The organism is Hymenobacter aquaticus (assembly GCF_004765605.1).
GTDB classification, from domain to species: Bacteria; Bacteroidota; Bacteroidia; order Cytophagales; family Hymenobacteraceae; genus Hymenobacter; species Hymenobacter aquaticus.
Map to the genome: position 1 here is coordinate 684,234 of NZ_SRLC01000002.1, position 922,746 is coordinate 1,606,979.

General features: G+C 61.3%; 763 protein-coding genes, 9 tRNA genes and 3 riboswitches (1 of these 775 cut by a window edge). Of the genes, 391 read left to right on the forward strand and 381 right to left on the reverse strand.

What is annotated here, in order from left to right:
* Together E5K00_RS15620 and E5K00_RS15625 are read left to right on the forward strand one after the other, a co-directional pair.
* On the forward strand, positions 1 to 287 hold the 3' end of the coding sequence (locus E5K00_RS15620) for a TolB-like translocation protein (RefSeq protein ID WP_135464247.1). 2,596 nt of this gene lie to the left of the window's left edge; 287 of the gene's 2,883 nt are visible here — the last part of the coding sequence; its start codon lies beyond the left edge, outside the window; the stop codon is at positions 285 to 287.
* 167 nt (positions 288 to 454) lie between these two features.
* Positions 455 to 1,033, forward strand: a complete 579-nt coding sequence (locus E5K00_RS15625) for a fasciclin domain-containing protein (protein WP_135464248.1) — start codon at positions 455 to 457, stop codon at positions 1,031 to 1,033.
* 84 nt (positions 1,034 to 1,117) lie between these two features.
* Here E5K00_RS15625 and E5K00_RS15630 read toward each other — a convergent pair whose 3' ends face one another.
* The 4 genes from E5K00_RS15630 to E5K00_RS15645 all read right to left on the reverse strand — a co-directional run bounded on the left by E5K00_RS15630 (position 1,118) and on the right by E5K00_RS15645 (position 4,640).
* Positions 1,118 to 2,164, reverse strand: coding sequence for a ferredoxin--NADP reductase (locus E5K00_RS15630; RefSeq protein WP_135464249.1), 1,047 nt, complete (start codon positions 2,162 to 2,164; stop codon positions 1,118 to 1,120).
* A gap of 82 nt (positions 2,165 to 2,246) precedes the next feature.
* Positions 2,247 to 3,251: an aldo/keto reductase gene (locus E5K00_RS15635; protein WP_135464250.1), complete on the reverse strand. Its 1,005-nt coding sequence runs from the start codon at positions 3,249 to 3,251 to the stop codon at positions 2,247 to 2,249.
* A gap of 125 nt (positions 3,252 to 3,376) precedes the next feature.
* Positions 3,377 to 4,069 carry a hypothetical protein gene (locus E5K00_RS15640; RefSeq protein WP_135464251.1) on the reverse strand — a complete coding sequence of 231 codons (693 nt, stop codon included), beginning with the start codon at positions 4,067 to 4,069 and terminating at the stop codon, positions 3,377 to 3,379.
* A gap of 67 nt (positions 4,070 to 4,136) precedes the next feature.
* The gene (locus E5K00_RS15645; RefSeq protein WP_135464252.1) at positions 4,137 to 4,640 is read right to left on the reverse strand and encodes a YdeI/OmpD-associated family protein; all 504 of its coding nucleotides are present in this window, start codon (positions 4,638 to 4,640) and stop codon (positions 4,137 to 4,139) included.
* A gap of 163 nt (positions 4,641 to 4,803) precedes the next feature.
* Here E5K00_RS15645 and E5K00_RS15650 point away from each other — a divergent pair, with 163 nt between their 5' ends.
* On the forward strand, positions 4,804 to 5,499 hold the full coding sequence (locus tag E5K00_RS15650; protein WP_135464253.1) for a DsbA family oxidoreductase: 696 nt from the start codon (positions 4,804 to 4,806) through the stop codon (positions 5,497 to 5,499).
* Between the two features lie 323 nt (positions 5,500 to 5,822).
* Here the strand turns inward: E5K00_RS15650 and E5K00_RS15655 are convergent, their stop codons facing one another.
* On the reverse strand, positions 5,823 to 6,461 hold the full coding sequence (locus tag E5K00_RS15655) for an HAD family hydrolase (RefSeq protein ID WP_135464254.1): 639 nt from the start codon (positions 6,459 to 6,461) through the stop codon (positions 5,823 to 5,825).
* A 122-nt stretch (positions 6,462 to 6,583) separates the two neighbouring features.
* On the opposite strand from E5K00_RS15655, the gene E5K00_RS15660 reads away from it, so the two are divergent.
* Positions 6,584 to 7,348 carry an energy transducer TonB gene (locus tag E5K00_RS15660; protein WP_135464255.1) on the forward strand — a complete coding sequence of 255 codons (765 nt, stop codon included), beginning with the start codon at positions 6,584 to 6,586 and terminating at the stop codon, positions 7,346 to 7,348.
* A 56-nt stretch (positions 7,349 to 7,404) separates the two neighbouring features.
* Positions 7,405 to 8,193, forward strand: a complete 789-nt coding sequence (locus E5K00_RS15665) for an energy transducer TonB (RefSeq protein ID WP_167856922.1) — start codon at positions 7,405 to 7,407, stop codon at positions 8,191 to 8,193.
* 79 nt (positions 8,194 to 8,272) lie between these two features.
* Here E5K00_RS15665 and E5K00_RS15670 read toward each other — a convergent pair whose 3' ends face one another.
* The 3 genes from E5K00_RS15670 to E5K00_RS15680 form a co-directional block, all read right to left on the reverse strand.
* Positions 8,273 to 9,532, reverse strand: coding sequence for a dipeptidase (locus E5K00_RS15670; RefSeq protein WP_135464257.1), 1,260 nt, complete (start codon positions 9,530 to 9,532; stop codon positions 8,273 to 8,275).
* Between the two features lie 323 nt (positions 9,533 to 9,855).
* Entirely contained in the window at positions 9,856 to 10,383 is a 528-nt protein-coding gene (locus tag E5K00_RS15675) for a hypothetical protein (protein ID WP_210114329.1), read from the reverse strand.
* A gap of 421 nt (positions 10,384 to 10,804) precedes the next feature.
* Positions 10,805 to 11,230: a VOC family protein gene (locus E5K00_RS15680; RefSeq protein WP_135464258.1), complete on the reverse strand. Its 426-nt coding sequence runs from the start codon at positions 11,228 to 11,230 to the stop codon at positions 10,805 to 10,807.
* A gap of 193 nt (positions 11,231 to 11,423) precedes the next feature.
* Here E5K00_RS15680 and E5K00_RS15685 point away from each other — a divergent pair, with 193 nt between their 5' ends.
* The 3 genes from E5K00_RS15685 (at position 11,424) to E5K00_RS15695 (ending at position 15,216) form a co-directional block, all read left to right on the forward strand.
* Positions 11,424 to 12,404, forward strand: coding sequence for a GlxA family transcriptional regulator (locus E5K00_RS15685; RefSeq protein WP_135464259.1), 981 nt, complete (start codon positions 11,424 to 11,426; stop codon positions 12,402 to 12,404).
* A gap of 61 nt (positions 12,405 to 12,465) precedes the next feature.
* Positions 12,466 to 13,449: an ABC transporter ATP-binding protein gene (locus tag E5K00_RS15690; RefSeq protein WP_135464260.1), complete on the forward strand. Its 984-nt coding sequence runs from the start codon at positions 12,466 to 12,468 to the stop codon at positions 13,447 to 13,449.
* 135 nt (positions 13,450 to 13,584) lie between these two features.
* Positions 13,585 to 15,216: an amidohydrolase gene (locus E5K00_RS15695; protein ID WP_135464261.1), complete on the forward strand. Its 1,632-nt coding sequence runs from the start codon at positions 13,585 to 13,587 to the stop codon at positions 15,214 to 15,216.
* A gap of 29 nt (positions 15,217 to 15,245) precedes the next feature.
* On the opposite strand, the gene E5K00_RS15700 is transcribed toward E5K00_RS15695, so the two are convergent.
* From E5K00_RS15700 to E5K00_RS15730, 7 genes are all read right to left on the reverse strand, one after another.
* Positions 15,246 to 15,683 (reverse strand): hypothetical protein, encoded by a 438-nt coding sequence (locus E5K00_RS15700; protein WP_135464262.1) that lies wholly within the window; start codon positions 15,681 to 15,683, stop codon positions 15,246 to 15,248.
* A gap of 305 nt (positions 15,684 to 15,988) precedes the next feature.
* Positions 15,989 to 17,098 carry a pectate lyase family protein gene (locus E5K00_RS15705; protein WP_135464263.1) on the reverse strand — a complete coding sequence of 370 codons (1,110 nt, stop codon included), beginning with the start codon at positions 17,096 to 17,098 and terminating at the stop codon, positions 15,989 to 15,991.
* 507 nt (positions 17,099 to 17,605) lie between these two features.
* Positions 17,606 to 19,123 carry a tail fiber domain-containing protein gene (locus tag E5K00_RS15710; protein ID WP_135464264.1) on the reverse strand — a complete coding sequence of 506 codons (1,518 nt, stop codon included), beginning with the start codon at positions 19,121 to 19,123 and terminating at the stop codon, positions 17,606 to 17,608.
* 233 nt (positions 19,124 to 19,356) lie between these two features.
* On the reverse strand, positions 19,357 to 20,637 hold the full coding sequence (locus E5K00_RS15715; protein ID WP_135464265.1) for a tail fiber domain-containing protein: 1,281 nt from the start codon (positions 20,635 to 20,637) through the stop codon (positions 19,357 to 19,359).
* Positions 20,638 to 20,935: 298 nt separating this feature from the next.
* Positions 20,936 to 21,517, reverse strand: a complete 582-nt coding sequence (locus E5K00_RS15720) for a cupin domain-containing protein (RefSeq protein WP_135464266.1) — start codon at positions 21,515 to 21,517, stop codon at positions 20,936 to 20,938.
* A gap of 27 nt (positions 21,518 to 21,544) precedes the next feature.
* Positions 21,545 to 22,114, reverse strand: a complete 570-nt coding sequence (locus E5K00_RS15725) for a DUF1772 domain-containing protein (RefSeq protein WP_135464267.1) — start codon at positions 22,112 to 22,114, stop codon at positions 21,545 to 21,547.
* Between the two features lie 426 nt (positions 22,115 to 22,540).
* Positions 22,541 to 23,350, reverse strand: coding sequence for a helix-turn-helix transcriptional regulator (locus E5K00_RS15730; RefSeq protein WP_135464268.1), 810 nt, complete (start codon positions 23,348 to 23,350; stop codon positions 22,541 to 22,543).
* A 350-nt stretch (positions 23,351 to 23,700) separates the two neighbouring features.
* Between E5K00_RS15730 and E5K00_RS15735 the strand changes: the two genes are divergently transcribed.
* The 8 genes from E5K00_RS15735 (at position 23,701) to E5K00_RS15770 (ending at position 31,560) form a co-directional block, all read left to right on the forward strand.
* Positions 23,701 to 24,294 carry a hypothetical protein gene (locus E5K00_RS15735; protein WP_135464269.1) on the forward strand — a complete coding sequence of 198 codons (594 nt, stop codon included), beginning with the start codon at positions 23,701 to 23,703 and terminating at the stop codon, positions 24,292 to 24,294.
* A 117-nt stretch (positions 24,295 to 24,411) separates the two neighbouring features.
* Positions 24,412 to 24,834, forward strand: a complete 423-nt coding sequence (locus tag E5K00_RS15740; RefSeq protein WP_135464270.1) for a hypothetical protein — start codon at positions 24,412 to 24,414, stop codon at positions 24,832 to 24,834.
* Positions 24,835 to 25,077: 243 nt separating this feature from the next.
* Positions 25,078 to 26,376 (forward strand): hypothetical protein, encoded by a 1,299-nt coding sequence (locus tag E5K00_RS15745; protein WP_135464271.1) that lies wholly within the window; start codon positions 25,078 to 25,080, stop codon positions 26,374 to 26,376.
* 11 nt (positions 26,377 to 26,387) lie between these two features.
* The gene (locus tag E5K00_RS15750) at positions 26,388 to 27,530 is read left to right on the forward strand and encodes a DUF262 domain-containing protein (protein ID WP_135464272.1); all 1,143 of its coding nucleotides are present in this window, start codon (positions 26,388 to 26,390) and stop codon (positions 27,528 to 27,530) included.
* Positions 27,527 to 28,219, forward strand: a complete 693-nt coding sequence (locus E5K00_RS15755) for an MAE_28990/MAE_18760 family HEPN-like nuclease (RefSeq protein ID WP_135464273.1) — start codon at positions 27,527 to 27,529, stop codon at positions 28,217 to 28,219. Before E5K00_RS15750 ends, E5K00_RS15755 begins: the two co-directional genes overlap by 4 nt.
* A gap of 316 nt (positions 28,220 to 28,535) precedes the next feature.
* On the forward strand, positions 28,536 to 29,792 hold the full coding sequence (locus tag E5K00_RS15760) for an AAA family ATPase (RefSeq protein WP_135464274.1): 1,257 nt from the start codon (positions 28,536 to 28,538) through the stop codon (positions 29,790 to 29,792).
* Between the two features lies 1 nt (position 29,793).
* A complete protein-coding gene (locus E5K00_RS15765) occupies positions 29,794 to 30,396 on the forward strand; it encodes a DUF4276 family protein (RefSeq protein WP_135464275.1) in 603 nt (200 codons plus the stop codon).
* Between the two features lie 450 nt (positions 30,397 to 30,846).
* Entirely contained in the window at positions 30,847 to 31,560 is a 714-nt protein-coding gene (locus E5K00_RS15770; RefSeq protein ID WP_167856923.1) for an energy transducer TonB, read from the forward strand.
* Between the two features lie 157 nt (positions 31,561 to 31,717).
* On the opposite strand, the gene E5K00_RS15775 is transcribed toward E5K00_RS15770, so the two are convergent.
* On the reverse strand, positions 31,718 to 32,899 hold the full coding sequence (locus E5K00_RS15775) for a M50 family metallopeptidase (protein ID WP_135464277.1): 1,182 nt from the start codon (positions 32,897 to 32,899) through the stop codon (positions 31,718 to 31,720).
* 142 nt (positions 32,900 to 33,041) lie between these two features.
* Positions 33,042 to 36,572: a transcription-repair coupling factor gene (gene mfd, locus E5K00_RS15780; RefSeq protein ID WP_135464278.1), complete on the reverse strand. Its 3,531-nt coding sequence runs from the start codon at positions 36,570 to 36,572 to the stop codon at positions 33,042 to 33,044.
* 228 nt (positions 36,573 to 36,800) lie between these two features.
* Here mfd and E5K00_RS15785 point away from each other — a divergent pair, with 228 nt between their 5' ends.
* The 3 genes from E5K00_RS15785 to E5K00_RS15795 all read left to right on the forward strand — a co-directional run bounded on the left by E5K00_RS15785 (position 36,801) and on the right by E5K00_RS15795 (position 39,569).
* Complete coding sequence (locus E5K00_RS15785) at positions 36,801 to 36,992, forward strand: hypothetical protein (protein ID WP_135464279.1); 192 nt, start codon at positions 36,801 to 36,803, stop codon at positions 36,990 to 36,992.
* A 102-nt stretch (positions 36,993 to 37,094) separates the two neighbouring features.
* A complete protein-coding gene (locus tag E5K00_RS15790) occupies positions 37,095 to 37,838 on the forward strand; it encodes a metal-dependent hydrolase (protein WP_135464280.1) in 744 nt (247 codons plus the stop codon).
* 735 nt (positions 37,839 to 38,573) lie between these two features.
* The gene (locus tag E5K00_RS15795) at positions 38,574 to 39,569 is read left to right on the forward strand and encodes an NYN domain-containing protein (protein ID WP_135464281.1); all 996 of its coding nucleotides are present in this window, start codon (positions 38,574 to 38,576) and stop codon (positions 39,567 to 39,569) included.
* A gap of 89 nt (positions 39,570 to 39,658) precedes the next feature.
* Here the strand turns inward: E5K00_RS15795 and E5K00_RS15800 are convergent, their stop codons facing one another.
* Entirely contained in the window at positions 39,659 to 40,144 is a 486-nt protein-coding gene (locus E5K00_RS15800; protein ID WP_135464282.1) for a PaaI family thioesterase, read from the reverse strand.
* A 78-nt stretch (positions 40,145 to 40,222) separates the two neighbouring features.
* Between E5K00_RS15800 and E5K00_RS15805 the strand changes: the two genes are divergently transcribed.
* Positions 40,223 to 40,528, forward strand: coding sequence for a DUF962 domain-containing protein (locus E5K00_RS15805; protein WP_135464283.1), 306 nt, complete (start codon positions 40,223 to 40,225; stop codon positions 40,526 to 40,528).
* Between the two features lie 41 nt (positions 40,529 to 40,569).
* On the opposite strand, the gene E5K00_RS15810 is transcribed toward E5K00_RS15805, so the two are convergent.
* Entirely contained in the window at positions 40,570 to 41,007 is a 438-nt protein-coding gene (locus E5K00_RS15810) for a GNAT family N-acetyltransferase (RefSeq protein ID WP_135464284.1), read from the reverse strand.
* Between the two features lie 153 nt (positions 41,008 to 41,160).
* Here E5K00_RS15810 and E5K00_RS15815 point away from each other — a divergent pair, with 153 nt between their 5' ends.
* Both E5K00_RS15815 and E5K00_RS15820 read left to right on the forward strand, forming a co-directional pair.
* Positions 41,161 to 41,655, forward strand: a complete 495-nt coding sequence (locus E5K00_RS15815) for a YajQ family cyclic di-GMP-binding protein (protein ID WP_135464285.1) — start codon at positions 41,161 to 41,163, stop codon at positions 41,653 to 41,655.
* A 130-nt stretch (positions 41,656 to 41,785) separates the two neighbouring features.
* Positions 41,786 to 42,553 (forward strand): TerC family protein, encoded by a 768-nt coding sequence (locus E5K00_RS15820; protein WP_262710094.1) that lies wholly within the window; start codon positions 41,786 to 41,788, stop codon positions 42,551 to 42,553.
* Positions 42,554 to 42,627: 74 nt separating this feature from the next.
* On the opposite strand, the gene E5K00_RS15825 is transcribed toward E5K00_RS15820, so the two are convergent.
* The 4 genes from E5K00_RS15825 to E5K00_RS15840 form a co-directional block, all read right to left on the reverse strand.
* Positions 42,628 to 43,413 carry a J domain-containing protein gene (locus E5K00_RS15825; protein ID WP_135464287.1) on the reverse strand — a complete coding sequence of 262 codons (786 nt, stop codon included), beginning with the start codon at positions 43,411 to 43,413 and terminating at the stop codon, positions 42,628 to 42,630.
* 3 nt (positions 43,414 to 43,416) lie between these two features.
* The gene (locus E5K00_RS15830; RefSeq protein ID WP_135464288.1) at positions 43,417 to 43,848 is read right to left on the reverse strand and encodes a hypothetical protein; all 432 of its coding nucleotides are present in this window, start codon (positions 43,846 to 43,848) and stop codon (positions 43,417 to 43,419) included.
* Positions 43,849 to 43,942: 94 nt separating this feature from the next.
* Positions 43,943 to 46,600, reverse strand: coding sequence for a T9SS-dependent M36 family metallopeptidase (locus tag E5K00_RS15835; RefSeq protein ID WP_135464289.1), 2,658 nt, complete (start codon positions 46,598 to 46,600; stop codon positions 43,943 to 43,945).
* 187 nt (positions 46,601 to 46,787) lie between these two features.
* Positions 46,788 to 47,327, reverse strand: a complete 540-nt coding sequence (locus E5K00_RS15840) for an RNA methyltransferase (RefSeq protein ID WP_135464290.1) — start codon at positions 47,325 to 47,327, stop codon at positions 46,788 to 46,790.
* Positions 47,328 to 47,512: 185 nt separating this feature from the next.
* Between E5K00_RS15840 and mutS the strand changes: the two genes are divergently transcribed.
* The 6 genes from mutS (at position 47,513) to E5K00_RS15870 (ending at position 54,141) form a co-directional block, all read left to right on the forward strand.
* Positions 47,513 to 50,233: a DNA mismatch repair protein MutS gene (mutS, locus tag E5K00_RS15845; protein WP_135465016.1), complete on the forward strand. Its 2,721-nt coding sequence runs from the start codon at positions 47,513 to 47,515 to the stop codon at positions 50,231 to 50,233.
* Between the two features lie 177 nt (positions 50,234 to 50,410).
* Positions 50,411 to 50,483 (forward strand) — tRNA-Gly (locus E5K00_RS15850).
* Between the two features lie 52 nt (positions 50,484 to 50,535).
* Entirely contained in the window at positions 50,536 to 51,048 is a 513-nt protein-coding gene (locus E5K00_RS15855; protein WP_135464291.1) for an HNH endonuclease signature motif containing protein, read from the forward strand.
* Positions 51,013 to 51,095: transfer RNA gene (locus E5K00_RS15860), tRNA-Leu, on the forward strand. The genes E5K00_RS15855 and E5K00_RS15860 overlap by 36 nt, the downstream gene beginning before the upstream one ends.
* A 182-nt stretch (positions 51,096 to 51,277) precedes the next feature.
* Positions 51,278 to 53,668 (forward strand): hypothetical protein, encoded by a 2,391-nt coding sequence (locus E5K00_RS15865; protein WP_135464292.1) that lies wholly within the window; start codon positions 51,278 to 51,280, stop codon positions 53,666 to 53,668.
* 74 nt (positions 53,669 to 53,742) lie between these two features.
* Positions 53,743 to 54,141 carry a hypothetical protein gene (locus E5K00_RS15870; RefSeq protein ID WP_135464293.1) on the forward strand — a complete coding sequence of 133 codons (399 nt, stop codon included), beginning with the start codon at positions 53,743 to 53,745 and terminating at the stop codon, positions 54,139 to 54,141.
* Positions 54,142 to 54,143: 2 nt separating this feature from the next.
* Here E5K00_RS15870 and E5K00_RS15875 read toward each other — a convergent pair whose 3' ends face one another.
* The gene (locus E5K00_RS15875) at positions 54,144 to 54,662 is read right to left on the reverse strand and encodes an XrtX-associated membrane protein (protein ID WP_135464294.1); all 519 of its coding nucleotides are present in this window, start codon (positions 54,660 to 54,662) and stop codon (positions 54,144 to 54,146) included.
* A 2-nt stretch (positions 54,663 to 54,664) separates the two neighbouring features.
* Positions 54,665 to 55,207: an exosortase X gene (gene xrtX, locus E5K00_RS15880; protein WP_135464295.1), complete on the reverse strand. Its 543-nt coding sequence runs from the start codon at positions 55,205 to 55,207 to the stop codon at positions 54,665 to 54,667.
* 163 nt (positions 55,208 to 55,370) lie between these two features.
* On the opposite strand from xrtX, the gene E5K00_RS15885 reads away from it, so the two are divergent.
* Entirely contained in the window at positions 55,371 to 56,369 is a 999-nt protein-coding gene (locus E5K00_RS15885) for an AAA family ATPase (protein WP_245328312.1), read from the forward strand.
* A 130-nt stretch (positions 56,370 to 56,499) separates the two neighbouring features.
* On the opposite strand, the gene E5K00_RS15890 is transcribed toward E5K00_RS15885, so the two are convergent.
* From E5K00_RS15890 to E5K00_RS15900, 3 genes are all read right to left on the reverse strand, one after another.
* Entirely contained in the window at positions 56,500 to 59,247 is a 2,748-nt protein-coding gene (locus E5K00_RS15890; protein WP_135464296.1) for a DUF7619 domain-containing protein, read from the reverse strand.
* 147 nt (positions 59,248 to 59,394) lie between these two features.
* On the reverse strand, positions 59,395 to 61,047 hold the full coding sequence (locus tag E5K00_RS15895) for a hypothetical protein (protein WP_135464297.1): 1,653 nt from the start codon (positions 61,045 to 61,047) through the stop codon (positions 59,395 to 59,397).
* On the reverse strand, positions 61,044 to 61,598 hold the full coding sequence (locus E5K00_RS15900) for an RNA polymerase sigma factor (protein WP_135464298.1): 555 nt from the start codon (positions 61,596 to 61,598) through the stop codon (positions 61,044 to 61,046). The genes E5K00_RS15895 and E5K00_RS15900 overlap by 4 nt, the downstream gene beginning before the upstream one ends.
* A 181-nt stretch (positions 61,599 to 61,779) precedes the next feature.
* On the opposite strand from E5K00_RS15900, the gene E5K00_RS15905 reads away from it, so the two are divergent.
* Positions 61,780 to 62,610, forward strand: a complete 831-nt coding sequence (locus tag E5K00_RS15905) for a class I SAM-dependent methyltransferase (protein WP_135464299.1) — start codon at positions 61,780 to 61,782, stop codon at positions 62,608 to 62,610.
* 3 nt (positions 62,611 to 62,613) lie between these two features.
* On the opposite strand, the gene E5K00_RS15910 is transcribed toward E5K00_RS15905, so the two are convergent.
* The 4 genes from E5K00_RS15910 to E5K00_RS15925 all read right to left on the reverse strand — a co-directional run bounded on the left by E5K00_RS15910 (position 62,614) and on the right by E5K00_RS15925 (position 69,829).
* Positions 62,614 to 63,876, reverse strand: a complete 1,263-nt coding sequence (locus E5K00_RS15910) for a lipopolysaccharide biosynthesis protein (RefSeq protein ID WP_135464300.1) — start codon at positions 63,874 to 63,876, stop codon at positions 62,614 to 62,616.
* 28 nt (positions 63,877 to 63,904) lie between these two features.
* A complete protein-coding gene (locus tag E5K00_RS15915; RefSeq protein WP_135464301.1) occupies positions 63,905 to 65,119 on the reverse strand; it encodes a glycosyltransferase in 1,215 nt (404 codons plus the stop codon).
* 116 nt (positions 65,120 to 65,235) lie between these two features.
* Positions 65,236 to 66,888 carry a T9SS type A sorting domain-containing protein gene (locus E5K00_RS15920; RefSeq protein WP_135464302.1) on the reverse strand — a complete coding sequence of 551 codons (1,653 nt, stop codon included), beginning with the start codon at positions 66,886 to 66,888 and terminating at the stop codon, positions 65,236 to 65,238.
* Between the two features lie 106 nt (positions 66,889 to 66,994).
* Positions 66,995 to 69,829 (reverse strand): TonB-dependent receptor, encoded by a 2,835-nt coding sequence (locus tag E5K00_RS15925; protein WP_135464303.1) that lies wholly within the window; start codon positions 69,827 to 69,829, stop codon positions 66,995 to 66,997.
* A gap of 160 nt (positions 69,830 to 69,989) precedes the next feature.
* Between E5K00_RS15925 and E5K00_RS15930 the strand changes: the two genes are divergently transcribed.
* Entirely contained in the window at positions 69,990 to 70,883 is an 894-nt protein-coding gene (locus E5K00_RS15930) for a YicC/YloC family endoribonuclease (RefSeq protein ID WP_135464304.1), read from the forward strand.
* Positions 70,884 to 71,214: 331 nt separating this feature from the next.
* Positions 71,215 to 71,757, forward strand: a complete 543-nt coding sequence (locus E5K00_RS15935) for a hypothetical protein (RefSeq protein WP_135464305.1) — start codon at positions 71,215 to 71,217, stop codon at positions 71,755 to 71,757.
* 138 nt (positions 71,758 to 71,895) lie between these two features.
* Here the strand turns inward: E5K00_RS15935 and E5K00_RS15940 are convergent, their stop codons facing one another.
* From E5K00_RS15940 to tatA, 10 genes are all read right to left on the reverse strand, one after another.
* The gene (locus tag E5K00_RS15940; RefSeq protein ID WP_135464306.1) at positions 71,896 to 73,212 is read right to left on the reverse strand and encodes a M28 family metallopeptidase; all 1,317 of its coding nucleotides are present in this window, start codon (positions 73,210 to 73,212) and stop codon (positions 71,896 to 71,898) included.
* A gap of 13 nt (positions 73,213 to 73,225) precedes the next feature.
* Positions 73,226 to 73,633 (reverse strand): VanZ family protein, encoded by a 408-nt coding sequence (locus E5K00_RS15945; protein ID WP_135464307.1) that lies wholly within the window; start codon positions 73,631 to 73,633, stop codon positions 73,226 to 73,228.
* Positions 73,634 to 73,649: 16 nt separating this feature from the next.
* On the reverse strand, positions 73,650 to 74,030 hold the full coding sequence (gene gcvH / locus E5K00_RS15950; protein ID WP_135464308.1) for a glycine cleavage system protein GcvH: 381 nt from the start codon (positions 74,028 to 74,030) through the stop codon (positions 73,650 to 73,652).
* Positions 74,031 to 74,207: 177 nt separating this feature from the next.
* Positions 74,208 to 81,779, reverse strand: a complete 7,572-nt coding sequence (sov, locus tag E5K00_RS15955; protein WP_245328313.1) for a T9SS outer membrane translocon Sov/SprA — start codon at positions 81,777 to 81,779, stop codon at positions 74,208 to 74,210.
* A 24-nt stretch (positions 81,780 to 81,803) separates the two neighbouring features.
* Positions 81,804 to 82,409: a Holliday junction branch migration protein RuvA gene (gene ruvA, locus E5K00_RS15960; RefSeq protein WP_135464309.1), complete on the reverse strand. Its 606-nt coding sequence runs from the start codon at positions 82,407 to 82,409 to the stop codon at positions 81,804 to 81,806.
* A 336-nt stretch (positions 82,410 to 82,745) separates the two neighbouring features.
* Positions 82,746 to 85,016, reverse strand: coding sequence for an NADP-dependent malic enzyme (locus E5K00_RS15965; RefSeq protein ID WP_135464310.1), 2,271 nt, complete (start codon positions 85,014 to 85,016; stop codon positions 82,746 to 82,748).
* Positions 85,017 to 85,189: 173 nt separating this feature from the next.
* The gene (locus E5K00_RS15970; protein ID WP_135464311.1) at positions 85,190 to 87,166 is read right to left on the reverse strand and encodes a LysM peptidoglycan-binding domain-containing protein; all 1,977 of its coding nucleotides are present in this window, start codon (positions 87,164 to 87,166) and stop codon (positions 85,190 to 85,192) included.
* Entirely contained in the window at positions 87,166 to 88,605 is a 1,440-nt protein-coding gene (gatA, locus tag E5K00_RS15975; RefSeq protein ID WP_135464312.1) for an Asp-tRNA(Asn)/Glu-tRNA(Gln) amidotransferase subunit GatA, read from the reverse strand. The genes E5K00_RS15970 and gatA overlap by 1 nt, the downstream gene beginning before the upstream one ends.
* Before the next feature lie 10 nt (positions 88,606 to 88,615).
* Positions 88,616 to 89,035, reverse strand: a complete 420-nt coding sequence (locus E5K00_RS23275; protein WP_135464313.1) for a Sec-independent protein translocase subunit TatA/TatB — start codon at positions 89,033 to 89,035, stop codon at positions 88,616 to 88,618.
* A 13-nt stretch (positions 89,036 to 89,048) separates the two neighbouring features.
* Complete coding sequence (tatA, locus tag E5K00_RS15985; RefSeq protein ID WP_135464314.1) at positions 89,049 to 89,270, reverse strand: twin-arginine translocase TatA/TatE family subunit; 222 nt, start codon at positions 89,268 to 89,270, stop codon at positions 89,049 to 89,051.
* 373 nt (positions 89,271 to 89,643) lie between these two features.
* Here tatA and E5K00_RS15990 point away from each other — a divergent pair, with 373 nt between their 5' ends.
* Positions 89,644 to 90,564 carry a GAF domain-containing DNA-binding protein gene (locus E5K00_RS15990; RefSeq protein ID WP_135464315.1) on the forward strand — a complete coding sequence of 307 codons (921 nt, stop codon included), beginning with the start codon at positions 89,644 to 89,646 and terminating at the stop codon, positions 90,562 to 90,564.
* 230 nt (positions 90,565 to 90,794) lie between these two features.
* Here the strand turns inward: E5K00_RS15990 and E5K00_RS15995 are convergent, their stop codons facing one another.
* The 7 genes from E5K00_RS15995 to E5K00_RS16025 all read right to left on the reverse strand — a co-directional run bounded on the left by E5K00_RS15995 (position 90,795) and on the right by E5K00_RS16025 (position 98,893).
* A complete protein-coding gene (locus E5K00_RS15995; protein WP_135464316.1) occupies positions 90,795 to 92,189 on the reverse strand; it encodes a murein hydrolase activator EnvC family protein in 1,395 nt (464 codons plus the stop codon).
* Positions 92,173 to 92,943 carry a DUF4292 domain-containing protein gene (locus E5K00_RS16000; RefSeq protein ID WP_135464317.1) on the reverse strand — a complete coding sequence of 257 codons (771 nt, stop codon included), beginning with the start codon at positions 92,941 to 92,943 and terminating at the stop codon, positions 92,173 to 92,175. Before E5K00_RS16000 ends, E5K00_RS15995 begins: the two co-directional genes overlap by 17 nt.
* A complete protein-coding gene (locus E5K00_RS16005) occupies positions 92,936 to 94,747 on the reverse strand; it encodes a tetratricopeptide repeat protein (protein WP_135464318.1) in 1,812 nt (603 codons plus the stop codon). Before E5K00_RS16005 ends, E5K00_RS16000 begins: the two co-directional genes overlap by 8 nt.
* A gap of 111 nt (positions 94,748 to 94,858) precedes the next feature.
* Entirely contained in the window at positions 94,859 to 95,869 is a 1,011-nt protein-coding gene (locus tag E5K00_RS16010; RefSeq protein ID WP_135464319.1) for a sugar nucleotidyltransferase, read from the reverse strand.
* A 74-nt stretch (positions 95,870 to 95,943) separates the two neighbouring features.
* Positions 95,944 to 96,378 carry a dUTP diphosphatase gene (gene dut / locus E5K00_RS16015; RefSeq protein WP_135464320.1) on the reverse strand — a complete coding sequence of 145 codons (435 nt, stop codon included), beginning with the start codon at positions 96,376 to 96,378 and terminating at the stop codon, positions 95,944 to 95,946.
* Positions 96,379 to 96,511: 133 nt separating this feature from the next.
* Positions 96,512 to 98,017, reverse strand: a complete 1,506-nt coding sequence (locus E5K00_RS16020; protein ID WP_135464321.1) for an oligosaccharide flippase family protein — start codon at positions 98,015 to 98,017, stop codon at positions 96,512 to 96,514.
* Positions 98,018 to 98,104: 87 nt separating this feature from the next.
* Complete coding sequence (locus E5K00_RS16025) at positions 98,105 to 98,893, reverse strand: enoyl-CoA hydratase/isomerase family protein (protein WP_135464322.1); 789 nt, start codon at positions 98,891 to 98,893, stop codon at positions 98,105 to 98,107.
* A 245-nt stretch (positions 98,894 to 99,138) separates the two neighbouring features.
* Between E5K00_RS16025 and mscL the strand changes: the two genes are divergently transcribed.
* The 4 genes from mscL (at position 99,139) to E5K00_RS16045 (ending at position 102,322) form a co-directional block, all read left to right on the forward strand.
* On the forward strand, positions 99,139 to 99,561 hold the full coding sequence (gene mscL / locus E5K00_RS16030; RefSeq protein WP_135464323.1) for a large conductance mechanosensitive channel protein MscL: 423 nt from the start codon (positions 99,139 to 99,141) through the stop codon (positions 99,559 to 99,561).
* 53 nt (positions 99,562 to 99,614) lie between these two features.
* Positions 99,615 to 100,598 carry a DUF3078 domain-containing protein gene (locus E5K00_RS16035; protein ID WP_245328314.1) on the forward strand — a complete coding sequence of 328 codons (984 nt, stop codon included), beginning with the start codon at positions 99,615 to 99,617 and terminating at the stop codon, positions 100,596 to 100,598.
* Positions 100,599 to 100,706: 108 nt separating this feature from the next.
* Positions 100,707 to 101,132: a hypothetical protein gene (locus E5K00_RS16040; RefSeq protein ID WP_135464324.1), complete on the forward strand. Its 426-nt coding sequence runs from the start codon at positions 100,707 to 100,709 to the stop codon at positions 101,130 to 101,132.
* A gap of 344 nt (positions 101,133 to 101,476) precedes the next feature.
* The gene (locus tag E5K00_RS16045) at positions 101,477 to 102,322 is read left to right on the forward strand and encodes a heme-binding protein (protein WP_245328315.1); all 846 of its coding nucleotides are present in this window, start codon (positions 101,477 to 101,479) and stop codon (positions 102,320 to 102,322) included.
* Between the two features lie 72 nt (positions 102,323 to 102,394).
* Here E5K00_RS16045 and E5K00_RS16050 read toward each other — a convergent pair whose 3' ends face one another.
* From E5K00_RS16050 to E5K00_RS16075, 6 genes are all read right to left on the reverse strand, one after another.
* Positions 102,395 to 103,201 (reverse strand): hypothetical protein, encoded by an 807-nt coding sequence (locus E5K00_RS16050; protein WP_135464325.1) that lies wholly within the window; start codon positions 103,199 to 103,201, stop codon positions 102,395 to 102,397.
* Between the two features lie 282 nt (positions 103,202 to 103,483).
* Positions 103,484 to 106,570: a translation initiation factor IF-2 gene (gene infB, locus E5K00_RS16055; protein WP_135464326.1), complete on the reverse strand. Its 3,087-nt coding sequence runs from the start codon at positions 106,568 to 106,570 to the stop codon at positions 103,484 to 103,486.
* 122 nt (positions 106,571 to 106,692) lie between these two features.
* A complete protein-coding gene (nusA, locus tag E5K00_RS16060; protein WP_135464327.1) occupies positions 106,693 to 107,976 on the reverse strand; it encodes a transcription termination factor NusA in 1,284 nt (427 codons plus the stop codon).
* A gap of 126 nt (positions 107,977 to 108,102) precedes the next feature.
* Entirely contained in the window at positions 108,103 to 108,573 is a 471-nt protein-coding gene (locus E5K00_RS16065; protein WP_245328316.1) for a ribosome maturation factor RimP, read from the reverse strand.
* Positions 108,574 to 108,705: 132 nt separating this feature from the next.
* A complete protein-coding gene (locus E5K00_RS16070) occupies positions 108,706 to 112,626 on the reverse strand; it encodes a DUF7948 domain-containing protein (RefSeq protein ID WP_135464328.1) in 3,921 nt (1,306 codons plus the stop codon).
* Positions 112,627 to 112,687: 61 nt separating this feature from the next.
* Positions 112,688 to 116,167 (reverse strand): DUF7948 domain-containing protein, encoded by a 3,480-nt coding sequence (locus E5K00_RS16075; protein ID WP_135464329.1) that lies wholly within the window; start codon positions 116,165 to 116,167, stop codon positions 112,688 to 112,690.
* A 109-nt stretch (positions 116,168 to 116,276) separates the two neighbouring features.
* On the opposite strand from E5K00_RS16075, the gene E5K00_RS16080 reads away from it, so the two are divergent.
* From E5K00_RS16080 to E5K00_RS16090, 3 genes are all read left to right on the forward strand, one after another.
* Entirely contained in the window at positions 116,277 to 117,419 is a 1,143-nt protein-coding gene (locus E5K00_RS16080; RefSeq protein ID WP_135464330.1) for an endonuclease/exonuclease/phosphatase family protein, read from the forward strand.
* Between the two features lie 235 nt (positions 117,420 to 117,654).
* A complete protein-coding gene (gene cysS / locus E5K00_RS16085; protein ID WP_135464331.1) occupies positions 117,655 to 119,157 on the forward strand; it encodes a cysteine--tRNA ligase in 1,503 nt (500 codons plus the stop codon).
* Positions 119,147 to 120,172 (forward strand): M28 family peptidase, encoded by a 1,026-nt coding sequence (locus tag E5K00_RS16090; RefSeq protein WP_135464332.1) that lies wholly within the window; start codon positions 119,147 to 119,149, stop codon positions 120,170 to 120,172. The genes cysS and E5K00_RS16090 overlap by 11 nt, the downstream gene beginning before the upstream one ends.
* Positions 120,173 to 120,392: 220 nt before the next feature.
* On the opposite strand, the gene E5K00_RS16095 is transcribed toward E5K00_RS16090, so the two are convergent.
* From E5K00_RS16095 to E5K00_RS16115, 5 genes are all read right to left on the reverse strand, one after another.
* The gene (locus tag E5K00_RS16095; protein ID WP_135464333.1) at positions 120,393 to 122,411 is read right to left on the reverse strand and encodes a galactose oxidase early set domain-containing protein; all 2,019 of its coding nucleotides are present in this window, start codon (positions 122,409 to 122,411) and stop codon (positions 120,393 to 120,395) included.
* Between the two features lie 32 nt (positions 122,412 to 122,443).
* Positions 122,444 to 124,222, reverse strand: a complete 1,779-nt coding sequence (locus E5K00_RS16100; RefSeq protein ID WP_135464334.1) for a T9SS type A sorting domain-containing protein — start codon at positions 124,220 to 124,222, stop codon at positions 122,444 to 122,446.
* 10 nt (positions 124,223 to 124,232) lie between these two features.
* Complete coding sequence (locus tag E5K00_RS16105) at positions 124,233 to 124,859, reverse strand: hypothetical protein (protein ID WP_167856924.1); 627 nt, start codon at positions 124,857 to 124,859, stop codon at positions 124,233 to 124,235.
* A 555-nt stretch (positions 124,860 to 125,414) separates the two neighbouring features.
* Entirely contained in the window at positions 125,415 to 125,939 is a 525-nt protein-coding gene (locus E5K00_RS16110; RefSeq protein ID WP_135464336.1) for a GNAT family N-acetyltransferase, read from the reverse strand.
* Positions 125,940 to 125,953: 14 nt separating this feature from the next.
* Positions 125,954 to 126,856: a S66 peptidase family protein gene (locus E5K00_RS16115; protein ID WP_135464337.1), complete on the reverse strand. Its 903-nt coding sequence runs from the start codon at positions 126,854 to 126,856 to the stop codon at positions 125,954 to 125,956.
* A gap of 170 nt (positions 126,857 to 127,026) precedes the next feature.
* On the opposite strand from E5K00_RS16115, the gene E5K00_RS16120 reads away from it, so the two are divergent.
* Positions 127,027 to 128,253: an alpha/beta hydrolase fold domain-containing protein gene (locus E5K00_RS16120; protein WP_135464338.1), complete on the forward strand. Its 1,227-nt coding sequence runs from the start codon at positions 127,027 to 127,029 to the stop codon at positions 128,251 to 128,253.
* A gap of 307 nt (positions 128,254 to 128,560) precedes the next feature.
* On the opposite strand, the gene E5K00_RS16125 is transcribed toward E5K00_RS16120, so the two are convergent.
* The 4 genes from E5K00_RS16125 to E5K00_RS16140 all read right to left on the reverse strand — a co-directional run bounded on the left by E5K00_RS16125 (position 128,561) and on the right by E5K00_RS16140 (position 133,475).
* Positions 128,561 to 129,841 carry a homoserine dehydrogenase gene (locus E5K00_RS16125; RefSeq protein ID WP_135464339.1) on the reverse strand — a complete coding sequence of 427 codons (1,281 nt, stop codon included), beginning with the start codon at positions 129,839 to 129,841 and terminating at the stop codon, positions 128,561 to 128,563.
* Positions 129,819 to 130,850 (reverse strand): homoserine O-acetyltransferase family protein, encoded by a 1,032-nt coding sequence (locus E5K00_RS16130; protein WP_135464340.1) that lies wholly within the window; start codon positions 130,848 to 130,850, stop codon positions 129,819 to 129,821. Before E5K00_RS16130 ends, E5K00_RS16125 begins: the two co-directional genes overlap by 23 nt.
* Positions 130,851 to 131,113: 263 nt before the next feature.
* Positions 131,114 to 132,499, reverse strand: a complete 1,386-nt coding sequence (locus E5K00_RS16135) for an O-acetylhomoserine aminocarboxypropyltransferase/cysteine synthase family protein (RefSeq protein ID WP_135464341.1) — start codon at positions 132,497 to 132,499, stop codon at positions 131,114 to 131,116.
* A gap of 379 nt (positions 132,500 to 132,878) precedes the next feature.
* Positions 132,879 to 132,991: riboswitch (SAM riboswitch) on the reverse strand.
* Positions 132,992 to 133,169: 178 nt separating this feature from the next.
* Positions 133,170 to 133,475: a LysM peptidoglycan-binding domain-containing protein gene (locus E5K00_RS16140; RefSeq protein WP_135464342.1), complete on the reverse strand. Its 306-nt coding sequence runs from the start codon at positions 133,473 to 133,475 to the stop codon at positions 133,170 to 133,172.
* 222 nt (positions 133,476 to 133,697) lie between these two features.
* On the opposite strand from E5K00_RS16140, the gene E5K00_RS16145 reads away from it, so the two are divergent.
* Positions 133,698 to 134,114, forward strand: coding sequence for a hypothetical protein (locus E5K00_RS16145; RefSeq protein ID WP_135464343.1), 417 nt, complete (start codon positions 133,698 to 133,700; stop codon positions 134,112 to 134,114).
* A gap of 79 nt (positions 134,115 to 134,193) precedes the next feature.
* On the opposite strand, the gene E5K00_RS16150 is transcribed toward E5K00_RS16145, so the two are convergent.
* The gene (locus E5K00_RS16150) at positions 134,194 to 135,261 is read right to left on the reverse strand and encodes a lysylphosphatidylglycerol synthase transmembrane domain-containing protein (protein WP_135464344.1); all 1,068 of its coding nucleotides are present in this window, start codon (positions 135,259 to 135,261) and stop codon (positions 134,194 to 134,196) included.
* Between the two features lie 334 nt (positions 135,262 to 135,595).
* On the opposite strand from E5K00_RS16150, the gene dxs reads away from it, so the two are divergent.
* Positions 135,596 to 137,536 carry a 1-deoxy-D-xylulose-5-phosphate synthase gene (gene dxs / locus E5K00_RS16155; protein ID WP_135464345.1) on the forward strand — a complete coding sequence of 647 codons (1,941 nt, stop codon included), beginning with the start codon at positions 135,596 to 135,598 and terminating at the stop codon, positions 137,534 to 137,536.
* 56 nt (positions 137,537 to 137,592) lie between these two features.
* On the opposite strand, the gene E5K00_RS16160 is transcribed toward dxs, so the two are convergent.
* The 3 genes from E5K00_RS16160 to E5K00_RS16170 form a co-directional block, all read right to left on the reverse strand.
* The gene (locus tag E5K00_RS16160) at positions 137,593 to 137,892 is read right to left on the reverse strand and encodes a hypothetical protein (protein ID WP_135464346.1); all 300 of its coding nucleotides are present in this window, start codon (positions 137,890 to 137,892) and stop codon (positions 137,593 to 137,595) included.
* 236 nt (positions 137,893 to 138,128) lie between these two features.
* Positions 138,129 to 139,370 (reverse strand): AAA family ATPase, encoded by a 1,242-nt coding sequence (locus E5K00_RS16165; protein WP_135464347.1) that lies wholly within the window; start codon positions 139,368 to 139,370, stop codon positions 138,129 to 138,131.
* Between the two features lie 98 nt (positions 139,371 to 139,468).
* Complete coding sequence (locus E5K00_RS16170) at positions 139,469 to 140,155, reverse strand: hypothetical protein (RefSeq protein WP_135464348.1); 687 nt, start codon at positions 140,153 to 140,155, stop codon at positions 139,469 to 139,471.
* Positions 140,156 to 140,736: 581 nt separating this feature from the next.
* Here E5K00_RS16170 and E5K00_RS16175 point away from each other — a divergent pair.
* Both E5K00_RS16175 and E5K00_RS16180 read left to right on the forward strand, forming a co-directional pair.
* The gene (locus tag E5K00_RS16175; protein ID WP_135464349.1) at positions 140,737 to 141,276 is read left to right on the forward strand and encodes a YceI family protein; all 540 of its coding nucleotides are present in this window, start codon (positions 140,737 to 140,739) and stop codon (positions 141,274 to 141,276) included.
* Positions 141,277 to 141,503: 227 nt separating this feature from the next.
* Positions 141,504 to 142,262: an alpha/beta fold hydrolase gene (locus E5K00_RS16180; protein WP_135464350.1), complete on the forward strand. Its 759-nt coding sequence runs from the start codon at positions 141,504 to 141,506 to the stop codon at positions 142,260 to 142,262.
* Positions 142,263 to 142,330: 68 nt separating this feature from the next.
* Here the strand turns inward: E5K00_RS16180 and E5K00_RS16185 are convergent, their stop codons facing one another.
* Both E5K00_RS16185 and E5K00_RS16190 read right to left on the reverse strand, forming a co-directional pair.
* A complete protein-coding gene (locus tag E5K00_RS16185) occupies positions 142,331 to 142,843 on the reverse strand; it encodes a peptidase associated/transthyretin-like domain-containing protein (RefSeq protein ID WP_135464351.1) in 513 nt (170 codons plus the stop codon).
* Between the two features lie 128 nt (positions 142,844 to 142,971).
* On the reverse strand, positions 142,972 to 143,970 hold the full coding sequence (locus E5K00_RS16190; protein WP_135464352.1) for an aspartate-semialdehyde dehydrogenase: 999 nt from the start codon (positions 143,968 to 143,970) through the stop codon (positions 142,972 to 142,974).
* A gap of 129 nt (positions 143,971 to 144,099) precedes the next feature.
* On the opposite strand from E5K00_RS16190, the gene E5K00_RS16195 reads away from it, so the two are divergent.
* The 3 genes from E5K00_RS16195 (at position 144,100) to E5K00_RS16205 (ending at position 150,620) form a co-directional block, all read left to right on the forward strand.
* Complete coding sequence (locus tag E5K00_RS16195; protein ID WP_135464353.1) at positions 144,100 to 147,567, forward strand: lamin tail domain-containing protein; 3,468 nt, start codon at positions 144,100 to 144,102, stop codon at positions 147,565 to 147,567.
* A gap of 175 nt (positions 147,568 to 147,742) precedes the next feature.
* Positions 147,743 to 149,200 carry a DUF1800 domain-containing protein gene (locus E5K00_RS16200; protein WP_135464354.1) on the forward strand — a complete coding sequence of 486 codons (1,458 nt, stop codon included), beginning with the start codon at positions 147,743 to 147,745 and terminating at the stop codon, positions 149,198 to 149,200.
* 208 nt (positions 149,201 to 149,408) lie between these two features.
* Positions 149,409 to 150,620: a DUF1501 domain-containing protein gene (locus tag E5K00_RS16205; RefSeq protein ID WP_135464355.1), complete on the forward strand. Its 1,212-nt coding sequence runs from the start codon at positions 149,409 to 149,411 to the stop codon at positions 150,618 to 150,620.
* Between the two features lie 82 nt (positions 150,621 to 150,702).
* On the opposite strand, the gene E5K00_RS16210 is transcribed toward E5K00_RS16205, so the two are convergent.
* The 3 genes from E5K00_RS16210 to E5K00_RS16220 all read right to left on the reverse strand — a co-directional run bounded on the left by E5K00_RS16210 (position 150,703) and on the right by E5K00_RS16220 (position 155,381).
* Positions 150,703 to 151,548 (reverse strand): transporter, encoded by an 846-nt coding sequence (locus E5K00_RS16210; RefSeq protein ID WP_135464356.1) that lies wholly within the window; start codon positions 151,546 to 151,548, stop codon positions 150,703 to 150,705.
* 100 nt (positions 151,549 to 151,648) lie between these two features.
* A complete protein-coding gene (locus tag E5K00_RS16215; RefSeq protein WP_135464357.1) occupies positions 151,649 to 153,910 on the reverse strand; it encodes a TonB-dependent receptor in 2,262 nt (753 codons plus the stop codon).
* Positions 153,911 to 154,013: 103 nt separating this feature from the next.
* Complete coding sequence (locus E5K00_RS16220; RefSeq protein WP_135464358.1) at positions 154,014 to 155,381, reverse strand: Nramp family divalent metal transporter; 1,368 nt, start codon at positions 155,379 to 155,381, stop codon at positions 154,014 to 154,016.
* 169 nt (positions 155,382 to 155,550) lie between these two features.
* On the opposite strand from E5K00_RS16220, the gene E5K00_RS16225 reads away from it, so the two are divergent.
* On the forward strand, positions 155,551 to 156,537 hold the full coding sequence (locus E5K00_RS16225; RefSeq protein ID WP_135464359.1) for a cation diffusion facilitator family transporter: 987 nt from the start codon (positions 155,551 to 155,553) through the stop codon (positions 156,535 to 156,537).
* 84 nt (positions 156,538 to 156,621) lie between these two features.
* On the opposite strand, the gene E5K00_RS16230 is transcribed toward E5K00_RS16225, so the two are convergent.
* Positions 156,622 to 158,829: a gliding motility-associated C-terminal domain-containing protein gene (locus E5K00_RS16230; RefSeq protein ID WP_135464360.1), complete on the reverse strand. Its 2,208-nt coding sequence runs from the start codon at positions 158,827 to 158,829 to the stop codon at positions 156,622 to 156,624.
* Between the two features lie 574 nt (positions 158,830 to 159,403).
* Between E5K00_RS16230 and E5K00_RS16235 the strand changes: the two genes are divergently transcribed.
* Positions 159,404 to 164,422, forward strand: coding sequence for a fibronectin type III domain-containing protein (locus E5K00_RS16235; protein ID WP_167856925.1), 5,019 nt, complete (start codon positions 159,404 to 159,406; stop codon positions 164,420 to 164,422).
* Between the two features lie 75 nt (positions 164,423 to 164,497).
* Here the strand turns inward: E5K00_RS16235 and E5K00_RS16240 are convergent, their stop codons facing one another.
* Positions 164,498 to 165,904 carry a PQQ-dependent sugar dehydrogenase gene (locus E5K00_RS16240; protein ID WP_135464362.1) on the reverse strand — a complete coding sequence of 469 codons (1,407 nt, stop codon included), beginning with the start codon at positions 165,902 to 165,904 and terminating at the stop codon, positions 164,498 to 164,500.
* 160 nt (positions 165,905 to 166,064) lie between these two features.
* Between E5K00_RS16240 and E5K00_RS16245 the strand changes: the two genes are divergently transcribed.
* The 4 genes from E5K00_RS16245 to E5K00_RS16260 all read left to right on the forward strand — a co-directional run bounded on the left by E5K00_RS16245 (position 166,065) and on the right by E5K00_RS16260 (position 171,059).
* Positions 166,065 to 166,532, forward strand: a complete 468-nt coding sequence (locus E5K00_RS16245) for a GNAT family N-acetyltransferase (RefSeq protein WP_135464363.1) — start codon at positions 166,065 to 166,067, stop codon at positions 166,530 to 166,532.
* Between the two features lie 177 nt (positions 166,533 to 166,709).
* Positions 166,710 to 167,360, forward strand: a complete 651-nt coding sequence (locus tag E5K00_RS16250; protein WP_135464364.1) for an HD domain-containing protein — start codon at positions 166,710 to 166,712, stop codon at positions 167,358 to 167,360.
* A 101-nt stretch (positions 167,361 to 167,461) separates the two neighbouring features.
* The gene (locus E5K00_RS16255; protein WP_135464365.1) at positions 167,462 to 169,924 is read left to right on the forward strand and encodes a prolyl oligopeptidase family serine peptidase; all 2,463 of its coding nucleotides are present in this window, start codon (positions 167,462 to 167,464) and stop codon (positions 169,922 to 169,924) included.
* A gap of 229 nt (positions 169,925 to 170,153) precedes the next feature.
* A complete protein-coding gene (locus E5K00_RS16260) occupies positions 170,154 to 171,059 on the forward strand; it encodes a hypothetical protein (RefSeq protein WP_135464366.1) in 906 nt (301 codons plus the stop codon).
* A 74-nt stretch (positions 171,060 to 171,133) separates the two neighbouring features.
* Here E5K00_RS16260 and E5K00_RS16265 read toward each other — a convergent pair whose 3' ends face one another.
* Entirely contained in the window at positions 171,134 to 171,370 is a 237-nt protein-coding gene (locus E5K00_RS16265; RefSeq protein WP_135464367.1) for a helix-turn-helix domain-containing protein, read from the reverse strand.
* A gap of 1 nt (position 171,371) precedes the next feature.
* Positions 171,372 to 172,067: a DUF2975 domain-containing protein gene (locus tag E5K00_RS16270; protein ID WP_135464368.1), complete on the reverse strand. Its 696-nt coding sequence runs from the start codon at positions 172,065 to 172,067 to the stop codon at positions 171,372 to 171,374.
* 271 nt (positions 172,068 to 172,338) lie between these two features.
* Here E5K00_RS16270 and E5K00_RS16275 point away from each other — a divergent pair, with 271 nt between their 5' ends.
* Both E5K00_RS16275 and metK read left to right on the forward strand, forming a co-directional pair.
* Positions 172,339 to 173,544, forward strand: coding sequence for a family 1 glycosylhydrolase (locus E5K00_RS16275; RefSeq protein ID WP_135464369.1), 1,206 nt, complete (start codon positions 172,339 to 172,341; stop codon positions 173,542 to 173,544).
* A gap of 215 nt (positions 173,545 to 173,759) precedes the next feature.
* Positions 173,760 to 175,022, forward strand: coding sequence for a methionine adenosyltransferase (gene metK, locus E5K00_RS16280; RefSeq protein WP_135464370.1), 1,263 nt, complete (start codon positions 173,760 to 173,762; stop codon positions 175,020 to 175,022).
* Positions 175,023 to 175,122: 100 nt separating this feature from the next.
* On the opposite strand, the gene hpf is transcribed toward metK, so the two are convergent.
* From hpf to E5K00_RS16300, 4 genes are all read right to left on the reverse strand, one after another.
* A complete protein-coding gene (gene hpf / locus E5K00_RS16285; protein ID WP_135464371.1) occupies positions 175,123 to 175,422 on the reverse strand; it encodes a ribosome hibernation-promoting factor, HPF/YfiA family in 300 nt (99 codons plus the stop codon).
* 38 nt (positions 175,423 to 175,460) lie between these two features.
* The gene (locus tag E5K00_RS16290; protein ID WP_135464372.1) at positions 175,461 to 176,348 is read right to left on the reverse strand and encodes a tyrosine-type recombinase/integrase; all 888 of its coding nucleotides are present in this window, start codon (positions 176,346 to 176,348) and stop codon (positions 175,461 to 175,463) included.
* A gap of 136 nt (positions 176,349 to 176,484) precedes the next feature.
* Positions 176,485 to 176,679, reverse strand: coding sequence for a 30S ribosomal protein S21 (rpsU, locus tag E5K00_RS16295; RefSeq protein WP_100337199.1), 195 nt, complete (start codon positions 176,677 to 176,679; stop codon positions 176,485 to 176,487).
* Between the two features lie 91 nt (positions 176,680 to 176,770).
* On the reverse strand, positions 176,771 to 177,910 hold the full coding sequence (locus E5K00_RS16300; protein WP_135464373.1) for an acyl-CoA dehydrogenase family protein: 1,140 nt from the start codon (positions 177,908 to 177,910) through the stop codon (positions 176,771 to 176,773).
* 233 nt (positions 177,911 to 178,143) lie between these two features.
* Between E5K00_RS16300 and E5K00_RS16305 the strand changes: the two genes are divergently transcribed.
* The 9 genes from E5K00_RS16305 to E5K00_RS16345 all read left to right on the forward strand — a co-directional run bounded on the left by E5K00_RS16305 (position 178,144) and on the right by E5K00_RS16345 (position 189,239).
* Positions 178,144 to 179,106 carry a polysaccharide biosynthesis/export family protein gene (locus E5K00_RS16305; protein ID WP_135464374.1) on the forward strand — a complete coding sequence of 321 codons (963 nt, stop codon included), beginning with the start codon at positions 178,144 to 178,146 and terminating at the stop codon, positions 179,104 to 179,106.
* 61 nt (positions 179,107 to 179,167) lie between these two features.
* The gene (locus E5K00_RS16310) at positions 179,168 to 181,630 is read left to right on the forward strand and encodes a polysaccharide biosynthesis tyrosine autokinase (RefSeq protein WP_135464375.1); all 2,463 of its coding nucleotides are present in this window, start codon (positions 179,168 to 179,170) and stop codon (positions 181,628 to 181,630) included.
* A gap of 22 nt (positions 181,631 to 181,652) precedes the next feature.
* A complete protein-coding gene (locus tag E5K00_RS16315) occupies positions 181,653 to 182,420 on the forward strand; it encodes a tyrosine-protein phosphatase (RefSeq protein WP_135464376.1) in 768 nt (255 codons plus the stop codon).
* 53 nt (positions 182,421 to 182,473) lie between these two features.
* Positions 182,474 to 183,493 (forward strand): NAD-dependent epimerase/dehydratase family protein, encoded by a 1,020-nt coding sequence (locus E5K00_RS16320; protein WP_135464377.1) that lies wholly within the window; start codon positions 182,474 to 182,476, stop codon positions 183,491 to 183,493.
* A gap of 90 nt (positions 183,494 to 183,583) precedes the next feature.
* The gene (locus E5K00_RS16325) at positions 183,584 to 184,981 is read left to right on the forward strand and encodes a tetratricopeptide repeat protein (protein ID WP_135464378.1); all 1,398 of its coding nucleotides are present in this window, start codon (positions 183,584 to 183,586) and stop codon (positions 184,979 to 184,981) included.
* A gap of 167 nt (positions 184,982 to 185,148) precedes the next feature.
* Positions 185,149 to 185,979 carry a phosphosulfolactate synthase gene (locus E5K00_RS16330; protein WP_135464379.1) on the forward strand — a complete coding sequence of 277 codons (831 nt, stop codon included), beginning with the start codon at positions 185,149 to 185,151 and terminating at the stop codon, positions 185,977 to 185,979.
* Positions 185,980 to 186,244: 265 nt separating this feature from the next.
* A complete protein-coding gene (locus tag E5K00_RS16335; protein ID WP_135464380.1) occupies positions 186,245 to 187,597 on the forward strand; it encodes a PQQ-dependent sugar dehydrogenase in 1,353 nt (450 codons plus the stop codon).
* 125 nt (positions 187,598 to 187,722) lie between these two features.
* Positions 187,723 to 188,397: a DedA family protein gene (locus E5K00_RS16340; RefSeq protein WP_135464381.1), complete on the forward strand. Its 675-nt coding sequence runs from the start codon at positions 187,723 to 187,725 to the stop codon at positions 188,395 to 188,397.
* Positions 188,398 to 188,495: 98 nt separating this feature from the next.
* Positions 188,496 to 189,239: a shikimate dehydrogenase family protein gene (locus E5K00_RS16345; RefSeq protein WP_135464382.1), complete on the forward strand. Its 744-nt coding sequence runs from the start codon at positions 188,496 to 188,498 to the stop codon at positions 189,237 to 189,239.
* A gap of 306 nt (positions 189,240 to 189,545) precedes the next feature.
* Here the strand turns inward: E5K00_RS16345 and E5K00_RS16350 are convergent, their stop codons facing one another.
* Positions 189,546 to 192,071 carry an outer membrane beta-barrel family protein gene (locus E5K00_RS16350; protein ID WP_135464383.1) on the reverse strand — a complete coding sequence of 842 codons (2,526 nt, stop codon included), beginning with the start codon at positions 192,069 to 192,071 and terminating at the stop codon, positions 189,546 to 189,548.
* 397 nt (positions 192,072 to 192,468) lie between these two features.
* Positions 192,469 to 193,080 (reverse strand): NAD(P)H:quinone oxidoreductase, encoded by a 612-nt coding sequence (gene wrbA / locus E5K00_RS16355; protein WP_135464384.1) that lies wholly within the window; start codon positions 193,078 to 193,080, stop codon positions 192,469 to 192,471.
* A 444-nt stretch (positions 193,081 to 193,524) separates the two neighbouring features.
* Here wrbA and E5K00_RS16360 point away from each other — a divergent pair, with 444 nt between their 5' ends.
* The 4 genes from E5K00_RS16360 (at position 193,525) to uvrB (ending at position 198,355) form a co-directional block, all read left to right on the forward strand.
* Positions 193,525 to 194,109 carry an RNA polymerase sigma factor gene (locus E5K00_RS16360; protein ID WP_245328317.1) on the forward strand — a complete coding sequence of 195 codons (585 nt, stop codon included), beginning with the start codon at positions 193,525 to 193,527 and terminating at the stop codon, positions 194,107 to 194,109.
* Positions 194,090 to 195,739, forward strand: coding sequence for an outer membrane beta-barrel protein (locus E5K00_RS16365; RefSeq protein ID WP_135464386.1), 1,650 nt, complete (start codon positions 194,090 to 194,092; stop codon positions 195,737 to 195,739). Before E5K00_RS16360 ends, E5K00_RS16365 begins: the two co-directional genes overlap by 20 nt.
* Positions 195,740 to 195,787: 48 nt before the next feature.
* On the forward strand, positions 195,788 to 196,195 hold the full coding sequence (locus E5K00_RS16370) for a DUF6970 domain-containing protein (protein ID WP_135464387.1): 408 nt from the start codon (positions 195,788 to 195,790) through the stop codon (positions 196,193 to 196,195).
* Between the two features lie 126 nt (positions 196,196 to 196,321).
* Positions 196,322 to 198,355 carry an excinuclease ABC subunit UvrB gene (gene uvrB / locus E5K00_RS16375; RefSeq protein WP_135464388.1) on the forward strand — a complete coding sequence of 678 codons (2,034 nt, stop codon included), beginning with the start codon at positions 196,322 to 196,324 and terminating at the stop codon, positions 198,353 to 198,355.
* 51 nt (positions 198,356 to 198,406) lie between these two features.
* On the opposite strand, the gene E5K00_RS16380 is transcribed toward uvrB, so the two are convergent.
* Positions 198,407 to 198,961, reverse strand: a complete 555-nt coding sequence (locus E5K00_RS16380) for a DUF421 domain-containing protein (RefSeq protein ID WP_135464389.1) — start codon at positions 198,959 to 198,961, stop codon at positions 198,407 to 198,409.
* A 168-nt stretch (positions 198,962 to 199,129) separates the two neighbouring features.
* On the opposite strand from E5K00_RS16380, the gene E5K00_RS16385 reads away from it, so the two are divergent.
* On the forward strand, positions 199,130 to 199,528 hold the full coding sequence (locus E5K00_RS16385) for a hypothetical protein (protein WP_135464390.1): 399 nt from the start codon (positions 199,130 to 199,132) through the stop codon (positions 199,526 to 199,528).
* 81 nt (positions 199,529 to 199,609) lie between these two features.
* Here E5K00_RS16385 and E5K00_RS16390 read toward each other — a convergent pair whose 3' ends face one another.
* The 3 genes from E5K00_RS16390 to E5K00_RS16400 form a co-directional block, all read right to left on the reverse strand.
* Entirely contained in the window at positions 199,610 to 201,067 is a 1,458-nt protein-coding gene (locus E5K00_RS16390; RefSeq protein WP_135464391.1) for a phytoene desaturase family protein, read from the reverse strand.
* Positions 201,068 to 201,132: 65 nt separating this feature from the next.
* A complete protein-coding gene (gene arsM / locus E5K00_RS16395) occupies positions 201,133 to 202,101 on the reverse strand; it encodes an arsenosugar biosynthesis arsenite methyltransferase ArsM (RefSeq protein WP_135464392.1) in 969 nt (322 codons plus the stop codon).
* 43 nt (positions 202,102 to 202,144) lie between these two features.
* A complete protein-coding gene (locus tag E5K00_RS16400; RefSeq protein ID WP_135464393.1) occupies positions 202,145 to 202,390 on the reverse strand; it encodes a hypothetical protein in 246 nt (81 codons plus the stop codon).
* Positions 202,391 to 202,619: 229 nt separating this feature from the next.
* Here E5K00_RS16400 and E5K00_RS16405 point away from each other — a divergent pair, with 229 nt between their 5' ends.
* From E5K00_RS16405 to E5K00_RS16440, 8 genes are all read left to right on the forward strand, one after another.
* Entirely contained in the window at positions 202,620 to 203,288 is a 669-nt protein-coding gene (locus E5K00_RS16405) for an MIP/aquaporin family protein (RefSeq protein ID WP_135464394.1), read from the forward strand.
* Between the two features lie 224 nt (positions 203,289 to 203,512).
* The gene (locus E5K00_RS16410) at positions 203,513 to 204,922 is read left to right on the forward strand and encodes a site-specific integrase (RefSeq protein WP_245328318.1); all 1,410 of its coding nucleotides are present in this window, start codon (positions 203,513 to 203,515) and stop codon (positions 204,920 to 204,922) included.
* 53 nt (positions 204,923 to 204,975) lie between these two features.
* Positions 204,976 to 206,736 (forward strand): hypothetical protein, encoded by a 1,761-nt coding sequence (locus E5K00_RS16415; RefSeq protein WP_135464395.1) that lies wholly within the window; start codon positions 204,976 to 204,978, stop codon positions 206,734 to 206,736.
* A 74-nt stretch (positions 206,737 to 206,810) separates the two neighbouring features.
* Positions 206,811 to 207,095: a helix-turn-helix domain-containing protein gene (locus E5K00_RS16420; protein ID WP_135464396.1), complete on the forward strand. Its 285-nt coding sequence runs from the start codon at positions 206,811 to 206,813 to the stop codon at positions 207,093 to 207,095.
* Between the two features lie 458 nt (positions 207,096 to 207,553).
* Positions 207,554 to 208,264 (forward strand): BT4734/BF3469 family protein, encoded by a 711-nt coding sequence (locus E5K00_RS16425; RefSeq protein WP_167856926.1) that lies wholly within the window; start codon positions 207,554 to 207,556, stop codon positions 208,262 to 208,264.
* Between the two features lie 2 nt (positions 208,265 to 208,266).
* Positions 208,267 to 209,964: a DUF3987 domain-containing protein gene (locus E5K00_RS16430; RefSeq protein ID WP_135464398.1), complete on the forward strand. Its 1,698-nt coding sequence runs from the start codon at positions 208,267 to 208,269 to the stop codon at positions 209,962 to 209,964.
* The gene (locus E5K00_RS16435) at positions 209,965 to 210,795 is read left to right on the forward strand and encodes a recombinase family protein (protein WP_245328319.1); all 831 of its coding nucleotides are present in this window, start codon (positions 209,965 to 209,967) and stop codon (positions 210,793 to 210,795) included.
* 11 nt (positions 210,796 to 210,806) lie between these two features.
* Positions 210,807 to 211,496, forward strand: a complete 690-nt coding sequence (locus tag E5K00_RS16440; RefSeq protein WP_135464399.1) for a hypothetical protein — start codon at positions 210,807 to 210,809, stop codon at positions 211,494 to 211,496.
* A 180-nt stretch (positions 211,497 to 211,676) separates the two neighbouring features.
* On the opposite strand, the gene E5K00_RS16445 is transcribed toward E5K00_RS16440, so the two are convergent.
* From E5K00_RS16445 to E5K00_RS23355, 6 genes are all read right to left on the reverse strand, one after another.
* On the reverse strand, positions 211,677 to 212,447 hold the full coding sequence (locus tag E5K00_RS16445) for a GIY-YIG nuclease family protein (RefSeq protein ID WP_135464400.1): 771 nt from the start codon (positions 212,445 to 212,447) through the stop codon (positions 211,677 to 211,679).
* Between the two features lie 705 nt (positions 212,448 to 213,152).
* Positions 213,153 to 215,762, reverse strand: a complete 2,610-nt coding sequence (locus E5K00_RS23215) for a VWA domain-containing protein (protein WP_135464401.1) — start codon at positions 215,760 to 215,762, stop codon at positions 213,153 to 213,155.
* Between the two features lie 836 nt (positions 215,763 to 216,598).
* Positions 216,599 to 217,027: a hypothetical protein gene (locus E5K00_RS16455; protein ID WP_135464402.1), complete on the reverse strand. Its 429-nt coding sequence runs from the start codon at positions 217,025 to 217,027 to the stop codon at positions 216,599 to 216,601.
* Positions 217,028 to 217,051: 24 nt separating this feature from the next.
* Positions 217,052 to 217,369: a hypothetical protein gene (locus E5K00_RS16460; protein ID WP_135464403.1), complete on the reverse strand. Its 318-nt coding sequence runs from the start codon at positions 217,367 to 217,369 to the stop codon at positions 217,052 to 217,054.
* The gene (locus tag E5K00_RS22865; RefSeq protein ID WP_167856868.1) at positions 217,327 to 217,518 is read right to left on the reverse strand and encodes a hypothetical protein; all 192 of its coding nucleotides are present in this window, start codon (positions 217,516 to 217,518) and stop codon (positions 217,327 to 217,329) included. The genes E5K00_RS16460 and E5K00_RS22865 overlap by 43 nt, the downstream gene beginning before the upstream one ends.
* On the reverse strand, positions 217,475 to 217,582 hold the full coding sequence (locus E5K00_RS23355; RefSeq protein WP_135464404.1) for a type IV toxin-antitoxin system AbiEi family antitoxin: 108 nt from the start codon (positions 217,580 to 217,582) through the stop codon (positions 217,475 to 217,477). The genes E5K00_RS22865 and E5K00_RS23355 overlap by 44 nt, the downstream gene beginning before the upstream one ends.
* A 263-nt stretch (positions 217,583 to 217,845) precedes the next feature.
* On the opposite strand from E5K00_RS23355, the gene E5K00_RS16470 reads away from it, so the two are divergent.
* From E5K00_RS16470 to E5K00_RS16485, 4 genes are all read left to right on the forward strand, one after another.
* Positions 217,846 to 220,932 (forward strand): anti-phage-associated DUF499 domain-containing protein, encoded by a 3,087-nt coding sequence (locus E5K00_RS16470; protein ID WP_135464405.1) that lies wholly within the window; start codon positions 217,846 to 217,848, stop codon positions 220,930 to 220,932.
* The gene (locus tag E5K00_RS16475; protein WP_135464406.1) at positions 220,932 to 221,507 is read left to right on the forward strand and encodes an anti-phage-associated DUF3780 domain-containing protein; all 576 of its coding nucleotides are present in this window, start codon (positions 220,932 to 220,934) and stop codon (positions 221,505 to 221,507) included. Before E5K00_RS16470 ends, E5K00_RS16475 begins: the two co-directional genes overlap by 1 nt.
* Positions 221,508 to 221,579: 72 nt before the next feature.
* Positions 221,580 to 224,636 carry an anti-phage-associated DUF1156 domain-containing protein gene (locus tag E5K00_RS16480; RefSeq protein WP_135464407.1) on the forward strand — a complete coding sequence of 1,019 codons (3,057 nt, stop codon included), beginning with the start codon at positions 221,580 to 221,582 and terminating at the stop codon, positions 224,634 to 224,636.
* A gap of 57 nt (positions 224,637 to 224,693) precedes the next feature.
* The gene (locus tag E5K00_RS16485; RefSeq protein WP_135464408.1) at positions 224,694 to 227,399 is read left to right on the forward strand and encodes a phospholipase D-like domain-containing anti-phage protein; all 2,706 of its coding nucleotides are present in this window, start codon (positions 224,694 to 224,696) and stop codon (positions 227,397 to 227,399) included.
* Positions 227,400 to 227,630: 231 nt separating this feature from the next.
* On the opposite strand, the gene E5K00_RS16490 is transcribed toward E5K00_RS16485, so the two are convergent.
* Positions 227,631 to 227,703 (reverse strand) — tRNA-Gly (locus E5K00_RS16490).
* A gap of 216 nt (positions 227,704 to 227,919) precedes the next feature.
* Here E5K00_RS16490 and E5K00_RS16495 point away from each other — a divergent pair.
* From E5K00_RS16495 to E5K00_RS16510, 4 genes are read left to right on the forward strand one after another with little or no spacing between them, the layout of a single operon-like run.
* Complete coding sequence (locus tag E5K00_RS16495; RefSeq protein ID WP_135464409.1) at positions 227,920 to 228,552, forward strand: NAD(P)-dependent oxidoreductase; 633 nt, start codon at positions 227,920 to 227,922, stop codon at positions 228,550 to 228,552.
* A 25-nt stretch (positions 228,553 to 228,577) separates the two neighbouring features.
* Positions 228,578 to 228,817, forward strand: coding sequence for a hypothetical protein (locus tag E5K00_RS16500; RefSeq protein WP_135464410.1), 240 nt, complete (start codon positions 228,578 to 228,580; stop codon positions 228,815 to 228,817).
* A 29-nt stretch (positions 228,818 to 228,846) separates the two neighbouring features.
* Positions 228,847 to 229,383 carry a GNAT family N-acetyltransferase gene (locus tag E5K00_RS16505; protein ID WP_135464411.1) on the forward strand — a complete coding sequence of 179 codons (537 nt, stop codon included), beginning with the start codon at positions 228,847 to 228,849 and terminating at the stop codon, positions 229,381 to 229,383.
* A 57-nt stretch (positions 229,384 to 229,440) separates the two neighbouring features.
* Positions 229,441 to 230,550 carry a dienelactone hydrolase family protein gene (locus E5K00_RS16510; protein WP_135464412.1) on the forward strand — a complete coding sequence of 370 codons (1,110 nt, stop codon included), beginning with the start codon at positions 229,441 to 229,443 and terminating at the stop codon, positions 230,548 to 230,550.
* Positions 230,551 to 230,829: 279 nt separating this feature from the next.
* On the opposite strand, the gene E5K00_RS16515 is transcribed toward E5K00_RS16510, so the two are convergent.
* Positions 230,830 to 233,031, reverse strand: coding sequence for a B12-binding domain-containing radical SAM protein (locus tag E5K00_RS16515; RefSeq protein ID WP_167856927.1), 2,202 nt, complete (start codon positions 233,029 to 233,031; stop codon positions 230,830 to 230,832).
* A gap of 93 nt (positions 233,032 to 233,124) precedes the next feature.
* Here E5K00_RS16515 and E5K00_RS16520 point away from each other — a divergent pair, with 93 nt between their 5' ends.
* A complete protein-coding gene (locus tag E5K00_RS16520) occupies positions 233,125 to 233,664 on the forward strand; it encodes a hypothetical protein (protein WP_135464413.1) in 540 nt (179 codons plus the stop codon).
* 199 nt (positions 233,665 to 233,863) lie between these two features.
* Here the strand turns inward: E5K00_RS16520 and E5K00_RS16525 are convergent, their stop codons facing one another.
* Positions 233,864 to 234,436 (reverse strand): helix-turn-helix domain-containing protein, encoded by a 573-nt coding sequence (locus E5K00_RS16525; RefSeq protein ID WP_135464414.1) that lies wholly within the window; start codon positions 234,434 to 234,436, stop codon positions 233,864 to 233,866.
* A complete protein-coding gene (locus E5K00_RS16530) occupies positions 234,433 to 234,792 on the reverse strand; it encodes a hypothetical protein (RefSeq protein ID WP_135464415.1) in 360 nt (119 codons plus the stop codon). Before E5K00_RS16530 ends, E5K00_RS16525 begins: the two co-directional genes overlap by 4 nt.
* Before the next feature lie 222 nt (positions 234,793 to 235,014).
* Here E5K00_RS16530 and E5K00_RS16535 point away from each other — a divergent pair, with 222 nt between their 5' ends.
* Entirely contained in the window at positions 235,015 to 235,278 is a 264-nt protein-coding gene (locus E5K00_RS16535) for a hypothetical protein (protein WP_135464416.1), read from the forward strand.
* Positions 235,279 to 235,360: 82 nt separating this feature from the next.
* On the opposite strand, the gene E5K00_RS16540 is transcribed toward E5K00_RS16535, so the two are convergent.
* Both E5K00_RS16540 and E5K00_RS16545 read right to left on the reverse strand, forming a co-directional pair.
* On the reverse strand, positions 235,361 to 236,461 hold the full coding sequence (locus E5K00_RS16540) for a YncE family protein (protein WP_135464417.1): 1,101 nt from the start codon (positions 236,459 to 236,461) through the stop codon (positions 235,361 to 235,363).
* A gap of 40 nt (positions 236,462 to 236,501) precedes the next feature.
* Positions 236,502 to 238,457 carry a TonB-dependent receptor plug domain-containing protein gene (locus tag E5K00_RS16545; protein ID WP_135464418.1) on the reverse strand — a complete coding sequence of 652 codons (1,956 nt, stop codon included), beginning with the start codon at positions 238,455 to 238,457 and terminating at the stop codon, positions 236,502 to 236,504.
* Between the two features lie 161 nt (positions 238,458 to 238,618).
* Positions 238,619 to 238,846: riboswitch (cobalamin riboswitch) on the reverse strand.
* Between the two features lie 104 nt (positions 238,847 to 238,950).
* Here E5K00_RS16545 and E5K00_RS16550 point away from each other — a divergent pair.
* Positions 238,951 to 239,553, forward strand: coding sequence for a DNA-3-methyladenine glycosylase (locus E5K00_RS16550; RefSeq protein WP_135464419.1), 603 nt, complete (start codon positions 238,951 to 238,953; stop codon positions 239,551 to 239,553).
* 306 nt (positions 239,554 to 239,859) lie between these two features.
* Here E5K00_RS16550 and E5K00_RS16555 read toward each other — a convergent pair whose 3' ends face one another.
* A complete protein-coding gene (locus tag E5K00_RS16555; RefSeq protein ID WP_135464420.1) occupies positions 239,860 to 241,053 on the reverse strand; it encodes a class I SAM-dependent methyltransferase in 1,194 nt (397 codons plus the stop codon).
* A gap of 33 nt (positions 241,054 to 241,086) precedes the next feature.
* Entirely contained in the window at positions 241,087 to 241,692 is a 606-nt protein-coding gene (locus E5K00_RS16560; RefSeq protein ID WP_135464421.1) for a hypothetical protein, read from the reverse strand.
* A 185-nt stretch (positions 241,693 to 241,877) separates the two neighbouring features.
* On the opposite strand from E5K00_RS16560, the gene E5K00_RS16565 reads away from it, so the two are divergent.
* Positions 241,878 to 242,645 carry a DUF4397 domain-containing protein gene (locus tag E5K00_RS16565; RefSeq protein ID WP_135464422.1) on the forward strand — a complete coding sequence of 256 codons (768 nt, stop codon included), beginning with the start codon at positions 241,878 to 241,880 and terminating at the stop codon, positions 242,643 to 242,645.
* Between the two features lie 129 nt (positions 242,646 to 242,774).
* Entirely contained in the window at positions 242,775 to 244,094 is a 1,320-nt protein-coding gene (ahcY, locus tag E5K00_RS16570) for an adenosylhomocysteinase (RefSeq protein ID WP_135464423.1), read from the forward strand.
* A 3-nt stretch (positions 244,095 to 244,097) separates the two neighbouring features.
* On the opposite strand, the gene E5K00_RS16575 is transcribed toward ahcY, so the two are convergent.
* Positions 244,098 to 244,901 (reverse strand): tetratricopeptide repeat protein, encoded by an 804-nt coding sequence (locus E5K00_RS16575; protein ID WP_135464424.1) that lies wholly within the window; start codon positions 244,899 to 244,901, stop codon positions 244,098 to 244,100.
* 94 nt (positions 244,902 to 244,995) lie between these two features.
* Between E5K00_RS16575 and E5K00_RS16580 the strand changes: the two genes are divergently transcribed.
* From E5K00_RS16580 to nadD, 7 genes are all read left to right on the forward strand, one after another.
* Positions 244,996 to 245,778, forward strand: coding sequence for a glycosyltransferase family 2 protein (locus tag E5K00_RS16580; RefSeq protein WP_135464425.1), 783 nt, complete (start codon positions 244,996 to 244,998; stop codon positions 245,776 to 245,778).
* Positions 245,775 to 246,815: a glycosyltransferase family 9 protein gene (locus E5K00_RS16585; RefSeq protein ID WP_135464426.1), complete on the forward strand. Its 1,041-nt coding sequence runs from the start codon at positions 245,775 to 245,777 to the stop codon at positions 246,813 to 246,815. Before E5K00_RS16580 ends, E5K00_RS16585 begins: the two co-directional genes overlap by 4 nt.
* 26 nt (positions 246,816 to 246,841) lie before the next feature.
* Positions 246,842 to 248,128, forward strand: a complete 1,287-nt coding sequence (locus E5K00_RS16590; protein ID WP_135464427.1) for an O-antigen ligase family protein — start codon at positions 246,842 to 246,844, stop codon at positions 248,126 to 248,128.
* Positions 248,129 to 248,205: 77 nt separating this feature from the next.
* Positions 248,206 to 248,844: a sigma-70 family RNA polymerase sigma factor gene (locus E5K00_RS16595; RefSeq protein ID WP_135464428.1), complete on the forward strand. Its 639-nt coding sequence runs from the start codon at positions 248,206 to 248,208 to the stop codon at positions 248,842 to 248,844.
* Between the two features lie 21 nt (positions 248,845 to 248,865).
* On the forward strand, positions 248,866 to 249,156 hold the full coding sequence (locus tag E5K00_RS16600; RefSeq protein WP_135464429.1) for a hypothetical protein: 291 nt from the start codon (positions 248,866 to 248,868) through the stop codon (positions 249,154 to 249,156).
* Between the two features lie 9 nt (positions 249,157 to 249,165).
* On the forward strand, positions 249,166 to 249,750 hold the full coding sequence (gmk, locus tag E5K00_RS16605) for a guanylate kinase (RefSeq protein ID WP_135464430.1): 585 nt from the start codon (positions 249,166 to 249,168) through the stop codon (positions 249,748 to 249,750).
* Entirely contained in the window at positions 249,747 to 250,331 is a 585-nt protein-coding gene (gene nadD / locus E5K00_RS16610; RefSeq protein ID WP_135464431.1) for a nicotinate (nicotinamide) nucleotide adenylyltransferase, read from the forward strand. The genes gmk and nadD overlap by 4 nt, the downstream gene beginning before the upstream one ends.
* Positions 250,332 to 250,401: 70 nt before the next feature.
* Here nadD and frr read toward each other — a convergent pair whose 3' ends face one another.
* From frr to E5K00_RS16625, 3 genes are all read right to left on the reverse strand, one after another.
* Positions 250,402 to 250,965 carry a ribosome recycling factor gene (gene frr, locus E5K00_RS16615; RefSeq protein WP_135464432.1) on the reverse strand — a complete coding sequence of 188 codons (564 nt, stop codon included), beginning with the start codon at positions 250,963 to 250,965 and terminating at the stop codon, positions 250,402 to 250,404.
* A gap of 45 nt (positions 250,966 to 251,010) precedes the next feature.
* Positions 251,011 to 251,796, reverse strand: a complete 786-nt coding sequence (pyrH, locus tag E5K00_RS16620; protein WP_245328320.1) for a UMP kinase — start codon at positions 251,794 to 251,796, stop codon at positions 251,011 to 251,013.
* A gap of 98 nt (positions 251,797 to 251,894) precedes the next feature.
* Positions 251,895 to 252,398, reverse strand: coding sequence for a biotin/lipoyl-containing protein (locus E5K00_RS16625; protein WP_135464433.1), 504 nt, complete (start codon positions 252,396 to 252,398; stop codon positions 251,895 to 251,897).
* Between the two features lie 297 nt (positions 252,399 to 252,695).
* Between E5K00_RS16625 and E5K00_RS16630 the strand changes: the two genes are divergently transcribed.
* The 52 genes from E5K00_RS16630 (at position 252,696) to E5K00_RS16885 (ending at position 292,959) form a co-directional block, all read left to right on the forward strand.
* Entirely contained in the window at positions 252,696 to 255,089 is a 2,394-nt protein-coding gene (locus E5K00_RS16630; protein ID WP_245328321.1) for a M1 family aminopeptidase, read from the forward strand.
* Between the two features lie 249 nt (positions 255,090 to 255,338).
* A tRNA-Tyr gene (locus tag E5K00_RS16635) sits at positions 255,339 to 255,418 on the forward strand.
* 71 nt (positions 255,419 to 255,489) lie between these two features.
* Positions 255,490 to 255,562, forward strand: a tRNA-Gly gene (locus E5K00_RS16640).
* Positions 255,563 to 255,592: 30 nt separating this feature from the next.
* A tRNA-Thr gene (locus tag E5K00_RS16645) sits at positions 255,593 to 255,664 on the forward strand.
* Between the two features lie 169 nt (positions 255,665 to 255,833).
* Positions 255,834 to 257,021 (forward strand): elongation factor Tu, encoded by a 1,188-nt coding sequence (gene tuf / locus E5K00_RS16650; protein WP_135464435.1) that lies wholly within the window; start codon positions 255,834 to 255,836, stop codon positions 257,019 to 257,021.
* Between the two features lie 127 nt (positions 257,022 to 257,148).
* Positions 257,149 to 257,219: transfer RNA gene (locus tag E5K00_RS16655), tRNA-Trp, on the forward strand.
* A gap of 52 nt (positions 257,220 to 257,271) precedes the next feature.
* The gene (gene secE, locus E5K00_RS16660) at positions 257,272 to 257,466 is read left to right on the forward strand and encodes a preprotein translocase subunit SecE (protein ID WP_135464436.1); all 195 of its coding nucleotides are present in this window, start codon (positions 257,272 to 257,274) and stop codon (positions 257,464 to 257,466) included.
* A gap of 15 nt (positions 257,467 to 257,481) precedes the next feature.
* Positions 257,482 to 258,042 (forward strand): transcription termination/antitermination protein NusG, encoded by a 561-nt coding sequence (gene nusG / locus E5K00_RS16665; protein ID WP_100337267.1) that lies wholly within the window; start codon positions 257,482 to 257,484, stop codon positions 258,040 to 258,042.
* Between the two features lie 188 nt (positions 258,043 to 258,230).
* Positions 258,231 to 258,674: a 50S ribosomal protein L11 gene (rplK, locus tag E5K00_RS16670; protein ID WP_100337268.1), complete on the forward strand. Its 444-nt coding sequence runs from the start codon at positions 258,231 to 258,233 to the stop codon at positions 258,672 to 258,674.
* Between the two features lie 21 nt (positions 258,675 to 258,695).
* On the forward strand, positions 258,696 to 259,391 hold the full coding sequence (gene rplA / locus E5K00_RS16675) for a 50S ribosomal protein L1 (RefSeq protein ID WP_135464437.1): 696 nt from the start codon (positions 258,696 to 258,698) through the stop codon (positions 259,389 to 259,391).
* A 17-nt stretch (positions 259,392 to 259,408) separates the two neighbouring features.
* Positions 259,409 to 259,963, forward strand: coding sequence for a 50S ribosomal protein L10 (gene rplJ / locus E5K00_RS16680; RefSeq protein WP_100337270.1), 555 nt, complete (start codon positions 259,409 to 259,411; stop codon positions 259,961 to 259,963).
* A 68-nt stretch (positions 259,964 to 260,031) separates the two neighbouring features.
* Positions 260,032 to 260,412, forward strand: coding sequence for a 50S ribosomal protein L7/L12 (gene rplL / locus E5K00_RS16685; protein WP_135464438.1), 381 nt, complete (start codon positions 260,032 to 260,034; stop codon positions 260,410 to 260,412).
* Between the two features lie 204 nt (positions 260,413 to 260,616).
* Positions 260,617 to 264,507 (forward strand): DNA-directed RNA polymerase subunit beta, encoded by a 3,891-nt coding sequence (gene rpoB / locus E5K00_RS16690; protein ID WP_394346327.1) that lies wholly within the window; start codon positions 260,617 to 260,619, stop codon positions 264,505 to 264,507.
* Positions 264,508 to 264,862: 355 nt separating this feature from the next.
* On the forward strand, positions 264,863 to 269,209 hold the full coding sequence (rpoC, locus tag E5K00_RS16695) for a DNA-directed RNA polymerase subunit beta' (protein ID WP_135464439.1): 4,347 nt from the start codon (positions 264,863 to 264,865) through the stop codon (positions 269,207 to 269,209).
* A 110-nt stretch (positions 269,210 to 269,319) separates the two neighbouring features.
* Positions 269,320 to 269,652, forward strand: coding sequence for a DUF3467 domain-containing protein (locus E5K00_RS16700; protein ID WP_135464440.1), 333 nt, complete (start codon positions 269,320 to 269,322; stop codon positions 269,650 to 269,652).
* A 290-nt stretch (positions 269,653 to 269,942) separates the two neighbouring features.
* Positions 269,943 to 270,371 (forward strand): 30S ribosomal protein S12, encoded by a 429-nt coding sequence (gene rpsL, locus E5K00_RS16705; protein WP_100337276.1) that lies wholly within the window; start codon positions 269,943 to 269,945, stop codon positions 270,369 to 270,371.
* An 86-nt stretch (positions 270,372 to 270,457) separates the two neighbouring features.
* Positions 270,458 to 270,925: a 30S ribosomal protein S7 gene (gene rpsG, locus E5K00_RS16710; protein WP_100337277.1), complete on the forward strand. Its 468-nt coding sequence runs from the start codon at positions 270,458 to 270,460 to the stop codon at positions 270,923 to 270,925.
* A gap of 97 nt (positions 270,926 to 271,022) precedes the next feature.
* On the forward strand, positions 271,023 to 273,167 hold the full coding sequence (gene fusA / locus E5K00_RS16715) for an elongation factor G (protein WP_135464441.1): 2,145 nt from the start codon (positions 271,023 to 271,025) through the stop codon (positions 273,165 to 273,167).
* Positions 273,168 to 273,187: 20 nt separating this feature from the next.
* Positions 273,188 to 273,493 carry a 30S ribosomal protein S10 gene (rpsJ, locus tag E5K00_RS16720; protein WP_022822123.1) on the forward strand — a complete coding sequence of 102 codons (306 nt, stop codon included), beginning with the start codon at positions 273,188 to 273,190 and terminating at the stop codon, positions 273,491 to 273,493.
* A gap of 187 nt (positions 273,494 to 273,680) precedes the next feature.
* Positions 273,681 to 274,922 carry an O-antigen ligase family protein gene (locus tag E5K00_RS16725; protein ID WP_167856928.1) on the forward strand — a complete coding sequence of 414 codons (1,242 nt, stop codon included), beginning with the start codon at positions 273,681 to 273,683 and terminating at the stop codon, positions 274,920 to 274,922.
* A gap of 285 nt (positions 274,923 to 275,207) precedes the next feature.
* The gene (rplC, locus tag E5K00_RS16730; protein WP_135464443.1) at positions 275,208 to 275,828 is read left to right on the forward strand and encodes a 50S ribosomal protein L3; all 621 of its coding nucleotides are present in this window, start codon (positions 275,208 to 275,210) and stop codon (positions 275,826 to 275,828) included.
* A 6-nt stretch (positions 275,829 to 275,834) separates the two neighbouring features.
* Positions 275,835 to 276,473: a 50S ribosomal protein L4 gene (gene rplD / locus E5K00_RS16735; protein ID WP_100337281.1), complete on the forward strand. Its 639-nt coding sequence runs from the start codon at positions 275,835 to 275,837 to the stop codon at positions 276,471 to 276,473.
* Positions 276,473 to 276,760 (forward strand): 50S ribosomal protein L23, encoded by a 288-nt coding sequence (gene rplW, locus E5K00_RS16740; protein ID WP_100337282.1) that lies wholly within the window; start codon positions 276,473 to 276,475, stop codon positions 276,758 to 276,760. Before rplD ends, rplW begins: the two co-directional genes overlap by 1 nt.
* Before the next feature lie 37 nt (positions 276,761 to 276,797).
* The gene (rplB, locus tag E5K00_RS16745; protein ID WP_135464444.1) at positions 276,798 to 277,625 is read left to right on the forward strand and encodes a 50S ribosomal protein L2; all 828 of its coding nucleotides are present in this window, start codon (positions 276,798 to 276,800) and stop codon (positions 277,623 to 277,625) included.
* Positions 277,626 to 277,628: 3 nt separating this feature from the next.
* Positions 277,629 to 277,907 (forward strand): 30S ribosomal protein S19, encoded by a 279-nt coding sequence (rpsS, locus tag E5K00_RS16750; protein ID WP_044515463.1) that lies wholly within the window; start codon positions 277,629 to 277,631, stop codon positions 277,905 to 277,907.
* A gap of 1 nt (position 277,908) precedes the next feature.
* A complete protein-coding gene (gene rplV, locus E5K00_RS16755; RefSeq protein WP_100337284.1) occupies positions 277,909 to 278,394 on the forward strand; it encodes a 50S ribosomal protein L22 in 486 nt (161 codons plus the stop codon).
* A gap of 5 nt (positions 278,395 to 278,399) precedes the next feature.
* Positions 278,400 to 279,290 carry a 30S ribosomal protein S3 gene (gene rpsC, locus E5K00_RS16760; protein WP_100337285.1) on the forward strand — a complete coding sequence of 297 codons (891 nt, stop codon included), beginning with the start codon at positions 278,400 to 278,402 and terminating at the stop codon, positions 279,288 to 279,290.
* A gap of 37 nt (positions 279,291 to 279,327) precedes the next feature.
* Positions 279,328 to 279,753, forward strand: a complete 426-nt coding sequence (gene rplP, locus E5K00_RS16765; protein WP_135464445.1) for a 50S ribosomal protein L16 — start codon at positions 279,328 to 279,330, stop codon at positions 279,751 to 279,753.
* 1 nt (position 279,754) lies between these two features.
* On the forward strand, positions 279,755 to 279,967 hold the full coding sequence (gene rpmC / locus E5K00_RS16770) for a 50S ribosomal protein L29 (protein WP_135464446.1): 213 nt from the start codon (positions 279,755 to 279,757) through the stop codon (positions 279,965 to 279,967).
* Between the two features lie 2 nt (positions 279,968 to 279,969).
* Positions 279,970 to 280,260, forward strand: coding sequence for a 30S ribosomal protein S17 (gene rpsQ / locus E5K00_RS16775; RefSeq protein WP_100337288.1), 291 nt, complete (start codon positions 279,970 to 279,972; stop codon positions 280,258 to 280,260).
* A 1-nt stretch (position 280,261) separates the two neighbouring features.
* Positions 280,262 to 280,630, forward strand: a complete 369-nt coding sequence (rplN, locus tag E5K00_RS16780; RefSeq protein ID WP_100337289.1) for a 50S ribosomal protein L14 — start codon at positions 280,262 to 280,264, stop codon at positions 280,628 to 280,630.
* 4 nt (positions 280,631 to 280,634) lie between these two features.
* Complete coding sequence (gene rplX, locus E5K00_RS16785; RefSeq protein WP_100337290.1) at positions 280,635 to 280,898, forward strand: 50S ribosomal protein L24; 264 nt, start codon at positions 280,635 to 280,637, stop codon at positions 280,896 to 280,898.
* Between the two features lie 15 nt (positions 280,899 to 280,913).
* Positions 280,914 to 281,474, forward strand: a complete 561-nt coding sequence (gene rplE / locus E5K00_RS16790) for a 50S ribosomal protein L5 (RefSeq protein WP_100337291.1) — start codon at positions 280,914 to 280,916, stop codon at positions 281,472 to 281,474.
* Positions 281,467 to 281,736, forward strand: coding sequence for a 30S ribosomal protein S14 (rpsN, locus tag E5K00_RS16795; protein ID WP_135464447.1), 270 nt, complete (start codon positions 281,467 to 281,469; stop codon positions 281,734 to 281,736). Before rplE ends, rpsN begins: the two co-directional genes overlap by 8 nt.
* A gap of 186 nt (positions 281,737 to 281,922) precedes the next feature.
* A complete protein-coding gene (gene rpsH / locus E5K00_RS16800; protein ID WP_100337293.1) occupies positions 281,923 to 282,321 on the forward strand; it encodes a 30S ribosomal protein S8 in 399 nt (132 codons plus the stop codon).
* An 18-nt stretch (positions 282,322 to 282,339) separates the two neighbouring features.
* Positions 282,340 to 282,894, forward strand: coding sequence for a 50S ribosomal protein L6 (rplF, locus tag E5K00_RS16805; RefSeq protein WP_135464448.1), 555 nt, complete (start codon positions 282,340 to 282,342; stop codon positions 282,892 to 282,894).
* A gap of 9 nt (positions 282,895 to 282,903) precedes the next feature.
* Entirely contained in the window at positions 282,904 to 283,254 is a 351-nt protein-coding gene (gene rplR, locus E5K00_RS16810; RefSeq protein ID WP_100337295.1) for a 50S ribosomal protein L18, read from the forward strand.
* 6 nt (positions 283,255 to 283,260) lie between these two features.
* Positions 283,261 to 283,857: a 30S ribosomal protein S5 gene (rpsE, locus tag E5K00_RS16815; RefSeq protein ID WP_226181890.1), complete on the forward strand. Its 597-nt coding sequence runs from the start codon at positions 283,261 to 283,263 to the stop codon at positions 283,855 to 283,857.
* A 6-nt stretch (positions 283,858 to 283,863) separates the two neighbouring features.
* Positions 283,864 to 284,043, forward strand: coding sequence for a 50S ribosomal protein L30 (gene rpmD, locus E5K00_RS16820; RefSeq protein ID WP_100337296.1), 180 nt, complete (start codon positions 283,864 to 283,866; stop codon positions 284,041 to 284,043).
* 13 nt (positions 284,044 to 284,056) lie between these two features.
* A complete protein-coding gene (rplO, locus tag E5K00_RS16825) occupies positions 284,057 to 284,503 on the forward strand; it encodes a 50S ribosomal protein L15 (RefSeq protein ID WP_135464449.1) in 447 nt (148 codons plus the stop codon).
* 13 nt (positions 284,504 to 284,516) lie between these two features.
* Positions 284,517 to 285,839 (forward strand): preprotein translocase subunit SecY, encoded by a 1,323-nt coding sequence (gene secY / locus E5K00_RS16830; protein ID WP_135464450.1) that lies wholly within the window; start codon positions 284,517 to 284,519, stop codon positions 285,837 to 285,839.
* 7 nt (positions 285,840 to 285,846) lie between these two features.
* Positions 285,847 to 286,617 carry a type I methionyl aminopeptidase gene (gene map / locus E5K00_RS16835; protein WP_135464451.1) on the forward strand — a complete coding sequence of 257 codons (771 nt, stop codon included), beginning with the start codon at positions 285,847 to 285,849 and terminating at the stop codon, positions 286,615 to 286,617.
* 4 nt (positions 286,618 to 286,621) lie between these two features.
* A complete protein-coding gene (gene infA / locus E5K00_RS16840) occupies positions 286,622 to 286,840 on the forward strand; it encodes a translation initiation factor IF-1 (RefSeq protein ID WP_086592757.1) in 219 nt (72 codons plus the stop codon).
* 9 nt (positions 286,841 to 286,849) lie between these two features.
* Positions 286,850 to 286,966 (forward strand): 50S ribosomal protein L36, encoded by a 117-nt coding sequence (gene rpmJ / locus E5K00_RS16845; protein WP_046246595.1) that lies wholly within the window; start codon positions 286,850 to 286,852, stop codon positions 286,964 to 286,966.
* Between the two features lie 26 nt (positions 286,967 to 286,992).
* The gene (gene rpsM, locus E5K00_RS16850; RefSeq protein WP_135464452.1) at positions 286,993 to 287,370 is read left to right on the forward strand and encodes a 30S ribosomal protein S13; all 378 of its coding nucleotides are present in this window, start codon (positions 286,993 to 286,995) and stop codon (positions 287,368 to 287,370) included.
* 76 nt (positions 287,371 to 287,446) lie between these two features.
* On the forward strand, positions 287,447 to 287,839 hold the full coding sequence (gene rpsK, locus E5K00_RS16855) for a 30S ribosomal protein S11 (RefSeq protein WP_100337301.1): 393 nt from the start codon (positions 287,447 to 287,449) through the stop codon (positions 287,837 to 287,839).
* Between the two features lie 130 nt (positions 287,840 to 287,969).
* Positions 287,970 to 288,575, forward strand: coding sequence for a 30S ribosomal protein S4 (rpsD, locus tag E5K00_RS16860; RefSeq protein WP_135464453.1), 606 nt, complete (start codon positions 287,970 to 287,972; stop codon positions 288,573 to 288,575).
* Positions 288,576 to 288,645: 70 nt separating this feature from the next.
* The gene (locus E5K00_RS16865) at positions 288,646 to 289,635 is read left to right on the forward strand and encodes a DNA-directed RNA polymerase subunit alpha (protein ID WP_135464454.1); all 990 of its coding nucleotides are present in this window, start codon (positions 288,646 to 288,648) and stop codon (positions 289,633 to 289,635) included.
* Positions 289,636 to 289,883: 248 nt separating this feature from the next.
* A complete protein-coding gene (rplQ, locus tag E5K00_RS16870; RefSeq protein WP_135464455.1) occupies positions 289,884 to 290,468 on the forward strand; it encodes a 50S ribosomal protein L17 in 585 nt (194 codons plus the stop codon).
* Between the two features lie 219 nt (positions 290,469 to 290,687).
* The gene (gene eno / locus E5K00_RS16875; protein WP_135464456.1) at positions 290,688 to 291,959 is read left to right on the forward strand and encodes a phosphopyruvate hydratase; all 1,272 of its coding nucleotides are present in this window, start codon (positions 290,688 to 290,690) and stop codon (positions 291,957 to 291,959) included.
* Positions 291,960 to 292,043: 84 nt separating this feature from the next.
* Positions 292,044 to 292,358, forward strand: coding sequence for an FtsB family cell division protein (locus E5K00_RS16880; RefSeq protein WP_135464457.1), 315 nt, complete (start codon positions 292,044 to 292,046; stop codon positions 292,356 to 292,358).
* Between the two features lie 151 nt (positions 292,359 to 292,509).
* Positions 292,510 to 292,959: a hypothetical protein gene (locus E5K00_RS16885; protein WP_135464458.1), complete on the forward strand. Its 450-nt coding sequence runs from the start codon at positions 292,510 to 292,512 to the stop codon at positions 292,957 to 292,959.
* 9 nt (positions 292,960 to 292,968) lie between these two features.
* Here the strand turns inward: E5K00_RS16885 and E5K00_RS16890 are convergent, their stop codons facing one another.
* Both E5K00_RS16890 and hscA read right to left on the reverse strand, forming a co-directional pair.
* Positions 292,969 to 294,171: an anhydro-N-acetylmuramic acid kinase gene (locus E5K00_RS16890; protein WP_135464459.1), complete on the reverse strand. Its 1,203-nt coding sequence runs from the start codon at positions 294,169 to 294,171 to the stop codon at positions 292,969 to 292,971.
* Positions 294,172 to 294,330: 159 nt separating this feature from the next.
* Positions 294,331 to 296,193 (reverse strand): Fe-S protein assembly chaperone HscA, encoded by a 1,863-nt coding sequence (hscA, locus tag E5K00_RS16895; protein ID WP_135464460.1) that lies wholly within the window; start codon positions 296,191 to 296,193, stop codon positions 294,331 to 294,333.
* A 411-nt stretch (positions 296,194 to 296,604) separates the two neighbouring features.
* On the opposite strand from hscA, the gene E5K00_RS16900 reads away from it, so the two are divergent.
* The 8 genes from E5K00_RS16900 to E5K00_RS16935 all read left to right on the forward strand — a co-directional run bounded on the left by E5K00_RS16900 (position 296,605) and on the right by E5K00_RS16935 (position 306,053).
* The gene (locus E5K00_RS16900) at positions 296,605 to 298,671 is read left to right on the forward strand and encodes a DUF4331 family protein (protein ID WP_135464461.1); all 2,067 of its coding nucleotides are present in this window, start codon (positions 296,605 to 296,607) and stop codon (positions 298,669 to 298,671) included.
* 165 nt (positions 298,672 to 298,836) lie between these two features.
* Entirely contained in the window at positions 298,837 to 300,162 is a 1,326-nt protein-coding gene (locus E5K00_RS16905) for a tetratricopeptide repeat protein (RefSeq protein WP_135464462.1), read from the forward strand.
* An 18-nt stretch (positions 300,163 to 300,180) separates the two neighbouring features.
* A complete protein-coding gene (locus tag E5K00_RS16910) occupies positions 300,181 to 300,867 on the forward strand; it encodes a HupE/UreJ family protein (RefSeq protein ID WP_245328322.1) in 687 nt (228 codons plus the stop codon).
* 65 nt (positions 300,868 to 300,932) lie between these two features.
* Positions 300,933 to 301,319, forward strand: coding sequence for a hypothetical protein (locus E5K00_RS16915; RefSeq protein WP_135464463.1), 387 nt, complete (start codon positions 300,933 to 300,935; stop codon positions 301,317 to 301,319).
* Between the two features lie 130 nt (positions 301,320 to 301,449).
* Positions 301,450 to 301,677, forward strand: coding sequence for a hypothetical protein (locus E5K00_RS16920; RefSeq protein WP_135464464.1), 228 nt, complete (start codon positions 301,450 to 301,452; stop codon positions 301,675 to 301,677).
* A gap of 3 nt (positions 301,678 to 301,680) precedes the next feature.
* Positions 301,681 to 303,984 carry a TonB-dependent receptor gene (locus E5K00_RS16925; protein WP_135464465.1) on the forward strand — a complete coding sequence of 768 codons (2,304 nt, stop codon included), beginning with the start codon at positions 301,681 to 301,683 and terminating at the stop codon, positions 303,982 to 303,984.
* A 521-nt stretch (positions 303,985 to 304,505) separates the two neighbouring features.
* Positions 304,506 to 305,318, forward strand: coding sequence for a murein L,D-transpeptidase catalytic domain family protein (locus E5K00_RS16930; protein ID WP_167856929.1), 813 nt, complete (start codon positions 304,506 to 304,508; stop codon positions 305,316 to 305,318).
* Positions 305,319 to 305,327: 9 nt separating this feature from the next.
* On the forward strand, positions 305,328 to 306,053 hold the full coding sequence (locus E5K00_RS16935; protein ID WP_135464467.1) for a hypothetical protein: 726 nt from the start codon (positions 305,328 to 305,330) through the stop codon (positions 306,051 to 306,053).
* 62 nt (positions 306,054 to 306,115) lie between these two features.
* Here E5K00_RS16935 and E5K00_RS16940 read toward each other — a convergent pair whose 3' ends face one another.
* Positions 306,116 to 308,497, reverse strand: a complete 2,382-nt coding sequence (locus tag E5K00_RS16940) for an alpha-amylase family glycosyl hydrolase (protein WP_135464468.1) — start codon at positions 308,495 to 308,497, stop codon at positions 306,116 to 306,118.
* Between the two features lie 299 nt (positions 308,498 to 308,796).
* On the opposite strand from E5K00_RS16940, the gene E5K00_RS16945 reads away from it, so the two are divergent.
* A complete protein-coding gene (locus E5K00_RS16945; protein WP_135464469.1) occupies positions 308,797 to 309,615 on the forward strand; it encodes a murein L,D-transpeptidase catalytic domain family protein in 819 nt (272 codons plus the stop codon).
* 77 nt (positions 309,616 to 309,692) lie between these two features.
* Here the strand turns inward: E5K00_RS16945 and E5K00_RS16950 are convergent, their stop codons facing one another.
* The 3 genes from E5K00_RS16950 to E5K00_RS16960 all read right to left on the reverse strand — a co-directional run bounded on the left by E5K00_RS16950 (position 309,693) and on the right by E5K00_RS16960 (position 312,843).
* A complete protein-coding gene (locus tag E5K00_RS16950) occupies positions 309,693 to 310,754 on the reverse strand; it encodes an Ldh family oxidoreductase (RefSeq protein ID WP_135464470.1) in 1,062 nt (353 codons plus the stop codon).
* A 136-nt stretch (positions 310,755 to 310,890) separates the two neighbouring features.
* Positions 310,891 to 311,832, reverse strand: coding sequence for a Ppx/GppA phosphatase family protein (locus E5K00_RS16955; protein WP_135464471.1), 942 nt, complete (start codon positions 311,830 to 311,832; stop codon positions 310,891 to 310,893).
* 129 nt (positions 311,833 to 311,961) lie between these two features.
* Entirely contained in the window at positions 311,962 to 312,843 is an 882-nt protein-coding gene (locus E5K00_RS16960) for a class I SAM-dependent methyltransferase (protein ID WP_135464472.1), read from the reverse strand.
* 134 nt (positions 312,844 to 312,977) lie between these two features.
* Between E5K00_RS16960 and E5K00_RS16965 the strand changes: the two genes are divergently transcribed.
* The 5 genes from E5K00_RS16965 to glf all read left to right on the forward strand — a co-directional run bounded on the left by E5K00_RS16965 (position 312,978) and on the right by glf (position 317,612).
* Positions 312,978 to 313,469 (forward strand): DinB family protein, encoded by a 492-nt coding sequence (locus E5K00_RS16965; RefSeq protein WP_135464473.1) that lies wholly within the window; start codon positions 312,978 to 312,980, stop codon positions 313,467 to 313,469.
* 66 nt (positions 313,470 to 313,535) lie between these two features.
* Entirely contained in the window at positions 313,536 to 314,333 is a 798-nt protein-coding gene (gene dapF / locus E5K00_RS16970; protein WP_135464474.1) for a diaminopimelate epimerase, read from the forward strand.
* A 68-nt stretch (positions 314,334 to 314,401) separates the two neighbouring features.
* A complete protein-coding gene (locus E5K00_RS16975; RefSeq protein ID WP_135464475.1) occupies positions 314,402 to 314,935 on the forward strand; it encodes a GNAT family N-acetyltransferase in 534 nt (177 codons plus the stop codon).
* Between the two features lie 183 nt (positions 314,936 to 315,118).
* A complete protein-coding gene (locus E5K00_RS16980; protein WP_135464476.1) occupies positions 315,119 to 316,348 on the forward strand; it encodes a glycosyltransferase family 1 protein in 1,230 nt (409 codons plus the stop codon).
* A gap of 91 nt (positions 316,349 to 316,439) precedes the next feature.
* Positions 316,440 to 317,612: a UDP-galactopyranose mutase gene (glf, locus tag E5K00_RS16985; protein WP_135464477.1), complete on the forward strand. Its 1,173-nt coding sequence runs from the start codon at positions 316,440 to 316,442 to the stop codon at positions 317,610 to 317,612.
* A 373-nt stretch (positions 317,613 to 317,985) separates the two neighbouring features.
* Here the strand turns inward: glf and E5K00_RS16990 are convergent, their stop codons facing one another.
* Positions 317,986 to 319,380 carry an amidohydrolase family protein gene (locus E5K00_RS16990; protein WP_135464478.1) on the reverse strand — a complete coding sequence of 465 codons (1,395 nt, stop codon included), beginning with the start codon at positions 319,378 to 319,380 and terminating at the stop codon, positions 317,986 to 317,988.
* A gap of 293 nt (positions 319,381 to 319,673) precedes the next feature.
* Here E5K00_RS16990 and E5K00_RS16995 point away from each other — a divergent pair, with 293 nt between their 5' ends.
* The 10 genes from E5K00_RS16995 to E5K00_RS17040 all read left to right on the forward strand — a co-directional run bounded on the left by E5K00_RS16995 (position 319,674) and on the right by E5K00_RS17040 (position 332,582).
* Positions 319,674 to 320,339 carry a hypothetical protein gene (locus tag E5K00_RS16995; protein WP_167856930.1) on the forward strand — a complete coding sequence of 222 codons (666 nt, stop codon included), beginning with the start codon at positions 319,674 to 319,676 and terminating at the stop codon, positions 320,337 to 320,339.
* 240 nt (positions 320,340 to 320,579) lie between these two features.
* Positions 320,580 to 321,116, forward strand: a complete 537-nt coding sequence (locus E5K00_RS17000) for a YceI family protein (RefSeq protein ID WP_135464480.1) — start codon at positions 320,580 to 320,582, stop codon at positions 321,114 to 321,116.
* A 240-nt stretch (positions 321,117 to 321,356) separates the two neighbouring features.
* Complete coding sequence (secA, locus tag E5K00_RS17005) at positions 321,357 to 324,758, forward strand: preprotein translocase subunit SecA (protein WP_135464481.1); 3,402 nt, start codon at positions 321,357 to 321,359, stop codon at positions 324,756 to 324,758.
* Positions 324,759 to 324,880: 122 nt separating this feature from the next.
* Complete coding sequence (locus E5K00_RS17010) at positions 324,881 to 326,599, forward strand: T9SS type A sorting domain-containing protein (protein ID WP_135464482.1); 1,719 nt, start codon at positions 324,881 to 324,883, stop codon at positions 326,597 to 326,599.
* Positions 326,600 to 326,750: 151 nt separating this feature from the next.
* Positions 326,751 to 327,431, forward strand: coding sequence for a deoxyribose-phosphate aldolase (gene deoC, locus E5K00_RS17015; protein WP_135464483.1), 681 nt, complete (start codon positions 326,751 to 326,753; stop codon positions 327,429 to 327,431).
* The gene (locus E5K00_RS17020) at positions 327,412 to 327,963 is read left to right on the forward strand and encodes a sporulation protein (protein WP_135464484.1); all 552 of its coding nucleotides are present in this window, start codon (positions 327,412 to 327,414) and stop codon (positions 327,961 to 327,963) included. The genes deoC and E5K00_RS17020 overlap by 20 nt, the downstream gene beginning before the upstream one ends.
* Positions 327,964 to 328,104: 141 nt before the next feature.
* Positions 328,105 to 329,355, forward strand: coding sequence for a M20 metallopeptidase family protein (locus E5K00_RS17025; protein ID WP_135464485.1), 1,251 nt, complete (start codon positions 328,105 to 328,107; stop codon positions 329,353 to 329,355).
* Positions 329,356 to 329,382: 27 nt separating this feature from the next.
* The gene (locus E5K00_RS17030) at positions 329,383 to 330,207 is read left to right on the forward strand and encodes a hypothetical protein (protein ID WP_135464486.1); all 825 of its coding nucleotides are present in this window, start codon (positions 329,383 to 329,385) and stop codon (positions 330,205 to 330,207) included.
* A 227-nt stretch (positions 330,208 to 330,434) separates the two neighbouring features.
* A complete protein-coding gene (locus E5K00_RS17035; protein WP_135464487.1) occupies positions 330,435 to 330,878 on the forward strand; it encodes an Hsp20/alpha crystallin family protein in 444 nt (147 codons plus the stop codon).
* A gap of 201 nt (positions 330,879 to 331,079) precedes the next feature.
* Positions 331,080 to 332,582 (forward strand): Do family serine endopeptidase, encoded by a 1,503-nt coding sequence (locus tag E5K00_RS17040; protein WP_245328323.1) that lies wholly within the window; start codon positions 331,080 to 331,082, stop codon positions 332,580 to 332,582.
* 65 nt (positions 332,583 to 332,647) lie between these two features.
* Here E5K00_RS17040 and E5K00_RS17045 read toward each other — a convergent pair whose 3' ends face one another.
* Entirely contained in the window at positions 332,648 to 333,088 is a 441-nt protein-coding gene (locus E5K00_RS17045; RefSeq protein ID WP_135464488.1) for a hypothetical protein, read from the reverse strand.
* 205 nt (positions 333,089 to 333,293) lie between these two features.
* Here E5K00_RS17045 and E5K00_RS17050 point away from each other — a divergent pair, with 205 nt between their 5' ends.
* Positions 333,294 to 334,016: a hypothetical protein gene (locus E5K00_RS17050; protein ID WP_135464489.1), complete on the forward strand. Its 723-nt coding sequence runs from the start codon at positions 333,294 to 333,296 to the stop codon at positions 334,014 to 334,016.
* Positions 334,017 to 334,282: 266 nt separating this feature from the next.
* On the opposite strand, the gene E5K00_RS17055 is transcribed toward E5K00_RS17050, so the two are convergent.
* Positions 334,283 to 335,767, reverse strand: coding sequence for an RCC1 domain-containing protein (locus E5K00_RS17055; protein ID WP_135464490.1), 1,485 nt, complete (start codon positions 335,765 to 335,767; stop codon positions 334,283 to 334,285).
* Between the two features lie 196 nt (positions 335,768 to 335,963).
* On the opposite strand from E5K00_RS17055, the gene amaB reads away from it, so the two are divergent.
* Positions 335,964 to 337,559 carry an L-piperidine-6-carboxylate dehydrogenase gene (gene amaB / locus E5K00_RS17060; RefSeq protein ID WP_135464491.1) on the forward strand — a complete coding sequence of 532 codons (1,596 nt, stop codon included), beginning with the start codon at positions 335,964 to 335,966 and terminating at the stop codon, positions 337,557 to 337,559.
* Between the two features lie 70 nt (positions 337,560 to 337,629).
* Here amaB and E5K00_RS17065 read toward each other — a convergent pair whose 3' ends face one another.
* On the reverse strand, positions 337,630 to 338,175 hold the full coding sequence (locus E5K00_RS17065) for a hypothetical protein (protein ID WP_135464492.1): 546 nt from the start codon (positions 338,173 to 338,175) through the stop codon (positions 337,630 to 337,632).
* A gap of 177 nt (positions 338,176 to 338,352) precedes the next feature.
* Between E5K00_RS17065 and E5K00_RS17070 the strand changes: the two genes are divergently transcribed.
* From E5K00_RS17070 to E5K00_RS17105, 8 genes are all read left to right on the forward strand, one after another.
* Positions 338,353 to 338,916 (forward strand): RNA polymerase sigma factor, encoded by a 564-nt coding sequence (locus E5K00_RS17070; protein WP_135464493.1) that lies wholly within the window; start codon positions 338,353 to 338,355, stop codon positions 338,914 to 338,916.
* Positions 338,917 to 339,013: 97 nt separating this feature from the next.
* Positions 339,014 to 339,748: a hypothetical protein gene (locus tag E5K00_RS17075; RefSeq protein WP_135464494.1), complete on the forward strand. Its 735-nt coding sequence runs from the start codon at positions 339,014 to 339,016 to the stop codon at positions 339,746 to 339,748.
* Positions 339,745 to 341,004: a hypothetical protein gene (locus E5K00_RS17080; RefSeq protein WP_135464495.1), complete on the forward strand. Its 1,260-nt coding sequence runs from the start codon at positions 339,745 to 339,747 to the stop codon at positions 341,002 to 341,004. Before E5K00_RS17075 ends, E5K00_RS17080 begins: the two co-directional genes overlap by 4 nt.
* Positions 341,005 to 341,124: 120 nt before the next feature.
* Positions 341,125 to 341,700, forward strand: coding sequence for a PPC domain-containing DNA-binding protein (locus E5K00_RS17085; protein WP_245328324.1), 576 nt, complete (start codon positions 341,125 to 341,127; stop codon positions 341,698 to 341,700).
* A gap of 145 nt (positions 341,701 to 341,845) precedes the next feature.
* Complete coding sequence (locus tag E5K00_RS17090; RefSeq protein ID WP_135464496.1) at positions 341,846 to 345,151, forward strand: tetratricopeptide repeat protein; 3,306 nt, start codon at positions 341,846 to 341,848, stop codon at positions 345,149 to 345,151.
* Positions 345,138 to 347,090 carry a DUF3857 domain-containing protein gene (locus E5K00_RS17095; RefSeq protein WP_135464497.1) on the forward strand — a complete coding sequence of 651 codons (1,953 nt, stop codon included), beginning with the start codon at positions 345,138 to 345,140 and terminating at the stop codon, positions 347,088 to 347,090. Before E5K00_RS17090 ends, E5K00_RS17095 begins: the two co-directional genes overlap by 14 nt.
* Positions 347,091 to 347,180: 90 nt before the next feature.
* A complete protein-coding gene (locus tag E5K00_RS17100) occupies positions 347,181 to 349,172 on the forward strand; it encodes a DUF3857 domain-containing protein (RefSeq protein WP_167856931.1) in 1,992 nt (663 codons plus the stop codon).
* 181 nt (positions 349,173 to 349,353) lie between these two features.
* Entirely contained in the window at positions 349,354 to 349,875 is a 522-nt protein-coding gene (locus E5K00_RS17105) for a DUF4442 domain-containing protein (protein WP_245328325.1), read from the forward strand.
* 306 nt (positions 349,876 to 350,181) lie between these two features.
* On the opposite strand, the gene E5K00_RS17110 is transcribed toward E5K00_RS17105, so the two are convergent.
* Positions 350,182 to 351,738 carry a DNA integrity scanning protein DisA nucleotide-binding domain protein gene (locus E5K00_RS17110; protein WP_135464499.1) on the reverse strand — a complete coding sequence of 519 codons (1,557 nt, stop codon included), beginning with the start codon at positions 351,736 to 351,738 and terminating at the stop codon, positions 350,182 to 350,184.
* Between the two features lie 169 nt (positions 351,739 to 351,907).
* Positions 351,908 to 352,714 carry an energy transducer TonB gene (locus E5K00_RS17115; protein WP_135464500.1) on the reverse strand — a complete coding sequence of 269 codons (807 nt, stop codon included), beginning with the start codon at positions 352,712 to 352,714 and terminating at the stop codon, positions 351,908 to 351,910.
* Between the two features lie 109 nt (positions 352,715 to 352,823).
* Here E5K00_RS17115 and E5K00_RS17120 point away from each other — a divergent pair, with 109 nt between their 5' ends.
* The 6 genes from E5K00_RS17120 to E5K00_RS17145 all read left to right on the forward strand — a co-directional run bounded on the left by E5K00_RS17120 (position 352,824) and on the right by E5K00_RS17145 (position 361,748).
* Positions 352,824 to 353,264: a RidA family protein gene (locus E5K00_RS17120; RefSeq protein WP_135464501.1), complete on the forward strand. Its 441-nt coding sequence runs from the start codon at positions 352,824 to 352,826 to the stop codon at positions 353,262 to 353,264.
* 33 nt (positions 353,265 to 353,297) lie between these two features.
* A complete protein-coding gene (locus E5K00_RS17125) occupies positions 353,298 to 355,505 on the forward strand; it encodes a TonB-dependent receptor (protein ID WP_135464502.1) in 2,208 nt (735 codons plus the stop codon).
* Between the two features lie 68 nt (positions 355,506 to 355,573).
* On the forward strand, positions 355,574 to 357,406 hold the full coding sequence (locus E5K00_RS17130) for a MutS-related protein (protein WP_245328326.1): 1,833 nt from the start codon (positions 355,574 to 355,576) through the stop codon (positions 357,404 to 357,406).
* Between the two features lie 239 nt (positions 357,407 to 357,645).
* On the forward strand, positions 357,646 to 358,557 hold the full coding sequence (locus E5K00_RS17135; protein WP_245328327.1) for a bestrophin family protein: 912 nt from the start codon (positions 357,646 to 357,648) through the stop codon (positions 358,555 to 358,557).
* Positions 358,558 to 358,991: 434 nt separating this feature from the next.
* The gene (locus E5K00_RS17140; protein WP_135464504.1) at positions 358,992 to 359,375 is read left to right on the forward strand and encodes an STAS domain-containing protein; all 384 of its coding nucleotides are present in this window, start codon (positions 358,992 to 358,994) and stop codon (positions 359,373 to 359,375) included.
* Positions 359,376 to 359,609: 234 nt separating this feature from the next.
* Positions 359,610 to 361,748 (forward strand): FUSC family membrane protein, encoded by a 2,139-nt coding sequence (locus E5K00_RS17145; RefSeq protein ID WP_135464505.1) that lies wholly within the window; start codon positions 359,610 to 359,612, stop codon positions 361,746 to 361,748.
* A 17-nt stretch (positions 361,749 to 361,765) separates the two neighbouring features.
* Here the strand turns inward: E5K00_RS17145 and E5K00_RS17150 are convergent, their stop codons facing one another.
* From E5K00_RS17150 to E5K00_RS17170, 5 genes are all read right to left on the reverse strand, one after another.
* Positions 361,766 to 362,215 carry a hypothetical protein gene (locus E5K00_RS17150; RefSeq protein ID WP_135464506.1) on the reverse strand — a complete coding sequence of 150 codons (450 nt, stop codon included), beginning with the start codon at positions 362,213 to 362,215 and terminating at the stop codon, positions 361,766 to 361,768.
* A gap of 28 nt (positions 362,216 to 362,243) precedes the next feature.
* Positions 362,244 to 362,894 (reverse strand): response regulator, encoded by a 651-nt coding sequence (locus tag E5K00_RS17155; protein WP_135464507.1) that lies wholly within the window; start codon positions 362,892 to 362,894, stop codon positions 362,244 to 362,246.
* A gap of 40 nt (positions 362,895 to 362,934) precedes the next feature.
* On the reverse strand, positions 362,935 to 364,869 hold the full coding sequence (locus E5K00_RS17160) for a sensor histidine kinase (RefSeq protein ID WP_135464508.1): 1,935 nt from the start codon (positions 364,867 to 364,869) through the stop codon (positions 362,935 to 362,937).
* A gap of 93 nt (positions 364,870 to 364,962) precedes the next feature.
* On the reverse strand, positions 364,963 to 366,135 hold the full coding sequence (locus E5K00_RS17165; protein ID WP_135464509.1) for a hypothetical protein: 1,173 nt from the start codon (positions 366,133 to 366,135) through the stop codon (positions 364,963 to 364,965).
* Between the two features lie 121 nt (positions 366,136 to 366,256).
* The gene (locus tag E5K00_RS17170; protein WP_135464510.1) at positions 366,257 to 368,311 is read right to left on the reverse strand and encodes a S9 family peptidase; all 2,055 of its coding nucleotides are present in this window, start codon (positions 368,309 to 368,311) and stop codon (positions 366,257 to 366,259) included.
* A 239-nt stretch (positions 368,312 to 368,550) separates the two neighbouring features.
* Between E5K00_RS17170 and E5K00_RS17175 the strand changes: the two genes are divergently transcribed.
* From E5K00_RS17175 to E5K00_RS17205, 6 genes are all read left to right on the forward strand, one after another.
* Positions 368,551 to 369,453: a LysR substrate-binding domain-containing protein gene (locus E5K00_RS17175; protein WP_135464511.1), complete on the forward strand. Its 903-nt coding sequence runs from the start codon at positions 368,551 to 368,553 to the stop codon at positions 369,451 to 369,453.
* 93 nt (positions 369,454 to 369,546) lie between these two features.
* A complete protein-coding gene (locus E5K00_RS17180; protein WP_135464512.1) occupies positions 369,547 to 370,572 on the forward strand; it encodes a YeiH family protein in 1,026 nt (341 codons plus the stop codon).
* A 674-nt stretch (positions 370,573 to 371,246) separates the two neighbouring features.
* Positions 371,247 to 371,495, forward strand: coding sequence for a hypothetical protein (locus E5K00_RS17190; RefSeq protein WP_135464513.1), 249 nt, complete (start codon positions 371,247 to 371,249; stop codon positions 371,493 to 371,495).
* 51 nt (positions 371,496 to 371,546) lie between these two features.
* Positions 371,547 to 372,275: a coiled-coil domain-containing protein gene (locus tag E5K00_RS17195; RefSeq protein ID WP_135464514.1), complete on the forward strand. Its 729-nt coding sequence runs from the start codon at positions 371,547 to 371,549 to the stop codon at positions 372,273 to 372,275.
* A gap of 32 nt (positions 372,276 to 372,307) precedes the next feature.
* On the forward strand, positions 372,308 to 373,471 hold the full coding sequence (locus E5K00_RS17200; RefSeq protein ID WP_135464515.1) for an SHOCT domain-containing protein: 1,164 nt from the start codon (positions 372,308 to 372,310) through the stop codon (positions 373,469 to 373,471).
* A 132-nt stretch (positions 373,472 to 373,603) separates the two neighbouring features.
* A complete protein-coding gene (locus tag E5K00_RS17205) occupies positions 373,604 to 374,668 on the forward strand; it encodes a DUF3089 domain-containing protein (RefSeq protein WP_135464516.1) in 1,065 nt (354 codons plus the stop codon).
* Positions 374,669 to 375,240: 572 nt separating this feature from the next.
* Here the strand turns inward: E5K00_RS17205 and tsf are convergent.
* The 9 genes from tsf to recA all read right to left on the reverse strand — a co-directional run bounded on the left by tsf (position 375,241) and on the right by recA (position 383,225).
* Positions 375,241 to 376,077 (reverse strand): translation elongation factor Ts, encoded by an 837-nt coding sequence (gene tsf, locus E5K00_RS17215; RefSeq protein ID WP_135464518.1) that lies wholly within the window; start codon positions 376,075 to 376,077, stop codon positions 375,241 to 375,243.
* A 159-nt stretch (positions 376,078 to 376,236) separates the two neighbouring features.
* Positions 376,237 to 377,004, reverse strand: coding sequence for a 30S ribosomal protein S2 (rpsB, locus tag E5K00_RS17220; protein ID WP_135464519.1), 768 nt, complete (start codon positions 377,002 to 377,004; stop codon positions 376,237 to 376,239).
* Positions 377,005 to 377,022: 18 nt separating this feature from the next.
* Positions 377,023 to 377,409, reverse strand: coding sequence for a 30S ribosomal protein S9 (gene rpsI, locus E5K00_RS17225; RefSeq protein ID WP_100337369.1), 387 nt, complete (start codon positions 377,407 to 377,409; stop codon positions 377,023 to 377,025).
* A gap of 39 nt (positions 377,410 to 377,448) precedes the next feature.
* Positions 377,449 to 377,901, reverse strand: coding sequence for a 50S ribosomal protein L13 (gene rplM / locus E5K00_RS17230; RefSeq protein WP_135464520.1), 453 nt, complete (start codon positions 377,899 to 377,901; stop codon positions 377,449 to 377,451).
* Between the two features lie 209 nt (positions 377,902 to 378,110).
* A complete protein-coding gene (locus E5K00_RS17235) occupies positions 378,111 to 378,827 on the reverse strand; it encodes an RluA family pseudouridine synthase (protein ID WP_135464521.1) in 717 nt (238 codons plus the stop codon).
* A gap of 36 nt (positions 378,828 to 378,863) precedes the next feature.
* The gene (locus E5K00_RS17240) at positions 378,864 to 379,943 is read right to left on the reverse strand and encodes a sensor histidine kinase (RefSeq protein ID WP_135464522.1); all 1,080 of its coding nucleotides are present in this window, start codon (positions 379,941 to 379,943) and stop codon (positions 378,864 to 378,866) included.
* A gap of 153 nt (positions 379,944 to 380,096) precedes the next feature.
* Positions 380,097 to 380,795, reverse strand: coding sequence for a response regulator transcription factor (locus tag E5K00_RS17245; protein WP_245328328.1), 699 nt, complete (start codon positions 380,793 to 380,795; stop codon positions 380,097 to 380,099).
* Between the two features lie 313 nt (positions 380,796 to 381,108).
* Positions 381,109 to 381,933 (reverse strand): DUF3108 domain-containing protein, encoded by an 825-nt coding sequence (locus E5K00_RS17250; protein WP_135464524.1) that lies wholly within the window; start codon positions 381,931 to 381,933, stop codon positions 381,109 to 381,111.
* A 206-nt stretch (positions 381,934 to 382,139) separates the two neighbouring features.
* Positions 382,140 to 383,225 carry a recombinase RecA gene (gene recA / locus E5K00_RS17255; protein WP_135464525.1) on the reverse strand — a complete coding sequence of 362 codons (1,086 nt, stop codon included), beginning with the start codon at positions 383,223 to 383,225 and terminating at the stop codon, positions 382,140 to 382,142.
* Between the two features lie 243 nt (positions 383,226 to 383,468).
* Between recA and E5K00_RS17260 the strand changes: the two genes are divergently transcribed.
* Positions 383,469 to 384,599, forward strand: coding sequence for a hypothetical protein (locus tag E5K00_RS17260; RefSeq protein WP_135464526.1), 1,131 nt, complete (start codon positions 383,469 to 383,471; stop codon positions 384,597 to 384,599).
* Positions 384,600 to 384,617: 18 nt separating this feature from the next.
* On the opposite strand, the gene E5K00_RS17265 is transcribed toward E5K00_RS17260, so the two are convergent.
* The 11 genes from E5K00_RS17265 to E5K00_RS17315 all read right to left on the reverse strand — a co-directional run bounded on the left by E5K00_RS17265 (position 384,618) and on the right by E5K00_RS17315 (position 399,123).
* On the reverse strand, positions 384,618 to 385,187 hold the full coding sequence (locus E5K00_RS17265) for a GNAT family N-acetyltransferase (protein ID WP_167856932.1): 570 nt from the start codon (positions 385,185 to 385,187) through the stop codon (positions 384,618 to 384,620).
* Positions 385,188 to 385,399: 212 nt separating this feature from the next.
* Positions 385,400 to 385,846 (reverse strand): hypothetical protein, encoded by a 447-nt coding sequence (locus E5K00_RS17270; protein ID WP_135464528.1) that lies wholly within the window; start codon positions 385,844 to 385,846, stop codon positions 385,400 to 385,402.
* Between the two features lie 91 nt (positions 385,847 to 385,937).
* Positions 385,938 to 386,903 carry an AAA family ATPase gene (locus E5K00_RS17275; protein WP_135464529.1) on the reverse strand — a complete coding sequence of 322 codons (966 nt, stop codon included), beginning with the start codon at positions 386,901 to 386,903 and terminating at the stop codon, positions 385,938 to 385,940.
* A gap of 125 nt (positions 386,904 to 387,028) precedes the next feature.
* Positions 387,029 to 388,417: a peptidylprolyl isomerase gene (locus E5K00_RS17280; RefSeq protein ID WP_135464530.1), complete on the reverse strand. Its 1,389-nt coding sequence runs from the start codon at positions 388,415 to 388,417 to the stop codon at positions 387,029 to 387,031.
* Positions 388,418 to 388,684: 267 nt separating this feature from the next.
* Positions 388,685 to 390,985 (reverse strand): peptidylprolyl isomerase, encoded by a 2,301-nt coding sequence (locus E5K00_RS17285; protein WP_135464531.1) that lies wholly within the window; start codon positions 390,983 to 390,985, stop codon positions 388,685 to 388,687.
* 170 nt (positions 390,986 to 391,155) lie between these two features.
* Complete coding sequence (locus tag E5K00_RS17290; RefSeq protein WP_135464532.1) at positions 391,156 to 391,569, reverse strand: ATP-binding protein; 414 nt, start codon at positions 391,567 to 391,569, stop codon at positions 391,156 to 391,158.
* 20 nt (positions 391,570 to 391,589) lie between these two features.
* On the reverse strand, positions 391,590 to 391,919 hold the full coding sequence (locus tag E5K00_RS17295) for an STAS domain-containing protein (RefSeq protein ID WP_135464533.1): 330 nt from the start codon (positions 391,917 to 391,919) through the stop codon (positions 391,590 to 391,592).
* A gap of 14 nt (positions 391,920 to 391,933) precedes the next feature.
* A complete protein-coding gene (locus E5K00_RS17300) occupies positions 391,934 to 394,030 on the reverse strand; it encodes a GAF domain-containing SpoIIE family protein phosphatase (protein WP_135464534.1) in 2,097 nt (698 codons plus the stop codon).
* A 192-nt stretch (positions 394,031 to 394,222) separates the two neighbouring features.
* Positions 394,223 to 395,695: an IMP dehydrogenase gene (gene guaB / locus E5K00_RS17305; protein ID WP_135464535.1), complete on the reverse strand. Its 1,473-nt coding sequence runs from the start codon at positions 395,693 to 395,695 to the stop codon at positions 394,223 to 394,225.
* A gap of 443 nt (positions 395,696 to 396,138) precedes the next feature.
* Positions 396,139 to 398,673 carry an ATP-dependent helicase HrpB gene (gene hrpB / locus E5K00_RS17310; RefSeq protein WP_135464536.1) on the reverse strand — a complete coding sequence of 845 codons (2,535 nt, stop codon included), beginning with the start codon at positions 398,671 to 398,673 and terminating at the stop codon, positions 396,139 to 396,141.
* A 126-nt stretch (positions 398,674 to 398,799) separates the two neighbouring features.
* A complete protein-coding gene (locus tag E5K00_RS17315; RefSeq protein ID WP_135464537.1) occupies positions 398,800 to 399,123 on the reverse strand; it encodes a rhodanese-like domain-containing protein in 324 nt (107 codons plus the stop codon).
* A 123-nt stretch (positions 399,124 to 399,246) separates the two neighbouring features.
* On the opposite strand from E5K00_RS17315, the gene pnuC reads away from it, so the two are divergent.
* From pnuC to E5K00_RS17335, 4 genes are read left to right on the forward strand one after another with little or no spacing between them, the layout of a single operon-like run.
* The gene (gene pnuC, locus E5K00_RS17320; protein WP_135464538.1) at positions 399,247 to 399,873 is read left to right on the forward strand and encodes a nicotinamide riboside transporter PnuC; all 627 of its coding nucleotides are present in this window, start codon (positions 399,247 to 399,249) and stop codon (positions 399,871 to 399,873) included.
* Entirely contained in the window at positions 399,873 to 400,427 is a 555-nt protein-coding gene (locus tag E5K00_RS17325) for an AAA family ATPase (protein ID WP_135464539.1), read from the forward strand. Before pnuC ends, E5K00_RS17325 begins: the two co-directional genes overlap by 1 nt.
* A gap of 35 nt (positions 400,428 to 400,462) precedes the next feature.
* A complete protein-coding gene (locus tag E5K00_RS17330; protein ID WP_135464540.1) occupies positions 400,463 to 401,350 on the forward strand; it encodes an aldose 1-epimerase family protein in 888 nt (295 codons plus the stop codon).
* 2 nt (positions 401,351 to 401,352) lie between these two features.
* Entirely contained in the window at positions 401,353 to 401,784 is a 432-nt protein-coding gene (locus E5K00_RS17335) for a GNAT family N-acetyltransferase (RefSeq protein ID WP_135464541.1), read from the forward strand.
* Positions 401,785 to 401,908: 124 nt separating this feature from the next.
* Here the strand turns inward: E5K00_RS17335 and E5K00_RS17340 are convergent, their stop codons facing one another.
* Positions 401,909 to 402,151, reverse strand: a complete 243-nt coding sequence (locus E5K00_RS17340) for a hypothetical protein (protein WP_135464542.1) — start codon at positions 402,149 to 402,151, stop codon at positions 401,909 to 401,911.
* Between the two features lie 210 nt (positions 402,152 to 402,361).
* A riboswitch (TPP riboswitch) is annotated at positions 402,362 to 402,470 on the forward strand.
* 97 nt (positions 402,471 to 402,567) lie between these two features.
* Between E5K00_RS17340 and E5K00_RS17345 the strand changes: the two genes are divergently transcribed.
* Complete coding sequence (locus tag E5K00_RS17345; protein ID WP_245328329.1) at positions 402,568 to 405,060, forward strand: TonB-dependent receptor; 2,493 nt, start codon at positions 402,568 to 402,570, stop codon at positions 405,058 to 405,060.
* Between the two features lie 359 nt (positions 405,061 to 405,419).
* Here the strand turns inward: E5K00_RS17345 and E5K00_RS17350 are convergent, their stop codons facing one another.
* Positions 405,420 to 407,159, reverse strand: a complete 1,740-nt coding sequence (locus tag E5K00_RS17350; RefSeq protein ID WP_135464544.1) for an APC family permease — start codon at positions 407,157 to 407,159, stop codon at positions 405,420 to 405,422.
* 223 nt (positions 407,160 to 407,382) lie between these two features.
* Between E5K00_RS17350 and E5K00_RS17355 the strand changes: the two genes are divergently transcribed.
* Positions 407,383 to 408,615: an acyl-CoA dehydrogenase family protein gene (locus E5K00_RS17355; RefSeq protein WP_245328330.1), complete on the forward strand. Its 1,233-nt coding sequence runs from the start codon at positions 407,383 to 407,385 to the stop codon at positions 408,613 to 408,615.
* 215 nt (positions 408,616 to 408,830) lie between these two features.
* Positions 408,831 to 409,313 carry a hypothetical protein gene (locus tag E5K00_RS17360; protein ID WP_167856934.1) on the forward strand — a complete coding sequence of 161 codons (483 nt, stop codon included), beginning with the start codon at positions 408,831 to 408,833 and terminating at the stop codon, positions 409,311 to 409,313.
* Between the two features lie 83 nt (positions 409,314 to 409,396).
* On the opposite strand, the gene E5K00_RS17365 is transcribed toward E5K00_RS17360, so the two are convergent.
* The 4 genes from E5K00_RS17365 to E5K00_RS17380 are packed head-to-tail and all read right to left on the reverse strand — an operon-like array spanning position 409,397 to position 411,757.
* A complete protein-coding gene (locus tag E5K00_RS17365) occupies positions 409,397 to 409,756 on the reverse strand; it encodes a hypothetical protein (RefSeq protein WP_135464546.1) in 360 nt (119 codons plus the stop codon).
* A gap of 45 nt (positions 409,757 to 409,801) precedes the next feature.
* Entirely contained in the window at positions 409,802 to 410,842 is a 1,041-nt protein-coding gene (locus tag E5K00_RS17370; protein WP_135464547.1) for a hypothetical protein, read from the reverse strand.
* Positions 410,843 to 410,882: 40 nt separating this feature from the next.
* Positions 410,883 to 411,344 (reverse strand): DUF4268 domain-containing protein, encoded by a 462-nt coding sequence (locus E5K00_RS17375; RefSeq protein WP_135464548.1) that lies wholly within the window; start codon positions 411,342 to 411,344, stop codon positions 410,883 to 410,885.
* Between the two features lie 17 nt (positions 411,345 to 411,361).
* Positions 411,362 to 411,757 carry a hypothetical protein gene (locus E5K00_RS17380; RefSeq protein WP_135464549.1) on the reverse strand — a complete coding sequence of 132 codons (396 nt, stop codon included), beginning with the start codon at positions 411,755 to 411,757 and terminating at the stop codon, positions 411,362 to 411,364.
* A 465-nt stretch (positions 411,758 to 412,222) separates the two neighbouring features.
* Here E5K00_RS17380 and E5K00_RS17385 point away from each other — a divergent pair, with 465 nt between their 5' ends.
* Entirely contained in the window at positions 412,223 to 412,579 is a 357-nt protein-coding gene (locus E5K00_RS17385) for an HIRAN domain-containing protein (protein WP_135464550.1), read from the forward strand.
* A 181-nt stretch (positions 412,580 to 412,760) separates the two neighbouring features.
* On the opposite strand, the gene E5K00_RS17390 is transcribed toward E5K00_RS17385, so the two are convergent.
* Positions 412,761 to 413,756 (reverse strand): hypothetical protein, encoded by a 996-nt coding sequence (locus tag E5K00_RS17390; RefSeq protein WP_135464551.1) that lies wholly within the window; start codon positions 413,754 to 413,756, stop codon positions 412,761 to 412,763.
* A gap of 194 nt (positions 413,757 to 413,950) precedes the next feature.
* On the opposite strand from E5K00_RS17390, the gene ruvB reads away from it, so the two are divergent.
* The 3 genes from ruvB to queG all read left to right on the forward strand — a co-directional run bounded on the left by ruvB (position 413,951) and on the right by queG (position 416,595).
* Entirely contained in the window at positions 413,951 to 415,009 is a 1,059-nt protein-coding gene (ruvB, locus tag E5K00_RS17395; RefSeq protein ID WP_135464552.1) for a Holliday junction branch migration DNA helicase RuvB, read from the forward strand.
* 123 nt (positions 415,010 to 415,132) lie between these two features.
* Positions 415,133 to 415,606, forward strand: coding sequence for a hypothetical protein (locus E5K00_RS17400; protein WP_135464553.1), 474 nt, complete (start codon positions 415,133 to 415,135; stop codon positions 415,604 to 415,606).
* Between the two features lie 29 nt (positions 415,607 to 415,635).
* Complete coding sequence (gene queG, locus E5K00_RS17405; RefSeq protein WP_135464554.1) at positions 415,636 to 416,595, forward strand: tRNA epoxyqueuosine(34) reductase QueG; 960 nt, start codon at positions 415,636 to 415,638, stop codon at positions 416,593 to 416,595.
* Positions 416,596 to 416,602: 7 nt separating this feature from the next.
* Here queG and E5K00_RS17410 read toward each other — a convergent pair whose 3' ends face one another.
* The 5 genes from E5K00_RS17410 to E5K00_RS17430 form a co-directional block, all read right to left on the reverse strand.
* Positions 416,603 to 416,791: a hypothetical protein gene (locus E5K00_RS17410; RefSeq protein WP_135464555.1), complete on the reverse strand. Its 189-nt coding sequence runs from the start codon at positions 416,789 to 416,791 to the stop codon at positions 416,603 to 416,605.
* A 239-nt stretch (positions 416,792 to 417,030) separates the two neighbouring features.
* A complete protein-coding gene (locus tag E5K00_RS17415) occupies positions 417,031 to 417,906 on the reverse strand; it encodes a ferritin-like domain-containing protein (RefSeq protein ID WP_135464556.1) in 876 nt (291 codons plus the stop codon).
* A gap of 29 nt (positions 417,907 to 417,935) precedes the next feature.
* Entirely contained in the window at positions 417,936 to 418,640 is a 705-nt protein-coding gene (locus E5K00_RS17420) for a ferritin-like domain-containing protein (RefSeq protein ID WP_135464557.1), read from the reverse strand.
* A 222-nt stretch (positions 418,641 to 418,862) separates the two neighbouring features.
* Positions 418,863 to 419,675, reverse strand: a complete 813-nt coding sequence (locus tag E5K00_RS17425) for a ferritin-like domain-containing protein (RefSeq protein WP_135464558.1) — start codon at positions 419,673 to 419,675, stop codon at positions 418,863 to 418,865.
* A gap of 28 nt (positions 419,676 to 419,703) precedes the next feature.
* Positions 419,704 to 420,420: a ferritin-like domain-containing protein gene (locus tag E5K00_RS17430; protein ID WP_135464559.1), complete on the reverse strand. Its 717-nt coding sequence runs from the start codon at positions 420,418 to 420,420 to the stop codon at positions 419,704 to 419,706.
* Between the two features lie 291 nt (positions 420,421 to 420,711).
* Here E5K00_RS17430 and E5K00_RS17435 point away from each other — a divergent pair, with 291 nt between their 5' ends.
* The 3 genes from E5K00_RS17435 to E5K00_RS17445 all read left to right on the forward strand — a co-directional run bounded on the left by E5K00_RS17435 (position 420,712) and on the right by E5K00_RS17445 (position 424,221).
* Complete coding sequence (locus E5K00_RS17435; protein ID WP_167856935.1) at positions 420,712 to 422,229, forward strand: BatD family protein; 1,518 nt, start codon at positions 420,712 to 420,714, stop codon at positions 422,227 to 422,229.
* A gap of 92 nt (positions 422,230 to 422,321) precedes the next feature.
* The gene (gene aroC / locus E5K00_RS17440) at positions 422,322 to 423,398 is read left to right on the forward strand and encodes a chorismate synthase (protein WP_135464561.1); all 1,077 of its coding nucleotides are present in this window, start codon (positions 422,322 to 422,324) and stop codon (positions 423,396 to 423,398) included.
* Between the two features lie 196 nt (positions 423,399 to 423,594).
* The gene (locus tag E5K00_RS17445; protein WP_135464562.1) at positions 423,595 to 424,221 is read left to right on the forward strand and encodes a NifU family protein; all 627 of its coding nucleotides are present in this window, start codon (positions 423,595 to 423,597) and stop codon (positions 424,219 to 424,221) included.
* Between the two features lie 118 nt (positions 424,222 to 424,339).
* Here the strand turns inward: E5K00_RS17445 and E5K00_RS17450 are convergent, their stop codons facing one another.
* From E5K00_RS17450 to E5K00_RS17495, 10 genes are all read right to left on the reverse strand, one after another.
* Complete coding sequence (locus tag E5K00_RS17450; RefSeq protein ID WP_210114330.1) at positions 424,340 to 425,233, reverse strand: DUF5777 family beta-barrel protein; 894 nt, start codon at positions 425,231 to 425,233, stop codon at positions 424,340 to 424,342.
* A 2-nt stretch (positions 425,234 to 425,235) separates the two neighbouring features.
* Positions 425,236 to 425,811 (reverse strand): YceI family protein, encoded by a 576-nt coding sequence (locus tag E5K00_RS17455; RefSeq protein WP_135464563.1) that lies wholly within the window; start codon positions 425,809 to 425,811, stop codon positions 425,236 to 425,238.
* 10 nt (positions 425,812 to 425,821) lie between these two features.
* A complete protein-coding gene (locus E5K00_RS17460) occupies positions 425,822 to 426,193 on the reverse strand; it encodes a hypothetical protein (RefSeq protein ID WP_135464564.1) in 372 nt (123 codons plus the stop codon).
* A 40-nt stretch (positions 426,194 to 426,233) separates the two neighbouring features.
* On the reverse strand, positions 426,234 to 427,850 hold the full coding sequence (locus E5K00_RS17465) for a hypothetical protein (protein ID WP_135464565.1): 1,617 nt from the start codon (positions 427,848 to 427,850) through the stop codon (positions 426,234 to 426,236).
* Positions 427,825 to 428,421, reverse strand: coding sequence for an RNA polymerase sigma factor (locus E5K00_RS17470; protein WP_245328331.1), 597 nt, complete (start codon positions 428,419 to 428,421; stop codon positions 427,825 to 427,827). The genes E5K00_RS17465 and E5K00_RS17470 overlap by 26 nt, the downstream gene beginning before the upstream one ends.
* A gap of 190 nt (positions 428,422 to 428,611) precedes the next feature.
* Positions 428,612 to 431,614, reverse strand: coding sequence for a protein translocase subunit SecDF (secDF, locus tag E5K00_RS17475; RefSeq protein ID WP_135464566.1), 3,003 nt, complete (start codon positions 431,612 to 431,614; stop codon positions 428,612 to 428,614).
* Positions 431,615 to 431,745: 131 nt separating this feature from the next.
* The gene (locus E5K00_RS17480; RefSeq protein ID WP_135464567.1) at positions 431,746 to 432,114 is read right to left on the reverse strand and encodes a hypothetical protein; all 369 of its coding nucleotides are present in this window, start codon (positions 432,112 to 432,114) and stop codon (positions 431,746 to 431,748) included.
* Positions 432,115 to 432,340: 226 nt separating this feature from the next.
* A complete protein-coding gene (locus E5K00_RS17485) occupies positions 432,341 to 432,970 on the reverse strand; it encodes a uridine kinase family protein (RefSeq protein ID WP_135464568.1) in 630 nt (209 codons plus the stop codon).
* Between the two features lie 108 nt (positions 432,971 to 433,078).
* Positions 433,079 to 433,669: a non-canonical purine NTP diphosphatase gene (locus E5K00_RS17490; protein WP_135464569.1), complete on the reverse strand. Its 591-nt coding sequence runs from the start codon at positions 433,667 to 433,669 to the stop codon at positions 433,079 to 433,081.
* Between the two features lie 171 nt (positions 433,670 to 433,840).
* Positions 433,841 to 434,248, reverse strand: coding sequence for a hypothetical protein (locus tag E5K00_RS17495; RefSeq protein WP_135464570.1), 408 nt, complete (start codon positions 434,246 to 434,248; stop codon positions 433,841 to 433,843).
* A 197-nt stretch (positions 434,249 to 434,445) separates the two neighbouring features.
* On the opposite strand from E5K00_RS17495, the gene E5K00_RS17500 reads away from it, so the two are divergent.
* From E5K00_RS17500 to hemC, 4 genes are all read left to right on the forward strand, one after another.
* Positions 434,446 to 434,694 carry a type B 50S ribosomal protein L31 gene (locus E5K00_RS17500; protein WP_100337676.1) on the forward strand — a complete coding sequence of 83 codons (249 nt, stop codon included), beginning with the start codon at positions 434,446 to 434,448 and terminating at the stop codon, positions 434,692 to 434,694.
* 225 nt (positions 434,695 to 434,919) lie between these two features.
* Positions 434,920 to 436,155: a GlmU family protein gene (locus E5K00_RS17505; protein WP_135464571.1), complete on the forward strand. Its 1,236-nt coding sequence runs from the start codon at positions 434,920 to 434,922 to the stop codon at positions 436,153 to 436,155.
* A gap of 62 nt (positions 436,156 to 436,217) precedes the next feature.
* A complete protein-coding gene (locus E5K00_RS17510) occupies positions 436,218 to 437,354 on the forward strand; it encodes a DNA polymerase III subunit (protein ID WP_135464572.1) in 1,137 nt (378 codons plus the stop codon).
* Between the two features lie 209 nt (positions 437,355 to 437,563).
* A complete protein-coding gene (gene hemC / locus E5K00_RS17515) occupies positions 437,564 to 438,514 on the forward strand; it encodes a hydroxymethylbilane synthase (protein WP_135464573.1) in 951 nt (316 codons plus the stop codon).
* 60 nt (positions 438,515 to 438,574) lie between these two features.
* Here the strand turns inward: hemC and E5K00_RS17520 are convergent, their stop codons facing one another.
* Entirely contained in the window at positions 438,575 to 439,219 is a 645-nt protein-coding gene (locus E5K00_RS17520; protein WP_135464574.1) for a DUF2238 domain-containing protein, read from the reverse strand.
* Between the two features lie 170 nt (positions 439,220 to 439,389).
* Between E5K00_RS17520 and E5K00_RS17525 the strand changes: the two genes are divergently transcribed.
* Positions 439,390 to 440,034, forward strand: a complete 645-nt coding sequence (locus tag E5K00_RS17525) for a peptidylprolyl isomerase (RefSeq protein ID WP_135464575.1) — start codon at positions 439,390 to 439,392, stop codon at positions 440,032 to 440,034.
* 7 nt (positions 440,035 to 440,041) lie between these two features.
* A complete protein-coding gene (locus E5K00_RS17530) occupies positions 440,042 to 440,953 on the forward strand; it encodes an SDR family oxidoreductase (RefSeq protein WP_135464576.1) in 912 nt (303 codons plus the stop codon).
* A gap of 126 nt (positions 440,954 to 441,079) precedes the next feature.
* On the opposite strand, the gene E5K00_RS17535 is transcribed toward E5K00_RS17530, so the two are convergent.
* The 5 genes from E5K00_RS17535 to E5K00_RS22870 form a co-directional block, all read right to left on the reverse strand.
* Complete coding sequence (locus tag E5K00_RS17535) at positions 441,080 to 441,301, reverse strand: hypothetical protein (protein ID WP_135464577.1); 222 nt, start codon at positions 441,299 to 441,301, stop codon at positions 441,080 to 441,082.
* A gap of 287 nt (positions 441,302 to 441,588) precedes the next feature.
* Positions 441,589 to 442,584 (reverse strand): ABC transporter permease, encoded by a 996-nt coding sequence (locus E5K00_RS17540; protein ID WP_135464578.1) that lies wholly within the window; start codon positions 442,582 to 442,584, stop codon positions 441,589 to 441,591.
* The gene (locus tag E5K00_RS17545; protein WP_135464579.1) at positions 442,581 to 443,645 is read right to left on the reverse strand and encodes an ABC transporter permease; all 1,065 of its coding nucleotides are present in this window, start codon (positions 443,643 to 443,645) and stop codon (positions 442,581 to 442,583) included. Before E5K00_RS17545 ends, E5K00_RS17540 begins: the two co-directional genes overlap by 4 nt.
* A 6-nt stretch (positions 443,646 to 443,651) precedes the next feature.
* On the reverse strand, positions 443,652 to 445,385 hold the full coding sequence (locus E5K00_RS17550; protein ID WP_135464580.1) for an ABC transporter substrate-binding protein: 1,734 nt from the start codon (positions 445,383 to 445,385) through the stop codon (positions 443,652 to 443,654).
* Positions 445,386 to 445,474: 89 nt separating this feature from the next.
* Positions 445,475 to 445,627: a hypothetical protein gene (locus E5K00_RS22870; protein ID WP_167856936.1), complete on the reverse strand. Its 153-nt coding sequence runs from the start codon at positions 445,625 to 445,627 to the stop codon at positions 445,475 to 445,477.
* Positions 445,628 to 446,029: 402 nt separating this feature from the next.
* On the opposite strand from E5K00_RS22870, the gene E5K00_RS17555 reads away from it, so the two are divergent.
* On the forward strand, positions 446,030 to 447,544 hold the full coding sequence (locus E5K00_RS17555) for a hypothetical protein (RefSeq protein WP_135464581.1): 1,515 nt from the start codon (positions 446,030 to 446,032) through the stop codon (positions 447,542 to 447,544).
* On the opposite strand, the gene E5K00_RS17560 is transcribed toward E5K00_RS17555, so the two are convergent.
* The 6 genes from E5K00_RS17560 to E5K00_RS17585 form a co-directional block, all read right to left on the reverse strand.
* Complete coding sequence (locus E5K00_RS17560; RefSeq protein ID WP_135464582.1) at positions 447,541 to 448,056, reverse strand: hypothetical protein; 516 nt, start codon at positions 448,054 to 448,056, stop codon at positions 447,541 to 447,543. The two genes, E5K00_RS17555 and E5K00_RS17560, sit on opposite strands and share 4 nt — an antisense overlap.
* Positions 448,057 to 448,373: 317 nt before the next feature.
* Positions 448,374 to 449,105 (reverse strand): LytR/AlgR family response regulator transcription factor, encoded by a 732-nt coding sequence (locus tag E5K00_RS17565; RefSeq protein ID WP_135464583.1) that lies wholly within the window; start codon positions 449,103 to 449,105, stop codon positions 448,374 to 448,376.
* Between the two features lie 56 nt (positions 449,106 to 449,161).
* Positions 449,162 to 449,965 carry a response regulator gene (locus E5K00_RS17570; protein ID WP_167856937.1) on the reverse strand — a complete coding sequence of 268 codons (804 nt, stop codon included), beginning with the start codon at positions 449,963 to 449,965 and terminating at the stop codon, positions 449,162 to 449,164.
* Positions 449,966 to 450,011: 46 nt separating this feature from the next.
* Entirely contained in the window at positions 450,012 to 452,048 is a 2,037-nt protein-coding gene (locus E5K00_RS17575; RefSeq protein ID WP_135464585.1) for an OmpA family protein, read from the reverse strand.
* Between the two features lie 53 nt (positions 452,049 to 452,101).
* On the reverse strand, positions 452,102 to 453,166 hold the full coding sequence (locus E5K00_RS17580; protein WP_135464586.1) for a tetratricopeptide repeat protein: 1,065 nt from the start codon (positions 453,164 to 453,166) through the stop codon (positions 452,102 to 452,104).
* A gap of 79 nt (positions 453,167 to 453,245) precedes the next feature.
* The gene (locus E5K00_RS17585; protein ID WP_135464587.1) at positions 453,246 to 453,545 is read right to left on the reverse strand and encodes a hypothetical protein; all 300 of its coding nucleotides are present in this window, start codon (positions 453,543 to 453,545) and stop codon (positions 453,246 to 453,248) included.
* A 164-nt stretch (positions 453,546 to 453,709) separates the two neighbouring features.
* Here E5K00_RS17585 and E5K00_RS17590 point away from each other — a divergent pair, with 164 nt between their 5' ends.
* Positions 453,710 to 454,132 carry a BrxA/BrxB family bacilliredoxin gene (locus E5K00_RS17590; protein ID WP_100337443.1) on the forward strand — a complete coding sequence of 141 codons (423 nt, stop codon included), beginning with the start codon at positions 453,710 to 453,712 and terminating at the stop codon, positions 454,130 to 454,132.
* Between the two features lie 144 nt (positions 454,133 to 454,276).
* Here E5K00_RS17590 and E5K00_RS17595 read toward each other — a convergent pair whose 3' ends face one another.
* Together E5K00_RS17595 and recQ are read right to left on the reverse strand one after the other, a co-directional pair.
* Complete coding sequence (locus E5K00_RS17595) at positions 454,277 to 456,364, reverse strand: M3 family metallopeptidase (RefSeq protein WP_135464588.1); 2,088 nt, start codon at positions 456,362 to 456,364, stop codon at positions 454,277 to 454,279.
* Between the two features lie 471 nt (positions 456,365 to 456,835).
* On the reverse strand, positions 456,836 to 459,031 hold the full coding sequence (gene recQ / locus E5K00_RS17600) for a DNA helicase RecQ (protein WP_135464589.1): 2,196 nt from the start codon (positions 459,029 to 459,031) through the stop codon (positions 456,836 to 456,838).
* 82 nt (positions 459,032 to 459,113) lie between these two features.
* Between recQ and E5K00_RS17605 the strand changes: the two genes are divergently transcribed.
* Both E5K00_RS17605 and E5K00_RS17610 read left to right on the forward strand, forming a co-directional pair.
* A complete protein-coding gene (locus E5K00_RS17605) occupies positions 459,114 to 460,094 on the forward strand; it encodes a KpsF/GutQ family sugar-phosphate isomerase (protein WP_135464590.1) in 981 nt (326 codons plus the stop codon).
* A gap of 83 nt (positions 460,095 to 460,177) precedes the next feature.
* The gene (locus E5K00_RS17610) at positions 460,178 to 461,269 is read left to right on the forward strand and encodes a mannose-1-phosphate guanylyltransferase (protein WP_135464591.1); all 1,092 of its coding nucleotides are present in this window, start codon (positions 460,178 to 460,180) and stop codon (positions 461,267 to 461,269) included.
* Between the two features lie 102 nt (positions 461,270 to 461,371).
* Here E5K00_RS17610 and E5K00_RS17615 read toward each other — a convergent pair whose 3' ends face one another.
* From E5K00_RS17615 to E5K00_RS17625, 3 genes are all read right to left on the reverse strand, one after another.
* Positions 461,372 to 461,875 carry a cupin domain-containing protein gene (locus tag E5K00_RS17615; protein WP_135464592.1) on the reverse strand — a complete coding sequence of 168 codons (504 nt, stop codon included), beginning with the start codon at positions 461,873 to 461,875 and terminating at the stop codon, positions 461,372 to 461,374.
* 94 nt (positions 461,876 to 461,969) lie between these two features.
* Positions 461,970 to 463,034 (reverse strand): LacI family DNA-binding transcriptional regulator, encoded by a 1,065-nt coding sequence (locus E5K00_RS17620; protein WP_135464593.1) that lies wholly within the window; start codon positions 463,032 to 463,034, stop codon positions 461,970 to 461,972.
* A gap of 111 nt (positions 463,035 to 463,145) precedes the next feature.
* Positions 463,146 to 464,423 carry a sugar MFS transporter gene (locus E5K00_RS17625; RefSeq protein WP_135464594.1) on the reverse strand — a complete coding sequence of 426 codons (1,278 nt, stop codon included), beginning with the start codon at positions 464,421 to 464,423 and terminating at the stop codon, positions 463,146 to 463,148.
* Positions 464,424 to 464,608: 185 nt separating this feature from the next.
* Between E5K00_RS17625 and E5K00_RS17630 the strand changes: the two genes are divergently transcribed.
* Positions 464,609 to 465,646, forward strand: a complete 1,038-nt coding sequence (locus E5K00_RS17630; RefSeq protein WP_135464595.1) for a LacI family DNA-binding transcriptional regulator — start codon at positions 464,609 to 464,611, stop codon at positions 465,644 to 465,646.
* An 86-nt stretch (positions 465,647 to 465,732) separates the two neighbouring features.
* Here the strand turns inward: E5K00_RS17630 and rlmB are convergent, their stop codons facing one another.
* The 5 genes from rlmB to E5K00_RS17655 all read right to left on the reverse strand — a co-directional run bounded on the left by rlmB (position 465,733) and on the right by E5K00_RS17655 (position 472,522).
* Positions 465,733 to 466,686, reverse strand: coding sequence for a 23S rRNA (guanosine(2251)-2'-O)-methyltransferase RlmB (gene rlmB / locus E5K00_RS17635; protein WP_245328332.1), 954 nt, complete (start codon positions 466,684 to 466,686; stop codon positions 465,733 to 465,735).
* Entirely contained in the window at positions 466,650 to 467,873 is a 1,224-nt protein-coding gene (locus tag E5K00_RS17640; RefSeq protein ID WP_135464596.1) for a GWxTD domain-containing protein, read from the reverse strand. Before E5K00_RS17640 ends, rlmB begins: the two co-directional genes overlap by 37 nt.
* Before the next feature lie 162 nt (positions 467,874 to 468,035).
* Positions 468,036 to 471,020 carry a glycosyltransferase family 117 protein gene (locus E5K00_RS17645; protein ID WP_135464597.1) on the reverse strand — a complete coding sequence of 995 codons (2,985 nt, stop codon included), beginning with the start codon at positions 471,018 to 471,020 and terminating at the stop codon, positions 468,036 to 468,038.
* A gap of 158 nt (positions 471,021 to 471,178) precedes the next feature.
* Entirely contained in the window at positions 471,179 to 471,580 is a 402-nt protein-coding gene (locus E5K00_RS17650) for a T9SS type A sorting domain-containing protein (RefSeq protein ID WP_167856938.1), read from the reverse strand.
* A gap of 174 nt (positions 471,581 to 471,754) precedes the next feature.
* A complete protein-coding gene (locus E5K00_RS17655) occupies positions 471,755 to 472,522 on the reverse strand; it encodes a biotin--[acetyl-CoA-carboxylase] ligase (RefSeq protein WP_135464599.1) in 768 nt (255 codons plus the stop codon).
* A gap of 41 nt (positions 472,523 to 472,563) precedes the next feature.
* Here E5K00_RS17655 and rsfS point away from each other — a divergent pair, with 41 nt between their 5' ends.
* From rsfS to E5K00_RS17685, 6 genes are all read left to right on the forward strand, one after another.
* Complete coding sequence (gene rsfS, locus E5K00_RS17660; protein WP_135464600.1) at positions 472,564 to 472,950, forward strand: ribosome silencing factor; 387 nt, start codon at positions 472,564 to 472,566, stop codon at positions 472,948 to 472,950.
* An 80-nt stretch (positions 472,951 to 473,030) separates the two neighbouring features.
* Positions 473,031 to 475,148 carry an ATP-dependent zinc metalloprotease FtsH gene (gene ftsH, locus E5K00_RS17665; RefSeq protein WP_135464601.1) on the forward strand — a complete coding sequence of 706 codons (2,118 nt, stop codon included), beginning with the start codon at positions 473,031 to 473,033 and terminating at the stop codon, positions 475,146 to 475,148.
* A 131-nt stretch (positions 475,149 to 475,279) separates the two neighbouring features.
* Positions 475,280 to 475,933, forward strand: a complete 654-nt coding sequence (locus tag E5K00_RS17670; protein WP_135464602.1) for a LutC/YkgG family protein — start codon at positions 475,280 to 475,282, stop codon at positions 475,931 to 475,933.
* The gene (locus tag E5K00_RS17675) at positions 475,908 to 476,693 is read left to right on the forward strand and encodes a UDP-2,3-diacylglucosamine diphosphatase (protein ID WP_135464603.1); all 786 of its coding nucleotides are present in this window, start codon (positions 475,908 to 475,910) and stop codon (positions 476,691 to 476,693) included. The genes E5K00_RS17670 and E5K00_RS17675 overlap by 26 nt, the downstream gene beginning before the upstream one ends.
* A 16-nt stretch (positions 476,694 to 476,709) precedes the next feature.
* The gene (locus E5K00_RS17680; protein WP_135464604.1) at positions 476,710 to 477,606 is read left to right on the forward strand and encodes a hypothetical protein; all 897 of its coding nucleotides are present in this window, start codon (positions 476,710 to 476,712) and stop codon (positions 477,604 to 477,606) included.
* A gap of 219 nt (positions 477,607 to 477,825) precedes the next feature.
* Entirely contained in the window at positions 477,826 to 480,480 is a 2,655-nt protein-coding gene (locus E5K00_RS17685; RefSeq protein WP_135464605.1) for a S8 family serine peptidase, read from the forward strand.
* Between the two features lie 318 nt (positions 480,481 to 480,798).
* Here the strand turns inward: E5K00_RS17685 and E5K00_RS17690 are convergent, their stop codons facing one another.
* A complete protein-coding gene (locus E5K00_RS17690; RefSeq protein ID WP_245328333.1) occupies positions 480,799 to 481,485 on the reverse strand; it encodes a M57 family metalloprotease in 687 nt (228 codons plus the stop codon).
* 776 nt (positions 481,486 to 482,261) lie between these two features.
* Here E5K00_RS17690 and E5K00_RS17695 point away from each other — a divergent pair.
* A complete protein-coding gene (locus E5K00_RS17695) occupies positions 482,262 to 483,749 on the forward strand; it encodes a PSP1 domain-containing protein (protein ID WP_245328334.1) in 1,488 nt (495 codons plus the stop codon).
* 4 nt (positions 483,750 to 483,753) lie between these two features.
* Positions 483,754 to 484,233 carry a gliding motility lipoprotein GldH gene (locus E5K00_RS17700; RefSeq protein WP_135464608.1) on the forward strand — a complete coding sequence of 160 codons (480 nt, stop codon included), beginning with the start codon at positions 483,754 to 483,756 and terminating at the stop codon, positions 484,231 to 484,233.
* Between the two features lie 92 nt (positions 484,234 to 484,325).
* Here the strand turns inward: E5K00_RS17700 and E5K00_RS17705 are convergent, their stop codons facing one another.
* The 4 genes from E5K00_RS17705 to E5K00_RS17720 form a co-directional block, all read right to left on the reverse strand.
* Positions 484,326 to 484,520 carry a cold-shock protein gene (locus tag E5K00_RS17705; protein WP_100337462.1) on the reverse strand — a complete coding sequence of 65 codons (195 nt, stop codon included), beginning with the start codon at positions 484,518 to 484,520 and terminating at the stop codon, positions 484,326 to 484,328.
* Positions 484,521 to 484,748: 228 nt separating this feature from the next.
* Entirely contained in the window at positions 484,749 to 484,940 is a 192-nt protein-coding gene (locus tag E5K00_RS17710) for a cold-shock protein (RefSeq protein ID WP_135464609.1), read from the reverse strand.
* Positions 484,941 to 485,310: 370 nt separating this feature from the next.
* Entirely contained in the window at positions 485,311 to 486,189 is an 879-nt protein-coding gene (locus tag E5K00_RS17715) for an SDR family oxidoreductase (RefSeq protein WP_245328335.1), read from the reverse strand.
* Positions 486,190 to 486,241: 52 nt separating this feature from the next.
* The gene (locus tag E5K00_RS17720) at positions 486,242 to 487,108 is read right to left on the reverse strand and encodes a hypothetical protein (RefSeq protein WP_135464610.1); all 867 of its coding nucleotides are present in this window, start codon (positions 487,106 to 487,108) and stop codon (positions 486,242 to 486,244) included.
* Between the two features lie 189 nt (positions 487,109 to 487,297).
* On the opposite strand from E5K00_RS17720, the gene E5K00_RS17725 reads away from it, so the two are divergent.
* The gene (locus E5K00_RS17725) at positions 487,298 to 488,107 is read left to right on the forward strand and encodes a phosphatase PAP2 family protein (protein WP_135464611.1); all 810 of its coding nucleotides are present in this window, start codon (positions 487,298 to 487,300) and stop codon (positions 488,105 to 488,107) included.
* Between the two features lie 15 nt (positions 488,108 to 488,122).
* Here the strand turns inward: E5K00_RS17725 and E5K00_RS17730 are convergent, their stop codons facing one another.
* On the reverse strand, positions 488,123 to 489,118 hold the full coding sequence (locus E5K00_RS17730; protein WP_135464612.1) for a ComEA family DNA-binding protein: 996 nt from the start codon (positions 489,116 to 489,118) through the stop codon (positions 488,123 to 488,125).
* Positions 489,119 to 489,307: 189 nt separating this feature from the next.
* On the opposite strand from E5K00_RS17730, the gene E5K00_RS17735 reads away from it, so the two are divergent.
* Positions 489,308 to 489,886 carry a DinB family protein gene (locus E5K00_RS17735; RefSeq protein WP_135464613.1) on the forward strand — a complete coding sequence of 193 codons (579 nt, stop codon included), beginning with the start codon at positions 489,308 to 489,310 and terminating at the stop codon, positions 489,884 to 489,886.
* Positions 489,887 to 489,964: 78 nt separating this feature from the next.
* On the opposite strand, the gene E5K00_RS17740 is transcribed toward E5K00_RS17735, so the two are convergent.
* Positions 489,965 to 490,663 (reverse strand): porin family protein, encoded by a 699-nt coding sequence (locus E5K00_RS17740; RefSeq protein WP_135464614.1) that lies wholly within the window; start codon positions 490,661 to 490,663, stop codon positions 489,965 to 489,967.
* A 241-nt stretch (positions 490,664 to 490,904) separates the two neighbouring features.
* Between E5K00_RS17740 and E5K00_RS17745 the strand changes: the two genes are divergently transcribed.
* Positions 490,905 to 497,159: an alpha-2-macroglobulin family protein gene (locus E5K00_RS17745; RefSeq protein ID WP_167856939.1), complete on the forward strand. Its 6,255-nt coding sequence runs from the start codon at positions 490,905 to 490,907 to the stop codon at positions 497,157 to 497,159.
* A 141-nt stretch (positions 497,160 to 497,300) separates the two neighbouring features.
* Positions 497,301 to 497,825, forward strand: coding sequence for a hypothetical protein (locus E5K00_RS17750; protein ID WP_135464616.1), 525 nt, complete (start codon positions 497,301 to 497,303; stop codon positions 497,823 to 497,825).
* An 87-nt stretch (positions 497,826 to 497,912) separates the two neighbouring features.
* Here E5K00_RS17750 and E5K00_RS17755 read toward each other — a convergent pair whose 3' ends face one another.
* The 13 genes from E5K00_RS17755 to allB form a co-directional block, all read right to left on the reverse strand.
* On the reverse strand, positions 497,913 to 498,239 hold the full coding sequence (locus E5K00_RS17755) for a 2Fe-2S iron-sulfur cluster-binding protein (protein WP_135394894.1): 327 nt from the start codon (positions 498,237 to 498,239) through the stop codon (positions 497,913 to 497,915).
* Between the two features lie 94 nt (positions 498,240 to 498,333).
* Positions 498,334 to 499,350, reverse strand: coding sequence for an NAD(P)/FAD-dependent oxidoreductase (locus tag E5K00_RS17760; protein ID WP_135464617.1), 1,017 nt, complete (start codon positions 499,348 to 499,350; stop codon positions 498,334 to 498,336).
* Positions 499,351 to 499,549: 199 nt separating this feature from the next.
* Positions 499,550 to 499,963: a hypothetical protein gene (locus E5K00_RS17765; protein WP_135464618.1), complete on the reverse strand. Its 414-nt coding sequence runs from the start codon at positions 499,961 to 499,963 to the stop codon at positions 499,550 to 499,552.
* An 87-nt stretch (positions 499,964 to 500,050) separates the two neighbouring features.
* Positions 500,051 to 501,520, reverse strand: coding sequence for a glutamate synthase subunit beta (locus E5K00_RS17770; RefSeq protein WP_135464619.1), 1,470 nt, complete (start codon positions 501,518 to 501,520; stop codon positions 500,051 to 500,053).
* A 138-nt stretch (positions 501,521 to 501,658) separates the two neighbouring features.
* Complete coding sequence (gene gltB, locus E5K00_RS17775) at positions 501,659 to 506,182, reverse strand: glutamate synthase large subunit (RefSeq protein WP_135464620.1); 4,524 nt, start codon at positions 506,180 to 506,182, stop codon at positions 501,659 to 501,661.
* A gap of 432 nt (positions 506,183 to 506,614) precedes the next feature.
* Positions 506,615 to 507,298 carry a response regulator transcription factor gene (locus tag E5K00_RS17780; protein WP_135464621.1) on the reverse strand — a complete coding sequence of 228 codons (684 nt, stop codon included), beginning with the start codon at positions 507,296 to 507,298 and terminating at the stop codon, positions 506,615 to 506,617.
* A 164-nt stretch (positions 507,299 to 507,462) separates the two neighbouring features.
* The gene (locus E5K00_RS22975) at positions 507,463 to 509,829 is read right to left on the reverse strand and encodes a SulP family inorganic anion transporter (RefSeq protein ID WP_245328336.1); all 2,367 of its coding nucleotides are present in this window, start codon (positions 509,827 to 509,829) and stop codon (positions 507,463 to 507,465) included.
* A gap of 666 nt (positions 509,830 to 510,495) precedes the next feature.
* Positions 510,496 to 511,932: a DUF6986 family protein gene (locus tag E5K00_RS17790; RefSeq protein ID WP_135464623.1), complete on the reverse strand. Its 1,437-nt coding sequence runs from the start codon at positions 511,930 to 511,932 to the stop codon at positions 510,496 to 510,498.
* 205 nt (positions 511,933 to 512,137) lie between these two features.
* Positions 512,138 to 512,479, reverse strand: a complete 342-nt coding sequence (uraH, locus tag E5K00_RS17795) for a hydroxyisourate hydrolase (RefSeq protein WP_135464624.1) — start codon at positions 512,477 to 512,479, stop codon at positions 512,138 to 512,140.
* Positions 512,476 to 512,982, reverse strand: coding sequence for a 2-oxo-4-hydroxy-4-carboxy-5-ureidoimidazoline decarboxylase (gene uraD / locus E5K00_RS17800; protein WP_135464625.1), 507 nt, complete (start codon positions 512,980 to 512,982; stop codon positions 512,476 to 512,478). The genes uraH and uraD overlap by 4 nt, the downstream gene beginning before the upstream one ends.
* A 205-nt stretch (positions 512,983 to 513,187) precedes the next feature.
* Entirely contained in the window at positions 513,188 to 513,934 is a 747-nt protein-coding gene (gene allE / locus E5K00_RS17805) for a (S)-ureidoglycine aminohydrolase (RefSeq protein WP_135464626.1), read from the reverse strand.
* Positions 513,935 to 513,939: 5 nt separating this feature from the next.
* The gene (locus E5K00_RS17810; protein ID WP_135464627.1) at positions 513,940 to 515,202 is read right to left on the reverse strand and encodes an allantoate amidohydrolase; all 1,263 of its coding nucleotides are present in this window, start codon (positions 515,200 to 515,202) and stop codon (positions 513,940 to 513,942) included.
* A gap of 156 nt (positions 515,203 to 515,358) precedes the next feature.
* Positions 515,359 to 516,687, reverse strand: a complete 1,329-nt coding sequence (gene allB / locus E5K00_RS17815; protein WP_135464628.1) for an allantoinase AllB — start codon at positions 516,685 to 516,687, stop codon at positions 515,359 to 515,361.
* Between the two features lie 221 nt (positions 516,688 to 516,908).
* Here allB and E5K00_RS17820 point away from each other — a divergent pair, with 221 nt between their 5' ends.
* Complete coding sequence (locus E5K00_RS17820; RefSeq protein WP_210114331.1) at positions 516,909 to 518,318, forward strand: urate hydroxylase PuuD; 1,410 nt, start codon at positions 516,909 to 516,911, stop codon at positions 518,316 to 518,318.
* 180 nt (positions 518,319 to 518,498) lie between these two features.
* Here the strand turns inward: E5K00_RS17820 and E5K00_RS17825 are convergent, their stop codons facing one another.
* Complete coding sequence (locus E5K00_RS17825) at positions 518,499 to 521,162, reverse strand: right-handed parallel beta-helix repeat-containing protein (RefSeq protein ID WP_135464629.1); 2,664 nt, start codon at positions 521,160 to 521,162, stop codon at positions 518,499 to 518,501.
* Positions 521,163 to 521,679: 517 nt separating this feature from the next.
* Between E5K00_RS17825 and E5K00_RS17830 the strand changes: the two genes are divergently transcribed.
* On the forward strand, positions 521,680 to 522,525 hold the full coding sequence (locus E5K00_RS17830) for an urease accessory protein UreD (protein ID WP_135464630.1): 846 nt from the start codon (positions 521,680 to 521,682) through the stop codon (positions 522,523 to 522,525).
* Between the two features lie 154 nt (positions 522,526 to 522,679).
* Here the strand turns inward: E5K00_RS17830 and ureG are convergent, their stop codons facing one another.
* The 6 genes from ureG to E5K00_RS17860 all read right to left on the reverse strand — a co-directional run bounded on the left by ureG (position 522,680) and on the right by E5K00_RS17860 (position 528,208).
* A complete protein-coding gene (gene ureG / locus E5K00_RS17835) occupies positions 522,680 to 523,432 on the reverse strand; it encodes an urease accessory protein UreG (RefSeq protein WP_135464631.1) in 753 nt (250 codons plus the stop codon).
* 247 nt (positions 523,433 to 523,679) lie between these two features.
* Positions 523,680 to 524,351: an urease accessory protein UreF gene (locus E5K00_RS17840; RefSeq protein ID WP_135464632.1), complete on the reverse strand. Its 672-nt coding sequence runs from the start codon at positions 524,349 to 524,351 to the stop codon at positions 523,680 to 523,682.
* A gap of 141 nt (positions 524,352 to 524,492) precedes the next feature.
* The gene (gene ureC / locus E5K00_RS17845; protein ID WP_135464633.1) at positions 524,493 to 526,208 is read right to left on the reverse strand and encodes an urease subunit alpha; all 1,716 of its coding nucleotides are present in this window, start codon (positions 526,206 to 526,208) and stop codon (positions 524,493 to 524,495) included.
* Between the two features lie 26 nt (positions 526,209 to 526,234).
* Positions 526,235 to 526,666: a hypothetical protein gene (locus tag E5K00_RS17850; protein WP_135464634.1), complete on the reverse strand. Its 432-nt coding sequence runs from the start codon at positions 526,664 to 526,666 to the stop codon at positions 526,235 to 526,237.
* Entirely contained in the window at positions 526,666 to 527,427 is a 762-nt protein-coding gene (locus E5K00_RS17855; RefSeq protein ID WP_135464635.1) for an urease subunit beta, read from the reverse strand. The genes E5K00_RS17850 and E5K00_RS17855 overlap by 1 nt, the downstream gene beginning before the upstream one ends.
* Before the next feature lie 181 nt (positions 527,428 to 527,608).
* Positions 527,609 to 528,208 carry an urease accessory protein gene (locus E5K00_RS17860; RefSeq protein ID WP_135464636.1) on the reverse strand — a complete coding sequence of 200 codons (600 nt, stop codon included), beginning with the start codon at positions 528,206 to 528,208 and terminating at the stop codon, positions 527,609 to 527,611.
* A 289-nt stretch (positions 528,209 to 528,497) separates the two neighbouring features.
* Between E5K00_RS17860 and E5K00_RS17865 the strand changes: the two genes are divergently transcribed.
* Entirely contained in the window at positions 528,498 to 531,569 is a 3,072-nt protein-coding gene (locus E5K00_RS17865; protein WP_135464637.1) for an ATP-binding protein, read from the forward strand.
* Between the two features lie 5 nt (positions 531,570 to 531,574).
* On the opposite strand, the gene E5K00_RS17870 is transcribed toward E5K00_RS17865, so the two are convergent.
* Positions 531,575 to 532,315, reverse strand: a complete 741-nt coding sequence (locus E5K00_RS17870; protein ID WP_135464638.1) for a LytR/AlgR family response regulator transcription factor — start codon at positions 532,313 to 532,315, stop codon at positions 531,575 to 531,577.
* Between the two features lie 583 nt (positions 532,316 to 532,898).
* Between E5K00_RS17870 and E5K00_RS17875 the strand changes: the two genes are divergently transcribed.
* Entirely contained in the window at positions 532,899 to 533,393 is a 495-nt protein-coding gene (locus E5K00_RS17875; RefSeq protein WP_135464639.1) for a hypothetical protein, read from the forward strand.
* Positions 533,394 to 533,454: 61 nt separating this feature from the next.
* Here the strand turns inward: E5K00_RS17875 and E5K00_RS17880 are convergent, their stop codons facing one another.
* On the reverse strand, positions 533,455 to 534,999 hold the full coding sequence (locus E5K00_RS17880) for a hypothetical protein (RefSeq protein ID WP_135464640.1): 1,545 nt from the start codon (positions 534,997 to 534,999) through the stop codon (positions 533,455 to 533,457).
* A 510-nt stretch (positions 535,000 to 535,509) separates the two neighbouring features.
* Here E5K00_RS17880 and E5K00_RS17885 point away from each other — a divergent pair.
* The 11 genes from E5K00_RS17885 to leuB all read left to right on the forward strand — a co-directional run bounded on the left by E5K00_RS17885 (position 535,510) and on the right by leuB (position 548,390).
* Positions 535,510 to 536,412, forward strand: a complete 903-nt coding sequence (locus E5K00_RS17885) for a branched-chain amino acid transaminase (protein ID WP_135464641.1) — start codon at positions 535,510 to 535,512, stop codon at positions 536,410 to 536,412.
* Between the two features lie 88 nt (positions 536,413 to 536,500).
* Complete coding sequence (gene ilvD, locus E5K00_RS17890; protein ID WP_135464642.1) at positions 536,501 to 538,168, forward strand: dihydroxy-acid dehydratase; 1,668 nt, start codon at positions 536,501 to 536,503, stop codon at positions 538,166 to 538,168.
* A gap of 20 nt (positions 538,169 to 538,188) precedes the next feature.
* Positions 538,189 to 539,925, forward strand: a complete 1,737-nt coding sequence (gene ilvB, locus E5K00_RS17895) for a biosynthetic-type acetolactate synthase large subunit (RefSeq protein WP_135464643.1) — start codon at positions 538,189 to 538,191, stop codon at positions 539,923 to 539,925.
* Positions 539,926 to 540,081: 156 nt separating this feature from the next.
* Entirely contained in the window at positions 540,082 to 540,687 is a 606-nt protein-coding gene (gene ilvN / locus E5K00_RS17900; protein WP_135464644.1) for an acetolactate synthase small subunit, read from the forward strand.
* Positions 540,688 to 540,922: 235 nt separating this feature from the next.
* Complete coding sequence (ilvC, locus tag E5K00_RS17905; RefSeq protein ID WP_135464645.1) at positions 540,923 to 541,987, forward strand: ketol-acid reductoisomerase; 1,065 nt, start codon at positions 540,923 to 540,925, stop codon at positions 541,985 to 541,987.
* Positions 541,980 to 543,254, forward strand: a complete 1,275-nt coding sequence (ilvA, locus tag E5K00_RS17910; RefSeq protein WP_135464646.1) for a threonine ammonia-lyase IlvA — start codon at positions 541,980 to 541,982, stop codon at positions 543,252 to 543,254. Before ilvC ends, ilvA begins: the two co-directional genes overlap by 8 nt.
* Positions 543,255 to 543,654: 400 nt before the next feature.
* Positions 543,655 to 544,821: a 2-isopropylmalate synthase gene (locus tag E5K00_RS17915; protein WP_135464647.1), complete on the forward strand. Its 1,167-nt coding sequence runs from the start codon at positions 543,655 to 543,657 to the stop codon at positions 544,819 to 544,821.
* A gap of 14 nt (positions 544,822 to 544,835) precedes the next feature.
* Positions 544,836 to 544,982 carry a hypothetical protein gene (locus tag E5K00_RS22875; protein WP_167856940.1) on the forward strand — a complete coding sequence of 49 codons (147 nt, stop codon included), beginning with the start codon at positions 544,836 to 544,838 and terminating at the stop codon, positions 544,980 to 544,982.
* A gap of 6 nt (positions 544,983 to 544,988) precedes the next feature.
* Entirely contained in the window at positions 544,989 to 546,449 is a 1,461-nt protein-coding gene (leuC, locus tag E5K00_RS17920) for a 3-isopropylmalate dehydratase large subunit (RefSeq protein WP_135464648.1), read from the forward strand.
* A gap of 235 nt (positions 546,450 to 546,684) precedes the next feature.
* Positions 546,685 to 547,281 carry a 3-isopropylmalate dehydratase small subunit gene (leuD, locus tag E5K00_RS17925; protein WP_135464649.1) on the forward strand — a complete coding sequence of 199 codons (597 nt, stop codon included), beginning with the start codon at positions 546,685 to 546,687 and terminating at the stop codon, positions 547,279 to 547,281.
* Positions 547,269 to 548,390 carry a 3-isopropylmalate dehydrogenase gene (gene leuB, locus E5K00_RS17930; protein WP_135464650.1) on the forward strand — a complete coding sequence of 374 codons (1,122 nt, stop codon included), beginning with the start codon at positions 547,269 to 547,271 and terminating at the stop codon, positions 548,388 to 548,390. The genes leuD and leuB overlap by 13 nt, the downstream gene beginning before the upstream one ends.
* 122 nt (positions 548,391 to 548,512) lie before the next feature.
* Here leuB and E5K00_RS17935 read toward each other — a convergent pair whose 3' ends face one another.
* The 3 genes from E5K00_RS17935 to fbaA all read right to left on the reverse strand — a co-directional run bounded on the left by E5K00_RS17935 (position 548,513) and on the right by fbaA (position 552,387).
* Positions 548,513 to 549,955, reverse strand: a complete 1,443-nt coding sequence (locus E5K00_RS17935; protein ID WP_135464651.1) for a carbohydrate-binding protein — start codon at positions 549,953 to 549,955, stop codon at positions 548,513 to 548,515.
* 536 nt (positions 549,956 to 550,491) lie between these two features.
* The gene (locus tag E5K00_RS17940) at positions 550,492 to 551,025 is read right to left on the reverse strand and encodes a TetR/AcrR family transcriptional regulator (RefSeq protein WP_135464652.1); all 534 of its coding nucleotides are present in this window, start codon (positions 551,023 to 551,025) and stop codon (positions 550,492 to 550,494) included.
* 276 nt (positions 551,026 to 551,301) lie between these two features.
* Positions 551,302 to 552,387: a class II fructose-bisphosphate aldolase gene (gene fbaA / locus E5K00_RS17945; protein WP_135464653.1), complete on the reverse strand. Its 1,086-nt coding sequence runs from the start codon at positions 552,385 to 552,387 to the stop codon at positions 551,302 to 551,304.
* 316 nt (positions 552,388 to 552,703) lie between these two features.
* Here fbaA and E5K00_RS17950 point away from each other — a divergent pair, with 316 nt between their 5' ends.
* Complete coding sequence (locus E5K00_RS17950; protein WP_135464654.1) at positions 552,704 to 553,756, forward strand: LacI family DNA-binding transcriptional regulator; 1,053 nt, start codon at positions 552,704 to 552,706, stop codon at positions 553,754 to 553,756.
* Here the strand turns inward: E5K00_RS17950 and E5K00_RS17955 are convergent, their stop codons facing one another.
* The 6 genes from E5K00_RS17955 to E5K00_RS22880 form a co-directional block, all read right to left on the reverse strand.
* Positions 553,757 to 554,026, reverse strand: a complete 270-nt coding sequence (locus E5K00_RS17955; protein WP_135464655.1) for a hypothetical protein — start codon at positions 554,024 to 554,026, stop codon at positions 553,757 to 553,759.
* Positions 554,027 to 554,519: 493 nt separating this feature from the next.
* Positions 554,520 to 554,816 carry an STAS-like domain-containing protein gene (locus E5K00_RS17960; protein ID WP_135464656.1) on the reverse strand — a complete coding sequence of 99 codons (297 nt, stop codon included), beginning with the start codon at positions 554,814 to 554,816 and terminating at the stop codon, positions 554,520 to 554,522.
* Between the two features lie 34 nt (positions 554,817 to 554,850).
* On the reverse strand, positions 554,851 to 555,663 hold the full coding sequence (locus E5K00_RS17965; RefSeq protein WP_135464657.1) for a hypothetical protein: 813 nt from the start codon (positions 555,661 to 555,663) through the stop codon (positions 554,851 to 554,853).
* 206 nt (positions 555,664 to 555,869) lie between these two features.
* Positions 555,870 to 555,943: transfer RNA gene (locus E5K00_RS17970), tRNA-Arg, on the reverse strand.
* A gap of 124 nt (positions 555,944 to 556,067) precedes the next feature.
* Positions 556,068 to 556,778: a TVP38/TMEM64 family protein gene (locus E5K00_RS17975; RefSeq protein ID WP_135464658.1), complete on the reverse strand. Its 711-nt coding sequence runs from the start codon at positions 556,776 to 556,778 to the stop codon at positions 556,068 to 556,070.
* A gap of 75 nt (positions 556,779 to 556,853) precedes the next feature.
* Entirely contained in the window at positions 556,854 to 557,030 is a 177-nt protein-coding gene (locus E5K00_RS22880) for a hypothetical protein (protein WP_167856941.1), read from the reverse strand.
* 198 nt (positions 557,031 to 557,228) lie between these two features.
* Here E5K00_RS22880 and E5K00_RS17980 point away from each other — a divergent pair, with 198 nt between their 5' ends.
* The 4 genes from E5K00_RS17980 (at position 557,229) to E5K00_RS17995 (ending at position 560,693) form a co-directional block, all read left to right on the forward strand.
* On the forward strand, positions 557,229 to 558,368 hold the full coding sequence (locus E5K00_RS17980; protein WP_135464659.1) for a cystathionine gamma-synthase: 1,140 nt from the start codon (positions 557,229 to 557,231) through the stop codon (positions 558,366 to 558,368).
* Positions 558,369 to 558,377: 9 nt separating this feature from the next.
* Positions 558,378 to 558,680 (forward strand): hypothetical protein, encoded by a 303-nt coding sequence (locus E5K00_RS17985; protein WP_135464660.1) that lies wholly within the window; start codon positions 558,378 to 558,380, stop codon positions 558,678 to 558,680.
* A gap of 57 nt (positions 558,681 to 558,737) precedes the next feature.
* The gene (locus tag E5K00_RS17990) at positions 558,738 to 559,616 is read left to right on the forward strand and encodes an SGNH/GDSL hydrolase family protein (protein ID WP_135464661.1); all 879 of its coding nucleotides are present in this window, start codon (positions 558,738 to 558,740) and stop codon (positions 559,614 to 559,616) included.
* Between the two features lie 84 nt (positions 559,617 to 559,700).
* Positions 559,701 to 560,693: an MBL fold metallo-hydrolase gene (locus E5K00_RS17995; RefSeq protein ID WP_135464662.1), complete on the forward strand. Its 993-nt coding sequence runs from the start codon at positions 559,701 to 559,703 to the stop codon at positions 560,691 to 560,693.
* A 57-nt stretch (positions 560,694 to 560,750) separates the two neighbouring features.
* Here the strand turns inward: E5K00_RS17995 and E5K00_RS18000 are convergent, their stop codons facing one another.
* The 4 genes from E5K00_RS18000 to E5K00_RS18015 all read right to left on the reverse strand — a co-directional run bounded on the left by E5K00_RS18000 (position 560,751) and on the right by E5K00_RS18015 (position 567,058).
* Entirely contained in the window at positions 560,751 to 563,303 is a 2,553-nt protein-coding gene (locus tag E5K00_RS18000; protein WP_135464663.1) for a T9SS type A sorting domain-containing protein, read from the reverse strand.
* A gap of 39 nt (positions 563,304 to 563,342) precedes the next feature.
* A complete protein-coding gene (locus E5K00_RS18005; RefSeq protein ID WP_135464664.1) occupies positions 563,343 to 564,077 on the reverse strand; it encodes a hypothetical protein in 735 nt (244 codons plus the stop codon).
* 278 nt (positions 564,078 to 564,355) lie between these two features.
* A complete protein-coding gene (locus E5K00_RS18010; RefSeq protein WP_135464665.1) occupies positions 564,356 to 565,915 on the reverse strand; it encodes a hypothetical protein in 1,560 nt (519 codons plus the stop codon).
* A 126-nt stretch (positions 565,916 to 566,041) separates the two neighbouring features.
* Positions 566,042 to 567,058, reverse strand: a complete 1,017-nt coding sequence (locus E5K00_RS18015; protein ID WP_245328337.1) for an OmpA/MotB family protein — start codon at positions 567,056 to 567,058, stop codon at positions 566,042 to 566,044.
* Positions 567,059 to 567,233: 175 nt separating this feature from the next.
* On the opposite strand from E5K00_RS18015, the gene E5K00_RS18020 reads away from it, so the two are divergent.
* The 5 genes from E5K00_RS18020 (at position 567,234) to E5K00_RS18040 (ending at position 572,369) form a co-directional block, all read left to right on the forward strand.
* Positions 567,234 to 568,283 (forward strand): class I fructose-bisphosphate aldolase, encoded by a 1,050-nt coding sequence (locus E5K00_RS18020; RefSeq protein WP_135464666.1) that lies wholly within the window; start codon positions 567,234 to 567,236, stop codon positions 568,281 to 568,283.
* A 150-nt stretch (positions 568,284 to 568,433) separates the two neighbouring features.
* Complete coding sequence (accD, locus tag E5K00_RS18025; protein WP_135464667.1) at positions 568,434 to 569,318, forward strand: acetyl-CoA carboxylase, carboxyltransferase subunit beta; 885 nt, start codon at positions 568,434 to 568,436, stop codon at positions 569,316 to 569,318.
* Positions 569,319 to 569,539: 221 nt separating this feature from the next.
* The gene (locus tag E5K00_RS18030) at positions 569,540 to 570,280 is read left to right on the forward strand and encodes an OmpA family protein (protein WP_245328338.1); all 741 of its coding nucleotides are present in this window, start codon (positions 569,540 to 569,542) and stop codon (positions 570,278 to 570,280) included.
* A gap of 488 nt (positions 570,281 to 570,768) precedes the next feature.
* A complete protein-coding gene (locus tag E5K00_RS18035) occupies positions 570,769 to 571,476 on the forward strand; it encodes an OmpA family protein (protein ID WP_135464668.1) in 708 nt (235 codons plus the stop codon).
* A 134-nt stretch (positions 571,477 to 571,610) separates the two neighbouring features.
* Positions 571,611 to 572,369, forward strand: a complete 759-nt coding sequence (locus E5K00_RS18040; RefSeq protein ID WP_135464669.1) for an endonuclease III domain-containing protein — start codon at positions 571,611 to 571,613, stop codon at positions 572,367 to 572,369.
* Between the two features lie 3 nt (positions 572,370 to 572,372).
* Here E5K00_RS18040 and E5K00_RS18045 read toward each other — a convergent pair whose 3' ends face one another.
* Positions 572,373 to 572,684, reverse strand: coding sequence for a hypothetical protein (locus E5K00_RS18045; protein ID WP_135464670.1), 312 nt, complete (start codon positions 572,682 to 572,684; stop codon positions 572,373 to 572,375).
* A 311-nt stretch (positions 572,685 to 572,995) separates the two neighbouring features.
* On the opposite strand from E5K00_RS18045, the gene E5K00_RS18050 reads away from it, so the two are divergent.
* Together E5K00_RS18050 and E5K00_RS18055 are read left to right on the forward strand one after the other, a co-directional pair.
* Positions 572,996 to 573,979, forward strand: a complete 984-nt coding sequence (locus E5K00_RS18050; RefSeq protein WP_135464671.1) for a radical SAM protein — start codon at positions 572,996 to 572,998, stop codon at positions 573,977 to 573,979.
* 124 nt (positions 573,980 to 574,103) lie between these two features.
* The gene (locus E5K00_RS18055) at positions 574,104 to 574,622 is read left to right on the forward strand and encodes a gamma carbonic anhydrase family protein (protein WP_135464672.1); all 519 of its coding nucleotides are present in this window, start codon (positions 574,104 to 574,106) and stop codon (positions 574,620 to 574,622) included.
* A gap of 74 nt (positions 574,623 to 574,696) precedes the next feature.
* Here E5K00_RS18055 and E5K00_RS18060 read toward each other — a convergent pair whose 3' ends face one another.
* The gene (locus tag E5K00_RS18060; protein ID WP_135464673.1) at positions 574,697 to 576,025 is read right to left on the reverse strand and encodes a hemolysin family protein; all 1,329 of its coding nucleotides are present in this window, start codon (positions 576,023 to 576,025) and stop codon (positions 574,697 to 574,699) included.
* Positions 576,026 to 576,251: 226 nt separating this feature from the next.
* Here E5K00_RS18060 and E5K00_RS18065 point away from each other — a divergent pair, with 226 nt between their 5' ends.
* The 3 genes from E5K00_RS18065 to E5K00_RS18075 all read left to right on the forward strand — a co-directional run bounded on the left by E5K00_RS18065 (position 576,252) and on the right by E5K00_RS18075 (position 580,801).
* On the forward strand, positions 576,252 to 578,465 hold the full coding sequence (locus E5K00_RS18065; protein ID WP_135464674.1) for a protein-disulfide reductase DsbD family protein: 2,214 nt from the start codon (positions 576,252 to 576,254) through the stop codon (positions 578,463 to 578,465).
* 635 nt (positions 578,466 to 579,100) lie between these two features.
* Positions 579,101 to 579,565, forward strand: a complete 465-nt coding sequence (locus E5K00_RS18070) for an AsnC family transcriptional regulator (RefSeq protein ID WP_135464675.1) — start codon at positions 579,101 to 579,103, stop codon at positions 579,563 to 579,565.
* Between the two features lie 276 nt (positions 579,566 to 579,841).
* Positions 579,842 to 580,801: an energy transducer TonB gene (locus E5K00_RS18075; protein WP_135464676.1), complete on the forward strand. Its 960-nt coding sequence runs from the start codon at positions 579,842 to 579,844 to the stop codon at positions 580,799 to 580,801.
* 87 nt (positions 580,802 to 580,888) lie between these two features.
* Here the strand turns inward: E5K00_RS18075 and trxA are convergent, their stop codons facing one another.
* The 3 genes from trxA to E5K00_RS18090 form a co-directional block, all read right to left on the reverse strand.
* Positions 580,889 to 581,218, reverse strand: coding sequence for a thioredoxin (gene trxA / locus E5K00_RS18080; protein ID WP_135464677.1), 330 nt, complete (start codon positions 581,216 to 581,218; stop codon positions 580,889 to 580,891).
* 202 nt (positions 581,219 to 581,420) lie between these two features.
* Entirely contained in the window at positions 581,421 to 585,137 is a 3,717-nt protein-coding gene (dnaE, locus tag E5K00_RS18085) for a DNA polymerase III subunit alpha (protein ID WP_135464678.1), read from the reverse strand.
* A 171-nt stretch (positions 585,138 to 585,308) separates the two neighbouring features.
* Positions 585,309 to 585,782, reverse strand: coding sequence for a hypothetical protein (locus E5K00_RS18090; RefSeq protein WP_135464679.1), 474 nt, complete (start codon positions 585,780 to 585,782; stop codon positions 585,309 to 585,311).
* Positions 585,783 to 586,253: 471 nt separating this feature from the next.
* Between E5K00_RS18090 and E5K00_RS18095 the strand changes: the two genes are divergently transcribed.
* Positions 586,254 to 587,366, forward strand: coding sequence for a fatty acid desaturase family protein (locus E5K00_RS18095; RefSeq protein ID WP_317128884.1), 1,113 nt, complete (start codon positions 586,254 to 586,256; stop codon positions 587,364 to 587,366).
* A gap of 64 nt (positions 587,367 to 587,430) precedes the next feature.
* Here the strand turns inward: E5K00_RS18095 and E5K00_RS18100 are convergent, their stop codons facing one another.
* The 8 genes from E5K00_RS18100 to E5K00_RS18135 all read right to left on the reverse strand — a co-directional run bounded on the left by E5K00_RS18100 (position 587,431) and on the right by E5K00_RS18135 (position 598,562).
* On the reverse strand, positions 587,431 to 588,237 hold the full coding sequence (locus E5K00_RS18100; RefSeq protein WP_135464680.1) for a LysM peptidoglycan-binding domain-containing protein: 807 nt from the start codon (positions 588,235 to 588,237) through the stop codon (positions 587,431 to 587,433).
* 55 nt (positions 588,238 to 588,292) lie between these two features.
* On the reverse strand, positions 588,293 to 590,440 hold the full coding sequence (locus E5K00_RS18105; RefSeq protein WP_135464681.1) for a LysM peptidoglycan-binding domain-containing protein: 2,148 nt from the start codon (positions 590,438 to 590,440) through the stop codon (positions 588,293 to 588,295).
* Positions 590,441 to 590,696: 256 nt separating this feature from the next.
* Positions 590,697 to 593,654, reverse strand: a complete 2,958-nt coding sequence (locus tag E5K00_RS18110; protein WP_135464682.1) for a TonB-dependent receptor — start codon at positions 593,652 to 593,654, stop codon at positions 590,697 to 590,699.
* A gap of 64 nt (positions 593,655 to 593,718) precedes the next feature.
* A complete protein-coding gene (locus E5K00_RS18115; protein ID WP_135464683.1) occupies positions 593,719 to 594,360 on the reverse strand; it encodes an O-methyltransferase in 642 nt (213 codons plus the stop codon).
* A 29-nt stretch (positions 594,361 to 594,389) separates the two neighbouring features.
* Positions 594,390 to 595,151, reverse strand: coding sequence for a DUF4184 family protein (locus E5K00_RS18120; protein WP_135464684.1), 762 nt, complete (start codon positions 595,149 to 595,151; stop codon positions 594,390 to 594,392).
* 76 nt (positions 595,152 to 595,227) lie between these two features.
* Positions 595,228 to 595,671, reverse strand: coding sequence for a YDG/SRA domain-containing protein (locus tag E5K00_RS18125; protein ID WP_135464685.1), 444 nt, complete (start codon positions 595,669 to 595,671; stop codon positions 595,228 to 595,230).
* A 273-nt stretch (positions 595,672 to 595,944) separates the two neighbouring features.
* On the reverse strand, positions 595,945 to 597,177 hold the full coding sequence (locus tag E5K00_RS18130) for a M16 family metallopeptidase (protein WP_135464686.1): 1,233 nt from the start codon (positions 597,175 to 597,177) through the stop codon (positions 595,945 to 595,947).
* A 353-nt stretch (positions 597,178 to 597,530) separates the two neighbouring features.
* Complete coding sequence (locus E5K00_RS18135) at positions 597,531 to 598,562, reverse strand: glycosyltransferase family 9 protein (protein WP_135464687.1); 1,032 nt, start codon at positions 598,560 to 598,562, stop codon at positions 597,531 to 597,533.
* 176 nt (positions 598,563 to 598,738) lie between these two features.
* Between E5K00_RS18135 and E5K00_RS18140 the strand changes: the two genes are divergently transcribed.
* Complete coding sequence (locus tag E5K00_RS18140) at positions 598,739 to 600,037, forward strand: aminopeptidase P N-terminal domain-containing protein (protein ID WP_135464688.1); 1,299 nt, start codon at positions 598,739 to 598,741, stop codon at positions 600,035 to 600,037.
* Positions 600,038 to 600,335: 298 nt separating this feature from the next.
* Positions 600,336 to 601,790, forward strand: a complete 1,455-nt coding sequence (locus E5K00_RS23280; RefSeq protein WP_135464689.1) for an OmpA family protein — start codon at positions 600,336 to 600,338, stop codon at positions 601,788 to 601,790.
* Positions 601,791 to 602,245: 455 nt separating this feature from the next.
* Here E5K00_RS23280 and E5K00_RS18150 read toward each other — a convergent pair whose 3' ends face one another.
* The 6 genes from E5K00_RS18150 to E5K00_RS18165 all read right to left on the reverse strand — a co-directional run bounded on the left by E5K00_RS18150 (position 602,246) and on the right by E5K00_RS18165 (position 606,038).
* On the reverse strand, positions 602,246 to 602,806 hold the full coding sequence (locus E5K00_RS18150) for a DUF4252 domain-containing protein (RefSeq protein WP_135464690.1): 561 nt from the start codon (positions 602,804 to 602,806) through the stop codon (positions 602,246 to 602,248).
* 67 nt (positions 602,807 to 602,873) lie between these two features.
* Positions 602,874 to 604,409, reverse strand: a complete 1,536-nt coding sequence (locus E5K00_RS18155; RefSeq protein WP_135464691.1) for a hypothetical protein — start codon at positions 604,407 to 604,409, stop codon at positions 602,874 to 602,876.
* 196 nt (positions 604,410 to 604,605) lie between these two features.
* Positions 604,606 to 605,013 (reverse strand): EVE domain-containing protein, encoded by a 408-nt coding sequence (locus E5K00_RS18160; protein ID WP_135464692.1) that lies wholly within the window; start codon positions 605,011 to 605,013, stop codon positions 604,606 to 604,608.
* Positions 605,014 to 605,140: 127 nt separating this feature from the next.
* Entirely contained in the window at positions 605,141 to 605,314 is a 174-nt protein-coding gene (locus E5K00_RS22885) for a hypothetical protein (protein WP_167856942.1), read from the reverse strand.
* Between the two features lie 114 nt (positions 605,315 to 605,428).
* Positions 605,429 to 605,554: a hypothetical protein gene (locus E5K00_RS23220; RefSeq protein ID WP_262710095.1), complete on the reverse strand. Its 126-nt coding sequence runs from the start codon at positions 605,552 to 605,554 to the stop codon at positions 605,429 to 605,431.
* Positions 605,555 to 605,642: 88 nt separating this feature from the next.
* The gene (locus E5K00_RS18165; RefSeq protein ID WP_135464693.1) at positions 605,643 to 606,038 is read right to left on the reverse strand and encodes a hypothetical protein; all 396 of its coding nucleotides are present in this window, start codon (positions 606,036 to 606,038) and stop codon (positions 605,643 to 605,645) included.
* Between the two features lie 188 nt (positions 606,039 to 606,226).
* Here E5K00_RS18165 and E5K00_RS18170 point away from each other — a divergent pair, with 188 nt between their 5' ends.
* From E5K00_RS18170 to E5K00_RS18185, 4 genes are all read left to right on the forward strand, one after another.
* A complete protein-coding gene (locus tag E5K00_RS18170; protein WP_135464694.1) occupies positions 606,227 to 607,972 on the forward strand; it encodes a helix-hairpin-helix domain-containing protein in 1,746 nt (581 codons plus the stop codon).
* Complete coding sequence (locus E5K00_RS18175; RefSeq protein ID WP_135464695.1) at positions 607,972 to 608,970, forward strand: glycosyltransferase family 9 protein; 999 nt, start codon at positions 607,972 to 607,974, stop codon at positions 608,968 to 608,970. Before E5K00_RS18170 ends, E5K00_RS18175 begins: the two co-directional genes overlap by 1 nt.
* A gap of 94 nt (positions 608,971 to 609,064) precedes the next feature.
* Complete coding sequence (locus tag E5K00_RS18180) at positions 609,065 to 609,520, forward strand: OsmC family protein (RefSeq protein WP_135464696.1); 456 nt, start codon at positions 609,065 to 609,067, stop codon at positions 609,518 to 609,520.
* Between the two features lie 9 nt (positions 609,521 to 609,529).
* Positions 609,530 to 609,796 (forward strand): UBP-type zinc finger domain-containing protein, encoded by a 267-nt coding sequence (locus E5K00_RS18185; protein ID WP_135464697.1) that lies wholly within the window; start codon positions 609,530 to 609,532, stop codon positions 609,794 to 609,796.
* A gap of 174 nt (positions 609,797 to 609,970) precedes the next feature.
* Here E5K00_RS18185 and serS read toward each other — a convergent pair whose 3' ends face one another.
* On the reverse strand, positions 609,971 to 611,245 hold the full coding sequence (gene serS, locus E5K00_RS18190) for a serine--tRNA ligase (RefSeq protein ID WP_135464698.1): 1,275 nt from the start codon (positions 611,243 to 611,245) through the stop codon (positions 609,971 to 609,973).
* Between the two features lie 468 nt (positions 611,246 to 611,713).
* On the opposite strand from serS, the gene rho reads away from it, so the two are divergent.
* Positions 611,714 to 613,876, forward strand: coding sequence for a transcription termination factor Rho (rho, locus tag E5K00_RS18195; protein WP_135464699.1), 2,163 nt, complete (start codon positions 611,714 to 611,716; stop codon positions 613,874 to 613,876).
* A gap of 125 nt (positions 613,877 to 614,001) precedes the next feature.
* On the forward strand, positions 614,002 to 614,670 hold the full coding sequence (locus E5K00_RS18200) for a DsbA family protein (RefSeq protein ID WP_135464700.1): 669 nt from the start codon (positions 614,002 to 614,004) through the stop codon (positions 614,668 to 614,670).
* Between the two features lie 10 nt (positions 614,671 to 614,680).
* Here E5K00_RS18200 and E5K00_RS18205 read toward each other — a convergent pair whose 3' ends face one another.
* The 4 genes from E5K00_RS18205 to E5K00_RS18220 all read right to left on the reverse strand — a co-directional run bounded on the left by E5K00_RS18205 (position 614,681) and on the right by E5K00_RS18220 (position 617,625).
* Positions 614,681 to 615,313: a hypothetical protein gene (locus tag E5K00_RS18205; protein WP_135464701.1), complete on the reverse strand. Its 633-nt coding sequence runs from the start codon at positions 615,311 to 615,313 to the stop codon at positions 614,681 to 614,683.
* Between the two features lie 64 nt (positions 615,314 to 615,377).
* Positions 615,378 to 616,256, reverse strand: coding sequence for a UbiA family prenyltransferase (locus tag E5K00_RS18210; RefSeq protein WP_135464702.1), 879 nt, complete (start codon positions 616,254 to 616,256; stop codon positions 615,378 to 615,380).
* 33 nt (positions 616,257 to 616,289) lie between these two features.
* On the reverse strand, positions 616,290 to 617,084 hold the full coding sequence (locus E5K00_RS18215; protein WP_135464703.1) for a class I SAM-dependent methyltransferase: 795 nt from the start codon (positions 617,082 to 617,084) through the stop codon (positions 616,290 to 616,292).
* Complete coding sequence (locus E5K00_RS18220; RefSeq protein ID WP_167856943.1) at positions 617,053 to 617,625, reverse strand: hypothetical protein; 573 nt, start codon at positions 617,623 to 617,625, stop codon at positions 617,053 to 617,055. The genes E5K00_RS18215 and E5K00_RS18220 overlap by 32 nt, the downstream gene beginning before the upstream one ends.
* Positions 617,626 to 617,691: 66 nt before the next feature.
* Here E5K00_RS18220 and E5K00_RS18225 point away from each other — a divergent pair, with 66 nt between their 5' ends.
* From E5K00_RS18225 to E5K00_RS18255, 7 genes are all read left to right on the forward strand, one after another.
* Positions 617,692 to 618,345 carry a hypothetical protein gene (locus tag E5K00_RS18225; RefSeq protein WP_135464705.1) on the forward strand — a complete coding sequence of 218 codons (654 nt, stop codon included), beginning with the start codon at positions 617,692 to 617,694 and terminating at the stop codon, positions 618,343 to 618,345.
* Positions 618,342 to 618,635 carry a winged helix-turn-helix domain-containing protein gene (locus tag E5K00_RS18230; protein WP_135464706.1) on the forward strand — a complete coding sequence of 98 codons (294 nt, stop codon included), beginning with the start codon at positions 618,342 to 618,344 and terminating at the stop codon, positions 618,633 to 618,635. Before E5K00_RS18225 ends, E5K00_RS18230 begins: the two co-directional genes overlap by 4 nt.
* 82 nt (positions 618,636 to 618,717) lie before the next feature.
* The gene (locus tag E5K00_RS18235; protein WP_135464707.1) at positions 618,718 to 620,328 is read left to right on the forward strand and encodes a DUF4153 domain-containing protein; all 1,611 of its coding nucleotides are present in this window, start codon (positions 618,718 to 618,720) and stop codon (positions 620,326 to 620,328) included.
* A gap of 13 nt (positions 620,329 to 620,341) precedes the next feature.
* A complete protein-coding gene (locus E5K00_RS18240; RefSeq protein WP_135464708.1) occupies positions 620,342 to 621,148 on the forward strand; it encodes a ferritin-like domain-containing protein in 807 nt (268 codons plus the stop codon).
* Positions 621,149 to 621,163: 15 nt separating this feature from the next.
* Positions 621,164 to 621,508, forward strand: coding sequence for a hypothetical protein (locus tag E5K00_RS18245; RefSeq protein ID WP_135464709.1), 345 nt, complete (start codon positions 621,164 to 621,166; stop codon positions 621,506 to 621,508).
* A gap of 89 nt (positions 621,509 to 621,597) precedes the next feature.
* Positions 621,598 to 621,984, forward strand: coding sequence for a hypothetical protein (locus E5K00_RS18250; protein ID WP_135464710.1), 387 nt, complete (start codon positions 621,598 to 621,600; stop codon positions 621,982 to 621,984).
* A 109-nt stretch (positions 621,985 to 622,093) separates the two neighbouring features.
* Positions 622,094 to 624,466 carry a transglycosylase domain-containing protein gene (locus E5K00_RS18255; protein ID WP_245328339.1) on the forward strand — a complete coding sequence of 791 codons (2,373 nt, stop codon included), beginning with the start codon at positions 622,094 to 622,096 and terminating at the stop codon, positions 624,464 to 624,466.
* Positions 624,467 to 624,480: 14 nt separating this feature from the next.
* Here the strand turns inward: E5K00_RS18255 and E5K00_RS18260 are convergent, their stop codons facing one another.
* On the reverse strand, positions 624,481 to 624,681 hold the full coding sequence (locus tag E5K00_RS18260) for a hypothetical protein (protein ID WP_135464711.1): 201 nt from the start codon (positions 624,679 to 624,681) through the stop codon (positions 624,481 to 624,483).
* A gap of 143 nt (positions 624,682 to 624,824) precedes the next feature.
* The gene (locus tag E5K00_RS18265; protein WP_135464712.1) at positions 624,825 to 625,739 is read right to left on the reverse strand and encodes a TIGR01777 family oxidoreductase; all 915 of its coding nucleotides are present in this window, start codon (positions 625,737 to 625,739) and stop codon (positions 624,825 to 624,827) included.
* Positions 625,740 to 625,815: 76 nt separating this feature from the next.
* Between E5K00_RS18265 and E5K00_RS18270 the strand changes: the two genes are divergently transcribed.
* Complete coding sequence (locus tag E5K00_RS18270; RefSeq protein ID WP_135464713.1) at positions 625,816 to 626,226, forward strand: hypothetical protein; 411 nt, start codon at positions 625,816 to 625,818, stop codon at positions 626,224 to 626,226.
* Between the two features lie 2 nt (positions 626,227 to 626,228).
* Here E5K00_RS18270 and folE read toward each other — a convergent pair whose 3' ends face one another.
* Both folE and E5K00_RS18280 read right to left on the reverse strand, forming a co-directional pair.
* Positions 626,229 to 626,906 (reverse strand): GTP cyclohydrolase I FolE, encoded by a 678-nt coding sequence (gene folE, locus E5K00_RS18275; RefSeq protein WP_135464714.1) that lies wholly within the window; start codon positions 626,904 to 626,906, stop codon positions 626,229 to 626,231.
* Positions 626,899 to 627,306, reverse strand: coding sequence for a 6-pyruvoyl trahydropterin synthase family protein (locus tag E5K00_RS18280; protein ID WP_135464715.1), 408 nt, complete (start codon positions 627,304 to 627,306; stop codon positions 626,899 to 626,901). The genes folE and E5K00_RS18280 overlap by 8 nt, the downstream gene beginning before the upstream one ends.
* A gap of 319 nt (positions 627,307 to 627,625) precedes the next feature.
* Between E5K00_RS18280 and E5K00_RS18285 the strand changes: the two genes are divergently transcribed.
* Complete coding sequence (locus E5K00_RS18285; RefSeq protein WP_135464716.1) at positions 627,626 to 628,303, forward strand: hypothetical protein; 678 nt, start codon at positions 627,626 to 627,628, stop codon at positions 628,301 to 628,303.
* An 83-nt stretch (positions 628,304 to 628,386) separates the two neighbouring features.
* On the opposite strand, the gene E5K00_RS18290 is transcribed toward E5K00_RS18285, so the two are convergent.
* Together E5K00_RS18290 and E5K00_RS18295 are read right to left on the reverse strand one after the other, a co-directional pair.
* On the reverse strand, positions 628,387 to 628,977 hold the full coding sequence (locus E5K00_RS18290; RefSeq protein ID WP_135464717.1) for an inorganic diphosphatase: 591 nt from the start codon (positions 628,975 to 628,977) through the stop codon (positions 628,387 to 628,389).
* Between the two features lie 11 nt (positions 628,978 to 628,988).
* Positions 628,989 to 631,958, reverse strand: a complete 2,970-nt coding sequence (locus E5K00_RS18295; protein WP_135464718.1) for a M1 family metallopeptidase — start codon at positions 631,956 to 631,958, stop codon at positions 628,989 to 628,991.
* A 143-nt stretch (positions 631,959 to 632,101) separates the two neighbouring features.
* Between E5K00_RS18295 and E5K00_RS18300 the strand changes: the two genes are divergently transcribed.
* Positions 632,102 to 632,506, forward strand: coding sequence for a hypothetical protein (locus E5K00_RS18300; RefSeq protein WP_135464719.1), 405 nt, complete (start codon positions 632,102 to 632,104; stop codon positions 632,504 to 632,506).
* Between the two features lie 85 nt (positions 632,507 to 632,591).
* Here E5K00_RS18300 and rplS read toward each other — a convergent pair whose 3' ends face one another.
* From rplS to E5K00_RS18340, 8 genes are all read right to left on the reverse strand, one after another.
* Positions 632,592 to 632,948: a 50S ribosomal protein L19 gene (gene rplS / locus E5K00_RS18305; RefSeq protein WP_100337626.1), complete on the reverse strand. Its 357-nt coding sequence runs from the start codon at positions 632,946 to 632,948 to the stop codon at positions 632,592 to 632,594.
* Between the two features lie 194 nt (positions 632,949 to 633,142).
* A complete protein-coding gene (gene trmD / locus E5K00_RS18310) occupies positions 633,143 to 633,817 on the reverse strand; it encodes a tRNA (guanosine(37)-N1)-methyltransferase TrmD (protein ID WP_135464720.1) in 675 nt (224 codons plus the stop codon).
* Positions 633,818 to 633,823: 6 nt separating this feature from the next.
* Positions 633,824 to 634,438 carry a ribosome maturation factor RimM gene (rimM, locus tag E5K00_RS18315; RefSeq protein WP_135464721.1) on the reverse strand — a complete coding sequence of 205 codons (615 nt, stop codon included), beginning with the start codon at positions 634,436 to 634,438 and terminating at the stop codon, positions 633,824 to 633,826.
* Positions 634,435 to 635,082 (reverse strand): 30S ribosomal protein S16, encoded by a 648-nt coding sequence (locus tag E5K00_RS18320; protein ID WP_135464722.1) that lies wholly within the window; start codon positions 635,080 to 635,082, stop codon positions 634,435 to 634,437. Before E5K00_RS18320 ends, rimM begins: the two co-directional genes overlap by 4 nt.
* Before the next feature lie 280 nt (positions 635,083 to 635,362).
* Positions 635,363 to 636,121 carry an acyl-CoA desaturase gene (locus E5K00_RS18325; protein WP_135464723.1) on the reverse strand — a complete coding sequence of 253 codons (759 nt, stop codon included), beginning with the start codon at positions 636,119 to 636,121 and terminating at the stop codon, positions 635,363 to 635,365.
* A gap of 220 nt (positions 636,122 to 636,341) precedes the next feature.
* Entirely contained in the window at positions 636,342 to 637,055 is a 714-nt protein-coding gene (locus E5K00_RS18330) for an RluA family pseudouridine synthase (RefSeq protein WP_135464724.1), read from the reverse strand.
* Between the two features lie 116 nt (positions 637,056 to 637,171).
* On the reverse strand, positions 637,172 to 637,987 hold the full coding sequence (panB, locus tag E5K00_RS18335; RefSeq protein WP_135464725.1) for a 3-methyl-2-oxobutanoate hydroxymethyltransferase: 816 nt from the start codon (positions 637,985 to 637,987) through the stop codon (positions 637,172 to 637,174).
* Between the two features lie 218 nt (positions 637,988 to 638,205).
* A complete protein-coding gene (locus E5K00_RS18340; protein ID WP_135464726.1) occupies positions 638,206 to 641,109 on the reverse strand; it encodes a putative LPS assembly protein LptD in 2,904 nt (967 codons plus the stop codon).
* Between the two features lie 69 nt (positions 641,110 to 641,178).
* Between E5K00_RS18340 and E5K00_RS18345 the strand changes: the two genes are divergently transcribed.
* The 10 genes from E5K00_RS18345 (at position 641,179) to E5K00_RS18390 (ending at position 651,604) form a co-directional block, all read left to right on the forward strand.
* Positions 641,179 to 641,985, forward strand: coding sequence for an N-acetylmuramoyl-L-alanine amidase family protein (locus tag E5K00_RS18345; protein ID WP_135464727.1), 807 nt, complete (start codon positions 641,179 to 641,181; stop codon positions 641,983 to 641,985).
* A gap of 75 nt (positions 641,986 to 642,060) precedes the next feature.
* Positions 642,061 to 643,092: an MlaD family protein gene (locus tag E5K00_RS18350; protein WP_135464728.1), complete on the forward strand. Its 1,032-nt coding sequence runs from the start codon at positions 642,061 to 642,063 to the stop codon at positions 643,090 to 643,092.
* 206 nt (positions 643,093 to 643,298) lie between these two features.
* Positions 643,299 to 644,927, forward strand: coding sequence for an acyl-CoA carboxylase subunit beta (locus tag E5K00_RS18355; protein ID WP_135464729.1), 1,629 nt, complete (start codon positions 643,299 to 643,301; stop codon positions 644,925 to 644,927).
* A complete protein-coding gene (locus E5K00_RS18360; protein WP_135464730.1) occupies positions 644,927 to 645,421 on the forward strand; it encodes a hypothetical protein in 495 nt (164 codons plus the stop codon). The genes E5K00_RS18355 and E5K00_RS18360 overlap by 1 nt, the downstream gene beginning before the upstream one ends.
* 568 nt (positions 645,422 to 645,989) lie before the next feature.
* Positions 645,990 to 646,133, forward strand: a complete 144-nt coding sequence (locus E5K00_RS22890) for a hypothetical protein (protein ID WP_167856869.1) — start codon at positions 645,990 to 645,992, stop codon at positions 646,131 to 646,133.
* A 276-nt stretch (positions 646,134 to 646,409) separates the two neighbouring features.
* Positions 646,410 to 646,592: a hypothetical protein gene (locus E5K00_RS18370; protein ID WP_135464732.1), complete on the forward strand. Its 183-nt coding sequence runs from the start codon at positions 646,410 to 646,412 to the stop codon at positions 646,590 to 646,592.
* Between the two features lie 103 nt (positions 646,593 to 646,695).
* Positions 646,696 to 647,307, forward strand: coding sequence for a hypothetical protein (locus E5K00_RS18375; protein ID WP_135464733.1), 612 nt, complete (start codon positions 646,696 to 646,698; stop codon positions 647,305 to 647,307).
* 452 nt (positions 647,308 to 647,759) lie between these two features.
* Entirely contained in the window at positions 647,760 to 648,338 is a 579-nt protein-coding gene (locus E5K00_RS18380) for a DUF1572 family protein (RefSeq protein ID WP_135464734.1), read from the forward strand.
* Positions 648,339 to 648,642: 304 nt separating this feature from the next.
* The gene (gene poxB / locus E5K00_RS18385) at positions 648,643 to 650,370 is read left to right on the forward strand and encodes a ubiquinone-dependent pyruvate dehydrogenase (protein WP_135464735.1); all 1,728 of its coding nucleotides are present in this window, start codon (positions 648,643 to 648,645) and stop codon (positions 650,368 to 650,370) included.
* Positions 650,371 to 650,719: 349 nt separating this feature from the next.
* A complete protein-coding gene (locus E5K00_RS18390) occupies positions 650,720 to 651,604 on the forward strand; it encodes a transglutaminase-like domain-containing protein (RefSeq protein ID WP_135464736.1) in 885 nt (294 codons plus the stop codon).
* Between the two features lie 337 nt (positions 651,605 to 651,941).
* Here the strand turns inward: E5K00_RS18390 and E5K00_RS18395 are convergent, their stop codons facing one another.
* Together E5K00_RS18395 and E5K00_RS18400 are read right to left on the reverse strand one after the other, a co-directional pair.
* Positions 651,942 to 652,553: a redoxin domain-containing protein gene (locus tag E5K00_RS18395; protein WP_135464737.1), complete on the reverse strand. Its 612-nt coding sequence runs from the start codon at positions 652,551 to 652,553 to the stop codon at positions 651,942 to 651,944.
* A 14-nt stretch (positions 652,554 to 652,567) separates the two neighbouring features.
* Complete coding sequence (locus E5K00_RS18400) at positions 652,568 to 653,236, reverse strand: 4'-phosphopantetheinyl transferase superfamily protein (RefSeq protein WP_135464738.1); 669 nt, start codon at positions 653,234 to 653,236, stop codon at positions 652,568 to 652,570.
* A 143-nt stretch (positions 653,237 to 653,379) separates the two neighbouring features.
* On the opposite strand from E5K00_RS18400, the gene E5K00_RS18405 reads away from it, so the two are divergent.
* From E5K00_RS18405 to E5K00_RS18450, 10 genes are all read left to right on the forward strand, one after another.
* Entirely contained in the window at positions 653,380 to 654,324 is a 945-nt protein-coding gene (locus E5K00_RS18405; RefSeq protein WP_135464739.1) for a WD40 repeat domain-containing protein, read from the forward strand.
* Positions 654,321 to 655,340, forward strand: a complete 1,020-nt coding sequence (locus E5K00_RS18410) for a DivIVA domain-containing protein (RefSeq protein ID WP_135464740.1) — start codon at positions 654,321 to 654,323, stop codon at positions 655,338 to 655,340. Before E5K00_RS18405 ends, E5K00_RS18410 begins: the two co-directional genes overlap by 4 nt.
* Positions 655,341 to 655,558: 218 nt before the next feature.
* A complete protein-coding gene (folB, locus tag E5K00_RS18415) occupies positions 655,559 to 655,930 on the forward strand; it encodes a dihydroneopterin aldolase (protein WP_135464741.1) in 372 nt (123 codons plus the stop codon).
* 212 nt (positions 655,931 to 656,142) lie between these two features.
* Positions 656,143 to 658,395, forward strand: a complete 2,253-nt coding sequence (locus tag E5K00_RS18420; protein WP_135464742.1) for a pectate lyase family protein — start codon at positions 656,143 to 656,145, stop codon at positions 658,393 to 658,395.
* A 199-nt stretch (positions 658,396 to 658,594) separates the two neighbouring features.
* The gene (locus E5K00_RS18425) at positions 658,595 to 659,017 is read left to right on the forward strand and encodes a BlaI/MecI/CopY family transcriptional regulator (protein ID WP_135464743.1); all 423 of its coding nucleotides are present in this window, start codon (positions 658,595 to 658,597) and stop codon (positions 659,015 to 659,017) included.
* A 7-nt stretch (positions 659,018 to 659,024) separates the two neighbouring features.
* Positions 659,025 to 661,646, forward strand: coding sequence for a M56 family metallopeptidase (locus E5K00_RS18430; RefSeq protein ID WP_167856944.1), 2,622 nt, complete (start codon positions 659,025 to 659,027; stop codon positions 661,644 to 661,646).
* A gap of 133 nt (positions 661,647 to 661,779) precedes the next feature.
* Positions 661,780 to 664,362 (forward strand): DUF5916 domain-containing protein, encoded by a 2,583-nt coding sequence (locus E5K00_RS18435; protein WP_135464745.1) that lies wholly within the window; start codon positions 661,780 to 661,782, stop codon positions 664,360 to 664,362.
* A 628-nt stretch (positions 664,363 to 664,990) separates the two neighbouring features.
* Complete coding sequence (locus E5K00_RS18440) at positions 664,991 to 668,419, forward strand: Ig-like domain-containing protein (RefSeq protein WP_135464746.1); 3,429 nt, start codon at positions 664,991 to 664,993, stop codon at positions 668,417 to 668,419.
* A 60-nt stretch (positions 668,420 to 668,479) separates the two neighbouring features.
* Complete coding sequence (locus E5K00_RS18445) at positions 668,480 to 668,680, forward strand: PID-CTERM protein-sorting domain-containing protein (protein WP_135464747.1); 201 nt, start codon at positions 668,480 to 668,482, stop codon at positions 668,678 to 668,680.
* A gap of 159 nt (positions 668,681 to 668,839) precedes the next feature.
* Positions 668,840 to 669,229, forward strand: a complete 390-nt coding sequence (locus E5K00_RS18450) for a VOC family protein (RefSeq protein WP_135464748.1) — start codon at positions 668,840 to 668,842, stop codon at positions 669,227 to 669,229.
* 102 nt (positions 669,230 to 669,331) lie between these two features.
* Here the strand turns inward: E5K00_RS18450 and E5K00_RS18455 are convergent, their stop codons facing one another.
* Both E5K00_RS18455 and meaB read right to left on the reverse strand, forming a co-directional pair.
* The gene (locus E5K00_RS18455) at positions 669,332 to 670,342 is read right to left on the reverse strand and encodes a hypothetical protein (protein ID WP_135464749.1); all 1,011 of its coding nucleotides are present in this window, start codon (positions 670,340 to 670,342) and stop codon (positions 669,332 to 669,334) included.
* A 285-nt stretch (positions 670,343 to 670,627) separates the two neighbouring features.
* Positions 670,628 to 671,602 carry a methylmalonyl Co-A mutase-associated GTPase MeaB gene (gene meaB, locus E5K00_RS18460; RefSeq protein WP_135464750.1) on the reverse strand — a complete coding sequence of 325 codons (975 nt, stop codon included), beginning with the start codon at positions 671,600 to 671,602 and terminating at the stop codon, positions 670,628 to 670,630.
* 201 nt (positions 671,603 to 671,803) lie between these two features.
* Between meaB and E5K00_RS18465 the strand changes: the two genes are divergently transcribed.
* A complete protein-coding gene (locus tag E5K00_RS18465; protein WP_135464751.1) occupies positions 671,804 to 673,204 on the forward strand; it encodes a DUF5723 family protein in 1,401 nt (466 codons plus the stop codon).
* Positions 673,205 to 673,464: 260 nt separating this feature from the next.
* On the opposite strand, the gene E5K00_RS18470 is transcribed toward E5K00_RS18465, so the two are convergent.
* On the reverse strand, positions 673,465 to 674,568 hold the full coding sequence (locus E5K00_RS18470; protein ID WP_245328340.1) for a YncE family protein: 1,104 nt from the start codon (positions 674,566 to 674,568) through the stop codon (positions 673,465 to 673,467).
* A 216-nt stretch (positions 674,569 to 674,784) separates the two neighbouring features.
* Here E5K00_RS18470 and E5K00_RS18475 point away from each other — a divergent pair, with 216 nt between their 5' ends.
* A complete protein-coding gene (locus E5K00_RS18475; RefSeq protein ID WP_135464753.1) occupies positions 674,785 to 675,396 on the forward strand; it encodes a hypothetical protein in 612 nt (203 codons plus the stop codon).
* A 125-nt stretch (positions 675,397 to 675,521) separates the two neighbouring features.
* Here the strand turns inward: E5K00_RS18475 and E5K00_RS18480 are convergent, their stop codons facing one another.
* The 5 genes from E5K00_RS18480 to E5K00_RS18500 form a co-directional block, all read right to left on the reverse strand.
* The gene (locus E5K00_RS18480) at positions 675,522 to 676,058 is read right to left on the reverse strand and encodes an NUDIX hydrolase (protein ID WP_135464754.1); all 537 of its coding nucleotides are present in this window, start codon (positions 676,056 to 676,058) and stop codon (positions 675,522 to 675,524) included.
* A 75-nt stretch (positions 676,059 to 676,133) separates the two neighbouring features.
* Positions 676,134 to 679,094 (reverse strand): GEVED domain-containing protein, encoded by a 2,961-nt coding sequence (locus tag E5K00_RS18485; RefSeq protein WP_167856945.1) that lies wholly within the window; start codon positions 679,092 to 679,094, stop codon positions 676,134 to 676,136.
* A gap of 107 nt (positions 679,095 to 679,201) precedes the next feature.
* Positions 679,202 to 679,630, reverse strand: coding sequence for a hypothetical protein (locus E5K00_RS18490; RefSeq protein ID WP_135464756.1), 429 nt, complete (start codon positions 679,628 to 679,630; stop codon positions 679,202 to 679,204).
* A gap of 96 nt (positions 679,631 to 679,726) precedes the next feature.
* The gene (locus tag E5K00_RS18495) at positions 679,727 to 680,152 is read right to left on the reverse strand and encodes a hypothetical protein (protein ID WP_135464757.1); all 426 of its coding nucleotides are present in this window, start codon (positions 680,150 to 680,152) and stop codon (positions 679,727 to 679,729) included.
* Between the two features lie 131 nt (positions 680,153 to 680,283).
* The gene (locus E5K00_RS18500; RefSeq protein ID WP_210114333.1) at positions 680,284 to 681,012 is read right to left on the reverse strand and encodes a L,D-transpeptidase family protein; all 729 of its coding nucleotides are present in this window, start codon (positions 681,010 to 681,012) and stop codon (positions 680,284 to 680,286) included.
* Between the two features lie 204 nt (positions 681,013 to 681,216).
* Between E5K00_RS18500 and E5K00_RS18505 the strand changes: the two genes are divergently transcribed.
* The 4 genes from E5K00_RS18505 (at position 681,217) to E5K00_RS18520 (ending at position 684,418) form a co-directional block, all read left to right on the forward strand.
* Entirely contained in the window at positions 681,217 to 682,182 is a 966-nt protein-coding gene (locus E5K00_RS18505) for an alpha/beta hydrolase (protein WP_135464758.1), read from the forward strand.
* 99 nt (positions 682,183 to 682,281) lie between these two features.
* The gene (locus tag E5K00_RS18510) at positions 682,282 to 683,172 is read left to right on the forward strand and encodes a glycerophosphodiester phosphodiesterase family protein (RefSeq protein ID WP_135464759.1); all 891 of its coding nucleotides are present in this window, start codon (positions 682,282 to 682,284) and stop codon (positions 683,170 to 683,172) included.
* Positions 683,173 to 683,362: 190 nt separating this feature from the next.
* Positions 683,363 to 683,563, forward strand: a complete 201-nt coding sequence (locus E5K00_RS18515; RefSeq protein ID WP_135464760.1) for a hypothetical protein — start codon at positions 683,363 to 683,365, stop codon at positions 683,561 to 683,563.
* Between the two features lie 105 nt (positions 683,564 to 683,668).
* Positions 683,669 to 684,418, forward strand: coding sequence for a J domain-containing protein (locus tag E5K00_RS18520; RefSeq protein ID WP_135464761.1), 750 nt, complete (start codon positions 683,669 to 683,671; stop codon positions 684,416 to 684,418).
* A gap of 93 nt (positions 684,419 to 684,511) precedes the next feature.
* On the opposite strand, the gene E5K00_RS18525 is transcribed toward E5K00_RS18520, so the two are convergent.
* The 4 genes from E5K00_RS18525 to E5K00_RS18540 form a co-directional block, all read right to left on the reverse strand.
* Positions 684,512 to 686,107, reverse strand: coding sequence for a T9SS type A sorting domain-containing protein (locus tag E5K00_RS18525; RefSeq protein ID WP_135464762.1), 1,596 nt, complete (start codon positions 686,105 to 686,107; stop codon positions 684,512 to 684,514).
* Between the two features lie 611 nt (positions 686,108 to 686,718).
* Positions 686,719 to 687,453 carry a metal-dependent hydrolase gene (locus E5K00_RS18530; protein ID WP_135464763.1) on the reverse strand — a complete coding sequence of 245 codons (735 nt, stop codon included), beginning with the start codon at positions 687,451 to 687,453 and terminating at the stop codon, positions 686,719 to 686,721.
* Between the two features lie 54 nt (positions 687,454 to 687,507).
* Positions 687,508 to 687,951: a hypothetical protein gene (locus E5K00_RS18535; protein ID WP_135464764.1), complete on the reverse strand. Its 444-nt coding sequence runs from the start codon at positions 687,949 to 687,951 to the stop codon at positions 687,508 to 687,510.
* Positions 687,952 to 687,987: 36 nt separating this feature from the next.
* A complete protein-coding gene (locus E5K00_RS18540; RefSeq protein ID WP_135464765.1) occupies positions 687,988 to 688,326 on the reverse strand; it encodes a winged helix-turn-helix transcriptional regulator in 339 nt (112 codons plus the stop codon).
* Positions 688,327 to 688,480: 154 nt separating this feature from the next.
* On the opposite strand from E5K00_RS18540, the gene E5K00_RS18545 reads away from it, so the two are divergent.
* The gene (locus tag E5K00_RS18545) at positions 688,481 to 689,242 is read left to right on the forward strand and encodes an MBL fold metallo-hydrolase (RefSeq protein WP_135464766.1); all 762 of its coding nucleotides are present in this window, start codon (positions 688,481 to 688,483) and stop codon (positions 689,240 to 689,242) included.
* A 174-nt stretch (positions 689,243 to 689,416) separates the two neighbouring features.
* Here E5K00_RS18545 and E5K00_RS18550 read toward each other — a convergent pair whose 3' ends face one another.
* The 4 genes from E5K00_RS18550 to scpA form a co-directional block, all read right to left on the reverse strand.
* Positions 689,417 to 690,130, reverse strand: coding sequence for a hypothetical protein (locus E5K00_RS18550; RefSeq protein WP_135464767.1), 714 nt, complete (start codon positions 690,128 to 690,130; stop codon positions 689,417 to 689,419).
* Between the two features lie 378 nt (positions 690,131 to 690,508).
* Positions 690,509 to 690,925 carry a hypothetical protein gene (locus E5K00_RS18555; protein WP_135464768.1) on the reverse strand — a complete coding sequence of 139 codons (417 nt, stop codon included), beginning with the start codon at positions 690,923 to 690,925 and terminating at the stop codon, positions 690,509 to 690,511.
* Positions 690,925 to 692,208, reverse strand: a complete 1,284-nt coding sequence (locus E5K00_RS18560; RefSeq protein WP_135464769.1) for an AAA family ATPase — start codon at positions 692,206 to 692,208, stop codon at positions 690,925 to 690,927. The genes E5K00_RS18555 and E5K00_RS18560 overlap by 1 nt, the downstream gene beginning before the upstream one ends.
* A 10-nt stretch (positions 692,209 to 692,218) precedes the next feature.
* Positions 692,219 to 694,486, reverse strand: coding sequence for a methylmalonyl-CoA mutase (gene scpA, locus E5K00_RS18565; protein ID WP_135464770.1), 2,268 nt, complete (start codon positions 694,484 to 694,486; stop codon positions 692,219 to 692,221).
* Positions 694,487 to 694,637: 151 nt separating this feature from the next.
* On the opposite strand from scpA, the gene E5K00_RS18570 reads away from it, so the two are divergent.
* Together E5K00_RS18570 and E5K00_RS18575 are read left to right on the forward strand one after the other, a co-directional pair.
* Positions 694,638 to 695,897 carry an outer membrane beta-barrel protein gene (locus E5K00_RS18570; RefSeq protein WP_135464771.1) on the forward strand — a complete coding sequence of 420 codons (1,260 nt, stop codon included), beginning with the start codon at positions 694,638 to 694,640 and terminating at the stop codon, positions 695,895 to 695,897.
* A 203-nt stretch (positions 695,898 to 696,100) separates the two neighbouring features.
* Positions 696,101 to 697,372 carry an outer membrane beta-barrel protein gene (locus tag E5K00_RS18575; RefSeq protein WP_135464772.1) on the forward strand — a complete coding sequence of 424 codons (1,272 nt, stop codon included), beginning with the start codon at positions 696,101 to 696,103 and terminating at the stop codon, positions 697,370 to 697,372.
* A 56-nt stretch (positions 697,373 to 697,428) separates the two neighbouring features.
* On the opposite strand, the gene E5K00_RS18580 is transcribed toward E5K00_RS18575, so the two are convergent.
* Complete coding sequence (locus E5K00_RS18580; RefSeq protein WP_167856946.1) at positions 697,429 to 699,204, reverse strand: methylmalonyl-CoA mutase family protein; 1,776 nt, start codon at positions 699,202 to 699,204, stop codon at positions 697,429 to 697,431.
* 181 nt (positions 699,205 to 699,385) lie between these two features.
* Here E5K00_RS18580 and E5K00_RS18585 point away from each other — a divergent pair, with 181 nt between their 5' ends.
* The 5 genes from E5K00_RS18585 (at position 699,386) to dnaA (ending at position 705,444) form a co-directional block, all read left to right on the forward strand.
* The gene (locus E5K00_RS18585; RefSeq protein ID WP_135464774.1) at positions 699,386 to 700,621 is read left to right on the forward strand and encodes an outer membrane beta-barrel protein; all 1,236 of its coding nucleotides are present in this window, start codon (positions 699,386 to 699,388) and stop codon (positions 700,619 to 700,621) included.
* 96 nt (positions 700,622 to 700,717) lie between these two features.
* Positions 700,718 to 701,977: a porin family protein gene (locus E5K00_RS18590; protein WP_135464775.1), complete on the forward strand. Its 1,260-nt coding sequence runs from the start codon at positions 700,718 to 700,720 to the stop codon at positions 701,975 to 701,977.
* Positions 701,978 to 702,021: 44 nt separating this feature from the next.
* Positions 702,022 to 702,777 carry a 5'-nucleotidase C-terminal domain-containing protein gene (locus E5K00_RS18595; protein ID WP_135464776.1) on the forward strand — a complete coding sequence of 252 codons (756 nt, stop codon included), beginning with the start codon at positions 702,022 to 702,024 and terminating at the stop codon, positions 702,775 to 702,777.
* A gap of 100 nt (positions 702,778 to 702,877) precedes the next feature.
* On the forward strand, positions 702,878 to 703,804 hold the full coding sequence (locus E5K00_RS18600; protein WP_135464777.1) for a bifunctional metallophosphatase/5'-nucleotidase: 927 nt from the start codon (positions 702,878 to 702,880) through the stop codon (positions 703,802 to 703,804).
* A gap of 143 nt (positions 703,805 to 703,947) precedes the next feature.
* Positions 703,948 to 705,444, forward strand: coding sequence for a chromosomal replication initiator protein DnaA (gene dnaA, locus E5K00_RS18605; protein ID WP_135464778.1), 1,497 nt, complete (start codon positions 703,948 to 703,950; stop codon positions 705,442 to 705,444).
* 92 nt (positions 705,445 to 705,536) lie between these two features.
* Here the strand turns inward: dnaA and E5K00_RS18610 are convergent, their stop codons facing one another.
* Together E5K00_RS18610 and E5K00_RS18615 are read right to left on the reverse strand one after the other, a co-directional pair.
* Positions 705,537 to 706,037: a hypothetical protein gene (locus E5K00_RS18610; RefSeq protein ID WP_135464779.1), complete on the reverse strand. Its 501-nt coding sequence runs from the start codon at positions 706,035 to 706,037 to the stop codon at positions 705,537 to 705,539.
* 140 nt (positions 706,038 to 706,177) lie between these two features.
* Positions 706,178 to 706,606, reverse strand: coding sequence for an OsmC family peroxiredoxin (locus E5K00_RS18615; RefSeq protein WP_135464780.1), 429 nt, complete (start codon positions 706,604 to 706,606; stop codon positions 706,178 to 706,180).
* A gap of 167 nt (positions 706,607 to 706,773) precedes the next feature.
* Here E5K00_RS18615 and E5K00_RS18620 point away from each other — a divergent pair, with 167 nt between their 5' ends.
* The 8 genes from E5K00_RS18620 to E5K00_RS18660 all read left to right on the forward strand — a co-directional run bounded on the left by E5K00_RS18620 (position 706,774) and on the right by E5K00_RS18660 (position 717,286).
* Positions 706,774 to 708,279: a GH3 family domain-containing protein gene (locus E5K00_RS18620; RefSeq protein ID WP_135464781.1), complete on the forward strand. Its 1,506-nt coding sequence runs from the start codon at positions 706,774 to 706,776 to the stop codon at positions 708,277 to 708,279.
* 403 nt (positions 708,280 to 708,682) lie between these two features.
* Positions 708,683 to 709,147 carry a 3-oxoacyl-ACP synthase gene (locus tag E5K00_RS18630; RefSeq protein ID WP_135464783.1) on the forward strand — a complete coding sequence of 155 codons (465 nt, stop codon included), beginning with the start codon at positions 708,683 to 708,685 and terminating at the stop codon, positions 709,145 to 709,147.
* A 580-nt stretch (positions 709,148 to 709,727) separates the two neighbouring features.
* Complete coding sequence (locus tag E5K00_RS18635; RefSeq protein ID WP_135464784.1) at positions 709,728 to 711,464, forward strand: flavin monoamine oxidase family protein; 1,737 nt, start codon at positions 709,728 to 709,730, stop codon at positions 711,462 to 711,464.
* 171 nt (positions 711,465 to 711,635) lie between these two features.
* The gene (locus tag E5K00_RS18640) at positions 711,636 to 713,360 is read left to right on the forward strand and encodes an alpha-keto acid decarboxylase family protein (RefSeq protein WP_135464785.1); all 1,725 of its coding nucleotides are present in this window, start codon (positions 711,636 to 711,638) and stop codon (positions 713,358 to 713,360) included.
* 58 nt (positions 713,361 to 713,418) lie between these two features.
* On the forward strand, positions 713,419 to 714,807 hold the full coding sequence (locus E5K00_RS18645; RefSeq protein WP_135464786.1) for a ferritin-like domain-containing protein: 1,389 nt from the start codon (positions 713,419 to 713,421) through the stop codon (positions 714,805 to 714,807).
* A 25-nt stretch (positions 714,808 to 714,832) separates the two neighbouring features.
* Positions 714,833 to 715,483, forward strand: coding sequence for a hypothetical protein (locus tag E5K00_RS22980; RefSeq protein ID WP_210114334.1), 651 nt, complete (start codon positions 714,833 to 714,835; stop codon positions 715,481 to 715,483).
* A 2-nt stretch (positions 715,484 to 715,485) separates the two neighbouring features.
* Positions 715,486 to 716,442 (forward strand): MNIO family bufferin maturase, encoded by a 957-nt coding sequence (bufB, locus tag E5K00_RS18655; protein WP_135464787.1) that lies wholly within the window; start codon positions 715,486 to 715,488, stop codon positions 716,440 to 716,442.
* Entirely contained in the window at positions 716,435 to 717,286 is an 852-nt protein-coding gene (locus tag E5K00_RS18660; RefSeq protein ID WP_135464788.1) for an HvfC/BufC family peptide modification chaperone, read from the forward strand. The genes bufB and E5K00_RS18660 overlap by 8 nt, the downstream gene beginning before the upstream one ends.
* Before the next feature lie 14 nt (positions 717,287 to 717,300).
* Here E5K00_RS18660 and E5K00_RS18665 read toward each other — a convergent pair whose 3' ends face one another.
* Positions 717,301 to 717,786 carry a hypothetical protein gene (locus tag E5K00_RS18665; RefSeq protein WP_135464789.1) on the reverse strand — a complete coding sequence of 162 codons (486 nt, stop codon included), beginning with the start codon at positions 717,784 to 717,786 and terminating at the stop codon, positions 717,301 to 717,303.
* Here E5K00_RS18665 and E5K00_RS23360 point away from each other — a divergent pair.
* The 4 genes from E5K00_RS23360 to E5K00_RS18685 all read left to right on the forward strand — a co-directional run bounded on the left by E5K00_RS23360 (position 717,775) and on the right by E5K00_RS18685 (position 721,674).
* A complete protein-coding gene (locus tag E5K00_RS23360) occupies positions 717,775 to 717,963 on the forward strand; it encodes a hypothetical protein (protein ID WP_394346328.1) in 189 nt (62 codons plus the stop codon). The two genes, E5K00_RS18665 and E5K00_RS23360, sit on opposite strands and share 12 nt — an antisense overlap.
* A 453-nt stretch (positions 717,964 to 718,416) precedes the next feature.
* Positions 718,417 to 719,583, forward strand: a complete 1,167-nt coding sequence (locus tag E5K00_RS18675; RefSeq protein ID WP_135464791.1) for a 1-deoxy-D-xylulose-5-phosphate reductoisomerase — start codon at positions 718,417 to 718,419, stop codon at positions 719,581 to 719,583.
* Between the two features lie 183 nt (positions 719,584 to 719,766).
* On the forward strand, positions 719,767 to 721,107 hold the full coding sequence (rseP, locus tag E5K00_RS18680; RefSeq protein ID WP_135464792.1) for an RIP metalloprotease RseP: 1,341 nt from the start codon (positions 719,767 to 719,769) through the stop codon (positions 721,105 to 721,107).
* Positions 721,108 to 721,179: 72 nt separating this feature from the next.
* A complete protein-coding gene (locus E5K00_RS18685; protein WP_135464793.1) occupies positions 721,180 to 721,674 on the forward strand; it encodes a DUF6702 family protein in 495 nt (164 codons plus the stop codon).
* Between the two features lie 269 nt (positions 721,675 to 721,943).
* On the opposite strand, the gene E5K00_RS18690 is transcribed toward E5K00_RS18685, so the two are convergent.
* Complete coding sequence (locus E5K00_RS18690) at positions 721,944 to 723,941, reverse strand: OmpA family protein (RefSeq protein WP_245328341.1); 1,998 nt, start codon at positions 723,939 to 723,941, stop codon at positions 721,944 to 721,946.
* A 370-nt stretch (positions 723,942 to 724,311) separates the two neighbouring features.
* Between E5K00_RS18690 and lon the strand changes: the two genes are divergently transcribed.
* The 4 genes from lon to E5K00_RS18710 all read left to right on the forward strand — a co-directional run bounded on the left by lon (position 724,312) and on the right by E5K00_RS18710 (position 730,575).
* Positions 724,312 to 726,747 carry an endopeptidase La gene (lon, locus tag E5K00_RS18695; RefSeq protein ID WP_394346333.1) on the forward strand — a complete coding sequence of 812 codons (2,436 nt, stop codon included), beginning with the start codon at positions 724,312 to 724,314 and terminating at the stop codon, positions 726,745 to 726,747.
* A gap of 374 nt (positions 726,748 to 727,121) precedes the next feature.
* Complete coding sequence (gene porQ, locus E5K00_RS18700) at positions 727,122 to 728,186, forward strand: type IX secretion system protein PorQ (protein ID WP_135464795.1); 1,065 nt, start codon at positions 727,122 to 727,124, stop codon at positions 728,184 to 728,186.
* Positions 728,187 to 728,303: 117 nt separating this feature from the next.
* On the forward strand, positions 728,304 to 729,719 hold the full coding sequence (gene hslU, locus E5K00_RS18705) for an ATP-dependent protease ATPase subunit HslU (RefSeq protein ID WP_135464796.1): 1,416 nt from the start codon (positions 728,304 to 728,306) through the stop codon (positions 729,717 to 729,719).
* 124 nt (positions 729,720 to 729,843) lie between these two features.
* Positions 729,844 to 730,575: an SDR family NAD(P)-dependent oxidoreductase gene (locus tag E5K00_RS18710; protein WP_135464797.1), complete on the forward strand. Its 732-nt coding sequence runs from the start codon at positions 729,844 to 729,846 to the stop codon at positions 730,573 to 730,575.
* A gap of 67 nt (positions 730,576 to 730,642) precedes the next feature.
* Here the strand turns inward: E5K00_RS18710 and E5K00_RS18715 are convergent, their stop codons facing one another.
* From E5K00_RS18715 to E5K00_RS18790, 16 genes are all read right to left on the reverse strand, one after another.
* Entirely contained in the window at positions 730,643 to 732,301 is a 1,659-nt protein-coding gene (locus tag E5K00_RS18715) for a RagB/SusD family nutrient uptake outer membrane protein (RefSeq protein ID WP_135464798.1), read from the reverse strand.
* A gap of 19 nt (positions 732,302 to 732,320) precedes the next feature.
* Entirely contained in the window at positions 732,321 to 735,488 is a 3,168-nt protein-coding gene (locus E5K00_RS18720; RefSeq protein ID WP_245328343.1) for a SusC/RagA family TonB-linked outer membrane protein, read from the reverse strand.
* 325 nt (positions 735,489 to 735,813) lie between these two features.
* On the reverse strand, positions 735,814 to 736,398 hold the full coding sequence (locus E5K00_RS18725) for a hypothetical protein (protein ID WP_135464799.1): 585 nt from the start codon (positions 736,396 to 736,398) through the stop codon (positions 735,814 to 735,816).
* Between the two features lie 37 nt (positions 736,399 to 736,435).
* Positions 736,436 to 737,872 (reverse strand): SusD/RagB family nutrient-binding outer membrane lipoprotein, encoded by a 1,437-nt coding sequence (locus tag E5K00_RS18730; RefSeq protein WP_167856947.1) that lies wholly within the window; start codon positions 737,870 to 737,872, stop codon positions 736,436 to 736,438.
* A gap of 173 nt (positions 737,873 to 738,045) precedes the next feature.
* Positions 738,046 to 741,285 carry a SusC/RagA family TonB-linked outer membrane protein gene (locus tag E5K00_RS18735; RefSeq protein WP_135464801.1) on the reverse strand — a complete coding sequence of 1,080 codons (3,240 nt, stop codon included), beginning with the start codon at positions 741,283 to 741,285 and terminating at the stop codon, positions 738,046 to 738,048.
* A gap of 188 nt (positions 741,286 to 741,473) precedes the next feature.
* Positions 741,474 to 742,742: a c-type cytochrome gene (locus E5K00_RS18740; protein WP_135464802.1), complete on the reverse strand. Its 1,269-nt coding sequence runs from the start codon at positions 742,740 to 742,742 to the stop codon at positions 741,474 to 741,476.
* A 194-nt stretch (positions 742,743 to 742,936) separates the two neighbouring features.
* The gene (locus tag E5K00_RS18745; RefSeq protein WP_135464803.1) at positions 742,937 to 744,460 is read right to left on the reverse strand and encodes a SusD/RagB family nutrient-binding outer membrane lipoprotein; all 1,524 of its coding nucleotides are present in this window, start codon (positions 744,458 to 744,460) and stop codon (positions 742,937 to 742,939) included.
* A gap of 56 nt (positions 744,461 to 744,516) precedes the next feature.
* Entirely contained in the window at positions 744,517 to 747,702 is a 3,186-nt protein-coding gene (locus E5K00_RS18750; protein WP_135464804.1) for a SusC/RagA family TonB-linked outer membrane protein, read from the reverse strand.
* A 285-nt stretch (positions 747,703 to 747,987) separates the two neighbouring features.
* A protein-coding gene (prfB, locus tag E5K00_RS18755; protein ID WP_210114335.1) for a peptide chain release factor 2 occupies positions 747,988 to 749,065 on the reverse strand; the annotation gives its coding sequence in 2 pieces (ribosomal slippage) (positions 747,988 to 749,013 and positions 749,015 to 749,065; 1,077 coding nt in all).
* 117 nt (positions 749,066 to 749,182) lie between these two features.
* On the reverse strand, positions 749,183 to 750,247 hold the full coding sequence (locus tag E5K00_RS18760; RefSeq protein ID WP_210114336.1) for a branched-chain amino acid aminotransferase: 1,065 nt from the start codon (positions 750,245 to 750,247) through the stop codon (positions 749,183 to 749,185).
* A 65-nt stretch (positions 750,248 to 750,312) separates the two neighbouring features.
* Positions 750,313 to 750,864: a cob(I)yrinic acid a,c-diamide adenosyltransferase gene (locus E5K00_RS18765; RefSeq protein ID WP_135464807.1), complete on the reverse strand. Its 552-nt coding sequence runs from the start codon at positions 750,862 to 750,864 to the stop codon at positions 750,313 to 750,315.
* A gap of 80 nt (positions 750,865 to 750,944) precedes the next feature.
* Complete coding sequence (locus tag E5K00_RS18770; protein ID WP_135464808.1) at positions 750,945 to 751,673, reverse strand: ABC transporter ATP-binding protein; 729 nt, start codon at positions 751,671 to 751,673, stop codon at positions 750,945 to 750,947.
* An 11-nt stretch (positions 751,674 to 751,684) separates the two neighbouring features.
* Positions 751,685 to 754,738 carry a tetratricopeptide repeat protein gene (locus E5K00_RS18775; protein ID WP_135464809.1) on the reverse strand — a complete coding sequence of 1,018 codons (3,054 nt, stop codon included), beginning with the start codon at positions 754,736 to 754,738 and terminating at the stop codon, positions 751,685 to 751,687.
* 9 nt (positions 754,739 to 754,747) lie between these two features.
* Entirely contained in the window at positions 754,748 to 755,035 is a 288-nt protein-coding gene (gene gatC / locus E5K00_RS18780; RefSeq protein ID WP_135464810.1) for an Asp-tRNA(Asn)/Glu-tRNA(Gln) amidotransferase subunit GatC, read from the reverse strand.
* 27 nt (positions 755,036 to 755,062) lie between these two features.
* Positions 755,063 to 755,893 (reverse strand): lysophospholipid acyltransferase family protein, encoded by an 831-nt coding sequence (locus E5K00_RS18785; RefSeq protein ID WP_135464811.1) that lies wholly within the window; start codon positions 755,891 to 755,893, stop codon positions 755,063 to 755,065.
* A 71-nt stretch (positions 755,894 to 755,964) separates the two neighbouring features.
* A complete protein-coding gene (locus E5K00_RS18790) occupies positions 755,965 to 756,546 on the reverse strand; it encodes an NUDIX domain-containing protein (RefSeq protein WP_135464812.1) in 582 nt (193 codons plus the stop codon).
* A 495-nt stretch (positions 756,547 to 757,041) separates the two neighbouring features.
* Between E5K00_RS18790 and E5K00_RS18795 the strand changes: the two genes are divergently transcribed.
* Both E5K00_RS18795 and E5K00_RS18800 read left to right on the forward strand, forming a co-directional pair.
* Positions 757,042 to 757,233 (forward strand): hypothetical protein, encoded by a 192-nt coding sequence (locus E5K00_RS18795; protein WP_135464813.1) that lies wholly within the window; start codon positions 757,042 to 757,044, stop codon positions 757,231 to 757,233.
* Between the two features lie 186 nt (positions 757,234 to 757,419).
* Positions 757,420 to 757,995: a ribonuclease HII gene (locus tag E5K00_RS18800; protein WP_135465045.1), complete on the forward strand. Its 576-nt coding sequence runs from the start codon at positions 757,420 to 757,422 to the stop codon at positions 757,993 to 757,995.
* Between the two features lie 348 nt (positions 757,996 to 758,343).
* On the opposite strand, the gene E5K00_RS18805 is transcribed toward E5K00_RS18800, so the two are convergent.
* Genes E5K00_RS18805 through E5K00_RS22895 form a run of 3 tightly spaced genes read right to left on the reverse strand, consistent with a single transcriptional unit; the run spans position 758,344 to position 760,788 of the window.
* Positions 758,344 to 758,787 (reverse strand): response regulator, encoded by a 444-nt coding sequence (locus E5K00_RS18805; protein ID WP_135464814.1) that lies wholly within the window; start codon positions 758,785 to 758,787, stop codon positions 758,344 to 758,346.
* A 57-nt stretch (positions 758,788 to 758,844) separates the two neighbouring features.
* Positions 758,845 to 760,386 (reverse strand): sensor histidine kinase, encoded by a 1,542-nt coding sequence (locus E5K00_RS18810; protein WP_135464815.1) that lies wholly within the window; start codon positions 760,384 to 760,386, stop codon positions 758,845 to 758,847.
* Between the two features lie 36 nt (positions 760,387 to 760,422).
* The gene (locus tag E5K00_RS22895) at positions 760,423 to 760,788 is read right to left on the reverse strand and encodes a CZB domain-containing protein (protein ID WP_167856948.1); all 366 of its coding nucleotides are present in this window, start codon (positions 760,786 to 760,788) and stop codon (positions 760,423 to 760,425) included.
* A gap of 205 nt (positions 760,789 to 760,993) precedes the next feature.
* On the opposite strand from E5K00_RS22895, the gene gcvT reads away from it, so the two are divergent.
* A complete protein-coding gene (gene gcvT / locus E5K00_RS18820; protein ID WP_135464817.1) occupies positions 760,994 to 762,100 on the forward strand; it encodes a glycine cleavage system aminomethyltransferase GcvT in 1,107 nt (368 codons plus the stop codon).
* 177 nt (positions 762,101 to 762,277) lie between these two features.
* Positions 762,278 to 762,994 carry a 2-phosphosulfolactate phosphatase gene (locus E5K00_RS18825; RefSeq protein WP_135464818.1) on the forward strand — a complete coding sequence of 239 codons (717 nt, stop codon included), beginning with the start codon at positions 762,278 to 762,280 and terminating at the stop codon, positions 762,992 to 762,994.
* Between the two features lie 281 nt (positions 762,995 to 763,275).
* On the opposite strand, the gene E5K00_RS18830 is transcribed toward E5K00_RS18825, so the two are convergent.
* Together E5K00_RS18830 and dtd are read right to left on the reverse strand one after the other, a co-directional pair.
* Positions 763,276 to 763,602 (reverse strand): nucleotide pyrophosphohydrolase, encoded by a 327-nt coding sequence (locus tag E5K00_RS18830; protein WP_135464819.1) that lies wholly within the window; start codon positions 763,600 to 763,602, stop codon positions 763,276 to 763,278.
* Positions 763,603 to 763,973: 371 nt separating this feature from the next.
* The gene (dtd, locus tag E5K00_RS18835) at positions 763,974 to 764,423 is read right to left on the reverse strand and encodes a D-aminoacyl-tRNA deacylase (protein ID WP_135464820.1); all 450 of its coding nucleotides are present in this window, start codon (positions 764,421 to 764,423) and stop codon (positions 763,974 to 763,976) included.
* 98 nt (positions 764,424 to 764,521) lie between these two features.
* Between dtd and E5K00_RS18840 the strand changes: the two genes are divergently transcribed.
* On the forward strand, positions 764,522 to 766,015 hold the full coding sequence (locus E5K00_RS18840; RefSeq protein ID WP_135464821.1) for a hypothetical protein: 1,494 nt from the start codon (positions 764,522 to 764,524) through the stop codon (positions 766,013 to 766,015).
* Positions 766,016 to 766,102: 87 nt separating this feature from the next.
* Here E5K00_RS18840 and mltG read toward each other — a convergent pair whose 3' ends face one another.
* The 3 genes from mltG to E5K00_RS18855 form a co-directional block, all read right to left on the reverse strand.
* Positions 766,103 to 767,173, reverse strand: a complete 1,071-nt coding sequence (gene mltG / locus E5K00_RS18845; protein ID WP_135464822.1) for an endolytic transglycosylase MltG — start codon at positions 767,171 to 767,173, stop codon at positions 766,103 to 766,105.
* Positions 767,174 to 767,194: 21 nt separating this feature from the next.
* Positions 767,195 to 767,968 carry a class I SAM-dependent methyltransferase gene (locus E5K00_RS18850; RefSeq protein ID WP_135464823.1) on the reverse strand — a complete coding sequence of 258 codons (774 nt, stop codon included), beginning with the start codon at positions 767,966 to 767,968 and terminating at the stop codon, positions 767,195 to 767,197.
* A gap of 167 nt (positions 767,969 to 768,135) precedes the next feature.
* The gene (locus E5K00_RS18855) at positions 768,136 to 769,584 is read right to left on the reverse strand and encodes a helix-turn-helix domain-containing protein (RefSeq protein ID WP_167856949.1); all 1,449 of its coding nucleotides are present in this window, start codon (positions 769,582 to 769,584) and stop codon (positions 768,136 to 768,138) included.
* Between the two features lie 241 nt (positions 769,585 to 769,825).
* Here E5K00_RS18855 and aceB point away from each other — a divergent pair, with 241 nt between their 5' ends.
* Positions 769,826 to 771,457, forward strand: coding sequence for a malate synthase A (aceB, locus tag E5K00_RS18860; RefSeq protein WP_135464825.1), 1,632 nt, complete (start codon positions 769,826 to 769,828; stop codon positions 771,455 to 771,457).
* A gap of 336 nt (positions 771,458 to 771,793) precedes the next feature.
* Positions 771,794 to 773,086, forward strand: coding sequence for an isocitrate lyase (aceA, locus tag E5K00_RS18865; protein WP_135464826.1), 1,293 nt, complete (start codon positions 771,794 to 771,796; stop codon positions 773,084 to 773,086).
* A gap of 114 nt (positions 773,087 to 773,200) precedes the next feature.
* Here aceA and E5K00_RS18870 read toward each other — a convergent pair whose 3' ends face one another.
* The 10 genes from E5K00_RS18870 to E5K00_RS18915 form a co-directional block, all read right to left on the reverse strand.
* Positions 773,201 to 774,574, reverse strand: coding sequence for an alkaline phosphatase family protein (locus tag E5K00_RS18870; protein ID WP_135464827.1), 1,374 nt, complete (start codon positions 774,572 to 774,574; stop codon positions 773,201 to 773,203).
* Between the two features lie 68 nt (positions 774,575 to 774,642).
* The gene (eboE, locus tag E5K00_RS18875; RefSeq protein WP_135464828.1) at positions 774,643 to 775,893 is read right to left on the reverse strand and encodes a metabolite traffic protein EboE; all 1,251 of its coding nucleotides are present in this window, start codon (positions 775,891 to 775,893) and stop codon (positions 774,643 to 774,645) included.
* Positions 775,893 to 777,110, reverse strand: a complete 1,218-nt coding sequence (locus E5K00_RS18880; RefSeq protein ID WP_135464829.1) for a 3-dehydroquinate synthase — start codon at positions 777,108 to 777,110, stop codon at positions 775,893 to 775,895. The genes eboE and E5K00_RS18880 overlap by 1 nt, the downstream gene beginning before the upstream one ends.
* A 34-nt stretch (positions 777,111 to 777,144) precedes the next feature.
* Complete coding sequence (gene eboC / locus E5K00_RS18885; protein ID WP_135464830.1) at positions 777,145 to 778,044, reverse strand: UbiA-like protein EboC; 900 nt, start codon at positions 778,042 to 778,044, stop codon at positions 777,145 to 777,147.
* Positions 778,045 to 778,053: 9 nt separating this feature from the next.
* Positions 778,054 to 778,959, reverse strand: a complete 906-nt coding sequence (locus tag E5K00_RS18890) for a TatD family hydrolase (RefSeq protein WP_135464831.1) — start codon at positions 778,957 to 778,959, stop codon at positions 778,054 to 778,056.
* 58 nt (positions 778,960 to 779,017) lie between these two features.
* Entirely contained in the window at positions 779,018 to 779,890 is an 873-nt protein-coding gene (locus E5K00_RS18895; protein ID WP_135464832.1) for an EboA domain-containing protein, read from the reverse strand.
* Between the two features lie 39 nt (positions 779,891 to 779,929).
* Positions 779,930 to 781,003 carry a ferritin-like domain-containing protein gene (locus E5K00_RS18900; RefSeq protein WP_135464833.1) on the reverse strand — a complete coding sequence of 358 codons (1,074 nt, stop codon included), beginning with the start codon at positions 781,001 to 781,003 and terminating at the stop codon, positions 779,930 to 779,932.
* A gap of 41 nt (positions 781,004 to 781,044) precedes the next feature.
* Positions 781,045 to 782,973: a hypothetical protein gene (locus E5K00_RS18905; RefSeq protein ID WP_135464834.1), complete on the reverse strand. Its 1,929-nt coding sequence runs from the start codon at positions 782,971 to 782,973 to the stop codon at positions 781,045 to 781,047.
* Positions 782,974 to 783,520: 547 nt separating this feature from the next.
* Positions 783,521 to 784,708: a ribonuclease D gene (locus E5K00_RS18910; RefSeq protein ID WP_135464835.1), complete on the reverse strand. Its 1,188-nt coding sequence runs from the start codon at positions 784,706 to 784,708 to the stop codon at positions 783,521 to 783,523.
* Between the two features lie 189 nt (positions 784,709 to 784,897).
* The gene (locus E5K00_RS18915) at positions 784,898 to 785,377 is read right to left on the reverse strand and encodes a hypothetical protein (protein WP_135464836.1); all 480 of its coding nucleotides are present in this window, start codon (positions 785,375 to 785,377) and stop codon (positions 784,898 to 784,900) included.
* 223 nt (positions 785,378 to 785,600) lie between these two features.
* Between E5K00_RS18915 and E5K00_RS18920 the strand changes: the two genes are divergently transcribed.
* The gene (locus E5K00_RS18920) at positions 785,601 to 785,849 is read left to right on the forward strand and encodes a hypothetical protein (RefSeq protein WP_135464837.1); all 249 of its coding nucleotides are present in this window, start codon (positions 785,601 to 785,603) and stop codon (positions 785,847 to 785,849) included.
* 233 nt (positions 785,850 to 786,082) lie between these two features.
* Here E5K00_RS18920 and E5K00_RS18925 read toward each other — a convergent pair whose 3' ends face one another.
* On the reverse strand, positions 786,083 to 786,502 hold the full coding sequence (locus E5K00_RS18925; RefSeq protein WP_135464838.1) for a DUF2721 domain-containing protein: 420 nt from the start codon (positions 786,500 to 786,502) through the stop codon (positions 786,083 to 786,085).
* A gap of 147 nt (positions 786,503 to 786,649) precedes the next feature.
* On the opposite strand from E5K00_RS18925, the gene E5K00_RS18930 reads away from it, so the two are divergent.
* The gene (locus E5K00_RS18930; RefSeq protein WP_135464839.1) at positions 786,650 to 789,220 is read left to right on the forward strand and encodes a M14 family metallopeptidase; all 2,571 of its coding nucleotides are present in this window, start codon (positions 786,650 to 786,652) and stop codon (positions 789,218 to 789,220) included.
* 73 nt (positions 789,221 to 789,293) lie between these two features.
* On the opposite strand, the gene E5K00_RS18935 is transcribed toward E5K00_RS18930, so the two are convergent.
* The 3 genes from E5K00_RS18935 to E5K00_RS18945 form a co-directional block, all read right to left on the reverse strand.
* Positions 789,294 to 789,611: a hypothetical protein gene (locus E5K00_RS18935; RefSeq protein ID WP_135464840.1), complete on the reverse strand. Its 318-nt coding sequence runs from the start codon at positions 789,609 to 789,611 to the stop codon at positions 789,294 to 789,296.
* A gap of 114 nt (positions 789,612 to 789,725) precedes the next feature.
* Positions 789,726 to 790,958: an S-adenosylmethionine:tRNA ribosyltransferase-isomerase gene (locus E5K00_RS18940; protein ID WP_135464841.1), complete on the reverse strand. Its 1,233-nt coding sequence runs from the start codon at positions 790,956 to 790,958 to the stop codon at positions 789,726 to 789,728.
* A 78-nt stretch (positions 790,959 to 791,036) separates the two neighbouring features.
* Entirely contained in the window at positions 791,037 to 791,816 is a 780-nt protein-coding gene (locus E5K00_RS18945) for a class I SAM-dependent methyltransferase (RefSeq protein ID WP_135464842.1), read from the reverse strand.
* A 244-nt stretch (positions 791,817 to 792,060) separates the two neighbouring features.
* Between E5K00_RS18945 and E5K00_RS18950 the strand changes: the two genes are divergently transcribed.
* Positions 792,061 to 792,636: a hypothetical protein gene (locus tag E5K00_RS18950; protein WP_135464843.1), complete on the forward strand. Its 576-nt coding sequence runs from the start codon at positions 792,061 to 792,063 to the stop codon at positions 792,634 to 792,636.
* A 92-nt stretch (positions 792,637 to 792,728) separates the two neighbouring features.
* On the opposite strand, the gene priA is transcribed toward E5K00_RS18950, so the two are convergent.
* From priA to rpsF, 5 genes are all read right to left on the reverse strand, one after another.
* Positions 792,729 to 795,266, reverse strand: coding sequence for a replication restart helicase PriA (priA, locus tag E5K00_RS18955; protein ID WP_135464844.1), 2,538 nt, complete (start codon positions 795,264 to 795,266; stop codon positions 792,729 to 792,731).
* A 231-nt stretch (positions 795,267 to 795,497) separates the two neighbouring features.
* Positions 795,498 to 797,627, reverse strand: coding sequence for a GSCFA domain-containing protein (locus tag E5K00_RS23225; protein ID WP_135464845.1), 2,130 nt, complete (start codon positions 797,625 to 797,627; stop codon positions 795,498 to 795,500).
* A 303-nt stretch (positions 797,628 to 797,930) separates the two neighbouring features.
* Positions 797,931 to 798,374, reverse strand: a complete 444-nt coding sequence (gene rplI, locus E5K00_RS18965) for a 50S ribosomal protein L9 (RefSeq protein WP_100338886.1) — start codon at positions 798,372 to 798,374, stop codon at positions 797,931 to 797,933.
* A gap of 21 nt (positions 798,375 to 798,395) precedes the next feature.
* Positions 798,396 to 798,647, reverse strand: coding sequence for a 30S ribosomal protein S18 (gene rpsR, locus E5K00_RS18970; RefSeq protein WP_100338887.1), 252 nt, complete (start codon positions 798,645 to 798,647; stop codon positions 798,396 to 798,398).
* Between the two features lie 4 nt (positions 798,648 to 798,651).
* Positions 798,652 to 799,029: a 30S ribosomal protein S6 gene (rpsF, locus tag E5K00_RS18975; RefSeq protein WP_135464846.1), complete on the reverse strand. Its 378-nt coding sequence runs from the start codon at positions 799,027 to 799,029 to the stop codon at positions 798,652 to 798,654.
* A gap of 446 nt (positions 799,030 to 799,475) precedes the next feature.
* On the opposite strand from rpsF, the gene E5K00_RS18980 reads away from it, so the two are divergent.
* From E5K00_RS18980 to E5K00_RS19070, 19 genes are all read left to right on the forward strand, one after another.
* A complete protein-coding gene (locus E5K00_RS18980) occupies positions 799,476 to 800,762 on the forward strand; it encodes a c-type cytochrome (RefSeq protein WP_245328344.1) in 1,287 nt (428 codons plus the stop codon).
* Between the two features lie 155 nt (positions 800,763 to 800,917).
* Complete coding sequence (locus tag E5K00_RS18985; protein ID WP_135464848.1) at positions 800,918 to 803,944, forward strand: TAT-variant-translocated molybdopterin oxidoreductase; 3,027 nt, start codon at positions 800,918 to 800,920, stop codon at positions 803,942 to 803,944.
* Between the two features lie 111 nt (positions 803,945 to 804,055).
* Positions 804,056 to 805,513 (forward strand): NrfD/PsrC family molybdoenzyme membrane anchor subunit, encoded by a 1,458-nt coding sequence (gene nrfD / locus E5K00_RS18990; RefSeq protein ID WP_245328345.1) that lies wholly within the window; start codon positions 804,056 to 804,058, stop codon positions 805,511 to 805,513.
* The gene (locus E5K00_RS18995; RefSeq protein WP_135464849.1) at positions 805,506 to 806,030 is read left to right on the forward strand and encodes a DUF3341 domain-containing protein; all 525 of its coding nucleotides are present in this window, start codon (positions 805,506 to 805,508) and stop codon (positions 806,028 to 806,030) included. The genes nrfD and E5K00_RS18995 overlap by 8 nt, the downstream gene beginning before the upstream one ends.
* Complete coding sequence (locus E5K00_RS19000; protein WP_135464850.1) at positions 806,030 to 806,752, forward strand: c-type cytochrome; 723 nt, start codon at positions 806,030 to 806,032, stop codon at positions 806,750 to 806,752. Before E5K00_RS18995 ends, E5K00_RS19000 begins: the two co-directional genes overlap by 1 nt.
* 2 nt (positions 806,753 to 806,754) lie before the next feature.
* On the forward strand, positions 806,755 to 808,083 hold the full coding sequence (locus E5K00_RS19005) for a quinol:cytochrome C oxidoreductase (protein WP_135464851.1): 1,329 nt from the start codon (positions 806,755 to 806,757) through the stop codon (positions 808,081 to 808,083).
* 94 nt (positions 808,084 to 808,177) lie between these two features.
* Positions 808,178 to 809,248 (forward strand): cytochrome c oxidase subunit II, encoded by a 1,071-nt coding sequence (locus E5K00_RS19010; protein WP_135464852.1) that lies wholly within the window; start codon positions 808,178 to 808,180, stop codon positions 809,246 to 809,248.
* Between the two features lie 26 nt (positions 809,249 to 809,274).
* Positions 809,275 to 811,137 (forward strand): cytochrome c oxidase subunit I, encoded by a 1,863-nt coding sequence (locus tag E5K00_RS19015; RefSeq protein WP_245328346.1) that lies wholly within the window; start codon positions 809,275 to 809,277, stop codon positions 811,135 to 811,137.
* 172 nt (positions 811,138 to 811,309) lie between these two features.
* Positions 811,310 to 812,389, forward strand: a complete 1,080-nt coding sequence (locus tag E5K00_RS19020) for a COX15/CtaA family protein (RefSeq protein ID WP_135464853.1) — start codon at positions 811,310 to 811,312, stop codon at positions 812,387 to 812,389.
* Between the two features lie 50 nt (positions 812,390 to 812,439).
* Entirely contained in the window at positions 812,440 to 813,291 is an 852-nt protein-coding gene (gene cyoE / locus E5K00_RS19025) for a heme o synthase (protein WP_135464854.1), read from the forward strand.
* 9 nt (positions 813,292 to 813,300) lie between these two features.
* Entirely contained in the window at positions 813,301 to 813,888 is a 588-nt protein-coding gene (locus E5K00_RS19030) for a cytochrome c oxidase subunit 3 (protein ID WP_135464855.1), read from the forward strand.
* 22 nt (positions 813,889 to 813,910) lie between these two features.
* Positions 813,911 to 814,684: a cytochrome c oxidase subunit 3 gene (locus E5K00_RS19035; RefSeq protein ID WP_135464856.1), complete on the forward strand. Its 774-nt coding sequence runs from the start codon at positions 813,911 to 813,913 to the stop codon at positions 814,682 to 814,684.
* A gap of 48 nt (positions 814,685 to 814,732) precedes the next feature.
* Positions 814,733 to 815,074 (forward strand): cytochrome C oxidase subunit IV family protein, encoded by a 342-nt coding sequence (locus tag E5K00_RS19040; RefSeq protein ID WP_100338899.1) that lies wholly within the window; start codon positions 814,733 to 814,735, stop codon positions 815,072 to 815,074.
* A 3-nt stretch (positions 815,075 to 815,077) separates the two neighbouring features.
* Positions 815,078 to 815,752, forward strand: coding sequence for an SCO family protein (locus E5K00_RS19045; RefSeq protein ID WP_135464857.1), 675 nt, complete (start codon positions 815,078 to 815,080; stop codon positions 815,750 to 815,752).
* 34 nt (positions 815,753 to 815,786) lie between these two features.
* Positions 815,787 to 816,284 (forward strand): DUF420 domain-containing protein, encoded by a 498-nt coding sequence (locus E5K00_RS19050; protein WP_245328347.1) that lies wholly within the window; start codon positions 815,787 to 815,789, stop codon positions 816,282 to 816,284.
* Positions 816,285 to 816,325: 41 nt separating this feature from the next.
* Positions 816,326 to 816,568: a hypothetical protein gene (locus E5K00_RS19055; protein ID WP_135464859.1), complete on the forward strand. Its 243-nt coding sequence runs from the start codon at positions 816,326 to 816,328 to the stop codon at positions 816,566 to 816,568.
* A gap of 68 nt (positions 816,569 to 816,636) precedes the next feature.
* Positions 816,637 to 816,948, forward strand: coding sequence for a DUF983 domain-containing protein (locus E5K00_RS19060; RefSeq protein ID WP_245328348.1), 312 nt, complete (start codon positions 816,637 to 816,639; stop codon positions 816,946 to 816,948).
* A 110-nt stretch (positions 816,949 to 817,058) separates the two neighbouring features.
* Positions 817,059 to 820,793: a sensor histidine kinase gene (locus tag E5K00_RS19065; protein WP_135464860.1), complete on the forward strand. Its 3,735-nt coding sequence runs from the start codon at positions 817,059 to 817,061 to the stop codon at positions 820,791 to 820,793.
* Positions 820,794 to 820,950: 157 nt separating this feature from the next.
* Positions 820,951 to 824,475 carry a hypothetical protein gene (locus E5K00_RS19070; protein ID WP_135464861.1) on the forward strand — a complete coding sequence of 1,175 codons (3,525 nt, stop codon included), beginning with the start codon at positions 820,951 to 820,953 and terminating at the stop codon, positions 824,473 to 824,475.
* A gap of 216 nt (positions 824,476 to 824,691) precedes the next feature.
* Here the strand turns inward: E5K00_RS19070 and E5K00_RS19075 are convergent, their stop codons facing one another.
* On the reverse strand, positions 824,692 to 826,782 hold the full coding sequence (locus tag E5K00_RS19075; RefSeq protein ID WP_135464862.1) for a beta-N-acetylhexosaminidase: 2,091 nt from the start codon (positions 826,780 to 826,782) through the stop codon (positions 824,692 to 824,694).
* Between the two features lie 137 nt (positions 826,783 to 826,919).
* On the opposite strand from E5K00_RS19075, the gene E5K00_RS19080 reads away from it, so the two are divergent.
* Complete coding sequence (locus tag E5K00_RS19080; RefSeq protein ID WP_135464863.1) at positions 826,920 to 828,716, forward strand: hypothetical protein; 1,797 nt, start codon at positions 826,920 to 826,922, stop codon at positions 828,714 to 828,716.
* Positions 828,717 to 828,722: 6 nt separating this feature from the next.
* On the opposite strand, the gene E5K00_RS19085 is transcribed toward E5K00_RS19080, so the two are convergent.
* The 6 genes from E5K00_RS19085 to E5K00_RS19110 form a co-directional block, all read right to left on the reverse strand.
* Positions 828,723 to 830,072 (reverse strand): DUF58 domain-containing protein, encoded by a 1,350-nt coding sequence (locus E5K00_RS19085; protein WP_135464864.1) that lies wholly within the window; start codon positions 830,070 to 830,072, stop codon positions 828,723 to 828,725.
* Between the two features lie 59 nt (positions 830,073 to 830,131).
* Entirely contained in the window at positions 830,132 to 831,172 is a 1,041-nt protein-coding gene (locus E5K00_RS19090) for an AAA family ATPase (protein WP_135464865.1), read from the reverse strand.
* Positions 831,173 to 831,337: 165 nt separating this feature from the next.
* A complete protein-coding gene (locus E5K00_RS19095; RefSeq protein WP_135464866.1) occupies positions 831,338 to 832,738 on the reverse strand; it encodes a DUF4350 domain-containing protein in 1,401 nt (466 codons plus the stop codon).
* 10 nt (positions 832,739 to 832,748) lie between these two features.
* The gene (locus E5K00_RS19100; RefSeq protein ID WP_245328349.1) at positions 832,749 to 833,486 is read right to left on the reverse strand and encodes a DUF4129 domain-containing protein; all 738 of its coding nucleotides are present in this window, start codon (positions 833,484 to 833,486) and stop codon (positions 832,749 to 832,751) included.
* An 82-nt stretch (positions 833,487 to 833,568) separates the two neighbouring features.
* Positions 833,569 to 834,600: a hypothetical protein gene (locus E5K00_RS19105; protein ID WP_135464868.1), complete on the reverse strand. Its 1,032-nt coding sequence runs from the start codon at positions 834,598 to 834,600 to the stop codon at positions 833,569 to 833,571.
* A gap of 7 nt (positions 834,601 to 834,607) precedes the next feature.
* Positions 834,608 to 835,570 (reverse strand): stage II sporulation protein M, encoded by a 963-nt coding sequence (locus tag E5K00_RS19110; RefSeq protein WP_135464869.1) that lies wholly within the window; start codon positions 835,568 to 835,570, stop codon positions 834,608 to 834,610.
* 105 nt (positions 835,571 to 835,675) lie between these two features.
* Here E5K00_RS19110 and E5K00_RS19115 point away from each other — a divergent pair, with 105 nt between their 5' ends.
* Positions 835,676 to 836,401 (forward strand): RDD family protein, encoded by a 726-nt coding sequence (locus E5K00_RS19115; RefSeq protein ID WP_135464870.1) that lies wholly within the window; start codon positions 835,676 to 835,678, stop codon positions 836,399 to 836,401.
* A gap of 100 nt (positions 836,402 to 836,501) precedes the next feature.
* Here the strand turns inward: E5K00_RS19115 and E5K00_RS19120 are convergent, their stop codons facing one another.
* The 5 genes from E5K00_RS19120 to E5K00_RS19140 form a co-directional block, all read right to left on the reverse strand.
* Positions 836,502 to 838,535, reverse strand: coding sequence for a DUF4394 domain-containing protein (locus E5K00_RS19120; protein WP_167856950.1), 2,034 nt, complete (start codon positions 838,533 to 838,535; stop codon positions 836,502 to 836,504).
* A gap of 234 nt (positions 838,536 to 838,769) precedes the next feature.
* Positions 838,770 to 839,504 carry an SDR family oxidoreductase gene (locus tag E5K00_RS19125; RefSeq protein WP_135464872.1) on the reverse strand — a complete coding sequence of 245 codons (735 nt, stop codon included), beginning with the start codon at positions 839,502 to 839,504 and terminating at the stop codon, positions 838,770 to 838,772.
* A 193-nt stretch (positions 839,505 to 839,697) separates the two neighbouring features.
* On the reverse strand, positions 839,698 to 841,044 hold the full coding sequence (locus E5K00_RS19130) for a TolC family protein (protein WP_135464873.1): 1,347 nt from the start codon (positions 841,042 to 841,044) through the stop codon (positions 839,698 to 839,700).
* Positions 841,034 to 841,720 carry a DUF4956 domain-containing protein gene (locus E5K00_RS19135; protein WP_135464874.1) on the reverse strand — a complete coding sequence of 229 codons (687 nt, stop codon included), beginning with the start codon at positions 841,718 to 841,720 and terminating at the stop codon, positions 841,034 to 841,036. The genes E5K00_RS19130 and E5K00_RS19135 overlap by 11 nt, the downstream gene beginning before the upstream one ends.
* A 52-nt stretch (positions 841,721 to 841,772) precedes the next feature.
* Positions 841,773 to 842,873 carry an HlyD family secretion protein gene (locus E5K00_RS19140; RefSeq protein WP_135464875.1) on the reverse strand — a complete coding sequence of 367 codons (1,101 nt, stop codon included), beginning with the start codon at positions 842,871 to 842,873 and terminating at the stop codon, positions 841,773 to 841,775.
* Positions 842,874 to 843,362: 489 nt separating this feature from the next.
* Here E5K00_RS19140 and E5K00_RS19145 point away from each other — a divergent pair, with 489 nt between their 5' ends.
* Positions 843,363 to 845,408, forward strand: a complete 2,046-nt coding sequence (locus E5K00_RS19145; RefSeq protein WP_135464876.1) for a HelD family protein — start codon at positions 843,363 to 843,365, stop codon at positions 845,406 to 845,408.
* Positions 845,409 to 845,722: 314 nt separating this feature from the next.
* Here the strand turns inward: E5K00_RS19145 and E5K00_RS19150 are convergent, their stop codons facing one another.
* The 10 genes from E5K00_RS19150 to E5K00_RS19195 all read right to left on the reverse strand — a co-directional run bounded on the left by E5K00_RS19150 (position 845,723) and on the right by E5K00_RS19195 (position 858,878).
* Entirely contained in the window at positions 845,723 to 847,264 is a 1,542-nt protein-coding gene (locus tag E5K00_RS19150; RefSeq protein ID WP_394346334.1) for a carbon-nitrogen hydrolase family protein, read from the reverse strand.
* Positions 847,265 to 847,575: 311 nt separating this feature from the next.
* Positions 847,576 to 848,391 (reverse strand): hypothetical protein, encoded by an 816-nt coding sequence (locus E5K00_RS19155; protein ID WP_135464878.1) that lies wholly within the window; start codon positions 848,389 to 848,391, stop codon positions 847,576 to 847,578.
* Positions 848,392 to 848,483: 92 nt separating this feature from the next.
* On the reverse strand, positions 848,484 to 849,146 hold the full coding sequence (locus tag E5K00_RS19160; protein ID WP_135464879.1) for a CoA transferase subunit B: 663 nt from the start codon (positions 849,144 to 849,146) through the stop codon (positions 848,484 to 848,486).
* Between the two features lie 112 nt (positions 849,147 to 849,258).
* Positions 849,259 to 849,954 carry a CoA transferase subunit A gene (locus tag E5K00_RS19165; protein WP_135464880.1) on the reverse strand — a complete coding sequence of 232 codons (696 nt, stop codon included), beginning with the start codon at positions 849,952 to 849,954 and terminating at the stop codon, positions 849,259 to 849,261.
* Between the two features lie 250 nt (positions 849,955 to 850,204).
* Positions 850,205 to 851,158, reverse strand: a complete 954-nt coding sequence (locus E5K00_RS19170) for a bifunctional riboflavin kinase/FAD synthetase (protein WP_135464881.1) — start codon at positions 851,156 to 851,158, stop codon at positions 850,205 to 850,207.
* Positions 851,159 to 851,212: 54 nt separating this feature from the next.
* On the reverse strand, positions 851,213 to 852,037 hold the full coding sequence (gene truB / locus E5K00_RS19175; protein ID WP_135464882.1) for a tRNA pseudouridine(55) synthase TruB: 825 nt from the start codon (positions 852,035 to 852,037) through the stop codon (positions 851,213 to 851,215).
* Positions 852,034 to 852,822, reverse strand: coding sequence for an undecaprenyl-diphosphate phosphatase (locus tag E5K00_RS19180; protein WP_135464883.1), 789 nt, complete (start codon positions 852,820 to 852,822; stop codon positions 852,034 to 852,036). The genes truB and E5K00_RS19180 overlap by 4 nt, the downstream gene beginning before the upstream one ends.
* A complete protein-coding gene (locus E5K00_RS19185; protein WP_135464884.1) occupies positions 852,823 to 853,140 on the reverse strand; it encodes a DUF3098 domain-containing protein in 318 nt (105 codons plus the stop codon).
* Positions 853,141 to 853,262: 122 nt separating this feature from the next.
* On the reverse strand, positions 853,263 to 854,156 hold the full coding sequence (locus E5K00_RS19190; protein WP_135464885.1) for a cell division protein FtsX: 894 nt from the start codon (positions 854,154 to 854,156) through the stop codon (positions 853,263 to 853,265).
* Between the two features lie 114 nt (positions 854,157 to 854,270).
* Entirely contained in the window at positions 854,271 to 858,878 is a 4,608-nt protein-coding gene (locus tag E5K00_RS19195; protein WP_135464886.1) for a translocation/assembly module TamB domain-containing protein, read from the reverse strand.
* A gap of 239 nt (positions 858,879 to 859,117) precedes the next feature.
* Between E5K00_RS19195 and tsaD the strand changes: the two genes are divergently transcribed.
* From tsaD to E5K00_RS19225, 6 genes are all read left to right on the forward strand, one after another.
* Positions 859,118 to 860,128 carry a tRNA (adenosine(37)-N6)-threonylcarbamoyltransferase complex transferase subunit TsaD gene (gene tsaD, locus E5K00_RS19200; RefSeq protein ID WP_135464887.1) on the forward strand — a complete coding sequence of 337 codons (1,011 nt, stop codon included), beginning with the start codon at positions 859,118 to 859,120 and terminating at the stop codon, positions 860,126 to 860,128.
* Positions 860,129 to 860,305: 177 nt separating this feature from the next.
* On the forward strand, positions 860,306 to 860,779 hold the full coding sequence (smpB, locus tag E5K00_RS19205; protein ID WP_135464888.1) for an SsrA-binding protein SmpB: 474 nt from the start codon (positions 860,306 to 860,308) through the stop codon (positions 860,777 to 860,779).
* 182 nt (positions 860,780 to 860,961) lie between these two features.
* Positions 860,962 to 861,762 (forward strand): C40 family peptidase, encoded by an 801-nt coding sequence (locus tag E5K00_RS19210; protein ID WP_245328350.1) that lies wholly within the window; start codon positions 860,962 to 860,964, stop codon positions 861,760 to 861,762.
* 606 nt (positions 861,763 to 862,368) lie between these two features.
* A complete protein-coding gene (locus E5K00_RS19215) occupies positions 862,369 to 862,866 on the forward strand; it encodes an HNH endonuclease (RefSeq protein WP_135464889.1) in 498 nt (165 codons plus the stop codon).
* A gap of 239 nt (positions 862,867 to 863,105) precedes the next feature.
* Positions 863,106 to 864,173 carry a fatty acid desaturase family protein gene (locus E5K00_RS19220; protein ID WP_135464890.1) on the forward strand — a complete coding sequence of 356 codons (1,068 nt, stop codon included), beginning with the start codon at positions 863,106 to 863,108 and terminating at the stop codon, positions 864,171 to 864,173.
* Positions 864,174 to 864,380: 207 nt separating this feature from the next.
* Positions 864,381 to 865,448, forward strand: a complete 1,068-nt coding sequence (locus tag E5K00_RS19225; RefSeq protein ID WP_135464891.1) for a fatty acid desaturase family protein — start codon at positions 864,381 to 864,383, stop codon at positions 865,446 to 865,448.
* Between the two features lie 84 nt (positions 865,449 to 865,532).
* Here the strand turns inward: E5K00_RS19225 and E5K00_RS19230 are convergent, their stop codons facing one another.
* Positions 865,533 to 866,408, reverse strand: coding sequence for an alpha/beta fold hydrolase (locus E5K00_RS19230; RefSeq protein ID WP_135464892.1), 876 nt, complete (start codon positions 866,406 to 866,408; stop codon positions 865,533 to 865,535).
* Positions 866,409 to 866,619: 211 nt separating this feature from the next.
* The gene (locus tag E5K00_RS19235) at positions 866,620 to 867,219 is read right to left on the reverse strand and encodes a hypothetical protein (protein ID WP_135464893.1); all 600 of its coding nucleotides are present in this window, start codon (positions 867,217 to 867,219) and stop codon (positions 866,620 to 866,622) included.
* 176 nt (positions 867,220 to 867,395) lie between these two features.
* Between E5K00_RS19235 and rpsA the strand changes: the two genes are divergently transcribed.
* The 3 genes from rpsA (at position 867,396) to cphA (ending at position 872,647) form a co-directional block, all read left to right on the forward strand.
* Positions 867,396 to 869,432 carry a 30S ribosomal protein S1 gene (gene rpsA / locus E5K00_RS19240; RefSeq protein WP_167856951.1) on the forward strand — a complete coding sequence of 679 codons (2,037 nt, stop codon included), beginning with the start codon at positions 867,396 to 867,398 and terminating at the stop codon, positions 869,430 to 869,432.
* A gap of 230 nt (positions 869,433 to 869,662) precedes the next feature.
* A tRNA-Cys gene (locus E5K00_RS19245) sits at positions 869,663 to 869,733 on the forward strand.
* Between the two features lie 274 nt (positions 869,734 to 870,007).
* Positions 870,008 to 872,647: a cyanophycin synthetase gene (cphA, locus tag E5K00_RS19250; RefSeq protein WP_135464894.1), complete on the forward strand. Its 2,640-nt coding sequence runs from the start codon at positions 870,008 to 870,010 to the stop codon at positions 872,645 to 872,647.
* Positions 872,648 to 872,766: 119 nt separating this feature from the next.
* Here cphA and E5K00_RS19255 read toward each other — a convergent pair whose 3' ends face one another.
* Positions 872,767 to 873,714, reverse strand: coding sequence for a hypothetical protein (locus E5K00_RS19255; protein ID WP_135464895.1), 948 nt, complete (start codon positions 873,712 to 873,714; stop codon positions 872,767 to 872,769).
* Positions 873,715 to 873,826: 112 nt separating this feature from the next.
* Between E5K00_RS19255 and E5K00_RS19260 the strand changes: the two genes are divergently transcribed.
* Genes E5K00_RS19260 through kdsA form a run of 3 tightly spaced genes read left to right on the forward strand, consistent with a single transcriptional unit; the run spans position 873,827 to position 875,603 of the window.
* Positions 873,827 to 874,432 (forward strand): methyltransferase domain-containing protein, encoded by a 606-nt coding sequence (locus tag E5K00_RS19260; RefSeq protein WP_135464896.1) that lies wholly within the window; start codon positions 873,827 to 873,829, stop codon positions 874,430 to 874,432.
* 4 nt (positions 874,433 to 874,436) lie between these two features.
* Entirely contained in the window at positions 874,437 to 874,739 is a 303-nt protein-coding gene (locus tag E5K00_RS19265) for a hypothetical protein (RefSeq protein WP_135464897.1), read from the forward strand.
* A 39-nt stretch (positions 874,740 to 874,778) separates the two neighbouring features.
* The gene (gene kdsA / locus E5K00_RS19270) at positions 874,779 to 875,603 is read left to right on the forward strand and encodes a 3-deoxy-8-phosphooctulonate synthase (RefSeq protein ID WP_135464898.1); all 825 of its coding nucleotides are present in this window, start codon (positions 874,779 to 874,781) and stop codon (positions 875,601 to 875,603) included.
* A 66-nt stretch (positions 875,604 to 875,669) separates the two neighbouring features.
* Here the strand turns inward: kdsA and E5K00_RS19275 are convergent, their stop codons facing one another.
* Both E5K00_RS19275 and apaG read right to left on the reverse strand, forming a co-directional pair.
* Positions 875,670 to 876,440, reverse strand: a complete 771-nt coding sequence (locus E5K00_RS19275) for an O-methyltransferase (RefSeq protein WP_245328351.1) — start codon at positions 876,438 to 876,440, stop codon at positions 875,670 to 875,672.
* Between the two features lie 154 nt (positions 876,441 to 876,594).
* A complete protein-coding gene (apaG, locus tag E5K00_RS19280) occupies positions 876,595 to 876,981 on the reverse strand; it encodes a Co2+/Mg2+ efflux protein ApaG (protein ID WP_135464900.1) in 387 nt (128 codons plus the stop codon).
* Positions 876,982 to 877,089: 108 nt separating this feature from the next.
* Here apaG and E5K00_RS19285 point away from each other — a divergent pair, with 108 nt between their 5' ends.
* The 3 genes from E5K00_RS19285 to E5K00_RS19295 all read left to right on the forward strand — a co-directional run bounded on the left by E5K00_RS19285 (position 877,090) and on the right by E5K00_RS19295 (position 879,639).
* Entirely contained in the window at positions 877,090 to 877,755 is a 666-nt protein-coding gene (locus E5K00_RS19285; protein ID WP_135464901.1) for a uracil-DNA glycosylase, read from the forward strand.
* Between the two features lie 20 nt (positions 877,756 to 877,775).
* Complete coding sequence (locus E5K00_RS19290; RefSeq protein ID WP_135464902.1) at positions 877,776 to 878,777, forward strand: AraC family transcriptional regulator; 1,002 nt, start codon at positions 877,776 to 877,778, stop codon at positions 878,775 to 878,777.
* A gap of 70 nt (positions 878,778 to 878,847) precedes the next feature.
* On the forward strand, positions 878,848 to 879,639 hold the full coding sequence (locus tag E5K00_RS19295; protein WP_135464903.1) for an SDR family NAD(P)-dependent oxidoreductase: 792 nt from the start codon (positions 878,848 to 878,850) through the stop codon (positions 879,637 to 879,639).
* A gap of 89 nt (positions 879,640 to 879,728) precedes the next feature.
* Here the strand turns inward: E5K00_RS19295 and lepB are convergent, their stop codons facing one another.
* The 9 genes from lepB to E5K00_RS19340 all read right to left on the reverse strand — a co-directional run bounded on the left by lepB (position 879,729) and on the right by E5K00_RS19340 (position 893,138).
* Positions 879,729 to 880,928, reverse strand: coding sequence for a signal peptidase I (gene lepB, locus E5K00_RS19300; protein ID WP_135464904.1), 1,200 nt, complete (start codon positions 880,926 to 880,928; stop codon positions 879,729 to 879,731).
* Positions 880,929 to 881,044: 116 nt separating this feature from the next.
* Positions 881,045 to 881,764: a 4-hydroxy-tetrahydrodipicolinate reductase gene (dapB, locus tag E5K00_RS19305; RefSeq protein WP_135464905.1), complete on the reverse strand. Its 720-nt coding sequence runs from the start codon at positions 881,762 to 881,764 to the stop codon at positions 881,045 to 881,047.
* The gene (locus E5K00_RS19310) at positions 881,761 to 882,411 is read right to left on the reverse strand and encodes a DUF5683 domain-containing protein (protein WP_135464906.1); all 651 of its coding nucleotides are present in this window, start codon (positions 882,409 to 882,411) and stop codon (positions 881,761 to 881,763) included. The genes dapB and E5K00_RS19310 overlap by 4 nt, the downstream gene beginning before the upstream one ends.
* 8 nt (positions 882,412 to 882,419) lie before the next feature.
* A complete protein-coding gene (locus tag E5K00_RS19315) occupies positions 882,420 to 883,385 on the reverse strand; it encodes a ParB/RepB/Spo0J family partition protein (protein WP_135464907.1) in 966 nt (321 codons plus the stop codon).
* A gap of 571 nt (positions 883,386 to 883,956) precedes the next feature.
* Positions 883,957 to 885,594, reverse strand: coding sequence for a family 43 glycosylhydrolase (locus E5K00_RS19320; RefSeq protein ID WP_135464908.1), 1,638 nt, complete (start codon positions 885,592 to 885,594; stop codon positions 883,957 to 883,959).
* A gap of 51 nt (positions 885,595 to 885,645) precedes the next feature.
* On the reverse strand, positions 885,646 to 886,692 hold the full coding sequence (locus E5K00_RS19325; RefSeq protein WP_135464909.1) for a glycoside hydrolase family 43 protein: 1,047 nt from the start codon (positions 886,690 to 886,692) through the stop codon (positions 885,646 to 885,648).
* A 157-nt stretch (positions 886,693 to 886,849) separates the two neighbouring features.
* Complete coding sequence (locus E5K00_RS19330) at positions 886,850 to 888,421, reverse strand: RagB/SusD family nutrient uptake outer membrane protein (protein WP_135464910.1); 1,572 nt, start codon at positions 888,419 to 888,421, stop codon at positions 886,850 to 886,852.
* A gap of 33 nt (positions 888,422 to 888,454) precedes the next feature.
* Positions 888,455 to 891,607: a SusC/RagA family TonB-linked outer membrane protein gene (locus tag E5K00_RS19335; protein ID WP_167856952.1), complete on the reverse strand. Its 3,153-nt coding sequence runs from the start codon at positions 891,605 to 891,607 to the stop codon at positions 888,455 to 888,457.
* 427 nt (positions 891,608 to 892,034) lie between these two features.
* Entirely contained in the window at positions 892,035 to 893,138 is a 1,104-nt protein-coding gene (locus E5K00_RS19340; RefSeq protein WP_135464912.1) for a glycoside hydrolase 5 family protein, read from the reverse strand.
* Between the two features lie 480 nt (positions 893,139 to 893,618).
* Between E5K00_RS19340 and E5K00_RS19345 the strand changes: the two genes are divergently transcribed.
* Together E5K00_RS19345 and E5K00_RS19350 are read left to right on the forward strand one after the other, a co-directional pair.
* Positions 893,619 to 894,686, forward strand: coding sequence for a glycoside hydrolase family 43 protein (locus E5K00_RS19345; protein WP_135464913.1), 1,068 nt, complete (start codon positions 893,619 to 893,621; stop codon positions 894,684 to 894,686).
* Positions 894,687 to 894,834: 148 nt separating this feature from the next.
* Entirely contained in the window at positions 894,835 to 895,878 is a 1,044-nt protein-coding gene (locus E5K00_RS19350) for a LacI family DNA-binding transcriptional regulator (RefSeq protein WP_317128885.1), read from the forward strand.
* A gap of 189 nt (positions 895,879 to 896,067) precedes the next feature.
* Here E5K00_RS19350 and E5K00_RS19355 read toward each other — a convergent pair whose 3' ends face one another.
* The 3 genes from E5K00_RS19355 to E5K00_RS19365 form a co-directional block, all read right to left on the reverse strand.
* Complete coding sequence (locus E5K00_RS19355; RefSeq protein ID WP_135464915.1) at positions 896,068 to 896,448, reverse strand: hypothetical protein; 381 nt, start codon at positions 896,446 to 896,448, stop codon at positions 896,068 to 896,070.
* A gap of 88 nt (positions 896,449 to 896,536) precedes the next feature.
* Positions 896,537 to 897,346: a ParA family protein gene (locus tag E5K00_RS19360; protein WP_100338957.1), complete on the reverse strand. Its 810-nt coding sequence runs from the start codon at positions 897,344 to 897,346 to the stop codon at positions 896,537 to 896,539.
* Positions 897,347 to 897,449: 103 nt separating this feature from the next.
* Positions 897,450 to 898,130, reverse strand: coding sequence for a metal-dependent hydrolase (locus E5K00_RS19365; RefSeq protein WP_135464916.1), 681 nt, complete (start codon positions 898,128 to 898,130; stop codon positions 897,450 to 897,452).
* Positions 898,131 to 898,282: 152 nt separating this feature from the next.
* On the opposite strand from E5K00_RS19365, the gene E5K00_RS19370 reads away from it, so the two are divergent.
* Both E5K00_RS19370 and E5K00_RS19375 read left to right on the forward strand, forming a co-directional pair.
* Complete coding sequence (locus tag E5K00_RS19370) at positions 898,283 to 899,950, forward strand: ABC transporter substrate-binding protein (protein WP_135464917.1); 1,668 nt, start codon at positions 898,283 to 898,285, stop codon at positions 899,948 to 899,950.
* Positions 899,951 to 900,157: 207 nt separating this feature from the next.
* Positions 900,158 to 902,611, forward strand: a complete 2,454-nt coding sequence (locus tag E5K00_RS19375; RefSeq protein ID WP_135464918.1) for a TonB-dependent receptor — start codon at positions 900,158 to 900,160, stop codon at positions 902,609 to 902,611.
* A 285-nt stretch (positions 902,612 to 902,896) separates the two neighbouring features.
* On the opposite strand, the gene E5K00_RS19380 is transcribed toward E5K00_RS19375, so the two are convergent.
* The 3 genes from E5K00_RS19380 to E5K00_RS19390 form a co-directional block, all read right to left on the reverse strand.
* On the reverse strand, positions 902,897 to 903,460 hold the full coding sequence (locus tag E5K00_RS19380; protein WP_135464919.1) for a DUF6438 domain-containing protein: 564 nt from the start codon (positions 903,458 to 903,460) through the stop codon (positions 902,897 to 902,899).
* Between the two features lie 326 nt (positions 903,461 to 903,786).
* A complete protein-coding gene (gene yidC, locus E5K00_RS19385) occupies positions 903,787 to 905,658 on the reverse strand; it encodes a membrane protein insertase YidC (RefSeq protein WP_135464920.1) in 1,872 nt (623 codons plus the stop codon).
* Between the two features lie 449 nt (positions 905,659 to 906,107).
* Positions 906,108 to 907,754: a CTP synthase gene (locus E5K00_RS19390; protein ID WP_135464921.1), complete on the reverse strand. Its 1,647-nt coding sequence runs from the start codon at positions 907,752 to 907,754 to the stop codon at positions 906,108 to 906,110.
* A gap of 143 nt (positions 907,755 to 907,897) precedes the next feature.
* On the opposite strand from E5K00_RS19390, the gene E5K00_RS19395 reads away from it, so the two are divergent.
* Together E5K00_RS19395 and E5K00_RS19400 are read left to right on the forward strand one after the other, a co-directional pair.
* Positions 907,898 to 909,259, forward strand: a complete 1,362-nt coding sequence (locus E5K00_RS19395; protein WP_135464922.1) for a D-alanyl-D-alanine carboxypeptidase/D-alanyl-D-alanine-endopeptidase — start codon at positions 907,898 to 907,900, stop codon at positions 909,257 to 909,259.
* Between the two features lie 530 nt (positions 909,260 to 909,789).
* Positions 909,790 to 911,367: a PA14 domain-containing protein gene (locus tag E5K00_RS19400; protein ID WP_167856953.1), complete on the forward strand. Its 1,578-nt coding sequence runs from the start codon at positions 909,790 to 909,792 to the stop codon at positions 911,365 to 911,367.
* A 58-nt stretch (positions 911,368 to 911,425) separates the two neighbouring features.
* Here the strand turns inward: E5K00_RS19400 and E5K00_RS19405 are convergent, their stop codons facing one another.
* Entirely contained in the window at positions 911,426 to 912,028 is a 603-nt protein-coding gene (locus tag E5K00_RS19405; protein ID WP_135464924.1) for a hypothetical protein, read from the reverse strand.
* Positions 912,029 to 912,036: 8 nt separating this feature from the next.
* The gene (serA, locus tag E5K00_RS19410) at positions 912,037 to 913,938 is read right to left on the reverse strand and encodes a phosphoglycerate dehydrogenase (protein ID WP_135464925.1); all 1,902 of its coding nucleotides are present in this window, start codon (positions 913,936 to 913,938) and stop codon (positions 912,037 to 912,039) included.
* A 133-nt stretch (positions 913,939 to 914,071) separates the two neighbouring features.
* On the opposite strand from serA, the gene E5K00_RS19415 reads away from it, so the two are divergent.
* Both E5K00_RS19415 and E5K00_RS19420 read left to right on the forward strand, forming a co-directional pair.
* Positions 914,072 to 914,818: a hypothetical protein gene (locus tag E5K00_RS19415; protein ID WP_135464926.1), complete on the forward strand. Its 747-nt coding sequence runs from the start codon at positions 914,072 to 914,074 to the stop codon at positions 914,816 to 914,818.
* 82 nt (positions 914,819 to 914,900) lie between these two features.
* Positions 914,901 to 915,608, forward strand: coding sequence for a hypothetical protein (locus tag E5K00_RS19420; RefSeq protein ID WP_135464927.1), 708 nt, complete (start codon positions 914,901 to 914,903; stop codon positions 915,606 to 915,608).
* Positions 915,609 to 915,646: 38 nt separating this feature from the next.
* On the opposite strand, the gene gloA2 is transcribed toward E5K00_RS19420, so the two are convergent.
* The 3 genes from gloA2 to E5K00_RS19435 form a co-directional block, all read right to left on the reverse strand.
* Positions 915,647 to 916,036, reverse strand: coding sequence for an SMU1112c/YaeR family gloxylase I-like metalloprotein (gene gloA2 / locus E5K00_RS19425; RefSeq protein ID WP_135464928.1), 390 nt, complete (start codon positions 916,034 to 916,036; stop codon positions 915,647 to 915,649).
* A 54-nt stretch (positions 916,037 to 916,090) separates the two neighbouring features.
* Positions 916,091 to 916,804, reverse strand: a complete 714-nt coding sequence (locus E5K00_RS19430) for a DUF421 domain-containing protein (protein ID WP_135464929.1) — start codon at positions 916,802 to 916,804, stop codon at positions 916,091 to 916,093.
* Between the two features lie 148 nt (positions 916,805 to 916,952).
* Positions 916,953 to 917,249, reverse strand: a complete 297-nt coding sequence (locus E5K00_RS19435; protein ID WP_135464930.1) for a hypothetical protein — start codon at positions 917,247 to 917,249, stop codon at positions 916,953 to 916,955.
* Positions 917,250 to 917,449: 200 nt separating this feature from the next.
* Between E5K00_RS19435 and E5K00_RS19440 the strand changes: the two genes are divergently transcribed.
* A complete protein-coding gene (locus E5K00_RS19440) occupies positions 917,450 to 918,307 on the forward strand; it encodes a pirin family protein (RefSeq protein ID WP_135464931.1) in 858 nt (285 codons plus the stop codon).
* A gap of 329 nt (positions 918,308 to 918,636) precedes the next feature.
* On the opposite strand, the gene E5K00_RS19445 is transcribed toward E5K00_RS19440, so the two are convergent.
* Both E5K00_RS19445 and E5K00_RS19450 read right to left on the reverse strand, forming a co-directional pair.
* A complete protein-coding gene (locus E5K00_RS19445) occupies positions 918,637 to 920,067 on the reverse strand; it encodes an alpha-amylase family glycosyl hydrolase (protein WP_135464932.1) in 1,431 nt (476 codons plus the stop codon).
* 132 nt (positions 920,068 to 920,199) lie between these two features.
* Positions 920,200 to 921,153 carry an aldo/keto reductase gene (locus E5K00_RS19450; RefSeq protein ID WP_135464933.1) on the reverse strand — a complete coding sequence of 318 codons (954 nt, stop codon included), beginning with the start codon at positions 921,151 to 921,153 and terminating at the stop codon, positions 920,200 to 920,202.
* Between the two features lie 251 nt (positions 921,154 to 921,404).
* On the opposite strand from E5K00_RS19450, the gene E5K00_RS19455 reads away from it, so the two are divergent.
* Together E5K00_RS19455 and E5K00_RS19460 are read left to right on the forward strand one after the other, a co-directional pair.
* Positions 921,405 to 921,809: a YciI family protein gene (locus tag E5K00_RS19455; protein ID WP_135464934.1), complete on the forward strand. Its 405-nt coding sequence runs from the start codon at positions 921,405 to 921,407 to the stop codon at positions 921,807 to 921,809.
* 147 nt (positions 921,810 to 921,956) lie between these two features.
* Complete coding sequence (locus E5K00_RS19460) at positions 921,957 to 922,736, forward strand: class D beta-lactamase (protein WP_167856954.1); 780 nt, start codon at positions 921,957 to 921,959, stop codon at positions 922,734 to 922,736.
* The last annotated feature ends 10 nt before the right edge of the window (positions 922,737 to 922,746 follow it).

The following is a 922,746-nucleotide window of genomic DNA, read 5'->3' on the forward strand; positions in this document are numbered from 1 at the left end:
ACCAGCTGCGCGTGGGCAGCGTGGAATACCGCCTGCCCCTGGCCGACCTGCACCTGGAGCTGGGCCGGCTGCTGTACGTGCAGCGCATCAAGGCCATGGGCTTCTTCGATGCCGCCGTGGGCCGCAACACCATCGACCGGCAGTACCGCACGACCGGCCTCGACGTGTCGTTCGTGTTCAACCCGCTGCGGCTGCGCACCCCGCTCGAAGCTGGGTTCCGGACCATCTACAACGTGCGCACCGGCCAGTGGCAGGTGCAGCCCCTGGTGCTGGATATTGGCTTCTGATTTTTTTGTTGATTGGTATACTATTGATTTAAAGTGCTTTGATGCGCAGGTTAGGGGTTCGAAAACCTAAGCTCAACCAAGAAATATTCGGGTTCTGAAATCCGGTGGGGAAAGGGGCTGCGTAAGTGCCCGCAGTTCCGATCCAACCTTTTTCTGCAAAAAGAACCATGAAAAAAAATCTGTTTTCCCTCGCCCTCGTTGCCCTGCTGGGCGCTGCCAGTGTTCAGTCGGCTTCGGCCCAGGCCAAGATGACGCCCGCCGGTACCGTGATGGTCGGTGGTGAAGCCATGTACGCCAACAAGAACATCGTGGAAAACGCGGTGAACTCGAAGGACCACAAAACCCTGGTGGCCGCCGTGAAAGCCGCCGGCCTCGTGGAAACTCTGCAGGGCAAAGGTCCCTTCACCGTATTCGCCCCCACCGACGCGGCCTTCAACGCCCTGCCCGCCGGCACCGTGGAAACCCTGGTGAAGCCCGAGAACAAGGCTACCCTCACCAAAATCCTGACCTACCACGTGGTAGCCGGCAACATGACGGCCGAGAAGATTATGGCCGCCATTAAAGCCGGCAAAGGCACCGCCACGCTGAAAACCGTTAGCGGCGGCGCCCTCTACGCCACCATGAACGGCCCCAAAAATGTCGTGCTGACCGACGAGAAAGGCAACGTATCCAGCATTTCGACCTACGACGTGATTCAGAGCAACGGCGTGATTCACGTAATCGACAAAGTGTTGATGCCCAAATAAGTAACGTACCCGTCTACTTCATCAGGTAGATTTTCCTCCCGAAAAAGCCCGGCTCCCTGAGCCGGGCTTTTTTTGTGCGGGTTGCTACGTTATTTCCAGCGTCGCGGGGCCGCCCACGGGGTAGCCGGTGCAGGTAAGCACCAGGCCCCGGGTGGTTTCCCGCTCGGTCAGCACTTCGTTGGTGGCCATCCAGATGGTGCCCTGGGTGCAGCGGGCGGCGCAGTTGCCGCACTGCCCGGCCTCGCAGCTGTAGGGTAGCACCAGGCCCTGCCGCCGGGCCGCCTGCAAGATCGTCTGCGGATACTGCACCAGCACCCGGTGCTCCTGGCCCCGCAGCCGGATGGTGACGGGGTGGGCGTCGGTGTCGGGCGGGATGCTGTGGGGCACGGTGGCCGCGCCGGTATTGAACAGCTCGCGCCGGATGTGGCTGAGCGGCAGCCCGGCTTCGTGCAGGCCGTAGGTGCCCATGCGCATGTAGTTCAGCGGCCCGCAGAGGTACGCCAGCGTCTGGGCCGGCGGGGTGGGGGCGTACCGGGCCACCAGGGTTTCGAGCAGCTCCTTGTGCAGGTGGGCCCGGGCCAGGTTGGGGTCATTGCTGTAGAGCAGCTCCAGGTGCAGCTGCGCCGCATACTGCCCGGCCAGCTGCGCCAGTGCGGCCCGGAAAATGGTGGTGGCCGGCGTCCGGTTGCTGTAGACGAGCAGCACCCGCAGGTGCGGGTAGTCGCGCAGCGCGGTTTTGAGCAGGGAAAAAATGGGCGTGATGCCGCTGCCCGCCGCCAGCAGCACCAGCTGCCGGTACCGGCCAATATCCTCGGGCAACGTGAAAAAGCCGGCTGCGCCCAGCGTAAGCAGCGGGTCGCCGACGCGGGCCTGGTCAATCAGGCGGCGGGAAAGCAGGCCGTTGTCCACGCGCTTTACCGTGATGGTCAGCGGCTCGTGCCAGGCCGGGGCCGAGCTGATGGAGTAGGAGCGCCGGATTTCCTGGCCGTGCTGCTGGTGCACCAGCGTGAGGTACTGGCCGCTCTGGTACTGGATTTCCTGGCCGGGCGGGGCCGCCAGCACGAAGCTTTTGGTATCCGGGGCCTCCTCCCGGATTTCCTGGATGGTGAGAGTGGTGTAGGGCGAAGTCATGCGCGGACTGGGCAAAAAATAAGGTCGTGGAAGCAGCTTCCACGACCTTATGCTACGAACTATCGGGCACTAATGGGCCACGTTAGGCTTTGGCGGGCTCCAGCTGGGCCAGCGCCTGGCTGATGAAGTCCAGCTCCTCGCTCGACAGCTTCACGTCGATGGCCTTGGCGTTTTGCACGGCCTGCTCGGCGTTGCGGGCGCCCACCAGGGCCACCGTAATGCCGGGCTGGGCCAGCGTCCAGCGCAGCACCACCTGCGACAGGGTGGCGTTTTTGCTTTCCGCCATCGGCCGGATCTTGTCCAGGAAGCTGTTCACGCGGGTCACGAACTCGGGCTTGAACAGCGGGTGGCTGGCGCGCAGGTCGCTGGCGTCGAAGTGCTGGCCGGGCTTGATTTTGCCGGTCAGCAGCCCCAGCTGCAGCGGGCTGTAGGCCAGAATAGCCTTGTGGTGCTCGATGCAATACGGCACTACCTCCTTTTCAATATCGCGCCGCACCATGCTGTAGGGCACCTGGTTGGAGGCCAGCTGCACGGTTTTCTCGGCTTCGGCCATCTGCTGGGCCGAGTAGTTGCTCACGCCCACGGCCCGCACCTTGCCCTGCTCCACGAGGCGCGCCACGGCTTCCATCGTCGCGTCGATGGGCGTGGTCACGTCGGGCCAGTGAATCTGGTAGAGGTCAATGTAGTCGGTGCCCAGGCGGCGGAGGCTGTCCTCGCACTCCCGGATGATGCTTGCCGGGGCGGCGTACTTGTACACGTCCAGGTCGCGGCCGTCGTTGTCCTTGGTTTTGAAGCCGAAGTCGCCCTTGGGCTCGGCCAAATCCCAGCACATGCCGAACTTGGTCAGGATCTGCACCTTGTCGCGCGGCAGGCCCTTGATGGCTTCACCCACGATCTGCTCGCTGAGGCCCATGCCGTAAATCGGGGCCGTGTCGATGGAGGTCACGCCCAAATCGTAGGCGGCCCGGATGGCGCCCACCGCGTCGTTTTGCTCGGTGCCGCCCCACATCCAGCCGCCGGCGGCCCAGCTGCCAAACGTAATAACCGACGCCTGCACGCCGGAGGTGCCCAACTCTTTGTATTCCATGTTTCCTGGCTTAACGAATCAGATAAAAGCCAGCCCACCGGGCCGGCACGTAGCCTGACTAACTACTTCCCGGGGCCGAAGGTTATGGCTCAGCGGCGCGGAACAGGGTGGAATCAGCCCCCAAATCAGGGCCGGTAGGGGAAGGTGCGGGCCGAATTGCGCACCAGAATGCGGGCCAGCGTGGCGGGGTTGGTGCTCAGGTCGCCCACGAGCTGGTGGTCAAACTTCCAGACCAGGTCGCCGCTGCGGCAGTCGTGAATCGTGACGCTGGTTTGCACCTCGTTCTGCGGAATGCTGCCGTTGGTGAGCACCAGCAGGGCCACGGCCACGCCGTTGGGCATGGGCTGAAACAGCGAGGTTTCGCCCGACAATACCGCGTCGACGCCCAGGGCGGCTTGCAGCTCGGCCATGCTGTGGTCGTTGAGGTTGTCGTAGGTGATGCCGGCCCGCTCCAGGCGGTTGTTGGTTTCCGTCACGTTCTGAAACTGCACCTTGTAGGGGTGCTTGGCCTGGCGGGCTACCAACTGATTCAGCAGCTCCTGCTGCAGCTGGTAGGCCACCTCCCGGCGCTGGCTGATCTGTTTTTCCTCCCAGTTTTTCCGGTGCTGCTCGATGGTCGTCTCCGAAGGCGTACCCGTGCCGGCGTAGGTAATGTCCTGCATCCGGATTCGGTCGAGCCGCACCTCAAACGGCAGAATGGCCACCAGCTTGTGCTGGGTCAGGGCTTCGGGCACCAGCGCCTTGGCCGTGTACACGCGCTGGCTGCACGCCGTCATTGTGAGAGCAAAAACCAGGGCAACACCGAGGGAACGGAGCATAACGGATAGAATAAGATGGGCCGGCGAATATCCGGACTTATCGGCTAAAAAGCCCCACCCGCGGCGGTTAGTCTTTCGGAGCCCGGAACGGGTGGCCGCCCACGGCCAGCTGCCGCAGCACCTGCACGGTGCGGTTCAGGCGGGTTTCGGGGCGCTTGGCCGTGTCGATGTGGTAGGCAATGGCCCGCTTCATGCCGCCGGTAAGCTGCTCGAAGCCGGCGGCGGCTTCGGGCCAGTCGGCCAGGCCCTCGGCCAGCTCGGCGGGCAGGTCTACGGCGTCGGGAGTAGGGTCGGGGGCCAGGGTCACGGTCAGCTGCTGGCCCAGGTGCAGGCCGGCGGCTTTGCAGGTGTCCTTGTTCACCATCAGATACCGTTCGCCGCTGCTCAGGGGCATAAGGCCCAGGCGCACGGCGTAGCCATTCAGGGTGCCCACCACCCGGCGGGTGGCCTTGCCGCCGAGGGCTGCCACCACGTCCAGGGGCACAATTACGACCTGGGTGGGCATAAAGCTCGGGCCGCCCGGTTCGAGCAGGGCCGAGAAGGTAACGGAGGCGGATAACGGGGAAGACATGCGCGAGCCAGCTTTTTTGGCCAAGGTAATGCCGCGCGGGCAACCGGGAAAACCCCGCCGGAACCCGGCGGCCCGGCCCGGGTGTTACAGCCCGTCGGGCCGGCCCAAACCTTTTGGCGGGTTCCGGCTTATTACGCCTTCCCAATCTTACGACAACGACGATATGCAACTAGAAATCTGGTCTGATATCATGTGCCCGTTTTGCTACATCGGCAAGCGGCGCCTCGAAACCGCGCTGGCCCAGTTTCCCCACCGCGACGACCTGACTATCACCTGGCGCAGCTTCGAGCTGGACCCCACCATGCAGACCACGCCCGGCCAAAGCATCCACGAGCTGCTGGCCGAGCGCAAGGGCGTGTCGGTGGAGCAGGGCCGGCAGATGAACGCTCACATGGCCCAGGTTGCCCGCGAAGTCGGCCTCGACTTCGACTTCGATCAGGTGGTGCCGGTCAATACCTTCTTGGCCCACCGCTTCCTGCACCTGGCCGCCCGGCACGGCCGGCAGGACGCGGCCAAGGAGCGGGTGCTGGCCGCCTACTTCACCGAGGGCCGCAACGTGGCCGACCTCGACACCCTGGCCGAGCTGGGCGCGGAGCTGGGCCTCGACCCGGCCGAAATCCGGGAAACCCTCCAAACCGACGCCTACGCCCAGGAAGTGCGCCATGACGAGTACCAGGCCCGGCAGATCGGGGTGCGGGGCGTGCCCTATTTCGTGTTCGACAACAAGTACGCCGTATCCGGGGCCCAGCCCAGTGAGCTGTTCCTGGAAGTGCTGGACAAGGTGTGGGAGGAAAAGCACCCCGCGCCCCAGGTGCTGGCCAGCGGCCCCGCCTGCGGTATTGACGGCACCGACTGCTAAGCCCTTCTTTTGGTACAACAGAAACGGCCACTTCCCTCGCGGGGAGTGGCCGTTGGCGTTGTACTCGAAAAGGCCCCGCTTCTACTCGTGAGGGATTTTCGCAATGCGTAAAGCGCCCCGCGAGTAGAAGCGGGGCGTAAATACACTTATAAAAGTGCCTCGCGAGTAGAAGCGGGGCCCTTCCATAACTCCTGAACTGCCTCGCGAGTAGAAGCGGGGCGCAAATACACGTACAAAAGCGCCTCGCGAGTAGAAGCGGGGCCCTTCTCACATTCTAAAAGGCCCTCGCTTCTACTCGCGAAGCAGTTCAGCAGGGAAAGCCGCTAAACCGATGGCGCCGCCAGTAGGCCCCGCTCCCGCAGCTCCTGCCGCAGCTGCGCGCCCGACTGGAAATGCACCGTCTGCATGCCCGCCGCTCGGGCCGCGTGGATGTTGCGCGCGTTGTCGTCGATAAACAGGGCCTGGCCCGGCTCGATGCCGTAGCGCGTGAAAAGGGTCTGGTAGAAGTCGGGGAAGGGCTTGCGCGACTTCTCCGTGCCCGACACCACGATGCCCTCGAACCAGTGCAGAAACTCGAACTGTGCCAGGGCCACCGGAAACGTCTCGGCCGACCAGTTGGTGAGGGCGTAGAGGCGGTAGCGGCCACTGGCGCGCAGCTCGGTCAGCACCTCCACGGCTTCGGGGATGGGGCCGCCCAGCATCTCGGGCCACCGGCCGTAGAAGTGCTCAATCAGCTCCCGGTGCTCGGGGTGCTGCGCCACCAGCAGGGCCGTGCCCTCGGCCAGGGAGCGGCCCGCGTCCTGCTCCTCGTTCCAGTCCGGGGTAGTGATGGTGCTCAGGAAGTGGTCCAGTGCCGCCGCGTCCGGAATCAGCTTCTGGTAGAGGTAGCGCGGGTTCCAGTCGATCAGCACGCCGCCGAGGTCGAACACGATGGTCGTAACGGGGGAGGAGGTTGAAGTCATCAGCAGAAGGTGAAAAGTCGGGCCCGAAGCGTTGGCCGTCGTTATATTTGAAGACGGGTAAACCCGCCCGGTGGTATTGAGTTCGACAAAAATCAAGATTACTCCTCTTTCTAACGACGTATATGTTCCCCTGTGTATCCCGCCTGGCTGCTACGCCTTTCCTCACCGGTACGCTGCTCGCCCTGCCGCTGCTGGGCTTCGGCCAGGAAACCAAGAAAGTAAAGACGTTTCTTTCGAACCCCCGGCGCACGGAGCTGTATTCGGTGCTCCAGTCCGATAAAACGGTGCGCCACGGCAGCTACCGCCTGCTCAATTTTCAGCACAACCCCATCGTTACGGGCCATTATACCCAGGGCGTGAAAGACAGCACCTGGACGCACTACGGCTGGAACGGCAAAAACCTCTTCACCAAAGGGGCCTACCAGGACGACCGGCGCGTGGGCGAGTGGGAGCTCTACAACGACAAGGGCGAGCTGCTCAGCAAGTACAATTTCACTACCCAGCAACTGACCATTATCAAGCCCGCCACCGCGCCCGAGCCGAAGGCGCCGGTGGTGCGGCTGCTGCACCCCGCCCCCAACGGCCAGACCACCCCGGATGCCAACCCGTTCCTGCTGGCCGGCGACGCACTTGCCTACATGCTCAACATCCGCTACCCCAGTGCGGCCCTCCAGAAGCAGGTGACCGGGGTAGTCAAAATTGCCTTCACCATCGACCAGCACGGTCAGCCCTCCGACTACCACCTCACCCAGGGCATCGGCTCCGGCTGCGACGAAGAGGCCATGCGCGTCGTGAAAAGCTACCCCAACGACTGGCTGCCGGCGTATCTGGCGGGCCAGCCCGTGGCCGTGGAATACGAGGTGCCTGTGACGTTTACTATCCTGTAGCCAGGCGCACCGCGCCAGTGCTGATTACCTTCTTATTTCCTGCTACTATGGCCCCCATGCCATTCCGCTTACCCCACCTGGCAGCTGCTTCGCTGTGGCTTGCTTTGCTGACAACGTCCCGGCCGGGCTTCGGCCAGGAAACCAGGAAAGTCACCAGTTACAGCACCACGCCCATTTCCAACGAGGTGTACTACGTGCTCAAATCCGATAAGGCGGTGAAGCACGGCCCCTACAGCCTGTACCGGGGCCGGCAGCTGGCTTTGGCCACGCAGGGGCACTACACCCAGGGCCGCAAAGACAGCATCTGGACTTCCTACGACTGGAACGGCAGCACCGTGGTGGCCCGGGGGGCCTACCAAAACGACCAGCGGGCGGGCCTCTGGGAGTTTTTTACCAGCAAGGGCGAGCTGGAGCAGAAGTACGACTACGACGCCCGCCAGATGGTGTACCGGCGCCCCGGCAAAAACCGGAGTATGTCCGTCACGCTGCGCGAGCCTACCGCCGCCGGCCAGACCTGGCCCGACGTCGACCCGGTGTACATTGGGGGCTCCTCGGCCGTGCTCAGCCAGCTGCTGCTGCTGCGCTACCCGCCCGAGGCCATGCGCGGCGGCATCAGCGGCACAGTGCAGGTCGCCTTCACCATTGGCAAAGACGGCACCGCCGCCAACTACCGCGTGAGCCAGGGCATTGGCGGCGGCTGCGACGAAGAAGCCCTGCGGGTGGTGCAGAGCATGGCCAACGGCTGGGTGCCGGCCCAGCTGGCGGGGCAGCCCGTGGCCGTCGAGTGCGAGTTTCCGGTGAAGTTTAGCCTGCAAAAGCCCGTGACGACGCCCGCCCGGCCGTAGCGGTGGTCTGCCTAAGAAAACGGAAAGAGCCTGCTCCATTTGGGGCAGGCTCTTTCCGTAAGGGCGCCGTGGGCAGGGCTTATTTCTTCACCGGGGCGGCCGCGCGCAGCTTTTCGGCCGCCTTCAGCACCCGGAAAAAGTTGCCGCTCCAGATCTTGTAGATGTCTTTGTCCGAGTAGCCGCGCTTCACCAGCTCCAGGGTCAGGTTGGGCAGCTCGCCCACGTCGGCCAGGCCCGCCAGGCGGGAGCCGCCGTCGAAGTCGGAGCCAATGCCCACGTGGTCGATGCCGGCAATCTTGACGATGTGGTCAATCTGGTTTACCGCGTCCTGCACCGAGGCCAGCGCCACCGGGAATTTCGCGTTGAGCTGTTCCTCCTCGGCCAGGGCCTGCTGCTGCTCGGCGGCGGGCAAGGCGTACACGTTCAGGAAGTTCTTGATTTTCCACTTCGTGAAAAAAGCCTGCTCGGCGTTCAGGCGCTCAGCCGTTTTGAGCTCGGTTTTCACGTAGGGGCTGTACAGGTTCACCTGCACCACGCCCTGGTTGCGGGCCAGCGCCCGCAGCATGTCGTCGCTCAGGTTGCGGGGCGTTTCGGCCAGGGCCCGGCTGCTGGAGTGGGAGGCAATAACGGGCGCTTTGCTCAGGCGCAGCACGTCGTAGAACGTCGAGTCGGAGGCGTGCGACACGTCGATGAGCATGCCCAGGCGGTTCATTTCCACCACGGCCTGCTTCCCAAAGGCGCTGAGGCCCTGGTGCTCGGGGCCGTTAGGGTCGGTAGCCGAGTCGCAGAGGTCGTTGTTGGAAGAGTGGCACAGGGTCAGGTAGCGCACGCCCAGATCGTAGAACGACTTGAGCAGCCCCAGGTCCTGCCCGATGGGGTAGCCGTTTTCCATGCCGATGAACACGGCCCGCTTGCCCACCCGCCGAATCTGCAGGGCTTGCTCTTCGGTCGTGGCCAGGTCCAGCTGGGCAGAGTGCGTCTGAATGGTAGTGCGGATGGCGTTGAAAATCAGCAGTGCTTCCTGCTTGGCGGCGGCGTTGCCTTCCGGCGTGCGCGGCCCCTGCCCCATATATACCGCCCAGAAGGCCCCATCGAGGCCCCCGCGCTGCATTTTGGGAATATCTACCTGGGCTTCCTGCGCGCTGTGGTCCTTGCTGATGTCGAAGCCCGGCTTCACCAGGTTGATGGGCGTGTCTTCGTGCGAGTCCAGGACAAAGGCCTGGTTATGAATGGCGTTGGCTTTGGCCGTGAGGGCCGCATCGGCTTTCTGGGCCCAGGCGGCCACCGGGGTCAGCAGGGCCAGGGCCAGCGGGAGCGCACGGAAGGAAGAATTTTGCATAAAATCAGGTCGGCGGATAAAGCCGCCCCGCAAAAATACTTAATAGCCGGCAGGTTATAGTCGGCATGCCGAATTTATTGCAACTCTCAATAAATTCAATATTCTGATAAGCAATAGTTTGCGTGATAAAAATAATTCTGCATGCCTACTATATTACAGCCGGCTTCTTGACTGGCTGAGCTGGCGCGGTTGGTATAAAGTTGGGGTCGTTATGACTTTTTAAAGGCCCGCTATGGAAGTCGGCTCCGAGGGCAACGGGAAGCAGGGCAACAAAAAACGCCCGGTACGACCGGGCGTTTTCTTAGTAGTTGCCGACGGCTGACTTAGCGCATGCCACCCGTGGTACGGCCACTGGTCGAGGTGCCGCTGGTGCTGGAGCCGCTGCGGCCCTTGGTACGGGTGCTGCCCGACGTGGTCGAGCTTTTACGGCTGCCCGAGCGCCCGGACGCAGTGGTGCGGCCCGACGTAGTACCCGAGGTGGTCCCACTGGTCATGGTGCCCGAGCCGGCGCCGGAAGTCGTGCCGCTGGTCATGGTACCGGAGCTCGCCGTAGTACCCGACGTCATGGTGCCCGAGGTGGTGCCTGATGTCATGGTGCCGGAAGTCGTGCCGCTGGTCATGGTGCCACTGGTCATCGAGCCGGAAGTCATGGTCCCAGAAGTCATAGTGCCCGAGGTGGTGCCGCTGGTCATAGTGCCGGTGGTGGTGCCGCTCGTCATGGAGCCGGAGGTGGTGCCGCTCGTCATGGAGCCGGAAGTAGAACCGCTGGTGGAAGTGCCGGAAGTGGTCTGGGCTTTGGCGGTAGCCATGCTGGCAGCCACAACGGCTACCATTAACAATACCTTTTTCATAAAACTAACGGGTTGGGTGAAAGAAGTTTAAGGCGTTTAGGGCTTGTGTTTCAGGGTATTACGGGTAGTAATACGATGGTGTTCTAAAATACTTGCCTGGCAACGCCAAACTGGCTCAGCATCAATCCGTTGTTTTTAGCCCGCAGTTGCGCTTGACGGGTAACACGGTTTAGCTTGTTTCGCAACAACCTGAACCGTAAGCTAATTGGTAAGGAAAACGGCCGCCCGGGGCCGGTTCATGCGTTTTTGGCGCGCAGAGCCCGGGCCATGCAGTGCGCGGCAGGAGCGGCGCCGACGGTCGGGCGAAGCGAATATTTGGGCTGAAATGCTTGGCTTTCCGCCCGAATATCTGCTTCGCCACCGCACTCAGCTGCCCGCTACGCTACTGGCGCGCCCAGTTACTGAACCAGTACCGAAGCGCCTATTGTGCCGCACCGGGCTTGTCGTAGTTAAACATCCAGTCGATGCCGAACTGGTCGGTGAGCATCCCGAATTTGGCGCCCCAGAACGTGTCGTCCAGGGCCATGGTCACGTGGCCACCTGCGCCCAGGGCGTTGAACAATCGGGTGATTTCCTCGTCGCTGTGGCAGTTGATGGACAAGGAAACCATCGAGCCTTTGGTCACGGGCTGGGTGCCGGTATCGGAAGCCATCAGCAGCAGGCTACCATTGCTGAGCACGGCGTGCATAACGCCATCCTGGGCTTCGGCGGGCACGTGTTCGGCGGCGGGCGTGCCGGCAAAGGTCTGCACCTGCAAATCGCCGCCCAGGCACTGCTGGTAGAAGGTCATGGCGGCCCGGCAGTTGCCGTTGAAGGTGAGGTAGGGAGTGAGGGGGGAGGTAGACATGGAAAATGAATATGGTGGGTGAAAGATATTTCTGGGGAAAGCGGCCGGTTTTACTGCTAATATTTGTAGTATTGCTGGCCGCTTTCGGAAACCTTGTGCCAGCAAAATTAGTAATAGCCAGGGCCTATATAGGGGTGAATTCCGACGAATAGCGGGTTGATTGCGACACCATGTCCCACTAGCACGAACGATCATGAAAAACATTGCCATCCTGGTTCCCCAAGGGGCCGTTCTGGGCAGCATCGAAGGCCCACGCCTGGTTTTTTCGGAGGTAAATGCCCTGCTGCGGCGCATGGGCAAGTCGCCGCTATTCGCTATTCAGCTGGTGGGCCTCGCGCACGAAACGCCGGTGTGCGGCGGCCTCTACTCGGTGTATACCCCGCTGCTGACTACCGACGTGCCTACTCCCGACCTGGTAATCATCCCGGCGGTGGATGGCGACCCGGCCCAGGCCCTGGAAGCCAACCGCGACTTTCTGCCCTGGATAACGGCCCAGTACCACGCCGGGGCCGAAGTAGCCTCGCTGTGCCTGGGGGCTTTTCTGCTGGCCGCCACCGGCCTGCTCGACGGGCGGCACTGCACCACCCACTGGGCCGCCGCCCACGACTTCCGCCGGATGTTTCCGGCCGTGGAGCTGGTCGAGGATCAGGTGATTACCGATGAGCACGGCATTTACTCCAGCGGCGGCGCTTTTTCCTACCTGAACCTGGTGCTGTACCTGGTGGAAAAGTACGCGGGCCGGGAAATGGCCGTGGTATGCGCCAAGGTCTTCCAGATTGATATTGAGCGGGTTAGTCAGTCGGCCTTTATCATGTTCAACGGGCAGAAGGAGCACGGCGACGAGCCCATCAAACGGGCCCAGAACTACATTGAGGACCACTACCAGGATAAAATAACGGTGGAGCAGCTGGCCGACATGCTGGCCCTGGGCCGCCGCAACCTGGAGCGGCGCTTCAAGAAGGCGACGTCCAACTCGGTGGTCGAATACATTCAGCGGGTGAAGATTGAGGCGGCCAAAAACAGCCTCGAATCGTCGCGGGAAAACGTGAACGAGGTAATGTACCAGGTGGGCTACACCGACCCCAAAGCGTTTCGTAGTACTTTTAAGCGCCTGACGGGCTTGTCGCCGAAGCAGTACCGCACCAAGTACAACCGCGCCCTGGCCGCCGTCTGATTTTTCCGCGCCCTGGCCCCTGAACCGGCCGGCCGATGTACTTCTAACTTTTGCCGCCGGTATGGAGTGGTTACGCGTTTCGGAAATCGGGTTGCAGGAGCGGGGCAACCCGGTGTTGCAGCACATCAGCTTCGGGCAACGGCAGTTTCAGAAGCTGGCCATTGCGGGCGAAACCGGGGCCGGCAAAAGCACCCTGCTCCAGATTATTGCCGGCCTGACCCAGCCCACGGCCGGCACGGTGCACTTCGAAAACCGCCGCGTAAAGGGCCCCACCGAAGTGCTGATTCCGGGTCACCCGGGCATTGCCTACCTCTCGCAGCACTACGAGCTGCCCCATTCCCTGCGCGTCGAGCAGGTGCTGCGCTACGCCGATAAGCTGGCCCCCGGGGCCGCCGAGCAGCTGTACGCCGTCTGCCGCATCGGGCACCTGAGCACGCGCCGCACCGACCAGCTGTCGGGCGGGGAGCGGCAGCGCATTGCCCTAGCCCGTCTGCTGCTGGCCTCGCCCCGCCTGCTGCTGCTCGACGAGCCCTACTCCAACCTGGACCGCGTGCACCGGCAGGTGCTCAAGTCCGTGATTCACGACATCGGCGCGCAGCTGGGCATCACCTGCCTGCTGATTTCGCACGACCCGGCCGATACGCTTTCCTGGGCCGATGAAATCCTGGTGCTGCGGCAGGGGCAGCTGGTGCAGCGCGGCACCCCCACCCAGATTTACCGGCAGCCCGTGGACGAGTACACCGCCGGCCTGTTTGGCGACTACAACCTGCTCACGGGCAAGCTGGCCGCGGCCCTGGTAGCCGCCGCCGGCACGCCCAAGCGGCGACGCCCGTTGCTGGTGCGGCCCGAAAGCTTCCGGCTTTCGGCCGCCACCGGCCATTCCATTGTCGGCGCGGTGCGGGAAGTGCGGTTTTTTGGCAGCTACTCCGAAGTGCAGGTGCATGTGCTGGGCACCGACATCACCGTCCGAACTTCGGAAACCGGGGCGGCACCCGGGCAGGCGGTGGCCGTTGCGGTGGGCCCCGACGACCTGTGGTACCTGTAAATGCCGCCGCCCGTGAGCAGGAGCGGGGGCGGGCCAGCCTTTGGCCGGACTGAAATATCTGTCTAATAAAATATTTATCTTCCTCGTCGGAAGCCGCAACGCCGCAGTTTCCCGGGCCGCCGGAGGGCCCCTCGTATGAAACAGGTAGTGCTGAGCGTGGGAATAGTGCTGGGACTGGGACTCGGGGTAAGCGCCCAAACGGGGCCGCCGCCCGATATGGTGCTGCTCAACGGGCAGGTGTTCACGGCCGATGCGGCCCACCCCACGGCCCAGGCCCTGGCCATTCGGGGGGAGCGGATAGTGGCCGTGGGCACCACGGCCGAAATAACCCGGCTGGCCGGCCCCGGCACGCGGCGTATTGATGTGCGGGGGCGCGTCGTCACGCCCGGCTTCAACGACGCCCACAATCATTTCGGCGCGTGGCCGGCCGGCGTGCAGCTGCAGTTCAAAACAATGGAGCCGACCTGGGCGGAAACCCAGGACGCTATTCGGGAAGCGGTGCGGAAAGCGCCGCCGGGCACCTGGATTTTTGGCAGCGTGGGTGCTACCGTGGTGCTCGATACGCTCGTGAACCGGGCGGCGCTGGATGGGCTGGCCCCCAATCACCCCGTGCTGCTGAGTGCCTACTACGGGCATTTGCGCATCATCAATGGTAAAGCCATGCCCCTGCTGCGCATTGGGGCCGAGCAGCCCGACCCGCTGGGCGGCACGTTTGAGCGGGTGCGGGGCACGCGCCAGATCAACGGCCGGCTGCGGGAGTACGCCGAGTGGGAGTCCGACAAGCTGCTGCTGGCCCAGGTGCCCGACTCGGCCGTTATCCGGGAGCTGCGGCAGCTGGCGGCCCAGGCGGCGGGCTTCGGCATTACCACCGTGCAGTTGTTTACCACCATGCCCATGGCCCGCTTTGCCCGCTTGGCGCAGCAAGCCGATCTGCCGTTGCGGGTGCACGCCCGCCCGTTTGGCACTACCACGGCCCGGGGGCGCGAAACCACCGAGCAGCGCCAACTGAGCAAGCTGCCCAGCTATGGCCCCAAAGTGCGGGTGAGCGGCCTGAAATGGGTGCTGGATGCCACGCCCTACGAGCGGGGCGCGGCCCTGCGCTACGATTACCTCGACCAGCCCGGGTGGCGCGGACAGCTCAACTTCAGTGCGGCCGAAGTAGCCAAGATGGTGCAGGAAGGCCTGAGCTGGCAGCAGCCCCTGCTGTTTCACTGCGCTGGCGACCGGTCGGCGGAGCTGGTGCTGAGCACGCTGGAAAGCTACGGTACCAAGGTGAGCTGGCCGGCCCAGCGCGTGCGCATCGAGCACGGCGACGGAGTAATTGAGGACCTGCTGCCGCGGGCCAAAAAGCTGGGCGTGGTCGTGGTGCAAAACCCCGCGCACTTTACCGAGCCCGCGCTGTTTCACCGGCGCTGGAAAACCACCATGCAGCCGCTCCGCTCCCTGCTGACGGCCGGCGTGCCGCTGGCCCTCGGCTCGGATGGCCCGCTGAACCCGTTTCTGAACATCATGCTGGCCAGCCTCGCACCTTCTAACCCGGCCGAGGCCATTACCCGCCAGCAGGCCGTGCAGGCCTACACCACCGGCTCCGCCTTTGCCGAGTTTGCGGAAAAAGACAAGGGCACTATTGCGGTGGGCAAGCTGGCCGATGTGGCCGTGTTATCACAGGATATTTTCGTCGTGCCGCCGCCCGAGCTGCCCCGCACTACCAGCGTGCTGACCATTCTGGGAGGCAAGGTGGTGCACGATGCCGGGGCGCTGAAGTAGGTTGGGTAGCACTGCGGCACCCTGCGCACTCAGCGCGAATAGGTGCATTTTACCGTGGTGCGGCCACCGTCTCCCAGCGCGTACGAAAGGCGCGTAGTGAGGCGATGAGCCCGCACCTCGAGTAGGGAGTAGAAAGTATCAACCGCCTGAGCTCCTGCGTAGTGGCGCAAAACGATGGTGCTGTCGGTGGGGCGGGTGTAGCTGTAGTGCTCCCGAAAACCAGTGGTATGGGTGAACGTCCAGGTTGTATCGGCTATTTCGAGGTGGTTGTCGGGGCGGGAAAGGACGTCCGTGACTTCCTGCGAAACACCTGCAGCATCGGTTGTCTTCACCGTTTGCTTGTCGAGCTTCCAGACGCCGCGCAACTCGGCCGGCTCAGCATCGGCAGCGTCTTTTGTACAGGCGCTGAGCAGCACCAGAAAACCGAGCGGAACAAGGGCCAGCCGGCGAACGGGAAGGAGGAACATCAGAAAGCAGATAAGGTGGCTATGTTAAGGGGTAAACGCGGCCAGGCCGGGGCAAAGTATGGCCGGGGCCGTCGGGCGGACCAGCGCGGCGCTACCCAATAACCGTCACCAGCTGTGTGTCATAGAGTTGGCACCAGTCGCGGTGTGGAATAGCAGAGCGGTATCCGTTCCCAAACTCGCCGTCATCGTTCCGGCCCGGTTATGCCTGTGGACGCTTGGAGAGAATCGAGACTCGGAAAAGTAAAAAAGCGGGCCTGCTTCCCCTGGGGAAACAGGCCCGCGGCCGGCCAATCAGAACCGGGATTTTAGATGGCGCTGCTGGCGCAGGTGTTGCCCGCAATAGTAGCCCCGGCCCCAGCGGAGGCCGTGACGGCAGCCTTCACGCTGGTAGCACCCAGTGCCGATACCGCGTAGGGTGGCGTGAAGGCGGTTTTGCCGTTGCCCACCTTGGCGCCGGTCACGTTGGTGTAGAGGTTGCCGGTTTCCTGCACGGCCGTGGCGGTTTTGTCCATCAGGTCGATGGGGTTGGCTACGTTCTCAAACACGTTGTTCTGAATCAGCAGGTTGGCCTCGAAGCCGGCCTGCACGCACGACTTGCTGACGGTGCTGTTGAACAGGTTGTTGACCAGGTGCACCTTGCCGAAGCGCACCCGCGGCATGCGGGCCACGCAGCCCTGGGCCCACCAGCAGCGGGCAAAGGTGATGCGCAGCGTGCCCCGGTCGGCGGTGGCCCCGTCCGAGGAGCCGATCAGGTCGGAGAAGCGGTGGTCGTCGGAGCCGCCCGAGCCGCCGGCTTTCGGGGGCTTCAGGTAGGCAAACTTGGTCCAGGAAACGGTGATGTAGTCGGAGGTATTCTTGATGTCGAAGTTGCCGTCGACCCCGTCGCGAAACTCGCAGTGGTCCACCCACACGTTGGTCGAGGCATCCAGGGTGCAGTTGTCCCAGCCGTCGGTGTCGTAGGCGCCGGGGCCCTCAAACACGAGGTTGCGGATAACCACGTTTTTGCAGCGCTTCACGTACAGAATGCCCGAGTTGTCCTTGGTCTGGTCGGCCGAGACGAGCTTGGCGCCGGTGGTGCCGAAGATGGTTTTGCCGGTCTGGTCCTGGAAGGAAATGCGGCCCCCCGAGGGAATCGTAATCGTGCCGCTGACCTGCACCACCTTCACGCTGCTGCTTTGAATGGCGGCCTTGAGCTGGGCGTAGGTGGTCACGATGGTGGGCGTGGCCGTGCCGCCGCCCGTGGTGCCCCCGTTCTGCGAGGCCCAGCCCGGGGCGGTGCAGCTGGCTTCTACGTCGGCCGCTACGGAAGCGGCGTGGGGCGTGGGCGTGGCGGGTGTGGGGCTGCTGGTTTCGCAGCCGGTCAGCAGGCCGGAAAGCGAGGATAGCACGAGGGCTACCAGGGTGTTGGTTTTCATAGAATGGGGGTAGGAGTGAAAGGTGGGTGCCGACGAGGGGGCCGCACCGCGCAAGCCGCTCCCCCGGAACGCTGCAATACTACCTCACCCCACCCCGCGCGGGAAAGGACAACTCCCCCCCGGACGTGACATCGGGCCGGTTTGCCAATGCCATTTATTCTGCGTAGAGCTTCGGGGTGACAAAGTAAATAATTGACTTGTAGTAGTTTAATAGGATGTCTTAGCTGGTCAAAGCTCCCCATTACCTGCCCGCAGTAGGCTGCCCAAGGAGCCGGAAGCCGCTGACTGAACTCTTGCAAACGTTCCCGGCAACGTTTGCATAGATAAATAACGATATAAGTATTGGCGCTCAGGCAGAAAGGATTTGTCTGCCCCAGGCCGGGGCCTTGGTCCGGGCCCGGCCTGGCTGCCTATTCTGCGGCCTTTCGGTTAGGGGCAGCCGGGCTACCAACAGCAACGCCCCAGCCGATGGCTGAGGCGTAGGGAAAACCAGCGTATCCGGCCTGCTTAACGTTGGGCCTGGGCGCCGAGCAACGCTTCGAGGCGGCGCACCCGCTCTTCGAGGGCGGCCGTGGGGGCCGGCGCATTACCCGGCTGGTCGGGGTGCCGGGCCTGCACCTGGCGGCGCAGTTGGGCGTTTTCGGCTTCCAGGGCCAGCACGCGGCGGTAGAGGGCCTGAATGGCAATGAGGTTGACCCCGTCGAAGTCGGCCTGGTTGATGGTCGTGTCGTTGCCGATGGTACCCAGCGCGTCGTGGCCGAAAGCCTGGTAGAAATCCTGGGCCATGGGGCCGTAGTGGCGGAAGGTGCGCGGGTCTTGGCCGCGGTAGTTCCAGGAGCCCAGGCGCAGGCGGTTGATGCGCTCCAGAAACAGGTTGCCGTCGGCCGGGCGCACCAGCTCCTTACGGGTCGAGTCGGAGAGGGTACTCCAGGCCGTCTGGCCGGTTTGCAGCTGGGCCCCGATGGTCATCAGGCTGTTGGTAAAGAGGCGGTAGCCACCGGCGTAGCGGGCCGAAAACTGGTTGTTAGCCGAGGCCCGCAGCGAGTCGTTGACGGAGAAGTCGGCCAGGGTGAAGGTGCCGCTGCGGCCGTTGGCCGAGGCGTAGCGGCCCAGGGCCACGGCGTAGTCGGCGTTGGCGGTGCACCGCTCGCCCAGGGCCACGGCCGCTACTCCCTGGGCCTTGTTGTTGTAGCCCCCGGCAATGCTGTAGTTGTCCTGCACGCGGCAGTCGCGGCCGAAGACGGTGGAGGCCAACGACACCGGCGCGACGAAGTTGCCGCGGCCCAGGGCCGAGCCGTAGGAGCCGCGCACCTCGTTGGCGAAGCCAACGGCAAAGCTATAAACCGAGGCGGCAATGGTGTTGTAGCCCAGGGCGGTGGAGTAGAAGCCCATGTTGGCCGCGTCCCACTGGGTGCCATCGACGCCGCCGGCCCGGAAGGAGCCGTAGTAGCTGGTCCACATCAGCCGGTCGCCCAGGCCGGAGGCGGGCGGGTTATTGTCGCCGTAGCCGATGGCGGTGCGCACCAGCAGGCCCGCGTCGGCATTAAACACGTGCAGGCCGATGCCGTTGGCGTAGGAGCCGGAGGGGCGGATGTAGCCGTTGTTGAGGCGCACCAGGCCGTTGGCGTCAATGGTCAGGCCCACGGTGCCGGGGGCGGCGGCCGTGCCGCCCACCAGGCGCTTGCCGTTCAGCACCAGGTTTTGGGTGGCCACGTGGTTGCCCAGGTTGTCGGCGGCGCGGGCTTTGTCGGGAATGAACAGCCAGGTGCCGTCGGTGGCGTACCAGAAGCCCCGGCGGCCGTCGGTCTGGAACACCATCAGCCCGTCGGGCGGGGTGCTGATGCCCACGCGGGTGACCGAGTCCATGCGCGGGATGAGCAGGCCCTTGCCCTGGGCGTCGAGGTCGAGGATGGCGGCGGCGTGGGGCGAGCCGGCCGTGCCGATGCGCACCCCGCCGGGCGTGGTTTGGGCCCGGGCCGCCGTAGCAAGCAACAGGATGGGTAGCAGCGTGTAAAGTGTTTTCAAAGCGCAGGAGGTAAGTAGGTACAGGCCGGCAAGACTATTTGAACTCGTTGAAACATACCCCCTTGCGCTACAATAAGATCTTGGGGATATACTGCGGGCGGGGCCGAACAGAACAAAAAGCCCTCCGGCCTTCCCCGGGGAAATCCCGACGATTAACCAGGCCAACCGCCGTGCGTCGGCGGGTGTGCTGGCGCACGTTGCTGACGGGGGCCGGCTTGCGGGGCCGCTCGGACTTAGTTGGCCGCTACGTTCTGGGGCACCCCGTTTGGCTTACGACGGGCGGGGCGGGTGGCGGGCTGCTCCAGGGCGGCCAGGCGTTCGTTGAGGGTGCGCAATTGCTGGGCGAGCTGCTCGTCCTTGTGGCGGAGCTGGGCCCGGAGCTGCTCGTTTTCCTGCTGGAGCTGGGCGGTGCGCTTTTCCAGGGCCTGAATGGCGACCATGCTCACGCCGTCGATGTCGACGGTGTTGATGGTGGTGTCGCGGCCGATGCCGTCGAGGCGGAAGGCCTGGTAGAAATCCTGAGCCATGGGGCCGATGTGGCGCTGGGTGGCGGGCTGCGACTTGTAGTTCCACTCGGTGATGGGCAGCGCGGCCACTTTGCGCAGCACCTGCTCGGCGTCGAGGGGGCGGAAGTTTTCCTTGGCGCGCCGGTCGCTCAGCGTCGTCCAGGAGCCGGCGCCGGCGGTCAGCTCCACGCCGGTGATGGGGCCCGTTTCGAAGGTCGTCGGGGAGTTGCCCCGCCGGGAGGTGATGAGCCGGTAGCCGCCGGCAAAGCGCATGGTCATCTGGTTGTTGGTCGTGCTGGTGACGTAGTCGTTGGAAAAGCCGGCGCTGGCGTCGCCCAGGGTCATGGCGCCCTGGTGGGCGACGCGGGCGTTTTTGCCGATAGCGGTGCCAAACTGGCCCGTCACCAGGTTGCTCAGGCCGATAGCCACGGAGTAGCCGACGCTGACCGTTGAGGATCCGATGCAGATGCTGGCAATGCCCTGGGAAACGGCGCTGGGGCCCAGCGCCACGGCTTCGGGGCCGGTAGCCAGGGTGCCGGTGCCCAGGGCAATGGCGCCCTCCGCGGAAGCGTTGCCGTTGAAACCCATACTGCGGAGGCCGCTGGCGGTGCCGTAGCGGCCCAGCGCCACGGCTGCTTCGCCGGAAGCCGTGGTGGCGTTGCCGGCCGCAAAGGAATATTGGCCCGAGGCAAGCGGGTTGTAGCCGGTGGCGAAGGAGTAGAGGCCGATGTTGGCGTCGTCCCAGTAATTGCTGCCGTAGCTGCCCACGTAGCCCACCCGGAAGGCGGCCTTGTCGGCGTACCAGAGCAGGCGCCGGCCTTCGCCGGTGAGGGGCAGGGCGTTGCCGGACACGTCGCCGGCGGTGGAAAACAGTACGCTGCCGCCCGCCACGTGCAGGCGGCTGAGGGGAACGGCGACGCCGATACCGACGCCGGGCGTGGTTTGGGCGTGGGCGGCAGCAGGGGAGAGCAACAGGGCGGCGAGCAGCAGGCGGTAGTGGGTCTTCATAGAGTGGAGCGGTGGAGTAGCTACGGGGCGAAATAAGGCCGCCGCCGGAATAGCCGCGCGCGTTGGTAAGCCGACAACGGCTGGCCGGGGGTGAACAACGCCGTGGGGTGTGCCGGGCGCGGGCCGGGGGCAGGTACCGCCCACGCCCGGCTTCCCTGGCAGCAGGCCGGGCGTTGGCCGGTTACCCTAGACAGGGCGAGGTAGGATGGTGGGGTCAACGCGGCCAGCCGGGCAAAAAAAGCCCGCCCCGACCGGGCGGGTCGGGGCGGGGGTGGGGCAAGGGGAAAAGGGGGGCGGCCTACGCGGCTACCGGGGCGGGGGCCCCCGCGAATTTGCGGTACTTGCCCAGCAGCTTTCCGGCCAGGTAGGTGGTCGGGATGACGACCTGACGGACGAGGCGGGGCAGCTCGGGCAGGTCGTACTCGCGGGCGTAGCGGGTCAGCAGGTAGGCCGCGTCAAAGGCTTCGGGCTGGAGCCGGCCCGACTTGCGCTGCGCCTGGTAGATGGCCGAGAGGAAAAACACGATGGTGTGGGCGGGCTTGATCCAGCCGTGGCAGTGCAGCGGGTCGGGGCCGGCGTTCCAGAAGCGGTGAGGGGTGCCGCGGGCAAACAGGACGGTGTCGCCGGGGCCGGCGTACTGGGTGGGCTGGCCCAGCACCTGGTAGGCCAGCCGGCCCCGCACCACGGTCAGGCTTTCGTCTTGCAGCCAGTGGGTGTGCATCAGGGGGCCCAGGCCGGGCGCCACGGTATTCTCGACCAGCAGCCGGTCGCCGTCGGGCTCGGGCTGCACGCCCAGGAAGGTGAGCTGCTCGCCCAGGCCGTTGTCGATGGTGAGGGGGTAGGTGGGCGAAGCGGGGGAGGGAGGCAGGTTGGTTTTCATAGCGCAGAAAGAGTGGGGGCAGCGGGGTTAGTAGGTCAGGGTGGGGCGCAGCTCGGGCAGGGGCGCGGCGTCGGGGGCGGGCTGGGGCGGGGCGTCGAGCAGGCGGTGGGCCTTCAGGAAGCTGAGCATGACCAGGCCGCTCAGGGCCAGGCGCAGGTAGTTGGCCAGCTGCCACTCCCGGGCGAAGGTGTTGATGGTCACGTCGGGCGTGTCATCGAGGGGGGTGAGAAACAGCACCACGTTGCGGGGCATGAAATAGGCCACGGTGAAAAGCTCGTTGAGCAGGATGCCGGCCAGCAGCAGCAGCCCCCGGCGCAGGGGGCCGGCCTGGGGCCAGAGCAGCGCGGTGGCCGCGCCCAGGCTCAGGAGGGCCAGGGGCATCAGGGTCTGGAAGAAGTAGCCCGCGTGCGACACCCGGAAGAAGTTCTGGTAGGCTATCAGGGCCCGGGGCACGTCGGGGGTGGCCCAGTTGGGAACTTCCGCAATGAGCTGGTAGAGGCTGCCGCCCAGCACGGCGCCGTAGCTGAGCAGGGCCAGGGAAAAGAAGGTGTTGCCCAGGCGGCGGCGCAGGGGCGGAAGAGCGGGGAGTGTGTTCATAGCCTTTGTGAGGGTTGGTACGGCACAAAGGTCGGGGGGAGGGTAGTCGATTACTTGTATGTAACGGACATTGTGGGGGGGCGCTTCTGGCCCCGTTCTAATGTGCGCCTCACCCCCCGCCCCCTCTCCGAAAAAGGAGAGGGGGAGCCGGACGGGTATGGGGCGTTTTGGCGGGGCTCACCCCGGCCGCATCTGCTTTAGGCGCAGAGTCTCCGAAAAAGGAGAGGGGGAGCCTGACGATAGATTTGGGTAGGCGTTTTGGTTGGCTTTCTGGGCGCTGTTGCTGGGAGCTGTTTAAGGCTGGTGCGGTACCGGGCTTTGGGGCGTTGGTAGTACCGGCGGTGGGGTAGGCGAGGAAGGTCCTTCGTTACGCTGCGCTTCACTCAGGATGACAGGCGGGCGGGGTGGGCTGTTGCTGCGCGGGGCTTACTGGGGGGTGGTGAAGAGGTGGCCGGGGAGGTGGCTTTTGTGGCGGCGGTAGTCGCGGGGGCTGAGCTGGGTGAAGGCGCGGAAGGTGCGGCTGAAGTGGGCCTGGTCGACGAACTGGCAGGCGTGGGCTATTTCCGTCAGCGAGAGGGAGGTGGTGTGGATCAGCTCCACGGAGCGGCGGTACTTGTGGTAGAGCAGGGTTTGCTCGGTGTTCATGCCCGTCAGGGTCTGGAGCTTGCGGGTTAGGTGGCGGGGCGAGTAGCACAGCTCGTCGGCCAGGGCCGGCACGCTCAGGGCGGCGGCGGCGGGGGTGTTGAGGTAGTGGTCCAGGAACTGCTCCTGGGGCGTGAGCTGGGGCAGGCGGGGCCGCAGCCACTGCTGCACCCGGGCCACGCGGGCCGGGAAGTCGGGCTGCTCGAGCAGCTGGTGCCACAGCGCCAGCAGCGGGGCGTGGGCCAGGGTCAGATCCAGGCACTGGTTGACGAAGTCGGCGGCTTCGAGGCGGAAGAGGCGGCCCACGGCGGTGGGGTTGAGCACCATGCCGAACAGGGTGTGGCGCCGGGGCAGCCAGGTGTGGAGGGGCACCGAGTGGAAGCCGCTCAGAAAGCAGCGGGGCAGCCGGAAGGTTTCCGTTTCGATGCGGGCCGTGACCGGCCCGGCCTCGTTGAGGTTGAAGATGACTTCGACCAGGCCCTTGGGAATGATGGTTTCGTGGGTGAGGGCCGGGCCCTGGTGGTCCATCTGCCAGCAGTGGCGCAGGGCGGCGCTCAGGGGCGAGTCGGGCGGGATGGGGTAGAACTGCTCCATAGCGTAGCGGCGGGCAGGTGGCAGGATAACTTCCCTAGTAAAATAAGCAAAAATTCGTCTTGGCCCCGGGCCGGGGGGCGCTGGCGCGCGTCTTTGACGCGGGCCTTACGGTTTCGCGTCTCTGACGCGGCTGTTAGCACAACGGGCGTGCACAATTCGCGTCAGAGCCGCGGGGCCAGCAGGGTCTGCGGGATGCTACGAAGTCGGCTCCAATGCTAAGATTTCCCGCCCGCTCCTCCAACGCAACCAGGAATACCGTAAACCGCGTTTTACTGTTGTACCAAAATACCTTGTACCAAAAATAAATTGGTACAAGGTATTTTGGTACAAGCTAATCCCGCTCTCCTTCTATGCGTCATCTCCCCGCTCAGTACAGCACAGCCCGCATCGTGCGCGACTACTTCGGGCTTTCCCAAACCGCCCTGGCTGGCTATCTGGATGTGTCCCGTGAGCTGCTTTCAGCCGCCGAAACCGGGCGGCGTGAGCTGCCCACCGCTAGCCTGCTCCGTTTGGCCGTGCTGGCTCAGGCCGTGGGCACTACCGCCGTGCCCGCCGCCGGAGCGGCTACCCCGCCGGCGGCCCCTGAGCTGTTGCCCGTTACGCTGTTGCCGGGGCTGCGCCCCCTGCTGGCCCGCCACGAAGCCTGCCTGCTCGAAGCCGACCGCCTGCGCCACGCCGCTGCCTTGTTGCTGCGCAAAGCCGAGCAGGCCCGCCGCCTGCACGCCGTGCTCCCGGCTCTGGCAGCGGCCCTGGATCCGCTGCCCGCCGACGAGCGGCCCCGCCGCTGGCTCACCCAGCTCACCGCCGACGTGGCCCACCTGCTGAGTCCCGCCGCCGACGCGCCCCGCGCCCGCCTGGCCGCCCGCGAAGCCGGGCTCCGGGCCGAAGCCGCCTGGATCCGGTCTTATTTTGAGAATATTGCCGCTGATGATGTCTTATTTTGAGAATTTTGCAGAAAATAGCCTCCTATTTTGAGAATGTGTTTTATGGAATATGGTTTTGTGCTAGTATTAGAGCCGTTGGGCAATTCATGTATAGCACTCTCTACTTCCCTTATCTCAATGGCTTACTCCGTTAACAAACTTACTACCCCCGCCCAGTGCGACGCCGTGCTGGCTCTCATCGCCGAAGAGCGCGAAAATCTCGACCTGCAACAGCGCATCCTCGACAAACGCCGTGGCAACCTCAGCGACGACGTCACGGAAGTAGACGCCGAGCTGACGGCCAAGCAAACCGAGCTGGCCTCCCTCACCACCCTCATCAACGGCCTGGCCGACGGCGACACCAAAACCGACTACGAGCGGCGCCGGCGCACCCTAAGCCGCCGCATCACCGAGCTCCAGGACCGGCAGCTCGAATTCAACCCCGTCGCCCTCATCGACCGGGAATTCGACGTGGCCCGCCTCACCAAATCCCTGGCCGAAGCAGACACCCTCGAAGCCGAGGTCAAGGCCCGCAAAGCCGTCCTCGAAGCCGCCCAGTAGCCAAGGTTTCTGCCCAACCCATCCGCTACAAGCCCCAACGCCCCCGGCCAGCAGGTCGGGGGCGTTGTGTGTTTTAGGGGATTATGGTTCAGCGTTGCCCTCGCCGAAGCGGAAGGGGGACGTATACATAACTGGTGTATGACCTACATAAGTTACAAGATTGTACCAAGGAAGGAAAGCGTATAAACTTAGTTTATCTTGTAATAGCGTAGTAGCTTTACGAAAACAGTAAAAAGAGTTTAGATGTCACTTTCATTTGAAAAAGCAAAGGTTTTAAATCCGAAAAGGAGTAGTGATACTACAACTAATCGTGTCAATTGGCATGATTACTATGCTGGTTACTCTTCTGAATTTGCTTATGCTATACTAAGTTCAATTGGGCTAAATAAAGAAAGTTTAGTTATGGATCCTTGGAATGGAGCCGGTACAACTACACTTGCAGCTAGCGCTATTGGTTACAAATCGGTAGGATTCGACCTTAATCCTGTTCCTGTAATAATAGCTAAAGCGTTTAAAATTAGTTACGGTGAGAAGCCTAGTATTGTTCCTTTGCTAAGTAAAATAATTAATAAGTTTAAAGTAATCAATATTAAATATGATTCCAATGATCCATTGAGATTATGGTTTAAGGAAGATTCTTCTTGTTATATTAGGGCTCTTGAGCGTTCAATTCAATATTTTTTGATTCAAGAGCAAAAAGGAAAATATGTGTTTATTAAATCTAATGTTAATTTAGTGTCCGAAATAGCTGCCTTTTTTTACTTGGCTGTTTTTCGAGTTGTACGGTCGTTAATAGGGCAATTTCAATCTTCTAACCCAACTTGGGTGAAACAGCCTAAAGATGAACATAGTAAAGTTTCGATTGATAAGAACTCTATTCGTTTAGCGTTCGTGTCAGAAGTTAATGCTATGTTAGAAAATTTTGATCCGGTTTTTGATAACAGTGCTAATGCTGAGTCTAAGTTATTTATAGGTAACTCACTAAATATACAATGCGAAAAAAATTCTGTTGACTTTGTTTTATCTTCTCCTCCTTATTGTACTAGAATAGATTATGGTGTGTATACTATGCCAGAACTATGCGTTCTTGGTTTATTTAAAAGTGAATTAGATAATTTGCGTAGGAGCCTAATTGGGTCAACTACTGTTCCAAAGAATGCTCCTGCCTCCTCTGTAGAGTGGGGTGAGGTCTGTAATTCGTTTTTGGATGAAGTGAAAAATCATCCATCAATATCTTCTGATACATACTACTTGAAAAATCACTTACAGTATTTTGATCTAATGTTTAGTTCTCTGTTGGAAATAAATAGGGTGTTGAAAAAAGGTGGCGCCTGTACGCTAGTTGTTCAAGACTCTTATTATAAAGATGTTCATAATGATCTTCCTGAAATAATTTCTCAAATGGGGAATAATTTAGGTTGGAGTTTGGCGATTAAGAAAGAATTTCCTTCTTTGTTTAATATGTCAGGTGTCAATCCTGGGGTAAAAAGATACCGTAAGCAAACCGATGCGACGGAGAGTGTTCTGGTTTTTTCAAAATAAAATATTAAACAATGTCAAAAAAGACTAATTCTGTCACCGTTCTAAGTGCAGTAGACGCTAAACTTCAAAAAGTTCATACCCAAAGTTTGGATCTTTCTTTTAATGAACTATTAGATATGTATGTAAGTGGGGAATTAATAATCAATCCTGATTACCAACGTGTATTTAGATGGTCAGAGGGGGCTCAGTCAAGATTTATTGAATCTCTGTTATTGGAAATGCCAGTTCCGCCTATCTACGTGGTAGAAGTAAAGGAAGGTAGGTACATGCTCATAGATGGTTTACAGCGCATTTCAACATACCTGCATCTGCGAGGAGAACTTAAAGCAAGCCATTTGACTCCTCCAATAAATAAAGGGGATGTTTTGAAATTGGTGGATTGTGACATCGTGGAGGAACTTAACGGAATGACTTTTGATACTTTGGGTGTTGCGTTGCAAATTAGACTGAAGAGGGCTTTTGTTAGAGTAGAAGTCGTTAGAAAAGGCAGTGATAAGAAGTTTAAATATCATATGTTTAAGAGATTGAATACTGGTGGAGAATTGCTTACTGGGCAGCAACTTAGAAACTGCACTATACGGCTGTTGGATGATAAGTTTAATGATTTTATTATTAAATTAAGTACTAAAGACGAATTTGTGACTTGTATAGACTCAATAACTTATGAACAGAGGTTGGGGGCCTTTGATCAAGAATTAGTTTTACGATTTTTTGCTCTTAAAAATGACATAACCTCATTCAAGCATGATGTTGCTGATTTCTTAACCGATTATATGGAGAAAGTTGCCGAGTCTAATGATAAGAGTTTTTTTGTGTACAAAGATGAGGAAAAGATTTTTGTGAAAACCTTTTCTATATTTTACAATACTCTAGGAGATTACAGTTTTGGGCAGGTTAATAAAGGTGCAATTACTCGTGGGTTTGGGGTATATCAATTTGAAGCATTGTCTGTAGGTATACAGCCTTATATAGATAAAATAGACCTAAAAAGCAAGAAGCAATTAGAGGATATTTCTCAGAAAATACGTCAAATAAAGCTTGATCCTACATTCGTTTCCTTAACTACAGGTGGTGGTAAAAATTCTCCCGGACTTTTAAGGAAGCGTATTCAATTTGTTGTTGAGGAATTGAAAAGCTTTTTCAGTGCGATATGATAGCTGACGATTTAATAGCCGAGTTGGAGTTTGATATAGAGTGGAGGTTTGACGAAATTAGGTTCTATCATAATATAATAGCTAGGTTAAGTGATAATGGTGAAAAAATGCGGATGCGTAGAGCTGTAATCGTAATGCTATATGCACACTTTGAAGGGTTTGCAAAGTTTGCATTTCAGGTTTATGTGAAGTTTATTAATATATCTAACGTAAAAGGCCGAGATGTCGTGTATCCTGTGCTTGCTGCTAGTATAATGAAAGAAATAAAGGGGTTAAATAATTTGAATCAAAAATCTCCAATATTTAGAAATGAATCTCCAGAGGATACTGATTTGCATCTTCTGGCTAGAAGTATAGAATTCGTTGAAAGGCTTGGTGAATTAAGTGAAAGGTGTATTAATTTGAAAGAAGATGATGTCGTGAATACCGAATCAAATCTTACTCCTGTTGTTATGAGAAAGATATTATTTAGGCTAGGTTTTCCATATAATGATTTATCAAGCGTTGAAAGTAGTATTCAAAAACTACTAGGTTTTCGGAATGCTATTGCTCATGGAAAGATGAGAGAAGGAATAGAAGCTAGTGTGTATGAAAAGATACATCAAGATGTCTTTGCGCTAATTAATGCAGTTAAGAGAAAAGTAAGTGCCGCAATAATGGGTTCAGAATTTCTGAAAACGGCAACGTAAAATATAGTGTTGAAACATGGTCTAGGTAATGACCATGTTTCAATCCTCAAGCACTCTCTCTACACTCCCGCCTTCTCCTCACCGCCCAGCTCACTCAGAATCTGCTTCGCCGCGCCCACGCTTTTCACCTCCTCGATGCTGATGATGAGCTGTTCCTTGCGCTCCTTCATGGAGGCGGAGCGGGGGTGGGTCTGGATGTAGTTGAGGATGTTGCCGAACTGGTCGCCCTAGAAGTAAGCATTTAGCCGGGCTTCGGGCACCATACCCACATTCCGGCCCAACCCGCGTACTTTGTGGCAAATCCTTGCTTTGCCTTATGCCTGACTCTGCCGCGGCCCCTGGTTTTCCTCGCCTCACCTACCTGCGCATCAAGAACTACCGCGCCCTGCGCGACGTGGAGCTGCGCGACCTGACGCCGCTGACGGTGTTTATCGGGCCGAATGGGAGCGGGAAGTCCACGGTGCTGGATGCGCTGGCCTTTCTGGCCGAGGCGGTGAGCGGGAATTTGCAGCAGGCCTGGGAGAAGCGGAACCGGTTTGCCGGCATGCGCACGCGGGGGCAGGAGGGGGCTATTGAGTTTGAGGTAAAAATCTCTCTCGATTCTGGAGAAATATTGACCTATGTATTTCAAGTAGATGAAAGAGACGGTTTAGTGTGGGTTACGGATGAAGTGCTACATGTCGGTTTTCAGGATGAGGGGGTGAAAATATTCTATCTTGATGAGTCAGCCTTTTCGAGAACAACTCTTGGAAGATCAAATATTTATAGAAGCGAAAAACTCACGGATATAGGCATTACAAAAACATCGGCTTTAGAGTCTTTACTACTACTTCGAAGTCGGACAGGAGAATACTACCAGATAGCACATCAACTTGGTTTAGAGCCATCTTTTGAAGTTATATTCTCACAAATCCTCACCTCCTACCGCTACATCCACCTCACCGACGACCACCTGAAGGGCTACTCCGATGCCGGGCCGCGGGAGAAGCTGTCGGCCAACGGGGACAACCTGCCCAACGTGCTGTATTACCTGCACACCCGGCACCCGGCGGCGCTGGCCCGCGTCACGGAGAAGCTGCGGCGCTGGGTGCCGGGGCTGGCCGACGTGGTGCCGGAAATTACCTCGGATGAGCGGCTGCTGCTGCGCTTCCGGGATGCGCCGTTTGAGAAGCCCCTGCCGGCCCAGTATATGTCGGACGGCACGATGCGGCTGGCGGCGCTGCTCACGCTGCTCTACGAGCCGCAGGCTACCGGGCTGCTGGGCATCGAGGAGCCGGAAAACGAGCTGCACCCGCGCCTGCTGGCCCGGCTGGCCGAGGAGCTGGTGGCGGCCACCGCGACGCGGCAGCTGCTGGTGGCTACCCACTCGCCCTTGCTGCTGGATGCCCTGGAGCCCGAGCAGGTCTGGATTCTGCACCGGGGCGCGGATGGCTACACCCGGGCCACGCGCACGGCCGATATTGCGCAGGTGAAGGAGGCGGTGGCGGATGGCTCGCCGCTGGGCTACCTCTGGACCAGCAACTTCTTCCGCCTCGGCGACCCGCTGGCCCCCCTTACCTCAGCCGACCGGTAGGATGCACATCGAGTTTCTGCTGGAAGAAGAATCGGCCAAGGCCGCCCTGGATCTGCTGTTGCCCAGGCTGCTGCCGGCCGGGGTGACGTGGTGGTGCCATTTTCACCGGGGCAAAACCGACCTGCTGCACCGCTTGCCCGGCCGGCTGAAAACCTACGCCCGGCAGTTGGCCGGCCAGCCCGATTTGCGGGTGGTGATTCTGATGGATGCCGATACGGACTGCCGGCGGGCGAAGGCCGAGCTGGAGAAGATGGTAGCCGACGCGGGCCTGCTAACCAAAGCCACGGCGGCCGGGCGGCCTTACCATATTCTTACCCGGCTGGCGGTGCAGGAGCTGGAAGCCTGGTTTCTCGGCGACCGGGACGCTATTCGGGCGGCCTACCCCCGGGTCCGGCCCCAGCACTTCAGCGGCCTGCCCCCCGACCCGGATACCATAGCCGACACCTGGGAAACGCTGTTGCGGGTGTTGCAAAAGGCCGATGCCGGGGCCACGAAAGGAAAAATACGGTGGGCCGAAACCATTGCCCCGCACCTGGAGCCAGCCCGGAATAAGTCGGCCAGCTTTCAGGTTTTCCGGCAGGGGCTGGCGGCGTTATCGGCGTAAGAAAAGCCGCCCGCCCGTCAGCCCGTCATGCTGAGCGCAGCGGAGCGGAATCGAAGCATCTCTACCGCTTCGTCGCAACGGTATAGGATTACTACCGCGGTAGAGATGCTTCGGCTTCGCGGACGCCAGATCAGGCATGACGTTCTGTTCCCAACAACGTCAGCACGCGAGATTCCTCGGACTCTGCTTCATGCGCAGAATGCTCGGAATGACGTTCTGTTTGCCCGGCTGCTGCCCGGCTGCTACAGGCCCACCTCCTCCTCGCTGCCCAGCGCGCTCAGGATTCGCATGGCGGCGCCTGCGCTTTTCACCTCCTCGCTGCTGAGCTGTTTCTTGCGCTCCTTCATACCGACAGAAAGGAACTACAAGTACCTTTGGCTACGGTAGCAGTTAGCTACTGCATACCTATCTGTCATGCGAAAACCATACGCTCTGCCTGTAGCAGCCTTATTGACCCTTCTTCCGCTCGTCAGCTTCGGGCAGGAAACCAAACAGGTAAACGTTAAATCTCAGAATCCCTGGCAGCGGGAGGAGTACTCGGTGCTGAAGTCGGATCCGAAGGTCAAGCACGGGCTATACCGTGGGTATGTAGGAGGCGCGCGGGAGGTGCTGGCAATGGAAGGGTATTACACCAACGGCCAGAAAGACAGTCTGTGGACGCTATACAACCGGTGGTCGAACAAGCCGGAGCTGCAGGCCCGGGGCCGCTACCAGCAAGGCCAGAAAGTGGGCGTGTGGGAATACTACGCGGGCAAGAATGAACTCGAACAGCGCTACGACCATACCCGGGGGCAGCTGCTGCTGCACAAGGCGGACGAGAAGTCTAAGATTACGTTTACCCCGGTGGGTACGTCAGCCGCTCTCGAACGGGAAGCCGTGTATATCGGCGGAATCACGACGGTGATGAACTTTATCGGGACCAACGTGCGGTACCCGGTAGACGCCCTGCGCGCCCAGAAGTCGGGCACGGTGCGCATCGCCTTTACCATTGCCCCGGATGGTTCGGTTTCTAATTATCGGGTGGCTAAGTCGGCTTTTGCTAGTCTGGATGAAGAATCGTTACGGGTCATAAAGCTCGTGCCGGCTACGTGGGTGCCGGCGCAGGCCGCCGGCCAGCCGGTGGCAGTCGAGTGTGAGATACCCGTAGTCTACACCGTGCGATAGGAGCACAAAAAAAGCCTGCCCCATTCCGGGGCAGGCTTTTTTGGGGCTAATTTGGCTGCTACACGCCCACCTTCTCGATGCTGACGCTGAGCTGTTCCTAGTGCTCCTTCTCATGGAGGCGGAGCGGGGGTGGGGGGCAGGAGGTAGTGGAGGGAGGTTAGATGGCGGTAGCCGCCGCGCGAGAGGCCTGCCGAATCTGGGTTTGCAGCTGGTCCATTCGCTCGAAGGCTTGGAGGGTGCTACCGCTGCTGGGTTGCTCCTGAAGCTGCTTCTGGGCGGCTTGCAGCCAGTTGTCGGCTTCGTGCATCCGGCCTTCCACGTAGGCTACGGCCGCTCGGGCAAACAGGGCTTCGTCTTTGCCAAAGGGCTTTGCCTGCTGGGCAAGCTCAAGCCAGTACCGGGCCTGCTGGGCGTCCTGCGAATGCAAAGCGGCGACATACGCGCCTTCCGCAAACAAGTATTGCTGCATGCTCACAGAGGTGGTATGGCGACGGTCGATGGCTTCATTGAGGTGCAGGCGCAGCGCTTCGGCGTCATTGCAGTCGTGGTAGTAGCTGTAGGCGTACAGGTGCGCGTAGCAGTCGAGGGCGGTATTGCTGGGGTGGGCCAGCAGCTGCTCAAGCAGCGCCGGGTCCCAGTCGCGGGGGCGGGTACTGCGGTTGGGCAGGCTGGAAAGGTGGAGAATGGCTAACTGCTGGTGCATGGCCGGGCCGCCTTGGTATAGGTGCTTCAGCTGGGTGCCATCGTTCAAATAGCCGGAAGCCGACTTAACCGGTAAAAGGTTTGTTAGCGCTACCAGCATAGACAGCCAGCCGAACACCAAAAGGAAGTTGGTGAACAGGTAGCCTCCCAGCGTTAGCCAGGCGGCAGCGTCATCCTTCAGTATCCGATGTATTATCAGCGCCGCGGCTCCACTGAGGAGCGTAGCGGCCGGGCCTCCCGCAATGAACAGGAAATAGCGTGAGCGTAGGCGCCGGGTATGCGTCGGTAGCGCCTCGACCAAGCCTCCCACTTTATGTTCCGGTTTCTTGAAGCGGACTTTCCAGGCGGTTGCTTTCCGCTCGATGCGCAGCCAGCTAGCATAGAACTTCTGTATCTGGAATTTCGCCAGGAGTGCTCCCACGGCATGGCCTGCCTCGTGCACCAGCACTATTAGCCGCAAGGCCACCAGCAGGCTACTACCCCAAATGCCTATCAGGACCGGCCCGGACAGTTGCAAAATAGCCGCCTGGGCTTGCAGCTGATTTTTCCAATCCTCCCCCTTTAGTGCCCAGAATAACACGATCCAGAAAGCCAGGAAAGCTCCGATCATCCATCCTTTCTGGCGTTTCTCCTTCACTGGGTCACGCGGAGCATCGGGCTGCGAAAGGTCTATCATAAGTCAGCGAAGGATAAAAAGCGGGTGCTCGTTGTGAGGGCAATAAAAATAGGCGCTATTCCCGGAGAAATAGCGCCTATCAGCGTTTGGGCTAAGGATTAATTCACACCCCCACCTTCTCTTCACTGCCCAGCTCGCTCAGAATCCGCTTGGCTGCGCCCACGCTTTTTACCTCGTCGATGCTGATGATGAGCTGTTCCTTGCGCTCCTTCATGGAGGCGGAGCGGGGGTGGGTCTGGAGGTAGTGGAGGATGTTGCCGAACTGGTCGCCCTGGAAGTAGGCTTCGTTGTTGGTGGCCGGGATGTAGCCTTTGAGCAGGTTTTTCTTGAGGGTGAGCTTTTCGAAGCCCACCTGGCAGGCCTGCCAGCGCAGGCGCACGATGTCGGCCAGCTGCTCGACCTCCTGGGGCAGGGGGCCGAAGCGGTCCACGATGCCGGCCACGAGCTTGCGCAGCTCCTCGGGGCCTTTCACCCGGTCGAGCTTGCTGTAGAGCTGGAGGCGCTCGGAGACGTTGCTCACGTAGTTATCGGGGATGAGGATTTGCAGGTCGGTTTCGATGTTGCACTCCTTGGGACCCTTGGTGGCGGCGGCTTCCTGGAGGCGCTGGGTGGGGTCGCCGAGGAACAGGTCGCGGAACTCGGTTTCCTTGAGCTCCTGCACGGCCTCGTCCAGGATCTGGTGGTAGGTTTCGAAGCCCAGGTCGTTGATAAAGCCTGACTGCTCGCCGCCCAGCAGGTTGCCGGCCCCGCGAATGTCCAGGTCGCGCATGGCTACCTTGAAGCCGTCGCCGAGGTCGGAAAATTCTTCCAGGGTGCTCAGGCGCTTGCGGGCATCACTGGGCAGGCCGGCCACGGGCGGGGTGAGCAGGTAGCAGTAGGCCTTTTTGTTGGAGCGGCCCACGCGGCCCCGCATCTGGTGCAGGTCGGAGAGGCCGTGCATGTGGGCGCGGTTGATGATGATGGTGTTGGCGTTCGGGATGTCGAGGCCCGACTCAATCAGGTTGGTGCTCACCAGCACGTCGTACTCGCCGTCGACGAACTTCATCATGCGCTTTTCGAGCTGGTCGCCTTCCATCTGCCCGTGGATGGTGGTGACGCGGGCGTCGGGCACGAGGCGCAGAATCATGTTGGCCAGCTCGTCGATGTCCTTCACCCGGTTGTGCACGAAGAACACCTGGCCGCCGCGCTTCAATTCGCGGGCCACGGCGTCGCGCACCAGCAGCTCGTCGAAGACGTGCAGCTCGGTCTGAACCGGCTGGCGGTTCGGCGGGGGCGTGGCAATAACCGACAGGTCGCGGGCGCCCATCAGGGAGAAGTGCAGGGTGCGCGGAATGGGCGTGGCCGAGAGGGTTAGCGTGTCCACGTTCACCTTCAGCTCCTTGAGCTTGTCCTTGGTCTTGACCCCGAACTTCTGCTCTTCGTCGATGATGAGCAACCCCAGGTCCTTGAACTTGATGTCCTTGTTGGTGAGGCGGTGGGTGCCGATGAGGATGTCGGTTTTGCCCTCGGCCACCCGGGCCAGCGTCTCCTTGATTTGCTTGGTGGTCTTGAAGCGGTTCACGTACTCCACCGTCACGGGCAGGTTGGCGAGCCGCTCGCGGAAGGTTTTGTAGTGCTGCATGGCCAGGATGGTAGTGGGCACCAGCACGGCCGCCTGCTTGCCATCGGCCACCGACTTGAACGCGGCCCGGATGGCTACCTCGGTTTTGCCGAAGCCCACGTCGCCGCACACGAGGCGGTCCATGGGGTGGGGCTGCTCCATGTCGTGCTTCACGTCCTCGGTGGCCTTGGCCTGGTCGGGCGTGTCCTCATATATAAAGCTGGATTCCAGCTCGGCCTGCATAAAGGAGTCGCGGGCAAAGGCGTGGCCGGGCGCGGTTTTGCGCTTGGCGTAGAGCCGGATCAGCTCGGCGGCAATGTCCTTGACCTTTTTCTTAACCGACTTCTTCTTGTTTTCCCACTCCGGGGAGCCCAGCTTACTCATGGTGGGCGGCGTGCCCTCGGCCCCGGAGTACTTGGCAATCTTGTGCAGGGCGTGGATGCTGACGGTCAGCACGTCGTCGTCGCGGTAGACGAGGCGGATGGCCTCCTGGAGCCGGTCGTTGATTTCGACCTGGGTGAGGCCGGCGAAGCGGGCAATGCCGTAGTCCTGGTGCACCACGTAGTCGCCGGGCACCAGGGTGCGCAGCTCCTTCAGGGTCAGGGCCTTTTTCTTGGAGAACTTCCGGCCTTCCTGAGCCCGGTAGAACCGCTCAAACAGCTGGTGGTCGGTGTAGACCACGAGCTTGAGCACGTCGTCCACGAACCCCTCGCGCAAACCCAGCAGCAGGTGCTGAAACTGCACGTTGTTATCGAGCTCGTCGAAGATGGTGCGCAGCCGGTCGGCCTGCCGGACGGATTCGGCCGCAATGACGTTGGTAAAGCCCTTTTCCTGGTTGTCGTGCAGGTTCTTGACCAGGCGGCTGAAGTCCTTGTTGAAGCTGGGCTGGGGCTTGGCGCTGAACGAAAACTCCTCAGCCCCGGCCTTGAAGTGAAACCGTTTGCCGAACTCCACGATGGGAAACCCGTCGAGCAGCTTCTTGAACGACTTGCCCGACTCGAACAAATCCTCGGGCTTGCTCACGATCTGCACGCCGCCGGCCGCGGCCAGCATTTCCTTGAAGCCCGCCTCGGCCCGGTCGAACGATTCCTCCACAATGTCCAGGGTCTGGCGCACGTCCTTGGCCCAGATGGCGGTGTTGCGGGGGATGAAGTCCAGAAACGCCTCCCGGGTTTCCTGGAGCAGCTTGGTTTGCACGTTCGGGATGATGCTCACCTGCTGGCGCTTCTCCACCGACAATTGGCTTTCGGGGTCGAAGGTGCGGATGGTTTCCACCTCGTCGCCGAACAGCTCGATGCGGTAGGGCAGCTCGTTGGCGTAGCTGAAGATGTCCACGATACCGCCGCGCACGGCAAACTGGCCCGCCTCGTACACAAAGTCGCTCCGCTCGAAGTCGTACTCGGCCAGCATGTCGCTGATAAAGTTGACGTCGAGCTTGTCGCCGACCTTCACAATAAAGGTGTTGGCCACCAGGCTTTTCTTGTTGATAACCTTCTCGAACAGCGCCTCGGGGTAGGTGACGATGAGGGCCCCGGCCGTATCCTTCACGCTGATTTTCTTGCCCTTTTTGCTCTTCTCCGCGCCTTCCGGCAGGGCGTCGTCGGCATCCTCGGAGGCCTTTTCGGCGGCGGTTTTCGGGCCCCGGTGGCTATTGAGCTTGTTGAGCACCTCGGCCCGCATCAGCACGTTGGCGTTTTCCGTCTCGTCGAAGGCGTAGGGGCGCTTGTAGGAGCTGGGGAACAAGAGCGGCTCTTCGTCGGGGGCCAGGTGCTGGAGGTCGGCCAGGAAGTAGGCGGCCTCGTCCCGGTCGTGGAGGATGAAGAGGTGGTGCTGATCCGGGAACTCCTGGTGCAGGGCGGCGGCCAGCACGGCGTCCTGGCTGCCCACCAGGCCGCGCAGGTGCAGGCGCGCGGGTGCGTCGGCCTTGGCGTCGGCGGGGCGCAGGGAGTGGCGGGTGGCCGGGTTCAGGCGGGCTCCCACGGTCAGCACGGTGGGGTCAAGGGAGTAGAGCTGGAGGAAATCGGAAACCTTCAAAACGACGAGCGGCTAGGAGACAGGCAAAAGGGAACAGCCCGGCCGAAGACAAATCCGGTCGGGCAGGGTTCGGGCACGGGTGCTAAGCAATACCGCCGCCAAGGTCCGAAAGTTTCCGCGAAGCCCGAATGAAAAATGGTTACGGTTGAGTTGGCGGAAAAATGATAAATTGGTCTTTGCTTTGCTTCGCCCTGCCGCTCCAATCACCCCCCAATTCCCCTGTTGCGTATGGACCCCACCCGTAACCCCGCCGAGGACCAGGATTTCAATTTCGACGCCTGGGTGCGTTGGCAAACCCTGAAAAATGCCTGGGTCGGCGTGCAGGAAACCCGCCTGCGGGCCGCCCGGCCCCAGCCCGCCCCGGCGCCCGAGCCGCCCTTCGAGCCGGAAATCGTGTACCTGCTGCCCGTGCCCAACTAAGCCCGGCCCGGCTATTCCCGCGTAAGCCGCCGATATTTTTCCGCCCGCCCTGAGTGGCGGGCCCGTACCTTCGTGCTTTAGCAATTCTATTCCGATTCTGAAGTGCGCGGTTCTTCTCATCTGGCCATTGGCCTGATTACTGGCGTGGCCGTGGGCGGCCTGGTGGCGGGCGTGCCGTTTTCCCCCGCCGGCATTGCCCTGGCCGGCTTTTCGGCCCTGGCTCCCGACCTCGACCACCCCAGCTCCCGCCTGAGCAAGCGCCTGAGCTTTTCGCAGAACTACGTGCGCTTTGCCTTCGCGCTCGTGGCCCTGGGCCTGGCCGGCTACACGCACTACATGCTGCCCCTGGGCTCGTCCGACCGGCGTATGGGCTTCACCGCGGCCCTGGCGTTCGGCCTGATCGGGGTGGCCATGCAGGGCGGCTCGGCCCGCAAGCTGGCCCTCATGTTCACCGGCATCTGCACCGGCCTGGCTGGGCTCTACTTCGGGTTTCTGTGGCTGAGTCTGCTGGGGACGTTCGTGGCGCTGGCGCCCTACACCTCCCACCGCACCTGGACGCACACCATCTGGGCCACCGCCCTGTGGACCTACATCGGCTACCTGGCCAACAACACCCTGGGCTGGCACGGCGTGGCCCACTTTGCCGGGGCTGGCTACGCGTCCCACCTCGTGGCCGACTCCCTGACCAAAGCCGGGGTGAAGTGGTTTATGCCCCTGTCCGACTACTCCTTCAAGATTCCGCTGATCCGGACCGGCTCGACGGCCGGCAACCTGCTGGAAGTTGGCATTTGCGTGGGCTACGCGGCCGTCGTGCTGGTGCTCATCGTCGCCGGCCTGCATTTCTAAGGCTCGTTTGAGGCTCGCCGCCCGTCCGGGGCTACCGCCGCGTTGCCGGGTCCGGCGGCGGCGCGCAACGCGGCCGGAAACAAACCCGCAGCGGCCGACAGAAACCGCAAAAAATGGGAATCCTATTGCCCGGATGACGTGTTAGGAGCAAAGAGGAGGAAAGTGAAAAAACGCTTTTTTTGGGCTGAATAGAGTGCCTTTTTTTGCTCAATAATGTATTATTCCGATATTCTATCGGATATATCGAAAGTGGGCCACGGGTGAAGATAGGATGATGGAAAGGACAATTTCAGTGCGCCGTTCAAGCTCATAGCTCTGACGATGCTGGCTAATGGAGATAAAAGTTGCACTGCTATGATTAAGCTGTTAGCTTCGCACCTATCAGGACAACTTTTCTGAAATTGTACTACGTTGGCGGTATGGCAGAATGCATTTTCGCTAATATTGTTTTAACTTACCGTACTTCAGGGAGGGAAGATTGAGTTGGATATAGGACTTTATACATGCCAAATTGTTGGGAGCTGATGTTCGGATAGCCGGATAAAGCATTTTTGTAAACTGAACCGTAGCCTTGTTTGTCACATAATCATGTGATACCCCCAAGTAGGCCGTGGTAAGAGCGCTAACCTACGAACTCAGATCTGTATCTTTGATCATAGCTACCTTAGCACCTTCGAACCGACTCTAACCATTTCTGCCCTGATTGCACACCTCTCGCATTAAAGCTTTTTTTGTATGAACCAGATGAATAGCCCACTGATAAGGATCGGCGTCTTTTACGACGGCAATTATTTCCTGAAAATCAGTGATTACTACTACTTTCAGCACGAGCGCAAAGCTCGGATTAGTTTAGAAGGCCTGCACGAGTACATCCGGCATCAGGTCGCCGAAGAGGAAGACGTTGATGTGCGCCTGAGCCAGATTACGGACGCGCATTTCTTCCGCGGCCGCCTGTCGGCCACCGAGGCCCGCGACAAAGACCGGCTGTTTCACGACCGGCTGCTGGACGACATTCTGATGAACCTGAGCATCGCCACGCACTACATGCCGCTCAAAACCCGCGACGGTCGTCTGCAGGAAAAGGGCATCGACGTGTGGCTGGCCCTGGAAGCCCTCGAACTGGCCCTGCACAAGAGCTTCGACGTAATCGTGCTCATCGCCGGCGACTCGGACTACGTGCCCCTGATCAAGAAGCTCAACACCATCGGCACCCGCGTGATGCTGCTGAACTGGGACTTCAAATACGTGGACTTCAAAGGCGAAAACCGTGTAACCCGCGCCTCGCAGCAGCTGCTGGAGCACGTGACCTACCCCGTGGCCATGCACGACGTCATCGACAGCGGCCTGTCGAGCAGCGACGAGCTGATCGAGAGCCTGTTCGTGAATACGCCCGAGCCCGTGGCTTTCCCCTCGGTGAAGCCGGTGCGCCCCACGGGCCCCACGGCCGCTGGTCCGGTGGGTACGGTGGGCATCAGCACCATCAAGAACCTCAAGAACGGCTTCGGCTTCGTGGTCATGCCGCCCAATAACCTGTTCTTCAGCTACGCCGACATGGCCGAAGGCGACTTCAACGACCTGCGTGAAGGCGACTGGGTGGAGTTTACGGTGGGCCGCAACCACCGCGACGAAGACTGCGCCCGCAACGTGCGCAAGGTGCAGCCCCCGCAGGAAGGTGACGGCGACGAGTACGAAGAGCACGAGCACCAGTCGGCCTCGTCGGATCTGCTCTAAGCCCGCGGTATACCATCCCGGATAATGGAAAAAGCCGGACCCTCCCAACTCTGGGGGCGTCCGGCTTTTCTGTTTTCGGGCGGGGCGGGCTACAGCTCGGCGGGGCCGTTGTCGACGTCGGGGAACAGCAGGCGGTGGAAGTCGCGCTTGTCGGCCGGGTAGCGGTTGAAGGTACCCATACCCCGGGCCACGACCAGCTCGCGGCTGGCGCAGGTTATTTCGGCGCTGCTCACAATCAGGGTTTTGCCCGAGTGGTCGACGCGGGCTCTGGCCACCAGAAAGTCGTGCAGGCGCACGGGGTGCAGGTAGTTGATCTTAAACTCCACGGTCGAGACCAGCTCGCCGCTCTGGAAGGAGAGAGTGAGGGCCGCCGCGCCCAGGGCCGCATCCATCAGGCCGGCAATGACGCCCCCGTGGCAGGTGCCCGGCGACGAGAGGTGGTCGGGGCGCACCGTCATGGTGTACTCTACCTGGCCGGGACTGGTCACCGTGAGCTGCATGCCGTTGGTGCGCCCGTAGTGGTTGATCTGATTATAAATAGCTACCAGCGTAGCGACGTCGAAGGAGGGGTCCATGGTGGGAAAGGAACTGGGCGGAAAAGAACTGGATATTGGCTGAAAAGTTAGGTTTCTTTACCCAATAACCCCACCGCCATGTCTGCTGCGCCCCTTTCCTTCGCCGAGTTTTATCCGCGCTACCTGCGCGAGCACAGCAAGCGCGGCACCCGGGTGCTGCACTTCCTCGGCACCACGCTGTTTCTGACGGCCTTCGTGCTGGCGCTGGTGTGGCAGCGCTTCAACCTGATTCCGCTGGGCATCGTGGCGGCTTACGGCTTTGCCTGGATCGGTCACTTTTTCGTGGAGCGCAACCGGCCGGCTACGTTTCAGCACCCCTGGTATTCGCTGCTCGGCGACTTCCGGCTGTACTTCGACCTGCTGCGCGGCCGGGAGCGTTTCTAAGTCACGGATTCGGGCGGGTTTTTTGGATGTTGGGCCTAAGGCTACAAGTCTTTGCGCATCAGAAAGTGCGGGATGGAGCCAAACAGCGTGTGCGAGGGCGCCACGACCCGGTAGCCCTGCCGCTCATAAAACGGCACGGCTGCCTGGCGGGCGTGCAGCACGCACTCGGTGAGGCCCTGGCGACGGGCGGCATCTTCCAGGTACGCCAGCAGCTGCCCGCCGATGCCCTGCCCCTGATGCGCCGCATCGACGGCCATGTAGCGCACCTGGGCCTGGCCGGGGCCGCTGGGGTGGAGGCGGGCTACGCCGGCTACGTGGCCCTGCGCGTCGGCGTAGAGGGCGTGAATGGTCGTGGGGGCCGCGTCGTCGTCGGCCCGCTCCGAGCCCGGGGGCTGGTGCCAGGGCTGGCGCAGCACCTGGTAACGAAGCTGGTAGTAGGCGGCGAAGTCGGCGGGGGAGTGGGGGGCACGGATGGGCATGGGCGGGCGGCTGAGGGGACGAGTTACGCAAGGACCGCCGAAAATCTGCGTGGGTTGCGGCGGGCATTTGATACTTTTGCCGTTCAACTTCGTACCAACACCTCTGGCCCGGGCCAGAGCTTTTCGGCCACCATTTCACCCAATCGCACGATTATGCCTTCTTTCGACATTGTAAGCAAAGTAGACCCCCAAACGCTGGAAAACGCGGTAAACACGGCTAAGAAGGAGCTGCAAACCCGCTACGACCTGCGCGACACGAAAGGCGGCATCGAGCTGGACAAGAAGGCCAACACGATTCAGCTGAGCTCGGAAAACTCGATGCGGGTAAAAGCATTGGAAGACATTCTGCTGGGCCGCGTGGTGAAGCAGGGCCTGGATGGCACCTGCCTCGACTTTTCGGCCGAGGAGCAGCCTTCCGGCAACCTGGTGAAGAAAACCATCAAGGTGCGCGCCGGCATCGACAAGGAAGCCAGCCGCAAGATCATGAAGCTTATCAAGGACAGCAAAATCAAGGTCGATGCCCAAACCCAGGACGAGCAGATCCGGGTGTCGAGCAAAAAGATTGACGAGCTCCAGCAGGTTATTGCCCTGCTGCGGCAGAAGTCGGCCGAAGTGGGACAGCCGCTGCAATTCGTGAATATGAAATAAAGGTTTCTTTTAATGTGCTAATTACTAATGTGCTGATGTGCTAATGGTTCGTGTAGTCAGGAGCCAGCATAGCAGCCCGTTTTTCCAGATTAGCACATCAGCACATTTTTCCATATTAGCACATTAACGCGTGTTCGACTTTTCTGTTTTTTCCAGCCCTCAGGCGTGGGTTAGCTTGCTTACCCTCACGTTCATGGAAATCGTGCTGGGCATCGACAACATCATCTTCATTTCCATCGTCGTCAACCGGCTGAGTCCGGAACAGCAGAAGCGGGGGCGCACCATCGGTTTGTTGCTGGCCCTGCTCATCCGCATCGGCTTGTTGATGAGTATTTCCTGGATTGTGGGCCTGAAAGCGCCGCTTTTCCACATCGACGTGCCGTGGGCCGACCACGACTTCGGCGTGACCGGGCGCGACATTATCCTGCTCATCGGGGGCTTGTTCCTGATTGGCAAGAGCACCACCGAAATCCACACCAAGCTACAGGGCGAGGAAGAGGAAGCCGGGGCTACGCCCACCTACAGCTCCATGGGCCGCATCATCGTCCAGATCGTACTGATTGACATCGTGTTCAGCTTCGACTCGATTCTGACGGCCGTGGGCCTGGTCGACAACGTGCTGATTATGATTCTGGCCGTGGTGCTGTCGATGGGCGTGATGCTGGTTTTCTCGGGCGTGGTCGGCGAGTTCGTCAACCGCAACCCCACCATCAAGATGCTGGCCCTGTCGTTCCTGATTATGATTGGGGTGATGCTGGTGATGGAAGCCTTCCACAAGGAAATCGAGAAAGGCTACATCTACTTCGCCATGTTCTTCTCCTTGCTGGTGGAGCTGCTCAACATGCGGCTGCGCAAAAAAGCCAAGCCCGTGCAGCTGCGCGAGTCGCAGTACGACTAAGCACCTGCGCAGTCTTCGTACAAAAAAAGCCTCTTCCACGGTTGGAAGAGGCTTTTTTCATTTAGTGCGGCAAGTCATTTCCCGAGCATGAGCAGCACCAGGCTGGCCAGGGCCGTGGCAATGATAACGGCGTTGATCCGGCCGGCGTCGCCGAGCAGGCGGCCCTGGGTGAGGCCGGCCATGAGCAGTAGTAGCCCAGTAAACGTGAACAGTGCCTGGTGGCGGAACAGCACGGGCAACGGCCGCCCCCCCTGCAACAGCCGCGCCTCCCGGATAAAGTGAAACAGCACCGACACCCGTAGCCGCAGCCGGGTATTGGTAGCAAACATGGTTTCCACCGATTCGTCCCGGGTCAGGAAGCGGCCCTTATCCGTCTGAACCACGTACCGGTCGTGGCCCGGGTCGTAGAGGGCCGGGCCGGTGAAAGAGGCCGTAGTGGGGTAGCTCAGGCCAAAATAATCGACGAAAACCAGCAGCGCCAACGCTAGTAGCACCTTGCCCAAGAACCGGCTGCTGGCCTGGTATTTCCGGAAGTCGATGGGCGGGGTGGCCCGGCGCCGGAACGACTGCCGCGGCGGGGCGGCGGCCCGGGGTGGGGGCGTAGCGCGCGGTGGCGGCGCTGCTGGGCTGGCCGGGCGCGGCGGGTTGCGGTAGGCGCTCAGCAGCGCGTCGTAGCCCCGGCGGCGGGCCGGGTTGCTGAGCACGTCGTACGCTTCGTTCACGAGCAGAAACTGCTGGTGGGCGGCCGGGTCGGTGGTCCGGTCGGGGTGGGTGAGTAGCACCAGCCGGCGGTAGGCCCGCCGGATGTCGTCGGTGGTGGCCTGCTCACTCACGCCCAGCGTGTGGTAATGGTTACGCATACCTTAGGCCGGCCCAGTCGTCGCAAGTTCGGCTACGGTGGCCAGCTGGCTTTGCACGCGCTGGGTGGCCAGCTCCAGAATCCGCCGGCTGACCTCCGGCCGGTGCTGGCGGTAGAACCGCCGCTCGGCGCTCGTAAACAGCCCGATAATGCTGCCGATGATGGTGTAGCGCAGCTTCACGTTGCGGGCCAGCAGCTCGGCTACCTGCCGGTGCTGCTCGGCCGGGCTGCGGCCCGCGAATATGACGTGGTGCTCGCGCAGGAAGTCGGCTACCACAGCCAGCAGCAACTCGTTCTGTAGCTTGAGCACGGGCCGCAGGGTGCGGTGCAGAAAGTCGCCGACGGTAGCCTCTGGTTCGGCGGGCGCGGCGGCGGGCAGCACGGGGCGCAACGCCAGCAGCGCGGCATCGGTGGGCGTAGATGTTTCGGGAGCCATAAAACGGTGGGTGAAGCGGGTTTTTAACCGCAAAAAACCCGCCCGGCAGGGTGCCAGACGGGTTTTGCTATACGTAAACGAAATGCCGCAGGACTTAGTGCTGCACCATTACCTTCTTGGTAATCGTGCCTTCCGAGGTCGTCAGGCGCACTACGTACATGCCGTTGGCCAGCTCCGTGGTGTTGAGGCGGGCACCTTCGGCCTGGATGTGCGCGGCCGAAGCCGACGTACCCAGCACCTTGCGGCCCATCATGGTCAGCATCTCGATTTGCACCGGAGCCTTGCTGCTCACCTGGGTCCGCACGATCAGCTGATCAGCGGCGGGGTTCGGATACACTTCCAGCAGCTTCTCGTTGAGAACCTTCTGCGTGCTCAGCACGGTGGGCAGCTCGAAGCCGGCGGTGTTGTCGCCGACGCTGGCTGTGCCCTGTACGGCGTTGGCACCCATGCCCCGACGGGCGAATACCTGCCAGATCAGGGCCGAGTTGGCGTGGCGGTTGTTCAGGCTGTCGGCCTTCAGGATGGCGTCGCGGCCGTCGAGGAAGCCGGGCGTGCACTTCTGCAGCTTGCAGCCGTCGAGTACCAGTTGCAGGCAGATGTTGTTGCCGCCGGTTGCGGCCGTGAGGTCGGCGTTGTAGCCGTATTTGTTGATCAGCGCCCAGTTCAGGTCCCACAGCACCGTGGCCCATACCTCACCCACGTCGTGGGTTTCCGAGTACTGGCCGCTGCCCGTGCCGATGAAGGCGTAGGTGTAGTTGTTCACCGTGAAGTCGGTCGAGTAAGGCTTGCGGCGAATACCGGCGCCGGTGGGCAGCTGGTTTACGGCGTAAGTCCCTACGCCGCGGGCGGTGGTGCCTACGTCGCCGGGCTTGGTGGTCATCCACAGGCCGAAGAAGTCGCTCCAGCCTTCACCCATCGTTTCGTTGGGAACCCCGTTGGTAGAGGTCGGCAAGCAGGCGCCCGTACCGCCGCCGGTGAGGCGGTTGGAGATGCCGTGGCCGTATTCGTGGGCCACGATGCCGTTGTCGAAGTCGCCATCGGGGCCAGCGCCGCCGGTGCCACCCACCATCACGGGGCCGCCTTCCATGGCCTGCTTAAGCCGGGCACCCAGGGCCTGGGTGATGAAGACCGACGGAATCCGGATGCCGACCGTGTCGGGGGAAGCGCCGGTCATGCCGCCCACGGTGGCCGCGCCGGCCGTATCCACTACTACCACCATGCGGGCACCAGCGGCCTGCGCCAGCTGGATTTTCGAGGCAAACGTGCACTTGCCCCGGTCGATTACGGCGATGTTGCCGCTCAGGGCGGCCGGGTTCAGCAGGGGGCCGTTGCAGCCGCGGGAGGGCTTGGCCGAGCCGTCGTTTACCAATACCAGCTTGCCGCGGTAGGTGCTACCCAGCGAGTTGACGGTGCGGCCGAAATCGGCCAGACCGGCGGGGTAGGTGCCGGCTACCGAAGCGGGCGAGGCCACAATCAGGGTGCCGGGGGCGGCGCTCCAGTTGTACATCTGCATTTTGCCGCGCGTGCCATCGGGCGGGGTGCTGAAGTTGGCGTTGTTGGTGCCGCCGCCGTCCTGCGCCTCCGCCTTCACCTGGTCGTTGCCCAGGCCCAGGTTTGTGTAGTTCTTCTGCTGGAAGTTGGCGGCGCCTTCCGTGAAGCCCTTGCGGAACATGATGTCGTGCATCACGTTGTTCCAGTAGAACAGGTTGGTAACGGCTAGCTTCAGGTTGCCGACCTGGCGCAGGTTGGGGTCGTAGGGGAAGTCAAATTCCAGGTTGGGGCCGCCATCGGGGCTCACGCTGGAGTTGGCAATGTAGGCGTTCCGGTTGTTGCGGTCGTCGTAGGCGTGCACGTTGTTGCCGCGCGTGATGGTGTACTCCGGGCCGGCTACGCCGTTGTCGTCGTGCCAGCCGAAGGGCGAGGCCACGGCGTCAGCGGGATTGACGGCAAGCTGACGCGGGCCGTGGATGGGGCTTTCCACGGTAATGGGCCACACGTTGTAGCTGTTGGGCACGTTCACCTTGTTGGCGGTGGCCGGTGCCGTTTCGGGCATCTTCATCACCGACACGGCGCGCTCCGTGAGCTGGGCAAACGACACGGGCTCGTGTACCGTGTAGGAATACTTGCTCACCAGGGCGCCGGTGCGGGCATCCACGCGCACCGACCAGGCGTCGTCGCTGGTAGTGGGCCACAGCAGCACGTCGTACACCAGGCGCAGGTCGCCGCCGGCTACGGGCAGGTACATCAGCTTGGCTTTGATCTTGTCCTGCGAAATGCCGCCGTCGCTGAAGGTCAGGCCTTCGGCCGGAGTGGCGGCCACTTCCGCGTTCAGGCTGCGGGGGGCAGCTACCTGCAGGGCGCGGGCGGCGGCTTCCACGGCCTGGGCCGGCGTCAGGGTAGGCGTGGTGGTGCGGGCCGCGGCGGCTACGTTGGGCAGGAAGGTGCTGTGCAGCGCCGTTACCTTGCCCGTGCTCGTGACGTGGGCATCGGCTACGGCATCCAGAATTTCAATGCCTTCGTGGCGCTGCCGCAGGTACACGTGGGTCACCCCGTTGTGCTTGTCGGTGTACTGGTTGGTAACGGCCGGGTTGGTCAGGTCCGACTCGCTCAGACCGAAACGGCTCCGTTGGGCCGTCAGTTGGCTCAGGGCCCGGTCGAGGGGGGCATTCTGGGCGGAACCCAGCGCCGGCACGGCCAACAGGGCCGCCAGCGCCAGCGCCCGGTACACGGACACAGTAGAAGTTAACTTCATAGGAAGAGGTTAGGAAAGAAATGCAAAAGGGAGGCGAAAAGCCGTTTCCAAATCTACACAAAATCCGCACAGATTTGCTGCCCGCCCGCTAACTTTCCTTGCCTTTTCCGGCTATTCTCTGCCGAAATAATCAGGTAATAGCCCTATTGGTGCTATTTTTCCAACAACCATTCGGCTTGTTCTATATTCAGGAGCCGGCCTGGTTCAGCTTCGCTATAAAGTCCCAGAGCACCACGCCGGCGGCCACCGATACGTTCAACGAATGCTTGGTGCCGAACTGCGGAATTTCCACCGCCGCGTCGCACAGGGCCAGCACCTCGTCGTCTACCCCGAACACCTCGTTGCCCATCACCAGGGCGTAGGGCTGGCCGGACCGGGGCCGGAAGGCGGGCAGCAGCTGGCTGGCGTCGGTTTGCTCCACGGCCACCACCACGTAGCCGGCCGCCTTGAGCTGGGCAATGGCCTCGACGGTGGTAGCGGCGTATTCCCAGGCTACCGACTCGGTGCTGCCCAGGGCCGTCTTGGTGATTTCGCGCTGCGGGGGCCGGCCGGTGATGCCGCAGAGCCAGATTTTCTCGATGGCAAAGGCGTCGGCGGTGCGGAAGGCCGAGCCCACGTTGTGCAGGCTGCGCACGTTGTCGAGCACCAGGGTCAGGGGGAATTTTTGCGTACTTTTGAAGTCTGCCACCGAGAGCCGGTTCAGCTCTTCCATTGTTCTTTTGCGCATTGCCAACGAGGTATTTTGCCCAAAGGTAGGACGGGCCGCCCGATAGGCCGCCGGCCCGGAACTGCGGCCTCGGCCCGCGCTGTTGGCAAGTAGTCCTTTCTTATAGTAACTCCCCGGCGCTTTCGGGCGCCTTATTCTCCTCGATTCCTTTGCGTACTGCCTCCACTCCGAAGAAGCCGGTGCCCATGCACGGCACGCTGGGGCCCGCCCCGGTGATTGATACGCCGCTGATGAAGCAGTATTATCAGCTCAAAGAGCAGCACCCCGGCGCCTTGCTGCTGTTCCGCGTCGGCGACTTCTACGAAACCTTCGGCGAGGATGCCGTAACGGCCTCCCGCATTCTAGACATCACCCTGACCAAGCGCGGGGCCGGTACCTCGTCGGAAACCCCGCTGGCCGGCTTTCCCCACCACGCCCTCGACAACTACCTGCCCAAGCTCGTGCGGGCCGGGCAGCGCGTGGCCATCTGCGACCAGCTCGAAGACCCCAAGCAGGCCAAGGGCCTCGTCAAGCGCGGTATTACCGAGCTGGTCACGCCGGGCGTTTCCTTTAATGACAACGTGCTGGAGCGCCGCTCCAACAACTACCTGGCCGCCGTGCATTTCGGCAAGCAGGAGTGCGGCATTGCCTTCCTCGACATCAGCACCGGCGAATTCCTGGTGGCCCAGGGCGACCATGCCTACCTGGGCAAGCTGCTCCAGAATTTCTCCCCGGCCGAGGTCTTGTTCTGCAAAAAGAGCCGCTCGGAGTTTGAGCAGCACTACGGCCCGGATTATTGCCACTACGCCCTCGATGAATGGGTTTTTGGCGCCGACTACACCTACGAAACCCTCACCCGCCACTTCAACACGGCCTCACTCAAGGGCTTCGGCATCGACGGGCTGCGGGAGGGCATTACGGCCGCCGGCTGCATCATGCACTACCTGGCCGAAACCAAGCACACCGACATCGGCCACATTGCCAGCATCGGGCGCCTGGAGGAAGACAAGTACGTGTGGCTCGACCGGTTCACCGTCCGCAACCTGGAGCTGGTCCACGCCCAGCACCCCGGCGGCGTGCCCCTGATTGACATTCTGGACCAGACCGTGACGCCCATGGGCGCCCGCCTGCTGCGCAAGTGGGTGGTGCTGCCCCTCAAGGAGCCCGCCCAGATTCAGCGCCGCCTCGACACGGTGGAAGGCTTGCTCGACAACCCCGAATTGCTGGGCGAGCTGGTGCAGCACCTCAAGCAGATCAACGACCTGGAGCGCCTGATTTCCAAAGTCGCCGTGCGCCGCATCAACCCCCGGGAGCTGCTCCAGCTCAGCCGCGCGCTGGACGCCGTGGGCCCGATTCGGGTGCTGCTGGCCGGCTCGGGCATGCGGGCCTTGCAGAAATTAGCCGACCAGCTCAACGCCTGCGAGACGCTACGGGAGGAAATCAAGGCCAAAATCCGGCCCGACGCGCCCATTCTCACCAACCAGGGCAATGTGCTCAACGAGGGCATTGATGCGGAGCTGGATGAGCTGCGCAGCATTGCTTTTTCGGGCAAGGACTATCTGTTTCAGCTCCAGCAGCGCGAAATCCAGAACACCGGCATTTCGTCGCTGAAAGTGGCTTACAACAAGGTATTCGGCTACTATCTGGAAGTCACCAACTCGCACAAGGATAAGGTGCCGGCCACCTGGATTCGGAAGCAGACCCTGGTGAATGCCGAGCGGTACATCACCGAGGAGCTGAAAACCTACGAGGAGAAGATTCTGCACGCCGAGGAGCGCCTGTTCGTCATCGAGCAGAACCTTTACAACGAGCTGGTGTTGTCGGCCATGGACTTCGTGCCCCAGATTCAGCAGAACGCCCGGGCCATCGGCATCATCGACTGCTTGGCCTCGTTTGCCGCCACGGCCCGGCAGCAGCGCTACGTGAAGCCCGTGGTCAACGACTCGACGCTGCTCGACATTCGGGCCGGCCGCCACCCGGTTATCGAGCGGCAGCTGCCGCCCGGCGAAGCCTACATTCCCAACGATATCCGCCTCGACCAGGACGAGCAGCAGATTGTGGTCATCACCGGGCCCAACATGGCCGGTAAGTCGGCCTTGCTGCGCCAGACGGCCCTCATCGTGCTCCTGGCCCAGATCGGCTCCTTCGTGCCCGCCGACGCGGCCACCATCGGCGTCATCGACAAGATTTTCACCCGGGTGGGCGCTTCCGATAACCTGAGCAAGGGTGAAAGCACCTTTATGGTGGAGATGACCGAAACGGCCAGCATCCTGAACAACCTCTCGGACCGCAGCCTGGTGCTGATGGACGAAATCGGGCGCGGCACCAGCACCTACGACGGTATCAGCATTGCCTGGGCCATCGTCGAGCATTTGCACAACAACCCCAAGGCCCGGGCCAAGACGCTCTTCGCCACCCACTACCACGAGCTCAACCAGCTGGCCGACGACTGTCCGCGGGTGCGCAATTACAACGTGGCCGTGCGCGAGTCCGACGGCCGCATCCTGTTCATGCGCAAGCTCGTGGAAGGCGGCTCCGAGCACAGCTTCGGCATTCACGTGGCCCGCATGGCCGGCATGCCCACCGCCGTGGTGCTGCGCGCCAACGAAATCATGCACCACCTAGAGCAGGAGCGGGCTTCCACCGGCCTCGAAGAAGGCCCCACCGAGTTCGACGAAGTGCTGGCCGGCCTGGAAACCGCGCCTAAAAACGGCAAGGCCAGTCGGGGCCCGGTGGCCCAGCCGGCCGCCGCCGTCGCCTCGGCCCCGCGGCCGAGCTTGCAGCTCAGCATGTTCGAGCCCGCCGACCCGGTCTTGGAGCGCATCCGCGAGCAGCTCCAGCAGCTCGACGTCAACACGCTCACGCCCATTGACGCCCTGCTAAAGCTGAACGAGCTGAAGCTGGCGTTGGGCGGGAAGGGCAAGTAAATGGGCGGTATGCGTATTCAGGGAGAAAAATTGCTGAAATTTTTCTCCCTGAAAATGAGCTAGAAAGGCCTTTTACAGTGAAATTTTAACGATTATTTTTGGGGTAGTACTTGACTCCAAGCAAAACGGTAGTACCTTTGTCACATCAAAACGCCACTACGGCGCCAAAGATCAAAAGCGAGAGTAGCTCAGTTGGTAGAGCGCGACCTTGCCAAGGTCGAGGTCGCGAGTTCGAACCTCGTCTCCCGCTCAAAAAGGATGTTTCTTCGGAGGCATCCTTTTTTTGTTTATTTTTCTTTGACATGGCTGCTATCCGTAAGTGCTTAAGTACCGACGATGAGTTTCGGCAGGCCGTGGCCGAAAGCTTATCGGTGGCGCGGGTTTTGAACCGCATCGGACTGGTTCCGGCAGGAGGCAACTACAGGACGGTGCATGCCCGCATAGCCCGGCTGGGACTTGATAAAAGCCACTTCACCGGCGCGGCGTGGAATGTGGGAAGCCGCTACCGGAACGTTAACAAGCCGGCTAATCTGGAGGCTTTGTTGGTTGAGGGGTCGAATTATCAGACCTTTAAGCTCAAAGCCCGGCTCATCGCCGAGGGCCGGTTTGTGCGAAGCTGTTCCGCTTGTAAGCTCACTCATTGGCAAGAGCAGCTGATTCCTCTGGAGCTTGACCACGTTAATGGAATCAACAATGATAATAGAATTGAGAATTTGCGCTTACTTTGCCCTAACTGTCACGCCTTAACCGAAACATACCGGGGCAAGAATCAGAAACGCGCCAGAGTGGTGGAACGGTATACACGAAGGTCTTAAACACCTTTGCCTTCAGTGGCTTACGGGTTCGAGTCCCGTCTCTGGTACTAAAAAAAGCCTCTCTGTATGCTGCAGAGAGGCTTTTTTTGTTGTCTGCAAGCTGGGGTTGAAGGCGTTATACACTGCCAGGGCGAGTGTGACAGGTCGTCAATGGATACCAACGCGCCACGGCCAGCGTTTAGGAATTGCCGCGTAGCTGAAATTAGCGCGGTTCCGGCTTACTTTGACTATGTCCTCTTACTCTCTGCTGCGGGTTCTGGTATCGGCTTTTTGCCTGTTGGGCGGCACCATTAGGGCGCACGGTCAGGCAAGCTTGCCGGGGCGGCCTCCGCAGGCCCTGTTACGGGCCAGCCTGCAGCGTGCCATTACGATGACTGGCGTGTGCGGCAATAGCTACGATGAGGACCAGCGGGTCCGGGATATTCAGGACCTCGACTCGATACAGGCCCGGTTTATCGGGCGGGCGACGGGCTGGTGGAACACTACCTACGACACGCGGGAGGACTCCCTGCACTTTGCCCGCACGTACTACAATACCCACCGGATTCAGGCTGCTGATTCGCTGGCAATTGTGCAGGGCGCCGTGTTCGAGTACATCCGCGACCGGGGCGCGACGACCAGCAACGCTGACCGGATCCGGATTCCGGGCTGGGTGCTGCAGGCCTGGGGACAGAAGGCCGATACGGTACGCTACTTCGTGAGTGCTAATATTGCCTACGCCCCCGGCGACACGCTCGACCCCATCGTGCACGACACGGCCCAGCCTTTCGAAGTGCCCGACGTAACCCGGCTCGAAGCCCGTATGTGGCTCTACTACCGGGCCTGTAGCTACCTGGCCGCCGATATTGAGGCGCTGCACATGGGCCAGATGCGGCTGATAGCCAACAAGGACCGCTACAACGACTACGCCGCCACCCGGGAGCTGTTCGACCAGATTCGCCGCTTCGCCCAGTACGGAGCGCCCGGCTTCGTGCAGCCCAATGGCCGGCAGGGAGCCCGGCGGCAGTGGGTGGCGCTCGACTGCCACTCCAAGCGCCTGCTCAAATCCCAGGGCCAGGATCTGTTCGACTTCTACTCGATACCCATCAGAGCAGTGAAGCTGTACACCAATGCCAACACCAAGGGCTTTTACGCCTCCGGGGTGTATGGCACCGAGCTGCTGGTCAATACGTGTCAGGAGGAGAACGGCGGTGTTTTTCAGGCCCACGAAAGCCCCGGCCTGTTTCTGGTGGAGTTTGATAACAGCCGCAGCCTGAGCGTAGCCCCTGATATCGGGACGCAGCACACGATGTGGGGCTGGGACGAAATAAGCTGGTTTGGGCAACAGCCGGCCGCTTACCGGGCCGACTGGCTACGCTACGCCCACAACTGGCTGGCCTGCAACGATACCGATGTGTTTCTGCAGATGCCCGGGCTGCGGGAGCAGTCAATTGTAGACCGTAGCAACCGGGAAGTCAAGACGCTGTACCGGTTCAGCGACACCCGGCTGGAAAAGCGGCGCATTCGCGAAATCTGGGACGGGGTGTACGACAACTGGGTGCCTGCCTATGCCGTGCCCGGTGCGGCCACAGCCGGTAGCGTGGCTATCGAAACCGACGGAGTCATCTATTGGGTCGATTCGACGTCGCACGCTATTGTCGGGGCCCGCTGGGATGCTACGGCCCGGGTGCCGGCCTGGGCGCCCTTTCGCGTGGGCGAAGTGGCCAATGCCGCCGGCGACCTGCGCTTTGAGGTCGCCGGCACCTTGTTTTATCGCACCCTCGACAATCATATCGAATATTATGAGTACGAAGCTGATGCACAGCGTTGGGTGCATTACACCACCAACGGCCCGGCTGATGTCGGCGGGAATCTGACGTTTGCAGGCGCCGGCCCGTTTCTGAACCGCCGCACCTATCCCACCATCTTCTACCGCAGCCTGACGGGCCGCCTGGAATACCTGCAATACGTGGACAGCACCGCCAGCTGGACCCACCAGGCCGTGCGCCGCGTCCGGGTAGATAACACGGCTGGTGCCATCGTGTGCCCTACTCCCGGGCTGGTAGCCTGCATTTCGGGCAGCGACATCAAAGTGTTTCGCCGCAATGGCCCGCGCTGGCAAAACGTGTCGCCGTGGGACGGCAAAAACGACGTGCGCAGCGACCTGAACTGGTCTAATTTCGCGGAAGATACCGAGCCGAACGGCACCATCGGCCGCTTCTACTACTGCTCTTTCACGAACGACATCGGCACGACCCGCTACGACTACGCCTCGGGCAAGTGGGATGATGGCGGCTTCAGCTACGTGGGCGTGCGCAACGCGGCCGGCGACATCACCTTTAAAGACGCTTCGGAGATGCTCTACCGTACCACCGATAAGCGAATCGGCTCTATCCGCTGGGGCTGTCCGCAGGGCCCGGCCGGCCGCCCGGGTTGGATTCAGTCGGAGTACGTGGGCGTGCAGGACTGCTACCGCGGCCTCGTGCGGCAGCGCGACAACAGCCTGTTTTACATCGGAGCCCAAAACACGGTGCGCTACCTGACCTGGGAGGGGCTCAAATGCACTCCGCCCGCCAATGCCCTCGGCCTGCGGCAACTTTCGGGGGATGCTGCGGAGAGCAAGCTGGGTTCGGCGGAATAGCCGGCCGCCCGTATACCGCGCAGAGTATCGGACTGCTACCCAAGCCCGGCGCCACACGTTTCATCACCTTGCCCATGAGCCAGCACCTGCTCTACGAAACCCCGCAGATCCGGATTTGCTACGACGAGCCGGCCGGCTGGCTGCATTCCGAGTGGATCGGCAACCAGGACTACGAGTCGGTGCGCCTGGGGGCAACCCGGATGCTGGAGTGCCTGACGCAGTACCAATGCCGCAAGGTGCTCAACGACAACACGCGCGTGACCAGCATCTGGGCCGACGCGGCGCAGTGGGGCGGCACGGAGTGGTTTCCGGCCATGCGCGCCGCCGGCTGCGAGTATTTTGCCTGGGTGTATTCGCCCAACGTGTACAGCCGCCTCTCCACCGACCTGACGCTGCAGTACACGGCGGCCGGCATCATCATCCTGACCTTCGACGACATCAACACCGCCCAGCTGTGGCTGCAGCAGATGTAGGGCTAGGAGGGGCGCGGTGGCGCCAGCGGCACGTACCAACGCAGCAGCGGAATAAAAATGATAACCGGCAAGGGCGACACGATGAAGTCGATGAGGCGGCGCCCGAGCTGGTAGGCCCAGCTGGCGTCGCCGAGCAGCTTCCCGCCCAGCAGCAGCACGGCGCAGGCCCCAAACACGGCCGCGTAGAGGGCCAGCACCACCCGCATCCGGGCCGCGTCGAACAGCACGGCCGTGAGCAGCACCAGGCAGGCCCCGGTGTAGAGCAGGGCATAAGACGCCACGGCCGGCAGGCTGCGCGTCGTGACCAGGCCGCTGACGCCCTGCTGCAAAGCGGCGGCCCGCTCGGCCAGGCCCAGGGCCAGAAACAGCTTCTGCCAGCCCAGCGTGAGCAGACTGAAAACCGGCTCTGCGTTCAGACCCACCAGAAAGAGCCCGGCTACCAGCAGCGCGGCTACCGTAGCGCGCAGGGCCAGCACCAGCGGGCGGCGCCGGGCGGCGGGCTTCGTGAGAGAAGTCAGCATGGCTAGGCGCGCAGGGCTTCGGCGGCCGGGCCGGCCAGGCGGCGGGCCCACAGCATCCAGAGCAGGAAAATAAACCCGTACACGACGAAGGTAAACGTGTAGTGGTGGTTGAATTCCACGGTATCGGCCGAGTAGAGGTGGTTGAGGGCCAGGGCGGCGATGCGCACGACGTTGATGCCGTAAATCACGACCATGCCCAGGGGAATAAACCACAGCTTGCGCTGCCAGGGCCCCGGAAAAGCCAGCACGAAGCCCGCAAACAGGGCGTAGAGCACCAACCCGTTGCACGGGTGCCCCACGTGCACTACCGGCTGGCTGTTGAGCAGCAGCAGGTAGGGGTCGAGGCCGTGCACGCTGGTATCGAAGCCGGCTACCCGCAGGGCCGCGGCGCTGGCGGCGGTGATGTTGGCCGAGAGAAACTCGTCCAGGCGGCCGTCGGGGGCCAGGCCCCGCTCGTAGCCGAAGAACCACAGCGCGTAGAAGCCCAGGGCCAGCAGCAGAAAGCGCCGCAGCGCCACGGGTAATGAAGAGAAGACAGCAGGCATCAGCGGGCCACGAAAAATAAGATAAACAGCCAACGAATATACCGGATATCCCCTAATGCGGCACTACCGACGCGGCGGCTACCGGGGCGCGGCCGGGCTGCAAGGGGCGAGTTGGTCAGCCGGGTTTTACTACCTTTAACATCAGCTACTTTACCCCCGCCGTATGTCCTTGCCTTCTTCAGATCTTGTGTCGCCCATGCAAGCCGCTGACTATCAGCAGAAAATCAAGCAGGTGTTTGCGGAAGTCGGGAAGGTGGTGGTGGGGCAGCACTACATGGTGGGCCGGCTGCTCATCGGGTTGTGCACCGGCGGCCACATTCTGCTCGAAGGCGTGCCGGGTCTGGCCAAAACTCTGACAATCAGTACTCTGTCGAAGGTCTTGCACCTGCCGTTTCAGCGCGTGCAGTTCACCCCCGACCTGCTGCCTTCCGACCTGGTGGGCACCATGATTTACAACCAGAACCAGTCGGTATTTGAGGTGAAGAAAGGGCCGATTTTCGCCAACCTGGTGCTGGCCGACGAAATCAACCGCTCCCCGGCCAAGGTGCAGAGCGCCCTGCTCGAAGCCATGCAGGAAAAGCAGGTGACCATCGGCGAAACCACCTACCCGCTGGATCTGCCGTTTCTGGTGCTAGCCACCCAGAACCCGGTGGAGCAGGAGGGCACCTACCCGCTGCCCGAAGCCCAGGTCGACCGGTTTATGATGAAGGTCCACGTCGACTACCTCAAGAAGGCCGACGAGCTGGAAGTGATGCGCCGCATGGCCAACATGAGCTACGTGGGCGAGGTAAACGCCGTGCTGACCAAGGAGGACATCTTCGCCATTCGCTCGATGATCAACCAGGTGCAGATTTCTGAAACCCTGGAGAAGTACATCATCGAGCTGGTGTTTGCCACCCGCAAGCCCGCCGACTACGACCTGGCCGAGTTTGCCCAGTACGTGCAGTTTGGCGTGAGCCCCCGGGCCAGCATTGCCCTGCACCGGGCCGCCAAAGCCGTGGCCTTCTTCGACGACCGGGACTACGTGCTGCCCGAAGACATCAAGGACGTGGCCGGCGACGTGCTCAACCACCGCATCCTGCTCAACTACGAAGCCGAGGCCGACGGCGTCCGGACCCAGGACCTCATCGAAGCCATCCTGCGCAAGGTGCCCATCAGCTAAAGCGGCTTGAATCGTAGCGTTGTCAATAATAAGGCCCGCTTACCGAGAGTAAGCGGGCCTTGCTGATAGTACGCCGCTTTGGAAGTAGCGGCGGCGCAGAATGCAGTAAGCTAATGAATCAAGAAGTAAGTTATTGATGGATAATAGCTTGGCTGAGCGGCTGCCCGGTGGCTGGCAGCAGGCGCACAATGTAGAGCCCGGGCGCTACGGCGCGTAAGTCCAGCGTGTGGCGCAGTGGGCCGGCGGCCGTAGTCAGGGCTTGCTCCTGCACCACCCGGCCCATTGGGTCGAGCAGCTGCACCCGGATGGGGCCGGCGCTGGTCAGCTCGGTGGCAATCGTCAGCGCGTCGGTGGCCGGGTTCGGATACAGGCTCCAGGCCGCAGCCGCTTGGGCGCTGCGGGTGGGAGTGAGCACCACTACCAGCGTTCGGGCCACGTTGGTGCGCACCGGGGCTTCGTAATCGAACAGGATGCGGGCCACGTTGGGAATAACGGCGCCGGCGGCCAGCCCCGGCTGCGGCAACACCCGGAACCGGGCAAAGCCCTGGGAGGCAATAACGTTGGTCGAGCGGGGCGGCAGCTTAATGTTGGGGAAGCGTATCGACAGCACGCCTTTGTTGCTGAGGGTCCAGACGCAGTTGTGCGAATGGGCTAGCAGCTGCAAGGAGCCCGGCACCAGGCGGGAAAGCTGCAGGGTATCTTCGAGCACCGCCGTGAAGGCCGTATCCGTGCCCATGTTCTGGAACCGCACCGTGTAGTCCAGGGGCTGGCGGGCGGCTACCTGCTGGGCCGTCAGCTGGCTGAAGTTAACCGTCAGGTCGTTGGGGTCCAGCGGACTGGTTACGGTTTGTTTTTCGGTGGTGGCGTTGTCGGTGGGCGCTACGTCGCCGGCCAGGGGAGCCGCCGCGCTGCTGTTGAGCACGGTACCAGCTGCCGTGTTAACGGGCAAACTGAACTGCACGTCGAAGGTGAGCCGCGCCAGTGGCGGCAGGCTGCCGTACGTCCAGGAAACCGTGCCGCCCGACTGCGTGCCGACCGGGGAACTGGCCACGTAGGTCGCCCGCGCATCGAGTGTGGCCGTGGCCGTGCCGCCGGCAATGGTCGTGGTGCCCACGTTTTCCACCGTGAGGCGGTATTTGGTCAGGAAACCGGCGCGGGCATTGCCGTAGGGCGTCAGGGTCACGCGCACGTCGGGCTGGTTGGGCACGGGGCGCACTCCGAAGTTCAGACCCTCGGTGCTTTGGCCCACGCCGGGAAAAGTTGTCGAGTAAGCTGCCGGGCTCGGCTGGCTGACCACGTAGTGAGGCAAGACGGAAGCTACCGAAAGAGAAGCCGCGCCCGGCTGGCCAAACACGCTGTAGGCCCCGGTAGCTGGGTTGGTGCTGAAACTCAGCTGCTGATTGGCTTCACTGATAACTACGCTCTGCGGAAAAGCTCCTTCGCCCGCGTCCTGCTGGCCGTTGCCGTTGGCATCGAGGTACACGGTGCCGCTTAGCCCGGCCATAGCATCAAAGCGCACCAAGCTGTGGCCGGCCGTCGTCGCCGTTTGCTGGTCGAGCACGGCACCGGCCCGGGCCGTGGCCAGCAGGTAGAGGCTGCCCGCCGCCAGGCGCAGGGGTTGGGTACCCGTGCCGTTGGTGCCGGTCGGCGACAGTGCGTAGCTCCGAACCGAGCGTAGGCTGCCCGCCGCGTCGAAGCTGGCCAAGTACGATGGGCCCGCCAGCTGCACCGGGTTGGCGTTATCGATAGTGAGGCTGCTGGCCGCGCTGCCCCCGCTCAGGAAAGACGTGCCGGCCTGATCTACTACCAGGCCCCACTGGCCGCCCACGCAGCTGGCGGCGGCGCCGCAGCCCCCCAGGCCCCGCACCCACTCGGGCTGGCCGCTGGCCGATATTTTGGCGGCGAATACGTCGGGGGTGCCCGTGGTGCTCCGCGTGCCGAACTTCACCGGCGCGCCGCCGAAGGACTGGCCCATCAGATAAGCGTTGCCGGCCCCGTCCACGGCAATGGCCCGGCCCATGTGCCGACCTTGGGTTGCCCCCGAGGAGCTGGTAACCGCCCACCGCACGACGCCGCTCGGGCTTATCCGAAACGCCAGGGCCACTTCATTGTCGGCGCCGGCCCGCACATCGGTGCCGTTCACCGTGAGCCAGCCCGAGAGGCGGCCGATGCCGTACAGGTCGCCCTGGGGGCCAATGGCCATGTCGTAGAGGGCCATTTGGTTGTCGCCCGCGCGCTTGTGGCCCACGAAGGCAGCCACATTGCGCAGCACCCCGCTGGAGTTCATGGTAACGATGACGGAGTCTTCGGCAAAATAATACTTGTTGCCCTGGGCATCAGCCGTTAGCATGGGCGCCACGTAGTGGTGCAGCGTTATCGGTACCGGCCGCTGGGCCACGGCCAGCACAGTGCCCTTCGGGCTGATTTCAAGCAGGTAGCGGCCAAATCCCGGCAGGGTTTGCCCGCCCAGCGTAATGCCCACGCCGGTAGTGGGTCCTCCCGGGTTACTTTGCTCGATGGTAAGCACGGCGGTCAGGTTGCCGGCCGCGTTTACCGTCAACTCGCCCAGGTGCTCGTTGCCGTTGCCGTTGGCTGTCAGCACCCAGGCCACGTCGCCGTTGGCATTGAAACGGGTGAGCAGGGCGTCGTAGTCGTTGAGGTTGGAGGGGCTGCCGTCGCAGTTGTTGCCCCAGATATGCACCGTGTTGCGGTACATCGAGCTGGTGTACACGTTGCCCGCGGCATCGGCCGCCAAGTACTGGCCGGCATTCACGGCGCTGGGAATCTGCCGGATCCAGGCCGTTTGCTGGGCCTGCACCGCCTGGCCGGTGCCGAGCAGCAAACCGGCCATCCCCACGATATAGCGTAGAAATCTCATGAATAATCGAGAAAAGGAAGTGAGTTGTCCGGGCGTCCTTCGCGCCGGGTACTGCGTGGCACTGCCCCGGCCGGTTAGCAGTGCTGGCGTTTCAAAGGGGTAGACCGGGGCCGGGGGCAAAAGGCTTCCGGCCGGCCGAAAAAATTATCAGAACTGCCACCGCACTCCCAGCTGCAGGCCGGTGGCGGTGCTTTGCTGGCGCAGGCCGGTAGCCGTTTTGTAGACCGACAGCGCCTGCCAGCGCACCGCCGGGGCCACGCTCACGCTGAGGTGCGACGTCAGGGCGTAGTTGAGCGCCAAACTGCCCATCAAGGCCAAGTTCAGGGGCCGGAAGGGCCCTTCGGCCACGCGGACTTTTTCGGTGCGGTAGCGGTGCCCGTCGTCGGTCACGAGCTGGCTGCCACCCAGGAACAGCTGGATCTGGGCACCCACCGTGGCATCGGCCCACCAGCGGCCCCCCGAGGGCGGCGTGAGACGGTAGCGCAGCTGCACGGGCACGGTGAAGAAGTGGTAAATCGGCTTGAGCGTGCGGTAGGTGGTGGTTTCGCGCTTGTCGATGAGGGGCGTAATCGTGCGGCGCGTGTTGCGCACCGTGTCGTTTTGCACAATGACCGTGCGCAGCGTGTCGGGCCGGCTGATGTACACCGTGTCGTAGCGAATAACCTGCCCGCTGGAGTTGAAGACGGGACTGAGCTGGGGAATCTGAATGAGCCGTACCGAATACACCGTGTGGGTGCTGGAAAATACGTCGGTGGTGTGGGAAATCGTCGTGTCGTAGCGCACGGATATGTCGGTGCGCTGGTCGGCTACCCGCAGCTCGGCCCCGGCGCGGGTGTAGCCCAGGCCGGCGCCTACGCTCACGCGCTGGTTGAGGCGGTATTCGCCCATTACGGCCGCGCTCAGGCCTTTGCGGCCTACTTCCTGGTGGCGGCGCAGGGCCTGCATCGTGTCGTTGGGGGAGGTTTGCAGCTGCTGGTAATTCTGCTCGGGCGTTACCGTCGCCAGTAGGCTCCAGCGGCGCACGGGGCGCAGCCGGGTGGTGTCGGCCGGGGCCGGCGGCAGCGGCGTGGCGGCCAGCGCGGGCACGGTCGGCGGGGTGCCCAGGGCCAGCAGCAAACTGTCGTTGCGCCGGCGCAGGCGGCCGAGTTCGGCCTGCTCAGCCCGCAGCGTGGCCACAATTTCGGCCCGGGAAACAAAGCCCAGCGCCCGGCGCACCGTGTCGGGCACCGGCTGAAGCAGGCGGCGCTCCAGCGCCACGAACGAGCGGACCGTAGCGGGCAATGAATCGGCGGAGGCCGTAACAAGCCAGCCAGAGCGGGTATTCAGCTCACTTCGGGTTTGAATAATCTGGCTTGAATCGGGGGAAGCAGCCGCGGGTGAGGCTATTGCCGGGGCCGGCAGCAGCGGCATGTCAGGAGCTGGGCGGTGCAGGGCAGTCCGGGCCAGGTCGGCTGCCGGGCGCAAAGGCCGGCAGGCCGCCGTAAGCTCCCGCGCCGGCCCTTGCGGCCGAAGCCCGGCGGATAACCCGGAAGTGGCGGGCGCAGTGGTGGCGATGCGCTGCGGCTCGGGGCGGACGGGAGCCGCAACCGGCCACAGCCGGCCGCCCACAAAACTCAGCAGGGCCACCAGCGGCAACAGGGCCGGCAGCAACCGGCGGCGCCGCGCCGGGCGGGGAGCCGGCCGGGCTGGCAGCTGCTTGGCAATACCCTGCCACACCTGGTCGGTAGGGGGGAGGTGAAAATCACTGAATAGGTTACGCAGGGACTCATCCAGGCGGTTATCTTCCGAATCTTCCATCATGGCCGAATAAAATTGGTCTGCCGCTGGTGCAGCAGCAGAAGGTGTTTGCGCGCCTTGCTCAGCTGCGCTTTCGACGTACTTTCCTGAATGCCCAGCAGCTCACTGATTTCGGCGTGCGAGTAGCCGTCCACGGCGTAGAGCAAGAGCACCAGCCGGCAGCCGTCCGGGAGCCGGTCAATCAGCGCCAGTACTTCCGTGACGGTCAGGCGGTCCAGCGCATCCGCCTCGGGGGCGCTGGGCTCTTCCACGTCTTCGAGCAGCACTTTCTGGCGTTGCAGCCGCCCGCTCTGCCAATGGTTGATGGCGGTGGTAACCACGATGCGGCGCACCCAGCCCTCGAACGAGCCTTCCCCCCGGAATTCAGCTAGCCGGGTAAAAACCTTCACAAAAGCATCCTGCAGAATATCTTCCGCCTCCGGCACCGACCGGGCGTAGCGCCGCGCCACGCCCAGCATCTTGCTGGCGTAGAGCGTGTACAAGGCTCGTTGGGCCGCTGGCTCGCCGCGGTGGCAGCGAGCCAGCAGAAGAGGAAGGTCGGGCAGAACCGCCATGCAGAAGGGGGTGCCCAACAGGGGCATTCGGGGGCAAGACAGGACCCGGCGCGAAAAGGCTGCCGACGGTCCCGAAATTTTCTAAAAAGTACGCCCCGCCGGAAATTCGGCAAAACCTGCGGCCAGCGGCGGCAGAAAGTAGTGGGGAAGAGTAGCTTTGCAGCTCGTTTTTGCCCGTGCCATGTCTTCTTCCCGCCTGACCAAAACCCTGCGCGGCCTCGCGGCCCTCGTGCGCAACCCCTGGCTGCTCAACCACGTGCTGGCCACCGACGAAGCCGCCTGGCAGCAGCGCGCCCTGGCGCACCGGCAGCGGCAGCTCACGGCCCAGGGCCTGGCCGCCGTGCCCTTGCAGGCGTTTCTTTCACCTCAAGACGACACGGTGCGCCCCTTCGCCTTCCGCGACGGGGGCTCGTTGCCCACCGATTTGCTGCTGCTGCGGGCCCTGGCCCGGCGCGTACCCCAGGCCCGGTACTTTGAAATCGGGACGTGGCGGGGCGAAAGCGCGGCCAACGTGGCCGAAGTGGCCGCCGCGGTGTACACGCTGAACTTGTCGGCCGAGGAAATGGTGCGGCTGGGTTTGCCGGCGCGCTACATCGAGCTGCACGGCTTTTTTTCGCGGCCGTTGCCCAACGTCACCCACCTGCACGGCAACTCCGCCACCTACGATCTGGCCGGCCTGGGCCAGCCGTTCGACGTCATCTTTATCGACGGGGACCACCGCTACGAGGCCGTGCGCACCGATACCCGCCGCGTGTTCGAGCACCTGGTAGGGCCCCAGACGGTAGTGGTGTGGCACGACGCCAGCCGCCAGCCGGGGCAGCCGCGCTGGGAGGTGCTGGCCGGTATTCTGGATGGCCTGCCCGCCACGGCCACCGGCCAGCTGGTACAGGTCGAGAATACGCTCTGCGCCCTGTACTCGCCCGTGCCGCTGCCCACCCACGTCCCCGATCTGCTGGCCGACCCGGCGCACTGGTTTGAAGTGACGCTGCGGCCGGTGGCATCGGGACAGTAAGCGCTACGCGGCTTTTTGCAGCAGGCTGCGGGCATAGCGCACGTCGGCTAGGCGCGGCCAGAAAGCCCCGGTGCCGGCGCCCGTCGCGCGCTGAAACTGCCACACCAGAAAGCCCGTGGAAGCCAGATACGACAGGGTAGTGGCCAGCGCCGCGCCGTTGATGCCCAGGGCTGGAATCAGCAGCCAGCAGGCGGGTAGCGTGACGAGCAGGCCGACGGTGGTCGCCAGGTTATTTACCTTATAGCGCCCCAGGCCGGCAAAATAAGTGCTGCAGATAACGTTCAGGGCCATAGCCGCCACGCCCGGCGCCAGGCGCAGAATAACGGGCCGGGCCGTGCCAAACTCGGGCCCGAACACGCCAGTAAGCACCGCCGGCGGCAGGGCACACAGCACCAGCACGGCCCCGATGGTAGCCAGCAGCGTGAGGCGGGCTACCCGTAGCGTGGGCTCAATCTGGGCGTGCTTATCGGCGGCGTGCACCAGGTCGACGTACTGAATCAGGGCCGTGCTGCGCGGAATCAGCCAGATGGCCTCGGCCAGCGCCACCCCCACCGACAGCACCCCCACGGCCCGGGCATCGGCGTAGTGGGCCACGAAATAGTAGCTGAGCCGGTAGTTGGCAAACGCCAGGATGTTGGACAAGTGCGCCCCCCGGCTGTGGTAAGCCAGCTCCCGGGTAGTAGCCAGCAGGTCGCGGCCCCCGGCCCATTGGTCGGGCAGGCGGCTCAGGGCCCCGAAGCTCAGCAGCAGCGGCAGCCCGTAGGCAGCGTAGGCGGCGTAGTAATATACCGGCACCACGCGCCAGTGCAGGGCCACCAGCAGCAAGGCCAGGCCGCCCGCCAGCAGCCCCACCTGCAGCAGGTTCAGGAAATTGTAGCTGCCTTCCTGCTTGCGGCCCAGCAGCAATGAGGTGTTGATGGAAAGAAACGCCTGGAGCAGCGCCAGCGCCAGCAGGTGGGCCAGGTAGTCGGTGGGCACTTGCCGGGTAAAGCCCACGACGGCCGTACCCGCGCCGCACACCAGCGCGGCCCAGCCGTAGGCCGGCACCAGCAGGTGCCACAGGCTACGCTTGGGGGCCAGGTAAATCAGGGAAGAGCCGCCCAGCAGACCGATAAAGAGCAGCAGGGCGGCACAGTCGGTAATGAACAGGCTGACGGCCCCGCGCCCGGCCGCCCCGAGGTAGCGCGCCGTCAGCCACACGATGCCGAAGCTGAGCAGGGCCGTGCCCAGGCGGGTAGCAAAGTTGTGCAGAATGCGGCGCAGCATACGAAGAGGCAAAAGACTAAACGGGCCGCTAAGATGGGGCCGATTCGCCGGAATAGGTGCCGGCCGGCGTCAGCACCCGCCGGTACAGGTCGGCGAACTGCCGGCCCACCTGGGCGTAGCCGCAGCGGGCCTGGGCGTCGGCGCGCAGCGTGTCCGGCTCGAACCGGGCTTTTCCCGCCAGTATGGCTTCCAGGGCCTGGGCTAACGCCGCTTCGTCGTCGGGCTCCACCAGCAAGCCGAAGGTGCCGGGCGGCCGGAACAGCTCGGGCACCCCGCCCGTGGCCGGCCCCACCACCGCGCAGCCCGTGGCCCGCGCTTCGAGCAAAACGCACCCAAAGGTTTCGGCCCGGCTGAATGAGACGAGGGCGGCGGCGCGCTGCATTTCCCGGGCTACCTCTTCGTGGGCCAGCTTGCCCAGAAACACCACCGTGCCATCGGCCAGCAGCCCCAGCTCCTGCGCCAGCTGCCGCAGGGCGGCTTCATCGGGGCCGTAGCCGGCCACGCGCAGACGCAGCGCCGGCCACGCGGGCTGCAGCCGCGCCACCACCCGCAGCACCCCCGACAGGTTTTTCACCGCGTCGTGAAAGGCCGAGACGTGCAGCAGCTGCCCGGCCACGCGCGGCGCGGCGCCCGGGTGGAACAGGTCGGTATCCACCACGTTGGCAATAACCACGGCCCGCTGGTTCACGAAGCCAAGGCGGCGCATGGCTTCGCGCAGGCCTTCCGAGACGGTGTGCAGCGCCGCCGCCCGCCGCACTACCAGGCGCGTCAGCACCCGCCGCAGCCCGCCGATACCGGCCGCCCGTTCGGGCAGATACAGCGTCCAGTGCTCCGTAATCAGGTAGGGAATGCCCCGCGTGAGGCGCAGCCACCAGGCGGCTAGGCCCGTGCGCAACAGCACGTGCACGTGCACCAGCTGCGGGGGCTGGCCCCAGTGCGCCACCACGCGCCGGTAGCCCCGGGCAAGGCACCAGAAGTAGAGCAGCAGCTTCAGCACCTTATCCAGCGGAGCCAGGCCGGTGGGGCGGGCCCGGTAGTAGTAGCGCAGGGTCGGCACGGCAGCGGCCAGCTCGTCTTCGCACACCATCAGGCTGGGCAGCGGGCCCCGGGCTACGGCAGCAAACACCACGGCTACCCGCGCGTGCGGGGCAATGGCGGCCACGTGCCGGGCTACGAAGTCCCCGTCCTGGTCGTCGTAGCGGTGGGGGTACCACTTGGGCAGCATCAACACGCGGGGCTTCATAGTGGCTGCAAGCTACGCGTTTTGCCGGGCGGGTGCACAAAAAAGCCTGCCCCGGCGAAGGGCAGGCTTTTAGGGTAGAGCAGCTTGTTTTCTGGGCTCAGAAGGCGAAAGGCAGATTACTTGGCTACCACGAAGCGCACCGTCTGGCTGGTTTCGTTGGTGGTCACGGTGGCCAGGTACACGCCGTTCTGCAACGACGCAGGCAGGGCTACTTGCTGCAAGCCGGCTCCCAGGCGGCCCACCTCAATGCGGGCTACTGCGCGGCCCACGGCGTCCGTCACGCGGATAGTAGCCACATCCGCCCGCTTCAACTCAAACGAGAGCAGGGCCTCGCCGGCCGTGGGGTTGGGCGCCACGCTCAGGCTCTGCACCTGGTCGTTGGCGGGTTTGGTAGCCAGGGTCTGGCCCACGATGTTGTAGCAGGTCGTCTGGGGGTTGAAGTTGGTCCAGCCGGCCGTCCAGTTGGAAGTACCGAAGGCACCGCGGAAAGTGGCCGTCTTGTCGAAGAAGGAATCCGCCAGCTTGGCGTCGGTGAAGGCCCCGCCGGTGCGCAGCGGCGAGGCCGCGGGCAGCTCGAAGCTCGGCACGCAGGCGGCGTTGGTGCAAATCCCGGTCGAGTTGAAGTTGTCGGTGTTCAGGCCCAGGTCGGCGGCATTGGTATAGAGCGTGTTGGCGTTGGCCGCCGCGTTCCAGAAACCGGCCACGTCGTAGGTTGCCCCGGCCAACTCGAAATTGGTCGTCATGTTCGCCATGACGTTGTTTTTCAGGACCAGCTTGCCGCTGCCGGCGTTGCCCTGGGCGCCGGTGCCGTCCAGCGTCAGACCCGTCGGCCAGCCCGACAGCACCGTGTTGAAGATGGAAATAGCCGTGTTGCGGCGCAGGTGCATGGCCCGGGTGAAGTTGGCCGACGCCCCGATGGGCGTGCGCAGCAAAGCCGTTACGTTCGAAAATACCGGCGAGGTCTGGGGCGTGTTGGTCGAGCCGCCCGAGTCGTTGTCCGACTCAAACGCCGTCGAGCCCGATACGTCACCCACGGTGGGAGTGCGCACGATCAGGCCGTACTGCACCTTGCCCGAGTAGCCGTTGTCGGTGTCGAAGTCGTCGTCGGTAGTCGATACAGCCACCAGGTGCTTGGCATTCACGGTGCCGCCAAACCACTCGAAGGAGTCGTCGCCGGAGGCGTATACCTGCACGTAGTCGATGGTGGTGCCGGCGCCCACGCCGCCCAGGGTCAGGCCGTTGATTTCGGAGTTGGGCTGGAAGGCAATACCGGGGAACTCGATGCGCACGTAGCGCAGGATGCCCGAGTTGTCGTTGGCATCCGTGCCGCCGTAGGTCGAGCCCACGCCGCCCTCGATGATGGGCGTGCCGCTCAGGTTCACCGGGGCCCGGCCGCAGATAATCAGGCCGCCCCAGTCGCCGCGGGCCCGGCTGCCGGCCGGCTCGTTGGAAGTAAACACGATGGGCCGGGCGGCCGTGCCGTCGGCAATAATCTTGGCGCCCTGCTCGATGATGAGCGCACCTTTGGTCGACTTCTCGCCCTTGATGATGGTGCCGGGCTGAATGGTCAGCGTGGCCCCGGCCTTCACGTACACGAAGCCCGACAGCAGGTAGATGTTCGAGCTGGTCAGGGTGGTGTTCTGGGTGATGTTGCCGCTGATGACCGTGGCCGCCGGCGCGGTGGGGCAGGCCGTTTGGGCCACGGCAGTTGCCGCGGGAGCGGTAGCCAGGGAGCAGGCCAGCAAAACAGGAAGTAACAGCTTTTTCATAGGGTTCAGGAGGAGGGTGAAATGACGTTGCAAAGGTCAGCAAGCAGAACGCCCACCGGGTCAGGGTGGGCGTTATCGTTTCGTTAGCGGCGTGTTACCTTATTGTTTAGAAGTTGTAGGTCAGGCCCAGCGTGGAGTAGCTGCCGCGACGGAATTCGGCAAACGGCCCGCGCTCCGTGCTGCTGATCTTGCCGTCCCGGTCGAAGTCGTAGTACTGCCGCACTTTCTGGTTCAGCAAGTCCTGAATGCCCGCCTTAAGCTGCAGGTGCTGCCCGATGCCCTTGGTCACGGCCAGGTCAATCACGTGGCGGGGCATCTCGATGACCGAGTAGTTGAACTGCCGGTCGCCGGCAAACTGGATGCGCTGCCCGATGACGTTGTACTGGGCCGATACTTGCCAGTGGTTCTCGTCGTCCTGGTAAAACAGGCCCGCATTCACCACGTAGGGCGACTGGCCCTGCAACGCTCGGTCGGAAAGGGCGAAGTTCTGGTTGTTGGCATCTTCCTTCAGCTGCACCCGGCTCTTGATGACCGAGGCATTCAGCACCACCGAGAAGCGCTGCAAGAAGGGGCTCTGGGTCAGCTCCAGGAACGATTTGCGGGCTTCCACTTCCACGCCCACGTCGTAGGCGTTGTCGGCGTTCTGGAAGGTCAGATACATCTGCTCGGTCGAAACCGACTGCGTGGACTGCTCAATAGCGTCGCGGAAGTACTTGTAGAACACACCCACCGACAGCAGCTCCGAGCGCGAGGGGTAGAACTCGTAGCGCAGGTCCGCATTGTAGATCGTGGCCGTCTTCAGGTTGCGGTTGCCGGTGATGATGGCGTTGTTGGAATAGTCGAAGTAAGAGTAGTTGGCTACTTCCCGGAACTCGGGGCGGTTCACGGTCACGCTGCTGGCCAGGCGCAGCAAGGAGCGCTGGTTGAAGTTGTAGGTCGCATTCACCGAGGGCATCGGAATCCAGCGCTTCTCCAGGTACGAGGTGTCGGTGGCGCTGCCGTTGACCAAGGATTTGCGGTTGTATTCCAGGCGCACGCCGCCCGAGAGGTTGAGCTGGTCGGTGAGGGGGGCCACGGCGCTCAGGTAGCCCGCTACCAGGGTGTTTTCGGCCGTGTACCGGTCGCGCGGCACGGTGCCTTCGCTGAGCTTGAAACCCGTCTTGGGGTCTAGGTTTTCGGGGGCAAAAATCCGGTCAATCGGCAGTGAAGTCAGCGCGTTGATCCGCTCAATGTTGTTTTCATCCTCGAAGTATACCGTGCTGCCGGGTACGTAAGAGAAGTAGCGGTTTTCGAACTGCCGCTTTTTCTGCTCGGCGTAGAAGCCGGCCCGCACCTTGTATTGCGACGCCCGGGTGGTGTCGCGGCGGCTCTTGATGCGCCGCTCCCACTGGCCGCTGCCCATGTAGGTGTTCTCGCTCAGGTTGGAGAAAAAGCGGCTGGCATCGTAGGGGTTGCCGCCGTTGGGAATGATTACCAGAAACGGCTTGGGTGCTTCGCCCTCCTGCGGGGTGCGCCGCTGGCTGTTGTAGCGGCTGTAGTCGGGCTCATCCTTATACACGTAGTTGTAGCCGGCGGCCCAGGTCACGTTCGTGTGCTCGTTCGGGCCCAGATCGTGGGAACCTTGCAACTGGCCCGAGTAAATGGTGCGGCTCTGGTAGTGCAGGGCGTGGCCCTGACGGTCGAGGCCCTGGTCCAGAATCTGGCCCGTGCGGTGGGTTACCTCGTCGGTGCCCAGCTGGTTCAGGAAGTTGCGGAACTCCACCCGGTTCCGGTCGTTGAAGCGGGCCTGCCAGTTGTGGATAATGCCGAGGCGGGTACCGGTTACCGCCCGCTGGTCGTTGTACAGATACTGCTGCCGGGGTTGGTTGGTGGCCGGGTCTACCTCGATCTGGTAGCGGCTGCGCGTCACGTTGGTTTGCTCGTGGGTGTTCGAGTACGACAGCGACGTAACGTTGCTCAGGTAGGTGCTGCCTATTTCGTAGTGGCGGCTCAGGCCCAGCGAAATCCGCAGGTCGGGGCGGGCCGTAATGCGGCTGGGTACCCATTCGTTGCGGAATTGCGGCTGCGTGGCGTCCGCCAGCTTTTCGGGGGTGCCGCTGGGCATCTGCCGGGCCCCGTTGTCGAAGCCCAGCCAGTCGGTGTTGCTGCGGCTGCTTACCTGATACCCATCCTTAAACGTGGTGTTGCTGCGGGCCCAACCCGATACGCTCAGGCTGGTGGCATTTTCCAGCACGCTGTTCTTGGTGTACACTTTCACCACGCCGCCGCCCATTTCGCCGGGCAGCTCCGGCGCGCCCGACTTAAAAATCAGCACCCGGTCGATAACCGAGCTGGGCAGGATGTCGAAGGAAAACGAGCGGGTATCCACCTCGGCCGAGGGCGTCAGCGCGTCGTTCAGCAGCACGGTGTTGTAGCGCTCGGCCAGCCCCCGAATCACGATGAAGTTGTTGCTCTGAATCGTCACGCCCGGAATGCGCTTCACGACTTCGGCCGCGTCGCGGTCCAGCGTCTTCACGATCTGGTCGTTGCTCATGCCGCTTACCACCACCTCGCTGCGCTTCAGATCCTGAATCATGGCCACCTCGGTGCCCGTCTGCTTCTGGCCCGTCACGGTGACTTCCTGCAGGTTGGTGGTATTTTCCTCCATCACCCCGTTGAGCGTGGTTTTGGCATTGGCCGTCACTACCACGCCGGCAAACGTTAGCGGCTTGTAGCCGATGTAGGTCATGGTAATGCTATACGTGCCGGGGGCCAGCTTGAGTTCGTATTTGCCCTCCACATCCACCGGAGCCGCCTGCACGGTGCCCGTCACCAGCACGGTGGCGCCAATGACGCCTTCGCCCGTCTTTTTATCAGTTACCTTTCCGCTGATTGCTCCCTGCTGGGCGAAAGCCACGGCGTTGATAATCAGAAAAATAAACAGTAGTCCTAGACGGCGCATACGGCTGTGATTTTTTCGTTTCACAAAGCTACCGCCGCCCTATTATGCCAATATGTCGACAAGATTACCCTTATGTTATTCTCAAAGGGGTATATACATACTCCGTTGAAAACCATTACTTTTGCACCCGCTTTCATTTACCCCTCAGCCCTCCCGCTCCATGCTTTTGTCCATGACCGGCTACGGTATCGCGCATCGCGAAACCGACCGTTACTCGGCCACGGTCGAAATCAAGTCTCTGAACTCCAAGACCCTGGATTTGAGTTTGCGGCTGCCCCGCTTCCTGCAGGATCGAGAGCTGGAGCTTCGAAATATTATAACCAAGGCGCTGGTGCGGGGCAAAGTCAACCTGAGCTTCGACTTCGTGCGGCCCCGCAACGCGGTGCGGCCCAGCGTGGCGCTCAATCAGGAAGCCCTGCTGGCCGCCTACCGGGAGCTCGAAAAAGCCGCCGAGCTGGTAGGGGCTCCCAAAGATCAGCTGTTCGCGCTGGCGCTGAATATGCCCGGCGTGCTGCAGGCCCCCACCGAAGCCGCCGCGGCCGAGGAAGACGAGGAAGTCAGCTGGGACGAGCTGCTGCCCCTGGTCACGGAAGCCCTGGAGCGGGTCAACCAGTTCCGGCACGACGAAGGCCAGTCGCTGACCACGGAGATTATCGGCTACGTGCAGCAGATTCAGCAGCAGCTCAAGGAAGTAGAGCGGCACGACCCGGCCCGCATCGAGCACGTGCGCCAGCGGCTGCAGCAGCACCTGGCCGAGCTGACCAGCCACGAGCAGTTCAATCCGGTGCGCTTCGAACAGGAGGTGCTATACTATATTGAGAAGCTTGACATTGCCGAGGAAAAGGTTCGTTTGACCAGTCATTTGCAGTACTTCATCGAAACCGTAGGCATACCCGAACCCAGCGGAAAGAAATTAGCGTTTATTTCGCAGGAAATTGGCCGCGAAATCAATACAATTGGTTCAAAAGCAAACGATTCAGTGGTTCAGCACCTAGTGGTGGGCATGAAAGAAGAGCTAGAGAAAATCAAGGAACAGATCAACAACATTCTTTGAGTCCAAGGGCCTTCAGCTAACAACCGTCAGTATGTAGAATTGAACTTTTGACATAAATTTTGGTATAGTTGTATCGCTATACCGATTCCGGAAATTTTATGTTAACCCGGAGGACATCCAGAAATAGGTATTTTTCGTAAATGCCCTCAACTAGCTTAAAACCGGGTTTTTCCAACGCGTTGGACCGGCGTAAGCCCAGCAAGCCAATTATTTTCCAAGGAAAATTTGCAGCTTCAGATTTTCTGCCTAAATTGTGTTATCCGAACAGAGTGACTACTCAACGTCCGGACCTTACTTACCCTTGAATTCCACGTTTTTTTCAGCCACTACTATGAAAAAAGCCTTACTAGCTCCCGTACTTCTTCTGACGCTGTTGTTGTCGGCCTTCCGTCCTTTCGCTGAGGTGGAAATGATTAAAAAGCGTGTTCTCAGCGAGCGGGTTGAAATCTTGATTCCCAAGGGGTTCGAGGTGATGAGCGAGCAGCAGATGGACTTCAACTACGCCAAAGCCCAGAGCCGCCCGAGCGTTATCTACACCAACAACAAAGAGGCCAGCATCGCCTTCACCTACACCGACAACACTGCCGATCAGGACATGATTGACATGTATGCCGAGAACTTCTACAAGATGTACTCCAAGCAGTACAAGGAGGCGAAGTGGTTCAACAAGGGGGTGAAGGAAGTAAACGGCCGCAAAATCGGTTTCATGGAACTGATGAAGCCGGAGCTGGGCCACGAAGTATACAACCTGGTTTTCTTCACCGACGTGGAAGGCAAGCTGCTGATGTGCAACTTCACCTGCGCCGACCGTCAGAAGCCCGAGTGGGAAGCGGTTGCCAAGCAGATCATGGCTTCGTTCAAGTCGAACGGCTAAGTCTGCGCCAGAACCGCACTACGGTATAATCTCACAATCCCGAAATTCTTTGACCCAGGTCAGAGGATTTCGGGATTGTTGCTTTTTAGCTAGTTACTGGCCAAAACAGACTGGTTGGAGTAAGAACTTGGTAAGAGGTTATTGCTTACTGCCGCTGATGAGTTGAAAATAGGTTGTAACCAGTTGAAAGACGCCCGAAAAGGCCGTTAGGGGCAGATTCTCCGGCCGGTCATATACATCGTGGTAGGCCTTGCTGCCGCCACGGGTGTAGATAAAGAAGGAGGGTACGCCCTGCTCAGAAAACGGATAATGGTCGGAGTTGGCGGCGCGCCCCCGCGGCACGATGCTGGCCAGCAGATGCCGTTGAGCATTTATTTCCTCCAGCAGCTTAAACGGCTTCTCCAGGGTGCGGCCGTTCACGACGGTTACCCCATCCTGGCCCGTGCCTTCCAGGTCAAGGTTGATCAGGAACCGGATACGAGCCAAGGGAAACAGGGGATGCTGCACGAAGTACGAAGACCCCAGCAGCCCCGCTTCTTCCGCCCCAAAAGCCATAAAGACCACCGAATGAGCCGGTTGGTTTTCGGGCTTGGCGTAGTGAGCCGCCAGCTCCAGCAGCAGGGCCGTGCCGCTGGCATTGTCGTTGGCACCCGGGAAGTACACGCTCTTGCCCATGCGCCCGAGATGGTCGTAGTGGGCAGAGACAACCAGGAACGAATCGGGCTGGATACGGCCGGGCACGTAGCCGATGATGTTGCGGGCTGGGTAGTTGGTGGCCAGCACCGCATCAACCTGCACGGTGGCCTGCTGGCTTTTCGAAGGCCAGCTCCGGGCCAGCACCTGCAGGCGGGGCTGGCGCAGCTGCTGGTCGGTTACGGAAGCAGTAAGCTTGTCGGGCACGAGCGTGAGTACCGCCGCGGCCTGATTGAGGTGCTGGGCAAAGGCATCGGGTAGGGTGCGGATCCGGTCGGCATCCCGTTGGCGTAGCAGTAGCACCTGGTTCTGTAGCGGCCGGACCAGGAAGCGCTGGCCCGCGGCCTCATCCGTGAAAATAAGGGTGTCGAGCACCGTGATGGGGCCGGTGATGCGGCCACCACCCGAAGCGGGCTCCAGAATAAAATCGGCGCCGGGCTCTAGTTGCCGGCCATCGACCAGCAGGGCACAGCGGCCCGGAAACGTATTGACCGTGATGGGAAAGGGCTGGGCGTATCCAGGCGCAAACGACCGGAGCCCCAACTCCTTGAAGCGGCTTTGGATGTAGTCAGCGGCCTTTTTCTCGCCTTTCTTCACGTAGCCACGGCCGTGCATCTTGGGCGCCGCCAGGGTAGTAATGGTCGTGCGGGCCCGGCCCATGTCCTGGCCTAAGGCGCCGGGCGCAACTGCCGCGCCCAACCCGATGCCCATACTCAGGCCCAGCAGACGACGGAAGACGACGGAAGCAGGCAGAGTCAGCATAGGCGAGAGAAGGTTAGGCCCACCAGCGGCGGCAGGCGTGCAGCAGCAGCAGGCCAGCTACCGTGCCAATACCGTCGCTGAGCAGATCGGACCATTCGCCGTGCCGTCCCAGGTCCATGGTAATTTGTAGAAACTCGATGAGGGCACCTAGCAGGATTCCTTCCGCCAGTACCAGGCTAAAGGCATGCCGCCGCCGCCAGGGAAACCAGGGCTGGCGCACGCTGGAAAAATAGCTAAGCACCGCCAGCACGAAGAAGACGAAGGCATGGGCCGCCGTATCGAAGGAAAGCAGCTCCCAAGGTGGGGTGGCCGGCATGTCCTCGGCCGGGGTCAGGGTCAGGACCAAAATAAACGCCGCCCACGCCAGGGGCAGAGCCACGAAGGCCCGGCGACGAGGCGGGGGCGGCGCAACAGGCAGCACGCTGGTCAGGTAGGGGTTAGGCGCCGATCAGCTCACCGTAGCTTTCGGCCGTCAGCAGGGCGTCAATCTCCGCCGGGTTCGACAGGTTCATCTTGATCATCCAGCCGTCGCCGTAGGGGTCGGAATTTACGGTTTCGGGGCTGCCGTCGAGTTTGTCGTTGATTTCGACTACTGTGCCGGAAACGGGGCTGTAGAGGTCAGAAACAGTTTTTACTGCTTCAACGGTACCAAAAATCTCGTTTTGGGCTACTTCCTTATCGAGGGTGTCGATGTCGACATAAACGATGTCGCCGAGCTCTTTCTGGGCGTGGTCGGTGATGCCGATATAAGCAACGTTGCCTTCCACACGAATCCATTCGTGCTCTTTGGTGTACTTCAGATTAGCGGGGAGATTCATGGAGTATTGTTTTGGGAGGGGTGAATATCGGCGCGGGGCGCCCGAGGCCAAAAGTACGTGTTGGGTTGCGAAATGGCTAAAACCAGACCCCGGCAAATTGCGGGAAACGCAAAAAAAACCGCCACCGGCCCTTTCTGCGGACTGGTGGCGGTTTAGACGCTGGTGCGCCGGGCTACGCTATTGCGACAGGCTGTAGCGCAGCTGCAGGCCGCCTTCGGTAGTCGAGTTCTTGAACGAGTTCTGCACCCGCGGCTCGGTAACGGTGCGCGAGAAGAAAATCTGCAGATTCAGGCGCTGGTTCAGCACGTAGTCGATGGTAGGGCGCAGCTGCAGCTGGCGGGTGCCGTTGGTCGTCAGCCCTTTCGAGTAACCCACCCGGCCCTGGGTGTCAAGGCGGAACTGGGTCGGGTCGTTGGGGTCGGCTATTACCGTCGGGTCGGCCGTGTCCTCGATGGTGCGCTGAATGGTCGTGTTGTCGCGAATCGACAGGTCCAGGCGGGCCGTCAGCTCGTTGCGCAGCACGCGCTGCTCGCCACCCAGGCGGAAGGGAATTTTCAGGCGGTTGGTGGCATAGCCAAAGCCGACCACCAGCTCCTGCGAGTGAAGCTCCATCACCTGCGCGTTGGTTATGTTCAGACTGATATTACGCTCGGTGCGCAGCTCCAGGCGGCCCGTTATTTTCTGCAGCGTCTGGAAGTTCACGCCAATCAGCGGCGACAGGCGCTCGGCAATGGTTACCTGCCCGATGATGTAGTAGGGAATAAACTGGTTGTTCTGGCTGGTGAGCGTGGGCAGGAACTCCGGCTGGGAGTTGTACAGCGTGGAGGTGGTGTAGCTGGCCACGTTGTAGGTCGAAGAATACGCGTGATTAAGCGTAATCGAGCGGAAGTAGCGCTTCATGAAGGGCAGCTCCGCCAGGCCGTTGTAGTCGATGCGCCAGTTGGGCACGGGCAGCAGCGCAAACGGATTGAACTTCTTGGCCTTGTAGCCATCCGAAGAGCGGCCCTGGTACGCGTCAATAAAGGCCGGAATCAGCACGTCCTGCGAGTTGTAGCTGTACAGGGCCCGCTTACCGGGGCGGCTGGGGTCGAAAGCGTTGGCATTGGCCGCTTGCAGCCGGTCGCGCACAAAAGCCCGGTTGGCCACGAACTGGTCGAAGGCCTTGGAGATGGTGCCGTTGCTCGACCGGTCGCCGAAGAGCGTGCGGATGGAAATGAACGAGGTGCTGAACGTGCCGGTGCTGTTGGGCAGGCGCGGGGCCAGCTCGCCGGTGTACTGCCCGGTGACGGGGTTGCGGAACGGCTCCTGCGTGGTGGTATCGACGGCCAGGCGGTAGAACGTCTCGTTGTTGCGCACCAGCTGCCGGCGGCCATCCAGCTGAATGTTGAAGTCGCGGAAGGGCTCCAGGGCGGTGCGCAGGGTCAGGTTTTCCGTCATCAGGGAGCTGAACGGCGTGTTCAGCAGGTCGCTGCGGTCGGTGTACCAGCCGTTGGGGCTGATCTGGTCGTAGTACAGCTCATCAAGACCATACTGCCGGCCCAGCACGAACGGGATGCCGGGCGCTAGGTCGCGGTTCAGACCAAACAGGCTGGTGCCGGGCAGGTAGCCGGGGACCAGCGTGCCGCTGCTGCGGGTGTAGGTAAAGTTCAGGGAGCGGGCCGTCATCAAGGAGCGCAGCACGGCTTTGAGGGCGCGCAGCTCGGGACCCTTGGCCGAATCCTGGGCGGCGGCGGCCGTGGGCTGGGCCTTGTCCTGCAGCTTGCTCATCGAAGGCGGCGTAATCAGACCCTTGCGGCCGGCGGCGCGCTCCTTTTGCAGGGGAGCCGGGGCGTTGTTGATGATGTTCAGGAAGCGCACCTTGTTGTAGAGCTTCACCAAATCAATCTTGCCGTTGGCGCTGATTTCGGCGTTGTTCTGCACCGTGTTGCCCAGGTTCAGCGGCCGGGTCAGCTTGAGGCTGTCCAGGTCCAGAGCCCTGGGGAACAGCGGCACTGTCAGGGCTGTAGAGGCGGCCTGCCACGAGTAGTTGGCCGCGTAGCGCGTGTCGGCTGACAGCCAGTCGGTGAGCGGGAACTTGTCGAGGGGCAGTCGGTAGGTGAGGGCAACGGTCTGGTTGAAGTTGGTGGTCCGGCCCCCGCGCTTAAACAGGTTGTCGCGCAGCTCCTGGCGGTTGGCCCGCGCAATGTCGCTGTTGCCCAGGGTCGGGCCCGCACCTTCGTCAATGACGGCCCGGTTATTAGCCGTGTAGTCGAAGATCAGGCTCTTGGTCAGGTCCCACTTCAGGTCGTAAATCCGGTTGAAGAAGAAGCTCTTCTGGTAAATCGGGGCAATACCATCAGTGGTGGGCACCTGGCCGGGCAGCAGGGTGCGCTGCAGCTGCCGCTCGTTGTAGCGCCGGTCCAGGTCGGCCCGGAAGGCAAAGCGGCTGGGCAGGGGCGTAAAGTTCAGATCCTGGAAAATCTTCAGGTAGGGCGAGTCCAGGGCTTTGATGTTGGCCAGCGGCGTGTAGTTCTTGGGCGTCGTCTGGTACACGTAGGCCAGGGCCCCGGTGTAGGTCTTGGTGTAGTCCAGGTCGGTGCGGATGTCGGTGTGCCGCCGCTCGGTCAGGGCGTAGCTGAGCGCGAAGTTCTCCACGTCGTAGGGCCGCACCTTCTTGTCGGGGTTCAGCCGTTCCTTGCGCACGTTGAGCAGACTGATACTGCGACTGGTGGTCTGGTCGATGACTTCCTTCTTGTAGGCCGCCTTGTCGTCTTCCGACTTGAACTTGAGCAAGGACTGCTCTAGGCGGGTGTCGGGGTCGAGGGGGTCGTACTTGGGGCTGCGGCTTTCGTGGCCGGCCTGCACCAGCACCGGAATGCGCAGACCCAGCTTCTCGGGCAGCAGCTTGTCGGCGGCTACGGCGGCGTTCAGGTCGCCGCGCGTCACGTTGTCGAGCGAGCGTTGGGCTACCTTATCCTGCAAGCCCCCGAAACCGACTGAGGTGAAGCTGCCGGTAGCGGTGATGTTGGCCAGGTCGGCCAGCTTGGTGTTGAAGCGCGCCGTGGCGGCCCAGCCGTTTTCCCGCTCGAAGTCGAACACCCGGAACTCATCGGCCCAGAGGCACACCGACTTGCTGGCGTTGTCGTCCTGGGGGTTCAGTACGCCAATCATGACGCCCTGTACCGCGCTGAAGTCGGGGTTGCCCACGATGGTTATGGTGGCCCCGTTGGCCAGCTGCCGCACGAAAGGTACCAGCAGGTCGGGGTTGCTGCTCTGGTTGCGGGCCGCTTTGGCGTCGATAAACTCCTGGAAGGAAATCTGCACCTCGTTTTCCTCGGGCCAGATGTCGCGCACGTTGGTCGAGCCCGGCTTGGTGATGCGCAGGGGCAGGGAGTATTCGTAGTAGTTCTGGGTGTAGTCGGTGCCGATGCGCACGAAGGCGCGCACCTGGCCGGCCGGGCCGGTCACCACCCGCGGGTCTTCGCTTTCGGCGTGCAGGAACAGGCGCAGCTGCTTGTAGCGCAGCATGCTGATGTTGATGTTCTTGTAGGCGGCTTTGCCCACCCCGTCGCGCAGGTCTTCCACGCACAGGCGCAGCGACTGTTCGTTCTGTTCCCGGTTGACGGTGCTGGAGCCGTATTCCTTGTCGCGCTCAATGTTGGGCGGCAGCACGTACGGAATGGCGTCGGTGCCGCTCACGCTGGCCAGGCCGTTTTCCTCGATGCTGACCGTGGAAATGGTGAAGGGCGTCTTGTCGTCGCCGCAGTTGAAGCAGGGCGCGCCGGCCTCGGAAATCGGGCTCAGGAAGCGGCGCCACTGGTTGGCCACAAACTGGGGCTGCACCAGGCGCAACACCACCGGCTGCTGCCAGCCCGTGAGGTACATGCGCACGAAGCGGATGGATTTGTAGCCGAACTCCTTGCCGTCGTTGCCGCGCACGGCCGAGGGCTGCCGGATCGGAATCCGGAACTGGTACCACGACACCTGGTCACCGTTGACGGTGTTCGTGACCTTATCCACGATGTAGTTCTGGCCGACTTCCAGCTGGTTGGGCTTCAGCGACATGCGCCACTCGTAGTAGCGCTCCGTGTCCGAAATAACGTTGTCCCGGTTCAGGTCTTCCTTGTCGGGGAAAGCCGTGGAGCTGAGCTGGCTGTTCTCCTGCGAGTTGCCTTCCATGCCGTTGTAGTTCTTATAACGGCCCAGAATCTGCGTGTTGCTGTTGGTGTAGAAGTCGTCGAGGTGGTGGCGGAAGTTGTCGGCCGAGGGGTCGGCCACCGCACCGTAGGCGGCATTGATAGCCGAGAAGAAGGCTTTTTCCTCGTTGTCATCCAGGCCTTCCAGGCCAATATCCTGGCGGGCCCGGCCCCCGGGAGCGGCGTTGAAGGCATCGGTCAGGAACTGCTGGCGCGTCACGCGGCCCCAGTCGGTCTGGCGGGTATCCTGGGCAATGGTGGAGGCGTCGGTGGGCAGGCCGTTTTCAAACTCGTACTGGTTGCCGTCGCGCAGCACGTCTTCCGACACCGAGCCCAGGTTCAGGTACAATTCGCCCCCGGTGTCGTTGTTTACCGGTTGGTTCTCGGAGTCGTTGATGCGGCCCCGCTCCCCTTTGATGAAGGGGTCCATCATCCAGAACTCCATGTACTCGACGTTGGCGTTGTCGAAGTCGGTGTCGAAGGTGATTTCGCGGCTGATGCCGGCGTAGTGCGAGGTCAGGGGCGAAGTCAGGCGCTTGCCGTTGTCCTTAATCTTGTCGCTGTAGTTGTACTGGCCCCGCTCCTCGGGGAAGTACGCCAGGTCAAACGAGTACTCGAAGCCGTTGCCGGTGGCGCCCACGTCGCGGTTCGGGAAAATCTCGGTGCGCTCAATGCCGCGCACGTAGTGGTTCTTCAGCTCATTGTCGCTGATGTTGCCGGGCTTGCCGGGGCCGCCGGTGTAGTAGGTCTGGTCGATGGTGTACCAGGCCAGCTTGGCGCGGTTGTAGGCATATTCCCGGTTGCTGATGCCCGGGCGCACCAGCGGCAGCGGCGTCGACGACAGGCGCCAGGCCGTAGCGGCACTCACGCCGCCCAGCGAGTAGGGCGTGCGGGCGTTTTCGAAGTCGTCGATGTAAGACACGCCGTCTTCCCCGCGCCCGAGCTTGGACTTGCCCGGCAGCAGCTGGGCAATTTCGCCGCTGAACGCCACCGAGGAAGGCTCCTTGGTCGAAATCAGGGGCAGCATGTCCAGGTACTTGGTCAGGGCCCGCGACTCGCGCCGCATGTTCACGTCGAAGCCGTAGATGGTGTTGTTGCCGGGCTCGTCGCCGATGTTGACGCGGTTGATGCCCGGGGCCTGGTTTTCGAGCAGGTGCAGCACCGTGGCCCCGAAGTTCACGTCCTGGTTCAGGCGGTAGTCGAAGCGGGCCCCGAGCAGCTTGCGGGGCTGCACCTGCACCAGGGCGTTTTTCTCGAAGGAAATCTTCAGCTCGTTGGCCGAGTTCAGGTAGCTCGGGTTCAGAATCTTAACCTTGGCCTGGTCGTAGAAAACCTGGTAGTCGCGGCCTTCTTCCAGCAAGGTGCTGCCCGACGACACCCGCACCGAGCCCTCGGCAATGCCCAGGCCGGGCAGGTTGATTTCGTCGGTGGCCGTAGCCTGAAACCGGCCGCGCAGGAAGAACTTATCCTTTTCCTGGCGCTGCTGGGCGTCGCTCTGGGTTTGGTTGTAGAGCTCCTGGTACACGTATGTGCGGGCAAACTGCCGTTCCCGCTGCGGGTCGCCGCCGGCCCGGCCGGTGGTGTCGAACTGGGCCCGCAGGTAGCCGCCGAAGGGCTCCACCACCGGGAAGATGATTTTGCCCAGCTCCGGGTCAATGGTCGTGCCCTGGAAAAAGTCGAAGTTGCCGTCCGGGTTCTGGTCGTTGTTGGGGTTGACGTTGTCCAGGTTCAGCACCTGAATCAGGGGCTTGTTCACCAGCCGCTGGCCTTCCTTGAGCGAAATCAGGTCGACACCGGTCTGGTCATCCTTGTACACGATCTGCAGCTGGAAATTGTCGCGGTTCAGCTGGCTGGCGTTCAGGGAGTAGACGTTCTTCATCATCAAGTCCCAGGTCGGCAGGTTGCGCGTCAGCAGGTTCTTGTTCTCCGGATTCGCGCTGGGGTCGGCCAGGCCCACGCCGGGGTTGGTGGCCTTCAGCATTTTCAGGTAGAGCACCTGGTCCTGCTGCACGCCGGTGTTGTTGTTGGCAATTTCCCCGACGGTATAGGTGCGGCCGTTGTAGGTGTACTGGTACGATACGGCCAGCACCTGCTCGGGCAGCAGCGGCGTATTCAGCGACAAATAGCCCAATTGGGCGTTGTAGGTGTATTCGCGCGCGTCCAGCAGCCGGGCCCGCACCCGCTCGAAGTCCACGGTTTTGACCAGGTTCTTGCCCGCCAGGTAGTTGTCGACGGTCTGGTTGTCGCGGGCCGTGGTGCCCCCGTTCACTACCACTTCCTGGTACTCCGGGTTGGTTTCGTTGGCGGCCGGCAGCTGGCTGAGGCTGCGCCGGAACTGGGAGCGGTAGACGCGCACGGGCTCGGCCAGGTCCATCAGGGCCACCACGTTGCGCAGGTTGTCGCTCTGCCGGTTGTCGTTCGTCACGTAGACCTCGACGTGGGTAATTTCGATGCCCGACTGAATCGTGGGCAGGTTGCGCAACGTAGCGTCGTACCGGTCGCGGAAAAACTGTGAAAGGAAGAAGTGCCGGTCCCGCTCGTACTGGCTGGCTTTGAGCTCGAAGTTGCGGCTCTGGGCCCCGTTCTGCACGCTGACGGCATCGGCGGTACCGCGCAGGGTGCTGGCCACGGCCGTCACGGCCAGCTTACCGAACTGGAGCTGGGTTTTGACGCCGAACAGGTTCTGCCCGCCCTGAATCAGGGAGTTGTTCAGGGGCAGGCTCACGTTGCCCAGCTCTACTTTGCGGATGATTTCGGTTTCGTAGCCCGTGTAGTCGAGCTTCATGTTGTTCTCGAAGTCGAAGGCCGCCTTGGTGTCGTAGTTGAACGTGAGCCGCAGCTTCTCCCCGATCTGGCCGGTGAGGTTGAGGTTCATGTTCTGCTCGTACTGGAAGTCGCCCACGCGCTGCTGGCGCAGAGTCAGCGTAGGGTTCAGGTTGCGGTTGAAGCGCGCGCCCATGCGCAGCGTCACGGCCCCGTTGGGCCGGATATCGACGTAGCTGCCCCCGAAAAGCCGGTCGGCAATGGGCCCCAGGTAAATCTTGGGAATCAGGCGGCGGTTTTCGGGCGTGTTCTCGTCGCCGGCTACGCCCCCGGCCGACCGGTCGCGGAAGTACTTGCGGATGGCTTCGCGCTGCTGCCACTCCGAGTATTCCTGGAACGACATGCGGCTCGGGTCCCGAAAATCGATGTCAGTCCCAACCTTTTCCCGCACATCGTAGTATTCTAAGCTGTCGTCGGGTGTTACCTGCAGGTTTACGTTCGAGGGCAGGTCCAGAATCAGGGGTGACTGCCGCCGTTGGGGCGCAAACGGCGAGCCGGGCCGATCCTCGGGCGCCACCTTGGGGCGGCGGCTGGGCCGGTAGCGGCTGGTATCGGGCAGCACCACCCGCGGCGTGTCGGGGGCTAGGGCCACACGGGCGCGCCGACCAGGCTTGGGCAACCAGGCCCAGAGCTGACGGATGGCAAACGGACCGGCGCCGAGCGGGGCCGCCTGCGACCACCAGGCCAGCAACGACGCGACAACGACCACCGTAACGGTGAGGGACTTCTTACCGGAGTTCAAGTGTAACAAGCAGACGCGGGGCCAGGTAAAATTCTAATGAGACTTAAGAGCAAATTTAATCAGTTCCTCCACGCTCAACTCACTGCCGTGTTTCTGCTGGATCTGGTCCAGATTCTTCTCGGCAGCCGCGCGGGCAAAGCCCAAAGTCACTAATGCCGCTAACGCTTCCGAGCGGTTGGTATTGTGCGCCCGGGCCAGCGGTACGGTATCCACGCCGGCTTTGCTGAGCAGCTCGTCTTTGCGCAGCTTGTCGCGCAGGTCCAGAATCACGCGCTGGGCCGTCTTGGGGCCTACTCCCTTGATACTCTGAATGGAGCGCACGTCCTCATTGACGATGGCGTGGCGGATTTCGCCCACCGACATCGACGACACCATCATGATGCCCGTGCCCGGCCCGATGCCCGACACCGAAATCAGGTGCATGAACAAGGCCTTCTCGTTGGGGTCCAGGAAGCCGTAGAGCGCCTGGGCATCTTCCTTGATGTGCTGGTAGGTGTATATTTTGGCTTTCTCGCCTTCCACCGGAAGCTTGGAGTAGGTAGCCAGGGAAATCTTAATCTCGTAGCCCACGCCGCTTACGTCCATGATGGCCATGGTGGGGTCTTTGTAGGCTAGTTTTCCGTCGAGGTATGCAATCATGCAGGCAAGCTAAGAATAAGAAACTGAACGCGGGAGCAGGTGTAGTATGGTAGAATACAGATATTGCCATACCGACCAGGTATGAAGGCCGCGTGAAAGCCAACAGCAAAGGCCCGGTTTTCTATCCCAAAACTACAGGCTTTTTCCACTAAAAAACGGGATGTTTCCGCCGGGTAAAAGGCGGAAACATCCCGTTTTCTGAATGTAAATGCTGCAAAAGTCAGGCAGCCGTTCTGGTGGGTCGCCTCACCCCCGGCTCCTCTCCGAAAGCAGAACCGAATCGTCCGGCTCCCCCTCTCCTTTTTCGGAGAGGGGGTGGGGGGTGAGGCGACCGGCCTACAGCGGCTTGCGGTTGGTTTGTGCGTCCACCACGGCAATGGCCGTCATGTTCACGATTTCGCGCACCGAAGCGCCCAGCTGCAGAATGTGCACCGGCTTGCGCATGCCCATCAGCACCGGCCCGATTACCTCCGCGCCCCCGATTTCCTGCAGCACCTTGTAGGCAATGTTACCCGATACCACGTTGGGGAAAATCAGGGTGTTGGCGCCCTGCTCGGCCAGCTCCGAGAAGGGGTACTGCTCGCGCAGCAGCTCGGGGTTCAGGGCCGTGTTGGCCTGCATTTCGCCGTCGAGCAGCAGGTCGGGGTAGCGCTTCTTGGCTAGCTCGGTGGCCAGGCGGGCCTTGTCGGGCAGGGGGCCGGGGTTGGAGCCGAAGTTGGAGTAGCTCAGCACGGCAATGCGCGGCTCGGTGTCGAAGAAGCGCACGGTGCGGGCCGCCAGCCCGATGATGTCCACCATTTCCTCGGCCGTGGGGTCGATGTTCACGGTGGTATCGGCGAAGAAGAACGGGCCTTTCTTGTGCTGGATGATGTACATACCGGCCACGCGCTTCACGCCCTCATCCACCCCAATCACCTGGAGCGACGGCAGAATGCTTTTGCCGTAGTCCTTGCTCAGACCGGTAATAAAGGCGTCGGCCTCCCCGGTTTCCACCATCATTGAGGCGTAGTAGTTCCGCTCGCGCAGCAGGCGGCGGCCTTCGTAGAGCGTGATGCCCCGGCGCTGCCGCTTGCGGAACAGCAGGGCGGCGTACTCGTCGCGCTTGGCGTCTTCCTCCAGGATGTCGATGATCTGGCAGCCGTCCAGGTCGAGGCTGTTGGCGCGGGCAATGGCGTCGATTTTCTTGCGGTTGCCCAGCAGAATCGGCACGGCAATGCCCTCGTCGTACACGATTTGGGCCGCTTTGAGAATCTTGTAGTTGTCGCCCTCGGCAAAGACCACGCGCTTGGGGTTGGCCTTGGCCGCGCTGGTAATGCGGTTCATCAGCTTCTGATTGACGCCCAGGCGGCTGCGCAGCTCATCCTCGTAAGCCATCCAGTCGGTTATTTCGCGGCGGGCTACGCCGCTGGCAATACCAGCCTTGGCTACGGCCACGCTCACGGTCGTAATCAGGCGCGGGTCGAGGGGCTTGGGAATGAGGTAGGTGCGGCCGAAGGTCAGGGTGTTGTCGCCGTAGGCCTTGTTCACCATGTCGGGCACGGGCTCCTTGGCCAGCTCGGCCAGGGCCTGCACGGCGGCCAGCTTCATGGCCTCGTTGATTTCGGTGGCCCGCACGTCCATTGCCCCCCGGAAGATGTAGGGGAAGCCCAGCACGTTATTGACCTGGTTGGGATGGTCGGAGCGGCCGGTGGCCATGATGATGTCGGGCCGGGTAGCCAGGGCCAGCTCGTACACGATTTCCGGGTCGGGGTTGGCCAGGGCAAACACGATGGGGTTGTCGGCCATCTTCAGCAGCAGGTCGGGGGGCAGCACGTTGGCCGCCGAGAGGCCCAGAAACACGTCGGCGCCTTCCATGGCCTCGGCCAGGGTCGTGATGGTGCTGCTAGTGGCAAACTGCATCTGCAGCTCGGCCAGATCGGTGCGGTGCTGGTTGATCACGCCGTCCTTGTCGAACACCGTCACGTTTTGCACGTTCAGGCCCAGCTCCCGGTAGAGGCGCAGGCAGCTGATGGCCGCCGCGCCCGCGCCGCTCACCACCAGCTTGATGTCCCGGATGTCCTTGCCCACCACTTCCAGGGCGTTGAGCAGGGCGGCCGACGAAATAATGGCCGTGCCGTGCTGGTCGTCGTGCATTAGCGGAATGGTCATCTGCTCGCGCAGGGCCTTTTCAATCACGAAGCACTCGGGGGCCTTGATGTCTTCCAGGTTGATGCCGCCGAACGTGGGCTCCAAGGACTTGACGATGCGCACGAACTCCTCGGGGTCAGTGCAGTCAATTTCGATGTCGAAGCAGTCGAGGCCGGCGAATTTCTTGAACAGTACGCCCTTGCCTTCCATCACGGGCTTGCTGGCGTCGGGACCGATGTTGCCCAGGCCCAGCACGGCGGTGCCGTTGCTGATAACGCCCACCAGGTTGCCCTTGGCCGTGTACTTATACACGTCGTCCTTGTTCAGGGCAATGGCTTTGCAGGGCTCGGCCACGCCGGGCGAGTAGGCCAGGGCCAGGTCCAGCTGGGTGCTGACGGGCTTGGTGGGCACTACTTCGATCTTGCCGGCCGGGTTCTGGGAGTGGTAGTCGAGGGCTTCCTGTTTGTTTATTTTGAGCATAGGGGAGCAAAAAGGGCGGTTGGCGCTGGGGTGCGCAAAGAGCAAGTTGGGGCGAAATAGGCCGGAATCAAAGTTTAGTAGGCTTGCCGATTAAAGAGCAGTGCCCCGCGCCAGTCGGGCGTGGGGCACCAGAAACGGGCCAGCCGCAAAGTTACGACAGCCTGGGAGGAGTTTTAGCCCTGCACCAGCAGCTTCTGCCCCGGCTTCACCTCATCCGACTTCAGGTGGTTGAGCTTGCGCAGTTGCTCCACCGTGACGCCCTGGTAGCGGCGCGATATGTTGTAGAGCGTGTCGCCGGGCTGCACCAGGTGCACTTTGGGCGCGGGCAGCACGTCGGTCGGGCGCGCGGCAGTAGCCGCAACGCGGCGGGCAGCTGCTTTGATGGCCGCTGCCGCTTCGGCTTCGGTCGGGGTGTGCAGCAGCAGCTTCTGCCCCGGCACCACGGCTTCCGATTCGAGGCTGTTCCAGGCCATGAGCTGGGCGACGGTTACGCCCCGTTCCCGGGCCAGCCGGGTCAGGTTGTCGCCGCGGCGCACGATGTACTCGGTGGGCAGGCTGTCGTCGTCGGCAGGAGCTGCGCTGTTGGCTTTGGCTTCGGCAGCCACTTCCCGCTCCCGGCTGCGGGCCGGGCGCGCGGGCGCGGCGGCCACCGCTTTCTGCGGTTCGGCGGCGGCTTCGGTTGAGTCTTCGTCGTCAGCCACGGGGGCTGGCTTGGCGGGCCTGGTCGTTGCGGCGGCCACTGCCGGGGATGCGGCTTCCTTGCTGGGCTTATCCGTCGGCAAGGGCAGCCTGGCCGGCACCGGGGCTTTGCGCGCGGCTACTGCCGGGGTTTCTTCTACCGGCACAAACACCACCAGCTGCTGCTTAGGCACCAGGGCTTTGCCCCGGGCCAGCTTGTTCCAGCGGCGCAGCTGCGCCTGACTTACCTCGTAGCGCTCCGCCACGTCGGCAATACTCTCGCCCCGCTTCACTGAGTGCCGGACGCGGCGGTACCTGGGCTGCTCCGCCGCTTTTTCGGCGGCCGCCAAAGCCGCCGCCGAATCGGCAGCGGGCAAAGCGGGCACCAGCGGCGTGATGGGGCGGGGGGGCGGCAGCACCACTTTGCAGAAGTCCAGCACCGTGTTGCGGTCCAGCATAGCCATTTCGGTCCGCACGCAGGCCGGCACCGTCAGCTTGTAGTTCTGGATGGTTTCGGGCAGGTAGGTTTTGCGGATTTCCGGGTTGTACCGACCCAGCGCGGCCGAGTCGAGGCCAAACTGGGCCGAGAGCTTGCGCAGATCCAGGCTACGGCCCGAAATCAGGAGCGTATCGGTTGCCTCCGGGTAGAGGTAACGCAGGGAGTCGTTGTGCAGACCGTGCTCTTTGGCGTGTTGCAGCGTGTACATGGCCGCCGTGAAGGTGGGCACGTAGTTGCGCGTTTCCTTGGGCAGCTGCGGGTACAGGTCCCAGAAGGTCTTTTTACCGGTGCGCTTCATGGCCCGCTGCACGTTGCCGCCGCCCCAGTTGTAGGCCGCCAGCACCAGCTCCCAGTCGCCAAACATGCGGTACAGGTCGCGCAGGTACTTGCAGGCCGCCTCCGTCGACTTCTCCGGGTTCATCCGCTCGTCGATGTACTCGTTTTGCAGCAGCCGCATGTCGCGCCCCGTGGGGCCCATAAACTGCCACAAGCCCACGGCCCCCACCCGGGAGCGGGCCGTGGGCAGCAACGCCGATTCTACCACCGCCAGATACTTCAGATCCTGGGGCAGGTGGTATTTGGCCAGATACTTCTCAAACAGCGGGAAATACAGGTTTTGCCGCTCCAGAATCCGCTGGGTGTAGCCCCGGTTGCGCAGGGTGAAGTAATTCACGAAGCTCATCACCGTACCGTTGAATACGTGCGGCATGTCGGTATCCAGGCAGCCCACCCGGTCGCCGACCAGGTCGCGCAGCTCGGGCGGGGTCTGCAGCCACACCAGGCGGGCCGAGTCGGCCGCCGACGTGGGCTCGGCTACCAGCGAGTCGAGCGGCACGGTCAGCTGCACGCGCGTCGAGTCGTTGGTGCGCGTGCCGTCCGGATTCAGTTCGGGTTGTACCTGCGCCGCACTGGGGCGGGCCGTAAAAGCCAGGAGCAGAAAAGGGGCGGCAACGCGCAGCAACGACTTTTTCATCAGGGAATGGCTGGAGTGAGGGATTCCGTGAGTGAATTGGCAAAGGCCAGCAGATGCTCCTCGCGGAACGCGCCGCTGAGCACCTGCAACCCGATGGGCAGGCCCGCCGCATCGACGCCGGCCGGCACCGAAATAGCCGGTACGCCCGCCAGAGAGGCCTGTACGGTAAAGATATCGGCCAGATACATAGCCAGGGCATCTTTCTGGTTTTCCCCAATCTTAAACGCCGTGGTCGGGGTGGTGGGCAGCACCAGGAAATCGTACTGGCGCAGAAGTTCGTCGGTGGTGTCCTTAATCAACCGACGAACCCGCTGGGCTTTAGTGTAATACGCGTCGTAGTAATCAGCCGACAGCACGAAGGTGCCCAGCAGAATCCGGCGCTGCACCTCGGGACCGAAGCCCTGGGCGCGGGTTTTCTTGTAGAGCGACTCCAAATCCGTGGCGTCGGGGGCGCGGTAGCCGTACTTCACCCCGTCGAAGCGGCTCAGGTTGGAGCTGGCTTCGGCCGTGGTCAGAATGTAGTACGACGGCACGATGTAGTCCAGGTAAGGGAAGTCCACGGCATCAACCACGTGGCCCTGGCCGCGCAGCGTGTCGAGGGCTTCTTCCACCGCCGCCTTGATTTCGGGGTTCAGGCCGGGCCGCTCCATCGTGTCGCGGATGTAGCCGATGCGGTAGTGGGGCGCGGGCGTGAGCAGCTCGCTGTAGGCCGGCACGGGCTGCTGGCTCACGGTCGAGTCGAAGTCGTCGGGGCCGGCCATTACTTCCAGCAGCAATGCCGCGTCTTCCACCGAGCGGGTCAGCGTTCCGATCTGGTCGAACGACGAAGCGTAGGCCACCAAACCGTAGCGCGAGATGCGCGAGTACGTCGGCTTGAAGCCCACGATGCCGCAAAACGCTGCCGGCTGCCGCACCGAGCCGCCCGTATCGGAGCCGATGGAGGCCAGGCACAAATCGGCCTGCACGGCCACGGCCGAGCCGCCCGACGAGCCGCCGGGTACCCGCTCGGGGTCAATCTCATTACGGGCCGGGCCGAAGTAGGACGTCTCGTTGGAAGCGCCCATCGCAAACTCGTCGCAGTTCTGGCGGCCGATGATGATGGCGTCTTCATCGAGCAAACGCTGCACGGCCGTGCCGGTAAACAGCGACTTGAAGCCGTCCAGGATGTGGCTGCTGCTTTGCAGGGCGTGGTCTTTGTAGGCCAGCACGTCCTTCAGACCGATGACCATGCCGGCCAGCTTGCCGGCGGTGCCGGCGGCCAGTTTGGCGTCTACGGCCTCGGCCTGGGCGCGGGCTTCGTCGGGCCACACTTCCAGAAAAGCATTCAGGTGGCTTTTCTTCTGGATGTTATCCAGATAATACTCCACGAGCTGACGGCAGGTCGTGGTGCCTGCCGTCAGCTCGTGGCGAACTTCCGTAAGAGAGGTAAAGCGTCTCAAGTGGTTGCTATCAGTTGGTCGTTTGATCGAGGCGGGGCCGTTCTTCCGGGGTCGGGACCGGGGGCGTAATACCCCCGTCCATCGGCGGAGCTACCGGAGTAGCGGGAGCGGTATAGGTGGTGGCGGCAGCAGCAGCAGCATCGTTATGATGCGCCGGGTGCACCGGCGTGGTCGGCGTGTCAACCGGCGGGGCAGGGTACACGGGCGGTGCCTGGTAGCCGGCGTTGGGGTTGGGGCGAGGTCTATCAGCGTTTTCAAACTCGCTGCGGATTTCCTGCGACGCGTCCTTAAATTCGCGGATACCTTTGCCCAGGCCCCGGGCCAGCTCCGGAATCTTGTTGGCGCCGAAGAAGATCAGGATAACGACCAGGATCAGCATGATTTCGCCGCCGCCAAGGTCGCCTAAGAAGAGAAGGGTGGGAGTCTGCATGGTGCTGCTGAAATTACAGACGGGGTTGGGTCGGGTCGTTGGGGTTGGCGGGCCGGTCGCGGAACTCGGGCTGCTCATCCTTGGAGGCATCCTTAAATTCGCGGATGCCTTTGCCCAAGCCTTTGGCCAACTCCGGGATGCGCTTGGCTCCGAACAACAAGATAATAACAAAAAGAATCAGCAGAATTTCGGTGGTACCGAAGCTGCCGATCAGGAAAAGCGAGGCAAGGGTCATAATCAAAAGGCCAGGGGCCGGTTTGGAGTGGCAAAGCTTATTGTACGCGAATAAGCAACGGTTAGGATTGGTAAAAGTACCCCATAATTTTCAAATGATTTCTACCCGCCTATTTCCGGCGAAATAATTCCGCCGACTGCCCAATCCGGTCTTTCTTGCAGTTACGTATGTATCCGGATCTTTGGCCGCGCCAATGCTGGTTTCGACGGGTGCCAATTGGGATTAGGCCATTTAATTTGGATTAACTTACCAGGGAACTGTACCTTCTATGAAGCAATTCCGCGCACTTACTTGTTATAGTAGCTGACTCATACTTCTCTCATTCGTTTGCCTAATGCCAGCCAAACCAAGCTCTGCCAGTTCGCCTCACGCCATGGATGTTCTGTTTCGGCAGAATACCAGTGAAGCAGAACGCCTGGAAACCCTGCGCAACTATCAGGTTCTGGACACACCGCCCGAAGATGTGTTTGATGACCTAGCGAAGCTGGCCGCCTACATCTGCGGCACGCCTATTTCGCTGGTGTCACTGATTGACGCCGAGCGGCAGTGGTTTAAAGCCAACGTCGGCCTGGACGGCGTGGAAAGCACGCACCGGGAAATATCTTTCTGCCAGCATGCCATGTTTGGCAACGACGTCTACGAAATCGAAAATGCCGTTGAGGACCCGCTGTTTCGGACCAACCCGCTCGTGGTGAACGACCCGGGCATCCGGTTCTACGCCGGCGCGCCCCTGATTACGCCCAGCGGGCAGCCTTTGGGTACCCTGTGCGCAATCGACCGGGTGCCGCGCCGGCTTACCGAGGAGCAGCGCGAAGCCCTGCGTATTCTGGCCCGGGAAGTGGTGTCGCACCTGGAGCTGCGCCGGGCCCGTCTGCAGCTGGAGCAGGAGCAGCGCAAGCTGGACGGCCTGCTGCGCATGGCCAACGACGCGGCCGACTCGCTGTACATGGCTAGCCGCAACGAGTTGTTTATCAAGCAGGACCACAAGCTGGTGCGGGTCAGCGCGGCCGATATTCGCTATGTGGAGGCCCTGGGCGACTACGTGAACATCTATGCCGGGCGCGAGCGGCACACGGTGTACAGCACCATGAAGGAGCTGGAAACCAAGCTGCCGCCCCGTGAGTTTGCCCGCGTGCACCGCAAGTATATCGTGCGCCTCGACCGTATCGTGGCCATTGAGGCCGATGCCGCCATCGTGGACACCGGTCGGGTGGGGGAGCCTACCCACCTGCTGCCCGTGCCCATTGGCAGTTCGTACAAGAGTGCTCTGCTGGGCCGGCTTAACCTGGTTTAGCGGCTTCCTCAGATAAGGAAAACTTTCCTTCAGCGAGGAAAATTACAGCTTCAGCGAAATATACTGGTTTTTGATAGGGGTTCGCCTATCTTTCGTCCTGTTATCAAGGAATGCTCCGTTGCTGGTAGTGGCTGCAAAGCCCGAGCGGCGGCGAAGCGGTTTCTGGTAGCTAAGTTTGTTTTCATAGCTCAGAAAGGCACCGTGCGCTGCACGGTGTTTTTTTATGCCCGCTACTTTCGGCCCAGCCAGTTTTCCGGGTTCAGATTGGAGCTGTTGCGCCACACCTGAAACTGCAGCTCGGAGGTGCCTTCCGCATTGGTATACACCGTCCCGATCTGCTGGCGCATATCCACCTGCTGGCCCTCCGTCACGCTGACGGTGCGCAGCTTGGCATACACGGTAAAGTACTCGCCGTGCTGAATCATGACGATGTTGTTCATGCCGGCAATGCTGGAGACGGTCAGCACCTTGCCCTCGAAAATGGCCCGCACCGGCTCCCCGGCGCTGGTTTGAATATCGACCCCGCGGTTTTCAACGATGACGTTTTTGAGCACTGGGTGCGCGTGCCGGCCAAAGCGCTGCGAGATGAAGCCCTTGGCGACGGGCCACAGCAGCCGGCCGCGGTTTTCGGCAAAAGACGAGGAAATAACCGCCGTTTCGGGCGTCAGAGTCACTTTATCCACGCGCTCCACGGCGGCTTCCTCGGCTGCTTCCGCGGCGGCCGTAGCGGCCCGGCTGGTCGTGCTGGGGCTGCGGGTGGGGGCCGCGCCCGAGCTGGCGTTGGCGCGGGCAGCGGCGGCCCGTGCTTTGGCAGCGGCGGCGCGAGCAGCGGCCCGGGCCGCCCGGGCTATTTCTTCCCGCACCCGCTCGGCAATCAGGTTGTCGAGGCGGCTTACGGCCTGCTGCCGGGCGGCCAGCTCCTGGCGCAGGCCTTCTTCCTGCTGGCTGAGCTTGGTCACGACCTGGTCCTGCTGGGTTTTGAGCGTGACCAAGTTGCGTTTTTCGGACAGCTGATCCGACAGCAGAGAGCTTTTCTCCTGCTTCTTCACTGTGAGGCCCGTGAGCTGCTGACTCAGGCGCTGCTTGGTGCTCGAAATCTGGGCGGCCTGGGCTTTACGCACTTCCGAATATTGGCGGATGTAGCGCAGGCGCAGCATAAACTGGTTGAACGACTCGGCCGCAAACAGGAACATGATGCGGTTGTAGCTGTTCGCCGTTTTCGAGGAGGCGTAAATCATGCGGGCATACTCGGCCCGCAGCTGCTCCAGGCTCTGCTGGGTTTGCTGCACCTGGCTTTCCGTCTGCTTCACATCCGATTCGATGTACTTCAGCTCGGAGGAAATATTCCTGATAACGCCCTGCTGCACGGTCAGCTTTTCCTTCAGGGCATTAAGCTGACCCACGGAAGCCTGCTTCTGCTTCTGGGTCTGCTCCAGGATGCGGCTGGTTTCCTGAATCCGCTTCAGCGTCGCGCGCCGCTCCCGCTCCAGCTGAGCTTTGCTCTTTTTACGGGTCCCGGTGGTCGTGGCGCGGCGGGTTTGCTGCGCCTGCGCCGGGGCCGCCTGCAACACGAGCAGGCCGGCTACCACCAGAAAAAACGCGGTACGCTTACTTTTTGCGAACATAGCCCTTCGGAACCGAGAACGGGAAGGAGAGGCGCTCCTTGTCGACATCCACGTTGCGGTAGTTGATCGAGGCCGTGGCCAGCTTGCCGGAGGCGGGCTGACCCTGCACCAGCACGGCGTAGGCGAAAGGCATGGTGCTGGGGTCTAGCGGGCGGAAGTCGGAGAAGTCGACCGTGAACTTGTTCTGGGTCTGCTGCTCGGCCAGCTTGATTTGCTGCACCCGGTTGCGGGTCAGCTCGATCAGCTGGGTAATCAGTACGTTGCCTTCCTGAAACTCGACCTGCTGCATAGCCCCTTCGCCGCTGATTTTGGGCGCGGTGCTGCCCTGGGCCGGCAGGTAGTCGCCCAGCAGCAGGGCCTGCACCCGGTCGAAGGTGACGGGCACGTTCAGCAGGCGGCTCAGGTAGGCGTAGTCGCCGGCGTAATACTCTTTCTGCAGGTAGTTGATGACCTGCACCGAGTCGCGGGTGATATAGGCCCGCACGCCCTCGATACCCAACGATACCGACAGCCAGATGGCGCTGTCTTTGCGCACGCGCAGGTTCAGGTTGGCCGTTTGCTGCAGCGTGGGCATGTCAATCTTGATTTTCCCTTTGGCCTTCAGGTAGCGGAAATCCAGATTTTTGGCTTTTACCAAGTCAGAGCCTTTGGCTGGCGTGGGGGTCGAGGCCGTTTTGGTGGGGAAAATCTTATGGCTGCAGCCACTCAGCAGCAGACCCACCCACAGCAACACCAGCGGAAAGCACTTATTCATACAGTTTTTTGTCTTTGATCTTGCGGTCAATCAGGGCTGAGGCCCCGCCCGCCTTTTTGGCTTTTTGCCATTCGGCCATGGCCAGTTCTTTTTCCCCGAGCTGAAACAGCACGTCGCCGTAGTGCTCGATGATGGTGGCGTCGGAGCTGGTTTTCAGGGCCTTTTCCAGGTTTTGCCGGGCCCCGGTGTAGTCTTTCAGCTTGTAGAGCACCCAGGCGTAGGTGTCGAGGTAGGTGTCGTTGGTGGGAAACTGCTTGACCAGCTTGCCCGCCATTTCCTTGGCCTTTTCCAGCTTTTCGCCCCGCATTGAGAGGAAGTAGCTGTAGTTGTTCAGGGCCTGGGCGTTGTTGGCGTCGAAGGTCAGGGCGGCCTCGTACGCCGCATCCGACTTGGCGTATTCCTTCAGCTCGTGGTAGGCGTCGCCGAGCTGGGTGTCAATCTGGGCCAGCAGCTCGGGGTTGTCGGTGGAAAGCTTGCGGCCGTATTCCAGGGCCTTCACGCCTTTCACGGGCTGCTTTTTCAGGAGCTGAGCCACGCCGTTGTAGTACCACAGCGGGGCCTGGTTCGGAAACAGCTCCAGGGCCCGGTCGGTGTGGCGCAGCAGGGAGTCAATCTGGTTGAGCTCGGCGTCGATGAGCACCACCTGCTGCCAGATCTGAAACTTAGTGTTGTCGAGCCGGATGGCCTTGAGGTAATTGTCGCGGGCCTGCTCCTTGTGCTCGGTAATGGTCTGAATGTCGCCGGCCACGGAAAACGCCTTGGCCTCTTTGGGGTGGATGCGGGTGGTAATGTCGGCCAGGTCCAGCGCTATTTTCTCCAGCGCGGGGTTGGGTAGCTGCTTGATGTAGTCGACCAGAATCCGCACCTTCTCGTCCACGTCGAGGGCCGGGCTTTCGAAGGCCAGCTTGATTTGCTTGTCCGACTCGGGCTTGTTGTTCTGCTGCCGGTAGATGTCGGCCAAAATCATGCGGGCCTGGGGGTTGTCCGGGTCCTGCTTCAGGGCTTTTTCGGCCACCCGAATAGCATCCGGAAACCGGTTGTTGGTGGCGTACATTTCGGCCTGGGCCAGCACGTAGCGGATTTCGTCGGGGTTGGAGGCAATCAGCGCCTCGCCTTCCTGCAGGGCCTTGTCGAGGTTGTTCTGCTTGAGGTAGATCTGCTGCTTCTTGAACGACACCTCATCCAAGGGGCCAAACTGCTTTTCGGCCTGCTCAAACGTGGTCAGGGCCTCGTTCAGCTTGCCCTGGGCCATGTAGAGGTCGGCCAGGTTGAAGAGGTAATAGCCCGAGTCGGGCACGTCCCGAATCAGGCTGGTGTAGACCTTGGCGGCCTGGTCGTACTGCTTCTGCGAAGAGTAAATCTGGGCCAGCAGCAGGTAGTAGTAGGCGTTTTTGGGGTCCAGCTTCACGGCCACCTGCGCAAAGTTGGTGGCGTCCTTCAGGTTGCCGCTGAGCAGGTTGGTTTCGGCAATCTTGTAGTTGATGGCCGCGTTGGTCGGGTTCAGGGCGTAGGCTTTCAGCAGCCGCTCCAGGCCCTTGTTGTAGTCTTCGAGGAGCACGTATTTCACGCCTTCCACGAAGAATGACTCGCTCATTTCCCGGTCTTTCTCCGACAGCTCGCGCACCTGCTGGCGCGCCGCGTCTACTTCGGCACGGCGCGCCAGCTCTTTGCGCTCCTTGCGGCTGAGCTTCCTGGGCTTGGTATCGGCGGCCGGCGTTTCCTTATCGGCCGGTTGCTGGGCATAGCCCGGACCGGCCAGCAGCAGGCCCAGCAGCAGAAGAGTAGTGGCGGCAAATCGGTTCATGGACGCAGTAGCACGGACGGCTGTTCACCGTTCAACGGAGGAATTATCCCAAATAAACAAATCTGCGGACAGAAGCCCGCGCTACTGCTAACATCCAGGGCAACAAAAAAATCACACGCGCAGCGTGTTGTAATCACCCAGGCTCAGGTCGTTGGGCGTGCCGGTTACGGTGGCGAAGTTACCAATCATCGAGTTGGTCACGTTGCTGTGCAGCACCGAGGCCGACTGCTGCACGATGGAGTTCGATACCACCGAGCTGCGTACGTTGCTATGGTCGCCGAGCGACACGTGCGGGCCCACGACCGAGTCCGTCACCACCACGTTTTCGCCGATGTAGACCGGTGGGATAATGACGGAGTTCACCAGCTTAGCGGATTCCGAAACCAGGTTTTCGCTGCGCTCCTGCAAGTATTCGAGGTAGCGCTGGTTGGTAAACACCGTCGCGTCCTTGTTGCCGCAGTCGAGCCACTCCGTAACGCGGCCGGGCACAAACGTAGTGCCCTTGTTCTTCATATTTTCCAGGGCGTTGGTGAGCTGGTACTCGCCTTTGTCCTTGATGTCGTTGTCGAGCAGGAACTGCAGTTCGTCGCGCAGGTACTCGCCGTCCTGGAAGTAGTAGATGCCGATAATGGCCAGATCGGACACGAACTCCTGGGGTTTTTCCACGAAGTCGGTAATCTGCCCGTTCTCGTCGAGCTTCACCACGCCGAAGGGCTTGGGGTCATCCACGCGCTGCACCCAGATGGTGCCGGCGGCCGAGGTGTCGAGGGTAAAGTCGGCTTTGAACAGGGTGTCGGCAAAAGCCACCACCAGCGGGCCGCTCAGGGATTCTTTGGCGCAGAGAATGGCGTGGGCCGTGCCCAGGGGCTCATCCTGGTACACGATGGTGCCCTTGGCGCCCACCGACTCCGCAATTTTGATCAGGCTTTTCTCTACCGTTTCGCCGAAGCGGCCGATGATGAAGGCGACTTCCTCCACCTGCTCGCCGCAGACTTTGGCAATGTCTTCCACTAGGCGTTGCACGATGGGCTTGCCGGCAATTGGAATCAGGGGCTTGGGAACCGTGAGAGTGTGGGGGCGCATGCGCTTGCCCATGCCGGCCATCGGTACAATGATTTTCATAGCGGAAAAAAGAAAATTAAGTAGAAGACTTAAGGTGTGAAAACGTACGTAAATGCGCGGCGCCGGTGACGGGTTTATTTGGTGCCGGTGCTGCCGTAGCCGCCGGCGCCCCGCTCGGTTTCGGTGAGCTCGGCCACTTCCTGCCACTGGGCGGTTTCGTGGCGGGCCACCACCAGCTGGGCAATCCGCTCCCCGTCTTGCACCACAAACTCCGCGTCGGAGAGGTTGACCAGCAGCACTTTTAGCTCGCCGCGGTAGTCAGCGTCGATGGTGCCGGGGCTGTTCACGATACCGATGCCGTGCTTGTAGGCCAAACCGCTGCGGGGGCGCACCTGCACCTCGTAGCCCACCGGAATTTCCATAAACAGACCCGTCGGAATCAGGGCGCGTTGCAGGGGCTTCAACGTAATGGCGTCCGTGAGGTTGGCCCGCACGTCCATGCCGGCCGCGTGGGCGGTCTGATAAGCGGGCAAGGGGTGGTGGGAACGGTTGATGACGGGAATGTGCATGAAGGGCAAGGCAAAGTAGGTTCCGGCGCAAAGATAGCCCGAACCAGATATGAATAAGTTTAAGGAGATTTAGTGAGACGAAAAGAATGCGGCCCGGAGAATCTTCACCGGCAAGTTCCGCCCGTTTCGGCTGTTACGCCCGAGCCGCCAGCTGCCGGGGCCACTCGATGAGGTACAGCAGCCCCACGAATACCACGCACAAGCCCGCGTGGAAGGCGTGGCGCAGCCAGAAGTCGGCCACGGGCACGTACCAGCTCAGGGCTACCAGGCCGCAGGCCACCGCCAGCCACGTGGCCAGCCGGGCTACGGGGTAGGGCACGGGGAAGTGCTTTTCGCCTAGGCGCCAGCACACCACGGCCATCATGAAGTAGCAGGCCAGCGTGGTCAGGGCGCTGCCCATGTAGCCCAGCAGCGGAATCAGCAGGAAGTTGAGCACGATGGTCAGCACGGCCCCGCCGAAGCCGATGTAGGTGCCGTAGTAGGTTTTGTCGGTGAGCTTAAACCAGACCGACAGGTTCCAGTACACGCCCAGAAACAGGTTGGCCAGCAGCAGCACGGGCACCACGCCCAGGCCTTCCCGGTACTCGGCCCGGTGCAGAAACAGGCGGCCGAAGTCCTCCACGTTCACGCTGACGACCACAAAAATAACGGCGCAGCTCAGGGTAAACCACTTCAACACCAGGGCAAAGGTGCGGGGTGAGTTCTTGTCGGTGCTTTGGGCGAAGAAAAACGGCTCGGCCGCGTAGCGGAACGCCTGGGTAACGAGCTGCATAAAGATGCTCAGCTTGTAGCAGGCCCCGTAAATACCAACGGCGGTGAGGCTGCTCTTGCCCGGGTAAAAGCCTTCGGGCAGCCACAGCGGCAGCAGAATCCGGTCCAACGTTTCGTTTACCATGCCCGCCAGGCCCATGAGCATAATTGGGTAGGCGTACTTGAGCAGGGGCCGCAGCGGCTCCAGATTCAGGCGGAAGCGGAAGCTGGTCAGCTCCCGGCCCAGCAGCAGCAGAGTAAAGGCGCTGGCCGCCAGGTTCGACAGAAACACGTAGCCCACGCCCACGCTGGGGTCGTAGAGGCTGCGCACCAGCGGCTGCAGGCCCGCCAGGTACTTGCCGGCCAGCACATCGGGGCAGAACACGATGAAAAAGATGTTCAGCCCCACGTTGAGCAGAATATTAGCCATGCGCACGGCGGCAAACTTGCGGGCCTTGTTTTCCAGGCGCAGCTTGGCAAACGGAATGGCCGCCACCGCGTCGAGGCCCAGAATCAGGGCAATCCAGACGGCGTAGCGCTCCTGGCCCGGCGGCAGGTCGAGCAGGCTCATCAGGGGGCGGGCCAGCAGGGCCAGCACGGCCGTGAGCACCGCGCTGCTGAGCAGCAGCAGGGTCAGCACCCGGTTGTAGAGCTCCTGCCGGTCGGCCCCAGCGCGGTTGGCAAACCGGAAGAAAGTCGTTTCCATGCCGTAGGTAAACACCACGTTCAGAAACGACACGTAGGCGTAGAGCCCCGTCACGATGCCGTATTCGGCCGCGGCAAACCGGGCGGTGTATATCGGCACCAGCAGGTAGGACAAGACCCGCCCCACGATGCTGCTGATACCATATACGGCCGTCTGGCTGGCCAGCTTTTTTGCTATGCTCATGTACTCAATCAGGAATCAGGCGTGCGGCGGCGGAAGCAAAACCCTGCTCCGCTGCCACACGCCTGACTGTGGGCTTACTATATAATGCTACTTACCGGTGAACACAGCCGGGCGCTTTTCCAGGAACGCCGTGGTGCCTTCGCGGAAGTCGTCGGAGGCGAAGCTGTGACCAAACGAGTTGGCCTCGGTCTGGTAGCCGTTCATTTCCTTGTCGTAGAAGGCATTCACGCAGTCGATAACCAGGCCCACGGCCAGCGGGGCCTTGCTCAGAATCTTGGTCATCAGCTGCTGGCAGAAGGGCAGCAGCTCGGCCTGGGGCACCACGTGGTTTACGAGGCCCAGGCGGTGGGCTTCGTCGGCTTTGATCTGGTCGCCGGTCAGCAGCAACTCCAGGGCCTTGCCTTTGCCGATCAGCTGGGTCAGGCGCTGGGTGCCGCCGTAGCCCGGAATAAGGCCCAGATTCACCTCGGGCTGACCGAAGCGGGCATTGTCGGAGGCTACGCGCATGTGGCAGGCCATGGCCAGCTCGCAGCCCCCGCCCAGGGCAAAGCCGTTGACGGCGGCAATGACGGGCTTGGTGCTTTCTTCCAGCATGCAGAAGGCCTCCTGGCCCCGCTCGGCGGCGCGGCGGCCACTGATGTCGTTCAGGGCGGCCAGCTCCGAAATGTCGGCCCCGGCCACGAAGGCTTTTTCGCCGCTGCCGGTCAAGATGATGCCGCGCACCTGCGGGTCGTCGAGGGCCTGCTGGGTGGCCTCCCGGATTTCTTCGATGGTCGCCGCGTTCAGCGCGTTCAGCTTGGAAGGGCGGTTCAGGGTGATGGTCAGGATGCCGGTGGCCGCATCGAGGGAGTAAAGCAGGTTTTCGAAAGTGGGCATAGCGGGGAAGCGGGGCTTAGGAGAAAGAACAGAAGCACAAAGATAGAGCAAAACCCCAGCCCTGACGGGTCGGCCCGACCCCGGCCGCTGGCGCCGCTCAGGCTACTGGCCCGCCGCCCCGCTACCAGGCCCTGGCCTTGCACTTCGCTAAGAAGTACAAGCGGAGGCAGAATAGTGAAGTATCGTAAAAAATTTATATTTAGCACAACATTCACTTCCTTCTCACCTCAAAACGGCTTACGCGTATGGGCTTTGTATCCGAATTCAAGGAGTTTATTTCCAAAGGAAACGTGCTGGATTTGGCGGTAGGGGTTATCATCGGGGCTTCCTTTGGCAAAATCGTCACCTCGCTCACCGACGACATCATCATGCCAATCATCGGGCTGGCCATCGGGGGCATCGATTTGAAGGAGTGGTACCTGCCGCTGGACGGCAACACCTACGCCAACTTTGAGGCGGCCAAGGCGGCCAAGGCGGCTACCATCAACTACGGCGTGTTTCTCAACGCCATCATCTACTTCCTCATCATTGCCTTCTGCGTATTCCTGATCGTGAAGTTCGCCAACCGCTTCAAGAAGCCGCCGGTAGTAGTGGCCGTTGCCGACCCGGCCCCGACTAAGGACCAGATGCTGCTGATGGAAATCCGGGACGCGTTGCGCACCCGCTAACGCGCCACCTGAGCGGGCCACGACCAGTCGCGGCCCGCTCGTTTCCAACCCGTATGAAGCGTTTGCTACGAGCCGGCCGCCAGCTGCTGCCCCGAATGGTGGGCGGGGTGGTGTGCCTGAGCCTGCTACCCGCCCTGGCCCTGGCCCAGACGTCGGAAAACAGCGCCGCCGCGCCCGACACCGTGCAGGGCTGGCGACGCGGCGGCGTGGGCACGCTCAATTTCAGCCAGGTAAGCCTGAGCAACTGGGCCCCGGGCGGGCAAAGCTCCCTGTCGCTGCTGGGCATCGGCAACGTGTTTCTGCACAACCGCCGCGGCCATAATACCTTCGACACCTCCCTGGATGTCGTGTATGGCAGCCTCAAAGCCGGCAAAGCCCGCATCCGCAAGAGCGACGACCGGCTGGAACTCAACGCCAAGTACGGCCGCCAGTTTACCAAGGTGCTGTACTACGCCGCGCAGGCCAACGTGAAAACGCAGCTGACGCCCACTACGGCCCTGGAAAAGCCGGATTCGCTGTTGTCGCGCTTCTTTGCCCCGGCCTATATCCTGACATCCATCGGCATCGACTACAAGCCCAACGACCAGCTCTCGGTGTTTCTGTCGCCGATTACGGGCAAGTTCACGGTGGTGGCCGATCAGACGCTGGCCGATGCCGGCGCCTTCGGCGTGGAGCCGGCCGAGCGCACTGCCGACGGGCAAGTGGTGCGGGGCACCGGGCAGCGCTTCCGCCAGGAGCTGGGAGCCTACCTGAACGTAAAGTACCGCCGCCCCATCTGGGAAAATGTTACATTTCAAAGTAAGCTGGATCTGTTCAGCAACTACTTGCACTCCCCCGGCAACATCGACGTGAACTGGGAAACTCTGGTCAGCTTCAAGGTCAACCGGTTTATCAGCAGCAGCATTGCCACCACGCTGGTGTACGACGACGATGTTTTAACCCCCGTCGACCGGAACGATGACGGGGTGCCGGACAGCCGCGGCCGCCGGGTTCAGTTCAAGGAAACCCTCGGTATCGGCCTGACTTATAGGTTTTAACCAAATTGAACTATCTTTGCCAGGGGCCGGTTTTCAGGCCGGTATAAATTGGTGCGGAAGTTGCCCGTGGGGGCATTCCCCCACTGTTTCTTCCTTGTTTCTTCCCGCATGAAAAAGCTGATTGCCGCTGTGCTGCTGACGGGCACAAGTTTAGTTGCCTATCAGGCCCAGGCCCAGACCGAGCCCCGGCCCGATACTCCTGCTGCCAGCCGGAAATCTACCCGGAAGGCTTCCGGGGCGGATATTGCCCGCATGCAGCGCCGCATGAGCATGAACCCCGACGAGGCCAAGCGCGACCAGCAGATTGAAATTCTGGAGGCCCGCTCGGGTGGTACCGCCAACACCAGCTTCGGGCGGGCTTCGGGCCCGGCCCGGCAGTACGAGAAAGGCAAGGCCGGCTTCACCGTGCGCAAGTTCAAGGACAAGCGCGGCACCGCCCAGCAGCAGCGCGGCCAGAGCCGCAAGGCCCCCGGCATCGACCCGCCGGGCAAGCCGCTCAAGCACAAGAAAAAGCACCGCTTCCTGTTCTTCTAGCAGGGCGCGACAAGCATAAAAAAAGCCCCGTAGCAGTGCTGCGGGGCTTTTTGCATCTTCAGCGGCTTCAGGGCCACCGTTCGCCCCTGATGCTGCTGAAGAAGTATCTGCCGGGCCCCGGTGGGCAACCGGGGCGCTGGCTAAAGAAAGTTGAGCCCAGCCAGGGAGGCGCTTGTTTTATCCTTGATACGACTTATCTTGGCTGAGGTAACAACTAATTACCTACTACCCGCTCTATCGTACCCCACGCGCGTTTTTTGCTGATTATTTAGCGGAAAAAGCGCCGCAAGCACATCTATTTCAATCCCGGTTTCCCAGTATTCTTAACCCCCTAACCTATTCTCATGGCAAACTCAAGTTTTGCGGGCTCCGAAGGCCTGCACGTGATGCGTCTTGGCGGCACCGCCGAGCAAACCGAAAATATCTTCGGCCCCCTGGCCGGCCTGATCGGCAGCTGGGTCGGCAACAAAGGCTGGAACCTGATTGCGGTGCCCAACCAGAAGGGTGGCTTCGTTTTGCTGACGAGCCCTTACATCGAAACCCTCACGATTAGTCCGCTGGCTACGCCCACGCCTAACCGCGGAGAGCGAATTATCCAGCAGCTGCCCACGCTGCTCTACGAGCTGAAAATCAACAGCCTGATCGACGGAAGCCTGATGCACGCCGAAAATGGCACTTGGCTGCTGCTGCCCGACTGCCCCAGTGGCTTCGGCGTGGCCCGGCAGGCCTCCGTGCCCCACGGCGACTCGCTCCTGGCCCCAGGTACTGTGCAGGTAACCAAAGGCGGCCCCAGCATTCCGGATATTTCGTCGCTGCCCGATATCGGGGGCACCCGGCTGGGCTACCTCGACCCGTATCTGACGCCCATGCAGGGCTTCAACAAAACCAACCCCAACGCCACGCTCCGGCAGGCCAGCTCTCAGCAGACTATCGTTCAAACCACTACTATTTCCGTCAGCACCGACAACCAGGGCGGTATCGTCAACATTCCCTTCATCGTCAAGAATGCCGATGCCAGCAAGTTTGAGGCGACCTTCTGGCTGGAAACCGTGCTCGACAAGCCCACGGGCCGCACGTTTCAGCAGCTGCAGTACTCCCAGGCCACCAGCATCGACTTCCTGCCCCGCCTTGATGGGAAGGGCCTGATCCAGTGGCCCCACATCAACATCAACACGCTGATTAAGCGGTAATCAGAGCCGCCGTATTCTGCTAAACAGCCGGGGCAAACCACACGCGGTTTGCCCCGGTTTGTTTTCGGCGGTTTAGAACCGGGCCGACAAGCCTACTTTCAGGTAGTTCATGTCGTAGCCCAGCTCCGTAAAGGCCCCGATGTTGTCGGTGAAGTAGTAGCGGGCTCCCACAAAGATGCCGGTCGTGAGGTAGGCCATGCTCGTGTTGTAGCCGCGCAGCTCCGGTACGTCATCGTAGTAGCTGTCGGTCCACTTCTGAATCCGGACGCCCAGGCTGATGCCGCCGTAGGTATCCAGCTTGGGGTTCTGCAGCACGTTGTAGTGGTAGGTGCCCCGGGCCGAGACAATAATGTTGGTCCACTTGGACTTGTAGCTCGTGCCCGGATAATCGTAGTGGTAAGCCTTGTAGCCCACCAAGCCGCCGATGCCGATAGTGCCGGGGCCCACGCCCTCCTTGATGCCGTGCTCCACCGACAGGCTCATGGCCGGCGTCGACTTCACCGTGCCGTAATAGCCGTACCCTATGCCCACGCCAATGCCGAGGTTGGCCACGGTGCTGCCTTTCTGGAACAATTCACCTGCCGCTGCCGGAGTAGCCGGGGCCTTTTCCGGAGCTGCGGGCGCCGGGGCCGCCGCAGTAACCGGTGCAGGCGCCGGCGCTGGGGTAGGCTTTGCCGTCGTAGGAGCTTTAGCCACTGGCTTGGCGGCCGGCTTGGCTACCGACTTGGTCGTGGTGGCTGTTTTCGTGGTGGCCGGGCGGGTAGTAGGAGCAGTGCCGGGGCTGGCCGGCTTTACAGCCCGCGCCGGGGCTTTGGTTTGGGCCACAGCTGAAGCGCTAGTCAGGGCTGCGAAGAGGAGAGTGGTAACCAGAGTTTTCATAGTACTAGGAGGTTGGTAATCAGAGTTGATGTTTTTTAAGTGCAATTATTTCCTGAACTGATGCAAAAATAGCGCGTTGCCGGGCGCACATCAATAGCATGATGATGTGAGCTTGCTGTGGGCTCTGGTTTTGCGCCGCAATATTGATAAATATTAGAAAAGACTATTATTTGAAAAGTCGCCATCTAGCGCTAATTCCTACGCGCTAAAAACGCTCTGCTACCAAAGAAAAAGCCCCAACCGTTTCCGGTTGGGGCTTTCTTACTCTATACAGGTTGCGGCTTACAGCGTCCGCTTAACTTCTTTCTCTTCGAAGCCCTCAATGTTGTCACCTTCGCGCAAATCATTAAAGCCTTTGATCGAAATACCGCACTCGTAGCCTTGGCGTACTTCCGACACGTCGTCTTTGTACCGCTTCAGCGCCGAGATTTCGCCCGAATGCACCACGATACCGTCGCGCACCACCCGCACCTTGGTATTGCGGGTGAAGGAGCCCTCCGTTACCATACAGCCTGCAATGCTGCCCACCTTGGTAATGTTGAACACCTGCCGCACCTCGGCGTTGGCTACCACTACTTCCTGCACCGTTGGGGCCAGCATGCCTTCCATGGCATCCTTCACCTCATTGATGGCGTTGTAGATGATAGAGTAGAGGCGAATATCGATCTGCTCGTTGTCGGCCAGCTTGCGGGCACTCTGCGAGGGCCGCACCTGGAAGCCGATGATGATGGCGTCGGAAGCCGAAGCCAGCAGCACGTCCGATTCGGAGATGGCACCCACACCTTTCGACAGGATGTTCACCTTCACTTCCGGCGTCGAGAGCTTGAGCAGCGAGTCGGAGAGAGCTTCTACCGAGCCGTCCACGTCACCTTTCACAATAACGTTGAGCTCTTTGAACGAGCCGATAGCCAGACGGCGACCAATTTCGTCCAGGGTAATGTGCTTCTTGGTCCGCATGCTCTGCTCACGCGAGAGTTGCTGACGCTGAGTGGCCAATTCGCGGGCTTCGCGCTCGGTTTCCATCACCTGAATCTTGTCGCCGGCCTGCGGAGCACCCGTCAGACCAAGCACCTGTACCGGAGTGGCCGGGCCAGCTTGCTTCATCTTCTTGCCGCGGTGGTCGGTCATGGCCTTCACGCGGCCGTAGTGCGGACCCGCCAGTACCACGTCGCCCACCTTCAGCGTCCCGGTTTGCACCAGCACGGTGGTTACGTAGCCGCGGCCTTTGTCCAGCATGGCTTCGATGACGGTACCCACGGCGTTGCGGTCGGGGTTGGCTTTCAGCTCGAGCAGCTCGGCTTCCAGCAACACCTTTTCCAGCAGATCATCGATACCCAGGCCGGTTTTGGCCGATACCTCCTGCGACTGATACTTACCACCCCAGTCTTCGACCAGAATGTTCATCTGCGACAGCTCCTCCCGGATTTTCTCCGAGTTGGCGCCGGGCTTATCAATCTTGTTCATCGCAATAACGATGGGCACGCCCGCCGCTTGCGCGTGGTTGATGGCTTCCCGCGTCTGGGGCATCACCGAGTCGTCGGCTGCTACCACGATGATGGCAATGTCCGTCACCTTGGCACCCCGGGCACGCATAGCGGTAAACGCTTCGTGACCCGGCGTATCGAGGAAGGTAACGCGCTTGCCCGACTTGGTCATTACGTCGTAGGCCCCGATGTGCTGCGTAATACCGCCGGCTTCGCCTTTGGCTACGCTGGCGTTCCGGATGTAGTCAAGCAGCGAGGTCTTGCCGTGGTCGACGTGGCCCATGATGGTCACGATAGGAGCCCGCGGCAGCAGATCCTCGGGGTTGTCCTCAAGGGTCGTGTCGATTTCATCTTCCTCCGCCGACAGGAACTCTACGTCGTAGCCAAACTCGTCGGCCACTACCGTAATAGCTTCCGCATCGAGACGCTGGTTGATGGAAACGAACATGCCCATGTTCAGGCACACCTTGATGACTTCGTTCACCGAAACGTCCATCAGCGAAGCCAGGTCGTTGGCGGAGATGAACTCGGTTACTTTGAGCGTCTTGGCATCCAGCTCGTTTTGGGCGCGCTGGGCTTCCCGATCCTCGGCCCCACCGGCGCGCTTGTCGCGGCGGTACTTGGCGCGGTTATTCTGGTTGCCACCACGGCCGCCGCTGAGCTTAGCCAGCGTCGCCTTGATCTGCTCCTGAATCTGCTTGTCGTTCTGCTCGGGCGTGTTGGCCACCGCCGGACGGGGGGCATTGCCACCCTGGCCGGGGCGCTGACCCGGACCACCGGGCCGCTGACCAGGGCCGCCGGGGCGCTGACCAGGGCCACCACCGGGGCGGTTGCCCTGGTAGCCGCCACCCTGGCCGGTATTCTGACCAGTTTGCCCCGTAGTCGGAGCGCCGGGAGCCGGCATGCGGGCCCGCTTTTTCTTGTTGTCGGTACCGAGTCCGCTCTTGCGAACATCGGATGAGGCCACCGGCCGGGCCCCGCGGCCACCACGCCGGGAAGAATCAAGCGGAAGCTCGATCTTGCCCAGTACGGTAAGGCCTTTCAGCTGATCGGCTTTGGCGACGATAGTGCCACCTTCTTCCGTCGACTGCTCACTGGCAGCAGAATCTGCGGCGGCAGGAGCACTGGCAACCGGGGCCGGCTCGGGAGCCGAGGAGGCTGCTACGGGCGCGGGAGCAACTGCCGGAGTAGCAGCGGGAGCGGGAGCCGGAGTAGGCTCGGGCGCAGGGGCCGCTTCTACTTTGGGCTCGGGCTTGGCTTCCGCAACCGGGGCTGGCGCGGGGGCCGGGGCCGGCTGCGGAGCAGGAGCAACTGGCTTTTGCTCCGCTACGGGTGCCGGGGCGGGCACGGGTGCCGGAGTGGGCTGGGGAGCCGCAGCGGCCGGGCGCGGAGGCACCGGACGGCCTTTCGAGTCCAGCTCAATCTTGCCCAGTACTTTCAGGCCGGGCACTTTGGGTGCTTCGGGTTCGGCGGGAGCAGCAGCTACCGGCGCGGGCGCGGGCGCCACGGGCTTCACCTCAGCTGCCGGGGCAGGCTGGGGGGCCGGCGCGGCCGGCTTGGCTTCTTCCACGGGCTTGGGCGCTGGTGCCGGGGTGGGCACAGCGGGGCTCGACGCTTTCGGCGCAACAGGTTCCGGCCGGGGAGCAGGAGCGGCTTCGGCTTCGGTCTGGCGCTTGGCCTGGCTGAGCTTGGTCGCTTCCATCTTGTCTTGCGCCGAGGACGCAAACTCCTTCTCCAGCAAGCCTACCTGTTCGGCAGTCAGCTTCGTGGTAGGTTTATTTTCTACCTGATGTCCTTTCTTGGCCAAGGTCTCCACGACCGTGCCCATTCCAATATTCAGGTCTTTGGCTGCCTGCTGGAGCCGTTTAGGTGCTGCTTCCGCCATTCTATGCTCGCGAACGATACTCGTATTCAGATGCAAAGGTACTACATTAAATCTTGCCAGCCGACGCCAAATCACGCCGACTAGCGTGATTTAGCGTCCTTGCTGTACCGGCCGCCGCGCATTCATTGCGCGTCGCCGGAATTTGTGGTTTCTTCTTGTTCTTCGTTATCCTCGAATTCATTGCGGATGATGCGGAAAACGTCCTCAACGGTTACGTCTTCCAGCTCGGTGCGCCGCACGATATCTTCTTTGCTCACAGCCAGTACGGCACGGCCCGTGTCGAGGCCGATTTTCTTGAGCTCGTCGAGCACCCAGCCTTCAATTTCATCCTGGAATTCGTCGAGGGCAATATCTTCGTCGTAGTCGCCGGCTTCGCGGAACACGTCGATTTCCATGCCGACCAACCGGCTTGCCAGCTTAATGTTGGCGCCGCCCCGGCCGATGGCCAGGCTAACTTGGTCCGGCTTTAAGAACACCGACACGCGGCCGGTTTGTTCATTAATGCGCATCGAGCCAATCTTGGCCGGCGACAGGGCCCGCTGGATGTAGAGCTCGAGGTTATCGGTGTAATTGATAACGTCGATGTTCTCGTTTTCCAGCTCGCGCACTACGGCGTGAATCCGGGAGCCTTTCATGCCGACGCAGGCGCCGACGGGGTCAATCCGGTCGTCGTAGCTTTCGACGGCTACTTTGGCCCGCTCGCCCGGCTCGCGCACGATGTTCTTGATGGTGATGAGGCCGTCGTAGATTTCGGGTACTTCCAGCTCGAACAAACGCTCCAGGAAAGCCGGCGCGGCGCGCGAGAGGATGATTTTGGGCGTGCCGTTGATGATTTCGACGCGGTGTACCACGGCGCGCACGGTGTCGCCCTTGCGGTAGCGGTCCTTCGGGATCTGCTCACCCTTGGGCAGCACCAGCTCGTTTTCCTCCTTGTCCAGGATCAGGGCCTCGCGGCTCCACACCTGGTACACTTCGCCGGTCACGATTTCGCCCACCTGGTCTTTGTAAGCCTGGTAGAGGTTGTCGCGCTCGAGGTCCTTCACGCGCTGAATCAGCGTCTGGCGGGCCATCAGCACGGCCCGGCGACCGAAGTCTTCGAGCTTCACCTCTTCGGCTACCTGCTCGCCCACTTCGAAGTCGGCTTCGATCTTCTGGGCTTCGGCCAGCGGAATCTTGTCGAAATCCCAGATGTCCTCGGAGTTGTCATCCACGATTTCGCGGTTGCGCCAAATCTCCAGGTCGCCTTTGTCCACGTTGATGATGACGTCGAAGTTCTCATCGGTGGTGTACTTTTTCCGGATCATCGTGCGGAACACGTCCTCCAGGATACTCATCATCGTGGGACGGTCGATGTTCTTGGAGCGGGCGAACTCGGCGAACGATTCTATCAGGACGTTGCTGTTCATGGGGGTTAAGCTATTAACTGTTGGTGGGTGGGTAAGGTTTGAAACCTGTACTCGCTCAACAGTTTACGGGTTAGATGAATTTCAGAACGAGAGCCAAAAAGCGCGCGGGGCTACTGGCAGTCGGCTTTATTTAAAGGAAATGACGACCCGGGCTTCCTTGATGTCCGCGAAGGGAATCAGGACGGCGGGCAGGACTTTCTTTTTGTTTTTCTCCTTAATTTCCTCGGCCAGCTGAATGCCTTCGGCTTCGGTGGCTTCCAGCAGACCGGTTTTCTCGGTGTCGTCCTGCAGCTTCAGGCTCAGCGTGCGGCCCACATGGCGCGTGTACTGGCGCTGGTCGGTGAAGGGCTGGTCGGCACCGGGCGAGGTAACTTCCAGCGTGTAGCTGGCTTCTTCGCCGTAGGCCTCGTCGATGCGGCGGGCCAGCCGGCGGCTAACCTGGGCGCACTCGTCGATACCGAAGCCCTGCTCACTGTCGAGAATGACCGTAATCTTGGGCCGGATGGCATCGGAAACGGTCAGGGCGACGACGAACAGCTCGGGGCCGGGCAGGCTGTCCTGGAGCATTTCGGCAATTTGGTCGCGGTCAAATTTCATCGGGAGGAGTAGGGGACAAAAGAAAGAGGGGACTGTGTGTCCCCTCTTCTCTAGTCAGTTTGCTGGTGCAAAGATAGATGGAAAAAATGCCGAAAGCAAGCCGCCCGCGCGGGCCCGGCGGGAGCCGGCGACCTACCGGCTTATTTCGATCCAGCCCTTGATGATCACGCCATCGACCTGCTGCAAATGGTAGTAGTAGGTGCCGTCGGGTACCTGCCCGCCGTCCCAGTCGTTGCGGTAGCTCACGGATTCGTAGACCTTGTTGCCCCAGCGCGAGAAGACCTGCAAGTGCGCCGGGCAGCCGTTGGTGGCCAGAAACACGTCGTGGACTCCGTCTTTGTTGGGCGTAAAGATGTTGGGAATCTGGAAGCCCGGCGTTACCTCAACCACGGGCAGCTCGAGCTGCACGGTGCACAGGCCGTTGTTGTAGGGGCGGATAATGCGGGGCGTGTAGCGGCCGGGCTGGCTGTACACGTGCTTGGTGGAGTTGCCGGAGCCCTGGGTACCGTCGCCGAAGTCCCAGCGCACGCCGGCGAAGCTGTTGAGAGGGTCGGAAAAGGTCACGGTGAAAGGAGCCTGCCGGGTTTCGGCGCACTGATCGGCCTTCCAGACGGCGGCGTACAGGGGCGGGGTGGCCACCGTGATGCGCCGGGTGCCCGAACTGCTGCACACCCCACTGACCGTGTAGGTGAGCGTAACGGAGCCCGTGAGGCCGGCGGGGGGCGTGAAGATGCCGCTGCTGCTCACGTTGGGCCCCGACCAGGTGCCGCCGGCCGGCAGGGCCCGCAACCGGAACGCCGCCGTCGAGCCGGGACAGATAATGGTGTCGGTGGGCATGGAAATTACGGCGGGCGCCATGACGGTTACGGGCAGCAGCCCATTCGCGTCGCAGGCGCCGTAGCCGCTGCCGGTCTGGTAGCGAAGGGCGAAAGTGCCAACCCCCGCCAGAGAAGGGGTGAAAGTGTAGCCGCCGCTGGTGTAGCGCACGCCGGAGCCGCTCCAGGTGGCCTGGCTCGATAGGGCTACCGGCGTCGAGCTGGTGGAGCAGTAGGTGCCCAGGGCCGGGGGCGTGAAGATGGTGCCCTGCTGCACGGTAGCCGTCAGAGTAGCGGTGCTGGCGCAGCTACCGTTGGCGGCCATTACGCTGTAGGTCAGGACGCGGGAGCCGACCAAAGCGGCGGAGGGGGTGAAGACGAACCCGGCGGCGACGGAGCCGGATACGCCCGGCCCGCTCCAGGTGCCACCCGCCGGCAGGCCGCCCGTCAGGGCCACGGGCAGGGCCGTCGAGCAGGTCGAGAAACTGTTGCCGGCCGTGGTCCGGATTACCTGCATCGTCTGGGTAGCCTGCAGCGTACAGCCCCCCGTCGTTACGTTATAGGTGACGACGTAGCTGCCGGAAGCCAGGGAGTTAGGGTTAAAGGTGTTGCCGCTGACGCCGGGTCCGGAGAAGGTGCCGCCGGCGGGCTGGGCCGACAGCGTCACGGAGGGCATTGGTGTAAAGTTGTTCTGACAGAAGGCGGTTTGGCTAAGCCCGGTGAAGGCTGCCGCAGGAGGCGACGCCACTACCGTGAGCCGCAGCGTCGAAACGCCGCCGCAGGGCCCTACGCCCGTAACGGTGTACGTCAGCGTCTGGACGCCCAGCAGGGCCGCAGAGGGCGTGAAGAAGTAGCCCGCCGCCACCGAGCCCGACACGCCCGGCCCGGTCCAGGTGCCGCCGGCCGGGGAGCCCGTCAGGGGCTGCGGACCAGCGGCTACGCACACCACGCCATCGGTGCCGGCCGTTACGGTCACGGATTCAAAGTTGAACTTCACCGCCGCGTTGTTGCAGCCCGAAGGACTGCCCGAAGTGGGCGAGTAGGAGCCCGCGCCGGGCGGCACCGGGAAGCCGGGGTTGGCAAAACCGGCCTGGCACAGGCAGACGGCCTGGTACACCACGCCGCGCGGGTCGAAGCGCGAGGTGCCACCATCGACATGGTCGCCGAGGCCGCCGTTCTGCCCCATGTAGGTGGCGTAGTCGAGCCGGGTAGCATCGGGGGCCAGCTGCAGCAGGTAGAAGTCGGCCCCGTCGGTGGTGCGCTGCACGGCGTTTGAGGTGACCGGCAGGCCGGCTACGCTGCCGTTGGAATACGGATAGTCGGAGTTGATGCCGCCGCCCCAGCCCGTGGCGTAGATGCGGTTGCACTGGTCGACCAGAAAGGCCGTGGGCGAAATGTCGATGCTGGCCCGGCCGCTGCCGAACACGGTGGAGAAGTCGGTGGCCGACAGTGTGGCGTTGAGCTTGTGGATAAACTGCCGGCTGCCCGCGTTCTGGTAGCGCCCCGCCGTAACCGGGTAGCTGCCCAGCGACTGGCCCAGCACGTACACGGCCCCGCTGCCATCGAGCTGCACGAAATAGCCCTGGTCGTAGCCGGCCGTGCCCAGGTAGGTAGACTGCTGAATCTGGTTGCCGCTGCTGTTGAGGTGCAGCAAAAACCCGTCGGTGCCGCCCCGGGCGGTGGGGTTAAGGCTGCCGGGGGTGGTAGGAAAGTTGGGGCTGGTAGTGCCCCCGGTTACGTAGAGGCCCCCGGCTGCGTCGAACTGCAGGGAATACGCCGCGTCGAGGCCGCTGCCGCCCACGAAGCTGCTCCACAGCAGCGAAGTAGCCGTGGAGTTGAGCTTGCACACGACGCCATCGTAGGTTCCGCCCCGGTAGGCGCCGCCCAGGCCGTTGGTCGTGGGAAAGTCGGTGGAAGCGGTATTCGTGGCCAGGTAGATGTTGTCGTTGGCGTCGAGCAGAATGTCGCCCCGGAAATTGTCGCCCCAGTTCTGGACCAGCGGGCTGAGGTTTTTGTCCATCACCCCGTCGTTGCCGGTGCCACCCAGGAAGGTGGAGGCCACCAGCGTGCTGCCGTTGGCACTCAGGCGGCTGATAACCAGGTCGGAGCCGTTAGACATGCTTACCAGGCCCGGATTGACGAAGGGGCCGCCCCCAAACGTGCGGTCGTAGGCTGCGGCCGATACCGGGTAGTCGCGGGAGCTGGTGGTGCCCATCACGAACAGGTCGCCCTGGCTGCCGACCACCAGGCTGTTGGGATACTCAATGTCGGTGCCGCCCAGGTAGGTGGCCCACACGCGGGAGGCGGGTCCCGTGGTAGCGGTGTTGAATTTGATGATGGCAATATCGGCCGAGCCGGCGAAGGTAGTGCGGTAGGCGCCGGTAGTGACGGGGTAGCCGCTGCTGAAGGCAATGCTGGCCGAGTACAGGTTGCCTTGCTGGTCGTAGGTGGCCGTGAAGCCCAGGTTGTTGGCCATCGACCCCGTGAAGGAGGAAAAGACAACCGTGGGGTCAATTGTCAGGGCATGGCTGGGGTTGTAGGCGCCGAGCTTGAAGCGCACCGTCTGGCCTTCGAGCACGTAGGCGCAGGCCACGGCGCGGCGGTGGCCGGCGGCGTCGGTTTGCCAGGCTGTGGGAGCCAGCTCGCGCAGCACACCTACCGAGGTGCGCACTTCCAGGCTGCCGTCGGACGTCAGCGTCACGGATTCGGCACCTTCGTAGCGCAGCCCGATGGCGGCCGGGTCGGCGCCGGCGGCTACGGCAAAGTCGTATTCCAGCTGTTGCTGCTGGTTTTCATAGAACCGGGCCCCGATGCCCGACCAGATGTCGGAGTACTGCAGCTGCCGGAACCCGCGCACGTTGTGGGCCCACTTGCTGGGGTCGTTGCCGAGCAGGTAGTTGCGGACCTCGGTCGTGGGACTTTCAACCTCCAGGGCCGGCTGCGGGGCCCCACCGACGAAAGCCACGCGCAGCCCGTGGGCCTGGATGTATTTGGGGCTGGCGCCGCGCTTGGGGCTGTGGTCGTGGGGGACGTTGGCCCGCAGGGAGTAGGTCAGGCCGCCGGGCTCCAGAAACAGGCGGCCGTCGGGGAGCTCGGCGCCGTAGCGTACCACGGCCGGCCACTGGCCCCGGTTTTCGACAAATTCCAGCGTGGGGGCTTCCTCCCCGTGGGTTTGCGCTTGGCCAGAGCTAAGGCAACAGGTGCCCAAAAAAGCCAGACACAGTAATTTTCTCCACATACATGGGACGGTTAATGATAAACGGAAAAAGGGAAAGTAAAGGTAAGCAGGCCCCCGGCAGTTAGCGCTTTATTTCTACCCAGCCTTTGGCCGTGCGGCCTTCCTGGTCGCGCAGGAAATAGTAGTACACGCCGTCGGCCAGGTTCTCGCCCCGCCAGTCGTTAAGGTAGCTGGCCGTTTCATAGACCTTGCGGCCCCAGCGGTTGAAAATCTGCAGGGAGGCGGGCTGGCAGCTGAAGCGCGGCACAAACTGCTCGTTCACGTTGAACGGGTCGTTGTTGGGAGTAATGATGTTGGGCACGAAAATGTCGCCCACGTTTACCGGGGCAAACTGCGTGACGACTACGCAGTCGGCGTAGCGGGCCGTGAGCTTGACCTGGTACTGGCCCGCGTGCTCGTAGACGTGCGTGGGGTTGGCCAGCTGCGAAGTGGCCCCGTCGCCGAAGCTCCACTGGTAGGTGCCGCCGGGCAGAATAGGGTCGAATCGGCAGGTAAACGGGGCCAGGCCCGTGTACTGCGGGGCCGCCGCGCAGGCCGGCACGTTCAGAGCCACGTTCTGGGCCGGCGAGGGCGCCAGCGTGATGGTGCGGGTGTCGGCCGAGCTGCAGGTATTGTCGGAGAAGGAGTAAGTAAGCGTCAGGATGGCCCCGCGGTTGTTGGTGTTGGGCGGGGTAAACAGGCCCGCGGCACTCACGCCCGGTCCGCTCCAGGTGCCCCCGGCCGGCGTTGCGCCGGTGAGCTGCACGGCATTCAGCTCGTAGGAGCACAGCGTCAGGTCGGGGCCGGCGTCGGCGGGCCGCACCGGGTCGACGACCACCGTGCGCGTCACGGAGCCGCAGCGCGTGGTATCGGCGAAGGAGTAGGTGAGCGTGTGGGTGCCGGCCTTGGCCAGGGCCGGAATAAACGTGTTGCCGCTCACGCCGGGGCCGCTGAACGTGCCGCCGGGCGGCGAGGCCGCCAGCGCAATCGGGGCCGTGCGCGTCACGCACTGGGTTAGCACCGGCTCAAAAGTGGGGGCCAGCTCGGGCGTCACGGTCATGCGCAGCGCCCGGGTGCTGACGCACACGCCGGTCGAGGCCACCGCGTAAGTCAGGATGCTGGTGCCCAGCAGGGCCGCTGAGGGCGTAAACTGGTAGCCGCCGCCCGGCGTGGCCGACACGCCGGGGCCCGTCCAGATGCCGCCGCCGGGGCTGCCGCCCAACACGATGGGCGCGGCGCTGACGCACACGGAGCGGTTGGGTCCGGCGTCGGCGAGGCGCACGCCAAAGTCAATCTTGAAGGCGGCATTGTTGCAGTTGCGGCTGTTGTTGCGGTCCGAAAACAGGCCGCCGGGCAGGGTCGGGAAGGCCGAGCTGCCGGCGCAGCCCCCGCACACGGCCTGGTAGACGATGCCGCGCTTGTCGAAGCGCGAGGTGCCCCCGTCGACATGCTCACCGCGGCCGCCCTGCTCCCCGAAGAAGGTGGCGTATTCCAGCGCCGTCATGCCGGGCGTAAACTGGGCGATGTAGAAGTCGGAGCCGTCGGTTTCGGGGTCAAGGGCGGTGGGCGTCACGGGCAGGCCGCTGGTGCTGCCGCCGCTAAACCGGTCATTCACGGCCCCACCCCACCCGCAGATGTAGATTCGCTCGCAGTCGTCGACCAGGAAGGCGGTATGGGAGATATCCGGCGTGGAGCGGCCCGTGCCGTACTGGGTCGAATACAGGCTCCGGCTCAGCGTGGGGTCGAGCTTCTGCACGAACTGCTGGCCGTTGGGCTGGTAAAACAGGCCCGGCGTATGGGGATATTCCCCGATGGTTTGCCCGAGCACGTACACGTTGGTGGCCGCATCCAGCTGCACGAAGTACACCTGGTTGTAGCTGGTGGTGCCCACGTAGGTAGCGTGCTCCAGCCTGGTGCCCGCGCTGTTCAGGTGCGCCACGAAGCCGTCCGGGTCGGTATTGGGGTGCTGGGGTTTGTAGCTGCCCGCCGTGACGGGAAAGTTGGTGCTGACGGTGCCACCGGCCACGTACACCTCGCGCTGGGGCGTGAGCTGAATGGAATAGGCCGCCTCCACGTTCGAGCCCCCCAGATAAGTGCTCCAGAGCAGGGTTTTCAGGTCGGGGCTGAGCTTGCAGACCACCGCATCGGTGGCCCCGCCGCCGTAGGCCGGCTGAATGGCCGCGGCCCCGGGCACCGGGAAGTTGCGGCTGCTGGTCACGGACGCCAGGTACACGTTGCTGGCGCCATCGGTGATGACGTCGCCCCGGAACTGGTCGCCGTAGTTGTGGGCCAGCTGGCCGGTAATGCCGTTGTCGAGCACCAGGCCGTCGTTGTCGGAGCCGCCCAGGAAGGTGGAAGCCCGCAGCACCGAGCCATCGGCACTGAGCTTGGTCACGATGATATCCGACCCGCGGCCGTAGGTCAGCCCGTTGACGTTGAGCGTGCGCGGGCCCCCGTTAAAGGAAACGTCGTAGGCCCCGGCCGTCACCGGGTAGTTAGGCGAGCCGGTCGAGCCCATAATCACCAGCTCCCCGGCCGTGTTGACGACCATGCTGTGGGGCGCTTCGGTCGAGTCGCCGCCCAGGTAGGTGGCATAGAGCCGCGAGGCGGTGCCGGTGGCGGCGGTGTTGTACTTGATAATGGCAATGTCGACCTGACCGTTGAAGGACGTGTCGAAGGCCCCGGTGCTGACCGGGTAGCCCAGCCCGAACACGATGCCGCCCGAGTACATGTGGCCCTGCGGGTCGTAGGTGGCCGTGAAGCCCCAGTTGTCGGCCGAGGAGCCGGTGTAGGTAGAAAACAGCACCGTGGGGTCGATAACCAGCGGCAGTTGGTGGTTGTAGCGCCCCAGCCGGAACGACACCACGTTGCCCTTGAGCACGTACTCGCAGCTGACCGGCACGCGCTGGTCGGCTACCTGCTGCCAGGCCCGGGGCGCCAGCTCCGTCACGGCGCCCACCGAGGTTTGAATGCGGAGCTGGCCTTCCTCCAGCCGGAGCTTGTCGGCACCGGTGTAGCGCAGCCGGATGAGCTCGGGCCGGGCTTCGGGCTGCACCATAAAGTCGTATTCGAGGTGGGCGCTCTGGTTTTCGTAGAGCTGCACGCTGATGCCGGGGTACACGCCCGTGTAGCGCACCTGCCGGAAGCCCGCCACGCCGGCGGCCCACTGCCTGGGGTCGTTGCCCAGGAAATAGTTACGGTGCTCGGGCGTGGCTTCGGAGCCCGCCAGGGTGGGCTTGGGGTTGCCGCCCTCGAAGGTGACGGAATAGGCGTGGGCCCGCAGCCGGTCGGTGGTGGCTTCGTGGCCGTGGTGCTTTTCCAGGGCCTGGCCATCGGCAAAGACGTAGGTGAAGCCGCGGTTTTCCAGGAACAGCCGCCCGCCCGGCAGCTCGGCCATGTAGCGGGCCCGGGCGGGCCACTGGCCTTTGTTTTCCACGAATTCCAGGGTCTTTTCCGGGGTGGCGTGCCCCGGCTGCGCCAAGCCCGCGCGGGCCGGTAGCAGCATCAGAACCAACAGAATAGCACGGGTAAGAATAGCGGGAACGGTAGAGGGTAATTGCATAGCGAAAGATACGTGCAAAATGTCGTGCTTTTCACTCCCCGGGCGCACCTATACCCGCGGTGTGGCCGTAACCTATACCTTTGCTTTGCCCGCGTTAGGGTTTTCGATTGTGCGCCGTTCCTTTGCCTTCAAGTCTACCCTGCTCGTTATAGCGTGGCTGCTGCTCGCCATTGCCTGCGTGCAGATTCCGTCCCGGCTGTTCTGGCCGGCTTCTTTCGGAGCCCTCACCCTGCCCCTGGCCCTGGGCCTGAACCTGGCGGCCGTGGGCTACTGGCTGCTGCGCAGCTGGCGCGTGGCCGTGCTGCCGGCCGCCGTGGCGTTTCTGACCTGGCCCCACTTTCAGCGCGGCCTGGCCCTGCACCCGCTCCGCACCGAGCCCGCCGCCCAGACCGACCGGAGCGTGCGGCTGCTCAGTGCCAACGTGCGCATCTTCAACGTGTATGCCCAGCTGCGCGAAAAGGACCCGGAGTCGCCGGGCAAGTTCATTCAGTGGCTGGCCGAAAACCCGGCTGACGTGCTGTGTTTGCAGGAGTTTTACAACGAGCCCGTGGGCAGCCGCACCGGGGAAGGCCGCCTGTTTCGCAGCGCCGACAAGATCGGGCAGCAGGCGGGGCGGCAGGTGTTCGTGTCGAAAACCCTGACCAACGGGGCCGGGGCCGAGTTTGGCATGGCCATCTTCTCGCGCTTTCCCATCGTGGGCCGCGGCACCATCTCCTTCGACCGGCTCACCCAGAACCACGCCATGTACGCCGACCTGCGCCTGCCCACCGGCGACACCATCCGGGTCTACAACTTCCACCTGCAAAGCATGAGCATGGATGAGAAGGACATCGTGGACAGCTACTCCAGCAAGGCGGGCCTCAAGAAAAAGGGCCTGGGACTGATGCGGCGCTTCAAGCGCGGCCTCGTGGCCCGCAGCGTGCAGGTCGATACGCTGGTGCGCCGCTTCGACCGATGTCGGTACCCCATGCTGCTGTGCGCCGACCTGAACGATTTGCCCTACAGCTACACCTACGACCAGCTGGCCGACCGTTTCCAGAACGCCTGGGCCACCGTGGGCAACGGCGTGGGCGCCACCTACAACGGCCGCCTGCCTTTCGTGCGCATCGACAACCAGTTTGCCAGCCCGCAGTGGCAGATCGGCAACTTCGCGGTGCACTACGAAATTCCGTACTCCGACCATTTCCCCACCTCGGCCATCTACACGCTGTCGGAAGCTTCAAGCCAAGTGCCAAAGCAGCCGGCTGACTAGCGGATATACCGGAAATGGAACCCGTTGTACTGGCTAGTGAACTTTTTGTACTGACAAAACGGGTTTATGTACCGTTTTTGTGCTCAGCGCGGGTCAGTTGCCGAGTATTACGGCCCCGGTTATTTCGCGGCGGCGCAAAACAGCGGCCGTATTGTTTGTTTACAGCCGGTAATCCGCCCGATAATCCTGCGTAATTCACCTCGGGCTGACCGCCAAATCTTTCTACTTTTGCCCCATGCAGCACCCGCTCTCCTTATATAATACCCTTACCCGTCGCAAAGACCAGTTCGTGCCCGTCAACGCGCCCTTCGCGGGCGTGTACCTGTGCGGGCCTACCGTGTATAGCGAGGCGCACCTGGGCAATGCCCGCGGCCCGGTGGTGTTCGACGTGCTGACGCGCTACCTGCGCTACCTGGGCTACACCGTGCGCTACGTGCGCAACGTAACCGACGTGGGTCACCTGGAAAGCGACGCCGACGACGGCGAGGACAAGATGGCCAAGGCCGCCCGCGCCCAGCGTCAGGAGCCCATGCAGATTGCCCAGCACTTCGTGAACCTCTACCGCCAGAACATGCTGGCCCTGGGCTGCCTGCCCCCCGATATTGAGCCCCAGGCCAGCGGCCACATCACCGAGCAGATTACGATGGTGGAGGAAATCATCGAGAACGGCTTCGGCTACGAAGTCAACGGCTCGGTGTATTTCGACGTGCCCAAGTACAACGCCGAGCGGGACCGGTACGGCAAGCTTTCCAACCGCAGCATCGAAGACCAGCTGGCCGGCACCCGCGACACGCTGGCGGGCCAGGACGAGAAGCGCAGCCCCCTGGATTTTGCCATCTGGAAAAAGGCCGCGCCCGAGCACATCATGCGCTGGCCCTCGCCCTGGGGCGAGGGGTTCCCCGGCTGGCACCTCGAGTGCTCGGCCATGAGCCGCAAGTACCTGGGCCAGCTTTCCGACATCCACGGCGGCGGCCTCGACCTGATGTTTCCGCACCACGAGTGCGAAATAGCCCAGTGCCAGGGCAGCCACACCCACACCGACGAGTCGCGCTTCTGGGTGCACAACAACATGATAACCGTGGATGGCACCAAGATGAGCAAGAGCCTGGGCAACTTCGTGCTGCTCGGCGACATGTTCAAAGGGCCCACGGCCACGCTCACCCAGGCCTACTCGCCGATGGTGGTGCGCTTCTTCCTGCTCCAGGCCCACTACCGCTCGCCCGTCGACGTGAGCGACGAGGCGTTGCAGGCGGCCCGCAAAGGCTACCGCAAGCTGATGAACGGCCTGCGCCTGCTGGAAAAGCTGCAACTGCCCGACGGTACTGAGCGCGCCGCCGACACCGAGAAGGCCGACGCCGAGCTGCGCAAGCTGGTGGCCGACATCTTCGTGGGCCTGAACGACGACCTGAACACGGCCCGCGCCATTGCCAGCCTGTTTAACCTGGTGCGCAAGTTCAACGGCTTTTTCGCCAACCTCGCTACCCTGGGCACCGTGAGCGAAGCGGCCCTGGAAGAAGCCCTGGAAGCCTACCGCACCGTGGTAACGCAGGTGCTGGGCTTGCAGGACGAGCCCCGGGCCAACGCCGAGCAGCTGCTGGAGCTGACCCTAGGCTTTTACCAGGAAGCCAAAGCCGCCAAAGCCTACGACAAGGTCGACCAGATCAGGGCGGCGCTGAAAGGGCAGGGCATTGTAATCAAAGACTCAAAAACCGGCGTTGACTGGGCATATGAAGAATAACAGAATTGGACTGGCCCTGGCGCTGGCCGCGGGGTTGCTCGTGGCCAGCTGCGGCCCGGATAAAAAGGAAACCGCCGACACCACCTCCACGCCCGAGACGCCGAAAGTAGCCGCGCCCAGCTTCAACGCGGATTCGGCCTACGCGTTTACGGCCCGGCAGGTCGCTTTTGGTCCCCGCGTGCCCAACACCAAGGCCCACGTAGCCACCGGCGACTGGCTGGTGAAGCAATTCAAAAGCTATGGCCTGACGGTGAAAGAGCAGCCCTTCGAGGTTATGGCTTTCGACGGCAAGATGCTCCGCTCGCGCAACATCATTGCCCAGTTTGCCCCCACGGCCGCCCGGCGCATTGCCGTGTTTGCCCACTGGGACACGCGCCCCTTCGCCGATAAGGACAAGGAAAAGAAAAACGCCCCCCTCGACGGCGCCAGCGACGGGGCCAGCGGGGTAGCCATTGTCCTGGAAATGGCCCGGGTGCTCAGCCAGCAGGCCGCCGCCCAGCAGCCCGGCGTCGGCGTCGACTTCATCCTGTTCGACTCCGAAGACTACGGCTACGACTCGTCCACCCAAAGCGACCTGAAGGATCAGCTCAGCGCCCAGGGCAAGGACAGCTGGTGTTTGGGCTCCCAGTACTGGTCGAAAAACCTGGTGCCGGCCGGCTACAAGCCCAGCTACGGCATCTTGCTCGACATGGTGGGGGCCAAGAATGCCAAGTTCAGCCGCGAGGAAACGTCCCGGCAGTATGCCCGCGACGTGGTGGATAAAGTGTGGAATACCGGCGCCCAGCTCGGCTACTCCGACTTTTTCCTGTTCCAGGACAGCCCTGGCATCGACGATGACCACGTGTACACCAACCAGGCCGGCGTGCGCACCATCGACATCATCGACCACCTGCCCGTCGGCGACGACTACTTCCCGGCCTACCACCACACCACCCAGGACAACATGAGCGTCATCGACAAGCGCACCCTGAAAGCCGTGGGCCAGACCGTGCTCCAAACGATTTACAACGAGTAGCCCCGAGCTATTCCGCTGAAAAAAGGCCCGGCAACCTGCATTGCCGGGCCTTTTTGTTTGTATTTTCGTTAGAATTAAGCCGCAGATAGTATTTACGCTCGGGGCAAAAACAACGCTCCCCACCTTGCGGTAAAAGCTGTAGCTTCGCAGAAGACAGCAGCTAAACATCCAACGGGTGGGCACCGGGCTGGCGCTGGCCATACGACAGGAGCCCTGCAGCTTACTTTAAGTCGCACTTGGGAAAATAGTGGGTCACTCGCTGCGTGCTGGTTGCCGCGCTGCCCCCGCAGGATGACGTCACGGCTACAGCCACTGTGGCTGAGGGGGCCTCAGTGCCAAGATATACTTCTATGCTGGTGCGGCCGTCGTATGAGGGCTGGTAGTAACCATCAATAGTCCACCGGTAGTCGGTGCCAAGGTTGGTGCCCGCCGCCGATACCCGCATCATTGCCGCACAGTTGTTACTGTTTCTGGGGGCGGTAGAAAGAGCCACGGCCGCTGCGCAGTTGCTGGGCCCAATCTTGACAATGTTGCCCACTGAGGGTATCCCATTCCCATCGAGGAGAAACAGCAGGTAGTGCCCCGGCGGACAGGCGTTGGCATCGGGTGGGGCGGTTACCGTAAGGCCATTGGTTGTCTGGGTAAAACTTGATTCAGCAAAGCGTTGATTCATGTTGAATGAGTGCGTTACTGACGAGAGCCGTACCCAGGTCACCCGCGTGATACGAGCATAATCAGGGGTTGGGAGAATGAACGATTGCCCGTACCCTACGGCCGGGGGCACACCGCCGACACTAGGCCGTGGGCCATTGAACAGGTAGGGTGGGCTGTAGATTTCCGCGTCGTAATGCGCCGTGAAACCACCTCCTTCGCCGCCGCCGGCCGAGAGCACCCTTCCGTCGGGCAGTAGCACGGCCGTGGAATGATAGAGGCGTGGAACTTTCATAGCCGCCACCGTACGCCACGAGCCGTCGGGAGCCGTGGCAGTGGGCGGCGTCCAGATTTCAGCCGACAGAACGGCATCGGCATCCACGGTAGTAGCCGCTGACACGCCGCCCGTCACCAGCACCGTCCCATCGGGCAGCAGCGTGGCATTAACGTGCTGGCGTCCAAAAGCCATGTTGGGCCCGAAACGGAACTGCGGGCTAGCACTGTTCAGGTCGATAAGCTCCGTGGTGCGCGTAACGCCCCCGAAGCCACCCCCACCCGCAATCAGGATTTTGCCGGGCGCGTACATCACAGCCGTGCCTGCTTCGTGCTCGCCCAGGTCGTATTGGTGCAAGTCCACCGCCTGCGGATGCGCCAGTTGATGTCGGCCCACATCTTGCCAAGCGCCCGCGCCGGTAGTGCTCAGATAACCGGTATTACTGTTGGGCCCGGCATTGAACACGCGCCCGTCCGGGGCCCCAAACATCATCGGGTAGAGCGGCAGCCGCCGCGCAGCCCCGGTAAGCCGTCGCCACCCGCCGCCGGTTTGCCAGACTTCGGGAATGAGATTCTGGGTGGTCGGGTTAGCTTTGGCATTTGGTGCTGGTAAATTACCTCCGTGTATCTGCCCCGCAATAGCGAGAGACTCCCCATTTGCCAGCGAGGTATTCGTAGGGTACCAGCGGCGCTCGGCCATTAGCGGCACAGCGTGCGAGGAAGCAGGCGTTTGCCAGGTGCCCGTGCTGAAGTCGAAGATGTTAGCGTCGGCAATACCAATATAGCCCTCTTGCACTTTAGTAGGAGGCTGTAACGGGTCTGGGGAAGGAAATACAGTGCCGTAAGAATGATGCCCTCCCGCCACCAGCAGCTTGCCATCCGGCATCAGATTATGCCCACTACAGAAGATGTTGCTATCAGAATTTTCAAATGATGTAAAAGTGCCAGTAGATGGATTCCATTGATAGGCAGGCGACATAGTCATCACACTGGTGGCATTATGTCCTTCCCAGGAAAAAACATTCCCGTTGGGCAGCACATGCGTATGAATGCCCACGATTCCGGTGCCGCCCTCCGGCCTTGCATAGGGAGTCCAGCCAAACGGGGCCGACCATTGGCCCACCTCATTAGTTGGGCGGGTAAGCCGGGCTTCCCACCCGGCAGCAGTGGTTTCGAAGCCCGGTAGCAGGTTGATAGCTTGGCGGGCGTAGACCGATGAAGAAGTAGGAGCCGCTCGCATCTCTGTGAGTGATTGGGCGCGGCAAGGGAAGACCATCCTACCCAACAGGAGGCCAAAAAATATAGCGTTGCGCATGGTCAACAGTTTCGGTACAGGAAAGCACGCGCTTATTCTACCAACAGACGCTGGGCTAGGTAGCCGGGGCTGCGCAGCAGGTACACGCCCGCGGGTAGTGCCAGCGGCAGGCGCAGCGGCCCGCTACCGGGCGTGCGGGCCCGCAGCAGCGGGCGGCCCAGCGCGTCGTGTAGCTGCACGGTCTGGCCCGGTGGCAGGCCGCTGAGCCAGACCTCACCCTGGGCCGGGTTGGGCCAGACAGCGAAAGCGGGGCCGCGTTGGGCCGGGTGCGCGGCCAATGGTGCGCTGCTGAGCTTGGCCACGAAGCCCGTGGCGTACTGCCCGGCCACGGGCTGGAGCACGGTGGGACCCAAGGTGGTCGGCGCGTTGTAGAAGCCAGCCAGGTACAGTTCGCCGGCGGCGTTGCTGGCTAAGGTAGCGATGAATGGCCCTTCGCTGGGAGCCGTGCCGCGGGCCCACTGCCAGGTGCCGGTGGTGCCGTCGAGCTGAGCCAGCAACGCGTAGCCCGAAGTAGCGTGAGTGAGCGTGAGCGGGCTGCCGTCGAAGCTGAGTGCGGGGCCCTCGAAGCGCCCAGCTACCACCACGGAGCCCTGCGGACCGGCTACGATACCATATAAGTAGTCATATGTGTCGCTGCCGAGGCGGCGGGCCCAACTCCAAGTGCGGGAAGCTACATCGAGCCGGGCTACGTAGGCCTCGGAAGTATAATAACTAAAGGTGCCATTAGAGGCGACTGGTCCCCGGTTGCTGAGCGCGTGGGCACCGAAGCGGGACGTAGCACTGTTGAAAGAGCCAGCCAAGTACAAGCCGCCCATGCCGTCGAAGGCCAACACTCGACAATCGGAGGTGCCACCTAGCGGGCCAGATTCGGCCCCGCCGTGTGTGGCCCAAGTCCAAGCGCCGGTTTGCGTGTTGAACTCAGCAACGAAAGCTTGATCGGCCACTGCCAGGTTGCCTCTGCCGGTGGGGTTCGCAGGCAGGGCAGTGGCCCCAAACTGTGCTGGTTGGCTGCTGTAGGAGCCGCCGAGCCAGGCGTGGCCCTGTCCGTCGGAGCACAGTTGCCCCACAATCTCCGAGCGGGTGCCACCACCACGCTGGGCCCAGCGCCAGGCGCCACTGGCCCCCTCAAGACGGGCCACAAACACATCGGCATAAACTGACGAACCAGCGTTGGTGAGGGTGGTGGACCCAAAGTCGGCGGCGGCGCTGGTAAAGCCGCCGGCCAAGAGTAGGTCGCCATCGGGTTCCACCACTAAGCTGAGGCCCGATTCGCCGCCGGTGCCCCCAGCGCGGTGGGCCCAGCGCCAGTTGCCTTGCGCGTCGAGGGCGGCTACAAAAGCCTCGCTGCTGGCGCTGCTATTGAACAGGCGCTGGCTGCCGAAGTCCACGCTGTAGCTGGTGAAGCCGCCGGTCACGTAGGCCTGGCCCAAGGCGTCCACGGCCACGGCAGCGGCTCCGTCGTTGCCGGCCCCGCCCACGGCCACGGCCCACAGGTAGCGGCCACTGGCGTCGAGCTTGGCCACGAAGGCGTCGGAGAGCCCGCTGCTGGTCAGCGTGGTCGTGCCCAGCGTGACCGTTTCGGTGAACGAGCCGGCCACGTACACCTGGCCCAGTACGTCCACGGCCATGCTCGTCGGGCCCCGGGCAGAGGTTTGCGAGCTGTTGACGGCGGTATTGAAGCTAGCGCAGGGCGTGGCCCAGGCAAAGGCGGGAGCCTGCGCGCGCAGGCTCGCCGGCCCTAGTGCCATCAGCAACAGGAGGAAGAGCTTCAGGCGGGCCGAGCCGCGTAGCAACGTAGGCAGGAAGAGCATAGTGGCAGCTTTAGCGTTTGCGTTCCAGAGCACCCACGCGGGCTTTCAGAGCATCGTTTTCTTTTTGCAGCGCAATCAGGTAAAGTGTCAGCTCCTCTACTTTGCGCAGCAGTACGGCATCAGTGGCGGCCAGGTCCAGACCTTGCTTTTCTACCTCTGTGGCAGCGGGCACGTCGGGCAAGTGGCGGTTGACCAGAATAAACTGCTCTACATCGGGCAGCGGCCGCAGCCGGTACGCGGGGGCAAACACGTAATCGGGCCAGGCTACGCCGGGAGCCCGCACATATACCGCATGGGCACCAAAGGGGCCTTCGACGGCCAACCGCAGGCTGCCCGCCCCGCCCGGGTTGATGCCCGTTCGGCCAATAGTCACTTTACCGGAAAACACAACGTCGCCGTTGCTCTGGAATCTGGTTTCACTGTTCCAGTTCCAGTTTGGGGCCACATACATGTCGGTGCGGCCGTCGTTCGGAGTTTGGAAAACCCAGTAATTGGAGCCGGTCAGCAACAGCGCCCCGTTCACGCTCACGTCGCCGGTGTTAGGATGCGAGCCGTCGCCCAGCACGTTAAGGTTGCCCAGTACATTCTGATTCTGGGCTTGTGCGGTGCCCGCCACCGTAAGCAAGCAAGCAAGCAAGCAAAGCGCCAATAGGTAACAGCTGTTTCATAGGAAGAATAAAAAAAGTAAAAACGATACAAGTAAACCGGCCTGGTCCACGCAAAAGCGGCAGTAGAATCAATGCCCTATCAGGGTGGGATGCCGGGGAATAGAAGGACCCGGCAGGTGAGCACCGGGTGAGAAGTGGGTAAAGCTAACAGGCAGCGCCGAGCCGGAAAAGACCGGCCGGGGCAGAAAAGTAGCAGATATGCCCGATGAATACGACAGCAAGGTGTACTATATTTTTAGTGCCGCCAAGAACGGATAACAAGCTGAGGTATCGGCAGCGGGTCGGGCAGCGGGCCAGACTGTTTTGGCGCGGGCCCGGGAGCTGCTACATCTCCCTTTGCATGTTGCTGCGGGCAATGTAGCAGACTGGCAGCAGCTCCATTGGCTTCGGCGAGAAGCTGCTACCGGTGCAGCGGAAATGCTTCGGCTAACGTCACAAAACAATGTCCAACCCCGCGCATGCTCGTTTTTTCAACGATCCTGCCAGCGGGCTACACCCGGCAGTATACTTGTTGAGGGTGACTGTTAGCCGAACAGCAGCTTGTAGTAGATGACGGTAGCGTGCAGCTCGCCCGAGGAGCTGCGGGCAAAGTCGGGGATAACGCCGCCCACGGTGTAGCCCGCCTGCTGGTAGAGCTGCTCGGAGGGGTCGTGCTGGCGGGTGTCCAGAATGAGCGTGGTGCGCTGGTGCTGGCGGGCGTGGTCTTCCACGGCCTGCATCAGCTGCCGGCCGATGCCCTGGCGCCGGGCCCGGGAGTGCACCATCACCTTGCAGACCTCGGCCCGGTGCAAGCCGTTATTTTTCGTGGCCAGGTCCAGCTGCGCGGTGCCTATGATCCGGCCGTCTGCTTCGGCCACGAGCAGCACCCGGTTGCCTTCCGTCAGGGCCTGGGCCACCTCGTGCCAGTATTCCTGCAGCTCGCCGGGGGCTACGGGCAGCATAAAGCCCAGCGCCGCCCCCGATTCCAGCGCATCCTGGAACAACTCAGTCAGGGCCGGAACCTGGGCGGTAGCCTCAAGGGCGGTAAGGGCTCGAACGACTATCGACATCAGCAAGCGGAATTTTAGAGGTAAGACAGCTCGGTGCCGGCGGCCGTGACGGTCAGCCGGGCCGGGCGGCCACAAATCAGGGCCATGTTTTGGGGCTCGTGGCCCACCGGGAAGCCGTAGGCCACCGGAAACTGGTACTTGGCCGCGTAGGTGGCAATAATTTCGTCGGGCGTCTGGCCGAAGGGCACGGCGTTGTCCTGCGGGTCGGTGAAGTGGCCCACCACCAGCCCGGCCAGGTTGCGCAGCTTGCCGGTGCGGTCGAGGTGCACCATCATTCGGTCGATACTCAGCAGGTATTCGGCCACGTCTTCCAGAAACAGGATGCGGCCGTCGGTGGGGCAGTCGGAGGCGGTGCCGGTCAGGTTTTGCAGCAGGGTCAGGTTGCCGCCGATCAGCTCGCCGGTGGCCGAGCCGGGGCGGTTGAGCGGGTGGGCCGGCACCGCGTAGCTGATTGGTTCGCCAAACAGCGCCCGGCGCAAACTTTCCAACGACGCCTCGCCGCCCGCCTGGTTGAAAATAAAGGCCATCACCCCGTGGATGCTTTCGTAGCCCAGCTTCAGCAGGTGGCAGTTCAGGGTGGTAATGTCGCTGAAGCCGGCTACCCACTTGGGGTGCTGGGCAAAGCCCGAAAAGTCAAGCTGGTCGATGATGCGGGTGGTGCCGTAGCCGCCCCGGGCGCAGAGAATGGCCCGGATGTCGGGCGCGTCGAGCTGCTGCTGCAAGTCGCGGCGGCGCAGCTCGTCGGAGCCGGCAAACTGGTGGTGCGCGGCCGTAATGGACTCGCCCAGCACGACGCGCAGGCCCCAGCGGGTCAGGATGTCGACCGCCGGCGCCATTTCTTCGGCCGTTACCTTGCGGGCGGTGCCGACCAGGGCGACCTGGTCGCCGGGGCGGAGCGGGGGAGGGGAGATGGGCATGGTGCAGAAGCCAAAAGGAGGCGGTAAACCTACGCAACCCAGCCCACTGACCCAAGCCGCCCGGGCGGTGAATCGGCTGGCTGGCAGAAAACCCTTCAGAAACAGTAGTTTATCAGGTAACCTTGCTTTCCTGGCCTACGTCTTTGTATTTCGCCTCTTCATTCCGAATCATGAAAAAACTTCTCCTCTTCCTGCTGCTGCTCGGGCTGGCCGGGCCCGCCGCCCGCGCCCAGGCCCAGATTGACACCACCCGGGGCCGCTACTACCAGCCCATTTTCCCGAACATCACCACCCGCGCCAACGTCGTGTTTGGCTCGGCCGTAACCTACGCGGGCAGCACCCAGACGCTGACCATGAACATCTACGAGCCCACCGGCGACACCGTGCGCCGCCGGCCCCTGCTGGTGTTTGCCCACGGCGGCGGCTTCGTGTCGGGCTCCAAAACCGACCAGGACGTAACCGAGCTGTGCCAGCGCTACGCCCGCCTGGGCTACGTCACGGCCAGCATTGACTACCGACTTTTGTTCTTTCCCTTCGACACGGTCAACATTGCCAAGGCCTCGGTGCGGGCCACCCAGGACATGCGGGCGGCGGTGCGCTTTTTCCGCCAGGACGCGGCTACCAGCAAAACCTACCGGATTCACCCCGGCTATATTTTCGCGGCCGGCAGCTCGGCCGGGGCGTTTATGGCCCTGCAGTTGGCCTACCTCAACAAAACCACTGAGGTGCCCGAGTACATCGGCATTGGCCAGTTTGGCGGGCTGGAAGGCAACAGCGGCAACCCCGGCTACTCCAGCGTCGTGCGCGGCGTCGTGAACCTGTGCGGCGCCCTGGGCCGCCCCAACTGGATTGAGCCCGGCGACGTGCCCTTCGTGAGCATGCACGGCACCGCCGACGGTACCGTGCCCTACGGCAAGGGCAGCGTGGGCAGCGGCCTGCCGCCCCAGGTGGTGTACGGCAGCGGCGCCCTGAAGCCCCGGGCCGACGCGGTGAACGTACCGAACCCGCTGTATACCTTCAAAAATGCCGGCCACGTGCCCTACAGCGGCACCAGCGCCCGCGCCCTGGCCTACATGGATACCACCTTCCGCTACGTGCGCGACTTTCTGCGGCCGGTGCTGCGCCAGCCCGGCACCGTGACGGGCACGCGCCCTCAGGCCCCGGTGGCCGCCCTGCAACTCTACCCCTTGCCCGCTGCCGAAGCCGTGAAGCTGACGGCCGCCACCGGCACCGTTTTTCAGCCCCACACGCTGGAGCTGCTCGACGCTACGGGCCGCGTAGTACGCCGCTTCCGCTGGGAGCAGCCCGAGCAGCTGCTCCGGCGCGAAGCTCTAAAGCCCGGCATCTACCTGTTGCGGGGCGCGGGTATAGCTACCCAGCGGGTTCTGTTTGAGTAAGTAGATTGACTGAGCTCCTGAGTCAAACGCCTCCTGCTGTATTGGTAGGAGGCGTTTTATGTATAGAAGCTGTTTAGAAAGCAAAAAAGAACGTCATGCAGAGGCGCAGCCGAAGCATCTCGCGTGCAATGGTAATCATATACCATTGCACGCGAGATGCTTCGCTACGCTCTGCATGACGTTCTTTTTTGCTTCAGTAAGCAAGGGGGGCGCAACATATGCTGGCGCAAAAATAATTGCGCCAGCATATGTTGCGCCCCCTGTGGGCCGCTAGCGTTCAGCCATGAAGCGGCAAAGGGCCGTGTCTCTATACCGCGCTGGCAGCTTCCAGCACTTCCGTCGCGTGAGTGGCGGGCCGCACGTTGCCGGTGCGGGCAATGAAGGCCCCGGCCGTGCGCAGCCGGTCCCGGTGCTGAATCAGGGCGTCGAGGGGCACGAAGCCCACGATGTAGCCGTCCTCGTCGGCCTCCTCGGTGATGTCGGTGAAGCCCAGCTGGTCGAGCAGCAACTCGTCGTCGGTGCGCAGGTAGATTTCGATTTCCAGGTCGGTGGTGTAAGTCAGCTCGGGTTGGGCCAGCTTGGCATAGGCGTAGCGCTGGTTGGCCCGCAGCGCGGCCAGGTCGGCCAGCACGGCCGAGCCGGTGGGATGCCCGCCCGCCCCGCGGCCCCGCAGAAACTGCGGGCCGGCAAACTCCGCCTCAATCACCACCCCGTTGAACTCGTCGTCGACGGCATACAGCGGCGAAGTCGGGTCTACGAGTTGGGGCGTCACGAGCACCGTGAGCTGCTGGTCGGGCAGCAGGTAGAGGCCGGCCACCACCTTGATTTTCTGGCCCGCCACGGCCGCGTAGGCAATGTCGGTGGCACTCACGTTTTCGATGCCCAGGTTCAGCACCTGCTCGGGCTGCAACAAGGCGCCGTAGGCGTGGGCGGCCAGAATCACGGCTTTGGAGCGAGGGTCGAAGGCGGCCATGTCCAGCGTGGGGTCGGTTTCGGCAAAGCCTTGCTGCTGGGCTTCCACCAGGGCCACGGCGTACTCCGAGGCGTCCTGGCCCATGCGCGTCAGCACGTAGTTCGACGAGCCGTTGACAATGCCGCTCACGCTGCGCAATGGCTCCTGCCCGAAATAGGCATCCAGCGTCCGGATAACCGGAATGCTGCCGCACACGGCGGCTTCGTAGAGGAGCGTGCCACCAAACTCCCGCTCCAGGGCAATCAGCTCGGGCAGGTGCTGGGCCACCATGGCCTTGTTGGCCGTTACCACGCGCCGACCCTGCCGCAGCGCGGTGCTCACCAGCCGGAAAGCTTCCCGGGCATCATCAATCACCTCGACCAGCACGTCCAGCTCGGGGTCGTGCAGCAGCTCGTCGGCCTGAAAGCTGAAGGCCTCGACCGGCAGGGAGCGGGGCTTGCCGGGGTTCTTGACGGCAATGCGGCGGATTTCGGCCCCAAAGCCGGGCCGCTGCCGCAGAATATCGTAGAGGCCCTGCCCCACGCAGCCGAAGCCGATGAGGCCCACGCGCAGGGGCGCGGCCAACGAAGCCGCCAGGGCCGATACAGCGAGGTTAGTGGACGAGAGTCGGGACATAAAACTGTTCTAAAAGCTGGGTGATTTGGCCGGTTTCAATCAGGAAACCGTCGTGGCCGAACTGCGAATCCATTTCAGCATAAGCCGCGCCCGGAATGTGGCGGGCCAGCAACTGCTGCTCACTGGGCGGAAACAGCACGTCGGAGCTGATGCTGATGACCAGCGTGCGGGCCCGGATCTGGCGTAGCGCGGTGGCTACGTCGCCCCGGCCCCGGCCCACGTGGTGCGTGTCCATCGTGCGCGACAGGGCCACGTAGCTGTAGGCGTTGAAGCGGGCCACAAGCTTGTCGCCCTGGTGCTGCTGGTAGGAGCTGGCCCGAAAGGCGTCGAGGCGCTCCGGGTCGGGCTCGGCCTGGGTGCGGCCGTAGGCCTCGTAGCTGCGGTAGCTGAGCAGGGCCGTGGCCCGGGCCGCCTTCAGGCCCCGCTGCCCGCCGGTGGGCGTGCCTTCGTGGTAGGTAGCATCGGCAAAAACGGCCAGGCGCTGGGCCTCGTTGAAGGCAATGCCCCAGGGCGAGTGTTGGGCGTTGGTCGCCAGCACCACTAGATGCGCAAACACCCCGGGTTGCTGAATGGCCCATTCCAGCGCCTGCTGCCCGCCCAAAGAGCCCCCAATCAGAGTATGAATCCGGGTCAGGCCCAGCTCCTGGCGCAGGGCCTCGTGGGCCGCCACCAGGTCCCGAATCGTGACCAGCGGAAACTGCTGATACAGCGGCTCCGCGGCGTTGCCGGTCGGAGTCAGCGGGCCGGTGCTGCCGTAGCACGAGCCCAGCACGTTGGCGCACACGATAAACCAGTCGGCCGGGTCGAAATAGTCGCCGGCCCCGAACAGGCCGGGCCACCAGCCCAGCACGTCGGCATTAGCCGTGAGGGCGTGGCACACCCACACCACGTTGTCGCGGGCGGCGTTCAGGGTGCCAAACGTCTGGTAGGCAATCTGCACCGGGGCCAGCGTCGCGCCGCTTTCCAGCACGAGTCCCGCCGACAGGTTCAACAGCCGTAAGTCAGTCATTGCAGTAGGTAGTTTGCGGCTGCCAGCCCGGCAAGGGGCGGCAGGCGTTGAGTTCAGTACAATAGCACGCGGGCTGAACCGGTCGGGCCGCTCTCATCAGTCCCACCCAATGAAGAACGTGCGGACCGGGGCCGGCTCAGCCCGGGCTATTGCGGAATGGTCAGGATGATTCCTCTCTCACAACTCCTCATCCTGCCACCCATTGCGCTGCCGTAGCTGGAGTGGGCCGGCACTCTCGCTGCCGGCCCTGTCTCCTCTCTACTTTAGACCTCCAGCGGGGCAGCGTGTTCTACTTCGGGCTGCACCACGGTGTCCTCGTCGTCATCGGAGGTCGTGGGAGCCGCGTTGCGCACGGCGTCGAAGGCCTGGGCCAGATCCGCGCGGATATCGTCGAAATGTTCAATGCCAACCGACAGGCGCAAGGAGGTGGGCGTCACGCCGGCGGCGCGCTGCTCTTCCTCGGAAAGCTGCTGGTGGGTAGTGGCCGAGGGCTGAATAATCAGCGTCTTGGCGTCGCCCACGTTGGCCAAATGGCTTACCAGCTTCAGGTTGTCGATAAACTGGGTGGCCGTTTCCTTGCTGCCCTTGATGCTGAAAGTCAGCACGCCGCCGTAGCCGCGCTTGAGGTATTTCTGGGCCAGGGCGTGGTAGGGGCTGCTCTTCAGGCCCGGATAATTCACACTTTCTACCTGCGGGTGCTGCTCCAGCCAGGTCGCAATGCGCAGGGCGTTTTCCACGGTGCGGTCGACGCGCAAACTCAGGGTTTCGAGGCCGATGAGCAGCTGCCAGGAGTTGAAGGGGCTGATGGCCGGGCCGAAGTCGCGCAGGCCTTCCACCCGGGCCCGAATGATAAAGGCAATGTTGCCAAACGGCCCGTTCTTGCCGAATACGTCGTTGAATACCAGGCCGTGGTAGCCTTCCGAGGGCTCGGTGAACTGCGGAAACTTGCCGTTGCCGAAGTCGTACTTGCCGCCGTCCACAATCACGCCGCCGATGCTGGTGCCGTGCCCGCCAATCCACTTCGTGGCCGACTCCACCACGATGTGGGCGCCGTGCTCCAGGGGCCGGAACAGGTAGCCGCCCGCCCCGAAGGTATTGTCCACAATCAGCGGCAAATCGTGCTTGTCGGCAATGGCGGCAATCCGCTCGAAGTCCGGAATGCTGAAGCTGGGGTTGCCGATGGTTTCGAGGTAGATGGCCTTGGTGTTTTCGTCAATCAGGGCCTCAAAGCTGGCCGGGTTGTCGCCGTCGGCAAAGCGCACCTCGATGCCCAGGCGCTTGAAGGCCACTTTAAACTGGTTGTAAGTGCCCCCGTAGAGGTGGGAGCTGCTCACGAAATTGTCGCCGGCCTGCAGAATGTTGTTCAGAGCAATGAACTGCGCCGCCTGCCCCGAGCCCGTGGCGAGGGCGGCCACGCCGCCTTCCAGGGCCGCCACGCGCTGCTCAAACACGTCGGTGGTGGGGTTCATCAGCCGGGTGTAGATGTTGCCAAATTCCTTCAGGGCAAACAGGTTGGCCCCGTGTTCGGCGTTCTTGAACACGTAGGAAGTGGTCTGGTACAGCGGCACGGCGCGGGCACCGGTAACGGGGTCGGGCTGCTGGCCGGCGTGGAGTTGCAGGGTCTCGAATTGCAGGGCTTGCGTAGACATGATGAGGCTGGTTTAGGAAATTCCGGGGAATTAAGTTTCAGGTAATCAGTAGCTTGGGCGCCAAACGGCGGCTGCCGCAAGTGCTTCCGGGCCCTGACGAGGGCGACGGCGAAGCGTAGGCCAAACCCTGCGACGAGACGCACCACGGGTGGCTTCGAACGGCGGGGAGGCAGGAAAAAAGGAGGGAGGGGGAGAAGCTAGGCGCTCAGCGGCCGGCTAGCAACAGCAACAACACGGGGTGCAACAGCACAGGCGCATTCGGCCGGCCGGCACAGCGGCGACGAAAGCACGAAAACCCATCGGCAGTTCAGCGGGCCCGGGGGCGGCGGAAGCGGATGGGGCAAAAAAGAAGGATGCGGGGGCGTTTTCCATGGTACTCGACTTATAGCTCCCGCCGGCCTTACGCCTTGCGGGCAGGAATTGGCACCTTTCATCAGATGAAGGTTGCCAGCGGGTCAGGGAGCCTGTTCTCTCGCCGCTTCTGTATAAATTCTTTCAAACTGTCCCATCGTTCTGGGAGAGTACCGGGTTGGTGACTGCAAATGTACAGCTGGAATTGAAAAGACCAAATCCCGCAAAAAGTTTTTTTATTCTTGCCAAAAATCAAGACCAGAAAAAACGCCGCCCGAAGCTCGGGCGGCGTTTCCAACCTTTTTCTGCAAAAAAGGACCTAAAGGGTAGGGAGCGTCAGCTGCTGGCCCACTTCGATATGGTCGGGGTTCGCGCCGATAATGGCTTTGTTGGCTTCGTATATCTGGTGCCACTTGGAGGCGTCGCCGTAGTGGTGCTTGGCAATCTTGGAAAGCGAGTCGCCGCTGACAACCGTATAAGAGTCGCCTTTTGCGGCGGCGGGTTGCGTGGTGGCCGCGCCGGGGGCGGCATTGCCGAAGAAGTCCGTGCCGCCGGTTTGGGGCTTGGCAGCGGGTTGAACAGGTTTTTCTTCGCCTTTATTGCTGAGGAAATCAAACAGTCCCATGAGTGTGTGTTGGTTAGAGTGAGGAGGAGATGGTGCCGGATGTGCCTGAAGGCCACGGCATCAGAGCATCTTACGCCCTTGTTTTAAATTGGTTGTACTGGCATCAGGCCCAGCCGTTGGCAGCTTAACCCTTTCGCCTTTGCCGCGTAAGAACCGCAACGCTGGCCGCCGTAGCGCGGCTGGCAACTGGTTTTACTCCTCCTTCCAAACCCCTTCTTTCTCATGAAAAATCTCCCCACTTCCTTCCGCTTGCTCACCGGCCTGCTGACGCTGGTTGTTCTGTTTCTGGCCTCTTGCGGTAGCAAGGAAGGCAAAGTCGAAGGCGTCAACATGCTCTACGGTACCGAGAGCAAAGTCTGGAAAACCGACAAGGAGCTCAGTGTCGGCGGCGACAAAGTGAAGCAAACCGACGCGCAGGAAGACGAGCGAATTACGTTTTTCGCCAACGGCCAGTACAACATGACCTCGCCCGCCGGGGCCGTCAATGGCAAGTACACCTTCGACCAGCCCAACAAGAAAATCATGCTGACCCCCGACGGCGCTACCACCAGCAACAGCTTCGATGTGGTAACGCTGACCGACGACAAGCTCACGCTGAAAAGCCCCGAGGGCGCCGAGCTGCGCCTGGAAAAGGAGTAGCTTAGCCTCCGCACTATACAAAAAAGGCCCTTCCGCACCGCGCGGAAGGGCCTTTTTTGTGTCGGCTGCAAGTGGCTTGCTACGGGTGCTTGTGGCCGGCAAAAACCCGACCCACCCAACGCGGCAGAAACACCGCGCCCAGCACCAGATACAGATAGTACGTGACGATGCGGTAGAGCAGCACCACGAAGTTGGTCATGGTGGGCGTACCGATAAACTTGCCGAAGAAGGTGGGAAAAGCGCCTTCGGCAATGCCGGCCCCGCCGGGCGTAATGGCCAATAGCAGAATGACTTTGTAGGTGAGGTTGCGGCCGAAAATCAGCAGGAACTCGTCCCAGCTCACGTTGACGAAGGCCGCAATGATGCAGCCGATAACCAGGTAGCGGGCCGTCCAGACGAAGAACGTGGAGCCGATGGCCCGCAGCCAGTAGCCGGCTCCGTTGCCGCGCAGCTGGGCCGAGGCCCACACCACCTCGTTGCCGTGCTGATAGGCCTTGGCCCGCCACCGCCGCAGCCCCCGCAGGGAAAACAGCCGCACCATCAGCCGCTTCACCGACTGCGGATTAACGAAAATGGCGTACAGCATCAGCAGCGCGTAGAGCGTCACCAGCACGTAGCTCACCACGAATGCTACTTTGAGCGTAGTCACCAGCCCGCCCTGCAGGGCCTCGTGCGGGTACAGCGCGTTGCCGGCCAGCCACACCACCAAAGGCACCGTCACGACGTAGTAGACGTTGTCGAGCAGGGCCGTGACCATCACGTAGGCCATCGACTTTCCCAGAGAAATACCTTCCTTATTGAGAATAAACGAGGCCACGGCCGTGCCGCCCACGGCCGAGGGCAGCACGCAGGACGCAAATTCCCAGATCATAATCACGTCCAGGCTCTGCCGCCAGCTCAGCACCCGCTCCGAAATGTGCCGAATGCGGTAGACGTAGCCCAGGTCGCGGGCCAGCAGCACGGCCAGCGTGATGAGCAGCCAGTGCACTTTGGCGTCGGCCAGCGGGGCCAGGTCGCCGGGCCGGTAGCTGCGCCAGAACATAAACCCGACCACGCTCAGCCCGATCAGCACCGGCAGCACGATGCGCGACGGTTTGAGCTTGTCGAGAAGCTGCTGCTCCTGATTGTTCTGCTGGGTGAGCGGCATGAGAAAGGAAGAGGGTGGAGAAGGCAAAAATAGACATTAATTAAGCCTCGCCACGTTAAACTCGGATGAAGAGGAGCACGGGGCCGGAAAGTTGCACGTAGCCCGCCCGGCCCCGCCAGCTTTGCCCGAATGAGGCAAGCCGGATACTTTCCGGCACCAATAGCACCCTGCCAAGCTGCGGTATTACCGCTGCCGGACGGCTGGGGCTACAACCGGTACCTGTGAAAAGTCGTACCTTTGCCCGTTACAGGTGGTGAAGTTTCCGAAAGGCTTAACCTTTAGGCTCCTCTGTCTGTTGCCTTGCTGAACCTCTCCTCCTTGCCCTCTTTCGAAGATGATTGTCGAACCCGGTGAATTGCTGGCGGCTATAAACTCGCCCGACGACCTAAAAAAGCTCAGTGAAGACCAACTGGTGCAAGTCAGCCAGGAGCTTCGACAGTTTATTATCGATTCCGTGTCTATCTACGGCGGCCACTTCGGGGCTTCGCTGGGCGTGGTAGAGCTGACGGTAGCCCTGCACTACGTCTTTAACACGCCCTACGACCAGCTGGTGTGGGACGTGGGCCACCAGGCCTACGGCCACAAGATCCTGACCGGGCGGCGCGACCGGTTCCCCACGAACCGACGCTACGGCGGCATGTCGGGCTTCCCCAAGCGCAAGGAGAGTGAGTACGACGCCTTCGGGGTGGGCCACAGCTCCACCAGCATCGGGGCCGCCCTGGGCATGGCCGTAGCCTCCGATTACAAAGGCGAGAAAGACCGGCAGCACATTGCCGTTATCGGCGACGGGGCCATGACGGCCGGTATGGCCTTCGAGGCCCTGAACCACGCCGGCGTGGCCAACTCCAACCTGCTGGTTATCCTCAACGACAACTGCATGAGCATCGACCCCAACGTGGGCGCGCTCAAGGAGTACTTGACCGATATTACCACCTCCCGCACCTACAACAAGGTGCGCGACGAGCTGTGGAACGTGCTGGGCAAGCTCAGCAAGTTCGGCCCCAACCCCCAGCAGATTGCCCGCAAGGTAGAGTCGGCCATGAAGGCCACGCTGCTCAAACAAAGCAACCTGTTCGAGGCCCTGAACTTCCGCTACTTCGGCCCCGTCGATGGGCACGACGTGCAGCACCTGGCTACCATTCTCCAGGATCTGAAAAGCATTCCGGGTCCCAAAATCCTGCACTGCGTGACGGTAAAGGGCAAAGGCTACGCCCTGGCCGAGAAAGACCAGACCCTGTGGCACGCACCCGGCCTGTTCGATAAGATTACCGGCGAGATTCACAAGAAAACCTACGAGAAGCCCCAGCCGCCCAAGTACCAGGACGTATTCGGGCACACGATGGTGGAGCTGGCCGAGCAGAACGCCAAGGTGATGGGCGTGACGCCCGCCATGCCCTCGGGCTGCTCCCTGAACATTATGATGAAGGCCATGCCCGACCGCGCCTTCGACGTGGGCATTGCCGAGCAGCACGCCGTGACCTTCTCGGCTGGCTTGGCTACCCAGGGCCTGGTGCCATTCTGCAACATCTACTCGTCCTTTATGCAGCGCGCCTACGACCAGGTGCTGCACGACGTGGCCCTGCAGGATCTGAACGTGGTGTTCTGCCTCGACCGGGCCGGTTTTGCCGGCGCCGACGGCCCTACCCACCACGGCTGCTACGACATTGCCTACATGCGCTGCATTCCGAACATGGTGGTAGCCGCCCCCATGAACGAGGAGGAGCTGCGCAACCTGATGTATACCGCCCAGCTGCCCGATATGGGGCCGTTCAGCATCCGCTACCCCCGCGGGGAGGGCGTGATGCCCGAGTGGCGCACCCCGTTCAAGAAAATTGCCGTGGGCACCGGCCGCGTGGTGCGCGAAGGGGAGGGCGTCGCCATCCTGACCATCGGCCACATCGGTAACTACGCCGTGAAGGCCACCCAGCAGCTGGCCGCCGAAGGCCTGAGCGTGGGCCACTTCGATATGCGCTTCGCCAAGCCCCTCGACGAGGAAATGCTGGCCGCCGCCCTGAGCCAGTACAAAGCCATTGTGACCGTGGAAGACGGCTGCCTGCAGGGCGGCTTCGGCGCGGCCATCCTGGAGTTCATGGCCGACCACGGCTACTCGGTGCCCGTCAAGCGCCTCGGCATCCCGGACCGCGTAGTGGAGCACGGCACCCAGGATGAGCTCTACAAAGAGTGCGGCTTCGACGCCGACGGTATTGCCGCCGCCGTACGCGAGATGCACGGCAAAGTAGCCGCCAAGGCCGCCGTAGAATCAGTGATTCTGTAAGAAGATTTAACAACAGAAAAGCCCCGCCGGACGAATCCGGCGGGGCTTTTCTGTTGTTAAATAGATCTAGACTTAGTGACTTTGAATCGCACGTTGAGGGTTGGGAAAGCTGTTTTCAAGCGGTCCTTTGCAGCTTGCATAGAAATTGTATTCAGTGGACGCTGCAAATGCCGACTTACAAAGGCTACTGCTTCGATCTTCGTATCGGCAAGAAAAACGCCGTGTCGTTCGAAACGCCGAATAGTGGGAATAAGCTGATCTAATGCTTGGCGCATTCGAGCCGGAACTTTGGTATTACGGCCAACAGGCATACCAAGCTTAAACTCAATAAAGACAATAGTTTCGTTCCAGAACACTGCATAGTCGCAACGTTTAGGAGACTTGGAGGTAGGATATAAACAGCCATCTACACTGATAGTATAGAAGTCTCGTCCTGTTGGGTTGTTGATTTCGAAGTCTAGATTAGGGTCGCGCTTCCCGGTGCGGTAAAGCGCTGTTTTCCTAATTGGACAGTCGAATACCCGCCGAACTGTTCGGGTATGATGGACAATGCATACAGAACTATGCGGGTAAGCTCTTTCTATCCGGCTCTTCATTTCTTTGCCGACTTAGCTTTGGCTAAAGTTTTCTTCTCAGGTACTCGTAGGTCAGTTAGGCGGTCAAAGATGTCAGCGAATTCTCCCGATACTTCGTCTAATTGGCTTTCGCTCAATAACCCGGTTTTATCATCAAAGATGGATTTAACACCCCCGCCAGCAACGTAATAAGCACTGAATTCTCTAGGACTTACCCAGTATTTTTCAGGGATGAGTTTGTTTACTTTCCTCGCTTGATGTGGAAAAAGCTCTTTAATCTTGTGTGCATACAAACAAAGGTTAAGAGCCGCTAATACATATGGGCTATGAGTTGTAATAGTAAGAGCATTGTTACCTTGTGTACACTTTTCAAGTAAAGTGTACACTAAATCCCTTTGAGCAGTGGGATAAAGATTAAGTTCTGGTTCTTCAATAATAAAACTTTGTGTCTGGTCACTGTCTTGTAATAAATGCGTTAACAATACAAGAAGAGGAGTAACAGATTGAATCCCGCTTGCTGTTTCAAAAAGCCTTAAGGGTTCCTCTCTCTCTGGTATTTTTATATAATCCTGCCCATTGATATGTAAGTATTTTACATCGAAAAAATCGATATTTAGTTCTGGTACATACTTGCGTGAAGTGGAGAAGCTGTTAGCAAAGTTAAGTATCTGTTTTGGGAGTCCTATATCATCTCGCATCAAACCAGCCCATGAATACTCAATAGCAGGTACAAAACTTCTCTCTGAAGGAATGTAACTAGGCCTGTAAGGTGCTATTCCTGCTTTGTATATAGGTGCGAAAATATTTTCAGTAATCAATTTATCAAGTTCATTCTTGAGAAAATCTATATCTTCTTTTATCTCCAAATTAATATTTTGCTCTGTGACGATATTTTGAAGCCTATGTACTAGGTTCTTTATTAAGGCGTCATTAGTATCTTCTGTTATAGAATCTATTTTATTCTTTAACGATTCACTAACGCCTATTTTGTCATTCATTATTAATATGCTATCATTGTTATTTTCCCATGTTATGTGTGTATTCGTTTGGAAATAAGTCTTGATGGAGTAGTTTGCAAAGAATTCGAATTCTTTTCCTTCTGATGCGGAATAAAATTCAGGGTCCTTTAATATAGCCGCCAACTTCGCCAGCGTACTCTTCCCTCCACCCGTCGGGCCGATAAACACCGTCACCTTTTTAAAGTCCACGGTGGCATCTTTGATGGGGCCGAAATTCTTGACGATTAGCTGCTCATTCATAACTCAGAAGGAAAAGGGGAATACCCAAAGGTAAACAAACAACAAGGCCGTTGCTCTTCTCTGGGAGCAACGGCCTTTTTTACGCGGAACCCTACCGCTTAGTACGACTTGCGCTGGAAGCCCCAGGCCAGAAGCTGGGCCTTGTACTCCTTCTTGGCGGGGTAGTTGGCGTCGAGGGCTTTGGCCAGGCTGCTCAGCACGGTGGTTACATAGGAGCGCATCGAGTCTTTGGTGGCCACGGCGGTAGCGACGCTACTGTCGGTGAGAGTGAGCTGGTTTACCAGCTCGGCGTAGCGGGTGGCAATGGGTTGCCAGAAGGCGGTGCCGTAGTCGCCGTCGTCAATCTTTTCGGCTTTGAGACCAGCCAACAGCGTTTGCAGTGCCCCGATGCGCCGGGTCCGTTCCCGGTCGAGGATGTAGCTGCCGTGGAACTTGCCGATACCCAGCGCTGGGTAGTGCGCCGGGGCACTTTTCTTGTCGTACTTGTCGATGAGGCGGTTTTTGACGCGGTATAGATTTTCGTCAATCTGCGCGTCGAGGGTCAGCAGGTCGTCGGCCCCGATGGGGCGGGTACTGCCTGCCTGCTGCCGCGACGCCACGGCAGCCTGATAGGCCTGGGCCTGGGTCCGAAACTCGGCCGCCTTCACGAAACGCAGCGTCAGCCAAGATTCATCCAGCCAGTGGTCGGCTGCGAAAACAGCCAGCTCCGCCAACTGCTGGTCACTGTCGGGCAGCAACGGTGTCTTGCGCGGCTTGGCAGAGGCGGTAGGAGTAGGGGTAAGCATAAGAATACAAGTGAAAAGTGAATAATGCGCGGAAGGTAGAAGAAATGTCGAGCTTCTGGATAAGTGCCTGGTAAAAAGATACTAGCCAGCCACGTCCTGGTAATCTACTATGGCATTCCGACGGAAAGAAAGGCCGAGTTCGGGCACGAAGCAAGCCTCCCCGCGTGTGGACAGGCGCTCTTTGTATTCGAAGAAGCGGTTCCGACACGCCGGGGAGGCTTCTTCGTGCTCTGCGAAGCTCTTTCCACTTGCGGGGAGGGCTTCATAGAAGATGCAGCGGCACAATGTTGCCGCTCACAGAATGGTAAAAAGAATAATGCCGAGCGCCGGACCGGTACAGTGGTGGGAAAAGAAAGAATAGGCCTAAGCCCGGCCGGTAGGCAGGGGCGAGGGTAGAGCGGCTATTGAGTACCCCGGCAAAAGAGGAGACGTGAATGAACCAAACAAAAATAAATGATGTAGGTACATTGATGTATGTACACTATTTGTATATTTGCATCAGTACTCCGCCGCCGCCGGCCCCGGCTACCGGCGCGGAACCCGTAGCAACCGACATCAACCACTTCTTATTTCACCGCATCATGGCCACTACCAAATGGGCGCTCGACCCCACCCACTCCGAAGTTCAGTTCAAGGTAAAACACCTCGTTATTTCGACCGTTACGGGCTCGTTTAAGAAGTTCGAGGGCGAAGCCGAAACCGACGGGGACTCGTTCGAAAACGCCCACGTGCGCTTCTCGGCCGACATCAGCAGCATCGACACCAACCAGGAGCAGCGCGACGAGCACCTGAAAAGCGCCGAGTTCTTCGACGCGGCCACCTACCCGCAGCTGACCTTCGTCTCGACCTCGTTTGAGAAGACGGGCGGCTCGGACTACAAGCTGACCGGCGACCTGACGATTCACGGCGTGACCAAGCCCGTGACCTTCGACGTGGAGTACGGCGGCAGCGCCGGCGACTTCTACGGCAACACCAAGGCGGGCTTCGAAGTGACGGGCAAAATCAACCGCAAAGACTTTGGCTTGACCTGGAACGGCGTTACTGAGGCCGGCTCCATTGTGGTCAGCGAAGACGTGAAGCTGATGGCCAGCCTGCAGTTCAGCAAGCCGGCCCAGGCGTAAAAGGAACCCCCGGGCGCCGGGCCCGGCCCGCGGATCTGCCCCGCCGGCGTGGTGCCGCGCCCCTCGTATTGAAGCCGAAGTAGCCTGTGCTGCTTCGGCTTCGCTGCGTTTAGGCTGTAGAGACGCATATTTGCGTCTCAATCGTTGCTGACGTTGCTCACGGCGCGTTTAATCGTTCAACGATTGAGACGCAAGTATGCGTCTCTACACTGTTCTTTGCCCTTGTTATGCCCCACCAACCCACCCTCGTCTTCCTGCACGGCTTCGCCGAAAGCCGCGAAATCTGGACCGACTTCTGCCGCGACCTGCCCGCCGAATACCGCGTTATCAGCCTGAACCTGCTGGGCCACGGCACCAACATCCACGACGTGCGCGACTACTCGATGGAGGCCCAGGCCCGCTACGTAGCCGAGAAGCTGCGGGCCGCCGCGGTGGAAAAAGCCCTGCTCGTGGGCCACAGCATGGGCGGCTACGTGGCCCTGGCCTTCGCCGAGCGGTGGCCCGAGCGGGTGGCTGGCCTGTGTTTGCTCAACTCCTCGGCCTACGCCGACTCGGAGGAGAAAAAGGCCAGCCGCGAAAAGAACGTGGCCTTCGTGGAGCGGCACGGGGTGGAGAAGTTCATGGAATCGTTTATCCGGCCCCTGTTTGCCCCGGTGCACCGCGAGGCCCTGAGTGCGCAGCGGGAGTTTCTGGAGGAAATCGGCAAGGCCACGCCCCCGGAAACCATCGTGGGCGGCATGCGGGCCATGGCCGCCCGCCCCGACCGGACGCCGGTGCTGCGCGGGGCCAAGTTTCCGGTGCAGTTTATCGTGGGCAAGGAGGACGTGGCCGTGCCCCTGGAGCAGTCGGTGGCCCAGGCCCACCTGGCCCCGGTGAGCTACGCGCTGTTTCTGGCCGACGTCGGGCACCTGGCCTACTACGAAAAGCCGCGGGAAGTGCGCCAGGCCGTGCTCGACTTTGCCGGGGCGGTGTTTCAGCCGCAGTAGCCGGAGCCGTTGCAGTACAAAAAAAGCCCCGGCGGTCCGGGGCTTTTTTTTGTGGGAGTCGGGGCTGCTTACTGCTTGGTGGGCAGCGGCTGCATCTTCTCGCGCAGCGGCAGCGGCACGTCCTCAATCGAGACAATCTGGAGGCTGCCGTCCTGGGTCGGCGCCAGGCCCTGCCCGCCGGTTACCAGCGTGCCCTGCACTTCCTTGTCGGTGATGCGATACATAGCGCCGGTCAGCGGGTCGACGATCAGCATGCCGATAACGCCGCCGAAGAGCAGGTTGCCCAGGTACCAGCCGTTGAAATCGGCGGTAATGGTCGTGGTTTTGGGCTCGTAGCCGGCCAGGGAAAACTTAATCGTGTATTCCTGCTTCTGGAAATAGCCGGCGCCCGGTTTCAGCTGCACGGCCGAGGGCGTTACGCCGGTGAATACTTCCTTGCCGTCAATGTCGGTGACGGTAAACGTGGCCCCCGGAGGCTGGCTGGTAATGCTGACCGGGTAGCGGGGCTTGCTGACGATGGTCGCGCAGCTGTTGCTCAGCAGTAGGGTGGTAGCTAACGCAAGGGGTAAAGGTATGCGCATAGAAATAGGAGGGAAAAAGAAGTGAATGACAGCCCTTTGCATTGTTCACACAAAAGCGGCAGCGAAAGATAACTGCTTTCCCTGCCGCTTTCCGCGCGTACTGACAATAAAGTGCTGAATAATCCGGCTTACGCCTTCAGCAAACCCAGCTGAATCATGTGCTCGGCAATCTGGACGGCGTTGGTGGCGGCACCCTTGCGCAGGTTGTCGGCCACCACCCACATGTTCAGGGTGCGGGGCTGGCTTTCGTCGCGGCGCAGGCGGCCCACCAGCACGGCGTCTTTGCCGTGGGCATCCTTGGGCATGGGGTAGCTGTTCCGGGTCACGTCGTCGACGACTTCCACGCCCTCGGTTTCGCGCAGGATGCGGTACACGTCGGCCAGCTCGTATTCCTTTTCAAACTCCACGTTGACGGCTTCCGAGTGGCCGCCCATCACGGGAATGCGCACGGCGGTGGCCGTCACCTGGATGGAGTCGTCGCCGAGGATTTTCTTGGTTTCCTTCACCATCTTCATTTCCTCCTTGGTGTAGCCGTTGTCCTCGAACACGTCGATGTGGGGCAGCACGTTCAGGTCGATGCGGTGGGGGTAGGCGGGGTTGGAAGCCGTTTGGCCGGCGCGCTCTTCCAGCATCTGGTCCACGGCCTTTTTGCCGGTGCCCGTCACGCTCTGGTAGGTGCTCACCACGATGCGCTTGATTTTGTAGGCCTCGTGGAGCTTGTGCAACGACAGCACCATCTGGATGGTGGAGCAGTTGGGGTTGGCAATAATCTTGTCGTCCGCAGTCAGCTCCTTGGCGTTGATTTCGGGCACGACCAGCTTCTTGGTGGGGTCCATGCGCCAGGCCGAGGAGTTGTCGATAACCACGGTGCCGACTTCGGCGAAGCGCGGGGCCTGCTCCTTGGAGGTGCTGCCGCCGGCCGAGAAGATGGCCACGTCGGGGCGGGCCGCAATGGCGTCGTCCATGCTGATGACGTGGTAGGTTTTGCCCTGAAACTCAATGGGCAGGCCCACGGATTTCTCCGAGGCCACCGGCAGCAGCTCCGTGACCGGGAAATTCCGCTCGGCCAGTACTTTCAACATTTCGCCCCCGACCAGACCGGTGGCACCTACTACGGCTACTTTCATGGCAATTAGAGAAAAAAAGCGGCGGCCAGCAGGGCCGCACGCGTGGTAAATGTCGGGAAAAGCAAGTTACTTAGGCAGTTCGTGCGCACCAGGATACGCGGCGCCCTCCGGCTTTTTTACAAACCTACTATGCAGAGAACCTCTACCGCAAAAAGAATATTCCCTTCTCTGCATTTCCACCCCCGGATTCTCCTGCTCTTGGCCGCCGTGCTGGGCTTCGCGCGGCCGGCCCGGGCTCAGCTCACGGAGACGTTTGCCGACGGCGACTTCACCCAAAACCCGGCCTGGAGCGGCGGTACGGCCGATTTTCAGGTCAATGCCGCCCTGCAGCTGCAAAGCAACGGCCCGGCCATTACGCCCAGCAACACCCAGCTCGTAACGGCCAGCCAGGCCGCCACGGGCACCGTCTGGGAATTCTGGGCCAACCTGCGCCTGGCTACCTCGGGCTCCAACTACGCCGACGTGTGGCTAATATCGGACCTGGCCGACCTGCGGGCCCCGGCCAACAAGGGCTACTTCGTGCGCCTGGGCGGCACCGACGACGAGGTGTCGCTGTTCCGCAAAAACGCCAATGCCACGGCCACGGCCATCATCGACGGGCAGAACACCACGCTCAGCTCCACGACCAACAACCTGGTGCGGGTGCGCGTGACGCGCTCCGTGCAGAACGTCTGGACCCTGGAGCGCGACCTGACCGGCGGCACCACTTACGTCGCCGAAGGCACCGTGACGGATGCCACCCACCCGCGCAGCAACTACTTCGGCGTGGGCCTGACGTATTCCTCGACCAACAACCGCAACTTCTACTTCGACGAGTTCCGCATCACCGACGCCACGGCCCCGCTGCTGCAAAGCGCCAGCATCGTCAGTGCCCGGCAGGTAGACGTGCTGTTCAATGAGGTCATGTCGGCCGCCCAGAGCGTGGCCAGCTACCGGCTGGCAGCCACCGGGGCCCCGGCCATTACGGCGGCCCAGCGCGACGCCACCGACCCGGCCCTGGTGCACCTGACCCTGGCCGCCGACCTGCCCGCCGGGGCCAGCACCCTGGAGGTGCGCAACGTGGCCGACCTCTACGGCAACGTGGCCGCCGGTCCGCTCACGGCTCCGCTCAGCTTCACGCCCCCGCCCGCCGCGCCCGGCTACTACCAGCTGCTCATCACCGAAATCTACGCCGACGAGTCGCCGGTGGTGGGGCTGCCGGCCTCCGAGTTCATCGAGATTCACAACCCCTCGGCCACCCAGACGCTGGATCTGGGCGGCATCCGGCTGCTGCGCACCACCAGCACCACGACGCCGGCCGTATTTGCGGCCGGGGCTCAGCTGCTGCCCGGCGAGTATGCCGTGGTATGCGGCAGCACCCGCGTGGCGCAGTTTGCGGCCTACGGCAAAGTGTTTGGCCTGAGCAACTTTCCGTCGTTGACCAACGCCGGTGACGAGCTACTGCTGCGCGGCCGCGACGGGCGCACGATTTTCGAGGTGCGCTACGCCGATACCTGGTACCGCGACCCGGCCAAGAAAGACGGGGGCTGGACCCTGGAAATGATTGACACGGCCAACCCCTGCGGCGGGGCCGCCAACTGGACGGCCAGCAACGACCCCAGCGGCGGCACGCCCGGCCGGGCCAACTCGGTGCGGGCCAGCAACGCCGACCAGACCGCGCCCCTGCTGCGCCGGGCCACGGTGATTAGCCCCACGGTGGTGCGCCTGGAGTTTGACGAAAAGCTCGACAGCGCGCAGGTAGCCAATCCGGCCCTCTACAGCGTAACGCCGGCCCTCACCCTTCAGCGCGTCGCGCCCGTGCCGTTCGACTTCCGGGCCGTGGAGCTGACGCTGGCTACCCCGCTGGTGGCCGCGCAGATTTATACCGCCACCGTGCAGCGCGCCGTCGACTGCGTGGGCAATGCCACCGGCGCGGCCGTTTCCACCACGTTTGGCTTGCCCTCGGTGCCCACGGCGGGGCAGGTTATTATCACCGAAATTCTGGCCGATGAAACCCCGACGGTGGGGCTGCCGGCCTCCGAATACCTGGAAATCCACAACCCCAGCACCCGGATTCTGGACCTGGGCGGCGTGCGGCTGCTGAAGCCCGGCAGCAGCACGGCCGCCGTCTTTCCCGACACCACGCGCCTGCAGCCGGGCCAGTACGCGGTGGTGTGCAGCAGCACGCGCACGGCCCTGTTTGCCCGCTACGGCACGGTGTTCGGCCTGAGCAACTTTCCCAGCCTCTCCAACGAGGGCGACCAACTGCTGCTCAAGGCCCGCGACGGCCGCACGTTGTTTGAACTCGCGTATTCCAGCACCTGGTACAAGGATGGCGCTAAGAAAGATGGGGGCTGGGCCCTGGAAATGGTGGACACCGGCAACCCCTGCGGCGGCATCGAAAACTGGACGGCCAGCACCGACGTGAGCGGGGGCACCCCGGGCCGGGCCAACTCGGTGCGGGCCACCAACCCCGACCGGACCGCGCCGGCCCTGCTGCGGGCCGTGGCCATCAGCCCCACGCTGGTGCGGCTGTTTTTCGGCGAAAAGCTCGACAGCGTGGCTGCCGCCAACCCGGCGCTGTACACCCTCAGCACTGGCCAGCTGGTGAGCAAGGCCGCCCCCGTGTCGCCCGACTTCCGGGCCGTGGACCTGACCCTGAGCTCGGCGCTGGCCGCCACCCAGGCCATAACCGTGAGCGTGCAGCGCGCCACCGACTGCGTGGGCAACGCCACCGGCGCGGCGGCCACGGCCTCGTTTGGCTTGCCCTCTGACCCCGTGGCAAACGACGTGGTTATCAACGAAATCCTGTTTAACCCGCGCACCAACGCCGTGGACTTCGTGGAACTGCTTAACCGCTCGAACAAGTATCTGAACCTGCAGGGCTGGCAGCTGGCCAGCTTGCCCGGTAGTGGCGCGCCCGATAAGGAGCCCATCAGCAGTGGGCCCTACGTGCTGGCTCCCGGGCAGCTGGTGGTGCTGACCACCCGGCCCGACATCGTGCAGAGTCAGTACCCGACCAACGACCCGGCCGCGTTTCTGGCTATGCCCGCGCTGCCTACCTTTCCCGACGATGCCGGTACCGTCGTGGTATACGATTCGCAGAACCGGGTGCTGGACCGCTACGCTTACAGCGAGGCGCAGCACCTGGCCCTGCTCGATACCAAGGATGGCGTGTCGCTGGAGCGGATTCGGACCGATGGGCCGAGCGTGGCCGGCAACTTCCACTCGGCGGCCAGCGCCGTGGGCTATGCCACGCCCGGCCGCCGCAACTCCCAGTATCAGGACGACCCCGGCGGCGACAAACTTTTTGCCCTGGAGCCCGAGGTGTTCACCCCCGACGCCGACGGTCAGCAGGATTTCACCACCCTCAACTACACCCTCGACCGGACCGGCTACGCGGCCAGCATCACGGTGTACGACGCGCAGGGGCGGTTGGCGCGGCGCCTCGTGCGCAACGAAACCATGGCCACGTCCGGCTTTTTCCAGTGGGACGGCCTCAACGACCAGGGCCGCAAGGTGCCCGTCGGCTACTACGTGCTGCACATTGAGCTGCTCCAGCCCGGCGGCGACAAAAAGGAGTACAAGAAGACTGTGGTAGTGGGGGCGCGCTTCTAAACAGGGGCTGCCTCTTGTTCGTCTGTCATCCTGAGCAAAGCGAAGGACCTTATCACGTTGTTACGACTCGTTCTAGCGTGATAAGGTCCTTCGCTTTGCTCAGGATGACAGACGTTATACGCCTGCCCGCAGCCATCCATATTAAACCCTGGTGGTCAGACTGCGTCCAAGCAGTATGACGAACCAACAGCAACTGCAGCATTTGTACTGGCGGGCGGGTTTTGGGCCCCGGCCGCAGGATATTGCCGCCAACCCCAATCCGCGCAAGGCGTTGCGGCAATTGCTGCACGATTCGGCCGCGGTTCAGCCCCTGGCCGGCCCCCGGATTGAGGCCGCCGAAATGCAGGCCATGACCCCGGCCCCCATGCCCGACCTGCGCCAGGACCCCCAGGCCCCGGCCCTGAAGAAAGGCGAGCTGACGCCCGAGCAGCGCAAGGCCCAGAACCGGCAGATCCGGGAGGCTTTTTACACGATGAACACCGGCTGGCTGGAGCGCATGGCCTCCTCGCCGGCCCAGCTGCGCGAGAAGCTCACCTTCTTCTGGCACGGCCACTTCGCCTGCCGGGTGCGCCGCCCCGACGCCGCTTTGCAGCTCAACAACACCATCCGGCGCCTGGCTTTGGGCAAATTCGGCGACCTGCTACTGGCCGTGAGCAAGGAGCCGGCCATGCTGCAATTCCTCAACAACCAGCAAAACCGCAAGCAGCACCCCAACGAAAACTTTGCCCGCGAGGTCATGGAGCTGTTCACCATCGGGCGGGGGCACTACTCCGAGCAGGACGTGAAGGAAGCCGCCCGGGCCTTCACCGGCTGGAGCTACGACGCACAGGGGCAGTTCGTGTTTCGGGAGCGGCAGCACGACGCCGGCTCCAAGACGTTTCTGGGCCGCACCGGCAACTTCGGCGGCGAGGATGTTCTGCGCATCATCCTGGAACAGCCCCAAACCGCCGAGTTCATTGCTACCAAGCTCTACCGGTTTTTCGTCAACGACACGCCCAACCCGGCCCACATTCAGCCTTTGGCCCAAGCGTTTTTCCGGAGCGGCTACGACATCAGTGACCTGGTGGAGCGCCTGTTCACGGCCGACTGGTTTTATGACGCGGCCAACGTGGGCACCCGCATCAAGTCGCCCATCGAGCTGCTGGCCGGCATCAAGCGCACCCTGGGCGTGGAGCTACAGGACCAGAAGCCGCTGATTGTGTTCCAGAAAGCCCTGGGCCAGACCTTGTTTGAGCCGCCAAACGTGGCCGGCTGGGCCGGGGGGCGGAGCTGGATTGACTCTTCCACGCTGCTGTTCCGGCTGCAGCTGCCCGCCGTGTTGCTCAAAAACGCCGAAATCAGCATTGCCCTGAAGGAAGACGAAAATGACCTCGACCCCCAGCAAACCCGCGCCGACCGGACGTTTCGCCAGCAGGTGCAGGCCAAGGCCAAGCTGGCCCCGCTGGGTGTGCTGCTGGCCAAAACGCCCGAAGCTCAGCAACCCACGGTCCTCAGCCAGTTTCTGCTACAGGCACCCATCCGGCCCGAAAACCTGCGGCTCGTGGCGCAAGTGGCCCAGCAAGCCCCCGCCGACGGCCGCCTGCGCACGATGGTGACGAGCCTGCTCAGCCTGCCCGAGTACCAGCTGATGTGAAGAGCGAGGAGCTAGAAAAGCTAGTTCCCCTCCTTTTTTCAAATTCCGCGCATCAAGCGGCGTGGGTTAGGGGTGGTTCAATCGTTGAACAACGAGCTAGCTCTAATTTTCTAGTTCTAGTAAACCACCCCGCCCTTCGGGCACCCCTCCTTGAAAAAAGGAGGGGAACTAGTTATTAGCCTTCTGCAAAAATCTAAAAGACAACGCTATGCCTACTTCCCGCCGCGACTTTCTGAAAACTTCGGTGCTGGCCAGCTCCCTGCTGTTCGTGCCCAAATTCCTGCACGCCCTCGATGCCCAGGGCGTGCAGCAGCTGCGCAATTCCAACGGCAAGCGCCTGGTGGTGGTGCAGCTCGGGGGCGGCAACGACGGCCTGAACATGGTGGTGCCCTTCCGCAACGACCTGTATTATAAAGCCCGCCCGACGCTGGGCCTCAAGGAGCAAAGCGGCCTGCTGACCCTGGATAAAGACCTGGCTTTCAACCCCCACATGACCCAGCTCAAGGGCCTTTACGACCAGGGCTTGGTGGGCGTGCTCAACAGCGTGGGCTACCCCAACCCCGACCGGTCGCACTTCCGCTCGATGGACATCTGGCAGAGCGGCTCGGCGTCGGATCAGTACGTGACGACCGGCTGGCTGGGCCGCTACCTCGACTCGAACTGCCCCGGCTGCCAGATGCCCTACAACGGCCTGGAAGTAGACGACACGCTGAGCCTGGCCATGAAGGGCGAGCTGCGCAAAGGCCTGGCCCTGAAAAACCCGGAGAAGTTTCACCAAGTGACCCAAAACCGGTTTATCAAGCAGGTGAGCGGGGAAAAAGCCGGCGGCAGCGGCTCCGAGCTGGATTATCTGTACAAGACCCTGGCCGAAACGGCCTCCTCGGCCGACTACCTCTACCAGACGTCCAAGGTCTACAAATCGGCCATAACGTACCCGAATACGGACTTTGGCAAGAACCTCAAAACCACCGCCGAGCTGATTAACTCCGGCATCGAGTCCCGGGTGTTTTACGTCTCGCTCACCGGCTTCGACACCCACGTGCGGCAGCAGGAGCAGCAGGGCAAGCTGCTCGGCGACTTATCGGGTGGGCTGGGCGCTTTCGTAGAGGATTTGCAGAAAAGCGGGCAGCTCAACGACACGCTGATTCTGGTCTTTTCCGAGTTTGGCCGCCGCGTGACCCAGAACGCCAGCAACGGCACCGACCACGGTACGGCCAACAACGTGCTGCTACTCGGCGGCGGCCTGCGCCAGAAAGGCATCCTCAACGACGCTCCCGATCTGCTCAACCTCGACCAGGGCGACCTGAAATACCAGCTCGACTTCCGCAGCGTGTACGCCACCGTGCTGCGTGACTGGCTCGGGGCCGACGACCGGGCCATTCTGGGCAGTGAGTTCAGCCGACTGCCAGGTTTGGTGTAGCAGGGCGGCAAGACCCACGCGCTGCCTCGGCAAAAAGGCCCGCCCTGGAACAGGGCGGGCCTTTTTGCCGACGTAGGCCAGCTTAGCGGCGGAAACTCACCCCGAGAAAATATTCGTGGTCGGTGTCCTTGGTCAGTGCCAGGTGGGTGCCAAAGTCCAGAATCAGGTTGTCGCTCAGGTGGAGCTGCGGCCCCACGTTGAACGACGCCTGCCAGTCGGACTGGCGCGTGTTGCACTGGCCCACTACCTCGGCAAAGGCCGAGAGAAACTTCGAAAACTCGTAGTCGATGGCGGTGCTGGGGGCCAGCAGCACGTAGCGCTGCTCGTTGTCCAGGTCGTAGTCGTAGTCGCCGCGCAGCTGGAACTGGACGTTGAACTCCTTGCTGAAATCGTGGCTGTAGGGCACCAGCAGGCCGTATTCCGTCACGCTGCCGCCCACGGCTTTGCCCACGGGCAGCCGCACGAAGCCGATAATGGCCAGCGCGTCGGGTTTGCCGTCTTCCCCAAACAGGGTGTGTTTCAGCCGCAGGGTCACGTCGCCGAAGCCCTGGTGCCGCTCGGGCTCCGGGTTGTCGTCGTCCCACTGCTTTTCGAACGAGTACGTGTCCAGCTCAGCCTGAATGTCGGTGTGGGTGGTCAGGCCCAGTTTCAGCAGGGCGTGGTTGAGGTAGAAATTCCGCTCGTGGTGGGTTTCTTCCTGCTTATTGACGAGGCGCAACAAGTCACTTTCCACTTGAAAATGGCCGGGGTCCACGGTAAACGGGCTTTCGGAAAAGCCGGGCCGGTCGGGCCGCAGCTCCCGCATCAGGTGGCGGGGCGTGGGATGAAACAGGTTGTAGCCGGCCTTGGCCGTGATGGAGTCGGCGTTCTGGGCAACGGCGGCGGAAGAAAGGAACAGTGTGGTCAGGAGTAGAAAGCAGAGCTTCATGGCGCGGGGCGGAAGAAAATTGTACTATTCAGCCCGCATACGCAGAAGCTCGGCGGCCGGTGTACGCTTTAGCGCAATTTCGCAATTTGCCGGATAGTACTTAGAGCGTATAGCGCAAACCCAGGAACGTGCGCCGGCCCTGCACCGGGGCGTAGTTGTACTCAGTGTCAAAGGAATAGCCGTTGGGGTTGTCCTGGGTCACGTACTTATCGAAGGGGTCGAAGGCGCGGATGAGCACGTGGCGGGGCAGAAAGTCGAGCAGGTTTTTCAGGCCGCCGTAGATTTCCAGGTGCTCACCGAGGCGTTTGGTGAGCTGCACGTTCTGCAACGAATACCACGGGGAGCGGGCCGGGCGGTAGTCGTTGGGCTGCACCGGCAGCTGCATCGGCCCGTTCACCTGCCCGGTATAGTCTACCACCACGCCCAGGCGGGCCAGGGTGTAGCTCACGGCGTAGGTGCCCGAAAAAACCGGGGCGTGCAGCTGCTGCACCCGCCGCCGAGCCCCGCCACCCTCGGGCCGCTCCTGCCGGAATACGTCCATCAGCGTGATGCCCGCAATAACTTTCAGGGGCCGGGAAAACGTCAGGTCCGTGTTCAGCGTCAGCCCCCGCGACACGGCGTAGCCGTCGAGGTTGCGGTAAATAATCTGGTTGACGTCGGTGGTGTAGTCGGGGCTTATTTTGTTGGTGAAGTAGGTGTAAAACGCGCTGGCGTCGACGGTCAATTGACCCGCGCCGGTGCTGAAGAAGCGTTGGTAATTGACGTTGGCGTTCCAGCTCCGCTCGGGCTTCAGTGCCTCGGGCACCACCACCTGCCGGGCCCCGGTCAGGGCGGCGTGGTCTTCCGTAAACAGGTTCACGACCCGGTAGCCGTTGCCGACACCCACGCGCACCACCTGGCTGTTGTCGGGCTTGCTCCACTTGTAGTTGAGCCGCGGCGACAAAATGCTGCCGTGCACCGAGTTGTAGTCGTAGCGCAGGCCGGCCAGCAGGGTCGCGTTTTCGGTTACTTTCCACTCATCCTGGACAAAAACGCCGGGCAGGCTGGTCTTGTCGGGTTGGCTCACGGTCTGGTCGCCGGCGAGGCGGGCCGTGGCGGGCGTGTTGTCGTCGTACCAGGTGTAGCGGTAAGTGGCGCCCAGCAGCAGGCCGTGCCGGATGCTCAGGTCGCGGGCCCACGTCAGCTGCCCGAAGCCCACGCGCTGGGTGGCGCGGTAAAGCGTGGTGCCGTAGGCCGAGTTCTGGCGGTGCTGGTTATAAGAGCCGCTGAGCATCAGTTTCTGGCCCGCCACCGGCAGCTGGTACTGGCCCAGCAACTCGTAGCGGCCGGTGTACACACTCTCCCCGTAGATACTGTCGCCGCCCCGAAACTCCGGCTTCCAGCCCAGCTGCCCGCCAAACCGGTCCTCGTAGTAGTAGCGCCCGGCCAGGTTGGCCACCCGCTCCTGGGGCCGCTGCCACGACCATTTGTTGAACACCGAGGCCCGCTTCTGGGTCGGCAGGTCGGTAAAGCCGTCCTCGTTCACGTCGCGGCGCTGGTCGTAACCAAACAGGTTGGCGCTGAGCAGGGTAGTGGCCCGTCCGACTTTGGCGGCCGTGCCCAAATCCAGGTTCATTTCGCCGTGGGAAGTCCCGAAGGCATCGGCCGTAAAGCGAGGCGCTTTTGCCGGGTTCTTGGTAATAACGTTGATTAGTCCGCCCACCGCCTCCGAGCCGTAGAGGGTGGAGGCGGGCCCTTTCACCACCTCAATCCGGTCGACCATGCTGTTGGGAATCCCGCTGAGCCCGTACACCGTGGACAGGGAGCTGACGATGGGCATGCCGTCGATGAGCACCATCGTGTAGGGTCCTTCCAGCCCGTTGATGTGGATGTCGCCGGTGTTGCAGATGTTGCAGTTGAGCTGGGGCCGCACCCCGTTGACCATCGTCAGGTTCTCGAACAGGCAGGCGCTGGGGTTCTTCTGGAAGTAGCGCGGCGTGTAAATCTCCACCGCCACCGGCGACTGGCTTTTCACCACTTCGCTCAGCGTGCCGCTCACCACCACGCTACCCAGCTCGTTGCTGGCCCCGCTCAAGGCAAAGCTCAGCGTCGCCGTTTGCCCGGCTACAACGGTAACGGCCCGCTCGGTCGGCAGAAACCCCACCGCACTGACTACCACCCGCTGCGGCCCCACCGGCACTTTATGCAGCGTGAAAGCACTATTCTCATCGGCCGTGGCGCCCAGCGTAGTTCCCTTCAAACCAATGCTGGCGAAGGGCACCACTTTGCCCTCGGTCCGCACCGTGCCCTTAATGCTGCCGGTTTGGGCCTGGGCTATGATGGCAGTAAGCAGAAGCAGCGTACAGAGCAGAAGTGTTTTCATAGCGGAATAGGCGAAGTTTAGAATGTACTTTGATTTTTATTTAGACGAGTCTAAAAATGGAGTCGTGAAAAAGGCGCAAAGCGGAATGCCCTGCGCCTTTGGGTTACTTGAAGAAAGTAGTGAACAACAGGTACAGGTTGAGCACGATGATGATGCCCGACACCAACCAGGCCACCAGTTGTAGCCCCGGCCGGTTGACGAACACGCCCATTTTGGCCTCGCTGCCCGTGAACAGCACCAGGGGTACTACCGCAAAGCTGAGCTGCAACGACAAAATCACTTGGCTGAGCACGAGCAGGTCGGCGGTGCCTTTTTCGCCGTAGAGAATCGTTACGGCCAGAGCCGGCAGCACCGCAATGCCGCGCGTTATCAGGCGGCGTACCCAGGGCTTAAGTTTCAGATCCAGAAAGCCTTCCATCACAATCTGCCCGGCCAGGGTGCCCGTCAGGGTTGAGTTTTGGCCCGAGGCCAGCAGGGCTACGGCAAACACGGCACTGGCAGCGCCGGCTCCCAGCACGGGCGCCAGCAGCTTGTGGGCATCGGTAATGTCGGCCACGTGAAACAAGCCGTTTTCGTGGAAGGCTGCCGCCGCCGTCACCAGAATGGCGGCATTCACGAAGAAAGCCAGGAATAGGGCCACCGTCGAGTCAATCGTGGCAAACTTGATGGCCATGCGCTTACCGGGCTCGGTCTGCTCGATGGCCCGGGTCTGCACGATGCTGGAGTGCAAATACAGGTTGTGGGGCATCACGGTAGCGCCCAGGATACCGATGGCAATGTAGAGCATACCCGGGTTGGTCACGACCTCCTTCTGGGGCACTAGGCCCTTGGCAATGCCCAGGTAGTCGGGGTGCGACACCAGGATTTCGTAGAGGAAGCAGCCGAAAATGACCACGATAAGCCCGGCCACGATGCTCTCAATCACCCGGAAACCCTTGTTCTGGAAAAACAAGACCACCAGCACGTCCAGAATGGTGAGCACCACGCCCCAGGGCAGGGGCAGGCCAAAGAGCAGGTTCAGGGCAATGGCCGAGCCGATGACCTCGGCCAGGTCGCAGGCGGCAATGGCCACCTCGCAGAACACCCAGAGCACCATGGCCACGGACTTGGAGTAATGGTCGCGGCAGGCCTGGGCCAGGTCGCGCCCCGTCACGATGCCCAGCTTGGCGGCCAGGTGCTGGAGCAGCATGGCAAACAAGTTGGAAATCAGAATGACGGAAAGCAACGTATAGCCGTAGCGCGAGCCGCCGGCAATGTCGGTGGCCCAGTTGCCGGGGTCCATGTAGCCCACGGCCACCATCAGGCCCGGGCCCCAGAACGCCATCAGCTTCCGCCAAAAAGAAGCATTGGCGGCCGGCACCCGGATGCTGGCGTAGACTTCGCTCAAGGAATTATGCTTGCGCTCCTGGCGCCAGCCGGACTTTGGTTCGGCGACGGGCGGCACGGGGGAAGCTTGTAGGAGTGGAGGCATAAAGAATAGAAAATCAGTTAGCTCAACAAAGAAACAAATTTTTAGGGTAGCCTAAACATTTTTTTAAGCCCCTTGAAATACTCGTTTAGCCGAAAAAGGTTGCCAAGCGTAGGTAAGTGGGTTTTTTCCCGGACTTTTGCAGGCCTTATTCGAGCCATTCCTTCTCCTTATGACGTTAACTTCCTCCAAGAACAGCCTTGGTTTACTGTCGCTCGTTGTCAGCGTCGGGCTGGTGGCCACTAAGTTTTACGCGTACTTTCTGACCGGGTCGCAGGCCGTGCTGACGGATGCGCTGGAGTCCATTATCAACGTCGTTACCAGCGCCTTTGCCCTCTACAGCCTCCATCTGTCCGATTTGCCCAAGGATGAAAACCACCCCTACGGCCACGGCAAAATCGAGTACCTGTCGGTTGGCTTTGAGGGCGCGCTGATTCTGTTTGCCGGCATATACATCTTCTACAGTGCCGTAATGGCCATCCTGCACCCCCACACCGTAGCCCGCCCCGACACCGGCATGTTCTTGCTGGCGGCCACGGCCCTGGTCAACCTGGGCGTGGGGTACCTGCTGGTGACGTCGGGCAAGAAGATGAACTCGGTGGCGCTGGTCGGCGACGGGCAGCACCTCTACATCGACGCGCTGAGCACCCTGGTGTCGTGCATTGCCCTAGTGCTGGTCATTTTCACGGGCAATGCCTTGTTCGATGCCGGTGCGGCCCTGCTGCTGGGGGTATTTATCGTGGTCAATGGCTACCGGATGGTGCGCCGCTCGGTGTCGGCTCTGATGGATGAGTCGGATGTGGCCACGGTGGAGCAGGTTATTGCCGAGCTGCAGCGCCACCGCCTGCCCGCCTGGATTGACGTGCACAACCTGCGGGTGCTGCGCTACGGGGCCAACCTGCACATCGACTGCCACATGCAGATGCCCTACTACTTCAGCTTGGAGGAAACCCACAACGAGCTGAACCGCATCGAAAGCCTGATCAAGCAGCGCTTCGACGTGGAGGTGGAGATGTTCGTGCACGCCGACCCCTGCACCTTCGCCGCCTGCTCGCTGTGCCTGATGCCCGAGTGCCCGGTGCGGCAGCACGCCTTTGCCCACGAAGTAACCTGGACGCTGGCCAACGCCGTGAAAAACGAACGGCACCGGCTGGCGTAGCTTAGAGGCTCACTTTACTATATGGACGCAAAAAAGGCGCTGCGGATTACGCAGCGCCTTTTTTATTGGCTGTTTTGCTCTGGGCTAGCGGGCCAGCTCGACCCAGCCTTTGGTGGTTTTGCCCTCTTTGTCGGTGAGCAGATAGTAGTACGTGCCAGCGGGCTGGTCTTTGCCGTCCCATTCGCCCTTGTAGTTGGTGTACTCCTTGATCAGGCGGCCCCAACGGTTGAAGATCTGAATCTTGCTGCCCGTTTCTTCGGCCGTCAGCACGAAGTTGTCGTTGATGTTGTCGCCGTTGGGCGTAAACACGTTCGGAATGTCGCGTACCTCAATCAGCGTCACTTTCTCGCTGGTAACGCACTGGGCACCACCCACAGTGCTGTAGGTGCTCAGCTTGATGGCATACTGGCCACCCTCGCGCAGCAGCAGCTCGGCGGGGTCGTACTTACGCGAGAAAATAACTTCCTTCTCGTTTACCGCGTTGCCTTTGCCATCCTTCACCCGCTGATACGTCCAGCGGGCGCTGTCGGTCCTGACCGAGTTGGTGGTGGTATTCTTGAAGGTGAAGATCCGGGCCGGAATGTTGGTCCGGCCGCTGTTGTCGCCGCGGCTGGTCGTCGTGAAGTTGGCTTTCAGCGCAGGCGTTACGCGTACCAGCACCGAAGCCGTATCGGAGCAGGTGCCTTCGCGGAAATCCTTGCCCAGGATGCGCACCCGGTAGCGGGTCGTCTTGGTGGGTTTCACGGTAATGTTCTGCTTGCCCAGATCGTTAGCATCTAAGCCCTCGGCGGCATCCCACTGGTAGCCGTACTTGGCCGGGTTCAACCCTACGGAGTCGGGGCGGAACGGGGTAGCGGTGAGGGCCACGGAAGCGCCTTCGCAGATGGTGGGCGTGGCGCTGGAGGCCACTACTTTGGCGAAGTTGCCTTTGCCAATCTTCAGCACGATGGTCCGGAACTGCACGCCTTTGAAGGGGCAGCCGTTGTCTTCAATCTTGAGCGGAATCCGGTAGGTTTTGCCTTCGAAAAGAACGTCAGGCTGAATCCGCAGAATACCGGCCGGGGCTTTGGTGCCGTTGCCCAGCAGCTGGAACGTCGCCACGTCGGAGGGCAGGTAGGTGGGCTTGGCCAGGGTTGGCACCGGCGGGTCCAGCTCGGGGTAGGTCACGGTCAGGATGTCGCCGGGGTTCGGGTCGCTGAAGCGGAAACGTACTTCCGTGTAGTTACAGGTGTAAGCCGTAACGAAGGTAGAGTCGCGGGAGTTGACGATGGTAACGCCCGATTTGACAAAGCCGGTGCCGACGGGCGGCGTGGGCTGGTTGTTGTTGTTGCAGTCGATAACGACCAGCATCATGTCGCGCCGAACCTGGCCTACCTTATAGTAGATCTTCTTGCCGTTGGCATCCAGGAAGCGGCGGTATTCCGTCACCTGGCCTACCACGACGTACTTGTTGTCGGCCGAGTTGACGGCCGGGTTGTAGAAGGACGGCGTGAACGTGAAGCTGCCCTGGGCGGCGTTGAAGTTGAAGGCGGGCGTGGCCGTTTTCAGGGGGCAGCTGCCCGTCACGTTAAACGAGGAAATCGGGTAAGTAGCGCTGTAGGTGCCCGAGTTGTTGACGATGTAGGCGCCGCAGGGGGGGCCACTGGGGGGCGTCAGGTCGATGAAGCGGCCCACGGTGGTGTAGGAGCGGTACGTGTTGGGCTCGTTGCAGCCCAGCAGCGGGTTGGCCAGCGCGTAAACCAGCGAGTCGCCATCGGGTTCCGTGGCGGAAAACGTAACGGTGCGTTCCTGCTGGTAGCACACGAAGGGAATCGGAATGTCGAGGGCCTGGTACTGAGCCGACGTATTCTGGATGATCCGGTTGCCGGGCAGCAGGTTGTTGAGGCGGGCCTCATAATACAGGTCACCGTTGCCCAGGTTGATGTTGGCTACGCTGGGGCGGGCGTTCAGAGTCACGCTCAGAATCCATTCGGCAGCTGGGGGCAGCGTCACGGTTACTTCGAAGGTGCCTTTCTGGTAGTTGGTGCGCAGGCCGCTGCCGCACTGGCTGGGGCCGCCGGGCGTGTTGGGGCAGTAGGGGCTGCCCGCTTCGGGGCTGCCCACCAGGACCATATCTACTGAGCTGCCACCGGTGCAGCCGGTCGAGCGGTAGTCAAGCTCCGGCTCAATGCTGCTGAAGGAGGCGCCGCCGCAGTCCCGGAACACCGTGAGCGAAACCTTGTAGCGGTTGTTGCCCAGGGCTTCATAAGTGAGCTGCCCCCCCTGGATGTGGGTAGCATTCGCGCTTGACATGCCAATCAGCGAAATACACCAGGCAACTACAAGAAAATAAGAGGCGTGTAAAAGTTTCTTCATGTACTAAAGAAGAGTTAGAAAGATATGAGAAGAGGGCAGGGGTGGGAAAAACGCTGCCGTAAGATAGAAGGAATTTGTTTTATGCGTATAAAAAAAGTGCTGCAACCCCCGTCTAGGCCAGTAATTGAATTAAAAAAGGATATAATAAATAGAATTAGTCCGGGCTTATTTCACTATTCGAAAACTCTGTCTTAGATTTAGGACACGAGGGAGTAGGTTAAGTTACAATCGCAGCTTCCGCGGAAATACTCTCGCAACCCACCTGTTTACCAGTTTTTTTCTTTTCACCCCATCTTACCAATTGATGATGAAAAAACCTTTACGCCTAAGGGCTAATCGCATAACTGGCTGTGCGCATGCGCATAGTACACGGTGGCGAGTAGCCTTACTTTTCCTGCTCAGCTTCTGGCTGGGCCTAGCCGCTCCGGCCCGCGCGCAGGTCGATACTTACTCGTTTGCCGCCTCGCAGGGCACTTTCACTCCGGTGAGCGGCGGTACGGTAGTAGCCGGCATGGCTGCCGATACATACCTGTCAGGAGCTATTCCATTAGGATTTAGCTTCGTTTTTGACGGAGCTGCCTATACCCAGGTTAAAGCTTCTTCCAATGGCTGGCTGACCTTTAATACCAGCGGTACCAGCAACCCCTCCTCGACGCTGGCGGGCCTGACGGCGGCCACCCGGCCCATGGTGGCCCCGCTGCTCGACGACCTGGACGGCAACCCCGCCGGGGCGACGGGTGTCGGCTCATACATCACGACCGGCACGGCACCCAACCGCGTATTCACCTTTGAATGGCTGAACTGGGAATGGCGCTGGAATGCCAGCGTGCCGGTATTGTCCTTCCAGGTAAAGCTCTACGAAGGCTCCAACCGCGTAGAGTTCATCTACCGTCAGGAGTCGGGGGCTACTAACGCTACTGCTACGTTGGGAGCTTCCATCGGCTTGGCTGGCCAAGGCACGGGCAGCGGCTCGTACCTGGCTTTGAGCGACGCTACGGCTGCTCCCACGGCCAGCTCCACTACCGAAAACACCAACATCAACACCAAGCCCGCTACCGGCCAGGTGTATGCCTTCACGCCGGCTCCCTTGGCCGCCTGCCCGCAGCCGCGTAATCTGGCTGTAACCTCGTTCACTAACACGACGGCCAACGTAACCTGGTCGTCAGTTGGCACGGGTACGTTCACCATCCAGTACGGCTTATCGGGCTTTACGCCCGGCACCAGCGCGGCGACTACCGTTACGTCTTCGACCAACTCGGTAACGCTGTCGGGCCTGACGCCCAGCACTGGCTACGACTTCTACGTAACGCAAAACTGCGGGGCCAATGGCAACAGCGTGATTAGCGCCGTGGGCTCGTTTACGACGCGCGCCGTGGGTCCTCCCAACAACGATGAGTGCGTCAATGCCGTAACGCTGACCCCGGAAGCGCCTGGTACCGCCTGCTCGGCAGCTACCAGCGGCTCGGTAGAGGGTTCTAACGGCACGACTGGTCTGGCTACGCCCGTGGGCACGGCTGACGACGACGTGTGGTACAAGTTCGTGGCCACCAGTGCCGTACACACCGTCACGCTGACCGGCACGGGCGACTACGTGCAGGAACTGCTCTCGGGCAGCTGCGGGGCTTTGACCTCGGTTGCTTTCTCTGACCCCAACGCCAAGACCTACACTGGCCTCACGCCGGGCAGCACCTATTACGTGCGCGTGTACTCCTACGGCTCGGCGCTGCCGACCGCGGCCAATGCCGCCTTCACCATCTGCGTGACCACGACGACGGCTCCCGGCAACGACACCTGCGCCAACGCCGTGACGCTGACCCCGGCCCCGGCCAACACCGCCTGCACGGCTGCCACCAACGGTACCGTGGAAGGTGCCGGCGCTACGACCGGCCTGGCGACTCCCGTCGGCACGGCCGATGACGACGTATGGTACCGCTTCACGGCTACCAGCACCGTACACACCGTAACCCTGACCGGCACGGGCGACTACGTGCAGGAGCTGCTGTCGGGTAGCTGCGCGGCGCTGACCTCGGTCGGTTTCTCCGACCCCAACGTAAGAACCTACGGTGGGCTGACCGTAGGGACAACCTATTACGTGCGCGTGTACTCCTACAGCTCGGTGCTGCCAACCAGCGCCGCCGCCGCTTTCACCATCTGCATTACCACTTCCGCTACGCCCGGCAACGACCTCTGCGCTAATGCCGTGACGCTGACGCCAGGGGCTTTGAACGCGGCTTGCACCGCGGCTACCGATGGTACGGTGGAAGGTGCCGGGGCCACGACCGGCCTGGCTACCCCCATTGGCACCGCCGACGACGACGTCTGGTATAAGTTTGTCGCCACCGGCGCCAGCCACACCATCACGCTGACCGGCACGGGCAACTACGTGCAGGAAATTCTGTCGGGCAACTGCAGCGCCTTGACGTCGGTGGGCTTCTCGGACCCCAACGAGCGGACGTACAACGGTCTGACGGTGGGGGCCACGTATTACGTGCGCGTGTATTCGTTCGGCTCCACGCTGACCGTTGCGCCGGCCGCTAACTTCACGATCTGCGTAACCACGCCGACCGTTATTATCCCGCCGGCCAACGACCTCTGCGCCAATGCCGTGACGCTGACGCCGGACGCTTTGAACGTAGCCTGCACCTCGGCCACCAATGGTACTGTCGAAAATGCGGGTCCCACGGCGGGCCTGGCCACGCCCACCGGCACGGCCGATGATGACGTGTGGTACAAGTTCGTGGCTACCGGCATTACACACACCGTGACCTTGACCGGCACGGGCGACTACGTGCAGGAACTGCTCGGGGGCACCTGCTCGTCTCTGGTTTCGGTCGGCTTCTCCGACCCCAATGCCAAGACCTATACGGGCCTGACGGTGGGCAACACCTACTACGTGCGCGTGTACTCGGCCAGTGCTACGCTGCCGACTGCCGCCGCCGCTGCCTTCACCATCTGCGTAACTACGCCGACGCCCATTCTGCCCCCGGCCAACGACGCCTGCACCAACGCTACTACGCTCACGCCAAGCACTAGCCCCGTTTGCGCCAGCGCCACTGCCGGTACGCTGGAAGGCTCGGGTGCCACGGCGGGCCTGGCGGCGCCCGTGGGCACGGCCGATGACGACGTATGGTACAAGTTCGTGGCTACCGGTACGTCACACGTTGTGACGCTGACCGGCACGGGCGACTACGTGCAGCAACTGCTCTCGGGTAGCTGCGGCGCTTTGACTTCGGTCGATTACTCGGACCCCAATGTAAAGACCTACACCGGTCTGACGGTGGGCGGCACCTACTACGTACGGGTATACTCCTATAGTGCTACCGTGCCAACGGCCGCTAATGCTGCCTTCACCATCTGCGTTACTTCGCTGCCCGCCAACGACGACCCTTGCGGCGCCATCAGCGTGCCGGTAGTAGCGGGTTGCACCTCGCCCACGCAGGGCTCCAACGCCGGCGCGACCACCACGACGCCGAGCGGCTACACCAACCCCGGGTGCGGTATTGCCACCTCGCCCATCGATGTATGGTATAAGTTTACGACTGCCGCTACGGGCGCGGCCAGCACCGCCGTTAGCGTGGTGGTAAATGGCACGCCTGCGGGTCAGGTGCGGGTATTCTCGGCCGCTAGCTGCGCTGGTCCGTTCACTCAGGTTGGCTGTAAGTTCAACGCCAGCACCGGCGGGGCCGGTACGCTGGACCTGACCAATCTGACGGCCAACACCACGTACTACGTATTCGTCTCGGGCTACAGCTCGTCTGACGCCACGGGTCCGTTCACCATTTGCGTAACGCCGCCGGCTACCTGCGCCGCGCCCACGGGCCTGGCGGCCTCTGGCGTAACCCAGAACTCGGCGACGCTGGGCTGGACGGTTTCGGGAGGCACTGGTCCGTTCACCGTTGAGTATGGTGTATTCGGCTTCATTCCCGGCTCGGCTCAGGGTACGGTCGTAACGTCGACCACCACTTCGCTGACCCTGACTTCGCTGAATCCTGGCACGCCTTACCAGTTCTTCGTGACGCAGAACTGCGGGGGCACCGCCGGTAACAGCGTCCGTTCGGGCCCGGCTTCCTTCACGACCCTGTCGCCCCCGCCGGCTAACGACGAGTGTGCCACGGCCACCAGCGTTGCCGTGCAGCTGGGCAGCACCTGCACCAACCGCATTGTTGGTACCAACGCAGGCGCTACCTCCTCGCCGAACATTCCGGCTCCGGGTTGCTCCAGCTACCTCGGCGGCGACGTATGGTACCGCGTAGTAGTGCCCGTTACGGGCAACATCGTGGCCTCTACCGACTCGGTAGCCGGCAGCTCCATCACCGATACGGGGATGGCCATCTACTCCGGCACCTGCGGCGCCCTGACGCTGGTGGAGTGCGACGACGACGACGGCGACGGCAACTTCTCGATGATTGACCTCAGCAACCGCACCCCCGGCGAAGTACTCTACATCCGCATATTTGAGTACGGCAACAACGTATTTGGCCGCTTCAAGCTGTGCGTGCGCTCGAATACGAACTGCCCGGCTCCGGTCGGCCTGAACGCTTCGAACGTGCTGTCGAACAGTGCCCGCCTGAACTGGGCCGTCACCGACCCGATTGCCGGCGCCACGTTCAACGTGGAATACGGTCCGCAGGGCTTCACGCCCGGCTCGGCCGCCGGCACCCGCCTGACGGGTATCACCGGTACGTTCGTGGATGTGACGGGCTTGCAGGGCAACAAGGAGTACTGCTACTACGTGTCGCAGAACTGCGGCAACAGCGGCGCCACGGCCGGCACCAGCGGCCCCGCCGGTCCGGTGTGCTTCACCACGCCAGCGGCCCCGCCGGTCAACAACGACGTGTGCGGTGCTATTACGCTGCCGCTGAACAGCAACAGCTGCACGCCGGTTACGGCCAGCAACCTGGGCGCTACCACCACTACGCCCAGTGGCTACGTAAACCCCGGCTGCACCACGTCGAACGCGCCAAAAGACGTGTGGTTTGTAATGACTACTTCCGCTAACCTGAATACGGCCGCGGGCGTGCAGATTACAACCACGGGTGGCCCGGCCGGTCAGGTCCGGATCTTCACCGCGGCTTCGTGCTCTACGGCTCTGACCCAGGTGGCTTGCCGCGCCAGCGCCGGCAACAACCAGACGGTGGGCTCGTTCACGGCCAACCTGCTGCCCAACACGAGGTACTACCTGATGGTAGCGGGCTGGGGCTCGAACGATGCCACCGGCGACTTTACCATCTGCGCGCAGCAAAGCATCCTGAGCAATGCCAAAGACCTGCCCGGTGGCGAGGTAAGCGTATTCCCGAACCCCAGCAACACGGGCTCCGTGACGCTGCGCATCCGGGGCGCTGAGCAAACCAAGCAGGTGCAGGCTACCTTGCTGAACGCCCTGGGCCAGCAGGTACTGGCGCAGAATCTGGCCGTGCAGGCCGGGGCCGTCGAGGCTCCGCTGTCGGTGCGCGGTCTGGCGACGGGTATCTACACGCTGCGGGTGAAAGTAGGCGACTACACTATCACCCGGCGAGTAGTACTGGAGTAGTACTCCCGTCCTTACCCATAGAAAAGGGGCTGCGGATTCCGCAGCCCCTTTTTTTGTGTCGTGCAAGCAGGCTTTCTACCGAACTACCAACTGCTGAGTGTAGGTGGCCGAGCCGGTTTGGGCCCGCACCGCGTAGAGACCGGGGGCCAGGTCGCGCAGACTAAGCTGCTGCTCTTTCTGCCCCGCTGCCAGCGGCGTGGTTTGCACCACGCGGCCCAGGGCGTCGAGTACCATCGTGTGCCCGGCGGCCGTGGCCGCCACCGGCAGCCGTAGCATCACCGAGCCCTGGGCGGGGTTGGGCCACAGGCTGAGCCGGAGCGTCGGCGAGGCCGAAGCCGTGGCGGCCGGCAGGTAAGCGCGGTTTTCTAGCAGCAGGATCCGGTCGTCGGTAGCGCCGGGGGTGGCCCGCCCGTCGCGGTTGCTGGTGCCGATGTAGATTTTGCCCTGGGGCGACACGCAGATGGAACGCAGCCGCCCGAAGGTGTTGAGGTAGCCGTTGTCGGTGGCAATGGCGTCGCCGGCCGTGTTCAGCGGCATCTGCACCAATTGCGCGGCTTTCAGCGTCACCATCAGCAGGCTGTTGCGCCACTCCGGAATGGCGGGCGAGTCGTAGTAGGCCAGGCCGGCTGTAGCAATGGTCGGCGTCCAGACGCGCAGGGGCTCCCGCACGTTGTTGGCCGCGCAGAACGTTTGTTCGGCCGGCAGGTTGCACAGGCCTTCCACGTTGGGCCAGCCGTAGTTGCGCCCGGCTTCAATCAGGTTAATTTCGTCGTCGTTGTTGGGCCCGTGCTCCGAGCTGTAGACCCGCCCGCTGGTGGCCCGCACCAGGCCCTGCGGGTTGCGGTGACCCAGCGTGTACACCAGGCTGCCGGGCGTCGGATTGTTGGCCGGCACACTGCCATCCAGGTTCAGGCGCAGAACCTTGCCGTTGAGCGAGCCGCGGTTCTGGGCTTCGGATTGCAGCTGCGCGTCGCCGGTGGTCATCAGCAGAGTCCGGTCGGGCAGAATCAGCAGGCGCGAGCCGCTGTGGGTGGTGGCGGCCGTAATGTTGCCCAGCAGCACCAGCGGGGCACTAAGCGAGTTGGTGGCTACGCTGAAGCTGTAGCGCACCAGCTTTTCCTTGAGCACCCCGCCGTCGGTGTAGTTGTACACGATGTAGAGGTAGGGCGTGGCCGGAAAGTCGGGGTGGAGGACCATGCCCAGCAGGCCGCTTTCCCCGGTTTGCGTCACGTCGGGCACCGTCAGCAGGGGCCGTACTTCGCCCGTCGTGGGGTTTACGCGGCTGATGCGCCCGCCCCGCTCCGTCATCCAGATAAAGTTGTCGGGTCCCCAGATCAGCTCCCACGGCACGGCCAGGTTGGTGGTGAGCGGCGTGACGGAAACCGTGGTGGCTCCTACCAGGAAGGTAGTGGTTTGGGCCCGGGCCGGCGCGGCAGCAGCCAGCAGGGCGCCGGCGGCCAGGAGGGTAGCAAAACGTTTCATAAGTAAATAGCTGAGGGTGAAAGAATAAGCGGATAGATAGGCTAACGAGACGAAGCCCGCGAAGGATTAGCTTGCGTGGCAATTCCAGGCCGGTAGCTTTGTGGCCGGCCCCGTTTGCGGGCTATTTCCCTGTTTTTTCGGCTTTTTACCTGTTATCAGGATGGCGTCCTTCGTCGAGCACCAGCACCCGCAGCACTTCCGCATCAGCACCGACCCCGGCCAGCTCGACGTGGCGGCCATTCACCGCTACCTGTCCCAGGACTCGTACTGGGCCCTGAATATTCCGCGCGAAACCGTGGAGCGGGCCCTGGCCCATTCCCTCAACTTCGGCCTCTACGCCCCCGACGGCCGCCTGGCCGGCTTTGCCCGCATCGTGTCGGACTACGCCACTTTCGCCTGGCTCTGCGACGTGTTCGTGCTGCCCGAGTTTCGCGGGCAGGGCTTGTCGAAATGGCTGATGGAGTGCGTATTTGCCCACCCCGACCTGCAGGGGCTGCGCCGCAAGATGCTGGCCACCCTCGACGCGCACGGGCTCTACACGCAGTTCGGCTTCGTGCCCCTGCCCACGCCCGAGCGGTTTCTGGAAGTCCGGCTGCCCAATCCCTACGGGGCCCCGACGGCCAACTGACGGCGCTCCGCCGGGCCCCGCTCAGCCGGGCTGGATATCTGGGTAAGGTGCAATTTCGTTTTAGCCCGCCGCGCCGGCTACTTAAGACCTTCTAGCCATCTCCCCGCCATCTTCTCCGGCGCGCCTGCTCGAAAAGTACAATTCCTTCGCTTCGCAATACGTGTTTTATTTCAGTGTATGATGCCTATCACTTTAGAAGCCCGCTGGGGGCAGCTGGCCGCCCGACTGGGTCTGTCCGCAGCCCTGCGCGAGGCCACCTACCGCCAGCTGGCGGCCGCCTACGAAGCCTCCGGCCGCCACTACCACTCCCTGACCCACATCCGCAAGCTGCTCGAAACCGCCGAACAGCACAAGGAGTTGGTGCTCGATGCGGAAGTAATGCAGCTGGCCATCTGGTTTCACGACGCGGTGTATAACCCCCTGCGCGACGACAACGAGGCCCGCAGCGCCGGGCTGGCCCAGGAGTTCATGGCCCAAACGACGCTGCCGCCGGCCCGCCGCCAGCGGGTAGCCTTCCTCATCGAGCGCACCAAAGACCACACCCAGCCCCAGCCCGCCGCCGATACCGACCTGCACTTCTTCCTCGATGCCGACCTGCAGATTCTGGGGGCGGCCGAAGCCGACTACTGGCAGTACGCCCGCCAAGTGCGGCAGGAATACCGCCTGGTGCCCGACGTGCTGTACCGCCGCGGCCGGCGGCAGGTGCTGGAAAAGCTGCTGAATAGCCCGGTGCTCTACCACACGCCCGCGTTCCGGCAGCGCCTCGACGCCGCCGCGCGCCGCAACCTGCGGGCCGAGCTCAGGCAGTGGGAAAAGGGCGGCCTGTAGCGCCCGCCGGGACGGGCCTGCAACGTGCCCCGGTGGGGGCGTGTCCTTGCCGGAAGCTTGCGTATTTTGCAGCCTACACCCGTATTCCCCGTTCTCGTCTGATGCGCCTTACCTCTACCTTGCCCGCGCTGGCGTGGCTGTTGCCCGTCGCCGCCGCGGTGGCCCAAACCCAGCCCGCTTCGTCGCCCCCGACCCTCACGGTCGAAAAAATCATGCGCGACCCGGCGCAGTGGATCGGCAGCTCGCCCACCAACGTGGGCTGGAGCGAAGACGGCAAGCGCATCTATTTCTACTGGAACCCCGAAAAGGCCCGCCGCGACTCGCTCTACTCGACTACGCCCGCCGGCGGGGCCATCCGCAAGGTGAGCCTGGCCGAGCAGCGCAGCCTGCCCACCACCAACGGCGACTACGACCAGAAATACGCCCGCAAGGTGTACGAAAAGGACGGCGACATTTTCCTGCTCGACCTGAAAACCGGCAAAACCCGCCGCGTGACGCGCACCGCCGAGCGGGAAACCGACCCGGCCTTTGCCCTCCAGGGCAGGCTCATTAGCTACACCCGGGCCAGCAACCTCTACACCTGGGACCCCGCCACCGGCGAAACCGTGCAGCGCACCGACTTCCGCCGGGGCAGCCGGCCCGGCAACGGCGCGGCCACCGACAAGTCGGAGAAGTTTCTGCGGGCCCAGCAGCTGGCCCTGTTCGACGTTATCCGGCAGCGCGACCAGGACCAGAAGGCCCGGCAGCGTCTGCAAAAGGCCGTGGCCCGGCTGGGCCCCAAGGCCATCTGGCTGGGGCAGAGCACGGTGGAAAACCTGCAGCTCAGCCCCGACGGCCGCTTCGTGACGTACCGCCTGGCCCAGGAGCCGGCCAACGAGAAAGTAGCCGTGGTGCCGAGCTTCGTGACGGCCTCGGGCTTCACCGAAGACCTGTCGACGCGCACGAAGGTGGGCGCCCCGCAAACGGCCTACGAGCTGGGCATCTACGACATCGGGCGCGACACCATGTTTGTGCTGGGCTACAAGGAGCTCAAGGGCCTCGACGAGCAGCCCGCCTACCGCAAAGACTACGCCCTGCCCGCCAAAGCCCCCGCTCCGGAAGCCGATAAGAACAACCCCAAAACCAGCAAGCCCGCCACCGAGCTGCGCCGCGTGGAGCCCTACGGCCCCTACTGGTCCGACAACGGGCAGCACGCCTTCCTCGTCATCCGGGCCGCCGACAACAAGGACCGCTGGATTGTGAGCCTGGACCCGGCCACCCAGAAAATCAGCCTGCTCGACCGGCAGCACGACGACGCCTGGATCAACGGACCCGGCATCGGCTACGGGCCCGGCAACGTGGGCTGGCTGCCCGACAACCAGCACATATGGTTTCAGAGCGAGGAAACCGGCTATTCCCACCTCTATACCCTGGACGTGACCAACGGCCAGAAAAAGGCGTTGACCAGCGGCAACTTCGAGGTGCAGAAAGCCCAGCTAAGCCGCGACAAAAAGCTCTGGTACCTGACGGCCAACAAAACCCACCCCGGCGAGCAGCAGTTTTACCGCATGCCCGTGGGCGGCGGCACCCTCACGCAGATTACGACCATGCCCGGGGCCAGTGAAGTGACGTTGTCGCCGGACGAGAAAACCCTGGCCGTGCGCTACAGCTACACCAACAAGCCTTGGGAACTGTACGTGATGGACAACAAGCCCGGCGCTAAGGCCAAGCAGGTTACCAGCTCCCTCACCGACGAGTTTAAGGCCTACCCCTGGCGCGACCCGGAAATCGTGACCATCAAGGCGCGCGACGGGGCCGACGTGTACGCTCGCCTCTACCGCCCGGCCAAAGCCGAAGCCCAGGGCCCGGCCGTTATTTTCGTGCACGGCGCCGGCTACCTCCAGAACGCCCACAAGTGGTGGAGCCAGTACTCGCGCGAGTACATGTTTCACAACCTGCTCGTGGATAAGGGCTACACGGTGCTCGATATTGACTACCGCGGCTCGGCCGGCTACGGGCAGGCCGTGCGTACGGGCATCTACCGCTACATGGGCGGCAAAGACCTCACCGACCAGGTCGACGGGGCCAAGCTACTCACCGAGAAATACGGCGTCAGTGCCCAGCGCATCGGCATCTACGGCGGCTCCTACGGCGGCTTCATCACGCTCATGGCCATGTTTACCCAGCCCGAGGTGTTCAAGGCCGGGGCCGCCCTGCGCTCCGTCACCGACTGGGCCCACTACAACCACGGCTACACCGACAACATCCTCAACGAGCCCTACAACGACAGCATCGCCTACGCCCGCTCGTCGCCCATCTACTACGCCGACGGCCTGAAAGGGGCGCTGCTCATGTGCCACGGCATGGTCGATACCAACGTGCACTTCCAGGACATCGTGCGCCTCACCCAGCGCCTGATTGAGCTGCACAAGGAAAACTGGGAGCTGGCCGTCTACCCCGTCGAAGACCACGGCTTCGTGGAGCCCGCCTCCTGGACCGACGAATACAAGCGCATCCTCAAGCTGTTCGAAACCAACCTGCGGCCCGGGGGCCCGGTATCGGGCGGCAGCAGCGGCGGCAACTAAGCCGGCATTGCTTGGCAGTACCCAAAGCCCGGTTTCCGCACGGAGGCCGGGCTTTTTCGCGCCCGTTGCCAGCATTTCAGCGGCCAGGCGGTGCTCCTGAAAACCGAAGAAGCAAGGAGGGAGGGTGCAGAAGTGGATTCGTATAGCAATATTTGAATACTATCCGTGCTTTGTCCGCACCACTTCCGGTTGTCATTCTTCTTCCATTCTATACTTTCCACCTACTCCAATGAATCAGTATTACCAACCTTCCGGCCGCATAACCCTCGGCGGACTTCTGGGCTTTGTGTTGCTGGGCGCCGTGGCGGCTGTCGGGCTGGCGTTTGCCTACGTGTACGCCACCTGGTATATTCCCTTCATCTACATCAACGTGCTCCTGACGCTGGGTTTCGGCGCGGTGCTGGGCTACGTGCTCAACCGGATGACCACCGTGGGCAAGCTGCGCAACCCGGCCCTGGTGGGCTGGCTGGCGCTGGCCGTGGGCCTGTGGGCGTGGTACGTGCAGTGGGCCGTGTACCTGACGCTGCTCAACGGCGCCGGGGAAACCGAGCACGCTGGCCACCGCTTCTCCATCACCCACACCTCCTTCGAGCCCGATACGTTCCTGGGCCTGCTCACCCGCCCCGACCTCGTGCTGAGCATGCTGCCCCGCATTGCCGAAGAAGGTATCTGGAGCATTTTCACGGTGAAGGTCAGCGGGTTTGTGCTGTACCTGGTCTGGCTGGCCGAGCTGGCCATCTTGCTGGTTTTCCCCTGGATTGTGGCGCACACCGAGGCCGCCGCGCCTTTCTCGGAGCGGGCCGGGCAGTGGGCCGAGAAGCACATCCTCCCGCAGCCCGCCACCGCCTTCCCCGATGCGGAGGCTACCAAAACCGCCCTCGAAGCCGCCCGCTGGGACCATCTGCAGCCCCTGGCGGCGGAGGAAGCCGCTAACCCCTACGGCCGCCTGATTCTGCACACGGCCCCCCACGACGAAGACTGCTGCTTTCTGTCCCTCGAAAACGTGACCATCGAAGTCGACGACAAAGGCAAGTCCAGCGAGAAGACGGCCGATGTGCTGCAATACCTGCAGGTTTCGCCCCAGGTCTGCCGCGACCTGCACGCCCGCTTCGGCACGGCAGCCGTGCCAGCGTAACCTTCCCCGTTTTCTTTCTGCTACAAAAAAAGCCCGCTGTCACCAGCAGGCTTTTTTTATGGCAACTCACTCATTCACTCATTCACCGCCGGCGCAAGATCCGTCGGGTCGGGGCGGTGCTCCAGCAGGTCGCCGGGCTGGCACTCCAGGGCCTGGCAAATGGCGGCCAGCGTGCTGAAGCGGACGGCTTTGGCCTTGCCGCTCTTCAAAATGGAGAGGTTGGCCAGCGTGATGTTGACGGTGCCGGCCAGGGTGCTCAGCGACATTTTGCGCCGGGCCAGCATCACGTCCAGGTTTACGATAATCGGCATATCAAACGGTCAGTTCGGCTTCCTCGGCCATTACCACGCCCCGCTGGTACACGGCCGCAATGACCAGCAAAACTAAGCCGAATTTCCAGGCCCCGGTTTCCGGACCTACGTCCAGCACCATATACTGAGCCGCGGTGCCGCTGTGGCCCGGTACCGGCACGGGCGGCAGCAGCGCCGCCAAAGTTATCCGCGCCAGGTATTGATACAGGTCGACGCCCACCATCAGCAAGGCCAGCCAGCGGATGCGCCGGGCGTTCTTCTCGGTGAAGGGCGACTCAATCTGCATCTCGTTCAGAATCCGGTACAGCAGCATGCCCGTGAGCATGGAGTACACGATTAGCGGCAACGAGGAGCGCCCCCCCGCCGAGTTCAAAACCCCCAGGAGTTCCAGTGCCACCTTCTTGCCCCGGTTCCGCTCCATGTACTTTAACGATACCTGCTCACTGTGGCGTACCAGTCGATACGGATACGGCACCTTGCTGGCCATCAGCGAGTCGTAGCCCGGCGTGCCGATCTGCCCGTGCTGCGGAGCCGGTACTTGCAGCGTCACGGAGGCCATGCTGTAGTCTTGGCGCGGGGGCCAGAAGCTGAAAGCCAGGTAAAAGATAATGGCAATGGCCGACAGTACGTACTGAGCCGCCGCCAGCCACCGTACCAGGCGCAGAAAGGGTGGGAGAGAGGTATAGGTAACAGCCATAGAAGTAGAATTGAGTCCCGGCAAATGAAGGATATGTTTTATTGATAAACAATAAAAATTAATTGCTAAGCAAAAATAAATAGCTGATAAACGTTAAACAGGTGTTGCGCCTTGGTAGGGTTCGTGCTACGCCTCTTCACCCAAACACCATGTTTCCCTTGCACTTTGTCTGCGCACAACCCATACGCCCGCTAGTCGGTACTACTGGTGCGCGCCGGCTGCCTGACTGCCGGGCCGCTTCAGTCCGCATTTAACTACTCCCCGTTTCCTCATGGCCGCCAATAAATTCATGTTCGCCACCGGCATCGAAAACAGCTACCCCACCATTCTGCTGCCCAATGGCCAGGAAAAGCGGGTCGATGAGCTGGAAAAAGCCAAGCACTACGACAACTGGCGGCGCGACTTTGAGCTGGTGAAGGAAATGGGCCTGGAGTTTCTGCGCTACGGCCCGCCCTACTACAAAACCCACCTCGGCCCCGACAAATACGACTGGGAGTTTACCGACCTGACGTTCGGAGCCCTGCGCGAGATGGATATCACGCCCATCGTGGATTTGTGCCACTTCGGGGTGCCCGACTGGATTGGCAACTTCCAGAACCCGGACTTCCCGCGCCTGTTCGCCGACTACTGCCGGGCCTTTGCCACGCGCTTTCCCTACATTCAGTTCTACACGCCCATCAACGAAATCTACATTGCGGCCTTCTTTTCGGCCCAGATGGGCTGGTGGAACGAGCGCAAAGCCTCGGACCGCGACTTTGTCACGACGCTCAAAAACATCTGCAAGGCCAACGTCATGGGCATGCAGGCCATTCTGGAGGTGCAGCCCGAAGCCACGTTTATCCAGAGCGAAAGCGCCGAATATTACCATCCCGAGTGCCCGGATATGTTCGATAAAGCGCAGTTCATGAACGAGAAGCGCTTCCTGTCGCTCGACCTGACCTACGGCTACCCCGTGTCGGTGACGATGTATGAGTATTTGCTCGACAACGGCATGACCCGCGACGAATACCACTGGTTTGGCCAGTCCGACATCAAGGCCCGCTGCATTATGGGCAACGACTACTACGAAACCAACGAGCACCTCGTCAAGCTCGACGGCAGCATTGTGCCCAGCGGCGACGTATTCGGCTATTACGTCGTTACCAAGCAGTATTTCGACCGCTACCACCTGCCCGTGATGCACACCGAAACCAACATTGCCGAGCCCCGGGCCGTGGAGTGGCTCTGGCGGCAGTGGGCCAACGCGCACCGGCTCAAGCAGGACGGCGTGCCCCTGGTGGGCTTCACCTGGTACTCGCTTATCGACCAAGTCGACTGGGATACGGCCCTGCGCGAAGACAACAACCGCATCAACCCCCTGGGCCTCTACGATATGGACCGCAACATCCGCCCCGTGGGCCGGGCCTACAAAAAGCTGGTCACGCAGTGGAAAGACGTCCTGGAGCGGGAGAGCTACGGCATTCACCTGAATTATTAACCTGCTGCTAAACAAGGGTATATGTGTAAACGATAGGCCCTTGGGCGGCAGGAGTTGCGCCTTCGCCGTGCAGCACCTACTTTTCCTTGCCGCGAGCTGTCGTAAGCCGGAGGAAGTTCCTTCGCCTTTTTCAGTTAGCTTTGCGGCCCGCCGCTTGTCCAAAGGCAGGCGCGGGTCCTGTTTTCCCCGACCCTCTGTCGCTAGCTTGAAACCTGATGCCGTATCTATTTACCTCCGAATCCGTTTCGGAAGGCCACCCCGATAAAGTAGCCGACCAAATTTCCGACGCCATCCTCGACGAATACCTGCGGCAGGACCCGGCTTCCAAAGTTGCCTGCGAGACGCTCGTAACCACTGACTTCGCGCTGGTGGCCGGTGAAATCAAATCGAAGGCCCACGTGGAGGCCGAGCCCATCATTCGGGGCGTTATCAGCCGCATCGGCTATAACAAGCCCGAATACCTGTTCAACGCCGACACCTGCGAGGTGATGAACCGCCTGCACGAGCAGTCGCCCGACATCAACCAGGGTGTGGAGCGCGCCAGCGACGAAGAGCAGGGCGCTGGCGACCAGGGCATGATGTTCGGCTACGCCACCAAGGAAACGGCCAACTACATGCCCCTGGCCCTCGACCTGTCGCACCGCCTGCTCGACGAGCTGGCCAAGATCCGCAAGGCCGGCCAGGAAATGACTTACCTGCGTCCCGACGCTAAAAGCCAGGTGACCATTCGCTACGCCGACGACAACACGCCCGAGGCCATCGACACCATCGTGGTCAGCACCCAGCACGACGAGTTCGACGAGTCGGAGGAAGTGATGCTGGCCCGCATCAAGGAGGATATCATCAACATCCTGGTGCCCCGGGTGAAAGCCGGCCTCGATACCGCCACCCAAAGCCTGTTCACCGACCAGATTACCTACCACATCAACCCGACTGGCAAGTTCGTCATCGGTGGCCCCCACGGCGACTCCGGCCTCACCGGCCGTAAGATCATCGTGGATACCTACGGCGGCAAGGGCGCCCACGGCGGTGGTGCCTTCTCCGGCAAGGACTCTTCGAAGGTAGACCGCTCGGCCGCTTACGCCACGCGCCACATTGCCAAAAACCTGGTGGCCTCCGGCGTGGCCGACCAGGCACTGGTGCAGGTCGCCTACGCCATCGGCGTGGCCCAGCCCGTGGGCCTCTACGTGACTACCTACGGCACCACGAAAGCCACAGGCGCCAACGGTGCCCTGCTCACCGACGGCGAAATTGCCGAGAAAGTAGGCAAGCTGTTCGATATGCGCCCCTACGCCATTGTACAGCGCTTCGGTCTGCGCAACCCCATCTTCGCCGAGTCGGCTGCTTATGGCCACATGGGCCGCCCCCCGGGCACCAAGGAAGTGAAGATGACCTCGGGCGAAACCAAGACGTTCGAAACCTTCACCTGGGAAAAGCTCGACTACGTCGACAAGATCAAGGCCGAGTTCGGCCTGTAGCCGCTGATAAGGCCCATCAAAAAGCCCCGCCAGATTCTTCTGGCGGGGCTTTTTGATGCAATGCAGCCAGGGCGCGCATTGCCTGGCAGTGAAAAGCAGCCTAGTGGCTGGTTACTTTTTCTTTGTGTTTGGTAATCTGACGCCGCAGGCTGTCGGTGGCCGCGTCGGCAGCGGCTTCGAAGGACGGAGCGTCTTCCTGGCTGAACAGGGTGGTACCCGGAACTAGCAATTTGATTTCGACAGTCTTGTTGTCAATACCGTCCTTGTTATTGAGCTTCAGAATTACCTCGCCTTCCGTGACCCGGTCATAGAAAGTTTCAAGCTTATCGAGGCGTTTCTGGATGAAATCGAGCAATTTCTGGTCGGCATCGAAGTGTACCGAATGCATCTGTACTTTCATCGGTCGTAGGGGTTTGGGGGTAGAAAAAAGGGAAACAACTAGGCTTTCGGATGAGCCTTTTCAAATACGGACTTAAGCTTGTCGATTGATAAGTGCGTGTACACCTGGGTAGCGGCCAGATTGGCGTGCCCCAGCAGCTCCTTAATGGCGTTCAGGTCGGCGCCTTTGCTGAGCAGGTGCGTGGCAAAGGAGTGCCGGAGCACGTGGGGGTGCTGCTGCGAGGAGGCCGTCGTTATCTGACTTAAATAGTGCTTCACGGTACGATACACAAGCTTTTCGTAAAGGGGCTCTAGCTTCTCCGTAACGAGTAGGGGCCCGCGGGCGTTGTCGGCCGCGCCAAATTCGACCTGCTTCTGCGCTATATAGCGTTCCAGCACTATAAGCAGGCTGGGGTTCAGCGGCACGATGCGCTGCTTGTTGCCTTTGCCCGTTACGCGCACCGTTTTACCGCTCAGGTTGAGGTCTTCGTGCCGGATGCCGATAAGCTCGGAAAGGCGGATACCGGTGCCGTAGAGCAGCTCCAGCACGAGCTGGTCGCGGGAGCCCAGGAAGGTTGGCGGAAACTCGAAGGAGTTGAGCAGGCCGTTGAGCGAGTCCTCGGGCACGAAGTCGGGCAGCTTCTTGGCCACCTTCGGCGACTTAATGCGCAGCATCGGATTTTTGCCGATAACGTTGGTGCGCAGCAGGAACTTGTAGTAGGAGCGCAGGCAGGCAATCTTGCGGTTCACGGTCCGCGGGTCCATCTGCTGCTGCATCAGCGTCACCACCCAGGAGCGAATCAGGGTGTGGTCGGCCTGCTCGGGTTGCTCGAGCTCGTAGGTGGCCTTGAGGTAGGTCGCAAACTGGCGTAGGTCCGTCTGGTACGACAATACCGTGTGGGGACTGTAGCGCCGCTCGAACCGGAGATAATCAAAAAATAATTCCATACGCTGAGTGCCGTACCGCTGGGGCCGGATACCCAATGTATGGAATTATCTTGGAAAGTACGAACGCGAAAAAACCGCCTGATTCGCTACGAAAAGCAACTCAGGCGGTTAATTCCAGTAAGCAGCGGGCTGCTTCCTAGTAGTTGTCGGTGGCGTACATCGTCTGCTTGTACACGGCCTTCTCCTTCTGCTTACGCTTGGTAACGGAAGGCTTCTGGAAGAACGTCCGACGACGCAGCTCCTTCAGAACGCCGGTGCGCTCAAACTTCTTCTTAAAACGCTTCAAGGCACGGTCAACAGACTCGTTATCCTTAATCTGGACGATGATCATATGCTCAGTTGGAATGAAAAACTTCTTCTTTAGGGGTCGCAAAGATAACAGGCTCTTTCTTACTGTGCAAGCCCTAGTTAAGTTGCTTGGTTTACTTTAGCAGCGTGCGGGCAATTACGAGCTTCTGAATCTCGGAAGTTCCTTCGCCAATGGTGCATAGCTTGGAGTCGCGGTAGTACTTCTCGGCGGGGTAGTCTTTGGTATAGCCGTAGCCCCCGAAGATCTGCACGCCCTCGTTGGCGCAGCGCACGCACACTTCCGAGGCGTAGAGCTTGGCCATGGCCGACTCCTGGTTGACGTTCAGGCCGCGGTCCTTCATGTCGGCGGCGCGGTAGGTGAGCAGCGAGGCCGCTTCGATTTCGGTGGCCATGTCGGCCAGCTTAAAAGAAATACCCTGGAAGTTGGAAATCGGCTGGTTGAACTGGTGGCGCTCCTGCGAGTAGCGCAGCGCGGCCTCGAATGCGCCCTGGGCAATACCCAGCGACAGAGCCGCAATGGAAATCCGGCCGCCGTCGAGCACCTTCATCGACTGGATGAAGCCTTCGCCGACTTTGCCCAGGATGTTGGCCTTTGGTACGCGGCAGTCGGTGAAGATCAACTCGGTGGTTTCGGAGGCGCGCATGCCCAGCTTGTCGGCTTTCAGGCCGTGGGTGAAGCCTTCGGTGGGCTTCTCAATCACGAAGGCCGTCATGCCGTGCGAGTCGCCGACTTCGCCCGTGCGGGCAATGACAACGGCAATGTTGCTGCTTTTGCCGTGGGTAATAAAGTTTTTGGCGCCGTTCAATACGTAGTAGTCACCGTCTTCCACGGCCACCGTGCGCATGTTGCCGGCGTCCGAGCCGGTGTTGGGCTCGGTCAGGCCCCAGGCGCCGATCCACTCGGCCGAGGCCAGCTTGGGCAGCCACTTGTGCTTCTGCTCCTCGGAGCCAAACTGCAGAATGTGGCCGGTGCAGAGCGAGTTGTGGGCCGCCATGCTCAAGCCGATGCTGCCGTCAATCTTGGCCAGCTCGGCAATGGCGGTTACGTACTCGACGTAGCCGAAACCGGCGCCGCCGTATTCCTGGGGCACCAAAACGCCCATCAGGCCCAGCTCCCCCAGCTTCTTGAACACGTCGACGGGGAACTCCTGGCTTTCGTCCCACTTCATCATATCGGGTTTGATGTGGGTCGCGCCAAAGTCGCGCACCATCTGGGCAATCATTGTTTGATTTTCGGTGGCTACAAGTTCCATGAAGAAAAGCAGTTGGGTGGGGAAGGTAGGGTATAACCGGGCAGGCCCGGATTTGGGTTTGCGAAAGTACGCTTTTGGCGGCACAGAAGCCAGCCGGAAGCTGCCTCCGGCCCACCCGATTTTGAAAGGGCGCGCCAATTCGGTTACTTTGAAGGTTTTTTAGGGAAAAATAGGCCGGCGTAAACCGGTCTTTCCCATAGCTTTCGAACTAGACTTCGGCTTTATCAGCCTGCATGCAACAAACCGCTCTTCACCGCCTTCTGCGCCTCTGGCTGCTGTGCGTGCCCTTCGCCGTACTATTTTCTTCCTGTACGACCGGCCGTTACTACCGGCAAAACATCATGTTCCGCACGCCGACCGGGGAGGGAGTTGACACCATGAAGCTGCGTACCCTGGTGGGGCGCACGACCCGCAACTACATGATTCAGCCGAACGACTACCTGGACGTGCGGGTGTATACCAACAAAGGGGAGCGGATTCTGGACCCCAACGGCGAATTGCAGTTCGGCTCGCCGGGCGGCACCGGCGTGCAGGGCGGCAGCAGCACCAGCCGCGTCGGGCAGACGATATCGGGAGCCCGGGGCGGCGGCGCCAACCGGGGCGGCAGCCAGGGCGTGGGCCAGGTAGCCGGTACCAGCGAGTTTCTGGTGCAGGCCACGGGCTACGTCAACCTGCCGATGGTGAACATGGTGAAGGTGAGCGGCCTGACGCTGCTCGAAGCCGACAGCCTGCTCAAAACCAAGTACGACGTCTTCTACAAGGATTCCTACGTGGCCACGCGCGTGACCAACAACCGCATCGTGGTGCTGGGCGCGCCCGGCGGGCAGGTAATTCCGATGTTCAACGACAACATGAACCTGCTGGAGGTGCTGGCCTCGGCCGGCGGCCTCGAAGGCGGCGGTATTGGCGGTGGCGGCGGTGGGGGTGGGGGTAGCGGCCGGGGCCGGGCGTATAATATCCGCCTGATTCGCGGCGACCTGCGGAACCCCCAGGTGCAGGTTATCGACCTTTCCACCATCGAGGGCATGCGCCGGGCCAATCTGCAGGTCGAGCCCGGCGACGTGGTGTACATCGAGCCGGTGCGCCGCCCGTTCTTTGAGGCACTTTCTGATGCCGGATCCGTGTTTGGCCTGATTGGAGGCCTGGCCGGTATCCTGACCACTTACATCTTGGTAAAAGATCTTATTAGTAAGTAGTCGGCCCCGTCCGTAGAAGGACCTGGGACCCAAGACTCTGATACTAACTTGTAACGACGGAATGGCAGTAAACGAAAACGCCGAGCTAGAAGAACTTATTCGCAGCGCCGGCGGCGCCGAACCTACGGCGGAAGACGAGGATGGCGGCCTTGATATTGCAACCCTACTACTGGTAGCCCGCCGCAGTCTGCTCTGGATTATTCTGCTTATCGCCCTGGGACTATCGGCCTCCTGGCTGATGCTGCGCTACACCAAGCCGGTGTTCAAGTCGTCGTCGCTGCTCAAGATTGACGAGAAAACCGAGGCCGGCGCGCTGGGCCTCGACGGCCCATTGGCCCAGGCGGTGGGCTCCAGCAGCCTCAACAAGCTCTCGGGCGAAGTAGAGCTCATCAAGTCCAACATCATCTACCAGCGGCTCAAAGACTCGCTGGAGCTCAACGTAAACTACTACGTGGAGGGCACCGTGCTGGAAAACGAGCTGTATGGCGTGTCGCCCTTCAAGGTGGCCTACATCATCAAGGACCCGAACTTCTACAACTCCAAGTTCAACCTCAACTTCACCGGCCCGCAGCAGTTCCGCCTCTCGTACATGTACCAGGGTCAGGAGAAAACCGGCGACTATACCATCGGTCAGCCCGTGGTGGTTCCCGGCCTGGAACTGCGGATTACGACCACCGACCTCATGAACCAGGAGGCCCGGGACAAGAATTACCACTTCGTTATTAACGACGACGGGGCGGTGAATGCTTACCTGAACACCAACCTGAGCGTGGACATCGTCAACCCCGACGCCAACACGATTCAGATTTCCTTCACTGACTTCAACCCGGCCAAAGCCCGCGACATCGTCAACAAGATTGACACGGTGTACTTGCAGGAGAAGCTGGCCAAAAAGCAGGAAGCCACGGCCCAGACGCTGCAGTTTCTGGAGAAAACCCTGGCCGAAAACCAGCAGAAGCTGCAAGGGGCCGAAGCCAACCTGCAGGCCTTCGTGCAGCAGAACAAGACCTACGACGTGAAAGGCGAGGTGTCGGTTATTACCGATAAGCTGGCCAAGCAGGAAGAAGAACGGCTGGAGCTGGAGGAAAAAGCCCGCTTGCTGGGCGAAATCACCAACCTGGTGGAGCAGGGCCGCCTGACCGAGTCGGAAGACGCTACCCTGGAGCAGAGTATTCCCGGCATCAGCGCCATTGAGGACAACCAGCTGACCAGCCAGCTTACCGAGCTCAACAGCCTGCAGTGGAACCTGCGCCGCCTGCTGCGCTCCTACAACGAGACGACCGAGGCTGTGAAGCAGCAGCAAGCCGCGCTGGCCTACGTGAAAAACAACATCCGGCGCCTGCTCCAGCAAAACCGCCGCCTGCTCCAGGCCCAGATCCGGACCATGAACCAGCAGCGCGACCAGCTGAACGCCGAGCTGCAAACCCTGCCCCAGAAGGAAACCGAGCTGGCCCGTCTCAAGCGGCCGTTTGAGCTCTACGAGAAGTCGTACCTGATGCTGATGGACAAGAAAGTCGAGTTCAGCATCGCCAAGGCCGGCACCACGCCCGACTTCCAGATTTTGTCGCCGGCCAGCATGCCGGGCGCGCCCATTTCGCCGGTGCGCATGATGATTTACGCCATTGGTCTGGCGGGCGGTATTGCCCTGGGCCTGGCCCTGGTGGCCGTGCGTTACTTCATGCACAACACCGTGACCAACGTGCGGGAGCTGGAACGCTCGACGTCGGCCTCGGTGCTGGGCGTGATTCCGACCTACGACAAGGAGAAGATGACCGTCTCGAAGCTGGTGGTCGACAAAAACCCCAAATCGGCCATTTCCGAGTCCATCCGCTCGATTCGAACCAACCTGGACTTCATCAGCTCGGCCAAGAAAAAGCGGCTGATTTCGGTGACGTCCACGATTTCCGGCGAGGGCAAAACCTTCGTGACGGTCAACCTGGGCGGCATCATTGCCTTGTCGGAGCAGCGCGTGGTGATTCTGGACCTGGACATGCGCAAGCCCAAGGTGAACCTGGCCTTCGGGGCCGAGAACGTGAAGGGCATCAGCACCATCCTGATTGAGAAGCACACGATTCTGGAGTGCGTGCAGCACACCAATATTCCGACGCTGGACTTCATTTCGGCCGGCCCCACGCCGCCCAACCCCTCGGAGCTGATTCTGAGCTCGAAGTTCGACGAGATGCTGCAGGAGCTCTACCAGCACTACGACGTGATTCTGATTGACACGCCGCCGGTGGGCCTCGTGACGGATGGCATCCTGATCATGCGCAAAGCCGATATTCCGATTTATATCGTGCGAGCCAACTACTCGAAGAAAACCTTCCTGAAGAACATCAACAAGCTGATTCGGGCCAACAACTTCACCCGCCTCTGCGCCATCCTGAACGACTCGACGGCCAGCGGCCTGTACGGCTACGGGTATGGCTATGGCTACGGCTACGGCTATGGCTACGGGCAGGGCTACTACGAAGAAACCCGGCCCGTGACGGGCGTACTAACCCGCCTGCGCAAGCGTTTCCTGTAACGGTTGCTCATTTCCCTGTCGTATGGCGTCTTTCTTCCAGAAGCTTTTTGGCGGCTCGTCGGCTTCGGCTGCCGCGGCCGTGTCCTTGGGTAGCCTGGAGGTGGACATGCACTCCCACCTGCTGCCCGGCCTCGACGACGGCGCCGAAACCGTGGAGCAGTCGGTGGAGTTGCTGCGGGCCATGCGCGAGCTGGGCTACCGCAAGCTCATCATGACGCCCCACATCATGGGCGACTTTTTCAAGAACACGCCCGCCGGTATTCAGGCCGCGCTGCACCGGCTGCGCGAGGCCGCCGCCGCCGCCGGCCTCAACGACGTGGAGCTGGAGTGCGCCGCCGAGTACTACCTAGACGAGTGGTTTCAGCAGAAGCTCGACAGCAAGGAGCCGCTGCTCAGCTTCGGCGGCGACAAAAAGTATCTGCTTTTCGAAACGTCCTACATCAACGAGCCCTTCAACTTCGCCGAAACGGTGTTTAACCTCAAGTCGGCGGGCTACCAGCCGGTGCTGGCCCACCCGGAGCGCTACACCTACTTCTACGGCCGGTTTGCGGAGCTGGAAAAAGTGCGGGAAAACGGCGTACTGCTCCAGGTAAACCTCAACTCGTTGGCCGGCTACTACTCGGCCGGGGCCAAGCGCGTGGCCGAAAAGCTGATTGATGCCGGCCTGGTCGACTTGCTGGGCTCTGATGCCCACAACCTGAAGCACACCGACACGCTCCGCAACAAGGTACTGCCCACGCCCTACCTGAAAAAGGCCCTGGCGCTGCCCCTGCTCAACAGCTCCTTGTAACCGGGACTGAAATTTCGTTGTTTACGACGGTAGTCTAAACGTGCCTTTCGCTTATGATTTTTGTCACTGGTGGCAGCGGCCTGATCGGCAGCTTTCTGATTCCGGCACTGGTGGCGCAAGGCCACGCGGTGCGCGCCCTCTACCGGCGGCAGATTCCGGCCATTGACAGCGCAGCCCGGGTAGAATGGGTGGAAGGCGACGTGCTGGACGGGCTGGCGCTGCGCCAGGCGCTGGAAGGCGTCACGCACGTGTTTCACTGCGCCGGCCTCGTGTCGTACGCGCCCCAGGACGAAGCGGCCCTGCAACAAACCAACGTGGAAGGCACCGCCAACGTGGTCGACGCCTGCCTCGACCGGCCGGGCATCCGGCTGTGCCACGTCTCGTCGGTGGCGGCCCTGGGCAGCCACGCCGCCGCCGCCGACCTGCCGGCGGGTGCCCCGCAACTGGTCACGGAAGACGCCAAGTGGGATTTGGGTGCCGAGCACAACGCCTACGCTACCTCCAAGTACCTGGGCGAGCTGGAAGTGTGGCGCGGGGTGGCCGAAGGGCTGTCCGCCGTGATGGTGAACCCCTCGGTGGTGCTGGGCCCGGCCGACTGGGAGCGGAGCAGCACCCGGCTGTTTCGCTACGCCTACAACGAGCACGCCTTTTATACCCCCGGAAACATTAATTTTGTGGACGTGCGCGACGTCGTCGACGCCATGCTGCACCTCACGCTGCGGACGGCCGTTTCGGGGGAGCGGTTTATTTTGAGCGGGGGCGCGGTGCCCCTGCACGATTTTCTGGCCCAGGCGGCGGCTTGTTTCGGCAAAAAAGCGCCGTCGGTGGCCGTGCCCGACTGGGCCGCCGAGGTGATCTGGCGCGCCGAGCACGTCCGCTCCCTGCTGACCGGGGCCCGGCCGCTGATTACCAAGGATACGGCGCGGGCGGGGCGGAAGTCGGTGGAATATCAGAGCCAAAAGGTGCAGCAGGTCACCGGGCGCGGCTTTCGGCCCCTGGCCGAGACAATAGAGTGGTGCTGCCGGAATGTAAAGCAGAACTCCCTTGGCTCCGGTGCGGTTGTTGTATATTAGGCTACCCGGCCGCCGTAGCCGGGGCCTGTAAAAAACGTCCGCAGCACCTGCCTTTTTGGCATTTTTTGCGTTGCTTGTAGTAGAATGAGAATGAACGAGAATTTTGAGGACCAGGAGCAAGTGCTGGATACCGTGCGCCGGTTTGAGCGGATGGTCGCCAACAACGAGCCCGTGTTTTTTGACCTGGCCGATTTTGAAAGTATTATCGACCACTATACCTCCAACACGCATTACGAAAAGGCTTTGCAGGCGTGCGAAGCAGCCGTTGCCCAGTACCCGTTCTCGACCGAGCTGCTGATTGACCGCGCCCAGGTGCTGGCCATGAAGGGTGAGTACGTGCAGGCTTCCGAGCAGATCGAAGCCGTAGCCCAGCTCGACCCGACCAACCCCGACGTGGCCGTCACGCGCGGCATCATTGCCACCCAGAAAGGCGACTTTGCCCAGGCCGTGGACTTCTTCCGGGCCGCCGCCGAAAGCGCGCCCGACCGGGACGATATTTACTTTAACCTGGGCCTGGCCTACCAGAGCTGGCAGAAATTCAAGAGTGCCGCCAAGTACTACAAGCAGAGCCTGCGCCTGAACCCGGACAACGATATTGCCGTGCAGGAGCTGCTTTACTGCCTGGAAATATCGGAGCGGCTGGAGAAAAACCTGGAGTTTTTCCGCCGCTTCACCGACGACGACCCGTACTCGACTACCGCCTGGTACAACCTGGGGCAGGCGTACTACCGGGCCGGCAACTTCGAGGAAGCCACGGCCGCCTTCGAGTACGCCATCCTGATTGACGCCAAGTTCTACGACGCGCACGGCTTTCTGGCCAGCACGCTCGTCAGCCAGGAGAAGTACCGCGAAGCCATTGCCGAGTTTCAGCTCAGCTACGAGGAAGGCCAGCCCACGCCCGAGGCCCTGTGCAACATCGGGGAGTGCCACGAAAAGCTGGCTGAGTGGGACGAGGCCCGCAAAAACTACCAGCGCGCCATCGACCTGGACCAGACCATGGACGAGGCCTGGTTCGGCATCGGCATCGTGCTCAACGCCCAGGAGCGGTGGTTCGAAGCCATTCACTTCTTCCGCAAGGCCGTGGCCCTCTACGACGAAAGCGTGGAGTACTGGCTGGCCCTGGCCGCCGCCGAGTACCAGGTAGGAGCCGTGGTCAGTGCCCTGGAGTGCTACGACAAAGCCACCCAGGTCGGCCCCGACAACAAGGATGCCTGGCTGAACTGGAGCATTATCCTCTACGAGCAGGGCGACTTCGACGGGGCCATCGACCTGATGCGCAACGCCGTGGAGGTGCAGCCGGGCGAGGCCGAGCTGCACTACCGCCTGTGTGCCTACCTGCTGGCCGCCGGGCGCTACCGCGAAGCCTACGAAAACCTGGAAAACGCCCTGGTGCTCGATTTTGACAAGCACCGGCTGCTGTTCGAATACTTCCCCGAGCTGGAGTCGCAGCGCGCCCTGGCCCGCCTGATTGACCAGTACCGCAAGTAGGCGGCAGCTACCGCAACCGGAAAGTCCGGCTCACTCCGTGGGCCGGACTTTTTGTTGGGTGAAGCCATTACATAATTCGGGCGTACTTTTGGCCCCGGACCGGCTGGCACTGCGCGTCAGCGGGACCGGCCGTGTTTATCAGACCTTAAGATTCCAAGCTCCAACGCATGAATTACAGCCTCAACAACCTCCCCGAACGCACCAGCAAGCCCCGTGAGCAGGGCTACACGATGGTCATGGACAAGGGCCTGAGCATTCGGGAAGTCGAAAACTTCCTGGAAGTAGGCGCCGAGTATACCGATATCGTGAAGCTGGGCTGGGCCACTTCCTACGTGGTGCCCAACCTGCGCAAAAAGCTGGACGCCTACAAGGAAGCCGGTATTCCGGTGTATTTCGGCGGCACCCTGTTTGAGGCCTTCATCATCCGCAACCAGTTCGACGACTACCGCCGCCTGCTGGCCGACTACGGCATGGAGTACGCCGAAGTCTCCGACGGCTCCATCGACCTGCAGCACGACCGGAAGCTGGAGTACATCCGCACCCTGGCCCAGGACGTGAAGGTGCTGAGCGAAGTAGGCTCGAAGGACGCGGAGAAAATCATTCCGCCCTACAAGTGGATTTCGCAGATGAAAACCGAGCTGGAAGCCGGGGCCATCAAGGTAATCGGCGAGGCCCGGGAGGCCGGCAACGTGGGCTTGTTCCGCAGCACCGGCGAAGTTCGCTCGGGTCTGGTCGAAGAGATTCTGACCCAGATTCCGTTCGAGAAAATCCTGTGGGAAGCCCCGCAGAAAGCCCAGCAGGTGTGGTTTATCAAGCTGCTCGGGGCCAACGTGAACCTGGGCAACATCGCGCCCAACGAGGTGGTGAGCCTGGAAACCATCCGCCTGGGCCTGCGCGGCGACACGTTCACCCACTTCCTCGACATGGACGCCGTGGACGAGGCCTTCAAGCCTGAAAAGCCCACCGGCAAGCCCGGCACCTCGATGCCCCGCGGCTAACGAATTCCTCCGTTTAGTACCAAAGAAACCCGACGCTACCCCGCAGCGTCGGGTTTCTTTTTGTGTAGGCACGTTGCTGATTGGTAGTTAGATGTTGCCTGCACCGTCAGAAGAGCGGCTGCGCCCGACTGTGCAGATGCACCGGCACCACGGACCAGGGCAGGGCGCGGATACTAGGAAAAAGGGGGAGGGGCTTTTTGCGGCCAAACGCAACAACCATCCGGCCCGAAGACAGTAAACAGCAGGAGACATTCCTCCTGCTTGTATGAAACAGCTACCCGTTTATGCTTCTCTGCTGACCCTGGTTGCGGCCTCCTGCGCCGGCCCCAGCCAGGAAGAAAAAGCCCGGGCCCAGGCCGATACTCCCGCCGATACCGTTGCCACCGCCACGGCACCCGTCGATTTGCCCGAGCCCTACGCCACCAAATCCAGTACCAAGCGCAGCAAGGTGATAGGCTGGCCCGCCGGCCGCACGCCCACCGTGCCGGCCGGCTTTGCCATCACCGAATACGCCAGCGGCCTGACGAGTCCGCGCTGGATGTACGTGCTGCCCAACGGCGACGTGCTGGTAGCCGAGTCGAACACGGTGCCCACCGACACGAAAAAGAAAGTGGTGGCCGCCCTGGACCTCGACCCGTCCAAGTCGCTGCGCGCTACCAGTGCCAACCGTATTACCCTGCTGCGCGACGCCGATAAGGACGGCAAGCCGGAGGTGCGCGAAACCTTCCTGACGGGCCTCAACCAGCCCCTGGGCATGCTGGTCGTGGGGGACTATTTCTACGTGGCCAACACCAACGGCGTGCTGCGCTACCCCTACAAGGCCGGGCAAACCAAGATTGCGGGAGCGGGGCAGAAAATTCTGGATCTGCCCGCCGGTGGCTACAACAACCACTGGACCCGCAACCTGCTGGCCAACGCCGACGGCTCCAAGATCTACGTGTCGGTGGGCTCGGGCTCCAACGTGGCCGAGCACGGCATGGATAACGAAAAGCGGCGGGCCAACATTCTGGAAATAAACCCCGACGGCTCGGGGGAGCGAATCTACGCCGCCGGCCTGCGCAACCCCGTGGGCATGGACTGGGCCCCCGGCACGGCTACGCTCTGGACGGCCGTGAATGAGCGCGACGAGCTGGGCGACGAGCTGGTGCCCGACTACCTGACCAGCGTGCAGCCCGGCGCGTTCTACGGCTGGCCCTACGCCTATTTCGGCACCCACGAAGACCCGCGCCGCAAGGGCGAGCGGCCCGACCTGGTGCAGAAAACCCTGGTGCCCGACGTAGCGCTGGGGCCGCACACGGCTTCGCTGGGCCTGGCGTTCTACCGGCAGAAAAGCTTTCCGGCCAAGTACCAGAACGGCGCTTTCATCGGCCAGCACGGCTCCTGGAACAAATCCAGCTTTTCGGGCTACAAGGTGGTGTTCGTGCCGTTCCGCAACGGCAAGCCCACCGGCCCGATGGAAGACTTCGTGACGGGCTTCGTGGCCAGTGAAGCCGACAAGGAAGTGTACGGCCGGCCCGTGGGCGTGACGGTGCTGCCCGATGGCTCCCTGCTCGTGGCCGACGACGCGGCCGACCGGGTGTGGCGGGTAAGCGCCGCCGCTCCGACGGGCGGGGCGTAACCAGCCGCGCCGGGAATAAATCAAGGCAAAATATGCTGATAGGCTGCCACTTTCCCGGCAGCCTGTTTTCTTTGTAGGATATTTGCCGGCTACGTCCCGGTTATTCTTTTCACTTACTTGCCGCAATGGAGCTGATCAAGCATTTTCTCGACATCATTCTGCACCTCGACGTGCACCTCAAGTTGCTCGTGGGTGAGTATGGCAGCCTGATCTACCTGATTCTGTTCCTGATTGTGTTCACCGAAACCGGCGTGGTGGTGCTGCCCTTCCTGCCCGGCGACTCGCTCTTGTTCGTGGCCGGTACGCTGGCGGCCCAGCCCGTGGCCGACGGCTCGCCCGAAACCCTGCTGAACATCCTCTACCTGATTCCGCTGCTGATTGCCGCCGCCTTCCTCGGCGACAACCTCAACTACTTCGTGGGCGACTACCTCGGGCCGCGCGTGTTCCGGGAAGATTTCCGGTTTATGAAGCGCAAGTACCTGGAGCAAACCCAGGCGTTTTACGCCAAGCACGGCGGCAAAACCATCATCATGGCCCGCTTCATTCCGATTGTGCGCACGTTTGCCCCGTTTGTGGCCGGCGTGGGCACCATGAAGTACAGCTACTTCATCGGCTACAGCATTGCCGGGGCCGTGCTGTGGGTGGTTTCCCTGTCGTTGGCGGGCTTTTTCCTGGGCAACATTCCTTGGGTGCAGCACAACTTCACCTACGTGATTTACGGCATCATCCTGTTCTCGGTGCTGCCCCCCGCCATCCAGTTCCTGAAGGAAAAACTGAGCGGCAGCTCGGCCGCGGCCTAGGCTAATCAGTTGGATTTATTTTTAAAAAACCACCTCGGGCCGTAGGGTTTGAGGTGGTTTTTTTGGTTTTTTCGGGAAGTTATTCTCTCTACCCCTCTATGCGCCAGTTTGGACTTATCGGCTTAAAGCTCGAGCACTCTTTCTCCCAAACCTATTTCAGCCAGAAGTTTGAGACCCTGGGCCTGCCCGACCACCGCTACGACCTGTTCGAACTGGCCGACATCAAGGAGCTGTCGGGCCTGATGGCCCAGCACCCCGACCTGCGCGGGCTCAACGTCACGATTCCCTACAAGGAGCAGGTGTGGCCCTACCTCGACGAGGTCGGCGCGTCGGCCGCCCGCATCGGGGCCGTCAACGTCATCGAGTTCACCGCCGACGGCCGCCGCGTGGGCCACAACACCGACTATATCGGCTTCCGGGAATCATTGCGGCGGTTTTACCCGTTGCGCGGGGCCGAGGCCGGGGCGCTGGTGCTGGGCACGGGCGGCTCGTCGAAGGCGGTGGAGGCGGCCTTGCGGGAGCTGGGCATCCGCTACTGGCTCGTCTCGCGCAACCCGATGGGCCACGGCCTGACTTACGCGGAGCTCACCCCCGCCGTCATGGCCGGCCACTCCCTGATTATCAATACCACGCCGCTGGGCACGTTTCCCAACATGGACCAGTGCCCCGCCATTCCCTACGAGCACCTCACGCCCCAGCACTACCTCTACGACCTGATTTACAACCCCAGTGAAACCCTGTTCATGGCCAAAGGCGCCGAGCAGGGCGCCCAAACCAAAAACGGCTTCGAAATGCTCTGCCTCCAAGCCGAAGCCGCCTGGGAAATCTGGAACCGGATTTAATGTGCTCAGGTGCTAATGTGGATTAATGTGCTAAATGTGGTGGAATGTGAGAAATGAGGGGGAATGTGACATTGCGAGCAACGCGAGGCAATCCGTCCGCTGAAATGTGCCGAGCCTTCTAAACTGAAAAGCCCTTAATCGTTGTGCTACGATTAAGGGCTTTTTGGTAAAAGGACGTTTGTCGCTAGCAGAGGACGGATGGCTCCGTCATTCTTCCTCGCAATGACACATTTTCCACATTCTGCACATTTCCCACATTAAAAATTAGCACTTCAGCACATTAAAACACATTAGCACATTAGAACCTTACTGCTGGCCTTGCTGCCCGCCTTCGCCTTGCTTGGCGTCGTCGTTCTGGATGCCTTTGCGGCGCTTCGGGGGCTGGGCCGACACTTTGCCGAACCGGTAGCTGAAGGCCAGGCGTACCCCGCGCAGGTAGATGTAGTTGTTGCTTTCCTGGCGGAAGTTCTGGGCGTCGAGCACCGAGTTCAGGTTGCGCGTGGCACTGAGGAAGTTGTCGGCGTTCAGCGTCAGGTCGGCTTTGTCCTTGAGCAGGTTTTTGCGCAGGCCCAGGGAATAAAATGTCCAGGCGGCCTGCTGGCCCTGTAGCTGAATGCGGGGCGAGTTCAGGCCACCGAAAAACTGCAGGCTCAGGCCCTTTTCAAATTTGTAGGCTGAGTTCAGGTTCAGGTTGTACATCACCCCGTCGTTGCTCAACCCCAGGGAAGGGCTTTTCAGCGACACGTAGTACACGTTGATGTTGCCGCTCAGGTCCCACTTGGGCACCGGCTTCACCGAGCCGAACAGGCTAATGCCGTAGGTAGCGTTGCGGCCGATGTTGCGGAAGGTCTGCTTGTTGACCCCGGTGGCGGCATCTACTTCCCGGTAGGTTTCAATGGCGTTGCCGGTGCGGCGCGCGTAGGTCGATAGGTTCAGCACCGAGCCCTTGATGAACGTGGTGTAGTTCACCTCGTAGCTGTCGGTCAGCTCGGGCTCCAGCTCGGGGTTACCGAAGCTGATGTTGCGCGGGTCGGAGGCGTTGACGAACGGGTTCAGGTAGAAAATCTGGGGCCGCTGAATCCGGCGCGAATAGGCCAGGCGCAGGGTTTGGCCGGGCTTTTTCGGGTCGCCGGGCTGGTAGCTCATGCTCAGGTTGGGCAGCAGGTTGGTATAGTTCTGCGACACGCCGGAGTTTTCCGTAATCCGCTGCTGGAAGCTGCCGCTAATGCGGGTATTTTCCACCCGCGCCCCCAGCTTAAAGCTCACCTTCTTGGACGCGGAAAAGCCGTAGGTACCGTAGCCCGACAGCACGTCCTGGCTGTAGTCAAACAGGTTGGAGCGGTTCGGGTCGTAGCGCAGCGGGTTCAGGCCCGAGTAGATGTCGTAGTCGCTGCTCACGCGCCGCAGAATGGCTTTGGCCCCGGTTTCGAGCAGGGCGGTTTCCGAAAAAGGATGCGCGTAGTCGGTTTGGAGCGTGGTTTCGAGGTTTTTCGAGAGGTTGGTGCTTTCCTCGCGGTAATTTTTGTCGGCGGCCGTGGTCGAGCGGCCCGCAAACTGGTCGAGGGTGTATTCCTGCTCGTTACGGTTGCGGGTGTGCTGGGCCAGCACGCTCCACTCGCGGCGCTTCTGCTCGAAGGTGCGGGTGTAGGCCCCGCTCACGTCGTAGCTCTGGGTGTGGAAGCGCCGGTCGGTGTCGCGCGTGAACTGCTCGGGGTCGGGCAGCACAACGTTGTTGAACTGGGTGTAATTGCCCTGGTTGGCAAACAGGTTGCCCTGCACGCTCAGCGTCAGGTTGTGGTACTGAGCCGGGTCGTAGTCGAAGCCCAGGCGCCCGAAGCCGCCGCCGCCCAGCGTGTTGCCGTCCCCGGCTTGTTCCAGGGCTTTGGCTTCGCGGCCGGTAACGGGGTCTTTCTGAAAGCGCGTCAGGTCGTTGCGGTTGGGGCTGTAAAACATGAAGCCGCTCACCGAGCTGGTCAGGCCCACCTTGCCTTTGCGGTAGTTCAGCGAGGCGTTGCCGTTCGAGCTGCGCGTGCCGCCGGCCAGGCCCAGGCTGCCGTTCACGCCCTCCAGGTTGTTCTTCTTGAGAATGATGTTGATAATACCGCCCGTACCTTCCGCGTCATACTTGGCCGAGGGCGTCGTAATTACCTCCACGCTCTTGATCTGGTCGGCCGGAATCTGCTTCATGGCATCGGCCACCGACGAGGCCACAATGCCCGAGGGCTTGTTGTTGATGAGCACCCGCACGTTGCTGGTACCGCGCAGCTCCACGTTGCCGTCGGGGTCCACGTTGACCAGCGGCACCTTGCGCAGCACGTCGGCCGCCGTGCCGCCGGCGTTGGTCAGGTCCCGGTCGGCGTTGTACACAATCCGGTCGGGCTTGGTTTCCACCACGTCCCGCTCCCCGGTTACGGTTACTTCGCCCAGCTTCTGGGCCGCCGACGTCAGCTGCACGGTGCCCAGGTCGGCCGTGCCGTCGGTGATGGTCACGTCCTGGGTGCGCGTCACGTAGCCGATAAAGCTGATCTGGACGCGGTACGCCCCGGCGGCCAGGCTCTTGAGCACAAACCGGCCCCGGTCGTCGCACACGGCCCCGTCGATGGGCGTGTTGCCGGTGGTGGGCAGCAGCGCCACGGTGGCAAACTCCACGGGCTTACTCGTGGTGGCGTCCAGCACCGTGCCGGTCAGGCGGCCCGTGCCTTTGGGGGCGGCCGGCACGGCCAGGGGCTTGGGCGCGGCGCCTGGGTTTGTGGTGGGAGCGGCAGGCGCTTGGGCCCAGCTCGGGGTGGTCAGTAGGCCCCCAGCGACCAGCAAGGGTAGATAATGCTTCATAACAGAGGTAAGAAAAAAAGCCGGCTGAAGAACTCCGCATAGCTTCCCGAGAGGCTTGTTCCAGGGTCACGAATGAAGCCGGGAGGTTGCACAGAGAAGCTTGTCCGGAGACAAATAAGTTGCCCTATATATCGTCGGGGCGGCTTGGTTATTACAAGTGGCAGCGTAAATAGTGAGTCCACAAACCTACCCACGCCCGCCCAGCGAAGCCGCGCTTATTCTACCAATCGGGGTAAATAGCGGACAAAATTCCTGATTCCGCTACCAATTCCTTTTTATCTGGGAGAAATACAGCACTAGGCCGCCCAAAAAAAAGCAGCCACCTCGAAAGAAGTGACTGCCTCAGGTTGCAGGTCGGTGCGTCAGGAAATTATCCGGCTAATATAGCATAGTCTGGCTAACGAGCTAGCTTGCTGGCAATTTCGGACGTGTGCCGGCCCTGGTAGCGGGCTCCTTCCAGCTCGTTGGCGCTGGGCTGCCGCTCGCCCTGGCCGCCGGCCACTGTGCTGGCGCCGTAGGGCGTGCCGCCGCTTACTTCCTCGTGGCCCATCTGGCCCTGCCAGGCGTAGGGCAGCCCCACAATGACAAAGCCGAGGTGCAGCAGCTCGGTATGAAACGAGCGAATGGTAGTTTCCTGGCCGCCGTGCTGGGTGGCCGTACTCACGAACACGGACCCGACCTTGCCCACCAGCGCCCCGCTGGCCCACAGGGCCCCGGTGCCGTCGAGGTAGGCCTGCATCTGCCCGCAGAGGTTGCCGTAGCGGGTGGGCGTCCCGAAGATGATGTTGTCGTACTCGGTCAGCTCGGTGGGCGTGGCCACCGGAATATGCTCGAAGGCCTTCTGGGCCTGGGTGGCGCCAATCTGGTCGAGCAGGGCCGGGGGCAGGGTTTCGGGCACGCGTTTAATCACCACCTCGTTGCCCGCTACTTCGCGCGCTCCTTCCGCTATGGCTTCCGCCATTTTGTAGATATGACCATACGTGGAGTAAAACAGAACGAGGGTTTTCATGGGCGAAGGTTGGGAAGTGAAATACGTGAGCACTGAGCAATAGAACGGCTACGGCCCCGGCCCGGGTTTGTTTCTGCGGCAAGTCATTCCGGAGTACGCTGCGGTCCGGGAGCGTATATTTGGGGCGGGAATAAGCCGCTGACTACCAGTTGGCTATTGACCGGCGCAAGAATTTTACGCAAACAATGCAACTGCTACCCCAGAAGTGGCCTCTTCCTGTTATAACCGCCGTTTACCCGCAGTCATTTTTCGATTTTACGAGCACGCTATGGCACTATTGGTTACTCACGCTTCCCGGCCGCCGCACGCGCAGCAAGGGTTGGCACTTCAAGCGGTCCGGCCGGGCCACCTGCGCTGATGGGGGCCCTGTCGTCCGCATTGGGTACGGTGGGCGGGCTGCGCAGCCTGCTCCCGGATGGGCTCACGGCTGCCAAGCCGGCGCCCGTGCGTCAACTTACTCCTCCCGCTGCCACCATGACCGAGGCCGAGATAATCGATGGCTGTCTGGCGGGCAGCCGGGCCATGCAAAAGCAACTCTACGACCGGTTTGCCGGCAAAATGATGGCCGTGTGCCTGCGCTACGCCCAAACCACGTTTGAGGCCGAAGACGTGCTGCAGGAAGGCTTTATTACGGTGTTCAGCAACCTGCGCAACTTCCGCCGGGAGTGTCCGCTCGAGTTCTGGATTCGCCGCATCATGGTGAATGCCGCCCTGCGCCAGCACCGCCGCAATGCCCCGCTGGTAGCCGTGAGCGAAGGCGAATACCCCGAAGAGCTGGCCGGCGAGGAGTTTACCCTTTCCAACTACGCCTTCGAAGAAATGCTGGCCCTGGTGCAGGAACTGGCGCCCCGCTACCGGATGGTGTTCAACCTGTTTGCCATTGAGGGCTACGGCCACAAGGAAATCGGGGAGCTGATGGGCATCTCCGAGGGTACCAGCAAATCACAGTACGCCCGCGCCCGGGCCATTTTGAAGACCAAACTAGAGCGCCTCGAGGCGCATCGCTCCAATGGTACCTACCGCCAATAACCATACGCCGACGCCGGAGCCTACCGGCGACCTGGAGCAGCTGTTTCGGCAGAAGCTGGGCGACGCTGAGGTAGCTCCCCGCATGCACTTGTGGGACCAGATCGACCACGAGCTGCTGGTGCAGCAGAATGAAACGTACCGCCGGCGCCTGGCGTGGCACCGCTGGGCCGCGGCCGCCTGCATTCTGTTTTTCCTGGCAGCGGGCAGCTGGTTTAGCCTGCGCCGCCCCGGTTCCTCTGATGCCCAGCTGGCAGCGGTAGCCGGCGCTGAAAACGCGGCTAACTCCGCCGGCCGCTCGGCCCACACCACTGCTGGAGTATCAGCTGCCGCCGTTGCTGCCGAAGGCCAGGAAGGTCTGGCTATTTCTTCCGCGCCGGTGCTGGGGGCTGATGCCGGCATCAGCAGCCTGGCCGACGTGGCAGCAGTGTTGCAAGCGGCCATTGCCGGCCCCGCCGCCCACCGCCCTTCGGTGGCCACTGTAGCTGTAGCCCAGCAGGAGCAATACCCGGCTGCGGAAGTCCGCTTTGGCACCAACCGCCCGGCGCCGGCGATGGAAAGCTACAGCCTGCCCGCCAGCTTCGGAACGGTGCTGGAGCTGCCCGCCGGTTCGTTTTTCGACCGGGTGGTGGCCAGCCGGGCCGCTACCTCGGGCACCACGGCTTCGGCCTCCGCGTTGTTTGCGGGCCTGAACAGCTATTCGGCACCGGCCTCGGCGGCAGTAGCTACCATCCTGCGCCTGCCCCAGCCCGATACCTCCAAGCTGGCGTTGCCCTCCGCTCCGGCTTCGGCCGTGGCCCAGCACCAGGCGCGGCCGGAGCAGCAGCAGGAAATGGCCCCGGCCCGCCCCAAGCGCTGGCGGCTGATGGGTGCGTATGCTGCCTCGGCCTATAACCCGAACATGAGCTTTGGCTCGGGCGCGGTGGCCAGCGTGAGTGGAAGCAGTGGCTTTGGCCCCTCGACCTACCGGGCAGCCAATACCTATGAGCAGGCGGCCACTGAGTACCGGCGCAACCTGCGGCCCGGCTTCGCCCAGCGCGTCGCCCTGATTGGCAGCTACGCGGCCACCAAGCACTGGACGCTGAGCGCCGGCGTGGAAGTAGCCGAGCAGCGCGCCACTTCCCAGACTTCCTACAACTTTCTGGATGGGCGCATGCCGGCCGTGGAAGTAGCCTCCGCCAACAAAGACTACGGCAACTCCCTGACGCCCCCACCGGCTCCGCAGCTGCGCACGGCCCAGTACCGCTACCGCACGGGCGGGATTCCGGTGAGCGTGCGGTATGGTTCGGCCCGCAAGGGCGTGTCGCTCTACGCCAAAGTAGGTGCGGCCGTGAACGTGCTGTTCAACAGCCGCTCGGAGTTGCAGGGCGTGCCCGAATCGGTAACTTCCTACTCGCTGACCTCAACCGATTCGCCCTACCGCAAGGTGCAAACCTCGGTGAACGGCGGTGCCGGGGTGCGCTACCAGCCCACGGCCGGCCAGTGGAGTCTGGCGCTGGGTCCCGTGGCCGAAGCCGGCCTCTCGACGCTGAACACCAACGCAACGCAGGCCTCGTACCAGGTGCGGCCCTACGCCATCGGCATGGAAGCCAGCGTGGAATTTGGGGGCAAGCAGGCCGTAGTAGTGCGCTAATTCTGAGAACCAAAGTTTTCGTTTTTTCACCTTACTGTTCTGTATGCCATGAAAACATTACTCGTGTTACTAGGAGCCTGGGGGTGTCTGGGAATGGTGCAGTGCCACAGCGACGCCGTGGCACCGCAGCCTCAAACCGAGCCGGCCGCCCAAGCCAACCCGCAGTCGGCGGCCTGCTCGGATACCCGGGCCCAGCCCTTGATTGATGCGCTGCTGCAAACGCCGAAAGCCAACCCCGCCGGGGAGGTGTGGCGCTACACCTGGGAAGGCCGGCCGGTGTTTCTGGTGAAGTCCTTCCGGCCCGACGACTACCAAAAGGTATACGAAGTGACGAATGCGCAGCTGCAATACGTGGGCGCGCCCAGCGGCGGCATCACGGGCAAGGGCGACGGCAAGTGCCCGACTTTCGCCACGCAGGCCACCAACGGCTGCCTGGTGTGGCGCGACCCGCGCTAGTGTATCCGTTATCAAAGCAGAAAAACCTGTTCGATTTACCCGAACAGGTTTTTTCGTTTCCGAAGAAACCTACCTTGCGGCAATGGAGTTATCCTAGGCTGTCTTAGCTGCCACATTTTCGCCTGAATGGACTATCAACTAACCTCCGAATTTAAACCCACCGGCGACCAGCCCAAAGCCATTGCCCAGCTCGTGTCGGGGGTGGAAAGCGGGGAGCCGGCCCAGGTGCTGCTGGGGGCCACCGGCACCGGCAAAACCTTCACCGTCGCCAACGTGGTGGCCCAGACGGGCAAGCCCACGCTGGTGCTCTGCCACAACAAAACCCTAGCGGCCCAGCTCTACGGCGAGTTCAAGTCGTTTTTCCCCAATAACGCCGTCGAGTACTACATCAGCTACTACGACTACTACCAGCCTGAGGCATACATTGCCAGCACCGACGTCTTCATCGAGAAGGACTTGGCCATCAACGAGGAAATCGAGAAGCTGCGGCTGCACTGCACCTCCACGCTGCTCAGCGGGCGGCGCGACGTGATTGTGGTGGCTTCCGTGTCGTGCATCTACGGCATCGGCAACCCCGAGGAGTTCAGCAAAAACGTCATTTACCTGGCCCCCGGGCTGAAATACTCGCGCAACAACCTGCTCTACCAGTTCGTGCAGATTCTGTACTCGCGCACCGAGGTGGAGTTTACCCGCGGCTCGTTCCGGGTGAAGGGCGACACCGTGGACATCTTCCCGGCCTACGCCGACTTCGCCTACCGCATCTTCTTTTTCGGCGACGAAATCGAGGCCATCCAGAAGATTGACCCCGTGAGCGGCAAGAAGCTCAGCGACGAGGACAGCATGACGCTGTATCCGGCCAACCTGTTCGTGACCGGCAAGGACACGCTGAACCAGGCCATCAAGGAAATCCAGTTCGACATGACCCAGCAGCACGCTTACTTCGAGAAGGAGGGGCGCGACTCGGAAGCCAAGCGCATCATGGAGCGCACCGAGTTCGACCTGGAAATGATTCGGGAGCTGGGCTACTGCTCGGGCATCGAGAACTACTCGCGCTACTTCGACGGCCGCCAGCCCGGCTCCCGGCCCTTCTGCCTGCTCGACTACTTCCCCGACGACTACCTGCTCGTCATCGACGAAAGCCACGCCACCATTCCGCAGGTGCGGGCTATGTGGGGCGGCGACCGGAGCCGCAAAACGGCCCTCGTGGAATACGGCTTCCGCCTGCCCTCGGCTATGGACAACCGCCCGCTGACCTTCAACGAGTTTGAAAGCATGTACCGGCAGGCCATCTACGTGTCGGCCACGCCGTCCGACTACGAGCTGGCCCAGGCCAACGGGGTTATCATCGAGCAGATTATCCGCCCCACCGGCCTGCTCGACCCCGAAATCGACGTGCGGCCCAGCGTCAACCAGATTGACGATCTGCTCGACGAAGTGGACAACCGGGTGAAAATGGGCGACCGGGTGCTGGTAACGACCCTCACCAAGCGCATGGCCGAGGAGCTGCAGAAGTACATGGAGCGCCTCGGCATCAAGTCGCAGTACGTGCACTCCGATGTGAAAAGCCTGGACCGGGTGGAAATCCTGCGGCAGCTGCGCCTGGGCGTGATTGACGTACTCATCGGCGTAAACCTGCTCCGGGAAGGCCTTGACCTGCCCGAAGTGAGCCTGGTGTGTATTCTGGATGCCGACAAAGAAGGCTTCCTGCGCGACCAGCGCAGCCTGATTCAGACCATGGGCCGGGCCGCCCGAAACGACAAGGGCAAGGTCATTATGTACGCCGACCGGATGACGGGCTCCATGCAGCGCGCCATCGACGAGACGAACCGCCGCCGGGCCGTGCAGATGGCCTACAACGAAGAGCACGGCATCACGCCGCGCACGGTGAAAAAGTCGCACGACGAGATTCTGGAGCAAACCTCGCTGTCGGACAAGCGCCGCATCGAGCCGGCGGCTTACGTGGGCCCGGAAACCGATACGATGACGCTGGCCGCCGAGCCCGTCATTGCCCTGATGGCCAAGCCCGACCTGGAAAAGCTCATCAAGCAAACCGAAAAGCAGATGGAGGCCGCCGCCAAAGACCTCGACTTTTTGCAGGCCGCCAAGTTCCGCGACGAGCTGGCTCAGCTGCGCCAGATGCTCAAAACCAAGCGCGACTAAGCACCCGGCCGACGTATAAGTAACAAACCGGCCCCGGTAGTCTGTAACGGACTATCGGGGCCGGTTTTCTATTGACGGCTCCGGACGTTTGGTCGCGGTGGGTTTCGGCTTGCTTTTTATAACGCTGATGTGGCCGTTGCGCTCCAGATACACCCGGTCGATGCCGGCGAGCGAGGCGCTGTGCCCGCTGTGGCGCAGGCCTTCCAGCAGGTCGTTTTCGGTGATGCTGGCGCGGCGCATGTTGTCGTGGCAATACTGCCCATCCTGCACCAGCAGCACGGGCGAGCCTTTTATCAGCCGCCCAATTAGCTCGCTGTGGTAGGCCGCGTAAGCCAGCAGGCGGTGCAGCAGCACCAGCACCGCGCTGGCCAGCAGCGTAGCCCCAAATGGCGAAGCGGCCACAATGGCGCGGCTCAGCACCGCGCCCAGCATAATCTTTAGCACCATGTTGAAGGCGCTGCTGCTACCAAGTGTGCGCTTGCCCGCCAGCCGCAGCAACCCCAGCGACGCCAGGAACACTACCACGGCCCGGGCGCACATCTGCCCGGCCGTGATGGAGTCGGAGGTGGCATCGAGGCCCAGCAAGGTGTTCCAGAAATCGTCCATGCGGTGGGTTGTCGGGGTGCGGAGTTTGGCTTTTGTGAGCGGCGAAAGTCGGGCAGAAAGCTATACTGCCGGCCGCCGGCTGGGTTGCCAGGGCGGAGCTGGCCGGGTGACTGATTTACGCGAAATGCTTATTTTGAGTCATCCATTCCCACTTTTTTCCAACGCCGTATGAAGTCACCCATTACCCGCTTTGCGTTTCTGCTGACCTTGCTGCTGCTGCCGCTGCTGCCCCACCGGGCAGCGGCGCAGGCCGGCAAATACACCTACATGCACATGACCACCATCGAGTCGGTGGTGGCGGGCGGCCTGGGCCGGTCCCGCGTGCTGTTCACCCCCGATTTCAAGGGCCAGAAGGAGGTGGAGCTGGAAAACCTGTTCAGCCTGACCGGTATCAACATGAAAAACGTGCGTTTCAACGAAGAAGCCATCCTGCGTTTTCTGGGCGACCTGAACGCCGAAGGCTGGGAGCTGGTACAGGCCACCCCGCTTACCCAGACGCTGGAAAGCGCCGGCACCACCGGCCAGGGCATCTTCATGACGCGCTATCTGTTCCGCAAAGCCAGGTAAGTACCGCCGCATTACTGTAAAAAAAGCCTCGGCAGGTGCTCTGCGGAGGCTTTTTTATGGCTCGAAGATAAGGGCGCGCCTTCAGTCCGGGCTCTGAAATAGTGGGGGCGGGACCAGGCGAAAAATGTCGCGCAGGGCCCGGCTGGCGGCGTGGTAGCCACACATGCCATGCACGCCGCCGCCGGGCGGGGTCGAGGAGGAGCACAGGTAGAGCCCGGTTTGGGACGTGCGGTAGGGCGAGGCCCGCAGCGCCGGACGGGTAAACAGCTGGCGCACGTCGAGCAGCCCGCCGTTGATGTCGCCGCCCACGTAGTTGGGGTTGTAAGCTTCCAGCTGCGCCGTGTTGAAGGTGTGGCGCCCGATGATTCGCTCCCGGAAGCCGGGGGCAAACCGCTCCACCTGCTGCTCAATGGCCGCCGTCATGTCCCGGGTCGAGCCGTTCGGGACGTGGCAGTAGGCCCAGGCCGTGTGCTTGCCGGCCGGGGCGCGGGTGGGGTCAAACCGGCTTTGCTGGGCCAGCAGCACGAACGGCCGTTCGGGATGCGCCCCGCGGGCGGCGGCTTGTTCTCCGGCCTCAATTTCCTCCAGGGTATTGCCCAGATGCACCGTGCCGGCCCGCGCGCAACCGGCCGCCGTGAAGGGAATGACGTCGTCCAGCGCCCAGTCGACTTTAAACACGCCCATACCGTAGCGGTAGCGCCGCAGTTGCCAGCGGTACACTGTCGAGAGGCTATGGCCGGCAATGCGCAGCAGCTGGGCGGGCGTCACGTCGAACAGCACGGCTTTGGCCGGGGGCAGCTGGCGGAGGGAGGTTACAAACGTGCCGGTTTCGACGTGGCCACCCAGCGCCACGAAGTGCGCCGCCAGGGCATCGGCAATGGCCTGGGAGCCGCCCTGGGGCAGGGGCCACCCCTGGCGGTGGGCCGCAATCAGCAGCACCAGGCCAATGGCGGAAGTGGTCAGGTTGGTCAGGGGCTGAATGGCGTGGGCGGCCATGCCGGCAAACAGCCCGCGCGCTTCCCGGGTCTGGAAACGGCTGGTGAGCCGCGTGGCCGGCAGCAGCGCCGACAGCCCGAAGCGGGCCATATCCAGCGGGTGCCGCGGATAATGCAGCGGGGCCAGCACGTCGTTGGCAATCCGGGGCCAGTCGGCTACCAACGGCGCTAGGAGCCGCTGGTAAGCTTCCGCGTCGGGGCCGAGGGCCTGCGCCGTATCGGTCAACGACTGCACCACCGTGGCAGCCGTGCCGTCGTCGAAGGGATGAGCGGCGGCTACGGGCGGGGTAATGTAGTGCAGGCCATATTGGGCCAGCGGCAGGGTCTGGAAAAACGGCGAGGCCGCCGCCAGCGGGTGAATGGCCGAGCACACGTCGTGGCGGAAGCCGGGCAACGTTAGCTCGGCCGTGCGCAGGCCGCCGCCCAGCTGCTTGTTGCCCTCCAGCAGCAGCACCGACAACCCAGCCTGCCGCAGCACGATGGCCGCCGCCAGGCCGTTGGGGCCGGAGCCCACTACCACGGCATCATAGGCGGCACTGGTCATCAGGGGCGGAAAGGGAGCAGGTTATAATCGAAAAAGACAAGCCCTGGTTTGGGCGGTCGGGTTGGTTAGCAGCACCCGCCCCCGTCGTAATGGTAGGTGGAAGGCGACACGAAAATATCGTCGCGCCCCAGGGCCAGCAGAGCCGCAGCGGTTTTGTCGCACACGGCCAGGGGCTGGTTTTGGAGCAGCACGTGGCCTTTCTGGTCGTCAAACAGCTCGTCGGAGCCGTAGTAAATGGCGGTGCGGCCGGTAAAGATGCAGGGCCCGTCGGCGGGCATCGGGTCCTTGATGGCGCACACCTCCACGCTTTCGATGTAAATCAGCTCGTCGGTGGCGTAGTGCCGGGGCGACAACACGCGGTAGGCCCGGCGGGCCCGCACTTCCACCGTGCCGAAGCCCACGCTGGTAATCAAATCCAGGTACTGCTGTAGCGGCAGCGAGCCGGTCAGGCACAGGGCCCGCAGCCGCTCATCGGCCCGCAGCTCTTCGCTTAGGGGCTGCTCGCAGGTCGGGTCCGACATCACCAGGCGGCCGTGGGGCTTCAGCACGCGGTAGGTTTCCTGCAAGGCCCGCTTCAGGTCGTCGAGCTTGAAGATGTTGAACAGGCAGTTTTGCGCCGCTACGTCCACGCTTGCATCCGGCACGGGCAGGTGCAGGGCGTCGCCGGCCCGCAAATCCACGAAGTCGGGGCTGAACCACTCGTTTTGGGCTTCGGCTTCCAGCATGTTGGCGCGGGAGGCGTCCAGCATTTCCGGCACCACGTCCACGCCGATTACCGCGCCGGGGCGGCGGCTGAAATACGCGAACTGCAGCAGCTCCATGCCGCCGCCCACGCCCACGTAGAGCACCGTCGGGCTGCCCGTCAGGTCGCGCGGGTTCACGGTGCTGCCGCAGCCGTAGTTCATCGAGAGCATGCGCTGCGGAATGCGCAGGCCGGGCAGCTGCCACACGGGGTTGGTGGTGCAGCACAGGCCCACCTGGGGCTCCTGGGCGGCCTGGCGGTATACGTCGGCGGTGGTATCTAAGTAGCTCATGGGCGTGAGGGAGGAAGCATGGGCCGGCGGGGTGCCGGCGCGCTTACTGCTTGTTGAGGTTCCAGTTGTAGTCGGGGTACGTTATCCGGGCGTTGTCGTTCAGACGGGTGGTAAAGTACGTGTTTATCCATTGTACCACCGACTGGCCGTTTTTCCCCCGGTCGGCCTTGTACCAGTCGAAGTGCTTCGACAGCGGCGCCTCGGTTTTGCCAACCTTGTTTTTGCCCGGATTGTTCAGAAAAGCCCGGCCCTGGTCGTCGAGCATCAGGTTCTTCATCAGGGCAGACATACGGTAAATCGGGGGCGCAGCGGTGGTAGCGCCGCCACATTTGGGCCGGGCCGGGTTGTGGGGCCAAATGCCGGTTGCCCACGCCGGGATTTTGCCGGCGGCGGTGCTACTTTTGACGCCCGGCCTCGCGCGCCCGGCCCGCCGTATTCCTGGTTGGGCCTTCTTGGTGAACAGAAGGTGACGACTTCCCGGGCCATTCGTTCCTGCTGCAAACTACTGCTTCCCCCGCATGAAAACTCTGCTCCGTCATTGCCTGCTGGCCGAGGTCCTGGGCACGGCCGTTCTGATGCTGTTCGGTACCGGCGCGGCCGTGGTGGAGGAGCAAACCCACGCGCTGGGTCACGGCGGCGTTGCTGCGGCCTTCGGGCTGGTCGTGCTGGTGCTGATTCAAAGCCTGGGCCACGTGAGCGGGGCCCACGTCAACCCGGCCGTCACGCTGGGCTTCTGGGCGGCCGGGCGGTTTCCGGGGCGGCGCGTGCTGCCGTACGTTGCCGCTCAGCTGGCCGGGGCTTTTGCGGGCAGCGCGCTGGTCAGGCTCATTGCCACGCCCGGCTCGACGCTCGGGGCTACCCTGCCTGCGCACGATGTGGCCCAGGCGTTTGGCATCGAGCTGTTTCTCACGTTCTGGCTGATGCTGGTTATTCTGCGCGTTACGTCGAGCTTTTACGAGCAGGGGCTGCTCGTAGGCCTCACCATCAGCGCCACGGTGTGGCTGGAAGCCTTGGTCGGCGGCCCGCTTAGCGGCGCATCCATGAACCCGGCCCGCTCCCTGGCGCCCGCCTTGCTGAGCGGCCACCTGACTGCCGCCTGGCTGTACGTGGTAGCCCCGGCCGCCGGGGCGCTGCTGGCCGTCGTCACCAACCGGCTGCTGGATCTGCGCCCGTCTCCTGAAGCTTGAGCACGTAGGATTGGGGTAAAACACAACAGCCACCTGGATTTGCATCCGGGTGGCTGTTACTAAATGAGCGAGAAACGAGGTTCGAACTCGCGACCCTCAGCTTGGGAAGATGCACTTTGGGGGTTATCAATAATTGTCAATAGCCCCTAGTAATACAAAAAACGCCTTTTTAAGTGCCCCTAGCCTATCGGGGCTTATTGTCGTTACCCCCCTTTCTATTACATTTGTTTAAACCAGCGTTTAAACCAGAGCTGGCACAAACAGTAATGGCAACGACGGAACACAAGGAAGGCAAGGCTACGGTCAAGGTCGTTTACTACACCTACAAAACGCTAGCCGATGGGACGCACCCGTTTATGGTGCGCATCACCAAAGACCGCAAACTGAAATACATTGCCACTGGCCAAAATCTGCACCCTAAGTATTGGAATCCGCTAAAAAAGGAGGTGCGCAAAAGCTACCCTGAACCGGGCCGCGACCGGCTACTAAAGAAGCTGGCCGAATGGGAAGCCAAGTATAGCGGAGCCGCCGACACGCTGGCTGAGGCCGACGAGCAACATGACGCGCCGGCAGTGGCTGCTAAAGCCATTGAGGGCCGTAAGGCAGCGCGCCGAGTGAAATTACTGGCGTACTGCGATGAACTAAGTAATGGATACCTGAAATCCGGGCAAGCTGGCAATGCCACAGTGTACCGCGACTTACGTAACCAGCTAGCTAAGTTCGTAGCGGCTGAGGCTAACGCACCCGCGCCGCCCGCTGGCCGTGGAAAGACTGACGCTTGGGCCGATTGGCTGAGCCGACATGATGTACCACTTGACCGGGTGACAGTTGCGTTTTGCCACGAATGGGAGCAGACGCTTCGCGCAACTGGCATCAAGGAGATAACCTTATCTCTGCGATTCCGAACGTTGCGAGCCGTGTTGAATCAAGCCATCGCGGCAGGTTTGCTTAAGGCCACAGCTTACCCCTTCGCCCGTACTGTAGCTGAAAAGCACAAACTACAAGTAGGCAAGTTTGACGTGAGCACAGGTAAGCGTGCTATCAGCCGCGACGAGTTGCGCACCTTCGAAGCATTAGAGCCAACAACTCAACGGCAACGATTGGCTAAGGACGTATTCCTGTTCTCATTTTATGGTGGTGGCATCAATTTCGTGGACTTGGCCCAGCTGCGTTGGCGAAACCTGAGTGGGTCCGCGGCAGAAACTGGCAAACCAGACCGCCTGCATTATGTGCGTCAGAAAACGGGTGGCAAATTCTCACTTCGCCTTTTGGCCCCAGCCGCCGAAATCGTGGCTGCTTACCGCGCTTTGACCTATGCTTCTGCCGAGAGCTACGTATTTCCAATACTAGACTTAGCGAAGCATGTGACACCGGCACAGGTAAAAAACCGGCTCCACAAGGTGCTGGGACAAGTGAACGACGACTTGAAAGAGTTAGGTCAACTAGCTGGTATTACAACGCCGCTGACGACTTATGTCGCTCGGCACACATTTGCCACCACCCTCCGCATGAGCGGGGCAGCTACAGCAGTTATATCCCAAGCAATGGGGCATAAGTCAGAGGCCGTTACGGAGGTGTACCTGAATGGCTTTGCTTCGGAAGTCATTGACTCAGCCTTCGATTCGTTGCTGTAGCGACGCACCAACATATATAAGACCCACTCAGAGCTTGATACTATTCCTTACTAATGAAGGCCAACATTTTAAGCAACAAGTTATTCAACAAATTTATTCGGTTGTTACAGGAGGGGTTTGCCGGTGAACTCACTTTTGCTAACAATGAAGAGGCTTCTGCCTTTGCACTGAATGCACACCAAGACTTATTGGAGGAACTGGAAGACAATCTCCTCAACCTACATAGTAAGGAGCAGACCTTATACCTCGAAGGCCAGTTTCTAAAACTCGAACGATTCGGTGAGTTAATACCTCGTGATAATGACGAAATCATCAACTCGTTGACAAAAAATGGTTTGGCGTTTTTAATTGAGGCGCTTGGGGGATATGAGCCGGTTGAGTTGCTAGCGGATAGACTTGAACCTGAGCTCGTCGAGGAACTTAGAGTTTACAGGATAAGAAACAGGTTTCTTCATAGTAACTCTAGCGACGGTTTTGCAGCCCTTACCGGCCCAGACTTGCAGACCTACCAAACAGTTTTTTCTTCACAACTCCTATTGCTGGCGTGGCACACCTTAACCAGTCTATATACACTGAGAGGGGGAATTGAGAGTGCCGTTCCAAGGAAGCGTAAGTGGAAGATTAAGCTAAAGACCAAGATTCTAAACGACCTACGCAGCTACGTGCCGGAGATGCGTGAAATGACTGTGCAATCTCATCCAACCGAAGAACACATTTACACTGAATGGGCCAGGTATTTAACCAGCTTGCGTTGGTGGAACTATCCCCAATCCGACTCTTGGTTGGCCCCTATTGAGTTTGAACAAGCATTTCATGATGCTCCGGACAGGCAGGCATTTCTAGCTGGTTTTCGCCGGCTTCTCGATGCGATTGAGCCCATACTTACTCTTCCAGACGAGGAAAACCCGCTTTTTACCGAAGACAATTATGCCTTGTCGGAAATGAGCAGGATTGAGGCGCGTAAGAAAAGCCTGCATCGGGCTCGGGTGAACGCAAAGCACATAGGCCAATGGTTGCAACTGAGGCAACAGGCCGCCGCAAAACAGCTTATGGAGTCTCTGGAGCGCATTGCACTAGTGCCAGAGTGCAATCAATCAGGTGAGCCAATTAACGTTTTAACAGTAGCTGACTACTATCATGAGGGGGAAGTAACGTTGCGCTTTGAAATGCTTTTGAGTCGCCTTCAAAATGACATGCCAGCGGCCCAACCCGAGCTGAATCTTCTGCATGACCGATTAGTCAGACTTATCAGCTACCGCACTACGGAGACTTCGCAGGTTGATTTTGAGTTCGGGCACGGTTCGCCCAAGCTCGCTGATTTAGTGCTTCTGATCCCTCACTTCACCTTAGTGGATAGAACGCTAGACGTGACCACGCAGAGTATGGCGAAGGTTGCGGACGACTTTTGCGCTAGGCTGTTAGTTACTATCAATCATCGTCTTCCTTGGGCGCAGCGAGCATCTGATTTAGTGAAAGCGGCACTTGGCGCAGTGCAAATGCCCTCCGAACCAAAGCCAGCAGGCAGGTTGAGCCATAGAGCAATTGCCTTGCTTCACGTTTATCGTGACCAAATGATTGAGCACGGAGAGCCCGCTCGACAGATAGCTGCTAGTTACGGTTGGGTAAGTAAGACCAGTGGCACCGCATTGTATGGAATGTTCATTAGCTTATATAACACTTCAGATAGAGTCAATGTAGATGGGAAAACGGGCAAAACAATGATTAAAGCTATGTCCGAAATCATTCCGTTACTGAATCCAAGTCAAAAAAAACAAGTTGAAAGTGAGATAGATACGTTGAAAGCGCGAAAATAGAAACCGGTTTAAACCGGTTAGGGGCTTCGCATATCTATCCCTTTGCTGCTGTCAAACAACAAACGACAGTAGCCATGAACAACCCCTTCGAGTCAATCAATGCCCGACTCAACAACTTAGAGGCATTGTCGCTGGAAACGCTGCAACATCTGCGTAGCGCCTCCAAGCCTGCTGATGAAATTGGCGGTATAGGATTAGCGCAAGAGATTACTCGCCTGAGTAAGGCCAGGATCTATGCCTTGGTTTCGGCCAGGCAAATTCCGAATAGCAAACGAGGCAATAAGCTCTATTTTAATAGGGCTGACCTACTTGCTTGGGTAAGCCAAGGTAAGCGTGGTAGTCATGCAAACCACCAGTAGAATGGGAACAGTCTTCATCCCATGTGGTGCTCCTCTGAAAGGAGAGAAGCACCAGCTCAACGAGAGCACTTACGCCGGTGGTATCATGATTGCTGCGATGCAAGCGCAAATTGCTCAAGACGCCGTAAATACGCTTGCCACTAGTACCAACAAAAGCCCGTTAGTCTTATGAAGACTAACAGGCTCAATGCTTTTGATGTGGTTGGTAGCCGCAGCAAAAGTATGTCGATTTTGGCTTCCGGCCATTTCGAAGCAGTCAATTTCAGCTTGACTGGCGAGGCCATGCACCTAGCTTCGCAGACCAATAACGGCAACGTTTCAGAAACCAGCTCAAAGCCATGATGCTGGTCAATAAATCGTATCCCAACGGGGTGCCGATGCCATTGGGTGGGCCTACATCCCTAGCAGTGCTACTACTCGCGGCTATAGAGCCAGATAAGTTATACCTCCGGTCTCAGGTGCTGCCCCGTCTGCATCGAGCCGGGTGTGCGAACCCAGAAGCTTCGCTGGAAGCGGCCATAGCGGCCGGATGGCTTACGCAGGAGACCTACGGTGAAATCGGTTATGCTTCGCGTAGCTGGCTGTCCGTTCACCTCGTCAAAGGCAAATCAGCGCTCTCCCCCCTCCCCCTGGTTAGTTATTTCAAGCCGCCTATTACCAATGTACTGCCTCATAAAGACGTCACACTTTGGAACATTGCCCAGTTAATTCGAGGGCCTTATCTGGCCGTGCGAACTCAACAGCTACGCGCCCTACCTAGCACCAGCGAGGAGCGGAAACGGCTAAAAACGGGCCTCCCGTCTTTTACACCGGGCGGTACCTTCACCAAACGGGCCAACGACTACCTGATAAAAAGAAGCGGCTTGCTTGGGCTGGATTTCGACCACGTGCCGGACTTGCCAGCGGCGCGCACCCGGCTACTGGAAGATTCCAGCTTGCCAATCGACCTGCTGTTTACCAGTCCGTCGGGCGACGGCCTCAAGGCTATGGTGCGCGTGCCGTTGGGGCACGACCACCAAACCAACTTTCGGGCCTTAAGCGCATACCTGCAGGACCACCATGGTCTTACTCCCGACCCCAGCGGCAAGGACGTCGCCCGCGCCTGCTTTGCTTGCCACGACCCCGAAGCTTGGGTTCACCCGATGTATCACAACACCCTTTCTTTCTAGTAATGGCAACCGCACCGCAAACGTTCGATACGGCTGCCTGGGTACCCAAGTCGCCGGTCTTCGCCAAATCGGCCCTTAGCCTTGCTCTCACCAGCCAACTAACCGAAGATGCTCTTCCGTGGTGCTTAGTACAACACGAAAAACACCACGGCGCCATGCCCGGACCAGGAGGTCGCCATACTTGGTTAGTGGCCTTCTCGTTTTTTTGTAACGAAACTGGAGTGCCAGAGGAAACGCTTACAGCGTACGCAGCACGCTGGCAAGCGGAAGATTTTACCGAAAAAGAAATCAGCCGTACGATACATGACATTTACAAAAAGCGTCGGGACGAGCATGGAAGAGAACCCTTCTCTAGCCACGCCAGCCCTCGGCCATTTAACCTTTCGGTAGCCGGCCAAAGTGAAATTGTCTCCCATGCTCAATCCCTACCGGGTTCTATCGCTAAGGAGGCATATGATTCGCTACCGGTATGGCTTAACAAATGCTGTGCGCAGTTCTCAACCGGTGCCGAACGGGATGTAATGCTGTTGAGCACGCTGGCTGTGTTGTCCGGTTGTTTCCCCAATGTCAAGGGCATCTATGACGGTGCACTGGTATGGCTCAACCTGTTCACCTTCATATTGGCTCCTGCGGCCAGTGGCAAAGGGGCCATGAGTTGGGCCCGAAAGCTGGCGTGGCCATGGCATCAGAGCCTGACGCTGGCCAGTAAGCAAGCCGCCGACGCCCACCAGCTGCAACTGCAGGAATGGAAAACGCGGCGCAAAGGCAAGCAGACTACGGCTGAGATGCCCCCGCCGGCCCCTGCGTTCAAACAACTCTACCTCCCAGGTAACACGTCGGCAGCCGCCCTCATGCGCGCGTTGGCGGATAATGACGGCCGTGGCATCATCTGCGAAACGGAGGCGGATACATTGAGTGGCGCTTTGGGCCAAGATTTTGGCAATTTCTCCGATATGCTACGCAAGGCGTTTCACCACGAGCCAGTGTCGTTGATGCGCAAAACCGACCGTGAGCAAATTGACATCGGGGCACCAGCTATTTCGCTGGCCTTGACCGGCACCCCTGCCCAGTTGAGGCGCCTTATCCCGACGGCCGAAGACGGCTTGTTTAGCCGCATCATGTTTTACACTTTCGAACAGCCAGCCGCCTGGCGGGACGTCAGCCCGGCTGGCGGGCGTGGTAACCTAGGCTCCTTTTTCGAAGAACAATCGGCGGCGGTATCGCGAATGATGCAGGCGGTAGCGGACCAAGAGGCCTACGTTGAACTTACGGGTGAGGGGTGGGCAAGGCTCAACGCAGCGGGATGCGATGGTTTAGCTGAAGCTGTGACAATTGCGGGGGCGGCAGGCGCTAGTACGGCGCTGCGGTTGGGCCTTACAACCTTTCGCCTGGCGGGACTTCTGGCCCTTCTCCGGTGCTTCGAGCACGGGTTGGCTCCCGGAGAGCGTATCGTGGCTGATGTGCAGGATGTGTTTGCGGCAATCTCCATTGTTGAGACCTGCCGCGCCCACGCCTTGTATCTGTTGGGTACGCTTCCCGCTGAACGCGGTAGCGGGAGCAAAACCAGTCGGGTTGTTCAGAAAGCCGAGAACCAGGCTCGTGCTGTGGCCTTGCATCAAGATAACAAGTCCGTGCGGGAGATTGCCGAAGTCCTCGGCATCCCCAAATCAACGGTCGCGGACTGGCTTGCGTCCCCTTAAGTGTCCGGCCTGTCCGGTGTCCGGATTTCCGGACACCGGACAGGCCGGACAGCACTCGCCATCGACGCTTTTGCAAAGAAGTTTTCACTCGTTGCATTTGTCAAACACCCGTTCAACAAATGCAACCCGCCTAAAACCATCTATATGACAACCCCAGTTCTCTACGTTGCCTACTATCGAGTCAGTACTCAGAAGCAAGGGCAGTCGGGCTTAGGCCTCGAAGCTCAACAAGCCGCCGTGCACGCGTTTGTGGGTATCCCCGCTTATTTGGTAGCCGAATTCACCGAAGTGGAAAGCGGACGCAACAACAAGCGTCCCCAACTTCATGCAGCCGTTGAGCTTGCGCGTGAGGAAGGCGCCATTTTATTGGTTGCGAAGTTGGACCGACTGGCACGAAACGTTGCGTTTCTGGCAACCCTAATGGAAAGTCGGGTGCGATTCAAAGCAGTAGACGTTCCACAAGCCGATGAATTCACCATTCACATTCTGGCTGCTGTTGCCCAACGCGAAGCAGAAGCTATTTCGCAACGCACCTGCGCGGCATTAGGGGCCAAAAAAGCCCGCGGCTTCCAATTAGGTACACCTCGCAATCTCACTAGCCAAGCCAGAGCGCGCAGTTTAAAAGTCCGTCAGCACAATGCGTGGGAACAAGTTGGCAACCGCCAAGCCAGACGCTTGTGTCAACTTCTGCGGGCGCAAGGAGCCAGCTTGCAGCAAATCGTGGTGGAGTTAAATGGAAGCGGCTACCGCACAAGAAGAGGCCGGCCTTTTTATAAGACGGCCGTTGCACGCCTGCTTATTCAGGCACCACCGACTGCGCCAAAGACATAGCTTACTCTTGAATGTGGGCATTTGTGCCTTTTGTGGAAAACGGTTTGAAACCGGTTTCTAGGCATAAAAATCAACTTTTGCTGCTTATTCTAAAACGTTTTGACATGAAAAATGAAATCAGGGAATGCCCGCAATGCGGTGAGGTCATAGAAGGCCGCCCTAACAAGAAATTTTGCAGTGACACCTGTAAAGGCCGCCACTTCCGAGAGGGTAATTCACTCCCCTTTCAAATCGATTCACCCACTGACGCGCGTGTCTCTGCAGTCAGTCCGAGTGTTTCTTCTTACCATCCAGATGACACATGGCAGACTCAAGATGATGAGGATGATGAATGGGGAAAAGTGGAAGCCGAAAAAAGGCGTCTTGTTGAGCGTGAGCATACTGCTAAACTGCACGAGCAATTCTGCGGCGTGGTCCGGGACTTCCTAGATGTAGAAGGCAAGGCGTTGCTAGCAAGGCAGGCAAATAGGTTGCTACAAAAGGTCTCCGACCTAACTGCAGCTTATCAGGTTCACCCTCATATGAAACTGCCAGGAAACCAAGTCAACGGTCGGTTAAAAGCGCTGTATGGTATTCAAGATATCCTGCAGGAAGTAATCCAAGAAATCGAAAGCAAGGTGCTGTGGCAAAGCAGGCAGAGTGATTTTGAAGTCACGAAGAAGTGGAGAAAGACTTTGCGTGAACTGCTTATTCCAGATTAATTGATACCACGGTACTGCCAGACCAAATATTTCAGCCGACTAACTCAGAGCCTTTTCCTTCTCACTTGCCTCAAATATTAAACAAACTGCATCACCTGAAGCGCCTGCATTTCCTCCTTCTTACTCGACTCCTGCGGGCATGAGAAGTGGGATTAATTTGTTTGAATGCATTCTTACACTTTATTCGTCCAGGAAGGTCGGGTGGTGTTCAAGCAGCAAGTTGAGGGTTTCACGCCGGATGGTAAAAGAAACGCTTGGGTCGTTCTGCCAGGGCAACGTCATCTTGGCGAAAAGGGAGTGGTTTTGGGAAGGTGTGTACCTGACCAGCCCCTTGTGTATGTTCTTTCGATACTGAAAAAGAAGAAACATGAAGGTTTCCCATAAGTCGGCGTCGATGGTTTCCGCCGTGATACCCAACGCCGGATTCAGGTAAACGGAGAAGTGCGGCGCGAAAACTTCGTCCAGCCCCGACGCCACGGCTTGCCGCGCCACGAGCTTCGCCAAGTACACCGTCACCGGAGACATGTCAAGCAACTCGTCGGTGAAGTTGAAGGCGTAGGGCGGGTAGTAGCCATCGACGGGTATGTATTCGATGAAAGCCGGCAGCACCCGCTTCTTCGGTGCTTGCTTGCGCGTGACCGCCGGCATCAGTTTCGTCGCTGTGCCTTGCACCGTGGGCGTGACGGTACCCGCAAGTAGCTGCTGCGTCTGGACATGACTATCGGCGACGAAGGACTTGATGTCGTCAGTGTACACGAACCACTCGCCTCGGTGCCACGAGGCTTTGAACCGCTGGTGAAGTTCGGCTTCGACGTTGCTGGGGTGGACGCTCAGCAACACCAAGGGTGAGGGGTTTGCACACTGCAAATTCTTCATGCGCCTGCGCACGTCGAACGCTTTGCCAATCTTTACGAAGTCCCTATCCCCGTCCTTGATGATGTATGTAAACATGGCGCTCAGAACGGCGGGGCTTTGTGTTTGTTGAACGTGCTTTTCGGAAACTGATTGAGCATTGGTGTCACTCGTGCCACCTTGCTCTTGTCAGGTTTCGCCTTATCGTCGGGCGTCCATGGGTTTGAAACCCGTTTATGTACCTGAACCATCACAATTATCATAGGTATTCCTTGATAGACCGCGTAGAGGCCCTCCAAATAACGGTCGTTTGTTGGAGGGCTTTAGCAGAGGGCCATAGGGGCTGAAAGCGCTGGTTTTTCACCCGCTTTTTATATAACGTTTATTGGAGAGTAATTTCAAACATGAGAGTAGCTATCTATGCCCAGGTGTCAACCCGTGACAAAGGCCAAGACCTCGAGAACCAAGTGCACCAGCTGTGAGCCTTTGCCGAACAGCACGGCACCCTTTACAAAGTGTTCACCGAGGAGGTATCATGAGGAAAGTTCGCCCACTTTGAATTCAAGTAATTGCTGCTGGAGGCTTACCAGAAAAAATATGACCTAGCTGTGTTTTGGCGTCTGGACCGCTTCAGCCGGGAGGGAGCCCTGCCCACACTTAAGTACCTGAAGGAATTACGCGACCACGAGGTGAACTACAGATCTTCCACCGAGCCCTATCTGGACTCGCTTGGCCCCTTTGACGACTTTATCGTGTACAAAAAGCGGCCTTTCCAATAGTGGAGAGTAGGTTTTTATGTGAGGGCTACTTAGCTGGTATAACCTGCTCAATCCACTTTGGGAATTTCTGCATCAGCCTTTCGAGTAAGGTATCATCAGAAACGGTCTGCACATCATTAAGATTGAAGAAGGCTGCATTAGGGGCCATATTAGCCACTTCTTCCAAGAAGTCAAATTTTGCACCTAAGCCAACGAATTGCCAGAAAATAGGTGTAGCGTGATTCGCAGCAAAATGAGCTTTTATCTTGGTATTATTCGCAGCATCGGTGTTTTCACCGTCAGTTATAAGTATTACAAAAACCCCTGCTTTAGCGCTTGAGCCATTAGCGTATTTCTTGTGAATAGCCTCAATCGGAGCGTAGATGTTCGTGCCATCCATGGTGTGTTTCATAACCACTTCCTGCACAAAGGAGGCATGGTTCTGCTCATTTACTTCAGGCAATTGAATGGCCTTCTGTTCGAACAAGAACATGTCTATTTTTTCAGTGGTAGTTAAGCCCTTCGCGGCACCAAAAATCATGTTTATTACCTGCTGAATCTTGCCGGTAGAATAAAGCTTATAACCTTCATGCCCCTGAACACCACTTTCCATCGAGCGCGAATAGTCGAGTGCGAATACTAAAGGCAGATTTTTATAGAACGCGGTCGTTCGCTGAGTGTCAGGTATTGAAATACTTGTGTTGACGGACTGGCGTGGTGGACTTGATAACGGTACGGCTGGTTTATTTGCCGCAGTTATGACACTTGTTGTGGATAGCGGGCTGGTAACGGGTCGGGCAGGCATGCTAGCAGCAGGTTTGGATGTAGATGTAGGCAGTGACGCACCTACTGTGATAGTTGCCGGAGTAACTAGCGTTGGTTGAGGTGGGGTAGGTTTAGGTGTTGGCGGTTGCTGAATAGGTTTTGATGCAGGCATTAATGCGACGGACGAACTTAGGGGAAGAGTTTCCGCTGGAGTAGAGGTTGGTAGGGTTGGCTTAGATACTGCTGGTTCGGTTGCGGCCAATTGCTCTTGTTGAGGAGTTACCGTCAACTGTTTTCGAACGGCCTGTTGCGTTCGAATTGCGTAACTGTCGATTACTGCAGCTGGCGCAACATCTTTCAGTAGTTGGCGAGCATCTTCGTTGCGGTCATCTATTTCAATGGCTTGATTGAGCATTGCCACCAGCCTTTGTGGATCGGCAGTAGGACGGGTCTTGCGCGTGTGGGTAACACGAGACTCAATATCCTTCGACAAATATTCCCGAAAGTTGATGCGCTCGAAGCGGCCCATTTCTTCAGCGGGAAATGGGGTAATGCTCGTAACCGGACTGCCCAAATGTTGCTTGATACGCTCAAATTCTGCTTTGAACGAGGCCAGTGTTGTGGAGCAATCTTGCACTTGTAACACATTCTCCTCGTTACGCAGGTCGGCGTAGTAGGTCCAGTTGTAAGAACCGTTGAACAATACAGCCTCATCAATGAGGCAGAACTTGTGGTGCATCATGGCAGGGTGCTCGCTAAAGTATAGCTTACCGCCTAGCTCAATGAATTTGGAGAATGGCAGCCCAAATTCCCAATTGTTGATATAATCGTTGTTGATAATCAGTTCAACGCTGATGTTCTGCTGCAGCTTTTCGCACAACACTGTGAATAGCTCATCGTGGGTGAACCATGCTACGGCTATCTGGATAGTGGACTGGGCATCGCTTAAGGAATTGAGAAGCGTGGCCTTGATATTCTGGAAATAGGCCTGCAGGATGGGTACAGATGGAGTTGACACGGGCGAAGTAGTACTTGCCAGCAGGACAGCAGGATTCTGCTGACAACGCCCTAAAATATACGTACGCTGTGCTTCCGAACTGTTGGCAAGTTCGCTCAGCAGAACATCGGTATCACAGTAGGGCACTAAGCCCCGCAGCCAAAACTGGAAACGGTAAGCAGGAGCTGCCAGCAGGTAGAATGAGTTCGTCAGGTCGGTCTTGCTACCCTCCGCTAATTCCGCATTCACCTCAATTAATAACAGAGCCTGCTGGAAAGCATCATCATCAGTGATAGCACGAATACCTTCGACCAACACGGGGAATAAGCGGGCGATATAGGCGGGCGAATTTGAGGTGAACAGGTGACGCAGGAATGAACTGCTTTCAACCAGGGGGGGAGTAGTAATGGTTTGTGGTTGAGGGTTGCGAGAAGCAGCCGGTATTTCAGACCGAGAAGCATCTTTCCGCGAAAGCTCGTCACGGAGGTCTGACAAGCTAGTTTCTGCTTGCGCAGTCAGCGTAGTGGCCAAAAACAATTCCAGCTGCGCAAGCAGAACATTTCTAAAAGCTGAAGTAGAGCGATGGATGAGCTGACGGCGACCTGGGGCATCGAGAGCTAGCAAATACTCCTGGAGCTGGGCCGGCTGCGCCAATGAGCAGTTTATAGCATCGAGGCGTTCGCCTTTATCCAGCATTCTGGATATGCTGCTAAAAAAGACCAGCCGCCCGTCAGCCAACTCTGCGACTTGAGCCTTATCCAGCATTTTATTCTGCTGCAAAAATATTTCGCGCGGCAGTCTTCGCTCGATCCAAGCTGTAATATAGTTGCTGCCGTTTTTGCCTTTATTTTGAATGTTGGTTAGCACGCCCAACTGAGTGGTAGAATCAATCATGCTTTAATAAGGGGTGGAAGCGGAGAAGGTTAGGAAAGGGGCAACATGGCTTCGTAGAGGTGCGGCTGATGAAGGCGGTCGATGCGACAGTACATTGAGGAAGTGACTGGCCGAAGTTCAAGGACCGGCCGCATTTCGAGGTATAGGGAAGAAATGCCAACGAGCGGACAAAATGGGACTCACTTTGGCATTTAGACAAAGTCAGACTGACCAAGCGGGCGCTAAGTGTGCTATTTGTAAAAGTGCTAAGCTACCTATAGTCGTCTTTGTGAGCACGGACAGCGCGAATGAAGTTCTCAATAGTACTAAGCATCCGTTGGTGTTCGGCAGCAGATAGTTTGTCCAGGGTTCGGTCTGAGAATAGAACAGTATGCACTTCTCGTATCCTTGTATACTGCCCTTGCTCTCTTAACAAGCTGTACAGCATGTTATTAGTAGTAAAGTGATTGTGCCTCTTTTGTTGAAAATGCTCTGCTTCGCGTTCAGATACAACGCCATCCAATACTGCTTTAATGGCTGGATGACCTAGCTGAAATGTGAAGCTGTTGCCCAAAGCAGCTATTCTCAGAACTTTATTATCAGACCATTCTACGGAAACTTCGCGGTCAAGACGAAGATTAGCTCCCGCTCAGCTTCGTGAATGATGTATAGTAACTGAGCTGTGACTTTGTGAGGATAAATAATCTTCATGTATAAAACGTGGCGGGCTTTAGAGGGCGAGAAAGGTAGAGAGAAGATTCTTGCAGTCAGTAACCGGCTCCTGTACAATTAGAAAGAACGGAGCTAGTTGGCCGGGCGTGATGTTCGACTAGCTGGCCCCATTGCTGTTTTAAGTTCTAAGTGGTAGGCCGGTCTGGTGGCAGCAGCTCACCGGCTAACCCGGTTGCCAACGCCTGCAGCCATTTCTGGCTTTGGCCAACTTTGGAGCTTATTTTATCAGTGGGGCTGATACGCTGGGACATGGCCAGGGCCAGGCGGCTGGTGGTGGTCAAATGGATTTCTGGAATAAGAATGCTGTATAGGAAGGTTCGGAGCGGGGGTGACACGGCGACGAGGGCTTGCAGCTCCTGACCCAGGACGCGGATGCCGACCATCTGCATTAGCTCTTTCTCCTGTGGGTCTTGGGCAATCAGCAGCTCGTAGTGGCGTTCGATGATGTCGGTTTCGATGAGGGCGTGGTAGTGCTGCAAAATCAGGCGCAGGTCGGTGTCGTCTTTGCCGCGCTGCTCGGGGCGGTCGTCCCAGGCCAGCAGTTTTAGGGCCACTAGGCCTGGCAGGGTGACGGCCTGTCAGGTAATCTGCTCGTTTACTTTGACGGGTGTGGCGACGGTCAAAACTTCGGCCAAGCCGACGACCGAAATGCGGCTCAGGCCTTGGCCGGCGACCTGGACGCGGCCTTCCGTGTCGGCAATGCCACCGAAGGGCATTAGGTCTACCTGAATGCTGGTGGGTTCGTGAATCAAGCAGAAGGCGCTGTTGGTGGGGGCGGTGAACTGCTCGTGGGTGACCAGCCAGGCGCGTAGTCGCTCGTACTCGGCCTCGTGGGCAATGAGCACGGCCAAGTCTACGTCGGTGGTGCGGCGGCGTGGGGCAGCGCGTCCAGCCACAAGTCGCGGGCGACGGCTCCGACCAGAAAGAATTCGAGGCCGAGATGCTTAAGTCCGCGGGTTAGCGTGGGCAGCACCCGATTGAGGCCCGATGGGAAGCGCCGCTCAGGAGAGATGGTGGAAATATCGAGCATAGAGTTTCTGGGCAACTTCACGGTTGCGGGCGTCGCCGCTCAGGAGGAGGTCGGCGTACACCAGCAGGGGGGCACGCACTGGCTGGTGGGGTTGTGAAAATTAAGCCTGCACCACTACAAAAAGCAGGGCTAACTGGTCAGGCATGATGCTCAAATAATTGGCCCCTTAGCTTTTAACGATGGTAGTATCGAGTACATACGACTTAAAAGTGGCCGTTCTAATTTGGTTAGTAGTGTGCTGCTGCTTTTCTAGTAGCTTCGTACTTTGATTTGCTGCCAAGACCTGCTTTTTATCTAAAGAAAGCATTTGACTCAGACACTGATTGAATTATAGAATATACCATGAAAACAGTCCGTGATGCCTGTGAGCTGCAAGAAAATGCAACGGCAATCCGAGTAAGCGACCAGGTTGAGCAACTGGACGAATTGATTCAAAGTGAAGGCGATGGCACAACGTTCTTTGCCAAAACCTTCGTGACCCAAGGCATGCTAGACCTGGTGGTCGGCAGTATGGCTCGATTGGCGGGCGCATCGAATCAAGCTATCTTTCACCTGAAGCAAGCCATGGGTGGGGGTAAGACTCACCTGCTTATTGGGCTAGGGCTACTGGCTAAAAATCTGGATTTGCGCCGGAAGTATAGTGCCGGCATCGCGCATATCGAAGGTTTTGGCAGTGCGCGAGTGGCGGCATTTAATGGTCGTAACACGCCCAACGAGTTTTTCTGGGGTGAACTGGCTGGGCAGCTTGGCAAGGCCGATGAATTTCGTAGCTTCTGGGCTGGGGGGCCGAAAGCCCCGGATGAGCGGGATTGGCTAAAGCTATTCGCTGCCGATGAGCCGACACTGATTTTGTTGGATGAATTGCCGCCTTATTTTCATATACTGGACACGCAGCAGACGGGAAACCAAACTGTAGCGGCAATTGCCACACGGGCATTGGCAAATCTGTTGACAGCAGCCAGTAAAAAGAAAAATGTATGCGTAGTAGTGTCTGACTTAGATGCGGCCTATGATACTGGCTCCAAGCTCATTAACACGGCGCTTAGTGATGCACGGAAAGAAGTGGGCAGGGGGGAGCAGAATATTACCCCGGTAGATTTGGCGACCAATGAGGTGTTTGACATCTTACGCAAGCGGCTTTTCAAAAAGCTGCCAGAGCGAGGCGTAATAGACGACGTGGCCAGCGCGTATGCTCGCAAACTGGAAGAAGCCACAAAATCGAAAACAGCAAGCCGGGGGGCCGAGTCTATCGCCGACGAGATAAGCGCGACATACCCATTTCATCCACGGCTCAAGAACCTCGTAGCACTATTTAAGGACAACGAGGATTTCAAGCAAACGCGCGGGTTGATTGAGTTCATATCCAGGTTGCTAAAGTCGGTGTGGGAGCGCAAGGAAAATGATGTGTACCTGATTGGGGCTCAGCATTTCGACCTGGCTTTGCAAGATGTGCGCGACAAGCTGAGTGAGATATCGGGGATGCGCGACGTGATTGCAAAAGACTTGTGGGACGCGCAGTCGTCTGCGCATGCACAGTTGATTGATGCACATGCGGGCAACGAACGGGCTGAGCAGGTAGGAACTTTGGTTTTCGTGGCCAGTCTTTCGACAGCGCACAATGCTGTAAAGGGGCTGACGCGGGAAGAAATGGTGGAGTGTCTGATTTCGCCTCTATCGGAGCCAGCGCAGTTTCTGGAAGCGTTCGACACGCTGGAACGAAGTGCCTGGTATGTGCATCATTCGCCCGAAGCAGAGCGCTATTATTTCAGTAAGCAGGAAAACCTGACCAAGCTGCTGCAAAAATTGGCTACTACTGCGCCGCAGGTGCAGATTGATGGCCTTATCCGGCACCGGCTTGAAGAGATGTATAAGCCGCACCGCAAGAGTGTATATGAAGAGGTATTAGCACTACCGAAGCTTGAAGAGGTAGCCGACAAGCTGCGCCGGGCCAGGGTACTAGCGATTGTCAGCCCTGACTCCAAGATTCCGCCCGAAGCTGTACAACGCTTCTTTGATGGTCTCACGCAGAAAAATAACCTGTGTGTGTTGACCGGGGACAAGTCCACGATGGGCAGCATTGAGAAAGCTGCCCGCGAGCATTATGCTGCAGGAAAGGCGGCCAGCCTCATTGGCAGTAATCACCAGCAGCGGGAAGAACTAGAACGCAAGCAGCAGGACTACGAGCTTGCGTTCACTACCACCGTTCATGCCCTGTTTGACAAGGTATTGTTTCCACGAGGCGGCCAGACGCCAAAGCTACAGGCGAAGCCACTGGATATGAACCGGGAGCCGGGGCAGCCATTTCGGGGCGAGGACCAAATACAAAAGACGCTGGCTTCGGACCCGCTGAAATATTATTCGGAAGTGGAAGCCAACTTCGATGCCATCCGGGAGAAGGCGGAAACGCTGCTCTGGCCCGCCGGGCAAGATGAGGTGCGGCTGTCGGATATGTCGGACCTGTATGCCGAACAAGCGGCAATGAACTGGCTGCCACCTCGGGGCCTGGATGATTTGCGTCGCTTAGCGTATAACCGAGGGGTCTGGGAGGAAATAGGTAGGGACCATCTAACCAAGAAGCCAAAGAAGAAAAAGACTTCGGTGCAGTTTGTGGTAGAGTCTGGCCCGGATGATACCGGGGAGGTGCGCCTGCGCGTCAATCCGCAAAACGCGGGGCCGCGCCCGATTATCTACTACGCGGAGAACGGGCCGGTGAGCGAAAGCAGCCAGCAGCTGCACGACCAGATATTGCCGACTTCGGCGCTGCGGGTGGCTTTTTTGGTGCATGACCCAACGGGGCAATACGACACGGGCGAGCCGGAAGTATGGAAGAACGAGCTGATTATCCGCAACCGGTTGGATGACAGTGCCACACCGCGTACGTTGGAACTGTTTGTGGCTCCCAAGGGGACCATTCGCTACACGCTGGATGGAAGCGAGCCGCGCCACGGAAAGGTGTACGACGAGCCGCTTGTACTAAGCGATGAGGAAGTGAGTGTGTTGGTATTCGCGGAGGCAGAAGACCTGGAGGCGCGTACCACGTTCACGTTTGCGGCCGTCGACAGCGACGGCGTGCGGATTGACCCGGTGAAGCCAGCCAAGCTGGTGACGCACGGGGGCGGGGGCTACCGCCTCGATTCGCGGCAGAAGGCTTTTCAGGCCCTGAAACTGGCTGGCCAACAGGGGGCGACTTTTGAGATTATCCGGCTGAACATCGGGCAAGGCAACAAGGTGGCCGGCGTCACAGTTGGCGAAATAGCTGTGGAAGCGGCTTTTATAGAAAACCTGCTCACGCAGCTGCTAGACAAATTTGATAAGGATGCTCCCGTTGTGCTTACCTTCAACAAGGCGCATTTTGCGAATGGACATGACCTGGAGCAGTTCTCGGCGGAGTTTGGGCTGCCGCTAAAATCAGAAAATATTGAACAGTAATGAGCAAGGAAGCAACCACATTGGGATTTGGGGCACCGGCAACGCACGGGGCGCACACGTTCCGGGTGGAGGTGCCCGCCAGCCGCGCCGAGCCGGTGGTTATCGTGGAGGATTATGGCTACGCGGGCGGGATGGACGGGCGGCCCTTGGAAGCCAGCCGGGTGCGGGTGCGTCGCCCAATATGGACGATAATTGCAGAGGTGGCGCGACAGCATTTTAACGAACGGTTGAAAGCTAAAGGCCACGCCACCGGCCGCTGGACGGTGGGCACGACGCTGGTAGAACGCCACTTGGGGCGGGAACTGTGCGTGCTGGCTTGGGCAGCGGAAAGCGCCAATGAGGTGCAAGCGCACATCATTGGCAACAACTGGCGGGCCTTTCGGCCCGAAGAGCGGTGGTGGCTGTTTATGGAGACCGTGGGCTACGCGGGTGGCATAGACGATGCGCATCGGGGATGGCGGCGGGCACTGTTTTACGCGCTTTCGGACGGGGAGCGGCCCCCGGCCAAGACCAAGGCGTGGCGGCCCCGCGAATCGGACCAGATTTCGCTACTGCTGGAGCCAGACCCGGAATAGTCTTAGAAGCCGCTGGCGACCTGCAAGCGGCTTCTTTTTTGAGTTTACTTATTGGATTTACGACGCAACTAGATGGAAGTGGCCGCAACTGAAAAATTAGAAGTCCGCGCGACGGCACAGCCCGGGGGTGTGGTGCCGGGGGCGCTGGCAAACACGCCCGCGCTGATTGAGCGCTTGATGCCGGTGCAGAAACTGTCGGCCGAGGCATACAAGGAGCAGATGGCCGTACAGGGCAAGACACTGACGGCGCTTGGCTCGTATTGGAAAGGTCGCAAGCCACTCATCCTGAATCGGGCGTGCTTACTGGGCTGCCTGCTGCCGGCCACCGACCAGCCGGCCCGCGACCTAGCCATACTGGAAATGCTGCTGGGCATGGACGACGAGTCGCTGGCGGGCCGGCAAAAGCGGGCGGTGTCGCCGAAGGAAATACTGACCCTGGTGCCGCTCAACCGATTGGAAGACTACTTTGAGGTGCGGCCGGCTGGGGCTTTGCCTGTGGCGGCCCCGGTGAGCGCGCTGCTGCTGGAATTGAACGGGCTGCGGGTAAACTGGCGGGCCGACGTGACGGCACCGGAGCGCCGTCGCTTGGAGGCGGAAGCCCTGGTGCTGCGGGGGCAGCCCTACCGCGAGCGGGTGTCGGCGGCACTGCGGCCCGAAGAGGTAGCGCCCGAGCTGTTGCAGTTGCACATCTGGAAGGAGGTGAACAGCCACCTAGGCACACAGGCCAGCAGCTTGCCCGAACTGGTGGAGCAGTTGGGCATCATGCGCTTCGGGCACCGGCCGCGGGTAGCAGACACATTTTCAGGGTCGGGTCAGATTCCGTTTGAGGCGGCTCGGCTGGGGTGTGATGTGTATGCGTCGGACCTCAACCCAATTGCCTGTATGCTAACGTGGGGGGCATTCAACATCGTAGGTGGTACAGCGTCACAACGGGAGGCGCTGCGCGAGTCGCAGCAAGCGTTGGTGAAGGGGGTGAAGGCCGAAGTAGACCGGCTGGAAGTGGAATCTGACGGACAGGGTTGGCGTGCCAAAGTGTTTTTGTATTGTCTGGAGGCGCGCTGCCCGCAAAGCGGCTGGTTGGTGCCTCTGCTTCCAAAGCTGATAGTGAGCAAAGGCTTCAAGGTGGTAGCTGAACTGGTGCCCGACCCGGAAAATAAGCGTTACAACATAGAACTGCGGCAGCAAGCTACCGTTGCTATGCTAGCTGCTGCTGACAGGGGCACGGTGCGGACAGATGGTAACAGTCGAGAACCTTACTTGTACCACGTAGTAGATGGTAAGGAGTATCGCACGAAAATATCGACGCTGCGCGGTGACTACCGCCGTCCTGATGGCAGCACCGGAAACCGGCTGCGTCAATGGGAGAAATCGGATTTTCAACCCCGGCCCGACGACCTGTACCAAGAGCGGTTGTACGCTGTGCAGTGGGTGCGGCCACGGCAAGGGGATGAGCCGGAAAGGTCAGAGTTTCGGGCTGTGACAGCGGATGATTTAGCACGGGAGCAGAAAGTGGCTCGGTATGTAGCCGAGCATTTAGCCGACTGGCAGGAAAAAGGCTGGATACCAGATATGCGTATTGAGCCTGGTGATAAAACAATTGAGCCAATACGCACCCGTGGGTGGATGTACTGGCATCAGTTGTTCAACGCCAGACAACTGCTAGTAGCGGGTTTTACTAATAGCATGTCAGATGCATTTGGCAAGTTTGCGCTTACTCGAATGCTTAATAAAAATTCCCGTTTGAGTAGATGGGATATAGGTGTTGGAGGTGGTGGTGCAACGCAAGGTGTTTTTGACACACAAGCGATGAACACGCTTTATAACTATGGTACACGAGGAACAGACGCGCTAAGTGACTCTTTCGAGCCTTCTTTCAAGCAATTTTCTATTCTTTCAGAAACCAAGATTAGCAGCCACGCGGCCAATGAAATCAATACGCCCATTGATATTTTCCTGACCGACCCGCCTTATGGGGACGCGGTGAAGTATGAGGAGATACTGGAGTTCTTCATTGCCTGGCTGCGCAAAAGCCCGCCGCCTGAGTTTGCAGATTGGGTATGGGACAGCCGGCGGGCACTGGCCATAAAGGGCGAAGACGAAGCGTTTCGGCGAAGCATGGTGTCAGCCTACGCCCGCATGGCAACCTGCATGCCGGCCAACGGCTTGCAGGTGGTGATGTTCACGCATCAGTCGAGCACTATTTGGGCCGACATGGCCAACATCGTGTGGGCGGCGGGCCTACAAGCCACGGCCGCTTGGTATGTGGTGACGGAAACCGATAGTGCCCTGCGGGCGGGGTCTTACGTGAAGGGTACGGTGCTACTGGTGCTGCGCAAGCGCGAAGAAAACTTGCGCATCACCCGCGATGACCTAGCGTATGAGATACAAGACGAAGTAGAAGAGCAGGTGCGGCAACTTACAGGCCTCAACCAGCAGGTGATGGGCCGGCAGCGGGCCGAAAACGTGTTTGAGGATGCCGACATCCAGATGGCCGGCTACGCGGCGGCCTTGCGTGTGCTAACGCGCTATTCCGTAATAGACGGGCGGGACATGACCACTGAGGCTGCCCGCCCCCGGGTGCGAAATCAGGAGACTTTTGTCGACAGCCTAATCAAGTTTGCTGTGGATACGGCCAACCAATGCCTAGTGCCGCAAGGAATCAGCGCCGGGCACTGGAAGCAGCTGAACGGAGCCGAACGGTTTTACTTGAAGATGCTGGACCTAGAAGACCGGGACGTGAAGACGCTGGATAACTACCAGAACTTTGCCAAGGCATTTAAGGTAAGGGACTACCAGGTGCTACTAGCCAGCCTGAAAGCCAACGATGCCCGCCTGCGCAGTGCGAGCGAAATGGGCCGGGCCGAGATGAGCGAAGGGGCAGAGCTATATGGCACGGTGCTGCGAGCGGTGCTGTATGCATTGATGCAGCTGGAGCGGGACGAAGACGGAGCTATCGTGCAAGCGCAGCTGACCCACAATATTCCGACCTACTACGCCGACCTGACCCAACGGGAACTGGCTATCGAACTGGCTGGCTACCTAGCCCGGCATCTGGCTCGTCGGCGGCCTGAAGAGGCCAAGGCAGCACGCATCCTGCGGGAGCTGCTTACACACCAGCAACTCGGCTAGTAAATCACAGACTGTATTCTGAATTAACGGGCGAAAGCGGCCCTCTACCTCAACTTTATGCTTCAACGGTTTTCATCGCGGCGCGAGCGGCTTGACCACGCTTTTTTGCGGGAGCGGCTGCGAGGGGCTACTTCGTACAAACGAATTGCGGGGTACTTCCGCTCGTCGATATTTGAACTGGTAGGGGAAGAAATTGCTGATATTGGGCAGGTGCAGATTCTGTGTAACAGCGAGCTGGACGCGGACGACGTGGTGGTGTCGAAGCATGTGCGGGAAACGGCCTTGCAAGCTCGCTGGAACGAAGTGCCGTCAGAAATAGAAGCACTGCTTCACCGTGAGCGTTACCGTCGGCTGTACGAACTGCTGAGCAACGGCAATGTAGAAATCAGGGTGGTACCGCAAGACCAGGTATTCATACATGGAAAAGCAGGTGTAATTACGCGGGCTGATGGCAGCAAAACCAGCTTCATAGGCTCGGCAAATGAAACGCGGCGGGCGTTTGCGCACAACTACGAGTTGCTGTGGGAAGATGAATCGCCGGAAGCCGTGGCATGGGTAGAGGAAGAATTTGAAGCCTTGTGGGCCAATGCATACTCGCTGCCGGATGCCATTATTCAGGAAATAAATCGGGTAGCTAACCGGGTAGAAATTCGTTTTGAACAGGTAAAGGCACGCGACCTCCCTGCGGCGGCGCTGGCCGAAAGTCCAATATACCGGGGCGGCGAGCAATTACAGCCTTGGCAGCGTTCGTTTGTGACGATGTTTCTGGAGCACCGGGAAACCTATGGCAAGGCCCGGCTGCTGCTGGCCGATGAGGTAGGCGTGGGCAAAACGCTGTCGCTGGCAGCCAGCGCCATGCTGGCCGCACTGCTGGACGACGGGCCGGTGCTGATATTATGCCCTTCGACGCTGACGCGGCAATGGCAGGTGGAGCTAACCGACAAGCTGGGCATTCCGAGTGCAGTATGGTCGTCAAGCCGGAAGGCCTGGCTGGACCCGAAGGAGCATGTCATCAAAACCCGTGGGGCAGAAGACGTGGCGAACTGCCCGTTTCGCATTGCAATTGTCTCGACGGGACTGCTGTTTCACCAGTCGGCTGAGTGCGAATATTTGCTGCGCCGCAAGTATGGAACCGTCGTGCTCGATGAGGCCCACCGGGCACGTCGGCGCGGCGGGATGGGGGCAGATGGTAGTCAGGCCAATAATCTGCTCCGGTTTATGCTTCAGATTGGGCCGCGCACCCGGCACTTGCTGCTTGGTACTGCCACGCCGATGCAAACGGAAGTTAGTGAGTTGTGGGACTTGCTCGAAATACTGAATAACGGAGCCGACTTTGTGTTGGGTCGCCCGCCGGTGAGCCGCTGGGGCAACTGGCAGGAGGCGCTGCCCGTGGTGAAAGGAGATGTTAATCCAACAACTGGCCGCGATGCTTGGGAATGGATACGCACCCCTCTGCCACCCGGCCGGGAAAACTCATTGTTTGCCCAACTGCGGTGGGACCTGAATGTGCCTGATAAGGAGTTCTTTTCGGCCACAGGCTACGGTTCTTTGGAGTACATGACACAACAGGCGCTAGGGGATGCGTTGTTACCTGGCTTTCTGCGCGAGCATAATCCGCTGCTGCGCCACATCGTGCTACGCCGCCGTCAAACACTGGAAGAAGCGGGTCTTTTGCAGCGGGTAGGTGTGGTGGTGCATCCCGAACCGAATGCGCCCGTGACGGCCTACCTGGGTGTGAGCTTTGATGGGTTGGGCTTGCTGACCAACCACCCGTTTGATTTGGCCTATCAAGCAGCTGAGGAGTTTACTAAGGAACTGCAAAAGCGAACAAGTGCAGCGGGCTTTCTTAAAAGCCTGCTGCTACAGCGCATCTGCTCCAGCTTCGCGGCTGGCCGGCTGACGGCCGAACGGATGCTACAACGAGAGCAGGTAGGGGAGGAAGACGACCCCGATAGCCCGGCAACCGAAGCCACTCTTGGAACACTTACGCCGGCCGAAGCACAGCATTTACACACGATAGTGAATGAATTGAGCCGGCCCGAAGCCCGTGACCCAAAGCTGAATGCGGTGCGCTATTTCCTGACTTCGCATCGAACAGACGGCAAGACCTGGCTAGAGCACGGTTGCATCGTCTTCAGCCAATACTACGACACTGCCACCTACATCGGCTCGGAACTGGCCAAACTGCTGCCGAATGAGCCGATTGGCGTGTATGCGGGGGCGGGCAAAAGCGGCATTTTCCGCGGCGGCGACTTTGCAGCCGTTGAGCGGGAAGACATAAAGGGCGCAGTAAAGGAGCGTACTATCCGACTGGTGGTAGCTACCGATGCCGCTTGCGAAGGCTTGAACCTGCAAACGCTAGGGACACTTATCAACGTGGACTTGCCTTGGAACCCATCGCGCCTGGAGCAGCGGCTAGGTAGAATCAAGCGCTTTGGGCAAGCTCGTAATACTGTGGACATGCTAAATCTGGTTTACCATGGATCGCAGGATGAACAGGTGTACCGGGTTCTATCGCAGCGAATGCGGAACCGCTACGATATTTTCGGGGGGCTTCCTGACACAATTGAAGACGACTGGATAGAAAACATTGAGAAGTTGGACGAACGCATGAACGAGTACATGCACCTGCGGCAAAGTGCCCGAGACGTGTTTGAGCTACGCTACCAAAGCACCGTAGACCCGGAAGCTGAACGCTGGGAACGGTGCGCCCAAGTGCTAGCTCGGCGCGATGTAGTGGACCGACTGTCAGCGCCGTGGTAGTTGGTCTTAATTTGATAGTTTGTTTCGATGGTTGGGTGATGACTGCACAATTCGTGACCGGTTAGCTTACCAGTTCATAGGAAAAGGATAAAAGACAAGAAGCAGTATCTCGGGCTAGCCCAAAAAAACAATAAATAAAGTGACCACATGCGTTATGCTTGTTTAAACCAACGTTTAAACCAAAAGCAAATCAGCCACCCAGACTTACGTCTAAGTGGCTGATTTACAATGAGCGAGAAACGAGGCTCGAACTCGCGACCCTCAGCTTGGGAAGCTGATGCTCTACCAACTGAGCTACTCTCGCGTGGGGGTTGGTACTGGCAAAAGTAAGCAGCATTCGGCAAACTAGGTATCCACCCGGAATATATTTCTGCTTGAGAAAATTTGGTCCAGGGGCGGTGGGGCCGGGCGGAAGCGGACAACCCACGTGCGGGCACGACTCAATGACAGTCAATCCGTATGAGGGAAGGAATCGGCGGCACCAGGGCCGTGCGGACGTTCCGACTTTATTCTCCCACCCATGAAAATACTCGTTTTTGGTGCTTCCGGCGCTACTGGCCGCCAACTGGTGCAGCAGGCCCTCGACCAGCAGTTCAGCGTCACGGCCTTTGTGCGCGACCCGGCCAAGCTGCCCCTTAAGCATCCCAATCTGCGGGTGGTGCAGGGCGACGTACTCCGGCCCGACACCCTGGAAAAGGCCGTGCCGGGCCACGATGCCGTGCTGCTGGCGCTGGGCGTGAAGAAAAACCAGTCGGGCGACACCACGCTGTCCGACGGCACCCAGAACATCATCGAGAGCATGCAGCGCCACGGGGTGCGGCGGCTGATTTGTGAGTCGTCGTTGGGGGTGGGCAGCAGCAAGAACGAGTCGGGGTTTCTGTTCGGCAAAATCATTGCCCCGCTGTTTCTGAAGCACATTATGGCCGACAAAGAGCGACAGGAAGCCCTGGTGCAGCACAGCGGGCTGGAGTGGACCATCGTGCGGCCCGCCGGCCTGACCAATGGCAAGGCCACGGGCGGCTACAAAATTGCCCTCAGCTTCGCTAATGCCAAGATCAAAGGCCGGGTTGCCCGGGCTGATGTCGCGCAGTTTATGCTCCAGCAGCTCTCGACCGACGCTTTCGTGGGCCGGGCCGTCGGAATTTCGTATTAAGTTTGACCTCCCAACCCGCTTCGTCATGGCATATCCTCCTTCCGGCCGCCACTCTACTACCAGCACCCTCTACATGGTGGCCGGCGTGCTGCTGCTGGTGGCGCTGGCCCTGCGCACCCCCGATTTGTACCGGGCCTGGCAAACCGGCGAGCTGACCACCGCCCGGGCCGGCCTGACGCTGGTGTTTCTGGTCGGGGCGTTGTTTATGCTGCGCATGGGGTGGCGCCTGCGCCGCAACAACCGGCAAAACGACGTTATCGACTAGCCGCGCCGCTTTTCCGCTTCTGCATTTATATGTCTTCTCCGCTTCGCATTTCCGTTGCCAAACGCACGCCGGCCGTTGCTGCCCAACTGGCCGAGCTGGGCCGCCAGACCTTCCACGATACCTTCGCCGCCGACAACAAGCCCGAGGACATGGCCGAGTTTCTGGCCGCCACCTTCGGCCAGGAAAAGCAGCTGGCCGAGCTGAACGACCCGCACACCACGTTTCTGCTGGCTTACATGCAGCAGCAGCCCGTGGGCTACGCCAAGCTGCGCCTGGGCTCGACGCTGGGCCTGGAAGACGGCAAGCCGGCGGACGGGCGGTTGGAAATAGAGCGCCTCTACGTGCAGCAGGACTGGATTGGCACCGGCCTGGGCGCCGCCCTGATGCGCCGCGCCATCGAGGAAGCACGCCAGCACAACTGCCGCACGGTGGTGCTGGGCGTGTGGGAGCGAAATGAGCCTGCCATTGCCTTCTACCGCCGCTTCGGCTTCCGCGAAGTCGGGCAGCATGCGTTCCGGGTGGGGCAGGATGTGCAAACCGACCTTATTTTGCGCAAAGGGCTGTAGGCGTCCCACATTCGCGGCGGGCATTACCTTTGTGGCTCAGCACTTCCTTCGCCTCTCGTGAGAATATCCCCGCTCGTTGCCTTTCGCCTTTTCCCGCGCCACTCCTGGCTGCTCTGCGGGTTGGCGGCAGGTCTGCTGAGCGGCTGCTCTTCCGAAGGCACCCAGACCACGACGCTGCCGCTGCCCGTCGGCCACTACGAGGGGCCCATCAGCTACCAGGGCACCGAGGTGCGGGTGGCGCTGGACCTGCGGGAGGAAGCACCGGGTAAGCTGGCCGCCGACCTCCACTTTCCGGCGCTGGGCGGCCTGAGCTTTGCCGCCGCCAATGTGCGCTACCAGGAGCCCCAGCTGATGCTGGAACAGCCCGGCACGGCCAGCAAGATTGCTGTGCATGCCATCCGGGAGGGCGACTTTCTGCGCGGCGTCTTCACGCTCGATAGTATAAAAGCGGAGTTTGTGTGGGTGCGGCGCGGGCAGGCGGCCCCGCGGGCCTACCAGCAAAAGCCCCTCGCGCTGCAAGCCAACGGCCGAGCCCGGCGCCTGCTGCTGCTGATACCCACTGATACGCTGAGCCGGCATCCGGCGGTAGCCTTGGTGGCCGATGCCGCGTCGGCGGCTACGGCGGCGGCCCGCGCCGATTTGCTGGCCCGCCAGGGCTTTCTGGCCGTGGTGGTGCCCGTCGGTACCGTGCCCGAGGGCGACTCCACCGAGCTGCGCAACGTGGCCGCGACGTTCCAGGCCCTGCGCCGCCACGCCGCCGTCGACTCGGCCCGGGTGGGGCTGTGGCTGCGCGGCCCCAATGCCGTGCGGGTGGTAGAAACCGTGGGACTGATGACGCCCGCTCCCGGCTTTATGGTATTGGAAAACGTGGAGGCTACCGCCGCCGCCGAGGCCCAGCCGTTTCAGCAGCTGAGCAAGCTCCGCATTCCGACCCTGGCCTTGTACGCGGCCAACGACACCAGCCTGAACGCCCGCGACAGTGCCCGGCGGCTGCGCGCGGCCGTGGGCGCGCGCGGCGGCTCGCAGGTGCGCGTCATTCCCCAGGCCACCGCCGACTTCCTCGTACCCGGCCGCCTGAGCCCGGATGGTAAATGGACCTGGCCCCAGCCCGCCCCCGGCTTCGCCGAAACCCTGCTGCCGTGGCTGCGCCAGCGCGCCGCCCGCTAAGCTGATAACCAGCCGCCACCCGGCCCGAAGCTCCAGCTACCCCACCCGAAGCGCCGCGCACAGCGCCCGAAGCCGCAGGCACAGCACCCGAAGCCTCGTACACAGCATCCGAAGAGGTAAGCACAACGCCCGAAGTTCCAGCCATACCGACCGAAGCGCCGACCACAACGACCGAAGAGGCATCCCATAGCTATTTGAAGGCTTAGGGGCTCTTTTCCAGGGTTTTGGTCGGGGAGGGCGCGGCTTCGGGCGGCCCGGTAACTAATTGGAGCGGTGCTCTTAGAGAATCAGCAGGCCCTTCTCGCGCAGCTGCTGCCAGGCCGGCGAGGCCAGGAAGGCTTCGAAGCTTAGGCCGGCCGCGCTGGCCGGGAAGGTGGCGGCGGCTTCTTTCAGCAGCACTTTCGTGTCGTAATCGGTGCTGAGGGTGGTGAGCAACTGGTGCAGCCAGGCCCCGATGGGCGCCTGGGTTTTCACTTCGAAATCTTCGGCCTGCTCGTAGAACGTCAGCACGGCCCGCTGGCCCTTCTTGTGCTCGGTGTAGCCTAGCTCGGGCACGTTGCCCAGCCAGAACAGGCGCTGGTTCTGCTTAACGAAATCCGGCTTGCCAGGGTCCTGCAACGCCTGCTGGATCAGGTGGCGCGGCACTTTTGCATGCGGCGTTTTGAAGTCGAACCAGAAGCTCAGGGGCTCTTCCAGCGCCACGCCGTGCATGTAGTTGTAAAGGGCTTTGGCCAGGCCGGGGCCGAACTTTTCGTGGTTGGTGCCGGTGGGGTCGTCGTGCCACAGGTCGTTCCAGGCGAAGTCGCCGGGCTCGGGGCCGATGGGCACCACCTGGTACTTGGCCGGGTTTTTTCCCACGGGCGAGTGGGCCGTCATGGCGAAGCGGTGCCAGTAGCCGCTCTGCACGATGCCCGCCCCGAAGAGCTGGCGCACCACTTCCAGCGCGTCCACGGTTTCCTGGGTGGTCTGGGTCGGGAAGCCGTACATCAGGTAGGCGTGCACCATGATGCCGGCCTGGGTGAAGCCGTCCGTCACGCGGGCCACCTGGGCAATGGTGACGCCCTTTTCCATCAAAGCCAGCAGCCGGTCGGAAGCTACTTCCAGCCCGCCGCTCACGGCAATGCAGCCCGAGGCGGCCAGCAGCCGGCACAAATCGGGCGAAAAGGTTTTCTCGAAGCGGATGTTGCCCCACCAAGTAATCTTCACCTGCCGCTTGAGCAGCTCCACGGCCAGGTCGCGCAGGGCCAGGGGCGGGGCGGCTTCGTCCACGAAGTGAAAGCCGGTCTGCCCGGTCTGGGCCACAATCTGCTCAATCCGGTCGACGAGCAAGGTGGCCGGGGCCGTTTCGTAGCGCGAAATGTAGTCGAGCGTCACGTCGCAGAACGAGCAGCGCTTCCAGTAGCAGCCGTGGGCAATGGTGAGCTTGTTCCAGCGCCCGTCGCTCCAGAGCCGGTGCATGGGGTTCAGCACCTCAATCACCGACAGGTACTCGCTCAGCGGCAGGTCGCTGTAGTCGGGCGTGCCCACCTCGGTGTGCGGCACGTCGGGGTGCGGATGGTTGATGTATTCGACCACACCGGCCGCGTTGCGCAGGAAGGTGCGCTGCAAATCGGCCGTCGTGAGGGTGCCGCGCAAGTATTCCAGCAGGCGCAGCCAGGGTCCTTCACCGTCGTCGAGGGTCAGGAAGTCGATGTAGTCGAAAAAGCGCGGCTCCCGGATCTGGCGCAACTCGGTGTTGGGGTAGCCGCCGCCCATCAGGGTTTTGGCCTGGGGCCGCAGCTCTTTTACCCGGCCGGCCAGGCGCAGGGCCCCGTAGAGGTTGCCGGGAAAGGGCACCGAGAAGCCCACCACGTCGGGCGCGGTGCGGGCCACCAGCTCGTCGAGCAGCTCCAGCAGCATCTGGTCGAGCAGGTTGGGTGGGGTTTGCAGGGCCTCGTGCATGGCGTCGAACGAGGTGGCCGACATGCCCAGCCGCTCGGCGTAGCGCGAGAAGCCAAACTGCGGCCCCACGGTTTCCTTGATCAGGTCGCCGAGGTCTTCCAGGTAAAGCGTAGCCAGGTGCCGGGCCTGGTCGGTGAGGCCCAGGGTGCCGAAAGCGGCTTCCAGGTCGGCAATGTTGTCGAAGCGGGCCGCCTCGGGCAAAAACCGGCTGTGGCAGATGCGCGGGGCCAGGGTGTTGTCCTTGTTCTGCAAAAACCGGATAACCGGCCCAATGGTGGCCAGGTAGCTGCGCTGCAGCCGCACCATGCGCCGGGCATTGTCGCTCAGCTCGAACCCGCCGGCCTCAATGGCGGCAAATACCCGCCGCAATCCGCTTTGCGAAAACAGCCGCAGCACCAGCTCCAGGCCCAGGTCGGCCTGCGCGACGTGGTAGCCGCGCCCGGTCAGGAACCCCTTGATGTAGGGCGTGGCCGGATACGGCGTATTCAGCTGGGTAAGCGGCGGGGTAATGAGCAGGATGCGGGGAGACGATGTAGGCACGGCAGCAACAACCGCAAACTAGCGGCAATGGTGCCGCAAAGGTACGGCTTGATGGGTTGTAGTATCTTTCCCACCTACTTCCAGCTTGTGCGCATGAGTTCACCCGATATGTTGCCAAAAATTTCCGGCTATGAAGCTCGCGAGCTACTCCGGGTCGGAAAACCGTTGCATGGGTATTATATCGTGGGGCTGCTACTGCTGGAGGAAAACGATACTGGCTATCCGGTTACAATCGACCATTGCTGGATTGATGAGCTGACCGCCATCAGCATAAGCTTCGAATGCCCTGTCAGGTTGCTGAATTCCCACTTTGTGCGCTGCCAGTTCACATTTGTATACTTTTTACAGGGCTTAGTCATTGAAAGCTGCCTGTTCGAGCAATCCTTGGACTTCCAGGCTGGTGGGCACAATAAGCCAGGTTTTCCGGTCCGGCTGCTGGGCAATACTTTTAATGGGTTTGTTAACTTTTTCGACTGCTGGTACGAAGCCGATGTACAAGTAGAGGCCAATACGTTTCAGGCCGGAACCAACCTGCTGGGCGCACCAGCCACTATTCCGGTCACCATCGACGGAATAGTGCTCATTCAACATAACACCGGCGACTTGGCCCGCAATGATGAAGGCAGCGAGTAAGTGTCTATGACTTGTATGGTGTCTGAAACTGACCGTAGAACAGAAAAGCAACGGCAGATGAAAACGTCTGGGCCGTAAACCCTGTAAAAAAGCACTTGGGGTATTGGAAGACCAGTTGCTTCCAATACCCCAAGGAGTAAAGTTCGTTATACGGAATGGGCCGTTGTGCGGGCAAAAACGTGCCCGCGCGCCGCCGAGCTTACGCCAGCTGGTCCAGGGAAAGGCGCTTGGGCATCAGGTCGCGCCGGAACTCACTGACCGAGCGGCCCGTGACCTGGCGGAACTGGTTGCTCAGGTGCTGGCCGCTGCTGTAGCGCATCTGGTCGGCAATTTCGCTCAGCGTCATTTCGCCGTAGCTCAGCATTTCCTTCACCCGCTCAATTTTCAGGCGGATCAGGTATTTCTCAATCGTGAGGTTGGCCGTGCGCGAAAACACCTTGCTCAGGTGCGAGTAGGTGGCCGCAAACCGCTCGGTCAGGAAGGCCGAGGTGGTCAGGGGCATGCGGGCGGTACGCAGGTGTTCCAGGTACTCGCCCAGGGCTCCTTTGATTTGCTCGGTGAGCTGGTCGGCCCGGCCCATGAGCACTTCGAAGCCGGCCTCGTGCAGAAGCGGGGCCAGCACGGCCGGGTCGGCGGGCGTGGTATGGTCGAGCTGCGCCTGGCCCAGCGTGACCTGGGTAGGGCGGTAGCCCGCCTGTTCGAGAAGGTGCCGCACCGCGTCGATGCACCGGGGGCACACCATGTTCTTAATGTGGAGAAGGGTCGTTTTCACGGGTGTTTTGGAGTGTTCTGCCGCGGAACAGGCCGCGTGGGTTTCCGATTATTTGCTGCAACCGTAGCCGAAACGGGACGGGCGCGCCGCACAGGTTCTGCGGGCTCGGCCGACCATTCCTTACCAAACCAACGAGTAGCTGCCCAGTTTACAAACGGCACAATGGCCAGAAACGTAACAGCTAAGAGCCAGAATATTACGAAAAAAGCGCTGAATAATCGACCAAAGAAATGATTGGAGAAACCAAAAACGTAGATGACGAGCAGCAGTGCCAGGAAAAAACTTACGCCGGCCAATACCCCGGCTCGGCGCAGCAGGGCAGGAGTAAACAGCGAGGCGGGAGCGAAACGATTCATAGGTACAACTGAGCAACAAAGATACTGGTTCAGCAGTTTCGGCGCTGCCAGCCCAGAGCGGCTCCCGCCGGCCGGCGCTTTTTGGCGGGCGGCGGGTTTCTTTCAGCTAGCCAGACTTCTATATTAGAGGCCGTAGCGGGCCACCTGCCGGGCATACGTAAGAACCACGGCGGCGGCCAGCCGTAGGAATAGCCTCAGCTCTGTACTTTTCACTTCCAACCCATGAAAACCTTTCTGCTCCGACCCCTGGCCCTGGCTTTGCTGCTGGCTGCGGCATCCCTCACGGCCTGCAATACCGGCACCGACAGCGGCGACACCAACGTCGAGCGGGGTGCCGATAAAACCAAAGACCCCGACCCCGGCCAGATGAGCACCTCCGACACCAACGGCTCGGCCGGCGACACGGCCAAAGTCACGACCGGCAAAGACCTCTACGACCGCGCCGGCGACGCCAAAGACCGCAACAACGACGGCATCGAGGACTAGCCGCCCCAGCTGCTTCAGCAACAAAAAGCCCTTCTGCCGGATACGCAGAAGGGCTTTTTGCTAGCTCAGAAAGACACTCAGGTTAGTAAAAAATAAAGCCGTTGGGGAACATCCCGACCGTAAACGAGTCGATGGCCGCCCCGGTGGACTGGAAGCGGATAAAGCGCCCCGCCGTGGTGTAGGGCGCCACCGAGCCGTACACGGTGTTGTCCTTAGGGTCGATGCCCAGGCCGTAGAAGCTGCGCCGGATCAGGGGCGTGGTGGGCAGGGCCTTGTCGTTGATGCTCATACGGTACACGCCTTTGCTGTAGATGAAATACAGCTGGCTTTTGCTGCCGTCAATCTGCAGGTGGCCGGGAAAGCCGACCGTCGAGGCAAACTCCAGGCGCTGCACCGTGGTGGGCGAGGCGGGCAAGAAGCTGTAGAGCGTGCCTTTGGTAGAAGTAGCCGGGTCGATTTCGTAGTTGGGGGTATAGCCGGCAAAACCGCCGCAGAGCACCCACACCCGGCCGTTCTGGTCGACGGTCAGGCTGTTGGGCGCGTCGCCCACCGTGAGCAGCGTTTCCTCGGTATCGGTGGCGGTGTTAATCACCGAAACGGTGTTGCTGCCGCTGTTGGCCACGAACACCTTGCCGCCGGCTATTACCAGCTGCTCGGGTGCCTCGCCCCGCAGCGCAATGCTCTTGGTAACGGTGTTCGTCGTCAGGTCGATAACCGACAGGCGGCCATTCACGCCGTAATCGACCCACTCCGTCACGTAGGCTTTCTGGTTGGAAAGGGCGGCAAAGTAGCGGGGCTTCTTCAGGCCGCTGATGGTTTTGACGGCCCGCTTCGCGCTTTTCAGCTCCGGCAGGCGCACCACCTCAATCTTGTTGCTCTGCGTCACTACCACGTAGCCCACCGTATCCACTACGGCCATCGACTGCACGTTGTCGCCGAGGGGGCGGGCGTTGGCCGTTTTGAAGGCGTCCACGTCGGTTACCTTTTTCGAGGCCGTGTTGAAGATACTCACCGCACCGTTGGGCGTGTTGAAGTTGCCCTCATTCACGATGAAGACGTTGTTGGTGAGCTGCACGGGCTCGGGCTGGGTTTCCTCAGGGTCGCAGCTCAGCAGGGCCAGGGCCGAAAAGCCCAGCAGGGCCACCCGGATTCCGGCGGCAGGGGAAAGAAATTTGGAGAACATAACGGGGAAAAGGAGTGAATAAATCGGTAGAAAGCCGGTGCTAATGCCAGGCCACGCGCAAGCTTAGCTGAGCCGAGCGGGGCGGCATGGCCCGGTAGGCGTAGTTCTGGTACACGGCGTTGGTGAGGTTGTAGCCCTGGGCCAGCACCGTGAGCTGCCAGGCCGGGCGCACCACCACGGTGCGGGCCAGCGTGGCGTGCAGCAGCAGGTATGAGGGCAGAAAATCGGTGGCCGAGTTGTCGGTAAACCGATAGCCCGTCACGCTGAGCGTCGTGGTCAGCTGCCAGTGGCGCCAGGCTTGGTCGGTAGTCAGCACGCCGGTGTGCAGGGGCACGTAGCGCATCTGCCGGCCGGTGGGGTTCTGGTCGGTGGCGTAGCCCCTGGTTTTTTCTGCCTGTGTGAAGCTGTACGCCAGTCGGCTGCTGAGTCGGTACTGCCCGCGCTGCCACATCAGCCGGGTAGTAGCTTCCAGGCCCCGGGTCAGCACCTGGCGCAGATTCAGCGGGGTGCTGTAGTTGAGCGTGGGGTGCGTCGTCCAGTCGACCCAGTCGTTTACCAGCTGGCGGTAGGCCGTCAGCTCGGTTTGCAGGCTGGTGGCTGCCGTGGGCTGCCAGCGGTGCAGCAGGCCGGCTTCGTAGCCCAGGCTGCTTTCGGGCAGCAGGTCAGGGTTGCCGCCGGGCCGCCAGTACCGCTCGTTCAGGGTCGGGGCGCGGTAGCCGCGGGCGGCACTGGCTTTCAGGGTCAGCAGCTGGGTTGCGGTGCTTACAGCCTGCCACTCGGCGCCCACAGTCGGGGCCAGCGGCGGCCGGCGGCCCGGCACCACGGCCTGCCGCAGGTTGGCGCTCAGGTGCAGCCGGGGCCGCGGGTCGTAGCGCAGCAGGGCAAAGCCGGAAAAGCGGTTTTCGGTAATGGGCTGCCCGTAGCCATCGACTTCGGCCGCGAAATGCTGCGCTTCAGCCCCGGCGCGCAAGCTCAGGTTGGGCCGGAAGTTGGCGGTGTACTCGGCCTGGGCCTGGGTGGTGCGTACCCGCGAATTACTCACCAGGTTGCCGTTGAAATAGTTGAGCACGTCCTCAAACCAGGCCCCGCGCACCGACCACTCGGCGCGGCTGGCCACGTGGCGGTAGCCGGTCAGCAGGCGCCGGCTCTGGTCCCGCTCCCGGGCGTGGTCATTCACCGAGCCAATGGCGGGCTGAATGTGGCGGTTGGCGTCGGTCAGCCACACGGCGGCCATCAACTCGCCCTGCTGGCCCACCCGCAGGGTTGCATCCTGGGTCAGGCTCCACTGCGCAAAGTCGGCGTTGGGCTGCCGCCGTCTAATCGGGCCGTCGGCCGACAGGGAGTCGTAATAGAAGTCGTTGCGGGCTTGGCGGTAGGAAGCGGCGCCGCGCACGGCCACTTTCGCGTTGCTGAAGCTGCCTTCCACGCTGCCCGCCCGTAGCCCGAAGCTGCCCGCGTCGGCCTGCACCGTACCCCGCCCGCCCGCGCCCCACACCACCGGCGACGAGAGCAGCACCGCGCCGCCCACGGCCCCGGTGCCGTAAGCCGCGCCGGCCGGGCCGTACTGCACATCCACGCGGGTCGAGCCGTTGGTGGGGAACAGCGCAAAGTCGGCCTCGCCCAGGGAAGGCAGGTTGATGTTGAAGCCGTTCCAGAGCACGGCCGTGTGCCGGGCCGAGGTGCCCCGAATCGAAATGGAGGAAAGCTGGCCGGGCCCGTAGTTTTTCAGGTACACCGGCGTCTGGGCCAGCAGCACGTCGGCCAAGGTACCGGCCCGGTACTGCCCCAGCACGGCCGAATCCAGGGCCATGACGCGGCTGCCCACGGCAAACCGGCCGGGCCGGCTGCCCTGCACGCGCACGGTGGGCAGCTGCTGTAGCCGGGTTATGGCCCGCGCCGAGTCGGGCTGCTGGGCGGTGGCGGCCGCCGGCCACACCAGCAGGGCCAGCAGCCGGCCGGCGCGCTTCAGAAACTGTACACGGTATCCGTTAATCATCCGAACCAAATTTCCGGTTTAGGAAAATTCGGTTCAAAACCTCACGTACGGCCTTCCCGGCTGGGAAAAACCAACGCGAAGCCGAGCCTGAAAACAGGGAAATAGCCGCCCGTCAGAGCCGCCGCTGTCATCATTCTCCGCCTTTCACCCGAAAGCGCTGAACACTACAAAACGCATAGGCAGGTCTCCTGGCTTGCTTCGGGTAGGCCGCCTTCCCATTTCTCGGGTCATTCCGGCTAAAGAATGACCGTCGGCGAAACAGTGGCAGCAAGTGGGCCTACCAATACTAGAAGCGTACAGTTGCGGGGACAGCTCCGGAATTAAACCGGATTCCCTTTTCAGCCGCGCCCCCCAATCGGGGTCTGGCCACCTATAGCGGGGCAAAGATAGGGCGTTTTTGTAATGCGGAACCTAACCGTGGAGCCGGCCCCGCCGTTTGGGCAGAAACCGGCCCTTCGCGGCCCCGGCTTTTCCTGCTCCTTGCTTCTGCTCTATGCCCAAAATCCCGCTTGATTTCTACCGCGGCCCCGACGTCGTTCAGATTGCCCGCGACCTGCTGGGCAAGTACGTGTTTACCAACATCGACGGGGTGCTGACCGGCGGGCGGATCGTCGAAACCGAGGCCTATGCCCACCTCAACGACCAGGCCTGCCACTCGCACCTGGGCCGCTACACGGCCCGCACCAAAGTGATGTACGAGGCCGGCGGCGTGGCCTACACCTATTTGATCTACGGCCGCTACGTGCTGTTCAACCTCATTACCAACGAAGCCGGCAAGGCCGATGCCGTCCTGATCCGGGGCCTGGAGCCCACCGAGGGAGTCCCGGAAATGCTCTTGCGCCGCGGCCTGACGCAGCCCGCCCGCAACCTTACCGGCGGCCCCGGCCTGCTGACCCAGGCCCTGGGCATCACCACCCAGCACTACGGCACCGATTTGACCGGCAACCTGATCTGGCTCGAAGACCACCATGAGCCAGTGCCCGACGAGCTAATCGTAGCCAGCCCCCGCGTCGGTATCGACTACGCCGGCCCCGATGCCGCCCTGCCCTGGCGCTTCCGCCTGAAAGGCAGCCCCTGGACCAGCCCCGCGAAGTGACGTGGAGTATGTGGGAAATGTGCTAATGTGAAGGAATGTGCTCAGGTGCTAATGTGGGAAATGTGCTGAATGTGAAAAATAAAAAAGGCGTGTCATTGCTTCGCTCGCAATGACACGCCTCCGAAATGTGCTGAACGCCCTTATGTGAAAAGCCCTAACGTCAGAGCAGACGTTAGGGCTTCGTAGTAAAAGAACGGGTCATGCTGCGCAGAGGACGGCTTATTTCGTTCCTCGCAATGACACGCCTTTTTTATTTTTCACATTTCTTCCCATTCAGCACATTTCCCACATTAGCACCTTAGCACATTAAACTGCCAGCTTCTCACACACCAGCACGGCCAGGCGGCCTTGCAGGTCGGTGGTGGCAAACATGTAGAGGTGGCCGCCTTCCCGGATGCCGGTGCGGTGCCGGAACTCGGCTACCGAGTCGGGGAAGTTGCGGGTCGTGACGTGGGCGCGCAGCTCGGGGCCGAGGTGGGCCCGCAGGGCGTCCCGGTCGTAGCGCTCCGTGGCCACGATGCGGAAGATGCGGCCCGGGAAGTCGGCGCGGAGCGTGTCGGAGGTGTAGAGGTGGCTGTGCTGGTGCAGCTTGAGCAGCTCGAAGGCCGTGCCCACGCTTTTGAAGCCCCCGGCCTTGAGCACGGCCACGTTGGGCTCGTACAGGTAGTTCTGGGCTTCGGCGTAGCGGGCAACGGCGCGGGTTTCGCGGGCCTTGTTCAGCCGGAACTCCTGCTGCTGCCCGTTGCGCAGCAAATTCACCGTGTAGCGCTCCGGGTCGACGGCCGGCTCGGGGCCCAGCTCATACAGCACCTCTTTGCACTCGTTGTCCACGGCTACCACCCACAGGCGGCGCACCTGCTTCAGCTCCAGCAAGGCCTGCTCGATGTCCAGCATGGGCGAGGTCTTGAGCAGCACCTGCCGGCCCTTGTGCAGCAGCAAAGGCAGAATGCGCAGAATATCCGGCTCACAGTCCTGCAGCCGGTAGATTTTCTTGTCGGCCGAATTGCGGCGGGCCGGGTCCAGGTAAATCCAGTCGAACGTGTCGGGCGTGCTTTTCAGAAAGCTCAGCGCGTCGTCGGCGTGGCAGCTCACGTTGCTGACGCCGAGCTGGGCCAGGTTGTACTGCACCACGGCTACCAGGGCCGGGTCGCGCTCCACGTAGTGCACCTCCGGAATACGGGCCGCGAAGTGCGAGGCATCTACTCCGAAGCCGCCGGTCAGGTCGACCAGACGCTGGCCCTGCACCAGGCTGGCCTTAAACGCAGCCGAGCGGGCCGAAGAAGCCTGCTCGACGGATAAAGCCGGGGGAAAGATCAAATCGGGATTGTCGGCCCACGCCGGCAGCTTGGTGCGGGCTTTCTGGCGGGCCTGGATTTGCCGTACCAAGTCCGGCACCGGCAAGCCCGGATAGCGCCGGGCCTGCAGGGCCAGTTGGGCGGGGTCGTCATGCAGATGGTCGGCAACGTACTGCCGGGCCGCTGCAGGAAGCGGATAGTTCATGCAAGGTGTTTACGGGAAAACGGCGCGAACGGCTTACCGCACGTTCCAGCGCAAAGCTAGCAGCGGCTGGCCATTCTGCGCGGCGGCCAGCCCGATGGTAGCGGGCGTCAGGCGCTGCAGCATGCTGCTATGAGCCGAGGAAAGCCCGGCGTTGTGAGCCGATACCGCGCGCTGAAAACGCTCGTTGGTATGGCGGGTAATAAAGATGTTGGACAGCAGGCTCAGCGTCGCCACGCCAATGGCGGCTTTCTGGGTATCCTTAAAATACTGCTGCTCTCCGTCGCCCGAGAGTACCTGCTGACTGTAGAACGCCACGGCGCCCACGAAGGTGAGTCGCTCGCCGAGAAACAGCCATTTCTGAGCCCGGTAGGCGTTCAGGTTGGCCAAAGCCTCCGGGTTGTTGGCCAGGTAGGGGCGCAGGCGCTGCCCGAAGAAACCGGCATTCACGTAGTCTTCTTCCCGGGTGCTTTCGCCAGTGGTAAAGAAAAAATTGCGCTGGGCGCCATTCAGGCCCCGGGCCTGATCTTCCGGGCTTAAGCGGATGTAAGGCACCTGCTGGGTGGGCGCCTGTTGGGCAAAAGCGGCGGCCGCCGACAGCGAAAGGCCCAGCGACAAGGCCGAAACACGAAGAAGAGACATAGGATGTTGCGAAGGAAAAATAGGCGCGAATACAAATGTACTACTCTGTGCAATAGCTCCCTAAGACGTTGGTCGAGGAAATAATCCTATTCATCTAGAAAAACTTTGCCCAGCCTATCCAACAAAAGCCGCTGGTCTTACGTTCTGTCGGCAAGTTGAAACTGTACCTACTTTTTCCCTAGCGTATGAAAACCCTCGTAAACACTCTACAGCGCCGTTTTTTGTTGGCCGCAGTTCCTGCTGCCCTGATCTTCGGCGGCTGCAGCAAAGACGACGACCCAGTGGGACCAACGCCTGACCAAGGCCGGGTACTCCTCGTGCACGCCGCGCCATCATCGAGCGCCCAAGTAAAGTTTGTGGCCAATGACAACAAGGAAGTAAGCTCGCTTGCTTACGGTACGCAGAGCCAATACACAAGCGTAGCTGCCGGGTCGCAATCCATCAAAGTAAACGATGCCACAACGGGGCAGACTGCCGTGACGCAGGCCTTGGCCGTAGAAAAGGATAAAAGCTATTCGGTTTTTGCTTACTCTAAAGATCCTACTATCGGCTCTATTGCCAGCTTAGCCGTCACCGACGACTTAACGCCTCCCTCAACTGGCAAAGCTAAAATTCGTCTAGTGCACTTGGGTGTAAGTGTTGCTAACGTGGTTAATTTGTCGGTACCAGCGCCACTTGCCGGCAATACCGATGTTGTTACCGGTGTTGCTTTCGGTACTCCTTCTTCTTTCGTAGAAATCAATCCTGGTCCCTACAATTTGGCTGTTTCCGTTGGGTCTGGTCTGACCGCTACTACGGAAGCCTCTGTGGGCGATGGTAACGGTAACACTGGCGTGACCCGAAACTACGAGGCCGGAAAAATTTATACGGTGGTCCTGCGGGGTATCAAAAATACCACGGGTGCCATTGCTGAGCCCCTGCGCTTGCGCGCCACGCTTATTACCAATAATTAGGACCCTCAGAGCTGTCTGCTAAAGGGTGTTCCTGCCGAAGCCAAGAAGCCTATCCTGCGGGGTAGGCTTCTTGGCTTCGCTAACATTTTGGCTACCTTTATAGTTGAATCGCAAATATCTTACTGCATCATGGTCGAAACCACCACGAAAACGTACGTTCCGTACAAAGTAAAGGACATGTCGCTGGCCGAATGGGGCCGCAAAGAAATCCGGTTGGCTGAGGCCGAAATGCCGGGTCTGATGTCCCTGCGCGAAGAGTTTGGCGCTTCGCAGCCCCTCAAGGGCGCGCGCATCGCGGGCTGCCTGCACATGACCATCCAAACGGCGGTTCTCATTGAAACGCTTATCGCCCTGGGTGCCGACGTAACCTGGTCGTCCTGCAACATCTTCTCGACCCAGGACCACGCCGCCGCGGCTATTGCCGCCGCCGGCATTCCGGTATACGCCTGGAAAGGCATGAACGAAGAGGAGTTCAACTGGTGCATCGAGCAGACGCTGTACTTCGGCGAAGACCACCAGCCCCTGAACATGATTCTGGACGACGGCGGCGACCTGACCAACATGGTTCTGGACCGCTTCCCCGAGCTGGCCGCCGGTATCAAAGGCATTTCCGAGGAAACCACCACGGGCGTACTGCGCCTGCTGGACCGCGTGAAAAACGGCTCGTTGCCGATGCCCGCCTTCAACATCAACGACTCGGTAACCAAGTCGAAGTTCGATAACAAATACGGCTGCAAAGAGTCGGCCGTGGACGCTATCCGCCGGGCTACCGACGTGATGATGGCCGGCAAGATTGCCGTGGTGGCCGGTTACGGCGACGTCGGAAAAGGTACCGCCGCTTCGCTGCGCGGGGCCGGCGCCCGGGTTATCGTCACCGAAATTGACCCCATCTGCGCCCTGCAAGCCGCTATGGACGGCTACGCCGTGAAGCGCATGGAAAATGCCATCAAGGAAGCTGACATCGTGGTAACCGCTACCGGCAACTGCGACATCATCACCGAACAGCACTTCCGCGCCCTGAAAGACAAGGCCATTGTCTGCAACATCGGTCACTTCGACGATGAAATTGACATGGCTTGGCTGAACACCAACTACGGCCACACCAAAGACACGGTGAAGCCCCAGGTGGACCTGTATAACATCGACGGCAAGGAAGTAATCATCCTGGCCGAAGGCCGCCTCGTGAACCTGGGCTGCGCGACGGGTCACCCGTCGTTCGTGATGTCGAACTCGTTCACGAACCAGACGCTGGCGCAACTGGAGCTGTGGCAGAACTCGGCCGCCTACGAAAACAAGGTGTACACCCTGCCCAAGCACCTCGACGAGAAAGTTGCCCGTCTGCACCTGGCCAAAATCGGGGTGGAGCTGGATGAGCTGAAGCCTAAGCAGGCCAGCTACATCGGCGTAGAAGTGCAAGGCCCGTTCAAATCGGACCTGTACCGCTACTAGGCGCTATTTCTTAGCCTGTTTTTTCAGCCCGCCCGAAGCTTTTCGGGCGGGCTTTTTTGTGGCGGTTGGCGCCGGCAGATGCGCCAGGTACGGCTTCACGTAGCTGTTTCGGGGAAACATCTGTAGGGTGAGCTGCCCGTAGTGCCGGCACATGGCCGCGTCGCCGACGTGGTAGAAGCACTCAGTCAGGTAAGCCAGGACTTGCTCGTGCAAGGGTGTGCCGGCGTAAGCTGGCTTTGGCGCGGCCAGCAAAAACTGCGAAATGCTCAGAATAGCCTCGGGCCACTGCTGGTTGTCCATGTAGAGCGTGCCGAGCTTCCAGTAGGCTTCGGCAAACCACACGTCCACGTTCAGGGTAGAGTCGTTCTGCGGTACGGCCCCGTCCAGCTGCGTGATGAGGCGCTGGTAGAGCGTGTAGGCGCGGGGCTTGCTGTCGTCAATCTTGTACAGGGCCCGGGCCAGCTGATAGGTCACAAACGGATTCTGGGGCTCGCGCTGCCCGGCTTCCTCCAGCAGCGCGGCCGCCCGCGCGTACTGTCCCTGCTCATACGCCGCCTCCGAATCGAGGATCTGCAGGCCGTACCGGGCCGAGCGGACCAGCGGCGTCTGGTCGGCCTGCCCAACGGTTTGCCCGGCTTCGACCCGGCTGCCGATCAGGGTCGTGTCAAACTCGACGTGGATAATATTAATCGTATTGATGTGCTTCGGCAATGCTGCCTGCGGGCCGTACAGGCGGTAGTTGGACTGGCCATAGCCCATAATGGGCCATAGCAGGCAGAAAAGTAGGACGTGAGCTAACCGGCGCATCGGGGCAAGTATTCAGGCGAATAAGGCAGAGGCTAAAGCTCGAAAGATAAATCGATAGTGCCAGCCCGGTATTTCGGCCGATATTTGTTTTCCTATGCCCCCCGTTTCTCTCTCCGTCGTGATTATCACCTTCAACGAGGAAGCCAACATCGGCCGCTGCCTGGAGGCGCTGCAGGATGTAGCCGACGACGTGGTGGTGGTCGATTCCTTTTCCACTGACCAAACGGTCGACATCTGCCGCCGGCACGGCGTCCGGGTGGTGCAGCACGCTTTTGCGGGCTACGTCGAGCAGAAAAACTACGCCACTGCCCAGGCCCGCCACGACTACGTATTGCAGCTCGACGCCGACGAAGTGCTGACCGATGCGCTGCGAACTTCCATCCGGGCCACGAAAGCCAACTGGCAGCACGCGGGCTACACCCTGGCCCGCCTCACCAACTACTGCGGCACCTGGGTGCGGCACGGCGGCTGGTACCCCGACCGGAAGCTGCGCCTCTACGACCGGCGGCTGGGCCAGTGGGAAGGGCTGCTGCTGCACGAGCGGTTTGAGGTAGCGCCCGGGCAAACGGTCGGCGCGCTGGCCGGCGACGCGCTGCATTACTCCTACCACTCCGTCGAGCAGCACGTGAGTCAGCTCAACCGCTTCACCAGCATTTCGGCCGCCGAGCTGGCCTTGCGCGGCAAAACCCAGGTCACGCTGTTTCATCTGCTGCTGAAGCCGGTCTGGAAGTTCGTGCACGGCTATTTCTTCCGGCTGGGCTTTCTGGATGGCTTTGCCGGCCTGTGCATCGCCACCATTTCGGCCTGGGGCGTATTCCTGAAATTCGCCAAGCTGCGCACCCAGTCTGCCACTCCCGCTGCTCCGCTGTCCGCATGAGAACTTTCCTCGTTAGTCGAACCGATGCTATTGGCGACGTGGTGCTGACCCTGCCCGTGTGCGGCCTGCTCAAGCAGCAGGTGCCCGGCTGCCGGGTGGTCCTGATCGGGCGCACCTATACCCAGGCCGTCGCCGAAGCCTGCCCGTGGGTGGATGATTTTCTCAACGCCGATGAGCTAAGCAAACTAGGGGAGAAGGAGCAGGTAGCGCAGCTGCGCCAGTACAAGGCCGAAGCCATACTCCACGTTTTCCCCAACAAGCTGCTGGCCCGCACGGCCCAGAAGTCCGGTATTCCCATCCGAATTGGCACGCGCAACCGCTGGATTCACTGGCTGACCTGTAACCGGCTGGTAGCTCTGAGTCGGCGCCATTCTCTGCTGCACGAGGCCCAGCTCAACCTGAAGCTGCTGCGGCCGCTGGGCTTGCCCGCCGAGCTGCCCCTGGCGGCCGTGGCCCCGCTGGTGCAGTTGCGCGCCACGGCTACTCTGCCCGCCGACGTTCGGGAGCTGCTGGCCGCCCGCACGGGCCGTCAGCTCAACGTTGTGCTGCATCCCCGCTCCCGGGGCAGTGCCCGCGAATGGGGCCTCGACCATTTTGGTACCCTGGTTCGGCTGCTGCACCAGGCCGGGCACCGGGTGTTCATTACCGGTACTGCGGCGGAAGGCGAGGAGCTGGCTGCGTGGCTGCACGAGCACGCTACCTTTCTGGCCGGCAATCTGACGGGTCGCCTTTCCCTGGCTGAGCTGCTCAGCTTCATTCAGCAGGCCGATGGGCTGGTGGCCGCCAGCACCGGGCCCCTACACCTGGCCGCGGCGCTGGGGCGGCACGCGCTGGGCCTCTATCCGCCCATGCGGCCCACGCACCCCGGCCGCTGGGCACCCTTGGGCCCCCACGCCGAATACCTGGTTTTCGACCGGCCCGACTGCTCTGACTGTCGCGCTGTGCCGGCCGCCTGCACCTGCATCAAGGCCATAGCCCCCGTCGAAGTAGCCAGTCACATTCTAAGCTGGCAGCCGTTGCCCTCTGCCCAATCCTAGCGTTATTGCAGCTTTGAATGTATGCTATGATGCCGTCCGTAGGGTGGAGTGCGTTCCGTAGGGCCTATCAGGATGGGCGACTGTCGCAGTATTTGCTGGTAATAGCTTGTCTGGCGGGTGTCGTTGGGTTGTTTGCCGCGCGGGCCCTGGTATCCCTGAGTCCGGTGGCCGGCGTGGTAGCCGCCCTGCTCAACCCCGATCTGCGCCGGCAGATACCCCGCTGGCTGCGCAACGGCGCGGCTATCCGGCTGGCGCTGCTCTACGCGCTGCTGTTGCTCAGCGGCCTCTACACCTCGGCCTGGGACGTCTGGCGGCACGAGTTGTTCCGGCAGCTGCCGCTGCTGGGCGTGCCGTTGGCCTTCGCCCTGGCCGTGCCCCTGAGCCGCCAGCAACGGTATGCCGTGGGATGCTTCTTCACCGTGGGCGTCGCCCTGATTGGAGCCTTTACCCTGGGCAAGTATCTGCTAAACCCGGCGCAGGCCAATCTGCTCATCAACCAGGGCCAGAATATTCCATCGGTTACGCGCATTTTCCACATCCACTTCAGCATCATGCTGGTGCTGGCCGTGTATTTCGGCTTTTTGTTGCAGCGTGAGGCCTCGGCCCCGGCCGCCCTGCGCTGGCTCTTGCGCCTGTCGGTGCTGCTGTGCGTCGTGGTGCTGCACGTGCTGGCCTATCGCACGGGACTGCTGGCGCTCTACGCCACGCTGTTGGCCGATGTCGTGCTGACGGTGGTGCTCAACCGCCGGTTTGTGGTAGGTCTGGGCCTGCTGGCTTGCCTGGTCGTTGTGCCGCTGGCGGCTTACTGGAGCTTGCCTTCCATGCAGCGGCGCGTCGGCGGCTCAGTATACGATGTGGAGCAGTTCGCTAACGGCCACGACATCAACAACTCTTCCCTCTCACAGCGCTTGGCTGCTTGGCAGACGGCACAGCGGCTGGCCGGCCGTAACCCCTGGCTCGGCGTGGGGCCCGCCGACACCTACGATGCCATGATGCGCGAGTACGAATGGCACGACTACGGCCTGCGGCCCGAAAACCGGGCCATGATTCATAACCAGTATTTACACTATCTGGTGGCCAGCGGCTTAGTGGGCTTGTTCCTGTGGCTGCTGGTGCTACTTACGCCTTTGTTGCAACCCGCGCTGCGACAGAACCCGTACGTAGTGCATTTCCTGGTGATAATGGCAGTGGCCATGCTGGTCGATTCCCTGCTGGAAGTGCAGATTGGCTTCAACCTTTTCGTTTTTCTCTACGGATTCCTCGTAGTAAGCACGGAAAGGCAGGTTCAAATGGCCCAACAAAACCCTGCTTGAGCGGATTAGTATAATCTGTACATTTGTTTACACGCCTGCCGACTCACACCTGACGCAGCCGCAATTTTTTAGCGCCCATGAGCGATTCTCCCGAACGGGTTCCGAAGTTGAGCAAAGAGGAAAAAGACCGCCGGTTTCAGGCGGAATTGATGCCCGTGCTCGACTCACTCTACAACTTTGCCTTCCGCCTGACCCTCGACGAGGACGACGCCAACGACCTCGTCCAGGAGACCTATTTGAAGGCATATCGCTTCTTCGAGTACTTTGAGCAGGGAACCAACGCCAAAGCCTGGCTGTTTCGCATCCTGAAAAATTCGTTTATCAACGACTTCCGCAAGAAAAGTAAGCAGCCCGCTAAAGTCGACTACAGCGAAATAGAGGGCTACTACAATACGGAAGACGTGGAGAGCGACGGTGACGCGGGTAGCACCTCGTCGGACATGCGGCAGCAAGCCGTGCGCGACCTCATCGGCGACGAAGTGGCCAGCGCCCTGAACTCGCTGCCGGTTGACTTCCGCACCGTCATTATCCTCTGTGACCTGGAAGGGTTTACGTATGAGGAAATGGCGAAAGTTTTGGATATTCCAATTGGAACTGTCCGCTCCCGTCTGCACCGGGCGCGCAATTTCCTGAAGGAGAAACTAGAAAAATACGCAAAATCAATGGGCTACGGTAACGATATCGATGGCTCTGATGTTGGGGACGAAAACGAATAAACATTTACACCGGGCTCGGTTATGGAAAACACTGCTACTACATCAACCAATCAGCAAGCTGCTTCTCAAGTGGAAGGGGCCGATTGTGAACGCGTGAATACAATTCTCGACCAACTCATCGTAGGCCAGGAGCCTAGCATGGAAGACGAAGAGTACTTTGTCAGCCATGCTGAAGATTGCTCACCATGCTTTGACAGCATAGAGAAGCAGCAGGTTTTTATCGACTTCCTAGCCCAGCATGTCGGCCGGAAAGGAGTGCCAACTTCGCTTTCGCAAACAATTTTAGCGCGCGTTCAAGCAGAAATGGCCTAATTTTACCCCATGCAGGGTAAAATCATAGCTTTTTCGGCTCCTTCCGGCGCCGGCAAAACCACTATCGTCCACCGGCTCATGGACCAGATTCCGGAGCTGAGCTTTTCCATTTCGGCCTGTACGCGTGATAAGCGCGGCCGCACCGAAGCCAACGGCAAGGACTATCACTTCATTTCCGTTCAGGAATTCCAGGAGAAAATTCGTCACGACGAGTTTGTCGAATGGGAGGAAGTGTACGAGGGTGCTTTCTATGGCACGCTCAAGTCGGAGATTGAGCGCATCTGGGAAAGCGGCAAACACGCCATTCTGGACGTGGACGTGAAAGGTGGGCTTAGTATCAAGGAGTTTTACAAAGACCGTGCCTTGGCCATTTTTGTGAAGCCCCCGTCGCTGGAAGTGCTGGAAGAGCGGCTGCGCGCCCGCGCCACCGATTCGGCCTCCAGCATCTCGGCCCGGCTGTACAAGGCCAATTTCGAGCTGACTTTTGAGGATCGGTTTGACGTGACGGTCGTGAACGACGATCTGGACCACGCCACAGCCGAAGCCGCGAAGCTGGTCCGCGACTTTATTACCGCCGAGCCCGCCATTTTGTGAAGCCGCACCCCAAAGTAGGGCTGCTTTTTGGCTCGTTCAACCCCATTCATACCGGCCACCTGATCCTGGCCAACTTCATGGCCACGCATACCGATCTGGATGCGGTGTGGCTGGTGGTGTCGCCCCAGAGCCCGTTCAAAGTAGGGCAGGAGATGCTGGGCGAGGAAGAGCGGTTTGAGCTGGTTAGCCTGGCTATTCAGCGTAACGACCGGCTGCGGGCCCTGGACATTGAGTTTGCCATGCCCAAGCCCAGCTATACCATCGACACGCTCGATGAGCTGCGCCAGCAGTATCCCGACCACAGCTTTGTGCTGCTAATGGGCGAAGACAACCTGCCGGGCCTGCCGCGCTGGAAGCAGGCCGACCGGATCCTGGCCGAGCACGCCGTGTACGTGTACCCGCGGCCGGGCGTCGATGCTACCGACGTGAATGCTCACCCGGGCGTGCAGGTAGTAGATGCGCCGCTGCTCGACATTTCCGCCACGTTTATCCGCGACTGTGTCCGGGCGGGCAAGTCTATCCGCTACCTGGTGCCCGAGGCCGTGGAGGCGCGGATTCTGGAAAAGGGATTCTGGCAATAGTTTAAAAGTAGTTTCCAACAAAAAGCCCCGTCAGGTACCTGACGGGGCTTTTTGTTGGTCGTAAGTGAAATCAGATGGTCATGATTTCAGCTTCCTTCTTGCTCAGCAGGTCATCTACCTTGCTGATATAGGAATCGGTAGCCTTCTGCACTTTGGCTTCGGCATCCTTGATGGCGTCTTCGGCGGCGCCATCCTTGAGCAGCTTCCGCAGCGAGTCGTTGACGTCTTTGCGGATGCCGCGGATGCGGACTTTGCCCGATTCCGACTCCGTTTTGGCCTGCTTTACCAAGTCGCGGCGGCGCTCCTCCGTCATGGGTGGAATGTTCAGGCGCACGCCTTCCGCATCCGACTGGGGGTTCAGGCCCAGGTCACTGTTTTTGATAGCCTTGGCTACTTCGGCAATAATGTTCTTCTCCCAGGGCTTGATGAAGATGGTGCGCGCGTCGGGAGTCGTGATGTTGGCAACCTGGCTAACCGGCGTGGGCGTGCCGTAATAATCGACCCGCAGGCCATCCAGCATAGCCGGCGACGCTTTACCAGCCCGAATGCGGCTCATTTCCTGGCTGGTATGTTGCAGCGACTTGGCCATTGACTCTTCGGCTTCGCTGAGGTAGAACTGAATTTCTTCGTCCATAATAAAACGGTGAATGAAAGTAGTGACGGGGAAGGAACCGAGGGCTTACGCCTGCTCGGTGGGGGTGGTAACAGTGGGTTGCAGGGCGCTGTGCTTGGGGTCCAGGTTTTTGCCCACCGAGCCATTCATGGAAACCCGGGTGCCGACGGTTTCGCCCTCAATGAGGCGCTGCAGGTTGCCCGGCTTGTTCATGTCGAAAACGATGATGGGCAGGTTATTTTCCTTGCACAACGTGAAGGCCGTCATGTCCATTACGTTGAGGTTCTTTTCCATCACCTCGTCGAACGTAATTTCCGGGTAGCGCGTGGCCGAAGGGTCTTTCTCCGGGTCGGCGGTGTAGATACCGTCCACGCGGGTACCTTTCAGCACCACGTCAGCTTCAATTTCGATGGCCCGCAGCGAAGCGGCCGAGTCGGTGGTGAAGTAGGGCGAGCCAATGCCGGCCCCGAAGATAACGACGCGGCCTTTTTCCAGGTGGCGCAAGGCCCGGCGCCGGATGTAGGGCTCACACACCCGCTGAATCGTCACGCCCGAGAGCAGGCGGGTGTTTACGTCGAGCTTTTCCAAGGCGCTTTGCAGGGCCATCGAGTTGATAACCGTGGCCAGCATGCCCATGTAGTCGCCCTGCACCCGGTCGAGGCCGAAGGCTTCGGCCTGCACGCCCCGGAAAATGTTGCCCCCGCCAATAACGACGGCCACCTGCGTACCGGTAGCAGCTGCCGTCTTGATTTCCTCGGCATATTGCATCAGGCGGGCCGCATCAATGCCATATTGTTGCTGGCCCATCAAGGCCTCACCGCTCAGTTTCAGCAGAATTCGGTTGTACTTCAAAGGGTGGGGGGTTAATCGTGAAAAGGTTGGTTGCGGGCAGCCACCCAGGCAAACGGGCTTCAGGTGTATACTGCCAAACAACGAACGGGTTAAAAAACTTAGCTGAACTGAATAAGCACCTGGCCTTTGGTCACGTTGTCGCGCAGGCCGACTTTGATGCTGCCCACCATACCATCGCCGGGAGCTTTCAGAATGTTTTCCATCTTCATGGCTTCCAGCACCAGCAGCGGGTCGCCTTTCTGCACCTGCTGGCCGGGCTCCACCCGCACCGCGACGATCAGGCCGGGCATGGGGGCTTTCAGCTCGTTTACCTTGCTGGCTGCGGCATTGCTCATACCCAGCTTGTCGAGCAGTAAGTCGAACCGGTCTTTGGCTTGTAGCTCCAGCAGTTGGCCGTTGAGCTTCCAGAGGAAGGTTTTGGCGGCGTAGTCGGCGCTGACCAGCTCGGCGGAGTAGGAGTGGCCCTCGTAGAGCACGTGGTAGCGGCCGTTGCCCAGGGAAACCAAATCCCATTCGAAGCCTTGGCCATCGAGGAGAACGGAGCCGTTGGGCCGATAGTCAATATCCCAGGTCTGGGTGGAGCTGGTGCGTACCTGTAGCATATAGAGAGGGCAGAGGGGGCGGAAAAGGGCTTAAAGATAGGCCAAATCTGAAATATTTTCGGAACTTTAGCCCACTTACCCCTATTGCCCTTCTGCATGAAATACTCGGTCCTCGGCATTCTTGGCCTGGTCCTTACGTGCCATCTGACAGCTCCGGCGCAGACTGCAAAACCGGCGAAATCCGCTTCGGACAAGCCGGCTGCCCGTAAGAAAGCTACGCCTGCTGCCGAACTGCCCGCCACGGAGTCCACGACCAGTACGATCATCGTACCGTCTTGGCTGCCACCCACTAACCCGGTGCAGCCCGCCGCTACCATCGTTACGGACCTGCTCGATACCAAGCTGGAAGTGCGCTTCGACTGGGCCAAGCAGTGGCTGCTGGGCACGGCCTCCCTGACGCTGCGCCCGCACTTTTACCCGCAAAGCCAGGTGGTGCTCGACGCCAAGGGCTTCGACATAAAAAGCGTGCGGCTGCTGACCGGCGGCAAGGAAAAAAACCTCAACTACAGCTACGACAAGCGCAAGATTACCGTCAACCTCGACCGGCAGTACGCGCGCACCGAGTCTTACCAGATCCGCATCAGCTACACGGCCAAGCCCAACGAGCTGGAGGCCGGCGGCAGCGCCGCCATTACCGGCAACAAGGGCCTGTACTTCATCAACCCGCTCGGCACGGATAAGAATAAGCCCAAGCAGATCTGGACCCAGGGCGAGACGGAAGCCAACTCCTGCTGGTTTCCGACCATCGACAAGCCCAATCAGCGCATGACGCAGGAAATTGCCATGACCGTTGACGCGCAGTACAAGACGCTGTCCAACGGCCTGCTGATTTCCTCCAAGAAAAACGCCGACGGTACCCGCACCGATATCTGGAAGCAGAGCCTGCCCGCCGCGCCCTACCTGACTATGATGGCCGTGGGCGACTTTGCCGTAGTCAACGACTCCTGGCACGGTAAGGCGGTTGACTACTACGTGGAGCCTAAATTTCAGGGCACTGCTAAAACCATTTTCGGGAATACTCCGGCCATGCTCGACTTCTTTTCCAAGAAGCTGGGCGTGGAGTTTCCCTGGGAGAAATACGCCCAGGTTTCCATCCGCGACTTTGTTTCCGGGGCCATGGAAAATACGTCGGCCACCACCATCCGGCAGGAGTGGACCCAGCTGACGCCCCGGGAAATGCTGGATAAAACCTACATCACCGAGGGTACCATTGCCCACGAGCTGTTCCACCAGTGGTTCGGCGACTACGTCACGGCTGAAAGCTGGAGCAACCTGCCGCTCAACGAAGCCTTTGCCGATTACTCCGAGCTGCTCTGGGCCGAGCACAAGTACGGCTCCGACGCGGCCGAGCTGGTGCAGCAGGAAAAAGTGTCCCAGTACCTGGCCGAAGCCGAAAACAAGCGGGAGCCCCTGATTCGCTACCGCTATGCCGAACGGGAAGACATGTTCGACCGGCACTCCTACGACAAGGGCGGGCGGGTGCTGCACATGCTGCGCAAGTACGTCGGCGACGATGCCTTCTTTGCCTCTCTGAACCGCTACCTGACTACCAATAAGTTTTCGGCTTCGGAAATAGCCAAGCTGCGCATTGCCTTCGAGGAAACGACCGGGGAAGACCTGATGTGGTTTTTTGACCAGTGGTTTATGCAGCGCGGCCATCCCGAGCTGCGCGTCACGCACTCCTACACCAATGGGCAGGTAACGATGCGGGTGCAGCAGGTGCAGGATTCCACGTTCACGCCCATTTACCGGCTGCCCGTCACCGTTACTACCTGGGTAAATAAACAGCCGACCGACACGCGCATCGTCGTGACCAAAGCCGACCAGACGTTCCAGTGGGCAGCTCCGCAACGGCCCAACCTGGTAAAGTTCGACTCGGAAGGGCAGTTGCTGGCCAAAATCCAGGAGGAGCGCAACCAGGACGAATTGCTGTTCCAGTATTATAACGCCCGCAGCTACCTGCAGAAGTACGAGGCCATTGATGGTCTGCGCACCAAAGTGGGCGACCTGGCCGTGAGTGGTATGCTACGCAATGCCCTCAATGATAATTTCTGGGCCGTGCGCAACGCGGCTCTCGAAGCCCTGCGCAAATACAAGGGCCCGGAAGGTAATGCCGTGCGCAAGGACATCAAGCGCGTCGCGGCCACCGACATCAAGAGCCAGGTGCGCGCCACTGCGCTGGCTACCTTGTCGGCCTTCCCCAACGAGGATTTCGGCGACGTCTACAGCACCGCCCTCAACGACAGCTCCTACCTGGTCGCCGGCGCCGCCATCGACGCCCTGGCCAAGGCCCCGACTATCAACACCCGGGAGCGAATCAACTCCTTGCAGGAAACCACCAGCACGGCCATTCTGAACTCGTTGGCCAACTACTATTCCCTGAACGGGAACCTCGACCAGTACCCCTGGTTCCTGCGCCGGCTCAACGACGTGCCCGAAGATGACCTCTATAATTACCTGCAGAACTTCGGCAACCTGATGACCCGCATTCCCCCCATTGAGCGGGAAAAGGGTATTCAAAAGCTCGAAGTTCTGGCTCGTACCCATGCTAACTACACGGTAAAGCTCGGCGCCTACCGCGCCCTGAACACGCTGGTGGCAAGCACGCCAAGCCTAAAGCCGATTCTGCAGGACATCAAAGCCAAGGAAAAGGACACGCAGTTGAAGGCCTTCTACAGCCTGCTGCAATAATTTTTGAAAAAAATTAGCCGGCTCTAAGCACCTAATTTCCGCTCGTTACTACGGCGAAATCAGGTGCTTAGCGCCAGCAAAGCAGCAAAGCAGGAGCGGGCGGTAGAAAAATATTGCAGCAAATTTGGGGCATCCGCTTGACTTGCATCAGAAAGCCACTAATTTTGCAACTCCATTAGCAACCAAGGCAGTTCAAGGCCACGGTTTCGAAGGGAAACAATCAGCGCAAATGGTGCTGAAAAACTAACTGGGGGTATCGCATAGCGGCAATTGCGGGTGACTGTAACTCACCTCCTTCGGGTTCATAGGTTCGAGTCCTGTTACCCCCACAGTTAAGAAGGTCAAAATAGTGATTCGGTGCACCCTCGTACACCGAATCACTATTTTGACCTTCGCAAACGCGGGAGTAGCTCAGTTGGTAGAGCGGCAGCCTTCCAAGCTGCAGGTCGCGGGTTCGAACCTCGTCTCCCGCTCACAAGCAAATCCCGAGTACCACAGAATAAGCCGTTTTAGCTCAGTGGTAGAGCACTTCCTTGGTAAGGAAGAGGTCATGGGTTCAAATCCCATAAATGGCTCACATTACATTACAAATACCGACGGAGCAGCGCGACTGCACTGTTTGGATCTGACAAACAGGTAAAGCGACGTGCAGGCCCTAGGTGGAGCTGCGTTTCGCTTTCTTGTAGTATAGCTCAGTCGCGTTTTACTCTCATCCCCACAAAATCTCCTCTTAATCTCTTTACAATGGCCAAAGAAAATTTTGATCGTTCCAAGCCGCACGTGAACATCGGTACGATCGGGCACGTCGACCACGGCAAAACCACCCTGACTGCTGCTATCACCACGGTACTGGCGAACAAAGGTTTGGCTGCTAAGCGTGACTTCTCTTCGATCGACAATGCTCCCGAAGAAAAAGAGCGTGGTATCACCATCAACACCGCTCACGTAGAGTACGCTACCGAGAACCGTCACTACGCTCACGTTGACTGCCCCGGTCACGCTGACTATGTGAAGAACATGGTAACGGGTGCTGCCCAGATGGACGGCGCTATCCTCGTAGTAGCTGCTACCGACGGTCCGATGCCCCAGACCCGTGAGCACATCCTGCTGGCTCGCCAGGTAGGTGTACCTCAGCTGGTAGTGTTCATGAACAAAGTGGACATGGTGGATGACCCCGAGCTGCTCGAGCTGGTGGAAATGGAAATCCGCGAACTGCTCTCGTTCTACGACTTCGACGGTGACAACATCCCCGTTATCCAGGGCTCGGCTCTGGGTGGCCTGAACGGCGACGCTGCTTGGGTTCCAAAAATCGAGGAACTGATGGCTGCCGTTGATAGCTACATTCCAATCCCTGCTCGTCTGACCGACCTGCCCTTCCTGATGCCCGTAGAGGACGTATTCTCTATCACGGGTCGTGGTACGGTAGCTACCGGCCGTATCGAGCGTGGTATCATCAACTCGGGTGAGCAGGTTGACATCCTCGGCATGGGTGCTGAAGGTCTGAAGTCGACCGTAACCGGTGTTGAGATGTTCCGCAAGATCCTCGACCGTGGCGAAGCTGGTGACAACGTAGGTCTGCTGCTCCGTGGTATTGAAAAAGAAGCCATCCGTCGTGGTATGGTTATTTGCAAGCCCGGCTCGGTAACGCCCCACCAGAAGTTCAAAGCTGAGGTGTACGTACTGTCGAAAGAAGAAGGTGGCCGTCACACGCCCTTCTTCAACAACTACCGTCCTCAGTTCTACCTGCGTACCACCGACGTTACCGGCATCATCACCCTCCCAGAAGGTGTTGAAATGGTAATGCCCGGTGACAACATCACCATCCAGGTTGAGCTTCTCAACAAGGTGGCAATGGAGAAAGGTCTGCGTTTCGCTATCCGCGAAGGTGGCCGTACGGTAGGTGCCGGTCAGGTAACTGAAATCCTCGACTAGTTTCCGCTGGAAATCCAGTAAATCAAGACAATCCGCCTCTGATTTTTTCAGAGGCGGATTTGTTTTGTATAAAGAGTTCTGTACATTTGCAGTCCCAATCCGGCTTTAATCGGTTTAGGACGCATCCACGGGCGTAGTTCAAGGGTAGAATAGAGGTCTCCAAAACCTTTGATGGGAGTTCGAATCTCTCCGCCCGTGCAAGATTGGTTACGGAGAAGTAACCGCAGTAGTTAAAGCCAAAATCGGCACCATGAGCAAGCTGACGAAATATTTCCGCGATACCACGGAAGAGATGCGTTACAAAGTAACGTGGTCTTCTTTTGAGGAACTGCAGAAGAGTGCCGGTCTGGTGCTCATCGGTTCGCTCGTGTTTGCTGCCGTCGTGGGCATTATGGACATCGTGTTCAAAACTGGCCTCGAAGCGTTTTACAACTCGTTCCGTTAATCGAATTCAGCAGAGATGGGAGAGTTGAAGTGGTACGTGGTTCGCTCAGTTAGCGGCCAGGAAAAGAAAGCCAAGCAGTACTTGGAAACCGAGATTGGCCGCCACGGCCTTTCTGATTTGGTACCCCAGGTGTTGATTCCGGCCGAGAAGGTGTACGAGATGCGCAACGGCAAGAAGCGCGTCCGGGAGCGGAACTTCTTCCCCGGCTACATCCTGATCCACGCTGATCTGACCCACGGCGAAGTTGACCATATTATCACCAGCACTCCGGGGGTAATTGGTTTCCTGAGCGACAAAGAAGGTAAGAGCACCAACACCAAGCCGATTCCGCTGCGCCTGTCCGAAGTAAACCGGATTCTGGGCATCGTAGATGAAGCCGAGGAAGAAACGGCCAGCCTCGAAACGCCATTTGTAGTAGGCGAGCTGGTAAAAGTAGTCGATGGAGCCTTCAGCGGTTTCTCCGGCAACGTTTCGGAAGTGTTCGAAGAGCGGAAGAAGCTCAACGTAATCGTGAAAATATTCGGCCGTAGCACGCCCATGGAGCTGAGCTACACCCAGGTCGAGAAAGAGTCATAAGTCAGCAAGTACCAGAAGAGAGCGTAGAAGTGGGAGAGTCCTCCCGTTTCTACGCTCTCTGATCTAACTTCTGCAAAGAACGTCGTCGGTTATTCGCTCTGAGCCGGCGGGGCTTCCACTAGAGCACACATAAAATAAAACGGAGGGCTGCTTGTGTTACGACATACAGCCCGAAGCCTTTCAAACCAATGGCCAAAGAAATTAGAGGTTATCTGAAGCTTCAGATAAAGGGAGGCGCTGCGAACCCCTCGCCGCCGGTTGGACCTGCACTTGGTAGCAAAGGCCTTAACATCATGGAATTCTGCAAGCAGTTCAACGCTCGCACCCAGGATAAGGCCGGCCAAGTATGTCCCGTATTGATCACCATGTACACCGACAAGTCGTTTGACTTCGTGGTGAAGACCCCTCCGGCACCAGTAATGCTGCTGGAAGCTGCCAAGCTCCAGGGTGGTTCGAAAGAGCCTAACCGGAACAAGGTAGGTTCGGTTACGTGGGACCAAATCCGCACGATTGCCGAAGTGAAAATGCCCGACTTGAACGCCTTCCAGGTGGAGTCGGCCATGAAGCAGGTGGCAGGTACGGCCCGCAGCATGGGTATTACCATCAAGGGCGATTCTCCCTTTGCTGAATAACTTTAAAGGAGAAGAAAACTGATGGCACAAGTTAGCAAAAAGCGCAAGGAAGCCCTTGCCAAACACGACCTGACGCAGGTACGCAACCTTGTTGAGGCAGCCAAAGTGGTGAAGGATATTACCTACACCAAGTTTGACGCTTCCGTTGACATCGACGTACGTCTGGGCGTTGACCCCCGCAAAGCCGACCAAATGGTTCGTGGCGTCGCCACGCTGCCCCACGGTACCGGCAAAACCGTCCGCGTTCTGGCTCTGGTTACTCCCGACAAGGAGGCCGAAGCTACCGCTGCCGGCGCTGATTTCGTAGGCTTGGACGACTACATCTCGAAAATTGAGAAAGGCTGGACTGACATCGACGTGATTATCACGATGCCGTCGGTAATGGCTAAAGTAGGTCGCCTGGGCCGCGTACTTGGTCCTCGTGGTCTGATGCCAAACCCCAAGTCGGGTACGGTAACGACCGACGTAGCCAAGGCCGTGCAGGAAGTGAAGGCTGGTAAAATCGACTTCAAAGTCGACAAAACCGGTATCATTCACACCAGCGTAGGCAAAGTGTCTTTTGATGACCAGAAGCTGGCTGAAAACGCCATCGAAGTAATTCAGACGCTGATCCGTCTGAAGCCTTCGTCCGCGAAAGGTACCTACATCAAGAGCATCACGCTGAGCAGCACGATGAGCCCGGCCGTTCCGGTTGACACCACGGTTACTTCCGCTTAATTCACAATCAAGACGATATGACCCGGGAAGAAAAACAAGCCCTCGTCGACGAGTTGAGCGAAAAGTTTCAATCGCACAACGCGTTCTACATTACCGATGCGTCGGGAATGTCGGTGGCGAAAATCAACGAATTCCGCCGGTTGTGCTTCAACCGTGGCCTGGAGTTCAAAGTGTACAAAAACACGCTGATCCGCAAGGCGCTCGACACGCTGGACACGGACACGGCTGAGCTGGACGCGGCGCTGAAAAGCCAGTCGGGTGTGCTGTTCTCGAAAGAGGCTGGCAACGCTCCCGGCAAACTGCTGAAGGACTTCTATAAGGCGCAGAACTACGGCAAGAACGCAGTTCCGAAGCCTGCTCTGAAGGGTGCTTACATCGACGCCAGCATCTACCTGGGTGCTGAGCAGCTCGAGACTCTGAGCACGCTGAAAGGCAAAAACGAGCTTATCGGTGAAGTTATCGGTCTGCTCCAGTCGCCCGCCAAGAACGTTATCAGCGCTCTGTCGAGCGGTGGCAACAAGCTGGCTGGCATCCTCAAGACGCTTTCCGAAAAAGAAGAGGCGGCTGCTTAATTGCTCCCCTACCTTTTTCCCCCTCAATCAAATTCAACAACCCCCTCTTTTTTTAACAATCTACAGAAATGGCAGATTTGAAAGCATTCGCTGAGCAGCTCGTTAACCTGACGGTGAAAGAAGTAAACGAACTGGCTACGATCCTGAAGGACGAGTACGGCATTGAGCCCGCTGCTGCTGCTCCCGTAATGATGGCTGGTGGTGGCGCTGGCGCTGCTGCTGAGGCTCCCGAGGAGAAGACGTCGTTCGACGTAATCCTGAAGTCGGCTGGCGCAAGCAAGCTGGCAGTAGTTAAGCTGGTGAAAGACCTGACCGGTCTGGGCCTGAAAGAAGCCAAAGAACTGGTTGACGGTGCTCCCAAGCCCCTGAAAGAAGGTGTTGCTAAAGACGAAGCTGATTCGTTGAAGAAGCAACTGGAAGAAGCCGGCGCTGAAGTAGAAGTTAAGTAAGCTGCCCCGCGCTTTTTCTCTTAGAAACATGGATAGGCCTGGCAACTAAGCCAGGTCTTTTCCTGTTTGTAGGCTACGAGCTTTACCAGATTGCCCCCAGACGCCGCATTGCGGCTTTTTGTGCCTACGGGTAACGGACGAGGGCGCGGCAGGGTTTGCCGATAGTTTAGTACGCTTCAGTGTCCATTTTTAACCTTCAACGCATTGGCTACACCGAAAGCACAGGCTTTGCAGAAAGCCGACGAGCGAATTAACTTCGCCAAGATTAAGAAAGTTATCGAGTATCCGGATTTCCTGGACGTGCAGGTTCGCTCGTTCATGGATTTCTTCCAGTTGGAGACGGCGGCCGAAAGCCGCACCGACGAGGGCCTGTTTAAGGTTTTCGCCGAGAACTTCCCCATCTCGGACTCACGCGAGAACTTCGTACTGACGTTCATGGACTACCACGTCGATCCGCCGAAGTACTCGGTTGACGAGTGCATCGACCGTGGCCTGACGTATTCGGTCCCGCTGAAAGCCAAGTTGCGCCTGGTCTGCAACGACTCGGACAACGAGGATTTCGAAACGATTGAGCAGGAAGTGTTCTTGGGGAACATCCCCTACATGACCGAAAAAGGCTCGTTCGTGATTAACGGGGCAGAGCGCGTTATCGTTTCGCAGCTGCACCGCTCACCGGGTGTGTTCTTTGCCCAGAGCAAGCACACCAACGGCACCAAGCTGTATTCGGCCCGTATCATTCCGTTCAAGGGCTCGTGGATTGAATTTGCCACGGACGTGAACAACGTGATGTACGCCTACATCGACCGGAAAAAGAAATTCCCGGTTACGACGCTGCTGCGCGCCATCGGCTACGGCACCGACAAAGACATTCTGGACCTGTTCGGTTTGTCGGAAGAGGTGAAGGCCGAGAAGAAGGCCTTGAAGAAAGCCGTCGGCCGGAAGCTGGCCGCCCGGGTGCTGCGCACCTGGACGGAAGACTTCGTGGACGAGGATACCGGTGAAGTGGTATCTATCGACCGGAACGAGGTGCTGCTGGAGCGCGACTCGACCATCGAGGAGGACGACATTGACACCATCCTCAATGCTGGGGCCAAGTCGGTGATTTTGCACCGTGAGAACGTAAACATTGCGGACTTCGCAATTATTTACAATACGCTGCAGAAAGACAACTCCAACTCGGAGAAGGAAGCTGTGGAGCAAATCTATCGTCAGCTCCGGAACACGGAGGCTCCCGACGAAGAAACTGCTCGTGACATCATCCAAAAGCTGTTTTTCTCGGATAAGCGCTACGACCTCGGGGACGTAGGCCGCTACCGTATCAATAAGAAGCTGGGCCTCGACAAGAACTGGGAAGCTCGGGTACTGACCAATGAGGACATCGTCCTGATTGTGAAGTACCTGATCGGCCTGATCAACTCGAAAGCCGTAGTCGACGACATTGACCACTTGTCTAACCGTCGGGTACGGACCGTAGGGGAGCAGCTGTACGCCCAGTTCGGCGTCGGCCTGGCCCGGATGGCCCGCACGATTAAGGAGCGCATGAACGTGCGCGACAACGAGGACTTCAAGCCCGTTGACCTGATTAACGCCCGGACGCTGTCGTCGGTGATTAACTCGTTCTTCGGCACCAACCAGTTGTCGCAGTTCATGGACCAGACCAACCCGCTGGCCGAGGTGACGCACAAGCGTCGCGTATCGGCACTGGGGCCGGGAGGTCTGTCGCGCGAACGGGCTGGTTTCGAAGTACGTGACGTTCACTACACGCACTACGGCCGCCTCTGCACCATTGAAACGCCGGAAGGACCAAACATTGGTCTGATTTCGTCGCTGTGCGTGCACGCCCGGGTGAACTCGATGGGCTTCATCGAAACGCCCTACCGCACGGTAGAGAGCGGCAAGGTGGATACCAGTTCGAACGTAAAATACCTCACCGCCGAAGAGGAAGATACCCACCACATTGCTCAGGCCAACGCCCGCATTGATGAGAACGGTAACTTCATCAACGAGCTGGTAAAAGGCCGTTTCGAAGGTGACTTCCCCGTGGTTGGTCCCGACGAGTACAGCTACATGGACGTTGCCCCGAACCAGATTGTATCGGTGGCTGCTTCGCTGATTCCGTTCCTGGAGCACGACGACGCCAACCGGGCCCTGATGGGTTCGAACATGCAACGTCAGGCCGTACCGCTGCTCCGTCCGCAGGCGCCCATCGTGGGCACCGGTCTGGAGGGTCGTACCGCTATTGACTCGCGTGCGCTGGTAGTAGCCGAAGGTGACGGGGTCATCGACTACGTTGACGCCAATAAGATCGTCGTGAAATACGATCTGACCGACGACGATATTCTGGTAAGCTTCGACGCGGAGAAGATTTCCTATGATCTGATCAAATTCCGTCGGACCAACCAGGATACCTGCATCAACCTGACCCCCATCGTGAAGCGCGGTCAGCGCGTGACGAAAGGTCAGCCGCTGTGCGAAGGCTACGGTACCAACAACGGTGAGCTGGCTTTGGGTCGTAACATGCAGGTGGCATTTATGCCCTGGCAGGGTTACAACTTCGAGGATGCCATCGTTATTTCGGAGCGCGTGGTCCGTGACGACATCTTCACCTCGATTCACATTGAGGAGTTCGAACTCGAAGTGCGGGAAACCAAGCGCGGCGAGGAAGAGCTGACATCGGAAATTCCGAACGTGAGCGAAGAAGCCGTGCGTAACCTCGACGACAACGGTATCATCCGTCTGGGTGCTGAGGTGAAGGAAGGCGACATTCTGATTGGTAAAATCACGCCGAAGGGCGAGACGGATCCGACTCCGGAAGAGAAGCTGCTCCGCGCCATCTTCGGTGATAAAGCCGGCGATGTGAAAGATGCCTCGCTGAAGGCGCCGCCATCTTTGAACGGCGTTGTAATCGGCACCAAGCTGTTCTCGCGTCCGAAGAAAGACAAAAACCTGCGGGCCAAGTCGAAGAAGGAAGTAGAAGAGCTGAAGGATTCCTACGCCAAGGAGCTCCGCGGCGTGAAAGCCGTGATGATCGACAAGCTGGTGCAGCTGCTGGAAGGCAAGACGTCGCAGGGCGTGAAGCACAAGTTTGGCGACGAAATCCTGACCAAGGGCGTGAAATTCGGGAAGAAGAACATTGCTGACGCGCTGTTCCCCGAGAAGAACCCCTATAAGGACGAGAGCAACTACGCCGTACCGGAAGAGGTAAACATGTTCAAGGACCTGATCCTGGAGAACTGGACCGCCGACGAGAAAGTGAATGGCATGGTGCTGCAACTGGTGAAAAACTACACCAAGCGCCGTAACACCATCACGGCTCGTTTCAAGCGCGACCGGTTTACCCTGGAAGTAGGGGACGAGCTGCCCGCCGGCATCGTGCAGCTGGCCAAAGTCTACATCGCCAAGAAGCGTAAGCTGAAGGTGGGTGATAAAATGGCCGGTCGTCACGGTAACAAAGGGGTAGTAGCCCGCATCGTGCGCGATGAGGACATGCCTTTCCTGGCCGACGGTACGCCGATGGACATCGTGCTCAACCCGCTGGGTGTACCTAGCCGGATGAACATCGGTCAGATCTACGAAACCGTACTGGGCTGGGCCGGCCTCAAGCTGGGCCGCACCTACGCTACCCCGATTTTCGACGGTGCTACCGAAGAGGAAGTATCGAAAGAGCTGACGGAAGCTGGTCTGCCCACCTTCGGCCGCTCGTACCTGCACGACGGTCTGACTGGTCAGCAGTTCGACCAGCCGGTAACGGTTGGTGTGATTTACATGCTGAAGCTGGGTCACCTTGTCGACGACAAGATGCACGCCCGCTCCATCGGGCCGTACTCCCTCATCACGCAGCAGCCGCTGGGTGGTAAGGCGCAGTTCGGTGGTCAGCGCTTCGGTGAAATGGAAGTGTGGGCCCTGGAAGCCTTCGGCGCGTCGAACGTGCTGCAGGAAATCCTGACCGTGAAGTCGGACGACGTTATCGGTCGGGCTAAGGCCTACGAAGCCATTGTAAAAGGCGACGTTCTGCCCAAGCCGAATATCCCCGAGTCATTCAACGTACTCATCCACGAGTTGCGCGGTCTGGCCCTGGAAATCACGCTGGACTAGTAAGGTCAGTTGAAATTAGGAGTTGTTGGTGCCCCGGTACCGGCAACTCCTATTTCGGGCTTTATACAATAGAGTTTACCGCGGTTCGGGCAACCGAGAATAGCTGCCGTCGGCGTCGTTCCGAGATATGGTCAGAACGGCATTCAGAGCCGATAGTAGCTAGCCGCACCAAGCTTAGGTTTGCCAAAACCTGGGCTCTTACCCATCAGACCTGCCGAAACCTGCTGCCTGGCGTACCTATCCGACCGGCAGAGCACTTTTATCAGAGTCGAACTGTTTTGGTTTTTCGGACTCCTCTTAAGACGAGCCGATCATTCAAGGCAGCCACAAAGCCAACAGCTAACAGCTCTACTACATGGCGTTTGCAAAAAACAAAAAACTGGTACAGGACTTCTCGAAAGTCACCATTTCGCTGGCCTCGCCCGAATCCATCCTGGAGCGGTCGAACGGTGAAGTTGTGAAGCCGGAGACCATTAACTACCGGACGTACAAGCCCGAAATGGGCGGCCTGTTCTGCGAGCGGATTTTCGGTCCCGTGAAGGACTGGGAATGCCACTGCGGCAAGTACAAGCGGATTCGCTACAAAGGCATCATCTGCGACCGTTGCGGCGTGGAGGTGACCGAGAAGAAAGTACGTCGGGAGCGGATGGGCCACATCGAACTGGTGGTGCCCGTAGCGCACATCTGGTACTTCAAGTCCCTGCCAAACAAAATCGGCTACCTGCTGGGCCTGCCCACCAAGAAGCTCGACCAGATTATCTATTACGAGCGGTACGTAGTGGTGCAGCCCGGTGTACTGGCCGAAGAAGGCGTACAGCAGCTGGACTTCCTGACCGAAGACGAATACCTCGACATCATCGACAAGCTCCCCCGGGAGAACCAGATGCTGCCGAATGAAGATCCTAACAAGTTCATTGCCCGGATGGGGGCTGATGCTCTGCAGCTGTTGCTGGAGCGCACCAACCTCGACGAGCTTTCCTATAGCCTCCGCGACTCGGCCGCCCACGAAACGTCGCAGCAGCGTAAGGCTGAGGCGTTGAAGCGTCTGCGCGTGGTAGAAGCATTCCGCGACGCGGCTACCCGCATCGAGAACAAGCCCGAGTGGATGGTCATCCGCATGGTGCCGGTGATTCCGCCGGAACTGCGCCCCCTCGTGCCGCTGGATGGTGGCCGTTTTGCTACTTCCGACCTGAACGACCTGTACCGTCGCGTAATCATCCGCAACAACCGCCTCAAGCGCCTGATCGAAATCAAAGCGCCCGAGGTGATTCTGCGGAACGAGAAACGCATGCTGCAGGAAGCCGTGGATTCGCTCTTCGACAACTCGCGTAAGGTGAATGCCGTGCGCGCCGAAGGCAACCGCGCCCTGAAGTCGCTGTCCGATATGCTGAAAGGCAAGCAGGGCCGCTTCCGTCAGAACCTGCTCGGTAAGCGCGTCGACTACTCCGGTCGTTCGGTAATCGTGGTAGGTCCGGAGCTGAAGCTGCACGAGTGCGGTCTGCCCAAGAACATGGCCGCCGAGCTGTTCAAGCCCTTCATCATCCGCAAGCTCATCGAGCGCGGCATCGTGAAGACGGTAAAATCGGCCAAGAAGATTGTGGACCGCAAGGACGCCGTTGTTTGGGACATCCTGGAAAATGTGCTGAAAGGCCATCCAGTGCTTCTGAACCGGGCTCCTACGCTTCACCGTCTGGGTATCCAGGCGTTCCAGCCGCGCCTCATCGAGGGCAAGGCTATCCAGCTACACCCACTCGTTTGTACGGCCTTCAACGCTGACTTTGACGGTGACCAGATGGCAGTACACGTTCCCCTGGGGCCGGCCGCTATCCTGGAAGCCTCCATGCTCATGCTGGCCTCGCACAACATCCTGAACCCCGCCAACGGCGCGCCCATCGCGGTACCGTCGCAGGACATGGTTCTGGGTCTGTACTACGTGACCAAAGGCAAGCGCAGCACCGACGAGGAGAAGATCCAGGGCGAAGGCCGCATGTTCTACTCGGATGAGGAAGTTGTAATTGCTTTGAACGAAGGTCAGCTGTCGAAGCACGCCTACATTAAGGTGCGCACGCTCGTTCGCGACGAAAACGACGACCTCGTAACGAAGATCATCGAGACCGTAGCCGGCCGCGTGCTGTTCAACCAGCTCGTACCAACGGAAGTAGGTTTTGTAGATGAGCTGCTGACCAAGAAAAAGCTCCAGCAGATCATTTCGATGGTGTTCAAGCGGACCGGTATGGCCCGTACTGCGCAGTTCCTCGACGACATCAAGACGCTGGGCTTCCAGTCGGCTTACAAAGGTGGCCTGTCGATGGGTCTGGGCGACATCCAGATTCCGAAGGAGAAGGATGCCCTGGTGCTGCAAGCGCAGAACGACGTGAAGGCCGTTACTCAGAACTACCAGATGGGTCTGATTACCGACAACGAGCGTTACAACCAGGTTATCGACATCTGGACCCGCATCAACAACCAAATCACTGAAACCCTTATGGGTCGCCTCGAAAAGGAGAACCAGGGCTTCAACTCGATTTACATGATGATGCACTCCGGGGCCCGTGGCTCGCGCGAGCAGATTCGTCAGCTCGGCGGTATGCGGGGTCTGATGGCCAAGCCGCAGAAGTCGCTGCAGGGTTCGGTAGGCGAGATTATCGAAAACCCGATTCTGTCGAACTTCAAAGAAGGCCTGGACGTAATCGAGTACTTCATTTCGACCCACGGTGCTCGGAAGGGTCTGGCCGATACGGCTCTGAAGACGGCTGACGCCGGCTACCTGACCCGTCGTCTGGTAGACGTGTCGCAGGACGTAATCGTGAACGAAACCGACTGCGGTACGTTGCGCGGTATCGAAACCTTCGCCCTGAAGGATAACGAGGATGTCGTAGAGCCCCTGGCTGAGCGTATCCTGGGCCGCGTGGCCGTTCACGACATCGTGGACCCGCTGACTGACGAGGTTATCCTGCCCGCCGGTACCGAAATCACCGAGGAAATCACGCGTCGCATCGACAACACCAGCATCGAATCGGTGGAAATCCGCTCGGTACTGACCTGCGAATCGAAGCGCGGTATCTGCGCCAAGTGCTACGGCCGTAACCTGTCGTCGGGCCGCATGGTCCAGAAAGGGGAAGCTGTTGGTGTTATTGCCGCTCAGTCGATTGGTGAGCCCGGTACCCAGCTGACGCTGCGTACGTTCCACGTAGGTGGTACGGCTTCCAACATTGCCGTGGAAGCCAGCTTGCGCGCCAAGTTCGCCGGTGTGGTTGAGTTCGAAGACATCCGTACCGTTGACTCCGTAAACGCCGAAGGCGAGCCGGTGAAAGTGGTAATGGGTCGTTCGGGCGAAATCCGCATCGTGGAGAAAGGCACCGGTAAGGTCTACATCTCGAACCACGTGCCGTACGGCTCGTTCCTGCTGGTCAACGAAGGCCAGGAGGTCGAGAAAGGCCAGGAGCTCAACAACTGGGACCCCTACAACGCCGTTATTCTGGCCGAGTTTGATGGTACCGTTGTCTACGACGCCATTACGGAAGGTGTCACCTACCGGGAGGAGTCGGATGAGCAGACCGGTCACCGCGAGAAAGTAATCATTGAAAGCCGCGACAAGGCCCAGAACCCCTCCATCATCGTGAAGGCCGGGAAGAAGGATGCCGAGGAAGGGCAGCGTGGCTACAGCATCCCGGTGGGTTCGCACATCAACGTCGACAACGGCGAGAAAATCAAGGCTGGTCACATTCTGGCCAAGATTCCGCGCGCCGTGGGCAAAACCCGCGACATCACCGGTGGTCTGCCCCGCGTTACCGAGCTGTTCGAAGCCCGTAACCCCTCGAACCCGGCCGTCGTGTCGGAAATCGACGGGGTGGTAACCTACGGTACCGTGAAGCGTGGTAACCGCGAAATCTTCGTCGAGTCGAAAGACGGGGTCAAGAAGAAGTACATGGTGCCGCTGTCCAAGCACATTCTGGTGCAGGACAACGACTTCATCCGCGCCGGCATGCCGCTGTCGGATGGGGCCATTACGCCTTCCGACATCCTGAGCATTCAGGGTCCCGGCGCCGTGCAGGAATACCTCGTGAACGAGATTCAGGAAGTATACCGCTTGCAGGGCGTGAAAATCAACGATAAGCACATCGAGGTGGTTGTTCGCCAGATGATGCAGAAAGTTGTGATTCTGGACGCCGGCGACACGACTTTCCTGGAGCACCAGGTTATCGACAAAATCGTCTTCATGGAAGAAAACGATACCATCATCGATATGAAGGTGGTAACGAATGCCGGCGATTCGACCAACCTGAAGCCCGGCCAGATCGTGAGTGCCCGTCGCCTGCGCGACGAGAACTCCTCGCTGCGTCGCCGCGATTTGCAGTTGGTGGAAGTTCGGGAAGCCCAGCCGGCCGTATCGCGGCCCACGCTGCAGGGTATCACCCAGGCTTCGCTCGGTACCCAGTCGTTCATCTCGGCCGCTTCCTTCCAGGAGACGACCAAGGTGCTGTCGGAAGCCGCCATCCGTGGCAAGGCCGACGAACTGCTGGGCCTGAAGGAGAACGTAATTGTCGGTCACCTCATCCCGGCCGGTACCGGCCTGCGCGAGTACACGCGTCAGGTGGTCGGTTCGAAGGATGAGCCCGAGGTTACGGCTCCCGCTAAGTCGGACGCTCCCGAGCCGAAGACCCGCGCCTCGCGTGCCAAGCGTGAAGTGTCGGCTGACTAAGCTGAAGTGAATACTGGAAAAGCCGGCCCGAGAAATCGGGTCGGCTTTTTCTTTTTAGTAGCTTTCCTATCGTAAGTGGGGTAGCCCCTTAATCAGAACCATCCAATTGTATGAACGAACCCCAGGAAATTCCCGGACCTCAGGACCCCAATGCCATCAACATCGAACTCTCCGAAGCCATAGCCGAGGGCGAGTACGCCAACCTGGCCATGATAGCGCACAGCAGCAGCGAGTTTGTCATCGACTTCATCCGCTTGATGCCCGGCGTGCCCAAAGCCAAGGTGAAAGCCCGCATCATCGTCACGCCCGAGCACGCCAAGCGGCTGCTCTCGGCCCTAGCCGATAACGTGGAGCGCTTCGAGCAGACATTTGGGCCCATTAAGATGCAGGCCGACATGCCCAGCTACCCGATGGGCTTCGGTGGTACCATGGGAGAGGCCTAATACCTCGGAATAATACAGTGACTGAAGCGGCTTTTATCGAGAAGATAGAAGCCGCTTCTTCGTTGAATACCAAAAGGCAGGCGAGTACACCCGTAGCATTAAGGTCTTGATAGAAAACTGGCGCGAACAGGGCAAGCGGAACGGTAAAGCAGTAGAAAAGGGCCTCCCTGACCGATACAGGCGACTCTAAAACAAACTATTTCAACCTGTTTGCTATTTCGAAGCAACTTTTATACCTTTGCAAGCCTAATTTTTTGGGAGAGAACCCTCCTTGACAAACCATTCCGTAGATGCCTACCATTAACCAATTAGTACGAAAAGGCCGCGAGAAGCTGACGACGAAGTCGAAGTCGCCGGCTCTTGACTCGTGCCCGCAGCGCCGTGGCGTTTGCACCCGGGTGTACACCACCACGCCGAAGAAGCCGAACTCGGCTATGCGTAAGGTTGCCCGTGTGCGCCTCACCAACGGCAAAGAAGTTAACGCCTACATCCCTGGTGAAGGCCACAACCTGCAGGAGCACAGCATCGTGCTGATCCGTGGTGGCCGGGTGAAAGACCTTCCCGGTGTACGTTACCACATCATCCGTGGCGCCCTTGATACTGCCGGTGTAAACGGCCGTACCCAGCGTCGTTCGAAGTATGGCGCCAAGCGTCCCAAGCCAGGTCAGCCTGCTGCTACGGGCAAAGGCGGCAAACCAGCACCCGGCAAGAAAAAGTAATTGAATAGGAGTGGAGTAGCGCGCTGTGTCGGATAGCACATGGTTCTTATCCCACTTCCCGCTACACCCCGCTCATATCTAAACTCATGAGAAAGTCAAAACCAAAGAAGCGCATCCTGCTTCCCGATCCTAAGTACAAGGAGACCTTGGTAACTCGTTTCGTCAACTACATGATGTATGACGGAAAGAAGAACCTGGCCTACACCATTTTCTACGATGCCTGCGAACTGGTTGAGCAGCGCACCAAGGAAAACGGCCTGGAAATGTGGCGTAAAGCCCTGAACAACGTGATGCCCACCGTTGAAGTAAAGAGCCGCCGCGTAGGGGGTGCTACCTTCCAGGTGCCGATCGAAGTTCGCCCCGACCGTCGTATCTCGGTAGGTGCCAAGTGGATGATTCAGTACGCTCGTCGTCGTGGTGAAAAGACCATGAAGGACAAGCTGGCTGGCGAAATCATTGCTGCTGCTAAAGGGGAAGGTGCTTCCGTGAAAAAGAAGGACGACACCCACCGCATGGCGGAAGCCAACAAGGCCTTCTCGCACTTCCGCTTCTAAGTAAGCGAATGAGCGAATGAGTGAATGAGCGGCTTTTCCCTGGGAACTATCTGCTCACTTCACTCATTCGCTTATTCACTCATCCACAGAAAAGACAATGGCTGTTAATAAAGACCTGCAATATCTCCGGAACATCGGGATTATGGCGCACATCGACGCCGGTAAGACCACGACTTCGGAGCGCATTCTCTACTACACCGGTAAAACCCACAAAATCGGGGAAGTGCACGAAGGTGCCGCCACGATGGACTGGATGGAGCAGGAGCAGGAGCGCGGTATCACCATCACTTCGGCTGCTACCACCACGTTCTGGAACTACCCCACCGATGCGAACGGTGACCCAACCCCCGACACCAAGCAGTACAAGATCAACCTCATCGATACCCCCGGCCACGTTGACTTCACGGTAGAAGTTGAACGCTCGCTGCGCGTACTCGATGGTGCCGTTGCGCTGTTCTGCGCCGTATCGGGCGTGGAGCCCCAGTCGGAAACCGTATGGCGTCAGGCTGACAAGTACAAGGTGCCCCGCATCTGCTTCGTCAACAAGATGGACCGTGCCGGTGCTGACTTCTTCAAGGCGGTTAGCGAAATCAAAGACAAGCTGGGCGCTAACCCCGTGCCGCTGCAAATCCCCATCGGCGCCGAAGACACCTTCAAAGGTGTAGTCGACCTGCTGACGGGTAAGGCAATCGTATGGGACGATGCTACCCAGGGCAAGTCGTACCACGAAATCCCCGTTCCCGAGGATCTGGTGGAGACCGTAGCCGAGTGGCGTCAGAAACTGGTAGAAAGCGTTGCCGAATACGACGACGCCCTGCTGGAGAAATTCTTCGACGATCCGGACAGCATCACCCGCGACGAAATGATGGTTGTTATCCGCAAAGCGGTTATCGACATGAAGTTCTCGCCCGTAATGTGCGGCTCCGCGTTCAAAAACAAAGGTGTTCAGTCGATGCTGGACGGCGTAATGGCTTACCTGCCTTCGCCGCTCGACATGCCGGCCATCGTGGGTACCAACCCCGAAACCGGCGAGGAGATTGAGCGTCACCCCGACAACAGCGAGCCTTTCACCGCTCTGGCCTTCAAGATTGCCACCGACCCCTTCGTAGGTCGCCTGTGCTTCTTCCGCTGCTACAGCGGCGTGCTGGACGCTGGTTCGTACGTGCACAACAACCGCACGAACAAGAAAGAGCGGATCTCGCGTCTGATGCAGATGCACTCCAACAAGCAGAACCCGATTGACAAAATTCAGGCGGGTGACATTGCTGCGGGTGTTGGCTTCAAAGACATCAAAACCGGCGACACGCTGACCGATGAGAAGTCGCGCGTGGTACTGGAGTCGATGTCGTTCCCCGAGCCCGTTATCGGCTACGCCATTGAGCCCAAAACTCAGGCCGACGTGGATAAAATGGGTATGGCTATTGCCAAACTCGTGGAAGAAGACCCCACGCTGGTGGTTCAGACCGACCCCGAAACCGGCCAGACCGTGTTGAAAGGGATGGGTGAGCTTCACCTTGAAATCATCATCGACCGGATGCGTCGGGAGTTCAAGGTTGAAATCAACCAGGGTGCTCCGCAGGTTGCCTACAAAGAGATTCTGACCAAGTCCGTGGAACACCGCGAGACGTACAAGAAGCAGACGGGTGGCCGTGGTAAATTCGGTGATATCGTATTCGAACTCGGTCCGAAACTGACCGATCCGGAGAAACCCGGTCTGGAGTTCGTCAACGACATCACGGGTGGTGTTATCCCTCGCGAATTCATCGCGCCGGTTCAGAAAGGTTTCGAAGAAGCCATGAAGAACGGTCCGCTGGCTGGTTTCCCCATCGAAGGCATGCGCGTGCGTCTGTTCTACGGTTCTTACCACGACGTTGACTCGGACGCGCTGTCGTTCGAACTCGCCGCCCGTGGTGGTTTCCGCGAAGCAGGCCGTCAGGCTGGCCCCAAACTGCTCGAGCCCATCATGGCGGTTGAAGTGGTTTCGCCCGACGAGTACACGGGTTCCGTAACCGGTGACCTGAACCGTCGTCGTGGTATCATGAAAGGCATGGATACCAAAGGTGGCGCCAACGTTATCAAGGCTGACGTTCCGCTGTCGGAGCTGTTCGGCTACGTAACGACGCTGCGTACGATTTCGTCGGGCCGCGCTTCGGCGTCGCTCACGTTCTCGCACTACGACCAGGTTCCCCAGAACCTCGCCGAGGGCATCATCGCCAAGCAAAAGGGTAACGCCATTCGCTAATCCGCTTCCACATTACAGACATGAACCAGAAAATTCGCATTAAACTCAAATCCTACGACCACAACCTGGTGGACAAATCGTCGGAGAAGATTGTGAAGGCGGTGAAGGCTACGGGCGCTATCGTAAGCGGTCCAATTCCATTGCCGACCGACAAGGAAAAATTCACCGTTCTTCGTTCGCCCCACGTGAACAAGAAGTCGCGTGAGCAGTTCCAGCTCTGCACCTACAAGCGCCTCGTAGATATCTACTCGACTTCGTCGAAGACGGTAGATGCCCTGATGAAGCTTGAGCTGCCCAGCGGCGTTGACGTTGAAATCAAAGTCTGAGGACCGGTTTCACTGACTAATTAGGACAAACACCCCATCAGTTTTCGGACTGGTGGGGTGTTTTCTTATATATACTAGCCAACTTGCACCGTCGAGTTGGGCTCTGCTCTTAACCAAAGCCTAACTCTGCCCAACCCACGTCGAACGATTCAGTATGCATGCAATCCTGACAATACCACGCCTGCTTATGGCCGCAACGGTATTCTGCTCTTTTATTATCGTGGGATTGTTTATTGCTGACTTCTTCCGCATTCTGCCCAGCATTGGGATTATCGGCGTTACGCTCACTGCTATTGTCTATGCCCTTCTGCACCGCCCCACCGAAGGCCGCCGGAACGACTGGCGGGTGTATGCCGCTTTGGGGTGTGTCTTCCTGATTCACCTGGCGGCCGGGCTCAACACGTCTTCGGTTAACCTGGGTAAGTATGGCCAGGACGTCGTGCTGCAGTCGCCTTTCCTGTTGCTGCCCTTATCCTTCTGGCTGCTGCCAGGCTTGCCGGCGCATTACCTGAGAAATCTTTGGCAGCTCTTCATTGGCTGCGTGTTGGTGGCTGCTCTGGCCGCAACGGGGAATTACCTGCTGCACCCGGCCGAGATTAACGAAATGTACCTGCACTCGAAGATTATGCCGACCGAGCCCGACCATATCCGGTTTAGCCTGATGGTCACGCTGGCCACGGCCGCTGCCCTAATTCTGCTGATGTTTGATACCCACCTTGGCAAGTACCGCCGCTGGGCACTGGTAGCCGCCGTGGGGTTGCTGGCTCTTTTTCAACATCTGCTGGCGGTGCGTAGCGGGCTTGTCACCTTCTATGCCGTGGGTATCCTCATGCTTGGCTGGCTGGTAATCCGGGCCAGGCAGTATCGGGGGGCAGTGCTTCTGGCTGCCGCCCTGCTAGTGCTGCCAGTGGTGAGCTACGTCAGCTTCCCGACGTTTCGCAACAAGTTCTCCAATACTCAGGAAGACCTGAGTAAGGTGAGCAGTACGGCTGCGGCCAATGATTATTCCCTGGTGGCGCGGGTCTATTCCTATAAAGTGGCGGCCAAGCTGGTAAAAGAGAATCCGTTATTCGGCGTCGGCAAAGCGGATATGGAAGAGGAGCTGGCCCGGCATTACCAGCGCGACTATCCCAGCATCCGGGCCGAGTCCTACATTCAACCGCATAATCAGTTTATCTACCTGGCGGTGGCCTTTGGCCTGATAGGCGTGCTGGTGTTTACCCTTTGCTTCTATTACCCGCTGCTGTGGACCTGGCCCCGGTTTGCGCCATTGGTGGTTATTCAGTACGTCGTCGTTTCCCTCTCCTTTCTGGTCGAGTACACTTTGGAAACCCAGATTGGTCTGACCTATGCGCTCTTCTTCATTCTACTCGGCCTCAATGGCCTGATGCCGGCGCGTACTGCAGACCGAAGCTGGCGGCCCGTTTAAAATAGGGGAGGAGCCGGCTTATTGTACTTTTTAGGCCTTTCTCGTTTCGGAGCTTCGTGCTGTTGGCTGCCAAGGCTTGTCACGAAGGACAGGGAGCATTCCGGCCGCCCGGGCGAAGGCTCTGAGAATGAGAGAATAGGCGGCTGGGAAAGCCAACTGCGTGATTCTGAAAATATTTCGGAACGGGGTTGGATTATGCCCTAACTATTTGCTAGCTTTGCACTCCCATTCCGAAAACGCCATTTGGGCGTTTTCTCATTGCGTCTTTTCATAAAATCTAACAGAATGCCTGGCATCATCGGTAAAAAAATCGGTATGACAAGCCTCTTCACTCCGGACGGGAAAAACATTCCCTGCACGCTCATCGAGGCGGGTCCGTGCGTAGTGACGCAGGTTAAGACAGTCGCTAACGACGGGTACACCGCCGTTCAGATCGGCTACGGCGAGAAAAAAGCGAAGAACACGACCAAAGCTTTGGCTGGTCACTTCGCTAAAGCCGGTACCACCCCCAAGAAAAAGCTGGTTGAATTCCGCCTCGACGCGGAATCGACGTACGCTGCAGGCGCCACCATCGACGCGAGCCTCTTCGAAGAAGGCGAGTTCGTTGACGTAGTTGGCACCTCGAAAGGTAAAGGTTTCCAGGGCGTTGTAAAGCGCTACAACTTTGCCGGTGTAGGCGGGCAGACCCACGGTCAGCACAACCGTCTGCGTCACCCTGGTTCTATCGGTGCTTGCTCCTGGCCTTCGCGCGTATTCAAAGGAATGCGCATGGGTGGCCGCATGGGCAACGACCGGGTGAAAGTGCAGAACCTGAAAGTGATGCGCGTAGTAGCCGACAAGAACCTGATTCTGGTGAGCGGCTCTATTCCCGGTGCCAAGAACTCTTACGTGGTCCTGGAAAAATAACGCAAGATGGAACTGTCAGTATATAACATCAAAGGTGAGGACACCGGCCGCAAGGTTACTCTGTCCGACGCCATCTTCGGCCTCACGCCGAACGAGCACGTGATGTATCTCGACGTGAAGCAGTACTTGGCCAACCAGCGCCAGGGCACGCACAAGTCGAAGCAGCGCAACGAGGTGCACGGCACCACGAAGAAGCTCAAGAAACAAAAAGGTACGGGCGGTGCCCGCGCCGGCAGCATGAAGTCGCCAGTTTTCGTTGGTGGTGGCCGCGTATTCGGTCCCGAGCCCCGCGACTACGGCTTCAAGCTGAACAAAAAGACCAAGCGTCTGGCCCGTCTGTCCGCTCTGTCGGTACTGGCCCAGGATGGCAAGGTTGCTCTGGTGGAGAACATCTCGCTGAGCGCTCCTAAAACGAAAGATTTCCTCTCGATCTTGAACGGTCTGAAGCTCAACAACGGCAAGAAAACCTTGTTCGTTGCCGCTGAAGCCGACAAGAACGTGCTGCTCTCGGCCCGTAACATTCAGCGCGTGAAGGTAGCTACCCCCGTAGCCCTGAACACCCACGACCTGCTGAACACGGACACCCTGCTGCTGTCGGAAGACGGGTTGAAATCCTTGGAACAACTCTATACTACCGCTGAGTAATGAGCACGCTGAAGAAACCTATCGTGACCGAGAAGGCCACGGCCCTGAACGAGAAAGGTCAGTACGCTTTCGAAGTAGAGCGCACCGCCAACAAGGTTCAGATCAAAAAGGAAATCGAGGCTCTGTACGGGGTAACGGTAACGGGCATTAGCACGATCCGCACCAACGGCAAGCTGAAGTCGAAATTCACCAAGGGTGGCTCCGTTTCGGGCCGTCGCCCCCACGGAAAGAAGGCTATTGTAACCGTGAAAGAAGGCGACGTAATCGACTTCTACAACGGTATCTAAGGTCGGGTAACCGACGAAACGCGCATTTTAAGATAAAATGGCACTCAAAAAACTAAGACCAACATCACCGGGTCAGCGCTTCCGCATCGCACCCGCGTTCGACGAGATTACGACGTCGACGCCGGAGAAGTCGCTGTTGGCACCCCTGAAAAAATCCGGTGGCCGGAATGAATCCGGAAAAATGACCAACCGCTACATCGGCGGTGGTCACAAGCAGAAGTATCGGGTAATCGACTTCAAGCGCGACAAGGCTGGTGTTCCGGCTACCGTCAAGACGATTGAATACGATCCGAACCGCACTGCCCGCATCGCTCTGCTGAGCTACGCCGACGGCGAAAAGCGCTACATCATCGCGCCCGCCGGTCTGGCTGTAGGTACGGTAGTTGTGTCGGGCCCCGGTGTAGCTCCTGAAGTTGGCAACGCTCTGTCCCTGCGCGAAATTCCGCTGGGTACGATCGTACACAACATCGAGCTGATGCCCGGTGGCGGTGCTTCTATCGCGCGCTCGGCTGGCACTTACGCCCAGCTGGTTGCTCGCGAAGAGAAATACGCAACCCTGAAATTGCCTTCCGGCGAAATGCGCATGGTCCTGGTTACCTGCATGGCTACGGTTGGTACGGTTTCGAACGGTGACCACATGAACGTACGTCTCGGCAAAGCCGGTCGTAACCGTTGGTTGGGTCGTCGCCCACGTGTTCGTGGTGTTGCCATGAACCCCGTGGATCACCCCATGGGTGGTGGTGAAGGTCGTTCGTCGGGTGGTCACCCACGCAGCCGCAACGGTATCTTCGCTAAGGGTCAGAAGACCCGCAACAAGAACAAGTACTCCGAGCAGCTCATCGTTAACCGTAAAGGCAAGAAGTAACCAATGGCACGTTCGCTAAAAAAAGGGCCGTACATTGACTTCCGGCTCGAGAAGAAAGTCACGGCAATGGAAGATTCCGGCAAAAAGTCGGTGGTGAAGACCTGGTCGCGCCGCTCGATGATTTCGCCTGACTTCGTAGGCCACACCTTCGCCGTGCACAACGGCAATAAGTTCATCCCGGTGTATGTAACGGAGAACATGGTAGGTCACAAACTCGGTGAGTTTGCCCCGACCCGTAACTTCCGTGGCCACATCGCCAAGAAAGATAAAGGCAAGCGCTAATATGGAAGCTACCGCTAAACTCCGTAACGTGCCTACCTCGCCTCGCAAGATGCGCATGGTAGCCAACCTGGTACGTGGTCAGAAAGTGACCCGCGCTCTGGGCTTGCTGAAGTTCGAAGCTAACTCGGGCGCTGAGAAAATCGAGAAACTGCTCCTGTCGGCTTTGGCCAACTGGCAGCAGAAGAACGAGGACGAGCGTATCGAAGATGCCAACCTCTACATCAAAGAGATTTTCGTTGATGAAGGTCGTCAGCTGAAGCGTCTGCGTCCCGCCCCTCAGGGTCGTGGTCACCGCATCCGCAAGCGTAGCAACCACGTGACGCTGACCATCGACACCAAAGTAGAAGCACTTGGAAGCAAGGCTGCCGTAAAGCAGGCTGCTGAAACCAAACCTGCTACTGACGCTGTTGCTGAGGCTCCGAAGAAAACTACTCGTCGTAGCTCGGCTAAGAAATCCAACGAAACCTCGGCTGAAGCCACCGCATAAGCACTATGGGACAGAAAGTAAATCCGGTTGGCTTCCGTCTGGGCGTCATCAAAGGGTGGGACTCGAACTGGTATGGCGGCAAGGACTTTGCCGACAAGCTGGTTGAGGACGAAAAAATCCGCAAATACGTACTCGCTCGTATTCCGAAAGGTGGCATCAGCCGCATCGTAATCGAGCGTACCCTGAAGCGTATCACCATCACCATTAACACGGCTCGTCCGGGTGTGGTAATCGGTAAAGGCGGTCAGGAAGTTGACAAGATCAAGGACGAGCTGAAGCAGATCACCAGCAAGGACGTTCAGATCAATATCTTCGAAATTAAGCGCCCCGAACTCGACGCGAAACTGGTAGGTGAGAGCATTGCTCAGCAGCTGCAGGCTCGTATCTCGTTCCGTCGCGCCATGAAGATGTCTATCCAGGCTGCTATGCGTGTTGGTGCCGAAGGCATCAAGATTCAGTGCGGTGGCCGTTTGGGTGGCGCCGAAATTGCTCGTTCCGAGCAGTACAAAGAAGGCCGTACCCCGCTGCACACCCTGCGCGCCGACATCGATTATGCTTTGTCGGAAGCTCAGACCGTGTATGGCAAGATCGGCATCAAGGTGTGGATCATGCGTGGTGAGGTATTCGGCAAGCCCGACTTGTCGCCGAACCAGCAGCCGGCCAACCAAGGCAACGACACCCGTGGCGGCGGCAACGACCGTGGCCCCCGTGGTGAGCGTGGCGACCGTGGCGGCGACCGTGGCCCGCGTCGGGACCGGAACGACCGTGGCGGTGACAACCGTGGCGGTGGCCAGGGTGGTGATAACCGTGGCGGCCAGGGCGGCGGCCAGCGTCGTGGCGGTGGAGCACCCGGTGGTGCCAACCGTGGCGGCGGTCAGGGCGGCCCACGTCGCTAGTCCTTTTCTCTTTCAAGAATTTCAATTTCGATAACTCATGTTACAACCGAAAAGGACCAAGTATCGCAAGATGCAAAAGGGTCGCGTAACAGGCCTGGCCTACCGCGGCAGCTCCATAGACTTCGGTTCCTTCGCTATCAAGTCGTTGGAAGTGGCTTGGATTACGGCTCGCCAGATTGAGGCTGCTCGTATCGCCATGACCCGCGCCATGAAGCGTGAAGGTCAAGTATGGATCCGTATTTTCCCCGATAAGCCAATTACCAAGAAGCCCGCTGAGGTTCGGATGGGTAAGGGTAAGGGTAGCCCCGAATATTGGGTGGCCTGCGTGAAGCCCGGCACCATCATGTTCGAATCGGACGGCGTGCCGCTGGAAGTGGCTCAGGAATCCCTGCGTTTAGCTGCGCAGAAGCTGCCAGTGAGAACTAAGTTTGTTGTTCGTCGCGACTACGAAGAGAACAAGTAAGATGAAGAACGCAGAAATCCAAGCCCTTTCGCTAGAAGCGCTGAAGGAGCAAATCAAGACTGAACAAGCCAGCGGCCAGGCATTGCGTTTCGCGCACGCCATTTCGCCCCTGGAAAACCCAGTTCGCCTGAAGCACAGCCGCCGTACCGTAGCTCGTCTGAAGACTGAGTTGACCCGTCGCGAAAACGAGCAGGCAAACCAAACTGCTAAATAACGATGGCAAGCAACGAAGAACAGCAGGTAGCAACCGCCGAAGAGCGGAACCTGCGGAAAGAAATCATCGGGCGCGTTTCCTCGACCAAAATGGACAAGTCCATCACGGTTGTGGTAGAAAGCAAAATGAAGCACCCGATCTACGGTAAGTTCGTTACTAAGTCGACCAAGTTCATGGCTCACGACGAGAATAACGAATGCGGCGAAGGGGATACGGTTCGCATCATGTCGACCCGCCCCTTGAGCAAGAACAAGCGCTGGAGATTGGTAGAAATTCTAGAACGCGCCAAGTAAGATGATACAGCAAGAATCCCGTCTGACCGTCGCTGATAACAGCGGCGCCAAAGAAGTTCTCTGCATCCGTGTCCTCGGTGGCACGGGCAAGAAATACGCCAGCGTAGGCGACAAGATCGTCGTTTCGATCAAGTCGGCTCTGCCCTCCGGCAACGCTAAGAAAGGCACTGTGTCGAAAGCAGTAGTTGTTCGCACCAAGAAGGAAGTACGCCGCAAAGACGGTTCGTACATCCGCTTCGACGACAACGCCGCCGTTCTGCTCAACAACAACGACGAGCCCCGCGGTACCCGTATCTTCGGCCCCGTAGCCCGCGAGTTGCGTGAGCGTCAGTTCATGAAAATTGTTTCACTAGCTCCTGAAGTTCTCTAAGCATATGGCAACGAAGACGAAAGCTCAGCCCGTGAAACTGCACGTGAAAACCGGTGATACCGTCTTGGTAATTGCTGGTGATGAGCGTGGCAAGACCGGCGTTATCAAGTCGGTAAACCGTTCGACGCAGCGCGTTATCGTGGAAGGCCTGAACCTGGTGACCAAGCACAACAAACCCAGTGCTAAAAACCCGCAAGGGGGTATCACCAAGATCGAAGCTCCGATCCACGTATCTAACGTGAAGGCAGTTGAATCGAAAAACGCCTAACCCGGTACGACGACAATGGCCCGACTGAAAGATATATATCAAAAAGAAGTAGTACCCGCGCTCCAGGAGAAATTCCAGTTCAAGAGCATCATGCAGGTACCACGCATCACCAAGATCTGCATCAACCGCGGTATTGGTTCGGCAGTAGCCGACAAGAAGCTGGTTGACAATGGTGTAGACGAGCTGACGACCATCACCGGTCAGAAAGCCGTTGCTACCATTGCTAAGCGTTCGGTGTCGAACTTCAAACTCCGTGAAGGCATGCCCATCGGCGCCCGCGTTACCCTGCGCGGCGAGCAGATGTACGAGTTCATGGACCGTTTGCTGACGGTTGCTCTCCCCCGGGTGCGCGACTTCAAAGGCATCAACGACAAAGGCTTTGACGGCCGGGGTAACTATACCCTCGGTATCAAGGAGCAGATCATTTTCCCCGAAATTTCGATCGACAAGATCAAGTCAATCTCGGGTATGGACATTACCTTCGTAACGACCGCCGAGAACGACGAGCAGAGCTATGAGCTCCTCAAAGCTTTCGGAATGCCGTTCGCTAACGCCAAGAAACAGAACAATGGCTAAGGAATCCGTCAAAGCAAGAGAAAGAAAGCGCATCGCTACGGTAGAACGTTACGCTGAGAAGCGTAAGGCTCTGAAAGCCGCCGGCGACTACGAAGGCTTGGACAAGTTGCCCCGCAACGCCTCGCCCGTACGCGTACACAACCGGGATAAAATTAACGGTCGTCCTCGTGGTTACATGCGTAAGTTCGGCATCAGCCGCGTTACGTTCCGCGAAATGGCGCTGGCTGGTAAGATCCCCGGCGTAACGAAGTCGAGCTGGTAACACAGCTTGGGTCTTACTCATCCTAAGACCGTGATATTTGGCAGGTTGCCGAAAGAAACCATTGGCCGAGCCTCAGTAAGTCGAGCCAAGTAGTCTTAACCGAAAATTTCGTCGCCACTTTCAAATGGCGGCGAAATTTTCATATCTTTGCGGCTCCCTAAAAAACGGGCTGCTCTCATCTACACAATGAATACAGATCCAATTGCCGACTTCCTGACCCGGGTGCGCAATGCCATCAAGGCAAACCACCGGGTAGTTGAAATTCCGGCCAGCAACATCAAGAAGGAAATCACGAAAGTGCTTTACCACAAGGGCTACATTCAGAGCTACCGCTTTGATGACTCTTCGGTACAGGGCACCATCAAGATTGCCTTGAAGTACAACCCCACTACGAAGCAGCCTGCTATCACCAAACTGGAGCGCATCAGCACTCCCGGTCTGCGTCAGTACGCTCACGTGGAGAACATGCCGCGCGTACTCAGCGGCTTGGGCATTGCTATCCTGTCGACTTCGAAAGGGGTAATGACGGAGAAAGAGGCGAAAGCCCAGAACGTGGGTGGTGAAGTATTGTGCCACGTTTACTAATCGAGGAGAAACGAGACTATGTCACGCATTGGTAAACTGCCGATCAGCCTGCCTTCGGGCGTTCAGGTTGAAGTAAGCAACGAAAACACCGTTACGGTGAAGGGCCCGAAAGGCACCCTGACGACCCCGGTTGACCGCGACATTACCCTTACCCAAGCCGATGGCCAGCTGGTTGTTGAGCGTCCTACCGAGCAAAAGCGCCACAAGGCCATGCACGGTTTGTACCGCTCGCTGATCAACAACATGGTCAACGGTGTAAGCAACGGTTTTGAGCTGAAGCTGGAGCTGGTAGGTGTAGGTTACAAAGCAGCAATGGCCGGTACTACGCTGGAATTGTCGCTGGGTTACTCGCACAATATCTTCCTGTCCTTGCCCAAAGAAGTTACCGCTACGGCCGTAACCGAAAAAGGCAAGAACCCCATCGTTACGCTGAACAGCATTGACAATCAACTGCTGGGTCAGGTAGCTGCTAAGATTCGCTCGCTGCGCAAAGTTGAGCCTTACAAAGGCAAAGGCGTGCGCTTCGTGGGTGAGCAAATTCGTCGTAAGGCTGGTAAAACGGCTTCGAAATAATTTCGCATCATGGCTTTCGATAAAGCAACTAGAAGAAAACGGATCCAGCGCATCATCCGCACTAAGGTGGCTGGCACGTCCGAGCGTCCACGTTTGTCAGTGTTCCGCAGCAATACGGGCATCTATGCTCAGATTATTGACGACACCACTGGCCGTACGTTGGCGGCTGCTTCCTCGAAGCACGTTTCGGTGGAAGAGGGCAACGGAGTCGCCCTGGCTGCCGCAGTAGGCAAAGAACTTGCCTCCCGTGCTCAGGAAAAAGGAATTTCGAAAGTGGTATTTGACCGTTCGGGTTACCTCTACCACGGCCGCGTAAAATCATTGGCAGAAGGAGCCCGCGAAGGCGGCCTCAATTTCTAAATCATCATGGCAGAATTCAACAACAACCCCCGTGGTGGTGGCAATGACCGTGGCGGTAATGACCGTCGGGGTGGTGGCAATGACCGTGGTGGCAACCGCGACCAGGCGCCCCGCGCCGGCGAATCCGATCTGAAAGAGAAGGTAGTCGCTATCAACCGCGTTGCCAAAGTAGTAAAAGGTGGTCGTCGCTTCAGCTTCTCGGCCATCGTAGTAGTGGGTGACGGCAACGGCACCGTAGGCTACGGCCTCGGCAAAGCCAACGAAGTTACCGACGCTATTGCCAAAGGCATCGACGACGCTAAAAAGAACCTGGTGAAAGTGCCGCTGTATAAGCACACCGTTCCCCACGTGATGGAAGGCAAGTATTCCGGTGGTTTCGTACTGGTGCAGCCCGCCGCGGCTGGTACTGGCGTAATTGCTGGTGGTGCTATGCGTGCCGTGTTCGAAAGCGCCGGCATCAAGGACGTACTGGCTAAGTCGAAAGGTTCTTCGAACCCCCACAACGTAGTTAAGGCAACCTTCGACGCTCTGCTGAAGATGCGCGACCCGATGCAGATTGCTCAACAGCGTGGTATCACTCTGGCCCAAGTTTTTAACGGTTAAGCAGCGATGGCGCAGATCCAAATCAAACTCGTGAAAAGCGTTATTGACCGCCCTGAGCGTCAAAAGCGTACCGTTAAGGCCCTGGGCCTCGGTAAAATTGGTAGCACGAAGGCCGTAGAAAACACGCCCCAGGTTGCCGGTATGGTAGCCGCTGTGCAGCACCTCTTGGAAGTAACTGAACTCTAGGATTCCCCTCGATATGAATCTCAGCAATCTATCACCCGCCGTAGGCTCAACGCGCAACAACAAGCGTCTTGGCCGTGGTACGGGTTCCGGCCGCGGCGGCACGTCGACGCGTGGTCACAAAGGTCAAAAGTCTCGTTCGGGTTACTCCAAGAAGTCTGGCTTCGAAGGTGGCCAGATGCCCCTGCAGCGTCGTGTTCCGAAGTTCGGCTTCAAGAACATCAACCGCGTGGAGTACAAAGGCATCAACCTGGATGCTTTGACCAGCCTCAACGAAAAGAACAGCACTTCCACCATGGACGTTGCTTACTTCGTGTCGGCCGGCCTGGTGTCGAAAAACGCCAAAATCAAAATTCTGGGTCGTGGTGAAGTTACCACTGCTCTGGAAGTACATGCCCACGCATTCTCGAAATCGGCTGTTGAAGCCATCGAGAAGGCTGGTGGTAAAGCTGTGACGCTGTAAAGTCTTATCGGCGATGAAAAAGTTTATCGAAACGATAAAGAACATTTTTGCGATTGAAGATCTGCGTACGCGGATCTTCAATACGCTTTTTTTCATTGCCATCTATCGGCTGGGTTCCTACGTGGTACTCCCCGGCGTCGACCCCGCTCGTTTGAAGCAGGGTGGTGCGGAAGGCCTGTTCGGCATCCTGGATACGCTGCTTGGCGGCGCGTTCAGCCATGCTTCGATCTTTGCCTTGGGTATCATGCCGTACATCTCGGCTTCCATCGTATTGCAGCTGCTGACCATCGCAGTGCCTTACTTCCAGAAGCTGCAGAAGGAAGGTGAATCGGGTCGTAAGAAGATTAACCAGTACACCCGGATTCTGACGATTCCGATTGTAATGGCTCAATCTGTCGGCTTTATCGCAACAATTAATGCCGAGGCCATTATTGCGCCCGGCCCGTTCTTTACTTTCTCCACGATGCTCATCATTACGGCCGGAACGCTGTTCTGCATGTGGCTAGGGGAGAAGATTACTGATAAAGGTATCGGCAACGGTATTTCCATGATCATTATGATCGGGATTGTATCGCGCTTCCCAGGTGCCATTATCGGTGAGGCAGCAGCTAAAGGCATGCGCGGTTCGCTGATCTTCCTGATTGAGCTGGTTGTGTTGTTCTTAGTAGTAATGGCCGTAATCGTGCTGACGCAGGCTGTTCGCCGGATTCCGGTGCAGTACGCTAAGCAGGTAGGTGGCACTACGCAGCTGAATGCCCAGCGTCAGTTTATTCCGCTGAAAGTAAACGCGGCCGGTGTTATGCCCATCATCTTCGCTCAGTCGCTGATGTTTGTGCCTGCCATTGTTGCCTCGGTATGGCAAAACGATAGTGATACCGCCAGCTATATCGGTCAGAAGTTTTCTGACTATACTTCCTGGCAGTACAACCTGGTTTTCGCCACGCTGATTATCGTCTTCACGTACTTCTACACGGCCATCAGCGTCAACCCCAACCAGATTGCGGATGACCTGAAGCGCAGTGGTGGTTTCGTACCCGGCGTAAAACCCGGCCGCGATACCTCGGAGCACATCGATGAGATTCTGACGCACATCACCTTGCCCGGTGCCATTGTTCTGGCTCTGATTGCCATCTTCCCCGCGCTGGCTTTGCTGGCTGGCGTAACGCGTCCGTTTTCGGCTTTCTATGGCGGTACTTCCCTGATCATCATGGTTGGTGTGGTACTGGATACCCTGAATCAAGTGGAAAGCTACCTCCTCATGCGTCATTACGACGGCATGATGAAGACGGGCAAGCTGCGTGGTCGTTCTACCCAGAACGTAGCGCTAGCATCCTAATTTGGTCATGATCATCTACAAGACCGAAGAAGAAATTGAACTCATCCGGGCCAGCGCGAAAGTGCTGGCTCAAGCCCACGGAGAGGTTGCGGGCATGATAAAGGAAGGAGTTACGACGCGTGCCCTCGACCAGCGCGCGGAAGAATTCATCCGGGACCATGGCGGACAGCCCTCCTTCAAAGGGTATAATGGTTTTGAATACAGTCTCTGCATCTCGCCTAACGCAGTCGTGGTGCATGGTTTTCCGAGTGACTATCAGCTCAAGAGCGGAGATGTTGTATCGGTAGACTGCGGAGTCTTGTTGAACGGCTACCACGCCGATAGTGCTTACACCTACCCAGTAGGGGAGGTGGCACCAGAAGTGCTCAAGCTTCTGGAGGAAACCAAAAAGTCGCTGTACCTAGGCATTGACCAGGCAGTGGCGGGTAACCGTATGGGCGACTTGGGTTACGCCATTCAGAACCACGTTGAAAAGCAGGGTTATGGAGTAGTGCGGGAACTTGTTGGCCACGGAATTGGTCAGAAGCTCCACGAGCGGCCAGAAGTACCTAACTACGGTAAGCGTGGGGCGGGACTGAAGCTGCAAGAGGGCTTGGTGCTAGCCATTGAGCCCATGGTGAATCTGGGAACGAAGAGCGTAATTCAGGAGAAGGATGGCTGGACTATCCGAACCAAGGATTTCAAACCTTCGGCGCACTTTGAGCACACGGTCGTCGTACGAAAAGACAAAGCGGAGATTCTCACTTCCTTTGAATACATAGAAAAAGCCTTACAGTAGCCTTATGGCCAAACAATCCTCCATTGAACAGGACGGAGTCATTCTGGAAGCCCTTTCAAACGCCATGTTCCGCGTGGAATTGGAAAACGGTCACCAGCTCGTTGCTCACATTTCGGGCAAAATGCGAATGCACTACATCAAAATCCTGCCGGGCGATAAGGTGAAGCTGGAAATGTCCCCTTACGACTTGTCGAAGGGCCGAATTGTTTACCGTTACAAATAACCCGACGACATGAAAGTCAAAACCTCGGTCAAGAAACGCAGTGTTGACTGTAAGCTGGTTCGCCGCAACGGCAAGCTGTACGTCATCAACAAAAAGAACCCCCGCTTCAAACAGCGTCAGGGTTAGTAGCACCAGACTTTTTAAGAAAGCAAATGGCTCGTATTGCAGGGGTAGACATCCCGGACAACAAGCGCGGTGAAATCGCGCTGACCTACATTTTCGGCATCGGCCGTCCTTCCGCACAGAAAATCTTGAACCAGGCCGGTATCGACCTGAACAAGAAAGTAAAGGATTGGACGGAAGCAGAAGCTGGCGAAATCCGCAGCATCATTGCTGCCGAAATTAAGACTGAAGGTGTTCTGCGCTCGGAAGTGCAGCTGAACATCAAGCGTCTGATGGACATCGGTTGCTACCGGGGTCTGCGTCACCGCAAAGGTCTGCCAGTTCGTGGTCAGCGTACCAAGAACAACTCGCGCACGCGCAAAGGCAAACGGAAGACCGTTGCCAACAAGAAAAAAGCTACTAAATAAATTGTAGCGGGAATCGAAGCCGGTTCAGGACTCTGAACCGGCTTCAACACCTTCCGCAGTTTTTTGCGATAACCAAATGGCACAAAAGAGAAAAGACAAAGCCAAAAAGCGCGTTGTCGTTGTTGAGCAGGTTGGCCAGATTCACATCAAGGCTTCCTTCAACAACATCATCATCTCCATCACCAACAACAATGGCCAGGTAATTTCCTGGGCATCGGCTGGTAAGATGGGTTTCAAAGGTTCTAAGAAGAACACGCCCTACGCTGCCCAGATGGCAGCTACGGATTGCGCCAAAGTGGCCCACGACCTGGGCATGCGCAAAGCCGAAGTATTCGTGAAAGGTCCGGGCGCTGGCCGTGAGTCGGCTATCCGCACCCTCCAGAACGTGGGCATTGAGGTAACCACCATCCGCGACGTGACCCCGCTGCCCCACAACGGCTGCCGTCCTCCTAAGCGTCGTCGCGTCTGATATACTGAACTCGCGAACCATCCGGTTCGCCCCTGTGTCGGGTTTCCGATCCGGCTTGCCCTGCGGGTGAGCCGCATCCGAGGAGCCCGACACGCGTGGTTCAACCCCTGCAAAACTCAAATACCCCGAAATGGCACGTTATACTGGTCCTAAAACCAAGATTGCCCGTCGCTTCGCAGAGCCAATCTTCGGCCCAAGCAAGGCACTCAACAAAAAGAACTACCCTCCTGGCCAGCACGGCCGTGGCCGCCGCAAGAAGCAGTCGGAATACGCGGTGCAGTTGATGGAGAAGCAGAAAGTGAAGTACATGTACGGTGTACTGGAGAAGCAATTCGAAAACCTGTTCCACAAAGCAGCTACGCTGCCCGGCATCACCGGCGACAACCTGCTGGCGCTGCTCGAGTCGCGTCTGGACAACACGGTGTACCGTTTTGGCATTGCTCCGACCCGTCGCGCCGCTCGTCAGCTCGTTCTGCACAAGCACATCACGGTGAACGGTGAAGTAGTAAACATCGCCTCGTACAAGCTCCGCGCTGGTGACGTAGTAGGTGTTCGCGAAAAGTCGAAGTCTCTGGAGGCCATCACTACCAGCCTGAGCGCCCGCAACGCGCGTGCTTTCTCGTGGCTGGAGTGGGACGGCAAGGAATTGGTGGGCAAGTTCCTGAACGCCCCCTCGCGTGACCTGATTCCGGAGAAAATCACGGAGCAGCTCATCGTCGAGCTTTACTCGAAGTAATTTGTGGAACCCGGCTTATGGTCGGGTTCTTACTTCGTTTTTTCCTTGTTGTATTTTTAAAGCCCCACTTATGTCAATCTTAGCTTTTCAAATGCCGGAGAAAGTAGTAATGGAGAAATCCGACGACTTCTACGGAACATTTGAATTTAAACCGCTGGAGAAAGGCTACGGCGTCACGATCGGCAACGCACTGCGCCGCATCCTGCTGTCGTCGCTGGAGGGCTATGCCATCACGTCGGTCCGCACTTCCAGTGTGCTGCACGAGTTCATGACGATTGAAGGCGTGATTGAGGACATGTCCGAAATCATTCTGAACCTGAAGCAGGTTCGCTTCAAGAAAGTGAGCGACGCCATCGAGGACAAAATCACGGTTCGTATTAAGGGCCAAGAGACGTTCACGGCTGGTGACATCAATAAATTCTCGACCGGCTTCGAGGTGCTCAACACAGATATGGTTATCTGCAACGTTGATCCTTCGGTAGAGCTGGAATTCGAGTTTACGATTCAGAAAGGCCGCGGCTACGTGCCCGCCGAAGAGAATCGTCCTGCCGACCAGGTATTCGGGCAAATTGCCATCGACGCCATCTTCACGCCCATCAAGAACGTGAAGTACAGCATCGAGAACACCCGCGTAGAGCAGAAAACCGACTATGAGAAGCTCCTCATCGAGATTCAGACGGACGGTTCGATTCATCCGGAGGATGCACTGAAAGGTGCCGCCAACATTCTGATTCAGCACTTCATGCTGTTCTCGGACAACACCATGACCTTCGAAACGGCCAAGGCCGAGGAAGAAGAAACGGTAGACGAAGAGACGCTGCACATGCGCAAAGTTCTGAAGACGCCCCTGGCGGATATGGACCTGAGCGTGCGTGCGTACAACTGCCTCAAGGCCGCCGACATCAAGACGCTCGGCGAACTGGTGCAGCTGGATATGAGCGACATGATGAAGTTCCGCAACTTCGGTAAGAAGTCGCTGACCGAACTCGAAAATCTCGTGGAGGAAAAAGGTCTGACCTTCGGGATGGACCTGGGCAAGTACCGCCTCGACGAAGACTAGCCTTTTTAATGTGCTAATGTGGAAAATGTGGGTAATGTGCTAATGTGAGTTAGCCGAGCATCCACCGCCACATTAGCACATTTTGCTTGTCTGCTAACTAGCAGAGCCGCACATTTTCACATTAGCACATTTCTTTTTCACTAGTGTGCCCGAGGTAGGATGGTTCTAATGAGGCCGCCTAACTTACTGGCAGCCCGCCGTGGTCATCCTACGCAAGCACACGCATTCCTGCTGAGAAGCACAACACAATGAGACACGGTAAGAAAATCAACCACCTCGGTCGTACCACCTCCCACCGCAATGCGATGCTGTCGAACATGGCTTCGTCGCTGATCATGCACAAGCGCCTGACCACCACGGTGGCCAAAGCCAAAGCCCTGCGCAAGTTCGTAGAGCCCCTGCTGACCAAGTCGAAGAGCGACACCACGCACTCGCGTCGTACCGTATTCGCTACGCTGCAGAACAAGGAGTCGATCAAGGAGCTGTACGACTCGGTAGCCGCTAAAATTGCTACCCGTCCCGGTGGTTACACCCGCATCATCAAGCTGAGCGACAACCGTCTGGGCGACAACGCCGAGGTGTGCATCATCGAGCTGGTGGATTACAACGAAACCCTGCTGGAAGCCAAGAACGCCGGCGAAGCCAAGGCTACTACTCGTCGTTCGCGCGGCAAGAAGAAGTCGGCTGACGCTGCTGCTCCCGCCGCTGAAGCTACTACCGCCGCTCCGGCTGCCGTGGTAAGCGAAGAGGCTGCCGCTGCTACGGACGCTCCCACGGAAACGCTGAAAGAAGGCGAAACCCGCGACGAGAAGACCGAAGAAGCTGCTTCGTAGTTTTCGAGCAACTAGAATAGAGAAAAGGGACGTGCCGCCAGGTACGTCCCTTTTTTTGCCTTCAGGCATTCGTAAAGTCAGCGGCATAGCGCAAGAGGCAGCGCGGATAGATAGGAGGGTACGTAGTGAATTTCTTACCTTTCGGCCCCGCAGCCGGAAGTGGGGCCTGCCAGGTTCGGCGGCTGCGGTACCGATTTCCTCACCACAATCCTTTTCAACATGAGCATTATAGCAGCCATCCACGCCCGGCAGATTTTTGATTCGCGCGGCAATCCAACCGTTGAGGTCGATGTAACCACCGAATCCGGCGTGGTAGGTCGGGCAGCCGTGCCGTCGGGGGCCAGCACGGGCAAGCATGAAGCCGTGGAGCTGCGTGACGACGACAAGAGCAAGTACATGGGCAAGGGCGTGCTCAACGCGGTGGAAAACGTGAACAGCAAGATTGCCGAAGAGCTGATTGGCTTCTCGGTGTTTGAGCAAGGCCTGCTAGACAAGATCATGCTGGAAATCGACGGCACGCCGAACAAGGCTAACCTGGGCGCCAACGCCATTCTGGGCGCTTCGCTGGCCATTGCCCGCGCCGCCGCCCAAGAGGCTGGTATGCCGCTGTACCGCTACGTGGGCGGGGTAGGGGCTACCACGTTGCCCGTACCGATGATGAACATCCTGAACGGCGGCTCGCACGCCGACAACAGCATCGACTTCCAGGAGTTCATGATTATGCCCGTGGGCGCGCCGTCCTTCTCGGAGGCTCTGCGCTGGGGTACAGAGATTTTCCACCACCTCAAGAACGTGCTCAAGAAGCAGGGCTTCAGCACCAACGTGGGCGACGAAGGCGGCTTTGCGCCGAACATCAAGTCGAACGAGGACGCCATTAAGATCGTGCTGCAGGCCATTGAAACGGCCGGCTACAAGCCCGGCGACGACGTGATGATTGCCATGGACGCGGCAGCCTCCGAGTTCTACTCCGATGGCCACTACCACTTCAAGAAGAGCACCGGCGACAAGCTGACTTCGTCGGAGATGGTAAGCTACTGGACCGACTGGACCAAGAAGTACCCCATCATCAGCATTGAGGATGGCATGGACGAGGACGACTGGACCGGCTGGAAAAACCTGACCAACAGCATCGGCGGCACCACCCAGCTGGTGGGCGACGACCTGTTCGTGACCAACGTGAACCGCCTGCAGCGCGGCATCGACGAGCAGATTGCCAACGCCATTCTGATCAAGGTAAACCAGATTGGTACCCTCACCGAAACCATTGATGCCGTAAACCTGGGCCGCCGCAACGGCTACAAGAGCATCATGAGCCACCGCTCGGGCGAGACGGAGGACAACACCATTGCCGACCTGGCCGTGGCCTTGAACACCGGTCAGATCAAGACGGGCTCGGCCTCGCGCTCCGACCGGATGGCCAAGTACAACCAACTGCTGCGCATCGAGGAAGAGCTGGGCGAAATTGCCTACTTCCCCGGCCGCAAGATGTAGCCCCGGGCTGCCACTTTGCTGACGCGTACAATATAAAAGGGCGCGGTCTGGGTACAGACCGCGCCCTTTGCTTTATCTTTGGTTATGCAGTTGCTTCAACTATTTCAGCGGGTGCCGCGCTTTCTGCGCAGCTTCTACTTCCTGACCGGAGCGGGCTTTCTGGTCTGGATGGTCCTATTCGACGCCAACGACCTGCTGAAGCAGTACGATATGTACGCCAAGTGGCGGGAGCTGCAGGCCGAAAAGGAGTATTACCTGAACAACATCGAAATCGTGAAGAAGGACCGCGCCGAGCTGCTCAGCAGCCCGGAGCTGCTGGAAAAATTTGCCCGCGAGAAATACATCATGAAGCGGCCCGGTGAGGACGTGTTTATCCTGGTGCCGCAGCAGGAAGAGTAGCCTCGCAGCAGGTAAGCCTGACAGACCCTGACGCCCAACGGCGGCATTGGCCCGGAAACTTCCGAAGTCGATGCCGCCGTTGCCGTTGTAGGTGCGGGCCATACGTGGCCCCGTATTTGACACGGCGCGGCAAACTGCTCCTTATCTGCTCATGACCAAGTTTCATCTACCCGTTTCGTGGCGCCGCACCGGCTTGCTGCTCGCCGTGCTACTGCTGCTGGCGGTTCCCGGCTCGGCCCGGCCTTCGCAGGTGCAGGTGGCCCGGCAGTTTCTGCTGGCAGTGCTCCGCGGCGACTATACCGCAGCCTACCAGCTGCTGGCGCCCGAGGCCCAGGCTACCCTGAAGGCCGACGGCTTTCGGGCGGCTGCCCGGCCGCTCTACGAGCAAGGGCAGCGCCGCGGCACTCCGTTCGACCTCTACAAATTGGGCTACCGCATTGATGAAGCTAACACGGTGCGCAATTTCTACAGCTTTATGTTCAAGAGCGACACGCTGGCGGCCCGGCCCGTGGTGCAGCTCGACGTGACGTTCCGGGACTCTACGGCCACGCGCATCCTGACCTTCGGCCTGATTCCGGCCCCGCAGACCCCGCGCAAGTAGCCGCTGGTGCTAGCCCGGAAAGGAAATCTTGCCGAGCGAAACGGCGGGCACGGCCTGCGGGCCGTGGCCAATGGGCCGGGCTTCACCCACCAGGGTTTCATTGGCCAGAATGGCGAACAGAACGGCTTCCTTGGCGTCGGGGGCAATGCCCAGCGCGGCGGTGGTAGAGAAGCGGCAGTGGGGCAGCTCACGGCGTAATGCGGCCATCAGCGTAGGATTGTGCATGCCGCCGCCGCTGGCGTAGATGGTAAAGGGCCGCTCGGGGCCGAATGCCTGCCGCACGGCCCGCGCCACGCCGGCCGCGCTGAAAGCGGTGAGGGTCGCCAGTAAATCGGTGGGGGAGAGGCTCTGGGTGCCGCTGGTTCGCTGGGCCGCTTGCACGTAGGCTGGGTTGAACAGCTCCGGCCCCGTCGTTTTGGGAATAGTTGCCGCGAAGAACGGGTGGGCCAGCAACGCCGCCAATAAGGACTGGTTGACCTGGCCCTGGGCCGCCAGAGTGCCGTTTTCGTCGTACTGCGTGCCGGGGTACAGCTCCCGCACGAAGGCATCGAGCAAGGTATTGCCCGGCCCGGTATCGGTGCTGAAAACCTGGGTAGCATCCAGGGTGGCGGCCAGGTAGGTGAAGTTGGCAATGCCGCCTAGGTTGAGCAGGAGCCGGTCTTCGCCGGGCTGGGAGAAAATCAGGTAGTCGCCATACACGGCCAGGGGTGCCCCCTGCCCGCCGGCGGCCACGTGCTTCTGCCGAAAGTCGCTGAGGGTAAGAATGCCGGTGCGCACGGCTAGGTGGTCCCCATCGCCGAGCTGCAGGGTGGCGTTGGGCCAGTCGGGCAGGCCGTGCTGGTGCCGGGGCGCGTGAAACATGGTTTGGCCGTGGCTGGCAATGGCATCGACCTCGGCGGGCTGGATGTGCCACTGCTGCAGGCAGGCCAGCACCATATCGGCGTGCAGGGTGCCCAGCCAGGCGTGGACCAGGGTGAGGTGCTGCAGCTCGACGGTGGGTTGGGCAAACAGGCGCCGGATTTCGCCCCGTACGGCTTCGGAGTAAGGTACCGTGGCAAACTGCTCGACCTGTACCTGCGTGGCGGGCCCGTGGCCGGTAAAGCGGCACAGCGCCACGTCCAGTCCGTCGAGGGAGGTTCCCGACATGAGCCCGATGATGCGCCGCGTCGGTTTCCGGGCTACCGTGAACAGCTGGGTCAGGTTGGTATTCAACGGTGAGATAGTGAATGAGTGACTTGGTGAGTTACTGAAACGTCATGTCGACCGTCGGGAGACATCTGGCGTGCAATAGTATATGATTTACCATTGCACGCGAGATGTCTCCCGGCGGCCGACATGACGTTCTTTTTTTACTGCCTAAAACAGATTCACTTATTCACCGATTTTCTTGCCCGTCATGGCCTGCTTGATGGAAATGTTCATCACCCGCTCGGCAAACGGGCTGGTGAGGCTTTCCAGCTCGTCGACGGCTTTCAGAATCGTGTCCTTGTCGTTGGTTTCCAGCGACTCGCGCAGCACCTGGGTCTGGGCGGCGGTGTGGGTTATTTCTTCTTCGGTCAGATACTGGGAGTTTTTCTCCACGAACCGCTCGACCTGGTAGAGCATCTGCTTGGCGACGGTGCGGGCTTCGATTACCATGCGGGCCGCCACGTCTTCGCGGGCGTGCGTGAGCGAGTCCATCAGCATCTGCTCTACCTGCTCGTCGGTGAGGCCATACTGGGGCTTGATTTCCACGACCTGCCGGGTGTTGGAGCGCAGCTCAATGGCCTCGACCTGCAGAATCCCGTCGGCGTTGAGCAGGAAGTTCACGTCGACCTTGGGCAAGCCGGCGGGCATGGCCGGAATGCCGCGCAGGTCGAACTCGGCCAGCTTACGGTTTTCCTTCACCAAGTCCCGCTCGCCCTGGTACACCGAGATTTTCAGGTTTACCTGCCCATCCACGGAAGTGGTGTACTGGCGGCCGGCCTTGGTCGGAATCTTGGAGTTGCGCGGAATAATCGGGTCCATCAGCCCGCCCAGGGTTTCGATGCCCAGCGTGAGCGGGGTCACGTCGAGCAGGAGCACGTCGCGGCGGTTGCCGGCCAGGATGTCGGCCTGAATGGCGGCGCCCAGGGCTACTACTTCGTCCGGGTTGAGCGAGTTATTGGCCGGCTGCTGGAAAAACTCCGACACCGAGTCGTAAACCAGCGGCACGCGCGTCGAGCCGCCCACGAGCAGCACGGCATTCAGGTCGGCGGGCGTGAGCTGGGCATCGGCCAGGGCCCGGCGGCAGGAGTCGATGGTACGCTCCACGAACGGCCGGATCAGCTCGTTGAATTTCTCCTTGGTCAGCGGCAGGTTGGTTTCGCTGAACTCGGCGGCAAACGCGTCGTTGTCGCTCAGGTGGCGCTTGGCCTGCTCGGCCAGCAGCCGCAATTCCTGCTGGGCCTGCGGATTGTTATACAATACCGCCGCCAGCTGGTACTCACTGGTCCAGTAGTCGGTAATGGCGCGGTCGAGGTCGTCGCCGCCCAGGTAGGTGTCGCCGTTGGTGCTGAGCACTTCGAAAATGCCCTGCTGAATGCGCAGAATACTGATGTCGAAGGTGCCGCCGCCCAGGTCGTACACGGCCACGGTTTTTTCCTCGTCGGGGCTCAGGCCGATGCCGTAGGCCAGGGCCGCCGCGGTGGGCTCGTTCACGATGCGCAGCACTTCCAGGCCGGCCAGGCGGCCCGCGTCGCGCGTGGCCTGGCGCTGGGAGTCGTTGAAGTAGGCCGGCACGGTAATCACGGCGCGGTTGACGGGCGTTTTCAGAGCGTGCTCGGCGCGGGTGCGCAGTTCCTTCAGGATTTCGGCCGACAGCTCGATGGGGGAGTAGAACCGGTCGGCCACCCGGATTTTAACCAGGCCCTCGGAGTTGTCGTCGATGACCTTGTAGCCCAGCTGCGTGGCGTGCTCGCCCAGGTCGCGGTACGACTTGCCCAGCAGGCGCTTCACCGAGTAAATCGTGTTCTGGGGCTCAGTGAGCAGATATTGCTTGGCCTCGGTGCCCACGATGGGGTCGGGCGAGTCGGTGGGGAAGTGCACTACCGAGGGCACGATGGTGCCCCGGCCCTGGTCGTTGATGGCCAGCGGGTGGCGGCTGTCGGGGTGAATGTAGGCCACCAGGCTGTTGGTGGTGCCCAGGTCAATTCCGACAATGATTTCTTCCTGCTGAATGCTCCCCGTAGAGAGGTTGATTGCGACTTTGGCCATGGGGTAAATAAATCGGCGCGCCGGGGCGCGGAATAAGCGAAACGAGAAGGTGAAGTACGGCTACGCTCACCTACGAAGCAGGGGCAAAAGTAGCGAAGAAATGCGGCTGAGGCAGGATAACAAACCGTGGGTAGAATTGGCCTTGGGGCCGGGTCCATTTTTTGTGAAAAAAGTTCCATCAGAATCAATCCAAGCGCGCGGGTAGTTCCGTATGGTGTGATAGTCCCGGCCCTGTTCTGCATTCCTATTGCCGACCACCGCTCATGCCGCTCTGTTCTATCCCGGCCGGGCTACTACTCTTCCTGCGTTAGCGCCCGGTCTGGTGCGCGTTTCTCTCCTGCTTCCTTTCAAAAATGCCTCCCGGTATGCCGGGAGGAGTGTATCCTATTTCTTTCACCCAACCACTTCATCATGAAGAAGACCTTTACCCGTCCGCTATTCCATATGGGACTAGCGGCTACTGCCATTGTAGGCGCCCTGGCCTGGAGCGGGCAAAACACCCGCATTGAAGCATCCAGCCACCGCGAGGCCCCCTTGATTGCCGACGACCCGTTGGCCGACAACACCGACCTGTACGCCTTCCGGGACCCCAACAACCCGGAGCTGATCAACATCATTGCCAACTACATTCCGCTGGAGCTGCCCCAGGGTGGTCCCATCTACAACACGTTTGGGGAAAACATACGCTACGAGATTCACATCAAGAACAAAACGACCTCGACGGGCGACGACCTGACGTATCGTTTCACGTTCACCAAAATTAACGAGGACGCCACCACGTTTTTCCGCACCCGCCTGGGCAAGGAAAACCAGAAAACCACCTACACGGCCGAGCTGAGCGTGAATGGTGGGGCCTTCACGCCCATCGTAACCGGGGGCATCGTGCCGCCGCCCAACATTGGTCCCCGCTCCATTGAAGGTGCCGCCGGCCTGGCCACGCCCTACAATACGCTCATGACCAACGCCATCCGGACGCTGGCCAACGGTACCAAAGTATTCTGCGGCCCAGTGGATGATCCGTTCTTCGTGGACCTGGGCGGTATTTTTGACTTGGGTGGCGTGCGCCAGACCGGGGCCCGCGACGGGGTAGCCCGCAAAAACACGCACACCATTGCCCTGCAAATCCCGATTTCGGTGCTGCAGAAAGACGGCAAGACCGGTGCGCAGGCCGCCAACATCCTGGATTCGGACTACATCATCGGCGTGTGGGCCTCGGCCAGCCGCCAGGCCATCCGGACGCTGAACACGGACGGTACCCAGACGCACTCGGGCAACTACGTGCAGGTGTCGCGCCTGGGCATGCCCCTGACCAACGAAGTTGTGATTCCCATTGGTCAGAAAGACGAGTGGAACGCGGTGAGCCCCTACGGTGCCATTGCCAAGTTCGACGAAAACGCCATGAACCCCGAGCTGGCGCTGTACATGGATGACAGCCGCTTCGGTGGAGCCGTGCCCGGCCTGGGTGCCCTGCGCATTCAGAGCAACTCTCTTCAGGCCTTCGACTTCCGCAACGGGAAGGACGGCCTGGCCAACCTGACGGCCGCCCAGCGTGCCGGTACCGTGTTTGCCGACCCTACGTTTGGTCCTTACCTGCTGCGCGCCGGTAAGCCCCGCTCGGTCGACATTCTGCCCATCTTCCACACCGGGGTGCCCAACCTGCCTCCGTACCAGCTGGCTACCGGCAAACCTGCCCGCAACCCGCTGGCTGCCGGCAAGCCCTTCATCAACAACTTCCTGCCCACGCTGGGCGACATGCTGCGCCTGAACATGGCCGTGCCCGCTACGCCGCGCACCCTGGCCAACGGCCAGCCTAACCCCGACTTCAGCTCGGAAGGCCTGCTGGCCGCCGCCGTGCTGGGTCTGACCGACTCGCGCTTCAATGGCAGCGCCGCGCTGCAGTCTATTCCGAACATGGACGGCTTCCCGAACGGCCGCCGTCTGGAAGACGACGTGACCCGCATCGAGCTGCAAGCCGTGGGTGGCGTGGTACTGGCCGCCATCGGCCTGTTCTACGACGACTACTCGGCTACGGCCACCAGCCCGCTCACCCCGCAGCTGCTGGGCGTAGTAGGGTTCAAAACGGGGGTAGAAGCCAACGATACGACGTTCAAAGCCGCTTTCCCCTACATGCAGACGCCTTGGCGCGGCACCAAAACCCAGCCGACGGTTACGTCGCAACGGGCCGCCGTGGGCATGGGCCTGATGGCCTCGCCGGTGGAAGTAGCCCAGAACTACCCCAACCCCTTCACCGACAAAACCACGATTCACTACGAAGTGGGCGTGAAAGGTCCGCTGACCATTGTGGTGAGCGACATGATGGGCCGCCACGTAACGACGCTGGTCAACAACAAGGAGCACAAGCCCGGTACGTATGAGCTGCCCTGGAAAGTGCAGAACCTGGCCGCCGGTACCTACATTGCCACGGTAAAATCGGGCGAAACGGTGCTGCAATCCATCAAGCTGGTGCATACCAACTAAGGACAACTGCCTACCGTGAAACCCAGGAGCGGGGCCCGCTCTGGTCCTGGGTTTCAAGCGGTAGTCATTCAGGTAGCCGGACCCGGGTGAGTTCGGCTACCTTGCTGGTAATTCAAGAGCCTGGCCCGCGGGCCGGGCTCTTTTCCCACTTTTAGCCCTGCTACTTTGCGTAAATACTTATACCCGATTCTGCTGGTTTGCTTTGGCGCCGCCGTGGCCGCGCTGTTCTTTTTCCGCAAGCCCGAACCCATTCCGACCCTGAAGGAGCGCCACGGCGACCTGGCTTTGGGCGGCGAATGGCTGAATACCAAAAATGCCATTGGCGGGCTGCTGGCCCAGCTGCGGGCCAAGCCCGACGACAACAAAGCCAAGCTGCTGCTGGCCCAGGCCTACATGCAGGAAGCCCGCGTCACCGGCGACCATCCGTACTACGACATGGCCGCCATGCAGCTGCTCGACGGCGTGCTGCGGCAGGAGCCCCAGAACTTCGAGGCCCTGTGCTGCAAGGCTTCGCTGTGTCTGACCCAGCACCACTTTTCCGAAGGGCTGGCCGTGGCCGAGCAGGCCGTGGCCCTGAACCCGCACAACGCCTTCGTGTACGGCTTGCTCTGCGACGCCAACGTGGAGCTGGGCCGCTACCCCGAAGCCGTGAAAATGGCCGACAAAATGAACCAGGTGCGCCCCGACCTCCGCTCGTACTCCCGCGTGTCGTACCTGCGCGAAATCCACGGCGACTACCCCGGAGCCATTGAGGCGATGGATATGGCCGTGAAAGCCGGCTACCCCGGCCTGGAGCAAACCGAATGGTCGCGCATCACGCTGGGCCACCTCTACGAGAATACCGGCAACCTGGCGCAGGCCGAGCAGCAGTACCAGCTGGCCCTGGTGCAGCGCCCCTATTACGCCTACGCGCTGGCCGGCCTGGGCCGGGTGGAAAAAGCCCGCCAGAACTACCCCGCCGCCATCGACTACTTCCGCAAGGCCCGCGCCACGGTGCAGGACTACGCCTTTGCCGACGAGCTGACCGACCTGTACCGCCTCAACCACGAGCCGGCCAAAGCGGCCCAAATGGCGAAGGAAGCCATAACCATGCTGGCCGACGACGCCAAAGAAGCCGACGACAACGAGCAGATGGGCCACTACGCCGACCGGGAGCTGGCCTATGCTTACCTGAAAACCAACGAGGTGGACAAGGCGTTGGCCCACGCCAAAATCGAGTATGAGCGCCGCCCCGACAACATCGACGTGTGCGAAACCCTGGCCTGGGTGCACTACAAGCGCGGCGAGTACAAAGAGGCCCAAAAGCTGATGGACATGGCCCTGCGCACCAACTCGCAAAACCCCACGCTGCTGTGCCGCGCCGGCCTGATTGCCTCCAAAAACGGGCAGGCCGCCAAAGGCCAGGCCCTGATTAGGAAGGCGCTGACGACGAATCCCTACCTGAGCTTCGATCTGGCCGACGAGGGCAAGAAGCTGCTGGCCCTCAACTAGGCCCGCCGGCCGCGAAGAATGAAGGCATTGCGCGAAAACCGCCGAAACCTGGTGCCCGGGGCCCTGTTGCTCCTGGCCGGGCTGCTGCTGCCCCAGCTGGCGGCGGCCCACGTGCTGGATGTGGACGTGAGCAAACTCTCGCGCACCGACATCATCAGCACCTATCTCAAGCTGGGCTACACCCACATTCTGCCCCTCGGCCTCGACCATATCCTGTTCGTGCTGAGTATTTTTTTCCTGGAGCCCCGCCTCAAGCCCGTGCTCTGGCAGGCGACGGCCTTCACCGTGGCGCACTCCATTACGCTGGGCCTGGCCATGTACGGGCTGATTTCGCCGCCCGCTTCCATCGTCGAGCCCATTATTGCCCTGTCGATTCTGTTTGTGGCCATCGAGAATATCCTGGCCGATAAGCTCAACCCCTGGCGGGTGGCCATCGTGTTCGGCTTCGGCCTGATTCACGGTATGGGCTTCGCCAGCGTGCTGACCGGGCTTGGGCTGCCGCGCACCATGTTTGTCGAGTCGCTGATTTCCTTCAACGTGGGCGTGGAGCTGGGGCAGGTGACGGTGATTCTGCTGGCCTGGCTGCTGGTGGGCCGCTGGTTTGCCGATAAGCCCTGGTACAAGCAGCGTGTGGTGGTGCCCGTCTCGGTGCTCATTGGCCTGGTGGCCGCTTACTGGACGGTAGAGCGGGTGTTTTTCGCGTAGATCCGGACCCCTAAGCGTCACACCGGACAATTCTTACTTACTAATTCTCAATTACTCATTCACAAATGCTGCGCTCCTGGCTCGTGCTGCTCTTGCTCGCCAACTACCTGCTGGTAGTGGGAGCCGGCCTCGTGAACCGGCCGCAGCCCCCGCGCTACTCGGCGGCCCACCCCTACGTGCACAGCGCCGACTGCCAGCAGAAGCACTACCTGCTCGTCGACTGCTTCGATAGGTGCAACGGCGACCAGGACGTGGTACAAAAGCGGACCGCAACGGAAAATGCCGCGCACCTGCTCTCCATCATCAAGGGCATCGACGTGCATTGCTTGAGCGAAGCACTCGTCCTTACCCCAATTCATTATGCCGGCCAGGTGGCCGTATCCGTTGCTGAAACGCCGGCCCTGCACGCCGGCTTTCAGGCCGATTTTTACCCTCCTCCCCGTCGGGGATAAGCCGTGAGGCCCTTATCGGGGCCGTTTGCCGCGCGTCGAAGTATTCCGCGCGGCTCTTGTCTTATCCTTTTTAATCTGCCGCCGGCCGGGCTCTGGATGCCCGGTAGGCCGCGCTGCTTTTCCCCGACGCATGTTCGTTACTACTTTCTCGTCCTTGCCGCTGGCTGCTGCCTCCGGCTCCACGCCATTTGTCCGGCTGCCTGCCGTGAGTGCTGCGCTGGCGGCTTCTGCCAGTCAGCCTACGCTGGCCGTGAAGCAAGCCTACAAGTCCCGCGAATTGGCCAGCCAGGCCGCGCACCGCGCTCAGGTGTTGGCCCGCCGCCGCACCAGCATTCCCACTTCCGCTAAGCGCTGGTAGGGTATGAAAAATCGTTACTGCAAACGTGGCGCCCTAGGCAAGGTCCGCTCTTTCCTGCTGTTGCTGCTGCTGAGCAGCGCCGGGGCCTGGGCCCAAAGTCCGGCCAGTATCCGCGGCATCATCACCGACTCCCTGTCCGGGCAGCGCCTGCCCGGCGTGGGTATCCGGCTGGAAGGTCAGCCCGGCGGCACCGCTTCCGACGCGCTGGGGGTGTTTCGCCTCGATAATCTGCCGGCCGGCACCTACGCCGTGCGGGCCTCGGCGCTGGGCTACCGCAGCCCGGCCGTCACGGTCACGCTCACGGCTGGCGCTACCCAAACGGTGAGCCTGCGGCTGGCGGCCGTAGCCCTGAATCTGCGCGAAGTCACCGTGTCGCAGCCCCGCGACCCGAACCAGTCGCTGGCCACCATCACCCAGATCGACCAGGTGCTGCGGCCCCTGAACTCGGCCCAGGACCTGCTGCCGCTGGTGCCCGGCCTGTTCATTGCCCAGCACGCGGGCGGGGGCAAGGCCGAGCAGATTTTCATCCGGGGCTTCGACGTGGACCACGGCACCGATTTCAACGTGAGTGTGGACGGCCTGCCGGTGAACATGGTCAGCCACGCCCACGGCCAGGGCTACGCCGATTTTCACTTCACGATTCCGGAAACGGTGGAAGCCCTGAAGGTGTACAAAGGCCCTTACACGGCCCGGTTCGGGGATTTTGCCACGGCCGGGGCCGGCGAGTTCAGCACCAAAACCAGCCTGCCGCACAGCACGGCCAAACTGGAACTGGGCCAGTTCGACACGCGCCGCGCCCTGCTCATGCTCGACCTATTGCCCCAGGATAAGCACCTGCTGAGCCAGAACACGGAAAGCGCCTACCTGGCTACCGAGTACTTTTTCAGCAACTCGTACTTCGACGCCAAGCAGCACTTCAAGCGCTTCAACGGGATGGCCAAGTACACCGGCCTGCTCTCGGAGCGCACGTCGCTGATGGTGCTGGGCTCCCACTTCGCCTCCACCTGGGATGCTTCCGGGCAGGTGCCCGAGCGGGCCATCCGCGACGGGCAGATTTCGCGCTTCGGCAGCATCGACCCCAGTGAAGGGGGCCGCACCGACCGGACCAACGCCACCGCCGTGCTGACCACCACGCTGCCCCACGACGCGGTGTTGCGCCAGCAGGCCTACTTCGTCAACTACAACTTCAACCTGTATTCCAACTTCACCTTCTTCCTGGAAAACCCGGTGGACGGCGACGAAATCCAACAGAACGAGCACCGCGACATCTACGGCTACACCGGCTCCTACGAGCGGGATACGCGCCTGGGCAGCCGCACGCTGCACTCGGTGCTGGGCGTGGGCACCCGCCTCGACGACCTCGACGTGGCCCTGCGCCACACCGTGAACCGGGCCGTGCGCGACACCATCGTGTCGGGCCACGTGTACGAGCAGAACGTCAATGCCTACCTCGACGAAACCCTGCCCCTGACCGAAAAGCTGACTCTGAACGCCGCTCTGCGCGTCGATTATTTCCGCTTTAGCTTCCGGGAGCAGCGCGACCCGGCGCAGTCGGGGAAGGCGGGCCGGGGGCGGGTGAGTCCCAAGCTGAACCTGTACTACGACCTGACGCCCGGCGTGCAGCTGTTTGCCCGCTCCGGGTTTGGCTTTCACTCCAACGACGCCCGGGCCGTGGTCGTCAGCCCCGAGGCCAACGTGCTGCCCCGCGCCATTGGCTACGAAGTGGGCAGCACCTTCAAGCCCGTGCCGAGCCTGGTGGTGAATACGGCGCTCTGGGCCCTGCATTTGCAGGATGAGCTGGTGTACGTCGGCGACGGGGGCTTCACGGAAAGCGCCGGCCGCACCCGCCGCTACGGGGCCGATTTTTCCCTGCGCTACCAGCTTACCCGCACCCTGTTCCTGGATGCCGACCTGAACTATAACCACGGCCGGCTGGTGGAAGCCCACCCCGATTCCAACCGGATTCCGCTGGCGCCCACCTTCACCAGCATCGGGGGCCTGACGCTCAAGCAGCCCTCGGGCCTGAGCGCCAGCCTGCGCTACCGCCACCTGAACGACCGGCCGGCCAACGAATACAACTCGGTGCGGGCCCGGGGCTACTTTCTGCTCGATGCCGTGGTGAGCTACACCCGCCGCCATTTTCAGGTGGGGGCCAGCGTGGAAAACCTGCTGAACGTGGACTGGAACCAGGCTCAGTTTGACACCCAGAGCCGCCTGCCGGGCGAGGCGGCCGAAGGCGTATCGGAGCTGCACTTCACACCGGGGACGCCGTTTTTCCTGAAGGGCAACGTCAGCGTGTTTTTCTAGCCTGTGCGGCCAGCAAGTTAATAGAACGTCATGCAGAGGCGCAGCCGAAGCATCTCGCGTGCAATGGTAATCAGATTACTCTGGCAACCTTAGCCCGCGAGATGCTTCGGCTGCGCCTCTGTATGACGGCCGGAACAGGAGCAACAAGCCTTGCTGACCACACAGCCTGGCGGAAACGGAGCGACTGTAGAAATATGTCGCGCTCTGTTAGTCGTACCAATTGAAAATAAAAACAGAAGGTACTCCAGGCTTGGAGTACCTTCTGTTTTTATTTTCAATTGGTACGACACAAGTGGAGTACCTTCTCTTTTTATTTTTGATTGGTACTCCACAATCCGGAGCATCTCGCCGGGCACTCACATCACCATAGGTTGTTCAGCCGGCTGCCCAATCGATTTGCGTAGTAAGGGCGGAATGTGGAATTTTGGCAACAGCGGCTTCAAAGCAGACTAGGTAAGCCTGTGCGGCGCAACACTTAAGCAGGCAGGGTGAGGTATACACAAGAAATACGAGCTGTTCTGGTGGCGGCTCTGCTGGCCGGTACAGCGGGTTGCCAGTCGGTAGGGGAGAAGAGCCAGGCCACGGCCGCCGCTGTGCCCGGGCAGCGCCAACCGTTAGCACCCGATACCCTGAGCCCGGCGGCCGCGCTACCCGATTCGCTGCGGCCCACGGTGCTGGCACCCGTGCCGGGCCTGTCCGATTCGCTGCGGCGGGAGGTGGCCGCGCTGCACCAGGCCCTGGGGCCGGCGGCGCAAGCCCTGCGGCCTGCCGTGCTGGAGCGGGCCTGCGTGGGCTACCTCACGTTGCGCCATGCCGGCCGCATCCGCCGCCCCGGCGTGCTGGCCGTAGCCGACATGGACCTGCCCTCCACCGAAAAGCGCCTGTGGGTGCTGAATCTGAAGGATCGGAAGGTGGTGCACCGCAGCTACGTGGCCCACGGCCGCGGGTCGGGGTGGGTGCGGGCCCGGCGCTTCTCCAACCGCATCAAGTCGGCGTGCACGGCCCTGGGCTTCTACCGCACCGCCGATACCTACGCCGGCAAGCACGGCCTCTCGCGCCGCCTGCACGGCCTCGACCGGGGCCAAAACAGCAACGCCCTGGACCGCTACGTGGTGCTGCACGGCGCCGACTACGCCGGGCCGGAGTACCTGCGCCAGCACGGGCAGCTGGGCTACAGCCGCGGCTGCCCCGCCCTGCCGCCCGAGCAGTACCGGGCCATTATCAACGCGGTGGGGGAGGGCGCCTGCCTGCTGCTCAGCGGCCCCGGCCTGGAATCGAAGTGGCTGGATGGGGCCGTGGCCGCCCGGCAGCTGGCCGCCCGCGGCTGGCAGTAAACATGACGTATGACCTCAGCATCTGACTACAAAGCCAGTCTGCCGGCGCTTCGGCAGCGAGTACCCGTTGGCATCAAACAAGCGCTCCAGCTTCTGCAGGAAACCGATGGTGACGTTGAGAAGGCACAGGCACTGTTTGAAGCCCGCTGCGTAGAAATCGTGCAGGCCAAAACCGGGGCTCCGGCTGACCTGTGTGCCCAGTGTCTGGCTGCTGTCGGCTTTGATATTGCCTCGGCTATCGACCAAGTCGAAACCCAGCTTTACAGCCTCACGGAACGGATAGTAAGGAAGTGGCAGAACAAGGAGCAGGCGCTGGACGTGCTGGCTAGCGCCCTGGAAACAGCGCACGGCCTAGAGCAGCAACACTGGTTTACGGAGGAAGAGTTGCGGCCGCTCAATGAGCAGCAATTCTGCTTTATGCTCGTCCGGGAGTGGATTGAATATGAGGAATGGGAGGGTTTTGACTTTGCGCTGGCGTTTCAGGTACCGGCAGTAAGCACCCAGATAGCGCAAAAGCTTCTGCTGCCGGAACTGGCCGAAGTGCTGCTAAAAGCCAGTGAAAGGCAACTGCTCATCTGTAGTGAGACCGTAACTAAAAGCCCGCGCAACCTGAACCGTTTGTTAGCCAAAGATGCGCTTCTGCTGGAATATGAGAAGTACTATAAGCGCCATAAAAGCACGCTGTTCGAGGCCCTGTACGCATATGTCAAGACTCATATAAGCTGTTTCGTATAGGCCGAGCCACAAAAAAAGCCCCGCCGAGTACTGGCGGGGCTTTTTGCGTTTTCTTGCCGGAGCTACTTTATCACCAGCTTCTGGGTGAGGCCAAATTCGGGCACCGATACCTGGTAGATACCGGCGGGAACCGCCTTGGCCACGGCCAGGTGAATCTGGTTGGAGCCGCTATAGATCCGCACGGTTTCCTGGTGCACCAGGCGGCCCGTTATATCGAACAGGCGGATGGTGGCGGGCTGCTCGTGGGCAGTTTGCAGCACCAGTTCGATCCGCTCGGCCGTGGTGGGGTTCGGGAACAGCTGCAGCTCGGCTTTGGCCTCAGCGCGGGGGGCAGCCGTGGCCGTGGAGGTGGCCGCCAGCACCGGCCGGGCCGTCATCGAGCCGGATACAACCGTGGGAGCTGTGTAGGTCGCCTTCACGAAAGCGCGCTGGGCGGGGTTGGTGGCTACGGCGTTCCTGGCTTTGAGCGTAATCCAGCCGTCGGCGGTGGGCGTATAGGTGCCCGTGAGCGTGCCGGTGCCGGTTTGGCTGCTGAGCAGCGTGCCGGCCCCATTGTAGAGGGCTACCGTGAGGCTGCGGGTGGCGTCGGTGGGGAAGAGGGTGTAGGTCACGGTCTTGTTGGCGGCCGAGTAGAGGCGGCCCGCCGTGCGCAGGGCCGTCGAGCTGGCCGGCAGCTGGCCGCCCTGCTGCAACGAGCGGGCGTCGTTGTCGCCCAAATCGTCGGCCAACTCCCACTCCTGGGTGGTGGTCATGGCGGCCCGCACGTAGTTGGTGCCGATATTCACCGGGGCCCACACCGAGTAGCCCCGGCGGCCCCCGGCGGCCGTGCCGTTGCAAGGCGGCGTGTTGATGGCCACCGTCTGGGAGCCGCTCACCGTCACGGTCGCCGTGCCGTTGGCCCCGGAGTAGTCTTTCAGCACGGTACCCGGCGCGAAGTCGCACGAGACGGTGTTGTTCTGCCAGGTGCTGTAGTTGTCGTTGATGCCGATAATGGCCTTGGTGCTGCGCTCAATCACGAGGTGGTCGGCGGCCTGCCAGCGCACCTTGTAGGCCCCGTCCTTGAAGCGCAGGTTCTGGTGGCACCAGATCAGGTTTTCCAGGTCGGAGCGGGTGGGCAGATCCACGCTGCTTTTCGGGCTGTGGGAGTAGCGTTTGCCGGTGTTGCCCACGTTAAACAAATCCTCGAAGAAAATCTGGGGCGAGCCATCCACGGCCATAGCCGCGGCGTAGGCGGCCGACAGGCGCGGGTCGAATGGGTCGATGTGGGGGGCCAGCTCCGAGCCGGTATTCCAGCCGGTGTAGTTACCGGTGCTGCTCACCTGGGGCCGGAAGGTGTCGTGGTTGTTCACGAACGGCACCGTGCGGTGCACGTACTGCCCGTTGATGAGCACCGTGCGGGTGCCCTGCTGGTAGCCCGGCAGGCTGCCCAGGTCAAAGTTGCCCCCGCCGCTGACGATGCTGTAGAGGCCGTTGCGCAGGGAAAAGTCGAAGGTGCCGGAACGGTTTTGCACCGCCGCTACCCAGGAGTCCATCTGCCCGCTGGAGCCCACCCATTCGCCCACGGCGTACATGGTGGCCCCGCCGCTGGCCCAGCCGGCGTTGCTTTGCAGGTTATACAGGAAGTCTTCCATGGCAAAATCGGGGAAGTGCTTCACCGCATCGAGCCGCACCCCGTCGAAGCCCACCTGCTTTTTGTACCACACCAGCCAGCTGCGGGTGTTGGTGCGCATGTAGTCAGCGCTCTGGGCCGGGTTGAAGGTGGCGTTGGAGCTGGTGCCGTACGAGCCGTTGTAGTAGCTCACGTCGGGCCCGAAGTACACGGCGTTCCAGTCGCCGGAGGTGGAGTTGTTGCCGGGGTTGGGGTTGAAGTTCTGCCAGTTTTTGGAGAAGCGTCCGTTGCGGGCCAGGTAGTTGGCGGCCGTTTCGTCGGTGGCAGGCTTGGTGTAGCTCACGTACCGGAAGTTTTTGTAGCGCCCGGTCGTGTAATCGTCCCAGGCGGCGGGGTCTACGCCGCCCTGCCCGCTGGCCGAGCCGGCATTGTCGAGGTGGTTGAGTACAATATCCTGCACTACTTCAATGCCGTTGGCGTGCAGAATGGCCACGCCCCGCAGCAGCTCGTCCTTTGTGCCCAGGCGGGTGGGTAAAAAGCCCTTTTGGTACTTATCCCCGAGGTCGTAGTTGTCGAACGGGGAATAGCCGTTGCCCTGGTTGCCATTCTTGATGGAAGGCGGCAGCCAGACGGCGTCGATGCCTATGGCCTTGAGGCGCGGGGCCAGGTCGGCAATGTAGTTGGCCCAGCCGTTGGGGTAGTTGGTGTTCCAGTAGTCCCACCAGAAGCCTTGCAGTACGACTTTTTGGGCGCGTACCGGGCTGCCGGTCAACAGCAGGAATAGCGAGAGGGCGACCAGCAGCCAGCGGCTGGGTCGGGGAGTAGAATTGGGCATTGGGTTGTGGGAATTGGTTGGAAAAAGCGCGGGCAGAGAATAATTACTTGCGTAATTAATTCTGGTGGTAAGGTACGCGCTTATAGGAATAAACCACTACGGTAGGCAGGCTAAAATATTATGGCCTGGCGTGGGGGAGCCCGACCCGGGCCGCGGAGGGAATTAATTGAATATGGTCATTGTTGTATATGCTGCCCGACGGTATATATACCACCGGGCGAGTTTTAACGTATAGCAGGTTGTGCTGGGCTCGTGCCCGGTACAGGGCTATATTTTGATAACCAAAACGATTCGTCTTCATGGAAAAGCCAAGTGTAACCCAGCGTAAGCGACTAAAAATCCGGGCCCGCCGCCTGACGCGCCGGATTCTGCCGTTTGTGGCTTCGTTGTTTATGGCTACTCCGTTGGCTTCGCCGGTGGCCCGCACTACGGCCGCTGGTATGGAAACCAAGATGCCTTCCCCCAAAGAGTTGCAATCTGCCTTCTTCAACCAGCGTCTGCACGACCTCTACCGCGACCTGCGGGTGGAGGAGCAGGGCCTGCGCTACGCGGTGTTTGAAAAGGCCGTAACCGGCTACTTCAACCTGAAAAACGATGGGAAGCTCAGCGATAAGCAGCTGCTCACCGTCGTCGACTTCGACCTGCCCTCCACCGAAAAGCGCCTCTGGGTGCTCGATCTGGGGACCAAGCAGGTGGTGTTTAACACCCTGGTGGCTCACGGCCACAACTCGGGCGAAAACGTGGCTACTAACTTCTCCAACGAGAACGAGTCGAACATGAGCAGCCTGGGCTTCTACGTCACGCAGGCCGAATACATCGGCAAGCATGGCCGCTCGCTCAAGCTCAATGGCGTGGACGAAGGCTACAACGATAACGCCCTGATGCGCTCCGTGGTCATGCACGGCGCCGATTACGTCAGCGAGGAGTTCATTCGCCAGAACGGCCGTCTAGGTCGCAGCCTGGGGTGCCCGGCCCTGCCCATGGACCAGTACGCCCAGATTATCGACACCGTCGGCAACGGCACCTGCCTGTTTTTGAACGGCAACGACAGCTCCTACTCCTCGAAATACCTGAACCAGGACGTAGCTATGAACACCCTGCTGGCTAACAACAGCTAATTCCGGTTTTACCGCATACTAAAAGGCCACCTGTGCTACACAGGTGGCCTTTTTTGTGTTGTGGCTGACTAGTCAGGCTACAGCTGTACGCCAAACTTTTTGCCGACGCTTTCCAGGTCTTTTATCACCGGGTCGAGCAGGGGAATGCCTTCCAGCAGGCGGTGCTGGGCCATGATGCGCTCCGGGTCGCCGGGAATGATGACCTGCTTGCCTTGCACGGCCTGGGCGTTGCGGAAGGTGCTGATCCAGTTATCCATGTGGGCCTTAAACTCGGCGGCGGGCCGGAAGGCATCCACGCGCATGGCCCCGAAAAAGTGGCCGATGCCCTGGCCCACCGGGTCGGCGGGGGGCTGCAGGAAGGCCACGAACGGCGGCACCCAAGGCCCGTAGTTGGCGCCCGACAGCACGGCCGAGAAAATATCCACGATGCTGCCCAGGCAGTAGCCTTTGTGGGAGCCGGTGTCGCCGCCCAGGGGCAGCAGGGCCCCGCCGTTCTTCACGGCGTTGGCGTCGGTCGAGTTGCTGCCGTCGGCGTTCTGCACCCAGCCCTCGGGCACCGGAAGCTGCTTGCGCTGGGCAATTTCGAGCTTGCCGTTGGCGGCAGTGGTGGTGGCGAAGTCGGCCACGAAATCGGGCTGCTCCCCGGCCGGAATGGCTACGGCAATGGGGTTGGTGCCCAGCAGGCGGTCCAAGGAATAAGTGGGGGCCACCAGGGGGCTGGCGTTAGTCATGGCCATGCCAATCATGTCGTGGGCCAGGGCCTTCATGGCGTGGTAGCCGGCAATGCCGAAGTGGTTCGAGTTCTTCACCGACACCCAGCCCGTGCCGGCCACGCGGGCTTTTTCCAGGGCCACGTTCATGGCCTTGGGCGCCACCACCAACCCGAGGCCCCCGTCGCCGTCGACCACGGCCGTGCTGGGCGTTTCGTACACCACGCCCACCCGGGGCGTGGCGTTGATACGGCCAGCCTCCCACAGCCGCACGTAGCCGATGAGCCGGGCCACGCCGTGCGAGTCGATGCCGCGCAGATCGGCCGACAGGAGCGCTTCCGTGGCCACCGTGGCATCTTCCGGCGGGCAGCCGATGCTGAGGAAAACGGACTCGGTGAAGGTGAAAAGCTGGTTGTAGGAAAAGGTCATTGGGAAAGATGTTGGGCAGAACAAAAGAACGTCATTCCGAGCCCAGCGAGGAATCTCGCGTGTTTGGTTGAGTTAGTAATCAAACATCAGCACGCGAGATGTCTCGCTTTGCTCGACATGACGTTCTAAAAGCACTTTACTGGGTCAGCATTTCCTGTAGCAGGCCTTCCTTCAGGGCGTAGGCCGAGGCGCGGATGTGCAGGAAGTCGTAGGTTTTGAGCACGAAGTCAATCAGCACGCAGGCCACCACAATCATGTCGGCCCGCATGGGCGTCATGCCGGGCATGGCCAGGCGCTGCTCGTGGGTGCTGTGCAGCAGCTGGTGGTAGCTCTGGTAGAAGCTGTCGAGCGAAATCGGGGTTTCCGGGGGCAGGTTGTTGCCGCGCGGCTGCCCGGCGCGGGCGGCCTGCAGGTCGCCGAGCGTGTCGAAGGTGCCCGATGCCCCCACCAGCGCCGCGGGGCGGTAGTGCTGCACGGCAGCGGTGAGGGCGGCCAGCTTGGCGCTCAGGTACTGCTGCAATTCGTGCACGTCGTCGGTCGAAAGCGGGTCGTGGCGGAAAAACCGGTCGAGCAGGCGCTGGGCCCCGATTTCGAAGCTCTGCTTCCAGAAGATGGTGTCCTGGTTGGCGACGATAAACTCCACGCTGCCCCCGCCGATGTCCATAATCAGGTGGGCGTCGGGGCCCAGCGGCACGGCCTGGCGCACGCCCTGACAGATCAGCTCGGCCTCGCGCGCCCCGGGAATAATTTCCACCCGAATGCCGGTTTGCTCGAAGATGTCGTGCACCAGGGCCGGGCCGTTGCTGGCGTTGCGCACGGCGCTGGTGGCCGTGGCCCGCACTTCCGTCACCTGGTGCAGCTCGATTTCCTCCTGGAAGGCGGCCAGCGTGTGCAGGGCCCGGGCGTAGGCTTCCGGCGCAATTTCGCCCTTGCTGATGCCGTCTTCGCCCAGGCGCACGCCCACCTTGGTGCGCAGCAGCACCACCGGCTCGGGGTGGCGGGCCTCGGGCAGTTCCACAATCAGCAGGTGAAACGTGTTGGTGCCCATGTCAATCAGGGCCAGGCGTCGGTGGCGCATAGTAGTTGTTCGTTATTCGTTGTCAGTTGTTAGTTTTTCGTCTCAGTTGGATGCACCTTGGATGGTATCGGTCAATTGCCGGTAACGGCCATTGACTAACAACGAGCAACCAACAACAAACAACTAAACTCAGTTGGCGAAGCGGCAAAACGTGCCCAGCGGCAGCTTGCGCTGGCCGCGGTCGTGGAGGTAGATTTCCCCGATTTCGCGCGTGCCCTGGGCCTTGGGGAATATTTCCGTCACCAGGTTATCCAGAATCAGGGCCGAGAAGCCCAGGGAATACAGGTTAATCAGGAAGAAATGGTCTTCCGGGTCGAGCAGCTGCCGGCAGAGCTTGAGCATCTCGTTGAGCTCATCTTCCAGCTGCCACTTCTCGCCGTTGGGGCCGCGGCCGTAGGCGGGCGGGTCCAGGATCAGGCCCTGGTACTTGTTGCCGCGCTTCACTTCGCGCTGCACGTACTTCATGGCGTCTTCCACCAGCCAGCGCACCCCATCCAGGCCCGAGGCTTCCATGTTGTCGCGGGCCCAGAAGTTGACCTGCTTCACCGAGTCGAGGTGGGTTACGTCGGCCCCGGCGGCGCGGGCAGCCAGCGTGGCCGCGCCGGTGTAAGCAAACAGGTTCAGCACCCGGGGCACGGCGGCACGGCGCTTCTTGGTCTGGGCGTAGATAAACTGCCAGTTGGGGTCCTGCTCGGGAAACAAACCCACGTGCTTAAACGACGACATACCCAGCCGAAACCGCAGCTTGAGTCCTTCCTGGCCGTAGTTGATGATCCACTGCTCGGGCGTGCCGGGCTTTATTTTCCACTGGCCGCGCTCCTGGCTGCCTTTTTCGCGGGTGAAGGTGGCGTTGGCGCGCTGCCACTCGCTGGCGGGCAGGTGCGGGTCCCAGATGGCCTGGGGCTCGGGGCGGGCCAGCACGTGCTGGCCAAATCGCTCAAGCTTTTCGAAGTTGCCCGAGTCGATCAGCTCGTAGTCAGGCCAGTTGCCGGTGGTCAGAAAAGAATACATACGGATGCGCTAAAGTGCCGCGCTGCGGCCCGTCAAAGGTAGGACATCCGGGCTGAACGGTGGTAGTTGCCCGCAAAGGCAGTATCTTCCCCTGCGGCCCCCAAGCGGCCCCGCTACCGCCAACCTGCTGTGCCATGTCCGAAACCAACCGCCTCTGCGACCAGCTGCACCGGGCCTTCGAGGGCGACGCCTGGTCGGGCCCTGCGCTGTGGGCCACGCTGCGTCCCCTCACCGCCAGCCAGGCCGCAGCCCGCCCACTCCCCCAGAGCCACAGTATCTGGGAAATCGTGCTCCACCTCACCACCTGGCTGAACGTAGGGCGGCAGCGGCTGGAAACCCAGCAGGTGCGGCCACTGGCGGATTCGCTCGACTGGCCCGCCCAGCCCACCACGCTCAGTGAAGACCTTTGGGCGCAGGCGCGGCAACACCTGCGGGCCGCCCACCAGCAGCTGCTCGACCACGTGGCCACCCTTCCGGACGACGCCCTGGACCGGGTGATAGAGGCACCGGCCACCGGGGAACCCGGTTCACCCCAGACGGTGTATATCCTGCTGCACGGCCTGGCTCAGCACAACCTCTACCACGCCGGCCAGATTATGCTGCTGCGCAAAGCGTTGGGGCTGTAACGCTCGTGCCGCGCGGCCCTGCTGCCCAACCCGCCGATTCCTGCCATCTTTGCACCTATTATGACCATGACCACGCTACCTTTCCATAAATACCAGGGCACCGGCAACGACTTCGTGATGCTGGACGACCGGGCCCGGCAGTTCGACGAGCACGACCACCACCTCGTGCGCCACCTCTGCGACCGGCGCCTGGGCATCGGGGCCGACGGGCTGGTGCTGCTGCGCAACCACCCCGAGCTTGACTTTGAGATGGTGTATTTCAACGCCGACGGCTACGTGGGCTCGATGTGCGGCAACGGCAGCCGCTGCACCGTGGCGTTTGCCAAATACCTGGGCGTAATTCAGGATCAGACCCGGTTTCAGGCCGCCGATGGCCCCCACGAGGCCCACATCGACGCCGAGGGCATCGTGCACCTGCGCATGCAGGACGTGCTGGGCCAGCAGGAAGTAGAAGGCCACGGCGTGTTTCTCGATACTGGCTCGCCCCACCTGGTGCGTTTTATGCCCAGCAGCTCCCTGGTTGATCTGAACGTGTTTGCCGAGGGCCGCGCCGTCCGCTACAGTGACCTGTTCCGCGAGAAAGGCACCAACGTGAACTTCGTGGAAGCGCCGGTGGCCGAGGAGCAGCCCTGGCAAGTGCGCACCTACGAGCGGGGCGTGGAAGACGAAACCATGTCGTGCGGGACGGGCGTGACGGCGGTGGCCCTGGCGGCCTCGCGGCGCGGGGCCAGCAGCCCGGTGCACCTGCGCACCCGCGGCGGCGACCTGCGCGTGGCCTTCGAGGCCCGGCCCGACGGCTCGTTCACCAACGTCTACCTGATTGGTCCCGCCCAGCGGGTGTACGGCGGCACCATTGAGGTGTAGCCGGTTTGGTACAGGCCCCGCCGGCCGGCTCAGCGTCCGGCCGGCGGGGCATTTTATGAGTAAAACGCATGTTGCAAGGTACGACCGTGACGCTACGGGCCCTGGAAGAATCGGACCTGGACTTCCTCTACGCCCTGGAAAACAACCCCAGCCTCTGGGGCGTGTCCGATACGCTGGCCCCGGTGTCGCGCTTTGCCCTGCGCCAGTACCTGCAGCACGCCACTGCCGACTTCTACGAGGTGCGGCAGTTGCGCCTGGTCATATGCGCCGCGGATGAGCCGGTTGGAGTATTGGATTTGTTCAATTTCGAGCCCCTGCACCAGCGGGCTGGCGTTGGTATTACGGTAATACACTCGGCCCGGCGCAGGGGATACGCCCAGCAGACAATAGAATTATTGCTGGAATATGCCCGGTATACTTTGCGCCTGCACCAGTTGTATTGTACCGTAGCTGCCGACAACGCCGCCAGCCTGCGCCTGTTCCGTCAGGCCGGGTTTCGCCGCGTGGGGGTGCGCAAAGAATGGCTGCGCAAAGATTTTTCCTGGCAGGACGCGGTTGAGCTGCAATACGTGTTGGCGGCAAAGCCTGTTGACAACGAATAAGTTAACGAGCCGTTAGAATAACGATAGAATACTAGTGTTGAGCTTGCACTATTCTGAGATCCGCTGGCCCTAGCGCCGGCTGTATCTTTTTGCCGGCGGCCTTCGTAGAAGGTACCGTCGCGGAAATGGAGACTGTGTTGAACACTTTTCCCGCGGCGAATCTACCTTTCTAGCTTCTTTTCTATGCCGCTCTCTACTCCGGCGGAGGCTCCCTCGCGCGCTTCCTCTGCTGCTACGACCAACCCCGATTCTGCCGCTACGGCTGGCCTGGCCGGCGCCGATTTCCCGTATTCTCTGCCCGATTTTGTGTGCTTCGCCCACCTGCACTGGGACTTCGTGTGGCAGCGGCCCCAGCATTTGTTGTCGCGCTTCGCGCAACAGGGACGCGTATTTTACGTAGAGGAGCCCTTTTTTCACCACGACCAGACGGCGGCTGATTTCGCCCACTTCGAAGTAAAAGAGCGGCAAAACGGCGTCAAGGTGCTGGTCGCCCATTTGCCGGTCGGCCTTTCGGAGGAAGATAATGATCAGCTGCAAGCCCAGTTGCTGACTCAGTACTTTGCCGAGAATGATATAAACCAGTACGTATTTTGGTACTATACCCCGATGGCGCTCAGTAAATCGCGCCATCTGCACCCCGTACTTACCGTGTACGACTGCATGGACGAGCTGGCCGCTTTCAAGTTTGCCCCGCCCAAGCTGCGGGAGCTGGAGCAGGAGCTGTTCAAGAAAGCCGACCTGGTGTATACCGGCGGCCACAGCCTCTACGAAGCCAAGAGCCTGCAGCACGCCGACGCCCACTCTTTCCCGAGCAGCATCGACAAGGACCACTTCGGCCAGGCCCGCACCACGCTGCCCGAGCCCCAGGACCAGGCAGGCATTGCCCACCCGCGCGTTGGGTTCTTCGGCGTGGTCGATGAGCGCCTCGATATTGAATTATTGGGCCAACTGGCCCAAGCTCACCCCGAGTGGCAATTCGTCATTATTGGCCCCGTGGTGAAGATTGACGCCGCCACCCTGCCGCGCTTTGCCAACATTCATTACCTCGGCGGTAAAGAATACAAGGAACTCCCGGCATATTTATGCGGTTGGGATGTAGCCACGCTGCTCTTCGCCGACAACGAAAGCACAAAGTTTATCTCGCCCACCAAGACGCCCGAATATCTCGCGGCCGGTAAACCAGTGGTGAGTACTCCGATTCGTGACGTAGTACGCCCCTACGGCGACCTGAACCTGGTCCAGATTGCCGCCACGGCCGACGAGTTCGGCCAAGCCATTGCCAAGGCCCTGGTGCAAACCCAGGACGCCGACTGGCGCCAGCGCACCGACGACTACTTGGCCACCATTTCCTGGGATTTGACCTGGCAGCGCATGGTGGAGCTTATGCAGGACAAGCTGAACGCCAAACAGTAAGCTCGACCGAACAGAGACAACCCATCCTTCGTATTGCCCTCAGCTATCCTTTTCGTAACCGCACATTTCAGCCACCAAGACACCCAGCCCTATGTTTGACTATCTCATCGTTGGAGCCGGATTTGCCGGCAGCGTGCTAGCCGAGCGGCTGGCCACTCGTTCGAATAAGAAAGTGCTTATCCTGGATAAGCGCAACCATATTGCCGGCAACGCCTACGACCATTACAACGAGGAAGGCATTCTGGTCCACAAATACGGCCCGCACATCTTCCACACCAACTCGAAGGACGTATTCGAATACCTTTCCAATTTCACCGACTGGCGTCCCTACGAGCACCGCGTATTGGCTTCCGTCGACGGGCAGATGGTGCCGATGCCCATCAACCTGGACACCATCAACAAGCTCTACGGCCTCTCGCTGAACAGCTTTGAGGTAGAGCAATTTCTGGAGTCGTTGGCCGAGCAGATTCCCGTTATCAAAACGTCGGAAGACGTGGTGGTGAGCAAGGTAGGCCGGGAGCTGTACGAGAAGTTCTTCAAGAACTACACCCGCAAGCAGTGGGGCATGGACCCCTCGGAGCTGGACAAGTCGGTGACGAGCCGCGTGCCCACCCGCACCAACCGCGACGACCGGTACTTCACCGATACCTACCAGGCCATGCCGCTGCACGGCTACACCCGCATGTTTGAGCGGATGCTGGACCACCCCAACATCAGCATTATGCTGAACACCGACTACCACGACGTCATCGACTTCATTCCCTTCAAGGAAATCATCTTCACCGGCCCGGTGGATGAGTACTTCGACTTCACGTTTGGCAAGCTGCCTTACCGCTCGTTGGAGTTCAAGCACGAGACGCTGAACACGGAGAAGTTCCTGGCTGCGCCGGTGGTGAACTACCCCAACGAGCACCTCTACACCCGCATTACGGAGTTTAAGGCCCTGACCGGCCAGCAGCACCCCAAAACCAGCGTGGTGTACGAATACCCCAAAGCCGAAGGCGACCCGTACTACCCCATTCCGCGCCTCGAAAACGCGGAGCTCTACAATAAGTACAAGAAGCTAGCCGACGAAACCCCGAACGTGCACTTCGTGGGCCGTCTGGCTACCTACAAGTACTATAACATGGACCAGGTGGTAGCCCAAGCCCTGACTTTGTACAAGAAGCTCACCGACAAAGAAAAAGTGGCCGAGAAGCCCACCATCACCGGTTCGGCTTCTATCATGGAAAAACTCGTGCCGCGCGCCCCGGCCAAGGAATAACCCCTAAACACTCCGCCGCAAGTTGGCCGCAGGTACACTGTCATCCTGCGTAGCAAGCAGCTTATTCGTGCGTTCTGACTCGTCTCAGAATCCGAAGTAAGCAGTAAGCTACGCAGGATGACAGTGCTGTTTTTTGCCGGGCTCAACTGAACAATACGGTCGGCTGACCACATCACTACGAATTGGCGGTGTGATGAAGAAAGGAGTCGTATGTGGCGGAATAGAGTGTACCATCCGGCGGGTTGGCAACATCAGCAACCACCTCCTGTGGGTTGCCAGTACGTAGCCATTCACAGGAGACGGTCGTTGAAAAGCCGGTCCAGTAAATGGGAGAAAGTCGCCGACGAACCGGTGCCAGCACAAACCCAGGCCGTTACTGCAGGGTGAGCACCCGGCCGGCCTGTATCACGTAGCGCACCCGGCGCGTGGCCCGGATGTCCTGGGCAGGGTTGCCCGCTACCACCACCACGTCGGCCAGGTTGCCCCGGCGCAGGGTGCCGAGGGTCGGCAACCCGAGCAAGCGGGCGGCAGTGCCCGTGGCCGCCTGAATGGCCGCAACGGGTGGTAGGCCCGCTTCTACCAGTAGGGCCAGTTCGCGGTGCAGGTTGCCCCCGGGCAGGTTGTAGTCACCGGCCGGCACGTCCGTGCCCGCCCCGATCAGTCCACCCAGCTGATGCACCCGTCGCACCAGGGCCTGGGCCAGGCGCAGGTCGGCCGACGCCCGCCCCCGGGAAGCGGGCGTGTGCTGGCGGGCCTGCTGCTCAAACCAGGCCATCATGGGGGCCGGGATGGCCTTGCCCCCGGGCAGGGTGGCCAGATCTTGGCGGGCGGAATCGGGCTGCACGGTGCCGTAGAACACGGACAGCGTGGGCACCAGCGTCGTGCGGCCGCGCACCGTGGCGCGGGCCAGCTGGTCAATCAGCCGGGTGTCCAAAGGAGCCATTGGGTCGCCGCCCAGGCGCTGGTAGGCCAGGGCGTAGCCGCTGGCGTGCTCGATGCTGTGCACCCCCGCTTGCAGGGCCTGCAGCGCATCTACCTGCGCGCCTTTCAGCCCGCGGGTCTGGAGCATGCCCAGGTCCGTCATTACGCGCAGGCCGCGTTTGCGGGCCTGGGCCGCGGCGGCCTGGTAGGCGGCTAGCGGCAGCTGCTCGTAGAGCTTGACAAACGAGGCCCCGTGCGCGGCCAGGCTATCGACCGCCGCCCGGGCCTGGGCCGGGGTTTCCACCTGCTGGGCGATTAGCTCCCCGATGGGCCCGGCCGTAGCCGGCCGCACGTAGCGGGCTACCAGGGAGTCGGGAAAGAACCTCTTCATGATGGTGGTCGGGCCGTCCAGCATGGGGCCCGTGTAGAGCAGGCGGGGCCGGGCAGCGGTATCCTGCTGCAGGGTGCGGAGCGTGGCCAGGGCGTTGTTGGCATCGCGCACGGTAGTTATTCCCGCCGGCAGAAAGGCATCCCAGTAGTGCGGCCGCAGGTGCACGTGCAAATCAATCAACCCGGGCAGGATGGTGCCGTCGCCCACGTCGAGCACCCGCGCCGTGGCCGGGTAGTCGCGGCTGCCCTGCTTGCCGATGTACTGGATTTTACCCGCCGCCAAAATGACCAGTCCCTGCTCCAGCGGCGCGGCGCCGGTCCCGTCAATCACGCGTCCTTTCAGTACCAGCACGTCAGGCTCAGCATCGGGCCCGGAAGGAAGCTGGCTGCTGGCCAGGGCCAGCGAAAAAATGCCTGCCAGGCAGCCCAGATAGCGTTTGCGTACGCTGTTCAGCATAGATTTTCTTTGTTTACACTACTTGTTTGCTTACACTGCTTGCTTCTATTTCTAATCGGGCGGGCAAAATGCAAAACTATTCTTTTGTGGTTCCAGGCGGGACGAAACCGGATGTTTTACCCCGGGTTGCTTAGCCCCACGCAAGGCTACCCGTTAGCTGGGTACTTCGGCACGTGCATTGGCCTGAGCTCAACGGTAAGCAACGCCTGTTATCTCTACCCTGAACCGGATCTGCCGGGGAGCGCACTGCGGGCGCGACGTTAATTCATGTGGGCATGTTACACCAGAACGGCATGAGTACTTTACCCGGTAGCCGGCTACGCAGGGCGTTTCTTCTTTGGCTCGCGCTCAGTGGCGGATGGACGCTGCTCCCTTACGCGTTGCGGGCCCAAAGCTCTGAGCTTCCTCCCCGGCACGCGACGCTGGTTGACCTGACGGGAGCCGTCGGCCCGACCCTCACGTACGCTTCGGCGGCGGCCTGGCGGTTGTGGGGGCTGGACACGGGCGGGCGGTTTCAGGTGGGCGCGGGCCTGCGCGCCTCCCACTTTTTCACTGACAGCTACGACGTGGACCGACAAGCGGGGCCGGGAGCGGCCACGCTGCGCGTGCTGTCCCCGCGCCTGTACGCGCTTAACGCGGCCTTTCACCTGCGGGCGCGGGTGGCGGGGCCGGTGCGCCTGGGCTTCAACCTCGATGCGGCCGGCCTGAGCTTTGGTCCCGAGCGAAGCACGACTGCGTCGGGTGGGCAGGTAGAGCCCACCCGGGGCAACCTGCTGCTGGGCGGCCGCCGCGACCGGGGCTCGCTCAACTCCGAGTTTTACTTGGCCCTGGCCTTGCCGCGGGGGCTGCAGGTGCGGGCGGGCTGGAGCCACATCGTCACGGGCCATCAGCGCGAGGCCACCACCTACCAGCGCTTCCACGATCTGGCTGCCCTGGGCGTGAGCTACTCACTGCCCTGAAGAGGCTGCTGACAGGCCGGTGAAAAACCTGCGGCGGGTGGCGTAGGAAGCCAGGTGAAGGAAAGTAACCCTCATCGGGAGGACAACTGCCCCTCGAAACAGATGAGTAGTGTTCTGGTTGTGCCCGTGTTCATTTGCCAATCAACCGGTTAAGGTACCGTAAGGGTTGCCTGAGCAGTTTCTGGTTTCCCGGCGTCGGCACTTTGGGCGTCATCGTTCTCCTTTCAGCTTTCTCGGCCTATGTTTTTTCTTCGTCCCGTAGCTGCCAAGGCAGCGCTGCTGCTGGCCCCGGTGGCCGGGCTGCTGGCCGGCAGCTGGAACCTCGACCCCGGCTACTCGATTAAGTTTGCGGGCAGCCAGGCCGAAGGCACGTTTACGGGCCTGGCCGGAACGGTCATTTACAACCCGGCCGACCTGGGCAGCGCCTCCATGCGCGTGACGGTGGACGCGGCCACCATCAGGACGGGCAACTCCCTGAAAGACAAGCACGCCCGCGGGGAAAGCTGGTTCGACGTGGCGAAGTATCCGAAAATCTACTTTCAGTCGACGGCCTTTACCCGCGCTGGCAACGGCTACGCCGTGCGCGGCGAACTAACCCTGCACGGCGTAAAAAAGCCGGTGACTATTCCATTTCAGTTCAGCCAGCAGGCCGACAAAGCGGTATTCACGGGCCAGTTCAGGGTAAACCGCAAGGACTTTGGCATCAACGGCAACGCGCTGGGCTTTACCGTAGGTGAGGTATTCGAGGTCACGCTGCGGGTGCCGGTGAGCCGTTAAAGCCGGGCTGCCCTGGAAATAGCCCTGCTTGACAGGTTGGTTAAACGGCGGGCCCATCTTACAAGCTTGATTTCCACTTCCCCGTCCCTGCCAACATTGCGCATTTGTAAACCCCGCACACTCTTTGAGGTAGCGGGGTTTTGTCGTTTAAAGGGTCGGAGCGACGCTATGGCCGGGGAAATCCCAAAAAACGCCGTAAATTTGAGGTACGCCCCGGCGTTTCAGTTAAAAACTAGCAGCATGTTTGATTTTTTAGGGAAGACCGTCGCCAAGATTTTCGGGACTAAATCGGACCGGGACTTGAAGGAGATTATCCCGTACGTGGCACTCGTTAATGCCGAATATGCCAAACTGGCACAACTCTCCGACGACGAGCTCCGCCAGCACACCGACGACGTGCGCAGCCGCATCGATGCCCACCTGAAAGGCATTGACGACCAGATCGGGGCCCTGCACCAGCGCATTGCCGATGATCCGAGCCTGGACATCACGCAGAAAGAGCAGGTGTTTGACCAGATCGACGCCCTGGAAAAGCAGCGCAACAAGGAGCTGGAAGTCGTGCTGTTGCAAGTGCTGCCCAACGCCTTTGCCATCGTGAAGGAAACGGCCCGCCGCTACACCCAAAACGGCCAGCTGGTCGTAACGGCCACGGATTTTGACCGCGAAATTGCCTCGCGCAAGAGCAACGTCACCCTTCAGGGCGACAAGGCCATCTGGGCGAACAAGTGGACGGCCGCCGGCGCCGAAATCACCTGGGACATGGTGCACTACGACGTGCAGCTGATTGGCGGCGTGGCGCTGCACCAGGGCAAGATTTCGGAAATGGCTACCGGGGAAGGAAAAACCCTGGTGTCGACGCTGCCCTCGTTCCTGAATGCCCTGGCCCGCCGCGGCGTGCATGTGGTAACGGTGAACGACTACCTGGCCAAGCGTGACTCCGAGTGGAACGCGCCCTTGTTCGAGTTCCACAAAATCACCGTGGACTGCATCGACAAGCACCAGCCCAACACCGATGCCCGCCGCCAGGCCTACGCCGCCGACATCACCTACGGTACCAACAACGAATTCGGCTTCGACTACCTGCGCGACAACATGGCCCGCGAAACCGGCGAGCTGGTGCAGCGCAAGCACCACTACGCCATGGTCGACGAAGTGGACTCCGTGCTGATTGACGACGCCCGGACCCCGCTCATCATCTCGGGCCCCGTGCCCCGCGGCGACGTGCACGAGTTCTACCAGCTCAAGCCCCGCATTCAGCTGCTAGTCGACGAGCAGCGCAAGCTGGTGCAAAACTACCTGGTGCAGGCCCGCAAGCTCATCAAGGAAGGCAACGACGGCGTGAAGGAAGGGGAGGGCGGCCTGATGCTGTTCCGCGCCTACCGCGGCCTGCCCAAGAGCAAGCCCCTGATTAAGTTCCTCTCGGAAACCGGCGTGCGGGCCGTGCTGCAAAAGGTGGAAAACCACTTCCTGCAGGACAACTCCCGCATGATGCCCGAGGCCGACCTGCCCCTGTTCTTCACCATCGACGAGAAGAACAACCAGATTGAGCTGACCGAAAAAGGCATCGACCTGATTACCGGCCAAGGCGAAGATCCGCACCTGTTCATCATGCCCGACATCGGGATGGAAATTGCGGCCATCGAGAACAACAAAACGCTCGGCACCGAAGACAAGCTGCATCAGAAGGAAAAGCTGATGGCCGACTACAACGAGAAGTCGGAGCGGGTGCACACGGTGAACCAGCTGCTGAAGGCCTACACGCTGTTTGAGAAAGACGACCAGTACATCCTGACCGAGGACGGCAAGGTGAAAATCGTGGATGAGCAGACCGGCCGCGTGATGGAAGGTCGCCGCTACTCCGACGGCTTGCACCAGGCCATTGAGGCCAAGGAAAACGTGCGCGTGGAAGACGCTACGCAAACGTATGCCACCGTCACGCTGCAGAACTACTTCCGCATGTACCACAAGCTCTCGGGCATGACGGGTACGGCCGAAACGGAAGCCGGCGAATTCTGGGAAATCTACAAGCTGGACGTGGTGGTGATTCCCACCAACCGCGGCATTTCCCGCAAGGACGAGCACGACAAGGTCTACAAGACCGTGCGCGAGAAGTACAACGCCGTAGCCGAGGAAATTCAGACGCTGGTGAAAGCCGGCCGCCCGGTGCTGGTGGGTACCACGTCGGTAGAAATTTCGGAGCTGGTGAGCCGCATGCTCAAGCTGCGCAGCATTCCGCACCAGGTCCTGAACGCCAAGCAAAACCAGCGCGAAGCCGAGATTGTAGCCGCCGCCGGTTACCCCGGCACCGTGACCATTGCTACCAACATGGCCGGCCGCGGTACCGACATCAAGCTGCGCGAAACCTCGAAAGAGGCCGGTGGTCTGGCCATCATCGGTACCGAGCGCCACGAAAGCCGCCGCGTGGACCGGCAGCTGCGGGGCCGCGCCGGCCGCCAGGGCGACCCGGGCTCCTCGCAGTTCTTCGTGTCGTTGGAAGACAACCTGATGCGCCTGTTCGGCTCCGACCGGATTGCCAAGCTCATGGACCGCATGGGTCTGGAGGAAGGCGAGGTGATTCAGCACTCCATGATTACCAGCAGCATCGAGCGGGCCCAGAAGAAAGTCGAGGAAAACAACTTCGGCACCCGCAAGCGCCTGCTCGAGTACGACGACGTGATGAACGCCCAGCGCGAGGTGGTGTACAAGCGCCGCCGCAACGCCCTGTTTGGCGAGCGGCTGGAGCTGGACATCTGGAACATGATTTACGACGTCTGCGAAGACATTGCCGTGGGCCACAAGGTGACCGGCGACTTCGAAGACTTCAAGCTGGCCGTCATCCGCGTGTTTGGCTACGATACCTACATCACGCCCCAAACGTTCAGCTCGCTGCAGGCCCCGGCCCTCACCCAGAAGCTCTACGATGAGGCCATGGGCTACTACCACAGCAAGAACGAGCACATTGCCGGCAACACCCTGCCGCTGGTGAACGACCTGCTGGCCAACAACGCGCCCTACGAGAACATTGCCATTCCGTTTACCGACGGCCGCAAGCAGGTAACGGCCGTGGCCAACCTGCGCAAGGCCCAGGCCAACGGCGGCCACGAGGCCATCCGGGGCATGGAGAAAGTCGTGGTGCTGGCCATCATCGACGAGGCCTGGACCAAGCACCTGCGCGCCATGGACGACCTGAAGCAGGTGGTGCAGAACGCCGTGTACGAGCAGAAAGACCCGCTGTTGGTCTACAAGTTCGAGTCGTTCGAGCTCTTCAAGCAGATGATTGGCAAGGTGAACGAGGAAACCGTGTCGTTCCTATTCAAAGCCGACGTGCCCATGAACCAGGAAGCCGGCCACACCGACGAGGTGGAGTACTTCGTGGAAGACGAGCTGCCCGCCCCGGCCCCCGCGCCCAAGCTGAAGGCCCAGAAGGAAACTTCCTCGGTGTCGCTCGGCGCCGGCCCCGAAGACATGGGCCCCGCCGACGTGCCGGTGGCCGAAAAGCAGGTGCCCGTGCGCAGCCAGAAAGTCGCCAACCGCAACGAGAAGGTGAGCGTGCAGTACATGGACGGCCGCATCGTGCGCGACGTGAAGTACAAGAGCGTGGAAGAAGACCTGCTCAACGAGCGCTGCGTGCTGATCGACTAAGTAAGTCGGGTCTTCTTGCCCGCAGGCAAAGGCCGGTGGTTTCTTCGGAAGCCACCGGCCTTTTTTATGTATGTTGCCTACAATTAATTCCCTATAAACTTCAAGTCTTCACCTTCCCCTCTATGCCACACCACTACCGTTTACCAATTGGCCTGACCAGGCTCGTACTCCTGATGCTGTTTGTCGCTAGTGCCGGGCAAGTGCGGGCCCAGGCACCAGCCTGGCAGGTGCCAGCGGCCATCGCTCCGCTGACTAGCGACACGTTCTCCGAAGTAACGGCAACGGCTGCCGATGCCAATGGCAACGTGTATATCGCCGGGCTTTTTTCGGGCACCATCGGCTTGGGTACTACCACCCTGACCAGTGCGCCCGGCTCCACGAATGGTGGAATGTCGGCCAGCACCGACCTGTTTGTGGCCAAGTGGAGCAGCCTGAGCCAGACTTTCGTGTGGGCGCAGCGGGCGGGCAACGCCGGCGGCGAGGAAGCCACTGCGGTGGCAGTGGTAGGCAACAACGTGTATGTAGCGGGCAACTTCTCCAGTTTAACCGTTGGCTTCGGCAGCGCTACACTTACCAACAGCAACCCCTTCAAAGCAAACTGGCCCAACATCTTCGTGGCCAAGCTCACCGATGCCGGCGCCACGGCCAGCTTCACCTGGGCCAGTTCGGCCGATGCAAGAGCCGCCACCGAGATGGTCGTGAATGGCGCCAATATATACGTCGGAGGACCTACCGATCTGCCGGCTACTTTCGGCGGCATCACGCTCCCGAGAACCCAGTTAAACCCGTCTGTGTACCTGGCCAGGCTCACCGATGCCGGCGCCACGGCCAGCTTCACCTGGGCCCTGGAAGCAGCCAGTGCTACCAGCCTGGTCGACCTCACGGCGCTGGCCGTAAGTGGCCCTAATCTGTACTGGGCGGGCCGCTACGTGGGCACCGTGACCGTGGGTAGTACCTCTTTTACCAGTGTAACCTCCAACCATGAAGACGTAGTGGTAGCCAAGGTAACGGATACCGGCACCAGCGGCAGCCCAACGTGGGCGCAAACGGCGGGCGGTAGCCTGAACGAGTTTGTCTATAGCCTAGCCGTGAACGGCCCCGCGGTGTATATGGCGGGCTCCCTGAGTCGGGGAAATGCCCTCTTTGGCAGCCTCGGTCCGGTGACGGGCACCGGGTCTGCCAGCTACGTGGCCAAGCTGACGGATGCCGGCGCGAGCAGCAGCTTTACGTGGGTGCATAGTATGCCTGCTTCAGGTTCTACGAAGGCCACCGCGTTGGCGGTAAACGGCAGCAAAGTATACGTAGCCGGGACCTACGCTGGCAGCGCCACGTTCGACAACACCGTACTAACGTCCGTCGGCTATGATGACCTCTACGTGGCGCAGCTGAACGACGCCGGGGCCACCAGCAGCTTTGCCTGGGTCCAAAGTGCCGGCGGGCCTAGCAACGAACGATGCGACGCGCTGGCTGTGCAGGGCGAGCGGCTGTATCTGGCGGGCGGTGCGGGCCTTCGGGCTCAATTTGGAGCTTACCAGCTATTGGTTTCCCCAACCAGCTACACCGGCTTCGTAGTTCCGCTGGGCGAGGCCGTGCCTACGGCTACCACCGGCCCGGCCGTGGTGCCCGACCTTGGCCTTTATCCCAATCCGGCCCGTACCGCTGTGCAAGTACCCGCAGCCACGGCCGCCACGAGCCTGACCTTGGTCGACAACCTGGGCCGCACGGTGCGCCAGGGCCGGGGCTCTATGCTGTCGGTGCTAGGGGTAACACCGGGTCTGTATGTGCTACAAGCCGCTACGCCCGGCCAGCCCGTGCGCACGGCCCGGCTCGTCGTCGAGTAGCGCGGCATTATCTTTGTGCCGGGCCGGCGGCTCCGCACCGAACCCTGATAACAGCTCTCACCTTCCGGCCAACCGGAAAATGAGTAGTATTAAGTGGCAGGCGGCTTCCTGGTGAGCTGCCTGCCACTCTTCATTTGTAGTCTTCTGCTCTATGAACCAAACCTTTACTGATCTTGCCGCCCGCATCGACCACACGCTGCTGCGGCCCGACGCCACCGAAGCGCAAGTTGCCCAGCTCTGCCAGGAAGCCGCCCGGGCCCGGTTCGCCTCGGTATGCGTGCCGCCCTGCTACGTGCGCTTCGCCGCCGAGCAGCTGAGCGGCTCCGGCGTGCCGGTCTGCACCGTGGTGGGCTTCCCGCTGGGCTACCAGATTACCAAGGTCAAATTCTTCGAAACCCACCAGGCCCTGGCCGACGGCGCCACCGAAATCGACATGGTTATCAACGTGGCGGCCTTTAAGTCGGGGCGGCTGACGGAGGTGCAGGACGAAATCGGGCAGTTGGCCGAGCTCTGCCACGTGAAGAAGGCTATTCTGAAGGTGATTATTGAAACGGCGCTGCTGACCGACGAGGAAATTATTACGGCCTGCAACCTGTGCGAATCGGCCGGGGCTGACTTCGTCAAGACCTCCACCGGCTTTGCCAGCCGGGGCGCTTCGGTCGAGGATATTGCCCTGATGCGCCGCCACTTGCCGGCCCACATGCGCATCAAGGCGGCTGGTGGTATCCGGACGCGCACGGCCGCCCTAGCTTTGGTAATGGCCGGCGCCGACCGGCTGGGTTCTTCAAATAGCCTAGCTTTGCTGGAAGAAAATGATACACTTGGTTCGTAACGTGCTGCTGTTCTCCACCTTTTTGTCGCTGGCGGCCTGTGCCGCGTCGGCCCCGGCCAGCACCGGCACCGTAGCGGCCCCCGACACGGCCCGCAAAACCACCCAGGCGGCCCCGGCCGAAGACCTGAGCCGGTTTCGGCCGGTATTCACGCCGCCCAAAGCCCCAACGACGGCCGCCGCGCCCACGAATCGCGCCCCGGTTACGCCCACGGCCCACGTCAACCCCCAGATTGAGCAGCGCCTGCGCGACCAGGCCTACACCAATCAGAACGTGAAGTACGCCCAGGGCTTCCGGATTCTGGCCTACGTGGGCCTGGAGCGGGAGCAGGCCATGGCCATCCGCCGCAGCATCATCAGCCGCTACCCCGAGGAAACCGACTACCTGACCTTCAAGCAGCCCGTGTTCCGCCTCTGGATCGGCGACTACCTCACCCGCCTCGAAGCCGAGCAAGCCATGCTGCGCATCCGGCCCCTGGCCCCGAAAGCCGAGCTGGAGCCGGCCCAGGTACTGCTGAACAAAACGAGCTACTAGCCCTTGAGGGGGTACTCATTCGGCCCCGCCGGTTCCTTGCTGACAAGGACCGGCGGGGCCGACGCATTTTCGGGTGTACTTTTGCGTACTGCCCGCCGGGTGGTATGTTTGATGCTAGCCTCCTTATAAGCCGCGAACCGTATGTCCTCCGCCGAATCCGTGCTTCAGAAAGTAAAGTCCCTGGCCGCCGCCGCCGCCGCCGATACCGTGGCTCTGCGCGAGCACCTGCACGCCCACCCCGAGCTGTCGTTTGCCGAGCACAACACCGCCGCCTTCGTCACCGAGCAACTGCGCCAAATGGGCCTGGACCCGCAGCTCATGGCTACTACCGGCGTGGTGGCCCTCATCGAAGGCCGCAACCCCGGCATCCGCACCGTGGCCCTGCGCGCCGACATGGACGCGCTGCCGATTCAGGAGCAGAACGAGGTGCCCTACAAGTCGACCAACCCGGGCGTGATGCACGCCTGCGGCCACGACGTGCACACGTCCTCCCTGCTGGGCACGGCCCGTATTCTGAGCCAGCTGCGCGACGAGTTTGAGGGCACCGTGAAGCTGATCTTCCAGCCCGGCGAAGAGCTGCTGCCCGGCGGCGCTTCCCTGATGATTAAGGAAGGCGTACTGGAAAACCCCAAGCCGGCCAGCGTATTGGGTCAGCACGTCTTTCCGATGCTGCCCGCCGGCAAAGTGGGGCTGCGGCCCGGCCGCTACATGGCCAGCACCGACGAGCTGTACCTGACCGTGCGCGGCAAGGGCGGCCACGGGGCCATGCCCGAGCAAAACCTGGACCCCGTGCTGGTAGCGGCCCACGTCATCGTGGCCGCCCAGCAGATCGTGAGCCGCCGGGCCAGCCCCAAGCTGCCCTCGGTGCTTTCCTTCGGGAAGGTTATTGCCAACGGCGCCACCAACGTTATTCCCAACGAAGTGCACATCGAAGGCACGTTCCGGACGCTGAACGAGGAGTGGCGCAAGGAAGCCCACGGCCACCTGCGCCGGCTAGTGGAAGGCCTGGCCGAGTCGATGGGAGCTACGGCCGAGCTGGAAATCCGCCACGGCTACCCCTACCTGGAGAACGAGCCCGAGCTGACGGCCCGCACCCGCGCCGCCGCCGAAGCCTACCTCGGCCCGGAAAACGTCATTGAGCTGGACCAGTGGATGGCCGCCGAGGACTTTGCCTACTACTCGCAGGCCGCCGATGCCTGCTTCTACCGTCTGGGCACCCGCAGCCTCGACGGCCGCAATGCCTCCTCTGTACACACGCCTACGTTCGACGTAGACCCCAAAGCCCTGGAAGTAGGCCCCGGCCTGATGGCCTGGCTGACGCTGCAGGAGCTGGCGGCCGCGCCGGCCCAGCCCGCCCAGCCGGCCGCTGCCGTGGCCGAGTCTCATCTGTAAGTCTGCCCGCGGCCTGTGCTGCCCCGTATGAAGAACCTTTCGTTTGCCGGCGTCATTGCCCTGGCTTTCCTGGCCCTGGCCACCTCTTCCGCCCAGGCCCAGCGCCGCACCGTGGGCCCAACGCTACTGTTGCCTGAGTTGCAGGCCGAGTACGCCCTGCGCCAGGACGATTACCTGCTGCTGAGCGTGCAGGGCCCCACCCGTACCGGCAGCTACGACGGCACCCAGCTCAACCAGCTGGGGCTGCGCCTGGGCTACGAGCGGTTTTGGAGCCCGCAGTGGAGCGGGGGCGGGGCCCTGCGCACGGATGCGTATACGTCCTTCCAGGGAGTGAGCGACGACAAGAACCTGTTCCTTAACATCACGCCCGAGCTGTACCTGCGCCACTGGAACACCTTCGGCGCGGTCAACTTCCGGCAGCGCCTGGGCGTGGAGTATACCGTGCCCGGCGAACCGCTGGTGGATGGCCGCGCCCTGGCCCGCCTGCGCCTCGACGTCGACCGGGTGATGATGGTGGGCAAGCTGGCGTTGCGGCCCCGCGTGGCCTACGAGGCCCTGGCCTACCTGCGCTTCCAGCGGGAGGAAGAACAGGAGAAGGAGCGCGTCATCGACTTCGGCAGCCTGCGCGCCGACCTGGGCATCCGGGTGTCGCCGCACGTCGACGTGACGCCTTGGGTGGCCAGCAACGCCTCCTACCTGTTCGTGCTGGAGCAAACCGACCTGAACGGCAACGTGACCGTGCCCGGCGGCAAGGCCAATACCGTGGTGCCGGTGGTGGGCCTGGACCTGCGCTACACTCTTTTCCGGGGCGGAGCTACGTTCGAGCGGCGGCAGCTCCCAACTCAACACTAGACGATGGTGTCATTGTGTCGTGCGTAGGGAAGCCGTGTTTTATGGCTTTGAAAGTCATAGCGCGATATTTTGCAAGCTTAGTTGGGTATTAGTGAAATGTAATATTGTCTAAATAAGACTTTTTGTCATTGCTGCGCGGTTGAAAGGCCACTGGTACAGAATTTATAGCGTAGGGGTGTACCGAAGCCGGTACAGTCAACCTCTAACCACTCTACTTTCTTTTACTCATGGCCACTATTCTGTATAACAACCAGCCTGCTCTGCGGCCCGCCCGCGCCTTCAATAAAGTTCTCAACGATCTGCTGCGCGACACGCTGCCTACCGCCACCGAGCCCAGCCAGACGTTTGTGCCCCTGGCCGACATCCTGGAGTCGGAGCAGGGCTTTGAACTGCACCTGGCCTTGCCCGGCGTGGCGAAAGACGATGTCAAGATTGACTTTCAGGATGGGAATCTCGTAATTAGCGGGGAGCGTAAAGCCACGGTAGCCGAGGAAAACGGCCCCAAGTTCCGGCGCATGGAAATGGCCTACGGTACCTTCACCCGGTCGTTCCGCCTGCCCGACACGGTCGAGATTACCGCTATTGAGGCCCAGCTCACGGATGGTGTATTGCGCCTGAAGCTGCCGTTTGACAGCAAAAAGGTGACGAAACATCATATCGAGATTCAGTAAGCGCCTGTAGCGTCTGCAAAAAAGACACCCGGCGTGGTGTCTTTTTTGTTGGCGCGGGTGTTGTAGCTACCAGAAGGCCTGATGCAACCCCCGCACTATTCCCCGCATCTTCTGCGTTAGTGGGGCAGGGGTTCACCGGGGCCTCATCTGCTTCCCTTAGATTCACTCGTCTTTCTTCTTACAACCATCTTTCTATTACCCATGCAAGCAAAACAAATGATGCTCGGCCTGCTCGGTTCCGCCATTCTGGGTGGCGGCGTGGCGGTAGGTGGGTATAAGCTGCTGGAGCCTGAGCGTGGCAACGCCAGCCAGGTAGTGGCCGCTGACCCCAATGTGCGCTACACCAGTGAGCTGCGCAGCAGCAACTACGTGGTGCCCGAAGGCCTCAACTTCGTGGCGGCCGCCTCCTCCGTGACGCCCGCCGTGGTGCACGTCATGACGGAGTATGCGCCCAAGATGAGCAGCGGCGGCGGCCAGCGAATGGACCCCTTCCTGCGCCAGTTCTTCGGCGACGACTACGACCAGTACCATTCCCCGCAGCAGGGGCCGCAGCAGGGCTCGGGCTCGGGCGTGATTATCGCTGCCAACGGCTACATCGTCACCAACAACCACGTTATCGACAAGGCCGACAAGATTGAAGTCGTGCTGGACGACAAGCGCAAGTACGCGGCCACGCTGGTGGGCGCCGACCCCAACACCGACCTGGCCTTGCTGAAGGTGGAGGCTACCAGCCTGCCCTTCGTCCGCTACGGCAACTCCGACAACGTGAAAGTCGGGGAGTGGGTATTGGCCGTGGGCAACCCCTTCAACCTGAACTCGACCGTGACGGCCGGCATTATCTCGGCCAAGGGACGCAACATCAACATTCTGCGCCGCGAGGACAACATGGGCATCGAGTCGTTCCTGCAGACCGACGCGGTGGTCAACCCCGGCAACTCGGGCGGGGCCCTGGTGAACCTAAACGGCGACCTGATCGGCATTAACTCGGCCATTGCGTCGCGCTCGGGGGCCTTCGAAGGCTACTCGTTTGCCGTGCCCAGCTCCATTGTGAGCAAGGTGGTCGACGACCTGCTGAAGTACAAGGTGGTGCAGCGCGCCCTGCTCGGGGTCAACATCCGGGAAGTGGACGCGACGCTGGCCTCGGAGAAGAAGCTGGCGACCCTGAACGGCGTGTACGTGATGGGCATGAGCAAGAACAGCGCCGCCGCCGACGCGGGCATCAAGGAAGGCGACATCATCACCGAAATCAACGGGGTGAAGGTCAACACCTCTTCGCAATTGCAGGAGCAGGTGGCCCGGTTCCGCCCCGGCGACAAAATCAAGGTGGCCTTGCTGCGCGGCTCCGACGCCAAGACCGTGACGGCCACCCTGCGCAACTCGACCGGCACCACCGACATCATCCGGGAGGAAGTGGCCAAGTCCATCAAGTATGAGGGCGCCACGCTGGCCCCGGTGAGCAAGCAGGAAATGAGCAAGCTCGGGATTGAGGGCGGCGCCAAAATCAGCGGCATCCGCGGCTCCAACTTCAAGGAAACCGGCATCGACGACGGCTTCATCATCACCCGCATCGACAAGAGCAAGGTGACCAAGCCCCAGGACGTGCAGCAGTACCTCGAGGCCGCCAAGGAAAACCAGGGCGCGCTGGTCGAAGGCGTGTACCCCGACGGCCGCAAGGCGTACTACCCCATCGGGCAGGCCGAATAAGCCGCCGACTGGTTTGTATCGAATACAAAGCCCCGCCAGCTACCTGGCGGGGCTTTTTTATGGGCTTAGCTTTGCTTGGCCTGCAACAGCCACTGGGTGGCCGGACCCTCGTCGAGGAACGTGTGCAGGCGGTAGGGCTGGGAAGCGTCCTGGGCCTTCACCACGACGGTGCGCAGGTCGGAATCCTGGCGGAGCTGCTCGGCCCGGGCCGGGGAAAGCAGGTAGGCCACGTGCAGGGCCGCCGGGGCCAGGCTGGCGGCGGCCTCGGGCAGCAGCTTCTGCGCTACCCACTCCGAGGAAGTGGCATCCAGCTCGGTGCGGCGGCGCGCATCGACCAGCCAATAGGCGGCCCGGCGCTCCTGGGCCACGCTCAGGGCCAGGGTAAAGCCCTGGCGCAGCTCCTCGAACGTGACGGCGCGCAGCCACCGGACGGTCAGAATGCCCAGGTCGGTGCGGTAGGAGAGGTCCAGGAAGTCGAAGGGGGAGAGTGCGAGGCCGGAAATCATGCGGCAAATATACTGACTTGCCCGTGCCAAGCCAGCCAGGCCGAGCGGCGGCACTGTTGCGCTTCTGCCGGCAATTCCGCACCTTACCGGCTGCTATTGCAACGCCTTGTTATCCTGCTCTATCCGTTTGGCCGCCCGCCCGCGCTACACCGCCTTATCCGGGCCGCCGCTGCTCCTTCTTTTATCCTTTTATTTCTTCTTACCCATGTACGCTGAGCGTTACGACAACCATTTTCTGAAGCTCCAGGCCTCCCGCGATGTGCTGGCCGACTTCGCCAAGTTTACCGTGGAGGCCCTCCAGAAGCCCGGCCTCGACAAGCAACTGACCAGCCTCCAGCCCGAGCTGCAAGCGGCCTACACTGCTTATAGCAAGGGCCTGAGCGGGCGCACCAGCAGCGGCGGGCAAAGCCAGACCGGCACCCAAACCGAGGAAAAAGCCGCGGAGGCCTTCATCCAGCACGTGAAAGTCACCGACGTGAAGCTAATCAGGCCGTACCTGGTGGATCATGTGGGCGAGGAAAGCACTTTCTACCCCAATAAGCTCAGTGGCTTGACCCAATCTCCGAAGTCGAAGCGGCTGACGCGCTACGCGGCCTACACCGAAATGCTTACCGATCATGAGCAGGACAGCCTCCGGGCGGCGGGAGCCATTGCCCAGCAGCTACTGAAGGCTTACGTCGATGCTACTACGGCCGGCAATAAGAGCGACAAGACCCTGAAGGATACGATTCTGAATTTGAGTCCCGGCTACCAAGCTGTGGCCGAGGTATTGTGGGACGTGCACTGCGCGGCCCTGTTTGTGCACCGTAAGGCTCCCAAGCTGGCGCGTGCCTATTTCGCTTACGACAAGCTGCGAAGCCGAAACGTTAAAACGAAAAAGGACTCTAAAAAGTCAGGACCGAATCCACTGGATACTTCAGCCGAATAGACCTGATCGAATGGACATCTTCTTAAAAGAAGGGTGCCCCCCAAGGGCTTCGGAGGCATTCTTCTTAAAAGAAGGATGGGCACAAAGGCCTTGGGAGGCACCCTTCTTAAAAGAAGGACGGCCACAAAGTACTTAGGAGACATTCTTCTTTTAAGAAGGACGACTACAAAGGCCTTGGAAGAGACTCTTCTTATAAGAAGGGTGCCTTCCAAGGCCTTTGCATTGCCTCTTCTTAAAAGAAGACAGCTCGCTGAATCCTGAATTAGCTACTCCAGCACCACGCGGGCGGCGCGGGAAGCCTGGCCGGGCTCCTGCACCGTGAGCAGGTAGAGGCCGGGGGAGAGGCCGCGCACGTCTACCTGGCCGGCGGTGGGGCGGGTGTCGCGCACGAGGCGGCCCTGGGTGTCGTGGAGGCGCACGGTGGCGGCGGGGGCCAGGTTGGGCACGCGCAGGTAGTCGTGGGCGGGGTTGGGCCAGGGCTGGGGCGCGGGCAGGGTGCGGGGCGCCGTGGCGGCCAGCACCGGGGCCAGGCTGGGCTTGAAGGTAAGATGGTCGGTAGTAGTGCCGTCGCCGAGCTCCCCGAAAGAATTGGAACCGCTGCCGTACACGCGGCCTTGCTGGTCGATGGCCAGCGTATAGCCAGAGGCTCCGCTCAGGTGGGCCCACTGCGAGTACGTCACTTCCTGGGTGGGCACGATGGCAGAAATGGCGGGGCCTAGTCCGAGCTGGCCAATGCTGCTGGTGCCCCAGCCCCAGAGCGTGCCGTCGGAGCGCAGCGCTGCCGAGAAGCCGTAGCCAGCGCCCAACTCCGTCCATTGCGTACCGGGAGCCACCCCCGAGGGCGTGGGCACCGGCCGCACGAGCCGGGAGGTGGTCGTGCTGGGCGTCGGGCCCCATTCCCAGAGCGTATTATCGGAGCGCAGGGCCACGCTGTGGCTGCTGCCGGCTACCACCCGCACCCACGTGGTGCCGGGGGCGGCCCCGGCGGGGGCAGGTACCTGGGTGGGCGGCACGGGCAGGTCGGTGCCCTGGTTGAGGGGCATGCTCAGCTCGTTGAAACGGTTGGAGCCCCAGCCCCAGAGCGTCCCGTCGGAGCGTAAGGCCAGGGTGTAGCTGGCCCCGCAGCTGAGTTGCGTCCAGGTGGTGCCGGGTGCGGCCGTGGCGGGCGTGGGAATCCGGATGGGGGTGGGGCGTCGGGTGGTGGTGCCGTCGCCCACCTCCCCGCTGCTGTTCAGGCCCCAGGCCCAGAGCGTGCCATCGGAGCGGAGCGCCACGTTGTGGCTATTGCCCACGGCCACCTGCGTCCAGGTGGTGCCCGCGGCGGCGGTAGCGGGCTCGGGTACCCGCACCGGCGCCGGCCCCCCGACAGACGAGGTAGTGCCGGTGCCGTAGTTACCGAAATCCAGGCCCCAGACCCACAGGGAACCATCGGTGCGCAGGGCCAGGGCGTAGTTGGAGCCCACCGCGAAGCTGGCCCACTTCGTACCCGCCGCTGCCGAGGCCGGGGGTGGTACCTGAGCAGGCACGGCGTTGCGTGCGGCGTTGGGCGTGGCGTAACCCAGCTGCCCGTAGCGGTTGTCGCCCCAGCTCCACAACGAGCCGTCGGCCCGCAGGGCCAGGCTGGTAAAGGTGGAATTGGCGCCATCAACGGCTACGTAGGGTGAGGTAGCCGGCGTTTGGGCCTGGGCAGCGGCAAAGCCGGCAAGCAGCAGGCCGGTGAGCAGAGCAGGCAGGGGGTAGCGGAAGGGCATAGAGGCAATACAGGAGTCTGGAAGCACGCCGCGGGGGCGGCAGAAGGTGGCCGACAAGATAGATACCAGCTTGCAGAATAAGTAGCTGATTCCGGCCGGCCCGCTCCGGATGCCGTCCGGCCCGCGCCGATTTACTAGCTTTACGGCCTAGTACTTTTCCACCCAACTAGAACCTCCCATCCAATCTTTCCCTGATATGAAACAGGCCCTCGAAGAAGCCACCGCCACCGGCACCGACGTGCACGAGCACGACCCGCACGGTATCCAGCAAGTACTGCGCGAGCTGGGCGTAGAAGCCGAAAACGCCGCCTACAGCACCGGCCTGCAGTGGGGCGGGGCCGGCCAGAACCTGAAAACCATCACCTCGCCCACCGACGGCCGCACGATTGCCGCCGTGGCTATGGCCACCGAGGCCGACTACGACGCGGTAGTGCGCACGGCCCAGGAGGCGTTTAAGAGCTGGCGCCTGGTGCCGGCCCCCAAGCGGGGCGAGATTGTGCGCCAGATCGGCAACAAGCTGCGCGAGTACAAGGAGCCCCTGGGCAAGCTGGTGAGCTACGAGATGGGCAAGATCCTGCAGGAAGGCCTGGGCGAAGTGCAGGAAATGATTGACATCTGCGACTTTGCCGTGGGCCTCTCGCGCCAGCTCCACGGCCTGACGATGCACTCGGAGCGGCCCGCCCACCGCATGTACGAGCAGTACCACCCGCTGGGCCTCGTCGGCATCATCTCGGCCTTCAACTTCCCAGTGGCCGTGTGGAGCTGGAACGCCATGCTGGCGGCCGTCTGCGGCGACGTGAGCATCTGGAAGCCCTCGGAGAAAACCCCGCTGGTAGCGGTGGCCGTGCAGCACATCATCAAGGACGTGCTGCGCGAGAACGAGCTGCCCGAAGGTATCTTCAACGTCATCATCGGCGGGGCCGAAATCGGGGCCGCTATGGCCGCCGACCCCCGCGTGCCGCTGGTATCGGCTACGGGCAGCACCCGCATGGGCAAGAAGGTCGGCGAAGTAGTGGGCGCCCGCCTGGGCCGCGCCCTGCTCGAGCTGGGCGGCAACAACGCCATTATCCTGACCCAGCACGCCGACCTCGACATGGCCATGCGGGCCGTGGTGTTCGGGGCGGTGGGCACGGCCGGGCAGCGGTGCACGACCACGCGCCGCCTCATCATCCACGACTCGATTTATGAGGACGTGAAGAGCCGCCTGTTGGCTATTTACCCCAAGCTACCCATCGGCAACCCCTTGCAGGACGGCAACCTCGTGGGTCCGCTCATCGACAAGCAGGCCGTGGAAGGATTTACCAAGGCCCTGGCGGCGGTGCAGGCCGAAGGCGGCACCCTGCTGACCGGCGGCGAGGTGCTGCAAGGCGCGGCCTACCCCACGGGCACCTACGTGACGCCGGCTTTGGTCGAGGCCAAAAACGAGTACCACACCGTGCAGGAAGAAACCTTCGCGCCCATTCTCTACCTGATTAAATATGCGGGCGGGGTAGACGAGGCCATTGCGTTGCAGAACGGCGTGAAGCAGGGCCTGTCGTCCAGCATCTTCACCCTGAATATGCGCGAGGCCGAAGCCTTCCTGGCCCAGACGGGCTCCGACTGCGGCATTGCCAACGTGAACATCGGCACCTCGGGCGCCGAAATCGGCGGGGCTTTCGGGGGCGAGAAGGAAACCGGCGGCGGCCGCGAGTCCGGCTCCGACGCCTGGAAGATCTACATGCGCCGCCAGACCAACACCATCAACTACTCCGACCAGCTGCCGCTGGCCCAGGGCATCAAGTTCGACGTGTAGCGGTAGAAGCAACCCCACGAAAAAGGCCCGTCCGGATATCCGGACGGGCCTTTTTGCGTATGTCGAGGGCTTAGAGCGGCTTGTAGATCAGTAGGTCGCCGTGGCCTTTCAGCAGCAGGCTGCCGTCGGTCTTGCTGAGCACGTAGTAGAGGCGGTACTTCTGGTCTTTGGGAAACGTAGCGGCCGGAAAGCTCAGGCGGAACTGGGTTTCACCCTTGGGGAACTGGATGTTCTGGCTGTCCAGCACCTGATAGGTTTTGCTGACCCACACCAGCTTGCCCCTGCCCTCACTGGGCGCGTTGAAGTGGAACGTTCCCTCGCCATCCAGCACGACCGGGTTGGGGAAGATGCTCATGTTGCTGACCCCGCCGGCCTGGGCGGCGTCCAGATTCAGGCTTAGGTCGGAGAAAAGGTCCTTCTCGCGGCTGCGCCAGGTGCCGTCCGAGCCCCAGTCGGTGTTGTCGCCGCCACCCATAGGGCGGTTGTAGGCGTCGCGGTAGGCCACGCCTTCGCCGGGGCCGAAGTCGATGGTGGCTTCCGTGTCGTTGTCTTTCTTGCAGCCAAAGGCCAGGGGCACTGAAAAGGCCAGGAGCAGGAAGGTTTTTCTTATGTACATCGTTTAGAAGAAATAAAGGAACGCAAGGTAAGGCCCCGGCGACTTTAGAAGCTACGTGCAACTTCTTGGCCTTGGGTTTGTCTTTCCTCTGCTTACCCGTCATCACTAGCAGCTTAGCTCGGAAAGGTGGATATTTACACTCCTTCTGATTCTACCCTTCCGCCAACCGAACAGCATATGGAGGCATTTGCGTACACTGACATCAACGCCCCGCTGGTGGAGCGCTGCCGCCTGGGCGACCGGCGGGCCCAGGCCGAAATCTACAAGCGCTACGCCAAGGCGATGTTCAACGCCTCGCTGCGCATCACCGGCGACTACGCCGAGGCCGAGGACGTGCTGCAGGAGTCGTTTCTGAGCGCCTTCCGCGAGCTGCACAGCTACAAGGGCGACTCCTCGTTCGGGTCCTGGCTCAAGCGCATCGTCATCAACAAGAGCATCAACTGCCTGCGCAACCGCCGCCTGCAGCTGGTGCCCCTGGCCGAGCAGCACGACTCCGTCGGAACGGAAACCGACAGCGGCGAGTTTGACGCCGAGGAGCTGGGCTGGCGCGCCGACGTGGTGCGCCGCTGCGTGCAGGAGCTGCCCGACGGCTACCGCGTGGTGCTCTCGCTCTACCTGCTCGAAGGCTACGACCACGCCGAAATTGCCGGCATCCTGAACATCACCGAATCGACGTCGAAATCTCAGTACAGCCGGGCCCGTAAGAAGCTGCTGGAGCTGGCCCGGCAGCACGGTCTTTAACACAACAACGTATCACGAACACGCCGCGGCGGGCCGGCCACCCATTGCCACCGGCCAGCCGCGGACTTAGGGGAGAAACGTGCGAATTACCACCTGTATGAAAGAGAAGAAAACCGGACTTGAGGACTTTGTGGAGCGGCACCGCGCCGACTTCGACGCTTTCGAGCCCCGCCCGGATTTGTGGGATGCCATTGAGCAGGAGCTAAGCGCCACACCCCGCGCGGAAGCCCCTGCCGAGGAGGCTCCTTTGCGCCTTGTGAAGCTGCAGCCCGCGGAAGAACTGCCCGCCCAGCCCCTGACCATCAGCGCCCCGCCGCGCCGCCCCAACTACGGCGTCGCCGCCGCTATTGCCCTGCTGATTCTGGCCGGCATCGGGGCCATTTGGTCGAAGTCGGCCCCGACGATGACCTGGACCCGCCTGACCTCGGCCCCGCTGGCGCTGAGCTCGACGGAAGGGGAGGATGCTACGGAGCCCGCCACTTTCGGCGCGTCTACGGTGGGCATCGAAGCGGCCAGCCCGCAGAAGCGCCTGGCCGTGGCCGTGCAGCGCATGGAAGACTACTACGCCACCCAGATTGGCGAGAAAAAGCAGGAAATCGGGCGGCTGCAGGCCCCGGCCGCCACGCCCGGCGCCGACTGGAGCCAGGAGCTGGCCACCCTCGACTCGACCTACGCCCAATTGAAAGTAGAGCTCTACCGCAACCCCGAGCCCGACGTGGTGCTCGAGGCCATGAACCGCAACATGCAGATCCGGCTGGACATTCTTAACCAGCAGGTACGGTTGCAGGAGCGCATGAAAGAATACGGCACCGCCACTCCGCAAAAGCCATGATCAGCCGCCCTACTCTCCCCCGCAAAGCCGGCCGCCGCCTGCTGGTCGTGGCCGGGCTGCTGCTCAGCTCGGCCGGCAGCTTTGCCCAGCACCGCCTGCTGGCCAGCGCCCAGTACAGCTATCTGGCCAGCCCCGAAACCGAAGCCTTCCTGCACCACGCCGACGACCTGAGCCCCGAGCCCGAGCAGACGGGCCAGAACGGCGCGCAGGGTCCGCAGCAGGGCCCCCAGGACGAAGCCAGCAGCACGGTGCCCGCCGTGGAAAAGAACCGCAAGCTGAGCCGCACCTACGCCGCCGGCCGCCCCTACAACCTGGAAACCCGCTACGGCCGGGTGCAGATCAACACCTGGAGCCGCAACGAGGTCCGCACCGACGTGGATATCATCACGCGGGCCGACAGCGAGGAAAAAGCCCAGCAGCTGCTCGACATGATTCAGGTGCAGATGACGGAGAATGACGCCGCGACGGGCGGTATTTCGTTCCGCTCGAAGTTTGGGGCCATGCCCAAGGAGTGCTGGAGCCGGACCAAGCTCTACGAAGTGAACTACACCGTGTGGCTGCCCAAGAACACCCAGATCCGGGTGCGCAACACCTTCGGCGACATCAGCATTCCGAACGACCTGACCGGCTCGACGGAGCTGGCCGTGGAGTATGGCACCCTGCGCGTAGGCCGCCTGGAAGGGCCCGAAAACCTGCTGCGCGTGGGCAACGGCCAGGGCGCCATCAGCTACGCCCGCAAAGCCAGCATCGACGCCTCCTACTCCAAGCTGCGCCTCGACGCGGGCCTGACCGTGGATTTGCGCAACAACTACTCCGACATCGACGTGGGCACGGTGCAGGATCTGACGGTGCACAGCAAGTACGGCGACGTGGCCCTGGGCACGGTACGCAACCTGCGCGGCACGTCGGGCTACTCCAAGTTCAGCATCGACAAAATCAGTGAGCGGCTCGACATGACGGTGCAGTTCTGCCCCTCGTTTGAGGTGCGCAACACGGGCCGCAATTTCCGCCAGATCAACGTGGACGGGGGCTACAGCACCATCCTGCTCAACTTCCCCGACGGGGCCGGCTTCAACTTCGACGTGAACACCCAGCACGGCAAGCTCCTGCTCGACAAACGCCTAGTGAAAGTGGAGTCGGAGGAAAACAGCCCCTCGTCGAGCGACATGCAGGGCCGCTTTGGCACCATGCCGGCGCGCAACCCCGCCAACGTCAACATCAAGGTGCGCTACAGCGACGTGAGCTTTAACCGCTAGGCCGCCTACGTGCCCTGCTGCGCAAGCAGCCAGAAAGAGCCGGTTCCGCCGGCTCTTTTTTATTGCGTAATCTTGCAGACCTGCCGGCCCCGAGAAGCCGGAGTCCGTTTTTACCCGCCGATGTCGCGCCCTTCTATTTTCCTGACCCTGCTGCTGGGCCTGAGCGTTTCGGCGGCTGTTGCCCAACACGCCATGCCTGCTCCCGCCGCCGTTGCCGCTCCCGTTGCCGTGCCGTCCGTTATGCGCACCTTCGCCCTGCGCCTGCGCCCCGGGCAGGATCTGCGCCAGCAGCTCACGGCCTTCACCCAGCAGCACCAGCTGCGGGCGGCGGCCATCATCACCTGCGTAGGTAGCCTGACCACCACCACGCTGCGCCTGGCCAACCAGAGCGGTCCGAGCGTGTACAAGGGTCACTTCGAAATCGTGTCGCTGGTCGGGACGCTGTCGGTGAACGGCAGCCACCTGCACCTCTCCGTCGCCGATTCTACCGGGCGCACCATCGGCGGCCACCTGCTCGACGGCAACCTCATCTACACCACGGCCGAGCTGGTGGTCGGCGTGCTCGACGAAGTGGATTTTCGCCGGGAGCTGGACCCGGTTTCGACCTACAATGAGCTGGCCGTATATCCGCTGAAACCCGCCGCTACGGCCCCGAAGCCGAAAGCCCGGCGCGGCAAAGCAGCCGGGAAGCAGTAAGGCAGTCGGAGGCAGAAGTATTTTCGGCCCGCCCGTCGGGCAGGGCTTTCAGGGGCGCCGCCGAATCAGTATTATTGTAAGATTATCCTGCCTGTTAATCCGGGTTGCGCGCCCGTATTGCCTTTCTCTGTTATCCTTCTTGTTAATGCGAATTTCTACTTACGGCGCTCTGGTGGCGCTTTGTGCCCTGTCGGGCGTATCGGTGCGGGCGCAGCAACGGCCCACGCTGGCCAACTCCACCCAAATTCTGCGCGAGGCCGTGGCCCTGCACGACCAGGGCAAGTACCCCGAGGCCATCAGCCAGTACCTGACCGTGCCGGCCAGCGACACGGCCTACGTGCGGGTGCAGCACGAGCTGGCGTTGTCGTACCTCTCCAACAAGCAGTACAAGGAAGCCGTTGAGGCCGGCCGGCGGGCCATAGCCCTGCGCGTGCACAATCCGCAGGTGTACAACATCGTGGCGGCGGCCGAAGAAGAGCTGGGCAACGTGCCGGCGGCCCTGAAGCTGTACGCCGAGGGCCTGCGCCAGTTCCCGTACAGCCAGGCGCTGTGGCAAAACCAGGGCATCACCCTCAGCTCGTCGGGCGACGCGAAAGGCGCGCTGGCCAGCTTGCAGCGCAGCGCCGAGCTGATGCCGGTGCGCGCCAACACCCACTTCGCGCTGGGTTACCTGGCGTTGCGGCAGGGCCAGACGGCCCACGCTCTGCTGGGTTTGCTGACGTTTCTGGCCATTCAGCCCGATGGGGCGCGGAGCAACTCGGTGCTGGTGATGGCCGAGCAGCTGGCCTCGAATGCCGTGGAGCTGGACGCCAAGGACCGGCTGCCGTCTACCCAGCCCAACGCCGCTTTTCAGGAGCTGGACGAGCTGCTGAACTCCAAGGTGGCCCTGCGCAAAGACTACGTGAGCAAGGTGAAGTTCGACGCCAACGTGGTCAAGCAGCTCCAGCTGCTGGTCGAGAAATTCCCGGCCGCCGACGCCGACCCGAACGACTTCCTGCTGCGCTTCTACAGCCCCATGATTCGGGCCCTGCGGCAGGAAGACAACCTGACGGCCTTTACCTACCTGGCTTTGTCGTCGGCAAACGACAAGAAGGCCGCCCAGTGGGTGAAAAGCAATAAGGCCCGCGTCACGAAGATGGGGCAGGCCGTAGCCGACGCTCTGAACGAGCTGCGCACCTACCAGGTGGTGCAGCGCGACGGCAAAGCCCAGCGCCTGAAAGGCTGGTACAACGACGATGACCAGCTGGTTGCCATTGGCGACGGCGAGAAAGGCGCCAAGGATTTCTCCATGCGCGGCCCTTGGCTGCTGATTGACGAGGAAGGCAGCGTCACGGAAGAGGGCAGCTTCTCGGCCAGCAGCCTGCGCACGGGCACCTGGCGCGTCTTTTTCCCCGACGGGCAGGTGCAGATGGTGAAAAGCTACGACGACCAGGGCAAGCTACACGGCGCCTACACCGAGTACCACGACAATGGGGCCATATCGGCGGTGGGCACCTACGTGCACGGCGCGCTGGACGGCCCCCTGAAGCTGCACCGCTACTGCGGCTCGGTGAGTGAGGTGCGCCCCTTCAAGCAAGGCGAAATAACCGGCGAGTCGGTGTTTTATTACGCCGATGGCAAAGTGGAAGGCCGCACCAACTACCGCGCCGGTAAAAAGGAAGGGGCCGACATCAACAACTACCCCGACGGCACGCTGGAGGCGGAATACGCCTTCGTGGCCGACCAGCGGCAGGGCCCGTTCGTGGTGAACTACCCCGACAAAACCCTGGAGCGCAAGGGGGCCTACGACAAAAACGAGCTGCACGGCCCCTACACCGGCTACTTCCCCAACGGAAAGGTGTTCCAGACCGGCACTTACGACCACGGCAAAATCGTGGGCCTGTGGAAGGAGTACTACCGCACCGGCAAGCTCAGCTCGGAGGAAACCCACAACGCCGCCGGCGAGCTGCACGGCACCTACCGCGACTACGACGCCGACGGCGTGCTCAGCATGGAGCAGGAGTACGAGCTGGGCCGCATCACGCGCGTCACGTTCTTCGACAAGGCGGGGAAGGTTCTGGCCAAAACCGACGTGAAGAAGGGCAAAACCCCCGTGCAGGGCCTGCGCCCGACCGGCAAGCCGCGCTACACCGGCGCCTACCTGAACGGGCAGCCCGACGGGGAATGGCGCTGGACGTACCGCAACGGCACCACCGAAACGATACGCCACTACAGCGGCGGCAAGCTCAACGGCCTGGTGGAACAATACCACGCCAACGGCAAGCTGAAGTCGCGCCAGAACTACACCGACGGTGAGGCCGACGGCTACTACGAAAGCTTTTACGAGGATGGGCAGCCCCAGCAGACCGGCTTTTACCAGCACGACCAGCGCCAGGGCCTGTGGCGCGACTACTACGTGGACGGCCGCCTGAGCGAGGAATATTACTTCCGTAACGACGCGCAGGAAGGCCCTTCGCGCAGCTTTACGCCCGCCGGCAAGCTGGCCGAGCAACGCCGCTACGAGGCGGGCCGCCTGCTACAGGTAGTGGCCCTCGACTCGACCGGCAAGGAAATCAGCCGCCAGGAAATTACCCCCGAAACCAAGGAGTATGCCCTGCGCTACCCCAGTGGCAACGTCCGCTACCGCATGCCCATGCTGTGCTACGACGAGCAGGGCAGCGGGGCCTGGCTCACACCCGGCGGCGCGCCGGAAGCCACCATCGGCATGCGCCGGGGCCAGCGGGAAGGAGCCTACACGGGCACATGGTACACCGGCAAAACCGTGGCGGAAGGCCAGTTTAAAGGCGGCAGCCGGGAAGGCGAGTGGAAAACCTACTTCCCCTCCGGCGCTTTGTCGACCCGCGGCCCGTACCGCAACGGCAAGCTGGAAGGCGAGTGGACCACCTACTTCGAGAACGGCAAAACCGAGTCGGTGGGCACCTACCGCGACGGGGAGTTGGAAGGCCCGTTCCGCGTTTACAACATGCTGGGCGAGCTGCTGGTGGAAAAGCACTACGAGCAGGGCAACATCATCGGCTACCGCGCCGGTGGGGCCGATGGGCAGCCCAAGGGCGAGGTTACGGCCTTCGAAACCGGCAACGGCCCGCTGAAAACGCAGTTTGCCAACGGCAAGCCCGCCGTGGAGGAAGCCTACAAGGACCTCTACGTGGACGGCACCCGGACTTACTACTACAGCACCGGGCAGGTGTACCGCCGCTCCCACACGCAAAACAGCGTGCTGACGGGCAAGCTGGAAACCTTCTACCCCGATGGCAAGCCGATGGAAGAGGAAAACTACCTCCACGACGAGCTGCACGGCCGCTGCCGCTACTACCGCCCCGACGGCACGCTGGAGCGGGAAGTAACCTACCGCAGCGGCGAACGGTCGGGCCCCACGGTGTATTACGACGCCCAGGGCAAGCCCACCCGCACCGATTACTACTGGAACAACTACGTGTATGGCAGCAAATAAAGTAGTCCGGACCCTGGCCCTGGCCGGCAGCCTGTGCCTGGCCTCGGTAGCCGCCCGGGCCCAGGCCCCTTTGCAGGCGCTGTTGCAGGCCCAGCAGCAGTATCCGGACGAAAAAGCCGTGTACCTGGATTACCGGCAGGACATTGTGGTGGAGCTGAAGGGCGACTCGGTGCAGGTGCTGGCCAAGCACCACTACGACATGCTGCACCTGGCTCCGCAGTCGGCCCTGTATGCCCTGGATAAGGTGTACAGCTCCCATTTCAGCCGCCTGCAGAAGCTGGATGCCCGCACCCTGGTGCCCGCCGGCAACGACTACAAGGCCCTGCGCATCACCGACTTCAAAGACAAGTTTGAGGTGCAGGAAGGCATTTTCTTCGACGACACCCGCTACACCACCTGGTCGTTTCCGGCGGTGGCCCCCGGCGTGCGGACCGTGGCCGACTACACCGTGCGCCACCCCGACGCCCGCTTCCTGACGCCGTTTTACTTCGCCAACCACGTGCCCACGCGCCACGCCGAAGTAACCATCACGGCGCCCAAGTCGGTGAAGATCAACTACAAGCTGTTTCACACCGAAAACACGCCCGTAGCCTTCACCCGCCAGGAAAAAGGCTCGTCGGTGATATACCGCTGGACGGTGGACAACCTGCCCAGTCCCTCCCGCGACGACGACGGACCGGAAGCGGCGTATTACCTGCCCCACCTGGTGTATTTCGTGGAGGAAGTGCCGGCCGCGGGCCAGCCGCGCCGGATGCTGTCGGGCGTGCCCGAGCTGTATTCGCTCTACTCCGGCTTCGTGGCCAACCTCGACCAAAAGGAAAGCCCGGCCCTGAAGCGCGTGGTCGACTCCTTGGCCGTGGGCGCTGGTACGGAGGAAGAGCGGGTGCGCCGCGTGTATTATTGGGTACAGGACCACGTGCGCTACGTGGCCTTCGAAAACGGCCTGCGCGGCTTCGTGCCGGCCGATGCCGCGCAGGTGTACGCCCGCCGCTACGGCGACTGTAAGGACATGGCTAACCTGACCCACGAGATGCTGCGCATGGCCGGGGTCAAAACCTACCTGACCTGGATTGGCACCCGCGCCCTGCCTTACCGCTACTCCGAGCTGGCCACGCCCGGCGTCGACAACCACATGATTGCCACCTGGGAGCCCAAGCCCGGGCAGTACGTGTTCCTGGACGCGACCAGCAAGCACAACCCCTTCAACCTGCCCACGTCCATGATTCAGGGCAAGGAGGCCCTGCTGGCCCTCGACGGCAAAAACTGCAAGGTGGTGAGCGTGCCGGTGATGGAAAAGGAGAAAAGCAACGCCGTCGACGTCTCGACGCTGGCCCTGACCGGCACCACGCTGCGGGGCAAGGGCCGCCTGGCCCTGACCGGCTACCCCAAGATTCAGCAGGCCTACGCCCTGGATGGCATGGACAAAACCGAGGAGTCGAAGTACGTGAAAAACGTGCTGGAGCGCGGCAGCAACAAGTTTTTCGTGGACAGCTACGCCGTCAGGAACGTGGCGGCCCGCGAGCAGCCGCTCACCATCGACTACGAGTACCGCCTGCAGGACTACGTGCAGCAGGTCGACGACGAAATCTACCTAAACCTGAACCTGCAGCAGACCTACGCCAACGACCGGATTGACACCGACAAGCGCCATTTGCCACTCTACAACGAGTACGCCCACACCGACCGGACCCGCACCGAGTTTGAGATTCCCAGCGGCTACGAGGTGGAATATCTGCCCGCCAACGCCGCCACTAAGGAAGACGTGCTGGGCTTCAGCATCCGCTACGAGCGGCAGGGCAACAAAATCGTGCAGGAAAAGGACGTGTACGTGAATTACCTGCTGCTGCAACCCACGCAATTCGCCAAGTGGAACACCGTTGTCGATAAGCTGGGCGCGGCCTACCGCGAAGTAATTATCCTGAAAAAGAAAAAGGCCTAGCGCCCTGGCCGGCCGGTTTCGGGCCGCCGCTTTCCTGCCTGACACCCTACCCAACTGGCCGGCTGATTACCACCGCGCCGCATGCTGCTAATGAAATCTATCCTCCGTTTTCCGTCCCTGCTCGGGCTATTCCTGTTGTGGCTGCTGGTGCTCGATGCCCGCGCCCAGGCTATTCCCGCCGGCCTCACCCACGCCAACTATTCCTGGGATGCCAAGCGCCAGCGCCTGCCCCTGACCGAGGCCGAAGCCCAGCTGCCCGCCCTGCTGCTGCTCGACTTCAGCGCCCAGGAATACTTCTACGACGCCAAAACCGATAAGCTGGGTCTGTACTCGACCAACCACAGCATCGTGCGCGTGAACAGCACCGACGCCATTGAGCGGTTCAACAAGATCTACGTGCCGGTGCAGGATGGGGCCCTGCTCTGGCTGAAGGCCCGCACCATCAGTCCGCGCGGCGAGGTGGTGGAAATCAACCAGAGCAACATCAAGGAGCTCAAAGACCAGGATGGAGCCCGGGGCCTGAAGATTTTCGCCGTGGAAGGCGTGGAGAAGGGCAGCGAAATTGAGTACGTCTACATGCGCCAGCGCAGCGCCAGCTACTTCGGCCGCGAGTACCTGCAGGCCGATCTGCCGGCCCGCACCGTCACGTTCGAGCTGATTTCGCCCGAGCAGCTCACCTTCGACACCCGCGTGTACCACGGCCCCAAAGCCAGCCGCGACACGATTCTGGCCGGCAAGCACGTGGTGCGGCTGGCCCTGAAAGACGTGGCGGCGGTTCGGGAAGAGGGCTTTGCCCACCCGCAGGCCGAGCGCATGCGCATCGAGTACAAGCTGGCCTACAACAGCGGCCGGGGCCGGGAGCGGCTCTTTACCTGGGCCGAGGCCAGTCAGTACATTCACCGCTCGCTCTACACCTACTCCAAAGACGAAACCAAGGCCGTCGACAAGCTCGTGAAGCAGATGAGCGTGCCCGCCGGCAGCGCCCCGGAGCAGATTCAGTTTGTCGAGAATTACATTAAAACCAACTTCAACCCCACCGAGGGCGGGGGCGGCGAGGCCGAGTTGAGCCGCACCATCGCCTCGCGCAACGCTACCGACCTGGGCTTTACCCGCCTGTTCGCGGCCGTGTTCCGCAAGCTTAACATCGAGCACGAGGCCGTGGTAACGTCCGACCGCACGGTGTCGCCCTTCGACGAGTCGTTCGACACCTGGAACTACCTCGACAACTACATTTTCTACTTCCCGGCCACCAAGCAGCTGCTGGCGCCCAGCCGCCCCGACTACCGCTACGGCATGGTGCCCGCCGAGTGGACCGCCAACCCCGGCCTGTTCGTGCGCACCGTGAAGCTGGGCACGACCGAATCGGCGGTGGGCAAGGTGAAGGACATTCCGACCCTCACGGCCGACCAAAGCCCCAACGACCTGGACATCAAGGTGCAGTTTGCGCCCAGTCTGGACAAGTCGCAGGTGAGCATCCGCTACATCATGGGCGGCTACAATGCCCAGGTGATTCAGCCCTTCTACTCCCTGATTCCGGAGGAAAAGCGCACCGAAATAGCCCAGGAGCTGATTAAGAGCTGCGTGCCCGATGCCACGTTCAAAAGCCTGAAGGTGCTCAACGGGGAGCGGGGCCTGAGCCCCTTGACCAAGCCCTTCATCGTGGAGGCCGGCGTAGAGTCGGCGGCGCTGCTGAACCGGGCGGGTCCCAAGTACCTGTTCAAAGTCGGGGAGTTGCTCGGGCCGCAGTCGGAGCTGTACCAGGCCGATGCCCGGCAGTTCGACGTGGAAAACGAGTTCAACCGGCGCTATAACCGCGTGATTACCTTCGAGCTGCCCGCCGGCTACAGTGCCCGCAACCTGAAAGACCTCAACTTCGACGTGAAGGCCGGCCCCGACGCCACCGCGCCGCTGTTCCTGTTTCAGTCGAGCTACGCCGTGCAGGGCCAGACCGTCACGGTTACCATCAAGGAGCACTACCAGCAGATTCACTGGCCCAAAAAGGACTTCGAAGCCTTCCGGGAAGTAGTCAACGCGGCGGCCAACTTCAACAAAGTGGTGCTGGTGCTGGAAAAGAAGGGGTAAGACCTGAGTAGTAGCGCGAACTACAAAGTTCGCGCTACGGATAACGATGCCGCAACGGCCCCGTCTTCCTCAGAAAGCGGGGCCGTTGGCTTGGGCGGCCGGCGCGGAAATGTCGGGCGGAATGCTCGGCATGCCGAATATTTTGCGTTCATTGCAGCCTCCTCACCCCGACCTCGTTGCCATGTCTGAGCTAGCCTCCGCAGTGCCTGCCCCGGCCGATACGCCCCAGGCCGCGGCCTTCCGCCGCACCATTGCCAACCCCCTGAAGCTGCGCCTGTTTATGCTGCGCAGCCTGCCCATGGCCTACCTGGCCGGCCTGCGGGTGCGCGACATCACGCCGGCCCGGGCCACCGTCACGGTGCCGTTCAAGTACCTGACCAAAAATCCGTTTCGCAGCATCTACTTCGCCTGCCTGAGCATGGCCGCCGAAATGGCCAGCGGCGTGCTGTCGATGATGAACACCACCAGCGGCTCGCCCGTGTCGATGCTGGTGGTCGGTATGGAAGCGGAGTTTACCAAGAAAGCCGTGGGCCTGATTGCCTTTACCAGCGAAGACGGGCTGCGCATTGCCCAGGCCATTGCCGAAAGCCGGGCTACCGGCGAAGGCCGCACCGTGGTGTGCACCAGCACCGGCGTCGACCAGGCCGGCGACACGGTAGCCGTCTTCCGCATCACCTGGTCGTTCCGGGCGAAAAAGAAGTAATGTGCTCAAGTGCTAATGTGGGGAATGTGGGCAATGTGCTGATGTGCTAATGTGGTGGAATGTGAGAAATGTGAGGAATGTGTCATGGCGAGGCGCAGCCGAAGCAATCCGCCCGCTGAAACATGCTGAGCCCCCTAATGTGAAAAGCCCTTTCTCGTCGCAACGGGAAAGGGCTTTCTGGTGAAAGGTCATTGGTCACCAGCAGAGGACGGATTGCTTTGTCGTGCCTCCTCGCAATGACACGGGGAATATTAGCACATCAGCACATTCCCCACATTAGCACATTAAAAATTAGCACATTACCCGCTATTCCCGCTCGGCCAGGTTGTCCTTGGTGATGACGTCGACCAGGCCGTCTTCGCTGACCACGATAGCCATGCAGGGGTAGGGGCTGCTTTCCACGTAGCGGATGGCCGAGTTGTAGCGGGCTCCGCGGGTGCTGGTGCCGTGGCCCGAGGCCTTGCCGTCGAGGATGACGCCGATGGAGTAGCAGTACGAATCCGGGTCGACGAGCACGGCCCCGTCGATGGCCGTGACCAGGCGCGTGATGAGCGGGGTGAGCGGCACGGGCTCAATCAGGGTGCATTGCAGCTTGAGGCGGTCGGCTTCGGCCAGGGCTTCCGTCGTGACGACGACCAGGGTGCCGTGCTTCTGGCGGCTGGCTTCCACCACCACGTCCCAGAGGCGCTCCACTTTGATGGGGTCGGTCAGCTCGAAGATGCGGCGCAGGTCTTTGCGGAACTGCAGGCGGTTGAGGCGGGGGCGGGGCAGGCTGGGCTGGCCGTAGTGGCTGCGCATGAGCACCTTGCCGTCGTGCTGAAACTCCCAGGCGTAGTGGGTCACGAAGTTGATCATGAACAGATCTTCGCGGCTGGCGTCGTAGGTGCCCACCAGGCGGCCTAGGGCGTACACGTTTTCGCCGTCGGCCAGCAGGCTAACGTCGGGCGTGGTCATTTCGAGCAGCTTGCGCACGGCCCGGTAGTCGGTGAGCGGGGTGGGGCAGGTTAGGGCAAATACTTCCTCCAGGTTGGGGTGGCGGCGGCGGGCCAGCAGCAGCTTACCGATGCCCTCGGCGCCTTCGTAGCGCAGCGAGGAAATGGTGTTGCAGGTGGCAAACAGCTTGGCCGTGGCCGGACTGATGCCCAGGGCCTGGGCCGGCGTGTCCATCAGCAGCTTGCCGGCGGCCCGCACCAGCTCGTCGGTTTCGCGGGGGCGCACCAGCATGCCCGAGCCGGGTTCGGGTTCGGTCAGAGCCTTCACGCACTCTTCCTGGAAGCGCAGCACGGCGGCCAGCACCAACGACGGCGCCACCGGCTTGCCATCGGTGTAGTAGCGGTCGGGGTGCAGCGACTGATGAATCTTGAGGGCCTTGCGGTTGAGTTGCAGTACGGTTACCACGTAGAAGCGGCCCACCAGAATAGGCCAGCCGGCGAAGTACTGGCTTTTGCCGCCCACCGCGTCGAGGGCCTCCTGGGTGGCCATGCGCAGGCCCACGCCCTGGAAGCGCTTCCGGATGGTTTCCTCGGTGAGCTGCTCCCGGTCAGCCGGGGCCCAGGCGTAGGAATCCTGCATTTCCCGGCCCCGGGCCATGATCTGGCCGAAGTGCTGAAAGTCGAGGCCGCAGTCGGCTGGCTCCAGGCACACCACGTCCTCCTCGCTGCGGCCCTGGGCGGCGGGAATGCCAATGAGAGTCACTTGCGGGGCCAGGTCGTCGTCGAGGGCATTGAAAATACCTTCGGCCATAGCCTGGGCCGCCTGCTGAAACCGGGCCTGGTAGGGCCAGATGGTGAGGGGGCCGGACACCGGCGGCGCGGGGATAGGAGCTACCGGCGGGGCCGACAATACGGGTAACGGGGCAAGCATAAGAATAGAAAGCAGGTGGAAGGAAGGGCAGCAAGAGCCGGCGCGGGCCGCGGGAAAAGTAGCTGGGTGGAAGACCGGCCGGGTAAAGAAGTAGACGAATCAGCGGCGCCGATATTCAACCAAGGCGCTGAAAAAAGCTGGTGAGCAGCAACGGCGGCGCGGAAAGGAATCAGAGCAGCTGAAACAGCACCGGCAGCACCATTTTTTGCTTGACGGGCTTGCCCTGGTACAAAGCCGGCTCCCACTTGGGCGCGGCCTTAATCAGGCGCAGGGCTTCCTCGTCGCAGCCCGCGCCCAGGCGCTTTACCAGCTTGACGTCGGTCAGGGAACCGTCTTTCTGCACCATGAACTCAACCAGTACCTTGCCCTGAATGTTCTTTTTGCGGGCCAGGGCCGGGTAGCGCAGGTTTTTCTGGATCCATTCGAAGAAGGCGTCGGTGCCGCCCACGGGCCGGGCAGGCTGCTCGGCTTTCACTACCGTGGGGCCGTCATTTGCCTCGGGCTTCAGGGTTTCGGGCTCCCCGGTAGTGGCCGGGGCGGGGCCGCCGGCGCCCAGGGGCAGGTGAAACGTGACGGGAATGGTGACGCGCTGCCGCACTTTGGCGCCCTTGTTTTCGGCCGGCACCCACTTGGGGCCGGCTTTAATCAGGCGAATGGCTTCGGCGTCGAGGGCCGGGTCGACGGGCGTTTTGGCCACGACCTCCGACACGCCGCCCGACTTTTCTACCACGAAGGTTACTTCCACGGTGCCGCTGCGCCCGTGTTGCAGGGCGGCGGTGGGGTACTGCTGGTTTTTCTCGAGGTAGTCGGCGTAGCCCTGCAAGCCCACGGTGGGCACGGCGGGCTTGGCCACCGCGTCGTAGACCTGGTCGGCGGGCGTTTTGGGATACTTGAGCTTCTGCTGGGCGTGGGCCACCGACGAAGCGGCGGAGGTCAGGGCGAGCAGCAGGGCCAGGCGGCGGGCAGTAGTGAGCATAGACAAGCAGGAGTTAGAAGGAGCAGCGCAGCCCAAGACAACAACCGCACCAGCTCAGAAACGAACTATTGCAGTACGGATTGCGCCGTAATTCGGTAGTTTTGACGGTATGCAACCTGACGAAACCTCTACCGCGCACAATTCTTCCCGGGCTCCCGAGCCCGTGGGCCTTTATCCGCACGCCCGCCGGGCCGGCAACTTGCTGTTTCTCTCGGGCGTGGGCCCGCGGCAGCGCGGCCAGAAAGCCATTCCCGGCGTGGAGCTGTCGGAAGATAACGAAATCGTGCGCTACGACTTTGAAAGCCAGTGCCACGCCGTGTTTCAGAACGTGCGCTACATTCTGGAGGAAGCCGGCTCCCGCTGGGAAGACCTGGTGGACGTGACGGTGTTTCTGACCAACATGAAGGACGACTTCGCCACCTACAACCGCCTCTACGCCGAGTATTTCCAGAGCAACCAGCCCTGCCGCACCACGGTGGAAATCAACTGCCTGCCCACGCCCATTGCCATTGAGCTTAAGTGCATTGCCGTCATCGGCGAAGGGCGCTAGGGACCTGACGGCAAGCATTTATCCTGAGAGTCGATGAAGAAAACCATACCCTTCGTGGTGGCCAGCTTGTTCGGGTTCGAGGAAGTAGCAGCCCAAAACATCCGCCCCGATACGCTGCGCGTCATTGGTCTGAGCGAGGTGGTCGTGTCGGCCAACCGCGTGCGGGAGCGGCGCGCCGACGTGCCCCAGCAGATTGACGTGCTGCGCGCCGCCCAGATCCGGCTGCAAAACCCGATGACCACGGCCGACGCCCTGCTCAATACCGGCCAGGTATTCGTGCAGAAGTCGCAGTTTGGGGGCGGCAGCCCGGTTATCCGGGGCTTCGAGGCCAACAAGATTCTGCTGGTCGTGGACGGGGTGCGGATGAACAACGCCATTTACCGGGCCGGTCATTTGCAGAACATTCTCTCGACCGACGCCAACGTGCTGGACCGCGTCGAGGTGCTCAGCGGGGCGGGCTCCGTGCTGTACGGCACCGACGCGCTGGGCGGCGTTATCAGCCTGCTGACCAAGAACCCGCTGCTCGCCGACAGTACCACGGGCACCGGGCCGCGGGTGCGCACCAGCAACCTCGTGCGTTACGGCACGGCGGCCCGGGAAAAAACGGCCCACACCGACCTGAGTTTGGGCTGGCAGAAGTTTGGCTCGCTCACCAGCATCACCGCCTCCGACTTCGACGACCTGCGCAAGGGCCGCCGCGACTATAAATCCTTTCCCGGCTTCGGCGAAAACCTGCGCTACGTGGAGCGGCAGGATGGCAAGGACGTGGTGGTGCCCAACGACAACGTAAACATTCAGCGGCAGTCGGGCTACCGGCAGCTGGCGGTGCTGCAGAAGTTTCTGTACCGGCCCAGCGCCCGCCAGCAGCACACCCTGAACGTGCAGTACTCCACCACTTCCGACGTGCCCCGCTACGACCGGCTGCAGGAGTACCGCAACGGCGCGCTGCGCTTCGCCGAATGGAACTACGGCCCGGAGAAGCGGTTTTTCGCCAGCTACCAGTTCCAGTACTCCCGTCCCACGCTGCTGTTCGACATGGTGCGCCTGACGCCCGCCGTGCAGAAGGTGAACGAGAGCCGCCTGTCGCGCCCCTTCGGCCGCGACACCCGGGACGAAAACCTGGAGGAAGTGAAAATCGGGTCGGTAAACCTGGACTTGTTCAAGCAGATCGGGCGGCACGAGCTGCGCTACGGGGCCGAGGCCGCCCACAACAAGGTGGAAAGCATCGGGCGCAACGTGAACATCGTTACGGGCCAGACCAAGGGCATTGCCACGCGCTACCCCAACGGCTCGACCTACGCCACGACCGGCGTGTACGCCTCCCACAACTGGGAAATCACGCCCCAGCTGATTTTGTCGGACGGGTTGCGCTTCAGCACGGTGCGTTTGAAGGCCAATTTCAACCCCGAGTTCTTCAAGTCCAGCCTGCTGAACTCTGACCAGAAATCAGCGTCCCTGAATGGCAACCTGGGGTTGGTCTGGATGCTGCCGGCGGGCTTCCGGGTGAGCGGGTTGCTGTCGACCGGCTTCCGCAACCCCAACCTGGACGACGTCAGCAAAACCTTTGAGCAGAACAACGGCACGCTCATCGTGCCCAACCCCGACCTGAAGCCCGAGCAGATTTTCTACCGCGAGGCCGAAGTGTCGCAGACCATCGAAGGCCGGCTGCACGTAGCCGTCACGGGCTTCTACAGCACCCTGACCGACGCCATTGTGGTGCGGCCCTACACCGCCCCCGACGGCTCGACGACGACCGTGTACAACAACCAGACCTTCGTCACGGTGGCCAATACCAACGCCAGCAAGGCCCGCGTCTACGGCTTCAGCGGCCGGTTAAATGCCGCCTTGCTCGACCATTGGAGCGCCCAGGCCTCGGCCACCTACACCAACGGCCGCGTGCTGACCACCGACGTGCCGCTGGACCACATTCCGCCGGTGTACGGCCGCGGGGCCATTACCTACCAAAGCCGCCGCCTCACGGCCGAAGCCTCCGTGCTGTTCAACGGCCGCAAGGGCGTGGCCGACTACAGCCCCTCGGGCGAAGACAACCTGATTCAGAACACGCCGGTGGGCGCTTTGGGCTGGCAAACGTTTAACCTGCGAACCACTTTCCAGGTCACCCGGGAGTGGAGCGTGCAGTCGGGCCTGGAGAACATTCTGGACCAGAGCTACCGGCCCTTCGCCTCGGGCATCAACGCGGCGGGCCGGAATTTCTACCTGACGGTGCGGTTTGAGCACTAGGCCGCGCCACAACGCAGGACGGGGAGGGTGGGAGTGTTACTTTTGACGCTCTCACCCTTTTTTGCGTCGTGCCCGTATCCTCCGCCTTCCGTCCGCTGGTCCTTGCCCCGGCCGAGCTGTTCACCGAAAACCTGGCCGCCCACACCGTCCAGGAACGCCACTACGCCACCCGGCACCGGGCCGTGGCCTGGGTGCGGGTGGCGGCGTTTGGCGCCAGCATAGCGGCGGTGTGGTGGCTGTTTTCGCGCGGCGAGCTGCCGGCTGTGTTTGCCGTGGCGGCCCTGGCCTACGTGGTGTTTCTGCTGCTGGTGCGCTGGCACTCGGCCGTGGGCTACCAGCGGGAGCATTACCGGCTGCTGGCTCAGCTCAACCAGGATGAGCTGGCCCGGCTGGCGGGTCAGCTCAGCGGCTTCGACGCCGGCACGCGCTACCTCGACCCCACCCACCCCTACACGGCCGACCTTGACGTATTCGGTCCCCACTCGCTCTACCAGCTGCTGAACCGCGCCACCTCCCGCCTGGGCCACGACTGGCTGGCCGGCTGGCTGCTCAGCGGTGCGGCGCCGGCAGTGGTGCGGCAGCGGCAGCAGGCCGTGGCCGAGCTGGCTCCCGACGTGGCCTGGCAGCAGGAATGGCAGGCCCGGGCCAAACATTACCCCAAACAGGATGCCGACCCGCGCCAGTTTACGGAGTGGCTGCGGCAGCCCGATTTCTTCCGGGGCAAAGCCTGGCTGAAAGTGCTGCTCCTGGTTTTGCCGCCCCTGGCCGTGGCCAGCGTGGGGCTATGGCTGGTGGGTTACTCGGCCCGGCCGGTGCTGGTGGCCGTGCTGGTGCTGGGCGGCCTGAACGGCGTGTTCCGGCAGGCTCGGGCCGAATACTACCGCCACAGCAGCTCCATGCGCGACGCGCTACGGGCCTACTGGGCGCAGCTGGCCTGGTTTGAGGCCCGCGCCTGGACCGCTCCCCGGCTGCAAGAGCTGCACGCCACCCTGCACGCCGGCTCCGGGCAGCCCGCTTCCGTGCTCATGGGGCAGCTGACGCGCATCACGGGCCTATTTTCCATCCGGGAAAGCGCCTTGGTAGCCGTGGTGGCCAACAACATCCTGCTCTGGGACCTGGGCTGCATGTGGCTGCTGGAATGCTGGAAAGCCCGCCTCGGCGGCCAGCTCGACGCCATGCTGGAAGTGGGCGCCGAGCTGGAAGCCCTGGTAAGCCTGGCCGGGTTTCAGGCGGCCAACCCCGACTACGCCGTGCCCGCGCTGAGCGACACGCCGCTGGAAGTAACGGCCGAAGCCCTGGGGCACCCACTCATCTTCACCCGGCAGCGCATCCGCAACGACTTCAGCAGCCGGGGCGCGGGCCAGACGGGCATTATCACGGGCTCGAACATGTCGGGCAAAAGCACGTTTCTGCGCACGGTGGGGCTGAACATGGTGCTGGCCCAGGCCGGGGCGGTGGTCTGCGCCCGGGCGTTGCGGCTGGCCCCGGCCCAGGTATACACCGCCATGCGCACCCAGGACAACCTGGCCGAAAGCACCTCTTCGTTCTACGCCGAGCTCAAGCGCCTGCGCCTGCTGCTGGAGCTGACGGCCACCGGCCAGCCCGTGTTTTACCTGCTCGACGAAATCCTGAAGGGTACCAACTCCCGCGACCGGCACCGCGGCGCCCAGGCCCTGATCCGGCAGCTGCACCAGCGCCCGGCCAGCGGCCTGGTCAGCACCCACGACCTGGAGCTGGCCGCTATGGCCCAGGAGCTGCCCGGCGCCGTGACCAACTACAGCTTCAACAGCACCATCGAGGGCGACGAAATCCGCTTCGACTACCGCCTCACGCCCGGCGCCTGCCGCGAGTTCAACGCCAGCAAGCTCATGCAGCTCATGGGCATAGCGGTGAATGAGTGAGGTGGTGAATGAGTGAAGTTGACGCGTTGTCTTCTCTACTCCGCTATTTCTTCCCAACGCTCGGCCGATGCTGCCGTAAGCAACAACCTGCCCCGTAGGGCGCAGTAAGGTGAGCGGCCCAGCCGGCCCAGAACGAAAAACTCACTCATTCACTCATTCACTCATTCACTCATTCACCACTCGTGTACATCCGGGAAAATCTTCGTTGGCGTGTTATCTGGAAGTATGCCTGGCGCAGCGTGCTGCTCTTTACGCTCTATTCCCTGCTGATTTGCGGGCTGTACGCGGGAGCCAAGCTGACTTTTATTGCTATTCCGTGGCAGCCGGTGGCTACCCTGGGCATTGCCGTGTCGTTCTACATCGGCTTCAAGAATAACGGCTCCTACGACCGGTTCTGGGAAGGGCGGCAGCTGTGGGGCGGCATCGTGAATGCCAGCCGCACCTGGGCCATCAAGGCCCTGGAGTTCGTGACGTCGGTGGTGGATGCGCCCAACGTGGAGGCCCCGGCCGCCAGTGCCCACGAGCTGAGCCACCGCCACCGCCAGCTGGTATACCGCCACCTGGCCTGGTGCAACGCCCTGCGCCTGAACCTGCGCCGCCAGCCCGAGCTGTGGGATGAGCAGGTGGCCCCGTTTCTGGATGCCGACGAGTCGGAGGTGATGCGGCGCAAGCAGAACCCGCCGGCCCACCTGCTGCGCAAGCAGGCCGCCGAGCTGCGGATTCTGCGCGAGGAGCGCGGCCTGCTCAACGACTTCCAGCACGTGTCGATGGTCGAAACCCTGGAGCAGCTCTACACCCTGCAGGGCGGCTGTGAGCGAATCAAGAATACCCCGTTTCCGCGCCAGTACGCCTTTTTTAGCTACGTATTCGTGTGGCTGTTTACGGCCCTGCTGCCGCTGGGCCTGCTGGGCGAGTTTTCCAAGCTGGGGCCCACGCACGTGTGGCTCACGGTGCCGTTTTCGGTGCTGGTTTCCTGGGTGTTCAACACCATCGAGGTAGTAGGCCATACCAGCGAAAATCCCTTCGACAACCAGATGAACGACGTGCCCATGACGGCCCTGTGCCGCAGCATCGAAATCGACCTGCGCGAAATGCTGGGCGAAACCACCCTGCCGTCCCGCCTTGAACCCATCGACGACATTCTGTACTAATTCCGGCCTGCTGCTGCTGGCGGAAAAGGGCTGGCAATCGGCCCGCCGCGCTTTCGCCGGAATAATTCATAGCTATTCAAAGATATAGCTGAGCCGCCGCTGCTTCCGCCCGGCCCTCCCCAGGGCTGGGCGGAAGCGTTTTCAGGGCTTTCGGTGGGGGCCGGCCCGGGTAGGCTGAGCCAGCTGGGGGCGGGTAGGGTAATTGTATTTATTTTATTTCGGGTATAAATAAGAAACTATTATATTCAGAATGAGTGTCTTACGGCTGAAAATATTCGGGCCGCTGAGCAGCCCATCCATCCTCTGATACGTATTTATATACCCGTTGCTACCCGTTGGTTGGTGCTGTTTTCTTGCCAAGCGCCGTCTTGCCCGTTTGTTTCCGCCCTGCCCTTCTGCTGCCAAACCCTACTAACCATTTTTGACCAGTACCCATGGAAGTGTATCGTGAGATTTTGCCGGAAAGCTACCTTCTCATTCTGGCCGACGACGTGCTCAGCCCCGACGAACAGGAAGACGATGCCCTGGACCGGGCCCTGAGCCGGGCCGCCCGCAGCGGCAAATCCAGCGTCTGGGTCGACTGCAGCCACCTGCACCACCTGCCCTCGGATGCGGCGGAGCTGCTCAGCTACTACTACCACAAGCTGAGCAAACACGGCATGAGCCTGATTCTGTGCCACCTCAGCGACTTCACCCGGCAAGAGCTGCAAGCCCTGGTGCCCGCCCTGAACGTGCCCATCGTGCCGACTCTGCTCGACGCGGAGAGATACTGCCAGCAGCCCATGAACTTGCACCGCGCCCAGCCCGACGCGGCCTAGCGCCCGCCGGGCCGGCGGCCCGCCCAGGCCCTGCCCCCGCGTGGGGCAGGGCTTTCGTTTTCGTGGGGGAAGGGCAGCGCGCCGGGCCGACCCGGGAAATTCCGCCCGGGTAGAAGGCTGGGTCTCAGGGCGAAAAGGGGAAGTAGCGGCCGAGGCGGTAAGTAAGGCCAACAGCGCTTACCTTGCCCGCCGTATAAGGGGCCATTCCGGTCCCCGACCCGACACCCCGCGGCAATGAACGAGCAAACCCGAAAAATCCATTATTTCTTCTTTGGGCAGGATTTTTCCGACGGGTTGCGCATCACCTTCGCCATTCTGCTGCCGGCCCTGGTCTTCGCCCAGCTGGGGCAGTTCCCGACTGGCCTGACGCTTTCCACCGGGGCCGTATGCATCAGCATCACCGACTTGCCTGGCCCCATCGAGCACAAGCGCAACGGCATGCTCTACGGCTGCGTGTGCGCGTTTCTGGTGGCGGTGCTCACGGGGCTGGTCCAGCACTCCAACTGGCTGCTGGGCCTGGAAGTAGCGGTGCTGAGCTTCGCGTTTACGATGCTGCTGGTGTACGGGGCCCGGGCCGGGGCGCTGGGGTCGGCGGCGCTGCTGGTCATGATTCTGATGATGGATCAGCCCCTGACGCCGGCCCAGATTCTGCCCCACGCCGGCCTGATTCTGGCTGGCGGCGTGTGGTACATGGTGCTCAGCATGCTGCTTCACCAGGTGCGGCCCCACCGGGCGGCCCGGCAGGCCCTGGCCGGCTGCATCCACAGCGTGGCCGAGTTTCTGATGATCAAGGCCGAGTTCTACAGCCTGGAAACCAATCTGGAAGACGACTACCGCCGCCTGGTGGCCCAGCAGGTAGTGGTCAGTGAAAAGCAGGATGCCGTGCGCGAAGTGCTGTTCCGCAGCCGGCAGCTGATCAGCGAATCGACGATGCGGGGGCGGCGGCTGGTCGTCACCTTTATCGACGTGGTGGACTTGTACGAGCATATTACGGCCACTTACTACGACTACGCCGCCCTGCGCGCCCAGTTTGGCCACACCGGCGTGCTGGCCGAAGTAGCCCGCATGATTCGGCACATGGCCGTGGAGCTGGACCACATCGGGGCCGCTATTCAGGCCAACCGGCCCTACACCACCCGGGCCAAGCTCAAGGGGCAGCTCGAAGACCTGAAGGTGCGCATCGACGCCATCGGGGAGGAGGGCAGCGCGGGCAGCAACCTGGTGCTGAAAAAGATTCTGGTGAACCTGCGCACCCTGACCCAGCGCGTCAACGACATTCTGAACTACTTCGACACCACCAAAATCAGCGCCGCCAGCGGGCGGGAGCTGGACGTGTCGCGCTTCGTAACCCGGAACGAGTACGACCTGAAAGTTATCCGCGACAACCTGACGTTCAACTCCTCCGTGTTTCGCCACGCCATCCGGATGACGCTGGCCTGCGCCGTGGGCTTCATTGCCTCCAAGCTGCTGTTTCCCGGCTCCCACAGCTACTGGATTCTGATGACGACCACCTACATGCTCAAGCCCGGCTTCAGCCTGACCAAGGAGCGCAACTACCAGCGCGTGCTGGGCACGCTGGCCGGTGGCGTCATCGGGGTGCTGATCTTGTGGCTGATACCCGACCAGACCGCGCAGTTTGTGCTGATGGTGCTGCTGATGATTGTGTCCTACAGCTTCCAGCGCACCAACTACATCATCACCGTAACCTGCCTGACGCCCTTTATCCTGATTATGTTCAGTTTGCTGGGCGTGGGCTACCTGGGCGTTATCGAGGAGCGCGTGGTGGACACGCTCATTGGCTGCGCCATTGCGTTTTCGGCCGGCTACCTGCTGTTTCCGCGCTGGGAGTCGGAGCAGCTCCAGGATTTCATGCGCAACGTGCTGCGGGCCAACCTTCAGTACCTGCACAAGCTGGCCGAAAGCATTGCGGGCGTCAGCTTCCGCCAAACCGACTACCGGCTGGTGCGCAAGGAAGTCTACGTCAGCTCGGCCAACCTGTCGGCCGCTTTCCAGCGCATGCTGTCGGAGCCTAAAAGCACCCGGCGCAGCAGCAACGAGGTTTATGAGTTCGTAGTGCTGAACCACATTCTGGCTTCCAACATTGCCTCCATCACCTCGGCCGCTCCGGCGGGGCTGGCCCTGAGCCCTACCTTGCGCAAGCCCTTGCGCCTGGCGCTGGCCACGCTCGGCCGCAGCCTGAAAAAGCTCGACGCCACCGCCCCGGAACCCGCCGCCGACTTCCTGACCGTCGAAGCCGACGCCTTTCCTCGGCAGGTGCTCACGCCCGAGGAAAACCTGCTGCGCGAGCAGCTGGAGTTTATCCAGAAAATTAGCAGCGACATCGGTAAGACCACCGACGCCATTCTGGTTTGAACAAGCCCGCTGATAAGCTACCGGGCCGTTGCCGGGCCCGGCTGGCGGGCCGCGGCGGGGCGTACGTACAGGCAATAATACAGCCCACCGTGGACCATGCCCGTAAGGCTGTAGACCAAAAGCAAGGCCAGCGGTTTGGCTTCGGGCTGGCTACTGGCGGCAAGTAGCGCCGCCAGCAGCAGGCCCGGCAGGCTGCCCAGCAGCAGAAAAGGCCACATGCTGCGGGTGTGCGCCAGCAGGGTTTGGGCGCCAAGCAGAAAGCTGAAGCCGAGAAATACGTAGCCGTACCAGTTGTAGCCCAGCTCAAAAAGCGGCATGCCAAGCAGGGCGCCAATCCATTGCGGCAGCGGCAAGTGTAGCAGCTCGGCCCAGCTGCACCACGCCAGGCCCGGAAAGGCCATGCGCAGGTAAGCGCCGGCCAGGACACTGGCCAGCAACAGCAGCAGGTAGCGCAGAAGGTGCTTCATAGGAAGAAAAAGCGCAGCGGAGGACTATTTACAAACCGTGGTCGAAGGCAAACTGGAGCAGGGCCGCCATGTTGGTCAGCTCCAGCTTGTGCATGATGTTGCGCCGGTGCGTGCCCACGGTAAACTCCGACAACGACAGGCGTTCGGCTATTTCCCGGGTAGTCAGCCCCGTCCGGATCAGCCCGACTATCTCCCGCTCGCGGGCAGAAAGGCGGTGCAGGCGCAGCAGGGGCTCGGTGGCGGCACCACTGGCAGCGGCCGCCAGGCGCGGCCGCACCGGAAAAATCCGTTGCCCGGCGTGCACGCCCCGAATGGCGGCCAGCAGCTGCTCGGCATCCGCCGACTTGGCCAGAAAGCCGTGGGCCCCGGCGGCGGCTACCCGCTCAATCAGCTCGGGGGCGGCGGCGGTGCTGAAGACGAGCACCCGCAGCTGGGGCCACCGCTGTTGCAGCAGGGGCAGCACCGTCAGCCCGTCGGGGCCGGGAATGTGCAGATCGAGCAGCAGCACGTCGGCCGGCAGGGGGTGGGAGGCGTGCTCCAACCAGTCGAGCAGGGCGTCGCCCGAGGCCAGCTGCGCTACCACCTGCATATCGGCTTGCCCGGCCAGCAGCAGCGCCAGGCTCTGCGTCAGCATCACATGGTCATCAACGATAAGCAGACGACAGGAGTCGGGCGCCATAGAGCGGAAGAAATTGGGAGAAATTGGAATCGAATGGCAATTAACAAGGAATTTGTACGACAATACTAGTTCCGTGCGAAGAACTGTCGATGTGCACCCGCCCCCGCAGATAATCGGCGCGGGCCTGCACGCCGCGCAGCCCGATTCCGCTGCCGCTGCCGCTCGGGGTCTTGCTGAAGCCTTGGCCGTTGTCTTCCACCAGGATTTCCAGCTCGGCCGGGTGGCGCAGCAGCTGCACCGAAACCTCGGTGGCCCGCGAGTGCCGGATGGCGTTGTTCAGCAGCTCGGCCGCAATGCGGTAAGCCGCCAGTTGCACGGGCTTGGGCAGGTCGTCGAGGGTGGTGTCGCAGTAGGTGCGCACCGCGGGGCGGCCGTAGACGTTGTGCAGCTCGCCCAGCGCCGTTATCGACTCGGCCAGGGTGCCCCGGCCCGGCTCGGTGGGCAGCAGCGCGTGGCTGTAGGTCCGCACTTCGTCGCGCAGGTGGCGTAGCAGCAGCTCGGTGTGGCGGGCCACGGCCGCGGCGGCCGGCGAGCTGGCCAGGGCCTCGCGCATGGCCGGACCCTGCCAGGCCATGTGCAGCGCCGCCAGGTTGGGCCCCAGCGCGTCGTGCAGCTCCCGGGCCAGCTGGGTCCGCTCTTCTTCCTGGGCCGCAATCAGGCGGGCGCCCTGGGCGTTGCGCTGGCGCAGCTGCCGGATGCGCAACTTTTCATTTTGCCGCAGCGTGTGCCGAAACCGGCCCGTGAGCAGGGCGCTCAGCACCAGCAGCTCCAGCACCAGCCCCCAGGCCAGGGCATTGGGCTTCAGTAGGTTGAAGTTGGTAAGGCCCAGGTGGTTGAGCCAGAATAGCAGAAAGCCGACGAAGAAGAAAAAATAGGTGAGGGCGTAGTAGGCCGCCAGCTTGCGCCGCCGCGAGAGCAGCACGGCCAGTAGCGCCACCCAGCCATACACGAAGATGGCCAGCAGCAGCACTTCCCGGATGCCATTGAGCACGGTGGGGTAGAAAGCCCCCGAGCGCACGGCCAACGGGAAAACCAGGGCATAGATTCCGGCGAAGCCGGCGGCAGCCAGGGCCACCGCGTTGCCGGCCCGATAGAGGCGGGGCCAACCCGCCCGCAGCCGCAAAAACGACTGCATGATGCGCACGCCGCAGGCCGCGGCCAGCAGCAGCAGATTGAACTGCCCCACCGACCATACTACCTGGTACAGAAACGTCGGTAGCACCCAGGCATCGAACCCATCTTCCATCAATAGAAAAAGCGTCACGCAGAGCACGTACAGCACGTACCAGATGTGGATCCGGTCGCGCAGGAAGGCAAACAGCACCAGGTTGAACAGGGCGCTGCTGGTGTAAAAGCCCAGCAGCCAGACCCAGTGCCGGTCGAAGGGGGCGTGCACTTCCCAGGCCAGAAACTGCTCGGTGGTTTCGATGTAGGTGGGCAGGTACAGCGCCCCCGCGTAGTGGTCGACGCGCAGGTAGAGCACGGCCCGCTGCCCGGCTTCGAGCACAAACGGAAAGCTGAGCGAGCGGGCCGGGTAGGGCCGGGCGCTGGCCGGCTGCCAGGAGCTGGCCGCCACCTGGCGAAACTGTGGCTGCCCTTGGGCCCGAAAGTAAAGCCGGGCGCTGTCGGTAAAATTGTAGATGCTCCAGAGGTAGCGGGCGCGCTGCGGGGCCGTGTTGGCCACGGCAATGCGCAGCCACACGCGCTGGTGCAGGAAACCCAGGCTCAGGGCCTTGTGCCAGGGCCCCGGCTGGAAGGCCCCGGCCCGCCACATGCTATCGGCCCGCTCGGGGCTGGCCGGCACCGCGAAGGGCTCGGTGTAGTAGCGGTACACTTCCGAGAGGTGACGGTGGTTTTCATCGTTCAGGTACAGCGTGTCGAGTACGACGGGCGTTTCGTCGTCGGCTGGCTGGGCCAGGCTACGCGCCGAAAAGCTGAGCAGGAAGACGCAGAGCGCCAGCAGACGAAGCAGCACGGTGGAAAAGGTTGGATAAGCCGGGAAGTACGGGTGGTGTACTCCCTTACGAGAGAGTGTGTTGCCCGTCACGGCGCCCACTTGGTGCGCCTGCTATTCGTAGTATTCATACTGGTACCGGTAGAAGGCGGGTTTGGCGCTGCGGGCATCGGTGGTTTCGCCTTGCAGCAGCCCGCTAGGCAAATAGGAGAACACCGCGTAGCCGGCCCGGCCCGGAGCCGAGTCGGTGGTAAGGCTGCCTTCCCGGCCGATGAGCTGCCCCAAGGCGTTGTAAGTGTAGTGCACCACGTTGCGCACGAGCTGCTCCCGCGCCCCCGAATGCACGGAGTGGTTGATTTCCTGCCGGATAAGCCGGTGCTGCTGGTCGTAGAAACGGCGGCGCTGGGCGTGCAGCCCCCGGCCCTGGCGCAGGGCCGCCAGCAGGCGGCCCGGGTCGGGGAAGCCGGTGGCGTCGGGCGCGTAGCGCACGGCCTTTGCCCGGCTGGTTTCCGGCAAATTCAGCTTACCGTTTTCCACGAGTAAGCCCTGGCGGTACAGCAGATAATCGGCCTGGAAGCTGGTAATTTCCTGTTTCTCGTTGTAAAAGCAGGTCAGACTCAGCACCGTGTCGGGGTGGGGAGAAAGGCGCAGGCTGCGCTGGTAGTAGGCCGGGTAGAAGTAGTGCTGCACGTTCAGGGCCTGCCCCCTGATTTCGGTCAGCAGGGTGTCGCCGCTGCGGTACAGGCGTTTCTCACTCACGATGTCGTGTTTGCCATCGGGCTGCACCACCTCCTGCTGGCCCCGTCCCAACGAAGGATTGTAAGTAGTTATTACCGTGTAGGGCCGTTTGGGGTGGGCATACTCGACCAGGGCCGTGCAGAGCCCGTCCGCGTTGAAGCTCCACTGCCGGCGCACCCGGCGGGGGGAAATTCCCACCTGCGTCCAGCGGCCCTGGGGGTCGACGCCCTGGTACTCCACCGTGTCCTGCACCTGGCCCTCACTGTTGAGCCGCACCTTCAGCACCGCGCGCACTTTGTGGCGGGCATACAGGTGGCGCGTGGCCGAGTCGGGCTCCACCTTAATCGAGCCATCGGCATCAACGGGAATGATGGGCTGCACCAGAATGCTGGTTTGGGTCGGCGGGGGCGAGGGCTGCGCCTGGTGCGGCAGCCGCCACTGCGTTTGTTCCCACAGCCGGGGCTGGCGCAGCGAAGGGGCCTGGGCGTAGCCGGGCTGCGCGGCCAGGATACTCAGCATGAGTGCGGCGGAGGCGGGAAAGAAGCGCATAGAATAACGAAATAGGGTTAGGTAGAAAGCTATAAGATAAGGCTTTGAACCCAGGAAAGCCAGGCACGAAACAGGCCCCGCCGGGTGGGCGGGGCCTGCAAGGTATCCTAACGGGCGCAGATTATTTCGCGGCCTGTGTTTCGGGCTTCAGCGTGCGGCCCAGCCACTCGAAAAACACCCGCTGCCAGAGCACCGCGTTCTGGGGCTTCTGAATCCAGTGGCCTTCGTTGGGGAAGTACAGAAAGCGGCTCGGAATGCCGCGCAGCTGGGCCGAGCCGAAGGCTTCCATGCCCTGGCCCTCGGGCACCCGGAAGTCTTTGCCGCCGTGAATCACCAGAATCGGGGTGTCCCACTTGCCCACGAACTGCTGGGGGTTAAACTCGGTGTAGCTCTTGTGCAGCGGCATTTCCCAGGGGGCGGCCCCGATGTCGTGCTTGGCAAAGAACATTTCCTCGGTGCTGGGGTACCAGCTGGTCAGGTCGAACAGGCCGGCGTGGGCAATAAAGGTTTTGAAGCGGCCTTCGTGGTGGCCGGCCAGGTAGTACACCGAGAAGCCGCCGTAGGAGGCGCCCACGCAGCCGCGCCGGTCCTTATCCACGAAGGGCTCCTTGCTCACGTCGTCGATGGCCGAGAGGTAGTCGCGGATGGGCTGTCCGCCCCAGTCGCCCGAGATGCTGTTGTTCCACTCGGTGCCGAAGCCGGGCAGGCCGCGCCGGTTGGGCGCCACGATGATGTAGCCGTTGGCGGCCATCAGCTGAAAGTTCCAGCGGTACGAGAAGCTCTGGGTAATGGGGCTCTGGGGGCCGCCCTGGCAGTAGAGCAGGGTCGGGTACTTCTTCGCGGGGTCGAAGTCGGGCGGGTAGATGACGTACACCTGCATCTGCTTGCCGTCGGTGGTCGTCACGCGGCGGTTTTCCACTTTGCCCATCGTCACGCTGGCCAGCTGTTCCTGGTTGAGGCTGGTCAGCGCGGTTTCCTTGCCGGTTTTCAGGTCGAGGCGCACCAGGTCGGCGGGGCTGCTGATGGTGGTTTTGTTGGCCACCGCCTGGTCTTTGCCCACCAGCTCAAACGAATTGTAGTTCTGGGCGCCCTGGGTGAGCTGCTTGATTTTGCCGCCCTTGCTCGGTACCGAAAACAGCTGGTCGGTGCCCTGCACCACGCCCACGAAGTAGATGGTTTTGCCGTCGGCGCTCCAGCGGATGTTGGTGGCCGTCTGCTCCGAGCCCTTGGTAATGTCCGCGCGCTGCTTGGTTTTGAAGTCGTACACCACGATGCCGTTGCGGTCGGCCTCGAAGCCCGGCGTGGCCATGCTCAGCCAGGCCACCTTGCTGCCGTCGGGCGAGAAGATGGGCTCCACGTCGTAGCCTTCCAGGCCCTGGCTCAGGTTCTCGGTTTTGCCGTCCCGGATGCTGTAGAGGTAGATGTCGGAGTTGGTGCTTTCGGCCTCGGCCTTGCCCGTGAGCTTGCGCGAGGTGTAGGCCAGGCTGTAGCCGTCGGGCGCAAAGGCCAGCTGCTCGGAGCCGGCCAGCGGGGGCAGGGGCGCATCAAACTTCTCCCCGGTCATGGCGTCCTTGCCGTAGCCGGTGGGCTTGCCATCGGCCCCAACGGGCTGGAAAAACACGTGCGACACCTTGTAGTCGTCCCACACGTTCCAGTGGCGGTAGTTCAGGTCGTCGATGATGCGCGCGTCGGCCTTGGGCAGGTCCGGAAACCAGTCCTTCACTTCCTTGCCCGTTTTCACGTCCTGGGTGTAGAGGATGAAGTTGCCCTTGGGCGCGTATTTCAGGTTGCTGAGGCCTTCCTCGGGGAACTGGCTGAGCTGCTGCTTGCCCGAGCCGTCGGGGTTGATGACGTAGAGTTGGTCGGTGCCGCCCTCACTGGAAAGAAACGTGAGCTTGCCGTCGGGCCGCCAGTTCAAGGTATTTTCCGAGGTGGGCGTGTTGGTGAGCTGCTTCACCGGGCCGCCGGCCACGGGCACCAGGTAAATATCGGCGCTGCCTTTGTTGTCGCCGAGGCTGTAGCGCGTCACGGTGAAAGCCACGGTTTTCTGGTCTGGCGACACCTGCATTTCACCCAGGCGGCCCAGCTGCCAGAGCTTTTCCGGGGTCAGGACCGAGGATTGGGCCGCCGCGGCCAGGGGCAGGAGGGCCAGCGCGGCAAGGAAAGGTTTTCTCATGGGGAACGGTGGAAAAAGGAATTGGTAGTGCAAGGTAGCTGTCAGTTGTTAGTTGTCCGTTGATGGTTGTCTGTCATCCTGAGCCCAGCGAAGGACCTTCTGGGATAAGAACGACCAGCGTAACAACGACTTGTTCAGGCGTGGTAAGGTCCTTCGCTGGGCTCAGGATGACAGACGGCTAATAACCAACAACTAACAACTAGCAACAATCAACAATCAACTAGGCTTACCTTGCGCCCATGCCCGATTTTCGTCTTCGCGTCTTTCAGTCGGTGGCCCGCCATCTGAGCTTCACCAAAGCCGCCCAGGAGCTGTTCATCACCCAGCCCGCCATTACCAAGCACATCCGGGAGCTGGAGCGCAGCTACGCCCAGCGGCTGTTTGAGCGGCGCGGCAACCGCGTCACGCTCACCGAAGCCGGCCGCCTGCTCCTGACCCACGCCGACGCCGTCGAAAGCCTGCACCAGCAGCTCACCGACCAGCTCCACGGCCTGCACGCCGAAGCCGCCGGCCGCCTGCGCCTGGGGGCCAGCACCACGCTGGCCCAGTACGTGCTGCCGCCCATTCTGCCCGGCTTCCAGGCCCGCTTTCCCCACATCGAGCTGACGCTCTACAACGGCAACTCCGAGCAGATTGCCGAGTCGCTGCTCCACGGCCACATCGACCTGGGTTTCGTGGAAGGACAGGTGAAAAACCGCGACCTGCACTACGAGCCCCTGCTCGACGACGAGCTGGTGGCCGTGCGCCGCGCCACCCCGGCGGGCCCGCCCCCCGCCCCCCTGCCCCTGATTGAGGCCCTGCGCCACCCGCTGGTGCTGCGGGAGCGGGGCTCGGGCACGCTGGAAGTGCTGGAATTTGCCCTGCGCACCCACAAAGTCAAGCTCTCCGACCTGAAGGTGGCCCTGTACCTGGATAATACCGAGGCCATCAAGTCGTATCTGGAAGCGGCGGCCGACTGCCTGGGCTTCGTGTCGAAGCAGGCGCTGAAGAAGGACATTGAGGCCGGCCGGCTCGAAATAGTGCCGGTGCAGAACCTCACGCTGGCCCGGCAGTTTGAGGCCGTATGGTTGCAGGGGCAGCCGCTGGCAGCCCCGGCAAGGCGGTTTTTGCTGTACGCCCAACAGGCCTTCAGTCAGTCGTAGTATAACCTGAGGTAATACTCCATAATCATTTTTGATTATCGAAGCGGGTAGGGGAAGCGTACTTTTGGGGTAGTTATTGCTCCCGCCCCACCCATGAAAGTTTCCCACCACCCCGCCCCGCAACTGTCCTCCCCGGAAGCGGCGCACAGTGCGTTTGCCGCCTTTTTGCGGCATCCGCTGCCGGCTTTTCCGTCTCTCACCCCGCAGCGCCTGCTGTTTGCCCTGGCCCTGCTCGTGTGCGTGTCGCCGCTGGGCTCCCCGCCGCTGGCGCTGCTGCTGGGGCTGCTCGTGGCCCTGGTGATTGGCAACCCGTTTCAGGCCCAGAGCCGGCGTATTACGGGCAAGCTGCTGCAGTGGTCGGTCATTGGGCTGGGCTTTGGCATGAACGCCCACGCGGCGGTGCAGGCCGGGCAGGAGGGCATTCTGTTCACGGTGGCTTCCATTGCCGGCACGCTCACGCTGGGCTACTTCGTGGGCCGCTGGCTGCGTCTCGACCGGAAAACGTCCCACCTGATTGCCAGCGGCACGGCCATTTGCGGGGGCAGCGCCATTGCCGCCGTGGGCCCGGTTATCAAGGCCGACGAGTCGCAGATGTCGGTGGCGCTGGGCGCGGTGTTTATCCTGAACTCGGTGGCGTTGTTCGTCTTTCCGCAGCTGGGCCACGCCCTGCACATGAGCCAGAACCAGTTTGGCCTCTGGTGCGCCATTGCCATTCACGATACCAGCTCGGTGGTGGGCACGGCCAGCCACTACGGCGACCAGGCCCTGCAGATTGCCACCACCGTGAAGCTGGCCCGCGCCCTCTGGATTATCCCGGTGGCCCTGGGCACGGCGTTCCTGTTCAAAACGCCCGGCGCGAAAGTCAAGCTGCCCTACTTCATTCTGGGCTTTATCGGGGCCATGCTGCTCAATACCTACGTGCCGGCGCTGACGCCCCTGGCCCCGGTGGCGGTGAAGCTGGCCAAGGTGGGCCTCACCCTGACGCTGTTCCTGATTGGGGCCGGGCTGTCGGCCCAGGTGCTGCGCTCGGTGGGGATGCGGCCCTTCGTGCAGGCCGTGCTGCTGTGGCTCACTATTTCGGCCGCCTCGCTCTACGCCATTCTGCACACGGTAAGCTAAGCCCCAAAAAATCCGCGCGGCTGTAAGTCGTGACCCTGCGACTCACAGCCGCGCCCTTGCGACTTCCGGTCGCGGTATTGCGACTCACAGTCGCAACCTTGCGACTCCGAGCTGCGCCTCTGCGACTCACAGTCGCGGTATTGCGACTCCTAGTCGCGACACTGCGACTCGAAGACGCGACGTTGCGACTGTGAGTCGCGGCATTGCGGCTTGGAGTCGCAATACCGCGACTCGGAGTCGCGAAGCAATCTGGCGCTGTCGGCTTGGGCCATGAAGCGAAAAGAGGCCGTTCCTTGGTAGGAATGGCCTCTTTTCGGTTTGCTGCCGGATAGCCTACTTGTCGTCGGATTTCTTACGGCCCGAGCCACTTTGCTTGCCGCCGCCGTCGTGCTTGTTGACGGTGGCCCAGGCCCGGCGCTCGGCCTCGTCTTCCGGGAGGCCGCGCTTTTCGTAGCCTTCTTCGATATGTGCCGCCTGCCGCTTTTGCTTGTCGGGGTAGGCCGATTTGTCTGCTCCGGGCAGGCTTGAAAAGTCGTTAGGTGGCAGAAAGAGCGGTCTGGGGGCTCAAAACCCCATACGCGGCCCCCGTGGGGGTGTTATGTCGAGCTTGGCGGCAGGGGAGTTGCGCCGGGCTACCTATCTTCGCCCATCCATTTCCGCCAATTCTTGCCGCCATGCGCCAGCTCGCCGACATTCCGCATCCGGATGCCAAAATCACGCTCTTTTCCTGGAACGGGAAATACCTCATCAAGCTGGAAAAAGGCCCTTTCGAGCAAACCTACAAGGTGAGCGAAATGGACGTGACCAGCGAGGCCGACGTGCGCCTGCTGCTCGACGAGGAGTTCATTGCCGCCGCCGTGCTGCGCTTCACCCAGATGCGCCACGATTTGCAGGCGGCCTTCGAGCGGCACGATATTTATTAACCGCAGCCCACGCTGCTTTTGCCTTCTGACTTATTCCCGATTCTTTCGACCATGAAATTCCTTGTTTCCACCCTGTTGCTGGCGGCCTGTTTCAGCCTCGTGACGCCCAAAGCCAGCGCCCAGCTCTACGAAGCCCGCACCAGCACCGTCAACTTCGAGAAGAAGGAGCGCGACGCGGTGAAGGTGCAGGTGGAAGGCACCGCCGCCTGGACCCGCGACTTCTGGCAGAGCTGGCTGAAAGACACCTACAACATCCGCCTCAAGGGCGACGGGGTGTTTGGAGTGGGCAAAAAAGACGTGCTGGTGGCCAAGCAAACTCCCGCCTCCAGCGTGTCGGGCAAGCTCATCGACTTCTACTCGATGGTTACCTCCCCATCGGACACGACCTCGGAGCTGTCGGTTTTCGCCGCGTTTGGTGCCGATACCTTTCTGAACCCCGATAAAACCCCGACCGAGTTTGCCGCCCTGCGCAGCATGGCCCAGAGCTTCGCCGGCGCGGCCCGCATCAAGGCCTACAAGGAAAAGATTGCCGAGGCCGAAAAGCAGCTCAAGGACGCCGAGAAGGAAAAGGAGCGGCTGCAAAAGGAAATTACTTCGCTCGACGCCAACACGACCAGCAACCTGGCCCGCATCGAGGCCCTGAAGCAAACCAACATCAGCAACACCCTGAAAGCCCGCGAAGACTCGGTGAAGCTCATCACCAACGGCCAGCAAATGGAGCTGCGCAAAGTGCAGCTGCAAAAGCGCCGTGACCGTCTGTCGGCTCTGGACCGTAAATAGGCTGCTTCCACCCCGCTGAACAGCTCCTCCCTATGGAAAAAGACCCGTCGCCCCTCGATACCCTGCGCCAGCTCAAAGAATGGTTGGACGCGGGCACTATTACCCAGGCCGAGTTTGACACGCTGAAGCAAAAGCTGCTGTTCAGCGAGCCGACCCCGCCCGCCGCCGCGCCAGTGCCACCGGGGCCGGTGCCGCCGGTTACGGCCGCGCCGCCCGTAGCTCCCAGCCTGCCCAGCACGCCGCCGCCACCGGTGCTCGTGCCGATTGTGTCGGAGCCGGAGCGGCCGGTTACGCCACCTATTTCGTCGTTGCCGCCCACCTCGCCCACGGCCCCGCCGGTGGTGCCCCTCAACCCGTCCGCCGCGCCCACCCGCCCCGCCGAGCCCATTTACTCTAGCGTACCGCCGCCCCCAACTCCCGCCTTCGAGGCCGCGGAGCTGCCCGACGAGCCCGATGAAGCGGCTTACGTGGCCCCGGCCCGCAGCCCGCTGTCGACCATTCTTATCGTGGGGGGCATCCTGGCCCTGCTCGCGCTGATTGCCTACCTGACGCTGGGCAACCGCGAGTCGGAGCACCTGAGCAGCATCAGCCAGACCGGCCAGGACTCGCTCAGCACCAGCCCTGAGGTTGGGCCCCAGGCCGAGCAGATTGACCTGCCCCCCGCTGCCGCGCCCGAAACCGTGCGCGTGGCCCCGGCCTTGCCACCCGCTACGGCTCCGGCCGTTGATTCGGCGGCGGCCCAGCCCGCCACTGCGCCGGCCCCGGAAGCTACGCCCGCCGCACCCCCCGCCGACGACAGCGCCGTGCGCAGCCGCATCGAAAGCACCCTGTCGGCTTACTACGAGGATATGAAAGCCGCGCCGTTCAGTGCCGCGCAGTATTTCGCGCCCTCCGTCGAGCGGTTCTATACCCTGCAGAATACCACGCCGGCCGCCATCAACGAGGAGCTGACCCGCAGCCACTTCCCCGAGTTTCTGGAAGCCTCCTCCGAAATCGAGCCGGGCAGCCTGCAGATCAGCGACGCGGCCAACGACGGGTCGCGCGTGGTGACCTTCCTGGAGAAAAGCCAGGCCTTCCGCCAGTCGCAGCAGAAGCACCAGCAAACCCGGGCCCAGGTGCGGGTGCGTTTCGATAAGAACTACAAAATCAAGTACCTGCGCCAGGAACGCCTCCTAGAAAACACGTTCACCGATTAGGCTAAGAACGCAGAACGTCATTCCGAGCTTGCCCAGGAATCTCGCGTGCTGACGTTGCAGTGCTTTATAACTAAAAATAGCTCACGCAACCGGGTTGCGTGAGCTATTTTTGTGTTTCAGCTATTCTTACTCATGCGTATTCCCGCTCTATACCGGCCGTTGTATCTAAGTGCGGCGCTGTTGGCCCTCGGCAGCCTGAGTTCCTGCCTGAAGATTATCAAGCCGGGCAAGCAGTTCACCGCCTACCAGCCCGCCACCGCCCCCGACTACGCCCAGCCCGATACCTGGGCCGCCCTGCCCACCCGCCGCGACTCGGCCGACGTGGTGCCCCTGGGCTCGGGCCTGCGCGACCAGCAGCAAACCGCCGTGGCCGACGTGTTCTACGTGCATCCCACGACCTATTACAAGAGCTTTTCCTGGAATGCCGACCTCGCCGATGCGCGCCTGAACCTGTTTACCGACAACAGCACCATTCGTAAGCAGGCCACCGTGTACAACGCCGCGGCCCGCGTCTACGCCCCGCGCTACCGGCAGGCCACGTTGTATTCTTTCTTTGATGAGAAGAGCAGCAACGGCAAAGAAGCCCTGGACCTGGCGTATTCCGACGTGAAAGCCGCGTTTCAGTATTACCTAGCCCACTACAATCAGGGCCGGCCCATCATCATTGCCGGCCACAGCCAGGGCACGTTTCACGCCACGCGCCTGCTCCACGAGTTTTTTGATAACAACCCCAAACTGCGCAAACAGCTGGTGGTGGCCTACCTCATCGGCTTCAAAGTCAAAACCGACGAGTACCAAACGCTGCGCCCCTGCCAGGATTCTACCCAGACCGGCTGCTACGTGGGCTGGAACTCGGTGGAAACCGGCAACGAGTACCCGCCCTTCGCCGGCGGTCTGGCCACCAACCCCCTCACCTGGATCCTCGACACCACGGCGGCCCCGGCCCGCCTGAACAGGGGAGGAGTGCCGCTCAATTTCGCCCGGATTGACACGGCCGTCGTCGGGGCCCAGGTGCACAATGGCCTGCTCTGGATCAACGTGCCCAAGCCCATCGGCTACCCGCGCTTTCTGCTGCCCGGCCAGCCCCAGCTCCGCCACTCCTTCCACATTGCCGACTACGCCCTGTTCTACCTCAACCTGCGCCGCAACGCCGTGACGCGGGTGCAGGCCTACACCGCCCAGCCCCAACGCCCGTAAAGCTCCTGTATGAAGAATATCAATTGGCCCCGCGTCCTGATTGGCCTGCTGGCCCTACTGCTGCTGGCCGCGCTGGCGAAGAATTTAATTGGGGGCGCTAGCCGGCGGAAGTCTGTGACGGAGCAAAGCCACTGATTGATTCTAGGCTTGTGTTATTCTGCCGAGTGTTTGCCTATAAAAGCGGGCTTACGGTTGCTTCCGCAATTTTTCAAGCACACTCTCCGTGAAAGGTGCCCAACGGTTAGCCGGGAATTCCTGCCGAAACTCGGTGTATCCTTGCCAGAACCAATCCTCTCTAAACCCGTCGAAGTCGTCAGCGGAAAGCAAAGCCAAATTGTGTAGCCATTGGGTAATAGCCCATACAAACCCAAGCCTTGTCTTATAACTGCGCCTGTGCCATAAGTTGAAGAGAAAGCTACGGCTGTAACTATGTTGCTTTATATCAACCATTGCCCAATAGAGCAATTCACGGTATAATTTCTTACGCGCTTCGGTCATGCGAATTAGATCTATAAAAAAAGCCCCGCTGGCATAACGCCAGCGGGGCTTTTTAGTGTATCAGCTTCTATAGCTTAGGCACCGATGGCCACGCGCTTGAAGTCGGTTACGGTCATGCCTTTCGACGTTTTGTCGAGCAGCTGAGCGATGGTCAGCGAGTTGTCTTTCACGAACTCCTGGTTCAACAGGGTGTTTTCCTTGTAGAACTTGTTCAGCTTGCCCTGGGCAATTTTCTCCAGCATAGCCTCGGGCTTGCCTTCGGCACGCGCCTGCTCTTTGCCGATTTCGATTTCGCGCTCGGTGATCGAAGCGTCTACGCCGTCTTTGTCAACGGCAACGGGCTTCATGGCTACGATCTGCATGGCTACGTCGCGGCCAACGGCAGCGGTATCAGCGTCGCCTACGTTCTTCAGGCCCACCAGTACGCCTTTCTTGCTGTCCGAGTGGATGTAGGAAGCTACTTTCTCGGCGGTCAGGGTGGCGTAGGTCAGGTTCAGCTTCTCGCCGATTTTGCCCATCAGGTCGGTGATGTGCTCCTGAATGGTCAGGCCATCATCTTCCTTGGTAGCCAGCAGCTCTTCCTGCGAGGTAGCGTTGGTGCGCACGGCAGCATCCAGAATACGCTGTACCAGCTCGCGGAAGTTGGCAACCTTGGCTACCGATTCCGTTTCGCAGGCCAGAGCTACCAGTTTGCCCGAGGTGCCGTCTTCGCTTACGGCTACGGCTACAAAGCCTTCCGACGTTTCGTTGTCAGCACGCTTGTCAGCAATTTTCTGACCCTGCTTGCGCAGAATGTCACGGGCAGCTTCGAAGTCGCCATCGGCTTCGGTCAGCGCTTTTTTGCAATCCATCATGCCTGCACCGGTCATGGTGCGGAGCTTGTTCACGTCTGCGGCGGTAATTGCGGCCATTCTTGTGAGAGTTAAGAGGAGGGGATGTTATGAGAATAGAACCGGCCGGAGTAGGGGCCGGTTCTGAATAGGCAACAGAAGAGGAGGAGTACCTAAAGAAAAAGGGAACACCGGAGCCGAGTGCTTCGCATGTTCCCCTCTTCTCACTAGGTAGCCGGACTATTCGTCAGCAGCCAGCTTTTCTTTGATGCCTTCGTCTTCCGACTGCTTCTTGTCAGCTTCGTCTTTGTCGACTTTGCGCTCCGACAAGCCTTCTTCGATAGCCTTGCTGATGATACCAACGATCAGCGAAATTGACTTCGAGGCGTCGTCGTTAGCCGGAATCGGGAAGTCTACCAGCTCGGGGTTCGAGTTCGTATCGCAGATAGCGAAAACGGGGATACCGAGTTTCTGGGCTTCTTTAACGGCAATGTGCTCACGCTTTACGTCCACAACGAACAGGGCAGCGGGCAGACGGCTCAGGTCGGCAATGCCGCCCAGTACACGCTCCAGCTTCTCCCGCTCGCGCGACAGCATCAGACGCTCACGCTTTGCAAGTGCTGCGTAGGCCGTGTTTTCCTTCACCATCTTGTCGATGGTGCTCATTTTCTTCAGCGACTTGCGAACCGTGGCGAAGTTGGTGAGCATGCCACCCAACCACCGGTCGGTAACGAATGGCATTTTCAGGCGCTTGGCCTCTTCGGTAACGATTTCCTGCGCCTGCTTCTTGGTAGCAACAAACATTACTTTCCGACCGCTCTTGGCGATGTTGCGGATAGCAGTGGCGGCTTGCTCCAGCGAAACCAGGGTTTTGTTCAGGTCAATAATATGGATGCCGTTCTTCTCCATGAAGATGTACGGCGCCATTTTCGGGTCCCACTTGCGCGTAAGGTGACCAAAGTGGGCACCTGCGTCGAGCAGTTCTTTATACGTGGTGGACTGAGCCATGATAAGGTTCCTCTGGGTTTAGCGTTTCGAGAACTGGAACGAACGACGAGCTTTGCGCTTACCGAATTTCTTACGTTCCACCATGCGGGGGTCACGGGTCAGGAAGCCTTCTTTTTTCAGGGCGGGCCGCACTTCGGCGTTGTCACCCACGAGGGCTTTCGAGATGGCCAAACGGATGGCTTCAGCCTGAGCCGAGATGCCACCACCGCGCACGTTCACCTTGATGTCATACTGGTTGAGCTGCTCAACCGTGTTCAAAGGCTGGTTCACGATGTTTTCCAGGAGTTCATTGCCAAAATAGGCTTTCATTTCCCGGCCGTTGATAGTGATATTCCCTTGCCCGGCTTGCATGTAGATGCGAGCCACCGAGGTTTTTCTTCTACCAGAGGTGTTGGAGATTTCCATTAATGAAGAATTAGAGAAAAAAGGGAAAGCGGATGAGGCTTACAGGTTTTTCAGATCAACAGCGGCGGGCTGCTGAGCCTGGTGAGGATGCTCGGCACCTTCGTACACGAACAGGTTGCGGAACTGCTCACGACCCAGACGGTTGTGGGGCAGCATGCCGCGCACAGCGTGCTCGATAACGCGGGTCGATGATTTCTCCATCACCTCACGCATCGATTTGCGCTTCTGGCCACCGGGGTAGCCCGAGTGCGACACGTAAATTTTTTCGGTCATCTTTTTACCCGTCACGCGCAGTTTGTCGGCGTTGATAACGATAACCGAATCGCCGCAATCAGAGTTGGGCGTGAACGAGGGCTTGTGTTTGCCGCGGAGGATATTGGCAACTTGGCTGGACAGACGGCCCAGGGTATTGTCACCAGCATCAATCACGACCCAGCCCTTGTTGGCGTTGGCTTTGTTGACGGACACCGTCTTGAAGCTCAGATGATCCATTGGGGAGTTGAGTAAGCGTTTGAAAATGAGAGAGAACCCAGCAAGGGTTCGGGAAAAACGGACACAAAGTTACCCTTTTTCACTTACGAAGCAAAGGGCTGGGCAGAATTATCCGCTTAAAACCCATTCACTTACCGGCGTTGGCCCTTTTAGCTGCCGGCCCGCAACGCCAAAACCGGCGGCGTTGCGCGCCAACGAAGCATTAACACCTAGCTATACTGCCGCAGCGTATCGACCAGCACCCGAAAATCTTTGGGGTAGGGAGCTTCGATGGTAACTTCCTCACCACCCAGGCGGGCAAAGGTGAGCTTGGCCGCGTGCAGGGCGAAGCGCTTGATAAACGGCTGCTCTTCCTCCCCCTCCTTCATGTTGAACTTCTTCTTCAGCGACGACAGGTAGAAGTCCTCGCCGCCGTACACCACGTCGCCCACGATGGGGGCCTGCAGGTACATCAGGTGCAGCCGGATCTGGTGCATGCGGCCGGTGATGGGCACGCACTGCACCAGGGTGTGGCGGGCAAAGGGCTCGAGGGTGGTGAAGTAGGTTTCGGCGGGCTTGCCCTTGTAAGCCAGGCGCGCCTTGCCCTTGGTGGTGGTTTCGATGCTGCGGTCCACCAGCTTGTTGTCGAACTGGTGCACGCCCCAGGCCACGGCGTGGTAGAGCTTTTTCACTTCGCGGTTCTCAAACTGCATCGAGAGGTGGCGGTAGGCTTCCGGGTTTTTGGCCAGAGCCAGAGCGCCCGAGGTTTCCTTGTCGAGGCGGTGGCAGGCCTGCATGTCGTCGGAGTACTCCCGGGCCATGCGCAGGATATTGGGCGCACCGCCCACCCGCTCGTCGAGCGTGGCCAGGAACGGGGGCTTGTTGATGACCACGAAGTCGTCGTCCTCGAACAGAATCAGGTCCTTAAAATCGATGTTCTTCTTCATAGCGGGCCGCAAAGGTACGCCGAAGTCCTGGGATGCTTAGGCTTCGGGCGCACTTACTTCCGCAACGGCCTTCGGCTGCCGGGGCTTGGGCAGCTTAAACTCCAGCGTCGTGCCCACGCCCACCTCACTGCGCACCCGAATCACGGACTTGTGCGCCTCCACGATGTGCTTGCTGATGGCCAGCCCCAGCCCCGAGCCGCCCGAGTCGCGGGAGCGGCTTTTGTCGATGCGGTAAAACCGCTCGAAAATGCGGTTCTGGTGCTGCTTCGGGATGCCGGCCCCGTCGTCGCGGACGGCCACCCGCACTACTTTGCTGCCTTCCACGAGGCTCACCGTGACGTGGCCCGCTTCCTTGCCGTACTTAATGGCGTTGTCAATCAGGTTGACCAGCACCTGCCGGATGCGGTTACGGTCGGCTATTACCAGTAGCGGCTCAGTCGCCAGGGAAGGCGGAAAAAGCTCCAGCGACACCTGGCGCTGGGCGGCCTTCAGCTCCAACTGCTCGAAGATTTCCCGCACCAGCGCCGCCAGGTCGAAGCTGTGCTTGCGCATGCGCACCACGCCCTTTTCCAGCTGCGAAATCGTGACCAGGTCCTGCACCAGCGTATCGAGCGTGTCGAGGCTGGTGGCGGCTTTGGTCAGGAACTTCTGGCGCAGAAAGTCGTCGTCCATGTCGCCGTCCAGCACGGTGTGCAGAAAGCCCTGAGCAGCAAAAATCGGGGTTTTCAGCTCGTGCGACACGTCGGCCAGAAACTCGCGGCGCAATGCCTGCAGGCGCTTGAGCTCGTCGATTTCCCGCTCCTTGCGCTCGGCCATTTCCAGGATTTCGTCGCGCATCCGCTTCAGCGGCTCGGGGCGGAACAGAAACTTGTTGGACAGCTTGCGGAACTCCTTGCGCTTGATGTTCTCCAGGCCAGCGTAGATGTTGTTGATTTCCCGAAAAATCAGGGCCTCAAACGACAGATACACCAGCAGGAAGCAGGCCGCCACGGTAATGCCGGTAGCCAGCACGGCCTGCCGCATCGGCAGCGTAGGCGCCACCCAGGCAAAGGTGCTGAGTACGCCCGCCACGAGCAGGGCAATCAGCAGGGCAATGGTGCGGGACGAGAGGTTCATGCGAAGCACGCAGGAGTAGGAGGTAAAAACAAATCTGCCATCCTGAGCTTGCAGTGGCCCTCATCCCCGCCGAGCGACAATCGGTAAAACGACTCGTTCACGCGTGATAAGGTCCTGCGCGGGGCTCAGGATGACAGACGAGGGGTCAAAAGTTTAATCGGCGTTGAACTTGTAGCCGACGCCCTTGATGGTCTGAATGTGGTGGTCACCTACTTTTTCGCGCACTTTGCGCACGTGCACGTCCACGGTGCGGGCCAGCACGAAAACGTCGTTGCCCCAGATATTCTGCAGCAGCTCTTCGCGGCCAAACACCTTGTGGGGCGAGGCCGCCAGGAAGGCCAGCAGCTCGAATTCCTTTTTGGGCAACGAAATCTTGCGGCCTTCCTGGAACACGGCGAAGCCCGTCCGGTCGATGGTCAGCCCGTTGATTTCGATGGTATCTGATACGGCCGAGGTGTCATGGTCGCGGCGCACGTAGGCAGCTAGGCGGCTCATCAGGGCCCGGGGCTTGATGGGCTTGGCAATGAAGTCGTCGGCGCCGGCGTCGAAGGCGGCGACTTCCGAAAACTCCTCGGCCCGGGCCGTCAGGAAGATGATGTAGGTTTCCTTGAAGCGGCTCATGGCCCGCAGCTGCCGGCAGGTGTCGATGCCGTCGAGGTGGGGCATCATCACGTCGAGCAGGATGATGTCGGGGCCGAACTGCGGGGCTACTTCCAGCGCCTTGCGGCCGTCGGGGGCGCTGGCCACGAGGTAGCCTTCTTTGCGCAGGTTGTATTCCAGCAGCTCCACGATGTCCGGGTCATCATCAACTACCAGAATCTTGTAGGCGTTGGAGGAAGGAGTAGGGTGCACGGGTCGTGGGGTTTGGGGGTAAAAGAAAATGCGCGAGGTCAAAAATACTTCCTGCCGGATGGTGGCACGTGTTACCTTTTTGTGAACCGGGGCCGCTGGCGCGAGGTCTGGCCGCAGGTTGTGGACCGGCCGCGCCCCGGCCGGCGGACAATGCCGGTTCGGAACCAGGTTCTGCAAAAGCGACTTAGCGCTCTTTCTGGGCAAGGTTTCAGGCGGCAGCACAGCGTGGGGCTTGGTTGGATGCATAAGGGCAGAAACTCGGGCTACGGGCATAAAAAAAGCGACCCGGGCGGGGTCGCTTTTAGAAACGGAATCAATTTTTGGCCACCAGATTCAACCGGTTTCGCAGGCCCTGGTATTTGTACATATCGACTTTCACGGAGCCGACAAACATTTCAGCCTGAAACAGAACCGGGATTTTATTCCGGTCGTCGGAGAGGTACACCGACACGGCGTTTTCCCCTTTAAACAGCTTGTTTTCCGGCATCTTCGGGACCAGCCGGATGGCGCGGATGACGCCGGCCTTGGTTTCCACAGTTTCCTTGCCTTTGTAGGTCACGTCCATGTTGAAGACCTCGTCGTCGAAGAAGCCCTGCACCCGGATAACCTCCCCGATTTTACGGTTGTCGTAGTTCAGGGTCCGCAGGAAGTAGAAGCCGCTGACGATGTCCTGGATGTTGTCGGGCGTTTTGAAGTTGCCTTTCTTGACCGGGTCCTGCTTGCGGTGAGTTTCGACCTGCACCAGGTTTTTGCCGTGGTCGAAATCCATGTATTCCTTTTTGCGGAAGCTGTTTTCCTCAATGTTCTGGAAAAAGCGCTGGGGCAGAATACTCGTCGTGTCGATGTAGGAGCGCCAGGTGTCGCGGATGCGCAGGAAGAAGTCGAAGGAGCCGGTGGTTTTGCCCGTCACGGTGGCCTTGTAGCAGGGCCGGTCGTTTACCTTGTGAATCTCGTCGGAGAGCTCCACCGTGGCCTCGGCGGCGTTGATCAGGCCGTAGTGCACTTTATAGCGCAGCACTTCGCCTTTGGTAAAGCTATTATTGGGAATCGTACGCTCGGTTTTGGTGGTGTCGAACGACCAAAGGGTGGCGCAGAAAGCAAGCAGCAGCGGGGAAAACAGGAGCCAGCGACGGTTCATGGAAAACGGCAAAATGGTTTTGGCCGATGCTTATTCAAACGGGATGCCAGCAAAGATACCAGTAACCGCAGAAACTACATCGTACTCGGGCAAAAGGAACGAAAATCCTCTTTCTGAGTTCCATTCGCTTTTTTGAGCCTAGTAATATACGCACAAAAAAAGCCTCCCCGCTTGCGCAAGGAGGCTTTTTCGATGAAAGGCAAGGATTACTGGTCGTCGTCCTCGTCCGTCGACTCGTCGGTGGGAATGGCGGCCAGCGCCGTGGCGGGCTCCCCTTTCACCATGTCGCGAATCTTCTGTTCGATTTCGTCGGCCAACTCATGGTTGTCGAGCAGGATTTGCTTGACACCCTCGCGGCCCTGGCCGAGGCGGTTGCCGTTGTAGGAGAACCAGGAGCCCGACTTGGCGATGATGCCCATGTCGACGCCCAGGTCCAGAATCTCGCCGACTTTGCTGATGCCTTCGCCGTAGATGATATCGAACTCCACCACTTTGAAGGGCGGCGCTACTTTATTCTTCACCACCTTCACCTTGGTGCGGTTGCCGGTCACGTTGTCCTTGTCTTCCTTGATTTGGCCGATGCGACGAATGTCGAGACGAACCGAAGCGTAGAATTTCAGGGCGTTACCACCGGTCGTGGTTTCGGGGTTGCCGAACATCACACCGATTTTTTCGCGCAGCTGGTTGATAAAGATGCAGCAGCAGCCGGTTTTGTTGATGGTACCGGTCAGCTTGCGCAGGGCCTGGCTCATCAGGCGGGCCTGCAGGCCCATCTTCGAGTCGCCCATGTCGCCTTCCAGTTCGCCCTTGGGCACCAGCGCGGCTACCGAGTCAATGACGATAATGTCGATGGCACCCGAGGAAATCAGGTGGTCGGCTATTTCCAGGGCCTGCTCGCCGTTATCGGGCTGGGCAATCAGCAGGTTGGTGGTGTCGATACCCAGCTTTTCGGCGTAGGTTTTGTCGAAGGCGTGTTCGGCGTCGATGAAGGCGGCAATGCCACCTTTCTTCTGGGCCTCGGCGATGCAGTGCATCGTGAGCGTCGTTTTACCGCTCGATTCCGGACCATAGATTTCAACGACCCGGCCGCGGGGCAGGCCGCCGATGCCGAGCGCAATGTCAAGGCCGAGCGAGCCGGTGCTGATGGCCGGAATATCGACCACACGCTCGTCGCTGAGCTTCATGACGGTGCCTTTGCCGTAAGCTTTGTCAAGCTTATCCATCGTGAGCTGAAGGGCCTTCATCTTCTCGATGTTCGGATTGACAGCTTTATCAGTGGTGGGTGCAGCCATTGGAATGGGGTTGGGAATAAATGCTTAGGTTTGGTGAATGTAGGCGTTTTGAGCCGCTAAAACAATCCGCCCGGGGCCTTTTATGACGTTCGGGGCGGGGTGTTCCTGGTCGGCAATGGGTAACACAACCGGACTATATTTTGTCCCCGCAATGCTAAAAAAATTTGCTGAATTTCGGAGTATAGAGCAATGCTAAAATTTTTGTCAAAGATACTCCCTGATTGCCAGGCAAAACCAGTTTGCTTGGTTTTTTTTACCGCCGTTTTTTTTCTGGCGGCCGCCTCGCCCGGCCGGGCCCAGCTAAACAACCGCGCCTTCTACCGGCCCCTCGACCTGCGGCCGGAAAACGACCAGCAGCTACGGTTGCAGGTTAGCGCCTTGCTCTTTAATAAGGACAACGAGTACTTCAACAAGATTGACGACGGCCGTACGTACTACGGTACCCAGCTGGCCACGCGCCTGGTGTATTTCCCGAGTTCGAAGTTCCGGCTGGAGGCGGGCGTCTTTCTGCAGAAAAACTACGGCACCGAGAAGCTCTGGCTGGTGCGGCCCCTGTTTACGGCTATTTACCAGCACGGCCCGCACCGGCTGCTGCTGGGCAACATTCAGGGCCACGTGCAGCACGGCTACATCGAGCCGTTGTTCGACTTTGAGCGGGTGCTGACCACGCCGCTGGAAGAAGGCACGCAGTACCAGCTCACCACCCGCCGCGTCAAGCTCGATGCCTGGGTCGACTGGCAGCGGCAGCAGTACCGCTACAGCAACTTTCAGGAAGAAGTGGCCGGCGGCCTGGCGGCCGAGGCGACGGTGCTGGAAGATTCGCTGGGCTGGCGCGTGGGCGTGCCGTTTCAGTTTACCGGCTTTCACCGTGGCGGGCAGATTGATACCATTGCCAAGCCCCTGCAAACCTACTTCAACCTGGCCAGCGGGCTGCGGCTGCGCAAAAAGCTGCCTTCGGATTTATTCCGCTCGGTTTCGGTGGAAGGCTACGTGACGCAGTTTATCGACTATTCCTTTACCCGGGAGCTGGCGTTCGACAAAGGCTACGGCCTGTACCTGAATGCCGGGCTGGACACGCGCCTGTCGAACCTGCAGGTGGCGTACTGGCGGGGCAACGGCTTCTTTTCGCCCATCGGCGGCCGGCTGTACCGCTCGATTTCCTCCACCGTCAGTGACCCGAACTACACCGAGCGGTACCGGGAACTGCTGATTCTGCGCGTGCTGAAAGACTACCAGCTGGCCGACAACCTGGTGCTGAGCACGCGCTTTGAGCCGCTGTACGACTTGGGCAATAAGTCCATCGACTTCTCCTTTGCCCTGTACCTAAACTTCAACCAGGAGTTTCTGCTGACCACGCTGCGGCGCGACAAATAGGCCGGGCGGTGGATAGTGTCAGGCCCGGGGCGCTAAGCTGTAGTAGTGAATTTCGGGGGTACGCAAAGGCCACAGGCGCGGGCGGGCGGGCAGCCGCCGGAAGCCGACTTTCTCGGCCACGGCGCAGCTGCGCGGATTGTTGGCGTAGCAGCGAATATCGAGGCGGGTAGCCTGAATGGGGGGCTCAAACCCGAAAGCTACGGCCGCGGCCAAGGCTTCCTGGGCGTAGCCCTGGCCCTCGGCCTGCGCCGACAGGTAATAGCCGATTTCCGCCGTTACGGCCCGGGTCCAGGCCGGCTTCAGGCTGATGTCGCCGAGGTAAGCGCCGGAGGCCGTGTGCCAGATGCCGAACACAAACAGGCGCCGCGTCTGCCAGTCCTGGTGATAAGCCAGGAGCACCTGCCGGGCATCAGCCAGGGTAGTAACGGCGGCTACGCGGGAGGGAAACGCGGCCAGCAGCCGCTCCCGGTTCTGGTCGATGACGGTAAAAAAGGCTTCCGCGTCGGCGGCGGCGTAGGGCCGGAGCGTGAGGCGCGGCGTGAGGCGGGGCGCGCGGACGGGGACTTGGGGCAGCTCAGCAACACTCATACGGGATATGGCCAGAACACCCTGGCTACACGTAGCCGCGGCCGGAAAGTTGGGGCGGAGTGCCCCGAACCGCATTAATCTGGGTGGCAAAGCGTCGGGCTTTTTACGAGGCCCCACGAGCCGCAGGAATAATGGGTGCCGCTGACCAGCCGATAAAAAAAGCCACTCTGGTCGGAGTGGCTTTTTTTATCGGCTTATTAAGAGCCCAGCGGCTACTTTTTCAGCGCTACGCCGGTGCTCAGGTGCGGGTGCTGGTATTGCACCGGGCTACCCAAGGACTGCTGAATGCGCATCACGTTGACGAGGCGGGCCGTTTCGTTGAAGTACTCCAGGCGGCGGATCAGCATTTCCTTGACCAGCACGCGGCCTTCGGGCGTGCGCATGGAGGAGCGTTTGTCGGCCAGAATGCGCTGCATTACGGCTTCGGTTTCGGCTTTGCGCTGGGCATACTGCTCGTCGAACTCGGCCAGGCGGGCCAAGCCCTCGGTGGTCAGGCGGAAGCTGGCGCCGCCTTGGTTGAGCACCTCGCAGAGCACGTACACTTCCAGCGGTAAGGAAACTTCCAGGGGCGTGGTGCGCAGATCCAGGCCGGCTTGCAGCGCGGCAAGGATGATGTCGATGTTGCGCTCAAATTGCTGATAGTAGCCGAGAACTTCCACGATGAAAAGAGTTGAGTTGTTGGTTGATGATTCGGTAGTTGTTAGTTGCTCGTTGTTAGTTGGTTAGTTAACAACCGACAACTAACCTTTCCTACAGTAATTCCCTGACGATCTGGTCGATGCTGATGCCTTCGGCCTCGGCTTTGAAGTTGCGCACCAGGCGGTGGCGCAAGATCGGGAGGGCAATGGCTTTTACGTCCTCAATGTCGGGCGAGTATTTGCCGTTGAGCAAGGCGTTGCACTTAGCGCCCACGATGAGGTGCTGCGAAGCCCGCGGCCCGGCACCCCACTCCAGCAGCTGGTTTACGCGCGAGGCGGCCCGCTCGGTGTTGGGGCGGGTTTTGTGTACCAGGCCCACGGCGTATTCCACCACGTTGTCGGCTACCGGCACGCGGCGCACCAAGTGCTGAAATGCCTGAATATCGTCGGAGTGCAGGATTTTGCTGACGCTGGGCTTGGTATCTGACGTCGTGTTCTTGACAATCTGCAGCTCGGCCTCGTAGCTGGGGTAGCCCAGCTCGATGTTGAACATAAACCGGTCGAGCTGGGCCTCGGGCAGCGGGTAAGTGCCTTCCTGCTCAATCGGGTTCTGGGTGGCCAGCACGAAGAAGGGCCGCTCCAGGGGGTAGCGCTTGCCGGCGACGGTCACGGAATACTCCTGCATGCTTTCGAGCAGGGCCGCCTGGGTTTTGGGCGGCGTCCGGTTGATTTCGTCGGCCAGCACGATGTTGGCAAACACGGGCCCTTTCACAAACTGAAAGTCGCGCTGCTGGTTCATCGTCTCCGAGCCCACGATGTCGGAGGGCATCAGGTCGGGGGTAAACTGAATCCGGTTGAACGACAGGTCGAGCGAGTCGGCAATGGTCTGGATGAGCAGGGTTTTGGCCAGCCCCGGCACGCCCACCAGCAGGCAGTGGCCCTGGGAGAAAACCGCCGTCAGCACCAGCCGGACCACTTCATCCTGCCCAATAATGACCTTGCCGATTTCCTGGCGCAACGTACGGTAGGAGGCAGCCAGGGCGTCGGCGGCTTCTTTATCAGAAGAGAAAGTGCGCATGAAGAGGTGAAATGGTGATTTAGTGACTTAGTGATTTAGCGACTTGGTGAGTTGTTGTTCCGCTGGCGCCGTAATGCGCGGGTTGAACATCAAACTCACTAAGTCGCTAAATCACTAAATCACCGTTAATAAACCGCGTCGAGCAGCTTGCAGTCGGCATACTGCGGGTCTACTTCGAGGTAGACGGAGCCGCGGTTTTTCAGAAACCACTCGTCCAGCGCCTTGTTTTTCTTTTCATTCAGGGCCGCCTGCGAGATTTTCTGGTAGTCGTCCTTCAGGTTGGCCTGGTGAGGCGGGGTGTTCGACTTCAGCCAGATGATGCGCATGGCGTCCTTGCCGTCGTCGGTGCGGTAGGGCAGGGGCGGGGTGATGTGGCCCACTTTCATCGTGTCGATGGTAAAGAAGATGGCCGGGTCGAGCTTGTCGAGGGGCAGGTAGCTGCCGCCGTCCTGGCGGTTGGCCAGCAGGCCGCCGTTGCCGCTGGTCTGCTTGTCATCGGAGTTGTCTTTGGCCGCCTTGGCGAAGGACAGGCTGTCGGCCAGAATGCGGGTGCGCAGCTTGGCCAGCTGGGTGGCCGCCTCGTTCACGTCGCTGCCGCCGGCAGCGGGCTTGAGCAGAATGTGGCGGGTGCTGTAACTGTCGCCTTTGCGCTCAATGAGCTGAATCAGGTGGAAGCCAAACTGCGACTCCACGATGGGCGAGAGTTGGCCGGGCTCCAGCCGCAGGGCCGCGGCTTCGTACTCGGGCACCAGCTCCTTGCGCTTGAAAAAGCCCAGGTAGCCGCCCTGCGCCCCCGAGCCGGGGTCTTCGGAGTACTGCTTGGCTAGCGTCTCGAAGCTTTCCCCGGCCTGAATCCGGGCACGGATGTCGTTGAGCTTGGTAATGGTTTCCTGCTTGGCCTTGGGGTTCACCTGGGCCAGCTTCACAATCTGGCCCACTTCCACTTCGGTCGAGAAGTAGGGCAGGCTGTCTTTGGGAATGCGGTTGAAATACTGGCGCACCTCGCGCGGCGTCACGGAGACTTTGCCGGCAATGGTTTCCTGCATTTTCTGCTGAATCAGCTGCTCCTTCACCTGGGGCCGCAGGTCGTCCTTGAGCTGCTTGATGGGCTTGTTGTAGTACTCCTCCAGCTTTTTCTCCGAGCCAATCTGCTGCACGAAATAGGCCATGCGGCGGTCCAACTCGTTCTTCACCTGGGCATCTTCCACCACCACCGAGTCGGTTTCGGCTTTGGCCAGCATCAGCTTGTTGAGCACGATGCTCTGCAGGATTTTGCAGCGCAGATCCGACGGTACGGGCTTGCCCTGGGCCTGCTGCACCTGCTGGGCGTAGGCCAGCTCCAGGTCGGAGCGCAGCACAATCTGGTTGTCCACCTTCACGATGATGGCGTCGGCCAGCTGCCGGCCGACGGGGCGGCCCACGCCGAGCTGGGCGTAGCTAGTGGTGATAGTGCCAGCCAGCAAACCCATGCCAAGCAGGGCCCCGCGGGCCGATGAACGAACGAATTGAATCATGGAATCGAAAAGAATAATGCCCGGGCGGCAGCAGCCAAAGCACTTGCCCAAGCCAGTCGACTTCTGAAACGCAGAAAGTCGCCCGTAAATTTCAACATAAATCCTTTCTCCGGCAAAAACAACGGCTCGGCGGGGCGGCCCGCGCCGGGAAGTAGCCTAAGGAGTCGGGCGCGGGCCCACACGTTGCATGCGGGCGGCGGGCAAAAAAGAAGCCCCGGTTGTTGGCCGGGGCTTCTGGCTAAGGCAGCGCCGAAAATTGCGGGCTTCTTACTTCGTAACGAGCTTATCGACTTCCGCCTGGTTGACTTTCACCGGGTACTGCTCGCGCAGCTGCGAAATCCACTGCTTTTCCAGGAAGTTCTGGTAGTCGGAAGTGGCTTGGCCACGGGCTTCGGCCAGCGTCTTGGGGCCGGCGGGCAGCACCTTGTCGATGGTCACGGCGTAGTAGCGGCCGTCTTTGCTCACGGTGTAGGTGCCGGGGCCTTTGTCCAGGAGCTCGTCCACTACTTTGTTGTCGCCTTTCTGGAAGCTGCGCTGCTGAATCTGCACGGCCAGCGGGTTCTGCTCGTTCAGGCTTTCTTCCAGGGCGGCGGGGCTGGTGCTCACCATGCTCAGCAGGGTCGTGCCATCGGCCGAGGTAGTTTTGCTGGTCGTGGTCTTGATGTGGCGGGCCGGGGCTCCCTTGGCCGTCAGGTACGACTTCACGCTGTTGGCGCGGGTAGCGGCCAGCGTCGCCGACTCGCCGCGCCGGGTGCGGCCCGTTACGGTCAGGGTCAGGGTCGTGTCGGTCTGCAGGCGGCTGGCCAGGCGGTCGAGGTTGGCCCAGGCATTCTTGATGACGTTGGTTTTGCCCACGAGGAAAGTTACGGTCTGGGGTACCACGCGCTTCACCTCGTAGCGGCCGGCTTTGAGCTGGGTCTGGGCCTGGCTCAGCAGCTGGGGCGTAGCGGCGCTGATAACGGTGCCCTGCACGCGGGGCTCCCACTGGTACTTGCTCTGGTTGTCGGCAAAGAATTTCTGCAGACCCACCGTGTCCTCAATGGCTTTCGACCATACTTTCTCGTCCATCAGCTGGAACAGCAGGATCCCGTCGCGGTACTCTTTCACGAGCATGCGGTAGTCTTCGTACTTAGTTTCCAGGTTGGCTTTCTCGAAGTCCGTCAGCGTCTGGTCCACGTACTGGTCGTAGAGCTGCTGCATGGTGAACTTGGGGTCGGAGCCAGCCTTGGCGCGCTGGTTTTGCTGCACGTAGGCCAGGAAGTCCTTCACCGCGTACGGCTTGCCCTTGATGCTGAACAGCGTCGTGTTGCCGTCCGGCGTCTTGCTGGCCTTCATGGCCGCGGCCGGGGCGGCGTACTTAAAGCGGCCGTTCACCAGCGCCGTATCGGCTTTGGTAAACGCGTAGTCTTTGCCGGCCTGGTTTTCGGTGAACTGGTTTTCGGTGCGGATGCGCTTGAGGAAGGCCGTGCGGTTGAGCTCCGAGCGGGAGTCCTTCGATACTTTGCTTTTCAGCGAGGCTTCCATGTCCTCAAACTTGGGCACGGGCTGCTTTTCAATCAGCTTGATCAGGTGCCAGCCGTAGGGCGTCTGCACCGGGGCCGACAAGTCGCCGGGCTTCTGGAGCCGGAAGGCGGCTTCCTCGAAGGAGGGAATCATGCGGCCGGTGCCGAAGGGCGGCAGCTCGCCACCGTTGGCCGCCGAGCCGGCGTCTTCCGAGAATTGGGCGACCAGCTTGTCCCAGGGCTCGTTGCGCTGGAGGCGGCTGTAGAGCTCGTCAATCTTTTTCTTGGCCGTTACCGAGTCGGCCTTGGGCATGCCGGGCGTGGCCCGAATCATGAGGTGAGCCACCTTGATTTCGCCCTGGGCCGTGCGCACGTCATTCACCTTGATGATGTGGTAGCCGAAGCGGGTGCGCACCGGCTGCGACACCTCGCCCACCTTGGTGCGGTACGCGGCCGACTCGAACGGGTACACCATCTGCATGGCCGTGAAGTAGCCCAGCTTGCCGCCGTTGTCGCGGGCCGAGGGATCTTCGGAGGTTTCGGCGGCTACTTTGTTGAAGTCCTCGCCGCCCGTCACGCGCTGGCGCAGGGCCATGATCTTGTTGTAGGCCGCCAGCGTATCGGCGGGGGAGGCGTCGGGGGCCAGGCGCAGCAGGATGTGGGAGGCACTGACTTCCTTGCTCATCCGGTCGTAGGCTTCCCGCACCAGCTGGTCGGTGACGCTTTTCTCGGTGAGGTAGGGCTGGGCCAGCTGCTGCTTATAGCCTTCCAGCTCGCGCTTAAACGCCTGGGTGGTATCGAGGCCGCGCTGCTCGGCTTCCAGGACTTTGAGCTTGAAGTTGGTGTACAGGTCCAGGTATTCCTGGACGCTGGGCCGGGTGCCGAATTCGGGCGCCGAGCCGTTGTTTTTGCGGTACACGTAGGCAAACTCCCCGACCGGCACCTCGTGGGTGCTCAGCGTCTCAATAACAGGCTGTTTGGCGGCGGTAGTCGATTTGGTAGTCTGGCAGCCAGCGGCCAGCAGTGCAGCGGCCAGCGGGCCGGCGTACAAAATGCGTTTGTGCATACAAAAAATAAGATACTACAAAGCGTACAGTCCTCGCAACCCGACAGGACGGAAGGCTGACTGACGCAATTTTACGCATTTTTTTCGGCCCGCCGCTGCTGGCTGGTTTCGGCGGCGGGCATAAAAAAAGCACTTCGGTTTCGAAGTGCTTTTTTAGCTGGGTTTCAGCGTTACACGATGCGTTTATACAGGCGGCAGACGTTGTGGCTGCCAATGGTGACGAACTCCACGCGGTCCATGATGCGGTTGACCAGGGTCATGCCCACGCCGCCTTTCTTGCCGATGCGGATGTGCTCCTGCAGGTCGGGCTCTTTGTACAGGGATGGTTGGTAGGAGGATTTGCTGTCGTCCTGGATTTCAATCTCGAATACCTGCTGTTCCACGCTCAGCCGCAAATCCAGGAACTGCGACTCGTCTTCGTGGTTGGCGTGGATAATCAGGTTGGCCACCACTTCGTCGACGGCCAGGATAATCTGGTTGAGCTGCAAATCCGACAAGCCGTAAGTCGCCAGGTAGGCGCTTACAAAATCGCGCACCACTTTAAGGTTGTGGCGGCTGCAACTGATGCGGATTGCGTTTTTCATTCCCTCCTGGTACCCCTGGCTTAAAGAGCGGTGGCGTCGGCCTCCGACGGCACGATGGTCATCAGAGCGTCGAGGCCCAGAATCTCGAATACGTTATGCACTTTTTCCTGCATGTTGAAGAATACCAGCTTCACGCCCGCATCCTGAAACCGCTGCAGGTGGGAAATAAAGACGCCCAGGCCCGCGGAAGAAATATAATTAAGGCGCTGGCAGTCAATCAGCACTTTTTTGTAGTCCAATACCTCGGGCTTGGTCAGCTCGCTGTCCAGCAAAACCGACGAGCTGGCGTCCAGTTCGCCGTCCAGGCTGAGGGTAAGGGTATTCTCGGTGGTTTGTTGGTTTATTTTCATGCCTCCTCTGTACGTTAGTTGCCGGCTTCTGGTTGAGCTGCTTTAAACTTGATGACCAGCAGCGTCTGGTCGTCGTGCATGGGCTGGCCCTTGCTGAACTCGTTGAGGTCGTCGAGAATGTGCTGCTTGATTTCGTTGGCGTCCAGATAATACGTGTGCTCGAGCTGCTGCTTGAGGCGCTCCTCGCCGTACTCTTCCTGGCCCGCGCCGCGGGCCTCCACGATGCCGTCGGTGTAAATCACCATCACGTCGCCGGGGTTGTAGTCGTAGAACTGGTTCTTGATGTGCTTCTCGTAGGCGTCGTTGCGGATGATGCCCAGGCCCAGGCCGGCCGTGCGGAAATACGACACTTCCTCCTTGATGGAGTGGTAGTACAGCGTGTGGCAGTGGCCGGCGCGGGCAAAGACGAAGCCCCCGTGCTCGTAGTCGATGATGTAGAGGGCGGCGGTGATAAACGACGACTTTTCCAGGCAGTGAGTCAGGGCCTGGTTGGCCATCGACATGAACTTGCTGGGTACTGGAAACTTCTCCCGGTCGTTTTTAGCCAGCGGATTTTCCTGCATCAGGGCGTGGAAAATGCCCTTCATCTGGGCCATGTGGAAGGCCGCCGTGATGCCCTTGCCCGAGACGTCGCCGATGAGGATGGCCAGGCGCTTGCCGGGCAGGTGCAGAAAGTCGTAGAAGTCGCCGCCGACTTCCTTGGCCGCCAGGGCGTGGGAGCCGATTTCAAACCAGTTGTCGATGGGCAGGTCCTTGGGAATCAGGCTGTCCTGCACCGAGGAGGCAATCTTGAGCTCTTCCTTAACCCGCTCGTTCTGGATGGAAGCGGCCACCAGCTGCAGGTTCTCGATGCTAAGCACCGTCTGGCTGGTGAAGGTTTGCAGGATGCCCAGGTTTTCGCGGTCGAAGCTCTGGCGCTGCTCTTTCAGCATGTAGAGGGCCCCGTACTGGCGCTTGGCCGAGCGCATGGGCATCACAATCAGGGAGCCGTAGGGCAGTTCCAGGGTGCGGAAGCCGTTGCTGTTGGGCAGGTCGTTGTTGAGGTATTCGATCTGGCCCAGGTTGTAGTCGGTGAGCAGGGTGCGGATGGCCTGCACGTGCTCCTCGCTGACGTTGAAGCGCTGGGCCAGGTGCAATTCGCCCTCGGTGTCGATGTCGAGCCAGGCGGCGTCGGCTTCCACGGTCTGAATGGCGGCCTCGAACAGCATCTGGTACACTTCCTCCTCGCTCTGGCCCTTCTGAATCAGCTGGGTGAGGCGCTGCAGGCTGAGGATTTCCTCGCGCTTCTGCTCAAATACGCCGGCCGTGGGCAGGTTGAAGAACGTCACGAGCAAACCCGACAGGGAGTAGAACCCGGCAAAGAAGACCGTGAGCAGCAAAAACGCGTGCTGGGGCTCGGGGGCGACCAGCTTGGGGTCTTTGGCGATGCGCAGGAAGTAGACCGTGAAGATACCCAGGCACAGCAGCAGCGCCAGCTGCAGGAATACTACTTCCCACTTCTGGCGGCGGTTCAGGTAGGCTACCCATTTCTGGTTGCCGCTCATATACACCCCGAAGACGGCCAGGCCGCCCATAATAAAGTAGGCTACCGGCAGCGGCGGCGTCCAGGCAAACAGGCGAAACAGGAGCGTGATGCCCAGCAGCAGCTCAAACCAGAGCCAGTCGCGGCGCAGGCGGGCCGTGGACCGAAACAGCACCAAAGAGCGCCAGGAATAGTTGGTGTACGCCAGGAAAACGACGAACAGCGCCAGGTTCACGGTGTAAATCGTGGCAAACAGCAGCCGGTCGGTGGTGGGGTTCTCGTACTGAATCAGGCGCTCGGCCAGGTGCAGGCCCACGCACACGGTGGCCAGTACGCCGGGCCCCAGCACCAGGCGGCGCAGCAGGCCCACGAAGTCGGTGCCCCGCAACGGGTCGGGGCGGCTGCGCTGGTACACGAACACGCCGGCCACGAAGGCGGCCTGGGCCAGCAGCGTGACCCACTGGGGTGGCAAACCCACGCGGGCGGCGGCGGCCGGACTGGCATGCAACAGGGTACTGATAAGCAGTATCAACCAGCTCAGCACGGTGAAGGGCAATACAATAGCTTTCAGTTTCTGTCGGACGGGCATGAACGGGTATAAAAAACGACCGGGCGCACGGCGGTAGGTGGGGCCCGTAATGTATCCGCAAGATACAGCCGGAATCAGAACTTGGGCTGTCGGCTTTGCCACGGGCGCAACTTCGCCGGCGAAAATGCAAAAAAGGAAGCCAACTGTCGACGCTGACAGTTGGCTTCCTTATACAAGAATTGCCCGGAAAAGTTAGCGGCTGCTGTAGTTGGGGGCTTCCCGGGTAATCTGTACGTCGTGGGGGTGACTCTCGCGCAGGCCGGCCCCGGTGATGCGCACCATCTGGGCCTGCTGCAAGTCTTCGATGCTGGCCGCGCCGCAGTAGCCCATGCCGGCCCGCAGGCCGCCGGCCAGCTGGTAGAGCACCTCACTGGCGGCGCCTTTGAACGGCACGCGGCCCACGATGCCCTCGGGCACGAGCTTCTTCACGTCGTCTTCGGCATCCTGGAAGTACCGGTCCTTGGAGCCGTCCTCCATGGCTTCGACCGAGCCCATGCCGCGGTACGACTTGTACTTGCGGCCCTCGTAGAGCGTCACCTCGCCCGGGGCTTCCTCGGTGCCGGCCAGCAACGAGCCTACCATGATGGAAGACGCGCCGCCGGCCAGGGCCTTCACCGCGTCGCCGCTGAACTTCACGCCGCCGTCGGCAATGAGGGGGACGCCGGTGCCTTCGAGGCCCTTGGCGGCTTCCATCACGGCCGAGAGCTGGGGCACCCCGATACCGGCAATGATGCGGGTGGTGCAGATCGAGCCGGGCCCGACGCCCACCTTCACGGCATCGGCGCCGGCATCGGCCAGGGCGCGGGCCCCGGCGGCGGTGGCGACGTTGCCGGCAATTACTTCCAGCTTAGGAAACCGGGCCTTGATGCTGCGCACCGCGTCGAGCACGCCTTTGCTGTGGCCGTGGGCCGTATCCACGCTGACCACGTCCACGCCGGCCTCGGCCAGGGCGGCCACGCGGTCCAGCAAATCGGGCGTGACGCCCACGGCGGCCCCGACGCGCAGGCGGCCGAACTCATCCTTGCAGGCGTTGGGGCTGCGGCGGCGCTTGCGAATGTCGCGGTAGGTGATGAGGCCCACCAGGCGGCCTTCGGTGTCCACCACGGGCAGCTTCTCCACTTTCGAGTCCTGGAGGATTTCCTCGGCGTGGGCCAGCTCGGTGCCGGCGTTGGCCGTGACGAGCTTATCCTTGGTCATGACCTCGGCCACGGGGCGGTCCATGTCCTTTTCGAAGCGCAGGTCGCGGTTGGTGAGGATGCCCTTGAGGCGGCGCTGGCCGTCGACGATGGGGATACCGCCAATCTTGTTGTCGCGCATCAGGCGCTTGGCGTCGCCGAGGGAGGCGGTTTCCTCCAGGGTAAACGGGTCCAGGATCATCCCGCTCTCCGAGCGTTTCACGCGGCGCACCAACTCGGCCTGGGCCTTGATGCTCATGTTCTTGTGGATGATGCCGATGCCGCCTTCCTGGGCCATGGCAATGGCCATATCGGCTTCCGTGACGGTATCCATGGCGGCCGAGACGAACGGCAGCTTCAGGCGGATGTTGCGGGTAAGCTGGGAGCTGGTGTCCGCGTCGCGGGGCAGTACCTCCGAATAGGCAGGTAGCAGCAGGACGTCGTCGTAGGTAAGCGCCTCGAAGGCAATTTTGGGCAGCGCGTGGGCCATGGCAATAAGATGATTAGGTTCCGCTTATTGCCAGGCAAATCTACGACGAATTTTTGGGTAAGTGGATGTTAAGGTTTGAATAACGGGGTAATTAAGGCTGTAAAGCTACAGCCCGAGTAAGGCTGCTATTGCTGCCTTCAGACCGGATACGGCAGGCAGATGCAAACCGCTATTCATAGTTTTATCCTATAATTCAGCCTTTGTTACGATTTGCCGCGCCGTATAGGATCCGTATAGGCACTGTATAGGCACCCTTTACCCATTATTACGGCAGCAACTGGAAGAAATACCAAAAGCTGTTTTCGGCTAGGTAGGTAAGAAGTTCAGCCGAAACCCATGCCCGCTGTAGAGGCGCAACCTTGCGTTTTGTCGGCCGCGCCGTTCCAAACGACTGTCGTCCAACGCCGAGACGCAAGGTTGCGTCTCTACATCGTTCGGATGACTTACCCCGGGCGTTTCTTGGTGCCGCGGGTGGCGGGGGCTTCCAGCGGGTTGTCGGGCCAATGGTGCTTGGGGTAGCGGCCCCGCAGGTCCTTGCGCACGTCGAAGTAGCCGGTGGTCCAGAAGCTGCGCAGGTCGCGGGTGACCTGCACCGGGCGGCGGGCCGGGGAGAGCAGGTGGAGCGTGAGGGGCACCCGGCCGAGGCCCACGGTGGGCGTATCGAGCAGGCCAAACACCTCCTGGAGGCGCACGGCCAGCACCGGGGCCTCGGGGTTGGAGTAGTCGAGGGTGATGCTGGAGCCGCTGGGCACGGGGCAGTGGGAGGGCGCCAGCCGGTTGAGCTCCTGCTGCTGCACCCAGCCGCCGGGCAGCCAGCTCAGCAGGGCCTCGCCCAGGGGCAGGCGGTTGACTTCGGCCAGGGTGCGCACCCCGTCCAGGTAGGGGCCCAGCCAGTCGGGCAGGGCGGCCAGCAGCGCGTCGTCCGACACGTCGGGCCACGCGTCGGGGGCCAGGTGGTGGGCAAAGGCCAGCCGCTCCCGCACCTGCTGGGCCTCATCGGACCAGGGCAGACGGGCCACGCCGCCCAGGCGCAGGCCCTCGAGCAGCGCCGCGGCCACGGCTTCGGGGCTAGGCTGGGCCAATGGGGTTTCGGAGAGCGTAACGGCCCCGAGGCGGCGGATCCGGCGGGCCACCACGCGGCCGGCGGCGGCATCCCAGCGCACTTCTTCCCGGGCCTCAATCAAGTCGGCGAAATGCTTTTCCAGCTCGTCGCGCTCGACGGGGGCGGCCAGGGCGGCCCGGGGCGCGTGGGGCGGACCATCGAGGTGGGCGACGGCAAAAAAGGTAGTGCCCTGGCTGAAATGCTCGGCCGGCAGGGCGGCCCGCTGCCCCGTGATGAGGCGCACCCGCTCGGGCGTTTCGCGTTGGGCCAGGCGGTCGGGGTAGGCCAGGGCCGCCAGCAGGCCGGCGGCATCGGGCTCCAGGGCCGTGTCGCGCACGTGGGCGCGGTTGCGCAGCACGGCGGCGGCTTCGCGCACCCGGCGCACGGCCCCGGCATCGGGCACCAGGCCCGGCAGCGGGGCCCGGCCGGTGCTGAGGGCTTCCACCCGCAGGCGCAGGTCGGGCGGGGCGGGCGTGCCGTCGGGCAGGCGCAGGATGTCGCGCTCGGTGAGCAGGGCGGCCAGGGCGCAGGCTGTAGCGCCGTGGCCCACTTCCTTGCCCCGGATAACGAGGTGGCCCAGGCGCGGCACCAGGCCCAGGCCGGCCAGGGCGCGGCCGTGGGCGGTGGGCTGGCCTTCCGGGGTCAGCGCGCCCAGGCGCACGAGCAGCTCCCGGGCCTGGGCCAGGGCGGCGGCCGGTGGCGCGTCGAGCCAACGCAGGGAAGCCGGGTCGTGGGTGCCCCAGAGGGCCAGCTCCAGGGCCAGGCCGCTGAGGTCGGCGGTTAGGATTTCGGGCGGCAGGTGGTGGGGGCGCAGGGCGTGCTCGGCCTCGGTCCAGAGGCGGTAGCAGGTGCCGGGGCCCAGGCGGCCGGCCCGGCCCCGGCGCTGGTCGGCGGCGGCCTGGCTGACGGGCACCGTGGCCAGGGTCGTCAGGCCGGTGCGGGGCTCAAACTGCGGGACGCGGGCGTAGCCGCCATCCACCACAATCTGCACGCCCTCGATGGTGAGGCTGGTTTCGGCAATGCTGGTGGCCAGCACGATCTTGCGCCGGCCCCGGGGGGCGGGGCGCAGGGCGGCATCCTGTTGCTCGGCCGGCAATTCGCCGTGCAGCACGTGAATGTCGGTGGCGGCGGAAACGGCTCCGGCCAGCTTTTCGGCCGTGCGGCGCTGATCGGCCAGGCCCGGCAGAAACACCAGTACGTCGCCCTCGGGGTGCTTGCTCAGCGCCTCGCGCACCAGGGCGGGCGTGAGGTCGGCCAGGCGCTCATTGGGCCGGCTACCGGCCGCCGCCACCCGGGCCGGCGACAAGTAGTGCGTCGAAACCGGGTGCATCAGGCCCGCGCTGCGCACCACCGGGGCTTGCAGCCAGGAGCCGAGGCGCTCGGCTTCCAGGGTGGCGCTCATAATGAGCAGGCGCAGATCGGGGCGCAGGACAGCCTGGGCATCCAGCGCCAGGGCCAGGCCCAGATCGGCTTGCAGGCTGCGTTCGTGAAACTCGTCGAAGAGCACGGCCGCCACGCCTTCTAGGGCGGGGTCGTCTTGCAGCATGCGGGTCAGAATGACCTCGGTGGCTACCTCAATGCGGGTCTGGGCCGACACCCGGCTTTCCAGCCGGACTCGGTAGCCGACGGTCTGCCCCACCGGCTCGCCCAGGATGCTGGCCATGCGGGCCGCCGCGGCCCGGGCCGCCAGCCGCCGGGGCTCCAGCACGATAATGCGGCCGGTGGGCGGCATCCAGTCGGCTTCGAGCAGGGCCAGGGGCACGACGGTGGTTTTGCCCGCGCCGGGCGGAGCCTGCAGCACGGCGCAGTTGGTGGCGGCCAGGGTAGCCAGCAGCTCGGGCAGAGCGGCGCAGATGGGAAGGTCGGGCAGGCGCAAGCGGGGAGGTGGTGAGGTGGTGAGTTTATGAAATGGTGAGGTGGTGAGTTTGATGTTCAGCTGGCGCCGCTCTGCGCATATGGCGCAACTGGAACGACAACTCACCATTTCACCACCTCACCGGAATTAATACACCGGCACCTCCGGGTCGACGCGCACCGACCAAGCGTGGATGCCGCCGCGCAGGTTTAGTAGGTTGCTCAGGCCGTAGCGGTGCTGCAAAAAGGCCAGGGCCTGGGCCGAGCGCACGCCGTGGTGGCAGATGAGCACCACGGGCCGGTCGGTGGGTACTTCCTCCCAGCGCCGGGTCAGGTCGCCCAGGGGAATGAGCGCACTGCCCGCAATCTGGCAGTATTCGTATTCCATGGGCTCCCGCACATCGAGCAGGTGCAGGGCCTGGCCTTGCTGCAGGCGGGCGTGCAGGTCTTCGGGGGTGATGTCGGGCAGCATAGGCGGGAGCAGAGCAAAATTGTGATGAGCCCGTAAAATTAGCGGGTGTGTCGTTAGCTTTGGCCGCGCCCCGGTTTGGCCGGGCCGTATTCTTCCCGGTTGTCGTCTTCTTAGCCTTCGTCGTTGCTACATTCCCTGTACGAGTTCTGGACTGCCGCCGCCGGCGGTACCCCATTGGAGTGGATTGCCGTCCTGACCGGGTTTGCCTGCGTGTGGCTGGCCGCCCGCGAGTCGATCTGGAACTTCCCGGTGGCTATGGTCAGCTGCGGCCTCTACGCGGTGGTGTATTACCGCAGCCAGCTCTACTCCGACAGCATGCTGCAGGGCTTTTTCATTTTGATCAGCGTGTATGGCTGGTACGAGTGGCTGTACGGCGGGGCCCGGCACACGGCCCTGCACGTGACGCGCACCCGCCGTTGGGAGTGGGTGGCCGTGGCGGCGGGCGTGGCCCTGTTTACCCTGGGCTTCGGCTACTATCTGCAACACAACACCGACGCCGCCCTGCCGCACTGGGACAGTTTCACGACGGCCGGCAGCATGGGCGCGCAGTACCTGCTCACGCGCAAGCGCCTGGAAAATTGGCTGATCTGGATTCTGGTCGACGCCATCTACGTGCCTATTCTGTGGTATAAGCAGCTTTACCCGACCAGCGGGCTGTATGCCGTGTACCTGGTGCTGGCCGCGTACGGCTACGTGGAGTGGCGCCGGGCCGCCCGCGCCGCGCAACTTTCCGCCCCTACGGCTGCCTGATGCTGCGCATTGCTCTCACCGGACCCGAATCGACGGGCAAGACCACGCTCAGCCGCCAGCTGGCCGCGCACTACCACACCACCTGGGCCCCGGAATACGCCCGCGAGTACCTGGAAACGCACGGTGCCGGCTACACCCTGGCCGACCTGGAACTGATTGCCCGGGGGCAGGTAGCCAACGAGGAGGAAGCCGCCGCCCGCGCTACCCGCGTGGTGTTCTGCGACACCGACCTGCTGGTTATCAAGGTCTGGGCCGAGCATGCCTTCGGTGAGTGCCCCGAGTGGGTGAAGCAGCGCATTGCCCAGCAGCACTACGATTTGGTGCTGCTGCTGGGCGTGGACATTCCCTGGGAGGCCGACCCGCTGCGGGAGCACCCCCACCACCGGCAGTATTTCTACGGCATCTACCACGCCGAGCTGAGCGGGCAGATGTCGCGCTTCGCCGAAATCAGCGGTACGCCCGAGGAGCGCCTGGCCCAGGCCTGCTTTTTCGTGGATGCGCTGCTGGCCGAAAAATATCCCGCCGAACCGCTGCCCCGGCCCATGCGGCCGTAGAACCGGGTTTGCCAACGTTAGCACCGCTTTCCTGTATGACTTATTCGCTCGAAAACGATTATTGCCGTGCCCAGGTGCACGCCCACGGGGCCGAGCTGGGCAGCTTTATCCGCAAAGACCTGCCCGAAGCCCCCGACCTGGAGTACATCTGGCCCGCCGACGCGGCCGTGTGGGGCCGGCACGCGCCGGTGCTGTTCCCGATAGTGGGCCGCCTGCCCCAGGATACGTATTTGCACCAGGGCCAGGAGTACTGCCTGCCCCAGCACGGCTTTGCCCGTGACCGGGAATTTGCGCTGGTGCACCAGACGGCGGAGGAGCTGACCTTCGAGCTGCGGGCCGACGCGGCCAGCCGGGCCGTGTACCCGTTCGAGTTTGTGCTGCGCATCGGCTACCAGCTGCGCGGGGCCACGCTCACGGTGCGCTGGCACGTGCACAACCCCGACCCGGCCGCCGAGCTGCTGTTCAGCATCGGGGCCCACCCGGCCTTCCGCTGCCCGCTGATGCGGGAGGAAAAGTTCGAGGACTATTTCTTCCACTTCGACCACCCCGTGACGCTGGAGCGCCACCTGCTGGATGGGGGCCTGCTCAACGGCCGCACCGCGCCGGTGCTGCACCAGGAAACCGAAATGCCCCTGACTTACGACCTGTTTGCCCAGGACGCGCTAGTGTTTAAGCACTTCGACTTCACCCACCTGACGCTGCGCAGCTTCGCCTCCGACCGCACCGTGCGCCTGCGCTTCGACGGGTTTCCTTACCTGGGCCTCTGGACCAAAGGGCCCGGGGCCGAGTTTGTCTGCATCGAGCCCTGGCAGGGCATTGCGGGCAGCGTGGGCAGCCCCGTCGAGCTGGCGGATAAAGAGGGAATCTTGAGCTTAGCGCCAAACCAGCACTACCGCGCCGAGTACGCCATGACCATCGGGTAGCCATGCCGGCCCGCGTCCCGTCTCAACCCGTCGACATCCGCCCGATTTCGGCCCCGGATACCTACCCGCTACGCCACCAGGTGCTGTGGCCCGCCAAGCCCTACGCCTACGTGCGGGTCGAAAACGACGCGGCGGGGGCGCATTTCGGGGCTTTCGTGCACGGGCAGCTGGTGGCCGTAATTTCGCTGTTCGTGGAAGGAAGTGAAGCCCGGTTCCGCAAGTTTGCCACCTACCCGGCTTACCAGCGCCAGGGCATTGGCTCGGCGCTGCTGGGCCGGGTGCTGGAGGTGGCGCGGCAGCGCGGGGCCCGCCGCCTGGGGTGCGACGCCCGCCAGGAGGCCAGCGGCTTCTACCAGCGCTTCGGGATGGCAGCCGAGGGCCCGGTTTTTTACAAGGGCGACATTCCGTACCAGCGCATGCGGCTGGCGCTGTAAGCTTCATCGGCTCCCGACAACCAAAAGCGGCCTTTTTGCTTTCCCGGCCCCGGTATCAGCCACGATGTACCAGGGGTGGGAAAGCAAAAAGGCCGCGGTGGCGCAGGCTCCGGGCCATAAGTGGTCAGAGCGTAAGCGTTTCCAGGGGGCGGGCCGGCGTGGTGGGGTGGCCGTAGTCGGGCTCCCAGTCGTTGATGGGCCGGGAGATGCCCGGGGGCAGGTCCAGGTCGGGCAGGCCGTCATCGAGCGGTTCGCCGCCGTCATCGTCGCCGTCGGAGTAGGGCGGCTGCTGGTAGCGGTGGCGCGGGGCCACGATGAAGTAGGCCAGGATGGCGAATACCACGAGAGTGTAGACGAGGCTGATCATGGCGGGAGAAAGAAAGCTAGAGGCGACGGGAAAAGCAGAGCAGGGCCGACGGGACGTGAAAAGCTAACGGAGCGTACCGGGTTGTTGTTTTCGGATGCCGTAATTTTTCGCCTACACCCGGCGGCTAGCCTAATATACTTGATTTCCAGGCCAAAGTAAAGTCCGGCCACATCTGATTTGGAACTCCCCGCCGGGCGCTCTAGCTTTGCAGCATAGTTTTAGGGGTGCCCTACCAGCGGCTTGCTGCCGTGGGGCTGAGATCATACCCATTGAACCTGCCCGGGTAATGCCGGCGAAGGGAACAAACGATCCGCGAGCGTGAAAACCCGTTGTGCCGACCCCTGGCGCAGGGCCCGTTCCATTTTTTCTTTTTTTCATCCTTGAAAAATGTATTGGTTTTGGGCAGCGCCGCACTGGTGCTTCCCTTGCTTGCGCCCACCGCGGCGCTGGCTCAAGGCCCCGTGGCCGGCACCGTAACGGACACCCGCTCGGGGGCCGTGCTGCCCGGCGCCACGGTGCTGCTCGATGGCGCCGTGGTAGGCGCTACCGATGCCGCCGGCCGCTTTGCCGTGCCGGCCGTGCCGGCCGGCGCGCACGAGCTGCGCATCACTTTCCTGGGCTACGAGGCCCTCTCGCAGGCCGTGCAGGGCCAAACTGCCGAGCAGCAGCTGGCCCTGGGGCTCCGGCCCGGCGGCGCGGTGCTTACCGGCGAAGCCCTGGTAACGGCCAGCCGCGCCAACGAGCGCACGGCCACGGCCTACACCAACCTGGGCAAGCAGGACCTGGCCAAGCGCAACTTCGGCCAGGACATTCCCTACCTGCTCGACCAGACGCCCTCGGTGGTCGTCACCTCGGATGCCGGGGCGGGCGTGGGCTACACCGACATCCGGGTGCGGGGCACCAGCAACACGGGCATCAACATGACCATCAACGGGGTGCCGCTGAACGACGCCGAGTCGCACGGCTCGTTTCTGGTGAATCTGCCCGACCTGGCTTCGTCGGTGAGCAGCCTGCAGGTGCAGCGCGGGGTGGGCACCAGCCAGAACGGCGGGGCGGCCTTCGGGGCCAGCATCAACATCTCCACCTTCGAGAACCGCACCGAGGCCTACGCCGAAACCCAGAACACCTTCGGCTCCTTCAACACCTGGAAAAACAACGTGTCGTTTGGCACGGGGCTGCTGGGCGGCCACTTTCTGGTCGATGGGCGGTTGTCGCGCATCGTGTCGGAGGGCTACATGAACCGGGCGGCGTCGGATCTGAAGTCGTACTACCTCTCGGCCGGCTACCAGAGCAAAAACACGCTGCTCAAGTTCATCACCTTCTCGGGCCGCGAGAAAACCTACCAGTCGTGGAACGGGGTGCCCGAGCCCATCCTGACCGGCGACCGGAAGCTGCTCCAGCTGTTTGTCGACAACGGCGAGCTGACCGAGGAGGCGGCCGCGCGCGGCTTGCAGGAAGGCCGGCGCTTCAGCTACTACACCTACGACAACCAGACCGACAACTACCAGCAGAACCACTACCAGCTGCACCTTTCGCAGGCCCTGGGCACCGACTGGAGCCTGGGCGCGGCCCTGCACCTGACGCGGGGCTTTGGCTACTACGAAAGCTACCGGGCCGACCGGAAGCTGGACAACTACAGCCTCGACAACGTGGTTATCGGCACGCAAACCATCAAGCGCACCAACCTGATTGACCAGAAGTGGCTGGATAACTACTTCTACGGCGGCACCTTCGCCCTGAACTACCAGCCCCGGGCCAACGACAAGCTGCAAGCCACGCTGGGCGGGGCCTGGAACCAGTTCAAAAACGACCACTACGGCGAGGTTATCTGGGCCCAGTATGCTTCCAACGGCGGCATCCGGCACCGCTACTACTTCAACGACGCCACCAAAACCGACTACAACGCCTACGCCCGCGCCACCTACCAGGTGCTGCCCCAGCTGGGCGTCTACGCCGACGTGCAGGTGCGCCACATCGACTACGCCATTGATGGGGTAGAGTCGAAGCCGGGGGCGGCGGGTGCCGTGCGCGGCAACGTGGACGTGACGACCCGGGCCCGCTACACCTTCTTCAACCCTAAGGCCGGCGCCACCTTTGCCCTGGGCGAAGGCCAGCAGCTCTACGCCAGCTTCGCCGTGGCCCAGCGCGAGCCGGTGCGCTCCGACTTCGTGGACCCCGCCGCCGGCGCCGACCCGGTGAAGGCCGAGCGCCTGCACGATCTGGAGGCCGGCTACCGCATTTCGCGGCCCGAGGCCAGCGTGCTGGGGCCGCACACCGCCCTGCGCTTCGAGGCCAACTATTTCTACATGAACTACCGCAACCAGCTGGTGGCCACCGGCCGGGTAAACGACGTGGGCACGGCCCTGCGCACCAACGTGGCCCGCAGCTACCGCACCGGCATCGAGCTGACGGGCTTTGCCTCGGCCAACGACCTGATCAGCCTGAGCAGCACCCTGACGCTGAGCCGCAACCGGATTTTGAACTTCCGCGAAACGGTGTACGACGCGAACTACGAGCCCGTAACGGCTTCGGAAGGGCGTAACTCCACTATTTCCTACTCGCCCTCGGTGGTTTCGGCCCACACCCTGGAAGGCCAGCCGCTGAAAGGCCTGCGTGTGGCGCTGCTCTACAAAACCGTGGGCCAGCAGTACCTCGACAACACGGCCAGCGCCACCAAGCGCCTGGATGCCTACCAGGTGCTCGATCTGCGCCTGCGCTACACCATCCGGCCCACGTTCGTGAAGGAAATCGAGCTGGGCCTGCTGGTCAACAACGTGCTGAACCGCGAGTACGAAGCCAACGGCTACACCTACGGCTACCCCAACGGCGACGGGCAGCAGCAGACGTTCACCTACTACTTCCCCCAGGCCAAGCGCAATTTCCTGGCCTCGGTGGGCGTGAAGTTTTAAGGTGCTAATACTTAATGTGGGGAATGTGAGGAATGTGGGAAATGTGGGAAATGTGGGAAATGTGGAGAATGTGCGAATGTGTCATTGTGAGGCGCGAAGCACCCGAAGAACAGCGTAGCTAATCTGTCCTCTGCTAGTGACTAATGACCTTTTACCAGAAAGCCCCTTACGCCACGCGGTAGTAAGGGGCTTTTCACATTAGAAGGCTCACCACCTTTCAGGGGACGGATTGACGCCGCTTGAGGCGCGGAATGGATTACGCCTCGCAGTAGACATTACTCACATTTCGCACATTAGCACATTCCCCACATTCCCCACATTAAAAATTAGCACTTCAGCACATTCCCCACATCAGCACATTAAATAATGAGCCGCACGCCGCCCAGCTCGGAAATGTGGTAAGGGAACTGGTTGCCGGGGGAGCCGATAAACATAAAGTTCTTGGGAATATTCCACTTCGCCGACAGCTCCTCAATCAGCTTGGGGCCGAAATGGCCTTCCATCGTCACGAAATCCACCTCAATCTGCTCGTAGGCGCGGTCCAGCACCCGGATGTCGGTCAGCAGCTCCTGCGGAAACTTTTCCCCGGGCTTGAGCAGCGTCACGATTTTGAGGCGGTTGGTAAACTCGTTTTCGACCACGTAGGCCATGACTTTGTTGAGGTTCGAGACGTTGTCGCCCTTGGTGAAAAAGACGAACTCCTGCTTGTGCAGCTCCCGCAGCTGCCGGCGCACGAACAGCCGCCCCAGGCGCGAAAACCGCGGCGAGTGCTCGGCAAACGAGTTGACGGCCGCCAGCCCCAGGTTCAGAATGGCCGTGCGGTTGAGCATGATGTACACCAGGGCCATCGTCGGCAGGAAGTACTGCAGGAACACAATCAGGTAGTCGGGGTGAATCTTGATGTTGCCGTAGAGGGCCAGCAAGATGCCGATGAAAGCCAGCAGCACGGTGAAAATGCCCGCGTAGACCGGCCGGGGCAGCTGGGGCCGCTTGCTCTTGAGCAGGAAGTTGCCCAGGGCGAAAAACGCCATAACCGACAAAAACGAAATGGTGTACACCCCCGACAGCGGCCCGAGCTGCCCGCCCGTAATAAGCAGCACCGACACGCAGAGCAGGAAAAAGGTCAGCAGAATCAGGTAGTTGCTGCCGGCCTTGTTTTCCCGCAGGAAGAACTGGGGCAGAATCCGGTCCAGGGTCATGCGCTTCATCAGCCCGCTCACGCCCACGAACGAGGTTAGCACGGCCCCGCTGAGCACGGCCACGGCATCCACCGAAATCAACATGCCCAGCCACCGGCCGCCGGTGGTGGTGCCCAGGTGGGAAAGCAGGGTTTCGGTATGTTCGCCCACCTGCGTCATGGGCAGCACGGCAATGGCCAGAAAGGCAATGACGGGGTTGAAGAAGCTGACCACCACCCACATGTTGCGCAGGGTTTTGGCAAACACGCCCCGGGCCTGCTCCTCCACGAAGTTGGCCGAGCTTTCGAAGCCCGAAATGCCCAGCATGGCCGCGCTGAAGCCGAAAAACAGGGCCGTAACGATGCTGCCGCCCCGCACCGGCAGCTGAAAGTTGAGGTGCAGGTTGTCGAGCCCGTTGGTGGCCAAATACCAGACGGCACTGCCCACCAGCAGCGTGAGCGAGGCCAGGTGCACCAGAAAAATGGCCACCGCCACCTTCGCCGACTCCGAAATGCCCAGGATGGTAAGCACCAGAAACAAGCCCAGCAGCCCCAGCGTGGCCCCGATAATGGGCAGCCCGTGCCAGAGCGTGTGCAGGTAGTGCATGGCCTCGGAAGCCGAAATAACGGCCGTGGCCATGTACGACAGGATGGTCAGGCAGGCCGCCAGGGCGGCGTTACGCTTACTGGTCGTGTTCAGCAGCACGTTGTAGGCCCCGCCGTTCAGGGGCAGGGCGCCCACTACTTCGCCGTAAATCGAGCGGAACAGGTACAGCACGGCCCCCACGATGAGCAGGGCAATCCAGGCGTACTGCCCGGCGTAGGCAATAGCCAGGGCCGACACGTACAGGCACGAGGAGGAAATGTCGTTGCCGCAGATGGCCGTGGCTTCCAGCTCGTTTAGTTTCTTTTCGTGACTCATATGGCGGAACGGGTGGGAAAGAGCGGCAGGGTGGTGGACCCTCTACGGCAAAATGCGCCTTTTTGAATATAAAAACCGCAAAAACTGTCGGGTGCTCCGGCTGGCTGGGCCGCTGGCCGAAACCGGGCCGCCGCCTCATTCCGGTCGAACCAACCCCGCGAACCGCCTGTTCTGCATTCTGAAACTTCTATCTTTGAGGCTGATTCCCACCCAACCCCCAGCTATGTCATCCCAATCCGACGTCCTCTCGCCCAAGGCTAAAGCCGAGCAGCACCGTGGCTCTTTGAACGCCGCCGGCTTCACCGACTATTACGACATCGACGGCCTGCTGACCGAAGAGCACAAGCTCATCCGCCAGAGCATCCGCGACTTTGTCAAAAAGGAAATCAGCCCCTCTATCGAAAAGTGGGCCCAGGACAATCATTTCCCCTCCGAAATCGTCAAGAAGTTCGGCGACGTGGGCGCGTTTGGTCCGACCATCCCTACCGAGTACGGCGGCGGCGGCCTCGACTACATCAGCTACGGCCTGATTATGCAGGAAATTGAGCGCGGCGACTCCGGCATGCGCTCCACGGCCTCGGTGCAGGGCTCCCTGGTGATGTACCCCATCTACGCCTACGGCTCGGAAGAGCAGCGCAAGAAATACCTGCCCAAGCTCGCCTCGGGCGAGTGGCTCGGCTGCTTCGGCCTCACCGAGCCCGACCACGGCTCGAACCCCGGCGGCATGGTGACCAAGATTGAGGACAAAGGCGACTACTACCTGCTCAACGGCGCCAAGCTCTGGATTTCGAACTCGCCCGAGTGCCAGGTGGCCGTGGTGTGGGCCAAAAACGAGCAGGGTCGCATCAAGGGCCTCATCGTGGAGCGCGGCATGGAAGGCTTCACCACCCCCGAAATTCACAACAAGTGGAGCCTGCGCGCCTCCTGCACCGGCGAGCTGGTGTTCGACAACGTGAAGGTGCCCAAGGAAAACCTGCTGCCCAACGTGGAAGGCCTGCGCGGCCCCCTCGGCTGCCTCGATTCGGCTCGCTACGGCATTGCCTGGGGCGCCATCGGCGTGGCCATCGACTGCTACGAGTCGGCCCTGAAGTACTCGCTGGAGCGGGAGCAGTTCGGCAAGCCGATTGCCGCCTTCCAGCTTCAGCAGAAAAAGCTGGCCGAAATGATTACCGAAATCACCAAGGCCCAGCTGATGGTGTGGCGCCTGGGCATGCTCAAGAATGAGGGCAAAGCCACCAGCGCCCAGATCAGCATGGCCAAGCGCAACTCCGTGGACATGGCCCTGCACGTAGCCCGCGAAGCCCGCCAGATTCACGGCGGCATGGGCATCACCGGCGAGTACCCCATCATGCGCCACATGATGAACCTGGAGTCGGTCATCACCTACGAAGGCACCCACGACATCCACCTGCTCATCACCGGCGCCGACATCACCGGGATTCAGGCGTTTAAGTAAAATGTTCTGACTAGTCTAAAAGGCCGTTTCAGCACCTGAAACGGCCTTTTTTATATGTGTTTCTCCATGTTTGCCTGCTCAATTTCTTTGTCAAGTCTGGTGAAGATTCTTTCTCATTACTATAGTTGTACCCCATGAGCAGATCATGTGAGTTGCGGCCAATTTCGGAAGCAGAGGCTCAAGAGTTCCTACGATGCCCGGAAAAGCTGGTTCAGGTGGAAGAAGACCGATATGAGCAAAGTAGAGTAGCCGATTCGGCATTGGATAGCGCTGATTCGCAAAGCGGCTTTTACGACTGGAGAGTGTTGGTCATACTCGTTTCCTGCAGTCACACCGCATGGCATGTCGTTGTGGAGGAAGGAGAAAAGGTTGGGGAAGATGATTATCTGCTGGGATATCCGGACCGGATACTTAGGGCCCCGCAGGTTAGGAACCTTAGCACCGCGCTAGCCAGCGCGCTGGCAGAAATGCCTGAAAACCCCGCCGCTGCATCCGACGAACTTCTACCTCAAACTCCCGCCGGCTGGGAGTTGCTTGAGGAAGACGATTACCTACCCTTTACCGGGGAAGGAGGATTTAGACGTGCACCCGTAGAAGAAGCATCAACTGACCTGACCGAGCGGAAAATGCAAGAAGAATTGCAGCGCTTTATCCAAAAAGCAGCCGCCGCTAACCAAGCTTTGCTGATTCTAGGTTAACCCCCGGAGTCACGCAAGAGCCCAAAACAAAAAGCCGCCCCGGAACCCCGGAGCGGCTTTTTGTTTTCTGCAAACCCCGCTTCTCAGCGCCGCTCCAGCAGATACGTAGCCGTACTCACCACGTCGGGGCCCAGCAGGGGGTGCTGCAGATCCGGCGTACTGGTTTCGGTTTGCTGCATTTCTACTACCTGCCAGCCTAGGCCGCGCAGCTCGTTGAGCTTCACCAGCAGCTGGGCCTGGTACTTATACTCGCCCTTAGTCTTGGTCAGCAGCTTCTCCTGGGTGACTTCTCCGGTGGGCGAAATCATGACCAGCGTGGGTTTGCCCGCGCTACTGTACAGCGAGAGCTGCATGTATTCGGGAGTGGCGGCAGCTTTGGGATAAAACGCCCACGAGCCTAGGGCGGCCAGCAGCAGCCCTGCCAGGAGCAGAATGTTTTTCATGCGGTAAGACGTAAAGGTGAGGGAGCAAATAGGGGCGAAGCGGAACTACAGTAGCTCAGTGAGGCTCCGAACTTCGGCATCGGCACGGCTAAGGTCAGGATGCTCATTTCCGAAATGGTCCCGCACCCGCTCACAATACGCCTGCAAATCGGCCGGGCCGGTGGTGTTGACCAGATCCAGCTGCTCCTGGTCGTAGGTCGACAGGAAGGGCCGTGGCGGATCGGGTTTCAGAATCCGGGAGGCTACCCAGTCGGCCCAGGTGCCTTCGGGCGTCAGCTCGACGAGCAGGGCCAGCAGCGTAACCTGGGCGGCCTGGTACAGTACCAGGGCTTCCGCTTCGGAAAGATTGAATTCCGTGGCGGGCGGCAGGTCAATCAGGCGCTGAAACAGGGGCAGCCGGATACTGGCCTGCGTAAAGCTCAGCCGGGCGAGGCCGTGAACAAGGGCGTGGTCGGAAATCAGCGGGAGGTGGTCAATCAGGCTGACCGCCAGCAGGAGCAGCTGGGCCAGGTCGGGCGAAACCGACCCGAAGGGCGTCAGCGCGGAGGTATCGGGGGCGTTGTAGGGTCCGATGCCGGCGCGGACGGTAGTGCCAAGGCGGGCAAACAAGCCCTGCAGGGCCAGCTGCTGCAAGTGCAGCTCTTCCCGCAGCGTGTCGTTGTTGGCTGTCACGCGCCGGATTATATGCAGCGCGGCCTCCAGGCACTGGCGGCTATTGCGGTACTTCACCTCCAGGGCCGCCAGCTGCGCCTCGGGGTCGTCATCGGCTTGAAAAGCGGAAGTTATCGTCGCCCAGATGTCCGGGCATTCCAGGGCCAGGCGGGCCACTGCCACGTAGCGGTGCATGGCCGGCAGGTCGGTGCGCAGCTCCTGTAGCAGCTCGGGAATCTGGCGCACGGCCCGGCAGCGGGCCTGCTCTTCCTGGGTAAAGCCAAATTCCGTGGCCAGAACCCGGGGCAGCGGGTCGTGGGCATTCAGCACGAGCAGGGAGGTGGCCACGTGGGCCAGGCTCAGGCCTAGCGGCACTGCCTCCGCCAGAAAAGCAGTGTCCGTGGGGAGTCCGTCGTCGGAAAATATAGCATCCATATCTATCTATAAGGTAAGGAAGCAATATAGGTATCTTAGTTCATCTTAAATCGTCGAAGGCGTATTGGGCCCCGCTCCAGAACTCGTCCAGGGCCATGAGGCGGGGCTTGAAAAAGGAAATCAGCTGGGGCCAGTCGTCCCGGTTGAACATGTTTACCGGCCGCAGCTCCCGGTAGATGCGGCTCACTACCTGCCCGTTCTCGTCCTGGAAGTGCGGCTCCCAGGTCCAGACCTCGCCCAGGCTTTCCTCCAGCATCCGGCGCAGCTCCGCGAACTGCTGGAAAAACAGCTCCCGGATATCCTCGTCGGGGTGGGTGAGGTCGATGCTGATGCTGGCCTGGCGCACGTCGGCCCGCAGGCGGAAGTAGACGTGCTTGAGGCCGGTTTTGTAGTTAATCCAGTTGGTGGGCACGCCCTCGGCCGAGGGCACCGGGGCCATATACTGCCCAAACGTGGTCCAGAAGGCCTGGCGCAGCTGGGCCGCTTCGGTTTTGCTGTACATAGGAGAGAAGAGAACTATCAGCGCAGGGTGGCCAGCACCCAGTCTTCCCCGGTGCGGGTCAGGAAATAATAGTGCCGCCCGCCGCTCCGCTCGCCCGCCACCAGCTGGGTTGCTTCCAACTGGGGCAGGGCCTTGTAGAGCGTCAGGCGGGCCGTGCCGGTGGCGTCGGCCAGCGCCTGCAGGTTCAGGCGCGGGGCGGCCATCAGGGCGTAGCACACCTGGGCAAAGGTGCGGGCCCGGCGCGGGTCGAGGTAGGGGAACAGGGCCGGCAGGTTGGCCGCCAGGCAGGCTTCGATGCCCGCCTGCCCGGGTCCGTAGTCGGGGCGCGGCGGGGGCTGGTCGCGGGTGGCGACGCGGTGGGCGAAGCGCGCCACAACAGCGTCTTCGGGCCCGGGGGTAGGGTTTTCGGGCATACGTCAGTAGGGTATCAGGCTACGCGGGCCCGCCGTCGGCCGGCCCCGGCAGGATGGGGCACGGTCCGCCCGGTAGGGGAGCGGGGCTTCAATGTATCAAAAATTAGCTTCGGTAGATAGAAAGGAGGCTCCGGTGCATAGAATAACTTTCTCCGTGCATATAAAAATGGATTCCGTGCATCGAAACTTGGCTCCGATGAATATAAGTGCTGTTTCGATGCATATAAGTAATGCGCCGATGAATATAAAAATGGCTTAGGTGCATAGAAATATGCTTCCAGTGCATAGAAAACTGACTTCGGTGCATCGGAATGTAGCTTCGATAGATGGAAGTGCCGGTTGCACGTATCGAAACCGGCCGGGCGGGTATCGGAAAGGCGGGCGGGTACCGGCAAAACGGCGGCGGGCCAACCGATTACGGCCGGGCCGCTGAAAACCTTGCGCGACTCTCGTAACTTGGGGCCCATGACGACTGCTCCCGCTTCTTCTCCCCAAGGCCTGATTTTGCTGGAATGCCTGGTGGCCGGCACTACGCACCGCGAAAACCTGAAAAAACACGAGCCCCGGCTTTACGTGGGTCAGGAGCTGCAATTGCAGCGCGAGGCCGACAGCAAGTACGACGACTGGGCCGTGAAAGTGCTGACCACAGTGGCCGACGGCAGCATCTGGCTGGGCTACCTGCCCGAGGTGCGCAACGAAACCGTAGCCCGCCTGCTCGACGCCGGCTACCAGCCCACTGCCCGCCTCGTGCACAAAGCCTGGGAAGAAGACTGGCTCTACCTGGAAATAGAGGTGCTGCTGCCCGCCGGCAGCCTGAAATAACCCCGTCGTGCGCTGTAGAGCCGCCTACTTGCGTCTCGTCGTTGAACGACTCGCGCCAGGACCCGGCCCGGCTATTGTTCAACGAGGAGACGCAAGATGTTGCGTCTCTACAGCGTGGGCACCCACTTGGAAACTGCTCTACTGGTTGTCGTTCAACGACGAGACGCAAGATGTTGCGTCTCTACAGCAGGTCGGTGAGGTCGGCTATTTCCTGGCGGGCGCGCTCTATTTCGGGCTCCTCGGCGAAGTTGGCCTGCACCCATTCCGTGAAGCCGCTCACCATCTCGCCCACGGCCTGCCGGCTGCTCATGGGCGCTTTGGCTTCGGGCGTGGCCGGCTCCTCGGCCGGGCCCGACATGAAGTCTTCCAGCCCCAGGGAGGCCAGCACGTCGGAGACGAACACCAGCCCGCACACCTGCATGGCCTGGTAGATCTGCACCAGCTCGGGCATGCTCAGGGCCAGCTGCTCGCCGGCCTGCAACGCGCCCAACCGCTCCGACAGGGCCTCCAGCTGCAAGGGCTGCAAGGCCGGAATCTGCCGCACGGCCAGCACGAAGGGGATTTCCGTGTCGTCGGGCAGGCTGTGCACCAGCAGCACGGCCAGGCGCACCATCTGTAGCTGCGGGTCGTTGAAGCGCACCGTGGCCACCGGGGGCAGGGGCTCGGGGGCGGCGGCGGTGGCCGTCGCGCTGTGCGCGTAAAAGGCGGCCTCGATTTGCAGGCGGTGCTGGCCCAGGCGGCCGGCCACGGCCCGGTCGGTTTCGGCCAGGTGCTGCTCCACCGACGCCAGGAAGGCCTCGCTCAGCTCGGTGCAGTACACCTTAATGGCTTCAATCTGCTCTTCCGACACGAACATCTGCTGGCGCACAAACCGCAGCACCGGCTCGGCCAGGGACGTGTCGAGGCCCAGGCGACCCAGCAGCAGCAAGTCGTAGACGTGGCCGGGCTGGGTGTGCAGGGCGGCCAGCAGCTGCTCCTGGCTCAGAATGGCGTTCAGCTCGCCGACCGTGGCGGCGTTTATCGGCGTGAGCAGGGCCAGCTGCTGCACCAGCGCCGAATCGGGGCGGCTGAAGAGCTCGGCGCACACCATGCCGTGCAGGGAAAGGCAGTGGGCCAGCTGGTCGTAGAAGTCGGCGGGCAGCTGTGCCAGCCAGGCGTCGGAAAGGGTAAAATTCATCGTCACGGCAAATAAGGCCGCAAAGAAGAGAAGAAAGCCTTGTTTCCAGGCAACTACCGGCTGGAAATACCCTGATTGCTAATGTGGCTAGTAGAAATGGCGGGAGTAATGCTGCTTTTTACTAAAAAGCGGGAGCATTTTCCCCTCCGAAAGCGTTACCTTTATTCAACGTACTACCTGAATATAGCCCCGCTATGCGCGAACCATTCATGACCGGTGGCACTGACCACATGGACTCCGGCGAAAAAGAGATTGACAAGGCCCTGCGCCCGCTCAGCTTCGCCGACTTTACCGGGCAGGCCAAAGTGGTCGACAACCTGCAGATCTTCGTGGGCGCCGCCAAGCAGCGCGGCGAGGCCCTCGACCACGTGCTGCTGCACGGCCCGCCCGGCCTGGGCAAAACCACGTTGTCGCATATCATTGCCAACGAGCTGGGGGCCGGCATCAAGATGACCTCGGGCCCGGTGCTGGATAAGCCCTCGGACCTGGCCGGCCTGCTCACCAACCTGGACCCGCACGACGTGCTGTTCATCGACGAGATTCACCGGCTGAACCCCGTGGTGGAGGAGTACCTGTACTCGGCCATGGAAGACTACCGCATCGACATCCTGCTCGACTCGGGCCCGAATGCCCGCTCGGTGCAGATTTCGCTGAGCCCGTTTACCCTCATCGGGGCCACCACCCGTTCGGGTATGCTGACCTCGCCGCTGCGGGCCCGCTTCGGCATCAGCTCCCGCCTGGAGTACTACGACGCCAAGCTGCTGACCGACATCGTGATGCGCTCGGCCGAAATCCTGGCTACGCCGATTCACGAGGACGCGGCCTTCGAAATTGCCCGCCGCTCGCGCGGTACCCCGCGGATTGCCAACAACCTGCTGCGCCGCACCCGCGACTTCGCCCAGATCAAAGGCACCGGCACCATTACCGTCGACATTGCCCAGTTTGCCCTCAACGCCCTCGACGTGGACGCCCGCGGCCTTGACGACATGGACAAGCGCATCCTGAACACCATTATCGACAAGTTCAAGGGTGGCCCCGTGGGCATCAGCACCATTGCCACGGCCTGCGGCGAAGAAGCCGAAACCATTGAGGAAGTGTACGAGCCCTTCCTGATTCAGGAAGGCTACATCAAGCGCACCTCGCGGGGCCGCGAAGCCACTGAGGCGGCCTACAGGCACCTGGGCAAGCTCATGCCCCAGCACCTGCGCGGCAACTCGCCCGGGGATTTGTTCGGGGCACCGGCGGAGGAGTAGGCGCGGTTTGATTTTGCTAAGCGGCGGGAAGTCTTGTAATGAGAGGCTTTTCGCCGCTTTTGCTATGCTAAAGAGGGGCGTAATATCTTGTGTTCTTTTTCAGAAACTAAAGACTGTGAGACTATGAAAACAGTGCTCTTAGCTATTGTCCTTATCTGTTTTGCTCAACAAGTGGAGGCTTGCAGCTGTGGCCCTGTTTCCAGGATAAAGCAGAAAGACTTAGTTAATGCGGAGCTAATTTTCATTGGTAAGCTGGTCAGAATAGATAGTTTGGACTTATCAGACAGACGATTAGTATTCGAAGTAATAAGTGCTATTAAAACTAATGGTGCCAAGCAATTAAGCGTAGTAACGGGGTATGGGAATGGAGACTGTGGATTGGATGTTGAGCTTGGGCAGGAGTGGTACATTTTTGCTGAACCCCGCGAAGGAAATGCGCGAGCTATGATGTGCGGCCGTAGTTTTTTGATGAGCCAGACTACAGCTTTAGTAGGTAGTTATACTGGGTATGATGACGCAGCAATGGAAGCCTATTCGGCTCAGATTAGAAGAGTTGCGCTAGAAATAAGGTACGCTAAGAAACATCTGCCCAAATAAATCTTACTTAAAATTTGACACTTAATCCAATGCTTCCTACCGCTCAGTACACTGCTTTCATCAAGCGCCGCGCGGCGGAGCTGGGCTTTATGTACTGCGGGATTTCTAGGGCGGAGTTTCTGGAAGAGGAAGCGCCCCGGCTGGAAAACTGGCTCAACCAGCAGATGAACGGCAAGATGGCCTACATGGCCAACCACTTCGACAAGCGCCTCGACCCGCGCCTGCTCGTGGACGGGGCCAAGTCGGTCATTTCCCTGCTGTTGAACTACTACCCCGCCCCCGAAGACCAGCAGCCCGACGACACGCTCAAAATCAGCAAGTACGCCTACGGCCGCGACTACCACTTCGTCATCAAGGACAAGCTCAAGACGCTGCTGGCCGATATGCAGCAGGAAATAGGGGAGGTGGGCGGCCGGGTATTCGTCGATTCGGCCCCGGTGATGGACAAGGTGTGGGCCAAGAAAAGCGGCCTGGGCTGGGTGGGCAAAAACTCCAACCTGATAACGCCCGGCGTGGGTAGCTTCTACTTCATTGCCGAGCTCATCGTGGATCTGGAGCTGGACTACGACGGGCCCATTAAGGACTACTGCGGCACTTGCACCAAGTGCGTGGACGCCTGCCCCACCGACGCCATTACCAACCCCTACGTGGTGGATGGCAGCAAGTGCATCAGCTACTTTACCATCGAGCTCAAGGACCAGATTCCGACGGAAATGGCGGGCAAGTTTGGCAACTGGATGTTCGGCTGCGATATCTGCCAGGACGTGTGCCCCTGGAACCGCTTCGCCAGGCCCCATCAGGAGCCGCAGTTCCGGCCCCACGCCCAGCTGCCCCACCTCAAGGCCAACGACTGGCAGGAAATCACCCACGAGCTGTTCGCGGAGCTGTTCCGGCAGTCGGCGGTGAAGCGCACGGGCTACGAGGGCCTGAAACGAAACATCCGGTTCGTGACAAACGAACCGGATGCTATAGGTAATACGGAAGAATAAAGAGCGGCTAGGCGGCTGAGGCAAAAACGCGGTTCAGGATGCCCCGGTAGATTTTGACGAACTGTTGATAGCACCAGGCTTTCAACTCGGCTAACTCCGTCGGGACGAGCATGCGGAAACCTTTGCGCAGCTCTTTCTCAAAAAGAATTTTGTCGAAGCTGACTTTTAGCAGGATGGTTTTAACGTATTCCAGCATCGGTCAAGGTTGTTTTGGGTAGGTTGGGTGGGTTGGTAGGTCAAAGGGCAGAACTGTATACGAGAGCCGCTGAAAAAGCTGCGGCTGGGAACCTGATCTGGGGCAACTTTATTGAAAGATACAAGAATAAATCTTGATAGTACAAGCTGATCAATGCTTTTTAACCTAGTCTTAATACAAAAAGGGCCGAGCAACTCAAGTTGCTCGGCCCTTTGCACGGGTAAGGCGCAGTTCGCCGCCTAGGCGTAGATAAACAGGTTGGCAATGCTGGTAGCCGTGGCAGCCGTCATCGGCTCGTCGAAGGCTTCCTTGATGCTTTGCACGGCCTTCTCCGGCGTGGTCGTGACGACCGTGGCGCTGGTGGCGGGGAAGTAGGTAATGTCGGTGGTGGTAATGATGGCCTGCTTTTCGGCGTCTTCGCCGGCGTACACGGCGGCCGTGGCCGTCGTCGTAATTACCTCGTCGAGGGGGCTCACCCAGTAGCGCACGTTGGCATTGAGGGCGCGGCGCATGCCCCGGATGTGGGCCGCGTGCCGGGCCTCTACGGCGTGGATGCGCAGGGCGCCTTCCAGCAGCTCGTCGTCGCTCATCAGGTTTTCAACCTGGCCTTTGTAGGCCCGCACGCCGGTGTCTTCCAGGAGTTGGGCTACTTTCAGGAACGTGGGAAAGTCGCTGAAGACGGTCGGGAACAGCGGCGTCTGGGTGCCGTTCTTGCTGCCCGTGAAATCGAACTTCGGCTTGTCGGGCACAGCCACGCCCGACGATTTCAGCGCGTTTTGCAGGTACGTTACGTGGTCCTGCTCGTGCTTGGCAATGGCCTGAATAACGCTTTTGGTCGAGCCCGGAAACACCATTGACGAGGCCAGGGCCCGGGTGTAGAACTCACTTTCCAGGTATTCCAGCGTCAGGGCCAGGGTGAAGGTGTCGAGCACGGTAGACGACCGTTTGGCGTAGGCGTTGGTCAGCACGCCGCCCAGGGCCAGGGGCACGGCCGCCGCTACGGCCTGGCGGCCTTTCTGGCCCAGGCTGGTCAGCACGCCCCGGCGGCCACTGACACGCGCGAAGGAAGCGGGTTCAACGGCGGCCAGATCGGCGAGTAATTTCAGAATATGCATGGCAAGTACGTGTCAGGGAAAAGGCCCGCCTAAGCGGTTGGCAGCGAGGAAACGTCGACGGTGTAGGGCAGGAAGAAGCTGGCGGCCGCCGTTACTACCTGCTTAGGCGTGAGCACCGCGCCCAAGCCAGCCGCCGCGCCGCTGGCTTCTACCACGTCGGCGAAGGGGTCGAGGCCGAGCAGGTCGTGAATCAGGGCCGCGTGCCGGGCTTCTACCGAGGCAATCTTGCCCAATAGGTTCAGCGTGTTTTTGGTGGCAATGAGCTTGCCGGCCCCGTTATAAGCAGCCACGCCTAGGTCTTCGAGCGTGCGAGCCGCGCCCAACACCCCTTCGCGCGTGCTAAACGTCACGGAGCTGAAGTTGAACTCGAAGGCCCCGATGCCGTTGGAGCCCAGCAGCTGCTTAAAGAATTCGCGGTGAATTACTTCGTGGTCCCGCAGGTCGGTGAAGGCGGCCAGCTCGGTGGCGCTCAGAAAGGCCGGCTTGGCATCAACTACTTTCTGGTAGAAGGCGGCCTCCAGCTGCTCGAGCAGGTACACATAGTTGAGCAGGCCGTTCTCCCCGCTGCCAATGCTGATGACGGTGCCCGGGTCGGTCGGCTTTATCTCGGAATCGTCGCCGCAGCCGGCCAGTACCAGGGTGGAAGCCGCTACGGTAGCGCCGGCCACCCGGAAGAAGGAACGGCGCCGCATGGTACGGGCCAGAAAGGAAGAAGAAAAACCAGACTCAGACATTAGCTAAAAATACGCCAGCGGAAAGAATACAGCCACTTCGGCGGAAAGCAGCTGGAACAAAGGTACTCCGATAAACCCGGATGCGCCAAGCAGAGGAGTCGGGGCAGGGTTGAAAAGTTGCGTGGCCCGGGACAGGCAACCCGCAAAAACAAAAAGCGGCTGACTTCGCAGGGAAGTCAGCCGCTTGGCTTGCACAGAAAGTGCGAAGAGGTCGGAAATGGATTAGATTACCAGACCACCGGCGCGGGACGAAGCCAGTACTTCATCCTTGGTCAGAATTTCGTCGAACGCAGCGGCAGCATCCGTGGCGCTGTAGGGCGTGGGCAGCTGCTTGGTCAGGTCGTAGCCGGCCTGCGTAACGTTGCTTTCCGGAATAGCACCGGTGTACACGGGACCCAGGGGCTCTGGCAGGCTCGAGTCGGAAGCGGGAATCCAGGGGCTCTGGCCGCGCATGGTGCGGATGTGGGCCGCGTGACGCGCTTCTACCGAGTGAATCTGGAGCGCAACCTGGAGCAGGCTGGTAGCACCGGCCATCTGGCCCATCAGGGCGCCGGCCTGGCCTTTATAAGCCCGTACGCCGGTGTCTTCCAAGGCCTGAGCTACTACCAGCTGGGTAGTATAGTCGGCGGGGAACTTGGCGGGGTTGAATTTCTTGCCGGTTACGGGCGTGCCTTTCAGCGCGGTAATCGTGTCGCTCAACAGCTTTACGTGGGCCGTTTCGTGCTTTTTGATCAGGGCAATGGCGCCGGCGGGAGCCCCGGCGGGCACCTGGTTGGCGGCAATCATCTTGGCGTAGAAGTCCTCTTCCAGCAGCTCCAGGGTCAGGGCGTAGTTGAGTACGTCAATAACCGAAGTGGAAGTGGTCTGGCCGTAGGCTTTCTGGAACAGCGAAGCTACGAAAACCGGGGCGGCAGCCAGAGCGCCTTTCTTAGCGGTGTCGCCGAGGGTTTTGAAAACGGCGCGGCGAGAGTCGAAGCGGCCCAGCACGTCAGAATCTACCTCCGACAGTTGCTCAATGATGCGAAATATGTTCATGATAAGGAGTCGTTAAACGGAGGAGAAACTATTTGCCCACGCTGGCGGCGTCCAGCTTTTCTTTGATGAAGCCCTGGGCGGCGTTGATAACGTCGACGGGCTCCATGGCTTTGTCCAGGCCCGAGCCGTCCACGATGGAGTCGTCGGCGAAAGAGCCGTTGGAGAGCAGGTCGCGCACGTAAGCAGCGTGACGGGCCTCCACCGATACAATCTGCCCGGCAATAACCAGGTAGGCGGCAGTTTTGAGGTATTTACCGGCGCCGTTGTAAGCGGCTACGCCCAGGTCCTCGAACGTACGGGCCGTTTCGAGCACCGACTGGCGGCTGGTAAAGGTGATTTTCGAGAAGTCGGGCGTCAAGTCCTGCACCGGCGTAGCCTTGGCCACGTTTACAATAGCCGCCTTCAGGAAGTCGCGGTGAATGGCTTCGTGGGCGGCTACTTGCTTGAAGTAATCCAGCTCACCGGTTTTGAAGTCCGTAGCGGGAGTTTTTACTACGGCGGCGTAGAAAGCGGCTTCGAGTTGCTCCAGGGCATAGGCGTAGTTGAGCACGCCCACGTCGCCGGAACCCAGGCTGATGCCGTTGGGCGTTACCGAGTCGTCGTCGTCGCTGCAGCCCGAGAGGAGCAGGGCCGTGGCACCAGCCGTAGCACCGGCGTACATGAAGAAGGAGCGTCGCTTAATCGGCACATAGAGAGGCTGGGCAAAACCGGCCTCATCCCCGCTGGAGTTGATGATCTTGGACATGGGAGGAATAGATAAGGGTGAAAGGGAAAGTAAAGGCAAAGCGCTGCCAGCACGGCTCAAAAGCCGTTTTTTGCCGGGAGCAACCAGAAATACTGTTGGGGTTTGGCGTGATTTACGGCATCGGCCGCAGTATGGATTGCTATTGTCGATTATTTTTATTAATAGAGCAAACGATATATATCCGGGCAGTAGGGGTGCGCAACCCCGCTACCGTGCTGCGGGAGGCGTTTTTCCGTAGCTTTGCTGCCTCACATGCTTCTGCGAATGCCGGTCACATTGCGTTGGTTTTTCTTGCTGTTGCTGCTTCTGCTGGCCGAAGCGGGCGCAGGATTGCAAGCGCAAACCGGTGCTGCCCCCGCCGCACCGCCCGCTGCTCCCGCGCCGGCCGCGGCCAAGTCCGCTGCCCCGGGGCAGGCCGAAGTAGTGCTGGGCCGTACCGCCTTTCCCGTCAACGACTACTTCACCATCAGCTTTCGGCTGCGGGGCGCGGCCCTGGAGCGGTATTCGCCCTTTCCGGACATTGAGGGGTTCAAGAAAAGCAGCAAGTCGAGCACCACGACCACGCGCATCGTGGGCGGCCAAACCTCCACGGAGCTGACCATTACCCAGCGCTACGCCGCCTACGCCGAGGGCGAGTTTGAGCTCAAGCCCTTCACGATGACCGTCAACGGGCTAACGATACGCTCGGCCGGGGGCAAGTTGCAGGTGCTGCCCCAGCAAGCCACGCCTCCGCCCGCGCCCGGTGGCGCCGCCGTGCAGGGCCTGGGGCTGCTCGACAAGCTGTTTGGCAAACCCAAGCCCCAGGAGTTCGTTGAGCCCCAGGACAACGCCTTTCTGGCCCTGGTGCCCGACAAAACCAGCGTCTTCGTGGGGGAAGGCGTGCACGTGGGCCTGTATTTCTACCTGACGCCCGCCGACCAGGGCCTGCTCAGCTTCTACAACTTCGGGGGCCAGCTGCCCGAGATTCTGCAGCTCATGCGGCAACGCACGGCCTGGGAAGAGCCCTTCAACGAGCAGGAAATAGTGCCCGAAACGGTGGTGACGGGCGGCAAAACCTACCTGCGCTACCGCCTCTACGAAGCTGAATACTACCCCCTGAATACCCAGCCGCTCACGTTTCCGGAAATACCGCTCCAGATGGTGAAGTACCGGGTGGCCAAAAAGCCTGAAGCCGGCCTCGACAACCGCATGGAGGGCTTCAAAACCTACCGCACCACCGCCCGCACCATCAGCGTGAAGCCGCTGCCGCCCCACCCGCTGCGCGACCAGGTGCCGGTGGGCGACTACCATCTGCGCGAGGCCATCAACCGCACCAGCTTCCGGACCGGGCAGGCCTTCACCTATTCCTTTATCGTGGAAGGGGAAGGCAACCTGGCGGCCCTGGCCGCGCCGGTGCCCCAGCCCGTGGCGGGCGTCGAAGTGTATGGGCCCGACACCGAAACCGGCATTACCCGGCAGGCGGGGCGAGTGGGGGGCACCAAACGGTTTCAGTACCGCCTCATTGCCCGCCGCCCCGGCGTGCTGGCCCTCGACAGCCTGCTGAGCCTGGTGTTTTTCAACCCCAGCACGGCCCGCTACGATACGCTGCGGCCCGAAGTGCGCCCCGCTGTGAAAGGCCCCGCCAGCACCACGCTGGCCTTCACGGCCCACCCCGACGACCCTTACTACCAGGACATGCTCGAATCGGCGGACAACCGGGTGCAGCGGCGCGACGCCTACGCCGAAGTGCTGCGCTACGCCAACTACATCCTGCTGGCCCTGGGGGCGCTGGCGCTTTTCGGGTGGTGGCGCGGTGGCCGCCGGGCGTAGCCGGCGCTATTTGCGGCCGCCGCCCGAGTCCTGGCGCGTAACTCAAGTTTTAACGGTTCCTTTGCGGCACCAGAACTGATTTTTTGTCTTCTATGAATACGTTTGGCACTTTATTCCGCATTACCACCTTCGGCGAATCGCACGGGCCCGGCATTGGGGTCGTGATTGACGGGTGTCCGGCGGGCATAGCGGTAGACAGCACGACGATACAGGCCGCGCTGGACCGGCGGCGGCCCGGGCAGTCGGAGCTGACCACGCCGCGCCGCGAGGCCGATCAGGTGGAAATCCTGTCGGGCATTTTTGAGGGGCAGACCACCGGCACGCCCATCGGCCTGCTGATCCGCAACCAGGATCAGGCCAGCCACGACTACTCCCACATCGAGCACGCCTACCGCCCCTCGCACGCCGATTATACCTACGACCAGAAGTACGGCCGCCGCGACTACCGCGGCGGGGGGCGCAGCTCGGCCCGCGAAACGGCCGCCCGCGTGGCCGCCGGCGCGGTGGCCTCGCAGTTTCTGGCCCAACAGGGCATTACGGCCCTGAGCTACGTGTCGCAGGTAGGGGCCGTGGCCGTGCCCGTGGGCTACGAGCAGCTCGACCTGGGCCTGATTGACAGCAACATGGTGCGCTGCCCCCACCCCGAAACCGCCGAACAGATGACCGAGCTGATCCGGCAGGTGCGCGACCGGCACGACACGGTGGGCGGGCTGGTGACGGGCGTGGTGCTGGGCGTGCCGGCCGGCCTCGGCGAGCCGGTCTTCGATAAGCTGCACGCCGAGCTGGGCAAGGCTATGCTGAGCATCAACGCCGTGAAGGGCTTCGAATACGGCTCCGGCTTTGCCGGCACGCTGCTGTTCGGCTCCGAGCACAACGACGCCTTCTACACCGACGAGCAGGGCGCGGTGCGCACCCGCACCAACCATTCGGGCGGCATTCAGGGCGGCATCAGCAACGGGCAGGATATTTATTTCCGGGTGGCCTTTAAGCCCGTAGCCACCATTCTGCAGCCCCAGACCACGATTAACGACCAGGGCGAGGAAATTACCCTGGCTGGCAAAGGCCGCCACGACCCCTGCGTGCTGCCCCGGGCCGTGCCCATCGTGGATGCCATGACCAACCTGGTGCTGGCCGACATGGTGCTGCGGGCCCGGGCCAACAAGGTATAAGCCGCTGGCAAGGTGCCAATTCCGGGCCGGTGCGGGCGGCGCTGACCGTAGCGGCCGGTAAGTGAGCGTGGCCGAAACCGCCGTTCCTTGCGTACCTTTGGAACAACTAGCCGGTGGCACGGTTTTACCGCCGCGGTTGTTACCAATAGCAACGCCATTTTCCGCGTCTTCTCTTTCGTCTCCAAGTCTTTCAAACATGGCTGATACCCTCACTTCCCCCGCTGCGCCGGTTTCCATCTACGCCGAAGCCAGCCCCAACCCCGAATCCATGAAGTTCGTGCTCAATACCCAGCTGCTCAGCGACGGGGTGAGCGTGGATTATCCCAACGTGGAGGCCGCCGTTAATTCGCCCCTGGCCCAGGAGCTGTTCAACTTCGACTACGTGGGCCGGGTGTTTATTGCCGCCAACTTCGTGACCATCACCAAGACCTCGGACCTGACCTGGACGCACCTCATTCCCGAGCTGCGCACCTTCCTCAAGTCGTACGTGGAAGCCGGCGGGCCGCTCTTCACCGTCGACCCCGCCGCCGAGCAGAAAGCCGCCCAGCACGCCGCCGCTACCGGCGACGCCTCCGAGCAGGACCAGCAGATCAGCCAGAAGGTTATCGACCTGCTCGAAAACTACGTGCGCCCCGCCGTGGAGCAGGATGGTGGCAATATCACCTTCCGCTCCTACAACAAGGGCGTGGTAACGGTGAACCTGCAAGGCTCGTGCTCGGGCTGCCCCTCGGCCACCGTCACGCTCAAGTCGGGCATCGAAAACCTGCTCAAGCGCATGGTGCCGGAAGTAACTGAAGTGGTAGCCGAAGGCATCACGGTATAAGCATTGCTTCTCAACAGCACAAAAAAAGCCCGGCTAGCAGTAGCCGGGCTTTTTTTGTGGTGGGGTGGCAGCAGGTGTAAAAGAAAAAAAATAAATTCTTTTACACCCCGAGCGGGCCCTACCGCCCTTTCACGGTGAAGGCCCGGCTCACGTTGAAGCCGAAGTAGATGTCGCCGTCGAAGAAGTTGCCGGTGGTGCGGGGCACAAACAGGCTTTCCATCATGCCCTGGGCATTGGTGACGTGCAGCTGAAACACGTGGCCCCCGGTTTCGATGTCGACGCCCGCGCCTAGGGCGTTGCGCATGTCGTCGGCGGTGGCGCCGGGCAGCAGGTAGTAGTAGTCGGCCGTAAGGGCCAGGCGCTTGGTGATTTTCTGGCGGAAGGCCGCGCCCAGGGCGTACACGTCGTTCTGGTCGCGCCGGGTGTCCACGAAGTTGCGGTGCACCAGCGTGGGCATCAGCTGCACGGAAAGGCCGGGGCTGAACTTGCGGGCAATCAGGGCCTGGTAGGTGTAGGCCCAGCGGGTGCGGGCGGGGCGCTCGGGCTCCCGAAACCGCAGGGACGTGAGGGCCGCGCTGCTGAACAAGGTCACGGAAACCGGCATGGCGTGGGCCCCGGTGCTTTGCCGCAGGGCCTTGTATTTGAGGAAGCCGTCGAACGTCTTTTCCTGGGAGCTGCGGCCGATGCCCGCCGTGAGCCGGTCGGTGAGGCCGTACTCGAAGCTTAGGCGCAGCACGGCCTGGTCGAGGCCGAAGAAGTTGTAGGCCCCGCTGTTGAGCGTGCCGAAGCGGTGCTGAATCAGGAACAGCAGCGTGCCCTGGCCCGGCGTTTCCACCGACTGCGAGTTGATGATGTGGGTGCCCTTGAAGGTGGCCTGGGTGAAGTTGGGGGCGGCCTGGGTGCTGTCGGCCTTGGCTTCCAGCTCTTGCAGCAGCTCATCCTGGGCCTGGGCGGCGTGGCCGGCGAGCAGCGCGGCCCCGAGCAGGCCCCCGGACAGAAAACGGCGGAACATATTCATCGGGTGTTGGTGGCTTGCAGCGGAGCAGTGGGCGAGCAGGCAAAGGAGACGGTGACGGCCACGGATTTGGCAATATTCTCCCGGACCAGGGCCGGAATTTCGATGTCGTAGTCGGCCGGGGCCACCGAGAACTTGGCGCTGATCAGCAGGTAGTCGTCCTTCAGCTCCAGGGTGCCGGGCACTTTCACGCGGCGCTTCACCCCGTGGATGGTCAGGTCGCCTTCCACCACCACGCTCTGCGGCCCGCCCTGGTGCAGGCTGCCCGGCTGGAAGTTGAGCACCGTGCCCGCAAACGTGGACCGGGGAAACTTGTCCGACTCCACGTAGTTCTCGTTGAAGTGCTCCTGCATCAGGGTGCGCCTGAATACGAACGACTTCATCGGGACGCTGAACGCCAGCTGGCCCGTGTTCAGATCCAGCACGCCGTTGGCCTGGGTGCTGCGGGCCTCAATGTCTTCGATGGGCGTCGCGGAGAAGAAGCTGATCAGCCCGGCGCGGGTCGAGTATTTGCCCTGGGCCCCGGCGCCGGGCAGCAAAACCAGGCTCAGGAGTACTAGCAGTAGCGTTTTCATAGCGGCGGGGTCAGTTGTTGGGCGCTTTATCCTCAACCCACTTTTTAATGCGGGCAATGTCGCAGTCCGAGAGCTTGGGCAGACCCTGGGGCATGGGGTCGAAGCCGTCGGCGTGGCTCGTGACGCCCACCAGCAGGCCGTTGTCGGCGTAGCGCTTCACCTGGGCGTAGGTTTCCAGCACCACGTTGCCGGTTTGCAGCCGGCTGTTGTGGCAGCTGCGGCAGTTCTGCTCCAGAATGGGCGAAATAGTGGCGCTGTAGGTGGTGGCCGCCACTGCGCAGTCGGGCGGGGGCTGGTTTGCGAACAGCTCTTCGGCGTTGTCGTAGGCGCAACTACTGAGCATAGCCAGTCCGCCAACCAGAAAAAGCACTGGGCGTAGCATATAAAACAGGAAATAGTGGGAAGGCTGAAACGGTGGCCGGTTAGCGCGGGGCCGTGGGCAGTAAGCTGTATTTAAGGTTGAAAAACACGCCCGCGCTGCTGAGCTTCACCTTGCCGAAGCCCACGCCCCCCAGCGGAATCTTCACGAACGGCTCGCCCTGCGCCGACCAGCGGCCCCGCAGGCTGTGCTCGTAGCCCACCGAGAGGTTGACCACGCTCACCCAGTGGTTGGAGCCCTTGGCCAGGCTCCAGTCGCGCACCACGTACTTGCCGTTGTAGTCGTAGCCGTAGCGGTACTGCTCGTTGCGCATCAGCAGGGTGGAAAGGCCCACGGAGGCAAAGGCGGAAGCATTAGCCCGGCGCAGCACGTCGTAGCGCAGGTTGATGGGCAAATCGGTGATGTTGCAGGTGGCGTCTACCTCGTCGATGGTGAAGTAGTTGGTCCAGTAGCCCGCCGGCGGGTGGTAGTCGGAACCCCGGGCGGCGTAGCGTTTCACCGCGCGCAGGGCCGCCACGTTTACGCGGAGCCGGTCGGTGAAGCGGTATTCGAGCTGCACGCCCAGGTTGCTGCCCAGGCCGGCCTTCTGCACCCAGCCCCCGGAACTCAGCTCCGGGGCATACAGCAGCCCGAGGCTGAAGCGGTAAGCCGGCTGCGGCCGGGACGGTTTCTCCGCAGCGGAATCAGCGGGGGCGGCTGGTGGTGGCGTAGTCGGGGGTGCTGTCGGCAAAGCCGCCGCGGCCAGAGCCGGAGTAGCGGCCGAATCCGCGTGGGTGGCTCCTGAAGTGCGGACGGGAAGGGGCTCACTCCCCGGCCGCGTAGCTGCTGCAACAGCTGCTTCAGGAGCTACCGTTTCGGCGGCCGGCCCGGTCGTTGCCGACGACGACGCGGGTGCCGGGACACTAGTGGTAGTGGATACGTTACTTGCCGCCACCGGAGCCGTGGCAGCCGGTTCGGCACTCAGCCCAGATACGCGGCCCGCCGGCCGGTTGGATTCGGTCAGGGCCAGCATGAGGGCCGGGCGGCGGTGGCGTCGCGCCGGATGGTTAGCAACGCTACGCGTCAGGGCCGTTGAAGCCGTCCGGGCCGGTTCCGAGGTCGGTTCGGTGTCGGCTGTCGTCCGGCGGGGCTTGCGCGTGGGCGTCCCGCTGCCGATGGCCAGGAAGACGGGTTTCCGAACCCGGCCGGGGCGAGTATCGGCCGGGCCCGTTGCGGCGGCCGGGGGCGTTTGCGCCGCCGCTTCACGGGTGGCCGGCGGTGCGCTAGCCGCCGCAACGGGCTGGACTAACGAGGTAGCCGGCGGTTCAGGGGGGCTTACGAGGCCGCGAGCCGCCGGCGTAGCGGCCGGACCGGGGCCGACAGTGGGTTGGGTTGATTGGGGAGTAGAAGCCAGCCGTTCGGTTACTCTCCCTGCATCGGTGGCGGGTAGCCAGCCGGGCGAAGACAAACCCAGCCACCCCAGCAGGGCTACCAGCAGCACCACCGCCTCCAGCGCGAAGATGCGCAGCACCCGCCGCTGCACGAGCTGCTCGGCGGCGGCGGCCTCCAGCTTCCGCTCCATTTGCAGCCAGGCGCTGAGGTTATATTCGTCGGGGTATTGCTCGGCGCCCCGCTGAAACAGCGCGTCAAGTTCTTCATCCGACATGTCCGGCGTACGCATGGTGACTAGTTTTTTTAAGAATGTATTTGAGGTGCGCGCGCGCCTTTGACAGGTTTGATTTGGAGGTGCCCACCGAAATGCCCAGCTGGCTGCTCACCTCCTCGTGGGTGTAGCCATCAATGACGTAGAGGTTAAAAACCGTCCGGTAAGCGGGGGAAAGCTGCTGAATCAGGTGAAGCAACTCCTCGTAGGACAAATTGTCCAGGGCCGAGTTGCTGGTATCGGCTTCGGCGTAGGACGCGTCGGTAAGCTCCTGCTGGTGCTGGTGCTTTTCCTGGGCGCGGTAGTGGTCGATGGCCGTGTGAATCATGATGCGCTTGAGCCAGCCCCGAAACGAGCCGCTGACCTCGTGGCGGGCCACGTCGAAGCGGCTCACGTCGCGGAAAACTTTCATGAAGCCGTCGTTTACGGCTTCCATTGCCTCGTCGCGGGTGCGGGTATAGCGCAGGCAGATGCTCATGCCGAAGCTATAGTACAGCCCATACAGTCGCCGCTGCGCGTCGCGCTCCGCCCGCCGGCAGCCAGCCAGCAGGGCAAGAAGCATCTCGGGGTCGTGGTCGGTATGGGGCACGGCGTCGGGGTTTATATCCAGCGACTCGGCGGCGGTGCGGAAATGGTTGCCTCCGGCAATAAAATTTACAAAAAACGGTGGTAGCCAGATCGATATATGCCCAACAAAAAAGCCTGACCGGCGAGGTCAGGCTTTTTTAATCGTTTACAGAATCCGACTCAGCCGAAAAATCCGGCGGAGTCCGTGGTCCTTACTGCACCGTGGTCGACAGCTTGGGCGCGTCGGCGTCGGAAATAACCGTCGAGGTGGTCGTGCCACGCTCCCGGGCCTCCTTGCGACCGTAGGTGTCCAGGATAATCGGGGTAGCAATGAACAGCGACGAGTAGGTGCCGAAGATGATACCCACAATCATGGCGAAGGAGAACGAGCGGAGCGTTTCACCCCCGAAGATGTAAAGCACGATTACCACCAGGAATACCGTGGTAAACGTAATCATCGTGCGGGAGAAGGTGCTGTTCAGGGCGGGGTTCACGACCTGGGCAAACGTCAGGTGCGGGTTCTCGCGCAGGTACTCCCGGATCCGGTCGTAGATAACCACGGTGTCGTTCATCGAGAAGCCGATGATGGTCAGCACGGCGGCCACGAAGATCTGGTCCATTTCGTAGTTCAGGCCGAACAGACGGGCAATGGGGTAGGCGGCAATAACGAGCAGGGCGTCGTGGAACAGCGCAATAACGGCGGCCATCGAGTACTGCCACCGCTCGAAGCGGAACAGTACGTAGACGAAGATGCCCAGCAGGGTCAGGCCCAGGCTCAGCACCGAGGTCTTCTTGATGTCGTCGGCAATGGTGGCGCCCACTTTCGAGGTGCTCTTGATCTGCGGGTTGTCGGCACCGTACTGCTTCAGGCCGGCCAGCAGGGCGTTCTGCACTTTCTCGTCGGCGGCGGTGCTTTCGTCCTCAGCCAGGTAGCCGGTCGTGATGCGCAGGCGGTTCGGGGAACCAAAGGTTTTTACTTCGGTACCAGCACCCTGGAAATCATCAGCCAACGATTCTTTCACGTCGGAAGCCACTTCGGCTTTGTTGAAGTCGACCACGTAGCTGCGGCCGCCGCGGAAGTCAACACCCAGGTTGGGGCCACCCTGCACGTACATCAGCACAAAGCCGATGATGATGAAGACAGTCGATACGACATAGGCAATCTTGCGCTTGCCCACGATGTCGAAGTTCAGCCCTTTGAACAGGTGACGCGAAATGGGGGTGCTGAAGGTGATGCTGGTCGTTTCCTTGCCCTTGGTCAGCCACTCGATGATGAGGCGCGACACGAACACGGCCGACAGGAACGAGGTCAGTACGCCGATACCCAGCGTGATGGCGAAGTTCTGCACCGGACCCGTGCCAAAGAAGCCCAGGATTACGGCAATCAGCATCGTGGTGACGTTCGAGTCGAAGATGGCCGAGAAAGCGCGGGCGTAGCCTTTGTTGATGGCGTCTTTCACCGTCAGGCCGTGGTCCAGCTCTTCCCGGATCCGTTCGAAGATCAGCACGTTGGCATCCACTGCCATACCGAAGGTCAGCACCAGACCGGCAATACCGGGCAGGGTGAGGGCCGTGCCGAACTGGGCCAGCACGCCCAGAATCAGGAAGCCGTTGAACAGCAGCGCGGCATCGGCCACCAGGCCGGCCTTGCCGTAGTACACGGCCATGAAAATCATAATCAGCACCAGGCCGGCCAACGACGAGTACAGACCCTGGTTGATGGCTTCCTGGCCCAGCGACGGACCTACCACGGCTTCTTCCACGATGCGCGTGGGAGCGGGCAGCTTACCGGCTTTCAGGACGTTGCCCAAATCCTGGGCTTCTTCGATGGAGAAGTTGCCCGAAATGCTGGAGTTGCCACCGGCAATTTCAGCCTGCACCACGGGAGCCGAGTACACGTAGTCGTCGAGCACAATGGCTACCTGGCGGCCAATGTTGGCGGCCGTCAGGCGCTGCCACTTCTTGGCCCCCGAAGGGTTCATCTGCATCGACACCTCAGGACGGCCACCCTGGTCGTAGTCCTGGCGGGCATCCGATACGACTTCGCCGCCGAGCGGGGCGGTAGCCTCGCGCGACTTGCGGATGGCGTAGAGCTGCAGGTATTCCTGGCCCTCGATTACGTCGGGCTTCACGCCCCACAGGAAGGTCAGGTTGGAAGGCAATACGGCGCGTACCTCGGGCATTTTCAGCATCGAGTTCACGCGGGCCGTGTCGCGCACGTTCGAGCCCAGGGCGCCGGGCATCGTGAAGAGCTTGGCCAGGGCGCTGCTCTGCTGGGGGTTAGCCGAGTCGGCAGCGGCGGTAGCGGGCTTCTTTTTGGCCAGCTGGCTGGCCAGCGAAGAAGAGTCGCCGGCGGCCGTGGTGGCAGCCGTAGCGGTGGTGTCGGTAGCGGCGGCGGTCGGAGCGGCAGCGGTGCCAGTGAGCTTCTCAGCGGCTTCTTTAGCCGTCAGCACTTCGTTGAGCTGGTTGAAGTAGGGAGCAAACTCGTCGGTGCGCCACACTTCCCAGAACTCCAGCTTGGCCTGGCCCTGGAGCAGCTTCCGCACGCGGTCCGGGTTGTCGACGCCGGGCAGCTCAATTTGGATGCGGCCCGTGCCTTTCACCCGCTGGATGTTGGGCTGGTTGACGCCGAACTTATCCACGCGGGTGCGCAGGATGTTGAACGAGCGGTCAATGGCTTCTTCCTCTTCCTTGTCGATGGCGGCAATTACCTTCTCGTTGGTCGAGTTGATGTCGATGCCCCGGCTCTTGTTGGTCGTGTTAGCGAAGATGCGCGCCAGACGGTCGTTGGGCGCGATGGTGCGGTAAGCCTGAGCAAACAGCGCCGTGAAAGGCGTCGACGGATTCGTCTTCTGCATTTCCTGGGCTTGCGCCAGGGCCTTGTTGAAGTTCACGTCCTTGGAGTTGCCCGACATAGCCCGCACGATTTCCACCGGCGAAACTTCCAGCGTCACGTGCATGCCGCCTTTCAGGTCGAGGCCCAGGCCCAGCTCCGAGGCGCGCACGTCGCGGTAGGTGTAGGGGCCAAACACGGGGGCGCGCCACACCGAGTCGAGGTAGTGCTGGCGCTGGCGCTCGTCGAGCTTACCGCTCTTGGAGGCATAAGCCACGGCATCCTTCTGCACCCCACGGGAAATGTAGGTGAAGAAGAGAAAGTACGCGCACAAGGCCGAAACGACGACCGTAAGCGCGATAATAAGTCCTTTATTACGCATTGAGAGAAAATAAAATGTATTCGGGAAAAAGCAATCCGGATCAGGCCGCGCGGCCTGCTGCACATCGAGTCAACTGCACTTGCAAAAGCACGCGGGCCCCGTAGCGGGAACCGCGCACCGGGCCAGCTCCGCTAGGGAGCCTGCGGCGACAGGGCCGCGAGCAGCAGCCGGGAGCGGAATAAATCGGGGAGGGCACTGGGCCGGGGCGGCAGCACCACCAGGCGCGGCCGGAGCCGGGGCCATACCAGCGCCTCGAAGCCGGGCTGCCAGATATCGGCGGCCGGGGCCAGCCACAACCCCAGCGGGGCGGTGGCTTCCAATAACACTTTCTGCTTTACCAGCGCCGCCTTGGGCCCCGCGCCCACGCGCGTTTCCTTACCCCCCGCCGGAATCCGGTAGGTGGCAACGGCCTGGTGGTTCAGCGACAGCACAAACAGCAGGGTAGCTGTGAGCAGCGTGAAGCGCAGGCGGGGCAAAAAGTGGGCGATAAAGACCGACATTCTCAAAGCAATGGCTACAAATATAGCCAAACCCGGCAGCGCGGGCAAGGCCAACGGGCCAGATTAGCCTGCTTCGGGCCAACAAACGTTGGCTAGATCCGTAGCGGCCGGCCCGTAAAGTCGGAATCAGGGGGAGCAAGGCGGCATCCGGGGGCCACGAGAAAGGCCCCGGCCAACTCCGCAAACGAGCTGGCCGGGGCCTTTTACATAGGGGCTGAGAAAAGGCTTATTGCTTGCCTTCCGCTACTTTATTGCGCAGAAATGACACCAGTACTTCCAGGCCCCGGTCGAAGTGACGGTTGTTGGGAATCACGATGTCGGCATCCTGCTTGAAGGGCTTGATGTACTTCTCGTAGGTGGGCGCCACGTGGTTGGTGTAGCGGTAGAGCACGTCTTCCAGGTCGTAGCCCCGCTCGTCCCGGTCGCGCACGATGCGGCGCTGCAGCTTCACGTGCTCCCGGGCGTCGATGTAGACTTTCAGGTCGAGCAGCTTGGCTACTTCCTCGAAGTAGAAGACGAAGATGCCTTCCACCACCACGATGGGTGCGGGCCGGAACACCAGCTCGGCGGCCTTCACGTTGGGATTGTTAAAGGTGTACTCCTGGCGGCGCACTTCCTTGCCCTGGCTGATCTGCAGCACGTCGGCGGCGTAGGCGGCCGAGTCAATCGAAGAAGGCAGGTCGAAGTTGGTGACGCCGTTCACGTCCGTTGACTGGTTTTCGCGCGGGTGGTAGTAGTTGTCCTGCGAAATCAGGCAGATGTCTTCTTCCGGAAACGAGGCCAGCAGGCGGCGCAGAAAGGTGGTTTTGCCCGAGGCGCTGCCGCCCGTAATACCGACGATGAAAGGGTGTTGCATGGGGGTGGGAAATGGCCCGTACCGGCAGGGCCAACCCTGCAAAAGTAACAAAATGCCGTGGGCCGCGGCGCCTTTCGGCCCGTGACGGGCCGAAAAAATCCGCCTGTCCTACTTTTTAGCGTCCAGATCCTGTAGAAACTCCACCAGCTTGCCCACGGCCCGGGCCCGGTGGCTGAGCGTGTTTTTCTCGGTCAGCGTCATTTCGGCGAAGGTCAGCGCGTGCCCCTCGGGCTGGAATATCGGGTCGTAGCCGAAGCCGTCGGCCCCGCGCACCGAGGTGGTAATCTGCCCCGGCACGGCCCCGTCAAATTCGTGCACCTCCCCGCCGGGCAGCACCAGGGCAATAACCGTCCGGAACTCGGCCTGCCGGTTGGTTTGGTCGCCCAGCTCGCGCAGCAGCTTGGCCACGTTGTCGGCCGCCGAGCGTTGGGGGCCGGCGTAGCGGGCCGAGTACACGCCCGGCTCGCCGTTGAGGGCCGCTACTTCCAGGCCGGTGTCGTCGGCGAAGCAGGACGTCTGGTAGTGCTGCCACACGTGCTCGGCCTTCTGGCGGGCGTTGCCGGCCAGCGTATCCCGGGTTTCGGGCAGCTCCTCGTGGCAGCCAATGTCGTGCAGGCTAACCAGCTCGATGCTGGCCGGCAGCAGGGCCCGGACTTCGGTGAGCTTGTGCTCGTTATTCGTAGCAAAACAGATGCGCATGCGGTGAGGCGGTGAGATGGTGAAATGGGGAGTATGAAGCGGGTTGCCAGAGTGGAAGCCAGAACCGACAGAAGCAGAGCACCACAAGGCCGGGCAAAGATACGCGCACAAAAAAACCGGCAGAAAGCCGGCCCGGTTGATTCACCATCTCACCAATTCACTATTTCACCGCTACCGGAACATCGACTTGATGCTGCCCCAGGAACGCTGCACGGCGCTGGGCGTGGTGCTGAGCACGGTGGAGTAGTTCTGGTCGCCGGCGGTGGTGTGCACCGTCAGGCGGTAGGTGAAGGGGCCGGCCGCGTTGGTGCCCGAAGTACCCCGGAACACGTTGGAATCGAGGTAGAGGTAGCGGCGCTGCCCATTCGGCGACACCGCCGTCATGTGGGTAAACGACGGCTCGTTGTTGGCTTTGCGCCAGATGTCGTAGCCCTGCACGCCGCTTTCGTTGGCGGCTTCCCATTCTACGCGCACGTTGCTGCCGTCGAAGGAGGCCTGAAACAGGGTGATAGTCGCGCCGTAGGCAAAGGTCCCCACCAGCAGACATAAAACAGCGAATAGAGTAGCCGTACGGGTCATAGGCGGGAGGTAGCAGGGGCGGGATAGGCAGTAGCTAGGCGGAAACCAAAAATAAACATTTTCCAGTTCTATCGGCCGGTAGTACCGCGAAAACTAGAAAAGACGGCCGGTATTTTTAAAATCCGGAGCTAACGTGTACTTTTGCAGTCCCTTCCGCAAAATCGGCAGGGCCAGAAGGTTTAAACGGCATCACGACCATGAAAAAAGACATCCACCCCGAGTATCGCGAAGTTGTGTTTCAGGACACGTCCAGCGACTTTAAATTCATCACCCGCTCGACGATGAACTCCAACGAGACCATCACGATGGAGGACGGCAAGACGTACCCCGTCATCAAGGTGGAAGTTAGCAGCGCCTCGCACCCTTTCTACACCGGCAAAAACGTGTTTATCGACACCGCTGGCCGCGTTGAGAAATTCCGCAACCGCTACCAGAAGAAAGCCTAGTTCTGGTCAGGGGCCGCAAGCGGATGCCTGCAGCGTACTAGATTATACAAAACTCCTTTCGGCCTCGCCGGAAGGAGTTTTTTGTTGGTGCCGGCCCGGCTGCCGGGGCCGCGTGCCCGCAAAGTTGCGGCAGCAGCAAGCGGTTCTACGGGCAAGGCGCTAACTTGCCGCTCCGAAATTTTTGCCTCCTGTTTTTCAGCTTACGCTTTCTATTTCCCGCCCCGCATGACTGTTCTGCTCTTCGACGACCCCGCCATTCGCCCCCAGCTGCTGCCCTTTACCTTCACGCGGCCGGTGGCGGCCCTGCGCTGCGGCATCCTGACGGTGGCCGAAAAATGGCAGCACCGCCTCCGGCAGCCGGTGCACTACCTCACCGAGCAATACTTGCAAGCCAAATACCCCGCCGGTCCCGTCGGCGGGCCCGCCCTGGTCATCAACGGGGCCGTGTGCCCCGATGAGCTGCTGACCAAGCAGGTGCAGGCCCTGCAGCCCGGCGAGGCGCTGATGGATGGCGACTTGCTGGTAGCCGCCCACTTGGCGGATGCCGCCCGCATTGCCGAGCTGATTCAGGATGGTTTCACGCATACCAAGGAAGTAGCCGAGCCGGTGCTGGCCCTGCGGGAAGTGTGGCACCTGTTTTTGCACAACGGCGCCGAAATCCGCCGCGACTTTGCCCTGCTCACCGCCGGCCGCACCTCGCAGCCCGTCGGCGACGCCCACACGATTGTTTACGCCCCCGAAAACATCTTCATCGAGGAAGGCGTCAAAATTCGGGCGGCTATTCTGAACGCCGAGGATGGCCCGATTTACCTGGGCAGAAACTCCCAGGTGCATGAAGGGGCTATTATTAAAGGCCCGCTGGCTTTGTGCGAAGGTTCACACATCAATGCCGGGGCCAAGATGCGCGGCGACAACACGGTAGGGCCGTTCAGCAAGGTTGGCGGGGAAGTCGGCAACTCCATCCTGCTGGGCTACGCCAACAAAGGCCACGACGGCTACCTCGGCAACTCCGTGATTGGCGAGTGGTGCAACCTGGGCGCCGATACCAACACCTCGAACCTGAAGAACAACTACGCCCCGGTGAAGATCTGGAGCCACAGCGCCGGCCGCTTCGTGAATACGGGGCAGCAGTTCTGCGGCCTGATGATGGGCGACCATAGCAAGTGCGGCATCAACACGATGTTCAACACCGGCACGGTCGTCGGGGTAGGGGCCAATATTTTCGGGGCCGGCTTTCCGCGCACGTTTATCCCGTCGTTCAGCTGGGGCGGGGCCGCGGGCTTCGAAACCTTTAAGCTGCCCAAAGTGGCCGAAGTAGCGGAGCGCGTCATGGCCCGCCGCCACCTGGCCTACGACGCCACCGAGCAGGCCATCATGCAGCACGTGTTTGAGGCCACGGCCAAAGACCGGATCTGGGAAAAGGCCGTCGGCAAAGACGCCCCAGCCCCGGCTGCCGAGTAAGCACCCGGAGCATGCCCGTGGGCGTGCGGAAAGTAACCTAATGCCGAGTAACCACCTCCCGAATGCGCTTTTCTGAAATTCCCGGCCAGGCCGACGTCAAGCGGGTGCTGGTGCAAACCGTGCACCGGCAGCATGTGGCCCACGCCCAACTGTTTCGCGGGGCCGAAGGCTCGGCGGCCCTGGCCCTGGCGTTGGCCTACGCCACGTTTCTGAACTGTGAGCAGCGCGGCCCCGAGGCCCAGGATTCGTGTGGGCAATGCCCGGCCTGTCAGAAAAACGACAAGCTGATTCACCCCGACCTGAACTTCATCCTGCCCGTCACGACCACCAAGGCCGTGGCCAAGGACGCCGTCAGCAGCAAGTTTGCCGCCGACTGGCGCACGTTCGTGCTCGAAAACCCCTACCAGGGCCTCAACGACTGGATGCAGCACATTGGGGCCGACAACAAGCAGGGCAGCATCTCGAAGGAGGAAAGCGTGCAGCTGCTCAAGCTCGTGTCGCTCAAGGCCTTCGAGGCGCAGTTCAAAATCGTCATCATCTGGCTGCCCGAGCTAATGCACCCGGCCGCCGCCAATGCCGTGCTCAAGCTGCTGGAAGAGCCGCCACCGGCCACCATTTTCCTGCTGGTCAGCTTTTCGCCCGAGCTGCTGCTGCCCACCATCATCAGCCGGGTGCAGCCGGTGGTGGTGCGGCCCTATTCCGAGGCGGAAATCACTGGGTTTCTGCGCGACGAGCACCAGGTGCCCGAAGTAAAGGCCCGGCAGATTGCCCAGCTTGTCGAAGGCAACCTTGGAGCCGCCCTGGCCGCCCGCGAAGCCGCCACCGACAACGACTACTTCACCTTCTTCGTGGAGTGGATGCGTCAGTGCTATGGCTACAAAGTCGACCTGATACTGGCCAAAACGGACGAGTTTCAGAAGATGGGCCGCGAAAATCAGAAGGAGTTTCTGCAATTTGGCCTCGGCATCCTGCGCAAGGTGCTGCTCTTCGGCATCGACGCGCAGTTTGTGCCCCACCTGCCCGCCGCCGAGCAGCAGTTCGTCAACGGTTTCAGCCGCTTCGTGCACCTGGGCAATGCCGACGCGCTGAGCCAGGAATTCAACGACGCGCATTACCACATTGAGCGCAACGCCAACCCCCGCATGGTGTTCGTGGATACCTCCCTGCGCATCGCCGAGCTGCTGAAAATACCCGCCTAGCGGCTGCAAATGCGGAAAATACAGTTTGGTAATTTACTATAGCAGCTGCTAAAGTAGCCATAGCCGGCGCGGGGCTGCTCCGGGTTGTACCTTTGCCGAATCAATAATGCGCCGCCATCCACCGGAATCCACCGGAATCCACAGGAATCCAAAAGTAAGTTTTGTGGCTGGGGTGGCGGCCCTTTCTGCTTGTCGTTTTTCTCTCATTTATGGATTTGCACCGACCTATTCGTATTGGCACCCGCGGCAGCCGGCTGGCTTTGTGGCAGGCCCACCACGTGGCCGCCCGCCTGGAGCTGGCCCAGCTGACTACCGAAATCGTCATTATCACCACCAAAGGCGACATCGTGCTGGACCGCTCCCTGGATAAAATCGGGGCCAAGGGCGTGTTCACCGAAGAGCTGGAGGAAAGTCTGCGCTCCGGGGCCATTGATATTGCCGTGCACAGCGCCAAAGACGTGCAAAGCACCATTCCGGCAGATCTGGAGCTGCTGGCGTTTATGGAGCGGGAAAAAGTCAACGACGTCATCGTCAGCTACGACCCCAACCTGGACCTGAGCCGGCCCGACCTGGTTCTGGGCACCAGCAGCACCCGCCGCAAGGCCCTGCTGCGCCGCCACTACCCGCACGCTACCACGGCCGAGGCCCGCGGCAACCTGCAGACGCGCCTGCGCAAGCTGGAGGAAGGTCAGTACCACGCCCTGGTGCTGGCCTACGCCGGCGTACACCGCATGGAATACGACCAACTGATCCGCCATGTGCTGCCCGAAACGCAGTTTGTGCCGGCCACCGGGCAGGGCAGCGTGGCCGTAGAATGTGCCCGCAGCCTGGAGCCGGCCCTGAAAGCGGAGCTGCAACGCCACCTCGACCATGCGCCCACGCACATCTGCCTGCTGGCCGAGCGCGCCTTTCTGCGCACGATGGAAGGCGGCTGCAGCATTCCTTCCTTTGCCCTAGCTACCTTCACGGCCGAGGGCGCGGTGCAGCTCCACGGCGGCCTGATCAGTCTCGACGGGGAGCAGTACCTTGAAGAAACCCTGACCACCGCTGCCGATGCGCGGGCGGTAGAAGCCATGGGCATCGAGCTGGCCGAGCGGATTCTGGGCCGCGGTGGCCGTGAGATTCTGGACGACATTCGCAGCCAGCGGGCCGTGAGCTAATCTTGCTCCGCGGATCAAGCATAAAAAAGGCCGGAAGTCAATCCCGGCCTTTTTCGTTGGTTACGCAGTCTGAAGCTGGGGGTGAGATGCGGAGGAGCGGCTCCGGAGCCAGTAGAGCAGCAGGGCGAAAACGGCCCCGCTGGTGTCGGCCAGCATATCCTTCTGCGCATCCCAGATGTCGCCCTGGCTGCCCAAAAAGGCGGCGCCGGCGTTGCCACCGGCCGTTTCGGCGTACACCCATTCGATCAGCTCGTAGGTCATGGCCACGGTGCCGATTACGCAGAGCGGAAACAGGTAGGCCACGGCCCTGTTGCGGATAACCTGGTACCGGTCAATCAGCTCCAAAATGGCAAAGGCGTAGAAGCCCACGCTGACGTGCGCCACCCGGTCGTACATGTTGCGCTTGAACCCAAACAGGTCGTTGAACCACCCGAACGGCACCTTCTCGAAGGTGTAGTAGCCGCCGATGGTGTGCATAAACAGCAGCACGCTCATGAGCAGGTACGCCAGGTTGGAAAACCGCACGCCGCGCACGTACAGCACCACCAGCGCGGCGGTAATGGCCACGATAGGCACGTTTTCGGCCACCCAGGTGCCCCGCTCGGCCGGATTAATGGCCAGAACGCTAAATAGGATGAGGTAAGCCAGCAACAGCAGCTTGGGAAACCAATGGGGCGGCGGGGTGGCCGGACGGGGAGCAGACATAGCAAAGGAAAGATAAAGACGAGCTTGGCGCACAATACGGATATTTCGCAGATTCGCCGGGCTGCCGGCCCAAAAAATCGTGGGCCAGAGGGCGTGGCGGGCTACTGGTGTAGCGCCAGCGCCCGAAACCACGTAGTTTTGCCGTTCTACCCTTTCACGTACTCTTTGCTATGAAGTCTCTGTTCCGCGCTACGGCCCTCGGCTGGCTGCTGATCTGTTTGCTGGCTCCGGCCGTGCTGGCTGCCAAAGCGCCCAAAAAAAGCAAGAAAGACCAGGTGGTCACGCTCAGCACCTCGCTGGGTGATATCCGCATCATCCTGTTCGACGCCACGCCCCTGCACAAGGCCAACTTCCTGAAGCTGGCCGAATCCGGCTTTTACAACGGCACTACCTTTCACCGCATCATCCAGAACTTCATGATTCAGGGCGGCGATGGTAACTCCAAGGATTCAAACCCCGCCAACGACGGCCTGGGCCCCGACAACGACAAAACCATTCCGGCCGAAATCCGCCCCGAGTTCACGCACAAGTACGGCGCGATGGCCGCCGCCCGGCAGGGCGACTTCGTGAATCCCACGAAAGCCAGCAGCAGCACCCAGTTCTACATCGTCCAGAACCACGACGGCACGCCCCACCTCAACGGCGGCTACACCGTGTTTGGCCAGGTTATCAGCGGCCTCGACATCGTGGATAAAATTGCCGCTCAGCCCAAAGACATGCGCGACCGGCCCACTACCGACATCAAGATGACGATGAAGGTGGAGAAGCTGAAAAAGAAGAAAATCACGGAGCTCTACGGCTACAAATACGAGTAGCGGGCCCATGACCAACCGTATTTTAGTTACCGGCTCCAACGGGCTGCTGGGCCAGAAGCTGGTAGCGCTGCTGCACGCGCAGCCCCAGACCGAGCTGATTGCCTCCTCGCGCGGCACCAACAAGCTGGCTGCCCTCTACCCGCAGGTGCGCTTCGTGCCCCTCGACGTCACCGACCGCGCCCAGGTGCAGGCCGTGCTGGCCGCCGAGCGTCCCACCCACCTGATTCATACCGCCGCCATGACCAACGTGGATGAGTGTGAGCTGAACCGGGAGGACTGCTGGCACCAGAACGTGACGGCCGTGGAGTATCTGGTGGAAGCCTGCGCGCAGCAGGGCATTCACCTAACCCACGTGAGCACCGACTTTATTTTCAGCGGCGAAGCGGGGCCACTGGCCGAAGATGCCGTGCCGGGGCCAGTCAATTTTTACGGGCAAAGCAAGCTGGCCGCCGAGCAGATCGTGCAGGCCAGCCCGGCGCCCTGGGCCATTGTGCGCACCGTGCTGGTCTACGGCACGGCCCACGACTACGGCCGCACCAACATCGTGCTCTGGGTGCGCGACTCCCTGCGGGCCGGTAAGGCCATAAAGGTCGTCGACGACCAGTTCCGGACGCCCACCCTGGCCGAGGATCTGGCCCAGGGTTGCTGGCTGGTGGCCCGGCAGCACGCCACCGGCATCTACCACATCAGCAGCAGCGAACTGCTGACGCCTTACGAAATGGCGCTACAGGTCGCCGACTACTTTCACCTGGATAAAGCCCTGATCAGCCGCGTCGATGCCAGTTCCTTTTCGCAGCCCGCCCGGCGGCCCTTGCGCACCGGCTTTCTGATTGCCAAGGCCCAGCAGGAGCTTGGCTACCAGCCCCACTCGTTTCAGGAGGGTATTGCCCTGCTCGCCCGGCAAACCGATACTCGGTAACTCTGTTCCTACTCGCTTAAACGCAAAAAAACCGCAGGCAAGGCCAGCGGTTTTTTTACACACCTATTGCAACAACCTTCGGGTTTTCACCGCTGCGAGCAGAGCCGCGGGAGCACCCATTCTCTTTTATCTTACGCCGGATTCCGGCGGAAATATTCCAACTAATACGCCGCCTATCAGCATGGCCGCGCCGTTGCGCAAGGCCGCTTGTCCTGCCGTATAGGATACCAGTTCTCCGTCCGACGTCTGGAAACTGTGTCTGCCATACCGCATGGTTTGGTAGACGGCCATTTCCAGCACTAGGTAGCAAAAAGCACTTTCCTGCCGGCGTTTAATCAAGTAACTCATACTGCTGACTGCTAACAGTCGGTTAAGAAGCAGTGCGCGGGTATTGCTGGCTGTTTCTTATGACAATATTAGGGTAAGAATGAGGCGCTGTAAAGGATGATTTATTCGTAATTGTGACTTAAGTATTGGCCGGCGTAATGGTAGATGATGGAGAGTAAATTGGGCTTAATTTTCTTATTGAAACCCATTTATAGCCTGTTCGCGCTGTTTTATAACTATTTAGGCGGCTATTCATCGAGGCTTAAAACGCAATATTGCTTGCAAATAGAGCTCTATTTGTGACAGATTTATTTGGCGTTTTGTGTTCTGGGCGATGCTACTTGGGTCAGGTATCGTAGAGCCAGCATCGTCCCGAGCAATGCTGCGCCGGGCAGCACAATCAGCCACCAAGCCGTGGGGTCCTGCCGGGCAGTAGCCAGCAGTCGGCCCCAACTGGCGGTTTGTGGGGGCAGGCCCACGCCCAAAAAGGAGAGCGTAGTTTCCAGCCCGATAAGAGTAGCTACGCTGAGCGGAAGCGTAGCGCGCACCGCCACCCAGATAGCGGGCAAAGCGTGATGCACGATAAGCCGCCCATCCGGCAGGCCCAGGGCCCGGCCGGCCTCCATATAGGGCAGCTGCCGGATGCGCTGCATTTCAGCGCGCACCAGCTGTGCTGTGGCGGGCCAGTAAATCAGGGTTAGCGTAGCCACTAGCGTTGGTACAGACGGTGGCAGCAGGGCGGCCAGCGCCAGCACCAGTACCAGGCGTGGAACAGAGGTCAGCAGGGCAATAAGCAGCAGAACCAAAGCGTCGAGCGGGATGGCGCGGGTCGGAGCTAGCTGGTTGGGTACGCGCCGCGCAATGAGCAGCAGCCCCAGAAACGCTACGGCCATGCCGGCATACACCGCTGCGGAAGTACTCGTAAGACACAAATTGAGGAGCACAAACACGGCCGTCAGAACCACGCTCGTCGTGCGTAGGCGCAGGCCCCGGTTGCCCCAGTAACCCGCCATGCTGCCCAGCGTGGTGCCCAGTAAGGCGGCTACTAGTGCGGCTGGCAGGCTCACCAGCAGGGCAGTGCGCGCGCCATAAAGCAGGCCAGCCAGTACGTCCCGGCCCGCAGGATCGGTGCCCAGCCAATGCGGACCCAGACCCGGCGGCTGGGCAGTAGCAGCCAGGTCCGGCGTGTCGGGCGCGGGTAGCCAGGGCAGCACGTCGGCGCTGATGCCCGCCAGCACTACCAGCCCCAGCCAAGCCAGAGCCAGCCACCAGGATAGGGGTCTTGCGCGCGCCTCCCGCTTCACGCTTCCAGCCGAATACGGGGATCAGCCCGGGAATACAGCCAGTCGGCTAGTATCTGAGCCAGCAGCCGGGCCAGCGTTATCAGCAGCACGCCCCCGAGCAGCAGAGGAAAGTCGCGCGAAGCCGCCGCTTCGGCCAGCAGCCGCCCGACGCCCGGCAGCGCGAAAATAAGCTCCACGACTACCGCCCCGGCTACCAGCGCCGGGAGCAGGTCCGTCAGATAGGCAATGGCGGGCAGCAACGCATTACGCAGCGCATGATGACGAATAACCACTGGCTGCGCCAGCCCTTTGGCCCGGGCGGTTACCACATAATTGGCGCTCAGCTCCCGGGCCAGTGCCGCATCAAGCTGCACCACTAAGGAAGGCAGACTGACCAGCACGAGGCTCAGAACCGGGAGTGCCAGATGATACGCGTAGTCGAGTAGCTGCCCACTGGCGGAAGCATCGTCCGCAAACCCGGTAAGACCGTAGGCCGGGAACAGGGTCAGTGCGTCGGGGTTGGCCAGCAGCAATAGCAGCAGCAAAGCAATGGCAAAAAGCGGGAGGGCCTGCAACGCGTGTAAGATTGTCAGAACTGTGGGCCGAAGCCAGGGGTGGTAAGCCAGCAGCAGGGTAAGCCACCGCGCCAGACCAATCGTGACCAGAAAGGCGGTTGCCGTGAGGGGCAAGGTTGCCCGCAGCGCCTGGCCCAGTTGATAAAGCACGGGCTGCCCGCTGCGGAAAGACACCCCCAGATCAGCGTGCAGCAGGCCCCGAAGCCAGATGTGGTACTGGTTATGCGTGCCGTGCCAGCGCCAGCGCCAGGCCACGGCCGCAGTAGTCGGCTTTGGGGCCGGAGTCAGATAGAACAGCGGCAGATCCAGGCCTAGTCGTTGGCGGGTGAGCCGTTCTGTCGCCCGAACCTGCCCGGGCGTAGCCGTTTGGCCTGCTACACCACTTTGCAGCTCTTCCGAAACCACCTGGCTGGTTGCCAAGGACCGGCTAAGCAGAAAGATGATGGAAATAATTCCCCAGGCTGCCGGCACTGTGCGAATCAGGCGCGTCCACAAAAAGCCCGTCATACGCTATTAAGAGGCCGGTTTCGTTTGAATAGCCGTAGCCATATATCCCGGCCGAAGCCCGTTTACCTGCAGATTGGTCAGCTTGCTGGAGGCCGCAACCCGGGAGCGTAAGAAAAACAGTACCGTCAGTGGCTTTTCGGTGTAGAGCACCCGCTGCAAGTGGCGCAACAGCAGCACTTGCTTCTGCTCATCCTGCTCCGTGGCAATGGACTCAATCAGCTGGTCGGTAGCGGGGGTACCAAACCGGGTATGATTGCTTGTGCCAATGCTTTGCGTGTGCAGAATAGGAGCGAAGTTGTACACGAAAGGATTACCGGTAATCGTAAACAAGTACAGGTCGACCGCGCCAGCGCGGAGCCGGTCCCGCAACAGGGACGGCTCCAGAGGCTGAGGCTCGATGGGAATGCCCAGCTGCGCCGCCGCACTGCGTAGTTGCAGGGCAATGGTTTCGAAGGCGGGCTCACCGGTCCGGTAGCTAATCGTGAGGCGAAGGCGCTGCAGGGCGGCTCCCGGCTTCTGGCGCGCCCAGCTGCCATCGGTCTGCAACTGCCAGCCGGCCTGTCGCAGCAGCGCCCGGGCCGCGTCCGGGTCGTACGTCGGCAGGGGCAAACTATCATTGTACCGGCGGCCAGAGCGGGGGCTGATCAAGCTGGCACTCGGGAAAGCCAGCCCTTGCTGGGTTGCTTGGATTAAAGCCGGAACGTTGAATAAATGCGAGAGAGCCTGCCGCGTAAGCTTGTCCTGCAGCAGGGGCTGCTGGGTGTTAAAGCAAGCCGTCATCATCTTGTACGAATCAGCCGTGTAAAATTCCAGCGGCGGCGAATTGCCTTTCGTCTGCCGAAGCCGCTGAAACTCCTTGGCCGGCATCATCGGATAAACGTCGAGCTCACCCCGGCGCAATGCCAGCACGGCCGTAGCCGCGTCAGGCACAATCTGATACGTTAGCTTCGCCGGATGCGCCTGCAGGGGCAGCAACGCCGACTTAAGCTGATCGGCCCACCAGGTGGGCTTCCGTTTGAAGGAAACAAAGCGGTTGGGCTCCCAGGCCTCTAGGGTGTAGGGGCCACAACCTGGCAGGCGCTCCGGGTGATGGTCGAGCTGGGCCTGCTTGTACCGCCGCACGAAAGCGCCAATTGCCGCGTGATGTTGATCAGCGACAGTATCGGCGCGCAGGGCGGCAAGGGAGAAGGGGCGCAGTTGCCCTTGCGGATCCAGCGGATACTCCGGCAGAATAATGTAGTCGCCCGATGACCAGCGATACTCCGGTGAGCGGCCGGCACAGACCAGCGTAAACCGGCGGGAGTCGGTGGAATCGAGGCGGATAGTCCGGATAAAGCCCCACTGCGCCTGATTGCTCTCGGTGGGCAGGCCGGGGCAGTTCATCACTTTCAGCGTGAAAGCCACATCCCGCGCCAGCACGGGTTGGCCGTTGTCCCAGACCGCCTCCGGGCGGATACGATACGTCAGCAACGTCAGCGAGTCCGTCTGCACTACCGTGGGCAGTGCTTCCGCCAGGCAAGGGGTAAACTGCTGCTTGCTGGGGTCAACAAAAAGGAGGCTGGAATACAGAAGGTTGGCCGCCTCCAAGGCATTCTCATTGGGCAAAACCAGCGGGTCCAGGTTTTCAGGATCCCGCTCCCAGCGAATGCGAACGGCCATCTTGGCTGTGTCCTGGCGGGATGAGCAGGCCCAGAACGCGCTGCTCATCCCAATCAGGATTCCAAATAGTAGGTGCTTCATGAAGAGGTTACTGCTCCGGTAGACAGGCCGGGCAAGTTAACTAACATTCTACAGGAAGCCGAACGCCACAAGCGAGAGGTGGCTATAGCTTAGTCGCCGCCCCAGCCGCCGCCGCCTTGCTCATTGCCAGCAGGCGTTACAACGATAGTAGGCTGATCAGAGTTAGTACGCGTGTCGGTCGGCTCGGGCGAGTTGGTGAAGCTGGCGAGCTGCAGCAGAGCAATGGCGATGAGTTCTAACATGGCGCTTTAAGTAAATTGAGTCGTTCGGGAGTTGGAATGACACAAAGTTGCTGTACTTCTGGGCCGGCGTAAAGGAAAGATATTTTATAGATGTGACTTTAATATTATTTATTAAAAATATAATTTTTTCATTAATAGGTTAATATGTACTCAATATCATAAGCTATTAGGATTTATATTAGCTCACTATTCGGTACGAATACTTTCCAATTGTGACTTTTCAGCCTTAAAAAAGCTACACTTACCCAAGTACAAATATGCAGCAGGAAGTACAAAGAAATAAAGGAAATATTTTGTTCGTTTGTGACGAGTTTTATTTTCCTTTTTCCAACTTGCGTTAGCCAATTAAAAGCCCCAAACGCTATTTTAGATATGGAAAAGCTGAGTAATCTAGCCAGAATTGTGACAGATCGTCGGGTGAAAGAGTCACCATTATTCGACTTTTCTGCTAAAAAAGCATTTAACAAAGACCTCAAGCTAATCCGCCTGCTGGAAAGTGAGCCGGACAGCACCCAGCTTCAGCTTACCAAAGCCTTGTATGGCAAGGTTTCGGCTACGAGCAATATTTCCTTCCGCAAGTTGAAGTCGCGGGTACAGCAGAAGCTGCTGAACCATCTCTACTTTCTGGAGCAGTCGGATCCACGGCACCTGGTGTCGAGAAGATACGAATTGCAGTGCATCGGGTTATACCACCAGGTTACGATTCTGTACCGGGAAGGCGAGTACATGCTGGCGGAACAGCTGCTGCGCAAGTGCTTACGGCAGGCACTGGAAGGGGAATTTACGGAATACGCCGTGATGGCGGCCCGGCTGCTGACCAAGCTCTACGTAGACCTGCGTCAGCCAGCCCGTTACCGGGCAGCCAGCAAGCAACTCAAGCAGTTGCAGGAGCTGATGGCCCTAGAAGACGAAGCTGGCCAGATCTATTGGAACAGCAAAATGGCGCAGGCGCATACCGTGCGGGCCCGGCGGGCGCTGCTGAATGAGCTACCGGGCTATCTGGCTCAGTTGCAGCTGCTGCACGAAAAAGCGCAGAGCTATATCACTTTTAACTACCTGTATCTGACCCAGCTTACGCTATTGGAGTTTACGGGCAATTACGAGGAGATCATAAAAGTCACGACCACCACGGAGAAGCTATGGGCGAAAGGAAAAATCAATCGGCGCCGGTTTGACAGCCGGTTTAATAACTATATGACGGCCTACGCCTATCTGCACAGTAAGCAAGCTGCCAAAGGCATGGCCCTGTCGGAAGGCTACCTGAAGGATTTTCATCCCTCGTCCGGCAACTGGTTCTTCTTTATGGAGAACTACGTGCTATTAGCCCTGCACGCCGGGCAGTACAGCCAGGCGCAACTGCTGCTGGAAATGGCCCACAAGAATCCGTATTTCCGGAAACAGCGGGCTGCGGCCCGGCAGCGCTGGGACTTATACAAGGCCTACATTTACTTCCTACAGCCCGAAAATTCGCCCTTGACCCTGCGGCACTTCAATCAGTTTGTGCAAACCGTACCCGACTATAGCCGCGACAAACAGGGCTACAACGTGGCCATTCTGATTCTGCAGTACCTGAACTTTCTGCGGCGCCAGGATGTGGAAAATCTGCTGGCCCGGCTGGAGAGTCTGCGCAAGTATGAACAGCGCCACCTGCGCGAATCGGCGACCCTGCGCAGTCAGCTGTTTTTCCGCCTGCTGGTGCTCACCGTCAAGGAAAATTTCGATCCGGAGGCCTGTAACCGCAAAGGGCAGCCGTTGCTGAACCGGCTGCACGACGCGCCGCAGCCGGGCGAGGCCTATGCCGAAATCGAAATTATTCCCTACGAAGCTCTGTGGGGCATGACGCTGGACATTCTACGGGCAAACGTGGCCGACAACAAAGCGGAGGAGCAGGCACGCCGGGCCCGGATATCGGCCTAAGAACGCTGTGGCACCGAAGCCGTAGCCGCTTTGGGCAGGGCTTTCTTCACGGGAGCACCGGGCATCGTTTTGGCCTTCGGCGTGGCGTCCTTTTTGGCCGGAGCCTTGGGCGTAAGAACAGTAGCGGGGGCGGCTGGTACAACTGCGGCCGTCGCCACAGGAGCAGCGGGCGGGGTAGCGGCAGCGGCGGTAACCGCGACATAGCGCTGATATTGGGCGTCGGTGAGAATTCCTTTCAGCTTTTCAGCATACTCCTTGTCTACCACGGTCATCTTGCTTTGCAGCATAGCCGGGTCGATGCCGTACATCTGCTTCAGCTCATTTTCCTGCACGAGCCGCTCGTAGGTCGCGCGCTTCACCTGGGGAGTGCGGGCGTCGTCTAACCCAATCCGTTGGGCCAGCTGGCGAGTGTTATCCATCGCCTGGTTGCGCAGATCGGGGGCTTGCTGGGCGGCGGCAGACAAAGCGCTACCCAGAGCAGCAGCAAGGAAGAAGAAGGAAAGTTTCTTCATGAGAAAGGGACTCAAAGGAAGTAGGTGTGTAAGAATGCTCACAAAGAAACAAAACAATATTGATATAATGCAGTGAAGCGAAAAAAATGTTGCAGTATGGTAAGAAATAATAGTGTGACTCTGCTTTCGGTAAGGTGTGCCTATTACAGCAGCGCCAATAAAAACAAAGAACGCCACGAATGGCTGATGTATCCGGCATTGACGGATACATCAGCCATTCGTGGCGTTTTAACCTAACCAAGCCCGCTTTTGCCAGCGGGTTTGTTGATCAGCGCTTTGTATATTTTCCTGGTATTGGCACCTAGCCAGGATCTTGTTTAGAACTTATTCAGGCGCTGTAGTACTTCCCGCAGGTACGTCTGACCGATGGGAATTTGCTTGTTCTCGATCGTAATGGTATTATCCTCAATAGCTTGCACTCGTTTCAGATTGACGATAAAGGAGCGGTGGGCCCGCACAAAGGTGGCACCGGGAAACTTCTCCTCCACGGCCTTCATAGTACTATAAACGATGAGCTTGCTGTGAGGCATGACGATGTGCACGTAGTCGCCGAGGGCCTCGACGTAGCATACATCGTTGAAGAGCACCTTCACCAGCTTCGTATCCACTTTCACGAAGGTGAAGTCGGGGTCGACGCTGGTGGCGGCGGGCGTAAGCGGCGCGGGCTCGGCGGCGTCTTCGAATAGTTCCAGGGCTTTCTGGGCGGCTTTCAGGAACCGGGCGTAGCTGACGGGCTTAACCAGGTAATCGACCACGTCGTATTCAAAGGCGGCCACGGCGTATTCCTTGCTGCTGGTGATGAGAATTACCAGGGGCGGGTTTTGCAGGGTGCTCAGCAGGTCGAGGCCCGACATCAGGGGCATTTCGACGTCCAGAAACAGCAGGTCGACGGATTGGGTCCGGAGCAGCTCGGCGGCGGCCAGGGCGTTGTCGTAGGTGCCGACTGCGGTTAGAAAGGGAGTATTGGCAATGCAGTTGGCAACAATCTGCACGGAAAGCGGGTCGTCGTCCACAATCAGGCAACGCAGGGGAGAGGAAGGTACTGGCATAGGGCCAAAGGTTATAAGAAGAGCGGAGAAGTGAAATAGAGCCGGGAGGATATGTATCAGAAGGTGTGCGGATGTAAGCGCGCTTCCAGCTGCGGGTACAAGTCATCCAGCTGCTGCCCCACGGCCTCGACCAAGGGCTGAGCCGCGGCTGGGCTGATGGCAGTAGCGGGCCGTTCGAGCTGTTCGAGCAACTGCTGCAAAGGCTGCACGCCAAAGTACACCACCTGGCCCTTCAACTTGTGGGCTATGCGGGCCCGCGTAGCCGGCTCAGCGTGAGCGGAGGCCTGCACCAGCTCCTGGTAAAGCGGGGGCGTCTGGTGCAGAAAGGTGCCAATAATCTGCGCGATAAATCCTTCGTTACCGGCGGCCAGCTCTTCCAGAATGCTCCAGTCGGGGGCGGCCGGGCTGCCTGCGTGGGCATCTGCGGAAGCGGCAGCGGAATCGGAGGCCGGGGTAGCGCGGCGGGTGTAATGGGCCAGGCTGGCGTGCAGCAGCGTGGGGTCGAAGGGCTTGGCCAGGGTGGCATTCATGCCGGCCGCCAGGGCCTGGGCCTGGTCGGCGGCCGAGGCGGAGGCGGTGAGGCCGATGATGGGCAGCTGGTGCAGCGGCGAGTGGCTGCGCAGCTGCCGGGTAGCCTCGTAGCCATCCATTTCCGGCATCTGCACGTCCATTAGTATCACGTCGAATGCCTGGGACGTAGCCAGCTCCACGGCCTGCCGGCCATTGTCGGCCAGGGCTACTTCCACGTTCCAGTCTTCCAGCGCCCGACACACCACCAGCTGGTTCAGCTCGTTGTCGTCGGCCACCAGCACGCGCAGGGCCGGCTCGAAAGGGGGAAGAAGGGCGTTGGAAAAAGGCATAGCGGAAGAAGCTGGGAGCATGAGGGCTACCCCCTGAAACGGAATATTACTTGCCCAGTACTTTAAATTCGGTGCGGCGGTTGAGCTGGCGGCCGCCTTTCGTGTTGTTGGTCGCCACGGGCTGGGTGTCGCCGTAGCCGGCGAAAGTCAGGCGGCCCTTGTCGATGCCCTTGCTCACGAGGTAATCAACTACGGCTTTAGCGCGGCGCTGGCTCAGATCCTTGTTGTACTCGGCCTTGCCCACGTTGTCGGTGTGGCCCGAAATTTCGAGGCGCAGGGCCGGGGTTTCCACCATCAGCTTCTGCAGCCGCTCCAGCTCGGCGGTACTTTCCTTGCGGAGGCTGGCCTTGTCGAAGTCGAAGAAAATGTTGTTGAGCACCACTTTCACGCCCACGTCCAGCTTCTTGAGGGCAATATCCTTCACCACTTCCGAATAAGCCGCGCCGGCGGGCAGGTCGAAGTTTTCGGAGTGGAACAGGTAGCCTTCCTGCCGGGCCACGATGCCGTAGTTGACGCCCGAGGGCAGCGACACCAGGTAGCGGCCCGACTGCGCGTTGGCCCGGAACGAGGCAATCAGCTCGTTGCGGGAGTTGTCGACCACGTCAATGGTGGCTTCCAGGGGCTGCTTGCTGGCTTCGTCGGTCACCACGCCTTTCAGAATCGTGACCTGGGCCGTGGCAATGGGCACTGGTGGGGCCAGGGAAGCTTCCTTCACCGGCTGGGCGCGGGAGGCCAGCAGCTGGTCTTCCTGCGACAACACCGGCGGCTTTTCGGCGCCCAGAAACGTAATCTGGTAGATGTCTTTGCTGCCCAGGCCATCGTCGCGGAACGAGGAGTAGTAGCCGTGGCGGCCCGAGGCCGAAATCACGAAGAACACGTCGTCGTCGGGGGTGTTGATGGGCCAGCCCAGGTTTTCGGGCTCACTCCACTTGCCGTTCTCGAACACCGACTTGAAGATGTCGTAACCGCCCATCGAGTTGTGGCCTTCCGAGCTGAAGTACATCGTCTTGCCATCGGGGTGCAGAAACACGCCTTCTTCGCCGTAGGGCGTGTTGATGGTCGGGCCCAGGTTGACGGCCGGGCCGCGCCCTTCGATTTCGACTTTATAAATGTCGCGGCTGCCCAGGCCACCCTGTTTGTCGCTGACGAAGTACAGGCTGCGGCCGTCCGGGGTGTAAGCCGCCGACGACTCGTGGTACTTGCTGTTGATGCGCGCACCCATTTTCTCGGGCTTTTTCCAGACCGCGCCGCGCAGCTCGGCTTCCTGCAGGTCGCCGCCGTTGTCTTCCACGTACACCAGCATGCGCTGCCCGTCGGGGGCCAGGCCCACGGTGGCGTCGTGGCCCTCGTTGTTGACGGGCTTGCCCAGGTTGCGGGCCGCCGACCAGCCGCTGGCCGTGCGCGTGCTCTGGTAAATGTCCTCGAAGAAGCCGCCGGTTTCGGGGTCCCGCTCCTTGCCCGTCGAGTTGTCGCGGCGCGAGGTAAAGAGAATCACCGACTCATCGGCCGAAATGACGGCACCGTAGTCGGCGTAGGGCGAGTTGATGGCCGCGCCGATGTTGTCGATAAAAACCCGGGAAGGCTTTTTCTCCAGCTTCAGGCCATTTTCACACTCCTTGATTTTCTTGGTAATGGCGGCCGTGAGCTGGGCCGTGTTCTTGCCGGCGGTGGCGGGCTGGGCCGCTTTGTACTCGGCAATGGCCTCGGTCCACTTGGCGTTCAGGTGCAGGCCCTGGCCCAGCAGGTAGTGAATGCGCGGGTCGATGTCGGCGTTGAGCTGGTAGGCTTTCTGCAGGTAGGGCAGGGCCCGGGGCTTGTAGCCCGAGTGCAGGTAACAGTCGCCGATGCGCAGGTTGAGGCGGGCGTTGCTGGGGTTAAACTTCTGGGCGGCGAGGTAGTGGGGCAGGGCCTGCTCGTAGCGGGGCGGGTCCATGTCGTACCACTCGTCGCCGGTCTTGACCTCCCGCTGGGCCTCCTTCAGCCCGTCTTTGTCGGACCGGAAATTGTCTTTGTCGAACTCCACGTTTTGGGCGGCGGCCACCTGGGCCAGCAGCAGCAGCGCTAACAGCAAAAATCTAGACATGAGGACAGCTTTCTTGCAGAGTATGAAGAGCGTAGGGTGAGGAGCGGGGCATTCTATTCGGCGCCGCAGCCGGAGTTGGCGGCGTAGCTGGTACCGGTTTCCAGGCCCAGCTCGGCGGCTTTGCGCCAGTCCTGGCAGGCCCCGTCGGCGTCGCGCAGCATTTCGCGGGCGTGGCCCCGGTTCATGTAGGCCTCGGCGTACTGCGCGTTCAGGCCAATGGCTTTGGCGGCATCGGCGGCGGCGCTTTTGTAGTCTTCCAGCTTGAGGTAGGCGGCGGCGCGGTTGTTCCAGGCAAAGGCGTAGCCGGGGTCCAGCTCCAGGGCCTTGCTGAAGTCTTCCACCGCGCCTTTGTATTCGCCGGCGTCGTAGCGGGTGCTGCCCCGGTTGGTGAAGGCGGTGGCGTTGTCCTGCTTTTTGCTCAGGTACGTGTTATAATCGGCCAGGGCACCTTTCAGGTCGTTGGCGCGGCGCTTGGCGGCGGCCCGGTTCAGCAGGGCCGGCAGAAAATCGGGCTGCAGGCTCAGGGCCTTGGTGTAGTCCTGGATGGCCGCGTCGAAGTTGCCGAGCTTGCGCTGGGCGCTGGCCCGGTCGTGGTAGGCGTAGGCGTAGCCGGGGTCGACCTTAATGGCCTGGTCGAAGTCGGCCTTGGCGGCTTTGAAGTCGCCTTTCTCGAAGAGCAGCGCGCCGTGGTAGTACCAGGCCGGGGCGTAGTCGGGCTTGATTTCGGCGGCTTTGCCGTAGTCCAGCTCGGCTTCGGCCTTCTGTCCCAGCGCCTCCTGCGCCTGGGCCCGGCCGAAGTAGTTGCTGAAGCCCGTAGCCTCCAGCTTGATGGCCTGGTCGTAGTCCTGCACGGCCTGCTGGTACTCTTTCAGCTCGTAGCGGGTGGTGGCGCGGTTGTAGAAGGCCTTGGCAAAATCGGGGCGCAGCGTCAGGGCCCGGTCGAAGTCCTGAATGGCGGCGCGGTAGTTTTTGCCGTTGTATTTGGCCACCCCGCTGTTGTAGAGCTTTTCGGCCTGCTGGGCCGGGGGCAGGGTGGAGGCGCGCACGGTATCTACCTGGGCCTGGGCTGCCGTGGCCGACAACCCAAGACCGAGGGCAAGGAGTAGGACTTTCTGCATCGGAGAGAAAAAGAGTCAGCTAACTCGTTAAATGTACTTTTAATTTGCCTGAACGGCGCAACCACGGCTTTTCTTTCTTCTACCGGCGGATTTCGGGCTGAGCCCGCACCAGCTGCTCCCATTCGTCGGCCAACGAGCCCGCAAACGCGCTGCGGCCGGCCCGGCGGTACCAGTAGGCGGCGTTGGCCGCGTCGCCTTCCTGGCGGTGCAAATAGGCGTGCAGCCAGTTGTGGCGCTGGTCCCGGTCCGTGACCTGGGCCAGGGTGTGGGCCTGCTCCCACTGCTGGCGGCCGGCGTACCACAGCCCTTGCAGCACCAGCGAAATGCCGGTCGGTGGTTCGGCCGCTCCCAGGCTGGCCACGAAGGTTTCGTACGTCATGGCGCAAATATATTGAACAGGAAATACGGGCGGCGGTGTTAGGAGGCTAACCATTCGCCGCGTCGGCGGTTTAAGCAAGCGTGGCGGCCGGAGTTTGCGTATTTTTGTCTGGCCCTCGGCTCTTACTCATCTGATTTTTCTCACTTCCAGCCCATTTCCCAACAATGGCAACGTATCCTGAATACATGGTAGCTCCCATCCGGCAAGACCTCACGTCGGCCGGCTTCGAGCAGCTGATGACCCCCGAAGAAGTTGATTCGGTTCTGAACACGCAGAGCGGCACGGTGCTGCTGGCCGTCAACTCGGTGTGCGGCTGCGCCGCCGCCAAAGCCCGCCCCGCCCTGAAAATGGCCGTGTCGAGCTCCGAGAAGAAGCCCGCTAAGCTGGTCACGGTATTTGCCGGCATGGAAACCGAGGCCGTAGCCAAGGCCCGGGAGCACATGCTGCCCTACCCGCCCTCCTCGCCCAGCATTGCCCTGTTCAAGGACGGCGAGCTGGTGCACGTCATCGAGCGGCACCACATCGAAGGCAACGACCTGATGCGCATCGTCGACAACCTGCAAGGCGCGTTCGAAGAGTATTGCTAGTTGTTAGTTGTCAGTTGTTAGTTTCGACGGCTCATTGACAACTAACAACCAACAAAAAGGCCCGAAGCATCCGCTTCGGGCCTTTTTTAATGAGTAAGTGCCAGCACAACCTGACAACTAACAACCAACAACCAACAACTAATATCAAAGCCCCAAGGACTTAAAGAAGGCGTCCTGGTTGGGCTCCCGGCCCAGGAACTCCTTCACGAGGTTGTATTCCTCGTCGGTGCCGCCGCGGGCCAGGATCATGTCGCGGTAGCGCAGGCCGGTCTTCTGGTCCATGATGCCGTTCTTCTCGAACACGGAAAACATGTCCTCGGCGTAGACCTTCGACCACATGTAGCCGTAGTAGCCCGCCCCGTAGCCGGTGAGGTGGCCGAAGGCGGCCTGCATGTTGGTGCCGTCGAGGTAGGCGAAGGGCGTAATCTGGTTTTGCAGGCGCTTCACCACGTCGGTGCTGGTTTCGGGGCCGTTGGGGTCAAACTTGTCGTGCAGGGTCATGTCGAGCGTGCCGTACAGGATCTGCTGGGAGGCGGCCAGGCCCGAGCCCACGTTGCGGGCGGCCCACATCTTGTCGTAGAGGGGCTTGGGCAGCACCTCGCCGGTCTGGTAGTGCTTGGCGAAGGTCTTCAGGGCGTCGTAGTTCCAGGCCCAGTTTTCCAGAATCTGGGACGGGGCCTCCACGAAGTCGCGCTTCACGCTGGTGCCCGACTGGCTGCTGAGCTCGGCCGTGGTCAGCAGGTTGTGCATCACGTGGCCAAACTCGTGGAAGAAGGTCACGACCTGGGCGTGGCTCATCAGGGCCGGCTTGCCGGGCGTGGGGGCGTTGAAGTTGCACAGCAGCACGGCCTGGGGCAGCTGGTAGCCCTTGGGGGTGGCCTTGCCGCTGGTCACGCCGAAGCAGGCGGCGTGGGTGTACTTGTTGTCGCGGGGGAACAGGTCGAGGTAGAAGCGGCCGATGAGCTTGCCGTCGCGCTGCACCTCAAACATGCGGGCATCCTTGTGCCACACCGCCGGGTCTTTCACCTCCGTAAACTTCAGGGCAAACAAGCTCTGCGTGGTCTGAAACAGGCCATCCACCACCTTGCTCACCTCGAAGTATTCCTTCACCTTCTCGCCGTCGAGCTGGTACTTGTCCTTCATCAGCAGGTTGTTGTAGAACGAGCTTTCCCAGGGGTTGATGGTTTTGGCGGCGGGGTCTTTGGTGTAGGCGCGCTTCACCACGAGCAGCTCTTCCAGATCCTGCTGGCTTTTCTGCTTGACGCGGTCCACCAGTTTGGTTTCGAAGGCCCACACCGTTTCGGGGGTTTTGGCCATGCGCGAGCTGGTCTGGTAGGCGGCGTAGGTTTTGTAGCCCAGCAGCTGGGCCTTTTTCTGGCGCTCAATGAGCAGCTGCTTGAGCACCTCCAGATTCTTGTCGGCGGCGCGGTTGTTATATAAGGTGTAAAGCTGCTTGCGCAGGGCATCCGACTCGGCGTACTTCATGAAGGTGCCGTAGGCGGGGCCGTCCAGCCCGATGCGGTAGGCGTCGCCGGCCTTGGGGCGGCTCTTCACGTAGTCGTCGGGCAGGCCCTTCATGTCGGCGGCATTCACCAGCAAAAAGCCCTGGTCTTTGGCAATGTTGGCCCCGAAGGCCAAGCTCAAATCCCCGATTTTGTCGTTGATGGCCTGCAATTCCTTGCGCTTCTCGGCCGTGAGGGCAAAGCCGTTGCGCTCGTAGTCCTCCACCGTTTCGGTCAGGTACTTCTTGCGGGCCCCGGTCAGGCTCTGGGCTTCCTTGGTCTTGGAGTAGTCCTTCACGGCCCGGTACAGCTGCTCGTCCAGCTCCAACTCGTTGCCGTACTTGCTGATCTGGGCAATGCTGCGCTGGGCCTGGTTGCGGATGGCCGAGTCGGGGCTGGCGTTGAACAGAATGCTGATGGGACCGTACACGCTGCCGCCCTGGTCGCCCAGGTTATCGAGGGCCAGCATGGTATTGGCGAAGGTGCGCTTGGCGGCCGGCACCTTGTAAATAGCCTGGAGAGAGGCCTTGGTGCCGGCAATAAAATCGTCGGTGGCCCGCTTCACGTCGGCCTTGGTGGCGCGCCGAAAGTCGATGACCTGGTTGAAGCCCGGCGTGAGCGGGTTGGCGGGCGGGGCGGGCTTGTCGGCGGCCGGGCTACTCAGCGCGGCCAGGCTGGCCAGCACCGTGAAGCCCAGCTGCCGGGCACTCAGGGAGGAGAATGTAAGCATCGGAGTGGGGGTTAGGAAGATACGGGGCTGAAGGTAAGCCGGCACCGGAATACTTCAATTACACGATTTTGCCCGCCGGGCTGCATGGCTCTCCTGCCGGCCTCGCCGAAAAGTGCCCGCAGTGCCCGGAAACGCACTTTTCGGCGGCTGGCAAAAAACATCAGGACGTTTGCCCCAAAACATAGTTATGTCTTGCCCCGGACATCACTATGTTTTGCCCGAAACGTCCTGATGTTTTGCCCAAAATCCGCCGGGATTTTGCCCCGCTTCCGCCGGCCCAGGAAGAATCCTATTCTTGGGCAATGAAAAAGCCACCCCGCGAGAGGTGGCTTTGTCGTTTGCGTACCAACCCAGAACGTCATGCAGAGGCGCAGCCGAAGTATCTCGCGTGCAGTGGTATATGCTTAGCATGGCAACCTCAGCACGCGAGATGTCTCGCTTAGGCTCGACATGACGGTCTAGATTCGTAGCCTAGTTGGCGTACTCGCTCAGGAACTTGATGCGCATCAGACGCAGGTCTTCCTCCGTGTACTCGTCGGCGCCGAGCTCCTTGAGGGCCACGGCAATGTTGTCGGTGCTGGCCTGCAGGAAGTAGTCGGTGATTTCGTCCTGCCGGTCGTGGTCCAGCACCCCGTCGATGTAGTAGTCGAGGTTGAGCTTGGTGCCCGAGTAGCAGATGTGCTCGATTTCCTCCATCAGCTCGCGCATGTCGATGCCCTTGGAGGAGGCAATTTCCTCCAGGTCCATCTTCTTGTCGATCTGCTGAATGATGTAGATCTTGATTTTCGACTTGTTGACGGCCGACTTCACCACCACGTCGGCGGCCGTCACGATGTCGTTTTCATCGACGTACTTCTGAATCAGGGTCAGGAAGGGCTGGCCGAACTTCTGCGCCTTGCCCAGCCCGACGCCGCCCACGTGGGCCAGGTCGTCCATCTTGGTGGGGAAGGTGGTGGCCATTTCCTTCAGGCTCGGGTCCTGAAACAGCACGTAGGGGGGCAGGTTTTTCTCCTTGGCTATCTTCTTGCGCAAGGATTTCAGCATCTCAAAAAGCGTGGCATCGTGGCCGGCGGCTTCCTGAACTTCCTCTTTTTCTTGCTCTTCTTTCACCTCTTCCTCGTAGTTGTGGTCCTTGGTGAGTTTGATGGAATGGGGGTTGTCAATGAACTCTAAGCCCTTCGGGCAGATTTTCACCACGCCGAAGTTCTCAATATCCTTTTCCAGGAAGCCGTTGAGCAGGGCCTGCCGCATCAGCGAGTACCAGAAGGCCGCGTCGTGGGCTTTGCCTTTGCCATAAATCGGCAGGGCATTGTGGCCGTAGCTTTCCACGTGGGCGTTGCTCATGCCCATCAGCACCGTGCCGATGTGCTCGATACCGAAGCGCTCCTCGGTCTGCACCACGGCTTTCAGGGCCATCAGCACTTCGTCCTTGGCCTCAAACCGCTCCTTGGGGTGCTTGCAGTTGTCGCAGAAGCCGCAGTCCTTCTCGAAATGCTCGCCGAAGTAGTGCAGCAGCTGCTTGCGGCGGCACACGGCCGAGTCGGCGTAGTTGGCCATTTCCTGGAGCAGCAGCTTGGAGTTGTCGCGCTCGGTCACGGGCTTGTCCTTGTTGAACTTCTCCAGCTTCACGATGTCGTCGTAGCTGTAGAACATCAGGCAGTTGCCCTCCAGGCCGTCGCGGCCGCCGCGGCCGGTTTCCTGGTAGTAGCCCTCGATGCTCTTGGGCGTGTCGTAGTGAATCACGAAGCGCACGTCGGGTTTGTCGATGCCCATGCCGAAGGCAATGGTGGCCACGATGACGTCGGCCTCCTCATTGAGGAAGGCGTCCTGGTTGGCCATACGCACGTGGGGGTCGAGGCCGGCGTGGTAGGGCAGGGCCTTCACGTCATTCACGCGCAGCAGCTCGGCAATTTCCTCCACCTTCTTGCGGCTCAGGCAGTACACGATGCCGGCCTTGCCCTTGTGCTGCTTCACGTACTGAATCAGCTGCTTCTTGGTGTTGTGCTTGGGCCGCACCTCGTAGTAGAGGTTGGTGCGGTTAAACGAGGTCTTGAACACCGAGGCCTCGTCCATCTGCAGGTTTTTCTGGATGTCGAGCTGCACCTTGGGCGTGGCCGTGGCCGTGAGGGCAATGATGGGCACCTGCCCGATGTTGTCGATGATGCCCCGGATGCGGCGGTACTCGGGCCGGAAGTCGTGGCCCCACTCCGAGATGCAGTGGGCCTCGTCAATGGCCACGAAGCTGATGGTGGCCTTCTGCAGGAAGTCGATGGTTTCGTCCTTGGTCAGGCTCTCGGGGGCCACGTAGAGCAGCTTCACCTCCCCGCTGATGACGTCCTTTTTCACCCGGTTCATCTCCGACTTCGACAGGGTCGAGTTCAGGAACTGGGCGTTTACCCCGAAAGCGTTGAGCTGGTCGACCTGATTTTTCATCAGGGCAATCAGGGGGGAAATAACGATGGCCGTGCCGGGCAAAATGAGGGCGGGCAGCTGGTAGCACAGCGACTTACCCGCGCCGGTGGGCATAATCACGAAGGTATTGTTGCCCTCAATGACGTTCTGAATGATGGCTTCCTGAGTACCGCGGAACTGACCGTACCCAAAAACTTCCTTTAACTTGCCTTTCAGATCAGCCTCACGCTTGACTGCTTGTTTTACCGCTGGCATCGACATTTCCACTTGCTCTTTTGGGTTGCAGACTTGAGCACCAACACTTCGGGGTTGGCTACTCAATCTAGACAAATTTAGATTGAAACAGCAGAACGACACCATCACAATTGCAAAAAAAGTGCTTCTCGAAGAAGCTGACGCCGTTCGGGGCGTGGCCGAGGCCATAGCCCAAACGCCGGATTTTGCACAATGCGTAGCCGCCATACTCTCTTTACGGGGTAGGGTCGTGGTTACCGGCATCGGTAAGAGTGCCCACATTGCGGGCAAAATGGTAGCCACCCTGAACTCCACGGGCACGCCCGCGCTGTTTATGCATGCCGCCGACGCCATTCACGGGGACCTGGGCATGATTCAGCCCGAGGATTTTGTCATTGCCATCAGCAAGAGCGGCGACACGCCCGAAATAAAAGTGCTGGTGCCGCTGCTCAAGCGCAAGGGCGTGCCGCTGGCGGCCCTGGTCAGCAATGCCGACTCCTACCTGGGCGTGCAGGCCGACTACGTGCTGCACGCGCCCGTGACGCGCGAGGCCTGCCCCCACAACCTGGCGCCCACCACCAGCACCACCGCCGCCCTGGCCTTGGGCGACGCGCTGGCCGTGTGTCTGCTGGAGTCGCGCGAGTTCACCTCCGCCGACTTTGCCCGCCTGCACCCCGGCGGCACGCTGGGCAAGAAGCTCTACCTGAAGGTGGGCGACCTGAGCCGCCAAAACCAGACGCCCCAGGTGCGGGAAGACGCGCCGCTCAAGGACATCATCCTGGAAATATCGGGTAAGCGCCTGGGCGCGACGGCCGTGCTGGCCCAGGCCGGGCAGCAGCTGCTGGGCATCATCACCGACGGCGACCTGCGGCGCATGCTCACCAACTTCTCCTCCCGGCTGGGAGAAGTCCGGGCCCGCGACATCATGACGCCCCAGCCCATGACCATTGATGTGGACGACTTTGCCGCCGAGGCGTTGGTTCGGATGCAAAATCGTAATATCACTCAACTCATTGTCACTGACGGTGGTCAGTTCAGCGGCTTCATCCACTTGCACGACTTGCTGCGCGAAGGCTTGGTATAGTCAAATAGTTACATTACTTTACGCTTAAATACCATGATTGCGCTTGCTAGTCGTGGTAGCCAACATTTAATCGTCTTCTTCTGATGAATCAGAATACGTTCCTCGTCGTGATGGCCGGTGGTATCGGCAGCCGCTTCTGGCCCTTCAGCCGTACCACGCTGCCCAAGCAGTTTCACGACGTGATGGGCGTGGGCCGCTCGATGCTGCAGCTCACGGTCGATAGGTTCAAGGACATTTGCCCGCCCGAAAACGTCTTCGTGGTAACCAACCGCGACTATACCGACCTGGTGCACCAGCACCTGCCGGAGCTGCCCGTCTCGCAGATTCTCGGGGAGCCGATCGGGCGCAATACCGCGCCCTGCATTGCCTACGCCAGCTACTGCATTGCCAAGCGCAACCCCAAGGGCACCATCATCGTGACGCCCGCCGACCACGCGGTGCTGCACGAGGACGAGTTCCGCCGCATCATCCGGCAGGCCGTGGAAGTGGCCGAGAGCCACGAGGTGCTGCTCACGCTGGGCATTCAGCCCTCCCGCCCCGATACCGGCTACGGCTACATTCAGTACATCGACGAGGACAGCAAGAGCGGCCTGCCCAAGGGCCTGAAGAAGGTGAAAACCTTCACCGAGAAGCCGAATCTGGAGCTAGCCCGCATGTTCGTCGACAGCGGCGACTTCCTCTGGAACTCGGGCCTGTTTGTGTGGCGGGCCGACGCCATCATTCACGCCTTCCACCAGTACCTGAGCGACATTGCCGAGGTGTTCGACGAAGGCATCAGCGAGCTGGGCACCGACAACGAAGCCGAGTTTATCACCCAGGCCTACACCCGCTGCCGCAACATCAGCATCGACTACGGGGTGATGGAAAAGGCCGACAACGTGTACGTGCTGCCCGCCGACTTCGGCTGGAGCGACCTGGGCACCTGGGACTCGCTGCACCGCATGGGCCACCACGACGCCGACAACAACGTGGTAGACGGCGACGCGCTGCTCTACGACACCCGGGAGTGCGTCATCAAAACCCCTTCGGAGCGCCTGGTGGTGGTGCAGGGCCTCGACGGCTACATCATTGCCGAGTACGACAACGTGCTGCTGATCTGCAAGCGCACCGAGGAGCAGCGGGTTAAGGAGTTTGTGGCCGACGTGAAGTCCAAGAAGGGCAACGGCTACAACTAAGCGCGGCCCCTGCGGGCACCAATAAAAAGGCCGGCTACGATTCCTGAGCGGATGGTAGCCGGCCTTTTCGTTGCCGGAAAAGTCGAGTTCAAAGATCCGGGCCTAGCGGCCGAAGTCGTCCTGCACCCGCACGATGTCGTCTTCGTCGGAAGGCTGGGTGGCGTCGGTGTGCTGCCAGATTTCGGCTATCAGGCCCCAGTCGTCGAGGCCTACGAGGCGGTGCCGCTCACCCTGCCGGAGCGTAATGACCTGGCCCGGGGCGTAGGTTTTCAGCTCGCCCTGCTCGTCGGTAGGGCTGGTAACAACGCCCACGGTGCCCCGCACTACCTTCCAGATTTCGGCCCGGCGGTGGTGGTACTGCCAGGAGAGGCGCTGGTGGGGGGCCACGAGCAGCACCTTTGGGCTGAGCTTGCCCGAAATGCGGAGCTGGTCGATGGGCAGCCCGTCGAAGTAGGTGTCGGCAAACTGCTGGGCCTGGTTTTCGTCGAGCACGAAAAAGCCGCCCCAGGGCCGGGTCTGATCCTGCTGGGCAATGCCAAAACCCTGCTCCTGCAGGTGCTGCTGGGTTTGCTGGAATAGCTGCTGCTTAGACATCTCAGAACTCATAATCGGTTAGAGGCAAAAGGTAAAATATTTAATCCGGCATTCAAACGCCCGGTTGCTGGCGGTCCGCAACAGTTGTTGCCCTGGAAGCGCCCGGCTACCGGGCCTCGGTTGGCACCCGCTGCTCCTGCGACTGGTGCAACGACGAGCTGCGGATAATCAGCTCGGGCTTGAGCACCAGGTGCGGCGGCTCATAGGCGGGGCCCCGCTTGAGCAGCTGCAGAAACAGGCGCACGGCCGTTTCGCCCATCTGCTCGGCCCGCTGGTCCACCACCGTCATCTGGGGCTGGGTCATGGTGGTGAAGGGCTCGTTGCTGAAGCAGGCCAGGGCTACTTCCTGGGGCACCCGCACGCCCTTTTCGCGCAGCACTTCCAGCGCCCCCACCGACGGAATGGCGTAGGCGGCGAAGATACCGTCGAGGGGCGGCTCCAGGGCCAGCAGGTGCTGCATACCCAGGCGGCCAGCGTCGTGGGTCAGGGAAGGCAGCGAATATACCCAATCGTCTTCAAAAGGCAACCCGTGGGCCTGCAATGCGGCCTGGTAACCCAGAAACCGGTTGCGGCTGGTGTTCAGGTGCTGGGGCCCGGCCAGGTGCACGATGCGCTTACAGCCCTGAGCAATGAGGTGGGACACGGCCTGGTAAGCGCCCTGAAAGTCATCCAGCACCACGGCCATGCTGCGGGGCAAATCCGGTGCCCGGTCGAAGAACACCAGCGGCGTGCCCTGGCGGCGCACCTGCTCGAAGTGGTCCGTTTCCGAGAACGTGGTAGCCGACACCGACACCAGAATGCCCTCTACCTGGGCTGCCAGCAGGGTTTCGATGTTCTTCTGCTCGCGCCGCAGCTCCTCGTTCGATTGGCAGAGCAGCACGTTGAAGCCCTCCAGCGTGGCTACCCGTTCGATGCCGTTCATCACGGCCGGAAAGAAGTAGCCTTTGATGTGAGGCACAATCACGCCGATGGTTTTGCTGTGGCCCCGGCGCAGGGCGGCGGCCAACTGGTTGGGGCGGTAGTTCAGCTCCTGGGCCATCTGGCGCACCCGGTCCTTGGTAGCTTCACTGATGTCGCGGTGGCCGGCCAGGGCCCGCGAGACGCTGGAGGTCGACAGGTTGAGGGCTTTGGCTAAATCCCGCAGGGAGACTTGCTGCTTTTTGGCGGACATAGGGCAAGGCGTTTACGACCGGAACCGTTGCCAGTCGAGCCCAAGGAACAACACAGACCGCAATTCATCAAGAAAAATTGCACAACAGTTGCGCAGCAGGTGCGGCATGCATTAGCTCAAAACCACCCTACGGCTGCCCCGCAGCCCATACCACAGGATATAACCGTAGCACAACACTGGCAGCAACAGGGCCATGCGCAGCCCGCTGTGGTCGGCAATGGCACCGAACAGCATCGGAATCAGGGCGCCACCCACAATGGCCATGCACAGCAGCCCCGAGGCCTGCTCGGTATGCCGGCCCAGCCTGGCCACGGCCAGGGTGAAGATGGTGGAGAACATCAGGGAGTTCATCAGGCCCACGGCCAGCAGGCTCCACATGGCGGTGGCACCCGTAGTGTTAATCGAAATCAGGACCAAAGCAGCGGCACCCACGGCATTGAAGGCGAGCAGCTTGCCGGGCGCAAACTTTTGGAGCAGATACGCGCCCGAGAACCGGCCAATCATGGCCGCGCCCCAATAAAACAGCACCCGGTCGCCGGCGGCTTTGGGGTCCAGGTGCAGCACGTCGGGCAGGGCCAGGTAGTTCACAATGTGGGAGCCAATGGCCACTTCGGCCCCGACGTAGGCGAAAATGCCCACCACACCCAGCACCAGATGGCGGTAGCTCCAGGCGCTACGGGCCGGGCCGGCCGCTTCGGCAGCGGCTTCCTCGTTGGCGTGCTCCAACTGGGGCAGGTGCACGCGGCCGAGCAGCAGGCTGATGAGCAGCAGCGCCGTGCCAATGACCAGGTAAGGCACCTGCACGGCGCGCACGTCGATGCTGGCGGCGCTGGCCGCCATGTTCAGCGTGGGCAGGTGGCTCAAGATCAGGGCGCTGCCCACGTAGGGCGCCAGAGTGGTGCCGAGCGAGTTGAAGGCCTGCGTGAGCGTGAGGCGGGCCGAAGCCGATTCGGGCGGGCCCAGAATGGCCACGTAGGGGTTGGCGGCCACTTGCAGAATGGTAATTCCGGAGGCCAGCACAAACAAAGCGCCCAGAAACAAGCCGTACACCCGGGCTTCGGCGGCCGGATAAAACAGGTAGGCCCCGACGGCCGCCACGGCAAAGCCAATGAGCATGCCGCGCTTGTAGCCAACCCGCGCCACGAGCAGGCCGGCCGGAATGCTGATAAAGAAATACGCCCCGAAAAAGCACAGGTTAATCAGGTTGGCCTGGGCGAAGGACAGCTGAAAAATGGCTTTCAGGTACGGAATCAGAATGTCGTTGAGGCAGGTGATGAAGCCCCAGAGGAAAAACAGGGTCGTTACGGCGCTCAGAGCCGAGGTGTACCGGGGCGGGGTGGTGCCCGCCGCAACGGGCCGGCTGGGCAGGGTAGGCGAGGGTAGTGCCATACAGGAATAGCGCGGAATCGGAAGGAAAGAAGTAGCCGGAACGTAAAGCCGAACAGGGGTTAGCTGCCCGCCCCGGCCCGTAAAGTAGCCATCTTCCGGACAGGTCGGGCTTTGGGGCTTATGCGGGCACCCCGCTGACCACGATTATCATACCTTTGAAAGATGAGAATCAAGACCATCCTGGTATGAGTACGAAGGTGAAAAAACGGACGCTGATCAACGACATAGCCAGCCACCTGGAAGTGTCCATTGCCACCGTCTCGTTGGTGCTGAACGGCAAAGCCAAGCAAAGCCGCATCAGCGACGCGGTGGCCGAGCGGGTGCTGAAGTACGTCGAGGAAGTCGGCTACAAGCCCAACCACCTGGCCAAAAGCCTGCGCACGGGCAAAACCCACGTTATCGGGCTGGTGGTGGAAGATATTGCCAACCCGTTTTTCGCCACCGTAGCCGCCCTGATCGAGCGGCAGGCCTTCGAGCGGGGCTACCGCATCATTTATTGCAGTACCAACAACGAGCCGGCCCGGGCCCGGGAGCTGATCGGCATGTTTCAGGAACGGCACGTGGACGGCTTTATCATCGTGCCGTCCGAGGGCATTGAAAAGGAAGTGAGCGACATTCTGCGCGAGCAGACGCCCACGGTGCTCTTCGACCGGTACCTGCCTGCTTTGCCCACCAACTACGTGGTGGTGGATGGGGCCCAAGGCACTGCCGATGCCACCCGGCATCTGCTGGCCCAAGGCTACACCAACGTTGCCTTCGTCACCACCGATTCGACCCAAACCCAGATGGAGGCCCGCCTGCAGGGCTACACCCAGGTGCTGGAGGCCCAAGGCCTGCCCCAGCAAGTAAAGCGCGTCACCATTTCCAAGGATACGGAGCCGGTTATTGCCGATATCCAGTTATTTCTGGCCAGCAACCCCGAAATAGAGGCGGTCATCTTCTCCACCAACTACCTGTGCATCTACGGGCTGGAGGCCATTGCGCGGCTGCAGCTGGCTATTCCGGCTAAGCTGGCCGTCGTTTCCTACGACGACCACGACCTGTTCCGGCTCTACACCCCGGCCATTACCGTCATTGCCCAGCCGGTGGAAAGCATTGCCAAAAACGTCATCGACATTCTGCTGCACGAATTGCAGCACCCCACCGACCCAGCCGTAGATTCCACCCAGGGCGTCGTGCTGCCACCGGCCCTGATTATTCGCAAATCGTCGATCAGGCAGTAAGCCTGCGCCGTACAACAAAAGCCCTTTCCTGCTCGGGCGGGAAAGGGCTTTTTGATGGATGCGGAGCCTTGGAAAGGCGCTAAAACTTACTGGCCGCTTTTCAGGCGCTGGCGCAGCACCTCAAACAGCATGATGCCGCTGGCGACCGACACGTTCAGGGAGCCGATCTGGCCGGCCATCGGGATGCGCAGCTTGTGGTCGGCCAGCTTCAGGTACTCGGGCGAGATGCCGTCTTCCTCGCTGCCCATCAGCACCGCCACCGGGCCGGTCATGTCCACCGTTTCGGCCTCCAGGCTGGCATCCGACTTCTCGGTGCAGGCAATAACCGTCACGCCCGACTGCTGCAGGAAGGTAATGGTTTCCTTCAGGTTGGGCTCCCGGCACACCGGAATCAGGTTCAGGGCGCCGGCCGAGGTTTTCAGCGCGTCGCCGTTGATTTGGGCGGCACCGCGGCTGGGCACCACAATGGCGTGCACGCCCATGCACTCGGCGTTGCGGGCAATAGAGCCGAAGTTGCGCACATCCGTAATCCGGTCGAGCAGCAGAAGCAGGGGCGTTTTGCCTTCCTCATACAAGCCGGCCAGAATACTGTCGAGCGGCTGGTAGTCGATGGGCGACACGAAGGCCACGGCGCCCTGGTGGTTTTTGCGGGTTAGGTCGTTGAGCTTCTCAATGGGCACCAGCGACATCGGGATGTTGGCAGCTTTGGCCAGCTCCGTAATTTCCTGGGTCACGCTGTTCTTGGTGCCGCGCAGCAGATAAATCTTCTCCAGGGTGCGGCCCGCGCTCAGCGCCTCCAGAATCGGGCGCAGGCCGAACAGCATCTCAATGCTGCGGTCGGCGGCGGGCTTGTGGGGGTAGCGGGGCTTATAGTCGCCGCCGCCGCCGCGCGAGTCGCGCGCGTCGCGGCCTTCGCCCCGGGGCTCGCGGCGGTCGTCGCCGGTGCCCCGGTCGTCGCGGCTTACCGGGCGGTTTTCGCTGTTATAAAATGTGCGCCGCTCATTCAGCGGCCGCTCCGGGCGGTCAGTCCTTTTCTCCATTGCTCAACGGCGGCATACCAAAGCATTTCGTACTCCGGCCGGCGCACCAATTCATAGTGTTCGGGGGCAAAGGTACTCGGTTTGGGCCGGAACGTATACGTGCCGCTGCTGCCGTTCGGGTCGCGGTACACCCAGCGCTCCTCGGTAGCCGTCCGATACACCACGTCGGGGGCGCCCAGAACCACGTAGAGCAGGCCCCGGTCGGTCATCCAGCCGGCTTTGTGGGTGGTAAATAACTCGTTGGCCGCCGCCACCCGGCCGTAGTAAGTCCGGATCAGCTGCCGGGCTACGGGTTGGTTGCTGCCCGCTACTTTCAGCCAGAACTGGTCGACGGCCCGCTTGGGCTCGGGCGCGTCGGTGAGCTTCTGGCGCTCGGCGGAAGTCGTCAGGTAAATCAGGGGCTGAATCAGCTCGTCGGCCGTATTCAGCGCCGGAAAGTCCTGGTCGACCACGAGCAGGCCGTAGCCCGCCGGGGCCTCCGCGACCCGCAGCATGTAAAGCCCCGCTTGCGAAAGGCGCAGCAGCTGGCCGGCCCGAAAAAAGAGCGAGTCGCGGGCGGGTAGGGTGCGGGCCACCGGCTGGCTGCCGGGCGCCGACATAGGTGGCAGGGCCGCCAGGAAGCTGGCATCGTAGCGCTTAACCGCCAACGGCTTTTCCGGACCGTAGCTGTCTACCTGAAACGGCTCGTGCACCCGCACGTAGCGGCGCAGCAGCGGGTTGCCCACTGAGTCGGTCAGCAGAAAGGTGCGGCCCAGCCGCTCCTTGGTAATAGGCAGCCAGAGCCCTTCCCCGGCATCGTCTTCCTCGTTGGCACCGCAGGCCACGCTCAGCACCTGCCCGGGCAGCAGGGCCGAGGCCGCCACGCTGAACTCCACCCAGGCCGCCGCTTGCTCGGGCCGGGTGCGGCGGGCCAGCTGCCCCACGGTGCGGCGCCAGGTGGGGCGCTTGGCCTCGTAGCTGGCCCAGGCCGCAACGCGCAACGGGTAGCCGCGCTGCAACACGCTGGCGTCGGGGAAGCGCAGGTAAATGTGCAGACTGTCGCCTTCGCGCCGGGTTTCGGCCAGCAGGCGGCGCTGCGGCTGGTACTGGCCCGCGAAGTCGCGCCGCGGGTCGGCGGCGGCGGGCCGGCCCGTCAGGAGCAGCAGAAACACCAGGCCGGGCGCGAAGCAGCGGAGGAAAGTCAGCATCAGGAGCAATGGTTAAGCGAAAAGCGGGTGGGTGGCAGAGTGGCCAACCGAAGCAACGTACAGCCTCAAGGCTATAGTACGAAGGGTGGGCGCGGGCAGATAAACGAAAACAGCCGCCCTGAAAGCAGGACGGCTGTTTTATAACAGGCTAACTACCGCGCATTACTGCCGTGGGTAGTACTGGTTGAGCAAATCCAGAGCTTTCTTGGAGCGGGCCTGGTCGCCGACTTCCTCGGCGGCGCGGTACACGCTCTGCAGAGCCATCAGGTTGGTCTGTACTTCCATGTCGAACAGGGAACTGTTGGTGGTGCTGTAATACGCCAACGACTGCTGGGCCCGGTTGGTCATGGTATCCATGATTTCGTTGGCCCGGGCCTTTTCGCCCACCTGCACCAGCGGCACCACAAACTGCGGCACGTAGTAGTCGTAGCGAATCGACTTGTCGGGCATCACGGCGAAGCACTTGTCCAGCACTTCCTTGGCTCTCACTTTGTCGCCGGCCGCCAGGTAGGCTTCGGCCAGGCGCGCGAATTTTTCGCGGTAGTTGGCCGGGAAGCGCAGGTTGTTTTCGTCGTAGAAGATGTCGGCGCGGTCCAGGTTGCGGAAGGCAAACTTCTTCATCATGTTCTCAAACATGAGGTCCTTCTCCACGTAGCCCTCGTTGCCGCGCGGGTCGTAGTTGGGGTCTTTGGCCGGCAGCACGCGGTAAGCCATGCCTTCGAGCTGGAAATAAGGCTGCAGGTTCATGAAGTCGGCGGAGTTTACCGTGCTGGAGAAGTAGATGGGCCGCTTCCAGTTGTTGGTGGCCAGCATGTCCAGAATCACGAGGTTCTTCTTCTCGATGGCGCCCTTGCCCATGTCCCACTCCATGCGGGAAACCAGCTGCTTGCGGCGCTCCTTCGGGATAATGCCCAAGGCTTCCACGGCGGTGGTATCGACGGGCAGGTAAAACTTGCGCGTCGGGAACGACAGCAGCGGCCGGCCGCTCTGGGTCTGCACTTGCAGCAGCGGGCTGCCCTGATCTACGAGGCCGATGAACTCGCGCAGGTTTACTTCCTGCACCGCCGGGTTTTCCACGTAGGGCAGGTAGTCGTTGGTACCCTGCGCGTAGTTGTCGCTCTTCATCGAGATGGGCAGCGGCTGCGACAAATACGAGCGGCGCTTCATCTGCTCGATGTACCAGTCGGTATTCAGGTAGCTGAGCACGGCCACGCGCACGTCGGTCCGCACGCCTTCCACTTCCTGGGCGTACCAGAGCGGGAAGGTGTCGTTGTCGCCGTTGGTAAACAGAATGGCGTTCGGGGCGCAGCTGTTCAGCAGGTTCTTGGCCGAGTCCACCGAGTTGTAGCGGTCCGACCGGTCGTGGTCGTCCCAGCCCTGGGCCACCATCAGGCCGGGGGCCAGCAGGCCAATCAGCGTGGCGGCCACGGCGCGGGCGCCGTCGGCCTTGAGCACGGCTTTCAGCAAATCCGCCAGGCCCAGCACGCCCAGGCCAATCCAGATGGCAAAGGCGTAGGTGGCACCCGTGAAGGTGTAGTCCCGCTCGCGGGGCTCGATGGGCGGCTGGTTGAGGTAGAACACGATGGCCAGACCCGTAAACACGAACAGCAGGCCGATAACCAGGGCGTTGCGTCCGTCGCGGCGCACGTGGAAGAACAGGCCAATCAGGCCCATGATGAGCGGAATAGCGAAGAAGTTGTTGCGGGCCGGGCTGCTGGCAATCCGCTCGGGCAGGCCGCTGTTGGCACTGGTCGGCCACACCACGCCAGCCTGCTGAATGTCACTGTCGCGGCCCACGTAGTTCCACAGGAAGTAGCGCCAGTACATGTGGCCCATCTGGTAGCGGAACAAAAAGCTCAGGTTCTGGCCCATCGTGGGCTTCACGCCTTCCTGAATGTCGACCCACTTCTTGTAGTTGTAGAGGTGCTCGGGGGCGGGGCTGTAGATGCGCGGAATCAGCATCTTGTCCTCGTCGCGGTAGATGGTTTCGAGGCGGCGCTCGGCTACCACGTACTTATCACCCTTGCGCACGTAGCGGGGCGCGCCTTCCTTCTGGTCGACGGGCTCGGCGTTGAACTGCGGGCCGTAGAGCAAGGGCCGGTCGCCGTACTGCTCGCGCTTGAGGTAGCTCACGAAGGACAGCACGTCCTCGGGGTCGTTTTCGTTGATGGTGGGGTGGTAGCTGGAGCGAATCGGCACAATCAGGTACGACGAGTAGCCGATCAGGATAAACACGAAGCTCAGCATAGCCGTGTTGATCAGGCGGTTGTGCGCCTTGAAGGAATAGCGGAAGCCAAACCAGATCAGGGCCACGAACAGCAGCAGGAAGAACACCAGGCCCGAGTTGAAGGGCAGCCCGATGCTGTTCACGAAGAATACTTCGAAGGCACCGGCCAGCGTGGGCAGGCCGGGAATGATGCCGGCCAGAATCAGGCCCACAATCACGCTGCTGATAACCAGCGTGAAAATGCCGCCCCGCATCGTGGGGTTTGGGTTGCGGCGGTAGTAGTAGATAAATCCCAGGGCCGGAATAGCCAGCAGGTTCAGCAAGTGCACCCCGATGCTCAGGCCAATGACGTAGGCAATCAGGATCAGCCACTTGTCGGAATCAGCCTCGTCGGCACGGTTTTCCCACTTCAGCATAATCCAGACCACGGCCGCCGTGCACAGCGCCGACATGGCGTATACCTCGGCTTCCACGGCGTTAAACCAGAACGAGTCGGAGAAGGCGAAGGCCAAGGCCCCGACGACGCCCGCGCCCAGAATCAGCAGCGTCTGGCCGCCGGTGGGCTCCAGCGTGCGGTCGTCGTGCATGCCGGGGCGGTGCAGCACCAGCTTTTTGGCCAGCATCGTGATGGTCCAGAACAGGAACAGCACGGTAAAGGAGCTGCTCAGCGCCGACAGCGTATTAATCAGCACCGACACCTTGGTTGGGTCGCCGAAAGAAAACAGCGAAAACAGGCGGCCCAGCAGCAGGAAAGTCGGGGCTCCCGGAGGGTGGGGCACCAGCAGCTTGTAGGAGCAGGCAATAAACTCGCCGCAGTCCCAGAAGCTGGCCGTGGGTTCCAGGGTGAGCAGATACGTGAGGGTGGCAATGGCAAAAACGAGCCAGCCAACTAGATTATTCAGGCTTTTGTAACTCCGCATACTGGTTTAATCAGAGAAGGGCCAAAAGTAGGCAATAAATCTGGCCATGCCGCACCCGCCAGTCAGACACCTATTAACGACTATATTCTGGCTTGACCATAAAAAAAGCAGCCAGGAATCCTGGCTGCTTTCCGGCAGGGCCGCACGAGTAATGTTGCTTAGTTTTGCAGCACCAGGCGCTTGGTGCTCACTACTTTGTCGTTGATCAGCAGGCTGTAGAAGTACACCCCGGCCGGCAAATCCGACAGGTTTACCGCCGTGCCTTCCTGGCTGAGTTCGGGCCGCAGCGTGATAATGCGCACCTCGCGGCCGATGATGTTGCTAAAGCGCAGCTTGTAGTTTTCCGCGGGTTTTTGCTCCAGCGTCACCATCACTAGGCCTTTGCTGGGGTTGGGGTACACGCTCAGCTGAGGCGTAACGGACGGTGCGGCGGCCACCCGCGCCGCGGGAGCCTGCACCGGCACCTGGTGCCGCCTCGTCAGGCTCACGGTAGCGGCCAGCGTGGAAAGCTGCGCCAGCACCAGAGCCAGCAGAAGAAACAGACGCGTAGAAGTTTTCATGTTCATTCAATAGAGTCAGAGCAAGCAGGCAACCGGCCTGGGTGATGGGCTGGTAAAGACAAGCACCGTGCCTTTTTTCAAAAGACTGACACGGTTTGCCGGGCAAAGGTTGCCAGCCTGGTATTTAGAACAGCGGCAAACCGGAAGGTTTAACCGGGTAAGTCGCCTAAGAAACTACGTATGGATATATTTAATTTCCTGTAGTGAAAAACTTCTGAGCTCCCGCTCAATTTGTACTACCAGCCGGCCGGTTTCATCCACGCCCACAATCTGGCCCTGCACGGGTTGCCCGTCCACCTCGTAAGCGTGGGTTTCCTGGTAGCGGTACAGCGCCTGCAGATACTCGAAGCGCAGGGCCGCCACCCGGCCCGCGCGCAGCATCAGGTAGCGCCGCTCCAGGCACTCCAGCAGCCGGGCAATCAGGGTTTTCAGCGGGTAGGCGCGGCCCGTGAGCCAGGCCAAAGAGGTGGCAGTAGGCATGCCAAACTCCCGCTGATTGACATTTATCCCGATGCCGACCACACTATATTGAATCTTGGAGCCGCTTATGGTGTTTTCAATCAGGATGCCGCCCAGCTTCTGGGTGCCGTAGTAAATGTCGTTGGGCCACTTCAGGCGCAGGGCGGCATCGGGGCCCAGCAGGCTGCGGGCCCAGTCGAGCACGCCCAGGGCCACGGCCTGACTCAGCTGGAACTGGTCGGTGGGGGCCAGGAAGGTGGGCTGCCAAATGACCGATAATGTCAGGTTTTCGCCGGGACTGGCCTCCCAGCGGTTGCCGCGCTGCCCCCGTCCGGCGGTCTGTTTGTCGGTTATCACCGTACAACCATCGGTGGCGCTGTTTTTGACAATAAGGGCCTGTGCCTCGCTGTTTGTCGAGGCGCATTCGGGCAACCAAACAATTTGTTGGCCCGTGAAGAGGGTTTGGGGGGATAGTGCCTCCACCTGATTTTCTTACTTTGTGCGTTCAAACCTAATAATACCCTATGAAAAGTACCCTGGTTCGGCAGGATTCAGACAGATTGGCAGACGTAGTAGTACGCGGCATGCAGGAGAAAAAGGCGGCCGATATCGTGGTGCTCAATCTGAAGGACCTTAAAAACGCAGTAGCGGATTATTTCATCATCTGCTCTGCTTCCTCCGATACCCAACTGGACGCCATTGCGCGTTCCGTGGAAGAAGAAGTGGAGAAGCTTACCGGCCAGAACCCCTGGCAAACCGAAGGCCGCATGAACCGGGAATGGGTACTGCTCGACTACGTCGACGTGGTAGTCCACATTTTCCTGCGCGACCGTCGGCAGTTCTACGCGCTGGAAGAGCTGTGGGGTGATGCCGAAATAAAATATATTCAGGAAGAAACCGAAGCCGTTTAAAGTAAAACCGGCCCGGATGCGTCTTAACAATTAGCGCGGGCGGCGGTTCCGCCTTTGTTCTTCGTTTAGAATTCCTTTTCATGCCAGATACAACCCCCAAAAAGAAAAAACCAATGATGCCCTCGCCGGCTCCCCGGCCGAGTATGCAGATGTGGGTGCTGGCTGGGTTGGTGGTGTTCATCTTCGGGATGCTCTTCATCAATCGTAGCAGCTCAACCATTGAAATAAACCAGCAGAAGTTTAAGCAGATGCTGCTGGCCGGCGACGTGCGCGACGTGACCCTGGTGAACGACCGGAACGTGGAGGTGACCCTGAAGCCCGAAGCCGCCCGCAACGCCAAGTACAACCAGGAGTTGCGCGGCCGGAGCCCTCTGTCGCAGGACGCGGGTCCGCAGTACAGCTTCCGCGTCGTGGACGGCAAGACCTTCAAGGAAGACCTGGACAAGATGCAGGCCGCCATTCCCGACGCTCAGCAAGTGGGCCTCAACATCGACACCCGCCAGGGCTACGGTGACCTGATTTCGGGTTGGGGGCTGATTATTCTGCTGTTCATCGGCTTCTGGTTCCTGATGCGCCGCATGAGCGGAGCGGGCGGGCCCGGCGGTCAGATCTTCAACATCGGCAAAAGCCGCGCGGCCCTGTTCGAGGGTGGCGACAAGGTGAAGGTGACGTTTAAGGACGTCGCCGGCCTGGAAGAAGCCAAAGAGGAAGTAGAGGAAATCGTGGAGTTCCTCAAAAACCCCTCGAAGTTCACCGTCCTCGGTGGCAAAATCCCCAAAGGTGCGTTGCTGGTTGGTCCTCCCGGCACGGGTAAGACCCTGATGGCGAAAGCCGTGGCCGGTGAAGCCGATGTGCCGTTCTTTTCCTTGTCGGGCTCCGACTTCGTGGAAATGTTCGTGGGCGTAGGCGCGGCCCGGGTGCGCGACTTGTTCAAGCAAGCCAAAGCCAAGGCGCCCTGCATCATCTTCATCGACGAAATCGACGCCATTGGCCGCAGCCGCAGCCGCGGCAACGTGCCCGGCGGCAACGATGAGCGCGAAAACACGCTCAACTCGCTGCTGGTAGAAATGGACGGTTTCGGTACCGACTCTGGGGTTATCATCCTGGCCGCTACCAACCGCCCGGATACCCTCGACTCGGCTCTGCTGCGTCCCGGCCGCTTCGACCGGCAGATCAGCATCGACAAGCCCGACATCAACGGCCGCACCCAGATTTTCGACGTGCACCTGAAGCCGCTGACGCTGGGCCCCGACGTGAATGCCCGTAAGCTGGCCGCTCAGACCCCCGGCTTTGCTGGCGCTGAAATTGCTAACGTCTGCAACGAAGCCGCCCTGATTGCCGCCCGCCGCGACAAAAAGATGGTGACGATGCAGGACTTCACCGATGCCGTAGACCGGGTAATCGGGGGCTTGGAGAAAAAGAACAAAATCATTTCGCCCAACGAAAAGCGGATTGTCGCCTACCACGAAGCGGGCCACGCCATTGCTGGCTGGTTTCTGGAGCACGCCGACCCGTTGGTGAAAGTAAGCATCGTGCCCCGTGGGGTAGCGGCGCTGGGCTACGCGCAGTACTTGCCCCGCGAGCAGTTCCTCTACAACACCGAGCAGTTGACCGACGAGATGTGCATGGCTTTGGGTGGCCGCGCTGCCGAGGAACTGGTATTTGGTAAAATCTCAACCGGTGCCCTCTCGGACCTGGAGCGGATTACGAAGATGGCCTACAGCATCGTAACGATGTACGGCATGAACGCCAAGCTGGGCAACATCTCGTTCTACGACTCGAAAGGCCAGAACGAATACGGTTTCTCGAAGCCCTATTCGGAGGCTACCTCGCAGCTTATTGACGAGGAAGTGCGCACCATCGTGGAGAATGCCTACAACCGTACCAAGGAGCTGCTGACCGAGCGCCGCCACGAGCTGGAGGTAATTGCGAAAGAGCTGCTGGAAAAAGAGGTGCTGTTGCAGGAAGATCTGGAGCGTCTGGTGGGTAAGCGCCCCTACGATAACCAGACTTCTTACCAGGCCCACATGGCTGGTACTGACCGCAGTGAGACGCTGAGCGAGCGGAAGCAGGAGCACCCTGTGCCCCTGAGCAACGACCTGCCGGAAAATGATTTGCCCGGCCTCGACGTGCGGCCGCGCGACACAAATCCGAATAACGATGTACCAACGGGCAGCACTGTCTCGTTTGACGTCTAGAAGTATTTAATGCCCCCTAAAAAGCCAGCCTGCTTCAGGCTGGCTTTTTTTCTGTTACCTGGGTTTCAAGCGGTGCGGCAGGCACCTGTCGGCGCGAGTTTCTATCTTTGGTTGCTTCTTCCCCGATTCCTATGTCCGAAACCTCCCGCGACATCATCCTGCGCCGTATCCGCGAGTCGTTGCAGCAGCCGGCCCCGCAGCCGGCCGCCCCCGATTTCACGCTGCCGTTGCACCTGCCTCCCCACGACGACCTGGCCGTGACCTTCGCCGAAAGCTTCGTGCGGGCCGGGGGCGTGTTCTACTACTGCGTGTCGGAAGAGCACTTTTACGACCAGCTCTTTACCTATAAGAAGGAAAAGGCCCTCGACAACCTCTTTGTGTGGGAGCCCGAGCTGAAAAAGCTGCTGCACGCGGGTGGCATCGGGTTTATCGGCGACGAAACCGACTGGCTGCAGAAGGCCGACGCGGGCCTGACGACCTGCGAAGCCCTGGTGGCCCGCACCGGCAGCGTGCTAGTCAGCGGCGCTTCGGCCAGTGGCCGCCGGCTGAGCATCTACCCGGATCAGCACCTGGTGCTGGCCCGCGCCTCCCAGATTGTGCCCGATATCGGCGACGCGCTGAAGCGGGTGCAGGAGGACTACGACAATAAATTGCCCTCGATGATTTCGCTCACGACGGGCCCTAGCCGTACGGCTGATATTGAAAAAACGCTGGTGCTCGGTGCTCATGGCCCGCGCAGCATCGTGTTGTTTTTACTGGATGACGCGCCCGAAGCAACTACCTGATCTTGCCCTGCCGCCCGGCCGCAACGTATATTTTGCCTCCGACTTTCACCTCGGCGCCCCCGACGCGGCCCGCTCGGCCGAGCGGGAGCGGAAAATCGTGCGCTGGCTCGACCAGATTGCCCCCGATGCGGCGGCTATCTACCTGGTCGGGGATATTTTCGACTTCTGGTTTGAGTACCGGCACGCTATTCCGCGCGGCTTTATCCGGCTGCAAGGCAAGCTGGCCGAGCTGACCGACGCCGGGATTCCCGTTACGTTTTTCACCGGCAACCACGACATGTGGATGTTCGACTACTTCACCAAGGAGCTGAACATTCCCATTATGCGTCATCCCGTGAGCCAGCGCATCGGCAACCAGGAGTTCCACATCGGCCACGGCGACGGGCTCGGGCCCAAAGACTACACCTATAAGGTACTTAAGCGCATCTTCGCCAGCCCGGTGGCGCAGTGGCTGTTCGCGCGCCTGCACCCGAACTTCGGCATTGGCCTAGCCAATAAGTGGAGCCAGCACAGTCGGATTCAGAACGGGGCGGCCGATGAGAAATACTTCGGCGACGATGAGTGGCTGCTGGTGTACTGCCGTGAGCTGGAGCGCCTGCACCACCACGACTACTACGTGTTTGGCCACCGCCACCTGCCGCTCGACGTGCCCGTAACGCCCCAGAGCCGCTACGTGAACCTGGGCGAGTGGGTCAATTATTGCTCCTACGCCGTATATGATGGGCATGAACTGGCCTTGCGGCACTTTGAGCAGAACTAAACCGGTCCGCTGGGCAATGGGCCTAGCTGCCGGTGCGCTCCTTACCCTCGAGGCAGCGGCCCAAACGACCGTGCCCTCGGCGGCTTCGGTGGTTCCGGCCGGCAAGCCCGCCGCCCCGGCGCCGGCCCCGGTCGTCAACGCGGCAGCCCAGCCAAATCCGGTAGATGCCAGCGGCTGGACGCTGGTGCGCACCATTGCCCTGCCCAGGCCGGGCCCGGCTTCGCTCGACCGGCGCGGCAACCTCTACCTGGCCGACGCGCAAAACAACGTGCGCCAGTACGGCCCCGATGGGCAGCCACTAAATACCTATTCGCCCCCGCAGCCGGGCCACACGGCCCAGCTCGAAGCCTGGAATACGGCCAAGGTGCTGGTATTCTACGACGACCGGCAGGAAATTCTGCTGCTCGACCGGTTTATGGCCCCGCTCACCCAGGTGCGCCTGCCCGACCTGCTCGACGGTATGGTGCGCACGGCCACGCTGGCCCCCGACGACCGGCTCTGGCTACTCGACGAAAGCAGCCTGGTGCTGCGCCAATACGACCCCACGGGGCAGCGCATTGCCCTCAACACCCCGCTTGACATCCTGATTGGCCGCTCCAAACCGGATTTTCGGTTTATGCGCCAGTACCAGAACAACCTGTACCTGGTCGACCGTACCAGTGGCATTTTCGTGTTTGATAACCTGGGCAACTACCGCAAAAAGCTGCCTTTCCCGGGGCTGAGCGCCATTGGGTTTCGGGGCGACGAGCTATACTACCTGGCCGGAAACACGGTGCGCCTGTTTCACCTCTACAACCTGACGGAGCGCACGTTGCCGCTGCCGGTTACGACCACCGAAATTCAGCAGGTGCTGTTGGGCGAGCAGTATGCGTATATCCTGACGGCCGCCGGTGTTGGGGTGTACAAACTCTGAAGCAGTCGACGAACCGGTTTACCCGCCGAGAAAGAGTTGCAAACCGGTTGACTTTTACCGCAGAGAGTGGGGGGAGGTTTGCAATATTGATAAAATAATAAGCTGATTGTTAAAAGGAATGCTTCTGCAAGGGGGCTGCTGAGGACGTTTTTTCTATCTTTAACAGGCCCGTCGGCGTAAGCGCGGACAGTTTCGATAGTCACCTTTCAGCTTTTCTTGATGCGCTATTTTGCCAGAGTATTCCACTGCTTACCGGTTTTTCAGGGAATCCTTTGGGCTGGCGCACTGCTGGGAGCTTCTGCCCCAGTAGCCGCCCAGGAGGCCAAACCCGCCGACCGCAAAGTAGCGCCGACGCTGAGCCGGCCGGCGCTTGCCCGCAACGCCCGGCAGACGGTGCGAATCAGCGTATCGCAAAAAGAAGCTTTTCTGACGTGGGCCCGGCAAAACCTGCCCGCCAGCCAGGTAACGGTGCTGCCCGGTGCCAAAGGCCAGCTGCTGCTGCTGGATGGGCTGACGCCCGAGCAGGTCCGGCTGCTGGGTGCTTCGCCTTTGGTCAACTTCGTGGACGTGCCTCACCGCCAGGCCCACGACGAGCGGCAGCTCAACCAGTCCGACTTGGCCGTAAACCGTATTACTACGGCCCACACCCGCTTTCCGCAGCTGGCCGGGCAGGGACTGACGATTTCCATCAAAGAAGACTCCTTCGACCCGGCCGATATTGACTTCAAGGGTCGCATCGTGCCCAGCGACTTGTTTAAAGCTGCTTTCTCGCCCCACGCTACGGCTATTGCCACGTTGGTCGGGGGCGGTGGCAACTCGGCCCCTTCCGGCAAGGGCGTGGCCTGGCAGGCCCGGCTGGCAACCGCCAGCTATAAAAGTCTGCTGCCGGATGAGGCCGCTACGTTGGTGCCGGCCGGCATATCGGTGCAAAACCATTCGTATGGCGTCGCGGCCATCGAGAATTATTACGGCCTCGAATCCCAGGCCTACGACCAGCAGTGCCAGCAATACCCCACGTTGCTGCACGTGTTTTCGTCGGGCAACGTGGGTTCCCAGACTCCCACCGAGGGCCGGTACGCCGGTATTCCCAAGGTGGCGAATCTGACCGGGCAGTTCAAAACTTCCAAGAACACCCTCAGCGTGGGCGCCACCGATGAGCTGGGGCAAGTCGCGCCACTCAGCTCCCGCGGGCCCGCCTACGATGGCCGCCTCAAGCCCGAGCTGGTAGCCTATGGCGCCGGCGGCACCTCCGAGTCGGCGGCCCTGGTTTCGGGCTCCGGCCTGCTGGTGCAGCAAGCTTTCCGCGACCAAAACGCCGGTGCCTTGCCGTCGGCGGCGCTGGTGAAAGCCGTGCTGCTCAACAGCGCCGATGATATGGGCCGCCCCGGCATAGACTTTGAAACCGGCTTTGGGCAGCTGGATGCCGTCGGAGCCATCCGGACGGTGCGCGACCAGCGCTTCTTTCTGGGAACCGCCACCCAGAATACCGTACGCTCTTTCCCCGTTACTGTGCCCGCCGGGCAGCAGCAGCTAAAAGTAACCTTGGCCTGGTCGGACCCGGAAGCCTCGCCCACGGCCGCCCAGGCGCTGGTACATGATCTGGATGTGGAGCTGGTGCACGTTGCTTCCGGCACCACTTGGCTACCGTGGGCGCTGAGCGCCTATCCGCACGCCGACTCGCTGGCAAAACTGCCCCGGCGCCGCGCCGACCACCTCAACAACGTCGAGCAAATCAGCCTGCCGGTGCCAGCTGCCGGCGACTATATCATCCGGGTGCGCGCCACCTCCGTGGCCGCCGCGCAGGCCTTTGCCCTGGCCTATGAGTACAGCGCGGGCTTCGAATGGGTGCGGCCCGGCGATGCTACCAACCTGCGGCCCGCCGTTACGGCGGTGTTGCACTGGCAATGGTCTGGCAACGCCACCACGGGCCGCCTGGAGTACCAGCCGCTGGGCACCCAGAAATGGCGGCTGCTCCAGGCCGATGTGCCCCTGGCGCGTACTACCTTCAGCTGGCCCGTGCCCGATACTACCACCCTTGCCCGGGTGCGGATGCTAATTGGCAGTACCGCGTTTCTCTCCGATACCTTTACCATTGCCCGCCCCCTGACCCCCAGCGTGGGCTACAGCTGCGACGAGGAAGCCCTGATTCAGTGGCGCCGTACGCCCGGGGCGCAGCAGTATCAGGTGTATCAGTTGGTCGGAAACCATCTGACGCCTTACCTGACCACGCCCGACACGGCCTTGCTGCTCGCCAAAGCCCAGCTGCAGATTCGCAACTACGCCGTAGCGCCCATATTCGGGAAGCTGGTGGGGGAGCGGGGCAATACTATTGATTTCACCGAGCAGGGCACCGCCTGCTACGTCCGCAATTTCCTGCCCCGCACGGCTGTCACCGATACGGTTTTGTTCGACGTGGAAGTGGGTACGTTATACCGGCTCAAAGCCGTGTCGTTGGAGCGCCTGACCTCCGGCGGCCCGGTTACGGTGCAGACTGTTGCGCCCGTCACTAGCCTACGCATGACCTTCCGGGACCCGGACCCGCTGCCCGGCCGCAACGATTACCGCCTGCGGCTGGAGCTGACCGACGGACGAATCATCTATAGTCAGACGGAAGCAGTGCAGTATGTGCTGGCCACCGAAGTGCAAGTGTATCCCAACCCGATTGTTGCCGGCGAGCCGCTCCAGCTTCTGGTAGCCGAAAGCGCCGATGTGCGCGTGCAGCTCTACGATATGACCGGTCGGCTGCTGCGCGAATCGGCCGCCACGGGTGCCGTCAAGGAGTTTTCAACGACGGGCTTGGCCAAAGGCATGTATCTAATCCGGGTGAGCACCGAAACCGGCGCCGTACGCACGACCCGGGTGGTGGTGCTGTAGCCTCCACCTGCTGACCGCGCCGGGTTACTCTACGGGCAGTTGCTTGTCGAGTAGCCCGGCGCGGCTTCTCCTTTTGGGGCGGAGGAGCAGAACCGGGCAAGAGCTGGAAGCGGCAGGAGCAGTAGCTGAGCCGTATAAGGGCAGTGCCCATTGACTTAAATTCCCGCTTCACCAGAGCTGCTCGTCACCAGAGTGCCACCCCGTAGATGGGGATGTAATGTTGAGCACTTCGCAGGATCAGCTGCCCGCTGGCAATACCACAAAAAAAGGCCTGACTCCTTGCGGAATCAGGCCTTTTTGAGCTAGTCAGCTACCCGACTAGTACAGGTAGTTCAGAGCCGTTACGTCGTTGGCGTTGAACGGACGGTTCTGGCCCGAGCCGATGCAAGCCAGCATCCACGAGTTCGGATCTGGGCCCGAAGGAGTGCCGGGAATCAGGACGGCGCCTACGGTGCTGGCACCTTCGTTGACGGCCGAGCCACCGCAGCTATACTGACGGCTCATGTAGTCGGTGTGACGGAAGCCGATGCAGTGCCCAATTTCGTGGGCCAGTACGCTGGCGATGGTCGTCGTGGCGTAGCTGGTGCCCAGCGAGGTCGAGTTTACCAGCACTTGGCTGTACGGATTGCCGCCCGAGGGGAAACCAGCCGAAGCCAGGTAGCCGGCGCCCGAGGGAGCCTTGGTCAGGGTGATGTTGGCACCCGAGGTTACGCGGCGCATCGTGATGCGCAGGCCCAGGGCGTTGTAGCGGCGGATAGCCTCGTCGGTAGCCGTTACGTAGGCCGAAGGCAGGGTGCTGGATACGGCGATGTTAATGGTACGGGGCAGGCCGGTCACCAGGTTGTTGGTGCGATACTGCTCCTCTTCACCAACCCGCATCATTTTGTAGTCAGGCTTGCTGTTCAGAGCGTCGTCGGTAAGCATAATGTCGCCTTCCACGAGGTAGCCGCCTTCAACTTTCTGGGCATCCTTAGTGGTGAAGCCCAACTGCTGAATTTTGCTCATGGCATCGGACGAAATTTCGTTTTTAGCAGCTACCTGTTCCGCCTCTTTCGAGCAGGAGGACAGAGCGGCTACCGAGCAAGCGCAAATCGCTACTGCGGAAAGTACTTTGTTAATTTTCATAAGAAAGGTTGGTTTGGTTGGGTTGGTGAAGAATGGATGAATTATATGCTCAAATAAGGTATAATAATTTTCAATGTCAACAGTTTTTCAATGAAACTTTAAAATAATTGCAAAGTATGCGGGTGCGTGGCCGCACGCGTCCTTAGTTTGTAGGGGTGCTTTTATAGCATATAACATATATTAGGCGTTCTGATCAGGCTTTATTCTCCTCCAGTCGGGGCGCGTAGCGGCATTTCTTCCGAAACTCAGCTAAGTTGCCAGAGCAGCGGTGGGTGAATAGCCGAAAAGCCCAGCCGCCTGGCGGGCACCCCTGCATCGGAATATTCCAGTGGCAGACTGATTTTGGGCGTAAATTTCAGACTGCAAGATGGTTACGCTTGAAGTGCGCGGCCGCCAACTTCTCGCGCCTCGTACCGGCCGCCGGCCCGCTGGGGCGGCCTGGGGCCAAACCAAGGCAGAGGGGCCGAAATGCTTATCTTTGTTGAAAACCGATTCCGTGTGAACTTCCCGGTTCACCTCACGATATAACTTCCCAAGCCGTGGCTTGCACTTCATGTTCCTCTGGCGCTGGCGGCTGCTCTACAACTGCATCGGGCTGCGGCTCCAAAGGCAGCTGTAGCTCTGGCGGCTGCACGCGCCTAAACGTATTCGACTGGTTGCAGGACGTAGACCTGCCCGCCGACTTTAAAGAGTTTGATATAGTAGAAATCCGCTTCAAAGGCGGGCGGAAGGAGTTTTTTCGCAACACCAACCGCCTGCCGCTGGTAACCGGCGACGCGGTGGTAATCGAAGCCGCCGGCAACGGCTGGCACCTGGGCCACGTGTCGCTGAAAGGCGAGCTGGTGCGCCTGCAGATGCGCAAAAAGAAAACTCCCCTCGATTCCAAGGAAATTCGGGGCATTCTGCGCGTGGCCACGCCCCAGGACGTGGAGCGCTGGGAAGCCGTGCGCGACTTGGAAACCGGTACCATGTTCCGGGCCCGCTCGGTGGTAGAGGAGCTGCGCCTGAAAATGAAGCTCTCCGATGTGGAGTACCAGGCCGACCGCACCCGCGCGACCTTCTTCTACTCGGCCGACGACCGGGTGGACTTCCGCGACCTGATCAAGCGCCTGGCCGACGAGTTCCGGGTGCGGGTCGAGATGCGCCAGATTTCCTTGCGCCACGAAGCGGGCCGCCTCGGCGGTATCGGTAGCTGCGGCCGGGAGCTGTGCTGCTCTACCTGGCTCACCGATTTTAAGAGCGTCAGCACCACCGCCGCCCGCTACCAGAACCTGAGCCTGAACCCGGCCAAGCTGTCGGGGCAGTGCGGCCGCCTTAAGTGCTGCCTCAACTACGAGCTGGACACCTACCTCGACGCGCTAAAGGACATTCCGCAGGTGTCGCGCCCCCTACAGACCGAAAAGGGCGACGCCTTCCTGCAGAAAACCGACATTTTCAAGCGGCGCATGTGGTTCGCCTTCCGCGGCGACAACAACTGGGTGATGCTCTCCACCGACCGGGTGCGCGAAATCCAGGACCAGAACAAGCGCGGCGAAAAGCCTGAAAATCTGCTGGCGCCCGTGCTGGAAGCCGAGCGTGAGCCCGAAGTTTCGACTCACGTGGAAGGCAACCTCGACCGCCTCGACGACAAGATTAAGGGCAGCAAACGACCCAAGCGCAAGAAAAAGAAGGAGGGAGGTGCCCCGGCCGCTACGGCCGCGCCCGGTACTTCCCGTTCCGGCTCCCGCCCTGAGGCCGCACCCAAAGCCCCGGCTGCCGATGGCGGTGCCGAGGCCGGCGACGAGCCACGCCGCCCACGCGGGGCCGCTGCCCGTCCGCTCAACCGCCGCAACAACCGGAACCGGAGCGACGCCCCCCGTGATGGAGCACCCAAGCCGGAGGGCCGGGAAGGCCGCGAAGGCCGGCGCTCCGATGGTGCCCGCCCGGAAGGCTCCGCTGAGCCACGGCCGCCGCGCGGCGAAGGCCGCCCGCCCCGGGCTACCGGTGCGCCGGCCGCCGAGGGTGGCGCCCCGCGTCCGCCCCGAGATGAAAACGCGGAGCGCGGCAGCCGGGGTGGCCGCTCTTCCCGCCGGGGAGGCCGCTCGTCGCGGTCGGGAGGCGGGGCAGAGGGTGGAAACGCAGGATCAGCCCCAGCCAACTCGTAGCCGTATGCACCAAGCCCTACGATGGATGCTGGGCGGCGCGCTGCTGCTCGCGCTGCCGGCCTGCGACGCCAACCAGGTGTTCGAGAAAAACCAGGAGCTCGATAAAGCCGTCTGGACCGTACAGGAAAAGCCGACGTTCGAGTTCGACATTCAGGACACGACGCAGCGCTACGACGTGTACTTCAACATCCGCAACGAGTCGATGTACGGGTATTACAACCTGTACGTGAAGCACACACTGCTGAACCCCAGCGGGCAGCGGGTGTCGCAGCTGCTGCACCAGATGCTGCTGATGGACCCCCAGACGGGCGAGCCCCGCGGCCAGGGCTCGGGCGACATCTTCGACCACCAGTTTCTGGCCTTGCGCAACCAGCGGTTTTCCGAGCCCGGTGTCTACAAGGTGGTGCTCGAGCAGTACATGCGCCAGGACCAGCTGCCCGGTATTATGGCCGTGGGCGTGCGGGTCGCCAAAGCGGCTCGGTAGCGCCGCCTGACTAAACGAAAAAGACCTCCCTGGCCGCAGCCGGGGAGGTCTTTTTGGTGCAGTAGCCCGGAGGCGGCCTGCGGAAAGCTTACTTAGTCGACCAGACGCACGCTAACGGCGTTCAGGCCTTTTTTGCCTTGCTGAACTTCGAATTCTACGCGGTCTGCATCACGTACGGGCTGCTTCAGACCCGTGGCGTGTACGAAGATGTCCTCACCACCGCCATCCGGCGTGATGAAGCCAAAGCCCTTGGCTTCATTGAAAAATTTGATGATACCGGTACTCATTGCTGGAAATGGTGAGATGAAAGAATGAGGTAAATGTAAGAGGATTTTTTTCGATTCAAATAGCGCTATTCAGCAGTGCCTTGCCTGCAATGGGGCCTGGGGGCCGGGAAAGAGCCGCCGGGCGGTGGTACCAACTTCTACCGGGGCCTAAAAAACAGCACCCTGCGCCGGCAAACAACCGGGCAGGGTGACAGGATTTGACGGCAGGAGCAAACCTGGCGTCTCGCGCTAGATCCGCTCGACTTTAACGGCGTTCAGGCCTTTTTTGCCTTCGATTACATCGAAAGAAACCCGGTCATTCTCGCGGATTTCGTGCACCAGACCGGTCTGGTGGACAAAAATATCCTGGTTGGTGTCATCCTGAACGATGAAGCCAAAGCCTTTGGACTCATTAAAAAATTTCACTTTGCCAGTTTTCATAACTAGGGCCTGGTTGTGTTGGTAAAAGGGTTGGTAAGAAAGAATGCAGTAAAACTAAGGGGAATTTTAATTGTAGCATAGCCCGAATCCAGAATAAACTTGCCGCCAACTGGCCGCACCACGACCCGCAAACCGAGGCCAGCCGCAACAAATGCTGCAACGTATTTTCCACCTCCGGCGGCACTTGGTTGTTGAGAATCAGCTGGCAAGCGGTGCTGCCCAGGCTTCCAGATGAACAGATTTTGGAACCGGAATCCGGGACGTAATCGGTAGGTAGAATCTATTAAAATTGCCGGCCGCAAGGCCCACAAAAAAGCCTCCTGGGGCTACAGGAGGCTTTTTCATATAGACTGCGACTGCTGCTGGGCTATTAGTGAGCTGCCTTGAACCGGTTACAGTTGTCGTGGGCGAACTGCTGGATGGTATGGGGCGCGCAGCCGGTAATAGCCTCCACCGTATTGGTAACGCTCGCCGTGTAGCCGGCCTTCGACAGGCTATAGAGCTCCAGCATGGCGTCGCGCATCCAGGCCGGGGCCTGGGCCATGCTCTGTCGGGCCGCTTCCTCCGGCACGTCGACGTAGGTTACGGGCTGGCCCGTGGCTTGGCCGATGGCGGCGGCTACCTCGTGCAGGCTCAGGGCCTGCGGCCCGGTCAGCTCGTAGGCTTTGCCGTAGTGCTCGGTGCCCGGCGTGCTCAGGATGTGGGCGGCCGTGGCGGCAATGTCGCGGGCGTCGACGTAGCTGACTTTGCCTTCGCCCAGGGGCATGTAGAGCTTGCCTTCGTGGCAGATCGACTCGGCGTTGTAGTTCACGAAGTTCTGCATGAAGCTGCCCGGACGCAGAATGGTGTAGGCAATGCCGCTTTGCTCCAGGTGCTGCTCTACTTCCCGGTGCCAGCGGCCGAGCTGAATGCCGGGCTCGGCATCGGCGCCGGCGGCCGAAAGCCGGACGATGTGCTGCACGCCGGCCTGCTTAGCGGCGTCGATAACGCGCTTCCCGATTTCGACCTGATCTTCGCTGAACGGGGTAATCAGGGCCAGCCGGTCGACGCCGGTGAGGGCTACGTGCAGGGTTTGGGGCTTGCTGTAGTCTAGTTCGACCAGCTGCAGCTCGGGGTGAAGGTTGCGGAGCCGGTCGCCCTTAATCAGGGAATGTACGCCGGCGCGCACGGTCAGGCCCCGGTTGGCCAGCGCCGAAATCAGCTCGGTGCCCACGTTGCCCGTGGCACCAGTAACCAGAATAGTAGGCATGGAAAGGAGGAGTTAGGAAGAACGGAACAGATGCAGCGGAGCGGCCGGCTGCTTACGGCTGGTAGGTGGCGCGAAACAGCTTGCCTTTTTCGTTGCTGAACACAAAATCGTGGTCATTCACGAAAACCAGGGCTTCGGCCTGCCCGCTGGAAGGAATCGGTAGGCAACTCTTGGCCCCGTCGAAAAGTTTGCGGCCCGGCGTCACGGCAATCAGGTAGACGTGGCCGTAGCCGAGCAAAGCCACGGTACGGCCGTCGGGGCTGATGTCGGCCGCCGTTATCCAGGTGTTGATCCGGACGCTGTCGACCAGGCGGGCGGTGTAGTTGCCGGGGCGGGCCGGCAGCACGTACTGCTTGACCCAGTTGCCCTTGCCACGGTTTTTGGTGAACAGGTAGAGGCTGTCCTGCCGGTAGAAAAAGGCTTCGCAGTCGAAATTGCGCCGGGGCTTCTTGGGCGGAAACTGCTGCTGATCGGAATAACGAAAGCGGATGGTGTCAACGTCTTGCAGGGTAGGGCCACTGAGCCGGTAGATAGCCAGGTTCTGGCGCTTGTTCTGGTTGTTGCCGAAGTCGCCGACGTAGAGCCGGTTATCGTCGTCGCGGGCCAGGTCTTCCCAGTCGTTGTTGAGCAGGGGCTCCAGTTGCAGGGTCTGGAGCAGGTCGCCCTGCGGGGTAATCTTGTAGAGCTTGGCCGTGTTGCCGCCGTCGGCGTGGGTCCACAGGTCGCCGGCCGAATTGGCTATTTCCAAGCCGGAGCTTTCGGCCACTTCCTGCTTGTTCAGGCGGCCAATCTGCTGCACTTGGTACGCCTTCGTGACCTTGTCGAAGTTGCCGCGGCCCTCGTCTTGGGCGCAGCCGCAGAGCACAGATTGGAGAAATACCAAAACCGGAAACAACTTGTCGCGCAGGAGAAACAGCATTGGAAACGGTGTTTAACGGAAAAACCGGGCGCCGTACACACGTGCCACAGTCCTGCGTCCATACGCAGCCTGCCACCAAAAAGGCCGGATCGTCGGCGGAAATAGTAGCGGAGTACAACTCAATTGTTTTTTAAGGAACAGATTAGCAGTATATTGCTACGATATCTGCTTCACTCTTCCGCTTACTAGATGGGTTTTCGCTACGTTCTGCTGCTGGTAGGCAGCCTGCTCAGCCTTCGTGCTACCGCTCAACTGCCCACCGCTCCTCTTACTCCCGACTCCACCGTTTCGGCCCCGGCGCCGGTAGTGCGCCCGGCCACGCCGCCGCTGCGCCTGCTCACCCGTCCGGCTACGCTCCGGGTAGCAGTGCCGCTGAGTTTGATTGGCGTGGCCTGGCTGAGCAGTCAGGATAACGTGCTGCGCCGGGCCAAAATAGAACTACAGGAAGAAACCCGGGAAGCTTTTCCCACCTTCGATACCCGCCTCGACGACTACACCCGGCGCGTGCCGGTGGCGGCGGCCTACGCGCTACAGCTGGCCGGCGTGAAGGGGGAGCGGGGCATCGTGCCTTTCACCCTGATTTACCTGCTGGCGCACCAGATGAACATGGGCCTGACCAGCAACCTGAAGAAGATCTGCCGGGAGCAGCGGCCCGATATTCCCACCGACTTCAGCTCGTTTCCTTCCTCCCACACCAGCGAGGCCTTTATGACGGCCACGCTGCTGCACGAGCAGTACGGCAAGGTCAGCCCCTGGATCAGCGTGGGTGGCTACGCCGTGGCCACGGCCACCGGCACGATGCGCGTGCTGCACAACCGCCACTGGGTAACCGACGTGGTAGCCGGCGCCGGCATCGGGTTTTTGTCGGCGGAGGCCGTGTGGCGCGTATATCCGGCCCTCACGCGCCTGCTCCCGACGAAAGTGGCCCAAAAGCTGCTGTTGGTGCCGACCTACGCGCCGGGCGGGGCCATGGGCGTCGCGCTGGCCATTCGCCACTAAGTAGTTTTTGCTTGCCTAGAAGCGGAGGTAAGGCCGCAGCTTCTCCAGCGTTTCGGCGTCCAGAATCCGGATCTGGCGCAGGTCGTCGGCTTGCCTGAAGGGCGGGTGCTGCTGCCGAAACGCCACCACCACCCGCGCCAGGCGCTTGCCCACGTAGGGGTGAGCCTGCAACACTTCGAAAGGCGCGGTATTGATATCCAGCAGGGCGGGGGCAAAGCCCGGCGTCACGAATGTGTATTTGCGTAGGCTATCTACCAGGTCGGGCGCGTCGCGCAGGCTGTAGATTTCCGTTAGCTGCTCTTCGCGCAGAAAGCCCCCGAGTTGGGTGCGGTAGTCGACGACGCGCCGCGACAGGCCCCGCCCGATGCCGCGAATCTGCATCAGCTGGGTGGTGTCGGCAGAGTTCAAATCGAAAGGAGCCAGGTTTTTGGGCTTGCGGGCGTAGGTGCCCGCCGCTCGGGGCGTGAATGCCGTACCGGCGTACTCCCGGGGGGCGCGCTTTTCGCGGGGCGGGAGCTGGTCGGGCAGCTGCATGTAGGGCGCCAGGCGCGCGTACACCGAATCGGGCAGCCCATACGTGCGCTTGATCTGCTCCTTGGCCTTGAAGCCCCCGATGGTTTCGCGGAAATGCACCAGGCGCTGCGCCAGAAAGTGCGCGACGCCCCGGGCCTCCCAGTCGGCCGGGGCCAGGGTATTGGGGTCGAAAGGGGCCAGGGCGACCTGCGGCACCGGCGCGCGGCGCGGGTAGGAGCGCCGTGCGTAGCGGGGCTTGTAGGTGCGCACCTGGCGTTGGGCGGCCAGCTCGGCGGCCAGCCGGTCGAGCTGCTGCTGGTCGGCGGCGGGGTCGTAGCGGGGCAGGGCCGGGCGGAGCAGCCGGGGCAGAAAAGGCAGCAGCAGAAGCAGCAGCGTGAGCACGACGAAGCCGGACGTTTCGCGGCGCGAGAAGCTGAAATAGCGGCGTAGCCGCCGGTACCAGCCCGGCCCGGCAGGAGGGGTAAGGGTATGTTTCACGTAGAATAAGGGAATAATTGCTGCAGTATAAAAAAATAGCCGCAGAGCTTCTAACCGTCGACCTGATTTTTGGGCCTGGGAAGCGGATAGAAATATCTGCAAGGCCCCGGGCTGCGTAATTGCCAATAAACCGGCGTTAGGGCGTAATATTACAGCCTGTTGCCGCTTCCGCATTATATCCTGCCTGCCATGAGCACGTCTGCCCCCCGTACCACCGACTTTCTTGACCAACTTGCTGCCGACCTGCAAGCCGTGCGGGATATTACGGTCCGGCGTTTCCGCCCCCTGTCCGACGACCAGCTCAACCGCCGGCCGGCCACCGACAAGTGGAGCGTCGGCCAGTGCCTGGAGCATCTCAACATCGTGGGCGGGCACTACCTACCCACCATCAACCGCAAGCTCAAGCAGGCCCAGGAGCGGGGCAGCCGCCCGGCCGATACCGTGAAGTCGGGCTTTTTCGGCCGCAAGCTAATAGACGCCATGCGGGTGCCAGCCAGTGAGAAGCCGCTCAAGTCGCCGCAGCAGTATGCGCCCAGCGGCAGCCGCCTGCCCCGCACGGTGGTCGAGGTATTTGGCCGCCAGCTCGACGAGCTGCTCAACATCGTGCAGCAGGCCCGCGGCATCAACGCCAACGCCGTGCGCATTCCCAACCCGATTATTCCGCTGCTCTACCTGCGCCTGACCGACCAGCTGGAGTTCATCGTAACCCACCTGCAGCGCCACGTCGCCCAGGCCGAGCGGGTGCTCGATGGCAGCGAACGGGCCTAACTGCTGGCCCAAGCCGAGCACAAAAAAGCCTCACCCGGCTGGGTGAGGCTTTTTTGTGCTCTATCGGTCGATATACGATTACTCGCCGAAGAAGTAAGACAGGCTCAGGTGAATAACCCGGTTCTTTTCTTTGTCTTCTGGCTCTTTGTCATCCGAGCTATTCGGAATCAGGTTCGACAGGCCCAGGCCGTAGCCCAACTGCGCCTGAATCGGGCCGGCTTTGTAACCTACGCCAGCGTTCAGACCGAAGTCCAGACCGCGCACGTAGACGTTGTTGCCGTTGCCGTTCTTGCTTTCAAACTTGATGTCAACTTCTTCCGAATCAGAGTTCGTACCGTCGCTATACTCCAGCTTAGCCTTGCCACCGATACCGAAGGCGGCGTAGGGGCCAGCGAAGATCTGAAAGCCTTCTGTGCCACCGGTGGTGTACACGAAGTTTACCGGAATCTCCGCGTAGCTCATGCGCTGCGTGTATTTGAAGGTTTCCGTCGTGCCAGCAAACGTCTCAGATTGCTCAGCCTTGTAGCCTTTCTGCGAGAAAAGCACCGAGGGCTGAATAGAGAGGTTGCCAAACTGGGCGTTCAGCGTCAGGCCGACCTGTGGGCCCAAGATAAACTTGGGGTCAACGTCGTCGGCAGAGTTGTCTTTATAATCCAGAGAAACTTTAGATACGTTCAGGCCTACGCGGGGACCGAACGTAACCTGAGCCTGAGCCGAGGTAGCACCAGCTACGACCAGGGCAGCGGCCAGCAGGCCGTGTTGTAAATTCTTTTTCATAATGCTCTAGGGAGAGAGGATGAAGAATAGGTGAAAAACTTGAGTGATTGAGCGGGTCAAAGATAGGACTATGGGAAGTATTTTATTTCAATAACGGAGGAATTGTTGAGCAAGAAATTAAAAAATAATTATAACAATATGGCAAAACGTTAATTTTCAAATACTTAATGGATGAGCCAGCATGCTGTGGAATCTGGCTGGTGGGGGCATCATATCTTGCAAACCACTTCGTTTGCTACCTATGCGCATCCTCCTTCTGTTTCTACTGTTCAGCTTCGCTATGTTCATCGGCTCTTCTGCTCCATTGTCGCCGGCCGCGCCCGACCCGCGTGCCTGGAAGAAGATCGATGCCTTGCTGGCCAAAAACCAAACGGCCTCGGCCGCGCCGCTAATCGAAAAGCTGTACCGCGAAGCCCGGCAGCGCCAGGATACGCCCGAGTATCTGCGGGCCCTGCTCTACCGGCTGCGGCTGCTGGAAGCCAAAGAGGAAGAAGCCAGTGAAAAGGCCATTGCGCTGGTCGAGGCCGACCTGAAAACCGCCCGGTTTCCGGCCCGCCCGATTCTGCACAGCCTGCTCGGACAGCTCTACGCCAACTACTACCAGCAGCACCGCTACCAGCTCTACGACCGGACCCGCACGGCCGCCGCTGGCAGCGCCGCCGATATCCGGACCTGGGACGCCACGCGCCTGGGCAGCGCCATCGTGGGCCACTACCGCGCCTCGGTGGCAGAGGAGCCCCAGCGCCAGCAGCAGCTGGCGCTGGCTGGGCTGGGCTACGCCGTAACGGGCGGCGACGCGGAAGGCCGGGCCCTGCGCCCCACCCTCTACGACCTGCTGGCGCACCGCGCCGCCGACGCGCTGGGCAATGAGGAGTATTCCGTGACGCGCCCCGCCGAGCAGTTTATCTTAAAAACCGCGGCCTTGTTTGCCGGCTCCCCCGAATTTGCCGCCCTCCCGCTCAAAGCCCCGGCCGCCGATTCGCTCAACGGCCGGCTGCACGCCCTACAGGTGCTGCAACAGCTAACGGCCTTCCGGCTGCAGGATGCGCGAAACCAGGCCGCCCTGGCCGACGTGGAGCTGAAGCGCCTGCGGTTCGTGTACGCCCACACCGAGCTGGTCAGCAAAGACTCGCTGTACCAAAAGGCGCTGGCCCACGCCGCCGAAACCTACCGGGCGCTGCCCATCAGCACCGAGTTCCTGGCCGAGCAGGCTGAAAATCTGGAAGAAAGCCAGCCCGCCAAAGCCCGGGAGCTGGCGTTGCAGGCCGAGCAGCGCTTCCCTAAGTCGTGGGGGGCACGGCAGGCGCAGGCGCTACGGCAGCGGATTGAGGCCGTCAACGTGGCCTTCACGACTGAGGAGGTGGTGCTGCCCGGCCAGCCGTGGCTGCTAAAGCTAAACGTGCGCAACGTGCCGCGGCTGTACGCCAAAGCCTACCGGGTGAGCACGGCGCAGGAGCTGCGGCGCATGGCCAGCAACGTTTCCTGGGCCGAATGGTGGCAGAAGTCCCGCCTCAGCCGGAAGCCCGCCGCCGAGTGGACGCTCGAAATTCCCGGGCCGGCCGATTTTCGCGCCCATACCGTGCAGCACGCCGGCCCCGCGCTGCCCGTGGGGCGCTACGTGGTGCTGCTGAGTACCACCGCCGCCGGATTCGAGGCCAAACAAACGGGGGGTGCCACCACGGCCTATGCCAATCTGAGTGTGAGCAGCATCAGCCACGTGCGGCGGGGCGCGCCGCAGCCGGAAAACCGGGAGATACTGCTGCTACACCGCGAGTCGGGGCAGCTGCTGGCGCAGGCGACGGTGCTGCCCTTGTATCAGTATTACGACAACGAGCTGCGCAACTTCCGGCAGCTGCGCGGCCCCGAGCAGCGCACCGGCGCCGAAGGCCTGGCCCAGGTGCCCAACCAAACCGCCGATACCAAGCAAGCCCGCCTGCAGGCTCTGCTGCTCACCCACCAAGCCGATTCCCTGGTGGTGGAAGAAGAATATTACTACGGCGCCCGGCGTACGCGGGAACCCGAGCAGGCCCAGCGCCGCACCTTCCTGTACACCGACCGCGCCATGTACCGCCCCGGCCAGACGCTCTACTTTAAAGGTATCCTGACCGAAACCCGGGCCGGCAAATCGGAGCTGCTGACCCGGCAGGGCGTGGCCGTGCGCCTGGTCGACGTCAACGGCCAGACCGTGCAGACGCTACCGTTTACGACTTCGGAGTTTGGCAGCTTCCACGGCTCCGTGGTGCTGCCTACCAGTCTGCTGAACGGCGAAATGAGCCTGCAGACCGACCAGGGCAGCGTGAGCTTCGCGGTGGAAGACTACAAGCGGCCCACGTTCCAGGTCACGTTTGAGCCGGTGTCGGGCACGCCGGTATTGGGCCAGCGCGTGGTGGTGCGCGGCAAGGCCACGGCCTACGCCGGCCAGCCCGTAGATGGCGGCACGGTGCAGTACCGCGTGGTGCGCCGCACCTTCTGGCCCTTGTTTGGGCGCGGCTTCGGCGGCCGTATCGGCTACCCCGGTGGGGGGCAGCCGGAAGTGGAAATCAGCAACGGCACGGCCCAGACCGATTCGGCGGGCGGCTTCACCGTCACGTTTACGGCTCAGGCCGATGCGCCGCCGCGGGGCCGGCGGGGCGGCTGGCAGCCCGGCTACGTGTTTGAGGTGACGGCCGACGTAACCGACGCGGCCGGCGAAACCCGCACCGGGCAGCAAAGAGTGAGCCTGGGCAACGCGGCCCTCACGCTGCGCCTGGAAGTGCCCGAACTGCTGAACCGGGAGAAGCTGCCGGCGTTGCAGCTGTTCAGCACCAATGCTACCGGCGAAGCGCGGCCCGCCAAAGGCCAGCTGCGCCTGTTCCGCCTCGCGCCCCCGGCCCGCGCCCTGCGCCCCCGCGCCTGGGAGCAGCCCGAGCGCGAAGCCCTGAGCCGGGCCGAGTTCAAGCGCCAATTTCCGCTGGATGCCTACGGCCCGGAAGACAACGACAGCACCTGGGCCCGGACCGAAGTGCTGACTCAGGAATTTGACACCGAAAAAACGCCCCTGCTACCCGCGTTGGCTACGGCCCTGGCTCAGCAGGCGCCCGGCCGCTACCTCTTAGAAGCTACTACCAGTGGTCCGGCCAGTGAAGCGGCCAAGACCGAGCAGCATTTCACGCTCTTCGCCCCCACGGCCAAAGAGCTGCCCGTGCCTACTCCCGATTGGTTTGTGGCCCTGCAAGACAGCGTTGCGCCCGGCCAGGCCGCCCAATTTCTGGTGGGCAGCAGCGAAGCCAACGCCCGGGTGCTGGTGGAAATTGAAGCCAAAGGCGAAACCCTGCGCCGTGAGTGGCTCACGCTGCAAGCCGGCGAGCAGCGCCTGCTCACGGTGCCGGTGCCCGCCAGCCTCGGCCAAACCCAGCTGTATCTGCACGCTACCCAGGTGCGCGACAACCGCCTGTACCTGCACTCAGCCACGGTGCAGGTGGCCACGCCGCCCGCCCCGCTGCGCCTGAGCATTGCCACCTTCCGCGACAAGCTGCAGCCCGGCCAGAAGGAAACCTGGCGCATCACCATTCATAGCGCCGAGGGCAAGCCCGCCCCGGCCGAGCTGCTGGCCACGCTCTACGACCAGTCGCTGGACACGTTCCGGCCGCACTCGTTTATGCCGCTGGAGTTTCCGCAGCCGTATTTTCCCGCCGCGCTGGCCTGGAACGGGCGGTTTGGGACGGAGGATTCGCAGGAGCTGTTTGGCGTAGCGTTGGATGATATTGATTTGGAAATTCTTTATCCTCACCTGAATTGGTGGAGGTATTCTTTGGGCGAAGAGGAAAGCAGAAACGACTATAAGCTCCTACCGAAGAACACCAGAACAAAATTTCTTCCACCGGTGATTAAGCGGGATGAAGAAATGATGGTAGCTAGTGGTAGCACCGCCGCGCCCCAGATGGCCATGCGCATGTCGGCCGACGCTGCTCAACTCAACGAAGTAGTCGTAACCAAAGCGCCCGGCCGGCCCACCGCCGCCGCCCCCGACCTCAGCAACGTGCAGGCGCGCAAGGATTTCCGCGAAACGGCTTTCTGGCTGCCCGCGCTGCGCACCAATGCCCAGGGTGAAACCGTGCTGGAGTTCCAGATGCCCGAAGCCGTGACGCGCTGGCAGCTGCTGGCCCTGGCCCACGACCAGCAGCTGCACAGCGGCCTGCTGCGCCGCGAGCTGGTCACGCAGAAGCAGCTGCAAGTGACCCCCAACGCCCCGCGCTTCTTCCGGGAAGGCGACCAGCTGCGCTTCGCGGCCAAGCTCAGCAACCTCACCGACCAGCCCCTGACCGGCACGGCCCAGCTGTTTTTACTCGACGCCCGCACCCAGCAACCCCTGGAAAGTCGCCTGCTGAAAGGCCCGGCCCAACAGAGCTTCAGCCTGGCCGCCAACCAAAGCAGCGCCCTGGAGTGGGAGCTGACCATTCCGGAAACCGCTGAGGGCCAAGTGCCGCTGGAAGCCATTACCTACCGCGTAGTAGCGCGGGGGCAGTTGTCAGTTGCTGATTCTCAGTTGTCAGGAAAAGAGAAGAAAGAGCAGCGCAAACAGCGCCGCCAGAACAATCCGACAACCAACAACCAACAACTAACAACTGTAGAGGATGGGGAGGAAAACACCCTGCCGGTGCTGCCCAACCGGATTCTCATCACCGAAAGCCTGCCGCTGCCCATCGTGGGGCCGGCTACGCGGGAGTTTGAGCTCAAGAAGCTGACCAGCACTACCTCGGCTACGCGCCGCAACTACTCCCTGACGCTGGAAATGACGGAAAACCCCGCCTGGTATGCCGTGCAGGCGTTGCCTTACCTGATGGAGTACCCCTACGAGTGCTCCGAGCAGGTATTCAGCCGCCTGTATGCCAACCTGCTGGCGGCCCGCATCCTGCAGCAGAACCCCCGGCTGAAACCAGTGCTGGACGAGTGGAAGCGCGCCGCCCAGAGCGGCGACAAGGCGGCCCTGACCAGCAAGCTGGAGCAAAACCAGGAGCTGAAAAACCTGCTGCTCCAGGAAACCCCGTGGGTGCGCGACGCCCAGGGCGAAACCGAGCGGATGCGCCGCCTGGGTGAGCTGTTCGACGAGCCCCGCCTGAAGGCCGAAACCACCCGGGCCCTGGCCAAGCTAGCCCAACTGCAGCAACCCGACGGCGCGTTTCCGTGGTTCGAGAAAATGCCCGCCGACCGCTACATCACCCAGCTCATCGTGGCTGGCTTCGGCAAATTGCAGCGGCTCGGGGCTTTCGATGCCACCCAGGACGAGCAGGCCCGCGCGCTGCTGACCAACGCCCTGCGCTACCTCGACGACCAGCTCCAGCGCGACTACGCCGAGCTGCGCAAGCAGAAAGGCGTGGATCTGCAGAAAAACCACCTCACTGACCTGCAGATTCAGGCCCTGTACGCCCGCAGCTTCTGGCCGAAGCAGCCGGGGCTGAAGGCGGCGCAGCCGGCGCTGGCGTATTACCAGCAGCAGGCTGCCACGTTTTGGAACGCGCAGACGCGCTACTTGCAGGCGCAGCTGGCCCTGGCACTGCACCGCCAAAAAAGCCAGGCCCCGGCCGTGAAGGATATCATGACGGCCTTGCGCGAAAACGCCCTGCATTCCCCCGAGCTGGGCATGTATTGGAAAGAGGTGCGCGGCGGCTACTACTGGCGCGAGGCCCCTACCGAAACCCAGGCCACGCTTATCGAGGCCTTCGACGAAGTGAGCAACGACCAGAAATCGGTGGATGAAATGAAGCTGTGGCTGCTCAAGCAGAAGCAAACCCAGAACTGGGCCAGCACCCGCGCCACCGCCGATGCCTGCTACGCCCTGCTGCTGCGCGGCTCCGACTGGCTCCGGCCGGCCCAGCCCGTGCGGGTGACGCTGGGCGGCGAAGCCGTGAAGCCCACCACCCAACAGGCCGGCACCGGCTACTTCAAAACCACCTTTGCCGCCGCCGACATCAAGCCCGTTCAGGGTACCGTGACGGTGCAGAAAACCGACGCGGGGGTGGCCTGGGGCGCGCTGTACTGGCAGTATTTCGAGCAGATTGATAAGGTGACGCCGGCCGCTGCCGGTCTGCAGCTGGAGCGGCAGCTGTTTCGGGAGCAGCGCACCGCCGCCGGCCCCGTGCTGGAGCCCCTGACTGCCGCCGCGCCGCTACGGGTGGGCGACGTGCTGGTGGTGCGCCTCGTGCTGCGCGCCGACCGTGACCTGGAATACGTGCACCTGAAAGACCAGCGGGCCGCCGGCCTGGAGCTGATCAGTCAGACCAGCGGCTACCGGTACCAGGGCGGGCTGGGCTACTACGAAAGTCCCCGCGACGCGGCCACCAACTTCTTCATGGGCCGCTTCCCGAAAGGCACGCACACGTTCGAATACCGGCTGCGCGCGGCCCAGAGTGGCAATTTCTCGGGCGGCCTCAGCCAGATTCAGTGCCTGTACGCGCCTGAGTTTACCAGCCACTCGGCCGGGGCGCGGGTGCAGGTGGAGGCACTTGGAAAGAGGTAGTAAGAAATTGCATTTTTCAGGATGAAACCTCCGCTGAGTCAGTCAGAAAGGCTTTTAGCTCCGGGTCGTTGGCCGCGTGGTTTGGTAGTAAAAAATGGCAATAGTAATTTTGCCATTTCCTAGTCTTTTGCAACACTGCCTATGCGTCCCTTATATGTTCTGGTTGGCCTGCTGTTCTGCAGCGCGTCGGCTTTCGCTCAAGGAGGAAAGAAAACCGTTCCGACCAACCACAAAGGCCAGGTAGCCCTGCCCGTGACGGCCGCGCTGCCCGGCGAGGAGAAGCTCTCGGCCCAGGAGCGCGCCGAGCGCGACTTCCTGATGCCGGTGCGCCGCAAGCAGGCCGCCGCCCTCAAAGCCGCCGCCCAGGAAGAGGCCGCCAGCCAGCAGGCCGCTGCCACCGCCGAAATGTCGGCCCGCAACTTCATCGGGCCGGAGGAAGCCAAGCCGGAAGAGGCTGCCGCGCCGGCCGCCAAGCCCGCGGCCCGGCCCCACACCACCCACCGGCGGCGCTCCACGCACCACTCGTCCAGCTCGGCGGCCCGGCGGCGCTCATCCTCGAAAAAGAAGAGCAGCGCCAGCCGTAAGAAAAGCAGCTCGAAGAAGACCAGCTCGACCAAGAGAAAGACCTCGACCAAGAAGAAAAGCAGCTCAAGAAAGCGGCGCTAAGCGGATTTCGCCCCAATACCAACAAAAAAGGAGAACCAGACCGGTTCTCCTTTTTTGTTGCCTGGAAATTGGCGGGGCAGTTGCTGCCTAGGTATTCTGGGGCATCAGGCGCACGACCAGGCCGTCGAGGCGGTTGGTGATGCGGATCTGGCAAGACAGGCGGCTGCCCTGGGTCATGATGGGCAGGCTTTCGAGCATGGCCAGCTCGTCGTCGCTGGGCTCGTCGAGGGCGGGGCCGGCCAGCACCTCCACGTGGCAGGTGCCGCACAGGGCCATGCCGCCGCAAGTCGCCTGAATGTCGTAGCCGCTGGCTTTGAGCACCTCCATCAGGCTGAGCGCCATGTCGGTGGGAGCTACTACCTCACGCCGCTGGCTGGGCGCTTCCTCTACATATACGCGTACTTCGTCGGTCATCTTCTTAGTTGTTCGTTGTCAGTTGTTGGTTGTCAGTTGTTAGTATCGGCCGTTAAGAACCAAAACCTAACAACTGACAACTAACAACTAAAAACTACAGAGTTGGTACCCCGTTGACGGTCGTGTACTTGAGCACGTACTTTTTGTCGGGGTTGATGTATTTGAAGGCGCCCTGGGCCATCAGCGCGGCCTCGTGGAAGCCGCACAGAATGAGCTTGAGCTTGCCCGGATACGTGTTGATGTCGCCGATGGCGAAAATGCCGGGTACGGAGGTCGAATAATCCAGGGTGTTGACCTTCACCGCGTCGTCTTCCAGCTCCAGGCCCCAGTCGCCAATCGGGCCGAGCTTGGGCGTGAGGCCGAACAGGGGAATAAACGAGTCGACGGGCAGGGTTTCGGCCGTGCCGTCGTTGGCCGTGATGGTCACGGCTTCCAGCCCGTCCTGGCCGTGCACGTGGGTCACGTTCGAGGAGAGCACCAGCCGGGCCCGGCCGGCTTCGTGCAGATTTTTCACCTTCTCGGCCGAGTCGGCGGCGCCGCGGAAGGTGGTGCCCCGGTGCACCAGGGTTACTTCCTTGGCTACGTCGGCCAGAAACACGGTCCAGTCAAGGGCCGAGTCGCCGCCGCCGGCAATGACGATGCGCTGGTCGCGGAAGGTTTCCGGGTCGCGCACCATGTAGTACACGCCGCGGCCGCCTTCGTAGTTTTCCAGGCTTTCGATGGCGGGCTTGCGGGGCTCAAACGAGCCCAGGCCGCCGGCAATGGCAATAGCTTTGCAGAAAATCTCGGTGCCGTCGGTGGTAAACAGCTGGAACGAGCCGTCCTCGAGCTTGGCCAGGCGCTCAACCCGCTCACCCAGCGTGAAGGTGGGGTGGAAAGGCTCGATCTGGCGCATCAGGTTCTGGACCAGGTCGCCGGCCAGAATGTCGGGGAAGCCGGGAATGTCGTAAATCGGCTTCTTAGGATAAATCTCGGACAGCTGCCCGCCCACCTGGGGCAGGGCATCGACCACGTGGCAGCGCAACTTCAGCAAACCAGCTTCAAACACCGCGAATAAGCCCACTGGGCCAGCTCCGATAATGCAGATATCGGTAGAAATGGAATTGGTCATGAACAAAGCAATAAGATGAGCGGCCCCCGGCCAGAGGCTTAACAGCTAAGCCCCTGGAAACGTTGGCGCAAACGCCCGCTTAGCACCGATAAGGCGCTAAACGCCACTGACCGTGGGGGCTTTGTGCTGCGGGCAAAAGCCTAACGGGCCGCAAAGATACAAACAAGCCGGGCGTTTTCGCAGCCTTCCTTACGCTTGCTTACACCTGGATCAGCCAGGCCACGGCGGCCGGTACTTCGTCGAAAAAGCGAAACTGCAGGGGCACCGCTACCTCGTCGCCCACGGCCCGGGCGGCCAGCCGGCCCAGCGGGGTCTGGTTTTCCACGATGGCGCAGCGGCGGTAGCCGGCCTCGCGCACGGCCTGGGGCACCCACTGCTGCGCTATCCAGTGCTGGGCCGCTATGGGCAGCGGCTGGCGCAGGCGGTGGTCGGTGAGCAGGCAGCCGGTGCGGTGGTGCTGCAGGGCCTTCAGGGTGTGGCCGTAGAGGGCCTGCAACTCTACTTCCGTAGCCGGGGCGTCGGTCCAGCTAAGCTTCACGTAGCCCAGGTCGTGGTAAGAAATGGTGCACAGCGCGTTGTGAAAGTAAATGGAAGTGGGAGCAGACGTAGGCATGGTCGTAAAGAAACGACGCCCGCATGAAGAACCAATAAAGAAACTTCCGCGGGCGTTGCTTTTGCCAACTTAATCGGTCGGTTACCGTCAGGCAAACATGCCCACGGCGTCTTTGCTGGGCAACGCGGTTTTGCCCGTGAGCAGCGCATCGACCCGGCGGGCCACCTCGCGCCCCTCTGAAATGGCCCAGACCACCAACGACTGGCCCCGGCGCATGTCGCCGGCCACGAAGACCTTGGGCACGCTGGTCGAATATTCTCCTTCCCGGGCCCGCACGTTGCCCCGGTCGTCGAGCTCTACCCCGAGCTGCTGGAGCAAGCCCTCGTACTGGGGCGCGGCAAAGCCCAGGGCCAGCAGCACCATCGTGCAGGGAATTTCGCGCTCCGAGCCGTCGATTTCGGTGAAGTGCAGGCGGCGGCCCAGCACGTCGGTTTCCCAGGTAATGTCCGTCACGAGCAGGGCCCGCAGCCGGCCGTGGTCGTCGCTCAGAAAGGCCTTGGTATGAATGCCCCAGTAGCGCTGGCAGCCTTCCTCGTGGGAGGTGCTGCTTCGGAAAATGGCCGGCTCCTGGGGCCAGGGCGTGTGGGCGGGCCGCTCGGCGGAGGGCTGATGCATGAGGGCAAACTGGGTGATGGAGCGGGCCCGCTGCCGGTTGGCCGTGCCCACGCAGTCGGAACCCGTGTCGCCGCTGCCAATAACTACCACGTCGTGCCCTTCGGCCCACAGCGCTTCGCCGCTGACCGGCAGGTTGCTCACCCGGCGGTTGTGCTGGGTGAGGTAGTTCATGGCGAAGTGAATGCCCGGCAGCTCCCGGCCCGGCAGGCTCAGGTCGCGCGGGATGGTGGCCCCGCCGGCCAGCACTACCGCGTCGAAGGTGCGGGTCAGCTCCTCGGCGGGCACATCCTGGCCAATGTTGGTATTGCAGCGAAACACCACGCCGTCGGCTTCCAGCAGCTGAATGCGGCGGTCAATGACCCACTTGTCGAGCTTGAAGTCGGGAATGCCGTAGCGCAGCAGCCCGCCGGGCCGGTCGTCGCGCTCAAACACCGTGACCGAGTGGCCGGCCTTGGTGAGCTGGGCCGCCGCAGCCAGCCCGGCCGGACCCGAGCCCACCACGGCCACCGTTTTGCCCGACTTCAGCACCGGGGCCGTGGGCTGCACGTAGCCTTTGCTGAAGGCAATTTCGATGATGTGCTTCTCGATTTCCTCGATGGCCACCGGGGCCGAGTGGATGCTCAGCACGCAGGCCGACTCGCAGGGCGCGGGGCAGATGCGGCCGGTGAATTCGGGGAAGTTGTTGGTCGACGCCAGAATCTGGTAGGCCGCCAGCCAGTCCTGCTGGTGCACCGCGTCGTTGAACTCGGGAATGATGTTGCCCAGCGGGCAGCCGGCGTGGCAAAACGGAATGCCGCAGTCCATGCACCGCGCGGCCTGCTGCTGGAGCTGGGGCTCAGAATAAGTGCCCACAAACTCGTGGTTGTGCTGCACCCGCTCCTGGGGCGCGGACTTGGCGGGCAGCTCCCGACTGAATTCCTTGAAACCGGTGACGTGTCCCATGTGGTGGTATATCGTGGCGTCATGATGAGCGCAGCGAAGCTTCTTGCCCTCGGCTGTTACAGCAGCCGAACCGGAGTCTCGCCCGCAAGACGCCCCAGCTGCGCCCAACATGACATTTTTGCTATTGTTGATGAGGCCTTACTGAGCCGCCGCGTACTGCGCGGCCTGCAATACTTTCTTGTATTCGGAGGGAAAGACCTTGACGAAGCGCCCGGCCTCCTCGGGCCAGTTGCCCAGCAGGTAGCCCGCCAGCTGGCTGCCGGTCAGCTGCTGGTGCTTGCGCAGCAGGGCCTGAATCTGGGCTTCGTCGTCGGCGTCGAGCGGGTCGAGCTCCACCATTTCCTGGTTGCAGTTGTCGGGAAAAGTGCCATCGGGGTCGTAGACCCAGGCTATGCCCCCGCTCATGCCGGCGGCGAAGTTGCGGCCGGTGCGGCCCAGCACCAGGGCCCGGCCGCCGGTCATGTACTCGCAGCCATGGTCCCCGACGCCCTCCACCACGGCCGTGGCCCCGGAGTTGCGCACCGCAAACCGCTCCCCGGCCTGCCCGCGCACAAACAGCTCCCCGGAAGTCGCGCCGTAGAGGGCCACGTTGCCGATAATGATGTTGTGCTCGGGGACAAACTTGCCGTCGGCGGACGGGAAAATGGCCAGCTGGGCCCCGGAAAGGCCTTTTCCCACGTAGTCGTTGGCTTCGCCTTCGAGGGCAAACGAGAGGCCCTTCACGCTGAAGGCCCCGAAGCTTTGCCCCGCCGAGCCGCGGAAACGGTAGTTGATGGTATTCTCGGGCAGGCCGGCGGCGTGGTAGCGCTTGGCAATTTCGTTGGAGAGCAGCGTGCCAATGGTCCGGTCGGTGTTGCGGACGGCAAACTCGGCAAACACCGGAATCCGCTCATTTAAAGCCTGCTCAGCTTGCGCTAATAGTTGCCAGTCGAGGATGTTGTCCAGGCCGTGGTCCTGGGCCTGGCTGTGGTAGAGCGTGCCGCCCGAGGGGTTAGCGGCCGGGTGGAGCACGCCCGAGAGGTCGAGGTGGCGGGCTTTCCAGTGGGTTATTCCCTCGCGCACTTTCAGAAACTGGGTGCGGCCCACCATGTCGTGTATCGTGCGGAAACCCAGCTCGGCCATGATTTCGCGCAACTCTTCGGCCAGGAAGCGGAACAGGTTGACAATGTGCTCGGGCTGCCCGCTGAAGAGCTTGCGCAGCTCCGGGTCCTGGGTGGCCACGCCCACGGGGCAGGTGTTGAGGTGGCACTTGCGCATCATCACGCAGCCGCCCGCTACCAGGGCCGCCGTAGCCACGCCCCATTCCTCGGCCCCGAGCAGCGCGGCTACAGCCAGGTCGCGGCCGGTTTTGAGCTGCCCGTCGGCCTGCAGCACCACGCGGCTGCGGAGCTGGTTGCGCAGCAGCGTCTGGTGAGCTTCGGCCAAACCCAGTTCCCAGGGCAGGCCGGCGTGCTTGATGGAGCTGATGGGCGAAGCGCCGGTGCCGCCATCATAGCCGGCAATGAGGATGACGTCGGCGTGGGCTTTGGCGACGCCGGCCGCAATGGTGCCCACGCCGGCCTTCGACACCAGCTTGACGTTGATGCGGGCGGCGCGGTTGGCGTTTTTTAAATCGAAAATCAGCTGAGCCAGGTCCTCAATCGAGTAAATGTCGTGGTGGGGTGGGGGCGAAATCAAACCCACGCCGGGCGTAGCGTGCCGCACCTTGGCAATCCAACTGTCCACCTTGTGGCCCGGCAGCTGCCCGCCTTCGCCCGGCTTAGCGCCCTGGGCCATCTTGATCTGCAGCTCGTCGGCATTGGTCAGGTAGTGGGCCGTGACGCCGAAGCGGGCCGAGGCAATCTGCTTGATGGCTGAGCGCATGGAGTCGCCATTCGCCATTTTCTCGTAGCGCATCGGGTCCTCACCGCCTTCCCCGGTGTTGCTTTTGCCGCCGATGCGGTTCATGGCAATGGCCAGGGTGCTGTGGGCCTCGTGCGAAATCGAGCCAAACGACATGGCCCCGGTGGCGAAGCGCTTCATGATATTTTCGGCCGGCTCCACTTCCTCAATGGAAATCGAAGGACGGTGGCGGGCAAAATCCAGCAGGCCGCGCAGGGTAAACATCCGCTCGGGCTGCTCATTGACCAGGCGGGCGTAGCGCCGGTAGGTTTCGTAGTTGCCGGTGCGGGTGGCCAGTTGCAGCAAATGCACGGTTTCGGGATTGAACATGTGGGCCTCGCCCCGGCGCCGCCACTGGTACACGCCGCCGTCGGGCAAGAGCTGCTGCTCCTCGGGCGTGCTGCTCTTGAAGCCCTGAAAGTGCTTGTAGAGTGTTTCGCGGGCAATTTCATCCAGGCCCAGCCCGCCGATGCGGGTTACGGCCCCGGTGAAATAGTGGTCCACCACCTGCTGGTTCAGCCCCAGAATCTCGAACACCTGGGCGCCGTGGTAGCTTTGCAGGGTGCTGATGCCCATCTTGGAGAAAATCTTCAGCAGCCCGTCGCACACGGCCTTCACGTAGTTTTTCACCAGCTGCCCGGCGTCCTGACTGGTGTTGAACCCGCCGCTCTGCTGCATGGTCTGGATGGTCGCCAGGGCCAGATACGGGTTGATGGCCGTGGCCCCGAAGGAGAGCAGGCAGGCAAAGTGGTGCACTTCCCACACGTCGCCGGCCTCTACCACGAGGCCCACCGAGCCCCGGTAGCCCTTGCGGATCAGGTGGTGATGCACGGCCGACACGGCCAGCAAGGACGGAATCGGGGCGTGCTTGGAATCCAGGCCCCGGTCGGAGAGGATCAGCACCTCGAAGCCGTCCTTCACCGCGTCTTCGGCGTAGCGGCACAGGCGGGCCAGGCCGTCCTGCAAGGAGCCGGGCTGGCCGTCGGCCTTGAAGTAAGACAGCAGGGTTTTGGCGTTAAACAGGCCCGTGTCGATGCTGCGCAGCTTTTCCAGCTCGTGGTTGGTCAGGATGGGCTGGCGCAGGGCCACGCAGTGACAGTGCATCTTGTCCTCGTCGAGGATGTTGCCGTTGTTGCCGATAAAGGTAGCCAGGCTCATCACCAGCCGCTCCCGAATCGGGTCAATCGGCGGGTTGGTGACCTGGGCAAAGAATTGTTTGAAGTAGCTGCTCAAATGCTGAGGCTGGTCGGAGAGGATAGCCAGGGGCACGTCCACGCCCATCGAGCCAATGGGTTCCTTGGCTTCCAGGGCCATGGGCGTGATAATCGTGTCGATGTCCTCCCGGGTGTAGCCGAACACCTGGTGGTACTTGAACACCGAGTCGGCGGCCAGGTCGGTAAACACCTGCCGGGGCTCGGGCAGCTCTTCCAGCCGGATCTGGTAGTCGTTGAGCCACTCGCCGTAGGGCTGCTGGGCCGCGGCCCGGGCCTTGATGCCCTGGTCGGTGATAATCTGGCCGGCCACAGTGTCAATCAGTAGCATCTTGCCCGGTTGCAACCGGCCCTTCTGAATAACGGTCGACTCGGGAATGGTCAAAACCCCGGCTTCGGAGGCCACCATCACCCGCCCGTCGTCCGTCACGACGTAGCGCAACGGCCGTAGCCCGTTGCGGTCCAGCATGGCCCCGATCTGCTGGCCGTCGGTGAAAATAAGGGCGGCCGGACCGTCCCAAGGGGCCATAAAGGTGGCATGAAACTCGTAAAACGCCTTTTTCCACGGGTCCATCTGGGTGTTGCCGTCCCAGGCCTCGGGCACCAGCATCATCATCACGTGGGGCAACGAGCGGCCCGAGTGCAGCAGGATTTCCACGATGTTGTCCAGGCAGGCCGAGTCTGACTGCCCTTCATCAATAACGGGCAGCAGCATGTCCATTTCCTCCGGGGAAAAGTAGGGCGACGCGTAGCTGCGCATGCCGGCGTAAAACCAGTTCAGATTGCCCCGCAGCGTGTTGATTTCGCCATTATGCGCCAAGAGCCGAAACGGCTGGGCCAGCTTCCACGACGGAAACGTGTTGGTCGAAAAGCGCGAATGGACCATGCCGAACGCCGAGGTGACCCGCTCGTCGGACAAATCGGGGAAGTAGCCGCGCACCTGGTAGGTGGTGAGCTGGCCCTTGTAGACGATGGTTTTGCACGACAACGAGGCGAAGTAAAAGTCGCCGCCGGCCTTGAGGTTGGCTTCCAGCACCAGCTTGCCGACGTAGCGCCGCAGCACGTAAAGCTTCCGCTCAAAGTCCTCCGGATTCGTCACGCCGGCCGGCCGGCCAATGAAGACCTGCTCCATGTCGGGCTCGGCGGCCAGGGCCGTGGGCCCGATGCCGCTGGGGCGCACGGGCACCGGCCGGAAGCCCAGCACCGGCAGGCCCAGCTTGGTGGCCGCCTCGTGCATGAGCTGGCGGCAGGCGTCCTTGGTCGAGGGCTTTTTGGGCAGAAACACCATGCCCACGCCGTAGCTGCCGGGCTCGGGCAGCCGGATGCTCAGGGCGGTGCATTCTTCCAGGAAAAACCAGTGGGGCAGCTGCAGCAGGATGCCGGCCCCGTCGCCCGAGTCGGAGTCGCAGCCGCAGGCGCCGCGGTGCTCCATATTCTCCAGCATGGTCAGCGCGTCGCTGATAATCTGGTGCGACTTCTGGCCGTTCAGATAGGTAATAAAGCCCGTACCACAGGCGTCGTGCTCAAACTCGGGGCGGTACAGACCCTGGGCTGCTATATCGGGATTCATCGGAAGTACGGTGTCGTGGATAGTGCGCCGACCCGGTGGAATCAGGCCGAAATGGCAAGATATTCCCCTGCCCGAAGTCCACGGCCCCGACTCGGTGCCTCCTACGATTTCCAACCGCGGAATACGGCCGCCTATTTTCCCGCAAAAAGCCCTCCTGCAATTCGTGAGGCAACTTTCCCAGCGGTTGGTTTTTACGACGGCCGACGCGGCGGGCTGGGCGGGTCCGCGGCCGGATTGCGCTTCGAGAATGGTAGCTGCGGGCTACATCTGACGCGGCAAAAAACGAGGCTGCCATTGGGCGCCGACCAGAAAAGCGCAGCCCGTAACCCCGCGTGGCGGCCGGGTTTGCAGCCCCGGCATGCGCCACGACCGGGGTTACGGGCTGGCATCCGCACCACAGGTCACAAACTATAAGTTGGTATAAGGCTAAGGTCAGGCGGCCCGGTCTTCCAGAATGTAGCCGATGCCGTTGAGGGTATGAATCAGCTTGGGCGTGAAGTTCTTGTCCACCTTTTTGCGCAGGTAGTTCACGTACACGTCCACCACGTTGGTGCGGGTGTCGAAGGCCAAATCCCAGACTTTCTGCACGATTTCCTGGCGCGTCACGGCCCGGCCCTGATTGTGCATGAAATACTCCAGCAAGGCCAGCTCCCGGCCCGTGAGGTCGATGCGCTTGTCGCCGCGCTTCACGATTTTGCTGCTGCCAAACAGTTGCAAATCGGCCACCTTCAGCACGGGCTCGGGCGGCTCCACGGCCGGGTAGCGGCGGTGCAGGGCCCGCAGCCGGGCCAGCAGCTCCCCAAACGCAAAGGGCTTAATCAGGTAGTCGTCGGCCCCGGCGTCGAAGCCCCGCAGCTTCTGCTCGGTGCTGGCCTGGGCCGTAAACATGAGCACCGAAAGCTTGGCGAAGTGCTGCCGGACGTAGCCGCACAGCGCAAAGGCGCTGTCGTCGGGCAAGTCGGCCTTGAGCAGCACGGCCGTGTAGGGCGCGCCCGCCAGCATGGGCCGGGCCGAGGCCGTATCCAGGGCCACGGCCACCCGGGCCCCGTGGTGTTCGAGGCTGCGCTTGAGCAGCGCCGCCCCAATCAAATCGTCTTCAATCAGTAAGATGTTCATCCGCGCGTAAGTAGGGGGGAGGCGGGCTTGGCTCCCAGGGTAAAACAGGGCACGTAGGGTGGGATGCAAAAACAAAGCAGCGCGGGTTTCGGCCGGTGCCGCCGGGGTGGGTCGGCGGGTGGGCGCCGCGGCCCGAAGCCCACGCTGCTTACAGGCAGTAGCAGCTACGGCACGCCCAGGGCCGCGTCGGCGTCGAAGGGCGGAATGGCAATGATGGGCCCGCGGCCCGCCCCGGTGCTTACCGAGTAGATGGACGGCGGCTGATGCAGCGTGCCGGCCAGGCGGCGCAACCCCTCGGGGGCTACCTGGTAGCGGAAAATGGTGTCGTACTCGGCAAAGTCGCGGCGCACGTCCACTTCCAGGTCCCGGATAACGCCGCCGTGAATGTCGTAGACCCAGCCGTGCAGGTGCAGCGGGGTTTCGGCCTGCTGCACGGTGGCGGTCTGGTGCAGGTTGTACACCTGCTCGATGACGTTGAGCTCCACCAGGCGGCGGTACCGTTCCTCCTCGGTTTCCAGCGCGCCCAGCTCGTGCTGGTGCTGCTGCATCACCTCGCGCACCGTGCTCAGCCAGCTGCTCACCGCGCCTTCGTCCTCGTTCTGCATGGCCGCTTTCACGCCCCGGCAGCCGTAGTGCCCACACACAATGATGTGCTGAATCTGGAGCTCCTGCACGGCATATTGCAGCACCGAGGCCAGGTTCAGATCGGTGCTGACCACCAGGTTGGCCACGTTGCGGTGCACGAAGACTTCGCCGGGCGCCGTGCCGGTCATCTCACTCACCGACACGTGGTTGTCGGAGCAGCCGATGAACAGGAACTTGGGCGTCTGCTGGGCCGTGGCTTCGAAAAAGCGGGGGTTGCGGCGCAGCTTTTCGGCCACCCAGTTGCGGTTGTTTTCGAACAGCTTGTAGTAGGCCTCGAAGTCGGCTTCCTTGCCGCTCACGTGGGGCTGGCCGGCCAGGTTCTGGGCGTAGTCGTCGCCTTTGCGCAGGAAAATCAGCCGGATGTTGCGCTGCCGGGCCGTTTCGCGGAAGTTCTCAATGGCCCCCAGCACGTCCCGGTCGATAAAGGCCGAGTTGGTCCCGTCGATTTCCACCGTGGTGTTCACCGGAATGTCCTTGAGCACGGTCATGATGCTGGCCTTGTTCAGAAACGAGACATGCTCGCCCAGGCTGATGCGCAGATGCTCCTGGCCTTCTACCGAGTAGCTCTGGAAAAAGTGGGCATTCTTGTAGGTTTCGCGCAGCACGAAGAAGAACCCCACGGCCGCCCCAATGCCGATACCAATCAGCAGATCGGTCAGCAGAATGGCCCCGATGGTGACGATAAAGGGCAGAAACTCGGTGAGGCCGGCCTGGAAATGCTGGCGGAAGATGCTGATGCGGGCCAGCTTGTAGCCCGTCACGAGCAGGATGCCGGCCAGCGCGGCCCACGGAATCAGGTTCAGCAGCCGGGGGAACAGAATCACGCTCAGCAGCAAAAAGCTGCCGTGCATCAGGGCCGCCAGCTTAGTGCGCCCCCCGGCGTTGATGCTCACCGAGCTGCGCACAATCACCGAGGTCAGGGGCAAGCCGCCGAGCAGGCCGCTCACCAGGTTGCCCACGCCCTGGGCCTTCAGCTCGCGGTTGGTGGGCGTTTTGCGCTTCAGCGGGTCCAGCTCGTCGGTGGCTTCCACGGCCAGCAGGGCTTCCAGGCTAGCCACCAGGGCAATGGAAAACGCCGCCGAGTACACCTTCACGTTGGCCAGCTGCGAGAAGTCGGGCAGGGTAAACAGGCCGATAAACTCGTCGGCGCTGGTGGGCACGGGCAGCCGTACCAGGTGGGTGCCGCCCAGCATGTAAGCCGGGCTGAGCAGGCCGGCCAGCGTGTTGATGGTAATGCCCACGATGATAACAATCAGCGCCGCCGGCACCGCCGACAGCACCTTGTTCCGCTTGAAAAACGGCTGCTCCCAGGCAATGAGAATAGCTAGGCTGACCAGGGCAATAACCAAAGCCGTGGCGTTGAACTCGCGCAGGGCGTGCTCCAGCAGGCCTTCCAGGTTGCCGCCGTTCCAGGAAAACAGCGCCAGCGACTCCACCGCGTCGGCGTCGTAGCCCAGCACGTGGGGCAGCTGCTTCAGAATCAGGATGATGCCGATGGCCGCCAGCATGCCTTTAATCACCGACGAGGGAAAGAAGTTGCTGATGATGCCGGCCTTGGCCACGCCCATCACCAGCTGCATGAGGCCCGCCACGCAGATGGCCAGCTGTAGCGTCTTGAACGAACCCAGCGCCTCCAAACTGCTCACCACCACCAGAATCAGGCCCGCTTCCGGCCCCGAGATACTCACGGCCGAGCGGCTCAGCGCCCCCACTACCAGGCCCCCGACGATGCCGGCAATAATGCCCGAAAACAGCGGGGCCCCCGAGGCCAGGGCTATGCCCAGACACAGCGGCACGGCCACCAGAAACGACACGAGTCCGCCCTGGAAGTCACTCTTGAAATAGGAAAAGTCCCAGGTTTTGGAACTGCCGGCTACGGTAGACATAGGCTTCGATACAGACATGAGGATTCCGGCGCGGCCCGAAAGCCGCGAAGCGGAACGAAAAAGCGAAAAGGCAGGAAGCAGAGCCGACGACGTGGCGTCAGGTGCGGACGGCCCGGCGTTAATTAGAGCTTCTAATCTGCGGGGCCGGTAAAAAGAACTTCAAATTCAGAAGGTTGGAATATCTATTACAAAGGTATAGGCTTAATACGAAGCCAGAATTAAAGCAGTATTATAAGGTTATTAGATTCTTATTAAAAAGATATTAGAAACCGATGAAAAAAATTTGTTCGGTTTTATGGAGAATTAACGGTAGATAACAACTTTAATTGGTCTTTAATTTATTTGGTGAACATGTATATATTTAACTGATGGTCAATAAGTTAATGATTTGAAATGGTGCGTATAAGAGTCGGTTTGTAGTGTAAAATTGTTTTTATATTCCTGTATGAAAAGGCTTTAATCTGCCCTTATTCTGCCCTGAATAGTGTATTCAGGCTCTGTTGATGCATGTTATGTCGCCTGTGAGAAAGAACCGTAATTGGCTTTAATAATAATTTAATGTGCGGAGGTCAGCGTAGATTGGCTTGTAGCCAATCGTACATAAAAACGCCCCGCTGGCCATGTGAAAATGACCGGCGGGGCGTGCCTTGTAATCAGGGAAAAAGGCTAGGCCTGCTGCTTGCGGCGGCCTGCCAGGATGCGGAAGAAAGAGCGGGTGTGAATTTCCTCCAGGGTGAGGCCGGTGGCCAGCACTTCCTCCTCGGTGATGGCGCCGCAGTTCATGGCCTTGAGGAAGAAGTTGAGCAAGCCCTGCCCGGTGGCGGCGTCGTCGAAGATGTCGCCGGTGAGGGTGGAAATGGCGGCCCGCTCCACGAAGGTTTTGAGGCGGTTCAGCGCGTCGTCGTAGCTGCTCAGGAAGAAGTTATAGGTGGCCGCGTAGCGCATCGGCAGCTGGGCCGGGTTCAAATCCCAGCCCTGGTAGAGGCCGTTGACGAGCGAGTGGGTGGTGTGGTGGAAACCCTGCCGCCAGGCGTTGTGCACCGAGTCGCGGTTTTCCTTGAGCTGCTCAAACGTGAGGTTGTCACCGCGGTGGGGGCCGATGGGCATGACGTTGGTGGCGCCGTCGGAGAGAAAGATGCCGGTGCCGCCCAGGGCCACCTTGGTCATGTGGTGGGCAAAGTCGCAGACGGGGTGGGCCATGGTCTGGTACTTGGCCGTAATGCCGGCCGAGGCCGTGTAGTCGTAGGTGCCGAAGTGGGCGGCCACGCAGCGGCCCTCACTGGCCCGGATGATGCGCATCAGCGGGTTGCGGCCTTCCTCATCCATGATGATTTGGGTGGCCTCCACCATCGTTTCCATTTTCAGGGTGCCGGGCGCGAGGTTGTTGGCCTTTTCGATGAGCTCAAACAGGCGCACCATCGTGGTCATCTGCTCTGGAATGGTCACCTTGGGCAGCATCACCACGAAGTTGTCGGGCAGCTTACCGCCGGTGGCTTCGAGCAGCGTGGTCAGGAAAATGTCGAGGGTGCGGACGCCCCGGGCCTTCAGATCCTCGGTGAAGGGCTTGATGCGGATGCCGATAAAGGGCGACAAGGTGCCGTTCTGCATGCCCTTGGCTACTTCCTGGGCGGCGCGCACGGCGGTTTCGTCCTCTTCCGCGTCGGGGCGGTTGCCGAAGCCGTCTTCGAAGTCGACCCGGAAGTCTTCCACGGCCTCGCGCTGCAGCTTCTTGATGATCTTGTTATAGACCGAATAGGCCAGCCAGGCGGGCTCCTGCTTGCGCCCGGCCTCGCTCATGGCGTCGAGGCGCTCGGTCAGGGCCTGAATGTCTTTCTCCAGGGTCGGCAGGTGCTCGTGGCCCTTAAGCTGGAGCACGCGGGCCAGCTCGGTGAAGTTGGGCGCGTACATTTTGAGGTTGTTCAGGGCAATGTCGCCCATGCGCACGCAGGTGTCCGACTTAAACAGGTTGGCTCCGCCGTAGACAGTGTGCACCGGCTGGCGGTCGGGCTTGTCGCCGGGGTAGGTTTGCTGGAACTGGCGGTTGGCCACGCCGAGCTGGTCGAGCAGCTGGCTTTTGTCGGTGTCTTGTAGGCTGAGTTTCATACGGTGGGATTTGGGCCTCACCCCGGCCCTCTCCCGAGGAGAGGGGGCCAGACGCAGGGCCAGCGAAATTCTGGCTGCCGCCAAAATTTCTAACATTTAATGGGTCATGACAAAGTACAGTTGACGACCGAGCAAGATCAGCAGCCAGAGCTGCTGGTCTTGCTTCGTCAGGCTCCCTCTCCTCGGGAGAGGGCCGGGGTGAGGCTCAGCTGCCGCGGTACGTCGAATACCCAAACGGATTGAGCAGCAGCGGAATGTGGTAGTGCTCGGCGGCCAGTACGTTGAAGACGATTTCCACGAAAGGGTAGAACCCCGTGTTGCCCTGCTGCTCGAAGTACTCCTGGGTGAAAAACTTCATTTTGTAGGTACCCAGCGGCAGCTGCTGGTCTTTGGCCAGCAAGTCGGGAATACGACCGTCTTGGTTGGTGCGGCCCCGGGCCAGCTCCTGCCAGGTGTCGTCTTCCCGCAAGCTTGATAAGGCAATGGTGACGCCTTGGGCGGGGCGGCCGAGGGTGGTGTCGAGGATGTGGGTGGTAATCTGACTCATGCGGCTAAGAGTTTTTCGAGGCGGAGGCGGGTGATTTTGTCCTGTTCGGCCATGGCAACGTGGATTTCCTCTGCGGGTAAATTCGGCAGGCGGGCTTGGAGCAAGGCCAGCATTTCGTCGGCCGACTTACCCGTGGCGCACACAATGAAGATGTAGCCGAACTTCCGCTCGTAGGAGTCGTTGCCGGCGGCCAGGGCTTCCAGCGTATCCTGGGAAGCCTGCTTCACGGCGCCCTGCTCGCCCTCGGCCCACTGGCTGGTGCTGGCAAACTTCTCCCTGAGCGAATTGACGTCCCCGATTTTGGGGTGGTGGGTAAAGGCCTCGCGCCAGTCGGCTTCCGAGAGGTTGTACCAAATATCTTTGGCCTGCTGAAACAACACGTCGGCCTCGGCCACGGGGAAGGCGGCGTTCAGCTGCTGCACCCAGGCGGTGGCGCCGCAGCACTTGGCCAGGGCTTCGGCCCGGGTGGGGGCGGGGAGGGAATTGAGTTCGGGGAGAGTCATGGGGGAAATAGTTTGCCTCACCCCGGCCCTCTCCCGAGGAGAGGGGGCCAGTCGCTCGGCCTACGGAACTCCGGCTTGCGCCGAAATTCCTACTGCGTAAGTAGATGATTGCCAGTTGCCAGCCCAAAGGCTGGTGACTGGTTTCGTCTGGCCCCCTCTCCTCGGGAGAGGGCCGGGGTGAGGCAACTACGGCCGGGGTGAGGCGCTACAGCACCGTCGGGAAGCGGTTCACGTTCTTGTAGTAGATGTACACCGAGGGCTCCTTGCCCATGGTGGTGGCCCACTGCTGGCAGTAGGGCGCCATCCAGATGGAGTCGCCCTTCTTGACCGGGTACCACTGCTGGTCGAGCACGTAGATGGCCTGGCCTTCCAGGTACATGAGGCCGTGCTCCATGATGTGGGTTTCGACCATGGGCAGGTGGCCGCCCAGGTCGTAGGTGAAGATGTTGACGGCCATGTCAAAGCCCAGCTCGTTGGGCAGCAGCTCCTGGATGCGCAGGGCCTCGTCGTTCATGTAGATAGGGGCCTTGGCAATATCCCGGGCCCCGAACAGCACGCCGGGCGTTTCGTAGCCCGGCAGCGGCTCGTATACCTTGTGGAAAGTCAGCACCTGGGTGCCTTCGGTGGGGCCGTGAAACCGGTAGCTTTTCTCCACCGGCACGTACACGTATTCGCCCTTGGTCAGAGTTTTTTCCTGGCCGTCGATGCTGGCTTGCAGCTGGCCTTCCACCACGTAGAAGAAAATCTGGGCGGCCTGGGTCTGGCCCAGCAGCTCCCCCCCGTCGCGCAGGGTAATCAGCGTCTGGGCCAGGCGGGCGCCCATCTGCTCATTGATGATGACGTTGACCGTGCAGCCCGTCCAGCCGGGCACGTTGCTGTTGATGTAGCCGTCGGGGGCAATAATGGCGTGGTTGTGCTTGACCACGGAGCGGGTCAGGGCGGAAATTTCCATGAGTTCTAGGCGGAAGGGGTGGTTTGGTAATGGGAGAAAAGCAGCTGCAAAAACCGCTCGGATACCCGCACGGCGGCGGCCACGTCGGCCAGCTCCACGTTTTCGAGCGGGTTGTGGCTGATGCCCTTGACGCAGCGGATAAACAGCATCGTGGCCGGGGCCACGGCCGAAATCGGCACCGCGTCGTGCCCGGCCCCGCTCACGAGCCGGACGACTTCGTAGCCGGAGTCGGCAATGGCCTGGCCGAGCAAGGTATTCATTTCCGGGGCGCAGGTCACCGGCGCGGTGTACTGAATCAGGTTCCAGCTGAGCGTCAGGTTGCGTTTTTGGGCAATGGCGCGGGCTTTTTGCTCCAGCTCAGCGTAGGCCGAGGCCAGGCGGACCGCGTCGGCGCTGCGCAAATCCAGGCTGCAGACTACCTCGCCGGGAATGACGTTGCTGGCCGCGTGGCGCACGTCGAGCTTGCCTACGGTGGCTACCAGCTCGGCTTTATTAGCCACGCCAAACTGCTCGGCGGCCAGCACGAATTCGGCGGCTCCGGCCAGGGCGTCCTGGCGCATGTGCATGGGCACGGTGCCGGCGTGCCCGGCCATGCCCTGCCAGGTCAGCTCCACGCGCTGCTGCCCGGCAATGGCCGTCACCAGGGCCACCGGCACCCGGCTTTCCCAGAGCACCGGGCCCTGCTCAATGTGAGTTTCGAAGTAGCCCAGCCACTGGTCACCGGGAATAGCCTCGGCGCCCAAAAGTTGAGTCGTGCCGCCCATGGTTTCAATGGCCTGGGTCAGGGTGATGCCGTGGGCGTCGGTTTTAGTCAGCAAATTCTGGTCGAACGAGCCGGCCACGACTTTGCTGCCCAGATACGTGGTGTGGTAGCGCACCCCTTCCTCGTCGCTGAAGGCAATCAGCTCGACATGAAACGGCAGCTCGGTTTGGCTGAGCACGAGCTGCTCCAGCAAGTCCAGACCCATGAGCACGCCCAGCGGCCCGTCGTACTTGCCGGCGTTGACCACCGTATCGATATGGGAAGCTAGGACGAAGGTTTTGGCCGCCGCGTTCCGGCTCACCAGCCGCCCCCGCACGTTGCCGATGCTGTCGACGCGCGTAGCCAGGCCGGCCGCGTCCATCCAGGACTTGACCAGGGCGCTGCCCTGCAGAAAGGCCGGGGTGCCGAAGGTGCGCGTCACCCCGTCGGTATCTTCGCTGATGGCGGCCAGGGCCTCGATGCGGCGCAGGATTTTCTCGGCCCGGGAAGTGTAGTTGTCGTCCATAGAAGTAGGGGCGCGTTGCACGCGCCCGGTCGTAGCTGACGTTGGGTTGACTTTGTGAGGTAATCGGCTTGTCACAGTTCGGTCGCCGAAAAAACCAGTATTCGGAAATTTTTCAGCACGGCCGCGTCAGTTCCGGCGGGCGCGTGCAACGCGCCCCTACAGCAGCTGGCCCTGGTTCAAAGCCCGGAACTCGGGCCGCTCGTAGACCAGCTGCCCGGCCAGCCAGGTTTGCTCCACCACGCCACGCAGCTGCCGCCCCACGTAGGGCGAGACTTTGTGCCGGTGCTGAATCAGGTCGGCCGTGACGTCGAACGTCTGCTCGGGGTCCAGAATCAGCAGGTCGGCGTCGAAGCCGGGGGCAATCTGGCCTTTGCGGTGGCTCTGCCCGATGAGCTTGGCCGGGTTGGTGCTCAGCCAGCGGGTCAGGTCGTTGAGGGAAGCGCCGCGGGCTTGGGCGGCGGTCCAGAGTACTGGCAGAGCCAATTGCAGGGAGGCAATGCCGCCCCAGGCGGTGGTGAAGTCGCCGGAGTCAATCTGCTTCAGATCGGGCGGGGCGGGGGAGTGGTCGGTGGCCACGAAGTCGATGATGCCCTGCTGCAACGCCTGCCAAAGCTGGTCGTTGTTGGCCTTTTCCCGAATCGGGGGGGCGCACTTAAACTGGGTTTGACCGTCGGCAATGTCCTCGGCGTTGAAAAACAGGTAGTGCTGCCCGGTTTCCACCGTCAGCGGCAGGCCCTGGGCCTTGGCCGCCGCAATGGGGGCAATAGAGTTGGCCGACGACAAGTGCACAATGTGCACGGGGCAGCGAAACTCCGCGCAGAGCCGAATCATCAGTGTCACCGCGTCGTCTTCCCAGTGCTTGGGCCGCGAGGCCAGGTAATTCTGGTAGGAGCGTTTATCGTGCTGCTTCCACGCGGCGTCGTCGGTGGTCAGCTCGCAGTGCACCAGCAGGGGCCGGCCGTGGCGGGCCAGGATGGGCATGATTTGCCGCAAATCCTCTTCCGTAGCGTTGGGGAAATCGTCAATGCCGGAGTGGGTCAGAAAGGCTTTGAAACCCAATACGCCGCGCTTAATTAAGCTTTCTACCTCAGCCGCGTTGCCGGGCACGATGCCGCCCCAGAAGCCCACGTTGGTGTGCAATTGTCCTTGCGTAGCGGCCAGCTTCAGCTCGAAGTTGGCAACCGACGTCGTGACCGGGGCCGAATTCAGGGGCATGTCTACCAGCGTAGTCAGGCCGCCGGCCAGGGCGGCGCGGGTAGCCGTGTTGAAGCCTTCCCACTCGGTGCGGCCCGGCTCGTTGATGTGCACGTGCGGGTCGACGACGCCGGGCAGCACGGCCCGGTGCTGCACGTCGACCACGGGGCAGCTGACGGGGGCGTCAACCGGCAACACGGCGGCAATGCGGCCGTTTTCGATCAGCACCAGGGCGGGCTGCTCGCCCTGGGGCAAGACCACGCGCTGGCTTTTTATGGCTACCTCTGGCATACGAAAGGTACTTTCTCTTTACATTGGAGGCTTTTCCAAGCCAGTTTTCCACGACTTTCCCCTCGCGGCACGGGTGTGCACTCGGTTGCCCGGCGACCAAAAAAACCGCTTAGCAGGCTGCTACCGCGGATTCTTTGCCGGAAAGCGGCGTTCTGGACTGAAAAATCCTATTTCTCCCACCCTTTCCAGGGGCCCCGCGCTGGGGCCCGGTTTTACCCTGCATGACTCAAGTTTTACTTTTTTCCGCCTTCCTGCTCGGCCTCGTGCTGCTGCTGGGAGCAACGTACGCACTGCAACGCTTCGCCAAAGTCGACAAAAGGGGCGGTAAGCTAGGGGAAAATGGCCTGACTATGCAAGGCTTCTCCTATCTTCTTATTCTGCTGACGGTTATTTACGTGCTGGCCGTGTTCTACATTCTCATCAAAGGCACCCCCTGGGAAGGGCATTTGCTGGAATGGATGAACATCGTGGTGCGCCTGATGCACATTACCTTTGGCATTGCCTGGATTGGGGCCTCGTTCTACTTCGTGTTCCTGGAAAACGCCCTGAACCGCACCGATAACGTGCGCGAGGAGCTGGCCGGCAACCTCTGGGCCGTGCACGGCGGGGGCTTTTACTACTTGGAAAAGTATAAGCTGGCTCCCAAGGAAATCCCCCGCGACCTGCACTGGTTTAAGTACGAGGCCTATTTCACCTGGCTTTCGGGCTTCAGCCTGCTGTTCGTGGTGTACTACTTCAACGCCGGCTCCATGCTCATCGACCCCAAGGTGCTCGACATTGCGCCGCTCACGGGCGTGGCCATCGGGGTGGGCTCCTTTATCGTGGCCTGGCTGATGTACGACGTGCTCTGCAAGTCGCCGCTGGTGAAGAACATGACGGCCTTTTCCCTGCTGGGCTTTCTGGTGATTGTGGGCTTTGCCTTCTTCTACTGCCAGGTGTTCAGCGCCCGGGCCGCCTACATTCACTTCGGGGCCATGCTGGGCACGCTCATGGTCGGCAACGTATTCTTCACCATCATTCCGGCCCAGAAAGCCATGGTGAAGGCCGCCACCCTGGGCCAGCCGCTCGACCCCACGCTGGGCAAAAATGCCCTGACCCGCTCCCTGCACAACAACTACTTCACCCTGCCGGTGCTGTTCGTGATGGTCAGCAACCACTTCCCCAGCACCTTCGGCCACTCGCAGCCCTGGCTGATTCTGGCCGCCATTTCCCTGGGCGTGGCGGGCGTGAAGCACTGGCTCAACCTGCGCGAAAAGAAGCAGGCCACCACCTGGATTCTGCCCGCCTCGGTCTTGTTTCTGCTGGCCGTGGCCTTCGTCTCGGCCCCCAAGAGGGAGGAAGCCGGCGGCGCGGCCGCCTGCACGCCCAATGTGAGCATCACCCAGGTCAACGCCATTGTGCAAAACCGCTGCGTGCGGTGCCATTCCTCCAACCCCACCGACGACGTGTTCAAATCGGCGCCGAACGGGGTGAAATACGACTCACCCGAGGACATCATCCGCCTCCAGGACAAGATCATGCAGCGCGTGGTCGTCACCAAAACGATGCCCCAGAACAACAAAACCAACATGACCCAGGAGGAGCGGGATTTGATTCGCTGTTGGATCGAGCAGGGCGCCCAGAACAAGTAAGGAATGTGGTGGAGCACCGTGGAAGTGGCGCGGGTGCCGGATTTAAGCCGGCCTTCGTCTCTTGGCTTGTCAGCACATTTTACATTTGTGCCAAGCTTTTGATAAGAACGATCAGGAAAGTGTGGCACAGAAAAAAGGCTCCTCTATTGTAGAGGAGCCTTTTTGTGCTTGTAAAAGAGCCTAGTTTTTAGCTACGCGGGTCGTAGTGGTCCTTTCCACAGATTGTACCTGAATCAAATATAGCCCGGGCTTCCAGTCGTTACCCAGCTCCACAGAACCTTGCTGAGCCGGTAGTGTCAGCTTCTGCACAGTACGCCCGAATCCATCCAGTACGTTTACCTCTACCGTTTTGCCCGTCGTGGCGGGCCAGCGTAGTATGGTTTGCGTATCGAAGGGCACCGGGTAAACAGTTATTTCTTCGGTGCCTCGCGAATCGGCCGTTGCTGTAGAACCCGTACTGGCCTGCTGACCCGGGCGGGCAGCCGGGCAGGTGGGTGCCGGGCTGTGCGGCGTTATACCGGTATGGCCGCCCGTAATGTGCAGATTGACGCCGCTGAAATTCACGCGGCTATCGGTTAGCAGGTTGGCCCCGGAGGCAATGTTGAACACATGGCCGCAGTACTCCGATGTCCCGTTGGGGTTGAAGGAAGCGGAGAGCTCAGGATAAATACTGCTGGACGCAATAAAGAGATTTGCCCCACTTTGCACATCTATACTGCCGTAAAGATGAATAATGGCTCTGGGGAAAATCTGCAGAGTTCCACCATCCTCTACCGTGATGTTGCCGTAGATTTTGGCGGTAGCATCATCCCAGCCTATTCTCATAACGCCGCCGTGCTTAATGGTGATGTTTCCTCTCAGCTCGCTCAGCGAATGCTGCACCAAGCTGAACACCCCTCCATCTTCCACCACAATGGAGGTTGCCGCCTCGGTCTTTAAATATCCCTGCTGCTGAACCTGCAAGGTGTTTTGGTTTCCGATTACCACTTTAATGGGGTCGGAAGGGGAGTCACCGATTTTCAGGCCGGGGCACTCTACCCCGTAGAAGCTAGGCGCTGCATTAAGATTGACTGTGCCTAGGCTGCTTTCACTGGAAATGCGGTTCCAGAAAAGCCGAAAATTTTGCACGGCGTTGTTGGTGGGGGCAGCCAGATTCGTGAACTGCGTGCTGCCTACAAACGCTGCTCCCGGCGCCCAAGTCAGATAGTTTGCTGCCGTGGTGCTGGCCGCTGAGCCGTATTTGAAATGACACACCTTGAAAATCGCGCACTCATCCAAGGGAGGGGAAACTCTGCAACTATCCTTTATGAGAATATAATCGGGTGTGTTCACGCCAAAATTGAGAATGATTGACTCGTACGCGACAAACTCGCACCGCTCGAAGGTGGCGCGCTTCCACTTGCTGAAGTTCAGATCAAGCAGCTTCCCCTGTACATACCCTGGCTGGAGGCCGTAGGCAGGATACGTATTCCCGGCAATCGGGAGGCCGGCAGCATCCTTGGCGTATTTATCGGAGAAAAGACAGTTCACGTAGTTCGTGCCTTCCGCCCTCGTATCGGCGCGGTAGCCACTGGTAATCGTCCCGTAAAACTGGCAGTTGGTGTACGAAAACCGGGGCTGCTCCACAAAAATTGGGGCACCTGTCGTGCCCAGGAAAGAGCAGAACTCGAAATGAATGTACGAGGCCCGATAGGGCCGCCCTTCACCATCGGAAACCAGGCCGGGGCCCCCATTCTCATGAAACTGGCAGTGGTTAAAAGCGCCCTGTGCTGTGACGCCGGTTTCCGGTTCGATGTCGCAGCCGGCAATGGGCATACTGACCATGTACACGCCCTGGTGATTTTCCAGCTGCGAGGCGTCACCGTTATGATTAAAGGTACAGTTGGTTGCCGTCAAGCCGATGCCGGATACCCAGCTGAGGCCGTTGCGCCCGTTGGTATCAAAGTGGCAATTCTGAAGGGCAATGCTCCGATGGGGTGAAAACAATCCATTGGGCGTTGCATTGTTGATGAGGATGCCATCATGCCCAAAATGGTGGGCTGAGATATTGGTTAGTGTAACAGCATCACTGTCCCAGACCAAGATGCCATCGTGCTCAATCTGCCGGCCGACGTCTCCCCAGGTGCCCCCGGCGTTAAACTGCTTGATATTGCCATTCAACTCGACGTTCCGGAACGTGACTTGCGTGGCGTTTTTGAGTAGCATAAATTTTCCCCCACTAGCTATTGTTCTTATATCAGTAGAATGAGCATCGGGGCCGAACGAACCGTAGTCAAGGCCCCCGGCCCATTGAACGATACTACTGGGTTTGCCCAGCGGATCCACTTCTCCTTCTACCGTTACATCTGCTACCCCAGTCAAATCCAGGATATCTTCCCCGTATTTGTAATAGCCGTGCCTGTTCGGGCTTGTCTGCCGACCAACCGTGTAGCTGCCCGCTGGAATTATAATTTTCCCGTGGCCACCGTTGTTTTTAATTATCGCGGCGGCAGCTTGAAAAGCCTCAGTGTAGTTTACACTGGGGTTGTTGGGAACGGCATTGAGCGCGGGAGCGGAAAACGAAAAGGTAGGAGCTACGTTTCGGTTGTCGATTGGCTGTTGCAGGACACAGCTATTGGTGATATTGACTACCAGATATTCCGTTGCTTTAGCGGGTGGAGTAGTCACGGCACTGTTGCATTGTTGCTGCCCGACTACGGTCGTGGGTAGCCCGCAGATAGCTGCCAGGAGCCCAGCAGTGGGAAACAGAAGGCTTTTGCTCTGGGTGGTTGACAACCAGAGACGAGGTAAAGCGTCTTTAATTCGTTTTCTGACAGGTGGATACAGGCGTACGATGTTTCTCATGTAAAATGATTTGTTTTGAATATAATACTATGATAATCTTCCGCAGCTTCCTACAGCTTTCGAGTTAAGCTTTTCTGTACTCAAATCAGCCCCCGCTTTGCAGGCGCCTTTCCGGATTTGTTGCGCCGGAAAACGTACTAAATGGTAGTTAGTCGCCTGGCCAGCGCCCGACCGGGCAAGGGAAACGGGGGCAGCTGGGTGTGTAGCCGCCCGTTGGCTCCGATGTTACAAGTGCGCGGATAATGCGCTTGCTGGTCGCCCCGCCACGGGCGAGCTTTGCTTATCTACTCTGGCTCTTGCTTTCCACAGTCCTTTCTCCGAAGCTCCGACTACCTGGCCGAAGCTTTGTTGGCTCCGCCCGGCAGTATGCGGTCTGGTTAGTGCCAAAACATGCGGGTGCCACGGCCCCGACATCCGTATTTCGGGGGGGGGCAATGCGGGAGCTTGCGCTAATCAAGTTACTTTGCCGAGCTCAGTTCGCGGTTGACTTGGGCGGGGCGCTGAACAAACTACTCGTATGAACTGGAGTACCGTGGAAGTGGCGCGGGTGCGGGGCCGGAGCCGGCTCATCAGCTGCCACAACCTGCAACCCCTGAAGCTGCTGAATCCCCGCTCGCCCACGCCGGCCTGCCACGTGGTGCTCAGCAGCTACGGCGGCGGCATGGTGGCCGGCGACGCCATCCGCTTGCGCATCGGGGTGGCGGCCGGGGCCCGGCTCGTGGTCAGTACCCAGGCCAATACCAAGATCTTCAAATCGACGGACGGGGCCGTGGCCGAGCAGCACGTGGCCGGCACGGTGGCCGCCGAGGCCCTGGCCGTCGTCTTTCCCGACCCGGTGGTGTTGCAGGCCCAGAGCCGCTACCGGCAGCAGCAACGCTGGCAGCTCCACCCCACGGCCACCCTGCTGCTCGTCGACTGGTTTCACTCGGGCCGCATGGATCAGGGCGAGCAGTTCGCCTTCACCAGCCTCCACTCCGAGCTGCGGGTGAGCCGGGGCGACAAGCTCGTGCTGCTCGACCGGCTCAGCTTCGAGCCCGGGCACCACATTGCCGCCTCGCCCGCCAACTTCGCCGGCTACCAGACCTTTTTCTCGCTCTACCTGGTCGGCGACCCGGAAAGCGGGCTTTTCCAACGCCTGGCCGCCCGGCTGGAAGAGCAGAAGATGCCCGGCAGTACCGGCCCGCACTTCCAGGTGAGCAGCCAAAACTGCCTGGTGGCCGTGTCCCGGGCCAAGCCCGACGTGTACCTGCTGCGCGCCGCCGCCCACAGCCGGGAGGCCCTGCAACCGTTCTGTGACCAGATATTGCAGGAGCTGGCTACCGAGGAGATGCTGGGTTATAACCCGCTGCTGCGCAAGTATTAGGACCGGTTCTACTCCGGGCGTTCGGTTACGTCAACTAAACTTGTTACCGTGCGAGTTGAGTAACACAATCGAAAAAAAAATATTGATTGTGTTACTCAACTCGCATGGCGGCAAAATCACTGCTTTGGGGTTCCAGGGCAGGCACTGAGCACTACTACCGCCGGTCTTCGCGCACCGAGGCCAGGGCCCGGGCCTTGGCTTCCTTGATGTGGTGGATAATGTCGTCGAGGCCGTGGCCGTCGATGGCGCGGGCGAAGAGGAAGGGCCCCTCGCCGCGCATCTTGCGCGAGTCGCGCTCCATCACGCCCAGGTCGGCCCGGATCAGGTCCTTGAGGTCGATTTTGTTGATGATGAGCAAATCGGACTGGGTGATGCCGGGGCCGCCCTTGCGCGGGATTTTGTCGCCGCCCGACACGTCGATGACGTAAATCGAGTAGTCGACCAGCTCGCGGCTGAAGTGGGCGGCCAGGTTGTCGCCCCCGCTTTCCACGAACAGGAAGTCCAGCTTGTTCTCGAAACGCTGCATGAGGCCTTCCAGGGCGTCCATGTTCAGGGAAATATCCTCCCGGATGGCCGCGTGGGGGCAGCCCCCGGTTTCGACGCCCACAATCCGGTCTTCGCTCAGGGCACTGTTCCGAATCAGAAAGTCGGCGTCTTCGCGGGTGAAGATGTCGTTGGTGACCACGCCCAGCTCGTGCTCGTGGCGCATCCGCTCGCACAGGGCCTTGAGCAAAGCGGTTTTGCCCGTGCCCACCGGTCCGCCGATGCCCACGGTAAAGGCCCGCTGGCGGAAGTTGCGGTAGGAGGGCAGGCGGCGGGTTTCGCGCTGCGCAAAGTCGCCCGGCGACTCGTAGGCTTCGTGGGTGTGCCCGTGCAGCAGCAGGGCCAGCTTATCGACAAAGGCCATGAGGTGAAGGAGTGATTTAGTGATTTAGTGAATGAGTGAGTTGTCGTTGTTTACCCTGTCATCCTGAGCTTTTGCGAAGGACCTTCCTCACCTCAGTGACAAGCGTAGTTCAATGTGACCAAGCCTTTTTGACGCGCTTGGCAAAGGGACTTGGCACATTGTCATGAACTGCAGTGGGGTAGGGGAGGAAGGTCCTTCATTCCGCTGCGCTGCATTCAGGATGACAGTCAAAATAGGGCAGGCGAGGCTAATTCTGAAACAGCTTGGAGTAGATGTCGTCGTGCAGGACCTGGGCGGCGTCGAGCACGAAGGCGGAGCGGGTGGCTTGCTGGTAGGTTTTGCCGGCCTGGGTGGCCAATATAGGCTCGAACACGGCGTAGAAATCGTGCTGGAGCTGGTGGCCTTCCAGCGGGCCGAGGAAACCCAGGCGAATGGCGGCGCTGAGCTGGTCGCGCAGCAGCATGTGCAGAAACATCGTCTGGACCTGCTCCAGGGCAAAGCCGACCTGCTGCAAGCCCAGGGCAAAAACCAGGGTGAAGTGCAGCGGAATTTCCTGCTCCGTGAACCACGTTTGGATGGCGGGCAGTGGGGCTTCCGGGTAAAAGGAAACGAGCAGCTTAAGCCAGTTGCGGCCCTGCACCACGCTGGCCTTGTGCAGGGCCGGCACCAGCAGCAGGGCCTCGTATTCCTGGGCCACGGGTTGCAGTTCCGGGCTCAGGCCGAGCGCGAAGCAGCTGTGCATAAAGGGCAGTTCCAGGCTGCCAATCTGCTGCAAATGGGAGTAGAGAAAGTGGCGCAGCTGGCTCGGCGTCTGGATCAGCCCAAACGTAATGCTGCTTTCCAACCCGTAGGAATAGGCAAACGCCCCCGTCGGAATGGACGAGTCGACGAGGTGGAGCAGGCGGGCAAATTGGGACATGAGTTAGCAGAAAGACCAAATTTGAACGTCATTCCGAGCAGAGCGAGGAATCTCGCGTGCTGATGTTGTGGTAGTAATTTGAGTTACCACTGCACGCGAGATGTCTCGCTTTGCTCGACATGATGGGATGGTAGACAACTACTAAAACAAGCTATACAGCTGCGCCAGCGGCAGTTTCCGGGCCGGCTCGCAGGTCAGGTGCACGCCGTCCACGGTCACGCGGTAGGTTTCGGGGTCTACCTCGATGTTGGGCAGGTAGTCGTTCAGGGCCATGTCCTTTTTGCCAATAGTCCGGCAGTTTTTCACCGCCACTACCTGCTTAGTCAGGCCATAATCGGCCCGCACCCGCTCCACCGACGCCTGCGACACGAACACCATCGAGGCCTTGCCGATGGCCGCGCCCAATGCCCCGAACATGGGCCGGGAAAAGGAGGGCTGGGGCGTGGGAATGGAGGCGTTGGCGTCGCCCATCTGGCTTTGCACGATGATGCCGCCCTTGAGGATCATTTCGGCCCGCACCCCGAAAAACGGCGGCTTCCAGAGCACCAAATCGGCCAGCTTGCCTTGCTCGATGGAGCCGATTTCGTGGGCCACGCCGTGGGCCCGGGCCGGGTTGATGGTGTACTTGGCCACGTAGCGCCGGGCCCGGAAGTTGTCGGCCGCGCCGGCCGCGTCTTCGGGCAGCGGGCCGCGCTGCTGCTTCATCTTGTGGGCCGTCTGCCAGGTGCGGGTGATGACCTCGCCGACCCGGCCCATAGCCTGGGAATCGGAGGAAATAATGCTCAGCGCGCCCATGTCGTGCAGGATGTCCTCGGCGGCAATGGTTTCCTGCCGGATGCGGCTTTCGGCAAAGGCCACGTCCTCGGGAATGTTCTTGTCGAGGTGGTGGCAGACCATGAGCATGTCCAGGTGCTCGTCGATGGTGTTGACCGTGAAGGGCCGCGTGGGGTTGGTGCTGGAGGGAATAACGTTGGGCTCCCCGCAGATTTTGATGATGTCGGGGGCGTGGCCCCCGCCGGCACCCTCGGTGTGGTAGCTGTGGATGGTGCGGCCCTTGAAGGCCGCCGTGGAGGTTTCCACGAAGCCGCTTTCGTTGAGCGTATCGGTGTGGATGCAGACCTGCACGTCGTACTCCTCGGCAATGGTCAGGCACTGGTCGATGGCCGCGGGGGTGGTGCCCCAGTCTTCGTGTAGCTTGAAGCCCAGCGCCCCGGCCTCCACCTGCTCGCGCAGGCCCTCGGGCTTGGACGTGTTGCCCTTGCCCAGAAAGCCGAAATTGAGCGGGTAAGCCTCGGTGGCCTTCAGCATCATTTCCAGGTAGAACGCACCGGGCGTGCAGGTCGTGGCCGTGGTGCCGGCCGCCGGGCCGGTGCCGCCGCCAATCATCGTGGTCAGGCCCGAGGCCAGGGCTTCGGGAATCTGCTGGGGGCTGATGAAGTGAATGTGGCAGTCGATGCCGCCGGCGGTGAGAATCTGGCCTTCCCCGGCAATGACTTCGGTGGTCACGCCCACGGTCATACCGGGCGTCACGCCGGGCATAATGTGCGGGTTGCCGGCCTTGCCAATACCGCTGATGCGCCCGTTCTTAATACCGATGTCGGCCTTATAAATGCCAGTGTAGTCGAGCACCAGGGCGTTAGTAATCACCAGATCCAGGGCCTCGTCCTGACCAATACCGGCGGCCTGGCCCATCCCGTCGCGCAGGACCTTGCCGCCCCCAAACTTGCATTCCTCGCCGTACACGGTGTAGTCCTGCTCGACCTGGATTAGCAAGTCAGTATCGCCCAGGCGGACTTTGTCGCCGGTGGTGGGGCCGTACATATCGGCGTAAGCGCGGCGGGAAATGGGGAGGGGCATATGTGTAAGGTTGAAAGGTATAGGAACTACTGCCGGTTGCGAATGACAGAATCTGCTATCCGCTCGTTGGCCTTCAGTTCCGGTCGTTTGTAGTGAAAAACAGTATCCGTATTGTAGCTGACAGCCTCAGCGGCTACAAGCACATCGTTGCGGTATTCTTCGGTGCAGAATGCAAATAAGGTGTATCCTTGCTCGATTTCGTATTGCAGGTTCAGCTCCCGCACATTGTCTGGTAAATAGAAAACGGGTGCTTTGACGTCGGAATGCCAGCCTTGAAAAAAGGCGGAAACAAAGAAGACGCCTGAGAAGATGATTTCCAGTTCGTGGCTGTATGTTAAATCTTTGCCGCCCGCTATTACCAGCTTGGTACCGTCATAAGAGTGGACGTGAAAATCAAGCCACAGCTCTTGGCGGATTCTTTGGTCTATTTCTTTGACTAATTGGGAGGTGGCACTCATCAGTCTCTTGGGTTTAGTGGAAAGTCCACTTTTGCTACCATTGCTACGGCTTCAGCTTTAGAGTCCTCACTCAGCCGCCCATCAATCCACCCGTTGCCCCCATACACGATTCGCTCGCCGCCCAGGGCTACCAGCGTCACGCGCTTCCGCTCGCCGGGCTCGAAGCGCACCGCCGTGCCGGCCGGGATGTTGAGCCGGAAGCCGTAGGCGGCGGCCCGGTCGAATTGCAGGGCCGCGTTGGTTTCGAAGAACGGGTAGTGGGAGCCCACCTGCACCGGTCGGTCGCCCATGTTCACCACGTCGATTTCCACCGTGTCGCGGTTTTCGTTCAGGATCAACTCGCCCTCGGTTAGCTGGTACTCGCCGGGCGCGTCGTTGATCAGGTTGTCGGGCTGGATGGTGGCGGCCGCGCGGGTCAGGCCGGAGCCGTAGAGGGCCAGGGCCGGGTCGCCGGTTTCGCGGCAGATGGGGTGGTGCACCGTCACCAGCTTGGTGCCGTCGGGGAAAGTGCCTTCCACCTGCACCTCCTGAATCAGGTCGGCCACGCCGGGCATCACGTCCTGCAAGCCCAGCAGCAGCTTGCCCTTGTTCATGAGCGTCGTCACGGCCTCCCCGTCGCGGATAAACTCCAGCAGCTGAGTCGCCAGCAGCGCCAGGGCTTCGGGGTAGTTCAGCAGCAGGCCGCGGGCGTAGCGCTTCTGGGCCACGAAGCCGGCTTGGTGCAGCACCAGTTTGTCGAGGTCTTTCGGAGTCAGGTGCATGGCTTGGGGTTGCTGCTGGTTGAGAGTTGATTGTTTGGCTAGGTTCTTTGTTTATCCTGTCATCCTGAGCCTGCGAAGGACCTTGTCACGTCAGAACAAAGCGTTGTTACGGTAATCGTTCTTATCCTATAAGGTCCTTCGCAAGCTCAGGATGACAGGTGGGAAAAAGATTTTCTAAACCCTACACGTTCTGCGCCACCATCCATACGCCATACCCCACGCACAGCCCCGACGAAAGCAGGATGCTGCTGAACTTGAGCCGGCGGCTGATTTTCATGCGCCTGGTAAAAGGGATGCGGCACAGGCCGGCTACCACGAACATACCCAGAATCGAGCCGAGGCCAAACACGAGAATGTACAGAATGCTGGGCAGCGGCCGGCGAATCTCGCTCAGCACCAGCAGCACCAGCGCCCCGCTGCCCGCCAGGCCGTGCAGCAGCCCCACGGTGTAGGCCAGCCGGTGCTGGTAGCGCGCCGGCCGGATGTCCGGCGGCTTGTTCCAGTTCAGCAGCCGACTCACGCCCATGGCCACCAGCACCACGCCCACGGCGGCCTCGAAGTAGCCCGAGGTCAGGAACGTGGCCCGGCTCAGAATCACCACCGAGCCCACCAGCACCAGCATGGTGGTGTGGCCCAGGCCCCAGAAAATTCCGTCGCGCAGGGCCAGCACCGTACTGTCGCGCCGCGACACCATGTTGCCCACGGCCAGCAGATGATCGGGCTCGAAGGCGTGGCCCAGACCGGCTACGGAAGCAAACAGAATAGGGAGGAACGCTTCCATTCGGCAGGGCGCACACGAGAGGCTTGAGGCCTCAATATAGAGGATAGAGCGGCTCGCAACCATTGGGGTGCCTATTTTTCCGCGCGGCCGGGTCCGCCGCCCACGCAGCGTGCCCGGCCTATATAGCGGAACGTCAACGCGCTAGCCGGGCGGTTCGTCCCGGCCCCCGAAGCGTTTAACCAGCCTTGGCCGCCGTTGGCACGGCCGGGGCCCCGATTCAGCCAAAAAACCTATTTGCTGTCGGCAAACTCTATTTCTTGCATAGTTGCCCCATGTCGTAGTGCTTACCATGTCAGAAATTTCGTCTTCCGCCGTTGTTCCTACCCTCGCCGAGTTCACTCAGGCGCAAGAGCGCATCGCGCAGCTGGAGCAGGCGTTGCAGCAGGCCCACGCCGCCCGGCAGGTGGCCGATGAGCGCATGGCGTATTATGCGGATTACCTGACGGAAGGCGTCGTGCTGCTTAGCTCGGAAGGCACCGTGCTGCTGCTCAACGAGCCCTACTGCCGTTTCTTTGGCGTGCCCCTGCCCACCCGCCAGTGGGTGCAGCGCCCCGTGGCCGAGCTCAGCGCCGCCATTACCCTGTGCAGCGACCAGACCCAGCAGCTGGCCCACGAGTTCGACCAGGCCCTGCGCAGCGGCCAACCCTCGCACAGCGTGCAGATCTGCCTGACCAGCGGCCGGGTGCTCGACCGGGACGTGGTGCCGTTGCAGGCCCTGCAGCCCGGCTCGACCAACGTGCTGCTGCGCTACCGCGACGTGACGGCCCAGCACCAGGCTGCCGCCGAGCTGCAATCCATGTCGCGCATTCCGGAGCAAAACCCCAACCCGGTGCTGCGCTTCAACCAGCACGGCGACACGATTTTTGCCAATGCCGTGCTGCGCGGCCTGCGCGACGACCTCGACGCGGCGGAGCGGGCATCGGTGTGGGCCTCCTTGCAGCAGCTGGCCGCCGACGCCCTGGCTCACAACCAGCCCCGGCAGCTGGAGGTGGCCTTCCGGGAGCGGCTGTTTCGGGTGGCGGCGGTGCCGTTCGTGGCCGAAGCCTACACCAACCTGTACCTACAGGAAATAACGGAGCAGCGCCAGATGGAAGGGCAGCTGGCCGAGCAGCGCCAGTTCTACGAAACCATCCTCAACGAGCTGCCCGTGGAGGTTGTCGTGCTTGATGAGGAGCAGCGCTACCTCTACGCCAACCCCAGCGCCGTGCCCGATACCGAGGCCCGCAACTGGCTGATGGGTCATACCATTACCGAATTCTGCCAGCGCTACAACTATCCGCTGACCCTGGCCGAGCAGCGCCACCGCATGTTCGACCGCGCCCGGCAGGAGCAGCACTTGGTGCGCTGGGACGACATTACGCCCTACCCCGACGGCACGCGCTGCCACCAGCGGCACTTCAAGTCCATCGTCGGGCCCGACCAGGGGCTGCGGTTTATGCTGGGCTACGGCCTTGACATTACGGATCGGGTGCAGGCCGAGCAGCGGCTGCTGGATCAGCAGAAATTCACCCAGCAGGTGCTCGACACGGCTCCTAGCCTGATTTACGTGCGCAATAGCCGGGGGCAGCTGGTGTTTACCAACCACGCCATGACGCAGCTGCGCGAGTTTCAGTCGTATCGGCAGCGCGCCAGCCAGGACCCGCACAGCCCCGTGGCCCGCGAAGAGCAGGAATACACCGCCGCCGATGCCCACGTGCTGGCCACGGGCGAAGAAATCAAGAAGGAAGACCCCTACACGCTGCCTTCGGGCGAGGTGCTCTGGTTCCAGACCATCAAGCGCCCCCTGCGCCGCCCCGACGGTGCGGTGGAAGTGTTGGGTGTGAGCACCGACATTACGGACCTGAAGAAAGCTACCGAGGCGGCCCAGGCTGCGGCCACGGCCCGCGAAAACTTCCTGTCCAACATGAGCCACGAGATTCGCACGCCCCTGAACGGCGTGCTGGGCATGGCCGGACAGCTGGCCAAAACCCGCCTCGACGCCCGCCAGCAGGACCTGCTGAACGTGATTCGCTCCTCGGGCCAGCACCTGCTGGGCGTGCTCAACGACGTGCTCGACATGGCCAAAATCACCTCCGGCAAGTTGGAGTTCGAGCAAACTGCCTTCAACCTCTGCGACTCGATGGGCCAGGCCGTGGAGCCCTTGGCGTTGCTGGCCACCGACAAGGGCCTGGAGTTCAAGGGCACGCCGCTGCGCGACAGCTGCCCCAACTCCTGGGTAGTCGGCGACCCGTTCCGTCTCAACCAGATTCTGATTAACCTGGTGTCCAACGCCATTAAGTTCACGGAAAGCGGCACCATCACGGTGGGCGGCTACTTCGTGGCCGAAACCGACACCCATCTGACCACCGAGTTCCGCGTCACGGATACCGGCATCGGCATTGCCCCCGACAAGGTGGCCCGCATTTTCGAGGGCTTCACCCAGGCCTACGCCGACACCACGCGGCGGTTTGGCGGCACCGGCCTGGGGCTGAGCATCAGCCAGGCCCTGGTCGAGAAGCTGGGCGGCACGCTGCGGGTGGAAAGCGAAGTGGGCAAGGGCAGCACCTTTGCCTTCACCCTGACCCTGCCCAAGGCCGAAGCCCCGCGCCTGCGAAAGGAGGAAGTCGTGGATACCGGCTCGTTGGCCGGCCGCCGGGTGCTGCTGGTCGAAGACAACGAAATCAACCGCGAGGTGGCCCGCCTGATGCTGGAGGAGTGGCAGGTGGAAGTCGATGAGGCCCCCGACGGGCTGGTGGCCGTGCAGATGCACGCGGCCAGCAACTACGACGTGGTGCTGATGGATATTCAGATGCCCAACATGAACGGGCTGGAAGCCACGGCCCGCATCCGGCAGCACCCCGAGCGGCAGCGCGCCCAGGTCCCGATTCTGGCCCTCACGGCCAATGCTTTCCGGGCCGACAACGAGCTGTACCTGGCCGCCGGCATGAACGACTGCCTGGCCAAGCCCTTCGAGGAAGATTCGCTCTACCAGAAGCTGGTGAGCCTGATTGCCACCGCGCCGGCCCGCGGCAGCCGGGGCTACGACCTGACCGGCCTGCGCGAGCTGGCCCGGGGCAAGCAGGAGTTCGTGGATAAAATCATCCGCTCCTTCCTGCGCAACATTCCCGACACGGTGCAGCAAATCCGCTTTGCCGCCGCCGACGGCCAGTGGGCTACCGTGGCCGAGCTGGTACACCACATCAAGCCCAACCTGGTGCAACTGGGTGTGGAAGGCGTGGACGAGGCCGTGAAGCAGCTGGAGCAGGCCCGCCAGGGCGTGGGCAGCACCGAAACCCGCACGGCGGCCGTCGGCTACCTCACCACCCGCCTCGACCAGGTAGTGCAAGAGCTGCCCCGGGAGCTGAGCCCCGAGGCGGAGTAAGAAGGCTAGAGGCTACGCAGCTTCTGGAAAAAGCCGTCCTGGTAGGATTTGCCCACCGGAATTTCGTGCTCCCCGAGCAGCAGCTGGTTGTCTTCCACGGCCTCAATCCGCTTGGTGTTGACGATGAAGGAGCGGTGCACGCGCACGAAATGCGCGAATGGCAGCCGTTCTTCCAGGGCCTTGAGCGTGATGTACACGATGTGCTTGTGGCGGGGCGTCACAAACACGGAGTAGGTCGACATGGCCTCGATGTAGAGCACGTCGTTGAAATCAAGCTTGACGAGCTTGTTGTTGACCTTCACGAACAGCTCCGAGCCCTCCAGCTCCGATTCCGGGGCGGCGGGCGGCGTGGGCTCGGGCGCGGCCGCCGCGGTCAGCACCCGCGTGACGGCCTTGCTGAAGCGGGCGTAGTCCACGGGTTTCACCAGGTAGTCGGCCACGGCCAGCTCGAAGGCCGCCACCGCGAAATCGGTGTGCGTGGTAACCAGAATAACCTGGGGCGGCGGTTGGGGCAGGGCGCGCACCAGGTCCAGGCCGCTGAGGCGGGGCATCTCGATGTCGAGAAACAGCAGGTCGATGGCCGTACCGTTCTGCAGCAGGTTCAGGGCCTGCACGGCGTCGGGCAGGGAAGCCACCAGTTCCAGGGCCTCGGTCATTTCGACGAAATGTTCGAGCGTGAGGCGGTTGATTTCGTTGTCGTCGATGATGAGGCAGCGCAGGCGGGCTTGAGCAGAGCGTAAGGGCATGTAGGGAAAGTGAAGGAAAGTCCGCGCGGCGGGCTGAAAAACTAACGGGCCGCGCAACACTAGCACAGCCGCACGAGGCACTGAGAAAAGCAAAAGCACGGTTGGCCCAAAAAGGCAGTTGCCGGGCAGGATACAATCTACGGTTGCCGCGCCGGATTTCACAACTGCTTCTCGTTGACCTTCTTTTCCCGCGCGATGAAAAACGTTGTACACCTGTTAATTGGATTCGCTCTGACCGCAATTACTTCTTTGCCGGCCGTAGCTGCAGCCCCGGCAGCCCGCCCCGCGCCCTGAAGATGGCCTGCTATTACCCTAAGCGCCTGTGCCTGAGTCAGCCCCAGGCCGCAGCCGCGCAGCCCGCCCCTTGACGCGTATGACCGTCACCCATTTGGCGCATCGGTAGCACCGCCCCCGGGGCAAATTCTGCTGCTGGAGAAGCTATGCAAACTGCCCATTTCGGGTGGCCGAGGCAATGCCGTAGCGTTCAGCTTGCGGGCTGAAAGCCAGCTTCTAAGGATAGGGAAACTAGTTTTTATTATTATTTTTCACTAATCTTAAGGGCCGCTTTTATCCTCCCGCGCTCATGAAGTACCTGGCTGTATTCTCGCTTACCCTGGCCCTGGCCAGCCCCGTCGCAGCTCAGAAAGGCCAGGCCGGGCGCGTGCTGGAGCAGCGCCGGGCCGCCCTGGGTACCGATGTGCGCCAGTTTCGGCACCTAGTGCCCGAGCGGGTAGAGGCCAGCACCCAAACGGTGTACTACACCAGCAAGCGCGAAAATCTGCGCGTGGGCTCTTACACCGTCACCGGGATTAGCTACGGTTTCTATAAGGACAAGCTTTGCTCGATTGAGTTGCGTGTGATGGGCGACGTGAACTGCAAAGGCATTCACAACCTACTGCTTTCCGAGTACGGCCCCAGCCAGCGGGTAGCCGCCAAGAGTGAAAACTGGACCGATCCGCAGGTGTCGTTGCGCTACACGGAAGTACCCCAGGGCTTCGCCACCATCGTGTTGGCCAGCAAAACCCTGATGGAGCAGCGCTTGGCCGAAACCAAGCTGCCCGCCTACCACAGCGCCTAAACATTCGTTGATATAAAAAACGTCCTGCCGCGCCCGGCAGGACATTTTTTTATGTGCGTTGCTATTTCAAACGGCGGAATTTGCGCTGCATGATTTCCTGCACGGGCACGTTTTCAATCTTGCTTTCCAGCCACGAAATAATGTCGAGGTAGAGAAACGGGCGCCGCTCAAACGGGTCGGCGGCAATGCTGATGAGCTTTTCCTTGAGCTGCACGAAAGCCTCCTTGAGCTCGGCCGGGGTAATGTCGCCGACGCTGCGCAGAAACTGGAAAATGGCCACCTGCATCTGCTGCTGGTCGTTCATCTTGCCCAAAAAGCGGTACACCGACCGGATCTGGTACTCTAGGGCCTCGTCGCGGCCGGCTTCGTAGTGGGCTATCAGGTTCAGGATGCGGGCAAAGCACTGAATATCCTCGCGCAGGCTCACGTCGCGGAACTGGATGATTTTGGTGAGGTACTCGATGGCCTTATCGTTGTTGCCGCTGCCGAAATACAGGCTGGCAATCTTGTAGTAGAACACCAGGCGGCGGTGCGAGTCGAGCTGCACCTGAAACCGGTCGAGGTTGTCGAGCAGGCCGGGAATGATCTGCAGGCCCTCGGTGAAGCTGCCCCGCAGAAAGTGAGCGTTGATGCGGTTGGTGTAGATGTAGAGAAACAGCAGCATCTCCGTGTTGGGGTTGGTGCGCCGGTCCGGGTCGGCGGCAAAAGCCTCCAGGGTTTCGAGTACCTCCATAAACCTGCTGTAGTACAGTAGGTTGTAGAGGGAAATCAGCAGGTTGTGCAGGCCCTTGATGTAGAGCATGGTTTGCTGCTCCTTCATGGCGGGGCTGTGCTCAAACAAATCGACCCACTTCTGGGCGTAGCGGAAGCAGGCCGGGAAATTCTGGGTGATGGTGTGGTACCAGACGTGGGCCTGGTAGTAGTAGAGCTGCTCGTAGAAGCCCGCCCGGGCCATATCCACCGGCGGCAGGGCCGCGTGGAAATACGCCGTGATGGTGTCGTAGTCTTCCTGGTGGCGCACGTGCCCAATCTTGAGGTAGAGGCCGTACATGCGCAGGGCCACGTTCGACAGCTCGTGCAGCTGGGCCACGTGCCCGGCCGTGTCGGAGGCTTCAGCCGACAGCACCTCGGCCCGGCCCCGCAGGCTGCGCGTGATGTACTGGGCCTCGATCAGCTTCTCAAAATCGAGGGCCAGCAGGGCAATGTGGGGCATTTCGGCTTGCTGGGCCGTTTGTTTCACCTTTTCCAGCATCCGCAGGCTTTGCTGGTAGAGGCCGCGGTTGTACAGCACCCGGGCGTAGTCGAGCTGCTCGTGGAGCTGAATATCGAGGTTCTGGCCCGAGTGGTACATGCGCAGGCTGGAAAGCAGCTGCTTGTAGAGGTTGGCCTTCAGGTTGGCGACTTGCACTTTCTTGATGGCCGGCACCTGGGCCAGCACCCGTTCCTCGTCGTAGCTGGCCTGCCCGTCGAGGGCGTCGAAGAGCTGCAGAAACTTCAACCCCTCGTTGGAGCCCTGGCGGTTGGTAAACAGCCGGAAATGCCGCTTTTCGGAGCGCGTCAGCGACTTAATTAACTGAAAAACAGGGTCAATGCTTTCGTTAGGCATTGTAGCGCGGTGTTTGGTAAGTGGTTGTATTGCAATATGTTGCAGATAAAAACATAATAATTGGAAATAGTGGAGTGCCTGAATATTGTTTTTCGGAGTTCCGGGTGCTACTGCTACTTGCGTGCAGCTTCGGGCCACCAGCCGCCGCTGCCGGGCAAGTTACAACCGCTGCTGACTTTGGCTTCAGGCTGCTGAAAAGGCCGGGAACCGGGGACTGCCCGAACCGGCCGTAGCGGCTGCCCCTGGCCCGGCCAGCGGAATTGCTGACCACCAATGTAACTGAATCGGAGTGGATTGCGGGAACCGGCCTTCACTCCGTCGAAAAACAACCTGTTGTCATGTCCACTGCCTTGCTGGTCGTCCTTCCCATCATTATTCCGCTGCCATCGGGCTGAAGGAACTGCTTCTGTGCGCTATCCACCAGCCTTTCTAAGCCCCGCGCTCAGGAAGGCTTTTTACTGCCTGTCTTTCTTGTCGAGTACCCTATTTCCACTTTCTAACCACCGTTTTATGTATTTCAACAGCAACACCGTCGCCTTTCTGGATGGTGAGTTTGTGCCGGCCAGCGAGGCCACCTGCGGGGCCTACGCCCAATCGTTGCACTACGGCTACGCCGTTTTCGAAGGCATCCGGGCCTACAACACGCCCCGCGGCTGCCAGATTTTCAAGGCCCGGGAGCATTACGAGCGGTTTCACTATTCCTGCCAGACCATCGGGCTGCCGCTGAACTACTCGGTGGAAGAGCTGACCCAGATCAGCTACCAGCTGCTGGAAAAAAACGGGCTGACCGACGCTTACATCCGGCCCCTGGCCTACGCGGCCACGCCCAACATGAGCCTGAAGCACGCCACGACCGGCAACCTGCTGATGGCCGTGTGGGAGTGGGGCAAATACCTCGGCGACCAAAGCCTGCGCCTGACCATCTCGCCCTACGAGCGGCCCAACCCCAAGGCCGTCCCGATTGAGGCCAAAGTAGCGGGGCACTACGTCAACTCCATTATTGCCAGCTCCGAGGCCAAGGGCCGGGGCTACGACGAAGCCCTGCTGCTGGACATGAACGGCTACGTGGCCGAAGGACCGGGGGCCAATTTCTTCTTCGAGAAAAACGGGGCGCTCTACACGGCCCCGGCCGGCAGCATCCTGCGCGGCATCACCCGCAACACCATCATCGACCTGGCCCGCGAAGCCGGCATCACCGTGCACGAGCAGTTCTTCACGCCGGCCGAGTTGCAAGGGGCCGAGGGGGCTTTCATGACGGGCACCGCCGCCGAAGTTATCGGCGTCTCGTCGGTGGATGAGGTGGTGTTCAGCAAGCCTTACGCCGAAACCATCGGGGCCCACCTGGCCAGCCGCTACCAGGCCTTGGTAACCGGGCAGGAAGTAAGAGCTCAGCGCTTAGAACTCAGAGCCTAGCCCGTTCTGGTGGTACTCCCTTATTCCATTTCCTGCTCAGCGCTGAGTTCTAAATTCTAAGTTCTGACCTCTGCGCTCTACGACAACTATGGCCCTGAATACCTACAGCCGCATTTACACCCAGGACGACAGCCTACCGGCTTCCCAGGCCATGCTCATTGGCTCGGGGTTGTCGGAAGCCGATTTGCGCAAGCCCTTCGTGGGAATCTGCTCCACCGGCTTCGATGGTAACACCTGCAACATGCACCTCAACGGCCTGGCCGACCACGTGAAAGAAGGCGTGCAAACGGCGGGGCTGGTGGGGCTGCGGTTTAACACCATCGGGGTGTCGGATGGCATTACCAACGGCACGCCGGGCATGCGCTACTCCCTGGTTTCCCGGGAAATCATTGCCGACTCCATCGAGGCCATGGCCGGGGCCCACAACTACGACGCCCTGGCCTGCGTGGTGGGCTGCGACAAAAACATGCCCGGCTCGTTGATGGCCCTGGCCCGCCTAAACCGGCCCGGCCTGATGGTGTACGGCGGCACGATTAAGGGCGGCTCGTTCAAAGGCCAGCAGCTCAACATCGTGTCGTGCTTCGAGGCCTACGGCAAAAAGCTGCAGAACAGCATTTCCGACGAGGACTACCGCGGCATCATTCAGCATGCCTGCCCGGGGCCGGGGGCCTGCGGGGGCATGTACACGGCCAATACCATGGCGTCGGCGGCCGAGGTGCTGGGCATGTCGGTACCGTTTTCGTCGTCGGCCCCGGCGGTGAGTGAGCAGAAGCGGGAAGAGTGCCTGCGGACCGGCGAGTACCTGCTGCGCCTGCTGGAAAAGGACCTTAAGCCCCGCGACATCATGGTGCGCGAGGCCTTCGAAAACGCCATGGTGCTCATCACCGTGCTGGGCGGCTCCACCAACGCCGTGATTCACCTGCTGGCCATTGCCGACGCGGCCGGGGTCAAGCTCACGCTCCAGGACTTCCAGCAGGTGAGCAACCGGGTGCCCCTGCTGGCCGACCTCAAGCCCAGCGGTAAGTACCTGATGGAGGATTTGTCGGCCCTGGGCGGGGTGCCGGCCGTGATGAAAACCCTGCTCAACGAAGGCCTGCTGACCGGCAACCTGCCCACCGTGACGGGCAAGACCCTGGCCGAAAACCTGGCCGGCATTGCCGCCCTGGGCGAGGAGCAGGACCTGCTGCGGCCGTTTGCCAACCCGATAAAAGCCGACGGCCACATTCAGATTCTCTACGGCAACCTGGCCCCCGAAGGCGCGGTGGCCAAGATTACGGGCAAGGAAGGCACCCGCTTCGAGGGCCCAGCCAGCGTATTCGACTCGGAAGAAGAGCTCAACGAGGGCCTGAGCAGCATACAGCCGGGCCAGGTCGTCATTATCCGCTACGTGGGCCCGAAAGGTGGCCCCGGCATGCCGGAAATGCTCAAGCCGACCTCGGCCATCATCGGGGCTGGGCTCGGCGACAAAGTGGCCCTGGTCACCGACGGGCGCTTTTCGGGTGGTACGCACGGCTTCGTTATCGGCCACGTGAGCCCCGAGGCCTACGACGGCGGGCCCATTGCCCTGGTCCGCAACGGCGACCAGGTGGTGCTCGACGCGGCCAACAACACGATGAGCGTGCTGGTGGACGACGCCGAGCTGGCCGCCCGCCGCGCCCGTTGGGCGCCGCCGGCCGTGAAGGCGCCCCGGGGCGTGCTGCGCAAATACATCCGCACCGTGGGCTCGGCCAGCACCGGGTGCATCACCGATTCTTGAGGTTCGTCAAACGTAAGCCTATGTTAACGCAGGACAAGACAACCCAGCTGGCCCCGGAAACGGCGCGGCAAACTATGTCGGGCGCGGAAATGACCTTGCGGGCCCTGCTGGCCGAAGGGGTCGACACCGTTTTCGGCTACCCCGGCGGCGCCATCATCCCGATTTACGATGCGCTGTACGACTTCGAAAGGCAGCTCAACCACGTGCTGGTGCGCCACGAGCAGGGCGGAATTCACGCCGCCCAGGGTTACGCCCGCGCTTCGGGCAAGGTGGGCGTCGTGTTTGCCACCAGCGGCCCGGGCGCTACCAACCTCGTCACGGGTTTGGCCGACGCGCAGATTGACAGCACGCCGCTGGTCTGCATCACGGGCCAGGTGTTTGCCCACTTGCTCGGCACCGACGCCTTCCAGGAAACCGACATCATCAACATCACCACGCCGGTTACCAAGTGGAATTTTCAGGTCACGGAGGCCAGTCAGCTGCCCGAGGCCCTGGCCAAGGCCTTTTACCTGGCCCGCAGCGGCCGGCCGGGTCCGGTTTTGATTGACATTACCAAGAATGCCCAGCTCCAGCAGTTCGACTTTCCCGAGTACCAGCCCTGTAACCACATCCGCAGCTACCGGCCCGCGCCCATCGTGCGGCCCGAGTACGTGGAAGCCGCCGCTACGCTGATCAACCAGGCCAAGCGTCCCTTCGTGCTCTGGGGGCAGGGCGTGACGCTGGGCCAGGCCGAGGAGGAATTCCGCGCCTTTATCGAGAAAAGCGGCATTCCGGCGGCCTGGACCATTCTGGGAGCTGGCGTTTTGCCCACCAGCCACCCGCTGAACGTGGGCATGCTGGGCATGCACGGCAACTACGGCCCCAACGTGCTGACCAACGAGTGCGACGTGCTCATTGCCATCGGCATGCGCTTCGACGACCGGGTCACCGGCCGCCTCGACAAATATGCCAAGCAGGCCCAGGTCATCCACCTCGACATCGACCCCACCGAAATCGACAAGAACGTGGCAACCACGGTGCCGGTGTGGGGCGACTGCAAGGAAACCTTACCCATGCTCACGGCGCTTATTGAGGCGAAAACGCACCCGGAGTGGCGGCGGCGCTTTGAGCAGTACCGGGCCGAGGAAGTAGCCGCCGTCATCCAGGACGAGCTGTTTCCGACTTCCGACGAGCTGACGATGGGCGAGGTAATTCAGCAGCTCAACGAGTTGACCCGGGGCGAGGCCATCGTGGTAACCGACGTGGGCCAGCACCAGATGGTGGCTTGCCGTTACGCCCGCTTCAACCACGCCCGCAGCAACATCACCAGCGGCGGCCTGGGTACTATGGGCTTTGCCTTGCCGGCCGCCATCGGCGCCAAGTTTGGCCGCCCCGACCGGCCCGTAGTTGCCATTATCGGCGACGGGGGCATTCAGATGACGATTCAGGAGCTGGGCACGATTATGCAAACCGGCGTCGAGGTCAAAATCATCATTCTCAACAACCAGTTTCTGGGGATGGTGCGGCAGTGGCAGGAGCTGTTTCACGAGCGACGCTACTCCTTCGTCAACATCGCCAGCCCCGACTACGTGACGGTGGCCAGCGGCTACAGCATTGCCGGCCGCCGCGTGGCGGAGCGCCACGAGTTGCAAAGCAGCCTGCGGGAAATGCTCCAGCACCCCGGCTCTTTCCTGCTGGAAGTCATGGTGACCCGGGAAAACAACATTTTCCCCATGGTGCCCCAGGGCTGCAGCGTGAGCGAAATCCGGTTGCGCTGAGAGGTGGGGTTAAAATAGAACGTCATTCCGAGCGGAGCAAAGCGCAGCCGAGGAATCTCGCGTGCAGTGGTAATCAAATTAGTATGGCAACGTCAGCACGCGAGATGTCTCGCGGAGGCTCGACATGACGGTCAGGACAAACAACGAACATCAGCCATGAGTGAGCACCCCATTGACCGGCAGGAATACAACATCACGGCCTACACCGAGAATCAGATTGGCCTGCTCAACCGCATTGCCATCATTTTCTCGCGCCGCAAGCTCAATGTGGAGAGCCTGAATACCTCGCCCTCCGAAATCGAGGGAATTCACCGCTTCAACATCGTGATTCACGAGACGGAGGACGTGGTGCGCAAGATTGCCAAGCAGATCGAAAAGCAGGTGGAAGTGCTCAAGGTCTACTACAACACCAACCAGGAAGTCATCTGGCAGGAAATGGCCCTCTACAAGGTGCCCACCGACGTCATTGCCGAAAAAGCCTCCGTGGAGCGCCTCTTGCGGGAGCACGGGGCCCGGGTCGTGGTCATCCGCAAGGACTACACCGTGTTTGAAACCACCGGCCACCGCGAGGAAACCGACATGCTGATCAAGGTTTTGCAGCCCTACGGCCTCATCGAGTTCGTGCGCTCGGCCCGCATTGCCATCATCAAGCACAGCGACGGGTTCAACCGCAAGCTGCGCGAGTTTGAGCGCACCGAGCCCGGCTCGGAAGTCGTGGAAAACGAGTTTCTGAACAACCGCGACGAGGTGTTTTCGATGTAGCCCGCGTCGTCAGACCGTCATTCCGAGCGCAGCCGAGGAATCTCGCGTGCAATGCTAACCACTCGGCACTGCAACGAAGCGGGAGAGATGCTTCGGCTGCGCGGACGACAGATGCAGCATGACTAATTAGTGTGGCAACGTCAGCACGCGAGATTCCTCGGCTCCGCTCGGAATGACGGTCTGCTGGATAAAAATCAACTCAACAATCATCAACCAACCCCCAACAATCACCATCATGGCAACCATCAACTTTGGCGGCGTAGAAGAAACTGTAATTACCCGCGACGAGTATCCGCTGTTCAGGGCCCAGGCCTATCTGAAGGACGAAGTCATTGCCGTGATTGGGTACGGGGTGCAGGGTCCGGGCCAGGCGCTGAATCTGCGCGACAACGGCTTTCACGTCATCATCGGGCAGCGTCAGGACTCACCTTCCTGGGAAAAGGCTCTGCAGGATGGCTGGGTCGAAGGTGAGACGCTGTTTTCCATCGAGGAAGCCGCCGCCCGGGGCACCATCATTGCCAACCTGCTTTCCGACGCCGGCCAGATTGCGCTGTGGCCCACGCTGAAAGCCCACCTCACGCCGGGTAAAACCCTCTATTTCTCCCACGGCTTCGGCATCACCTTCAACGACCAGACCAACATCATCCCGCCCGCCGACGTGGACGTGATTCTGGTGGCGCCCAAGGGCAGCGGCACGAGCTTGCGCCGGCTGTATCTGCAGGGTGGCGGGCTGAACTCGTCGTATGCCGTGTTCCAGGATGCTACCGGCGAGGCCCTGGAAAAAGCCATTGCCCTGGGCATCGGCGTCGGTTCGGGCTACCTGTTCGAAACCGACTTCAAGCGCGAAGTATACTCCGACCTCACCGGGGAGCGGGGCGTGCTGATGGGCGCCTTAGCCGGCATCATCGAGGCCCAGTACCAGGTGCTGCGCCAGCGCGGCCACTCGCCCTCCGAGGCTTTCAACGAAACCGTGGAAGAGCTGACCCAGAGCCTGGTGCCGCTGGTCGGCGAAAACGGCATGGACTGGATGTTCAGCAATTGCTCGGTGACGGCCCAGCGCGGTGCCCTCGACTGGAAGGGCCGTTTCCGCGAAGCTACCCTACCCGTGCTCAATGAGCTCTACGACAGCGTGGCCTCCGGTAAGGAAGCCGAGCGCACCATTCAGCGCGGCTCCACGCCCAACTACCGCAAGGAGCTCGAAGCCGAGTTGCAGGAAGTCCGGGAGTCGGAGCTCTGGCAGACCGGCGCGACGGTGCGCCAGCTCCGCTCCCTGAAGAAAACCGCCGAAGCCGATGCCTAACGACACTATAGCCCCTTCAGCCCCCGCCGTGCTGCTCGCCAACGTGGAGCAGGCCGCCCGCACCTTGCAGGGCGTGATTTACGAAACCCTGCTCCAGCAAAATCTGGGCTTATCGGCTACTTACGGCGCGGCGGTGTACCTGAAGCGGGAAGACTTGCAGGTGGTGCGCTCTTACAAAATCCGGGGTGCCTATAACAAGATTTCCCAGCTGGCCCGGGAGCAACACCGGCCGGAAGTAGTGTGCGCCAGCGCCGGCAACCATGCCCAGGGCGTGGCCTACGCCTGCCAGCTGCTGGGGCTGAAGGGCTACATTTTCATGCCGGCCAACACGCCCGCCCAGAAGGTGAGCAAAGTCCGTTTATTCGGTAAAGAGCAGGTCGAAGTTATCCTGACCGGCGCCACCTTCGACGACACGTTTCAGGCGGCCCGGCAGTTTTGCGACGAGCGGGGTAGCGCCTTTGTCCACCCGTTCGATGACCTGGCCATTGTCGAGGGCCAGGCCACCGTCGGGCTGGAAATCCTGAAGGCCGCGCCCCAGGTCATCGACTACGTGTTCATGCCCATCGGGGGCGGCGGCCTGGCCTCGGGCGTGGGCAGCGTGTTTCGGCAGCTCAGCCCCAACACCAAGCTGATAGGCGTGCAGCCGTTGGGCGCCCCATCCATGCAGCAGGCCATCCGGGCCGGGCGGCGGCAGGCGCTGGCGCACATCGAAAGCTTCGTGGATGGCGCGGCCGTGAAGTGCCCCGGCGCCCTGACCTTCGAGATGTGCCGGGAGCTGCTCGACGACGTGGTGCTGGTGCCCGAAGGCCAGGTTTGCGAAGACCTGCTCCGGATGTACAACGAGGAAGGCATCGTGCTGGAACCGGCCGGCACGCTCAGCATCTCGGCCCTGCGGCAGTTCGCCGCCGAAATCCGGGGCAAAACGGTGGTGTGCGTGCTCAGCGGCTCCAACAACGACATTACCCGCATGGAGGACATCAAGGAGCGGGCCATGCGCCACCAGGGCCTGAAGCACTACTTCATGGTGACCTTCAACCAGCGCCCCGGGGCCCTGCGCCGCTTCGTAAGCCAGGTCTTGCAGCCCGACGACGACATCATCCACTTCCAGTACATCAAGAAAAACAACAAGGAAAAAGGCCCGGTCTTCGTCGGCATCGAAGTCCAGAAGCCCCACGAAATCGAGGTAATCCAGCAACGGATGCAGCAGGAAGGCTTCGCCTACGAGTACCTGAACGGCAAGCAGGATTTTCTGAGTTTGTTGGTGTAAGTGACCCATACAGTAGAACGTCATTCCAAGCGAAGTCGAGGAATCTCGCGTGCTGATGTTATTTATCCTGTCATCCTGAGCTGTGCGAAGGACCTGCCTCACCTATCCCACTGCAGCTTATACCAACGCACAAAAGCCCTTTACCGCGCCGGTAGTAAAGGGCTTTTGTGCGTTAAATAACCTTGGTCAGAACATGGAGGAAGGTCCTCCGCGCTGCTCAGGATGACAGCTGATTTACCGTTAGCCACTGTATTCTATTGATTGTAAAAATGTTAATAATCAGATAGTTGAAATTTAAAAACCAGTTATTGGAAATAGTAGGCGTGCCGAAAATTCGTTTTCCCGGCCGCGCTTTGCCGGTGTACTTGCAAACAGCAATTCGCTATAAGTACTCCGATATATGACTGCCCAGAAAATTCAGATCTTCGATACGACCCTGCGCGACGGGGAACAGGTGCCCGGCTGCAAGCTCAACCAAGACGAAAAACTCGTCATTGCCCGGCAGCTGGAGCTCCTCGGTGTCGACGTGATTGAGGCGGGCTTCCCCGTATCGAGTCCGGGCGACTTTGCCGCCGTGGCGGCCATTGCGGCCCAAACCCGCGAGGCCACGGTCTGCGGCCTGTCCCGGGCCGTGGAAAACGACATTCGGGTGGCGGCCGAATCGTTGCGGCACGCCCGCTACCCGCGGATTCATACCGGCATCGGCACCTCGGAGTCCCACATCAGGTTCAAGCTCAACTCCACGCCCGAGCAAGTCATTGAGCGGGCCGTGGCCGCCGTGAAGCTGGCCAAGTCTTTCGTGGAAGACGTAGAGTTTTACGCCGAAGACGCCGGCCGCACCGACAACGAATACCTGGCCCGCGTGTGCGAAGCCGCCATCCGGGCCGGCGCTACGGTGCTGAATATTCCCGATACCACCGGCTATTGTTTGCCCGAGGAGTACGGCGCCAAAATCAAATATCTGTACGAAAACGTGCGGGGCGTGCACAACGTGACGCTTTCCACGCACTGTCATAACGACTTGGGCTTGGCCACGGCCAATTCCATTGCCGGCGCCCTGAACGGGGCCCGGCAGATTGAATGCACCATCAATGGGGTAGGGGAGCGGGCCGGCAACACGGCGTTAGAGGAGGTTGTGATGATTCTGCGCCAGCACCCTTACCTCCATTTGGATACCAGCATCACCACGCAGCTCCTGGCCGAAACCTCGGCTATGGTGTCGCAGCTGATGTGCATGCCCGTGCAGCCTAACAAGGCTATTGTGGGCGCGAATGCCTTTTCGCATTCGAGTGGGATACACCAGGACGGCGTAATCAAGCACCGCGAGACGTACGAAATCATTGATCCGCGCGAGGTGGGCGTGGCGGATTCGTCGATTGTACTAACCGCTCGCTCGGGGCGCGCCGCCCTGGCGTACCGCCTGCAAAAAATTGGCTACGACTTCGACAAAAACGCCCTCAACAAGGCCTACGCCTCCTTCCTGCAACTGGCCGACCGCCAGAAGGAAGTAGTCGACACGGACCTGCACATGTTGGTGGAACAGGAAAACCTGGTCGCCGCCTCCTAATTCGCTTGCCGCTTATGAACCTGCCCCTGCAACACAGCAACGTCGAGCCGCGCCTGGCCGCCCGCTCCGCCCGCTGCCCCGACTGGATAAGCTACGCCGCCGAACAAGCCCGCCAGAGCAGCCGGCCGGCGGAAAATACCGCTCCCAAGGCTTCAAAATAGCTTCTCATGGCCAAGTCCTTATTCGATAAAATCTGGGATGCCCACGTGGTGAAAACCATTCCCGGCGGGCTGGAGGTGTTCTACATCGACCGGCACCTGATTCACGAAGTCACCAGCCCGCAGGCCTTCGATGAGCTGCAGGAGCGGGGCTTGCCGCTGAGCCGACCGGAGCAAATCCTGGCCACCGCCGACCACAACGTGCCGACCCGCAACCAGCACCTGCCGATTCAGGACCCGCTGAGCCGCTCCCAGGTGGATAAGCTCACCGAAAACTGTGAGAAGTTCGGCGTGGAGCTGTTCGGGCTGGGCCACCCCTACCAGGGCATCGTGCACGTCATCGGGCCGGAGCTGGGCGTCACCCAGCCGGGCATGACCATCGTCTGCGGCGACTCGCACACCTCGACCCACGGCGCGTTCGGGGCCATTGCCTTCGGCATTGGCACCAGCCAGGTCACCCAGGTTATGGCCTCGCAGTGTTTGCTCATCAGCCGCCCCAAGCGCATGCGCATCACCGTGGACGGCGAATTGCGGCCCGGCGTAACGGCCAAGGACGTTATTCTCTACATCATCGCCCAGCTCGGCACGGGCGGGGCCACGGGCTACTTCGTGGAGTACGCCGGTAGCGCCATTCGCGGCCTGAGCATGGAAGGCCGCATGACGGTCTGCAACATGAGTATCGAAATGGGCGCCCGCGGCGGCCTCATTGCCCCCGATGCCACCACGTTCGAGTACCTGCAAGGTCGGCCCTACGCCCCGCAGGGCGAGCGGTGGGCGCAGGCCGTGGCGTATTGGCAAACGCTGTATTCGGAGGAAGGCGCCGCGTTTGAGTCGGAGCTAACGTTCGACGCGGCCGCCATACCCCCGATGATAACCTACGGCACCAACCCCGGCATGGGCATTGCGCTCAGCAGCTTCATCCCGGTGCTCGGCACCGACGGGGAAGCCGCCAGCTTCGACAAGTCGTTGGCCTACATGGGCTTCACGCCCGGTGAATCCTTGCTGGGTAAGGAAATCAACTACGTCTTTATCGGCAGCTGCACCAACTCCCGCATCGAGGACCTGCGGGCCGTGGCGGCCTACGTGAAGGGCAAACACAAGGCCGAGCATGTGGAGGCCATTATCGTGCCCGGCTCCAAGCTGGTGGAAAAGCAGGCCATAGCCGAAGGCCTCGACCAAGTGCTGGCCGAAGCGGGCTTTGAGCTGCGGGAGCCCGGCTGCTCGGCCTGCCTGGCCATGAACGACGACAAGATTCCGGCCGGCGCCTACTGCGTCTCCACTTCCAACCGCAACTTCGAAGGCCGCCAGGGCCCCGGGGCCCGCACCCTGCTGGCCAGCCCGCTGGTGGCCGCCATCACGGCCGTGGAAGGCCGCATTGTCGATATCACCCAGTATTTGGGCGAGGAAACAAAGCAGAACGTCATTCCGAGCGCAGCCGAGGAATCTCGCGTGCTGACGTTGCAAGAGTAATCTGATTACCACAGCACGCGAGATGTCTCGCTAGGGCTCGACATGACGGCCTGATAGAATTAACCAAACCCAACCCAGCCACTTTGCCGCGACCCTCGCGTCGCACGGTACGCAAGCGAGAGGAGGAACCGGCTAGGGAGCCGGCCTCGGGCCCGCCGGACCAGCCAGCTACCGGAAACTGGTTTCTCCTTTCACTTGACGCCGGCTAACCGCTCACTTCCATTTCGTCCCACCCATGGAAAAATTTCAAACGCTAAGCTCGGGCGTCGTCCCGCTGCCCATCGAAAACGTCGATACGGACCAGATTATCCCGGCCCGTTTCCTGAAGGCCACCACCCGGGAGGGGTTTGGCCAGAACCTGTTTGCCGACTGGCGCTACCAGCCCGACGGGCAGCCCAAGGCCGATTTCGTACTCAACAACTCCCGCTACCAGGGCCAGATTCTGCTGGCGGGCAAAAACTTCGGCTGCGGTTCCAGCCGGGAGCACGCTGCCTGGGCCCTGTATGACGCGGGCTTCAAGGTGGTTATTTCGAGCTACTTCGCCGACATTTTCCGCGGCAACGCCCTGAACACGGGCTTGCTGCCGTTGCAGGTGTCGGAGGAAGTGTTGCAGGGCCTGTTTCGGCAAATTGAGCTGGAGCCCGAAACCCAGCTGGTAGTGGATTTGCCCAGCCAGACCTTGTCGATTCCAGTCTGGGAAACCAGCATCGGATTCGAGCTGGACGCTTACAAAAAGGAGTGCCTCATCAACGGCTACGACGACATCGACTATCTGGTGAGCCAACGGGACGCCATCAAAACCTACGAACAGCTGCGCAAATGGGTATTTTAAGCAAACGAATCGTGGTGCTGCCCGGCGACGGTATCGGGCCGGAAGTGTGTCAGGAAGCGGTGCGGGCCCTGAAGGCCGTGGCCGATAAGTTCGGGCACGAGTTCGTCTTCGACTACCAGCTCATGGGCGCCTGCGCCATCGACGCCACCGGCGACCCACTCCCGGCAGCCACGCTCGAGGCCTGCCGCGCCGCCGACGCCGTGCTGCTCGGGGCCATCGGCGACCCGAAATACGACAACAACCCCAGCGCCCAGGTGCGCCCCGAGCAAGGGCTGCTGCGCCTGCGCAAGTCGCTGGGCCTCTACGCCAACATTCGGCCCGTAACGGCCTACGACCGGCTGCTGGAGCACTCCCCGCTGAAAAAGGACCGGATTCAGGGTGCCGACATGCTCATCTTTCGGGAGCTAACCGGCGGCATCTACTTCGGCGAGAAAGGCCGGAATGCTGACGGCTCAGCCTACGACAACTGCACCTACAGCCGCTTCGAAATCGAGCGAATTGCCCACCGCGCCTTCCGGGCCGCCGAAACGCGCCGGGGCAAGCTGACGTTGGTAGACAAGGCCAACGTGCTGGAAACCTCCCGGCTGTGGCGCGAAGTGGTGCAGGATCTGGCGTTGCAGTACCCGAAAGTGCTGGTCGATTACCTGTTCGTCGACAACGCGGCCATGCAGATAATTCTGAACCCCAGGCAGTTCGATGTGATTCTCACCGAGAATATGTTCGGCGACATTATCTCGGACGAAGCCTCCGTCATTGCCGGCTCCTTGGGCCTGTTGCCCTCGGCCTCCGTCGGCGACGAAGTGGCGCTGTTTGAGCCCATTCACGGCTCCTATCCGCAGGCCAAGGGCAAGGGCATTGCCAACCCCATTGCCACGATTCTGTCGGCGGCCATGCTGCTGGAGCACTTCGGGTTGCAGGAAGAAGCCAACTCGGTGAAAAAGGCCGTGGACAACGCCCTGGAGCAAGGTGTGCTGACGCCGGAGCTCAACGCCAAGTCGCCCTACACCACCGAGCAGGTGGGCAGCTTCGTGGCCTACGGCATCCTGGACATTCTGGACTGCCAGCTCCACAAAAACAACATTGCTCTGGGCTTGAGCACGATTATTTAGAATTGGTTTGGTAATGCAAAAAAGTCCGCTCCCAGTCTGGGAACGGACTTTTTGCGTTTTCAAGCACTATTCCAGAACGTCATTCCGCGGCGGTGCTCAACGGGGCGGGCGTAAGCTGGCCACTATTCTGCTCCCTTCACGAAGCGGCGCGTCACGCTGGCCTGGCCGTCCGCGGAAAGGCGCAGCGTGTACACCCCGGCTTGCAGCGCCGAAACGTCTAGGTCGGCAGTGGCGAGCTGGCCGCTGAGCACGGTGCGGCCGGTGACGTCGACCACTTGGTACTGGCTGCCGAGCAGGCTGGCCTCGGCGCGGAAACGCAGGGTGCGGGTAGTCGGGTTGGGGTACAGTTCCAGGTTCTGGTCGAGGCGGGGGCTGGGGGTGGCCAGCGTGGGGCTGGCCGGGCGGGCGGCACTGGCTTTGGTAATCCGGATCCAGTTGAGGTTCCAGCCGCCGGTTTGGGCAAACACGCCGAAGTTGTAGGTCCCCGCATTCACGTTGACCGTTTTCGATACCGTGGTCCAGTTCTGCCAGCCGCCGGTAGCCGGCACGGCCACGTTGCCGAGGGGAATCGAGCCGGCGTTCAGATCCGACGACAAGGTGCCGCCCGCGGGGCTGGCTACGCGGTATTCCAGGGTGTAAGTGCCCGAAGTCGGGAAGTTGATGCCGTTGTAGGCCAGCCAGTCGCCGGCGTCAATCCAGCCCACGTCCTGCCCGCCGCCGGTGTCCGAGCAGCCTTCGAGCTGCACCCCGTTCATGGCGCTATAACTTTCGGCCTGAATGGTCACCGACGAAGTGGGCGGGGGCGTACTGGTTTTCTGGTACACCCGCACGTAGTCCACAAACATGGTGGCGGGCAGCTTGCTTTCGTCCACGGTTTGCCCGGGCCAGTTGCCGGCCACGGCCAGGTTCAGCAGCAGGAAAAAGGGCCGCTGAAACTCCTCGGTGCCGCCCGTACCGCCGCTGATGTTGATTTCGTGGTACTTCACGCCGTCCACAAACCAGCGGATGTAGGTCGGTTCCCATTCCACCGAGTACACGTGGTAGGCGTCGGGCGAGGTAATGATGTTGCCGCCGTATTCGGCGTGGCCGTTGCTGTCCCAGTGCACGGTGCCGTACACCTTGTTTTCGGCGTTGATGTGCTCCATGACGTCAATTTCGCCGCAGGCCGGCCAGCCCACCGAGCCGATATTGGCCCCCAGCATCCAGAAGGCGGGCCACAGGCCCTGGCCCAGGGGCAGCTTCATGCGGGCCTCAATCTTGCCGAAGGTAAACTGCTTCAACCCCTGGGTTTTCATCCGGGCCGAGGTGTAGGGCATGCCGCCCACGTTTTCCCGGCGGGCCGTAATCATCAGATCCGTGCCGTTCACGGTGGCGTTGGCCCGCTGGTAGTACTGCTTTTCGTTGTTGCCCCAGCCGCCGCCACCGGTTTCGAACACCCAGCTGGAGCTGATGCTGCCGTTGAACTCATCGGCCCAGACTTGCTGGTAAGTTTGGGCTTTGGCCGGAACGTGGCACAATGCCAGGAAAGCCGCGGCGCGCCACAGCATGGTAAAGGTCTTTTTCATCGTTGGTGGGGTTGGAAGTGGAAAGAACAGACGTGCGGAAGCTGGCCGAGCGTACGGGCTTAGAAAGTCAGGGCCGGACGGGAAAAGTGAAGGGGAGCTAGGCGACGGCGCGGGCAATAGGCGAAGCTGCGCGGCGAGAGAAAAAGGTCGGTAGCAACAGGAGCAGAGTAGCCAAATATATCCTGCTGGGCGGGCGAAAAGCAAGCTGCAAGCCCGGATGAATAAGCCGGGTGCCCTTGATTCGCGAGTCAGCTACACGCTTACAGCACACCTGTCCCGCCTGGTTTAGCCCGCACAGCTGGCTCGGTTTTTACTTTTACGGCACATCATCCTGCGGTTAAAAAACACGCAAAAAACTTTGTTGAATAGCTTGCTTGGTTGTTATAATTTCAAAATATGAGTTATAATACTATAAATGATCCAATAATCAGCTTCTTTGACCACCGAGTTGCGGCTGCAAAACCGGCCCGGTTTTCGCGCGCAAAAAAGCCGGCCCATTGCTGGTCCGGCCTGGTCGTACTGCTCACCCGCCGCCGCTACGCCTGGTCCTGGTACTTGGATTTGATGAAGTCCAGGGTTTCCTGGATCTGCTCGTCGGTTTTCTGGGCCTGAATCTTCCACAGCGCGTCGATGAGCAGCAGCAGCAGGCTGACTTCCTTGTCCGGCTCGGCGTAGCCCAGCTTCACGAAGGCGCGGTGCAGCAGGGCCGGCACGGGCTGCAAAAACCGCTCGTGCTGCTTCTGCGCCACGTCGTTGTTGGTCAGGCGCGACTGTAGCTTCCAGAAGTGCGGCTCTTCCTTGACCAGCTTGTAGGGCAGCTCAATCACGCTGTGAATCAGGCCCAGCGCGTCGCGCTCCTCCAGCCAGCCCCGGTTGGCCTCGATGATACGCTTGTAGCCGTTCTTGATAATAAACTCCAGGAGCTGTTCTTTGGAGCCGAAGTATTTGAAAATCAGGGCTTCCGAAACACCGGCCTCCTTGGCAATGAGTTGCGTGGGCGTATGCTCGAAGCCTTTCTCGCCGAATAGCTGCAATGCTACCTGGGCAATGTGCTGCTTACGGTTCGTCATGGGTGCGTTCTGTTAGGCGGGGTATTCCCGCGCGTGTTGCTGGCCGGCCAGCAATAAGTGGATTCCGACGGTGAGGGTTGCTACCTGCACCAGCGCGGCGGGTAAGGCTCTACTCACCTAGCAACCCTGCAAATCTATTACTCTATGGCTTCTCATCCATACCTGTATACTGGTAAACTACGATACTTTTCCAAAAACCACCGTCAGCGGGAGGGGGTAAGCGCAAAAAAAGCCCCCGCCAAATCTGACGGGGGCTTTTTTAGAAGGGTGTGCCAACTAGGGGCGGCGGTTGATGGCGTTCAGGTCGTCGAAGGCCTGCTTGAGACGCGTCACGAAGCTTTCTTCGCCCTTGCGCAGCCACACGCGCGGGTCGTAGTACTTCTTGTTGGGCGAGTCGGCGCCGCTGGGGTTGCCGATCTGGCCTTGCAGGAAGCCTTCGTTTTTCACGTAGTAGTCCCGGATACCGTCCCACAGGGCCCACTGCAGGTCGGTGTCGAGGTTCATCTTGATGGCGCCGTAGCTGATGGCCTCGCGGATTTCCTCCTGCGACGAGCCCGAGCCGCCGTGGAAGACGAAGTCGATGGGCAGGGCCTCCTCGATGTTGTGCTTCTGGCGCAGAAACTCCTGGGAGTTGTGCAGAATCTTGGGTTGCAGCTTCACGTTGCCGGGCTTGTACACGCCGTGCACGTTGCCGAAAGCGGCGGCGATGGTGAAGCGGTTGCTCACCTCGCTCAGCTGCTCGTAGGCGTAGGCCACTTCCTCGGGCTGGGTGTAGAGCTTCGAAGAGTCCACGTCGGAGTTGTCCACGCCGTCTTCCTCGCCGCCGGTTACGCCCAGCTCAATTTCCAGCGTCATGCCGATTTTGGCCATGCGCTCCAGGTAGCGCTTGCAGATTTCGATGTTTTCCTCAATCGGCTCTTCCGACAGATCCAGCATGTGGGAGCTGTAGAGGGGCTGGCCGTACTGGGCGAAGTGCTTTTCGCCGGCCGCGAGCAGGCCGTCGATCCAGGGCAGGAGCTTCTTGGCGGCGTGGTCGGTGTGCAGAATCACGGGCACGTCGTAGAGCTCGGCCATCAGGTGCACGTGCTGAGCACCCGAAATGGCGCCGGCAATGCTGGCCTGCTGCTTGTCGTTGGCAATGGATTTGCCGGCGAAAAACTGCGCCCCGCCGTTCGAGAACTGGATAATAACGGGCGAGTTGACCGCCTTGGCCGTTTCCAGCACGGCATTCACCGTGTTGGTGCCCGTCACGTTGACGGCCGGCAAGGCAAAGCCCTGGGCCTTGGCCACCTTGAACAGGGATTGAACTTCGTCGCCGTGGAGCACGCCGGCGCGCAGGCCGGTAAGCGTTGATTCTGCCATTGAGGAAGAGAAATTAGGGTACGAAAGGAGAATAGGAGAGAAAAGTGCGGCTAAAAAGCTGCCACCGCGCCGTGGAATACTCCGGGAAGAAAGCCGGGCCGCCTCCCGCAAGTCCACCGCCGCTATGACCGGCTAGTAATAAGAAAGTCAGGCGGAAAACTGCCGGCCAAACCGGCGGAATCTGCCGTATACTTCGGAAGCGGCTACGCCCCGGAAGTGGGCTAAAGATAAGGCAGATTTCATACACGCGCGGGTTCGACTGTGAAATTGGCTCTATCTTGAGCCCCGGCACACGTCCAATCAATTTTTTCCGCGCATGGCAAATCGTCGGGCCTCCATTACTGACTTAGCAAAAGCCCTCAACCTCTCAGCCTCCACCGTCTCCCGGGCCCTGGCCGACCACAACGATGTGAGCGAAGCCACCAAGGAGCGGGTGCGGGCCCTGGCCAAGGAACTGAACTACCAGCCCAACCAGCTGGCCGCCGCCCTGCGCCGGGGCCGCAGCAAAACCCTGGGCGTACTCGTGCCCCACATCACCGGCAACTTCTTTCCGCACGTGGTGCACGGCATTGCCACCGAAGCCAGCAAATCGGGCTACAACGTGCTGATCTGCCAATCGGACGAGGATGTGCAACAGGAAAAGAAGAACATCGACCTGTTCATGAATGCCCAGGTGGAAGGCATTCTGGTGTCGTTGGCCAACACCACCCAGGACTTCGCCCACTTCGACGCGGTGAAGGACCAGCGCCTGCCGCTCGTGTTCTTCGACCGGATCATTGAGGGGTTTCAGGGCCCCAACGTCAGCGCGGTGGTGCTCAACGACTACCTGGGCGCCTACCAGGCCGTGTCGCACCTGATTGAGCAGGGCTGCACCCGCATTGCCATTTTCAGCGGGCCGCTGCACGTGAACATCAATAAGAACCGCTACCAGGGCTACGTCGATGCCCTCACGGCCCACGGCCTGCCCCTGCGCCCCGAGTACGTGTCGCACCACGCCGACATCAACCTGAAAAGTGGCACCCAGGCCATGCGCAAGCTGCTGCGCATGGCCCAGCGCCCCGACGCCGTGTTTGCCTCCAACGACCTGGCCATCGTCGGGGCCATGCAGGTGGCCAAGGAGCAGGGCCTGCGCGTACCCGACGACATAGCCCTGGTCGGCTTCAGCAACGAGGCCTTCACCGAGCTGACCGAGCCCACGCTGACTTCGGTAGACCAGCGCAGCGAGCAGATGGGCCGCACCGCCGTGCGCCTGCTGCTCAAGCTCCTGAACCGGCCCGCCACGGCTTCGCCCCTCAAGCCCGTGGTGCTGGAGCCCAAGCTCATCGTGCGGGACTCGTCGGTACGGCTGGCGCGCAAGGAGAGGAACTGATTATTGGGTCAGCAGCTTGTTGCGTAGGTATTCGACATCACTTAACAGCTCCTGCGCCAGTTTCTGGTCGGAGGGAGAGGTAGCCAGCTTGCGCAGATCATTGACAATGCCCGTCAGGAAGGCCATGTTGCTGCCCGGGTAGCTGGTCAGGTAATTGCCAACCGGCACCAAGTGGTCGTCTTTGGGCTGGCTCTGCGCCCACGCTAGGCTGGCGCGCAGGCTGTATGCTGCGAGGAGGAACAGGAAACTACCGGCTCGGACACGGAACATTACTGCACTGAGATGGATGGATAAAGTATAGATGCATCGGAAGCTACTACTGCACACGCAGATACAGCAAAATAAAAAAGGCCCTCAGCGTGCTGCTGAGGGGCTTTTCTGTGGTCGCATAAGGATTAAACAGGTACATTTAGTCTCCATTGCTTTCCATCGAATACCACGCTGAGGGCTTCGAAAACGCTATTGTTCTGCATTGAGTGGAAAGCAATGGAAAGCAACAATACGAAAACTGCCACAGAATTATGCCACAGACCGCTGTATGCCGGGCGACCGGCGGGCGTACTCCTGCAGAAGTTTGATTGTGTCAACACTGATGTAGTGTAGTGGCTGAAGCTACTCTCAGTAGTATTGCCGGTCGACTACATCACTAGGTGCGCCTGCCGCTTGATAGAGTTTGAGTGGCCGGTTGCAAGTCGGGTGCCTAGTTCTCTAAAAGAAAGAAGCCCCTTCGTAATCTACGAAGGGGCTTCTTTCTTTTAGAGAACTAGGCGAAATGCCGGGAGAACTTATCAATATAATCTTTGATTGCTAAAGCCTGAGAAGGCTTAAAGTCAACAAGCTTAACAAGTTCACGCACACGATCAACGCCAAAGTTCTCGATGAGTTCACCAAACGATGAGTTTAGGAAAGAAGAAGACATCGGAGTAGCGCCTTTCAACGAAAGACGTACAATCTGTCCTGCACGGAAGTATTTCTCTAACACCGTTTTTAGGCTATAGCCATCGGCGTTGGTGGATGTGCCAGCCACAATGTGAGCCACATACACTACTGCAGGTTCCATATATCGATATATGATTTAGGAGGTGGGAAAACGCTTATAAACTAAAGTCAAACTCTTCTAATTCGACTTCAGCTTCAGGCAGTGCGTCAGTGTCGATGGACACTACTATCAACGTGCCAGGGAAAAAATGGTTCAGGGTGCTTAGCTGTAAGGCCCCTGTTGAAGTCTGTACAAGCATAGCGAAATTTGATAAGATTGTCAAGCTTCCACCTAGACCACGTACAGCTTCTGACAAAGTATTTAAGCCAAAGCCACGGTTTTGTGGGGTAGACTGGGTAGTTACTCGTCTACGCAAAGCAGCACGTAATGCATCTGTGTCAGATAAAGCGCTTTTGCCACGCTTTTGCCAGAGTTTGTTGATGGAGTTTGGGATTCCTACACCAAAGTCACATACGGCTGTTACTATCTTCTTTTTCTTAGGGTAGAACTGAGATACACAATAGCCCCCAGCTGGTGATTTGGCATGGTCATGTACGTTGTTGAATAGCTCAGCTAAGCAGACATACAGGACGTCCAAGCTTCTATTGCCCGGAACTATGCTTTCGTAGAAGACTCGAGCATGATCCGCATATGCATTGATCATGTCCTTATTAATCTGCCACAGACACAAGGTACTGCGCAAATATACTCGATTGTACTGGCTCCTGTCAAAATCAGGCTTCCAATAGTCGTATAGTCGAAGCCCACTTAGGTAATACTGCAGATTATTAGAGCCTCCCTCGAATTGTGGTGACAAGCCATGCCTATGATATTCTTCAATTAAGCATGCTAAAGCTACGATATGGCCTGGTTCTAAAAAGGAGCAATAATTGAAGGTGACTGCAAGGGGTGCGGCATTGCCTAACATATGTAGGCGAGCTTGATTCAGGAATGATGCGAAGTAAGCATACGATCCAGAAGGGACATTGATAAGTGGAATTGAACTAGCAATAGGGAGCTCTAATTTAGGCTTTGTACAGAAGCACTTGTTAGTCGAACCGAAGATAATTTCTGCAAAACTGCCACAGGGAAATAACAAAAAGGCCCTCAGCGTGCTGCTGAGGGCCTTTTCTGTGGTCGCATAAGGAGTCGAACCTTAAACCTTCTGATTCGTAGTCAGATGCTCTATCCAATTGAGCTATGCAACCGTTTACCGTTTTGGTGCTGCAAAGATACGGGCAAAAAATTGGCGCGCGCAAATCCGGGGCAATAATAATTCTGAAAAAAGGCCCTCAGGGCTCGCAAAAGGCTGAAAGTCAGTTTTAATATTTTCTACTCAGCTGTCGTGCTCCGGTTCAGGGCGCGCTTGAGGGCCCGATTGAAGACGTAGTAGAGCCCGAACAGGGAAATAACGACCAGGACCAGCAGCAGCAGCTTGCCCGCCGTGCCGGTGTCGGGGTGATTCACGAGGGCAAACACATCCTGGGCCTTGGTGCCGAGCCAGTAGAAGAACAAGCTGCGCGGCAGCATACCCAGCACGCTGCCCAGCAGAAACCGCCGCCGGTCGATGCGCATTACGGCCAGCACGAAGGTCATCAGGGCGAAGGGCAGCACCGGGGAAATGCGGGTGAGGATGATGAGTTGCAGGCTTTCGTTTTTGAGCTCCCGCATCACGGCGTCGGCCTTGGGGAAGTGGTGCAGAAAGGTTGTCATCTTGCCGTGGTCGAGGCGGGAGGCCACCTCGTAGCCCACCAGGGCCGCCAGCGCGTAGGCCACCACCATGCCCGGCAGCCCGGCCCAGTCGAAGTAAAACCCCGTAACCAGCGCTACAAACGTAGTAGGCGTGAGGGCGAAGGCCATCGTGACGCCGATAAGCAGGAAGTAGAGCAGCACCTGGCCCAGGCTCAGGTGGTGTAGCAGATCCTGGTAGTTGTAGAGCAGAATGGTGAGCGAAGTGCTGCCGACAACGGGCATGGCCACCAGCAGTCCCATCGAGAGCAGGGTAGAGGCGTTTTTTTGGAAAAGCTCTTTAAGAAAAGCCATAGGCAGGGCGCAAAAACAATCGGGCCGGCTAAGAGCAGCCGGCCCGAAGGTAAAACGAAAGAACGGGGCAGAAGGCTACACTTCTTCCTCGGGTTTGCCGGTGGCGTCGGCTTCGAGGGCCAGCTGGGGCTCGGCCGGCCCGTTGGTTTCGCCTGCGTCGTGGGGTTGCGTGATGGTGCCGGTTTGGGGAGGCAGTCTGCCGGGCTGGTGGGGACGGCCTGCGCGGCCAGGAGGGTGCCGGGCAGCACCCACAGGAGTAGAATGGAAGGGGTTTCGAGCCTGCAACAGGAGAGGGCCGAACAGGATCTGGTCATGAAGACACGCCTGAAATACCGGGCTTGGACGCGCAGTCCATGATGGCAGGAAAACTTTTCTGTCGCCGACCTTCTTACCTTTGACGCCCAACGCTGAGCATCGCGTCTTCCTTTTCGATTCCGTAATCCGTTCCCCATGAAATTCGGTACCAAAGCCATCCACGCCGGCGTGCACCCTGACCCCACCACCGGGGCCATCATGACGCCCATTTACCAGACGTCCACCTATGTGCAGCGCTCCCCCGGCGACCACAAAGGCTACGAATACTCGCGCACCCACAACCCCACCCGCACCCAGCTGCAGGATGCCCTGGCCGCCCTCGACAACGGCCAGCACGGCCTGGCCTTCGCCTCGGGCATGGCCGCCACCGACTGCGTAATCAAGCTGTTGCAGCCCGGCGACGAGGTGATTTCGACCAACGACCTGTACGGCGGCTCTTACCGCATCTTCACCAAAGTATACGAGCCGCTGGGCATCAAATTCCACTTCGTGCCCATGCACGACATGGAAGCCGTGCGGGCCAAGGTGAACGAGCGGACCAAGCTGATCTGGGTGGAAACGCCGACCAACCCGCTGCTCAACGTCATCGACATTGCCGCCGCTTCTGCCGTGGCCAAGGAAGCCGGGGCCCTGCTGGTGGTCGATAACACCTTCTCCACGCCCTACCTGCAAACCCCGCTGGCGCTGGGCGCCGACATCGTGGTGTACTCGCTGACCAAGTACATGGCCGGCCACTCCGACACCGTGATGGGCGCCCTGGTGTACAACGACGACCAGCTGCACGAGCGCCTGAGCTTCTACCAGAACGCCTGCGGCGGCACGCCCGGCCCCCAGGACTGCTTCCTGGTGCTGCGCGGCCTCAAAACCCTGCACATCCGGATGCAGCGCCACTGCGAAAACGGCCGTAAGATTGCCGAGTACCTCAAGGCCCACCCCAAGGTGGAGAAAGTGTACTGGCCCGGTTTTCAGGACCACCCCAACCACGCGGTGGCGGCCCGGCAGATGAACGACTTCGGCGGCATGATTTCCTTCGTGCTCGAAGGCGACCGGAAAGAGGACGCCATTGCCGTGCTGGAGAAATTCCAGCTGTTTTCGTTGGCCGAAAGCCTGGGCGGCGTCGAAAGCCTCTCGGGCCACCCCGCCACCATGACGCACGCCAGCATTCCGGCCGAGGCCCGCAAGGCCGCCGGCCTCTCCGACTCCCTGATCCGCCTCAGCGTGGGCATTGAGGACGTGGAAGACCTGATTGAGGATCTGAAGCAGGCCATCGGCTAAGACTGGGTTTTGTCCCTGAACAAAGAGGGGAAGTCGGATGAAATTCATCCGGCTTCCCCTCTTTTTTATCCGACGGCGGGTGATTTTTATCCGGGCTCGGATAAAAATCATGGGAGCGGCCATAAAAATCACGGGGGCTTCCGTGAAATTCATCCGGCCGCCCGTGAAATTCACAGGAGTGCCCGTGAAATTCATCCGAACTCCCGTGAATTTTGCCCGGCTGCCTGTGATTTTTATGGAAGCGCCCGTGAAATTCATCCGAGCTCCCGTGAATTTTATAGGAGCGCCCGTGAATTTCCTCCGGCTGCGTAGCGGGCAATCTGCGGGGCGGGGCGGGCCGTATATGGGGCCGGTTCATTTCTGCTGCCTATGCGCTTTCTGCTGCTTCTGTATCTTTTTCTCGGCTTTGGCTGCACCCAGAATGAGCCCTCGGTACCTCAGCCCGGCGGCGTGGGCGCAACGGATGCACCCGCCTCGGGCAACACCTTTCTGTCGTTGGGCGACTCCTACACCATTGGCGAAGGAGTGCCCAGCGCCGACCGGTGGAGCGTGCAGCTGGCCCGCACGGCCGGCCTGGCCCCGCCCGACATCATTGCCCGCACCGGCTGGACTACCGGCGAGCTGCAGCAAGCCATTCAGGCGGCCAACAATACCCGCACCTACGACCTGGCCCCGCCCGACATCATTGCCCGCACCGGCTGGACTACCGGCGAGCTGCAGCAAGCCATTCAGGCGGCCAACAATACCCGCACCTACGACCTGGCCCCGCCCGACATCATTGCCCGCACCGGCTGGACTACCGGCGAGCTGCAGCAAGCCATTCAGGCGGCCAACAATACCCGCACCTACGACCTGGTGTCGTTGCTTATTGGCGTGAATAACCAGTACCGCCGGCTGCCGCTGGCCTCTTACCGCACCGAGTTTCGGGAGCTGCTGCACACGGCCACCCGGTTTGCCGGCAACCGCCCGGGGCGGGTATTCGTGCTCAGCATTCCGGACTGGGGCCGCTCGCCCTACGGGCAGCACGACGACCCGGCCCGCATTGCCGCGGAAATTGACCAGTTCAACGCCGTGGCCCGCGCCGAGTGCCAGCAGGCCGGCATTGCCTACGTCGACATTACCGACCTGACCCGGGCCGCCGCCGACGACGCCAGCCAGTTTGCCCCCGATGGCCTGCACTATTCGGGCCGGCAGATGCAGCAATGGGCCGCGCGGGCGTTGCCCGCGGTCAAGGGCCTGCTCAGGTAACACGGCCGAAAAAGCCCCGCCGTAAAGTAAAGCCGGGAGCTGCGCGTCTGGTAAGCCAGCCGACCTTACCATTGCGGCTTTGCTATGAAAACACCTTCGCAGTTTGACGGTAAAAAATACCGGAACACAGTGCCCACCGGTATGTCGATGGACTATGGCCGGATGCTGGGCCGCTGGCTGCGGGGCCCCGAGGAGCGGGAGCCCAAAACGCCGCTGGGCCCGTTTCGGGCCGATGCCGCCGCGCTGGCCGAGCCGGTGCCGGCCGCCGCGCTGCGCGTCACGTGGCTGGGCCATTCCTCCACGCTGCTGGAGCTGGACGGCAAACGGTTTCTCACCGACCCGGTGTGGGCCGAGCGCGCTTCGCCTTCGGGCCTGATTGGGCCCAAACGGTTTTTTGCCCCGCCGCTGCCGCTGGCCGAGCTGCCGCCCCTCGACGCGGTGCTGCTCTCGCACGACCATTACGACCACCTCGACCGCGCCGCCATCCGGGTGCTGGCCCGCACCGGAGTGCCGTTTTTCTGCCCGCTGGGCGTGGGAGCCCACCTGCGCCGCTGGGGCGTGCCGGCCGCCAACATCACCGAGCTGGACTGGTGGCAGGAGGTAGCCCTGGGCGATACGCACCGGCTGGCCGCCACGCCGGCCCGGCACTTCTCGGGCCGGGGCCTCACCCGCGACAATACGCTCTGGGCGTCGTGGTGCGTGCTCGGGCCCACGCACCGCGCCTTTTTCGGCGGCGACTCCGGGCCCTACGAAGCCGGGTTCCGGGAAATCGGGGCGGCGTACGGCCCGTTCGACCTGGTGATGCTGGAAATCGGGGCCTACGATGAGCTGTGGGCCGACATTCACATGGGCCCCGACCACGCGCTGGCCGCGCAGCAGGCCCTGGGCGGCGGGGCGCTGCTGCCGCTGCACTGGGCGACGTTCAACCTGGCCTTTCACGGCTGGACCGAGCCGGTGGAACGGCTACTGCGGGCCGCGCCGCCGCGGCAAGTGCCGCTGCTGCTGCCCCGCCCCGGCCAGCGCGTCGACGTGGCCGCCGGGGCCTACAGCGCGGAATGGTGGCGGCCGGCCAACTAAAACGGCCGGCTCCCAGGTGGGAGCCGGCCGTTTAGGTAAGGCAGAAAGTTATTGCACTTATTGCAGCACCACCTTTTTGCTGACGGTTTTCTGACCCATCGTCACTTGCACGATGTAGATGCCGGCGGGCTGCCCTTCCAGGCTCAGGCTGAGCTGCTTCTGGCCGCGGGGTAGCTTGCGCAAGTCTTGCACCAGGCTGCCGTACACGTTGTAGACCCGCACGGTGGTTTCGGTACCGGCCGCGGCGTTCAGCTCCAGCTGCACCTGCCCGTGCGAGGGGTTGGGGTAGAGCGTGAAGTCGTTGAGCGGCACCTCTTTTGTCTGTTCGGCCGCCAGGGCCACCCGGGGGTAAGCATTGCCGTTGTAGGGGCAGGAGCCTACGGGAGAAAATTCTACTGGCAGCGGGCCGCAGGTGAGCTTTTCAATCAGGGTGGGCAGGGCCACGAAATTGGTGCCGACAGTCACGCTGAATCCTTCGCCCAAGGCTACTGTATTGTTGGCCAGGAGCTTGGTGGCAGTGGTAGTGCTAGGGTGGTTGATTGTGATGCTGTTGTCGACGCCGTCGGGAGCCCAGCCATTGTTGGCCGCAGTAACCGAATTGAAGGCTTGGAATACGAACGGGCTGGTGAACTGTGTGGCGTTGCCCGTGTTGTTGCTCAAGTCCTCGTCAATCTTGGTGCCATCGAGCGGGGTCGCCAGGTTTGTAAAGGGCGGCTCATTGCCGGTGCCAAACCGGGGGTTGGTTGCAACGGCATTGCCGGCGTTTACATCCACGGCGTAATCCTGCACATAAAACACAGGCGGCGTGTCATTCGGCCTGTCGGAGCGCTGCAAAATGGCCTTCACCCGCAAGTACACCTGGGAGCCGGGCTTCACGGTAATCGACAGGTTCTTGGCGCAGCTCAAACTCACGAAAGGCGTTTGAAAAGTGTGGACGCTGTCGTTGTTGTCCAACCGAATCAGCTCGATAACGCCCGACTTGAACTGATCCTCCATATAATCCCGGATCTGTCTTGTATCGGTGTTGTTTGTGCCATAGTAGCCCTCCGCATAGTACAACGGGCCGGTGTTTCTGGCCACCAGGGCTACCTCCACCGACGAGAGGTCCAAGCCGGCGGCTTTGTTGTAGCTGGCAATTACGTCGTTAGCAATCTGGTACGATTCGAGCGGATCGTAGGCGGGTTGCGTCACCCAGCCACCCTGGCAGCCAGCGGCCGTCATATCGTAGCACGGGTCGTACACGGTTTGTTCGCCCACCACGCACGTCCAGGCCCGTTTGTTCAGTACCGGCGTATTTTTGAGGCTGAAGATACCCAGCTTGCAGTCGTAGTACGGCTGCGTCGAGCCGTTGGCGTTGTGCTGCGTGCCCGGCAGCTGAATCAGCACGTTGGCTAGCGGGTAGGTAGTGGTGATGGTACCGCTCAGCGAGATAGAGCCGGTCGATACGGTTGGGATAAAGCCGGGCGAGGTGGCTGCTTCGGCATCATCCGAAGGAAAAAGAAAGCCCACTACCGTGCCAATGGCGCCAAAGACGGCGCTGGCAGTGCCAGCCACTTCCAGCACGCTCTTCATGGTTTTCAGCAAACCTCCGCTGTTACTGGTAATGCTGGCGATACCCTCGAATATAGCTTTGCGGCCGGGGTGCTGAGCCTTGGTATTATTGGCGAGCTTGGTGGTTTTGGTGCTGATTTTTTCAAAAAAGCTGACCGCCTGGTCCTTGGTTACGGAACCCAGGATTTTTTTACCATTAGCGAAGAATTTCTTGGTGCCACTGGCTGCGTTAGAAGACGTCGGGGGTGTTTCGTTCTGAATAACCTCGCTGGTTTTGCCAGCAATGGCATAGCCTTCCTGGGCCGTGGTGCTAAAGTTCAGGTCGCCCTTCAGCGCCATTTTAGACTCTTTGATGCCCTGCACTGCAAACTCCAGCGTGTTGCCCACAAACCGACTGTCGCCGGTATTGGGGTCGTAGGCCGTGGAAAATTCGGCCATGATCCAGGTCGCTTGCTGCGAGACGAGCTTGGTAACGTACGCAAATACCTCGTCTTTGAGGTCAGTGCGGGAGGCGTATTTATCGGGGGCCAGCAGCAGGTCGTTGCGCAGGGCCATCACGCCGGTGCTCCGCTGGTTCACGCTGCTGTGGCTCATCGTTACCACGGCCCCGTTGATGTATTCGCCCTGGCTGTTGTCCACGTAGAAAAACGTGCGGATCATGCCTGTGTACTTGTTGTACAGCACAAAATAAGGCGTGCCAATCGGTACCAAGGCACCCAGGTTTTCGCGCAGCAGCACCCAGCCTTTGGCCTTCGTGTAGTCCTTATTAATCAGAATCTGCTGCATAACGCCCGAAGTAGCCGATTCCCAGGGCGCATTGGCCGGGTTGCCTACGCTCTGGTCGCTCTGGCTGGTGCGCCGGATGGCCCAGGTACGGCAGTAGGCCAGGGAGCCGGCGGGGCCAGAGCGGGGCGTTTCCCAGTCCCAGGTCGCAAAGTCGCGGCTGGTCATGTCGTTGGGAGCCACCGTGCCGCAGGGCGAAGGGGGCTGCGCGTGCAGCGTGCCGTTGAGGCCCAGGGTAAGGGGCAGCAACAGTAATAGCGAGTGGAGGCTTTTCATACACCAAGTGCTTGTTTAGAAAAATAAAGAGCCTTGGGGTTACTTGCCGGTGGTCTGTTCGGCTTTGAGTTGCTGTACTTGCTTGTTGAGGTCGATCAGGTGCAGGGTGAGTTCTTCTACTTTCTTGAGCAGCAGTACGTTCATCTCGCCCAGGTTGGCTCCGTTGGCCGTTACGTCGGCCGTGGTCGGAACTTCGGGCAGGTGCTTGTTTTTCTGCACGTAGGCCTCCAGCTCGGGCAGGGAGGTAAGTTTGTACTCTTTCTCAAACACGTAGTCCGCCCAGTTCGAAGGGTTGTCGGCCAGGATGTAGAGCGAGGTGGCCGTAACCTTGCCGTACACCGAGAGCTTGGCATCGAGGTGGGTGCCAGCTGAGCGTTTGTTGCCAATCTGTAGGCGGCCGTCGGGGTGCAGCGTCATGCGTACCAGATTGGGCATGTTCACGTCGGTAATCGTCTGCGCGCCGCCCGAGGCATTAGCCGTGGGCAGCGTCAGGAACATCATCGAGCCGGTAATGCCACCTACCACCGCTGAGCCGCCGTTGTTGCCGCCATCCGAAAAGCTTTTCCAGTCGCTGGTCCAGTAGTTCTGCTTGCTCAGGTTGAAGCCAATGTAGGACGAGCTCCACAGGTTGTAGGAAAAGGCCGAGCCAATGCCCAGGGAGTTCAGCGAGCCATCGGCGTACGTTTTCTGCTCCTGCTGCGCATGGGCGGCAGAAGAAGCGCCCACCAGGGCAGCGGCAACCAGGAAAGAGCGGAGTAGTTGTTTGCGGAGCATACGGGTAGTGAAAATGGGTTAGAGAATAAGGAGAAAAAGTGGGGAAGACGGGGCGAGGCGACGCTGGCGCAGTGTAGTTGGCCAGTGCCTGCGGTAACTGGGAGCATAGGTAGGGCCCAGCACAGCGGCCCGGAATTTTATTACACCAATACCACTATTCCCGGGACAAACCTTGCGGCGCGCTGATCAAACGCCGGGCTGAACGCGCCGGGCAAACGAAAAGCGCCAGACTCGGCTGAGTCTGGCGCTGTGTGGGGCCGCAGAGGTTTCAGGCAGGCTTACGGCTGGTCGGAGCGAAGCAGGCGGGCTACCTGCCGGCCGTCGGCGCTGCGGGCAAAATAGAGGCCGGCTGGCACCTGGGCGTCCGGCTGCCACACCACTAGGCCATCGGGCCGGCTGGTGAGCCGGGCTACCGGGCGGCCCAGCTCATCCGAAACCACCACGGGCCCACTGAAACCGGCGGCCAGCTGAAACTGCACCCGGTCGTGGAAGGGCACGGGGAAGGCCGCCAACACCACGGGCTGCCGCCCCGGGGTGGTACCCAGCACGATGCGGCTTACCCGGAAGATAACGGTCCGGACCTCCGTGCCGTTGAGCGGGCAGCCGTTGTCGGCCAGCGTCACGGTAAACGAATACAGTCCGGAAGGCAGGGAGGTGGGTACGCTCCAGGTCAAGCGGCCCTGGTTCGGGCCCGTCGGCTGGAAAGAAGCGCCGGGTATCACGCTGGCCACGTCGCTGCTCAGGCGCACCGTTTGCCCGGCGTCGGGGTCGGTGGCCGTCAGGTTCAGCGAAATCAGCTCGCCGGTGGCTACGTCGATGGGCAAATCGAGCGGGAAGGGCGCGGGGCTGCTGCCGATGGAGAGACTACTGAGCACGGGGTTACGGTTGCCGCTGCCGTTGAATACCGAGTAGACGACGTCCCGTAGCACGCTGCCGATTTTGGTCCAGCTGCCGTTCAGCTTCCGAAACTCATCGACGCGCACGGCCACCACGAAGGGGCCGGTTTCCTTCAGAATCGGCCGGGCCACCAGTTCGCCCGTGGCGGCGTTCAGCCCAAAGTAAGGCGTGCCCACCCCGCCCCCAACCAGGAACGAGAACAGCGGATTGGCCGCCGAGTAGGTGCGGGCCGGATAGGTAACGGTTTGCCCGCTGGCCGGGTCCTGAAACTGGCCGGCGGAGTAGCTGACGTACGGCAGCGGAATTGGGCACGGGTTGACGTAGGAGGTCCGCCGTTGGGGCGGCACCGATTGGTACACCAGCGAGTCGCCATCGGCTTCGAAGGTGCTGAAGCTGTAGCGGTGCGACTGGTTGCCGCACAGGTACGGCAGCGTGAAGGAAGTAAACTTGGGAGAGTTGTTTCGTAGGCCGCTGGCGTTATTCAGCTGGGCTTCCAGGTGGAAGCCGTACATCCCGGAGTCTACCACATTGCGCGTGCCTCCGGTGCGGTTTTCCTCATTCACGCTCATCGTCCACTGGCCCGGCGGCAGCAGCACGGTGCCTTCAAACACGATATTCTCGTAGCTAAAGTCGCCGACGCAGCCCAACGGCGTGGTCGTGACGGTTGAGACGCGCTGCAGGAGCGCAGTGAAGCTGCCAGTGGTAGCCCCGGGGCAGCCGTTTAGGCCCACCGACAGCGTAATTTCATTGCCAAAGTTGACCGGCGTAAGCGTGTACTCCCGGTACAGTCGGGCCGTCACCTTGTAGGCATTGGGGCTGGTGCTGGTCCCGATGTAGGTATAGGTCAGGTCGCCGCCCAGAATGTGGCTGGCCTGCACCGGTAGGCTGCCTAAGCCAGGCAGGCTGAGCAGCAAGAGGCAGAACAATAATCGGTTGAGCATAGAAAGTCGGTTACAGGTAAAAGGATAAGCTGGGCGACAAAAAACAAGGCAGCCCGCTAGCTGCCTTGTCCTATTTTATGCACTTAAAATACTGCTTTGCTCCGCTAAAACCAACTGACGCTGAGGTTATTTGCCCGAAGTCGAGGTAGTAGAGTTGGAGTCCAGAATCTTGAGCAGCTCGTTGAGCTTGGGCGTCAGGATAATTTCGGTGCGGCGGTTCAGGGCCTTGTTCTGGGGCGAGTCGTTTTGGGCCACCGGAATGTACTGGCTGCGGCCCGAGGCCGTAATCCGCTGGGGCTCGACGCCGCCGGCCGTAATCAGGCGGGCAATTTCGGTGGCCCGCAGCACGCTCAAATCCCAGTTGTCCTGCATGGCGGCCGTGGGGCGGCTGAAGGGCACGTTGTCGGTGTGGCCTTCCACCACCACGTTCACGTCGGGCTGGTTTTTGAGCACGGCGGCCAGCTGCTTCAGCGCCTCCTGGCCTTTGGGGTCCACTTTGGTCGAGCCCGACTTAAACAGCAGTTGCTCCGACAACGACACGTACACCTTGCCGTCCTTCATCTTCACCTGCAAATCGGTGCCCTGGAAGCCGCGTAGGGCGTTGCTCACGCTGGCCCGCAGGTCGTTCACGGCCTTGTCCTTGTCGGCTAGGGCCTGGGTCAGCTCGGCCAGCTTGGCTTCGCGCACTTTCAGGTCGGCATTCAGCTTGTCGATGTCGGCCTTGCTGCGGCGCAGGTTGGTATCCAGCTCGCCCAGCTCGGCTTCGCGGCGCGCCAGGTCCTTGGCCACCTTGTTGTAGTCGGCCGACTTATCAGCCATGGCCCGGTCGCTGTTTTTGAGCAGCTTGTCGTAGCTGTCGGTGAGCTGGGTGTAGAGGGAGCGGGTGCGGCGCAGGGCGTTGCCGGTCTGGGCCGAGTCTTCCGAGAGGCGCTTGTTGGTCAGGCGCATTTCGGTCAGCTCGTCGGTGGTTTTTTTCAGCTCGGCCACGGCCTGGCGCTGCTGGCGCTCAGCTTCGGCTTTGCCTTGTTCGGTAGCCTGCTGGCGGGCCCGCAGGTCGTCGTATTTCTTGGAAGCCACGCAGCCGGGCAGGGTAGACGCCGCCACGATGGCCGCGGCCAGGAGCAGGGAAGAGGATTTTTTCACGCAGGTAGTATCTTAGAGAAGCACTGGCGGGAAGCGGATTTGGAACGGGTCCACTTCCCCGGAGCAAGGTAGCGAGGCCAGCCCGGATCTGCCAGCCGCGGCCCGCCGGGGTTTGATTTTCGGTCTATATTTGTCCACGCTTACCTGCATCCTCCTCCCACCCCAACGTCCACCCATGGCTTCTCTTACCTCCTTGAGTGCCGAAACCGAGGCACTGCTCCAGCACGAATGCAAAACCATCAGCAAAGACCTGCTGCACTCGCCCGGCCCCGACTTTCTGGACCGTTGCTTTGTGCCCAGTAGCCGCCCGCCGCAGGTGCTGCGTAGCCTCGGGCAGCTCTACAACCACGGCCGCCTGGCCGGCACCGGCTACCTGAGCATCCTGCCCGTCGACCAGGGCATCGAGCACACGGCCGGCTCCTCGTTCGGGCCCAACCCGATGTACTTCGACCCCGAAAACATCATCCGGCTGGCCGTGGAAGGCGGCTGCAACGCCGTGGCTACCACTTTCGGCACCTTTGGCACGGTGGCCCGCCGCTACGCCCACAAGATTCCGTTTCTGGTCAAAATCAACCACAACGAGCTGCTGACCTACCCCAACAAGTTCGACCAGATCCTGTTTGGCTCGGTGGAAGAAGCCTGGAACCTGGGCGCGGCGGCCATCGGCGCCACCATCTACTTCGGCTCCGAGGAATCCAACCGCCAGATCATCGAAGTCAGCCAGGCTTTCGAGCGGGCCCACGAGCTGGGCATGGCCACGGTGCTGTGGTGCTACACCCGCAACAACGCCTTCAAAACGGCCGACAAAGACTACCACGTGGCCGCCGACCTCACCGGGCAGGCCAACCACCTGGGCGTGACCATTCAGGCCGACATCATCAAGCAGAAGCTGCCCGAAAACAACGGCGGCTTCGCGGCCCTGAAGTTCGGCAAGACCTTCCCGGCCATGTACGACACGCTTGCCTCCGACAACCCCATCGACCTGACGCGCTACCAGGTGGCCAACTGCTACATGGGCCGCATCGGCCTGATCAACTCGGGCGGGGAAAGCAGGGGTGCCACCGACCAGGCCGAAGCCGTGCGCACGGCCATCATCAACAAGCGCGCCGGGGGCCAGGGCCTGATTTCGGGCCGCAAGGCGTTTCAGCGGCCTTTTGCCGAGGGCGTGGCGCTGCTCAACGCCATTCAGGACGTGTATCTCGACCAATCCATCACGCTTGCGTAAAAGCCCGCTAAGTCGGCTGCCCGGGCGTAGCAATGTATGCGGCGGCTGCCTTACCTTTGCAAACCACACCTGTGCTGAAAGTAGATCCGGATCCGGGTTGCCCGCCTTTCCTCGTTTTACCTTGCAGCTTCTAACTTCTTACTAATAACAATGTCTTGGTTTAAGCGCGTAGAGAAAGGCATCGTCACCCCGACGGAGCAGAAGAAGGAGACGCCCGACGGCCTGTGGTATAAGTGCCCCGAGTGTAAAACGGTGGCCAGCATGGCCGAGCACAAGCGGCTGCTGTACACCTGCGCCAAGTGCAACCACCACGACCGGGTCGACTCGGCCGAGTACTTCGAAATCCTGTTCGACCACAACCAGTTCGTGGAGCTGGACGAGAACCTGACTTCCGGCGACCCGCTGCACTTCGTCGATACCAAAGCGTATCCGCAGCGCCTGGCCGCCACCCAGAAAAGCAGCGGCCTGAAAGACGCCGTGCGCACGGCCCACGGCCAGCTCAACGGCCTGGAGCTGGTGGTAGCCTGCATGGACTTCAAATTTATCGGGGGCTCGATGGGCTCGGTGGTCGGCGAGAAGATTGCCCGCGCCATCGACTACGCCCGCCAGCACCGCATCCCGTTCCTGATGATTTCCAAGTCGGGCGGGGCGCGCATGATGGAAGCCGGCTACTCGCTGATGCAGATGGCCAAGACCTCGGCCAAGCTGGCCCTGCTTTCCGAAGCCGGTATTCCCTACATTTCGATGCTGACCGACCCGACCACGGGCGGCGTAACGGCCTCCTTCGCCATGCTCGGCGACTTCAATATTGCCGAGCCCGGCGCCCTGATCGGCTTTGCCGGTCCCCGGGTTATCAAGGAAACCATCGGCAAGGACCTGCCCAAGGATTTCCAGAGCTCCGAGTTTGTACTGGAGCATGGCTTCCTGGATTTCATCGTGGACCGTAAGCAGCTCAAGCAGCGCCTCACCGATTTGCTCACCATGCTGCGCCCCGCAGAAGTAGCTGTGCCTCAGCCCCAGCCGACGCTGCGCTAAGCCCGGCCAAGTTTTCGGCAAGCTTTTTGGAAAAAGCCCGTTTAGTGCGTGTTCGGCGCACTAAACGGGCTTTTGAATTTCCTGGCATTAAATTTTCACCTGTGGTTGAGCTGGGTATAGCCAGCCGCCTATATTTGGCGAACATTTTGCCAAGAAGTCAAGTAAGCACATCCGGACCGTAAGCAAAACCGCTCTTTTTCTTTTCCACCAATTCTTCTCTGATGAAATCTCCCAAATCCCTTCTGGCGCTTTTCATGGCTCTGACCATGTTCCTGGGCTCTTGCGCCTCGTCGCAGCCCGCCAGCCAGCCCGACCTGTCGACCAATAACGGAACCGGTGCCCGCAAAACCGGCATGAGCAAAACGGCCAAAGGTGGCCTCATTGGCGCTGGTGCCGGCGCTGCGGCTGGTGCCGTCCTGGGCCGCGTAATCGGTGGTAAGTCGGGTACGGCGGCCGGGGCTATCATTGGTGCTGCCGTGGGCGGCACGGGTGGCGCCCTGATTGGCCGTAAAATGGATAAGCAGGCCGAAGAGCTGCAGCGCGACATGAAAAACGCCCGCGTCGAGCGGGTGGGCGAGGGTATCAAAATCACCTTCGACTCGGGCATCCTCTTCGATACCAACAAATCGGACCTGCGCGCTGCTTCCCAGAGCGAAATCCAGAAAATGGCGGAGGTACTGAAAAAGTACCCCGACACCAACGTTATTGTAGAGGGCCACACCGACAACTCCGGTTCGGACGCCATCAACCAGCCTCTGTCGGAGCGCCGGGCCCAGGCCGTGGCCAACTACACCACCGCCCAGGGCGTCGATGCTTCGCGCATCACGACCAAAGGCTATGGCTCGTCGCAGCCCGTGGCCGACAACACCACGGTTGAAGGCAAGCAGGCTAACCGCCGCGTAGAAATTGCCATCTTCGCCAACGAGAAAATGAAGAAGGCTGCTGAAAACGGCACCCTGTAAGCTTCAGGCTCAATAGCTTAAATAGGAAAGGCCGCACATTTTCTGTGCGGCCTTTTTTTATGTTCCGGTGTCTGGTAATAAGCACGTTTAATTAGGAAGCCTGGAGAAGCAAGCTGTTTTTGAATCAGCTGGTTAAACTAAAACGGCAACTCATTTCTCTCCGGCTTGACATGAAAAATAATAGAAAAAGATAAAGCGCAGAAAAGTAAAGCCGTATGATCTGTACGGCAACAAGCAAGGACTATTCAGCGGCAATAAAAGCGGTGGTATAGTCGTTTGCTAGAAAAATAAATGTCTTTAGAAAGGTGATTTTTAGGCCAAAAAGTGGGTTTCGACAGATTTTTTGCCCGTCACCTACAGTTTGGCAAGGTGGTTGCAAATTGCCAGGCAACACCCAGTTAGTCGCACAGTAAATGTGCGGTGCGGCAGCTGAAAATGAAAAACTCTGCATATTTACAGCACAACAAAAACACAAAAACCACAAGACAATGAAAACCCTTCGTTCGTATTTCGCAATGATGCTGGCAGTGCTGCTGCTGGGCACTAATTATGCCCAGGCACAGACGACTACCACGGAAAAGAAGCCTTGGAGCAAAACGGCTAAAGGCGCTATCATCGGTGGTTTGGGTGGCGCGGCCGGTGGTGCCGTATTGGGCCGCGTAATCGGCGGTAAGTCGGGTACGGCCAAAGGCGCCATCATTGGTGCCGCCGTTGGTGGCGGTGCCGGGGCCCTGATTGGCCGTCGGATGGACAAGCAGGCTGCCGAGCTGAAAAAGGAAATGGCCGGTGCTCGTGTAGAGCGGGTAGGTGAAGGCATCAAAATCACCTTCGATTCGGGCCTGTTGTTTGCCAAGAACTCGGCTGCCCTGACCTCGACGGCCCAGGACAACATCATGGAGCTGGCTAAAACCCTCATCAAGTACAACGACACCAACGTCATCGTGGAAGGCCACACCGATACCAGCGGTTCGGACGCCATCAACGACCCTCTGTCGCAGCGCCGGGCCCAGGCCGTGGCCAACTACGCCCAGCAGCAAGGGGTAGACGCTTCGCGCTTCACGGTAACGGGCTACGGCTCGAAGCAGCCGGTAGCCGACAACTCGACCGAAGCTGGCCGGATTGCTAACCGCCGCGTGGAGGTTGCCATCTTCGCCAACGAAAAGCTGAAGAAAGCGGCCGAGAAAGGCCAGATCTAAGCTTCCCGCTTCCTTTCCAAAAAGGCGGTGCCCACGGGTACCGCCTTTTTTTGTGCCTGTTCGGTGAGAGGAATTGAGCGCCGATTAATGGCCGGGCTTGTAACCTGACCCGGTGAGCCCGGGTACAAGCTACCATGACCGACGCCTATTCCCTGGCCCCCGCCGACAAGACCTGGCAGGACCACGTTATCCTGAACGAGTTTTTTGGCCCGCTCGACCCCGCGCCGCGCCGCACGCCGATGCGGGAGCTGATCAGCACGCTGCTTTCGCACCGCACTACGCACCGTGATGAGGAACTGGCCTACGACCGGATGCTGGAGGCCTTCGGCGACTGGGACGGAGTGCTGGCCGCGCCGACCAACGCGCTGGCCCACGCCATCCGGACGACGCGCTGGCCCGACACCCAGGCCCCGCGGATTCAGGAGATTCTGCGCCGCATCAAAGCCGAGCAGGGCGCCTTTACGCTGGATTTTCTGGCGGACTGGCCTTTGGAGAAGGGTTTGGCTTGGCTGACGGACATGCCCGGCATCGGCCTCAAAACGGCTTCTTTGGTGTTGCTGTTCAACTATCAGAAGCCAGTGTTGCCCGTCGATACGCACGTGCACCGCGTGGCCCAGCGCGTGGGCATGATCGGACCCAAGGTGTCGGTGGAAAAGGCGCACCAGGTGCTGCTGAGCCAGCTGCCGCCGGATGCGCTGGTGCTGCTCAACTTTCACAAGCACAACTACTGGCTCGGCCAGCACATTTGCTTTTTCGCCAAGCCCGACTGCCCCAATTGCCCGCTGAAAGGCATCTGCAACTATTACCTGGAACACTACGGGCCAGCTACCGAAGAGGCGCTGGCGGCCACACCCACGCAGTGGAACGTGGCTCGTGGGGAGTTGCAGCACTAGCCACTATTGCAGCTTATCGAGGCGCACTTCCAGCGTATCCACGAAAGCGTGCAGATAAGCGGGCAGGTTGCGCTTTTGGGTGTCGATCAGCCAGAAGCGGCGCTGCCCAGCCTGGGTTACTTCCACGTAATACCCGCCCCAGTCGCCGGCGTCCGGAGAGCCAATGACGGTGCTTTTCTCCCGCAGCAGATCGGCGGGTACTTGTTGAATCAAGTCTTTCACCAGCGTGTAATCGGCCGGGCTGCGGGCGACGAACGTGCCGCTGTAGGGGGCGCTGCTGCTGGGGTAGGTGTCTTGGGTATCTTCCTGCAGCATTTGGGCCTTCGTATCGAGCTTGTAGATTTCAACGCAATTTTCCCCGGCGCACTCACCGTAGAACGAGCCGAAAAGGATAGTGCTTTGGTCAAATTCGCCGCTTTGTTCGACCTTTTCCTTGTTGCAGGCACCAAGGCCAACACTAGTAAGCGCAGCAACAAAACACAGTGTAGATACTTTCATGGGCGGGTGCATAGATATGGAAGGTGTGGAGAGAAGAGCCAGGCTGAACAGAATTGGTTGCATGCGGTTACCAGCCACTGCTTGCCAGGTCGGCACCCAGCCGACTCCTGCGTACCTTTAGCCTCACTATGCGTCTAGTTCGTCATCCGGTCCTGTGCAATTACTACGTTACTTACCGGTGCAACGCGCGCTGCTCGTTCTGCGACATCTGGGAGAAACCTTCGCCCTACATTCAGCTGGCCGACGTGGAGCAGAACCTGCGCGACCTGAAGCGGCTGGGCGTGAGCGTGGTCGATTTCACGGGCGGCGAGCCGCTGCTGCACCGGCAGATTCACGAGTTTGTGGGTCTGGCGCACGATATGGGCTTTATCACGACCCTGACCACGAACTGCCTGCTGTACCCGAAATACGCCGAAAAGCTGCGGGGTAAGGTCGATATGCTGCACTTCTCGCTCGACGCCTCCGAGAAGGAGGTGCACGACAAAGGCCGCGGCGTGGCCTGCTACGACTTCGTGCTGGAAAGCATCCGGGTGGCCAAGGAGCTGGGTGAGCGGCCGGATATTCTTTTCACCGTGTTCCGCGAAAACCTGCCCGATCTGGAGGCCGTGTACCGGGATATTGCCCAGCCCAATGGGCTGATGCTCATCATCAACCCCGCCTTCGAGTACAACAGCGTGGAAACCGGGGAGCAGCTGAGTTCCGCCGAGCTGGACTACCTCTCGGCTTTCGGCAAAAAGCGGGGCGTGTACCTCAACGAGGCCTTTATTCAGCTGCGCAAGGATGGCGGCAACCACGTGGCCGCGCCCGTGTGCCGGGCCGCCAGCACCACACTGGTTATTTCGCCCAGCAACGAGCTGGTGGTGCCCTGTTACCACCTGGGCGAGCAGAAGTTTCCCATTGAGGGCCGGCTGCACGACCTGTACCACTCGCCCGAAGTCGGCCGCATGATTGCCCTGGAAGGCCGCCTGCCGCAGTGCGAGGGCTGCACCATCAACTGCTACATGCAGCCTAGCTTCGCCGTCGAAATCAACAAGTACTTCTGGCAGGCCCTGCCCAGCACCCTAAAGTACAACGTGCAAAAAGGCACCTGGAAACGTATGCTCACCAGGTGAGATGGTGAAGTGGTGAGATGGTGAGTTTTTCGTTCCGGTGGCGCGTGTTGCGCCAATGGCGCAGCTTGAACAACAACTCACCAGTTCACCACCTCACTATTTCACCACTTCACCATCTCACCACATGCCTGCTCTGATTCTGCCCGTTCACGGTATTTTGCCCATGCTGGGCGCCAATTGCTTTGTGGCCGACAATGCCACCATCATCGGCGACGTGGAGCTGGGGGCCGACTGCACCGTGTGGTTTAACGCCGTTATTCGCGGCGACGTCAACCGCATCCGGATTGGCGACAAAACCAACATTCAGGATGGAGCGGTGCTGCACTGCACTTACCAGAAAGCCGCTACCACCGTGGGCTCCCGGGTCAGTATCGGGCACAAAGCCATTGTGCACGGCTGCACCATCCAGGACGACGTGCTCATCGGCATGGGCGCCATCGTGATGGACAACGCGGTGGTGGGGCAGGGTTGCATCGTGGCGGCCGGAGCCGTGGTGCTGGAAAACACGCAGTGTGAGCCCGGCTACCTCTACGCTGGGGTACCGGCCCGCAAAATCAAGCCCGTCACGGAGGAGCAGCGCGCCAACCTGGCCCGCACGGCCGACAACTACGTGCTCTACGCCAGCTGGCTACGGCCGGAATGAAGCCTGCCGGCACGTAATGCAAAAGGCCCGGCTGCTCAGCAGTCGGGCCTTTTGCGTTGGGTAGCTTTGGGCAATTACAGGCTCAGGGCCTCGTCGGTGGTTTCGCGCTCCTCGCGGGTGGTCACGCGCAGCTGCACCAGCTCCACGGCCCGGCGGGAGCGTTTCAGCACCCGAAACTCGTAGTTGTCGAGCACGGCCACGTCGCCGACTTCCGGAATGTTGCCGTAGATGACGTTGAGCAAGCCGCCCACCGTTTCGTAGTCGTCGCCCTCGGGCAGGGGGAAGGGCAGGTACTCGTTGGCGTCGGAAATGGGAGTGGCGGTGTTCACGCGGTAGTCGGTTTCCGAAACCTTCTCCACCACCGGCACCTCGTTGTCGTACTCGTCCTGGATTTCGCCGACCAGCTCCTCCATAATGTCCTCGATGGTAACGATGCCGCTGACGCCGCCAAACTCGTCCGAGACGATGGCCATGTGCGTGTGCTTGCGCTGAAACTGGCGCAGCAGGCGGTTGATTTTCTTGGTTTCGGGCACGAAGTAGGCCGGCCGCATGATCTTCGACAGCACGATGGGCTCGTTGCGCCGGATGATTTGCAGCAGATCCTTCACGTAGAGCACGCCCACGATGTTGTCGATGTTGTCTTCGAACACCGGGATGCGCGAATAGCCCTCATTGTACACGATTTCCAGGATGCTGTCCTGGGGCGTGTCCACGTCGATGGCCGAGAGCTTGGTGCGGGGCACCATAATCTGCTTCACCATCCGGTCGTTGAACTGAAACACGTTCTCGATCAGCTCGTGCTCCGAATCCTGGATTTCCCCGCTCTGCTTGCTTTGGTCCAGCAGCAGGCGCAGCTCGTCGGCCGAGTGGGCCTCGGGGCCGTGCGTTACCTGCCCGCCAAAGAGCCCGGCCACCATGTTCGACAGCGTGTTGAGCAGCACGATGAAGGGGTAGGTAATCTTGGCGAAGGCCCACAGCGGCACGGCAATGGCTATCGTAGTGGTTTCCGGCTTCTGAATGGCCAGCACTTTGGGGGCCTGCTCGCCGAGCACGATGTGCAGAATGGTGATGATGGAAAACGAGGTGACCAGCGAAATCTGGTGCACCACGGTGGGCGTCATCGTAATGCCAAACTGGTCGATAATGGCCATCACGATTTCCGCCACCACGCTTTCCCCGATCCAACCCAGGGCCAGGGAGGCCAGCGTAATGCCGAGCTGGGTGGCCGAGAGGTAGAAGTTCAAATCGTGCAGCATGCTCTGCACGAGCTTGGCCAGCCGGTTGCCGCTCTGCGCTTTTATGTCGATCTGGGAGACTCGAACTTTGACGAAGGCAAACTCTGCTGCCACAAAAAAGCCGTTCAGCAATACCAGCAGAACGGTAAGAAGGATATTTAAGGCCATAGATCCGGGGGTCGGGCTCACGCGGCCCAGCTCCCTTGGTACCACAAAAGTACGAGTTTCTGTCCAAGCGGTTCCGGCTCAGTTTCTATTCGGGCTCCGGGGCGGGCCGTATATGGGTATTCAGACCGGCTTCCGGGCCCGGTAAGCAGCCCTGATAATAAGATTGTGACACTTCCTGCCGTACTTTGTTTATTCTCCAACGTCGTCGTTGCTCTAATTCTGCTTCATGCTTTTTCTTAAAAAACTAGTGCTGCCGCTCTGGCTTTTGCTTCTATTGGTGGGCAATGCCACGGCGCAGGTGCTTACCCCGGCCAAGCTCAGCACTGCCCTCAGTCAGCCCACGGCCAAGGTAGGCGAGGAGCTGGACGTCATCGTCAACGCCCGTATCGAGAATACCTGGCACCTCTACGCCACCGACTTCGACCCCGACCTGGGGCCCACGGTATTCGCCTTCACTTTCGCCAAGAGCCCCGGCTACGCGCTGGTGGGCAAGCCCAAGTCGGTAGGGGCCAAAAAGAAGTTTGACGACGTGTTTAAAGGCGACGTCACCTACTTCGAAAAAACCGGCCAGATCCGGCAGCGCATCCGGGTGTTGCAGCCCGGTCCGCTCACCATCAAGGCCGACGTGGAGTACCAGAGCTGCACCGACGTAGACGGCCGCTGCATTCCCGGCAACGAGACGCTGAGCTTCGGCCCCATTGAAGTAACGGGCCCGGCGGCCGCCCCCGCCGCGGCCAGCCCGGCCACCGGCGCCGTGGTGCCCGCCGCTACTCCCGAGCCCGGCGCTGCCGCCGCTCCAGCCACTGCCGCCTTGCCCGCCGCTGCCACTCCCGATACTGCCGCTCCCGTAGCCGTAGCTTCCGCTGACACCGCCGCCCGCCCGGCCGGCACCACCGCAACCGTAACCGCCGCCACTACCTCGGAAACGGGTGCTACGCTGGCTGCCGGGGCATCCAATCAGCCGGCCGGTACGGGCCTGAGCCTGTGGAAATACCTGCTGCTGGCCTTCGGGGCCGGTTTGGTGGCCGTGCTCATGCCCTGCGTGTACCCGATGCTGCCCATGACGGTATCCTACTTCACCAGCAACAGCCGCAGCCGGGGCGAGGCCATCAGTAAGGCCCTCGTCTACGGCCTGTCCATTATCAGCATCTACACCGGGGTCGGGGTGGTGCTCAGCCTGCTGTTCGGGGCCGATGCGGCCAACGTTATCAGCTCGCACTGGCTACCCAATCTGCTGTCCTTCGTAATTTTTCTGGTGTTCGGCATGTCGTTTCTGGGCATGTTCGAAATCAACGCGCCGAGCAGCCTGGTGAACAAAGTCGACGCGCAGGCTGACAAAGGCGGCTGGTCGGGGCTGTTCTTCATGGCGGCCACGCTGGTGCTGGTGTCGTTTTCGTGCACCGTGCCCATCGTGGGCTCGGTGGCCATTGCGGCGGCCAACGGCGAGCTGCTGCGCCCCACGCTGGGCATGCTGGCCTTCTCCACGGCCTTCGCGCTGCCCTTCGTGCTGTTTGCCCTGTTCCCCACCTGGCTGAAGTCGATGCCGCGCTCCGGCGGCTGGCTCAACACCCTGAAGGTGGTGCTGGGCTTCGTGGAGCTGGGCATGGCCTTCAAGTTCCTGAGCTCCGCCGATTTGTCGTACCATTGGGGCCTGTTGCCCCGGCCGGTGTTCCTGGCCATCTGGATTGTGCTGGCCGGCCTGCTGGGCATGTACCTGCTGGGCAAGATCCGCCTGCCCCACGACAGCGAGACTACCCGCGTAAGCGTACCGCACCTGCTGCTGGCCGCCGTGGCCCTGTCCTTTATGCTGTATATGGTGCCCGGCTTGTTTGGCGCCCCGCTCAACGGGTTATCGGCCCTGGCCCCGCCCGCTACCCGCCAGGATTTTGCCTGGCAAACCAGCGGCTCAACGGCCGGAACTGCGCCCGGCTCGGCCCTGTGCTCTACCCCGCGCTTCGCCGATAAGCTGGAGCTGCCCCACAACCTGGACGGCTATTTCACGCTGCAGGAGGCTCTGGTGTGCGCCCGGCAGCAAAACAAGCCCATCTTCGTCGACTTCACGGGCCACAACTGTGGCAATTGTCGCGTGATGGAAGCCTCGGTGTGGAGCGACCCCCGCGTGCTGAAACACCTGCAGAACGACTTCATCCTCGTGGCTCTCTATGCCGACGATAAAACGGAGCTGCCCGCCAGCCAGTGGTACACTTCCACCCGCGACCAGCGGGTCAAGAAAACGCTGGGGGAACAAAATCTGGACTTTCAGATCAGCCGCTTCAACATGAATGCCCAGCCGTACTACGTGCTGCTCGACCCGGCCAGCACCCTCGAAAAGCCGGTGCTGCTGACTTCGGCCGTGGCCTACGAGTCGGACGTGAACAAGTTTATTCAGTTCCTGGAAACTGGGTTGGCCCGCTACCACCAGCCCGTTGCCAAGCGCTAACTGTGGCGCCAAAACGGCGTCGCGGTGCCTGGGGGGCGTTTCTTGCGCGCGCCAGGTACCGCGCACGGAAAGCTAGCCACGGCCCACCGAAGCTTATTCGTTGGGCCGTGGTGCTTTAAGGATAGGCCCGGCCGGATATTACCTCCCGCAGCGACTGCGCACTGGGGTTTTTATGGCCGGGCTACTACTTTGTAGGGTTTTTTAGTTTTCTTTGCACCCGATTGGAGTACGCAAGCGCCGAACTGAATGCTTCTGTAGCAGCCTGTTAAACACAGAAAAGGCTGCACCCACCCAGATGCAGCCTCTTGAATGAGGACGCACCCACCCAGATACGTCCCGGTTTTTCCCTCCTCACATTATCCAACCAATCAGCTGTAGAAGAAGGGTTCGAACCTCCACGGTGTAGTTAGCCGGCCGCCGGACCAGTTTCTCCCAATTCACCACCCCCGAGAGAGGAGGGCATGTCTGCCAGTTTCATCATCCTACAAGATGCCAACACCGTCTGCGTTGGATTGTAACAAATTTAGTATTTGGATTGAATAAATAAAATAATGACAGGTATATGGCATAATATTTACATACTTTTTATTAATAACCACCAATGTTTGCGAAATAGGCAATCAACCCGCTGAAAAATGGCCCGTAATTACGAACTTGACGACACCGACCGCAAAATATTGTCTCTTCTGATTGAAGACGCCAAAATCCCCTACACCGAAATTGCCCGCAAAGTGCATGTTTCGGGCGGCACTGTGCACGTGCGCATGGCCCGTCTCGAGGAGCTAGGCATCGTGAAGGGTGCTACGCTAAAGATAGATTATCAGAAGCTGGGCTACGGCGTCAGCGCTTTTCTGGGGATTTACCTGCTGAAAAGCTCGGTGTATGCCAGCGTGGTAGAACAGCTGCGCGAGATTCCGGAAGTGGTCAGCATCCATTTTACTACCGGCGCCTACGGCGTGTTTGCCCGCCTGGTGTGCCGCGACACGCAGCACCTGCGCGACGTGCTCCACGACCGGGTGCAGCTCATTGAGGGCATTGAGCGGACCGAAACGCTGATTTCGCTGGAAGAAAACCTGAACCGCGCTATCCAGCTCCAGTAAGGGCCGCCGCGTGCGCCTGACCGAAGGGCAGCCTGCCGGAAAGCTTTCCGGCGGGCTGCCCTTTTGTGCGCATAAGCCCGAACCAGTTACCCGTCACGGGAAAGTGCTTATCGGCGGGTAATTCTGTATTTTTCCTGGAAACCGTGCGCCGCTTTCCGCAGTATAGACAGGAGCCGTGCCGGAGTACAATAGTTGAGAGAATGACTGGTATCCCGGTACTTGGCTATCAGCGAGTAAGTAGGTATCTTTCCTTCACTGATTTTTATCCGGGAGTCTATGAAAGCGCTTCTCTTTGCATTTTTAGCGGCTACGGCCTGCGCTCCTGTCGTCCGGGCCCAAAGCCTGCCCGCCGTCTACCTGAATGCCCGGGACGAAGAAACCGTACCTGATAGCGCCACGCACTACCGCATCGTGGACCGCAAAAAGGGGGAAAGCGGCTACGCCATGCGCGACTACGCCCTGAATGGCACCCTGCTGCTGCGCGGCACCCTCACCGGCTTGGAGCCCTCAGTGCGCCACGGGCTCTTTACCTGGTACCATCCCAATGGCAACAAGGCCGGCCAGGTACACTACCACAACGACGAGGCCAACGGCGTGTACGTGTCGTGGTACGAGGATGGCAAAGTAAGCCAGCGGGGCGAGTACGCCGATGGGCAGCGTGTCGGCAAGTGGATCAGTGTGCACCGCAACGGGCAGAAGCGCTCCGAAGGCACCTACGTGGCCAGCCGCCCCCACGGCGAGTGGCGCTATTACTACGATACGGGCCAGCTCAGCGCCATCGAGAAGCTCGACAACGGGCGCAGTACCAACCTGAAGTTTTTTAACCTCGACGGAGAGCTGTACGCCGGGGCCCCGCGCCGGCGGCAGTCGGCCGAGTTTCCCGGTGGCCAGGCGGCCCTGATGCAGTACCTGGCCCGCAATACCGTGTACTCGAAAGCAGCCCGCCGCAAGAACATTACCGGCAAGGTGTACGTGTCGTACACGGTGGGCGAAGACGGGCGGGTGAGCCAGGTGCGCGTGGTGCGCGGCCTGGCCCCGGAGGTCGACATCGAAGCCCGGCGCGTGGTGGCCGCGCTGCCGGCCTTCCGGCCGGGCCGCGAGTACAACGTGCCCACGGCCATGACCTACACGCTGCCCATTATGTTTGCTCCCAACTTCAAGCTGTTTGGCGGCGTGAAAGCCACCCAGACGCCCCCGACCGAGGCGCGGGCCGGCAACCCCGATGAGAGCTTCTAGCGTTGCCAGCCAGTCTGGCGCGCACGAAAAAGCCCCACTTTCCGAGGAAAGCGGGGCTTTTTCTATGGTAGTGACTGCCGAAACAGTTTAAGCCGTTACCTGGGCATCAAGCTTTTGGGCCAGTACGTGCTTGGGCACGGCACCAACTTGCTTGTCGACGATCTGGCCGTTCTTGAACACGAGCAGCGTCGGGATGCTGCGGATGCCAAACTTAGCCGAGGTCTGGGGGTTAGAATCGACGTCAACTTTGCCAATCACGGCGCGGCCTTCGTATTCACCGGCCAGTTCTTCAACTACCGGACCGACCATGCGGCACGGACCGCACCACTCGGCCCAGAAATCCACGAGCACGGGTTTGTCGGAGTTGATGATCTGGTCGAAGTTAGCATCGGTAATTTCGATGGCTTTATGTCCCATGATAATAGGGGGTTTGTGTGACAGTGAAAATGCTTCTTACGAAACTTGGGGCCGCAAGGTAGCAGATTGCGAGTTCAACAAGACTTGCGCCGGAAAGTTTCATCCGGCCAGCTTGTCATAGTTTCTCGCCGGCAAGCCCGGCGGCCCGCGCAGTTTGCGCCCGTCGGCGTACCTGGCCCGCGCTGGTGGCCCCGCCGGCCGCCTATATCAGCTGGCAGGCCTCGATTTCCATAGCCCGCATCTTGCGGATAAACTCCTTGGGCTCGATGCGGTAGCGCCGCGAATAGGTATCCACGGTGAGGTGCTCGTGGGGCTCGGCAAACTTGATTTCGAGCTTCTTGGAGCCCGCGCAGCCTTCCACGGCTTCCATAAACCGGTCCATGAAGGGCTCGGTGATGGTGCGCAGGTCGAGCTGCACCCGCACGCCGTTGGCCAGCTTCTCGGCCACGTTGAACAGGGGCTCCATGGTCAGGATCTTGAACTCGAACTGGTCGGAGTCGCGGAAGCGCTGGGCGTACTTGCCGCGGATGTACATGGGTGGCACCTGCTCCTTGTCGTAGTTGCGGGGGTTAATCAGGGCCGAAAACCGGGTGTAGTCGTCGCGGAAAAGCGCCAGGTTCAGGCTCGACTCGTAGTCTTCCACGCTGAAGGAAACGAAGGGCTGCCCGGTCTTGGTGGTTTTGAACATGACGTTCGAAATCAGCCCGGCCACCGTGACTTCGCGGTTTTTGTAGCTCTCCACCTTGTCCAGCCCGCAGGTGCAGTACGAGTCAATTTCGAGCTTGAAGTCGTCGAGCGGGTGGCCCGAGAGGTAGAAGCCTACCACTTCCTTTTCGCGGCGCAGCTGCTCCGTAGCGGGCCAGGGCTCCATGTCGGCCACCTTGGGCAGGGGCATAGCCACGGCCCCGAAGGCCCCGCCGCCAAACAGGCTCTGCTGGGCCGAATCCTGGTCGGCCTGGTACTGCTGGCCCATCTTCACGGCCTTATCAATCAGGTTCTGGTCGCCGCCGGGCGCTTCCACGAACTGACGGCGGTGGTAACGCTCAAACGAATCGAAGGCGCCCGACAAAGCCAGGCTTTCGAACGTCTTCTTGTTGACGGCCCGTAGGTTGACGCGCTTGGAGAAGTCGAAAATATCGGTGTACGGGCCCTTTTTGTCGCGCTCCGCCACGATGCTTTCAATGGCGGCCTCGCCCGCGCCCTTCACGGCGGCCATGCCGAAGCGGATCTGGCCCTTTTCGTTGACGTTGAACTTGAGGATGGATTCGTTCACGTCGGGCCCGAGTACGGCCACGCCCTGGCGGCGGGCTTCCTCGATAAAGAAGGTCACCTTCTTGATGTCCGACATGTTGTTGGTCAGCACGGCGGCCATGTACTCGGCCGGGTAGTTGGCCTTCAGGTAACCGGTCTGGTAGGCCACCACCGAGTAGGCGGCGGAGTGGGAGCGGTTGAAGCCGTAGGCCGCAAACTTCTCCATCACGTCGAACACCTCGTTGGCCTTCTTTTCCTTGATGCCGTGCAGCTCGGCCGCGCCCTTGCAGAATTTCTCCCGCTCCTGCGCCATCTTCTTCATGTCCTTTTTCCCCATGGCCCGGCGCAAGAGGTCGGCGCCGCCGAGGGAGTAGCCGGCCAGAATCTGGGCGGCCTGCATGATCTGCTCCTGGTACACCATGATGCCCTGGGAGTAGTTCAGAATGGGCTCCAGCAGCTCGTGCGGGTACTCAACCACCTCGCGCCCGTGCTTGCGGTTGATGAAGTTCGGAATGAACTGCATCGGGCCGGGGCGGTACAAGGCGTTCATGGCAATCAGGTCCTCGATGTTGGTGGGCTTGAGGTCCTTGAGGTACATGCGCATGCCCTCCGACTCGAACTGGAACGTGCCAATCGTGTCGCCGCGCTGGTAGAGCTCGTAGGTTTTGGGGTCGTCGAGCGGGATGTCGTCGATGTTGATGTCGACGCCGTGGTTTTTCTTGATCAACTCCAGGGCATCGACGATGATGGTCAGCGTCTTCAGCCCCAGGAAGTCCATCTTCAGCATCCCGGCACTCTCAATCACCTTGCCGTCGAACTGGGTGATGAGCAGGTCCGAGTCCTTGGAGGTCGAAACCGGGATGTACTTGGTGATGTCGTCGGGGGCGATGATGACGCCGGCCGCGTGGATGCCCGTGTTGCGCACCGAGCCTTCCAGCTTGTGGGCCAGGCGCAGAATGTGGCCCCGCAGGTTGTCGGGGGCCATGTCGCGGACGATATAGTCGAGCTCGGCGTTTTCGGCGAAGGCCCCGGCCAGAGTGGTACCGGGCTTCTCGGGCACCATCTTGGCCAGCTCGTTGGTCTGGGGCAGGGGCAGCTCCATAGCCCGGGCCACGTCCTTGATGCTGGACTTGGCGGCCATCGTACCGAAGGTGATGATCTGGGCCACCTGGGTTTTGCCGTACTTATCCACCACGTAGTCGATGACGCGCTGGCGGTTCACGTCGTCGAAGTCGATGTCGATATCGGGCATCGACACGCGTTCCGGGTTGAGGAAACGCTCGAACAGCAGGCTATACTTAATCGGGTCGATGTTGGTGATACCCACGCAGTAGGCCACCGCCGAGCCGGCCGCCGAGCCCCGGCCCGGCCCCACGGCCACGCCCATTTCGCGGCCCTTGTTGATAAAGTCCTGGGTGATAAGGAAGTAGCCGGCGAAGCCCATCGTCTGGATAATGCGCAGCTCGTAATCCAGGCGCTCCTCGATTTCGGGCGTGCGCTCGGAGTAGCGGGGCGGCTTGGTCATCGTCACGACGCCCTTGCCGGCACTCGGCCCAAAGGCCCCCACGTAGGTCAGCTCGCGCAGAAACTCGTCGGCGTTGGCAAAAACCGGGGGAATGGGGAAGTTGGGCAACAGAATGTCACGCGCCAGCTTGGGCGGCGTGATTTTATCGACGATTTCGTTGGTGTTGTCCACGCTCTCCGGCACGTCGTGGAACAGCTGGTTCATCTGCTCCTGGCTCTTGAAGAAGAACTGGTCGTTGGGAAAGCCGAAGCGGGCCCGGGGCTTGGGCATCTGGGCTTCCTCGTCGATGCGCATGAGCTGGCGCCGCACCTGGTCGTCGGAGGCGGCCAGGGGGCGCAGGTTGTCGAGGTGGTCGTAGAGGACCTTGTTTTCGCCCGACACCAGGCGGAAGTACTTGGTCTGGAAGTCGCCGACCGGGATGCTGTGCTCTTCGCCGGTGTTCACGCACAGCAGCAAATCGTGGGGGGCAAAGTCCTCCTGATTCACGTAGTGCGAGTCGTTGGTGCAAATCACCTTGACGTTGTACTTCTGGGCCCAGCGCAGCAGCACTTGGTTCAAATCTTCCTGGCTTTTGCCGGTGTTGTCGATGTTCTCGATGCCGTGGCGCTGGATTTCGATGTAGTAATCGTCGCCGAACACGTCGAGCCACCACTTGAGCTGCTTCTCGGCTTCCTCCTCGGTTTTCCACAGCAGCGCCTGCGGAATTTCGGCCCCGATGCAGCACGAAGTGGCAATCAGCCCTTCGTGGTACTGGAGCAGCAGCTCCTTGTCGATACGCGGATACTTGGAGTACACGCCCTCGATGAAGCTCATGGAGCAGAGCTTGGCCAGATTCTGGTAGCCGGCCTGGTCCTTGGCCAGCAAGAGCTGGTGGTGGCGCACGTCCCGCTCGCCTTTTTCCCGGCTGAAGCTTTTCTTGTGCCGGTCTTCCACTAAGTAGAACTCGCAGCCCACGATGGGCTTCACGTTGTACTTATTGGCTTCGGCCACGAAGTTGAAGGCCCCGAACATGTTGCCGTGGTCGGTTAGGGCCACGGCGGGCATGCCGTCGGCCTGGGCCTTTTTCATCAGGGCGCTGATGCTGGCCTGGCCGTCGAGCAGGGAATATTGGGTATGGCAGTGTAGGTGCGAGAATACGGGCATGGGCAAGCTGGCCCCGGGCCGTTAGGGTCCGAAGCGGAAAGTAAAGTTACCGCCAAATGCGGGGCCGGGAAAGATTGCGCGGCAAGGGATTTTGTGTACGAACAGGAAAGGGCGGCCTGGGGTGCCGCCCTTCTGGTAAGGGTATTTCTGGCCCGTCAAACAGGTGCTTACTTAGTCGGCGGGCACCAGCGGGGCAGGCAGCACGGCGAGCTGGGCGGCCTCGAAGCGGCGAAAGGCAGCCTCCAGGGCGGAGTTACGCTGGCGTCGCGCCTGCATCTTCGCGGCGGCAGTGCTGGCTTGCAACGCCTGCTGATCCTTGGCCCAGGTCGGGCTCTGCAGGGAAAGTCGGATGGGTTGCTGCTTGTTTACGGGCAGCTTCTTCAGCTCCTCGGCTTCGGCCGCCAAACCTTTCCTGCGCGCGCCAAACTCGGTGATGGCCGTGCTCAGCAGCGCAATAGCGCGCCCGTCGCTGGGGGCAAAGTAGATTTCCCGGTAGCGCTGACTAAGATCGGCAAAGTACTGCGCGGCGTGGGCCTGCAGGCTGGTAACGGCGGCCGGCGGGGCAGGGGTAGTTTTGGTTTGGGCCGGCAGCACGGTGGCGGCGGCCCATGCCAGGTAGCCGGTAAGCAAAAGACGTTGTAGCATGGAGGAAGAAAGGGAATCTTGGCCAAGAAGTTCCGGCCGCAGCGTCGTTGCCACCGGCTACGCCGTAGGTTTTACCTTCGGTGCGCCCGGACGAGCAGACCAGACCCGGCCCGGGAAGCCAGAAAAGCTGCCCTGCCGTCGGCATCCTCCCCGAGGAAGAAAGCGCCGGCTGGGCTCACGAAAAGTAGAAGGGGCCGTTGCCGCCTCTGGCAGGCGGGAAATGGCTGCGCCGGCCCGCCGGCCCGGTTTGCGGAGGTGCATCCGCCGGGCCGGCAGAAATTGCAGAGAAGCTCCGCCGTAAGAATCTGGTTATCTTGCCGCCAATATTGTACTTATTCCTCACGCTTTACGTTAGAAGCTTAATTATCAGTTCAATTCCGGCGTTGGCGGTATTTCATATTCTTTAGGCGTGCTACGCGGCTCTCGGACCCGCAATCTTATAGCCGTATTCTTCGGGTTTCTATTTAGTGGTTGTCGTCATTCCCGGCCGAGCGGTTCGGTCAGTATCTGCGCATGAAGTATTTGGTTTCCCTTACCGACCCGGTCTACGACCCGGCGGCCCCGCTTTCCCGGCTCGACGCCTGGTTTTTGCAATTTATCCAGGACAAGCGCGACCTGCCGTTTGTGTACCTCATTCTGGAAATAACGGCGACGCTGCTGCCCTTGGCGGGTCTGCTGTTCGTGCCCGGCCTTTCCGCGGCTTGGTGGTGGGGCACGTTCGGGCTGTATCTGCTGCTGACCACGTTTTACTTCAAGGGTCCTTTTGGTCTGATGCTGCACTGCACCAGCCACCGGATTCTGTTCAAGAAGAAGTACAGCCGCCTCAACCACTACATTCCCTGGGTTATCGGGCCGCTGTTCGGGCAAACGCCGGAGACGTACTTTACCCACCACCTGGGCATGCACCACCCGGAAAACAACCTGCCCGACGACGAAAGCTCCACCATGTACTACCAGCGCGACTCGGTAGCCAGCTTTGGCCGCTACCTGGCCGATTTTTTCCTGCTGGGCATTCCGAAGCTGGTGCTGTATTTTGGGCGCACCAGCAAGCCCAAGCTGCGGTTTCGGCTGCTGCGCGGTGAGGTAGTCTACCTCGTGGCCTGCCTCGGGCTGGCTTTCGTGAACCTGCCCGCCACGCTGGCCGTGCTGGTGCTGCCCGTCGTCGTGACGCGGGCCGTGATGATGCTCGGCAACTGGAGCCAGCACGCCTTTATCGACTCGGCCGATCCGGGCAACTGCTACACCAACAGCGTAACCTGCATCAACACCAAATACAACCACAAGTGCTGGAACGACGGCTACCACATCAGCCACCACCTCAAGCCGGCCCTGCACTGGACCGAGCACCCGGCTCACTTCCAAACCAACCTGGACCAGTATACCCACCACCAGGCCGTAGTATTCGACGGTATCCACTTCCTGCACATTTTCGCCTTCCTAATGACGCGCCGCTACGATTTGCTGGCCCGGCACTTCGTCAACCTGGGCGAGCAGTACCAGTCCGAGGCCGAAGTGGTGGCTTTCCTCAAGTCGCGCACCCGCCGCATTGCCCGCCTGGCCCCGCCGGTGGCCGTGGCCGCCTGAAACGCACTCTGACCAATAAAAAAGGGCCGCTGTAGTAGCGGCCCTTTTTTGTTGGTCAAACACCTTACTTCCCCGGGTTCAGCACCAGCACTTCCCCGATGCGGACGGCCCCGGTGGGCTTGTTGTTCCACTCCTGGAGCTGGGCCGGCGTAACGCCGTAGTGGCGGGAAATGCTGAACAGCGTCTCGCCTTTCTGCACCGTATGGCGCACCGGCGCAGCCGCCGGGGCACTGGGCGCGGTGGCCGGAGCCGGCGTTTTGGCCGGCGTAGTTGCCAGCGGGGCTACTTTGAAAGGCGTCGCCGCAGTGGTTGCGCCGGGCTTGGTCGTGGCCAGGGAGTTGGCGGCGGCTTTCTTGGCAGGCTTGGCTGGCGGCAGCGAAATGGTACCCATCGGCTCGGGAGCGGGAGTGGCAGCCACCGGCGGCGTGATTTTGGCCGTGCCCACGAAGCCCGAGGCGTGGAGCCGCTCGGCGGCCACTTTCAGGTCGGGGTTTTTGGCGGCGCGGGCATCGAAGCCGCGAAACTGCGGGCTGCGCATCAGCGTCTGCAGCTCAATCTGCCAGGGGTGCTGGCGCAGGCGCTGGGCCAGCTGCTGCTGCTGCTCGCGCGGCAGGCTGGCCGTGTAGTGGCTCAGGCGCTGGTTCAGGGTCGGAATTTCGAGCAGGGCCTTGTCGATCAGCTGCACGGCGCGGGCGTCGCTGGGCTCGAAGTAAATGTCGCGCAGCTGCCGCACGCTGGTTTGCACCAGGCCCGACATCACCCGCACGGAATCTTCGGAAAGGGTAGGGGCCGGGGCCGACTGCTGGGCCCGGCTGGCCAGGGGCGCCGCCAGCAGTCCGGCAAAGAAAAGAACTTGGGAGAAGGTACGCATTCGGAAAGCAGCTAAATAAAAATCGGAAAAAGTGCGTGAAAACGGCCGCTGCTGGCTATTTCGTGGGTTTAATAACCAGGACTTCGCCCAGCTTGACGTTGGAGTCCGCCTTGTTATTCCACTCCATCACCTGCTTGATGCTCACGTTGTACTTGCGGGCAATGCCGTACATCGACTCGCCCGTGGCGACGGTGTGCTTTACCGGCTCGGCCGCCGCCAGTGCCTCCGTCGGTGCCGGCGCTGCCGCTACGGTGGTGCCGTCCGCTGGCGCGGCCACACGCAGCACCTGGCCCAGCCGCAACGACGGGCTGGCGGGTAGATTGTTCCAGGCAATCAGGTCGGCGGGGCGCAGCGCGTACTTGCGGGCCACGGCATACAGCGTTTCGCCTTTCTGCACGGTATGCAGGCCCGAGGCCGGTACCGGCTCCACGCTGGCGGAGGACGTATACAGCGGGGGCTGCGGCTGCGGTGCCGGAGCCGCGGCTGGGGCTGCTGGAGCTGGTGCGGGCGTCGTCTTGGTCGTTGCCGGGCTCGTTCGGACGGGTGCCGAAGCGGCGGCTACCGGCTCCGGGCTGGGCTCATCGGCCACGGGCGCCGTCGTGGGCAGCGGCTTCTTGGGCGTTTGGGCCACGGGTTTATCGGTGGTTGCCGGGATTCGCACGGTGGGTTTAGGTGCGGCCTGGGGCAGCTCGTTCAGATTCTCCATGTGGTCGTCCGTCGCGCTGTCGGTTTGCGTTACCAGGGCGTTGTCGGGGCTCACGGCCACCGTGTCGGCGGCTTCCGTCGCGTCCTCCAGAATGCGGCTGGCGGCGGCCGTCGTGCCGGTGTAGGGCTCGGCCTCGTCTTTCGCCTTCTCCTTTTTCTTGGCGGGCTTGGCCGGAGCCGGAGCCGCCGCTACCGGGGGCGTCGACCGCTCGAAGGCGGCCAGTGCGGCGGCGTTGTCGCTCTTGGCGTACTCAATGGCTACTTCCTTGGGCCGGGTGTGTTGCAGCCACAGAATGCGGCCGGCCCGCAGCTCCTCGTTGCGCGGCATGCGGTTTTTGCTCCAGATCGACTTGGCCCGCACCCCGTATTTCTGCGACACGATGGCCACACTCTCGCCGGGCAGGGCCACGTGGTACTCCACGGCGGCCTTATCCTTCTTTTTCTGCACGAAGTAAGGCTGACCCACCACGATGTTGTCGAAGGCAAACAGGTCGTTGAACTGCATGAACTTGCGCATCTTCAAACCCGCCCGCTGGGCCAGGCTTTCCTTGGTGTCGCCGGGCAGGGCAATGATGGCGCGCAGCCCGTTGACCTGCACGAACTCGGCGTTCTGCGGGTCGGGCTTGGGCTCGTGCAGCAGCTGACCGGCGGCGGCTGTTTTCTGCTGGACCGCCATAGCCGTGAGCTGCAGCGGGTCCGTCACGGGCACCAGAATGGTGTAGGCTTTGTCGGAGGGCACGGGGCCGTCGTTTAGCAGCCAGCGGTTGTGCTTGGCCAGTTCCTCGGGGCTGGTTTGCAGCGAAGCCGCCAGCGCGGAAAGCTGCTGCCCGGTTGCGGCCGGAAATTCGGCCAGCAGCATCGGGGGCTTGGGGTTCTGGCCGCAGGCGGTTTCGAAGGCTACCTTGTGGGCCAGAAAGGTGAGAACGTAGGTGTGCGTCTGCTCGGAAATCTCCATTTCCGTGGCGTTGGCATCGGTGGGCAGCGTGTAGGGCTTGGCCCCGGTCAGGCCCAGGTTGTAGCTGAGCAGCGTGTTGACCCAGTTGTGAAACGTGTTGTTGTTGCGCAGAAAATACCGGGCCGCCGCCCGCGACGAGGCCACGATGTGCTTGCGCTCATCCACCACGTCGTTTACCACCACGCCCAGCTCCGTGGCCGATTCGCGCTTGAACTGCCAGTAGCCCACCGCGTCGTGGATGGACTGCGCCTCGCCCTGCAGGCCGCTTTCCTGCAACACCAGGTAGCGAAATTCCTGGGGCACGCCCTCGGTCTGAAACACCCGGTCGATGATGGGGAAGTAGGCGTCGGCCAGGTTTACGCGGGCCTGAAACGAGGGCTGGTAGCGCCGGATGGCGTCCACTTTCTGCTGAACGGCCGCGCGGCCGCCGTCGGTGAGGCGCAGGTGCAGGCCGGCAAAATACAGGTCGGAAGGAACGGCCACGCTTTGGGCCGCCGCCAGCAGGGGCAGCAGGCAAAGCAGGGTGAGTACAAGTCGTTTCATAGAAAGCAAAGCGGGCTTTCTGGCTTCTATCCTAATGCGTGCCAGATTTCACCTTTACAAAGTAGGCGAAAAAACGGTGGATGAGGCAGCAAAAGCCCCGAAAAGGCACAATTTTCAGGGCTGAGTAACGCCCGGCCGCCGCCGGCTCCCGGCCGCCGGTGCAAAACGAGACCGGTAAAAACCACGCGGGGCCCCTACTTTCAGCAAGCCGGGGCCCCGCGTGGGTACCGTTGTTTTGCGGGCTTTCCGGCCGGAATCAGCCGCCGAATCCGCCGCCGGGCCGGCCCCCGCCGCCCCCGGGCGGACGGCCACCGGGAGGGCCAAACTGCCTGTTTCCGTCGCGCGGGGCGTCGGTGGGCGCCGCGCCGCTGCCGCCGAAGTTGCGCAGGTTGTAGGTAAACATCAGCATGAAGTAGCGCTGCAGAATGTTGGTGCGCACGTCTTCGGTGTACGCTTCCGTGATGTTACGCTGAATGCTGTTGTTTTGGCCCAGCAAGTCGAAGGCAAACAGCTTGAGCTCGGCCTGCTGCTTGGGCAGGAATTTTTTGCCCAGGCTGGCATTCCAGAGCACGAAGTTCTGGTTGTAGCCCGCCGTCAGGCCGCGGTAGGCCACGTGGTTTACATCCGACTGCAGCGTGACGCCCTTCACCAGAATCCAGTTCAGGCGCAGGGTGGTGTTCTGGCGGAAATACTGGCTGTTGCTCTGGCTCTGCACCGTGTTGCGGGCGTAGGTCTGCGACGAGTTGGACGACAGCGTGAAGTCCAGCTCGGGGCTGATGTTGCTGCTCAGCACCGCGCCCAGGCCGAAGTTGGGGGAGCGGTTGTAGTTCAGCCGCGAGTTGACGAAGCCCGGCGTCTGGCTGAAGGTGGCCGAGGCGTTCAGGTTCAGGTTCGACTTGATGAGCTTCAGCGGCAGGGTGTAGTTGGCAAAAGAGCGCAGCGAATACTCGTTGTTCAGGTTGACGGGCCGGATGATGGTACCCCCGGCCGGTACTACCACCGTGGTGCCCTCGATGCGGGTCGGCTCGCGCACCACCAAAGTGCTGTTGGCAATGGAGTTGTCGGTGTAGGAGCCGCCCACCAGAGCGAAAAACGACCGGGAGGTTTCGGGCTGGGTGGCCGAGTAGCGCACGAACAGGTTGTGGGTGTATTCCTGGGCTAGGTTCGGGTTGCCGGTCCGAATCTGGAGCTGGTTGGAGTTGTTCACCACGTCCTGCAGCTGGCTGATGCTCGGGTTTTGGGTGCGGGCCTGGTAGTTGACGCGCAGGTTTTGCTGGCGCGAAAACTTGTACTGCAGCTGCGCGGTGGGCAGCACGCTCCAGAAAGGCCGGTCGGTGGTGACGGAGCGGGGAAACTCCTGCTCGTTGTGCAGCTGGGCGTACTGCAGCGAGCCGCCCACCGACCATTCCAGCTTCTGGAACTGGTAGCGGTAGGTCAGGCCCGCGGAGTTAGTGGTGTAGCGGCTGGTGAAGACGTTGCTGAGCTGCTCGTTCAGGTCGCGGCCGTCGTTGGGCAGCAGCTCGTAGGTTTTTTTGTCCGAGTCGTTGGGGGCGTAATTTATCGTGTAATTCAGTTGGAGCTGGCTTTTCAGACTCAGCGGCTCGGTGTAGCTGGCCGTGCCGTTCCAGGTCCAGCCAATCTGGTCGAGGCGGGAGTATTGGTTGGTAAACGAGGGCGTGGCCGTGGGCCGGGAAGTGAAGTCGAAGTTCTCGGAGTAGAGGAAGTTGTCGGCGTCGCGGTTGTTGTAGGTCGTGTTCAGGCCCAGCGAGAAGGTGCGGCCCCGCTTGGCAAACCGGTGGCGGTAGAGCAGTTGGTTGGTGAGCGTGAGGCCCATCTGGGCCGAGTGGTACTTGCTCAGGTTGGTGCTCTGGCTGCTGTCGGACTGCTCGGAGAAAGCGCCCAGGAAGGTGCGCCCGTCGAGGTTACTGTCGCTCGTGTTGTTCTGCATCGTAACGCGCGGCTGCCAGAGCAGGGAGTTCAGCGAGTCGAACTTGTGCTCCAGGCGCAGGTTGAAGCGGTTGTTGATGTTGCGCGCCGAGCCGGTCGAGGCCTCGTCGTAGCCCAGCGTGCGGCCGCGCGTCTGCACGTTATACAGGCGGTTGGTCGCGCTGTTGGCCACGTTGTCGCTCAGGTTGAAGAAGTAGCTGGCCTGCACGTCGGTTTTTTTGCCCCAGCTGTCGGAGTAGTTCAGGCCCACGGCGTGGGTGGTCGAAATGCCGCTGGCCTGGTTCACCAGGAAGTTACCGGCGTTGCCACCCCCTCCGCCGCCGCCCCGGTTGCCGGCGTTGCCGCCCGCGCCCTGCCGCCCGCCGCCCCGCTGGCCCCCGCCGCCCTGGGCCGAGGTGCCGATGACGCCCAGCAAATCGTCGGTGCCGAAGTTCTGCTCGTTCACGTTGTTGGACTGCGCCACGACGGAAAAGCGGCGCGCCCCCTTAAACGAGTTGATGTTGCCGCTCACCCGGTACTTGTCCCGGCCCGCGTCGGGGCCGTAGCCGGCCACGATGCGCCCGAACTGCCCGTTGCGGAAGGTAGGCTTGGTGACGATGTTGATGGTTTTCTCGGTGTTGCCGTCGTTGAAGCCCGTGAACTGCGACTGGTCGCTGCGGCGGTCATACACCTGAATCTTGTCGATGGCCTCGGCCGGCAGGTTCTTGAGCACGGCGTCCGGGTCGCTGCCGAAAAACTCCTTGCCGTCGACCAGCACGCGCTGCACCTGCTCGCCCTGGGCCTGCACTTTGCCGTCCTGCACGATTACGCCGGGCATCTTGGTAATCAGATCCTGGGCGTTGGCGTCGGGGTTGGTTTTGAAGGCCCGGGAGTCATACTGGGTCGTGTCGCCCTTCTGCACGGCGGCGGCGGCCTGGCCCACTACTTCTACCCCGTTGAGCTTCACCTGGCTGGTGGCCAGCGCCAGCGTACCCAGCACCACGGGCGCCGCGGCGACTTCCACCGGGCGGCGCAGGGTCTGGTAGCCCAGAAACGACACCGTCAGCACGTAGCGGCCGGGGGCGGCCGTCAGCTCAAAGCGGCCGGTGGGGTCTACGGCGGCCCCGGTTTTCACCGAGTCGGGCACGCGCGTGAGCAGCACGTTGGCCCCAATCAGCGGCGATTGGTCGGTGATGTCGACTACGCGCCCGGAGATAGGATAGGTCTGCGCGAATACGGGTAGCGTAGCCAGCAGCAACACCAGCAATAAGGTTACTTTCTTCATCATTCTATTGGGCCTGAAGCCCAATAGACGCGGCGTCAGCTTAAATGTTTAACCACGGCAAGTTACATTATCGTTTGCGTACCATCAAAAGCCCGTCGCGCAGGGGCAGAAACACGTTTTCTACCCGTTCATCCTGCTGCACAAAATCATTGAAGGCCCGCACGGCGTGGGCGTCTTTGTCGGCGGGCTTTAGCGGGTAGGAGGGCAGGGCCTTGCCGCTCCACAAGACGTTGTCAATCAACATAAAGCCGCCGGGGCGTACCTGCGGCAGCACCAGCTCGTAATAGTGAGCATTGTTGATTTTGTCGGCGTCGATGAACACCAAATCCCAGGTTTCAATTAAGGTGCCCAGCACCGCCGTGGCGTCGCCGATATGCAGGTGAATGCGCCCGACCAGGCCCGCTTCCTGCACGTAGCGCCGGATGCGGGCTTCCAGCTCGGGATTTTGCTCCACGGTGTGCAGCTCGCCATCCGCCGTGAGACCCTCGGCCAGGCACAGCGCCGAGTAGCCGGTGAAGGTGCCCAGCTCCAGCACGCGCCGGGGCCGCACCATGTGGCTGAGCATGCTCAGCACGCGCCCTTGCAGGTGGCCCGAGAGCATGCGCGGGGCCAGCACCTGCACGTGGGTTTCCCGGTTGAGGCGGCGCAGCAGGTCGGGCTCGGGAGAAGTATGGTGTTCGGCGTAGGTCTGCAGGTCGTCGGGGTGCACAGCGGGAAAAGGTAAAAAAGGGAAGTGAATCAGGGAAAAACGGCGGGCGGCGGTGCCAGGCGGCGGCGTAGCGTGCCGGCCGCCACCAGCATGCCAACCAGGCCGGCGCTCATGCCGGTTACCAGCACCGAGTTGGCATCAAAGGGCCAGATGTGGGCCGAATACAGCATAAAAGGCCCCCAGAGCAGCACCAGCACCGCCGCCGTGGCCAGCCAGAACGTAAAGCGCGTGCGGGTGGGGGGCGGCGGGGAAGTGGGCCGGGCCGGCAGCCGGAGCACGTACCAGACAATGCTGCCCAGGCCCACGAACGTGCTGCCGTACTGCAAAAACGTGTAGAGCGGCCAGCCCTGCCCGAACCCCGGCAGCGTCTGCTGCAAAAAAGGACAGTTCAGCACCATCAGGCCGTCATCGTGGGTAAACCAGTCCCAGACGATGTGCGACGCGCAGCCCAGCAGCGCCCCGGCCAGCACCGGCCCCGACACCAGGCGGCGCAGGGGCCACGCGGGCCCCACCAGCGGCAGCAGGCGCTTGCGCAGCACGTCGGGCAGGCTCTGGGCCAGCGGCAGCTTTACCAGGCGGTGAAACAGCCAGGCAAAGGCCAGAATCAGGGGCAGATCCAGCCAGAAAACCCCGGCCAGCGTGTGCCCATAGATGCCGTCGGGCCGCAGGCGCAGGAAGTACTCGAAGTCGGGACTCATGGCGCCCAGCACCAGCGCGGTAGCCGAGAGGTGGCGGTGCCAGGGGCGCAGCAGGGGCAAAATAAGGGCGGGATGAGCGGGCGTGAAAGGCATGCCGCAGACGGTTCAGGCAAAAAGAGGAAACGCAGACGAGGGCGCAAATAACGGCAAATCAACCCAGCCAGTATACTTAGCCCAGCACCGGGCGGAGCGTAAACAGCCAAACTTGGTAGCCCGACTGGCCCCGGACGTACTGCGCCGCCCGCACCTGGTACAAGCCTTCGTAGCGGTACGGGGTCAGGCCGTCGTCGGTGGTTACTTTGTGCAGCACCCGCACCGGCCGGCCGGTTTCCAGGCTTTTGTGAAAGGCGACGTTGCGGGGCGTCAGCTGCTGGTCGGCTACTTGCCGGCCCGAGTGTGGGTCCCGCCCGCCGTGCCCGGCGTAGAGAATCTGGTCTTCCCCAAACACGTCGTCCTCGTACTGCCCGGCCAGCACGATGGAGTCGACGCCCTCGGTCGCCGTGCCGCTGACGCCGGCCCGCAGCGGCCGGTGCAGGCCCGCCAGGCTCAGCGCGGCCCGGGAAGCGAATAAGTCGCCGGGCCGGTAGGTGCCCACGTGGCCGAATACGCGCATGCGGTGGAGCGGTGAAATGGTAAGATGGTGAGATGGTGAGTTTTCGTCCTTGAAGAGTGTCATGGCGAGGCGCAGCCGTGGCCATCCGTCCTCCGAAATGGGCTGAGCCTTCTAATGTGAAAAGCCCTTTCCTACCGGCGTGTAAGAAAGGGCTTTCTGATAAAAGGGCGTTTGTCACCAGCAGCGGACGGATTGCTTCGGCCGTTAGCCTCGCAATGACACGACTTCTACATTAGTACATTCCCCACATTAGCACCTGAGCACATTAAAACTCTATTCCGGCAAATATTGCAGCACGCTCAGGTTGTCTTCGCGCAGCACGTCGTTGGCCAGGTCGCGCAGCTCCTCGGCGGTGATTTGGCGGATCTGGGCAAACACCTCGTTAATGGATTCCACCCGGTTCAAATCCAGGGTGCTTTTGCCCAGCAGCTGCATCATCCCGCTGTTGCTTTCCTCCGACATGGCCAGCTGGCCCATCAGCTGCTCTTTCACGACGTGCAGCTGGTTGGTGGTCAGGGTTTTTTCGCGCAGCAGCTTCAGTTCCTTGTTGACTAGCGAAATCGTGCGGGCCACCTGCTTTTTCTCGGTGCCGAAGTAAATGCCGAACAAGCCCGTGTCGGTGTAGGGGCTGTAGGTCGAGTCGATGGTGTAGACCAAACCGTACTTTTCGCGCACGGCCAGGTTCAGGCGGGAGTTCATGCCGGGGCCGCCGAGCAGGTTGTTGAGCATGAAAAACGGAATCCGCCGCTTGTCGCTGATGGCGTAGGCCGGCCCCCCGATGATGCAGTGGGCCTGGTTGATGGGTTTCCGCTCGGTTTGCTCTACCCGCTGGAAGGCCGTGAACGGCGTGCGGGGCCGGACCCCGAGCTGGGCCGGCAGCGGGGCCAGGTACTTATCGGCCAGGCGCTTCACTTCCTTGAAGGGCAGGTTGCTCACCGAGCTGAACGCCAGCCGGTCGGTGCGCACGTTGTCGGCCAGAAACTGGAAGAAGTCCTGCTGCGCGAAGCCCGACACACTCTCGCGGGTGCCCAGAATGTTGTGGCCCAGGGAATGGTTCGGGAAAATCACGCCGTCGAAGTCGTCCACAATGGCGTCTTCGGGGGCATCCTGGTACATGCTCATTTCCTCCAGAATCACGCCGCGCTCCTTCTCGATTTCCTTTTCCGGAAACACCGAGTGAAACGTCAGATCGGTCAGCAGCTCGAAGGCCCGCTCGAAGTGGGTGCTGAGCAGGGAGGCGTAAAAGCAGATTTTCTCCTTGGTTGTATAGGCGTTCAGCTCGCCGCCCACGGTTTCGAGGCGGTTCAGGATATGAAAGCTCTTGCGCTTCTCGGTGCCCTTGAAAGCCATGTGCTCCCAGAAGTGGGCCAGGCCGAGCTGGTGCAGCTTTTCGTCGCGGGAGCCAATGTCCAGCAGAAAGCCGCAGTGCGCAATCTTGGTGTGCAGTACTTGTTTATGCAGAACCCGAATGCCGTTGGGCAACTCGTAGAGGTCGTAATCAGACATTAGTTGGGGTCTTGAGGACAGGAGCCGGCCACCCGAAAAAGAAGCTGGGCCGGAAAAGATACTAACCAGCAAGCCGCGCCGCTGGTTTCATCCCCGCAAAGGAGAGGATAATGTGCGAATGTGAGGAATGTGCTGAGGTGCTAATGTGGTGGAATGTGAGAAATGTGGAAAATGTGCTGATATGGGAAACGTGCCCAGGCTTCTGCTCAGGCGTCGGGGCTTTGTAAGTAAAGGGTAAAGGGACGTTTCGTATTGCGCAAAAGGACGAATGAACACCGCCTGAAGCTCAAAATGCCATTCGTCCTTATTCATTCCCCACATTCAAACCACATTCAAACCACATTCTAACCACATTACCCCGCTTCCGCTTCGGCCAGGGCGCTGAGCAGCTGGCTGGTTTCAATGCCGTAGGCGCAGTGGAAGTGGTTCAGGGGGCACTTACGGTAGCCGTGCAGGCCGCAGGGCTTGCAGGCCAGCTCCTCGCGCAACTCCACCACCCGCGAGAAGGGACTCAGGGGGCCAAACCCGAAAAACGGCACCGTGGAGCAGTAAATGGCGCAGGTAGGCGCCCCCTGGGCCGAGCACAGGTGCATGGGCGCCGAGTCGTTGACGTAGTTCAGCACCGCCCCGCGCATCAGGGCCGCCGAGGCCAGCAACGACAGTTTACCCGCCAGGTTCACCACGCCGGGCCGGCCGCTGGCCGCCAGCAGGACCTCGCACTCGGCCACGTCGGGCGGGCCCCCGATGAGAAACACGGCGTACTTGGCCGGCAGCGCGGCCAGCAGCTTCAGCCACTGCTCCCGGGGAAACTGCTTGGTAAACCACACCGAGGTCGGCGCGATGCAGATATAGGGCCGGCCGCCGGCTTGCTGCGCGGCCTGGGCGGCGGCCGCCTCGTCGGCCGCGCTGGGGTAGAGGCGGGGCATGGTCAGGGGGCCGTCGTAGGCCGGGTCGAGCAGGTGCAGGTTGCGCGACACCTCGTGCACGCCCGACCCAATCACGTGGGGAATGGCCCGGGTGAAGCGGAAGGAAAACGGGTTTTTATCGAAGCCCACCCGCTCGGGAGCCCCCGAAAAAGCCGTCAGGAAGCCCGTGGAGGCAAAGCGCTGCAAGGTCACGACGCGCTGGTAGTCGGCCTGCCGGATGCGTTGCAGCAGCTGCCAGAGCCCGCGGTACTTGTCCTGCTTCTTGTCCCAGATCAGCACCTGCCGCACGTGGGGGTGGTTTTGCACCAGGCCCTCGTTGCCCTTGCGCACCAGAAAGTCGACGGGCGTGTCGGGCTCGGTGTGGTGCAGGTGTTCCAGCAGGGCCGTAGCCAGAATAACGTCGCCGATAAAGGCGGTTTGAATCAGCAGAACGGCGCGGCGGGCAACAGGATCAGGCATAGACGAGTAGCAGTTTGCAAAGATACCGCCTAGCAATTCAGGTTCAAGCAACCCGGCAGATAGAACGTCATTCCGGACAGAGCGAGGAATGACCTTCGCCTGCGTGTGGCCAATCTATTTAACTTGCAGCCGACCCGCCTGCCGCGCGTCTTTCCTCGCCCAACAACTCCTTTCCTATGCGTTACGGTCCCATCGATCCGCAGCTGTTTATTCAGAATCGGCGCAACTTCGTCCAGCAGCTGCCCCCGGCTTCCCTGGCCATCTTCCACTCCAACGACACCATGCCCACCAACGCGGACGGGACCATGGCCTTCCGGCAGAACAACGATTTGTTCTACCTCTCCGGCGTCGACCAGGAGGAAAGCATCCTCGTGATTTTCCCCGATGCCAAGCTGCCCCAGCACCGCGAAATCCTGTTCCTGAAGGAAACCAGTGAGCATATCTTGGTGTGGGAAGGCTACAAGCTGACCAAGGCCGAGGCCCGCGCCCAGTCGGGCGTCGCCACCATCATGTGGGTCGATTCGTTCGAGTCGGTGCTGCCGGCCCTGATGAACGAGGCGGAAAACGTGTACCTCAACTCCAATGAGCACATCCGGGCCGTGGTGGAGGTCGAAACCCGCGACGCCCGCCTGGGCAAACAGCTGCGCGCGGCCTATCCGCTGCACCAGTACCGCCGCGTGGCCCCCATCATGCACTTTCTGCGCGCCATTAAGAGCGAGGAGGAAATCCGGCTGATGCGCGAGGCGGCCAACATCACCGAAAAAGCGTTCCGTCGCCTGCTGGGCTTTATCCGGCCTGGCGTGTGGGAATACGAGATTGAAGCCGAAATCCTGCACGAGTTTGTGCGCAACCGCAGCCGCGGCCCGGCCTACGGCAGCATCATCGCCTCGGGCGCCAATGCCTGCATCCTGCACTACGTGAGCAACGACCGGGAGTGCAAGGACGGCGACGTGCTGCTGATGGACTTCGGGGCCGAATTCGCCAACTACGCCGCCGACCTTTCGCGCTCCATCCCCGTGAACGGCACCTTCACCCCGCGGCAGCGCGCCGTGTACGAGGCCGTGCTGCGCGTGATGAAGCACGCCACCTCCCGCCTGGTAGCCGGCAACAACATCGAGGACTACCACGCCGAAGTGGGCCGCACGATGGAGCAGGAGCTCATCAAGCTCGACCTGCTCAACGAAAACGACGTGAAGAACCAGGACCCGGCCGCGCCGCTCTACAAGAAGTATTTCATGCACGGCACCAGCCACTACCTGGGCCTCGACGTGCACGACGTGGGTGCCAAGTACCGCGTGTTCGAGCCCGGCATGGTGTATACCTGCGAGCCGGGCATCTACATCCGGGAAGAGGGCCTGGGCATCCGCCTCGAAAACGACATTCTCATCACTACCTCCGGCAACGAGGACCTGATGAAGAACATCCCGCTGGAAGTCGCCGACATCGAGCGGCTGATGGCCGCCAACCGGGGGTAATATTCCCCGTCAGTACCCTAAGCGGAAAAGAGCCGCCCGACTTCTCGGGCGGCTCTTTTTGGTAGGCGCCGTTCCCGGTAGAGTGAAATATTCCGGATTTTTTACGGGGAGCTTTTTGGGCACGCGACCCGCTGAAAAGCAGGTAGAAAGCCCAGGTGCCGCTCCTCGTAAAGTAGCGTTCTGACCCGCTGAGGGCAACCTTATGCCTGGTAAAAAGTATAGACGGGTAGCTATGTTTGCGCATGGCTGACTTCGTTATGTCCACAACGAAGCTGATTTTCCATCCAAATTCGTTCCCATGAAACGTTCTCTAACCTCCTATCTGGCCCTGGGACTGACGCTGCTGGCGGCGGCCCCGCGCGGGCACGCCCAGACCGCCGACCGCAAGACGGCCGTGAGCCTCTACGGCAGCATGTACCAGTACAAAGGCAGCCTCGGTTCCGACTTTTTCAAGAGCGGCAACAACCACTTCGGCCCCGGCATTAGCATCAACCGCTACCTCACCCCCGGCCTCGATCTGGGCTTGCAGGGTGCCTATGTAGAGCTGAAAGGCAGCCAAAGCCCCGCCACGTTCTTCAACACCAACGTGGTGAACGTGAACCTGGCCCTGAAGCTGAAGCTCAATAACGGCTGGGCGCTGAAAGAAGACGCCGTGGTGCAGCCATACCTGCTGCTCGCCCCGGGCATTGCCTACACCAGCCGCGAAGGCTCGGTGCGGGGTAAGCGCATTGACGAGGACAAAACTTACTTCGACGCTTTCGGCGCAGCCGGTATTAACTTCCGCATCAGCGACGCGGTGGGCCTGTTCGTGCAAACCGGCCAGCACATTCCGCTCAACGCCAACCTCGACGGCGAGCCAATCCGCGACGACGACAAGATCGACGACCGGTATTTGCAGCACACCGTGGGCTTGACCGTTGCGTTTGGCAAGGCCAAGGACACCGACGGTGACGGCGTGCCGGACCGCAAAGACAAGTGCCCCGATACGCCCACCGGCGTTTCGGTGGATGAGAACGGCTGCCCCCTCGACGGTGACGGCGACGGGGTTCCGGATTACCAGGACAAGTGCCCCACCGAGAAAGGCCTGGCCAACCTCGAAGGCTGCCCCGACCGTGACAACGACGGCGTGCGCGACGGCGACGACCAGTGCCCCGACGTGGCCGGCAAAGCCGAATTGCGCGGCTGCCCCGACGCCGATAACGACGGTGTGCGCGACCAGGACGATAAGTGCCCCAACACCCCCGCCGGCACGCAGGTAGACGCCAACGGCTGCCCCCTGGTGCTCGACCAGGACAACGACGGTATCCTCGACAACGTGGATAAGTGCCCCGACACCCCGGCCCGCACCCGCGTAGATGCCAACGGCTGCCCCCTCGTGGTAGACCCCGCCATCAAGCGTCTGGAAGTGCCCGTGCGCTTCAAAACCAACAGCACCGTGATTGAGCCCAGCTCGTATCCGGCCCTGAACCGCATTGCCAACGCCCTGAAAACCCACCCCGAGTACAGCCTGCGCATCATCGGCCACGCCGATAGCCGCGGCACGGACGAGTACAACCAGGGCCTGTCGGAGCGCCGCGCCGAATCGGTGAAGCGCTACTTCTCGGGCAAGCAGGTCGATGACACCCGCGTCATCACCGAAGGCCGGGGCGAAGGTGAGCCCGCCGCGCCCAACACGTCGGCCGCTGGCATGTCGAAAAACCGCCGCGTCGAGTTCAAGTTTGAGTTCGTCATCACGCCCGCTCCCGCGATGTAAATCGTGGCCTCAGGCAACGCAAAAAGCGCCTTCCCGATGCGGGGAGGCGCTTTTTTTGTGCCCCGCGCTGTCGTCGCCCCCGGGGCTGCGCGGCCGGGTAGCCGCTTCGGGGGCTCCCGCGTGCCAAGTAGACACCCAACTGCTTTCGAAGGTCATTCCGGATTCCGGAATGGCCTTCGAAAGAACTTTTTAGGCATTCCGAATTCCGGAACGGCCTTCGAAAGAACTTTTTGGGCATTCCAAATTCCGGAATGGCCTTCGAAAGAACTTTTTGGCCGTTCCGGATTCCGGAATGACCTTCGAAAACACTTTTCGGGCGTTCCGGAATGCGGGAGGGATGCCAACGGATAGTTGGCCGCTTGCCGGCCGGCGGGGGCAACACCGTACGAAGGAGCCATAAAAAAGCCGCTACGGGGTGCGTAGCGGCTTTTGCCGGAAGGCAATACGTGAGAATGTTACCGGGCCAGCTCCCCGCTGACGCTGGGCAGGAACTTGACCAGCTTCTCGACCTGGCTTTTGGTGAAGTCGCCGGAAATGGCCACCAGCATAAACGATTCGGGGGCACCCTGCACGTTGCCGGTGGCTACCACTTCTTTCACCTTGTCGCCGCTCTGGCGGGCGGAGTAGCGCATAACGGTCGTGCCGGCTTCGGCCGCGACGGGCAGGGGCGTGTACCGCTCGTTGGCCAGCAGGCCGTCGACTTCCTTGGTCAGGCCCTCGGCTACCAGCTCGCGGGCGCCGCTGGTGGTGGGCGAAAAGGTGAGCACCTTCACGCTGCGCACCGAGGATATGGCCTGGGTCAGCTCGTTGTCGCCGCCCAGGTTGCCGAGCTTCAGCAGCAGCAGGCGGGTGGTCAGGCCCGCCGACCAGTCGGTGGCCTTGAAGCCGGAGCGGTTTTCGTATTTGCTGAAGAACTCGGCCACAGTGCGGGCCGGGGTGCCGGGGCCGCTGGTGCGGCAGCCGGTGGCCGCCAGCAGCGCCACCAGGACCCAGAGAGTCAGGATTCGGTTTTTCATAGCGTAAAAAAAGGCAAAAAGATCAGACTGCTCTTTCCATACGCAGGGCCGGGCCCGCCGTTCGGGCTTAGTTGAAATCAACGGTATTGATAAAGAACACGTCGCGCCCGTTCCAGCCGCTGCCCCGCACGTGCTGGTAGCCGAAAGCCAGGAAGCGGCTGCCGTACCAGGCCTGCATATCGGTGTGGGAGGTGCTGGTCGATTTTTCCTTCACCCCGGGCTTCAGCGTCGTCAGCAGCGGCACTTGCAGGTCGTTGGGGGAAGCGGCGGTGCGGTCGATGATTTTGTAGTGGATACGGTGCTCGTCGAGGTAGGTGAGGGCATAGCGGCGGTTGTCGGGCAGGGGCCGCAGGCGCACGGTTTCCTCCAGGCGGTAGCGCTCGGTATTTTTCAGCACGAAAGTGTTGTCCCAGAGCAGCGTGCCGCTGTGGTCGAAGCCGCACACAATGGCGTGGGTAGTGCGGTAGCCGTCGAAGTTGCGCATGCTGCCCATCACCCCGAAGCCGTAGCCGTTGTAGCGGTACTGCGGGTAATACACCTCGGCCACCAGCACGTAGCCCTCGGGGCTGGGTATCAGGTCGTGCATGAGCAGGCGGTAGTGCAGGCGAAACTCGCGGGCGGCGGCCTGCCGCTTGGCGCCGCGCTGCCGCAGCCGGGCCTGCCGGTTGGGGCTCATGAAGTCGAAGAAGTGCTTCAGGTGCAGAAAATCGTAGAAGCGCAGCGGCGGCCGGGCCCCCGTCGGGGTCAGGCCCAGGGTGAGGTTAGTGGCAAACAGGCCCTGGGAGTAGCGGTTGTCGCGCAGGGTGTAGGTGCCCATCATCAGGCGCGACGAGTCGCCGGGGCTGAGCTGGGCCGTGAGCAGGCTGCGGTTGCTTTCGGCCTGCACAAACTCGCTGTGCAACAGCTGGCCCTGGGGCGAAATCTGCTTGACCTGCAAGCGCGACTTGAGCCCGTTGGTCTGGCTGACCACGAATTTCACCTGGTTGGCCAGCGAGTCGGCCAGGAAGGTGAGCTGGCTTTCGGCGGGCTCGTACACGGCCGGCAGAAAGGTGAATTCGCCCGAGCGCAGGTTGAGCAGCAGCACGGTCAGGTGCTGCTCAATCTGGACCGTCACGAACAGGTTGCCTTCCAGGGCCTTCATGCTGATGGCTTCGTGCACCAGCTTGGTGTCGTAGGACGTGGTGCGCACTTCGCCGGTGCGGCTGTTGAGGGCCGCCACCCAGAGCTTGTTGCTGAGAAAATCGTCGTGAAACAGGGCGTAGACCATCGTGCCCTCGTTACAGATCTGGGACAGATAGTACCGGTCGGGCACTTCCAGCGGCTTGGTCCAGCGGGTTTGCAGCTGCTGGTCCAGCTTGTGGAAGGTGAACGTGCTGTTGCCCGCAAACGTGGGCTCCTTTTCAATCAGCAGCACGATGCTGCTGTCTTCGGGAATGGCCAGCACCTGCACCTCGCTCGACGATGACTGCAAATCCAGCTCTACGCGGGCCGTTTGGGCGGGCGCGTCGGGGGGCGGCGCGGGCAAGGCCTGGGCCCAGCCCGCGCCCGGGTGCAGGCCGCTCCAGAGCAGGAGCCAACAGAAGCTGAGTAGGGTTCGGATCATAGAAGTAAAAAGTCAGCTCGGCCGTGACAGCATCATTTTAAGGAAGATACGACGAAGCCAACAGATAGTCGGCGGCCGGTGCTAAACAGATGCAGCGGCCGGCCATTTTCCACACCGCCGCGGCAAAGTAGGCCGCAAGCGGGCACAAAAAAGCCCGACCCTTGCGGGGCCGGGCACCGGGCCGGGGCGGGCGAGCTTAGCTGCCCAGCTCCAGCAGCACGTCAAACTCCTCGGCCCGCAGGGGCATCACGCTCAGGCGCGACTGGCGCAGCAGCCCGATCTGGCTGAGGCGCGCCTCCTGCTTGATGTGGGCCAGCGGCACGGGGCGGGCCAGGGCCTGCTGGGGGCGCAGCAGCACGGCCACCCAGCCGGAGCCGGCTTCGGCCGTAGCGTCGGGGGCCGCGGGAGCCGCTACTTCGGCAATGCCCACCACCGACTTCTCGGTCATGCTGTGGTAGAACAGCACCAAGTCGCCGGGCTGCATCTGCTGCAGGTAGTTGCGGGCCTGGAAGTTGCGCACCCCGGTCCAGTCGGTGTGGCCGTCGCGCGTGAAGTCGTCCCAGGAATAGGCGCTGGGTTCAGATTTTACAAGCCAGTATTGCAAAGGTGAAGTGGTGAGTTAGTGAGTTAGTGAGATGGTGAGTTGTCGTTCTGACGGCGCGAAGTACGCTAATAGCGCGGATTGCACGACAACTCACCATCTCACTAACTCACTAACTCACTAACTCACCTTACTCCACGCGGCGCACTTGCAGCTTGTCGTTTTCCAGGGACAGCAATTGCAGGCCATAGCTGGTGCTCTGCCCGCTGGGCGTAATGCGGAACGTGCGGTTGTCCTGGGTGGTCCACAGGCCGGGGTAAATGGCGATGCCGTCGGTGGGTGAGGGGCCCCGGCCCACGAACACGCCGTTGGGGTCGAAGCGGAACCCGTGGCGGGGCCACGAGGTAGGAAAGGCGTACGTGTCGGGCCGGTAGATGCTTACGTCGCTGCCCGGCTGCGCTTCCTCCCACGATTCCAGCTAGTTGCGGCTTTGCACCTGGGCCTCGAAGGTGGCCGAGGTCAGGAGCGGACTGGCAGAATCCGACTCTTTTTGACAGCCGGCCAGCAGCAGGGTGGCCGAAAACAGGGAGAGAAAAAGGCGCATAGGGCTATAAGAGGGTGGGCAACGGTCAACGGATATATAGTCCGGATAGTATGTCGGCCGGAATGGTTGCACCCGGCCGCGCGTTTTTTTACTCGAGGCGGCGCACTTTCAGCAGTCCGTTTTCCAACGACACGATTTCGAGCTTGTAGTCGGGCTCCTTTTTATCGTCGAGGCTGATGAGCAGGGTGGTGGTGCTTTCGGCTTTCCACTGGCCCTTGCGGCCCTCCAGCCCGTCGGTGGGGGCAATGTCGTACTGAGTAAACAGGCCGTTGTGGTCGAACTGGAAGCCCGTGCGGCCCCGCGACGGGGGAAAGGCGTAGGTGTTGGGCCGGTACACGCGAATGTCGCCCTGGTCTTCCTCGTGGGCGTGTAGCCAGGTGCCTTCCAACTGCTTGAGCTTGGGCGTAGACGCGCGGGAGTCGGAATTGCAGGTACTAGCCAGCAAAAACATACTGAGGGAAGCCAACAAAGCGAGTAAGCGCATACAAACGGGCGAAAAAAGAAATAAAACCTGGACGAAGCCCCGCAGGAGGCCGTAGGAGCGAATGTACGACTTTGGCCCGTACCTTTGGCGGGCCGCTGCCTCAGGGTTTTTGGGTAATGGGTTTTTGTTTTTGGCCTTTGGGCCTAGCATCACCAACCAAAAACCAATAACTACAAACCAGAAACCAAGTGGACAACCGCGCCCTTATCCGTGCTTTCCGCCTCGCCGCGTCGCTCATGGAGTTGCACGACGAAAACCCGTTCAAGATCCGTGCTTACGAAGGCACCGCCGCCACGCTGGAACGCCTGGAGCTGCCCGTGGCCGACATGGACCGCACCGGCCTGCCCGACCGGACCGGGCTGAGCAAGACGGCCGCCGCCAAAGTAGCCGAGCTGCTCGACACCGGCACGTTTGAGGAGCTGCGCAAGCTGCTGGAAATCACCCCGTCCGGGGTGGTGGAGATGCTCAACATCAAAGGCATCGGCCCCAAGAAAATCCGGGCCTTGTGGCGGGAGCTGGGCATCGAAAGCCCCGAGCAGCTGCGCGACGCCGCCGAGCGGGACGAGGTGAGCAAGCTCAAGGGCTTCGGCAAGAAAACCCAGGATGCGCTGCTGGCCGCCCTGGAGTTCAACCAGGAAAGCCAGGGCAAGCTGCTGTACCCGCAGGCCGAAACGCTGGCCGAGGACCTGGCCGCCCGCCTGCGCGAGGCCCTGCGCACCGAATCGGTAGCCGTGGCCGGGGAAGTGCGCCGCCGCCTCGAAATCGTGGAAACCATCGTGCTGGTCGCCGCCACGGCCCAGCCCCGGCAGGCCCACGCGCTGCTCAACGCGCTGGAAGGCCTCACGCCCGACCCCCAACGCTCGGGCCCCTTCGCCTGGCGCGGCACGGCCACGGCGTCGGGCGTGAAGGTAGAGGTGCACTTGGTCAGCAAGGAAAACTTCGTGAACCAGCTGTTTCTGCTTTCGGCCACCGAGGCCCACCTTACCGAAGCGCTGACCCCGGGCGGGCGGGCCGGCTCGTTGCGGCAGCTGGTGAAGCAGGAGAAATTCTACCAGGAAACCGCCATCTACGAAAAGGCCGGCCTGCAGTACGTGGAGCCCGAGCTGCGCGAAGGGCTGGGGGAAATTGCCCTGGCCGAAGCCAAAAAGCTGCCCCAGCTGCTTACCGACGAAGATTTGCGCGGCTCCCTGCACAACCACAGCACCTATTCCGACGGCAGCCACACCCTGCGCCAGATGGCCGAGTTTCTGCGCGACCAGGGCTACGAGTACCTGGGCATCTGCGACCATTCGCAGGCCGCCCACTACGCCAACGGTCTGAGCCCCGAGCGGGTGCGGCAGCAGCAGCGCGAAATCGACCAGCTCAATCAGGAGCTGGCTCCGTTCCGCATCTTCAAGGGCATCGAGAGCGACATTCTCGGCGACGGCTCGCTGGACTACACCAACGCCGTGCTGGAAAGCTTCGACTTTATCGTGGCCTCGGTGCACTCCAACCTGAAAATGGACGAGCGCAAAGCCACCGAGCGGCTGCTGCGGGCCATTGCCAACCCCTACACCACCATGCTGGGCCACCCCACCGGACGGCTCTTGCTGCGGCGTGAAGGCTACCCCATCAACCACAAAGCCATTATCGACGCCTGCGCCCAGCATGGCGTCATCATCGAAATCAACTCCAACCCCTGGCGCCTCGACCTGGACTGGCGCTGGGTGCGCTACGCCCTCGACCAGGGCGTGAAGCTCAGCATCAACCCCGACGCGCACCACACCAACGGCTACGCCGACATGCGCTACGGCGTGATGATGGGGCGCAAGGGCGGCCTGACCAAGGACATGACGTTTAACGCGCTGAGCGCCGACGAAATGGCCGCCTACTTTGCCGCGCGCAAGGCCAACATCAAGCCGCCGCTGGAATACAAGGACTCACTGTTCGGGTAATGAAGATTCTGGTAGTCCGCTTTTCCTCTATCGGCGACATTGTCCTGACCACGCCCGTGGTGCGGGCCCTGAAGCAGCAGCTGCCCGGCGCGCAGGTGCATTACTGTACCAAGCCGGCCTACCGCAGCCTCATCGAGCCCAACCCCTACGTCGATAAGGCCCACTATCTGACCGGCACGCTCACGGAGCTGGTGGCCGAGCTGCGGCAGGAGCAGTTCGACTTCGTCGTGGACTTGCACAACAACCTGCGCACCAGTATTCTGAAGCTGCGCCTGGGGGTGAAGTCGGCCAGCTTCGACAAGCTGAACTGGCAAAAGTGGCTGCTGGTAAATGCCAAAGTAGACATGCTGCCGCGGGTGCACATCGTGGAGCGCTACCTGGCCGCCGCCGCCCCGCTAGGCGTCGTCGACGACCGGCAGGGCCTCGACTACTTCATTCCGCCCGATCAGGAAGTCGACCTGCAGACGCTGCCCGGCGGGTTTCAGCGCGGCTACGTAGCCTTTGCCATCGGGGCCCAGCACGCCACCAAGCGCCTGCCCACCGAGCGGATCATTGAGCTGTGCGCCCAGCTGCGCCGCCCCATCGTGCTGCTCGGCGGCCCCGAGGACGAAAGCACCGGCCACATCGTGGAAGAAGCCCTGCGCAACTCGCCCACTCACGCCTTCGCCCAGGCACCGATTTACAACGCCTGCGGCCATTATTCCCTGAACCAGTCGGCCTCCCTGGTGCGGCAGGCCCAGCTGGTGGTCAGCCACGACACGGGCCTGATGCACATTGCTGCGGCCTTCCACAAGGAGATTTTCAGCGTGTGGGGCAACACCGTGCCCGAGTTTGGCATGTACCCGTACCGCACCGAGTTTCGGGTACTGGAAGTGCGCGACCTGCCGTGCCGGCCGTGTTCCAAAATCGGCTACGCCAAATGCCCCCAGGGGCACTTCCGCTGCATGCGCGACATCCGCTTCGACCTGGGCCTGCCACCCACCCAGGATGGCCGGTAAGCTGGGCGCCGGATTGGGTTGAAGCGGCGGAAATGCCTATCTTTTAGCATTGCTGCCCGCCGGCAGGTGCCGGCCGGGGTTTACTACTTTCGCCATGTTTCCAGATAAACACGTGCTGGTGCGCGTCGGGGCCGCGGCCTTGCAGGCCGACGTGCAGGCTGGCCGCCATACCTACATTATCGATGAGCCCACCGAGGTAGGCGGCCAAGACTTGGGCCCCACGCCCTACGATTTGCTGCTTAGTGCGCTGGGGGCCTGCACTGCCATTACCCTGCGCCTGTATGCCAACCAGAAAAAGTGGCCTCTCGAAGCCATAGAGGTGCGCCTGGCCCACCAGCGCGTGCACGAGCACGACTGTGAACAGTGTGAGCAGCCTGGCCAGATGCTGGAAGAAGTAACCAAGGAGCTGCGCCTGATTGGCCCGCTCACCGACGAGCAGCGGCAGCGCCTGGAAGTCATTTCCCAGAAGTGCCCCGTGCAGAAAACCCTGATGAGCGGCCTGCGCATCACCACGCGGCTGGTGCCCGAAAGCGAATTTCTGCCTTCCTAACGGTTCTGAATGATGGCTCTTTGTCAACACCTGGCGGCCCTGGAAACCCTGATTCCGGCTGCCGCCTACAGCTGCGCCGAGTGCGTAGCCCTGGACGACACCTGGGTGCACCTGCGCGTGTGCCAGAGCTGCGGCCACGTCGGCTGCTGCGACTCCTCCAAAAACAAGCACGCCACTAAGCATTTCCGGGCTACCCAGCACCCGGTCGTCATTTCGGCCGAGCCCGGCGAGCAGTGGGCCTGGTGCTACAAGGACAGCCAAATGGCCGAATACTAATAAGCTGAACCCACCCGGGAGTAAGGGTCCATCCTTTTGGTACTGCCTAGCAGAGCTGGCGCACTGAAGTAGTCCGCCAGTTAAATTCGTCAAAGGAAGTACCGTAACCACCAGCAAAAAGCCCAACAGCCGGAGTCCGGGTGTTGGGCTTTTGCACGAGAAATAGCATTTCGCTTAGCCGATTTTGCTGAAGCCGCAGTAGCTGTGCAGCACTTCCGGCAGCCGGATGCCGTCTTCGGTCTGGTTGTTTTCCAGCAGCGCCGCCACGATGCGGGGCAACGCCAAAGCCGAGCCGTTGAGCGTGTGCAGCAGCTGGGTTTTGTTGTTTTCGCCGCGGTAGCGCAGCTTGAGGCGGTTAGCCTGGTAGGTTTCAAAGTTCGACGCCGAGCTTACTTCCAGCCAGCGGCCCTGCGCGGCGCTCCACACTTCCAGGTCGAAGGTCAGGGCCGAGGTGAAGCCCATGTCGCCGCCGCAGAGGCGCAGGATGCGGTAGGGCAGCTCCAGCTTCTGCAGCAGGCCCTCGATGTGGGCCACCATGCCGTCCAGGGCGGCGTAGCTGTGCTCGGGCTGGGTAATCTGCACGATTTCCACCTTGTCGAATTGGTGCAGGCGGTTGAGGCCGCGCACGTCGGCACCCCACGAGCCGGCCTCGCGGCGGAAGCAGGGAGTGTAGCCCGTGTTGCGAATCGGCAACTGGTCGGTCGCCACGATTTCGTCACGGTACAGGTTGGTAATCGGCACCTCCGAGGTCGGAATCAGGTAAAGGTTATCCTGGGCATCGTGGTACATCTGGCCTTCCTTGTCGGGCAGCTGGCCCGTGCCGTAGCCGCTGGCCTCGTTCACCAGAATCGGGGGCTGCACCTCGTCGTAGCCCGCGTCGCGGGCCTGGTCCAGGAAAAAGTTGATCAGGGCGCGCTGCAGACGGGCTCCCTGACGCTTGTACACCGGAAAGCCCGCGCCCGAAATCTTATTGCCCAGCTCGAAGTCGATGATGTCGTACTTCTTGATCAGGTCCCAGTGGGGGAGGGCGCCGGCGGGCAGCTCGGGTTTCATGCCACCCTCGCGCACCACTTCGTTATCCTGGGCCGAGCGGCCTTCGGGCACGCTGCTGTGGGGCAGGTTCGGGAGCTTATACAGAATTTGTTGCAGGGCTTCTTCTACTTGCACCAGCTCCTCGGAGTGGACTTTGGTTTGCTGCTTGAGCTCGGCGGTGCGGGCTTTCAGGGTTTCGGCGCCGGCTTTGTCGCCGCTTTTCATCAGTCCCCCGATCTGGCGGGCCAGCTCGTTGGCTTCGGCCTGGGCCGAGTCGTGCTCGGTTTGCAGCTGCTTGCGGCGCTGGTCGAGCTGCAGAATGGCGGCCACATCGGCCTCCGCCGTTTTATAGTGTTTTTTGGCTAGCCCGGCCAGGACCAGCTCGGTATTATCTCGCAGAACAGAAACTTGCAGCATAAGGCAGAAAACGCGGTTTTGAACAAGGGCAAAAGTAGGTTTTTTTGCATAGGCTTTCGGATAAAAACACGTTTGTTGTCCCGGTCCGGCTTCGCGCCTACGGCCAGTGGCAGGGGGTTATCGGTTTGCAGTCAGCTGTTTACCTGGTTAGGGAGCTGAACGGCCCGGCGCGCGGAAGCTTTGGGCCGGGGCGTTGCACCATTTGGGTAAAAAAAATGTATCCCATTTGGCGGTTCGGGCGTATTACGCTAACATTGCGTAAGCAAGCCGGCCGCTGATGCCGGGTCCGCAGCCATTTCCATTGCGCACGGCCCGATTTATCCCCAGCGCCTCCCCCTCGTACTTACCCCCCGTTTCATTCCGTACTACTGTGGTTTGCGCCGCCTCGCGGCTGCTTTCATTGCCCGGATTGGCCTGTGTTGCTTTGTGTCGGTTTCGCCCCGCCCGTTTTTCTCCCAGTTTTAGTGTATGTACAATATTGAAGAGTTGAAGGACCGTCTACTTTCCGAACTCAAGGAAATAGCGGAAGAGCTGAATGTCGGTAACTTCAAGAAACTCAGCAAGCAGGATCTGATTTACAAGATTCTGGATCAGCAGGCCATCACGCCAGCCGACAAGCTCCCCAAAAAAATCAAACCAGCCGACGAGCAGCCCGTGGCCGCGCCCTTGGCTTTTTCCGATGTGGCCGTTGCCGCCGCTCCCGCCGAGCTGCCCGCCACCGTGGCGGTAGCCCCGGCTCCGGCCCGAGCCAACTCGCGGGCCCCGCGCACCACGCCCCCCCGCCGTAATACCGCCGCTCCCGTGGCCGCTGCCGCCGTAGCCGCCGTGGCGGAAGCCCCGGTAGCCGTAGCAGAACCCGTAGCCGTGGAAGCAGCGGCAGAGCCGGCCGCTCCCGCGGAAGCCACCAGCCGCCCCATCAAACCATATCAGCGGCCCGAGCGCCGTTCCCGCTCGGAAGCGCGCAACCGCACGGAGGAAGAGCCGGTTGCCGTTGCGGAGACCGAAGCCGAAAGTCAGAATAATCCTACTGCGGAAGTAGAGCCCGCCGCCCCGGCCGAAGCCGTAGCTGCCCCCGAAGCATTGGTGGCCCCGGCCGTAGTGCGCGAGCCTCGCCCCGAGCAGCTGAACGGGCATCCGCGCGAACAGCGGGAGAGCCGCGACGGTGGCCGCGAGCCGCGCGACTTCCGCGAAAACCGGGAGCCCCGCGAAAACCGCGACGGTGGCCGCGAGCCGCGGGAAGCCCGCGAGCAGCGCGCCGACGCCCCCCGCGAATACCGCAACGACGTGCCCCGCGAAGGCCGCGACCAGCGCGACGCCCGCCCCCTGCGCGACACGCCCCGGGAGCAGCGGGAGCCCCGTCCTGAGCGCGAAGGCCGCGAAGGCCGCGAAGGTCGGCGCGAAGACCGGTTTGCCGCCCGCGACCAGCAGCGCCAACTGCGGCAGGGTGGCGAAGGCCGCGCCCAGGGTGAGCCCCGCCAGGGCGAGCAGGCCCAGCAGCGCCCCCGCAACGATTTTGACATCGTTATTCCCAGCGAAGGCACCCTAGAAATGATGCCCGACGGCGGCTACGGCTTCCTCCGGTCGCCGTTCTATAACTACCTCGCCTCGCCCGACGATATTTACGTGGCGCCCCAGCAGGTAAAGCAGTTTGCTCTGAAAGCCGGCGACACGGTAAAGTGCACAATTCGCCCGCCGCGGGAAGGGGAGAAGTACTTCGCCCTGGTGGGCGTGGAAGGCATCAACGGCCGCACGCTGGAGGAAGCCCGGGACCGTATCCCGTTCAGCAACCTCACGCCGCTGTTTGCCGAGGAGCGCCTGAAGCTCTCGACCAAGTCGAGCCAGCTGAGCACCCGCATTCTGGACTTGTTTGCCCCCATCGGCAAAGGCCAGCGCGGTTTGATCGTGGCCCAGCCCAAAACCGGTAAAACGGTGCTGCTGCAGGAAATTGCCAACTCGATTTCCGAAAACCACCCCGAAGTTTACCTCATCATCCTGCTGATTGATGAGCGTCCGGAAGAAGTAACGGACATGGCCCGCTCGGTGAAAGCCGAGGTGCTGAGCTCCACCTTCGACGAAACGGCCGACCGCCACGTGAAAATTGCCAGCATTGCCCTCGAAAAGGCCAAGCGCCTCGTGGAGTGCGGGCACGACGTGGTAATTCTGCTCGACTCGATTACCCGCCTGGCCCGCGCCTATAACACGGTGCAGCCGGCTTCGGGCAAGATCCTGTCGGGTGGTGTGGACGCCAATGCCCTGCACAAGCCCAAGCGCTTCTTCGGCGCGGCCCGCAACGTGGAGAATGGCGGCTCCCTGACCATCATTGCCACGGCCCTGATTGAAACCGGCTCCAAGATGGACGAGGTTATCTTTGAGGAATTCAAAGGCACCGGCAACATGGAGCTGCAGCTGGACCGCAAGCTGGCCAACAAGCGCATCTTCCCGGCCATCGACGTGCCGGCCTCCGGTACGCGCCGCGAAGACCTGCTGATGAGCAAGGACGAGCTGAACCGCATCTGGGTGCTGCGCAAATTCATGGCCGACATGACCGCCTCGGAGGCCATGGAGTTCCTGAAGGACCGCATGAAAGGCACCAAGGACAACGAAGAGTTCCTGCTGTCGATGAACGGCTAAGCTTCGTTGAATTATACCGGAAAGCGCCAGTGGAACCTCGTTTCACTGGCGCTTTCATTTTATGCCGGCCAAACTTTTTCGGTTCTTTGCCGGTCTTACTGCCTTTGCTGCTGATAACTCACCCGATGGAACAAACTCCCGACTTGCCCGAGCTGCTCTACATTTTCGACCCGCTGTGCGGCTGGTGCTACGGCATGAGCCCGGTGGTGGAGCAGGTTCAAAACGAATTTGCCGGCCGAATCACGGTTTCGGTGCTGAGCGGCGGCATGGTGACGGGTCCGAACGTGGGGCCCATCCGCCACGACTGGGAGTACATCAGCGCGGCGCTGGAGCAGGTCGAGAAAGTGGCCGGCGTCACGTTCGGGGAGCCTTTCCGGCAACTCGGCGCCGAGGGCAGCCGCATCCAGGACTCGGAGCCGCCGTGCCGGGCCCTGACCGTATTCCGCCAGCTCGACCCCTACCACCAGACGGCCAGCTTTGCCCACGCCTTGCAGCAGGCCTACTTCCTCCGGGGCCAGGACCTCAACGACCCGGCCACGTACCAGGTACTGGCCGCCGACTTTGGGCTGAACGTGGCCGAGTTTTCGCGCCGGCTGGCGTTGCCCGAAACCGCCCAGGCGACCCGGCACGAGTTTGCCGCCGTGGCCAAAATCGGGGTGCAGGGCTTCCCGACGACCATTCTGCGGGTTGGTAACCAGGGCTACCTGCTGGCTCGTGGCTTCATGCCCTACGACGCGTTTGCCGCCAGCATCGAGCAGGCGCTCCAGCAGGCGGCGGCCGAAGGAAACGGCTAAGCGCGGCCGTTTAGCCGCCGAAGCCCGGCAGGCGCGCCACCTGCTTTTTCAGCGGCGACCAGGCAATGCGGCGCCGGTCTTCCTTACCGACCAGGTAGTGAAAGCTCACCGCGTCGGGGCGCTTGCGCAGGTCGTCCCAGGTGGCGCGGTCCAGGTCGCCGGGGGCGTAGGTTTCCTGCGGACCGAGGGCGGGGCGGTGGAAGTTCTGCTCGGCGAAAAACGTGTCGAGGCGGCGGCGCACGAAGGCTTCCCGCTCGGCCTGGGTGGCGGTGGCCGACTTCATTTCGTACACCATTGAGGCTTCCAGGTCGGCCGGGCTCAGCATCTCGCGGAAGATGGTCTGCCCGGCCGCGTCGGTGATGGTAAACGTCACTTCCCCGTTCAGCACCGATTGGCCCCTGAGCACTACGGTAAACATATCGGGTGTGCCGGGGGCGGAAAACACGTGGCGCTGCCGCACGACTTTCAGCGTGTCGGTCTGGGGTGTAACGGCGCTGGCCCGGGTGGTATCCAGCGGTTCCAGGGGCTTGGTTGCGGCCGAGTCGGCGCTGGTGCCGGCCGCTGCGGTAGTCTGCGACGAATCGGAGGTGGAACAGGCACTGGCCAGGGCCAGCAGGGCGAGGAAAGCAGGTAGACGAGTCATAAAACGGGTAGCTGGTGAGCGTATGGGAAGTACGTAGCGGCCGGCTTTACCGTTAAGCTTGCGCCTACAAGTGCGTCAGAAGCAGCATCAGGGCAAAGGCCATGCTCAAACACAGCGACGATACCTGGTTCATGCGCATGGTGTGCTCGTAGTCGGCGGCGGCGGGGGTGCGCCAGACGGCCCAGACCCAGCGCGCAAACAGAAAGACCACCGGGCCGGTAGCCACCAGGAATATCAGCAGGTTACGCACTTCGCCCCGTAGCCAGTAGGCCACGCCCATCAGCACGGCCCCGGACAGCAACCCCACGGCGGCAAAGACGAACGTGCCCCGCAGGCCCAGCCACAAACTCAGCGTCTGGTCGCCGCGCTGCCGGTCTTCCTGGTGCTGGTACACCTGCGTGAGTGGGTAGGAGCCGCACAGAAACAGCGTGCTGACCAAGGCCAGCAGCAGATTCGTGGGTTCCAGAATCGTACTTGCAGCGGCTCCGACGCCCACCTGCGTCATCAGGAAGGTGAAGGCCCCCTGAAATACCACCACCACGGCCGTGCTCAGAAACGGGTATTTCTTCAGCCGGATTCCCTCGTAGCTGTAGGCCTTGGAAACCAGTAGGTAGACGGCGACCAGCGCGGCAAAAAGCGGGGAAAGCAGGGCCGCCCCGCCCACGGCCAGCACGTCGAACAGCCAGACCAGGTGAATCAGCTCCTCAGATACTTTCGGGGGCCGTTTCAGTCCGCCGATGCTGCCTTCGTCCCGGTCGTAGTAGGAGTTGTAGCCGTTGGATGCCGGGTAGGCCAGCAGGTGCAGCACGACGAACACGCCCACGGCCCGCGCGGCGTCAAGGGGGCCGCGCAGGGCGCTGAGCCCGAACCAGTACACGGGCATCAGGTAGATGGAAAAGGGGATGCGCAGCAGCGGCAGCGCCCGGCGGTAAGCAAGCAGCATAAGGCAAATGTAGAATTTCGGGGCTAAGGCCCGCTACGCCGGGCGGGGCCGGCCAATCAGGTAGGTCACCTCCGGACCCCAGCGGTGCCGCACTTTGCCCGCCTGCCACTCGAAGCGCTGCCCGGGGTCGGCGCGGTGGGCCAGGGCCAGCAGCTGCCCGGGCGGGTACATGCGCAGAATCGACACCGTCCCGTCCCAGATGGTAAACAAGGGAATCAGCGGCACCACGTAAGTGAAAAACAGCCGGCTGAAGCTGAACGGGCGGATAAAGGGCGTAATCAGCAGCTGGGCCACCGGCAGCACCGTCCAGGCCAGCAGGATTTCCAGCCAGTGCTTGCCCGCGCCCTCAAATACGCCGATGCCCGCGTTCTGCCGCACGGCGTCGGCCAGCATGGCCTCGGCGGCGGCGGGCGGAAAGTGGTGAAAGGCCGAAAATATCGTGCGAAAACCCGTTAGCGCGGGTGGCACGGCCAGGGCATTTACCGGGGCGGGCTCGAAGTCGATGGCCGGGGCATTGCGCTGCTGCAACAGCTGCCAGGCGGCCGGCTGCGGATACAAATCGGTGAGCGTGACGCGCAGCTTCCGCAGCTCCGGATACCGGCGCAAAGCCAGCACGACGCCCTCGGTGCCGCCCCCGGCCCCGGCGCCCAGCTCCACTAGCCGCTGCTGCCCGGTGGCGTGCAGCGCCTCCCGCAGCAGCGGCACAATGGGCTGGTAGGTGCGCAGGCTGCTGATCATGAAGCGCAGGTAGTCCATCATGCCCGCCCGAATGACGGCGGGAAACCAGGGCAGGTCTTCAAATTCGAACAGCTGGAGGCGCAGGCGCATGGGGGTGGGCTAAGGTGGGCGGGAGGGAAGAACGCAGGTATTTACGATTCGCCCACGGAATAGCTGCGTAGGCGGCCAGCACCCAGGGCCAGCTTCCGTCGAGCGGCCACAGCAGGCGGAGGGTAGCATTGCCCGGCAAGTCGAAGCCAACGTTGGAAAGGGAGAGCAGCACGCAAGCCGTTATGGCGGCCAGTAGTCCGCTCCAGCGCACGGCAACGGGCAGATACGTCCCTTTTGTCCGCAGGTACCCCAGCACAAGTAATAACAGCAAGAAGGCCGGCACCGAAGAAAACAGCGCCGTGATGGTCAGCAAATACAAGCCTGATAAAATGCCCTTGTCGCGCAGACTGGTGGTAAAAAGCCCGCAATCTATTTCCGGATAAAAGCAGGCAAATAAGCAGCTGCCCAGTATTAATACTGCTAACCATTGGGACAAGGCCACGGCTACGAGGCGGACCAACACGCGCAGCTGCGGTAAAATCGGGGAGGGCGAAGCTGGCATGAGCAGTTGGGTGTAAAAGTTTGAAAGAGTACCAGCCATTCATAACACAACACTTGGTTTGTAACCTGCGTTTACTAGCTTTGCAATACAAAGTGCTCTGAGACTATGAAGCCCGCCACCGATCCACTTGCCCAGCTCACCGAGATTCGCGCCATTATGGAGCGTTCGTCGCGTTTTTTGTCGCTCAGCGGGCTGTCCGGCGTGGGCGCGGGGGTAGTGGCGCTGGTCGGGGCCGGCATCGGGCACTGGTACCTGCGGGAGCGTTACGGCACGGGCGGCTTTCTGCGGCTGGTGGAAAGCTCGGCCCAGGAGCAGCGCGCGACCCTGCCGTTTCTGATGGCGCTGGCCACCGGCATCATCACGGCCGCCCTGATTGTGGCCACCTACTTCACGCTACGGCGGGCCCGCAACCAGGGGCAGGCGCTGTGGAGCGCGCTGGGCCGACGGCTGGCCCTGAGCATGGCTATTCCGCTGGTGGCGGGCGGTTTGTTCTGCCTGGCCCTGTACGTGCGCGGCGGCGCCAGCCTGGTCGTGCCGGCTATGCTGCTGTTCTACGGCTTGGCCCTGCTCAATGCCAGCAAGTACACGCTCGACGAGATTCGCCTGCTGGGCCTCACCGAACTGGGCCTGGGGCTGGTGGCGCTGCTGCTGCCGGGCTACGGACTGCTTTTTTTCGCGCTGGGTTTCGGGCTGGGCCACATTGCGTATGGCCTGCTGATGTATAACCGCTACGAACGCGCCGCGCGGCCCCAACTGTGAAGCACGTTATTCATACTCTCAACAAGGCATTTGACCACCGCGTGCGGCTGGGCGTCATGGCCGTGCTGCTGGCCAACGACTCGGTGAGCTTCACGGAGCTGAAGGAAGCCCTCGACCTGACCGACGGCAACCTGGCCAGCCACGTGGCGGCCCTGGAAAAAGCCGGCTACGTGGAGGTCAGCAAGCAGTTTCTGGGCAAGAAGCCGAATACGACGTACTCGGCCTCGGCCAGTGGCAAACAGGCGTTTCAGGAGCACTTGAATGCCCTGGAAAAATTGCTGCGCGGGTAGCGGCTCTATTTTTTTGCCTACAAACTTTGAAATACAAAGTTCTTTTAAAATAAAGTATTCGTTTCATTAACCGCTGTCAGTCATGCGCTTTCCGCTTACTTCCCTGCAAAAACTCCTGCTGCCCCTGGGCGCGCTGCTCTTCGACTTTCTGTTTTGGCAGGAGCGGGCCGGCCTGAACATGCTGCTCTACACGGTATTCGTGCTGGCGGCCTCGGTGGCTACGCTGCCCCGGCAGGCCGGGGTGCTGCGCTCGGGCTACTTCCGGGCGGCGTTTCTGGGCGCCATTTTTAGCGGTCTGATGGTGGCGGTCTACGGCTCGTTTGCGGCCTATCTGGCCTGCGTGGCCTCACTGGCCCTGGTGCTGGGCTACATCAATCAGCCCCACCTGAAGCTGGTGGGCTACGCCCTGCTCACGGCCCTGGCCAACCAATTGCGGGTGGTGCCGGTGCTGGCCCGGCTGCTGCGGGCCCCGCGGCCGGTAGGAGCCAATGCGCAACGCATCCGGTTCTATGGCCGGCTGCTGGTGGTACCGGTCGTGGCCCTGGGCGTATTTCACGGCCTGTTTGTGTTGGCTAATCCGCGCTATGCGGAATACTCGGGGCGGGCCCTGGAGGTGCTGGGGGAGTGGCTGAGCGCCCTGCTGCCCGAAATATCGGTGCCCCACTTGCTGTTTTTTCTGCTGGGCCTCACGCTCACGGCCGGGGCGCTGCTGGTAGTGCCCGTGCATTTCTTCGCCGATCAGGAGTCACGCTTCGGGGAGTTTGTGCGGCGGCAGCGCGACCGGGTGGCTTCGTTTGCCGTGCGCCGGCCCAACTTTCAGCCCCAGGCGTTCCGGGCCCTCGATTTGCGCAAAGAATACCTGGTGGCCCTGGGCTTGTTTGGGCTGGTAAATGCCCTGCTGCTGGTCGTGAACCTTATCGACATGCAGTGGATCTGGTTTGGCTTTGCGCCCGCGCCCGGCTTCGACCTCACCCAGTTTGTGCACGAAGGCACCTACGTGCTGATTCTGAGCATTCTGGTGGCTATGGGCATCGTGCTCTGGTTTTTCCGCCGCAACCTGAACTTCTACGCCCCCGGCCTGCGGTGGCTGCGCGTCGGGGCCACGGTGTGGGTGGCGCAAAACGCGGTGCTGGCCGTGTCGGTGGCGCTGCGCAACTACTACTACATTCTCTACACGGGCCTGGCTTACAAGCGCATCGGGGTGTACGGCTTCCTGCTGCTGACTTTCTTCGGGCTGGCGACCATTCTGCTCAAAATCTGGCAGCGCCGCTCGGCCTACGCCCTGGTGCGCCTCAATGCCCTGGCCGCCTACGCGGTACTGCTGCTGCTGGCGGCCGGCAACTGGGAAATCTGGATGGTGCGCTACAACCTGCAGCCCCGCTTCCGGCGCGTCGACTACGGCTTTCTGCTGGCGATGCCCGACCGGGTGCTGCCCGAGCTGGCGGCCCACGCCGCCTCCATGCCCGGCCGCCAACTGACCATTGAAGGTGACGGGCGCTGGGTTGCTATTTCCTGGCCCGAGGCCCAGGCTCGGCTCCAGCAGCGCCTGCGAGCTTTCGAAGCCCTGGAGCAGCGCCGCCACTGGCAGAGCTGGACCTACCTCGACCGCCAGGCCTACCACGCTATTACCACCGAATCGACGCAGACGGCCCGGGCAACTTCCGCGGCGGCTTCTGCCATTGCTCACCGCTAACCACTTTCTACCGATGACTTTTCACGACTGGGCCGCGTATTTCCGCCAGAACCAAAGCCACCTCGACCAGCTCAGCTGGGATGACACCTACCGCCTCACCGACCGGGAAAAACGGCAGGTGCGCCACTCGCTCCAGCACTTCCAGAAGGGCGAAAGCTCGGAGGGCAAGCACCTCTACCAGCGCGTGAAGGACTTCGGCGACGCCGACTACACCGCTGCCATCCGCCTGTTCATCAAGGAAGAGCAGGACCACGCCCGCGTGCTGGGCGACTATATGGAAGGCCAGAAAATACCGCGCCTGCGCACCCATTGGCTCGACGAAATCTTCCGGGGGCTGCGCCAGTGGGCCACGCTGGAGCATACCATCCGGGTGCTGCTCACGGCCGAAATCATTGCCGCCGTGTACTACAAGGCCCTGTACCAGGCCACCTTCTCGGGCTTGCTCCAGCAGATCTGTCGCCGCATCATTCAGGATGAGGAGATGCACATCAACTTCCAGTGCTTCACGCTGCGCCACCTTGAGCAAGGCCGCGCCGGGCTTATCAGCTGGCTGATCCGGCTGGCTTACCGGGGGCTGATGATTGGCACCACGCTGGTGGTCTGGCTGACGTACCACCGCACCCTGCGCGCCGGGGGCTTCGGGCTGCTGGCCTTCGCCGATGCGGTGTGGGACGAGTTTGACCGCGCCCAGCGCCTGATGACCGGCGCCGAACCGATTACCATTCGGGGTAAAAAGCCCGAGGCGGCAGTCCGCCCGGCCGCCTCGACGCCGTGCTACGCTACCATTCCCACCTTCCGCGCCCTCTGGACCGGCGAGTAAGCAAAGCCTTTCGTGATGAACCGGTTGCTGTTGTTTGCTGAGCAGGTGCTGCGGCTGACGCCCGCGTGGCTGTGGTGGGCGCTGGCGGGCTTTGGGTTTGGCGGTATCAACCTGGTGTTCTACCAGGAATTTTGGCCCAACTCGCCCGCCGCCGGAAGCTTTTTCAAAGGGCTGGTTCTGGTGAGCCTGATGGCTATTCCGCTAGCCATGATCCAGACGGTCCGTAATTTTGCCCGCACCCTGCAAAGCAGTTTCTGGCGGTTGCTGTGGCAGCTTATTCTTTTTGTGGGCTTTCTGGGAGCTTGCGCTGTGCTGTTGATAATTCTATCGGTTACTGCTTTGCTGTATGTGCTACGATAGGCCCGGCAGTAGTTGCCAACGAAAGGGAGCCTCGGATTTTGAGTAGCTTGCCCGGCCGGCAACATCGCCGGACTGCTCCGCCGCCCCGCATGGCCCGTACTGCTTTACTCATTCTGTTGTTTATGGCCCTGGTTATCGAGCTGGTGCTGACCGTCGGTGGCTTCTTTGCCCCCGAGCTGGTGCTGGCCCAGTTCGGCGTGGGCGTTTCGGCCGACACGCGGTTTATGGCCTACGCCCTGGCCTGGCTGCTGCTGTTCGTGTCGTTGGTCGATGCCGTGGCCCTGTGGCAGGTGTGGCGCCGGGTACCGCACTACGCCACGCTGTGCTACCTGCTGGGCTTTTGGTGGATGGGCATCGGGCTGGGGCTCTACCTGACCTACCACCGCCTCGACAATCTGGCCCTCGATACGGGCAAGGGCCTGCTGATCGTGCTGGCTACCTGGCTCAGCCGGCGCCAGGCCCGGGAAGCAGCGTAACGCAAATACTACCCCAAGGGAGCCCGACGCATAACGGGCCGCTGCTATCTGGTATATTTGCACTTCAGCTGCCGGGGGCATGGGCTCCTGCTGACTCTATTCGTCCCGAATGTCCGCTTCCGAACAACCGAAAACAACCCGCGCTACCCAACCCCCGCGCCGCTGGCCCAATATCGTGTCGCGCGCCGTGTGGGGGCTGTTTGTGGTGGGCGTGGGCATTTTTCTGCTCTACCCGATTCTGGTAAAAAGCAATTTCCTGTTCCTGTTCGGCAAGTCGCCGAGCCTGGAGGAAATGGAAAACCCCAAGGTGGAGCAGGCCTCGGAGCTCTACACCGCCGACGGCGTACTGATCGGCAAATACTTCCGGGAAAACCGCTCCCCGGTGCCGTTCAACCAGATTTCGCCCGTGCTGGTCAAGGCCCTCATTGCCACCGAGGACATCCGCTACTACGAGCACTCGGGCATCGACCTGACGGCCTTGGCCCGGGCCGTAGCCGGCGGGGGCCGCAACGGCGGCGGCTCGACCATTACCCAGCAGCTGGCCAAAAACCTCTACAAAATCCGGCGCGGCGAGCGGGGCCTGCTCGGCCACATTCCCGTGGTCAGCACCCTGATCAGCAAAACCAAGGAGTGGCTCACGGCCGTGGAGCTGGAAAAGCGCTACACCAAGGAGGAAATTCTGCGGATGTACATCAACACCGTCGAATACGGCTCCCAGGCCTTTGGCATCAAGGTAGCCGCCAAAACCTTCTTCAGCACTTCCCCCGACAGCCTCAAGCCCGAAGAGGCGGCCATGCTGGTGGGCATGCTCAACAACCCCACGGCTTTCAACCCCCGCTTTCACCCCGAAGCCGCGCTGCGCCGCCGCAACCTGGTGCTGGAGCGCATGGGCCAGGCGGGCGTGCTGCCGGCTAAAGCCATTGATTCGCTGCAGCAGGAGCCCATTCGGCTGCAATACCGCGTCGAGCGCCACATCGACGGCCCCGACACGTATTTCCGGGGCGCGGTCAGCCAGTTCGTGAACAAGTGGTGCGAGGCCAACGGCTACGACATGTACCGCGACGGGCTGAAAATCTACACCACCATCGACTCGCGCATGCAGCAGCACGCCGAGGATGCCGTGCAGGACCGCATGAAAAAGCTGCAGCAGCAGTTCGACCGGTTCTGGAAAAACCGGGGCGGCAACCCCTGGGTCGATGATACCGGCAAGGAAATTCCGGGCTTCATCGAAACCCAGATGAAGCGCACCGACCAGTACAAAGCCCTGGCCGCGCGCTATCAGGGCCAGCCCGCCCGCCTCGACTCGGCTTTGCACGCCAAGCGGCCCATGAAGGTGTTTACCTGGAAAGGCGACGGCGACACCACCCTGGTGCTTTCCCCCCTCGATTCACTGGCCTACTACAAGCACTTCCTGCACGCGGGCATGATGACGATGGACCCCTTCACGGGCCACGTGAAAGCCTGGGTGGGCGGCATTAACTTCCGCTTCTTCAAGTACGACCACGTGAAGCAGGGCCGCCGCCAGGCCGGCTCCACCTTCAAGCCTTTCGTCTACCTCACCGCCCTCGACAACGGCTACACGCCCTGCGACCGAATCCGGGACCAGCGCGTGACCATCAAGTACGTGGAAAACGGCAAGGACATGGAGTGGCAGCCCGACAACGTAACCCGCGAGTATACCGGCATCAACATGACCCTGCGCCACGCTATGGCCCGCTCGGTGAACTCCGTGACGGCCCAGCTGACCGAGAAAGTGGGCTGGGACAACGTGGCCAAGTACGCCCACAAAGTCGGCATTAAAAGTCCACTGCTTGCGGTGCCCAGCATCGGCCTGGGCTCGGGCGGCGACGTGAGCGTGTACGAAATGGTGGATGCCTACAGCACCTTCGTCAACAGCGGCTTCCAGAGTGAGCCCCAGTTTATTACCCGCATCGAAGACCGCAACGGCAACGTCATCAAGCAGTTCGACCCCAAGCAGCAGCGCGCTATTCCTTCCGAAACGGCCTGGCTGATGCTCTACATGCTGCGCGGCGGCATGGACGAGCCCGGCGGCACCTCCCAGGCCCTGTGGGAGTACGACCTCTGGAAAAAAGACAATCAGATCGGCGGCAAAACCGGCACTACCAGCAACTACTCCGACGGCTGGTACATGGGAGTCACCAAAGACCTGGTAACCGGCGTCTGGGTAGGGGGCGAAGACCGCAGCATCCACTTCTACGGCTCCCAGCAGGGGGAAGGCGGCCGCATGGCCCTGCCCATCTTCGGCACCTACATGGAGAAGCTCTACCAGGACGAGGACCTCGATATTACCATGGGTCCCTTCCCGCGGCCAGCGTCCAAAATCACGAAAAAGTACATCTGCGTGTCGGAATCGGAGCCGCGCCGCCGCCGCGCCGAAGCCGTGGACACCATCGCCACCGACAACCTGCTGGAGCAGCTCAACACCCAAGGCGCGGCCGTGCCCGATAGTTTGAAGCTATAGTGGAAACCCTTGCGCTACATCGAGCCGGTTTCACCGCGGATAAGGTTATTGCCTTGGTCGTAGACCAGCACTTCAATCCAGTCGAGTTGCTGCGCGGTACGGTCAATTGAATCGAGGGTAGCGCTGGAAACCGGGCCCAGGCAGTGTATTTGCAGATAGTCGCCGTAGCAAGGCACTTGGTCCACGCGCATCTGCTGCGCATAGGTTTTGTTCAATGTCTGCACATACTGTCGGCGGGCCCCGGTAAGCTCTCCACAAAACTCGTGGATCAAAGTGTCGCAAGAAATCAGGGTAAAGCTTAGCAGCAGTGCGGCTAGACTGAAACGGGCTTTGTGCTCGTAGGTCCTACGCACTTGACCTACTCCTCCCCGTAAAACGACTGCAGCGCCGGTTTCAGATCCGGATACTCAAAGCGGAAACCGGCATTCAACACTTTCTCGGCGCTTACCCGCTGCGAGGCCAGAATAATTTCGCTCATCTCGCCCAGCACCAGCTTCAGGCCGAAGGCCGGCACCTTAGGCAGCACCAGCGGCCGGTGCATCACCTCGGCCAGGGCTTCGGTAAAAGCCTTGTTCGTAACCGGGTTGGGCGCCACGGCATTGTAGACGCCTTCCCACTGCGGCTCTTCCAGGGCCTGCATAAACAGCCGGCACACGTCGTCGAGGTGAATCCAGGACATGTACTGCTTGCCCGAGCCCAGCGGGGCCCCGGCCATGAGCTTGATGGGGCGCGCCATCGGGGGCAGCGCGCCGCCCTGGGTGCTGAGCACGATGCCGATGCGGATAATCACGGTGCGGATGCCCATGTCGTGCACGGGCTGCACGGCCAGCTCCCACTGGTGGGCTACATCGGCCAGGAAGTCATCGGCCGGGGCCGGGGGCGTTTCTTCGTTCACCACCCGGTCGGCACTGTCGCCGTAGATACCGATGGCCGAGGCCGACAGAAACGTGCGCACGTGGTGCTGGCCTTTCGTCAGCTCGCGCACCAGCAGGCCGGTGCCACCCAGGCGGCTGGTCATAATGTCGCGCTTGCGCTCATCGGTCCACTTGCCCTCCGATACGCTGGAGCCCGCCAGGTTGATGATGTGGTCGGCGTAGGGCACGGCCGCCTCATCGATAGTGCCGTGCTGCGGGTCCCAGCGGAAACTCCGGTAGCGGCTCTGGCTGGGCGTGCGGCTGAGCAGGGCCACTTCGTAGCCCGCATCAATGAGCATCTCGGCCAGGCGGGTTCCAATCAGGCCCGTGCCACCGGTTATGAGAACTTTCTGGGACATAGTGTTGCAAGCCAAAAAGGCGGCTCAAAAGTGGTTTAGGAGCTAATTAACCTACCAATTCTTCGTACACTGAGGCATGGAGCACAGCGAAGAAAAGTGGGCACAAGAGTACGAAAAAACGCTGACTGAACTCTTCGGCCCACCCGAGAAACGTCGGCGGCGGGAGCGGGGCTACTTTGCGAATCTGCGCCGCCGCCACTCCGAGCCGCTTATCCGGAATATTCTGCGGGTTTTAGCTCAGGTCGAGGACTTCGCGCCGGCCCGACGGTTGCGGGAAATGGATATTCGGCATGACCCGCTGCCCGAGCTTATCCGGCCTTACGATTACCCTTGGTTTCGTTTGAGCAACATTCGCTGGGTGGGTGAGCTGCTGGAAGTCAATGCGGTGCACGGTATGGAGAGGGCCGGCGGCGCGCAGATGTTCGTCTTGCGCCACACCGCCGCCGGGCTTCGGCTCCACGCGCTGGGCCTACGAAGCGTTGCCTGACTCTACTTGCCGATCTGGCGCAGAAATTCGGCCCGCAGTGCCTGGTCGTCCTTGAACAGGCCGCCGTATTCAGCCGTGAGCGTGCTGCTGCCCGTGTCGTTTACGCCCCGGCTCATCACGCACAGGTGGTCGGCCTCGATGAGCACGGCCACGTTGTCCGTGCGCAACGACTGTTTCAGCTCTTCGGCAATCTGGCGGGTGAGGCGCTCCTGCACCTGGGGGCGGCGGGCGTAGTACTGCACCACCCGGTTCAGCTTCGAGAGGCCCACTACATGCTCGCCGGGCAGGTAGGCCACGTGCGCTTTGCCCATAATCGGCACGAAGTGGTGCTCACAGCACGAAAACACGGTGATGTCCCGCTCCACGAGCATCTGCTGGTAGCCGTAGCGGTTGTCAAACAGCTTCACGTCGGGCCGGTGCTTGGGGTCGAGGCCCCGGAACCATTCCTGCACGTACATCTTGGCCACCCGGCGCGGCGTGCCCTGCAGGCTGTCGTCGGTCAGGTCGAGGCCCAGCAGCAGCATGATTTCGTGGAAGTGCTCGGCAATGCCGGTAATCTTCTCCTCATCCGACAGCGCGAAGGCATCCGCGCGCAGCGGCGTGCGCAGATCGGGCGAGAGGTGGGAGTCGGCCGGGCCGGCGCTGTGCGCGGCCGAAGCCGCCGACACGGAATTATCCATGGTATTCAACAAAGTTGCGGTCCGTTTCATAGAGTGTGACCGACAAGGCGAGCTGCGGCTCAACGTGAGCACGCAGGCGGTTCCAAATCACGACAGCAATATTTTCGGCCGTAGGGTTAAGGTCGCGAAATTCCTCGGTGTCCAGATTCAGGTTCCGGTGGTCAAAGGTATCCAGAATCTCGCGTTTGATCAGGTCGCTCAGGCGCTTGAGGTCGTACACGTAGCCCGTAGCCGGGTCGATGCTACCCGTCAGGCGCACCGTAAGTACGTAGTTATGACCGTGGTAGTGCGGGTTGTTGCACTTTCCGAACACCTGCGCGTTGCGCTCGTCGCTCCAGGCCGGGTTGTGCAGGCGATGCGCCGCGTTGAAGTGCTCGGTGCGGCAGACAGTTACATTCATAGAGCTTCGGAACCGGTAATAAGACCTTTTGTTTTGATTTCCAAATAGATTACGTGCCTTTTGTGCAAAGTCGCAGTTTTACTAAATCCCGTTTAAAACACATGGGTTTTGAATTATGGTAATATTAGATAGTCACTATCCAATAAAATGAATATTCTACAAAAAAAATCAAGTAAGGGAGTGTCAACATCAAGGGAGTCTGGTTAAATTTGGTGAGTTGGACTTCTATCGCCGGAGCCAACCTCACCTTTTGTAATCTCTTTTTTCCTCACTACCTCATTTCACTATGAAACCAGGCGTACTCCTCTCTCTGCTACTGATGCTTTTGCTATCGGTGACTGGCTACGCGCAGAAATCGCCCGTAGATGAAACAGACATGGCCATCAAGGGCATTCCCCGTAAAGGTCAGCGTGTTACCATCCAGCTGGACAGCAAGCGCGTCGACGATTCGTGGCAGAAAATGCTGAACGAGAAATTCGGTAGCAAGCTCAAATCCGACAAAGGTGTCTACACCATGGACGGTGTTATCATCGAAGACATCTCCAAAACGCCCATCCGCGTGATCAGCAAAGTTGATGCTACGCCCACCGGCACGTCCGTATGGTGGTCGATTGACTTGGGCAACGCTTACCTGAGCAAAGACGCTACTCCCGTACAGTGGAAGTCGTCGGAGAAATACCTGAAGGATTTCGCCCGCATGCTGTATCGTGAAGACTTGGCCGTACAGGTTTCGGAAGCCGAAAAAGCACTGGTTTCTTCGCAGAACAACCACATGGCCGTTATCAACAAAGCAGACGCCATCAAGAAGGACATCGAGAAGAACAAGCTGAAGAAGCAGGAAATTCAGCAGCAGCTGGCCCAAAACGCCGCTGAACTGCTCCAGTACAACAACCTGATTGACTCGAACCTGAAAGAGCAGGAAGCCGCCCGCGCCGACATTGTCAACATGCGCGTCGCGCTGGAAGCCGTGAAGGAGCGCATGAACAAGATTGAGTAGTTGAACTCAACTACCACAAAAAAAGCCTGGCCGATTACTCGGCCAGGCTTTTTTTGTGGGCTTTTATTTAGAGTGCCGCTGCTTTACTTCATGGCCAGATGCACCTGCTTGTCGGCTGCCTGCTCATCTTTCCAGCCTACCAGCCGCACCTCGCCGAGTCGGCCCTGGTGCTGAAACCACTGGCCCACCATGTCTCGGGCGCCGGGGTACTGCTTGGTGAGCGACTTCCAGGACGTTATGCCCGGCAGGATCTGCTGGCTGGGGCGGGCGGGCACGGCTACTACTACCTGTTGCAAGGTGCCGTTGTCGTCGAGGGTGAGCAGGGCGATGGGCAGGATTTCCACCACGGTGCCCTGGGGCTGGGTTTCGGCCAGAATCAGGGCTTGGAGCGGGGCACCGGTAGCTTCCGCGCGGGTACCGGGAATAAAGCCCTGATTGCCGGGACAAGGCAGAAATTCGACGATGTGGTCGAGGCCGGCACGGCGCACCGGCAGAAAGTCTTTCTTGGCAGGGTCGTAGCGCTGGGCGTGGTTGGTACCGGCGGGCACTTCCACTACCGCCTGTAGCAGTTTGCGCTCGGGCGAAAACGTGGGCAGCTCGGTGTAGTCGGGCTGGCAGCTGCCGAGCCCCACACTACACAAGCTCACGAAAAAACTCCCGAACGCAAACCGCATAGGTGAATGAGTTACTGGGCTAACAGTTTATTGAGCTGACGAAACGGGTTGGCCTGCTCCAGGTGCAGCACAAACCGGATCCGGTCGGTGAAGTCTTGGCGGCTGCTGGGTAGCCCGTTTTTGAACTGCGAACCCGCCACCGGCACGTACAGCTGAAATATATCCGGAATGACGGGCACTACCAAGCCCGCGTCGTAGAACAGGCGCTGGCTCTTGGTTTGGCCTGCCAACAGGAACTGCTCGTCGGTAGCACCCAGGTCGGCAAACACGGCCAGGCGCGTCACGGGCAGGTCGGCCTGCAGGTTCAGGGTGCTGAGCCATTTCTGGCTGTACACCGGCAGGAAAGCTTTAAACGCGCCGTCCCGGTCGTCGGTCTGGTGGAGCTGGGCCGTGAAGGTGTGCGAGATTTGCTGCCGGTCGAGGAAAGCCGTCTGGCGGCGGTAGTCGGGGCTGCCGCTCAGGCCCATTACGAAATCGGGGGAGCTATCCAGGAAACGGCCGCCGAACAGGCGCACCGACACCCGTTTTTTCGGCGCGTAGTACCGCTGGTAGGCTGCCGAGGCGCGCAGCAACAGGGCGTTGGTCGAGTTGGTTTCCTGCGAAATGGCCGAGGTAAGCTGGTTGAATTCCACGTGGGCGCTCCACTTCTGCAGGGCGTTGCCGCCTTCCACCAAGTATTCCCCGGTCTGGATGCTCATGGTTTCGTTGCCCTGGTCTTGCAGGCGCACGGCGGTATTGGCCAGGCGGAAGGTGTGCTGGGGGCCGTTATAGGCCGAAAAAGGCAGCTTCAGCGTGATGCTGGGCTCCACCTTGAAGTACCGCTCGAAGCGCTGCAGGGTCAGCTCGGTCACAATCTGGCGCACCGTCGAGTTGGGCAGCACGCTCAGGTTCACGTTGGCAATGCCGTTGATTTCATTGCGGTTGAAGCTGTACATCGGCATCAGCAGGAAGTTCAGGTTCTTGGGCACCAGCGGGTTGTTGTAGACCGCCGCGCCCAGCATGAACTTATCGGACGTGTTGGCGCCTACCACCGGGAACCAGTTGAGCGTCGACCGGTCCCACCGCTCGATGCTGGCCAGGGGCTTAAGGCTGATGGGCTCGAAGCGGCGCAGGGAGCCGGTTACCCGCATCCGGTCGTCGCGGCGGTTGAGCTGGGGCGTGAGGTACTCCGCATCGACTACCACGGCCGCTACGCCTTCCCGGCGGAAATTAAGCTGGGCCTCATCCTGCTCGTCATCGGTGCCAATCAGGCTGGTCCACTGGGTTTCGAGCACCTTGCCCTGGGCATCGACGGTGCTGACGGGCACGGCAAACGGCGCGGGCGAGTCGTTGCGCACCAGCACTTTCACCTGCGTGTCGGTCAGCTGCATATCCGACAGGGCCGCGTCGTAGCGGTAGGTGTTTTGCAGCATGTCCTTGAAAAACCAGTCGAGCTGCTGGCCGGTGGAAGCCTCAAACACGGCCTGCATGTCCTCCGGGTAGGGGTGGCGGAACTGCCACTGGTTGTAGTAGGCGTGCATGGCCTGGTCAAACTTCTCCTGACCCAGGTAGCCGGCCAGGTACTTCAGCACGGCCGCCGTTTTCATGTACACGATGATACCGTAGTTGAGCTTGCCGTACGTATCGGCCCGCAGCCCTTCCACGGGCTGGTCGAGGCCGCGGCTGGCCTGGGCCTGGTAGGGCACCTGGTTCAGGGCCGCCGCTGGCAGGCCTTCCACGCCGAGCTTGGTGGCAATTTTGGGGGATTTGAGCAAGCTGCTGAACTGGCCGGCCTGTGGGTCGTTGCGCTCCGCTATCCGGGCTTCCACGTAGGAGTTTACGCCTTCGTCCAACCAGGCGTGGTCCCGCTCGTTGGAGCCCAGAATGCCGTAAAACCAGTTGTGGCCGACTTCGTGCACAATGGCCGAGGGCATCGTCACCGTCACCATCGGGTATTCCATGCCGGAGCCGGCGCTCAGGGCCCCGTCCACGGCCGTAGCCGCCGAATACGGGTACTCGCCCACCCACTGGGAGTAGTAGGTCAGGGCGTCGTTCAGATCCTGGAGGCCTTTAACCCACTTTTCCGCGTCGGAGTTGGTAAACAGCACCCAGGACGTTACCGGCCGGCCCGAAGGCAGCGTGACGCCGCTCTTGAGCACGTTGAAGCGCTTATCGGCAAACCAGGCGAAGTCGTGCACGCGGTCCTGCACGTAGCGCAGGGTCTTGGTTTCCGACGACGAAGCCGGGAACGTCAGGTCTTTGCCGAAGTCGGCGGCGGTTTTCTTCAGGGCCGTGGCTTCCGCCAGCTTATCCAGGCGCTGCTGCTCGTCGGGGTTCTGCAGCACGCCGGTAGCGCCCACGGTGTAGTTGGCGGGCAGGGTGACGCGCACGTCAAACGACCCAAACTCCGAGTAGAATTCGCCCTGGTCGAGGTAGGGCATCTGGTGCCAGCCTTTGCGGTCGTACACGGCCGGCTTGGGGTACCACTGCGTTATCTGGTACGACTGGCTCACGTGGCCGAAGCGGGAGAAGGAGTCGGGTATCTTGACGTGAAAAGGCGTCGAAATGGTGGCCTTGGCACCGGGCGCCAGAGGCTGGGGCAAAATCAGCTTGGCCATGTCCGGGTTCTGCGGGTCGTAAGCCAGCTGGGCGCTTTGGCCGTTCACCTTGAAGTCGAGCTGGTCGATGTAGCCGCGCTGGGCGGCTTTGGCAAACTCAAACTTGCGGCTGCCATTGCGCAGCTGCTGCTTGGCAAAAGCAGTAGTGTTGTCCTTGTAGGCGTTGGGCCAGAGGTGAAACCAGATGAAGGTCAGCTGCTCGGGCGAGTTATTGGTGTATTGCAGCTCCTCGGTGCCCCGCAGCTCGTGCTGCTTGTCGTCGAGGGTGACGTCGATTGAATAATTGACTTCCTGCTGCCAGTAGCCGGCCGGGGCCGGGCGTTGCTGGGCACAAGCCAGGTAGGGTAGGGCGGCCAGCAACAGGCCGCCGAATACTTTTTTCATGAAGGAGGGAGAGGGTAGAAAGGAATCCGTAGCGAAAGTACGTTTTCGGCCCGGAAAAGCTGCGGTTCGGATAACCCCACCGCCCCCGGCCCGTTTAGACAGGCAGCATACCGCGACAACCTTACCGCCAAAACCCCGAAACCATGGAAAAGAAAGAAGTGCAACATCAGGTTCATTTAGATGCTGCCACGGGCATGCTCACCGGCAACCTGCAGGACATAGCCGCCACCGCCGGCTTCGACAACGTGCTGCAACGCTGGATTCAGGACCTGAAGGATGCCGACAACCCCGAGCTACACCAGCTCATCGTGGATTTGCAGGAGCTCAAAGCCCATTTCGGCTCGGGCACCTACGACAAGAACGTCATCGGCCGCCTGCTGGGCCGCCTGGGCGAGAATACTATCAAGTCAGCCGTGTTTGCCGATGGCAATACCAAGCCCCGCGTCGAACAGCTCGGCGAAGCCCTGCTGCAGGCGGCCAAACAGGTGCAGCACCCGCAGGCTGATGCCGCGCAGGATCTGCCGAACAGCAATCAGCAGAACGGCTAAGCAAGCCTTTGCGGAATTAGCGTAAACGCAAAAAAGCCGGCTCCCGTGAAAGGAGCCGGCTTTTGTACTTCTAAGAAATCGGGGATTAACCGCGACGCTCTTTGATTTTGGCAGCTTTGCCCGACAGGCCACGCAGGTAGAACAGACGAGCGCGACGTACTTTGCCGCGACGCACCAGCTCAATCTTGTCGATGTTGGGCGACAGCAGGGGGAAAATACGCTCGGTACCAATCTGGTTCGAGATTTTGCGCACGGTGAAGGTTTCGCCGTTGGTGCTGGCGTTTTTGCGCTGAATAACAACACCCTGGAACTGCTGAATGCGCTCCTTGTTGCCCTCGCGAATTTTCACGTGGACGTTAACGGTGTCGCCGGCGGCGAAAACAGGGAAGCTGGCGCGGCGCTCCTGGGACTCCTGCTGGATAAAATCGAGTAATACGCTCATGGCTGGAAAAACTTGAAAAAGGACGCCGCCGCCGCCCAAGGGGTTTCGCTTAAAGAGGCGCAAATATAGCGCTCTGTTTTGATGATTACAACTGAGTTGAATGTGGAGGAATGTGGTAATGTGATAAATGTGGCAAATAAGGCGTTTACAGCCATTTATTTTCACATTTTACACATCTTCACATTTCTCACATTCTATTCGAGCAGGTCGGGGCGGCGCTGGCGGGTGCGCTCCACGGCTTGCTCGTGGCGCCAGGTTTCTACCAGCGGCGTGTTGCCGGAGAGCAGAATATCGGGCACTTTTTCGCCCCGCCATTCGGCCGGGCGGGTGTAGACCGGTGGGGCCAGCAGGTTGTCCTGAAACGAGTCGCTCAAGGCCGACTCCTCGTTGCCGAGCACGCCCGGCAGGAGCCGCACTACGGCATCGACCAGAATGGCCGCGCCCAGCTCCCCGCCGCTCAGCACGTAGTCGCCCACGCTGATTTCGTGGGTGATGTAGGCCTTGCGGATTCGCTCGTCGACGCCCTTGTAGTGGCCGCAGAGAATGAGCAGGTTGCTGGCCAGGGAAAGCCGGTTAACCAGGGGCTGGCGTAGCGTCTCGCCGTCGGGCGTCATGTAGATGACGGCGTCGTACGTGCGCTGGGCTAGCAGCTCGTCGAAACAAGCGGCAATGGGCTCCACGCGCAGCACCATACCGGCCCCGCCGCCGAAGACGTAGTCGTCAATCTGCCCGTGCTTGTTGATGGCAAAGCGCCGCAAATCGTGCACGTGAATTTCGGCCAGCCCTTTTTCCTGGGCCCGCTTCACGATGGAAACGGCGAAAGGGCTGGTCAGCAATTCGGGCTGGCAAGTGACGATGTCGAGGCGCATGAGGGGCTACTTCTGGTCTTCAGCTTGCGCGTCGTCGGTGTCGGGCCCGTCGAATTCGTCGGGCTCGTCCCGCTCCCGGGAAGCCGGGCTCAGGTACACGTCGAGCAGACCTTCGGGCAGCGTGACGTAGAGCTTTTTCGCGGCCTGGTCGGCGCGCTCAATCAGCTCGTCCACCACCGGCACCAATACTTCCTTGCCCTTATAGCGCATGCCCATTAGGTCCTGCTGGGGCATCTCGTAGAAGGTTTCTACGGTGCCCAGCTCGCCCAGCACGGCATCAACTACGGTGTAGCCAATCACGTCGTGGAAGTAGAACTGGTCGTCTTCCAGGGCGGGCAGCTCAGCCAGGGGGCGGTAGAGCTTGGCGTTGCGTAGGGGCTCGGCGGCTTCAATCGTGTCGATGCCGGTGAGCTTGAGCAGAGCCTTATCGTCGGCCTGGGGCTGGAGCTTGTCCACACCGTACTCCACGAGCTTCCCGGGCTTGCCGGGCAGCTCCAGGTACACCGTTTTCAGGCCGCGGTACTCGTCCAGGTCCGCCACGTCCATGAAGGCTACCACAAAGCCTTTCAGGCCGTGCGTTTTGCCCAGGGAGCCCAGCAGGTAGCACTCGTCGATAGTCATGCGCAAAAGGGGAGAAGTGGGGTCAAAAAAGTAGGGAGTCTGGAAGCGGCGCCGCCTGGGCACGACACTTCCAAACTCCCTGACTCTGGAACTAACGCTTTGGCGCCGGCTTCCTCGGTGGCTTCGGTCGAAGCAGCAGCTTCGGTCGTTTCACCTTCGGCAGCTTCAGCGGTGGGGGCGGCTACGGGCGTATTCTTGATACGCAGAGCCTCGGCGCGAGCTTCTTTCACTTTGGTCTCAGCAGCCAGGGCAGCCTTGCGGGCTTCATCCTTAGCCGAGCCCAGCGAAGTACGCTTGCCTTCGATTTTAGCGTCTTTCTGCTCTTTCCAGGCAGTGAAACGCTCGTCGGCTACGTCTTGCGAAATGGCACCTTTGATAACACCCAGCTGCAGGTGCTTGCGGTACAGAACACCACGGTAGGAGAGCATAGCCCGAACGGTATCGGTCGGCTGGGCACCCTTCATGATCCAGTCGAAAGCTTTGTCGCCGTCGAAGTTGATGGAAGCAGGGTTGGTGTTGGGGTCGTAGGTACCGATTTTCTCGATGAAACGGCCGTCACGCGGGGCGCGGGCGTCAGCTACTACGATGTCGAATTGAGCGGCCTTCTTACGGCCACGACGGGCGAGGCGGATTTTAACTGCCATAAACCGGGTTGGTTAAGCGACGCAACTCGTGCGTCTGGTTGAAAATGAGGTGCAAAGGTAAGGGAAAATAATGTGCGAAATGTGGGGAAGGTGAATAATGTGCTAATGATTAATGTGCTTAGGTGCTAATGCTCTTCTCTGGTCATTACGAGGAGGCACGACGAAGCAATCCGTCCTCTGAAATGTGCTGGGCCTTTTAATGTGAAAAGCCCTTTACTCCGGTTGGAATAAAGGGCTTTCTGGTAAAAGAGCGTAACTACTTACGCAGACGCGTCATTTCTTACGCGGCGACTTTCATCTTTTGGGCGGTTACTTTCCGCTTGATCTTGATGATGCCGGCTTTGTCCAGGGTCCAGATGACGGAGTACGTGGGGTCGAATTCCCACCACTTCACGCCGAAGTTGACGCGCATGGGCAGCTTGTGGTGGTTGTTCTGGAACAATTCGCCGAAAGCCAAAAAGTCGAGGGCCAGCGTGTTCTTGCTGTGGTCGTGGTTGTCGAAGTTCTGGTAGCCGTACTTGTGGCCGCCCCAGTTGACGATGGCACCGTGAATCGGACCCATCAGGAAGTGGATGGGTAGCAGCAGAAACATCCACCAAGCGGTGGCAAACTGCACGTAGAACAGCACGTAGAGCGTACCCCAAGCCAGGCGCGAGTACCATTTGTCGCCGATGTTCTCGATGAGCGACCATTCGGGGTAGTCGCCCTCAAACCGCTCGGCGGCGGCGTACTTGCGGTTCAGCACGTCGTTGTAGATGTTCTTGGTCTTCCACATCATGCTGAAGGCATTCGACGAAAACAGGGGCGAATGCGGGTCCATTTCCGTGTCGGAGTAGGCGTGGTGCATGCGGTGCAGCAGCGCGTAAGCCCGCGGCGAGAGGAAGGAAGAGCCCTGGCAGATGTAGGTGAACAGAAAGAAGAACCGCTCCCAGAACTTGTTCATCGTGAACATCTTGTGGGCGGCGTAGCGGTGCAGATAGAACGTCTGCGTGAAGAGCGACAGGTAGTAGTGCGCTACAAAGAAAATGAGTATCGGCATGGGCCAGAAATAAGAGGAAACGCTCAGAGGTCGGCAGCAAACTGCCCGCACAAGCCCAACGGCTGGCTATAAGTTCACATTTGCCAACACAAACCTACGGCCACGCTGCGGGGTGGTCAATTAATCAGCCTAAAACGCCAAAATCTTGTTCAGTGGGAGCCAGAGCAAGGCGAGGCAGTTGGAAGCCCGGGCAAACAGGGCCGGGCCGCAACGGCAACTGCTAGAGCGTGTAAAAGGTTTGAGCGGCTTCCCAGTGGGCCATTTCCGGCACCGGGGCCCGGAAGCACATGGCCTCGCGGGTCACGGGGTGCTCAAACTCCAGCTGCCGGGCGTGCAGCGCGATGCTCACGTCGGGCAATGGGTTGAGAAAACCATATTTCACGTCGCCGACAATGGGCGTGCCCAGGCCGGTGGCCAGCTGCACCCGGATCTGGTGGGGGCGGCCCGTAATGGGATTCACCTGGATCAGGAAGCGGTTGCCGGCCTGGCCCAGCACTTGGTAGTCGAGGTCAGCTTTCAGGCCCTGAGGGTGCATTTTGGGGTAGGCCTTGGTCACGTTGCGAATCGGGTCTTTCACCAGCCAGTGCGTCAGGTGGCCGCTGCTGGGCTCGGGGCACTTGCCCACCAAGGCCCAGTAGGTTTTGTGCACCTTGTTGTCGCGGAACATCTCGTTCAGGCGGCTCAGGGCCTTGCTGGTTTTGGCCAACGCTACCACCCCGCTCACGGGCCGGTCGAGACGGTGGGCCACGCCCACGAAGGCCGCGCCCGGCTTCTTGTACTTGAAGCGCAGGTATTCGGCGGCTTTCACCGACAGCGGCTCATCCCCGGTATTGTCGCCCTGCACCAGAACGCCGGCGGGCTTGTTGAGAATGAGCAAGTGGTTGTCTTCGAACAGAATTTCCTTCTGCTCCGACCAAATGTTAGGACGATTCACTGGAGTGCAATTATGAATTATGAATTATTAATTATGAGTTGTGACCATCAACGGCTTTAGCACGAGGTGGCACAACCAGCTAATTCACAATTCAGAACTCATCATTCTTAATTAAATTAATACGCCTCTTCGGCGCTGGGGAAGTCGTGGTCTTTGACGTCTTTTACGTAGCGCGTCACCGCGTCGTGCATCAGGTCGGCTAGCTCGGCGTAGCGGCGCAGGAAGCGGGGCTTGAATTCCTTGGTGATGCCCAGCATGTCGTGCACCACCAGCACCTGCCCGTCCACGTTGGGGCCGGCCCCGATGCCGATTACGGGAATGGACAGCTTTTCGGCCACCTGCTTGGCCAGGGCCGACGGAATTTTTTCCAGCACCAGGGCAAAGCAGCCCAGATCCTGGAGCAGCTGCGCGTCTTCGATCAGCTTCTGAGCTTCGGCTTCTTCCTTGGCCCGCACGGTGTAGGTGCCAAACTTGTAAATGCTCTGGGGAGTGAGGCCCAAATGGCCCATCACCGGAATGCCGGCCGTGAGAATGCGCGTAATCGACTCCTTGATTTCGGCGCCGCCCTCCAGCTTGATGGAGTGGGCCCCGGATTCCTTCATGATGCGGATGGCCGAGCGCAGCGCCTCCGAGGAGTTGCCCTGGTACGAGCCAAACGGCATGTCCACCACCACTAAGGCGCGCTTCACGGCCCGCACCACGCTCTGGGCGTGGTAAATCATCTGGTCGAGGGTGATGGGCAGCGTGGTTTCGTGGCCGGCCATGACGTTGGAAGCCGAGTCGCCGACCAGCAGCACGTCGATGCCCGCCCCGTCGAGGATGGTGGCCATCGAGAAATCGTACGCGGTAAGCATCGAAATCTTTTCGCCGCGCTGTTTCATGGCCAAAAGCTGATGCGTGGTGACGAGCTTAACTTCTTTGTGCTGCGACATGAGAGGAAACGGCTAAACCGGAGTGAAAGAATAATGGCAAAGCTGCGGATTTTTTGCCAGATCCGGCTTACTGGGCCCCGAAAGCCCACTCTGCGGAACAACCCCAAACCGACCCGCGCCGGCCCGTAACCCGCTTGTTGCTAGTTAGATCAAATGAAGCCGCCGCCCGCAGTTCAGGTGAAGCGTGGGCGGCGGAAAAAACCAGGGCTGCGTTTGGGCTACCGATTCATGAAGGAGCGGTTGCGGTTCAGCTTCAGGTCCTGGAGCAACGACGACTTGGCGGCAATGGTCACGAAGTAGCCGCGCGTGAGGCCGAAGGGGCGCCAGTTGCCGGTGATCTGCCAGCAGTGCAGGTCGCGGTAGAAGTCCAGGGACGGAGCCACGATCTGCTTGCTGATGAAGTCGTAGCTGGCGTTGTAGCCGAAGCGGAAGTTGCTGGTCAGCTTTACCGAGCCGCTGGCCGTGATGGAGGCCGAGCTCACGGCCGGGCGGCGCAGCACGGTGCCGCGCGAGGGCAGCGGGCCGGGGTCGTCGTAGCGGGTGGTGAAGCTGGCGGCCAGCTCCCACGGAATCTCGAAGTCCACGTAGTCCTCGTAGGGATTCACGCGGTTGGGCGTGCCCAGCGTGGGGTCGTTGGTGGGAGCCACGGCGCGGGGCACCGTCGACTTCTTCTTGCCCTGGGCCGGGTTGAACTGGTAGCTCAGCGACAAATCGGCGGTGGCCAGGCGGGCCAGGCGGCGGCGCGACTGTTCCAGCAGGTACTTATTGAGCAGGCGGCCGGTGGAGTCGCGCTGGTAGAAGACGAAGTTGGCGTTGACGTTCACGTTGAGCTTGCGCGCAATCTGGGTGCGGAACACGGCCGACAAGGGCTGGAGGCGGAACGAGTCGGCGGCGAAGTTGTAGCCGCTGCTGAAATCCAGGCCGTCAATCAGGCTGACTTTCTCGAACGGGGTGGTGCCGGTGGTGTCCTTGTCGTTGCGTACCTTCATTTCCACCTGGTTCTGCAGGTTGAAGCTGACCTGCCGGACTTCCGTGCCGCTGGGCGTGCCGTAGAGGAAGCCGTTGTAGCGCGAGAAGCTGACCGGGTTCAGGATGCGGCCCGTGGCGGGGTCGAGCTGGTTGTAGCGCTGCCCTTCGCTGTTGGTCAGGTTGCCAAACTGCTGGTTGACGAAGTACAGGCTGCTGCGCTGGGTGTAGTCGGGCGAGTAGCTGAAGTTGGCGCTGGGCGTGAGCTTATGGCGGATAGCCTGAATCTTGTGGGTGCCCTTGCGCACCACCGTGCCGTAGATGTTGGTGCCCACGTTCACGCCCGCCGACCAGTTGTAGACCCGGTTGAAGCCCCGCACCGTGTCGATGCGGACGGCCTGGGCCACGGAGTTGTAGGAGTAGTCGAGGCGCTTGCCGTACCACACCTCCCCGTAGTTGACGGAGGGCGACACGTTGAAATACTTGATGACCGGCAGCGGAATGGTGTAGCTGCCCAGGGCAATCTGAAACTGGTGCTGCACGCCGGTCTGGGCGTTGCGCAGCAGGGGCCGGATGTTGGAAAAGCTGACCGGCAGGATGCTAGCTTCGTTGGTGCCGCCCAGCAGCGGAATGCCGTTGCTGAGGGTGCGGGCGGGCACCGAGTTGCTCAGGCGGTTCTGGCCCGTGAGGGTGTAAGCAATGGAAAACTGCTCGTAGAACCGGCCCCGGGGCGTGATGCCCAGCAGCTCGTAGGGGTACTGGCGCGCCACGCCCACCGTCACGTCGGGCAGGGTAAAGTCCATGGTGCCGGTAGCCGTGTTCTGGCTTTGGCTGAACTGCAGCGCGTAGTTGATGGGCGAGTTGCGGATCTGCTTCTGGTAGCTGACGTTGGAGCTGAAAGCCGGCGTCAGGTAGCGGCGCTGGTCGAAGCTGTTCTGCTGGTTGTAGTCGTTGCTGCCGGCCTGCACGCTGGCCGAAAACCGGCCCCCGCCGGGCCGGGGCACCGGCGAGTGGCTCCAGCTCAGCCAGAACGTGCGCGGCGAGCGGGGCTTGCGGTACTCGTTGTTGGTATTCACCGTGTTGGAGCGCAGAATCAAATCGGCGGGGCGCTGGCTGTAGCTGAAGTTGAGCAGGCCGTTGTAGGCGTAGCGCTTCAGATACTGCATTTCGGCCGTGGTGGCAAAGCCCCCGAAGGCGTCGGCGTTGCCCGAGTAGATGTCGCCGGTGAGGCGCACCCCGATGTTGTCGTTGACCACCCAGTAGTAGCCACCGTTGCGCAGGGCAAAGCCCCGGTCGGATGTCTGGCCGAAGGAGGGGAAGATCAGGCCCGAGGCCCGGCTTTTGCCCGGGGTGGGGAAGTAGCCGAACAAAAAGCCCAGGGGCGTGGGAATGTCGCCGATAACCAGGTTAAACGGCCCGGTCACCACCTTTTCCTTGGGTATCACCTTCATCTTGGTGGCGTTGATGAAGAAGTGCGGGTGCTCCAGGTTGCAAGTGGTGTAGCGCCCGTTGCGGCCGAAGATTTCGTTCAGCTCGTTTTTCTTGATGGTTTCGGCGTGCACGTAGCCTTCGCCCTGCTGCGTGACGGCCTCGGCAATCTTGCCCCGCTTGGTTTTGAAGTTGTAGTTGATGCGCCCGGCGGTGTAGGTGCCGCCGCCGTCGGCAAACACCGGCTTGCCCACCACTTTGCCGGTCGTGTCGGCCGCGCCTTCGGCTGTAAGCAGGTTTTTGCTGTAGTCCACCGTAATCTGGGCGGCCTTCAGGTTCATGTCGCCGTAATCAATCAGGGACTTATTGTAGAGGCGGGCGACTTTATTCTGCACCTCAAACCGAATCGAGTCGGTGGCCGAATATTTAATGGTGGTTTCGATGTCGCCTTTGGGCCTAGCCGACACCCGCAGCGAGTCGCCGGCGCGGCTGCTGTCGGCCCCGGCCAGCAGGCCCGCGCGCCGGGTGGTATCGGGCCGAATATCGGTCAGGCGGCGTCCGTTGGGGTCCAGGCGCGGTACGGCCACGGGCGTGGCCGGGCGCGGCGTACCTTGGCTCCAGGCCATAGTACTACTGCCGAGCCAGAGCAGGGCCACCACCAGCAGGGGGTGCCACCGGCGGGCACGGGAAGGGAAAGTAGGCAGGATAGACAGCGTAGACAGGGCCACGTGGTTTTTATCGTTTATTTTGTGGCTGTTTGCAAAGGTAACGGGTAGCTGCCCCAACTAACGAACTCCGTGCGGAATATTGTCGCTCTTTGCCTGGCGGGCCTGGTTTTTCTTTCGGGCTCGTCGGGAGCCGTAGCCCCGGGCACGCCCGGCCTGCCGCCCCAGAAGTATCATCTGCGCACCGTGGTCCTGGATGCCGGGCACGGCGGGAAAGACCGTGGCTGCACCGGCGTAAAAGCCCGGGAAGCCGACGTGTCGCTGAAAATCATTCTGGAAGTGGGCCGCCTCATCGAGGAAAACATGCCCGACGTGAAGGTCGTCTACACCCGCAAAACCGACGTGTTCGTGGAGCTGGCCGACCGGGCCGGCATTGCCAACAAGCACGGGGCCGACCTGTTCATCTCGGTGCACTGCAACGCCAGCTCGCCCGGGGCCTACGGCACGGAGGTCTGGACGATGGGGCCGCACAAGACCGAAGCTAACCTGTCGGTGGCCAAGCGCGAAAACGCCGTAATTCTGCAGGAAGACAACTACAAGGAGCGCTACAGCGGCTTCGACCCGACGTCGCCCCAGAGCCACATCCTGTTTTCGCTCTACCAAAGCGCCCACATGGTGAACAGCCTGCGCCTGGCCCAGAAGGTCGACCGGCAGTTCCGGACCACCGTGGGGCGGCACTCGCGCGGCGTGAAGCAGGCGGGCTTTCTGGTGCTCTGGAAATCGACCATGCCCTCGGTGCTGATCGAAGCCGGCTTCCTGACCAACCGCTCCGAGGAGCAGTACCTCAACGATAAATCGGGGCAGTCGTATATGGCCTCGGGCATCTACCGGGCTTTCCGGGATTATAAGTCCGAACTCGAAGCCATGAACGCGGAATAAGCCGGCTTCAATCCTACCGCCTTGATGTTAGCGTTTCGTATCTGCCCCTTCTACACTCTCAAGCCCTGACGCAGCGTGTCAAAAGAACTTAAAGTAGCCCTGCTGGGCATCGTGGCCCTGGCCGCCCTATATATCGGGTTCAACTTCCTGAAAGGCAGTAACCTCTTGTCGTCGGACCGCACCTACTACGCCAAGTACGACAACGTGGACGGCCTGACCGTGGGCAACCCCGTGATTCTGAACGGCGTGAAAGTCGGGCAGGTGAAAAACATGGAGCTGCTGCCCGAGGAGCGCAACCGCATCCGCGTGTCGCTGGAGCTGCAGAAGGGCATTACCGTCGGCGACTCCACCGTGGCCAGCCTCTCGGGCTCGTTGCTGGGCAGCAAGACCATTACCCTGTTTCTGGGCAAAAACTCGCAGGTGTTCAGCGGGGGCGAGGAGCTCAAGTCCTACACCGTGGCCAGCATCACCGACGCCTTCCAGGCCAAGGCCCTGCCCGTGCTCGGCACCGTCGACTCCACGCTGATTAAGGTGAACAGCTTCCTGAGCAAGGAGGCCCGCGTGAGCTTGCAGGCCACGCTGCTCAACGCCCAGGGCAGCACCGAGGCGCTGAAAAACCTGCTGATCATGAACCAGCGCAACATCAACCAGATTACCACCAACATGGCCCAGCTCACCTCGGAGCTGAACCGGACCAGCAAGAAGTTCGACCGGATTGCCTCCAACTTCTCCCAGCTCAGCGACTCGCTGAAGGGCGCGCCGGTGGGCCCCGCCATGCGCAAGCTGAATGCCACCATGACCGAGGCCCAGACCGCCATGACCGGCGTCAACAAGGCCCTGACCGACCAGAAAGGCTCCCTGGGCAAGCTCATCAACGACACGCTGCTCTACCGCAACCTGAACGCCACGGCCCAGAGCTCCGATGCCCTGCTCAAAGATCTGAAAGCCAACCCCAAGCGCTACGTGCACTTCTCCGTATTCGGGGGCGGCGGCAAGGACAAGACCAAGAAGGAAACCACCCGGAAGCCCGACGGCGAAATCAAGGTGGAGGAGAAGAAGGTGGAAACCACGCCCAGCATCGGCGCCACCGACTCCACGGTGAAATAACCCGGCTTAGCCGTACTACAGAAACTATTACCTTTGAATCCGCCCCACCAGGGCGGATTTTTTGTGCCCCGTACCCACGGTGAAATAGTGAGGTGGTGAAATGGTGAGTTGTTGTTTCGCTGGCGCGGTTATGCTCCGTCAGAACATAAACTCACCATTTCACCACCTCACCATCTCCCCACTTCCATCTCCCCACCCACTTCCCGATGAACCTCGAATTCAACAAGAACGAAGACAGCAGTAAGCAGCTTAGCTATCAACTCTCCCAGCGCCTGAAAAAGGTGCAGCTCGGCGGCGGCGAGAAGCGCATTGCCGCCCATAAGGCCAAGGGCAAGCTCACGGCCCGGGAGCGGATAGCGTATCTGATTGACAAGGATTCGCAGACGGTGGAAATCGGGGCGTTTGCCGGCGAGGGGATGTACAAGGAAGAAGGCGGCTGCCCTTCCGGCGGCGTGGTCGTCGTCGTGGGCTGGGTGCAGGGCCGGCAGTGCGTCATTGTGGCCAACGACGCCACCGTGAAGGCCGGGGCCTGGTTCCCGATTACGGCCAAGAAGAACCTGCGGGCTCAGGAAATCAGCATCGAAAACAAGCTGCCCATCATCTACCTCGTCGACTCGGCCGGGGTGTATCTGCCGATGCAGGACGAAATCTTCCCCGATAAGGAGCACTTCGGCCGCATCTTCCGCAACAACGCCGTGATGAGCAGCATGGGCATCGTACAGCTGGCCGCCATTATGGGCCCCTGCGTGGCCGGTGGCGCGTATTTGCCCATTATGAGCGACGAGGCCATGATTGTGGACGGCACGGGCTCGGTGTTCCTGGCGGGCTCCTACCTGGTGAAGTCGGCCATCGGCGAAACCATCGACAACGAAACCCTGGGCGGGGCTACCACCCACTCCGAAATTTCGGGCGTGACGGACTACAAGTTTGCCACCGACGAGGAGTGCCTGGAGCACATCCGCAACATCTTCGACAAGCTCGGCGGCCAAGCTACGGCCGGCTTCTCGCGCAAGCCCGCCGTGGCCCCGGCCAAGGACGAGAAGGAAATCCTGGGCCTCTTCCCGTCGGATCGGGTGAAACCCTACGACATGATGGACATCATCGAGCGGCTGGTCGACAACTCGGAGTTTGAGCCCTACAAGGACCTCTACGGCCAAACCCTGATCTGCGGGCTGGCCCGCATCGACGGCTGGGCCGTGGGCATCGTGGCCAACCAGCGCAAAATCGTGAAGACCAAGAAGGGCGCCATGCAGATGGGCGGCGTTATCTACTCCGACTCGGCCGACAAGGCCGCGCGCTTCATCATGAACTGCAACCAGAAGAAGATTCCGCTGGTGTTCCTGCACGACGTGTCGGGCTTCATGGTCGGCTCGCAGTCGGAGCACGGCGGCATCATCAAGGACGGGGCCAAGATGGTGAATGCCATGGCCAACTCGGTCGTGCCCAAGTTCTCGGTGATTATCGGCAACAGCTACGGGGCCGGCAACTACGCCATGTGCGGCAAGGCCTACGACCCGCGCCTCATCGTGGCCTGGCCCACGGCCCAGCTGGCCGTGATGAGCGGAGCCGCCGCCGCCAACACCCTGCTCCAGATTCAGGTGGCTTCGCTCAAAGCCAAAGGCGAGGAAATCACCCCCGAAGCCGAAAAGGAACTGCTGGACCGCATCAAAGCCCGCTACGACGAGCAGCTCTCGCCCTACTACGCGGCAGCCCGCCTCTGGGTCGACGCCATCATCGACCCGCTGGAAACCCGCAAGGTGATTTCGGAAGGTATTTCAATGGCGAATCACGCGCCGATTGAGAAGGCGTATAATGTGGGGGTTATTCAGGTGTGATGACCATTATCCTAGAAGCAGGTTACCAAACCTACTTGAGCGAAGTTCTGCCACCAATTCGGCAGCAAGTAGAAAAGCTGAACTGGTTGGTTACCGGACTGCAATGCTGGGGTGATAATTCGCCACCGATTGAGACTTGGCATTTGGAATCATACGACTCGGCTCCATACTACAACATTGTGCCAGGTCAAACATTATATGAAGCCTTTGCTCACCGGGAGGTACAAGTCGTGTGGGGTGTTTTCTGTGGGGTGCCTGGTGATATTCCTGCCATACCACTTGAGGAAGTGCCCTATGCTGATGGCAACAGACGTATTTGGACCGAGCCAGAAGTATTTCTGTTGGCAGCTTCCGAAATCGAAATAGTAGCCTTTGATAGCAGCTTCACGCTGGTGAAATTTAGGGATGAAAGCCTGGGCCGCCAATTTCTGGAAGCATTTCCTAGCGGCAGAATCGTGCAAAGCCCTGACGATATGTTGAAGTCATATCAGTAGCAACCATGAAAACCCTCTACCTCCTCACTGGCTGCAACGATGCGGGCAAAACCACCGCCGCCCAGCCATACAACGGAGGCGTAATTCAGATATAAAACCAAGGAATGATAGAAAAAACGGTTTTTCACAACGCGGTAGTCTACTGGCTTCTAGTAGTGGGCTTGGCTAGCGGGGTGGTACTATCGGGTTACGCTTTGGTAACCGGCGTTAATCTGTTGGCTGGCTTTCGGCTGGTATGGTTGGCGGCAATACTATTTCTGGTGGTGACGAAGCATAAATATGCTTTGACAAACCTAAAGTGGTGGTTAGGTATTGGGTTTATAGCTGGGCCGGCTTTTAGTCTGGCTGGTCGTCTTCTGCATGAGACGCTGGACGGTTTTTCATCCTTCAGCGTAGAGTTCTACCTGAATAAAGCTCTGTTGCTAGTCGTTGGACTTATCCTGTTTAGTTTCGTTCGTAGCACTGTTACAGTCGAGCGAATAGAGGCGAATTGATCATTTATCTACGCAATGTTCCCGGCCTGCCGCAACGCCCGTTGCGGCGGGCCGCTTTCGTTTCCGGGGCAGTATTGTACCTTTCTGACCTCCTGGCCGGCTGCAACGGAGCGGGCAAAACTACGGCTGCCTACGCCCTGCTGCCCACGCTGCTGGGGTGCCGGGAGTTCGTGAATGCCGATGAAATAGCGCGGGGCCTCTCGCCGTTTCATTGGTAGCCCCCGCGGGGCGGCATATCGGTAGACAAATGCGCATCAAACGTTTCAAAAGCCTCAGCGGGGCGACACAATCCGTAGAACGATAAGTGTCGCCCCGCTGGGGCTTTTACCATCTTATCTACTTCCTCCCTCTACCGATATATCGCCCCGCTGGGGCTTTAGCGTAGATATTCGTCGACAATACGACCACGCCTGGACAACTCGTTGCCGAAGGGGCTGCCGGTGAAACTCTCGTCACAAATGCAGAAATTTGGCAACGGCTAATGGCCACCTACTATGACTAACCAGGAAGAAATCAACCACGTCCGGAAGCAAGTGCGCAAAGGCTTGTTGGTAGCCTCTGACAGCCTGCTGGCATTCAAGCGCTACAAGAAAACGCCAGTAGTTATCGTCCGCGACGGGCAGGTAGCGGAAGTTTCACCCGACGCATTGCCCGCGTCAGCCCAGAAAGCAGCATAAGCCACGTTGCACACTTGCTACCCCCGGCCCGCCTGCGACACCCGTTGCGGCGGGCCGCTTTCGTTTCTGTTTAAGAATTATAAATTCATAACGTAGTCGCTACATGCTACAAATAGACAAGGAGGTCTTTCGAAATAATCTGTTGCTGACGCAGCAATACTGCGAACTTCAGTTGGCTAACGCCGAGAAAAATCATGCTTCCATTTTAAGGAGCATAAATCCTGTTGTCAACGGCAAATCGATTTTTGATTTTTGTTTTATTACCAATTATAACTACGAATCTATCAGAGCTGATATACCCGAAGTGTACATCTTTGACTTCCACTCGAATTGGACGACGGATCCTTTTAATCATGATTCTCTTGACGATTCCCCTATTAACAGTCTTTTTGAAGAGCAACTGAAGCGTAAGGCTGCTCTGGTCTATGAAAGCAGCTTGGAATCGGAAGGCGGGGTTCTGGCCGTTCGGATCTGGGACACGGTTGTGGACGGGGCCGCCCAGGGCGAATCAAGAGGCTTTCTCGACGAATACGATTTTCCTCCCGTTGATACCTGGTTTTACAAAATCGTTGGGGCAGATGAAGCTATTCTATTCGCTTGGGTACCGAAGCAGTTCATGTGGTTAGTTGATCAGGGAATTGCAGTAAATGTGCCCGATATGATGGGGTGGTTTGAAAAAGAATACCCGCAGGATTACACACGGGTTATGAATTAAAGCCCCTATGTAGTATCCGATGCTTATCCGGCCCGCCGCAACGCCCGTTGCGGCGGGCCGCTTTCGTTTCGGCAGGCGTGCTTTCTGGGGAGGTGGCTTTTACAGCACTGCATAAAGGCACAGTCACCGGGATATTGCTTCTCCGCCAATACGCCCGGGCGCCTTCCCGGTGACTATGCATAAAAACAAATGCCCCAGCTCCCCTACCACTTGGTAGGGGAACTGGGGCATTTGTTTTTGCCCACATACCAGGTGGTAAGTGTCTTGGGACAAATGTCCCGCTGCACTTACCACCTGGTATGTGCGTCGGGACGTTTGTTTTTAGGCACAGTCACTGGGAAAGTGCTTTGGGACAATTGTCCCAAGGCACTTTCCTACGGGAAAGAGCAGATGGGCCGTGTTTTGGGAACTCCGCAAAGGCCGTATCTTCCCCTGACCAACCCGTTCCGGCTATGGATACCGACTACCTCAGCAGCGTCCGCAAGCAGTTCGCCTACTACCAGCTGCTCGGCGAGCAGACCTTTGCCCAGGTGCCCGACGCGGCCCTGTTCTGGCAGCCCAACCCGGCCTGCAACAGCATGGCCACCATCGTGAAGCACCTAGCCGGCAACATGCTTTCCCGCTGGACCGACTTCCTAACCACCGACGGAGAAAAGGAGTGGCGGCAACGTGAAGCCGAGTTCGACAACGACCTGACCACCCGCGCCGCCATGCTGGCCCTGTGGGAGCAGGGCTGGCAGTGCCTGTTCGCGGCCCTCGACTCGCTCACGCCCGCCAACTGGGACCAGCTGGTTTACATCCGCAACCAGGGCCACACCATCACCGAGGCCATCAACCGGCAGCTGGCCCACTATCCCTACCACGTGGGCCAAATCGTGCTGCTGGGCAAGCTCGTGCAGCAGGAGCAGTGGCAGTCCCTGTCGATTCCCCGGGGCGGCTCGGCGGCTTTCAACGCCGAGAAGTTTGCCCAAGAGCGCCACCGCGCCCATTTCACCGACGAGTCGTTGGGTGGGAACGGTAAAGTAGAATAGAGCGTCATTCCGAGCAGAGCGAGGAATCTCGCGTGCAGTCGTTGTTTCATCTGTCATCCTGAGCAGCGCGAAGGACCTTCCTCGCCTTTGTGATAAACCTGATGCAATGTGACAAAGCCCTTGGCCATTTAGCGTGGTACTGGGCTTTGTCACATCGGCAAAAACGGTAATGGAGTAGGTGAGGAAGGTCCTTCGCTTTGCGTACACCAGATGAAGGATGACAGAGGGGGAAGTGCGGGCGCTACCCGCTTCCTCCCAATTTCAGCCTGAACCGTATAGCCTTCGGACCTTATTCTGCAGCGCTATGGCGAAGAAAACCGTATCTGAAATTATTGTCGATACCCTGATTGCGGCCGGCGTCACCCGCGTCTACGGCGTGGTCGGCGACTCGCTCAACGGCATCACCGACGTAATCCGGGCCCGGGAGGGTATTGAGTGGGTGCACGTGCGCAACGAGGAAGCCGGGGCGTTTGCCGCCGGGGCCGAGGCCCACGTCACGGGCTCGCTGGCCGTGTGCGCCGGCTCCTGCGGGCCCGGTAATACCCATTTGCTCAACGGCCTCTACGACTGCCACCGCAGCCGGGTGCCCGTGCTGGCTTTGGCCGCCCAGATTCCCAGCGTCGAAATCGGCAGCCAGTACTTCCAGGAAACCCACCCCGAAACCACCTTCAAGGAGTGCAGCGCCTACTGTGAGCTGATCGGCCACCCCGACCAGGCCGTGCGCTGCACCGAAATTGCCATCCAGACCGCCCTGACCCAGCGCGGGGTGGCGGTGCTGGTCGTGCCCGGCGACATCAGCCACCAGCAGGCCGAAGCGCCCGAGCCCCGGCTGCCGGTGCTGCGCAGCAAGGCTACGCTGGTGCCCGGCCTCGAAGACCTGCGCGCCGCCGCCGACCTGCTCAACACCAGCGACAAAGTCACGATTATGGCCGGGGCGGGCTGCGCCCAGGCCCACGCCGAGCTGCTGCAAGTGGCCGAAATGCTGGGGGCTCCCGTTGTTCACGCCCTGCGCGGCAAGGAATACGTGGAGCCCAACAACCCCTACGACGTGGGCATGAGCGGCCTGCTGGGCTTTACTTCCGGCTACGAGGCCCTCATGTCTGCCGACGCCATGCTCATGCTCGGCACCGATTTTCCCTACGTGCAGTTTCTGCCCCAGGAGGCTCGCACCGTGCAGATCGACGTGCGCGGCGAGCATATCGGCCGCCGGGCCCGGGTCGAGGTGGGCCTCGTCGGCGACGTGGCCGCTACGCTGCGGGCGTTACTGCCGCTGTTGAATCATAAGTCGGACCGCCACCACCTGACCAAGGCCCTGGACCACTACCGCGAAGCCCGCCAGGACCTCGACGAGCTGGCCACCGGCGAGGACGGCGACACGAGCATGCACCCGCAGTACGTGGCCCGCTTGCTGAACGAGCAGGCTGCCGAGGACGCCATTTTCACCTGCGACGTGGGCACGCCCACCATCTGGGCCGCCCGGTATTTGCAGTTCAACGGTAAGCGCCGCCTCGTGGGCTCCTTTAACCACGGCAGCATGGCCAACGCCATGCCGCAGGCGCTGGGCGCGCAGCTGGCCTTTCCCGGTCGCCAGGTTATTGCCCTGGCCGGCGACGGCGGCTTTGCCATGCTGATGGGCGAGCTGCTCACGCTGAAACAGCTCAAGGCCCCGGTCAAAATCGTTATTTTCAATAACAACAGCCTGGCCTTCGTGGAGCTGGAAATGAAGGCTTCGGGCATTCTGAACTACGGTACCGACCTGGAAAATCCCAACTTCGCGGCCCTGGCCGAAGCCGCCGGCGTGCGGGGCATCCGCGTCACGGACCCGGCCGCGCTGCCCGCCGCCATTGCCGACATGCTGGCCCACCCCGGCCCGGTGATTCTGGACGCGGTGGTGAAGCGCACCGAGCTGTCGATGCCGCCCACCATTCAGAAAGAGCAGGTGCTGGGCTTCAGCCTCTACACCCTCAAAGCCATTATGAGCGGCCGGGGCGACGAAGTGCTGGAGCTGGCCAAAACCAATCTGCTGCGGTAGGGGAGGGGTAAAAGAACGTCATGTCGAGCAGAGCGAGGAATCTCGCGGGCTGTCGTTGCTAAACTGCCTGTCATCCTTCGCTGGGCGTGCGCCAGATGAAGGATGACAGACGCGGGGAAGAGAAGAAGCGCAGCGGTTCCCGCCTCTGCCGTGGTGTTTCCTGTGCTCGGCCTGCCGTTCTTTGCCAAGCCCCAACCGACCCATTCTTGTGCCCCTGGAATTGAACAATACGCCCCCTGATCTATGTTAATTCCGGGCCACTGGCCGTGGTGATACCGCGCCAGTTGCGTTTATTTGCTCTTCCCCGCATTTCGGCGGCCGTTTTTGCCGGCTGCCCGTTCGCCAATCCATGACCAACAAAGAAATTAAAGCCCTTATTTCCCTGCTGGATGATCCGGAAATTGCCCCGCAGATTCAGGACCGTATTCAGACGCTGGGGGAAAGTATAATTCCATTTTTAGAAGAATCGTGGGAGGAAAGTCTCGACCCGCAGCAGCAGCAGCGCCTCGAAGACCTGATTCACAACCTCCAGTTTGAGGGCTTGCAGCAGCGCCTGCGCGTGTGGCGCGACTCGGGCGGCGAAAACCTGCTGGAAGGCATGTGGCTACTCAACTCCTACCAGTACCCCGACGCCGACCTACAGGCCCTGAACCGCGCCATCGAGCAGCTGCGCTTCGAAGTCTGGACCCTGCTGCGGCCCGACATGCACCCCGCCGACCAGATTCAGGCCCTGAACCACGTGCTGTTCCGGACCCATAAGTTCGCGGCCAACACCCAGAACTTCCATTCGCCGGCCAACTCCATGCTGCACCTGGTGCTGGAAACGCGCCGGGGCAACCCGCTTACGCTGTGCGTTATCTACCTGCTGGTGGCCCAGCGGCTGAATCTGCCCATTTTCGGCGTGAATCTGCCCAACCTGTTCGTGCTCACCTACCGGCCCGAAGACCGCACGGTGCCCGCGTTTTACATCAACTGCTACAACCGGGGCCTGATTTTGTCGCGCACCGACATCGAGCACTACGTAGCCCAGCTCAACCTCTCGTCGAACGACATTTTCTTCGAGCCCTGTTCCCACCTCGACATCGTGCGCCGCGCCCTGCGTAACCTCGTGTTCAGCTTCGAAAAGATGCAGGAACCCGCCAAAGCTGCCGAAGTCAGCAAGCTGCTGACCATCCTCACCGACGAAAGCGGCGAGGCGACGGACACCGAGCTGGGTAGCGGCGAAGAAGATTAGCCTGGGCCAGATGCACAAGACGTGTTATGGCGAGGCGTAAGCCATTCCGCGCCTGAAGCGGCGTCAATCCGTCCTCTGAAATGTACTGAGCCCTCTATTGTAAAGGGCCCTGAGGCCTGAACCGTGTAACGCGAAGTTCCACTTCGCGAGTCGTTGAACGATGGTCGTTGTTATGGCGCGGCCGCCTCGCGAAGTGGAACTTCGCGTTACGAGCAAAAGCCCTTTCCCGTGCGAGCAGGAAAGGGCTTTCTGGTAAAAGGGCGGTTGTCACCAGCCGAGGACGGATTAGCTACGCTGTCCTTCCGGTGCTTCGTTCCTCGCAACGACGCGGGAGAAATTACGGCTTCTTGATCAGGCAGCCGGCGGCGCGGCGCTCGGTGGTGCCTACCGGGCGGCCGGCCAGTACGTTGTCGAGGGCCTGGGCCAGGTATTTGTCTTTGGCGTAGGCTTCCACCTGGGCGTTGTCGTCGATGGCGCCTTTGTAGCGCACCACGAAGCCCGTGCCGGAGGGCTCCAGCACGACGGCCTCCGGGGTTTTGGTGGCGCCCAGCAGGGCACTCACCTTCTGGCTTTCGTCGGTCAGGTAGGGGTAGTCGTCGGCGCCGGTGGTTTTCACCTTCATCTTCTCGGTGTCGGCGGCATCGGCCGTGGCTTCCAGGTTGATGGGCGTATTGATAAAGAGGAACTGCACGCCCCGGCCGCTATACGCCGCATTCAGCGCGTTGAGGCGGCTCTGGTAGAGCTTGGAAAAGGCGCAGTTCGGGTTGACGAACACCACCACTACGGCCTTGTTTTTGGCGTAGCTGCTCAGCGTGACGGTAGCGTTGGAAGGGCTTTTTAGGCTGAAATCACTGATGGTGCGGCCATCCTGGGCCCGGGCAACGCCCACGGCCAGGGCAGAGAAAACGAGGGCCGCGGCGGCAATAAGCGAGATTCGGCGAAAGGTCATAGGGGAAGAGGAAGTCAGAAGGAGGGCGGCGCGACGTCTTCTACACAGTAGGTGAGCAGGTAGTCGGCCGTGAGGCGCTGGTAATGAATCTGGTGTTGGCTGCGGGAGTTTTCTAGCAGCAGGTGCCCCGTCAACACACCTGCCTCCCGCAGCTCAAACGGGTTGAGCTGAATTTGCTCTTTAAACACCAGGCCCCGGCGACTATGCAGCTTGTAGAGCGTCTCTTTGGCACTCCAATAGAGACTGTGTTTGGCTACGTCGTCACCGGTGTTGGCTAGCTCGTCTTTCGATAAAAACCTGGCAGCCAACAATTGCGCTTTGGTGCGGATCAACTCAATATCTGTGCCAACGCGGCCCCGCGTGGCGACAATACCGGCCACCCACTCGCCCGAGTGCGACAGGGAAACCGCGTAATCGGGCAGCTGCTCGAAAAAAGGGCGGCCGTTGGCGTCGTTGCGCAGCACAGCCCGGGCGGCGGGGTTAGCCTCCTGGAGCAGGGCGTGGGCCAGCACCCGGCCCGCCAGCCACTGCAGGTTGCGGTTTTCGTCGCGGGTGGCGGGCTGCAGCTGGCTGTAGAGCTCGGGCCGGGGCACTTGCTGTAGCAGTTCGGCGGGCTGCTCCGTCAGCTGCCACAAGCCCAGCAGGGCGTGGTCGGAAAGCGGCGTGACGGAATGGAGCGGCATACGGAAAGATACGGGAGGAAAGCCGCGTCGGACTTAGCAGCCGCAAAGATAGATAACGGGCTAGCCGTAGCCGCCACCACGCCCTGTGTAGGCTGACCTCGTCAAAACTGGCGTATTTTTGCCCTAAATCCTAACCCAACGCCATGCCGCTGCTTTTTCGTCCGGAGGTTCAGAAGCTTGCCACTCTCACCGGCCACCACGACTGCGTCTACGCCCTGACCGGCTCGGCCCAGGAAACGGTGGTGTACTCGGCCGGCTCCGATGGATTTGTGGTGGCCTGGGACAGCGCCGCGCCCGAGCAGGACGGCGAGCTGGTGGCCCGGGTCGAAAACTCGGTGTATGCCCTGCGGTATCTACCCAAAAGGCAGCTGCTGCTCATCGGCCACAACTTCCAGGGCTTGCAGGTAATCGACCGGCCAGCCAAAAAGCTGGTGCACGCCACCGCGCTGCCCCCCGTGGCCATTTTCGACATTGCGTACTCCGAGGCCCGGCAGCGCATCTACGTGGCTATGGCCGACGGCACGCTGGCCGTACTGCACGGTGAGGATTTTCGGCTGTTGCAGCTGCTGCGCCTTTCCGAGAAAAGCCTGCGCTGCCTGGCCCTGCACGAGCAGCGCGGCGAGCTGGCGGTAGGCGGCTCCGACACGCTGATCCGGGTGCTCGACGCGGCCACGCTGACGGTGAAATACACGCTGGAAGGCTCCACCAACTCGGTGTTTACGGCCACCTATTCGCCCGACGGCACCTACCTGCTCACGGCCGGGCGCGACGCCCACCTGCGCATCTGGGACGTGCAGCAGGGCTACCGGGAGCAGCAGAGCATTATTGCCCACCTGTTTGCCATCAACCACGTGGCCTACAGCCCCGACGGGCAGTTTTTTGCCACCTGCAGCATGGACAAATCCATCAAGCTCTGGGAGGCCGAGAGCTTCCGGCTGCTGCGCGTGCTCGACAAGGCCCGGCACGCCGGACACGGCACTTCGGTGAACAAGTTATTTTGGTCCGGACCGCGGAAACGGCTAGTTTCGTGTAGCGACGACCGAAGTCTTGCCGTGTGGGAGCTGCACGTCGCCCCCAATGCCTTATGAAAATTACCGCCCTCGATATCCGGCAGAAGACCTTTGAAAAAGCTTTTCGGGGCCTCAACAAAGAAGAAGTAGAAGCTTTCCTGGTGACCTTGTCGCAGCAGTGGGAGCGGATGGGCGACGAAAACCGCGAGCTGCGCCTCAAGCTGGAGCACGCCACCCAGGAAGTCAGCAAGATGCGGGAGGTGGAAACCTCGCTCTACCGCACCCTGAAAACGGCCGAAGACACCGGCAACAGCATTACCGAGCAAGCCCAGCGCGACGCCGAACTGCGGGTGCGCGAAGCCCAGCTCAAGGCCGAGCAGCTGCTCAATGACGCCCGCCAGAAAGCCCGCCAGGTGGTCGACGACGCCTATAAGCAGGCCGAGAAAACCGTGGGCGAGATGAAAACGGAGGTGAACGGCCTGGGCCAGGAATGCCAGCGCCTGGAAAACCAGCTCGAAAGCCTCGTGCGCGACTTGCAGCGCCTGGCCAACGACACGCTCGACAAGGTGGAAAAAGTGAAGGCCCGGCCCAAAACGGAGGCCGCCGCCATCCTTTCGCGGGCGGCAAGCGTAAAGGTGAGCAGACCCGATTCCTCACCTGAAACCGACACTGCCATGTACGTAGGCTCTGCTTCCACTTCTTCCGTTGCCGCCGTTGCGGGAGCCACCGCCGCCGCTGGCGGGGGCGTCGCCTTCGACCAGCCCGCCGCCCGCCCCATCGGGCCGCAGCCGGGCAGCTACAACCCCAAGCCGGGCCAGCAGCCCGACCCCGGCGCCCCGGCCCAGACGCCCGGCCCCGATATTGAGCCCAACCGCACGCCCCACGAAAACCCCGGCTACGTTGATCCGTCGCGCATCTATAACCCCGAGCCGGCCCGCGTGCCCGAGCCCGACGCGCCCCACATCGAGCCCACCGCGCCCGATATTCAGCCCGTAGGCCCCAACCACCCGGAAATCACCCAGCCTTCCCCCGCGACGCACCCCGGCATGGCCGCGGCCAGCGCCGCCGAGAAATCCTTTTTCGACGAAATCTAACCCCCGGATTGGCTACGCCGAACTTCGTTTCGACGGATTTTTTGGATTAGCCGGATTTTGTAAACGAGTCCCGACGAAGCCTGCCCTTTGGGGTGGGCTTCGCTGTTTCCGGTAGTTATAGCATACTTTTAGCCACTACCCGGCCGGTAAGACCCGAGCCGGCCGCGTGAGAAAAGGACTCACCATTTCACCACTTTACAATTTCACTACCTCACCGCATGGGCCAGATTGCACTGGAAGGAATGGAGTTTTTTGCCTACCACGGCTTCTATGATGAGGAGCAGAAAATCGGCAACCGGTACAGCGTTGACCTTTACGTGGGCACTGATCTGCACGCGGCGGGCACGTCCGACGCCCTGGACAACACGGTGAACTACGTGGTGCTCTACGGCATCGTGAAGGAGGAAATGGCCGTGTCGGCGCGGCTGCTGGAGCACGTCGGCCACCGGATTCTGGACCGGGTGCTGGGGCAGTTTCCGCACGTGAAATCGGTGAAGGTGAGCGTGTCGAAGTACAACCCGCCGTTTGGGGGCGTGTGCGAAAGGTCGCGCGTGACGATGAAGCGCAAGCGGGCCAAGGTGCCGGCGTAGATACTTTTGCCGGTTTCGGGCGGGAAACTGGGGTAGGGCGGGGCCGCCGGTTTTCGACTGGCTGCCTCCGGCAACGTTGCCGGCAACGTTTGCATAACTTTATTGCGGGCTTTGCCCTACTAGGTGCTCATTTGCTGGATTTTAGCAGGTAGGTTTAAGTGAACCTTACCCGCTGGCGGCTTCTGCCGCTACCCACCCAAATTCCCCGGCGTATGAAGCATCTGCTTTCCTTACTCTTATTGCTGCTGTTGCCTTGGGCGCTGCGGGCCCAGAGCTTAACCATCTTAGAGTCAGGTGGCTGGCTGGAGTCGGCGTACGTGCGGTGGCAGCCCCTTGCCACGGCGCAAAGCTACAACGTGTACTACAGCGGCGGCGGCCTCGTCAATCAGAAGCTCGACGACCAGCTCATCCGGAGCTACGGCTCCTATTACCGGGCTGACGCGCTGGGTCTGGCCCCCGGCACGTACACGCTCAAGATCGTGCCCGTCGTTTCGGGAGTCGAAGGCACTGCCACCGTGACCAGCTCCCTGACGGTGCGGGCCCAGGACCGGACCGGATTTGCCTTTAGCGGTGGCCGGGTGCCGGGCGCCTACAACGCCGACGGCACGGTGAAAAGCAACGCCGTTATTCTCTACATCACGCAAAACACCAAGAATACCGTCTCCCTCAACGTGACCGGTGCTTCGGTGAACCCCTGCGTGGGGCTGCAAACCATTCTCGACGGCTTTAAGAAAGGGCGGGATGCGCGGCCGCTGCTCGTGCGCCTGGTCGGCAACATCACCGACCCGAGCTACCTGCTCAGTGGCGACCTGGTTATCGAAAACAACAATCTGGCGACCAGCTTCATTACCCTGGAAGGCGTCGGCAACGATGCCGTGGCCAATGGCTGGGGTATTCGGGTGAAAAGTGCTTCCAACGTGGAAATCCGCAACCTCGGCAGCATGAACTGCGACAGTGACGAGGGCGACAATATTGGCCTACAGCAGGACAATGACCACATCTGGGTGCACAACGTCGATTTCTTCTACGGCCGCGCGGGCAGCGACGCCGACCAGGCGAAAGGCGACGGGTCGCTGGATTGCAAGAAGTCGACCTACGTGACCTTCGCCTACAACCACTTCTGGGATTCGGGCAAGTCGAACCTGCTGGGGCTGAGCGAAGCCTCGACGCAGGGACTCTACATCACCTACCACCACAACTGGTACGACCATTCCGACTCCCGGCATCCCCGGGTGCGGTATTATTCGGCCCACGTGTACAACAACTACTACGACGGCAACGCCAAGTACGGGGCCGGCTCGACGCTGGGCTCCTCGGTGTTCATGGAAGGCAACTACTTCCGCAACTGCAAGTACCCGATGCTGACCTCCATGCAGGGCACGGACGTGTACAACCCCGTGACGCAGGCCAACGACTACAACAACATGCCGATTTTCTCGAACGAGAACGGGGGCACCATCAAGGCCTTCGATAACTACATGGTGGGGCAGCAGCGCTTCGTGCCCTACGGCGCGGTCGGCTACCCGAAGTCCACGGTCGACTTTGATGCCTACGTGGCTACCACCCGCGGCGAGCAGGTGGGCAGCGCCGTCGTGTCGGCCTACGGCGCCAACACGTACAACAACTTCGATACGAACCCGGCCGTCATGTACGCCTACACGCCCGATGCCCCGGCGGCGGCGCAAACCAAGGTAGTGCAGTATGCGGGCCGCGTGCAGGGCGGCGACTTTAAGTGGAGCTTTAACAACGCCGTTGATGATGTTTCTTCGGCCGTGAACGTGCCGCTGCAAACGGCGCTGGTCAACTATGCCACGGGCTTGGTTTCCGTGCAGGGCGACGGGCCGGCATCCGGTGGTGGCGGCGGCGGTTCTACGGCGGCCGATATGGTGCACAACTTCACCCTGGCCGGCACGACCAGCACCTTCTACACTATCACCGGCAACCTGTCGACCTCGCAGGGCACGGTGGTGTATAATGGCCTGAACCTGACGCAGTGCCTGAAACTGGAGTCGTCGACGAACATTGCCTTCACGACCACCGCGTCGGCCACCGTCACGATGGTGTTCAATGACAGCTTCAGCGGCACGGTTAAGGTGGATAACGTGAGCCAGACCGTCAGCGCGGGCCGGCTGACGCTGACGCTGCCGGCCGGGCCGCATCAGATTGCCAAAGGCACTACCGCCAACCTGTATTACCTGAGCACCGCTTACCCAACCACCCTGGGAGCCGGGCAGCCACAGGCGGAACTCGCCCTCACGGTTAGCCCAAACCCGGCGGCGGATGCGGTGGTAGTAGGGTGGAAGAGCCCGCGGGAGTTTTCGCTCTACACCATCACGGGCAGCCTGCTGAAAACCGGCACCACGAATCAGCCACTCAGCCTGAAAGACGTGAAGCCCGGGCTATACCTGATTCTACTTCAGGACGAGGCCGGGCACCTGCGCACGGCGCGCCTGCTCAGGCAATAAGCCAGGCGGGGTGCACGGGCGGTAAAAACAACGGCTCCGCACCCTGACCGGTTATCCTGCGAAAAACCAGCTTTACGGCTGGTTTTTCTGTTTGTTTTCTATTTATACGAAATAAATCGTAGATAAAATTTGCTTCTACGATTCACTTCGTATATGTTTGATGTACGAAGTAGTTCGTATCAAGAAAAGACCCCTAGCTATGAGTAAGGCACCCCTTCCCAAACCCACCGAATCGGAACTTGAAATCTTGCAGGTGCTCTGGCAGCACGGCCCCAGCACCGTCCGGTTCGTGAACGACGAGCTCAGCCAGAAGCGCGAAGTAGGCTACACCACCACCCTGAAGCTGCTGCAGCTCATGCTCGACAAGGGCTTGGTGCTGCGCGACGACGACAGCCGCACCCACGTGTACCGGGCCGCCGTGCGCCAGGAAGAAACCCAGGGCCTGCTGCTCGACCGGTTCGTGGAAGCGGCCTTTGGGGGCTCGGCCATGAAGCTGGTGATGCAGGCCCTGGGCAACCGCCGCACGTCCAAGGAAGAACTGCGCCAGATCCGGACTCTGCTCAACGAAATCGAAAACGACAAACCCGAAACTGAGAAAGGAGGCCCCGATGAGCTGGCTTGAGAATGTGTTGTCGCCGGAACTCGTGCGGGCCGTCGGCTGGACGATAGTACACTCGCTCTGGCAGGGCGCGGTGGTCGGCTTGGCGTTGGTGGGGCTGTTGCTGGTGCTGCGCCGGCACTCGGCTCAGGTGCGCTACAACGTGGCCGGCCTGGCCCTGCTAACCATGCTCGGGCTGGCGCTGGCTACGTTTGGCCGCCACTACGCCGTGGCCCTGGCCCGCACCGCCGCCCCGGCGGCTTCGGCGGCCCCGGCTTCCGCCGCAACTGATACGCCGAATCTGCTGGATACGACGGTGGCTACGTCGCGGGAGGTAGTGGCCGCGCAGTCGGTTTCGTTGCTGGAAACCGGCCGGCAGTATTTCGACCAGCACCTGCCCCTGATTGTGGCGGCCTGGTTTCTGGGCTTGCTGGCCATGACGCTGCGCATGCTCGGCGGCCTGGCGTACGTGCAGCGGTTGCGCCACTACCGCGTCGAGCCGCTGTCGGCGCAGTGGAATGAGCGGCTGAACGTGCTGGCCGACCGTGCCGGGCTGAAGCGCACCATTACGCTGCTGGAGTCGGCGCTGGTGAAGGCCCCGCTGGTGGCCGGCCACTTGAAACCCGTAATTCTGCTGCCCCTGGGCACGGTTATGGGGCTCAGCCAGGCCCAGCTGGAGGCCATTCTGGCCCACGAGCTGGCCCACATTGCCCGCCGCGACTACCTGATGAACATTCTGCAGTCGATGGCCGAAATCCTGTTTTTCTACCATCCCGCCGTGTGGTTTATTACGGCCTGCCTGCGCACCGAGCGCGAAAACTGCTGCGACGACGAAGCCACCGCCATCTGCGGCGACCCGCTGACGCTGGCCAAAGCCCTGGCGGCCCTGGCTGAAATGGGGCAGCGCGTGTACCCCATACCCCAGCTGGCACTGTCGGCGGTAGGGCCCGACGGCTCGCTGCTGGGCCGCATCCGGCGGCTGGTGCAGCGCCGGGCCGCGCCGACCTTCTCGGAGGGCTTCATGGCCGCGCTGGTCGTAATGGGCGGCCTGGCGCTGATTGGCCTGACCACCGTGGTGTCGATGGCCAACCCCCGGCCCTGGCCCGAAAAGGCCCGGGAGCTGGTCGGTGCCGTGTTCGGACCCGAAAACAGCATGTGGGAAAAAAGCCTGCACGCGCTGCAGCTCAACTCCTCCGTCGAGCTGGCGCCTTCGGAATTCCCGGTGCCTTTTCCGGATGCTACCGTGGCTGGTGACGACGACGACGACAAGAAGAAGCGCAAAAATAAGTCGAAGGACAAGGGCGACCAGCACACGGTAATCGTGCGGGAAGCCGACGAGGACGAGCCCCTGCGCCGGGGCAAAGACGGCGGCACCGTGGTAGTAAAGCGCGACAAGAAGGGCCGCGTTACGGAGCTCTACGTCGATGGGCAGCGCATTGAGATGGAAGAAGGCAAGCAGAAAGCCAAGGGCAACAGCACCGAAATCATTCGGCTGGCCCCCGGCAGCCGCGCCAGCCGCAGCCGCTCCAATTCGAGCTTCAACTTCGATTTCGACTCGCGCAACTACGGCATGTCGGCCCGCGACCAGGAAGAGCTGCGCAGCTCGATGCGGCGGCTGGAGCAGGACCTGAGCCGGAACGAAGACGAAATTCGCCGCGGCACGAGCCGCGCCTACGTGCTGAGCGACGGCAACCGCGTGGAAATCCGCAACGGCCGCGCCGTCACGGTCGACACCGACCGGATTGCCGCCAAGGCCCTGCAAGATGCCGAGCACTCCTTGCGCGAGGCCGAGCGCAACGAAACTGATGCCGAAGCCCGCGCCAGGATCAGCGAGGAGCTGGAGCGCCTGCGCGAGCGGCGCGACGAGCTCCGCTCCCGGCAGGAAGAAGCCCGCAGCCGCGAGCTGGAAGCCAGCCAGGCCGACCGGGAACAAGCCCAGCTGGAGCGCGAGCGGCAGCAGGCCGAGCGCGAACGGCAGCAAGCCGAGCGGGAACGAGCCCGGGCGGAGCGCGAAAGGGAGCGGGCCATCCGGGAAGAGCAGAACAACAAAGTGGAGGAGAGTATCGTCGATGAGCTGGTAGAAGACAACCTGATCAAAGACCGCAAAAACTTCCAGCTTGTGCTGAAAGGTACCGGAATGGTGGTCGATGGGCAGCAGCAGCCCGCCGCCGTGGCTGCCAAGTACAAGAAGCTGTTTGAGGAAGGCACCGGCCGCACCCTCGGCACGTCGGGCTCGATGGTGTTCAGCAACTCGGGCGGCAACGTGAGCCGGATTTACTCCAATACCTCCGGCGGCTCGAAGTACACCTCGACGCCTCCTTTGCCGCCGCTGCCGCCGGTTCCGCCCTTGGCGCCGGGTGCTTCCCGGGCCTCGCGCAGTCGGCTGGCGCCCGTGGCCCCCGCCCCGCCCGCGCCGCCCCGCCCTCCGCGGGCCCCGCGCAACGTGAAGGTGAACTCGGTGGCCCTGGGCGAGCAGCTGCGCAAAGACGGCCTCATCGACGCCGAGGCCCGCTCGTACCAGTTTCAGCTCAATCAGAACGGAATGTCGGTCAACGGGCAGAAGCAATCCGCGGAAACGGCGAAACGCTACCGGACGCTGCTGGGCAAAAACGACGAGAAAAACTTCAACATGGACGTCGTTATTACCGAATAGCCGGCGCCATTCAGGGAAAGGCCTGCCACCGGGCAGGCCTTTTTTGTGTCCTGCTCCGCCTAGCTGAGCAACCATTAGGCATCGGCTATCATCTATTCACGCACTTCCCCATTCTTTCCTTCATTCTGCGTTCATGAGCTTACGTGTACTTCTCTGTTGTTGGCTGGGGCTGCTCACGTACACCGTTGCCGCGCAGACGCCCACGCCGGCGGCTTCCGCCGCGGCCGATGCCAAGGTGCTGGCCCCGAAAAAACAGCTGTCGGCCCTGCGCATCAGCGAGGCCATCAAGCTCGATGGGGTGCTCGACGAGGCCGTGTGGCAGCAGGCTGCCATTGCTACCGACTTTATCCAGAACCGGCCCAACCCCGGGCCGCCCGAGAAGCACAAAACCGAGGTGCGCGTGCTCTACGACGACGCCAACCTCTACATCGGGGCCGTGATGCACGACGTGGCCGGCGACTCGATTATGCGGGAGCTGACCGCGCGCGACAACTTCGGCAACACCGACTTTTTCGGCATTTTTCTGGATACCTACCAGGACAAGCTCAACGGCTACGGCTTTTTCGTGACCACCGGCGGCGTGCAGATGGACGCGCGCTACTCGCCGGCCGGGGGCGAAGATTTCAACTGGAACGCCGTCTGGGACTCGCGCACCAGCGTGAAAGGCACCGACTGGTACGCCGAAATGCGGATTCCGTACTCGGCCATCCGGTTCAGCAAAGCCCCCGAGCAGGTGTGGGGCCTGAACTTTATGCGCCAGCGTAAGCGCGACAACCAGGCGTTTTTCTGGAACGAGGTGAAGCCCGCCGTCGACGGCTTCGTGAACCAGTGGGGCACGCTGACCAACCTGCGCAGCATTGAGCCCCCGCTGCGCCTGTCGCTAACGCCCTACATATCGGGCTACGTGAACCACAACCCCGTGGCCGACGACGGTACGCGCCGCACCACCACGAGCTTCAACGGCGGGGCCGACGTCAAGTGGGGCATCAATGAGAGCTTCACCCTGGACGCCACCCTGGTGCCCGACTTCGGGCAGGTGCAGAGCGACAACCAGGTGCTGAACCTCTCGCCCTTCGAGGTGCAGTTCAACGAAAACCGGCAGTTCTTCACCGAGGGCACTGAGCTGTTCAACAAAGGCAACCTGTTTTACTCGCGCCGCGTGGGCGCCACGCCCATCGGCTTTTACGGCGTGAGCAAGTCGGATAAGGAGAAAATCATCCGGAACCCTTCCGAAACCCGCCTGCTGAACGCCACCAAGGTGTCGGGGCGTACGAGCAAGGGGCTGGGCATCGGGGTGTTCAACGCCGCCAGCAACGACGTGTACGCCACCATCCGCGACAATGAGACGGGGCAGGAGCGCCAGGAGCTGACCCAGCCCTTCAGCAACTACAACATTGCCGTGCTCGACCAGAGCCTGAAAAACAACTCCTACGTCTCGCTAATCAACACCAACGTCACGCGCTTCGGCCGCACCTACGACGCCAACGTGACGGGCGGCCTGTTCCGGTTTGCCAACAAGAAAAACTCCTACGCCGTGGATGGCCGCCTGGTGTACTCGCGCCGGCGCGGCAACGTGTTCCACGAAGACGACCTGATCGACGACCGGGACGGCTACAAGTACCAGCTGGGCGTAAGCAAAATCAGCGGCAGCTTCACCTGGGGCGTGAACCACGGCATTGAGTCGCACAGCTACAACCCCAATGACCTGGGCATTCTGTTCGGCAACAACAACATCAGCCAGGGCATCTACGGCAACTACAACCACTACAAGCCCTTCTGGAAGGTCAACAACTTTTACTCCTACTTCGGCCTCGACCAGTCGTTTCTCTACAAGCCCACGCTCTACCAGAAAACCAACCTCTACGGCGGGGCCAACACGACCTTCACCAAGAGCTTCCTGACCACGGGCTTCAACTTCGACGTGAACCCCATCAACCGCGACTATTTCGAGCCGCGCAAGTCGCCCCTGGGCGAGTACTACGTGCGGGTGCCCGCCAACGCTAACTTCGGGGCCTTTGCCTCGTCGGACTACCGCAAAAAGCTGGCCCTGGATCTGAACGGCGGCGTGCGGGTGTACCGGGAGGAAGACCGGTTTGAGCGGCCCCGCCGCCTGGGCATCGGCTTTGGCGTGTCGCCGCGCTACCGCGTGAATAACAAGCTCAACTTCCGCTACAGCCTCGACTGGAGCACCAACCGCAACCAGATTGGCTACGTGAACCCCAGCCGGGGCGACGATGGCAGCCTGAGCGACAAGTACCCCGAGGATGCGGCCGTGCTCAAGGAGTTTCCGCGGGCCGTGCTGCTGGGCCGCCGCCGCGTGGTCACGGTATCCAACGTATTGCAGGCCGCCTACACGTTCACCAACCGCATGTCGCTGACGGTGCGCACGCGCCACTACACCAGCACGGTGCGCTACCTGGGCTTTGCCCGCCTCAACCCCGGCGGCGACGAAGCCCCCGTTGCCTACGCCCGCAACCGCGACAACACCTTCAACGCCTTCAACGTGGACGCGGTGTACTCGTGGTGGTTTGCGCCCGGCTCCCAGGTCAGCATTGTCTGGAAAAACGCCGGCTCCACCTTTCTGCAGGCCAACGAAGCCACTCCGCTCTACTTCGACAACCTGAACAACACCATCAACACGCCCCACAACAACTCCGTGTCGGTGAAAATCCTGTACTACCTCGACTACCTGGCGTTGCGGCCCCGCCGGGCCTAAGCCGGCCACGAGTAGCTACAGCTACACTTTCCAGCCCCGTGGGTTCCGCTGCATTTGGTGGAACCCACGGGGCTTTTCGCGGAATGTATCGGCCCATGCGAAGCCCTGCCGCGGCTTTTTCGCCTGCTGCCCGACTGAGCTAAGTGTTTAGGGGCAAAGGCACCTGGCAAGCTGGGCGTGGCGTTTCGGGGCCAGGGGGAGAATGGTATAGTATTAATTGTATAATAGAAAAACTGTTTATGAGAATTGTGGCAATTGAAAGTGAAAAAAATATTATTAGCTGGCTCAGCAATTGTGTCGTAGCTTAGCTCCCGATTATCGCATAGTATCTAGGATTTATCCTGTGCTGGTTCGTGGTATAGTCTTGTTTTCCGCGTTATTTTTCTCCTTTCCGGTTACTTAATCTGCCGCCCGCTACGACTGGGTTAGCTCGTTACTGATTCACTACTAGGTGGTTGATCTGTTCGTGCGGTTTGGGCCTGGGTGCCGCTGACGTTTTACTCTGGTGGGTGCCCTGGCGAAGGGTACCGCTCAACTTCTATGCGCTTTATCGTGCATCTCGCCGGCTTTGCTCCGCAGTGCCCCGCTGTTTTTCATCCTCTCTTTTTCCACTTCTTCCTATTGCGTTATGACCCAATTTTCCTCTGGTAGTATTCCCAAACTAGGCCGGCTGCTCCTGCTGTTGCTCGGGCTGCTGGCCACGCTGACGGCGGCAGCTACGGCCCCGGCCGCTGCCGTAACCGTTAGCGTTACTCAGCCCACTAATAACAGTGTCGTCACGACTATTCGGCCCGTGTATGCCGGCACCACGGGCCCCAATACCGCTGTAACGGTGTGGGTGGACGGGGGCGTTACCCGGATTTCGGTTACCTCCGATGCCAGCGGAAACTGGCAGGTACGGCAGCCGACCAACCTGAGCAACCAGTTTCACACCGTGCACGCCGTAGTAGGTACGCTGAACAGTAACGTGGTGAACTTCACCGTGACTCCGGCGGCGCCTACGCTCACCTCGACCACGCCCGGCGGCGGGCCGGAGGGCGACACGTTTGCGCTGACCGGCGCCAACCTGTATGGCGTCACGAGCATTAAGTTCGACAAGAATCCCAGCAACCCGGGTAACGTTACCGCTACCTCCGGCTTTACCATCAGCGACGACGGCACCCAGATTACGGGCATCGTGATTCCATTTGGGGCCCGCAGCGGCCTGATGACCGTAACGGCTCCGGGCGGTATCAGCAACGGCATTTTCTTCGATGCCTACCTGCGGATCACCGTCAACAGGCTGGTACGCCAAACGCCCACTGCCGCCTCGACCAACGCTAATAGTGTGGCGTTCCGGATGATCTTGACGAACAGCCCACAACCGGCGCTGAGCGCTAGCAACTTCACGCTGGTCGCCTCCGCTGGTATCACCGGCGCCAGTATTACCAGCGCCGCCCCCTTTAGCTTTGGGTCGCCAACGTACGATATTGTCGTGAATACCGGTACGGGCGAAGGCACGATCAGCGTGCAGCTTACCTCCAACACGCCCGGGGCTACCCGCATGGTGAGCAACCTGCCCTACACGGCCGGCGAAGTATATACCATCGACCGGACCGCGCCCACCGCGGCAGCAGTGCTCAGCTCGCCACTCAACGGCGCTATTACCAGCGGCCAGCCCGCGTACAGCGGCACGGCCGAGGCGCTGAGCCGCGTAACCGTACTGGTAGATGGCACGAGCGTCGGCACGGCCACGACCACCGCGGCCGGCGACTGGACGCTGACTCAGCCCACGCCCCTGGCGGCCGGCACCCACACCATCAGCACCACGCTGCAGGACCAGGCCGGCAACGACGGCCCGGCCGGGGCGGCTTCCACGTTTGTCGTTGACCTGACGCCTACAGTGCTGACGCTGACGCCCGGCTCGGCCCCGATAGGCGGCACGATTTCGCTGAGCGGTACCAACCTGACGGGCGTGACGACCATTACCTTCGAGAAAAGTCCCAACGTCTCGACCTATCCAACCACCACTTCGGGCTTCGTGATAAACGCGGCCGGCACCCAGATTACCGGGATTGTAGTGCCCGTGGGCGCCAAGAGCGGCAACCTGACGGTGACTTCGCCCAACGGCACCAGTAGCCCCCAATTCTTTGCCCTGGTGCAGGACCTGGTAATCACCGGCAACCAGACGATTCCGCCCGGCAGCTACAATAGCATCACCATCGGCAGCGGCAGCACGGCCACGCTTTCCAGCAACGTCACCGTGACCTTCCAGCTGACCGTGGCCGACGGCGGCACGCTCAACACTTCTACCTACGTAATCGGCGGAAATGGCAGCTTCACGCTGGCCTCGGGCGGTACTCTGAGCACGGCTAATGCCAACGGTATTGCGGCCAGCGGCGCTACCGGTGCCATCCAAACCACCGGCACCCGTAGCTTCTCCACCGATGCCAGCTACTCCTACGCCGGCAGCGGGGCAATGGTAACCGGCTCGGGCCTGCCCAGCCAGGTGCGCAACCTGACCATCAACAACTTCGCCAGCCCCGTTACGCTGTCGGCCCCGGTGAGCGTGGCGCAAGTCGTGACCATCGGCTCGTCGGGCAACCTGGTGCTGAACGGCAACGCCCTGACGCTGCTTTCCTCCGGTGCCGGCACGGCTATGGTCGTCAACAGCGGCACGGGCATCATCAGCGGCAATACGGCCGTGGTGCAGCGCTACATTGACCCCAGCCTGAACTCGGGCCTGGGCTACCGCCACTACAGCTCGCCGGTGGCCGCCGCTACCTTCGCCGACCTGGCCACCGGGACCTACACGCCCGTGGTGAACCCCGACTACAATACGCTGGGCAACGCGGTAACTCCTTTCCCGACGGTATTCGGCTACAACGAAGCCCGCCTGGTGGGCACCAGCCCGATAACCCAGAACTTCGACTACGGCTACTTCTCCCCCGAAGCCCTGAGCTCGAACCTGGTGCGGGGCCGCGGCTACACCGGCAACCTCGACGCCGGCAGCCTCGTGGACCTGGTGGGCACGCTCAATACCGGCTCGGTGGCCGTGGGCGCCCTGACCCGGGGCACCGAAACCAACTCGGGCTGGCACTTTCTGGGCAACCCGTACCCCGCGCCGCTAGACTGGAAGAAAGTCCGGGTGAACCTGCCCACCGGTATGATTGATGCCGTGTACGTCTACAAGTCGACGGACCAGTACGGCGGCACTTACCAGGTTTTTCAGAACGGCTTTGGTAGCCTGCCCGGCGGTATCATCGGCTCCATGCAGGGCTTCTTCGTGCGGGTCAGCCAGACGGTCAACTCGTTCAATTTTATCAGCGCCTGGCGTTCTACTACGCTCGAAAACCCCGTTTTCAACCGCCCCGCCGCCGATTTGCGGCCCGCGTTGCAGCTGGACCTGGTCAGCAGCCAAGGCACCCACGACCCGACCTACGTGTACTTCGAGGAAGGCGCCACCGCCGGCCTCGATGACCACTACGACGCCGAGAAGCTGCCCAACACCACCGGCCTGAACCTGGCTTCGGTAGCCGTCGGCAAGGGGTTGGCCGTGAATGGCCTGCCCCTTATGCCAGCCACCCTCGTGCCCCTGACCGTGGGCGTGCCCGTGACGGGCAGCTACACGCTGCAAGCGGCCTCGTTGGCCAACTTCGGCAGCACACCGGTGTATCTGCTCGACGCCGAAACCGGCCAGCAGGTCGACCTGACCAAGCAAAGCACTTACCGCTTCTCGGCCAGCAACGCCGCCCTGATAACGGGCCGCTTTACGCTCAGCTTCGGCGCCCTGCGGCCCCTGGCCACCAACCCCGCGACGCTGGCGGCCGACGTGAGCGTGTATCCGAACCCGGCCCACGAGCAGTTCTCGGTGCTGATTCCGGCCGTGAGCGGGGCCACGCAGGTAGAAGCCGACCTGCTCAACTCGCTCGGCCAGGTCGTGAGCCACCACACGGCTCCGCTGCCCGCCGCCGGCACGAGCCTTTCCGTGAGTGCCAAGGGCGTGAAGGCCGGCGTGTACACGCTGCGCCTGCGGGCCGGTACGACCACCCTGACCAAGCGCGTGATAGTGCAATAACTTCTTGTCAGCCTGGCCTCGTTCCGGGGCCGGGCTTTGCCTTTTTACTTTGTAAGACGCATGAAATACCTGTTTCTCTCAACCGTATTCGCAGTAGCTATACTGGGCCTGACCAGTGAATCGGCGCGGGCCCAGGGCCCCGGCAACGGTGGTCCCCAGCCCGGGGCTACCAATGCTCCTATTGATGGTGGCGCTTCGGCGCTGCTGGCCGCCGGAGCCGCCTACGCCCTGCGCCGGCTGCGGCAGCGCCGGGCGGCATAGTACCCGCTGAGCCAAGCTGCCTTGCAAAAAGAGCCGGCCCGAAAAGGTCGGCTCTTTTTGCGTGCTATCTTCCGGCCGCTGCCCACTGCTAGCTTAGCTGCGCCACCGGGCAGACTGCGTTTTACCAAGCTGTTACTCTAACTTACCCGCTTCCCAACGATGCAACTCGGTTCCGTAGCTCTCCTGGTGCGCGACTACGACGAAGCCCTGGCCTATTACGTGGGAGTGCTGGGCTTCCGGCTGCTGGAAGATACCAGCCTGGGCCAGGGCAAGCGGTGGGTGCGCGTAGCACCGCCCGGGGCTGAGACTGGCCTGCTGCTGGCCCGGGCCGTGGCGGAAGAGCAGCGGGCCGCCATCGGCAACCAGAGCGGCGGGCGGGTATTCCTGTTTCTGCACACCGACGACTTCTGGGCCGACTACCAGCGCCTGCTGGTCCGGGGCGTACGGTTCCTGGAAGCGCCCCGCCTGGAAAGCTACGGCCACGTCGTCGTATTTCAGGACCTGTACGGCAACCGGTGGGACCTGCTGGAAGTGCGGCGCGGCTTATAAACCCAAGCGCCCGGCCCTGAAAATTCAAGGCCGGGCGCTTCTTACTGACAAGCGGACACGGGTTGGGCAATAGTACGTCGGTAGCCGTCCGTCCTCGGCGGGCTAGTGCACTTTAAGTTGGGGGTTTGACGTGTTCTTGCCCTTTTGACCCTTCTTGTGCTCGTGCAGCAATTGAATGACTTCGTGAGTAGGGTTGGAGCCTAAGCCAATCAGCAGCCCGGTAGCCGCGATGCGCAGCCCGGGCGTGGCCGGCAGCGGGTCGGTAGAATGTATGTCGCTCATGGCGTTGATGGCGGCAAAAACGTCGAGCTGGAAAATAGCGGCCAGGGCCAGGCCCAGCAGGGCGCCGAGGTAGAGGCTCAGCAGGCGGCGGCCCGGATTGTCCTTGAACGTGGCCAGGAAGTCCTGCATGCCGCTGATGGCCGTGTCGGCCAGGGCTACTCCTTCGCGGAGCCGGGGCAGTTCGTTCTGGTATTTGGTCACCAGGAAGTTTACGCTCTGGGCGGCGGTGGCGGCCAGCAGCTGCATGCGCTGGTTAGACGGCCCGTGGGCCCGGATATCGTTGAAGCGGCGCTGCATGCTGTCCAGGTCTTGCTGCGCCGTCGTGAGGTAGGCGGGAATGGCCTGCTCGGTACTGTGCGCCGTGGCCAGGGCCTGATCCAGGTGCCCGTGAAACGGCTTCAGCGAATCGGCGAGCTGCAGCTCCAGGTCGTGCACCTGCCGGCTGATCGACGTCATCGGCCAATATGCCCCGATGCGGGAGCTTAGCGCGTTCCAGATGCCCTCAATGACCCGCTCGATGCCGAGGGCCGCCGCCGTAATAAAGCCAATGGAAGCGGCTGTCTGGGTGCCTGCCAGCTTGTTTTCAGCCAGAATAATGAGGGCCAGCACCGCCCCGATGCTCAGCGGCCCCAGCCACTGAATCAGCCCGTTGGATAGCTCGTGCTGCTCGAAGTTGGGCCGGGTTGGCGTGTGTAATCCGCTCGGCGGGGGCGTGGCGGAGGGCTGGTCCGGAGCGGGAGTGGCTGTGGGAGTGGTAGCCGTAGGCAGCACGGAAGCGGGGGTGGCGGCCGGTGCCGACGGCGTGCTGCCAGTGGTAGAAGTGTCTAGCATCGGTATTGTACAAGAAAGGAGAAGGAAGCCGGCTACCGGGCGGGCCGCCGTGAATGATTCTGAAGCAGTTCAAAAAAATCAGCCATAGCCGGCGGCGCGGCAAGGAGTAAGTGAATCGGGACTTGAGCCGCCACGCGAGGGGCTGAGCTGGCCACACGCTTGCGTGGCGGCTTTACAAAGGCACACAATTCAGCTTGCTTACTTCAGCGCAGAACTACCCATTTTCCAAACCAGGTAATTCTACCTGCTTCCGGCCGGCCGGCGTTTCGCTGCCACTTCCGCAGGCTACAGGCCCAACAGCTCGGCCGCGGCCCCGAAGGCCGATTTACTGCCCTCCAGCACCTGCTGGCGCAGGGCGGGCAACTGCTGCTGGACGCTGGCTTTGGCGTAGAACTGCTCTTCCAGGCCCTGCCGGATGGCCTCGTAGAGCCAGTGCAGGTTCTGCTCCTGCCGCCGCCGCTGAAAGTAGCCGCTCTGCCGGGTTTGCTCCACGTACTGCTCCACCACCTGCCACACCTCGGCCACGCCCGCCCCGGTCAGGGCCGAGCTGGTGGTAACGACTGGGTTCCAGCCCGAGGGAGCCAGGGGAAACAGGTGCAGGGCGTTCTGGTACTCGCGGCGGGCCAGCTTGGCGGCCGTTTCGTTCTGGCCGTCGGCCTTGGTGATGGTCACCGCGTCGGCCATTTCCATGATGCCCTTCTTGATGCCCTGCAGCTCGTCGCCGGCCCCGGCCAGCATCAGCAGCAGGAAAAAGTCGACCATGCCGTGCACGGCCGTTTCGCTCTGGCCCACGCCCACGGTTTCGATGAAAAGGACGTCGTGGCCGGCGGCTTCGCACAAGATCATGGCCTCGCGGGTGCTGCGCGTGACGCCGCCCAGGCTGCGGCCCGCCGGCGAGGGCCGGATGTAAGCCTGCTCCTGGGCCGCCAGCTGGTTCATGCGGGTTTTGTCGCCCAGGATGCTGCCCCCGCTGCGCTGGCTCGTGGGGTCGACGGCCAGCACGGCCAGGCGCTTGCCCTGCCGCAGCAGCTCCAGGCCCAGGGCCTCGATAAACGTGCTCTTGCCCACGCCCGGCACGCCCGTAATGCCCACCCGCACCGAGCGGCCCGCGTGGGGCAGCACCCGGTCGAGGACCTGCTGGGCCAGGTGCTGGTCGGTGGGCAGGGTGCTTTCCACCAGGGTAATGGCCCGGCTCAGCACCATGCGGTTGCCGGCCAAAATGCCGTCGGCGTACTCATCAACGGAAAAGCGCTTGGCCAAAGGGAGGTGGTTTTGACAGAAAATACCGGTGCCGAGCGTTTACCTTTGCCCCGAGCCCGGCTGCGGCCCGCAAAATACTAGGCGCGGGCCAGAATCCGGGCACGGGGCAAATTTCCCGCTCCGGGCCGTATACGCGGCAAGTGCCCACCCGGTCCGCCGGTCCGCCGTGCGTTGTCTTATTCCTGCTTCAAGTTCAGCATCGTGAAGAATCTTCGTTTTGCCCTGAGTGCCGGCCTGTGGCTGGCCGCCGCTACCGGCTTGCGGGCCCAGAGTGAGCTTACTTCGTTTTCCATCGTGGGGCGGGGCGGCGTGGCCAATACGTTTGCCAACGACTACCAGGCCCTGGGCGTCAATCCGGCTAACCTGGCCCGCACCGGCAACGCCACCGTGGCCTTTACCATCGGGGAAGGCGGCGTGGGCGTGGCTTCCGAGTCGCTCACCCGCACCCAGATCCGCACCTTTCTGCGCACCGCCGACCAGCCCCTGACTTCGGCCGACAAGCGCGACCTGGCCCGGGCCTTCACCTCCGCCAACGCCCTGCAGCTGAATGCCGACTTCACCCCGGTGGCTATTTCGGCCTCCTTCCCGATTCTGGGCAGCTTCGCCTTCAGCAACCGGCAGCGCGTGGTGGCCCACATGGCCCTCAACCAGAACGCGGCGGAAATCCTGTTTCTGGGCCAGGACGCCCCGATTTATGCCAACTACAACCCCGCCACCTCCCCGCTGCTGACCGAGGCGCTGGCCGGCACCCAGGTGCAGGGCACGTGGTACAACGAGTTCAACTTCGCCTTTGCCCGCCGCCTGATTACGCTGCCCCTGTTCCGGCTGTCGGGCGGGGTAGGCTACCGCTACATTCAGGGCGTGGGCGTGGTCGACGTGCGCATCGAGCCGGGGCAGCTGGAAGCCTACAGCGCCATGTCGCCCATCTTTAAGCTCGACTACAGCAAGCTGGTCAACAACCCGTCGTTCGATTTGCGGGAGCGGGCCAACGGGTTGCAGCCCGTGGGCAAGGGCAACGGCGTCGATTTGGGCGTGGCCCTGGAAGCGGGCAAAATGCTGCGTCTGGGCTTGTCGGTCACCGACATCGGCAAGATGACCTGGGAGGGCAACCTGCTCACGGCCTCCGACCAGAAGCTCAAGAAGCTGCAGTCGTCCGGCATCGACAACGCGGATTTCATCAGCGCCGCGGCCCGCATCTTTGCCTCCGGCACCGACAGCGTGCTGACCTACAAGCCCAGCCTGACCCGCACGGCCCAGCTGCCCACCAAGCTGCGCGCCGGGGCCGGCCTGCGCATCTCCAATAGCCTGGAGCTGGGCCTGGACGTGACGCTGCCGCTGAACGAGGTGGCCGGCAACATCACCGCGCCCTTCGTGGGCGCTGGCATCGACTACAAGCCGGTGCGGTTTCTGCGCCTGAGCAGCGGCGTGGCGGGCGGGGCCGGCTACGGCTTTGCCCTGCCGCTGGGCGTGGCCTTCACCACCAGCCTCTACGAGTTTGGCGTCAGCACCCGCGACCTGCCGGGCCTGCTGTCGGCCGAAAAGCCCTACGCCTCGGTGGCCGCCGGCTTCGTGCGGTTCCGCTTCGGCGAAATCAAGGATTAGCGGCTGACTTTAGGCTGGTTGACCGTGGCGTTTTTACACCGGTTGTCATCCTGAGCTTGCGCAGGACCTTCCTCTGCTAAGTGACAAGCCCGAGTAAATGCACAAAGCCCTTTACCATAGCATTGGTAAAGGGCTTTTTTGTTGATACAAGCCGTAGCGGGGTAGACGAGGCAGGTCCTTCGTTCCGCTACGCTGCACTCAGGATGACAGAATAAACAACAGGTCCTGACAACGAACAACGAGCAACGAACAACTAAGACTCACCGCACGAAGTTGGGCAGGCCCAGCTTGCTGCGGCGGCCGCCGAGCTTGAGGCCGTCGTCGACGTAGTTACAAGCTTTGCCGGCGGCATTCGGGTCCTGAATTACGCCTAGAAAGGGGTTGTCTTCGCGGGCCACGTAGATCTTGCCATCGGGAGCCAGCTGCAACGAGCCGATTTTGCGGTTGGCCGAAGTGCCGACTTTCACCGCGTTGTCCTTGCTTTTGGTTTTCAGGTCGAACTGCCACACTTCAGCCTGCCCGCCGCCCTTGCCGTTGCAGGTGCCGTAGAGCTTCGAGCCGTCGGGCGAAAACTCGACGCCGTAGGCTTCCTCGTAAGTGCCAAACTGGCGCGGATTGCTCACTTTGCCGGTCGTGTTGTCGAAGTCGAACACCTCGAACTTGTTGCTTTCGCGCCAGATGGCGGAGGCCAGCTTCGAGCCGTCGGGCGAAAATTTCATGCAGCCAATGGCGTTCCGGCCCGGCCCGGCGTTCATGCTGCCCACGTTGCTCAGAATCGGCTTGGTTTCGACGCCCTCGGGCGTGACCAGGTACGACACGAAGGCGTTGGAGTTCCAGCGGTGACCCACCACCCAGATGTCGCGGCCGTTTTTGTGCTTCACGGCGGCCAGCTTTTCGGCTACCGGCGAAATCAACAGCATGTTGGCCCGGGGCACGTCGCCGAAGCCGTCCTCCCGCGTCATGTCGACCACGGAGTAGCGCATGCCGTTCTTGCTGCCCTGGGGCGCGGTGGTGAAGATGTAGAACACATTGCCGCTGCCGGGGTCGGGCACGATCAGGGCGCTCTGGGCGCTGGACTTGCTGCCCATCAGGCCCTTGCCGTTGAGCATGGGCTGGTGCTTGCGGTTGTATACTACCTCGCCATCGGTGTAGAAGAGCAGCTGGCCCTGCTGGTTAGTGGCCACCGACGAGCCCTCGTAAGTGCTCATTTTGCCGTCGAGCAGCGGGGTGGGGGCGGCGGTGCCGGAAAACTTCAGGCCGGCCTGGCCGCCAAAGTACCAGATGGATTGCTCGCCCTGGGCCCGCACGGTGGCCGGCGCCGACAGGGAGGAGAGGAAAAACAGGGAAAGAACAAGGCGTTTCATAGACATCAGGAGCTCTACGCAGGCTGTGGGGGTAGAGGCTGCGCGGCGGCAAAGTAAGAATTGAAATCCGTGCCAAACTGCGGCGGGAGCGGCTGGTGGCTTGCTGGCCGGAATTTTTCGGGCCACGCAACCTTCGCGCCTCGCCTCTGGTCATCACGCTACAACGCCGGCTTCCGGCCCGGCGCGTGCTTTTTCGCCTCTTTTTATCCTACTCCTATGATCAACCCTCTATTCCGAAACGTGCTGGGCGGCCTGCTGCTGCTGGCCGCCGGGGCCTGCAGCTCCGAAGCCACCGACCCGCAACCCGACGAGCGAATCACCCGCACCGACGAGTTCGTCAGTGCCAAGGCCGACGGGCAGTACACCGATTGCAGAGACGTGTACCGCCGCAACGGCACCGTGCCTGATACGCTGTTCAACAGCTACCAGAACTTTATGGTCAGCAGCACCCAGCGCCTGCAGCAAATCGACATCATGCGCCTGGAAAACCCGACCAGCAGCGCGAAATACTTCATCCTGACCTTCGGCGACGTGGACCTGGACGCGCTGACGGTGCCCGCCGAGTTTACCGCCGCCGACCGTTCCCGGCGGGTCTCGCTCACCTTCGGCGACTACACCAGCACCCAGGGGCCCGTTTCCGGTGCTGACCCCAACCGGTACCAGGGCTCCACGCTGACTCCGGACGGGCTGGTGGTGAAGATTCTCAGCAAGGACAACGACGTACTGACCGGCACTTTCCGCGGGCCGGTGTCCAACTCGGCGAAGCAGGTGAAAACCCTCACGGAAGGCCAGTTCCGGGTGAAGCTCCTGCGCAAAATCCGGCCCTAACCTCTTTTTTCCGCACTACCTGTTGCACCAGCGCGCGTACTCCGCGCAAGAAAATCCCGTCCGGGCCAGCTGCCGGGGCGGGATTTTTATGTGCGTGCCTGATAAGTCCGTTGGAGTAGCCGACGCTAAATATCCCACTCCCCGGCCAGCAGGCGCGGAATCAGGGGATGAATAATCCGGTAGCTGGCGCCCCAGAGCTGGTAAGGGCCCACCCGGTAGTAGTCTACTAGCATGGGCTCGGGCCAGCCGGGCAGCTGCCACCACTCCCGCACGTGGGTGGCGGGGTCGGCGAGGGTACGCAGGCTGATTTCGAGCACCTCGGCAATTTCGGGCTGCTGGCACCACCACGTTTCGGGCCGCCGGATGCTGGCCAGAAACGGCGCAATGTGAAAGCCGCCGGTGAAGGTAGACAGCTCGGGCAAGGTCAGCAGCACCCGGATGTCGGCAGGCTTCAGGCCCACTTCCTCCTCGGCCTCGCGCAGGGCCGTGGCCAGCAGGGAGTCGTCTTCCGGGTCGCGCTTGCCGCCGGGAAACGCCAGCTGCCCGCCGTGGATGCCCCGCTCGCCGCGCCGCACCAGCACCAGCTGCAGCTCGCCGGCCGCGTCGCGGTACACGGGCACTATCACGGCTGATTCGCGCAGGGCAGGTAGGGGAGAGTTCATGGCGGCAAGATACTAGCCAGGTCATTTTCAAATAGCTCTACTGCGCTTACTGAATTGCGCCAGCTCGTGCGGCCGCTAATAAAGCAGCACTTTCCGGGTGCCCCCGGCGCCGCGCAGCCGCAGGATATAGACGCCCTTAGGCAAATACGTCAGGTCGAGCGGGGAGGGTGCCTGGCCGGTCAGGAACTGTTCCCGTACCAACCGGCCCATCGTATCCCTTACTTCCAGGGTGCGGTTGGCAGCCCCTTCAATCAGGATCTGCCCGGCGCTGGGATTCGGATATACCTGCCACGCGGGAGCGGCCGGGGCAGCAGCCGTGGTCGGCGTCACGGTGGAGACAATGACGGTAAAGTCCCGGGCCTGCCCGGCGTATTCTTCCCGGAAACAGGGGCGGGGGTCAGCGCCATTATAATACACGGCTTGGGCACCCATCCAGGCCATGCGCAGGCGCAGCGGGCGGCCCCGCACGGCCGAAATCGGGGGCGTGATGGTGCCGCTCCAGAGCGTGTTGTTGCCGTCGTGGTAGAGGCGCTCCGTTTGCGGGTCGAGCACGCCGTCGTCGTTGCTGTCGAGCCAGATCTGCAGCCACATAAATGCCTTGGAGGTGCTCGGGGGCGTGCGCATGGCAAATGACGTGGGCACGCCGGCCGTCAGCCGGATAGGGGGCGTAGTGCAGGTGGCATCCACGTAGGGTGCCAGCCGCTGCGGGTTCGAATATTGCCACGACGAGCCAAACTCAATGCTGCTCTTGATCCAGAATCCGGGCTCAATATCCGGGCCGCCGATGGGCAGGCAGGACGCCGGCCGCGGCCCCTGGTCGAGGCCGGTTACGGTCAGGTAGGCGGGGCGTAGCGCGGTGCTGCTGCCGTAGCGGTTCGTGACCTGCAGGGAAACGGCATAGGTGCCCGGCGCGGCGTAGGTGTGCTGCGGGTTCTGTAGGGTGCTGAACGTGCCGTCGCCAAACGACCAGCGCCAGGCGGCCGGGGCGTAGCGGCTCGTGTCCTGCAGCTGCACCGTGCCGCTGCACATGGTGGTCAGGTCGCTGCGGAAGCCGGCCACCGGGGCCTGGGCCGCGGGCTGAATGATGACCGTGTAGTCTTCGGTGCCGGCCGAGTTGAAGGCCGCCGGGCAGCTGTCGTAGGGGCTGGCGTAGTCGGTGAGGCGGGTTTGCAGCACCCGTAGGCGCGTAGGTCCCGGCAGGGCGTTGGCCGGCACCCGGAACGAGAGCAGCTGCGGGCTGTTCATCGTCACGTCGCCCAGTTGCTCGTCATGCGCCATGTAGCCGTCCTGGTTGTAGTCAATCCAGGCCGCGACGCGCACCCAGGGACCAGTACCGTAGGCCCAGGGCAGCGTCTGGGTGCGCAGGGTGTAGCGCTGGTCCTGCTGCAGGTCCACGGTCAGGGCCGTGAAGTCGCGGTAGGCGGTGCCGGGCTGGCGGCTGGTGGCGTTGTCGAGGCTGCCGACCTGCACGCGGGTAAAGTAGGAGGGTACGGAAGCCGAGCCGCCGGTGCCGGCTGCCGTGCAATACGTTGGGCAGCGCACGGCTACCACCACCGTTTGAGTGGCCGTATCGGCCCCCAGGGCGTTGCGGGCAATCAACTGCACCGGATACACGCCGCCGGTGCTGTAGGCGTGGGCCGGCGGGTTGGCGGCCGTGCTGGTCGTGCCGTCGCCGAAGTCCCAGTGGTAGCTGGTGGCCCCGCCGGTGGTCTGGTTGGTGAGGGCGGCCTGCAGCGGACCGCACAGCCGCGGGTAGGTCAGGGCAAACCGGGCCACCGGGGCGGCCGTGTTGGGCAGCAGCGTCACCGAGTAGTCTTCCACCTGCCCGCGCTGCGGCGCCACGCAGGGCCCGAAAGCTGCCGCGCCCGCCACGTCGGCCCAGATGCGCAGCCGTAGCGGCCGGTTATAGATCGTGCCGCTGGTGGCGGTAACGGGCAACGAGATAGCCGGGCTTTGCACCCCAATGCTCTGGTAGAGCAGCTCGCCGGGCAGGTCGAACTGGCCGTTGTCGTTCAAATCGAGATACACGCGCACGTCGTGGGCGAGAGCAGCCGTGGTAAGCTGGAGCGGGTAGGAGCGGTCGGCGGAGAGTGTGGCCCGCTGCTGGCAGCTGAAATCCTGGTAGCCGGCGGCCCCGTCGGCCGAGCGCTGATCAATAGTGGCCAGCTGTACCCGCGTCAGGCCAAAGCCGCAGCAGTAGACGCTGGTGGCGGGCTGGCAGCTGGCGGCCCGGGGCCCGTCGGTGCGCACGCTGATGTAGGCCGGGCGCGTCAGCGAGTCGCAGCCCTGCGCATTACAGGCGCGTAGCTTCACGGTGTAGGTGCCAGCCTGGGCGTAGCTGTGCGCAGGGTGTTGCTGGGTGCTGGTTGTGCCGTCGCCGAAGGTCCAGAGCCAACTGGTGGGCGTGTTGCTCGATTGGTCCCGGAACGCAATGCTACCCGCGCAGGTCACGGTATCCGGAGCCGTGAAGCGGGCCTGCGGGCGGGGCGCGGTAACCGAGCCCGGCACCAGCACGCGGTAGTCTTCGGTCTGCGAATACCGGGGCGTGGAGCAAGCCGTGGGTACCGGCGAGTTAACGTAGTCGGCGGCCAGGCGCAGGCGCAGGGGCGTGGTGGTCAGGGCCGTGGCGGGCACCGTGAAGCTGCCCGTATGCTGCCCGGTGGCGGTAGAGGCCAGCACCAGCTCCGCGTCGCTGAGCACGCCGTTGCCGTCGAAGTCAATCCAGGCGCGCAGGGTTTCGGCCGCGTTGGGGTTGGTCTGCACCGCCAGGGTGTAGGTGGTCCCGCGTACCAGCTGGGCGGCCCGGGCCCGGCAGGCGTAGTTCTGGTAGCCGTCGGTGCCGCCGGCAGTCGTGGTATCGAGCCCGGCCAGCTGCACCCGGAAGATACCCATGCCGAAGGCCTGGTTGGCTACCGGCGCCGCACCCGGCTGGCAGGTGCTGGCCAGCGCGCAGGTCTGGGCCCAGGCGGCCGGGCTGGTCAGCGTCCAGAGCAGCGGCAGCAGCAAGAGCCAGCTCCAATGTGCGGCAACTGGCATAGGGTAGGGGTAGCGGTGTTTCATGCGAACGTGCGCGGGATGGTACACTAGCTATATTTCACGGCAATCGGTCTGCTGCCCGGGCGAGCAGTAGTCAGCCGACGACGTTAGCGCACGTAGTGCTCATCGAAGGCATACAGCAAAGCAGCACCCGGATTGCCCCAACGGTTGTCGTAGCGGAGCGTAAGCGTGTGCTCGGTCAGGTTGAGTATTTGCCCCTTGGTACTGGTGCCCGGCAAAAAGTACAGAATATCACCCTCCCGCTTAATGTTGCTCGGATAACTCTCCGGCTGATTCGTCCGGGCATCGATGTACGTCAGCGTCGTAGTCGTAATATCCATGTGATAGGGGTCCGGGTTCACCGATTCCTTCTGCGAAACGACTTTGCCATTGGCGTCATACGTATACTCAGTGGTGCTTTTATACTCCCAGCGGCCTTCCAGCGCGGGGGCGGGCTTTGCTTCTTCCTTCTCCTTCTTACAGGCAGAGCAGAATACGAGCAGACTCAACAGGAATAGGTAAATGGTGCGGGGCATTGTAATAATGCATAAACGGTGGATAATCAAAGCTAACAAGACGCGGCGGCCGATAGCGGCTCATGCGTCAGTTTCGGAGAGCAGTACCGTGTGGCTCTAGCGGACGTAGTGGTCCTCTAAGGCTTGGGTATAGCCGAGTTTAGGGTCACCAAACGGGCCCTCAAAGCTGAGCGTGAGGGTATTCTCAGTCAGGTTTTTGATGCGGGCCTTATGGCCGGGGGTGGGCAGGAAATACAGCATATCACCTTCCACCTTGATCTGGTTCAGGCCTCCTGCTTTATTGGTTTTCTTCTCGACATACTGTAGTGTCGTTGCCGTAAGATCCATATAGTAAGGTTCCGGAGCAAGCCACGGTACTCGTGATATTTCCTTGCCCGTGGCATCATAGGTATAGTCCAGGCTGTTTTTGTACTCCCAGCGGCCTTCTAAGGTGGGGGCGGGCTTTGCTTCCTCGCTTTCCTTCTTACAGGCGGTAATATATACGAGCAGGCTCAGGAGCAAGAGATAGATGGTGCGGGGCATCGTAGGATAGATAAAGATTGATAATCAGCGCTAAGATAATTTAAAGGGGCCAACCAGGATGGTCGGGAGAAAAATAGGCCGGTAAAATTTTGCTGGAGCCCACGAGTTACAGAAATCTGCCTATTGCTCGGCTACCGCACCACGTACCTGCCGGTAGTTTCCACTTCCACCACGGCCGGCGTCAGGTGCTCGTCGAAGTACGCAAAACCCGGCTGCAGGCTCTGCCAGAAGCTGTAGTGCACGTTCTGGCGGTAGCGCTCCATGTTCTGGGCGTTCATCTCGAAAGGAAAAATGTGAATTTGTAGATCCTGCTGGCCGGCGCTGCGGGCTTCCAGGGCCAGCAGGTACACTTCCTGAATCCCGTCGTCGGTGATGGGCAGGCAGCCCACCGTCACGTCGGAGCCGTGCACGAAGATGTGGCTGCCGGGGTTGGGGCCGCCCAGGGCCCGGTCGGAGGCGTTGGGGTAGTCGAGGCCCAGCGACATGTAGTAGGTGCTGATGGGGTTGAACCGGTCGAGGCGGTAGAAGCCCTCGGGCACCTGGTTGTCGCCCTCGTGGCGCTTGGGGCCGAGCGAGCCGGAGGTGGCGGCCAGCGGGTAGGCGCGCAGCAGCTGAAACGTCGCGTCGCCTTGGTTGCGGCCCCAGGCTTCGAGCCGCCGCCCGATTTTGAACACCCGGAAAAACACCTCCAGCCGGGCCGGGTCGATGCGGCGGCTGCGCAGCAGCGTGCTAAGCTGGGGCCACTTGCGGGCGTAGGCCAGCTTCACCCGGGGGTAGGTGAGCTGATATTCCCGAAAAGCCGGATTGGGCGGGCACGCCGATAAAAGCAGCAGGCTGGCGGCCAGAAAGAAGGTTCGCATGAAAAGGACGCCCGCGAAAACCGGTGCAATGCTACCGTCGAGCCAGGCTAGGCAAAGAACGCGCGGAGAAGAATAAATAGTATGCTATATAGGAGGAAAACGCGCCGTCTTGTGCGGCGTTACTGCTGAGCCACGTACAACTACGGGCTGCCTCGCCCGCCGCTCCGCTTTCCCGTGCTACCATCTCCGCCAAACCACCGCCGCATGACCGAAACCCGCTACCAACCCGATGTGCTCGGCCCCGATTTCGAGCAGCTGGTTCTTCCGCAGCCCGCCGACTACGAAGGCCCCGTGGTGTGCACCCTGGTGCGGGCCTGCCACCCGCCGGCCGGCACCCGGGCCGTGCTCTACGTGCACGGCTTCACCGACTACTTTTTTCAGCGCGACATGGCCGCCGAGTACCAGCGCCACGGCTTCCGCTTCTACGCCCTCGACTTGCGCAAATACGGCCGCTCGTGGCTGCCCCACCAAACGGCCAATAACGTGCGCGACCTGCGCGAGTACTACGCCGACCTCGACGCGGCCCTGGCCGTGCTGCTGGCCGAGGGCTGCCGCACCATCGTGCTCAGCGGCCACTCCACCGGCGGACTTATCGTGGCGCTGTACGCGCAGGAAGGCGCGCGGCGCGCGGCGGTAGCGGCGCTGTTTCTGAACAGCCCGTTTCTGGAAATGCACCAGAGCTGGCTCAACCGCGCCGTGGCCGTGCCGCTGGCCGCCGCCGTGGGCCGGTTTGCGCCCGGGCTGAAGATTCCGGCCAACCTGCCCACGGCCTACGGGGAAAGCCTGCACCAGCGCTACCGGGGCGAGTGGGACTACCACCTGCCCTGGAAGCCGATTGAGGTGTTTCCGGTGAATACGGGCTGGCTGCGCGCCATTCACGCCGGTCACCGCCGCGTGGCCCGGGGCCTGAGCATTCCGCAGCCGGTGCTGGTGCTGCACTCCGACCAAACCGTGACGGAGAAAGGCTGGAGTGAGCAGTACTTCGAGGCCGACGGGGTGCTGAACGTGCGCCACATCCGGGAGCTGAGCCCCCGGCTGGGGCCGCGCGTCACGGTGGCCGCCATTCCGGGCGGCATGCACGATTTGGTTTTGTCGCGGCCGGCGGTGCGGGCTCTGGTGTACCGGGAGCTGTTTCAGTGGCTGACGGCGGTGCTGCCCGGGGCGGCGTAGCCCCGCCCAGCCGCGCGGGGCGCTGCCAACCGCGCCGGCCGGGGCCCGTTACAGGGATAGCGGCGGCTCAACCCCGGGCCCGGCGGGTTTTGGCACACAATGAAAATCAGTTTCTGGAGCCTGCTGGTGGCAGGAATGCTGGCCGGCGGCGCGGCCCACGGGCAGCGCCCCACCGAATCGTTGCGGCGGGAGCCGGGGCAGCTGGTCGTCGTCGGGCACGCCGGGTCGGGCTTTTTCACGCCGCTGAACCCGTTCAACCCGTTGCCGCCGAGCAGCCTGCGCAGTGAGCTGAAAGCCCTGCGCGACGGGGCCGAAGGACTGGAAATCGACTTGCAGCTCAGCCAGGACAGCGTGCCGGTGCTCTACCACGACATGACCCTGGAAACCATGACCCGTACCGGCCGGGGCTGCACCAACGAGCAGCCGGCCGCCGCCCTCACCCGGCTGCGCTTCCGCGGGGGCTGGCCCTACGACTGGTTTCAGCGGGAGCACCTGGTTACGCTCGATACGCTGCTGGCCCGCCTGGCCCGGCGGCCGGAGTTTCCCTTTCTCCACCTCGATTTGCACGAGAACCTGCCTTGTCTGAACCCGGAGCAGGCCCAGCGCAACTCGGCCGCTATGGTGCGGCAGCTGGCCCGGCTGCTGCGGCGCTACCAGGTGCCGCCGGGCCGCATCCTGCTCGTCTCCGACCAGCTTAGTACCCTGCGGCGCTTCCGGCAGCTGTGGCCCGCCGTGCCGCTGGGCTACGAAATCACCGAGAACTTCGCCGCCAACCTACAAGTGGCCCAGGCCGAGCGGGTGGAGGCTATTGTCATCAGCGACGCCCTGACCACGCCCGAAAACACGGCCCGGGCCCACGCCGCCAACCTGGCCGTGGTGGCCTTCGGGGCCCGCTCCAGCAAGGGCATCAAGCGCGTCGTGGCGGCCCACCCCGATGCCTACGAGGTCGATTACGTATCGAAGCTGCTCAAGATCCTGGGCCGCAAGTAGAGGGCACGGTAGCCTTGGCCCCGGAAGAAACGGGCGCGCCCGGGACCATTCCGGATAGAGAATATAGCCGTCGGCAGATGAAAAAGTGGGGTTAAGCTAAATTCTGAGCCGCGCGGCCGCGCTTTGTGTCCCTTTGAGAAGAAATCCTGGCTTTGCAACGCCAGTTGTCCAACCTCTCTTCTCTACCTATATGCGCACCACTGCTTTCCGTCCCGCCTTCGCCCTCGTTGTCGTTTTTCTGCTGCTGGCCGCTTCGGTTGAGGCCGTGGCGGGCAGCCCGTTTGTGCGGGCCCAGCAGCGGGGCCGCCGCTACGTGCATCGGCCCATATACAAGCAGTATCAGCCCCAGGCCCACAAAAGCCGGCGGGTATTTGCCTTCCTGAGCCGGTAGTCGCGGCACGGCGGCTGGCGGCCAAAGAAATAAACCGCGGAGCCATAGCGGGGGCGCATCGGGTTTGCTATTTTAAGGCTTTACCCACCGCGTCAGGCTTTTCCCATGCAGGATTATTACCGCCTTCTGGGCGTCCCGTTTACGGCTAGTCAGCTGGAAATTGAGCGTGCCTACCAGCAGCAGAAGGCCCGGCTAAGCCGGCGCACCGCCGATCCGGCCATGCAGGCCCGCCTGCAGGAAGTGCATACCGGTTACGAAATTCTGGGTCACCCCGGCCGGCGCCTGGCCTACAACGTGCTGCTGGCCCAGGAGCCACCCGCCCCCGCGCCCCCGCCCAGCGCCCTGCAGCTGATGCTGGCCCGCTATGCCCCAGCGGCCCGCTGGCTGAATGCGGCCCTGGTGGCCTTTTGCCTGCTGCTGGCCCTCGACTGGGCCTTGCCGCCCCGGCAGTACGCCAACGAAGTAGTGCTGGTCCGCCAGATCGTGTCGGTGTCGTCGTCGGCTTCCGATCCGCAGATGGCCTACGACGTGACGACGCCCCGCACCACGTTTCGGGTACCCAGCCGGTTTGGGCACCGCGTCCGGAAAGGGCAGCGCCTGACTTCGGTAAGCCAAACGCCGCTGCTGGGCATCGTGCGCCGCATTGTTTCGCCGCCCACGGCTCCCGGCGAGCCGGCGGAAATCAAAGTTTCCGGGGGCACGATTTACGGCTCGTTCAGCTTGCTGCCGGTTATGCTGCTCATCGTGGCCGGGCTGGGGCTGCTGCCGGGCCGCTCCCCCGAGCTGCGCGTCAATACGGCGGTGGTCGGGGCCTTGCTGGCCGTGGTGGCGCTGGTGGTGCTGGTGTGGTTCTAGGTAAGTACAGCCCTCAATGAAAAGGCCCGGCACTGCTGCCGGGCTTTTTCGTGGAGGACAAGATAGGTTACTGCCGACGCCGGCTGAACTTTGCTACCGCACCGTTATCAGCTGGCTCGTGACTTGCTGCCCGCTTTCCAGGTTGAGCACGTACAGGCCGCCGGGCAGGGCCGCGGTGTTAAACGTGGCCTCGGTTCCGCGCAGGGTTTGCTGGGCTACAATCCGGCCGAAGGAGTTGTAGAGCGTGGCCTTCACCAGCTGCTGAGCCTCGGCAGCTGGCACGCGCAGGGTAAAATGGTCCTGGGCCGGGTTGGGGTACACGGTGCTTTCCAGGGCCCCGGCCTGAGTGCGGGCCGCGGTGGTTGTGCCCAGGCGGGCCAGGTAGCAGTTGGTAGCGGTGCCGGCGGTGGCGTAGGGCCCAAATTGGCAGGTGCCCGTGGCCGTGCCGGCCGTGTACACGTTGTTGCGCCCATCCAGCACCAGGCAGCCGCCCGCGCTGGTACCGGGGCCGCCCACCAGCGTGGTGCTGGCCACCTGCCCGGTAGCCTGAAAGCGGGTAATAAAGCTCTGGCTGTTGGCCTGGGAGCCGATTAGGTAAGCCTGGCCCGTCATCTGGTCGACGGCAATATCGGTGGCGAAGTCGTAGTTGGGGCCGCCCAGGGCCGTAGCCCACTCGCTCTGGCCCTGGGCGTTGTAGCGCGTCAGGAAGATGTCGGTGCCGCCGGTGCTAGTGAGCGTGGTGGCCCCGAACGTGGCCGCGCCGCTGAAGCTCTCGGCAAAGTAAATCTTGCCGGCCGCATCGGTAGCTACGTTGCGGCCGTCGCCGTAGCCGGCCGGGGCTTTGGCCCATTGCAGCTGCCCCTGGCTGGTGCTGAAGCGCAGCAGAAACAGGTTGCTGTTGGCGTCGGCGGGCTGCAGGCTGGTGCCGTTGACGACCAGGCTGGCCGAGAAGTTGCCGCCCACGTAGCAGTTGCCGCTGGCATCCACGGCCGTGGCCCGGACGGCGCTGCGGCCCTCACTGCCGGCCGGAGCGCTCCACACGTTCACCCAGCGCACGGTGCCCTGGGGCGAGTAGCTGGCCACGAAAGCCTGGTTCTGGCGGTTGCTGAAGCTGCGGCTGCCAAACTGTACCGTCGCGCCGCTCACCGAGCCGCCCACGTAGCTGTTGCCGGCCGCATCCACGGCCACCGACCAGCCCGTGTTCGGGGTAGAATATGGCTCGGGGCCGGTGCTGCTGGCCTGGCGCACCCAGCCGATAGTGCCGTTGGCGGCGTATTTGACCAGCAGCACGTCGGTGGCGCCGGGGCTCTGCGCGGTTACCTGCGTGCCGCTGCCGTAGGTGAGCGTGCCGCGGAAATAGCCGGTCAGGTAGGCGTTGCCGCTCCGGTCGGCGGCCACGCTGGTGAGCAGCGCATCGGAGCCCACGGCAATTTTGGTGACCTGCTGCACCTGCCCGCTGGCGTTGAGGCGGGCGACGTAGAGGCACCGGCCGGGGCTGGTGAGCAGGCGGTTGCTGAGCTGCAAACTATTGTCGAAGCGGCCCGTGACGAGGAAGTCGCCGGTGGGCAGCATGGCCATATCGGTAACGGAATTAGCCCCGGCCACGGAATGCAGCCAGTTCCAGGCCGGGGTTTGGGCGTGAACGGTGAGGGACAGAAACAGGGCGAGGGCGAGGAAAAGTTGTTTCATAGCAAGACGCGAAAGAATGAGTGGGAAATGGGAGAAAAAGAGGGTTTAGTTGCAATAAGGCAGTGGCAAGGGCCGCAGAAAGCAGCCCGGCTCGGCAAGCAGGGGAGTAAAAAGCAGTAGGCGGAAGGCCGGGGGGCTGCCTGCCGGGCTAGCAGCCCGAAAGAAATCAACGAGGTGCTGCCCGCAGGGCAGGAATCCGGGCGGCGGAAAGGGGAAAACCCACCGCCGCGCGTCCCGCCCGGAAGCGGGATGGTAGCCGGTAGCCGCTGCAACCGGCTGATAAAGAATAAACTATTTGCTCATCTGTCCAACGGCAGCGCGGAAATGCCTTTCCCGCTGCTGACCAAGCTCCCTGTACACTGTCAAACGGAGCCCGGTACCACGATCCAACTACTTGTCCTGCTGATGAAAGTATTGAATCTTATTTAAAAATGACATTGTCCAATAAAAAATAATTTGGGCCCCGGTCGGCGGCGCGCCGGGTAGCCGCGGCCGGGGGCGCCAGAAACGCCGTTTCCGCCGACCCCGGCCACTTCCAGGCGTGTGTAATCCTCGTGAAGAAAGCCCCCGGCCGCTCCGGCACTGGTCGCCGGGGGTGGGGCGGCCGGGGCCTAGGCCCGCAGCTCGGCCAGCGCCAGGGTTTCGCCGGCGCGCAGGGCATGTACCGTCACGGCATCGGCGGGGGTGAGGTGGGCCCGCAGCTGCTCGGGTGTGCCCACCAGGGAAGCAAAGGTGCCGTAGTGAAACGGCACCACATGCGGCACCCGCAGCAGCCGGGCCGCGTAGGCCGCCTCGCGCGGCCCCATCGTGTACCGGTCGCCGATGGGCAGCAGGGCTACGGTGGGCTGGTAGAGGTCGGCCAGCAGGCGCATGTCGCCAAACAGGCCCGTGTCGCCGGCGGCGTAGAGCACGGTGCCGTCGGAGCAAGCCAGAATGTAGCCCACGGCCTCGTGCTGAAAGCCGCTTTTGTTGCCGGGCAAGTCGACGTGGGCCGCGTGCTGGGCCACGGTCATGGTCAGGCGCAGATCCAACACGCTGATGCCGCCGCCCACGTTCATGGGCTCAAACTGCTCGGGCGCGAGGCCCTGCTCGTAGAGGTAGTACCGCACCGGAGCCGGGGCTACCACCTTGGCTCCGGTGCGGGCCAGCAGGGCCGGCAGCTCGGGGTCGAAATGGTCGTCGTGGCCGTGGGTGATGAGCACCAGGTCGGCCCGCTCGGGCTGGCGCAGGTTTTCCGGAATAAAAGGGTTGTTGGTCAGCCACGGGTCGAGCAGGATAACGCGGCCCTCGGGCGTGGTGATGCGGAAGCTGGCGTGGCCGAGCAGCTGGAGCTGGGTGGAAGGCATGGCGGCAGAAACTGAAACGGGGGTGCAAAATAAAGAAGGTGGCCGTGGTGCGGGCTACAGAATGCGCGTCACGTCCAACGCGTGTTGCTCCGCCACCGAAGCCGGCAGCTGAGTCCGGCCCAGCAGCTGCGCCAGTTGCTTGGGCAGCTGGCTTGCCAGCAGCGGCACCACGGGCCGGGCCACGAGGTGGTAGCGGGTGTCGGCGCGCTCGTGCAGGCGGGTTTTCTCGAAGGAGAACAGCCCGCGCCGGGCGTAGCGCGCGAAGCTCTGGTAGCCGCCGGCTTCCTCGGCCCCGGCTTCCACCGCCACGGCCTCGGCCGCCGTGGTGTCGGGCAGGGTCAGGAAGTACTGGTGCAGCTCGAGCAGCACTTCCTGGGACGCCGCCACCGACTCGGGCAAAATGCCGCCGCCGGAGGCTACGTGCAGGATGTGGCCCTGGCTGTCGAGGGCAAACCAATCAATGTCGGCGTCTTCCTGGTCTAGTTCGTCGATGCGCATGGGGTAGGGGAAAGGGGAAAAAGGGAGAAAATAACTTTACGAAATCTGCACCACGCCCTCGATGTGCTTGACGGCCCACTCATCGAGGCGGCGCAGGATGGGGCCCAGCTCCGCGCCCTTGGCCGAGAGCTGGTAGGTGACTTCGGGCGGAAAGCCGTTGTGCACGGTGCGCTCTACCAGGCCGGCGGCTTCCAGCTGCCGCAGCTGTTCGAGCAGCACCTTCTTCGACACCCGCGGGATGTCGCGCCACAGCTCCGAAAAGCGGCGCGGACCGGCGAACAGGTGGAAGAAGAGGATGGGCTTCCACTTGCCCGCCAGCAGACTCAAGGCCACGCGGGTGGCGCAAAACTCGACGTCGTGGTAGGTGTGGCGCATAAGCAGGAAACAAATAAGTGAACAGGTTACCGGCCGGTAACCTTCTTGAGCCGGGGGCCGCGGCCGGGTACTTTTGCGGCATCCCGGTCCGGTCCGGGGCTGCTTTCCTGCCGGCCCGGCCCCGCTTCCGGCCGCAACTTACCCCACTTTTTCCATGCAAGTCCAACTAATCCGCAATGCCACGCTGCTGCTCAAAGTCGGTGGCAAAACCCTGCTCGTCGACCCGCTGCTGGCCCCGCGCTTCCAGTACGACCCCATCCCGCAGACCGCCAACCCCATCCGCAACCCCACCGCCGAGCTGCCCTTTGCCGCCGCCGAGTTGCCCGCCCTGGTCGCCTCCCTCGACGCGGTGCTGCTTACCCACACCCACCTCGACCACTGGGACCCGGTAGCCCAGCAGCTCCTGCCCAAGGCCCTGCCCATCCTCTGCCAGCCCGCCGACGCGGAAACCCTGCGCGCCGCCGGCTTCACCCAGGTGCTGCCCATCGACCCCGAGCGCGACTGGGAAGGCATCCGCATCTACCGCACCGGCGGGCAGCACGGCCTGGGCGACATCGGGCGGCGCATGGGCACTGTCTCGGGCTTCGTGCTGGAGGCCGAGGGCCAGCGCCTCTACCTGGCCGGCGACACTATCTGGTGCGAAGAAGTGCAGCAGGCCCTCGACCGCTACCAGCCCACGACCATCATCGTCAACGCCGGGGCGGCCCAGTTTCTGCAAGGCGGCCCCATCGTCATGACGGCCGCCGACGTGGCCCAGGTAGCCCGCCACGCCCCCCGGGCCACCATCCATGCCGTGCACCTGGAAGCCGTAAACCACTGCGCCGAAGACCGCGCCGCCACCCGCGCCTACCTGGCCCAGCAGGGCCTCGCCGCCCGCGTCCACGTCCCCACCGACGGCCAGTGGCTGACGATGTAGTGAGTTTTTGTTGTTTGTCATCTGTCATCTGTCATCCTGAGCAAAGCGAAGGACCTTATCACGTTAGAACAAGTCGTAACAACGATTGTCGTGCTAACGTGATAAGGTCCTTCGCTTTGCGTACGCCAGATGAAGGATGACAGACAGAGTAGGGCGTACTACTCCATTCCCCGCCTACTTCGCCGGCGGACTGGTTTTGGGGCCGGGGCCGCCCGCCGGGGCCTCGCCATCGGAGAGGCGGTAGCGCTTCTGCTTAGTCGGGTCGGCTTCGAAGGCGCGCTTGGCCGCCTTATTGAGTTGCTGCCCGAAGCTGTAGGCCTGGTTTTGCAGGCGGATGTAGGCATTGGTATCCTCCTGGTTGGTGCCCTTGCGTAGCTCGTGCTGGGTATCCACCGTGTCGAGCTGGGCGGCCAGGGCTTTGAGGTCGGCGAGCTGCTGGGGGCGGAAGCCTTTTTCGGCCAGGGCCGCGTGGTCGCGCTCGGCGGCCTGGGCGGCCATGTCCAGGAGCAGGCGCATTTCCTCGGGGTCGGCGGCGGCCTTGCCGTAGCGTTCCTTGCCGTACTGGGTCAGGCGGGCCTTGTTCCGGGGAAAAGCCTGATCCACGTAGTAAAATACCGATTGGGCCATGCTGCGGGCGCGCTCCATCTCGCTTTCCACGGTGGCCGTGTCTTCGCTGAGCGTGCCCCGGCGCACGTCCACGTTGGGGGCCTTATCGGCTGCCTCGATGGCCGCCAGCCAGGTGGCCCCGAAGCTGCCGCCCAGATCGGGGTTGAGGGCGGCAAACGCCGCCGCGTCGGTCAGATAATGCCCGTGCATGGTGCGCATGCGGCTGCGCATGGCCACGTCGGAGCCAGTAAATAGGCGAACTTCGGGTGTCCCGTGTTCCATAGTAATGAATAATAGAAGTGAGTGAAGTTGAAATACGAAGGAATGGTATGACTATTTCCAGTAATTCACAACTTCTACGCCCGGCTATTTCGCCCGAAAACCCCTCATAGCCAGCCAAAACCGACCTAGAAGCGCCCAAACGAACGGAGAGCCAGCCGAAGCCTTCTTAGAAGCGTCCGAAACGGACGTAGAAGCACCCCGAACGGACGTAGAAGGTCCCAAACGAACATAGAAGCAGCCGAAATGCTCTTAGAAGCCCCCAAGATGGACGTAGAAGCTTCCCAAACGGACGCAAAAGCAGCTTAAGTGGCCGAAGAATCGGCGGGGGCGAGGGCAGAAACGAAACCGGCCCGCTGGTGGGCGGGCCGGGGGATTGGTTTATAAAGAATGTTCGCCGTGTTGCGTTTTAGGCTTGATAGAGCATTTGTTTCGTCGGCCAAAGTCCAGCAGCAACTTCTGCATTTTGGTGTCCATCGTGGGCGAGCGGCGAATCACAACAAAGCACTGCTTCGGTTGCAGAGGAGACTTCAACAGCTTTATCGTGTTGGCAAGTTGATCAAGGGCATGTAAAAAGTCACTGCCTTTTAGCTCCACGTACACTTCGGCTGGCGCGGCCGGGGCCTGAAACACAAAGTCGCAGTTCCATTGGCCGGGTGGGAAGAACTGCTCCGGTTCCAGCACGGTTACTTCCAGCCGCTTCGGGTTGAGTAGCGTGAAGGTGCTGGCAGCCCTTGGCGTCTTGACCGGAATCTTAGGATTGCTGGTAACACGCTTTTGATGGTCCGGTATTTTCATCAGGCCTGCGTGGTGGGGTCCAAGGCCATAAGATCACCGAACTGTTCGGCCGTAACGTCGGAGGCGCTATCGAGCAGGGAGGCAGATATTAGGCCTAGCTCATGGTCGATAAGCGAAATGGCCTTGCCGTTTTCGAGTCCATATACCCGAAAATCCGACAAGGGAACCTGCTGGCTTTTCGGAACTATTTTGTAGAGCTTCTTCAGCTCGTTAGGTTGGTCTTGGAGGCGTTCAGCGAGTTGGTGAGCGTAGATGAGATTGTTGAAGGAGGAAAGTAGATAAGGACTATGTGTAGTGATGATATATTTCAAATCTTCAGTTTCGTTGTAAATATTAGTCATTAACTGCGCCATTACTCGCTGGGATTCTGGGAAAATGTGAGCCTCTGGTTCCTCAATATAAAGCATGTGTGGCCCAAGAAATCCATTGCGTGAGTCATCTAAATAGCTAAGTAGAAAAAGTATTAACGGAAATGCTTCTTGCTGACCGGATGAAGCATCGGTCAAAGATATTTTTCTGCCATCAGAAAGGATTAAGTAGTTGTCATCTTTTTGTGTGAGTAATTGCCCTTTAAGTATTGATTCAACTAAAGGTATAATAGATTTAAGTAATGGATTGGTTGGCTGTGGCTGGTCTTGTCGTGCGTATTCATATTCTCTTAAAAAGTCTCGCATTAATGGGTCTTTAAGAGTGTTGTTAGATAGAAAAGTGAGTATAGATCCTTGCAAAGCAGAAAAAATAGAACGCCCAGCTAGCACAAAAGCCTGGTTTCTTATAGGGTTCCCATCTGCAAGGGACCATATCTCCATTGCCCACGCTGTGCGTGCCTCTGTAAATTCCTGTACTTGCTGATAACGTAAGATATTATTTGGTCGGAATTTAGAAGATGAATACTTGTTTTTTATTTTATTCGTACGTACTCTAAATTTATTTGATGCTGCCTGTATCAATGGTGAATATATTATTTTAAGTTTGTTATTAGTCTGAGTTAATTTAATTGATAATTTGCCTATTTGATAATGAATATGAAATTCTCTGGTTGTACTCACAATGCTAGAGAAATATTCTTTAAAATTCCTCAAACAACTTTCGTCGAACTTCCTTTTGTCTTCATTATTGTTGATAGATATTTCTAGTCTTGATAAAAAAGATTTAAACCAATATATACACCTAGCGCATATGCTTTTTCCACTGGCTTGCGGACCAATGAAAATAGTTATTTCTCCCAACTCAATTTCTAAGTTAAGTCCAGCAAAATTTTGAATGATAAGCTTTTCAACCATGATTATAAGATTAGTCGTTTAGCTTCCGCAGAATCTCCTGCGCCGCTACGGCAATGACCGTTCCCGGACCATATACCCCAGCCACGCCGACGTTGTAGAGGAAGTCGTAGTCCTGGGCGGGGATGACGCCGCCGGCAATGACGAGGATGTCTTCGCGGCCGAGCTGGCGCAGCTCCTGAATCAGCTGGGGAATTAGGGTTTTGTGGCCGGCGGCTAGGCTGCTCACGCCCACTACGTGCACGTCGTTTTCGGTGGCCTGGCGGGCTACTTCGGCGGGCGTCTGGAACAGGGGCGCGATGTCCACGTCGAAGCCCACGTCGGCAAAGGAGGTGGCAATGATCTTGGAGCCCCGGTCGTGGCCGTCCTGGCCCATTTTGGCGACCATCATGCGGGGGCGGCGGCCTTCGGCGGCGGCAAAGGCATCGGCGGCGGCCCGGGCTTTGGCAAACTCCTCGTCGTAGTTCATCTCGGCCGAGTACACGCCCGAAATAGCCCGGATGGTAGCCTGGTGGCGGCCGTACACGGCTTCCAGGGCATCGGAAATCTCACCCAGGGTAGCGCGCACCCGGGCGGCCTGCACGGCTAGCTCTAGGAGGTTGCTGGAGGGCGCCTCACCCCCCGGCCCCCTCTCCGAAAGAGGAGAGGGGGAGCCTGACGATAAAGATTCGTCGGATTCAATCGTTGAACGCACCCCCTCTCCATTTTCGGAGAGGGGGCCGGGGGGTGAGGCGCTCATCCCGGCCTTAGCCGCATCCGTCAGCGCCTGCAAGGCGGCTTGCACGGCCTCGTTGTCGCGCTCGGCCTTGATTTTGGTGAGGCGCTCAATCTGGGACTCGCGCACGGCGGCGTTGTCGATGTCGAGCACGTCGATCTGCTGCTCCTCGCCCAGCTGCCGGTCGGTGAGGCGGTACTTGTTCACGCCCACCACTACTTCCTTGCCCGAGTCGATGCGGGCCTGCTTGCGGGCCGAGGCTTCCTCGATGCGCATCTTGGGCAGGCCGGTTTCAATGGCCTTGGCCATGCCGCCCAGGGCTTCTACTTCCTGAATCAGGGCCCAGGCTTTGTCGGCCAGCTCGTGGGTCAGGCTCTCCACGTAGTAGGAGCCGCCCCAGGGGTCCACGACGCGGGTAATGTCGGTTTCGTGCTGGAGGTAGAGCTGGGTGTTGCGGGCAATGCGGGCCGAGAAGTCGGTGGGCAGGGCAATGGCCTCGTCGAGGGCGTTGGTGTGCAGGCTCTGGGTGCCGCCCAGGGCCGCGGCCAGGGCCTCAATGGCGGTGCGGGCCACGTTGTTGAACGGGTCCTGCTCGGTGAGCGAGTAGCCCGAAGTCTGGCAGTGGGTGCGCAGGGCCAGGCTTTTGGGGTTCGTGGGGTTGAACTGCTTCATCAGCTTGGCCCAGAGCAGGCGGCCGGCCCGCAGCTTGGCAATTTCCATGAAGTGGTTCATGCCAATGGCCCAGAAGAAGGAAAGGCGGGGCGCAAACTGGTCGACGTCCATGCCCACGGCCAGGCCGGCGCGCACGTATTCCAGGCCGTCGGCCAGGGTGTAGGCCAGCTCAATGTCGGCCGTGGCCCCGGCTTCCTGCATGTGGTAGCCCGAGATGCTGATGGAGTTGAACTTGGGCATATTCTTCGCGGTGTAGGCGAAGATGTCGGCAATGATGCGCATGCTGGGCGCGGGCGGGTAGATATAGGTGTTGCGCACCATGAACTCCTTCAGAATGTCGTTCTGAATGGTGCCCGCCAGCTTCTCGGGGCTCACGCCCTGCTCCTCGGCCGCCACGATGTAGAAGGCCATAATCGGCAGCACGGCCCCGTTCATGGTCATCGACACCGACATCTGATCCAGGGGAATCTGGTCGAAGAGGATCTTCATGTCCTCCACCGAGTCAATGGCCACGCCGGCCTTGCCCACGTCGCCCACCACGCGGGGGTGGTCGGAGTCGTAGCCCCGGTGGGTGGCCAGGTCGAAGGCTACGGACAGGCCCTTTTGGCCCCCGGCCAGGTTGCGGCGGTAGAAGGCGTTGGATTCCTCGGCCGTGCTAAAGCCCGCGTACTGCCGGATGGTCCAGGGGTTCTGCACGTACATCGTGGCGTAGGGTCCGCGCAGGTAGGGTGCCGTGCCGGCCCCGAAGCCCAGGTGGTCGAGTCCGGCCACGTCCTCGGCCGAGTAGTGGCTTTTCACCGTGATGCCCTCGGGCGTGGTGGTGCCGGTGGGAGTGGGAGCCGGGGCGGGCAGGGGAGCGGCGTCGTAGGGAATGTGGGCGAAGTCGGGTTTCATCGGGGCAAGCACGGGGGCGGATGGTCGGAAACGTAATGTGGGAGGAAAGATACTTGGTTTAGCCCAAAAGAATATTTCCAAGCACGTTAGCAAGTCAATGAATTATTCTATATTTGACTATTATTCTCTTAAATACTTATTCAATATTTGAATGGGAAAGAAATTACGCTCTATGTACGTACGGATAGTAGGGTTGCTCGGCATTGCCGCGCTGCTGCTGCCCGCCACCGCCCAGGCCCAGACGGGCCGCCAGCCCGGCTACGTCGTGCCCCTCACCGGCGACACAATCCGGGGAACGGTAGTGGTCAACCGCACCCAGCGCAACGCCCAGCTCTGCGAGTTCGAGGCCACCGGCCAGAGCCAGCTTCGGCAGTACGCGCCCGCCGAGCTGCGCGGCTACGGTGCCCAGGGAATCAGCTACGAAAGCCAGCCGGTGCGCCTGAGCGCCAATGCCGCGCCGGAGCCGGTGTTTCTGGAAGTCGTCACCCGCGGGGTAATGACGCTCTATGCCCTGCAGAATGGCCTGACGGAGCGGTTTTTCCTGGCGGGCTACCGCCCCGGGAAGCTGGTGGAGCTCGAAATGCGGGTAGCGATGGTGAAGCGCGGCCCCCGGGAGTATCTGGCCAAACAGCGCCTGTACCAGGACACGCTAGCCGAGGCGTTTCGGGCCTGCCCCGACCAGGCCCGGCGCGGGGCCATGGCTGAGTTCCGGCTGGGCGAGCTGGAAAAGGTGGTGCGCAGCTACAACCTGTGCGCCGATCCGCAGAGCGCTGGCGAGCGGACAACCAAGCGGGGGCATCTCAACGTTGGGGCCGTGCTCGGGTATAACTTCTACAGTCAGCTGTCGTTGGGTACGGGCAAGAACACGGATGCCCATAACCAGATCCTGGAGGGTAACGGCTACGGGACGGGCGGGCTGGAGCTGGTGTATACGCCCGGCTTTAAGGGGGCGCCCTTCACCGTGCGGGCCTCTTTTCTCTACGAGCCCAGCCGCACCTTTATTTCCAACCGCAACTTCTATCCTCAGGAAACCCGGGACAATGAGGCCCTGCTGCAATTCAGCTACCTGACCATTCCAGCCATGGTGCGTTACCGGGTGGGGCAGCACCGGCTGCGGCCGTACGCCGAGGCCGGCTTGCTGCTAAATCTGCTGGTGAGCATGGAGCAGGACTACGTAACCTTTACGTATAACAGCACCGGCAGCGTGCCGTATACCACTCCGCTGCTGGGAGAATACAAGAGCGTTACGTTTGGCAGCGGCATCGGGGGCGGCGTGGAAGTACTGCTGCCGGCCGGCACCACGCTGTCGGTGGGCGTAAGCGCGCGGCTGATGCAAGGGCCCGACAAATACGAGGGCGGCTCAACGATGAAAAATGTCGGGCTGCTGGTCGGCTACACGTTTGGGCAGTAGCTGGTAGCGGCCATAGTGGCCAGCCCATTCAGGCTTATTTGATATGCCGACGAAGAACGGCCCGGTTGCTGCCTGCCAGCTGCCGGGCCGTTCTTCGTCGGGGCCGGCAGTTAATAGCGACGCGCATCTCCAAGACTTAATTGGCCGGGCAGCCGTGGCAACGTACTTTTGGGGTTTGTACTCATTCTTCTGTTGCTTATTGCATGCCTAGAAAGCTACTTCACCTATCCTGCGCCCTGGTTTCAGCCTTGGGCGCCCTGATCCTGCTGCCCGCCACCGCCCAGGCCCAGACCGGGCGCCAGCCGGGCTACATCGTGCCCCTGGCCGGCGACACCGTGCGGGGTACGCTGGTGCTGGGGCGGGCCCAGCGCAATGCCCTGCTCTGCGAGTTTCAGGCCGCTGGTCAAGCGGCGGCCAAACAGTACCAGCCGGCTGAGCTACGCGGCTACGGCACCGCCGGCTTGGTCTACGCTGCCTACCAAGTGCCCCGCTCGGCCGATTCGGTGACCACCGCCCGCAAATCTGTCTTCCTGGAGCTGCTCGTGCCCGGACCGCTGCAACTCTACAGCCTGAAAGAAGAAAGCAAAGAGCGGTTTTTCATCGGCACCCAGCCGACGGAGCAACTCATGGAGCTGAAGCAGCGCAAAACCAGCGTGCAGCGTGCCGGCAAGCAGTTCGTTATTACGGAGCGAATGTACCAGGATACCCTGGTCAGAGTACTGCGGGCGTGCCCGGAGCAGGCGGCCCGCGCCAAAGACGTTCTGTTCAACGCCCCGGACCTGACCCGGGTCATCACCAACTACAATCAGTGCGTAGCCCCGCAGCTGCCGAAGCAGTCGACGCCTACTGCCAAGCGCAATACGATAGGTTTTGGCTTGGTCCTGGGCACCAGCCTTGCCGACCAGATGGTGCTGGGAGAAGGCAAGGGGGAAAGCGAGCTGGCCTGGAAGTACCAGGGAAAGCGCTACCTCATGGGCGGCGTGGATATTTCTCTGACGCCGGGCTTCAAAGGAGCGCCGTTCTCTGTTCATTCAGGCTTGCTCTACGAGCGAGGCCGCACCTTCACGGCCCACGACGTGTTTTTTCCAACCCTGTCGAAGGCACAGGATGCCATCATTGAGCTGGATTACCTGGTGTTGCCCCTGCTGGCGCGCTACCGCCTCGGACAGGGAGTGTTTCGGGTATACGCCGAAGCGGGCCCGTTATTCCGCTTCCTCACCGCCACCCGGCAAAACCAAGTGGTGTACACGTCGACCAACCCACAGGCGGCTCCTATCGTGTTTCCCCTGATAGCCAATCCTTCCGCTGTCAGTGTGGGCGTGGGAGCCGGCCTGGGAACCGAAGTGATGATTCCCGGCGGCCGACCATTATCGGTAAGCATTCGGGGCGAGAAAAGCACGGGGCCAGACAACCAGGGCAATTCCTCTACTTATACCAACGTGAGTCTGCTGCTGGGCTATTCACTCACCAAGTAGCATCGTCTGGAAGCATAAAAAAAGGTCCGCTACCGAGCAGCGGACCTTTTTTTATGTCAGGCCCGGCCTTGCAGGCGGGCCAGCACGTCGTCGGTGCTGTAGCCTTCCACCGTAAACTCGCGGAAGCCAAACAGCGACACGGCTTCCTGCATCGTGGCCAGGTCGGCGGTGAGCAGGGTGGGCGGAATGAAGTCGGGCTCATCGACGGGCACGCGGCACACCACGCGGGCGAAGTGGCCGAACTGGTCGGGCGTGGCATACATCAGCGTGGCCGCTTCCGGGGTCGAAAACAGCACCGAGAGGGTGCCTTCGGGGTGGCTGGCTTTCAGGGCCAGGCGCTCCTGGGCCGGCAGCAGCCGCAGAAACGACTCCAGAATCACTTGGTTGGTGTGGGTGCCCAGCAGCACCACGGCGGCGCGGCGGCGCTTTTTCTCGCGGCGCTGAAAGTGCAGGGCCGTGGCCAGGCGCAGCACCTCCGAGGGGTAGGCCGCCCGCGTCGAGTCGAACTCCTTGCTGCGCAGCAGGCGCTTGGGGTTGTAGTCGAACTGCTCCTGCTGGTTCTGAAACCGGTTGGTGCCCACAATCACCTGCTCGCCGTTGGCAATACGCTGGAACTGGGTCTGGGCCACGCTGTGCAGCTCCTGCAGCACCAGCCCGATGGCGCCGGGCAGCCCACCCGCCGCTTCCACGCGCTGAAACACGGCCCACGCTTCGCGGGCCAGCTGGTCGGTCAGGGTTTCGAGGTAGTAAGAGCCCGCCGCAGGGTCGGCCACCCGGTTCAGCCCGGCTTCCTCCCGCAGAATAACGGGCAGGTTGCGGGCCAGGCGGCTCGAAAACTCGTTGGGGCTCTGGTAAATCCGGTCGAAGGGCGCTACGCTCACCGCATCGGCCCCGCCGAGCACGGCGGCCATGGTTTCGGTCGTGACGCGCAGCAGGTTGGTGTGCGGGTCGAGGGTGGTTTGCGACCAGGTAGAGGTGGTAGCGAAGAGGCGCAGGGCCTGGGCGGCTTCGGTGGGCAGGCCGTAGGCGTGCAGCAGCGTGGCCCACAGGCGGCGCAGGGCCCGCAGCTTCCCGATTTCAAAAAAGTAGTTGGGGTTCAGGCCCACCTGAATCTGAAAAGCGGCGGCTACTTCCGCCACGCTGAGCTCGGCCGAGGGCAGCTGCTCCAAGTAGGTAGAAGCGGCGGCCAGCACAAACCCGATTTGCTGAATGACGGTCCCGCCCCGGTTGGCGAAAAAAGTGCCGTTCAGCGTCAGGGCGCGGAACTCGGGCAGGTGGCGGGTGAGGCCGATAATCGTGCGCAGGTCGGCCAGCTGGTGAGGCAGGTCGGCCGTGTGGTCCGTGACGGGGTCGAAGCGCAAAAAGCCGCGCAGGGCCGTGGCGCCCGTGGCCAGCAGCCGGGCCACGAAGTCGGCGGCGCCTATCCGGATGGAATACCCGACGTAGGTGGAGGCCAGCGGCAGCCGCTCGTGCAGGTAGGCCACGTCGAAGGCCGCCGCGTCGGTTAGCTCGAAGTATGCCCCGTCGGCCCCGCGCTGCAGCGCATCGGCGGCCCGCTCAATGGCCAAGTGGCCCGCGTCGGCGGCTCCCACGGCAAAGGTCGGCAGGTTCAGCCAGTTGGTATTCGTATTGGTCAGCTGCCCGGTCGGCAGGTTTTGCAGGGCTTCCTGGTGGTAGAAGGGCTGCACGGTAATGCCCTCGGGCGTCGTCCACTTCAGGCTGGCGGGGTCCGCGCCTTTCAAGTCGCGCCGGATGCGTTCCTGCCAGGCCGCGGTGCTCAAGGACTCAAACTCGGAAAACGAAAGGGGCGGGGAAGGCAGGGCGTCGGCCATAGGGAAGAAAAATAAAGCCAGTGGGAGGGACCGGCGGATAGGAACGGGGTAAAGATACCGCATTGGGCGAACAACAAGCATGGTCGGCGCGGCTTGGTTGGGGCCGATTTCGCCGTAGCTTTGTCGATTTACAATCAGCCGGCGGACCATTGCAACCCGCTGTTTCACTCATTTTTCGTTTATGCGTTCTTCTTTACGCTTATTGGCGCTGCCCTTACTCGCTATTTCTTCCGGGGCGCTGGCCCAAACCAATTTCCGGCCCGGCTACGTGGTGCAGCCCGCCGGCGACACCCTGCGCGGCGAAGTCGACAACCGCGGGGCGCAGTACAACGGCACCATCAGCCGGTTCCGGCCCGACGCGGCCGCGACGGTCGTTGAGTATCAGCCCCAGCAGCTGGCGGGCTACGGCTTCGTCAGCGGGCAGCACTATCAGGCCCTGACGCTGCCGGGCCAAGTGCCCACCAAGGCGTTTCTGGAGGTATTGGCCCTGGGTCAGCTCTCCTTGTATCATTATACCGACGCGGCCGGCAAAGAGCATTACTATACCCGCAAGGGTACCGAACCCCTGCTGCCCCTGGTGCAGCGCGACACGACCGTGACCCGGGTAAATGCCCAAACCGGTCTGCCCGTAACCACCAAAGAGCGGCAGTACCCGCTGCGCGCCGTACTCTGGAGCCAGATGGCCGACTGCCCCACCGCGCAGGTGGCCGTGAAAAGTCTGGAGCTGAAAGAGTCGCAGCTGCTGAAAGCGGTAACGGCCTACAATGCCTGCCAGGGGGGCGCGGCCACCTATGCCCGGCCGGCCCGGACTTCCAAAACGCGCTTTACGGCCCTGGTGCTGGCCAACCGCGGGCAAATGGACATCGAGCGGGTGGGCAAAGACAAGGTGCAGTCGGGCTGGAGTGCCGGTGGCGGCCTGGGCCTGGATTTCGCCCCGGCCTTTTTCAACCCCAAGCTGACCCTGCAGCTGCAACTGCTCTACACCCAGCACTCCTTTACCAAGGAGCAGGCCGTTTCCGACGCCCAGCTGGTGACCGGCACCGACGGCCGCATTAACTACAGCATCGTGCAAAACACGATTCAGATTCCGGTGCTGCTGCGCTACACCTATCCCAAGGGCCCCGTGCGGCCGTATCTGCAGGCCGGGCCGCTGCTTTCGTTGTTTACGAAAAACTCGGCCGACGCCGTGCTGACCTACAAAACCTACGCCGGGGTAGCAAAAACCGAAAACTCCTCGCTCGAGATGCGCAGCTACGGCATCGGGGGCACCATTGGCGTGGGCGTGGCCATTCCTACCGCCGTGGGCGACTTCACCCTGGAAGCCCGCAACGACGTGACGGACGCCCTGGTGCACGACGACGGCATCTCCGGCAAGTCCGGCGTTTCGGTAGTGGCCGGCTTCACCTTCGGCAAGTAACGCGGCAATATCAATTGATGAAAGAGGTGCCCCAGCTACGGCGGGGTACCTCTTTCCGCTTGCCTCATCCCGTTTCCAAATCCTATTGCCTTGATTATGCCCCGTTTTTTACGTCTGCTTACCCTTCCTTTACTCGCTATTTCTTTCGGGGCCCTGGCTCAGGCCGATTTCCGGCCCGGCTACGTAGTGCAGCCCGCCGGCGACACCCTGCGCGGCGAGGTCGATAACCGCAGCGACGTGCGCAATGCCGCTGCGTGCCGGTTTCGCCAGGCCGGCTCCGTCCGGGAATATGCGCCGGCCGAGCTGCTGGGCTTTGGCCTGACCGGCCGCAAAGTGTACCGCACCCGCACCGTAACCGTACCCGACAGCGCCGCCCAGCCCGCCCGGACCTATTTCCTGGAAGTGCTGGCGGCCGGCCCGGCTCAGCTTTACTACCGACGCGACCCGGGCGGCATCGACCATTACTACATCAGCGTGGGCGGCCAAACCGCCACGGAACTCGTGTACCGCCGCGTCCTGCTGCAGATGGCCGGCGGGGAATGGGTAACCATGGTTAGCCGTTACCAGGAAAAGAACCTGTTCCGGGGGACGCTGGCCGAAACCTTCGCCGCCTGCCCCGCCGTGCAGCAGCAGGTGTCGAGCTTGCAGTACAAGGCCAGCAGCCTGGTGGGCATCGTGGAGCGCTACAACGCTTGCGTAGGTGGCCCTGGCGCCGGGCAGCCAGTATCCGCGCGGCGCTCAGCTCGCTACAGCCTCGGGGTAGTAGCCGGGGTAGGAGTCAGCCAGATGCAGCTCAGTGGGTACACCAGCTTCGAGCAGGCCAACTTCCCGAGTTCGGTGCAGCCAGTAGTAGGCTTGCGGTTGGGTATTCCCATGCCCCGTCTCAACGAGAAACTCTCCTTGCAGATAGAAGCGCTGTACCAGCGGCAGCGCTACGAGTCGGAGTATACGACCCGCTTCGGCAGCAGCAGCGCGTACCGGGAGCAGGCCCGGGTGGCGCTGAACTACCTCAAAGTTCCCTTCATGCTGCGCTACACTTACCCCCGTGGGGCAGTGCGGCCCATGGTGCAGCTGGGCGTCTCGCCCAACCTGAGCCTGAGCACGACGGCCGAGTTCCGGCAGCAAAACCTCGACGGCTCCTACGGTACCTGGCGCCCGGCTTTCGACAAGGAAGCGCTGAGTCTCTTCGACTGGGGCCCGACGGCCAGTGTGGGCGTGCTCACTTCGGGGTTGGGTGGGCGGCAGCTCACGCTGGAAGCCCGGGCCGAGCGCAGCACTGGCTTCGTGTATATCTCGGCCATCAATAGTGAGCTGTGGCACTACCAGCTGCTGTTGGGTGTTAACCTGACCAAATAAGTTTTGGCGGACGTACCTTTGCCCTCCGCCTCTTTCGCAACCGCATGATTTTTTCCCGTTCGAAGTTCTCGGTCTGGAGCCTGGTGCTGGTCACCAGCCTCACCTTCAGCTGCCAGCGCGGCGGCTACCAGGCCAAGCCCCAGCTGGCACCCACCACGGCCCAGCCCGTCACGAAGTCCCTGCCCGACAACCCCCAGGCCGCCGCTACCATCGAGCCGTACCGGCAGCGCGTCAATCAGCAGATGAGCGAGGTGCTGGGCGTAGCGCCGGTGGCCATTCTCAAAAACAGCGGTGAGTCGCCCCTGGCCAATTTCGTGGGCGACATACAAGTCGCGCGGGCCAGCCAGGCGCTGGGGCAGCCCATCGACCTGGGCGTGATGACCAACGGCGGCCTGCGGGCCAGCCTGCCGGCCGGGCCCCTCACGCTGGGCTCGGTGTTCGAGCTGATGCCGTTTGAGAACGAATTGGTGGTGCTCGATGCGCCCGGCCCGGTGATGCAGGAGCTGCTCAACTACGCCGCCCGCATCAAAATGGCCCTGTCGAACGTGACGTACACCGTCAGCCCCGACGGCAAGCCCACCAACGTGCTCATCGGCGCCCGGCCCTTCGACCCCAGCCGCACCTACACCATCGCCATTTCCGACTATTTGGCCGGGGGCGGCGACCAGATGGTGTTTTTCAAAGCCCTGAAGCCCCGCGGCACGGGCGTGCTGCTGCGCAACGCCATTGCCGACCACCTGCGCCAGCTCACCAAGCAGGGCAAGCCCGTCGTGGCCAAGGTAGAAGGAAGAGTGAAATAATGTGCTCAAGTGCTAATGTGGGAAATGTGCTAGTCCTCATTCAGCACATTTCCCACATTAGCACTTGAGCACATTCACCCCACATTAGCACATTAAAACCATGAATCGTCGCGATTTTCTTAAGCATACGTCGCTGGGGGCTGCCAGCCTGGGACTGATGGGGCTGAGTTTGCCCGCGGTAGGCCGCGATACCAAAAACGCGCGCCTCACCATTCTGCACACCAACGACATGCACTCGCGCATCGAGCCGTTTCCGGAGGGCAGCGCGCAGTGGGCCGGTATGGGCGGCATGGCCCGCCGCGCCAGCCTCATCGAGCAGATCCGCAAACAGGAGCCCAACGTGCTGCTGCTCGACTCGGGCGACATCTGGCAGGGCACGCCTTACTTCAACTTCTTCAACGGGGAGCTGGAGTATAAGCTGATGAGCCAGATGGCCTACGATGCCGCCACGCTGGGCAACCACGACTTCGACAACGGGCTGGAAGGCCTGAAAAAGCAGTTGCCCAACGCCGGCTTTCCCTTCCTGATTGCCAACTACGACTTCTCCCAGACCATTCTGGCGGGCCAGTTCAAGCCCTACAAGGTATTTGAGAAGGCCGGTATGCGCATTGGCGTATTCGGCATCGGCATCGAAATGCAGGGCCTGATTTCGGACCGCAACATTGGGGGCACCAAGTACCTCGACCCGGTGGCTACCTCGCAGACCATGGTGGCCCAGCTGCGCGGGGCCGAGCGGTGCGACATGGTTATCTGCCTTTCCCACCTGGGCTACAAGTACGAAAGCGCCAAAATCGACGACCTGAAGCTGGCCGCGCGGGTGTCGGGCATCGACCTGATTCTGGGCGGCCACACGCACACGTTCCTCGACAAGCCCGACGTCATCGACGGCCCCAACGGGCACCGCACCCTGGTCAACCAGGTGGGCTGGTCCGGCATCAACCTGGGCCGCATCGACTACTCCTTCGAGCATGGCGCCAAGCGGCTGGCGGTGGCCAGCTCGGCCGTGGTGCCTGTAACGACGGCGTGAGAAAAGCAAGGAAAAGAGCGTTTTTTTGTATCCTGACTTTTCCACATTTTTGTCTCCCCCTAGAAAAAACGGGCTTTTTTTGGCCCGTTTCTGACCCTATTGTCCGCCCTGCAAGCACCTGGTGCTTTTGTCTTAACTAATTGATGCTGAAGGATTGCCGAACCGTATGGGCCAACTGTCTTCGCGTCATCAAGGCTAATATTGGTGAGCAGAGCTTCCGCACGTGGTTCGAGCCAATCGTGCCGGTACAGCTCCACAATAACGTCCTGATCATCCAAGTGCCCAGCCAATTTTTTTATGAATGGCTGGAGGAGCACTACGTCGATGTCCTGAAGAAAGGCATCTACCAGGAGCTGGGGCCGGAAGGCCGTTTGGAGTATTCCATTGTCGTTGACCAGGGCAACAGCCAGAACAAGCCGCGCACCGTCAACATCCCGACGGCCCGCAAAGCCGCCGCGCCCACCCAGGCCGCCTCGACGGCCGGGGCCATTGCGGCCAGTGCCCTCACCGGCTCGGCCCGCAACGTAGCCGCCGCCGCCGCGGCGCCCGCTGCCAACCCCGACATGCTCCGCAACCCGTTCGAAGCCACCAAGGCCATCGACCGGAACTACGTCAAGTCGCAGCTGAACAACACGTACTCCTTCGAGAACTACGTGGAGGGCGACTGTAACCGCCTGGCCCGCTCGGCCGGCCTCGCCGTGGCCAACAAGCCCGGCACCACCTCCTTCAACCCCCTGATGGTATACGGCGGGGTAGGGCTGGGCAAAACCCACCTGGTGCAGGCCATCGGCAACCACATCAAGGCCACCTCGCCCGATAAGTTCGTGCTCTACGTCTCGGCCGAGAAGTTCACCAACCAGTTTATCGAGAGCCTGCGCAACAACGGGGTGCAGGACTTTGCCAACTTCTACCTGCTGGTCGACATCCTGATTCTGGACGACGTGCAGTTTCTCTCGGGCAAGGACAAAACCCAGGAGATGTTCTTCCACATCTTCAACCACCTGCACCAGGCCGGCAAGCAGATCGTGATGACCTCGGATAGGCCCCCGCGCGACCTGAACGGGTTGGAAGACCGCCTCTTGTCCCGCTTTAAGTGGGGGTTGACGGCCGATTTGCAAAGTCCCGACTTCGAGACGCGCATGGCCATCATCCAGAACAAGATGGAGCAGGATGGCATCGACATTCCGCCGCAGGTGGTGGAATACCTGGCTCACTCGGTGAATACCAACGTGCGGGAGCTGGAAGGCGTGCTGATTTCCCTGGTGGCCCAGAGTAGCCTCAACCGCCGGGAAATTGACCTGGAAATGGCCAAGCAGGCCCTGCGCCACATCATTGAGGAAGTGGAAGCGGAGGTCAACTTGGACTTCATTCAGAAAACCGTGGCCGAGTACTTCAGCATTTCCCTGGACCTGCTCAAGGCCAAAACCCGCAAGAAGGAAGTCGTGACGGCGCGGCAGGTGGCCATGTACTTCGCCAAGGAGCACACCAGTCACTCGCTCAAGAGCATCGGTTTCCACTTTGGCGGCCGCGACCATAGCACCGTCATCCACTCCGTCCAGACCGTTTCCGACCTGATTGACTCCGACAAGAACTTCCGCAACACGATAGTGGACCTGCGCAAGAAGTTTGTCAAGAAGTAAGCCCCATTCTATTGCATTGCCCCTAAACCGAAAGGTCCTGCCGAGCCACGCTCAGCAGGACCTTTCGGTTTGTAGTTGGATTGGTCGGGCGGCTATACCCGCGGAGCCGGGGCCGTTTCGCGCAGCGTGATATTGTACTGCGCGGCAAACTGGCGGATTTCGTTGCGGAAATTTTCCCGGCGCTTGGGCCCTTTCACTTCCCGCAGGTTCAGGGTGTAGAGGTCGTTGGAGCGCAGGCGGATGCGCAGCTGCATGGGGGCCAGGTCGATGGCCTCGATGTCTTCGGCGGCAAACACCTGCTTCGCGCGGAACAGACCGCCCTTGTGCACGATGTAGCCGGGCGTAAACTCCAGGTAGCTCTGGGTGCCGAAGATGGGCGCGTTGTGTACCAGCACGTAGCCGATGTAAATCAGGCTGAAAACCAGGAACACGTAGTGCAGGAAGTGGTAATCCTGCTCGCCCTGGCCGGCGGCAATCAGGAACACGGTGTAGGCAATCCAGAGGAAGCCGATGAGCAGCTGGCCCCAGAAGGGAACCTTGGACGTGTCGGCGGGCCGCAGCCGGATGCGGGTCGTTTTGGTAGCGCGGGGCATAGAAAGTAGAGGTCTGACCACAAAGTAAACGAAAAACCGGCAAGGCGTCGGGCCTTACCGGTTTTTCGCTGATTGTTGATTGTTGGGAGTTAATTGTTGGTTGTTGAACAGATAACAATCAATCCACAACAATCAACAATCTACTTCAACGTGGCCGAGGCCAGCTCCATTTCGGGCACGGCGCTCAGCAGCTGGGAAATGGGGCAGTGCTCCTTGGCGTTTTCGGCCTGCTTCTGGAACTCCTCCTGCGTAATGCCTTCCACTTCGCCTTCGGTCGTCAGCACGATTTTCACCACCTTGGGTATTTCGCCCGAGGTGTCGAGCGTGACTTTCGACTCGGTCCGGATCTGCTTGACCTGGGCCCCGGCCTTGGTGAGCTGGCCGGTCAGGAACATGGTGTAGCAGCCGGCGTGGGCCGCCCCAATCAGCTCCTCGGGGTTAGTGCCTTTCTGGCCTTCAAACCGGGCTCCGACGGAGTACGGGGCTTTTACCGTGCCGCTCTGGGTCGAGATTTCGCCGCTGCCTTTGATGTCGCCGTTCCAAACGGCATTTCCGCGCTGATTAATCATGATAGGTGAACTGGTGAAGTTGTGAAATGGTGAACTCGACTAGTAGGTACGACAGGAAGTAGGGAAAGGATAAAAAGTGCCGATTTGCCCGGAAGTGTACCTTTGAGAACCGGAGTTGCCGCGCAGTGGTGCAAACTCACCATCTCACAAGTTCACCATTTCACCACATGGGTCTGAAATCTGCCCTGAGCCGTCCGCTGGCCGCCTACATTCACCACCGCTACCAGCAGTGGCAGCAAGACCCCGTGGCTACCCAGCAGCGTATTTTTCGGCAGCTGCTGGAAAAGGGCCGGCACACCGCCTTCGGGCGCGACCATGACGTTGCCGCCATCCGGACGCCCGCCGACCTGGCCCGGCAGGTACCCGCGCGCGACTACGAAGCCCTGGCCCCGTACTTCGAGCGGGTAAAGCAAGGCGAGGCCGACGTGCTCTGGCCCGGCCGGCCCGAATACCTGGCCAAAACCTCGGGCACCACGTCCGGCGCCAAGTACATTCCCCTGACCAAGGACAGCCTGCCCAACCACATCAACGGGGCCCGCGACGCGCTGTTGCACTACGTGCACGCCACCGGCAACAGCCGCTTCCTGGACGGCAAGCTGATGTTTTTGTCGGGCTCCCCGGAGCTGGAGAAAGTGGGCGGCATTCACACCGGGCGGCTGTCGGGCATCGTGAATCACCACGTGCCGGCGTATCTGCGCCGCAACCAGCTGCCCAGCTACCGCACCAACATCATCGAGGACTGGGAAACCAAGCTCGACCACATCGTGGAGGAAACCCTGCCCGAAAACATGACCCTGATTTCGGGCATTCCGCCCTGGGTACAGATGTATTTCGACAAGCTGGTGCAGATTACGGGCAAGCCGGTGAAGGACATTTTTCCGCAGTTCGACCTGTTCGTCTACGGCGGGGTCAACTTCGAGCCGTACCGGGCCAAGCTGTTCGAAACCATCGGCCGGCCCATCGACAGCATCGAGCTGTTTCCGGCTTCCGAGGGGTTTCTGGCGTTTCAGGATCAGCCCGGCAACCCCGGCCTGCTGCTGCTGCTCGACGCGGGTATTTTCTACGAGTTTATTCCCGCCGAGCAATTTTTCGAGCCCAACCCGCCCCGCCTGACCATCGGGGAAGTCGAGCTGGACCGGCAGTACGCGCTGGTGCTCAACTCCAACGCCGGCCTCTGGGGCTACAGCCTCGGCGACACGGTGCGCTTCGTGAGCCGGAATCCGTACCGCGTGGTGGTCAGTGGGCGCATCAAGCACTTCCTCTCGGCCTTCGGCGAGCATGTCATCGGGGAGGAAGTCGAGCAGACCCTGCGCGAAGCCATGAGCCAGTTTCCGGAGGTGGAAGTAGTGGAATTTACCGTGGCCCCGCGCGTGAGCAGCGACCCGCAGGAGCCGAGCCGGCACGAATGGCTCATCGAGTTTGCCCGCCCGCCCCACGATGCCGCCGCCTTTGCCGCCGCCCTGGATGCCGGCCTGCGCCGCCGCAACGTGTACTACGACGATTTACTTTCGGGCTCCATTCTGGCCCCGCTACTGCTCACGCCGCTGCCGGCCGGGGCGTTTCAGCGCTACATGAAAAGCCTGGGCAAGCTGGGCGGGCAGAACAAGGTGCCGCGGCTGAGCAATGACCGGAAGGTGGCCGAGGGGTTGATGAGCAGTGAACAGGCAAGATGACAAATAGGACAGACGTAATACGCTTCGCTGCTTCCGTGGATTACGATGAGGATTGCACCTTTGACGTAACGATACTCAAGGGGAAAATCGAAACGCACGTGACCTTTTTAGGGTCAGTCGATACGTGGCAGACTTTTGCCAAGCACTTGCTTCGGTATCCTGCCACGGTAAATGACAAGGCTGCCTTCGAAGTGAGAGGTGGTCCATGCCAAGACTATTTTTGCCTCAACGCTTATTGCTACGATGCTGCCGGACACACGGCAGTACAAGTAATTACCGACAACAATGAGGATATACCGGGCAGATGTCGGATGGAGTTCTCCATTCGTGCCGAAGCCGCATCCATCAACAATTTAGGCCGCCTTTTATTGGACTGGCAAGTCGAAAATGACTCTGAAATAATATGGCAAGCCCAAACGAGCTGATCAAACAACAACTCTACACGCTCTGCGAGCAGTACACCCAGGACCGCCTCACTGCCATCCAGGCCGCCATTGCTGCCGCCCAGGAATCGGCTAACAGCGAAACCAAGAGCAGCGCCGGCGACAAGTACGAAACCGGCCGCGCCATGGCCCAGAACGAGCGGGACCGAAACCTGGTGCAGCTCCAGCAGGCCCGGCAGCTGCTGGGCGAGTTGCAGCGCATCGACCCCACCCGCCCCTGCGACACCGTGCGGCCCGGCGCCCTGGTACGCACCGGCATGGGCTGGTTCTTTATCAGCATCAGCGCCGGCAAGCTCACCGTGGATGGCACTGACTACTTCGCCGTGTCGGCGGCGGCCCCGGTGGCGGCGGCCCTCAGCGGCAAGCGGGCAGGGGAGGAGGCCCTGTTCAACGGCAAGAAAATCCAGGTGCTGGAAGTGTTATAGAAGCTCGGTCATTGGTTATGGCTTATCGGCTGGCTGCACCCGCGCTAAGTCGATATGCCCGTGGGCTTTTGCTGGACTGTAGTGTTCAATAAACCCGCTTTTATCCTGCATATATAAGGTTCAGCTTATTTTTATTTAAGTACTATACATTCTTCGAAAAACCTTGTAGTATTGTCAGTACAACCCGGCTCTGTGAGCTGGGCCGCCCTGCCCCGCTCTACTACTTCACACACCTGTCCTGCACACAACGCTGCGGTGGTCCATCAGTTGGGCTGCCCGGCTGGCTCATGGTACTTTTCTGCCGGCCTGCTGGCCCGGTAACGGAAAGGGACAGGTAACTCTACGCGCCGCCGCCGCTCTTGGTCGGCGCGGGCAGTATCCGCTACGGACTTATTCTGATTATGCCCGCCGCCCGATTTGGGTGCCGGCTGGCCGCGTTATTCTCTTTCCGCTACTCCACATTACCTCACGTCGGCGCGCCTGTCGCCCGGCCCCTGCTCTTCCTGCCATTCTACCGCCCCGGGTCCCACGGTTCCGGCAGCGGCCTTGTACTACCAATCCACCAACTATTCCCAATCCAATGAATCTTGACGTTGCCGTTATCGGCGGAGGAGTTTCGGGGGCCTACAGCGCCTGGCGTTTGCAACAGGAAAACGGGGGCAAAGCCCGCGTGGCCTTGTTTGAGTACAGTAACCGCATCGGGGGCCGCCTGTATTCGGTCACGATTCCGGGCCTGCCCCACGTAAAGGCCGAAGTGGGTGGCATGCGCTACATCCCGGAGTCGCACGTGACGGTGGCCAGCCTGATTGACCACCTGGCCCTGCCCACCGAAAACTTCCCGATGGGGGCCCCTGCCCCGGTCGGCGCCAACTGCAACCTCTACTACCTGCGCGGCAAGCACCTGCGCCTGCACGAGCTCAGCGACCCGGCCAAAGTGCCCTACAACCTGGCCTGGTCGGAGCGCGGCCTGGGGCCGACCAACCTGCAGGTGCAGGTCATGAACAGCATCTATCCGGGCATGAGCAATCTGAGTTTGAGCGAGCTGATGCAAATCAACGCCTTTGGCAAGCCCATGTGGAAGTACGGGTTCTGGAACCTGATGTACCGCACGCTCAGCAGTGAAGGCTACCAGTTTATGAAGGACGCCGGCGGCTACGACGCCAACGTGGCCAACGCCAACGCCGTGACTCAGCTGCCCGCCACCGAGTACAGCGACCAAACCCAGTTCCTGACCCTGCGCGACGGCTACGATCAGCTCCCGATTACCCTGGTCAAGCAGTTCAACGACACCTTCGACGGCGCTATTCCCAAGGGCCAGCGGGTACACATGAATCACCGGCTGGCGGAAATCGTCATCGGCACGGGTGAGTACCCCTACACCCTGCACTTCGAGCCCACCGAAACCGACTACAAGCAGTGCACGGTGGTGCAAGCCGCGGCCGAGCGCATCACGGTGCGGGCCAAAAAGGTGATTCTGGGCTTGCCCCGTCGCTCGCTGGAACTCATCAAGAGCAGCTTCTTTGACGATGCCGAGCTGAAGAAAAACATGGGCTCGGTGCTGATTCAGAGCGCCTTCAAGCTGTTTCTGGCCTACGAGCGGCCCTGGTGGCGCGCCCTGGGCCTGGTATCAGGCCGCTCCGTAACGGACCTGCCCGTGCGCCAGGTGTTTTACTTCGGCACCGAGGCCGAGCAGCCCCAGGGCCTGCCCTACATGAACTCGCTGCTGATGGCCAGCTACAACGACATCAGCACCGTGCCGTTCTGGAAAGGCCTGGAAAAAGGCAAGGAATACCCGGGCTACATGCCCGCCTGCATCGAGCCCGGCGTGACGGACGTGATTCCCGACATGGAGTTCCGGGCCACCGACGAGATGGTGCAGGCCGCCAACCGGCAGGTAGCCGAAGTGCACGCCCTGCCCGAAATTCCGATGCCCTACTCGGCCGTGTACCACAGCTGGAATGAGGACCCCTACGGCGGCGGCTGGCACGAGTGGAAAGCCAACTACCGCCTCGACCAGATCATGCACCAGATGCTCAAGCCCGTGGCCGACCAGGACATTCACATCGTGGGCGAGGCCTATTCCTACGACCAGGGCTGGGTGGAAGGCTCCCTCGACACGGCCGAGGCCATGCTGCAGAAGTATTTCCAGCTGGATCCGCCCTCCTGGCTGCCCGAGGCGGCCTATCCGCTGCTGCCCGAGCCCAATTCTACGCCCAGCGGCGGGGATACCCAGGCCTGCATCCCGTACTCGAAGGCCACGGCCGACAAGCTGAAAAAGAGCATTCCCAACTGCCTCACGCCCATTCAGCCCAGCTAAATGCTAGGGTAAAAGTCCGTCATGTCGAACGCAGTGAGACATCTCGCGTGCTGACGTTGCCACAGTAATCTGATTGCCATGGCAACGTCAGCACGCGCGATGTCTCGCAAAGCTCGACATGACATCATCGCCCCAGCGGCTACTTCCCAATCCTGCTATTCTCTCACTTCCATGACCGTTTCTGACTACATTCTGGCCCGGCTTAAGCAGCTGGGGCTGGAACATATTTTTGCCGTGCCCGGCGACTACGCCAGCCCGTTCCTGTCGGTGCTCGACCAAACGCCCGGCATTACCCGGGTGCCCAACATTAATGAGCTGGGCTCGGGCTACGCCGCCGATGGCTACGCCCGGTTTCGGGGCATCGGGGCGGCCTGCGTGCAGTACGGGGTGGGCACGTTTAGTTTGCTCAACTGCACGGCCGGCTCCTACGTGGAGCGGCTGCCGGTCGTCGTTATTTCGGCCAGCCCCAAAACCTCGGACCGCAAGCTGGAGCGCCAGCAGGGCATCCTGTTTCACCACAGCACCGGCAATTTGCGGGCCGATCAGCAGGTGTTTCAGCGCGTGACGGTAGCTTCCGAAATCGTTAACGATGCCGGCGCGGCCCCGGCCCAGATTGACCGGGCCCTCACGGCCATGCTCACCCACCAGCGTCCGATTTATATTGAAGTGCTCAATGACATCTGGGCCAAGGAGTGCGCCGAGCCGGTGGGTATGTTGGCCGCGCAGCCCCGCCCCAGCGACCCGGCCGCCCTCGAAGCGGCCGTGGCTGCGGCCTGGACCCGGATTCAGGAAGCCCGGCTGCCGGTGTTGTGGTTGGGCGTTGAAATTCAGCGCTACGGCTTGCAGGAGCTGGCGCAGGAGTTGGTAGAGCTGAGCGGCCTGCCCTTTACGACCACCAGCGTGGGCAAAACGGTGCTCGACGAAAGCCAGCCCCAGTTTATCGGCACCTACGCCGGCCCCGCCTCACCCGCCCTGACCCGGGCCGTCATGGCCGCTACCGACTGCCCCATTGCCCTGGGCACCATCATCACCGACGACTACCTCGACATCATGAAGGCTTCGTTCGGGGCCATGCTGGAGGTGACGGATGAGGAAGTCCGCATCGGCTACCAGCATTACCCCTACGTCACGCTGCCGGATTTTCTGGACGCGCTGCTGACCCGCTTCCGCGCGGCGGGCGCGCGGCCGGCCTACGAGCTGCCCGCCGTACCCGCCGACCCCACGCCTGCGCTGACCGGGCCGCTGACCTATAACACGTTTTATGGGGCGCTAACAGGCTTTTTACACGACCAGCAGCTGACCCACGACACCGTGCTGGTGCTGGGCGAAAGCACCTCGCTCTACGTGTTTGGCAACCTGATGGGCCTGCCCCGCAACAGCTTCGTGGCCCAGGCGGCCTGGGGCTCGCTGGGGCACGAAACCGGCTGCGCGTTGGGCGTGGCCCTGGGCAGCGGCAAGCAGCCCGTGGTAGTGGCCGGCGACGGCGGCTTCATGATGGTGTGCCAGGAGCTGTCGAGCCTGGTGCGGGCCAAGTCTAACGCGGTGGTGTTCGTGATGAGCAACCAGGGCTACGCCATTGAGCAGGCCTTCGTCGACATCAACGCTTTCCAGCCCGGCCAGGAGTTTGCCGAGTTCGACCTGCTGCCCAGCTGGGACTACGCAGCCCTGGCCCAGGCCTTCGGGGTGCGCGGCTACCGCGCCGAAACTGTGGAAGAGCTCCAGCAGCATCTCCCCGAAATCATGGCTACCACCGGCCAGCCCTGCCTGGTGGAAATCGTGATTCCGAAGCACGACCTAGCCCCGCAGCTGGCCCGCCTAGCCGGCGCCCCGCCCGCCACCGAGTCGCGGCAGCAGCACCGGCTGGCCCTGGCCGCCTCCCGCCCCCCGTCGAGCTAGTACGAAGTGCCTGTATCGGAGCTTTTATTTTCTTTCCCACTCTCACCCCCTCGCGTTTATGCCAAATTCTTTACAAGCCGTTCCCCGGGACCTCAAGGCTGCCATTCAGCAGGCCATTGAAATCGAGCTGAGCACGATTCCGATTTATCTGTACACCTATTATTCCATCAACCGGGTGCCGGATCAGAACAAGATTATTGCTGACCTGACCAACCGGTTCATCGACCGGGGCCTGCCCACCGACCAGGCGGCGCAGCGCGCCCAAGACGTATCGGTGCAGATTATGGTGCACGCCAACAAGGCCGGGGCTACCATTATGAGCGTGGCGGTGGAAGAAATGCTGCACATGGCCCTGGCCTGCAACCTCAAGCGCGCCCTGGTGGGCATGCCCAAGCTGGTGGGCAAGTCGCCCAGCCAGTACCCGGCCCAGCTGCGCGGCCACCAGCCCGGCCTGGAAATTCCGCTGCGGGGCTTCGGGCTGGCCCAGCTCGACGTGTTCAAGCAAATCGAGCTGCCCGAGCAGCCGAAAGCGTTGCTGCGCGCCGAGCCCGACCCCACGCGCGACTGGACTTCGTTGGGGGAGCTCTACGGCTGGATCAGCGCCCAGATTACGGACAACGTGACGCCGCCCGACTTCGAGCAGTTTAAGGACGAGCCCCAGCTGGGACCCAACCAGGGCTACTACGCCACCAACAACGTCAACACCCTCTACTACGACGCCGAGCACAAGCCGCGCTTTACCAACCGGGACGCCGACCCGAAAAACCCGCACGGCAACGTGGGCGACCTGATCCGCATCGTGGACGTGAAAAGCGCCCTGGCGGCCATCGACATCATCGTGGAGCAGGGCGAAGGCCACGTGGAGAAAAAAGGCACCGGCAAGGACGCCGGCCGGCCCTGGCAGAAATACGGCGACCATACAGTAGACCAGGAAGAGTCGCACTACCAGAAGTACTGCCAGCTCTACGACGAGCTGAAGGACATGCTCAGCGAGGAAGGCCAGTTGCAGGATTTTTCCCTGCTCGACTACTTCGTGAAGCCCGTGCCCGAAAACCCGACCACCGCCGGCTACCCCGCCGACATTCAGACGGTGTCGAACCTGCTCAACGCGGTGTACACCTACCTCTATATGATGACTGAGGCCTGCTACCGCCAGGAAATTCCCAAGCAGAAGGAAATCTTCAACTTCGGCATGCACAAGGGCATGATCTTCATTCTGAGCACGCTCTGCGACTATATTACCTCCTTGCCGCTGCCCTGGGGCGGCGTGGCCGGGCCCACGTTCGAGAACTACGAGTTTGCTCCCGCCACCAGCGCCAAGTCCCAGCTCGTGGCTTTGTTCAACAAGATTCCGGCCGCGCTGAACCCCAGCCAAAACGTGCTGGCCCGCATCCAGACCCTGCCCGACATGGACATCGTGACCAAGAAAGTGCTCAGCTTCGCCTAATCCTTAGCCCCGATACCCTACTCTTATGAATACCTCCGCGAAAAATACGCCCGCCGCCCAGGCCGGCAACCTGGCCGCCAGCGCCAGCAACGGTTGCGGCAGCTCCAACGGCTGCGGCTCGGCCCCGGCTCCGGCACCCAGCAGCGCACCCGTGGCTGCCAAGGCCGCCTTCGTACCCCTGGAGCTGCACGCCTGCATGGGCCTGAACGCCTGCAAGGGCCACGACCGGTTTGGCACCAACAGCTGCGCCGGCACCGGCATGTGCGCCACCACCGAGCACGTGTGCCACTCCCTGAACAACTGCCGCGGGCAGGGCGGCTGCGGCCTCTACGGCAGCGCCGAGGAGCAAAACCAGCCCGGCCAGAACGACTGCGCCTGGAAAGGCAGCTGCGCCACCCCGATTCAGGCGGAGCGCTTCAGCACGCTGGGCCCCAACCAAGGCAAGAGCGTGTGGCTGCGGGCCCGGGCCCTGTTTGAGGAGCGCCTCAAGCGCGAAGACCGGGAAGTGGGCACGCCCCAGTTCAAGGAAGGCCCGCCCACGTGGTGGCTGCGCTCCTTGGGGCCGTTCGACGGCTGCGGCTCCAGCGGCAACCCCAGCTGCAGCTTCGGCGACAGCGGCAACCTGTGCGGCGTGCGCTCGGGCCAGAAGCACGGGGCCGGCAGCGACGCGCAGTAACGATGAGCACCGCGTTGTATCAGCAGGTGCAGCAACTGCCCAACCTCGGCCTCGGGCTGGGGTTGCGGCACGTGCACTTCGCCCACATTCTGGAGCACTGGCCCCAGGTCGACTGGTTTGAAATCATTTCCGAGAACTTCATCGACTCCCGGGGCCGGCCGCGCTACGTGCTCGACCAGATTGCGGAGCGCTACCCGGTGGTGATGCACGGCGTGTCATTGTCGGTGGGCAGTACTGATGGGTTGGATTTCGATTACCTGAGTCGGCTCAAAACGCTGGCCCGGGCTATCCGGCCCGCCTGGGTGAGTGACCATCTGTGCTGGACCGGGGCGTTGGGCCTGAACACCCACGATTTGCTGCCCGTGCCCCTGACTGAGGAAACCCTGCGCCACATTGCCAATCGGGTGCGCGTCATCCAGGACTTTCTGGAGCGGCCCCTCGTCCTGGAAAACCCGAGCACCTACCTCAGCTTTACCCATTCCACGATTCCGGAGGCTGAGTTTCTGGGCCGGCTGGCCCAGGAAACCGGCTGTGGCCTGCTGCTCGACGTGAACAACGTGTACGTGAGCTGCTTCAACAACGACGAGGACCCGCTGGCCTACATCGACGCGCTGCCCGCCGACCGGATTGTGCAGATGCACCTGGCCGGCCACCAGCACTGCGGCACCCACATCATCGACACCCACGACCGGGAAGTGTTGTCGCCGGTGTGGGCCCTTTTCCAGCGGGCCTGGCAGCGCACCGGCGGCGTAGCCACCCTGCTGGAGTGGGACAGCCAGATTCCGCCCTTCGCCGAGTACCACGCCGAGCTGCTCAAGGCCCGGCAGTTTATGGAAGCCATGCCGGCCCTGCTGACTGCCGAAGCGCCGGTGGTAGCCGCGGCGGGCGTGGTGTCCAACCCGCTGAGCTTTCTGACGCCGGGCATCATGTCGCCCCCAACCGCCCCCGTTCGTGTCTGACTCTGCCTTTTCGCTGCAACAGGTGCAGCACTGGATGCAAACGGTGCTCACCGATTCGGCCGGCCTGGGCGCGGCGATGCGCGGCCCGGCGGCCCAGACGGTGCTGCCCTTGCTACCGCAGGACGTGGAGCAGCTGATTGCGCCTTCCAGCCGGATGAGCGGGGGGCAGCGGCTGGCCGTGTACCAGCGGGGGTACTTTGCCCGGCTGCTGGAGTGCATGGCCGGCCAGTTTCAGGTGCTGCGGCAGGCGCTGGGCCCGGAGCTGTTCGAGGATTTTGCCCGCGAATACTTGAGCGTGTACCCATCCCAGACCTATACCCTGGGCGAGTTGGGGGCGCGGTTTCCGCAGTTTCTGGCCGAAACCCGCCCCGACCGGGACGCACCGCCCGCCGAGCGGGACTCCTGGCCCGACTTCATGATTGATCTGGCCCGGCTGGAGCGCGCCGCCTTCGTGGCCTTCGACGCGCCCGGTGCCGAAAATCAGCCCGCGCCGAAGCTTACTACTGCGGATACCGCCTTGCGGCTGGCCCCGTGCGTCACACTGCTGGCCTTTCAGTTTCCGGTGAATCAGTACTATCAGGCCGTGTATCAGGGCCTTGAGCCGCCGTTGCCGCCCGCCTGGCCCAGTTACGTCGTCATTACCCGCCGCCACTACCAGCTCGGCCTATTCGACGTGAAGCCTCTGCAATTCCGGTTTCTTCAGTGGCTGCAACAAGGCCGTTCAATAGAAGAAGCCCTTACGCTGCTGGCCACCCAACCCGATATAGACCACGCCACGGCTGCCATGTTATGGCAGATCTGGCGGGCCAAGTGGCTGGAATGGGGCTTTTTTACGACTGGGTAGTTCCCGTAGCCTGATTACATTATTCGAAATTCACCGCCACCGGCTAGGCGCTTATCGATTTCGGCGGTTTCAAAGTAGTGCAGGGCACCCGTGTACTCGGCGACTAGTGCAGTCCAGTTTTTGGCGCGGGAAAGGTACTCGGGTTGTTCTTCCAGGACGTCCTCCAGGACTTCGGGGTTGAACTTAGCAGCCACCTCAAAGAAAACGGCCGTGTCAACGACCAGGATAAGTCCGGTATCAGAGCAGAATTGCAGCAGATTATCGGCGGTGCTTTCGTCGCTGTTGAAGTAGTGAATTCGGGCTATGTCGAAGTCTTCTACGTCAGCCGTGAAAAGTGCGTATGGAATACCGGTGCTGGGATAGGGAAAAATGACCGTTCTAAGTTTCCGCAAGTCCGGATTAGTCAGTAACAGCGCTGGTTTCTCAGCAAAGTCACTCACATAGAGCGAGTCAATGAAAATATACTCCCGGCCAACGGTAAGCTTGAGGTGACGCGGCATCGGAGGCAGGCTTACAGCTTGGGCAACAGCCCCGAAATGCCCTTGATGTTGAGCCGCACGAAGTTTTTGACCCGCTCGAACTTGGCGGTGGTTTCTTCCAGTTCCTCGTCCTTCTCCAGCTTGCTGGGGCGCTGGGTGTCGAGTAGGGCGAAGATGCTGTCGGCAATGTCGATGTAGCCCAGAATCATGAGCAGCAGCAGCTTCTTTTCGTCTTCCTGGTAGCTTTTGGTCCGCACGGCCTTCACCAGGCTGTCGAGCTGGTTGGTTTCGTCGATGAACAGGTCGCGCAGGTACAGGCGCTGCTGCTGGTAGTCGGCCAGCTGCTCGGGTTCGGTTTGGGCGGCCGAGAAGGGAAAAGAAGTAGTAAAGGCCGTGGCGGCGCGGAAGTCTTTTTCGGCGGCGTATACGGTGTCGAGGTGCTTTTGCAGGCTGGTCCAGAGGCCTTTGCGGGCTTTGTCGAAGGCGGAAAGTGGGGCGGGAGTAGGGGTGTTCATGCAGGATAAAGAATAGCGCGGCCACAAAAGTACGTCCTTCCGGGGCGGGAACTAGCTGCTGCCCGCCCACGAACACAAAGTTCGGCTTACTTTTGCCGGGGCCAACCCCACCAGGCCCGTAGCTGTTTCTATTTCCATGTCTGCTCTTTCCAAACGCGTCACCCTGCTGGGCTCCACCGGCTCCATCGGCACCCAGGCCCTCGACGTTATCCGCGCCCACCCCGGCCGCTTTCAGGTGGCGGCTCTGTCGGCCCACTCCAACGCCGAGCTGCTGATCCGGCAGGCCCGCGAGTTCCGGCCCACCGTGGCGGTCATCGGCGACGAGCGGCAGTACGACGCCGTAAAAGCTGCCCTGGCCGGCCAAAGTACCGAAGTGCTGGCCGGCAGTGCCGCCCTGACCGAAGTAGCCGGCCGCCCCGACACCGACATCGTGCTGACGGCCATGGTCGGCTACTCGGGCTTGCTGCCCACGGTGGCCGCCATCCGGGCCGGCAAAGACATTGCCCTGGCCAACAAGGAAACCCTGGTGGTGGCCGGCCAGCTGATTACCCGCCTCGTAAAAGAGCACGGCGTGGGCCTTTACCCCGTCGACTCGGAGCATTCGGCCATTTTTCAGTGCCTGGTAGGGGAGGAGCGCAACCCGATTGAGAAGATTATCCTGACGGCCTCGGGCGGACCGTTCCGGGGCCGCACGGCCGAGCAGCTTGCTTCCGTGACCAAGGCCCAGGCCCTGAAACATCCCAACTGGGACATGGGCGCCAAAATCACCATCGACTCGGCCTCGCTCATGAACAAGGGCCTGGAAGTTATTGAGGCCAAATGGCTCTTCGGGCTCACCAATGACCAGATCGACGTGGTGGTGCACCCGCAGAGCATTATCCACTCCCTGGTGCAGTTCCAGGACGGCTCTTTGAAGGCTCAGCTGGGCCTGCCCGACATGAAGCTGCCCATTCAGTACGCCCTGGGTTACCCCGAGCGGCTGCCCAGCGACTTTCCCCGCTTCTCCTTCCTTGATTATCCCACGCTCACCTTCGAGCAGCCCGACCGCACCACCTTCCGCAACCTGCCGCTGGCGTTTGAGGCCATGCGCCAGGGCGGCAACGCGCCGTGCGTGCTCAACGCGGCCAACGAAATTGCCGTAGCCGCTTTTCTGCGCGACGAAATCGGGTTTCTGGAAATGCCGAGCCTGGTGGAAAGCTGCCTCACGAAGGTTTCGTACCTTGCCGAACCGTCGCTGGACGACTACGTGCTGACCGACCAGGAAACGCGCCGCGTGGCGCACGAACTGGTTGGCCGCCGGTAAGTGTTGTCTGGTTACATTGGCTTTTTTTATCGTCTGTCATCCTGAGCCCAGCGAAGGACCTTCTGCCAGTTGAACGACTTATTTCAACGTGATAAGGTCCTTCGCTGGGCTCAGGATGACAGACGTAGAAAATACCAGCCATTCCAGTTTTTCTTCCCTTTCTCCTCAATACCAAGTTTCGCTTTGGAAGTATTAATCATGGCCGGCCAGATGTTGCTGGGCCTTTCTATTCTGGTGGGTTTGCACGAGTTCGGGCACTTCGCCGCCGCCAAGTACTTCAAGATTCGCGTCGATAAGTTTTACATCTTCTTCGACTTCCTGTTCCCCATGCCGGGCGTGATGAACTTCGCCCTGTTCAAGAAGAAAATCGGGGAGACGGAGTACGGCCTGGGCTGGTTCCCGCTGGGCGGCTACGTGGCCATCCACGGCATGATCGACGAAACCACCGACGCCGACCAGCTGGCCGCCGAGCCCCAGCCCAACGAGTTCCGCTCGAAGCCGGCCTGGCAGCGCCTGATTGTGATGCTGGGCGGCATCATCATGAACGTCATTACCGGCATCGTCATCTTCTCGGCCCTGACCTTCAACTACGGCGAGAAATACCTGCCCGCCTCCGAGGCCCGCTACGGCGTGGTGCCCAACAAGCTGGGCGAGGAAATGGGCTTCCGCACCGGCGACAAAATCGTGAAAATCAACGGCCGGCCCTTCACCGAGTTCGACGAGGTATACAGCACCGATGTGATGCTGGGCTCGAACAGTTACTACACCGTGGACCGCAACGGGCAGCTGCTGGACATTCCGATTCCCACGAACTTCATGGACCGCCTCTCCGACAAGGACCAGACGCCCTTCGTGCTGCCCCTGAACCCCTTCGTGGTAGACCAAGTGGTGTCGGGCAGCGGCGCGGCCAAGGGCGGCCTGCAAACCAACGACCAGATAACCTCGGTAGCGGGCAAGCCCACGCAGTTTTTCCCCGAGCTGCAGGAAGCCCTGAAGGCCAACGCCGGCAAAACCGTACCGGTGCAGATCGTGCGCGGCGGCCAGCCCCAGACCCTGCAGATTGCCGTGGACGACGAAGGCCATATCGGTTTCATGCCCAAGTCCTTGCTGAAAGAGGCGACGCGCACCTACAGCCTGGCGGAGTCGGTGCCGGCCGGCACGAAAAAGGCCTTTGGCGTAGTAACGACGCAGATGAAGGCCTTCGGTAAGATTTTCCGCGGCGAGGCCTCGGCTCGTAAGTCGCTGGGCGGCCCAATGGCCATTGCCCAGCAGTACGGCGGCGTGTGGGACTGGCTGCGCTTCTGGACTTTGACCGGCATGCTGTCGATGGTGCTGGCTTTCATGAACCTGCTGCCCATTCCGGCCCTCGACGGCGGCCACGTGCTGTTCCTGCTCTACGAAATGATTGCCGGCCGCAAGCCGTCCGACTCTTTCCTGGAAAACGCCCAGAAAGTCGGCATGGTCATGATTTTGGGCCTGATGGTCTTCGTCATCTTCAACGACTTCTTCAAGCTGCTGTTCTAAGCGGCGTCCTGAACGAAAAAGCTCCTCCCTTTGCTTAAGGGAGGAGCTTTTTCATTTGCCGATTCTTTAGCTATGCGTCGTCTTTTCGTTGTTTTGGCCGCCTGTCTGCTGAGTCTGGCCGCCGCCGCCCACGCCTACCACGCCAGCATCATGGAGGTGCGCTACAACGCGCCCAAGCAGCAGCTGGAAATCAGCCTGAAGGTGTTCACCGACGACTTCGAAAAGGCCTTGTCGGTGGGCCAGCCCCGCGCCATCAGCTTCGAGACGACGCCCCGGGCCCAGGTGACGCAGCTGACCACCGACCTGCTGCGCAAGTCCCTGGCCTTTGGCACCAAGCCCGGCGAAGCGCTGCCGCTGCAGTTTATCGGCTTCGAGAAAGACCACGAAGCGCACTGGCTGTACCTGGCCGTGAAGCTGCCCAAACCCACCAGCAGCCTCGTGCTGCGCCACCAGCTGCTACTGCCCAACTTCGCCGACCAGATGAACATCGTCAACCTCGACGCCGGCGGCAAAAAGCAAAGCGCCCTGTTCCGGGACGGCAACGAGACGCAGAGGTTAATGTGGTAGAATGTAGGGTTAATGTGCGAATGTGTTGGAATGTGCTAATGTGCTAAGGCCCTTGTGTAATCGTGAGCAAAGCGCGGCAGTCCGTATGTTGAAATGTGCCGGGTGTCCTGAAATGAAAAGCCCTTTACAGAACGTTCTGTAAAGGGCTTTTTGGTAAAACGATGGGTTAATTGCCTTCGTAGGGGACGAATAGCTTCGGCCTTCGGCCTCGCAATGACACGTTGGGCATTAGCACATTTCAACACATTAGCACATCAGCACATTAAACCCTATTTCCAATCCAGCGTGCCGTCGGCGGGTTTCTTGTCGTCGCTGGGGGGCTTGGGTTTGTCTTCGTCGGGCTTGATGAGGCGAAACTCCACGCGGCGGTTGATGCGCGCGTCTTCCTCCGTGACTTCTTCCTTCAGCGGCTGAGTGCTGCCGTAGCCCATACTTTCGATGCGGTTGGGCTTGAGCTTGCCTTTCGCTTCGATGTAGCGGCGAATGGCCTCGGCGCGGTCCTTCGACAGGTTTTCGTTGAAGTCCGGGTCGCCCTTGGAGTCGGTGTGGCCCTTGATGCTGAGCCGGAACGTGGGGTGGTCGACCATGAACAGGGCAATCCGGTCCAGAATCGGGTGCATGGCGGCCCGGATGTTGGCCTTGTCCTGGTCAAACTCGATGTTCTTGAAAATCAGCGGCAGACCGTAGTCAATCGAGTTGGTGACGAGCTTCATTACCGTGTCGCCTTTCAGCTCAAACTGCTTTTCCACCGTGAAGTAGTCGGGGCTCTGAATCAGGATGACGTAGTGCGAGCCTTCAATCAAATCGAAGTCGAACGAGCCGTCGGGCCGCACGTACTTGCTGGCTACTTCAATGCCGTTGTCGGTGTCGATGACGCTCACGATGCCGTTGAGCGGCTTGCTGCTGACCGAATCGACCAACGAGCCCTCGATGTGCGTGGTGGCTAGGGGCTGGGCTTCCATGGGCAGCGGAAAGGAGTAGAGGTCCAGGTTTTTCAGGTCCTTGGCCTCGGAGCGCGCGTAGTACAGATCCTTCGATTCGGAGTCGATGGTGAAGTAGTACTCCGAGCCCTTGCCGTTCACCAGCGGCCCGATGTTGCGCGGTTCCTGCCAGCGGCCCCGCACCCGGTAAGTTTTGTAGATGTCGAAGTCGCCGTAGTTGAGCAGCTGCCCGCGCGACGAGAAGTACAGCACGTTGTAGAGCGGGTGGTAGTAGGGGCTCACCTCACTTTCGCGGGTATTCACCACCGGGCCCAGGTTCTGGGCCTTGGTCCACTGGCCGGCTTTGTTTTTGGCCGTAAACCAGATGTCCGACAAGCCAAAGCCGCCGAGCCGGTCGGAGGCGAAGTACAGCGTGTCCTCGTTGCGCGAGAGGGTGGGCTGCGAGTCCCAGGCCGGGGAGTTGACCGTCGTGCCCAGGCTCTTGGGCGTGGTCCACTGGCCTTCCTTGAACGTGGATACGTACAGGTCGCAGTTGCCGTGGCAGGTAGGGCACTCGCAGCGGGCAAAGTAGAGCGTCTTGCCGTCCTTGCTGATGCAGGCCGAGCCCTCGTTGTATTGGGAGTTAATCGGCTTGGGCAGGGGCTCGGCATCGGTCCACGACACGCCTTCCTTGTGGGAGGTGTACAGATCCTCGTCCACCGCGTCCTGAATGCCCCGGGTTTTGCGCTTCGAGGAGAAAATCAGCTGGTCGGCCCCGGCATTGAGGGTCGGGCCGTAGTCTTCCACCTTCGAGTTGATGGCGTCGCCCATCGTGGTGTACACACCCTTGGGCGGGTGAAACGTGGCAATGCTCTTGCGGTACTCCACGATGTCGTAATACACCTTGAGCGGCACGTAGAGGTCGGCGTCCTTCTGCTCCAGCGAGTCGTAGTAGAGCTGGATTTTCTTCACGTCCTGGCGGTGGTGCTTCAGCGCCAAGCGGTAGTAGGCTTTGGCTTTTTCCTCGTTGCCGGCTTTTTCCCAGAGCTGGGCCAGGCGCCAGAGCAGGGGCGTGTCCTTGTAGAAGTTCTGGATGCCGAACAGCGACACGTAGGCTTCGAGCAGGCTGCGGGCCTGGTTGTAGTTGCGCCGCTTCTCGGCCTTCTGAATGGCTTTCAGCGCCTTTTTATCCTGGAAGTACGCCAGCTTGTTGATGTTGATAAAGTCGGGCGTACCGTCGGGGCGCACCCGCAGCTGCCGGGTTACCTTGCCGGTGAGCTTGCGCGTGGGTGGCGGCGTGTTTTTTTGTTGGCCCTGCCCGGTCCCGATAACGGCAAGAAAGAGCAAAAGGGTGAGAAGCGGGCGTAGAGAGCGGAGCATAATTCAATAAAGCACAATAGCCAGCCCAAACGGCGCGGCGAAAGATCAAAAATAGGGATTTTCTCATCTATTCAGTACTATCCCGGGTGCTGCCGGACTGGCGGGCCCGTGTGTCGCCTTGGCGGGTTATATCCCCGTATATTCCTGCTTATTCCCCGTGGCATAGCACTTGCCAAAGCTGTATCTTCGGAAGCTCGCTCGCTTCGTCCTGCGTGTTGCCTGCTTTTGCTGTCATTCTGGCACCGCCCTACTACTTCCCCGATCCTGTCTTATGAGTTCATACGATCCGCGCAAGCCCAAACCCGACGTTCTGCTGATGACGGAGGACCCCGCCGAAATGGTGTCCATCGTGGCCTCCGATCCGGACCAGCCCCTGTCGGAGCAGGAGTCGCCGGATGTGCTGCCCCTGCTGCCGGTGCGCAACACCGTGCTGTTTCCCGGCGTGGTGCTGCCCGTCACCGTCACGCGCAAGAAAAGCATCCGGCTGGTGCGCAAGGCTTACCGCGGCAACAAGATCGTCGGCGTCGTGGCCCAGAAAAACACCGGCAGCGACGACCCGGCCCTGGCCGACCTGTTCGAGGTGGGCACCATGGCCCGCATCCTGAAGCTGCTGGTGCTGCCCGACGGCAACACGACCATCATCATTCAGGGCCAGAGCCGCTTCCGCATCGAGGAGCAGCTCCAGGACACGCCCTACCTCACGGCCCGCGTCAGCTACTCGCCCGAAACCTTCCCCAACAAGAACACCAAGGAAGTAAAGGGCCTGGTGTCGTCGCTGAAAGACGCGGCGGCCAAGATGCTCAAGCTCAATCCCGAAATTCCGCAGGAAGCTCAGGTGGCCCTCGACAACATCGAGTCGCCGGCCTTTCTGACGCACTTTCTCTCGTCCAACATCAACGTGGAAGTGGGCCTCAAGCAGAAGCTGCTCGAAATCAACGACGGCGTGGAGCGCGGCACCATGCTGCTGGAGATGATGATGAAGGAGATTCAGCTCCTGGAAATCAAGCACGAAATCCAGACCAAGGTCCACACCGACATCGACCAGCAGCAGCGCGACTATTTCCTGCGCCAGCAAATCAAGGTGCTGCAGGACGAGTTGGGCTTCGACGGGCCCGACCAGGAAATCGAGAAGCTGCGCCTGCGGGCCAAGGACAAGAAGTGGCCCGAGGCCGTGGCCAAGCACTTCCACAAGGAGCTGGAAAAGCTGGCCCGCGTGAATCCGCAGGCCGCCGAGTTTCCCATCAGCGTCAACTACGTCGAGTTCCTGCTCGACTTGCCCTGGGCCGAGTACACCAAGGACAACTTCAATTTGAAGCGCACCAAGAAAATCCTCGACCAGGACCACTACGGCCTGGAAAAGGTGAAGGAGCGCATCATTGAGTACCTGGCCGTGCTCAAGCTCAAGCAGGATATGAAGGCCCCGATTCTGTGCCTCTACGGCCCGCCCGGCGTGGGCAAAACCTCCCTGGGCCGCTCCATTGCCAAGTCTTTGGGCCGCAAGTACGTGCGCATGAGCCTGGGCGGGGTGCGCGACGAGGCTGAAATCCGGGGGCACCGCAAAACCTATGTGGGCGCCATGCCCGGCCGCATCATTGCCCAGATCAAAAAGGCCGGGGCTTCCAACCCGGTTATCGTGCTCGACGAAATCGACAAGATTGCCTCCGACTTCCGCGGCGACCCTTCGTCGGCATTGCTGGAAGTGCTGGACCCGGAACAGAACTCGACCTTCACCGACAACTACCTGGAGGTGGAGTACGACCTGTCGAAAGTCCTCTTCATTGCCACGGCCAACTCGCTCGACACCATTCAGCCCGCCCTGCGCGACCGGATGGAAATCATCGATTTGACCGGCTACACCCTGGAGGAGAAAACCCAGATTGCCAAAAAGCACCTCTGGCCCAAGCAGCTCACCGAGCACGGCCTGAGCGCCAAGGACGTGACCATCACCACGCCCGCCTTGCAGCGCGTCATCGACGACTACACCCGCGAATCGGGGGTGCGGAGCCTGGAGCGCAAGCTCGGGGCCGTGACGCGCAACATTGCCAAGCACAAGGCCCTGAAGGAGCCCTTTCCCGATACGCTGGAGCCCAAGGACGTCAGCAAGATCCTGGGCGCGGCCATCTTCGACCGGGACCTGTACCAGGACAACGAAACCGCCGGCGTGGTCACGGGCCTGGCCTGGACCAGCGTCGGCGGCGACATTCTCTTCATCGAAAGCCTGCTGAGCCGGGGCCGGGGCAAGCTGACCCTGAGCGGCCAATTGGGCGACGTAATGAAGGAATCGGCCGTGACGGCGCTTTCGTACCTGCGCAGCCGGGCCGAGGAGCTGGACATCGACTACCGCGTCTTCGACCAGTACGACCTGCACATTCACTTCCCCGAGGGCGCCGTGCCCAAGGATGGGCCCAGCGCCGGCATTGCCATCTTCACCAGCATTGCCTCGGTGTTCACCCAGCGCAAAATCCGCAGCCATTTGGCCATGACCGGCGAAATCACCTTGCGCGGCAAGGTGCTGCCGGTGGGGGGCATCAAGGAGAAGATTCTGGCCGCCAAGCGCGCCGGTATCCGGGACGTTATCCTCTGCGAGAAAAACCGCAAGGACATCCTGGAAATACCCGCCGACTACCTCAAGGACCTGACTGTGCACTACGCCGACCGGGTCGATGACGTGCTGAAAGTGGCGCTGCTCGACGAAAAAGTGGCCCACCCTATCAAGCTCATCGTCCGCGACGAGCCGGCCCTGGCCCCGCCGGCCAGCGTGGAAGTGGCGTAGGTCGTAGTCTTCCTGAGCCGGCTGTACTTGTGGGAAGGTTGGGAGGATTCCTCCCGGCCTTCCCACGATTGTTTTAGCGCCGGGAGGATTCCTCCCGGGCTATATTTTTTTGTTTTGGTGCTGGGAGGACGCCCCCGGGCCTATATTTTTTTGTTTTGGTGCCGGGAGGACGCCCCCGGGCACCAAAACAAAAAAATATAACCCCGGCTGCTCTCCCCGAGGCTTCCAACGATTGTTTCCGGGCTCGGGGGGAGCCCCCGAGCACCAAAACAATTGTTTCCGGGCTCGGGGGACTTCTTCCGATCAGTAAAACAATAAAACCTGCGGCCCCAGCGTCTTACCCAGGATGCTTCCCAATTACCTATCTTAGAGGTATGAATCAACTGCTACGCCGCTCGGCTTTCGTCAGCTTTACATTGCTCGGCCTGGGCGGCTTGCTGGCCCGGCCGGCCGCCGCCCAGATTGGCGGGCAGCAGGCCTTTTCCTTTCTGAATCTGCCGCCCAGCGCCAAGCTGGCGGGCCTGGGGGGCGTCAACGTGTCGTCGCGCGATGCCGACGGCACGATGCTCTACGGCAACCCGGCCCTGCTCAACGCGGACATGGACGGCCGCCTAGCCCTGGGCTACGTCGATTTCCTGGCCGACATCAAGCAAAGCACCGCCTCTTACGTCTTCAACACCGAAAAGGCCGGCCGCTTCGGCGTGGGCCTCACCTACCTCGACTACGGCAAGTTTGAGCAGCTCGACGCGGCCGGCAACAGCCAGGGGCAGTTTTCGGTGAGCGAGTACGCCTTGGGCGTGTCGGATGCCTACACCAGCGGCAACTTCACCCTGGCCGGCACCCTGAAGCTGGCCGTGTCGGGCATTGCCGGCAATCACTCCGTGGCGACGCTGGCCGACGTGGGGGCCCTGTTTCACCACCCCACCCAGGATTTCAACGTGGGCCTGGTCGTGCGCAACGCCGGGATTCAGCTCAAGCCCTACGCTGGCTCCAGCCGGGAGCCCATGCCGCTCGACGTGCAGATCGGCACCTCCTTCAAGCCCGAGCACATGCCGCTGCGCATCTCCATTTCGGCTCACCACCTCCAGCAGCTCGACATCGTGTACCTCGACCCTAACCAACGCGGGCAGCTCGATGAGAACAACGAGGAAATCAAGCCCAAGAAAAGCCTGGGCGACAAAATTGCCCGGCACTTCGTAGTCGGCGGGGAGCTGATTCTGGGTAAAAACCTGAACGTGCGCCTGGGCTACAACCACTTGCAGCGCCGCGAGCTGCGCCTCGACAACACGGCCGGCGGCGCGGGCATCAGCTTCGGCGTGATGCTGCGCATCAGCCAGTTTCAGCTCGATTACACCCGGGCCGGCTACCACGCCTCCGGGGCGGCCAACTACTTCACCGTGGCCCGCAACATCGATACCCTGTTCAAGAAGACCGACTAGCCCCAAACTTTCGCATAACTTTAGTAGCGCGAACTTTGTAGTTCGCGTCCCCGAACGACCTAATTGCGCGGGGGCGCGAACTGCAAAGTTCGCGCTACTGCCTTTTCTCTCCTCTCTATGCTAGATTCCGCCACGTTTCTCACCCCGGCCCAGATTGTGGCCGAGCTCGATAAGTACATCATCGGCCAGCACGACGCCAAGCGCCACGTGGCCATTGCCCTGCGCAACCGGTGGCGCCGCCTGCACGCGCCCCTCGACATGCAGCGCGAAATCGTGCCCAACAACATCCTGATGATCGGCTCGACGGGGGTGGGTAAAACGGAAATAGCCCGCCGCCTGGCCAGCATTGCCGGCGCCCCCTTCACGAAGGTGGAAGCCTCCAAGTTCACGGAAGTCGGCTACGTGGGCCGCGACGTGGAAAGCATGGTCCGCGACTTGGTGGAGCAGTCGGTGAACATGGTGAAGCAGCGCCGCAAGGAGGAAGTGAAAAGCCGCGCCGCTCAGGTGGTGGAAGACATCATCCTCGACGCCCTGATTCCGCCCGTTACGGGCAGCAGCGTGGCCGTGCCCAAGCCTTCCCTGGGCTTCGGCAACGAAGCCACCGGCATGCCCGATTCGGACTACGAGCTGAATGAGCGCACCCGGGAGAAGTTCCGCCTCAAAATCCGCAACGGCGAGCTGGAAGACCGCAAGATTGACATTCAGGTGCAGCAGCACAGCACCCCCGGCATTGGCGTCGTGGGTGGCCCTGCCGGCTTGGATGAGGCTTCCCTGTCGGGGTTGCAGGACATGCTGGGCAGCATGATTCCCAAGAAGACGCGCAAGCGCAAAGTCACCATTGCCGAGGCCCGCAAAATCCTGCTGGAGGAAGAGGCCTCCAAGCTCATCGACATGGATGAGGTGAAGGATGAAGCCATCCGGCAGGCCGAAAACGCGGGCATCATCTTCATCGACGAAATCGACAAGGTGGCCAGCCGCGGCGGCAAGGGTGCGGGCGGCGGCCCCGACGTCAGCCGGGAAGGCGTGCAGCGCGACCTGCTGCCCATCGTGGAAGGCAGCGCCGTGAGCACCAAGTACGGCATCATCCACACCGACCATATCCTGTTTATTGCCGCCGGGGCTTTCCACGTGGCTAAGCCCAGCGACCTTATCCCCGAGCTACAGGGCCGCTTCCCCATCCGCGTTGAGCTGCAGAGCCTGACCAAGGACGACTTCTACCGCATCCTGAAAGACCCCAAAAATGCGCTTACCAAGCAGTACGAGGCTTTGCTGAAAGCCGAGGAAGTGGAGCTGTTGTTCGAGGATGAAGCCCTGGAGCGCCTGGCCGAAATTGCCTTCGAGGTCAACTCCGAAGTGGAAAACATCGGGGCCCGCCGCCTGCACACCGTCATGAGCCGCCTGCTGAACGATATCCTGTTCGATGTGCCCGACGTTATCGGCGCCCACGCCCGCATCCGGGTAACGCGCGAGCTGGTCGAGGAGCGCCTGCGCGACATGGTCCGTAACCGCGACCTGAGCCAGTATATTCTGTGAGATAGGGAAGTGGTGAAATAGGGAGTGCCGTTCAACGGTTGCTGACCTCCGCACGTAATTCAGGCGGATGGCGGCGGCGGCCGTTGAACGGCACTCGCCATTTCACCACCTTACCATTTCACCGATGCACTACTATATCATCACCGGCGCGAGTCGGGGGCTGGGCAAGGCCCTGGCCGAAGCTATTCTGCGCCAGCCCGGCACTACCGTCGTGGGCGTGTCGCGCCACGCCACCATCGACCACCCGCGTTACCAGCACCAGCCCCTGGACCTGTCGGATATTGCGGCGGTGGAAAATAACCTGCACAAGGTGTTTCCGCGCTGGACCGATGCGGCCAGCATTACCCTGGTGAATAACGCGGCGGTAGTGGGGGAAATAGGCTACGTCGGCGAGCAAACCAACGAGCACTACAACTTCGTGTTCGACATCAACCTGGTGGCGCCGGCCATGCTGATGAATACCTTTTTGAGTGCGTACTCCGGCTTGAGCGTACCGCGCGCCGTGCTCAACATCAGCAGCGGGGCCGCCCAGCGCCCCGTCGACGGGTGGGCGGCCTACTGCGCCTCCAAAGCCGCCCTCGAGGCCCTGACGGCCACGGCCCACAAGGAACAGCAGCTGCGCGGCTCCAACGTCCGGATTCACAGCCTGTCGCCGGGGGTAATCGACACGAGCATGCAGGAGCACATCCGGGCCGCCGACCCGAGCAGCTTCAGCGAGTCAGCCCGCTTCCACGCCCTGCACGCGCAGAACAGCCTGAACGCCGCCGAGCACGTGGCTGGTCAGATAATGCAGTGGCTGCAAAGAAAAGACCAACCAGCGGAGCCCGTCCTATTGCGGCTGGCAGACATAGCCTAAGACAGGAAGAACACAAAAAAAGCCCCGGTCATATGACCGGGGCTTTTTCATGAGAACTAAATCTGACTTAGTAGCCAGGGTTCGGCGTGATGTTCGGGTTCGTAACCAATTCGCTGGCAGGAATAGGCCACAGGAACAGCGGGCTGCTATAAGGCACAGCCGAAATGTTCGGATTGGGATACGTACCACCACAGCTGTAGAAAGCAAGGCTAGTCAGCTGACCACCGTTGCCGTCAAGCTTAGCGGGAATACCACCATTAGCAACCGGGCTGAAGGTTTTCTCGCCCGACAGACGGTGAATGTCGTCCCAGCGGAAGCCTTCGGCTACCAGCTCGATACGACGCTCATTCAGGATGGCCCGGATGAGGGCATCACCACTCAGCGAACCAACGGCGTAGCGGTCGGCAACCGCTACTGCGCGGTTACGCACGCTGTTCAGGTACGTCAGCGCCTGGGCATCGTTATTAGTCCGGGCCAAAGCCTCCGCTTGGTTCAGCAGTACTTCAGCGTAGCGAATGATAGGAGCGAAGTCCGTGTTGGTCGTTGCGTCCGTGTACTTGCGCGTTACGAAAGCAGCTACCCGCAGGCCTTTGTCCTGCTGCATCAGCTCCGTACGACGAGTATCATTGCACGTGAAGAAGGGTGCGTTGTACAGAATCGGGCTGACCGCCAGCAGAGCACGACCGCCAATGCCCCCGTTGGCAACGCTAGCTGAGTTGCCATATACTTGCGGCAATGCACCGTTAGCGCCAGGGTTGTCGTCCGAGCTGTTCTCCACCGAGAAAATATTCTCGGCGGTTACGTTGATGCCGCCAGGGAATGCGGCACGCGGCGTAGCGGCCAAAGCATACGTAAACGAAGTAGTGCCACCGGAAACAGACTTACCGATCAGCTTGTCACCTTCTTTCACTGCTTCAGCCCACTCACCCTGGTGCAGACGCAGACGCTGCTTCAGAGCAATAGCGGCCCCTTTCGTAGCGCGGGTTACCCGGAAATAAGCCGTGGTACCAGATCCACGGTTAGCCTGGAGGTTGTTTTCGGCAAAATCCAGGTCGGCCAGCATCTTGGTGTAATCTTCTGCTACCGTGCCGCGACCCTGAGACTTGGCCAGTTCCAGACCCGCAATGGTGTTTACGGGAGTTGCCCGGTAAGGAACGCCCGCTGCGCTTCCCTTACCATCCATGTACGGACGCGAGAAGTGGATAACCAGTTCGTGGTGAGCCAGTGCGCGCAGGAAGCGCATTTCGCCTTCGTAGTCGTTGGCGGCTGCCTGAGTAATCAGACCGCTGGCGGCTGCCTTGCGGACCCCGTCAATAGCTACGTTAGCTTGGTTGATGACCGAATACAGGTTCGACCACATGTTGACGATGTTCGGAGCCGAGGGGCTGATGGCGTTGGTGAAAACCAAGCCAAAGAAACCCGCCATGTCCGATACGTCTTCCCCACGGGCATCATCCAGTGCGTTGGCGGCGCCACCGAACGGATAGCCCCGGGTTGCCAGAGCAGTACCGTTCAAGGGGTCATAGTAGCCCGACTGAGCAGCGTTGTACACGCCGGTAATAGCCAAAGCAATTCGAGCTGGATCAGAGAAGGCATCTGATTCGGTCAGGGAGTTCTGCGGAACCAGGTCCGTCACTTCCTTGTCGCAGGCACTCAGGCCCAGCGTAGCCGTGAATGCCAAGGCTACGAAACGGGCTTTAGAGAAAGAATTAAGGAATTGTTTCATGTGATTTCAGAGGCCAGAATTAGAATGCAACGTTGAGACCACCCGTGAATACACGCTGCTGCGGGTTGCTGTTGAAGTCAACACCGGCTTGCTGGTTGATGATGTTGTTGTTCGAGGAGTTCGAGTAGTTGGAGTTTACCTCTGGGTCAACACCTTTGTAGCCCGTAATCGTTGCGATGTTCTGTGCTTGAACGAACACGCGTACGCGGCTCAGGCTAACTACGTTCGAGAAGCGCTGGGGCAGGGTGTAACCCAGGGTGACGTTCTGCAGACGGATGAAGTCGCCTTTCTCCACAAAGCGGGTCAGTGCTTCGCCTTCTTTGTTGATGAAAGCACCGTTACCCTGTACGATTTTAGGCGTGCTGGTAACGTCACCTTCTTTCTGCCAACGGTCCAGAATCTCGGTCGAGTTGTTTACGAAGTCCATACGCAGCAACTGCTGACGGCTCTGGTTGAAGATCTTGTTGCCGCCGCTGTAGCGCAGGAATACGTCCAGGTCAAAGCCTTTGAAGGTCAACGTGTTCGACAAACCACCGAAGTATTTCGGGTTGGTCTGGCCCAGGATGAACTTATCGCTAGCAGCCAGGGGGGTAGTCGTTACCAGGGCAGCGCTGGGGTTGTTGGCATCGTAGAGGTAGTACTGGCTCTGACGGGCACCACGGTCGGTGCTGGCCTGAATCAGGGTGCCGTTACCACGCTTGTAGATCGGGTAGCCGTTGTAAGGGTTTACACCCTGATAGTCGTAGCCGAAGAGAGCACCAATCGACTCACCTACGCGGGTGATGTTGTAGGGGCTGATGATGTCTTCGTTGTTGCTCAGAGCCGTAATCTGGTTCTTGTTGGTCGAGAAGTTGAAGCTGGTCGACCAAGTGAAACCTTCCTTCTGGATGTTCTGCGTGTTAACCGTTACTTCCAGACCGCGGTTGTAGAGCGAGCCAACGTTGGCGCGGTACGAGCTGTTGTTGGGAACACCCAGCGACAGCGGCGTACGTACGGCCAGGATAGCGCCGTCGATGTTGTTGCGGTAGTAGTCAACGTTCACGTTGATGCGGTTGTTGAGGAAGCCCAAGTCGATACCGAAGTCGGTTTTCTTGGAAGTTTCCCACTTCAGGCGGTCGTTACCGAACTGCGTGTACGCAAGTCCGTTCTGCGCGCCGTATTTGCCGGCACCGTACAAAGGAGCGTAGGGGAAGTTGCTGCCCAGGTCGGTGTTACCCACTTGAGCGTAGCTACCACGCAGTTTGAAGTCGCTCCAGAACGAGTTCAGGCCCGAGCTCTTGAAGAAAGGCTCTTCCGATACGCGCCAGCCCAACGAACCACCGGGGAAGTAACCCAGGCGAGTAGCAGCTGGCAGCGACGACAGCTTGTCAGCCCGCAGCGTGGCGCTGATCAGGTAACGGTCTTTGAACGAGTAGTTCAGACGGCCGAAGTACGAAGACAAGCCCTGCTGGCCGTTGCCACCGAAGATAGTGGGAGTAGCCACGGTGCCCGATACGATGCTGTTCGGACCCAGTGCACGGTCCGACAGACCGGTACCTTGTGCCTGATAGAAGTAGTCTTTCGTCTTCTGATATTCCGTACCGATTACGGCGTTGATTTTGTGCGCTTCAGCGAACGTGGTGCTATAAGAAGCCGTGTTCGACAGGTTCCAGCGAACGGAAGGACCGAAGCCTTGGAAAACCAGACCTTGCAAAGCGCGGCCGTCACCGGCGCGGGGGTCGTAGTACTGGAAGTCGTCGTTCATCTGGGTGTCGGTACCAATCTGGGAACGCAGACGCAGGCCCGTTACGGGCTCTACTTCCAGGTACGTGTTGCCCAGGATGCGGTAGCCAATCGAGCGGAAGATGTTATTTTCCAGGGGGAAAATAATGTTGGTATAGGCAAAGGAAATACCCGTGGCGTTGTTGCCTTGGCCAATAGCCCCACCAGCATCTTGGTAAGGAGTGCCGTCGGGGTTACGAGCCGGTACGTTGGGGAACAACGACAGAGCGTTGGTCACGTTGCCCGACAGGGCGTTGGGGCTGGTGTTCAGGCCCAGCGTCTGCGTGCGCGACAAGCCCAGGTTCATACCCAGACGCAGCCACTTTTTAACTTCCGTATCCAGGTTCGAGCGGAAGGTGAAACGCTGCAGCGAGTTGTTCTTTACTACGCCGTCCTGGTCGGTGTAACCGGCCGAGAAGTAGTAGTTGGTTTTCTCGTTAGCACCCGAAACTGATACCACGTGGTTTTGCTGGAAGCCCGTGCGGAAAATCTCTTTCTGCCAGTCGGTGCTCACCTGGTTGCCGTTGGCATCAAAGTAAGGAGCAGCCAACAGCTTGGTGCCCGGAGCCGGGTTGGTGTTACGCTGCTTTTCGTTGCTGATGGTGATGAAGTCTTCAGCACCCAGTACGTCGTAGCGCTTCAGCGTTTGAGCCACACCGATATAGGTGTCGTACGAAACGGTGGTTTTGCCGAGACGGCCTTTCTTGGTCGTAATCAGAATTACACCGTTGGCAGCCCGCGAACCGTAGATGGCGGTAGCCGAACCGTCTTTCAGTACTTCGTACGATTCGATGTCGGCGGGGTTGATGTCAGCCAGAGCATTCGAGAAACCGTTGCCCAGGGCGCTGGTGTTACCCGTAAAGATGGGCTGACCATCCACTACAATCAGAGGCGAAGTACTCGAAGAAATCGAGTTAGTACCCCGAATCTGGATGCGGGGCTGCTGGCCCAACAGGCCCGAGGGAGCCTGTACCTGCACACCGGCAGCGCGGCCAGCAAGTTGCTGGGCAAAGCTGGGAGTAGCCAGGTTTGCAACGGCTTCGCCTTGTACCGAAGCAATAGAGCCGGTTACGTCGCGGCGTTCCTGCGTGCCGTAACCCGTAACTACTACTTCGCTCAATTGCTTGCTGTCAACGGCCAGACCGATGTTGAGTTGGTCTTCCGCGCCAATGGGCCGCTCCGTTTGGATGTACCCGATGGAGCTAAATACCAAGGTGCCACCGGCGGAAGGAACACTCAGGGTATAGGTACCATCCGAGTTCGTGGAAACACCATTGCTGGTGCCTTTAAGCAGAACCGTAACGCCTGGCAGGCCTTCTCCCGTCTGACGGTCCGTAACCCGCCCGGAAATATTCCGGTTCTGGGCAGTTACCTGCTGTAACAGGGTGAACATGAGCAGAAAACTCATGAATAGAATTTTTTTCATGCAGAAAAAAGTTTGGGTTAGAATATAAGCGGGGCGAGAGGACCGCTTTTACTTCTTAAAAATACTCACAGTTGAGCGAAACTAAATTTTCTAACTGCTTTTTTTTCCTCGACTCGAGCTTTACGAGGTGATTGGTTGAATAGCTGTATATGAAGGTATTTATATGATATAGTGGTTTTTTTAGGTATGTGATGTAGAATGAGGAAATTAATCTATCCAAAATAAAAAATGCTATATCAGTTGGAGCTAGCATAAAAATAAAAAGTGCTGGTACCAATGAAGGCACCAGCACTTTTTAATAAAATTCTAATCGTTAACGCACGAATTAGCGGAATACAGCAATGGCGGCGTATGGTGCCAGGATTTGCGTACCTGTAGGAGCGTTGAACGAGTTAAGTGGAGTCAGCACGATACGACGGCCACCTTCCGCTACCATTTCAAACGTGAAGACGATGGCGTCGTTCAGCAGAACCAGGTTGTTGAACGCATCCGGCCCCGCCGCCGGAATCACCGCTACCAGGTTGGTACCCGAAAGACGCTGCAAGCCCTGCAGAGCATCTTTACTATTGATGGATATGGTTGCCGGAAACGAGCTATAGTCACCTACTTTCACCCGTGGGCCCAGAATGGCACCGCGCCGGTAGCTTTTGTAGACCTCAATAGTCTGAATCTTCAGGTCGCGCTCCTGACCCGGGTCGATGGTAAATTCGAAAATCGGCCGCGTCGGATTTGTGCTGGTTGCGGCTTTGGCCGCCGCCAGGTTATAAAAGTCCTTGCCGGCAGTAACCTTAGGGAAAATGGCCGGTACGCTTTCAACGGCTGGGGCTGGCAGTCTGCTATCATCCTTGCAGGAACTCAGTCCCGCTCCGGAAGCAAACAGCAAAAACAAGCCAAAAACTATTTTTTTCATGGAAGTCAGAGTTGTGATTTTAAACAGAAGAGCAAACTCAGCGTCTGTCCCAGAAAATTTTATCTAATACAAGGTTCGGCTGCTGCTTCGGTGCGTTCGGGTTCGACGTCAGGTCGTCCTGGCGGTAGGGCAGACGACGGGGGTAACCACCGGTAAGGCGCGTGTGCGGCTCGGCACTAGTGCCCGGCAGCGTAATGGCAGGGAAGCCAGTCCGGCGGTAGTCCGTGTAAACATCTTCACCAAAGCCAAAGCCGGCCTTGTACTTCTCAATCATGATTTTCTCGAGGGTCACGCCCCCACTCAGGGCATTCTGCACGTAGTTGTCAATGACCGTGGCAGAAATCTGAGGGGTCGTCGGAGCAGGGTTGCTGGCGTTGTCAGCAGCCGCAATGTCGTTCACTTTATCGAACGCCAACCGGATGCCTTTTTCCATGGCCGTCGCGGCCCCTGCCTGGTCTTTCAGAATCATCAGCCGAACTTCCGCTTCCGTGAAATAGCGGCTGGCCGAAGTCAGGAAGCGCTGGGCTACGGTGCCTTTGCCGGCTACGCCAGTTGCCACGCCACCCTTGCCATCGTCGAACTTGCCGCCTACGGCGTACAGGCCGGGCAGCGTAACACTGTTAGCAATTGCCGTGTTAGCCGCCGGGCCGATGCTGCCGAGCAGAACGGTTACGAAACCGGTAGCATCCGAAAAGTCGGCTGCAGCCTGGAAGCTGGTGACCTGTCTGTAGAAATAGTATGGCCGACGTGGGTCGCCCGTCATAATATCCTGGTAGAAAAAGCGGCCCACGGAGTTTTCGCGGCTAGCCGTAACGTAGTCGGCAATGTACCCCAGGTTACGGTTTTCCGGCGTAGTCGAGCTGTTGTACTTGAACTCGTAGTCGTCGCCAATGCTTTGCATCAGATCCTGAGCCAACAGCGCCGAAACTTGCGTGTTCAAGGCCGCTTCGCTGATTACCGGGGTAGGGTTCAGGCGAATCTGATTGAGCAGCTTCAGCTTCAGGGTGCGGCCCATCCGAGCCCACTTGGTTTTGCTGCCACCATAGATAAGGTCGGCAGTACCCAGAGTAGCCGTAGACGAAGGCTTCGCCAGATTCTCAAGACCGGCGTCAATCAGGCCGAGCAGGCTCTTATAAATTTCCGAATCCTTGTCGAACTTCGGAGCTGGGTTAGCAGCACCCTGCAGGGCCTGCGAGTAAGGAATGTCACCCCACAGGTCAACCATCTGGCTAAATACGAAAGCCTTCTGGAGCTGGGCAATGCCTACGTAATCCCAGTTCTGGGATTCGGTAGCCTGCTTCAATACCTGCTCGTTGTTGACCAAGCAGTCGGCGTACAGGCCGCCCCACTGGTTGCTGAACGAGCCCCCATCGGGAGTGTACGAACCAATGTCGCGAGAGCTGGAGAGCTGGTTGACCAGGGTTGAGGTAGCCTGGCTCATCCCCAGCGCGCTCAGGCCCAGGTAGACGCTCATGGCACCCTGAGACGCCGGGAGAAGTTTTTCTATGCGAGCCGAGGTTGCGTTGATTGGGTCTACGTTAACGTCGTAGAAATCTTTGCATCCCGGGGTGGCTGCCAACAGGCTCGCGAGAGCCAGTGCAGCAGTACCTTTACGTAAGTTCATATGTGAAAGCAAGAAAATCAGAATTAGAAAGTAACCCGCAGGTTTACACCGTAGCGACGCGTAGAAGGCGAGTTGGTGAACTCAATGCCCTGGGCGTTGGATGCCGAGTTGAACGTGTTGACCTCGGGGTCATAGTTCGTGTACTTCGGAATGTTGGGCGAATACCAGTACAGGTTACGACCGGACAGCGAAACGTTGATCATGCTGAAGGGCGTCTTGGCCAGCAGCGTCTTGGGCAGGTCATAGCCCAGCGTTACTTCGCGCAGACGAACGGTGGTAGCGTCGTAGATGGACTGCTCAGCCGTGCCACCGATACCGGCAGAACCCGTACCGAAGTAGTAATCGTTCAGCGAAATAGCGGTGTTGTTCGGAATCGTGTTGCCATTCGCGTCACGGATGGGCTGGTGCGTGATGGGGTCACCTTTCACACCTTTGATAACGTAGAGCTGGTCACGATCTTCGGTGTCTTTGGTAACACCACGGCCCAGTTCCGACTGCAGGGTAGTCGAGTAGATATTGCCCCCTTTACGGTAGTCAATCAGGGTATTCAGCGTCAGACCTTTGAAGGTGAACTGGTTGATGAAGCCCATCAGGAACTGTGGGTTGGGGTTGCCAATTACCTTGGGGTTCAGGGCCGGAATCAGACGGCCGGTAGAAGGATCCACCAAGAGGTTGCCCTGCTCGTCGCGGTCAGCATTCGAGCCATAAAGCACGCCGAAAGGCTGGCCAGGCATCAGAATGGGCTGCACAAGGCCCGAGCCGAAAGCGGCATTGATAACAATCTGGTCAACTCCTTCGGTTAGCTTCTCCACAATGTTCTTGTTGTGGGTGAAGTTGAACGTGCTCGACCAGCGGAAGCCCCGCAGATCTACCGGAACGACGGTAGCGGCCAGTTCCACGCCTTTGTTCGAGATTTCACCGAAGTTGGTGCGCAGCTGGTAGAAGCCCGAAGCCGTGGGCAGCGTCACATCACCGATTTGGTTGGTCGTGCGACGGTCGTAGTACGAAGCGCTGATGTTGATGCGGTTCTTGAAGAAATCGAAGTCGGTACCAACTTCAAATTCGTTGGTGAATTCCGGCGTCAGCGCAGGGTTGTTGATGGCGAAGTTCAGAGCCTGAGCGGGCACCCCGTTGAAGGGAAAGTCGGTAGTGCCGACGTTGTTGCCGTATTTAGGATTGCTGAAGTACGTAACCAGGCCCGACTCGTAGGGACCAGCATCGTTACCAACGCGGGCATAGCCAGCGCGAATCTTGCCGGAAGACAGCCAGGAGTAATCCAGGCCCAGAGCTTCAGTGAAGATGACCGAGCCGCTCACGCTGGGGTAGAAGAAGCCACGACCGGGTTTGTTCACGTCACCACCTTTGTTCAACGTCGACGAGTTGTCGCGACGAGCAGTGGCGTTCAGGTAAGCCCAGTCTTTGTAGCCCAACGTTACGTCGGCCAGTACACCTACCAGACGACGCTTCTGGATGGTAGAGCCGTACGGCTGAATTTCGGTGGCGTTGCTCAGGTTATCGATACCGAATACCACGCTGCCGGTGCCCAGGAAGGAAGTGCTTTCGAAAACGCGTTGGTTGATGTTGTTACCAACAATGGCTTTCAGGCTCAGGTCTTCCGTCAGGTTTTTGTCGAAGGTCAACAGGACCGTCTGCTCCAGCTCCGTGTTTTGGATCATGTCTTCCACGGTACGGCCCGTGGCATACTTACCCGTGTTACCGGGACGAATCGTCGAGCGACGGGCATCCGTGTAGGTGTTTACACCGCCGGTGTAGCTCAGGGTCAACCAGTCTTTGATGGCGTAACTAGCCGTGATATTACCTGCTACCCGGTCAACACGCGAGGTGAACGAGTTGTTGTTGGTCGACCAGTACGGGTTGTCGGCCTGCGTGGAGAGCCAGCCGAAAACCGAGCCGTTCGTTACCGGGTCCGTGTTGGGCAGGTTTTGCAGATCCAGGTTGCGGGGCAGGAACATGATGCGCGACAGAGCCGAAGCACCACCCTGGGCACTGCTGCCACCTACCAGTGGGCCGCGCTGATACGAGTTAGTGTAGGCAACGTTACCACCGATGACGAACTTGTTGTAGGTACCCGAGCCGCCCGCGCTGATGTTGTGACGCAGGAACGACGAGTTCGGGATGATGCCTTTCTGGTCGTAGCGCGAAACCACGGCCGTGAACTTGGCATTGTCGCTATTGCCGGTCAAAGAAATAGAGTTGTCAAACAGGCTACCCGTGTTGAAGAAATCCTTTACGTTGTTGGGCGCAGCTTGGTAAGGAATGGTAGTACCGGCCGGAATGTTCGGGAAGTTAGGGTTACCAGCCTGGGGGTGAGGCAGGGTAGCGGGAGCTTCGGGGCTGCCAAAACGAGGACCCCACGAGCCGTTGGTCAGGAACGGGCCGACAAAGTTGGCGCCGGTGCCATAGCTGTTCTGGTATTCGGGCAAACCAGCAATGGTTTCCAGCGAGTAGCCCGAGTTGTAGTTGATTTGAATACCCTTGACACCGCGCTGCATGCTGCCGGTTTTGGTCGTGATAACCACTACGCCACCGGCGGCGCGCGAACCGTACAGGGCACCGGCGGCGGCACCTTTCAGGATCGTCATCGACGCAATGTTGTTGGGGTCAATGTCAGCAGCCCGGTTCGAATAGTTAGTGCCTTCTACCAGTGGGCTATCCGAGTCGGTCTGTTTGTTGTCGTACGGAATGCCATCCACTACGAACAGCGGGCCGTTGGCTTTGGACATCGAGGTATTACCGCGGATGATAATGCGGGTCGAGCCACCAGGCGTGCTGCTGGAGTTCGATACCACTACACCGGCTACCTTACCCGACAAGGTCCGAACCACGTCCGGCTCCGATTTCTGCACCAGTTGCTGGGCATCAATATCGGCTACGGCATAGCCCAGAGCGCGCTTTTCGCGGGAGATACCCAGGGCCGTTACCACGACTTCGCTCAGCTCTTCCGTGCTGACCGACAGCGAAACGTCAATCGTATTGCTATTGGTGATGGCGCGCTCCAGCGAACCGTAACCCAGTTGCTTGAACACCAGGGTGGTGGCATCAGCCGGAACCGACAGCGTGTAAGTTCCCTCCGCATTGGTAGCAGTACCAACACTGGATCCTTTTACCAGAACGCTTACACCCGGCAAGCCTTCATTGGTCGTGACATCGAGTACTCGTCCTGAAATAACCCGATTCTGCGCCCAAGCGCGCCCAATCAGGGTCAAAGACAGGAATAAACTCAGTAGTAAGAGTTTTTTCATGAAAGAAGTGGAGTGAAAATGGAAAAAATGCGAGGTGTGAAGAAAGGTTTAATTGCTAAAAGTAAAACATATTTTCTGGATCAGCTACTCGGCCCGGAAGAGCTATATAGGCGGCGTTGCTTGAAATGTGACGCTCTATTAGCATGATGCCGCCGCCCGCCGGATTCCACACCGGCGGGCGAGGGGGGCTACAGATTTTTTGCTTCGTCGCCCGGCTGGTAGGGCAAAAACAGGATAATCAGGTTCAGCATCTCACTGCGGGTTTCCATCAGATCCTCGGAAATGACGCGTCGGGGCGGCGAAAACGGGTTGTTGGGATTGGCCGCCGTATTATCGTATTGCCCTTCCACGGTAATGACCGAGCCCTTGGGCAAGTGCTGCATCTGCCGGAATCGGTAAGCTTCCTGCCAGCGGAAGTCCCACTCCGGAATATTTACCAGGTTGATCTTGGCCCCCTCGGGCGTGGTGGCCCACGCGGTGAATGACTTGCCCAGCAAGTGCATGTGGGGCCACACGTACAGCAACGACAGGTCCTGCGCCAGCTTCAGGTCTACATGGAACTTCTTGATGCTGTCGGCCGGGATGATAAGCGGAGGCGTGATTTCGCCCACGCCCGCCGAGCCAATGCTCAGGGCCCTGATTTCCCGTTTGATGGGCTCCTTGGCAAAGTAAATATTCACGCTCGACCAGTCGGTCGTGTCCACGGGCGACGGTCCGTAGTGCACCGTGAGCAGGATTACCCCGCGCTTGGGCATCGTGAAGCCAACCCCGGCGGGAAACTCCTGGGTGGTGCTGCCCGGAATCCAGCCGCCGTAATAAGCAACTTCCTGCATCAGGGGCTTAAATTCCTGCATGTTGCTCAGAAACTGGTCGGAAATTACCAGGTCGTTGCCTTTGTAAATGTCCACTTCCGGGCCGACACTCTGCACCGCGTAGTTGGCATGGTGCAACAGGCGCCGGTTGTTGGCAATAAACTCAATGGCACGGATGGGCTGCGCGGCCGGCAGCTCAAACGGAATCTTGAACATGACGAAGTTCTCGTTGCCGTTGCCCTTGATCCGAAAAGCTTCTTTGGGGCGCAGCACCAAGTCGGGCGCGCCCAGCGGGGCATGGCCGCGCAGGTCAGCTTTCTTGGGCTTCCGGTTCGGGCCCTGCGGCGCCCCGGCTTCCACCCAGCTCTTGATCTGCCCAATCTGCTCATCCGTCAGCCGCCGTTCGTTGGCAAACGAGCTGTAGTGCGGGTCGGCCTTCCACGGGGGCATGTAGCGGCTTTCCGTCACGCGCTGAATGGTCTTGGCCCGCCGCGCCACGTCTGGGTACGTGAGCAGCGAGAAAGGGGCGGCGCCGTTGGGCTTGTGGCAGGCCACGCAGTTAGCAGCCACGATAGGGGCAATGTGCTCGGAGTAGGTAACTTCTTTTTTCTGCTGGGCCGCTCCTGGCAGGGTGTTCAGCAGCAAGCAGAAAAATACGAGTAAGAAGGTTCCGTTCGGTATTCGGGGCAAGCAATACAAAAGAGGTCGTTTCACTTGTTGGTAAACCTGGGAAAGGGTGGTTTATTTCCCTAAGATACCGAGAAAAATTTGGCCATAACCTAAAAAAGCCCCTCACTATTCAGTGAGAGGCTTTTTAGAAACAGAGAAGCTGTTAAAAACTAGTTTTTAACATCCCACCACAAACGGGTTCTGATCAGGTCAGCACCCTGGCGCGCTACGGCAGCAGTGTAGTTGGCCTGGTTCAGCGACTGTTCGTTGGAAGGGTAGCGGAAACGTACGGGCAGCTTGCCACCGGCAGCACCAACTGGCGAAGCGGGCAGGCTCAGGAAGGGGTAGTCCAAGCGGCGCAGTTCCGACCAGGCTTCAACACCTTGGCCGTAGAGAGCAATCCACTTCTGGGTACCGATGCTGGCTTTCTGCGTTTCCAGGCTGGTCTTGTTGTACTTCACCAGTGGCTGGGCGATGTAAGCATCGACTGCGGCAACATCCGTAATGCCGTACTGGGCCATAGAGGCGCGGATAGCGCTGTTATAGGCAGCTTCAGCATCACCGGTAACGATACCACGGGCGCGGGCCTCAGCCGTGAAGAACAGTACTTCCGACCACGTCATCAGCACACCAGGGGCATCAGCCTTCGTGAAGTAGTCGCCTACTTTCGACATGCTGCACAGCGGACCACGTTGAGCAACCGGGTTGGTCAGGCCGTTCTTAATACCGCGGTACAGTCCTGTGGAGTCTGGTACTGACTTATCATCAGGCTTTGCCGCGCACTCGGCGGGGTTAGCGTAGATCGGCAGACGAGGGTCTTTCCGACGGCTCAGCACCGAGGTGATAGACTGGCTTACGCGGTGGTCATCACGAGTCAGGCGGTTTTCAAACACCGGGTTGGTGTTCGGCTGAGCACTCAGGAAGACGACCTGGGCGTTGTCAGCATTGCTGGTCATCAGCAGGTTCGAGCCATTCAGTACATCAGCAATTTCTGGTTTCGCCAATCCTTCATTAGCATCAATTGCACGCATGGCCAGACGCAGACGCAGCGAGTTGGAGAACTTCTCCCACTTGGTCATGTTGCCGCCGAACATCACGTCGCCACCAACGGCCATCGTGCTTTTCTGCTTCAACAAAGTCGTAGCCTGCTTCAAATCGGCCAGCAAGCCTTTGTAAACGTCTTCCTGCTTGTCGTACTTGGGCGTAATGACGTTTACCGTAGTCGAAAGCTTCAGTGCATCCGAGTAAGGAATATCACCGAAGATATCCGTCAGCACCGAGAAGTAGTAGCTGCGCATAACCAGCGCAACTGCCTGCATGTTGGGGTTGTTCGACTCTTTACCGATACGGAGCAGTTCGTTGAAGTCTTTCAGACCACCGGGCAAAGCTGCCGTGCCGGTATAGAAACCGTCCCAGATGCTCTGGTAAGAAGTGGACCGGAAGCTGTAACGGTCTTCCGTGGTGTACTGCGACTTGGCCCAGTGTTGAGCAATCAGCAGGCCGCCATCCATGTTAGCAGGTACGTCAAACAGACGGAAAGCAGTGGCCGTTTCGGCACCGGTTAGCAGCGCGTCGGGGCTTACCGTCAGCGGCTGGTTGGGGTTCGTGTTGAACTCTTCAAACCCCTTTTCGCATGCGCCCAGGCCCAGAGCCAGCGGCAGCATTAGTGCGATTTTATTGTATTTGGACAACATAGTGAGTAAAGTGAAGGTAAAGAGAGCCACTCCCGCGAGAGAGCGGCTCTATTTGATTACAGGGTCAGGTTGATGTTGAAGCCGTAGCTCCGAACCGAAGGAATCTGGGTAGACTCCAGGCCCTGAACGTTACCACTATTGAAAGAAGTTTCTGGATCGATACCAGGAGCCTTCGAGCTGATCAGCCACAGGTTACGACCAACGGCCGAAACACCGATACCTTTCAGGAACGTCTTTTCAACAAGCGACTTGGGCAGCTGGTAGCCCAGACGTACTTCGCGCAGTTTCACGAACGAAGCATCGTACACGCTGCTCGAACGAACGTTGTAGTAGTAGGCAGCATTCCAGTCCTGAGCCGGTACGTTTACGTTGTTGGGAACGTAGGTTTTGCCATCGGGGCCCAGCATTACGCCGTCACCCACGATGCCTTCCTCACGACCTTTCAGCGTGCTTTCCAGCGAGCCGGTGTAGTTACCCCACATGTTGGTTTCGCTCTGCAGCTGGCCACCCTGGCGGGTGTCGATGGTGAAGCTGAAATCAACGCCTTTGAAGCCCAGACGGTTGGTGATGCCACCTACCCAGTCAGGGGTATAAGAACCCAGGATCTTGCGGGTTGGGTCGGCTACGGGCAGACCGTCTTCGTAGATGATCTGGCCATCGGGGGCGCGCAGGAAGTCTTCTGCGAACAGGACGCCGTACCGCTCACCGATACGAGCTTCTACGTTTACGCCGAAGCCCGAAGCACCCAGGATCAGGTTTTTGATCTGACCTTCGTCGTCGAATTTCACCACTTTGTTGCGGTTAGCAGCGAAGTTGGTCTGGATGTTCCACTGCAGGGCGCTGGTGGCGGGCAGGGGAGCAATGTTCAGGATGGCTTCCAAGCCTTTGTTCTGTACTTCCCCAGCGTTCAGTACCTGGAAGGCATAGCCCGTAGCGGCCGAAGTTGGAATGCTCAGGATCTGGTCGGTCGTGGTCGACTGGTAGCCCGTCAATTCCAGGCCAATGCGGTCCTGCAGGAAGCGAACTTCGATACCTGCTTCTACCGAGTTGGTACGCTCAGGCTTCAGATCTGGATTGAACAGAGTATTGAAGTAGGTCTGCTGAGCGAAGCTGCCGAAAGGCGTGCGGCCGGGGTAGATATCCTGCAACCGATAGGGGTCCGTGTCGTTACCAACCTGGGCGTAACCGCCCCGAACTTTAGCAAATGACAACACCGATTCGGTGATGCCCAGGGCTTCAGTCAGTACCAACGATGCATCTACCGAAGGGTAGAAGAAAGAGTTGTTATCCTTAGGCAGCGTAGAGCTCCAGTCATTACGGGCGGTTACGCCTATGAATGCGAAGTTCTTGTAGCCCAGACGAGCCGAGCCGTAAACCGAGTTAATCCGGTTGCGAGTTTCGGGGTTCAGGATGTTAGCGTTGTTGTCGTTGCTCGAACCGAAGTTGTTACCCGTTACCAGCGGCGAACCGGAGTTGCCCAACGCGTACAGACCGGGTACGGCCAGCTCGGGAGCAGCCACGACGTTACGGTTACCACGGTTGTCGCGACGGTTCACCCCAATCAGACCGTCGATGTTCAGGTCTTCGGTCAGGTTACGGTTTACCGTGGCCAGGAATTCGGTGTTGCGCTCCAGTACGTAGATACGCTCTTCGGTGTAGTCGTCCTGAATAGCGTTGTCACGGGTTTCAGCGGCCACCCGGCGCTGGTTGAACTGGTTGTACACATCGTTCGTGGTACGAGCGGTGATGTTCAGCCAGTCGGTCAGAGCGTAGCTCAGGGTCAGGTTGCCGATTACACGGTCACGCTCGTCGTCGTTGGTGCACTCGTTCAGGATGTAGTACGGGTTGCTCGAGTAAACCTGGATCCAGTTGTAGTTACGGCTGCCTTCGCGGCCACCCTGCTCGTAGATGTCTTTCAGATCGGAGAGTTTTACCTGACGGCCAAACCACGTGTAGAGCTGCTGCATTACGTTCAGCTCGTCGTAGCCCTGGCTGGGGCGGCGACCCTTGGTGTTGGTGTAGTTGATGTTGGTGCTCAGCTTGAACTTGTTGGTGATGTCAACACCACCGTTTACGTTCACCGTGTTCCGCTTCAGGAAGGTGTTGGGCAGAATGCCTTTTTGGTCCAGGTTCGTGTACGATACCCGGATACCAGCTTTGTCATTACCACCCGACAGGGCCACGTTGTTGGTCAGCGTGCGGCCGGTTTCGAAGAAGTTGCGCACGTTGTCTTTGCCGGGGCTAACCCAGGGAGTAGCCTGGCGCACGCCGTTTACCACGGGCGAGTTGTACTGAGGAATCAGACGGCCGTCCAGTTTGGGACCCCAGCTTTCGTCCACGTTGTCGCTGTCGCCACCACCGGCTCCGTCTACGTACTCGTAGCTGCCGTAGCCCTGACCGTACTGGTCCTGGAATTTGGGGATCTTCAGGGGCGTTTCAAACGAAGTCGTGCTGTTCACGCTGATGCCAATACCACGCGACTTACGGCCGTTTTTGGTGGTGATTACGATAACGCCGTTTACACCGCGCGTACCGTACAGAGCGGCAGCGTTAGCACCTTTCAGGACCGTCATCGACTCGATGTCATCGGGGTTGATGTCCGAAGCACCGTTGCCGTAGTCAACACCACCGCTACCGGGGGCGGTAGATACGCCGTTGGAAAAGTTCTGGTTGTCAATTGGCTGGCCGTCAATTACGAACAAGGGCTGGTTGTTACCCTGTACCGATTTGGCACCCCGGATCAAGATACGCGACGAGCTGCCGGGCGTGCCCGAGCTGTTCGTGATTTGTACGCCGGCAATCTTGCCGCTCAGGGAGTTAACCACGTTGGTTTCGCGAGCCTGCGTCAGATCAGCGCCTTTTACGTCCTGAATGGAGTAACCGAGACTTTTCTTCTCTTCTTCGCGGCCCAGAGCCGTTACTACTACTTCACCCAGCGTCTTGGTGTCGGTGCTCAGACCCACGTCGATGGTGGAAGCCGTCCCGATAGGACGATCAACGGAAACGTAGCCGATGGAGGTAAACGACAGGGTCGTGGCCGTGGCCGGAACGCTCAGCGAGTAGGTACCGTCCGAGTTGGTCGAGGCACCGATGGTGGTACCTTTCACAATTACAGTAACTCCGGGTAAGCCCTGGCCGCTGGTGCGGTCAGTAACCCTTCCTGAAATGGCCCTGTCCTGCGCGATGGCCTGCTGCAACAGGCTAGTCATCAGCAGGATGACCATAAATAAGAGTTTTTTCATTTGACAGTTGGTTTGGTGAGTGAAAAGGTGAAGAAAGAAGTTGTAAAAGTGGGCGAATAGGGCAAGTATAGCGGTAAAAACCCCATTTAGCAACTTTTAGGAAACATAGGGATGGGCCCGCTACACTCACTCTTTCAATTATCTCCGCCTCAATTTCTGGTATCTGCCTCAGCATAAGAGGCCGATTCGTACAAGTCCCATCTTAAAGATAGGCATTTAGCTGCCAGATCGTGACGATATGATGAGGAAATTATAGAATAAAATAATTCTAATATATAACTTTGCCTAGTTTTGCATTAAGTAGCCCTTGATGTATTCGTCCAAGTCGCCGTCGAGTACGGCCTGCACGTCGGTGCGCTCAATGCCCGTGCGTAGATCCTTGATCAGCTTGTAGGGGTGCAGCACGTAGTTGCGGATCTGGGAACCGAAGTCGATGCGCTTCTTGCCAGCCTCGATCTTGTCGCGCTCGGCGTTGCGCTTGTCCATCTCGATTTGGTACAACCGCGACTTCAGCATCCGCAGGGCGTGTTCCTTGTTCATCAGCTGCGACCGTTCGATCTGGCATTCAATGACGATGCCGGAAGGAGCGTGCTTCAGACGCACGGCCGTTTCCACTTTGTTTACGTTCTGGCCGCCCGCGCCCCCGGCCCGGTACGTGTCCCAGGTGATGTCGGCGGGGTTGATGAGAATGTTAATCGTTTCATCAACAACCGGATAAGCGAATACCGAGGCAAAGGAGGTATGGCGCCGTCCGCTGCTATCGAAGGGCGAAATGCGGACCAGCCGGTGCACGCCAATCTCACTTTTCAGGTAGCCGTAGGCGAAGTCGCCCGTGATTTCCAGCGAGGCCGACTTGATGCCGCCACCTTCACCGGGCTGGTAGCTGACCTGGCGCACGGAGAAGTTGTGCTTCTCGCCCCACATGATGTACATGCGCATCAGCATCTCGGCCCAATCCTGGCTTTCGGTGCCACCCGCGCCGGGGTTGATGTCGATAATAGCGGAAAGCTGGTCTTCCTCGTCGGAGAGCATCCGCTTGAACTCCAACTGCTCCACCAGCTTCTGGGCCTGGTCGAATTCCTGCTGAATCTCGGCTTCGGTAACGTCGCCTTCGCGGTAAAAGTCAAACAGGATTTCGACCTCCGATACGGCGCTTTCTACTGCTTCGTAGTCGTCGGTCCAGACTTTGACGGTTTTTATCTCTTTCAGGATTGACTCGGCTTTCTTGGAGTCGTCCCAAAAGCCGGGGGCGGCGGTCTGCTTTTCGGTTTCTACGACCTGCGCTTTGCGGGCATCGTAGTCAAAGATACCTCCTCAAGGCCTCAACGCGGCCCTTCAATTCCTTAACCTGGTCTTGGGTCATGGGAAAAAAAGATGAATGTGAAAAAATGGGTAGGCGGCAAAGGTAGCTAATGCAAAACGCCTGCCCCGGATATTTCATCCGGAGCAGGCGTTAGTGTTTTGCCGAGGCAAAAAGGGACTATACCTGGACCATCCAGTGGTGGGTGTCGGGGGCTTCGCCGGTGCGGATGGCGCTGAGCATGGCGCTGGCTTTCTGGGAGAAGGAGTCGGCGGAGGGAGCCGGCAGGGCGTAGTCCTGGCCCTGGAAGCCGATGGTGGCAATGGGGGCAATAGTCGCGGCCGTGCCGACGCCGAATGCTTCCTGCAGAGTGCCGTTGGCCTGGGCCGTCATTACTTCCGTGGCCGAAACCTTCCGCTCTTCCACTGGCAGACCCAGGTCATGGGCCATTTGCAGGACGCTTTTGCGCGTGATGCCATCCAGAATGGAGGTGCTGAGGGCGGGGGTAATAACCTTGCCGTCGATGACGAACATGACGTTCATTGTCCCCGATTCTTCGATGAACTGGTGGGCCGAGGAGTCGGTCCAGAGCAGCTGGTGGTAGCCTTCCTGCTGGGCCAGCTTGGTGGGCCACATGGCGGCGCCGTAGTTACCGGCCGCTTTGGCATAGCCAGCCCCGCCCTCGGCTGAGCGCACGAACTTCTCTTCGAAGCGCACCCGCAGGGGCTTGTTATAGTACAAGCCTACCGGGCAGGTGAAAATCATGAAGCGGTAGCTGTCGGAGGGGCGCACACCGATGAAGCCGTCGGTGGCAAACATAAAGGGCCGGATATAGAGGGCACTACCGGGCGCGTCGGGCACCCAGCTGGCATCGAGGCGAATCAGCTGGGCAAGGCCCTGCATAAACAGCTCTTCGGGAATGGCGGGCATGCACATCCGCTCCGCCGACAGGTTCAGGCGGTGCAGGTTGTCGTAGGGGCGGAACAGGGCAATTTCGCCCTGGGGGTTCTTGTAGGCTTTCATGCCCTCAAAAATGGCCTGCCCGTAGTGCAGCGCCGAGTTGGCGGGGCTCACGGCCATGTCGCCGTAGGGCACAATCTGGGGCTCCTGCCATTCGCCATCCTGATAGTCGACAACAAACATATGGTCGGAGAAGACCTTGCCAAATTCGAGGTGGTCAGGATCCAGCTGCTGAAGCCGTGACGCCGTGGTGCGCTGAGTCCGGATAGTGAGAGTGTCGAGCATAATGCAGGATGATGGGAGAGTGGAAAAAGAGCGGGTGGGAATAGAGGGTACTTCCTGAAACGCGCCTAGGAGAGGCGCGGTTTCCAGGTAACTTCTTCGGCGCCTAATTCGTGCGCCATTTGCCGGCCGAGCACGAAAAGATAATCCGAAAGGCGGTTAAGGTACATCACGACCAGGTCGGCGACGAAGGAATCTTCCCGCAAAGCAATTACCAGCCGCTCGGCGCGGCGGCATACGCAGCGGGCTACGTGGGCGTAGGAAACGGAGGGGTGGCCGCCGGGCAGAATAAACTCCCGCAGCTCGGGCAGCCCCTCATTCATGCGGTCCATTTCTTGTTCCAGCAACAGGATATCCTCTTCGTGCAAATCCGGAATCTTCATTTTCGACTTGTCCGGATCGGAAGCCAGGGTGGCGCCCATGGTGAAAAGGCGGTCCTGAATTTCCTTTAACAGGGCGCGGCGAGAGATGTTTACGTCCTGGTCGCGCACCAGCCCGAGGTAGGAGTTGAGCTCGTCGACGGTGCCGTAGCACTCGATGCGGAGGCTGGATTTGGGCACGCGGGTGCCGCCAATAAGGGACGTGAGGCCTTTGTCGCCAGTTTTGGTGTAGATTTTCATGCAGTGAGCGAAGGACAGCGGGCAGGAGCTGGGGTTGCAGAGAACGTACTAAACAAAATAGTCAGCTCCATGTCGGTGGCTCAGCGCTGCGGAGTGAGCTGCTCGTGGTGATTGGCAATGTCGGTGTTGATGTTGTCGGACTCCACCAGGCCGTCGCGCAGGCGCACGATGCGGTGCGCGTAGCGGGCAATATCTTCCTCGTGGGTGACCATAATGATGGTGTTGCCTTTCACGTAGAGGGCCTCAAACAAGTCCATGATTTCGTAGCTGGTCTTGGTGTCGAGGTTGCCGGTGGGTTCGTCGGCCAGGATAATGCTGGGGTCGTTGACCAGGGCGCGGGCAATGGCCACGCGCTGCCGCTGGCCGCCGCTCAGCTCGTTGGGCTTGTGCTTGGCGCGGGTTTCGAGGCCCACGCTTTTCAGGGCCAGCATGGCTTTTTCCTCGCGCTGACTCTTGCTGTAGCCGGCATAAATCAGGGGCAGGGCCACGTTGTCGAGGGAAGTGGCGCGGGGCAGCAGGTTGAAAGTCTGGAAAACGAACCCGATTTCCTTATTGCGCACCTCCGCCAGCTGGTTGTCCGACATCCGGCTGACGTCCTTGCCGTTGAGGATGTAGTTGCCGCGCGTGGGCGTATCGAGGCAGCCCACGATGTTCATCAGCGTGGATTTGCCCGAGCCCGACGGCCCCATGAACGCCACGTACTCGCCGCGCTGAATGGTGATGGTAACGGACCGTAGTGCCTGGATGAGCTCGGTGCCCATCTGGTATTCCTTCGCAATGTCGTGCGTTTCGATTACAGGAGGTAGCATAGGCCGCTCGGTTAGTTCCAGGGGGTAGCGGATGCCGCCTGAGTGGCCCGCTGCGCGTTGTACTTTGAAAGAAAGGTACTGTATTCCGCCGGGGAAAGCAATGGGCGCAGCTTTTCCAGGGAAGCAGTGGCGTACTCGGTCAGGCCGGCCGGAATGGCGGCCAGCGTGTAGGCTTTCAACAGATTTACCGACTCGGGGTTGTACTCCAGACCTTTGAGCAGGGCGTTGTAAGCAAGCATGTCCTGCTGCTGGCTTAGGTAAAAGTTGGCCGCGGCCAGCACTCCATCTTCCAGAAAAGGCGCCTCCCGTACCAGGCGGGCAAACAACCGGCTGGCCTGCGGACGGTTATTTTCCTGCTGCGCCAGGGCGGCCTGGTAATACAGATAGTAGGGCTGATGCGGCCGGGCAAAGTAGCCGGTTTGGACCACCTGGCGCAGGGCGGGCAGCTGCTGGGCTTGCAGGTACACTTGGCCGCGCACTACGTTCCAGGCCGAGGCGGCCCGGGTTTTGGTAGTCGCCGGCGGGGCAAACGACTGGATGGCCTGCTGGGCGGCGGCCATTTGGCCGGCTTGCAGAGCCCGCGGAATCTGGGCCAGCAACGCCGCTTCCCGCGAAGCCGCCGTGCCCAGGGCCGCCGCCCGCGGAATCAGGCTTTCGGGGTAGAGCGAGCCGCCGCGCAGCACCAGGTACTGAGCCTTCACCGAGTCGGGAGCCGTGGGGTACTGCGTGTTGAAGTCAAGGTTCAGCACGGCCAGCAGCTGCCGGGCCCGGCGACTGGTGCCAAACGTCTGGTCGGATAATGCCTGGGTAGCCGAGGCTTTGGCCGAATCGGTTTGGTTGAACAGCGCCTGCGCGTAGGCCCGATATAAGGCCGCTTCAGAGTAGCCATTGCGGCGGGCCGCAGCAAACCGGTCGGCGGCGCTGGGGTAAAGGCGTTGCTCGAGCAGCCACAGGCCCCACAGGTTCTGGTAGTAGGCGCTGCCCGCAGAGTTGCCGCTAGCCAGGGGCAGCAGGGTACTTTGGGCGGCTACCACCTGCCCGCCGTAGTGCTGGGTGAGGGCGCGCAGAAACGTCAGCTGGTCAAAATACGGGTTGTTTTCGGGCTGTTGGGCCAGGCGCGTCAGCAGCCGCAGCTGAGTGGTGTCGCCGAGGGCCGCGCGGCGCAGACCTTCGTGGTAGACTTGGGCAAACTCGGCCGTAGTCAGAATCGGAGAAGCTGGCGTGGCTGACTGCGGCTGCTCCGGCTTGCCGCTGAGCAGGTTAAGCAACGCGGCGTTGCTGGCCCAGGCCGGACTGGCTGCCCCGGAAGTATGCTCCCGCACGGCTTTGCGCGCCGCGTCGGCTTGCTGGGTCTGTAGCAGGAAGGCCAAGCGGTTGGCTTGGATGACGGCGTTATCGGGAGCCAGAGCTTCGGCGCGTTGTAGGTAGTATTCCACCGAATCGGTCAGGGCTGAGCGGGTGTAAAGCTGGGCCAGGTCGTTGGCCAGCCGGGCACTGCGGGGCGTATTTTTGATAGCCTGGCGCAGCACCTGCAACCGGTCGAAAAAGTCGCCGGGCTCATTGTAAAGCGCGGCCAGGCGCAGGGAAATCTTTTCGGACGGCGCCCGGTTCAGGGCGCGGCGCAGGGCATTGATTTCGTTCTGGCGCTGGGAGCGGAAATGATACAGCGCCGCCCGGCCCATGCTGGCGCGGTGGTTGTGCTGGTCCAGAACGTCGCTTTCGGCGTAGTAGCGCTCGGCCAGCAGGGCCAGTCCGTCGCCGTTGGGCTGCTCCTCGCTTTGCAGGCGGGTCAGGTCGCCCACGTTGTTGAAATAGCCGGCCTGCACCCGGTCGAGCACGTAGAAATTGTTGCGCATCTCCACGGCTACAATGCTGCCAATGCCCACCACGTACACGATGTAGAACGGCAGGCGCCGCGGCTCATACACCACCCGGAATACCCGCAGCTTCTGCCGGATCAGGGTAACGAAGTTGAACAGGACGTAGAGCAGAAACGCCGCGCCCACGGCCAGCAGCGCCAGGGCGGTAAAGTCGCGGGCGGCGGCCAGCAGCGGGTCGTTGGCCGTGGCCAAGGCGAAGCCCAGAAACCCGGCGGCCAGCGTCAGCAGGATCAGCAGCAGCAGCTGGGCCGACGCCAGCGGCACCCAGGCCTGGAAGGTCGCGGCCCGGCGCGGCAGATTCAGCCAGCTGATAACCAGGGCCGGCAGCAGCAGCACGAGCGGGTCGAGGTGGACGCCGGGCAGAATCAGCAGCTCCCCGCCGTTCCAGTAAAACATCAGCAGCGTGCCCAGGTACAGGCCACTGACCAGCAGAAACGGCAGCAACCCGAAGCGGCTGCCGGGGTTTTCGGCCTGGGAGTTAAACCACAGCAACCCGTAGACATTCTCAACGCCGAGCCAGAGCACCAGCAGCGCCAAGGCCGCCGCGCCGCTGCTGGTCGCGTAGCTCACCAGGTGCAAAGCGGTGGTATCGGCCGGATTGTCGCTGCGCAGAAACAGCAAGGTGCTCAGGCCGGCCACCAGCGCACTGAACGTCAGCAGGCGGCGGCCAAACGACACGTCCTGCCAGAAGGCATGAAATACGTAGGCCGGAATGCCCAGCGTGAGCAGCGTCAGAATCAGAAAGTATTGCTCCCGGGAGTCGAAAATGCCGAGCATATCGGCGTTGAGCGACATCAGGAAGAACATCAGCAGCGCCATGCCCGCCACAAACGACAGGCGGGGCAGGCGGCTGATGATGGCCAGGTAAAAAACCAGGCAGAAAGCCACCAGCCCCAGCAGCAGCACGGCCGCGTCGGGCCGCACGAAGGGCCCGGTTACGTCGTGGGTTTCCGTGACGAGGTAGCCATTCACGCGCACCGGCAGCTCGTCGAGGCCGATGCGCACCCGTTGCAGCACCGTGGGCACGGGCTTGAGCTGGGCTACTTCCTGCACCCGCAACGTGAAATCGTCGCCGGTAAAGTAATAATACACCGCCAGGCCGACGGAAAAGCCGGCAACCACGCCCAATACCCACAGGATAGTGCGCCAGCCGGTAGAGCGGGGGGAGGAAAGCAGAAGGGCCAAGGGAAAAGGTTATTCCAGCACTTTGGGCACGCGGAAGTAGTCGGAGTCCTTGCGCGGGGCGTTGCGCAGGCCCTCCTGGTGGCTTACCGAGTTGCGGGCCTCGTCGGGCCGCAGAACGTTGATTTCCTGCGACAAATGCACCAGGGGCTCCACGTTGGCGGTATCTAGCTCGCTGAGCTGGGCCACCCAGTCCAGAATCTTGTTCAGGTCGCCCAGCATCTGCTGTTCCTTCGTGGCGTCAAATTCGAGACGGGAAAGATGGGCCAGTTTGCGCAGGGTTGATAAATCGGTGCTCACAGTAGGGAAAGTTGGAAGAAGTTCAGATTACGAATTAGGCAAACCCAGCTCCGGGCTGGCCGCCGCGGCGGCGTCGGGAGCGGGCTTGGGCGGGCGGGAAGGCCCGGGAATGCCGGCCGCTTCGGGGCGGAAGGCGCTGGCAATAGTACGAAAAGCCTGGTCCCGGATCCGGGGCACGTCGGCGCTGGTCAGGCCCTGGGTGAAAATTGGCTCGTGAATCACGACCTGCAACGGCGTGTAGCGCACCCGGATACCCCCAACGTCGGGCATGAAGCGGTGGTTCAGGGGCATCGTGACGGGCACGATGGGCACGCCCGTGGCAATGGCTAGCTGGAAGGCTCCATCCTTGAACGGGCCCATTTCCTCGCCGGGCTTTTTGGAAATCGTGCCCTCGGGGAAAATAACCACCGAGCGGCCGGCTTCCAGGCTCTGGCGGGCCTGCACGATGGCCCGGCCCCGGCTCACGGCGCTGTTGCGGTTCACGGTGATGTAGACGCTGCCAAACACCGGACCCCAGAGCGGCACGTCGGCCAGGGCGCTTTTGCCAATGATGTTCAGAAAGCCCGGAATGGCCTTAAACAAGACCGGAATGTCGATGTAGGAGCTGTGGTTGGCAACGTAGACGCAGGGCTGGGACTTGGGCAGCGGGTTCTTGCGCACGATGTCGACCGGCATGCCCCACATCCGGATGGCAAACGTCGACCAGCCCCGGTTGATGGTGTGCAGGTGCCGGTGCAGCTTCGGGCGCCGCCCCAGCCACACCTGCACGGGGTAGGTGACAAAGAACGGCAGCACAAACCAGAACGTGCTCCACGTGGTGTAGATGCGGTGCCAGATATAACGCAACAGTCGACGCATACCGCAAAAATACGAGCTAGAAACTTAGAAGCGGCGCGCCCGGCCCGAAAGGCTGCGCCGCCGCCGGGGGCTTAGCCGCGGCGGGCGTTCAGCAGGCGTTCGGCTTTCAGCAAGCCTGCCACGCTGATGGCGTCGGTAATGCGGCTGTCCATGACCATCGCCACGGCTTCGGACAGGGGCAGCTTCCAGAGGCGCAGGTCCTCGGTTTCCTCGGGCTCCACGTCGCCGGCTTCCAGCTCTTCGGCCAGAAAAACGAAGCCTTCCTCGTCGGTCACGGAGTTGGAGGTGTGCAGGCGGGCAATGTTGGTCCAGCGCCGGGCCGTGAAGCCGGTTTCCTCCTTCAACTCCCGCTGCGCCGATTCCAGAATGTCCACTTCCACCGGCCCGCCGCCCATCGGAATTTCCCAGGAATACTCATTGAGCGGGTAGCGGTACTGGCCCACCAGCCAGGTATTGCCTTGGGCATCCACCGGGATAATGCCCAAGGCCTTATTCTTCATCGTCACGACGCCGTAGATGCCCCGGCCGCCCTTGGGGTTGATGACCTGGTCTTCCCGCACCCGAATCCAGGGATTCTGATAGGTTACCTCCGAGCTGAGCACCTGCCACGGATTATGGGTTTCGTCGAAGTCAGGGGAGGGGATATGGGTCATAAATGCGGAAATACGGGAGCGGCGGAACAGGGCAAAGGTACAATTTCGCCGGGAGCTGAAAAGGGCCTTGGCTGTCCGACGGGCCGCAAGCTAGGTTAGTCGGGTGAGAAGATGCGTTTGACAAAAAACGCCGCAATAAACGACTGAGAGCAAGTAGTTTTGTCGTAGAAAGGAACCAGCACAAATAGAGGTTGTGGAAAGGAAGTCTCTGTTTGTGTAGCTCCGACCGGGCTAAGGAGTAGGGTGGATGAATTTCTACCGGTCGGTGCAAAAGTAAAGAGCCGTTGCCATGAGCAGCGGCTTTTTTTGTGCCCGTCCGGTTTGGGCCGAGCAGGCCAAAATCTTGTAGGCCCGGCCGGCGGCCTCCAGCCAACCTCAACGCGAAAGGGTGCGTACCTTAGGGTAAACCGGCTGTTTACATCCCAGCCGGCCCCGGATATTTTTATGGCAAATCAACCCAAAAATCAGTCCGCTCAGGCCCAGCCCGGAGACCCTTTGTTCAACCTGAAACACGCGCAGGCAGAAGCCGAATTAGTGCAGAATACGGGCGGTCTTGGCCCGATAACCAACGAGTACGTCACCACCGATGAGGAGGATGCCCTCGACGAAGGACCCCGCGACAAGCAGGGCTTCCGCCGCGGCGAGTCGGGCACGCCCGAAGCCGGCTCCACGGCCGGCCGCCACTAAACGGTGAAATAGTGAGATGGTGAAACAGTGAGTGATTTGCTATAAGTCGCTAACTAGGCAGCCGTAACACGGTAATAAATATTTTCCTGAAAAGGGCCTCTCCGGGTGCTGCGGCAGCCGGGGAGGCCTTTTTGTTTGCCCCGGCACTTGGCCCGCCCCAACTGCGGGCCCTACCTTAGCGCCATGATGCTGCTTGCCTCCCATACTGGCCTTTCGCGGGAAGCGGGCCTCGACGAAGCCGGCCGGGGCTGCCTGGCCGGGCCCGTGTTTGCCGCCGCCGTTATCCTGCCCCCCGATTTTGTCCCCGCTTACCTCAACGACTCCAAGCTGATGACGGCCCGCCGCCGCGAGACGATTCGCCAGGAAATCTGCCGCGAGGCTGTGGCTTGGGCCGTGGGCGAGGCCAACACCGACGAAATTGCCAGCATCAACATTGCCCAGGCCAGCTACCTGGCCATGCACCGCGCCGTGGCCCAACTGCCGCACCGCCCCGAGCACCTGATTGTCGACGGCAACCGTTTCCGGCCGTACCTGGGTATCGAGCACACCTGCTTTGTCAAGGGCGACGGGCGCTACCGCAGCATCGCGGCCGCTTCGGTGCTGGCCAAAACCTTCCGCGACGACCGGATGCACGAGCTGGCCCTGGAGTACCCGATGTATGGCTGGGAGCAAAATGCCGGCTACCCCACCGAAAAACACCGCGCCGCCATCCGCCAATACGGCCCCTGCGAATACCACCGCATGGGCTTCCGGCTGCTTTAATGTGCTGATGTGCTGATGTGGGGAATGTGCTGATTTTTAATGTGGGGAATGTGCAGAATGTGAGAAATGTGGGGAATGTATGATGGCGCAGCACTCCGTCCGCGGAAATGTGCTCAGCCTGCTAACGTGAAAAGCCCTGACGCCGGAACCGTGTACCGCGAAGTTCCACTTCGCGAGGCGTGCGCGCCGTTGCAACGACCGTCGTTCATCGACTCGCGAAGTGGAACTTCGCGGTACAAGCAAAAGCCCTTTACCGAACCAACGGTAAAGGGCTTTCTGGTAGAAGAGCAAGTCATACTGCGCAGACGTCGGATGGCCACGCTTCGCTCGCCATGACGCGAAAAAACGCTAGTCTTTTAGGCGCAGCAGGTCCAGGAAGAGGCTGAAGCCGTCGACGGTGGAGCCGCCTTCGCCGAACTTGTCGAAATTCAGGGGCTTGATGATGTAGCCGCTCACGGCCAGGTCGCGGGCCTTGAGCCGGTCGGTTTCCAGGTCGGAGGTGGTCATGATAAACACGTTCAGGCCCACAAACTCGGGGTCGGAGCGCAGGGCTTCCAGCAGCTCCAGGCCGTTCATGCGGGGCATGTTGATGTCGAGCATCACCACGCTGGGCTTGTCAATCTGGTGTTGGCCGCCTTCTCCTTTGAGCAGGTGCAGGGCTTCGCGGCCGTTTTTGGCAATGTGCAGGGGCACGTTGATATCGTGCTTGCGCAATTCGCGCTGCACGTTCATGATGTCCATCTGGTCGTCTTCAACGAGAAGAATGCTGGGGGCAAAGGCGTCGGTCGACATATATGAGGGGAGGAAAAATCAGGTCAGAAACCGTCTTCTATACGGCTATTACAATATTCAGATGGGTTTTGGCGCCGATTGCCCGGCCGCGGAGCGCCGCTCCCCGGTGAGGGCGCGCTCCTTGGGCCAGGTAAAGATAAAGCTAGCTCCCTGGCCTTCTGTCGATTCAACGCGGATGGTGCCGCCCTGGCGCTCCACGATTTTTTTGACGATGGCCAGCCCCACGCCGGTGCTTTCCAGCGTGTCGCGCTCCACCAGGGTCTGAAAGATGATAAAGATCCGCTCGTGGTACTCCGGGTCGATGCCGGGGCCATTGTCCGTGACCGAGAAGGTGTACTGCTGCCGGTCTTCGCGGCACCCGATGCGCACGAGGCCCCGCTCGGGCTGGTCGTGGTATTTGAGGGCGTTGCTGATCAGGTTGGTGAATACCTGCTGCAGCTGCACCCGGTTGGTTTGCATGGTGGGCAGGTAGGTAGGCAGCTCGACGCGGAAGCCGGGCGGCGGAGCCAGCGAGTCCACTATTTCAGTGAGCAGCTCGCGCACGTTGATGCGCTCATCGGCCTGTTTGGTGCGCCCGATGCGGGCCAGGTCCAGAATGCCGCTGATCAGGTTTTCCATGCGGTGTACCCGGGTCCGCATCAGCATCAGAAACTCCCGGATGTGCTCGGGCACGTTCTGGCCCATGTCTTCCTCAATCCAGCGCGAGGCGCTTTCGATGCCCCGCAGCGGCGCCTTCAAATCGTGCGAGACGACGTAGGCAAACTGGTCGAGCTCCTGGTTGCGGCGCTCCAGCTGGGTAATGGTCGAGTCGATGGTGCGGGCCATGACGTTGAGCGAGTCGGCCAGCTCGGTCAGCTCGTCCTGGGAAGTGTCCTGGATGCGGGTGGTGTAGTCGCCGGTGGCAATCTGGGTGGAGAGGCCCACCATCATTTCGATGCGGCGGGCAATCAGCCGGGTGATGTAGGACGCCCACAGCAGGCCGATGCCGATGGCCAGCAGCGTGACGATAATCGAAATCAGGCGGGTCTGCCGGATGCTGTCTTCCAGCTTCTGCCGCACCTTGTCGCGCTCGGCCAGCTCGGTGCGCTCGAAGCCGGCAAACAGCACCCGGATCTGGTCCATGATCTGCTTGCCGGTCAGGCTTTCGGCCAGGGAGCGGTGTTCCATGCCTTCCATCCCAATCTGGTCAGGGTCGCGGCGGCGGGCTTCGCGCTTTTCGCTGATGAGCAGGTGGGAATAGGCCGACCACTGCTGGTAAAGGCGCTGGGTGCGCACGATGCGGGCGTACTGCGGGTTGTCGGGCGCAATCTGCTGGCGCAGCTGGGTGAAGCGGCTCAGCAACTCCTGCTCGCCCTGGTAGTAGGGTTGCAGCACGGCTTCGCTGCCGATGAGCATAAAGCCCCGGAAGCCCGATTCCATGTCGATGATGTTGCGGAACAGGGCCGCCGCCTCGGCCGTAGTCAGCTGCGAGGCCTGCACCCGCTCAGAGTTGCGCAGCACCTGGCGGGAAAGCTGATAGTTGACGAACACCACCAAGGCAAACAGGGCCGAGATGACCAGGAAGCCCGCGAATAGTTTGGTAGAAAGCTTCAGCTTCATGCAGCGCGGCGACAAATAACGGGGAACGAGGTAGGGTTAGCCGGGCGTACGCAGCTTGTTCTGGATGGTTTGCAACAGCTGCGTGATTTGGTCGGTGAGCGGCAACAGGTCCGTCAGCCCCTGGAGGGCCTGCTCCCGGAAGCCCTGTGTATACATATCCATCAGCTCGTTGGCCTGCGCGTGCACCTGGCGGTGGGCCCGGTCGAGGGCGGCCCACTCCGGCACGTAGCCCCAGTGGCTCTGGCGGCGCTGCGTAATCCAGACGCCCAGGCTGCACTGGTCCGGGTCGCGGGCGGGGCCTTCAGCCAGGGCGCTGCCGTAGAGAAAGGAACGCAGCTTGGATTTGAACAGCAGATGCTTGAGCATCGCGGTTTCGAAATCCTGTTTAATATCTAAATCCATGAGGAACGGCCCGGCTAAAAGGGAGACTAACGCGGGGCAAAAATACAGAGCGGAAAAAAAAGCGGCCAGGCTACCCACATAATTACCGCGGCAGCGGCGCGGGCTCTGCCCTCGTGTACGGCCCGGCCGCCGGAAATGGCTAATTTCGCCCGGCCCTTTCCGCAGGGCTTGCGCAAAACCACCTTCTACCTTCCCAACCCGCCCCATGGCCGAAGAACTCAAAACCGTTGTCCTGAATGATGTGCACCAGCAGCTGGGTGCCAAAATGGTCCCCTTTGCCGGCTACAACATGCCCGTGCGCTACTCCTCCGACCTCGACGAGCACCGCACCGTGCGCCGCGCCGTGGGCATGTTCGACGTGTCGCACATGGGCGAGTTCCGGGTGCGCGGCCCCCACGCCCTCGACCTGATTCAGCGCGTGACCAGCAACGACGCCAGCAAGCTCACCGATGGCAAAGCCCAGTACTCGTGCCTGCCCAACCAAACCGGCGGCATCGTGGACGATTTGCTGGTGTACAAGCTGGCCGACGAAGACTACATGCTGGTGGTTAACGCCTCCAACATCGACAAAGACTGGAACTGGATTAGCCAGTTTAACACCCAGGGCGCCGAAATGGAGAACATTTCGGACCAGACCAGTCTGTTTGCCGTGCAGGGCCCCAAGGCGGCCGAAGCCCTGCAAAGCCTGACCGATACGGACCTGGCCAGCATTCCGTACTACTCCTTCGTGCAGGGTACGTTTGCCGGGGCTCCCAACGTCATCATCTCGGCCACGGGCTACACCGGCGCGGGCGGCTTCGAGCTCTACATTCCGAATGAGTACGCCCAGCAGGTGTGGGACAAGATCATGGAAGCCGGTCAGCCCTTCGGCCTGAAGCCCATCGGGCTGGGCGCGCGCGACACGCTGCGCCTGGAAATGGGCTTCTCGCTCTACGGCAACGACATCGACGACACGACTTCGCCGCTGGAAGCCGGCCTGGGCTGGATTACCAAATTCACCAAGGAGTTCACCAACTCGGCCAGCCTGAAGGCCCAGAAGGAGCAGGGCGTGAGCCGCAAGCTGGTCGCTTTCCTGATGGACGGCCCCGGCATTCCGCGCAGCCACTACGAGCTGGTGACGGAGGCCGGCGAGAAAATCGGGGAGGTGACCTCCGGTACCCAGTCGCCCACGCTGAGCAAGGGCATTGGCCTGGGCTACGTGAAAACCGAGTTCAGCGCGCCCGGCAGCCAGATTTTCGTGCAGGTGCGGGGCAAGAACTTCCCGGCCACGGTGGTGAAGCTGCCGTTCGTGAAAGGCACGGAAGAAGTCTAAGCGGCTTCACTCGGAACCAGACGTAGCACGATACCCTCCAAACGTCATTCCGAGCGCAGCCGAGGAATCTCGCGGGGCCTCGTTTGATTACTGATCAGACGTCAGCACGCGAGATTTCTCGGCTGCGCTCGGAATGACGTTCTTATTTCATTTCTCTTTACTTACCCATTTTTCCGCATGCCCTCTCTCGATATTTGCTTTAGCCCCGAACTGTTGCCGTTGTATGATTTGCGGGGGAAAGTGGCCGTGGTGGTCGATATTCTGCGGGCCACTTCCTCTATCGTGACGGCGCTGGCGGCGGGCGTGACGCACGTGGTGCCGTTCAGCGAGCTGGACGAGTGCCGGGCCCTGGCCGCGCAGGGCTACCTCACGGCGGCCGAGCGCGACGGGCGGCAGGCCGAGGGCTTCGACCTGGGTAACTCGCCTTTCGGCTACCTCGATGGGGTGCTGCCGGTGCGGGGTCGGGGCGTGGCCATCACGACTACCAACGGCACCCGGGCCCTGCACCTGTCGCTGGGGGCCGAGGCCGTGGTCATCGGGGCCTTCCTGAATCTGGAGGCGGTGGCGCAGTTCGCGCGGGCGCAGGGCAAGGACGTGGTGGTGGTGTGCGCCGGCTGGAAAGGCATGTTCAATCTGGAAGATACCGTGTTTGGCGGGGCCCTGGCCGAGCGGCTGGCCGCCGATTTCGACACCACGGGCAGCGACGCCACGCTGGCCGCCCGCCACTTGTGGGAACAGGCCAAGCCCGATCTGGAAGGGTACCTGTTGCAGTCGGCCCACGTGCGGCGGCTGAACTCGCTGGAGGCGAATAAGGACTTTGCCTATTGCGTGCAGCTCGATACGCACGATATCGTGCCGATCTGGCGGGACGGGAAGTTGGTCGTGAATACTTAGGCCGTGGGTCTGAAACCGTGGCTAAGTGGGGCTTTGCACACGTAAAGTAGCACTTCGTACACCTGAAATGTGGCTTCGCACGGTCAAAGTAGCGCTTCGCGCACCTGAAGTCCGGTTTCGCACACCTGAAATACGGTTTCGCACACCTGAAGTGCGGCTTCGCACGGTCTTGGTACGGCTTCACACGGCTGAAGTAGCGCTTCGTACACCTGAAGTGCGGCTTCGCACGGCCCTGAAAGCGTATCGAACGAGCTGTTGGGGGACGGCACGACCTGGGCGGGTTAGCGCAGCTTCTCGTTTTGCTGGTGGCGGGTGGCGTCGCGCTGGGTTTTCTTGGCCAAGTTGCGTTGCAGGGCTTCGGTCAGGTTGACGCCGGTTTGGTTGGCCAGGCAGATAACTACGAACAGCACGTCGGCCAACTCGTCGGCCAGCACCTTGTCCTTGTCCGACTCCTTGAACGACTGCTCGCCGTACTGCCGGGCAATGATGCGGGCTACTTCCCCGACTTCCTCGGTGAGCATGGCCATGTTGGTCAACTCGTTGAAATACCGCACGCCGGTAGTCTGAATCCAGGTGTCCACGGTCTGTTGGGCTTCTTCAATGGTCATGGGCGGCGGTGAATGAGTGAATGAGTGAATGAGTGAGGTTGTCGTTCGAATGATATTGGCGGGGCGAGCCACGCGAGGCCATCCGTCCCGTGCGAAGGTAGTCACGGCCTGTTACTACGGAGCCTTATTGTCTGCCTCGATAGGGAGTGTAGAGACGCGTATTCGCGTCTCCTCGTTGAACAATCTGCCTTGCCGGAGCAGGCATCCGCAACGATTGAGACGCGAATACGCGTCTCTACATCGTTCTATAAGGAAAGGCTTTGTGGGGAAGGAAGTTTGTCACTAGTAGCAGACGGATTGCGTCGGCCTGCGTGGCTTGCCATAACAGTACCATTCGAACGACAACTTCACTCATTCACTCATTCACTCATTCACCTTTCAGGCGAGTCCAGCACGATGGTGACGGGGCCGTCGTTGAGCAGGCTGACTTGCATGTCGGCGCCGAATTCGCCGGTGGGCACGGGCTGGCCCAGCAGGGTTTCGAGCAGCTGCACAAACTGCTGGTAGAGCGGAATGGCCACGGGCGGCGGGGCGGCCCCGATGTAGCTGGGGCGGTTGCCCTTGCGGGCGTCGGCCAGCAGGGTAAACTGGCTTACCACCAGCACCTGGCCCTGAATGTCCTGCACGCTGCGGTTCATCTTGCCTTCTTCGTCGCCGAAAATGCGCAGCTGCACCAGCTTGCGGGCCATCCAGTCGAGGGATTTGGCGTCGTCATCGGGGGAGAAGCCGGCCAGCACCAGCAGGCCGGGGCCGATCTGGCCGGTGACGCGCCCCTCGACGGTGACGCTGGCTTGGCTGACGCGCTGAAGAACGACTCGCATAGAGGTAGAAAGGGCCGAAACAGAAAGAGGGATGGGGGCGCGCTGGTTTTGCCGTACTTCGCAGTGCCAACCGGCCCTTCGCGCACCCACCGCACCCCATGGACGCCACGAAGAACGACAATCCGACGACAAAAAACGCACTTTCCCTGCTGCTGGCGCTGGTCGCCGTGGCCGGGGTGCGCCTCTACGGTCTGCCTGAGGCCGCCCTGCCCGACTACGACTCGGTGCGCAACTGGCAGATTGTGCGGGAAATAGCCCACGGCAACTTTCGGAACCTGTTTCACCACGGCAGCCCCGGCTTTTCGGTGCTCTACGTGCCGGTGGCCTGGCTGACCAGCAACTTTCACGTGTTTCAGTTCCTGAATGCGCTGCTGGCCGTGGCCGCCGTGGGCAGTCTGGCGTGGCTGGTTACTAAAGTCGCCCGGCTAGCCTGGCTGGAAACGGCCCTGCTCACGCTGTTTGTTGGCTCTTCGGTGTTTCTCACCTTCTCGGGCCGCGACTTTACCATGGGCTCGGCCTCACTCTTGGTGTTTGCCGGGCTGCTGCGGGCGTACTACCGGCGGCTGGAAGCGCCCACCGACCAGCACCTGCGCCGGGCCGCGCTCTGGCTGGCGGTGGGGCTGAGCATCAACTACAAGTTTATCCTGACCCTGCCGATTCTGGGCGTGCTGGAGCTGTTGCAGCGCGACGGACTGCTAAGGCAGCGGCGCAATTGGCTGCGGGTGGCTCTCACGTTGGCCGCGCCGTTTGTGCTGTTTGGGGTGGTGGGCGTATTGGCCGGGCTGCCCTGGTACCGGTGGCCGGCGGTGTACTACAACGTGCTGTTTCCGGGCGCGGCCAACGCGGCGGGCCGGCAGGGCAGCGTGCAGCTGGATTTGACCTACTACCTGCATTTTCTGTGGGGCTTCGAGTCGCCGCTGGTGCTGCTGGCGCTGGCCGGGGTGCCCTGGCTGTGGCGGCGGGAGCTGTTTGCCGAGCTGGAGCGCATCAACCTGGTGCGCTACCTGGCCGTGTGGGCCTACGCGTATCTGGCCGGCATGTCGCTCTTGCTGAAAGCCCCGCGCGGCCTGCTGCTGGCCTACGGCTTGCTCTATGCCCTGACGTTTCTGAGCGTGCGCCGGGTGCTGGTGGGCTGGCGCGCGGCCATTATCGTGCTGGTGGCCTGTGGCCTGAACCTGCACCGGATTCAGCGGGAAATATACGCCTACTCGCCCAGCCACTACCCGCAGGTGGCCCAGTGGCTGCGGCAGCGGCAGGCCGGGCCGGTAGCTACTACGGTGGGGCTGGGCCTGGCCCCGTTCTACCCCGATACGGTAGCCGCCGTGACTTCCGCGCCACAGCTTGATGCGTTACGGCAAAAAGGCTGGCGCTACGTGCTGCTGGATGGCTACTGGCGCGTCACCAACGTGCCGCAGTTTGGAGCCCTGCGCGCCCAGCCGCCGGTAGCCGCCTGGCCCGAGCCGCTGCTGACGTCGCCGCTGCTGTTTCTGGAGCACTCCGAGTACACGGGGCTGAACTACGAACAAACCCTGGCCTTGCAGCACGAAGCCCGCCAGGACTCGGTGCAGCTACGGCTGTACCGGCTGCCGTAACGCGAAGTGCCCCTTCGCGAGGTGTACGCGCCATAACAACGACAATCGTTCAACGACTCGCGAAGGGGAACTTCGCGTTACGGTGTCTTAGCGCAGAATTTTCAGGCTATCCAACGTATGCTGGTACTTGCGGGCGTTGCGCTTGTGGTCGGCATACGACTCGGCAAAGTCGGAGAAGCCGCTGTGGTCGGGCCGGGCGCAGAAGAAAAAGTACTGGTGCGCCGCGGGCCGCAGCACGGCGTTCAGGCTTTGGCGGTTGGCCGAGGTAATGGGGCCGGGCGGCAGGCCTTTGTGCTTGTAGGTGTTGTAGGGCGAATCCACGAGCTTATCCTTGTTGAGCACCCGCTTCACCCCAAAGTTGCCGATGGCCCAGAGCAGGGTAGGGTCGGCCTGCAGGCGCATGCCGGTGCGCAGCCGGTTCAGGTACACCCCGGCAATAATGGGCTTGTCGGTCGGCTCGGAGGTTTCGCGCTGCACGATGCTGGCCAGCACGTGCACCTGTGTGGGCGTCAGCCGAAGCGAATCGGCCTGCTGGCGCCGCCGGGGCGTCCAGAACCGCTGGTGCATGGCCGCGGCCGAGTCCAGGAACTGGGTGGCCGAGGTGTTCCACTCAAACCGGTAAGGGCCCGGCAGAAATAGGGTCAGGATGGTGGTCGTGTCGAGGTGGTAGCGGCGCAGCAGCAGGCCGTTGTCGTTGAGCAGGCGGCGCAGCTGGCCCGAGTCGGCTTCAAGCTGCCGGGCTACCTGGCGCACCAGTTGGGGCTTGTACTTAAAGGCGTCGAGGGTAAAAGCCACCGTATCCTGCTGGCCCCGGCTGAGCTTGGCTACCAGCTCCGAGTTGCTCAGGTTTGGAGTCAGCAAATAGCGGCCGGGCCGCACGTGGGCGGGGTATTCGCGCCAGCGGGCTACTTGCTCAAAGGTTTCCGGGTCGCGCAGCAGCTCGTGCTGCCGCAGCGAGTCGAGCACGGCCTGAAACGAGGAGCCGGAGCGGATGTACAGGTAAGCCGGCCCGAAAGGCGACGCGGCGACGTTGGGTTTCCAGAGCGCCTGCCAGGCCAGGTAGAATGCTACGCTGCCCGCCAGGAGAAATACCAGAAGAAGGCCCCGACCTACCCGCCCCCAGAGCGACGTAGACGGGGAAGGATGCTGTTCACTCAAAACGCGGAAGTACGGCTGATTTTAGGGCTTGATGGCCTTTGCCACCACCCGCCGCCACACAAAGGTAAAGTCTCCGTCGGCAACCTCCCGGATCTGGAACTGGCGGCGGATCATTTCGGAGGTATTGCGAAACTCGCCCCGCACCTGAATGGCGTTCTTGCCCGTGCAGCCGGCCTTGTCCAGCCAATCGTTCAGGCCCATCGTGCCGTCGGCCTCGGGCTCCCCGAGTTCCTCTACCCGCAAGCCGGCTTCTTCCAGGGCCGCGCGCCACTCCTCGGGCGAGAGGTTGCGCACGTGCGAGGGGTCGCGCAATTTTTCCACCTTGTTCTGCCACTCACTGCTGCGGGGCTCGTGGTCGGGCACGGTGGTATCGGCCAGCAGAAACCGGCCGCCGGGCCGCAGCACCCGCGCCACTTCGGCCAGAAACTGCGGTACCGACTCGAAGTGGTGGGGGGCTACCCGGCAGGTCACGAGGCTGAACGAGGCATCCAGAAACGGCAGGGCTTCGGCGGCCCCCGTCACCCACAGCACGTTGGTCAGGCCCTGCTCCTGCTGCCGCTTGCGCGCCTCCGTCAGCATGCCCGTCGACACGTCGAGCCCTACTACCGACTGCACGTGCGGGGCAAAGGCCAGGGCCGTAAAGCCGGTGCCGGTGGCCACGTCGAGTACCGTATCAGTGGGTTGGGCGTCGGCGTGCTCGGCCAGCCAGCGCAGCAAGGCTTCACTCCAGGTGTTCCACTGCGTGTTGTAGTGCGTGGCCTGACGGTCGAACTGTTCTTTGGCGGAGGAAGACATAGCAGTTGGTGGTTAATGGATGATTGCTGATTGTTGGCTAAAACGGAGCGCCGAATGGGGCGTTGCCAACCCATCTCTAAACAGCAATTTCTTTTCACCAATGTCAACCCGCAAGATTCCGCACGCGGCCCAGGTTGTGGTCCTGTACAAAAGTTAACAACCAACCATCACCCCCCATTTACCAGCGTGGCAATGGCGGCTTCCAGCTCCTGGGTGCGCTGCTTCCGCTCGATTTCGATGGGGGCGGCGGCCCGCACTTCGCAGTCGTGGATGGCGCACCGCTCGCAGGTTTCGTTCACGATGCGCACCGGGATGCCCGGGTCGTCGAGGAAGGTGACCTTCTGGCGCAGGTTGTCGTCGCAGAGCAAGCCCACCGTGACGCTCACGGCCGGCTCGTTGGCCCCGCCGGCCCGGGCCAGGGTCAGGCACAGGTATTCGTCGTCGGTGCCGAAATAGTGGGAGCGTTGCGCCGAAATAGCCGTAGTCGGGGCGGCCTCGGGAGCCTGCTGGCGCAAGTCCGAAATCAGGCGCAATGACACCCAGCGGCGGCAGTAATGCTCGTGCAGCTCGTTGCCGTGGGGGTTGTGCAGGCGCGAGAGGTGCAGCTCCTTGCTCAGCACGAAGGCCGACTCGGCATTGGCCTGGTCGAAGCGCAGGAAAAACAGGCTTTGCAGGCCGAAGTGCCGGGGCAGCAGGTTGGTGATGCGCTGCATAAACATCTCCGGCGACACGTCATACTTCGTTATCAGGTCCAGAAACGCCGTGGGGTCCCACTTCTTGCTGGCAAACAGCTTTTGAAAGTCGCGGGTGAGGCTTTCCTCCTCCATCAAGAGGGCCCCGGCGAAGTACGACGCCTTGAAGTTGTTGAGCACCTCATCGAAGCTGCGCACCGGAAACGAGGCATTCACGTAGGGCCGCTCGCGCAGATTCAGGTAGTTGAAGGCAATTTCGCGGCCCAGCACGAAGGCCTCCTGGGCCCCGCTCAGGCCGGGGCGCATCAGCAGGCGCTTGGTTTTGGGCTGAAATACGGAGCGCAGCCGGCCCAGGCTGGCGTACTCGCCCAGCTTGGTGCGGTCCACGGTATAGCCGTACTTTTCCGTCAGCACCCGCTCCAGCTGCCGGGTGGCGAAGGGGGCGGCCACCAGCAGCTTTTCCTGCACGATAAACGTGCGCACGTCCTGCTCCAGCTCTTCGAAGTAGTTGTCGTGCATTTCCTGGTAAGAGCGCAGGGCGGCCAGAAAGAAGTGTTCCTGCCGCATTTCGTAGTTGCGGGCAATTTCAAACAGCGTCCCGATGAAGGCGTTCATCTTGGCCGGCGCGTCCGAAATCAGCTCCACGATGCGCACCGGGTCCAGCCCGAACATTTCCAGCGGAAACTCCTTAAGCAGATCCGACTGCAGCAGCTCGGAAATGGGCTCCAGCTTCCGGCTCAGGGTGAGCGAAGTAAGCTGGTCGTAGCTTACTTCCAGCACTTTGCTCAGGCTCAGGATCTTATCCGCTTTGGGGTATTTTTTGCCCTTCTCAATCTCATTCAGGTAGGAAACCGATACGTCGCAGGCCCGGGCCAGCTCGGCGGGGGTGAAGCCGCGTTCCTGCCGCAGCTCGCGCAGCTTCAAACCAAAAATTAACCGGACAACCTGGCCGTGACTGAGCATATAGGCGGAAACAGAAGTAGAAGCCGCACCGGCCGGGCCAGCGCTAAAGCAGCTACAAAGAAAAGAGAGTGAGGCAAAAGCGGGGTAAAAGTAGGTAAAAACCGCGTTTTATAAATTTTAGCGAAAATTCGCTTGACTTATAAAATTCGCTGGCGTATGTTTGGTTACATTCTTTCCTGCTTCCTTCCAAAACCCCAAGCCTATGTCACCTTTCGCTGAGCCCCAGACCCTGGTTTCGCCGCCTGCCTACCTCACGCCCGAGCGGGTGAAAGTGGTGGGTGCTTATTCGCCCGAGTTTGCCGAAATCCTGACGCCCTCGGCCCTGGCTTTCGTGGCCGAGCTGCACCGCCGCTTCGACCGGACCCGCCGGGAGCTGCTGCTGCGCCGCGAAGCCCGGCAGCGCGACTTCGAGGCCGGCATCCTGCCCGACTTCCTGCCCGAAACCCAGATGATTCGGGAAAAGCCCTGGACCGTAGCACCCGTACCCGCCGACTTGCAGGACCGCCGCGTGGAAATTACCGGGCCGGTGGAGCGCAAGATGATTATCAACGCCCTGAACTCGGGGGCCAAGGTGTTTATGGCCGACCTGGAAGATTCCAACTCGCCGACCTGGGCCAACGTGGTGGAGGGGCAGCGCAACCTGCGCGACGCCGTGCGCCGCACCATTTCGCTGAGCACGCCCACCAAGGAGTACAAGCTGAACGCGGAAACGGCCACGCTGGTGGTGCGGCCCCGGGGCTGGCACCTGGTGGAAAAGCACGTCCTGGTCGACGGGGAGCCCATCAGCGCCTCCATGTTCGATTTCGGACTGTACTTTTTCCACAACGCCCACGAGCTGTGCAGCCGCGGCAGCGCGCCGTATTATTACCTGCCCAAGATTGAAAGTCACCTGGAAGCCCGGCTCTGGAACGACATTTTCGGCTTTGCCCAGTGGTCGTTGAAAATGCCCAAGTGCACCATCAAGGCTACGGTGCTGATTGAAACCCTGCCCGCCGCGTTTGAGCTGAATGAAATTCTGTATGAGCTGCGGGAGCACAGCGCCGGCCTCAACTGTGGCCGCTGGGACTATATCTTCTCCTACATCAAGCGTCTGGGGTTGAAGCCGGAATTCCGCCTGCCCGACCGCGCCCAGGTGACGATGACGGTGCCGTTTATGTCGGCCTATTCCCAGCTGGTTATCCAGACCTGCCACCGCCGCGGGGTGCACGCCATCGGGGGCATGGCCGCCCAGATTCCGATTAAGAATGACCCCGAAGCCAACGAAGCCGCCCTGGAGAAAGTCCGGCTAGACAAGGTGCGTGAGGCCAAAAACGGCCACGACGGTACCTGGGTAGCCCACCCCGGCCTGGTGCCGGTAGCCCTGGCCGTGTTCAACGAGCTGATGCCCCAGCCCAACCAGATCGACAACAAGCGCGAGGACGTGCAGGTAACCGCCGCCGACCTGGTGAAAGCGCCCCAGGGCACTATCACTGAAGACGGGCTCAAGCTCAACATCGACGTGGCCATTCAGTACATCGAAGCCTGGCTGGGCGGCAACGGCTGCGTGCCGATTTACAACCTGATGGAGGATGCCGCCACGGCCGAAATCAGCCGGGCCCAGGTGTGGCAGTGGCTGCACACGCCCGGTACCACCTTGCAGGACGGCCGCGAAATCACCGTGGAGCTGTACCGCTCGTACGTGCCCCAGCAATTGGAGAAAATCCGGGCGCTGGTGGGCGAGGAGCGCTATACCCGGGGCCAGTATCTGCCGGCCGCCCGCCTGTTCGACAGCCTGGTGACCAGCCAGAAGTTCGTCGAGTTCCTGACCGTGCCAGCCTACGAGCAGCTGCCGTAAATATTGGTACAGGATGTTTAGTTGACCGCATGTCGAGCCATAGCGAGACATCTCGCGTGCAATGGTAATCAGATTACTTTGGCAATGGCAGCACGCGAGATGTCTCGCGCTGCTCGACATGACGTTCTGTTAAACAACACGTCACCACCCCGCCCTTTGGGCACCCCTCCTTGAAAAAAAGGAGGGAAACTCTATTCCATTCACACTTCCTGATTTTCGAAAAGCGACTTTTTAGCCTGCCAGGCACCACTTTGCCCTTTTAATTCGACTTCCACAACCACTTTCCACAACTCTTTTTTTCAACCCGCAGGCTGATCCTGCCCAACTTACTCTCCCATGAACAAGCAAGAACGTATTGCCGCCATCAAACACGACTGGGCCACGAATCCGCGCTGGAAAGGCGTGGAGCGGCCGTACTCGGCCGAGGATGTGGTGAAGCTGCAAAACTCCATCCGCATCGAGTATTCCCTGGCCCGGCAGGGCGCCGAACGGCTCTGGAATCTGCTGCACTCGGAGCAGTACGTAGCCGGCCTCGGTGCCCTGACCGGCAACCAGGCCGTGCAGGAAGTGCAGGCCGGACTGAACGCCATTTACCTCAGCGGCTGGCAGGTGGCCGCCGATGCCAACGGCGCCGGCCAGATGTACCCCGACCAAAGCCTCTACCCCGTGGATAGCGTGCCGAGCGTGGTGAAGCGCATCAACAACGCCCTGCTGCGCGCCGACCAGATTCAGAACCTGAGCGGGGAGGGCAACGTGCATTGGCTGGTGCCCATCGTGGCTGATGCCGAGGCCGGTTTTGGGGGCAACCTCAACGCGTTTGAGCTGATGAAGATGATGATTGAGGCCGGGGCGGCCGGGGTGCATTTCGAGGATCAGCTGTCCTCGGCCAAGAAGTGCGGCCACCTGGGCGGCAAGGTGCTGGTGCCCACCCAGGAGGCCATCAACAAGCTGGTAGCCGCCCGCCTGGCCGCCGACGTGCTGAACGTGCCCACGCTGGTCGTGGCCCGCACCGACGCCGACGCGGCCGACCTGATTACCTCCGACGTGGACGAGCGGGACCTGCCCTTCGTGCTCACCGACGAGGAGCGCACCAGTGAGGGTTTCTACCGGGTGCGGCCCGGCGTGGAGGCCTGCATTGCCCGCGGCCTGGCCTACGCTCCCTACGCCGACCTGCTGTGGATGGAAACCTCGCACCCCGACCTGGAGCAGGCCCGCGCCTTTGCCGAAGGCATTCACGCCCAGTTTCCCGGCAAGCTGCTGGCGTATAACTGCTCCCCGTCGTTCAACTGGGCTTCCAAGCTGAGCGTGGAGCAGATGGAAACCTTCCGGGAGGAGCTGGCGGCCCTGGGCTTCAAATTCCAGTTCATCACCCTGGCGGGCTTCCACGCCCTGAACACCAGCATGTTTGAGCTGGCCCGGGCGTACCGGGAGCGGGGCATGGCTGGCTACTCGGAGTTGCAAGAGCGGGAGTTTGCCCTCCAGAAGCACGGTTTCAAGGCCGTCAAGCACCAGTCGTTCGTGGGCACGGGCTACTTTGATGCCGTGCAAAGCGTGGTGTCTGCGGGCAAGGCCAGCACCTCGGCCCTGGTAGGTTCTACCGAGGAAGCGCAGTTCCAGAACGCGCACTAAACGCCAACTGTAGCAGGCTGGAGGGCAAAATATCACCCGGCCTAGCTGAGGATACAGCAAAAAAGGACGTCATGCAGAGCTCTGCATGACGTCCTTTTTTGTTGCCGGGGTACGCTAGTCGCGCAGGTGGGCCAGAATAACGTCGAATACCTCCGTGGCTTCCAGCTGCGGTTTGGAGAGCAGCCGGGTGTTGCGGCTCATCAGCAGCGGCCCTTCGCTAGGACTAGCGGGCGGGCGGCCGTGGGAGCCTTTGACCAGCGTGGCATCCAGCGGAATAATGTCCATCAGCATGCGGAAACCCAGCTTTTTGCGCAAAACCTTCAGCGCTACTTTAGGCAGCAGAAACCGGATGCGGGGGTCGGTGAACATTTCGACCGGGTCGTAGCCGGGCTTGCGGTGAATGTCGACGATGCGAGCGAAGTCGGGGGCTTTGGCATCGTCGAGCCAGTAGTAGTAGGTAAACCAGGCATCTTTTTCGGCGACTACCACCAGCTCGCCGGCGCGGGAATGGTCGAGGTGGTAAGCGGCTTTCTCTTCCGGGCCAATGACTTTTTCCACGCCGGGCACCGCCGCGAGCAGCTGCCGCACGGCCGCCAGCTGGTTTTTGTCGTTCACGTACACGTGCGCCAGCTGATGGTCGGCCAGGGCGAAAGCGCGGCAGGTGCCGGCATCGAGCAGCTCTAAGCCCCGCTCTTCGCGAATGGAGAGGTAGCCATGCTCCCGCAGCACCCGGTTCAGGTGTACCGGCCGCGAAACCGGCGCAATGCCGTACTCGGAAACGAAAAGCACCTGTGCGCCCCGGCCTTCGAAATAGGTGGTCAGGTCGCGGCACACGGCGTCAATTTCCCGCAAATCGGCGGACACGCGGGCGTCGGCGGGGCCGTAGCGCTGGGCATTGTAGTCCAGGTGGGGCAGGTAAACCAGCGTCAGGGTTGGGTCGTGCAGCCGGTCGGTTTCCATAGCGGCTTCCGCAATCCAGCGGCTGGATTTGATGCTGGTGCGCGGCCCCCAGAAGTCGAACAAGGGAAACGTGCCCAACTTGGCTTCCAGCTTGGGGCGCAGCTCCATGGGGTAGGTGTAGCAGTCGGGCAGCTTACGGCCGTCGGCCAGATATTGGGGGCGGGGCGTCACGGTATAGTCGGCGCTGCTGTACATGGCGTACCACCAGCAAATGTTGGCGCAGGTGAAGCTTGGGTCCTGGGCCCGGGCCACTTCCCAGAGCTTAGGCGCTTCCACCAAGTGGTTGGACTGCCGCCAGAGGCGGGGTTCGGCTTCGTCGCGGAAATACCAGCCATTGGCCACGATGCCGTGTTCGGAGGGCCACTTGCCCGTTAGGTAAGTAGCCTGCACCGAGCACGTAACGGCCGGCAGTACGTGCCCCACCGTCGCCACGGCCGCCTGCGCCGCCCAGCTCCGCAGAAAGGGAGTGTTTTCGCCCAGGGCCGCCGGCGTGAGCCCCACTACGTTGATGACAACGGTTTTACGCATAGATTTGGAAAGCCCGGATTCCGGGGTAAAAACAGTGGCCGGGCCGGCTGAATACGCTGATTAAAAAGTCAGGAGATTATAGCTGAGGCCGGGGCGGTGGCCGGCAAGGTCAGCGCCTGCCGCACCCACTGCAATTCCCGCTCGATAGAGGTAGCCAGATCCTGCTTGATGCTGGGCGGCAGCACGTCCCAGGTGTAAGTTTCTACTTCCAGGTAGCGGGTAATGGGCTGGCCAGCCAACAGCGCCAGCACCTGCCGCAGCTCGGCCTGCGTGGATTGGAGCTGCTCATACCGCTCCAAAAAGATGGGTACGTGAAAATGGGTGCGCCATTCCTGCACTTCTCGGGCATCAATATCGGCCAGGGCCGGGGGCAGGTCGGGGTAGTGGCGCAGGCGGCCGTCGTGGGAGCGGGCTACCACCTGGTGCAGGTAGGCGGGTTCGACGAAGCGGGCAAACTGCCGGGCAATTTCCTGGCGCCCCGCAGAGTCGGCGGGCAAATCGGCCTTCAGGGCCGCGCTGAGCTGCACCCGGCCTACTTTGATGCCCGCCGCCGCCAGCCGGGCCAGCACGTCGGCCGGGGCTTCGTAAGCCAGGGCAAAGTGGCACACGTCGTAGCAGAGGCGCACGTGGTCGAACACGGCCTGATGGGCCGCCGCCGCCGACAGCCCCAGCCGGGCCTGCAGGCGCGCCGTGGCCTGCGGGAGCAGGTATTCCTGGTAAAAGGCCACAAACTCAGCCGAGGTTTCGAGCAGACCATCGGGCTCGGGCTCAATATCCAGGTGAATAAGCCGGTTGGTCAGCCGCTGTAACACGACCAGTTCTTCCACCAGCTCGGCCAGCTGCCGGGCGCTTTGCTGCAGCACGGTTGCGGTGTGGGCTTCGTCGCCGGCCAGCCAGGGTTTGTAGGAAAGTGGCGAGGTAGAAATGCCGCCATCCAGACCGGCTGGTAACAGGGTTGCCAGCTGATGCGCGAGGCGCTTGGTGTACGCCAGCCGGGCCGGCGTGGTCCAGTCGGGCTGGTGCACCGCGTCCTTCACCACCGTGTGGTGGAAATTCCCGAACGGAAAGCCGTTGATGATGGGCACGTACAGGCCTTGCTGGGTGAGCCACGCCTGAAATTCGGCCAGTTGCCCCGGCTGCGCCAGTTCCCGGCTGGCCTGGTCGGAAAGCCGCAGACCGACGGCCAATGGCTCGGTGGGCGCCAGGCGGGCTTTGATGGGCAGCAGATAGTCCTGCAGGCTTTGAAAGACGGCCGCCCAGGTTTCGCCGGGGTGAATGTTGGTGCAATACGTCAGGTGGTAGCCGTGGCCGATGTTCATTATGCCAGGCTAAGAGGATGAAGATTGGGCTCTACGGGGCTGCGGCTGGTATTTTGCCAGGCTTTTAGGTACGATATGGCTTCCAGCAGCCGGGCCGTGTCGAGGGCATGGACTTCGACGCCCCGCCCGATTTCCGCCAGCAGCATAACGGTGAGCTGCCCACCCAGATGTTCCCGGAACTCCTGCAAGCCGAGCAGTAGGCTGTCCGGGTGCGCCGGCTGCTCGGCGTGGGCGGCCATTTTGGGGCAGAACACGGCAAAGCCCAACTCGTGCAGCACCCGCAGCACCCGTTCCAGCACCGGCACCTCAATAAGGCCCGCCAGGTGCGAATACACGCAGTCGAGGGCAATGCCGATGGCTACGGCTTCGCCATGCCGCAACTGGTAGTCGGTAAGCTGCTCCAGCTTGTGCGCGGCCCAGTGGCCAAAATCCAGGGGCCGGGACGAGCCTTGCTCGAAGGGGTCGGGGCCGGCAATGTGCTGCAGGTGCAGCTCGGCGCAGCGCCGGATAACGTGTTGCATCGTGGGCAGGTGCCGGGCTACCAGGGCCGGGGTGTGCTGCTCGAGGTAAGTGAAAAAAGCCGCGTCCTTAATCAGCCCGACCTTGATGGCCTCGGCAATACCGGCGCGCCAGTCCCGCTCGTCGAGGGTCAGCAGAAACCGGCTGTCGTTGAGCACGGCGTAGGGCGGGGCGAAGGTGCCCAGGAAGTTTTTCTTTCCGAAGGCATTGACGCTGTTTTTGACCCCGATGCCCGAGTCGTTCTGCGAAAGAACCGTCGTCGGTATCCGCACCAGCCGCACGCCCCGGTGCGCCACGGCTGCCACGTAGCCCACCAGGTCGAGCACGGCGCCGCCGCCCACCGCCAGCAGGTACGAGTGCCGGTCGACGTGGCGCTGGTGAATTACTTCCAGCAGTTGCTGCACCAGGGCCGGACTATTTTTGCACGCTTCCCCACCTGCCACTACCAGCGGTTCGCCGTTGAGCTGCAAGGCCTCGGCGTGGGCCGTAAAGTACTGCGCAATATTGGTTTGGATATGCGGATGATGCGCCACCACGCCGCTATCCAGCACCACGACGGCCCGGCGCGGCCCGAGTGCGTCGGCCTGGGTCAGCACGGTGCGCAGCACGGAGTTATCGGGCCGGAAAAGCTCTTCCGTGAAGTAAACCGGGTAAGAAAACGAAACCTGAAACTGCTGCTGAATAACGGAGGAAAGCATACATCGGGAATAGAGGAAAGTGGAAAGCCGCGCCTCAGGTGACGGCGAAAACCCGGGCCAGCAGCCGCGACACGGGAAACAGGAGCAGCACCAGCACCCCATACTGCCAGCCCGCGAAGCCCGCCGCCAGCGTGGCGTCCAGCAGAATCAGGGCCATGACGCCGGCCTTCACGGCCTGCCGCACGTCCTGGGCCTGCAGCGAAGCCAGGGCGCGCAGCAAGGGCGGAAAAATGAAGTAGCCAAAGCCCAGCAGAAAAGGAACAGCCGATAGGGCCGCCACCTGGGGCAAGCCCAACACGGCCAGAATAGCCGCGACGACCAGCCCATACAGTGCCAAAGAGCCCAGCAACGCTTTCTTGTTGCCGCCGTGCACCTCCCCGCGGCTAATGCTGGTAATAGCGGCAATGTAAACCAGCGGAATCAGACCGATAAACCAATAATGGCTAAGCGCGGCGGGTACCGCACTGAGGCCCAGCAGCAGATTGGCCCCTCGGCACGCGCCCATGTTCAGAGGCCCGAGCCAGGAGTGGTGCTTGCCCCAAGCGTCGTAGAGCAGGGCCAGCGCGGCAATGCCGGCCGCCAGTAGGCCGCTGATAAAAGACACCTGCCAGGCTGCCACAATGCCGCTCAGTAGCAAGCCCGTACCCAGCAGGCCGGCACTCAGGCGGGTAGCCTGCCCGCTCGGAATGGGGCGTTCGGGGCGCTCCAGGCGGTCCAGCTCGGCGTCGCACACGTCGTTGAACACTACCCCGCCGCCGTAGAGGCCAACGGTAGCCAGGACCAGCCAGCCCAACGTCTGCACCCGTGCCCCCGGTGCTGCGCGTAGCAAGCCGGCCGCCGAGCCGGAAGCCGCGAAGCCCAGCAGAATATCCGCCACGGCGGTAATGATGTTGGCGGGCCGCATGAGCCGCAGGTGCGCCACTACTCGCTTCATACGGCTGCTTCAGCGAATAAGAGCCGACGACGGATCGGACTGCGGCACCTGCCCGCCGCGCAGAATCGAGCTGCCCGCGTAGCGCTGACTTTGGTCGACGGCGGGGGCCTGCAGCCAGTCGCTTTCCGGCATCTGCCCGCTTTGCCCGAAGGCCGCCAGGGCGTTTTGGTAGGTCACCAGGTGCACGGCTTCGGCGCTGATGCCGCGCTCCAGCATCAGCTGGGCCGTCTTGGGCACGGCCAGCGGGTCGCTGATGCCCCAGTCGGCGGCGCTGTTCACCATGATGCGCTCCGGCCCGTACTGCCGCACGATTTCAGTCATGCGCTCATTGCCCATCTTGGTGTGCGGGTAAATCGTGAAAGCGGCCCAGAAACCCCGTTCCAGCACCTGTTCCACTGTTTCCTCGTTGTTGTGGTCTACAATGACCATGTGCGGGGCCAGGCCGTGTTCCAGTGCTACCTCCATGCTGCGGATGGTGCCCTGTTTTTTGTCGCGGTGGGGCGTATGAATCTGGACGGGTAGTCCCGCTTCGCGGGCCAGCTCCAGCTGGAGCCGGTAGTATTTGTCCTCGGCGGCGGTCTGGTCGTCGTAGCCGATTTCGCCCACGCCCACCACGCCTTCCTTGTAGATAAACAGCGGCAGCAGCTCCATTACCTCTTCCGCCAGCGCCTCGTTGTTGGCCTCTTTCGAGTTCAGCCCAATCGTGCAATAATGCCGGATACCAAACTGACTGGCCCGGAACCGCTCAAAGCCGATGAGGTGGCTGTAGTAGTCTTTGAACGTCCCGACCTCCGTGCGCGGCTGGCCCATCCAGAAGGCCGGCTCGATGACGGCGACTACCCCGGCCCGCTGCATGGCCTGGTAGTCGTCGGTGGTACGGGATGTCATGTGTACGTGGGGGTCAATGTAGGCCATAGGCGTCGGTGAGCAACAATAGGTGAATGGGTGAGGGAGAATGTGCGGCGGCCTGGGGTTACAGCAGATAGGCTTGCTCCCCAATGCGGTGCCAGGTAACGGATTCGTGGGAAAGGGTCTGTCGGGCGGCCGGATGCTGCGCCAAGAGCTGTTCGGCCGCTGGCAGCGTAGATTCGGAAAGCGCCAGAGCGGCGGCCTGCACCTGCAATGGTTCAGGGCTGCGGAGCAGGGGCCGCAGATTCTCCAGGCTTTCGGGGGTAAAATAGGGGCTAACCAGCCGCCACACTTCCGGCGTCAGGCTGCGGCCGGCGGCCCACCGTTCGTGCGCATAGTCCAGCAGCATCCGCGCCAGTGTCGGGTTGCGGCGGTTGTCGAGCCCGTATATCTGGTAAAGCGGCCGGGCGTTGAATACCGCCTTGAGCACCATCTGATTCCAGGCTTCCGGCGGCAGAAAGTCGTGCGGATACGGATTGTGCAGCGCTACGGCGTCAAACACGTCGGTTATGGTGGAGCGTATACCGTCCGTGGCCCAGCTCAGGTGTGTTTCCGGGTAGGGCAAAACCGGCAGACCGCTGTACAATGCCACCAGCTCGCCCAGGTCGGCGGTGGCGCTGAGGCGGTGCAGCAGCGCGCCATAGTCATCCGAACTGTGGTGCGGGGCCCGGGCCAGCAGCAAGGCGCGGGTCGCCTGGGCCAGCGTCCACCGTTCCGGGCTGAAGCCCGCATGCAGCGCTTTGGCTTCAAGAGCCTGAGCCTGAGTCAGGGCCAGGTGCGCTTTGCCGCTAAGCCGAGGCACCCGGCTGAAGGCCGCCAGAAAGTCGCGCTCCGAAAGCTGAGCGGAGAGTGTATCCTGCAACCAGGATACACTCTCCGCCGGCAGCTGGGCCATTACCAGCGGCGTTAGCCAGGCGCATAAGGCAGCAGTGTTCATGCGTGGAAAGCTGTAAGAAAACGCTGGCTTAGTTTGGCGCTAGGCGCTTTGATCGGCTGGTAGGGTGGGCTGGTACTCGAAGCTGGGGCCGGCCGTGGTCGGGCTGCCGGGCTTGATAACGACCTGCATCATGCCAATGGCCTGGGTTTTCAGGGTAAACATGGCCCCGATAGCGCCCTGAATGGCAGCCGGCGTGCCGTTGAAGGTCTGGTGGAGCGCCTGCAACAGCCCGGTGTAGGAATAGTTGAACGTGTCGCAGTCGTTGCGGGCCAGCGTACCGGGGGCATACTGCGCCGCTTTCGGATTGGTAACGACCGGGTACACGCCCGCCGGATCGAAGGCAATGGCCGGACCGCTGTAGCTGTAGCCGTCGTCGAACGGCTCCGCGTCCTCGGCCCCGACCGGCACCGCCGCCGTAGTCGGCACCAGCTGGCGGCCGTGGTAGATTTCGGCAAACCGGTAGTAGTGCGCCAGCTCGGTGGGCGAAGCCTGGGGCGAGGTAGTCGTGCCCTCTCCTTGTTCCACAATCAGGTCGATGGCGGCCACGGCTTGGGCCAGGTTGGTTACGGGGGTAATGCCCATGTAGGTGGCGCTTACCTGCCGTGAGGTGTCGCCGGTAAAAATGCCTTCACCGTTGGCTATCAGGGCTTCCCGTATCTTTTCGTAAAACTGCCCGATCGTAAGCGGCGGCGCGGCCGCAGCCCGCAGGCCCACCACCGGATAGTTCAGCGGGTCTTCCGGCTCCTCAATCACCATGAAGACGTTCTTCACCAGATCCAGGGAGAAGGGGGCCAGCGGCACGGTCAGCTGCGACTCGACGGTGCCGGGCAATGGTCCCGGGTACTGCGGAATGAAGTCGGGCGAGTCGATAACCGGGGCGCCCCCGATGGCATTGAGAATGTTGCAGGCCAAAGCCATGTGCGTCATTTCCTCAATCACGACCGACTGAATCAGCGCGGCAATAGCGTCGTTCTTGCCCTGGATCAGCGAGTACAGCGCGTACAGGTAGGGTGGGATGGTAGAGTGCTCCAGCTCGATGGCCTGCTGTAAAGCGGTGCGCAATGCGGCCGGATCGGTCAGATCCTGGGCCAGGGAAGATTTCAGAAGTAGCATAGGACACGGGAAAAGATTCGGAAAAAGGAACAGGACAGCCGTTAGTGGTTCACCAGGCCCATGCGGCGCGACAGGGCAGCGGTTTTGCCGCCTTGCATGGCTTTCTTCGACGCCACCGCCAGGTCATCGGCGGTTGGGGCATCGGCGGGCACCGCTTTTTCCACCATATCTGCCGCCGCGGTGGCCCGGAAAGCCGATGGCGCAGTACCCAGCACGAGTTCCGGAGCTGCCAGCCAGCTGAGAATGGCCGTGCGTTTCGGCGTCGACAGGTCCCGCGTGACGGGCATCGTGTTGGAATCAGTGATGGGCAGCCCAAATGCCATTTGCAGCAGCCCGCGGTTGGCCCATACCGCGTCCACGTCCGCCAGGTCCAGGAAGCGCTTCATCACGGGGTACAGGTTGGCGTACTGCTGGAAAATCGGCTGTAGGCTGCCATACCAGCTTACCGGCTGGTCGGCCGTAAAGGCGCTCATGCCCAGAATACTGACGAAAGTATCGGGGCCAAATGGACACACGACAATGGTATTCTGCTCGTTTGGGGTGGGCGCGCCAATACCGTTCACCGTAGCCCGGATACCATAAAGCTGCCCGTCGATGTAGTCGCGCGGCGTCGCCAGGTTCTCTACCTTGATGGTGAGCGTGGCGGTGCCGTTGGCATCGGTGGTAACCGCGGGCGTAAACGTCATTGCCTGGCCGGCCTGGCCCAGTGGGGGGCCGTTCGGATCCAGCTGCGAGGCATCGTACTCCAGCGTTACTGCCGTTTGGGCCAGGGGCTTGCCGTACTGGGTGGCATACAGGCGGGCTTCGGCCGAGTTGCCACTGTCGATCCGGAAAACGTAGTCATCGGTGCGCACATACAGGCCCTGTAGGGTTTCGGTGGTTACGTTGTTGGCGTAATCCGGCGCCGTGCTGGCTTGCGCCACCTGTACTTGCAGACGGGTAGTAAGAACTTTGGCCAGCTCGGCATCGGTGAGGGGCCGGTCGGGCGGAAACACGAGGATGCCGCCGGTTTGCTCATACCAGGTGGGGGCCTGGTAGCCGTCGAAGGAGCCCAGCGGCAGTGTGCCTTGCGCATTGTCGGCGTCAGCCACCAGCGTTATCGTACCCTGGTCCAGCAGCGGGCCGCCGGGCTGGGTGGTCGGCAGCGCATTGCCCAGGTCGAGGTAGATGCGCCGGTCTTGCTCATCGACCCGGGCCACGCACGGCCCGATCTGGGGCGCAGCAATAGAAACGGAGGAATCGGTAGCAAACGCCTGAAAGCCGTACGGAATCAGCTGGCGACCCGGCACGAAGAAGCGCGGCTCGGCGGCCGTGGCTACCCCGATACTGCCCACGATGCGGCCCCGGGTGAAATTGGGGGTGCCAAAATTAGTATTGTAGCCGTCCACGTTAAACTTGATGGACAACAGCCCATCGGTGGCGGCGGCCTTGAGTGCCTGCAAAAAGGGCGACTTGGAAATATCGAACCATTCCAGATCCGTCAGGACCGATTGGTAGATGCTGCTCAGGCCCATGTCGCCGGCTTGGCCGCGGCCCGTGGCCCGCGGCCACAGGTCCTTGAAGCTGGCCGGCTCGTACTGGGCCCGTAGCAGGTCGTTGCCATCCTGGTCACAAATCCGCACCTCCAGGCCCCACACCCCGGACACGAGTTGCTGCTGTGGGTCCAAGTCCACGATTTTGGCGGGCGCGCGGCGGTTGGTATCCGCTATCAGGCAGGTAAAGATGCTGTCGGTGGCCGGTGCCGCCTCATCGGGCCCCAGCCAAGCCCCCGTAACGTTGCAGCCGTACAGCCGCCATTCAGCGCCGCCAGTGGGGTTCCACCAGCCATTAGGGTGTCCTTTCGTACCCAATTGCTGGTAGTTAGGCTTGAAGGTCGCATTGTTGAAATGCCTGACATCGTTGTTGACGGTGGAAGGCGCCGCTTGAAACTGACCGGCAAATGACAGGCGTAGCCCGCTGAGGTAGCTCATGGTTAGGTATGTTGGGGTAGAAAGAGTGACACGTAGCATGAACTTGCCAGCCAAGCAGCGGGCAAGGGCACAATAGGCTTGGGGAAGACAGCGGCCTGTCCCCGGTATAAGTCCAATTGTGCCTTTATATCAGGCAAAAAGGACCTGTGGATAATGATAGTAAAGCTACAGGTGACACCAGAGCCGAAAAAAGGAACTAATGCGTTATAATGTGACAGCTATATATATAAATCATTGCTGTTAATAGTGTTTCCTACTATATTATATTCTATTGACTTATAGTTGTTTATTAAATTGCTGTAGTTTTGAGTAAGCTTTATTTGTTTGTTTAATTATATAAAATGTGACAAAAGTAAAAAGTGTTGATGGTTGCTTAGCTGGGCGCAAGAGGCCCCGTCAGTTCAGAAATACGATTGCTCGACCCGCTTTCATCACCAGACTAGAGTATGCCTGCACCTTGGGCGAAGACCAAACACGAAAAAGCCGCTGCTGCACTTACTATGTGAGTGCAACAGCGGCTTTCGTGGCCGGAAAAAAGAGGTGCGTATTACGCAGCCGAGTCGAAGGGAGTGGCTATCTGGCCGTAGTTCAGGCCGTGGCGCTGGCAGGCTTCCTGCAGAATGGTTTTCTGCCAGGGGCGTAGCACCTGGTCGGCGCCCAGCTCGATGATGTCGGCTACGAGGCGGTTCGACAGCACCAGGTTGGCCACGTACACGTTGATATCAGCTGTGATGAGGCCTTTTAACTGGGTCAGGAGCTGCTCGCGGGCGTCGGCTTTGGCGGCTTTTTCCCCGCTGAGGCGGCGGCGGAAAGGAAAGCGGCGCTGCTCGCCCGTGGCGGCGGGCTCGGGCACCGGCACAAAGTTGTCGGGGGAGAGGGCGGCCAGCTGGTCGAGGTAGGGGGCGCGCTTCAGCTCGGGGTGCAGGCCCCGGGTGTTTTTCCAGTCGTTGGCGTCGCGTGGGGTGTCGCGCACCAGCTCCGAGAGCCGGTCGTTGGCAAACACCATGTAGGGCGGCTTGTCGAGCTGCCGGGCCACCTGGTCGCGCAGCATGTACAGGTCACGGAACAAGGGCAGCTCCCCGGGCAGGATGCGGTATTTGCCCGCAATGCGCAGGTAGGGCCGGTCGTCGCGGGTGTAGCGCACTTCCTCCAGGGTGGCGTTTTCCTGCGCGGCCCACTCGGCACGGCCCAGGGCCGCCAGCTTGGCCTGCAGGCGGTCGGCCAGCTCGAAGAGGTAGAGCACGTCGTTGGCCGCGTACACTTTCTGGGCTTCGGTGAGGGGGCGCTTCAGCCAGTTCGACTTCTGCTCGCCCTTATCGACTTCCAGCCCCAGCTCGGCCTGAATCAGGCGGCCCAGGGAGATGTTGTTGTCGGATTCGCCGAGCAGGGTGTACTGCACGCTGGTGTCCAGAATATTGCGCACGTGCACGCCGTAGAGCTCATCGAGCAGCAGAATATCCGACTTGCAGCTGTGGAATACCTTCTCGATGGCCGGCTCGCGCAGCAGCACCCAGATGGGCTCCAGCTCCTGGGCGGGGTTGGTCAGCGGAATCGGGTCAATCAGATACACTACCTGCCCGTCGAAGATCTGAATCAGCGCCAGGTTGCGGCCGTAGCGGTGGCGCATGTCGTCGAACTCCAGGTCGACGGCCAGGCGGGGGGCGGCTTGCAGGGCAGTAGCCGCTTGCTGCACGTCGGCTTCAGTAGTCAGGTAATGAATAGTAGGTGTAGACATTCAGGCAAAGAGAAAGACAACAAAGCCGCGGCCAGACGCCGGCCAGCGGCCATTGGGGTAAAGGTAGGCACGGCGGCCGGGCAAAACCAACCAGCCGGGTAATAGAGCAGCGGACAGCCGCTCAAGAGACATTCCAACGCCGAAAAACGCGGGCAAGGTACTGTTTTGTCCCGCATTCCGGCCCACGCGCTATTCGTCGTCGTCGTCCTCGTCGTGGTGGCTGAAATCCAGCTCCCGGGCCACGTGCAGGGCATCCTGCACAACTTCCGCCATCAGGTCTTTGGTATCCGCGTCGAGGGTGCGCTCAAAGAGGTTGAGCAGCAGCTCGCCGTCCTCGTTCACGTACAGGTTGGTGTAGAGCTTCTCGAACAGCTTGGCGTCCTTGGTAATCGTGGCGTCGATTTCGGCTACCGAGCGGGCCTTCAGAGCGCGGTGCATCACTTCCATCACCCGGCGGCTTTCCTCATGGTCGCCCAGGTCGGCCAGCAGCTTCAGCACCGACATGGCCACGGCCAGGCGCACCCGCTCGAAGCGGAAGGCAAGGTCGGCGGCCGGGGCCTGCTCGAACGTTTTATAGGCGGAAAGGTCGGCGGGGGTGAGGTATTGCGTGACTTCGGCCTCGGTGCGGAACGCTTCCCGCAGAAGCTGCTCGTACAAACTGCTGCTCATAAAGGTAAAAACTACTGGCGGGCCGCCGCCCCCGAAATGTGGAGCCACGGCCAAATTAATTGGCAGGATAAGGTTACGGCGTGTAACCTCCGGGCCCAAAGGTACGATTGCAGGGAATGGGAACCGGCTTCGGCGGCCGTGGGCGTCAACTTTACGCTCCGGCTTTGGTTTGTGGTCCGTACGCTGCTCCTGTTCACATCCACTTTACGCTTTTGCCGCACCGATGACACACAAGAAAAAATGGCTGGTTTTTGCCCCCTCCGGGCTGATGGTAATCGGGCTGGGTACCTGCCTGGTGCAGTGGGCTTCGGCCATGAAAGAGAACGGCGCGCCCACGGCGCAGTGGGTAGGGGCCGGCACGTTGGCCCTGGGCGTGTTCAACGCCGGCGTCAGCCTGTTTGGCCGGGGCGTGGCGGAAAATGTGCTCTACCAGATCCGGGAAAAGGACGCGGCCCCGGCGGAAGGCAACTAGCTCCGGCCCGAAAACCCGGCCGCAAGCCCCGAAGCGGCGAAATTAGCTACCGGATGCCTCTTCGGTCGTTACGTTTGGCGCTTCGGTCGTTACGGCTGAGGCTTCGGGTGCTACCGGCGACTCTTCGGGTGCTGCGCCCGGGGCTTCGGGTGCTACCGGCGCGGCTTGGGTTGGTACGGGCGCGGCTTCGGGTGCTACGGTTACGGCTTCGGGCGCGGCGGGCCGGGCTTCGCTCAGGCGTGGCCGGCCAGGCGCTGCTCCTCGCTTTCCTCCAGGTCGTTGAGCTCAATCTGGAGGGCTACCACCGAAATCTGGATTTCGTAGAGCGACATGCCCAGCGACACCAGCAGGGCCAGCAGGCTGCCGCCAAACACCAGCGCCCCGGCCGCGTTGAAGCCCGCGTAAATCAGGAACATGGCCAGCACGCAGCCCAGCATCGAGGCCACGCCCACGGCCTGCATGTTGCGCACCATTTCTACCCGCCGGCGCAGGTTGTGAATCTGCTGGATCAGGTGGGGGCTGTGGGTGGTTTTGTACTGGGTTTTGAGCGTGCGCACGATGTTGACCAGCGCCAGAAACCGGTTGGTGTAGGCCAGCAGCAGCAGCGACAAAGCCGGAAACAACAGCGCCGGCGTGGTAAGGGTAATTTCCATAGACAAGAAAGCTGGGGCGTTCCGGCCGGGGCGGCGGCTGTTTTTGGGGCAGCGGGCCGGGGGCCGACAGCCGAAAGTAGCCGCAGATTCAATAGGTTTGACCTCTTTGCCGGATTTTCCGCCGTTTCTCTTCCTTGCCGTTTGCCCATGCCCACGATTAAAGTACCGGCTCTGATCCGAGCCCTGTTGCTATTGCCCTGGCTGCTGTTGGCCGCGGCCCTGCCCGGCAAGGCCCAGACCGCCGCCCGCCTGCTGACGCCCGCGCAGTTTCTGGGCTATCCGCTGGGCAGCCGCTTTACGGCCCACGCCCAAGTGCTGAGCTACGTGCAGCAGGTGGTGCAACACTCGGGCGGGCGCATGCGGCTTCAGCCCTACGGCACCACCTACGAAGGCCGTCCGCTGGAAGTCGTGCAGATCGGGACGCCGGAAAACCTGGCCCGCCTCGACGACATCCGGCGCAACAACCTGCGGCTGGCGGGTCTGGAAAGCGGGGCCGTGCAGGGCCAGCAGCCGGCCATCGTGTGGCTCAGCTACAACATTCACGGCAACGAGGCCGTGTCGTCGGAGGCCGTGCTGGCGGTGCTCCACGACCTGGCCGACCCCGCCAATACGGCGGCGCAGCAGTGGCTGCAACACGTGGTGGTGCTCGTGGACCCCTGCGTGAACCCCGACGGGCGCGAGCGGTACGTGCAGTGGTACAACCGCAGCCGCAACCAGCAGCCCAACGCCTCGCTCTACGCCTGGGAGCACCACGAGCCCTGGCCCGGCGGCCGCTACAACCATTATTTCTTTGATCTGAACCGCGACTGGGCCTGGCAAACCCAGCAGGAAAGTCAGCAGCGGGTGGCGCTCTACAACCAGTGGCTGCCCCAGGTGCACGCCGACTTCCACGAAATGAGCCTCGACGACCCGTACTACTTTTCGCCGGCCGCCAAGCCGTTTCACGAAGACATTACGCCCTGGCAGCGCAGCTTCCAGAACGTCATCGGCGACTACAACCGCCGGGTGTTCGACCAGAACAACTGGCTGTATTTCACCCGCGAAACCTACGACCTGTTCTACCCCAGCTACGGCGACACTTACCCCAGCTTCAACGGGGCCATCGGCATGACCTACGAGCAGGGCGGATCGGGCCGGGCCGGCATCCGGGCCGCCAAGGCCGACGGCGACACCCTGACCCTGGCGCAGCGCATTGCCCACCACCACGCCGCCAGCCTGGCGACCATTCAGGCCGCCTCGGAGCGCCGTGCCGAGCTGGTGGCGGAGTTTCAGAAGTACTACACCGCCGCCCGCACCAAGCCCCGCGGCCAGTACAAAACCTACGTGCTCAGCAGCAGCGGCGACCCGGGCCAGCTGCGCGCCTTCACTACCTACCTCGACCGCCAGCAAATTCGCTACGGCTACGCGGGCCGGCAGCAGCGGGTGCGGGCGTTCAGCTATGGCACCGGCACCACCGAAAACGTGCAGCTCCAGCCCCAGGACGTGGTGGTGAGCATGTATCAGCCCAAATCGACGCTGGTAAAGGTGCTGTTTGAGCCCCGGCCCGCGCTGGAAGATTCCCTGACCTACGACATTACCGCCTGGGCTTTGCCCTACGCCTACGGGGTGCAAAGCTACGCGCTATGGTCGCGCCTGGACCCGCAGCCAAGCGCCAGTGGTAACAGTGCGCGGGCTACCCCGGAAGTGGGCAAAGAAACCGGTAAGCCCTACGCCTACGTGTCGCGGTGGAACAGCGTGCAGGATCTGCGGTTTCTGAGCCAATTGTTGCAGCAGCGCGTCAAGGTGCGGGTGGCACAGCGGGCTTTCGAGGCGGAAGGGCAGAAGTACCAGCCGGGTACCCTCATTATCACCCGCACCGGCAACGAAAGCCTCGGCCCGCGCTTCGACCAGCTGGTGCAAGCTCAGGCTGACTCGGCCGGCGTGCGGGTGCAGGCCGTGGGCTCGGGGTTTTCCACCAGCGGTGCCGACCTGGGCTCGGGCTACGTGCGGCCCGTAAGCCGGCCCAACGTGGCCGTGGTGGCCGGCGAAGGAGTGGCCCCGACGGCCTTTGGCGAGGTCTGGCACTTCTTCGAGCAGCAGCTGGGCTACCCCGTCACGGTGCTGGGCACCGACTACCTGCGCACGGTGCCGCTGCAGAAGTTCGACGTGCTGATCCTGCCCGACGGCGACTACACCGACATCTACCCCGAAAAAAGCCTGGACGCCCTGAAAGCCTGGGTGCGCGGCGGGGGCAAGCTCATTGCCCTGGAAGGCGCGGCGGGCTTTCTGGCCAACAAGAAGGATTTCCTGCTCAAAACCAAAGCCCCCGATACGACGAAAGCCAAGAACTCGTACCAGCTGCTGCGCCGCTACGCCGACGCCGAGCGCCAGCAAATCGGGGACCGGGTGCAGGGCAGCGTCTACCGTGTGCAGCTCGACAACTCCCACCCGCTGGCGTTTGGCTACGGCTCCACCTACTTCGCCCTGGTGCGCGACCCGCTCAACTACCGGTTTTTGCCCGAGGGCGGCTGGAACGTGGGCGTGTTGAAGCGCGACAACTACGCGGCCGGCTTTGTGGGCCGGGGCGCCCGTCGCAAGCTAACTGACACCTTCGTGCTGGGCACCCAGGAAATGGGCCGGGGCCAGGTGGTATACATGGCCGACAACCCGCTGTTTCGGGGCTTCTGGCAGGGCGGCAAGCTTCTGTTCGGCAACGCCCTGTTCCTGGTGGGGCAGTAAAACCCATATAAAAGCACAAAAAAAGCCCCCGTCATGGAAATGACGGGGGCTTTTTGCTCAATCACGCAATTGATTAATCAACTACGTCTTCCGCCTTGTTTTTCACGGCGGAGGCACCCTTCTTCACGGCGTGGCCGGTTTTCTGAGCACCTTTTTTCACTACGCTGCCGGTTTTCTTACCAGCGTACTTCACGTCTTCTTTGGTGTTGTAAGCAGCCTGGCCCGCCTTGGTGCGGCCCGAGCGGCTTTCTACCTTCACCGTGCCGTTGTCCCGAACTTCGGCCGTGGTTTTGGCGCCCGTCGAGTTGTCACGGATGGTGGTTTTATTGTCCTGGGCCTGCGCGGCGTACGAAAAGGCTACCATGCCCAGTAGCAGTGCTATCTTTTTCATGAGGAAAGTCGTTTGAAATAGGGTAATTCTAGGTCCTTATACGGGCTGGATAAAATAGGTTGTAGTTCGGCGTAAAGTCGAGCTTCAGGAAAAGGTTGAACCCTTCTTTATTGGCTAAGGGAGCAGCAGGGAACTGTCGCCGTAGCTGAGGAAACGGTAGTCGTGGGCCAGGGCGTGGTCGTAGATGCGGCGCCAGTCGGGGCCGATAAGTGCGGCGACGAGCAGCAGCAGGGTGCTTTCCGGCTGGTGGAAGTTAGTGACCAGGCCCTGCACCACCCGAAACGCGTAGCCGGGGGCAATCAGCAGCTGCGTCGTGGCCTGAATCGTGTCGGAGCCGGTGCGCTCCAGATAGTCGAGCAATGCCTGTAAGGCCTCGGGCATGGAAACTTCGGGGCCGCCTTCGTAGGGCTGCCACTGGGTTACCAGAAAGTCAGGGCTGCTGAGCGTGGGCTGCCGGGCCAGGCGGGCGCCCAGCCAGTAGAGGCTTTCCAGCGTGCGGAGGCTGGTGGTGCCCACGGCAATGATAGGGTGGGGGGCGTGGTGCAGCAGCTGGCGCAGCAGCGCGGCATTCACCGAAATCGGCTCGGCGTGCATGGGGTGGCCTTCCATCCGGTCGGCTTTCACGGGCTGAAACGTGCCGGCACCCACGTGCAAGGTCAGCTCGGCGGTGGCAATGCCCCGGCTCTTGAGTTCGGCGAATACTGCGTCGGAGAAGTGCAGGCCGGCCGTGGGCGCGGCTACGGCTCCCTCGTGGGCCGCGTACACGGTTTGGTAGCGCACGGCATCCACTTCCGTATCGGCCCGGTTCAGGTAGGGCGGCAGCGGCAAGTGGCCCGCCGCCCGCAGGATTTCGGCAAACGGCAGCTCGGCCGGCTGCCAGCTAAACTGAATCAGGGAGTAGCCCTCGGCCGTTTCGAGCCGCACGGCGCTGAGCACGGCGCTGTGCTCGTTCACGCTGAACTCGACCTGCACCGGCCCGGACTTCCAGCGTTTGCCGTTGCCCACCAGGCATTTCCAGACGCAGCCGCCGGTTTGCTGCATGGCCAGCTCCACCGAGCGGTGTGGCGCTACCGGCTCCAGGCAAAACAGCTCGACTACGCCGCCCGTGGGCTTCTGGCAAAACAGCCGGGCCCGCACCACCTTCGTGTTGTTGAACACCAGCAGCGCGTCGGCGGGCAGCTCCGCCGGCAGGTCGGTGAAGCGCTTGTCCTGCACCTGACCCCGGCGGTACACCAGCAGCTGCGACTGGTCCCGGTTGGGGAGGGGTTCGGGGGCAATGCGTCCGGCGGGAAGCTGGTAAGTGAAATCGTGGATGGAAAGCAGGCGCGGGTCGGGGAAAGCAGACATAGACCACAAAGGTAAGCGCCGACTGCGGGTTAATGCAGCGGCGCTGTACGAGTCGGACCCAAACCAGCTGCGGCTACGCTATTTCGCGCGCCGGAAAAACATCAGGTGCTGCTGGGGCAGGGTTTCCACGGTTTCGATAAACTCCAGGCCCACGGCCTTCATTTCCTTGCGGGCCTGCTCCACGCTCATCTTGTGAATGCGCTTAATGGGCACTTTGGTATCCTCGGCGCGGTATTCGGCCAGGGCCACGCGCCCGTTGGGCTTCAGCGCCGTCTTGATGGCGCGCATCATCTCCCGCGGGTGGTCAAACTCGTGGTAGGCATCCACAATCAGGGCCAGGTCGACGCTGTTGGCGGGCAGGTTGGGATTCTGCACCGTACCCAGCACGGGTTCCACGTTCGGGGCGTTGTTGCGGTCCTTGTTTTCCTGCAGGTAGGTTATCATTTCCGGCTGAATATCCACGGCCAGCACTTTGCCCTGCGGCACCAGCGGGCTCATCCGGAAAGAGAAGTAGCCGGTGCCGGCCCCGATGTCGGCCACCACGTCGGTGGGCTTCAGGCGCAGGGCTTTGAGCAGCACGTCGGTGCCCTCTTCCTGCTGCCGGCCCGAGCGTTCGAGCCAGTCGGCACCTTCGTGGCCCATGACGTGGGCAATCTGCCGACCCAGGTAGTAGCGGCTGATGCCGTTGGGGTCGGCCGGGGGGCGAATCTCGTAGCCGGTGGAGTCGGCCACCGGGGCCTGCCGGCGCTGTTCGCCGGCGGCGGCGGCGGTGCTTTCGGCCAGCGGCTGCGTGCAGGCCTGGGTCAGAACAATGCCCAGCACCCACGATGCCAGCGGTAAGGAAGAAGGAAGATTCATACGCACAGGTGCAAATAAACTCTGTTCGGGCAAACATCCATGCGCGTGGAAGGGTTCGTTCTGCCCTGCTACCCGTAACGCGGTATACGTCAGCTTATTTTATCCGGTCCGGTCTAGCGCTAGCCGGCGGCCCCGGAGTGCCGGCAGATAAAAATATAGCGTCCAAACGATAAAGTCGGGTCACTCTTTCTACTTTGGCCCGTAGAAAGCCTGTTTTCACCTTCTTTCATTCTTTCTCAACCCTATGAAACACGTATCCGGACTTCTACACAAGCTGACGGTAGTTGCTGCCGCTGTCGTTGCGCTCAGCAGCTGTAATCGGGCTGAATACGCCATGCTGCCCCAGACGTCTTCTTACCACGGCACCGAGCACCGGTCCGTTAGCATGAAGCCTGCGCCAGCCCCCGAAACGGCCGCTGCTCCGGCCGTGGTGGCTCCGGAAGCCCCGGCTGTAGCTGCTCAGCCAGCCCCCGCTACCCCAGCCGCCCCCGCCGCTCGCGCGGCGGCTCCGGCTACTACCGCTGCCGTGGCTACGCCGGCCCCCGCCGCCCGCAAGCTGAATCTGGTAGAGCGCGCCCTGGTAAGCAAAGTAGCCAAGCAGGCCGATAAGCTGGCCCGCAAAGCCCAGGTGAAAAAGCACAGCGAAACGGCCAGCGCCAACAAGCTCAGCGGCAACCTGCGCACGGGTATCATCCTGATTCTGGTCGGGTTGCTGATATCGTTGCTGAGCCCTATCAGCGGTATCTTTGGCCTGATCGGTGGTATTCTGGCCATCATCGGTATCGTCCTCATCATCCTGTACCTGCTCGACGAAATCTAGAAGAGCCTTCTTCGGTTTTCATTTGCTCAAGTACAAAAAAGCCCCACCCAGACATCTGGATGGGGCTTTTTTGTACTTGGTAAGGCCTGGAGTTACATGGGGTCCACGTCGGCTACGAGGCGGGCCTGCTTGAATTCCTTCTGGTCTTTTACCACGTTCATGGCTTCCAGTATCTGGGCCTTGGCGTGCTTGAGGACGGTGTGTTCCCGGTCGAGTTTGATGGTGATTTCCTGTAGGTAGAAGTTGCGAATCCGGAAAATGTAGGGGGCCTCGGGGCCCAGCACGGCCTCGCGCCCCAGGCGGAACACCAGTTCCTGGGTCAGCAGAATAGCGGCCTGCTCGGCCACCAGCTGATCCACGTGCTTTACCGTGAGCCGGATGACGCGCATGAAGGGCGGAAAGCCGTACTCGCGCCGCTGAGTTATTTCGTACTCGTAGAATTCGAGGTAGTCGTTGCGGATTACCTTGTCGAAAATCACCTGGGCCGGGTCGGCCGTCTGGATGATGACTTTGCCCTTCTTGCCCTTGCGCCCCGCCCGGCCACTCACCTGCACAAACATCTGGAACGCCCGCTCGTGGGCCCGGAAGTCGGGGTAGTGGATGATGCTGTCGGCGTTGATGATGCCCACCAGGCTCACGTTGGCGAAGTCCAGGCCCTTGGTCACCATCTGGGTGCCCACCAGCACGTTGGTCGTCTGCTGCTCGAAGTCGGCAATAATCTGCTGGTAGGAATTCTTGGCCCGGGTCGTGTCCAGGTCCATGCGCTGCACGTTTGCCTGCGGCAGCATGATCTTGAGGTCGTCCTCAATCTTCTCGGTGCCGAAGCCCACGGTTTTCAGGTTGCGCGAGCCGCAGGCGGGGCACTCCACCGGCATCCGGTCGTGGAAGCCGCAGTAGTGGCAGCGCAGCTCGTGGGCGTGCTTGTGGTAGGAGAGGCTCACGGCGCAGTTCTTACACTTCGGAATCCAGCCGCAGTCGAGGCAGGAAATGAAGGGCGAATAGCCGCGGCGGTTCTGAAACAGAATCACCTGCTCCTTCAGGCCCAGCTTCCGCTCAATCTCGCTGAGCAGTTCGGGGGTGAAGTGGTTGAGCATCTTCTTGGCCTCGCGCTGCTTGCGGGTGTCCACCAGCTCGATTTCGGGCAGACCGGCTTCGCCAAACCGCTTGCTGAGCGTGACCAGGCCCCAGCGCCCGGCCCGGGTCTGGTAGTAGGTTTCCACGGCCGGCGTGGCCGAGCCCAGCAGGGTTTTGGCCCCCTGGAAGTTGGCCATCATCAGGGCTACTTCGCGGGCGTTGTAGCGCGGCGAAGGGTCGTACTGCTTGTAGCTCGATTCGTGCTCCTCGTCCACGATGATGAGCGAAACGTTGTCGAAAGGCAGAAACACGGCCGAGCGCACGCCCACCACCACCTGGAAGCGGCCCGAGAGCACGCCATTCCACACTTCTACCCGCTCGTTGTCCGAGAACTTGGAGTGGTACACGCCCAGCCGGGTGCCGAACACGCGCATCAGGCGGGTGACAATCTGGGCCGTGAGGGCAATTTCGGGCAGCAGGTACAGCACCTGCCCGCCGCCTTCCAGCGCCTTGCGGATCAGCTCAATGTAGATTTCGGTTTTGCCCGCGCCCGTTACGCCGTGCAGCAACACGATGTCCTTTTCGCCGAACTGCCGGAGCACCTCGTCGTGGGCGGCCTGCTGGGCTTCGCTCAGCGTGAACGGCATCTTGGCCTCCGGCGAATCATCCAGCGGAAAGCGCGACACAATCACGTCGAACTGCTCCAGCACGCCGTTTTTGATCAGCGTATTCACCGCCGAAGGGGAGAGGTGGGGGCTGCTGGTCAGAGCCGCCTTTTCCATGCCCTGGTGGTTGCTATGCACGTTCTGGTACACCGGCACCCGCTGCAGGTAGCGCATCAGCACGTCGAGCTGCTTGGGCTTGCTGGCCATCTTGGCAAACAGCTCCTCCAGCACGTTTTCCTCTACAAAGTGGTGGGCCAGGCGCACTTTCTTCACCACTTTAGGCGAATACTTGTCGGCCAGGTGCTCAAACAGAAAGATGACGTCCTTCTGAATCAAGGATTTGATAACCTTGTGAAAGTTGGCGTTGCCGAGCAGGTCGCCCACCTCCGTAAACGTCAGCGCCTTGCCATCCTCGGAGCTGAGCACGGCCACGATTTTCTCTTCCTGCTCGCTGAGCGGGTAAGGGTTGTTTTCGGGCTCGAAGGCCGGGTGCAGCTGAATGCGCGACTCCGAGCTGAGCTTCAGGGCGGAAGGCAACGCGGCATTGATAACCTCGCCCAGGGTGCACATGTAGTAGTCGGCCATCCAGCGAAACAGCTTCAGCTGGGCCTGGGTCACTACGGGCGCGTCGTCGATAAACTCCAGGATATACTTGGCCTGGTACTGGGCTGGCGGCGTTTCGTGCACGGCGGCCACGATGCAGCTGAGCGTTTTCTTGGCCCCGAACTGCACAATCACGCGGCCCCCGATGACGACCTCGTCGTTCATCTCGTAGGGCACGCGGTAGGTATACAGCTTGGGCAGCGGCAGGGGCAGAATCACGTCCACGAACAGCGTGACGCGGTCGGCACCGGCGGCTTCCGGCTGGGCAAAGTCAAAGGAAAGGCTCAACGGACAGATCAGCTAACAACAGGACCGCAAAGGTAAGCCGAATTGCGGGCCGCAGGTTTCCCGGCCCAAACCATTTCCGCTTATCTGGGTCAGGACCAACGGATAAAAGTTGGTATCCAATACCAATTGACTACTGGCCGTGAATTGCAGCTCCGGCAGCCGCTGGTGCCACCTAGAGCCTACAGTTCCGGCCAGAAATGCAAAACCCGGCCACCAGGGCCGGGTTTTGGGTTATGATGCCGGGGGCGTTTCGTCGGCCGCCGGTTTTTTGCGGGGTGGCCGGCTGCGCTTCTTCGGGGCAGCTTTGGGCTCTTCCGCGGCGGGTGCCGTTTCCGGAGCCGGGGTGGGCACGGGGGCAGCAGCTTTGGGCGTGGCCTTTGCGCGGGGGGCGGCTTTTGCCCGGCTTCGTTTCTTGGGCTCGGGCTGGGCGGCTTCCGGTACGGCTTGCGGCGCTACCTCGTCCACCGAAACCGCAACGACGGGTGCTGTTTCTGCTTCCGGCGCAGCTGCCACCGGCGTGGCTGCCACTGGCGCAGCAGAAACGACTTCTGCCGGTACCGTAGCAGCTACTTCCACCGGGGCTATAGTGTCTGTCGGTACTGCTTCCACAGCTGGCGCTTCAGCTTCTGGAATAGGCTCGGCATACAGCGGAGCGGGCTTGCGGCGGGAGCTACGGGGCGGAGTGGTAATAATCCGGTCTTTCGTCGCCCGGGGCTTTTTCTCGGCCGGCTGCCGTGCCGCTTTGGTCCGGGTATACGGTTCGCGCTTCGGCTTCGGAGCTTGTTCCGACTCGGGTTCGTCCATTGGTTGTAGCCAGTCAACGTTCGGAGCGGCAACTGCAGCCCTGGGAACGGGGCGCGGCGTGGCTACCGGCGCGACCGGAACACTAGGAACCTCAATTTCCGGCGTGGTCACGGCCACTGGGGCCGGGGCCGGCTCTTCGAGCTGCACTGCCGCTTCGGGCGCCACGGGCTCAGCTGCTACCGGTGCTTCTTCCGCCGCCGGTGCGGCCACCTCTTCCTGCGTGGTAACGCTGCCGGCGGCTTCGGCTAGCTGCTGGGCATACAGCTGAGCCGCCTTCTTACGGGCCGTCCGCTTGGCGCCACCCCGGCTGCGGCGCTTCTTTTTAGGAAATGCCGGAGCTTCGGCGGCCAGCTCGTTGCCTTCGGGCTCGTCGTCGGCCGTTTCTTCTTCCTGATCTTCGTCCTCCTCGACTACTAACGGCGCTGCCGGCAAAGGCGCTGGGGTGCTGACGCGCGGCGCGGTAATGACAGGCGCCGCCTCGGCTTCTGCCCGACGTAGCGGCTGCTGCACCTCCCCGATATCAATGCGTTCCTCATCGTCGTCGGGCTCCGGTTCGGGTACTGCCTGCGGCTTGGGCAGGGGCAGCTCCGCCAGTTGCCGCTCTACTTCCGCTATTTCGGCCCGGATATCGGCTTGCCCAGCCAGCCGGTGCAGGCGGCCCAGGGTAGCTTCCAGAAACTCGCGGTGCTCCGGCGCCTCCGGATACAGCGGCCGGTGGCCCAGCGCCTGCCGCACCGACTCCCATTCCTTGCGGAAGCGCCCGAAAGCCGGGTCGAAGTACGTGCGGGTAAACCGTTCCCAGATGTAGTTCTCCGCCGTTTCGGACGGATGCAGCATGTCGGCCGCGTAGAAGCGGTAGTCGCGCAAATCGTCCAGCAGCAGCTCGTAGGCCGGAAAGTACGATACGTCGGGCAGCAGCTCGCTCAGGTAGTGGCAGGCCACGCGCAGCACCGACTTGCTGACCGAGTTCAGCGGCAGCGTATCTTTCAGGTGGCGCACCGGGCTTACCGTCAGAATAAAGCGCAGCTTGGGGTTGGCCCGCCGCAGGTAGGCGTGGGTTTCCGCCACGGCGTTGATAATCTCGTCGGGCGTCAGCAGCACTTTCTCGAACCGGTCGGCGGGCACCTTGTGACAGTTGTTCACCACCTCGTCGGTTTCCAGCAGCCGGTAGGCGTAGGCCGTGCCCAGCGTCAGGACCACCACGTCGGTTTGGGCCAGAAATGCGCCAACTTCCTGCAGCAGGCCCTGAATGCGCTGCAGCAAGGTCACGGGCGAATCGGCCCCGATGGTGGCGTGGAGGTCGTAGCTCTGCCAGCGGCCCCGGGCTTCCACCAGGTGCTGCTGCCAGTCCATGTCTTCGCCGGCGGCCGCGCGAAGCAGCTGGCACGCCGACAAAGGGTTGAATACGGTGCCAAACGGGTTGACCAGGGTCGATACCTTAGCCGCCGCCAGACGGCTCCCGATGGTATCCGAAAAGCAGGAGCCTACGGTCAGCACCCGGGTCGAGAGCGGCAGTTGGTGCGGGTGCGGCGTAAGCGGTAATTCAGTACGAAACATTCTTTAGATATAAGGCCTGACAACGGCCAACGAACAGGCAACCTACTCAACTCTGTTCTCTCAGCCAAAACGAGCCCCCGCGAAAAGTGCGGCGCAAGGGCCGGGAAAGCGGGCCGCCGGGCAGGCGGCACCTTTTGTCTTCCCACCGGTAAAGGTATACACCTCTCACCAAGAAGACGTTTCCCTTTTTCGATCTGTTCGGAACAGACCGGCGCTACCGGCTATAAAATTCCGGCTAGCAAATAGCAAAAAAGCCTGACTACCGCGGTAGTCAGGCTTTTCTTGTATCGAAGCGGCAGTAGCTTACTCAGCTACTACGTTGAAGCGCACCTGGTGCTTCACTTCTTTGTGCAGGTTGATGGTAGCCGTGTACTCACCAGCCGACGCAGGCTCCTGGTCGAAGGAGATACGCTTGCGGTCTACGTCTACGCCCTTGGCTTTCAGAGCCTCGGCCAGCTGCAGGGTGGTCACGCGGCCGAAAATCTTGCCGGTTTCGCCCACTTTGGCTTTGATTTCGAAAGCGGCATCCCCGATTTTGTCGGCAATGGCCTGCGCGTCACCTTTGATCTTGTCGGCTTTGTGAGCAGCCTGACGTACGTTCTCGGCAACGATCTTCTTGTTGGTCTTGTCGGCCAGCATGGCCAGACCCTGCGGCAGCAGGTAGTTACGGCCGTAGCCAGGCTTTACAGTAACGATGTCGTTCTTGTAGCCCAGGTTCTTTACGTCGTCTTTCAGAATTACTTCCATGTCAGTCTCTGTAAGAAAGGTTTACTTCAACGAATCGGTTACGTAGGGCATCAAGGCCAAGTGACGGGCTTTGGCCACGGCTTGGGCAATTTTGCGCTGGAATTTCAGGCTGGTGCCGGTGATACGACGGGGCAGAATGCGGCCCTGCTCGTTCACGAACTTCAGCAGGAAGTTCGGGTCTTTGTAGTCCACGTATTTAATGCCGTTCTTCTTGAAGCGGCAGTATTTCTTACGGGTATCCTGCTTGTGGATTTTCTCGTTGGCTAGGCTCATGGTCTTACTGGGCTACGGCTTCCGATTGTTTTTGGGCCTTCTGCTGGTTCATCTCGCCATTGCGACGACGCTGGCTGTAAGCCACCGCGTGCTTGTCGAGAACGGTCGTCAGGAAGCGGATGACACGCTCGTCGCGGCGGAACGCCAGCTCGAGTACGTCAACGATGTTACCTGAGCCAGTGAACTCCACCAGGAAATAGTATCCGGTGTTTTTCTTCTGGATGGGGTAAGCCAACTTCTTGAGGCCCCAGTTTTCGGAGTGGATAATGTCGGCGCTATTTTCCTTAAGCACCTGCGAGAACTTCTCGATCGTCTCTTGCACCTGCGTCTCGTTCAGCACGGGAGTCAGGATGAAGACCGTCTCGTAATTTCTTACTTCCATTAGACGGGATGAAAAAATTAAATGAAAAAATGAATCAGGGCGCAAAGATACTATTTATCCGGGGTTATACTCAAAGCCGGCTATAAATTTCTGTTTATCCGCGAAATAACTGCTTGAGTTAGAAGCAAAGCCAAACCTTTGAAGCTAAGACAAGTTAGCAGTAGGAGTAGTATTAATCGGGGAGGGGACAAGGCTCATGGGTGGAGGATCATCGTGTATTCCTATTATATAAGGAGACGCGCTGAACGGTTTTTAGAATGATTCTAAGCAAGCTGCCAGGGGCGAAAATTAGCTCGGGCAGGTTTGCGGTCTGCGTTTCCCGACCTACATTTGTGGCCTTGAAGTACCCCTGCCTTTCTTTTCCCCAGTCACATTGTGCTATGAATAGCATCCGACTTCGTCCACTTTCCCACTTCTTTCTAGCGCTGTTTCTGACATTTGCTGCCGTGGGTAATTCCACCGCCCAGCAAGGAGCAGCAGCCCCGGTTGCCACTGCACCGGAAGCTAGCAAGGATGGCGTGACGCCCGGCTCTACTGCCGCCGCCGCCCCAGCCGCCGCTGCGGGTGCTACCACTGGTGATGCCGCCGCTATTAGCGCCGGTGCCGCCCTCTTCACCCAGAACTGCGCCCAGTGCCACGCCATCAATGACGTGGTCGTGGGTCCCGCCCTGCGTGATATTACCAAGCGCCGGCCGGTTTCCTGGTTGATTCCGTGGATCAAGAACTCCAGCAAAGTTGTTGCCAGCGGCGACGAGTACGCGGTGAAGATCTTCAACCAGTACCAGAAGCAGCAGATGCCGAGCTTCCAGCTCTCCGACGCTGAAATCACCTCGATTATCTCTTACGTAACGGACGAGAGTGGCAAGGCTCCCGGTGGTGGTGTTTCGAAAGAAAACGTTGCTAAAACCGATGGTGACAACACCACTACGGCCGATGCCGGTGCCACTGCCAGCAGCAGCACGATGGATATCCTGCTGATTGTCTTGGTAGTAGTGCTGCTGGTGCTGGTGGTAACGCTGGTTATCATCGCCAACATCATGAAGGACGTGCTGCGCGGCCGTAAAGACCTCGATGGTCGCGACGTGGAGCAGCTGGAGTCGCGCTTCGACCTGGCCAAGATCTACCGCTCGCCTGTTGTGCGGGGCCTGGCCCTGGGCCTGTTTGCCCTGGTAGTACTGTATGAGTCGGTGCAGGGCGTGATGGCCATTGGCTTGTCGCAGGGCTACCAGCCTACCCAGCCCATTGCCTTCTCGCACAAGCTGCACGCCGGCGAAAACCAGATCAACTGCTCGTACTGCCACACGTCGGTGTACAAGAGCAAGAGCGCCAACATTCCTTCGGCCAACATCTGCATGAACTGCCACTCGCAGATCAAGACGGAGTCGCCCGAAATCAAGAAGATCTACCGCGCCATCGAGCGCAAGCAGCCGATTCAGTGGGTGCGGATCCACAACCTGCCCGACCTGGCGTACTTCAACCACTCGCAGCACACCCAGGTGGGCGGCATTGAGTGCCAGACCTGCCACGGTCCGATCCAGAACATGGAAGTGGTATACCAGTACTCGCCCCTGACCATGGGCTGGTGCATCAACTGCCACCGCGAAACTCCCCTCAACACGAAGGGCAACGGCTACTACTCGAACCTGGTGAAGCTCCACGACAAAGCCAACGGTGCTGCACCGTTCACGGTATCGTCGAACGGCGGCACGGAGTGCTCGAAGTGCCACTACTAGCATACTAGGTCTTAGGTGCCCGGAGCCCAGCAGCCGCTGCCTCCGGCGCGCCTAAGACCTGTTTTCTTCTTCAACACAAGCATACCAACTTAGAGACTTACCGGACCTGAATCCAAGTCGCTAAGTCCCTAAGACCCTAGTCCCCAAAAAACACGATGCAAGAGTCGCCTAAGTACTGGAAGGGAATTGAGGAACTGGAAAGCTCACCGGAGTTCGTAAAAGGCGCGTTCAGCGAGTTTGCGGATTTTCTGCCGGTGAAGGAATCCCACGGCTCTTCCGACGCCGCGGTAGCCCCGCGTCGCGACTTCCTCAAACTCATGGGCTTTGGTATTGCCGCTGCCACCTTGGCAAGCTGCGAAACCCCGGTCCGCAAGGCAATTCCCTACCTCAACAAGCCTGAAGAGGTTGATCCGGGTATTGCCAACTTTTACGCCTCCACCTATTTCACCGGCACCGACTACAACAGCGTGTTGGTGAAAACCCGTGAGGGCCGGCCCATCAAGCTGGAAGGCAACCCCGAGTCGCCTATCACCCGCGGTGGCCTGTCGGCCCGGGCGCAGGCTTCGGTTCTGGGCCTCTACGACAAAGGCCGTCTGCAGCACTTCGCCATCAAAGGCAAGAAAGCCGCTACCGACCAGGTTGACCAGGAGATTCGCACGAAGCTGGCCGGCGTTACCGGTCGTATTGCCATCGTGTCGCCGACCATCATCAGCCCCAGCACCAAGAAGGTAATTGCTGAGTTTGCCTCGCGTTACCCCAACACGGAGCACGTGATGTACGACGCCAACTCGCAGTCGGCATTGCTGCGGGCCAACGGCGGGGTGCTGCCTTCCTACGATTTCAGCAAAGCTGCCGTTATCGTAAGCCTGGGCGCCGATTTCCTCGGCACGTGGCTGTCGCCGGTTGAGTATGCTCGTCAGTATATCACCAACCGGAAAGTATCGGCCGACAAGAAGACCATGTCGCGCCACTTCCAGTTCGAAACGGCCCTGTCGCTGACCGGCTCCAACGCCGACGTCCGCGTACCGGTGAAGCCTTCCGAAATGGGTGCTGCTGCCCTGGCCCTGTACAATGGGGTAGTAGGCGGCGGTGCTGCTGGTTCGGCCCAACTCAAGAAAGCTGCTGCCGAGCTGAAAGCGGCCGGTAGCCGTGGCCTGGTCGTTTCGGGCTCGAACGACGTAGCGGTACAAACGCTGGTGGCCGCCATCAACCAGGCCCTCGGCAGCGCGGCTGTTGACGTGGCTAATCCGTCGATGCTGCGCCAGGGCGATGATGCCCGCATGCTGCGCTTGGTGAATGACATGAACGCCGGCACCGTTGGCGCGGTCATCTTCTACCACGCCAACCCCGCCTACGACCATCCGCTGGCGGAGAAAGTAAAATCGGGTATCGCCAAAGTGGCGCTGAGCATCTCGTTCAACGACCGCCTCGACGAAACCACCTCGCTGTGCTACTACGCCTGCCCCGACCACAACTTCCTGGAGTCGTGGAACGACTACGAGCCGAAACGTGGCTTCCTGAGCCTGAGCCAGCCGACCATTTCGCCGCTGTTTGCTACCCGCCAGGCCCAAGACAGCCTGTTGACCTGGGCTGGCAATCCGCAGAGCTACTACAACTACCTGCGCGCTTCGTGGCGCGGGCTGCTGGGCGGTAACTTCCAGGCCGGCTGGGACAAGGCCGTGCACGACGGTGTGGCTGTCGGCTCCCTGTCGCCGGCTCCGGCCGCCCAGGCGGCTCCCGCCATGAGCGCCGACCAGGCTATTGCCGCTATCAACTCGGCCCCCAAAGGCTCGGGTGTTGAATTGGCCCTCTACGAAAAAGTAGGCGTGGGCGTCGGCAACTGCGAAGCCAATAACCCTTGGCTGCAGGAATTGCCTGACCCGGTTTCGAAAGCCACCTGGGGCAACTACGTAGCCGTTCCGCGCGCTATGGCCGTAAAAAACGGCTGGGAGCAGGGCGACGTGGTGAAAGTAACCGCCAACGGTAAATCCATTGAGCTGCCCGTGCTGATTCAGCCCGGCCAGGCCAACGATACCGTGAGCATCGCCATTGGCTACGGCCGCGAAATGGCCGGCAAAGTAGGTGATAAAGTAGGCGCTAACGCTTACCCCTTGGCCGTAGTACGCGACAACGCGGTACTCTACGCCAACACCGTAACGCTGGAAAAAACGGGTGCCCAGTCGCCCATCGCCCAGACCCAGACCCACCACACCATCATGGACCGCAAGCCGGTGGTGCAGGAGTCGACGCTGGCCAAATACATTGAAAACCCCAAAGAGGTAACCGAGTACGACAAGATTGCTACGCCGGAAGGCCTAGAGAAACCCAACAAGGTTTCGCTGTGGCAGGACTACGAGTACAAGAACCACCACTGGGGGATGGTTATCGACCTCAACTCGTGCATTGGCTGCGGCTCGTGCGTGATTGGTTGCCAGGTTGAAAACAACGTTGCCGTAGTCGGTAAGCAGGAGGTAATCAACCGCCGCGAAATGCACTGGATGCGTATCGACCGCTACTACAGCTCGGACGCCAGCAAGGAGGATTTCGCCGAGAAAGGCAAGCTGGACACCTACGCGGCCATGGAAGATCCGTCGGAAAACCCTTCGGTGATTTTCCAGCCGATGCTCTGCCAGCACTGCAACCACGCTCCCTGCGAAACGGTGTGCCCCGTACTGGCTACCACTCACAGCTCGGAAGGTCTCAACCAGATGACCTACAACCGCTGCGTGGGTACCCGCTACTGCGCTAATAACTGCCCTTATAAGGTTCGCCGCTTTAACTGGTTCTCGTACTACTCCAACGAGAAGTTCGAAGACGTGAACGGCCACATGTTCACCGACCTGGGCCGCATGGTCCTGAACCCTGACGTAACCGTTCGGGCTCGGGGTGTGATGGAAAAGTGCTCGTTCTGCGTGCAGCGCATTCAGCTCGGTAAGCTGGAAGCCAAGAAGCAGAAGCGCCGTCCGAAGGATGGAGAAGTGGTAACCGCCTGCGCGCAGTCGTGCCCCACCCAAGCCATCGTATTCGGTGACATGCGTGACCCCGAGTCGCAGATCTCGAAGATCATGCGCCGCGAGGATGGCGAGCGGGGCTTCCACGTGCTGGATGCCATCAACGTGCAGCCTAACATCACGTATCTGACCAAGATCCGGAACACGGAAACTGAAGTTCGCAACGCTTAATCACAGGGTCAAGGATCTTAGGAACGTAGGGTAGGGGAGCTGTCCCGACCACTGGTTCAGAACAGACGAGAGACCCTACATTCCCAAGACCCCAACTAACCAATAAAAACTATGCAGCACGTATCGCCTGTACGGGAGCCGCTCGTAACCGGGGGGAAATCGTACCACGACGTCACTCAAGACGTGTGCCGCCAGGTAGAAGCCGCCCCGAATGTTCGGTGGATGGCCGCCCTGAGCGTTGCGCTCTTTTTCCTCGGTGTCTTCCTCTACTCAGTATACCGCACCCTGTGGTACGGTATCGGAGAGTGGGGTCTGAACAAAACTGTCGGCTGGGCCTGGGACATCACCAACTTCGTATGGTGGGTAGGTATCGGTCACGCCGGCACCCTGATTTCGGCAGTTCTGCTGCTGTTCCGTCAGAAGTGGCGGAGCTCCATCAACCGCGCCGCAGAAGCTATGACGATCTTCGCCGTAATCTGCGCCGCCATGTTCCCGGTACTGCACATGGGCCGTCCGTGGCTCGCCTACTGGGTGTTCCCCCTGCAAAACACCTTCGGCTCGCTGTGGGTGAACTTCAATTCGCCGCTGCTGTGGGACGTATTCGCCATCTCGACCTACTTCACCGTGTCGCTGGTGTTCTGGTACACGGGTCTGGTGCCTGACTTCGCTACTATCCGCGACCGGGCTAAAGGTCCGATTGCCAAAGTAGCCTACTCGCTACTGAGCATGGGCTGGACGGGTTCGGCCAAGCACTGGAGCCGTTACGAAACGGTGTCGCTGATTCTGGCCGGTGTTTCGACCCCGTTGGTACTGTCGGTACACACCATTGTATCGATGGACTTTGCAACCTCGGTTGTTCCGGGCTGGCACACCACCATCTTCCCTCCCTACTTCGTGGCCGGGGCTATCTTCTCGGGCTTCGCCATGGTACTGACCCTGATGCTTATCACCCGGGTAGTATTTAAGCTGGAAGATTACATCACGATGGAGCACATTGCTCTCATGAACAAAATCATGATGATCACCGGCTCGATCGTAGGGGTGGCTTACATCACCGAGTTCTTCATCGCCTGGTATTCGCAGGTTGAGTTCGAGCAGTACGCCTTCATCAACCGCGCTACCGGTCCTTACTGGTGGGCCTACTGGTCGATGATGACTTGCAACGTAATTACGCCTCAGCTGGTGTGGATTCGCAAAGTACGCTACAGCATCCCGCTGACTTTCGTGCTGTCAATCATTGTAAACATCGGGATGTGGTTCGAGCGTTTCGTAATTATTGTAACCTCGCTGCACCGCGACTACCTGCCTTCGAGCTGGGTAATGTTCTCGCCCACGATTATCGATATCGGTATCTATGTGGGTACGCTGGGCTTGTTCTTCACGCTGTTCCTGCTCTTCGCCAAGTTCTTCCCCGTGGTAAACATGGCTGAAGTGAAGACCGTGCTGAAATACACGGTGGATAACGGTCCGACCTACACCGGTCACGACCCGCACCACGACCTGATTCACAAGCCAACCACCCACGGAGTGCCTGCCACTGCTCCGGTAAACTACAACAAGCATGACTAAGCGCTTCGCCCTCGGCATCTTCGACGACGAAGACGTGCTGATGCACGCCATTGAGAACGTCCGCGCGGCGGGCGTCAAAATCTACGAAGTGTTTACCCCGTTCCCCATTCACGGCATCGATGATGCTCTGGGTATCGAACGGTCGCGCTTGCCAATTGCCGCCTTCTTCTATGGCTGCTGTGGTTTGGCCTTCGCCCTGTGGATGCAGATCTACATGCTCGGCTTCGACTGGCCCATGATTATCGGTGGTAAGCCCCACATTGCGCTGCCCGCCTTCATTCCAGTATCCTTCGAATTGACGGTGTTCTTTACCTGCCACGGCATGGTAATTACCTTCTACACGATTAGCAAGCTCTACCCCCGCTGGAGAACCCCGGTGCTGGACGTACGCTCGACGGACGACAAGTTCGTGATGGCCATTGAGATCAACGAAAGCACTGACCTCAACAACCTGAGCAAGCTGCTGCGCGAGAACGGCGCCTCGGAGGTGAACGAAAAAGAAATGACTAAGAACTAATGACGCACACGCTGAAACTAGGTCTGCAAGCGTCGGCTATTCTATTTGCCTCGGTGCTGACTACAGCTTGTAACAAGGCTGATGACACGGGCTTGGAGTATGCGCCGCAGATGTACGAATCGATTCCGTACGACCCGCTGCGCCAGGTCAATACCAACACGGTGAACCCCATGGGTATCAATGAGCGCACTCCGGTAGTGGGCACGGTACCCCGCGGTAAGCTCAATTACTACTCCCACGTTCCCAAAGACAGCGTCGGCACTGCTGAGCGTCGTTTGCGTAATCCTTACGCTTACACCAAAGCCAACCTAGAAGAAGGAAAGGTGCTGTATACCCGCATTTGCTCCCACTGCCACGGTGAGCAGGGTGATGGCCAGGGTCCGGTAGGTGCCAAGTTCAAAGGCGTGCCGAACTACACGGTCGGCGCTTACAAGACGATGAACGATGCCCACGTGTACCACGTGATTCAGTGGGGTAAAAACCGCATGATGCCCCACGGCTCCATCGTAAACCCCGAGGAGCGCTGGAAAATTGCTATGTACGTCCGCGTGCTGCAGCAAGGCAAAGGCCCCGATGGATTGGCTGATCTGGTGAAGACGAGCAACGACTCGACCCAGATGACGGACCGCGCTACCCAGGCTCCCACGCTGGAAGCTCAGGCAGACAAAGCATCAACTACTCCCGGTCAAGGTGACCAGGCACGAAACGGAACGGCGAACTAACTATGGCAACTCTGACGCATCATGAAAGCGCCACGGCTGAATACCTGGAGCTTTCGCCGAAAACCCGCAGAACCTTCATCGGCATTATCGTTGCCGGTGTCGTAGTGCTGGCAATCGGCCTGATTATGGCCGCCTTCTACGGCGGCGGACACGAAGCTGCTGGTGCAGCCCACGGCGCAGCTCACGCGGCTGGTCCGGAGGCTGGCGCTGGCGCCGCTCACCACGAAGGCAGCCCGGTATGGCTGAAGCGCCTATTGGTGAGCCTGTGGCACAACAACGTATTCTTCGTGGGCGTGTCGGCTATCGGTACCTTCTTCGTCGCGCTGCAGTACGTAGCCTACGCCGGCTGGTCGGTAGTAATTAAGCGCATCAACGAAGCTATGAGCGCCTGGCTGCTGCCTGGCCTCGCCATCTTCCTGATTGTATTCTTCGTGGGTCGTCACGACCTGTTCCACTGGACCCACGATGGTATAATGGACCCCAAGTCGGAAAACTACGATGCCATCATTGCAGGCAAGAGTGGTTTTCTGAACATGCCTTTCTACCTGATTCGCATGGTCGTATACCTGGGCATCTGGTGGTTCTTCACCGAGCGGCTGCGCAAGCTCTCCTTGGCCGAAGACCTGAACGGCGGTACCGAGTATTTCCACAAAAGCATCAACGTAGCGGCCCTGTTCCTGGTGCTCTACGCCGTTACCTCGTCGATGTCGGCCTGGGACTGGGTGATGTCGGTTGACGTGCACTGGTTCTCGACCATGTTCGGCTGGTACGTATTCGCCTCCTGGTGGGTATCGGGCATTGCCGTAACTACTCTGACTGCTATCTATCTGAAGCAAGCCGGTTACCTGAAGTTTGTAAACGCCAACCACCTGCACGATCTGGGCAAGTTCATGTTCGGCTTCAGCATCTTCTGGACCTACGTATGGTTCTCGCAGTTCATGCTGATCTGGTACGCCAACCTGCCCGAAGAAGCCGTGTACTTCAACCAGCGTCTGGGCGGCTTCAATGGTGCCTATACCTGGATGTTCTTTGGCAACCTGGTTATCAACTTCGTCTTCCCGTTCCTGGTGCTGATGCGCCGCGATGCCAAGCGCCAGATGATCATGCTCAAAATCGTGAGCATCGCCATTCTGATTGGCCACTGGTCGGACTTCTACTTAATGCTGGAGCCTGCAACTATGAAGGGCGAGAATGGGTTCATCATAGAGATTGGCGTTGCGCTGATTTTCCTGGGCAGCTTCCTGATTCTGTTTACCAAGCGCTTGGCGCAAGCCTCCCTGGTACCGGTGAATCACCCGTTCCTGGACGAAAGCGTGCACCACACGACTTAATTAGACATGAGTATTGAGAAGTGAGAAGTTAGACTGTAATGTGTAACGGAACTCTCACTTCTAACCTCTCAACTCTCACCTCTTCACTCAACTAATGATTGCTCTTGGTATTCTTCTGGTACTCGTGCTGCTGCTGGTCGTTTTCGGCCTGCTGTTCCGCATCCAGATACTGACTTCCATTTTCTCGGGCAGCTCTACGCGCGAGATTGGCACGAGTAACCGCGTCAACGCTATCCTATTCATCCTTTTTATGGTGATTGGTGGTGGGGCGTTTGCTTACTCCTTTATTGAAAACTATGGCAAGATGAACCCGCCCATTGCGTCGGTTCACGGCCATGAGATGGAGCGCCTGTTCTGGACGACGATGATCATCATCGGCATCGTGTTCGTCCTGACCCACATTGCTTTGTTCGTGTACTCTTACAAGTACCAGCACAAGGAAGGTCGCCGCGCTTACTTCTTCCCCCACAACAACAAGATCGAGATTATCTGGACGGTGATTCCGGCCATCGTAATGGCTGGTCTGGTATTCGCCGGCTGGAAGGAATGGACCAAGATTACCGGTCCGGCTCCCAAAGACTCGGTAGTACTGGAAGTAATGGGCAAGCAGTTCAACTGGCTGGTGCGCTACCCCGGCCGCGACCAGAAGCTGGGCGTAGTAAACTACCGTCTGATCGACGCGACCAACGAGTTTGGTTTCGACCTCAGCGACAAGAGCGGCCTGGATGACTTCGTAGCCGGTGAGATTCACGTGCCCAAGGGCCACCCCGTGCTGCTGAAGATTCGCTCGCGCGACGTGCTGCACGCCGTTTACATGCCGCACTTCCGCGTGCAGATGTACGCCGTGCCCGGTATGCCGACCAAGTTCTGGTTTACGCCAACCAAGACGACCGATGAAATGCGTGCTCAGCTGGGCAACCCCAAGTTCAACTACGAACTGGCCTGCAACCAGATCTGCGGCCGTGGTCACTTCGCCATGAAGCTGAACATCATCGTGGATGAGCCGGACGATTACGTAGCCTGGTTCTCGCAGCAGAAGTCTTTCTCGGAGCAGAACCCTGATGTGCTGGCTAGCTTCAAGCAGAAATCGGAAAAATTGGGAGAAACGGAAAACGCTTCAGCGGCTGCCGCTGTTGTAACTCCGGCTGCCAAGGCCTCGCTCTAACTCTTATTTAACGCACGCTCTCTTTTATGGCTGCTAACCTTCCTACTCAGTCTCAAGTGCAAGGTGGCATCGGGGTAACCGAGCCGCACACCGAGCACGACGAGCACCTGCACCACGACGAGCACCATGACCAGCACTGGCTGTTCAAGTACGTCTTCAGCCAGGACCACAAAGTCATTGCCAAGCAGTTCCTGATTACGGGTATCTTCTGGGCAATCATCGGTGGTACGCTCTCCAGCTTGTTCCGCCTACAGCTCGGCTGGCCCGAGTCGACCTTCGAATGGCTGTCGCCGTTCCTGGGCAAGTGGATCGAAGCCGGTAAGCTGAACCCCGAGTTTTACTTGGCCTTGGTTACGATGCACGGTACCATCATGGTATTCTTCGTGCTGACGGCTGGTTTGTCGGGTACGTTCTCCAACTTCCTGATTCCATTGCAGGTAGGTGCCCGCGACATGGCTTCGGGCTTTATGAACATGCTCTCGTACTGGTTCTTCTTCCTGTCGAGCATTATCATGTTCACTTCGCTCTTCATCGAGACGGGCCCCGCCGCTGCCGGCTGGACAATCTACCCGCCGCTGAGCGCCCTGCCCCAGGCTATTCCTGGTTCGGGTTTGGGCATGACGCTGTGGCTGGTGTCGATGGCGCTGTTCATCGTGTCGCAGCTGCTGGGTGGTGTTAACTACATTACTACGGTCATTAACCTGCGTACCCGCGGCATGTCGATGTCGAAGCTGCCCCTGACCATCTGGGCTTTCTTCCTCACCGCTATCCTGGGTCTGCTCTCGTTCCCGGTTCTGTTCTCGGCCGCGCTGCTGCTGATCTTCGACCGTTCGTTTGGTACCTCGTTCTTCCTGTCGGACATCTACATTGCCGGACAGGCGCTGAACCACCAGGGTGGTAGCCCCATCCTGTTCCAGCACTTGTTCTGGTTCCTGGGTCACCCCGAAGTATACATCGTTATCATGCCCGCCATGGGTATGGTGTCGGAAATCCTGGCTACCAACGCCCGTAAGCCGATTTTCGGCTACCGTGCCATGATTGGCTCACTGCTGGGCATTTCGCTCTTGTCGTTCGTGGTGTGGGCTCACCACATGTTCGTAACCGGCATGAATCCCTTCCTGGGTTCGGTGTTCATGTTCCTGACGCTGATCATCGCCGTACCATCGGCCGTGAAGACCTTCAACTGGCTGGCGACGCTGTGGCGCGGTAACATCCGCTTCACCACCGCCATGCTGTTCTCGATTGGCTTCGTGTCGCTGTTCATCTCGGGTGGTCTGACCGGTATTATTCTCGGTAACGCCGCCATCGACATTCAGATGCACAACACGTACTTCGTGGTAGCTCACTTCCACTTAGTAATGGGTTCGTCGGCCTTCTTTGGTCTGTTTGCCGGGGTGTACCACTGGTTCCCCAAGATGTTCGGCCGTATGCTCGACGAGAAGCTGGGCTACATCCACTTCTGGCTGACGTTCATCGGGGTTTACCTGGTGTTCATGCCGATGCACTACGTGGGTATCGCCGGTTTCCCCCGCCGTTACTACGCCTGGACTGGCTTCGACTCGTTCAGCCAGTTTGCTGACCTGAACAAGTTCATTTCGGCTGCGGCTATCCTGGCCTTCTTCGGTCAGTTTATCTTCATCTTCAACTTCTTCTACAGCATCTTCCGCGGCCGTCGCGCTACCGAGAACCCCTGGAACTCGACCACGCTGGAGTGGACGACGCCGGTGGTGCCTGGGCACGGCAACTGGCCCGGCGAAATTCCCGCCGTGTACCGTTGGCCCTACGACTACAGCAAGCCCGGTGCTGCTGAAGACTTCATCCCGCAGAACGTACCTTATTCGCAGACCCAGTCTTCGAATCTGCCCTACGAGCGGGACATGGAAGAATAGTCTTGCAAATGCCATGTAAAACGGGCCGCTGTATCCACGGCGGCCCGTTTTTTATTACCCAAGAACGGGGAAATCCGGCACCGGCATTACCGGCGGGATTTCCCCGTTCGGCTGTCTAATCAAACCGACTTTTGGATTGTTTACTGAGCAGCCTAAGCCCCTTTCAAAAAGTATGACAGTACCCGCGTTTGTACGCCGCTTCCGCCTGATCGGCATCGTGACCGTAGTGGCGGTATATGTTCTGATTCTGGTCGGTGGCATCGTGCGCAGCACGGGCTCCGGCATGGGTTGCCCCGACTGGCCCAAATGCTTCGGTACTTGGATACCGCCCACGCAGGCTAGCCAGCTGCCCGCCAATTACAAGGAAATCTACACGGCCCAGCGCGTGGCCAAAAACCAGAAGCTGGCGAAGACCCTGCAACGGCTGGGTTTCCGGCAGGTAGCCAGTGAGATTTTCGCCCACCCGACCCAGTACATCGAAACCGACTTCAACGTCACCAAAACCTGGATTGAATACGTCAACCGGCTGGTGGGCGCCTTGATTGGCGTGTTCGTGTTCCTGACCGTCGTGTTTGCCCTGCCGTACTGGCGTCGCGACCGGCCAGTGTTCTGGCTGGCTTTCTGGTCGTTTCTGCTGACCGGCGTGCAGGGCTACCTGGGCTCTTTGGTCGTATCGACCAACCTGCTGCCCGTGATGGTGACCATTCACATGGGCCTGGCTCTGGTAATTGTGGCCATGCTGATCTACGCGGTGATTCGCTCCCAGCGCGAGACGACCAATCCGGAGACTGTGCCCGCAACGCCTAGCCTGGCACCGTGGCTGTGGCTGATTACACTGCTGACCTTCGTGCAGATTGTATTAGGCACGCAGGTGCGGGAGGAGGTCGACATGGTAGCATTTGCGGCCAACTACCTCAACCGCGCGGACTGGATTGACCATTTGGGTAGCATCTTCAAGCTTCACCGTTCCTTTTCGGCTTTACTGCTGCTGCTCAACGCGTACGTGGCCTTCCGGCTGTACCGGCTGCCGTCGGGACAACTGCAGCGCATGGCCTTGGTAAACATTGGGCTGATTGGGCTGGAAATCCTGGCGGGCATCACGCTGGCCTATTTTGCCTTGCCGGCGCTGGTGCAGCCAATTCACCTGACGCTGGCTACGGTGCTGTTCGGAACCCAGTTTCTGACCATCGTTTTGTATGGTCGGGCAACGAAATTCAAGCGGCAGGCCGCTTATCCGGGCGTTGTTGCGTAACTTTGCGGCCCCGTTTGAGGCTGATCTGGCGGGAGTTTTGATTGCGTAGAATGACGAAAGCCAAGGCCTATTTCCAGTTAATCAAATTCCGACTGGCATTGACGGTGGCCTTTTCCAGCGCCATCGGCTATTTGCTGGGCGCCCAGGAATTTGATTGGAGCCGGGCATTACTGGTGCTGTTGGGCGGTCTGGCCGTCACAGGCTCGGCCAATACCATCAACCAGATCCACGAAATCGAGCTGGACAAGCTCATGAAGCGCACGGCCAAGCGGCCGTTGCCCACGGGCGCGCTGAGTGCGGCTGAAGCCTGGGTGTTTGCCATCATCATGGGCGTCGCCGGGCTGTTCATTCTCGGGTACTTTTTCAATACGCTGGCGGCGGCGCTGTCCCTGCTGTCCCTGATTCTGTACGGGTTTGTATATACCCCGCTCAAGACCATTTCCCCCATTTGCGTGGCCGTAGGGGCTATTCCGGGGGGCATGCCTCCCTTGCTGGGCTGGGTAGCCGCCACGGGCGTATTGGGCACCGAGGCCTGGGTGCTGTTTGGTATTCAATTCATGTGGCAGTTTCCGCACTTTTGGGCCATTGCCTGGGTTTTGGATGAGGACTACAAGAAGGCCGGCTTCAAGATGCTGCCCACGCCGGGCGGCAAGGATTTGCGGACGGCTTTCCAGATCATGACCTACACGCTGCTGCTGATTCCGCTGAGTCTGCTGCCGCTGCAGCTGGGCATGGCCGGCAAAACCTCGGCGCTGATTGCCGTGGTCTGCGGGGTGCTGTTTTTGATGCAGACCTTTTACCTGATGCGCACCTGCTCCAAGAAGGCGGCCATGCGCATCATGTTCGGGTCGTTTCTGTACCTGCCAATCGTGCAGATTGCGCTGGTTTTTGACAAAATTTAACGTTTCAGGATGGCAACTTCCGAAATATTGCAAGACAAAGAAGCCGGCACGGGGATGCACCCCAAACGGCTCTTACTGCTGCTGATGATGATCAGCATCACCATGATTTTTGCCGCCTACACCAGCGCCTACATCGTGCGGCGGGAGGAAGGCAACTGGCTGGAATTTGACCTGCCCGGTGGCCTGCTCTATACCAGTGTTATTATTACCCTGAGCAGCCTTACCATGCAGTGGGCGTGGTTTTCGGCCCGCAAAGACGAAGTGCGGCGCGCGCAAATCGGTATTGCTCTGACGCTTATCCTGGGCATCGTATTTCTGGTGGGCCAGTGGAACGTCTGGGGCGACCTGGTAGCCAACAAAATTCACTTTGGCGGCGTTGATGCTAATCCGTCGGGCTCCTTTCTGTACGTATTGACCGGCGTGCACGCTTTTCACCTGATTACGGGCCTCATCTTTTTGGTCGTCGTCTTGCGTAGAAGCCTGAACTATCAGGTGCATTCCCGCCAGATGCTCTCCATTGGCAATGCGACAATCTACTGGCACTTCCTCGGCGCGCTTTGGTTGTACCTGTATTTGTTCCTACTTTTGAACCACTGATTTCGTTTTTACTTCGCTCGTTATGTCCACCACCTCCACGACGCAGACGCTTCACAACAACGCCTCCATCGAGCGGCCCCGCTCCGGGACCTGGGATGGCGGCAACGAACCCTTTAAGGCTAGCTATGGCAAGCTGATGATGTGGTTCTTCCTGCTGTCGGATGCCTTCACGTTTGCCGCCTTCCTGACAACCTACGGGTTGATGCGCCACCGCCACCTGGCTTACGCCGGTGACCACAAAGACTTTGTGTTCTCCACGGCGTACTGGCCCATTCCGGACAAAGTATTCAACTCCTTCCCCGGTCTGCACGGCTACGACCTGCCGCTGGCTTTCGTGGCGTTGATGACGATGATCCTGATCTTCAGTTCCGTAACGATGGTACTGGCCGTAGAAGCCGGTCACCGCATGGACAAGGCTGACGTGCAGAAATGGCTGTTGTGGACCTTGCTCTTCGGCGCGACGTTCGTGAGCTGCCAGGCCTGGGAGTGGAGCCACTTCATCAGTGGTACTGATGCCGGCACCAAGATGCTGGACGGCACGATTTTCCACGGAGCTAACCTGCAGATGAATGAGTACGGTCCCGTACTGTTCGCCGATCTGTTCTTCTTCATCACCGGTTTCCACGGCACCCACGTATTCAGCGGCCTGGTGTTGCTGACCTGGGCCTTCATTGCTACCACCAACGGTACGTTTGAGAAGCGCGGCCACTACGAGATGGTGGAGAAAATCGGTTTGTACTGGCACTTTGTAGACCTGGTGTGGGTATTCGTATTCACCTTCTTCTACCTCGTTTAATACGAACTAGACTCGTCTTTTTTCCTTCGCTTTTACTTCCTTACGCATATGGCTCATCACGCAACTGACCACACCCAGCCAACCGGTGAGATTCCGCGCCCCGTCACGGGCTGGATCTGGAAAACGTTCTTCGTTCTGGTAGGCGTTACGGCCCTCGAGTTTGCCGTAACCTTCATTATGGACCCCAGCACCTTCCGGAACTCGATTCTGATTGTGCTGACCATCTTCAAGGCTTTCTTCATCGTGGCGGAGTTCATGCACCTCAAGCATGAAACCAAGGGCCTGATCTGGTCGATTCTGGTGCCGATGGCGCTGCTGATCTGGCTGATGGTGGCTCTGATTACCGAGGGCTCGGCTATTGGCGAGGCCATCTACAACGCCTTTAAGTAAGCAATGCGGCCCAAGCAAACCCTGGTTCTGGGCCTCATTCTGCTCTTGCCGGTACTAGCGTTTTTGTTTCTAAAAACCTTCGGTACTAATCGTTTCGCGCTGCCAACGTACCTGCCCGACCGTGTCGATTCGACGCAGGTGGGCGGGGAGTGGCAGCGCGATACTGTTTTTCATACCCTGCGTGATTTTCGCCTGCCTTCCCAGTCGGGGCGCGTGGTAAGCCAGCAGGACCTGAAAGGCGGGCTGTACGTGGCCAGTTTCTTTTTTGCCACCTGCCCCGGCGCCTGCCCCAAGGTCAATAGCCAGCTGATGCGGGTGCAGGAGAAGTTCCGCAAAGAGCCCCGCGTGAAGCTCGTGTCTTTCACCGTCGACCCCGAGCACGACTCGGTGGCGGTGCTGGCCCGCTACGCCGAGCGGTACGGTGCTATTGCCGGCAAGTGGTTTTTCCTGACCGGCAACAAAGCTGAGCTGTACCGGTTAGCAACGGAGGAGTTTCGCCTGCCCGCGCCCGCGGGAGCCGCCCCCGGCATCGTGCACAGCCAGAACCTGTACCTGGTGGACCGCAACCACCAGGTGCGGGGCATTTACGACGGCACCAAGCCGCGGGAGGTAGAGCGCCTCATCACCGAAATCAGCGTTTTGCTGTACACCTATGACCACGACAAGTCCGGTCACTAATCCAGCGGGTGGTAATGCCCGGATTAAGGCCATTATGATCATCCTGGGAGTGGCTATACCAGTGGTAGTAGCCATTCTGCATTTTTTCTCCAAGTCATTTCACATTGCCGGCGCGCAGGTCAAGTTCCTGCCGGCCGTCAATGCCGTGCTGAACTCCCTGACGGCAGTGTGTCTGCTACTGGGCTACTACTTCATCCGGCAGAAGCAGGTGCTCAGGCACCGGGCCATGATGGGTACCGCCTTCCTGCTGGGGGCCTTGTTCCTGGTGTCGTACGTGATGTACCATTCCCAGGTCGAATCGACGAAGTTCGGGGGGGAAGGCCTGATTCGCGGCGTGTACTACTTTATCCTGCTCAGCCACATCCTGCTGGCCGCCGTGACGGTGGGCCTGGTGCTGTTTACGCTGTACTTTGCCCTGACCGAGCAGTTTGCCAAACACCGCCGCATTGCCCGCTGGACCTTTCCCATCTGGCTTTACGTTTCCGTAACGGGCGTTATCGTGTACTTCATGATTTCGCCGTACTATACCTGAGTTGCAGGCAACTTTTTCTCACGCAGTTGGTTTTCAAAGAGATGAAAAAGATAGGAGCTGGATTATTCGCCCTGATGCTGGCCGTGCTGCTGAGCCTGGCTCCGCTGGCCTCGCAGGCGCAGTGCACCATGTGTAAAACGCAGGTGGAAGCGGCCCGCACCGAAAAGGACGCCTACGATACCTCGGGCCTGAACAAGGGCATCGTGTACCTGATGACGATTCCGTACCTGCTCATTGGCACGGTGGGCTACTTCTGGTACCGCAACAGCCACAAGAAGAAATAATGGCGGAGCCCTCTTCCACGGGGTGGGCCCTGCTGAATCTGAAGTGTCCGCGGTGCCACCGCGGACCTTTGTTTAAGTACTCGGCCCTGAATCTGACGAAGTTCGACGACATGTACGAGGCGTGCCCCGACTGTGGGCAGCATTACGAGCCGGAAGTGGGATTTTACTGGGGTGCCATGTACGTCAGCTACGGCTTCTCCGTAGGCATTGTGGTGCTGGTGGGCGTGCTGCTCTACTACCTGGCCCACGACCCGCCGGTTTGGGTGTACGTCAGCACCGTGGCCGCGGCCGTGCTGCTGCTCACGCCGCTGCTGTTTCGCTACGCTAGGGCCGTGATGCTATACTTCTTCGGCGGCGTCCACTACAAGCCGCCCCGTTGAAGCCCTGCCCCGGCTGCCGGAAATAGGAAATGCCGCCAATTGGCGGCATTTTTGTTTGGGCTGCCTCCCGATTCGCGCCGTATTTTTATCGATTACCGTATCTGCCGCTGTTGAAGTCGTCCCGTTTTTCTCCGCTTGTTCTGCTGCTGGCTGCCTGCATTTGCTTTGTGGGCGCCTACCTCAGCAACCGTTTTGGAGCGCGGGCCTCCGGCGTGCTGGTACACACCGACGTGGTGCGCCTCCAGAACCTGGTGGAAGGAGCCGAGCACACGGCCCAGCGGGAAGCCAATGAAGTAGCCCGCCGCCTGCAGAGCGGGGAGCTGAACTTTGGTACGCTCGTCGGCCATACCACCTATCCGTGCTTCGTCTTCCGGGGCGAAAAACTCCTGTACTGGTCGGACCACACGACGCGGCCCGAGCCGGAGAATGCCGCCCAGAGCTTCCGCGAGAAGCTGGTGGAAATGCGCTTTGGCTACTACCTGGCCTTGCGCCAGCCGGCGGGGCCCTACGTGGTGCTCACCTACGTACCCCTGGAAAAGCGCTACGGCATCAGCAACCGGTACCTGCGCGAAGGATCCGACAAGGCCCTGTTCAAGGGGCTGAACGTGCGTATTATGCCCAACATGCCCGGCTCCCGGCTGCCGTGGCTGCGCTCGGAGGAAGGCAAATACTTGTTTTCGGTGGAAAGCCTGCAGCCCAATCCGATTACGGGCAAATACCTGCTGCTGGCGTTTCTGCTGCTGGGTACGGGCCTCTACGTGGTGGGCTGGCTGTTGCAGGCCCGGCGGCTGTTGCGGCGCGGCAACATCCTGGCGGGGGCGGCCAGCGTGGTCGTACCGCTGGCCGTGTACCGGGCCGCGCTGCTGTACCTGGGGCTGCCGTTTTCGGTGGTCGAGCTGCCTCTGTTTGATCCGCGGGTGTACGCCGCCTCCTGGTTGTCGCCCTCGCTCGGCGACTTGCTCATCAACGCGTTTCTGCTGCTGCTGACGGCCTACTACGTGCTGCTGCTGTTCCGGCGCTACGGCGTGGTGCGGCAGGTGCGGCACGTGGAAGGGCTGGGCGCGCGGGCAGCTGTGGGCACGGTCGTGGTATTTGCGTTTCTGGGGTTGCTGGAACTGCTGTTTCATTTCTACTCCAACAGTTTCAACAACTCCCAGCTGGTCCTGGACATCACCCAGAACATCCAGGTGTCGGGGTTTAAGCTTTTGCTGTGCTTTGCCATCGTGCTGCACACGGGCAGCTACCTGGTCGGGTTTTATATTCTGTCCCAGTCCTTTATTGCCATCGGGCGGCCCAGCTCCAAGCGGCTGGGCGCCTCGATGCTGGCCCTGGCGACGCTGGTGATTCTGCCGGCGGGCGTGGTGCTGGGCGAGGCGCAGGCCATTCTGCTGGGGCTCACGCTGCTGTTTTTTCTGGTGGTGCGCCTTACCGGACTCAAGCAGATTGCCTCCATCATGCCCTACCAGGTGTATCTGTTCATCTTCCTGATGCTGGGTATCAGCTCGGCAGTGGGGGCGTTGGCGTTGTATGAGCACTTCGACCGGCAGCTGGTGCTTACCAAGCAGAAGATAGCCGGCAACCTGCTCGTCGATAACGATTTGCAGGGTGAATACCTGCTGGCCGAGCGCAGCCGCGAACTGGCCGCCGACCCGCTGATTCGCTCGATGCTGGCCAGCCCGTTTGCCAACCAGGACGTGGTGCGCCAGAAAATCGTGAAGTACTATCTGCGCGACTATTTCGACAAGTACGAAGTCACGGTGACGCTCTTCGACCCGGCCGGCAAGCCCATTCAGGAGGCGAAGAAAAAGCCCGGCCTGGCGGCCACGCGCCAACAGCTGCTGCGCGCCGCCCTGCCCACCGACCAGCCCAACCTCTACCTGATCCGCAACCCCAGCTCGTTCAGCACCCGGCGCTACGTGTCGTTTGTGGGCGTGCCCAGTCCGCGCGGGGGCGTGAGTACGGTGCTGCTGGAGCTGTCGTTGAAGAAGCTCACGGCCAACAGCGTGGTGCCCGAGCTGCTGGTCGACCAGAAGTTTTTCCAGCCCAGCCTGGGCCCCGAGCTTAGCTACGCCGGCTTCGAGCACAGCCGGCTGGTGTACAACGAAGGCGACTTCGACTACGCCAACCGCCTCTCGTTGCAGCAGCTCCAAGACCCGCGCCTCTACACCACGGGCCTGTCGGTCGATGGGTTTCACCACTTTGCCGTGCGCGGCCCCCAGAACCGCACGGCAGTCGTTACCACGGCCACCTACTCCTTTGCCGACTGGCTGGCCAACTTCTCTTTCCTGTTTCTGCTGCACACCTTTTTCTGGCTGGTGGCCATCGGCATCTACATGCTGGCCCGGGGACGGTACTTCGAGGCGTTCCGGACCAACTTCAGCACCAAGATTCAGCTGTTTCTCAACTTCGGTATCTTGGTGCCGCTTATCGTGGTCAGCATTGCCACGGCCAGCCAGGTGACGAGCTCCTACAAGCGCGACCTGCTGCGCACCTACGAGCGGCGGGGTAAGGCGGTGCAGGAAAACCTGCTGAAAAACCGGGCCGTGCTGGCCGACTCTTCCAGCCGGGCGGCCCTCGTCGACCTGGCCGACAACGTGTCGGGTCTCACCGAAACCGACCTGAACCTCTACGATGCCCAGGGCGAGCTGCTGGTGAGCAGTCAGCCCCTCATCTTCGAATCGGGGCTGCTGAGCCCGCTGATGAACCCCCAGGCCGCCGCCGCCCTGGCCGAGCAGGCCCAGCCCCGGGTGCTGCTCACCGAGCGGGCCGGCACCCTGTCGTTCAACTCGCTGTATCTGCCCCTGCGCACTACGGTGGGGCCGGAGCGGGCCAACGTGGTGGTGGGCTACGTGGGCATTCCGTTCTTCGACTCCGAGAAAGAACTGGATAACAAGCTGATTGAGCTGATTTCGACCATTCTGAACATCTTCACCGTGATGTTCATCCTGTTTCTGATTCTGACCTTCATTGCCTCTCGCCTGCTGACTTCGCCCCTGAAGGTGCTGACCGAAAAGCTGAAGCACACCACCCTCACCGGGCAGAACGAAATGCTGGCCTACGAGTCGTCGGATGAAATCGGGCTGCTGGTGCGCGAGTACAACGCCATGCTGCTGAAGCTGGAGGAAAGCAAGCAGGAACTGGCCACCCAGGAAAAAGAGGCCGCCTGGCGCGAAATGGCCCGGCAGGTAGCCCACGAAATCAAGAACCCGCTGACGCCGATGAAGCTGAGCCTGCAGTTTCTGCAGAAGGCCATTGCCGAAAAGCGCCCCAACGCCGAGGAGCTTATCGGCAAGATTTCCCAGACCCTGATAACCCAGGTCGACGTGCTCAGCGACATTGCCACTTCGTTCAGCAACTTCACCAACCTGCCCGCCATGCGGCCTGAGCGCCTCGACGTGGCCTCCATCCTGCGCCGCTGCGTGGGTTTGCACCAGGGTGGGGCCCGGGGTGGCAGCATCGAGCTGGAGCTGCCGCAAGAAGCGGAGGAGGGCCGCTACGTGGTGTTTGCCGACGAAAACCTGCTGGTGCGCACTTTCAACAACCTGCTGATAAACGCCCTGCAAGCCGTGCCCGACAGCCGCCGGCCCCTGATTACCGCCTCCATCGAGCCCGTGCCCGACTCGGACCGGGTGCGGGTCTGCATTCAGGACAACGGCGCGGGCATTCCGGAAACCGTGCGCGACAAGGTGTTCGTGCCCAACTTCACGACCAAGGAATCCGGCTCGGGCATCGGGCTGGCGGTGGCCCGGCGCGGCATTGAAAGCGCGGGCGGGCGAATCTGGTTTGAAACCGAGGAAGGCGCAGGAACCACGTTTTGCATTGAGCTGCCGCTGGCCCCGGCTTAGGTGGCAGTTGCTCGTTGTCAGTTGGTAGGTTGGTCTGCTCACCTTCGCACTAACAACGAGCAACGAACAACTGACAACTAAAAACTAAACCAAGGGCTTTGCGCGTTGTGGAGCCACCCGAGTTGCCTTGCGCATCCTAACCCGTTTTCAGCCCCGAATGATCAGCAGCCATACGCTTCGAATCCTGCGCATTGGCTTACTGCTGCTCGGAGGGGTGCTGGCAACCTTCGCGGCCCGGGCGCAGCAGCAGCAGCAGGGTGTGCCCTCGTCGCGGCGCTGCCGCTGGGTGCCGCTCACGCCGGGCCGCGACACCACCCGGTTTGCGCTGGATGATTCCCTGACCGTGGTGCCGTCGTCGGTGAGCGTGCTGGGCCGCTCGGTGGCCTACGACCCGCGCACCGGGCAGTACCAGCTGGTGCAACCCGCCCCGGCCCCGGATTCGGCGGACAATCTGCGGCCCGACTCGGTGCTGGTGTGCTACCGGGTGCTGCCGATGGCCCTGGCCGCGCCCCGGTTTCGGCGGCCCCGCGGGCTGATGGACAGCGTGAGCTTCGGGCGGCGCACGTTCGGCTACCAGGATTTCTCGGTCAAGGAGCAGATTCTCAGCACGCCGGGCATCAGCAAAACCGGCAACCTGTCGCGGGGCGTGTCGTTTGGCAACACCCAGAACGTGTTTGTCAACTCCTCGCTCAACCTGCAGCTCGACGGCAAGCTCACCGACGACATTACCCTGACGGCGGCCATCAGCGACCAGAACGTGCCGTTTCAGCCCGAGGGCAACACCCAGCAGCTCCAGGAATTTGACCGGCTCTACATCACCCTGACCCACCCGCGCTGGAACCTGACGGCCGGCGACGTGGTGCTGCGCAACCGGCCCGACTACTTTCTGCGCTTCTACAAAAACGTGCAGGGCGCGGCCGTGGAGGCCTCCATCGGCACCAAGCCGGGCCGCCGCAGTACCACCACCGTGGCGGCGGGCGTGGCCAAGGGCAAGTTTGCCTCAATTGACATTGCTCCCATCGAAAACGTGCAGGGTCCGTACCGCCTGCGCGGGCCCAACGGCGAGCAGTTCATCATCGTGCTGGCCAACTCCGAGCGGGTGTACCTGGACGGCCGCCTGCTGACCCGGGGCTTCGACTTCGACTACGTTATCGACTACAACCAGGCCGAAGTCACGTTTTCGCCCCAGCACCTGATTACCCGCAACTCCCGCATCAAGATTGACTTCGAGTATTCCGACTTCAACTACGCCCGCTCGCTCTACCACCTGAGCCACTACCAGGAGCTGGGCAAGCTGAGCGTGCACGCCAACTACTACCGCGAGGCCGACAACCCCGACAACTCGCCCAACCTCACGCTCAAAGACTCGGACCGGGCCATTCTGCGCGGCGTCAGCGAAAACGTGAGCCAGGTGAGCACGCCCGGCGCCGACTCGGTGCAGTACGACCGGCGACAGGTGCAGTACAACCGCTCGGTTATCATCGACCCCAACACGGCGCAGCGCACGGCCGTGTTTACCTACCCGCCCGATTCGACCAAGGGCGTGTACACAGTGCGGTTTACGGACAAGGGCGCGGGCGGCGGCAACTACAACCTCAGCTCACGCTTCACCAACGCCAACGGGCGCGTGTACGAGTACGTGGGGGAGGGCCGGGGCCGCTACCTGGCCGAACGGCTGCTGCCCACGCCCCTGGAAAAGCAGATGGTGTCGATGGGCGCCAGCTACCGCCTCGACTCGACCACCACGGTATTCGTGGACGTGGCTTCCACCAGCCTCGATTTGAACCGCTTCTCGCCTGAAACCGACCAGGGCCAGGCCATGCGCGTGGGCTACACCGTGCTCGACCGGAAGCTGGATTTGCCGGTGCTCAAAGCCTACAAGTTTCGCAGCGCCCTCGACTACGAGTACACCAGCCACCGCTTCGCGCCCATCGACCGGTACCGCGACATCGAGTTTGACCGCAACTGGAGCACCACCAGCACCGTGCAGGGCAACGCCACCCGGCGCGTGGCGCGCGAAGACAACGTGCTGAACTTCTCGGTGGGCGCGGTGAAGGATGCCAATAACAGCATCAACTACCGCGTGACGCGCCGCTACCGGGCCGGGGAGGTAAATGGGATTCAGAACTGGCTGGACGTGGCCCAGAAGCTCGGCGACGTGGAAATGCGGGCCGGCTTGTTTCTGCTCAACACCGACGCCGGCCGGTTCCGCTCGACGTGGGCGCGGGGCGAGGCCACGGCCCGCTACAACCGCGGCCTGATGGTGCCCGGCTACGCCTACCGCTTCGACAAAAACCGCGTGGCCCTGCCCAGCGGCGACTCTTTGCGCTCGGCCAACTACTTCGACGAGCACAACGTGTTTGTGCAAAGCCAGGACAGCGCCAAGGCCCGCTTCCGCCTCGACTACACCTACCGCCGCGACCAGACGCCCTTGAACAACGAGCTGCGCACCCGCGGGCAGGCCCAGACCTGGCAGGGCACCTTCAGCAGCCGCCTGGGCCAGAACCAGGACCTGAACCTGCTGGCTACCTACCGCGACCTGACGGCCCGCGACAGTGCCCGCCAGAGCACCGTGCTGGGCAAAGTCGATTGGAATGCCTCGTTTCTGCAAAGCGTGGTGCGCTCGGAGCTGAGCTACAGCGTGGCCACCGGCCGGGAACTGCGCCGCGACTATTCGTTTCTCTCCGTTATTGCCGGGCAAGGCACCCACTATTACCAGGACACCAACGGCGACGGAATTCAGCAGAAGGACGAGTTTTTTGAGGCCCAGACCCCCGACGCGCAGTACCGCACTTACATCAAGGTGTTTTTGCCCACCGACGACTACATCATTGCCTTCACCAACCGCTTCAGCTACCGCCTCACGCTGAACGCGCCCCGGCAGTGGCGCGACCTGAAAGGCGTCCGGAACCTGCTCACGCGCTTTTCCACCGTCAGCAGCGTCACGCTCGATAGGCGCACGGTGGATAAGAACCTGGTTTCCCGCCTCAACCCGTTTGCTTTCCAGACCGAGGACACGTTGCTGCTTTCTTTGAACAAGCTGCTGCGCAACACGGTCTATTTCAACCGCTCCAACCCGATTTTTGGGGCCGAGTTTACCGTGCAGCAAACCCAGCAGAAAGTGCTGCTCACCCAGGGCTTCGACGTGCGCAACCTGGCCAGCCAGTCGGTGCTGGTGCGGCGCACCCTGGCCCAGATGTTCACGGGCCGCCTGACGACCACGCGCAGCATCCGGGAAAGTATTTCCGACTACTCGGCGGCCCGCAACTTCCGGCTGTTGGTGTACGAAGTCACGCCCGAAATCAGCTACCAGCCTAACACCACGCTGCGCTTCACGGGCACCTACCAGCGCGTCAGCAAGCAGAACACCGCCGGCCCCGACCAGGACGTGCGCGGCACGTTCGACGAGCTGGGCCTCGAAACCCGCATCAGTCAGGTGAGCAAGCGCACGGTGAGCGGCACGGCCCGCTACGTGAAGGTGGGCTTCGACGACGACCAGACCTCGTTGGTGGGCCTGGAAATCCTGAATGCCCTGCGCCCCGGCAGCAACTTCACCTGGAATCTGAACGTGGAGCAGCGCCTCAGCAACGGCCTGAACGTGACCCTGGCCTACGACGGCCGCAAGCCCAACGGCCTGGCCCCGATTCACACCGGCCGCATGCAGGTGTCGGTGCTGTTTTAGGGGATTTCATAGCCTGCTGCTCTTGTCTGTCATCCTGAATGAAGCAAAGCGGAACGAAGGACCTTTCTCACCTGAGTGACAAGCATTCTTCAACGTACAAAAGCCCTTTGCCGTGCCGATGGTAAAGGGCTTTTGTACGTTGGCAAAAACTGCCGTGCGGTAGGCGAGGAAGGCCCTTCGCAAGCTTAGGATGACAGAATAAGCAACAGCCGATTCCTACAGCGAAATGAGCTTGCGCAGGTGGCCGACGACGGCCAGCTCGGCCTGCCCGGCGGGAGCTTTGGCCGCGTCGAGCTGCTTGAGGGCGGCGGCCTGCCAGGCAGCGGAAGGCGCGGTGCCTTTTTCCAGCATCTGCAGGCGCTCCAAACCCAGCGCCGAAATCAGGCGCAGCTGGGTGGAAAGCGGGGCGTACTCCCACAGGTTGGCGCCCTGCACCAGCAGGGGCTGCAGGCGCTGGTCGTTGGTTTGCCAGGTGCGCAGCTGGGCGTTGAGAAACGACAGCAACGACTTCGAACTGGCGCCCTTAAACCGCTCCGTGGCCGGGGCCATTTTCAGATATTCCGCCAACCCATCCACGGCCACGCCAAACTGCCGGGCCGCTTCCGACTCGGCTGGCGCGGCATCGACCAGGCGGGTGAGGGGCGTGCTGGGCGTGTAGGTGAAGCCCTGGAAGTGGCGCTTGTATTCCTTCACGGGCTCCAGCACGCCGGCCAACGTGCGCACGGCGGCCACGTCGCGGCCCCCGGCCAGGCGCGCCAGCAGCTGCTCGGGGGCCTGGCGGTGCTGGAGGCCCAGGGTTTCCAGCTCGGCCGAGACCAGAGCCAGGCGGCGGTACATATCGGGCACGTCGCGCACGTAGGTCGCCGACCACAGCCGCTCGGCCACGGCGGCGGCCCGGGGCCAGATGCGGCTGTCGATGATGACGCTGTCCGCGAATTCGGCCCACATGGTGGCCTCGCCGCCCAGCACCATGCCCTGCTGGCTGGCGGTCAGGGGCGCGTCGGCCGGCAGTGGGTCGTTGAGGTAGTAGGTGGCGGCGCTGTAGTTCAAATCGAGGTAGTAGCCGTTGGAGAGCAGGGCGGCGTGGCCCTGCTTCACGGCATCGTAGAGGCCCTTGCGGCCCCGCCAGCTCTGAATAACGGCGTCTTCGGGCAGGCCCGGACCCAGAATTTCGTCCCAGCCCACCATCTTCTTGTGGTATTTGGTGACAAACTGCAGAATGCGGCGGTTGAAATAGGTTTGCAGCCCGTGCTTGTCGAGCTGCCCGTTGGCTTTCAGAAACCCGTTTTCCTTCGACCAAGCCATGATGCGCGGGCTGCGCCGCCACTGCCGCCCGTCGTTTTCGTCGCCCCCGATGTGGAAGTACGGGTCGGGAAACAGGGGCGTCATCTCGGCCAGCACCTTGTCGATGAGCTGGTAGGTGGTTTCCTTGGTCGGGTCGAGGGCAATGTTGAGCGTGCGCCAGGTCTGGGCCGGGCCGTAGGTCGAGTCGATAGAAGCCAGCTCGGGGTAGGCCGCCAGCCAGCTGGTGGTGTGGCCGGGCATGTCGAACTCGGGAATCACCCGGATGCCGTGCTGGGCCGCGTACCGCACAATTTCGCGCACCTGAGCCTGGGTATAATACTGGCCGCCCACCTGGTGCAGGCGGGGCAGCACCTTGCTTTCCACCCGGAAGGCCTGGTCGTCGGAGAGGTGCCAGTGCAGCACGTTCAGCTTCACGGCGGCCATAGCGTCGAGGTTGCGCTTGATAACCGCCACGGGCATGAAGTGGCGGGCCGCGTCGATGAGCAGGCCGCGCCACTTGAAGCGGGGCGAGTCGGCAATGTCGACCTCGGCAAACATATGTTCCTTTTTGTCGGTGCTCAGCAGCTGGCGCAGGGTGGCCAGGCCCCGCAGCACGCCCAGGTGGGTGTTGGCCGACAGCGAAATGCCCATCGGCGTTACGCGCAGGCTGTACATTTCCTCGTCGAGCAAATCGAGCTGGCCCAGGCGGCCGTAGTAGATGGTCAGGTCGGCGGCTCCGCTGCCCACAAACTCGGTGCGCAGGCGCTTGTCGTTGGTTTGCTGGCCGAGCCAGGCGCCAAACTGCGTCAGCGTCGGGCGCAGGGCCGAATCGGCTTTGGGGCCCTGCAGCTGCACGCGCCAATGGTCTTTCAGCACGAAGCGGCTGGTGCCCCACTGGGCCATCGAGGGCACCGGCAGCAGCACCCGGGTATCGGCCACCGGGTTTTGGGCCGTCAGCCGGCTACAGGGATTGAGCAACAACAGGGCGAGCAAAAAGCAGGACAAACGCAGGGAAACCGACATAGGCAAACAAGGCAGGAGGGAGGCTAAAGGTAAGCAACGACCGGGCCCGATTAGCCAAAAACCGGCTGGTATCCCTACTTTGGCGCTTTATCGGCCTTCTGCCCTTCTCTGTACCCGGCAGCGGCTCCCTGATTTCTATGAACTCTCCTTCCCGAATGGCGTGGCTGCTGAGCATCGGGCTGATGCTCTGGGTGGCGTTTTACCTACCGCCTGTGCGGCAGCAAGGCGTCCGGATTATCAGTTCCGACAGCGCCGGCTACTACCTCTACCTGCCCGCCGTATTCGTGTACCACGACCTGCGGCAGCTGCGGTTTCGCGCCGAAATGGTGGCCCAATACCACCACTCGGCGCCCACCGAGCACGCCGCTCTGGATTCGGTTAGTCAGAACTATGTGCTGAAGTACTCGTCGGGCCTGGCCTTGCAGGAGCTGCCCTTTTTCCTGGCGGCCCACGCCCTGGCCGGGCCCCTGGGCTACCCCGCCGACGGCTACTCCCAGCCCTACCAGTGGGCTATTCTGCTGGCCAGTTTGCTGGTGGCCGTGCTGAGCTTGTGGCTGGTACGTCGGGCCCTGCTGCCCCGGTTCGGGGAGTGGCCCACCGCGCTTACTCTGCTGATTCTGGTGCTCGGTACCAATTATCTGAATTACAGTGCCGGGCAGGGCGCCATGACCCACAACTGGCTATTTGGCTGGTACGCCGTACTGCTGCTGCTCACGCCCAGCTTTTACGCCCGGCCCACGCTGGCCAAGGCGCTGGGCATCGGGGCCACCGTGGGGTTGATGACCCTGACGCGGCCCACCGACGTTCTGGCCGTGCTGCTGCCCCTGCTCTGGGGGCTGCGCTTCAGCCGGGCGGCGCTGCACGAGCGGCTGGCATTTTGGCGCACGCACCTAGCTGCGCTGCTGGCGGCCGTGGTGGCCGGGGCGCTGGTGGTCAGTATTCAGCTGTGCTATTGGCACTACGCCACCGGCTCCTGGATTTACTACAGCTACGGCAACGAGGGCTTCAACTGGCTGCGGCCCCACCTCTGGGAAGGCATCTTCAGCTTCCGCAGCGGCTGGCTGCTCTATTCGCCACTGCTGCTCACGGCGCTGGTGGGCTTCGGGCCGCTGCGTCGCCAGCAGCCCGAAGCCTTCTGGCCCATGCTGGCGTACTTCGTGCTGTTTCTCTACGTCACGTTTGCCTGGGAGCAGTGGACCTACGGCGGGGCGCTGGGCCAGCGGGCTATGGTGCAAAGCTACGCCGTGCTGGCCTGGCCCCTGGCGGCGGCGCTACGTTGGCTGCTGGCCCGCCCACGTTGGGCGGCGGCCTACGGCGTGCTGGCGGTGGTGGGCTGCTACTACGGCCTCTGGCTCACGGTGCAGGCCAACTACGGCGGCCTGCTGGCGGCCGGCGACATGACCCGCTCGTATTTGTGGCGCATCCTGTTTCGCTACGAAGTGCCCAGCGAAACCCGCCTGCTGCTCGACAGCAACTCCGAGTTTACGGGCACGCCGGTGAAGCAGCGCGTGCTATGGCAGCAGGATTTTGAGCAGGAAAATAATGGCCTGTGCGGCACGCCGGCCCTGCAGGGCCGCTGCTCCCTGGCCCTCGACTCGCTGCACCCGCAAAGCACCGAGTACGTGCTGCCCGCCCGCCCCGGCGACTTTCAGTGGGTGCGGGCCTCGGCTTTGGCCCAGGCGCAGCACACGGAATGGGACATGCCCCGCATGACGCAGTACGTGGTGCGGTTCCGGCGCGGCACGGAGGTGGTGAAGGAGCGCACCGTGCGGCTGCAGCGGGCCCTGGAAGGCGGCTGGAAGCGGGAGCTGCACTTCGACATGCGCCCCCCACGGGAAGATTTCGACAACGTCTCCGTCGTGTTTCTCTACTACGGCACCCAGGCCGGCCTGCTGCTCGACAACGCCAGGCTCACGGTGTTCGACGAGCAGTAGCCTCCGCTAAATCAGGCCGCGGGCTTTAAACTCCAGGTAGCGGTTGAGGGTGTTGACCGTCAGCTGCTGCGGGGGCGTGAGCAGGCTGTGAATGCCGTAGCGCTGCAGCTCCCGCACGATCTGGCGCTTTTCCTGGGCAAATTTCTCGGCAATGGTTTGGTGGTAGACGTCTTCGGTGGTCGTGGTGGGCTGGCGGAGGTAGTGCTGCAGCTCGGTGTTTTCGAAGAACACGACCAGCAGCAGGTGGTCTTTGGCCAGGCGGCGCAGGTAGGGCAGCTGGCGGTGCAGGCCGTTGAGGGTTTCGAAGTTGGTAAACAGAATCAGCAGGCTGCGCTGCCGGATTTTAGCCTTCACGGTAGAATAGAGCCGCTCAAAATCCGTTTCCAGGTACTTGGTCCGTTGCCGGTAGAGCACTTCCAGCAGCTTCTGCAGGTGGCCCGTGCGCCGCTCGGCCGGCACCACGGCGCTCAGCTGGTCGGCGAAGGTGATAAGGCCCGCTTTGTCGTGCTTGAGCAGGGCAATGTTGCTGACTACCAGCGTGGCGTTGATGGCGTAATCGAGCAGGCTCAGGCCCTCGAACGGCATGCGCATGGCCCGGCCCTTGTCGATGAGGCAGTACACCTGCTGGGCGCGCTCGTCCTGGTAGTGGTTCACGACCAGGGCCTCGGCCCCGGTGCCGGCGCGACGGGCCGTGGCCTGCCAGTTGATGGTACGCGGGTCGTCGCCGGCTACGTAGGGCCTGATCTGCTCAAACTCCAGGCTCTGGCCCACCCGCCGGATGCGCTTCACGCCCACCTCCGTCAGCCGGTTGCTGATGGCCAGCAGCTCGTACTGGCGCATCTGCAGAAATGAGGGATACACCGGTACCATCTGCTCGGGCCCGCAGCGGAAGCGGCGCTGCGCCAGCCCCAGCCGCGTGCTGACGAACACGTTGACCATCCCGAAACCGTATTCACCCCGCTTCACGGGCCGCAGCTGGTAGCGAATCACGGTGGTTTGCCCGGCCGGCAGGTCGGCCCGAAACAGCAGGTCGCGCCGCTGAAACTGAGCCGGAATCTCGTCGATGGTTTCCGTGCTGACCGGGAAGCGGTAGTGGTTTTCCAGGTAGATGGCCACGTCGTTGTCGCTGCCGTTGGCCAGCTTATCGCCCAGCACGCGGCGCGCAAATACGCCGCCGGCGCCCTGTCGGGTAGGGGCGTACAGCAGCAGCAGGTCGACTACCGTCAGGGCCAGTAGCAGGCCTGCCGCCAGCTGCACGGGCGCCAGCAGGCCCGGCACGAAAAAGGCCACGGCCAGCCCGGCTACTACTGCGGCCAGCAAAAAGAAAAAGCGCGGGGTCAGAAACAGAGACTTCAAATCGGGAGGGAAATAGCGGGCCGCACAAGCAAAAATCCGGGCGAGGAAAAGCCCGGCGGTTAGCGCGGCACCTCAATCTGCTGGATGATTTGCTGCACTACGTCGTCGGGGGTGTGGCCTTCCATTTCGCGCTCCGGCGTAAGCTGAATGCGGTGCCGTAGCACGTGGGGCGCCAGAAACTGCACGTCCTCGGGCGTCACGAAGTCGCGGCCGCGCAGGGCGGCCAGGGCCTTGGCACCGTTGAGCAGGGCCAGCGAAGCCCGGGGTGAGGCACCCAGGTAGAGGCTTTTGTGGGTGCGCGTCTGGCCCACCAGGCGGGCAATGTAGTCGAGCAGGTGGGGCTCCACGTGCTGGCGCTGCACCTGCTGGCGCAATTCCCGCAGCGTGTCGGCCGTCAGCACCGCCTGCACGCTGTCGAGGGCCGCGCTGCCTTGCCCGGCGTGGTGGCCCCGCAGAATGGCTACTTCCTCCTCCAGGGTGGGGTAGCCCACGTTCAGCTTGAACAGAAACCGGTCGAGCTGGGCTTCGGGCAGGCGGTAGGTGCCTTCCTGCTCAATCGGGTTTTGGGTGGCCAGCACCACGAACGGGTCGGCCATAGCGTAGCGGGTGCCGTTCTGCGTTACCTGCCGCTCTTCCATCACCTCAAACAGGGCCGACTGCGTCTTGGCCGGGGCCCGGTTGATTTCGTCAATCAGCACGATGCTGGCGAAAATGGGGCCGGGCCGAAACTCAAACTCCGCCTTATTGGGCAGAAATACCGCCGTACCCAGCACGTCGGAGGGCATCAGGTCGGGGGTGAATTGCAGGCGGCTGAACGGCACGGATAAGGTGCGGGCCAGCAGCTTGGCGGTCAGGGTTTTGGCTACGCCCGGCACGCCTTCCAGCAGCACGTGGCCATCGGCCAGGATGGCGGTCAGCAGCAGCTCGGCCAAAGCGTGCTGGCCCACGATAATCTTGCTCAGCTCTTGCCGCACGGCCTCGGCCTGTTGGCTCAGCCGGCTAAGATCGGTGCGGGGCGCGAAGGCAGAATCTGGGGCCGCCGAAGGCGCGGCAGGCTCTGCGGAGCCGGGAGCGGAAGAGGCAAATGGCGTATTTTCCATTGGAAGATGAAAGTCGGAATGACGAGCTGAGGACGGAGATGAAAAAGAAATTATTTAATTAGCCGGATCATATGTTGGCGGACTGGCGGGTTATACGGCGCAAGAGTGGTTTATTGGAATAGTTATAAAGTGGTATAATCCTATTTTGAGGCATAATGCAATATTTTACGCAATGGCTTTTCGGAAGCTGTTCAGCGCTTTGCTCAGGTTCAGTAAATCGGCGTCGGAAACCCGGTTGGCCGTGCGAACCATGTTAATGGTTCTGACCAAAAGCTCTACTTCCCGCACGGGCCGGCCGGCTTTGCTGGCCAGCTTTTCCCGGGTGGCGGGGTCGTTCAGGTCCAGGCTGGGCTCGTGCAGGTGGCCGCGCAGAAATTCCAGAAACAGCCCGATTTTCTTTTCCGCAATCAACGCATGGTCGCCGTCCTGCCGGTAGAGGCTGGCTACGGTGCGGGTAAACTGCAGCGTCGAGTTGGGCAGCGGGGCCAGCACCGGAATGACGCGCTGCCGGCGCTTGGCCTCAAACGCGGCAAAGAGCACGAGGCCCGCTAACCCCAGATACAGCGCCCGGCGCAGCGCGTCGTGGGCCATTACGACCCGCAGCAGCGACTGGCTGCCTAGCCGGCCCTGCTTCTGGTATTCGTCCCACCAGATGGGCCTGCCCGTCGGCAGATAGGAAAGGGCCGCAAAGGCGAACGGGCTGGTGGCGGGCCGCAGCACGAAGTAGTTGGTGAAAGCCAGCGGCACCGAGCACAGGTACAGGTGGCCCCGGCCGTGCGGAATGCGGACGAGCACGGCGCGGTTTTGTTCGTCGGTGGCCAGGGCCGTGGCGTGCAGGCCGCTGTCGGGCCGGATGCGGTACGCCGCGCCGGTGGCCGGAAGCCGGAAGCCGCGGCCCGCGGCCCGGGCCAGTCCGGCATTGCTGAGCAGTAAGCGCACCGAATCGGGGGCGGCTCCGGCCGCAGGTTGGGCAAACAGCGCCGGCAGGGGCGCTATCCGGCAGCCCAGCGTGTCTGCGAGGCGGGAGTCTAGTTGTTCGGCGGCAATAAAAACGTCGTTGCCGCGGGCTACGTGGCGTAGCAGGGCCCGTCCGTCGGCGGCGCTGAGGCTAAACGCCTCGTTGACGAACAGGTAAGTGCCCGTGGCGTAATCAGACCCGGCCAGACCGGCGCCGTAATCGTCCTCGTCACCGCCGTATTCATTGTCACCGGCTACTTGGCTGGAGTCGGCCGAAGCTTGGGCCAGCGTATCGGAAGCCGCGTCGGCGGCCGGCGTCCCTGCGGTTTCTTCCTGCTCCAGGTACACCGGTTCGGTGGTTGTTGCCGTCGGTTCGTCCCGGCCTTCCAGCTGGCTGTAGATGGGCACCCGGATGGCGCGCACGTCGTGGGGCGGCACGGCCAGCACGTCGGGCAGCAGCTGGTAGAGCACGTAGGTGCCGTAGGGAATCTTGTCCTTGTTTTCGAACGTAGGCCGCCAGTTCAGGGGTTTGGGCCGGTAGTATTCCACGGCCACGTAGCCGCTGAACAGCAAAATCAGACCGAGCAGGTACCAGCGGAAAGTCGTCATGGGGAGCTGGCTAAACGGCGGGGCGGGAGGTGGCAATCAGCTGCTGCAGCGCCACGCGGGCGTCGCGGGCCAGGGCGTAGTGCGCCGCCGGCAAGTCGTTCTGCTCGCCGTACCAGACGTATTCAAACTGCTGGGTAAGTTCCCGGAAGGCGGGCCGCAGCGGGCGGGCCGTCAGCTCGCGCAGGTAGTCGTGGTTGGTTTTTTCCGGCTGCCACTGAATCAGGCCCCGGTCGGTGAGCTGCTTGAGCACCGCCAGGTAGCCCAGGCGTACGGCCAGCCGGTAGTTGCCGGCGGCTTCGGCCTCGGCCAGCAGGGCGTTGAAATCCAGGGCGTGGATATTTTCGGCCGCGGCATCGTAGGGCAAGGGGCTGCGGCGCGGCGCCCGGCCGAAAGCCCGCGTCAGATCTACCTGCAGCAGCTTCAGCACCACGAAGCCCAGCGCCCCGATCAGGAAGGTATAGAAACCGTATTCCCAGGCTGCCCGGCCGCTTTTGGTCGATAGAAACGTATCCAGCCAGTTCCAGAGCCGCGCCCACAGCAACGACGAGCCGCTCCGCTCACTGCGTGCTTCCACGTACTGAAACGCCCGCTGCTCCCGGTACGCGCGCAGCCGCCCGGCCGGAGGCTGCCGCAGCGTGACGCGGGAAGTCCGGTCGGCGGGCAGCGGGGCGGCGGAGCGGGCCGGGTGGCGCGCCGGCTGGGCTACGGCTCCCGACACCGCCGCCGCCGTCTGAAACAGCAGCAGCAAAGCGCAAAGCAAGAAACGCGGCCACATAGGCAGAAGCACGGAAAGGAAAGCCAGAAACGGGTGAATAGTGGGGCTGCCGGGGTTAATACTCGCCTTCGTCGTCGGGCTGGTAGCGGCGGGGCGCGGGTTGGGGCTGCGCGCCAATGGCATCTACCAGGCTGTACAGTCCCTGCCCTTCCTTGCGCTCCACCAGGTTGAAATACTGAAAAGCCAGGGCCAGAAACAGCAGTGGGTAGAGGGCCAGCACGGCCACCGAGTTGAGGCAGGAAGCCACAATCGGCAGCACCGCGCCCAGGCTGCCGGCGTCGGGGCGGGCCGTAGCCCCGGCGAAGGGGTTGCTGATCAAGGAAGTAAGGCCGAATACGACCACCACCAGCATCATAATCAGCAGGCTCATCACCAGGATCAGCCCGAACGTGGACCACCATTTGCCCCACACCAGGGAAAAGCAGCGCCCGATGGTAGCGAAAAAGCCGGTCCGCTCCCGGATTTGCACGATAAAGAACAGGCTCAGCACTACCGCCGCGTAGCCCATAGCGCCGTACATCGCCAGGATCAGCAGCACAATCAGGCCGGGATTTTTCGTGATGAGCACCACGAGCAGCGAGCCGGCCAGGGCCAGAGCTATGACCACCGCGAACAGCAAAAAGGCCAGGCCAAAAAAGGAAAGCAGGGCGCCCACGAAGCGCTGCCGCACCACGGCCCACACTTCCGGTACCGTCACGGACTCGGCCGGGTCGGCTTTTTCCAGGCGCAGCACCACGTAGCCGTACACCGTCAGAATCAGCAGGGTAAAAGAGCACAGGCTGGCGGCAATAGTTACCCAGTATTCCGGGCCCTTAATCAGGTCGGAAGCCAGCTGCATCGACTCCAGCTGGCCGCGTCCACCCGATTTTAGCAGGTTACTCCAGACCTGCAATACGCCGCCCAGGCGCGACTGAAGCAGGCCGCTGGCAATGCCCTGAATCAGCATGATGGGCAGCACGATGTAGAGCAGGCAGCGGCCCAGGGGCCGGAAGTGGGCCCGCACGAACTCAAACGAAGCCTCGATTTTACGGCCGAAGTCCCGCTCGCGCAGAAAGTCGCTGGCGCGGGTATAGGTCAACTGATTCATAACCGGGTTAGTAGGGTGCCGCCGGGGCCACGTGCCGCCGGTACAGCTGGAAAGGGTAAAGAATAAAATACCAGCCGATAAAACCGGCCGAACTGCCGATAATCAGCAGGCTCAGGAGCAGCGGCATGTCGGTATGGCGGGTCACGAAGCCTTCCAGGAAGCCGGCCGTGATAAAAATCGGGACCAGGCCCAGCACCAGCTGCATGCCGTCGCGGGCGGCGCGCCGGAACGATTCGCGGCGGGCGTAGGTCCCCGGAAACAGGATGCCCCGGCTCATGACCAGCCCCGCGCCGCCGGCTAGCACGATGGCCGAAATCTCCAGCGTGCCGTGAATCCAGATGGTCAGCACGGAGGGCAGCAGCAGGCCTTTCTGGTAAAAGAACATCTGAAAGGCCCCGAGCATCAGGCCGTTGCGGAACAGGATGGTGCCCGTGCCCAGGCCCGGCAGCAGGCCGCTGGCAAAGGCCATCAGCGACACTTTGATGTTGTTGAGCGTGATGTAGAGAAACATCACGCTTTCGTTTTCGCCCTTGTACACGGCCATCGGGTCGCCGCGCTCAATGTTTTCCAGGGTTTGATTCACGTAGGCGTCGCCCAGCACTACCCGCACGAACGTCTCGTCGAGGGCGGCCGACAGCACTCCCAGGGCCGTGCAGAGCAGGAAAAACAGCAGGGCCAGCAGCAGGGGGCGGTGGTGGCGGGCGACCAGCAGGGGCAGCTCCCGGCGCCAAAAGCCGGCGAACCGGCCCGGCTCCACGCTTTTGTTTTTGTACAGGGCCTGGTGTAGCTTGCCCGTCAGCGTATTCAGATACGCCGTGGTAGAAGAGTCCGGGTAGAAGGTGCGGGCGTAGGCCAGGTCGTCGGTCAGCTCGACAAAGCGGGCGGCCAGCTCGTCGGGCCCATTGGCCGGCGTGCTTTCGTAGCGCTGCCACTTGGCCTGGTTCTGACGCAGAAAAACAACTTCGCGCATGCGGCGCCGACCTCAGAAAGCAGCGGCCAATAGCGGCAGCTGCCAAATATAAACAAATAGGCCACGTACCGCCGGCGTTTTTCCGGTTTCAAGCCCACCCTGCCCATGAGTACGATTCGCGTGCAAACCGCCCAGAACGTGGCGCTGGAATATGAAGTAGCCAGCGTGGGCGACCGGATCCTGGCGCAGCTGATCGACGGGCTGGTGCTGCTGGTCGTAAGCGGGGTGGCGACCTACCTCATTGAGCGCGCCACCATCGGTGCCTACAGCCTGCGCCAGAACCTGACGGTGGTCGTGGTGGGCCTGCCCGTGCTACTTTACCACCCGCTGAGCGAGATTTTCTTTAATGGCCAGAGCCTGGGCAAGCTTACCCGCCGCATCAGAGTCACGCGGCGCGACGGGTCGCGGCCCCAGCTCGGCGACTACCTGCTGCGCTGGCTGCTGGGCCTGGTTGAAATTATGGCCACGTTTGGCAGCGTGGCCACGGTCGCCGTGCTGCTCAACGGCCGCGGGCAGCGCCTCGGCGACATGGCCGCCAACACGGTAGTGGTCAGCACCCGCCCCCCGGAGGCCAGCGCCGAAGCCGTGGAAGCCACGCTGCTCGACAACTACGTGGTGGTGTTTCCGCAAATCAGCGTGCTCACCGACCCGGACATGGACCTGATCCGGCGGCTGCTCTACCAAAGCCTGAAGCGCGGCGACTATCTGCTGCTCAACGAGGTGGCCAACAAAGTGAAGCGCCTGACCGGCATCAGCACCGACTTGATCGATGAGGCGTTTCTGCGCACCGTGCTGCGCGACCATGCCCATCTGAATGCTCCGTTGCAATAGCCTCCTGCAGCGCAGCCGACAAACAAAAAAAGGCCCGCTACTTACCGTAGCGGGCCTTTTTTTTAACTATTGCGGCCAACTGCCCGTGGGCAGCCGGTGCTTAGCGCAACAACACGCCCCGGCGGGTGCCGGCCGTTTCGCCGTCGAGCAGTAGGGTGAAGAAATACAGGCCCTGGCCGGCCTTGCTGGTCCAGGCCAGCGTCTGGGGGCCAGCCTTCAGGGTGCCGGCGTTCAGGGTTTCCACCTGCCGGCCCAGGGCGTCGGTAACCACCAGCGTCACCTGCGCCGCGCGGGGCAGGGTGAAGGCCAAACGAGCCTGGTCGACTACTGGGTTAGGATACAAACTCAGGCCTGCCACCAGCTCTTCGCGGTTGCGCACCGGCGTGGCCACGCCCGTAGCGGCTGCCACGGCAATGTCGCGCACGGTAATGCCGTTGCCAATCTGCCCGACGGAGGTTGCGGCGCCCGTCGCCAGGTTCACGGTGTAGAGGCTGCTGTTAACCGACGTGCCGGGCGTGGCCGTCAGGTAAGCCGTATTCACCCCCACGCCGGTGCTGTAAATATCCAAATCAACGTTGGGCGCGGCCGAATTGACAGTGATGCCGGAGCCGCCCACAATGGTCTGCTGGCCGTCGGCGGGCGGATTGAGGGTGCTCTGGATGTTGAGCAGGTTCAGCACCTCGTCGTAGGTGTAGAGCGTGGTGCCGGTGGTGGAGTTGGCGCCGGTAAAGCTGTTGGTGTAGGCCACCGCACCAATCGTGGGCGAGTTGGGGCCCGAGCTATACGTTAGCTGGCCGTCGGTGGCGGCCAGGGTCCCGTTTACCGGGTTCAGACGGTAGTTGTTGCGGTTGGCGCCCACCACCCGAATCCGGTCGACGGTGGGGTTGAAGTCGAAGCTGATGCTGCCGGTGCCCAGGGTCAGGGGAATAAGGGCGCTGGTTGGCGTGGCTACGCCCGTGCCGGCATTAATGGTGTAGAGCTGCGCGTTTTGGGTGGTAGCGTTGTAGCCCAGCGCGTACAAGGCGTTGTTCAGGGGCCGCACGTCGAGGCCCACCAGCGTCTGGGCGGCATCGACGCCCGTAATGCCGGTGGCCGTCCGGATCAGGCCGGGCTGGGCCGTGTCGAAGGAAATCAGGTTGGTGCCGGCCAGCGCGTAAGCCAACTGCCCGGTAATGGCGGGCAGCGTGGCGGGCCGGTCGATGGCGAAGGCAAAATCGGTAACCACTGCGTTGCTTGCGGTTCTGACTTTACCAGCCGGCGTGGCTGCGCCGGTGGTCGTGTTCAGCGTGAAAAAGAAGGTTTCGTTGTTGAACAGGTCCGACTCCGTAAGGCTGACGTAGGCGGTATTGGTTCCGGTGGTCGGGTTAAAGTAAAAGTCGAGGTCGTTGGGCACGCTGGCCAGGGTGAGAGCCCCCCCGTTTATGCCCGTAATGGGCGCTACCGTATTCAGCGTGCCGTTATTGGGTGGCGACTGAGTTACCAGACGCACATTCTGCTCGTCGATGTTGTAGAGCGTGGTGCCGCTGGCCCCGATATAGCTGTTCGTGTAAGCCGATGTTCCGACGACGGGCGTCTGGCTGGCGTTGGGGTCGGTGGCAGCATACGCCAGCGGGCCATCCGTGGCGGCCAGGGCGCCGTTGTTCGGGTTCAGGCGCAGATTGGCCCCGTTGCTGGCGGTTACCCGGATCCGGTCGACGGTCGGATTGAAGTCGAACCCGATGCGGAAGCCGAGCGTGCCCAGGTTCAGCGTTTGGGCCGCTCCTATCGGGGTGGCTACGGCCGTAATGCGGTTGAGCGTGTAAAGCTGGGTCTGCTGGTTGCTGGCGTTATAACCCAGCGCGAACAGCTCCCCGGTGTTGGGGCGCACGTCCAGGCCTACCAAAGACTGTCCGCTGGTTACGCCCGTAATGACTACTTGCGTCAGCACGGGCAGCGTGGCTGCGGTGCTTAGGGATGCCGCATTGAAGGATACCAAGGAGGCACTGGTGCTGGGCGAGGGAGTATTCAGGCCATACACCGAAGCCAGGCCATACACCGTCTGGGCCTGGGCGGCGGTAGCCGATAACGCCAGAGCGGATAGGCCCAGAAGTGTGCGACGCAATAAGGAACGCCCGGAAGTAGAGGTTGCAGTCATGATAGAAGAGAAAATAAAAGAGTAGCCAGTCATACCCATGACCGATACCAGCTCTACGGCGTTGTATCGAACTATGGATTTACTTTAATTTATTTTTAATCTATTGAGGATTAATGAATTGCTCCTCTGTTGAACTGCTGCCAAGCAATAACGCCATGCTGCTCAGTGGCCTACCATAAAAAAGGCGGCCCGTCAGGGTCGCCTTTTTCGGTAGAATAGGTTGGCTAAAGCCGCCTACCAGGCCACGGGCTTGCCCTGCCAGGTCACGAAGCTGCCGTTTTCCTCGGCGTGCAGCTGGTCGGTGAGGCGGATGATGCCCCGGGCCGAGTCGGCGGCGGGCAGGGCCGCGCCGGTGCCGCCCATGTCGGTGCGCATCCAGCCCGGGTCGACCATGATGGAGATGATGCCGAAGTGGCCGGCCTCGGCCGCCAGGGTGCGCATGTACATGTTCATGGCGGCCTTGCTGGCGCTGTAGTGGTAGTGGCTGCCCGAGGCCTTCAGCTCCAGGGAGCCCAGGCCCGAGGACAGGCTCACCACCCGGCTTTTGTGGCCGGCCTTGAGCAGGGGCAGAAACTGCTGGGTCACGAGCAGCGGCCCCACGGCGTTGGTCCCGATTACCTGCATGGCATCCTCGTAGCGCAGCTGGCCCAGCTTCTGCGTTTCCGAGCTGTCGTCGTCGATGCCCGAGCCGGGGTGGCCGGGCAGGATGCCGGCGTTGTTGATCAGAATGTCGAGGTGGTCGGTGGCGGCGGCCACCTGCGCGTAGGCCGCGCGCAGCGAGTCGGCGCTGGTCACGTCCAGGGGCAGCACCGTCAGCCGGCCTTCGTGCTGCTGGCCCAGGGCCCGCAGGTCGGTGGCGCTGTCGGGCTGGCGGGTGGCGGCAAAGACCTGGTCGCCGCGCTCCAGGTACTGGTGGGTAAGCTCAAGGCCCAGGCCGCGGTTGGCACCGGTAATCAGAACAGATTTCATAGGAGGGAAGGGCTTAAGTACAGGGGAAGTCCGAGAGGAAAAAGCAGGGTTGCCCCCGGAAGTTTACCCAAATAAAAGTCGGTTTTAGAAGGCTTTACCGATCAAAGCCCAAAAAAACCGTCGGGAACGTTCCCAGACGGCTCGTTTCGGGCTGTACCCGGGATGAAACTCCCGACACTGCGCCGCGGGCAGCCTACAGCGCCAGGGGCTTGCCCTGGTAAAAAGCCAGGATCTGCTGCTTGAACCACCAGTCGTACTTGGCCTGCACCAGCTCCGACTGCGCCCCGACCAGGCGGCTGCGCGTCACGCCGAACGCTACGGCGTCGGTACCGCCCAGCTCGAACACTTTTTCCGCGTAGCGGTATTCGGCTTCCGCGGCCTGGTATTGCAGCTGCAGGGCCTGGTACCGGCGGGCGGCGGCCCGGCACTCCAGCAAGGCCGCGCCCACCCTGCCCTGCACCGCGCGGGCCACCTGCTGGTAGCTGAGTTGGGCGGCCAGCTCCTCCAGCCGGGCCACGTGGTCGGCGGTGCGGAGCTGCAGCTGGTTGAACAACGGGATGAGCAGCGACACGCCCAGCTGCCGGTTCAGGTTGTCGCGGGCCTGGAGGCCGAACCGCTGGTCTTCGTAGTTGGACGTGCGCGTGGCGACTTGCCCCGTCAGCGCCAGGGCTGGTCGGTAGCTGGCCCTGACCAGCTGCCGGGCGTAGCCGGCGGCCTCAATCCGGGTCTGGGCCGCGCGCAGCTCCGGCAGCCAGGCGGCCGCGGCGGTTAGCGCTTCGGCCAGGGAAACTGCCTCCGCCGCCGTGGGACCGGCGGCCAGAGGCACGGGCTGCACGGCCAGCTCCGGCTGCGCTGGTAGTCCCAAAAGCTGCTGCAAGTCAAACCGGGCCCGCTCGGCGCTGTTTTCGGCGCCTACGGTGAGCAGCCCCTCGGCGGCTACCTGCGACTGCACGGCGAGCAGATCCCGCTTGCTGAGCGTACCCCGGGCTATCTGGGCCTTCACTTTCTGCTCTTGCCGGGCCAGCGCCGCCGCCCGCTGCCGGGAGTTCAGCAAGTGTTCCTGGGCCAGCAGCACCTGCAAAAATGCGGCGGCTACTTCCAGCTGCACCTGGTTGGCCCTGGCCTGGTAGTCGTAGTCGGCCGCGGCCAGCTGCTGCCGCCGCAGCTTGAGCTGATTGGTGGTGGCAAAGCCGTCGAACAGGTTCAGGCTCAGATTCAACGCGGCCTGGTTGCCGAAGTTGAAGCGGTTGGACAGCTCGTTGGTGGAAGGGTCGACCAGAAAGCCCCAGTTGCTGGCCGAGCGCACCCGGGCCTCTATCGTGGGCAGGAATAAGCGTCGGGCCCCGGTCAGTTGGGCCGCGCTTTTGCGCTGGGCCACCTGGGCCAGCTGCAATTCCAGGCTGTGCTGCTGGGCCTGGGCTAGGCACTGGGGTAGCGTCCAGCGCTGCTGGGCCTGGGTGCTGGCACCCAAGCTTAGCACCAGCACCATCGGCCCGGCCCAGCAGGTGCTTTTCCACCAGCAGCAGAAGCTATTCTTCATCGGCTTGCAGGCTTACTTCCCGGATACTCTCAATTTCCCGCAGGGCATCGACGAAAGCGTCGTCGGCCTGCTCGTCTTTCAGGCCCACCACGTAGCGCAGCTGCAGCAGGTCCGGGGTGTCCTTCGCGTTACCGGCTTTTTTCGACGCCTTGGTGCCCACCAGCCGGTAGCGCTGGCAAAACGAGTCCAGGACCTGGTGGTAGGCCTGGCGCGCCGCCGCGCCGCCGGGCAGGCTCAACGTCAGCAGGTACACGCGGGATTTCACGTTGGTCAGGACCTGGGCCATGAGGCTGGTTACCAGGCCAATCAGCAGGCAGCCCACCACGGCCACCAGGTGCAGCCCCTTGCCGCAGGCCAGGCCAATGGCCAGGGCAAAAAACAGGTACATGAACCCCTGCGCATCCTTGGGCGAGGTCCGAAACCGGATAATGGACAGGATGCCCACCATGCTGAACGCCTGCGCCAGGTTGTCGCCTACCACCAGCATCACGAACGCCGTAATGACGGTCAGCATCACGATGGATTTGATCAAATTCAGCGAGTAGCTGCCGCTGCGAAAGGCCAGCATGTAAAACCCCGCGATGATGAGGCCGCACAGTGTGGCCCAGAACGTGTTGCCCAGCACCTCGCGCAGGGTAATGGGGAAGTTAAAGACGTCTGGCAGAGCGGAGTGCATTTGGGGGAGGGCTGGCAGGGTAGAACGGGCGCGCGGCAGCGGGGGCTCCGGCCTAGTACAGGAACAGGGAGCGGGCAAAGCGGGCCACGTAGCCCTGCACCGACAGCGGCTGGCAGAAGACGCGGGTGCGCACCACCATGCCCGGCACCAGAGGCAGGCTTTTCTCCGGCAGCAGGGCCGTCACGAAGAAAGCCTGGCGGCCATCGACCATCTGCACCGTATTGTCCAGCCCGATTATCGTTCCCTGCGTGGTGTGGGTGGTGCCGGTAATGTCGGCCTCGATGCCCTGGCCCACCCGCACGTATTCTTTCTCGGTGTAGGCCACGGGCAACAAGGCCACGTACGCCGAGTTATCGGCCACGGCCACCAGTACTTCTTCGGTCGGGTTAGCGGAGGCGTATTGCAGCAGCAGGGTGCCCGCAACCGGTGCCACCAACGTGCGGTCCTGCAGACTGTGGTTTATTTGCTGGATCTGCTGCCGCAGCGCGCGGATGCGGGCGCGAATCACTTGCCGCTGCTCGGGCCGCCCCCCCGTACTGGCCGACCGCAGGTTGGCCCCCGTCAGCTGCACGGTAAGCTCGCGCACCCGCAGCTGGTTGAGGGCCGCTTCGTATTCCTGCCGCGAAGCCAGCGAGTCGTGGTACAGGGCCTGGGTGCGCTGGGTGAGCAGGCGCTGGGCGGCCAGCTCCTGCCGGGCCAGCGCCACCTGGCTGGCCGTGCTCTCCACGTCGGCGGGCTTTTGGCCGGTTTCCACGAGGCGCAGCTCGGCCTGCTGCTCGGCCAGCTGCCCCTGCAGCTGCACCAGCTGTTCGTGGTCCTGGTTGGAAAACAGGCTGCCCACCGTGTCGCCCTTGGCCAGCGTGGCCTGGCGGTAGAGCCGGGGGTGCAGGTGAAAGTTGGCCTGGGTTCCGCGCTGAAAAACGGAAGCCGACAGCGCCGTCAGCTTGCCCGTGCGGTTGTCTTTGAGCGCCGACACCAAGTTGCCGTTGGCCGCCCGGCTCAGCGTCCACTCGCTGACGGGCATAATCAGGCCGCTGGTTTCCACGGTGTAGGGCAGCGTGGGGTGGTCGAGGCGCAGCAGGGTCGTCGCCAGCACCACGGGGCCCGCGACCAGGAGTAGATTTTTCTTCACTAGCAGCAAAGCGGTTAGCATTGGGCATAAGAATGAGTAGTGCGGAGGGTTGAGTTGGAAAGCCTGGCCGGGTGGCACCACCAAGCAGCGCCCGGAGAACCAAGGCTCCAGCACCGAGGCTCAGTGAGTCTCGCTAAGCTGGGTGGCAACGGTTTGGTTGGCGTGAACATGGCAGTAGGGCGTGACGATGTTCCGGTTGAGAAGGGCTACGAGGCCCCTTCCTGTCTTAGAAAGGATAATATACTATTATTGCAATAAATATTATAACAATTACAATAAATAAAACCCTGTAACGTAGCGTTTTGCCCACTGATAAGGTCTGATAGGTACTTTTGGTTGCTGAGTTATTAGGCTTGATTCTTTACCAGTCTGCCGGGGCCGGTAGCTGGTTCCGGTAGCAGCCGGCTGGGGCGGGCAACCCAGCCGGCGCCGAAGAAATTGCCTACGTCCTGTCCGCTAATTCGGAATTTGCTGGCACCTTTGGGGTCCATTTGCCAAGAACCGCCCGTGATGAACGCCACCCAGCAGGAAGAAAAGGAATACCTGGAAGTAATTAAGGAGAAGCTCACCCTGGCCGTGCGGCGCGTCGACGACGCGGTAAAGCAGTTTTCCGACGAGCTGCGCGAGAAAAAGCGCTACATCCACGAGCACCAGTCGGGCATGGACGACGCCGACATGGTAGCCGCCGGCCAGTCCATCAACCGCATGGCCTTCACGGGCGAGGCCGCCGTGACCCGCAAGCGCAAGCTGCTCAAGCTGGGCCAGTCGCCCTACTTCGGCCGCCTCGATTTCGCCCCGCAAGGCCAGGCCGCCGTGCCGGTTTACATCGGCATCTATTCCTTTCTGGATGAGCAGCAGCGCCGGAATCTGATCTACGACTGGCGGGCGCCCATCTCCTCGCTGTTCTACGACTTCGAGCTGGGTGAGGCTTCCTACGTCACGCCCGGCGGCACTATCCGGGGCGCTATCGAGCTGAAGCGGCAGTACAAAATCCGGGACGGCCGCCTGGAGTTCATGCTCGACAGCGCGGTGAACATCCACGACGACGTGCTGCAACAAGAGCTGGCCAAGTCGTCGGACGACAAGATGAAGACCATCGTGGCCACCATTCAGCGCGACCAGAACGCGGTAATCCGCAACGAGGACGCGACGGTGATGGTCATTCAGGGCGTGGCCGGCTCGGGCAAAACCTCCATTGCCCTGCACCGCATTGCGTTTCTGCTCTACCGCTACCGCGAAACCATTGCCGCCAAGGACATTCTGATTATTTCGCCCAACAAGGTCTTTGCCGACTACATTTCCAACGTGCTGCCCGAGTTGGGGGAGGAGCACATCCCGGAGCTGGGCATGGAAGAGCTGGCCGCCGACCTGCTGGAAAGCCACTACACCTTCCAGACCTTTTTCGAGCAGGTGCAGGCCCTGCTGGAGCACCACGACGCGGCCTTTATCGAGCGGATCCGGTTCAAGTCGTCGTTCGAGTTTCTGAGCAAGCTCAATCAGTTCCTGCTCCACATCGAGAATACCTACTTCCAGTGGGCCGACCTGCGGGTGGGCCGCACCGTGGTGCCGGTGGCCTTTTTGCAGCAGAAGTTCCGGACCTACCACCGGGTGCCGCTGCTGAAGCGCTTTGCCCTGGTGGCCAACGACGTGCGGGCCTACGTGCGCGACGCGGCCGGCCGCAAGCTGACCAACGGCGAGAAAAACACGATTGGCGACGCCCTGCCGCGCTTGTTCAAGCTGCACAGCGTGCTGGACCTCTACCGCGACTTTTACCGCTGGATCGGGCGGCCCGAGCTGCTCAAGCTCGACCAGCGCCTGCACCTGGAGTACGCCGACGTGTTTGCCCTGATCTACCTGCGCATCCGCCTGGAGGGCCTCACGGCCTACGACCAGGTGAAGCACCTGCTGGTGGATGAAATGCAGGACTACACGCCGGTGCAGTACGCCGTGCTGTCGCGCCTGTTTCCCTGCCGCAAGACCATTCTGGGCGACGTGAGCCAGACGGTGAACCCCTACAGCGCCTCCTCGGCCGAAGCCATCGAGCGGGTGTTTCCGCAGGCCGACGTGGTGCGGCTGCTGCGCAGCTACCGCTCGACGCTGGAAATTACGGCCTTCGCCCAGCGCATCACCCCCAACCCCGACATCCTGCCGCTGGAGCGCCACGGCCCGGAGCCTGCCGTGGTGCGCTATGGGAATCAGGATGAAGAGCTGCAAGCCATCCAAGAGCTGATCCAAGGTTTTCAGACTTCCGGCAGCCATTCCCTGGGTATCATCTGCAAAACCCTGGCCCAGGCCAAACGGGCGTACCAGGTGCTGCAAGCGCCCACCGTGCACCTGCTCACCGACGAGTCCACGACCTTTAAGGAAGGCGTCATCATCACCACCGCCCACCTGGCCAAAGGGCTGGAGTTCGACGAGGTCATCGTGCCCTTCGCCTCCGCCCGCACCTTCAAAACGGAGGTCGATAAGAGCATGCTCTACGTGGCCTGCACCCGGGCCATGCACCGCCTCACGCTCACCTATTCCGGCGAGCTGACAGGCTTTTTATCGGCTTAAAGTTGGAAGTAGAGACGCAATATTTTGCGTCTCGTCGTTGCTGATGTAACGCCGTTTGCGCAGTCGCTCGGCTATTGCCGAGTGACACCTACACCGGAGCGGCTCTGCCGCGAGCGTCCCGCGCCATAAGGTCATTCCAGAGGCGCGGCTTACTTCGCAGCGGAGCTGCTCACGCGTAGTCGTCACTCGGCACAGCCGAGCGGCTGCGAAGAGTGCGAACCAGATAACCGGAATACTGCGCGCCAGCTCACCCCCCATAAGAAAGCCCCGCATCCGGACAGGATGCGGGGCTTTTTTATGGGAGCTTACCAGATTTACCCGGCCGCAATGGCTTTGCGCTTGCTCACGCGGGGGTGGCGCTCGTCGGTGCCCTGGGCCAGCAACTCCTCGTCGCGGTCCGACTTCTTGATGGTCCAGCTCAGCGAGTAGAGGTCTTTGCGCCGGTCGCGCAGGTTGCGCACGGCCCCGCTGGTGTTCAGGTCCTTGAGCAAATCCAGGTCGAGGTCGGCAATCAGGGTCATCTCCGTGTTGGGCGTGGCCTCGGCCACGATGGCATCGTGGGGGAAGGCGAAGTCGGAGGGGCTGAACACGGCGCTCTGCGAGTACTGAATGTCCATGTTTTCGACCCGGGGCAGGTTGCCGACCGAGCCGGTAATGGCCACGTAGCACTCGTTTTCGATGGCCCGGGCCTGGGCGCAGATGCGCACGCGCTGGTAGGCGTTCTTGGTGTCGGTCCAGAAGGGCACGAACAGGATTTTCACGCCCTCGTCCGAGAGCATGCGGGCCAGCTCGGGAAACTCCACGTCGTAGCACACCAGAATGCCGATTTTGCCGAAGTCCGTGTCGAAGCACTTGAGCTTGTCGCCGCCGCGCATGCCCCAGTAGCTGGCTTCGTCGGGCGTCACGTGCAGCTTATACTGCTCGTCCACGGTGCCGTCGCGGCGGCAGAGGTAGGCCACGTTGTGCAGCTTGCCATCCTCGTACACCGGCATCGAGCCGGCCACGATGTTGATGTTGTAGCTCACGGCCAGCTCCATCATTTTCACCTTGATGGGCTCAGTGAAGGCCGCCATAGCCCGGATGGCCACCGCCGGCGAGTCCTCGTTGGTGAGGGCCATCAGCGGGGCGTTGAAAAACTCGGGGAACAGCACGCAGTCCGACTTGTAGCCCGACACGGTATCGACGAAGAACTCCATCTGCTGCAACAGGTCTTCCAGGGAGCGGGTGGCGCGCATCTGCCACTGCACGATGCCGATGCGCACGTTGCTTTTCTGGTTGCCAATGAGCTTTTCCTCTTCCTCATAATACACGTTGATCCACTCCAGCAGCGTGGCAAAGGCTTTGGATTCGGAATCGTAGGGCAAATAGCCGCGGATGATTTTGCGGACGTGAAACTCGTTGCTGAGCTGGAAGGTGAGGATGGGGTCGGTGATTTCCTTATTGCGCACCATCTCCACGTACTTGGCCGGCGTCATCTCGTTGGCGTAGGCGGCGTAGCCCGGAATGCGGCCCCCGGCCACCATGGCGCGCAGGTTCAGGTTTTCGCAGAGCTCCTTGCGCGCGTCGTAGAGGCGGCGACCCAGGCGCAGCGAGCGGTACTCGGGGTCCACGAACACATCGACGCCGTAGAGCGTGTCGCCGTCGGGGTTGTGGGTATTGAACTTGCCGTGCCCGGTGATTTTGGCGTAGGTGTGCCGGTCGCCGAAGTCGGAGTATTGCACGATGATGGCCAGGGCCGCGGCCACCACCTCGCCGTTGTCCTCGATGCAGATCTGGCCCTCGGGAAACTTGCGGATCAGGGCCCCGAACTCCTCGGCCGACCAGGCGCCTTCCATGTTGGAGTACACCTTGTCCATGATGGCCTTTACGGCCTTGAAATCGGAGCGGCGCAGGGTGCGCAGCACCAGCTTATGAGCCGGTACGGCCGTGGGCGTGAGCAGCTCGGCCGCCGAGGTGGTCGGTTTATCTATTTTTTTGGCGTGGCTGCCGCCAGCCTTGCCATTTGCAGAAGTGGCCATATGGAATCGGGGAAGAATGAACGCAAAAATACGGAAAGGCCGCCCAAGCCTGGGCGGCCGCTAAGCCTTTGTACGGCTCCGGAGGAGTTTTGGCGGCTTGCCCTGCCTAACACCCAAAAGCCCCAACTGGTTTAGCCGGACCCGTCGCGCTACGGTTGGGGCCGGGCAAACACCGGAATAAACCGCCGGGAGCCGCCACTGGATTGCCGCTGCGGATGCCGGTTTTTCTGCTCGTCGTAGTAGTAAGACTGGCTCATCAGCTCAGTTTCCAGGGTGAGCATACCAACGGCGGAAGCAGCGTCCTGGGTAGGCCGGGCAGCCTGGGCCTGCGGGTGGGCCGCGTCGAGGCGGAGAATGGACGGGTCGGAAGCGGCCAGGGAATCCAGGTTGGCGGGGCGGTGGAACAGGGTATCCAGGCCGGGCCTGATTTGCACGAGCTGGTATTCCTCGGGGTAGCCCTGGAAGCGGTGAAAAACCAGGCGCGAGGGCCCGGCATAAAGCGACTCAAACCCCAGCCAGTAATCCAGCGGGCCGCCATTGGCACCCGTGTTGGTATAGAAGCGCAGGCCGTTTTGTACCAGGGCGGCCTCGGGCCGGCGGCTGTTGATTTCGAGTAGGCCCACCGAGCGTCCATTCTCGAAAACCTCCAGAAAGTCGTGCCCGGTGGGGGAGTGCGGGTAGCGCAGCTGCGTGAGTTGCCCGGGGGGCAGCTTCCCGCGAAACACTACTTTGCCCCTGGGGGCTGGCACCCGATTCATTTCCCGGTACTGCCGCAGCCGGATTTCCACCCGCACGTCCTGGGCGGCGCTGCTGTGCAGCAGCAGGCGGTGGGTCAGGTTCTGCGGGTCTTTTTCCCAGACGTCCCACACCAGCAGGTTTTTCGAGACAATGCCCACCACGACCTGCGAGGCCCGGGTGGGCAGCTGCAACAGCAGGAGCAGAGACACGAGTAGGAAAAGGCGCATACGCGGCGAAAGAAGAATCCGGGAGGAAAGCTACGCGAAAACGGGGACCCGAAGTCCCCGCTTTCATTGTACTCAGCTTGGGCCGGCAGCCGCTACACGCCCTGCATTTCGGGCACGCCCGCCGCGGGTATCACCAGCTTGCCGGCCGTAGCCGCCTGAATCTGCTCCACCGATACGCCCGGGGCCCGCTCGCGCAGCACGAAGCCGTCGGGCGTCACGTCGAGCACGGCCAGCTCGGTCACGATTTTCTTCACGCAGCGCAAACCCGTAATGGGCAGGGTGCAGGCGGGCAGGAGCTTGCTGCTGCCATCCTTGGCCACGTGCTGCATGGCCACGATGATGTTTTTGGCCGAGGCCACCAAATCCATGGCGCCGCCCATGCCCTTGACCATCTTGCCCGGAATCTTCCAGTTGGCAATGTCGCCGTTTTCGGACACCTCCATGGCGCCCAGAATGGTCAAATCCACGTGCTCCCCGCGAATCATGGCGAAGGAGTCGGCCGAGCTGAAGAGGCTGGAGCCGGGCAGCGTGGTCACGGTCTGCTTGCCGGCGTTGATCAGGTCGGGGTCGACCTGGTCGTCGGTGGGGAAGGGGCCCATGCCGAGCAGGCCGTTTTCACTTTGCAGCTCCACGTGGATGCCCGCGGGAATGTAGTTGGCCACCAGCGTCGGAATGCCGATGCCGAGGTTGACGTAGGAGTTGTCTTTTACTTCTTGCGCAATGCGCTTGGCAATGCCGTGTTTGTCTAGTGCCATAAGAGTATTTCACGCAGTGTCTCGGGGTGGGAAAACCGCAGTGGTACGCAGTGGTTCGTTGCACGACACTGCGAGACACCGCGTCGGCCACTGCGCACCACTGCGCGAAAAATCAGCTCCGGACCGTGCGCTGCTCGATGCGCTTCTCGTAGTCTCTGCCCTGGAAGATGCGCTGCACGAAGATGCCGGGCGTGTGAATCTGGTTGGGGTCCAGCTCGCCGGCGGGTACCAGCTCTTCCACTTCCGCCACGGTGATTTTACCGGCCGTGGCCATCATCGGGTTGAAGTTGCGGGCCGTGCCCTTGTAGATGAGGTTGCCGGCCGTGTCGCCCTTCCAGGCCTTGACGAAGGCAAAATCGGCGTGCAGGGCGGTTTCGAGCAGGTACATCTTGCCGTTGAACTCCCGGCTTTCCTTGCCTTCGCCCACTTCGGTACCGTAGCCGGCCGGGGTGTAGAAGGCCGGAATGCCCGCCCCGCCGGCCCGGCAACGCTCGGCCAGGGTGCCCTGCGGAATCAGCTCGACTTCCAGCTCGCCCGAGAGCAGCTGCCGCTCAAACTCGGCATTCTCGCCCACGTAGCTCGAAATCATCTTGCGCACCTGCTTGGTTTGCAGCATCAGCCCGATGCCGAAGTCGTCGACGCCGGCGTTGTTGCTGATGCAGGTCAGGTTTTTGACGCCCAGGCGCAGGATTTCCTGAATCGAGTTTTCGGGAATGCCGCACAGGCCGAAGCCGCCGAGCATCAGGGTCATGCCGTCGGTGAGGCCGTGCAGGGCCGCCTGGGCATCGGCTACTACTTTGTTGATCATGGGGTGGGAAAGGAGGGTTTGCGGGTCGAAAATAGCAAGATGCCCGGGAACTGAAGCCGCCCGCCCGCCTTGGTAGACGAACGGGCTGCCTTCTGCTGTCAGTACCAGGCTATGACAAGCTTGTCAAAAGAACGTCATTCCGAGCTTGCCGAGGAATCTCGCTTGGGGTCGTTTGTTTACTGTTCCAACGTCAGCACGCGAGATGTCTCGCTTTGCTCGACATGACGGGTTGTTTTGAATAGCAAACAACTCAGCCGCCGACCAAGTGCTGGCGGGCGTCCTCGGCGTCCTTGGCCAGCTGGGCTTTGAGCTCGTCGAGGTCGTTGAACTTCTGCTCGTCGCGCAGGCGGGCTACCAGCTGCACCGTCAGGGGTTGGTCGTAGAGGTCACCGTCGAAGTCGAGCAGGTGGGTTTCGATGGTCTGGTCGAGGTTGCCGGCTACGGTGGGGCGCACCCCGATGTTGAGCATGGCCTGGTGGTGGGTGCCGGCGGCCGTGGTAGCCAATACGGCGTACACGCCCCGGGCCGGCACTAGCTTCAGGGGCTCTTCCACTTGCATGTTGGCCGTCGGGAAGCCGATGGTGCGGCCCAACTGCCGGCCCCGCACCACGGTGCCCGTCAGCGGGTAGCGGTAGCCCAGGTAGCGGTTGGCGGTCAGGATGTCGCCGGCTTCCAGGGCGCGGCGGATGCGGGTGCTGCTCACGGCCAGGGCGTCCACGTCCTCCCGCGGAATTTCCTCGACTTCCATGCCGTAGCGGTCCGCGTGCTGGCGCAGGTACTCGAAGCTACCTTCCCGGTTTTTGCCAAACCGGTGGTCGTAGCCAATCACCAGCTTTTTGGTGCCCACCGTGTCGAGCAGAATTTGTTGGATGTATTCTTCCGAGGTCAGCTCCGAAAACTCCTTGGTAAAAGGCACGATCAGCAGGTAGTCGACGCCAAAGTCGGCCAGCTGCCGGGTGCGTTCCTCCAAAGAAGAAAGCAGCTGAATGTTCAGGGGCTGAGGGTGGGCCAGCGGCGGGGCCAGCACCAGGCGGGGGTGGGGCCAGTAGGTAATGACCACCGACGGCCCGCCGGTGTGGCGCGCTACTTCCAGCAGCCGCCGCAGAATCTTCTGGTGGCCCAGGTGCACGCCGTCGAAAGTGCCGGTGGTAACGGTGGCATTGCCGAGGTGAGGAAACTGCGCCGGGTCGTGAAAGACTTCCATCTGCGGGGAATGAGTGACGTGGTGAATGAGCGAAGTCTCGCCGGGGGTAGCTGTTTACGAGGCCGAAGCAGCCGGGTCTGAGTCGGGCGCCGGGGTGGCTTGCGCCTGGAAATACTCCAGGCCGGCCCGCTGCTCGGGGCGGCGCTGCTTGGCCGGGCGCGGCGGGCGGGGCATGTCGCCCTCAGGCCGCGGGGGGCGCAGGGCTTCCAGAGTTTCCATCGTCAGGGCGTCTTCCACCCGGTATTCCCCGATGCGGGTGCGCACCAGCTTGGTCAGGTGGGCCCCGCAGCCCAGATGCTGCCCAAAGTCGCGGGCCAGGCTGCGAATGTAGGTGCCCTTGGTGCAGACCACCCGGAAATGCACGTCGGGCAAACTGATGCCGGTCAGCTCAAACTCCTTGATGGTAACTTCCTTGGACTTGATTTCGGCCGTGTCGCCGCGGCGGGCCACCTCGTAGGCCCGCTCCCCGTTGATTTTCACGGCCGAGTACAGCGGTGGCGTCTGCTGAATCGGGCCGGTAAAGGCCTGGGCAGCGGCTTGCAGCTGCTCGGCCGTGACATGCGCGTAGGGCAGCTCGGCATCCACGGGGGTTTCCAGGTCGAAGGAAGGCGTGGTCTGGCCCAGGCGGAAGGTGCCGGTATACTCTTTCTCCTGGGCCTGAATCAGGTCGATCTGCTTGGTTTTCTTGCCCGTGCACAAGATCAGCAGGCCGGTAGCCAGCGGGTCGAGGGTGCCGGCGTGCCCGATTTTCTTAATGCGCAGCGTGTTCTTGACCTTGCGCACCACGTCGAACGAGGTCCAGGTCAGGGGTTTATCCACGAGCAGCACTTCGCCGGCTTCGAAATCGAATCGGCGGGGAGCGGTAGTTTCCTGGCTCATATCAGTTGCAGGTTAATGCCCAGGGCAATCATCACCAGAATGGTAACGCCCACGATGATGCGGTAAAAGCCAAAGGCCCGGAAGCCAAACTTCGACACGAAGTTGACGAACGACTTCACCGCCAGCAGGGCCACGATAAAGGCCACCACGTTGCCGAAAGCCAGCACTTTCAGGTCGCCGGCCACGGGCGCATTCACCTTGTAGGTCTTGTACATCTCGTAGGCCGTAATCACGAACATGGTGGGCACGGCCAGCAGGAAGGAGAAGTCGGCGGCCGAGCGGCGGTCGAAGCCCTGGGCCAGGCCGCCCACGATGGTAGCCGCCGAGCGCGACACGCCGGGCACCAGAGCCAGGCACTGAAACAAGCCGATTTTCAGGGCCTGCAGCGTGCTGGGCGTGGTCACTTGCTTGCGCGACTCGCTAAACCACTTGTCGACGAACAGCAGCACGATGCCGCCCACCACCAGCGAGGAGGCCACCACCGTTACGCTTTTGAGCAGCTCGGCAATGACGTCTTTGAGCAGAAAGCCCAGCAGGCCGAACGGCAGAAAGGCCACGGCCAGCTTCACGTAAAAGTCGAAGCTCTGCAGAAAGCGGCGCCAGTAGAGCACCACCACCGACAGAATAGCGCCGAATTGGATGGAGGTAATGTAGGTTTCGGTAAAGGGCAATTGGCCGATTCCCAGCAGGTTGGCCACGATAATCATGTGACCGGTGCTGGAAACGGGTAAAAACTCGGTTAAGCCTTCGACAATAGCCAGAAGCAGGGCGTGCCAGTAGTTCATCTAGGGGCGCTTGTAGGTAGGAGCCGTGGGAGCGGGGGCCACCGGCGCGGCCGGCTGCGGGGCCGTTTCGGCGCGGGTCACGGTGTCGGTGGCCACGGGGGTGGGTCCGCCGGGCTTGGCCATAATGGCCCAGAACTCGATGATAAAGCCGACGGCCAACAGAATCGGGCCCAGGGTAATGCCCAGGAACCCTTCGCCGTAGTCGGCCGAGTCGAGGGTCATCGTGATGAAGCCGGCGGCCAGCACGGCCAGCCCGAGCCACATCAGGCGGTAGTTGCGCGGCCCAAAGGCGAAGCGGGGAGTTTGCGTGGGTTCCATAATGTTGGTGCTTTGTGCTTTGTGCCTAGTGCTTAGGAGTTGGTTTTTTGTTTTTTAAGTGCTTGGTGCTTGGTGCATAGGTAAAACAAGCCAAGCACCAAGCACTAGGCTCCAGGCACTGTTTAATACAAATCGTCGAGCGACATGCCCAGGTACTTGCGCACGGCGCGGTAGGAGCTCAGAAAGCCGATGCCGCAGCCCAGCAGCACCATGCCCACCATCAGGCCGGCAATCAGGCGCTCGTCGCGCAGCAGGCGCAGCTCTTCCAGCTGCAGGTAAGCGTATTGCAGGCCGGCCAGCAGCAGCAGCGCGGCAATGGTGCCGCTGGCAAAGCCCTGCCAGGTGGCCCGGCGCAGAAACGGCCGCTGAATGAAAAACGACGTGGCGCCCACCAGCTGCATGCTCCGGATCAGGAAGCGCTGCGAGAACAACGCCAGCTTAATCGTATTGTTAATCAGCACCGTGACGACCAGCGTGAGCACCAGAGCAAAGCCCAGCAGCACCAGGCTGATCTTGCGCAGGTTCTTGTTCACCGAGTCGATAAAGCTTTGCACGTACTCTACCTCAAACACGCCCGGCTCGGCCCGCAGCTCCTGCACGATGCGCCGCATCTGGGTCGAATCGGTATACTCGGCGCTGATTTTCAGCAGGTAAGCATCCCGCAAGGGGTTGTCGCCCAGGAACTGCTCGGCATCTTCGCCGGTTTGCTCCAGAAACTGCCTGGCCCCTTCTTCCTTCGAGAGAAAACGCACCTGGGGCTGGTCGTTTTTGTAGGCCACGTACTTCTTGCGGCTCAGATCCTGCTGCAACCGCAGCAGCTGGGTTTCGGGCAGGTCCCGGTCGAGGTAGACCTGCATTTCGATGTTTTCCTTGACTAAGTTGCTGAGCTTGTGGGCGTGAATCAGCAGCAACCCAAACAAGCCAATGACCAGCAAGGACAGCGTGATGCTGAACACTACCATCAGGTGCGGGTAGCTGCCGAGCTTTTTCTTGCGGGTCGGGCGGGTTTGGGCCATAAGGGCAAAGGTAACCTGGGTTAATTAATTCTGAATTGAGAATTCTGAATTATGAATTATGAATTCGCGTGTACAGCCCAATTCAGAATTCAGAATTTATAATTCAGAATTCACTCACAGCACCGTGCGCGGGTCGTCGTCTACGTTCAGCACTTCGCGGGCTTTGCGGGCGGCGGCTTCGCGGCGGCGCAGGCGCTTGCGCGAAAACAGCTCCCGGAACGAGTCGAACTGCTCGGTGTGCAGTAAGCTGATGCCGGCCCGGGCCTGGTTGGCTACGGCCGCTTCGCCGGGAGTGGTGTTGTCGTTGACGTTGCCAAAGTCGCGCGGCGTGGTTTCGTAGCGCAGCTTGGCCCGGAACTTTCCGTCCGGGCGCAGGTAATATTCCAGGCTCAGGTCGCCCAGCAACGACGACTGGCCGGTGGTGTTCTGCGTGCCGTCGGGGCTGGGCGTGGTGCCGTTGTTGAAGCCGCCTTCCCGGGTCACGCGCAGGCGGCCGTTGAGGAAACTGTAGCTCAGGCGCACCTGCAGGGCCTGCAGCTGCTCGGCCGACAGCCCGTTGATGTTGAAGTCGATTTCCAGGTTCTGGTCAATCTGGGAAGTAAGCAGGCCCAGCTGGGTGCTCAGAATCTGGCCCAGGCTGTTCTGCACCGTGTTGTCGTTGCCGCGCAGGCTGATCTGGGTGAACTGCCCGGGCGGGGAAAGCTGCTTGAAGACCAGCAGGCTGAACACCTGGCGGTTGAGCTCCTGCTCGTCGTTGCGCAGCGAGGAGGTAAAGGCCGTCAGGTCGCCTTCCAGCGAGGAGGGGGCGTCGTTGAACTCCAGGTTCAGGCGGATGGTGGGCAGCAGCAGCGGGCCGGTCAGGTTCATCACGGCCGTTACCGGCACCACGGCCCGGCTGTTGAGGGCGGCCTGCCCCAGAATCGGGGCCAGGGACGTGCGCTGGGTGTAGGCGGCCGTCACGTTCATTTCGCCGGCCAGCGGGTCGCCGTTCCAGGAGATGGTACCGCCGGGCCGCACCACGAATTCCTTGTTGATCAGGCCCTGGAGCGTGAAGTTGTAGGCCCCGCGCACGATTTCAATCTGCCCGAACATGTTGAAGTCGCCGCGGGTGTCGATGTTCAGGCGCAGCTGCCCGGCCGCCGTACCCCGGATAACGTCGCCGGTGCTTTCGTCGAGCAGGATTTCCACGTAGGCGTCGGGCGTCACGTCCAGGTTCATGTTCAGGCGCAGGCCCGACAAGTCAATTTTACCCTCCGCGGCCGTGGGCACCTTCACCGTGGTCAGCGTGTCGGTGATGTTGCGGTTGACGAACTTGATGTAGCTGGCCTGCTGGGCCTTGGCCGCGTTGTCGAGGGGCAGGGAGAGGCGGGTGCCGGCGTCGCTGCGGGCCCGCACGTTCACCACCAGGTTGTCGGTGGGCCCAAACACCACGGCGTCGCCGGTAGCGTAGGCCGTGCCAAAGTACAGGTCGTTATCCTTGCGCGTGGTGTTGAGCACCAGTAGCTTGGTGAAATTGGCCCGCAGCCCCAGGCGCATGTTCTGGAAGCCCTGGTGGAAGATGTTGCCGTCGAGCACGCCCGAGTTGCCCAGCGGGTCGCGCAGCCGGATGTCGCGGAAGTTGATGCGGTCCTCGGTGAAGCGGATCCGGTCGGCGAAGGTGTAGGTGGTGCCCAGGTAGATAAAGGTGAGCTTGCCATCCGTCACGTCCACGTTGCCAATCAGATTGGGCGCGGCCAGACGGCCGGTGAGGCGCAGCGTACCCACGGCCGTGCCGCCCATGTCCTTAAACAGCGTGTTGAGCAGGGGCTCGGCCAGCTTCACGGGAGCATTGTCGAGCACGGCGGTCAGGTTGAGCTGCTGCTCTTTGGCCTGGGGTGCGTAGGTGCCGGCCACGCGCACCACCCGCTGCTGGTTGCGCAGCACGTCGGCGTCAATCAGCAGCTGCCCGTTGCGGTTGTTCCACTCGCTGCTGCCCCGCACGTTGCCGATCAGCACCTTGTCGAACTGCAGCGAGTCGATGCCGAGCGTGCTGTTGATTTTCAGGGGGCCGTAGATGCCGCTGATGGTGCCGGCGGCATTCACCCGGCCCGCAATGTCCTGCTTGGTCAGGGAGTTGAGCGTGGTCAGGTCCAGGTCTTTCACGGCCAGCTGCAGCTGCTTGCCGGGGTCAGTGGAGATAAAGCCCTGGGCGCTGATGCTCTGAGCGCCGTTGCTCAAGGACAGGTTCTGAATGTCGAACTCCTTGCCGCCGCCCGAAATAATGACGGAGTTGTCGGCGGCAATGTTCCAGTCCTTGCCCAGCAGGTTCACGCCCGACTGCCGGAAGACGATCTGCACGGCCTCGGGCAGGAAAGCCAACGAGCCGTTGATGGCCGCCTTGTTGGTGGAATTGGTTTGGGCCAGGGAAGTGGAGAAGTTGATGCGCTCCTGGTCCCAGACGCCCTCCACGTAGAAGTTATTCGTGTTGCCCAGTCCCGGCAGCACCTGCCGGGCCGAGGTAATGTTGGCCTGGGCCAGCACCTCGGGCTTGTAGGGCAGCTTGCTGGTATTGAATTCGAAGTCGGTGTCGAACACCCGCACGCTGTCGTACTGAATCCCGTCGAAGTGGCCGGCCAGGGAGAAAATGGAGGTGGGGCCGTTGCGGAAAGAGCCGTCGATGCGGGAAAAGTCGGAGACGGTGAGGCTGGGCAGAAACAGGCGCAGCACCGGGTTGGCCTGCTTCAGGTACAGGTCCAGGTCGATTTCGTACTCGGGCGTGGGCCGCTGCCGCTTGCGGCGGTAGTAGCTGGCAATGGCCGCGTCGTTGCTTTCAAAGTTGAGCTGGTACTCGGTCAGCAGCATCTGCACGTCGCGGGCCACGGCCGTAAAGTTGAAGTTGCCGGCGGCCGTCAGGTTCAGCACTTCCGAGCGCACCGTGAGGCGGCGCTGCACTCCGGTACGCTGGCTCACCACGTCGAAGGTGTCGATGGGCACGGTGCGGCCGGCGAAGCTCAGGCGGGAGTTGCGCAGGATGATGCGGCCGATAAGCTCATCCAGCTTCAAACCCTGGAATTTCACGTCGGCGGTAGTGGCTATTACGACGCTCTGCTTGGTCAGGCCCAGGGCCCGCAGGTCGGCGCGCTGCACCCGGGCTTCTACGTCGAAGGCCTGCCGGGCCTTGTTCAGATCCACGGTGCCGGTGGCGTCGATTTGCAGGTTGGGGTCATTCACGGCCAGGCGCCCATCAAACGACTGCCGGCTGAACTGCCCGTTGGTGGTGATGTTGCGGAAGCGGTAGCCGTTGAGCCAGATGCTTTGCACGCTGGCATTGGCCTTGAGGCGGGCCCGCTCGGGCGTGAAGCCCACGCCTTCCACCCGGCCGTTCATGGTGATGTCGCGCACCATGCTTTCGTCGCCGAGCAGCCTGCCCAGCTGGAAGGCGGTGGTCTTGACCTGGCCCTCGTAAGTAGAGTAGGCCGGGTCGGTCTTAAACTTGATGTTCACGTCTGACACAACGTCGCCCAGAGCCGTGCGGAAGGCGCCGTTGGCCACGAAGTCGTTGTAGAAGCCCAGAAACTGCCCGTTGAGCCGCACCGTGCCCAGGCGGGCCACGTAGGGCCAGCCCGAGGCCGGAATGTAGCGCCGGATGTCGCGCCCGTCGATGACGGAGGGCTTCAGGCGCATTTCCACGAAGCTTTCTTTCAGGTTGGGCAAGCCCTGCACGTTGATATTGCCCCGCACCCGGGTATTCCTGCCGTAGACGATGTCCAGGTTTTTGGTCGTGAAGTTCTTCACGTAGCCCTTGGCCTCGCCCGAAATCAGGACGGTTTCCTTGAGCTCCCGCATGAAGGGCTGGGGCGCAAACAGGGCAATGTCGTCGGAGTACACCCGACTGGAATCCAGCCGGGCCGTGACTTTCACCGAGTCGTTGAAGTCGACGAAGTTGAGGAAGTGCTCGAAGTCGAACTTGATGTAGGGCTTCAGCCGGCTGTTGCCCACCCGCAGATCCAGGCCGGCAAACTCCCAGAACTTGTCGGCGTAGGTCATGTTGGCCGTCAGCTCCCGCAGGCGGGTATTCGAGGGCGTGTCCACGGCCCGCAGCCCGTCAATCTGGGCGTGAATCGTGTCGCCGCGCAGCCACAGCTGCGACACGTCGCCGTAGATGCTGTCGATGCGCATGTGGGCGTAGTCGATGGTGCGGCCGTAGGTGGGGGCCCGGGGCTCGTTCTGCCGGTCGAGCACGAAGCGGCCGTTGCGTAGCCCGATTTCCCTGATCTGAAAGTCGAAAGGCTTGGACACCTTGGTCGTGTCGGAGGGGCCGATCAGGCGCTTCACCGCGGTCAGAAACTGCGACAGGTTGGTGCTGTCGGGGTTGTTGGCGTAGGTTATCTGGGCAAAGCGCGGCTCTTCCAGCGTGAGCTTGCCCACGTGCAGGTGGCTGGGGTCGAAAATCGAAAACAGCTCGATGTCGGCGTCGGCCTTGCCAATGTTGAACAGCTCGCCACCCTGCCGGTCGAGCACCCGCACGCCCTCCAGCACCACCCGCGAAAAGGGCCGGATATCCACGCTGCCCACGATAACGCGCTGCCCGAGCTTGTCGGTAAGCACCGCGGCGGCCTTGCGCGCCAGCTTGGTTTGCACGCTGGGCACCCGCAAGGCTATCAGCGCGCCGCCCACCACCAGCCCCAGCAGCAGGAGCAGGCTCAGCAGGATTTTCAGCGTGATAGAGAGGAAGCGGGGCACAGAAATAAACCTGGAAATGTTGGGCGTACGGACGAAGATGCGGGATTTACGCTAATGGCTGCCTGCGGGGTGGTAAGTTTGCCGGCTCCGACGCACTACCGCCAGCGCCCGGCCGCGGCTGCAAGGACTACTTGCGGCCGTGTTGGTTTAGTGTTTTAAACGACCTTTGCCGTAAAATTAGGCAGCCCGCCGCGCAAAAGAAGCCCGGCGTGCCGCCCGTACCTTTTGAAATTAACCGCATGCATTCTCCCGTCATTCTAGCCATCGAGTCTTCCTGTGATGATACGTCGGCCGCGGTAATGGCCGGCGGCGAAATTCTTGCCAACGTCGTCGCCACGCAGCAAGTGCACGAACAATACGGCGGCGTGGTGCCGGAGTTGGCCTCCCGCGCCCACCAGCAGCACCTGATTCCGGTGGTGCAGGAGGCGCTGCGCCGGGCAAAGGTAGATAAATCCGCCCTCGACGCGGTGGCCTTCACCCAGGGCCCCGGCCTGCTGGGCTCCCTGCTGGTGGGCAGCATGTTCGCCAAAACCTTCGCCCAGGCCCTGGACAAACCCCTGATTGCCGTCAACCACATGCGGGCCCACATCCTGGCCCACTTTATCCGGGCCCCCCGGCCGGCGTTTCCGTTCTTGTGCCTCACCGTCAGCGGGGGGCACACCCAGCTGGTCATCGTGCGCAGCCCGATGGACATGCAGGTCATTGGTCAAACCATCGACGATGCGGCCGGCGAGGCCTTCGACAAAACGGCCAAGCTGCTGGGGCTGCCCTATCCCGGCGGCCCCCATCTCGACAAGCAGGCCAAGCTGGGCAACCCCACCCGCTTCTCGTTTCCGGTGGGCGCCATGCCGGGCTACGACTTTTCCTTTAGCGGCCTGAAAACCTCGGTGCTCTACTTCTTACGTCAGCAAACGGCCCAGAACCCCGACTTCGTGGCGGAAAACCTGGCCGACCTCTGCGCCAGCATCCAGCACACCATCATCCAGACCCTGCTGCGCCAGCTCGTGCGCGCCGCCGAGGATAATGGGCTGACTCAAATTGCCCTGGCCGGCGGCGTGGCGGCCAACTCGGGCCTGCGCGCCGCCCTGACCGCGCTGACCGCCGAAAAAGGCTGGGAAGTGTTTATTCCCGACTTCGAGTTCTGCACCGACAACGCCGGCATGGTGGCCATGACGGCCCACTTCCAGTACGAAAACGGGGATTTTGCCAGCCCGCTCGTCAGCCCCGACCCGCGCCTGAAGCTCACGTAACGCTTTCCGTTGCCCGGTGTAGAGACGCATAATTGCGTCTCAATCGTTGTTTATCCCGGCGCCAAGTGAGGGCGAATAGACGCAAGGGCGCGTCTCTCCAGCCCAATCCCGCGAATTTGCGTACCTACGCTACTCCTTATATAGTACCCGCCGCGCGGCGGGCTTTGCTTACCCATCATGGCCAAACAAAAAGACGAAACTCCCAAGCGCGTAAACATCGTGAACCGCCGCGCCAGCTACGAATACAGCTTCCTGGCCAAATACGACGCGGGCATGATGCTACAGGGCACCGAAATCAAAAGCATCCGGGAAGGCAACGTGAACATGCAGGACGGCTTCTGCACCTTCCACCCCGACGGCTCGCTGTGGGTACACAACCTGAGTATCTCGCAGTACACGCTGGGCACCTACAACAACCACGAGGTGAAGCGGGAGCGGAAGCTGCTGCTCAATAAGAAGGAGCTGCGCCAGCTGGCCAACAAAACCCAGGAGCAGGGCGTCACCATCGTGCCCATTCGCCTCTTCGTCAACGACCGGGGCTTCGCCAAGCTCGAAATTGCGCTGGCCAAGGGCAAAAAGCTCTTCGACAAGCGCGACGACATCAAGGCCAAAGACCAGAAGCGCGAAATGGACCGCGCCCGGGAATACTAGCGGCGAATGAGTGAAGTGGTGAATGAGTGAAGTGTCCACACACGCAGTTTTTGTCGCGCTTGTTTGGCGAGTTGCTATTTAAAGGGGAGCTTCGCACACGGCTTTCCAAAACAGAATCATACTTAGTTGGGCGAAGGACAAGAACGACAACTTCACTCATTCACTCATTCACTCATTCACCCTTGAACCACGGAATCTGCGCCCTGAGCGTCGTGCCGGTGCGCGCCGAGCCTTCGGATAAAGCCGAAATCGTTACCCAGCTGATCTTCGGCGACTGTTACACCGTGCTGCTCACCCAGGGCAACTGGCAGCAGATCCGGACCACGGCCGACCACTACGTGGGCTGGATGGACCCCAAGCAGCACCAGCCCGTGACCAGCGAGTACCTAGCCGCCTGGAGCGCCCAGGACCACCCCCGCAGCCTCGACGTGGTGCAGGTCGTCAGCAATGCCCAGACGCGCATTCCGGTGACGATTGGGGCCCGGCTGCCTTTTTTCGACGGCATGACCTTGCGGGTAGGGGAGGAAACCTACTTCTTCAACGGGGCCGCCACCAACCCCCAGAACGGCCACGGCCTGCAAGGGCCCACCGATAAGCGCCTGGCTTTGCTGCTCAAGGCCGGGCAGATCTTTCTGAAGGCCCCTTACCTCTGGGGCGGCCGCAGCCTGTTCGGCATCGACTGCTCGGGCCTGGTGCAGCAGCTCTACGGCCTGATCGGGGTGCAGCTCCCGCGCGACGCCCGCCAGCAGATTGACCACGGCCAGACGGTGCACTTCGTGTCGCAGACCCAGCCCGGCGACCTGGCTTTTTTCGACAACGCCGACGGCAACATCATCCACGTGGGCATCCTGCTCGACGACCAGCAGATTCTGCACGCCAGCGGCGAGGTCCGCATCGACCCGCTCGACCACAACGGCATCTTCAACCGCAAAACCCAGAAGTACACCCACAAGCTCCGCCTCATCAAACGCATCCTGGATTAAGGTGCGAATGTGGGGGAATGTGCTGATGTGCTAATTCCTAATGTGGGGAATGTGCTGATGTGGTGGAATGTGAGAAATGAAAAGACGTGTCATTGCGGGTAGCGCGCAACAATCTGTCCGCCGCGCAGTACGCCTGACCTTTACCCACCAAGCCCTTTTCCGTTGTAGCGGGAAAGGGCTTGCTCGTTTCGGGGGTGGCCCCTCCGCGGCCCCGGCGTGAGCCTTCCATGCCCGGCCGCGCCCCTCCCACGTGGTAGCCCGGGCTTCCTGCGCCCCGCCGCGCGCCTCCGGTACCCCGGCGCGAGCCTTTGAGGCCTTGGCGCGAGCGTCCGAAACCCCGGCGCGAGCGTCCGAAACGTCAGCGCGTGCATTTATTGGCCTTTGGAAGCAGCCCGGGGCATTCCTGAATGGGTGGGTTCGCCTCACAGTGGGCGGGCAGCGGCCCCGAAGCCAGCCGCCGCGGCCGACTGGTGCGCGGGCTGAATCCGGCTATATAGCGCCACGGGTTGGCCTCTTTTGCCGGAGGAAACTTAAGCTGGCAGGTATTGTTAATACGCTTAGAATCATCTAGCTTTCGCTGTATCAGATGATCTTTTCACCGAGCGTATGGACCAAAAAGTGCTAGTTCTCAATGGCGACTACACCGCCATTACGCTGTGCAGCGTGCAGAAGGCTTTCGTGCTACTCTTCCTCGACAAAGCCGAGATGATAGCCAAGTCGGACCACGGGGTGCTGCGGACCATTTCCTCTGCCTATCCCAAGCCCAGCATCATCCGGTTGCAGCGCTACGTGCGCGTGCCCTACAAAGGCATTGCCCTGAGCCGGCACAACATTATGAAGCGGGACCATTTCGAGTGCCAGTATTGCGGCTCGACCAAAAACCTGACCCTGGACCACGTGCTGCCCCGCTCCCGCGGCGGCGAGTCGTCGTGGACGAACCTGCTGACGGCCTGTGCCCGCTGCAACCACGCCAAGGGCCACCGCACGCCGCACGAGGCCGGCCTGACCATCCGGCAGACGCCCAAGAAGCCCACGCTGTCCGGTTTCCTCAGGCTCAGCGCCGGCACCATCGACCAAAACTGGCACGCGTATCTGACCAACTAACGCCGGGAGCAGCAGCTTCCGGCTTTTTTTTGCTCAATTACCAGCTGTTACGCAGGCATGGAAAGAGATTCGCTAAAAAAGCCGCCTGGCATCTAAGTGGCAGATAAGCAGCCGGAAAGCTGGAGTTCGGGGCAAGACGGGCGGTCCGGAATTGTACAAAATGCGGGGCTAACGCACCAATTGCGCAAGCACTGCTGTTAAGTACAATATCTTTGCGGCAGTCCACCCACCCCCGTTTCATGTCAGCAGTACCCAAGTTTGCGGCTTCCCGCTCTTTTCATACCGAGTTAAAAAACCGCATCAACGCCTACTTCGAGGAATCGGGGAAGGAGCAGACCGGCACCGCCAGCCTGTTCGTGAAGGCCATCGTGCTGACCGTGGCCTTCGTGGCGCTGTACGTGCACGTCGTGTTTTTTACGCCCTCGGCGCTGCTGGCCGTGCTGGAATGTGCCCTGATGGGGGCCGTAGGGTCGGCCATTGGCTTCAACGTGATGCACGACGGGGCCCACGGCTCGTTCAGCAAGTCGAAGTGGGTGAATCAGTTTGCGGCCTTTACCCTCAACGTGATGGGCGGCAACAGCTTTATGTGGAACATGAAGCACAACCTGATCCACCACATGTACACCAACGTGGACGGCTTCGACGACGACATTGACGCCCAGCCCTGGCTGCGCCTGAGCTCGACCCAGCCGCGCCACCGCTTCCACCGGTTTCAGCACCTCTACTTCTGGTTTTTCTACGCCCTGCTCTTCATTGCCTGGATTTTCTTCATGGACTACCAGAAGTATTTCAAGGGCAAGATCGGGGAGGTGCCGATTAAGAAAATGACGGCCACCGACCAGGGCGTGTTCTGGGGATTCAAGGCCCTGCACCTGCTGCTGTTTATGGCCCTGCCGATTTATCTGGTCGGCTTCTGGGCCTGGCTGGTGGGCTTCGTCGTGTTTGGCTGCGTGGCGGGCTTCTGCCTGAGCCTCGTGTTTCAGCTGGCCCACACCGTGGAGCACGCCGCCTTCCCGATGCCCCACGAAACGACCAACAAGCTGGAAGACGAGTGGGCCATCCACCAGATCAAAACCACGGCTAACTTCGCCACCGACAACAAGGTTATCAGTTGGCTGGTCGGGGGCCTGAACTTCCAGGTCGAGCACCACCTGTTCCCCAAGATTTCGCACGTGCACTACCCCGAAATCAGCAAGATCATCAAGCAGATGTGCCAGGAGTTTGGCGTGACTTATAACGAATACCCCAAGATGCGCTACGCCGTGGCTTCTCACGTGTCGTTTCTGCGCCAGATGGGCCGCGCCTAAGCTTCCCCGCCGGCTCGCCGGCGTAACGCGCCAAGGCCGGGTAGCAAACCAAACGCCCGGCTTTGTCGTTGATACTGTTGAACTTCCCAGTACGAGTAGAGTAGATATCCGCAAGGTGTGGACGTCAGAATAAGTGCCGGAGGCCGTGGCCTCGGCGCTGACCCCGGTTGCCCACCAGCCGGGGTTGCACAGCCCATTTCCTTGTTGATGTCCCTTCCCAAGTTTGCTCCTCCGCGTAACTTTTACGCCGAGTTACGAGCCCGTACCAACCAATATTTCGAAGACGCCGGCAAGGCCAGCACTGGCGGGTACCGCATCTTCAGCAAGGCCCTGCTGCTGACTTCCGCCTTCGTGCTGCTCTACGTGCACTTGGTGTTCTTCACGCCCGCCACGGCCCTGGCCCTGCTCGAATGCGTGCTGCTGGGCGGCGTTATTTCGGCCATCGGCTTCAACGTGATGCACGACGGGGCCCACGGCTCGTTCAGCAGCAACAAGTGGCTCAACCACTTCGCGGCCTTTACCCTCAACATTCTGGGGGGCAGCAGCTACATGTGGAACGCCAAGCACAACGTGGTGCACCACATGTACACCAACATCGAGGGCGCCGACGACGACATCGACATCCGGCCCTGGATGCGCATGAGCGTGGGCCAGCCCCGCCACAAGCTGCACCGGTTCCAGCACCTGTATTTCTGGTTTCTGTACTGCATGCTCTACATCTCCTGGATTTTCGTGATGGACTACCAGAAGTACTTCACCAAGAAAATCGGGGCCATGCCGCTCAAGAAGATGGATACCACCGACCACCTCATCTTCTGGGGCTTTAAGGTGCTGAACCTGTTCCTCTACATTGCCCTGCCGATTTATACCGTCGGTTTCCTGGGCTGGCTGGCGGGTTTTGCCGTCACGACCTGCTTTGCGGGCCTGGTGCTGAGCCTGGTGTTCCAGCTGGCGCACACCGTCGAGCACACGGCCTTCCCCGTGCCCCACGAAACGACCGGCAAAATGGAGGACGAGTGGGCCATTCACCAGATCAAGACCACCGCTAACTTCGCCACCAACAACCGCCTGATCAGCTGGCTGGTGGGCGGCCTGAACTTCCAGGTCGAGCACCATTTGTTTCCCAAGATTTCGCACGTGCATTACCCGGCCATCAGCAAGATCATTAAGCAGATGTGCGGTGAATACGGCGTGGAGTACATCGAGTACCCCAAGATGCGCTCCGCCGTGGCTTCCCACGTGTCGTTCCTGCGCCAGATGGGCCGCGCTGCCTAAGCGTTTGGTGTTACCCTGCTAATAAAAAAGGCCCGCTCAACGAGCGGGCCTTTTCTGTGATTATGCAATACGAATCAAGTAGCCTTAGAAGGCCGAAGCGGAAGAGGCCGTACCGGCGGCCGCCTGCACGCCGATAAAGTTCAGCAGGTCCTTGTTCAGTCGGTCTTTCTCCGTCACGAACAGGCCGTGCGGCGCGCCGTCGTACTCAATGTACTGGGCGTGCGGCACGTACTGCGTCATGCGCTGCCCGCTCACTTTGTGGGGCACCGTATCGTCGCTGGTACCGTGAATGACGAGCGTGGGGACTTTGATGCCCTGCAGATCCTGGCGGAAATCGGTGGCGGCAAAGGCGTACACGTCCTGCTCCGTGGCCCGGGGCGAGGCAATCTGGCACAGGGCCTGCATCCAGTCCAGCGTGGCCTGGCTCACGGGGTGGCTGATAACGCCCACGCCGTAGAACTTCTTGCCGAAGGTGGCCAGGAAGTCGAACCGGTCTTTGCGGATGCCTTCCACCATCTCATCGAACACCTTCTTGGGAGCCCCGTCGGGGTTGTCGTCGGTTTGCAGCAGGAAGGGCGTCACGGCCGATACGAAGGCTACGCGGCCCACCCGGGCCCCGCCGTGGCGGCTCATGTAGCGGGCTATTTCGCCGCCGCCCATCGAGAAGCCGACCAGCGTCACGTCCTGCAGATCCAACTCGTCGAGCACGGCTTTCAGGTCGTCGGCCAGCGTGTCGTAGTCGTGGCCTTCCCAGGTTTTGCTCGACTGGCCGAAGCCGCGGCGGGTGTAGGCAATAACGCGGTTGCCGTGCTTGGGCAGCTCGGCCAGCTGGTACTCCCACATTTCGTAGGAAGCGGGCCAGCCGTGAATCAAAACGACGGGGTTGCCCTGGCCCTGGTCGGTGTAGTGCAGTTTAACGTCGTGGCCATTGGCATCTTTGCCGGCGGTGATGTAACTCATGGGAATAGGGGTGTAGATGGTTGCAGAACACTGTTGGCGAATGTTTACTGCCCGCTTCCTCCCTGAGTTACGGCTAGGCTTGCGGCGTCAGGAAGCCCGAAACGGCTTTTACTCTATAAAGCCGAAAGCCCAGCCGTTGAACTCCAGCTACAGCCCGACGAAATATTATTTAGCCCTCTGTTGTTTTTACCCAGTTCCAACTAGCCCCACATTACGCCACCCACAGGCCACGCCGCTGAATAATTACCCAGCGGCCTTGTTGTTTTTGGGCAAGTAGCAGCGTGCCTTCCGCACAGTCCTCACCGCAGGCCAGGGAGTGCACAAAGCAAGCTTCGGTGAAGTCGCGGTTGAAAATAATCCGGGAAAGCCCAATTCCGACGAATGGCTGCGGCAAGTGGTCTGAACGCCGAACGGTTACCACCTGAAAACCCCGTTGTTTGATCAGGGCAACTACGATAGTCGGCAGAGCAACTGTTTCGGTCAGTGAGTCATTGTGGACTTTTAGCAGGTGTCTCTGCGCGGCTGGATCTGCTTTGCCAATTCCTATTGTGCGGTGGCGAGGCCAATGACTTTTCTTGCCGTAGAGCGAATCGGCGACGTACAGCGGTATGCCAACCGTATCAGTCACCTGAGCACCTGGCAGTGGCGGAAGCGGCATTCGATGAGCCGCAATGATTTCGTCAAACAGATCAACGAGCACCTGGGCCTCCTGCTGGCGGTAATAGGCTGGGTCAGGTCCGCTCGTATCCGGGGCCTTTTGGCAAGCGCCACTTAGCATAACCAATGCGCCAATCATCAGCCAGTTTTTCATGCCCGCAAAGTAGTGCTTTCCAAGTGCTTCGGTCTCTGGGAAACTTGCCTATCATTCCGTATCTTTGCCGCCCCGCCAGGGTGGCGGGGTCTGAGGCTGAGCTTCAGGAAGTTACTCATAACGCGGACCCGGATTTGATCCTAGGCCGGCCGTGTATAGTAGGATCAACCAGTATTATGGCAGTAGAAGTAGTAGACAACTTCGATTGGGACAACGTCGGAGCTTCGCAGTTCGGTGGTAACTATACCGCTGAGCAGCGCGCCGAGATGGAGCAGATGTACGGCGACACGCTGACGACTGTGCAGGAAGAAGAAGTGGTGAAAGGTACCGTAGTTGGTATCACCGACCGCGACGTTATCCTGAACATCGGCTTCAAGTCGGACGGCCTGGTGCCCCTGTCGGAATTCCGCGACCTGACCGACCTCAAAATCGGTGACCAGGTGGAGGTATTCATCGAAGACCAGGAAGATTCCAACGGTCAGCTGATCCTGAGCCGCAAGAAGGCCAAGATCAAGCAGGCCTGGAAGTCGATTTACGACGCGCTGGAGAATGACACCATTCTCGAGGGCGTGGTTAAGCGTCGGACCAAAGGTGGTCTGATCATGGATCTGGACGGCGTAGAGGCCTTCCTGCCCGGCTCGCAGATTGACGTGAAGCCCATCCGTGACTTCGACATTTATGTCGGCCGTCGTATGGAAGTGAAGGTTGTGAAAATCAACGCCGCTTTCGACAACGTAGTAGTATCGCACAAAGTCCTGATCGAGAAAGACCTCGAGAAGCAGCGCGAAGCTATCCTCAACAACCTGGAGAAAGGCCAGATCCTCGAAGGCGTTATCAAGAACATGACCAACTTCGGCGTGTTCATCGACCTGGGTGGTGTCGACGGTCTGCTGCACATCACGGACATCTCGTGGGGCCGCATCGCACATCCTTCGGAAGTGCTGCAGCTCGACCAGAAACTGAACGTGGTTGTTCTGGACTTCGACGAAGCCAAGAAGCGTATCTCGCTCGGCCTGAAGCAGCTGACTCCCCACCCATGGGATTCGCTGGTCGCCGAAATGGGCGTAGGCTCGAAGGTGAAAGGCCGCATCGTGAACGTAGCTGATTACGGCGCGTTCATGGAAATCATCCCCGGCGTGGAAGGTCTGATCCACGTGTCGGAGATGAGCTGGAGCCAGCACCTGCGCAACCCGCAGGACTTCATCAAGCAGGGCGACGTAGTAGAGGCTCAGATCCTGACCCTCGACCGCGACGACCGTAAGATGAGCCTGGGCATCAAGCAACTGACCGAAGATCCATGGACCCGCGCTGACTTCGGCACGAAGTACGCCGTAGGCACCAAGCACAACGGTCTGGTGCGCAACCTGACCAACTTCGGCCTGTTCGTAGAGCTGGAAGAAGGCGTAGACGGCCTGGTGCACGTGTCCGACCTGTCGTGGACCAAGAAGATCAAGCACCCCTCCGAAATGGTGAAGGTGGGCGACCGTCTGGACGTGCAGGTACTGGAGCTCGACGTAGCCAACCGTCGTCTGGCCCTGGGCCACAAGCAGCTGGAAGAAAACCCCTGGGATACGTTCCAGACGGTATTCACCCCCGGCTCGGTTCACAAGGCTACCATCACCGAGAAAAACGACCGGGGTGCCGTGCTCGAGCTGCCCTACGGCATCGAGGGCTTCGCTTACCCCAAGTCGCTGCAGAAAGAAGACGGCTCGCAGGCTGAGAACGGCGAACAGCTGGACTTCCGCGTAGTTGAATTCTCGAAGGACGACCGTCGGATCGTGCTGTCGCACACGGCTGCTTACAACCAGCAGGCTGAAGAGGAAAGCCGCGCTTCGAAATTCACCAAGAAGAAGCCCGCCGGCGGTGCCGGTGCTGCTGCTCAGGGTGAAGGCAAGCTCAGCGACCTGAAGAAGCCCGCCGCTGGCGAGAAGTCGACCCTGGGTGACCTGGATGCTCTGTCCGCCCTGCGCGACAAGATGATGGGCACCGAGCGTCAGGCTGGCGAGCAGAAGCTGCAGGCTACGGCCGAGTCGAAAGCTCCCAAGGCTGAGGCTACCGAGGCTCCTGCCGAAGGTGGTATCCTGGCGGCCGTGACCGGTGCTGCTTCGGCCGCTCTGGACAAGGTAACCGAGGTTGCCGGCGACGTAGTTGACACCGTGAAGCACGCCCTGTCGAACGACGAAGCTGACAAGAAAGACGAAGAGAAAGCCTAAGCTTGCTCGAAGTCGAGAATAGAAGAGGCCCCGGCGCAAGTCGGGGCCTTTTTTATGGCCTGCCTGCCAGGCTGCCTGAGGCGGCGGGGTAAGGGGGGCTTGCAGCGGCTGATTTCTAAGGTATTTCTTCTGCCAGAAAGCCAGCGGCTTAAGCCGAAAAGCAAGGAAAAACGCCCGTTTGATTTGGAAAAGGAAGAATATGCCGTAGCTTTGCAACCCAATCCACACCCGGTGACGTGACCGAGTGGCTAGGTAGAGGTCTGCAAAACCTCCTACAGCGGTTCGAATCCGCTCGTCACCTCTCTTTATTTTAGTTCCTGTTTTCAGTAGCTCTGTGCCCCGGTCGATTAGCCCCGACCGGGGTTTTTGCTTTTCCGGCCCACCGACATAGCGAACAATACATATTTTTTACCGGGGTTTTATTCGCCGCCGCTGCCGGTGATTATCTGAGCGTGAAATACTTTGGCATAAATGCGTAAAACCGCCCGCCGCGCAAGTTTCTTGAATCATTATCCCTACATTTCATTTCCGCGTACAAGCGCGCACGCACGTATTCCCTTTCCGCCTTTCACCTTATGAAAATTATTGATCTGCGCACCATGCGCGGCCCCAGCTACTGGTCAGTTAAACACCACAAGCTCATTGTGATGAAAGTTGACCTGGAAGACCAGGCCGATAAATGGTCGAACCACTTTCCCGCGCTGGCCGAGCAGCTGCCCAAGCTACTGCCCGAGCTGGGCCAGGCACCCGCCACGGAAACCGAGAAATCAGTGTACAAACACCCACCACTGACGGCCGACCAGCTGCTGGATGGGGAGCCCCTCGGGCACGTTATTCAGCACGTGGCGCTGGCCTTGCAGCGCATGGCCGGCATGCCCGTGTACTGGGGCAAGTCGTATCCGGCGCACCAGGCTGGCGTGGAGTTCGTGGTATTTGCCTACCAGGAAGAGCGGGCCGGCCGCGTGGCGGCCGAGTCGGCGGTGCAGCTGGTGGAGGATCTGAGCCAGAACCGGCCCGTCAACGTGAAGGCCATCGTGGACGAGCTGCACGAGATTCGGGAAGACGAGTTTGTGGGGCCTAGCACCTGGAGCATCGTGTCGGAGGCGGCCTCGCGCAACATTCCCTACATTCAGCTCAAGAACAGCAACATCATTCAGCTGGGCTACGGCGTCAACCAGAAGCGCATCTGGGCCACCACGACCAGCTACACCTCGCACGCCGGGGTGGAGGTGGCCGGCAATAAAAACCGCACCAAGGCCATGCTGAAGGATGCGGGCGTGCCGGTGCCCAAGGGTACCACCGTCTATTCGGAAGCCGGCCTGCGCGACGCCATCGACGAGCTGGGCTTTCCCATCGTGACCAAGCCCCTGGACGGCAACCACGGCAAGGGCGCGACCATCCGCATTATGAACTGGGATGATGCCGTGGAAGGCCTCAAAGCCGCGCAAGCGTACTCCCGGGCCGTTATCGTCGAGCAGTTCATTGAGGGCGACGATCACCGCCTGCTGGTCGTGAACGGCAAGCTCATTGCCGCCGCCCGGCGTACGCCGGCCGCCGTAACCGGCAACGGCACCAATACCATTCAGGAGCTCATCAACGAGGTCAACAAGGACCCGCGCCGTGGCATCGGCCACGAGAAAGTGCTGACCAGCATCAAGGCCGACCAGCACACGCTGGACATTCTGCGCGCCCACGATCTGACGCTGGACTCGGTGCTGCCGGAAGGCCAGCAGCTGTACCTGAAAAGCACCGCCAACATCAGCACCGGCGGCACGGCTACCGACGTCACCGACCTGGTGCATCCCTACAACGTGCTGCTGGCCCAGCGCGTGGCCGGCATCGTCGGCCTGGATATCTGCGGCATCGACGTGCTGACTTCCGACATTGCCATTCCCCTGAACGAGACGCGCGGGGCGGTAATTGAGGTAAACGCCGCGCCGGGCTTCCGGATGCACATTTCGCCCGCCGACGGTCTGCCCCGCAACGTGGCCGAGCCGGTGGTGGACATGCTGTTTCCGCCCGGCAGCAACGCCCGGATTCCGATTTTTGCCGTGACCGGCACCAACGGTAAAACCACGACCACCCAGCTGTTGTCGCACATTGTGGCCTCGAAGGGCTACAAGGTGGGTCATACCACGACCAGCGGCATCTACATTCAAGGCGTGCAGCTGCAGAGTGGCGACTGTACCGGGGGCCAAAGCGCCGAGTTTGTGCTGAAAGACCCCACGGTAAACTTTGCCGTGCTCGAAACGGCGCGGGGCGGCATGCTTCGCTCCGGCCTGGGCTTCCACACCTGCGACGTGGCGGTAGTAACCAACGTAGCAGCCGACCACCTGGGCATGCGCGACATCTATACGGTGGAGGAAATGGCCCAGGTGAAGGGCGTGCTGCCGCGGACGGTGCGCAAAAACGGCTGGGCCGTGCTCAACGCCGACGACGACCTGGTGTATGCCATGCGGGAGAAGCTGGAGTGCCGCGTGGCTTTGTTCAGCATGGACGAGCACAGCGCCCGGGTGCGGGAGCACGTCGGCAATGGCGGACTGGCCGCCGTGTACGAGGAAGGCTACATCACCATCTACAAGAACAGCTACAAGCTGCGCATCGACCGGGCCGCTGAGTTTCCGATTACGTTTGGGGGCCGGGCGACCTTCAACATCGAAAACTCGCTGGCGGCGGCCCTGGCCTGCTACTGCTACGGCTTCGACAAGGACGACATCAAGCTGGCGCTGCGCACGTTCGTGCCCTCGGCCACCAAGACGCCCGGCCGCATGAACGTCTACAAGTTTCCCAACTTCGAGGTCATCGTCGACTATGCCCACAATACCCACGGCATCGGTAAGTTCGCGGAGTTCCTGAACGCCACCGAAGCCACCCACAAAGTAGGTGTGGTATCGGGCCTGGGCGACCGGCGCGACGAGGACACGCTGAGCTTCTCGCGCATCGCCGGCCAGATCTTCGACGAGGTAATCCTGCGCCAAGACCGGGACCTGCGCGGCAAAACCAAGGAGGAGCTTAAGGACATCATGACCCGCGGCCTGCGCCTGGACAAGCAGGACTTGCCCATCACCTACATCGAAGACGAAATGGACGCCATTGACCACGTGCTCGAAACGGCCAAGCCCGGCTCGGTGGTGGTGCTCTTCACCGAGAACATCAAGGCCACGCTGAAAAAGCTGGACGAGTTTGAGGCCCGCAGCACGGTGGCCGCTTCGTAAAGCTGACTTTCGGCCAACAAAAAAGCCCCGCAGTACTGCGGGGCTTTTTTTGTGGCTATTCGAATTGGGAAGCAGGGGAGCCGTTCACCGAATCCGACTCAACCTTAACGTCCGTGGTCCTACTTCAGGGTGAACGTCGATTTGCCGATCATCACTCCGCCGGAGTACAGCTCCACGGTGTGCAGGCCGGTTTTGTAAGCGGCTCCCTTGGCGTACACGAACTGCACGGGCTGGCGGGTGTTGTCGAACACGATTTCCTGCTTGGCCGTGTAGAAAGCCTCCGCGCCGTCAATCATGAACGTGCCGCCGCCGGTGCTCAGGTTATACAGGGCCGCGCCGTCGGGCTCGATCAGGCGCATCATGATTTCCTTGGTTTCCTTCGGCGACACGTCGTTGCGGGCCAGGTTGAAGGTCACTTTTACCTTTTCCACGCGCTTGGCCCGGAACTCGTTGTCGTCGTCGTCCTTTTCCTTGTTGCGGGAGTTAATCACGCCGACGCGGATATTCTCGGCCTGCAGGCGCGAGGCAATGTTCACTTTCTCGGCCAGCTCCTGGTTGGAGCGCACTACCGTCGTGATGGTGTCGGTGAGCTTGTTCTGCCGCTCTTTCAGCGTGGTGGTTTCGGTGTAGAGGGCTTCGTTGTCGCTCTTGAGCTGGGCAATTTCCTCGTCCTTTTTGCGGAGCTGGTTTTCGAAGTTGGCAGCCCGCTGCTTGAAGCGGTTCTGCTCGGCAATCGAGAAGCTGCCGGCCTTGAAGGAGCGCAGCTTCAGCAAGTCAGCGTTGATGGCGGCAATTTTGGCTTCGAGCGAGTCGTTGGCCAGGCCCATGCCCTGCACTTCCTGGCTCTGGCGCTCGAAGTCGGCCTTCAGCGTTTCGTACTGCTTGATCTGCTCTTCCAGCTTCGAATCCTTCACTTTCAGGTCGGCCGTGAGCTGCTCATTCTGTTTACCCTTCTGCTGGTTCATGTAGAACAGCAAACCGTTAATGCCCAGCAGGACCAGGATAAGGGCCACAATCAGCAGGACACGGTTGTTGTTCTTGGGCTCGGTGCTTTGGTTTTGTTCCATTGCGGAGGGGGTTAAATGAAGCCCGGACTGTCCGGACGGTGGGTTACCTTTATGCACAAAAATAAAGGGATTGGCTACCCAGGCAAGTTTCGCGAATAAATACTACATCTGCATGCCATTGGATTCACCGCTCGACGCCGCGTACTGGAGTACGCGCTATACGCTGGGGCAAACCGGCTGGGATGCCGGCGCCATAACGCCGCCCCTGCGGGATTATTTTCAGCAGATGACCCTGCCGAAGACGGCCCGGATTCTGATTCCCGGGGCCGGGCGGGGGTATGAGGCTGAGTATCTGCATGCTGCCGGTTACCCCAACGTTTTCGTGGCCGACATTGCGCCCGAAGCCTTACGCGACTTGCAGCAGCGGGTTCCGGATTTCCCGGCGGCCCACCTGCTGGAACAGGATTTTTTCGCGCTGTCCACCGCGCCGCCCTACGATTTAATCGTGGAGCAAACCTTTTTCTGCGCCCTCGACCCCGCCCTGCGGCCCGCCTACGCCCGGCAGTGCGCCGCGCTGCTGCGGCCCGGCGGCACGCTCATGGGCCTGCTCTTCGATACCGAGTTCAGCCAGCCCGGCCCACCCTTCGGCGGCAGCCAGGCCGAATATGAATCGTACTTTGCGCCGTATTTCGACTTCGTGCAGTTTGAAACGGCCCCCAATTCCATTAAGCCCCGGCAGGGGCGGGAGTTGTTTATCTGCTTAACCAGGAAAGCCTAAGCTTGTGCGCCCGCCCCAAACCATGTTTGCCGCCGGCATTGCCCTGCTGGGAAAAGTGCTGAACGTCGTGCTGCTCGTGGTGTGCGGCGGGGCAGCGGGCTGGGCCGGGCGGCTGTTTCTGAGCCGGCGGGCGTTGCCCTACGACGCGGCCGGTCGGTACTACAACGCCCGCACCGGGGTGCTGTACGACCAGCAGATCGTCTGGGTCGCGCTGGGCCTGGCGCTGCTGTTTGGCCTGCTGACCGGGCTGCTGCTGGTGTCGGCCTACAAGCTCTACTTCCCTTCCAAGCGGCGCCCCGGCCGCTGATTTCTTCTACATTCTTCCGCTGCTTTACCTTTGCTTTCCATGATAGACTCCCTCGCCAACGTGCTGCCCCATTTTCGCAATACCAACTCCGGCCAGTTTTTCCTGATGGCCGGGCCCTGCGTCATTGAGGGCGAAGACATGGCCCTGCGCATCGCCGAAAAGGTGAAGCACATGACCGATAAGCTCCAGATTCCCTACATCTTCAAGGGTTCCTACCGCAAAGCCAACCGCTCCCGCCTCGATTCCTTCACCGGCATCGGCGACGAAACGGCCCTGCGCATCCTGCAGAAAGTCGGCCGCGAAATCGGGGTGCCGACCGTGACGGATATTCACGAGTCGGAGGAAGCTGCGCTGGCCGCCGAGTACGTGGACGTGCTCCAGATTCCGGCTTTTTTGTGCCGCCAGACCGATCTGCTGGTAGCCGCGGCCAAAACCGGCAAGGTGGTCAACGTGAAGAAGGGCCAGTTTCTGAGCGGCGAGTCGATGCAGTTTGCCGTGGATAAGATCCGGCAGTCGGGCAATGAGCACGTGATTCTCACCGACCGGGGCAACTCCTTCGGCTACTCCGACCTCGTAGTGGACTTCCGCAACCTGCCCGCCATGCGCAGCTTCGGCGTGCCGGTGGTGATGGACGTGACCCACTCCCTGCAGCGCCCCAACCAAAGCAGCGGCGTCACCGGCGGCCAGCCCGCCCTGATTGAAACCATTGCCAAAGCCGCCATTGCCGTGGGTGCCGACGGTCTGTTCATCGAAACCCACCCCACGCCCGCCACCGCCAAATCGGACGGGGCCAACATGCTGGCCCTGGATCAGTTGGAAGCCCTGCTCATCAAGCTCACCCGCGTGCGGGAAGCCGTGCGGTAGAGTTTAGTTGTCAGTTGTCAGTTGATATTTCGTTTTGCCTGACAACTGACAACGAACAACTGACAACTAAGACGATAGGTACTTAATTCGCTCCAGCAGCTTGTCTACCGCGTTGTTGAAGCGCAAAGTGAAGTGCTGCTTGGGCTGATTTTTCCGGAAAAAGACCAAGCCGATAAAGAACAGGTCGATGGTAAGGCTCACCTCCGGGTGAGCCTTTATCGTGTGCCAGGCCCGCTCCATTTCCGCCGACCAGTGAATGTCGTCCAGGATAAACAGGCTGCGCTCGGTGCGGTAGGGCAGGCACTGCTCGAAGTAGCGCACGGTGGGCTCGTAGCGGTGGTTGCCGTCGAAAAAGGCGAAGTCGAGGGGGGCAGGCAGGGCGGCCAGGGCCGGGGCCAGGGTGTCGTCGAGGTTGCCCTCCACCACGTCGATGTTGCGCAGTTGCAGCGTTTCGAAGGTTTGCCGGGCCACGGCGGCCGTTTGGGGGCAGCCTTCGAAAGTAAGAACCCGGGCCTGGGCGTTGGGCGCGGCCAGGTAGGCCGTAGTGAGGCCCAGGGAAGTACCCAGCTCCAGAATGGTGCGGGGCTGAAAATGATTGACCAGCCGGAACAGCAGCTGCGCGAAGGGCCGGGGCTTGGCGGCGGCGCGGGCAATGCTGCGGATGCTGCGCTGCCGGCCCGCCCCGGTGTGGGAGCCGGCCCCGAAGTCGCGCACGGTGAGTAGGGTATTGTCGTGCAGCAGGGCCGCGCGCCGCGCCTCGATGGGCTCGTAGGCAGCAAAGGCGCCGTCGTGGTTGATGACGTGGGTGTAGAGCCCAAAAACGAACGGGGAATGCAACCCATGTGCATTCCCCGAGCGGAGTAAAAATCGGATGTAACGGAAAGCCTGGAACAGCAAGAATCGGTGCTTAGTGCCTGGTATATAGTGCTTGGCAAGCTGGGAGTCACCGTTCGAGCCAGGCACCAGGCACCAGGCTCAAAGCACTAAAAATCTAGTTCAGGCGGTAGGGGACGACCAGGGTAAACTCCGGAATGTCGACGGCAAACTCCCGGCCATCCACGAGGCGCTCCATCTGGTAGGAGCCGCGCATCTTGCCCAGGCCCGACTTCAGGTTACAGCCCGACACGTACTGGTGCGAGTCGCCGGGCTCCAGCACGGGCTGCTGACCGACCACGCCTTCACCTTCCACTTCGCGCACTACGCCGTTGGCATCGTAGATGTACCAATGCCGGCGGAGTAGCTTTACGGTGTATTCGCTGCCGTTGAGAATATCAATCTTGTAGGCAAACACGTAATGCTCCTGGGCCGGGCTGGAATAGTCAGGCAAATAATTGGTCGTAACGCTAACGGTAACGCCCTGCGTAGTCGTCGTATTCATGGCTCCTGTGCGGTTCTGTGAAGGACTAACAACCGTGTCCGGAATTTGGTTTATCTACGCAGCGGCGGCCCCGAAGGACTGACCACACCGCAAAAAAACTTTCCCCTTATGTCCGTAAAGATAGAAGAAAGCTGGCGCAAGGTACTCGCCGCCGAGTTCGAAAAACCATATTTTCAGCATCTCATTACGTTTGTCCGCGGCGAATACGCCACGACCACCGTTTACCCGCCCGGCCCCGCCATTTTCCACGCTTTCGACGCCTGCCCGTTCGACCAGGTTAAGGTCGTGATTCTGGGCCAGGACCCCTACCACGGCAAGGGCCAGGCCAACGGGTTGTCCTTCTCCGTGGCCGACGGCGTACGCACGCCGCCCTCCCTGCAAAACATCTTCAAGGAGCTGCAGGATGATATTCCGACCTCGAGCCCGCCCGCCAACGGCAACCTGGACCGCTGGGCCCAGCAGGGCGTGCTGCTGCTCAACGCCACGCTCACCGTGCGGGCCAAGGAGCCCGGCTCCCACCAGAAAAAAGGCTGGGAGCAGTTCACCGACGCCGTCATTCAGCGCATCTCCGACGAAAAGGAGCACGTGGTCTTTATTCTCTGGGGTGCCTACGCCCAAAAGAAAGGCGAGGTCATCGACGAGAAAAAGCACCTGGTTATTCGCTCGGCCCACCCCTCGCCCTACGCCGCCGACCGGGGCTTCTTCGGTTCCCGGCCTTTCAGCAAAACCAACGCCTACCTCCAGCAGCACGGTGAAAAGCCCATCGAGTGGTAGCTGCCTATTCTGGATAAGCCATGCCTTCCTCCGCCATTCCGCTGCTGTCCGGCCAGGTATACCACCAGCTCTACTTTCAGGGGGAAGGCCGCTCATTGAACCCGCTACCGAGTGGAAGCAGTACCATCGAGCACTTCGAGATTCATCGGCGCGACGACTTCCGCTACAAGTGCAAGGATACCATTGCGGCCAACCGCATTGATTTCTACCTGGTGTTCATCGTCACCGGTGGGGAAGGCGTGCACACGTTTGGGGCAGAGGAGCACTACGTGCGCGAAAATATGCTGTGCTTTATCGGTCCCCATACCATTACCAGCTGGCAAACCACCGTGCCCGACCACCAGGGCTACTTCTGCGCTTTCTCGGAGGACTTCTTCAACGTGGACCGCACCGACAAAAGCCTGCTGCGCAGCCTGCCGTTTTTCCGGGTGGCGGGCGGGGCCAGCGTGCTGCCGCTGCGGCCCGAACAAACGCGCTACTTTCTGGAGCTGATGCAGCACATGGAAGCCGATTATCTGGCCCATTCGCCCGCCCGGGCCCCGCTGTTGCGCACTCAGCTACAGCTGCTGCTGCAACGGGCCTACGCCCTGTACCGCGAAACCAACCCCCAGGCCGAGCAAATGCACTCGGCCGGCGTGCAGCTCACCAACGCTTTCCTGGCGTTGCTCGATGCCGACATGGCCGGCCTGCGCCGGGGCCGGCCGTTGCGCCAGACCACCGTGCGCGAGTATGCCGAGCGCCTGCACGTGAGCCAGAACCACCTCAACGACGTGGTGCGGGCCCACACGGGCCGCTCGGCCGGCACGGTGCTCCACGACCTGCTGGCCAAAACGGCGGCTATGTATCTGGTCAGCTCGGCGCTGCCCGTGGGCGAGGTGGCCCGGCTGCTGGGTTTTGCCAGCGCGGCCTACTTTACGCGCTTCTACCGGCGCCACACCGGCCAGACGCCTTCCCAAACCCGGCGCGGCGGCCCGAAAACCGTGGAAAGTGCAACTACTTCCGTAGAAACGGCCGCGCACTAAAGGGCGGGTTCGTGGTTGTATGGATGGCTGCCGCAAGCCGCGGCCCATCCTTCACTTTACGCTACCCGTCATGGATCTGCAGCTCACCAACAAAACCGTTCTGATTACCGCCTCTACCGGCGGCATTGGCCTGGAAATGGCCCGCGCCTTTGCCCGCGAAGGGGCCCGCGTTATCGTCAATGGCCGCACTGAGGCCAGCGTGGCGCAGGCCATAGCCCAGCTGCAGCAGGAAATGCCCGAGGCCGCGCTGCTGCCGCTGGCCGCCGACAATGGCACTCTGGAAGGCACCGCCCGCACCACCGAGCTGTACCCCGAAGTCGACGTGCTGGTCAATAACCTGGGCATCTACGAGGCGACGGAGTTTTTCGACACCACCGACGCGGCCTGGCAGCAGCTGTTTGAGGTCAACATTATGAGCGGGGTGCGCCTGAGCCGGCACTATCTGCGCGGCATGCTGGCCCGCGGCACCGGGCGGGTGCTGTTTATCAGCAGCGAGTCGGCGCTGAACCCGGCCCCGGAAATGGCCCACTATAGCGCTACCAAGATGATGCAGCTTTCAATTTCGCGCAGCCTGGCCGAAATGACGAAGGGCACGGGCGTCACGGTAAATTCCCTGCTGCCGGGCTCGACCCACACGCCGGGCGTGGAGGAGTTTATCAAGCAGGTGTTTCCCGACGAGGCCGACTACCCGGCCGCTGAGCGGCGCTTCATGGCCGAAAACCGGCCCACGTCCCTCATCGGCCGCCTGATTCAGCCCCGGGAAATTGCCGACTTTGCCGTGTTTGTGGCCAGCCCGCTGGCCGGGGCCATCAACGGCGCCAGCCTGCGCGTCGACGGCGGGCTGGTGCGCAGCGCCGTCTGAGCCATCCGCAACCGGCCACGTGGGTTAAACGACAACGCCCAGACTCCGTGCGGGGTCTGGGCGTTGTCGTTTGCCGGAAGGCAGCCAGCTTAGTCGATGAAGTTGAACAGGCGGCTCCAGCGGATCTTGTGGAAGAAGTCGGCGTAGGGGTCGACCGACATCCAGATCAGCACGGCCTTGCCCACGACGTGGTCGGCGGGCACGAAGCCCCAGTAGCGCGAGTCCAGGGAGTCGTGGCGGTTGTCGCCCATCATAAAGTAGTAGTCCTGCTTGAACGTGTAGCTGGTCAGGGGCTTGCCGTTTTGCAGCAGCACGCCGTTTTGCATCGTCACGCCCTCATTGTGCTCGTAGCGCATGATGATTTTCTGGTAGATGGGCGTGTTTTCGGGCGTAATCTGCACCGTCTGGCCTTCCTTGGGCAGCTGCAACGGGCCGTAGTTGTCCTTGTTCCAGTTTTTGGCAATGCCGGTGATGGAAGGCGTGCTATGCGGGTAGTCGGGGTTGTTGGGGAAGACGTCGGCTTCGCCCTGGCCGGCGGGAGCTTTGTCCTGCACGACGCCTTTGATAAAGGACTGCTGCTTGAAATAGTCGGCGGTTTGGGGCGTGGCATCCACGATGTAGGCCGGGCCCATTTCGCCCAGCATCTGGGGCTGGGGCACGCCGGTGGGGTTGTTGAAATCCGAAATGCCCTGGTCCTGGAACACCTTGGCGCGCACCGGCTCGTTCACCTGCAGGAAGTAGCGGTTCTGGCTCTGGGGCGGGTTGGCGGCGGGTTTGCCGTTCACGTACACCTGCGTGTCCTTTATTTCCAGCACGTCGCCGGCCACGGCCACGCAGCGCTTGATGTAGTTGGTGCGCAGGTCGGCGGGGTGCTGGCTTTCGAAGGGCACGTTGAACACCACCACGTCGTTGCGCTTCACTTCCGAGAAGCCGGGCAGGCGGTAGGAGGGCAGCTGAATGGCGTCGGAGTAGCTTTTCAGGCTGGAGCCCCACAGCGTCTGGTGCGTCAGGGGTACTTGCAGGGGCGTCTGGGGCGTGCGGGGGCCGTAGTGCAGCTTGCTCACAAACAGGTAGTCGCCCACCAGCAGGGAGTGCTCCATCGAGGGCGTCGGGATGGTGTAGGCTTCGAACGTGGCCCAGCGAATCAGCGTGGCGGCCACGACGGCAAACAGGATGGCATCACCCCACTCCCGGAAAAAGCCCTTGGGCTTCTTGACGGGAGTCGTAGAAGGGTTAGCGGCGGCGGTATTGGCAGCGGCGAGGCGCTCTTCCCAGGATTGAACGGCCATAAGTCGGCAAGAATGAAGGCAAAGGGCAACCCGTGCGGGCTGCCGTTGAAGGCGGTAATATCCGAATAATTACGCGGGAACGATATAGTTTTCCAACGTCGGGCGGCCCGGGCGTATTACAATCCGAGCAGATCTTTCATTCCAAATACGCCCCGGTGGCTGGGCAGCCACTCGGCCGCCAGCAGGGCGCCCAGCACGAACCCGTCGCGGGAGTGGGCCTCGTGCTTGAGCTCAATCTGGTCGACGGCCGAGGAGTAGGTCACGATGTGGGTACCGACGACCTGGCCCGTGCGCTCGGAAAGGATAGCTAGCTCGTTGGCTTCCGTCGTGGGCTCGTTGCGCCAGGTGGTCTTGCCGGGGAAGTTGCGCAGAATGCCTTCCGCCGCCGTCAGGGCCGTGCCGCTGGGCTGGTCGACCTTCTGGGTATGGTGAATTTCGCGCACCTGCACGTCGTAGCCGCCGAACTGGTGCATTTTGGCAGCGATGTACTCGTTGAAGTGAAAGAAGAGGTTCACGCCCACGCTGTAGTTGGAGGCGTAGAACAGGGCCCCGTTTTTTTGCTGGCACAGGGCCTGGGCCTCGGCAAAGTGGTGGAGCCAGCCCGTGGAGCCGCACACCACCGGAATGCCCTGTTGCAGGCAGGCCATGACGTTGGCGAAAGCCGCGTCGGGGTGGGTAAATTCAATGGCCGCGTCCACGGTGGTGGAGTCGAAGTCGGCAATGCGGACTTCGGGGCGGGAGGGGTCGACGATACCCGCAATCTGGTGGCCTCGGGCCACCGCTTGGGCTTCGATGGCCTGGCCCATTTTGCCGTAGCCAATCAGGAGCAGCTTCATTCAGTAGGGCGCCTGGGGCGCGAATTATTCAGGGTAAGAGTAAACGTGAGGCCCGGCGTAAGAGCCGCCGTGGGCACCCACAGCAGGGAGGGCTGCCAGTGCAGGCCCAGGTCGTCGCTGATGTCGAAGTCCTTGAGGTGGGCATCGACCACCGCGTCCAGAATGGTGAGGGTGTAGGCCAGGGCGGCGTAGGCAATGAAGGCGTCGCGCTGCGTGCGGTACGCCGTAAGGCCCCGGTAGGCGTAGGCGCTGTCCCGTATCTGCGCGGCGTTTGGCCCCGATGGTAGTCGGCCGGCGCGAAAGTCGTAGTAGGCAGTGCGGTACTCTTTGTAGAGCTTCTGGTAGAAAATCTCGCCGTAGAGTGTGCCGCCAATGGCGCCGTACACCAAGGGTAGCTTCCAGTACTTGCGGTTGTAGATCTGGCCGGCGCCGGGCAGGATGGCCGCCAGAATCCCGGCTTTCTTGGGCCGGGTCATCGTGAAGCCGAACAGCTTTTCGGTGCGCCGGGACGCCTGCGTGACGGCCGGGGTGCTGACTACCGCAGAATCGGGGCCGGCCGTGACGGTTTGGGCCTGGGCCGGTTCTGCCAGCGGCAGGAGCAGGGCCAGCAGCGCCAGGGCAGCCAGTCGATTCGGAGGCGTAGTCATAACGAAGGTTAGGCCGGTTGCAGAATGTGCAGAATACGCTGCATGTCTTCTACCGAGTCGAACGCAATTTTGATTTCGCCATTGCCCTGCGGCCCTGGCTTTACCAACACTTTGCTGCCAAACCGGTCGGAGAGGAACCGCTCGGTGCGGCGCAGCTCGGCCACCGGAATGTGGATCTGGGTGTCTTGCACGGCCTGGGCCGAGGGGGCGTCGGCTTTGCGCGGGGCCACCAGGCCGGCGCGCACCAGCTGCTCCACCTTGCGCACCGACAGCTCCTCGGCCACGATGCGGTGAAACAAGGCCAGCTGCTGCTCGGCGTCGTCGATGTTAATCAGGGCGCGGGCGTGGCCCATGCTGATGACCGTGTCGCGCAGGCCGATCTGAATGTCGGGCGGCAGCTTGAGCAGGCGCAGGTAGTTGGTCACGGTCGAGCGGTTTTTGCCCACCCGGTCGCCCAGCTCTTCCTGCTTCAGGTTACACTCGCTCACCAGCCGCTGATAGCTCAGGGCAATTTCAATGGCGTTGAGGTTTTCGCGCTGAATGTTCTCGATCAGGGCCATTTCCAGCATCTGCTGGTCGTCGGCCTTGCGGATGTAGGCCGGAATCGAGTCGAGGCCGGCCAGCTTGGAGGCTTGCAGGCGCCGCTCGCCCGAAATGAGCTGGTAGGCGTTGGTGCCGGTCTGGCGCACCGTGACGGGCTGGATGATGCCCTGAATCTTGATGGACTCGGCCAGCTCCTGCAGGGCTTCCTGGTCGAAGTGGGTGCGGGGCTGGTAGGGGTTGGCCTCAATCTGCCCGACGGGGATGAAGCCGACGGAGTTCATGGGGTGGGGCACCAGGCCGACCCGGTCGCTTTTCTTCTCGTAGCTGCCTTCGATCAGGGCGTTCAGGCCGCGGCCGAGGCCACCGATTTTGCGTTTGGCTGCTGCGGGAGCGGCCGCCGAAGCATTTTTCTCTTCGTTCTTCTCTGACATACCTACATTCCGTTTCCACCCAGTGCCAGGGGAAAGCAGGAGTCAAAAATACACAAAGCCGGGGGAAGCCGGGGAAAAAATGTTCCACGGGCCCGAAATAATCGTGGAACATTGGCTTGGTCGGTTGGCTTTCAGGGATTTGTCGTGGTAACCGTCCCTTGCCGCCGCAAGCCACTGCGCAACGGTGGCAACGGCCCGTGACCAGGTGTCAATGAGTTGTGACGAGGTGTCAATGGCCTCTTACGAGGCGTCAACGAGCTGTGACGAGGTGTCAATGGCCTGTGAAGGTGTGTCAACGAGCCGTGACGAGGCGTCAATGGCCTGTGAAGGTGTGTCAACGAGCCGTGACGGGGTGTCAATGGCCTGTGACCAGGTGGCAATGGCCTGTGACGGGGCGTCAATAGCCTCTTACCAGGTGTCAACGAGCTGTGACGGAGCGTTGATGGCTATTCATTATCAGGTGCGGGGGATTCGTAGCGGCGCTGCTCAGGAGAAAATACTCGCCGGCGCGGACGCCTCGCGAAGTGGCACTTCGCGGTACTGACGCCCGAGCGAGGCCGGTCTTTCGGCCTTACTTGTCCGTAGCCTGAGCGGCAGTTGGCTGATTTTCGAGGCTGAAATTCTCGAAGGCCACGGTAGCCGAGGCCGGGCCTTTGGCCAGGATGCCGGCCCGCACGCCCCGGTCCCAGGGCGGCAGGTAAGCGCCGTTGATGGGGGCGGTGAGGCCGGGCAGGTGTTGCCAGGTGCGGCCGTTGTCCGGGCTCCAGGAGAAGCGGAATAGGCTGCCATTCTGGGCTTGCAGGCGCAGGGTGAGAGCGGCGGCGGCGGGCAATTTTACTTCGCCGAGGGTTTTTTGCCTGCCCTTTTCGAGTTGCCAGAGCTGGAGCTTGCCGTTGCCGACGGTCAGGGCCAGGGTGTTTTCCGGGTCGCCGTGGGCGGCAATGCCGGCTATAGTGCCGGCGGGCAGCTTGGCGGGGCTGAGCAGGGTGGTGGTGGCGGTGTAGTCGGCGGTGGTGGTGTGCTGGCCCAGCACGGCCCCGCTGTGCTGCGGCTGGGCCGTGAGCAGCAGCTTGCCACCCCGGAGCGCCACGGTGGGCCGCTCCTGCACCGGCCACTGCCAGGAGGGCAGCAGGGTGGGCTGGTCGAACTCGTCGGTGAGGTTGCGGGGCGCTACGTTGGCTTGCCGGGGAGGCACCGGGTTACTGTTTTTGAAAGCGGGCCAGCCGTCGGGCGTCCAGCTAAACTCGCTGATGACGCCCTGCCGGCCCACAAACTCGAAGCTGCGCGTGTCGTAGGCGTGGTGCAGCATGTACCAGCGCTGGCCGCGGGTGAAGACGGTGCCGTGGCCGGGGCAGGCCCACTGCTCGTTTTTGGTCAGGATGGGGTTCTGCTCGTACTTCTCCCAGGGGCCGAGCAGGCTTTTGGAACGGGCCACCCCGATGCCGTAGGTGCAGCCGTGGCCGCAGCAGCCGTTGCCGGCATAAAAGGCGTAGAAATACGCGTCGCGCTTCACCATGCAGACGCCCTCCACCAGGTTGCCTTCCCAGGGAGCAGTGTTGCGAAACAGCTCTTTTTTCTCGCCCACCAAGGCCGTATGCTCCTCGTTCAGGCGCTGAGCCCAGATGGGCGTGGGCTGCTGCACGCTGTTGCCGTCCTCCTTCCAGATCAGGTAGAGCTGCCCGTTTTCGTCGCGCATCGGAAACCCGTCGATGGAGCCGTCGGGCTGGGCCACCAGCGGGCCGTGGTCGGTGTAGGGGCCCTCGGGCCGGTCGGCGCTGGCAATGCCCACGGCCAGGTTGCCGTCCTTTTGGTGGGCCGTATAATAGATGTAGGTCTTGTTGCCTTCCTGGCTGATTTCCGGGGCCCAGAAGTAGTAGTCGGCCCAGGTCGGCAGCTCCTGGGGAAACACGTGGCCCACCAGCTGCCAGTCGGTCAGGTTCGTGGAGTGCAGCAGCGGAAACGCCGGCCCCCAGTTCGACGACGTGGCCGTGGCCCAGTACGTGTCGCCGACCTTGGTAATGGACGGGTCGGGAAAGTCGCCCGGCAGCACCGGATTGACGACGGACAGCGCCGGCAGCTCGGCTCCGGCCCCGGTTTGGGCGGTAGCCGCCGGGGGCGTGCCGCCGCTGGTAGTGGCCCGCTGGCAGGCACCGAGCAGCAGGCTCAGGGCCAGCAGCAGGGCGGGCGAAGTCTTGGGAAGGTAAAGCATGAACGGAAGGAGCAGTCAGGTAAAAGAGCGGGAGAGCAGAAAAGCCGGGGCCTATTCCCCGGCCGGCTTGGGCAGGGCGGTGCCCGTGGCGACGGGCGGGCCGAAGTTGGGCGTGCCGTCGGCGTTCCAGGTGAATTTCTGCATGCGCGGGCTCCGGTTGTCGCCGCAGCCCTGGCCGGGTTGGGGGTTGGCGTGGTAGAGAATCCAGTCCTCGGTGCCGTCCTTGCTTTGGAAAAAGCTGTTGTGGCCGGGTCCGAAGGCCCGCCCCGCCGGATTTTTTACGAAAACCGGCGTCGCCGTTTTCGTCCAGGCAGTGGGCTTCAGCGGGTCGGCGGTGGCGGCGGCCGTGAGCATACCCAGGGCGTAGTCGTCGGTGCTGCAGTGGCTGGCCGAGTAGATGATGAAGGTTTTGTCGGCGTGCCGGAGCACTTCCGGGCCTTCGTTCACGGCCGGGCTGCCGATCTGCTCCCAGCTGTACTCGGGGTGGGAAAGCTCGACGCGGGGAGCAACCAGGGTCCAGGGGTTGCTCATTTCGGCAATGTAGAGGCGCTGCACCGGGCTGCTGGCCACCTCGTGCCCCGACCAGAGCAGGTAGCGTTTGCCGTTCTGCTCCAGCACCGTGCCGTCGATGGCCCACAGGTCCTGGCCGGGCACGGCAATGCGGCCTTTATCGACCCAGGTGCCGGTGGTGGGGTCGGCGCTGGCGTTTTCCAGCACGTTGATGCGGTGCCCGTCGCAGCAGAGCGGGTCGGCCGAGTAGTAGATGTACCACTTGCCGTCGAAGAAGTGCAGCTCCGGGGCCCAGATGTCGCGCTGGTTGGGGCCCGGCGTCCAGACTACGGTGCTGACGGCCGAGCCCAGCTCCGACATCTTCGCCGTTTTGCGAATCACCAGGTTGTTGCCCGTCGTGTGCATGTAGTAGTACACGTCGCCGCGGCGGATAACCCAGGGGTCGGGCCCGGCCGGGAGCAGCGGGTTGGTGAAGGTGGTCGTCGTGGAGGGCGGCGTGACGGGCGCCACGGAAACGGCGGCCTTCTGGCAGGCCAGCGTGAGGGCCAGCAAAGTCAGAGGAAGCAGACGGCGGAAAAAGGTGGGCATACGGGTGGAGGTGAGAAGGGAAAAAATCAGGAGGGCGGCCAGCGCTCCTGCGTGAAACGGGGTGGCGGCCGCGCGGCCTTAGTGCAAGACAGCAAACGAAAGGGCCGCTCCGGCGCGGGGCCGGGGCGGCTCTTTCGTTTGCTTCGTCAGCACGGGGCTACCACTGCGGGTTCTGCTGGAGGCGGTTCAGGTCGACTTCGCTTTGCAGCAGCGGCAGCAGGCGCGACTTGCCGACCACGAAGTTGCCGAAGTCCGGGTCGCGGGCCTTGAGCAGGTTCACGGAGGCCGCATCGGCGAGCAGGCCCCAGCGTTGCAGATCAAACCAGCGCACCCCTTCGCCCGTGAGCTCCGTCACCCGCTCGTGCATCAGCTGGGTGCGCAGCGCTTCCTTGGTCAGAGTAGTGGGCAAGGGCGCCAGGCCGGCCCGCTGCCGCACCTGGTTAACCAGCGGAATGGCCGCGCCGGGGTTGCCCTGCTCGTTGATGGCCTCGGCCTGTAGCAGCAGCACGTCGGCGTAGCGCATCACCCGCTGGTTGATGGGCGAGTCGAAATCCTCGAACGCGCGGTAGTAGTCGGTCTGGTACTTGCGCCAGTACACGCGGGAGCGGTTGCGGGCGTCTTTGCCGTAGCGGGTCAGAAAGCCTACGCCGTACACAAGGGTATCAGCATCGGATGGCAGGGCCGAGGGAAACTGGGTTTGGTCGCGGCGGTTGTAGAACACGGTAGCGGCCAGGCGCGGGTCGCGCTGCCCGGTGGCCGTGGGCTCCTGCAAAAACTCGCGCACCACCCAGGGCCTCACCTCGCCGTCGTTGAAGCCGAAGCCGGGCACGCCCCAGAACTGGGAGCGTTGCCCGCCCTGCGAGGAGGTGGCGTCGGGGCCGCCGCCGGCGTCGTTGCCCCCTTTTTTCTCGTCGGAGAACTGCACCTCGAAAATGGATTCCTGGTTGTTTTCCGTCGTGTGGCGGAAGTTGTCGGTGTAGTTAGCCACCAGCCGGTACGTGCCCGAGCTGATTACCTGCGCGAACTGAACCTGGGCCTCGGCCCAGCGCTTGTTTTGCATGTAGGCCTTGCCCAGCAGGGTCGTGGCCGCGCCCTTGGTGGCCCGGCCCACGTCGGTGCCGGTGTAGGTAGCCGGCAAATCGGCCTGGGCGACCTGCAAATCGGCAATTACCTGGGCCCACACCTGGGCTTCGTTGCCCTGCGCGGGCACGGTGTTCAGGTCGGTCGGCACGCCCAGGGCCAGGGGCACGTTGCCGTAGAGCGACACCAGGTTATAGTAGCTCAGCGCGCGCAGAAAGCGGGCTTCGGCCAGCACCCGGCGTTGCAGGATCGGGTCCATGCCCTGAATGCCGGGCACTTTGTCCAGCACCTGATTGCAGCGGTAAATGGTGCGGTAATGGTCGCGCCAGATGTTGTTCGACACCTCAAAGTTGTAGTTCGGGTGCAGGAAGCGGGTGAAGTCGGCCAGCTCGCCCCAGGGGCTCTGGCTGAAGCCGGTGTCGTCGCGCAGGTCGAAGGCAAAGTTGAGCCAGCGCCGGTACATGCCCAGCCCCTGCAAGCCCGCGTAGCAGGCCGTGGCCGCCTTCACGGCATCGTCGCTGGTTTTCCACGACGTTTCGACGGTGGGCAGATTGGGGTTGGCCTGGTCGAGGAGGTCTTTCTCACAGGCTGTTGCGCCCAAGAGCAGCAAACCAGCCAGTACCAAGCGGGTCAGAAACATAGATTTCATAGGGAGGAGCCTGAAGTTCAGAGAGAAAATGCGTTAGAAACCGGCCTGAATGCCCAGCGTGAAGGAGCGCAGGTTAGGGTAGGAGCCGTCGTCGACGCCGCGGGCCAGGTTGTTGCCCAGGGTATTGAAGGTGCCGCTGCCGATGGTTTCGGGGTCGTAGCCGCTGTAGTCCGTGATGGTAAACAGGTTCTGGCCCGTGGCGAAGACGCGCAGCGAGGCCATGTACTTGGTGCGCTCCAGCAGGGGCTTGGGCACCGTAAAGCCGATCTGCAGGTTTTTCAGGCGAGCATAGGAGCCATCTTCCAGCCAGCGGGTGGTGTTGAACCGGTCGTTGTAGCCGGGCGCGTCGCCGGCGTTGCCGCCCGAGCGCAGGGCCCGGGGCGTGGTGTTCGAGGGGTTGGTCGGCGTCCAGGGGCTGAAGTCAGCCAGGTAGTTGGTGTTGTTGCTAGTTTGCTCGTACCAGGTTTTGGCCACGTTGAACACGTCGTTGCCCTGCACGCCCTGCACGAAGGCCGTCAGGTCGAAGGCGCCGTAGCCCAGCGTGAGGTTGAGCCCGTACTGAAACTTGGGAAACACCCGGCCCACGTGCGCCCGGTCTTTGTCGGGCGTGATGAGGCCGTCGCCGTTCAGGTCTTTGTAGCGCACGTCGCCGGGTTTCAGCCCGGCCGGAATGCCCTGGTCGCCGGTCTGGTAGATGCCATCAAACTGATAGAGGTAGAACGAGCCGATTTCGTGGCCGACCTCGGTGCGGGTAATTTCCTGGGGGCCGCCGTTGAAGAAGTTGGGAGCCCCCGTCGACTCGCCCGCCGCCGTGCCCAGGTCCAGCACCGTGTTTTTCAGGGTCGTCAGGTTGGCCGTGGCCCCGTAGCGGAACGGGTGGCGCGTGTCGGTATAGCCCAGCACAAACTCCAGGCCCTTGTTTTCCAGCTTGCCCAGGTTGCGGAACGGGTTGGGGCCGGCGTTACCGAAAGTCAGGGGCAAGTCCGGGTTGATCAGCGCGTTGTAGGTTTTGGAAACGTAGTAGTCGGCGGCCAGGGTCAGGCGGTTTTCCAGGAAGCCCGCGTCGAAGCCCACGTTGGTGGTGCGGCGGTCTTCCCACTTGATGCCCGTGCTGGAGTAAGCCGTCTGAATAGCCCCGTTCTGAATGCTCCCGCCCAGCACGTAGTTGGCGTTGGGGTTGATGAAGCCCTGCGACAGATAGGAGCCCCCGTACGCGCCGTTGAGCACGTCGTTGCCGAGGCGGCCGTAGGAGGCGCGCAGCTTCAAATCCGAGACGACGCCCACGTTCTCGAAGAAGGCTTCCCGCGAAATCCGCCAGCCCACGGAGGCCGCGCCAAAGTTGCCCCAGCGGTTGGCCGGGTCCACGCGCGAGGAGCCGTCGCGGCGGAAAGCGGCCGTCACGAGGTAGCGCTGGTTGTAGTCGTAGCTCAGTTGCGCGAAGTAGGAGCGCTTCGACCAGACGAAGGAGGAGCCAATGGCCTGGGGCGTCTGGCTGCCCGCGTCCAGGGCCCAGTAGTAGGTGGGGCCGCGCCCGTATTCAAAGTTGACGCCCCGCGTAAATTCCTGCTCGAAGCGTTGCTGGCTGTAGCCGGCCACCGCCGTCAGGTTGTGGTCGCCCAGACTCTTATCAAACGTGAGGGTGTGCTCGGCCATGCCAAACAGCTCGTTGCCCTGATTTTCGGCGTACGAGGAAGGCGTCGTCGGGTCGTTGAGGCGCCACACGCCGAACTGGCGCTTCTCCCGGTCGTGGAAGCCGTGGTATTCGGTGGCCAGGTTGAGGCGGTAGCGCAGAAAGTCGAACAGCGACACTTCCGCGTACACGTTGCCCTGCAGGCGGTTTGAGACGCCCGTGTTGTTGAACAGCTCCTGGAGCGCAATGGGGTTGGTGGCAAAGGTGCTGGCGTTGGCGTTGCCAATGCCGTAGCCGCCGGGCACGCCGGAGTCGAACACGCGGGTGACGGGCAGCAGCTGGGGCAGGTTGATGAAGGGGGAGCCCGTGAGCGGGGCGTAGTTTAGCCGCGTCTGGTTGGTGCGCGTGAGCAGCATATTTTCCCCAATCCGGAATCGGCCCCGGTTGAAGCCCGTGTTCACCCGGAAGCTGTAGCGGTCAAATTTCGGCCCCACGACCGTGCCGCTCTGCCGGAAGTAGCCGCCCGTCACGTTGTAGTTGGAGTTCTCCGCTCCGCCCGAAAATCCGAGGTTGTAATCCTGCACGGAGCCTTGCCGGAAAAATTCGTCCTGCCAGTCGGTGTCGATGCCGGCCGGCAGATTGGCGGCAAACGGCTGGCGCGGCTGGCCGGTGTTGTCGTAGGCCTGGTTGTTGATGGCCGCCCACTGCTGGGCGTTGGCCAGATCCAGCCGCCGGATAATGTTCTGCACCCCGCCGTTGGCACTGAAGCTGACCGACGGTGGTCCCGAGCGGCCCTTCTTGGTGGTAATTATAATCACGCCGTTAGCGCCCGAGGCCCCGTACGGCGCCAGCGCGGCGGCATCCTTCAGCACCTGCACCGATTCCACGTCGGCGGGGTTGAAGTCGCGCTGCCCGCTTTGGTTCTGCACCCACAGCCCATCGATGACGTAGAGCGGGCCGCTGCCGCTGGCAATGGTGCCCAGGCCGCGAATGTTGATGTTGGGCGCCTGCCCCGGCAGCCCGGAGTTGCTGACCTGCACGCCCGGCAGCCGGCCCTGAATGGCTTCCCCCACGGAAGCCACCGGCGCCCGGCGCACTTCCTGGGCACTCACGCTGGCCACCGAGCCGGTTACGTCCTGGCGGTTCTGGGTCAGATACCCCACTACCACCACCTCACTGAGCTGCTTGGCGTCCACGGCCAGGGCCACGTTCACCTCGCCGCGCCCACTGACGGGCACATCCTGGCTCAGGTAGCCGACGAAGGAAAACGTCAGGGTGGCGTTGTCGGCCACGGTGAGCGTGTAGCGCCCGTCGGCATCGGTGGTTACGCCGTTGGTCGTGCCCTTTTCGAGGACGGTCACGCCGGGCATGGGCTGGCCTTTCTCATCGACCACCCGCCCACTCACGGGGGCGGCCACTGGCGCTGAGGCCCGGGCCGCATCCGGGGTAGGAGCGGGATGCGCCGCCGCGTCAGGAGATACTGCCGGAAGCAGGAGCAAACCACATAGCGCGGCGGGCAGGGTCAGCCTACGGATTCTGAGTAAGGAGTACTTCATAGCGGAAATGGGTAGAGGTGGGGAGGAAAGAAGCGGAAAAGCGTTGCAGGCGTGTACTTCGGTACTCACAAATCCGCAAACGTTTGCGTTGTAAGGCAGCATGAAAGCCTCTTCTTCAACTGGCAAGAGGCCCCGACGGGAAGCGTGGCAGGCAGCTACCACGGCGGTATCCGGGTGAGCTAAAGGCAATATTCCGGAGTAACTATAGACACTAATATAGTTAATGTCAGGAAATTGTATTACTTATTTCTAGTAAAATACCAGTGTTGTGCTGGGCGGCTTCGTTGTGCCGGCCCAGCAAGAGCTTCCGGTCCGCGTCTGGCTCGCCGCGCTGTGAGTAGTCGGAGCGGGTGCTGATGGACTCGCAAACGTTTGCGCGGAATGGCTGGACATTGCGGCGTAATGAACACCCACCTGACCGGTGGCGCTATCGGCCGTTCAGCCTGCGGATCAGCTCCGTTTCTTCCTTGCGGTAGGGCGTACCATCACGCCGGAACACCTCGTGAAACCACTCGGCCGGCTCGCTGCCGTCGGGCAAAGGCGTATCCCACTGGTACTTGGTGTTCGTCTTGCCGTCGACCAAGCCCCAGTTGATGGCCCCCACATTCTGCGTTTTGAGCATGGGCATGATGGTGGCGAAGCGCGAGTTGCGGGGCCGCGCCATATATTCGGTGCAGATCAGCGGGCGGCCGTGGGTTTCCAGCAGCTCGATCAGGCGCTGATGAATGGCTGCCTCGTCGTAGCTGTGGTAGGTGATGATGTCCGAGTGCAGGGCCTGGTAGGTGTTCAGCGCCTGGAAGTCCCAGGCCCACAAACCCACGCTCAGCGGCTGGTCGGGGTCGACGGCCCGGGCCCAGGCAAACACGTTGCGCAGCAGGGGCAGCGAGGCCGTGAGCTTGCCCGAATTGCCGGGCTCGTTGTATAAGTCCCAGAGTAGAATGCGCTTATCGTGCCTGAAGCTGCTAAGCACGTCCTGCACGTAGGGCCGCAGGGCCATGAACGTGGCCGAGTCGCGCGAGGCCGGGTCGCCGGGGTCCTGCAGCCAGCCGGAGTTGTGGATGCCGGGTTTCGGCGTGGGCTGCGCCCCAATGGTGGCCTGCTTGTTCCAGCAGTCGTCGAAAAAGACGAACATCGTCTGGATGTGGTGCTTATCGGCCAGGGCCAGGTAGGTATTCAGGCGCTCCTTGAAGCCTTTGGGGTCCTGTTTCCAGGCCAGGCTGTGCAGAAATACCCGCATGGTGTTAAAGCCGATACCCTCGGCCCAGCCCAGTTCCCGGTCGATGGTGACCGGGTCGAAGGTCGCGGCCTGCCACATTTCCAGCTGGTTGATGGCCGTACTGGGTGTGAAGTTGGCCCCGCTGATCCAAGGGTGGGCCCTGTACCAGGCCTGCGCCCGAGCCGCCGTCCAGCGCTGTCCGGCGGGCTGCGCTGCGCGGGCAGCGTGCGTTTTTCCCGTCGCCGCCCGGGGTTGCTGGGCATAAGACGAACCACCGGCCAACAGTACGAAAAGAAACAGTAGAAGCTTCTTCATAAGGCAAGGGTTGGAGAAAGGAATTACAAACGTTTGCGTACACTTATAACTGGTATACCCTGGTGACGTTGGGAAGCGACTGCCCCGGGCAAATTGGCAACAGAAAGTAACCCATTAGCATATTGTTTCTAAGATATATGCTATATTGTTCTCGGTACTTTGCTATTTATAGCTGTGGGGAGCATCAGGCTGCCAGTTCCGGGTGAGGTAGGAAGCGTTTATCCGGGATACTATATATTCTATAATGATCCGCTGTACGCGAATACGCACGCAAACGTTTGCATATCCTTTGTATTTTGTCGAAAGTGGAGGGGAAGCTGGCGTAAAACGCTGGAATTAGCGGTTGGCTATTGCGTCTTCATCTCGTTCTGTCATCTGTTTTGCTTTTTCCAGCTCATTTGAAACCACCACTGTCCGTTACCGTCTGCACCCGGGCGTGGCCTTTGCTTCCCACTCTTTCCAACCTAGCCGCTGCTGCTTATGCCTTCCCGTCGTCATTTCCTTCAGCAGGCTGCCAGCGGCCTGGCAGCTTTGGCCCTGCATAGTCAGGCGGCCCGGGCCGCCGGCCGCACCTATACCAACCCGGTGTATGCCGGGCAGTTTCCCGACCCGTTCGTGCTGCGCCACCAGGGGCGCTACTACGCTTTCGGCACCACCGGGCAGGGGCGCACGGCCGACGGGCGCATTTTCACGGTGCTGACCTCGACCAATCTGGTGGACTGGCAGCCGGCGGGCGGGGCCCTGACCCCGCCGGAAGGCGCCACCGGGGCCGACTTCTGGGCACCGGAAGTGGTGTATCAGCAGGGCACCTTTTACATGTACTACTCCCTGGGCGGCGGGGCCATTGGCGCTTCGGTGGGACACCGGCTGCACGTGGCCACCAGCAAAACGCCGCAGGGACCCTACACCCAGGTGGCCCGGCTGGACGTGCCCGCCAGCAAGTTTACCATCGACGCCCATCCGTTTCGGGATACCGACGGGCAGTGGTACCTGTTTTACGCCCGCGACTTTATCGACTCGGACCACGGCTACCGGCCCGGCACCGGCCTGGTCGTGGACCGGCTCCTGGACATGACGCGCCTGGCCGGGGAAAGCCGCACGGTGATGCGGGCCCGGCACGACTGGACGGTGTTCGAGAAAAACCGCCTCATGCCGCTCTACGACAACCGCACGTTTGCCGAGTGGCACACCCTGGAAGGGCCTTTCGTGCGCCGGCACGCGGGCAAGTACTACTGCTTCTACAGCGGGGCCAACTTCCTGACGCCCCGCTACGGCGTCGACTATTGCGTGGCCGATTCGGTGCTGGGCCCGTACTCGGATGCCGGGGCGGAACAGGGGCCGCGGGTGCTGCACGCGGTGGCGGGCCACGTGCGCGGGCCGGGGCACCACTCGCACGTGCTTAGTCCGGATGGCAAAACCGAATACCTGGTGTACCACGCCTGGGACCCGGCCATGAAGGAACGGCAGCTGTGCATCGACAAGCTGGCCTGGACTGCCCAGGGGCCCCGCTGCCAGGGGCCAACCTATACTCCGCAGCCCCTGCCCTAGAAAGCCAGCTACCTGTTTCCGTCCCGTAGCTCGTGAGCACAGAAGCGCAAATTTCCCGCAAATTTTGCTTTGCTTAGCCGACTATTTGCGTAGCTGTTGCGCAGTTGGCACGCAGTGCTGTTTTCTCATTTGTCAATTACTTACGATTGTGGCCCGCGCAAAAGCATCTATTTCGGATTTGGCTAAGCAGTTGGGAGTGTCGGTTTCTACCGTTTCCCGGGCGCTGAGCGACCATCCTGCCATCAGCGCGGCTACCAAGAAGAAGGTGGGCAAGCTGGCCGAGGAGCTGCACTACCAGCCCAACCACATGGCTGCGGGGCTCCGCAAAGGCCGCAGCAACCTGCTGGGCGTAATCGTGCCCCACATCGACGGGCACTTCTTTACGATGGTGGTCAAGGGCATCGAAACCGTGGCCTCCAAGGCGGGTTTCAACGTGATGATCTGCCAGTCGAACGAGGACGTGAAGCACGAGCAGAAGAATATTGAGTCATTGCTCAGTGCCCAGGTTGAGGGCATTCTGGTGTCGTTGGCCCGCAATACGCTCGACTTTAAGCATTTCGACAAGGTGCGCAAGCAGGAAATTCCCCTGGTCTTCTTCGACCGGGTGCTCGACGGGCTCGACGTCAGCGCCGTGGTCATCGACGACCGGGAGGGCGCTTACCAGTCCACGAGGCACCTGCTGGCCCAGGGCTGCCGCCGCATCGCGCACTTCGGCGGGCCGCTGCATTTGAACATCTACAAAAACCGGCGCCTGGGCTACGTCGACGCGCTGCTGGAAGCCGGTTTGCCCGTGGAGGAGGAGCTGATTTTCCACTGCGACATGACCCAGGAAGATGGCGTGACGGGCATGCAGCAGATGTTGCGGCTGAAAAAGCGGCCCGACGCCATCTTTTCTTCCAGCGACTTTTCCATCGTGGGGGCTATGCAGGAGCTGAAGCGCCACGGGCTGCGGGCCCCGCAGGACATGGCCCTGGCCGGGTTCAGCAACGAAACCTTCACGTCCCTGACCGAGCCCATGCTGACCTCCGTGGATCAGCGCTGCGAGCAGATGGGGCAGGCCGCCGTGCGGCTGTTCCTGGAGATGCGGGAGGAGCGCAGCTCCTTGTTTTCGCCCCGCCGCATCGTGCTGCAACCCGACTTGCTGATTCGGGGCTCGTCGTTGCGGGCAGTGAAGGAGGCGGTGGGGAAGTAGGGCGTGGCAACGCCTGCTGACCGGGTGGCAATGGCTAATGACCTAGTGACAATGCGTTGTAACGAGGTATCAATGGCCGCTGGCGGGGACGCGAGGCTCACGCGTGCTTTGGAAACTTTGGTTGTTAGCAGGCGGGGCGGGGCAATTCGCCGCAAAGCTGCTCAGGCGTAGCCGAGCGACTGCCGGAGCCTATGAGATGGGATTCTCAAACAGCCCGATTACCTCGATTACCTCGCACACGGCCATGCGCCGGGGCCCTTCCACGAAATACCCCCGCACGCCCGGTTTGATATGCCGCTGATGAAAAGCCCGGGAGGTGGGAAGTATGATAAACATATCGGCCAGCCCATACATCGGCACCGGCCCATCGGTCAGCATTGCGCCGTCAGGGAGCAGGATTTCCGGCCAGATGATGAAAGTACTGGTCGATATGGCCTTGTCGTCGTAGCGAAAATCCCAGCGGATGTGCTGAGGCGCGGGATTATACCGTCCGCTTTCCTCAGCGCTGTACATCGTGTAGCTGACGCGAAAATCAGGGCGATGACCACTCATTTGCGTATAGGATTCCATAGACTACGGCAGTATGAGTAATATGAGTAATAGAAAAGGCCCGCAATGTGTGCGGGCCTTTTCTGTCTAGAATAACCAAATCAGGAGCTTACGCGGCCTCGCCTTCCGTGGCTTCGGGGGCGCCGGCGGCTTCCACGTTTTTCTCCACGATTTCGCGGGCCAGGTTGAGGTAGCTGATGCTGCCCTTGCTTTCGGCGTCGTGCAGGATGACGGGGATGCCGAACGAGGGCGACTCCGACAGCTTCACGTTGCGGGGAATGATGGTGTCGAAGACGAGCTGCTGGAAGTGCAGCTTTACTTCCTCCACCACCTGGTTGGAGAGGCGCAGGCGCACATCGTACATCGTGAGCAGGATGCCCTCGATTTCCAGCTCCTCGTTCAGGCGGCTCTGGATGATCTTGATGGTGTTGAGCAGCTTGCCCAGGCCTTCGAGGGCGAAATACTCGCACTGCACCGGCACGATTACCGAGTGGGCCGCCGTGAGGGCATTGACCGTAATCAGGCCCAGGGACGGGGAGCAGTCGATGATGATGAAGTCGTACTGGTCGATGAGGGGGCGCAGGGCGTCCTTCATCTTTTCCTCCCGGTTGGGCAGGTTGATCATCTCCACTTCGGCCCCGACGAGGTCGATGTGGGAAGGCATCAGGTCGAGGTGGGGCAGAATGTTGGTGTTCAGGATGATGTCCTGGGCATTGATGCCATCCACCATGCACTCGTAGATGCTGTTTTCGATGTCCTTGGGGTCGAAGCCGACGCCCGAGGTGGCGTTAGCCTGCGGATCGGCATCCACCAGGAGCGTCCGGTACTCCAGCGCCGCCAGACTGGCTGCCAGGTTGATGGCCGAAGTGGTTTTGCCGACTCCGCCCTTCTGATTGGCTACCGCAATGATTTTTCCCATGAGGGGTGATGGTTGATTGTTAGTTGTTGATTGGTAGTTGTTGATTGTCGATTGTTCGCCTTGGCAACGATTAACAATCAACAATCAACTCCCTTCATTCAACTTATAAGGTAATCGTTTCGCCGACTTTCATCAGCACCAGCTCCTTGCCGGCGGCCGAGGCTTTGGCCTGGGCATCGGCGTGGTCGATGGCAATGGGGGGGAAGGTGTCGAAGTGCATGCCGACGATTTTGCCGGCGCCGGTCCAGTCGGCGGCCACCAGCGCGTCGTCGATGCCCATCGTGAAATGGTCGCCGATGGGCAGCAGGGCCGCATCCAGCTTATACCGCTCCCCGATGATTTTCATGTCGTAGGTCAGGGCCGTGTCGCCGGCGAAGTACAGCGTCTTGCCTTCCGACTCGATGATGAAGCCCGCCGCCAGGCCCGCGTAGGAGCCGTCGGGCAGGGAGGAGCTGTGGGCCGCGGCCACCAGCTTCACGGTGCCGAAGGGCAGCCGCACGGTGCCGCCCAGGTTCATCTGGTAGGTGGCTTTCAGGCCCTTCTCGCCAAACCAGCTCAGCAGCTCGACCATGCCCAGCAGGTCGGCGCCGGTGTTTTGGGCAATTTCCACGGTATCGGCTACATGGTCGCCGTGGCCGTGGCTGAGGAAGATGTAGTCGGCCTCGATGGCAGCCACGTCGATGTCCTTGGCCAGCGGGTTGGGCCGGATAAACGGATCAAAGAGGATTTTGCTGCCACCGGTTTCGAGCAGGAAGCTTGCGTGGCCGTAATACGTCAGATTCATAGAAAAGCGGTTGGCGGGAGGCTGCCGGAGAAACTGCTTTGCGGGAAAGCAGCCGCAAAAAGCAACGACCGGCGGAAAGACGACAACTATTAGCCAAAAGCTAGGAGCTATACGCTTAGTTTTGCACAAATATAAGCGATTCCCCCGTTCCCATGCTGTCGTCCGCCCGCCGTTTTGCCGGTTATGTTGTCCCGTTGCTCACGGCGTTAGCCAGCTGTGGCGGCCCCGCGCAAACTACCGACGCGCGGCGGGTTTTCCGCTACAACCAGCCCGAGGCCCTGACCTCCCTGGACCCGGCCTTCTCGAACAAGCAGGCCAACATCTGGGCCGTGACCCAGCTCTACAACGGGCTGGTCGAGCTGGACTCGGCCCTGCAGCCGGTGCCGGCGTTGGCCCGGCGCTACGAAATTTCTTCCGACGGCCGGCACTACACGTTCCATTTGCGGCCCGGCGTGCGGTTTCACGATGCCGAGGTATTCGCGGGCGGCAAGGGCCGGGCCGTGGTAGCCCAGGACTTCGTCTACAGCTTTAAGCGCCTGCTCGACGCCGCTACCGCCAGCCCCGGCGGCTGGATTTTCCGGGGCAAAGTCCTGGAAAAGGAGGGGGGCGAGCCGTCGGATACCTGCTTCGTGGCCGCGAATGACTCCACGCTGCGCATTCACTTGCGGGAGCCGTTTATTCCGTTTCTGGGCATTCTGGCCATGCCTTACGCCTACGTGGTGCCGCGCGAGGCCGTGGTCAAGTACGGCAAGGACTTCCGGGAGCACCCGGTGGGCACGGGGCCGTTCCGGTTCAGGGAGTGGGACGAGGGCAACGCCATTATCTACCACCGCAACCCCCAATACTGGAAACAGGACGAGCAGGGCCGGGCGCTGCCCTACCTCGATGCCGTGCAGATCAGCTTTATCCAGGACCGCAAAACCGAGTTCCTGACTTTCATGCAGGGCAAGCTGGACTTTCTCTCGGGCATCCGGGCCGGCTCGCGGGATTTGATTATGCACCCCGACGGCACGGTGCGGGAAGACTTCCAGGGCAAGTTCCGGCTGCAAAAGGCCCCTTACCTGAACACCGAGTACCTGGGCTTTCAGCTGGACCCGACCAACCTGCGCGGCGACGCGGCCAACCCCGCCCTGCGCGACGTGCGGGTGCGGCAGGCCTTGAGCTACGCCCTGAACAAGCCCGAGCTGATTGCCTACTTCCTCAACAACGTGGGCGTGCCGGGCCATTCGGGCTTCGTGCCCTCGTCGTTGCCGTCCTACAGCGAAAAGCTGGTGCCGGGCTACACCTACCAGCCCCAGAAGGCCCGGGAGCTGCTGCGGGCCGCCGGCTTTGGCCCCCAGAACCCGCTCAAGCTGCGCCTGGGCACGGTGGCTGAGCGCAAGGAAGTGTGCGAGTATTTGCAGAAGAAATGGGCCGAGGTGGGCGTCACGGTCAGCATCGAGGTGAACCAGTCGGCGGCCCAGCAGGAAATGGTGGACAACGGCCGGGCCGCCTTTTTCACCAAAAGCTGGCTGGGCGACTACCCCGACGCGGAAAACTACCTGGCCTTGTTCTACAGCAAGAACTTCGCCCCGGCCGGCCCCAACAAAACCCACTTCAAAAGCGCCGCCTACGACCAACTCTACGAGCAGGCCATCCGGGAGCAGGACGTGGCCCGGCGCTACGCCCTCTACCAGCAGATGGACCGGATTGTGGTGGCCGAGTCGCCGGTTATTCCGCTCTACTACGACCAGGTGGTGCGCCTGACCCAGAACAACATCCGGGGCCTGACGCCCAACGCCATGAACCAGCTGATTCTGGAGCGGGTGCGCAAGGAGTAGAGACGCAATATGCTGCGTCTCGTCGTTGAACGATAATTGTTCGGTTCGACAACGGCCGCAACGATTGAGACGCAACTATGCGTCTCTACACGCCGCCGACGTGGGCCACTGAGGCCGGGCCACGCTTTATTTTGGGAGAATGCAGCCCGGCGCCGAACCCAACCGTAGGCTAACGGTTGTTGCTATATTCACCCAGCCCTATTCTCCATGCTCCACCGGTACTGGTTGCTGCTTTTCCTGTTTCTGTTCCTCCTTTCCTCGCCCCTGCACGCCCAGACTACGGGCCAGATCAGCGGTACCGTGCGCGACCGGGCCACCCAGGAAGCCTTGCCGGGCGTGACGGTGGTACTCGACGGCACCAGCTTCGGCACCGCCACCGACGAGCAGGGCCGCTACCGGTTCACGGGCATCCCCACGGGCTCCTATAACCTGCGGGCCTCGTTTGTGGGCTATGAGCCCCTGCTGCGGGCCAACGTGAGCGTGACCAGCGGCAACGCCAACATCATCAACCTGGAGTTGAACGCGGGCAGTAAGCAGCTCGGCGAAGTGACGGTGACGGCCAGCCGGGCCATTCGGGTGGCCACGGCCGAAACCCCACTGAGCGTGCAGCGCCTCAACACCGAGGAAATCAAGACCTACCCCGGCGGCAACTTCGACATCTCGAAAGTGGTGCAGAGCCTGCCCGGCGTAGGCGGCGGCGGCACCGGCGGCACGGCCGGCTTCCGCAACGACATCATCATCCGGGGCGGGGCCCCCAACGAAAACGTGTACTACCTCGACGGCATCGAGGTGCCGGTCATCAACCACTTTGCCACCCAGGGCAGCACCGGCGGCCCAGCCGGCATTCTGAACGTGTCGTTTATTGAGGACGTGACGCTGAGCTCCTCGGCTTTCGAGGCCCGCTACGACAACGCCCTGAGCAGCGTGCTGCAGTTCCGACAGCGCGACGGCAACCCCGAGCGGGTGCAGGGCAACGTGCGCCTGAGCGGGACGGAAGTCGCCGGCACGCTGGAAGGCCCGCTGGCCAAGAATACGACGTTTCTGGTGTCGCTGCGCCGCTCCTACCTGCAGCTGCTGTTCAAGGCCCTCGACCTGCCCATCCGGCCCAACTACTGGGATTCGCAGTTTAAGGTAACGACCAAGCTCTCGGAGAAAACCACCCTGACGGCCCTGGGGCTGGGCGCCATCGACCACTTCGAGCTGGCGGCCCCGCGCAACTCCTCACCCGATAAGGAGTACGTGCTCCGCTCGACGCCCACCTACGACCAGTGGAACTACACCACCGGCCTGGCGTTGCGCCACCTGCTGCCCGGCGGCTACCTGAACGTGGCCCTGAGCCGCACCCAGCTGGAAAACAAGGTGGATTTGTTTGAGGGCGGCACCGGCAGCGACGAAGCCAACCGCGTGCTGCTCACCCGCTCGGGCGAAGCCGAAAACAAGCTCCGCGTGGACGTAAACCGCACTGCCGGCCGCTGGCAGTATGCCTACGGGGCCAGCACTCAACTGATACACTACGACAACCGCTTTCAGCAGCGCCTGCGCCGCGAAATTCGGGACGAGCTGGGCAACGTGACGGCCCCGGGCCTGACCGTCAGCTTTGCCTCCGACCTGGATTTCGTGCGCTTCGGGGCCTTTGCCCAGCTGACGCGCACCCTGCTGCCCACCGGCCGCCTCACCGTGTCGGCCGGCCTGCGCACCGATGGCAACTCCTTCACCGACGAGGGCCGCAACCTGCTCCAGACCCTGTCGCCGCGCGTGTCGGCGGCCTACGCCCTGACCGACAAGCTGAACCTGACCGCCTCGGTGGGGCGCTATTACAAGATTCCACCCTCCACTATCCTCGGCTTCCGCGACGCGAGTGGCGCGCTGGTCAACCGTAACAACCGCTACATCCGCTCCGACCACTACGTAGCCGGTCTGGAGCTACTGCCCCGGCCCACCACGCGCTTCACCCTGGAGGGCTTCTACAAGAAGTACAGCGACTACCCGGTGAGCGTGCGCGACGGTATTTCGCTGGCCAACCAGGGCGGCGACTTCGCGGCCCTGGGCAACGAGGCCGTGACCAGTACCGGCCGGGGCCGAACCTACGGAGCGGAATTTTTCTTCCAGCAGAAGCTCACCAACAAAACCTTCGCCGTGGTGTCGTACACCGTGTTTCGCTCGGAGTTCAGCGGGCTGGACGGGCGCTATAAGCCCTCGGCCTGGGACTCGCGCCACCTCGTGTCGGGCCTGCTGGGGCGCAAGCTGGGGCGCAACTGGGAGCTGGGCCTCAAGTACCGTTTCGCCGCCGACTCGCCGTATACGCCCTTCGACGAGGTGGCCTCGCGGCAGAACTACGCCACCATCGGCACCGGTATTCTCGACTACGGCCAGCTGAATACCCAGCGGCTGGGCTCGTTTCAGCAGGTTGATTTCCGCCTGGACAAGAAGTACAACTTCCGCCGCCTCACCCTCGACTTTTACGTCGACGTGCAGAACCTGCTGCTGGCCAAGCGCCCGGCCACGCCCAGCTACAGCTTCCGCCGCACCCCCGACAACTCCGCCTTCGAAACCACCGACGGCCAGCCCCTGCGCCCCGATGGCAGCAACGGCATTCCCGTGCTCATCGACAACGCCAGTGCCCTCGTGACGCCCACCATCGGCTTTATCGTGGAGTTCTAGGGCAGTTGTTCGTTGTCAGTTGTTCGTTGTCAGTTGTTAGTTGTCAGTTGTTAGGTCTGTCATCCTGAGTGCAGCGCAGCGGAGCGAAGGACCTTCCTCGCCTACCCCGCCATAGGTAATACCAACGCACAAAAGCCCTTTACCGCAGTAGTGGTAAAGGGCTTTTGTGCGTTGAAGAACGTTTGTCAGAACACGGAGGAAGGTCCTTCGCTTTGCTCAGGATGACAGACCTGACAACCAGTAACTAGCAACCAGCAACCAGCAACCAGCAACCAGCAACTACGCCTACTGCTTGGCCGGAGTCGTTACGCCGCCCGATACCTTCTCAATTTCGGTGCTGATGTACTTGAGCAGGCTGTCGAGCTCGGGCGGGGTGCCTTCCTCGGCCTGCACGGTTTTGAGCTGCCCGTTGGGCTGCCGGATGCTGAGCACGGTGGCGGGCAGGTCGGTGGAGCCCTGGGAGTAGCGCTCCTCGTAGGTGCTGAAGTTGAGGCGGCGGGCATCGTCGAGCACCGTATTTACCACGTTCTGGGGCAGCCGGAACTCGTGGGTGCCGGTGCGCTTCACGTAGCCGTAGCCCGTGTACGACACCCGGCCGTCGGCGTACACGGTGGCTTCGTAGTGCGGGCAGGTGCCGAAACAAGGCGTGCGCTTAAACACGAACACCGGGGCCGAGTCCACCTTTTTGGCGGCTACGGCACTGGCCGCCGGCTTCTTGGTCACGAGCTTGATTTTGGTCGGCTCCCGCGACACGATTTTAGTCTTGGTGCGGTCGGACAGCAGATTCTGGGCCGACAGGCTGCCAGCCCACAGCAGGCCGGCAACAAGCAAAAAGGCGGAAGGGCGCATAGGGTAGGGGCTTGCGGGAAAGATACCGGGTAAGTTCCAAAAAACGAGCCACTAACCAATGCCCCGCCGTCAGCCCGTACCTACGAAGTTGTGCTTTACCTGGATGGTGACCAATTGCTAAGCTGACCCTGCTTCTAGGCTACTTCTAGAGTGGCTCTAGACTGCTTCTAGACATCCGCTATAGGAGCACCGCTTAAAGCCGGGCGTAGAGCCCCGGCAGGTAGGCTCAGAATATTGGACAAAACCGCGGCCGGGCCAAAACGAGCAACGCCTTCCCGCCGCATGGGCAGAAAGGCGTTGGCAAAAGCAGTAAGGCCGGAGCCGAACTACGAGCGGCGGGTAGGCTTCTTGGGCTTGTCACCCTTGGGCTCCCGGGGCTCGGCCGATGAGCTGCCGCCCTGCTTGGCCTGGGCTTCGCGCTCCTGGGCGGCCTTCATGGCCTCGGCCAGGCGGGCCTGGAAGCCCGAAGGCTTCTTGTCCTTGTTCTTCACCTTGTTGGCTTCGAGCTGGGCGCGCAGCTTGGTTTCATCCACGAAGCTGCGGGTGATGAACTGCTGGGCAAACGTCACCATGTTCGACACGAAGTAGTACCAGGTCAGGCCGGCGGCAAAGCTGTTGAGCACGAACATGTAGATAACCGGCATGACGTAGCCAATCACCTTCATCTGGCCCTGCATCTGGGTATTCACCTGGTTGCTCTGCCAGGTCATGAGCAGGGTGGAGGCCGTCATCAGCAGCGTGAACAGGCTGATATGGTCGCCGTACCACTTGATGTAGAAGGGCAGCTTGATGAACACGTCGTAGCTGCTCAAATCCTTGGCCCACAGAAACTGCTCCTGGCGCAGCTCAATGGCGTTGGGGAAAAACTGGAACATGGCCAGCAGAATCGGGATGGTGAGCAGCGTGGGCACGCAGCCGGCCAGCGGGCTCACGCCGAAGGTCGAGTAGAGCTTCATCGTCTCACTCTGGATCTTGGTCTGGTCGTCGCCGTACTTTTCCTTGAGCTGGTCGATTTCGGGCTTCAGCACTTTCATGCGGGCCTGCGACACGTAGGTTTTGTAGGTCAACGGCCAGGTCACGAGCTTGATCAGCAGCACGAGCAGGGCAATGATGATGCCGTAGGAGCCGATAAACTGCTCCAGGAAGTGAAACACGGGCAGAATCACGCCGCGGTTTACCCAACGGAAGATGCCCCAGCCCAAGTACACGTTCCGCTCGAAGCCGGGGGCCACGTTTTCCAGAATCGGCAGGGAGTTGGGGCCGAAGTAGTAGCGGAAGTTGGCCTTGCCGCTCTGCACGTCGGCCACCGGAATGGCCAGCGTGCTGCTCATCGACTTCAGGTAGGTCGAGTCCTCCAGGTTCACGTTGGAGTTGAACTGGCCGGTGCTGAACTGGTTGTCGGCAATGATGCCGGCAATAAAGAAGTCGTGCTTGTGGGCGGCCCACTTCAGGGGCTCGGCAATCTTCACTTCCTCGGGGTTTTCCGAGGCCTCGGCCAGGGCGCCGTGGTCGTCGGAGGCCAGGTAGTGGTTGATGGTCGAGTGGTTGCGGTTCTGCTTGGCATCCTGCTCGGTCTGGCGCACGTGGTCTTCGAAGGTGAAGGTCAAGGGCTCGGCGGCCAGGGTGCTGGCCACGCCGGGCATGCGCAGGCTGTAGCCCACCTCATACGAGTCGTCGAACAGGGTATACACTTCCTCGATGCTGCCCCCGGCCACGGCGGCCGTGAAAGTCAGGCTCTGGCCTTTCCGCTCGCCCACGGTTACGGGCTGCACCGCGGCGGGCTGGAAGTACAGGTCGGAGAGCTTGATGCTGCGGCCGTCGGTGGTGCGGAAGCGGGTGTCGATGCTGGCGCTCTGGGCGTCGAGCAGGTCGAGGGGCTTGCCGAAGAAGGTCTTGTACTTGTTCAGGCGCACGGCTTCCACGCGGCCGCCTTTCGAGGAGAAAGTTACCGTCAGGTTAGCGTTTTGCAGCTGCACCTGCTGGGCCGTGCCCTGGGCGGCCGAGGCAAACGAGCCCAGCGTGCGGGCCGCCGTAGCCGAGTCGAGCGGAGCGGCGGCCGGGGCGGCGCCGGTTTTGCTGGCCGCCGTGGTGGCCTTGGCGGCGGGTTGGTCTTTGGCCGGCTTGGGCGCGAAGAAAAACAGGTAGACGAGGAGCAAGGCCGAAATCAGAAACAGGCCGGTTGCTTGGTTTTTGTCCATCGAAGGAAGGTACTGACGGGAAAAAGTGAGGGGCGCCGGGCGCCGCGAAATGCAAAGGTACGGGGAAAGCGCGGCATGCCTCAAAAATCCGGCGAGCCGGGGCAAAGGTCGGCATTGGCAGAAGAATATTCGCGAACCGGTATTTCTGGCAGATGCACTAAGCCCCACTGTCATTGCCAGGACAAAGGACGAGGCAATCCGTCCTCTGAAATGGGCCGAGCTGCCTTAACCCAGAAAGCCTTTTAGACCTGAACGATGTAACGCGAAGTTCCACTTCGCGAGTCGGCCGCGCCACTGGCACGAAGGTCGTTCAACGCCTCGCGAAGTGGAACTTCGCGTTACAAGCAAAAGCCCTTTACTCCGGCGGGAATAAAGGGCTTTCTGGGTAAAGGTCATTTCGCCCATTTCAGAGGACGGATTGCTTCGTGCCTCGCAATGACGCGTTTATCCTAAAACTCGTTCTTATGGTGCTGGATGGCGGCTTTTACGAAGCGCACAAACAGCGGGTGGGGGTTCTGCACCGTGCTTTTCAGCTCGGGGTGAAACTGCCCGGCCACAAACCACGGGTGGTTGGGAATCTCGATGACTTCGACCAGGCCCGTGTCGGGGTTGAGGCCGGAGGGCACCATGCCGGCTTCCTCGAACTGCTTCAAAAACTCGTTGTTGAACTCGTAGCGGTGCCGGTGCCGCTCACTGATGGTGTTGCGGCCGTAGGCTTTGGCCGCCTTCGAGCCGCGGCGCAGCTCGCAGGAGTAGGCCCCCAGGCGCATGGTGCCGCCCTTCTGGGTGATGCTCTTCTGCTCTTCCATCATGGCAATGACGGGGAAGGGCGAGCCGGGGTCCATTTCCGTGGACGAGGCCCCTTCCAGCTGCAGCACGTTGCGGGCAAACTCGACCACCGCGCACTGCATGCCCAGGCAGATACCGAAGAACGGAATCCGGTTTTCGCGCACGTACTTAATGGCCGCCACCTTGCCCTCGAAGCCCCGCTCGCCGAACCCGGGCGCTACCAGCACCCCGTCCACGCCGTGGAGCAACTGGGCAATGTTTTCGGAAGTGACGTGGTCGGACTGAATGCTGCGCACCGTGACCTTGCACTCGTTCTGGGCTCCGGCGTGCACGAAGGCCTCATTGATGGACTTGTAGGCGTCGGGCAGCTCCACGTACTTGCCGACCAGGGCAATGGTGATTTCCTCGGTCGGGTTCTTGAGCCGGCCCAGAAAGTCTTTCCACACTTCCAGGTCGGGCTGGGCGCTGCCGCCGGTGAGCTTCATCTTCTTGATAACCCGCTCATCCAAGTGTTCCTTGAGCATGAGCAGGGGCACCGAGTAGATGCTGTCGGCGTCGAGGGCCTCGATAACCGAGTTGATTTTTACGTTGCAGAACAGCGCAATCTTCTTGCGCATCTCCATCGGAATCGGGTGCTCGGAGCGGCACACCAGGATGTCGGGCTGCAGGCCGGCCTCGCGCAGGTCGCGCACCGAGTGCTGGGTGGGCTTGGTTTTCAGCTCGCCGGCGGCGGCCAGGTAGGGCAGCAGCGTCAGGTGAATCACGACTGAGTCGTTCGGGGGCAGCTCCCAGCGCAGCTGGCGCACGGCCTCCACGAAGGGCAGGCTCTCGATGTCGCCGATGCAGCCCCCGATTTCGGTGATGACGATGTCGAACTCATTCCGCTCGCCGAGCATCAGCATGCGGCGCTTGATTTCGTCGGTAATGTGGGGCACGACCTGCACCGTTTTGCCCAGGTAGGCTCCCTCGCGCTCCTGCCGGATGACGTGGTCGTAGATGCGGCCGGTCGTCACGTTGTTGGCCTGGGAGGTCGGCACGTTCAGGAACCGCTCGTAGTGGCCCAGGTCGAGGTCGGTTTCGGCCCCGTCGTCGGTCACGTAGCATTCGCCGTGCTCGTAGGGGTTCAGCGTGCCCGGGTCGATGTTGATGTAGGGGTCGAACTTCTGGATGGTGACCCGAAAGCCGCGGGCTTGCAGCAGCTTGGCGAGGGAGGCGGCAATGATGCCTTTACCCAGGGAGGAAGTCACGCCGCCGGTCACGAAAATGTACTTGGCGGTAGTCGCGGGAGTGGGGGTTCTGTCTGGCATAACAGGACGCAAAGCTACTCAAATATGTGGGCCGGGCGCGGCCCCGGGCCGAATGTTGCGCAGAATAGTTCGGGGCCCGCTCCGGGAAAAGCGGCAAAAGTTGAGGTCGAGTTTGCATATTGCGCGCCCCAAATCCGCCGCTCATGCCCCGCCTGTTGCTTTCTTTTCTGCTTGTCTTTTTCGCGCTGCTTCGGCCGGCCGTCACGCGGGCGCAGGGAGCCGCAGCGGCCGACAACACGGCGGAAACCGCGCTGCACCGCGGGCAGGGGCCGCGCTGGCTCAACCGGCTGCTGGGCTCGTCGGCGGTGCTGCGCCAGCACCACGTGGGCGTCTGTCTCACCGACGTGGCCACCGGCGAGACGCTCTACGAGCTGAATTCCGAGCAGTATTTCACCCCGGCCAGCACCATGAAGCTGTTCAGTCTGTACGCCGGCCTGCACCTGCTCGGCGACTCGCTGCCCAGCCTGCGCTACGTGGTGCGGCCCGACTCGCTGCTGTTCTGGGGCACCGGCGACCCGACGCTGCTCCACGGCGACGTGCCCTCGGGCCGGGCCTTTGCCTTTCTGCAGGGCCGGCCCGAGAAGCTGTTTTACCTGCCCATTCCCAGCGTCGAGGCCTTCGGGCCGGGCTGGAGCTGGGACGACTACACCTATTACTTCTCGCCCGAGCGGGCCGCCTTCCCGATTTACGGCAACACGGTCCGCTTCTACGCCCGGCCCAACCAGCCGCTGCGCGTGGCCCCGGCCTCGTTTGCCCCGCTGGTCGAGCCCACCCCGCCGGGCTTCCCGGCCGCCGACCACGTGCGGCGGGCCGAGCTGGAAAACCGCTTTTTCGTGCTGCCTTCCGCCAAGAGCTGGGTCGATGAAACGCCCTTCCGCACCAGCCCCGGCCTGCTGCTGAAGCTGCTGCAAGACACGCTGCGCCGGCCCGTGCAGGCCCTGCGCTGGCAGCTGCGGCCCCAGGACAGCCTCCGGACGCTGAGCGGCCTGCCCGTCGACTCGCTCTACCGGCGCATGCTGCAGGTCAGCGACAATTTCCTGGCCGAGCAGCTGCTGCTGATGTGCTCCAGCCGCCTGGGCTCCGACTCGCTAAACACCGCCCGCGCCATCCGGGCCGTGCGCCGGCAGTTCCTGGCCGATTTGCCCGACCCGCTGCGCTGGGTGGATGGCTCGGGCCTCTCGCGCCTGAACCTGGCCACCCCCCGCGACCTGAACGCGCTGCTGCTGAAGCTGCACCGGGAAGTGCCCGAGGCCCGGCTGCTGAGCTTGTTGGCGGCCGGCGGCGGGCACGGCACGCTGCGCCGCGGCTACCACGACGCGCGCGGCCCCTGGTTCTGGGGCAAAACCGGCACCCTGACCAACACCCACAACCTGTGCGGCTACCTGCGCACCCGCAAGGGCCGGCTGCTGGCCGTGAGCTTTCTGAACAACCACCACGTGGTGGAAACCAGCGCCGTGCGCCGCGAAATGGAGCGGATTCTGGGCCAGGTGCGGGAGCGGCTCTAGGTACTTCGGCGGCCGGGGTAAGCTACGAACGGCGGTTGGCTGCCAAGTGCCGATTGGGAGGGGCTGCGGAAATATTTTCTGATTGTCTTTTACCTAGCCGGAGCGGCGGCAGCGGGCAAGCGCACGTGGAGCTTAAATACCTCTGTTTTATAATAAAATAGGTATGCTTCTATGTTTTTCATGGCCGATAGTTGGCCGATCAGAAAGAAACGAAATTGTTGTACTGTGCTTACAAGAACCGGTTCGTTTTCAAGACAAACGGGGCAAGATTGGCATGGCTGGGTGATAATCGGTAGATTCATGCCTCTGTTTGAATCATAACCGGACGGGAAGGCCCCGGATTTCTGGCTTTTTGCTCTGGTTTCACCTCAACTTTTATTGCTGTGCGTTGCTCGATAGTATGTTCACTGGTGGCCGGTCTTAGCGTTGGCGTAACAACATTAGCTCCTGCTGCCCGGGCAACCACTTGGGCCACCGGCGGCCCCCACCGCACTCCCGTGGCCTTGCCGGTGCAAAATGCTGGCACCGGCTTGACGGGCACCTACTTCGCCAACGGCACGATGGCCGGCGCGCCCGTGCTGCGCCGCGTGGATGCCGCCATGGACTTTAACTGGGGCAAACAGTCGCCCGGCCCCGGCCTGCCCGCCGACAACTTCTCGGTGCGCTGGGAAGGGCTGCTGGCCGCGCCCGGCACGGGCAGCTACCGGTTCGTGGCCAAAACCGGCGACGAAGTGCGGCTCTGGATCAACGGCAAAAAAATCCTGGATACCTGGAAAGGCACCTCGGGTGGCGTGCTCAGCAACGGCAACGTCGGGCTGGCTGCCGGGGAAAAGACTACGATTAAAATCGAGTTTGCCGAAGGAGAGGGCGACGCGCAGTTTCAGCTGCTGTGGGCCCCGCCCGGCCAGGCTCCGCAGCTTATCCCGACCACCAGCCTCTACCCGCTGGGCTCCCCCACCACCCCCGACCCGCCCGGAACGGCCCCGGCGCCCAAGCCCGTAGCGGCCAAGCCCACGCCGAAGCCCGCCGCCGCTAAGCCTGCCGCCCCAGCCAAGCCCGTGGCCGTGGCCAAGGCCGAAGTAGCACCCAAGCCCGCCAAGGCCCCGGCGGTAAGCCCCGAGCAGGCCGCTGCTAAAGCCGCCGCCGCGGCCGAAGCCAAGGCGGCAGCCGCCAAAGCCAAAGCCGCCGCCGACAAAGCTAAGGCCGAAGCCAAAGCCACCGAAGCCAAAGCCAAAGCCGACAAGGCCGCCGCCAAAGCGGCGGCCGAAGCTGAAGCCAAGGCCAAGAAAGACCAGCAGCCCGAGCCCCTGGCCCCCGGCGTGTACGTGCTGACCTCGCGCACCACCGGCAAGCCCCTGGAAGTTATTGACCCTTACCGGCCCAATAGCCAGGCCTACCAGCCCGAGGCCGTGGGTGCGGCCGCCGGTAGTGCGGCCCTGGCCCGCAGCACGGCTCCGCAGTGGAAAATCGAGAGCCTGGGCGGGGGCTTTTACCGCCTGGTGGTACCCGGCAACAACCGCGTGCTGGAAGTGCTGGGTAGCTCCACCTCCAACGGGGCCGACCTGGATTTGTGGCCGTACTACAGCGGCAACAACCAGGCCTGGCGCATCGAGCCCACCGAGGGCGGCTTCTACAAGCTGCTGGCCAAGCACAGCAACAAGGCCCTGACGGCCAAAGACTCGGCCAATACCACCGACAGCGGCACGATTCACCAGTGGCGCTTCAGTGGCCGCGAAAACCAGATGTGGAAGCTGCAGCCGGTGCAGGCCGAAGAGCCCACCGCCGCCGCTATGGCCGGCAGCAAGCCCGGCGTAGGAGCCCACAAAATGAGCATCTACCCCAACCCCAGCAACGGCGTGGTGCAGCTGCGCTACGAACTGCCCGAGGAAATTCCGATGGGCTGGGTGCTCTACAACCAGAGCGGCGCGCCGGTGCGCGTCTCCGACTACCGCCGCCAGCCCGCCGGGCCGCACCACCAGACCCTGGACTTCACCGGCCTGCCCGCCGGCGACTACAACCTGCGCATGACCGTGGGCACCGTCACCACGCGCGAGCAGCTGCAGCTGCGCAGCCCCAAAGCAGTGGTGCCCACCCCGAGCGGCAACTAACACCGTAGTTTATAGCAAACAGAACCGGGCGGCTCCAAATGGGGCCGCCCGGTTTCGTTTAGCGGGGTGTAGCATTAGCTAAGTCCTCATTCCAATCCTTATCTATCTGACCAAAATATTTGTTGAGCAGAGCATGGGCCGCTTGCACCCTGAATACCTCATGTTGCAGCTTTCCGGCAGCATCGGTAGCCGGATTATCCTGAGTCAACAGCTTGTGTACCGTCTGTTTGAGCGTGTGCGGCTCGAAAGGACCTTGCATGGCTTCTATGACAAACACGCCAGCCAGCATGGCCTCGCCCGGGTCGGAACAGCGTAGGATGAACTCGGTAAAAAACTCCAGGTGCTTTGTGCAGTCGTATCGAATACAAGGCCAGATCAGAGTCGAGCGGTAATTCTGATTGATAGAAGCTACTGCGGCTTTCATCAGCAGTTCTACCACCTGCTCATCCTTGGCGTAAGCAAAAGCGTCTGCGACGAACCACTGAACGACCCGGTCGGTATCATCCTCTAAAAAAGGAGCGAAGGACAGGAAGCTGCCTTTCTTATTCCAACAGGAAAGCAGGGCCTTTAAGATCTGTTGGCGCTCGGTATTCCCTGCACTGGCCGCTTGCGCAATACTGGCGCGCAGGTGAGTCAAATGCGCCGTTTTGGACAGATTCATGGCCCGCCTTAGTACAGCACCCGGAACTTAATCGTGTGCTCTACCGCGCGTAGGGCCTGAATTACTTCCTGGTCGTACTCCTTGTCGATGTCGGTGATGACGTAGCCGATGTGCTCGTTGGTTTTCAGGTACTGGCCCAGAATGTTGACGTGGTGCTCGGCCAGCACGTTGTTGATGCGGGCCAGTACGCCGGGCACGTTGGCGTGCACGTGAATCAGGCGGTGGGCCTGCTGGGTGGGCAGCTGAATGTTGGGGAAGTTGACGCTCTGCTGAGTGTTACCGGTGTTGATGTACTGCATAATCCGCTCGGGCACGAACTCGGCAATGTTGCGCTGGGCCTCGGCCGTGCTGCCGCCGATGTGGGGCGTGAGCAGCACGTTGGGTAGGCCCCGCAATTCGCTTTCGAAGCCTTCGTCGTTGGTTTTGGGCTCGTAGGGAAACACGTCGACGGCGGCGCCGCCGAGGTGGCCGCTGCGCAGGGCGGCGGCCAGGGCCGGCACGTCCACGACGTGGCCGCGGGCGTTGTTGAGCAGAATGGCGCCGGGCTTCATCAAGGCCAGCTCGGCGGCCCCGATGAGGTTGGTGTTGTCCTTGCGGCCGTCCACGTGCAGGGTCACGATGTCGGCCTGCTGCAACAGCTCTTGCAGCGTGCGGCAGCGCACGGCGTTGCCCAGCTGCAGCTTTTCGGCCACGTCGTAGTAGAGCACCTGCATGCCCACGGCCTCGGCTACCACCGAGAGCTGGGAGCCAATGTTGCCGTAGCCCACGATGCCGAGCTTTTTGCCCCGGATTTCAAACGAGCCCTTGGCCGACTTGTCCCACTCGCCGGCGTGCATCTTGGGGTTTTTCTCCGGGATGCGGCGGGCCAGCACGATGATTTCGCCCAGGGCCAGCTCTACCACCGAGCGGGTGTTGGAGAAGGGCGCGTTGAACACGGCTACCCCGCGCTTCATGGCCTCGGTCAGGTCAATCTGGTTGGTGCCGATGCAGAAGGCGCCGACGGCAATCAGGCGGTTGGCTTTTTCCAGCACCCGCTGCGTAACCTGGGTTTTGGAGCGGATGCCGAGGATGCTCACGCCCTCGATGCGCGCCATGAGCTCGTCTTCGTCGAGGCCGCCGGGCACGGAATCCACCTGGTAGCCTTCGGCGCGGAACAGCTCGGCGGCCCGGGCGTCGGGGTTTTCGAGCAGCAATACTTTGATGCGGTTTTTGGGGTAGCTCAGGGTCATGGGTAGCTTATTCTGATAGAGAAATTCGTCGAAAGAGGGCAGTACTTCGTCGGCGCGGGCTACTACGGCCTCGCGGCTGACGTTTTCGGTGAAGGCGTAGAAGCGGTTGGCCAGGCCGGCCTCCCGGATCTGGTAGTCGGTGTAGCCGTCGCCGAGCACGTACACGTCGCCCGCCAGATCCAGCTCGCGCAGCTGCAGAATCTTGCCCCCGTCGCGGCTGAGCACGTTTTCGGGGTCGAAGCCGGTGATGCGGCCGTCCTCGGCGAAGGTGAAGGTGTTGGCCAGCACGTGGTCGGCCTGAATGCCGAAATCGGCCACCACGGGCTCGATAAACTCCCGAAAGCCGCTGCTGACGATGAACACGCGGCCGGGAAACCGCTCGAAGAAGGCCCGGTTGCGCACGATGCTCTCCGACACCTTGCCCTTGAGCTGCTCGACCAGCAAGGGCAGGTGCTCGCGCCGGGCCGGCAGCAACGCCAGCCGCTGCTTCAAGGATTCCGAGAAGCTCAGGCTGCCGCTCATGCCCCGGTCGGTCAGGGCCCGGATTTCACCGACTATCGTTGAGCGGTCGGGGTGGCCGCGCAGGGCAATATCGGCCAGCTCGTCGAGGCCTTCCACCTGGGTGAAGGTGCTGTCGAAGTCAATAATCAGGTAGGGCAGCGGTGTGGTTGGTTGGGGCATAGTGGCGGTAATATCGGGCACAAATGCCACTTGAGCGGGGAAATTATTGCCGGCCGGAATTTTCCGGGGCCGATGCCAACCTTTCGCCGCGCGGCGGCCTCCCCATAGTACCAACCTACATTCTTACGGCCACATGAAGAAAATTACCCTGCTATTTCTCGGTCTGTTAGCGGCTGAGCTGGGCTACGCCCAAACCACGGAAGTATCCCTGCACCTGACTTCGGGCTTGTCCAACTTTCGGGGCAAGAATGCCACTGAAACGACCGCCATTATGGTGCCCGACAACGAGGCCGTGCCGCCCTACAAGTATTTGTATACCCTGATGGACGTGCCCTACGCCGCCGATCCGTTCGGTAAAAAGCTGGGAGTGTCGTACGGGGCGGCCGCGCAGGTGCAGCACGTTACGGCCCGCCACCTGGTATTTGGGGCGCAGGGCGGCTACGAAGTATTGCGCAGCCGCACGCCGATTTTCGTGGTGTTCGATAAGCATGATTTCGGCCTGTCGGCCAAGGGCCACGCCACCTTGGCCAACAGCTTTATCAACCTGCACCCGTTCGTGGGCTACCGCCTCACGCGCGGCCCGCTGGATTACGACCTGACCGTCGGCCCGGAAATCGGGTTGTTGCAGCGCAGCCACGAAACGGCCGAAGCCACCCTCACGGACTTCAAAGATGCCGCGTACACCACCGATCTGGAGCGTAGCCAGCGGAAAGTAGACGTGCGGGCCCGCCTCAACGCGACGGTGTATTACCATCGGCTGGGCTTTTCCCTGGGGTACTCCCTGGGCCTGAGCAAGTACCGGCCCGACTATGCCAGCAGCTCCGAGCAGCTATATTCGCAGGTCTTCCGGACCGGCATTTCGTACCGGATTGGGGTGTAAGCCCGCTGTTGACCCACTAACCGGGCAGCACCAGCAGGGCTGGTGCTGCCCGTATTCTTTGTTCTCTATTCCGAATGTGGTTATGAAAAAGTTTACGCTGTCTTGCCTCGCTGCTTTGGTTGCCCATCTGAGCTACGGGCAGCAAACCGAAGTATCAGCACACCTGACGTCGGGCGCGGCCTCTTTCCGCGGCGCGGCGGCGGCCAGTGAGGCTATGCTCGTGCTGCCGACGGCGGCCGGCGTGCGGCCCTACACCAACGACGCGTATGGCCGGCGGCCGGCTTTTTCGTATGGCATTGCCGGCCAGGTGCAGCGCGTTACGGCCGCTGGCCGCCTGCTGGGCGTGCAGGCCGGCTACGAATTTCTCCGCAGCCGCGTGCAGCTTACCAGCGTGCTGGACCGCAGCGGCACCGTAGTACTGGCCGATGGCCATACGACCCTGACCAACTCCGGCCTGAACGTACACCCCTTCTTCGGTCAGCGCTTCGACCTGGGCGGCGTGGCGCTGGATGTGACGGCCGGCCCCGAAGTGGGGCTGGTGCTGCGCAGCCACGAAAAAGGGGAGGCGGTGTCGGGGAAGGGCGTGCGCTACGGCGTGGATCAGGACCTGAGCCACCCCAGCGTGGACGCGCGGGCCCGGCTCAACCTGACGGCCTACTACCGGAATACGGGCCTGTCGTTGGGCTACTCCCGCGGGTTCACCAACTACCAGGGCGCGTCGGAAGGTGACGCAAACGGGCGGTACGCGCAGGTTTTCCGGGCCGGGCTGTCTTTCCGGCTGGGTTTGTAGCCGGCCGGCCGGGTAGTGGCCCCGCGCCAAGGCCCGGCTTAGCTTTCGTAGAACTCGACCGGCAGCCCGTCAGGGTCCTGGATGAAGGTGAAGCGGCGGCCGGTGAATTCGTCGGTGCGGATGGGCTCGGAGCTGACGTGGTGCTGGTCGAGCCAGGCCACGGTGGCGGCCAGGTCAGACACGGCGAAGGCCAGGTGGCGCAGGCCGGCGGCCTCGGGCCGGGTGAGGCGGGGCGGGGGCTCCGGAAACGAGAACAGCTCGATGATGTAGTTGCCGTGCAAAGCCAGGTCTAGCTTGTACGACTGCCGCTCGGCGCGGTACACTTCCCGAATAATGCGCAGGCCGAGCACCTCGGTGTAGAAGCGCTTCGACACGGCGTAGTCGGAGCAGATAAGGGCAATGTGGTGGACGTGGAGCAGCGGAAGCATGGCAGGTAGAAAATAAGCCAGCAACAGGCCAGCTCACCGGCAAAGCAACGAAATCTAGCTGATCCGCTTGGCGTCGCAGGCCGGAATCCACTGGTCGTTTTGGCAGGTAGGGCAGCGGGCCAGGGCACCCTTGGCCAGCTCCTGCACCGTGCCGCAGGTGCAGCAGGCGTGCGGCCCGGCCTGCTCTACGCGCCGCTGCGGGTGCAGCAGCAGCTCGGGCCAGATGGGCAGCCCCGGCACGGTATCCTCGTCGGTGCGAAAGTAAATGCTGACGTCGCCGGTGGCCTCGATATAGGCCCGGCGTACCTGGCCCAGGTGCTCGACCTGCAACTGGCGCAGCTCGCCAAACAGCTCCTTTTGGGTCAGGTTCTGCTGCCGGAACTCGGGCAGGCAGATGCGGCCCTCATCGACCAGCAGCACGGGCTTGCCCTCCAGCCAGTCGCTGAAGCGGGGGAATTTTTCGGTGGCCCGGTTGAAAGCCAAGTACAGCAGCGGCACGACCACAAACACCACGGCCGCGTGCAGCAGCGGCGTGTCGTCGTAGAGCATGGCGTCGCCGGCGGCCGAGCCCAGGGCCAGGATGATGCTCAGCTCGAAGATGGACAGCTGCCGCACCCCGCGCCGGCCCGTCACGCGCAGGGCCCCGATAATCATCAGGTAGGTGAGCACGCAGCGCAGCACTACTTCCAGCAGAAACAGGGGCGGAGCATCGTCGGAAAACAGCAGGCGGTGCCAGTCGAAGGGTTGGATAGCGGCGGCGAGGAGCATAGGCACAGATAAACGTTCCTGGACTAACGCAAATAAGGCGGGGTGGTTCAGCCTGACGCCGGCAACCTGCCCGCCGCCGGACAACCAAACGCCCGGCCGCAACGAGTGCGGCCGGGCGTTTGAAGTACCTGGCAAAGGAAAACCAGGACTAGTCTTTGTCCTTAGGCTTCACTTTGGTTTTGTTGCGCTTGTCCTTGATTTTGGTGTCAGCGGGCACGGTCGTGGCCGGGGGCGTCTGCGTCACGGTCGTCGTCGTGGCCGGGTCTACCGTCGTCGTGGTCGATTCTACGGTGGTCTGGGTCGCGGGCGTGGCGGGCACGGCGGGCGTCGCCGGCGTGGCGGGCGTCACGGTGGTTTGCTTGGTCGTGGTGGTGGTGCTCGACTGGGCGCTGGCCGAATATGCACCCGTGGCAAGCAAGGTGGCGAAAACAAGAAGCTTCTTCATGGGAGCAATGTATTTCGTTGAACCATAAGCCGACTCTGGAACCCCAAAGTCGCCTTTCAGGATGGCTTTAACGCAGGACCACCCCGAAGGGTTTAGCGCAACGGCCGCCGGGCATCCTCTGGCGGCGGGCCGCGTAGAGCAGGCCACTGACAAAACCGCGCCGCAGCTGTTTACTGCCCGCACCCCTGCTTTATTCCTTTATGCGCACCCTCAAGAAAATTCACCGCGCCGCGTATTCCCCCATCGGCGACCTGGTAACCTACTCGCCGCTGCCCTCGCGCACCCTCGACCAGATTGACCCGTTCCTGTTTCTGAACCACCACGGCCCCCAGAAATACCGGCCCCACAACAACGGCCTGCCCTTCGGGCCCCATCCGCACCGCGGCATGGAAACCGTCACCTTTATCCTCGACGGCGACATTATGCACAAAGACAGCGGGGGCCACGAAAGCGTGATTACCGCCGGCGGCGTGCAATGGATGACGGCCGGCCGCGGCCTGATTCACGCCGAAGTATCGTCGGCGGAGTTCAAGCGGCAGGGCGGCGACCTGGAGATTCTGCAGCTGTGGGTAAACCTGCCGGCCCGCCTCAAGATGACCGAGCCCCGCTACCTGGGGCTGCAGAAAGAAGCCATTCCTAGCCTCTCGCTCGACGAAGGCAAGGTCACCGTGAACCTGATTTCGGGCGAGTTTCGAGGGCACAAGCCCGCCTTTGAAACCCTGTCGGATATTTCCCTGCAGACCATTTTCTTCCAGCCCGGCGGCGAAATAACCCTGGAAATACCGGCGGCGCACAACGTGTTTTTCTACGTCATCCGGGGCCAGCTCACCGCCAACGGCCAGCCGGTGGAAGCCCTGCACCTGGCCGAGTTCAACCACGACGGCGACTCGCTGCGCGTCCAGGCCGGCCCGGCCGGGGGCGTGCTGCTGCTGGGCCACGCCCAACCCTTCGACGAGCCCGTCGTGGCCCAGGGCCCCTTCGTGATGAACACCGAAGCCGAAATTCACCAGGCCTACGACGACTACCGCCGCGGCAAATTCGGCCAGTGGCAGGGCTAATTTTTAATGTGCTCAGGTGCTAATGTGTCATTAATGTGCTCAGGTGCTAATGTGGGGAATGTGCTGAATGTGGGGAATGTGTTCTGGCGAGGCGTAAGCCATTGCGAGCATCAAGCGGCGTCAATCCGTCCGCTGCTCGTGACCAACATTCTTTTCCCAGAAAGCCCTTTCTCGTTGTTACGGAAAGGGCTTTTCGTATTAGAAGGTTATGCGCATTTCAGCGGATGGATTGACGCCGCTTGATGCTCGCAATGACGCGTTTCTCACATTCAGCACATTCCCCACATTAGCACCTGAGCACATTAATGACACATTAGCACCTGAGCACATTAGATCCGCTCATACACCACGTACCCGTGCGGGGGCAGCGCGAGTTCGGTGTCGGTGGTTAGGCGCAGGATTTTGCCGCTGAACAGCTCCCGGTAATTTCCCTCGGCTACGTGCTGCACGCGCAGCGGCCGGGGGCGGCTGCCTACGTTTACGGCCACGAGCAGCGTCGCGGCTTCCTTGGCGCGGGTAAAGGCGTACACCTCGGCCGAATCGGGGGTGGAGAGGGGGCGGAACTGACTGCACGGGTCGCCGTTGAGCAGGGCCGGGTGCTGCTTTTTGAGGATCAGCAGCTTGGTGTAGAAGTTTTCCAGCGGGTAGGTACCCCACTCAATCGGGTCCTTGTCGAAAAACTTCAGGCGCTTTTTCAGGGCGGCTTCCTGCCCGCTGTACACCATCGGCATGCCCGGCAGCAGGGCCGCCAGCACCGCCATCGGCTGCACGTTGGGCCCCAGGCGCTCATACTCGCTGCCGTCCCAGCTGTTGATGTCGTGGCTGGTGGTGAAGTTCATCAGGTACACGCTGGGCGGGTACAGGCGCCGCTCGCGCGCCAGGTAGGCATTCAGGTCGTGGGCCGGGCGCTGGCGGCGGGCCACGCTGTCGAGCACGTCGTGCAGGCGCAGGCCGTAGGTCATGTCGAAGGCTTTTTCGAGCAGGTGGGTGTTGGGGTCAAACTCGCCGGGCTTCAGAAACGTCGGCGGAAACAGCTCGTCCCACTCCGCCAGCATGAAGACGGGCTTAATCTTTTCCAGCTCGGCCCGGGTTTGCTCCCAGAACGGGGTGGGCACCAAGCCGGCCACGTCGCAGCGGAAACCGTCGAAGCCGGCCTCCCGCACCCAGAACGCCATGCTTTCCTGCATGTACTGCCGCAGCTCCGGCTTGTCGTAGTCCAGGTCGATGACGTCCTGCCAGTCGGCTACCGGCGGCCGGAAGTTGCCCCGCGCGTCTTTGGTAAACCAGTCGGGGTGCTGCGCGGCCAGCTTACTGTCCCAGCTGGTGTGGTTGGCCACCCAGTCCAGAATCACGTGCATGCCCAGCTTGTGGGCCTCGGCTACCAGGTGCTGCACGTCAGCCAGGGTGCCCAGGTCGGGGTTCACGGCCCGGTAGTCGCGGATGGAATAGGCGCTGCCCAGCGTGCCCTTGCGGTTTTTTTCCCCGATGGGCTGAATCGGCATCAGCCACAGAATGCCCACGCCCATCTTCTGCAGCCGCGGCAGGTGCTGCTCGAAAGCCTTGATGGTCCCCTCGGGCGTGTACTGCCGGATGTTGACTTCGTAAATACTGGCGTTGCGGGCCCACTCGGGGTGCTGCACCGTGTAGGCCGCCGGCGCCGCGGCGCACGGGGCCTGGGCGGTGTCGGGCGACTTCGACGTGCAGGCGGCAGTCAGCCACAGGCCGGCGGCCAGCAGATGGGAAAGGCGGGAGTGAAGCATAGCCGCAAGTAAAGTTTTTCGGGCCAATAACCGGTTGCCGGGCAGCTCACAGCGCAACTACTGCCGATAAACGGAAACGCCTGCCCGTACCGACGGGCAGGCGTTTCTGCTTTTACGGTAATCGAAGAAGGCTTAACTGCCCGCCTGACTAAGCTGGGCCAGGTCTTCGGGGCTGAGCTGCAGCTCGGTGGCTTTCAACAGCTCCGTTACCTGCTCGGGAGAGGTGGCGCTGGCAATGGGAGCCGTCAGGCCGGGCTGGGCCATAATCCAGGCCAGGGCAACCTGGGCCGGCGTGGCCTGCCGGCGGGCCGCCACGGCATCGACGGCGGCCAGGATGCGCAGGCCCTTTTCGTTCAGGTATTTCTGCCCCACGCCGCCGCCCCGGGCGCTTTTCTGCAGGTCGGCCTCCGAGCGGTATTTGCCGGTCAGGAAGCCGGCGGCCAGCCCGTAGTACGGAATAACACCGAGGTGCTGCTCCTGCACCAGCGGCAGCAGGTTCTGCTCGAAGTCGGCGCGGTCGTAGAGGTTGTAGAGGGGCTGCAGGGTTTCGTAGCGCGGAAAGCCGTGCCGCTCGCTGGCCGCCAGCGACTCGCGCAGGCGCTCGGCCGTGAAGTTGGAGGCCCCGATAACGCGCACTTTGCCTTCCTGCACCAGCTGGGCGTAGGCGGCCAGGGTTTCTTCCACCGGCACGGTCGGGTCGTCCTTGTGCGACTGATACAGGTCGATGTAGTCGGTTTGGAGGCGTTTCAGCGAGCCTTCCACGGCCCGCAGAATGTAGTTTTTGGCCAGGCCCTTGTTGTCGGCATTCACTTCCCAGCCAACTTTGGTGGCAATGATGACGTCGTCGCGGCGGCCGCGCTGCCGCAGCCAGTGGCCGATGATGGTTTCCGACTCGCCGCCCACGTGGCCGGGCACCCACACCGAGTAGCCGTCGGCGGTGTCAATGGCGTTGCCGCCCCCGCTCACAAAGGCGTCGAGAATCCGAAAGGAGGTGGCCTGGTCGGCGGTCCAGCCAAAAACGTTGCCGCCCAGCACGAGCGGCGTTATCGAAAGGTCGGAGCGACCCAAGGTGCGGGTAGAAGCCATAGCGGTATGGGAATGAACAGAGGAAAAGGCGCCGCCAACGCGGCAGGCGTAGTAGTACTGAGTGGCTGCAAAATTGTTTTTGCAAGAAAAGTGACCATAGGTTAAATGATTTGTAGTCAATGGGAAACGGATGAAATGGGCAGGATAATACGACTAGCTTAGCTTCGAAAACCGCGGCGGCGCTGCTCCTTCCTGCTTCCGGGCTCCGTATATCCAAGCTGCATTGAGTTCACGCTTTAGAATACGTTGCCATGAAAAAACAGGGAATCCTGCTGCTCACGCTGGTATTGGGCCTGGGCGCGCTGCCAGTCGCGGCGCAGTCGGCCAAAAGGGCCAAGCACCACCTGACCCCCGCTAAAACCTATTACCTGGTGCTGCTGAAAAACGGCAGTGCGCGGGGGCAGGATCTGGAGACGGTAGCCACCATCCGGGCCGGGCACGCGGCGCACTTGCAGCAGCTTACCCGGCAGGGGCGCCTCACGCTGGCCGGCCGCTGCCCCGGCGCCAACAGCACTCTGGGCGGCATGTACATCCTCAGCGCCAAAGACCTGGACGAAGCCCGCCGCCTGACCCAGGCCGACCCCGCCGTGCAAGCCGGCAGCCTGACGATGGAAATCTACCCGTGGGTGAATCAGGAGCTGGGGCGGCAGCCGTAGGGGTGGAATTGCTGCTGGGCTACTCTTTCTTTTACCGTATTCTGCCGTTTCACGTATTTGGGCACAGACCTTGCCGGGCCGGTTTCTCTCCCGCGGTAATCCAACTTTTCAGCTTCGTGCCCGATGCGTTTTCTGGCTGTTTTTCTTTTGTTGCTCGTTCGTTTCAGCGCCAGCGGACAAGCCGTTACGGAGCGCGACTTCAAGAAGCATTTCGACAGCTACGGCCTGCGCGGCTCGTTTCTGCTCTACGACCAGCAGGCCAACCACTTCACGGCCTACGACATGGCCCGCTGCAACCAGGGCTACCTGCCCGGGGCCACGTTTGCCATTCCCAATACGCTGATCGGCCTGGAAACCGGCGTGCTGGCCGACACCAGCCACGTGTTTGCCTGGGACCAGGTGAAGCGCGACAATGAAGCCTGGAACCGGGACCTGCGCCTAAGCCAGGCCGTGCGGGCCGAGTGCCTGCCCTGCATGCAGCAGATAGCCCAGGAAGTAGGCGTGCGCCGCTACCAGCAAAGCCTGCTCAAGCTGAAATTCGGGCAGATGGTGGTGACGCCCGAAGTGCTGACCTCGTTTTGGATGGGCGGCGTGTCGCGCATCTCGCAGTTTCAGATGGTCAACTTTCTGCGCTTTCTCTACCAGGAAAAGCTGCCGCCCGCCCCGCGCAATCAGGCCCTGACCAAGCAGCTGTTTCAGCTGAAGGCCACGCCCCAGTACACGCTCTACGGCACCAGCGGCTACACCCAGCGCGCCAAGCTGACCAACGGCTGGTTTGTGGGCTGGCTGGAGCGGGGCGGCAACGTGTACCTGTTTGCCCTGAACGCCGAGCCCAAGGACGGCAAGCCCGCCGACGAGAAGTTCATCGAAGGCCGCCGGGCCATTGCCGAGCTGATTTTGCAGGAAATGACGCTGCTGCCTAATTAATTTTCCGTGC

Bases quoted from the DNA above. Each gene is read 5' to 3' on its own strand.
- kdsA (WP_135464898.1), top strand. From the start codon at position 874,779: ATGATAGACTCCCTCGCCAACGTGCTGCCCCATTTTCGCAATACCAAC.
- E5K00_RS18895 (WP_135464832.1), bottom strand. From the start codon at position 779,890: ATGAACACTGCTGCCTTATGCGCCTGGCTAACGCCGCTGGTAATGGCC.
- scpA (WP_135464770.1), bottom strand. From the start codon at position 694,486: ATGAAACCCGACTTCGCCCACATTCCCTACGACGCCGCTCCCCTGCCC.
- E5K00_RS18000 (WP_135464663.1), bottom strand. From the start codon at position 563,303: ATGAAAAGCCTCCACTCGCTATTACTGTTGCTGCCCCTTACCCTGGGC.
- rimM (WP_135464721.1), bottom strand. From the start codon at position 634,438: ATGACTATCGACGAGTGCTACCTGCTGGGCTCCCTGGGCAAAACGCAC.
- rpsN (WP_135464447.1), top strand. From the start codon at position 281,467: ATGGCTAAGGAATCCGTCAAAGCAAGAGAAAGAAAGCGCATCGCTACG.
- E5K00_RS15825 (WP_135464287.1), bottom strand. From the start codon at position 43,413: ATGCGTAACCATTACCACACGCTGGGCGTGAGTGAGCAGGCCACCACC.
- rpsL (WP_100337276.1), top strand. From the start codon at position 269,943: ATGCCTACCATTAACCAATTAGTACGAAAAGGCCGCGAGAAGCTGACG.
- E5K00_RS17640 (WP_135464596.1), bottom strand. From the start codon at position 467,873: ATGCTGACTTTCCTCCGCTGCTTCGCGCCCGGCCTGGTGTTTCTGCTG.
- E5K00_RS16315 (WP_135464376.1), top strand. From the start codon at position 181,653: ATGGCGTCTTTCTTCCAGAAGCTTTTTGGCGGCTCGTCGGCTTCGGCT.
- E5K00_RS16590 (WP_135464427.1), top strand. From the start codon at position 246,842: ATGATGCCGTCCGTAGGGTGGAGTGCGTTCCGTAGGGCCTATCAGGAT.
- E5K00_RS19090 (WP_135464865.1), bottom strand. From the start codon at position 831,172: ATGGAAAATACGCCATTTGCCTCTTCCGCTCCCGGCTCCGCAGAGCCT.
- metK (WP_135464370.1), top strand. From the start codon at position 173,760: ATGCCGTATCTATTTACCTCCGAATCCGTTTCGGAAGGCCACCCCGAT.
- fusA (WP_135464441.1), top strand. From the start codon at position 271,023: ATGGCTGTTAATAAAGACCTGCAATATCTCCGGAACATCGGGATTATG.
- E5K00_RS19000 (WP_135464850.1), top strand. From the start codon at position 806,030: ATGACGCACACGCTGAAACTAGGTCTGCAAGCGTCGGCTATTCTATTT.
- truB (WP_135464882.1), bottom strand. From the start codon at position 852,037: ATGAGCCAGGAAACTACCGCTCCCCGCCGATTCGATTTCGAAGCCGGC.
- E5K00_RS19230 (WP_135464892.1), bottom strand. From the start codon at position 866,408: ATGAGTTACATCACCGCCGGCAAAGATGCCAATGGCCACGACGTTAAA.
- E5K00_RS17030 (WP_135464486.1), top strand. From the start codon at position 329,383: ATGAAGAACCTTTCGTTTGCCGGCGTCATTGCCCTGGCTTTCCTGGCC.
- E5K00_RS15730 (WP_135464268.1), bottom strand. From the start codon at position 23,350: ATGGAGCAGTTCTACCCCATCCCGCCCGACTCGCCCCTGAGCGCCGCC.
- E5K00_RS18020 (WP_135464666.1), top strand. From the start codon at position 567,234: ATGGCTTCTCTTACCTCCTTGAGTGCCGAAACCGAGGCACTGCTCCAG.
- E5K00_RS18560 (WP_135464769.1), bottom strand. From the start codon at position 692,208: ATGGTTGAAAAGCTTATCATTCAAAATTTTGCTGGACTTAACTTAGAA.
- E5K00_RS17020 (WP_135464484.1), top strand. From the start codon at position 327,412: ATGATACACTTGGTTCGTAACGTGCTGCTGTTCTCCACCTTTTTGTCG.
- E5K00_RS16210 (WP_135464356.1), bottom strand. From the start codon at position 151,548: ATGAAGCTCTGCTTTCTACTCCTGACCACACTGTTCCTTTCTTCCGCC.
- E5K00_RS15720 (WP_135464266.1), bottom strand. From the start codon at position 21,517: ATGAAAACCAACCTGCCTCCCTCCCCCGCTTCGCCCACCTACCCCCTC.
- E5K00_RS17595 (WP_135464588.1), bottom strand. From the start codon at position 456,364: ATGCTTACATTCTCCTCCCTGAGTGCCCGGCAGCTGGGCTTCACGGTG.
- E5K00_RS19365 (WP_135464916.1), bottom strand. From the start codon at position 898,130: ATGAATCTGACGTATTACGGCCACGCAAGCTTCCTGCTCGAAACCGGT.
- secY (WP_135464450.1), top strand. From the start codon at position 284,517: ATGAAAAAGTTTATCGAAACGATAAAGAACATTTTTGCGATTGAAGAT.
- nusG (WP_100337267.1), top strand. From the start codon at position 257,482: ATGGGAGAGTTGAAGTGGTACGTGGTTCGCTCAGTTAGCGGCCAGGAA.
- uraH (WP_135464624.1), bottom strand. From the start codon at position 512,479: ATGAGTCAGATTACCACCCACATCCTCGACACCACCCTCGGCCGCCCC.
- gltB (WP_135464620.1), bottom strand. From the start codon at position 506,182: ATGAATCCCGATATAGCAGCCCAGGGTCTGTACCGCCCCGAGTTTGAG.
- E5K00_RS18550 (WP_135464767.1), bottom strand. From the start codon at position 690,130: ATGGAACACGGGACACCCGAAGTTCGCCTATTTACTGGCTCCGACGTG.
- E5K00_RS17735 (WP_135464613.1), top strand. From the start codon at position 489,308: ATGAGCACGTCTGCCCCCCGTACCACCGACTTTCTTGACCAACTTGCT.
- panB (WP_135464725.1), bottom strand. From the start codon at position 637,987: ATGTCGCAGCACAAAGAAGTTAAGCTCGTCACCACGCATCAGCTTTTG.
- E5K00_RS19010 (WP_135464852.1), top strand. From the start codon at position 808,178: ATGATTGCTCTTGGTATTCTTCTGGTACTCGTGCTGCTGCTGGTCGTT.
- rpsS (WP_044515463.1), top strand. From the start codon at position 277,629: ATGGCACGTTCGCTAAAAAAAGGGCCGTACATTGACTTCCGGCTCGAG.
- dnaA (WP_135464778.1), top strand. From the start codon at position 703,948: ATGCTGAAGGATTGCCGAACCGTATGGGCCAACTGTCTTCGCGTCATC.
- E5K00_RS17565 (WP_135464583.1), bottom strand. From the start codon at position 449,105: ATGCCAGTACCTTCCTCTCCCCTGCGTTGCCTGATTGTGGACGACGAC.
- E5K00_RS18290 (WP_135464717.1), bottom strand. From the start codon at position 628,977: ATGCGGTTTGCGTTCGGGAGTTTTTTCGTGAGCTTGTGTAGTGTGGGG.
- E5K00_RS19150 (WP_394346334.1), bottom strand. From the start codon at position 847,264: ATGGACAAGGTGTACTCCAACATGGAAGGCGCCTGGTCGGCCGAGGAG.
- E5K00_RS16975 (WP_135464475.1), top strand. From the start codon at position 314,402: ATGTTGCAAGGTACGACCGTGACGCTACGGGCCCTGGAAGAATCGGAC.
- E5K00_RS16340 (WP_135464381.1), top strand. From the start codon at position 187,723: ATGGAGCTGATCAAGCATTTTCTCGACATCATTCTGCACCTCGACGTG.
- E5K00_RS16310 (WP_135464375.1), top strand. From the start codon at position 179,168: ATGGCAGTAAACGAAAACGCCGAGCTAGAAGAACTTATTCGCAGCGCC.
- E5K00_RS18055 (WP_135464672.1), top strand. From the start codon at position 574,104: ATGCCTGCTCTGATTCTGCCCGTTCACGGTATTTTGCCCATGCTGGGC.
- tsf (WP_135464518.1), bottom strand. From the start codon at position 376,077: ATGGCCGCAATTACCGCCGCAGACGTGAACAAGCTCCGCACCATGACC.
- E5K00_RS17090 (WP_135464496.1), top strand. From the start codon at position 341,846: ATGCGAATTTCTACTTACGGCGCTCTGGTGGCGCTTTGTGCCCTGTCG.
- E5K00_RS19435 (WP_135464930.1), bottom strand. From the start codon at position 917,249: ATGAAGAAGCTTCTTGTTTTCGCCACCTTGCTTGCCACGGGTGCATAT.
- E5K00_RS16935 (WP_135464467.1), top strand. From the start codon at position 305,328: ATGACCTCAGCATCTGACTACAAAGCCAGTCTGCCGGCGCTTCGGCAG.
- E5K00_RS16865 (WP_135464454.1), top strand. From the start codon at position 288,646: ATGTCAATCTTAGCTTTTCAAATGCCGGAGAAAGTAGTAATGGAGAAA.
- E5K00_RS15805 (WP_135464283.1), top strand. From the start codon at position 40,223: ATGTCTGCTGCGCCCCTTTCCTTCGCCGAGTTTTATCCGCGCTACCTG.
- E5K00_RS15745 (WP_135464271.1), top strand. From the start codon at position 25,078: ATGTCACTTTCATTTGAAAAAGCAAAGGTTTTAAATCCGAAAAGGAGT.
- E5K00_RS15795 (WP_135464281.1), top strand. From the start codon at position 38,574: ATGAACCAGATGAATAGCCCACTGATAAGGATCGGCGTCTTTTACGAC.
- E5K00_RS17180 (WP_135464512.1), top strand. From the start codon at position 369,547: ATGAAAGTTTCCCACCACCCCGCCCCGCAACTGTCCTCCCCGGAAGCG.
- E5K00_RS18640 (WP_135464785.1), top strand. From the start codon at position 711,636: ATGACCGTTTCTGACTACATTCTGGCCCGGCTTAAGCAGCTGGGGCTG.
- rsfS (WP_135464600.1), top strand. From the start codon at position 472,564: ATGAAAAGTACCCTGGTTCGGCAGGATTCAGACAGATTGGCAGACGTA.
- smpB (WP_135464888.1), top strand. From the start codon at position 860,306: ATGGCCAAACAAAAAGACGAAACTCCCAAGCGCGTAAACATCGTGAAC.
- E5K00_RS19005 (WP_135464851.1), top strand. From the start codon at position 806,755: ATGGCAACTCTGACGCATCATGAAAGCGCCACGGCTGAATACCTGGAG.
- E5K00_RS18370 (WP_135464732.1), top strand. From the start codon at position 646,410: ATGACTAACCAGGAAGAAATCAACCACGTCCGGAAGCAAGTGCGCAAA.
- E5K00_RS16385 (WP_135464390.1), top strand. From the start codon at position 199,130: ATGAAGTCACCCATTACCCGCTTTGCGTTTCTGCTGACCTTGCTGCTG.
- E5K00_RS15835 (WP_135464289.1), bottom strand. From the start codon at position 46,600: ATGAAGTTAACTTCTACTGTGTCCGTGTACCGGGCGCTGGCGCTGGCG.
- E5K00_RS17380 (WP_135464549.1), bottom strand. From the start codon at position 411,757: ATGCCCGAAAACCCTACCCCCGGGCCCGAAGACGCTGTTGTGGCGCGC.
- E5K00_RS17370 (WP_135464547.1), bottom strand. From the start codon at position 410,842: ATGGATGCTATATTTTCCGACGACGGACTCCCCACGGACACTGCTTTT.
- E5K00_RS16110 (WP_135464336.1), bottom strand. From the start codon at position 125,939: ATGTCGATAGTCGTTCGAGCCCTTACCGCCCTTGAGGCTACCGCCCAG.
- ruvB (WP_135464552.1), top strand. From the start codon at position 413,951: ATGCGCGAACCATTCATGACCGGTGGCACTGACCACATGGACTCCGGC.
- E5K00_RS19190 (WP_135464885.1), bottom strand. From the start codon at position 854,156: ATGGCCCAAACCCGCCCGACCCGCAAGAAAAAGCTCGGCAGCTACCCG.
- E5K00_RS16000 (WP_135464317.1), bottom strand. From the start codon at position 92,943: ATGAATAAGTGCTTTCCGCTGGTGTTGCTGTGGGTGGGTCTGCTGCTG.
- E5K00_RS17040 (WP_245328323.1), top strand. From the start codon at position 331,080: ATGCAAGCAAAACAAATGATGCTCGGCCTGCTCGGTTCCGCCATTCTG.
- E5K00_RS19370 (WP_135464917.1), top strand. From the start codon at position 898,283: ATGCTGTCGTCCGCCCGCCGTTTTGCCGGTTATGTTGTCCCGTTGCTC.
- E5K00_RS16195 (WP_135464353.1), top strand. From the start codon at position 144,100: ATGCAGAGAACCTCTACCGCAAAAAGAATATTCCCTTCTCTGCATTTC.
- leuD (WP_135464649.1), top strand. From the start codon at position 546,685: ATGGAAAAATTTCAAACGCTAAGCTCGGGCGTCGTCCCGCTGCCCATC.
- rpsB (WP_135464519.1), bottom strand. From the start codon at position 377,004: ATGGCTCAGTCCACCACGTATAAAGAACTGCTCGACGCAGGTGCCCAC.
- E5K00_RS18530 (WP_135464763.1), bottom strand. From the start codon at position 687,453: ATGCCTTCCACCCAGCTCCAGCTGCTCGGCCACGCCAGCTTCCGCATC.
- E5K00_RS18150 (WP_135464690.1), bottom strand. From the start codon at position 602,806: ATGAAAAACCGAATCCTGACTCTCTGGGTCCTGGTGGCGCTGCTGGCG.
- E5K00_RS18510 (WP_135464759.1), top strand. From the start codon at position 682,282: ATGAAAATCAGTTTCTGGAGCCTGCTGGTGGCAGGAATGCTGGCCGGC.
- E5K00_RS17915 (WP_135464647.1), top strand. From the start codon at position 543,655: ATGACTGCCCAGAAAATTCAGATCTTCGATACGACCCTGCGCGACGGG.
- E5K00_RS17710 (WP_135464609.1), bottom strand. From the start codon at position 484,940: ATGAAAACTGGCAAAGTGAAATTTTTTAATGAGTCCAAAGGCTTTGGC.
- tuf (WP_135464435.1), top strand. From the start codon at position 255,834: ATGGCCAAAGAAAATTTTGATCGTTCCAAGCCGCACGTGAACATCGGT.
- E5K00_RS18065 (WP_135464674.1), top strand. From the start codon at position 576,252: ATGCTTTTTCTTAAAAAACTAGTGCTGCCGCTCTGGCTTTTGCTTCTA.
- E5K00_RS18710 (WP_135464797.1), top strand. From the start codon at position 729,844: ATGCACTACTATATCATCACCGGCGCGAGTCGGGGGCTGGGCAAGGCC.
- E5K00_RS18185 (WP_135464697.1), top strand. From the start codon at position 609,530: ATGATGGCTCTTTGTCAACACCTGGCGGCCCTGGAAACCCTGATTCCG.
- E5K00_RS17300 (WP_135464534.1), bottom strand. From the start codon at position 394,030: ATGCCCGTCCGACAGAAACTGAAAGCTATTGTATTGCCCTTCACCGTG.
- E5K00_RS16050 (WP_135464325.1), bottom strand. From the start codon at position 103,201: ATGAAAACTCTGGTTACCACTCTCCTCTTCGCAGCCCTGACTAGCGCT.
- rpsK (WP_100337301.1), top strand. From the start codon at position 287,447: ATGGCACAAAAGAGAAAAGACAAAGCCAAAAAGCGCGTTGTCGTTGTT.
- E5K00_RS19155 (WP_135464878.1), bottom strand. From the start codon at position 848,391: ATGCGCCTTTTCCTACTCGTGTCTCTGCTCCTGCTGTTGCAGCTGCCC.
- E5K00_RS19225 (WP_135464891.1), top strand. From the start codon at position 864,381: ATGTCCCTTCCCAAGTTTGCTCCTCCGCGTAACTTTTACGCCGAGTTA.
- E5K00_RS18675 (WP_135464791.1), top strand. From the start codon at position 718,417: ATGTCTGCTCTTTCCAAACGCGTCACCCTGCTGGGCTCCACCGGCTCC.
- E5K00_RS17415 (WP_135464556.1), bottom strand. From the start codon at position 417,906: ATGCATATTCTGAAATTACTCGCCGATCTGGCCGCCGTTGAACCCGCT.
- E5K00_RS17400 (WP_135464553.1), top strand. From the start codon at position 415,133: ATGAAAACAGTGCTCTTAGCTATTGTCCTTATCTGTTTTGCTCAACAA.
- E5K00_RS18245 (WP_135464709.1), top strand. From the start codon at position 621,164: ATGAACCGGTTGCTGTTGTTTGCTGAGCAGGTGCTGCGGCTGACGCCC.
- E5K00_RS15855 (WP_135464291.1), top strand. From the start codon at position 50,536: ATGGCTGCTATCCGTAAGTGCTTAAGTACCGACGATGAGTTTCGGCAG.
- E5K00_RS17000 (WP_135464480.1), top strand. From the start codon at position 320,580: ATGTTTTTTCTTCGTCCCGTAGCTGCCAAGGCAGCGCTGCTGCTGGCC.
- E5K00_RS16885 (WP_135464458.1), top strand. From the start codon at position 292,510: ATGACCAAGTTTCATCTACCCGTTTCGTGGCGCCGCACCGGCTTGCTG.
- E5K00_RS18215 (WP_135464703.1), bottom strand. From the start codon at position 617,084: ATGCGCCTGCGCCTCCAGCTGTTCGAATTTGAAGACCTGCCCTGGTTT.
- E5K00_RS19120 (WP_167856950.1), bottom strand. From the start codon at position 838,535: ATGACTGCAACCTCTACTTCCGGGCGTTCCTTATTGCGTCGCACACTT.
- rpsC (WP_100337285.1), top strand. From the start codon at position 278,400: ATGGGACAGAAAGTAAATCCGGTTGGCTTCCGTCTGGGCGTCATCAAA.
- E5K00_RS16945 (WP_135464469.1), top strand. From the start codon at position 308,797: ATGGAAAAGCCAAGTGTAACCCAGCGTAAGCGACTAAAAATCCGGGCC.
- serA (WP_135464925.1), bottom strand. From the start codon at position 913,938: ATGCCCCAACCAACCACACCGCTGCCCTACCTGATTATTGACTTCGAC.
- rplP (WP_135464445.1), top strand. From the start codon at position 279,328: ATGTTACAACCGAAAAGGACCAAGTATCGCAAGATGCAAAAGGGTCGC.
- E5K00_RS19420 (WP_135464927.1), top strand. From the start codon at position 914,901: ATGAAAAAGTTTACGCTGTCTTGCCTCGCTGCTTTGGTTGCCCATCTG.
- E5K00_RS15920 (WP_135464302.1), bottom strand. From the start codon at position 66,888: ATGAAAAAGCTGTTACTTCCTGTTTTGCTGGCCTGCTCCCTGGCTACC.
- E5K00_RS17980 (WP_135464659.1), top strand. From the start codon at position 557,229: ATGAAATTCGGTACCAAAGCCATCCACGCCGGCGTGCACCCTGACCCC.
- folB (WP_135464741.1), top strand. From the start codon at position 655,559: ATGGGCCAGATTGCACTGGAAGGAATGGAGTTTTTTGCCTACCACGGC.
- E5K00_RS15640 (WP_135464251.1), bottom strand. From the start codon at position 4,069: ATGCTCCGTTCCCTCGGTGTTGCCCTGGTTTTTGCTCTCACAATGACG.
- E5K00_RS17885 (WP_135464641.1), top strand. From the start codon at position 535,510: ATGTATTTCAACAGCAACACCGTCGCCTTTCTGGATGGTGAGTTTGTG.
- E5K00_RS18685 (WP_135464793.1), top strand. From the start codon at position 721,180: ATGCGTCGTCTTTTCGTTGTTTTGGCCGCCTGTCTGCTGAGTCTGGCC.
- E5K00_RS19340 (WP_135464912.1), bottom strand. From the start codon at position 893,138: ATGAAGAAGCTTCTACTGTTTCTTTTCGTACTGTTGGCCGGTGGTTCG.
- E5K00_RS18495 (WP_135464757.1), bottom strand. From the start codon at position 680,152: ATGCCCCGCACCATCTATCTCTTGCTCCTGAGCCTGCTCGTATATATT.
- E5K00_RS18545 (WP_135464766.1), top strand. From the start codon at position 688,481: ATGCAAGTCCAACTAATCCGCAATGCCACGCTGCTGCTCAAAGTCGGT.
- E5K00_RS18320 (WP_135464722.1), bottom strand. From the start codon at position 635,082: ATGGCAGTTAAAATCCGCCTCGCCCGTCGTGGCCGTAAGAAGGCCGCT.
- E5K00_RS18470 (WP_245328340.1), bottom strand. From the start codon at position 674,568: ATGAAACGCCTTGTTCTTTCCCTGTTTTTCCTCTCCTCCCTGTCGGCG.
- E5K00_RS18805 (WP_135464814.1), bottom strand. From the start codon at position 758,787: ATGTCGACCGACGCCTTTGCCCCCAGCATTCTTCTCGTTGAAGACGAC.
- E5K00_RS18035 (WP_135464668.1), top strand. From the start codon at position 570,769: ATGAAAACCCTTCGTTCGTATTTCGCAATGATGCTGGCAGTGCTGCTG.
- E5K00_RS18450 (WP_135464748.1), top strand. From the start codon at position 668,840: ATGCAACTCGGTTCCGTAGCTCTCCTGGTGCGCGACTACGACGAAGCC.
- E5K00_RS19395 (WP_135464922.1), top strand. From the start codon at position 907,898: ATGCCCCGCCTGTTGCTTTCTTTTCTGCTTGTCTTTTTCGCGCTGCTT.
- E5K00_RS17460 (WP_135464564.1), bottom strand. From the start codon at position 426,193: ATGCTACGCCCAGTGCTTTTTCTGGTTGGCGGACTGGCTATGCTCAGT.
- E5K00_RS17335 (WP_135464541.1), top strand. From the start codon at position 401,353: ATGCCGGCCCGCGTCCCGTCTCAACCCGTCGACATCCGCCCGATTTCG.
- E5K00_RS17935 (WP_135464651.1), bottom strand. From the start codon at position 549,955: ATGAAAAAGACCTTTACCATGCTGTGGCGCGCCGCGGCTTTCCTGGCA.
- E5K00_RS15935 (WP_135464305.1), top strand. From the start codon at position 71,215: ATGAAAAAAGCCTTACTAGCTCCCGTACTTCTTCTGACGCTGTTGTTG.
- E5K00_RS19125 (WP_135464872.1), bottom strand. From the start codon at position 839,504: ATGAAATCTGTTCTGATTACCGGTGCCAACCGCGGCCTGGGCCTTGAG.
- leuB (WP_135464650.1), top strand. From the start codon at position 547,269: ATGGGTATTTTAAGCAAACGAATCGTGGTGCTGCCCGGCGACGGTATC.
- uraD (WP_135464625.1), bottom strand. From the start codon at position 512,982: ATGACTCTCCCCGAACTCAATTCCCTCCCCGCCCCCACCCGGGCCGAA.
- E5K00_RS19215 (WP_135464889.1), top strand. From the start codon at position 862,369: ATGGACCAAAAAGTGCTAGTTCTCAATGGCGACTACACCGCCATTACG.
- E5K00_RS16595 (WP_135464428.1), top strand. From the start codon at position 248,206: ATGAGCGATTCTCCCGAACGGGTTCCGAAGTTGAGCAAAGAGGAAAAA.
- E5K00_RS18405 (WP_135464739.1), top strand. From the start codon at position 653,380: ATGCCGCTGCTTTTTCGTCCGGAGGTTCAGAAGCTTGCCACTCTCACC.
- E5K00_RS18200 (WP_135464700.1), top strand. From the start codon at position 614,002: ATGGAACAAACTCCCGACTTGCCCGAGCTGCTCTACATTTTCGACCCG.
- E5K00_RS18505 (WP_135464758.1), top strand. From the start codon at position 681,217: ATGACCGAAACCCGCTACCAACCCGATGTGCTCGGCCCCGATTTCGAG.
- E5K00_RS18060 (WP_135464673.1), bottom strand. From the start codon at position 576,025: ATGGCCTTAAATATCCTTCTTACCGTTCTGCTGGTATTGCTGAACGGC.
- E5K00_RS18165 (WP_135464693.1), bottom strand. From the start codon at position 606,038: ATGCGCTTACTCGCTTTGTTGGCTTCCCTCAGTATGTTTTTGCTGGCT.
- E5K00_RS18300 (WP_135464719.1), top strand. From the start codon at position 632,102: ATGGAAAAGAAAGAAGTGCAACATCAGGTTCATTTAGATGCTGCCACG.
- E5K00_RS16560 (WP_135464421.1), bottom strand. From the start codon at position 241,692: ATGTCTCTTCTTCGTGTTTCGGCCTTGTCGCTGGGCCTTTCGCTGTCG.
- E5K00_RS17375 (WP_135464548.1), bottom strand. From the start codon at position 411,344: ATGTACAGCAAAACCGAAGCGGCCCAGCTGCGCCAGGCCTTCTGGACC.
- ilvD (WP_135464642.1), top strand. From the start codon at position 536,501: ATGGCCCTGAATACCTACAGCCGCATTTACACCCAGGACGACAGCCTA.
- rpsI (WP_100337369.1), bottom strand. From the start codon at position 377,409: ATGGAAATCTCCAACACCTCTGGTAGAAGAAAAACCTCGGTGGCTCGC.
- E5K00_RS16275 (WP_135464369.1), top strand. From the start codon at position 172,339: ATGGCCGCCAATAAATTCATGTTCGCCACCGGCATCGAAAACAGCTAC.
- E5K00_RS18175 (WP_135464695.1), top strand. From the start codon at position 607,972: ATGAAGATTCTGGTAGTCCGCTTTTCCTCTATCGGCGACATTGTCCTG.
- mutS (WP_135465016.1), top strand. From the start codon at position 47,513: ATGCACGGCACGCTGGGGCCCGCCCCGGTGATTGATACGCCGCTGATG.
- E5K00_RS16495 (WP_135464409.1), top strand. From the start codon at position 227,920: ATGAAAATACTCGTTTTTGGTGCTTCCGGCGCTACTGGCCGCCAACTG.
- E5K00_RS17075 (WP_135464494.1), top strand. From the start codon at position 339,014: ATGAAAGAGAAGAAAACCGGACTTGAGGACTTTGTGGAGCGGCACCGC.
- E5K00_RS17870 (WP_135464638.1), bottom strand. From the start codon at position 532,315: ATGCCCTTACGCTCTGCTCAAGCCCGCCTGCGCTGCCTCATCATCGAC.
- E5K00_RS17125 (WP_135464502.1), top strand. From the start codon at position 353,298: ATGAAGAAAACCATACCCTTCGTGGTGGCCAGCTTGTTCGGGTTCGAG.
- E5K00_RS17720 (WP_135464610.1), bottom strand. From the start codon at position 487,108: ATGCTGTTTCTCCTGCGCGACAAGTTGTTTCCGGTTTTGGTATTTCTC.
- E5K00_RS18765 (WP_135464807.1), bottom strand. From the start codon at position 750,864: ATGAAAATCTACACCAAAACTGGCGACAAAGGCCTCACGTCCCTTATT.
- E5K00_RS18595 (WP_135464776.1), top strand. From the start codon at position 702,022: ATGATTTTTTCCCGTTCGAAGTTCTCGGTCTGGAGCCTGGTGCTGGTC.
- E5K00_RS18280 (WP_135464715.1), bottom strand. From the start codon at position 627,306: ATGAATGTAACTGTCTGCCGCACCGAGCACTTCAACGCGGCGCATCGC.
- infA (WP_086592757.1), top strand. From the start codon at position 286,622: ATGGCCAAACAATCCTCCATTGAACAGGACGGAGTCATTCTGGAAGCC.
- aceA (WP_135464826.1), top strand. From the start codon at position 771,794: ATGAACAAGCAAGAACGTATTGCCGCCATCAAACACGACTGGGCCACG.
- E5K00_RS18380 (WP_135464734.1), top strand. From the start codon at position 647,760: ATGGATACCGACTACCTCAGCAGCGTCCGCAAGCAGTTCGCCTACTAC.
- E5K00_RS16940 (WP_135464468.1), bottom strand. From the start codon at position 308,497: ATGCCCAATTCTACTCCCCGACCCAGCCGCTGGCTGCTGGTCGCCCTC.
- E5K00_RS17940 (WP_135464652.1), bottom strand. From the start codon at position 551,025: ATGACGAACCGTAAGCAGCACATTGCCCAGGTAGCATTGCAGCTATTC.
- E5K00_RS15635 (WP_135464250.1), bottom strand. From the start codon at position 3,251: ATGGAATACAAAGAGTTGGGCACCTCCGGCGTGCAGGCGTCGGTTATT.
- E5K00_RS18985 (WP_135464848.1), top strand. From the start codon at position 800,918: ATGCAAGAGTCGCCTAAGTACTGGAAGGGAATTGAGGAACTGGAAAGC.
- bufB (WP_135464787.1), top strand. From the start codon at position 715,486: ATGAGCACCGCGTTGTATCAGCAGGTGCAGCAACTGCCCAACCTCGGC.
- E5K00_RS19315 (WP_135464907.1), bottom strand. From the start codon at position 883,385: ATGTCAGAGAAGAACGAAGAGAAAAATGCTTCGGCGGCCGCTCCCGCA.
- E5K00_RS17560 (WP_135464582.1), bottom strand. From the start codon at position 448,056: ATGAAGAAACTTTCCTTCTTCTTCCTTGCTGCTGCTCTGGGTAGCGCT.
- E5K00_RS16130 (WP_135464340.1), bottom strand. From the start codon at position 130,850: ATGACTGACTTACGGCTGTTGAACCTGTCGGCGGGACTCGTGCTGGAA.
- E5K00_RS15740 (WP_135464270.1), top strand. From the start codon at position 24,412: ATGGCTTACTCCGTTAACAAACTTACTACCCCCGCCCAGTGCGACGCC.
- E5K00_RS17790 (WP_135464623.1), bottom strand. From the start codon at position 511,932: ATGAAACTCAGCCTACAAGACACCGACAAAAGCCAGCTGCTCGACCAG.
- dapB (WP_135464905.1), bottom strand. From the start codon at position 881,764: ATGAAGCTGCTCCTGATTGGCTACGGCAAAATGGGCCAGGCCATCGAA.
- eboE (WP_135464828.1), bottom strand. From the start codon at position 775,893: ATGAACATCGGCCACGGCTACCACCTGACGTATTGCACCAACATTCAC.
- E5K00_RS16005 (WP_135464318.1), bottom strand. From the start codon at position 94,747: ATGAACCGATTTGCCGCCACTACTCTTCTGCTGCTGGGCCTGCTGCTG.
- E5K00_RS16350 (WP_135464383.1), bottom strand. From the start codon at position 192,071: ATGAAGCATTATCTACCCTTGCTGGTCGCTGGGGGCCTACTGACCACC.
- E5K00_RS17580 (WP_135464586.1), bottom strand. From the start codon at position 453,166: ATGCAGAAAGTCCTACTCCTTGCCCTCGGTCTTGGGTTGTCGGCCACG.
- E5K00_RS18005 (WP_135464664.1), bottom strand. From the start codon at position 564,077: ATGCTCCGCAAACAACTACTCCGCTCTTTCCTGGTTGCCGCTGCCCTG.
- E5K00_RS18155 (WP_135464691.1), bottom strand. From the start codon at position 604,409: ATGATCCGAACCCTACTCAGCTTCTGTTGGCTCCTGCTCTGGAGCGGC.
- E5K00_RS18240 (WP_135464708.1), top strand. From the start codon at position 620,342: ATGACTTTTCACGACTGGGCCGCGTATTTCCGCCAGAACCAAAGCCAC.
- gloA2 (WP_135464928.1), bottom strand. From the start codon at position 916,036: ATGCTTCCGCTGCTCCACGTCCACCACATTGCCCTTATCTGCTCCGAC.
- E5K00_RS16370 (WP_135464387.1), top strand. From the start codon at position 195,788: ATGAAAACATTACTCGTGTTACTAGGAGCCTGGGGGTGTCTGGGAATG.
- frr (WP_135464432.1), bottom strand. From the start codon at position 250,965: ATGGACGAAGAAATTCAGTTCTACCTCAGCGAAGCCGAAGAGTCAATG.
- E5K00_RS17430 (WP_135464559.1), bottom strand. From the start codon at position 420,420: ATGTCCAAGATCATCAACTCCAGCGGGGATGAGGCCGGTTTTGCCCAG.
- E5K00_RS17350 (WP_135464544.1), bottom strand. From the start codon at position 407,159: ATGAGTCACGAAAAGAAACTAAACGAGCTGGAAGCCACGGCCATCTGC.
- cysS (WP_135464331.1), top strand. From the start codon at position 117,655: ATGCAGCACCCGCTCTCCTTATATAATACCCTTACCCGTCGCAAAGAC.
- E5K00_RS19260 (WP_135464896.1), top strand. From the start codon at position 873,827: ATGCCATTGGATTCACCGCTCGACGCCGCGTACTGGAGTACGCGCTAT.
- rplN (WP_100337289.1), top strand. From the start codon at position 280,262: ATGATACAGCAAGAATCCCGTCTGACCGTCGCTGATAACAGCGGCGCC.
- E5K00_RS18825 (WP_135464818.1), top strand. From the start codon at position 762,278: ATGCCCTCTCTCGATATTTGCTTTAGCCCCGAACTGTTGCCGTTGTAT.
- E5K00_RS17750 (WP_135464616.1), top strand. From the start codon at position 497,301: ATGCGTCCCTTATATGTTCTGGTTGGCCTGCTGTTCTGCAGCGCGTCG.
- E5K00_RS23225 (WP_135464845.1), bottom strand. From the start codon at position 797,627: ATGTTTCGTACTGAATTACCGCTTACGCCGCACCCGCACCAACTGCCG.
- E5K00_RS16580 (WP_135464425.1), top strand. From the start codon at position 244,996: ATGCCCCCCGTTTCTCTCTCCGTCGTGATTATCACCTTCAACGAGGAA.
- E5K00_RS19035 (WP_135464856.1), top strand. From the start codon at position 813,911: ATGTCCACCACCTCCACGACGCAGACGCTTCACAACAACGCCTCCATC.
- E5K00_RS18730 (WP_167856947.1), bottom strand. From the start codon at position 737,872: ATGAGCGTCTACCTGGGCCTGAGCGCGCTGGGGATGAGCCAGGCTACC.
- E5K00_RS17975 (WP_135464658.1), bottom strand. From the start codon at position 556,778: ATGGCTTTTCTTAAAGAGCTTTTCCAAAAAAACGCCTCTACCCTGCTC.
- E5K00_RS16365 (WP_135464386.1), top strand. From the start codon at position 194,090: ATGGTACCTACCGCCAATAACCATACGCCGACGCCGGAGCCTACCGGC.
- E5K00_RS17115 (WP_135464500.1), bottom strand. From the start codon at position 352,714: ATGCTCACTACTGCCCGCCGCCTGGCCCTGCTGCTCGCCCTGACCTCC.
- E5K00_RS17760 (WP_135464617.1), bottom strand. From the start codon at position 499,350: ATGACCAATTCCATTTCTACCGATATCTGCATTATCGGAGCTGGCCCA.
- E5K00_RS18715 (WP_135464798.1), bottom strand. From the start codon at position 732,301: ATGAAACAATTCCTTAATTCTTTCTCTAAAGCCCGTTTCGTAGCCTTG.
- E5K00_RS16150 (WP_135464344.1), bottom strand. From the start codon at position 135,261: ATGCCGCTCACCCAGCAGAACAATCAGGAGCAGCAGCTTCTCGACAAG.
- E5K00_RS19445 (WP_135464932.1), bottom strand. From the start codon at position 920,067: ATGCTTCACTCCCGCCTTTCCCATCTGCTGGCCGCCGGCCTGTGGCTG.
- rpsF (WP_135464846.1), bottom strand. From the start codon at position 799,029: ATGGAAGTAAGAAATTACGAGACGGTCTTCATCCTGACTCCCGTGCTG.
- E5K00_RS17065 (WP_135464492.1), bottom strand. From the start codon at position 338,175: ATGTACATAAGAAAAACCTTCCTGCTCCTGGCCTTTTCAGTGCCCCTG.
- E5K00_RS18125 (WP_135464685.1), bottom strand. From the start codon at position 595,671: ATGCGCGTATTCGGCCACGTGGGCACCTACCGGCCCGGCGACTTATTC.
- E5K00_RS18900 (WP_135464833.1), bottom strand. From the start codon at position 781,003: ATGCTACTTCTGAAATCTTCCCTGGCCCAGGATCTGACCGATCCGGCC.
- E5K00_RS15690 (WP_135464260.1), top strand. From the start codon at position 12,466: ATGGAGTGGTTACGCGTTTCGGAAATCGGGTTGCAGGAGCGGGGCAAC.
- E5K00_RS16065 (WP_245328316.1), bottom strand. From the start codon at position 108,573: ATGAAATTTGACCGCGACCAAATTGCCGAAATGCTCCAGGACAGCCTG.
- gcvT (WP_135464817.1), top strand. From the start codon at position 760,994: ATGGCCGAAGAACTCAAAACCGTTGTCCTGAATGATGTGCACCAGCAG.
- secA (WP_135464481.1), top strand. From the start codon at position 321,357: ATGTTTGATTTTTTAGGGAAGACCGTCGCCAAGATTTTCGGGACTAAA.
- E5K00_RS18255 (WP_245328339.1), top strand. From the start codon at position 622,094: ATGTCCGCTTCCGAACAACCGAAAACAACCCGCGCTACCCAACCCCCG.
- E5K00_RS19080 (WP_135464863.1), top strand. From the start codon at position 826,920: ATGAACTCTCCTTCCCGAATGGCGTGGCTGCTGAGCATCGGGCTGATG.
- E5K00_RS17965 (WP_135464657.1), bottom strand. From the start codon at position 555,663: ATGTTAGGCAATGCCGCACCCCTTGCAGTCACCTTCAATTATTGCTCC.
- E5K00_RS18615 (WP_135464780.1), bottom strand. From the start codon at position 706,606: ATGATTAATCAGCGCGGAAATGCCGTTTGGAACGGCGACATCAAAGGC.
- E5K00_RS17480 (WP_135464567.1), bottom strand. From the start codon at position 432,114: ATGTCGGTCTTTATCGCCCACTTTTTGCCCCGCCTGCGCTTCACGCTG.
- rplS (WP_100337626.1), bottom strand. From the start codon at position 632,948: ATGAGCGTATTACTCGATTTTATCCAGCAGGAGTCCCAGGAGCGCCGC.
- E5K00_RS18420 (WP_135464742.1), top strand. From the start codon at position 656,143: ATGAAGCATCTGCTTTCCTTACTCTTATTGCTGCTGTTGCCTTGGGCG.
- rplC (WP_135464443.1), top strand. From the start codon at position 275,208: ATGCCTGGCATCATCGGTAAAAAAATCGGTATGACAAGCCTCTTCACT.
- E5K00_RS16215 (WP_135464357.1), bottom strand. From the start codon at position 153,910: ATGAAAACACTTCTGCTCTGTACGCTGCTTCTGCTTACTGCCATCATA.
- E5K00_RS16115 (WP_135464337.1), bottom strand. From the start codon at position 126,856: ATGCCCATCTCCCCTCCCCCGCTCCGCCCCGGCGACCAGGTCGCCCTG.
- fbaA (WP_135464653.1), bottom strand. From the start codon at position 552,387: ATGGCAGAATCAACGCTTACCGGCCTGCGCGCCGGCGTGCTCCACGGC.
- E5K00_RS17190 (WP_135464513.1), top strand. From the start codon at position 371,247: ATGCGCCAGCTCGCCGACATTCCGCATCCGGATGCCAAAATCACGCTC.
- E5K00_RS16200 (WP_135464354.1), top strand. From the start codon at position 147,743: ATGACGAACCAACAGCAACTGCAGCATTTGTACTGGCGGGCGGGTTTT.
- rpsE (WP_226181890.1), top strand. From the start codon at position 283,261: ATGGCAGAATTCAACAACAACCCCCGTGGTGGTGGCAATGACCGTGGC.
- E5K00_RS19140 (WP_135464875.1), bottom strand. From the start codon at position 842,873: ATGCTAACCGCTTTGCTGCTAGTGAAGAAAAATCTACTCCTGGTCGCG.
- E5K00_RS16235 (WP_167856925.1), top strand. From the start codon at position 159,404: ATGGCTGCCGATACATACCTGTCAGGAGCTATTCCATTAGGATTTAGC.
- E5K00_RS16445 (WP_135464400.1), bottom strand. From the start codon at position 212,447: ATGTTTACATACATCATCAAGGACGGGGATAGGGACTTCGTAAAGATT.
- E5K00_RS19290 (WP_135464902.1), top strand. From the start codon at position 877,776: ATGCCTTCCTCCGCCATTCCGCTGCTGTCCGGCCAGGTATACCACCAG.
- E5K00_RS18130 (WP_135464686.1), bottom strand. From the start codon at position 597,177: ATGTCTGATTACGACCTCTACGAGTTGCCCAACGGCATTCGGGTTCTG.
- E5K00_RS16300 (WP_135464373.1), bottom strand. From the start codon at position 177,910: ATGGAACTTGTAGCCACCGAAAATCAAACAATGATTGCCCAGATGGTG.
- E5K00_RS18935 (WP_135464840.1), bottom strand. From the start codon at position 789,611: ATGAAAAAGATAGCACTGCTACTGGGCATGGTAGCCTTTTCGTACGCC.
- E5K00_RS17510 (WP_135464572.1), top strand. From the start codon at position 436,218: ATGCGCTTTTCTGAAATTCCCGGCCAGGCCGACGTCAAGCGGGTGCTG.
- E5K00_RS15885 (WP_245328312.1), top strand. From the start codon at position 55,371: ATGTCCTTGCCTTCTTCAGATCTTGTGTCGCCCATGCAAGCCGCTGAC.
- E5K00_RS15735 (WP_135464269.1), top strand. From the start codon at position 23,701: ATGCGTCATCTCCCCGCTCAGTACAGCACAGCCCGCATCGTGCGCGAC.
- E5K00_RS16230 (WP_135464360.1), bottom strand. From the start codon at position 158,829: ATGTCAAGCGCGAATGCTACCCACATCCAGGGGGGGCAGCTCACTTAT.
- E5K00_RS18325 (WP_135464723.1), bottom strand. From the start codon at position 636,121: ATGCCGATACTCATTTTCTTTGTAGCGCACTACTACCTGTCGCTCTTC.
- E5K00_RS15750 (WP_135464272.1), top strand. From the start codon at position 26,388: ATGTCAAAAAAGACTAATTCTGTCACCGTTCTAAGTGCAGTAGACGCT.
- E5K00_RS15725 (WP_135464267.1), bottom strand. From the start codon at position 22,114: ATGAACACACTCCCCGCTCTTCCGCCCCTGCGCCGCCGCCTGGGCAAC.
- E5K00_RS15765 (WP_135464275.1), top strand. From the start codon at position 29,794: ATGCACATCGAGTTTCTGCTGGAAGAAGAATCGGCCAAGGCCGCCCTG.
- E5K00_RS17120 (WP_135464501.1), top strand. From the start codon at position 352,824: ATGCAACCTGACGAAACCTCTACCGCGCACAATTCTTCCCGGGCTCCC.
- E5K00_RS16245 (WP_135464363.1), top strand. From the start codon at position 166,065: ATGGCGTCCTTCGTCGAGCACCAGCACCCGCAGCACTTCCGCATCAGC.
- E5K00_RS16185 (WP_135464351.1), bottom strand. From the start codon at position 142,843: ATGCGCATACCTTTACCCCTTGCGTTAGCTACCACCCTACTGCTGAGC.
- ilvN (WP_135464644.1), top strand. From the start codon at position 540,082: ATGAGTGAGCACCCCATTGACCGGCAGGAATACAACATCACGGCCTAC.
- E5K00_RS18950 (WP_135464843.1), top strand. From the start codon at position 792,061: ATGAAACACGTATCCGGACTTCTACACAAGCTGACGGTAGTTGCTGCC.
- serS (WP_135464698.1), bottom strand. From the start codon at position 611,245: ATGCTGCAAGTTTCTGTTCTGCGAGATAATACCGAGCTGGTCCTGGCC.
- E5K00_RS19440 (WP_135464931.1), top strand. From the start codon at position 917,450: ATGCGCACCCTCAAGAAAATTCACCGCGCCGCGTATTCCCCCATCGGC.
- ruvA (WP_135464309.1), bottom strand. From the start codon at position 82,409: ATGATTGCATACCTCGACGGAAAACTAGCCTACAAAGACCCCACCATG.
- E5K00_RS16960 (WP_135464472.1), bottom strand. From the start codon at position 312,843: ATGTATTCTTTTCTGACCACCGGCAACTGGCCTGACTACGAGCTGATC.
- E5K00_RS18090 (WP_135464679.1), bottom strand. From the start codon at position 585,782: ATGCTACAACGTCTTTTGCTTACCGGCTACCTGGCATGGGCCGCCGCC.
- E5K00_RS18620 (WP_135464781.1), top strand. From the start codon at position 706,774: ATGGGTCTGAAATCTGCCCTGAGCCGTCCGCTGGCCGCCTACATTCAC.
- E5K00_RS17495 (WP_135464570.1), bottom strand. From the start codon at position 434,248: ATGACCCGTACGGCTACTCTATTCGCTGTTTTATGTCTGCTGGTGGGG.
- E5K00_RS17110 (WP_135464499.1), bottom strand. From the start codon at position 351,738: ATGCTTGCCCCGTTACCCGTATTGTCGGCCCCGCCGGTAGCTCCTATC.
- E5K00_RS16120 (WP_135464338.1), top strand. From the start codon at position 127,027: ATGAAAAAACTTCTCCTCTTCCTGCTGCTGCTCGGGCTGGCCGGGCCC.
- E5K00_RS17610 (WP_135464591.1), top strand. From the start codon at position 460,178: ATGAATCAGAATACGTTCCTCGTCGTGATGGCCGGTGGTATCGGCAGC.
- E5K00_RS18070 (WP_135464675.1), top strand. From the start codon at position 579,101: ATGGCCCGTAATTACGAACTTGACGACACCGACCGCAAAATATTGTCT.
- E5K00_RS16400 (WP_135464393.1), bottom strand. From the start codon at position 202,390: ATGTCTGCCCTGATGAAGAACCTGATGCTCGACGACCAGGGCCGGGCT.
- E5K00_RS17670 (WP_135464602.1), top strand. From the start codon at position 475,280: ATGTCCGAAACCTCCCGCGACATCATCCTGCGCCGTATCCGCGAGTCG.
- guaB (WP_135464535.1), bottom strand. From the start codon at position 395,695: ATGGCCCACGCGCTGCCCAAAATTGCCTTCGAGGCGCTTACCTACGAC.
- E5K00_RS18515 (WP_135464760.1), top strand. From the start codon at position 683,363: ATGCGCACCACTGCTTTCCGTCCCGCCTTCGCCCTCGTTGTCGTTTTT.
- E5K00_RS15685 (WP_135464259.1), top strand. From the start codon at position 11,424: ATGAAAAACATTGCCATCCTGGTTCCCCAAGGGGCCGTTCTGGGCAGC.
- E5K00_RS17535 (WP_135464577.1), bottom strand. From the start codon at position 441,301: ATGAGTTACTTGATTAAACGCCGGCAGGAAAGTGCTTTTTGCTACCTA.
- E5K00_RS17010 (WP_135464482.1), top strand. From the start codon at position 324,881: ATGCCACACCACTACCGTTTACCAATTGGCCTGACCAGGCTCGTACTC.
- rplJ (WP_100337270.1), top strand. From the start codon at position 259,409: ATGACCCGGGAAGAAAAACAAGCCCTCGTCGACGAGTTGAGCGAAAAG.
- E5K00_RS19285 (WP_135464901.1), top strand. From the start codon at position 877,090: ATGTCCGTAAAGATAGAAGAAAGCTGGCGCAAGGTACTCGCCGCCGAG.
- E5K00_RS16485 (WP_135464408.1), top strand. From the start codon at position 224,694: ATGCTTCAACGGTTTTCATCGCGGCGCGAGCGGCTTGACCACGCTTTT.
- hscA (WP_135464460.1), bottom strand. From the start codon at position 296,193: ATGGCCAAAGTCGCAATCAACCTCTCTACGGGGAGCATTCAGCAGGAA.
- E5K00_RS17105 (WP_245328325.1), top strand. From the start codon at position 349,354: ATGTCTGAGCTAGCCTCCGCAGTGCCTGCCCCGGCCGATACGCCCCAG.
- E5K00_RS17085 (WP_245328324.1), top strand. From the start codon at position 341,125: ATGTCGCGCCCTTCTATTTTCCTGACCCTGCTGCTGGGCCTGAGCGTT.
- dut (WP_135464320.1), bottom strand. From the start codon at position 96,378: ATGCACATTCCCGTCATCAACCGTTCCCACCACCCCTTGCCCGCTTAT.
- E5K00_RS18760 (WP_210114336.1), bottom strand. From the start codon at position 750,247: ATGCTCGACACTCTCACTATCCGGACTCAGCGCACCACGGCGTCACGG.
- E5K00_RS17450 (WP_210114330.1), bottom strand. From the start codon at position 425,233: ATGTTCCGCCGTTTTCTGTCCGGGGGCCTGCTCGGGGCCGCGCTGCTC.
- E5K00_RS17880 (WP_135464640.1), bottom strand. From the start codon at position 534,999: ATGCCTAACGAAAGCATTGACCCTGTTTTTCAGTTAATTAAGTCGCTG.
- E5K00_RS16255 (WP_135464365.1), top strand. From the start codon at position 167,462: ATGCGCCTTACCTCTACCTTGCCCGCGCTGGCGTGGCTGTTGCCCGTC.
- E5K00_RS17280 (WP_135464530.1), bottom strand. From the start codon at position 388,417: ATGATTCAATTCGTTCGTTCATCGGCCCGCGGGGCCCTGCTTGGCATG.
- E5K00_RS17770 (WP_135464619.1), bottom strand. From the start codon at position 501,520: ATGGGACACGTCACCGGTTTCAAGGAATTCAGTCGGGAGCTGCCCGCC.
- E5K00_RS18525 (WP_135464762.1), bottom strand. From the start codon at position 686,107: ATGAAACAACTTTTCCTCGCCCTCGCCCTGTTTCTGTCCCTCACCGTT.
- E5K00_RS17100 (WP_167856931.1), top strand. From the start codon at position 347,181: ATGAAATCTATCCTCCGTTTTCCGTCCCTGCTCGGGCTATTCCTGTTG.
- E5K00_RS16095 (WP_135464333.1), bottom strand. From the start codon at position 122,411: ATGCGCAACGCTATATTTTTTGGCCTCCTGTTGGGTAGGATGGTCTTC.
- E5K00_RS18180 (WP_135464696.1), top strand. From the start codon at position 609,065: ATGTTTCCAGATAAACACGTGCTGGTGCGCGTCGGGGCCGCGGCCTTG.
- E5K00_RS19295 (WP_135464903.1), top strand. From the start codon at position 878,848: ATGGATCTGCAGCTCACCAACAAAACCGTTCTGATTACCGCCTCTACC.
- E5K00_RS15705 (WP_135464263.1), bottom strand. From the start codon at position 17,098: ATGAAAACCAACACCCTGGTAGCCCTCGTGCTATCCTCGCTTTCCGGC.
- E5K00_RS16500 (WP_135464410.1), top strand. From the start codon at position 228,578: ATGGCATATCCTCCTTCCGGCCGCCACTCTACTACCAGCACCCTCTAC.
- E5K00_RS18720 (WP_245328343.1), bottom strand. From the start codon at position 735,488: ATGAAAAAAATTCTATTCATGAGTTTTCTGCTCATGTTCACCCTGTTA.
- E5K00_RS16240 (WP_135464362.1), bottom strand. From the start codon at position 165,904: ATGAAACGTTTTGCTACCCTCCTGGCCGCCGGCGCCCTGCTGGCTGCT.
- E5K00_RS17295 (WP_135464533.1), bottom strand. From the start codon at position 391,919: ATGAAAATAAACCAACAAACCACCGAGAATACCCTTACCCTCAGCCTG.
- E5K00_RS17290 (WP_135464532.1), bottom strand. From the start codon at position 391,569: ATGAAAAACGCAATCCGCATCAGTTGCAGCCGCCACAACCTTAAAGTG.
- E5K00_RS18645 (WP_135464786.1), top strand. From the start codon at position 713,419: ATGCCAAATTCTTTACAAGCCGTTCCCCGGGACCTCAAGGCTGCCATT.
- arsM (WP_135464392.1), bottom strand. From the start codon at position 202,101: ATGAGCTACTTAGATACCACCGCCGACGTATACCGCCAGGCCGCCCAG.
- E5K00_RS18210 (WP_135464702.1), bottom strand. From the start codon at position 616,256: ATGCTGCTTGCTTACCGCCGGGCGCTGCCGCTGCTGCGCATCCCCTTT.
- E5K00_RS19415 (WP_135464926.1), top strand. From the start codon at position 914,072: ATGAAGAAAATTACCCTGCTATTTCTCGGTCTGTTAGCGGCTGAGCTG.
- E5K00_RS17050 (WP_135464489.1), top strand. From the start codon at position 333,294: ATGTACGCTGAGCGTTACGACAACCATTTTCTGAAGCTCCAGGCCTCC.
- E5K00_RS19330 (WP_135464910.1), bottom strand. From the start codon at position 888,421: ATGAAATCTATGTTTCTGACCCGCTTGGTACTGGCTGGTTTGCTGCTC.
- E5K00_RS15655 (WP_135464254.1), bottom strand. From the start codon at position 6,461: ATGACTTCAACCTCCTCCCCCGTTACGACCATCGTGTTCGACCTCGGC.
- E5K00_RS17765 (WP_135464618.1), bottom strand. From the start codon at position 499,963: ATGCCTACGTCTGCTCCCACTTCCATTTACTTTCACAACGCGCTGTGC.
- E5K00_RS18120 (WP_135464684.1), bottom strand. From the start codon at position 595,151: ATGCCTTTCACGCCCGCTCATCCCGCCCTTATTTTGCCCCTGCTGCGC.
- map (WP_135464451.1), top strand. From the start codon at position 285,847: ATGATCATCTACAAGACCGAAGAAGAAATTGAACTCATCCGGGCCAGC.
- E5K00_RS22895 (WP_167856948.1), bottom strand. From the start codon at position 760,788: ATGGATTTAGATATTAAACAGGATTTCGAAACCGCGATGCTCAAGCAT.
- E5K00_RS18235 (WP_135464707.1), top strand. From the start codon at position 618,718: ATGCGCTTTCCGCTTACTTCCCTGCAAAAACTCCTGCTGCCCCTGGGC.
- E5K00_RS16430 (WP_135464398.1), top strand. From the start codon at position 208,267: ATGGCAACCGCACCGCAAACGTTCGATACGGCTGCCTGGGTACCCAAG.
- E5K00_RS15890 (WP_135464296.1), bottom strand. From the start codon at position 59,247: ATGAGATTTCTACGCTATATCGTGGGGATGGCCGGTTTGCTGCTCGGC.
- E5K00_RS17630 (WP_135464595.1), top strand. From the start codon at position 464,609: ATGAGTACGAAGGTGAAAAAACGGACGCTGATCAACGACATAGCCAGC.
- E5K00_RS18480 (WP_135464754.1), bottom strand. From the start codon at position 676,058: ATGAACTCTCCCCTACCTGCCCTGCGCGAATCAGCCGTGATAGTGCCC.
- E5K00_RS17145 (WP_135464505.1), top strand. From the start codon at position 359,610: ATGAACGAGCAAACCCGAAAAATCCATTATTTCTTCTTTGGGCAGGAT.
- E5K00_RS17570 (WP_167856937.1), bottom strand. From the start codon at position 449,965: ATGCCTTTTTCCAACGCCCTTCTTCCCCCTTTCGAGCCGGCCCTGCGC.
- E5K00_RS18490 (WP_135464756.1), bottom strand. From the start codon at position 679,630: ATGCCCCGCACCATTTACCTATTCCTGTTGAGTCTGCTCGTATTCTGC.
- E5K00_RS15910 (WP_135464300.1), bottom strand. From the start codon at position 63,876: ATGCTGCGCCGCATTCTGCACAACTTTGCTACCCGCCTGGGCACGGCC.
- E5K00_RS18225 (WP_135464705.1), top strand. From the start codon at position 617,692: ATGAAGCCCGCCACCGATCCACTTGCCCAGCTCACCGAGATTCGCGCC.
- rplW (WP_100337282.1), top strand. From the start codon at position 276,473: ATGAGCACGCTGAAGAAACCTATCGTGACCGAGAAGGCCACGGCCCTG.
- E5K00_RS16290 (WP_135464372.1), bottom strand. From the start codon at position 176,348: ATGGAATTATTTTTTGATTATCTCCGGTTCGAGCGGCGCTACAGTCCC.
- E5K00_RS17265 (WP_167856932.1), bottom strand. From the start codon at position 385,187: ATGAGTGTTGCTGAGCTGCCCCAAGTCCCCGTCCGCGCGCCCCGCCTC.
- E5K00_RS17820 (WP_210114331.1), top strand. From the start codon at position 516,909: ATGACTCAAGTTTTACTTTTTTCCGCCTTCCTGCTCGGCCTCGTGCTG.
- E5K00_RS18905 (WP_135464834.1), bottom strand. From the start codon at position 782,973: ATGAGCTACCTCAGCGGGCTACGCCTGTCATTTGCCGGTCAGTTTCAA.
- E5K00_RS16345 (WP_135464382.1), top strand. From the start codon at position 188,496: ATGCGCCAGTTTGGACTTATCGGCTTAAAGCTCGAGCACTCTTTCTCC.
- E5K00_RS17410 (WP_135464555.1), bottom strand. From the start codon at position 416,791: ATGCTGGAATACGTTAAAACCATCCTGCTAAAAGTCAGCTTCGACAAA.
- E5K00_RS23215 (WP_135464401.1), bottom strand. From the start codon at position 215,762: ATGATTGATTCTACCACTCAGTTGGGCGTGCTAACCAACATTCAAAAT.
- dtd (WP_135464820.1), bottom strand. From the start codon at position 764,423: ATGCGAGTCGTTCTTCAGCGCGTCAGCCAAGCCAGCGTCACCGTCGAG.
- E5K00_RS16585 (WP_135464426.1), top strand. From the start codon at position 245,775: ATGAGAACTTTCCTCGTTAGTCGAACCGATGCTATTGGCGACGTGGTG.
- E5K00_RS16100 (WP_135464334.1), bottom strand. From the start codon at position 124,222: ATGCTCTTCCTGCCTACGTTGCTACGCGGCTCGGCCCGCCTGAAGCTC.
- E5K00_RS18590 (WP_135464775.1), top strand. From the start codon at position 700,718: ATGCCCCGTTTTTTACGTCTGCTTACCCTTCCTTTACTCGCTATTTCT.
- E5K00_RS18830 (WP_135464819.1), bottom strand. From the start codon at position 763,602: ATGACCATTGAAGAAGCCCAACAGACCGTGGACACCTGGATTCAGACT.
- E5K00_RS19375 (WP_135464918.1), top strand. From the start codon at position 900,158: ATGCTCCACCGGTACTGGTTGCTGCTTTTCCTGTTTCTGTTCCTCCTT.
- E5K00_RS17810 (WP_135464627.1), bottom strand. From the start codon at position 515,202: ATGGACGACAACTACACTTCCCGGGCCGAGAAAATCCTGCGCCGCATC.
- E5K00_RS17700 (WP_135464608.1), top strand. From the start codon at position 483,754: ATGCACCAAGCCCTACGATGGATGCTGGGCGGCGCGCTGCTGCTCGCG.
- E5K00_RS16565 (WP_135464422.1), top strand. From the start codon at position 241,878: ATGAAAACCCTCGTAAACACTCTACAGCGCCGTTTTTTGTTGGCCGCA.
- poxB (WP_135464735.1), top strand. From the start codon at position 648,643: ATGGCGAAGAAAACCGTATCTGAAATTATTGTCGATACCCTGATTGCG.
- E5K00_RS18140 (WP_135464688.1), top strand. From the start codon at position 598,739: ATGCGTTACGGTCCCATCGATCCGCAGCTGTTTATTCAGAATCGGCGC.
- E5K00_RS16900 (WP_135464461.1), top strand. From the start codon at position 296,605: ATGAAGAAGACCTTTACCCGTCCGCTATTCCATATGGGACTAGCGGCT.
- E5K00_RS19030 (WP_135464855.1), top strand. From the start codon at position 813,301: ATGGCAACTTCCGAAATATTGCAAGACAAAGAAGCCGGCACGGGGATG.
- E5K00_RS18375 (WP_135464733.1), top strand. From the start codon at position 646,696: ATGCTACAAATAGACAAGGAGGTCTTTCGAAATAATCTGTTGCTGACG.
- infB (WP_135464326.1), bottom strand. From the start codon at position 106,570: ATGGCGGAAGCAGCACCTAAACGGCTCCAGCAGGCAGCCAAAGACCTG.
- E5K00_RS23280 (WP_135464689.1), top strand. From the start codon at position 600,336: ATGAAACGTTCTCTAACCTCCTATCTGGCCCTGGGACTGACGCTGCTG.
- E5K00_RS16920 (WP_135464464.1), top strand. From the start codon at position 301,450: ATGTTCGTTACTACTTTCTCGTCCTTGCCGCTGGCTGCTGCCTCCGGC.
- E5K00_RS16140 (WP_135464342.1), bottom strand. From the start codon at position 133,475: ATGGGACTGTTTGATTTCCTCAGCAATAAAGGCGAAGAAAAACCTGTT.
- E5K00_RS16555 (WP_135464420.1), bottom strand. From the start codon at position 241,053: ATGAACTATCCGCTTCCTGCAGCGGCCCGGCAGTACGTTGCCGACCAT.
- E5K00_RS17850 (WP_135464634.1), bottom strand. From the start codon at position 526,666: ATGAGTGCCACCTCCCAATTAGTCAAAGAAATAGACCAAAGAATCCGC.
- E5K00_RS17505 (WP_135464571.1), top strand. From the start codon at position 434,920: ATGACTGTTCTGCTCTTCGACGACCCCGCCATTCGCCCCCAGCTGCTG.
- E5K00_RS17705 (WP_100337462.1), bottom strand. From the start codon at position 484,520: ATGAGTACCGGTATCATCAAATTTTTCAATGAAGCCAAGGGCTTTGGC.
- rplI (WP_100338886.1), bottom strand. From the start codon at position 798,374: ATGGAAGTAATTCTGAAAGACGACGTAAAGAACCTGGGCTACAAGAAC.
- E5K00_RS19405 (WP_135464924.1), bottom strand. From the start codon at position 912,028: ATGAATCTGTCCAAAACGGCGCATTTGACTCACCTGCGCGCCAGTATT.
- E5K00_RS18270 (WP_135464713.1), top strand. From the start codon at position 625,816: ATGGAGCACAGCGAAGAAAAGTGGGCACAAGAGTACGAAAAAACGCTG.
- E5K00_RS18810 (WP_135464815.1), bottom strand. From the start codon at position 760,386: ATGAAGCTGAAGCTTTCTACCAAACTATTCGCGGGCTTCCTGGTCATC.
- E5K00_RS16135 (WP_135464341.1), bottom strand. From the start codon at position 132,499: ATGTCTACGCAAGCCCTGCAATTCGAGACCCTGCAACTCCACGCCGGC.
- E5K00_RS16040 (WP_135464324.1), top strand. From the start codon at position 100,707: ATGAAAAAGCTGATTGCCGCTGTGCTGCTGACGGGCACAAGTTTAGTT.
- E5K00_RS16330 (WP_135464379.1), top strand. From the start codon at position 185,149: ATGAATTACAGCCTCAACAACCTCCCCGAACGCACCAGCAAGCCCCGT.
- E5K00_RS17390 (WP_135464551.1), bottom strand. From the start codon at position 413,756: ATGAATTTTACCCTTTCCGACGCCTGGCTGGCACAGCTGCCCGCCGAC.
- E5K00_RS22980 (WP_210114334.1), top strand. From the start codon at position 714,833: ATGAATACCTCCGCGAAAAATACGCCCGCCGCCCAGGCCGGCAACCTG.
- E5K00_RS23275 (WP_135464313.1), bottom strand. From the start codon at position 89,035: ATGCAGACTCCCACCCTTCTCTTCTTAGGCGACCTTGGCGGCGGCGAA.
- E5K00_RS16600 (WP_135464429.1), top strand. From the start codon at position 248,866: ATGGAAAACACTGCTACTACATCAACCAATCAGCAAGCTGCTTCTCAA.
- E5K00_RS16390 (WP_135464391.1), bottom strand. From the start codon at position 201,067: ATGACCAGTGCCGCCTATGATGCCGTGGTAGTGGGCTCCGGCCCCAAC.
- E5K00_RS16440 (WP_135464399.1), top strand. From the start codon at position 210,807: ATGTGGGCATTTGTGCCTTTTGTGGAAAACGGTTTGAAACCGGTTTCT.
- rplM (WP_135464520.1), bottom strand. From the start codon at position 377,901: ATGGATCATCTGAGCTTCAAGACGGTGTCCGTCAACAAAGCCAACGCC.
- dxs (WP_135464345.1), top strand. From the start codon at position 135,596: ATGATTGTCGAACCCGGTGAATTGCTGGCGGCTATAAACTCGCCCGAC.
- cyoE (WP_135464854.1), top strand. From the start codon at position 812,440: ATGACGAAAGCCAAGGCCTATTTCCAGTTAATCAAATTCCGACTGGCA.
- E5K00_RS17645 (WP_135464597.1), bottom strand. From the start codon at position 471,020: ATGCGGAGTTACAAAAGCCTGAATAATCTAGTTGGCTGGCTCGTTTTT.
- E5K00_RS16035 (WP_245328314.1), top strand. From the start codon at position 99,615: ATGAAGCGTTTGCTACGAGCCGGCCGCCAGCTGCTGCCCCGAATGGTG.
- E5K00_RS17420 (WP_135464557.1), bottom strand. From the start codon at position 418,640: ATGTCTGAGTCTGGTTTTTCTTCTTCCTTTCTGGCCCGTACCATGCGG.
- ahcY (WP_135464423.1), top strand. From the start codon at position 242,775: ATGGTCGAAACCACCACGAAAACGTACGTTCCGTACAAAGTAAAGGAC.
- E5K00_RS16625 (WP_135464433.1), bottom strand. From the start codon at position 252,398: ATGCTACAGGTACGCACCAGCTCCACCCAGACCTGGGATATTGACTAT.
- E5K00_RS18610 (WP_135464779.1), bottom strand. From the start codon at position 706,037: ATGCCCCGCGCTACCAAAACGACCCGCATCCGGCTGCGGCCCGCCGAC.
- E5K00_RS15925 (WP_135464303.1), bottom strand. From the start codon at position 69,829: ATGCGCCGTCTAGGACTACTGTTTATTTTTCTGATTATCAACGCCGTG.
- E5K00_RS18585 (WP_135464774.1), top strand. From the start codon at position 699,386: ATGCGTTCTTCTTTACGCTTATTGGCGCTGCCCTTACTCGCTATTTCT.
- E5K00_RS15905 (WP_135464299.1), top strand. From the start codon at position 61,780: ATGTCTTCTTCCCGCCTGACCAAAACCCTGCGCGGCCTCGCGGCCCTC.
- E5K00_RS17155 (WP_135464507.1), bottom strand. From the start codon at position 362,894: ATGGCGCCCGACTCCTGTCGTCTGCTTATCGTTGATGACCATGTGATG.
- E5K00_RS16980 (WP_135464476.1), top strand. From the start codon at position 315,119: ATGCCGCTCTCTACTCCGGCGGAGGCTCCCTCGCGCGCTTCCTCTGCT.
- E5K00_RS19450 (WP_135464933.1), bottom strand. From the start codon at position 921,153: ATGGCTTCTACCCGCACCTTGGGTCGCTCCGACCTTTCGATAACGCCG.
- rpsR (WP_100338887.1), bottom strand. From the start codon at position 798,647: ATGAGCCTAGCCAACGAGAAAATCCACAAGCAGGATACCCGTAAGAAA.
- E5K00_RS15875 (WP_135464294.1), bottom strand. From the start codon at position 54,662: ATGCTGACTTCTCTCACGAAGCCCGCCGCCCGGCGCCGCCCGCTGGTG.
- E5K00_RS18050 (WP_135464671.1), top strand. From the start codon at position 572,996: ATGCGTCTAGTTCGTCATCCGGTCCTGTGCAATTACTACGTTACTTAC.
- E5K00_RS18745 (WP_135464803.1), bottom strand. From the start codon at position 744,460: ATGTTGTCCAAATACAATAAAATCGCACTAATGCTGCCGCTGGCTCTG.
- E5K00_RS18665 (WP_135464789.1), bottom strand. From the start codon at position 717,786: ATGCCGCGTCACCTCAAGCTTACCGTTGGCCGGGAGTATATTTTCATT.
- rho (WP_135464699.1), top strand. From the start codon at position 611,714: ATGTACAATATTGAAGAGTTGAAGGACCGTCTACTTTCCGAACTCAAG.
- E5K00_RS17745 (WP_167856939.1), top strand. From the start codon at position 490,905: ATGCGCATCCTCCTTCTGTTTCTACTGTTCAGCTTCGCTATGTTCATC.
- recQ (WP_135464589.1), bottom strand. From the start codon at position 459,031: ATGCCAGCGGTAAAACAAGCAGTCAAGCGTGAGGCTGATCTGAAAGGC.
- rpsU (WP_100337199.1), bottom strand. From the start codon at position 176,679: ATGATCATCGTCCAGATTAAGGATAACGAGTCTGTTGACCGTGCCTTG.
- E5K00_RS18205 (WP_135464701.1), bottom strand. From the start codon at position 615,313: ATGACTCGTCTACCTGCTTTCCTCGCCCTGCTGGCCCTGGCCAGTGCC.
- hpf (WP_135464371.1), bottom strand. From the start codon at position 175,422: ATGAAAGTACAGATGCATTCGGTACACTTCGATGCCGACCAGAAATTG.
- E5K00_RS18395 (WP_135464737.1), bottom strand. From the start codon at position 652,553: ATGACCTTTCGCCGAATCTCGCTTATTGCCGCCGCGGCCCTCGTTTTC.
- E5K00_RS16530 (WP_135464415.1), bottom strand. From the start codon at position 234,792: ATGAATCGTTTCGCTCCCGCCTCGCTGTTTACTCCTGCCCTGCTGCGC.
- E5K00_RS18520 (WP_135464761.1), top strand. From the start codon at position 683,669: ATGCAGGATTATTACCGCCTTCTGGGCGTCCCGTTTACGGCTAGTCAG.
- leuC (WP_135464648.1), top strand. From the start codon at position 544,989: ATGGCCAAGTCCTTATTCGATAAAATCTGGGATGCCCACGTGGTGAAA.
- E5K00_RS17830 (WP_135464630.1), top strand. From the start codon at position 521,680: ATGAACTGGAGTACCGTGGAAGTGGCGCGGGTGCGGGGCCGGAGCCGG.
- E5K00_RS17955 (WP_135464655.1), bottom strand. From the start codon at position 554,026: ATGTTCCGTGTCCGAGCCGGTAGTTTCCTGTTCCTCCTCGCAGCATAC.
- E5K00_RS18840 (WP_135464821.1), top strand. From the start codon at position 764,522: ATGGACGCCACGAAGAACGACAATCCGACGACAAAAAACGCACTTTCC.
- rpsA (WP_167856951.1), top strand. From the start codon at position 867,396: ATGGCAGTAGAAGTAGTAGACAACTTCGATTGGGACAACGTCGGAGCT.
- E5K00_RS18920 (WP_135464837.1), top strand. From the start codon at position 785,601: ATGACACACAAGAAAAAATGGCTGGTTTTTGCCCCCTCCGGGCTGATG.
- E5K00_RS16910 (WP_245328322.1), top strand. From the start codon at position 300,181: ATGAAGGCATTGCGCGAAAACCGCCGAAACCTGGTGCCCGGGGCCCTG.
- E5K00_RS19345 (WP_135464913.1), top strand. From the start codon at position 893,619: ATGCCTTCCCGTCGTCATTTCCTTCAGCAGGCTGCCAGCGGCCTGGCA.
- E5K00_RS18475 (WP_135464753.1), top strand. From the start codon at position 674,785: ATGATCAACCCTCTATTCCGAAACGTGCTGGGCGGCCTGCTGCTGCTG.
- E5K00_RS17455 (WP_135464563.1), bottom strand. From the start codon at position 425,811: ATGAAAACGCTACTGCTAGTACTCCTGAGCCTGGTTTTGCTGCCCGGC.
- recA (WP_135464525.1), bottom strand. From the start codon at position 383,225: ATGGCTGCACCCACCACTGATAAAGCTGTCAATCCGAACATCGAGAAG.
- E5K00_RS16170 (WP_135464348.1), bottom strand. From the start codon at position 140,155: ATGCTTACCCCTACTCCTACCGCCTCTGCCAAGCCGCGCAAGACACCG.
- E5K00_RS16190 (WP_135464352.1), bottom strand. From the start codon at position 143,970: ATGAAAGTAGCCGTAGTAGGTGCCACCGGTCTGGTCGGGGGCGAAATG.
- E5K00_RS16540 (WP_135464417.1), bottom strand. From the start codon at position 236,461: ATGTTCTCCAAATTTCTTTCCCCTGCCGCCGGAATCCGGGTGGCCCTG.
- E5K00_RS16535 (WP_135464416.1), top strand. From the start codon at position 235,015: ATGAAAACCTTTCTGCTCCGACCCCTGGCCCTGGCTTTGCTGCTGGCT.
- gmk (WP_135464430.1), top strand. From the start codon at position 249,166: ATGCAGGGTAAAATCATAGCTTTTTCGGCTCCTTCCGGCGCCGGCAAA.
- E5K00_RS17355 (WP_245328330.1), top strand. From the start codon at position 407,383: ATGTCATCCCAATCCGACGTCCTCTCGCCCAAGGCTAAAGCCGAGCAG.
- E5K00_RS19135 (WP_135464874.1), bottom strand. From the start codon at position 841,720: ATGCACTCCGCTCTGCCAGACGTCTTTAACTTCCCCATTACCCTGCGC.
- rplK (WP_100337268.1), top strand. From the start codon at position 258,231: ATGGCCAAAGAAATTAGAGGTTATCTGAAGCTTCAGATAAAGGGAGGC.
- E5K00_RS18100 (WP_135464680.1), bottom strand. From the start codon at position 588,237: ATGCGTACCTTCTCCCAAGTTCTTTTCTTTGCCGGACTGCTGGCGGCG.
- E5K00_RS15715 (WP_135464265.1), bottom strand. From the start codon at position 20,637: ATGAAGACCCACTACCGCCTGCTGCTCGCCGCCCTGTTGCTCTCCCCT.
- E5K00_RS15815 (WP_135464285.1), top strand. From the start codon at position 41,161: ATGCCTTCTTTCGACATTGTAAGCAAAGTAGACCCCCAAACGCTGGAA.
- E5K00_RS16470 (WP_135464405.1), top strand. From the start codon at position 217,846: ATGAAAACAGTCCGTGATGCCTGTGAGCTGCAAGAAAATGCAACGGCA.
- gcvH (WP_135464308.1), bottom strand. From the start codon at position 74,030: ATGAATCTCCCCGCTAATCTGAAGTACACCAAAGAGCACGAATGGATT.
- E5K00_RS17755 (WP_135394894.1), bottom strand. From the start codon at position 498,239: ATGACCGACGAAGTACGCGTATATGTAGAGGAAGCGCCCAGCCAGCGG.
- ftsH (WP_135464601.1), top strand. From the start codon at position 473,031: ATGCCAGATACAACCCCCAAAAAGAAAAAACCAATGATGCCCTCGCCG.
- porQ (WP_135464795.1), top strand. From the start codon at position 727,122: ATGAATCAACTGCTACGCCGCTCGGCTTTCGTCAGCTTTACATTGCTC.
- rplB (WP_135464444.1), top strand. From the start codon at position 276,798: ATGGCACTCAAAAAACTAAGACCAACATCACCGGGTCAGCGCTTCCGC.
- E5K00_RS16175 (WP_135464349.1), top strand. From the start codon at position 140,737: ATGGCCACTACCAAATGGGCGCTCGACCCCACCCACTCCGAAGTTCAG.
- E5K00_RS15800 (WP_135464282.1), bottom strand. From the start codon at position 40,144: ATGGACCCCTCCTTCGACGTCGCTACGCTGGTAGCTATTTATAATCAG.
- wrbA (WP_135464384.1), bottom strand. From the start codon at position 193,080: ATGAAAACCCTCGTTCTGTTTTACTCCACGTATGGTCATATCTACAAA.
- allE (WP_135464626.1), bottom strand. From the start codon at position 513,934: ATGGAAATTTCCGCCCTGACCCGCTCCGTGGTCAAGCACAACCACGCC.
- E5K00_RS19310 (WP_135464906.1), bottom strand. From the start codon at position 882,411: ATGACTACGCCTCCGAATCGACTGGCTGCCCTGGCGCTGCTGGCCCTG.
- glf (WP_135464477.1), top strand. From the start codon at position 316,440: ATGTTTGACTATCTCATCGTTGGAGCCGGATTTGCCGGCAGCGTGCTA.
- E5K00_RS17140 (WP_135464504.1), top strand. From the start codon at position 358,992: ATGGAAGTGTATCGTGAGATTTTGCCGGAAAGCTACCTTCTCATTCTG.
- rplR (WP_100337295.1), top strand. From the start codon at position 282,904: ATGGCTTTCGATAAAGCAACTAGAAGAAAACGGATCCAGCGCATCATC.
- ureG (WP_135464631.1), bottom strand. From the start codon at position 523,432: ATGGCCTTTGTCGATAAGCTGGCCCTGCTGCTGCACGGGCACACCCAC.
- eno (WP_135464456.1), top strand. From the start codon at position 290,688: ATGAGCATTATAGCAGCCATCCACGCCCGGCAGATTTTTGATTCGCGC.
- E5K00_RS17990 (WP_135464661.1), top strand. From the start codon at position 558,738: ATGCGCTTTCTGCTGCTTCTGTATCTTTTTCTCGGCTTTGGCTGCACC.
- E5K00_RS18390 (WP_135464736.1), top strand. From the start codon at position 650,720: ATGACCAACAAAGAAATTAAAGCCCTTATTTCCCTGCTGGATGATCCG.
- E5K00_RS17500 (WP_100337676.1), top strand. From the start codon at position 434,446: ATGAAAAAAGACATCCACCCCGAGTATCGCGAAGTTGTGTTTCAGGAC.
- E5K00_RS19325 (WP_135464909.1), bottom strand. From the start codon at position 886,692: ATGCCCACCTTTTTCCGCCGTCTGCTTCCTCTGACTTTGCTGGCCCTC.
- E5K00_RS17680 (WP_135464604.1), top strand. From the start codon at position 476,710: ATGGGCCTAGCTGCCGGTGCGCTCCTTACCCTCGAGGCAGCGGCCCAA.
- E5K00_RS19115 (WP_135464870.1), top strand. From the start codon at position 835,676: ATGAGTACGATTCGCGTGCAAACCGCCCAGAACGTGGCGCTGGAATAT.
- E5K00_RS18995 (WP_135464849.1), top strand. From the start codon at position 805,506: ATGACTAAGCGCTTCGCCCTCGGCATCTTCGACGACGAAGACGTGCTG.
- E5K00_RS16070 (WP_135464328.1), bottom strand. From the start codon at position 112,626: ATGTGGAGAAAATTACTGTGTCTGGCTTTTTTGGGCACCTGTTGCCTT.
- E5K00_RS18105 (WP_135464681.1), bottom strand. From the start codon at position 590,440: ATGAAACGACTTGTACTCACCCTGCTTTGCCTGCTGCCCCTGCTGGCG.
- E5K00_RS17250 (WP_135464524.1), bottom strand. From the start codon at position 381,933: ATGAACCGTCGCTGGCTCCTGTTTTCCCCGCTGCTGCTTGCTTTCTGC.
- E5K00_RS18580 (WP_167856946.1), bottom strand. From the start codon at position 699,204: ATGGCCGACGCCCTGCCTTCCCCGCCCCTTTCGTTTTCCGAGTTTGAG.
- E5K00_RS18770 (WP_135464808.1), bottom strand. From the start codon at position 751,673: ATGCTACCTCCTGTAATCGAAACGCACGACATTGCGAAGGAATACCAG.
- E5K00_RS22870 (WP_167856936.1), bottom strand. From the start codon at position 445,627: ATGTTAGAACTCATCGCCATTGCTCTGCTGCAGCTCGCCAGCTTCACC.
- E5K00_RS15755 (WP_135464273.1), top strand. From the start codon at position 27,527: ATGATAGCTGACGATTTAATAGCCGAGTTGGAGTTTGATATAGAGTGG.
- E5K00_RS15995 (WP_135464316.1), bottom strand. From the start codon at position 92,189: ATGTTCGCAAAAAGTAAGCGTACCGCGTTTTTTCTGGTGGTAGCCGGC.
- E5K00_RS17035 (WP_135464487.1), top strand. From the start codon at position 330,435: ATGGCCACTATTCTGTATAACAACCAGCCTGCTCTGCGGCCCGCCCGC.
- rpsJ (WP_022822123.1), top strand. From the start codon at position 273,188: ATGAACCAGAAAATTCGCATTAAACTCAAATCCTACGACCACAACCTG.
- folE (WP_135464714.1), bottom strand. From the start codon at position 626,906: ATGGATAATTCCGTGTCGGCGGCTTCGGCCGCGCACAGCGCCGGCCCG.
- ilvB (WP_135464643.1), top strand. From the start codon at position 538,189: ATGTTAACGCAGGACAAGACAACCCAGCTGGCCCCGGAAACGGCGCGG.
- E5K00_RS18040 (WP_135464669.1), top strand. From the start codon at position 571,611: ATGACCGACGCCTATTCCCTGGCCCCCGCCGACAAGACCTGGCAGGAC.
- E5K00_RS18455 (WP_135464749.1), bottom strand. From the start codon at position 670,342: ATGCTAGACACTTCTACCACTGGCAGCACGCCGTCGGCACCGGCCGCC.
- E5K00_RS18485 (WP_167856945.1), bottom strand. From the start codon at position 679,094: ATGCCAGTTGCCGCACATTGGAGCTGGCTCTTGCTGCTGCCGCTGCTC.
- E5K00_RS19170 (WP_135464881.1), bottom strand. From the start codon at position 851,158: ATGGAAGTCTTTCACGACCCGGCGCAGTTTCCTCACCTCGGCAATGCC.
- E5K00_RS17315 (WP_135464537.1), bottom strand. From the start codon at position 399,123: ATGCTGCCCGACATCACCCCCGAAGACCTGCACGCCCGCCTGCAGCAA.
- E5K00_RS15900 (WP_135464298.1), bottom strand. From the start codon at position 61,598: ATGGCGGTTCTGCCCGACCTTCCTCTTCTGCTGGCTCGCTGCCACCGC.
- E5K00_RS16205 (WP_135464355.1), top strand. From the start codon at position 149,409: ATGCCTACTTCCCGCCGCGACTTTCTGAAAACTTCGGTGCTGGCCAGC.
- E5K00_RS18445 (WP_135464747.1), top strand. From the start codon at position 668,480: ATGAAATACCTGTTTCTCTCAACCGTATTCGCAGTAGCTATACTGGGC.
- E5K00_RS17675 (WP_135464603.1), top strand. From the start codon at position 475,908: ATGACGCGCCCGAAGCAACTACCTGATCTTGCCCTGCCGCCCGGCCGC.
- ureC (WP_135464633.1), bottom strand. From the start codon at position 526,208: ATGCCCCTCCCCATTTCCCGCCGCGCTTACGCCGATATGTACGGCCCC.
- E5K00_RS19390 (WP_135464921.1), bottom strand. From the start codon at position 907,754: ATGCCAGACAGAACCCCCACTCCCGCGACTACCGCCAAGTACATTTTC.
- E5K00_RS18285 (WP_135464716.1), top strand. From the start codon at position 627,626: ATGCTTTTGCTATCGGTGACTGGCTACGCGCAGAAATCGCCCGTAGAT.
- E5K00_RS17235 (WP_135464521.1), bottom strand. From the start codon at position 378,827: ATGAAGAAGAACATCGATTTTAAGGACCTGATTCTGTTCGAGGACGAC.
- E5K00_RS16725 (WP_167856928.1), top strand. From the start codon at position 273,681: ATGGCCGCAACGGTATTCTGCTCTTTTATTATCGTGGGATTGTTTATT.
- E5K00_RS17960 (WP_135464656.1), bottom strand. From the start codon at position 554,816: ATGGAACCTGCAGTAGTGTATGTGGCTCACATTGTGGCTGGCACATCC.
- E5K00_RS16320 (WP_135464377.1), top strand. From the start codon at position 182,474: ATGATTTTTGTCACTGGTGGCAGCGGCCTGATCGGCAGCTTTCTGATT.
- E5K00_RS15695 (WP_135464261.1), top strand. From the start codon at position 13,585: ATGAAACAGGTAGTGCTGAGCGTGGGAATAGTGCTGGGACTGGGACTC.
- E5K00_RS17150 (WP_135464506.1), bottom strand. From the start codon at position 362,215: ATGAAGCACCTTCTGCGCTACCTGCTGCTGTTGCTGGCCAGTGTCCTG.
- rplX (WP_100337290.1), top strand. From the start codon at position 280,635: ATGGCAACGAAGACGAAAGCTCAGCCCGTGAAACTGCACGTGAAAACC.
- E5K00_RS17520 (WP_135464574.1), bottom strand. From the start codon at position 439,219: ATGTCTGCTCCCCGTCCGGCCACCCCGCCGCCCCATTGGTTTCCCAAG.
- E5K00_RS16125 (WP_135464339.1), bottom strand. From the start codon at position 129,841: ATGTCCCGACTCTCGTCCACTAACCTCGCTGTATCGGCCCTGGCGGCT.
- E5K00_RS19105 (WP_135464868.1), bottom strand. From the start codon at position 834,600: ATGAATCAGTTGACCTATACCCGCGCCAGCGACTTTCTGCGCGAGCGG.
- lon (WP_394346333.1), top strand. From the start codon at position 724,312: ATGGTGTCCATCGTGGCCTCCGATCCGGACCAGCCCCTGTCGGAGCAG.
- E5K00_RS16990 (WP_135464478.1), bottom strand. From the start codon at position 319,380: ATGCTGAACAGCGTACGCAAACGCTATCTGGGCTGCCTGGCAGGCATT.
- E5K00_RS18880 (WP_135464829.1), bottom strand. From the start codon at position 777,110: ATGCTTTCCTCCGTTATTCAGCAGCAGTTTCAGGTTTCGTTTTCTTAC.
- E5K00_RS17860 (WP_135464636.1), bottom strand. From the start codon at position 528,208: ATGGAAGCGTTCCTCCCTATTCTGTTTGCTTCCGTAGCCGGTCTGGGC.
- E5K00_RS16335 (WP_135464380.1), top strand. From the start codon at position 186,245: ATGAAACAGCTACCCGTTTATGCTTCTCTGCTGACCCTGGTTGCGGCC.
- E5K00_RS17275 (WP_135464529.1), bottom strand. From the start codon at position 386,903: ATGCGCACTTTCTCTTCTGATAAAGAAGCCGCCGACGCCCTGGCTGCC.
- E5K00_RS19165 (WP_135464880.1), bottom strand. From the start codon at position 849,954: ATGATCAACAAAGTAGTAGCCGATGCCCAGGCGGCCCTGCACGGCCTC.
- E5K00_RS16925 (WP_135464465.1), top strand. From the start codon at position 301,681: ATGAAAAATCGTTACTGCAAACGTGGCGCCCTAGGCAAGGTCCGCTCT.
- E5K00_RS16220 (WP_135464358.1), bottom strand. From the start codon at position 155,381: ATGCCTCCACTCCTACAAGCTTCCCCCGTGCCGCCCGTCGCCGAACCA.
- tatA (WP_135464314.1), bottom strand. From the start codon at position 89,270: ATGACCCTTGCCTCGCTTTTCCTGATCGGCAGCTTCGGTACCACCGAA.
- E5K00_RS18790 (WP_135464812.1), bottom strand. From the start codon at position 756,546: ATGACCCATATCCCCTCCCCTGACTTCGACGAAACCCATAATCCGTGG.
- hslU (WP_135464796.1), top strand. From the start codon at position 728,304: ATGCTAGATTCCGCCACGTTTCTCACCCCGGCCCAGATTGTGGCCGAG.
- E5K00_RS16090 (WP_135464332.1), top strand. From the start codon at position 119,147: ATGAAGAATAACAGAATTGGACTGGCCCTGGCGCTGGCCGCGGGGTTG.
- E5K00_RS15830 (WP_135464288.1), bottom strand. From the start codon at position 43,848: ATGGCTCCCGAAACATCTACGCCCACCGATGCCGCGCTGCTGGCGTTG.
- E5K00_RS16075 (WP_135464329.1), bottom strand. From the start codon at position 116,167: ATGCAATTACCCTCTACCGTTCCCGCTATTCTTACCCGTGCTATTCTG.
- E5K00_RS18750 (WP_135464804.1), bottom strand. From the start codon at position 747,702: ATGAAAAAACTCTTATTTATGGTCATCCTGCTGATGACTAGCCTGTTG.
- rpsH (WP_100337293.1), top strand. From the start codon at position 281,923: ATGAATACAGATCCAATTGCCGACTTCCTGACCCGGGTGCGCAATGCC.
- E5K00_RS18800 (WP_135465045.1), top strand. From the start codon at position 757,420: ATGCTGCTTGCCTCCCATACTGGCCTTTCGCGGGAAGCGGGCCTCGAC.
- E5K00_RS18135 (WP_135464687.1), bottom strand. From the start codon at position 598,562: ATGCCTGATCCTGTTGCCCGCCGCGCCGTTCTGCTGATTCAAACCGCC.
- E5K00_RS19015 (WP_245328346.1), top strand. From the start codon at position 809,275: ATGGCTGCTAACCTTCCTACTCAGTCTCAAGTGCAAGGTGGCATCGGG.
- ilvC (WP_135464645.1), top strand. From the start codon at position 540,923: ATGGCAACCATCAACTTTGGCGGCGTAGAAGAAACTGTAATTACCCGC.
- cphA (WP_135464894.1), top strand. From the start codon at position 870,008: ATGAAAATTATTGATCTGCGCACCATGCGCGGCCCCAGCTACTGGTCA.
- E5K00_RS18635 (WP_135464784.1), top strand. From the start codon at position 709,728: ATGAATCTTGACGTTGCCGTTATCGGCGGAGGAGTTTCGGGGGCCTAC.
- E5K00_RS16420 (WP_135464396.1), top strand. From the start codon at position 206,811: ATGAACAACCCCTTCGAGTCAATCAATGCCCGACTCAACAACTTAGAG.
- E5K00_RS18850 (WP_135464823.1), bottom strand. From the start codon at position 767,968: ATGTCTTCCTCCGCCAAAGAACAGTTCGACCGTCAGGCCACGCACTAC.
- E5K00_RS19055 (WP_135464859.1), top strand. From the start codon at position 816,326: ATGAAAAAGATAGGAGCTGGATTATTCGCCCTGATGCTGGCCGTGCTG.
- hemC (WP_135464573.1), top strand. From the start codon at position 437,564: ATGGATTTGCACCGACCTATTCGTATTGGCACCCGCGGCAGCCGGCTG.
- E5K00_RS19160 (WP_135464879.1), bottom strand. From the start codon at position 849,146: ATGGCACTAGACAAACACGGCATTGCCAAGCGCATTGCGCAAGAAGTA.
- secE (WP_135464436.1), top strand. From the start codon at position 257,272: ATGAGCAAGCTGACGAAATATTTCCGCGATACCACGGAAGAGATGCGT.
- E5K00_RS19360 (WP_100338957.1), bottom strand. From the start codon at position 897,346: ATGGGAAAAATCATTGCGGTAGCCAATCAGAAGGGCGGAGTCGGCAAA.
- uvrB (WP_135464388.1), top strand. From the start codon at position 196,322: ATGGACTATCAACTAACCTCCGAATTTAAACCCACCGGCGACCAGCCC.
- E5K00_RS15645 (WP_135464252.1), bottom strand. From the start codon at position 4,640: ATGTCTTCCCCGTTATCCGCCTCCGTTACCTTCTCGGCCCTGCTCGAA.
- E5K00_RS16045 (WP_245328315.1), top strand. From the start codon at position 101,477: ATGGCAAACTCAAGTTTTGCGGGCTCCGAAGGCCTGCACGTGATGCGT.
- E5K00_RS16880 (WP_135464457.1), top strand. From the start codon at position 292,044: ATGCAGTTGCTTCAACTATTTCAGCGGGTGCCGCGCTTTCTGCGCAGC.
- E5K00_RS18925 (WP_135464838.1), bottom strand. From the start codon at position 786,502: ATGGAAATTACCCTTACCACGCCGGCGCTGTTGTTTCCGGCTTTGTCG.
- E5K00_RS18570 (WP_135464771.1), top strand. From the start codon at position 694,638: ATGGGAAAGAAATTACGCTCTATGTACGTACGGATAGTAGGGTTGCTC.
- aroC (WP_135464561.1), top strand. From the start codon at position 422,322: ATGAATACGTTTGGCACTTTATTCCGCATTACCACCTTCGGCGAATCG.
- eboC (WP_135464830.1), bottom strand. From the start codon at position 778,044: ATGAAGCGAGTAGTGGCGCACCTGCGGCTCATGCGGCCCGCCAACATC.
- E5K00_RS19355 (WP_135464915.1), bottom strand. From the start codon at position 896,448: ATGGAATCCTATACGCAAATGAGTGGTCATCGCCCTGATTTTCGCGTC.
- E5K00_RS17685 (WP_135464605.1), top strand. From the start codon at position 477,826: ATGCGCTATTTTGCCAGAGTATTCCACTGCTTACCGGTTTTTCAGGGA.
- E5K00_RS19235 (WP_135464893.1), bottom strand. From the start codon at position 867,219: ATGAAAAACTGGCTGATGATTGGCGCATTGGTTATGCTAAGTGGCGCT.
- E5K00_RS19045 (WP_135464857.1), top strand. From the start codon at position 815,078: ATGCGGCCCAAGCAAACCCTGGTTCTGGGCCTCATTCTGCTCTTGCCG.
- E5K00_RS19380 (WP_135464919.1), bottom strand. From the start codon at position 903,460: ATGCGCCCTTCCGCCTTTTTGCTTGTTGCCGGCCTGCTGTGGGCTGGC.
- rpmD (WP_100337296.1), top strand. From the start codon at position 283,864: ATGGCGCAGATCCAAATCAAACTCGTGAAAAGCGTTATTGACCGCCCT.
- E5K00_RS15630 (WP_135464249.1), bottom strand. From the start codon at position 2,164: ATGACTTCGCCCTACACCACTCTCACCATCCAGGAAATCCGGGAGGAG.
- E5K00_RS18735 (WP_135464801.1), bottom strand. From the start codon at position 741,285: ATGAAAAAACTCTTACTACTGAGTTTATTCCTGTCTTTGACCCTGATT.
- rpsD (WP_135464453.1), top strand. From the start codon at position 287,970: ATGGCACGTTATACTGGTCCTAAAACCAAGATTGCCCGTCGCTTCGCA.
- E5K00_RS16915 (WP_135464463.1), top strand. From the start codon at position 300,933: ATGCTGCGCTCCTGGCTCGTGCTGCTCTTGCTCGCCAACTACCTGCTG.
- E5K00_RS19130 (WP_135464873.1), bottom strand. From the start codon at position 841,044: ATGAAGAATAGCTTCTGCTGCTGGTGGAAAAGCACCTGCTGGGCCGGG.
- secDF (WP_135464566.1), bottom strand. From the start codon at position 431,614: ATGCGTAATAAAGGACTTATTATCGCGCTTACGGTCGTCGTTTCGGCC.
- E5K00_RS17840 (WP_135464632.1), bottom strand. From the start codon at position 524,351: ATGTCCCAATTTGCCCGCCTGCTCCACCTCGTCGACTCGTCCATTCCG.
- E5K00_RS17575 (WP_135464585.1), bottom strand. From the start codon at position 452,048: ATGTCTAGATTTTTGCTGTTAGCGCTGCTGCTGCTGGCCCAGGTGGCC.
- E5K00_RS15625 (WP_135464248.1), top strand. From the start codon at position 455: ATGAAAAAAAATCTGTTTTCCCTCGCCCTCGTTGCCCTGCTGGGCGCT.
- E5K00_RS16995 (WP_167856930.1), top strand. From the start codon at position 319,674: ATGAGTACTTTACCCGGTAGCCGGCTACGCAGGGCGTTTCTTCTTTGG.
- E5K00_RS15665 (WP_167856922.1), top strand. From the start codon at position 7,405: ATGCCATTCCGCTTACCCCACCTGGCAGCTGCTTCGCTGTGGCTTGCT.
- E5K00_RS18265 (WP_135464712.1), bottom strand. From the start codon at position 625,739: ATGTCCCAGAAAGTTCTCATAACCGGTGGCACGGGCCTGATTGGAACC.
- E5K00_RS18220 (WP_167856943.1), bottom strand. From the start codon at position 617,625: ATGGCTGGTACTCTTTCAAACTTTTACACCCAACTGCTCATGCCAGCT.
- E5K00_RS17725 (WP_135464611.1), top strand. From the start codon at position 487,298: ATGGGTTTTCGCTACGTTCTGCTGCTGGTAGGCAGCCTGCTCAGCCTT.
- E5K00_RS18785 (WP_135464811.1), bottom strand. From the start codon at position 755,893: ATGCGTCGACTGTTGCGTTATATCTGGCACCGCATCTACACCACGTGG.
- E5K00_RS17865 (WP_135464637.1), top strand. From the start codon at position 528,498: ATGTCAGAAATTTCGTCTTCCGCCGTTGTTCCTACCCTCGCCGAGTTC.
- E5K00_RS18355 (WP_135464729.1), top strand. From the start codon at position 643,299: ATGAACCTCGAATTCAACAAGAACGAAGACAGCAGTAAGCAGCTTAGC.
- E5K00_RS19095 (WP_135464866.1), bottom strand. From the start codon at position 832,738: ATGACGACTTTCCGCTGGTACCTGCTCGGTCTGATTTTGCTGTTCAGC.
- E5K00_RS19070 (WP_135464861.1), top strand. From the start codon at position 820,951: ATGATCAGCAGCCATACGCTTCGAATCCTGCGCATTGGCTTACTGCTG.
- E5K00_RS19430 (WP_135464929.1), bottom strand. From the start codon at position 916,804: ATGCTCCTCGCCGCCGCTATCCAACCCTTCGACTGGCACCGCCTGCTG.
- E5K00_RS16010 (WP_135464319.1), bottom strand. From the start codon at position 95,869: ATGAAAATCATTGTACCGATGGCCGGCATGGGCAAGCGCATGCGCCCC.
- E5K00_RS18555 (WP_135464768.1), bottom strand. From the start codon at position 690,925: ATGAAAATACCGGACCATCAAAAGCGTGTTACCAGCAATCCTAAGATT.
- rlmB (WP_245328332.1), bottom strand. From the start codon at position 466,686: ATGGAGAAAAGGACTGACCGCCCGGAGCGGCCGCTGAATGAGCGGCGC.
- dapF (WP_135464474.1), top strand. From the start codon at position 313,536: ATGACCACGCTACCTTTCCATAAATACCAGGGCACCGGCAACGACTTC.
- E5K00_RS19185 (WP_135464884.1), bottom strand. From the start codon at position 853,140: ATGGAACCCACGCAAACTCCCCGCTTCGCCTTTGGGCCGCGCAACTAC.
- E5K00_RS18630 (WP_135464783.1), top strand. From the start codon at position 708,683: ATGGCAAGCCCAAACGAGCTGATCAAACAACAACTCTACACGCTCTGC.
- E5K00_RS15680 (WP_135464258.1), bottom strand. From the start codon at position 11,230: ATGTCTACCTCCCCCCTCACTCCCTACCTCACCTTCAACGGCAACTGC.
- E5K00_RS17285 (WP_135464531.1), bottom strand. From the start codon at position 390,985: ATGCACAAACGCATTTTGTACGCCGGCCCGCTGGCCGCTGCACTGCTG.
- E5K00_RS18575 (WP_135464772.1), top strand. From the start codon at position 696,101: ATGCCTAGAAAGCTACTTCACCTATCCTGCGCCCTGGTTTCAGCCTTG.
- E5K00_RS18915 (WP_135464836.1), bottom strand. From the start codon at position 785,377: ATGAGCAGCAGTTTGTACGAGCAGCTTCTGCGGGAAGCGTTCCGCACC.
- rpsM (WP_135464452.1), top strand. From the start codon at position 286,993: ATGGCTCGTATTGCAGGGGTAGACATCCCGGACAACAAGCGCGGTGAA.
- E5K00_RS17080 (WP_135464495.1), top strand. From the start codon at position 339,745: ATGATCAGCCGCCCTACTCTCCCCCGCAAAGCCGGCCGCCGCCTGCTG.
- E5K00_RS17690 (WP_245328333.1), bottom strand. From the start codon at position 481,485: ATGAGCAAAATTCAGCAGTTGGGCTTCACCACTAAGGATGCCCAGAAA.
- E5K00_RS16225 (WP_135464359.1), top strand. From the start codon at position 155,551: ATGACGTTAACTTCCTCCAAGAACAGCCTTGGTTTACTGTCGCTCGTT.
- aceB (WP_135464825.1), top strand. From the start codon at position 769,826: ATGTCACCTTTCGCTGAGCCCCAGACCCTGGTTTCGCCGCCTGCCTAC.
- E5K00_RS17715 (WP_245328335.1), bottom strand. From the start codon at position 486,189: ATGCCTACTATTCTGGTTACTGGTGCCACGGGCAACGTGGGCACCGAG.
- E5K00_RS15785 (WP_135464279.1), top strand. From the start codon at position 36,801: ATGGACCCCACCCGTAACCCCGCCGAGGACCAGGATTTCAATTTCGAC.
- E5K00_RS17590 (WP_100337443.1), top strand. From the start codon at position 453,710: ATGGCAACGTATCCTGAATACATGGTAGCTCCCATCCGGCAAGACCTC.
- E5K00_RS15970 (WP_135464311.1), bottom strand. From the start codon at position 87,166: ATGAAAAAGTCGTTGCTGCGCGTTGCCGCCCCTTTTCTGCTCCTGGCT.
- E5K00_RS18250 (WP_135464710.1), top strand. From the start codon at position 621,598: ATGGCCCGTACTGCTTTACTCATTCTGTTGTTTATGGCCCTGGTTATC.
- E5K00_RS17615 (WP_135464592.1), bottom strand. From the start codon at position 461,875: ATGAGTTCTGAGATGTCTAAGCAGCAGCTATTCCAGCAAACCCAGCAG.
- E5K00_RS16325 (WP_135464378.1), top strand. From the start codon at position 183,584: ATGAACGAGAATTTTGAGGACCAGGAGCAAGTGCTGGATACCGTGCGC.
- E5K00_RS17055 (WP_135464490.1), bottom strand. From the start codon at position 335,767: ATGCCCTTCCGCTACCCCCTGCCTGCTCTGCTCACCGGCCTGCTGCTT.
- rplV (WP_100337284.1), top strand. From the start codon at position 277,909: ATGGAAGCTACCGCTAAACTCCGTAACGTGCCTACCTCGCCTCGCAAG.
- accD (WP_135464667.1), top strand. From the start codon at position 568,434: ATGTCTTGGTTTAAGCGCGTAGAGAAAGGCATCGTCACCCCGACGGAG.
- E5K00_RS18030 (WP_245328338.1), top strand. From the start codon at position 569,540: ATGAAATCTCCCAAATCCCTTCTGGCGCTTTTCATGGCTCTGACCATG.
- yidC (WP_135464920.1), bottom strand. From the start codon at position 905,658: ATGGACAAAAACCAAGCAACCGGCCTGTTTCTGATTTCGGCCTTGCTC.
- E5K00_RS15650 (WP_135464253.1), top strand. From the start codon at position 4,804: ATGCAACTAGAAATCTGGTCTGATATCATGTGCCCGTTTTGCTACATC.
- E5K00_RS16520 (WP_135464413.1), top strand. From the start codon at position 233,125: ATGAGTTCACCCGATATGTTGCCAAAAATTTCCGGCTATGAAGCTCGC.
- E5K00_RS18890 (WP_135464831.1), bottom strand. From the start codon at position 778,959: ATGGCCTACATTGACCCCCACGTACACATGACATCCCGTACCACCGAC.
- E5K00_RS19050 (WP_245328347.1), top strand. From the start codon at position 815,787: ATGATCATCCTGGGAGTGGCTATACCAGTGGTAGTAGCCATTCTGCAT.
- rpoC (WP_135464439.1), top strand. From the start codon at position 264,863: ATGGCGTTTGCAAAAAACAAAAAACTGGTACAGGACTTCTCGAAAGTC.
- nrfD (WP_245328345.1), top strand. From the start codon at position 804,056: ATGCAGCACGTATCGCCTGTACGGGAGCCGCTCGTAACCGGGGGGAAA.
- E5K00_RS19255 (WP_135464895.1), bottom strand. From the start codon at position 873,714: ATGGAACAAAACCAAAGCACCGAGCCCAAGAACAACAACCGTGTCCTG.
- E5K00_RS17950 (WP_135464654.1), top strand. From the start codon at position 552,704: ATGGCAAATCGTCGGGCCTCCATTACTGACTTAGCAAAAGCCCTCAAC.
- E5K00_RS17620 (WP_135464593.1), bottom strand. From the start codon at position 463,034: ATGTCCGCCAAAAAGCAGCAAGTCTCCCTGCGGGATTTAGCCAAAGCC.
- E5K00_RS16260 (WP_135464366.1), top strand. From the start codon at position 170,154: ATGAATCAGTATTACCAACCTTCCGGCCGCATAACCCTCGGCGGACTT.
- E5K00_RS18425 (WP_135464743.1), top strand. From the start codon at position 658,595: ATGAGTAAGGCACCCCTTCCCAAACCCACCGAATCGGAACTTGAAATC.
- E5K00_RS19320 (WP_135464908.1), bottom strand. From the start codon at position 885,594: ATGCTTTACCTTCCCAAGACTTCGCCCGCCCTGCTGCTGGCCCTGAGC.
- E5K00_RS17365 (WP_135464546.1), bottom strand. From the start codon at position 409,756: ATGAAAAACATTCTGCTCCTGGCAGGGCTGCTGCTGGCCGCCCTAGGC.
- E5K00_RS17025 (WP_135464485.1), top strand. From the start codon at position 328,105: ATGTCCTCCGCCGAATCCGTGCTTCAGAAAGTAAAGTCCCTGGCCGCC.
- E5K00_RS16480 (WP_135464407.1), top strand. From the start codon at position 221,580: ATGGAAGTGGCCGCAACTGAAAAATTAGAAGTCCGCGCGACGGCACAG.
- apaG (WP_135464900.1), bottom strand. From the start codon at position 876,981: ATGAATACGACGACTACGCAGGGCGTTACCGTTAGCGTTACGACCAAT.
- E5K00_RS16180 (WP_135464350.1), top strand. From the start codon at position 141,504: ATGCCCCACCAACCCACCCTCGTCTTCCTGCACGGCTTCGCCGAAAGC.
- E5K00_RS19145 (WP_135464876.1), top strand. From the start codon at position 843,363: ATGAACGCCACCCAGCAGGAAGAAAAGGAATACCTGGAAGTAATTAAG.
- rplA (WP_135464437.1), top strand. From the start codon at position 258,696: ATGGCACAAGTTAGCAAAAAGCGCAAGGAAGCCCTTGCCAAACACGAC.
- E5K00_RS19110 (WP_135464869.1), bottom strand. From the start codon at position 835,570: ATGCGCGAAGTTGTTTTTCTGCGTCAGAACCAGGCCAAGTGGCAGCGC.
- E5K00_RS22975 (WP_245328336.1), bottom strand. From the start codon at position 509,829: ATGTCTACCGTAGCCGGCAGTTCCAAAACCTGGGACTTTTCCTATTTC.
- E5K00_RS17995 (WP_135464662.1), top strand. From the start codon at position 559,701: ATGAAAACACCTTCGCAGTTTGACGGTAAAAAATACCGGAACACAGTG.
- E5K00_RS15940 (WP_135464306.1), bottom strand. From the start codon at position 73,212: ATGCTGACTCTGCCTGCTTCCGTCGTCTTCCGTCGTCTGCTGGGCCTG.
- E5K00_RS17340 (WP_135464542.1), bottom strand. From the start codon at position 402,151: ATGATCAGCCTCGTCTACACTCTCGTGGTATTCGCCATCCTGGCCTAC.
- E5K00_RS16700 (WP_135464440.1), top strand. From the start codon at position 269,320: ATGAACGAACCCCAGGAAATTCCCGGACCTCAGGACCCCAATGCCATC.
- E5K00_RS18435 (WP_135464745.1), top strand. From the start codon at position 661,780: ATGAGCTTACGTGTACTTCTCTGTTGTTGGCTGGGGCTGCTCACGTAC.
- E5K00_RS16380 (WP_135464389.1), bottom strand. From the start codon at position 198,961: ATGGACGATTTCTGGAACACCTTGCTGGGCCTCGATGCCACCTCCGAC.
- rplD (WP_100337281.1), top strand. From the start codon at position 275,835: ATGGAACTGTCAGTATATAACATCAAAGGTGAGGACACCGGCCGCAAG.
- E5K00_RS18535 (WP_135464764.1), bottom strand. From the start codon at position 687,951: ATGCGCATCGACGAACTAGACCAGGAAGACGCCGACATTGATTGGTTT.
- trxA (WP_135464677.1), bottom strand. From the start codon at position 581,218: ATGGGACATAAAGCCATCGAAATTACCGATGCTAACTTCGACCAGATC.
- rplE (WP_100337291.1), top strand. From the start codon at position 280,914: ATGGCCCGACTGAAAGATATATATCAAAAAGAAGTAGTACCCGCGCTC.
- xrtX (WP_135464295.1), bottom strand. From the start codon at position 55,207: ATGCCTGCTGTCTTCTCTTCATTACCCGTGGCGCTGCGGCGCTTTCTG.
- E5K00_RS18075 (WP_135464676.1), top strand. From the start codon at position 579,842: ATGAAAGCGCTTCTCTTTGCATTTTTAGCGGCTACGGCCTGCGCTCCT.
- E5K00_RS15675 (WP_210114329.1), bottom strand. From the start codon at position 10,383: ATGAAAAAGGTATTGTTAATGGTAGCCGTTGTGGCTGCCAGCATGGCT.
- E5K00_RS18910 (WP_135464835.1), bottom strand. From the start codon at position 784,708: ATGTCTACACCTACTATTCATTACCTGACTACTGAAGCCGACGTGCAG.
- E5K00_RS18500 (WP_210114333.1), bottom strand. From the start codon at position 681,012: ATGCGAACCTTCTTTCTGGCCGCCAGCCTGCTGCTTTTATCGGCGTGC.
- mscL (WP_135464323.1), top strand. From the start codon at position 99,139: ATGGGCTTTGTATCCGAATTCAAGGAGTTTATTTCCAAAGGAAACGTG.
- E5K00_RS15865 (WP_135464292.1), top strand. From the start codon at position 51,278: ATGTCCTCTTACTCTCTGCTGCGGGTTCTGGTATCGGCTTTTTGCCTG.
- E5K00_RS17490 (WP_135464569.1), bottom strand. From the start codon at position 433,669: ATGCGCATCTGTTTTGCTACGAATAACGAGCACAAGCTCACCGAAGTC.
- E5K00_RS15670 (WP_135464257.1), bottom strand. From the start codon at position 9,532: ATGCAAAATTCTTCCTTCCGTGCGCTCCCGCTGGCCCTGGCCCTGCTG.
- E5K00_RS15660 (WP_135464255.1), top strand. From the start codon at position 6,584: ATGTTCCCCTGTGTATCCCGCCTGGCTGCTACGCCTTTCCTCACCGGT.
- E5K00_RS19220 (WP_135464890.1), top strand. From the start codon at position 863,106: ATGTCAGCAGTACCCAAGTTTGCGGCTTCCCGCTCTTTTCATACCGAG.
- E5K00_RS16145 (WP_135464343.1), top strand. From the start codon at position 133,698: ATGAAAAATCTCCCCACTTCCTTCCGCTTGCTCACCGGCCTGCTGACG.
- E5K00_RS18400 (WP_135464738.1), bottom strand. From the start codon at position 653,236: ATGCCGCTCCATTCCGTCACGCCGCTTTCCGACCACGCCCTGCTGGGC.
- lepB (WP_135464904.1), bottom strand. From the start codon at position 880,928: ATGGCCGTTCAATCCTGGGAAGAGCGCCTCGCCGCTGCCAATACCGCC.
- E5K00_RS18725 (WP_135464799.1), bottom strand. From the start codon at position 736,398: ATGAAAAAAATAGTTTTTGGCTTGTTTTTGCTGTTTGCTTCCGGAGCG.
- E5K00_RS16575 (WP_135464424.1), bottom strand. From the start codon at position 244,901: ATGCGCCGGTTAGCTCACGTCCTACTTTTCTGCCTGCTATGGCCCATT.
- E5K00_RS17200 (WP_135464515.1), top strand. From the start codon at position 372,308: ATGGAAAAAGACCCGTCGCCCCTCGATACCCTGCGCCAGCTCAAAGAA.
- E5K00_RS17625 (WP_135464594.1), bottom strand. From the start codon at position 464,423: ATGGCACTACCCTCGCCTACCCTGCCCAGCCGGCCCGTTGCGGCGGGC.
- E5K00_RS18540 (WP_135464765.1), bottom strand. From the start codon at position 688,326: ATGCGCCACACCTACCACGACGTCGAGTTTTGCGCCACCCGCGTGGCC.
- rplL (WP_135464438.1), top strand. From the start codon at position 260,032: ATGGCAGATTTGAAAGCATTCGCTGAGCAGCTCGTTAACCTGACGGTG.
- E5K00_RS17585 (WP_135464587.1), bottom strand. From the start codon at position 453,545: ATGACGTACGAAACCTTCGTGGCCAGCCTGGGAGCGGCCGAACCACCG.
- E5K00_RS17070 (WP_135464493.1), top strand. From the start codon at position 338,353: ATGGAGGCATTTGCGTACACTGACATCAACGCCCCGCTGGTGGAGCGC.
- E5K00_RS16475 (WP_135464406.1), top strand. From the start codon at position 220,932: ATGAGCAAGGAAGCAACCACATTGGGATTTGGGGCACCGGCAACGCAC.
- E5K00_RS19040 (WP_100338899.1), top strand. From the start codon at position 814,733: ATGGCTCATCACGCAACTGACCACACCCAGCCAACCGGTGAGATTCCG.
- E5K00_RS16545 (WP_135464418.1), bottom strand. From the start codon at position 238,457: ATGATTAACGGATACCGTGTACAGTTTCTGAAGCGCGCCGGCCGGCTG.
- E5K00_RS15915 (WP_135464301.1), bottom strand. From the start codon at position 65,119: ATGAAGCCCCGCGTGTTGATGCTGCCCAAGTGGTACCCCCACCGCTAC.
- rplO (WP_135464449.1), top strand. From the start codon at position 284,057: ATGAATCTCAGCAATCTATCACCCGCCGTAGGCTCAACGCGCAACAAC.
- E5K00_RS17465 (WP_135464565.1), bottom strand. From the start codon at position 427,850: ATGCGTACGCCGGACATGTCGGATGAAGAACTTGACGCGCTGTTTCAG.
- E5K00_RS18410 (WP_135464740.1), top strand. From the start codon at position 654,321: ATGAAAATTACCGCCCTCGATATCCGGCAGAAGACCTTTGAAAAAGCT.
- E5K00_RS18295 (WP_135464718.1), bottom strand. From the start codon at position 631,958: ATGAAAAAAGTATTCGGCGGCCTGTTGCTGGCCGCCCTACCCTACCTG.
- dnaE (WP_135464678.1), bottom strand. From the start codon at position 585,137: ATGCCCGTATTCTCGCACCTACACTGCCATACCCAATATTCCCTGCTC.
- E5K00_RS17095 (WP_135464497.1), top strand. From the start codon at position 345,138: ATGGCAGCAAATAAAGTAGTCCGGACCCTGGCCCTGGCCGGCAGCCTG.
- E5K00_RS16025 (WP_135464322.1), bottom strand. From the start codon at position 98,893: ATGCCCACTTTCGAAAACCTGCTTTACTCCCTCGATGCGGCCACCGGC.
- E5K00_RS15990 (WP_135464315.1), top strand. From the start codon at position 89,644: ATGGATGTTCTGTTTCGGCAGAATACCAGTGAAGCAGAACGCCTGGAA.
- ilvA (WP_135464646.1), top strand. From the start codon at position 541,980: ATGCCTAACGACACTATAGCCCCTTCAGCCCCCGCCGTGCTGCTCGCC.
- queG (WP_135464554.1), top strand. From the start codon at position 415,636: ATGCTTCCTACCGCTCAGTACACTGCTTTCATCAAGCGCCGCGCGGCG.
- rplQ (WP_135464455.1), top strand. From the start codon at position 289,884: ATGAGACACGGTAAGAAAATCAACCACCTCGGTCGTACCACCTCCCAC.
- E5K00_RS17165 (WP_135464509.1), bottom strand. From the start codon at position 366,135: ATGCGCTTCTTTCCCGCCTCCGCCGCACTCATGCTGAGTATCCTGGCC.
- tsaD (WP_135464887.1), top strand. From the start codon at position 859,118: ATGCATTCTCCCGTCATTCTAGCCATCGAGTCTTCCTGTGATGATACG.
- E5K00_RS23220 (WP_262710095.1), bottom strand. From the start codon at position 605,554: ATGCGCCTTTTTCTCTCCCTGTTTTCGGCCACCCTGCTGCTGGCCGGC.
- E5K00_RS16270 (WP_135464368.1), bottom strand. From the start codon at position 172,067: ATGGCTGTTACCTATACCTCTCTCCCACCCTTTCTGCGCCTGGTACGG.
- E5K00_RS19180 (WP_135464883.1), bottom strand. From the start codon at position 852,822: ATGAACTACTGGCACGCCCTGCTTCTGGCTATTGTCGAAGGCTTAACC.
- E5K00_RS17385 (WP_135464550.1), top strand. From the start codon at position 412,223: ATGACGACTGCTCCCGCTTCTTCTCCCCAAGGCCTGATTTTGCTGGAA.
- E5K00_RS18440 (WP_135464746.1), top strand. From the start codon at position 664,991: ATGACCCAATTTTCCTCTGGTAGTATTCCCAAACTAGGCCGGCTGCTC.
- amaB (WP_135464491.1), top strand. From the start codon at position 335,964: ATGAAACAGGCCCTCGAAGAAGCCACCGCCACCGGCACCGACGTGCAC.
- E5K00_RS16165 (WP_135464347.1), bottom strand. From the start codon at position 139,370: ATGAATGAGCAGCTAATCGTCAAGAATTTCGGCCCCATCAAAGATGCC.
- E5K00_RS16965 (WP_135464473.1), top strand. From the start codon at position 312,978: ATGTCCGAAACCAACCGCCTCTGCGACCAGCTGCACCGGGCCTTCGAG.
- E5K00_RS16020 (WP_135464321.1), bottom strand. From the start codon at position 98,017: ATGAGCATAGCAAAAAAGCTGGCCAGCCAGACGGCCGTATATGGTATC.
- E5K00_RS16415 (WP_135464395.1), top strand. From the start codon at position 204,976: ATGAAGGCCAACATTTTAAGCAACAAGTTATTCAACAAATTTATTCGG.
- E5K00_RS19075 (WP_135464862.1), bottom strand. From the start codon at position 826,782: ATGTCGGTTTCCCTGCGTTTGTCCTGCTTTTTGCTCGCCCTGTTGTTG.
- E5K00_RS17045 (WP_135464488.1), bottom strand. From the start codon at position 333,088: ATGATTTCCGGCCTCGCACTCTCCCCCTTCGACTTCCTGGACCTCTCC.
- E5K00_RS19335 (WP_167856952.1), bottom strand. From the start codon at position 891,607: ATGAAGTACTCCTTACTCAGAATCCGTAGGCTGACCCTGCCCGCCGCG.
- E5K00_RS18010 (WP_135464665.1), bottom strand. From the start codon at position 565,915: ATGCTCAACCGATTATTGTTCTGCCTCTTGCTGCTCAGCCTGCCTGGC.
- E5K00_RS22875 (WP_167856940.1), top strand. From the start codon at position 544,836: ATGAACCTGCCCCTGCAACACAGCAACGTCGAGCCGCGCCTGGCCGCC.
- E5K00_RS18045 (WP_135464670.1), bottom strand. From the start codon at position 572,684: ATGCTGCAGGAAGATACCCAAGACACCTACCCCAGCAGCAGCGCCCCC.
- E5K00_RS15965 (WP_135464310.1), bottom strand. From the start codon at position 85,016: ATGCTCAAAATAAACAAACAGGAAGCCCTCGACTACCACTCCCAGAAC.
- E5K00_RS19455 (WP_135464934.1), top strand. From the start codon at position 921,405: ATGAAAAAACAGGGAATCCTGCTGCTCACGCTGGTATTGGGCCTGGGC.
- allB (WP_135464628.1), bottom strand. From the start codon at position 516,687: ATGCCAGAGGTAGCCATAAAAAGCCAGCGCGTGGTCTTGCCCCAGGGC.
- E5K00_RS18930 (WP_135464839.1), top strand. From the start codon at position 786,650: ATGCCCACGATTAAAGTACCGGCTCTGATCCGAGCCCTGTTGCTATTG.
- E5K00_RS16550 (WP_135464419.1), top strand. From the start codon at position 238,951: ATGCCCAAAATCCCGCTTGATTTCTACCGCGGCCCCGACGTCGTTCAG.
- E5K00_RS17545 (WP_135464579.1), bottom strand. From the start codon at position 443,645: ATGACGGGCTTTTTGTGGACGCGCCTGATTCGCACAGTGCCGGCAGCC.
- E5K00_RS15895 (WP_135464297.1), bottom strand. From the start codon at position 61,047: ATGATGGAAGATTCGGAAGATAACCGCCTGGATGAGTCCCTGCGTAAC.
- E5K00_RS15760 (WP_135464274.1), top strand. From the start codon at position 28,536: ATGCCTGACTCTGCCGCGGCCCCTGGTTTTCCTCGCCTCACCTACCTG.
- E5K00_RS16265 (WP_135464367.1), bottom strand. From the start codon at position 171,370: ATGCCGATTATCGTAAACCTGGACGTGATGCTGGCCCGGCGCAAAATG.
- nusA (WP_135464327.1), bottom strand. From the start codon at position 107,976: ATGAACAGCAACGTCCTGATAGAATCGTTCGCCGAGTTCGCCCGCTCC.
- E5K00_RS17330 (WP_135464540.1), top strand. From the start codon at position 400,463: ATGACTTATTCGCTCGAAAACGATTATTGCCGTGCCCAGGTGCACGCC.
- E5K00_RS15870 (WP_135464293.1), top strand. From the start codon at position 53,743: ATGAGCCAGCACCTGCTCTACGAAACCCCGCAGATCCGGATTTGCTAC.
- E5K00_RS18360 (WP_135464730.1), top strand. From the start codon at position 644,927: ATGACCATTATCCTAGAAGCAGGTTACCAAACCTACTTGAGCGAAGTT.
- E5K00_RS16955 (WP_135464471.1), bottom strand. From the start codon at position 311,832: ATGCGCCACCGACGCCTGGCCCTGATTGACATGGGCACCAACACGTTT.
- E5K00_RS17550 (WP_135464580.1), bottom strand. From the start codon at position 445,385: ATGAAGCACCTACTATTTGGAATCCTGATTGGGATGAGCAGCGCGTTC.
- E5K00_RS16505 (WP_135464411.1), top strand. From the start codon at position 228,847: ATGTCTTCTCCGCTTCGCATTTCCGTTGCCAAACGCACGCCGGCCGTT.
- E5K00_RS17740 (WP_135464614.1), bottom strand. From the start codon at position 490,663: ATGAAAAAGAATTTACAACACGGCCTGCTGGCCGCTGCCCTGGTCGTA.
- E5K00_RS17425 (WP_135464558.1), bottom strand. From the start codon at position 419,675: ATGAACATATTTCGCATCATTGAGCAACTGTCGGAGGTAGATTCTGAC.
- rpsG (WP_100337277.1), top strand. From the start codon at position 270,458: ATGAGAAAGTCAAAACCAAAGAAGCGCATCCTGCTTCCCGATCCTAAG.
- rpmC (WP_135464446.1), top strand. From the start codon at position 279,755: ATGAAGAACGCAGAAATCCAAGCCCTTTCGCTAGAAGCGCTGAAGGAG.
- E5K00_RS16305 (WP_135464374.1), top strand. From the start codon at position 178,144: ATGCAACAAACCGCTCTTCACCGCCTTCTGCGCCTCTGGCTGCTGTGC.
- E5K00_RS17650 (WP_167856938.1), bottom strand. From the start codon at position 471,580: ATGAAAACTTCTACGCGTCTGTTTCTTCTGCTGGCTCTGGTGCTGGCG.
- E5K00_RS17195 (WP_135464514.1), top strand. From the start codon at position 371,547: ATGAAATTCCTTGTTTCCACCCTGTTGCTGGCGGCCTGTTTCAGCCTC.
- E5K00_RS17240 (WP_135464522.1), bottom strand. From the start codon at position 379,943: ATGAACCTCTCGTCCCGCACCATTGCCCTGCTGATTGCCCTGCTCGTG.
- rpsQ (WP_100337288.1), top strand. From the start codon at position 279,970: ATGGCAAGCAACGAAGAACAGCAGGTAGCAACCGCCGAAGAGCGGAAC.
- E5K00_RS17445 (WP_135464562.1), top strand. From the start codon at position 423,595: ATGGCTGATACCCTCACTTCCCCCGCTGCGCCGGTTTCCATCTACGCC.
- E5K00_RS15810 (WP_135464284.1), bottom strand. From the start codon at position 41,007: ATGCCCATCCGTGCCCCCCACTCCCCCGCCGACTTCGCCGCCTACTAC.
- E5K00_RS18110 (WP_135464682.1), bottom strand. From the start codon at position 593,654: ATGATGAAGAAAGTAACCTTATTGCTGGTGTTGCTGCTGGCTACGCTA.
- E5K00_RS18870 (WP_135464827.1), bottom strand. From the start codon at position 774,574: ATGCGTAAAACCGTTGTCATCAACGTAGTGGGGCTCACGCCGGCGGCC.
- E5K00_RS19020 (WP_135464853.1), top strand. From the start codon at position 811,310: ATGACAGTACCCGCGTTTGTACGCCGCTTCCGCCTGATCGGCATCGTG.
- deoC (WP_135464483.1), top strand. From the start codon at position 326,751: ATGAACCAAACCTTTACTGATCTTGCCGCCCGCATCGACCACACGCTG.
- E5K00_RS18945 (WP_135464842.1), bottom strand. From the start codon at position 791,816: ATGAATCTTCCTTCTTCCTTACCGCTGGCATCGTGGGTGCTGGGCATT.
- E5K00_RS15700 (WP_135464262.1), bottom strand. From the start codon at position 15,683: ATGTTCCTCCTTCCCGTTCGCCGGCTGGCCCTTGTTCCGCTCGGTTTT.
- E5K00_RS16405 (WP_135464394.1), top strand. From the start codon at position 202,620: ATGAAAACTCTGCTCCGTCATTGCCTGCTGGCCGAGGTCCTGGGCACG.
- E5K00_RS17175 (WP_135464511.1), top strand. From the start codon at position 368,551: ATGCCCGATTTTCGTCTTCGCGTCTTTCAGTCGGTGGCCCGCCATCTG.
- E5K00_RS17855 (WP_135464635.1), bottom strand. From the start codon at position 527,427: ATGCACCTGACTCCGAAAGACCTCGACAAACTGGTGCTGCACCAAGCC.
- rplF (WP_135464448.1), top strand. From the start codon at position 282,340: ATGTCACGCATTGGTAAACTGCCGATCAGCCTGCCTTCGGGCGTTCAG.
- trmD (WP_135464720.1), bottom strand. From the start codon at position 633,817: ATGCGCCTCGACATCGTCACTTGCCAGCCCGAATTGCTGACCAGCCCT.
- E5K00_RS18940 (WP_135464841.1), bottom strand. From the start codon at position 790,958: ATGTCTGCTTTCCCCGACCCGCGCCTGCTTTCCATCCACGATTTCACT.
- E5K00_RS16250 (WP_135464364.1), top strand. From the start codon at position 166,710: ATGATGCCTATCACTTTAGAAGCCCGCTGGGGGCAGCTGGCCGCCCGA.
- E5K00_RS15840 (WP_135464290.1), bottom strand. From the start codon at position 47,327: ATGCGCAAAAGAACAATGGAAGAGCTGAACCGGCTCTCGGTGGCAGAC.
- E5K00_RS16950 (WP_135464470.1), bottom strand. From the start codon at position 310,754: ATGACCTTTTCCTACAACCAGCTTTTCACCTTCACCGAGTCCGTTTTC.
- E5K00_RS18600 (WP_135464777.1), top strand. From the start codon at position 702,878: ATGAATCGTCGCGATTTTCTTAAGCATACGTCGCTGGGGGCTGCCAGC.
- E5K00_RS17170 (WP_135464510.1), bottom strand. From the start codon at position 368,311: ATGAGAAAACCTTTCCTTGCCGCGCTGGCCCTCCTGCCCCTGGCCGCG.
- E5K00_RS17325 (WP_135464539.1), top strand. From the start codon at position 399,873: ATGCTGCGCATTGCTCTCACCGGACCCGAATCGACGGGCAAGACCACG.
- E5K00_RS17825 (WP_135464629.1), bottom strand. From the start codon at position 521,162: ATGAGAAACATCGTACGCCTGTATCCACCTGTCAGAAAACGAATTAAA.
- E5K00_RS17525 (WP_135464575.1), top strand. From the start codon at position 439,390: ATGAAGTCTCTGTTCCGCGCTACGGCCCTCGGCTGGCTGCTGATCTGT.
- E5K00_RS17485 (WP_135464568.1), bottom strand. From the start codon at position 432,970: ATGCAACACCCTTTCATCGTCGGTATTACGGGCGGCAGCGCCTCGGGC.
- E5K00_RS17205 (WP_135464516.1), top strand. From the start codon at position 373,604: ATGCGTATTCCCGCTCTATACCGGCCGTTGTATCTAAGTGCGGCGCTG.
- E5K00_RS17780 (WP_135464621.1), bottom strand. From the start codon at position 507,298: ATGAACATCTTACTGATTGAAGACGATTTGATTGGGGCGGCGCTGCTC.
- E5K00_RS17875 (WP_135464639.1), top strand. From the start codon at position 532,899: ATGAAGTACCTGGCTGTATTCTCGCTTACCCTGGCCCTGGCCAGCCCC.
- E5K00_RS17530 (WP_135464576.1), top strand. From the start codon at position 440,042: ATGACCAACCGTATTTTAGTTACCGGCTCCAACGGGCTGCTGGGCCAG.
- E5K00_RS15930 (WP_135464304.1), top strand. From the start codon at position 69,990: ATGCTTTTGTCCATGACCGGCTACGGTATCGCGCATCGCGAAACCGAC.
- rpmJ (WP_046246595.1), top strand. From the start codon at position 286,850: ATGAAAGTCAAAACCTCGGTCAAGAAACGCAGTGTTGACTGTAAGCTG.